Annotated in this window: 821 protein-coding genes, 3 tRNA genes, 3 rRNA genes, 1 other RNA gene, 12 pseudogenes and 3 riboswitches (2 of these 843 running past the window's edge); of the genes and pseudogenes, 367 read left to right on the forward strand and 473 right to left on the reverse strand. The window is 71.7% G+C overall.

Features of this window, described 5'->3' with window-relative positions; genetic code table 11:
* The 10 genes from IGS69_RS05685 to infC form a co-directional block, all read right to left on the reverse strand.
* Positions 1-455 carry the 5' portion of an NUDIX hydrolase gene (locus IGS69_RS05685; RefSeq protein ID WP_190897469.1) on the reverse strand. 91 nt of this gene lie to the left of the window's left edge, so only the first 455 of its 546 coding nucleotides appear in the window; the start codon lies at positions 453-455; its stop codon lies off the left edge, out of view.
* Between the two features lie 106 nt (positions 456-561).
* The gene (locus IGS69_RS05690) at positions 562-1,902 is read right to left on the reverse strand and encodes a transcriptional regulator (protein WP_190897470.1); all 1,341 of its coding nucleotides are present in this window, start codon (positions 1,900-1,902) and stop codon (positions 562-564) included.
* Between the two features lie 268 nt (positions 1,903-2,170).
* Positions 2,171-3,187, reverse strand: a complete 1,017-nt coding sequence (locus IGS69_RS05695; protein WP_190897471.1) for a PP2C family protein-serine/threonine phosphatase — start codon at positions 3,185-3,187, stop codon at positions 2,171-2,173.
* Between the two features lie 148 nt (positions 3,188-3,335).
* On the reverse strand, positions 3,336-5,849 hold the full coding sequence (pheT, locus tag IGS69_RS05700) for a phenylalanine--tRNA ligase subunit beta (protein ID WP_190897472.1): 2,514 nt from the start codon (positions 5,847-5,849) through the stop codon (positions 3,336-3,338).
* The gene (gene pheS / locus IGS69_RS05705; RefSeq protein WP_190897473.1) at positions 5,849-6,976 is read right to left on the reverse strand and encodes a phenylalanine--tRNA ligase subunit alpha; all 1,128 of its coding nucleotides are present in this window, start codon (positions 6,974-6,976) and stop codon (positions 5,849-5,851) included. The genes pheT and pheS overlap by 1 nt, the downstream gene beginning before the upstream one ends.
* A 128-nt stretch (positions 6,977-7,104) precedes the next feature.
* On the reverse strand, positions 7,105-8,256 hold the full coding sequence (locus tag IGS69_RS05710) for a sensor histidine kinase (protein ID WP_190897474.1): 1,152 nt from the start codon (positions 8,254-8,256) through the stop codon (positions 7,105-7,107).
* Positions 8,257-8,310: 54 nt separating this feature from the next.
* Positions 8,311-9,171 carry a TrmH family RNA methyltransferase gene (locus IGS69_RS05715; RefSeq protein ID WP_190897475.1) on the reverse strand — a complete coding sequence of 287 codons (861 nt, stop codon included), beginning with the start codon at positions 9,169-9,171 and terminating at the stop codon, positions 8,311-8,313.
* A gap of 86 nt (positions 9,172-9,257) precedes the next feature.
* Positions 9,258-9,641 (reverse strand): 50S ribosomal protein L20, encoded by a 384-nt coding sequence (gene rplT, locus IGS69_RS05720; RefSeq protein WP_003989074.1) that lies wholly within the window; start codon positions 9,639-9,641, stop codon positions 9,258-9,260.
* A gap of 98 nt (positions 9,642-9,739) precedes the next feature.
* Entirely contained in the window at positions 9,740-9,934 is a 195-nt protein-coding gene (gene rpmI / locus IGS69_RS05725) for a 50S ribosomal protein L35 (protein WP_019065473.1), read from the reverse strand.
* Positions 9,935-10,041: 107 nt separating this feature from the next.
* Positions 10,042-10,692, reverse strand: coding sequence for a translation initiation factor IF-3 (infC, locus tag IGS69_RS05730; RefSeq protein ID WP_190904389.1), 651 nt, complete (start codon positions 10,690-10,692; stop codon positions 10,042-10,044).
* A 395-nt stretch (positions 10,693-11,087) separates the two neighbouring features.
* On the opposite strand from infC, the gene IGS69_RS05735 reads away from it, so the two are divergent.
* Entirely contained in the window at positions 11,088-11,444 is a 357-nt protein-coding gene (locus tag IGS69_RS05735) for a DUF1844 domain-containing protein (RefSeq protein ID WP_030848736.1), read from the forward strand.
* A gap of 110 nt (positions 11,445-11,554) precedes the next feature.
* Here IGS69_RS05735 and IGS69_RS05740 read toward each other — a convergent pair whose 3' ends face one another.
* From IGS69_RS05740 to IGS69_RS05750, 3 genes are read right to left on the reverse strand one after another with little or no spacing between them, the layout of a single operon-like run.
* On the reverse strand, positions 11,555-12,283 hold the full coding sequence (locus IGS69_RS05740) for an SseB family protein (RefSeq protein ID WP_190897476.1): 729 nt from the start codon (positions 12,281-12,283) through the stop codon (positions 11,555-11,557).
* 42 nt (positions 12,284-12,325) lie between these two features.
* Positions 12,326-13,483 carry a type VII secretion-associated serine protease mycosin gene (gene mycP, locus IGS69_RS05745; protein ID WP_190897477.1) on the reverse strand — a complete coding sequence of 386 codons (1,158 nt, stop codon included), beginning with the start codon at positions 13,481-13,483 and terminating at the stop codon, positions 12,326-12,328.
* A gap of 47 nt (positions 13,484-13,530) precedes the next feature.
* Positions 13,531-14,649: a hypothetical protein gene (locus tag IGS69_RS05750; protein WP_232543443.1), complete on the reverse strand. Its 1,119-nt coding sequence runs from the start codon at positions 14,647-14,649 to the stop codon at positions 13,531-13,533.
* A gap of 1,084 nt (positions 14,650-15,733) precedes the next feature.
* Between IGS69_RS05750 and IGS69_RS05755 the strand changes: the two genes are divergently transcribed.
* Positions 15,734-16,936, forward strand: a complete 1,203-nt coding sequence (locus tag IGS69_RS05755) for an amino acid deaminase/aldolase (RefSeq protein WP_190897479.1) — start codon at positions 15,734-15,736, stop codon at positions 16,934-16,936.
* Positions 16,937-16,971: 35 nt separating this feature from the next.
* Here the strand turns inward: IGS69_RS05755 and IGS69_RS05760 are convergent, their stop codons facing one another.
* Genes IGS69_RS05760 through IGS69_RS05775 form a run of 4 tightly spaced genes read right to left on the reverse strand, consistent with a single transcriptional unit; the run spans position 16,972 to position 21,447 of the window.
* Positions 16,972-17,871 carry a DUF2510 domain-containing protein gene (locus IGS69_RS05760; protein ID WP_190904391.1) on the reverse strand — a complete coding sequence of 300 codons (900 nt, stop codon included), beginning with the start codon at positions 17,869-17,871 and terminating at the stop codon, positions 16,972-16,974.
* A 47-nt stretch (positions 17,872-17,918) separates the two neighbouring features.
* On the reverse strand, positions 17,919-18,704 hold the full coding sequence (locus IGS69_RS05765; protein WP_190897481.1) for a 3-oxoacyl-ACP reductase: 786 nt from the start codon (positions 18,702-18,704) through the stop codon (positions 17,919-17,921).
* Positions 18,701-20,074: an aldehyde dehydrogenase family protein gene (locus IGS69_RS05770; protein ID WP_190897483.1), complete on the reverse strand. Its 1,374-nt coding sequence runs from the start codon at positions 20,072-20,074 to the stop codon at positions 18,701-18,703. Before IGS69_RS05770 ends, IGS69_RS05765 begins: the two co-directional genes overlap by 4 nt.
* A gap of 8 nt (positions 20,075-20,082) precedes the next feature.
* The gene (locus tag IGS69_RS05775) at positions 20,083-21,447 is read right to left on the reverse strand and encodes a glutamine synthetase family protein (RefSeq protein ID WP_190897485.1); all 1,365 of its coding nucleotides are present in this window, start codon (positions 21,445-21,447) and stop codon (positions 20,083-20,085) included.
* 118 nt (positions 21,448-21,565) lie between these two features.
* Here IGS69_RS05775 and IGS69_RS05780 point away from each other — a divergent pair, with 118 nt between their 5' ends.
* The 3 genes from IGS69_RS05780 (at position 21,566) to IGS69_RS05790 (ending at position 24,635) form a co-directional block, all read left to right on the forward strand.
* Positions 21,566-22,303, forward strand: a complete 738-nt coding sequence (locus IGS69_RS05780; protein WP_190897487.1) for a FadR/GntR family transcriptional regulator — start codon at positions 21,566-21,568, stop codon at positions 22,301-22,303.
* Between the two features lie 153 nt (positions 22,304-22,456).
* Positions 22,457-23,902 (forward strand): ethanolamine permease, encoded by a 1,446-nt coding sequence (eat, locus tag IGS69_RS05785; RefSeq protein ID WP_190897489.1) that lies wholly within the window; start codon positions 22,457-22,459, stop codon positions 23,900-23,902.
* Between the two features lie 37 nt (positions 23,903-23,939).
* Positions 23,940-24,635, forward strand: coding sequence for a gamma-glutamyl-gamma-aminobutyrate hydrolase family protein (locus IGS69_RS05790; protein ID WP_190904392.1), 696 nt, complete (start codon positions 23,940-23,942; stop codon positions 24,633-24,635).
* A 109-nt stretch (positions 24,636-24,744) separates the two neighbouring features.
* Here the strand turns inward: IGS69_RS05790 and IGS69_RS05795 are convergent, their stop codons facing one another.
* The gene (locus IGS69_RS05795; RefSeq protein ID WP_190897491.1) at positions 24,745-25,674 is read right to left on the reverse strand and encodes a LysR family transcriptional regulator; all 930 of its coding nucleotides are present in this window, start codon (positions 25,672-25,674) and stop codon (positions 24,745-24,747) included.
* A gap of 70 nt (positions 25,675-25,744) precedes the next feature.
* Here IGS69_RS05795 and IGS69_RS05800 point away from each other — a divergent pair, with 70 nt between their 5' ends.
* Positions 25,745-26,896, forward strand: coding sequence for a TDT family transporter (locus tag IGS69_RS05800; RefSeq protein WP_190897493.1), 1,152 nt, complete (start codon positions 25,745-25,747; stop codon positions 26,894-26,896).
* On the opposite strand, the gene IGS69_RS05805 is transcribed toward IGS69_RS05800, so the two are convergent.
* From IGS69_RS05805 to IGS69_RS05820, 4 genes are all read right to left on the reverse strand, one after another.
* The gene (locus IGS69_RS05805; protein WP_190897495.1) at positions 26,808-27,527 is read right to left on the reverse strand and encodes a helical backbone metal receptor; all 720 of its coding nucleotides are present in this window, start codon (positions 27,525-27,527) and stop codon (positions 26,808-26,810) included. The genes IGS69_RS05800 and IGS69_RS05805 overlap by 89 nt on opposite strands.
* On the reverse strand, positions 27,524-28,093 hold the full coding sequence (locus IGS69_RS05810) for a helix-turn-helix domain-containing protein (RefSeq protein WP_190897497.1): 570 nt from the start codon (positions 28,091-28,093) through the stop codon (positions 27,524-27,526). The genes IGS69_RS05805 and IGS69_RS05810 overlap by 4 nt, the downstream gene beginning before the upstream one ends.
* A gap of 334 nt (positions 28,094-28,427) precedes the next feature.
* The gene (locus IGS69_RS05815) at positions 28,428-31,043 is read right to left on the reverse strand and encodes an ABC transporter permease/substrate binding protein (protein ID WP_190897499.1); all 2,616 of its coding nucleotides are present in this window, start codon (positions 31,041-31,043) and stop codon (positions 28,428-28,430) included.
* Positions 31,036-32,127 (reverse strand): quaternary amine ABC transporter ATP-binding protein, encoded by a 1,092-nt coding sequence (locus tag IGS69_RS05820; protein WP_190897501.1) that lies wholly within the window; start codon positions 32,125-32,127, stop codon positions 31,036-31,038. The genes IGS69_RS05815 and IGS69_RS05820 overlap by 8 nt, the downstream gene beginning before the upstream one ends.
* 197 nt (positions 32,128-32,324) lie before the next feature.
* Between IGS69_RS05820 and IGS69_RS05825 the strand changes: the two genes are divergently transcribed.
* From IGS69_RS05825 to IGS69_RS05835, 3 genes are all read left to right on the forward strand, one after another.
* A complete protein-coding gene (locus IGS69_RS05825) occupies positions 32,325-33,254 on the forward strand; it encodes a 5'-3' exonuclease (RefSeq protein ID WP_232543745.1) in 930 nt (309 codons plus the stop codon).
* A 79-nt stretch (positions 33,255-33,333) separates the two neighbouring features.
* Entirely contained in the window at positions 33,334-34,176 is an 843-nt protein-coding gene (locus IGS69_RS05830) for a siderophore-interacting protein (RefSeq protein WP_190897504.1), read from the forward strand.
* Positions 34,177-34,374: 198 nt separating this feature from the next.
* A complete protein-coding gene (locus IGS69_RS05835) occupies positions 34,375-35,358 on the forward strand; it encodes an RluA family pseudouridine synthase (protein WP_190897505.1) in 984 nt (327 codons plus the stop codon).
* Here IGS69_RS05835 and IGS69_RS05840 read toward each other — a convergent pair.
* The 17 genes from IGS69_RS05840 to IGS69_RS05920 form a co-directional block, all read right to left on the reverse strand.
* Complete coding sequence (locus IGS69_RS05840) at positions 35,352-36,884, reverse strand: cytochrome P450 (protein ID WP_190897506.1); 1,533 nt, start codon at positions 36,882-36,884, stop codon at positions 35,352-35,354. The genes IGS69_RS05835 and IGS69_RS05840 overlap by 7 nt on opposite strands.
* A 59-nt stretch (positions 36,885-36,943) precedes the next feature.
* Positions 36,944-37,564, reverse strand: coding sequence for a GTP-binding protein (locus IGS69_RS05845; protein ID WP_190897507.1), 621 nt, complete (start codon positions 37,562-37,564; stop codon positions 36,944-36,946).
* Positions 37,545-37,943 (reverse strand): DUF742 domain-containing protein, encoded by a 399-nt coding sequence (locus IGS69_RS05850; protein ID WP_190897508.1) that lies wholly within the window; start codon positions 37,941-37,943, stop codon positions 37,545-37,547. The genes IGS69_RS05845 and IGS69_RS05850 overlap by 20 nt, the downstream gene beginning before the upstream one ends.
* Positions 37,940-38,347, reverse strand: coding sequence for a roadblock/LC7 domain-containing protein (locus IGS69_RS05855; RefSeq protein WP_053673866.1), 408 nt, complete (start codon positions 38,345-38,347; stop codon positions 37,940-37,942). Before IGS69_RS05855 ends, IGS69_RS05850 begins: the two co-directional genes overlap by 4 nt.
* The gene (locus IGS69_RS05860; protein WP_190897509.1) at positions 38,344-39,984 is read right to left on the reverse strand and encodes a sensor histidine kinase; all 1,641 of its coding nucleotides are present in this window, start codon (positions 39,982-39,984) and stop codon (positions 38,344-38,346) included. The genes IGS69_RS05855 and IGS69_RS05860 overlap by 4 nt, the downstream gene beginning before the upstream one ends.
* A gap of 348 nt (positions 39,985-40,332) precedes the next feature.
* On the reverse strand, positions 40,333-43,182 hold the full coding sequence (locus IGS69_RS05865) for a DEAD/DEAH box helicase (protein ID WP_190897510.1): 2,850 nt from the start codon (positions 43,180-43,182) through the stop codon (positions 40,333-40,335).
* A gap of 56 nt (positions 43,183-43,238) precedes the next feature.
* On the reverse strand, positions 43,239-44,126 hold the full coding sequence (locus IGS69_RS05870; protein ID WP_190897511.1) for a diacylglycerol kinase: 888 nt from the start codon (positions 44,124-44,126) through the stop codon (positions 43,239-43,241).
* A 31-nt stretch (positions 44,127-44,157) separates the two neighbouring features.
* Positions 44,158-45,120, reverse strand: a complete 963-nt coding sequence (gene tatC, locus IGS69_RS05875) for a twin-arginine translocase subunit TatC (RefSeq protein ID WP_190897513.1) — start codon at positions 45,118-45,120, stop codon at positions 44,158-44,160.
* A gap of 47 nt (positions 45,121-45,167) precedes the next feature.
* Positions 45,168-45,452 carry a Sec-independent protein translocase subunit TatA gene (gene tatA / locus IGS69_RS05880; protein WP_190897514.1) on the reverse strand — a complete coding sequence of 95 codons (285 nt, stop codon included), beginning with the start codon at positions 45,450-45,452 and terminating at the stop codon, positions 45,168-45,170.
* Positions 45,453-45,710: 258 nt separating this feature from the next.
* Positions 45,711-45,905: a G protein-coupled receptor family protein gene (locus tag IGS69_RS05885; RefSeq protein ID WP_097215657.1), complete on the reverse strand. Its 195-nt coding sequence runs from the start codon at positions 45,903-45,905 to the stop codon at positions 45,711-45,713.
* 45 nt (positions 45,906-45,950) lie between these two features.
* Positions 45,951-46,247, reverse strand: coding sequence for a hypothetical protein (locus IGS69_RS05890; RefSeq protein WP_190897515.1), 297 nt, complete (start codon positions 46,245-46,247; stop codon positions 45,951-45,953).
* A gap of 104 nt (positions 46,248-46,351) precedes the next feature.
* Positions 46,352-47,419, reverse strand: coding sequence for a helix-turn-helix transcriptional regulator (locus IGS69_RS05895; protein ID WP_190897516.1), 1,068 nt, complete (start codon positions 47,417-47,419; stop codon positions 46,352-46,354).
* A 17-nt stretch (positions 47,420-47,436) separates the two neighbouring features.
* On the reverse strand, positions 47,437-48,414 hold the full coding sequence (locus tag IGS69_RS05900) for a helix-turn-helix transcriptional regulator (protein ID WP_190897517.1): 978 nt from the start codon (positions 48,412-48,414) through the stop codon (positions 47,437-47,439).
* Between the two features lie 128 nt (positions 48,415-48,542).
* Positions 48,543-48,914: an FKBP-type peptidyl-prolyl cis-trans isomerase gene (locus IGS69_RS05905; RefSeq protein ID WP_030848632.1), complete on the reverse strand. Its 372-nt coding sequence runs from the start codon at positions 48,912-48,914 to the stop codon at positions 48,543-48,545.
* A 56-nt stretch (positions 48,915-48,970) separates the two neighbouring features.
* Positions 48,971-49,951, reverse strand: a complete 981-nt coding sequence (locus IGS69_RS05910; RefSeq protein ID WP_190897518.1) for an FKBP-type peptidyl-prolyl cis-trans isomerase — start codon at positions 49,949-49,951, stop codon at positions 48,971-48,973.
* Between the two features lie 189 nt (positions 49,952-50,140).
* Positions 50,141-51,502, reverse strand: a complete 1,362-nt coding sequence (pafA, locus tag IGS69_RS05915) for a Pup--protein ligase (RefSeq protein ID WP_031106199.1) — start codon at positions 51,500-51,502, stop codon at positions 50,141-50,143.
* Between the two features lie 9 nt (positions 51,503-51,511).
* Positions 51,512-52,771 (reverse strand): MFS transporter, encoded by a 1,260-nt coding sequence (locus IGS69_RS05920; protein WP_190897519.1) that lies wholly within the window; start codon positions 52,769-52,771, stop codon positions 51,512-51,514.
* A 54-nt stretch (positions 52,772-52,825) separates the two neighbouring features.
* Between IGS69_RS05920 and IGS69_RS05925 the strand changes: the two genes are divergently transcribed.
* Positions 52,826-53,878 carry a LacI family DNA-binding transcriptional regulator gene (locus IGS69_RS05925; RefSeq protein ID WP_190897520.1) on the forward strand — a complete coding sequence of 351 codons (1,053 nt, stop codon included), beginning with the start codon at positions 52,826-52,828 and terminating at the stop codon, positions 53,876-53,878.
* 384 nt (positions 53,879-54,262) lie between these two features.
* Here IGS69_RS05925 and prcA read toward each other — a convergent pair whose 3' ends face one another.
* From prcA to arc, 6 genes are all read right to left on the reverse strand, one after another.
* Positions 54,263-55,012, reverse strand: coding sequence for a proteasome subunit alpha (gene prcA / locus IGS69_RS05930; RefSeq protein ID WP_190897521.1), 750 nt, complete (start codon positions 55,010-55,012; stop codon positions 54,263-54,265).
* A gap of 70 nt (positions 55,013-55,082) precedes the next feature.
* Positions 55,083-55,928, reverse strand: coding sequence for a proteasome subunit beta (gene prcB, locus IGS69_RS05935; RefSeq protein WP_190897522.1), 846 nt, complete (start codon positions 55,926-55,928; stop codon positions 55,083-55,085).
* Complete coding sequence (locus tag IGS69_RS05940; RefSeq protein ID WP_232543444.1) at positions 55,880-56,473, reverse strand: endonuclease VII domain-containing protein; 594 nt, start codon at positions 56,471-56,473, stop codon at positions 55,880-55,882. Before IGS69_RS05940 ends, prcB begins: the two co-directional genes overlap by 49 nt.
* Positions 56,474-56,510: 37 nt before the next feature.
* The gene (locus tag IGS69_RS05945) at positions 56,511-56,729 is read right to left on the reverse strand and encodes a ubiquitin-like protein Pup (RefSeq protein WP_030955201.1); all 219 of its coding nucleotides are present in this window, start codon (positions 56,727-56,729) and stop codon (positions 56,511-56,513) included.
* Between the two features lie 178 nt (positions 56,730-56,907).
* Entirely contained in the window at positions 56,908-58,419 is a 1,512-nt protein-coding gene (dop, locus tag IGS69_RS05950) for a depupylase/deamidase Dop (protein ID WP_353784508.1), read from the reverse strand.
* A gap of 234 nt (positions 58,420-58,653) precedes the next feature.
* On the reverse strand, positions 58,654-60,420 hold the full coding sequence (gene arc / locus IGS69_RS05955) for a proteasome ATPase (RefSeq protein WP_030848606.1): 1,767 nt from the start codon (positions 60,418-60,420) through the stop codon (positions 58,654-58,656).
* Between the two features lie 245 nt (positions 60,421-60,665).
* Between arc and IGS69_RS05960 the strand changes: the two genes are divergently transcribed.
* Positions 60,666-60,971 (forward strand): ferredoxin, encoded by a 306-nt coding sequence (locus IGS69_RS05960; RefSeq protein WP_190897524.1) that lies wholly within the window; start codon positions 60,666-60,668, stop codon positions 60,969-60,971.
* A gap of 59 nt (positions 60,972-61,030) precedes the next feature.
* On the opposite strand, the gene IGS69_RS05965 is transcribed toward IGS69_RS05960, so the two are convergent.
* The 3 genes from IGS69_RS05965 to IGS69_RS05975 all read right to left on the reverse strand — a co-directional run bounded on the left by IGS69_RS05965 (position 61,031) and on the right by IGS69_RS05975 (position 64,321).
* The gene (locus IGS69_RS05965) at positions 61,031-61,609 is read right to left on the reverse strand and encodes a hypothetical protein (RefSeq protein ID WP_190897525.1); all 579 of its coding nucleotides are present in this window, start codon (positions 61,607-61,609) and stop codon (positions 61,031-61,033) included.
* A gap of 317 nt (positions 61,610-61,926) precedes the next feature.
* A complete protein-coding gene (locus IGS69_RS05970) occupies positions 61,927-62,829 on the reverse strand; it encodes a tRNA (adenine-N1)-methyltransferase (protein WP_031108685.1) in 903 nt (300 codons plus the stop codon).
* Positions 62,830-62,884: 55 nt separating this feature from the next.
* The gene (locus tag IGS69_RS05975) at positions 62,885-64,321 is read right to left on the reverse strand and encodes a site-2 protease family protein (protein WP_408647951.1); all 1,437 of its coding nucleotides are present in this window, start codon (positions 64,319-64,321) and stop codon (positions 62,885-62,887) included.
* An 892-nt stretch (positions 64,322-65,213) separates the two neighbouring features.
* Here IGS69_RS05975 and IGS69_RS05980 point away from each other — a divergent pair.
* Positions 65,214-66,279 (forward strand): annotated as a pseudogene (locus IGS69_RS05980) (RecB family exonuclease).
* 14 nt (positions 66,280-66,293) lie between these two features.
* A complete protein-coding gene (locus IGS69_RS05985) occupies positions 66,294-66,968 on the forward strand; it encodes a response regulator (protein WP_190897527.1) in 675 nt (224 codons plus the stop codon).
* Positions 66,969-67,037: 69 nt separating this feature from the next.
* Here the strand turns inward: IGS69_RS05985 and IGS69_RS05990 are convergent, their stop codons facing one another.
* The 4 genes from IGS69_RS05990 to metH form a co-directional block, all read right to left on the reverse strand.
* Positions 67,038-68,621 carry an ABC transporter substrate-binding protein gene (locus tag IGS69_RS05990; RefSeq protein ID WP_190897528.1) on the reverse strand — a complete coding sequence of 528 codons (1,584 nt, stop codon included), beginning with the start codon at positions 68,619-68,621 and terminating at the stop codon, positions 67,038-67,040.
* Positions 68,622-68,729: 108 nt separating this feature from the next.
* Entirely contained in the window at positions 68,730-70,334 is a 1,605-nt protein-coding gene (locus tag IGS69_RS05995; protein WP_190897529.1) for an ABC transporter substrate-binding protein, read from the reverse strand.
* Between the two features lie 409 nt (positions 70,335-70,743).
* On the reverse strand, positions 70,744-71,445 hold the full coding sequence (locus IGS69_RS06000) for an HAD family hydrolase (protein ID WP_190897530.1): 702 nt from the start codon (positions 71,443-71,445) through the stop codon (positions 70,744-70,746).
* A gap of 142 nt (positions 71,446-71,587) precedes the next feature.
* Positions 71,588-75,103 carry a methionine synthase gene (metH, locus tag IGS69_RS06005; RefSeq protein ID WP_190897531.1) on the reverse strand — a complete coding sequence of 1,172 codons (3,516 nt, stop codon included), beginning with the start codon at positions 75,101-75,103 and terminating at the stop codon, positions 71,588-71,590.
* A 294-nt stretch (positions 75,104-75,397) separates the two neighbouring features.
* On the opposite strand from metH, the gene IGS69_RS06010 reads away from it, so the two are divergent.
* The 6 genes from IGS69_RS06010 (at position 75,398) to IGS69_RS06035 (ending at position 82,404) form a co-directional block, all read left to right on the forward strand.
* On the forward strand, positions 75,398-76,162 hold the full coding sequence (locus IGS69_RS06010; protein WP_190897532.1) for an IclR family transcriptional regulator: 765 nt from the start codon (positions 75,398-75,400) through the stop codon (positions 76,160-76,162).
* A gap of 260 nt (positions 76,163-76,422) precedes the next feature.
* A complete protein-coding gene (locus IGS69_RS06015) occupies positions 76,423-77,217 on the forward strand; it encodes an MIP/aquaporin family protein (protein ID WP_190897533.1) in 795 nt (264 codons plus the stop codon).
* Between the two features lie 81 nt (positions 77,218-77,298).
* Complete coding sequence (glpK, locus tag IGS69_RS06020; protein ID WP_190897534.1) at positions 77,299-78,837, forward strand: glycerol kinase GlpK; 1,539 nt, start codon at positions 77,299-77,301, stop codon at positions 78,835-78,837.
* 8 nt (positions 78,838-78,845) lie between these two features.
* On the forward strand, positions 78,846-80,462 hold the full coding sequence (locus IGS69_RS06025; RefSeq protein ID WP_190897535.1) for a glycerol-3-phosphate dehydrogenase/oxidase: 1,617 nt from the start codon (positions 78,846-78,848) through the stop codon (positions 80,460-80,462).
* A gap of 128 nt (positions 80,463-80,590) precedes the next feature.
* Positions 80,591-81,262: a FadR/GntR family transcriptional regulator gene (locus tag IGS69_RS06030; protein ID WP_190897536.1), complete on the forward strand. Its 672-nt coding sequence runs from the start codon at positions 80,591-80,593 to the stop codon at positions 81,260-81,262.
* 158 nt (positions 81,263-81,420) lie between these two features.
* Entirely contained in the window at positions 81,421-82,404 is a 984-nt protein-coding gene (locus tag IGS69_RS06035) for a PAC2 family protein (RefSeq protein WP_190897538.1), read from the forward strand.
* A gap of 83 nt (positions 82,405-82,487) precedes the next feature.
* On the opposite strand, the gene mshC is transcribed toward IGS69_RS06035, so the two are convergent.
* From mshC to IGS69_RS06055, 4 genes are all read right to left on the reverse strand, one after another.
* Complete coding sequence (gene mshC / locus IGS69_RS06040; protein ID WP_190897539.1) at positions 82,488-83,717, reverse strand: cysteine--1-D-myo-inosityl 2-amino-2-deoxy-alpha-D-glucopyranoside ligase; 1,230 nt, start codon at positions 83,715-83,717, stop codon at positions 82,488-82,490.
* 95 nt (positions 83,718-83,812) lie between these two features.
* Positions 83,813-84,643 (reverse strand): SCO1664 family protein, encoded by an 831-nt coding sequence (locus tag IGS69_RS06045; protein WP_190897543.1) that lies wholly within the window; start codon positions 84,641-84,643, stop codon positions 83,813-83,815.
* Entirely contained in the window at positions 84,607-85,194 is a 588-nt protein-coding gene (locus IGS69_RS06050) for a DUF3090 domain-containing protein (RefSeq protein WP_031103749.1), read from the reverse strand. Before IGS69_RS06050 ends, IGS69_RS06045 begins: the two co-directional genes overlap by 37 nt.
* A gap of 78 nt (positions 85,195-85,272) precedes the next feature.
* Positions 85,273-85,959 (reverse strand): histidine phosphatase family protein, encoded by a 687-nt coding sequence (locus IGS69_RS06055; RefSeq protein WP_190897544.1) that lies wholly within the window; start codon positions 85,957-85,959, stop codon positions 85,273-85,275.
* Positions 85,960-86,020: 61 nt separating this feature from the next.
* On the opposite strand from IGS69_RS06055, the gene corA reads away from it, so the two are divergent.
* The gene (gene corA / locus IGS69_RS06060; RefSeq protein WP_190897545.1) at positions 86,021-87,016 is read left to right on the forward strand and encodes a magnesium/cobalt transporter CorA; all 996 of its coding nucleotides are present in this window, start codon (positions 86,021-86,023) and stop codon (positions 87,014-87,016) included.
* A gap of 10 nt (positions 87,017-87,026) precedes the next feature.
* Here corA and IGS69_RS06065 read toward each other — a convergent pair whose 3' ends face one another.
* Positions 87,027-87,815: a ferritin-like domain-containing protein gene (locus IGS69_RS06065; RefSeq protein WP_190897546.1), complete on the reverse strand. Its 789-nt coding sequence runs from the start codon at positions 87,813-87,815 to the stop codon at positions 87,027-87,029.
* Positions 87,816-88,077: 262 nt separating this feature from the next.
* Entirely contained in the window at positions 88,078-89,133 is a 1,056-nt protein-coding gene (locus IGS69_RS06070) for an LLM class F420-dependent oxidoreductase (protein ID WP_190897547.1), read from the reverse strand.
* 177 nt (positions 89,134-89,310) lie between these two features.
* Between IGS69_RS06070 and IGS69_RS06075 the strand changes: the two genes are divergently transcribed.
* A complete protein-coding gene (locus IGS69_RS06075) occupies positions 89,311-90,297 on the forward strand; it encodes an aldo/keto reductase (protein WP_190897549.1) in 987 nt (328 codons plus the stop codon).
* Positions 90,294-92,594, forward strand: coding sequence for a helix-hairpin-helix domain-containing protein (locus IGS69_RS06080; protein WP_190897550.1), 2,301 nt, complete (start codon positions 90,294-90,296; stop codon positions 92,592-92,594). Before IGS69_RS06075 ends, IGS69_RS06080 begins: the two co-directional genes overlap by 4 nt.
* A 63-nt stretch (positions 92,595-92,657) precedes the next feature.
* Here the strand turns inward: IGS69_RS06080 and IGS69_RS06085 are convergent, their stop codons facing one another.
* Complete coding sequence (locus IGS69_RS06085; protein WP_190897551.1) at positions 92,658-93,371, reverse strand: hypothetical protein; 714 nt, start codon at positions 93,369-93,371, stop codon at positions 92,658-92,660.
* 47 nt (positions 93,372-93,418) lie between these two features.
* Here IGS69_RS06085 and IGS69_RS06090 point away from each other — a divergent pair, with 47 nt between their 5' ends.
* Entirely contained in the window at positions 93,419-93,607 is a 189-nt protein-coding gene (locus IGS69_RS06090; protein WP_185009412.1) for a DUF5703 family protein, read from the forward strand.
* Between the two features lie 81 nt (positions 93,608-93,688).
* On the opposite strand, the gene IGS69_RS06095 is transcribed toward IGS69_RS06090, so the two are convergent.
* The 3 genes from IGS69_RS06095 to IGS69_RS06105 form a co-directional block, all read right to left on the reverse strand.
* Positions 93,689-94,546 carry a chaplin gene (locus tag IGS69_RS06095; protein WP_190897552.1) on the reverse strand — a complete coding sequence of 286 codons (858 nt, stop codon included), beginning with the start codon at positions 94,544-94,546 and terminating at the stop codon, positions 93,689-93,691.
* 131 nt (positions 94,547-94,677) lie between these two features.
* A complete protein-coding gene (gene chpH / locus IGS69_RS06100) occupies positions 94,678-94,911 on the reverse strand; it encodes a chaplin ChpH (RefSeq protein WP_030608446.1) in 234 nt (77 codons plus the stop codon).
* Positions 94,912-95,058: 147 nt separating this feature from the next.
* Positions 95,059-96,384: a M20/M25/M40 family metallo-hydrolase gene (locus IGS69_RS06105; protein WP_190897553.1), complete on the reverse strand. Its 1,326-nt coding sequence runs from the start codon at positions 96,382-96,384 to the stop codon at positions 95,059-95,061.
* A 196-nt stretch (positions 96,385-96,580) separates the two neighbouring features.
* Here IGS69_RS06105 and IGS69_RS06110 point away from each other — a divergent pair.
* Positions 96,581-96,665: transfer RNA gene (locus IGS69_RS06110), tRNA-Leu, on the forward strand.
* A gap of 63 nt (positions 96,666-96,728) precedes the next feature.
* Positions 96,729-97,103: a YchJ family protein gene (locus IGS69_RS06115; protein ID WP_190897555.1), complete on the forward strand. Its 375-nt coding sequence runs from the start codon at positions 96,729-96,731 to the stop codon at positions 97,101-97,103.
* Between the two features lie 82 nt (positions 97,104-97,185).
* On the opposite strand, the gene IGS69_RS06120 is transcribed toward IGS69_RS06115, so the two are convergent.
* On the reverse strand, positions 97,186-97,887 hold the full coding sequence (locus IGS69_RS06120; RefSeq protein ID WP_190897556.1) for a FadR/GntR family transcriptional regulator: 702 nt from the start codon (positions 97,885-97,887) through the stop codon (positions 97,186-97,188).
* 138 nt (positions 97,888-98,025) lie between these two features.
* Between IGS69_RS06120 and IGS69_RS06125 the strand changes: the two genes are divergently transcribed.
* The 3 genes from IGS69_RS06125 (at position 98,026) to IGS69_RS06135 (ending at position 100,780) form a co-directional block, all read left to right on the forward strand.
* Positions 98,026-98,544, forward strand: coding sequence for a gluconokinase (locus IGS69_RS06125; RefSeq protein WP_190897557.1), 519 nt, complete (start codon positions 98,026-98,028; stop codon positions 98,542-98,544).
* A 53-nt stretch (positions 98,545-98,597) separates the two neighbouring features.
* Positions 98,598-99,995, forward strand: coding sequence for a GntP family permease (locus IGS69_RS06130; RefSeq protein WP_190897558.1), 1,398 nt, complete (start codon positions 98,598-98,600; stop codon positions 99,993-99,995).
* Positions 99,996-100,153: 158 nt separating this feature from the next.
* Entirely contained in the window at positions 100,154-100,780 is a 627-nt protein-coding gene (locus tag IGS69_RS06135) for a hypothetical protein (RefSeq protein ID WP_190897559.1), read from the forward strand.
* 1 nt (position 100,781) lies between these two features.
* On the opposite strand, the gene IGS69_RS06140 is transcribed toward IGS69_RS06135, so the two are convergent.
* From IGS69_RS06140 to IGS69_RS06155, 4 genes are all read right to left on the reverse strand, one after another.
* Positions 100,782-101,405, reverse strand: a complete 624-nt coding sequence (locus IGS69_RS06140; protein ID WP_190897561.1) for a cytochrome b/b6 domain-containing protein — start codon at positions 101,403-101,405, stop codon at positions 100,782-100,784.
* A complete protein-coding gene (locus tag IGS69_RS06145) occupies positions 101,389-102,114 on the reverse strand; it encodes a molybdopterin-dependent oxidoreductase (protein ID WP_190904395.1) in 726 nt (241 codons plus the stop codon). Before IGS69_RS06145 ends, IGS69_RS06140 begins: the two co-directional genes overlap by 17 nt.
* 111 nt (positions 102,115-102,225) lie before the next feature.
* Positions 102,226-103,761, reverse strand: a complete 1,536-nt coding sequence (locus tag IGS69_RS06150; protein WP_190897563.1) for an APC family permease — start codon at positions 103,759-103,761, stop codon at positions 102,226-102,228.
* Between the two features lie 32 nt (positions 103,762-103,793).
* A complete protein-coding gene (locus IGS69_RS06155; protein ID WP_190904396.1) occupies positions 103,794-104,744 on the reverse strand; it encodes a hypothetical protein in 951 nt (316 codons plus the stop codon).
* Between the two features lie 363 nt (positions 104,745-105,107).
* Between IGS69_RS06155 and IGS69_RS06160 the strand changes: the two genes are divergently transcribed.
* From IGS69_RS06160 to IGS69_RS06175, 4 genes are all read left to right on the forward strand, one after another.
* Positions 105,108-106,013, forward strand: coding sequence for a DMT family transporter (locus IGS69_RS06160; protein ID WP_190897565.1), 906 nt, complete (start codon positions 105,108-105,110; stop codon positions 106,011-106,013).
* 58 nt (positions 106,014-106,071) lie between these two features.
* Positions 106,072-106,587: an NUDIX hydrolase gene (locus tag IGS69_RS06165; RefSeq protein WP_190897567.1), complete on the forward strand. Its 516-nt coding sequence runs from the start codon at positions 106,072-106,074 to the stop codon at positions 106,585-106,587.
* 38 nt (positions 106,588-106,625) lie between these two features.
* Positions 106,626-107,018 carry a YidH family protein gene (locus tag IGS69_RS06170; protein WP_190897568.1) on the forward strand — a complete coding sequence of 131 codons (393 nt, stop codon included), beginning with the start codon at positions 106,626-106,628 and terminating at the stop codon, positions 107,016-107,018.
* A 106-nt stretch (positions 107,019-107,124) separates the two neighbouring features.
* Positions 107,125-107,460 carry a DUF202 domain-containing protein gene (locus IGS69_RS06175; protein ID WP_190897569.1) on the forward strand — a complete coding sequence of 112 codons (336 nt, stop codon included), beginning with the start codon at positions 107,125-107,127 and terminating at the stop codon, positions 107,458-107,460.
* 6 nt (positions 107,461-107,466) lie between these two features.
* Here the strand turns inward: IGS69_RS06175 and IGS69_RS06180 are convergent, their stop codons facing one another.
* On the reverse strand, positions 107,467-108,417 hold the full coding sequence (locus IGS69_RS06180) for an NADP-dependent oxidoreductase (protein WP_190897571.1): 951 nt from the start codon (positions 108,415-108,417) through the stop codon (positions 107,467-107,469).
* A gap of 200 nt (positions 108,418-108,617) precedes the next feature.
* Between IGS69_RS06180 and IGS69_RS06185 the strand changes: the two genes are divergently transcribed.
* The 5 genes from IGS69_RS06185 (at position 108,618) to IGS69_RS06205 (ending at position 114,559) form a co-directional block, all read left to right on the forward strand.
* Entirely contained in the window at positions 108,618-109,652 is a 1,035-nt protein-coding gene (locus IGS69_RS06185; RefSeq protein WP_190897572.1) for a phosphotransferase family protein, read from the forward strand.
* Positions 109,653-109,657: 5 nt separating this feature from the next.
* The gene (locus IGS69_RS06190) at positions 109,658-110,872 is read left to right on the forward strand and encodes an acyl-CoA dehydrogenase (protein ID WP_190897574.1); all 1,215 of its coding nucleotides are present in this window, start codon (positions 109,658-109,660) and stop codon (positions 110,870-110,872) included.
* A gap of 593 nt (positions 110,873-111,465) precedes the next feature.
* A complete protein-coding gene (locus IGS69_RS06195; protein WP_190897576.1) occupies positions 111,466-113,082 on the forward strand; it encodes a PP2C family protein-serine/threonine phosphatase in 1,617 nt (538 codons plus the stop codon).
* Entirely contained in the window at positions 113,079-114,185 is a 1,107-nt protein-coding gene (locus IGS69_RS06200) for a cobalamin B12-binding domain-containing protein (protein WP_190897578.1), read from the forward strand. The genes IGS69_RS06195 and IGS69_RS06200 overlap by 4 nt, the downstream gene beginning before the upstream one ends.
* 23 nt (positions 114,186-114,208) lie before the next feature.
* Positions 114,209-114,559 (forward strand): STAS domain-containing protein, encoded by a 351-nt coding sequence (locus IGS69_RS06205; RefSeq protein WP_232543445.1) that lies wholly within the window; start codon positions 114,209-114,211, stop codon positions 114,557-114,559.
* Between the two features lie 17 nt (positions 114,560-114,576).
* Here IGS69_RS06205 and IGS69_RS06210 read toward each other — a convergent pair whose 3' ends face one another.
* The 3 genes from IGS69_RS06210 to IGS69_RS06220 are packed head-to-tail and all read right to left on the reverse strand — an operon-like array spanning position 114,577 to position 117,633.
* A complete protein-coding gene (locus tag IGS69_RS06210) occupies positions 114,577-115,170 on the reverse strand; it encodes a TetR/AcrR family transcriptional regulator (protein WP_190897579.1) in 594 nt (197 codons plus the stop codon).
* A gap of 28 nt (positions 115,171-115,198) precedes the next feature.
* Entirely contained in the window at positions 115,199-116,863 is a 1,665-nt protein-coding gene (locus IGS69_RS06215) for a class I adenylate-forming enzyme family protein (protein WP_190897581.1), read from the reverse strand.
* Positions 116,860-117,633 (reverse strand): SDR family oxidoreductase, encoded by a 774-nt coding sequence (locus IGS69_RS06220; protein WP_190897582.1) that lies wholly within the window; start codon positions 117,631-117,633, stop codon positions 116,860-116,862. Before IGS69_RS06220 ends, IGS69_RS06215 begins: the two co-directional genes overlap by 4 nt.
* A 233-nt stretch (positions 117,634-117,866) precedes the next feature.
* On the opposite strand from IGS69_RS06220, the gene IGS69_RS06225 reads away from it, so the two are divergent.
* Together IGS69_RS06225 and IGS69_RS06230 are read left to right on the forward strand one after the other, a co-directional pair.
* Positions 117,867-119,102: an exo-beta-N-acetylmuramidase NamZ family protein gene (locus tag IGS69_RS06225; protein ID WP_190897583.1), complete on the forward strand. Its 1,236-nt coding sequence runs from the start codon at positions 117,867-117,869 to the stop codon at positions 119,100-119,102.
* Between the two features lie 90 nt (positions 119,103-119,192).
* Positions 119,193-120,506 carry a serine-threonine protein kinase gene (locus IGS69_RS06230; RefSeq protein ID WP_190897584.1) on the forward strand — a complete coding sequence of 438 codons (1,314 nt, stop codon included), beginning with the start codon at positions 119,193-119,195 and terminating at the stop codon, positions 120,504-120,506.
* Between the two features lie 68 nt (positions 120,507-120,574).
* Here the strand turns inward: IGS69_RS06230 and IGS69_RS06235 are convergent, their stop codons facing one another.
* Complete coding sequence (locus tag IGS69_RS06235; RefSeq protein WP_190897585.1) at positions 120,575-123,373, reverse strand: penicillin acylase family protein; 2,799 nt, start codon at positions 123,371-123,373, stop codon at positions 120,575-120,577.
* Positions 123,374-123,637: 264 nt separating this feature from the next.
* On the opposite strand from IGS69_RS06235, the gene IGS69_RS06240 reads away from it, so the two are divergent.
* Positions 123,638-124,240 (forward strand): hypothetical protein, encoded by a 603-nt coding sequence (locus IGS69_RS06240; protein ID WP_190897586.1) that lies wholly within the window; start codon positions 123,638-123,640, stop codon positions 124,238-124,240.
* A gap of 75 nt (positions 124,241-124,315) precedes the next feature.
* Entirely contained in the window at positions 124,316-125,092 is a 777-nt protein-coding gene (locus tag IGS69_RS06245; protein WP_190904398.1) for a 3-keto-5-aminohexanoate cleavage protein, read from the forward strand.
* On the opposite strand, the gene soxR is transcribed toward IGS69_RS06245, so the two are convergent.
* A complete protein-coding gene (gene soxR / locus IGS69_RS06250; RefSeq protein ID WP_190897587.1) occupies positions 125,049-125,516 on the reverse strand; it encodes a redox-sensitive transcriptional activator SoxR in 468 nt (155 codons plus the stop codon). The genes IGS69_RS06245 and soxR overlap by 44 nt on opposite strands.
* Before the next feature lie 109 nt (positions 125,517-125,625).
* On the opposite strand from soxR, the gene IGS69_RS06255 reads away from it, so the two are divergent.
* Positions 125,626-126,087, forward strand: coding sequence for a MaoC family dehydratase (locus tag IGS69_RS06255; RefSeq protein ID WP_190897588.1), 462 nt, complete (start codon positions 125,626-125,628; stop codon positions 126,085-126,087).
* 41 nt (positions 126,088-126,128) lie between these two features.
* Here IGS69_RS06255 and IGS69_RS06260 read toward each other — a convergent pair whose 3' ends face one another.
* The 3 genes from IGS69_RS06260 to IGS69_RS06270 all read right to left on the reverse strand — a co-directional run bounded on the left by IGS69_RS06260 (position 126,129) and on the right by IGS69_RS06270 (position 128,298).
* Positions 126,129-126,764, reverse strand: a complete 636-nt coding sequence (locus IGS69_RS06260) for a TetR/AcrR family transcriptional regulator (RefSeq protein ID WP_190897589.1) — start codon at positions 126,762-126,764, stop codon at positions 126,129-126,131.
* Positions 126,765-126,834: 70 nt separating this feature from the next.
* Complete coding sequence (locus IGS69_RS06265) at positions 126,835-127,086, reverse strand: YiaA/YiaB family inner membrane protein (protein ID WP_190897590.1); 252 nt, start codon at positions 127,084-127,086, stop codon at positions 126,835-126,837.
* 60 nt (positions 127,087-127,146) lie between these two features.
* Positions 127,147-128,298 (reverse strand): acyl-CoA dehydrogenase family protein, encoded by a 1,152-nt coding sequence (locus IGS69_RS06270; protein WP_190897591.1) that lies wholly within the window; start codon positions 128,296-128,298, stop codon positions 127,147-127,149.
* A 67-nt stretch (positions 128,299-128,365) separates the two neighbouring features.
* Between IGS69_RS06270 and IGS69_RS06275 the strand changes: the two genes are divergently transcribed.
* Genes IGS69_RS06275 through IGS69_RS06285 form a run of 3 tightly spaced genes read left to right on the forward strand, consistent with a single transcriptional unit; the run spans position 128,366 to position 130,821 of the window.
* Positions 128,366-129,016, forward strand: coding sequence for a TetR/AcrR family transcriptional regulator (locus IGS69_RS06275; RefSeq protein WP_190897593.1), 651 nt, complete (start codon positions 128,366-128,368; stop codon positions 129,014-129,016).
* Positions 129,017-129,075: 59 nt separating this feature from the next.
* The gene (locus IGS69_RS06280; protein ID WP_190897594.1) at positions 129,076-129,786 is read left to right on the forward strand and encodes an ArsR/SmtB family transcription factor; all 711 of its coding nucleotides are present in this window, start codon (positions 129,076-129,078) and stop codon (positions 129,784-129,786) included.
* Between the two features lie 54 nt (positions 129,787-129,840).
* A complete protein-coding gene (locus tag IGS69_RS06285) occupies positions 129,841-130,821 on the forward strand; it encodes a DMT family transporter (RefSeq protein WP_385863722.1) in 981 nt (326 codons plus the stop codon).
* On the opposite strand, the gene IGS69_RS06290 is transcribed toward IGS69_RS06285, so the two are convergent.
* The 11 genes from IGS69_RS06290 to IGS69_RS06340 all read right to left on the reverse strand — a co-directional run bounded on the left by IGS69_RS06290 (position 130,810) and on the right by IGS69_RS06340 (position 145,515).
* Complete coding sequence (locus IGS69_RS06290; protein ID WP_190897595.1) at positions 130,810-132,225, reverse strand: MFS transporter; 1,416 nt, start codon at positions 132,223-132,225, stop codon at positions 130,810-130,812. The genes IGS69_RS06285 and IGS69_RS06290 overlap by 12 nt on opposite strands.
* 194 nt (positions 132,226-132,419) lie before the next feature.
* Complete coding sequence (locus IGS69_RS06295; RefSeq protein ID WP_190897596.1) at positions 132,420-133,502, reverse strand: Zn-dependent alcohol dehydrogenase; 1,083 nt, start codon at positions 133,500-133,502, stop codon at positions 132,420-132,422.
* Between the two features lie 19 nt (positions 133,503-133,521).
* Positions 133,522-134,910 carry an aldehyde dehydrogenase family protein gene (locus tag IGS69_RS06300; RefSeq protein ID WP_190897597.1) on the reverse strand — a complete coding sequence of 463 codons (1,389 nt, stop codon included), beginning with the start codon at positions 134,908-134,910 and terminating at the stop codon, positions 133,522-133,524.
* Positions 134,911-135,032: 122 nt separating this feature from the next.
* Complete coding sequence (locus tag IGS69_RS06305; protein WP_190897598.1) at positions 135,033-136,367, reverse strand: ABC transporter ATP-binding protein; 1,335 nt, start codon at positions 136,365-136,367, stop codon at positions 135,033-135,035.
* A 165-nt stretch (positions 136,368-136,532) separates the two neighbouring features.
* Complete coding sequence (locus tag IGS69_RS35175) at positions 136,533-137,516, reverse strand: class F sortase (RefSeq protein WP_385863725.1); 984 nt, start codon at positions 137,514-137,516, stop codon at positions 136,533-136,535.
* Between the two features lie 847 nt (positions 137,517-138,363).
* Entirely contained in the window at positions 138,364-138,951 is a 588-nt protein-coding gene (locus IGS69_RS06315; protein ID WP_385863728.1) for a hypothetical protein, read from the reverse strand.
* Positions 138,952-139,051: 100 nt separating this feature from the next.
* The gene (locus IGS69_RS06320) at positions 139,052-140,356 is read right to left on the reverse strand and encodes an MFS transporter (protein ID WP_190897600.1); all 1,305 of its coding nucleotides are present in this window, start codon (positions 140,354-140,356) and stop codon (positions 139,052-139,054) included.
* 22 nt (positions 140,357-140,378) lie between these two features.
* Positions 140,379-141,815, reverse strand: coding sequence for a CitMHS family transporter (locus IGS69_RS06325; protein ID WP_190897601.1), 1,437 nt, complete (start codon positions 141,813-141,815; stop codon positions 140,379-140,381).
* A gap of 135 nt (positions 141,816-141,950) precedes the next feature.
* Positions 141,951-144,218 (reverse strand): molybdopterin oxidoreductase family protein, encoded by a 2,268-nt coding sequence (locus tag IGS69_RS06330; protein WP_190897602.1) that lies wholly within the window; start codon positions 144,216-144,218, stop codon positions 141,951-141,953.
* 83 nt (positions 144,219-144,301) lie between these two features.
* Positions 144,302-144,922: a TetR/AcrR family transcriptional regulator gene (locus IGS69_RS06335; RefSeq protein ID WP_190897603.1), complete on the reverse strand. Its 621-nt coding sequence runs from the start codon at positions 144,920-144,922 to the stop codon at positions 144,302-144,304.
* Positions 144,919-145,515: a hypothetical protein gene (locus IGS69_RS06340; protein ID WP_190897604.1), complete on the reverse strand. Its 597-nt coding sequence runs from the start codon at positions 145,513-145,515 to the stop codon at positions 144,919-144,921. The genes IGS69_RS06335 and IGS69_RS06340 overlap by 4 nt, the downstream gene beginning before the upstream one ends.
* A 154-nt stretch (positions 145,516-145,669) precedes the next feature.
* Here IGS69_RS06340 and hmgA point away from each other — a divergent pair, with 154 nt between their 5' ends.
* The 3 genes from hmgA to IGS69_RS06355 all read left to right on the forward strand — a co-directional run bounded on the left by hmgA (position 145,670) and on the right by IGS69_RS06355 (position 149,028).
* Positions 145,670-147,025: a homogentisate 1,2-dioxygenase gene (hmgA, locus tag IGS69_RS06345; protein ID WP_190897605.1), complete on the forward strand. Its 1,356-nt coding sequence runs from the start codon at positions 145,670-145,672 to the stop codon at positions 147,023-147,025.
* Between the two features lie 69 nt (positions 147,026-147,094).
* Positions 147,095-147,844 carry a GntR family transcriptional regulator gene (locus IGS69_RS06350; RefSeq protein ID WP_190897606.1) on the forward strand — a complete coding sequence of 250 codons (750 nt, stop codon included), beginning with the start codon at positions 147,095-147,097 and terminating at the stop codon, positions 147,842-147,844.
* Between the two features lie 26 nt (positions 147,845-147,870).
* Positions 147,871-149,028, forward strand: a complete 1,158-nt coding sequence (locus IGS69_RS06355; RefSeq protein ID WP_190897608.1) for a type ISP restriction/modification enzyme — start codon at positions 147,871-147,873, stop codon at positions 149,026-149,028.
* Here IGS69_RS06355 and IGS69_RS06360 read toward each other — a convergent pair.
* Positions 149,025-149,771 (reverse strand): TetR/AcrR family transcriptional regulator, encoded by a 747-nt coding sequence (locus IGS69_RS06360; RefSeq protein WP_190897609.1) that lies wholly within the window; start codon positions 149,769-149,771, stop codon positions 149,025-149,027. The genes IGS69_RS06355 and IGS69_RS06360 overlap by 4 nt on opposite strands.
* A 63-nt stretch (positions 149,772-149,834) precedes the next feature.
* Between IGS69_RS06360 and IGS69_RS06365 the strand changes: the two genes are divergently transcribed.
* Both IGS69_RS06365 and IGS69_RS06370 read left to right on the forward strand, forming a co-directional pair.
* Positions 149,835-150,800 (forward strand): ATP-binding cassette domain-containing protein, encoded by a 966-nt coding sequence (locus IGS69_RS06365; protein ID WP_190897611.1) that lies wholly within the window; start codon positions 149,835-149,837, stop codon positions 150,798-150,800.
* The gene (locus IGS69_RS06370; protein WP_190897612.1) at positions 150,797-151,579 is read left to right on the forward strand and encodes an ABC transporter permease; all 783 of its coding nucleotides are present in this window, start codon (positions 150,797-150,799) and stop codon (positions 151,577-151,579) included. The genes IGS69_RS06365 and IGS69_RS06370 overlap by 4 nt, the downstream gene beginning before the upstream one ends.
* 177 nt (positions 151,580-151,756) lie before the next feature.
* Here IGS69_RS06370 and IGS69_RS06375 read toward each other — a convergent pair whose 3' ends face one another.
* The 3 genes from IGS69_RS06375 to IGS69_RS06385 form a co-directional block, all read right to left on the reverse strand.
* The gene (locus IGS69_RS06375) at positions 151,757-152,023 is read right to left on the reverse strand and encodes a hypothetical protein (RefSeq protein WP_030850794.1); all 267 of its coding nucleotides are present in this window, start codon (positions 152,021-152,023) and stop codon (positions 151,757-151,759) included.
* Between the two features lie 126 nt (positions 152,024-152,149).
* Complete coding sequence (locus IGS69_RS06380) at positions 152,150-152,968, reverse strand: anti-sigma factor (RefSeq protein WP_190897614.1); 819 nt, start codon at positions 152,966-152,968, stop codon at positions 152,150-152,152.
* On the reverse strand, positions 152,965-153,507 hold the full coding sequence (locus IGS69_RS06385) for a sigma-70 family RNA polymerase sigma factor (RefSeq protein ID WP_190897616.1): 543 nt from the start codon (positions 153,505-153,507) through the stop codon (positions 152,965-152,967). The genes IGS69_RS06380 and IGS69_RS06385 overlap by 4 nt, the downstream gene beginning before the upstream one ends.
* 227 nt (positions 153,508-153,734) lie before the next feature.
* Here IGS69_RS06385 and IGS69_RS06390 point away from each other — a divergent pair, with 227 nt between their 5' ends.
* The 4 genes from IGS69_RS06390 (at position 153,735) to IGS69_RS06405 (ending at position 160,265) form a co-directional block, all read left to right on the forward strand.
* Positions 153,735-155,267 carry a DUF4331 domain-containing protein gene (locus tag IGS69_RS06390; RefSeq protein ID WP_190897618.1) on the forward strand — a complete coding sequence of 511 codons (1,533 nt, stop codon included), beginning with the start codon at positions 153,735-153,737 and terminating at the stop codon, positions 155,265-155,267.
* A gap of 106 nt (positions 155,268-155,373) precedes the next feature.
* The gene (locus tag IGS69_RS06395; protein WP_190897620.1) at positions 155,374-156,945 is read left to right on the forward strand and encodes a tetratricopeptide repeat protein; all 1,572 of its coding nucleotides are present in this window, start codon (positions 155,374-155,376) and stop codon (positions 156,943-156,945) included.
* A complete protein-coding gene (locus IGS69_RS06400; RefSeq protein ID WP_190897621.1) occupies positions 156,942-158,513 on the forward strand; it encodes a HoxN/HupN/NixA family nickel/cobalt transporter in 1,572 nt (523 codons plus the stop codon). The genes IGS69_RS06395 and IGS69_RS06400 overlap by 4 nt, the downstream gene beginning before the upstream one ends.
* A 114-nt stretch (positions 158,514-158,627) precedes the next feature.
* A complete protein-coding gene (locus tag IGS69_RS06405) occupies positions 158,628-160,265 on the forward strand; it encodes a serine/threonine-protein kinase (RefSeq protein WP_232543446.1) in 1,638 nt (545 codons plus the stop codon).
* 4 nt (positions 160,266-160,269) lie between these two features.
* On the opposite strand, the gene IGS69_RS06410 is transcribed toward IGS69_RS06405, so the two are convergent.
* Complete coding sequence (locus tag IGS69_RS06410) at positions 160,270-161,076, reverse strand: SGNH/GDSL hydrolase family protein (RefSeq protein ID WP_190897623.1); 807 nt, start codon at positions 161,074-161,076, stop codon at positions 160,270-160,272.
* 338 nt (positions 161,077-161,414) lie between these two features.
* Here IGS69_RS06410 and IGS69_RS06415 point away from each other — a divergent pair, with 338 nt between their 5' ends.
* The 6 genes from IGS69_RS06415 to IGS69_RS06440 all read left to right on the forward strand — a co-directional run bounded on the left by IGS69_RS06415 (position 161,415) and on the right by IGS69_RS06440 (position 167,695).
* On the forward strand, positions 161,415-162,620 hold the full coding sequence (locus tag IGS69_RS06415; protein WP_190897625.1) for a S8 family peptidase: 1,206 nt from the start codon (positions 161,415-161,417) through the stop codon (positions 162,618-162,620).
* A 479-nt stretch (positions 162,621-163,099) separates the two neighbouring features.
* Positions 163,100-163,921: a glycosyltransferase family 2 protein gene (locus IGS69_RS06420; RefSeq protein WP_190897626.1), complete on the forward strand. Its 822-nt coding sequence runs from the start codon at positions 163,100-163,102 to the stop codon at positions 163,919-163,921.
* A complete protein-coding gene (locus IGS69_RS06425; RefSeq protein ID WP_190897628.1) occupies positions 163,918-164,925 on the forward strand; it encodes a glycosyltransferase family 2 protein in 1,008 nt (335 codons plus the stop codon). The genes IGS69_RS06420 and IGS69_RS06425 overlap by 4 nt, the downstream gene beginning before the upstream one ends.
* Positions 164,918-165,718 (forward strand): polysaccharide deacetylase family protein, encoded by an 801-nt coding sequence (locus tag IGS69_RS06430; RefSeq protein ID WP_190897630.1) that lies wholly within the window; start codon positions 164,918-164,920, stop codon positions 165,716-165,718. Before IGS69_RS06425 ends, IGS69_RS06430 begins: the two co-directional genes overlap by 8 nt.
* 75 nt (positions 165,719-165,793) lie before the next feature.
* On the forward strand, positions 165,794-166,888 hold the full coding sequence (locus tag IGS69_RS06435) for a DUF5925 domain-containing protein (RefSeq protein ID WP_190897631.1): 1,095 nt from the start codon (positions 165,794-165,796) through the stop codon (positions 166,886-166,888).
* Positions 166,889-166,921: 33 nt separating this feature from the next.
* The gene (locus tag IGS69_RS06440) at positions 166,922-167,695 is read left to right on the forward strand and encodes a DUF72 domain-containing protein (RefSeq protein WP_190897632.1); all 774 of its coding nucleotides are present in this window, start codon (positions 166,922-166,924) and stop codon (positions 167,693-167,695) included.
* 220 nt (positions 167,696-167,915) lie between these two features.
* Here IGS69_RS06440 and IGS69_RS06445 read toward each other — a convergent pair whose 3' ends face one another.
* Complete coding sequence (locus IGS69_RS06445; RefSeq protein WP_185009519.1) at positions 167,916-168,284, reverse strand: GntR family transcriptional regulator; 369 nt, start codon at positions 168,282-168,284, stop codon at positions 167,916-167,918.
* A gap of 71 nt (positions 168,285-168,355) precedes the next feature.
* Here IGS69_RS06445 and IGS69_RS06450 point away from each other — a divergent pair, with 71 nt between their 5' ends.
* Both IGS69_RS06450 and IGS69_RS06455 read left to right on the forward strand, forming a co-directional pair.
* Positions 168,356-169,285, forward strand: coding sequence for a GNAT family N-acetyltransferase (locus IGS69_RS06450; RefSeq protein ID WP_190897633.1), 930 nt, complete (start codon positions 168,356-168,358; stop codon positions 169,283-169,285).
* Positions 169,266-169,766 (forward strand): DUF402 domain-containing protein, encoded by a 501-nt coding sequence (locus IGS69_RS06455; RefSeq protein WP_190897635.1) that lies wholly within the window; start codon positions 169,266-169,268, stop codon positions 169,764-169,766. Before IGS69_RS06450 ends, IGS69_RS06455 begins: the two co-directional genes overlap by 20 nt.
* On the opposite strand, the gene IGS69_RS06460 is transcribed toward IGS69_RS06455, so the two are convergent.
* A complete protein-coding gene (locus IGS69_RS06460; protein WP_190897636.1) occupies positions 169,725-170,357 on the reverse strand; it encodes a class I SAM-dependent methyltransferase in 633 nt (210 codons plus the stop codon). The two genes, IGS69_RS06455 and IGS69_RS06460, sit on opposite strands and share 42 nt — an antisense overlap.
* Before the next feature lie 139 nt (positions 170,358-170,496).
* Between IGS69_RS06460 and IGS69_RS34950 the strand changes: the two genes are divergently transcribed.
* On the forward strand, positions 170,497-170,631 hold the full coding sequence (locus IGS69_RS34950; RefSeq protein ID WP_269783150.1) for a hypothetical protein: 135 nt from the start codon (positions 170,497-170,499) through the stop codon (positions 170,629-170,631).
* 30 nt (positions 170,632-170,661) lie between these two features.
* On the opposite strand, the gene IGS69_RS06465 is transcribed toward IGS69_RS34950, so the two are convergent.
* Complete coding sequence (locus tag IGS69_RS06465) at positions 170,662-171,111, reverse strand: GNAT family N-acetyltransferase (RefSeq protein WP_190897638.1); 450 nt, start codon at positions 171,109-171,111, stop codon at positions 170,662-170,664.
* 180 nt (positions 171,112-171,291) lie between these two features.
* On the opposite strand from IGS69_RS06465, the gene IGS69_RS06470 reads away from it, so the two are divergent.
* Positions 171,292-172,314 (forward strand): lytic polysaccharide monooxygenase auxiliary activity family 9 protein, encoded by a 1,023-nt coding sequence (locus IGS69_RS06470; RefSeq protein WP_190897639.1) that lies wholly within the window; start codon positions 171,292-171,294, stop codon positions 172,312-172,314.
* Between the two features lie 106 nt (positions 172,315-172,420).
* Here IGS69_RS06470 and IGS69_RS06475 read toward each other — a convergent pair whose 3' ends face one another.
* The 8 genes and pseudogenes from IGS69_RS06475 to IGS69_RS06505 all read right to left on the reverse strand — a co-directional run bounded on the left by IGS69_RS06475 (position 172,421) and on the right by IGS69_RS06505 (position 182,719).
* Entirely contained in the window at positions 172,421-173,281 is an 861-nt protein-coding gene (locus IGS69_RS06475) for an esterase/lipase family protein (protein ID WP_190897641.1), read from the reverse strand.
* Positions 173,282-173,454: 173 nt separating this feature from the next.
* Positions 173,455-173,634 (reverse strand): annotated as a pseudogene (locus IGS69_RS34545) (MarR family transcriptional regulator); the annotation flags it as partial.
* 33 nt (positions 173,635-173,667) lie between these two features.
* Entirely contained in the window at positions 173,668-174,651 is a 984-nt protein-coding gene (locus IGS69_RS06480; protein WP_190897642.1) for a DNA polymerase Y family protein, read from the reverse strand.
* Positions 174,648-178,169: a DNA polymerase III subunit alpha gene (locus IGS69_RS06485; RefSeq protein WP_190897644.1), complete on the reverse strand. Its 3,522-nt coding sequence runs from the start codon at positions 178,167-178,169 to the stop codon at positions 174,648-174,650. Before IGS69_RS06485 ends, IGS69_RS06480 begins: the two co-directional genes overlap by 4 nt.
* Before the next feature lie 185 nt (positions 178,170-178,354).
* The gene (locus IGS69_RS06490; protein ID WP_190897645.1) at positions 178,355-179,437 is read right to left on the reverse strand and encodes a S1 family peptidase; all 1,083 of its coding nucleotides are present in this window, start codon (positions 179,435-179,437) and stop codon (positions 178,355-178,357) included.
* A 421-nt stretch (positions 179,438-179,858) separates the two neighbouring features.
* The gene (locus IGS69_RS06495; protein WP_190897646.1) at positions 179,859-180,764 is read right to left on the reverse strand and encodes a S1 family peptidase; all 906 of its coding nucleotides are present in this window, start codon (positions 180,762-180,764) and stop codon (positions 179,859-179,861) included.
* Between the two features lie 227 nt (positions 180,765-180,991).
* On the reverse strand, positions 180,992-181,330 hold the full coding sequence (locus IGS69_RS06500) for a hypothetical protein (protein ID WP_190897648.1): 339 nt from the start codon (positions 181,328-181,330) through the stop codon (positions 180,992-180,994).
* 189 nt (positions 181,331-181,519) lie between these two features.
* Positions 181,520-182,719 (reverse strand): DUF5685 family protein, encoded by a 1,200-nt coding sequence (locus IGS69_RS06505; protein ID WP_232543447.1) that lies wholly within the window; start codon positions 182,717-182,719, stop codon positions 181,520-181,522.
* A gap of 349 nt (positions 182,720-183,068) precedes the next feature.
* Here IGS69_RS06505 and IGS69_RS06510 point away from each other — a divergent pair, with 349 nt between their 5' ends.
* Positions 183,069-183,509 (forward strand): cell division protein SepF, encoded by a 441-nt coding sequence (locus IGS69_RS06510; RefSeq protein ID WP_190897651.1) that lies wholly within the window; start codon positions 183,069-183,071, stop codon positions 183,507-183,509.
* 49 nt (positions 183,510-183,558) lie between these two features.
* Here the strand turns inward: IGS69_RS06510 and IGS69_RS06515 are convergent, their stop codons facing one another.
* The gene (locus IGS69_RS06515; protein WP_190897652.1) at positions 183,559-184,749 is read right to left on the reverse strand and encodes an acyl-CoA dehydrogenase family protein; all 1,191 of its coding nucleotides are present in this window, start codon (positions 184,747-184,749) and stop codon (positions 183,559-183,561) included.
* A 161-nt stretch (positions 184,750-184,910) separates the two neighbouring features.
* Entirely contained in the window at positions 184,911-186,512 is a 1,602-nt protein-coding gene (locus IGS69_RS06520) for an MFS transporter (protein WP_190897654.1), read from the reverse strand.
* A 263-nt stretch (positions 186,513-186,775) separates the two neighbouring features.
* Between IGS69_RS06520 and IGS69_RS06525 the strand changes: the two genes are divergently transcribed.
* Both IGS69_RS06525 and IGS69_RS06530 read left to right on the forward strand, forming a co-directional pair.
* Complete coding sequence (locus tag IGS69_RS06525) at positions 186,776-188,182, forward strand: mannosyltransferase family protein (protein ID WP_190897656.1); 1,407 nt, start codon at positions 186,776-186,778, stop codon at positions 188,180-188,182.
* Positions 188,183-188,409: 227 nt separating this feature from the next.
* Positions 188,410-189,405 carry a phosphatase PAP2 family protein gene (locus IGS69_RS06530; protein ID WP_190897657.1) on the forward strand — a complete coding sequence of 332 codons (996 nt, stop codon included), beginning with the start codon at positions 188,410-188,412 and terminating at the stop codon, positions 189,403-189,405.
* 76 nt (positions 189,406-189,481) lie between these two features.
* Here IGS69_RS06530 and IGS69_RS06535 read toward each other — a convergent pair whose 3' ends face one another.
* Positions 189,482-189,697 (reverse strand): hypothetical protein, encoded by a 216-nt coding sequence (locus IGS69_RS06535; protein WP_031108765.1) that lies wholly within the window; start codon positions 189,695-189,697, stop codon positions 189,482-189,484.
* A gap of 428 nt (positions 189,698-190,125) precedes the next feature.
* Here IGS69_RS06535 and ctaD (IGS69_RS06540) point away from each other — a divergent pair.
* Positions 190,126-191,697: pseudogene (gene ctaD / locus IGS69_RS06540) on the forward strand (aa3-type cytochrome oxidase subunit I); the annotation flags it as partial.
* Here the strand turns inward: ctaD (IGS69_RS06540) and IGS69_RS06545 are convergent.
* Genes IGS69_RS06545 through IGS69_RS06555 form a run of 3 tightly spaced genes read right to left on the reverse strand, consistent with a single transcriptional unit; the run spans position 191,696 to position 194,599 of the window.
* Positions 191,696-192,736 carry a helix-turn-helix transcriptional regulator gene (locus IGS69_RS06545; RefSeq protein ID WP_232543448.1) on the reverse strand — a complete coding sequence of 347 codons (1,041 nt, stop codon included), beginning with the start codon at positions 192,734-192,736 and terminating at the stop codon, positions 191,696-191,698. The pseudogene ctaD (IGS69_RS06540) and the gene IGS69_RS06545 sit on opposite strands and share 2 nt — an antisense overlap.
* Before the next feature lie 38 nt (positions 192,737-192,774).
* Positions 192,775-194,061: an ABC transporter substrate-binding protein gene (locus tag IGS69_RS06550; protein WP_190897661.1), complete on the reverse strand. Its 1,287-nt coding sequence runs from the start codon at positions 194,059-194,061 to the stop codon at positions 192,775-192,777.
* Entirely contained in the window at positions 194,036-194,599 is a 564-nt protein-coding gene (locus IGS69_RS06555; protein WP_190897662.1) for a hypothetical protein, read from the reverse strand. The genes IGS69_RS06550 and IGS69_RS06555 overlap by 26 nt, the downstream gene beginning before the upstream one ends.
* Before the next feature lie 145 nt (positions 194,600-194,744).
* On the opposite strand from IGS69_RS06555, the gene IGS69_RS06560 reads away from it, so the two are divergent.
* Genes IGS69_RS06560 through IGS69_RS06570 form a run of 3 tightly spaced genes read left to right on the forward strand, consistent with a single transcriptional unit; the run spans position 194,745 to position 198,711 of the window.
* A complete protein-coding gene (locus IGS69_RS06560; RefSeq protein ID WP_190897664.1) occupies positions 194,745-195,224 on the forward strand; it encodes a hypothetical protein in 480 nt (159 codons plus the stop codon).
* Positions 195,224-198,073, forward strand: a complete 2,850-nt coding sequence (locus IGS69_RS06565; protein ID WP_190897665.1) for an ABC transporter permease subunit — start codon at positions 195,224-195,226, stop codon at positions 198,071-198,073. The genes IGS69_RS06560 and IGS69_RS06565 overlap by 1 nt, the downstream gene beginning before the upstream one ends.
* Positions 198,070-198,711 carry an ATP-binding cassette domain-containing protein gene (locus IGS69_RS06570; RefSeq protein WP_190897667.1) on the forward strand — a complete coding sequence of 214 codons (642 nt, stop codon included), beginning with the start codon at positions 198,070-198,072 and terminating at the stop codon, positions 198,709-198,711. Before IGS69_RS06565 ends, IGS69_RS06570 begins: the two co-directional genes overlap by 4 nt.
* An 81-nt stretch (positions 198,712-198,792) precedes the next feature.
* Here the strand turns inward: IGS69_RS06570 and IGS69_RS06575 are convergent, their stop codons facing one another.
* The gene (locus IGS69_RS06575) at positions 198,793-199,425 is read right to left on the reverse strand and encodes a LysM peptidoglycan-binding domain-containing protein (protein WP_190897669.1); all 633 of its coding nucleotides are present in this window, start codon (positions 199,423-199,425) and stop codon (positions 198,793-198,795) included.
* Positions 199,426-199,969: 544 nt separating this feature from the next.
* Between IGS69_RS06575 and IGS69_RS06580 the strand changes: the two genes are divergently transcribed.
* Together IGS69_RS06580 and IGS69_RS06585 are read left to right on the forward strand one after the other, a co-directional pair.
* The gene (locus IGS69_RS06580) at positions 199,970-200,752 is read left to right on the forward strand and encodes a hypothetical protein (RefSeq protein WP_190897670.1); all 783 of its coding nucleotides are present in this window, start codon (positions 199,970-199,972) and stop codon (positions 200,750-200,752) included.
* Between the two features lie 85 nt (positions 200,753-200,837).
* A complete protein-coding gene (locus IGS69_RS06585) occupies positions 200,838-201,227 on the forward strand; it encodes a hypothetical protein (protein ID WP_190897671.1) in 390 nt (129 codons plus the stop codon).
* Positions 201,228-201,288: 61 nt separating this feature from the next.
* On the opposite strand, the gene der is transcribed toward IGS69_RS06585, so the two are convergent.
* From der to aroH, 5 genes are all read right to left on the reverse strand, one after another.
* Positions 201,289-202,782 carry a ribosome biogenesis GTPase Der gene (der, locus tag IGS69_RS06590; RefSeq protein WP_190897672.1) on the reverse strand — a complete coding sequence of 498 codons (1,494 nt, stop codon included), beginning with the start codon at positions 202,780-202,782 and terminating at the stop codon, positions 201,289-201,291.
* A 77-nt stretch (positions 202,783-202,859) separates the two neighbouring features.
* Positions 202,860-203,507 carry a lysophospholipid acyltransferase family protein gene (locus IGS69_RS06595; RefSeq protein ID WP_190897673.1) on the reverse strand — a complete coding sequence of 216 codons (648 nt, stop codon included), beginning with the start codon at positions 203,505-203,507 and terminating at the stop codon, positions 202,860-202,862.
* Positions 203,504-204,184, reverse strand: coding sequence for a (d)CMP kinase (gene cmk / locus IGS69_RS06600; RefSeq protein ID WP_190897675.1), 681 nt, complete (start codon positions 204,182-204,184; stop codon positions 203,504-203,506). Before cmk ends, IGS69_RS06595 begins: the two co-directional genes overlap by 4 nt.
* 117 nt (positions 204,185-204,301) lie before the next feature.
* Positions 204,302-205,387, reverse strand: a complete 1,086-nt coding sequence (locus IGS69_RS06605) for a prephenate dehydrogenase (protein WP_190897676.1) — start codon at positions 205,385-205,387, stop codon at positions 204,302-204,304.
* Positions 205,384-205,746 (reverse strand): chorismate mutase, encoded by a 363-nt coding sequence (aroH, locus tag IGS69_RS06610; RefSeq protein ID WP_190897677.1) that lies wholly within the window; start codon positions 205,744-205,746, stop codon positions 205,384-205,386. Before aroH ends, IGS69_RS06605 begins: the two co-directional genes overlap by 4 nt.
* A 179-nt stretch (positions 205,747-205,925) precedes the next feature.
* On the opposite strand from aroH, the gene IGS69_RS06615 reads away from it, so the two are divergent.
* The gene (locus tag IGS69_RS06615) at positions 205,926-206,366 is read left to right on the forward strand and encodes a Rieske (2Fe-2S) protein (RefSeq protein WP_190897678.1); all 441 of its coding nucleotides are present in this window, start codon (positions 205,926-205,928) and stop codon (positions 206,364-206,366) included.
* Between the two features lie 24 nt (positions 206,367-206,390).
* Here the strand turns inward: IGS69_RS06615 and IGS69_RS06620 are convergent, their stop codons facing one another.
* The 11 genes from IGS69_RS06620 to IGS69_RS06670 all read right to left on the reverse strand — a co-directional run bounded on the left by IGS69_RS06620 (position 206,391) and on the right by IGS69_RS06670 (position 219,520).
* Entirely contained in the window at positions 206,391-207,410 is a 1,020-nt protein-coding gene (locus IGS69_RS06620; RefSeq protein ID WP_190897679.1) for an ADP-ribosylglycohydrolase family protein, read from the reverse strand.
* Positions 207,407-208,135 carry an NUDIX hydrolase gene (locus IGS69_RS06625; RefSeq protein WP_190897681.1) on the reverse strand — a complete coding sequence of 243 codons (729 nt, stop codon included), beginning with the start codon at positions 208,133-208,135 and terminating at the stop codon, positions 207,407-207,409. Before IGS69_RS06625 ends, IGS69_RS06620 begins: the two co-directional genes overlap by 4 nt.
* A gap of 53 nt (positions 208,136-208,188) precedes the next feature.
* Complete coding sequence (locus IGS69_RS06630; protein WP_190897682.1) at positions 208,189-209,307, reverse strand: pseudouridine synthase; 1,119 nt, start codon at positions 209,305-209,307, stop codon at positions 208,189-208,191.
* On the reverse strand, positions 209,307-209,993 hold the full coding sequence (scpB, locus tag IGS69_RS06635) for an SMC-Scp complex subunit ScpB (protein WP_190897683.1): 687 nt from the start codon (positions 209,991-209,993) through the stop codon (positions 209,307-209,309). Before scpB ends, IGS69_RS06630 begins: the two co-directional genes overlap by 1 nt.
* A complete protein-coding gene (locus IGS69_RS06640) occupies positions 209,990-211,015 on the reverse strand; it encodes a segregation and condensation protein A (RefSeq protein WP_332836549.1) in 1,026 nt (341 codons plus the stop codon). The genes scpB and IGS69_RS06640 overlap by 4 nt, the downstream gene beginning before the upstream one ends.
* Positions 211,016-211,450: 435 nt before the next feature.
* Complete coding sequence (locus tag IGS69_RS06645; protein WP_190897686.1) at positions 211,451-212,044, reverse strand: hypothetical protein; 594 nt, start codon at positions 212,042-212,044, stop codon at positions 211,451-211,453.
* On the reverse strand, positions 212,029-213,156 hold the full coding sequence (locus tag IGS69_RS06650; RefSeq protein WP_078625596.1) for a ParA family protein: 1,128 nt from the start codon (positions 213,154-213,156) through the stop codon (positions 212,029-212,031). The genes IGS69_RS06645 and IGS69_RS06650 overlap by 16 nt, the downstream gene beginning before the upstream one ends.
* Before the next feature lie 413 nt (positions 213,157-213,569).
* Positions 213,570-214,694, reverse strand: coding sequence for an alanine dehydrogenase (gene ald / locus IGS69_RS06655; protein WP_190897687.1), 1,125 nt, complete (start codon positions 214,692-214,694; stop codon positions 213,570-213,572).
* Between the two features lie 137 nt (positions 214,695-214,831).
* Positions 214,832-216,871, reverse strand: a complete 2,040-nt coding sequence (locus tag IGS69_RS06660) for a tetratricopeptide repeat protein (protein ID WP_190897688.1) — start codon at positions 216,869-216,871, stop codon at positions 214,832-214,834.
* A 269-nt stretch (positions 216,872-217,140) separates the two neighbouring features.
* Positions 217,141-217,767 carry an NUDIX domain-containing protein gene (locus IGS69_RS06665; protein WP_190897690.1) on the reverse strand — a complete coding sequence of 209 codons (627 nt, stop codon included), beginning with the start codon at positions 217,765-217,767 and terminating at the stop codon, positions 217,141-217,143.
* A gap of 94 nt (positions 217,768-217,861) precedes the next feature.
* Complete coding sequence (locus IGS69_RS06670; RefSeq protein WP_190904402.1) at positions 217,862-219,520, reverse strand: CTP synthase; 1,659 nt, start codon at positions 219,518-219,520, stop codon at positions 217,862-217,864.
* A 528-nt stretch (positions 219,521-220,048) separates the two neighbouring features.
* Between IGS69_RS06670 and IGS69_RS06675 the strand changes: the two genes are divergently transcribed.
* Positions 220,049-221,851, forward strand: coding sequence for a glycoside hydrolase family 15 protein (locus IGS69_RS06675; RefSeq protein WP_190904403.1), 1,803 nt, complete (start codon positions 220,049-220,051; stop codon positions 221,849-221,851).
* A 283-nt stretch (positions 221,852-222,134) separates the two neighbouring features.
* On the opposite strand, the pseudogene IGS69_RS06680 reads toward IGS69_RS06675, so the two are convergent.
* A pseudogene (locus tag IGS69_RS06680) lies at positions 222,135-222,959 on the reverse strand (LLM class F420-dependent oxidoreductase); the annotation flags it as partial.
* A gap of 258 nt (positions 222,960-223,217) precedes the next feature.
* On the opposite strand from IGS69_RS06680, the gene IGS69_RS06685 reads away from it, so the two are divergent.
* A complete protein-coding gene (locus IGS69_RS06685) occupies positions 223,218-224,861 on the forward strand; it encodes a PucR family transcriptional regulator (protein ID WP_190897691.1) in 1,644 nt (547 codons plus the stop codon).
* A 5-nt stretch (positions 224,862-224,866) separates the two neighbouring features.
* Here IGS69_RS06685 and IGS69_RS06690 read toward each other — a convergent pair whose 3' ends face one another.
* From IGS69_RS06690 to IGS69_RS06710, 5 genes are all read right to left on the reverse strand, one after another.
* Positions 224,867-226,009 carry a glycosyltransferase family 4 protein gene (locus IGS69_RS06690; RefSeq protein WP_190897692.1) on the reverse strand — a complete coding sequence of 381 codons (1,143 nt, stop codon included), beginning with the start codon at positions 226,007-226,009 and terminating at the stop codon, positions 224,867-224,869.
* Positions 226,010-226,219: 210 nt separating this feature from the next.
* Positions 226,220-227,938 carry a DNA repair protein RecN gene (gene recN / locus IGS69_RS06695; RefSeq protein WP_190904404.1) on the reverse strand — a complete coding sequence of 573 codons (1,719 nt, stop codon included), beginning with the start codon at positions 227,936-227,938 and terminating at the stop codon, positions 226,220-226,222.
* 182 nt (positions 227,939-228,120) lie between these two features.
* Positions 228,121-229,026, reverse strand: a complete 906-nt coding sequence (locus IGS69_RS06700; RefSeq protein WP_190897693.1) for an NAD kinase — start codon at positions 229,024-229,026, stop codon at positions 228,121-228,123.
* Positions 229,023-229,838: a TlyA family RNA methyltransferase gene (locus tag IGS69_RS06705; protein ID WP_190897695.1), complete on the reverse strand. Its 816-nt coding sequence runs from the start codon at positions 229,836-229,838 to the stop codon at positions 229,023-229,025. Before IGS69_RS06705 ends, IGS69_RS06700 begins: the two co-directional genes overlap by 4 nt.
* A gap of 7 nt (positions 229,839-229,845) precedes the next feature.
* On the reverse strand, positions 229,846-230,121 hold the full coding sequence (locus IGS69_RS06710; protein ID WP_190897696.1) for a hypothetical protein: 276 nt from the start codon (positions 230,119-230,121) through the stop codon (positions 229,846-229,848).
* A 42-nt stretch (positions 230,122-230,163) separates the two neighbouring features.
* Here IGS69_RS06710 and IGS69_RS06715 point away from each other — a divergent pair, with 42 nt between their 5' ends.
* Positions 230,164-230,511 (forward strand): sterol-binding protein, encoded by a 348-nt coding sequence (locus tag IGS69_RS06715; protein WP_190897697.1) that lies wholly within the window; start codon positions 230,164-230,166, stop codon positions 230,509-230,511.
* Here IGS69_RS06715 and IGS69_RS06720 read toward each other — a convergent pair.
* From IGS69_RS06720 to IGS69_RS06735, 4 genes are all read right to left on the reverse strand, one after another.
* Positions 230,495-231,388, reverse strand: coding sequence for an ABC transporter ATP-binding protein (locus IGS69_RS06720; protein WP_190897698.1), 894 nt, complete (start codon positions 231,386-231,388; stop codon positions 230,495-230,497). The genes IGS69_RS06715 and IGS69_RS06720 overlap by 17 nt on opposite strands.
* A complete protein-coding gene (locus IGS69_RS06725) occupies positions 231,385-232,425 on the reverse strand; it encodes a FecCD family ABC transporter permease (RefSeq protein ID WP_190897699.1) in 1,041 nt (346 codons plus the stop codon). The genes IGS69_RS06720 and IGS69_RS06725 overlap by 4 nt, the downstream gene beginning before the upstream one ends.
* Entirely contained in the window at positions 232,422-233,465 is a 1,044-nt protein-coding gene (locus IGS69_RS06730) for a FecCD family ABC transporter permease (protein WP_190897700.1), read from the reverse strand. Before IGS69_RS06730 ends, IGS69_RS06725 begins: the two co-directional genes overlap by 4 nt.
* 253 nt (positions 233,466-233,718) lie before the next feature.
* The gene (locus IGS69_RS06735) at positions 233,719-234,750 is read right to left on the reverse strand and encodes an HAD hydrolase-like protein (protein ID WP_190897701.1); all 1,032 of its coding nucleotides are present in this window, start codon (positions 234,748-234,750) and stop codon (positions 233,719-233,721) included.
* Positions 234,751-234,822: 72 nt separating this feature from the next.
* Here IGS69_RS06735 and IGS69_RS06740 point away from each other — a divergent pair, with 72 nt between their 5' ends.
* Complete coding sequence (locus IGS69_RS06740) at positions 234,823-236,115, forward strand: DUF1015 domain-containing protein (RefSeq protein ID WP_190897702.1); 1,293 nt, start codon at positions 234,823-234,825, stop codon at positions 236,113-236,115.
* A gap of 83 nt (positions 236,116-236,198) precedes the next feature.
* Here the strand turns inward: IGS69_RS06740 and IGS69_RS34360 are convergent, their stop codons facing one another.
* From IGS69_RS34360 to IGS69_RS06765, 6 genes are all read right to left on the reverse strand, one after another.
* A complete protein-coding gene (locus IGS69_RS34360) occupies positions 236,199-236,984 on the reverse strand; it encodes a tetratricopeptide repeat protein (RefSeq protein WP_194736248.1) in 786 nt (261 codons plus the stop codon).
* A complete protein-coding gene (locus tag IGS69_RS34365; RefSeq protein WP_194736249.1) occupies positions 236,876-238,042 on the reverse strand; it encodes a hypothetical protein in 1,167 nt (388 codons plus the stop codon). Before IGS69_RS34365 ends, IGS69_RS34360 begins: the two co-directional genes overlap by 109 nt.
* A gap of 248 nt (positions 238,043-238,290) precedes the next feature.
* Positions 238,291-238,407 (reverse strand): 5S ribosomal RNA (gene rrf, locus IGS69_RS06750).
* 106 nt (positions 238,408-238,513) lie between these two features.
* Positions 238,514-241,633: ribosomal RNA gene (locus IGS69_RS06755) — 23S ribosomal RNA — on the reverse strand.
* Between the two features lie 313 nt (positions 241,634-241,946).
* Positions 241,947-243,472: ribosomal RNA gene (locus tag IGS69_RS06760) — 16S ribosomal RNA — on the reverse strand.
* Together the 16S, 23S and 5S rRNA genes form the textbook arrangement of a ribosomal RNA operon.
* A 524-nt stretch (positions 243,473-243,996) precedes the next feature.
* Complete coding sequence (locus tag IGS69_RS06765; RefSeq protein WP_190897704.1) at positions 243,997-244,638, reverse strand: DNA-3-methyladenine glycosylase; 642 nt, start codon at positions 244,636-244,638, stop codon at positions 243,997-243,999.
* Positions 244,639-244,782: 144 nt separating this feature from the next.
* Here IGS69_RS06765 and IGS69_RS06770 point away from each other — a divergent pair, with 144 nt between their 5' ends.
* The 3 genes from IGS69_RS06770 to IGS69_RS06780 all read left to right on the forward strand — a co-directional run bounded on the left by IGS69_RS06770 (position 244,783) and on the right by IGS69_RS06780 (position 246,861).
* Positions 244,783-245,565, forward strand: coding sequence for a sporulation protein (locus IGS69_RS06770; RefSeq protein WP_190897705.1), 783 nt, complete (start codon positions 244,783-244,785; stop codon positions 245,563-245,565).
* 40 nt (positions 245,566-245,605) lie between these two features.
* A complete protein-coding gene (locus tag IGS69_RS06775; RefSeq protein WP_190897707.1) occupies positions 245,606-246,145 on the forward strand; it encodes a YbhB/YbcL family Raf kinase inhibitor-like protein in 540 nt (179 codons plus the stop codon).
* 209 nt (positions 246,146-246,354) lie between these two features.
* Positions 246,355-246,861 carry an HNH endonuclease gene (locus IGS69_RS06780; protein WP_031110170.1) on the forward strand — a complete coding sequence of 169 codons (507 nt, stop codon included), beginning with the start codon at positions 246,355-246,357 and terminating at the stop codon, positions 246,859-246,861.
* Positions 246,862-246,973: 112 nt separating this feature from the next.
* Here the strand turns inward: IGS69_RS06780 and IGS69_RS06785 are convergent, their stop codons facing one another.
* The 3 genes from IGS69_RS06785 to IGS69_RS06795 form a co-directional block, all read right to left on the reverse strand.
* A complete protein-coding gene (locus tag IGS69_RS06785) occupies positions 246,974-247,933 on the reverse strand; it encodes an SPFH domain-containing protein (protein WP_190897708.1) in 960 nt (319 codons plus the stop codon).
* A 132-nt stretch (positions 247,934-248,065) separates the two neighbouring features.
* Complete coding sequence (locus IGS69_RS06790; RefSeq protein ID WP_190897709.1) at positions 248,066-248,497, reverse strand: NfeD family protein; 432 nt, start codon at positions 248,495-248,497, stop codon at positions 248,066-248,068.
* A 94-nt stretch (positions 248,498-248,591) separates the two neighbouring features.
* Positions 248,592-249,389: an ABC transporter ATP-binding protein gene (locus tag IGS69_RS06795; protein ID WP_190897710.1), complete on the reverse strand. Its 798-nt coding sequence runs from the start codon at positions 249,387-249,389 to the stop codon at positions 248,592-248,594.
* 161 nt (positions 249,390-249,550) lie between these two features.
* On the opposite strand from IGS69_RS06795, the gene IGS69_RS06800 reads away from it, so the two are divergent.
* Positions 249,551-250,345 carry a hypothetical protein gene (locus IGS69_RS06800; RefSeq protein ID WP_190897711.1) on the forward strand — a complete coding sequence of 265 codons (795 nt, stop codon included), beginning with the start codon at positions 249,551-249,553 and terminating at the stop codon, positions 250,343-250,345.
* Positions 250,346-250,749: 404 nt separating this feature from the next.
* On the opposite strand, the gene IGS69_RS06805 is transcribed toward IGS69_RS06800, so the two are convergent.
* From IGS69_RS06805 to IGS69_RS06815, 3 genes are all read right to left on the reverse strand, one after another.
* Complete coding sequence (locus IGS69_RS06805; protein ID WP_190897712.1) at positions 250,750-250,992, reverse strand: chaplin; 243 nt, start codon at positions 250,990-250,992, stop codon at positions 250,750-250,752.
* Positions 250,993-251,148: 156 nt separating this feature from the next.
* Positions 251,149-251,790 (reverse strand): response regulator, encoded by a 642-nt coding sequence (locus IGS69_RS06810; RefSeq protein ID WP_190897714.1) that lies wholly within the window; start codon positions 251,788-251,790, stop codon positions 251,149-251,151.
* A complete protein-coding gene (locus IGS69_RS06815; protein WP_190897715.1) occupies positions 251,783-252,952 on the reverse strand; it encodes a GAF domain-containing sensor histidine kinase in 1,170 nt (389 codons plus the stop codon). The genes IGS69_RS06810 and IGS69_RS06815 overlap by 8 nt, the downstream gene beginning before the upstream one ends.
* Before the next feature lie 306 nt (positions 252,953-253,258).
* Here IGS69_RS06815 and IGS69_RS06820 point away from each other — a divergent pair, with 306 nt between their 5' ends.
* The 3 genes from IGS69_RS06820 to IGS69_RS06830 all read left to right on the forward strand — a co-directional run bounded on the left by IGS69_RS06820 (position 253,259) and on the right by IGS69_RS06830 (position 256,073).
* Entirely contained in the window at positions 253,259-253,957 is a 699-nt protein-coding gene (locus tag IGS69_RS06820) for an SDR family NAD(P)-dependent oxidoreductase (RefSeq protein ID WP_190897716.1), read from the forward strand.
* Positions 253,954-254,997, forward strand: coding sequence for an S-adenosylmethionine:tRNA ribosyltransferase-isomerase (locus IGS69_RS06825; protein WP_190897717.1), 1,044 nt, complete (start codon positions 253,954-253,956; stop codon positions 254,995-254,997). The genes IGS69_RS06820 and IGS69_RS06825 overlap by 4 nt, the downstream gene beginning before the upstream one ends.
* 353 nt (positions 254,998-255,350) lie before the next feature.
* The gene (locus IGS69_RS06830; RefSeq protein WP_190897718.1) at positions 255,351-256,073 is read left to right on the forward strand and encodes a transglycosylase SLT domain-containing protein; all 723 of its coding nucleotides are present in this window, start codon (positions 255,351-255,353) and stop codon (positions 256,071-256,073) included.
* A gap of 97 nt (positions 256,074-256,170) precedes the next feature.
* Here the strand turns inward: IGS69_RS06830 and IGS69_RS06835 are convergent, their stop codons facing one another.
* Positions 256,171-258,696 carry an ABC transporter ATP-binding protein/permease gene (locus IGS69_RS06835; protein ID WP_190897720.1) on the reverse strand — a complete coding sequence of 842 codons (2,526 nt, stop codon included), beginning with the start codon at positions 258,694-258,696 and terminating at the stop codon, positions 256,171-256,173.
* Between the two features lie 307 nt (positions 258,697-259,003).
* On the opposite strand from IGS69_RS06835, the gene IGS69_RS06840 reads away from it, so the two are divergent.
* Positions 259,004-261,172 carry a streptophobe family protein gene (locus IGS69_RS06840; RefSeq protein WP_232543449.1) on the forward strand — a complete coding sequence of 723 codons (2,169 nt, stop codon included), beginning with the start codon at positions 259,004-259,006 and terminating at the stop codon, positions 261,170-261,172.
* A 147-nt stretch (positions 261,173-261,319) separates the two neighbouring features.
* Positions 261,320-262,546: a phosphoserine phosphatase SerB gene (gene serB / locus IGS69_RS06845; protein WP_190897722.1), complete on the forward strand. Its 1,227-nt coding sequence runs from the start codon at positions 261,320-261,322 to the stop codon at positions 262,544-262,546.
* A 62-nt stretch (positions 262,547-262,608) separates the two neighbouring features.
* On the opposite strand, the gene IGS69_RS06850 is transcribed toward serB, so the two are convergent.
* The 4 genes from IGS69_RS06850 to IGS69_RS06860 all read right to left on the reverse strand — a co-directional run bounded on the left by IGS69_RS06850 (position 262,609) and on the right by IGS69_RS06860 (position 265,148).
* Positions 262,609-263,127: a SixA phosphatase family protein gene (locus IGS69_RS06850; RefSeq protein WP_190897723.1), complete on the reverse strand. Its 519-nt coding sequence runs from the start codon at positions 263,125-263,127 to the stop codon at positions 262,609-262,611.
* 65 nt (positions 263,128-263,192) lie between these two features.
* Entirely contained in the window at positions 263,193-263,399 is a 207-nt protein-coding gene (locus IGS69_RS06855; RefSeq protein ID WP_190897724.1) for a hypothetical protein, read from the reverse strand.
* 165 nt (positions 263,400-263,564) lie between these two features.
* Complete coding sequence (locus IGS69_RS34955) at positions 263,565-263,681, reverse strand: SGM_5486 family transporter-associated protein (protein ID WP_097215821.1); 117 nt, start codon at positions 263,679-263,681, stop codon at positions 263,565-263,567.
* 69 nt (positions 263,682-263,750) lie between these two features.
* Positions 263,751-265,148: a CynX/NimT family MFS transporter gene (locus IGS69_RS06860; protein ID WP_190897725.1), complete on the reverse strand. Its 1,398-nt coding sequence runs from the start codon at positions 265,146-265,148 to the stop codon at positions 263,751-263,753.
* Positions 265,149-265,218: 70 nt separating this feature from the next.
* On the opposite strand from IGS69_RS06860, the gene IGS69_RS06865 reads away from it, so the two are divergent.
* Positions 265,219-265,911: a FadR/GntR family transcriptional regulator gene (locus IGS69_RS06865; RefSeq protein ID WP_190897727.1), complete on the forward strand. Its 693-nt coding sequence runs from the start codon at positions 265,219-265,221 to the stop codon at positions 265,909-265,911.
* A gap of 62 nt (positions 265,912-265,973) precedes the next feature.
* Here the strand turns inward: IGS69_RS06865 and IGS69_RS06870 are convergent, their stop codons facing one another.
* From IGS69_RS06870 to fabG, 3 genes are all read right to left on the reverse strand, one after another.
* The gene (locus tag IGS69_RS06870) at positions 265,974-266,330 is read right to left on the reverse strand and encodes a hypothetical protein (protein ID WP_190897728.1); all 357 of its coding nucleotides are present in this window, start codon (positions 266,328-266,330) and stop codon (positions 265,974-265,976) included.
* A 161-nt stretch (positions 266,331-266,491) separates the two neighbouring features.
* The gene (fabI, locus tag IGS69_RS06875) at positions 266,492-267,259 is read right to left on the reverse strand and encodes an enoyl-ACP reductase FabI (RefSeq protein ID WP_031104170.1); all 768 of its coding nucleotides are present in this window, start codon (positions 267,257-267,259) and stop codon (positions 266,492-266,494) included.
* 5 nt (positions 267,260-267,264) lie between these two features.
* Positions 267,265-267,969, reverse strand: coding sequence for a 3-oxoacyl-[acyl-carrier-protein] reductase (gene fabG, locus IGS69_RS06880; RefSeq protein WP_190897729.1), 705 nt, complete (start codon positions 267,967-267,969; stop codon positions 267,265-267,267).
* A 270-nt stretch (positions 267,970-268,239) separates the two neighbouring features.
* Here fabG and IGS69_RS06885 point away from each other — a divergent pair, with 270 nt between their 5' ends.
* From IGS69_RS06885 to tyrS, 3 genes are read left to right on the forward strand one after another with little or no spacing between them, the layout of a single operon-like run.
* A complete protein-coding gene (locus tag IGS69_RS06885) occupies positions 268,240-269,796 on the forward strand; it encodes a TldD/PmbA family protein (RefSeq protein ID WP_190897730.1) in 1,557 nt (518 codons plus the stop codon).
* Complete coding sequence (locus IGS69_RS06890; protein WP_190897731.1) at positions 269,793-271,187, forward strand: metallopeptidase TldD-related protein; 1,395 nt, start codon at positions 269,793-269,795, stop codon at positions 271,185-271,187. The genes IGS69_RS06885 and IGS69_RS06890 overlap by 4 nt, the downstream gene beginning before the upstream one ends.
* A gap of 43 nt (positions 271,188-271,230) precedes the next feature.
* Positions 271,231-272,499, forward strand: a complete 1,269-nt coding sequence (tyrS, locus tag IGS69_RS06895; RefSeq protein ID WP_190897732.1) for a tyrosine--tRNA ligase — start codon at positions 271,231-271,233, stop codon at positions 272,497-272,499.
* 59 nt (positions 272,500-272,558) lie between these two features.
* Here the strand turns inward: tyrS and IGS69_RS06900 are convergent, their stop codons facing one another.
* The gene (locus tag IGS69_RS06900; RefSeq protein WP_190897733.1) at positions 272,559-272,834 is read right to left on the reverse strand and encodes a GlsB/YeaQ/YmgE family stress response membrane protein; all 276 of its coding nucleotides are present in this window, start codon (positions 272,832-272,834) and stop codon (positions 272,559-272,561) included.
* Between the two features lie 245 nt (positions 272,835-273,079).
* On the opposite strand from IGS69_RS06900, the gene IGS69_RS06905 reads away from it, so the two are divergent.
* The gene (locus IGS69_RS06905) at positions 273,080-273,475 is read left to right on the forward strand and encodes a DUF3099 domain-containing protein (protein ID WP_190897734.1); all 396 of its coding nucleotides are present in this window, start codon (positions 273,080-273,082) and stop codon (positions 273,473-273,475) included.
* A gap of 236 nt (positions 273,476-273,711) precedes the next feature.
* Positions 273,712-273,927 carry a hypothetical protein gene (locus IGS69_RS06910; RefSeq protein WP_190897735.1) on the forward strand — a complete coding sequence of 72 codons (216 nt, stop codon included), beginning with the start codon at positions 273,712-273,714 and terminating at the stop codon, positions 273,925-273,927.
* Positions 273,928-274,017: 90 nt separating this feature from the next.
* On the opposite strand, the gene moaA is transcribed toward IGS69_RS06910, so the two are convergent.
* The 3 genes from moaA to IGS69_RS06925 all read right to left on the reverse strand — a co-directional run bounded on the left by moaA (position 274,018) and on the right by IGS69_RS06925 (position 277,157).
* Positions 274,018-275,007 carry a GTP 3',8-cyclase MoaA gene (gene moaA, locus IGS69_RS06915; RefSeq protein WP_190897736.1) on the reverse strand — a complete coding sequence of 330 codons (990 nt, stop codon included), beginning with the start codon at positions 275,005-275,007 and terminating at the stop codon, positions 274,018-274,020.
* A gap of 171 nt (positions 275,008-275,178) precedes the next feature.
* Positions 275,179-276,804 (reverse strand): solute symporter family protein, encoded by a 1,626-nt coding sequence (locus tag IGS69_RS06920; RefSeq protein ID WP_190897737.1) that lies wholly within the window; start codon positions 276,802-276,804, stop codon positions 275,179-275,181.
* Complete coding sequence (locus IGS69_RS06925; protein ID WP_190897738.1) at positions 276,801-277,157, reverse strand: DUF485 domain-containing protein; 357 nt, start codon at positions 277,155-277,157, stop codon at positions 276,801-276,803. The genes IGS69_RS06920 and IGS69_RS06925 overlap by 4 nt, the downstream gene beginning before the upstream one ends.
* Positions 277,158-277,411: 254 nt before the next feature.
* Between IGS69_RS06925 and IGS69_RS06930 the strand changes: the two genes are divergently transcribed.
* From IGS69_RS06930 to IGS69_RS06945, 4 genes are all read left to right on the forward strand, one after another.
* Positions 277,412-278,941, forward strand: coding sequence for a S8 family peptidase (locus IGS69_RS06930; protein ID WP_190897739.1), 1,530 nt, complete (start codon positions 277,412-277,414; stop codon positions 278,939-278,941).
* 62 nt (positions 278,942-279,003) lie between these two features.
* Positions 279,004-280,530 carry a S8 family peptidase gene (locus IGS69_RS06935; protein WP_190897741.1) on the forward strand — a complete coding sequence of 509 codons (1,527 nt, stop codon included), beginning with the start codon at positions 279,004-279,006 and terminating at the stop codon, positions 280,528-280,530.
* Between the two features lie 77 nt (positions 280,531-280,607).
* Positions 280,608-281,147, forward strand: a complete 540-nt coding sequence (locus IGS69_RS06940) for a hypothetical protein (protein ID WP_232543450.1) — start codon at positions 280,608-280,610, stop codon at positions 281,145-281,147.
* A 74-nt stretch (positions 281,148-281,221) separates the two neighbouring features.
* A complete protein-coding gene (locus tag IGS69_RS06945) occupies positions 281,222-282,220 on the forward strand; it encodes a CopD family protein (RefSeq protein ID WP_232543451.1) in 999 nt (332 codons plus the stop codon).
* A 21-nt stretch (positions 282,221-282,241) separates the two neighbouring features.
* Here the strand turns inward: IGS69_RS06945 and IGS69_RS06950 are convergent.
* Together IGS69_RS06950 and IGS69_RS06955 are read right to left on the reverse strand one after the other, a co-directional pair.
* Positions 282,242-282,508, reverse strand: a pseudogene (locus IGS69_RS06950) (lysoplasmalogenase family protein); the annotation flags it as partial.
* Positions 282,509-283,474, reverse strand: coding sequence for a sterol desaturase family protein (locus IGS69_RS06955; protein WP_190897743.1), 966 nt, complete (start codon positions 283,472-283,474; stop codon positions 282,509-282,511).
* Positions 283,475-283,751: 277 nt separating this feature from the next.
* Between IGS69_RS06955 and IGS69_RS06960 the strand changes: the two genes are divergently transcribed.
* The 5 genes from IGS69_RS06960 (at position 283,752) to IGS69_RS06980 (ending at position 288,571) form a co-directional block, all read left to right on the forward strand.
* Entirely contained in the window at positions 283,752-284,753 is a 1,002-nt protein-coding gene (locus IGS69_RS06960) for a DEDDh family exonuclease (protein ID WP_190897745.1), read from the forward strand.
* Between the two features lie 79 nt (positions 284,754-284,832).
* Positions 284,833-285,066, forward strand: a complete 234-nt coding sequence (locus IGS69_RS06965; protein WP_190897746.1) for a hypothetical protein — start codon at positions 284,833-284,835, stop codon at positions 285,064-285,066.
* A gap of 49 nt (positions 285,067-285,115) precedes the next feature.
* A complete protein-coding gene (locus IGS69_RS06970; protein ID WP_232543452.1) occupies positions 285,116-285,913 on the forward strand; it encodes an SURF1 family cytochrome oxidase biogenesis protein in 798 nt (265 codons plus the stop codon).
* Positions 285,914-286,022: 109 nt separating this feature from the next.
* Positions 286,023-287,810 carry a glycoside hydrolase family 15 protein gene (locus tag IGS69_RS06975; protein ID WP_190897748.1) on the forward strand — a complete coding sequence of 596 codons (1,788 nt, stop codon included), beginning with the start codon at positions 286,023-286,025 and terminating at the stop codon, positions 287,808-287,810.
* Between the two features lie 5 nt (positions 287,811-287,815).
* Positions 287,816-288,571: an SDR family oxidoreductase gene (locus IGS69_RS06980; protein ID WP_190897750.1), complete on the forward strand. Its 756-nt coding sequence runs from the start codon at positions 287,816-287,818 to the stop codon at positions 288,569-288,571.
* Positions 288,572-288,599: 28 nt separating this feature from the next.
* Here the strand turns inward: IGS69_RS06980 and amaP are convergent, their stop codons facing one another.
* The 5 genes from amaP to IGS69_RS07005 are packed head-to-tail and all read right to left on the reverse strand — an operon-like array spanning position 288,600 to position 290,958.
* Entirely contained in the window at positions 288,600-289,187 is a 588-nt protein-coding gene (gene amaP / locus IGS69_RS06985; RefSeq protein WP_190897751.1) for an alkaline shock response membrane anchor protein AmaP, read from the reverse strand.
* Complete coding sequence (locus IGS69_RS06990) at positions 289,184-289,879, reverse strand: DUF6286 domain-containing protein (RefSeq protein ID WP_190897752.1); 696 nt, start codon at positions 289,877-289,879, stop codon at positions 289,184-289,186. The genes amaP and IGS69_RS06990 overlap by 4 nt, the downstream gene beginning before the upstream one ends.
* On the reverse strand, positions 289,876-290,259 hold the full coding sequence (locus tag IGS69_RS06995) for an Asp23/Gls24 family envelope stress response protein (protein ID WP_190897754.1): 384 nt from the start codon (positions 290,257-290,259) through the stop codon (positions 289,876-289,878). The genes IGS69_RS06990 and IGS69_RS06995 overlap by 4 nt, the downstream gene beginning before the upstream one ends.
* Positions 290,256-290,438 carry a hypothetical protein gene (locus IGS69_RS07000; protein ID WP_190897755.1) on the reverse strand — a complete coding sequence of 61 codons (183 nt, stop codon included), beginning with the start codon at positions 290,436-290,438 and terminating at the stop codon, positions 290,256-290,258. The genes IGS69_RS06995 and IGS69_RS07000 overlap by 4 nt, the downstream gene beginning before the upstream one ends.
* Positions 290,439-290,484: 46 nt before the next feature.
* The gene (locus IGS69_RS07005; RefSeq protein ID WP_190897756.1) at positions 290,485-290,958 is read right to left on the reverse strand and encodes an Asp23/Gls24 family envelope stress response protein; all 474 of its coding nucleotides are present in this window, start codon (positions 290,956-290,958) and stop codon (positions 290,485-290,487) included.
* Positions 290,959-291,045: 87 nt separating this feature from the next.
* Between IGS69_RS07005 and IGS69_RS07010 the strand changes: the two genes are divergently transcribed.
* A complete protein-coding gene (locus IGS69_RS07010; protein ID WP_190897757.1) occupies positions 291,046-291,768 on the forward strand; it encodes a nucleopolyhedrovirus P10 family protein in 723 nt (240 codons plus the stop codon).
* A 26-nt stretch (positions 291,769-291,794) separates the two neighbouring features.
* On the opposite strand, the gene IGS69_RS07015 is transcribed toward IGS69_RS07010, so the two are convergent.
* The 3 genes from IGS69_RS07015 to IGS69_RS07025 form a co-directional block, all read right to left on the reverse strand.
* Positions 291,795-292,598 carry an enoyl-CoA hydratase/isomerase family protein gene (locus tag IGS69_RS07015; RefSeq protein ID WP_190897759.1) on the reverse strand — a complete coding sequence of 268 codons (804 nt, stop codon included), beginning with the start codon at positions 292,596-292,598 and terminating at the stop codon, positions 291,795-291,797.
* 150 nt (positions 292,599-292,748) lie between these two features.
* Positions 292,749-292,967, reverse strand: a complete 219-nt coding sequence (locus tag IGS69_RS07020) for a helix-turn-helix domain-containing protein (RefSeq protein ID WP_010037790.1) — start codon at positions 292,965-292,967, stop codon at positions 292,749-292,751.
* A 399-nt stretch (positions 292,968-293,366) separates the two neighbouring features.
* Positions 293,367-294,965 (reverse strand): ABC-F family ATP-binding cassette domain-containing protein, encoded by a 1,599-nt coding sequence (locus IGS69_RS07025; protein WP_190897760.1) that lies wholly within the window; start codon positions 294,963-294,965, stop codon positions 293,367-293,369.
* Between the two features lie 274 nt (positions 294,966-295,239).
* Between IGS69_RS07025 and IGS69_RS07030 the strand changes: the two genes are divergently transcribed.
* Positions 295,240-295,656 carry a VOC family protein gene (locus IGS69_RS07030; RefSeq protein WP_190897761.1) on the forward strand — a complete coding sequence of 139 codons (417 nt, stop codon included), beginning with the start codon at positions 295,240-295,242 and terminating at the stop codon, positions 295,654-295,656.
* A 24-nt stretch (positions 295,657-295,680) separates the two neighbouring features.
* Here the strand turns inward: IGS69_RS07030 and IGS69_RS07035 are convergent, their stop codons facing one another.
* The 3 genes from IGS69_RS07035 to IGS69_RS07045 form a co-directional block, all read right to left on the reverse strand.
* Positions 295,681-297,081, reverse strand: a complete 1,401-nt coding sequence (locus IGS69_RS07035; protein ID WP_190897762.1) for a hypothetical protein — start codon at positions 297,079-297,081, stop codon at positions 295,681-295,683.
* 266 nt (positions 297,082-297,347) lie between these two features.
* Positions 297,348-298,475 (reverse strand): alpha/beta hydrolase family protein, encoded by a 1,128-nt coding sequence (locus IGS69_RS07040; RefSeq protein ID WP_190897764.1) that lies wholly within the window; start codon positions 298,473-298,475, stop codon positions 297,348-297,350.
* An 82-nt stretch (positions 298,476-298,557) separates the two neighbouring features.
* Positions 298,558-299,289, reverse strand: a complete 732-nt coding sequence (locus IGS69_RS07045) for a class II aldolase/adducin family protein (RefSeq protein ID WP_190897766.1) — start codon at positions 299,287-299,289, stop codon at positions 298,558-298,560.
* Between the two features lie 342 nt (positions 299,290-299,631).
* Here IGS69_RS07045 and IGS69_RS07050 point away from each other — a divergent pair, with 342 nt between their 5' ends.
* The 15 genes from IGS69_RS07050 (at position 299,632) to cobC (ending at position 318,679) form a co-directional block, all read left to right on the forward strand.
* A complete protein-coding gene (locus IGS69_RS07050) occupies positions 299,632-300,885 on the forward strand; it encodes an inorganic phosphate transporter (protein WP_190897768.1) in 1,254 nt (417 codons plus the stop codon).
* 33 nt (positions 300,886-300,918) lie between these two features.
* Positions 300,919-301,140 (forward strand): hypothetical protein, encoded by a 222-nt coding sequence (locus tag IGS69_RS07055; protein ID WP_031108151.1) that lies wholly within the window; start codon positions 300,919-300,921, stop codon positions 301,138-301,140.
* A 117-nt stretch (positions 301,141-301,257) separates the two neighbouring features.
* A riboswitch (cobalamin riboswitch) is annotated at positions 301,258-301,415 on the forward strand.
* 100 nt (positions 301,416-301,515) lie between these two features.
* Positions 301,516-302,469 (forward strand): cobalamin biosynthesis protein, encoded by a 954-nt coding sequence (locus IGS69_RS07060; RefSeq protein ID WP_190897769.1) that lies wholly within the window; start codon positions 301,516-301,518, stop codon positions 302,467-302,469.
* A 1-nt stretch (position 302,470) separates the two neighbouring features.
* Positions 302,471-303,979: a cobyric acid synthase gene (locus IGS69_RS07065; protein ID WP_190897770.1), complete on the forward strand. Its 1,509-nt coding sequence runs from the start codon at positions 302,471-302,473 to the stop codon at positions 303,977-303,979.
* Positions 303,976-307,632, forward strand: a complete 3,657-nt coding sequence (gene cobN, locus IGS69_RS07070; protein WP_190897772.1) for a cobaltochelatase subunit CobN — start codon at positions 303,976-303,978, stop codon at positions 307,630-307,632. The genes IGS69_RS07065 and cobN overlap by 4 nt, the downstream gene beginning before the upstream one ends.
* Positions 307,629-309,626: a putative cobaltochelatase gene (locus IGS69_RS07075; protein ID WP_190897773.1), complete on the forward strand. Its 1,998-nt coding sequence runs from the start codon at positions 307,629-307,631 to the stop codon at positions 309,624-309,626. The genes cobN and IGS69_RS07075 overlap by 4 nt, the downstream gene beginning before the upstream one ends.
* Positions 309,626-310,225 (forward strand): cob(I)yrinic acid a,c-diamide adenosyltransferase, encoded by a 600-nt coding sequence (cobO, locus tag IGS69_RS07080; RefSeq protein WP_190897774.1) that lies wholly within the window; start codon positions 309,626-309,628, stop codon positions 310,223-310,225. Before IGS69_RS07075 ends, cobO begins: the two co-directional genes overlap by 1 nt.
* Positions 310,222-311,607 carry a cobyrinate a,c-diamide synthase gene (locus tag IGS69_RS07085; protein ID WP_190897776.1) on the forward strand — a complete coding sequence of 462 codons (1,386 nt, stop codon included), beginning with the start codon at positions 310,222-310,224 and terminating at the stop codon, positions 311,605-311,607. Before cobO ends, IGS69_RS07085 begins: the two co-directional genes overlap by 4 nt.
* Entirely contained in the window at positions 311,604-312,335 is a 732-nt protein-coding gene (cobI, locus tag IGS69_RS07090) for a precorrin-2 C(20)-methyltransferase (RefSeq protein ID WP_190897777.1), read from the forward strand. Before IGS69_RS07085 ends, cobI begins: the two co-directional genes overlap by 4 nt.
* 59 nt (positions 312,336-312,394) lie before the next feature.
* Positions 312,395-313,213: a precorrin-4 C(11)-methyltransferase gene (cobM, locus tag IGS69_RS07095; RefSeq protein ID WP_190897778.1), complete on the forward strand. Its 819-nt coding sequence runs from the start codon at positions 312,395-312,397 to the stop codon at positions 313,211-313,213.
* Positions 313,210-314,448 carry a precorrin-6y C5,15-methyltransferase (decarboxylating) subunit CbiE gene (gene cbiE / locus IGS69_RS07100; RefSeq protein WP_190897780.1) on the forward strand — a complete coding sequence of 413 codons (1,239 nt, stop codon included), beginning with the start codon at positions 313,210-313,212 and terminating at the stop codon, positions 314,446-314,448. The genes cobM and cbiE overlap by 4 nt, the downstream gene beginning before the upstream one ends.
* Positions 314,445-316,136: a precorrin-3B C(17)-methyltransferase gene (gene cobJ, locus IGS69_RS07105; protein ID WP_190897781.1), complete on the forward strand. Its 1,692-nt coding sequence runs from the start codon at positions 314,445-314,447 to the stop codon at positions 316,134-316,136. The genes cbiE and cobJ overlap by 4 nt, the downstream gene beginning before the upstream one ends.
* Complete coding sequence (locus tag IGS69_RS07110; RefSeq protein ID WP_190897782.1) at positions 316,133-316,720, forward strand: precorrin-8X methylmutase; 588 nt, start codon at positions 316,133-316,135, stop codon at positions 316,718-316,720. The genes cobJ and IGS69_RS07110 overlap by 4 nt, the downstream gene beginning before the upstream one ends.
* A complete protein-coding gene (locus tag IGS69_RS07115; RefSeq protein WP_190897784.1) occupies positions 316,717-317,634 on the forward strand; it encodes a sirohydrochlorin chelatase in 918 nt (305 codons plus the stop codon). Before IGS69_RS07110 ends, IGS69_RS07115 begins: the two co-directional genes overlap by 4 nt.
* A complete protein-coding gene (gene cobC / locus IGS69_RS07120; RefSeq protein ID WP_190897785.1) occupies positions 317,624-318,679 on the forward strand; it encodes an Rv2231c family pyridoxal phosphate-dependent protein CobC in 1,056 nt (351 codons plus the stop codon). Before IGS69_RS07115 ends, cobC begins: the two co-directional genes overlap by 11 nt.
* 227 nt (positions 318,680-318,906) lie before the next feature.
* On the opposite strand, the gene IGS69_RS07125 is transcribed toward cobC, so the two are convergent.
* Positions 318,907-319,818: an SCO1860 family LAETG-anchored protein gene (locus tag IGS69_RS07125; protein WP_190897786.1), complete on the reverse strand. Its 912-nt coding sequence runs from the start codon at positions 319,816-319,818 to the stop codon at positions 318,907-318,909.
* A 180-nt stretch (positions 319,819-319,998) separates the two neighbouring features.
* Positions 319,999-321,090 carry an amidohydrolase family protein gene (locus tag IGS69_RS07130; protein WP_190897787.1) on the reverse strand — a complete coding sequence of 364 codons (1,092 nt, stop codon included), beginning with the start codon at positions 321,088-321,090 and terminating at the stop codon, positions 319,999-320,001.
* A gap of 149 nt (positions 321,091-321,239) precedes the next feature.
* On the opposite strand from IGS69_RS07130, the gene IGS69_RS07135 reads away from it, so the two are divergent.
* From IGS69_RS07135 to thpD, 6 genes are all read left to right on the forward strand, one after another.
* Entirely contained in the window at positions 321,240-322,340 is a 1,101-nt protein-coding gene (locus IGS69_RS07135) for a pyridoxal-phosphate-dependent aminotransferase family protein (protein ID WP_190897788.1), read from the forward strand.
* Between the two features lie 57 nt (positions 322,341-322,397).
* Positions 322,398-322,937: a DinB family protein gene (locus IGS69_RS07140; RefSeq protein WP_190897790.1), complete on the forward strand. Its 540-nt coding sequence runs from the start codon at positions 322,398-322,400 to the stop codon at positions 322,935-322,937.
* Between the two features lie 339 nt (positions 322,938-323,276).
* Entirely contained in the window at positions 323,277-323,783 is a 507-nt protein-coding gene (gene ectA / locus IGS69_RS07145) for a diaminobutyrate acetyltransferase (protein WP_190897791.1), read from the forward strand.
* 60 nt (positions 323,784-323,843) lie between these two features.
* Positions 323,844-325,115: a diaminobutyrate--2-oxoglutarate transaminase gene (gene ectB, locus IGS69_RS07150; protein WP_190897792.1), complete on the forward strand. Its 1,272-nt coding sequence runs from the start codon at positions 323,844-323,846 to the stop codon at positions 325,113-325,115.
* Between the two features lie 39 nt (positions 325,116-325,154).
* Positions 325,155-325,553 carry an ectoine synthase gene (locus tag IGS69_RS07155; RefSeq protein ID WP_190897793.1) on the forward strand — a complete coding sequence of 133 codons (399 nt, stop codon included), beginning with the start codon at positions 325,155-325,157 and terminating at the stop codon, positions 325,551-325,553.
* Positions 325,554-325,560: 7 nt separating this feature from the next.
* On the forward strand, positions 325,561-326,469 hold the full coding sequence (gene thpD, locus IGS69_RS07160; protein WP_190897794.1) for an ectoine hydroxylase: 909 nt from the start codon (positions 325,561-325,563) through the stop codon (positions 326,467-326,469).
* A 98-nt stretch (positions 326,470-326,567) separates the two neighbouring features.
* On the opposite strand, the gene IGS69_RS07165 is transcribed toward thpD, so the two are convergent.
* The 5 genes from IGS69_RS07165 to IGS69_RS07185 form a co-directional block, all read right to left on the reverse strand.
* Positions 326,568-327,620 carry an aminotransferase class V-fold PLP-dependent enzyme gene (locus IGS69_RS07165; protein WP_190897796.1) on the reverse strand — a complete coding sequence of 351 codons (1,053 nt, stop codon included), beginning with the start codon at positions 327,618-327,620 and terminating at the stop codon, positions 326,568-326,570.
* Between the two features lie 96 nt (positions 327,621-327,716).
* On the reverse strand, positions 327,717-328,433 hold the full coding sequence (locus IGS69_RS07170) for a DsbA family oxidoreductase (protein WP_190897797.1): 717 nt from the start codon (positions 328,431-328,433) through the stop codon (positions 327,717-327,719).
* Positions 328,434-328,507: 74 nt separating this feature from the next.
* The gene (locus IGS69_RS07175; protein WP_190897798.1) at positions 328,508-329,002 is read right to left on the reverse strand and encodes a GNAT family N-acetyltransferase; all 495 of its coding nucleotides are present in this window, start codon (positions 329,000-329,002) and stop codon (positions 328,508-328,510) included.
* Positions 329,003-329,048: 46 nt separating this feature from the next.
* Positions 329,049-329,657, reverse strand: a complete 609-nt coding sequence (locus IGS69_RS07180) for a DUF1349 domain-containing protein (RefSeq protein ID WP_190897799.1) — start codon at positions 329,655-329,657, stop codon at positions 329,049-329,051.
* A gap of 123 nt (positions 329,658-329,780) precedes the next feature.
* Complete coding sequence (locus IGS69_RS07185) at positions 329,781-331,310, reverse strand: aldehyde dehydrogenase (NADP(+)) (RefSeq protein WP_190897801.1); 1,530 nt, start codon at positions 331,308-331,310, stop codon at positions 329,781-329,783.
* A 132-nt stretch (positions 331,311-331,442) separates the two neighbouring features.
* Here IGS69_RS07185 and IGS69_RS07190 point away from each other — a divergent pair, with 132 nt between their 5' ends.
* From IGS69_RS07190 to IGS69_RS07215, 6 genes are all read left to right on the forward strand, one after another.
* A complete protein-coding gene (locus IGS69_RS07190; protein WP_190897802.1) occupies positions 331,443-332,216 on the forward strand; it encodes an IclR family transcriptional regulator in 774 nt (257 codons plus the stop codon).
* A gap of 3 nt (positions 332,217-332,219) precedes the next feature.
* Positions 332,220-332,693 (forward strand): GNAT family N-acetyltransferase, encoded by a 474-nt coding sequence (locus IGS69_RS07195; RefSeq protein ID WP_190897803.1) that lies wholly within the window; start codon positions 332,220-332,222, stop codon positions 332,691-332,693.
* Positions 332,694-332,781: 88 nt separating this feature from the next.
* Positions 332,782-332,961: a hypothetical protein gene (locus IGS69_RS07200; RefSeq protein ID WP_190897804.1), complete on the forward strand. Its 180-nt coding sequence runs from the start codon at positions 332,782-332,784 to the stop codon at positions 332,959-332,961.
* A 97-nt stretch (positions 332,962-333,058) separates the two neighbouring features.
* Complete coding sequence (locus IGS69_RS07205) at positions 333,059-334,375, forward strand: sensor histidine kinase (RefSeq protein ID WP_190897805.1); 1,317 nt, start codon at positions 333,059-333,061, stop codon at positions 334,373-334,375.
* Between the two features lie 35 nt (positions 334,376-334,410).
* Entirely contained in the window at positions 334,411-335,073 is a 663-nt protein-coding gene (locus tag IGS69_RS07210) for a response regulator transcription factor (protein WP_190897807.1), read from the forward strand.
* Positions 335,074-335,148: 75 nt separating this feature from the next.
* Entirely contained in the window at positions 335,149-336,603 is a 1,455-nt protein-coding gene (locus tag IGS69_RS07215; RefSeq protein ID WP_190897808.1) for a peptidoglycan D,D-transpeptidase FtsI family protein, read from the forward strand.
* Positions 336,604-336,732: 129 nt separating this feature from the next.
* On the opposite strand, the gene IGS69_RS07220 is transcribed toward IGS69_RS07215, so the two are convergent.
* Positions 336,733-338,190: an NCS2 family permease gene (locus IGS69_RS07220; protein ID WP_190897809.1), complete on the reverse strand. Its 1,458-nt coding sequence runs from the start codon at positions 338,188-338,190 to the stop codon at positions 336,733-336,735.
* 401 nt (positions 338,191-338,591) lie between these two features.
* Between IGS69_RS07220 and IGS69_RS07225 the strand changes: the two genes are divergently transcribed.
* Positions 338,592-340,808: a family 43 glycosylhydrolase gene (locus IGS69_RS07225; protein WP_190897810.1), complete on the forward strand. Its 2,217-nt coding sequence runs from the start codon at positions 338,592-338,594 to the stop codon at positions 340,806-340,808.
* Positions 340,809-340,893: 85 nt separating this feature from the next.
* Here the strand turns inward: IGS69_RS07225 and IGS69_RS07230 are convergent, their stop codons facing one another.
* The 11 genes from IGS69_RS07230 to IGS69_RS07280 all read right to left on the reverse strand — a co-directional run bounded on the left by IGS69_RS07230 (position 340,894) and on the right by IGS69_RS07280 (position 356,141).
* A complete protein-coding gene (locus IGS69_RS07230) occupies positions 340,894-342,003 on the reverse strand; it encodes a pectinesterase family protein (RefSeq protein ID WP_190897811.1) in 1,110 nt (369 codons plus the stop codon).
* Positions 342,004-342,101: 98 nt separating this feature from the next.
* On the reverse strand, positions 342,102-343,412 hold the full coding sequence (locus IGS69_RS07235; protein WP_190897812.1) for a pectate lyase family protein: 1,311 nt from the start codon (positions 343,410-343,412) through the stop codon (positions 342,102-342,104).
* A 119-nt stretch (positions 343,413-343,531) separates the two neighbouring features.
* Positions 343,532-344,896 (reverse strand): ABC transporter substrate-binding protein, encoded by a 1,365-nt coding sequence (locus IGS69_RS07240; protein ID WP_190897814.1) that lies wholly within the window; start codon positions 344,894-344,896, stop codon positions 343,532-343,534.
* A 254-nt stretch (positions 344,897-345,150) separates the two neighbouring features.
* Complete coding sequence (locus IGS69_RS07245; protein WP_190904406.1) at positions 345,151-346,338, reverse strand: Gfo/Idh/MocA family protein; 1,188 nt, start codon at positions 346,336-346,338, stop codon at positions 345,151-345,153.
* Positions 346,339-346,390: 52 nt separating this feature from the next.
* Positions 346,391-347,287 carry a carbohydrate ABC transporter permease gene (locus tag IGS69_RS07250; RefSeq protein WP_190897815.1) on the reverse strand — a complete coding sequence of 299 codons (897 nt, stop codon included), beginning with the start codon at positions 347,285-347,287 and terminating at the stop codon, positions 346,391-346,393.
* Positions 347,284-348,219: a carbohydrate ABC transporter permease gene (locus IGS69_RS07255; protein ID WP_190897816.1), complete on the reverse strand. Its 936-nt coding sequence runs from the start codon at positions 348,217-348,219 to the stop codon at positions 347,284-347,286. Before IGS69_RS07255 ends, IGS69_RS07250 begins: the two co-directional genes overlap by 4 nt.
* A gap of 161 nt (positions 348,220-348,380) precedes the next feature.
* Entirely contained in the window at positions 348,381-350,111 is a 1,731-nt protein-coding gene (gene araD, locus IGS69_RS07260; RefSeq protein WP_190897817.1) for an L-arabinonate dehydratase, read from the reverse strand.
* Positions 350,108-351,019, reverse strand: coding sequence for a dihydrodipicolinate synthase family protein (locus IGS69_RS07265; protein ID WP_190897818.1), 912 nt, complete (start codon positions 351,017-351,019; stop codon positions 350,108-350,110). Before IGS69_RS07265 ends, araD begins: the two co-directional genes overlap by 4 nt.
* Positions 351,016-351,675 (reverse strand): GntR family transcriptional regulator, encoded by a 660-nt coding sequence (locus tag IGS69_RS07270; RefSeq protein ID WP_190897820.1) that lies wholly within the window; start codon positions 351,673-351,675, stop codon positions 351,016-351,018. Before IGS69_RS07270 ends, IGS69_RS07265 begins: the two co-directional genes overlap by 4 nt.
* Positions 351,676-351,886: 211 nt before the next feature.
* The gene (locus IGS69_RS07275; protein ID WP_190897821.1) at positions 351,887-355,468 is read right to left on the reverse strand and encodes an ATP-binding protein; all 3,582 of its coding nucleotides are present in this window, start codon (positions 355,466-355,468) and stop codon (positions 351,887-351,889) included.
* A gap of 76 nt (positions 355,469-355,544) precedes the next feature.
* Complete coding sequence (locus IGS69_RS07280; protein ID WP_190897822.1) at positions 355,545-356,141, reverse strand: TIGR03086 family metal-binding protein; 597 nt, start codon at positions 356,139-356,141, stop codon at positions 355,545-355,547.
* 195 nt (positions 356,142-356,336) lie between these two features.
* On the opposite strand from IGS69_RS07280, the gene IGS69_RS07285 reads away from it, so the two are divergent.
* On the forward strand, positions 356,337-357,551 hold the full coding sequence (locus IGS69_RS07285) for an MFS transporter (protein WP_190897823.1): 1,215 nt from the start codon (positions 356,337-356,339) through the stop codon (positions 357,549-357,551).
* Between the two features lie 64 nt (positions 357,552-357,615).
* On the opposite strand, the gene IGS69_RS07290 is transcribed toward IGS69_RS07285, so the two are convergent.
* On the reverse strand, positions 357,616-358,809 hold the full coding sequence (locus tag IGS69_RS07290) for a hypothetical protein (RefSeq protein ID WP_190897824.1): 1,194 nt from the start codon (positions 358,807-358,809) through the stop codon (positions 357,616-357,618).
* Positions 358,806-359,765: a 5-dehydro-4-deoxyglucarate dehydratase gene (locus IGS69_RS07295; RefSeq protein WP_190904407.1), complete on the reverse strand. Its 960-nt coding sequence runs from the start codon at positions 359,763-359,765 to the stop codon at positions 358,806-358,808. Before IGS69_RS07295 ends, IGS69_RS07290 begins: the two co-directional genes overlap by 4 nt.
* Before the next feature lie 221 nt (positions 359,766-359,986).
* Between IGS69_RS07295 and IGS69_RS07300 the strand changes: the two genes are divergently transcribed.
* The 8 genes from IGS69_RS07300 (at position 359,987) to IGS69_RS07335 (ending at position 367,673) form a co-directional block, all read left to right on the forward strand.
* The gene (locus IGS69_RS07300) at positions 359,987-360,796 is read left to right on the forward strand and encodes an NAD-dependent epimerase/dehydratase family protein (RefSeq protein WP_190897826.1); all 810 of its coding nucleotides are present in this window, start codon (positions 359,987-359,989) and stop codon (positions 360,794-360,796) included.
* Positions 360,797-361,118: 322 nt separating this feature from the next.
* Entirely contained in the window at positions 361,119-361,886 is a 768-nt protein-coding gene (locus IGS69_RS07305) for a DeoR/GlpR family DNA-binding transcription regulator (protein WP_190897827.1), read from the forward strand.
* Between the two features lie 78 nt (positions 361,887-361,964).
* The gene (locus IGS69_RS07310; protein ID WP_190897828.1) at positions 361,965-363,338 is read left to right on the forward strand and encodes an ABC transporter substrate-binding protein; all 1,374 of its coding nucleotides are present in this window, start codon (positions 361,965-361,967) and stop codon (positions 363,336-363,338) included.
* Positions 363,335-364,276: a carbohydrate ABC transporter permease gene (locus IGS69_RS07315; protein WP_190897830.1), complete on the forward strand. Its 942-nt coding sequence runs from the start codon at positions 363,335-363,337 to the stop codon at positions 364,274-364,276. Before IGS69_RS07310 ends, IGS69_RS07315 begins: the two co-directional genes overlap by 4 nt.
* Complete coding sequence (locus IGS69_RS07320) at positions 364,273-365,124, forward strand: carbohydrate ABC transporter permease (protein WP_190897831.1); 852 nt, start codon at positions 364,273-364,275, stop codon at positions 365,122-365,124. Before IGS69_RS07315 ends, IGS69_RS07320 begins: the two co-directional genes overlap by 4 nt.
* Positions 365,121-366,110: a zinc-dependent alcohol dehydrogenase family protein gene (locus IGS69_RS07325; protein WP_190897832.1), complete on the forward strand. Its 990-nt coding sequence runs from the start codon at positions 365,121-365,123 to the stop codon at positions 366,108-366,110. Before IGS69_RS07320 ends, IGS69_RS07325 begins: the two co-directional genes overlap by 4 nt.
* 74 nt (positions 366,111-366,184) lie before the next feature.
* Entirely contained in the window at positions 366,185-366,406 is a 222-nt protein-coding gene (locus IGS69_RS07330) for a hypothetical protein (RefSeq protein WP_190897833.1), read from the forward strand.
* 64 nt (positions 366,407-366,470) lie between these two features.
* Positions 366,471-367,673: a TerD family protein gene (locus tag IGS69_RS07335; protein ID WP_190904408.1), complete on the forward strand. Its 1,203-nt coding sequence runs from the start codon at positions 366,471-366,473 to the stop codon at positions 367,671-367,673.
* A 57-nt stretch (positions 367,674-367,730) separates the two neighbouring features.
* Here IGS69_RS07335 and IGS69_RS07340 read toward each other — a convergent pair whose 3' ends face one another.
* The 8 genes from IGS69_RS07340 to IGS69_RS07375 all read right to left on the reverse strand — a co-directional run bounded on the left by IGS69_RS07340 (position 367,731) and on the right by IGS69_RS07375 (position 377,010).
* On the reverse strand, positions 367,731-368,306 hold the full coding sequence (locus IGS69_RS07340) for a TetR/AcrR family transcriptional regulator (protein ID WP_190897835.1): 576 nt from the start codon (positions 368,304-368,306) through the stop codon (positions 367,731-367,733).
* 101 nt (positions 368,307-368,407) lie between these two features.
* Complete coding sequence (locus IGS69_RS07345; protein ID WP_190897836.1) at positions 368,408-369,445, reverse strand: LacI family DNA-binding transcriptional regulator; 1,038 nt, start codon at positions 369,443-369,445, stop codon at positions 368,408-368,410.
* Positions 369,446-369,735: 290 nt separating this feature from the next.
* Positions 369,736-370,140, reverse strand: coding sequence for a VOC family protein (locus IGS69_RS07350; protein WP_190897837.1), 405 nt, complete (start codon positions 370,138-370,140; stop codon positions 369,736-369,738).
* 99 nt (positions 370,141-370,239) lie between these two features.
* Positions 370,240-371,256, reverse strand: a complete 1,017-nt coding sequence (locus IGS69_RS07355; RefSeq protein WP_190897838.1) for a 1-aminocyclopropane-1-carboxylate deaminase — start codon at positions 371,254-371,256, stop codon at positions 370,240-370,242.
* 49 nt (positions 371,257-371,305) lie between these two features.
* Entirely contained in the window at positions 371,306-371,947 is a 642-nt protein-coding gene (locus tag IGS69_RS07360; RefSeq protein ID WP_190897839.1) for a GntR family transcriptional regulator, read from the reverse strand.
* Between the two features lie 112 nt (positions 371,948-372,059).
* Positions 372,060-373,643 (reverse strand): TROVE domain-containing protein, encoded by a 1,584-nt coding sequence (locus tag IGS69_RS07365; protein ID WP_190897840.1) that lies wholly within the window; start codon positions 373,641-373,643, stop codon positions 372,060-372,062.
* Positions 373,644-373,986: 343 nt separating this feature from the next.
* Positions 373,987-375,435: an alkaline phosphatase PhoX gene (locus tag IGS69_RS07370; protein ID WP_190897841.1), complete on the reverse strand. Its 1,449-nt coding sequence runs from the start codon at positions 375,433-375,435 to the stop codon at positions 373,987-373,989.
* Positions 375,436-375,588: 153 nt separating this feature from the next.
* On the reverse strand, positions 375,589-377,010 hold the full coding sequence (locus tag IGS69_RS07375) for a hypothetical protein (protein WP_190897842.1): 1,422 nt from the start codon (positions 377,008-377,010) through the stop codon (positions 375,589-375,591).
* Between the two features lie 312 nt (positions 377,011-377,322).
* On the opposite strand from IGS69_RS07375, the gene IGS69_RS07380 reads away from it, so the two are divergent.
* Entirely contained in the window at positions 377,323-379,152 is a 1,830-nt protein-coding gene (locus IGS69_RS07380) for an endonuclease/exonuclease/phosphatase family protein (protein ID WP_190897843.1), read from the forward strand.
* Between the two features lie 47 nt (positions 379,153-379,199).
* Here IGS69_RS07380 and IGS69_RS07385 read toward each other — a convergent pair whose 3' ends face one another.
* The 9 genes from IGS69_RS07385 to IGS69_RS07425 all read right to left on the reverse strand — a co-directional run bounded on the left by IGS69_RS07385 (position 379,200) and on the right by IGS69_RS07425 (position 385,776).
* Positions 379,200-379,880, reverse strand: coding sequence for an antibiotic biosynthesis monooxygenase (locus IGS69_RS07385; protein ID WP_190897844.1), 681 nt, complete (start codon positions 379,878-379,880; stop codon positions 379,200-379,202).
* Between the two features lie 482 nt (positions 379,881-380,362).
* Positions 380,363-380,728, reverse strand: coding sequence for a DUF3618 domain-containing protein (locus IGS69_RS07390; RefSeq protein WP_190897846.1), 366 nt, complete (start codon positions 380,726-380,728; stop codon positions 380,363-380,365).
* Entirely contained in the window at positions 380,725-381,144 is a 420-nt protein-coding gene (locus tag IGS69_RS07395) for a phage holin family protein (RefSeq protein WP_189589871.1), read from the reverse strand. The genes IGS69_RS07390 and IGS69_RS07395 overlap by 4 nt, the downstream gene beginning before the upstream one ends.
* A 146-nt stretch (positions 381,145-381,290) precedes the next feature.
* Positions 381,291-382,502 (reverse strand): WD40 repeat domain-containing protein, encoded by a 1,212-nt coding sequence (locus IGS69_RS07400; protein ID WP_190897847.1) that lies wholly within the window; start codon positions 382,500-382,502, stop codon positions 381,291-381,293.
* A complete protein-coding gene (locus tag IGS69_RS07405; RefSeq protein ID WP_190897848.1) occupies positions 382,499-383,056 on the reverse strand; it encodes a SigE family RNA polymerase sigma factor in 558 nt (185 codons plus the stop codon). Before IGS69_RS07405 ends, IGS69_RS07400 begins: the two co-directional genes overlap by 4 nt.
* 176 nt (positions 383,057-383,232) lie before the next feature.
* Positions 383,233-383,466 (reverse strand): hypothetical protein, encoded by a 234-nt coding sequence (locus IGS69_RS07410; RefSeq protein ID WP_190897849.1) that lies wholly within the window; start codon positions 383,464-383,466, stop codon positions 383,233-383,235.
* 105 nt (positions 383,467-383,571) lie between these two features.
* Entirely contained in the window at positions 383,572-384,561 is a 990-nt protein-coding gene (gene dapD / locus IGS69_RS07415; protein WP_190897850.1) for a 2,3,4,5-tetrahydropyridine-2,6-dicarboxylate N-succinyltransferase, read from the reverse strand.
* Positions 384,562-384,907: 346 nt separating this feature from the next.
* Positions 384,908-385,456, reverse strand: a complete 549-nt coding sequence (locus IGS69_RS07420; RefSeq protein WP_190897851.1) for a TetR/AcrR family transcriptional regulator — start codon at positions 385,454-385,456, stop codon at positions 384,908-384,910.
* Positions 385,456-385,776 (reverse strand): DMT family transporter, encoded by a 321-nt coding sequence (locus tag IGS69_RS07425; protein ID WP_190897853.1) that lies wholly within the window; start codon positions 385,774-385,776, stop codon positions 385,456-385,458. The genes IGS69_RS07420 and IGS69_RS07425 overlap by 1 nt, the downstream gene beginning before the upstream one ends.
* A gap of 180 nt (positions 385,777-385,956) precedes the next feature.
* On the opposite strand from IGS69_RS07425, the gene IGS69_RS07430 reads away from it, so the two are divergent.
* The gene (locus tag IGS69_RS07430) at positions 385,957-386,799 is read left to right on the forward strand and encodes an AbfB domain-containing protein (protein WP_190897854.1); all 843 of its coding nucleotides are present in this window, start codon (positions 385,957-385,959) and stop codon (positions 386,797-386,799) included.
* Positions 386,800-386,857: 58 nt separating this feature from the next.
* On the opposite strand, the gene IGS69_RS07435 is transcribed toward IGS69_RS07430, so the two are convergent.
* The 8 genes from IGS69_RS07435 to IGS69_RS07470 are packed head-to-tail and all read right to left on the reverse strand — an operon-like array spanning position 386,858 to position 393,407.
* Entirely contained in the window at positions 386,858-387,190 is a 333-nt protein-coding gene (locus IGS69_RS07435; protein ID WP_028809645.1) for a metal-sulfur cluster assembly factor, read from the reverse strand.
* Positions 387,187-387,657, reverse strand: a complete 471-nt coding sequence (sufU, locus tag IGS69_RS07440; RefSeq protein WP_190897855.1) for a Fe-S cluster assembly sulfur transfer protein SufU — start codon at positions 387,655-387,657, stop codon at positions 387,187-387,189. Before sufU ends, IGS69_RS07435 begins: the two co-directional genes overlap by 4 nt.
* Positions 387,658-387,672: 15 nt before the next feature.
* The gene (locus IGS69_RS07445; protein WP_190897856.1) at positions 387,673-388,944 is read right to left on the reverse strand and encodes a cysteine desulfurase; all 1,272 of its coding nucleotides are present in this window, start codon (positions 388,942-388,944) and stop codon (positions 387,673-387,675) included.
* Positions 388,941-389,705 carry a Fe-S cluster assembly ATPase SufC gene (gene sufC / locus IGS69_RS07450; protein ID WP_190897857.1) on the reverse strand — a complete coding sequence of 255 codons (765 nt, stop codon included), beginning with the start codon at positions 389,703-389,705 and terminating at the stop codon, positions 388,941-388,943. The genes IGS69_RS07445 and sufC overlap by 4 nt, the downstream gene beginning before the upstream one ends.
* A gap of 7 nt (positions 389,706-389,712) precedes the next feature.
* A complete protein-coding gene (locus IGS69_RS07455; RefSeq protein WP_190897858.1) occupies positions 389,713-390,030 on the reverse strand; it encodes a non-heme iron oxygenase ferredoxin subunit in 318 nt (105 codons plus the stop codon).
* Positions 390,027-391,211 carry a Fe-S cluster assembly protein SufD gene (gene sufD, locus IGS69_RS07460; RefSeq protein ID WP_190897859.1) on the reverse strand — a complete coding sequence of 395 codons (1,185 nt, stop codon included), beginning with the start codon at positions 391,209-391,211 and terminating at the stop codon, positions 390,027-390,029. Before sufD ends, IGS69_RS07455 begins: the two co-directional genes overlap by 4 nt.
* A gap of 55 nt (positions 391,212-391,266) precedes the next feature.
* Positions 391,267-392,688 (reverse strand): Fe-S cluster assembly protein SufB, encoded by a 1,422-nt coding sequence (sufB, locus tag IGS69_RS07465; RefSeq protein ID WP_190897860.1) that lies wholly within the window; start codon positions 392,686-392,688, stop codon positions 391,267-391,269.
* Complete coding sequence (locus IGS69_RS07470) at positions 392,685-393,407, reverse strand: helix-turn-helix transcriptional regulator (protein WP_190897861.1); 723 nt, start codon at positions 393,405-393,407, stop codon at positions 392,685-392,687. Before IGS69_RS07470 ends, sufB begins: the two co-directional genes overlap by 4 nt.
* A gap of 161 nt (positions 393,408-393,568) precedes the next feature.
* Between IGS69_RS07470 and IGS69_RS07475 the strand changes: the two genes are divergently transcribed.
* From IGS69_RS07475 to IGS69_RS07490, 4 genes are all read left to right on the forward strand, one after another.
* Positions 393,569-394,363: an aminoglycoside N(3)-acetyltransferase gene (locus tag IGS69_RS07475; protein WP_190897862.1), complete on the forward strand. Its 795-nt coding sequence runs from the start codon at positions 393,569-393,571 to the stop codon at positions 394,361-394,363.
* A 49-nt stretch (positions 394,364-394,412) separates the two neighbouring features.
* Positions 394,413-395,336, forward strand: a complete 924-nt coding sequence (locus IGS69_RS07480) for an ABC transporter ATP-binding protein (RefSeq protein WP_190897863.1) — start codon at positions 394,413-394,415, stop codon at positions 395,334-395,336.
* 88 nt (positions 395,337-395,424) lie between these two features.
* Positions 395,425-396,195: an ABC transporter permease gene (locus IGS69_RS07485; protein WP_190897864.1), complete on the forward strand. Its 771-nt coding sequence runs from the start codon at positions 395,425-395,427 to the stop codon at positions 396,193-396,195.
* A 54-nt stretch (positions 396,196-396,249) separates the two neighbouring features.
* A complete protein-coding gene (locus IGS69_RS07490) occupies positions 396,250-397,257 on the forward strand; it encodes a COX15/CtaA family protein (RefSeq protein WP_190897866.1) in 1,008 nt (335 codons plus the stop codon).
* Here the strand turns inward: IGS69_RS07490 and IGS69_RS07495 are convergent.
* The 3 genes from IGS69_RS07495 to IGS69_RS07505 all read right to left on the reverse strand — a co-directional run bounded on the left by IGS69_RS07495 (position 397,254) and on the right by IGS69_RS07505 (position 399,908).
* Positions 397,254-398,360, reverse strand: a complete 1,107-nt coding sequence (locus IGS69_RS07495; protein WP_190897867.1) for an amidohydrolase family protein — start codon at positions 398,358-398,360, stop codon at positions 397,254-397,256. The two genes, IGS69_RS07490 and IGS69_RS07495, sit on opposite strands and share 4 nt — an antisense overlap.
* 162 nt (positions 398,361-398,522) lie before the next feature.
* Positions 398,523-398,855: a hypothetical protein gene (locus IGS69_RS07500; RefSeq protein ID WP_190897868.1), complete on the reverse strand. Its 333-nt coding sequence runs from the start codon at positions 398,853-398,855 to the stop codon at positions 398,523-398,525.
* A gap of 66 nt (positions 398,856-398,921) precedes the next feature.
* Positions 398,922-399,908, reverse strand: coding sequence for a heme o synthase (locus IGS69_RS07505; RefSeq protein ID WP_385865170.1), 987 nt, complete (start codon positions 399,906-399,908; stop codon positions 398,922-398,924).
* Positions 399,909-400,255: 347 nt separating this feature from the next.
* Here IGS69_RS07505 and tkt point away from each other — a divergent pair, with 347 nt between their 5' ends.
* From tkt to pgl, 5 genes are read left to right on the forward strand one after another with little or no spacing between them, the layout of a single operon-like run.
* Positions 400,256-402,343, forward strand: a complete 2,088-nt coding sequence (tkt, locus tag IGS69_RS07510; RefSeq protein WP_190897871.1) for a transketolase — start codon at positions 400,256-400,258, stop codon at positions 402,341-402,343.
* Between the two features lie 34 nt (positions 402,344-402,377).
* On the forward strand, positions 402,378-403,496 hold the full coding sequence (gene tal, locus IGS69_RS07515; RefSeq protein WP_190897872.1) for a transaldolase: 1,119 nt from the start codon (positions 402,378-402,380) through the stop codon (positions 403,494-403,496).
* A 4-nt stretch (positions 403,497-403,500) separates the two neighbouring features.
* Entirely contained in the window at positions 403,501-405,024 is a 1,524-nt protein-coding gene (gene zwf, locus IGS69_RS07520) for a glucose-6-phosphate dehydrogenase (RefSeq protein ID WP_190897873.1), read from the forward strand.
* Positions 405,021-406,112: a glucose-6-phosphate dehydrogenase assembly protein OpcA gene (gene opcA / locus IGS69_RS07525; protein ID WP_190897875.1), complete on the forward strand. Its 1,092-nt coding sequence runs from the start codon at positions 405,021-405,023 to the stop codon at positions 406,110-406,112. The genes zwf and opcA overlap by 4 nt, the downstream gene beginning before the upstream one ends.
* The gene (gene pgl, locus IGS69_RS07530) at positions 406,109-406,894 is read left to right on the forward strand and encodes a 6-phosphogluconolactonase (RefSeq protein WP_190897876.1); all 786 of its coding nucleotides are present in this window, start codon (positions 406,109-406,111) and stop codon (positions 406,892-406,894) included. The genes opcA and pgl overlap by 4 nt, the downstream gene beginning before the upstream one ends.
* A gap of 58 nt (positions 406,895-406,952) precedes the next feature.
* Here the strand turns inward: pgl and IGS69_RS07535 are convergent, their stop codons facing one another.
* The 5 genes from IGS69_RS07535 to IGS69_RS07555 form a co-directional block, all read right to left on the reverse strand.
* A complete protein-coding gene (locus IGS69_RS07535; RefSeq protein ID WP_190897877.1) occupies positions 406,953-407,792 on the reverse strand; it encodes a carbohydrate ABC transporter permease in 840 nt (279 codons plus the stop codon).
* Positions 407,789-409,150 carry a carbohydrate ABC transporter permease gene (locus tag IGS69_RS07540; protein ID WP_190897878.1) on the reverse strand — a complete coding sequence of 454 codons (1,362 nt, stop codon included), beginning with the start codon at positions 409,148-409,150 and terminating at the stop codon, positions 407,789-407,791. The genes IGS69_RS07535 and IGS69_RS07540 overlap by 4 nt, the downstream gene beginning before the upstream one ends.
* Before the next feature lie 5 nt (positions 409,151-409,155).
* Positions 409,156-410,481 carry an ABC transporter substrate-binding protein gene (locus IGS69_RS07545; protein ID WP_190897880.1) on the reverse strand — a complete coding sequence of 442 codons (1,326 nt, stop codon included), beginning with the start codon at positions 410,479-410,481 and terminating at the stop codon, positions 409,156-409,158.
* Positions 410,482-410,562: 81 nt separating this feature from the next.
* Positions 410,563-412,218 carry a glycoside hydrolase family 13 protein gene (locus IGS69_RS07550; protein ID WP_190897882.1) on the reverse strand — a complete coding sequence of 552 codons (1,656 nt, stop codon included), beginning with the start codon at positions 412,216-412,218 and terminating at the stop codon, positions 410,563-410,565.
* A 164-nt stretch (positions 412,219-412,382) separates the two neighbouring features.
* Entirely contained in the window at positions 412,383-413,654 is a 1,272-nt protein-coding gene (locus tag IGS69_RS07555) for an ABC transporter substrate-binding protein (RefSeq protein WP_190897884.1), read from the reverse strand.
* 122 nt (positions 413,655-413,776) lie between these two features.
* Here IGS69_RS07555 and IGS69_RS07560 point away from each other — a divergent pair, with 122 nt between their 5' ends.
* From IGS69_RS07560 to IGS69_RS07570, 3 genes are all read left to right on the forward strand, one after another.
* Complete coding sequence (locus tag IGS69_RS07560) at positions 413,777-414,292, forward strand: PadR family transcriptional regulator (protein WP_104779514.1); 516 nt, start codon at positions 413,777-413,779, stop codon at positions 414,290-414,292.
* On the forward strand, positions 414,289-415,047 hold the full coding sequence (locus IGS69_RS07565; RefSeq protein ID WP_190897886.1) for an ABC transporter ATP-binding protein: 759 nt from the start codon (positions 414,289-414,291) through the stop codon (positions 415,045-415,047). The genes IGS69_RS07560 and IGS69_RS07565 overlap by 4 nt, the downstream gene beginning before the upstream one ends.
* A gap of 255 nt (positions 415,048-415,302) precedes the next feature.
* The gene (locus IGS69_RS07570) at positions 415,303-417,588 is read left to right on the forward strand and encodes an FtsX-like permease family protein (RefSeq protein ID WP_190897888.1); all 2,286 of its coding nucleotides are present in this window, start codon (positions 415,303-415,305) and stop codon (positions 417,586-417,588) included.
* Between the two features lie 19 nt (positions 417,589-417,607).
* Here IGS69_RS07570 and IGS69_RS07575 read toward each other — a convergent pair whose 3' ends face one another.
* From IGS69_RS07575 to uvrC, 13 genes are all read right to left on the reverse strand, one after another.
* On the reverse strand, positions 417,608-418,528 hold the full coding sequence (locus IGS69_RS07575) for a DUF3824 domain-containing protein (RefSeq protein WP_190897890.1): 921 nt from the start codon (positions 418,526-418,528) through the stop codon (positions 417,608-417,610).
* Between the two features lie 135 nt (positions 418,529-418,663).
* Positions 418,664-420,349 carry a glucose-6-phosphate isomerase gene (gene pgi / locus IGS69_RS07580; protein ID WP_190897891.1) on the reverse strand — a complete coding sequence of 562 codons (1,686 nt, stop codon included), beginning with the start codon at positions 420,347-420,349 and terminating at the stop codon, positions 418,664-418,666.
* A 74-nt stretch (positions 420,350-420,423) separates the two neighbouring features.
* Positions 420,424-421,707, reverse strand: a complete 1,284-nt coding sequence (locus IGS69_RS07585; protein ID WP_232543453.1) for an MFS transporter — start codon at positions 421,705-421,707, stop codon at positions 420,424-420,426.
* Between the two features lie 138 nt (positions 421,708-421,845).
* On the reverse strand, positions 421,846-422,181 hold the full coding sequence (locus tag IGS69_RS07590; RefSeq protein WP_003957010.1) for an RNA polymerase-binding protein RbpA: 336 nt from the start codon (positions 422,179-422,181) through the stop codon (positions 421,846-421,848).
* Positions 422,182-422,389: 208 nt separating this feature from the next.
* Positions 422,390-422,626: a preprotein translocase subunit SecG gene (gene secG / locus IGS69_RS07595; RefSeq protein ID WP_190897893.1), complete on the reverse strand. Its 237-nt coding sequence runs from the start codon at positions 422,624-422,626 to the stop codon at positions 422,390-422,392.
* A 251-nt stretch (positions 422,627-422,877) separates the two neighbouring features.
* On the reverse strand, positions 422,878-423,654 hold the full coding sequence (gene tpiA / locus IGS69_RS07600; protein WP_190897895.1) for a triose-phosphate isomerase: 777 nt from the start codon (positions 423,652-423,654) through the stop codon (positions 422,878-422,880).
* 6 nt (positions 423,655-423,660) lie between these two features.
* Entirely contained in the window at positions 423,661-424,872 is a 1,212-nt protein-coding gene (locus IGS69_RS07605; protein ID WP_190897896.1) for a phosphoglycerate kinase, read from the reverse strand.
* Positions 424,873-425,014: 142 nt separating this feature from the next.
* A complete protein-coding gene (gap, locus tag IGS69_RS07610; protein ID WP_190897898.1) occupies positions 425,015-426,022 on the reverse strand; it encodes a type I glyceraldehyde-3-phosphate dehydrogenase in 1,008 nt (335 codons plus the stop codon).
* A gap of 227 nt (positions 426,023-426,249) precedes the next feature.
* Positions 426,250-429,204 carry a M14 family metallopeptidase gene (locus IGS69_RS07615; RefSeq protein ID WP_190897899.1) on the reverse strand — a complete coding sequence of 985 codons (2,955 nt, stop codon included), beginning with the start codon at positions 429,202-429,204 and terminating at the stop codon, positions 426,250-426,252.
* Between the two features lie 151 nt (positions 429,205-429,355).
* On the reverse strand, positions 429,356-430,345 hold the full coding sequence (gene whiA, locus IGS69_RS07620) for a DNA-binding protein WhiA (RefSeq protein ID WP_031143855.1): 990 nt from the start codon (positions 430,343-430,345) through the stop codon (positions 429,356-429,358).
* Positions 430,336-431,430, reverse strand: a complete 1,095-nt coding sequence (locus IGS69_RS07625) for a gluconeogenesis factor YvcK family protein (protein WP_190897900.1) — start codon at positions 431,428-431,430, stop codon at positions 430,336-430,338. The genes whiA and IGS69_RS07625 overlap by 10 nt, the downstream gene beginning before the upstream one ends.
* Positions 431,427-432,386: an RNase adapter RapZ gene (gene rapZ, locus IGS69_RS07630; RefSeq protein ID WP_078885287.1), complete on the reverse strand. Its 960-nt coding sequence runs from the start codon at positions 432,384-432,386 to the stop codon at positions 431,427-431,429. The genes IGS69_RS07625 and rapZ overlap by 4 nt, the downstream gene beginning before the upstream one ends.
* Positions 432,383-434,458 carry an excinuclease ABC subunit UvrC gene (gene uvrC / locus IGS69_RS07635; protein ID WP_190897901.1) on the reverse strand — a complete coding sequence of 692 codons (2,076 nt, stop codon included), beginning with the start codon at positions 434,456-434,458 and terminating at the stop codon, positions 432,383-432,385. Before uvrC ends, rapZ begins: the two co-directional genes overlap by 4 nt.
* Before the next feature lie 262 nt (positions 434,459-434,720).
* Here uvrC and IGS69_RS07640 point away from each other — a divergent pair, with 262 nt between their 5' ends.
* The 4 genes from IGS69_RS07640 (at position 434,721) to IGS69_RS07655 (ending at position 438,160) form a co-directional block, all read left to right on the forward strand.
* Positions 434,721-434,873, forward strand: coding sequence for a hypothetical protein (locus tag IGS69_RS07640; RefSeq protein ID WP_190904772.1), 153 nt, complete (start codon positions 434,721-434,723; stop codon positions 434,871-434,873).
* Between the two features lie 252 nt (positions 434,874-435,125).
* Positions 435,126-436,073, forward strand: a complete 948-nt coding sequence (locus tag IGS69_RS07645) for a hypothetical protein (protein ID WP_190897903.1) — start codon at positions 435,126-435,128, stop codon at positions 436,071-436,073.
* A 138-nt stretch (positions 436,074-436,211) separates the two neighbouring features.
* Positions 436,212-437,255: a LacI family DNA-binding transcriptional regulator gene (locus IGS69_RS07650; RefSeq protein WP_190897904.1), complete on the forward strand. Its 1,044-nt coding sequence runs from the start codon at positions 436,212-436,214 to the stop codon at positions 437,253-437,255.
* Positions 437,252-438,160, forward strand: a complete 909-nt coding sequence (locus IGS69_RS07655; RefSeq protein ID WP_190897905.1) for a carbohydrate kinase family protein — start codon at positions 437,252-437,254, stop codon at positions 438,158-438,160. Before IGS69_RS07650 ends, IGS69_RS07655 begins: the two co-directional genes overlap by 4 nt.
* A 34-nt stretch (positions 438,161-438,194) precedes the next feature.
* Here the strand turns inward: IGS69_RS07655 and IGS69_RS07660 are convergent, their stop codons facing one another.
* A complete protein-coding gene (locus IGS69_RS07660) occupies positions 438,195-439,064 on the reverse strand; it encodes a helix-turn-helix domain-containing protein (RefSeq protein WP_190897906.1) in 870 nt (289 codons plus the stop codon).
* Between the two features lie 101 nt (positions 439,065-439,165).
* Here IGS69_RS07660 and IGS69_RS07665 point away from each other — a divergent pair, with 101 nt between their 5' ends.
* Complete coding sequence (locus tag IGS69_RS07665) at positions 439,166-439,717, forward strand: YceI family protein (protein ID WP_190897907.1); 552 nt, start codon at positions 439,166-439,168, stop codon at positions 439,715-439,717.
* 70 nt (positions 439,718-439,787) lie between these two features.
* Here the strand turns inward: IGS69_RS07665 and uvrA are convergent, their stop codons facing one another.
* Positions 439,788-442,829 (reverse strand): excinuclease ABC subunit UvrA, encoded by a 3,042-nt coding sequence (uvrA, locus tag IGS69_RS07670; RefSeq protein WP_190897909.1) that lies wholly within the window; start codon positions 442,827-442,829, stop codon positions 439,788-439,790.
* A 220-nt stretch (positions 442,830-443,049) separates the two neighbouring features.
* Here uvrA and IGS69_RS07675 point away from each other — a divergent pair, with 220 nt between their 5' ends.
* From IGS69_RS07675 to IGS69_RS07695, 5 genes are all read left to right on the forward strand, one after another.
* Positions 443,050-443,739, forward strand: a complete 690-nt coding sequence (locus tag IGS69_RS07675; RefSeq protein ID WP_190897910.1) for a maleylpyruvate isomerase family mycothiol-dependent enzyme — start codon at positions 443,050-443,052, stop codon at positions 443,737-443,739.
* A gap of 55 nt (positions 443,740-443,794) precedes the next feature.
* Positions 443,795-444,451, forward strand: a complete 657-nt coding sequence (locus IGS69_RS07680) for an MBL fold metallo-hydrolase (protein WP_190897911.1) — start codon at positions 443,795-443,797, stop codon at positions 444,449-444,451.
* A 370-nt stretch (positions 444,452-444,821) separates the two neighbouring features.
* Positions 444,822-445,694 (forward strand): ABC transporter substrate-binding protein, encoded by an 873-nt coding sequence (locus IGS69_RS07685; RefSeq protein WP_190897912.1) that lies wholly within the window; start codon positions 444,822-444,824, stop codon positions 445,692-445,694.
* A complete protein-coding gene (locus IGS69_RS07690; RefSeq protein WP_190897913.1) occupies positions 445,691-446,587 on the forward strand; it encodes an amino acid ABC transporter permease in 897 nt (298 codons plus the stop codon). The genes IGS69_RS07685 and IGS69_RS07690 overlap by 4 nt, the downstream gene beginning before the upstream one ends.
* Positions 446,584-447,336 (forward strand): amino acid ABC transporter ATP-binding protein, encoded by a 753-nt coding sequence (locus IGS69_RS07695; RefSeq protein ID WP_190897915.1) that lies wholly within the window; start codon positions 446,584-446,586, stop codon positions 447,334-447,336. The genes IGS69_RS07690 and IGS69_RS07695 overlap by 4 nt, the downstream gene beginning before the upstream one ends.
* 86 nt (positions 447,337-447,422) lie before the next feature.
* Here IGS69_RS07695 and aroQ read toward each other — a convergent pair whose 3' ends face one another.
* Complete coding sequence (aroQ, locus tag IGS69_RS07700; RefSeq protein WP_190897917.1) at positions 447,423-447,896, reverse strand: type II 3-dehydroquinate dehydratase; 474 nt, start codon at positions 447,894-447,896, stop codon at positions 447,423-447,425.
* Between the two features lie 103 nt (positions 447,897-447,999).
* Here aroQ and IGS69_RS07705 point away from each other — a divergent pair, with 103 nt between their 5' ends.
* Both IGS69_RS07705 and IGS69_RS07710 read left to right on the forward strand, forming a co-directional pair.
* A complete protein-coding gene (locus IGS69_RS07705) occupies positions 448,000-449,064 on the forward strand; it encodes a S66 family peptidase (RefSeq protein ID WP_190897919.1) in 1,065 nt (354 codons plus the stop codon).
* Between the two features lie 94 nt (positions 449,065-449,158).
* Complete coding sequence (locus IGS69_RS07710; RefSeq protein WP_190897920.1) at positions 449,159-450,433, forward strand: MFS transporter; 1,275 nt, start codon at positions 449,159-449,161, stop codon at positions 450,431-450,433.
* Between the two features lie 154 nt (positions 450,434-450,587).
* Here the strand turns inward: IGS69_RS07710 and IGS69_RS07715 are convergent, their stop codons facing one another.
* The 7 genes from IGS69_RS07715 to IGS69_RS07745 all read right to left on the reverse strand — a co-directional run bounded on the left by IGS69_RS07715 (position 450,588) and on the right by IGS69_RS07745 (position 459,290).
* Positions 450,588-451,688 carry a calcium:proton antiporter gene (locus tag IGS69_RS07715; RefSeq protein ID WP_190897921.1) on the reverse strand — a complete coding sequence of 367 codons (1,101 nt, stop codon included), beginning with the start codon at positions 451,686-451,688 and terminating at the stop codon, positions 450,588-450,590.
* Between the two features lie 72 nt (positions 451,689-451,760).
* A complete protein-coding gene (locus IGS69_RS07720) occupies positions 451,761-452,063 on the reverse strand; it encodes a hypothetical protein (RefSeq protein ID WP_190897923.1) in 303 nt (100 codons plus the stop codon).
* 130 nt (positions 452,064-452,193) lie between these two features.
* A complete protein-coding gene (locus IGS69_RS07725) occupies positions 452,194-453,195 on the reverse strand; it encodes a TerC/Alx family metal homeostasis membrane protein (RefSeq protein ID WP_190897924.1) in 1,002 nt (333 codons plus the stop codon).
* Positions 453,196-453,416: 221 nt separating this feature from the next.
* Entirely contained in the window at positions 453,417-455,432 is a 2,016-nt protein-coding gene (locus IGS69_RS07730) for a TerD family protein (RefSeq protein ID WP_190897926.1), read from the reverse strand.
* 82 nt (positions 455,433-455,514) lie between these two features.
* Complete coding sequence (locus IGS69_RS07735; RefSeq protein ID WP_190897927.1) at positions 455,515-456,093, reverse strand: TerD family protein; 579 nt, start codon at positions 456,091-456,093, stop codon at positions 455,515-455,517.
* Between the two features lie 139 nt (positions 456,094-456,232).
* Positions 456,233-458,383 (reverse strand): excinuclease ABC subunit UvrB, encoded by a 2,151-nt coding sequence (gene uvrB / locus IGS69_RS07740; RefSeq protein WP_190897929.1) that lies wholly within the window; start codon positions 458,381-458,383, stop codon positions 456,233-456,235.
* 40 nt (positions 458,384-458,423) lie between these two features.
* Positions 458,424-459,290 carry an MHYT domain-containing protein gene (locus IGS69_RS07745; protein ID WP_190897930.1) on the reverse strand — a complete coding sequence of 289 codons (867 nt, stop codon included), beginning with the start codon at positions 459,288-459,290 and terminating at the stop codon, positions 458,424-458,426.
* Between the two features lie 290 nt (positions 459,291-459,580).
* Here IGS69_RS07745 and IGS69_RS07750 point away from each other — a divergent pair, with 290 nt between their 5' ends.
* Both IGS69_RS07750 and IGS69_RS07755 read left to right on the forward strand, forming a co-directional pair.
* Positions 459,581-460,453, forward strand: a complete 873-nt coding sequence (locus tag IGS69_RS07750) for a glycerophosphodiester phosphodiesterase (RefSeq protein ID WP_190897932.1) — start codon at positions 459,581-459,583, stop codon at positions 460,451-460,453.
* 52 nt (positions 460,454-460,505) lie between these two features.
* Positions 460,506-461,060 carry a methylated-DNA--[protein]-cysteine S-methyltransferase gene (locus IGS69_RS07755; RefSeq protein ID WP_190897934.1) on the forward strand — a complete coding sequence of 185 codons (555 nt, stop codon included), beginning with the start codon at positions 460,506-460,508 and terminating at the stop codon, positions 461,058-461,060.
* Between the two features lie 13 nt (positions 461,061-461,073).
* On the opposite strand, the gene IGS69_RS07760 is transcribed toward IGS69_RS07755, so the two are convergent.
* The gene (locus IGS69_RS07760) at positions 461,074-461,502 is read right to left on the reverse strand and encodes a VOC family protein (RefSeq protein ID WP_190897936.1); all 429 of its coding nucleotides are present in this window, start codon (positions 461,500-461,502) and stop codon (positions 461,074-461,076) included.
* A 106-nt stretch (positions 461,503-461,608) separates the two neighbouring features.
* Between IGS69_RS07760 and IGS69_RS07765 the strand changes: the two genes are divergently transcribed.
* Positions 461,609-462,517 (forward strand): pseudouridine-5'-phosphate glycosidase, encoded by a 909-nt coding sequence (locus IGS69_RS07765; RefSeq protein ID WP_190897938.1) that lies wholly within the window; start codon positions 461,609-461,611, stop codon positions 462,515-462,517.
* Positions 462,514-463,479: a carbohydrate kinase family protein gene (locus tag IGS69_RS07770; RefSeq protein WP_190897939.1), complete on the forward strand. Its 966-nt coding sequence runs from the start codon at positions 462,514-462,516 to the stop codon at positions 463,477-463,479. Before IGS69_RS07765 ends, IGS69_RS07770 begins: the two co-directional genes overlap by 4 nt.
* A 72-nt stretch (positions 463,480-463,551) precedes the next feature.
* Here IGS69_RS07770 and IGS69_RS07775 read toward each other — a convergent pair whose 3' ends face one another.
* Positions 463,552-464,343, reverse strand: coding sequence for a methyltransferase (locus tag IGS69_RS07775; RefSeq protein WP_190897941.1), 792 nt, complete (start codon positions 464,341-464,343; stop codon positions 463,552-463,554).
* Positions 464,344-464,670: 327 nt separating this feature from the next.
* Between IGS69_RS07775 and IGS69_RS07780 the strand changes: the two genes are divergently transcribed.
* The gene (locus tag IGS69_RS07780) at positions 464,671-465,798 is read left to right on the forward strand and encodes a magnesium and cobalt transport protein CorA (RefSeq protein ID WP_190897942.1); all 1,128 of its coding nucleotides are present in this window, start codon (positions 464,671-464,673) and stop codon (positions 465,796-465,798) included.
* A gap of 54 nt (positions 465,799-465,852) precedes the next feature.
* Here IGS69_RS07780 and IGS69_RS07785 read toward each other — a convergent pair whose 3' ends face one another.
* Together IGS69_RS07785 and IGS69_RS07790 are read right to left on the reverse strand one after the other, a co-directional pair.
* On the reverse strand, positions 465,853-466,281 hold the full coding sequence (locus tag IGS69_RS07785; protein WP_190897944.1) for a CBS domain-containing protein: 429 nt from the start codon (positions 466,279-466,281) through the stop codon (positions 465,853-465,855).
* Positions 466,282-466,420: 139 nt separating this feature from the next.
* Positions 466,421-467,053, reverse strand: a complete 633-nt coding sequence (locus IGS69_RS07790) for a nucleoside/nucleotide kinase family protein (RefSeq protein WP_190897945.1) — start codon at positions 467,051-467,053, stop codon at positions 466,421-466,423.
* A gap of 132 nt (positions 467,054-467,185) precedes the next feature.
* Between IGS69_RS07790 and IGS69_RS07795 the strand changes: the two genes are divergently transcribed.
* From IGS69_RS07795 to IGS69_RS07805, 3 genes are all read left to right on the forward strand, one after another.
* Positions 467,186-467,884, forward strand: coding sequence for a DUF2293 domain-containing protein (locus IGS69_RS07795; protein ID WP_190897946.1), 699 nt, complete (start codon positions 467,186-467,188; stop codon positions 467,882-467,884).
* Between the two features lie 384 nt (positions 467,885-468,268).
* Positions 468,269-468,748 (forward strand): anthrone oxygenase family protein, encoded by a 480-nt coding sequence (locus tag IGS69_RS07800; protein WP_190897948.1) that lies wholly within the window; start codon positions 468,269-468,271, stop codon positions 468,746-468,748.
* A gap of 587 nt (positions 468,749-469,335) precedes the next feature.
* Positions 469,336-470,826, forward strand: coding sequence for a glutamate synthase subunit beta (locus tag IGS69_RS07805; protein ID WP_190897950.1), 1,491 nt, complete (start codon positions 469,336-469,338; stop codon positions 470,824-470,826).
* Positions 470,827-470,853: 27 nt separating this feature from the next.
* Here the strand turns inward: IGS69_RS07805 and IGS69_RS07810 are convergent, their stop codons facing one another.
* Positions 470,854-471,339 carry a carboxymuconolactone decarboxylase family protein gene (locus IGS69_RS07810; RefSeq protein WP_190897951.1) on the reverse strand — a complete coding sequence of 162 codons (486 nt, stop codon included), beginning with the start codon at positions 471,337-471,339 and terminating at the stop codon, positions 470,854-470,856.
* A gap of 47 nt (positions 471,340-471,386) precedes the next feature.
* Between IGS69_RS07810 and pdxR the strand changes: the two genes are divergently transcribed.
* Complete coding sequence (gene pdxR / locus IGS69_RS07815) at positions 471,387-472,799, forward strand: MocR-like pyridoxine biosynthesis transcription factor PdxR (RefSeq protein WP_190897953.1); 1,413 nt, start codon at positions 471,387-471,389, stop codon at positions 472,797-472,799.
* 35 nt (positions 472,800-472,834) lie between these two features.
* Here pdxR and IGS69_RS07820 read toward each other — a convergent pair whose 3' ends face one another.
* The 3 genes from IGS69_RS07820 to IGS69_RS07830 form a co-directional block, all read right to left on the reverse strand.
* Positions 472,835-473,647 (reverse strand): SAM-dependent methyltransferase, encoded by an 813-nt coding sequence (locus tag IGS69_RS07820; protein WP_190897955.1) that lies wholly within the window; start codon positions 473,645-473,647, stop codon positions 472,835-472,837.
* A 77-nt stretch (positions 473,648-473,724) separates the two neighbouring features.
* Positions 473,725-473,979, reverse strand: a complete 255-nt coding sequence (locus IGS69_RS07825) for a DUF397 domain-containing protein (RefSeq protein WP_190897957.1) — start codon at positions 473,977-473,979, stop codon at positions 473,725-473,727.
* On the reverse strand, positions 473,980-474,840 hold the full coding sequence (locus IGS69_RS07830; RefSeq protein ID WP_190897958.1) for a helix-turn-helix domain-containing protein: 861 nt from the start codon (positions 474,838-474,840) through the stop codon (positions 473,980-473,982). It lies immediately after the preceding gene.
* A 214-nt stretch (positions 474,841-475,054) separates the two neighbouring features.
* Here IGS69_RS07830 and IGS69_RS07835 point away from each other — a divergent pair, with 214 nt between their 5' ends.
* The 3 genes from IGS69_RS07835 to IGS69_RS07845 all read left to right on the forward strand — a co-directional run bounded on the left by IGS69_RS07835 (position 475,055) and on the right by IGS69_RS07845 (position 478,494).
* Positions 475,055-475,852 carry an ATP-binding protein gene (locus IGS69_RS07835; RefSeq protein WP_385861858.1) on the forward strand — a complete coding sequence of 266 codons (798 nt, stop codon included), beginning with the start codon at positions 475,055-475,057 and terminating at the stop codon, positions 475,850-475,852.
* A complete protein-coding gene (locus tag IGS69_RS07840) occupies positions 475,849-476,283 on the forward strand; it encodes a hypothetical protein (RefSeq protein WP_190897960.1) in 435 nt (144 codons plus the stop codon). Before IGS69_RS07835 ends, IGS69_RS07840 begins: the two co-directional genes overlap by 4 nt.
* Positions 476,284-476,505: 222 nt before the next feature.
* Positions 476,506-478,494 (forward strand): ABC transporter ATP-binding protein, encoded by a 1,989-nt coding sequence (locus IGS69_RS07845; RefSeq protein WP_190897961.1) that lies wholly within the window; start codon positions 476,506-476,508, stop codon positions 478,492-478,494.
* Between the two features lie 9 nt (positions 478,495-478,503).
* On the opposite strand, the gene IGS69_RS07850 is transcribed toward IGS69_RS07845, so the two are convergent.
* From IGS69_RS07850 to IGS69_RS34550, 3 genes and pseudogenes are all read right to left on the reverse strand, one after another.
* Positions 478,504-478,686 (reverse strand): hypothetical protein, encoded by a 183-nt coding sequence (locus IGS69_RS07850; RefSeq protein ID WP_010039591.1) that lies wholly within the window; start codon positions 478,684-478,686, stop codon positions 478,504-478,506.
* A gap of 143 nt (positions 478,687-478,829) precedes the next feature.
* Positions 478,830-479,531 carry a DUF899 domain-containing protein gene (locus IGS69_RS07855; RefSeq protein WP_190897962.1) on the reverse strand — a complete coding sequence of 234 codons (702 nt, stop codon included), beginning with the start codon at positions 479,529-479,531 and terminating at the stop codon, positions 478,830-478,832.
* A 178-nt stretch (positions 479,532-479,709) separates the two neighbouring features.
* Positions 479,710-480,018: pseudogene (locus IGS69_RS34550) on the reverse strand (amidohydrolase); the annotation flags it as partial.
* Positions 480,019-480,152: 134 nt separating this feature from the next.
* On the opposite strand from IGS69_RS34550, the gene IGS69_RS07860 reads away from it, so the two are divergent.
* Positions 480,153-481,106: an endonuclease/exonuclease/phosphatase family protein gene (locus tag IGS69_RS07860; protein ID WP_190897963.1), complete on the forward strand. Its 954-nt coding sequence runs from the start codon at positions 480,153-480,155 to the stop codon at positions 481,104-481,106.
* A gap of 99 nt (positions 481,107-481,205) precedes the next feature.
* On the opposite strand, the gene IGS69_RS07865 is transcribed toward IGS69_RS07860, so the two are convergent.
* Both IGS69_RS07865 and IGS69_RS07870 read right to left on the reverse strand, forming a co-directional pair.
* Positions 481,206-483,098 carry an FUSC family protein gene (locus IGS69_RS07865; RefSeq protein WP_190897965.1) on the reverse strand — a complete coding sequence of 631 codons (1,893 nt, stop codon included), beginning with the start codon at positions 483,096-483,098 and terminating at the stop codon, positions 481,206-481,208.
* A gap of 294 nt (positions 483,099-483,392) precedes the next feature.
* The gene (locus IGS69_RS07870) at positions 483,393-484,157 is read right to left on the reverse strand and encodes a nucleotidyltransferase domain-containing protein (RefSeq protein ID WP_190897966.1); all 765 of its coding nucleotides are present in this window, start codon (positions 484,155-484,157) and stop codon (positions 483,393-483,395) included.
* Positions 484,158-484,309: 152 nt separating this feature from the next.
* Here IGS69_RS07870 and IGS69_RS07875 point away from each other — a divergent pair, with 152 nt between their 5' ends.
* A complete protein-coding gene (locus IGS69_RS07875) occupies positions 484,310-484,753 on the forward strand; it encodes a RidA family protein (protein WP_190897967.1) in 444 nt (147 codons plus the stop codon).
* 9 nt (positions 484,754-484,762) lie between these two features.
* The gene (locus IGS69_RS07880) at positions 484,763-485,368 is read left to right on the forward strand and encodes a gamma carbonic anhydrase family protein (protein WP_190897968.1); all 606 of its coding nucleotides are present in this window, start codon (positions 484,763-484,765) and stop codon (positions 485,366-485,368) included.
* Position 485,369: 1 nt separating this feature from the next.
* On the opposite strand, the gene IGS69_RS07885 is transcribed toward IGS69_RS07880, so the two are convergent.
* Positions 485,370-486,092: an aspartate/glutamate racemase family protein gene (locus IGS69_RS07885; RefSeq protein WP_190897969.1), complete on the reverse strand. Its 723-nt coding sequence runs from the start codon at positions 486,090-486,092 to the stop codon at positions 485,370-485,372.
* Positions 486,093-486,097: 5 nt separating this feature from the next.
* Positions 486,098-487,549, reverse strand: a complete 1,452-nt coding sequence (locus IGS69_RS07890) for an NCS1 family nucleobase:cation symporter-1 (protein ID WP_190897971.1) — start codon at positions 487,547-487,549, stop codon at positions 486,098-486,100.
* A gap of 175 nt (positions 487,550-487,724) precedes the next feature.
* On the opposite strand from IGS69_RS07890, the gene IGS69_RS07895 reads away from it, so the two are divergent.
* Positions 487,725-488,381, forward strand: coding sequence for a GntR family transcriptional regulator (locus IGS69_RS07895; RefSeq protein WP_190897972.1), 657 nt, complete (start codon positions 487,725-487,727; stop codon positions 488,379-488,381).
* Positions 488,382-488,418: 37 nt separating this feature from the next.
* Here the strand turns inward: IGS69_RS07895 and IGS69_RS07900 are convergent, their stop codons facing one another.
* The 3 genes from IGS69_RS07900 to IGS69_RS07910 all read right to left on the reverse strand — a co-directional run bounded on the left by IGS69_RS07900 (position 488,419) and on the right by IGS69_RS07910 (position 491,319).
* On the reverse strand, positions 488,419-489,123 hold the full coding sequence (locus IGS69_RS07900) for a uracil-DNA glycosylase (RefSeq protein ID WP_190897973.1): 705 nt from the start codon (positions 489,121-489,123) through the stop codon (positions 488,419-488,421).
* Between the two features lie 85 nt (positions 489,124-489,208).
* Positions 489,209-490,516 carry an MFS transporter gene (locus tag IGS69_RS07905; protein WP_190904410.1) on the reverse strand — a complete coding sequence of 436 codons (1,308 nt, stop codon included), beginning with the start codon at positions 490,514-490,516 and terminating at the stop codon, positions 489,209-489,211.
* Positions 490,517-490,524: 8 nt separating this feature from the next.
* Positions 490,525-491,319 carry a helix-turn-helix domain-containing protein gene (locus IGS69_RS07910; protein ID WP_190897974.1) on the reverse strand — a complete coding sequence of 265 codons (795 nt, stop codon included), beginning with the start codon at positions 491,317-491,319 and terminating at the stop codon, positions 490,525-490,527.
* A gap of 265 nt (positions 491,320-491,584) precedes the next feature.
* Here IGS69_RS07910 and IGS69_RS07915 point away from each other — a divergent pair, with 265 nt between their 5' ends.
* Positions 491,585-492,133: an RNA-binding S4 domain-containing protein gene (locus IGS69_RS07915; protein WP_190904411.1), complete on the forward strand. Its 549-nt coding sequence runs from the start codon at positions 491,585-491,587 to the stop codon at positions 492,131-492,133.
* Positions 492,134-492,335: 202 nt separating this feature from the next.
* Here the strand turns inward: IGS69_RS07915 and IGS69_RS07920 are convergent, their stop codons facing one another.
* Positions 492,336-492,803 (reverse strand): DoxX family protein, encoded by a 468-nt coding sequence (locus IGS69_RS07920; RefSeq protein ID WP_190897975.1) that lies wholly within the window; start codon positions 492,801-492,803, stop codon positions 492,336-492,338.
* A gap of 113 nt (positions 492,804-492,916) precedes the next feature.
* Complete coding sequence (locus IGS69_RS07925) at positions 492,917-493,606, reverse strand: class I SAM-dependent methyltransferase (protein WP_190897976.1); 690 nt, start codon at positions 493,604-493,606, stop codon at positions 492,917-492,919.
* 238 nt (positions 493,607-493,844) lie between these two features.
* Between IGS69_RS07925 and IGS69_RS07930 the strand changes: the two genes are divergently transcribed.
* Positions 493,845-494,108: a DUF6343 family protein gene (locus tag IGS69_RS07930; protein WP_190897977.1), complete on the forward strand. Its 264-nt coding sequence runs from the start codon at positions 493,845-493,847 to the stop codon at positions 494,106-494,108.
* Between the two features lie 19 nt (positions 494,109-494,127).
* Here IGS69_RS07930 and IGS69_RS07935 read toward each other — a convergent pair whose 3' ends face one another.
* The 4 genes from IGS69_RS07935 to rpsA form a co-directional block, all read right to left on the reverse strand.
* Complete coding sequence (locus IGS69_RS07935; RefSeq protein WP_031105981.1) at positions 494,128-494,508, reverse strand: tetratricopeptide repeat protein; 381 nt, start codon at positions 494,506-494,508, stop codon at positions 494,128-494,130.
* Positions 494,509-494,558: 50 nt separating this feature from the next.
* The gene (coaE, locus tag IGS69_RS07940; protein ID WP_190897978.1) at positions 494,559-495,179 is read right to left on the reverse strand and encodes a dephospho-CoA kinase; all 621 of its coding nucleotides are present in this window, start codon (positions 495,177-495,179) and stop codon (positions 494,559-494,561) included.
* 57 nt (positions 495,180-495,236) lie between these two features.
* Positions 495,237-496,175: a PAC2 family protein gene (locus IGS69_RS07945; protein WP_190897979.1), complete on the reverse strand. Its 939-nt coding sequence runs from the start codon at positions 496,173-496,175 to the stop codon at positions 495,237-495,239.
* 230 nt (positions 496,176-496,405) lie between these two features.
* A complete protein-coding gene (gene rpsA / locus IGS69_RS07950; RefSeq protein ID WP_033310631.1) occupies positions 496,406-497,899 on the reverse strand; it encodes a 30S ribosomal protein S1 in 1,494 nt (497 codons plus the stop codon).
* Between the two features lie 315 nt (positions 497,900-498,214).
* Between rpsA and IGS69_RS07955 the strand changes: the two genes are divergently transcribed.
* Both IGS69_RS07955 and hrpB read left to right on the forward strand, forming a co-directional pair.
* On the forward strand, positions 498,215-499,075 hold the full coding sequence (locus tag IGS69_RS07955; RefSeq protein ID WP_190897980.1) for a class I SAM-dependent methyltransferase: 861 nt from the start codon (positions 498,215-498,217) through the stop codon (positions 499,073-499,075).
* A gap of 46 nt (positions 499,076-499,121) precedes the next feature.
* Positions 499,122-501,644, forward strand: a complete 2,523-nt coding sequence (gene hrpB / locus IGS69_RS07960; protein WP_190897981.1) for an ATP-dependent helicase HrpB — start codon at positions 499,122-499,124, stop codon at positions 501,642-501,644.
* Here hrpB and IGS69_RS07965 read toward each other — a convergent pair.
* From IGS69_RS07965 to IGS69_RS07975, 3 genes are all read right to left on the reverse strand, one after another.
* Complete coding sequence (locus tag IGS69_RS07965; RefSeq protein WP_190897982.1) at positions 501,634-502,626, reverse strand: DUF3068 domain-containing protein; 993 nt, start codon at positions 502,624-502,626, stop codon at positions 501,634-501,636. The genes hrpB and IGS69_RS07965 overlap by 11 nt on opposite strands.
* Before the next feature lie 26 nt (positions 502,627-502,652).
* Positions 502,653-502,787 (reverse strand): SPW_0924 family protein, encoded by a 135-nt coding sequence (locus IGS69_RS07970; protein WP_190897984.1) that lies wholly within the window; start codon positions 502,785-502,787, stop codon positions 502,653-502,655.
* Positions 502,788-502,936: 149 nt separating this feature from the next.
* The gene (locus IGS69_RS07975; protein ID WP_190897985.1) at positions 502,937-504,685 is read right to left on the reverse strand and encodes a lytic transglycosylase domain-containing protein; all 1,749 of its coding nucleotides are present in this window, start codon (positions 504,683-504,685) and stop codon (positions 502,937-502,939) included.
* Positions 504,686-505,043: 358 nt separating this feature from the next.
* Between IGS69_RS07975 and IGS69_RS07980 the strand changes: the two genes are divergently transcribed.
* Positions 505,044-505,901: a DUF4184 family protein gene (locus tag IGS69_RS07980; protein ID WP_190897986.1), complete on the forward strand. Its 858-nt coding sequence runs from the start codon at positions 505,044-505,046 to the stop codon at positions 505,899-505,901.
* Here IGS69_RS07980 and IGS69_RS07985 read toward each other — a convergent pair.
* Together IGS69_RS07985 and polA are read right to left on the reverse strand one after the other, a co-directional pair.
* Positions 505,819-506,565 carry a hypothetical protein gene (locus IGS69_RS07985; RefSeq protein WP_190897987.1) on the reverse strand — a complete coding sequence of 249 codons (747 nt, stop codon included), beginning with the start codon at positions 506,563-506,565 and terminating at the stop codon, positions 505,819-505,821. The two genes, IGS69_RS07980 and IGS69_RS07985, sit on opposite strands and share 83 nt — an antisense overlap.
* Before the next feature lie 626 nt (positions 506,566-507,191).
* Positions 507,192-509,918, reverse strand: a complete 2,727-nt coding sequence (gene polA, locus IGS69_RS07990; RefSeq protein WP_190897989.1) for a DNA polymerase I — start codon at positions 509,916-509,918, stop codon at positions 507,192-507,194.
* A 186-nt stretch (positions 509,919-510,104) separates the two neighbouring features.
* On the opposite strand from polA, the gene IGS69_RS07995 reads away from it, so the two are divergent.
* From IGS69_RS07995 to IGS69_RS08025, 7 genes are all read left to right on the forward strand, one after another.
* The gene (locus IGS69_RS07995; protein ID WP_190897990.1) at positions 510,105-512,384 is read left to right on the forward strand and encodes an FdhF/YdeP family oxidoreductase; all 2,280 of its coding nucleotides are present in this window, start codon (positions 510,105-510,107) and stop codon (positions 512,382-512,384) included.
* A 55-nt stretch (positions 512,385-512,439) separates the two neighbouring features.
* Positions 512,440-512,928: a PaaI family thioesterase gene (locus tag IGS69_RS08000; RefSeq protein WP_190897991.1), complete on the forward strand. Its 489-nt coding sequence runs from the start codon at positions 512,440-512,442 to the stop codon at positions 512,926-512,928.
* 960 nt (positions 512,929-513,888) lie between these two features.
* The gene (locus IGS69_RS08005) at positions 513,889-515,118 is read left to right on the forward strand and encodes a branched-chain amino acid ABC transporter substrate-binding protein (protein WP_190904412.1); all 1,230 of its coding nucleotides are present in this window, start codon (positions 513,889-513,891) and stop codon (positions 515,116-515,118) included.
* A 138-nt stretch (positions 515,119-515,256) separates the two neighbouring features.
* Positions 515,257-516,186, forward strand: a complete 930-nt coding sequence (locus tag IGS69_RS08010) for a branched-chain amino acid ABC transporter permease (RefSeq protein WP_190897992.1) — start codon at positions 515,257-515,259, stop codon at positions 516,184-516,186.
* Between the two features lie 4 nt (positions 516,187-516,190).
* On the forward strand, positions 516,191-518,005 hold the full coding sequence (locus IGS69_RS08015) for a branched-chain amino acid ABC transporter permease (RefSeq protein ID WP_190897994.1): 1,815 nt from the start codon (positions 516,191-516,193) through the stop codon (positions 518,003-518,005).
* A gap of 4 nt (positions 518,006-518,009) precedes the next feature.
* The gene (locus IGS69_RS08020; RefSeq protein ID WP_190897995.1) at positions 518,010-518,873 is read left to right on the forward strand and encodes an ABC transporter ATP-binding protein; all 864 of its coding nucleotides are present in this window, start codon (positions 518,010-518,012) and stop codon (positions 518,871-518,873) included.
* Positions 518,870-519,586 carry an ABC transporter ATP-binding protein gene (locus IGS69_RS08025; protein ID WP_104779423.1) on the forward strand — a complete coding sequence of 239 codons (717 nt, stop codon included), beginning with the start codon at positions 518,870-518,872 and terminating at the stop codon, positions 519,584-519,586. Before IGS69_RS08020 ends, IGS69_RS08025 begins: the two co-directional genes overlap by 4 nt.
* 73 nt (positions 519,587-519,659) lie before the next feature.
* Here the strand turns inward: IGS69_RS08025 and IGS69_RS08030 are convergent, their stop codons facing one another.
* A complete protein-coding gene (locus IGS69_RS08030; protein ID WP_190897996.1) occupies positions 519,660-520,316 on the reverse strand; it encodes an ANTAR domain-containing response regulator in 657 nt (218 codons plus the stop codon).
* 97 nt (positions 520,317-520,413) lie between these two features.
* Between IGS69_RS08030 and IGS69_RS08035 the strand changes: the two genes are divergently transcribed.
* Together IGS69_RS08035 and IGS69_RS08040 are read left to right on the forward strand one after the other, a co-directional pair.
* Positions 520,414-520,497: transfer RNA gene (locus IGS69_RS08035), tRNA-Leu, on the forward strand.
* A gap of 82 nt (positions 520,498-520,579) precedes the next feature.
* On the forward strand, positions 520,580-521,368 hold the full coding sequence (locus IGS69_RS08040; protein WP_190897997.1) for a helix-turn-helix domain-containing protein: 789 nt from the start codon (positions 520,580-520,582) through the stop codon (positions 521,366-521,368).
* 11 nt (positions 521,369-521,379) lie between these two features.
* Here IGS69_RS08040 and pyk read toward each other — a convergent pair whose 3' ends face one another.
* The gene (pyk, locus tag IGS69_RS08045; protein WP_190897999.1) at positions 521,380-522,801 is read right to left on the reverse strand and encodes a pyruvate kinase; all 1,422 of its coding nucleotides are present in this window, start codon (positions 522,799-522,801) and stop codon (positions 521,380-521,382) included.
* A 165-nt stretch (positions 522,802-522,966) separates the two neighbouring features.
* Positions 522,967-523,683 carry an SIMPL domain-containing protein gene (locus IGS69_RS08050; protein ID WP_190898000.1) on the reverse strand — a complete coding sequence of 239 codons (717 nt, stop codon included), beginning with the start codon at positions 523,681-523,683 and terminating at the stop codon, positions 522,967-522,969.
* Between the two features lie 164 nt (positions 523,684-523,847).
* Here IGS69_RS08050 and IGS69_RS08055 point away from each other — a divergent pair, with 164 nt between their 5' ends.
* Complete coding sequence (locus tag IGS69_RS08055; protein ID WP_190898001.1) at positions 523,848-525,644, forward strand: bifunctional metallophosphatase/5'-nucleotidase; 1,797 nt, start codon at positions 523,848-523,850, stop codon at positions 525,642-525,644.
* Positions 525,645-525,657: 13 nt separating this feature from the next.
* Here IGS69_RS08055 and IGS69_RS08060 read toward each other — a convergent pair whose 3' ends face one another.
* From IGS69_RS08060 to IGS69_RS35050, 7 genes and pseudogenes are all read right to left on the reverse strand, one after another.
* On the reverse strand, positions 525,658-527,070 hold the full coding sequence (locus IGS69_RS08060; protein WP_190898003.1) for a lysine N(6)-hydroxylase/L-ornithine N(5)-oxygenase family protein: 1,413 nt from the start codon (positions 527,068-527,070) through the stop codon (positions 525,658-525,660).
* Complete coding sequence (locus IGS69_RS08065) at positions 527,067-528,458, reverse strand: pyridoxal phosphate-dependent decarboxylase family protein (RefSeq protein ID WP_190898004.1); 1,392 nt, start codon at positions 528,456-528,458, stop codon at positions 527,067-527,069. Before IGS69_RS08065 ends, IGS69_RS08060 begins: the two co-directional genes overlap by 4 nt.
* Before the next feature lie 130 nt (positions 528,459-528,588).
* A complete protein-coding gene (pepN, locus tag IGS69_RS08070) occupies positions 528,589-531,072 on the reverse strand; it encodes an aminopeptidase N (RefSeq protein ID WP_190898005.1) in 2,484 nt (827 codons plus the stop codon).
* Between the two features lie 68 nt (positions 531,073-531,140).
* Positions 531,141-531,689 carry a response regulator gene (locus tag IGS69_RS08075; protein WP_190898006.1) on the reverse strand — a complete coding sequence of 183 codons (549 nt, stop codon included), beginning with the start codon at positions 531,687-531,689 and terminating at the stop codon, positions 531,141-531,143.
* A gap of 141 nt (positions 531,690-531,830) precedes the next feature.
* A complete protein-coding gene (locus IGS69_RS08080; protein WP_190898007.1) occupies positions 531,831-532,181 on the reverse strand; it encodes a chorismate mutase in 351 nt (116 codons plus the stop codon).
* Positions 532,182-532,201: 20 nt separating this feature from the next.
* A pseudogene (locus tag IGS69_RS08085) lies at positions 532,202-532,516 on the reverse strand (GNAT family N-acetyltransferase); the annotation flags it as partial.
* A 24-nt stretch (positions 532,517-532,540) separates the two neighbouring features.
* Positions 532,541-532,678 carry a hypothetical protein gene (locus tag IGS69_RS35050; RefSeq protein ID WP_332836550.1) on the reverse strand — a complete coding sequence of 46 codons (138 nt, stop codon included), beginning with the start codon at positions 532,676-532,678 and terminating at the stop codon, positions 532,541-532,543.
* 126 nt (positions 532,679-532,804) lie between these two features.
* Between IGS69_RS35050 and IGS69_RS08090 the strand changes: the two genes are divergently transcribed.
* On the forward strand, positions 532,805-533,692 hold the full coding sequence (locus tag IGS69_RS08090) for a hypothetical protein (RefSeq protein WP_190898008.1): 888 nt from the start codon (positions 532,805-532,807) through the stop codon (positions 533,690-533,692).
* 24 nt (positions 533,693-533,716) lie between these two features.
* On the opposite strand, the gene IGS69_RS08095 is transcribed toward IGS69_RS08090, so the two are convergent.
* Together IGS69_RS08095 and IGS69_RS08100 are read right to left on the reverse strand one after the other, a co-directional pair.
* Positions 533,717-534,622, reverse strand: coding sequence for an SDR family oxidoreductase (locus tag IGS69_RS08095; protein WP_190898009.1), 906 nt, complete (start codon positions 534,620-534,622; stop codon positions 533,717-533,719).
* 30 nt (positions 534,623-534,652) lie between these two features.
* Positions 534,653-535,450: an SDR family oxidoreductase gene (locus IGS69_RS08100; protein WP_190898010.1), complete on the reverse strand. Its 798-nt coding sequence runs from the start codon at positions 535,448-535,450 to the stop codon at positions 534,653-534,655.
* 55 nt (positions 535,451-535,505) lie between these two features.
* Between IGS69_RS08100 and IGS69_RS08105 the strand changes: the two genes are divergently transcribed.
* The 4 genes from IGS69_RS08105 to IGS69_RS08120 are packed head-to-tail and all read left to right on the forward strand — an operon-like array spanning position 535,506 to position 538,910.
* Complete coding sequence (locus IGS69_RS08105; RefSeq protein WP_190898011.1) at positions 535,506-536,285, forward strand: enoyl-CoA hydratase family protein; 780 nt, start codon at positions 535,506-535,508, stop codon at positions 536,283-536,285.
* On the forward strand, positions 536,282-537,145 hold the full coding sequence (locus IGS69_RS08110) for a CoA transferase subunit A (RefSeq protein ID WP_190898012.1): 864 nt from the start codon (positions 536,282-536,284) through the stop codon (positions 537,143-537,145). The genes IGS69_RS08105 and IGS69_RS08110 overlap by 4 nt, the downstream gene beginning before the upstream one ends.
* Positions 537,142-537,861, forward strand: coding sequence for a CoA-transferase subunit beta (locus tag IGS69_RS08115; protein WP_190898013.1), 720 nt, complete (start codon positions 537,142-537,144; stop codon positions 537,859-537,861). The genes IGS69_RS08110 and IGS69_RS08115 overlap by 4 nt, the downstream gene beginning before the upstream one ends.
* Entirely contained in the window at positions 537,858-538,910 is a 1,053-nt protein-coding gene (locus IGS69_RS08120) for an NAD(P)H-dependent flavin oxidoreductase (protein WP_190898015.1), read from the forward strand. The genes IGS69_RS08115 and IGS69_RS08120 overlap by 4 nt, the downstream gene beginning before the upstream one ends.
* Here the strand turns inward: IGS69_RS08120 and IGS69_RS08125 are convergent.
* The 3 genes and pseudogenes from IGS69_RS08125 to IGS69_RS08135 form a co-directional block, all read right to left on the reverse strand.
* Positions 538,894-540,051: an acetyl-CoA C-acetyltransferase gene (locus tag IGS69_RS08125; RefSeq protein WP_190898016.1), complete on the reverse strand. Its 1,158-nt coding sequence runs from the start codon at positions 540,049-540,051 to the stop codon at positions 538,894-538,896. The genes IGS69_RS08120 and IGS69_RS08125 overlap by 17 nt on opposite strands.
* A gap of 26 nt (positions 540,052-540,077) precedes the next feature.
* Positions 540,078-540,689: pseudogene (locus IGS69_RS08130) on the reverse strand (TetR/AcrR family transcriptional regulator); the annotation flags it as partial.
* A 13-nt stretch (positions 540,690-540,702) separates the two neighbouring features.
* Positions 540,703-541,491 (reverse strand): SDR family oxidoreductase, encoded by a 789-nt coding sequence (locus tag IGS69_RS08135; RefSeq protein ID WP_190898017.1) that lies wholly within the window; start codon positions 541,489-541,491, stop codon positions 540,703-540,705.
* A 48-nt stretch (positions 541,492-541,539) separates the two neighbouring features.
* Between IGS69_RS08135 and IGS69_RS08140 the strand changes: the two genes are divergently transcribed.
* Together IGS69_RS08140 and IGS69_RS08145 are read left to right on the forward strand one after the other, a co-directional pair.
* A complete protein-coding gene (locus IGS69_RS08140) occupies positions 541,540-542,679 on the forward strand; it encodes an acyl-CoA dehydrogenase family protein (protein ID WP_190898018.1) in 1,140 nt (379 codons plus the stop codon).
* A 31-nt stretch (positions 542,680-542,710) separates the two neighbouring features.
* Positions 542,711-543,673 carry an acyl-CoA dehydrogenase family protein gene (locus tag IGS69_RS08145; protein ID WP_190904413.1) on the forward strand — a complete coding sequence of 321 codons (963 nt, stop codon included), beginning with the start codon at positions 542,711-542,713 and terminating at the stop codon, positions 543,671-543,673.
* Here IGS69_RS08145 and qcrB (IGS69_RS08150) read toward each other — a convergent pair.
* The 3 genes from qcrB (IGS69_RS08150) to IGS69_RS08160 all read right to left on the reverse strand — a co-directional run bounded on the left by qcrB (IGS69_RS08150) (position 543,645) and on the right by IGS69_RS08160 (position 546,942).
* The gene (qcrB, locus tag IGS69_RS08150) at positions 543,645-545,303 is read right to left on the reverse strand and encodes a cytochrome bc1 complex cytochrome b subunit (protein WP_190898019.1); all 1,659 of its coding nucleotides are present in this window, start codon (positions 545,301-545,303) and stop codon (positions 543,645-543,647) included. The two genes, IGS69_RS08145 and qcrB (IGS69_RS08150), sit on opposite strands and share 29 nt — an antisense overlap.
* Positions 545,304-545,413: 110 nt before the next feature.
* Positions 545,414-546,148, reverse strand: coding sequence for a vWA domain-containing protein (locus IGS69_RS08155; RefSeq protein ID WP_190898021.1), 735 nt, complete (start codon positions 546,146-546,148; stop codon positions 545,414-545,416).
* A 59-nt stretch (positions 546,149-546,207) separates the two neighbouring features.
* The gene (locus IGS69_RS08160; protein WP_190898022.1) at positions 546,208-546,942 is read right to left on the reverse strand and encodes an ABC transporter ATP-binding protein; all 735 of its coding nucleotides are present in this window, start codon (positions 546,940-546,942) and stop codon (positions 546,208-546,210) included.
* A gap of 137 nt (positions 546,943-547,079) precedes the next feature.
* On the opposite strand from IGS69_RS08160, the gene IGS69_RS08165 reads away from it, so the two are divergent.
* Genes IGS69_RS08165 through IGS69_RS08175 form a run of 3 tightly spaced genes read left to right on the forward strand, consistent with a single transcriptional unit; the run spans position 547,080 to position 554,112 of the window.
* On the forward strand, positions 547,080-550,415 hold the full coding sequence (locus IGS69_RS08165) for an FtsX-like permease family protein (protein WP_190898023.1): 3,336 nt from the start codon (positions 547,080-547,082) through the stop codon (positions 550,413-550,415).
* A complete protein-coding gene (locus IGS69_RS08170) occupies positions 550,415-553,147 on the forward strand; it encodes a thioesterase domain-containing protein (RefSeq protein ID WP_190898024.1) in 2,733 nt (910 codons plus the stop codon). The genes IGS69_RS08165 and IGS69_RS08170 overlap by 1 nt, the downstream gene beginning before the upstream one ends.
* Positions 553,144-554,112 carry an ABC transporter ATP-binding protein gene (locus tag IGS69_RS08175; RefSeq protein WP_190898025.1) on the forward strand — a complete coding sequence of 323 codons (969 nt, stop codon included), beginning with the start codon at positions 553,144-553,146 and terminating at the stop codon, positions 554,110-554,112. Before IGS69_RS08170 ends, IGS69_RS08175 begins: the two co-directional genes overlap by 4 nt.
* A 102-nt stretch (positions 554,113-554,214) precedes the next feature.
* On the opposite strand, the gene IGS69_RS08180 is transcribed toward IGS69_RS08175, so the two are convergent.
* The 3 genes from IGS69_RS08180 to IGS69_RS08190 all read right to left on the reverse strand — a co-directional run bounded on the left by IGS69_RS08180 (position 554,215) and on the right by IGS69_RS08190 (position 561,383).
* Complete coding sequence (locus IGS69_RS08180) at positions 554,215-555,678, reverse strand: glutamate synthase subunit beta (RefSeq protein ID WP_190898027.1); 1,464 nt, start codon at positions 555,676-555,678, stop codon at positions 554,215-554,217.
* The gene (gene gltB, locus IGS69_RS08185) at positions 555,671-560,269 is read right to left on the reverse strand and encodes a glutamate synthase large subunit (RefSeq protein WP_190904414.1); all 4,599 of its coding nucleotides are present in this window, start codon (positions 560,267-560,269) and stop codon (positions 555,671-555,673) included. Before gltB ends, IGS69_RS08180 begins: the two co-directional genes overlap by 8 nt.
* Before the next feature lie 382 nt (positions 560,270-560,651).
* Positions 560,652-561,383 carry a VIT1/CCC1 transporter family protein gene (locus IGS69_RS08190; protein ID WP_190898028.1) on the reverse strand — a complete coding sequence of 244 codons (732 nt, stop codon included), beginning with the start codon at positions 561,381-561,383 and terminating at the stop codon, positions 560,652-560,654.
* Positions 561,384-561,623: 240 nt separating this feature from the next.
* Between IGS69_RS08190 and IGS69_RS08195 the strand changes: the two genes are divergently transcribed.
* The 6 genes from IGS69_RS08195 (at position 561,624) to IGS69_RS08220 (ending at position 568,451) form a co-directional block, all read left to right on the forward strand.
* A complete protein-coding gene (locus IGS69_RS08195) occupies positions 561,624-562,685 on the forward strand; it encodes an ADP-ribosylglycohydrolase family protein (RefSeq protein ID WP_190898029.1) in 1,062 nt (353 codons plus the stop codon).
* Positions 562,686-562,747: 62 nt separating this feature from the next.
* Positions 562,748-563,920 carry an ADP-ribosylglycohydrolase family protein gene (locus IGS69_RS08200; RefSeq protein ID WP_232543457.1) on the forward strand — a complete coding sequence of 391 codons (1,173 nt, stop codon included), beginning with the start codon at positions 562,748-562,750 and terminating at the stop codon, positions 563,918-563,920.
* 7 nt (positions 563,921-563,927) lie between these two features.
* A complete protein-coding gene (locus IGS69_RS08205; protein ID WP_190898030.1) occupies positions 563,928-565,097 on the forward strand; it encodes an ADP-ribosylglycohydrolase family protein in 1,170 nt (389 codons plus the stop codon).
* Entirely contained in the window at positions 565,085-566,446 is a 1,362-nt protein-coding gene (locus IGS69_RS08210) for an ADP-ribosylglycohydrolase family protein (RefSeq protein ID WP_190898031.1), read from the forward strand. The genes IGS69_RS08205 and IGS69_RS08210 overlap by 13 nt, the downstream gene beginning before the upstream one ends.
* On the forward strand, positions 566,443-567,642 hold the full coding sequence (locus IGS69_RS08215; protein ID WP_190898033.1) for a CaiB/BaiF CoA transferase family protein: 1,200 nt from the start codon (positions 566,443-566,445) through the stop codon (positions 567,640-567,642). The genes IGS69_RS08210 and IGS69_RS08215 overlap by 4 nt, the downstream gene beginning before the upstream one ends.
* Positions 567,639-568,451 (forward strand): HpcH/HpaI aldolase/citrate lyase family protein, encoded by an 813-nt coding sequence (locus tag IGS69_RS08220; protein ID WP_190898034.1) that lies wholly within the window; start codon positions 567,639-567,641, stop codon positions 568,449-568,451. Before IGS69_RS08215 ends, IGS69_RS08220 begins: the two co-directional genes overlap by 4 nt.
* A 69-nt stretch (positions 568,452-568,520) precedes the next feature.
* On the opposite strand, the gene lgt is transcribed toward IGS69_RS08220, so the two are convergent.
* The 11 genes from lgt to hisI all read right to left on the reverse strand — a co-directional run bounded on the left by lgt (position 568,521) and on the right by hisI (position 577,304).
* A complete protein-coding gene (lgt, locus tag IGS69_RS08225; protein WP_190898035.1) occupies positions 568,521-569,483 on the reverse strand; it encodes a prolipoprotein diacylglyceryl transferase in 963 nt (320 codons plus the stop codon).
* A gap of 83 nt (positions 569,484-569,566) precedes the next feature.
* On the reverse strand, positions 569,567-570,343 hold the full coding sequence (locus tag IGS69_RS08230) for a DsbA family protein (RefSeq protein WP_190898036.1): 777 nt from the start codon (positions 570,341-570,343) through the stop codon (positions 569,567-569,569).
* An 86-nt stretch (positions 570,344-570,429) separates the two neighbouring features.
* Positions 570,430-571,248, reverse strand: coding sequence for a tryptophan synthase subunit alpha (gene trpA, locus IGS69_RS08235; protein WP_190898038.1), 819 nt, complete (start codon positions 571,246-571,248; stop codon positions 570,430-570,432).
* Positions 571,245-572,528 carry a tryptophan synthase subunit beta gene (gene trpB, locus IGS69_RS08240; protein WP_190898039.1) on the reverse strand — a complete coding sequence of 428 codons (1,284 nt, stop codon included), beginning with the start codon at positions 572,526-572,528 and terminating at the stop codon, positions 571,245-571,247. Before trpB ends, trpA begins: the two co-directional genes overlap by 4 nt.
* A 75-nt stretch (positions 572,529-572,603) precedes the next feature.
* Positions 572,604-572,801 (reverse strand): tryptophan biosynthesis modulator TrpM, encoded by a 198-nt coding sequence (gene trpM / locus IGS69_RS08245; protein ID WP_190898040.1) that lies wholly within the window; start codon positions 572,799-572,801, stop codon positions 572,604-572,606.
* 21 nt (positions 572,802-572,822) lie between these two features.
* A complete protein-coding gene (gene trpC / locus IGS69_RS08250; protein WP_190898041.1) occupies positions 572,823-573,632 on the reverse strand; it encodes an indole-3-glycerol phosphate synthase TrpC in 810 nt (269 codons plus the stop codon).
* A 138-nt stretch (positions 573,633-573,770) separates the two neighbouring features.
* Positions 573,771-574,205: a DUF2752 domain-containing protein gene (locus IGS69_RS08255; protein WP_190898042.1), complete on the reverse strand. Its 435-nt coding sequence runs from the start codon at positions 574,203-574,205 to the stop codon at positions 573,771-573,773.
* Positions 574,206-574,297: 92 nt separating this feature from the next.
* Positions 574,298-574,549 carry an HGxxPAAW family protein gene (locus IGS69_RS08260; RefSeq protein WP_190898043.1) on the reverse strand — a complete coding sequence of 84 codons (252 nt, stop codon included), beginning with the start codon at positions 574,547-574,549 and terminating at the stop codon, positions 574,298-574,300.
* A gap of 135 nt (positions 574,550-574,684) precedes the next feature.
* Positions 574,685-575,326, reverse strand: coding sequence for a TIGR02234 family membrane protein (locus IGS69_RS08265; RefSeq protein ID WP_190898044.1), 642 nt, complete (start codon positions 575,324-575,326; stop codon positions 574,685-574,687).
* Positions 575,327-575,367: 41 nt separating this feature from the next.
* Positions 575,368-576,849, reverse strand: coding sequence for an anthranilate synthase component I (locus tag IGS69_RS08270; RefSeq protein ID WP_190898045.1), 1,482 nt, complete (start codon positions 576,847-576,849; stop codon positions 575,368-575,370).
* 11 nt (positions 576,850-576,860) lie between these two features.
* Positions 576,861-577,304, reverse strand: coding sequence for a phosphoribosyl-AMP cyclohydrolase (gene hisI / locus IGS69_RS08275; protein ID WP_190898046.1), 444 nt, complete (start codon positions 577,302-577,304; stop codon positions 576,861-576,863).
* A gap of 84 nt (positions 577,305-577,388) precedes the next feature.
* Between hisI and IGS69_RS08280 the strand changes: the two genes are divergently transcribed.
* Complete coding sequence (locus tag IGS69_RS08280) at positions 577,389-578,024, forward strand: TIGR03085 family metal-binding protein (RefSeq protein ID WP_190898047.1); 636 nt, start codon at positions 577,389-577,391, stop codon at positions 578,022-578,024.
* 62 nt (positions 578,025-578,086) lie between these two features.
* On the opposite strand, the gene hisF is transcribed toward IGS69_RS08280, so the two are convergent.
* The 8 genes from hisF to hisD are packed head-to-tail and all read right to left on the reverse strand — an operon-like array spanning position 578,087 to position 583,802.
* Positions 578,087-578,842 carry an imidazole glycerol phosphate synthase subunit HisF gene (gene hisF / locus IGS69_RS08285; protein WP_190898048.1) on the reverse strand — a complete coding sequence of 252 codons (756 nt, stop codon included), beginning with the start codon at positions 578,840-578,842 and terminating at the stop codon, positions 578,087-578,089.
* Positions 578,843-578,855: 13 nt separating this feature from the next.
* Positions 578,856-579,257 carry a RidA family protein gene (locus IGS69_RS08290; protein WP_190898050.1) on the reverse strand — a complete coding sequence of 134 codons (402 nt, stop codon included), beginning with the start codon at positions 579,255-579,257 and terminating at the stop codon, positions 578,856-578,858.
* Positions 579,254-579,979 carry a bifunctional 1-(5-phosphoribosyl)-5-((5-phosphoribosylamino)methylideneamino)imidazole-4-carboxamide isomerase/phosphoribosylanthranilate isomerase PriA gene (gene priA / locus IGS69_RS08295; RefSeq protein ID WP_190898051.1) on the reverse strand — a complete coding sequence of 242 codons (726 nt, stop codon included), beginning with the start codon at positions 579,977-579,979 and terminating at the stop codon, positions 579,254-579,256. Before priA ends, IGS69_RS08290 begins: the two co-directional genes overlap by 4 nt.
* Positions 579,976-580,620 carry an imidazole glycerol phosphate synthase subunit HisH gene (gene hisH, locus IGS69_RS08300; RefSeq protein WP_385861907.1) on the reverse strand — a complete coding sequence of 215 codons (645 nt, stop codon included), beginning with the start codon at positions 580,618-580,620 and terminating at the stop codon, positions 579,976-579,978. The genes priA and hisH overlap by 4 nt, the downstream gene beginning before the upstream one ends.
* Positions 580,617-580,781 carry a hypothetical protein gene (locus tag IGS69_RS08305; RefSeq protein ID WP_190898053.1) on the reverse strand — a complete coding sequence of 55 codons (165 nt, stop codon included), beginning with the start codon at positions 580,779-580,781 and terminating at the stop codon, positions 580,617-580,619. Before IGS69_RS08305 ends, hisH begins: the two co-directional genes overlap by 4 nt.
* Positions 580,778-581,371 (reverse strand): imidazoleglycerol-phosphate dehydratase HisB, encoded by a 594-nt coding sequence (hisB, locus tag IGS69_RS08310; RefSeq protein ID WP_031107372.1) that lies wholly within the window; start codon positions 581,369-581,371, stop codon positions 580,778-580,780. The genes IGS69_RS08305 and hisB overlap by 4 nt, the downstream gene beginning before the upstream one ends.
* On the reverse strand, positions 581,368-582,480 hold the full coding sequence (locus IGS69_RS08315) for a histidinol-phosphate transaminase (RefSeq protein ID WP_190898054.1): 1,113 nt from the start codon (positions 582,478-582,480) through the stop codon (positions 581,368-581,370). The genes hisB and IGS69_RS08315 overlap by 4 nt, the downstream gene beginning before the upstream one ends.
* Positions 582,477-583,802: a histidinol dehydrogenase gene (hisD, locus tag IGS69_RS08320; RefSeq protein WP_190898055.1), complete on the reverse strand. Its 1,326-nt coding sequence runs from the start codon at positions 583,800-583,802 to the stop codon at positions 582,477-582,479. The genes IGS69_RS08315 and hisD overlap by 4 nt, the downstream gene beginning before the upstream one ends.
* A gap of 179 nt (positions 583,803-583,981) precedes the next feature.
* Here hisD and IGS69_RS08325 point away from each other — a divergent pair, with 179 nt between their 5' ends.
* The 4 genes from IGS69_RS08325 (at position 583,982) to ybaK (ending at position 588,020) form a co-directional block, all read left to right on the forward strand.
* Complete coding sequence (locus tag IGS69_RS08325) at positions 583,982-585,559, forward strand: oxidoreductase (RefSeq protein WP_190898056.1); 1,578 nt, start codon at positions 583,982-583,984, stop codon at positions 585,557-585,559.
* A gap of 121 nt (positions 585,560-585,680) precedes the next feature.
* Entirely contained in the window at positions 585,681-586,712 is a 1,032-nt protein-coding gene (locus tag IGS69_RS08330) for a hypothetical protein (protein ID WP_190904416.1), read from the forward strand.
* An 11-nt stretch (positions 586,713-586,723) separates the two neighbouring features.
* Complete coding sequence (locus tag IGS69_RS08335; protein ID WP_190898057.1) at positions 586,724-587,464, forward strand: LON peptidase substrate-binding domain-containing protein; 741 nt, start codon at positions 586,724-586,726, stop codon at positions 587,462-587,464.
* A 10-nt stretch (positions 587,465-587,474) separates the two neighbouring features.
* Positions 587,475-588,020 carry a Cys-tRNA(Pro) deacylase gene (gene ybaK / locus IGS69_RS08340; protein WP_190898058.1) on the forward strand — a complete coding sequence of 182 codons (546 nt, stop codon included), beginning with the start codon at positions 587,475-587,477 and terminating at the stop codon, positions 588,018-588,020.
* Here the strand turns inward: ybaK and IGS69_RS08345 are convergent.
* The 4 genes from IGS69_RS08345 to IGS69_RS08360 all read right to left on the reverse strand — a co-directional run bounded on the left by IGS69_RS08345 (position 587,996) and on the right by IGS69_RS08360 (position 591,976).
* Positions 587,996-588,685 (reverse strand): AAA family ATPase, encoded by a 690-nt coding sequence (locus tag IGS69_RS08345; protein ID WP_190898060.1) that lies wholly within the window; start codon positions 588,683-588,685, stop codon positions 587,996-587,998. The two genes, ybaK and IGS69_RS08345, sit on opposite strands and share 25 nt — an antisense overlap.
* 56 nt (positions 588,686-588,741) lie before the next feature.
* Positions 588,742-589,563: an ABC transporter permease gene (locus tag IGS69_RS08350; protein ID WP_190898061.1), complete on the reverse strand. Its 822-nt coding sequence runs from the start codon at positions 589,561-589,563 to the stop codon at positions 588,742-588,744.
* 103 nt (positions 589,564-589,666) lie between these two features.
* Positions 589,667-590,641 carry an ABC transporter ATP-binding protein gene (locus IGS69_RS08355; protein ID WP_031112320.1) on the reverse strand — a complete coding sequence of 325 codons (975 nt, stop codon included), beginning with the start codon at positions 590,639-590,641 and terminating at the stop codon, positions 589,667-589,669.
* Positions 590,642-590,764: 123 nt separating this feature from the next.
* Positions 590,765-591,976, reverse strand: coding sequence for an NYN domain-containing protein (locus IGS69_RS08360; protein WP_190898062.1), 1,212 nt, complete (start codon positions 591,974-591,976; stop codon positions 590,765-590,767).
* Positions 591,977-592,197: 221 nt separating this feature from the next.
* Here IGS69_RS08360 and IGS69_RS08365 point away from each other — a divergent pair, with 221 nt between their 5' ends.
* Positions 592,198-592,365, forward strand: a complete 168-nt coding sequence (locus IGS69_RS08365) for a hypothetical protein (RefSeq protein ID WP_190898064.1) — start codon at positions 592,198-592,200, stop codon at positions 592,363-592,365.
* A 98-nt stretch (positions 592,366-592,463) separates the two neighbouring features.
* On the opposite strand, the gene dnaE is transcribed toward IGS69_RS08365, so the two are convergent.
* Positions 592,464-596,003, reverse strand: coding sequence for a DNA polymerase III subunit alpha (gene dnaE / locus IGS69_RS08370; protein ID WP_190898065.1), 3,540 nt, complete (start codon positions 596,001-596,003; stop codon positions 592,464-592,466).
* 217 nt (positions 596,004-596,220) lie between these two features.
* On the opposite strand from dnaE, the gene IGS69_RS08375 reads away from it, so the two are divergent.
* The 4 genes from IGS69_RS08375 to IGS69_RS08390 all read left to right on the forward strand — a co-directional run bounded on the left by IGS69_RS08375 (position 596,221) and on the right by IGS69_RS08390 (position 601,017).
* Positions 596,221-597,561 carry a DUF2252 domain-containing protein gene (locus tag IGS69_RS08375; RefSeq protein WP_190898066.1) on the forward strand — a complete coding sequence of 447 codons (1,341 nt, stop codon included), beginning with the start codon at positions 596,221-596,223 and terminating at the stop codon, positions 597,559-597,561.
* Positions 597,562-597,630: 69 nt separating this feature from the next.
* The gene (locus IGS69_RS08380; RefSeq protein WP_190898068.1) at positions 597,631-598,326 is read left to right on the forward strand and encodes a hypothetical protein; all 696 of its coding nucleotides are present in this window, start codon (positions 597,631-597,633) and stop codon (positions 598,324-598,326) included.
* A gap of 114 nt (positions 598,327-598,440) precedes the next feature.
* Positions 598,441-599,253: a thioredoxin domain-containing protein gene (locus IGS69_RS08385; protein ID WP_190898069.1), complete on the forward strand. Its 813-nt coding sequence runs from the start codon at positions 598,441-598,443 to the stop codon at positions 599,251-599,253.
* A gap of 93 nt (positions 599,254-599,346) precedes the next feature.
* A complete protein-coding gene (locus IGS69_RS08390) occupies positions 599,347-601,017 on the forward strand; it encodes an alkaline phosphatase D family protein (RefSeq protein WP_190898070.1) in 1,671 nt (556 codons plus the stop codon).
* Between the two features lie 4 nt (positions 601,018-601,021).
* On the opposite strand, the pseudogene IGS69_RS08395 reads toward IGS69_RS08390, so the two are convergent.
* Positions 601,022-601,606, reverse strand: a pseudogene (locus IGS69_RS08395) (dienelactone hydrolase family protein); the annotation flags it as partial.
* Between the two features lie 92 nt (positions 601,607-601,698).
* Between IGS69_RS08395 and IGS69_RS08400 the strand changes: the two are divergent.
* Positions 601,699-602,838 (forward strand): mechanosensitive ion channel family protein, encoded by a 1,140-nt coding sequence (locus tag IGS69_RS08400; protein WP_190898072.1) that lies wholly within the window; start codon positions 601,699-601,701, stop codon positions 602,836-602,838.
* A 64-nt stretch (positions 602,839-602,902) separates the two neighbouring features.
* On the opposite strand, the gene IGS69_RS08405 is transcribed toward IGS69_RS08400, so the two are convergent.
* From IGS69_RS08405 to IGS69_RS08430, 6 genes are all read right to left on the reverse strand, one after another.
* Positions 602,903-603,643: an SDR family NAD(P)-dependent oxidoreductase gene (locus IGS69_RS08405; RefSeq protein ID WP_190898074.1), complete on the reverse strand. Its 741-nt coding sequence runs from the start codon at positions 603,641-603,643 to the stop codon at positions 602,903-602,905.
* Between the two features lie 62 nt (positions 603,644-603,705).
* Positions 603,706-605,292, reverse strand: a complete 1,587-nt coding sequence (locus tag IGS69_RS08410) for a Na+/H+ antiporter (protein WP_190898075.1) — start codon at positions 605,290-605,292, stop codon at positions 603,706-603,708.
* Between the two features lie 282 nt (positions 605,293-605,574).
* The gene (locus IGS69_RS08415; RefSeq protein WP_190898077.1) at positions 605,575-606,042 is read right to left on the reverse strand and encodes a GNAT family N-acetyltransferase; all 468 of its coding nucleotides are present in this window, start codon (positions 606,040-606,042) and stop codon (positions 605,575-605,577) included.
* Entirely contained in the window at positions 606,039-606,983 is a 945-nt protein-coding gene (locus IGS69_RS08420) for an RluA family pseudouridine synthase (protein ID WP_190898078.1), read from the reverse strand. The genes IGS69_RS08415 and IGS69_RS08420 overlap by 4 nt, the downstream gene beginning before the upstream one ends.
* 43 nt (positions 606,984-607,026) lie before the next feature.
* On the reverse strand, positions 607,027-607,686 hold the full coding sequence (gene lspA, locus IGS69_RS08425; RefSeq protein ID WP_190898079.1) for a signal peptidase II: 660 nt from the start codon (positions 607,684-607,686) through the stop codon (positions 607,027-607,029).
* Positions 607,687-607,787: 101 nt separating this feature from the next.
* Complete coding sequence (locus tag IGS69_RS08430) at positions 607,788-609,311, reverse strand: TraR/DksA family transcriptional regulator (RefSeq protein WP_232543458.1); 1,524 nt, start codon at positions 609,309-609,311, stop codon at positions 607,788-607,790.
* A gap of 614 nt (positions 609,312-609,925) precedes the next feature.
* Between IGS69_RS08430 and ileS the strand changes: the two genes are divergently transcribed.
* A complete protein-coding gene (gene ileS, locus IGS69_RS08435) occupies positions 609,926-613,069 on the forward strand; it encodes an isoleucine--tRNA ligase (RefSeq protein WP_190898081.1) in 3,144 nt (1,047 codons plus the stop codon).
* A 206-nt stretch (positions 613,070-613,275) separates the two neighbouring features.
* Here ileS and IGS69_RS08440 read toward each other — a convergent pair whose 3' ends face one another.
* From IGS69_RS08440 to rsmH, 16 genes are all read right to left on the reverse strand, one after another.
* Complete coding sequence (locus tag IGS69_RS08440) at positions 613,276-614,397, reverse strand: DivIVA domain-containing protein (RefSeq protein ID WP_190898082.1); 1,122 nt, start codon at positions 614,395-614,397, stop codon at positions 613,276-613,278.
* A gap of 56 nt (positions 614,398-614,453) precedes the next feature.
* Positions 614,454-614,738 carry a YggT family protein gene (locus IGS69_RS08445; protein WP_030248691.1) on the reverse strand — a complete coding sequence of 95 codons (285 nt, stop codon included), beginning with the start codon at positions 614,736-614,738 and terminating at the stop codon, positions 614,454-614,456.
* A 59-nt stretch (positions 614,739-614,797) separates the two neighbouring features.
* A complete protein-coding gene (locus IGS69_RS08450) occupies positions 614,798-615,439 on the reverse strand; it encodes a cell division protein SepF (protein ID WP_102907744.1) in 642 nt (213 codons plus the stop codon).
* Positions 615,440-615,568: 129 nt separating this feature from the next.
* Entirely contained in the window at positions 615,569-616,288 is a 720-nt protein-coding gene (locus IGS69_RS08455; protein WP_190898084.1) for a YggS family pyridoxal phosphate-dependent enzyme, read from the reverse strand.
* A gap of 6 nt (positions 616,289-616,294) precedes the next feature.
* Positions 616,295-617,026: a peptidoglycan editing factor PgeF gene (gene pgeF / locus IGS69_RS08460; protein ID WP_190898085.1), complete on the reverse strand. Its 732-nt coding sequence runs from the start codon at positions 617,024-617,026 to the stop codon at positions 616,295-616,297.
* Between the two features lie 10 nt (positions 617,027-617,036).
* Positions 617,037-618,230, reverse strand: a complete 1,194-nt coding sequence (gene ftsZ, locus IGS69_RS08465; RefSeq protein ID WP_190898087.1) for a cell division protein FtsZ — start codon at positions 618,228-618,230, stop codon at positions 617,037-617,039.
* Positions 618,231-618,518: 288 nt separating this feature from the next.
* On the reverse strand, positions 618,519-619,313 hold the full coding sequence (locus tag IGS69_RS08470) for a cell division protein FtsQ/DivIB (RefSeq protein ID WP_190898088.1): 795 nt from the start codon (positions 619,311-619,313) through the stop codon (positions 618,519-618,521).
* Between the two features lie 25 nt (positions 619,314-619,338).
* Positions 619,339-620,436 carry an undecaprenyldiphospho-muramoylpentapeptide beta-N-acetylglucosaminyltransferase gene (murG, locus tag IGS69_RS08475; protein ID WP_190898090.1) on the reverse strand — a complete coding sequence of 366 codons (1,098 nt, stop codon included), beginning with the start codon at positions 620,434-620,436 and terminating at the stop codon, positions 619,339-619,341.
* Positions 620,437-620,442: 6 nt separating this feature from the next.
* Positions 620,443-621,807, reverse strand: coding sequence for a putative lipid II flippase FtsW (gene ftsW / locus IGS69_RS08480; protein WP_190898091.1), 1,365 nt, complete (start codon positions 621,805-621,807; stop codon positions 620,443-620,445).
* Between the two features lie 135 nt (positions 621,808-621,942).
* Positions 621,943-623,385, reverse strand: coding sequence for a UDP-N-acetylmuramoyl-L-alanine--D-glutamate ligase (gene murD / locus IGS69_RS08485; protein ID WP_190898093.1), 1,443 nt, complete (start codon positions 623,383-623,385; stop codon positions 621,943-621,945).
* Positions 623,367-624,458: a phospho-N-acetylmuramoyl-pentapeptide-transferase gene (mraY, locus tag IGS69_RS08490; protein ID WP_190904418.1), complete on the reverse strand. Its 1,092-nt coding sequence runs from the start codon at positions 624,456-624,458 to the stop codon at positions 623,367-623,369. Before mraY ends, murD begins: the two co-directional genes overlap by 19 nt.
* The gene (locus tag IGS69_RS08495; RefSeq protein ID WP_190898094.1) at positions 624,458-625,864 is read right to left on the reverse strand and encodes a UDP-N-acetylmuramoyl-tripeptide--D-alanyl-D-alanine ligase; all 1,407 of its coding nucleotides are present in this window, start codon (positions 625,862-625,864) and stop codon (positions 624,458-624,460) included. The genes mraY and IGS69_RS08495 overlap by 1 nt, the downstream gene beginning before the upstream one ends.
* A gap of 28 nt (positions 625,865-625,892) precedes the next feature.
* Entirely contained in the window at positions 625,893-627,413 is a 1,521-nt protein-coding gene (locus IGS69_RS08500; protein WP_190898096.1) for a UDP-N-acetylmuramoyl-L-alanyl-D-glutamate--2,6-diaminopimelate ligase, read from the reverse strand.
* 207 nt (positions 627,414-627,620) lie between these two features.
* Positions 627,621-629,579, reverse strand: coding sequence for a peptidoglycan D,D-transpeptidase FtsI family protein (locus IGS69_RS08505; RefSeq protein WP_269783153.1), 1,959 nt, complete (start codon positions 629,577-629,579; stop codon positions 627,621-627,623).
* Positions 629,580-629,584: 5 nt separating this feature from the next.
* Entirely contained in the window at positions 629,585-630,031 is a 447-nt protein-coding gene (locus IGS69_RS08510) for a hypothetical protein (RefSeq protein ID WP_190898099.1), read from the reverse strand.
* Positions 630,032-630,062: 31 nt separating this feature from the next.
* Positions 630,063-631,064, reverse strand: coding sequence for a 16S rRNA (cytosine(1402)-N(4))-methyltransferase RsmH (rsmH, locus tag IGS69_RS08515; protein ID WP_190898101.1), 1,002 nt, complete (start codon positions 631,062-631,064; stop codon positions 630,063-630,065).
* A 392-nt stretch (positions 631,065-631,456) separates the two neighbouring features.
* On the opposite strand from rsmH, the gene IGS69_RS08520 reads away from it, so the two are divergent.
* The 4 genes from IGS69_RS08520 to IGS69_RS08535 all read left to right on the forward strand — a co-directional run bounded on the left by IGS69_RS08520 (position 631,457) and on the right by IGS69_RS08535 (position 637,103).
* Positions 631,457-632,008, forward strand: a complete 552-nt coding sequence (locus IGS69_RS08520; RefSeq protein WP_190898102.1) for a beta-class carbonic anhydrase — start codon at positions 631,457-631,459, stop codon at positions 632,006-632,008.
* Positions 632,009-632,311: 303 nt separating this feature from the next.
* Positions 632,312-633,349 (forward strand): AAA family ATPase, encoded by a 1,038-nt coding sequence (locus IGS69_RS08525; RefSeq protein ID WP_190898103.1) that lies wholly within the window; start codon positions 632,312-632,314, stop codon positions 633,347-633,349.
* Positions 633,349-634,710, forward strand: coding sequence for a DUF58 domain-containing protein (locus IGS69_RS08530; protein WP_190898105.1), 1,362 nt, complete (start codon positions 633,349-633,351; stop codon positions 634,708-634,710). The genes IGS69_RS08525 and IGS69_RS08530 overlap by 1 nt, the downstream gene beginning before the upstream one ends.
* Positions 634,710-637,103 (forward strand): transglutaminase TgpA family protein, encoded by a 2,394-nt coding sequence (locus tag IGS69_RS08535; protein WP_190898106.1) that lies wholly within the window; start codon positions 634,710-634,712, stop codon positions 637,101-637,103. The genes IGS69_RS08530 and IGS69_RS08535 overlap by 1 nt, the downstream gene beginning before the upstream one ends.
* Before the next feature lie 184 nt (positions 637,104-637,287).
* Here IGS69_RS08535 and IGS69_RS08540 read toward each other — a convergent pair whose 3' ends face one another.
* The 3 genes from IGS69_RS08540 to IGS69_RS08550 form a co-directional block, all read right to left on the reverse strand.
* Positions 637,288-637,686, reverse strand: coding sequence for a DUF3040 domain-containing protein (locus tag IGS69_RS08540; RefSeq protein ID WP_190898107.1), 399 nt, complete (start codon positions 637,684-637,686; stop codon positions 637,288-637,290).
* A 280-nt stretch (positions 637,687-637,966) separates the two neighbouring features.
* On the reverse strand, positions 637,967-638,773 hold the full coding sequence (locus IGS69_RS08545; protein ID WP_190898108.1) for a methyltransferase: 807 nt from the start codon (positions 638,771-638,773) through the stop codon (positions 637,967-637,969).
* 301 nt (positions 638,774-639,074) lie between these two features.
* Entirely contained in the window at positions 639,075-639,638 is a 564-nt protein-coding gene (locus tag IGS69_RS08550; protein ID WP_190898110.1) for an SAV_6107 family HEPN domain-containing protein, read from the reverse strand.
* 168 nt (positions 639,639-639,806) lie between these two features.
* On the opposite strand from IGS69_RS08550, the gene IGS69_RS08555 reads away from it, so the two are divergent.
* From IGS69_RS08555 to IGS69_RS08570, 4 genes are all read left to right on the forward strand, one after another.
* Positions 639,807-640,676, forward strand: a complete 870-nt coding sequence (locus tag IGS69_RS08555; protein ID WP_332836551.1) for an ATP-binding cassette domain-containing protein — start codon at positions 639,807-639,809, stop codon at positions 640,674-640,676.
* Positions 640,648-642,732 (forward strand): YhgE/Pip domain-containing protein, encoded by a 2,085-nt coding sequence (locus IGS69_RS08560; protein WP_190898111.1) that lies wholly within the window; start codon positions 640,648-640,650, stop codon positions 642,730-642,732. The genes IGS69_RS08555 and IGS69_RS08560 overlap by 29 nt, the downstream gene beginning before the upstream one ends.
* A 47-nt stretch (positions 642,733-642,779) precedes the next feature.
* Positions 642,780-643,409 (forward strand): TetR/AcrR family transcriptional regulator, encoded by a 630-nt coding sequence (locus tag IGS69_RS08565; RefSeq protein ID WP_189589681.1) that lies wholly within the window; start codon positions 642,780-642,782, stop codon positions 643,407-643,409.
* A 464-nt stretch (positions 643,410-643,873) separates the two neighbouring features.
* Complete coding sequence (locus IGS69_RS08570; protein WP_190898112.1) at positions 643,874-645,364, forward strand: phytoene desaturase family protein; 1,491 nt, start codon at positions 643,874-643,876, stop codon at positions 645,362-645,364.
* A gap of 27 nt (positions 645,365-645,391) precedes the next feature.
* Here IGS69_RS08570 and IGS69_RS08575 read toward each other — a convergent pair whose 3' ends face one another.
* The 6 genes from IGS69_RS08575 to IGS69_RS08600 form a co-directional block, all read right to left on the reverse strand.
* The gene (locus IGS69_RS08575) at positions 645,392-646,327 is read right to left on the reverse strand and encodes an SCO2102 family sporulation regulator (RefSeq protein WP_190898113.1); all 936 of its coding nucleotides are present in this window, start codon (positions 646,325-646,327) and stop codon (positions 645,392-645,394) included.
* A 56-nt stretch (positions 646,328-646,383) separates the two neighbouring features.
* Entirely contained in the window at positions 646,384-647,307 is a 924-nt protein-coding gene (metF, locus tag IGS69_RS08580; RefSeq protein WP_190898114.1) for a methylenetetrahydrofolate reductase [NAD(P)H], read from the reverse strand.
* 98 nt (positions 647,308-647,405) lie between these two features.
* Complete coding sequence (gene thiE, locus IGS69_RS08585; RefSeq protein ID WP_190898115.1) at positions 647,406-648,065, reverse strand: thiamine phosphate synthase; 660 nt, start codon at positions 648,063-648,065, stop codon at positions 647,406-647,408.
* A gap of 220 nt (positions 648,066-648,285) precedes the next feature.
* Positions 648,286-648,651: an Rv2175c family DNA-binding protein gene (locus IGS69_RS08590; RefSeq protein WP_030848153.1), complete on the reverse strand. Its 366-nt coding sequence runs from the start codon at positions 648,649-648,651 to the stop codon at positions 648,286-648,288.
* A 110-nt stretch (positions 648,652-648,761) separates the two neighbouring features.
* Positions 648,762-650,003 carry an NAD(P)/FAD-dependent oxidoreductase gene (locus IGS69_RS08595; RefSeq protein ID WP_190898117.1) on the reverse strand — a complete coding sequence of 414 codons (1,242 nt, stop codon included), beginning with the start codon at positions 650,001-650,003 and terminating at the stop codon, positions 648,762-648,764.
* A gap of 32 nt (positions 650,004-650,035) precedes the next feature.
* Complete coding sequence (locus IGS69_RS08600) at positions 650,036-650,386, reverse strand: hypothetical protein (RefSeq protein ID WP_190898118.1); 351 nt, start codon at positions 650,384-650,386, stop codon at positions 650,036-650,038.
* A gap of 52 nt (positions 650,387-650,438) precedes the next feature.
* A riboswitch (TPP riboswitch) is annotated at positions 650,439-650,550 on the forward strand.
* Here IGS69_RS08600 and thiO point away from each other — a divergent pair.
* The 5 genes from thiO to IGS69_RS08625 all read left to right on the forward strand — a co-directional run bounded on the left by thiO (position 650,548) and on the right by IGS69_RS08625 (position 655,694).
* Entirely contained in the window at positions 650,548-651,732 is a 1,185-nt protein-coding gene (thiO, locus tag IGS69_RS08605) for a glycine oxidase ThiO (RefSeq protein ID WP_190898119.1), read from the forward strand. (Overlaps the previous riboswitch by 3 nt.)
* Entirely contained in the window at positions 651,729-651,929 is a 201-nt protein-coding gene (thiS, locus tag IGS69_RS08610; protein WP_189589673.1) for a sulfur carrier protein ThiS, read from the forward strand. The genes thiO and thiS overlap by 4 nt, the downstream gene beginning before the upstream one ends.
* A 2-nt stretch (positions 651,930-651,931) precedes the next feature.
* Entirely contained in the window at positions 651,932-652,729 is a 798-nt protein-coding gene (locus IGS69_RS08615; RefSeq protein WP_190898120.1) for a thiazole synthase, read from the forward strand.
* A gap of 93 nt (positions 652,730-652,822) precedes the next feature.
* Entirely contained in the window at positions 652,823-654,757 is a 1,935-nt protein-coding gene (pknB, locus tag IGS69_RS08620; protein WP_190898122.1) for a Stk1 family PASTA domain-containing Ser/Thr kinase, read from the forward strand.
* 58 nt (positions 654,758-654,815) lie between these two features.
* Positions 654,816-655,694: a deoxyribonuclease IV gene (locus IGS69_RS08625; RefSeq protein ID WP_190898123.1), complete on the forward strand. Its 879-nt coding sequence runs from the start codon at positions 654,816-654,818 to the stop codon at positions 655,692-655,694.
* A gap of 4 nt (positions 655,695-655,698) precedes the next feature.
* On the opposite strand, the gene IGS69_RS08630 is transcribed toward IGS69_RS08625, so the two are convergent.
* A complete protein-coding gene (locus tag IGS69_RS08630) occupies positions 655,699-656,349 on the reverse strand; it encodes a sulfite oxidase-like oxidoreductase (protein ID WP_030848127.1) in 651 nt (216 codons plus the stop codon).
* A 175-nt stretch (positions 656,350-656,524) separates the two neighbouring features.
* Here IGS69_RS08630 and bfr point away from each other — a divergent pair, with 175 nt between their 5' ends.
* Positions 656,525-657,001 carry a bacterioferritin gene (gene bfr / locus IGS69_RS08635; protein ID WP_062702861.1) on the forward strand — a complete coding sequence of 159 codons (477 nt, stop codon included), beginning with the start codon at positions 656,525-656,527 and terminating at the stop codon, positions 656,999-657,001.
* A 6-nt stretch (positions 657,002-657,007) separates the two neighbouring features.
* Here the strand turns inward: bfr and IGS69_RS08640 are convergent, their stop codons facing one another.
* Together IGS69_RS08640 and IGS69_RS08645 are read right to left on the reverse strand one after the other, a co-directional pair.
* Positions 657,008-657,232 (reverse strand): (2Fe-2S)-binding protein, encoded by a 225-nt coding sequence (locus tag IGS69_RS08640; protein WP_185010252.1) that lies wholly within the window; start codon positions 657,230-657,232, stop codon positions 657,008-657,010.
* Positions 657,233-657,387: 155 nt separating this feature from the next.
* The gene (locus IGS69_RS08645; RefSeq protein ID WP_190898124.1) at positions 657,388-658,740 is read right to left on the reverse strand and encodes a class II 3-deoxy-7-phosphoheptulonate synthase; all 1,353 of its coding nucleotides are present in this window, start codon (positions 658,738-658,740) and stop codon (positions 657,388-657,390) included.
* 96 nt (positions 658,741-658,836) lie between these two features.
* Between IGS69_RS08645 and IGS69_RS35180 the strand changes: the two genes are divergently transcribed.
* Both IGS69_RS35180 and IGS69_RS08655 read left to right on the forward strand, forming a co-directional pair.
* Complete coding sequence (locus tag IGS69_RS35180) at positions 658,837-658,893, forward strand: trp operon leader peptide (RefSeq protein ID WP_078625594.1); 57 nt, start codon at positions 658,837-658,839, stop codon at positions 658,891-658,893.
* A gap of 96 nt (positions 658,894-658,989) precedes the next feature.
* On the forward strand, positions 658,990-660,846 hold the full coding sequence (locus tag IGS69_RS08655; protein WP_269783154.1) for an anthranilate synthase family protein: 1,857 nt from the start codon (positions 658,990-658,992) through the stop codon (positions 660,844-660,846).
* 40 nt (positions 660,847-660,886) lie between these two features.
* Here the strand turns inward: IGS69_RS08655 and IGS69_RS08660 are convergent, their stop codons facing one another.
* The 4 genes from IGS69_RS08660 to IGS69_RS08675 are packed head-to-tail and all read right to left on the reverse strand — an operon-like array spanning position 660,887 to position 664,719.
* The gene (locus IGS69_RS08660; RefSeq protein ID WP_190898126.1) at positions 660,887-661,915 is read right to left on the reverse strand and encodes a 6-phosphofructokinase; all 1,029 of its coding nucleotides are present in this window, start codon (positions 661,913-661,915) and stop codon (positions 660,887-660,889) included.
* A gap of 53 nt (positions 661,916-661,968) precedes the next feature.
* A complete protein-coding gene (locus tag IGS69_RS08665) occupies positions 661,969-662,658 on the reverse strand; it encodes a response regulator (protein ID WP_190898128.1) in 690 nt (229 codons plus the stop codon).
* Complete coding sequence (gene macS / locus IGS69_RS08670; protein ID WP_190898129.1) at positions 662,655-663,881, reverse strand: MacS family sensor histidine kinase; 1,227 nt, start codon at positions 663,879-663,881, stop codon at positions 662,655-662,657. The genes IGS69_RS08665 and macS overlap by 4 nt, the downstream gene beginning before the upstream one ends.
* 28 nt (positions 663,882-663,909) lie before the next feature.
* The gene (locus tag IGS69_RS08675) at positions 663,910-664,719 is read right to left on the reverse strand and encodes a lysophospholipid acyltransferase family protein (RefSeq protein WP_190904420.1); all 810 of its coding nucleotides are present in this window, start codon (positions 664,717-664,719) and stop codon (positions 663,910-663,912) included.
* 202 nt (positions 664,720-664,921) lie between these two features.
* Here IGS69_RS08675 and IGS69_RS08680 point away from each other — a divergent pair, with 202 nt between their 5' ends.
* Positions 664,922-665,719 carry an alpha/beta hydrolase gene (locus tag IGS69_RS08680; RefSeq protein WP_190898130.1) on the forward strand — a complete coding sequence of 266 codons (798 nt, stop codon included), beginning with the start codon at positions 664,922-664,924 and terminating at the stop codon, positions 665,717-665,719.
* Positions 665,712-666,341 carry a hypothetical protein gene (locus IGS69_RS08685; protein ID WP_190898131.1) on the forward strand — a complete coding sequence of 210 codons (630 nt, stop codon included), beginning with the start codon at positions 665,712-665,714 and terminating at the stop codon, positions 666,339-666,341. Before IGS69_RS08680 ends, IGS69_RS08685 begins: the two co-directional genes overlap by 8 nt.
* Positions 666,342-666,347: 6 nt before the next feature.
* Here the strand turns inward: IGS69_RS08685 and IGS69_RS08690 are convergent, their stop codons facing one another.
* The 6 genes from IGS69_RS08690 to IGS69_RS08715 form a co-directional block, all read right to left on the reverse strand.
* Positions 666,348-667,106 (reverse strand): endonuclease/exonuclease/phosphatase family protein, encoded by a 759-nt coding sequence (locus IGS69_RS08690; protein WP_190898132.1) that lies wholly within the window; start codon positions 667,104-667,106, stop codon positions 666,348-666,350.
* A gap of 324 nt (positions 667,107-667,430) precedes the next feature.
* The gene (locus IGS69_RS08695) at positions 667,431-668,384 is read right to left on the reverse strand and encodes an ROK family glucokinase (protein ID WP_190898133.1); all 954 of its coding nucleotides are present in this window, start codon (positions 668,382-668,384) and stop codon (positions 667,431-667,433) included.
* 130 nt (positions 668,385-668,514) lie between these two features.
* A complete protein-coding gene (locus tag IGS69_RS08700; protein WP_190898134.1) occupies positions 668,515-669,015 on the reverse strand; it encodes a DUF5304 domain-containing protein in 501 nt (166 codons plus the stop codon).
* Positions 669,016-669,117: 102 nt separating this feature from the next.
* Positions 669,118-670,287 (reverse strand): ArsA family ATPase, encoded by a 1,170-nt coding sequence (locus tag IGS69_RS08705; RefSeq protein WP_190898135.1) that lies wholly within the window; start codon positions 670,285-670,287, stop codon positions 669,118-669,120.
* A 67-nt stretch (positions 670,288-670,354) separates the two neighbouring features.
* On the reverse strand, positions 670,355-670,795 hold the full coding sequence (locus IGS69_RS08710) for an SRPBCC family protein (RefSeq protein ID WP_190898136.1): 441 nt from the start codon (positions 670,793-670,795) through the stop codon (positions 670,355-670,357).
* A 108-nt stretch (positions 670,796-670,903) separates the two neighbouring features.
* Positions 670,904-671,701 (reverse strand): metallophosphoesterase family protein, encoded by a 798-nt coding sequence (locus IGS69_RS08715; protein WP_190898137.1) that lies wholly within the window; start codon positions 671,699-671,701, stop codon positions 670,904-670,906.
* Between the two features lie 295 nt (positions 671,702-671,996).
* On the opposite strand from IGS69_RS08715, the gene IGS69_RS08720 reads away from it, so the two are divergent.
* Positions 671,997-673,793, forward strand: coding sequence for an AMP-dependent synthetase/ligase (locus tag IGS69_RS08720; protein ID WP_190898138.1), 1,797 nt, complete (start codon positions 671,997-671,999; stop codon positions 673,791-673,793).
* Positions 673,794-673,806: 13 nt separating this feature from the next.
* Here the strand turns inward: IGS69_RS08720 and IGS69_RS08725 are convergent, their stop codons facing one another.
* Both IGS69_RS08725 and IGS69_RS08730 read right to left on the reverse strand, forming a co-directional pair.
* Positions 673,807-675,444, reverse strand: a complete 1,638-nt coding sequence (locus tag IGS69_RS08725) for a GMC oxidoreductase (RefSeq protein WP_232543460.1) — start codon at positions 675,442-675,444, stop codon at positions 673,807-673,809.
* A gap of 121 nt (positions 675,445-675,565) precedes the next feature.
* Positions 675,566-676,708 (reverse strand): glycosyltransferase family 4 protein, encoded by a 1,143-nt coding sequence (locus tag IGS69_RS08730; RefSeq protein ID WP_190898140.1) that lies wholly within the window; start codon positions 676,706-676,708, stop codon positions 675,566-675,568.
* A 119-nt stretch (positions 676,709-676,827) separates the two neighbouring features.
* Here IGS69_RS08730 and IGS69_RS08735 point away from each other — a divergent pair, with 119 nt between their 5' ends.
* Positions 676,828-678,066, forward strand: coding sequence for a glycosyltransferase family 87 protein (locus IGS69_RS08735; RefSeq protein ID WP_190898141.1), 1,239 nt, complete (start codon positions 676,828-676,830; stop codon positions 678,064-678,066).
* On the opposite strand, the gene IGS69_RS08740 is transcribed toward IGS69_RS08735, so the two are convergent.
* Entirely contained in the window at positions 678,024-679,349 is a 1,326-nt protein-coding gene (locus IGS69_RS08740; protein WP_190898142.1) for an MATE family efflux transporter, read from the reverse strand. The genes IGS69_RS08735 and IGS69_RS08740 overlap by 43 nt on opposite strands.
* Before the next feature lie 95 nt (positions 679,350-679,444).
* Here IGS69_RS08740 and IGS69_RS08745 point away from each other — a divergent pair, with 95 nt between their 5' ends.
* A complete protein-coding gene (locus IGS69_RS08745) occupies positions 679,445-679,975 on the forward strand; it encodes a PadR family transcriptional regulator (RefSeq protein WP_190898143.1) in 531 nt (176 codons plus the stop codon).
* A gap of 45 nt (positions 679,976-680,020) precedes the next feature.
* Here the strand turns inward: IGS69_RS08745 and IGS69_RS08750 are convergent, their stop codons facing one another.
* The 5 genes from IGS69_RS08750 to IGS69_RS08770 form a co-directional block, all read right to left on the reverse strand.
* Positions 680,021-681,205, reverse strand: coding sequence for a hypothetical protein (locus IGS69_RS08750; RefSeq protein ID WP_190898144.1), 1,185 nt, complete (start codon positions 681,203-681,205; stop codon positions 680,021-680,023).
* A 33-nt stretch (positions 681,206-681,238) separates the two neighbouring features.
* Positions 681,239-682,252, reverse strand: a complete 1,014-nt coding sequence (locus tag IGS69_RS08755; protein ID WP_190898146.1) for a C40 family peptidase — start codon at positions 682,250-682,252, stop codon at positions 681,239-681,241.
* Between the two features lie 211 nt (positions 682,253-682,463).
* Positions 682,464-683,504 (reverse strand): C40 family peptidase, encoded by a 1,041-nt coding sequence (locus IGS69_RS08760; RefSeq protein ID WP_190898147.1) that lies wholly within the window; start codon positions 683,502-683,504, stop codon positions 682,464-682,466.
* Positions 683,505-683,749: 245 nt separating this feature from the next.
* A complete protein-coding gene (locus IGS69_RS08765; protein WP_190898148.1) occupies positions 683,750-685,099 on the reverse strand; it encodes an NYN domain-containing protein in 1,350 nt (449 codons plus the stop codon).
* Positions 685,100-685,135: 36 nt separating this feature from the next.
* On the reverse strand, positions 685,136-685,375 hold the full coding sequence (locus IGS69_RS08770; RefSeq protein ID WP_003989675.1) for a hypothetical protein: 240 nt from the start codon (positions 685,373-685,375) through the stop codon (positions 685,136-685,138).
* A 159-nt stretch (positions 685,376-685,534) separates the two neighbouring features.
* On the opposite strand from IGS69_RS08770, the gene IGS69_RS08775 reads away from it, so the two are divergent.
* From IGS69_RS08775 to IGS69_RS08805, 7 genes are all read left to right on the forward strand, one after another.
* Positions 685,535-686,287 (forward strand): rhomboid family intramembrane serine protease, encoded by a 753-nt coding sequence (locus IGS69_RS08775; protein ID WP_190898149.1) that lies wholly within the window; start codon positions 685,535-685,537, stop codon positions 686,285-686,287.
* Positions 686,284-686,565 (forward strand): Lrp/AsnC family transcriptional regulator, encoded by a 282-nt coding sequence (locus tag IGS69_RS08780; protein ID WP_030848030.1) that lies wholly within the window; start codon positions 686,284-686,286, stop codon positions 686,563-686,565. Before IGS69_RS08775 ends, IGS69_RS08780 begins: the two co-directional genes overlap by 4 nt.
* A gap of 149 nt (positions 686,566-686,714) precedes the next feature.
* Positions 686,715-687,050 (forward strand): small secreted hydrophilic protein, encoded by a 336-nt coding sequence (locus IGS69_RS08785; protein ID WP_190898151.1) that lies wholly within the window; start codon positions 686,715-686,717, stop codon positions 687,048-687,050.
* Positions 686,974-688,494: a sensor histidine kinase gene (locus IGS69_RS08790; protein ID WP_190898152.1), complete on the forward strand. Its 1,521-nt coding sequence runs from the start codon at positions 686,974-686,976 to the stop codon at positions 688,492-688,494. The genes IGS69_RS08785 and IGS69_RS08790 overlap by 77 nt, the downstream gene beginning before the upstream one ends.
* Entirely contained in the window at positions 688,491-689,150 is a 660-nt protein-coding gene (locus IGS69_RS08795; RefSeq protein ID WP_190898153.1) for a response regulator transcription factor, read from the forward strand. Before IGS69_RS08790 ends, IGS69_RS08795 begins: the two co-directional genes overlap by 4 nt.
* Before the next feature lie 92 nt (positions 689,151-689,242).
* Positions 689,243-690,658, forward strand: a complete 1,416-nt coding sequence (locus IGS69_RS08800; RefSeq protein ID WP_190898154.1) for an SLC13 family permease — start codon at positions 689,243-689,245, stop codon at positions 690,656-690,658.
* Positions 690,659-690,667: 9 nt separating this feature from the next.
* Entirely contained in the window at positions 690,668-691,861 is a 1,194-nt protein-coding gene (locus tag IGS69_RS08805; RefSeq protein ID WP_190898155.1) for a glycerate kinase, read from the forward strand.
* Here the strand turns inward: IGS69_RS08805 and IGS69_RS08810 are convergent.
* The 6 genes from IGS69_RS08810 to ctaE form a co-directional block, all read right to left on the reverse strand.
* Positions 691,816-693,198, reverse strand: a complete 1,383-nt coding sequence (locus tag IGS69_RS08810) for an aminotransferase class V-fold PLP-dependent enzyme (RefSeq protein WP_190898157.1) — start codon at positions 693,196-693,198, stop codon at positions 691,816-691,818. The two genes, IGS69_RS08805 and IGS69_RS08810, sit on opposite strands and share 46 nt — an antisense overlap.
* Positions 693,199-693,377: 179 nt before the next feature.
* A riboswitch (SAM riboswitch) is annotated at positions 693,378-693,494 on the reverse strand.
* A 76-nt stretch (positions 693,495-693,570) separates the two neighbouring features.
* Positions 693,571-694,635 carry an anthranilate phosphoribosyltransferase gene (trpD, locus tag IGS69_RS08815; RefSeq protein ID WP_190898158.1) on the reverse strand — a complete coding sequence of 355 codons (1,065 nt, stop codon included), beginning with the start codon at positions 694,633-694,635 and terminating at the stop codon, positions 693,571-693,573.
* 162 nt (positions 694,636-694,797) lie between these two features.
* A complete protein-coding gene (gene qcrB / locus IGS69_RS08820) occupies positions 694,798-696,420 on the reverse strand; it encodes a cytochrome bc1 complex cytochrome b subunit (protein ID WP_190898159.1) in 1,623 nt (540 codons plus the stop codon).
* Positions 696,417-697,490: a cytochrome bc1 complex Rieske iron-sulfur subunit gene (qcrA, locus tag IGS69_RS08825; protein ID WP_190898160.1), complete on the reverse strand. Its 1,074-nt coding sequence runs from the start codon at positions 697,488-697,490 to the stop codon at positions 696,417-696,419. The genes qcrB (IGS69_RS08820) and qcrA overlap by 4 nt, the downstream gene beginning before the upstream one ends.
* A complete protein-coding gene (gene qcrC, locus IGS69_RS08830) occupies positions 697,487-698,299 on the reverse strand; it encodes a cytochrome bc1 complex diheme cytochrome c subunit (RefSeq protein ID WP_190898161.1) in 813 nt (270 codons plus the stop codon). The genes qcrA and qcrC overlap by 4 nt, the downstream gene beginning before the upstream one ends.
* An 81-nt stretch (positions 698,300-698,380) precedes the next feature.
* Complete coding sequence (gene ctaE / locus IGS69_RS08835; RefSeq protein ID WP_033312739.1) at positions 698,381-699,001, reverse strand: aa3-type cytochrome oxidase subunit III; 621 nt, start codon at positions 698,999-699,001, stop codon at positions 698,381-698,383.
* Between the two features lie 145 nt (positions 699,002-699,146).
* Between ctaE and IGS69_RS08840 the strand changes: the two genes are divergently transcribed.
* A complete protein-coding gene (locus IGS69_RS08840; RefSeq protein WP_190898163.1) occupies positions 699,147-699,548 on the forward strand; it encodes a response regulator transcription factor in 402 nt (133 codons plus the stop codon).
* Here the strand turns inward: IGS69_RS08840 and IGS69_RS08845 are convergent.
* The 4 genes from IGS69_RS08845 to ctaC form a co-directional block, all read right to left on the reverse strand.
* A complete protein-coding gene (locus IGS69_RS08845; RefSeq protein WP_190898164.1) occupies positions 699,545-700,798 on the reverse strand; it encodes a L,D-transpeptidase in 1,254 nt (417 codons plus the stop codon). The genes IGS69_RS08840 and IGS69_RS08845 overlap by 4 nt on opposite strands.
* Positions 700,799-700,929: 131 nt before the next feature.
* Complete coding sequence (locus IGS69_RS08850; protein WP_190898165.1) at positions 700,930-701,328, reverse strand: cytochrome c oxidase subunit 4; 399 nt, start codon at positions 701,326-701,328, stop codon at positions 700,930-700,932.
* The gene (ctaD, locus tag IGS69_RS08855) at positions 701,325-703,061 is read right to left on the reverse strand and encodes an aa3-type cytochrome oxidase subunit I (RefSeq protein ID WP_190898166.1); all 1,737 of its coding nucleotides are present in this window, start codon (positions 703,059-703,061) and stop codon (positions 701,325-701,327) included. The genes IGS69_RS08850 and ctaD (IGS69_RS08855) overlap by 4 nt, the downstream gene beginning before the upstream one ends.
* Positions 703,058-704,023 carry an aa3-type cytochrome oxidase subunit II gene (gene ctaC, locus IGS69_RS08860; protein WP_190898168.1) on the reverse strand — a complete coding sequence of 322 codons (966 nt, stop codon included), beginning with the start codon at positions 704,021-704,023 and terminating at the stop codon, positions 703,058-703,060. The genes ctaD (IGS69_RS08855) and ctaC overlap by 4 nt, the downstream gene beginning before the upstream one ends.
* 287 nt (positions 704,024-704,310) lie before the next feature.
* Between ctaC and IGS69_RS08865 the strand changes: the two genes are divergently transcribed.
* Positions 704,311-705,690: a cysteine desulfurase/sulfurtransferase TusA family protein gene (locus IGS69_RS08865; protein WP_190898169.1), complete on the forward strand. Its 1,380-nt coding sequence runs from the start codon at positions 704,311-704,313 to the stop codon at positions 705,688-705,690.
* Positions 705,691-705,746: 56 nt separating this feature from the next.
* Here IGS69_RS08865 and IGS69_RS08870 read toward each other — a convergent pair whose 3' ends face one another.
* Positions 705,747-706,721: a carbohydrate kinase family protein gene (locus IGS69_RS08870; RefSeq protein ID WP_190898170.1), complete on the reverse strand. Its 975-nt coding sequence runs from the start codon at positions 706,719-706,721 to the stop codon at positions 705,747-705,749.
* Between the two features lie 131 nt (positions 706,722-706,852).
* Here IGS69_RS08870 and IGS69_RS08875 point away from each other — a divergent pair, with 131 nt between their 5' ends.
* Together IGS69_RS08875 and IGS69_RS08880 are read left to right on the forward strand one after the other, a co-directional pair.
* Positions 706,853-707,059, forward strand: coding sequence for a hypothetical protein (locus tag IGS69_RS08875; protein ID WP_030837540.1), 207 nt, complete (start codon positions 706,853-706,855; stop codon positions 707,057-707,059).
* A gap of 146 nt (positions 707,060-707,205) precedes the next feature.
* On the forward strand, positions 707,206-709,065 hold the full coding sequence (locus IGS69_RS08880; protein WP_190898171.1) for a hypothetical protein: 1,860 nt from the start codon (positions 707,206-707,208) through the stop codon (positions 709,063-709,065).
* An 89-nt stretch (positions 709,066-709,154) separates the two neighbouring features.
* Here IGS69_RS08880 and IGS69_RS08885 read toward each other — a convergent pair whose 3' ends face one another.
* Positions 709,155-709,511, reverse strand: coding sequence for a HesB/IscA family protein (locus IGS69_RS08885; protein WP_031109243.1), 357 nt, complete (start codon positions 709,509-709,511; stop codon positions 709,155-709,157).
* Positions 709,512-709,793: 282 nt separating this feature from the next.
* Here IGS69_RS08885 and nadA point away from each other — a divergent pair, with 282 nt between their 5' ends.
* The gene (gene nadA, locus IGS69_RS08890; protein ID WP_190898173.1) at positions 709,794-710,978 is read left to right on the forward strand and encodes a quinolinate synthase NadA; all 1,185 of its coding nucleotides are present in this window, start codon (positions 709,794-709,796) and stop codon (positions 710,976-710,978) included.
* A gap of 18 nt (positions 710,979-710,996) precedes the next feature.
* Here the strand turns inward: nadA and IGS69_RS08895 are convergent, their stop codons facing one another.
* The 6 genes from IGS69_RS08895 to IGS69_RS08920 all read right to left on the reverse strand — a co-directional run bounded on the left by IGS69_RS08895 (position 710,997) and on the right by IGS69_RS08920 (position 719,781).
* Positions 710,997-713,228 (reverse strand): protein kinase domain-containing protein, encoded by a 2,232-nt coding sequence (locus tag IGS69_RS08895; RefSeq protein ID WP_190898174.1) that lies wholly within the window; start codon positions 713,226-713,228, stop codon positions 710,997-710,999.
* A 145-nt stretch (positions 713,229-713,373) separates the two neighbouring features.
* On the reverse strand, positions 713,374-716,508 hold the full coding sequence (locus IGS69_RS08900) for an efflux RND transporter permease subunit (RefSeq protein ID WP_190898175.1): 3,135 nt from the start codon (positions 716,506-716,508) through the stop codon (positions 713,374-713,376).
* 160 nt (positions 716,509-716,668) lie between these two features.
* Positions 716,669-717,352, reverse strand: coding sequence for a response regulator (locus IGS69_RS08905; protein WP_190898176.1), 684 nt, complete (start codon positions 717,350-717,352; stop codon positions 716,669-716,671).
* On the reverse strand, positions 717,349-718,569 hold the full coding sequence (locus IGS69_RS08910; RefSeq protein ID WP_190898178.1) for a sensor histidine kinase: 1,221 nt from the start codon (positions 718,567-718,569) through the stop codon (positions 717,349-717,351). Before IGS69_RS08910 ends, IGS69_RS08905 begins: the two co-directional genes overlap by 4 nt.
* Before the next feature lie 124 nt (positions 718,570-718,693).
* Entirely contained in the window at positions 718,694-718,972 is a 279-nt protein-coding gene (gene pspAA, locus IGS69_RS08915) for a PspA-associated protein PspAA (RefSeq protein ID WP_190898179.1), read from the reverse strand.
* 23 nt (positions 718,973-718,995) lie between these two features.
* Positions 718,996-719,781 (reverse strand): PspA/IM30 family protein, encoded by a 786-nt coding sequence (locus tag IGS69_RS08920; protein ID WP_269783155.1) that lies wholly within the window; start codon positions 719,779-719,781, stop codon positions 718,996-718,998.
* Between the two features lie 316 nt (positions 719,782-720,097).
* Here IGS69_RS08920 and IGS69_RS08925 point away from each other — a divergent pair, with 316 nt between their 5' ends.
* Together IGS69_RS08925 and IGS69_RS08930 are read left to right on the forward strand one after the other, a co-directional pair.
* Positions 720,098-720,697, forward strand: coding sequence for a DUF3043 domain-containing protein (locus IGS69_RS08925; protein WP_190898180.1), 600 nt, complete (start codon positions 720,098-720,100; stop codon positions 720,695-720,697).
* Positions 720,698-720,780: 83 nt separating this feature from the next.
* Positions 720,781-721,482 (forward strand): class I SAM-dependent methyltransferase, encoded by a 702-nt coding sequence (locus IGS69_RS08930; RefSeq protein WP_190898182.1) that lies wholly within the window; start codon positions 720,781-720,783, stop codon positions 721,480-721,482.
* A 50-nt stretch (positions 721,483-721,532) separates the two neighbouring features.
* Here the strand turns inward: IGS69_RS08930 and IGS69_RS08935 are convergent, their stop codons facing one another.
* Entirely contained in the window at positions 721,533-721,745 is a 213-nt protein-coding gene (locus IGS69_RS08935) for a hypothetical protein (RefSeq protein WP_030837510.1), read from the reverse strand.
* Positions 721,746-721,992: 247 nt separating this feature from the next.
* Here IGS69_RS08935 and IGS69_RS08940 point away from each other — a divergent pair, with 247 nt between their 5' ends.
* Entirely contained in the window at positions 721,993-723,192 is a 1,200-nt protein-coding gene (locus tag IGS69_RS08940; RefSeq protein WP_190898183.1) for a bifunctional adenosylcobinamide kinase/adenosylcobinamide-phosphate guanylyltransferase, read from the forward strand.
* Between the two features lie 35 nt (positions 723,193-723,227).
* Here IGS69_RS08940 and IGS69_RS08945 read toward each other — a convergent pair whose 3' ends face one another.
* The gene (locus IGS69_RS08945) at positions 723,228-724,274 is read right to left on the reverse strand and encodes a class I SAM-dependent methyltransferase (RefSeq protein WP_190898184.1); all 1,047 of its coding nucleotides are present in this window, start codon (positions 724,272-724,274) and stop codon (positions 723,228-723,230) included.
* Between the two features lie 197 nt (positions 724,275-724,471).
* On the opposite strand from IGS69_RS08945, the gene cobT reads away from it, so the two are divergent.
* Together cobT and IGS69_RS08955 are read left to right on the forward strand one after the other, a co-directional pair.
* Positions 724,472-725,590 carry a nicotinate-nucleotide--dimethylbenzimidazole phosphoribosyltransferase gene (gene cobT, locus IGS69_RS08950; protein WP_190898186.1) on the forward strand — a complete coding sequence of 373 codons (1,119 nt, stop codon included), beginning with the start codon at positions 724,472-724,474 and terminating at the stop codon, positions 725,588-725,590.
* Positions 725,591-725,724: 134 nt separating this feature from the next.
* Complete coding sequence (locus tag IGS69_RS08955) at positions 725,725-726,423, forward strand: hypothetical protein (protein ID WP_190898187.1); 699 nt, start codon at positions 725,725-725,727, stop codon at positions 726,421-726,423.
* Here the strand turns inward: IGS69_RS08955 and IGS69_RS08960 are convergent.
* On the reverse strand, positions 726,363-727,124 hold the full coding sequence (locus tag IGS69_RS08960; RefSeq protein WP_190898188.1) for a hypothetical protein: 762 nt from the start codon (positions 727,122-727,124) through the stop codon (positions 726,363-726,365). The genes IGS69_RS08955 and IGS69_RS08960 overlap by 61 nt on opposite strands.
* A gap of 60 nt (positions 727,125-727,184) precedes the next feature.
* Between IGS69_RS08960 and IGS69_RS08965 the strand changes: the two genes are divergently transcribed.
* Positions 727,185-727,967 carry an adenosylcobinamide-GDP ribazoletransferase gene (locus tag IGS69_RS08965; protein ID WP_190898189.1) on the forward strand — a complete coding sequence of 261 codons (783 nt, stop codon included), beginning with the start codon at positions 727,185-727,187 and terminating at the stop codon, positions 727,965-727,967.
* A 416-nt stretch (positions 727,968-728,383) separates the two neighbouring features.
* Complete coding sequence (locus IGS69_RS34555; RefSeq protein WP_232543461.1) at positions 728,384-728,593, forward strand: hypothetical protein; 210 nt, start codon at positions 728,384-728,386, stop codon at positions 728,591-728,593.
* Here the strand turns inward: IGS69_RS34555 and IGS69_RS08975 are convergent.
* A complete protein-coding gene (locus IGS69_RS08975) occupies positions 728,553-729,332 on the reverse strand; it encodes an endo alpha-1,4 polygalactosaminidase (RefSeq protein ID WP_190898190.1) in 780 nt (259 codons plus the stop codon). The two genes, IGS69_RS34555 and IGS69_RS08975, sit on opposite strands and share 41 nt — an antisense overlap.
* 325 nt (positions 729,333-729,657) lie before the next feature.
* Here IGS69_RS08975 and IGS69_RS08980 point away from each other — a divergent pair, with 325 nt between their 5' ends.
* The 7 genes from IGS69_RS08980 (at position 729,658) to IGS69_RS09010 (ending at position 740,388) form a co-directional block, all read left to right on the forward strand.
* Positions 729,658-731,184 carry a leucyl aminopeptidase gene (locus IGS69_RS08980; RefSeq protein ID WP_190898191.1) on the forward strand — a complete coding sequence of 509 codons (1,527 nt, stop codon included), beginning with the start codon at positions 729,658-729,660 and terminating at the stop codon, positions 731,182-731,184.
* A 413-nt stretch (positions 731,185-731,597) separates the two neighbouring features.
* On the forward strand, positions 731,598-732,986 hold the full coding sequence (gene lpdA / locus IGS69_RS08985; protein ID WP_030837486.1) for a dihydrolipoyl dehydrogenase: 1,389 nt from the start codon (positions 731,598-731,600) through the stop codon (positions 732,984-732,986).
* A 63-nt stretch (positions 732,987-733,049) separates the two neighbouring features.
* Positions 733,050-734,840 carry a 2-oxoglutarate dehydrogenase, E2 component, dihydrolipoamide succinyltransferase gene (gene sucB / locus IGS69_RS08990; protein WP_190898192.1) on the forward strand — a complete coding sequence of 597 codons (1,791 nt, stop codon included), beginning with the start codon at positions 733,050-733,052 and terminating at the stop codon, positions 734,838-734,840.
* 234 nt (positions 734,841-735,074) lie between these two features.
* Positions 735,075-735,698: a GntR family transcriptional regulator gene (locus IGS69_RS08995; RefSeq protein ID WP_184556718.1), complete on the forward strand. Its 624-nt coding sequence runs from the start codon at positions 735,075-735,077 to the stop codon at positions 735,696-735,698.
* Between the two features lie 292 nt (positions 735,699-735,990).
* Entirely contained in the window at positions 735,991-738,693 is a 2,703-nt protein-coding gene (aceE, locus tag IGS69_RS09000; protein WP_190898193.1) for a pyruvate dehydrogenase (acetyl-transferring), homodimeric type, read from the forward strand.
* Between the two features lie 133 nt (positions 738,694-738,826).
* The gene (locus IGS69_RS09005) at positions 738,827-739,813 is read left to right on the forward strand and encodes a helix-turn-helix transcriptional regulator (protein WP_190898194.1); all 987 of its coding nucleotides are present in this window, start codon (positions 738,827-738,829) and stop codon (positions 739,811-739,813) included.
* Between the two features lie 56 nt (positions 739,814-739,869).
* Positions 739,870-740,388, forward strand: coding sequence for a DUF4240 domain-containing protein (locus tag IGS69_RS09010; protein WP_190904423.1), 519 nt, complete (start codon positions 739,870-739,872; stop codon positions 740,386-740,388).
* 10 nt (positions 740,389-740,398) lie between these two features.
* On the opposite strand, the gene IGS69_RS09015 is transcribed toward IGS69_RS09010, so the two are convergent.
* Positions 740,399-740,644, reverse strand: a complete 246-nt coding sequence (locus IGS69_RS09015; RefSeq protein ID WP_232543462.1) for a hypothetical protein — start codon at positions 740,642-740,644, stop codon at positions 740,399-740,401.
* 53 nt (positions 740,645-740,697) lie between these two features.
* On the reverse strand, positions 740,698-741,558 hold the full coding sequence (locus IGS69_RS09020) for a peptidoglycan recognition protein family protein (RefSeq protein WP_385861987.1): 861 nt from the start codon (positions 741,556-741,558) through the stop codon (positions 740,698-740,700).
* Between the two features lie 191 nt (positions 741,559-741,749).
* Here IGS69_RS09020 and IGS69_RS09025 point away from each other — a divergent pair, with 191 nt between their 5' ends.
* Complete coding sequence (locus IGS69_RS09025; RefSeq protein ID WP_190898196.1) at positions 741,750-742,934, forward strand: MarP family serine protease; 1,185 nt, start codon at positions 741,750-741,752, stop codon at positions 742,932-742,934.
* Positions 742,935-742,941: 7 nt separating this feature from the next.
* Here the strand turns inward: IGS69_RS09025 and IGS69_RS09030 are convergent, their stop codons facing one another.
* On the reverse strand, positions 742,942-743,439 hold the full coding sequence (locus IGS69_RS09030; protein ID WP_190898197.1) for a GNAT family N-acetyltransferase: 498 nt from the start codon (positions 743,437-743,439) through the stop codon (positions 742,942-742,944).
* A 71-nt stretch (positions 743,440-743,510) separates the two neighbouring features.
* Between IGS69_RS09030 and IGS69_RS09035 the strand changes: the two genes are divergently transcribed.
* Both IGS69_RS09035 and IGS69_RS09040 read left to right on the forward strand, forming a co-directional pair.
* The gene (locus IGS69_RS09035) at positions 743,511-744,413 is read left to right on the forward strand and encodes a TIGR01777 family oxidoreductase (protein ID WP_190898198.1); all 903 of its coding nucleotides are present in this window, start codon (positions 743,511-743,513) and stop codon (positions 744,411-744,413) included.
* A 282-nt stretch (positions 744,414-744,695) separates the two neighbouring features.
* The gene (locus tag IGS69_RS09040; RefSeq protein ID WP_190898199.1) at positions 744,696-746,102 is read left to right on the forward strand and encodes an NAD(P)/FAD-dependent oxidoreductase; all 1,407 of its coding nucleotides are present in this window, start codon (positions 744,696-744,698) and stop codon (positions 746,100-746,102) included.
* Positions 746,103-746,180: 78 nt separating this feature from the next.
* Here IGS69_RS09040 and IGS69_RS09045 read toward each other — a convergent pair whose 3' ends face one another.
* Positions 746,181-747,659 carry a regulator gene (locus IGS69_RS09045; RefSeq protein WP_190898200.1) on the reverse strand — a complete coding sequence of 493 codons (1,479 nt, stop codon included), beginning with the start codon at positions 747,657-747,659 and terminating at the stop codon, positions 746,181-746,183.
* A 238-nt stretch (positions 747,660-747,897) separates the two neighbouring features.
* Here IGS69_RS09045 and lipB point away from each other — a divergent pair, with 238 nt between their 5' ends.
* The 4 genes from lipB to IGS69_RS09065 all read left to right on the forward strand — a co-directional run bounded on the left by lipB (position 747,898) and on the right by IGS69_RS09065 (position 751,033).
* On the forward strand, positions 747,898-748,698 hold the full coding sequence (gene lipB, locus IGS69_RS09050) for a lipoyl(octanoyl) transferase LipB (protein WP_190898201.1): 801 nt from the start codon (positions 747,898-747,900) through the stop codon (positions 748,696-748,698).
* Between the two features lie 103 nt (positions 748,699-748,801).
* On the forward strand, positions 748,802-749,791 hold the full coding sequence (gene lipA / locus IGS69_RS09055) for a lipoyl synthase (RefSeq protein WP_190898203.1): 990 nt from the start codon (positions 748,802-748,804) through the stop codon (positions 749,789-749,791).
* 262 nt (positions 749,792-750,053) lie between these two features.
* Positions 750,054-750,257, forward strand: a complete 204-nt coding sequence (locus tag IGS69_RS09060; protein WP_030837456.1) for an SCO2195 family GlnR-regulated protein — start codon at positions 750,054-750,056, stop codon at positions 750,255-750,257.
* A gap of 74 nt (positions 750,258-750,331) precedes the next feature.
* Complete coding sequence (locus tag IGS69_RS09065) at positions 750,332-751,033, forward strand: DUF4191 domain-containing protein (protein ID WP_190898204.1); 702 nt, start codon at positions 750,332-750,334, stop codon at positions 751,031-751,033.
* A 79-nt stretch (positions 751,034-751,112) separates the two neighbouring features.
* On the opposite strand, the gene IGS69_RS09070 is transcribed toward IGS69_RS09065, so the two are convergent.
* Positions 751,113-751,580 (reverse strand): RDD family protein, encoded by a 468-nt coding sequence (locus tag IGS69_RS09070; RefSeq protein WP_189594573.1) that lies wholly within the window; start codon positions 751,578-751,580, stop codon positions 751,113-751,115.
* 210 nt (positions 751,581-751,790) lie between these two features.
* Here IGS69_RS09070 and glnA (IGS69_RS09075) point away from each other — a divergent pair, with 210 nt between their 5' ends.
* The 7 genes from glnA (IGS69_RS09075) (at position 751,791) to IGS69_RS09105 (ending at position 758,638) form a co-directional block, all read left to right on the forward strand.
* Positions 751,791-753,200 carry a type I glutamate--ammonia ligase gene (gene glnA, locus IGS69_RS09075; RefSeq protein ID WP_030837448.1) on the forward strand — a complete coding sequence of 470 codons (1,410 nt, stop codon included), beginning with the start codon at positions 751,791-751,793 and terminating at the stop codon, positions 753,198-753,200.
* 112 nt (positions 753,201-753,312) lie between these two features.
* Positions 753,313-753,579 (forward strand): SCO2583/SCO2584 N-terminal domain-containing protein, encoded by a 267-nt coding sequence (locus tag IGS69_RS09080; protein WP_190898205.1) that lies wholly within the window; start codon positions 753,313-753,315, stop codon positions 753,577-753,579.
* Positions 753,580-753,661: 82 nt separating this feature from the next.
* The gene (locus IGS69_RS09085) at positions 753,662-754,984 is read left to right on the forward strand and encodes a hypothetical protein (RefSeq protein WP_190898206.1); all 1,323 of its coding nucleotides are present in this window, start codon (positions 753,662-753,664) and stop codon (positions 754,982-754,984) included.
* Positions 754,985-754,995: 11 nt separating this feature from the next.
* Positions 754,996-755,367, forward strand: a complete 372-nt coding sequence (locus tag IGS69_RS09090) for a cupin domain-containing protein (protein WP_190898207.1) — start codon at positions 754,996-754,998, stop codon at positions 755,365-755,367.
* 97 nt (positions 755,368-755,464) lie between these two features.
* Positions 755,465-756,382, forward strand: a complete 918-nt coding sequence (gene htpX, locus IGS69_RS09095) for a zinc metalloprotease HtpX (RefSeq protein WP_190904426.1) — start codon at positions 755,465-755,467, stop codon at positions 756,380-756,382.
* 7 nt (positions 756,383-756,389) lie between these two features.
* Positions 756,390-756,974 carry a PspA-associated protein PspAB gene (gene pspAB, locus IGS69_RS09100; RefSeq protein ID WP_190898208.1) on the forward strand — a complete coding sequence of 195 codons (585 nt, stop codon included), beginning with the start codon at positions 756,390-756,392 and terminating at the stop codon, positions 756,972-756,974.
* 41 nt (positions 756,975-757,015) lie between these two features.
* Positions 757,016-758,638, forward strand: a complete 1,623-nt coding sequence (locus IGS69_RS09105) for an alpha/beta fold hydrolase (protein WP_190898209.1) — start codon at positions 757,016-757,018, stop codon at positions 758,636-758,638.
* 146 nt (positions 758,639-758,784) lie between these two features.
* Here the strand turns inward: IGS69_RS09105 and IGS69_RS09110 are convergent, their stop codons facing one another.
* Positions 758,785-759,099 (reverse strand): hypothetical protein, encoded by a 315-nt coding sequence (locus IGS69_RS09110; RefSeq protein ID WP_190898210.1) that lies wholly within the window; start codon positions 759,097-759,099, stop codon positions 758,785-758,787.
* Between the two features lie 228 nt (positions 759,100-759,327).
* On the opposite strand from IGS69_RS09110, the gene IGS69_RS09115 reads away from it, so the two are divergent.
* The 7 genes from IGS69_RS09115 (at position 759,328) to IGS69_RS09140 (ending at position 765,836) form a co-directional block, all read left to right on the forward strand.
* Complete coding sequence (locus tag IGS69_RS09115) at positions 759,328-759,687, forward strand: arsenate reductase family protein (protein WP_190898211.1); 360 nt, start codon at positions 759,328-759,330, stop codon at positions 759,685-759,687.
* Positions 759,688-759,806: 119 nt separating this feature from the next.
* Positions 759,807-760,493: an RlpA-like double-psi beta-barrel domain-containing protein gene (locus IGS69_RS09120; RefSeq protein ID WP_190898212.1), complete on the forward strand. Its 687-nt coding sequence runs from the start codon at positions 759,807-759,809 to the stop codon at positions 760,491-760,493.
* Positions 760,494-760,848: 355 nt separating this feature from the next.
* On the forward strand, positions 760,849-761,880 hold the full coding sequence (gene glnII, locus IGS69_RS09125) for a glutamine synthetase (RefSeq protein WP_190898213.1): 1,032 nt from the start codon (positions 760,849-760,851) through the stop codon (positions 761,878-761,880).
* Between the two features lie 168 nt (positions 761,881-762,048).
* Complete coding sequence (locus IGS69_RS34960; RefSeq protein WP_269783209.1) at positions 762,049-762,171, forward strand: hypothetical protein; 123 nt, start codon at positions 762,049-762,051, stop codon at positions 762,169-762,171.
* A 118-nt stretch (positions 762,172-762,289) separates the two neighbouring features.
* Complete coding sequence (locus IGS69_RS09130; protein ID WP_190898214.1) at positions 762,290-762,880, forward strand: winged helix-turn-helix domain-containing protein; 591 nt, start codon at positions 762,290-762,292, stop codon at positions 762,878-762,880.
* Positions 762,881-763,012: 132 nt separating this feature from the next.
* The gene (locus IGS69_RS09135) at positions 763,013-764,023 is read left to right on the forward strand and encodes an SDR family oxidoreductase (protein WP_190898215.1); all 1,011 of its coding nucleotides are present in this window, start codon (positions 763,013-763,015) and stop codon (positions 764,021-764,023) included.
* A 241-nt stretch (positions 764,024-764,264) separates the two neighbouring features.
* Positions 764,265-765,836, forward strand: a complete 1,572-nt coding sequence (locus tag IGS69_RS09140) for a DUF1996 domain-containing protein (protein ID WP_190898216.1) — start codon at positions 764,265-764,267, stop codon at positions 765,834-765,836.
* Between the two features lie 76 nt (positions 765,837-765,912).
* On the opposite strand, the gene IGS69_RS09145 is transcribed toward IGS69_RS09140, so the two are convergent.
* Positions 765,913-766,365 (reverse strand): hypothetical protein, encoded by a 453-nt coding sequence (locus IGS69_RS09145; protein WP_190898217.1) that lies wholly within the window; start codon positions 766,363-766,365, stop codon positions 765,913-765,915.
* 162 nt (positions 766,366-766,527) lie between these two features.
* Between IGS69_RS09145 and IGS69_RS09150 the strand changes: the two genes are divergently transcribed.
* The 3 genes from IGS69_RS09150 to IGS69_RS09160 all read left to right on the forward strand — a co-directional run bounded on the left by IGS69_RS09150 (position 766,528) and on the right by IGS69_RS09160 (position 769,809).
* Complete coding sequence (locus IGS69_RS09150) at positions 766,528-767,055, forward strand: tetratricopeptide repeat protein (protein WP_190898219.1); 528 nt, start codon at positions 766,528-766,530, stop codon at positions 767,053-767,055.
* A gap of 47 nt (positions 767,056-767,102) precedes the next feature.
* Positions 767,103-769,025, forward strand: coding sequence for a hypothetical protein (locus IGS69_RS09155; RefSeq protein ID WP_190898220.1), 1,923 nt, complete (start codon positions 767,103-767,105; stop codon positions 769,023-769,025).
* Positions 769,026-769,119: 94 nt separating this feature from the next.
* The gene (locus IGS69_RS09160) at positions 769,120-769,809 is read left to right on the forward strand and encodes a TetR/AcrR family transcriptional regulator (RefSeq protein ID WP_190898221.1); all 690 of its coding nucleotides are present in this window, start codon (positions 769,120-769,122) and stop codon (positions 769,807-769,809) included.
* Positions 769,810-769,815: 6 nt separating this feature from the next.
* Here the strand turns inward: IGS69_RS09160 and IGS69_RS09165 are convergent, their stop codons facing one another.
* From IGS69_RS09165 to IGS69_RS09195, 7 genes are all read right to left on the reverse strand, one after another.
* On the reverse strand, positions 769,816-770,172 hold the full coding sequence (locus tag IGS69_RS09165; protein WP_190898223.1) for a 5-carboxymethyl-2-hydroxymuconate Delta-isomerase: 357 nt from the start codon (positions 770,170-770,172) through the stop codon (positions 769,816-769,818).
* 230 nt (positions 770,173-770,402) lie between these two features.
* A complete protein-coding gene (gene pulA, locus IGS69_RS09170; RefSeq protein ID WP_190898224.1) occupies positions 770,403-775,799 on the reverse strand; it encodes a pullulanase-type alpha-1,6-glucosidase in 5,397 nt (1,798 codons plus the stop codon).
* Between the two features lie 160 nt (positions 775,800-775,959).
* The gene (locus IGS69_RS09175) at positions 775,960-777,333 is read right to left on the reverse strand and encodes an alpha-amylase (protein WP_190898225.1); all 1,374 of its coding nucleotides are present in this window, start codon (positions 777,331-777,333) and stop codon (positions 775,960-775,962) included.
* A 119-nt stretch (positions 777,334-777,452) separates the two neighbouring features.
* Positions 777,453-779,147 carry a glycoside hydrolase family 13 protein gene (locus IGS69_RS09180; RefSeq protein WP_190904427.1) on the reverse strand — a complete coding sequence of 565 codons (1,695 nt, stop codon included), beginning with the start codon at positions 779,145-779,147 and terminating at the stop codon, positions 777,453-777,455.
* 174 nt (positions 779,148-779,321) lie between these two features.
* Positions 779,322-780,230, reverse strand: coding sequence for a sugar ABC transporter permease (locus IGS69_RS09185; RefSeq protein WP_190898226.1), 909 nt, complete (start codon positions 780,228-780,230; stop codon positions 779,322-779,324).
* A gap of 14 nt (positions 780,231-780,244) precedes the next feature.
* Entirely contained in the window at positions 780,245-781,249 is a 1,005-nt protein-coding gene (locus IGS69_RS09190) for a carbohydrate ABC transporter permease (RefSeq protein ID WP_190898227.1), read from the reverse strand.
* 119 nt (positions 781,250-781,368) lie between these two features.
* Positions 781,369-782,637 carry an extracellular solute-binding protein gene (locus IGS69_RS09195; RefSeq protein ID WP_190898228.1) on the reverse strand — a complete coding sequence of 423 codons (1,269 nt, stop codon included), beginning with the start codon at positions 782,635-782,637 and terminating at the stop codon, positions 781,369-781,371.
* 402 nt (positions 782,638-783,039) lie between these two features.
* Here IGS69_RS09195 and IGS69_RS09200 point away from each other — a divergent pair, with 402 nt between their 5' ends.
* Positions 783,040-784,074 (forward strand): LacI family DNA-binding transcriptional regulator, encoded by a 1,035-nt coding sequence (locus IGS69_RS09200; RefSeq protein WP_031102836.1) that lies wholly within the window; start codon positions 783,040-783,042, stop codon positions 784,072-784,074.
* 93 nt (positions 784,075-784,167) lie between these two features.
* Complete coding sequence (locus tag IGS69_RS09205; RefSeq protein ID WP_190898229.1) at positions 784,168-785,133, forward strand: phosphatase PAP2 family protein; 966 nt, start codon at positions 784,168-784,170, stop codon at positions 785,131-785,133.
* Here IGS69_RS09205 and IGS69_RS09210 read toward each other — a convergent pair.
* Positions 785,130-788,138, reverse strand: a complete 3,009-nt coding sequence (locus IGS69_RS09210; protein WP_190898230.1) for a bifunctional [glutamine synthetase] adenylyltransferase/[glutamine synthetase]-adenylyl-L-tyrosine phosphorylase — start codon at positions 788,136-788,138, stop codon at positions 785,130-785,132. The genes IGS69_RS09205 and IGS69_RS09210 overlap by 4 nt on opposite strands.
* Before the next feature lie 353 nt (positions 788,139-788,491).
* Here IGS69_RS09210 and IGS69_RS09215 point away from each other — a divergent pair, with 353 nt between their 5' ends.
* The 3 genes from IGS69_RS09215 to IGS69_RS09225 all read left to right on the forward strand — a co-directional run bounded on the left by IGS69_RS09215 (position 788,492) and on the right by IGS69_RS09225 (position 791,209).
* Positions 788,492-788,938 (forward strand): VOC family protein, encoded by a 447-nt coding sequence (locus IGS69_RS09215; RefSeq protein ID WP_190898231.1) that lies wholly within the window; start codon positions 788,492-788,494, stop codon positions 788,936-788,938.
* 221 nt (positions 788,939-789,159) lie between these two features.
* Positions 789,160-789,786, forward strand: coding sequence for a VOC family protein (locus tag IGS69_RS09220; protein ID WP_190898232.1), 627 nt, complete (start codon positions 789,160-789,162; stop codon positions 789,784-789,786).
* A 175-nt stretch (positions 789,787-789,961) separates the two neighbouring features.
* Complete coding sequence (locus IGS69_RS09225) at positions 789,962-791,209, forward strand: hypothetical protein (RefSeq protein ID WP_190898233.1); 1,248 nt, start codon at positions 789,962-789,964, stop codon at positions 791,207-791,209.
* 37 nt (positions 791,210-791,246) lie between these two features.
* Here IGS69_RS09225 and IGS69_RS09230 read toward each other — a convergent pair whose 3' ends face one another.
* The 3 genes from IGS69_RS09230 to glnA (IGS69_RS09240) all read right to left on the reverse strand — a co-directional run bounded on the left by IGS69_RS09230 (position 791,247) and on the right by glnA (IGS69_RS09240) (position 794,975).
* Positions 791,247-792,197: an HD domain-containing protein gene (locus tag IGS69_RS09230; RefSeq protein WP_190898234.1), complete on the reverse strand. Its 951-nt coding sequence runs from the start codon at positions 792,195-792,197 to the stop codon at positions 791,247-791,249.
* Between the two features lie 13 nt (positions 792,198-792,210).
* Positions 792,211-793,119 (reverse strand): hypothetical protein, encoded by a 909-nt coding sequence (locus IGS69_RS09235; protein WP_190898235.1) that lies wholly within the window; start codon positions 793,117-793,119, stop codon positions 792,211-792,213.
* 494 nt (positions 793,120-793,613) lie between these two features.
* Positions 793,614-794,975 carry a type I glutamate--ammonia ligase gene (gene glnA, locus IGS69_RS09240; protein WP_185014797.1) on the reverse strand — a complete coding sequence of 454 codons (1,362 nt, stop codon included), beginning with the start codon at positions 794,973-794,975 and terminating at the stop codon, positions 793,614-793,616.
* A 295-nt stretch (positions 794,976-795,270) separates the two neighbouring features.
* Here glnA (IGS69_RS09240) and IGS69_RS09245 point away from each other — a divergent pair, with 295 nt between their 5' ends.
* Positions 795,271-796,458, forward strand: coding sequence for a globin domain-containing protein (locus tag IGS69_RS09245; RefSeq protein WP_190898237.1), 1,188 nt, complete (start codon positions 795,271-795,273; stop codon positions 796,456-796,458).
* Between the two features lie 23 nt (positions 796,459-796,481).
* On the opposite strand, the gene IGS69_RS09250 is transcribed toward IGS69_RS09245, so the two are convergent.
* Complete coding sequence (locus IGS69_RS09250) at positions 796,482-796,931, reverse strand: RrF2 family transcriptional regulator (RefSeq protein ID WP_190898238.1); 450 nt, start codon at positions 796,929-796,931, stop codon at positions 796,482-796,484.
* A 195-nt stretch (positions 796,932-797,126) separates the two neighbouring features.
* Here IGS69_RS09250 and IGS69_RS09255 point away from each other — a divergent pair, with 195 nt between their 5' ends.
* From IGS69_RS09255 to IGS69_RS09270, 4 genes are all read left to right on the forward strand, one after another.
* Complete coding sequence (locus IGS69_RS09255) at positions 797,127-797,795, forward strand: DUF3105 domain-containing protein (protein ID WP_190898239.1); 669 nt, start codon at positions 797,127-797,129, stop codon at positions 797,793-797,795.
* Positions 797,792-798,412, forward strand: coding sequence for a DUF305 domain-containing protein (locus IGS69_RS09260; RefSeq protein WP_190898240.1), 621 nt, complete (start codon positions 797,792-797,794; stop codon positions 798,410-798,412). The genes IGS69_RS09255 and IGS69_RS09260 overlap by 4 nt, the downstream gene beginning before the upstream one ends.
* 148 nt (positions 798,413-798,560) lie before the next feature.
* The gene (locus tag IGS69_RS09265) at positions 798,561-800,315 is read left to right on the forward strand and encodes an NAD+ synthase (RefSeq protein WP_190898241.1); all 1,755 of its coding nucleotides are present in this window, start codon (positions 798,561-798,563) and stop codon (positions 800,313-800,315) included.
* Positions 800,316-800,418: 103 nt separating this feature from the next.
* Positions 800,419-800,814, forward strand: coding sequence for a VOC family protein (locus tag IGS69_RS09270; protein WP_190898242.1), 396 nt, complete (start codon positions 800,419-800,421; stop codon positions 800,812-800,814).
* A gap of 61 nt (positions 800,815-800,875) precedes the next feature.
* Here IGS69_RS09270 and IGS69_RS09275 read toward each other — a convergent pair whose 3' ends face one another.
* The 4 genes from IGS69_RS09275 to IGS69_RS09290 form a co-directional block, all read right to left on the reverse strand.
* On the reverse strand, positions 800,876-802,093 hold the full coding sequence (locus IGS69_RS09275) for an MFS transporter (RefSeq protein WP_190898244.1): 1,218 nt from the start codon (positions 802,091-802,093) through the stop codon (positions 800,876-800,878).
* A 136-nt stretch (positions 802,094-802,229) separates the two neighbouring features.
* Positions 802,230-803,282 carry an endonuclease/exonuclease/phosphatase family protein gene (locus tag IGS69_RS09280; protein ID WP_190898245.1) on the reverse strand — a complete coding sequence of 351 codons (1,053 nt, stop codon included), beginning with the start codon at positions 803,280-803,282 and terminating at the stop codon, positions 802,230-802,232.
* 217 nt (positions 803,283-803,499) lie between these two features.
* On the reverse strand, positions 803,500-804,150 hold the full coding sequence (locus IGS69_RS09285; RefSeq protein WP_031102819.1) for a TetR/AcrR family transcriptional regulator: 651 nt from the start codon (positions 804,148-804,150) through the stop codon (positions 803,500-803,502).
* A gap of 70 nt (positions 804,151-804,220) precedes the next feature.
* Positions 804,221-805,822, reverse strand: coding sequence for an MFS transporter (locus IGS69_RS09290; RefSeq protein WP_190898246.1), 1,602 nt, complete (start codon positions 805,820-805,822; stop codon positions 804,221-804,223).
* Between the two features lie 201 nt (positions 805,823-806,023).
* Here IGS69_RS09290 and panB point away from each other — a divergent pair, with 201 nt between their 5' ends.
* From panB to IGS69_RS09305, 3 genes are all read left to right on the forward strand, one after another.
* The gene (gene panB / locus IGS69_RS09295) at positions 806,024-806,899 is read left to right on the forward strand and encodes a 3-methyl-2-oxobutanoate hydroxymethyltransferase (protein WP_190898247.1); all 876 of its coding nucleotides are present in this window, start codon (positions 806,024-806,026) and stop codon (positions 806,897-806,899) included.
* 202 nt (positions 806,900-807,101) lie between these two features.
* Positions 807,102-808,121 carry an ATP-binding cassette domain-containing protein gene (locus IGS69_RS09300; RefSeq protein WP_190898248.1) on the forward strand — a complete coding sequence of 340 codons (1,020 nt, stop codon included), beginning with the start codon at positions 807,102-807,104 and terminating at the stop codon, positions 808,119-808,121.
* Positions 808,118-808,939: an ABC transporter permease gene (locus IGS69_RS09305; RefSeq protein ID WP_190898249.1), complete on the forward strand. Its 822-nt coding sequence runs from the start codon at positions 808,118-808,120 to the stop codon at positions 808,937-808,939. The genes IGS69_RS09300 and IGS69_RS09305 overlap by 4 nt, the downstream gene beginning before the upstream one ends.
* 18 nt (positions 808,940-808,957) lie before the next feature.
* Here the strand turns inward: IGS69_RS09305 and IGS69_RS09310 are convergent, their stop codons facing one another.
* A complete protein-coding gene (locus IGS69_RS09310; protein WP_232543463.1) occupies positions 808,958-812,224 on the reverse strand; it encodes a BTAD domain-containing putative transcriptional regulator in 3,267 nt (1,088 codons plus the stop codon).
* 195 nt (positions 812,225-812,419) lie between these two features.
* Between IGS69_RS09310 and IGS69_RS09315 the strand changes: the two genes are divergently transcribed.
* Positions 812,420-813,220, forward strand: a complete 801-nt coding sequence (locus IGS69_RS09315) for a site-2 protease family protein (protein ID WP_190898252.1) — start codon at positions 812,420-812,422, stop codon at positions 813,218-813,220.
* Between the two features lie 9 nt (positions 813,221-813,229).
* On the opposite strand, the gene IGS69_RS09320 is transcribed toward IGS69_RS09315, so the two are convergent.
* Both IGS69_RS09320 and npdG read right to left on the reverse strand, forming a co-directional pair.
* Positions 813,230-813,409: a hypothetical protein gene (locus tag IGS69_RS09320; protein ID WP_190898253.1), complete on the reverse strand. Its 180-nt coding sequence runs from the start codon at positions 813,407-813,409 to the stop codon at positions 813,230-813,232.
* 72 nt (positions 813,410-813,481) lie between these two features.
* A complete protein-coding gene (npdG, locus tag IGS69_RS09325; RefSeq protein WP_190898254.1) occupies positions 813,482-814,201 on the reverse strand; it encodes an NADPH-dependent F420 reductase in 720 nt (239 codons plus the stop codon).
* A 228-nt stretch (positions 814,202-814,429) separates the two neighbouring features.
* On the opposite strand from npdG, the gene IGS69_RS09330 reads away from it, so the two are divergent.
* Positions 814,430-815,032, forward strand: a complete 603-nt coding sequence (locus IGS69_RS09330) for a hypothetical protein (protein ID WP_190898255.1) — start codon at positions 814,430-814,432, stop codon at positions 815,030-815,032.
* Positions 815,033-815,173: 141 nt separating this feature from the next.
* Here IGS69_RS09330 and IGS69_RS09335 read toward each other — a convergent pair whose 3' ends face one another.
* Positions 815,174-815,407: a hypothetical protein gene (locus tag IGS69_RS09335; protein WP_190898256.1), complete on the reverse strand. Its 234-nt coding sequence runs from the start codon at positions 815,405-815,407 to the stop codon at positions 815,174-815,176.
* A 58-nt stretch (positions 815,408-815,465) separates the two neighbouring features.
* Here IGS69_RS09335 and map point away from each other — a divergent pair, with 58 nt between their 5' ends.
* Together map and IGS69_RS09345 are read left to right on the forward strand one after the other, a co-directional pair.
* Positions 815,466-816,323, forward strand: coding sequence for a type I methionyl aminopeptidase (gene map, locus IGS69_RS09340; protein WP_184912094.1), 858 nt, complete (start codon positions 815,466-815,468; stop codon positions 816,321-816,323).
* Positions 816,324-816,428: 105 nt separating this feature from the next.
* Complete coding sequence (locus IGS69_RS09345) at positions 816,429-817,076, forward strand: biliverdin-producing heme oxygenase (RefSeq protein ID WP_190898258.1); 648 nt, start codon at positions 816,429-816,431, stop codon at positions 817,074-817,076.
* 71 nt (positions 817,077-817,147) lie between these two features.
* Here the strand turns inward: IGS69_RS09345 and IGS69_RS09350 are convergent, their stop codons facing one another.
* Both IGS69_RS09350 and IGS69_RS09355 read right to left on the reverse strand, forming a co-directional pair.
* On the reverse strand, positions 817,148-817,354 hold the full coding sequence (locus tag IGS69_RS09350; protein WP_190898259.1) for a hypothetical protein: 207 nt from the start codon (positions 817,352-817,354) through the stop codon (positions 817,148-817,150).
* A 98-nt stretch (positions 817,355-817,452) separates the two neighbouring features.
* On the reverse strand, positions 817,453-818,097 hold the full coding sequence (locus IGS69_RS09355) for a PhzF family phenazine biosynthesis protein (RefSeq protein ID WP_190898260.1): 645 nt from the start codon (positions 818,095-818,097) through the stop codon (positions 817,453-817,455).
* A 166-nt stretch (positions 818,098-818,263) separates the two neighbouring features.
* Between IGS69_RS09355 and efeO the strand changes: the two genes are divergently transcribed.
* The 4 genes from efeO to IGS69_RS09375 all read left to right on the forward strand — a co-directional run bounded on the left by efeO (position 818,264) and on the right by IGS69_RS09375 (position 822,865).
* Entirely contained in the window at positions 818,264-819,412 is a 1,149-nt protein-coding gene (gene efeO / locus IGS69_RS09360; protein ID WP_190898261.1) for an iron uptake system protein EfeO, read from the forward strand.
* Between the two features lie 2 nt (positions 819,413-819,414).
* A complete protein-coding gene (gene efeB / locus IGS69_RS09365) occupies positions 819,415-820,656 on the forward strand; it encodes an iron uptake transporter deferrochelatase/peroxidase subunit (RefSeq protein WP_190898262.1) in 1,242 nt (413 codons plus the stop codon).
* A gap of 4 nt (positions 820,657-820,660) precedes the next feature.
* Positions 820,661-821,494 (forward strand): iron uptake transporter permease EfeU, encoded by an 834-nt coding sequence (efeU, locus tag IGS69_RS09370; protein WP_190898264.1) that lies wholly within the window; start codon positions 820,661-820,663, stop codon positions 821,492-821,494.
* A 378-nt stretch (positions 821,495-821,872) separates the two neighbouring features.
* Positions 821,873-822,865, forward strand: a complete 993-nt coding sequence (locus IGS69_RS09375; RefSeq protein WP_190898265.1) for a hypothetical protein — start codon at positions 821,873-821,875, stop codon at positions 822,863-822,865.
* 52 nt (positions 822,866-822,917) lie between these two features.
* On the opposite strand, the gene IGS69_RS09380 is transcribed toward IGS69_RS09375, so the two are convergent.
* Complete coding sequence (locus IGS69_RS09380) at positions 822,918-823,661, reverse strand: bifunctional DNA primase/polymerase (protein WP_190898266.1); 744 nt, start codon at positions 823,659-823,661, stop codon at positions 822,918-822,920.
* Positions 823,662-823,868: 207 nt separating this feature from the next.
* Here IGS69_RS09380 and IGS69_RS09385 point away from each other — a divergent pair, with 207 nt between their 5' ends.
* Positions 823,869-824,726, forward strand: a complete 858-nt coding sequence (locus IGS69_RS09385) for a glycerophosphodiester phosphodiesterase (protein WP_190898267.1) — start codon at positions 823,869-823,871, stop codon at positions 824,724-824,726.
* Here the strand turns inward: IGS69_RS09385 and IGS69_RS09390 are convergent.
* On the reverse strand, positions 824,705-825,346 hold the full coding sequence (locus tag IGS69_RS09390) for a TetR/AcrR family transcriptional regulator (protein ID WP_190898268.1): 642 nt from the start codon (positions 825,344-825,346) through the stop codon (positions 824,705-824,707). The genes IGS69_RS09385 and IGS69_RS09390 overlap by 22 nt on opposite strands.
* 118 nt (positions 825,347-825,464) lie before the next feature.
* On the opposite strand from IGS69_RS09390, the gene IGS69_RS09395 reads away from it, so the two are divergent.
* Positions 825,465-825,674 (forward strand): DUF6243 family protein, encoded by a 210-nt coding sequence (locus IGS69_RS09395; RefSeq protein WP_190898270.1) that lies wholly within the window; start codon positions 825,465-825,467, stop codon positions 825,672-825,674.
* A 217-nt stretch (positions 825,675-825,891) separates the two neighbouring features.
* On the opposite strand, the gene IGS69_RS09400 is transcribed toward IGS69_RS09395, so the two are convergent.
* From IGS69_RS09400 to IGS69_RS09420, 5 genes and pseudogenes are all read right to left on the reverse strand, one after another.
* Positions 825,892-826,875 (reverse strand): small ribosomal subunit Rsm22 family protein, encoded by a 984-nt coding sequence (locus tag IGS69_RS09400; protein WP_190898271.1) that lies wholly within the window; start codon positions 826,873-826,875, stop codon positions 825,892-825,894.
* Complete coding sequence (locus tag IGS69_RS09405; RefSeq protein WP_190898272.1) at positions 826,872-827,330, reverse strand: DUF6010 family protein; 459 nt, start codon at positions 827,328-827,330, stop codon at positions 826,872-826,874. Before IGS69_RS09405 ends, IGS69_RS09400 begins: the two co-directional genes overlap by 4 nt.
* Complete coding sequence (locus tag IGS69_RS09410) at positions 827,327-827,623, reverse strand: DUF3817 domain-containing protein (RefSeq protein WP_190898274.1); 297 nt, start codon at positions 827,621-827,623, stop codon at positions 827,327-827,329. The genes IGS69_RS09405 and IGS69_RS09410 overlap by 4 nt, the downstream gene beginning before the upstream one ends.
* 2 nt (positions 827,624-827,625) lie before the next feature.
* Positions 827,626-828,099, reverse strand: coding sequence for a DUF2269 family protein (locus IGS69_RS09415; RefSeq protein WP_190898275.1), 474 nt, complete (start codon positions 828,097-828,099; stop codon positions 827,626-827,628).
* A 20-nt stretch (positions 828,100-828,119) separates the two neighbouring features.
* Positions 828,120-828,314: pseudogene (locus tag IGS69_RS09420) on the reverse strand (hypothetical protein); the annotation flags it as partial.
* Positions 828,315-828,610: 296 nt separating this feature from the next.
* Between IGS69_RS09420 and IGS69_RS09425 the strand changes: the two are divergent.
* Positions 828,611-829,549, forward strand: coding sequence for a GlxA family transcriptional regulator (locus IGS69_RS09425; protein WP_190898276.1), 939 nt, complete (start codon positions 828,611-828,613; stop codon positions 829,547-829,549).
* Positions 829,550-829,661: 112 nt separating this feature from the next.
* Here the strand turns inward: IGS69_RS09425 and IGS69_RS09430 are convergent, their stop codons facing one another.
* Entirely contained in the window at positions 829,662-830,840 is a 1,179-nt protein-coding gene (locus tag IGS69_RS09430; RefSeq protein ID WP_190898277.1) for a serine hydrolase domain-containing protein, read from the reverse strand.
* Positions 830,783-832,114 (reverse strand): multidrug effflux MFS transporter, encoded by a 1,332-nt coding sequence (locus IGS69_RS09435; protein WP_190898278.1) that lies wholly within the window; start codon positions 832,112-832,114, stop codon positions 830,783-830,785. Before IGS69_RS09435 ends, IGS69_RS09430 begins: the two co-directional genes overlap by 58 nt.
* A gap of 85 nt (positions 832,115-832,199) precedes the next feature.
* Between IGS69_RS09435 and IGS69_RS09440 the strand changes: the two genes are divergently transcribed.
* Both IGS69_RS09440 and IGS69_RS09445 read left to right on the forward strand, forming a co-directional pair.
* On the forward strand, positions 832,200-833,222 hold the full coding sequence (locus IGS69_RS09440; RefSeq protein WP_190898279.1) for a Gfo/Idh/MocA family protein: 1,023 nt from the start codon (positions 832,200-832,202) through the stop codon (positions 833,220-833,222).
* A 49-nt stretch (positions 833,223-833,271) separates the two neighbouring features.
* Positions 833,272-834,054, forward strand: a complete 783-nt coding sequence (locus IGS69_RS09445) for an SDR family oxidoreductase (protein ID WP_190898280.1) — start codon at positions 833,272-833,274, stop codon at positions 834,052-834,054.
* Between the two features lie 408 nt (positions 834,055-834,462).
* Here the strand turns inward: IGS69_RS09445 and IGS69_RS09450 are convergent, their stop codons facing one another.
* Entirely contained in the window at positions 834,463-834,789 is a 327-nt protein-coding gene (locus tag IGS69_RS09450; RefSeq protein ID WP_190898281.1) for a nuclear transport factor 2 family protein, read from the reverse strand.
* A gap of 160 nt (positions 834,790-834,949) precedes the next feature.
* Between IGS69_RS09450 and IGS69_RS09455 the strand changes: the two genes are divergently transcribed.
* Positions 834,950-835,498 (forward strand): DoxX family protein, encoded by a 549-nt coding sequence (locus tag IGS69_RS09455; protein WP_190898282.1) that lies wholly within the window; start codon positions 834,950-834,952, stop codon positions 835,496-835,498.
* 60 nt (positions 835,499-835,558) lie between these two features.
* Entirely contained in the window at positions 835,559-835,894 is a 336-nt protein-coding gene (locus tag IGS69_RS09460; protein ID WP_190898283.1) for a MazG-like family protein, read from the forward strand.
* A 217-nt stretch (positions 835,895-836,111) separates the two neighbouring features.
* On the opposite strand, the gene rnpB is transcribed toward IGS69_RS09460, so the two are convergent.
* From rnpB to IGS69_RS09480, 4 genes and pseudogenes are all read right to left on the reverse strand, one after another.
* Positions 836,112-836,524: RNase P RNA component class A (gene rnpB, locus IGS69_RS09465), an RNA gene on the reverse strand.
* A 115-nt stretch (positions 836,525-836,639) separates the two neighbouring features.
* Positions 836,640-837,419 (reverse strand): annotated as a pseudogene (locus tag IGS69_RS35185) (DMT family transporter); the annotation flags it as partial.
* A gap of 26 nt (positions 837,420-837,445) precedes the next feature.
* A complete protein-coding gene (locus tag IGS69_RS09475) occupies positions 837,446-838,267 on the reverse strand; it encodes an AraC family transcriptional regulator (RefSeq protein ID WP_190898284.1) in 822 nt (273 codons plus the stop codon).
* A gap of 23 nt (positions 838,268-838,290) precedes the next feature.
* Positions 838,291-838,869 carry a Uma2 family endonuclease gene (locus IGS69_RS09480; RefSeq protein ID WP_190898285.1) on the reverse strand — a complete coding sequence of 193 codons (579 nt, stop codon included), beginning with the start codon at positions 838,867-838,869 and terminating at the stop codon, positions 838,291-838,293.
* A gap of 163 nt (positions 838,870-839,032) precedes the next feature.
* Between IGS69_RS09480 and IGS69_RS09485 the strand changes: the two genes are divergently transcribed.
* From IGS69_RS09485 to IGS69_RS09500, 4 genes are all read left to right on the forward strand, one after another.
* A complete protein-coding gene (locus IGS69_RS09485) occupies positions 839,033-839,788 on the forward strand; it encodes a MerR family transcriptional regulator (protein ID WP_190898286.1) in 756 nt (251 codons plus the stop codon).
* Positions 839,785-840,375: a hypothetical protein gene (locus tag IGS69_RS09490; RefSeq protein ID WP_190898287.1), complete on the forward strand. Its 591-nt coding sequence runs from the start codon at positions 839,785-839,787 to the stop codon at positions 840,373-840,375. Before IGS69_RS09485 ends, IGS69_RS09490 begins: the two co-directional genes overlap by 4 nt.
* Before the next feature lie 53 nt (positions 840,376-840,428).
* Positions 840,429-841,211 carry a peroxide stress protein YaaA gene (yaaA, locus tag IGS69_RS09495; RefSeq protein WP_190898288.1) on the forward strand — a complete coding sequence of 261 codons (783 nt, stop codon included), beginning with the start codon at positions 840,429-840,431 and terminating at the stop codon, positions 841,209-841,211.
* 88 nt (positions 841,212-841,299) lie between these two features.
* On the forward strand, positions 841,300-841,950 hold the full coding sequence (locus IGS69_RS09500; protein ID WP_190898289.1) for a bifunctional 4-hydroxy-2-oxoglutarate aldolase/2-dehydro-3-deoxy-phosphogluconate aldolase: 651 nt from the start codon (positions 841,300-841,302) through the stop codon (positions 841,948-841,950).
* On the opposite strand, the gene IGS69_RS09505 is transcribed toward IGS69_RS09500, so the two are convergent.
* Genes IGS69_RS09505 through IGS69_RS09515 form a run of 3 tightly spaced genes read right to left on the reverse strand, consistent with a single transcriptional unit; the run spans position 841,925 to position 845,279 of the window.
* Positions 841,925-843,664, reverse strand: coding sequence for a bifunctional RNase H/acid phosphatase (locus IGS69_RS09505; RefSeq protein ID WP_232543465.1), 1,740 nt, complete (start codon positions 843,662-843,664; stop codon positions 841,925-841,927). The two genes, IGS69_RS09500 and IGS69_RS09505, sit on opposite strands and share 26 nt — an antisense overlap.
* Positions 843,665-843,684: 20 nt before the next feature.
* Positions 843,685-844,428 carry a zinc ribbon domain-containing protein gene (locus tag IGS69_RS09510; RefSeq protein WP_190904429.1) on the reverse strand — a complete coding sequence of 248 codons (744 nt, stop codon included), beginning with the start codon at positions 844,426-844,428 and terminating at the stop codon, positions 843,685-843,687.
* Positions 844,425-845,279, reverse strand: coding sequence for a Nif3-like dinuclear metal center hexameric protein (locus IGS69_RS09515; protein WP_190898291.1), 855 nt, complete (start codon positions 845,277-845,279; stop codon positions 844,425-844,427). The genes IGS69_RS09510 and IGS69_RS09515 overlap by 4 nt, the downstream gene beginning before the upstream one ends.
* 200 nt (positions 845,280-845,479) lie before the next feature.
* Between IGS69_RS09515 and IGS69_RS09520 the strand changes: the two genes are divergently transcribed.
* Complete coding sequence (locus IGS69_RS09520) at positions 845,480-846,691, forward strand: hypothetical protein (protein ID WP_190898293.1); 1,212 nt, start codon at positions 845,480-845,482, stop codon at positions 846,689-846,691.
* A 97-nt stretch (positions 846,692-846,788) separates the two neighbouring features.
* Entirely contained in the window at positions 846,789-846,956 is a 168-nt protein-coding gene (locus tag IGS69_RS09525) for a hypothetical protein (protein WP_190898294.1), read from the forward strand.
* 153 nt (positions 846,957-847,109) lie between these two features.
* Here the strand turns inward: IGS69_RS09525 and IGS69_RS09530 are convergent, their stop codons facing one another.
* From IGS69_RS09530 to IGS69_RS09540, 3 genes are read right to left on the reverse strand one after another with little or no spacing between them, the layout of a single operon-like run.
* Positions 847,110-848,051 (reverse strand): 3-oxoacyl-ACP reductase, encoded by a 942-nt coding sequence (locus IGS69_RS09530; RefSeq protein ID WP_190898295.1) that lies wholly within the window; start codon positions 848,049-848,051, stop codon positions 847,110-847,112.
* A gap of 11 nt (positions 848,052-848,062) precedes the next feature.
* Complete coding sequence (locus IGS69_RS09535) at positions 848,063-849,139, reverse strand: Zn-dependent alcohol dehydrogenase (RefSeq protein ID WP_190898296.1); 1,077 nt, start codon at positions 849,137-849,139, stop codon at positions 848,063-848,065.
* A gap of 32 nt (positions 849,140-849,171) precedes the next feature.
* On the reverse strand, positions 849,172-850,029 hold the full coding sequence (locus IGS69_RS09540) for a MaoC/PaaZ C-terminal domain-containing protein (RefSeq protein WP_190898298.1): 858 nt from the start codon (positions 850,027-850,029) through the stop codon (positions 849,172-849,174).
* A 187-nt stretch (positions 850,030-850,216) separates the two neighbouring features.
* Here IGS69_RS09540 and IGS69_RS34565 point away from each other — a divergent pair.
* Positions 850,217-850,486 (forward strand): annotated as a pseudogene (locus IGS69_RS34565) (hypothetical protein); the annotation flags it as partial.
* Entirely contained in the window at positions 850,426-851,640 is a 1,215-nt protein-coding gene (locus tag IGS69_RS09545; RefSeq protein ID WP_190898299.1) for a hypothetical protein, read from the forward strand. The pseudogene IGS69_RS34565 and the gene IGS69_RS09545, both read left to right, overlap by 61 nt.
* Positions 851,641-851,701: 61 nt before the next feature.
* Here IGS69_RS09545 and IGS69_RS09550 read toward each other — a convergent pair whose 3' ends face one another.
* A complete protein-coding gene (locus IGS69_RS09550) occupies positions 851,702-851,902 on the reverse strand; it encodes a hypothetical protein (protein ID WP_385862038.1) in 201 nt (66 codons plus the stop codon).
* On the reverse strand, positions 851,863-853,299 hold the full coding sequence (locus IGS69_RS09555) for an MFS transporter (protein WP_190904430.1): 1,437 nt from the start codon (positions 853,297-853,299) through the stop codon (positions 851,863-851,865). Before IGS69_RS09555 ends, IGS69_RS09550 begins: the two co-directional genes overlap by 40 nt.
* A gap of 196 nt (positions 853,300-853,495) precedes the next feature.
* Here IGS69_RS09555 and IGS69_RS09560 point away from each other — a divergent pair, with 196 nt between their 5' ends.
* The 7 genes from IGS69_RS09560 to IGS69_RS09590 all read left to right on the forward strand — a co-directional run bounded on the left by IGS69_RS09560 (position 853,496) and on the right by IGS69_RS09590 (position 859,844).
* Positions 853,496-855,235, forward strand: a complete 1,740-nt coding sequence (locus tag IGS69_RS09560; protein WP_190898300.1) for an MFS transporter — start codon at positions 853,496-853,498, stop codon at positions 855,233-855,235.
* A gap of 101 nt (positions 855,236-855,336) precedes the next feature.
* Positions 855,337-855,987, forward strand: coding sequence for a class I SAM-dependent methyltransferase (locus IGS69_RS09565; RefSeq protein ID WP_190898301.1), 651 nt, complete (start codon positions 855,337-855,339; stop codon positions 855,985-855,987).
* A 122-nt stretch (positions 855,988-856,109) separates the two neighbouring features.
* The gene (locus IGS69_RS09570) at positions 856,110-856,397 is read left to right on the forward strand and encodes a hypothetical protein (protein ID WP_190898302.1); all 288 of its coding nucleotides are present in this window, start codon (positions 856,110-856,112) and stop codon (positions 856,395-856,397) included.
* A gap of 61 nt (positions 856,398-856,458) precedes the next feature.
* A complete protein-coding gene (locus IGS69_RS09575) occupies positions 856,459-857,412 on the forward strand; it encodes an N-acetylmuramoyl-L-alanine amidase (RefSeq protein ID WP_190898303.1) in 954 nt (317 codons plus the stop codon).
* A 158-nt stretch (positions 857,413-857,570) separates the two neighbouring features.
* Positions 857,571-858,395, forward strand: a complete 825-nt coding sequence (locus tag IGS69_RS09580; protein ID WP_190898305.1) for a DUF5336 domain-containing protein — start codon at positions 857,571-857,573, stop codon at positions 858,393-858,395.
* A gap of 98 nt (positions 858,396-858,493) precedes the next feature.
* Positions 858,494-859,504, forward strand: coding sequence for an LLM class F420-dependent oxidoreductase (locus IGS69_RS09585; protein ID WP_190898306.1), 1,011 nt, complete (start codon positions 858,494-858,496; stop codon positions 859,502-859,504).
* Between the two features lie 46 nt (positions 859,505-859,550).
* Positions 859,551-859,844 (forward strand): hypothetical protein, encoded by a 294-nt coding sequence (locus tag IGS69_RS09590; RefSeq protein WP_030837127.1) that lies wholly within the window; start codon positions 859,551-859,553, stop codon positions 859,842-859,844.
* Positions 859,845-859,901: 57 nt separating this feature from the next.
* Here IGS69_RS09590 and IGS69_RS09595 read toward each other — a convergent pair whose 3' ends face one another.
* Genes IGS69_RS09595 through IGS69_RS09605 form a run of 3 tightly spaced genes read right to left on the reverse strand, consistent with a single transcriptional unit; the run spans position 859,902 to position 863,181 of the window.
* On the reverse strand, positions 859,902-860,972 hold the full coding sequence (locus tag IGS69_RS09595) for a prenyltransferase/squalene oxidase repeat-containing protein (RefSeq protein ID WP_190898307.1): 1,071 nt from the start codon (positions 860,970-860,972) through the stop codon (positions 859,902-859,904).
* A complete protein-coding gene (locus tag IGS69_RS09600; RefSeq protein WP_190898308.1) occupies positions 860,969-861,718 on the reverse strand; it encodes a class I SAM-dependent methyltransferase in 750 nt (249 codons plus the stop codon). Before IGS69_RS09600 ends, IGS69_RS09595 begins: the two co-directional genes overlap by 4 nt.
* Positions 861,712-863,181 carry a glycosyltransferase family 4 protein gene (locus IGS69_RS09605; protein WP_190898309.1) on the reverse strand — a complete coding sequence of 490 codons (1,470 nt, stop codon included), beginning with the start codon at positions 863,179-863,181 and terminating at the stop codon, positions 861,712-861,714. The genes IGS69_RS09600 and IGS69_RS09605 overlap by 7 nt, the downstream gene beginning before the upstream one ends.
* A gap of 211 nt (positions 863,182-863,392) precedes the next feature.
* Between IGS69_RS09605 and IGS69_RS09610 the strand changes: the two genes are divergently transcribed.
* Positions 863,393-864,052, forward strand: a complete 660-nt coding sequence (locus tag IGS69_RS09610) for a TetR family transcriptional regulator (protein WP_190898311.1) — start codon at positions 863,393-863,395, stop codon at positions 864,050-864,052.
* A 277-nt stretch (positions 864,053-864,329) separates the two neighbouring features.
* Here the strand turns inward: IGS69_RS09610 and IGS69_RS09615 are convergent, their stop codons facing one another.
* Together IGS69_RS09615 and IGS69_RS09620 are read right to left on the reverse strand one after the other, a co-directional pair.
* Positions 864,330-864,563, reverse strand: coding sequence for a ferredoxin (locus IGS69_RS09615; protein ID WP_190904431.1), 234 nt, complete (start codon positions 864,561-864,563; stop codon positions 864,330-864,332).
* 2 nt (positions 864,564-864,565) lie between these two features.
* The gene (locus IGS69_RS09620) at positions 864,566-866,017 is read right to left on the reverse strand and encodes an aldehyde dehydrogenase (RefSeq protein ID WP_190898312.1); all 1,452 of its coding nucleotides are present in this window, start codon (positions 866,015-866,017) and stop codon (positions 864,566-864,568) included.
* 158 nt (positions 866,018-866,175) lie between these two features.
* Between IGS69_RS09620 and IGS69_RS09625 the strand changes: the two genes are divergently transcribed.
* Together IGS69_RS09625 and IGS69_RS09630 are read left to right on the forward strand one after the other, a co-directional pair.
* On the forward strand, positions 866,176-867,201 hold the full coding sequence (locus IGS69_RS09625) for an MBL fold metallo-hydrolase (RefSeq protein ID WP_190898314.1): 1,026 nt from the start codon (positions 866,176-866,178) through the stop codon (positions 867,199-867,201).
* 126 nt (positions 867,202-867,327) lie between these two features.
* Positions 867,328-868,233, forward strand: coding sequence for a helix-turn-helix domain-containing protein (locus tag IGS69_RS09630; protein ID WP_190898315.1), 906 nt, complete (start codon positions 867,328-867,330; stop codon positions 868,231-868,233).
* A gap of 3 nt (positions 868,234-868,236) precedes the next feature.
* Here the strand turns inward: IGS69_RS09630 and IGS69_RS09635 are convergent, their stop codons facing one another.
* The gene (locus IGS69_RS09635; protein ID WP_190898317.1) at positions 868,237-869,034 is read right to left on the reverse strand and encodes an SAM-dependent methyltransferase; all 798 of its coding nucleotides are present in this window, start codon (positions 869,032-869,034) and stop codon (positions 868,237-868,239) included.
* A 411-nt stretch (positions 869,035-869,445) separates the two neighbouring features.
* Between IGS69_RS09635 and IGS69_RS09640 the strand changes: the two genes are divergently transcribed.
* The 5 genes from IGS69_RS09640 to IGS69_RS09660 are packed head-to-tail and all read left to right on the forward strand — an operon-like array spanning position 869,446 to position 874,879.
* Positions 869,446-870,657, forward strand: a complete 1,212-nt coding sequence (locus IGS69_RS09640) for a prenyltransferase/squalene oxidase repeat-containing protein (RefSeq protein ID WP_190898318.1) — start codon at positions 869,446-869,448, stop codon at positions 870,655-870,657.
* Entirely contained in the window at positions 870,654-871,295 is a 642-nt protein-coding gene (locus tag IGS69_RS09645) for an SCO2322 family protein (RefSeq protein ID WP_190898319.1), read from the forward strand. Before IGS69_RS09640 ends, IGS69_RS09645 begins: the two co-directional genes overlap by 4 nt.
* Complete coding sequence (locus tag IGS69_RS09650) at positions 871,288-872,379, forward strand: energy-coupling factor transporter transmembrane component T (protein ID WP_232543467.1); 1,092 nt, start codon at positions 871,288-871,290, stop codon at positions 872,377-872,379. The genes IGS69_RS09645 and IGS69_RS09650 overlap by 8 nt, the downstream gene beginning before the upstream one ends.
* Positions 872,376-874,034 carry an ABC transporter ATP-binding protein gene (locus tag IGS69_RS09655; protein WP_190898321.1) on the forward strand — a complete coding sequence of 553 codons (1,659 nt, stop codon included), beginning with the start codon at positions 872,376-872,378 and terminating at the stop codon, positions 874,032-874,034. The genes IGS69_RS09650 and IGS69_RS09655 overlap by 4 nt, the downstream gene beginning before the upstream one ends.
* On the forward strand, positions 874,031-874,879 hold the full coding sequence (locus IGS69_RS09660) for an ECF transporter S component (protein ID WP_190898322.1): 849 nt from the start codon (positions 874,031-874,033) through the stop codon (positions 874,877-874,879). Before IGS69_RS09655 ends, IGS69_RS09660 begins: the two co-directional genes overlap by 4 nt.
* A gap of 256 nt (positions 874,880-875,135) precedes the next feature.
* Here IGS69_RS09660 and IGS69_RS09665 read toward each other — a convergent pair whose 3' ends face one another.
* Positions 875,136-876,371: a cytochrome P450 gene (locus IGS69_RS09665; protein WP_190898323.1), complete on the reverse strand. Its 1,236-nt coding sequence runs from the start codon at positions 876,369-876,371 to the stop codon at positions 875,136-875,138.
* A gap of 218 nt (positions 876,372-876,589) precedes the next feature.
* Here IGS69_RS09665 and IGS69_RS09670 point away from each other — a divergent pair, with 218 nt between their 5' ends.
* Entirely contained in the window at positions 876,590-877,759 is a 1,170-nt protein-coding gene (locus IGS69_RS09670; protein ID WP_190898324.1) for a steroid 3-ketoacyl-CoA thiolase, read from the forward strand.
* Here the strand turns inward: IGS69_RS09670 and IGS69_RS09675 are convergent.
* Positions 877,743-878,018, reverse strand: a complete 276-nt coding sequence (locus IGS69_RS09675) for a DUF397 domain-containing protein (protein ID WP_190898326.1) — start codon at positions 878,016-878,018, stop codon at positions 877,743-877,745. The two genes, IGS69_RS09670 and IGS69_RS09675, sit on opposite strands and share 17 nt — an antisense overlap.
* Positions 877,978-878,826 (reverse strand): helix-turn-helix domain-containing protein, encoded by an 849-nt coding sequence (locus tag IGS69_RS09680; protein WP_190898327.1) that lies wholly within the window; start codon positions 878,824-878,826, stop codon positions 877,978-877,980. The genes IGS69_RS09675 and IGS69_RS09680 overlap by 41 nt, the downstream gene beginning before the upstream one ends.
* A 93-nt stretch (positions 878,827-878,919) precedes the next feature.
* Between IGS69_RS09680 and IGS69_RS09685 the strand changes: the two genes are divergently transcribed.
* Complete coding sequence (locus tag IGS69_RS09685; protein ID WP_232543468.1) at positions 878,920-879,336, forward strand: ATP-binding protein; 417 nt, start codon at positions 878,920-878,922, stop codon at positions 879,334-879,336.
* On the opposite strand, the gene IGS69_RS09690 is transcribed toward IGS69_RS09685, so the two are convergent.
* Positions 879,333-879,773, reverse strand: a complete 441-nt coding sequence (locus IGS69_RS09690) for a peptidoglycan-binding domain-containing protein (RefSeq protein WP_232543469.1) — start codon at positions 879,771-879,773, stop codon at positions 879,333-879,335. The genes IGS69_RS09685 and IGS69_RS09690 overlap by 4 nt on opposite strands.
* A gap of 101 nt (positions 879,774-879,874) precedes the next feature.
* Positions 879,875-881,917, reverse strand: a complete 2,043-nt coding sequence (locus tag IGS69_RS09695) for a bifunctional glycosyltransferase 87/phosphatase PAP2 family protein (protein WP_190898329.1) — start codon at positions 881,915-881,917, stop codon at positions 879,875-879,877.
* A gap of 443 nt (positions 881,918-882,360) precedes the next feature.
* Here IGS69_RS09695 and proP point away from each other — a divergent pair, with 443 nt between their 5' ends.
* Positions 882,361-883,746 carry a glycine betaine/L-proline transporter ProP gene (gene proP, locus IGS69_RS09700; protein WP_190898330.1) on the forward strand — a complete coding sequence of 462 codons (1,386 nt, stop codon included), beginning with the start codon at positions 882,361-882,363 and terminating at the stop codon, positions 883,744-883,746.
* A gap of 89 nt (positions 883,747-883,835) precedes the next feature.
* The gene (locus IGS69_RS09705; RefSeq protein ID WP_190898338.1) at positions 883,836-884,507 is read left to right on the forward strand and encodes an O-methyltransferase; all 672 of its coding nucleotides are present in this window, start codon (positions 883,836-883,838) and stop codon (positions 884,505-884,507) included.
* A 105-nt stretch (positions 884,508-884,612) separates the two neighbouring features.
* On the opposite strand, the gene IGS69_RS09710 is transcribed toward IGS69_RS09705, so the two are convergent.
* Complete coding sequence (locus tag IGS69_RS09710) at positions 884,613-885,005, reverse strand: FHA domain-containing protein (protein ID WP_190898339.1); 393 nt, start codon at positions 885,003-885,005, stop codon at positions 884,613-884,615.
* 91 nt (positions 885,006-885,096) lie between these two features.
* Between IGS69_RS09710 and IGS69_RS09715 the strand changes: the two genes are divergently transcribed.
* Entirely contained in the window at positions 885,097-885,504 is a 408-nt protein-coding gene (locus IGS69_RS09715) for a DnaJ family domain-containing protein (RefSeq protein WP_190898340.1), read from the forward strand.
* Positions 885,505-885,526: 22 nt separating this feature from the next.
* On the opposite strand, the gene IGS69_RS34570 is transcribed toward IGS69_RS09715, so the two are convergent.
* On the reverse strand, positions 885,527-886,276 hold the full coding sequence (locus tag IGS69_RS34570) for a hypothetical protein (RefSeq protein WP_232543470.1): 750 nt from the start codon (positions 886,274-886,276) through the stop codon (positions 885,527-885,529).
* A 4-nt stretch (positions 886,277-886,280) separates the two neighbouring features.
* Positions 886,281-886,976: a hypothetical protein gene (locus IGS69_RS09725; RefSeq protein ID WP_190898342.1), complete on the reverse strand. Its 696-nt coding sequence runs from the start codon at positions 886,974-886,976 to the stop codon at positions 886,281-886,283.
* Between the two features lie 168 nt (positions 886,977-887,144).
* Between IGS69_RS09725 and IGS69_RS09730 the strand changes: the two genes are divergently transcribed.
* Complete coding sequence (locus IGS69_RS09730) at positions 887,145-887,636, forward strand: GNAT family N-acetyltransferase (RefSeq protein ID WP_190898343.1); 492 nt, start codon at positions 887,145-887,147, stop codon at positions 887,634-887,636.
* Between the two features lie 2 nt (positions 887,637-887,638).
* Here IGS69_RS09730 and IGS69_RS09735 read toward each other — a convergent pair whose 3' ends face one another.
* On the reverse strand, positions 887,639-889,690 hold the full coding sequence (locus IGS69_RS09735; protein ID WP_190898345.1) for an MDR family MFS transporter: 2,052 nt from the start codon (positions 889,688-889,690) through the stop codon (positions 887,639-887,641).
* Between the two features lie 1,140 nt (positions 889,691-890,830).
* On the opposite strand from IGS69_RS09735, the gene IGS69_RS09740 reads away from it, so the two are divergent.
* Entirely contained in the window at positions 890,831-891,661 is an 831-nt protein-coding gene (locus IGS69_RS09740; RefSeq protein ID WP_190898347.1) for a peptidoglycan-binding domain-containing protein, read from the forward strand.
* Between the two features lie 61 nt (positions 891,662-891,722).
* Here IGS69_RS09740 and IGS69_RS09745 read toward each other — a convergent pair whose 3' ends face one another.
* Complete coding sequence (locus IGS69_RS09745) at positions 891,723-892,382, reverse strand: HAD-IA family hydrolase (protein WP_190898349.1); 660 nt, start codon at positions 892,380-892,382, stop codon at positions 891,723-891,725.
* A gap of 203 nt (positions 892,383-892,585) precedes the next feature.
* Positions 892,586-893,167, reverse strand: coding sequence for a TMEM165/GDT1 family protein (locus IGS69_RS09750; RefSeq protein WP_190898350.1), 582 nt, complete (start codon positions 893,165-893,167; stop codon positions 892,586-892,588).
* Between the two features lie 389 nt (positions 893,168-893,556).
* On the opposite strand from IGS69_RS09750, the gene IGS69_RS09755 reads away from it, so the two are divergent.
* The 6 genes from IGS69_RS09755 to IGS69_RS09780 all read left to right on the forward strand — a co-directional run bounded on the left by IGS69_RS09755 (position 893,557) and on the right by IGS69_RS09780 (position 901,044).
* Positions 893,557-894,201 (forward strand): HNH endonuclease family protein, encoded by a 645-nt coding sequence (locus tag IGS69_RS09755; protein ID WP_190898352.1) that lies wholly within the window; start codon positions 893,557-893,559, stop codon positions 894,199-894,201.
* A gap of 78 nt (positions 894,202-894,279) precedes the next feature.
* Positions 894,280-895,917 (forward strand): alkaline phosphatase D family protein, encoded by a 1,638-nt coding sequence (locus IGS69_RS09760; RefSeq protein WP_190898353.1) that lies wholly within the window; start codon positions 894,280-894,282, stop codon positions 895,915-895,917.
* Between the two features lie 389 nt (positions 895,918-896,306).
* A complete protein-coding gene (locus tag IGS69_RS09765) occupies positions 896,307-898,214 on the forward strand; it encodes an FAD/NAD(P)-binding protein (protein WP_190904434.1) in 1,908 nt (635 codons plus the stop codon).
* Positions 898,215-898,297: 83 nt separating this feature from the next.
* The gene (locus IGS69_RS09770; protein ID WP_190898355.1) at positions 898,298-898,750 is read left to right on the forward strand and encodes a DoxX family protein; all 453 of its coding nucleotides are present in this window, start codon (positions 898,298-898,300) and stop codon (positions 898,748-898,750) included.
* Between the two features lie 282 nt (positions 898,751-899,032).
* Positions 899,033-899,629 (forward strand): DedA family protein, encoded by a 597-nt coding sequence (locus IGS69_RS09775; protein WP_190898356.1) that lies wholly within the window; start codon positions 899,033-899,035, stop codon positions 899,627-899,629.
* 128 nt (positions 899,630-899,757) lie between these two features.
* Positions 899,758-901,044: a phosphatase PAP2 family protein gene (locus IGS69_RS09780; protein WP_269783201.1), complete on the forward strand. Its 1,287-nt coding sequence runs from the start codon at positions 899,758-899,760 to the stop codon at positions 901,042-901,044.
* 37 nt (positions 901,045-901,081) lie between these two features.
* Here IGS69_RS09780 and IGS69_RS09785 read toward each other — a convergent pair whose 3' ends face one another.
* A complete protein-coding gene (locus tag IGS69_RS09785; RefSeq protein ID WP_190898357.1) occupies positions 901,082-901,315 on the reverse strand; it encodes a DUF2277 domain-containing protein in 234 nt (77 codons plus the stop codon).
* Between the two features lie 103 nt (positions 901,316-901,418).
* On the opposite strand from IGS69_RS09785, the gene IGS69_RS09790 reads away from it, so the two are divergent.
* Complete coding sequence (locus tag IGS69_RS09790) at positions 901,419-902,315, forward strand: ketopantoate reductase family protein (protein WP_232543471.1); 897 nt, start codon at positions 901,419-901,421, stop codon at positions 902,313-902,315.
* 51 nt (positions 902,316-902,366) lie between these two features.
* A complete protein-coding gene (locus IGS69_RS09795; protein ID WP_190898360.1) occupies positions 902,367-902,729 on the forward strand; it encodes a hypothetical protein in 363 nt (120 codons plus the stop codon).
* A 74-nt stretch (positions 902,730-902,803) separates the two neighbouring features.
* Here the strand turns inward: IGS69_RS09795 and IGS69_RS09800 are convergent.
* A tRNA-Val gene (locus IGS69_RS09800) sits at positions 902,804-902,878 on the reverse strand.
* Between the two features lie 212 nt (positions 902,879-903,090).
* Between IGS69_RS09800 and IGS69_RS09805 the strand changes: the two genes are divergently transcribed.
* Both IGS69_RS09805 and IGS69_RS09810 read left to right on the forward strand, forming a co-directional pair.
* Positions 903,091-903,864 (forward strand): DUF4097 family beta strand repeat-containing protein, encoded by a 774-nt coding sequence (locus tag IGS69_RS09805; RefSeq protein ID WP_190898361.1) that lies wholly within the window; start codon positions 903,091-903,093, stop codon positions 903,862-903,864.
* 74 nt (positions 903,865-903,938) lie between these two features.
* Positions 903,939-905,357 (forward strand): hypothetical protein, encoded by a 1,419-nt coding sequence (locus tag IGS69_RS09810; protein WP_190898363.1) that lies wholly within the window; start codon positions 903,939-903,941, stop codon positions 905,355-905,357.
* Positions 905,358-905,376: 19 nt separating this feature from the next.
* Here IGS69_RS09810 and IGS69_RS09815 read toward each other — a convergent pair whose 3' ends face one another.
* The 3 genes from IGS69_RS09815 to IGS69_RS09825 all read right to left on the reverse strand — a co-directional run bounded on the left by IGS69_RS09815 (position 905,377) and on the right by IGS69_RS09825 (position 910,147).
* Positions 905,377-906,528 (reverse strand): amidase domain-containing protein, encoded by a 1,152-nt coding sequence (locus IGS69_RS09815; RefSeq protein ID WP_232543472.1) that lies wholly within the window; start codon positions 906,526-906,528, stop codon positions 905,377-905,379.
* Between the two features lie 128 nt (positions 906,529-906,656).
* The gene (locus tag IGS69_RS09820; protein WP_190898366.1) at positions 906,657-907,934 is read right to left on the reverse strand and encodes a polysaccharide deacetylase family protein; all 1,278 of its coding nucleotides are present in this window, start codon (positions 907,932-907,934) and stop codon (positions 906,657-906,659) included.
* Positions 907,935-907,990: 56 nt separating this feature from the next.
* The gene (locus IGS69_RS09825; protein ID WP_190904436.1) at positions 907,991-910,147 is read right to left on the reverse strand and encodes a transglycosylase domain-containing protein; all 2,157 of its coding nucleotides are present in this window, start codon (positions 910,145-910,147) and stop codon (positions 907,991-907,993) included.
* A gap of 251 nt (positions 910,148-910,398) precedes the next feature.
* Between IGS69_RS09825 and IGS69_RS09830 the strand changes: the two genes are divergently transcribed.
* Both IGS69_RS09830 and IGS69_RS09835 read left to right on the forward strand, forming a co-directional pair.
* Positions 910,399-910,623: an FmdB family zinc ribbon protein gene (locus IGS69_RS09830; RefSeq protein ID WP_190898367.1), complete on the forward strand. Its 225-nt coding sequence runs from the start codon at positions 910,399-910,401 to the stop codon at positions 910,621-910,623.
* 57 nt (positions 910,624-910,680) lie between these two features.
* A complete protein-coding gene (locus IGS69_RS09835) occupies positions 910,681-911,487 on the forward strand; it encodes a DedA family protein (RefSeq protein ID WP_190898369.1) in 807 nt (268 codons plus the stop codon).
* Here the strand turns inward: IGS69_RS09835 and IGS69_RS09840 are convergent.
* Positions 911,384-912,157 carry the 3' portion of an HAD family hydrolase gene (locus tag IGS69_RS09840; RefSeq protein ID WP_190898370.1) on the reverse strand. Its footprint extends 60 nt past the window's final position, so the window shows 774 of its 834 coding nt (coding positions 61-834); the start codon falls outside the window, past its right edge; the stop codon is at positions 911,384-911,386. The two genes, IGS69_RS09835 and IGS69_RS09840, sit on opposite strands and share 104 nt — an antisense overlap.

The following is a 912,157-nucleotide window of genomic DNA, read 5'->3' on the forward strand; positions in this document are numbered from 1 at the left end:
ATGTCGGGGACGAGTTTGAGAGGCACCCATTCCCTGCGGTCCGACTCGAAGTCGTCCACGGGGTGCCCGACGTAGTCGCCCTCGTCGGCCCAGTACACGTGGTGCCGGGCGTCGGTGAGCCCGTTGGACGGCTCCATGCTCATGAGATGGCGCAGGGGTCCCGGCCGCCAGCCGGTTTCCTCCTCCAGTTCCCTGGCGGCCGCGCGGGCGATGTCCTCGCCGTCCTCGACCACTCCCGCCGCGAGTTCCCACCCCCAGCTGTCGGTGATGAAGCGGTGCCGCCAGAGCAGCAGCACCTCGTTGGCCTCGTTGACGACCGTGGCCACCGCAACGGGCCGCAGCCGTATGAGGAAGTGGTCCAGATGCCGGCCGTCGGGCAGTTCGACATCCGCGAGATTGACGCTGAACCAGCGGTTTGAGTACACAGTTTGTTCGTTGTGTTTCGTCCACTGCACGGTTCTGCCACCTTCCGTCGAGTAAGTGGCAATATCGCAGCAGGGACGGAGGGAGAGCAGGCGCACGGGAAGCGCCTCGGAGCGACACGGGCACCACCGCCCGGTTCTACAACGGTACGCGCAAGGCCCCGTCGATGAGTTCGGCCGCCTCGGCCGTGCCCGCGCAACCGCTGCGCACCAGGTGCTCCCGCACCGCGCGCAGCCGGTCCCGCAGCCGCTGGGATTCCATGCCGCGGGCCTGCTCGGCCATCTGCACCGCGATGGCCACCGCCTTGTCGGCGTTGCCCTGCCGCAGCTCGATGGTGCTGAGCATCGCCAGCCGGTGCACCCGGCCGCGGTCGTGCGCCGGGTTGTCGACGGCTGCCGCGGCATGCTCCCCCGCAGCCGCGATCTCCCCGAGGCTCAACAGCGCCTCCGCCACCTGCACGTTGACGAGCCCGGGCTGGACATATCCGGTCTCGTCGGGCTCGTAGCCACGCCGGATGCGCTCGGCGGACTGCTCGGCCCGCCGGATGCAGGACAGGGCGCTGGTGCCGTCGCCGAGATGCGCGTACGCCTTGGCCTGCATCGCGTACAGGTCGGAGGCGAGCGCCGGGGTGATGTGCTTGCCGGCGGCCCGCAGCGCCGCCTCCGCGAAGGCCACCGACTGCCGGTACTCCCGCATGAACAGCGACTGGTTGACGAGCAGGGCGATCACATACGCCCCGAGCCCCCGGTCCCCGCTGGCCTTGGCGAGCCGCAGCGCCTGGTGGAAGTAGCGCTGGGCGAGTCCGTGGGCGTCGGAGTCGTACGCGCAGATGCCGGCCACCGCCACCAGCCCGCCGGTGGCCCGGTGCAGTTGCCGGCCGGTCTCGTCGGTGTAGCTGCCACGCAGCAGCGGCGCGGCCTCGGCGTTGAGGAAGCCGACGATCCGGGCCCGCGTCGCGATGCCCCCGGCCTTGCGGTACAGCTGCTCGTAGTGCGCGCGGGCGGCCCGCAGCATCTCCAAGTCGCCCCTGGTGACCCGGTGTCTGCCGCCGCGGGAGACGTCCACGTCCTCGGGCGGGTTCTCCCACTCCCACACCGGCATCACGGCGGGCGTGCCGGTGAGCGCGGGCGCGCCCAGGATGTGCGGACGCTGCTGCTGGTCGGAGCGCCACAGGGCGGTGGCCCGTTCGACGAACCCGGACAGCGAGCCGGTGTGCGGGGCGGACGGCTCGCCGGGCACGCCGAGGCCGATGTCGTCGAGGGTGACCTGCCGTTGCAGCCGGCCCGCGAGCACCTCGCAGATCAGGTCGGGCACCTGGCCCCGGGGCCGCTGCCCCTTCAACCACCGGGCGACGGCGGTGTGTTCGTACCTCAGGGACAGACCACGTGCCCGTCCCGCCTGGTTGACGTGTGCGGCCAGCCCCGCGTTCGAGATCCCCGCCTCGTCCAGGATCGCGTCGAGCAGAGTGTTGGGCTGCATGTGGGCCCCCGGATGGCTCGGTGCGGACAGGTTAGTGGTTCCGCCTTCACACGGGGTGTGAACGGAGTGCCCGAATCCGCACGGTGTGCGCACTGTCGCTCACAGTCGCCGGCCGGTTGACTGAATTGCCTCGAAAGAGGCCGGCCGGGCCGCCGGCTCCCCCTCGTACAGTGCGGCGGCCCGCACCCGCCGTCCGCCCAGCTGCCTGCCCGACACTTCGTGGCGGGGCGGACGGCTCCGCCGGCGGAGCCGTTGTATCGCCGCGGTGTCAGAGGGGTGTGGTCGGCTGCGGCGACGTCGTGGCCGTTCGCCCGGTTCCCCGCACCCCCAGGTGTGCGGGCCGCCCGTTCCTCAGCACCAGCAGGGCGATGTCGTCCGGCGGTGTGCCCCGGGTGTGGTGCCGCAGAGCGGTCGAGATCCTGGCGACGACCGCCTGCGGGAAGAGCGGGCCTTCCGCCACCGCACTCGACAGCGCCGTCGCCAGGGGGAAGAACCGGCCACGGGCGTCCCGGGCGTCCTGCGCGCCGTCCGTGAACAGGAACAACGCCTCATCGGGCTCGAGACGGCCGAGCCCCACCGTCGGCAGCACCGGTGGCAGCGGGAACAGGCCCAGCGGCGGATGCGGGTCGCCGGGGGCGAGTTGTTCCGCCCGGACGCCGCTCAGCAGGTACGGCCAGGGATGGCCGCAGTTCAGCGCGAGCATCTCGCCGTCGGGCCGGATCTCCACGAGGAGCAGGGTCACGAACTCCTCGGCGGCGCCCGCGGGGTGCTCCTGGCGCAGATGACGGGCCAGGGCGCGATCGAGCCGGCGCAGCACCCCGTCGAGGTCCTGCTCGTCGTGGGCGGCCTCGCGGAAGCAGCCCAGCACGGCGGCGACGGTCCCGAACGCGCCGATCCCGTGCCCGCGGACGTCGCCCATCACGGCCCGCACGCCCTGCTCGGTGGCGACGACCTCGTACAGGTCACCCCCGACCGCGGCGCCACGCTCGGCCGACACCTGGGCGGCGGCCACGTCCAGCCCGTCGATCCGCGAGGGCAGCGGCCGCAGCAGTGCGCGCTGCGCGGCGCCGGCGACCCGGCGCACCTGCCGCAGCTCGCGCACCAGCGAGTGCCGCACGTGCAGGACCAATGCCGTCCCGACGGCGAAGAACACGGCGCTGGTGACGATCCGCGCCTGGAGACCGGACTCCTGGGCGAGCGGACAGAGCAGCTTGTACGCGACCCCCGCCGCGCCCCACGCGATGGGAAGACCGAGGCTGCGCACCCGACCCCTGACGCGGATCATGCCGATGGCCCCCCAATAGGCCCTGACACACAGAATCGGACCGGCCCGAGAAGGCCGGTCCGATTCTGTCGACAGCACACCGAAAAAAGGGGAGATCATCCACCTTTACCACTCAAAAGAGTGAGGTGACCCGACCCTCTCCCAAGGCTCAGCTCCGCAGCTCCGCACCCACACGCTCACCCGCGAGGGCGACCGCCGCGTCCCGGGCCGCGGAAGCCTCGTCCACGGTCAGCGTCCGGTCGGGGGCGCGGAACCGCAGCGCGTACGCCAGCGACTTCCGCCCCTCGCCCAGCTGCTCGGCGTTCTCGTACACGTCGAACAGCCGGATGGACTCCAGCAGTTCGCCGGCCCCGTCCCGCAGTGCCGCCTCGACGTCCGCGGCCGGCACGAACGCGTCGACGACCAGGGCGACGTCCTGCGTGGCGACCGGGAACGTGGAGATCCGCGGTGCCACCACCGTGGTGTCACCGGCGGCCTCCACCGCGTCCAGGTCGAGCTCCATCGCGCAGGTGCGCGCGGGCAGCCCGAGGGCCTTCACGACCCGCGGGTGCAACTCGCCGGCGTGCCCGACGATCCGCTCGGCGCCGTCCACCGTGACCGCCAGCTCGGCGCAGCGCCCGGGGTGCCACGGGCCGTACTGGCCCTTGCGGACGACGAGCTCGGCGCCGGCCTCACGGGCGACGGACCGTGCGGCCTCGACCGCGTCGGCCCATTCGGCCGGACGGCCCTTGCCCCACCAGCCGGCCTGCTCACGTGCCCCGGCGAGGACGACGGCGATGTGCCGCGGCTGCTCGGGGAGCGCCGCGTTCAGCTCGGCGAGCTCCTCGTCGGTCGGGCGACGGTCGACGGGCAGTACGGCCGCGATGCGCTGCTCCTCGCGCGGCCGGAAGACCAGACCGGACTCGAACAGCGCGAGGTCGTGCGAGCCCCGGCCGTCGTTGCGCCGCAGGGTGGCGAGCAGACCCGGCAGCAGCGACGTGCGCAGCGCGGGCTCCTCGTCGCTCAGCGGGTTGCTGAGCCTGACGACGCGGCGGGCGGGGTCGTCCGCCTCGAGGCCGAGCTGGTCGAAGACCTGCTCGCTGATGAACGGGTAGTTCAGCGCCTCGACGTATCCGGCACCGGCCAGGGCGCGGCCGACGCGGCGGTGCAGCCGCTGCCGTTCCGTCAGGCCGAGACCCGCGGGCGGCTTGGGCAGCGTGGAGGGCAGGTTCTCGTAGCCCTCCAGCCGGATGACCTCTTCGGCGAGGTCGTTGGGGTCGGTGAGGTCGGGCCGCCAGGAGGGGACGGTGACGATCAGCTCGTCCTGCCCGTACACGTCGCAGCCGACCTCCTGGAGGCGGCGCACGACGGTCTCGCGGCCGTAGGCGACGCCCGCGACCTTGTCCGGGTGGTCGGCCGGGATGGTGATGGTGCGCGGCGCGGACGGGGCGACGACCTCGGTGACGCCGGCCTCGGCGGTACCGCCCGCGAGCAGGACCAGCAGGTCGACGGTGCGCTGCGCGGCAGCCGCCGCGGCCTGCGGGTCGACGCCGCGCTCGAAGCGCCGGGACGCCTCGGAGGACAGCTTGTGCCGACGGGCCGTACGCGCGATCGACACCGGGTCGAAGTGCGCGGCCTCGATGACGACGTCCGCCGTGGCGTTCTCGACGCTGTCGTGGTCGGCGATCTCCGTGTTGGCGCCGCCCATGACGCCGGCGAGCCCGATCGGGCCGCGGTCGTCGGTGATGACCAGGTCCTCGGCGTCCAGCGTGCGCTCGACGCCGTCGAGGGTGGTGAGCTTCTCGCCCTCCTCGGCCCGGCGCACTCCGATGGTGCCCTGGACCAGGCCGCGGTCGTAGGCGTGCAGGGGCTGGCCGATCTCCATCATCACGTAGTTCGTGACGTCGACGGCGAGCGAGATCGGGCGCATGCCGACCTTCTGCAGGCGGCGCTGGAGCCAGATCGGGGAGCGCGCCTCGGCGCTGAGGCCGGTCACCGTGCGGGCGGTGAAGCGGTCGCAGCCGGTGGGGTCCGAGACCTGCACCGGGTAGCCGTAGGCGTTGGGTCCGGGCACGTCGATCAGCGCCGGGTCGCGCAGCGGCAGGCCGTAGGCGGTGGCCGTCTCACGGGCCACGCCGCGCAGCGACAGGCAGTAGCCGCGGTCGGGCGTGACCGCGATGTCGAGGACCTCGTCGACCAGTTCCAGCAGCTCGACGGCGTCCTTGCCGATCTCGGTCTCCGGCGGCAGGACGATGATGCCCTTGGTGCCGTCGTCGCCCATGTTCAGCTCGTCGCTCGAGCAGATCATGCCGCGCGACATCCGGCCGTAGGTCTTGCGCTCGGCGATCTGGAAGTCACCGGGCAGGACGGCGCCGGGCAGGGCCACGACGACCTTGTCGCCCACGGCGAAGTTGCGGGCGCCGCAGATGATCTCCTGCGGTTCGCCGGTGCCGTTGGCCTGGCCGACGTCGACGGTGCAGAAGCGGATCGGCTTCTTGAAGTCCGTCAGCTCCTCGATCGTCGCCACCTGACCGACGACCAGCGGACCCTTGAGGTCGGCGCCGAGCTGCTCGACGCTCTCGACCTCCAGACCGGCCGAAATGAGCTTGGCCTGCACGTCACGACCGGTCTCCGTCTCCGGCAGGTCGACGTACTCCCGCAGCCAAGAAAGCGGGACCCGCATCAGATCTCCATCCCGAACGGCCGGGTGAACCGGACGTCACCCTCGACCATGTCTCGCATGTCTTCGACGTTGTGGCGGAACATCAGCATCCGCTCGATGCCGAACCCGAAGGCGAACCCGCTGTACTTCTCGGGGTCGACGCCGCAGGCGGTGAGCACCCGCGGGTTGACCATGCCGCAGCCGCCGAGCTCGATCCAGCCCTCGGAGGAACAGGTGCGGCAGGGGCGGTCGGGGTTGCCGATGGACTCGCCCTTGCAGACGTAGCAGAGCATGTCCATCTCGGCGCTGGGCTCGGTGAACGGGAAGAAGTTCGGCCGCAGCCGGGTCTTCATGTCCGCGCCGAACAGGGCCTGGACCATGTGGTCCAAAGTGCCCTTGAGGTCGGCCATCGTCAGGCCCTCGTCGACCGCCAGCAGCTCGATCTGGTGGAAGACGGGCGTGTGCGTGGCGTCCAGCTCGTCGGTGCGGAACACACGGCCGGGGCAGACGATGTAGACCGGCAGCTCACGGTCGAGCAGCGCGCGGGCCTGCACCGGGGAGGTGTGGGTGCGCAGGACGACGCCGGACCCGGACTCGTCGGTGCCCTCGGGGCCCTGGACGAAGAAGGTGTCCTGCATCTGCCGGGCCGGGTGGTCGGGCAGGAAGTTCAGGGCGTCGAAGTTGAACCACTCCGCCTCGGCCTCCGGCCCTTCGGCGACCTCGTAGCCCATGGCCACGAAGACGTCCGCGACCCGCTCCATCATGGTGGTGAGCGGGTGCCGGGCGCCGGGCGGTACGCGGTCGTACGGCAGCGTGACGTCCACCGCCTCCTCGACGAGCACGCGCGCGTCCCGCTCGGCCTCGAGCTCCGCCTGGCGGGCGGCGAGGGCCTTGTTCACGGCGCCCCGGGCCTGGCCGACGCGCTTGCCGGCCTCGGCCTTGGCGTGCGGGGGCAGGGCGCCGATCTCGCGGTTGGCGAGGGCCAGCGGGGAGGTGGGGCCGGTCTGGGCGACCTTGGCCTCGTGGAGCGCGTCGAGGGAGTCCGCGGCAGCGAAGGCGGCGAGCGCCTCGTCCCGCATGCGCTCGATCTCTTCCGGTTTCAACGTCTCGACCTCGACAGGGTCGTACGACTTATTCGGTGCCGACATCTCTTCCCGTGCTTCCGATTGGCTGGCTGGAGGTCCCCGTCTCCGACTCGGACGGCCGCCTGAAGGGACACAAAGGTGCCAATGGCCGAGTCTAACGGGGTGGAGGTACGCGAATGCGCCCGCGGTGCTCAGGCGAGATAGGCCGGAGCGCTCACGGGCAACGTAAATCGGAACTCGGCGCCGGCGCCGGGGGCGCGGCCGACCGTGATGGTGCCGCCGTGGGCCTCGACGATGCCCTTGACGATGTACAGCCCGAGGCCGGTCCCACCGCGCTTGCTGCCCCGCCAGAAGCGGGTGAAGACGCGGTTCATGGACTCCTCCGGGATGCCGGGCCCCTCGTCGCTCACCGTGACCGACGTGGCTGCGTTCTCGGCGGGCTCGCCCTCGCGGAGGGACGCCGTGGCCGTGACGTCGATCGTGACAGTTCCCTCGCCGTGCCGCACGGCATTTTCCAGCAGGTTGCTGAGCACCTGGTCGATCTTGTCGGGGTCGGCCCACAGGTCGGGCAGCGGCTGCTGGACGCGCAGCAGGAACCGGTCGGCGGGCTGGCCCGCGGCGACGTAGGCCTGGATGTGCCGTCCGACGGCGGCGCCGATGTCGACGGGCTGGCGGCGCACCTCAAGGCGCCCGGAGTCGATCCGGGAGATGTCGAGCAGCTCGGCGATGAGCCGGGTGACCCGGTCGGCGTCGGCGTCGACGGTCTCCAGCATCAGGCGCTTCTGGTCGTCGGTGAAGCGTTCCCACTTGGCGAGCAGGGTGGCGGTGAAGCCCTTGACGGAGGTCAGCGGGGAGCGCAGTTCGTGGGCGACGGTGGCGATCAGCTCGGCGTGGCTGCGCTCGGTGCGGCGGCGGGCCTCGGTGTCGCGCAGGGTGACGACCAGGCGCGTCAGGGGGCCGGTGGGCCGGGTGCGGACGTAGCGCGCGCAGACCAGCACCTCACGGCCGCCGGGCAGGAGCAGGTTGCGCTCGGGCTGTCCGACGCGGATGGCGAGGCCGCCGTACGGGTCGGTCAGCTGCCACCAGCGCCGGCCCTCCAGGTCCTCTAACGGCAGCGCCTTCTCCAGGCGCTGCCCGAGGGCGTCCTGGGCGCGGACGGCGGTGATGCGCTCGGCGGCCGCGTTGAAGCAGATGACGTGGCCCTGCTCGTCGGCGACGACGAGTCCGTCGGGCAGCTGGTCGGGGTCGATGCCGAGTCCGGCGGGATCACCGGGTGGCCGGGACGCGGCGGGCGGGTTCCCGGCGTCCTGGGCTCCCGGTGCGCTGCTCGTGCCGACACTCATCCCCGTACCCCACCTCCAAGGCTCCGCAGAGGGGTCCCTGAGCTGGTCACCCTACTAGTTCCCGGTGACGGAGCGGCACCCTCCGGCGGCGCGCTGTGCACGCGCCGACGCATAGAGACATACGGCCGCGGCGGTGGCGAGGTTCAGGCTCTCAGCCTTCCCGTGGATCGGCACGCGCACGACGGCGTCCGTGAGGGCGCGGGTCTCCTCCGGCAGGCCCCACGCCTCGTTGCCGAAGACCCAGGCGGTCGGCACGCCCATGGTGCCCTTGTCGAGCTCGTCGTCGAGGTCGCGGTCGCCCGCGCCGTCGGCGGCGACGACCCGGACGCCGGCGTCCCGCAGCCGCTCGACGGCGTGCTCCACGGGGACGCCGACGGCGACGGGCAGGTGGAACAGGGAGCCGACGGAGGCGCGGACGGCCTTGGGGTTGTACACGTCGACGGAGGCGTCGGTCAGGACGACGGCCTCGGCCCCGGCGGCGTCGGCGCAGCGCAGCACGGTCCCCGCGTTGCCGGGGTCACGGACGTTGGCGAGGAGGGCGACGAGCCGCGGGCGGGCCGCGAGGACCTCCTCGAACGGCGTGTCCAGGAACCGGCAGACGCCGACGAGGCCCTGCGGGGTGACGGTGGTGGAGATGTCGGCGATGACCTGCTCGGCGGCGAGGTGCACACGGGCTCCGGCGTCCCGGGCCGCTCCGACGATGTCGGCGTAGCGCTCGGCGGCCTCGGGAGTGGTGAACAGCTCCACGAGGGTGGCGGCGTCCCCGGCCCGGTGCCCGGCGGCTTCCCGCACGGCCTGCGGTCCCTCCGCGAGGAACAGCCGGTCCTTCCCCCGGAAGTTCCGCTTGGCCAGCCGCCGCGCGGCCAGGACGCGGGGGGAGCGGGGGGAGATGAGCTCGGGGGTGGCGGGAGGCATCCGGTTCGCTTTCTGGGTAGCTGCACAGCAGGACCCGCAGACCATCCGGCCTGCGGGTCCTCAGTCACATCGGCTTCGAGCCGGCGTCACGCAGCCTTCGGCGCGTTCACGTCGCTCGGCAGCGCCTTCTGGGCGACCTCGACGAGGGCGGCGAACGCACCGGCGTCGTTGACGGCCAGCTCGGCCAGGATCTTGCGGTCGACCTCGACGTTCGCGGCCTTCAGACCCTGGATGAAGCGGTTGTAGGTCATGCCGTTGGCGCGGGCAGCGGCGTTGATGCGCTGGATCCACAGCTGACGGAAGTCGCCCTTGCGCTTCTTGCGGTCGTTGTAGTTGTAGACCAGCGAGTGGGTGACCTGCTCCTTGGCCTTGCGGTACAGGCGCGAACGCTGACCGCGGTAGCCGGAGGCCTGCTCGAGGATCGCCCGACGCTTCTTGTGGGCGTTGACTGCCCGCTTGACGCGTGCCACTTGTTAACTCCTTGTAGCGGGGCCGTGGGGGTGCTCACACGACCCGAAATCGATTGGGTCCCGGTCTGATGTGCGTCCGGCGCTCACGCGCCCGGACGTCACTTGCCGAGAAGCTTCTTGATCTTCTTGGCGTCGCCCGGGGCCATCTCGGCGTTGCCGGTGAGGCGACGCGTCACACGGGACGACTTGTGCTCGAGCAGGTGGCGCTTGCCGGCGCGCTCGCGCAGCACCTTGCCGGAGCCGGTGATCTTGAAGCGCTTGCTGGCACCGCTGTGCGACTTGTTCTTCGGCATAGCGCCGTTCTCTCCTCGTCGGTGGCGCTCCGGTGCCCGGTCGCGAAACCGGGCACGGTGGAGCGTCGTCTTGTATCGGTTGCTTCCTGGGACTGGCGTCCCGGGAGTCACGCCTCGGCGGGCTCCTCGGCAGGCTCTTCGGCCGGCGCCTCGTGCTCCGCGGCGTTCTGCGACTTGCCGGGGTTGGCCTTCGCATCCGCCTTGCGGGCTTCCTGCGCCTGGCGAGCCTCGGCCATCGCCTCGGTCTTCTTCTTGTGCGGACCGAGAACCATGATCATGTTCCGGCCGTCCTGCTTCGGGTTCGACTCGACGAAACCGAGGTCCTGGACGTCCTCCGCGAGACGCTGCAGCAGTCGGTAGCCCAGTTCGGGACGGGACTGCTCGCGACCACGGAACATGATCGTGATCTTGACCTTGTCGCCCTGCTTGAGGAACCGAACGACGTGACCCTTCTTGGTGTCATAGTCGTGCGGGTCGATCTTCGGCCGGAGCTTCATCTCCTTGATGACCGTGTGCGCCTGGTTCTTGCGCGCCTCACGGGCCTTCATGGCCGACTCGTACTTGAACTTCCCGTAGTCCATGAGCTTGCACACGGGCGGACGGGCGTTCGCCGCGACCTCGACCAGGTCCAGGTCGTACTCCTGCGCAAGCTCCAGTGCCTTGGCCAGGGGAACGATGCCCACCTGCTCGCCACTGGGACCGACAAGTCGCACCTCGGGAACGCGAATCCGGTCGTTGATGCGGGGCTCGGCGCTGATGGATCCTCCTCGGTAGCACCACGCGACGGTCTGGCGGACGGCCGCGTAACGTCTGTGTTCGATAGACCTAACCGCGTCGAAGCAACAAAAATGCCCCGGACGATCCCAGGCGGGGCTCCTCGAACTACCGGAGCACCGCCGCGGGAAGCCGCGGGGCGCGCTTTCGGACGGATCACCGCCGCTGGGACGGGACCGCCTGACCGGTGACCCGCCGCCCTGAGGGTGATCGGGTGGGAGTTCGAAAGCCTCCACTTGTGGGCCGGGCCCGCGAGCTGTGAGGCACACGTGTCCGACCGGTCGTTACACGAGGTTACCAGCATGGGCCAGCAACGGCCAATTGGGGCGGGCCGGGGTCACGTGGGGTTCCCCCGCCCCCTGCGCCTATCGTGTGGGGCATGAGTGACACCCCTCCTGAGTCCCCCGACTTCGACGCCATGGCCCGCGACATCGCCGAGGTCCCCGCGGTCGAGGTGATCGTGACGGTCGCCGTCAACCTGATGAGCGCCGCCGCGGTGAAGCTCGGTCTGACCGAGGAGGGCGAGCAGCACAAGGACCTGGACGAGGCCCGCAAGCTGGTCCACGCCCTGGCCGGTCTGCTGGACGCGACGGCGACCGAGATCAGCTCCTTCCACGCGGCTCCCCTGCGCGACGGCCTGAAGTCGCTGCAGCTGGCGTTCCGCGAGGCCTCCCTCGTCCCGGACGAGCCGGGCCAGGGGCCGGGCGAGAAGTACACGGGTCCGGTCTACGGCTAGGTCGTGTCCGCAAAGTCCCGTCGTCCGCCCGGAGGGCGGGCCCCGCGGCGTCTGGTGCGTGCTCTCGGCGCGCCGGGCGGAGTCGCCTAGCCCGTCGGACGGCCTTCTCCTCAGCGTACGAACAGGGGCTCGCCCGGTGGCGTGACCTCGGCCGGCAGCAGTGCCAGGTCGAGGCCGCGCACCAGGCGGGCCCTCAGCGTTTCGTCGGCGGCGAGCCGCCGGGCCACCGCCTGGGCGGTTTCGGCGGGGGCCGCGGACGGGTCCAGCACCAGGGCGAGGGTGCCGTCGGCCTGCCCCGGCCCGAGGTGGGCGCGCACCACGGCGGGCTCGGCGGCCACGGCATCCCGTACGGCCCCCACCACGGCGGGATCGGCGAGCGGGTCGGTGCTCGCACGGCCCTCGGCGAGGGCGAGCAGCGCGGGCCCCGTCAGCTCGAAGGGCACCGGCCCCGCGACGTCGAGCACGACCGTGTCCGCCTTCTCGTGCGCGGCGGCCTGCAGGGCCTGGTGCAGGGGTACGGCGACGGGGCGGGCCGCCGGGTCCCAGCGGGCGAGGGAGTCCGTGGAGGTGAAGGCGGGCAGCGCGGTGCGGTTGCCGGCCTTCAGGGTCGGTACGGCCATGTCGCTGGTCTTCTCGCGGCGCAGCCCGTTCTCGTCCTCCTCGACCTCGCCGAGCACCGCCACGACGGGCACGAGCAGCCGGGCGCCCTTGAGGGCGGCGAGGACCGGACCCACCGCGCTCCGGTCCTCGGCCCAGGCGGCGAGGGCCGCGCCCAGCCGGGGGTCGGCGGAGCCGTCGTCGTCGGAGAAGCCGGGGTCCGGGATGTTCTTGTTCGCCACGCCTCGACCCTATCGGCCGGACGGTGCGCGTCCGGCAGCGGCTCAGAAGTCCTCGTGGCCGGTACGGCGGCCCCGCCACAGGACGACCGCAGCGACCAGCAGCACGCCGCCGGCGCCGCCCGCGAGGGGGGCGGCCCAGTCGGCGGTGTCGTCGTCGGAGGAGTCGGCGTCCGGTCCGCTGCCGAAGTACTTCGCACCGTGGGACGCCGGCTCGAGGCCCTCGGGCTCGATCCGGCCGGCGGCCTCGATGGCGGCGGCCGGGTCGACGAAGCCGAAGCCGCGGGAGTCGTCGCGGCCGCCGGACGGGGCGTTGCGGGCGGTGTCCTCCAGCAGCGACTTGATCTGGGCCGGGGCGAGGCCGGGATGGGCGGCCTTGACCAGGGCGGCGGCGCCGGAGACGAAGGCGGCGGCGGCGCTGGTACCCCAGCCCTCGTAGTACTTGTCGTCGGGGTCGGCGATGACGACGTCGACGCCGGGGGCGCTGACGGTGGCGTACCAGCGGCGGGTGGAGAAGGAGGCGCGGGTGCCGGCCCGGTCGACGGCGGTGGCGGCTATGACGCCGGGGTAGGCGGCCGGGTAGGAGATGTGGTCGCCCTTCTCGCCGCCGTTGCCGGCGGAGGCGACGACGACCACGCCCTTCTTCAGCGCGTACTGGACGGCCTGGTCCTCGCTGGGTTCGGGGTGCGCCGAGGCCGAGTCGTCGCCGAGGGAGAGGTTGATGACGTCGGCGCCGTGGTCGGCGGCCCAGCGGATGCCCTCGGCGAGGGCGTTGCCGCGGGTGGAGCGGGCCTTGGCGCGGGAGGGGTCGCCGTCCTCGAGGATCACGCGGACCGGGAGGATCTTCGCCTCGGGGGCGATGCCGAGGACGCCGTCGGCGTCGCCGGGGCCGTGCCCGTGGCCGGCGATGATGCCGGCCATGGCGGTGCCGTGCCGGGCCCAGGCGCGGTCGCCGGGTTCGGCTCCGAAGCGGATCAGGTCCTTGCCGGGCAGGACGTTGCCGGCCAGGTCGGGGTGGTCGGCGTCGACGCCGGTGTCCAGGACGGCGACGGTGACGCCCTCGCCCTTCGTGGTCCGCCAGGCCTCCTGGGTGTGCATGGCCTCCAGGGCCCACTGCTGGGCGCGGATGCCGTCGGCGTGCGCGGTGGCGGCGGGGAGGAGGACGAGGCCGGCGGTCAGCAGGACGCCGAGGGCGGTGGCCATGCGGGACGCCCTGCGCGGGCGTTTTCCGGCGGGGGTGTGTGCGGCGTTCACGACGGCTGCTCCGAGGCCGAACGGACGTTTCTGCGGAAGTCGCGTTCGACGCGGTCGGCCAGGCCCTGTGCCTCGTGGCCGAGGCCGGCCTGGGCGGCGGCGGTGGTGGCGTCGGCCTCCACGGCGTCCCCGGCGGGCTGGGGGTCGTCGACGGTGCGGCCGTCGGCCCAGCCGGAGACGGCGTAGACGACGACCGGGGCCTCGGTGAGCACGGAGACGGTCCAGGAGGCGCGCTGCGGGGCGCCGAAGCCGGCGGCGGGCGTGCCCTTCGCGGCGTACGGCAGGGGCATCAGGTCGCTGCGGCGGTCCAGGCGTTCCTTGCGGAAACGGTTCGCGAGGGCGGTCATGCCGGGTGCGTCGGCCGTGGTGAAGAGCAGGCCGACGGTGGTCACGTAGCTCTCGGTGGCGTCGGTGTAGGTGGCGCGCAGGAGGCGTTCGCAGCCGACCGGGGCGAGGGCCTTGCGCAGCAGCGGGTCGAAGGCGTCCTTGCAGCCGCTGTCGGGGGCGACGGCGATGCGGGTCCAGGTGCGGTCGGCTCCGCCGGGGCCGGCGCCGCGGCCCTGCACGGTGGGCGGGAACAGCTGGTCGACCGGGACGCTGTGCCAGAGGCTTCCGGTGGCGGCGAAGCTCCCGGGCGAGCCCTCTGCCCCGGAGTCGCCGACGAGCCAGCTGCCGGTGACCGCTCCCGAGATGAGGCCCAGCCCGAGCACGAGGCAGACGGCTGCCGCGGCGGCCTGCGACGCGCCGCGGCGGCCGAGCGGCCGGGGCCGGGCGTCGCCGTCGTAGCCCTCGGGTTCACCGAACGACACCAGGGGGCGGGTGGCGCTCCAGGAGAGGGCGGGGTCGGGAGTGACAGGGGCGGAGGGGGCCGTTGGTCGGTGCGTGGGACGCGGCGGGGTGGCGGGGCGGGTGGTCGTCGTCCCCTGCGCGGCGGTGCGGCCGAAGGGTGCGGCGGGGTCGTCCGGCTTCGGGTCGGCGGGGACCGGGCGCAGGCGCGCGGTCGTCTCGGACGAGTGCTCGCCGGGCGCGCCGGTACGGCGGGGCGGGGGCAGGCGGAACGGCCGCCCGGCCGTCTCCGACGCCGCCCCGGCCGAAGCGTCCGAACGTCCGGGCACGGAGAGCCGGAACGGCCTGCCGGAGGTCTCCGACGAGGCCCCGTCCTCCGTGTCCGTGCGCCCCGCACGGCCGGAGGATCCCGACGCGGGGAGGTGACGCGGCCGCGGGGGGACGTCAGCTGCGACGGAGGGCGTGTCCGGGCCTGTCCGGCCCGCACGGCCTGTGCCGGGCGCCGTGACCGACTCGGGGCGGACTGCACGGCCTGCGCCGGGCACCGTGTCCGACTCGGGGCGGAGCCCGCGGTTGACGCCGGACGCGGTGGACGACTCAGGGCGGGGCGTCGCACGGCCGACACCGGGAGCGGTGTCCGCACCAGGGCGGGCGTCGCGGCCGAGGCCGGACGCCGTGTACGACTCGGGGCGCGTGCCGCGCCTGACACCGGACGTCCTGTCCGTCGCCGCGCGGGCATCGCGGGCTGCGCCGGACGCCGTGGACGGCTCAGGGCCGGGCGCACGAGCGACACCAGGCGTCGCGGACGACCCAGGATGGGTCTCGCGGCCGGCCGTGGGGGGCGTGTCCGGGAGGCGGGTGGAGGCGCGGGGCGGGGGTGGTGCGGGGGGCTCGGTGCGCCGGACGGCGGCGGGCTCGGAGAGACGGGAGGACGCTGCGGCGTCGAGGTTCGTGGCGTCGAGGGTCGGGAAGCGGGGGTGGCCGTTCTGCCGGGCGGAGGGGGGCGTGTCCGTTCCGGCCCTGGTCGTCGCGGGGGCGGAAGCTGTGTCCGGGGTGTCCCGCTCATCCGTCGCAGGGGAAACCGGCGTGGCCGGGGGGTGTGACGGGCGGGGAGGGAAGGAGGCAGGTTGCGCTTCCGTGCTCATGCACCCCCCGTTTCCTCATGCCCGGGCCGTTCGTCCGGCGCGGGCCGGTGTCGTCGTGCCCGAGGCCCGGCACGGAATCGTCCCGGGCACACCTACCCGTACGGACGGAGCGTCATCCCGGCGCGGGTCCCCGGCCGGCGCCATCCGCCGTACGTGCGCGTCACTCTACGGCTTGTTCCTGGGCGAGCGGGAACCAGTCCACGAGGCCGGGGCATCTGCCCGGAACGTCCCCCTACCCTGCGGTAATCCAGTCTGGCAGGCTGCGTTCATGACTGCGCGTGCCGCCGACCGGGCCCGTTACGACCGGGCTACCGCCCATCTCGACGCCCCTCTCGCGATCGTGGACCTGGAGGCTTTCGACGCCAACGCCGCCGATCTGGTCCGCCGCGCCGGGGGCAAGCCGATCCGCGTCGCCAGCAAGTCCGTGCGCTGCCGGGCGCTGCTGGAGCGCGTCCTGGCCCGGGACGGCTTCGCGGGGATCATGTCCTTCACGCTCGCCGAGTCGCTGTGGCTGGCCCGGTCGGGGTTCGACGACGTGCTGCTCGCCTACCCGTCCGCCGACCGTGCGGCCTACGCCGAACTCGCCGGTGATCCCAAGCTGGCCGCCGCCGTGACCGTCATGGTCGACGACGTCGCCCAGCTGGATCTGATCGACGCCTCCCGTGGCGGCGGGCGTGAAGTGGTGCGGGTGTGCCTGGAGTTGGACACCGCCCTGAAGCTGCTCGGCGGGCGGGTGCGGGTCGGGGCCCGGCGTTCGCCGCTGCACTCCCCCGCCCAGGTCGCCGACGTGGCACGGGCGGTGGCCCGAAGGCCCGGCTTCGAGCTCGTGGGGATCATGGCGTACGAGGGGCATGTCGCCGGGGTCGGGGACTCGCTGGCCGGGCGTCCGCTGCGGTCCCGTGCGATCCGGCTGATGCAGGCCGCGGCCAGGCGTGAACTCGCCGAGCGGCGTGCGGAGGTGGTGCGCGCGGTGCGGGCCGTCGTGCCGGGCCTCGAGTTCGTCAACGGCGGCGGCACCGGCTCGGTGCAGCACACGGCAGCCGAGGACGCGGTGACCGAGATCGCCGCCGGATCGGGGCTGTACGTGCCGCGTCTGTTCGACAACTACACATCGTTCAGCGGCCGTCCGGCGGCCCTGTTCGCCATGCCCGTGGTGCGGCGGCCGGGGGTGGGTGTGGTGACCGTGCTCGGCGGGGGGTATCCCGCCTCGGGTGCCGCCGGGGCCGACCGGTCGCCCGTGCCGTACCTGCCGGAGGGGCTGCGCTACGACCCTCAGGAGGGTGCCGGTGAGGTGCAGACGCCGCTGCTCGGCTCGCCCGCCGACGATCTGCTGATCGGGGACAAGGTGTGGTTCCGGCACGCCAAGGCCGGTGAGCTGTGCGAGCGGTTCGACGCGCTGCACCTGGTCGAGGGCGACGCGGTGACGGCGACCGTGCCCACCTACCGCGGCGAGGGCCACACGTTCCTCTGAGGCCAGGCCCACGTTCCTCTGAGGCCCGTGGGGCGTCAGTCCGTCGGGCCGATGCTGCTGCCGACGCCGCCGCCGGTGTCCGCGTCGCCGAACGGGCGGATGCCCTTGGTGATGCGGTCCATGTCGGCGAGCGGCGGTCCGTCCTCGCCGGCGTCGAATACGTACCGGACGAGGACCGGGGACTCGGTGCCGACACTGGACGGGAAGACGAGCGACTGGACGTAACCGCCGGGCCCCTTGGCGGTCTTCACGCGCCAGCGCACCAGGTACCCGGCGCGGCCGGCCACCGCGACGGGCCCGGACTTGACGACCTGGTGCGACGTCATGCCGCCGTGGAGTTCGCGGCCGAGGCTGTCGCGGTCGTAGGCCTCGTCGGCCGCCTCGGAGATGTCGGCCTTGGCGAGGGCCTCGGGGGACTTCTCGTCGTTCTCGGTCACCGTGCGGGAGAACACCATGCCGTGGCGGCACAGGCCCACGCCGCCGGGGCAGTCGTAGGTGCCGTCGGTCGTCATGACGACGTCGTCCTGGGCGACGTACTGCGGGCGGACCCAGCCGTCGAGCAGCGGGAACGTGACGCCGTTGAGCTGGTCCTCGACGACCGCGGGGTCGTCGGCGGACGGCTCGGAGTCGGACGCCTCGGGGGCCGGCTCCGGCGGGCCGGGCGTGTGGGCGGGGGTGGTGGTCGGGGCCGTCCTGGTCGTGGTGCCGTCGCCGTCGCCCCCGCCGAGGACGACGGCTCCGGTGACGATCGCCGCGACCAGGACGACGCCCGTGACGGTCAGGACGACCGCCTTGGTGCGGCCGGTACCGCCGCCCGGCGGCGGGGCGGCGGGGGCCTCGGGCGCGCGGCGGTGCTCGGTCCAGGCCGTGCCGTCCCACCAGCGCTGCCGGTGCGGGGCGTGCGGGTCGGGATACCAGCCGGGCGGAGGCGTCATGCTCATCCCGGCACTCTAGGGCGCGGCCCGGGCCGTCCGGAGCCCGGCTACAGGGGTGTGACGTACGCCCCCGCGATCCCGCCGTCGACCAGGAAGTCGGTGGCGTTCACGAACGAGGAGTCGTCGCTGGCGAGGAAGGCCACGGCGGCGGCGATCTCCTCGGCCTCGGCGAACCGGCCCAGCGGGATGTGCACCAGGCGGCGCGCGGCCCGCTCCGGGTCCTTGGCGAACAGCTCCTGGAGCAGCGGGGTGTTGACCGGGCCGGGGCACAGGGCGTTCACACGGATGCCTTCGCGGGCGAACTGGACGCCCAGTTCGCGTGACATGGCGAGGACGCCGCCCTTGGACGCGGTGTAGGAGATCTGGGAGGTGGCCGCGCCCATCCTGGCCACGAAGGAGGCCGTGTTGATGATCGAGCCCTTGCCCTGGCGCCGCATGTAGGGGATGGCGGCCTTGCAGCACAGGTAGACGGAGGTGAGGTTGACCTCCTGGACGCGCTTCCAGGCCTCCAGGCCGGTCTCCAGAATGGAGTCGTCGTCGGGCGGGGAGATGCCGGCGTTGTTGAAGGCGATGTCGACGCTGCCGTAGGTGTCGTAGGCGGTCTTGAAGAGGGCCTCGACCTGCTCGGGGTCGGTCACGTCGACCTTCACGAAGGTGCCGCCGACCTCCTCGGCGGCGGCCTTGCCGCGGGTGTCGTCGACGTCGCCGCAGACGACGTGGGCGCCCTCGGAGGCGAGACGGCGGGCGGCGGCGAGGCCGATGCCGCTGCCGGCTCCGGTGACGACGGCGGTACGGCCGACCAGGCGGCGGCAGATGTTTTCCTGGGCAGTCACTGTGCGGGGCCCTCCGTGCTGATGAAGACGTTCTTGGTTTCGGTGAAGGCGGCCAGGGCGTCGGGGCCGAGCTCGCGGCCGACCCCGGACTGCTTGTAGCCGCCGAACGGGGTCCAGTAGCGGACGCTGGCATGGGAGTTGACGGACAGGTTGCCGGCGCGGACGGCCTGGGAGACGCGCAGGGCACGGCCGACGTCGCGGGTCCAGATGGAGCCGGAGAGGCCGTAGGGGGTGCCGTTGGCGAGGCGGATCGCGTCCTGCTCGTCGGTGAAGGGCAGGAGGACGGCGACGGGGCCGAAGATCTCCTCGCAGGCGGCGGCCGAGTCGGGGCTCTCCCCGGTGAGGACGGTCGGCGGGAACCAGAAGCCCGGGCCCTCGGGTGCGCTGCCGCGCAGGGCCGGGGCGCCGTCCGGTACGAAGCCGCGGACCCGGTCGAGCTGCTGCCGGGAGATCAGCGGGCCCATCTGGGTCTTCTCGTCGGCCGGGTCGCCCACCATCACGGCGGACAGTGCCTCGGCGAGATGCTCACGGACCTCGTCGTAGACGGACTCCTGGACCAGGACGCGGGTGCGGGCGCAGCAGTCCTGGCCGGAGTTGTCGAGGAAGGAGAAGGGGTCGACGGCGGCCTTGAGGTCGGCATCGGCGAAGACGATGTTGGGGCTCTTGCCGCCGAGTTCGAGGGTGACGGGCTTGACCTGCTCGGCGCCGAGGGCCGCGACGCGCGTCCCGGTCCGGGTGGAGCCGGTGAAGACGATCTTGGCGACTCCGGGGTGCCGGACCAGGGCGTCGCCGGTGATGTCGCCGCGTCCGGGCAGGACCTGGAAGAGGTGCTCCGGGAGCCCGGCCTCCAGGGCGAGTCCGGCCAGGCGCAGCGCGGTGAGCGGGGTGGTCTCGGCGGGCTTGAGGAGGACGGCGTTGCCGGCCGCGAGGGCGGGGGCGGTGCCCCAGGCGGCGATCGGCATGGGGAAGTTCCAGGGCGCGATCACGCCGACGACGCCGAGCGGTTCGAGGATCGTGACGTTCAGGCCGCCGGGCACCGGGATCTGCCGGCCGGTGAGCCGCTCCACTCCCCCGGCCGCGTAGTCCAGCAGGTCACGGACGTTGCCGGCCTCCCAGCGGGCGTTGCCGATGAGGTGGCCGGCCTCCCGGACCTCCAGGCGGGCCAGCTCCTCCAGGTGCTCGTCGACGGTGGCCGCGAAGCGGCGCAGCAGCCGGGCGCGGTCGCCGGGGGCGAGGGCGGCCCAGGTCCGCTGCGCCCTGGCGGCCCGGGTGACGGCCGTGTCGACGTCGGCCGGGCTCGCTCCGGCGACGGCGGCGACGACCTCCTCGGTCGCGGGGTTCAGTACTTCCAGAAGGTGCTCGGAAGACAAGAAGGACCTCACATGCGTTCGAAGGAGCGGCGCAGCTCCCAGTCGGTCACCGCGGCGTCGAAGGCGTCCAGTTCGACGCGCGCCATGTTGCGGTAGTGCGCGACGACCTCGTCGCCGAAGGCGGCCCGGGCGATGGGGCTGTTCTCCCAGAGCTCGGCGGCCTCGCGCAGGGTGGTGGGGACGTGGTCGAGGCCGGCGGTGTAGGCGTTGCCGGGGCAGGGCTCGGGCAGCTCCAGCTTCTGCTCGATGCCGTGCAGGCCGGCCGCGACCAGTCCGGCGACGGCGAGGTAGGGGTTGACGTCGCCGCCGGGCAGGCGGTTCTCGAAGCGCAGGGAGCGGCCGTGGCCGACCACGCGCAGCGCGCAGGTGCGGTTGTCCTGGCCCCAGGCGACGGCGGTCGGGGCGAAGGAGCCGGGCTGGAACCGCTTGTAGGAGTTGATGTTGGGGGCGTAGAGGAGGGAGAAGTCGCGCAGCGCTGCCAGCTGACCGGCGAGGAAGTGCCGCATGACCTCGGACATGCCGCCTTCGAGGTCGCCGGCCATGGCGTTGGCGCCGTCGGCGTCGGCGAGCGAGAGGTGGATGTGGCAGGAGTTGCCCTCGCGCTCGTTGTACTTGGCCATGAAGGTGATCGACATGCCCTCCTGGGCGGCGATCTCCTTGGCGCCGGTCTTGTAGACGGCGTGCTGGTCGCAGGTGACCAGGGCCTCGTCGTAGCGGAAGGCGATCTCGTGCTGGCCGGGGTTGCACTCGCCCTTGGCGGACTCGACGGTCAGGCCGGCGCCGGCCATCTCGTTGCGGATGCGGCGCAGCAGCGGCTCGATGCGGCCGGTGCCGAGGACGGAGTAGTCGATGTTGTACTGGTTGGCCGGGGTCAGGCCCTGGTAGCCGGCGTCCCAGGCCTGTTCGTAGGTGTCTTTGAAGACGATGAACTCCAGCTCGGTGCCGACCTGGGCGGTGTAGCCGAGCTCGGCCAGGCGCTCCAGCTGGCGGCGCAGGATCTGGCGGGGGGCGGCGACGACCGGGGAGCCGTCGCTCCAGGCGAGGTCGGCGTGGAGCATGGCCGTGCCCGCGTTCCAGGGGACGCGGCGCAGGGTGGTGAGGTCGGGGTGCATGGCGAAGTCGCCGTAGCCGCGGTCCCAGGAGGACATGGCGTAGCCGTCGACGGTGTTCATCTCGGTGTCGACGGCGAGCAGGTAGTTGCAGCCCTCGGTGCCGTGGTGGAGCACTTCGTCGAGGAAGAAGCGTGCGGCGAACCGCTTGCCCTGGAGCCGCCCTTGCATGTCGGGGAAGGCCAGGACGACAGTGTCGATCTCACCGCCGGCGACGAGGGTGTGCAGTTCCTCGACGCTCAGCGGGGGTGTGCGGTCTGCCACGGGAAGGCCTCCTAGGCTCCTTGGATCCGCTGCCGGCTCCTTGGACCCGCTGCCTTGGATCCGCCGGGAGCCATAAGGTATTGCCGAGAACCATTGCTTGGGAAGGGGGTGCGGCCACATGCCGGAGGAAGCTGGGGGCGGGACGATGCGGGACGGGCTGACGCCGGTGCTGCGGCCGGTGCGCGCCGGCAACGGCTTCGAGGAGGCGCTGGAGCAGATCCTCCAGGTCGTACGGCTGGGTCTGGTGCCGGGCGGAGAGCGGCTGCCGGCCGAGCGGGAACTGGCGGAGCGGCTGGGGATCAGCCGGGTGACCCTGCGCGAGGTGCTGAAGGTGCTCCAGGACCAGGGGCTCGTGGAGTCGCGGCGCGGCCGGTACGGCGGGACGTTCGTGCTGCCGCGTGCCGAAGCCGTCGGCGAGGACGAGCTGCGGCGCCGGGTCGCCGAGGTCGACATAGAGGACGTGCTGCGGTTCCGGGAGGTGCTGGAGGTGGGCGCGGCCGGGCTGTGCGCGGCGCACGGGCTGGAGGAGAAGCAGGCGGACCGGCTGCGCGAGGCCCTGGCGCGCACACACGACGCGCCGCTCGCCGAGTACCGCCGTCTGGACACGCTGCTGCACCTCACGATCGCCGAGCTGTCCGGCTCCCCCACGCTCACCGCCCAGTACGCGGCCGTCCGCGCGACGGTCAACGACCTGCTCGACTGCATCCCGCTGCTGGTGCGCAACCTGGAGCACTCCCAGCGGCAGCACACCGCCCTGGTGGAGGCCGTGATCGAGGGCGACGCCGATCAGGCGCGGGAGATCATGCGCGAGCACTGCGGGGGGACGGCGGCACTGCTGCGGGGCTTCCTCGGCTGAACCGGGCGCTGTCGTCGCGCGGTGAGGATTTACGGGCGATTAACGCAGGGGTATTGCCTTCCCGGGTCGGCACCGCAAAGGTATGGCTCCATTCCATTGAGTCTCAGCCTGCTCGACCCCGTGAACCGCCGCCGCCCCGTCGGGAGTCCGCCCATGTCCCAGGAACCCACTCTCACACCCGCCGCCCCGGAGGGCGACGACTATCTCGAACGCAGAGCGCTGCGCCGCGGCAGCGCCGGCTGGGTGCTGCTGACCGGCCTCGGCGTCGCCTACGTCGTCTCCGGCGACTACTCGGGCTGGAACTTCGGCCTGGCCGAGGGCGGCTTCGGGGGCCTGGCGATCGCCATGGTGCTCATGGGCGCGATGTACGCGTGCATGGTCTTCGCCCTCGCCGAGCTGTCCTCGATCCTGCCCACCGCGGGCGGCGGCTACGGCTTCGCCCGGCGGGCACTCGGCCCCTGGGGCGGCTTCCTGACCGGCACGGCGATCCTCATCGAGTACGTCCTCGCGCCGGCCGCCATCGTCATCTTCATCGGTGACTACGTCGAGTCGCTGGGCCTGTTCGGCCTGGAGTCCGGCTGGCCGATGTACCTGGTCTGCTTCGCGATCTTCCTCGGCATCCATCTGTGGGGGGTCGGCGAGGCGCTGCGCTTCAGCTTCGTCGTCACCGGCATCGCCGTGGCCGCCCTGATCGTGTTCGCGCTGGCGGCGCTGCCCGACTTCTCCTTCGCGTCGCTGGACGACATCCCGGTCGACGCCTCGGCCGCGGGCTCGAACTCCTGGCTGCCGTTCGGTCTGCTCGGCATCTGGGCGGCGTTCCCGTTCGGCATGTGGTTCTTCCTCGGCGTCGAGGGCGTGCCGCTGGCGGCGGAGGAGACCAAGGAGCCCGCCCGCACGCTGCCGAAGGCCATCCGCTGGTCGATGGGCATCCTGGTGCTGCTGGCGGTGGTCACGTTCTTCGCGGCGGCCGGGGCACGCGGTTCCGCCGCGATCCAGGAGGCGGGCAACCCGCTGGTCGAGGCGCTCCAGCCGGACGGCGAGGCGACGACCCTGAGCCGGATCGTGAACTACGCGGGCCTCGCCGGCCTGGTGGCGTCGTTCTTCTCCCTGATCTACGCGGGCTCGCGCCAGCTGTTCGCCCTGTCCCGCGCGGGCTATCTGCCCCGCTTCCTGTCGCTCACCAGCGGCCGCAAGGCGCCGTACCTGGGCCTGCTGGTCCCCGGCACGATCGGCTTCCTGCTGGCGGCGGTCTCGGGCAACGGCGCGCGGATGCTGAACATCGCCGTCTTCGGCGCGACCATCTCCTACGCCCTGATGTCCCTGTCGCACATCGTGCTGCGCCGCAGGGAGCCCGGGCTGGAGCGGCCGTACCGGACACCGGGCGGGGTGCTGACGTCCTCGGTGGCCCTGGTGCTGGCCTGTGCGGCGCTGGTCGCCACGTTCCTGGTGGACGTCACGGCGGCGTTGATCGCACTCCTGGTGTACGCCGTGGCCGTCGCCTACTTCGGCCTGTACAGCCGCAAGCACCTGGTGGCGAAGGCGCCGGAGGAGGAGTTCGCGGCGCTGGCGGCGGCCGAGGCAGAGTTGGCAAGGGACTGAGTGGTTCGACCGTGAGGGAGTCGTCGTGGGCAGGCCGTTGATCGGGGTCAGCACCTATCTGGAGTCCGGTGCGCGCTGGGGCGTGTGGGAGCTGGAGGCCGCCCTGCTGCCGGTCGGCTACCCCCGGTTGGTCCAGCGGGCCGGCGGCCTGGCCGCGATGCTGCCGCCGGACGACACGCGGTACGCCGCGGAGGCCATGGCCCGGCTGGACGGCCTGGTCATCGCGGGCGGGCCGGATGTCGAGCCGGTGCGCTACGGCGCGGAGCGCGAGCCGCGGACGGGGCCGCCCGCGCCGGAGCGGGACGCGTGGGAGCTGGCCCTGATCGAGGCGGCGCTGGCGGCCCGGGTGCCGCTGCTGGGGATCTGCCGGGGCATGCAGCTGCTCAACGTGGCTCTCGGGGGGACGCTCGTGCAGCACATCGACGGGCACGCCGAGGTAGTGGGCGTCTTCGGCGGGCACGCCGTCAAGCCGGTGCCGGGGAGTCTGTACGCCGGTGTCGTCCCGGAGGAGACGTTCGTGCCGACGTACCACCACCAGGCCGTGGACCGCCTGGGAGAGGGCCTCGTCCCCTCGGCGTACGCGGCGGACGGCACGGTGGAGGCGGTGGAACTGCCCTCTGCCGACTGGGTGCTGGGGGTGCAGTGGCATCCGGAGATGGGCGAGGACGTACGGGTGATGAGGGCGCTGGTGGAGGCGGCGAGCACCGGCGAAGTCAGCCCGTCCGGCGTTTGAGGACGAGGCCGTTCAGGCCGAAGCGGGGGTCTGGGGGCGCAGCCCCCGGGCGGGGTCGAAGGGGCAGCGCCCCTGGGGATGGGACGGGTAGGGGCGGCGGGGGCGAGATCTACCCCCGCGTCAGCGACAGCAGGTCCCGCGCCGGCCCCGTGGGGCGATGCCCCGTCGGCCACACCGCCCTCAGGTCCCGCGCCAGGGCCACGCCCTCCACCGGCACCGACACCAGCCGCCGCATCGCCAGCTCCTCCCCCACCGCCAGCTCACTGAGCACCGCCGGCCCCGCCCCGCTCACCACCGCCGCCTTCACCGCCGTCGTCGAGGACAGCTCGATCAGCGGCCGGGCCAGCCCGCCGAGCGCCGCGTCCAGCACCTGCCGCGTCCCCGACCCCTCTTCGCGCAGGATCAGCGGCGTCGACGCCAGTTCCTCCGCCGCCAGCGACCGCCGCCGCCGGGCCCACGCGTGCCCCGGCGCGGTCACCACGATCAGCCGGTCATGCGCGATGACCGCCGAGTCGAGACCGGCCGGCACCGAAAGACCCTCCACGAAACCCAGATCCGCCTCGTCCGACAGCAGCCGCTCCGCCACCGCCGCGGAGTTCCCCGCGTGCAGCGACACCGCCGTGTCGGGCCGCTGCGCGCGCAGCGCGAGGAGCCAGCCCGGCAGCAGATACTCGGCGATGGTCATGCTGGCGGCGACCCGCAAGCGGGAGTCGCGCCGGTCGCGCAGCGCCTGCGCCCCCACGTCGAACGCCTCGGCCGCCTCCACGATCCGCCGCGCCCAGTCCGTCACCAGCGCCCCGGCGTCCGTCAGCCGGGACCCGCGGGGCGACCGGTCGACCAGCGCCACGCCGAGCTGACGCTCCATCGACCGGATCCGGCTGCTGGCCGCGGGCTGGGTGATGCCGAGCTCCCGCGCCGCGCCACCGAGGCTGCCGAGCCGCGCCACCGCCAGCAGCAGCTCCAGAGCGCCCAGATCCGGCACCCGGTGCGCCACGGAGCCGGTGACGGCCGGCCCGGTCCGCTCATCCGCGTTGCTCATAAACCCAGCTTATGCCGCCATAGAGGCATGATCCCTGGTGGTGCGCCTCCCCCGGCCCCACCGTGGAGTCATGGTCACCGCAGCCCGGCCCCGCGCGTACCCGCTGTCCGTCCGTCATCTCGGACCCAACTGGTACGCCACCGTCATGGGCACCGCCGTCGTCGCCACGGCCGGGGCCGCCCTCGCACCGCACGTCCCGGGGCTGCGCGGCATGCTCGCGGCCGTCTGGGCGCTCTCGCTTACGCTGCTCGTGACCCTGCTCGGCGCGCGGACCGTGCACTGGGCCCGGCACCGGGACCAGGCCCGCTCCCACCTCCTCGACCCGGCGGTGGCGCCCTTCTACGGCTGCCTCGCCATGGCCCTGCTGGCCGTGGGCGGCGGTGCCCTCACCGTCGGCCGGGACTGGATCGGGCTGCGGGCGGCGTTGGCGCTCGACATGGTGCTGTTCACCGCCGGCACGGTTCTCGGGCTCGCCGCGGCGGTCACGGTGCCGTATCTGATGGCCGTACGGCATCGGGTCGAGCCGGGGCAGGCCACGCCGGTCTGGCTGCTGCCGCTCGTCGCGCCCATGGTGTCGGCCGCCGTCGGGCCGCTGCTGGTGCCGTATCTGCCGCCCGGTCAGGCCCGGGAGACTCTGCTGCTCGGCTGCCTCGCGCTGTTCGGGCTCAGCCTGCTCGCGACGCTGGTCATGCTGCCGCTGGTCTTCGGCCGGTCGCTCACCGGCGGGCCGCTGCCCCTCGCCCTCACCCCGACGCTGTTCCTGGTGCTCGGCCCGCTCGGGCAGTCCACCACCGCCGTCGGCGCCTTCGCGGACGTCGCGCCCGGAGTCGTACCGGCGCCGTACAGCGAGGGTTTCGGTGCCCTCGCGGTGCTGTACGGCGTGCCCGTGATGGGGTTCGCGCTGCTCTGGTTCTGCCTGGCCACCGCCCATGTCGTCCGCGCCCGGCGGCACGGGATGCGGTTCTCGATGACCTGGTGGTCGTTCACCTTCCCGGTCGGCACCTGTGTCACGGGCGCCGAGGCGCTGGCCCGGCACACCGGGCTCGTCGCCTGTGCGGCCCCGGCGGTCCTGCTCTACGCGGTGCTGGTCGCGGCGTGGGGCACGGCCGTGGTGGGCACCGTGCGCGGGCTGCTCAGGGGCGAGCTGCTCGCAGCGCCCCGCCCAGCACCCGCGGCGCCTCGGCCAGTGACGGCCCGTACCACGTCAGGTGCCGTCCGCTGACGAGCGCGCAGGGCAGGCCGGGAAAGGCCTCGGGGCCGTCGTCGGCGGTGAAGCGGTACGGCTCGTCCGGCAGCACCACCACGTCGGGGGCACAGGCGCGCAGGTCCTCCAGCGGGACGCGCGGATAGCGGTCGGGGTGCTTCGCGTGCACGTGGTCGACGCCGAGGCGGGCGAGGACGTCGCCGGCGAAGGTGTCACGGCCGAGGACCATCCACGGCCGGCGCCAGACCGGCACGACCGCCGTGCGGCGCGGCCCGGGCTCCGGCAGGGACGACCAGGTCTGCTCCGCCTCGTCCAGCCAGCGCGGCCGGGACGCCACCCCGCAGGCGTCCAGCACCCGGGCCAGTTCCCGGAAGGCCTGCGGCAGGTCGCGGATCTCCGTCACCAGGACCTCGGCGCCCGCCGCCCGCAGGGCCGCGAGGTCGGGGGCGCGGTTCTCCTCCTCGTTGGCGATCACCAGGTCGGGCGCGAGGGAGAGGATGCGGTCGGTCGCGGGGTTCTTGGTGCCGCCGACGCGTACGACGTCGAGGCCGGGGGGATGCGTGCACCAGTCGGTGGCGCCGACGAGGGATCCGGGCGCCGAGCGGGCCACGGCCTCGGTCAGCGAGGGGACCAGCGAGACCACTCTCACCGGCGAGGCCGGTCCCGGACCGCCTCGATGTGCTCCGCCACGGCGACGACGACCACACGGCTGTCCGACTCGGCCGCCCGCCAGCGGTGCCGTACGCCACCGGTCAGGTACAGCGTGTCGCCGCGGCCCAGGCGGTAGGCGCGGCCCTCCGCCTCGATCTCCACCGCGCCGTCGGCGATGTACATCAACTGGTCGTTTCTGTACTGGAATTCACGGCCCGCGTCATGGTCGCCGGTGAACTCGGAGGCATGCATCTGGTGGTGGCCGCGGACCAGGGAGCGGGTCCGGGGCTGAGGCTCGGGGTCGGTGCCGTCGGCACGGACGACGTCCACGCTGCACGCCGGGTCGGCCGCGGCGAGGAGCTCCACGGCGGTGGTGCGCAGGGCGTCGGCGATCTTCTCCAGGGAGCTGGTGCTGGGCCGGGCCCTGTCGTTCTCGATCTGGCTCAGGAACGGGACGGACAAGCCACAGCGCGCGGCCACGACGGCAAGGGTGAGCTCCAGCGCGCGGCGCCGCCGGCGCACGGCCGCGCCCACCCGAAGGGGTTGCTCTTTGTGGTCGCCCATCGCTCCGGCTCCCTCCTTCGCCCGTCGATCCGCTCCCCGTGCGGCGGTGTCCCGGCGCACTGCTCCTGCTTGAGTTGTCTGCACCCTACGCACGTCCGGCAAACCGTTTCATGCGCCCGTCACATCGACGTCATACGGGACGGTGCACGACCTCACACTTCGCGCCAGGGGATCCGCCGCCGAAGGGGGCGGGGCGGGTGTTCCTCCCGCGGGAGGACCTGGCAGGGAGAGGGGGTTCAGGGGGTCGCGTAGCGCTCTGTGGTTGTCCGGATCCCGTTCGTCGGGACCGGGAGCGGGGTGGGGCGCGGCGTGTCGCGCGTCCCACCCCGGAACCCTACTGCGGTGTCATCCGCCGCACCATGTCCGGGTGCTGCTCGAGCCACTCGGCCACGGCCTCTTCCTCGTGGCCCTGGCCGCGGTCCTTGATCTCGCTCTCCAGTGTGCCGAGCTCGTCCTCGCTCATCTTGAAGTTCTTGATCCACTTCGTGAGCTGCGGGTACTCCTCGGGGAACTTCTCGTTGGAGATGGTGCGGATCGTGTTGCCCTCGCCGAAGGCCTTCCTGGGATCCTTCAGCTTGGTCAGCTCGTAGTCGCTGTACGCCCAGTGCGGCGACCAGAGGGTGACGGCGATCGGTTCCTTCTTGGCGTACGCGCGCTTGAGCTCGGCCAGCATCGCGGGCGTGGAGCCGTCGACGACCTCGTACTCCTTGTCCAGGCCGTAGCCGGGCAGGACCTTGTTCTTCAGCAGGTCCATCTCGCCGGTGCCCGGCTCGATGCCGATGATCTTCCCCTTGAAGGTGGAGGACTTGCCCTTGAGGTCCTCCAGGGAGTCGACGCCCTTCACGTAGGACGGTACGGCGAGCTCCAGGGAGGTCGGTTCGTACCAGGTGCCGAGGTCCTTGAGCCGGTCCTTGTTCTTGTCCCAGTAGTTCTTCTGGGCGTGGGGCAGCCAGGCGTCGAAGTTGAGGTCGAGATCGCCGGAGGCCAGACCGGTGTAGACCGGGCCGACGTCCATCTGCTTCAGGTTCAGCTGGTAGCCGCGCCGCTCGAGGACGTTCTTCCACAGGTAGGTGACGGCGATGTCCTCGTCCCAGGGGAACCAGGCGACGTCCAGGGGCTGCTTCGCCTCGGCGGGCGTGCCGCCCCCGGCGTTCTGCACCGGGGCCATCGTGTCGACGACACCGGGGTTCTGCTTCAGCCAGGTGCGGACGGCGTCCTGCTGGGCGCCCTTGCCGGCCTTGTTGATCTCGGCTTCGAGGCTGGTGAGCTGCTTCTCGCTCATCTTGAAGTTCTTCAGCCACTTGGCGACCGTGGGGTCGTCGTCGGCGAAGCCCTTGCGGGACAGGGTGTGCACGCCGTCGCCCTCGCCCCAGGCGCCCTTGGGGTCCTTGAGCTTTTTGAGGTCGTAGTCGTTGTACGCCCAGTGCGGCGACCACAACGTGGTGACGATCGGCTTCTTCTGGGCGTAGGCGCGCTTCAGCTCGGCCAGCATCGCGGGCGTGGAGCTGTCGACGACCTCGTACTCCTTGTCGAGGCCGTACTCCTTGAGGACCTTGCTCTTCAGCAGGGCCATCTCGCCGGCGCTGGACTCGATGCCGGTGATCTTGCCGCCGAACTCGGAGGCCCTGCCCTTGAGGTCGGCCAGGGAGTCGATGCCCTTCATGTAGGCGGGCACGGCGAGCTCCAGGGACGTCTTGTCGTACCAGGCGCCGAGATCGTCGAGCTGCTTGCCGTACTTCTTCCAGTACTGGGCGTGGGTGGTGGGCAGCCAGGCGTCCGTCTGGAAGTCGACGTCGCCCTGGGCGAGCGAGGTGTAGAGCGGGCCGGCGTCGAACTGCTTGGCCTCGACCTCGTAGCCGCGCTGCTCCAGGACCTCCTTCCAGAGGAACGTGGAGGCGACGCCCTCGTCCCAGGGGATGTAGCCGATGGTGATCTTCTTGCCCTGGCCGACGTTCTTGCCGTCCGCCACGGCCTCGGTGCCGGTGCCGCCGCCGAAGGCGCCCATGCCGCCCGCGGTGAGGGCGAGGACGACGACGCCGATCACGGCGACGACCGGGCGGGGCCGGTACGACCAGATCTTCAGCCCCTGGGCGGCGCGCAGCTTGGCGGCGGCGCGGCGGCCGAGCGGGGAGACCTGGGTGCCCAGGGCGCTGGTCATACGGTCCAGGTAGATCGCGAGGATCACGATCGCCACGCCGGCCTCGGAGCCGAGGCCCACGTTGAGCTGGCCGATGGCCTCGTTGACGTCGCCGCCGAGGCCGCCGGTGCCGACCATGCCGGCGATCGCGGCCATGGACAGCCCGAGCATGATGACCTGGTTGACACCGGCCATGACGGTGGGCAGGGCCAGCGGCAGCTGGACGCGCAGCAGCGTCTTGCGGGGCGAGGTGCCGAACGCCTCGGCCGCCTCGACCAGTTCCTTGTCGACCTGCCGGATGCCCAGCTCGGTCATGCGCACGCCCGGGGCGAGCGCGAAGATCAGGGTGGCGACGATGCCGGCGGGGGCGCCGGTGCCGAAGAACAGGATCGCCGGGATGAGGTAGATCATCGCGGGCAGCGTCTGCATGAAGTCCAGGACGGGCCGGACCAGACCGCTGACGCGGTCCGAGCGGGCCGCCCAGATGCCCACGGGTATGGAGATCACCAGCGCGATGACGGTCGCCACGAGGACGAGCGCCAGGGTGATCATCGCGTTCTCCCACAGTTCGAGGGAGTCGATGAACGCGAATCCCACGAACGTGAGGACACCGGCGAGGGTGCCGCGCAGCCAGAAGGCGATCACGGCGAAGATGCCGGCGAGGAGCAGCGGTTCGGGGGCCTGGAGGACGGCGTTGATGGCGTCGTACAGGCCGAGGAAGACGGTCTTGCAGAAGTCGAACAGCCACGCCATGTGGGTGGTGAGCCAGTCGACCGCGTCGTTGACCCAGTTGCCGAGCTGAATCCTAGGCACGGGCGGTCACCTTCTCTCCGCCCTTGTCCCGCGGGGAGTCGCAGGGCTCCGGGGTGGCGTCCCGCTCGTCGCCGAGGAAGCCGACCAGGCGCTGCCGGGGGACGACGCCGATCTGCTTGTTGTCCTCGTCCACGACCGAGACGGGGTGGGCGAGCCGGGCGCTGATGGCGCACAGCTCCGTGAAGGGGGTGTCGGGCGTGGCGGTCTCGCAGCGGCAGCCGGGGTCGTCGGCGGTGACCGAGGTGTCCATGAGCTCGCCGGCGGTCAGCACACGGGAGCGGTCGACGTCCTGGGTGAAGGAGGCGACGTAGTCGTTCTCCGGCCGCAGCAGGATGTCCTGGGCGCTGCCGATCTGGACGATGCGGCCGTCGCGCATGACGGCGATGCGGTCGCCCAGGCGCATGGCCTCGTTCAGGTCGTGTGTGATGAACACGATCGTCTTCTTGAGCTTCTGCTGGAGTTCCAGCAGCTGGTCCTGCATGTCACGGCGGATCAGCGGGTCCAGCGCGCTGAAGGACTCGTCCATCAGCAGCAGGTCGGCGTCGGTGGCGAGCGCGCGGGCGAGGCCGACGCGCTGCTGCATGCCGCCGGACAGCTCGTCGGGCCAGGACTTCTCCCAGCCGGCCAGGCCGCACAGGGCGAGCGCCTCGTCGGCGCGGCGTGCGCGCTCGGCGCGGGGCACGCCCTGCACTTCCAGACCGTAGGCCGCGTTCTCGCGCACGCTGCGGTGCGGGAAGAGCGCGAAGTGCTGGAACACCATGCTGATCTTCTCGGCACGGACTTGGCGCAGCTCACGGTCGGACAGCGTGGTCAGGTCCTGGCCGTCGAAGCGCACATGCCCGGCGGTGGGCTCGAGCAGGCCGTTGAGCATGCGGAGCAGGGTGGACTTGCCGGATCCGGACAGGCCCATCACGACGAAGATCTGCCCGGGCTCCACGGTGAACGACGCGTCGATCACCGCGGCGGTGGCGCCTTCGGCGCGCAGCTCGTCACGGTCGGCCCCGCCTCGGAGCCGCTCGACCGCCCGGTCCGGTCTTCTGCCGAACACTTTGTACAGGCTCTCTGCTTCAAGCCTCGCTGACACGTGCACCTCTATTCGCTTGGCAACAGAACAGAGCGAGGACAGGGCGCAAACAGTTGAAATGCGCAACCAGCCTCGCTGCGTGGCGGCGCCTCCCCTCGATCTCCGGCGGCAAACCCGAAAGTGGGGTGCTTCACACCGGACGCGCAGGGCGCATCGCGTCGCGCTGCGGAGAGTGGCTGTCGGCGGCGTACGGCATGATGCGTGGCGTGACCGGACGACTGATGCTCCTCGACACCGCTTCCCTGTACTTCCGCGCCTACTTCGGCGTCCCGGACTCGGTCAGGGCCCCGGACGGTACGCCGGTGAACGCCGTGCGCGGACTGCTCGACTTCATCGACCGCCTGGTCAAGGACCACCGACCGGACCTCCTGGTGGCCTGCATGGACGCCGACTGGCGGCCGCAGTGGCGGGTGGACCTGATCCCCTCCTACAAGGCGCACCGCGTCGCCGAGGAGCACGCGGCCGGCCCGGACGAGGAGGAGGTGCCCGACACGCTGTCGCCGCAGGTGCCGGTCATCGAGGCGGTGCTGGACGCGGTGGGCATCGCCCGCGTGGGCGTCGCCGGCTACGAGGCGGACGACGTCATCGGCACGTTCACCGCGGCGGCGAAGGGCCCGGTCGACATCGTCACGGGCGACCGCGATCTGTACCAGCTGGTGGACGACGCGCGCGGGGTGCGCGTGCTGTACCCGCTGAAGGGCGTGGGCACGCTGCAGCACACCGATGAGGCGGTGCTGCGTGAGAAGTATGGGGTGGACGGCAGCGGGTACGCGGATCTGGCCCTGCTGCGCGGCGACCCGAGCGACGGCCTGCCGGGCGTGCCGGGCATCGGTGAGAAGACAGCCGCCAAGCTGCTGGCCGAGTTCGGGGACCTGGCCGGGATCATGGCGGCGATCGAGGACCGGGGGTCGAAGCTGACGCCGACCCAGCGCAGGCGGCTGGACGAGGCGCGTCCCTATCTCGCGGTCGCGCCGAAGGTGGTCCGGGTCGCGGACGACGTACCCCTGCCCGACGTTTCCACTGCGCTGCCGCGCACGCCGCGCGACCCGGCCGCACTGGAGGCACTGGCGGCCCGCTGGGGACTGGGCGGGTCCCTGGAGCGGCTGATGGCGACGCTCTCGGCGTGATCTCCCGCCACAAGAGGTGTGAACTGGGGGCGAGGTGCTAACTTAGGTTACCCTAACTATGTGAGACAGGGAGGTCCTCATGGCAGAGCGACCGGGCCGCCAGCCGCGCAGACTCCACTCCGCGCAGGTGGTGCGCACCGAGCGGCTGACCCCGCACATGCAGCGCGTGGTGCTCGGCGGCGAGGGCCTCGCCGATTTCGCGGCGGACACGTGCACCGACCACTATGTGAAGCTGCTGTTCCCGCCCGCGGGCGTCACCTACCCGGAACCTTTCGACCTGCAGCGCGTCAAGGACGAGCTGCCGCGCGAACAGTGGCCGGTGACCCGGACCTACACGGTCCGCCAGTGGGACGCCGAGCACCGCGAGCTGACGCTGGACTTCGTCATCCACGGTGACGAGGGCCTGGCCGGTCCATGGGCCGTGCGTGTCCAACCGGGCGAGACCGTGCGCTTCATGGGCCCCGGCGGTGCGTACGCCCCCGACCCGGGCGCCGACTGGCACCTGCTCGCCGGCGACGAGAGCGCGCTGCCCGCGATCGCCTGCGCCCTGGAGGCGTTGCCGCGCGAGGCCAGGGCGTACGCCTTCGTGGAGGTCTCCGGCCCCGAGGAGGAGCAGAAGATCGACTCGGACGTGGACGTCGTCTGGCTGCACCGCGGCGCCCGGCCGCTGGGTGAGGCCCTGGTCGAGGCCGTCCGTAACCTGGAGTTCCCCGAGGGCCGGGTGCACGCCTTCGTCCACGGCGAGGCGCACTTCGTCAAGCAGCTGCGCCATCTGCTCCGCGTGGAGCGCCGGGTCGCGCGCGAGGACCTCTCGATCTCCGGTTACTGGCGCCGCGGCCACAACGAGGACGGCTGGCAGGCCTCCAAGCGCGAGTGGAACGCCCGGATCGAGGCGGAGCAGGAGAGCGCGTCCGCGGCCTGACGGCTCACCGGCGCGCCGCGGTGCCCGGCTCAGGTCCCGGCCCGCCGTCGGCGGGAGGGCCGGTTGCGTCGGTCCGCGAGGGCCCCGCGGTCAGGACCGGGGTGATGAGGAACGGCATGCCCGCATCCCGGCGAGGCCCGGCCGGGCGGTCCCGGTCGTTTTCCGCGCCGGCACACCCGCCTCGTACGCTGGGCCCCGATGAGACGCACGACCCGCACCCCGCCCTCTCCCCTGCCGCAGCGCCACGGGGTGGACCCGGTGCGCGTGCGGCTGCCCGCCACGGGGTCGTGGGGCACGGTGCGCGCGCACCTGGTGGAGCGGCTCTCGGGGGCGGGCGCGGGAGTCGTCGACGGCATGTTCGACGCGGGCCGGATCGTCGGGGCGGACGGACGGCCGGTGGCCGCGGACGCGCCCTTCGTGCCGGGGATGTTCGTGTGGTTCCACCGGGACCTGCCCGACGAGGTGCCGGTGCCCTTCCCGGTGCGGGTCGTGCACCGCGACGAGCACATCGTCGTCGCCGACAAGCCGCACTTCCTCGCCACCACCCCGCGTGGCGGCCATGTCGCCGAGACCGCGCTGGCCCGGCTCCGCCGCGAGCTGGACCTCCCCGAGCTCACCGCGGCCCACCGGCTGGACCGGCTCACCGCGGGACTCGTGCTGTTCACGGTGCGCCCCGAGGAGCGCGGGACGTACCAGTCGCTGTTCCGCGACCGCCGGATCCGCAAGGAGTACGAGGCCGTCGCCCCGTACGACCCCGGCCTCGCCCTGCCCCGGACCGTCCGCAGCCGGATCGTGAAGGAGCGCGGGGTGCTCACCGCCCGGGAGGTTCCGGGCGAACCCAACGCCGTCAGCCGTGTCGAGCTGGTCGAGCACCGTGAAGGCCCCGGCGGACTCGCCCGGTACCGGCTCACGCCCGCCACCGGGCAGACGCACCAGCTGCGCGTGCACCTGAGCGCGCTGGGCGTGCCGATCCTCGGCGACCCGCTCTACCCGGAGGTGACCGCGCCCGTGCCGGCCGGTGACTTCCGCCGCCCCCTCCAACTGCTGGCGCGGTCCTTGGAGTTCACCGACCCGGTCACGGGCGCGGAGCACCGGTTCCGCAGCGGCCGGGTGCTCGCGGCCTGGGCGTCGTACGACCGGTGGGCCGCCGGCGGCAACGACGGCCCGTCAGACGGTCAGTAGCCGCGCCACCAGCTCAGGAACCGCTGCCAGAGACCCTTGCGGCGGGCCGGTTCCGCCACGGCGGGCTGCACCGGCACCGGCTGGGGCAGGACCGGGTCCGGCTGCGGCTGCGCGGCGACCGGCTGCGGCTGCGCGGCGGCCGGCTGGGGCTGCGCGGCGGCCGGTGCGGCCTGCGGCTGCGCGGTGCCGATCTGCCAGTCCGAGCGCTGGGCTGCGACCGGCTTGTGGTTGGGCACCTCCTGTACGTCCTGCGGCGGCTTGGGCGCGAACTGCACCGGCAGCTCCACCAGGTGCCGGGAGGCGATGGACGCGGTCCAGCGCAACTCCTCCTGGTCGCAGTCGAGTTCCACGTCCGGCAGCCGCATCAGCAGCGCGTCGACGCCCACGTCGGCGATGGAGCGGCCGATGTCCTGCCCGGGGCACTCGTGGGGGCCGCCCCCGAAGGCGAGGTGGGAGCGGTTGCCCTGCATGCTGGCCTTCAGGTCCGGCCGTACCCGCGGGTCGACGTTGGCCGGGAGCGGCGCGAAGAGCAGCCCGTCACCCCGGCGGATGCGCTGCCCGCCCAGCTCGGTCTCCTGCTTGGCGAAGTAGGCGAAGACCGTGCTGAACGGCGGTTCGTTCCACAGGGACTGCTCCACCGCCTCCGGCACCGTCATCTGGCCGCCGTTGAGCTGGGCCCGGAAGCGCGGGTCGATCAGCACCGTGAGCAGCACGTTGGACAGCAGATTGGTGGTGGCCTCGTAGGCGGCGAAGAGCACCAGGCGCAGGTGCTCCCTGACCTCGTCGTCGGTCAGCCGGGCCGGGTGGGTGATCAGGTAGCTGGCGAGGTCCTCCTCCGGCTGCGCACGCCGGAGGGCGGTGAGCCGGCTCAGGGCTTCCATGACGTAGGAGTGGCTGGCGATCGCGGTCTCGGTCCCCTTGAGCGCGTCACGGGCGGCCTCGACGAGCCGGTCGTTGTACTCCTCGGGCATGCCGAGGATCTCGCACATCACCGCCATCGGCAGGTGCTCGGTGAACTGGCTGACGAGTTCCGCCTCGCCCGCCTCGCAGAACCGGTTGACGATCACCTGCGTACTGCGGTTGATGTAGCGGCGCAGGCTGCGGAAGTCGATCGTGGAGACGGCCCCCATGACCGCGCCGCGCAGCCGCTTGTGCTCGTCACCCTCGGCGTGCGAGGCGATGGGCTGCCAGGCGATGTGCGGCATCAGCGGATGGTCGGGCTTGACCAGGCCCTCCCTGAGCGGGGTCCAGATCCGGCTGTCCCGGCAGTACTGCGAGGGCGAGCGCACCATGTGCAGGTTCTCGGCGTGGCCGAGGACGACCCACATCGGCACGTCGTCATGGAGCAGCACCGGCGCCACGGGGCCGTGCTGCTCCCGCAGTTGCTCGTACAGCGCTCCGAGGTCCTCCGCCTCGTGCAGCCGGTGCAGCCCCCCGGGCCCGAGGCCGTGCGCGGGGCAGCCGGGGGGCGGGCCGGGCCGGAGGTCGTCGTCCGTACTGGTCGGGGCGTGGGATTCAGGCGTCACAGTGATCGCTCCGAAGCTTTCCAGGTGTCATGGGGAGGGACGGGGTGGCCGGACACGGATCAGGTGCGCGCGCCCGTCATGGCGAGCGAGTGCAGGAAGCGCATGAGCGTCATCAGGACGTCACGGCTGGAGGCCCGCCGCCGCACGTCGCACTCGATGATCGGGATGTCCGGCGTGAGGTCGAGGGCCGTGCGCAGCTCCTCGATGGCGTAACGCGGGGCGTCGGGGAAGGAGTTGATGGCGACCACGAACGGCACGCCGCGCTCCTCCAGGCGCCCCATGACGTCGAAGCTGACCTCCAGCCGCCGGGTGTCGACCAGCACCACCGCGCCGAGCGCGCCCTCGAACAGGCCGTTCCACAGGAACCAGAAGCGCTGCTGGCCGGGCGTGCCGAAGAGATACAGCACCAGCTGTTCCGTGATGCTGATCCGGCCGAAGTCCATGGCCACGGTGGTGGCCGTCTTGGACGCGGAGCCGAAGTTGTCGTCGACACCGATGCCGGCCTGCGTCATGGTCTCCTCGGTGGTCAGCGGAGTGATCTCGCTGACCGAGCCGACCATGGTCGTCTTGCCGACGCCGAAGCCACCCACGATCACGATCTTGGCCGCGGCCTGTGCCGTCTGGGGCAGCTGGTCCTCGGCCCGGGGGCCCGGGATGGAGTCAGAGCCGTTGAAGTCCATTCATCACCGCTTCGAGGAGGGAACGGTCGGAGCGCGCCTTGCGGACGATCGGGGCGCGCGCCTGCACCAGTTCCGCCGTCAGCAACTCGGTGAGCAGCACGCCCATCGCGCTGAACGGCAAGTGGAGGTAGGCCGACAGCTCGGCCACGGACAGGGGGGCGGCGCAGAGTCGGAGCAGCGCCGCCTGCTCGGGAGAGGCGGACGGCGGCGGGTCCGTGGCACGCGCCACGATTAACGTCACCAGGTCGAGCTCGGCCCGTTCGCCGTCCGGGCCGGCCACCACGTACATCCGCTCCGGGTTGCCGGGTTTGCCGTCGCCCTCCTGGGGCGTGGCCGGTTCCGGGACGTGGTCGCGCCTCTGGCGTTGCGGAGGCGTCATACGATCTGCCCGTTCCGCCGGGGCGGGCTGGTGAGGTGGCCGCCGATCCGGACGACGAGGTCGCGCATCATCGCGCTCATCCGGCCGGGTTCGCACCGCACGTCGGAGAGCACCGCGAGGAAGGCGTTGGCGCCCGCGCCCATCAGATAGAAGTAGCCCTGGTCGATCTCGATCATGACGAGCTTCATCTCGCCGTCGCCCACGGTGAGTTCCTGGCAGATGCTGCCCGCGAGGGACTGCAGGCCGGCGCAGGCCGCGGCGACCCGGTCGGCCGCGTCCGGTTCGCCGCCGTAGCGTGCGATGCGCAGGCCGTCGGCCGAGAGCACCACGATCATCTCGATGCCCGGTACACCGTCGGCGAGCTGCTTGAGCATCCAGTCGAAGTTGCCTCGCTGCTGGATCACTTGAGATCCCCCTCGTCGTCGGCCTCGGTGGGGGCCGGGTCGTTGATCAGGTGCAGGTACTTGGTCGGGTTCCGGATGAAGTCGGTCGGGTGGGTGCCGGGCTCGATGCCCTGCTTGAGTCCCTCCCAGAAGGCTTCGAGGCCCTTGCCGGGGGCGTCGGGCGACGACATGTCGTGCCATGACTTGGGCTCGGGCTCCGGTGTCGCCCAGGGGTTGAACTCGCCCCGTTCGGCGGCCTCCCGGTCGGCCTGCTCGTTGGCCGCCTGCTGGGCGAGCCGCTCGGCGAGGGGCATCTTCACCTTGCTGCGGCGCTGCGGCAGGCCGTTCGCCGTCCACTCGGTGACCTCGGGGACGTCGTCGTCCTCCATGGAGACCGTGGCGGGGATCTTCGGGCTGGTGGGGCGTCGCCGCTTGGGTGCGCGCTTCGGGCCCTCGGGGATGCCGACCTTCATGGGGATGCCGGTGGCGCCGATGCCGTGGGCGAGTCCGACGCCGGGCTCGTGGGTGATCATCTGGCTGGGCACGATGAGGATGGCCCGGACGCCGCCGTACGCGGAGGCGCGCAGCGAGACCTGCATGTTGTACGCCGTGCAGAGGCGGCCCACGACGGCCAGTCCGAGGCGCGGGTGCTCGCCGATGTCCTGGAGGTCGATGCCCGCCTTGGCGTCCTCCAGCATTCCCTCGATCCGGGCACGGGCCTCCTCGTTGAGGTTGACGCCGCCGTCCTCGATCTCGATGCAGACGCCGGTCTGCACCTCGGTCGCGGTGACGTGCACCTTGGTCTGCGGCGGCGAGTAGCGCGTGGCGTTGTCGAGGAGTTCGGCGGCGGCGTGGATGACCGGCTCGACGTAGATGCCCTTGACGCTGATCTTGGCGATGGAGGACAGCTGGATGCGCCGGTACTCCAGGATGCGGGACATGGCGCCGCGCAGGGTGCTGTACAGGGACACCGGCTGGGGCCACTGCCGGCCGGGGCGGCCGCCGCCGAGGACGGAGACGGAGTCGGCCAGGCGGCCGATCAGGGCGTTGCCGTGGTCGATGCGCAGCAGGTCGTCGAAGACCTCGGGGTTGCGGCCGTGGTCCTCCTCCATCTCCCGGAGTTCCTCGGCCTGCTGATGGATGATCGCCTGGACGCGGCGGGCGACACTGACGAAGGAGCGCGCGGCCGCGTCCCGCATGGTCACTTCGCGGTCGACGATCTTGAGCACCGTCAGCAGCGTCTCGGCCTGCGGGGCGGACAGGTCGCGGAACGCGGGGTTGGAGAGGCGGAGCTTGCGAATCACCTCCCTGGGGGATTCTCCGGTGCCCAGCAGGCTGAGCGCGGCGGGGACGATCTCCCTCGAGAAGTGGACCGAATCGTTCTCGTGGGCGGCGATCCGCTGTTCCAGATGCGCGCTGTGCCGGGCGTGCTCCGCACGCTGGTTGCGCAGCGCACGGCCACGGCGCACCGCCTCGGCCGCCGTCGCGAGCACCAGCGCGGTGGCGATGCCACCACACCAGCCGACGGCGCCCCGAGCCGGCTCCGCCACCAGGGCGACGGCGGCTCCGGTCGCCGCGGCCATGACTATGGCCGGCAGCAACAGCACGCGCGCGTAGGGGAGTTCACGGCGACCGGGAGGGGATTGAACACTCACCATGTGGGCCTTCTGACAGGAGTCGACTGAGGTTCGGGGTGACGTGCAGGGGGGTATGTCATGAAGCTGTCGGGATCTTCCACACATTGGGGAACAAGCGCACGAATTCATCTCAAGCCGGTGCGCTGCGGGCGAGCTTAGTCCGACCGGATCATCGCCGTGTCATATTCAGCAACCGCCGGAAACGGGACGCGAAGGGATAGTACGCTCGGTCATTTACACGCTGCGACATCGTTCGAATGCGCTACGTGAGGGCGTACAGGCATACGAAAGCCCACTCACCGTGACGGGTGAATGGGCCTGGGGAACTGCGCGAGCGACGGCCTACGGCCGGCACCCGCGCAGCAGAGGTCACCCCACCGAGGAGTACGCGACAACCCCCCGCAGCATCAGATCAACGGCCTTGCGCGCGTTCTTCACCACGGAAGACCCCTGCGGAGCAGCCGCCGCGATCTGCCCGAGCACATCGATGACCTGCTTGCTCCACCGCACGAAGTCCCCCGCGGGCATCTCCGCCTCGCGCAGCACCTCGTCGAGCCCCTTCCCGGAGGCCCACTCGTACGCGGCCCAGGCGAAGCCGAGATCGGGCTCGCGCTGCCCGACCCCCTCGGTCTGGGTGATCCGGAAGTCCTCCTCCAGCGCGTCCAGCCGCCCCCAGATCCGCACCATCTCGCCCAGCGCGGCCTTGGCCTTCCCCGACGGCACCTTGGGCGCCATCGCGTCGTCCGCGGCCCGCGCCTCGAACACCAGCGCCGAGACACACGAGGCCAGTTCGGCCGGGGCCAGGCCCTCCCAGACACCCTCGCGCAGACACTCGCTGGCGAGCAGGTCCAGCTCGCCGTACAGCCGCGCGAGCCGCTTGCCGTGCTCGGTGACCTCGTCGCCGCGCAGGTAGTCCAGGTCGGTCAGCAGCGCCACGATGCGGTCGAACGTCCGGGCGATCGTGTTCGTACGGCCCTCGATGCGCCGCTCCAGCTGCGAGGTGTCGCGCAGCAGCCGGTGGTACCGTTCGGCCCAACGCGCGTGGTCCTCACGGTCGTTGCACCCATGGCAGGGGTGGGCGCGGAGCGCGGTCCGCAGCCGGGCGATCTCGCGGTCGTCGGCCGCCTGGGAGCGCCGCTTGCGGTGCCGCTCGGCCGGGATGTGCCCGGCCTTGGTGCGCAGCGCCGAGGCGAGGTCCCGGCGGGACTGCGGGGAGCGGGCGTTGAAGGACTTCGGGATCCGCATCCGCTCCAGCGGTTCGACGGGCACCGGGAAGTCCATGGACGCCAGCCGCTTCACCTGCCGCTCGGCGGTCAGCACCAGCGGACGCGGCCCGTCGTGCTGCTCGAAGCCGCGGTGGCCGTTCGAACGGCCCGCCGGCAGGCCCGGGTCCAGCACCAGCGCCAGGCCGGCGTACTTGCCGGTGGGCACGTGGATGACGTCACCGGGCTTGAGCTTCTCCAGCGCGACGGCGGCCTCGGCGCGCCGCTGTGCCGCGCCCTGCCGGGCGATCTCGTTCTCCCGGTCCTTCAGTTCGCGGCGCAGCCGCGCGTACTCCTCGAAGTCGCCGAGGTGGCAGGTCATGGAGGCCTTGTAGCCCTCCAGGCCTTCTTCGTTGCGCTGCACCTGCCGGGAGATGCCGACGACCGACTTGTCCGCCTGGAACTGCGCGAAGGACGTCTCCAGCAGCTCACGCGAGCGGTGCCGCCCGAACTGCTCGACCAGGTTGACCGCCATGTTGTACGACGGCTTGAAGCTGGACCGCAGCGGGTAGGTGCGCGTGCCGGCCAGGCCCGCGAGGTGCTCGGGGCTGGAGCCGCGCTGCCACAGCACCACGGCGTGGCCCTCGACGTCGATGCCGCGGCGCCCCGCACGCCCCGTCAGCTGCGTGTACTCGCCCGGCGTGATGTCCGCGTGCTGCTCGCCGTTCCACTTGACGAGCTTCTCCAGCACCACCGAGCGGGCGGGCATGTTGATCCCGAGGGCGAGGGTCTCGGTCGCGAACACGGCCTTGACCAGGCCGCGCACGAACAGTTCCTCGACGACCTCCTTGAAGGTCGGCAGCATGCCCGCGTGGTGCGCGGCGATGCCCCGCTCCAGGCCCTCGAGCCACTCGTAGTAGCCGAGGACGTGCAGATCCTCGGTCGGGATGGAGGCGGTGCGCTCCTCGACCAGGGCGCGCACCCGCTCGCGCGCCTCCTCGTCGTTGAGCCGCAGTCCCGCGTGCAGGCACTGCTGGACGGCGGCGTCGCAGGCGGCGCGGCTGAAGATGAAGGTGATGGCGGGCAGCAGCCCCTCGGCGTCGAGCCGCTCGATGACCTCGGGCCGGCTCGGCGTCCAGATCCGGGTCCGCTGCCGGCGCTCGCGCTCACGGTCGGCCTCGCGCATGGACCGGCCACGCCGCCGGTCCTGGTACGACGGCCGGCTCGCCTCCATGCGCGCCATGCGCATGAGGTCGGGGTTGACGGCCTTCTTGTGGCCCTCGCCCTCCTCGAACAGGTCGTACATCCGCCGCCCGGCCAGCACGTGCTGGAACAGCGGCACGGGCCGGTGCTCGGAGACGATCACCTCCGTGTCGCCACGGACCGTGTCGAGCCAGTCACCGAACTCCTCGGCGTTCGAGACGGTCGCCGAGAGCGAGACGAGCGTGACCGACTCGGGAAGGTGGATGATCACTTCTTCCCACACGGCGCCCCGGAACCGGTCGGAGAGGTAGTGCACCTCGTCCATGACCACGTAGCCGAGGCCCAGGAGGGTCTGGGAACCGGCGTACAGCATGTTCCGCAGCACCTCGGTGGTCATCACGACGATCGGCGCCTCGGAGTTGACGCTGTTGTCGCCGGTGAGCAGGCCCACCTTGTCCGTGCCGTAGCGGCGGCACAGGTCGGCGTACTTCTGGTTCGACAGGGCCTTGATGGGTGTCGTGTAGAAGCACTTCTTGCCCTGCTGGAGGGCGAGGTGGACGGCGAACTCGCCGACGATCGTCTTGCCCGAGCCGGTGGGCGCCGCGACGAGCACGCCCTTCCCTTCCTCGAGCGCCTGGCAGGCCTCGATCTGGAAGGGGTCGAGACCGAAGTCGTACATCTCGCGGAAGCCCGCGAGCGCGGTGGCCTGCTCGGCTGCCCGCAGGCGGGCTGCCGCGTACCGCTCGGCCGGTGAGAGGTCTTCTGTCATCGTGCTTTCGAGCGTACCGGGCCGCACTGACAACAGGACGATCATTATCCGGATCGGTTCCTGTGAAACCAGGAATCGGCGCAGCTCAGGAGCGTCGGGCCTCAGGGGCCGACGACCCGCACGCCCCCGCGCACGCAGCGCGCGTTCAGCGGCAGCGGGCCGAGCGGCTCTCCGTCGGCATAGCCGGTGACGCCCTCGGCGGCGATCTCGACCCTGGCCGCCCGCAGCACGGTCACCTTCGGATGGTCGACGTGCGTCCCCCGGTACACCCTCGGGAACACCCGCAGCAGTGTGGTGCGGCTGCAGTCCCCGACCACCGTGACGTCGAACAGCCCGTCGGTCAGATCGGCGCCGGGACAGATCCGCATGCCGCCGCCGTACGAGGAGCCGTTGCCGACGGCCACGAGCGTCGCCTCGGCCTCCAGGACCTCGTCGTCGAGCCGGATCCGGTACGGGACGGGCCGGAACCCGGCGAGTTCGCCGATCATCGCCAGGTCGTACTTGAGGCGGCCGGTGGGCCATCGCATACGGTTGCCGCGGTCGTTGACGCGGGAGTCGAAGCCGGAGGCGAGGACCGTGCCGAACCAGCGGTCGCCCACCTGCCCGAGGTCGATGTCGCGGATCCGGCCGCACTTGAGGGCGTCGGCGATCATGCGGCCCGCGGCGGCCGGCTCCCGCACGGGCAGGCCCAGGGCGCGGGCGAAGTCGTTGCCGGTTCCGACGGCGATCAGGCCGAGCGGGGTGCGGGTGCCCGCGACCGCACGCAGCGCGAGGGCCGCCATCCCGTCGCCACCGACGGCGATCAGCGCGCCCGTGCCGGCCTCGACGGCGGCCCGCGCGCGTACCAGGGCGTCCGCGGCGTCCTCCCCGAGGACCGTCCGGACCGAGAAGCCGGCCGCCCGCAACGCGGAAGCGGCCGGCTGCGCCGCGCGGGCGCCCCGGCCGCGGCCCGCGGTGGGGTTGACGAAGAGGGTGATCTCGCTGGTCACGGGAGCGACCCTATGATCTGCCAGCCGATCTTCAGGTCACGTCGTCATAACCGTTGACCCGGTCCGAGCGGTCCGAGCTCGCCTGCTCGGGCAGGGCGGCCCGGCTGGTGGTCACGGGCTCGATCTCGCCGATGTCGTCGGGGGTGAGGTCCAGCTCGGAGGCCTCGTCGTCGGCGGGGCCGAGGGCCTCGCGCCGGGCCTTGCGGCGGTCGTTGAGCAGGGAGAAGGCGACGGCCGCGAAGTACAGGATCCAGATCGGCGCCGCCAGCGCCAGCATGGTCAGCGGGTCGGTGCTGGGGGTGGCGATGGCCGCGAAGACCGTGATGCCCATGATCATGCCGCGCCACCAGCCGAGCATGCGCTTGCCGGTCAGTACCCCGGTGAGGTTGAGCATGACCAGCAGCAGCGGCAGCTCGAAGGAGAGGCCGAAGACGAGCACCATCCGCATGACCAGGTCGAGCAGGTCGTCCAGCGGAAGGAGGTTGGACGTGCCGCCCGGGGTGAACTCCAGGAGCACCTTGGCCGTGGTGGGGAGCACCGTGTACGCGAAGTAGGCGCCGATGATGAACAGCGGGGCGCCGGTGGCGACGAAGGCGTAGGCGTACTTCTTCTCGTGCCGGTGCAGGCCCGGCGCGACGAAGGCCCAGAGCTGGTAGAGCCAGACCGGGGAGGCCAGGACGACGCCGGCCATCAGGGAGACCTTCAGCGCCAGCGTGAAGGGGGTGAGCAGGCCGTTGATGGTGATCTGCGCACAGGGCTTCGCGCCGGGCTGCGACTGGGCCAGCTCCGCGAAGGTCTTCTCACAGCCGACCGAGTCGAGGATCGGCTTGGTGATCAAGTTGATGATGTCGTTGTAGAAGAAGGCGGCGAAGACCGTGACGACGACGATCGCCAGCATCGCCTTGGCGAGCCGGTTGCGGAGCTCGCGAAGGTGCTCCGCGAGGGGCATGCGCCCCTCCGGATCCCTCTCCTGCTTGCGGGCAGACTTCAGCAACCCACGTTCCCATCTCGTGCGGCGGGCCGGAGGTCACCGGCCCTGCGTCAGCGCTTGGTCGTGTCCGTGGGCTCGCTGACCGGGCGCGAGCTGGTCACGTCACCGGGCGCCGCCTGGATGGTGCGCTGCGAGGACTCGTCGGTGTTGTTGGGCGGGCCCGCCGGAGTCGTGGAGGACTTGTTCTCGTCCTTCATCGCCTTGGCCTCGCTCTTGAGGATGCGGGCGGACTTGCCGAGCGACCGAGCCATGTCCGGAAGCTTCTTCGCGCCGAACAGCAGGATGATGACGACGAGGATGAGAATGATCTCGGGGGCTCCGAGCCTTCCGAACATAAGTCTTTACCTTCTCACCGAGGCGGCTGTGGTGGGATGCTGTCCGACCGGTCGGACACATGTCCGAACGATCGTGCTGGCAGCGATCGTAACGCTCGGGGGTGAACGTGAGGCAATCCCTCTGCATCCCCCGTGCGTACTCCCGTCCGCGACCAGTGCCTCGTTAACCGGGCCGCGACCAGCAGCGTACCTGGACGAACCGCCGGGGTGACAGGGCGAAGTGTCCCAAAATCAACTCATGGCGGACGCCCGGCCGGCTCACAGAGCGTCCACGGATCGGGCCGCGGTCTCCGCCGCCCGCTCCAGGTCCTCGGCGGCCCGGTTGATACGGCGCGCCGAGTCCGTGACCTGCCTGCCCAGCCGCTGTGCCTCCACGAAGACCCGCACGGCGAGCACCCCGAGCACGACGAGACCCACGAAACCCACAGCAACCGCGAACATCGGCCAGAACATGACGCCGAGCCTAGACCTTCCTGAACGGGCGCCCGCCCCGACCCTCTAGACGGTGGAGTGCAGTCGCAGGGTCCGTACGCCGCCGCCGGTGAGCAGCTCCACGATCCGCTCCCCCGCCGGCTTGCGGACGGACGCGCCGCACTGGGGGCAGGTGAAGGAGTAGAAGGTCGTGCGGTGCGTAGCGCCGATGGCCAGGCGCAGGGCGCCCGCGGCGAGCTCGAAGGACCCTCGGCAGTCGGGGCAGCCCGCTCTGAACACGACCGGGGTCACGCTTCTCATTCCGGCGAACGCGGACTCCACCGTCATGCCCCCGACACCACCGGACGTCGCCGACTCGTTCAAGCCCTCGCTCCTCTTTCTGGGGTCGTTCGCCTCCGGGGCACCACGCCCGGTTCCGCGGTCCGGCGGCCCTGCCCGGGCCGGGGACCCCGAGGGGCGCCCGCGGCTCACTCGGGTCCGTCGCCCGGCCCGTCCGCGACCGCGTGCGGCCCGCGCGCGTCGGGCTCCTCACGGCGCGCCGTCCGCGCCGTCTCGATCCCGTCGTAGGCCGCCAGCGCCTCGCGGGCCGCCTGGCGGGCGCTGTCGGCGAGCTCCGGCGGTGAGACGATCCGGCCGTCCCGCCCGAGCCGCAGTGCCAGGCGCCGCAGCGACGCCGGTTCGGGGGTCCGCAGGGTGATACGCAGTCCGCCGTCCGGCAGCTCATCCGCACTGTCGTGCGGGTAGTACTCCGCGACCCAGCGGCCGCCGGGCCCGACCTCGACCACGACCTCCGGGTCCTCGGCCGCCGGCTGCACCAGCGCTTCCGACAGGTCCCTCAGCTCGATCTCGGGCGGCGCCGACGGCTCGTCCAGGATCTTGATCTCGGCTACCCGGTCGAGCCGGAAGGTGCGGCGCGCCTCGGAGCGGCGGCACCATGCCTCGACATACGTGTGCCCGACGCTGACCAGGCGGATGGGGTCGATCTCCCGCTCGGTGACCTCGTCGCGCGCGGGCGAGTAGTAGCGGATCCACAGCCGGCGGCGCTCGGCGATGGCACGGTCGACGTCCGCGAAGACACCGCCCTCGGACTCGAAGGTCACCGACAGGCGCGAGCTGGCGCCCGCCGCCTCGCCGGCCGCGGTCTCCACCTTGGCCGTCGCCCGCAGCAGCGCCTGGCGGTCGCTCTCGCGCAGTCCGGGCAGCGTGGACACCGCCCGGGCGGCGACGAGCAGGGCGGTGGCCTCGTCCGCGGCGAGTCTGAGCGGCTCGGCCGCTTCCGCCGCGAGGGCGGCGGGGTTGTGCCACCAGATGCGCTCGCCGTCGGTGTCGATGTCGAGCAGGTCGCCGCCGCGGAAGCTGGTGCCGCACATGGGCAGCACGTCGAGGTCGGAGACCAGCTCGTCCTCGCTGATGCCGAAGGCGCGCGCGACGTCCTCGACCCGGGCTCCGGGGCGCTCCTTCAGATACGTCACCAGCGAGAGCATCCGCCGGGTCTGGTCGATGGCGTTCACGGGCCTGACCGGTTTGCCTGCCACTGTCTTTCCGCTCCCCCTCAGCCCTTGGCCACGGCCCGCAGCCGGTCCACCACGTCGGCCCGCAGCTCGGCGGGCTCCAGGACGACCACGTCCGGCCCGAACTCCACCAGCCAGGCGTCCAGCCCGTGGCCGTACGGAATCTCCAACTCGTCCCAGCCGTCGCCGAGTTCCCGGACGGAGGTGGCCTTCGCCCGAAGGGGGTACCCCGAGCCCGCACGCAGCCGGATCCGCGCCGTGCGGTCGGCGACCTCACCGGCCCAGCTCGCCACGGTCTCCCGGACGGTGACGACGTCCGGTACGGGAGCGGTGTACCGGCCACCGCGCGAGCGGACCTTGCCGGTGATCCGCGACAGCCGGAAGACCCGCTCGGCGCCCCGGTCGCGGTCCCAGCCCGCCAGGTACCAGTGGCCCCGCCAGCACTCCAGCGCCCACGGCTCCACGTGCCGCTGCTCGGGGTGGGCCGCGGTGGCCTTGCGGTAGTCGAAGGCGACGGGTCTGCGGTCCCGGCAGGCGAGCATCAGCGGCTCGAAGGCGGCCTCGTGCACGGGGATGCGCGGCTCCAGCGCGCCGTGCGACCCGTACGGGTCGACGTCCTCGGGGAGCCCGGCCGCGCGCAGCTTCTGCAGGGCGCCGCTGGCCGCTCCGGCGAGCCGGGCCTGCTGCCACACCTTGGCGGCGAGCCCGAGGGCGGCGGCCTCCTCGGCGTCCAGGGTGATGGCCGGGAGGCGGTTGCTGTCGCGGCGGGCCAGATAGCCGACCTCGCCGTCGAGGTTCTCGACGGTCTCGATGACCAGCCCGAGCTCGCGCAGGTCGTCCTTGTCGCGCTCGAACATGCGGTTGAAGGAATCATCGGAGCCGGTCGCGCCGTTGCCCGGCCCGAAGGCCTCGACGTAGGCCTCGATGGAGTCGCGCAGCTCACGCTTGCTGAGCGGCCGGCGTGTCCCGAGCAGACACAGCGCCAGGTTCATCAGCCGCTCGGCCTTGGCAATGGCCATCGACGCGCTTCGCCTCCCTATGGTGCTTACGAGCGATGACCGTACCGCCACACGGTGGCACGGCAAAAGCGGAGGGCCCATGCCCGAACAGGCATGGGCCCCGCATGATCGAGTCTGTCGGAGCTTGCTCAGACTCCGAGCAGGTCGACCACGAAGATCAGCGTCTCGCCGGCCTTGATCAGAGGCGACGGGCTCTGGTTGCCGTAGGCGAGGTGGGCGGGGATGGTCAGCTGGCGGCGGCCGCCGACCTTCATGCCCTGCACGCCCTGGTCCCAGCCCTTGATGACGCGGCCGCCGCCCAGCGGGAAGCGGAACGGGGTCCCGCGGTTCCAGCTGGCGTCGAACTCCTCGCCCGTGCTGAAGGAGACACCCACGTAGTGCACGGTGACGGTCTGGCCGGCCTGCGCGACCGGGCCGTCGCCTTCCCAGATGTCCTTGATCTCGAGGTCCGCCGGGGGCTCGCCGCCCGGGAAGTCGATCTCGGGCTTGTCGATGCTCACTTCATCTCTCCTTGTTACGTGACCTGCGTCGGGGACAGTCTCACAGACCGCCCGGGTCAGACGGTGCCGAGGATGTCCACCGTGAAGACCAGCGTGTTCTTGGCCAGCTCGCTCTGCGGGCTCGCGCCGTAGCCCAGCGAGGGCGGGATCACGAGCAGCACCCGGTCGCCCACGTGCTTGCCGACGAGGCCCTTGTCCCAGCCTGCCACCACGGAGCCGTTGCCGATCTGGAAGGCGGTGGCGCCGCCGTGGTCCCAGGAGGAGTCGAACTTCTTGCCGTCCTCCCACTTGACGCCGGTGTACTGGGCGATGAGTCCCTGGCCGGCCTCGACCTTCTTGCCGTCGCCCTTGATCAGCACCTGCTCCTTGAGGTCCTTCGGAGGCTTCTCGCCCTTGGGGACGGTGATCACCGCGGCCTTCTGCGAGGGGGACTTCACCTCGGGCATGCCCGGTTCGGAGGGTGCCTGCTCGCCCTTGACCTCGGCCTTGGCGTCGACACTGGCGGCACCGACCGGGTCGACCACCCAGATCAGCACGTCCTTGGCGGAGATCCCGGAGGAGGTGTTCAGGCTCTGGCCGATCAGGTCGCCCGCGGTGCCCTGCACCAGGACGCGGCTGCCGGGCTTCTTGCCCTTCACCGCGTCGAGGACCTTCTCGGGAAGCTGCTGGCTGGGCTTGCCGATCTGCTCGATGGACTGCCGGCGGGGCGCCTTGTCACCCGTCGCCCCCGCGGCCCAGGTACCGCCGAGTTCCTGGTCGCCGCCCCACTTCTCGACGGTCCAGTCCAACCGGACGAAGTCCGAGCCCTTGATCGGGGTCCCGCTGCCCGCCGAGACCGTCTTGACCACAGTCTCGTCGGACGGCTTGCCGTCCTTGGGCACGGAGATCTCGGGCTTCGCCCCGACCTTCCCCTTGATCTCGGCGACGCCTCCGGCCGCGTCGCCGTTGTTCCCGTCGTCCGATCCGCACGCGGCGGTGAACAACAGGGCGGGAACGGCCAGCAGCGCGGCCACGAGGCGTTTCGTGTTGTAGTTCATCAGTCCAACTGGGATCGGGAGTGGGGGGCAATGTCCGCCACTCTACGGCGTACACCCTCCGCACTCGCCTCACCCCGCGACACGACGCCGTCCGGGCCCCTCCGGGAGGCCGGAGCCGGTCCGGAAAAGGCCGGTGCCCGGAGGGGTGAAAACCTCCGGGCACCGGCATTCGGAAGGACCGGCGCAGGCTCACATTCCGGCGATCAGCTTCTCCACCCGGTCGTCCACGGAACGGAACGGGTCCTTGCACAGCACGGTCCGCTGGGCCTGGTCGTTGAGCTTGAGGTGAACCCAGTCGACCGTGAAGTCGCGGCGCTGTTCCTGGGCCCGCCGGATGAAGTCGCCGCGCAGCCGGGCCCGAGTGGTCTGCGGCGGAACGGACTTGCCCTCGAAGATCTTCAAGTCGTTGCAGATACGGGCCGCCTGGCCCTTCTTCTCGAGCAGGTAGTACAGGCCACGACGGCGGTGGATGTCGTGGTAGGCGAGGTCTATCTGCGCGACCCGCGGGTGCGACATGGTCATGTTGTGCTTGGCGCGGTACCGCTCGATGAGCTTGTACTTCATGACCCAGTCGATCTCGGTGCCGATGCGGTCGAGGTCCTCGGCCTCGATCGCGTCCAGCGTGCGGCCCCACAGCTCCAGGACCTGCTCGACGGTGCCGGTGCGGATGCCCCGGCGCTCGCAGAAGTCCAGGGCCTTCTCGTAGTACTCGCGCTGCACCTCCAGGGCGGAGGCCTCGCGTCCGCTGGCCAGGCGCACCTTGCGGCGGCCCGTGATGTCGTGGCTGACCTCGCGGATCGCCCGGATCGGGTTCTCCAGGGTGAGGTCCCGCATCACCGTGCCCGCCTCGATCATGCGCAGCACCAGGTCGGTGGCACCGACCTTGAGCAGCATGGTCGTCTCGGACATGTTGGAGTCGCCCACGATGACGTGCAGGCGGCGGTAGCGCTCGGCGTCCGCGTGCGGCTCGTCACGCGTGTTGATGATGGGCCGGGAGCGCGTCGTCGCCGAGGAGACGCCCTCCCAGATGTGTTCGGCCCGCTGGCTGACGCAGTACACGGCGCCGCGCGGCGTCTGCAGCACCTTGCCGGCACCGCACAGCAGTTGCCGGGTGACCAGGAACGGAATCAGAATGTCCGCGAGCCGGGAGAACTCCCCGTGCCGGGCGACCAGATAGTTCTCGTGGCAGCCGTAGGAGTTGCCCGCCGAGTCGGTGTTGTTCTTGAAGAGGTAGACGTCGCCCGCGATTCCCTCCTCGTGCAGGCGTCGTTCGGCGTCCACCAGGAGTCCCTCGAGAATGCGCTCGCCTGCTTTGTCGTGGGTGACCAGTTCGGTCACGTTGTCGCATTCCGGTGTCGCGTATTCCGGATGCGATCCCACGTCGAGATAGAGGCGGGCGCCGTTTCGCAGAAAGACATTGCTGCTGCGGCCCCATGACACGACACGGCGGAAGAGGTACCGCGCCACCTCGTCAGGAGACAGGCGGCGCTGTCCCCTGAACGTGCACGTGACGCCGTACTCGTTCTCCAGCCCGAAAATGCGGCGGTCCATGAGGGAACATTACGCCCGATCCCCTGAACTGAAACGGGGTTCGGGGGCACGGTTTGGATCATTTTCCGAACCGGACACAACAACCGCTCCCTGGCCGGGAGCTGCGACTACCCGTCCTGTGGCCGCCAAAACCAGCAGAGACACGCCACCGGCGACACCCGGCACGGCGAAGCCCCACAGGGCCCCGCCCGCCTCGACGACGGGCCCGGCGACGCCCGCTCCGACCGAGTGGCCCACGGTGAACGTCGTCACCAGCCAGGAGAACGCCTCGGTGACCGTGCCGCGCGGGGCATGACGGTCGACCAGGACGAACGCGCAGGCGATGGCGGGCGCGAGGAAGACCCCGGCGAGCGCGGTGAGGGCCACCATGGGCACCGCGTCCGGCATGAGCATCAGCGGGAGGTAACACACCACCAGAAGGGCCACCAGCACCTGGAGTCGCCGCGCGGGCTCACCGGCCCACTGCCGGGCCCCGTAGACCGCGCCGCCGACCAGCGCGCCGAATCCCAGGGCCGCCATCAGCCAGCCGTACACGGCGTCGCCCCCGTGGGCGTCCGCGTAGGGCACCGAGGCGACCGTGATGGATCCGAGCGCCATCCCGATGAACAGGAACGCCGCCAGCAGCGCGAGCAGTCCCGCCGAGCGCAGCGCGCCGAGCCAGTGCGCCTCCCGCGGGGCCGACCGCCAGGCACGCGAGGGCGGCGAGACGACGACGGACAGCGCCCCCAGCACTCCGATCACGTTCAGCACGAGCAGCGCCGCCTGGGCCGACCACAGGGACACGCACAGCGTCACGAGCAGCGGCCCGACGGTGAACATCACCTCCTGGGCCACGGCGTCCATGGCGTACGCCGTGTGCACCTGGTCCTCGCGGCGCAGCACGGAGGGCCACAGCGCCCGCAGCCCGCCCTCCAGTGGCGGTGTGAAGAGCCCGGCCCCGGCGACGGCCGCGTAGGCGAGCGGCAGCGACCCGATGCCGGAGAAGGCGAAGAGGGCCATCGCGAGCGCGGAGAGGACGGCCGCCGGCAGCTGCACACGCGGCTGTCCGCGCAGGTCCACGATCCTGCCCAGCACGGGCTGCCCTACGGCGTTGGCGACGCCGTAGACGGCCGCCAGCGCCCCCGCCAGGCTGTACGTGCCGCCCTCGGCCCGGACGAACAATACGATCGCGATGGCGGCCGTGGCGTTGGGCAGCCGGCCGACCAGCGTGCCGACGAGCAGCCGGGCGGCGTGCCGCGCCCGAAGGATCTCCAGGTATCCCGTGGCCATGTCCCGCCGTCCTCGCCTAGGGTTGTACGTATAACTTCGGTTTCCATACGTACCATGTCCGCTGTTCACGAGTCCAGACGAAGGAGCAGGCCGACGGTGGCACGAGGCAGCACCCGCCCCACGAGCCGCGACGTCGCCCAGGCCGCCGGCGTCTCCCAGGCGGCGGTCTCCCTGGTCCTGGGCGACAAGTGGCGCGGTCGCGTCGCGGAGGCGACGGCGGAGCGGGTCCGCGAGGCCGCCCGCGAGCTGGGCTACCGGCCGAACCTGGCCGCCCGCAATCTGCGCCTGGGCCGCACCCGCACGGTCCTCCTGGTCGTCCCCGCCCTCACCACCGAGTTCTTCGCCGGCGTCTACACCGGCGCCGCCCGCGTCGCGGCCGAGCACGGCTTCGGTGTGGTCCTCTACCCCTCCCCCGAGGGCATCGGGCCCGCCCGCGACCCCTTCGCCTCCGCACAGGCCGCGCTGGACGGCGTCATCGCCTCATCCATGGCCGCGGACGCGCTGACCGCGATCCGCGGCGAGGCGCTCCCCCTGGTGATGCTGGACAGCGACCCGGCCGGGAGCCTGGGCGCGGCGACGGTGAACCTGGACATCGCCGACGGTGTCCGCCAGGTCGTGGAGCACCTGCTGTCCCTGGGCCACCGCCGCTTCCTCCATCTGGCGGCGGACGTGCCCTCCTGGACCTTCGAGGTACGCGCCCGGGAGCTGGCGGCGAGACTGGCGGAGGTACCGGGCACGTCGGTCCGCACGGCCCGGGCCCCGATCTCCATCGAGGGGGCCGTGGCGTCCGCCGAGGCGGCCCTCTCGGCACCCGGCGCTCGCCCCACCGCCGTGATCTGTGACGACGACCAGCTGGCGGCCGGCACGTACAAGGCGGCTCGCCGTCTGGGTCTGCGCATCCCGGACGACCTGTCGGTCACGGGCGTGGACGACCTGGCCCTCGCGACGGCCATGGACCCGGAGCTGACGACGGTCCGCCTGAACGCCGAGCTGTTCGGCGAGCACGGGATGCGGGCTCTGCTGGCCGTGCTGGAGGACCGCGCCCCCGAGAGCGGCGACATCCCGGTAGAGCTGCTGGTACGCAGCTCTACGGCCCCACCTCGTTGACTGTGCGGGCCGTTGCCGCGGGGGCCTGTGGGTACACAACCCGGCGTCTCAGGGTGCTCGGCGTCTGTGCTGGGGCCGGGTGGGTCCGCAGCCCGGCGGAACGGGGTGCCGCTCTCTTTGGGACGGGTGCCGCCCTAAGCGGCACGCATGCCCGCAGCTAGCCGCCGGACGGCGCAAGGGGCCGTGTCGGGGGGTGTCCGCCCGCAGCGGTTGGCGCGTCAACGGGGAGTCAGTCGGTACCCAACCCCATCGCGCCGTTCCGAGGACGGACACCCCCCGGCGCGGCCCCGACCCACCACCCGGCGGTCAGGCGAAACGCACACAGCAACGCGCCCCGGCCACGAACCACCGGCCGGAGCGCGTCACACCACGTCAGAGTCAGAACTACTCGGCGTCGTCCGACGCCCCCTCCTCGTCACCGCCGGCGGCCCCCGCCCCCGCATCGAGCAGCCGCGACAACTGCCCCCCGCTGATCCGCTTGAACTTGCGCTTCTGCGGCCGGGTCCGGTCCAGCACCGCCACCTCGAGCCGCTCCGCGGGAATCTCCCGCTCGCTGCCGTTGGTGTCGCGGGACAGCGCCTGCACCGCCAGCTTCAGCGCCTCCGCCAGCGTCATGCCCTCCCGGTGGCGCTGGTCCAGATAGCTGCTGATCTGCTCGGCATTGCCGCCCACCGCGACCGAGCCGTGCTCGTCCACGATGGAACCGTCGTGCGGCAGCCGGTAGATCTGGTCGCCCTCGGGGGTCTCCCCGACCTCCGCGACGACCAGCTCCACCTCGTACGGCTTCTCGGCGGCGCTGGAGAAGATCGTGCCCAGCGTCTGCGCGTACACGTTCGCCAGGCCCCGGGCCGTGACATCGTCCCGGTCGTAGGTGTAACCCCGCAGGTCGGCGTAGCGCACGCCGCCGATCCGCAGGTTCTCGTACTCGTTGTACTTGCCGGCGGCCGCGAAGCCGATCCGGTCGTAGATCTCGCTGAACTTGTGCAGCGCACGGGACGGGTTCTCGCCGACGAACACGATGCCGTCGGCGAACTGCAGCACGACCAGGCTGCGACCGCGGGCGATGCCCTTGCGGGCGTACTCCGCCCGGTCGGCCATGGCCTGCTGGGGTGAGACATAGAACGGCGTCGACACCGGTTATCCGTCCCTCTCTGGAAGATTCCGTCGGTTCACTGGACCACCCTCACGAAGACGATCGTCGCCGCTACAGCAGCGCGGCCCGCGGCCCGTCGGGCTGCTCCAGCCGCCGCTCGAGAACCGCGCGCGCGATCTCGGACGCCTCGCTCTCGGTGAGCCGGCGGAAGCCGTCGTCGGTGATCACGGTGACGATGGGATAGATCCGGCGGGCGACATCGGGACCACCGGTCGCCGAGTCGTCGTCTGCCGCGTCGTAGAGCGCCTGGACCACCAGCGTGGTGGCCTCGGTCTCGCTGAGGTCGTCCCGGAAGAGCTTCTTCATCGCGCCGCGCGCGAAGATGGACCCGGATCCGGTGGCCGCGTAGTTGTGCTCCTCGGAGCGGCCGCCGGTGACGTCGTAGGAGAAGATGCGGCCCTTGCCGCGGTCCACGTCGAACCCGGCGAACAGCGGCACCACGGCCAGGCCCTGCATGGCCATGGCGAGGTTGGAGCGGATCATCGTCGACAGCCGGTTCGCCTTGCCCTCGAGGGACAGCTGGGCGCCCTCGACCTTCTCGAAGTGCTCCAGCTCCAGCTGGAACAGCTTCACCATCTCCACGGCCAGGCCCGCCGTGCCGGCGATGCCCACCGCCGAGTACTCGTCGGCCGGGAAGACCTTCTCGATGTCCCGCTGCGCGATGACGTTGCCCATGGTGGCCCGCCGGTCACCGGCGAGGACCACACCGCCGGGGAACGTCACGGCCACGATCGTGGTCCCGTGCGGTGCCTCGACCACGCCCTGGGTGGGCGGCAGTTGCCGGTTGCCGGGCAGGATCTCCGGCTGGTGCTCGGACAGGAAGTCCATGAAGGAGGAAGACCCTGGCGTCAGGAAGGCAGCTGGTAGACGCCCGGTGCTACGAGTGTTGGCTTCCACGCGATTCCTTCCAAGTAAGCGGCGGCCCGGCGGACGGCGTCGGGATCGTCTCCCAACTTGCCGATGGCCGAATTGCAGTTGAAGCACAGTACGCCACGGACCCTACCCGTCTTGTGGCAGTGATCCACATGGGCGGCCGGGGCTTTTAGGCAGATGACGCAGAGCCCCATCTGGGAGGCGACCATCTCGTCCAGCTCGGCTTCGGTGAGGCCGTAATGGCGCTTCAGGTGACGCGCCCGCCCCTCGACTGCTCGGCATGCCTTGCAGGCCGTCGAAAGGCCATCGGAAGCCGTTCTATTGCGATCCCACTCGGCGTGCGGCTTGATCTCCCGGCAGCGTTGGCAGTACTTGTGCCCGTCGGGCGCGGCCACCCTCGGGCGGGGCTTCCTGCCTCGGGCATCCTGGCGCTGCCGGTAGTACGCCGCGGAGCACTCGCGGCAGTACGCCTGAAGACCGTCCCTCACCGCCTTGTTGCTCGCGAAGGCTGCTCGCGGCTTGTCCTGCTTGCACCGCGAGCAGCGCTTCACGCTTTCACTGTCGAACACCCCAACTCCCCCGCCAACCTTCGAATCGAAGGTGAAATCACTCTCCACCCTTTTGAACGAAGGAGCGCACGAAGTCCTCGGCATTTTCTTCGAGCACATCATCGATTTCGTCGAGGACGGAGTCCACGTCGTCGCTCAGCTTCTCCTGACGCTCCTTGAGGTCCTCGGAAGCCTGCGTCTCCGCCGCCTGCTCCTCGACCTCCTCGGTGGACCGGGTGGCCTTCTGCTGTCCGCCGCCGGTGTCCTTGGTCGCCATATCCCTCACCCCGCTCGGTTCGCCCGACACAGTTGCTCGGTCAAGATCAGACCCTACTCGCCGGGTCTGACAATGGCCCCGCAGTTGCTCCAACGTACGGGGGCCACCTCGATGATTCCCGGACCAGGGCTTTTCCACCCTGTCCGGCCGGTTCCCGACGAGTACCCGCTTCAAGCGGTCACCCGCCCGACAGGATCCTGACCAGGTCTTCCGCGGTACGGCAGCGGTCCAGGAGCTCCTTGACGTGATTACGCGTTCCGCGAAGCGGTTCCAGGGTTGGGACCCGCTGCAGCGAATCCCGGCCCGGCAGATCGAAGATCACCGAGTCCCAGGAGGCCGCCGCGACGTCGTCCGCGTACTGCTCCAGGCAGCGGCCGCGGAAGTACGCCCTGGTGTCCTCCGGCGGCACCGTACGGGCCCGCTCCACGTCCGCGTCGGTCAGCAGCCGCTTCATGCGCCCCCGGGCCACCAGACGGTTGTACAGGCCCTTGTCGGGCCGTACGTCCGCGTACTGGAGGTCGACCAGGTGCAGTCGCGCCGCGTCCCAGTCGAGGCTGTCCCGGCGCCGGTAGCCCTCCATGAGCTCCCGCTTGGCGACCCAGTCCAGCTCCCCGGCCAGGCTCATCGGGTCGTGCTCCAGACGGGTGAGGGTGTCCTCCCAGCGGGACAGGACGTCCTTGGTCTGGTCGTCGGCGTCGGCCCCGAACCGCTCCTCCACGTACTTGCGCGCCAGCTCGTAGTACTCCATCTGCAACTGGACCGCCGTGAGTGTGCGGCCGCTGCGGAGCGTTACCAGGCGCTTCAGCGACGGGTCGTGCGAGACCTGGTGGAGCGTGCGGACGGGCTGGTCGACGGCCAGGTCGACGGCGATGAAACCGTCCTCGATCATCGACAGCACCAGCGAGGTCGTGCCCAGCTTGAGGTAGGTCGAGATCTCCGAAAGGTTCGCGTCACCGATGATCACGTGCAGGCGCCGGTACTTCTCGGCGTCCGCGTGCGGCTCGTCCCGGGTGTTGATGATCGGGCGCTTGAGCGTCGTCTCGAGGCCGACCTCGACCTCGAAGTAGTCGGCCCGCTGGCTGAGCTGGAAGCCGTGCTCGTGCCCGTCCTGGCCGATGCCGACGCGGCCGGCCCCGGCGAAGACCTGGCGGGAGACGAAGAACGGCGTCAGGTGGCGCACGATGTCCGAGAAGGGGGTCTCCCGCTTCATCAGGTAGTTCTCGTGCGTGCCGTAGGACGCGCCCTTGTTGTCGGTGTTGTTCTTGTACAGGTGGATCGGCTGGGCACCGGGCAGCTGGGCGGCCCGGTCCGCGGCTTCTGCCATGATCCGCTCGCCGGCCTTGTCCCAGAGGACGGCGTCCCGGGGATTGGTCACCTCGGGTGAGCTGTACTCGGGGTGTGCGTGGTCGACGTAGAGCCGTGCACCGTTGGTGAGGATCACATTGGCCAGGCCGATGTCCTCATCGGTGAGCTGGCTGGAGTCCGCGGCCTCGCGGGCGAGGTCGAAGCCTCGCGCGTCCCGCAGCGGGTTCTCCTCCTCGAAGTCCCAGCGGGCCCGGCGGGCCCGGTGCATCGCCGCCGCGTAGGCGTTCACGATCTGGGACGAGGTGAGCATGGCATTGGCGTTGGGGTGGCCGGGGACGGAGATTCCGTACTCCGTCTCGATGCCCATTACTCGCCGTACGGTCATGCGGCCCTCCTTGCCCGGCGGCACCCTCGGTCGTGGGCGCCACTCAGATACCGCTGGCGCTCGGTTGCGTGTGCGGTGCCCGTCCCCGCACTGCGCGACTCGGCGGTACGGAAGAGCCTAGAACGCCTTTGCGCTGGTGGGGAGATCATTTGCGTCATTGCGTTGCTCCAGCCGTGGCCCGAAAAACAGTCGGCTGCGGGTACCCGCCGAGGGCACCCGCAGCCGCCCTGCCTTTTACAGGTACTGACCGGTGTTCGCCACCGTGTCGATGGAGCGTCCGGTGTCCGCACCCTGCTTTCCAGTGATGAGCGTACGGATGTACACGATCCGTTCGCCCTTCTTTCCGGAGATCCGGGCCCAGTCATCCGGGTTGGTGGTGTTCGGCAGGTCCTCGTTCTCCTTGAACTCGTCCACGCAGGCCTGGAGGAGGTGGGAGACGCGGAGGCCCTTCTGGTTCTTCTCGAGGAAGTCCTTGATCGCCATCTTCTTGGCGCGGCCGACGATGTTCTCGATCATGGCGCCGGAGTTGAAGTCCTTGAAGTAGAGGACTTCCTTGTCACCGTTGGCGTAGGTGACCTCCAGGAAGCGGTTCTCCTCGGACTCGGCGTACATGTGTTCCACCGCGGTCTGGATCATGCTCTGGACCGTGGTGGCCTTGGAGCCGCTGTGCTCGGCGAGGTCGTCGCCGTGCAGCGGGAGGCGCTCCGTGAGGTACTTGCCGAAGATGTCCTTGGCCGCCTCGGCGTCCGGACGCTCGATCTTGATCTTCACATCGAGCCGGCCGGGCCGCAGGATGGCGGGGTCGATCATGTCCTCACGGTTGGAGGCGCCGATCACGACCACGTTCTGCAGGCCCTCCACACCGTCGATCTCGGCGAGCAGCTGCGGGACGATGGTGTTCTCCACGTCCGAGCTGACACCAGAGCCACGGGTGCGGAAGAGGGACTCCATCTCGTCGAAGAAGACGATGACGGGGGTGCCCTCGCTGGCCTTCTCACGGGCCCGCTGGAAGACGAGGCGGATCTGCCGCTCCGTCTCACCGACGTACTTGTTCAGGAGCTCGGGGCCCTTGATGTTGAGGAAGAAGCTCTTGCCGGCCGCCTGGCCGGTCACCTCGGCGACCTTCTTGGCCAGCGAGTTGGCCACGGCCTTGGCGATGAGCGTCTTGCCGCATCCGGGGGGCCCGTACAGCAGGACGCCCTTCGGCGGCCGCAGTTCGTGCTCCTTGAACAGGTCAGGGTAGAGGTAGGGGAGCTCGACGGCGTCCCGGATGGCCTCGATCTGGCCGCCGAGACCACCGATCTGCTCGTAGCCGATGTCGGGGACCTCTTCGAGGACGAGTTCCTCGACCTCGCTCTTCGGAACGATCTCGTAGACGTAGCCCGAGCGGGGTTCGAGCAGCAGGGCGTCACCGGGCCGGATGTTCACGTCCAGCAGTGGCTCGGCGAGCCGTACCACCCGCTCCTCGTCGGTGTGACCGAGCACGAGGGCCCGCTCGCCGTCCTCGAGGATCTCCTTGAGGGTGACGATGTCACCGACGCGCTCGTACTCCATGGCCTCGACCACGTTGAGCGCCTCGTTGAGCATTACTTCCTGGCCGCGCCGGAGCTCCTCGAGCTCGACGCTGGGGCTGACGTTCACCCTGAGCTTGCGGCCGCCGGTGAAGATGTCGGCGGTGCCGTCCTCGTTCGCCGTCAGGAAGACCCCGAAGCCGGCCGGCGGCTGCGCGAGCCGGTCGACTTCCTCCTTGAGGGCCACGATCTGGTCACGGGCCTCACGGAGCGTGTTGGCGAGTCGCTCGTTCTGCGCGGACACGCCGGCCAGATTGGTCTGCAGCTCGACGATCCGCTCTTCGAGAATCCTCGTGTGTCGCGGAGAGTCGGCGAGCTTACGTCGCAGGACGGCGATCTCCTGCTCAAGGTAGGCGATCTGCCCGGCCGGGTCGTCGGACCCGCGTCCCGGGCGGATGCCGCGGTTCATGTCGTCGTCGTGGGCTGCCACGGTCCTCACCTCCTCCAAGGGGAGCTGGACGCTTCCAGACCCTACCTGGGCGGGTGTCGATTGAAACCCCTAGATCACAAAGACGGTCGGGGTGTGTCCGATCTTCACCCTTGCGCTCTCCCTCACGCCAGGGGAATACCCAGCGAACATGAATGGAACCCAGCCGGAGGTAGGGTCGAACTGTTCAACACCCGCCGGAGCTGGCCGGATTCCCGATACGGCTCGGCGGAGAAACGGCAGGAGAGATGAGCGTGCAGCAGGTGGCCGGGACCGACGGCGAGGCGCTGGAGGTCTGGATCGACCAGGACCTGTGTACCGGCGACGGCATCTGCGCCCAGTACGCGCCCGAGGTGTTCGAGCTGGACATCGACGGTCTGGCCTATGTGAAGAGCGCCGACGACGAGTTGCTCCAGGACAAGGGGGCGACAACGCCCGTTCCGCTGCCGCTCCTCACGGACGTGATCGACTCCGCGAAGGAGTGTCCGGGCGACTGCATCCACGTGCGACGGGTTTCGGACAGGACCGAGGTCTACGGACCGGACGCGGAGTGACCACTTCTCTACGTTCCGTTACTACAGTCCGATATCTCACACGCCCCGTCGCGTGCGCCTCACACGCTGCGAGCTCCGGCCGGGGCCGAGCGGACGAACGAGCCGCCGTGCCAACGCCATTTCACGTCGCTCTTCTCGTCGGGGCAGCAACGCGGCACGTCGGCCGACGAGTAGCCGAGGAGCGTGGCCGTGACGGCGCCGTCGCGCACGGCGAAGTCGCTGACGGTGGTGCCGTCCTTGGGGTCGAGCAGGGTGGCCACGACGCGGGGCTTGCCGCCGTCGGTGTCGCGCGTCAGCACGTACACGCCGTCCGGCGGGGTGCCCATCGGCGAGTCGCAGTGGACGACGGCCACCGTCTCGGGTCTGCCGTCGCCGTCGAGGTCGCCGGAAGCCCGCTTCTGCACCACGGCCTTCACCGGACCGCACTCGATCGGGAACGTCACCGCGGCCGGGTCGGGCGGGGTCATGTGCACTGGAGCGCTCTTGGTCTCGGGAGCGTCCGGCTGGGCCGCCGTGGCCGCGCCGGGCTGCAGGAGCGAGGAGAAGGCGACGACGCCCGCGACGGCGGTCGCGGTGGCGAGCCAGTGGATGGGACGGGTGTGGGTGTGGGCGAGCTCCGGGACGGCGGAAGACTGCACTAGGAGGGTCTCCTGAGGCGGTGCCGGTGGGGTGGCCAGCATGGTGCCACACGTCACACCGCGAGGGAACGGCGGGGTGTGCATGTTCTGCGCCGGGGAAGTCTGACGGGTTGCGGTTTCTGCCGCTGTGTCAGCGGGCCTGCGGGCCCGGCTCCCGCTGACGGCCCCCGTGGGCCGTCGCGGCCCGCGGGGCAGGTCAACGGCGTCGGGTGAGGGTTCACCCGGGGCGGCAACGGAAAGGCGCCGTGGCGGAGTTCCGGTACGGATCCGGGAACTCCGGCACGGCGCCGGTGCGTTGGACGCGGTGACGGGCCGCCTCAGCGGCCGGCGCCGCCGTCGGCGTTGGGGCCCGCGTAGTCCTCGCCGTAGGCGCCCTTGGCGGGGCGGCGGCGGCGCATGGGCGGCTCGACGCCGTCCGCGAGGCGGCGCGCGGTGAGCAGGAAGCCGGTGTGGCCGATCATCCGGTGGTCCGGGCGGACGGCCAGGCCCTCGATGTGCCAGTTGCGGATCATCGACTCCCAGGCGCTCGGCTCGTTGAAGCAGCCGATCTCCCGGATGGACTCGACGGTCCGGGCGAGCTGGGTGGTGGTCGCCACGTAGCAACAGAGGATGCCGCCGGGCACCAGCGCCTTGGAGACGGCCTCCAGGCACTCCCAGGGAGCCAGCATGTCGAGGATGACGCGATCGACGTCGGCGTCGGACAGGTTGTCCTGGAGGTCGCCGACGGTGAGCTGCCAGGCGGGGTGCGGGCCGCCGAAGTAGCGCTCGACGTTCGCCTGGGCGATCTCGGCGAAGTCGGCACGGCGCTCGTAGCTGTGCAGCATGCCCTGGTCGCCGATGGCCCGCAGCAGGAAGCTGCTGAGCGAGCCGGAGCCGACGCCCGCTTCCACGACGCGCGCGCCGGGGAAGATGTCGGCGAAGGCCAGGATCTGCCCCGCGTCCTTGGGGTAGACCACGGCGGCGCCGCGGGGCATGGACAGGACGTAGTCGGGGAGCAGGGGGCGCAGCGCGAGGTAGGCGACGTTCCCCGTGGTGCGGACAACGCTGCCCTCGGGAGCGCCGATCAGCTCGTCGTGGGGGAAGGAACCCTTGTGGGTGTGGAAGTTCTTCCCGGCCTCGAGCGTGAACGTGTAGTGGCGGCCCTTGGGGTCGGTCAGCTGAACCTGGTCCCCGACCTTGAAGGGCCCGCGCCTGCGGGCGGCACCGGTCGGTTCGGACATGTGACCAGCCTACCGGCCCCGGAGAGGGCCACCGACCACCAGGACGGCCTCGCCGTCAGGACGGTCGCGCCATCGCCTTCACGAAGGCGCGCTCCACGTCGGCCGCCGACAGGACGCCGTAGATCTCGCCGGTCTCCTCCACCACCAGGTACTCGGTGGCCGGGGTGGCGCGCAGGGCGTCCAGGAGTTCCTCACCGGACAGCTCCGCCGAGACCCGCATGCCGTCGGTGAGGTCCTGGGCGAGGCCGCTGACGGCGACCCAGGGGCGGCGGTGCTCGGGCACGCCGACGATGGCGGCCTCGCGGACGAGGGAGAGGGGCTTGCCGTCGGCGTCGACGACGACCAGGGCGCGGGCGCCGGCGGCGTTGGCGCGGCGCAGCGCCTCGGAGAGCGGGGTGTCCGACTCGACGGGGACGGCGCGGCGGGTGAGTGCGCGGGCGCGCAGTTCGGGGAGGTGCTCGCGCAGTCGGGCCATGCGCAGGCTGTTGCCGGCGCCGGTCCAGATGATCGCGGCGAGGATGGCGGCGAGCAGGGCGTCGAGGACGGTGTCCATGCCCACGTTGTCGACGGCGTCGGTGCCGAGGGCGCCGGACTGGGTCAGCAGGGGCAGTCCGATGAGCACGGACACGGCGAGGGCGCGGCCGACCCAGGCGGCGGCGACGGTGCCCTTCATGGGCTTGCCGGTGATCTTCCAGACGACGGCGCGGAGCATGCGGCCGCCGTCGAGGGGCAGGCCGGGCAGCAGGTTGAACGCGGCCACGATGAGGTTGGAGATCATCAGGCCGGCGAGCAGGACGCCCGGGACGGTGCCGGGTTCCACGGTCTGCACGGCGGCGTAGAAGACGCCGGCGAGGACGAGGGAGAGCAGGGGCCCGACGAAGGCCAGCACGAACTCCCGGCCGGGGGTCTCGGCCTCCTTCTCGATCTCGGAGACGCCGCCGAAGAACTGGAGCTGGATGCGGCGGACCGGGAGCTTGAAGCGGAGGGCGGCGACGGTGTGCGCCAGTTCGTGGACGAGCACGGAGGCGTAGAAGGCGACCGCGAAGAAGAGGGAGACCAGGTAGCGGGCGGCGCCGAGCTCGGGCAGCACGCGCTCCAGCTGGCCGCCGAACACCCAGGTGATCAGCGCGGCGACGAGGAACCAGCTCGGCGCGACGTACACCGGCACGCCGAAGGGCCGGCCCATGAGCAGCCCGCCCCGGGGCTCCGGCCGCTGAGGGGCTGGGCCCTTGCCGTCGCCGGAGTGGGCGAGGTGACGGTCGCCGCGGGCGGGGGCGGACGGGGCGGGGTGGTGGTCGGGGTGGCCGGTGCCCGGGGCGGGGGCGGAGGGCTGCGGACCGTTCCGGTCACCGGAGCGGCCGGTGCCCGGGGCGGGGGCGGAGGGCTGCTGCGGACCGGTCCGGTCTCCGGAGCCGGGGGTCGGGGTGTGCGCCTTGTGCAGGCGGTCCCCCTCGGGCCGACCGGGGGCGGGAGGGGTGTGCGCCTTGTGCAGGCGGTCCCCCTCGGGCCGACCGGGGGCGGGCGCCGAGTGCGGGCCGCTGGCGTAGGCCCGGTCGGGGTGCTTGTCGCCCACCGGCGTATCACCCTCGCGGGGCGCGCCGGGGGCGGGCGCCGCCTGCGGTGCGTCGGTGGCGGCGCCGGTCGGTGGCGGGTGGGGGGCGTCGGCGTCAGGGCGGGCCGGTGCCGGGTGCCGGTCGTCGGCATGGGCGCGGTCGGGGTGCGTGGCCGTCTCCGGTGCGTCGCCGCCGTTGTGTGCGCCGGGGGCGGGTGCCGCCTGCGGTGCGTCGGCGTCGCCGTCGCGCGCGCCTGGGGCGGGGGCCGCCTGCGGTACGTCGGTCGGTGGCGGGTGGGGTGCGTCGGCGTCGGGGTGGGTCGGTGCCGGGTTCTCGGTGGCGGTGCGGTGGGGGTCGCCCTCCGGCGGGCCGCTCGCGTCAGGCTCGGTGGGGGCGGATGCGTCACCCCGGGTCGGGCGGGCCGCGCTCGCAGCGTCCGGAGAGGTCGTCGGCGGGTCGGCTGGCGTGGCCGGGCCGTTCGGCTCCGGTGCCGGGGAGGGTTGTTCAGGGGTGAAAGGGCGCTCGTCCGTGGGCTGTTCGTCGGCGGGGGTCGGCTCGGCGGCCCGGGCCGCAGGCCCCGCGTGGCGCTCGGCCGACTCGTCGTTGCCGGACCGCGGCCGCCCGCGCCCGCCGCTCTCGTCCACCGGTGTCCCCTCGATCGAAGCGTCTCCCGCGCCTGCCGGACGGGAGGTCTCGAGTCGATGGTATGCGTCCGTCGCGGTGCGTTCCGCCCCGGCACCCCTGTGTTTCCCGTACGTCGACCTCCTCTCCCGGCTTCCCCCACGGAACACGGCTGGGTCACTGTCAGTGGCGGGCCGTAGGGTCTGGGACATGGAGACGAGCACCGAGGGCGCCCCGCGGCCCGACAGCAGCCGGTCAGCGGCGGAGGAACCGCCGGTCCCGGCCGGGTCCGCGGAGACGGCAGTGGAGACGGCGGCGGACGCGCAGACCGTGGCGGAGGCGGCGGCCGAGACCGCCGCGGTGAGCGACCTCGTGACCGGGTCCACCGCCATAGCGCCCGCCTCGCTGTCCCCCTCGCGTGCGAGTGACTTCATGCAGTGCCCGCTGCTCTACCGCTTCCGGGTCATCGACCGGCTGCCGGAGAAGCCGAGCGAGGCGGCGACCAGGGGAACGCTGGTGCACGCGGTCCTGGAGCGCCTCTTCGACGCCCCGGCCGCCGAGCGCACGCCGCCCCGGGCGAAGTCGCTGATCCCCGGCCAGTGGGACCGGCTGCGCGAGACGCGGCCGGAGGTCGTGGAGCTGTTCGCCGACGATCCGCAGGGCGAGCGGCTGGCGCGCTGGCTGGGCGAGGCCGAGCAGCTCGTCGAGCGCTGGTTCACCCTGGAGGACCCCAGCCGTCTGGAGCCGGCCGAGCGCGAGCTGTTCGTCGAGACGGAGCTGGAGTCCGGGCTGCGGCTGCGCGGCATCATCGACCGGGTCGACGTGGCTCCCACGGGCGAGGTCCGGATCGTCGACTACAAGACGGGCAAGGCGCCCCGGCCCGAGTACTCCGAGGGCGCCCTGTTCCAGATGAAGTTCTACGCCCTGGTGGTGTGGCGGCTGAAGAACGTGATCCCCCGGCGCCTTCAGCTGGTCTACCTCGGCAGCGGCCAGGTGCTGACCTACGACCCGGTCCTCGCCGACCTGGAGCGGGTCGAGCGCAAGCTGCTGGCGCTGTGGGAGGCGATCCGGCTGGCCACCGAGACGGGCGACTGGCGGCCGCGCCCCACGAAGCTGTGCGGCTGGTGCGACCACCAGGCCCACTGCCCGGAGTTCGGCGGCACTCCCCCGCCCTATCCGCTGCCGGTGCGCGCGGCGGAGCTGCCGGTGCGGCCGGCGCCGGGTCAGGGCGGCTGAGTCGGGCGGGCCCGCGCAGGGCAGAATGGGGCCGGACTAGCGAAGGAGACTTACGTGGCCATCCGCGTCCTACTGGTCGACGACCAGCCGCTGCTCCGAACCGGCTTCCGGATGATCCTGGAGGCCGAGCAGGACATCGCGGTCGTCGGGGAGGCCGGTGACGGACTGCAGGCACTCGACCAGGTGCGTGCGCTTCAGCCCGATGTGGTTCTGATGGACATCCGCATGCCGCGGATGGACGGTGTGGAGGCGACCCGGCAGATCACCGGTCCCGGGCGGGACGGCCCGGCGAAGGTGCTGGTGCTGACCACCTTCGACCTCGACGAGTACGTGGTGGAGGCGCTGCGCGCCGGTGCCAGCGGCTTCCTGCTGAAGGACGCCCCGGCCAACGAACTGGTGCAGGCGATCCGGGTCGTGGCCTCGGGCGAGGCGATGCTCGCGCCGAGCATCACGCGCCGGCTGCTCGACAAGTACGCCACGCATCTGCCCTCCGGTGAGGAACCGGTGCCGGACACGCTGCACACCCTCACCGACCGCGAGGTGGAGGTGCTGAAGCTGGTGGCGCGCGGGCTGTCCAACGCGGAGATCGCCGCCGACCTGTTCGTCAGCGAGACCACCGTCAAGACGCACGTCGGGCATGTGCTGACCAAGCTGGGCCTGCGCGACCGCGTCCAGGCGGCGGTGTACGCGTACGAGAGCGGGCTGGTGCGCCCCGGCGCAGCCCAGTAGCGAGCCGCGAGCCGACATGAGAGAGGGCGCCCCCGCCGAGCGGGAGGCGCCCTTCTTCACATCGGTGCGTCAGGCGTCCTTGCTGAGCTCCCAGAAGCGGAAGACCGTCGACGCGTCGAGGCAGTACTCCAGGCCGTAGACCCCCTCGCGGACGACCGCGTACTGCTTGGCCTGCCACACCGGCAGGACGGGGAGTTCGTCGGCGACGATGTCCTGCAGCTCCCCGAACTCCTTGTCCGTGGCGGCCCGGTTGGTCAGGGCGGCGGTGCGCGGGATGAGCGAACCGGTGATCGTGTCGTTGTCGTAGTTGTTGTTCAGCACGTTGCCCTTGCCGAAGAAGGGGGCCGTGAAGTTGTCGGCGTCCGGGTAGTCCGGCACCCAGCCCTTCACGTAGACGCCGTACTTGCCGGCGGCGATGTCCTTCTCGTACTGGTCGAAGGCGACGGACTTGACGTCGGCGGCGAACAGGCCGCTGGCGTTGAGCTGGTCCGCGATGGCGTTCAGCTCCTGGTCGGTGGCGGGGCCGTAGCGGGACGGGGTCGACCAGAGGGTCAGCTTGACCTTGCCGGTGATGCCGTCCTTGCGCAGCGCGGCCCGGGCCTTCGCCTTGGACGGGCGGGCGCCGTAGGTGTCGAAGAAGGCCGTGTTGTGGCCGGCGATACCGGCCGGGATGATCGAGTACAGCGGGGTGGCGGTGCCCTGGTAGACGTCCTTAATGAGGGCTTCGCGGTCGAGCAGGTGGGCGATGGCCTTGCGGACGCCGAGCTTGCCGGCGACCGGGTCGTCCATGTTGAACACCAGGTGCTGGACCTCGGCGCTGCTGCCCTCGACGACCTCGACGCCGGTGCCGTCGTCGGCCTTCTCGGTGTCGGCGATGTCGCCCGCGGTGAGACCGCGGTAGGCGATGTCGACGTCCCCGTTCTGGATGGCCTGCTTCAGGGCCGTCTGGTCGCCGTCGAAGAACTTGAGCGTCACGCCGGTGTTGTTCACCTTGGCGGTGCCCTTGTAGTTCTCGTTGACGGAGAAGACCGCCTGGTCGTCGTCGAACGACTCGAGCTGGTAGGGGCCGGAGCCGACCGCCTCGCCGTCCTTGCGGAGCCCGTCCGCGTCGTACTGGCCGTGGTCGACGATGGAGCCGGCGCCGGAGGCTATCTTGCTCGGGAAGGTGGCGTCGGCCGTGTTGAGGCGGAAGACGACCGTCTTGTCGTCCGGCGTCTCGACCTCGTCCAGCATGGGGAACATGATCGCGGGCCCGTCGGGGTCGTTGATCTTCAGCATGCGGTCGAAGGAGAACTTGACGTCCTCGGAGGTGAGTTCGTCACCGTTGCTGAACTTGAGGCCGTCCTTGAGCGTGCACTTGTAGACCGTGGTCTGCGTGTCGGTGAACGCGCAGCTCTCGGCGGCCTCCGGCTGCGGTTCCGTGGCGCCCTTGGGGAAGCTCAGCAGGGACTGGAAGACGTTGTTGAACAACAGCCAGGAGCCGGGGTCGTAGCCGGAGGCCGGGTCCGTGGCCAGGACGTCGTCGGACATCCCCACCACCACGTTGGAGCCGTCCCCCGCGGAGTCTCCGCTCTCCGTGCCACAGCCGGTCAGCAGTCCGGAGGCGAGGCCCGCCACGATGGGCAGGACCGGCCACTGGTTGCGAATCTTCACGTGTGTGCCTTGTCGTCGGTTCTCGAGAACTCCCGGAGCATGTCCCTGGCTCCGGGGCACGGCTCCCCGGGGGACGCGGTCACAGGCCCCGGGGATCCAGCGGGTACGTCAGCCGCTCACGCCCCGCCCGAGCTCCCACAGCTGGAGCGTCGAGGCGGAGTTGAGCGCGTAGGCGGTACCCGTGACGTCGTCGCGAGCGGCGACGTACTGCTTGCCCTGCCACAGCGGCAGCACCGGCACGTCGCCGGCGACGATGTCCTGAATGTCCGTCAGGCTGGAGGAGGCGGACAGCCGGTCCGCCTCACGACGGGATTCCGGGATCAGGGTGTTGCGGATCCGGCTGTTGTCGTACGGCGAGCCGAGGGTGTTGTCCGCGTCGAGGAACGGCGCGAGGAAGTTGTCGGCGTCCGGGAAGTCCGGGAACCAGCCCATGCCGTAGACGTCGTACTCGCCCTTCTTCTCGGCCGGGCGGAACGTGTCCCAGGGGGTGCCCTTGATGCCGACGTCGAACAGGCCGCTGGAGTTCAGCTGCTCGCGCAGGACCTCGAACTCCTTCTTGGTGGCCGGACCGTAGTGGTCGGTGGTGTAGTGCAGCGTCAGCTTCACCGGCGTGGTGATGTTCGCCTGGCTCAGCAGGGAACGGGCCTTGGTGACGCTCGGCTCGCCGTACTTGTTGAAGAACGAGTTGGAGTGGCCGGTGACGCTGGCCGGGACCAGCGAGTACAGCGGCTCGGCCTGGGAGCCGTAGACCTTGGAGATCAGTTCGCTGCGGTTGACGATCTGGGCCATGGCCTGGCGCACGGCCTTGGACTTCACCGTCGGGGCGTCGGTGTTGAAGCCCAGGTAGCGGATCTCGAGGCCGGGCATCTCGACGAGGTCGACGTCGGTGTCCGCGTCGCCCGAGAGCTTGCGGATCTGATCCGGCGACATGGCCCGGGTCATCAGGTCGATGTCGCCCTTCTCCAGCGCCTCGCCCATGGCGTCGGCGTCCTTGAAGGAGACCATGTCGACCTTGTCGTTGTTCACCTTGAGGGTCCCCTTGTAGTCGGGGTTCTTGGTGAACTCGGCCTTGACCAGCTCGCCGTTCTCGACGTCGGCCTTGAGGGAGTACGGGCCGGAGCCCTCCAGGTCGAAGCCGTCGCGCAGCCTGTTCTTCGGGTACTCGTCGGGGTCCACGATGCCGGCGACCGGGGTCGACAGCTTGTACGGGAACGTCGCGTCGGCGGTCTTCAGATGGAAGATGACCTCGCGGTCGCCCTGGGTCTCGACGGTGTCGATGGTGGACAGCAGCGCGAACACGCCGCTGTCGGCCTTGAGGGACCGGGCGCGGTCGATGGAGTACTTCACGTCGGCCGCCGTGACAGCGTTGCCACCCGCGAACGTCAGGCCGTCGCGCAGGGTGCAGGCGTAGCGCTCGTTGCCGGTGTCGGTGAAGCCGCACCGCTCGGCGGCCTCCGGTACGGGCTCACCCTCGCCGCGCGGCTGGATCATCAGGGTCTGCACGGTCTGGCGCAGGATGTTCCAGGTGCCGACGTCGTAGGCGTAGGCGGGGTCGAGGGGCGCGGGGGCGTCCTTCGAGGCGCTGAACCGGTCCGTGGTGCCGACGACGATCGCACCGCTGTCGCCGCTCCCGCCGTCGGACCCGCCGCAGGCGGCGAGCACCGGCGCGAGCAGGCCGATCACGGCCGGCAGCACCAAAGTCTTGCGGTTCATGCTCGAGTTTCTCCAGAGCTGTCGACTCCGTGTACCCGGCATGCAGGGGTGGCGCAGCGGATCACGGGGGTGGGGCGATGTTCTCGCGACGAGATTAGTCGGGGCCGGCAGGAGGGTTCACAGCCACCGGAGTTGAGCACCCATCACGCAGCGGAACCGGGCGTGGACAGACCGAAGGCCCGACAGCGGAAGCTTTGGTACAGCATTCCATCAATCGGGACACAAGGGCACGCCCACGGCCCTCTGGAGGGGGTGTGCAGCACACGCCGGATCCGCTGTCGACCCCGGACCGCGTGGGGAACGTCACACGCGTAAACGGGTTCGAAGGTACGGGAATTCGATCGTCCGTCGGGGTTCGAATTCGCTTTGGAAATTGCCGCCCTAACACCGCTGCACGCTGGGTGAACGCCTAGCGCATTTCCGTCATCAACCCGTGCAGAAATGTCAGGTCGACCTCTTCGAGGGAGGTCACGACCGTGCGGCGCAGGGCCGGGGCGATGGGGGCCACGGAGGGCACGGCTACGACCTGGCAGCCGGCGGCCTCGGCGGCGGCGACCCCCGTCGCGGTGTCCTCGATGACGGCGCACCGGGCCGGGTCCACGCCGAGCCCGGAGGCGGCGGCCAGATACGGGTCGGGGTGCGGCTTGGTGCGCGGCACCTCGTCGCCGGCCACCGTGAGGCTGAAGTGGTGGGCGCCGAGCGAGGTCAGCACCCGGTCGATGATGCGCCGGTGGGAGGCGGAGACGAGGGCGGTGGGGATCTCGTACTCGTACAGCTCGGCGAGCAGCCGTCCGGCGCCCGGCATCAGCGGCAGGGCGAGGCCGATGCGGGCCTCGAAGCCGTTGTTCAGGAGCACGGTGAGCTCTTCGAGGGGGATGTCGGCGCCGGTGGCCTCGATGAGGAAGCCCGCGCTGCGGGTCATGGGGCCGCCGACCACGACGTGCCGCCAGGACTCGTCGAGCGTGTGGCCGAGGGAGGCGAAGACCTCAACCTCGACGTCCCACCAGAAGCCCTCGGTGTCCACCAGCGTGCCGTCCATGTCGAGGAGCACGGCTTGCAGGGCCGACCCTTCGGCGGTGCGGGTTCCTGGCGCGGGGACCGTACTGGTCATCCACGTACCTCCTTGAGGGACGTTCAGGCCGGCTCCCACGAGGGGAACCGGCCTGCGGTGGACCGACCAGTCTACGTCGTGCGCGGCCGAAGCGCCTCTTTTGGCCCGTGTGCCCCGTGGAAGGGTCAACGAGCGGTGAGGCTCAGCGGGCGTTGAAGTACTTCGCCTCCGGGTGGTGGATCACGATGGCGTCCGTGGACTGCTCGGGGTGCAGCTGGAACTCCTCGGACAGCTCGACGCCGATGCGCCCCGGCTCGAGCAGGTCGGCGATCTTGGCCCGGTCCTCCAGGTTGGGGCAGGCGCCGTAGCCGAGGGAGAAGCGGGCGCCCCGGTACTTCAGCTCGAACATGCCCTGCATCTCGTCGGGGTCCTCGCCGGCGAAGCCGAGTTCGGAGCGCACGCGTGCGTGCCAGTACTCGGCGAGCGCCTCGGCCAGCTGCACGGACAGGCCGTGCAGTTCGAGGTAGTCGCGGTAGGCGTTGGCCTCGAAGAGCCGCGCGGTCTCCTCGCCGATGCGCGAGCCGACGGTGACGACCTGGAGGCCGACCACATCGGTCTCGCCGGACTCCTCCGGGCGGAAGAAGTCGGCCAGGCACAGGCGGCGGCCGCGGCGCTGGCGGGGGAAGGTGAAGCGGGTGCGCTCGTTGCCCTGCTCGTCCAGGATGATCAGGTCGTCGTCCTTGGAGACGCACGGGAAGTAGCCGTAGACCACGGCCGCCTCCAGCATGTTCTCCGTCTGGAGCCGGTCCAGCAGGCCGCGCAGCCGGGGCCGGCCCTCGCTCTCGACGAGTTCCTCGTAGGACGGGCCCTCGCCGGTGCGGGCCTGCTTCAGACCCCACTGGCCCTTGAACAGGGCGCCCTCGTCGAGCCAGCTGGCGTACTCCTTGAGCTGGATGCCCTTGATGACGCGGGTGCCGCGGAAGGGCGGCTCGGGGACGGGGTTGTCGGTGGCGACGTCGGAGCGCACGTGCCCCTCCTCGGGGCGCTCCTCCGTTGCGGCCGGGGCCGCGGCCCTGACCCGGCGCTGCTTGAGCTCGGGCAGCTTCGCGCCGGGCACACCGCGCTTGACGCCGATGAGGGCGTCCATCAGGCGCAGGCCCTCGAAGGCGTCGCGGGCGTAGCGGACCTCGCCCTCGTAGATCTCGTGCAGGTCCTGCTCGACGTAGGCGCGGGTGAGGGCGGCGCCGCCGAGGATGACCGGGTAGCCGGAGGCCAGGCCGCGCTGGTTGAGCTCCTCCAGGTTCTCCTTCATGATCACCGTGGACTTCACCAGCAGTCCGGACATGCCGATGACGTCGGCCTTGTGCTCCTCGGCGGCTTCCAGGATCGCGGAGACCGGCTGCTTGATGCCGAGGTTGACGACGTTGTAGCCGTTGTTGGACAGGATGATGTCGACGAGGTTCTTGCCGATGTCGTGCACGTCGCCGCGCACGGTGGCGAGGACGATGGTGCCCTTGCCGGCCTCGTCGGTCTTCTCCATGTGGGGTTCGAGGTGGGCCACGGCCGTCTTCATGACCTCGGCGGACTGCAGGACGAACGGCAGCTGCATCTGGCCGGAGCCGAACAGCTCGCCGACGACCTTCATGCCGTCCAGCAGGGTCTCGTTGACGATGTCGAGCGCGGACCGCTCCTGGAGTGCCACGTCGAGGTCCGCCTCGAGCCCGTTCTTCTCGCCGTCGATGATGCGCCGCTTGAGGCGCTCGTCCAGCGGCAGAGCGGCCAGTTCCTCGGCCTTGCCGGCCTTGAGGGACTTGGCGGTGGCGCCCTCGAACAGCTCCATGAGCTTCTGCAGCGGGTCGTAGCCCTCGGCGCGGCGGTCGTGGATGAGGTCCAGGGCGGTCTGGACCTCCTCCTCGCTGAAGCGGGCGATGGGCAGGATCTTCGAGGCGTGCACGATCGCCGAGTCCAGGCCCGCCTTGACGCACTCGTCGAGGAAGACGGAGTTCAGCAGAATGCGGGCGGCGGGGTTCAGGCCGAAGGAGATGTTGGACAGGCCGAGCGTGGTCTGCACCTTCGGGTGGCGCCGCTTGAGCTCGCGGATGCCCTCGATGGTGGCGATGCCGTCCTTGCGGGACTCCTCCTGGCCGGTGCAGATGGTGAAGGTCAGACAGTCGACGAGGATGTCCTCCTCGTGGATGCCCCAGTTGCCGGTCAGGTCCTCGATGAGCCGTTCGGCGATCTCGACCTTCTTCTCGGCGGTGCGGGCCTGGCCCTCCTCGTCGATGGTGAGCGCGATGAGGGCGGCGCCGTGCTCCGCGGCGAGGGCCGTGACCTTGGCGAAGCGGGACTCGGGGCCGTCGCCGTCCTCGTAGTTCACCGAGTTGATCACCGCGCGGCCGCCGAGCTTCTCCAGGCCGGCGCGGATGACGTCGACCTCGGTGGAGTCCAGCACGATGGGCAGGGTGGAGGCGGTGGCGAAGCGGCCGGCCAGCTCCTCCATGTCGGCGACGCCGTCGCGGCCGACGTAGTCCACGCACAGGTCGAGCATGTGCGCGCCCTCGCGGATCTGGTCCCGGGCCATCTCCACGCAGTCGTCCCAGCGGCCGTCCAGCATGGCCTCGCGGAACTTCTTCGAGCCGTTGGCGTTGGTGCGCTCGCCGATGGCCAGGTAGGAGGTGTCCTGCCGGAAGGGCACCGACTGGTACAGGGAGGCGGCGCCGGGCTCGGGCTGCGGGGCGCGCTCGGTCGGGGCGGTCTCCCGGACGCGCTCGACCAGCTGCCGCAGGTGCTCCGGGGTGGTGCCGCAGCAGCCGCCGACGAGGGAGAGGCCGTAGTCGCGGACGAAGGTGCCCTGCGCCTCGGCCAGCTCGGGCGCGGTCAGCGGGTAGTGGGCGCCGTCCTTGGTCAGCACCGGCAGGCCCGCGTTGGGCATGCAGGACAGCGGGATGCGTGAGTGCCGGGACAGAAAGCGCAGGTGCTCGCTCATCTCGGCCGGGCCGGTGGCGCAGTTCAGGCCGATCATGTCGATGCCGAGCGGTTCCAGCGCGGTCAGGGCCGCGCCGATCTCGGAGCCGAGCAGCATGGTCCCGGTCGTCTCGACGGTGACGGAGACGATCAGCGGTACGGACTGGCCGGTGGCCTCCATGGCACGGCGGGCGGCGATGACGGAGGCCTTGGTCTGGAGCAGGTCCTGGGTGGTCTCCACCAGCAGCGCGTCGGCGCCGCCGGCGAGCAGGCCCTCGGCGTTCTGCTGGTAGGCGTCCCGGATGGCGCCGAAGGTGGTGTGGCCGAGGGTGGGCAGCTTGGTGCCGGGTCCCATCGAGCCGAGCACCCAGCGCTGCTGTCCGGTGCTGCGGGTGAACTCGTCGGCCACCTCGCGCGCGATCCGGGCACCGGCCTCGGACAGTTCGGTGACGCGGTCGGGGATGTCGTACTCACCGAGGGCGGTGAGGTTGGCGCCGAAGGTGTTGGTCTCCACGCAGTCCACACCGACGTCGAAGTACGCGGAGTGGACCGAACGGACGATGTCCGGGCGCGTCAGGTTGAGGATCTCGTTGCAGCCCTCGAGATTCTCGAAGTCGTCGAGCGTGGGGTCCTGCGCCTGGAGCATGGTGCCCATCGCTCCGTCGGCCACGACCACACGGGTGGCCAGGGCTTCTCGGAGTGCGGACACACGGGCCCGGCTGTCGGTGGAAGGGGTCGGCGGCAACGCGGCCATGAAGGGGCTCCCTCTGATGCGACGGCTGTCGGCTTTGCGGCTTCCCGGAGGGCATCCGGGATGGGCGCACCGCGCCAGCGTAACCGGCTGTGGGCTTGGATGGGCAGCCGGTCCACGGGGCGGGACGCGCGTGGTGCCGGAGCGGCCGCGGGACGACGGATCGGCCACCGGTGGCGCAAAAATGGCGGCGTGCCATTAGCGAGAGGTCGGCATCGACCGGTAGTGTTCGACATTGCCGAACGAGGGCTGTGGTGCCGCTTGTCGGCGGTCGAAGGGGACGGAGGCAGTACGGCGATGGCACGGAACATCCAGTCGCTCGAGCGGGCGGCCGCGATGCTGCGGCTGCTGGCGGGCGGCGAGCGGCGGCTCGGCCTGTCGGACATCGCCTCGTCGCTGGGCCTGGCCAAGGGCACCGCCCACGGCATCCTGCGCACCCTCCAGCAGGAGGGCTTCGTGGAGCAGGACGACACCTCCGGGCGCTACCAGCTGGGCGCCGAGCTGCTGCGCCTGGGCACCACCTACCTCGATGTGCACGAGTTGCGGGCGCGCGCCCTGGTGTGGACCGACGACCTGGCCCGCTCCAGCGGCGAGAGCGTCTACCTGGGCGTCCTGCACCAGCAGGGCGTGCTGATCGTGCATCACGTCTTCCGGCCCGACGACAGCCGGCAGGTGCTGGAGATCGGCGCCATGCAGCCGCTGCACTCCACGGCCCTGGGCAAGGTGCTGTCCGCCTACGACCCGGTGGCGCACAGCGAGGCGCTGGAGGCCGACCGCAAGGCGTTCACCGACCGGACCGTGTGCGAGCCGGAGGACTTCGAGCACATCCTCGACGTCACCCGCGCGCGCGGGTACGCGGCGGACGTGGAGGAGACCTGGGAGGGCGTGGCCTCCCTCGCCGCCCCCATCCACGACCGGCGGCGCATGCCGGTCGGCGCGGTCGGCATCACCGGCGCCGTGGAACGGCTGTGCCGGGACGGCGAGCTGCGGCCGGAGCTGGTCGCGGCGGTGCGGGACTGCGCCCGCGCGGTCTCGCGGGACCTGGGCGCCGGGCGGTTCTGACAGCACACCAGCGGACCGGGGCGCCGTACGGCGTTCCGGTCCTCGGCATGCCCGCGCTCACCTGCGGCAAAGATCCCTGGGACCGCAGCGATCAGTAACGATCGTATTTTCGACAACACAGCTCTTGACGTGCTCGTAACGCCGAAGCAAGACTCCCGTCCATCGGTCGACATTGTCGAACAGCTACCGGCAATACGCGCTAGAGTGACAACGCCAGGCCGGTATCGAACTTCCCTGGACGTAAGACAAAGGAGTCGCGGGTGTCCAGCTCCGACATCTTCATCGGCGAGACCATCGGTACCGCCATACTCATCCTCCTCGGCGGCGGCGTCTGTGCCGCCGTCACGTTGAAGGCCTCCAAGGCTCGTAACGCCGGCTGGCTCGCCATCACCTTCGGGTGGGGCTTCGCGGTGCTCACGGCCGTCTACACCTCGGCACCGCTCTCCGGCGCCCATCTGAACCCGGCCGTGACGCTGGCCATCGCCATCAAGGACGGCGACTGGAAGAACGTCCCGGTCTACTTCGCCGGACAGCTCCTCGGCGCCATGATCGGTGCCGCTCTGGTCTGGGTCGCTTACTACGGTCAGTTCCACGCCCACCTCACCGACCGCGAGATCGTCGGCGGTCCGGGTGCGCAGGACACCGCGGTCAAGGCCGTCGAGGCCCAGGAGAAGGGCGCCGGCCCCGTGCTGGGCGTCTTCTCCACCGGCCCCGAGGTCCGTGTCGCCTGGCAGAACATCGCCACGGAGGTCATCGGCACCATCGTGCTGGTGCTCGCCGTGCTCACCCAGGGTCTGAACGACAAGGGCAACGGCCTGGGCAACCTGGGCGCCCTGATCACCGCGTTCGTCGTGGTCTCGATCGGTCTGTCCCTCGGCGGCCCGACGGGGTACGCGATCAACCCGGCCCGAGACCTCGGTCCGCGCATCGTGCACGCCCTGCTGCCACTGCCCAACAAGGGCGGCTCCGACTGGGGCTACGCCTGGATCCCCGTGGTGGCTCCGCTGATCGGCGGCGCCATCGCGGCAGGCATCTACAACGTCGCGTTCGCCTAGGAGCAAATCCCCCCTCTGGGGGAAACTTCCAGCACGCGCCGTACGTAAAGCCCCATAAACACGGAATTACCAGGAGACACAGTGACCGACGCGCACACCGCCGGCCCCTTCATCGCCGCCATCGACCAGGGCACCACCTCCAGCCGCTGCATCGTCTTCGACCGGGACGGACGGATCGTCTCCGTCGACCAGAAGGAGCACGAGCAGATCTTCCCGAAGCCGGGCTGGGTCGAGCACAACGCCACCGAGATCTGGACGAACGTCCAGGAGGTCGTCGCCGGGGCCATCGAGAAGGCCGGCATCACCCGCGACGACATCAAGGCCATCGGCATCACCAACCAGCGCGAGACGACCGTGCTGTGGGACAGGACCACCGGTGAGCCCGTCCACAACGCCATCGTCTGGCAGGACACCCGCACCGACGCCCTCTGCCGCGAGCTCGGCCGCAACGTCGGCCAGGACCGCTTCCGCCGCGAGACGGGCCTGCCCCTGGCCTCCTACTTCGCCGGCCCCAAGGCCCGCTGGCTGCTCGACAACGTCGACGGCCTGAAGGAGCGCGCCGAGGCGGGCGACATCCTCTTCGGCACCATGGACACCTGGGTCATCTGGAACCTGACCGGTGGTGTCGACGGCGGCAAGCACGTCACGGACGTCACCAACGCCTCGCGCACGATGCTCATGAACCTGCACACCATGCAGTGGGACGAGAAGATCTGCGAGTCCATCGGCGTCCCGCAGCAGATCCTGCCCGAGATCCGCTCCTCCGCCGAGGTCTACGGCGAGATCACCGGCGGAAAGCTCGGCGACCTGCTCGGCGGCATCCCGGTCGCCTCTGCGCTCGGCGACCAGCAGGCGGCCCTGTTCGGCCAGACCTGTTTCGCCGAGGGCGAGACCAAGTCGACCTACGGCACCGGCACCTTCATGGTGATGAACACCGGTGACAAGATCATCAACTCGTACAGCGGCCTGCTGACGACGGTCGGCTACAAGATCGGCGACCAGAAGACGGTCTACGCCCTGGAGGGCTCGATCGCGGTCACCGGTTCGCTGGTGCAGTGGATGCGCGACCAGATGGGCCTCATCTCCACCGCCGCCGAGATCGAGACCCTCGCCCTGTCGGTCGAGGACAACGGCGGCGCCTACTTCGTGCCGGCCTTCTCCGGCCTGTTCGCCCCGTACTGGCGCTCCGACGCCCGCGGTGTGATCGCCGGCCTGACCCGGTACGTCACCAAGGCGCACCTCGCGCGCGCCGTCCTGGAGGCCACCGCCTGGCAGACGCGGGAGATCGCCGACGCCATGACGAAGGACTCCGGTGTGGAGCTGACCGCCCTCAAGGTCGACGGCGGCATGACCTCCAACAACCTGCTGATGCAGACCCTCGCCGACTTCGTGGACGCCCCCGTGGTGCGCCCGATGGTCGCCGAGACCACCTGCCTCGGCGCCGCCTACGCCGCCGGTCTCGCCGTCGGCTTCTGGAACAGCACCGACGACCTGCGCGCCAACTGGCGCCGGGCCGCCGAGTGGACCCCCCGCATGGACGCGGAAAAGCGCGCCCATGAGTACAAGAACTGGCTCAAGGCCGTCGAGCGGACCATGGGCTGGCTCGAGGACGAGGAGTAAGAAACAGCATGACCACCAAGTCCACCCTGCAGTCCGTGCCTGCCCTGGGGACGCACCCGGCCTCCGGCTCGAACCCGAGCCGAGCCGAGACCAGGGAGCAGCTCTCCAAGGCGTCGTACGACCTTCTCGTGATCGGCGGCGGCATCCTGGGCATCTCCACCGCCTGGCACGCCGCGCAGTCCGGCCTCAGGGTGGCTCTGGTGGACGCCGGCGACTTCGCCGGCGCCACGTCCTCCGCCTCCTCCAAGCTCCTCCACGGCGGCCTGCGCTACCTGCAGACCGGTGCGGTGAAGCTGGTGGCGGAGAACCACTTCGAGCGCCGTGCGGTCTCCCGCCAGGTGGCTCCCCACCTGGCGAACCCGCTCACGTTCTACCTCCCGGTGTACAAGGGCGGGCCGCACGGCGCGGCGAAGCTCGGCGCGGGCGTCTTCGCCTACTCCGCGCTCTCCGCGTTCGGTGACGGCGTCGGGCACCTGCTGTCCCCGGCCAAGGCCGCGCAGGACGTGCCCGAGCTGCGCACCGAGAACCTCAAGGCCGTGGCCGTGTACGGCGACGACCAGATGAACGACGCCCGCATGGCGCTGATGACGGTCCGCGGGGCCGTCGAGGCGGGTGCGGTCGTCCTGAACCACGCCGAGGTGACGGGTCTGCGCTTCACGCAGGGCCGTGTCACCGGCGCCGAGCTGAAGGACCGCCTGTCCGGAGACGAGTTCGGCGTCAGCGCCCGGCTGGTGCTGAACGCGACCGGCCCGTGGGTCGACCACCTGCGCAAGATGGAGGACCCGAACGCGGCGCCGTCCATCCGCCTGTCCAAGGGCGCGCACCTGGTCCTCAAGCGCACCTCCCCCTGGAAGGCCGCGCTGGCCACCCCGATCGACAAGTACCGCATCACCTTCGCCCTCCCCTGGGAGGACATGCTGCTGCTCGGCACCACCGACGAGGTGTTCGAGGGCGACCCGGCGGACGTCTCGGTCACCGAGCAGGACATCACCCAGATCCTCGACGAGGCCGCCTTCTCGGTCCGCGACCAGCAGCTCAGCCGCGACCTCATCACCTACTCCTTCGCCGGTCTGCGGGTGCTGCCGGGCGGTCCCGGCGACACCGCCAAGGCCAAGCGCGAGACGGTGGTGACCGAGGGGCGGGGCGGCATGCTGTCCATCGCGGGCGGCAAGTGGACCACCTTCCGGCACATCGGCCGCACGATCATGAAGAAGCTGGAGGCGCTGCCGGGCCACCCGCTGGGCGACGACTTCGAGCCGGTCAGCGCGCTGCCGAAGAAGCTGCCGCTGCCCGGCATCGCCAACCCGCGCGCGGTCGCCCACCGGCTGCTCACCGACCGCCCGGCGCCCGGCCCGCGCATGGCGGCCGACACGGCCAAGCACCTGGCCACGCACTACGGCTCGCTGGCCTTCGACATCGCCCGTATGGCCAACGAGAGCCCCGAGCTCGCCGAGCGCGTCCACCCCGACGCCCCGGAGATCTGGGCACAGGTCGTCTGGGCCCGGGACCACGAGTGGGCCGAGACGCCGGACGACGTGCTGCGCCGCCGTACGACGCTGACGATCCGCGGCCTCGCCACGGACGACGTCCGCGCCAAGGTGCAGGACCTGCTCGACAAGAAGTAGGCACGGGTACGGGGGATCAGTTGTCCGGAAGGGGCGGCTCCACGCCGACGGAGCCGCCCCTTCCGCGTTCCCGCGCCCGCATAATGACCTGATACGTCGGAGGTCTTGAACGCATTGGGAGGCCGGCCATGGCAGTCACCGACGAGGCGATCGAGAAGATCAAGGGAATGATCGTCTCCGGCGCGCTGCGCCCGGGCGACCGGCTGCCCAAGGAGAGCGAACTCGCCGCCGGCCTCGGCCTGTCCCGCAACTCCCTGCGGGAGGCGGTGCGTGCCCTGTCGCTGATCCGGATCCTGGACGTGCGGCAGGGCGACGGCACGTACGTCACCAGCCTCGACCCGCAACTCCTGCTGGAGGCACTGAGCTTCGTCGTCGACTTCCACCGCGACGACACGGTGCTGGAGTTCCTCGCCGTGCGCCGCATCCTGGAGCCGGCCGCGACCGCGATGGCGGCCGTGCGGATCAGCGAGCAGCAGGTGGACGCGCTGACGGCCCAGCTGGACAAGCTCGGTGAGGCCCCCTCCGTGGAGGATCTGGTCGCCTGCGACCCGGAGTTCCACCGGGGCATCGTGCACAGCTCGGGCAACTCGGTGCTGTGCTCACTGCTCGACGGGCTGTCGGGCCCCACGACCCGGGCCCGGATCTGGCGCGGCCTCAGTCAGGAGGACGCGGTCGCCCGCACCCTGCGCGAGCACCGGGCGATCCTCGCCGCCCTGCGCGACCGGGACGCCGAGGCGGCCCGCTCGTGGGCGACCGTGCACATCGCGAGTGTGGAGCAGTGGCTGCGCTCCACGCTGTGACCAGGGCCTCACCGACCGCTCGGATGAATCCGGGGTGTTCAGGGGCGGATCGCGGGGCAGTGATGGGGGCACTCCCCCTGCAAGGGGGCTGCGGGCGCCCCCGCGGCACGCCGTAAGGTTGGGTGGTCAAGCGAGGGCACGTCGGAAGGAGGCGCTGGGTGATCGAGCTCGAGGGGGTTCCCGAGCTGGTCGACCCGGTCATGGTGGCCGCGTTCGAGGGCTGGAACGACGCCGGCGACGCCGCCTCCACCGCGGTCGCGCATCTGGACAGGGAGTGGAAGGGCGAGGTCTTCGCGGCGCTGGACGCCGAGGACTACTACGACTTCCAGGTGAACCGCCCCACGGTGTTCATGGAAGCGGGCGTCCGCAAGATCACCTGGCCCACGACCAGGCTGTCGGTGGTCCGGGTGGGCGGCGAGAAGCCGCGCGACCTCGTCCTCGTCAGGGGCATCGAACCGTCCATGAGGTGGCGGTCGTTCTGCAATGAACTGCTGGGCTTCGCGCACGAACTGGGCGTGGAACTGGTGGTCGTCCTGGGCGCCCTGCTCGGTGACACCCCGCACACCCGTCCGGTCCCGATCAGCGGCACCACGTCCGACCCGGACCTGGCCCGCCGCATGGATCTGGAGGAGACCAAGTACGAGGGCCCCACGGGCATCGTCGGAGTCCTCCAGGAGGCGTGCACGCACGCGGGCGTCCCGGCCGTGTCGCTCTGGGCGGCGGTGCCGCACTACGTGTCCCAGCCGCCGAACCCGAAGGCCACGCTGGCCCTGCTGAACCGCCTTGAGGACCTGATCGACGTGCGCATCCCGCTGGGCGAGCTGCCCGAGGACGCGCGCGCCTGGCAGGTCGGCGTGGACCAGCTGGCCGCCGAGGACAGCGAGGTCGCCGAGTACGTCCAGTCGCTGGAGGAGGCCCGGGACACCGCGGAGTTGCCGGAGGCGTCCGGCGAGGCCATCGCCCGGGAGTTCGAGCGCTACCTGCGGCGCCATGACGGCGGCGGACCGCCCGGGCCCGGCGGTCACGCCACGGCGGACGGCAGCGACAGCACCTCGTACCTGCGGGACAACCCCGGCGGCCGCACCCGCCCGCCCAAGCCGCCGAAGCCGGGCACGGACGACGACGAGTCGTCGGACGACTGAGGGCACGGCAAGGGCACGGCACCGACACGCCAAGGGGCGTCTCCCGTTCGGGAGACGCCCCTTGGCGTGCTTCGAGGCCCCGGCTACAGCGCCACACCCAGCAGCGCGTCCACCGCCCGGGAGACCACCCCGGGCGCGCCGATGTCCGTACCGCCGCTCTGCTCCTGGAGCTCGACCCAGCGGTCGACCGCGGTGAGCGCGGCCGGTGCGTCCAGATCGTTCGCGAGGGCCTCGCGGATCTCGTCGACGAGCGCCTCCGCCGACGGCCCGTCGGGCCGGGACACGGCCGCCCGCCAGCGGCCGAGCCGCTCGACGGCGTCCTCAAGCACCTGCTCGGTGTACTCCCAGTCGGAGCGGTAGTGGTGGGCGAGCAGCGCGAGCCGGATGGCGGCCGGGTCGACGCCGTCGTGCCGGAGCTTGGAGACGAAGACCAGGTTGCCCTTGGACTTGGACATCTTCTCGCCGTCCAGGGCGACCATGCCGGCGTGCACGTACGCCTTGGCCATGGGGAACTCGCCGGTGAGGGCCTGGGCGTGCGAGGCGCCCATCTCGTGGTGCGGGAAGGCGAGGTCGGAGCCGCCGCCCTGGATGTCGAAGCCCATGCCGAGGTGGTCGAGGGCGATGGCCACACACTCGATGTGCCAGCCGGGCCGTCCCCGCCCGAGCGATCCGCCGTCCCAGCTGGGCTCGCCCTCGCGGGCGGCCATCCAGAGCATCGGGTCGAGCGGGTTCTTCTTGCCCGGCCGGTCCGGGTCGCCGCCGCGCTCGGCGGACAGCAGCCGCATCGCCGCGGCGTCGAGATTGGAGACCTTGCCGAAGTGCGGGTCGGACTCGACGGAGAAGTAGACGTCCCCCTCCAGTTCGTAGGCCGCGCCGGCGTCCCGGAGCCGCTCGACCAGCGGGACGATCCCGGGTATGGCCTCGACGGCGCCTATGTACTGCCGCGGCGGCAGCATCCGCAGGGCCGTCATGTCCTCACGGAAGAGGGCCGTCTCCTTCTCGGCGAGCGCGACCCAGTCGACGCCGTCACGCTGCGCCCGCTCCAGGAGCGGATCGTCGACGTCGGTGACGTTCTGGACGTAGTGAACCTGCCGCTTGGTGTCGAGCCACACGCGCTGCACGAGGTCGAACGCGTTGTAGGTCGCCGCGTGTCCCAGGTGTGTGGCGTCGTACGGGGTGATGCCACAGACGTAGATACGGGCGACGGGACCGGGGTCGAGGGTGACGAGGCCGCCGGTCGCGGTGTCGTGGATCCTCAGGTCGCGGCCCTGACCAGGCAGGGCGGGGACCTCGGAAGCGGGCCAGGCATGCATGCCATGAGCCTAACCGGACTGAAGTTCCATATACGAATGGGAGCGGGCCACACGGCCGAGAAGGCGCTCTTGCGGTGTTCCCACTGGCTGTGCTGCTACACGGGTGGCCAGGGAATCGCAGGCCATTCCCCGCTCGGCTCCGGGTGGGTCCCCGAGGCGAGCAGGGTGCCGACCCGCGCGCGGGTTGCGTCGATCTCGGCTCCGGTGATCAGCGGTTCGAGCCGCACGGCGAGCGGGCCGCCCTCGGCCAGGCCCTTCCTGAGGCCTTCGAGGACCTCGACGGCCTCCTCGGTGAGGGCCGCCCCCGCCCAGCCCCACAGCAGGGTCCGCAGCTTGTTCTCGGCGTTGAAGGTGACCCCGTGGTCGATGCCGTAGAGCCGTCCGTCACCGGTGGGCAGCAGGTGGCCGCCCTTGCGGTCGGCGTTGTTGATGACCGCGTCGAGGACCGCGAGCCGCCGCAGCCTTTCGTCGTCGGCGTGCACGAGCAGCGCGGTGCGTCCCTCGCCGACCTCGGCGAAGCCGATCGCCTTCCAGCCCGGCTCGGGCTCCTCGCCGTCGACCAGGGCGAGCAGCTCCGCCCCGGGCGTCACCTCGACCCACAGCTGGCACATGCCCTCGCCGTAGGGACCCTCGCGCAGCACGGTGGGCGGCACCAGGCCCCAGCCGGTGGCCTCGGAGACCTCGTACGCCGCGACCTCGCGCTGGGCCAGCGTCCCGTCGGGGAAGTCCCACAGGGGCCGCTCCCCCGCGACCGGCTTGTAGATGCAGGCCGCGTCCTCGCCGTCGTACGACACCGTGCAGTACAGGGCCGCGTTGGAGGCTTCACGGATGCGTCCGCGGACGGTCAAGTCGCCGCGGGCGAGCAGCCCGGCGGCGTCCGGTGGAGGCGTCACGCTCCGCGGCGGTATCCGTTCTGGCGCGGACATACGTGTCCTTCCGGGTCGAGCGGGAGGCTGCACAGCGGGCACGGCGGCCGCCCGGCGTTGACGACGTCGAGGGCGCGCTTGGCGAAGGCCCTGGCCTGCGTGCCGGTGAGCCGGACCCGCAGCATCGGCGGCCCGTTCTCCTCGTCCTGGAGCAGCCGCTCCTCGGCCTCGGCGAGGTCCTCCTCGGATTCCGCGTCGAGCTCCACGAGCGCCTGCGCCTCGACGATCATGAGCTGCTCGTCGCCGTCCCAGGCGAGCGCCATGGTGCCGACCCGGAACTCCTCCTCGATGGGGGTGTCCAGCGGGGCGGTGTCGGTGTCCGAGGGTGCGACGGCGGGGACGTGGGCGCTGCCGCCGCTACGGCGTACGACCTCGTCGAGCAGCTCGTCCATGCGTTCGGCGAGCGCTGCGACCTGCGTCTTCTCCAGCGCCACGCTGGTCACCCGGGAACCTGCGGTGGCCTGGAGGAAGAACGAACGGCGCCCGGGCAGTCCGACCGTACCGGCCACGAAACGCTCCGGATGGTCGTAGAGGAACACCTGACGGGACACGTCCTGTCTCCATTGAAATCGTGGGAACCGTGTGACCACGGCACTGCTGCGACCGCTTCACCCTACTGCGGCGAACGATCACGGTGCGCCCGCACCGCCCCCGACTTCGGCCTCGCCGCCCGGCGGTTCCTCGCGCGGCGCCAGGGACCTGAAGTCACCCGTGTCACCGAGGCGGACAAGAAACGGCCGCAGGCGTGTGTAGCGGATCGCGGTGATGGAACACGGTTCCACGGAAAGCCGCTGGAAGAGGTCCAAGTGAAGTCCGAGTGCGTCGGCGACGAGCGACTTGATGATGTCGCCGTGCGAGCACATGAGGTAGACGGCGTCGGCGCCGTGGTCGCGCTCCACGCGTGCGTTCCACTCGCGTACGGCCTCGGCGGCGCGCGACTGCATGGCCCGCATGGACTCCCCGCCGGGGAAGGCCGCCGCGGACGGATGGGCCTGCACCACCTCCATGAGGGGCTCGTCCTTGAGCTCGGCGAGCTTGCGTCCGGACCAGTCGCCGTAGTGGCACTCTCCGATGCGCTCGTCGGTGTGCGGGCTCAGGTCCGGCCGGGCCTCCAGCAGCGGCCGGAGCGTTTCCTGGCAGCGCTGGAGCGGGCTGGTGACGATTTCGGCGAGGGGCAGTTCGGCGAGCCGCCCGGGGAGCGCGGCGGCCTGGGCGGCGCCGCGCTCGTCGAGGGCGACGCCGGGTGTCCAGCCGGCGAGCAGTCCCTCGGTGTTGGCGGTGGAGCGTCCGTGCCTGACCAGGATGAGCGTGGGCATGCGCTCCAGCGTAGGCGCACGCACGTGTGTGGTGTCGTTCGAGTGACGGGAGACTCGCTTCGTGATCGTCGACTGTGCCATCTACCGCGACGGACAGCGGGCGGAAGGGCCCGAGGATCTCTCCGACGCCCTGGGTGAGGCCCGCGCGGAGGGCGGGTTCGTGTGGATCGGGCTGCACGAGCCGACGGAGGCCGAGTTCGACCATGTGTCCCGGGAGTTCGGGCTGCACCCGCTGGCCGTCGAGGACGCCCTCAAGGCCCACCAGCGGCCCAAGCTGGAGGTGTACGACGACTCGCTCTTCGTGGTGCTCAAGCCGGTGGAGTACGAGCAGCGGAGCGACACCGTCTCCTCCGGCGAGATCATGATCTTCCTGGGTGAAGGGTTCGTGGTGACCGTCCGGCACGGCGAGGGCGCCCCGCTCAAGGCCGTACGGGACCGGCTGGAGCAGGAGCCGGAGCTGCTCGGCAAGGGCCCGACGGCCGTGCTGTACGCGGTCGCCGACGCCACCGTCGACCACTACCTGGACGTGGCGACCGAGTTGCAGACCGACCTGGAGGGTCTGGAGGCGGAGGTCTTCTCGCCGGACGGCGGGGGCTCACGGAACACGGCGTCCCGGATCTACGACTTCAAGCGGCAGGTCCTGGAGTTCCGCCGGGCGACCGGGCCGCTGGCCCCGCCGATGAGCCGGCTGGCGGGCACGGCGTCGACCGGCGTGACCGTGCCGTTCGTGGACGACCGGGCCCGGCCGTTCTTCCGCGACGTCAGCGACCACCTGACGCGCGTGAACGAGTCCGTGGAGAACCTGGACCGGCTGGTGTCGGACATCCTCTCGGCGCATCTGGCGCAGATGAGCGTCCGGCAGAACGACGACATGCGGAAGATCTCCGCGTGGGCGGCCATGGCCGCGATCCCCACGATGCTCGCGGGGATCTACGGCATGAACTTCGAGCACATGCCCGAGCTGCGCTGGGTCTGGTCCTATCCGGCCCTGATCGCCCTGATGGCCGTCCTGGAGATCATGGTCTTCCGGATGTTCAAGCGCCGGGGCTGGTTGTAGCCGGGCCGGCTCAGGCGAACTCGGGCTCCGGGCTCGCGGGTCCGCCGAGGGCGTTGCGGCGCTCGGGCGTCGTCAGCGACACCATCCGGCGCCAGCCGCCCAGGCGTTCGTAGGCGTACACCGCGTGGATGCCCGCCGCGAGCACCGCCGACTTGGCCCTGGACCAGCCGAGGACGCGGCCCATGTGCGCCATGACGGCGAGGCTCACGTCGCGGTAGATGCGGATCTCGGCCAGCGCGCACTCGCGCAGGGTGCGCTGGATGACCCGGCCGTGGCCCGCGTAGGCGAAGCGCAGCAGTTCCTCGTGGCAGTAGGCGAGGTGGTTGTCCTCGTCGTTCGAGATCTGCTTGACCGCGCGGCCGATGTCGGGGTGGTCGGCGAAGTGCCTGCGGAGCAGGTCCATCTGCTCGGACGCGCGCTGCTCGGTGACCCTGCTGTGGGAGAGGTAGGTGACGATGTTCTGGACCGTGAGCCGCTCGTCGCGGTTCAGCTGCTCGTGCGCGAGGCCGATGCCGTTCTTCTCCAGGAGCATGGTGTAGTCGGTCTCCGGCGGGACCGGGACGGGGTCGAGGCCGCGCTTCTTCATCAGGGCGTTGAAGATCCGGCCGTGCTTGTCCTCGTCGGCGCCGTGCCGGCTGATCTTGGGGGCGAGGTCGCGCTCGGCCTCGGGCACGAGCGCGGCGATCCGGGCGTTCTCCCAGCCGCCCTGGGACTCGCCGCTCGCGGCGATCGAGCAGAACAGGGCGAAGGACTCGTCGTTGTCGAGGATCTCCTGGAACAGACTCTTGGCCGAAAGCATCGTGGGCACCTCTCCCGCGCGCGTGGGTGTACCGCGGCTTTCCCGCAGGTTCCGCGAACAACGAGTCAAGTGCGGGGCGGGGGGTGCTGCAACAGGTGTGAGGGACAACTCCGCCGAATGGAGGACGCGGGGGGAGGCGTGCCGGGCCGGGTGAGTGCCGCCGTCCCGTAACCGCAAGGGGCCTTGACCGTTGTTGTGTGTAACGGCCGTGGCGGGGAAGACCCCCGAGCCCCCACCACGGCCGCTGAAACTCCCGGCCGGTTCAGGCGAGCCCGGCGCGCTCCAGGGCCTCCGTCCCGGCCCGCAGGGACGCGAGCCGCTCGTCGAGCGTGAAGCCCGCCGGCGCGAGGGACAGGGTGGTGACCCCGGCGGCGGCGTAGGCCTTCATCCGGTCGGCGATCCGGTCCACGGAACCGAGCAGGGTCGTCTTGTCGATCAGGTCGTGCGGGACGGCGGCCGCGGCGCCCTGCTTGTCACCGGAGAGGTACTTGCTCTGGATCTCGGCGGCTTCCTGCTCGTAGCCCATGCGCCGGGCGAGCTGGTTGTAGAAGTTCTGCTTGGGGCTGCCCATGCCGCCGACGTACAGCGCGGTGTACGGGCGGAAGGTGTCGGCGAGCGTGGCGACGTCCTTGTCCTCGCCGACGGCGAGCGGCAGGGTCGGGCAGACGTCGAACCCGTCGAGGGTCTTGCCGGCCTTCTCGCGCCCGGCCCGCAGGTACGAGATCGTCGTGTCCTCGAGGTGCTCGGCGGAGGGGAAGATCAGCAGGGCGCCGTCGGCGATCTCACCGGTCTGCTCGAGGTTCTTCGGGCCGATCGCGGCGATGTACAGGGGGATGTGCTCGCGCTGCGGGTGCACGGTCAGCTTGATCGGCTTGCCGGGGCCGCCGGGCAGCGGCAGGGTCCAGTGCTGCCCCTCGTAGGACAGCCGCTCGCGGGTCATGGCCTTGCGGACGATCTCGACGTACTCGCGGGTGCGGGCGAGCGGCTTGTCGAACTTGACGCCGTACCAGCCCTCGGAGACCTGCGGGCCGGAGACGCCGAGGCCGAGGCGGAAGCGGCCGCCGGAGAGGGAGTCGAGGGTGGCGGCGGTCATGGCCGTCATCGCGGGCTGGCGGGCCGGGATCTGGAAGATGGCGGAGCCGACGTCGATGCGCTCGGTCTGGGCGGCGACCCAGCTCAGCACGGTGGCGGCGTCGGAGCCATAGGCCTCGGCGGCCCAGCAGACGGAGTATCCGAGCCGGTCGGCCTCCTGGGCGACGGCCAGGTTGTCCGCGTCCATTCCGGCACCCCAGTAGCCGAGGTTGATACCGAGCTGCATGCCGCATCCCCTTACTGATCAGTAACGTGCCTTGTGCGGGCACCTTAGCGCGGGGGCCGGGGCGAGGTACACGGCCACAGCCTCCCGGTCGTGCCGTCCCGCCCCCGTCCCCGTCCCCGGAAATCCGTGGTCCGCAGCCACCCACACCGTAGGTTCTGGCCAGTAATCTCGGCGTTCATGGAGCAGAGGCATCTCGGCCGCACCGGCCTTCGTGTGTCCCGGATCGGACTCGGCACCCTGACCTGGGGGCGGGACACCGACGAGCATGACGCCGCGGACCTCATGAAGACGTTCTGGGAAGCGGGCGGGACCCTCGTCGACACCGCGGACGTGTACGGCGACGGTGGGGCCGAGTACCTGCTCGGCAGGCTCATGGACGGCCTGGTGCCGCGCCGTGACCTGGTCATCTCGACCAAGGCCGGCAGTGTGCCGGACCCGGACCGCCGCTTCGACTGCTCCCGCGGCCATCTGCTCGCGGCGCTGGACGGCTCGCTGGCGCGGCTCGGCACCGACTACGTCGACCTGTGGCATGTGCACGCGTACGACCCGGACACCCCGCTGGAGGAGACCCTCCAGGCCCTCGACCTGGCGGTCTCCAGCGGGCGTGCCCGCTACGCCGCCGTCTCCAACTTCTGCGGCTGGCAGCTGGCCAGGGCCGCGACCTGGCAGCTCGCGGCTCCCGGCACCCGGACCCGGGTGGCCGGTACGCAGCTGGAGTACTCCCTGCTCCAGCGCGGTGTCGAGCGTGAGGTGCTGCCGGCCGCGCTGGAGCTGGGCATAGGCCTGCTGCCGTCCTCGCCGCTCGGGCGCGGGGTGCTGACGGGCAAGTACCGGGGCGACACGATGCCGCCGGACTCACGTGGTGCGTCGGAGCATCTCGCGCCCTTCGTCGCGCCGTACCTCGACGACACGGCGAGCCGCATCGTGGACGCCGTGGCGACCGCGGCCGACGGGCTCGCGGTGACGCCGCTCCACGTCGCCCTGGCGTGGGTGCGCGACCGGCCGGGCGTGACCGCCCCGATCGTCGGCGCGCGCAACGCGCTGCAGCTCACGGCGGCATTGTCAGTGGAGACCCTTAGTCTTCCTGACGAGATCTGCCGGGCGCTCGACGATGTGTCGGCGCCCGTGCACCGCTATCCCGATCACGACTGGAGCACGCTGTGAGCACGGAGCCCGAGACCACGGAGGACACCGAGCCGGGGACGCCGGGCACCGGGCAGGTACCCGACACCGCGGGCGAAGGCACGGGAGCCGGTCGGACCTCCGGGACGGAGGGCGCCGGGGAGGAGCCCGAGGCGGAGGGCACCGGACAGGGGGCCGAGGCGGAGACCGCCGACGCGGACGCGGGGCAGGTGTCCGAAGCCGAGGGTGCTGAAGCGCGTGACGGGCAGGTGTCCGAAGCCGAGGCCGAGTTGCGGGCCCAGCAGGCCGAGCGGGAGCGCATCGAGCAGCGCAAGGCCCAGAAGAAGGCGCCGATCGAGAGCGGCACCAAGCTGAGCGGCACGGCCGCCGACCTGCTCGCGGCCGTTCGGGCCGTCGAGAGCGGTGAGAAGCCGGTGGCCGCGGTGTTCGAGGAGTCCCGGCCGGCCCCCAGGCGCCCCGCCCCCGAGCCGGAGCGGCGGTCGCAGCCGGTGGCGCCCCAGCCCGTCGCGGCGTCGGCGGCTCCCGCGCCGGAGGCAGTTCAGGCCGTGCGGCAGGTGCTCGCCGAGGGCGGCGCCCCGGAGGTGCTCGCACCGCAGGTCGCCGCGGTCCTCGGCGAGGGTGCGGACGAGCGGTTGCGCGCCGACCCCTGGCAGTTGCTGCGGACCCCGGGTGTGCGGCCCGAGCAGGCGGACGGATTCGCGCGTGCCCTGCTCGGCGCCGCGTGCGGACCGGACGACGAGCGGCGCGGCCGGGCCGTCACCGGCTGGCTCCTGGAGCAGGCGGCGCTCGCCGGGCACACCGCCCTGGAGATGCCGGCGCTCCTCGCGGCCCTGGCCCAGCGCGGCGTTCCGGAGCCCGAGAGCGCCGTTCAGGACGCGATCGCGGAGGGAGAGGCCCTGGTCTTCCAGGACGCCCTGGAGGACGAGGCCGGAGCACCGGCCCGGACGGCCGCGGAAGGAGACGAGGAGGACGTGGAGCGTCCGGTCCGTGTCCTGGTCGGCCTCGAGCGGTACGCGCTGGCGGAGGAGAGTCTGGCCGACGGCCTGGGCCGGCTGGTCAACTCGGTGCCCAAGCAGGACGGTTCGGCCGAGGACTGGGAGCGGGCGGCCGCCGCGGCCCGGGGATCGGCGGCGGAGCTGATCCGCGCGGTGGCCGGCCAGGGCCTGGTGCTGCACACCGGCGGGGAGGCCTCCCTGGCCGAGCCCGCGGCACTGCTGAACGCCGCGAGGGCCCTCGGACTGCGAGCCTGGGCGGCCGCTCACGGCCCGATCGGCCGCAGCCGTTTCGCGGCCCTGCTCCGGCGGTCCGGCCAGGCGGCGGACGCCCCCGAGCGGGACGCCGGGACCCCGGCCGCACCGGGCGACTCCCCCGTCACCACCGTCTCCGGTCTGCTCTCCGGCGCCGAAGGCCCCGGCCGGGACGCGGACGGGGCCCTCGATCTCGATCTGCTCGTCGTGCTCGACGCACCGCAGCTGGATGTCGAGACGGCGGCTCTGCTGACGGAGTCGCTGCCGGACGGGGCGCGGCTGGTGCTGGCCGGGGATCCGGCGGTGCTGTGGTCCGTGGGGCCGGGGCGGGTGTTCGCGGATCTGCTCGCGGCGCGGATCTGCCCCCAGGTGGCCTCGCGGCGCCCGGATCCGGGGCCGCTGGGCGAACTGGTCTCGGGTATCGGCATCGGTGAGCTGAACCAGGTCGAGGCCCCCGGCAAGGAGGTCGTGATCGTGCCGGTGCGGGACGCGGGCGAGGCCGTGCACCGGACGGTGCAGCTCGTCGCGGACTCGGTGCCCCGGGCGATCGGTGTACCGGCCGAGGAGACCCAGGTGATCACGCCGGGGCACGGCGGCGCCGTCGGGACGCGTGCGCTCAACGCGGCCCTGAAGGAGCGGCTCAATCCGGGCCCGGGCCGCTTCGGCGGCTTCGACCCCGGTGACCGCATCGTCCACTCCCCCGCCCCGGGGCGTGCGCTGCCGGGCCGGGTGGTGACGGCGGACGCGGAGGGACTGCATCTGTCGTGCGAGGGCGAGACCGTCGTCGTGCCGAAGGAGCGGGTGGAGCAGTCGGTGCGGCACGGGTGGGCGCTGACCGCGCACCAGGCCGTGGGAAGCCGGTGGCCGGCGGTGGTCGTGGTGCTGCCCGGCGATGCGGCGCAAACGCTCAGCAGGCCGTGGGTGTACACGGCGTTCGGGCGGGCCGACCGGCATCTGTCCGTGGTCCACGGGGTGGAGCAGGCTCTGCCCCGGGCGGTGGCCGAGGTCCCGGCGAAGCCGCGGACGACCCGGCTTCCGGTGCTGCTCGCGCCGCAGATCAGCGGCACGTGACGGGGGTGGTGGTCAGGGGCCCGGGCCCCTGACCACCACCCCCGTGGTCGCCGTCGTGCACGCTCAGCGGCGGTCCGCGTCCAGCGGTTCCAGGTCCTCGTCCTCGTCCAGGTCGCCGTCGAGTTCGTCCTCGAGATCGTCGCCGTCCTCGTCGTCTACGTCGTCGACTTCGTCGATCTCGTCGTCGAAGACCGCGCTGACGTCGAAGCGGCAGACCACCTGCTGCGGATCGACCTGCTCGAACGGCGCCTCCAGCCACTCGCCGGGCTCGGCCGGTTCGTCCGCGGCCGTCACCCACAGCGTGGAGTCGCCCTCCACCAGCCCGAACTCCTTGTGCCGGGAGGCGATCTCGTCGGGCTCGAACTCGCCGAACAGCAGTCCCAGCGCGCCGTGCACGGTCCCGGAGGCCGAAGCGCCGTCATCGCCCTCCGCCGCCTCGATCCGCTCGGCCTGCGCCAGCAGACGCTGCGGTTCGGCGACGGCGTAGTCACGACGGATCAGCACACTCAGCGCGTTCGGTTCCTCGGGGCCCGTGTACGGGGGCAGCGCGTCCTCCGCACCGGGGATCTCGAAAGGGGTGACCTCGTCGTAGCGGTCGTAGAGCAGTTCGTCGTACACCTCTGCGGCCGCGGCCAGCTGGTTGAACGCCTCGAACACGGCCGGGTCGTCCTCCCCCGACCTGCGTTCGACCGCGGCCAGGTGGCGGTCGAGCGCGGTCTTGACCGCCTCGGCGGCGGCGCGTACCTCGGCAGCGGTGGGCTGCGCAGCATCAGACATAGTGCAGACGCTATCCGTACCGGGCCCCAGCCCGCACAATAGATGCGATGCCGGAATACGAATTTGTCGACGTGTACGTCCCCCGCGGGGTCTCCCGCAACGAGACGGCACGTCTGCTGACGGACCACGCGGAGTACGGACACTGGGAGTTGCACCGTCTGACCCTGCTGCGCGACGGCAGCCGCAAGGTGCGGTTGCGCCGGCGGATCATCCGCCAGGTGCGTGCCACGTGGTGAGCGGGGACGGGGCACCGGGAGAACACACATGACGGAGCGGGCCCCGCGGCAGCGGGGCCCGCTCCGTGTGCGGGGGGGGTGTCAGGCCGAGGCGCGTGCCTTGCGGTAGAGGATCGCGCCCGCGAGCAGCGCGCCCGCGCCGGCCGGCAGGGCCAGGCCGAGCGGCAGATCGCTGCCGGTGCTGGCGAGCTGGGCGTCGCCGTCGGGCTGCGTGACGAACTGGCCGCCCGGCTTGTTGCCGTGCGAGGCGCCGCCCGGGGTCTCGCCGCCGGTGGAGGGCGGGGTGCCCGGGGTGCCGGGACCGCCCGGCTCACCGGGGTTGCCGGGGTCGCCCGGGTTTCCGGGGGTGCCGGGATCGCCCGGGTTACCGGGGTTGCCGGGGTTCCCTGGCTGGCCCGGGTTACCGGGGTTGCCCGGGTCGCCCGGCTGGCCCGGGGTCTCGTGGCCGCCGCCCGGCGGGGTGCCGTGCCGGCCGCCGTCGTTGGAGCAGTCGTTGCCCGTGCTGGGGTTGCCGATGCCGATGACGTCGACACTGTTGCCGCAGACGTTCACCGGCACGTGGACCGGAGCCTGGACGTGGTTGCCCGAGCCGACGCCGGGCGAGTCGGTGGCGTGCCCACCCGCGTGGGAGCCGCCGTTACCGCCGTTACCACCATGACCGCCGTGTTCGCCGTATCCCCCCGACGACGATCCACCGCTCTTGTTGGCGCACGAGTTGCCCACCGACGGATTGAGCACACCGACGACGTTGACCGTGTTCCCGCACACGTTGACCGGCGCGTACACCGGCGCCTGCACCGAGTTTCCGGACAGTACGCCGGGCGAGCCCGACGCCGAACCCTGGGCGCCCGAGTCGGCGTGAGCGGAGCCGCCCGCGGCGGCGATCACGCCGGTCGCGGCCGCCACGGTCATCAGACCCTTGCGGGTAGCCTGTCGCATTTGCTGAATACCTGCCTTCGACCCTGTCTCGAATTCTTCTCGAATTCCTCGAAAGAAGCGTTCGGTCCCGGAGCGCATGGCACGCGCTCCGGGACCGATGGCTTTGGACTCCCCTCAGCGAGGGGAAAGCATCACTTGTTGATGCAGGTGTTGCCGAAGGCGGGGTTCAGCAGCCCGATCACGGAGACCGTGTTGCCGCAGACGTTCACCGGGACGTGAACGGGCACCTGGACGACGTTGCCGGACAGGACGCCCGGGGAGTGCACGGCGGCACCCTGAGCACCCGAGTCGGCGACGGCCAGGCCCGCGCCCGCGAGAACCAGCCCACCGGTGGCAGCCGCAGCAGCGACGACCTTCTTGATCATTATTCCTCCTAGTTGGCAAAGCGACCCATCTTGCGATCGCATTACCTGTAACGAGGAGGGAGTAATGAGGCTACGAGCTTATGGTCGCATTCACTCTTCCCAGTCGATTCCGTACGCGCGACCGAATACCAACGCGCGGGGCCGGCTTCAGGACGCGTCGATGAACCGGTCGAGCACGCGCACGCCGAACCGCAGGCCCTCCACCGGCACCCGCTCGTCCACGCCGTGGAACATGCCGGCGAAGTCCAGCTCCGGGGGCAGCTTCAGCGGCACGAAGCCGAAACCGCGGATGCCCAGGTCGTCGAAGGACTTCGCGTCCGTGCCGCCGGAGAGCATGTAGGGGATCGCCTTGGCGGTCGGGTCCTCGGCCAGCAGCGCGGACTGCATCGCCGCCACGAGCGCCCCGTCGAAGGTGGTCTCGACGGCCTTGTCGGCGTGGACGTCCTCGCGACGGACGTTCGGGCCGAGGATCCGGTCGAGGTCGGCGAGGAACTCCTCCTCGTGGCCGGGCAGGAACCGTCCGTCGACGTGGGCGGTCGCCTCGCCGGGGATGACGTTGACCTTGTAACCGGCGCCGAGCTGTGTCGGGTTGGCCGTATTGCTCAGCGTCGCGCCGATGAACTTGGCGATGCCGCCGAGCCGGGCGAGGGTCGACTCCATGTCCTCCGGGTCGAGTTCGGTACCGAGGGCGTCACCGAGCTCGTCGAGGAAGGCGCGGGTGGTCTTGGTGACGCGCACCGGGAACTTGTGCCGCCCGAGCCGAGCGACGGCCTCCGACAGCTCGGTGATCGCGTTGTCCCGGTGGATCATCGACCCGTGCCCGGCGGTGCCGGCCACACTGAGCTTCATCCAGTGCATGCCCTTCTCGGCCGTCTGGATCATGTAGAGCCGCCGCTGCTCGCTGACGGTGAACGAGAATCCGCCCACCTCGCTGATCGCCTCGGTGACGCCCTCGAACAGGTCGGGGTGGTTGCGCACGAGGTGCTTGGCTCCGTACGTGCCACCGGCCTCCTCGTCGGCGAGGAACGCGAGGACGATGTCGCGCGGGGGCTTGCGCCCGCTGCGCAGCCGGTCGCGGACGACCGCCAGGGTCATCGCGTCCATGTCCTTCATGTCGACCGCCCCGCGGCCCCACACACAGCCGTCGGCGACCTCGCCGGAGAAGGGGTGGTGCGTCCAGTCGTCCGCGTTGGCCGGTACGACGTCGGTGTGGCCGTGGATGAGGAGCGCGGGCCGGGAGGGGTCCTCGCCCTCGATCCGGGCCACCGTGGAGGCGCGGCCCGGGTGGGACTCGAAGATCTGCGGCTCGAGCCCGACCTCGGCGAGCTTCTCGGCGACGTACTCGGCCGCCTTGCGTTCGCCCGGACCCGAGTGGTCGCCGTAGTTGCTGGTGTCGATCTGGATCAGCTCGCGGCAGAGGTCCACGACCTCGTCCTCGCCGGTGACGCTCCTGGCCGTGTCCGTCTCGCTCACGTGCTTCCTCCCGGTGTCACTGCTGGTGGGTCCCCCTCATCCTCTCTCTCCCCGGCCCGCGCCCCAAGAGCGCTCCCGGCCCGTCACACGCCGTTCACGCCCCGCCGGGGTACGGCCGGGGGGTGATCGGCCACCCCGGAAAGCCTGGTAATGTTTACGTCGTCGCCGCGGGGAGAACCCACGCGACACACACCTTGTCCGGGTGGCGGAATGGCAGACGCGCTAGCTTGAGGTGCTAGTGCCCTTTATCGGGCGTGGGGGTTCAAGTCCCCCCTCGGACACATGAAGCCTGAGGGCCGTGACCGCGAGGTCACGGCCCTCAGGCGTTTCTCGGAGAGGTGACCATGACCAGCCGTTCCTGCCCGTGCGGACTTCCCCAGGCCTACGAGGCGTGCTGCGGCCGTTTCCACTCCGGGGGCGCCGCCGCGCCGACCGCCGAGGCGTTGATGCGGTCGCGGTACTGCGCGTTCGTGAAGGGGGACGTCGCGTATCTGCTGCGGACGTGGCACCCGCGGACGCGGCCGGGACGGCTGGAGCTGGATCCGGGGATGCGGTGGACCGGGCTGGAGGTCCTGGGGACGAGCGACGGGTCCGCGTTCCACACCACCGGCACCGTGGAGTTCCGGGCGTCCTACCGGGGCGGGTCCCTGCACGAGCTGAGCCGGTTCGAGCGGGTCGACGGGGCCTGGGTGTACGTCGACGGGGAGTTCCCGGCGTAGCGGATGCCACGGCGGGAGACGCGGAGCCCTCGGCGCGGCGGGTGCTGCGGCGGGAGACGCGAGGTCCTCGGCAGAGCGGGTGCTACGGCGCCAGGATGTCGAGTTCCTGGAGGGCGCCGACCGTGATCTCGCGGGTCAGCTCCTCCGCCCGGGCGGCGTCGCCCTCGCGGACCGCCTCGGCGACCTGGACGTGCAGGGTGACGGCGGCCGGGTCGGGGTCCTCGAACATGACGTCGTGCTGGGTGCGGCCGGTCAGTACCTCCGCGACGACGTCGCCGAGGCGGGCGAACATCTCGTTGCCGGAAGCGATCAGGACGACGCGGTGGAAGGCGACGTCGTGGTGGAGGTACCCCTCGAGTTTGTGACCGCGCGAGTGAGCGACCATGCCGAGGGCGCACTCGGTGAGCTCGGCGCACTGCTCGGCCGTGGCGTGCCGGGCGGCGAGGCCGGCCGCGACCGGCTCGATGGCCGAGCGCAGCACCGTGAGGGAACGCAGCTGCCCGGGACGGTCGGCTCCGGCCAGGCGCCAGCGGATGACCTGCGGGTCGTAGACGTTCCACTCGGACTTCGGGCGGACCGTGACGCCGACGCGGCGGCGGGACTCGACCAGGTACATGGACTCCAGGACGCGGACCGCCTCGCGCATCACGGACCGCGACACGTCGAAACGCTGGGCGAGCTCGTCGGTGCGCAGAACGCTGCCCGGCGGGTACTCACCCGCGGTGATCTCGGGGCCGAGGGTGTCCAGAACCCGGCCGTGCAGCCCCCGGCCCGTTGTGCTCATGCACTCAGCGTACGGGGTAGATCACGGAGACAAAAAGTCAGACTTATTTGTCACGGTCTCTTGAATTCGTCGTACCTAATGGGTTTCAGTTGCGTCGACATCACGTGTCGACCTCGGACAGCAGACAGTGAGGCAGCGATGAACACCCCCCACGTCGTCGTGGTCATGGGCGTAGCGGGCACCGGCAAGACCACCATCGGTCCCCTGCTCGCGGCCCGGCTCGGCGTTCCGTACGCCGAGGGCGACGACTTCCATCCGCCGGCCAACATCGCCAAGATGTCGGCCGGCACCCCGCTCACCGACGAGGACCGCCTGCCCTGGCTCGACGCCATCGGCGCGTGGGCGCACGGGCGGGCCGGGCTCGGCGGGGTCGTCAGCTGCTCGGCACTGAAGCGGTCGTACCGCGACCGGCTGCGGGCCGCCGCGCCGGGCGTGGTCTTCGTGCATCTCACGGGTGACCGCGCGCTGATCGAGGACCGGATGTCGCACCGGCAGGGGCACTTCATGCCCACGGCGCTGCTCGACTCCCAGTTCGCCACGCTCCAGCCCCTCGCGGCGGACGAGGCGGGGGTCGGGGTGGACGTCGCGGGCGGCCCGGAGGAGATCACCGAACGGGCGGTGCACGCCCTGCAGGACCTCCCCGAGCCCGTCCAGTAGCCCCTGGCGGTTTTCCCCTTCCTCCTCTTCTCCCCAACACAAGGAAACCCACCGTGACCAGACTCAGCGTCGAGATGCTGGCAGCGGACGCACCCGAGCCGATCACCTCGGCCGGCCACGCTCAGCTGGGCATCGCCGTCCTGGCGGGCATCGCCGTCATCGTCCTGCTCATCACGAAGTTCAAGCTGCACGCCTTCCTGTCGCTGACCATCGGGTCACTGGCGCTCGGCGCGATCGCCGGGGCGCCCCTGGACAAGGTGCTGCTCAGCTTCAGCGCCGGCCTCGGCTCCACGGTCGCCGGTGTCGGTGTGCTGATCGCCCTCGGGGCGATCCTGGGCAAGATGCTCGCCGACTCCGGCGGCGCCGACCAGATCGTCGACACGATCCTCGCCCGGGCCGGCGGGCGGTCGATGCCGTGGGCGATGGTGCTGATCGCCTCCGTGATCGGGCTGCCGCTGTTCTTCGAGGTCGGCATCGTGCTGCTGATCCCCGTCGTACTGATGGTCGCCAAGCGAGGCAACTACTCGCTGATGCGCATCGGTATCCCGGCGCTCGCGGGCCTGTCCGTGATGCACGGCCTGGTGCCGCCGCACCCCGGTCCGCTGGTCGCGATCGACGCCGTCGGGGCCGACCTGGGCGTGACGCTGGCGCTGGGCGTCCTCGTCGCCATACCCACGGTGATCATCGCCGGTCCGGTGTTCTCGAAGTACGCGGCCCGCTGGGTGGACGTCCCGGCCCCCGAGAAGATGATCCCGCAGCGCGCCTCCGAGGAGCTCGACAAGCGCCCCGGCTTCGGCGCCACGCTCTTCACCGTGCTGCTCCCGGTGATCCTCATGCTCGCCAAGGCACTCGTCGACATCGTCGTGGACGACCCCGAGAACCCGGTGCAGCGCGTCTTCGACGTCGTGGGCGCCCCGATGATCGCCCTGCTCGCCTCGGTGCTGGTCGGCATCTTCACGCTGCTGCGGCCCGCGGGGTTCTCCAAGGAGCGGATCTCGCCGCTCGTCGAGAAGAGCCTCATGCCGATCGCGGGCATCCTGCTGATCGTCGGCGCGGGCGGCGGCTTCAAGCAGACGCTCATCGACACGGGCGTGGGGCAGATGGTCCTGGACATCTCCGAGGACTGGGCCATCCCCGCGCTGCTGCTGGCCTGGCTGATCGCGGTGGTGATCCGGCTCGCGACCGGTTCGGCGACCGTGGCCACGGTCTCGGCGGCCGGTCTGGTCGCCCCGCTCGCGGCGGACATGTCCACCACGCACGCGGCGCTGCTCGTCCTGGCCATCGGCGCCGGCTCGCTGTTCTTCAGCCACGTCAACGACGCCGGATTCTGGATGGTGAAGGAGTACTTCGGGCTGAGCGTCGGCCAGAACATCAAGACCTGGTCCGTCATGGAGACGATCATCTCGGTGGTCGCCGGCGGTCTGGTCCTGCTGTTGTCCCTCGTGATCTAGAGGTGGTGCCGCCCGGGAGCGCGCCTCGGCCCTGGTGCCGAGGCGCGCTCCCCTGCGCGGCGGAGCCGGTTCCTTCCCCGGGGCGATGCCCGCGCTCCGCGTGGCTGCGATCTTGAAGGCATCGCCGGCCTTTGCCGGCCGCCACAGGGAGGAACACCATGACCGTCCACGTCTCGCCCGTCGCCCCTTCCGGGACCCCGGGACCTCCCGGCCGGCTGCGCAGGGCGTGGGCCGCCGCGCACGCGCCGGTGCCCGGGGTGCGGCGGTGGGCGCGGATCGCCGCTTGCGCCGTACCGCTCGTCGTGGTGCCGTCGAGCGTGTGGCGGGTCGTGGTGGTCGTCTTCGACGACGGCACAGCGGAGAAGAGCGGGAATCTCCCGGCCTGGCTGCCGCTCCAGGTGTACGTCGTCCTGCTGTCGGTGTTCTCCGAGCTGGTGGCGTTCATCGCGGTCGGGTTGATCGCCGCGTGGGGTGAGGCGGTTCCGCGCTGGGTGCCGCTGCTGGGCGGGCGCCGGGTGCCGACGGCCGCCGCGGCCGTGCCCGCCGCTCTCGGTGCCCTGCTGCTGACGGTGCTGTGGACCGCCGCGTTCGTCGCGGACGCCGCGGGGGTCACGCTCCGCGGGGACCCGGCTCCGAGCGACTTCCCGACGGCGGCGGGCGGCTGGAAAGCCGCCGTGTTCTACGTCTGCTACCTCCCGCTGCTGCTGTGGGGGCCCCTGCTCGCGGCCGTCACGGTGGCCTATGTGCGGCGCCGGAACCGTCCCGGGCCGGCCGGGCCCCGGTGACTCACGGCCGCCACAGGGTGTGCTGCCGCTCCGCCCACTCCCGGCTCACCGAGCCGGTGCGCATGCCCCTCCTGGACTCCGGGTCCGCCAGGGCCATGCCGATGTGGCCTGCCAGGACGATGCCGATGGTGAGGGCCAGCCAGTCGTGGACGAAGGTGGCGCTGGTGCGCCAGAGCAGGGGGGTGAGGTGGGTGAACCACATCATCAGGCCCGTGGCGAGCATGACCAGCGTGGCGCCGGCGATCCAGGCGGCGTAGAGCTTCTGGCCGGCGTTGAACTTGGCCGCGGGGCGGGACGAGCGGCGTTTGTCGCGGTGCAGGGCGGCGCGCAGCCAGGTGCGGTCGTGCGGGCCGAAGCGGTTGAGGCGGCCGAGGTCGGCGCGGAAGGCCCGGGAGGCGAGGGCGGCCAGGACGGGGACGGGCAGAACAAGTCCGGCCCACTGGTGCAGGGTGACGACCAGAGCGCGGCGGCCGACGAGTTCGGCGAGCTGGGGGACGTAGAGGCAGGCCGCGGTGACGACGCAGATGGCCATCAGGGCGGCCGTGGTGCGGTGGGTCCAGCGCTGCAGTGTGGTGAAGCGGCGCACGTGGGCCGTGTCCGGCGGGGTGTCAGCTCGTAGGGTCATCGTCGCGTCCGTTCGAGCGGCCCACCCAGGCGTCGACGTCGTAGCCGCGCTCCTCCCAGTAGCCCGGCCGGACCTCGTCGGTGACGGTGATGCCGGAGAGCCACTTGGCGGACTTGTAGAAGTACATGGGCGCCACGTAGAGGCGGACCGGGCCGCCGTGGGAGTGGCCGAGGTCCTTGTCCTGCATGCGCAGGGCGACCAGGACGTCCGCGCGGCGGGCCTGGTCGAGGGTGAGGCTCTCGGTGTACGTGCCGTCGAAGCAGGTGAAGCGGATGGCCCTGGCCGTGGGGCGGACCCGGGCCGCGTCCAGGATCCGGGACAGGCGTACGCCCTCGAAGGGGGTGTCGGGGACGCGCCAGCCCGTGACGCACTGGACGTCGCGGACGATGCGGGTCTGGGGCAGGGCCTTGAGGTCGTCCAGGGTGTAGGTCGTGGGGCGCTCGACCAGGCCGTCCACGGTGAGCCGGTAGTTGGCCGCGTTCTTGCGGGGGACGGACGAGGCGACCGAGTAGTAGCGGAAGCCGCCGCCGTTGGGGAGCAGGCCCGTCAGGCCGGTGGGGTCCTTGTCGGCCGCGCCGCCGAGGAAGCGCTCCAGGCCGCGTTGCAGCGGAGGCGCGGCGACCACGCCCGCGGCGCCCAGGGCGAGGGTGCCGAGGAAGACGCGGCGGCCGATCGGGGTGCCCCGTTCTTCGGGGTGCTCGTCGTTCACACCCCTGGGTACGTCCTGGTTCACGTACTCATTCGAACACCCGCGGCCCCCGTAGGACAGGGATCGCGGGTGCTCGTCAGACTTCCGTCACCACTTCTTGCGCCGGCCGCGTCAGGAGGAGGCCGCCTTGTCGAGCTGGAACGCCTCGTTGCCGAGGCCGATCCGGGCGTGCTTCTCGGGGGCGCGGGCCCGCAGCACCAGGCCGAGCACCACACCGGCGAGCGCGGCGAGGCCGATGATGCCGGGCAGCACCCAGCTCAGTGAGGAGCCGGGCCCGGCGCCGACCAGCACCTCGAAGTCCTTCACCGTGTAGCCGGCGATCACCAGCAGGGCGATGCCCGCCAGGGCGGACGTGACCAGCCGCCAGGCCTGGGCGCCGGCGGCGCCGCGGCGGACGAAGAACACGACGACGGACAGGGAGGCCGCCGCCATCAGCACGATCACGCCGAGGGCGCCGATGTTGCCGAACCAGGTGAACAGGTGCAGGACGGGCGCGGTGGGGTCGCCGGCCGGTTTGTCGTCGGCGAGGGCGAAGGCGGCCACGACCACCACGGCCACGACGGTCTGGAGCAGCGAGCCGGTGCCCGGGGCGCCGCTGCTGCCGCTGGTGCGGCCGAAGGCGGCCGGCAGCAGACCCTCGCGGCCCATGGCGAAGGCGTAGCGGGCGACGACGTTGTGGAAGCTGAGCAGCGCGGCGAACATGCCGGTGACGAACAGGACGTGCAGGACGTCCGTGAAGGTGCCGCCCAGGCGGGACTCGGTGAGGAAGAACAGCAGCCCGGCGCTCTGCTTCTGTGACGTGCCGACGATGCCGGAGGGGCCGGTGGCGACGGTGAGGGCCCAGGAGCTCAGCGCGAAGAAGACGGCGACCCCGCCGACCGCGAGGAACATCACCCGCGGCACCAGCACGTGCGGCCGGCTGGTCTCCTCGGCGTAGACGGGCGCCTGTTCGAAGCCGAGGAAGGCGGCGATGCAGAAGCACAGCGCGGTGCCGACGCCCGCGCCGGTGAGCGTGTCGGGGTTGAAGGCGTGCAGCGACAGGCCTTCCTTGCCGGGGTCGGCGAGGGCGGCGACGTCGAAGATCACGACGAGGAGCACCTCGATGACCAGCAGTACGCCGAGCACGCGGGCGTTGACGTCGATCTTCAGCCAGCCGAGCAGCCCGACGGCGAGCGCGGCCACGAGGGCCGGTATCCACCAGGCGATCTCCACGTCGGCGTAGGTGGCGAAGAGTCCGGAGACCTCGAAGCCGAAGATGCCGTAGATGCCGACCTGGAGCGCGTTGTAGGCGACGAGGGCGACCAGGGCGGCGCCGGCTCCGGCGGTGCCCCCGAGGCCGCGGGAGATGTACGCGTAGAAGGCGCCCGCGTTGTGGACGTGGCGGCTCATCTCGGCGTAGCCCACGCTGAACAGGATCAGGACGACGCCGAGGAGGACGAAGAGCAGCGGCTGGCCGACGATGCCCATCACCGCGAATGTGGTGGGCATGACACCCGCGACGACCATGAGCGGCGCGGTCGCGGCGAGGACGGAGAGCAGCAGACCCCCGGTGCCGAGCCGGTCGGCGCGCAGGGCGCGCTCCTGCCCCTTGAACGTACTGATGCCGCCGGAGGCGGGTGGGCTCGTTCTCGAACTGTCCGTGGTCATCGGGGGTGCGTCCTCACTCTTCGGGTCGGGGGTCAGGCCGTGCCGAGCGCGCCGGCGCGAGCGGCGGCGAAAGCGGTGTGCGGGTCGCGGTCCGGGTACGACCAGGGCGCCGGGGTGGCGTGGTGGCCGATCCGGTGGAACAGGGCGGCGGCCTCGGCGCCCCGCCCCTCGCAGAACTTGGCGTGGGCGAGGAAGTTCAGATCGATCAGCCGCCGCGGGTGCCCCTCCAGCTCCCATTCCAGCCACCAGTCGAAGGCGGCCTTCATGACCTGCCGGGCGCGGCGGCCCGTCCAGTGGCCGGAGGCGGCCGGGTCGGCGGGTTCGTGCCCGGCGGCGGCCAGCGCGCGGTACCGCTCGGCGTGCGCGATGACCGGCAGGATCGCGAGCGGCGAGTCGGCGGGGGCCTGCTCGGCGGCCCAGTTGGCGAAGTCGTAGACCTCGTGCAGCGGGTCCGGACCGGCCTCGGTGCGGCGGGCCGCGAGCCGGGCGACCATCAGGTGGTGGGCGTGGTGGTGGTCGGCGTAGCGGGCGCGGACCGCCTCGAATCCGCGGACCACGTCCTGGTCGGCGCCGACCGCGCAGTCCAGCATGAGCAGGCCGAGCCAGGGGGTGGGATCGGCGGGGGTCCGGGTCACGGCGGCCTGGCAGGCCTCGCGGGCCCGGACCGGCTTGGCCTTGCCGCGCAGGGCGCGCCGGACCTCGGCGAGGGCCAGCAGCACGGAGGCGTCGGCGGACTCGGGTTCGGCGAGCAGCCACTCCCGGGCCCACGCGGCGCAGTAGGTCTCGCGGGCGAGGACGGTGACGCGGTGGCCGCGCCGGTCCCAGTCGTCCCCGGTGTGGACCAGGAGGGACCGGGCGTTCTGCCAGCGGCCCTGCGCCAGTGCGGTGCGGGCGGCCACGAGTTCGGCGTCGTCGAGGGCCTCGTCGAAGGCCTGCGCCGCACGTCTGCGGCCACGGCCGAGGGGAGGCGGGGGTGGGGACACCGCGAACTTCCTCACGCGCTCTTCTTGTGTTCCGGCTCACGGCGACAGGGGGAGCGCGGATGTGCGCACTGCCATGAACTGATCACACACAGCCAACCCCCAGCCAACGGTCGTCGTCAAGGGCGGCCAGGGCGTTACACGCGTCAATCGTCGCTACTTGTGAGGGAATTGTGATTCAGGAGACACGAGAGACAGGTGCGGCGGGCATACGATTTTTCCGTTTCGTCCTTTGTGATGCACCTCATAGCGCGGGCTGCCACCGCCCCCGACGATGGCATGACGTACGGGCCTGCCGGCGAAACCGGCCGGTACAGTCGGCCCCTACGCAACCGTGAACCCGACCTGACGATCGAGGTACACCGCGTGTCGGTTCTAGTTCTGGCGCTCGCCCTGGGTGCCGCCTGCTGTCTGGGCTTCGGCTTCGTGCTCCAGCAGAACGCGGCCCAGCGGGCCCCGCTGAGCGACTTCCTCTCCTTCCGGCTGCTGCTCGACCTCGTGAAGGTGCCGCGCTGGCTCGGCGGCATCGCGCTGATGGTGGCCGGCATGGGGCTGGGCGCAGCCGCGCTGGGGCAGGGCGAGCTGTCGCTGGTGGAGCCCCTGCTGGCGACGAACCTGCTCTTCGCGCTCGCACTCTCCCGCAAGCAGACCCGGCAGCCGCTCGGCCGCCAGGGCTGGGCGGGCCTGCTCCTGCTGGCCGGCGGTGTGACCGCGTTCATCGTGGCCGGTCAGCCGGAGGGCGGCGCCGCGACGGCCGATCCGGTGCGGCAGTGGCTCATCATCGGCGCCATGATCGGGCTCGCCCTGATCCTCACGACCCACGGCAAGCGGTCCCGGCTGAGCTCCGGCCCGGTCCTGCTGGCCCTGGCCGCCGGGCTGCTCTACGGCGTGCAGGACGCCCTGACCAGGGTCAGCGGGCAGAAGGCCGCCGACGGCGGCTTCGCCGAGCTGCTCACCGGCTGGGAGCCGTACGCGGTGCTGGCGCTCGGCGTCACGGGGCTGGTCCTGGTGCAGAGCGCGTTCGAGACCGCGTCGCTGCGCAAGTCGCTGCCCGCGCTGACCGCGGCCCAGCCGCTCGCCGGGATCGTCTGCGGCGTCGGTTTCCTGGGCGACCGGCTGCGCACCGACGCGGTGGCCCTGAGCTGGGAGGCCGGTGGTCTGCTGGCCGTGGTCGCCGGGATCGTCCTGCTGGGTCTGCATCCGGCGATGCCGCAGGGGGCACCGGAGCGGGCCCGGGTGGCCGCGCCCGCCGTCAGCCCGGCCTCGCCCTGACGGGCTCCACGCCGCCCGGGCGCGTCGCCCGGGGCGGGTGTCCTGCTTGGATGAGGACATGAGCGCTGCTGACGAGATCCTCGACGTCGTCGACGAGAACGACCGGGTCGTCGGGCAGTGCCCGCGCGGCGAGGTCTACGCCCGGGGGCTGCGCCATCGCTGTGTCTTCATCCAGGCCCGGGACGCCGAGGACCGGATCTTCGTGCACCGGCGCACCCCCACCAAGCTGGTCTTCCCCTCCCTCCACGACATGTTCGTCGGCGGAGTCGTCGGCGCCGGGGAGTCCTACGACACGGCGGCCCTGCGCGAGGCCGAGGAGGAGCTGGGCGTCAGCGGCCTCCCGCAGCCGCGGCACCTCTTCACCTTCCTCTACGACGACGGCTCCGGCCGGTCCTGGTGGTCTGCCGTCTACGACGTCCGCTGCGAGCTCCCGGTGCGGCCGCAGGCCGAGGAGGTGGCCTGGCACGATTTCCTGTCCGAGGCTGAGGTCGAGCGGCGCCTGACCGACTGGGAGTGGGTGCCGGACGGGCTGGCGGCGTACGAGCGGCTCAAGGCGTTCCGGTCGGCCGGCTGACGCGGAAGCGGACCGGGTGCCCGGGTAGGGTCGCGCAGGTGATCGAGTTCGTACGGAACGTCCGGTTGTGGTTCGCGCCCGAGGAGGTCCGGGAGGACGGCGAGACGCCCGACTACCGGTTCTCGCTGGCCAACGAGCGCACCTTCCTGGCCTGGCTGCGCACCGCGCTCGCGCTGATCGGGGGCGGCTTCGCGGTGGACCAGTTCCTGCCGGACCTGCGCTGGGCCTGGCGGGTGGGGCTGGCGCTCGCGCTGCTGGCCGCGGGCGTGCTGTGCTCCCTGCGGGCGGTCAACCACTGGGTGCGCTGCGAACGGGCCATGCGGCGGGGCGAGGACCTGCCGGTGTCCCGTTTCCCCGCGCTGCTGAGCCTGGTGGTCGCGGTCGTGGCGGTCGCCATGGTCGTGGTGGTGCTCGTGGGGTGGGAGGGGTGAGCGCCCGGCCGCGGGACCCCGCTCGCGATCCCGGACCGTGGCTCCTGCGGACCCCGCGCACGACGCCTGCGGACACAGGCGTCGCCGTACTCGCGGGGAGCGAGCGGTGAGCGGCCCGGCGCACCGGGCGCCGGACCCCGACCGCGATCCCGGACTGCAGCCCGAGCGCACCCGGCTCGCGTGGCGGCGTACGACGCTGTCGGGCACGGTCGTCGCCGTGCTCGCGGTGAAGACGGTGCTGCACGGTGGGGCGTCGGCGGCCGGGGTCGTGGCGTGCGCGCTGTGCTGCGGGCTCTGGCTGGGCTTCCTGCGCGTCGCCCACCGGCGCATCCACACCCTCTCGACCTCCCCGAGCCCCGCCGCGTTCGCGCCCCGGCACGCGGCGGCCGCGGTGCTGTGCACGGTGGCGATGGCGGTGTGCGGGGCCGCCCTCGTGCTCTAGGCCCGCTCAGGCGTCCTCGCCCTCGCTGTCCCGGTCCACCGTCACCACGATCTTGCCGCGGGTGCGGCCCCGCTGGTTCAGCCGGTGCGCGTCCGCCGCCCGCTCCAGGGGGAACGTCTGGTCGACATGCACGCTCACCACGCCCTGCTCCGCCAGGTCGGCCAGGTGCTGGAGGTCCTGCGCGTCCGGGCGGACGAAGTAGTAGCGGCCGCCGTATTTCACGACGTCGAGGTCGGTGATCGACGCCAGGCGGCCCTCGGGGGCCAGCAGGTTCGCCGACACCTTCAGCGCCTCCCCGCCCACCGTGTCGAACACCGCGTCCACCCCCTCCGGGGCCAGCCCGCGCACCCGCTCGCCGAGGCCCTCGCCGTACGCCACCGGCTCCCCGCCGAGGCCCCGCACGAAGTCGTGGTTGGGCTCGCTCGCCGTACCGATCACCCGGGCACCGAGGTGGACGCCGAGCTGCACGGCGATCGAGCCGACACCCCCGGCCGCGGCGTGCACCAGGACGGTCTCGCCCCGCTTCACCTGGAGCACCTTGTTCAGCATCTGGTAGGCGGTGAGCCCGACCAGCGGCAGCCCGGCCGCCTCCTCGAAGGAGAGGTTGCGCGGCTTGCGGGCGAGGGTGCGCAGCGGCGCGGCCACGTACTCGGCGAAGGTGCCGCGGGAGAGGAAGTCCTCGCGCACGTACCCGATGACCTCGTCCCCGGCAGAGAATTCCGAGACGGCCGCGCCGGGCCGTACGACGACGCCCGAGACGTCCCAGCCGGGCACCACGGGGAAGACGGCGGCGAGGATCGGGTCGAGGTATCCCTCGCGGGCCTTCCAGTCGACGGGGTTCACGGCCGCCGCCCGCACCTTCACCAGCACCGAGTCCGGGCCGACCTTCGGATCGCGCACCTCCCCATACACCAGCACCTCGGGTCCGCCGTACCGTGAGTAGCTGATCGCCTTCATGGATCTGACCTTCCGGGCTCGTCGGGCGCCACGCAAGCCGGATGGCCTGAACGAACCGGCCGAAACCTCCCCGGTCGCCCCCCGTGACGAGGCGTCGGCCTATCGTGGCTCCGATCACGTTTCGCCCCCGCTCTGGACGACATACCGACCGGTCGGCATCATGAGTCGGGAACTGTCCGTCCCGCCCGTAGGAGCGACGCATGAGCCCCGACCACCCGCCCGGACTCGATCTCGACCGGTTGCGCGGCCTGCTCGACCGCGAGCGGCCCGGCCTGGTGACCGGCCCGCTGTCCGGCCGGCTGATCGAGGGCGGACGGTCGAACCTCACCTACGCGGTCTCCGACGGCACCTCCCGGTGGGTCGTCAGACGACCCCCGCTCGGCCATGTCCTGGCCACCGCGCACGACATGAAGCGCGAGCACCGGGTGATCAGCGCGCTGCACCCGACCGCCGTGCCGGTGCCGGAGCCGGTGCTGCTGTGCGAGGACGAGGAGGTGCTGGGATCGCCGTTCTACGTCATGGAGTTCGTCGAGGGCACCCCCTACCGCACCGCCGACCAGCTCCTCCCGCTCGGTGCGGAGCGGACCCGGGGCGCGGTGCTGAACCTGGTCGACACGCTGGTGGAGCTGCACGCGGTCGACCCGGGCGAGGTGGGCCTCGCCGACTTCGGACGGCCCGAGGGCTTCCTGGACCGGCAGCTGCGACGCTGGGGCAAGCAGCTGGACGCCTCGCGCAACCGCGACCTGGACGGCATCGACGAGCTGCACGCCGCCCTCGGGCGCGAGCTGCCCGACTCCCCCGCCCCGGCCGTCGTGCACGGCGACTACCGGCTCGACAACGTGCTGATCGGCCAGGACGACCAGATCAGGGCGATCCTCGACTGGGAGATGTCCACGCTCGGCGACCCGCTCACCGACCTCGGCCTGCTGGTCATGTACAGCATGCCGCTCGGCATGCCCGAGTCCCCCGTCTCCACGACCGCCGAGGCCCCCGGGCATCCGGCGCCGTCGGAACTCATCGAGCGGTACGCCGCGCGCTCCGGGCGCGACGTCTCCGCGGTCTCCTGGTACACGGCGTTCGCCTGGTTCAAGCTCGCCGTGATCCTCGAGGGCATCCACTACCGCTACACGCTGGGCCAGACGGTCGGACGCGGCTTCGACCGCATCGGCGACCTCGTCCCCGTCTTCGTCCGGCACGGACTGACCACGCTCCACGAAGGCCTCCAGGAGGGCTGATCCACATGGACTTCGCTTTCGACGCGCGCACCGAAGAGCTGCGCGCCAAGCTCCTCGCCTTCATGGACGAGTACGTCTATCCCGCCGAGGCGGTCGCTCACGAGCAGCGCGAGCGGCTGGCCTCGCCGTGGGAGAACCCGCCGGTGGTGGAGGAGCTCAAGGCCGAGGCCCGCAGGCAGGGCCTGTGGAACCTCTTCCTGCCGGACTCCGAGTACGGGGCCGGGCTGACGAACCTCCAGTACGCGCCGCTCGCCGAGATCATGGGCCGCTCCCCGCAGCTGGCGCCGACCGTGACGAACTGCGCGGCGCCCGACACCGGGAACATGGAGGTGCTCACCCAGTTCGGCGACGAGCAGCAGCGCAAGCAGTGGCTGGAGCCCCTGCTGGCCGGCGAGATCCGCTCGGCGTTCGCGATGACCGAGCCGGACGTGGCCTCCTCCGACGCCACCAACATCACCACCCACATCGAGCGGGACGGCGACGAGTACGTCATCACCGGCCGCAAGTGGTACATCTCCGGGGCGATGCACCCCGACTGCAAGATCTTCATCGTGATGGGCAAGACCGACCCGGACGGAGAGGACATCCGCCGCCAGCAGTCGATGGTGCTGGTGCCGCGCGACACCCCGGGCGTCACCATCAAGCGGGCCATGCAGGTGTTCGGCTACGAGGACCACTACCACGGTGGTCACGCCGAGGTGATCTTCGACCACGCGCGCGTGCCGGTGTCGAACCTGATCGGCGAGGAGGGCGGCGGTTTCGCCATCGCGCAGGCGCGGCTCGGGCCGGGGCGGATCCACCACTGCATGCGGCTGATCGGCATGGCGGAGCGGGCCATCGAGCTGATGTGCCGGCGCGCGGTCTCCCGGACCGCGTTCGGGAAGGCGCTGGCTCAGCAGGGCGTGGTCCACAACTGGATCGCGGACGCGCGGGTGACGGTGGAGCAGCTGCGGCTGCTGGTGCTGAAGACCGCGTGGCTGATGGACACGGTGGGCAATCGCGGTGCGCACACCGAGATCCAGTCCATCAAGATCGCCACGCCTCGGGCGGTGGTGGACATCCTCGACCGGGCGATCCAGCTGCACGGTGCCGGCGGGGTGAGCCAGGACCTTCCGCTGGCGGAGCTGTACGCGGGAGCGCGGACGCTGATGATCGCGGACGGACCGGACGAGGTGCACCAGCGGTCGCTGGCACGGCGGGAGCTGAAGCGGTACGTGTGACGCTCCGCGGGTGGCCGGGGCGGTGGGGGGCCCTCCCCGGCGTCCCGGCGTCGGGCATCCCGGCGTCCGGCGTCGGGCCTCCGGGCGTCACGCCGTCCTGGCGTCCCGCCGTCCCCGCGTCCCGGCGTCGGGCCTCCCGGCGCCCCGCCGTCCCGGCATCCCGCCGTCCCGGCACCCCGGCGCCCCCGGTCCCCGCGTCCCGGCGTCGGGCGTCCCGGCGTCGGGCCTCCGGGCTCCCCGCCGCCCTGGCGTCCCGCCGTCCCCGCGTCCCCGCGTCGGGCCCCCCGGCGCCCCGCAGTCCCGGCATCCCGCCGCCCCGGCACCCCGCCGCCCCGCCGCCCCACCGCCCCGGCCGCAGCCCCTCGCGTCGGCCGGCGGATGCGGTCGCCCGGGTGGGGACGGGATGTGGGACTTCGCATGGTCTCGTGGCCGGCCGGGCGGGTAGGGACCCTGTTTCGGGGGGCGAATGCGGCGCGGATGCGGCCCTGTGCGGATCCGGTGGTTGCACCACGGACCCGGACTGCGGGACTGTGCATCGAGCACAGTCCGGTCTTCGCAGAGTGAGGTGTGGGTCACGCGTAGGGGCCCCGTACATGACTTCTTCCCCGGCCAGGCCCCGCACAGGCGCGGTGAGCACGGTGAGCGTCGCCTCCGCCCCCTGCCCCGTGGTGGTCCTGGACACGGACGGGCGCATCGCGGAGCTCAACGACGTGGCCGGCACTCTGCTGCCCACGGCGCGCGTGGGGCGGCCGCTGTCCTCCCCCCGCTGGCTGGCCGCCGCTGACCGGACCCGGCCCGCGCCCGTCAGCGGGACGGTGGGCGACCGGTCGTTCTCGGCGCATCCCTCCGTCGCGGCGGGCGGCCGCACGGTCTGGTGGCTGATGGAGGAGACCGCCTACCGCTCCGCCATGGGAGAGCTCGAGGCCGAGCGCGGGCGCACCCGGTTCCTGACCGAGGCCTCCAGTGCTCTGCTGGCCTCGCTGAACCTGGACCGGTGCATGGAGGTCACCGCGCGCCTGGCCACCGAGCATCTGGCCGATGCCGCGCTGGTCATCGCCCCCACCGCCGCCAGAACACTGCCGGTGGTCGCCTGCGACCACCGCGGCGAACTCACCCGCAGCACCGTGTCCGAGGCGCCGGACTCAGTGCCGGGTCTCGCCGAAGCGCTGCGGGGCTTCCCGCCGGTGCCCTCACGGTGGGTAGACCCCGCGTCGGCTCCGGACTGGCTGATCCCGGCAGACTTCGGCGAGGTCGGCTCGCTGGTGATCACACCGCTGCCGGGCCACGGCGTACCGGCCGGGGCGCTGATCCTGCTGCGCCGGGCCCAGCAGGACGCGTTCAGCGAGGCCGAGGAGTCGCTGGCTGGGCTGTTCGCCGCCCGGGCCGGCGCGGCGATGTCGGCCGCCCGCCTCTACGCGGAACAGAACTCGATCTCCGACACCCTCATGCGGGAGCTCCTGCCGCCCACCCTGCGGCAGACGGAGGGCGTGGAGTTCGCCGGCGGCTACCGGGCCAGCAAGGACACGGAGCGTGTCGGCGGCGACTTCTACGACGTCCACCCGCCCGGCGAGGACTCCCCCGAGACCCTCGTCGTGCTCGGGGACGTGGCCGGCAAGGGACTGGAGGCCGCGGTCCTCACGGGCAGGATCCGCAACACGCTGCACGCGCTGCTGCCCATGGCCGGCGACCACGCCAGGATGCTGCGTCTGGTGAACAACGCGATGCGCACCAGCCACCACACCCGCTTCGCCACCCTCGTGCTGGCCTCGGTCCGCCGGGAGGAGCACGAGGTGGTGCTGAGGCTCACGTCGGCGGGGCACCCGGCGCCGCTGATCATCCGACGGGACGGCACCGTGGAGGAGGCCGACACCGGCGGCACCCTGATCGGCGTCCTGCCGGCCATCACCTCCCGCACCGCTCAGGTCCGGCTGGCGCCGGGGGAAACCTGCCTGCTGTTCACCGACGGCGTCACCGAGGCCAGGGGCGGCCCGCTGGGCGACACCATGTTCGGCGACCAGCGCCTCAAGCGCGCGGCGGCCGAGTGCGCCGGCATGCCGGCCGAGGCGGTCGTGGAGCGCGTGCAGATGGTCACCTCGCAATGGATCGGCGACGGACGCCACGACGACATCGCCGTCCTGGCCATCACCGCACCGCGCGGTGCTCACCTCGGTGCGGTGGACGGGGCGAACCGGGGCAGGTACACGGCATGACCGCACCCATCACCGGCATCGACGACGGACCGGGCCGCCACGGCGTCGGCGCCCGCCTCTCCGCGCCCCACGACGAGGCCGCCTCCGGCCCGTGGGCGGACAAGCTGTGGGCCGCCGTCCGCACGGGAGACGAGTACACGGCCGTCTACGTCGCCACCGACGCCCTGGCCGCGGGTCTCGATCCCGAGTCGGTGCTGCTGGACGTCATCGGCGCCGTGCAGCACAGGGTCGGCCTCGAATGGGCGGCCAACCGCATGAGCGTGGCCGACGAGCACGCCGCCACCGCCATCAACGACCGGGTCATCGCCGTACTGCCGGCCCGCCGCCCGGCGAACGGCCGGGGCCGGATCACGGTCGCCTGCGTGGACCAGGAGTGGCACGCCCTGCCCGCGCGCCTGGTGGCCGAGACGCTGCGGCTGCGCGGCTGGCGGGTGGACTACCTGGGCGCGCAGGTTCCCACCGCCCATCTGATCAGCCACATCCACCGCACCGGGCCGGACGCGGTGTGCCTGTCCAGTTCGCTGCCCGTCCGGCTGCCTCTCGCGCACAGCGCGATCACCGCCGTCCAGGCCGCCGGCACCCCGGTCATGGCCGGTGGTCTCGCCTTCGGCCCCGACGGCCGCTACGCCCGCCTGCTGGGCGCCGACGCCTGGGCACCGGACGCCCGTGCGGCGGCGGACCGGCTCGCGGCCGGTCCCCTGACCCGGCCGGTGCCCGCGCACCAGGCGGTCGACGACCTGCCGCACCTGGCCGACCAGGAGTACACACTGGTCGCCAGGTCCTCCACGCGGCTGGTGCGTGACACCTTCCAGCGTCTGGAGCAGCACATCCCCGCGCTGCGGGACTACAGCGACGAGCAGCGTGAGCGCACCGCCGAGGACATCGCGCACATCGTCAGCTTCCTGACGGCCGCCCTGTACGTCGACTCCGACGAGGTCTTCACCGGCTTCCTCGCCTGGACCGCCGAGGTGCTCACCGCCCGACGCGTCCCGGCGCGCTCGCTGCCCCCGTGCCTGGACCTGCTGGAGGAGCAGCTGCACGACTTCCCCCGCGCCCGCCGGCTCCTCGACGCCGGACGCACCGCGCTCGCCTCCCGCCCCTGACCCCGAGACGCTGGACGAACTCCGTGACCACCTCCTTCGGCACCGGCCCGCACCCCGTGCGCCTGGCCCTCACCGGCGACCTGGACTACGACACCTGCGGGGAACTGCTGCTGAGGGTGCGGGCCGCCCTCGACGGGCGCCGGGAGGTCACGGACCTGCATCTGGACTGCCGGGAGCTGGGACTGGTCGACTCCATGGGGCTGTCGACCCTGCTCGAGATCCACCGCCGCGCCGGCCGGGACGGCATCGCCTTCCACCTGGAGGGCGTCGGCCCGGCGCTGCGGCGCCTGCTCGAACTCACCGGCACCTACGAGTACCTGACGAGCCCCCAGCGGTCGGGGCCGCGCCCCGAGAGCGGCCGGGGCCGCACCTGAAGCGGGCCGGACGACCGCTACGGGCGCAGGGCTCTCAGCAGCAGGTCGGCCAGGTGGTCGGCGACCTGCTGGGGCGTGAGGGGCCCGTCGGGGCGGTACCAGGTCGACAGGTGGTGGACCGAGCCGAAGTGGTAGTCGACCACGAGGTCCGCCGGGGTCGCCTTGGAGAAGACGCCCGACTCCTGGCCCTCCTCCACGAGCGCGCGGAAGCGTTCGTGGTACCGGCGGCGCTCGGCGCGGACCTGCTTGTCCTTCTCGGGGCTGAGGTGGTGCATGGAGCGCCAGAAGATCATCGCGTCGTCGAGGTTGTCGATGGTCGTCACCACGACGTCCGCGGCGGCGGCCCGCAGCCGCTTCTCCACCGGCTCGTCGGCCCCGGCCACGGCGTCCAGCCGCTCCTGCTGGATGCGTAGCACGCGCGCGTACACCTCGTGCAGCAGGTCGTCCTTGGAGCCGAAGTAGTGGTAGAGCGCCCCCTTGGTGACGCCGGCCGCTTCGACGATCTCCTGCACCGAGGTGCGGTCGTAGCCCTGCTCGGCGAAGAGCCGGGTGGCGGCGGCCAGGAGCCGCTGGGGCACGGGCGTGCCGTCCGAGTCCGTGGTCCTGGGCACTGCCGCCACCTGCCTTTCCGTTCTGCTGTCAGTTGCCTTGCGTACGGGAACGCAGTTCCCGACGGAGGATCTTCCCACTGGCCGTCTTCGGCAAGTCCGGAAGGATCTCCACCTGCCGCGGATATTTGTAGGCGGCCAGTCTCTCCTTGCAGTAGGCGGCGAGCGCATCCGGGTCCGTGTCGGCGTCCGGCCGCAGGCTGATGTACGCCTTGACGGTCTCCCCGCGGTACCCGTCGGGCACCCCGACGACGGCGGCCTCGCGCACCGCCGGGTGTGTGTAGAGGACGTCCTCGACCTCGCGCGGCCACACCTTGAAGCCGGAGGCGTTGATCATGTCCTTCTTGCGGTCGACGACGTAGAGCCAGCCCTGTTCGTCCATGAAGCCGATGTCGCCGGTGCGCAGTTCGGCGCCGGGGAAGGTCTCGGCGGTGGCGTCGGGGCGGCGCCAGTAGCCGGGCACGACCTGCGGGCCCCGGACGACGATCTCGCCCTGCTCCCCGAAGGGCACCTCCTCGCCGGCGTCGTCGACGATCCGTACGACCGTGTCTGGGCCGGGCAGTCCCACGGCCAGGGTCCCGGACACCGGGTCGACCGGCGCCTCCAGACCGGGCGGCACGGAGGCGCAGGGCGCGGTGCACTCGGTCAGGCCGTAGCCGTTGCGAATGTACGGCCCGAAGCCGGCCCGGAACTTCTCCACCAGGGCGGGCGGCAGCGGGGCGCCGCCGGAGGAGATCACCCGGAAGGAGGAGAAGTGGTCGCGGGTGACGGAGGGGTGAGCCGCCAGCGCCATGAAGGCCGTGGACGGTCCGACGGTGTAGTGCGGGCGGTGCTCGGCGAACGCGTCCAGCACCAGGCCCGGCTCGAAGCGGTAGGCCAGCACCAGCGTGCCCCCGCTGTTCAGGCAGGCGCCGAACTGGCAGACCATGCCGGTGATGTGGAACAGCGGCGCCAGCGCGAAGTACACGGGCCGCTCGGGCAGACCGAGGCCGGTCCGCTGCCGCTCGGCGTTGTACATGATGTTGCCGTGCGTGTTGGTGGCGCCCTTGGGCGTGCCGCTCGTGCCGGAGGTGTAGCTGATCAGCGCGATGTCGGAGGGGCCGGGATCACGGTCCTCGGGCGCCTTGTGCCCGGCCCGTGCCACGGTCACCAGGTCGTCGGCGTCGGGGGCCTGCGGCAGGCGCTCGAAGGTCAGTACACGCGCGTCGCCGCGGCTCTGGAAGTCCAGCTCGCACCCGGTGAGCACGATCCGCACCGGCGAGTCGGCGGCCGTCTCGCGCAGATACGACTCCCAGGCCCGGTCCGAACAGATCAGCGCGGCCACCTCGCCGTCCCGCAGGACGTGGGCCACCTCGCCCGACTTGTACATCGGGTTGACGGGCACGACGACCGCGCCCGCCTTCCACGCGCCCAGCAGGGCGAGCACGAAGTGCGGGGAGTTCTGCAGCAGCACCGCGACCCGGTCGCCGCGCCGCAGGCCGCGGGCCGCGAGGTGCCCGGCGACGGAGTCGCTGAGCTCGTCGACCTCGCGGTAGGTCAGCCGGCCGTCGAAGTAGGCCAGGAAGTCGGTGCCGGGCGTCTCGGCCACGGCGGCGCGCAGGGCGTGCACCAGGGAGCCGGCCGGGCTGATCGGGCCCTTCTGGGCGTCACTGAGCAGGCCGAGCCAGGGCTTGGCCGCGTAACGGGACTCGGTCACCGGGCCTCCTCCCACTGCTGCTGGATGCGGTTCATGCCGGACAGCCACCGGTCGGGGTCACCGGCCCGGGCCTGGTGGTAGGCGGCGACCTCGGGGTGCGGCAGGATCAGGAAGCGGTCCGCCTCGATGCCCTGAAGCAGCGCGTCCGCCACGGCCTCCGGCTCGATCGCGGTCGGCCGGAGCACGAGGTCCCCGGCGCTGCCGGTGGCGGCCAGCATGTCGGTGCGGACGCCCTGCGGGCAGATCGCGTGGACCTTCACGCCCCGGTGCCGGTACGTCAGCGAGAGCCACTCGGCGAAGGCGAGCGCGCCGTGCTTGGTGACCGCGTAGGGCGCGGCGCCGATCATGGTGAGCAGCCCGGCGGCGGACACGGTGGAGACGAACCGGCCGCTGCCGCGCTCCAGCCAGGCGGGCAGCAGTTCCTGCGCGGCCCGCACATGGGCCATCACGTTCACGTCCCAGGACAGGGCCCACGCCTTCTCGTCCAGCGGCTGCCCGGGCTCGATGCCGTCGGCGGCGACACCGGCGTTGGCGCAGTAGACGTCGACGGTCCCGCCGAGTGCGTCGCGGGCGTCGCCGATGATCGCCGAGGCGTCGCCGGGCACGGCGATGCCTCCGATGTCGTCCGCGATCTGCTTGGCCCGCTCGGCGTCGAGGTCGTTGACCACGACCCGGGCCCCTTCGGCGGCGAACCGCCGGGCGAGCGCGGCCCCGATCCCGCCGCCGGCCCCCGTGACAACGACTCCGGCCTCCTGAAAGGCTCCCACCATCGGTCTCCTCGTTCGCGGCTCAGCAATGGCGTCAGACTAACCGGTCGGTATGTACCAGGGAAGAGGCACGGAAGGGGCATCGACCACGCCCCTGAAAGGGGCGCGGGGCTGTACCCATATGCGGCTCCGCCCCGTGGACGCGACAAGCCACAGCCGGCCCCGCAGCCTCCCCACAGCCCGCGGAAGCGCATACCGTGCCCATGCCGACCGTTCCCGCTCAAGGAGGTCACCGTATGCGCCCTTCCAGACGAGCCGTCATCACCACTGCCACGGCGGCAGCCTTATCAGCCACCTCCACCGCAGCCGCCGCCCAGCGCCAAAGGCACCTGCGCACCGGCTTCGAACGCCTCGCCCAGGACGGCTACTCCCTGCTCGACGGCGAAAGGGTCGGCATCGTCACCAACCCCACCGGCATCACCCGCGACGCCCGCCACATCGTCGACGTCATGCACGCCGACAGCCGTGTCGGCCTCACCGCCGTCTTCGGCCCTGAGCACGGCTTCCGCGGCACCGCCCAGGCCGGCGGCTCCGAGGGCCGCTACGACGACCCGGCGACCGGCCTGCCCGTCTACGACACGTATCTCAAGAGCGGCCGGGCGCTCGCGGACATCTTCACCGCGTCCGGCGTGGACACGGTCGTCTTCGACATCCAGGACGTCGGCGCCCGCTTCTACACGTACATCTGGACGCTGTACGACTGCATGGAGGCCGCGCAGCTCGCCGGCAAGCGGTTCGTCGTGCTGGACCGGCCGAACCCGGTGACCGGCCGCGCGGCCCTCGGCCCGGTCCTGCACAAGGAGTTCGCGACGTTCGTCGGGCGGCAGCCCGTCTCCCAGGCGCACGGGATGACCGTCGCCGAGCTGGCGCGCCTGTTCAACGAGGAGTTCCTGACCGAGGCCGTACCGCTGGAGACCGTGACGATGTCGGGCTGGAAGCGCTCGGACTTCTACGACGCCTCCGGACTGCCCTGGGTGCCGCCGAGCCCGAACATGCCGACGCCGGAGACGGCCCTGGTGTACTCGGGGACGTGTCTGTTCGAGGGCACGAACCTGTCGGAGGGGCGCGGCACGACCCGGCCGTTCGAGCTGCTGGGCGCGGAGGGCGTCGACCGGCGATGGGCGGCCGCGGTGAACGAACTCGCCCTGCCCGGGGTCCGGTTCAGGGAGGCCTATTTCGCGCCCACGTTCTCGAAGTTCCAGGGGAAGACGATCGGCGGGGTGCAGGTCCATGTGCACGACCGGGCCGCCTTCGATCCGGTGCGCACGGGGATCGCCCTGCTCGTGACCGCGAAGCAGGTCTGGAGCGGTTTCGCCTGGCGCCCGGACCACTGGATCGACAAGCTCACCGGCTCCACCCGCGTGCGGACGATGATCGACGCGGGCGCGGACACCGACGAGGTGGTGGCGGGGTGGCAGGAGGAGCTGGCGGCGTTCCGCAGGACGCGGCGGAGGTACCTGCTCTACCGCTGAGGTGAATACGCCGTGACGTATGGCCAAGCTCCCCTGTTCGCAGGACGATGCGCCACATCGTGGCGTCACCCGGCGACCAGGGGGCCTGTCATGGCGGATCCGGCGATGAGTGTGACTCCCTACTGGGAGCTGGCCTTCGACGCGGACGGGGACCCGGGGGGCCGCGGGCGCGACCGGCTGCTCGCCGGGGTGCGGGAGCGGGGCGTGCGCGATCTGATCGTCTTCGCGCACGGCTGGAACACCGACCGCTCGGGCGCGAACCGCCTCTACGACCGCTTCTTCGCGCCCGTGCCGCGGCTGGCCCCGGCGGCCCGGGTCGGGTACGCCGGGGTGCTGTGGCCGGCGATGCGGTTCTCCGACGAGCCGATCCCGGACTTGCCGCGAGCCGTGGCGGCCGAGCCGGCGAGGCGCCCGGTGCTGGACAAGGACACCCGGCACGCCCTGCTGGAGACGTTCCCGGGCCGGGCGATCCTGGTCGACCAGATCGCCCGGCTGCTGGAGCAGCAACCGCCGGAGGAGGCCGAGCTGGAGGAGTTCGGGCGGCTGGTGCGGACCCTGGTGGAGGTGGTGGCGCCCGGGCCGCAGGCGCTGTTCGCGGCGGATACGGTGGCGGAGGGCGTGCCGCAGAGCGAGCCGGAGATGTTCGCCGGATCGGCGGCGGCCTGCGAGGAGTTCGCGCGGGCCCTGGGGGAGCTCGAGGCGTCCGGGCCGCAGCAGGGCTTCAGGATCCCCAGCCCCTGGGACGGCGCCCACGAACTGCTGCGGCAGGCGACGTACTACGCGATGAAGCGGCGCGCGGGAACCGTCGGGGAGCGGGGGCTCGGCCGGGTCGTCGGGCAGCTCGCGAAGGCGGCTCCGAAGGTGCGGGTGCACCTGGTCGGGCACAGTTTCGGCGCGCGGCTGGTGTCCTTCGCGCTGCGCGGCCTTCCCGAGGGTGTGCGCACGGTGAAGTCGGTGACGCTGCTCCAAGGGGCGTTCTCGCACTACGCGTTCGCGGCCCGGCTGCCGCACGACGCCCGGGCCGGCGGGGTGCTCCAGGGGCAGCAGAACCGTGTCGACGGGCCCCTGGTGTGCTGCCACTCCCGGCACGACGCGGCCCTGGGCACGATGTACCCGCTGGCCTCGCGGATGGCGGGCGACAGCCGGTCGGCCACCGAACTGGACATGGGGCGGGCCCTGGGCGCCAAGTGGGGCGCGATGGGCCACGACGGGGTGCAGGCGGTGCCGGGCACGCGTGCGTACACCCTCGCCGGGGCCCTGGAGGCGAGACTGCCCGCCTCGGGATGCGTGAACGTCGACGCGTCCGCCGTGGTCCGGCGCGGCGGGCCGCCGGCCGGTGCGCACAGCGACATCCTGCACGCGGAGCTGGCCCGGCTGGTGCTGGCGGCGGGCCGTGTGCGCTGACCCGCCGCCGCTTCACGCGTGACCGGTGTGGGCTGGTCACCGGTGTGTGGTGGTCACCGGTGTGGTGGTCACCGGTGTGAGGTGAATTCCACGACCTGCTGGTAGGTCGGCCGGTTCTGCCAGCTGATCTTGCCGTGCTTGATGCCGCCCAGGGTGCGGTGGTTGATGGAGTCGGCGCACCACTGGTCGCCCGCCGCGCACACGTCGTCGCCGGGGTAGACCTGGGCCGCGGTCTTTCCGGCCGCATGCTTCAGGGTGCCGATGAGGGTGTCCCGGCAGGCACCGAGGCTGCCGTCGCCGCAGTACGTGCGGGCCAGCGGCCCCTTCACCGGCTCACCGAGCACCGTGCGGATGTCCTTGTCGACGTAGCTCCACCAGCCGTACTGGAAGGAGCTTCCCGCGTGCGAGCCGGTCGGGCCGTGCGCGGCCGACGGGGACTCGTCGACGGGGAGGCCGGCGGTGACGGCCGTGTAGAGGTCGCTGCCGAGGCCCGGTTCGAACTCGGCCTCGACCAGGAGGGGCCACCAGGCGTCCAGGATGCGGATCGCGTCGGCGTCGGCGTACCTCTTCGAGCCGGCAGCGGTCTCCGTGCGCTTGCCGCCGGCGGCGACCCAGGCCTGGAGTTTGCTCACGGCGGCCGACGCGGCCGGGTCGGTGACGGGCGAGCTCGTGACGACCTTCAGGAGCTCGGGCAGGACGTCCTCGGCCCGCAGGTCCGCCAGCGCGGCGTCGGCCATGGCCTTCACCAGGGCGGCCCGGGTCACCCCGCCCTGCTGGACGAGCTTCTTCACCCGGTCCTCCAGGAGGTTGCCGCGGTGCACCGAGCCGTTGCCCCAGGGTGCGGTCGTGTAGTCCTTGGCCTGCTTGTTGTTCCAGGAGACGTAGTAGTCCTGGTCGATGGAGTGGGGGTGGGCGGAGGGCGGGGTGTAGTCGGCCGTGTTGGACGCCGGGTACCAGCCGCGCCACTCGTAGGCCGGCCGGGCCCATGCCGGGAACTCGGAGTCGACGCCGGCCGCGCGCACCGGGTTGTCGCCGCTGTTGTAGTACGCGGTGTGTTCGGAGTCGGCGTAGAACCAGTTGAAGGTGTAGTTGATGTGCTGCACGGCCTTCTGGAAGGACTCGGGGCCCTTGACGTGGTCGGGGTCGTTCAGCATCTGGAAGCCGATGATGGAGTCGGCCTCGTGCAGGAAGGACGAGCGCAGGGTGGTGTAGGCGACCTTCTTGCCGCCGACCGTCGCGCGGTATTCGACGGGTCCGTACTTGGTGCGCCAGACGCGCATGGTGTACGAACCGGCCGCGGTGCCGTCGGCGGTCGTGGGCTTCCAGGCATTCTTCTGCTCGATCTTCTCCATCGGCGTGCAGGTGCCGCGGTACAGGTAGTGGTAGTCGTCCTGGCACAGTTCGACGGCGTAGGAGTCGATGATGTCCTGGCCGGAGGTCGTGGCGCTCCACGCGTAGTCCTGACCGCGGCCGAGTTCGACGTACATGCTCAGGCCTGCGAAGGAGGCGCCGCGGGCGCTGATGCCCGGGCCCTGAATCTCCTGGAGCAGCAGCAACTGGGGGGCGAAGTAGCCGGTCTGCGGGCCGAACACGGCGACGGGGTGGCCACTGGCGGTGTGCTCGCCGCTGACCACGAGGGCGTTGGACATGCCGCGCCTGGCGGACGAGGTGGCGGTTTTCGCGGCGTGGCCGGAGGCGCCGGTCGCGGCGGCCGTCGCGGCGCTGCCGGTGCGGTCGTACACGAGAGGCTCCGGCTCCACCGAGCCGGCGTCGGGCAGGGCCGTGCCCTGCGGGTCGGCCGGCTTGGTGCCGTAGGGGAACCTGCCGCCCTGCTGGGTGAGGACGGCCTCCGGGTCGTTGCGCATCCGGAAGGACTCCCAGACCTCGGTGCCCTCGGTGACGCCGTACTTCTCCTGGGCGGCCAGCAGCGAGAGGGCGTTGTTCACGTCGCCGCCTCCGCCGGAGCCGAACAGCGCGCCGATGACGGAGGCCAGCGCGACCAGGTCGGTGATCTTGAAGTGTTCGATGGTTCCGGCGTTGGTCACTGAGTCCTTGTGCCCGGTGAGTACGTACTCACCGGGGAAGGTGCGCCCGCTGTCGGAGGCGTCGATGTAGGAGTTGATGCCGTCGAGGTAGGCCCTTGCGTCGGCGAGGGCCTGTTGTCCGCGTTCGCCGTTGGTGGCCACGGCGTTGTCGATCTGCGCCCGCAGATCGGCCTCGCTGTACGGGGCGTGCCGCCAGAACTGCTGCTCGAGGCCCTGGTTGGAGGGCGCACCGCCCGCGAAGGAGGTCAGCTGTCCGCGCCCGACGTGCCGGAAGACGTCCATCAGCCACAGCCGGTCCTGGGCCGCCGCATAGCCGGCGCCGAACTCCGTGCCGTATCTGGTGGTACCGGTGATGTGCGGCACACCGGTCTTCTTGTCCCGGACGATCGTCACGTCACCGCGTCCGGCGGGTTTGACGGTGGAGGCGACCTGGTCGGCGGGGACCCCGAAGGACGCGTCGTTGAAGAAGGTGTTGATCTTGTCGTTGGTGAGGCCCGAGTAGCCCTTGGCCAGGTCGGCGTAGGGCCCGAGCTGGTCCTCGGCATGCTGGGGCTGGGTGCCGAAGGCCTGGTTGAGGAGGATCTGCGCGAGGGTGGCGTTGCCGTTCTGACCGGGCGGGAGGATGTCCGAACACTGATTGCCGCAATGGTCGTTCGCCGCGGCCGTGACCTGCGCCGCCGCCGTTTCCGAGGCGCCTGCCGGGGCAAGCGGCGACAAGAGACCCGCGATCAGCGTGCATACCGATGCTGTCTTCAGGAACCCGGGGATTCCGCTGGGAGTTCTCATTCTGTCGAGAACGGTGCGTGGGGCACGCCGTGGCATGGGGGGCTCCTCCCGACGGGGGTGGGCGGGATGTTACCGCCGGTATCCCCCGGCTTGAAGATGAACAAGCGTCACTTTGTGAAGTCAGCACAACAGGCACAGGAATCACGGCAGTCGACTCGCGAGCCTCTTCGGGCCGCTTATGGAGGCCATTTGAAATCGGATGGAGCCGATTCGCTTGTCGATACGTCTATTCGGCGACGTCCGTACGACGACGCCGAAGTGACCGGATTACAGGTGCAGGTGTGACGGAGGTGCAGGACGATGGCGGGTTTCCGGAGTCTGGCGAGACAGGTGCGCGATCCGCGGTGCGATCTGGCCTTGCGGCGTTATTCGCTGCGCAAGTGCCTTGAGAGGTTCGCGCCTTACGGACACAGGGCGACCTGGGACCATCTGTGCTCCCGGGCGGGGTTCGGCCCCGAGGACCGCTCTCCCGATCCGGTGCGGCTCGTGGCCGCACTGGACGAGCTGGAGGAGGCGCGGGCGGTCTGGCTGGCCTACGAGGTCGAGTTCGCCGAGCGCCGCAAGAAGGAGAAGCACGACGGGCTGCGCAGCCCGGGCAGTGTGGACGACTGGCACCGGCTGACCTGGGGCGGTTTCGGTGTGGCCTGGTGCGACGATCCGGCGGTCCATCCCCGTGAACCGCTGGCCGAGGTGCTGCGCCGGCTGATCGCCGCGCTGGAGCGCGAGCCGGGCTCGCAGTGCCCGGTGTGCGACGGGGAGCGGCTCGTGTGGAGGTACGACCTGGACCACGAACCCTCGTCCGGTCCGGTCTGCACGGACTGCGGAATCCTGGTGCCGCGCCCGGTGCTCACGCCCGAGTCCCTGGCGTACGCCCGGCGGACGAGGCTGTTGGTGTCGGCTTGACGGATGCGGGTGCGCGGGGGGTGCGCCGGGGATGCCGCACCCCCACTGCCGGTGGTGACTGGCACCATCGACGCCATGATGCAGGTGTGCCTGAACGGTTCGCGGACGGCCGCTGACGGCGTGGCCGTGCCGCTGACACCCGAGTCGATGGCCGACTCGGCCGCCGAGGCCGTCGCCGCCGGGGCGACGGACATCCATGTCCACCCCAAGACGCCCTGCGGACACGACACGTTGTCGCCGCGGGTGCTCGCTCGGACGCTGTCGGCGATCCGGGAGCGGGTGCCGGTGCCGGTCGGTGTGACCACGGGCGCGTGGGCGGAACCCGACCCCGCCGCCCGGCTGCGGCGGATCCGCGACTGGACCGTGCTGCCCGACCACGCCTCGGTCAACTGGCACGAGCCGGGGGCGGAGGAGACGGCCGCGCTGCTCATGGAGCTCGGGGTGGGCGTGGAGGCCGGCATCTGGTCGGGCACGGACGGGGCCGAGCGGTTCGCGGCCTCACCGCTCGGGCCGAAGGTCCTGAGGGTCCTGGCGGAGGTGACCGACACGGACCCGTCAGCCGCCGTTTCCTCCGCGCGGGCCCTTCTGTCCGGCATCGGGACGGCACACGGACGCCCGGTGCTGCTGCACGGCGAGGACGGCGGCGCCTGGCCGGTGCTGCGACTCGCGGGCCGGCTGGGCCTGGCCACGCGGATCGGGCTGGAGGACGTCCTGGTGCTGCCGGACGGCGCGCCGGCGGGGTCCAACGCCGAGCTCGTCGCGGCCGGTCTGACGGAGCACGCGGCGGGCCGGGCGGATGCCTCCCCCGCTACCCCCGACCGCCCCGGTCGACCATCAGACGGGAACCGGTGAGGCGTTCACCGAAGACGTCGTCGGGGTTGGACAGGACGCAGGTGTCCAGGGAGAGGCAGCCGCAGCCGATGCAGTCGGCGAGGTGGTCCCGCAGCCGGTTCAGCTGTTTGATGCGCTCTTCCAGTTCGGTGCGCCAGACTTCGGAGAGGTGCGCCCAGTCCTCCCGGGTGGGCGTGCGCTCCTCGGGGAGTTCCGCGAGCGCTTCGCGGATCGTCGCCAGGGGGATGCCGACCCGTTGCGCGGCCCGGATGAAGGCGACCCGGCGGAGTGTGTCGCGCGAGTAGCGGCGCTGGTTGCCCGAGGTCCGGCGGCTGCCGATCAGGCCCTTGGACTCGTAGAAGTGCAGGGCCGAGACGGCGGCGCCGCTGCGCGCCGCGAGCTGGCCGACCGTGAGCTCATGGATCTTCTCTGGAATCCGGTGCACCCCTCGAACCCTACCGAGTGCGTTGACACAGCCCCCTCGGCCGACCATGCTAAGCAGTCGCTTAGAGATTGAGCGCGCAGACCCCCTGCACACGAGAGGCCTGGAAGACATGGCAGAGCCGAGGATCTTCACGTCCGTCGACGAGCTGAAGTCGGCAGTGGGCGAACAACTGGGGTACACCGACTGGCTCGACGTCGACCAGAAGCGGATCGACCTCTTCGCGGAGGCCACCGGCGACCACCAGTGGATCCACGTCGACCCGGAGAAGGCCGCCGCCGGCCCCTTCGGCACCACCATCGCGCACGGCTATCTGACCCTGTCGCTGCTGCCCCTCTTCGGGCCGCAGCTGATCGCCGTCGAGGGCGTGAAGATGGGCGTCAACTACGGCACGAACAAGGTGCGTTTCCCCGCTCCGGTCCCCGTCAACTCCCGGCTGCGGGCCACGGCGACGATCAGCGCCGTCGACGAGGTGCCGGGCGGGGTCCAGGTGGCCGTCGCCTTCAGCGTCGAGCGCGAGGGCGGCGACAAGCCGGTCTGTGTCGCCGAGTCCGTGGCGCGCTACTACCTCTGAGGCCGGTCCCGGACCACCTCCGAGGCCGCGGCACCCCGGCCTCAGTCCGTCGCACCCCGGGCCCCGACCATCCGCAGCACGAGGTCGGCGTACAACTCGCCGACCTGCTCCGGCGTCCGGGGCCCGTCGACGTTGAACCACCGCGCCACGTCGATGCAGAGGGACAGCACGGCCAGCGTCGTGCCGTGCACGTCGACGACCTCGAACTCGCCCGAGCGCGCGCCCTCCTCGATGATCCCGCGCACCTCGCCGTCGACCTGGCGCCGGAGCGCGAGGATCTCGGCGCGGGCGTCCGGCCCGAGCGATTCGAGTTCGTACTGCACGACCCGCGCGGTGGTGCGCCCGCCCGCGTGCCAGCGCACGAAGGAGCTCACCGCGTCGGCGAGCCGCTCGGTGGGGCTGCCCTCGCGCCGCGACGCCGTCCGCAGGATCTCCAGGGCCTTCTCGTGCCCGATCCTGCTGATGCGGTGCAGCAGCTCTTCCTTGGTCTTGTAGTGGATGTAGAGCGCCGCCGGGCTCATCCCGGCGCGGCCCGCGATGTCACGGGTCGTCGTCGCGTGGTAGCCACGCTCGGCGAAGGCCTCCACCGCGGCGACCAGCAGCCGCCGCGCCGCGTCGGGCGTGACCTCGCCCCACGCCTGCGCCTCGCCGCCGGCCGTCTCCTCCGCCGTACTCATCACTCGCCCCTCTCCACTGGCAGGAGCAACACCATACCGCCGAAGGTGAGCGAGCGCTTAGAGCGACCGCTCAGCGCTTCTCGTAGGGGGCGTACGAGGGGGCCGCGCCCGGCCCCTCCTGCCGGTCCCGGATCACCTTGGACAGGGTGAAGGCCGAGGTGACCAGGTACAGGACGGCGATGGCGAGGAAGGCCCGCACCCAGGCGTCGGCGCTCAGCTGGTAGATGCCGATGGCGGTGGCCGCCATGGCGACGGCGAAGGAGGCGACGGCCTGGCCGTAGAAGGCGGCCGTGTTCTGCTGCTTGCCCGGTGTGTCACTCATGGGGGACAGCATCGGCGGACGTGGCCCGCGCCACATCCGCCGAAGTACTCAGGCGCGTACTCAGAACGCCGAGACCCCCGTCAGCGCCCGCCCGATGACCAGCTTCTGGATCTGGCTCGTGCCCTCGTAGAGGGTCATCACCCGGGCGTCCCGCAGCAGCTTGCCCGCCGGATACTCGTCGATGTAGCCGTAGCCGCCGAAAACCTGGAGCGCGTTGTTCGCGGCGCGGACGGCGGCCTCCGAGGCGAACAGCTTGGCCTTGGACGACTCCACGGCGAACGACTGCCCCCGGTCGATCAGGTCGGCCACCCGCCAGGTCAGCAGCCGGGCCGCGTCGACGTCCAGCGCGATGTCGCTGATCAGCTCCTGGACAAGCTGGTGGTGGGCGATGGTCCTGCCGAACTGCTCGCGCTCCCCCGCGTACCGCACGGCCGCGTCCAGGGCCGCCTTGGCTATGCCCACGCAGCCCGCCGCGACCGACATCCGGCCCTTGGCGAGGGCCGACATGGCGATCGAGAAGCCCTTGCCCTCCTGCCCCAGCAGGGCGGAGGCCGGCACGCGCACGTCCTCGAGGACCAGTTCGGCGGTGGCCTGACCGCGCAGCCCGAGCTTGCCGTGGATGGTGCGGCGGGTCAGGCCGGGCGTGTCAGTGGGGACGAGGAAGGCGGAGACGCCCTTGTGGCCGGGGGCGTCCGTGGAGCGGGCGAAGAGCAGGACGACGTCGGCCCAGGTGCCGTTGGTGATGAACATCTTGGTGCCGTTGAGGACGAAGTCGTCGCCGTCGCGTACCGCCCGGGTCGCGAGGCTGCCCGCGTCCGAGCCCGTGCCCGGCTCGGTCAGGCCGAAGCAGCCGATCGACGCGCCCGAGGTCAGCCCCGGCAGCCAGCGGCGCTTCTGCTCCTCGCTGCCGTGGGCGGCGACGGTCTTGGCGACCAGCCCGAGGGACACCGAGACGATCCCGCGCACCGACGAGTCACCCCGGCCCAGCTCCTCGGTGACCAGGCAGTACGCGAGGTGGTCACCGCCGGAGCCGCCGTACTCCTCGTCGATCGTCAGGCCCAGGAAGCCGACCTCGCCGAGCTTCTTCACGATCGCCCGGTCGACCTCCTCGGCGCGGTCCCAGGCGACGACATGCGGGGTGATCTCACGCTCCACGAAGTCCCGCGCGAGCTGCCGGACCGCGCTCTGCTCCTCGCTGAGCTCCAGATTCACCACAGGTCACCCCATTGAAAGCCGTACATTTAAATTAGCACTGCTAGTTTCTGTGTGCAGCCCTACTATGTGCGCCATGGCCCGACCGCGCAAGCCCTTGCTCAGCACCGACCGGATCGTCGAGACGGCCCGGGCGCTCGTGGACGCGGAGGGTCTGGCCGCTGTCTCCACGCGGCGGCTCGCCGCCGAGCTGGGGGTCAGCGGGCCCTCGCTGTACAACCACTTCCGCACCAAGGACGAGATCCTGGAGGCGGTCGCCGACTCGGTGAGCGGCCAGGTGGACCTGTCGATGTTCCAGGACGGCCGGGACTGGCGGACCGCGCTGCACGACTGGGCCGTCTCCTACCGGGCCGCCCTGCGCGACCACCCGAACATCGTCCCGGTGCTGGCCCGCGGCCCCGGCCGCCGCCCGGCTGGACTGCGCCTCGCGGACGCCGTCTACGGCGCGATGGTCGCCGCGGGCTGGCCGCCGGCACAGGCCACGTCGATCGGCGCGCTGATGCGGTACTTCGTGATGGGTTCCGCGCTCGGCTCCTTCGCCGGGGGATTCGTGGACGACGCGAGCGCCTACGACCCCGCCGACTACCCCCATCTCCAGCAGGCCCATCTCCTCGCCGAGAAGCAGGAGAAGATCGACGAGCGCGCCTTCGAGACCGGTCTGACGGCCCTGCTGGACGGGCTGGCGCAACAGTACGAGCGGGTGCGGCGCACGGCGTAGGGCAACGCGCCACGGACGCTTCGGCGGTGGCCGAACCGTCCGTGTTCCATGCTGGAGGCATGACGACGAGGGACCCGCAGGCCACGGCACTGGCGCGGCTGGCCGCGCTGTTCGCCGACGAGACCCGGGCCGCGTGTCTGCTGGCGCTGCTGGACGGACGGGCCTGGACCGCGAGCGAGCTGGCACGGCACGCGGGCGTGGCCGCGTCGACGCTGAGCGAGCATCTGGGCCGGCTCGTGGCGGGCGGGCTGCTCGCCGAGGAGCGCCAGGGCCGTCACCGGTACGTCCGGCTGGCCGACGCCCGCGTCGCCCAGCTGGTGGAGGACCTGGCCGCCCAGGTCTCGCCGGGCACGGCGGTACGGCCGCGGAACCTGCGGGAGTCGAGCGCCGGCTCGGCCATGGCCCGGGGCCGTACCTGCTACGACCATCTCGCCGGGCGGCTCGGCATCGCGGTCACCGACGCGCTGACGGCACGCGGGCTGCTGGAGCAGGAGACGGGCTTCGCGCTCACCGACGCCGGGCTGGCGTGGTTCGCGTCGGCCGGGATCGGCCTGGAGCGGCGGGGCCGGCGCCCTCTGGCCCGGGCCTGTCTCGACTGGACCGAACGCCGCCCTCACCTGGCGGGCGTCGCGGGGGCGGCCCTGTGCCGGCACGCCCTGGACACGGGCTGGTGCGTGCGCATCGGCTCGGAGCGGGCGGTGAAGGTGACGCCGGCCGGTGAGAGCGCCCTGTGGGAGCTGCTGGGCGTGGAGGCGGGGGCGTTGCGATAGCCCCGTCCGAAATCCGCGAGCTTGCGACCCCCTCCCCCTCCTAGCCTCTGGAGCATGATGTCGAACGCCTCCCCGTCCCGTCCCGCACGCCGGGCGGAACTGCTGGCCGCCGGTGCGGCCGCCGTCACCGTGGTGCTGTGGGCCTCCGCCTTCGTCTCGATCCGCAGCGCGGGCGACGCCTACTCGCCGGGCGCGCTGGCGCTCGGGCGGCTGCTGGCCGGTGCGCTGACGCTGGGGGTGATCTGCCTGCTGCGGCGGGAGGGACTGCCGCCCCGCCCGGCCTGGCGCGGCATCGCGATATCGGGGCTGCTGTGGTTCGGCTTCTACATGGTCGCCCTCAACTGGGGCGAGCAGCAGGTCGACGCGGGTACGGCCGCCCTGGTCGTGAACACCGGGCCGATCCTCATCGCCCTGCTCGGAGCCCGGCTGCTCGGCGACCCGATGCCGCCGCGGCTGCTGGCGGGGATGGCCGTGTCGTTCGCCGGTGCCGTGACGGTGGGTCTGTCGATGTCGGGCGAGGGCGGTTCCTCGGTGCTCGGGGTGGTGCTGTGTCTGCTGGCGGCGATCGCGTACGCCGGTGGTGTCGTGGCGCAGAAGCCGGCGCTGGGCACGGCGAGCCCGCTGCAGGTGACGACGTTCGGGTGCCTGGTCGGCGCGGTGCTGTGCCTGCCGTTCGCGGGGCAGCTCGTCCAGGAGGCCGCGTCGGCGCCCGCCTCGGCGACGCTCAACATGGTCTACCTGGGCGTCTTCCCGACCGCGCTCGCCTTCACCACGTGGGCGTACGCGCTGTCCCGGACGACCGCGAGCAGGATGGGCGCGACGACGTACGCGGCGCCCGCGCTGGTCGTGCTGATGTCGTGGCTGTTCCTCGGCGAGGTGCCGGGGGCGCTCACGCTGGTGGGCGGAGTGCTGTGCCTGGCCGGTGTCGCGGTGTCCCGGTCGAGGTCGCGGGCGGCGGCACGGGCCGCGGCTCCGGGAGCGGTTCCGGAGCCACGGCCCGAGGAGGCCAAGGAGGCCGGGGACTCAGCCCGTTGACTCGGCCTTCGTCTCCGGCTCCGACTTCGTCTCCGGCTCCGACGTCGTCTCCGTCTCGGAGCTCGTCCGCGGCTCCGCCGGCGCCTCCGCCGCGCGTGCCCGGTCCGCGAGGATCTTGATCGACACCAGGGCGATCACCGAGAGCACGACGATGTACCCGGACACCGCCATCGACGTACCCGTCGCCTCCAGCAGCAGCACCATCATGAAGGGCGCGAGCCCGCCGCCCGCGACGGCCGCGATCTGGTAACCGAGGGAGGCGCCGGTGTAGCGCATCTCGGGCGTGAACAGCTCGGCGAACAGGGCCGCCTGGGGGCCGTACATGATGCTCAGGAAGCAGCTGGCGACGAATGTGCCGACCGCGAGCCACAGCAGCGAGCCGGTGTCGATCAGCAGGAAGAGCGGTACGGCCCACAGCGCGATGCCGGCCGCGCCGATGGCGTAGATCCGGATGCGGCCGAACTTGTCGGAGAGCGCGGCGGCAGCCGGGATCAGCACCAGCTGGGTGAGGCTGATGCACAGCGAGACCATGAGGACGGCGCTCTTCTTCATGCCGAGTTCGCGGGTCGTGTAGTCGAGCACGCCGGTGATGATGATGTAGAAGGTCGCCGTGTTCACGGCGAAGGAGCCGCCGGCGAGGAGCACCGTGCCGAGGTGGCCGCGCAGGATCGTGCGCAGCGGAGAGGACTGCTCGCCCTTCTCCTTCTCGGCCAGCTTCTTCTCCGCCTCCCGGAATTCGGGGGTCTCCTCGACGCGGGTGTGGATGTACCAGGCGAGCAGCAGGACGAACAGGCCGACGAGGAACGGCACGCGCCAGGCCCAGGCCGCGAACTGGGAATCGGTGGTGAACGCCCCGGCCAGCAGGAAGACCGTGTTGGCGGTCACCACGCCGATGGGGACGCCGAGCTGGACGAAGCTGCCGTAGACACCGCGCTTGCCCTCGGGGGCGTACTCGGTGGCCATCAGCATCGCGCCGCCCCATTGGGCGCCTACGGCGATGCCCTGCAGCACGCGGAAGAGGACCAGCAGGATCGGGGCGGCGACGCCGATCGTCTCGTACGTCGGGAGCAGGCCGATGCCGGTGGTGGCGAGGCCCATGAGGGTGAGCGCGAGGACGAGCATCGGCTTGCGGCCGCGCTTGTCGCCGAGGTGGCCGGCGACGATGCCGCCGATGGGGCGGGCGAGGAAGCCGACGGCGAAGGTCGCGAACGAGGCGAGGACGCCTGCCGTGGCGCTGCCGGCGGGGAAGTAGAGGTCGCCGAGCACGAGGGCGGCGGCTATGCCGAAGACGAAGTAGTCGTACCACTCGACGGCCGAGGCGAGCGCTGCCGCGGTGGCCACCCGGCGGCGGTTCCCGGCGGCGGGCGTGGTCGTGACGGGTTGAGCGGAAGGTGCCGTGTCCATGCGGTGCACGCTCCGGGGATGCGGGGACGGAACGGGGGGTGGCTCGAGTTCCGGGGAACGTACTGACCGGACGGTATGCGCGTCAACGGGTCGCGCACCAGGAGTTTTTTGCCTGTACTTGGCATCGACCGCGAGGCCCGGACATGCCGGAGGCCCCGGCCTCGCGAGGAGGCCGGGGTGCGCCGGAGCCGGGGCTAGAAGACGACCAGGGCCCGGCCGCCCTTGCCCGCCAGCATGTTCTCGAAGGCCGCCGGAATGCCGTCCAGGGAGATGCGCTCGGTCACCAGCGCGCTCAGGTCGAGGCGGCCCGCCCGGATGTGTTCGGCCAGGACCGGGAGGTCGACCGCCGGGTCGGAGTTGCCGTAGACGCAGCCGGAGAGGGTGCGGCCCCAGTGGAAGATCTCCAGGGCGTTGAAGGTGACCTGCTGGTCCTTGCCGCCGATGCCGACGACCGTGGTGCGGCCGCCGCGGCGGGTCGAGTCCCAGGCCGTGCGGATGCTGACCGCGCGTCCCGCGCACTCGACGGCGACGTCGACGCCCTGCTTGCCGGTGAGGCCGCGGATCTCGCGGGCGGTGGTGTCGGAGGCGACGACGTAGTCGGTGGCGCCGGCCGCCCGGGCCAGCTCCTCCTTCTCGGCGGACACGTCCACCGCGACGATCTTCGAGGCGCCCGCGATCCGGGCGGCCTGGAGGGCGGCCAGGCCCACTCCCCCGACCCCGAACACCGCGACCGTCTCACCGGCCCGGACCCGGGCCGAGTGGTGGACGGCGCCGTAGCCGGTGAGGACGGCGCAGCCGAGGAGGGCCGCGTCGGTGAGCGGGACGCCGTCCGGGACCGGCAGGACGCAGGACGCGGAGACGACCGTCTCCTCGGCGAACGCGGCGACGTTCAGGCCGGGGTGGAGGTCGGTGCCCTCGGTGGTGCGGGCGTAGACGTCGGCGGCGCCGCTGAGGGCGTTGGCGCACAGCCACACCTCGCCGAGCGAGCAGGCGTGGCAGGCGCCGCAGGACGGGGCCCAGTTGAGGACGACCCCGTCGCCGGGTGCGACGTGGCCGACGCCCTCGCCGACGGCGACGACCGTGCCGGCTCCCTCGTGGCCGAGGACGGCGGGGACGGGCACGCGCATGGTGCCGTCGGACAGGGACAGGTCGGAGTGGCAGACCCCGGCCGCGGCGAGCCGGACGCGGACCTGGCCGGGTCCGGGGTCGGGCAGGTCGATGCCGGTGATCTCCAGCGGGGAGCCGATGGCGGGCAGGACGGCGGCGCGGACAGCCATGACGGAAGGGACTCCCTGACTAGAACTGGAGGGACTTGGTCTGGAGGTACTCGGCCAGGCCGTGCACGCCGAGTTCGCGGCCCACGCCCGACTGCTTGTAGCCGCCGAAGGGCGCGAGCGGGTTGAAGCGGCCGCCGTTGATGTCGACCTGGCCGGTCTCCATCCGGCGGGCGAAGGCCACCGCCTCGGCCTCGTCACCGGCCCAGACGGCGCCGGCCAGGCCGTACACCGTGCCGTTGGCGATGCGCAGGGCGTCCTCCTCGTCCTCGTACTTCAGGATCGACAGGACCGGGCCGAAGATCTCCTCCTGCGCGATGGTCATGTCCGGGGTGACGTCGGCGAAGACGGTCGGGCTGACGAAGTACCCCGTCTCGCGCGGGGATTCGGGGCCGCCGGCGACCAGGCGGGCGCCCTCCGCGACGCCCTTCTCGATGTAGCCGCGCACCCGGTCCCGCTGCTTGGCGTTGACGACCGGGCCGATCCTCTCGCCGTACTTGGCGGCGGCGGCAGCGGCGAGCTCCACGGCCTCGGCGTACATCTCGCGGTGGACCAGCATCCGGGTCCAGGCGCTGCACGTCTGCCCGGAGTTGGACATGACGTTGGCGACGCCGACGTTGACCGCCTTGGCCAGGTCGGCGCTCGGGAGGATGACGTTGGCGGACTTGCCGCCCAGTTCGAGGGCGACCTTCTTGATCTGCCCGGCGGCGATCGCGGCGATCCGCCGGCCGACGGCGGTGGAGCCGGTGAAGGAGACCAGGTCGACGCCGGGGTGCTCGGCGAGGGCCTGTCCCGCGACCGGGCCGAGGCCGGTGACCAGGTTGAAGACGCCCGCCGGGAGCCCGGCCTCGTGCACGGCGTCGGCGAACAGCCGGGCGACCAGGGGGGTGTCCTCCGCGGGCTTCACCACGACCGTGCAGCCGGCCGCGAGGGCGGGGGCGACCTTGGCGACGATCTGGTGCAGCGGGTAGTTCCAGGGCGTGATCGCGGCCACGACACCGACCGGCTCGTGGTGCACGACCGAGTTGCCGGTCTTCTCCTCGAAGGCGTACGTGGCCGCCAGCTCGGCGTACGAGCCCGCGACCGCGATCGGCACGCCCGCGTGGACGGCCTGCGAGAACTTCAGGGGGGAGCCGAGCTCGGCCGTGACGGTCTCGGCGATCTCGTCCGCGCGGGTCACGAGCACGTCCCGCAGGGCGGTCAGGCGCGCCGCACGCTCGGCGGGCGGGGTCGCGGCCCAGTCCGGCAGGGCGGCACGGGCGGCGCGCACGGCGGCGTCGACGTCCTCGGCGGTGCCCGCCGGGACCGTGCCGATGATCTGCTCGTCGACCGGGTTCACGACCTCGATCACGTCCGGGCCGGCGGCGGGGCGCCAGGCGCCGTCGATGTACATGCCGTCGTATGCCTTCATCGCGCTTCCTCCGGGGGCGGGGCGTCGTCGTCCGGCACATAAACTAGCGACGATAGTTTTCTGGCGCCAGACACCACCGGTCATCAGAGCACGCGGACGGTCGCCCCCGGATGTGCCGCTCCTCACTCCCCCAGGTCGGGCAGGCGATCCGGGTGCGGACAGATCCGGTCGCCGTGCTGGTCGAAGACGAAGAGGTGGGCGAGGTCCACGAGGAGCGGCACCTGCATGCCGTGCCGGAGGGCCAGGTCCGGGGTGGTGCGGACGATGAGATCGCCGGGCAGGCGCACGTCGGCGGTCGCGGGGGCGGCGGCCTCGGGCTGGTCCAGGGCGATCACGGGTCCGGCCCGCCCGGCCGCGGACCGCTCCCGGAGCCTCGTGAGGACCGAGCCGTCGCGGCGGCGCCGCCGGACGGGGCGTCCGGGGCGGGGGCGCGGGGCCTCCAGTTCCGGGACGACGGCGGGGCGGGAGCCGGTGTTGAAGTGGACGAGGATCTCGTGCCCCTGGAACTCCACGTGCTCGACCACGCCGGTGATCGGCACCTCCCCGGGGCGGGCGGCACTGTGCTTGGCGATCCGGACGGCCTCGGAGCGCAGCCCGACGATGACCTCGCGGCCCTGCTGGACGCGCAGCAACTGGTGGTCCAGGGAGAGCGGTTCGGGCAGGCGCAGGAACTGCTTGCCCAGGCTGATGGTCATCGCGCCGTCCAGCGGGGCGCGCACCAGGCCGCGCAGCAGGTTGATGCGCGGGGTGCCGATGAACGCGGCGACGAACACGTTGGCGGGCAGCGCGTAGACCATGCGCGGGCTGTCGACCTGCTGGAGCACACCGCCGCGCAGCACGGCGACCCGGTCGCCGAGCGACATGGCCTCGGCCTGGTCGTGGGTGACGTAGATCGTGGTGACGCCCAGCTCCTGGGTGAGCCGGGAGATCTCGGCCCGCAGATGGGTGCGGAGCTTGGCGTCGAGGTTGGACAGCGGCTCGTCCATCAGGAACGCGGAGGGGTGGCGGGCGATGGCCCGGCCCATGGCGACCCGCTGGCGTTCGCCGCCGGAGAGCTGGCCGGGCAGCCGGTCGAGGACGTCCTCGATGCCGAGCATGCGGGCGGTGGCGTCGACCCGCGGCCGGGGGTCCGCGCCCGGATCCTCGATGCGCAGCGGGAACCCGATGTTCGCGCGGCTGGTCATGTTCGGGTACAGGGCGAAGTTCTGGAAGACCATCGCCATGTCCCGGCCGGACGGCGGCAGGTCGTTGGCGTACTCGCCGTCGAGCAGCAGCCGGCCCTCGTCGATCTCCTCGAGCCCGGCGATCATTCTGAGCACGGTGGACTTGCCGCAGCCGGACGGGCCGAGCAGCACGAGGAACTCGCCGGGGGTGATGTCCAGCGACAGCCGGTCCACCACGCGGGCGCCCCGCGTGTAGGACTTGCTCACGTCGTGCAGTGAGATGGCGCGTGTCATGAGGTGCCCCCCGAGGGGTCATCAGGGCGCTGGTGCTCCGCGGTCGGAAGCCCCGTGCGGGTCGTACGGGGCTGTGGGTCACGGAAGTTAACGGAATGTGTGCGGCCGGGGGAAGAGACCGGACAGGATCGGGGGCTTCGGTCCATCTGGTGAGAAGGCCGACGGTCAGCGGATGCCGGTGAGATGGGCGAAGACGACCACGTTCCCGGAGTAGCCCTTCCTACGGTCGTAGCTGCCGCCGCAGGTGATCAGGCGCAGCTCGGGACGGCCCCGGGCGCCGTACACCTCCTGGCTGGGGAAGTGCGCCTTCTCGTACGACTTGACCTTGTCGACCGTGTAGACGGCGATCCGTCCGTCGGCCCGGCGGGCCTTGACGATCCGGCCCCGCTTCAGCTCGGGCAGCCCGGCGAACACGGCCGGTCCGCTGTCCGTGTCGAGGTGCCCGACGGCCACGGCGGTGCCCTGCTCCCCGGGCGAGGCGCCGTGCCGGTACCAGCCGACGAGGTTGGGGTCGTCGTCCGGCGGTGCGGTGAGGCGGCGGTCGCGGTCGAGGCCGAGGCCCATGACCGGGGCGTCGAGGCGGAGGTAGGGGATGAGGAGCCGGGTGGCCCGGGAGCGGGGCAGGGTGCGGGGGCCGGCCGGGGGGCGGGGCTTGCGGACGGCGGGGGCGGCGGGCTTGGGAGCGGGGCGGGGGGCGGCGGCCGCGGGCCGGGGGCGGGGTGGGGGGGTGGCGGGGTCAGGGGTGCGGGGTGCTGGACTCCGGGGGGTGTGGGTGCCGCCGCCGCCCGGGCTCGGAGTCCCTTGGGTGCGGGGGGCGTTGCCGGCGGACCCGGGGGCGCGGGCCGGGGGTGCGGGGGGCCGGGGCGGGCCGGGGCGGGGGTCGGCGGAGGGGTGGGGGCCGGCGGGCCGGGAGGCGGTGCCGGTACCAGTGCGGGTGGGGCGCGGCGGGGCGGCTTCACCTGCGCGGGAGGGGCGCGGCGGGGCAGCCTCGTCTGCTCCGGAGGCCCCGGGCAGGGCGGCCGTCCCCGTGCCGGAGCCCGCCGGGTGGGCGGCCGTGGTGAAGTCCGGCGGGAGGGCCGTGACCGTACCGGGGGGTTCGTCGCCCCGGTCCCAGGAGACGCCGACCACGACCAGCAGCGAAACGGCCACCACGATCGTCCGCGTCAGCCGATAGGCACGCGTCCGGCGCCAGGGCCTACGAGGCCGCCGGGGCCACGGGGTGGAGGCGCCGGGGGCGCTGGGGGCGCCGGGGGGAGCCGCGTACCGCCCCGCCGGAATGGAACCGGAGGCGGAGGCGGAGCCGGAACCATGCCGGGCCCGAGGGTCCCGAACAGAGGCGGCGGCGGAACCGCGCTGACCCCGGGGGTCCCGAGCAGAGCCGGTCCCCCGGCGAAACCCCGGACCGTCGGCAGCACCAGGCCCGCGCCGATGCACCGGAGCGGCGGCGGATCCGGAACCCGAATCGGCGCTTCTGGCCGCGAGGCCGGCGGCAGTGCTCCGCCGGCCCGGCGTAGCCGGCGCAGCCCCGGCCCCTCCCCCGCGGCGCCCCGACGGCGCGGCGGCGGAACCGAAGCCGGAACCCGAAGCCGAACCCGAACCGACAGCGAAACCAGAACCGGAACCCGAACCCGAACCCGAACCCGAACCGACAGCGAAACCAGAACCGGAACCCGAACCCACACCGGACCCTGAACCGGACCTGAACCCGGACCTGAACCGGAACCCGAAGCGGGACCCGGAACCCGACCCGGACCCGGACCCGAACGGGGACCCGGACCCGGACCCGAAGCGGGCCCCGGACTCGGACCCGGACCCGCCGCCGCGCCGCCCCGCCGACGCGCCACCGCGCCGACCCGCCGACGCGCCACCGCGCCCACCCGCCGAGGCGGCGCCCTGTCCCGCGCCGCCTCCACGCCGTCTCTCCGGCCCGGCGTCGGGGCCGGGCGCGTCTCCGCCCCGCCCCGGCCGGGGGGCGGAGCGTTCCGCGGATCCTGCCTTACGCGGCGCCATCGGGGCGGCGACGGAGCCGGAACCAGACCGTCCCGGCGACGGCCGCCAGGCCGACCGCGGCCGCGCCGGTGACCGGCGTGAAGGCCTCACCGCGGGCGATGCCGCCACCGCCCGCGGGCGGGCCGCCGACCGGCGTCGTCGGCTTCGAGGTCGGGCAGTCGACCTTGAACACCTTGAACTTGCCCGCGCCGTGGGCCTTGTCGGTGAGCCACGTCAGCTTGTACTGCCCGTTGGGCAGGTCGATGGCCGTGGTCCGGCCCGTGCCGTTCGCGTCCGCGGTGAAGGTGCCGGTGCGCGTCGCCCCGCCCGGGACCTCGGGCTGGGTCTGGATGGTCCAGTTGACCTTCTCGTCCTCGTCGAAGTTGAACGCGGCGAGGTGGAAGTCGCAGACCTTCGGGTCGTTGCGCTGGTTGGTCGCGGCCGTCCCTGCGGCGTGGATCTTGACGTCTCCGTTGTCCCCCGGGATCGGAGCGGCGACGGCGGACACCCCGCTCAGGGTGGTCCCTGCGAGGGTGAGGGCGGCGAGGACGGCGGTGCGAGTGCCGGCACGACGCGCGAGGGGTACGACGGGCATGAACATGCCTCCAAGTCAGATGATTTACATACAAACACCTCGTCACCTGACTCTCTGTCACCTCACGGCCGAAAAGGACGCAGCATCGCCCTACGACACGTCAGATGTCGCCCTTCCGGCGCAGCGACACCCCACGCCTGAGGCCTCTTCGTGCCTCCGGAACCTCGCCGCCCGCCTCCTGTGCGGTGCCGGGCCCGTCCGGCTCATCAGGGTCGTCCGGCTCCTCCGTGTCCTCCGGCCTCCGTGGCGACCGCACCGCGACCCCGGACGACAGCAGCAACAGCACGCCCAGCATCACGAACGGCGCCGCCACACCCGCGACTCCGGCGATCAGCCCCGCCGCGGCGGGCGCGGCGACCTGGCCGAGCCGGTTGCCGGTCAGGCGCAGGGCCAGAGCCGTGGAGCGGGCGTCGTCGGGGGCGGCCTGGACGACCGTCGTCATGGACAGGGGCTGGCCGACCCCCAGGCAGAAGCCCAGCGCGACCAGCAGCAGGCCGAGCGCCCACACCGGCACCGGCAGGGCGATGCCCGCGCAGAGCAGGGCCGCCAGCAGACAGGTGAGCGTCAGCAGCGGGGTCCGGCCGAGCAGCCGCAGCAGGGGCGTGAGCACCATGCGGCAGGCGATGGTCGCCGCGGCGCGCAGACTGAGCAGGACGCCGATCACGGACGGCGCGATGCCCCGGTGTTCGCCGACCACCGGCAGGTAGGCGGTCAGGATGTCCGTCGCGGACAGCACGGCGAGGCTGATGAAGATGCCCGCCGGCACCCCGCGGGTGCGCAGGATGGCGCCGACCGGGATCCGGTCGCCCTTGTCCGGACGGGACGCGGACACCGTACGGCGGTGCTCGATGCGCCACAGCGAGGTGAACGCGACCGCCGCCGTCGCACCCGCCACGATCAGGGCGAGCGCGCTGCTGCCGGCCATGTCGTCGCCGCCGATCAGCGCGCCCGCGGCGACCGGGCCGACCAGCTGGCCGAGGGCGGCGCCGATGGTGAAGTGGCCGAAGTTGCGGTCCTGTTCGTGCGGCGCGGACTGGCGGGCGACCAGGGACTGGGAGCCGATGACGAAGCACAGGTGCCCGAGGCCCATCACCCCGCTCCACAGGGCCATCGTCCACAGGGAGCCGGCGACGCCGCTGAGGGCGCAGCCGCCGGATATGAGCACCACGCCGAGCGGCAGCAGGGGCGCGCAGCGGCCGTGGTCGGTGCGGCGGCCCAGGGGCACGGCGGCGAACAGGGGCAGCAGCGCGTAGACACCGGCGATCACACCGATGGCGCGTTCGTCCGCGCCCAGCGCGAGGGCCCGGTAGGAGACGGCGGGCCGGGCCATCGACACCGCACCCTGCGCGAAGCCGAAGGCGATGACGAGACGAAGCAGCCAACCGCGGTTCCCACCGGGCCTCACGATGACGTCCTCCATGGGGTGGCTAGATGATCCCGAACAGCATGCCCGCGCCGAGGATGACCAGGCAGGTGAGGGCGGCCCACTTCACGACGAACCTGGTGTGGTCGCCGAACTCCACCTTCGCCATGCCGACCAGGACGTAGACCGCCGGGACGAGCGGGCTGGACATGTGCAGCGGCTGGCCGACCAGCGAGGCGCGGGCCATCTCCAGCGGGGTGACCCCGTGCGCGGCACCGGCCTCGGCGAGGACGGGCAGGACACCGAAGTAGAAGCCGTCGTTCGACATGAAGTAGGTGAGCGGCAGGCTCAGGAGGCCGGTGACGAGGGCCATGTGCGGGCCCATGCTGCCGGGGATGACGTCCACCATCCACTTGGCCATGTGGTCGACCATGCCGGTGCCCTGGAGGACGCCGGTGAAGACGGCGGCGGCGAAGACCATGCCGGAGACGTTCAGGACGTTGTCGGCGTGGGCGGCCAGGCGGGCCCGCTGGGCGGGGATGTGCGGGAAGTTCACGGAGAGGGCGAGCGCGGCGCCGATCAGGAACAGCACCGGGATCGGCAGCCACTCCATGATCATGGCGGTGAGCAGGGAGACCGTGAGGAGCGCGTTGAACCAGTAGAGCCTGGGCCGCAGGGTTTCCCGGTTCGGGTCGAGGCCCTGGAAGCCGTCCCCGGAGGCCGCGGAGTCCTTTGCGCTCTCGGGAGCGTCCGTGCCGAAGCCCGCGCCGGCCGTACCGGCCGCGGCGCCCGTGCGCATCGAGACCGTGCCATCGCCGGAGCCGCCGGAACCGACGAGGACCGTCTCGGTCTCCTTCTCCGCCTCCAGCACGTCGTCCAGCGTCAGCACGCCCAGCCGCCGGCGCTCGCGCACTCCGAGCACGTAGGAGAGGACGAAGACGAAGAGCAGGCCCACCAGGAGCGCCGGGATCATCGGGACGAAGATGTCGCTGGCGTCGAGCTTCAGCGCGGTCGCGGCGCGAGCGGTCGGGCCGCCCCACGGGAGGGTGTTCATCACGCCGTTGGCCATGGCGGCCACACCGGTCATCACGACCAGGCTCATCTTCAGGCGCTTGTACAGCGGGTACATCGCCGAGACGGTGATCATGAAGGTGGTCGAGCCGTCGCCGTCCAGCGACACGATCGCGGCGAGCACCGCGGTGCCGACGACGATCCGCATCGGGTCGGCTTTGCAGAACTTGAGGATGCCGCGGACGATCGGGTCGAAGAGACCGACATCGATCATCACGCCGAAGTAGACGATCGCGAACATGAGCATCGCCGCGGTGGGGGCGAGGTCGGTCACGCCGTCGAGGACGTAGTCGCCGAGGTTGGCGCCCTTGCCGACGAACACGCAGAACAGCGCGGGAATCAGCACGAGCGCCGCGATCGGCGACATCTTCTTCATCATGATCAGGACCAGGAAGGTCGCGATCATGGCGAAGCCGAGGATGGTCAGCATGAGTGGATACCTAACGTTCGCCCTTGAACATCCCACCAGGGCCGGCGGTGTCCGAGACGTTAGGTGCCGTCAAGCAGCGTTAACAAGACGTTGACGTGCGAGCAATAAGCGCAAAACTGCTGGTCACAGCATTGCTCAGGTCAGAGTGGTGAGCTTTTCGGTCACTGCGGGGGATTCCGGCGCGGCCTCGGGGGCGACCTCGACGGGTACGCCGTTGAGGACCGCGTTGCCCGACAGCGGGTCGAGCTGCCGGCCGTCGAGGAGCTGGTTGACGTTGACGCCGGGGTCGGTGGAGGCGTGGCTGAGGCGGGTGCCGGGCCGGTGGTGGCCCCAGCCGTGCGGCAGGCTCACCACACCGCGGCGGACCGCGTCGGTGACCTCGGCGGGTGCGGTCACCTCTCCCCCGGCGCCCTTCACGCGCACGGCGGCCCCGTCCCCGATGCCCAGCCGCTCGGCGTCGTCCGGGTGGATGTGCAGGGTGCAGCGGTTCGAGCCGCCGGTGAGGGCGGGCACGTTGTGCATCCAGCTGTTGTTGGAGCGCAGATGGCGGCGGCCGACGAGGACGAGTCCCTCGGGGCGTTCGGCGAGGGCCGCGCGCAGGCGGGGCAGGTCGGCCACGATCGGGCCGGGCAGCAGCTCCACCCGGCCACTGCGGGTCTTCAGGGGCTGCGGCAGGCGGGGCTGAAGCGGGCCGAGGTCGATGCCGTGCGGGTGCGCGAGCAGCTTCTCCAGGCTGAGCCCGTCCGGTCGTACGCCGAAGCCGTCGCCGTAGGGGCCGAGGCGCAGCATCATGTCGAGCCGTCGTTCGGGGCCGGTGTCGCCGGTGAGCCGGCCGGCGAGTTCGCGCGGGTCGCCGCCGTGGACCGGCGAGTGCGGCTCCTTCACCGCCTTGCCGAGAGTCTGGTCGATGACCATCCGGTCGACGGCCGCCGGGTCGGCTCCGTGCATGCCGGTGACGGCGAGGATCAGCCGGGCCAGGATCTCCGTCTCCGCCATGCGACCGGGCTCCAGCGGGATCGCGGGGCGGGTGTAGCGGACCTGGTTGCGTACCGCGAGGGTGTTGAAGGCGAAGTCGTGGTGCGGGCTCTGGGAGGGCGGGGGCGGGGGCAGGACCACGTCGGCGTGGCGCGAGGTCTCGTTGAGGTACGGGTCGACGCTGACCATGAAGCCGAGCGAGTCAAGGGCCTTGTCGAGGCGGTCGCCGTCGGGTGCGGACAGCACGGGGTTGGCGGCGACGGCGATGAGCGCGCGGACCGGCTCGCCCTCCTCGGTGGCGGTGTCGATCTCCTCCGCGAGGGCGGACAGGGGCAGTTCGCCCTTCGCCTCGGGGTGCCGGCTCACCCGGGAGTGCCAGCGCCCGAGGGCGAAGCCGTGGCCGGGTCCGGCGGGGCGCGGGGTCTTGTCGGTCGCGGCCTGCGGGAAGAGCGCGCCGCCGGGCCGGTCGAGGTTGCCGGTGAGGATGTTCAGGACGTCGACGAGCCAGCTGGCCAGGGTGCCGTGCGGGACGGTGCAACTGCCGATCCGGCCGTAGACGGCGGCGGTGGGGGCGGCGGCCAGCTCGCGGGCAAGGGTGCGGATGACGCCGGCCTCGACGTCACAGGCCTCCGCGACCGCCTCGGGCGTGAACTGCCGTAGTTCTTCGGCCAGTTCCTCGACGCCCTGGACGTGCGGGGTCGGCTCGACGAGGTCCTCGTCGTAGAGCACCCACGCCATCGCGGCGAGCAGCAGCGCGTCGGTGCCGGGCCGGACGGCGATGTGCCGGTCGGCGAGCTTCGCGGTGCGGGTGCGCCGGGGGTCGATCACGACGAGGGTGCCGCCGCGGGCCTTGAGGGCCTTCAGCTTGCCGGGGAAGTCGGGGGCGGTGCACAGACTGCCGTTGGACTCCAGCGGGTTGGCGCCGATCAGGAGCAGATGGTCGGTGCGCTCGAGGTCGGGCACGGGGATGGCGTTGGCGTCGCCGAAGAGGAGTCCGCTGGAGACGTGCTTGGGCATCTGGTCGACCGTGGAGGCGGTGAAGATGCTGCGGGTGCCGAGCCCGGCGAGCAGGAGGGGCGGGTAGAGGGCACCGGCCATGGTGTGCACGTTGGGGTTGCCGAGGACGACGCCGACGGAGTTCGGGCCGTGCCGCTCCACGACGGGCCGGATGCCTGCGGCGACCGCGTCGAAGGCCTCCTCCCAGGTGGCCTCGCGCAGCTCGCCGTCCCGTCGTACGAGCGGGGTGCGCAGCCGGTCGGGGTCGGAGTCGACGGCCCCGAAGGAGGCACCCTTGGGGCAGATGAACCCCTGGCTGAAGACATCGTCGCGGTCACCGCGGGCGTGGGTGACGCGCGTTCCCTCGATGGTGAGGGTCAGGCCGCAGGTGGCCTCGCACAAGGGGCAGATACGCAGGGCGGTGCGGGACACGGGTCCTCCCGGGGCGGCGGGTACGGCGACGCGCCGAGCATACCGACCGGTATGAACGGTGGGGAGGCCCTGGCGGAAACCGGTCAGTCGAGCACCCGGGCCAGATAGGCCCGCAGCATCTCCCGGGCCTCGTCGATGATCCGCTGGTCCCCCTCCGGCGCGACCCGGAACGCCAGGTGAACGAGGGTGTCGGCGGTCTCGACGGCGATGAGGAAGACACGGCGCAGATCCTCGTCGGGCTCGCGGTCGAGGTAGCCGGAGAGGAGGTCGGTGAGGCGGTCGGCGACGCGGTGGTTGGGTTCGGACTGCCGGGCGCCGACCGGGATCTGGTTGCCGAAGTCGACGAGGGAGAAGCCGGGCGCGGTGCGCTTCATCTCCAGGTACTCGTCGAGCACCACGTCCATGGCCGTGCGCCAGCCCCCGTCCTCGCCGGTCTGCCGCAGGCGCTCGGTGACGCGCACGGTGTACCGCTCCAGGTTGCGCTGCGCCAGCGCGTCGGCCATCTGGCGCTTGTTGCCGAAGAAGCGGTAGACCGAGCCGATCGGGACCGAGGCCCGCTGGGCGACGGCACGGGTGCTCAGGGCGTCGTAGCCGACCTCGTCGAGGAGATCGGCGCAGGCGTCGAGGATCCGGGTCAGGCGTTCGGCACTGCGCCGCTGCACGGGCGCACGACGGAGTGGTGTCGCGGGGGGCACGGGCTTCATGATGCTCCTCCGGAGCGGCCGGGTGAACCTCGCCCCCCGGTGTCGGTGCCCTGCGTCCGGGCCTTGCGCCGGGACGCCGCGTCCGGCGAGATGCCGGGGCCGGGCTCCGAGGACGTGATGTCGGCCGTGCTCTCCACGGGCTTGCCGTCCACCGCCCACACGGTGCCGTCGTCGGCGTAGAGGCGGGCCGTGACGTGGTGGGTGCCGCGCGGCACCAGGCGGGTGTCCAGGCGGTAGTCGGCGGCGCGCAGCCGGGCGACGGGGCGGCCGTCGACGAAGAGGTGCGCGAGACCCCGTCCGGCCACCGCACGGGCCGCCGCGCCGGTCGGGGAGAAGCGGAAGTTCCGTACGCTCAGGCGGACGTCCCAGCCGCCGGCGGCGTCGGGCTGCACCTCGATACCGACGTCGGGGGCGCCCTCCTGCCCGACCTCGCGATAGGGCCGCCCGTCCTGGTCCCGGTCCTCCAGGATCTTGCCCACCGGTGTCGCCGACCCGGCACCCTCGCGGGCCTCGCCGGAGCCGCAGCCCGCGGATCCGGCCATCAGGAGGACACAGACCGCGAGCGCGGCAAGGGGTCTCCGTGTCCACGTCATGTCCGGGAGCGTAGAACACACGTCCGGCCCGGCGGATCGTTCTCAAGTCGGGTTCAGGTCATCCGTCGAGAGGATGCCGCGCGCCCCTCTTGCGTCGGGGAAATCGCAATCCTACGGTACTGCATAGGAATCGAGCGGCAAGGGAGCAGCGATCATGGGCGATGGGGGTACCTCCCGCGCGAGCGGGTTCGAGCGCGAAGGAGCGCGGAAGACCGCCGAAGGACTGACCTACCTCTCCGGCTTCGGCAACGAGCACAGCTCGGAGGCCGTCCCGGGCGCACTGCCCGAGGGCCGCAACTCGCCCCAGCGGGCCCCGCTCGGGCTGTACGCGGAGCAGCTGAGCGGTTCGGCGTTCACCGAGCCCCGGGCGCACAACCGCCGCTCGTGGCTGTACCGGATCCGCCCGTCCGCCGCGCACCCGGCGTTCACCCGGACCCACAGCGGCTCGATCCGCACCGCCCCCTTCACCCAGACCGTGCCCGACCCCAACCGCCTGCGCTGGGACCCGCTGCCCGACCCGGCGCCCGAGACCGACTTCCTGGCGGGCCTGTGGACCCTGGGCGGCAACGGTGACGCCACCCAGCGGACCGGCATCGCCGTGCACCTCTACGCGGCCAACGCCTCGATGGACCGGGTGTTCAGCGACGCCGACGGCGAGTTGCTGATCGTCCCGGAGCGTGGCGGGCTGCTGCTGCACACCGAGTTCGGTCTGCTGCATGTGGAGCCGGGACATGTGGCGCTGATCCCGCGTGGTGTCCGCTTCCGTGTGGAGCTGCTCGACGATTCTGCCCGCGGCTATGTGTGCGAGAACTACGGCGCGCCCTTCCGCCTCCCCGACCTGGGCCCGATCGGCGCCAACGGGCTCGCCAACCCCCGGGACTTCCGCGCACCGGTGGCGGCGTACGAGGACGTCGAGGGCCCGGTGGAGGTGGTGAACAAGTTCTGCGGCAACCTGTGGACCGCCACCTACGACCACTCCCCGCTCGACGTCGTCGCCTGGCACGGCAACCATGTGCCCTACATCTACGACCTGCGCCGTTTCAATGTGCTCGGCACCATCACCTACGACCACCCCGACCCGTCGATCTTCACGGTGCTGACGTCCCCGTCGGACACCCCGGGGCTGGCCGGTGTCGACTTCGTGGTGTTCGCGCCGCGCTGGCTGGTGGGCGAGGACACGTTCCGGCCGCCGTACTTCCACCGGAACGTGATGACCGAGTACATGGGCCTGATCGAGGGCGCGTACGACGCGAAGACGGCCGGAAAGGGGGGCTTCGTGCCGGGCGGCGGTTCGCTGCACAACATGATGTCGGCGCACGGCCCGGACCGGGAGACGTTCGACCGGGCGAGCGCCGCGGAGCTGAAGCCGCAGAAGATCGACGACGGTCTGGCGTTCATGTTCGAGACGCGCTGGCCGCTCACCCTCACGCCGCACGCGGCAGCCGCGGAGCACCTCCAGCAGCGCTACGACGACGTCTGGCAGGGCCTGGAGCGGCACTTCCGCCCCTAGGGCCTGTCGTTTGGATCAGGCCCTAGGGGACCCCTTGCACTGATCATTTCCTACCGGTACGGATGGCCCGTGACCTCCTTCGCCCCGGACTCCATCGTCCTGAACCGCAAGCTGCCGCTGTGGTACCAGGTGTCGCAGTCGCTGCGCGCCTCGATCCTCGGCCGCTCGCCCCAGGACCCGCTGCGGCTGCCCACCGAGGAGCAGCTGGCCGGGCACTACGGCGTGAGCGTGCTGACGATGCGGCAGGCGCTGAAGGAGCTGGAGGACGAGGGGCTGATCTCGCGCCACCGCCGGCGGGGCACCTTCATCGAGCCGCACGCGCGCCGGGGTTCCCCGGTGCGTCTGCTCGGCTCGGTGGACGCGATCGTGGCCCAGCAGTCGGGCATGACGACCGAACTGCTGGACCACGGCAGCACACCCGTGCCGGGCGAACTCGCCGAGTTCTTCCCGGACGTCGGGGAGGTGTCGACGTACCACCGGCTGCGCAGCGACGAGAAGACCGGTGAGCCGACGAACCACGCCCGCAACTATGTGCGCCCCGAACTGGCCGCGCGGATCGATCTGGACGACCTCGTCCGGTGGCCCATGACCAAGGTGCTGCGGGACGTGGCGGGTGCGGACATCAGCCGCATCACGGACACGGTGGAGGCGCGGCTGGCCGACCCGGAGACCTCGAAGCTGCTCCAAGTCCCCCTGCTGAGCCCGATCCTGCACTACACCGGGGTGACGTACGACGCCGCCGGGCGGCCTCTGGACGTGGCCGTCATCCACTACCGGGGGGACCGGTTCTCCTTCACGGTGACCCTGGACGCCACCTGACCCGCGTGTCGTCGTCAGGTCGTACGATGCCCAGCGTGACGCACGACGACGCTCCGCTGCTGGCGGACCTCATGCCGTGGTCCGTCGCACCGCCGCGGCTCGGCCGGGGCTGGCCGGCGGCCCCCGACGCGGGGTCCCTGAAGGCCCGCTGGGACGCCCTGGCCAAGGCCGAGGGCCCGGACCGCGAGTCACTGTTCCAGCCGACGCGGTCGCGCACGCTGCACACGGCGGTCGGCCGGCTGCCCGGCCGGAGCGGCAGCGGCGGCACGGAGAAGCTGGTGCGCGCCGCCGGACCCTGCCCGGAGCCGGTGCGCGTGCTGCTCGCGCCCTATGACGAGCAGTGGCTGATCCCCGACCAGCGGCTGATCGACGCGGCCCGCCCGGAGCTGTGGCGCGTGGCGGACGAGCGGCAGGTCTTCGTGGCGGAGGCGCCCGGGGCCGGCCCTCCCCTGCTCGTCTCCTCGCTGCTCCCGCTGCTCCGCCCCGGCCGGGTCCGCCCGCTGTTCCGCCGCCCGGGCGGGCGTGAGCCGAATCTGGCCCCGGGTCTGCTGGAGCACCTCGGCACCCGGCTGGGCGGCACCCCGGCACCACTGGACGTGCTCGCCTGGATCACGGCCACGGCCCGCCCGGACCTCACCGTCCCGCTCACCGGGGACGCCGACGCGTGGGAGCGGGGCCTGGAGCTGGGGCACCGGATGCTGTGGCTGATGCGCCGCGACGGCGAACGCCCGAAGCTGCCCGGCGGCCGCCGCCCCTACGTCCGCGCCCCGCTGCCCTCCCGGCCCGTGGCGCTGCGCTACGACCGGGACGAGGAGGCGCTGTTCCTGGACGAGGGCCGCATCTCCCCGGTGCCGCCGCAGGCCTGGGACTTCGAGGTGGGTGGAGTCCGTGTCCTGGAGCAGTGGTTCGCGACCCGCGTCGCCGTCCCCGAGCCGGGCACGCTGGCGGCGATCCGTCCCGCCACCTGGCCCCAGGCCTGGACGTCGGAGCTGCTGGAGCTGATCACCGTCCTCGCGCTCCTGGCCGAACTGCGCCCTCGGGAGGAGCCGGAGCTCCCCGACCCGGTCACGGCGACCGACCTGGGCAAGGCCGGCGTCCTCCCGGTGCCGAGCGCGGCCCGCCGCCCGGCCTCGGTGCTGGAGGGGCCCGAGGAGGGCCCCGAAGGGCAACTGGCCCTGCTCTAGCGCGACTCGGGGTCGAAGGCGCCGGTCTGGCACGACTCGGGGTCGAAGGCGTCCAGGACGCGTTCGAGCGCCCGCCGGAAGACCGCCTCCAGATCGACCGGTCCGCCCTGCTCCGTGAAGGCCGCGGCCATCCGCGGATAGGCGCCGGTGGCGATCTGGCTGCCCAGATAAGCCATGCGGACCGCGTTCTCCTCCTCCGCCGTCCACGGCATGGAGCGGGTGCGCTCGGCGGTCGCGATCTCGTTTCCGGTGTACGTCGTCACGACGCCGTTGAGCAGCGCGATCAGCTCCGTCTTCGCGCCGGCCGGCACGTCGAGCGGTTCGAGGCAGGCCAGGCAGTGCTCCAGGTAGCGCAGGGTGTTGGGGCTGAAGCCGAAGACCCCTGGCATCAGACGCGGCACCCAGGTGTGGCGGTACATGATCGCGCGCGTCTCCTCCGCGTTGCGGAGCATGTCGGCGCGCCAGTCGCCGGTGGGTTCGAACATCTCGTGCTCGGCGCCGATGGCGTCGATCATCAGCTCGTACAGATCCTCCTTGCGGGGGACGTAGTTGTACAGCGACATCGTGCCGCAGCCGAGCTCGGCGGCGACATGGCGCATCGTCACCCCGTCCAGCCCGTCCGCGTCGGCGATCCGCACCGCCGCCGCCGCGATGTCGGCGCGGGTGAACGCCGGTTTCGGCCCACGGCCGGTGCGCTCGGGGCGCGCCCAGATCACTTCGGGTACGGCCGCTCGGCCCGCCATCGCTCATCACCTCTGCCTCCATCCTAGTTACGTACAGCGTACGTAGTGCGCTATGGTCACACCATGGCTTCTACGTACGCTGTACTTAGTGAAGGTCTGGAGAAGCGGTTCGGGCAGGTCCATGCTCTGCGCGGGCTGGACCTGGCGATCGCCGCGGGGACGGTCTGCGGGGTCCTCGGGCCGAACGGCGCGGGCAAGACGACGGCCGTACGGCTGTTGACGACACTGCTGCGGCCGGACGCGGGTTCCGCCCGGGTAGCGGGGCACGACCTCGTCCGCGAGCCCGCCGCCGTACGCGCCCGGATCGGCGTCACCGGACAGGACACCTCGATCGACGGGGACCTCACCGGCCGCCAGAACCTCCAGCTGTTCGGCCGGCTGCACCGGGTGCCCGGCCCGGCCGCCCGGACCGCGGAACTCCTCGACCGCTTCGGCCTGACCGAGGCCGCCGACCGCCCCGCGTCCACCTGGTCCGGCGGCATGCGCCGCCGTCTGGACCTGGCGGCGAGCCTGGTCCGCCGTCCCGACGTGCTGTTCCTGGACGAGCCGACGACCGGCCTCGACCCGGCCAGCCGCACGCTCATCTGGGACGTGGTGCGCGGCCTGACCGCCGAGGGCACGACGGTGCTGCTCACCACCCAGTACCTGGAGGAGGCCGACCAACTGGCCGACGACATCGCCCTGGTGGACCGGGGCCGGGTCGCGCACACCGGGTCCCCGGCGCAGCTCAAGTCGCTCGTCGGGGCGCACGCCGAGGTCGTCGTGCCGGACGCGGACCTGCTCGCGAAGGCCGCGGCCGTGCTCGACCGGCTGACGGGCGCGCAGCCCTCGTTCGACCACGAGCGCAACGCCGCCGGCGCGGTCAGCAAGGACCCGACGCTCACGATCCCTTTGCTGGTGCGCGCCCTGGACACGGCCGGGGTGCCGCTGCTCGACGTCAGCCTGCGCCCGCCGACCCTCGACGACGTGTTCCTGCGCCTGACGGAGACCCAGACCGAGACGACCGGCGAGAAGGAGCGTGCCGCATGAGCATGCTGGCGTACGACGGAACCGCGATGCTGGGCCGCCAGCTGCTGCGGATGCGGAACAACCCGGGGCTGCTGATCCTCACCCAGGTCATGCCGATCAGCATGCTGCTGTTCTTCGGCTACGTCTTCGGCAGCGCGCTGGCGGTGCCGGGCGAGGCGTACCGGTCGTTCCTGGTGCCGGGCCTGCTGGTGGCGACCGCCTCGGGCGGGATCATGACCGGCATGTTCCAGGCGGCCGGGGACACGCACCGGGGCGTGACGAACCGCTTCCGGACGCTGCCGATGAGCCGGGCGGCGGTGCCGCTGGGGCAGGCCGCGGCGGACCTCGTGGCCACGGCCGCCGGGACCGTGCCGTTCCTGCTGGTGGGCCTCGCCGTGGGCTGGCGGGTCGAGGGCAGCCCGCTCGCGGCCCTCGGGGCGTTCGCGCTGCTGATGCTGTTCCGCTTCGCGTGCACCTGGGCCGGGATCTACCTGGGCCTGCTCACCCGCAACGAGGAGGCGGCCGGCCAGCTGGGCGGTGCGACGTTCCTGCTGCCGCTGCTGTCCAGCGCCTACATCCCGACGAGCGGGCTGCCGGGCTGGCTGCGGTCGGTCGCGGAGTGGAATCCGATCAGCGCGTTGGCGACGGCCCTGAGGGACCTGTTCGGCAACGCGCCGGTGCCCGACGGGGCGGCCTGGCCGGTGGCCCACCCGGTCGCGGGGTCGCTGCTGTGGTGCGCCGTACTGCTCGGGGTGTTCGTGCCGCTGGCCGTGCGCCAGTACGCGCACGGGGAGCGGTGAAGGGGCGGCCGGAACCGCGGACATGGCCCCCGGTCAGTGCCGGGCGGGGATGAGGCACCGACAGGGGGCGTGCCGCGCTCGGGAACACACCTGGCGTCGCTGCGAGCCGCGGGGATGACGGACGACGAGTGTCGCAGCGCGGCGCCAGGGGCGGTGTGACCGCCCGAGCGCGGACCCCTACCTGCTGCCGAACAGGGAGCGGCGCAGTCGGCGCAGCGGCGCGAAGAGCGAGACGCGACGTACGCGTGCGCCCCTGCCACTGCGGTCGTGCGGCTGACGCGCGGTCAGTTCCCGCATGAGCGAGGTCGCCTCGACCGTCTCCCGCTGGGGGACGGCGGGGCCGCCCAGCACCGAGAGGTGGCGGTCGAGGCGCGAACTGGTCGCGCTGCTCCCGCAGGTGATCGCAGGGACCCTGGCCCTGCTGCGCACTGTTATCTGATCCATGTCACTCCCCACCCGTACGAGTCCACCCGGCCCGGGCAGGTTAACCCTATCGTCCCGTTCGGGCACTCGTGTATCGCGGTCACAGGATTCACCTTCCCCATAAGGGGGTTGACGATGTGTTTGCGATTACTCTCCGAATCCAACAGATTTCAGGGCGAGTTGGACGATCGGCTGGGTAGTGGGCTGCGGCGATCCCCCGCCGGGCTCGACGGTCACGGCCAGTGACGTCGCGGAGGCGCCCAGACCCGTGGCGACCAGGGGCGTGTCGCCCTCGAAAAGCCCGAGGGAGCGTGGTTGCGCGCCCGGGCGCATGAGCCACAACTGGTGCACGCGGCCGCCCCCGGGCGTCCCGTATCCGCCGAGGGTGACCACCGCGCTCCCCTCCGTGGCGGAAGCGACCACTCCGATGGTGCGGCCCCGGCCGTCCCGGCCACTGCTCGCACGGGCGTCCGGAGCCGCCAGAACGTGGGCGATCTCACGTGACCGATCTTGCTCGGCGGTCAGCCGGTCCTGGGTCCGGTTCGCCTGCACGGCGAACAGCGAGGCGACGACGAGGGCCGCGGCGGCGGTGGCCGTGGCGAAGGGCACGAACAGCGGGATCCGGCGTCGCTGCCGCTGCCGCGGCGGCGGCTGGTTGCCCCAGACGTGCGGCGGCAGCTGCGCCGCCCGCGCCCGTGCCGGCTCGCGCACCGCACCCTGCGGCGCCGGGTCCTGCGGAGTCGTCCGTACGGCGAGCATGACCCGGTCGCGCAGCGCGGCCGGGGGCGGGGCGGTGGTGGACCAGGCGAGCCGGACGGCGTCCTCGGTCAGGGCGCGCACCTCGGCGGCGCAGCGGTCGCAGTCCCGGAGGTGCTTTTGGAAGCGGACCCGCTCCGCGGGTTCGAGGGCGTCCAGCGCGTAGGGCGCGGCGAGCGAGTGCAGGTCCTCGCGGCGGAAGAGGCTCATGCCACTCCTCCCAGGCACTCGCGCATCCGGGTCAGCCCGTCCCGCATGCGGGTCTTGACGGTGCCCAGCGGCAGGGACAGCTGCTCGGCCACTTCACGGTACGTGTACCCCTCGTAGTAGGCGAGGGTGACCGACTGGCGCTGCAGGACGGTGAGCCGGTCCAGGCAGCGGCGCACCCACTCGCGTTCGAGGCCGGCCTCGACCTCCTCGGTGACCTGGTCGAAGGCGGGCTGGTTCGCACGCAGTGCCTCACGCTGCTCGCGCTCCCCGGCCGCCCGGGCGCTGCGGACCCGGTCGACGGCACGGCGGTGGGCGAGGGTGAGGATCCAGGACATCGCACTGCCCCGTCCGGGGTCGAACCTCGCCGCGGAGCGCCACAGTTCGAGCAGCACCTCCTGAGCCACCTCCTCCGACTGGGCGGGGTCGCGCACCACGCGCCGTACGAGTCCGAACACCGGGCCGGACACCACTGCGTACAGCTCCTCGAACGCCTTCTGGTCCCCACCTGCCACGAGCAGCAGCAGCTCGTCCGCCTCCACTCGGTCCCCCTCTCCGAGGCCGCACCGGGCCTGTCCCCTCACGCGAGGCAATCGCAACGCACACACCTCCGGACGGTGTTACGGATCAGCGCGCCGAAAACGCGGGTCGCCCGGTGATGAAACAACTTTCCCCACTCGCCGTAAGAACGCTTGAGATTCGACCAATCCGCTCTGCCGGCCACTCCGAATGGCGTGTGTCAGGCAAGTTGGCACCGAGGACGGACGGCATGACACCTACCTTCAGGACCGGCGCGGGGCGCCGGAGCATCGCGACCGTGATCTGTGGTGCGCTGGCCACCGGCGGGCTCGCCGCCGCCGGTGTGACCGCGCTGGCACCTGAGGAGGCCTCCGCCTCCAGCCACCGCGAGGCCCCGCTGATCTCGGGGACCCCGCAGTACGACAACACCGATGTGTACGCGTTCGTCAGCCCGGACAAGCCGGACACGACGACCATCGTCGCGAACTGGATCCCCTTCGAGGAACCGGCCGGCGGGCCCAACTTCTTCCCGTTCGCCGAGGACGCCCAGTACGACCTGCGCCTCGACAGCAACGGGGACGCGCAGGAAGACCTGTTGTTCCGGTACACGTTCAAGACGCACACGAAGAACGACAAGACGTTCCTCTACAACACGGGCCCGGTCGAGAGCCTCGACGACCCCGACCTCAACATCACGCAGACGTACGACCTCGAGATGATCAAGCTGAAGCACCTGAAGGCCGTGTCGAAGACCAAGGTCGCCGACGATGTGCCGGTCGCGCCGTCGAACGTCGGCAAGGCGTCGATGCCGGACTACAACACCCTGCGCAAGCAGGCGGTGCACAAACTCGCCGGTGGCGCCCAGACGTTCGCCGGGCAGGCCGACGACCCGTTCTTCCTGGACCTGCGCGTCTTCGACCTGCTGTACGGCGGGAATCTCTCCGAGGTCGGCAACGACACCCTCAAGGGTTACAACGTCAACTCGATCGCCCTTCAGGTGCCCAGCAGCCTCATCACCGAGTCGCACGAGCAGCCGGTCGTCGGCGTCTGGTCGACGACCCAGCGCAAGAACGCCAAGAACTACTTCTCCCAGGTGTCGCGCCTGGGCAACCCGCTGGTGAACGAGGTCGTCAACCCGCTGAAGGACAAGGACAAGTTCAACGCGTCCACGCCTCGGGACGACGCCGAGTTCCTCAAGAACGTCACCAACCCGGAGCTGCCCAAGCTCATCGAGGCGATCTACAAGATCCCGGCGCCCGAGGAGCCGCGCAACGACCTGGTCGACGTGTTCCTCAAGGGCGTCAAGGACCTCAACCAGCCGCCGCACGTGACGCCGTCGGAGCAGCTGCGGCTCAACACGTCCATCAAGCCGGCCGCCAAGCCCAAGCGGCTGGGGGTCCTGGACGGTGACAACGCGGGCTTCCCGAACGGCCGTCGCCTCACCGACGACGTGATCGACGCCTCGCTCCAGGTCGTCGAGGGCGAACTGCTGGGCGCGAAGAACGACCTCGGTGACGCGGTCGACAAGAACGACAAGAAGTTCGAGAAGTCCTTCCCGTACGTGGCCCTGCCGACCGAGGGTTCGCGCGGCCCGCTCGCCAAGGGCGTGGACGGCGGCAACGACGTCCGCAGCCAGCTGGGCGACGCGCTCCAGCCGGCCGGCGCCGAGGGCTCGGACGACACACGCCTGATGGCCGCCTCCGCGGGCGCCGGTGCGGGCGGCATCGTTCTGATCGGCGCGGCCCTGATGTGGTGGCGCCGCATGCGGAACCGGGCGTACTGACCCGCTCCGCTCTCCCGGACCGGCGCGGCCCGTTCTCCGTCCCCCACGGCGCGGGCCGCGCCGCCGAGTCCACCCCGTCACCAGCACATCCGATCGAGGAGAGGTCATGCCTGCGCGTACGACCGACAGCACACCGGAGAGGCCCGACGACGACCGCGCGCCGTCGAACGCCCCGGAGCCCTGCGCCGGTGAGGACGCGCACACCCCTTCTCCGCCCGGCGAACACGCCGGTGACGACGCGCACACCTCTCCTCCGCCCGGCGAACACGCCGGTGACGACGGGACCGGGGCCGGCTCCGGGCAGCGGGTCGTCGCGGTGCGGCGGGCCGCCGACGGGGGGCGGCGGTGGCGGGCCCTGCATCTGGCCGGGTGTGCCGTGCTGCTGGCGCTCGCGGTGACCGGCGGAGCCATCGCGGTCGGGGGCGGGCAGGACCGCGGGGCCGGTGCCGACGCCGTCTCGGCGGCCGGGGCGCTGTCGCCCGGCGATCTCGCCCGGGGGGATCTCGACGCGGGGATCGCCTCGCTGCAGAAGCATCTGCGGGCCCAGCCGAGGGACTTCGGCAGCTGGGCCACCCTCGGGGTCGCCTACGTCGAGCAGGCCCGCACGAAGGGCGACCCCTCCCGGTATCCGCAGGCCCAGCGCGCCTTGAAGCGGTCCCTCCAGCTGGAGCCCGGCAACGACCAGGCCCTGGCGGGGCAGGCCGCCCTCGCCGCCGCCCGGCACGACTTCCCCGGCGCCCTGACCCACGCCGACCGGGCCCTGAAGCAGAACCCCTACAACGAACGCGCCCTGTGCACCCGGATCGACGCCCTCGTCGAACTCGGCCGGTACGACGACGCGGCGAAGGCCGCCGACACCGCCGACGACCGGCGCCCCGGAATCCCCGTCTTCACGCGGTACGCATATGTGCGCGAGCTGCGCGGCGACGTCCGCACGGCGCGTGGGGTGCTGGAGCGCGCTCTCGGCTCGGCCCACGCGCCCGCCGATGTCGCGTACGTCGCCACCGCCCTCGGTCAACTCGCCTGGAGCCAGGGCGAGTACAGGACGGCCCTCGACCACTACGCCCGTGCCCTCGCCGCCGACGACGGGTACCTGCCCGCCCTGGAGGGCCGCGCCCGCGCCCAGGCCGCGAGCGGGGAGCGGACGGCCGCCGTGCGGGGGCTGGAGCAGGTCGTCGCCCGGTTCCCGCTGCCCGGCCCGCTCGTCGCCCTCGGCGAGCTGTACGAGGACCGCGGCGCCGGCGGCGACCGGGCGAAGGCCGGCGACCAGTACGCCCTCGTCGACGCCTGGACGGCCCTCGCCCGCGCCGGCGGCGCCAACACCGACCTCGAGACGGCCCTGGCCGCCGCCGACCACGGCGACGAGAAGGAGGCCCTGCGCGCCGCCCGCGCCGAGTGGGACCGCCGCCACAGCGTGCACACCGCCGACGCCCTCGCCTGGGCCCTGCATGTCAACGGCCGGGACGAGGAAGCCCTGCCGTACGCCCGACGGGCGACCGCCACCGGCTACCGCAACGCCGTCTTCCTCTACCACCGCGGCGTCATCGAGCGCGCCACCGGCGACGAGCGCGGGGCCCGCGCGCATCTGAAGGCCGCGCTGGACCTGAACCCCGGCTTCTCGCCCCTCGGCGCGCGTGAGGCCCGTACCGCACTCAAGGACCTGAAGGGGAACCGGTGATCCTGCGCCGGCTGTTCGCGTCCGGCGCCGCCGTCCTCACGGCCGCCTGCGCGCTCACCCTGCTGCCCGCCGCCACGGCGAGCGCCCACCCGCTGGGCAACTTCACCGTCAACCGCTACGACGGCCTGGTCGCCGCCCCCGGCGAACTGCGGGTGCACCATGTCGAGGACCTCGCCGAGATCCCGGCGACCCAGGCGGGCCCGGACATCGAGCGGCTGGGCATCGCCATGTGGGCCCGCGAGCGGTGCGCCACTGCCGCCGAGGACAGCCGCGCGACCATCGGCGGACACGCGGTCGCCCTCACCGCCGAGCGCAGCCACGCGCGCGTGCGGCCCGGGCAGGCGGGGCTCGACACCCTGCGGGTGGAGTGCGAGCTGACCGCGCCGCTCCCGTCGGAGGAGAAGACCCTGTCCGTCGGCTTCCGCGGCGCGGGCGCCGCCGGCGGCCCGGGCTGGCGGGAGATCACGGCGCGGGGCGACCGTATGACGCTGGCCGCCTCGGACGTTCCGGAGAATTCGATATCGGACGAACTGACCAGCTACCCCGAGGAGTTGCTGTCCTCCCCGGCCGACACCGCGTCGGCCGCCCTGCGGGTGCGCCCCGGCGGCGCCGCCCTGGCCGAGGAGGAGTCGGACGCCCCCGCGGCCTCCGTGCTCCCGCGCGGCGCGGACCGCTGGACGCGTGCCCTGGACGACCTGGTGGCCCGGCAGGACCTCACCGCCGGCTTCGCCGCGCTGGCCCTGCTCATCGCCGTCGTCCTGGGCGCGATGCACGCACTCGCCCCGGGCCACGGCAAGACCATCATGGCCGCGACGGCGGCGGCCCGGGGCGGTCAGGCCCGGGTGAAGGACGTCCTGCCCATGGCCGCCTCGGTGACCATCACCCACACCCTGGGCGTGGTCGCCCTGGGCCTGCTGGTCACGGCCGGCTCGGCGGCGGCGCCCTCGGTGATCGCCTGGCTCGGCGTCGCCAGCGGCCTGCTGGTGACACTGGCGGGCGCGAGCCTGGTCCGCCGCGCCCTGCGCAACCGCGCGCACACCCACCCCCCGCACGGCCATCAGCACGACCACGGAAGCCACACCCACGACCACGACCATCACGGCGAGCACGACCACGGCCATCAGCACGACCACGACCACCCGCACGATCACAGCCACCCCCACTCCCACCCCCACACGATCGAGCACACCCACGGCGGTTCCACCCACAGCCACGCCATCGCCCCCACCCTGCGCGGCACGATCCTCATGGGCTTCGCGGGTGGCCTCGTGCCCAGCCCGTCCGCCGTGGTGGTGCTGGTCGGCGCCGCCGCCCTCGGCCAGGCCTGGTTCGGTCTGCTGCTCGTCGTCGCGTACGGCGTCGGGCTGGCGCTCACCCTCACGGCCGCCGGGTACGCCGTGGTCAAGGCGGGCAGCGGCATGACCCGGCTCCTGGACCGGCGCCCCCGCTGGACGGGAGGCCCGGCGGCGGCCCTGGTGCGCCGCACCGCACCGCTCGGTTCGGCCTTCGCCGTGGTGGTTCTCGGGGCCGGACTGGTGTTCAAGGGGGCGGCATCCGCACTCGGCTGAGTTACGTTCATGAGACATCGGGCGTCAGGAGAGAAGCAGACGTCGTGAGGAAAACCGACCTCATGGGGAAGACACACCCCATGGAGATTCCGCCCGGCTGCGAATGGGGGCGCCGTGTTCGAAGAACCGGGCCATGAGCGTGTGATCGCGGGCCGTTACCGGCTGCTGGCACCGCTGGGCGAGGGCGGCATGGGAACGGTGTGGCGCGCCCGCGACGAGGTGCTGCACCGCGAGGTCGCCGTCAAGGAGGTGCGCGCCCCGTCCGGCCTGGCGGGCGACGACGTGCAGCGGATGTACGCGCGGCTGGAGCGGGAGGCGTGGGCGGCGGCCCGGGTCGCCAACCGCAATGTGGTGACGGTGTACGACGTGGCCACGGACGACGGCCGGCCGTGGATCGTCATGGAACTGGTCCGCGGCCTCTCCTTGGCCGAAGTGCTCGACGCCGAGGGCCCGATGACACCGCAGCGCGCCGCGCACATCGGCGCCGAGGTGCTGTCCGCGCTGCGGTCCGCGCACGAGGCCGGGGTGCTGCACCGCGATGTGAAGCCGGCCAACGTGCTGATCTCGAACGACGGCCGGATCGTGCTCACCGACTTCGGTATCGCCATGGTCGAGGGCAGCTCGGCGCTGACCATGACCGGGGAGGTCATCGGCTCGCCCGAGTTCCTCGCCCCGGAGCGGGCGCTGGGGCGTACGCCGGGCCCGGAGTCGGACCTGTGGTCGCTCGGGGTGCTGCTGTACGCGACGGTCGAGGGCCACTCGCCCTTCCGTCACGACACCCCGCTGAGCACCCTGCGAGCGATCGTCGACGAGGAGTTGCCGCCGCCCTACCGGGCCGGGCCGCTCGCCCCGGTGATCGAGGGGCTGCTGCGCAAGGATCCGGAGCAGCGGCTGCCGCCCGAGCGGGCCGAGGAGGAGCTGCGGGTCGTCGCCGCGGGGGGTTCGCCGCGCGCGGACACCACGCGGGCGGTTCCGTTCCCGCCGACGGTCGTGGGTCACCCCGAGCCCGCTCCCACGCCCCCGATGCCGTTCCCCGGGAGTACGGCGGCGTCCGGGCCGACGGCGAACACGACGGCCACCGGCCGGGACGGGGAGCGCAGGACCGGGCGGGTGCTGGTCGCAGGGGTGATCGCGCTGGCGCTCGCGGTGGGCGGCCTGACGTACGCGTTGCTCAACAGCGGGGACGGTCCCGGCGGCAACGACCAGGGAGCCGGGAACAGTACGCCGACGGCGACCAAGGGCCCGCCGCGGAACACCGGGACGGAGAAGTCCAGCCCGTCGCCGACTCCGAGCGAGTCGGAGGAGAGCAGTCCGCCTCCGCAGTCGGTGCGGGTCGCCCTGCAGGGCCGGCGCACGGACTACTCGGGGCCGTGTCCGCCGCCGAACGCCCAGGCGCCCGAGTTCACGGCGACGCTCACGGTGGGCCGGCTGCCGGCCGAGGTGAGCTACCGCTGGGTGACCCAGGACGGGCAGGTCCTCGACGGGGGCTGGAAGACGCTGTCGTTCACAGAGGGCGGCGGCCGTTCGAAGCGGGACAGGGTGCGGGTGACGACCCAGGAGGAGAGCGGGACGTTCGAGAACGAGATCAGTGTCGAGGTGCGCGAGCCGGTGCGGACGACGTCCGAGGCGGTGCCGTTCTCCGTGGCGTGCGAGTCGGAGACCCCGACGGGCGGGGCCTCCCCTTCTCCCTCCGGCACGGACCCGGACGCGGGCTCGGATCCGGAGTCGAATGCGGGCTCGGACTCCGGCTGAGCGGTCAGTCGTTGCTGTTGAGCACGGGCAGATAACCGCCCGACTGACCGGGTGCCTTCGGGTGGTACGACTCGCCGATGTTCAGCCAGCTGACGCTGTGCAGCCAGGAGTCGCCGGAGCAGATCTCGTGGCCGGTGAAGGTGGTGCGTACGTCGCCGAAGGCGAAGCCGTGGTTCGCGGCGCGCTTGGCGATGGCGGTGTTGAGGTGGTCGGAGGCGTCGTTGATGGCCTTGCGCTTGGTCTCGGACAGACCGAGACAGGTGGCGCCGAGCTTGTAGAAGCGGGGGTAGCCGAGGACGACGACCCGGGCGGCGGGGGCTTTGGAGCGGATGGCCGAGTACACGTCGTCGAGCTTGCCGGGAAGCGTGGAGTCGACGTAGGCGCGGGCGGTGTTGATGCGGGAGACGCAGGTGCTGTCGGACTGGGTCACACAGGTCGTCATGACGTCGGCGAAGCCGGCGTCGTTGCCGCCGATGCTGAGGGAGACGAGGGCGGTGGAGGCGCTGAGCGGGGTGAGCTGACTCGCCAGAACATCACCCGTTCGGGCGCCCGAGCAGGCGGTGAAGTCGAAGGTCGAGGGTGAGTGGGCTGCGGCCCAGAGGTAGGGGTAGGCCTTGGTGCTGCGCTTGCAGTCGCCGCTGGAACTGATGTAGCTGCCGGCTCCGACTCCCGAGGAATAGGAGTCACCGAGCGCCACGTAGCCGCCAGTTGCGGCGAGTGAGGACGCCTGCGCCGTCGCTGCCCCGGTGAGGGCGGTGCCGACGGCGAGGAGGAGCGAGCTCACGAGGACGACAAGTCGGGAACGTCTCATGGAACCTCCCTTTAGCAGGATCTCTGCCATAACCGTGGTAGCAGCTACGCGTGTTGACAGGAAGTGTCCATGCCAAGTCTTTTCGGCCCTTCCTGACGTTCGGTGGCTTGTTCACGGCGGGTCGCGCCACACGCCCACCTCCCCTCATTGCGCGAACATGACAATTTTGTTGACTGACGCTCAACTCCCTTGCTCTACGCCAGTAGTTGGCCGACGCTTTACTCCGGCCGGGAGCGGAACGCGACGCTCCCAGGCCTGTGTGCGCGAGCACGCGCACATCCCCCACATGACGCGCGCCCCACCCAGGCGCGCGACGCCCGGAGGAGGACTCCCTCGTCATGGCACAACTGCGCAGCAAGAGACTCGGGTTCGCCGCACTCACCTCGCTGGCGACCGCCGCCCTCGTGGGCGGGCTCACCACGCTTCCCGCCCAGGCCGCACCCGCCGAGGGCCGGGTGCTCGCCGCGGACTCCCCGACCGCGATCAAGGACAGTTACCTCGTCACGCTCAAGAAGAGCGCGGGCCTGAAGGCGTCCTCGGCCGCGGGCAAGGGCCTGGTGAAGGAGTACGGCGGCTCGGTCGACAAGACGTTCAGCAAGGCGCTGAACGGCTACGCCGCCACCCTCTCCGCCACCGAGGCCAGGCAGCTCGCCGCCGACCCGGCGGTGGCCTCCGTCGAGCAGAACCAGCGCGTCACGCTCGCCGCCACCCAGACGAACGCCCCCTGGGGCCTGGACCGCGTCGACCAGGCCTCGCTCCCGCTGTCCGGCACCTACACCTACCCGGACAGCGCGGGCAGCGGTGTGACGGTCTATGTGATCGACACCGGTGTGCGCATCACCCACCAGCAGATCAGCGGCCGTGCCGCACACGGCTACGACGCGGTCGACGGCGACAACAACGCTTCCGACGGCAACGGCCACGGCACCCACGTGGCCACCACGATCGCGGGCACGACCTACGGCGTCGCGAAGAAGGCGAAGATCGTGGGGGTGCGGGTGCTGAACAACAGCGGCTCCGGCACCACGGCCGGTGTGATCGCGGGCATCGACTGGGTCACGCGGAACCACTCCGGCCCCTCCGTCGCCAACATGTCGCTCGGCGGCGGCGCCTCCGCCACCCTGGACACGGCCGTCCGCAACTCCATAGCCAGCGGCGTCACGTACGCCGTCGCCGCGGGCAACAGCAGCACCACGGCCTCCTCGTCCTCCCCCGCCCGGGTCGCCGAGGCCATCACGGTCGGCGCCACCACCAGCACCGACGCCAAGGCGAGCTACTCCAACTACGGCTCCGCCCTGGACATCTTCGCGCCCGGCTCCTCGATCACGGCCGGCTGGCACACCAGTGACACCGCGACCAACACCATCTCCGGCACCTCGATGGCGACCCCGCACGTCGCGGGTGCCGCCGCGGTCTACCTGGCCGGTCACACCTCCTCCACCCCGGCCCAGGTCGCCACGGCCCTGGTGAACGGCGCCGTCACCGGCAAGGTCACCAGCGCGGGTTCCGGCTCGCCGAACCGGCTGCTGCAGATCGTGCAGTGACCGACATCCACACCAGCACCTGAACATGTGTTCCCCGGAGGCCCTGATCACCTCCGGGGAACACATGTTTATGGGACGGGAACGTGCAACATGCGTCGCACATGGTGTCTGACGCAACGGCCAAACCAACAAAAACGTGAGCGGCCGTTCCAGGTCTTGCCATACGGGTTCAATCGTCAATACCGTCATACATCTCACCCGCATCGGTCCGTCAGTACGCGGCTCTAGGGGAGGGCTCAAGGACCGCGACGAACCGGCGCGGGGCGCGGTAGGGGGGTGCCGTGCTCGGTGATCACATCTGTCTCCGGGCCGTGCCGCGCGGTCGGCTGCCGTTTTTCGCGGCCGGCCAGCTTTGCCAGCTCACCCGGCGTGCCCGAAGTTCCATGTCGGCGTGCCTCGAGTGAGAACCCCCCTTTCGAACCGGACTGGATCCGGACTGCCCTGGGGGGGCGGTCCACCGGACGAGAGGGACCAGACTCATGAGCTCAGTTCTGCAGCCGGCCGCGACGGACCCGCATCCGCCGACCGCCGGAAAGTACCGGCCCGTCTCCTCGCACCTGGCGATAGCCCCGCCGGTGAGCGTGGTCATCCCGGCGATGAACGAGGCGGAGAACCTTCCGTACGTCTTCAAGACCCTGCCCGACTGGATACACGAAGTGGTCCTGGTCGACGGCAACTCCACCGACGACACCGTCGAGGTGGCCCGTGAGCTGTGGCCCGAGGTGAAGGTCGTCGAGCAGCGCGGCAAGGGCAAGGGCGACGCCCTGATCACCGGGTTCCAGGCCTGCACCGGCGACATCATCGTGATGATCGACGCGGACGGCTCGGCGGACGGCGGCGAGATCCTCAGTTACGTCTCCGCCCTGGTCTCCGGCGCGGACTTCGCCAAGGGCTCCCGCTTCGCCAACGGCGGCGGCACCGACGACATGACCTTCATCCGCAAGATGGGCAACTGGGCGCTGTGCACGGCCGTCAACCGCAAGTTCGGCGCCCGCTACACCGACCTCTGCTACGGCTACAACGCGTTCTGGCGGCACTGCCTCGACAAGATCGACCTCGACTGCACCGGCTTCGAGGTCGAGACCCTGATGAACATCCGCGTCGTCAAAGCCGGGCTGAAGGTGCAGGAGATCCCGAGCTACGAGTATCTGCGCATCCACGGCGTCAGCAATCTGCGGGCCGTGCGGGACGGCCTGCGCGTGCTCCGGGTGATCCTTCAGGAGCGCTCCAACCGCCGTGCGCTGCGCCGCCGTTCGCCCCAGTCGCCGATGCCGGCCGCGATGCGGGGAGAGGTGTCTTGAGCGGTCCCGGCATCTCCGTCGTGATCTGCGCGTACACCGAGGACCGCTGGGAGGACATCCTCGCCGCGGTCTCCTCGGTCCACGCGCAGTCGCGGCCGGCCCTGGAGACGCTGCTGGTCGTCGATCACAACGACACGCTCCGGGAGCGGCTGGCCAAGGAGTACAAGGAGCACAAGGAGTCCTCCGGCGGCGCCGTGGTGCGGGTGCTCGCCAACGCGGGTCCCCGCGGCCTGTCCGCGGGCCGCAACACCGGCATCGCCGCGGCCCGCGGCGAGATCGTGGCCTTCCTCGACGACGACGCCGTGGCCGAGCGCGACTGGCTGCGGCACTTCGCCGAGGCGTACACCGACGAGCGGGTGATGGCGGTGGGCGGGCGCACGGTGCCGGTCTGGGCGTCGGGGCGGCGGCCGGACTGGTTCCCGGAGGAGTTCGACTGGGTGGTGGGCTGCACGTACCGGGGCCTGCCGCGCGGCCGGGTGCGGGTGCGCAACGTGCTCGGCGGCAACGCCTCGTTCCGCCGCAGCGCCTTCGACGCGGCGGGGGGCTTCGCCACCGGCATCGGCCGGGACGGCGACAAACGCCCACTGGGCTGCGAGGAGACGGAACTGTGCATCCGCCTCAGCCGCGCCCGGCCCGACGCGGTGCTGCTGATCGACGACCGGGCGGTGATCCATCACCGGGTGCCCGGGATCCGCGAGCACTTCCGCTACTTCCGCACCCGCACCTACGCCGAGGGCCTGTCCAAGGCCCTGGTGGCGCGGAGCGTCGGCGCCGGGAAGGGGCTGGAGTCGGAGCGGCGGTACGCCACCAGGGTCCTGCCGGCCGGGGTGGCCCGGGGGCTGCGGGACGCCCTGCTGGCCCGGCCGGGCGGCGCGGGCCGGGCGGGGGCGATCGTGGCCGGGGTGCTGACGGCGGCGGGCGGCTACGTCGTCGGCAGCGTCCGGGCGCGCCGCGGCGGGACCACGTTCCGGGTGCCCGAGGTGGAGGTGGCGGCCCGTGAGTGACACCCGCGTCCCGATCCTCATGTACCACGCGGTGGCGACCGACCCGAACGAGGCGACCCGCGCCCTGTCGGTGACCCCGGAGGCGTTCGCCGAGCAGATGGCGGTGCTCGCCGACCGGGGCCGCACGCCGCTCACCACGGCCGGACTCGCGGCGTGCTGGCGCTCCGGCCGCGCGCTGCCCGAGCGGCCCGTCCTCATCACCTTCGACGACGGCTACGAGGGCGTGCACCGGCACGCCCTCCCCGCGCTCGCCAAGCACGGCTTCCCGGCCACCCTGTTCGTCTCGACCGGGTGGCTCCGGGGGCCGTACGACACCGGGGGCGGCCTGGACACCATGCTGGACTGGGACCAGGTCCGCGAACTCGCGGCGGCGGGCGTCGAGATCGGCGGGCACAGCCACAGCCACCCGCAGCTCGACCAGGTCTCCGACGCCACCCTGCGGTTCGAGCTGATCCACTGCAAGGAGATCGTCTCGGACCAACTGGGCAGCGTCCCCGCCTCGTTCGCCTACCCCTACGGCTACTCCAGCCGCCGGGTCCGGCAGGCGGTGCGCGAGACGGGCTACGCCCAGGCCCTCGCCGTGGGCAACGGCCTCGCGCGGCGTACGCAGGGGCCGTACGCGCTGCGGCGGGTGACGGTGCGCCGCAGCACGGACATCGGGGAGTTCGAACGGGTCGTGGAGGGCCGTGCCATCGCCCGTACGTTCGCCGGGGACCGTGCCCTGACCAAGGGGTACGCCGTCGTCCGCGGGGTTCGGCGGGCTCGCCGGCTGATCTCGCGCTCCGCGGGCTGACCTGCACGGGGGCGACATGCCGCGTGCACCTGGAAACCGGGTGCACGCGGCGTCCCCGTGCCGGATCATGGCGGCATGTCTGGAAACCCGCACGAGGCGCTGCCGATCCGGCTCAACGTCGACGACTCCGACTCCCCGTCCGACGTCGTCGACGCGCTTTTCCTCGGCCGCTTCGCGACGGGCGAGCAGCCGTACTCCCACGCGGTGAACATCGACCGCGTGCGCTCCGGTGCGACGCTGATGCCGCCCGGCGCCCGGGTGCTGCGCGTCGCCCGGGACGACGACCGCAGCGCGACACTCGCCGAGGGCGACGGCTGGACGCTGCTGGTCTCCCGCTGGAACCGGGGCGCCGACGTCACGGTGACGGCGACCGCCGAGGAACTCGCGAAGAAGATCCTCGACCAGGCCACGGACGGCGCGGCGGACGAGCCCGAACCGCAGCCGGAGAACGTCACGATGGGCTTCTGGTACGTCTCCCCGCGCCGCGGCCCGCACCGCACCACCCGCCAGATCGCGGCGGGCACCTGGGACGAGGTCCGGCCCAACTACACCGCGCCGGTGGCGGACGCCATGGACCGTCTGATGAAGACGACCCCCGAGGACATCGCGGGCCGGCTCCTGCTGCTGCACGGCCCGCCGGGCACCGGCAAGACCTCGGCGCTGCGGACTCTGGCCCGGTCCTGGCGCGACTGGTGCCAGGTGGACTGCGTCCTGGACCCCGAGCGGCTCTTCTCCGACGTCGGCTACCTGATGGACATCGCCATCGGCGAGGAGGACGCGACGGGCAAGGGCCGCTGGCGGCTGCTGCTCCTGGAGGACTGCGACGAACTGATCCGCGGCGAGGCCAAGCACACGGCGGGCCAGGCGCTGTCGAGGCTGCTGAACCTGACGGACGGCCTGCTCGGCCAGGGCCGCAACGTCCTGGTGGGGGTCACGACCAACGAGGACCTGGAGCGCCTGCACCCGGCCGTGGTCCGCCCGGGCCGCTGCCTCGCCCGGATCGAGGTCGGTCCGCTGACCCGCTCCGAGGCGGTGAACTGGCTGGGCCAGGAGGACGGCGTCGGCCGCGAGGGTGCGACGCTGGCGGAGCTGTACGCGCTGCGCCGGGGCACGTCCCCGACGTCCCTGCCGGAGCCGCGCGGGGGCGTCGACGCGGGCCTGTATCTGTAGGAGCTCGACGCCCTCCGGTGTTTTGATGGGTGTATGACCCTGTTCGTCGGCACGTCCGGGTGGCAGTACAAGGACTGGCGGGACGTCCTCTATCCGCCCGGGCTGCCGATGCGGCTGTGGCTGGAGGAGTACACGCGGCACTTCGCCACGGTCGAGATCAACAACGCCTTCTACCGGCTGCCGGCGCGCGAGACGTTCGAGGACTGGCGGGCGCGGGTGCCCGGGGACTTCGTCGTCGCGGTCAAGGCCAGCCGCTATCTGACCCACATCAAGCGGCTCAAGGACCCCCAGGAGCCGGTGCACCGCCTGATGAGCCACGCGGCGGGCCTCGGCGACCGGCTCGGCCCGGTCCTGCTCCAGCTGCCGCCCACCCTGCGCGCCGACCCGGGCCTGCTGGACGCGTGCCTGGCCTGCTTCCCGGCCTCGACGCGGGTCGCGGTCGAGCCGCGCCACGACTCCTGGTGGACACCGGAGGTCCGCCGCGTCCTGGAGTCCCGGCGCGCCGCCCTGTGCTGGGCCGACATCCTGGCCCGCCCCGCGACCCCCCTGTGGCGCACCAGTGACTGGGGCTACGTCCGCTTCCACCAGGGCCGCGCCCAGCCCTGGCCCCGCTACGGCCGCCGCTCCCTGGCCACCTGGCTCGACCGCATCGCCACGACGTGGTCCGCCGGCGAGGACGTCTACGCGTACTTCAACAACGACCCGGGCGGCGCGGCGGTGGAGGACGCGATGGCATTCGCACGGCTGGGGAGATCCGCGGGGCTGGACATCACACGGACACCCGAGCGCCTGGCGCGGACCGGCTGACCCGGCCCATCCTCTCCGCGGCGCCGCCGTCGCCCCGGGGGCGCGGGGCTGTACCAATGTGCGGCTCCGCCGCGTGAGCGCGACCAACCCTCACCGGCCCGGTGGCCGAACACTCCCGCACGACGTCACCCCGGGGGCGCGGGGCTGTACCGATGTGCGGCTCCGCCGCGTGAGCGCGAACAACCCCCACCGGCCCGCAGACAACGCCCCCACACAAGGCCTACTCCCCGTAAGCCGCCCGCAGGGCATCCCGTACCGCCGCCAGCGCATCGGCCTCCGTGAGCCCGAGCCGCCGGGCCCGCTCCACATAGGCCTGCGCCGCACTCGCCAGCTCGCGATCCGCCGCCGAGCCGGCGGCAGCCACGAACGTGCCGTTGCGGCCCCGCGTCTCGATCACCCCGTCCGCCTCCAGCGCCCGGTACGCCTTGGCGACCGTGTTCGCGGCGAGGCCCAGCGACTCGGCCAGCCCCCGCACGGTCGGCAGGCGGTAGCCCACCGGCAGCGCGCCCGACCGTGCCTGCTCGGAGATCCGCGCCCGCACCTGCTCGTAGGGCGGGGCGCTGTCGTCGATGTCGATCTTCAAGGTCACAGGCCGATTGTCGCGCACCCGGCGGAAAATGAGAGGCACCCCGGTCGCCTCTCCGCGTAGCGTGCGCCTCCATGACCGTGATCGTGCGCGACCTGCGCCCCGATGTCCGGGCCGATGCCGAGGGGTTCTCCACCACCCGCCGCCTCGCCCTGCCGTACATGCTCTCCACGCCCGAGGCCGTGGTGCACACCCTGACGCACGCTCACCCGGACGCCCACTTCGGGCAGCTCGTCGCCGAGGAGGACGGCGAGATCATCGGCACGGCCCAGGTGCATGTCGCCCACGACAGCCCGGAACCGGGTCAGGGCTCCGCCAACATCTATGTGCGGCCCGGCCACCGCAACCGCGGCGCCGGTTCGCTCCTGCTGCGCACCGCCGAGGAGCGTCTGGGGCGCCTGGACGTCAGCAAGCTGTTCACCTGGGTGCTGGACGAGCCGGACAACCGCGCCTTCGCCGAGCGGCACGGCTTCCGGGCCAGCCGTTCCGCCTGGTTCCTGCGCCTGGACCTGGCGACGGGCACGCTGCCGCCCCTAGCCGATGTCCCCTCCGGCGTCGAGCTGCGCACGGCCGCCGACTTCGCGGACGACCCGCGCCCGATGTTCGAACTGGACGCGGCGACGTCGTCGGACGAACCGAGCGACATCGACGTCGAGTTCACCGACTACGAGGCCTGGCTAGAGGAGCACTGGAAGCACCCGCTGCTGAACCGCGACCTGACCACGGTCGCCGTGGTCGACGGCCGCCCCGCCGCGTTCAGCGTGGCGTACACCGACGGCGGCTCCCGCTACGCCACCGCCATGACCGGCACCGCCCGGGAGTTCCGCGGCCGGGGCCTGGCGAAGCTCGCCAAGAACGACTCCCTGCACCGCGCCCGCGCGGCGGGATGCACGGAGGCGTTCACCGGCAACGACACCGGCAACGAGCCGATGATCGCCATCAACAAGTGGTTCGGCTACGAGATCTGCGCGAAGGAGGTGCGCTATGTCCGCGAACTCGGCTGACCTGCCCGCGCGGCTGGAGGTCGTGCTCGTCAAGGCGGGGCGTACGAAGATCCGTTACAGCGGTGAGCTGCTGGCGGACGACGGGACGCGGGTGGCGGTCCGCGCGCCCTGGGCGGGCTCCGGCGTCCGCGACTTCGGGTTCGTGCGCTTCGAGCCCGGGGACGTCTTCACGGAGTACTACTGGCGCGACCGCTGGTACGCGGTGAAGGAGGTCCGCTCCGCCGCCGGCCAGCTGAAGGGCTGGTACTGCGACGTCACCCGTCCCGCGCGGCGCTCCGGTCCGGAGCTGGTCGTCGAGGATCTCGACCTGGACCTGTGGCGCTCCGCGGACGGCACGGACGTACGGCGCCTGGACGAGGACGAGTTCGCCGAGAGCGGCCTCGGCGCGTCGGATCCGGAGGCCGCGCGGGCCGCCCTGGCCGCGCTCGACGAGCTGCAGTCACTGGCCCGCGGCGGCGGGTTCACCGCGCTCCTCGCCTGACGGGCTGATCTCGGCGACCACCGCGTACCGCTCGTCCGTCACCGGTCCGCCCCACAGCCGCGGGTCGTCCGAGAGCCGCTCCACACGCAGCTGCCCGGCGATCGGGGCGAGCTGTGCGGTGAGCCGCTCGGCGGGTATGCCGACCGGCTCGACGCCGCCCCACACGCCCTCGACCAGCACGAGCCGCCCGCCCGGCCGCAGCAGCCCGCGCCAGTGCCGCAGGGCGCGGCCGGGATCGGGCAGGGCCCACAGGACGTGCCGGACGAGCACGGTGTCGAAGCGCTGCTCCCCGACCGGCGGTGACGCGGCGTCCCCCACGAGGAACACCGCGTCGCGCCCGGCGAGCTTCTGGCGGGCGAGCGCCACCATGGCCGGGGAGAGGTCCACGCCCGTCACCCGGTGGCCCTGCTCGGAGGCGAGGAGTGACAGGCTGCCGGTGCCGCAGCCGAGGTCGAGGACGTCCCCCGCCCGCCCGGGCAGCCAGCCGCTCAGCCGTCCGGCCCAGGCGCGGCGCACCTCGGGGTCACGCAGGCCGTGGTCCGGCTCCTCGTCGAAGGAGGCGGCCTCGGCGTCCCAGTCCACGTTCGTCATGGGCCCCAGAGTGACACCCGCCACTGACACCCGAATGGTGACAGCCGCCACAGACAGACCAGGACCGATGAGGAACTCTCCCCCGAAAGGTCTACCTCCGTGAGAACGCGGAACCCGACAGACCTTTAAGGAGGCAGCCATGCGCCGTGTGACCGTGCAGAAGCCCCTGAAGAAGACGGATGTCCGCCGGGCCCGCGATGAGGCCGACGAGCGCCCCGCGGCGCGCCCGGAGGTCCGCAAGGACATCGCCCGCACCTGGTGGCCGGACGCCTGAACGGCCGGTACCGATCATGAGACGCACGCCTCAGAGCAGCCGCTTGCGGTAGTGGACGCGGTCGTAGGGCCCGTCCACGCGGCGTTCCACCCGTTCGTAGCCGTATCTCGGATAGATCTTCTGGTTCTCCCACATCAGCGCGTTCGTGTAGAGCCTGACCTCGGGCAGCCCCAGTGCACGCGCGTGTGCGTCCACGAACCGCAGCAGCCGCCGTCCCACTCCTCCGCCGTGCGCGCGGGGGTGGACGGCGATGGTGTCGAGGAAGAGATGGTCCGCGAACGCCTCGACCACGACGAGTCCGGTCACGGGATCGCCCGTCACGAACACCTTGCCCGCGGCCACGTTCGCCGCGTGGTCCTCCTCCATGGGCTGTGGCACCCGCCCGATGCGCGCGATGTAGGGGCGGAAGGCCGCGTCGATCACATCCGCGACGACCGGTACGTCGGCGGCCCCGGCCGGCCGGATCTCCTCGTCTGCCATGCCGCGACGGTACCTACCTGATGCCAGTCCAAACACTCCCTTAAGCGGGCCATAAGGATCTCCTCCACCCGCCCTCAGCAGGCGATTTCACGGTTCTCACGGGCTAGCTTCGGATCACCCCACGGGATCCGGCCCACCCGGGCCCGGACCTGTCCCATGAACCGTTCGAGGAGTTCCCGCATGCCCGCACGACGTCAGGTGGCCACCGTCGCAGCCCTCGGCAGCCTCCCGCTCGCCCTGACCGCGCTGACGGCGGCCCCGGCCGCCGCGCACGGTTCGATGGGCGACCCGGTCAGCCGGGTCTCGCAGTGCTACGCCGAGGGTCCCGAGAGCCCGAAGTCGGCCGCGTGCAAGGCGGCGGTCGCGGCGGGCGGCACCCAGGCCCTCTACGACTGGAACGGCATCCGCATCGGCGACGCGGGCGGCCGGCACCAGCAGCTCATACCGGACGGCAAGCTCTGCAGCGCCGACAACGCGGAGTTCAAGGGGCTCGACCTCCCCCGCGCCGACTGGCCCGCGACCGGCGTCCGCAGTGGCTCGCACACCTTCAAGTACCGCGTGACGGCCCCTCACAAGGGCACCTTCAAGGTCTACATCACCAAGCCCGGCTACGACCCGGCCAAGCCACTCGCCTGGAAGGACCTCGATCTCGCGAAGCCGGTCGCGACCTCCACCGACCCGGCCGCCACCGGCGGTTTCTACACCTTCTCCGGCACCCTGCCCCAGCGCTCCGGCAAGCACCTGCTGTACGCGGTCTGGCAGCGGTCGGACAGCCCGGAGGCGTTCTACTCCTGCTCGGACGTCAGCTTCGGCGGCGGTGGCGGCACGGCAGGCGGCGGTGGCACGGCAGGCGGCGCCGCCGCTCCGGCCCCGTCCGCCTCCGCTCCCAGCGAGAAGCAGATCAAGGACGGCAACGCCAAGTCGACCGTCGAGCACCACGGGCACGGCGACAACGACCCCAGCACCTCGGCGGAGCCGGCCGCGGCCCCGAAGGAGAGCACGCCGAACCGGCCGAAGGCCGCCGCACCCGCGCCCAACCGGCCCGAGGCGGCCGGCGCCACGGAGAACCTCGCCGAGACCGGCGGTGACAGCACCACCCCGTACGTCGCGGTCGGCGGCGCGGCGGCGCTGGCCCTGGGCGCCTCGGCCCTGTTCCTCTCGGCCAGGCGCCGGACGGCGAGCGGCGGCCGGCAGGGCCGCTGACCCTCACCGCCCCACGGCTCGGGGCCTGTCCGGCGGCTCAGGCCGGACAGGCCCCGAAACGTTTCCCTGACACGTGTCAACGGGCCAGGTCAACGGGTGACACGTGTCATTCGAAGGCCGACAGACAGGTGGTGGGCGTGGCCCGACCCGGATCGAGGGCGTTGGCCACCTCGTGGAAGACGACCCGGTCCAGCAGCGCGACGGCCAGGTGCTCGGACAGGTCGACGGCGCACAGGTCCTGGAGCAGGACGTTGCGCACGTCCGGCCCGTTCAGGTACTGGCTGCGCCACGGGGTGACGACCTCGTCGTACTTGGTGGCGATGACGGTGTACCGCACGCCGGGCACGGTGTCGCCGCCCGCGTTGAGCTTGGTGAGGAAGGCGGAGCCGGTGACCTGGTCGGCGAGGGCGGGGGTGTTCTTCGACAGCAGGTCGGCCGCGCCCGGGAAGTAGGGCAGCAGCTTGGTGAATCCGTTGAGGTCGGTGCCGTGGTTGCTGGGCGCGATGCCGACCAGGGCGTTCACCTTGGCGGCTCCGCCGAGGAACTTCAGGTAGTAGCGGGGCATCATGCCGCCCTGCGAGTGCCCGACGACGTCGGTCTCGGCGGCTCCGGTCGCGGCGAGCACCTTGTCGACGAAGTCCTTGAGCTGTCCGGCGGACTTCTCGGCGGGTCCGAGGCCGTGGAAGAAGGGGACGCCCTCCAACTGGCCGTAGTCGAGGGAGAAGACGCAGTAGCCGCGGACCTTCAGGTAGGGGGCGAGGCCCAGCCAGTTGTCGACGGAGTTCCCGAGGGTGCCGTGGACGAGGACGACGGGGCGGGGGTGGGCGGCGGACGGCTTGCAGGAGTAGTCGTTCCAGCCGGAGCTCGGGGCGCCGGCGGCCTGGGCGGTGGTGGCGGGGACGGTGAGGGCGGCGGCGGTCAGCACCAGCGCGGACAGGGGTCTGAGCACTCGCTTCCAGGGCAGCATCGGGTGATCTCCTTGCGGCTCAAGGGGGATGCGACGGGACGGGGCCCTGTGATCCGGATCACGAGGATGCTGTTCACTCGTCAAGTTACGGGCGAGTAGTCAAACTGGGAAGTTACGCGTCAGTAAAAACTTGCAGCGATAACCGGCACGCGAGGCCCCGGGCCGACGCGCCCTCACCAGGCGGGCCGAAGGGGCCCTTGCGACGCGATCCGCTGCAACCGCCGCCCCAGCGAGCGCATGTCCCGCTCCCCCAGCAGCTCCCCCCACTCGCGCACGGCTTCCGCGGCCGCCTCCTCCGTGGCCCGGGTGCAGGCCCACCCCCGCCCGGTCAGCACGACCAGCCGCGGGCGAGCACGCCCTCGTGGACCGGCGTCACGGGGAGGGAGCTACGCCGCCCGCCCCCCTAGTCCCCCGGGCATCACCGCCCGCGGCCCGAACTTCGCCCGCGCCTGGTCCGCGACCTCCTCGATACGGCGGACCTTCTCGTCCACCGGGTCGAAGGTCAGCTGGTGGGAGGCCCGGTCGGCGGGGTCGAGCCCCTCGGCGCGCAGGGCGATGGCCCGCACCCGGGCCCGCTGCAGCCCGAGCGCCTCGTACATGCCGTACGCGGCCCTGGTCAGCGCCGGGGAGTGCGCGGTCGGTTCGGTCAGGGTGCGGCTGCGGGTGGTGGCGGACCGGTCGGCGTAGCGCACGGTGAGGGTGAGCGTGCGGCAGACCTTCTCCAGGGCGCGCAGCCGGGCGCCGATCTCCTCGGCGGCCGACAGCAGCGCCCGGCGGTGCCGCTCCGGGTCCAGCTCGTCGCGTCCGAAGGGGCGTTCCGTGGCGAGGGACCGGGAGACGGCGTTCGGCACGACCCGGCCGCGGTCGACGCCGTTCGCCTTCTCGCGCAGCTCACGGCCGGGCTTCGCGCCGATCAGCCGTTGCAGCGTGGACAGCGGCGCGGCGGCGACCCGGCCGAGGGTGTCGAGGCCGTAGTCGCCCAGCGTGCGGGCGGTCGCGGCGCCCACTCCGGGCAGCGCTGCGACGGGCTGGTCCGCGAGGAACTCCGCGATGGCGTCCGGCTCGTCGGGCACCGTACGCGTCACCCCGGGGGCCGCGTCGCGCAGCGCCATCCGGGCCAGCATCGGCCCGGGCCCGGCCCCGATCACGCAGTCGACGCCATGCAGCGCGAGCGACCGCACCCGGATCACCGAGGCCAGTTCGACGGCGTCCCGCCGGAAGTACCGCTCGGCGCCGCGCAGGTCGGCCAGCGCACCGTCCGGCGGCAGGGCCTGGACGACGGGGGTGAACTCCTCCAGCATCCCGAGCAGCTGGGGCAGATCCGCCTCGCTCGTCGGAGGCAGCTGGAAACGTACGCAGAGGATGGTCATCCCGCACTCCCCGGACTCTGGTGCCACAACTTCCTTGTGTTCGCGGGCCCTTCGCCCGCCGGACGCAGATCGGCCCAGGGGTGCATCTCGTACCCCGTGGACATGCGGATCTTCCGCTGCTCCATCGGATCCTTGGCCGCGGAGCCCGTCGGCGCGGGCGCGCCGTCCGACCCGGCGAGCCGCCGCCGCACGGCCCCCTCACCGTCGTCACCGGAACCCTCTTCACCGGAACCACCGGAACCACCGGAACCACCGGAGCCGGGACCGGGACCGGCCAGCCGGGCCGCGACCCCCTCCAGCCCCTCCTCCCGGCGCACTTCCAGCAGATCCGCGAGGTTCCAGGCGGCGGCGCCGACCACGCTGAGGCTGCGCGGGCCGCGCCGCTGCACCACCCCGCGCACCAGCAGCAGCCAGGAGTGGAAGACGGTGTGGGCGCAGGCGTCGTGGGAGTCGTCGAAGAAGGCGAGGTCGACCAGGCCCGTGCCGTCGTCCAGGGTCGAGAAGATGACGCGCTTGCCGGACCGGATCGGCGGCGTCTGGGTGGCCGCCTTGGCGCCCGCGACCAGCACGGTCTCCCCGTGCCGGGCCTCGCGCAGCCGCCGCGCCGAGACGACGCCCAACTCGTCGAGGAAGACACGGTGGTCGTCCATCAGATTGCGCGAGGCGTCCATGGACAGCACGCCCAGTTCGGCGCTGAGCCGCTCCGCGGAGGTGAGGTCGGGCAGCCCGGCCGGCGCGGTCCTCCGCCCCCCGGCCAACGGCAGCTGGCCACCGCCCCCGCCCCGGGCACCCCGGTGCAGCTCGGTCAGATGCAGTTGCAGATCACGGCGGTTGGCGCCGAACGCGTCCAGCGCTCCCACCTGCGCGAGCCGCTGGGCCAGCGGACGACTGGGCCGGCCCCGCTCCCAGAAGTCGACCAGCGAGTCGTAGGGCTGCCCCTCGGCGATCCGCGCCGCCTCGGCCTCACTGATGCCGTGGACATCGGAGAGGGCCAGCCTCAGCCCCCATTTACCGGACACCAGTTCGATACGGTGTGCGACTCCCGACGCGTTCACGTCCAACGGCAGCACCGGCACCCCCCGCCGCCGCGCGTCCGCCAGCAGCAGCCGCTTCGGATACATCCCGGGATCGTGCGTGAGCAGCCCGGCGTAAAAGGCAGCCGGATGATGCGTTTTCAGCCACGCCGACTGGTAGGTCGGCACGGCGAAGGCAACCGCGTGCGCCTTGCAGAATCCGTACGAACCGAAGGCCTCGACGATCTCCCAGGTCCGCTGAATCGTTTCCGCGTCATATCCCCGGGCCGCCGCGTGCTGCGCGAACCACACCTTGATCCGCGCCTGCGACTCCGCGTCCGACAGCCCGCGCCGCACCCGGTCCGCCTCGCCGCGTCCGCAGCCGGTCATGATGTCGACGATGTCGATGATCTGCTCGTGGAAGACGACGACCCCGTACGTGTCGCGCAGCGGCTCCTCCAGATCGGGGTGCGGATAACGGATCGGCGCCCGCCCGTGCCGCGCCTCGATGAACGGCCGCACCATGTCGGCGGCGACCGGCCCGGGCCGGAACAGCGAGATGTCGACGACGAGGTCGTGGAACGTGGCCGGCTGGAGCCGCCCGACCAGATCCCGCTGACCGGGCGACTCGATCTGGAAGCACCCGAGCGTCTCGGTGGACCGGACCAACCGGTACGTCTGCGGATCCTCCGGCGGCAGGGCGTCCAGATCGACCCGCACCCCCGACACCCGCTCCACTTCCCCCACCGCGTGCGCCATGGCCGACTGCATCCGCACGCCCAGCACATCGAGCTTCAGCAGCCCGAGGTCCTCGACGTCGTCCTTGTCGAACTGCGACATCGGAAAGCCCTCGCCACTGGTCGGCATGACCGGCGTACGCGCGAGCAGCGAGGCGTCCGACAGCAGCACCCCGCACGGGTGCATGGCCACCCCGCGCGGCAGGGCGTCCAGCGCCTCGACCAGCTCCCACAGCCTCCCGTACTTCTCCTTCTCCCCGGCCAGCGCGCGCAGCTCGGGCAGCTCTTCCAGCGCCGCGCGGGCGTCCCGCGCCCGGATATGGGGAAAGGACTTGGCGACCCGGTCGATCTCGGCCGGATCCATCGACAGAGCAGCCCCCACATCACGGATCGCGTGCCGCACGCGATACGTCTCCGGCATCGCGACGGTCGCGACCCGCTCGGTGCCGAACCGGTCGATGATCGCGCGGTAGACCTCCAGCCGGCGCGCGGACTCCACGTCGATGTCGATGTCGGGCAGCACGACCCGCTCCTTCGACAGGAAGCGTTCCATCAGCAGCCGGTGTTCGATCGGATCGGCGTGCGCGATACCGAGCAGATGGTTGACCAGCGACCCGGCCCCGGACCCGCGGGCGGCGACCCGGACGCCCATGGTCCGTACGTCCTCCACCACCTGGGAGACGGTCAGGAAGTAGGAGGCGAATCCGTGGTGGGCGATGATGTCCAGCTCGTGGTGCATCCGCTCCCAGTACTCCCGCCGCCGGTCGTACCCGCGCAGCACCATCCCGGCCGCCACCCGCGAGGCCAGCGTCCGCTGGGCGGTGCGGCGCCCCGCGCCGACCAGATGCGGCTCGGGAAAGTGGACGGTGCCGATCCCGAGATCGTCCTCGGGGTCGACCAGGCACTCGGCGGCCGTGGCCTCCGTCTGCTCCAGCAGCCGGTGAGCGGTCTCCCGCCGGAACCCCGCGGCCTCCACGACCCGCTCCGCCACACCGGCCATGTCCCCGGCGCCCTTGAGCCAGGCCGCACCGGAGTCCAGCCCCTGGGCCGGGTCAATGGGCACCAGCCGCCGGGCGGCGTCCAGCACGTCGGCGACCGGCCCGAGCCCCGGGTCGGCGTACCGCACCGCGTTGGTGAGCACGGGCCGGATGCGCTGCTCCGCGGCGAACCCGACGGTACGGGCGGCCAGCCGCAGCGACCCCGGCCCCGTACCCTCCCGGCCGTGCCAGACGGCCTCCAGCCGCAGGTCGTCGCCGTAGAGGTCCCGCCAGGGCACGAGCAGCCGCGCCGCCCGGTCGGGCCGACCCGCGGCCAGGGCGCGTCCGACATCCGACCCGGGCCCGAGCAGCACGGTCAGCCCCTCGGCGTGATGGCGCCCCCAGGGCAGCAGGGGTGTCCCCTCTCCTTCATGGGCAGCCGAGACGAGCCGGCACAGCTCCCCCCACCCCCGGGCACCGTCCCGGGCGAGAAAGGTCACGCGGGGGGCCGACTCGTCGACAAAGGCACCACCCCGCACCGGGGTCCGCCGCCGCCGCTCAACCCTGGGCTCCGCACTCCCCACCGCCAGATCGGCCCCGAACAGCGGCCGCACCCCCACCTTGCCGCAGGCCTTCGAGAACCGGACCGCACCGGCGAGCGTGTCGCGATCGGTCAGCGCCAGGGCGTCCATGCCCCGCTCGGAGGCACGTTCGGCCAGCCGCTCCGGGTGCGAGGCTCCGTAGCGCAACGAGAATCCGGAGGCGGTGTGCAGATGCGTGAACCCCGGCACACGCACCTCCCGTACTCGTGAGCCACACCAGCTCTCGAACATCTGTTCCCAACTACCTCACCCCCACCATACCCCCATCTTCGAATGTATGTGCGACCCCCGTTCGAACCCGCCCCACCTGCGGAAACACAGCGAAAAGCTCCGCCCCCACAAGAGGGGGGCGGAGCTCAGCGAACTCCGAGGCGTCAGCCGATCTCGGTCCCGGTGGCCGACAGCGCCTCGGTCACCGGCTGGAAGAACGTCTCCCCGCCCGAGGTGCAGTCACCACTGCCACCCGACGTGAGCCCGACGGCCTTGTCGCCCGAGAACAGCGACCCGCCACTGTCACCCGGCTCCGCGCACACGTCGGTCTGGATCAGCCCGTTCACGATGTCGCCGTTGCCGTAGTTCACGGTGGCGTCCAGCCCCGTGACCTTGCCCTCGTGCACCTGCGTGGTCGACCCGCTCCGGGTCACCGCCATGCCGACGGTCGCGTCCGCCGCACCCGAGATCTTCTGGGTGGACCCGTTGTACAGGTTCACCTCACTCGGGTGGGCAACCTCCGCGGTGTACTTGACGAGCCCGTAGTCGTTGTCCGGGAACCGGGAGTCCGCGTTGGTGCCGATCTCCTTGCCGCTGGAGTCCGACCACGTGGAGATGCCCTCGGTGCAGTGCCCGGCGGTCAGGAAGAACGGCTCGCCGCCCTTGACCACGTTGAAGCCCAGCGAGCAGCGCCCGCCGCCACCGGTGATCGCGTCGCCACCGGCGATGAAGGGCTTGTACTCCCCCTTCGACCGCTTGAGTTCGGCCTTCGCCCCGAGCCCGTCCACGACCTTCGTCAGCGTCGTCCACTCGGCCTCGGAGACCGTACGGTCGGCGGTCACGACGACCTTGTTCGTCGTCGGGTCGGTCACCCAGGCGGTGCCGGGGATGGTCGCGTCCGCCTTCAGCGTGCTGCGGGCGCTCTTCAGCTCGGCGAGGGAGTTGGCCACGACTCTCGCCTTGGCGCCGGCCTTCTCGACGGCCCGCGCGGCGGCCTCGTCGAGCACGTTCACCACGAGGCTCTTGCTCTTGGTGTCGTAGTACGTCCCGGCCGCGTCGCCGCCCAGGTCCTCGGCCAGCGTCGAGGCGAGCTTTCCGGCCGCCGTGACCGACAGGGTCCGGGGTGCGGACGCCTCAGGGGTCTCACTCGCGTTCGCGGTCTGGAACGTCACTCCCGCGGCAACCAGCGCGGCTATGCCCGCGCCTGCCACGACTGCACGCCGCTTGGGTATGCGTCGGTGCTTCAACTTCTGTCCTCCTGTGGGGGGTCGGCACCAGAGGTTGTGGGGACCTCAGGAGCCGGAAGGCTTGGTTGACGAGCGCCCACTATTCCGAGGACAACGGGGAGCACACAAGGGTGAGTTCGAGACGCGCGTAGACAGCGCTTCGCACGCCCCCTCATTTTGATCGTCCGCGATCAAATCGGACCCAACCCCCGTGCGTTCACACTGCAAATATTACGCGCGAGTAATATGCGCCCACTCTACGAGGTCCGCACATGGCTGAATTTCGCCCCTCTGACGGCCGGTTCGAAGAGCCACCCACACCTAGCCAAAACCCCGCACACAGCCCAAAACTCCCCGAACAACACGAAGCCCCCGCACGCAACGCGTGCGGGGGCCATGACCCGTGAAGTACTGCGAACTGCCGCGAACTACCGCCGGGGACCTAGTAGACGCTGACGCCGTAGGCGCTCAGGGCCTCCGTGACGGGCTGGAAGAACGTCGTGCCGCCGGAGGAGCAGTTGCCGCTGCCGCCGGAGGTCAGACCGTACGCCGTGCCGTTGCTGCCGTAGAGCGAGCCGCCGGAGTCACCGGGCTCGGCGCAGACGGTGGTCTGGATCAGGCCGGACACGACATCCCCGCCGCCGTAGTTGACGGTGGCGTTCAGGGCCGTCACACGACCGCTGTGCGTACCGGTCGTGGAGCCGTCGCGGATGACGGTGGTGCCCACGCTCGGGGTGGCCGCGCGCGTGATGTCCACACCGTTCGCGGTACCAGGACGGCTGACGGACCCGCTGTAGCGCACGAGACCGTAGTCGTTGCCCGGGAAGCTGGAGCCGGCGGTGGAGCCGATCACCGTGGTCCGGCCGGAGTTGGAGTACCAGGTGCCCGCGCCGTCGGTGCAGTGACCGGCGGTCAGGAAGTACTCGGTGCCGTTGCTGGCACGGACGTTGAAGCCGAGGGAGCAGCGCCAGCTACTCGCATAGATGGCGTCGCCGCCCTGGATGAGCTTGCTGAACTTGCCCGGGGTGCGCTTGATCGTGAGCGCGTCGGCGTTGCCGCCGGCCTGCTGCTTGATCTTCGCTATCTCGGCCTGCGTGACCGTGCTGTCCACGGTCAGGAGCACCCGGTTGGTCTTGCTGTCGACGGCCCAGGCGGTACCCGGGATGTCCGCCTTCAGCAACGAGCCGCTGGCGCTCTTGAGCTCGGCGGCGCTGAAGGTGGTGGGGGCGTCGGACGCGTTCGCGCTGGGGATCGCGATCGCTGCGGCGGCAACGAGGCCGGTGGAAACGGCGATCAGCCGGGTCCGTCTCGAAATGCCACTGCGAGGGGTGGTGCGCTTGATCCTCACTTTTCGTTCCTCCACAAAGGAAGTCGGGGGCCCTCGTGGGGTTTCGGGCCCGTGAGGCGCAGTCAGGGATCGACTGTCCGGATTCCGAACACGTCGTGCCCCTGACAAGCGCTGAGGGGGAGTATTCGGCCGAACGGCCGGTCGGCGCAAGAGTGCCTTTCAGACTTCGGCCTTTGACGGTTCTTTACGAAGCGACCCCCTGACCGCTCCCGCACCCCGCCCTCCCGTCACGACGCACCCCGCCCCAAGCCCGAGCCCGCGCTCCCGCACGTCGGGTTCGGCACCCGGACCGTGCGGCCGGTGTCGTACGGGGTGCGCCCCGGCACCGCCCAGCGCGGGTGTGGGGGGTGACGCGCAGACCGTCGAACGCCCCGGCGTGCGGGGGATTCCGGGTCGAAGTCCCGCACACCCCACGCCCCCTCACGCACCAGTACGACCAGCCGCCGCTCCCTGTACGCCACCCGCCCCGCGCTCGCGGGCCCCAGGTCGGCCGCGAGCCGCACCTCGCCGCCGAAGGGCTGTCCGTCCACGGTGAGCCCGTCCGCCTCGGCGGCGGTCAGCACCACCGCGTCACCGTCGGCCCGCCAGGACCCGGGGATGTCCGGAAGTCGACCATCCGGATAGCCCTCGAGCCTGGGGTCCCCCCCCCAGGCCGTTCAGGCACTGGGGGAAGGTGCCGATGAGCGCGAGCGGTCCGTAAGGCGCCGACACCATTGCGACGCACCACTCGTGCCACCGCGGTCGCACGAGACCGGTCAGCCGTCGCAGGGGCAGCAGCAGTCGCACCCGTCGCAGTCACAGTCCCGGCAGACGCCCTCGCGCTTCTTACGGGACCACGGCCCCTCGTACTCCTTGGCGCAGCACAGCTTGCAGGTGCAGCACAGCAGCCAGAACATCCCGCAGCCGGCCCAGAACCCACGCCGTCGGGGCGGCTGGGGCGCCGGAACGCCCCCACCGAAACCACCGCCACCGAAGCCACCGGAACCACCGGAACCGCCGCCGAATCCGTCGCCGCCGTACGCCCCTCCCCCACCGGCGTACGGATTCCCGCCACCACCCGCGTACGGGTGCTGCGGCGAGCCGTAGGGCCCCTGCGGCTGCTGCCCGTGAGGCCCCTGCTGTCCGTGGGGCCCGCCGCCCTGGTGGGAGGCGCACACCGGCACTGTGCCGAACGCGCGGTCGACCGAGCGCCGCAGTTCGTGCACGAGCAGCAGATGTACGAGCTGCGCGTCGGTGAACTCGGCGTCGCGCAGCGCGAGCCGCACGCCGTGCACCGCGTCGTCGGCCAGCCGCCGGACCTCCATCAGGGAGGTGCCGGTCGCGGCGATCGGGTTCCAGGCGCCTGACGCGGCATCAGCGTGCAGGTCCTCCACGGCGTCCAGCAGATGCGCTAGCCGCCCGAAGAGCCGCCCGGCCTCAGCGAGCGGCCCCGCGTTGCCCGGCCGGCCGGCGAGGACCGCGGTGTGCGCGAAGGCCGCGGCGGTCGCGGTCTCGGTCGGCTCGGTGATGGTCAGGAGCGGCGTCCCGGGCCCGGCCAGCGCCTCGATCCCGGCCTGCCGGTCCACGGCGTCGACCAGGAGCGCGGTGTCGAATCCCACAGCGGAGCCGGTCCGCGCGCCGGCAGTGTCCCAACTCACTGCGACCCGGCGCGCGGCACGCGCCACCGGTCTGCGGGCCAACAGCCCGTCACCGTCGGTGACGTGGTCGCGCACTTTCGCCGAGGCCAGCACGAGGGACACGGCCGCCGCGAGCCGGGCTCCCTCGCCGTGCGCGACGGAGGCGGTGCGCATGCCGCGCAGCGGGCACGGCCCGGCCGTACGCCGGCCACTGCCGTCCGGCTCCGCCTGAGCCTCCGTCAGAACGGAGACGAGCAGCCCGTCATAGTTCGTGACAATCCGGGCGAACTGCCCGTGATCGCCGCGCAGCGCGAGGCAAAGCCCGCACAAATGCGCCATCCACTGACTGGTGAGCTTCTCCCCGAGCCGGTGTCTGCAAGGCCTGACGATTCCGAACACGACGCTCCCCCGAACTCCATGACGACGTTGAGCGGCGGCATCGTACCGGCCCCGCATTCACCCGTACGCCCCGGCCGTCACCCGTACGCCGAGAAGAATCATATTTCACTCACAGTCAGCAGCCGTTTGGGAAACGGCCCTTGGGACACACGGACTCTCGACGGATTCGCTGTGCACCAGTACCGTCACAAACCCCCCGTGCGGCGTCTATCCACTTGGCGCGCCATCCGCATCATGGACGACCATAGGGATGCGGAAAGCAGAAAGACCGCTGTGAGAGGAGGCGTCCATGGGATCGGTACGCAAGGCAAGTGCCTGGCTTGGCCTCGTCGACGACAACGAAGACGAGCGTTACTACGACGACGACGACTACTCCGACGGAAACGAGCCCGGGGAAGCCTGGGTCACCGATCCGCGCGTCAAGGTGGCCTCGGACGTCGCCGAGGAAAGGGGCCGCCGCATCGGCACGGTGACCCCGGACAGCTTCCGGGACGCACGCGCCATCGGCGAGCTGTTCCGCGAGGGCGTGCCCGTCATCATGAACCTCACGGCCATGGAGGCCTCCGACGCCAAGCGCGTGGTCGACTTCGCGGCCGGGCTGATCTTCGGCCTGCGCGGTTCGATCGAGAGAGTGTCGACGCGCGTGTTCCTGCTGACCCCGGCCAACACGGAGATCGTCAACGGCGATCCGGCCGGGCACCGCACGGACGGCTTCTTCAACCAGAGCTGAGGCAGGGCCGCTCATCGGCCCTGCCCCGGCGCAGGGTCACCGGGCCGGTCTACCGGAAGGCATCGAGTCCGGTGAGCGCCTTGCCCAGCACGAGCTGGTGCATCTCGACGGTGCCCTCATAGGTGAGCACCGACTCGAGGTTGGTCGCGTGCCGCATCACCGGGTATTCGAGAGAGATCCCGTTGGCGCCGAGAATGGTCCGGGCCGTGCGGCAGATCTCGATCGCTTCCCGGACGTTGTTGAGCTTGCCGAAGCTGACCTGCTCGGGACGCAGGCGGCCGGCGTCCATCCGCCGCCCCAGATGATGGGCGAGCAGAATCCCCTTGTGCAGTTCGACCGCCATGTCGGCGAGTTTGGCCTGGGTGAGCTGGAAACCGCCGATGGGCCGCCCGAACTGCTCCCGCGACTTCGCGTACTCGACCGCGGTCTCGAAACTGCTGCGGGCCGCGCCCATGGCGCCCCAGACGATTCCGTAGCGGGCGTGGGACAGACAGCTCAGGGGTCCGCGCAGGCCGGTGACCTCCGGAAGGACGGCGTCGGCGGGCAGCCGCACGTCGTCGAGCACGAGCTCGCTCGTAACGGAGGCCCTGAGCGACCACTTGTGCTTGATCTCGGGAGCGGAGAACCCGCGGCTGTCGGTGGGCACCGCGAACCCGCGGATTCCGTCCTCGGTCCGCGCCCACACGACGGCGACGCCGGCGACCGACCCGTTGGTGATCCACATCTTGCGGCCGTTGAGGATCCAGTCGGAGCCGTCGCGCTTGGCGTGCGTCCGCATGGCGGCGGGGTCGGAGCCGTGGTCGGGCTCGGTGAGCCCGAAGCAGCCGATGACCTCGCCTGCGGCCATCCGCGGCAGCCACTGCTGCTTCTGCTCCTCGCTGCCGAAGCGGTGGATCGCGTACATGGCGAGGGAGCCCTGCACGGAGACGAGGGAACGGATGCCGGAGTCGGCGGCCTCCAGCTCCAGGCAGGCGAGACCGTACTGCACGGCGGACGCGCCGGCGCAGCCGTACCCGTCCAGGGACATCCCGAGGGCACCGATGCCGCCGAGCTCCTTGGCCAGCTCCCGGATCCCCGGCAGCTCTCCCTTCTCGTACCACTCGGCGACGTAGGGCAGCACCCGGTCCGCGGCCCAGGCCCGCACGGTGTCCCTGATCCCGAGGTCCTCCGGCTCCAGCAGGTCGTCCAGACCGAGGGGGTCGACGGGATCGAAGGCAGGCAGCTTGGACGAACCGGACATGATCGACACCCTCCGAAGCTCTTTAACTAGCACCGCTAACCAAGACGCTACGACGTCCGCCCACCGACGCACCACCCGTAGCCGCCAACTGACGGTGGAACCCGCCCGTGACCGCCACCACGACAGTCATGGGTGGCGCGTGGGTGAGCGAAAAGGGGGCGTCAGACCGAGACGCGGGACTCCGCCGGGTCCCTGGGGGCCGGAACCTCCACCGGTCCCGGCTCGCACTGCATGGCCCGCGGCAACCGCAACGCCATCACCGCCCCGAGCAGCAGCAACCCCGCACTCACCAGCAGCGTCACATGCAGCCCGTGCACGAACGCGTCCCGGGCCGCATGCCGCAGCGCGGCACCGGCGGACCCGCCCAGCTGCGCGGCAACCTCGTACGCCTCCCCCAGCGAATGTCCCGCCGAGGAGGACGCCGACGCCGGAACCCCGGGCACCCCGGACAGCCCCGGCGCGTACGCCGCGTTCATCACCGTGCCGAGCAGGGCGATCCCGATCCCCGCCCCGAGCTGGTACGACGTCTCCCCGATCGCCGCCGCCCCACCGGCCTGCTCCTGCGGCGCCTCGCTCAGCATCGACTCGTACGCCCCGAAGAGCGTCGTCTCCAGCCCGAAGCCGAGCAGGACGAACCCGGCCACCATCAGCGCACACTCGTCGGTCCGGCCCAGCGCCGTCAGCAGCACCACCGCGAACGCCGTGAGGCAGAACCCGGCACACACCATCCGCCGCGGCCCGAACCGCCGCAGCATCCGCGCCCCGGCCAGCCCGGCCGCCATCGCCGCGAACGTCAGCGGCAGCAGCCGCAGCCCGGTCTCCAGCGGCGAAAGACCGAGCACCAGCTGCAGGTACTGGGCGGCGATCAGCTCCAGCCCCACCAGCGCGAGCATCGCCAGCACGATGCACCCGACGGATGTGCTGAACGCCGGACGCGCGAACATCTTGAGGTCCACCAGCGGATACGTCCGCCGCCGCTGCCGCCGTACGAAGGCGACCAGCAGCACGGCGCCCACCACCAGTGACGGCACGGTGAGCAGGCTGCCCAGCGACTCCCCGCTGCCGAGCCGCTTCACGCCCAGCACGACACCGAACAGCCCGGCCGCGGCCATCAGCGCACCGACCACGTCCCAGGGACCCTTGCCGTCACCCTTCGACTCGGGCAGCAGCAGCCGTCCCACCGGAAGGCTGACCAGCATCAACGGAATGTTGACGAGGAACACCGAGCCCCACCAGAAGTGCTCCAGCAGGAAGCCGCCGAGCAGCGGACCGACCGCCGCACCCACCGCGGCCACGGCGCTCCAGATGCCGATCGCGAGCGCACGCTCGCGCCGGTCCGGGAAGACCTGCCGCAGGATCGACAGCGTCGCGGGCATGATCATCGCGCCGCCGACGCCGAGCAGCGCCCGCGCCACGATCAGCACCTGGGCGCTGTCGGCCAGGGCCGCGAGGCCGGAGGCGACTCCGAACAGCGCGTACCCGAGGAGCAGCACTCTTCGGCGGCCGATGCGGTCGCCCAGTGTGCCGAAAAGGATCAGCAGCGAGGCGCAGACCAGTGGGTAGACGTCGACGATCCAGAGCAGCTCGATCCCGCCGGGCCTCAGGTCCTCCGTGACGGCGGGGACCGCCACGTGCAGCACGGTGGCGTCGACGGCGACCAGCAGCAGGCTGACGCAGAGGACGACGAGAACCACCCAGCGGTTGGCACCGGCCCCGGCCGCCCGACGGCGCAGCGCAGCGGCGGCCGTGGTCGTCCCGGACATGTACGTACCTCCCAGATGTTCCCTCGCGATCGGCGGGCTCACGGGGTGGGGGACGCCCCCGCGACTCGGCCGGAGAGGAAGCGGTGTCCCCGGCCCGCGCAAACGAAAAGCGAGTGACACGTCAGAGTACGCGAGTCCTGGACGCAGACCAGTGGCGGACCTCTCACACCTCCGGCGGAAAGATGTGGCGTGGGCCACTTCCTCCCACCTTGTCCACGCCCCGGCCGGACGGGTGGTTCCGGCCGGGGTCGATAATCGGGCGCGTGACGGATCTTGAGACGCGCGCGGCTCCGACCCGCGCCGGGGCGCTGCGCCGGGCGGCCCCGGCGCTCGCCGGATACGTGGCCGTCCGGGCCCTGGGCCTGCTGGCGCTGTTCCTGTGGAGCACGGCGCGGGACAAGAGCGCGTACACGCTGCTGACCGCCCGCTGGGACGCGCTCTGGTACGTCAGGGTCGCCGAGCTCGGCTACGGCTACGAGGTGCGGCTGGCGAACGGGGACGTGCACTCGAACCTGGCGTTCTTCCCACTCCTGCCCTGGCTGGAGCGGCTGGTGGCGGCGGTGTCGCCGCTGTCGTACGCGGACGGCGGCTTCCTCGTCGCTCTGGTCTCCTCGCTCGCCGCGGCCTGGGGGATCTTCGCGGTGGCGGACCGTGTGTACGGCCGCCGGGCGGGGGTGTGCGCGGTGCTGCTGTGGGCCGTGCTCCCCGTCGGGATCGTGCAGTCGATGGCGTACAGCGAGTCCCTGTTCACGGCGCTCGCGGCGTGGTCGCTGTACGCGGTGCTGACCGGCCGCTGGGTGACGGCGGGCACGCTGGCCCTGTTCGCGGGACTGACCCGCCCGGTGGGACTGGCCGTGGTGGCCGCGGTGTGGGTGACGGCGCTGACCGCCTTCGCACGGGAGAGGCGTGCGACCGGCGCAAGCGCCCAGGACACGCAGAACGCCCGCGACGCCCCCGTGGTCCCGGACACCCCGGTCGCCCCGGTCGCCCCGGCGGTCCCCGTCACCCCGGCAGTCCCACAAGCCACGGCGATCCCCCACACCCCGGCAGGCCCGGACACCCCGGTCGTCCCGGGAGTCGCGGCGGTGACCCCGGTAGGCACGCAAGCCCCGCCCGTCCCGGACACCCCGCCCGGCCCAGGCACCCCGGAAGCCCCGGCCGGCCCCGGGACCCCGTTCCGGCGGATCCTCGGCATGGTCCTGGCCCCGCTCGGGACCGCCGGCTACGTGCTCTGGGTCGGGCACCGCACCGGCAAGGGCCCGCTGGGGTATCTGGACGTCCAGGCCGGATGGCGCAACGGCTTCGACGGCGGCTGGGCCTTCGCACGGTTCGTGGCCGACAAGTTCACGTCGTTCCCGGCGGCTCTGGCCGGTGTGGGGCTGATCATCGGGGTCGCGTCAGTCGTCTGGCTGTATGTGACCGGAGTACGTCAGCGTCAGCCGCTGCCGCTGCTCGTCTACACGGGCGTCGTGACCGCGCTGGCGCTGTGCGCATCGAGCTACTTCGGCTCGAAACCGCGCCTTCTGCTACCCGCCTTCCCCTTGCTGCTGCCCCTCGCGCTGGCCTTGGCCCGGGCGCGAATCCGCAGCTCAGCGGCGGTGCTCGGGGCGGCCGCGGTGGCCTCCGCGCTGTACGGGGCGTTCTGGCTGAACGGCTCCGGTCCGCCCTGACCCGCTGTGAGCGCGAGGGGAATTCCGCGCCATGTCCCGGTGAACGAATTCAAAAGCGCAATAAAACCCGCATCCGGAATGATCAAAGGAATTGAAGGCCGCAGCGGCCGACGATTGCAGATTCGCTGGAAATAAACCTCCTCCTGAGAGGAATCCCACATCACATCGTCATCACAAAGCCGTTGATTCGCCCGGGATCTGAGCTCACTCGCTGTAACGTCGATTGGGTGCGTACCGAACCGAAGCTCACCCGTCTGGACCGGGTGTTCGCCCGGCTGGACCGTGAGCCGGAACGACCGGCCCACATCGATGTGCCGAAGATGAGCAGGCACCGCATCGTGCTCTTCGCGGCGACCCTGGCCTTCTACGGCGCGATCGTGTGGGCCGTGGTGATCACGTCCTGGCTGGTCCGGCTCGACTGGCAGGTCATGTTCTTCCGCCCGTACCAGCAGTGGTCGGAGATCCACTGGTTCGTCGACTACTACGTGGTCCTCGGCCAGCGCGGCCCGACCGCCGTGATGGTCGCGGCCTGGCTGGGCTGGCGCTCCTGGCGGCAGCACACCCTGCGGCCGCTGCTCGCGCTCGGCGTCTCACTGCTGCTGCTGAACATCACGGTCGGCGCCGCCAAGTACGGCATGGGGCGCCTGGGACCGCACTACGCGACCACGATCGGCTCGAGCGAGATGTGGCTCGGCGGCGATATATTTCCGAGCGGTCACACCGCGAATGCCGTCGTGACCTGGGGAATCCTGGCCTATCTGGCGTCCAGCGCGAGAGCGCAGCGCTGGCTGTCCGCCGTGTCCGCGGTGACCTCGCTCGGCGTCGGGATGGCCACCGTCTATCTCGGTACGCACTGGCTGAGCGATGTGCTCCTCGGCTGGACAGCGGGTCTGCTGATCCTGCTCGGCCTGCCGTGGTTCGAGCCGCTGATCGCCCGGGCCGAGCACGCGATCTTCGACCTGCGCGACCGTCTGCGGGCCCGCGGGCGCCGCACCCCGGCCGAACCGGTCGGCGCTCCGCCCGTGCTGGTCACGCCGGTGCCGGCCGACCGCGACGATGTCGCGGCCCACGCGGCCCGGGCCCCCGTCTACCTGGCGCCCGGCCCTCACACCACCCGCTCGGAGCGCACGCCGATCACCCCGGCCGGCAGCCGTCGCCCGCCGCACCCGGAGCGCCACCCGCGCGGCTCGACCCCGTCCGCCCGCCCCGTGACGGGCGGCTGACCACGGGACGGCGCGCACCCCGTCCGGCATGCCGAAGGCCCCGGTTCCCGAGCGGAACCGGGGCCTTCGCCGGGTCTCAGCCCTTCCAGGCCCGCGCCACCCGGCCGCCCTTGACCTCGAAGTTCAGCCGGCCCACGCGGTACTCCATCGTGATGATCGCCCCCGACGGCAGCGCACGCACCGTCGGCCAGCCGCGCTCACGCGCGAGGCGTTCGGCCCGGCCGGCCTCCAGGCCGACGTAGGTGTCCGGGCTGTCGTCCGGTTCCGTGGGAGGTGTCGGAGTCGGTGCCATGCCGCCACGCTATGTCCTGCCCGGCGAGCGCGGAAGTCCGGGGCCCCGGGCGGTCACTGTCCGCCTCCGGTCACGCTTCTGTCACAAGATCACGACAGGAGTTTCGGGCGTCCGCCGTCACCCGGAAGAGCGGTTCCGTACGCCTTCCGCAGGCATTCGATCGGAATTCTCGCGTGTCACATGAGCTCATGGAAAAGCCCGGCGGAAAGTGCCCGGAGAAGTGCCGGTAGGGCTCCATTCCTTTCCGGCGCCGCACCGGTCCGGCGGCGTCGGCGCGGTACGGGAAATGCTTGGCTGCGGCACAGAGAGGCCGGTACGCCCCCTGTCGGAGCGCGCGGTGACGCGAGCATCATGGCGTGAGCTCGCGGGCAGGTGGGGCGCGGGCTGCGGCGGGCCCGGCACGCGAGGAGCGAAGGGGCGAGCGAGCGATGGGGACGCAGACCGTGGAGGCCGTGGCGCCGTCCGAACCGCGCACGCGGCACGGACGAGCGGTGGTCGACTGGCTGACGACGACGGACCACAAGAAGATCGGCCATCTCTACCTGATCACGTCGTTCCTGTTCTTCCTGGTCGCCGGGGTGATGGCGCTGCTGATGCGCGCCGAGCTCGCCCGCCCCGGCCTGCAGATCATCGACAACGAGCAGTTCAACCAGGCGTTCACGATGCACGGCACGATCATGCTGCTGCTGTTCGCGACACCGAGCTTCGCGGGTTTCGCGAACGAGCTGATGCCGTTGCAGATCGGCGCGCCCGACGTCGCCTTCCCGCGGCTGAACATGCTCTCGTACTGGCTGTTCCTGTTCGGCGGGCTGATCGTGCTCGGCTCGCTGCTGGTGCCCTCCGGTCCGCCGGACTTCGGCTGGACCGCCTACGCCCCGCTCAACAGCGCGGAGCGCACGCCGGGTCTCGGGGCCGATCTGTGGATCATGGGGCTGGCGCTGGCGGGCTTCGGCACGATCCTCGGCGCGGTCAACTTCATCACCACCATCATCGGGATGCGCGCCCCCGGCATGACGATGTTCCGGATGCCGATCTTCGTCTGGAACACGCTGTTCACGTCGATCATGATCCTGATGGCGTTCCCCGTGCTCGCGGCGGCACTGCTGGTGCTGGAGGCGGACCGGCGGTTCGGCGCGCAGGTCTTCGACGCGGCCAACGGCGGGGCGATCCTGTGGCAGCACCTGTTCTGGTTCTTCGGCCATCCCGAGGTGTACATCATCGCGCTGCCGTTCTTCGGCATCATCACGGAGATCATCCCGGTCTTCAGCCGCAAGCCGCTGTTCGGCTATCTGACGCTGGTCGGCGCGACGATGGCGATCACCGGCCTGTCGATGATCGTGTGGGCGCACCACATGTTCGCCACGGGCGCGGTGCTGCTGCCGTTCTTCTCCTTCATGAGCTTCCTGATCGCGGTGCCGACGGGGGTGAAGTTCTTCAACTGGGCCGGCACCATGCTGAAGGGCTCGCTGTCCTTCGAGACGCCGATGCTGTGGGCGACGGGCTTCCTGGTGACGTTCCTGTTCGGCGGGCTGACCGGGGTGATCCTGGCGTCGCCGCCGATGGACTTCCACGTGACGGACTCGTACTTCGTGGTCGCGCACTTCCACTACGTCGTCTTCGGCACGGTCGTCTTCGCGATCTTCGGCGGCTTCGCCTTCTGGTGGCCGAAGTTCACCGGGAAGATGCTCGACGAACGGCTCGGCAAGATCCAGTTCTGGGCGCTGTTCGTGGGCTTCCACACCACGTTCCTGGTGCAGCACTGGCTGGGCGCGGAGGGCATGCCGCGCCGGTACGCGGACTACCTCGCCGCGGACGGGTTCACCGTGCTCAACACCGTGTCGACGATCGGCGCGTTCCTGCTCGGCATCTCGACGCTGCCGTTCCTCTACAACGTGTGGAAGACCGCCAAGTACGGCGCGAAGGTCGAGGTCGACGATCCCTGGGGCTACGGACGCTCCCTGGAGTGGGCGACCTCGTGCCCGCCGCCGCGGCACAACTTCACGACGCTCCCCCGGATCCGCTCCGAGTCCCCGGCGTTCGACCTGCACCATCCGCAGTACGCGGCGGTGACTGCGCAGCCCGAGCCAGAGCGCCATCAAGCCGGTCCCGAGTCCTCCTGATCGCCTCGATCAGCTCGACCGGCTCCAGCACCTCGAACTCGAAGCCCAGCATCATCACGTGGATGACCATCACATCGAGGCTGCCGGCTCCGCAGCGCAGCAGGCAGGTGTCCGCGCTCTCCTCCTCCAGCACCCCGGCGGAGGGCGAGATGTGCTGGGCGGCTTCCTCCAGGGGCGCCAGGAGCCGCACGAGGGCATGGGTGGCGTAGGCGCGCGTGGAGACGCCACGGGAGACGTAGGCGGCCAGGTCCTCGGCCGGCGGGTCGCGCGGCACGAAGCGCGGGCCGTGCGGGGGCTTGGGCCTGATGCGGTCCACGCGGAACGTGCGCCAGTCGTCGCGGTCGAGGTCCCAGGCCACCAGGTACCAGCGGCGTTCGGTGCACACCAGGCGGTGCGGTTCGACACTGCGGCGGGTGGGGGCGCCGTCGTGGCCGGTGTACTCGAAGCGCAGCCGTTCGGCGTCCCGGCACAGGTGGGCGATCTCGGTGAGCACGGCCGGGTCGACCGAGGAGGGCAGCGTGCTGCGCAGCATCGGCACGGTGACGGCGTTCAGGGCGCCCACGCGGCGGCGCAGCCGGTGCGGCAGCACCTGCTCCAGCTTGGCGAGGGCGCGTACCGAGGTCTCGCCGATGCCGTCGATGCCCTGTCCGGCGGCGGTGCGCAGTCCGACCGCCACGGCGACGGCCTCGTCGTCGTCCAGGAGCAGCGGCGGCAGTTCGGCTCCGGCGCCGAGCTGGTAGCCGCCGCCGGTGCCGGGGCTGGCGTTGACCGGGTAGCCGAGTTCGCGCAGCCGGTCGACGTCCCGGCGCAGGGTGCGGGCGCTGACGCCGAGCCGGCCGGCCAGGTCGGCGCCGGACCACTCGCGGTGGGCCTGGAGCAGGGACAGCAGACGCAGCAGGCGGGCCGAGGTCTCCAACATGGGGCGAGTCTGCCAGGCCTTGCGGACAGCCACTGTCCTCAAGGCGTGTAGGGCAGTTGCGGGACGGTGAAGCAGGTGCGGTTCATGTCGCCCTGCCCCACCCAGCCCTCGCCGTCCTGCCAGCGGGCCACCGACAGACAGGTCCGGCTCGTCTTCGGCGGCTCCGGCAGGCGTTCGAAGCGGACGGGGAGCAGCAGCCCCCCGGCGGTGTAGCCCTGGCTGCGGTTCATCTGGGCGTCGACGCAACGGCGCGTGATGCCCGTGCCCGCGCAGGAGGTCGCCGCGTCCGTGAACCACCGCGCGGCCGCCCACCCCTCCAGCTGCCACTGGGAGTGCGTCTTCAGGTCTTTCGTCGCCTCGCGGAACTCCCGTACGGCCAGGTTGCCGGTGTCCTCGAAGTTGCGGCTGGCGCCGGTCGCCCACAGGGCGTTGCGGCAGCGCGGGGCGTCCTTGTAGTCGTCGGCGACGGTGGACGTCCAGTTCTGCACATTGGTCACTTTGGCGGTGACGTGGGCGCCGGCCTCGTCCATGGCCTGGCAGAGCCGGGCGTTGCCGTGCCCGTCAATGGCGTCGAACACCAGGTCGGCGCCCTGCTCCTTGAGGTCGGCGGCGACGGCGCGGAAGTTGGGCAGGGCGAAGTCGACCTGCTCGGTGACGACCTTGTAGCCCTCGGCCCGAAGGCCGCGTTCGACGAGCCGGGCGTAGGCGGCCGAGGCGGACTGGTTGTAGGAGACGACGGCGGCGGTGCGGGCGCCGTGCTCGCGTTTGAAGTAGCGGTAGACCTCGGTGCCGCCGTACAGCGTGCCGTTCCAGCCGGGGGTGCCGTCGCGGGGCGCGAGGCTGCCGTAGATGCCGTAGAGGTGCGGGTAGGTGTCGTAGGCGGTGCCGATGGGCTGGCCGCCGATGTCGGGGACGCCCGCGCGGGAGACGCGGGAGGCGCCCGCGTAGTCGAGCGCGGTGGTGGCGACCAGGGCGACGACCTCGTCCTCCTCGACGAGCTTGTGCACGCATTCGTTGTTGCCGACGCCGCTGCCGCCGTCGTCGCAGGTGCGCACCTCGACCCGGCGCCCGTCGATGCCCCCGCGCGCGTTGAGCCGGTCGAAGAAGGCCCGGGCGCCGTCGCGCGGGCCCGTGAAGGCGCTGCCGCCGACCGGGCTGGTGGCGCTCGTGATGATGCCGACCCGCAGGGGCGCCGTGTCGCGGGGCGCGGACGTGCGGTCGTCGTGCTCGAAGTCGCTCTCCGGGAGCCGGCTGCCGCAGGCCGCACTCAGGGAGAGCAGCAGCACCGCGGCGAGGATCTCAGCAACCGGGGACCGGCGACGCATTGCCGCTCATCTGCACCAGCGAGCACAGCGCCTTGACGGACACCTTCCAGGTGCCCTCCTCTTCGACGGCTGTGCCGGAGGCGTTCGGCAGCACGGTGGCGCCCTTCAGGGTGAGCGTGTACGTCACGTCCGCCTCGGTCGCCGAGGTGAACTCGACCTTGGTGACCTTCGCCTGGACCTGTCCGCCGCGCTCGTCACCGCTGAAGGCCTGCAGGACCGGACCCATCCGGTCGCCGTTCTGCAGGAGGGCCTGCTTCTCCTCGGTCGAGGTCTTCGGATCGAAGAACTTCTCCCAGTTCTGCTTGATCTCCGCCTCCGCCGCGGCCCGGTCCGCCGGTGCGCTGGCCGGCGCGCTCGTGGTCTGCTCCGCGGTCGGTGTGGCGGGCGTCGACTCGCTGCCGCCGCCGCTGTCGTCACTGCACGCCGCGAGGGCCGGGGCGAGGGCCAGGACCAGGGCGGCCGCGATCGCCGTGCCCCGTCCCGCGGTGCGTGGACCCCCCGTCGCGTTCCCCCGCCTGAGGTCGCTGCCGAGAACCATCTGGCTCACCACCGGGTGTCGGTCCGGGCCATGTGCGCCCGGTGCTTTCAGGGTCAGCTTCCACAGGGCATAGTGCAAGCGATCGGCGGACTTGAACAGGCAGCCCGACGCACGCACAGCCGATTCCGACGTGTGGGAGCCAGCGATGCGGACCAGCCGACTGCGGACCGTGCATCCCGTCCTGTGGGCCGGCTGGGCGGCCCTGGCCGCCGGCGCGGTGCTGTGCGTCGTCGGCTGGTACGGAATCTCGGGTGAGCGTTACGCCGAACGGCAGCTGCCCTACCTGGCCTCCTGCACGATCCCCGGCGCCGCGCTGATCATCGCCGGGGCGGTGCTGCTGGCCCGCGGCCGGGAGTCGATCGCCGCCCGGCGCGTGGAGGAGCTGTACGGCCTGCTGGTGGAGGACGACGGGCCGGACGGGCCGGAGGAGACCGGGCGGGCCGCGCTCGCGCCGCTCGCGGTCAGCGGCGATCTGCTGATGGTGCCGGGCGGCACGCTGTGGCACCGCGCGGACTGCCCGCTGGTCGCGGGCAAGGCGGAGGCGGTCCCGGTGGACTCCAAGCTGGTGGCGAGCGGCGAGCTCAACCCCTGCCCGATCTGCGAGCCGGCCGAAGAAACCGACTGATGTCCTCGCTGACGTACGACCTCACGCTCGCCGGGCTCTCGGTCGGCAGTGCGGCGGCGCTGACCGGGATCGGCCTGATCGTGACGTACCGCGCGACGGGCGTGCTGAACTTCGCGCACGGCGCGATCGCGATGGTGTGCGCGTACGGCTTGCGGCAGTGCGTGGTCGAGTGGGGCTGGCCGCTGTGGCTCGGGGCGGCGGTGACGCTGCTGGTGCTGGCGCCGGGGCTGGGGGTGATCCTGGAACGGTTCGTGTTCCGGCCCCTGGCGGTCCTGGGCGGTGACCCGGCGCAGACGCTGGTGGCCTCCATCGGGGTGTTCGTGCTGCTGGTGGGCGGGGCGGCGCTGGTGTGGGGACAGGGGGCGCGGGACGACGCGCCGGTGCTGGTGCCCGACGAGCCGTGGGGGCAGCTGGCGGTGGTGCTGGTGCTGGCGGCCGGGGTCACGGCGGTGATCCGCTGGACGCGGTTCGGGCGGGAGCTGCGGGCCGTGGTCGACGACCGGCGGCTCGCGGAGCTGGGCGGCATCGACGCGGACCGGGTCGCGGCCACGGGGTGGGCGTTCGGCTCGTTCACGGCCGGTCTGACGGGTGTGCTGCTGGCGCCGTACGTGCGGCTGGACCCGTACGGTCTCTCGCTGCTCGTGATGGAGGTCGTCGCGGTCGCGGTGGCCGCGCGGATGCGGAGCCTGGCCGTCGCGGTGGTGGTGGCGCTGGGCGTCGGGGTGGCGCAGAGCCAGCTGACGCGGCTGCACCCCTCGGGCTGGGCCGAGCCGCTGCTCCAGGCGGCCGGCACGAATCTGTTCGTCGTCGCGCTGCTGGTGGCGGCCCTGGTGCTGCCGGGCGTCGGGGAGCGGGACGCGCTGCCCCGCACGGCCATGGCCCGCGCGGCGACCCCGCCGGGCGCCTGGGTCGTGGTGCTCGTGCTGTTCCTGTTGCCGCTCGGGCTCGCCGGCCGGGACCTGCACACCTCGGTCCAGGTCCCGGCGCTGGCCGTGATCCTGCTGTCCCTGGTGGTGGTCACCGGCCGCGGCGGCCAGATCTCGCTGGGGCAGGCGGCGTACGCGGGCCTGGGCGCCCTGTTCACGGCCCTGCTGGCGGCGGGCCGCTTCCCGGGGCTGCCCGCGTTGCCGGAACTGGCCGCCCTCGCGGTGGCGGTGGTCCTGGTGGCGCCGCTCGGCCTGCTGACGGGCTGGCCGGCGATCGGCCGCCGGGGCCTGGCGCTGGCGCTGGCGACCTTCGCGGTCGGCGTGGGGGTGAGCCGGTTCGTCTTCGCCCAGCCGTACGCCACCGCGGGCCTGTCGCTGGGCCGCCCCGCGGGCTTCGACGGAGACCGGGCGTACTACCTCCTGGAGCTGCTGCTGCTCGCGGTCGCGCTGCTGGCGGCGCACACGCTGCGCCGGGGGCGCACGGGCCGGGCCCTGGCCGCCATGCGGGATCACGAGCGGGGCGCGCAGGCGGCGGGCGTCGGCGTGCCCTCCCTGAAGCTGCTGGCCTTCGTCGCGGGGGCCGCGCTGGCCGCGCTGGGCGGCGGCATGCTCGGCATGGGCCTGCGCGCGTTCGACGCCACGGCCTACGACCCCGTGCGGGGCCTGCTGTGGTTCGCGGCGGTGGTGGTGCTGGGCGCCGACAGCACGCTCGGCGCGCTGGCCGCGGCGGCTCTTCTGGTCGGGCTGGACGCGGGCACCCGCGGCGGCTTCGCGGCGGCCCTCATCGGCATCCTGGCGATCCTGGTGGGCCGCTTCCCCGGCGGCCCGTACGAGGCCCTGCGCACGCTGGGGGAACGGCTGCGGCCGCGCCACGCCCCGGCCCTGACGGCGGTGGGCGCCCGGACCCGCGGGAGACTGCGCCCGGCGGAGCCGGAGACGGCCCGGAGGGCCCCGGTGCCGAGCGGGGCGACGGGCGTGACACGCGGGGCGAAGGGCGCGGGAGCGGGGAGCCGTGGCGAGCTCAGGGGCGACGTGAGCGGTCCGGGCCTGCGGAGCGACGGGGACCCTACGGAACGCGGGCCGACAGGTCGCGACTCCACCCACCGGCCAAGCGACAACGGCCACCCGTCGACCGGAGGGCTCCGGAGCACACCCGAGCCCACTTCCAGGACCCGGTCGGCCCCGGCCGGACCCGGTGATGGCGCCCCGTCGCCCACCGCCCCCTCCGCCCCCCTCCTCACCGCCCGCCACCTCCACGCGCACTACGGCCGCTTCACCGCCCTCGACGGGGTGGATCTGGACCTCGCCCCCGGCCGGATCACCGCGGTCGTCGGGCCCAACGGGGCCGGGAAGAGCACCCTGTTCGACTGTCTGGCCGGGACGCTGCGCCCCGCGCGGGGAACGGTGCGGCTCGGCGGGCGGGACATCACCGCACTGCCCGCCCACGCCCGCACCCGGCTCGGCGTCGCCCGCACCTTCCAGCAACTGGCCGTCTTCCCCTCGCTCACCGTGGCCGAGAACGTGCGGGTGGGTGCCGAGCAGGGGCGGGTGACCGACCCGGGCGCCGTGGAGCGCGCCCTGAGGCTGCTCGGCCTCGACGGCCCCGTGCGCGCCCTGCCCGCCGCCGGGCTGCCCACCGGGACGCTGCGCCGCGTCGAACTGGCCCGGGTCCTCGCGGGCAGCCCCCGCGTCCTCCTCCTCGACGAACCCGCCGCGGGTCTCGACACCGCCGAGGTGTCCGCCCTGGCCCGGGTCCTGAAGGCCCTGGCCGCCGACGGCACGGCCCTCCTCGTCGTGGAGCACGACCTGGACCTGGTGGCCGGACTCGCCGACGTCGTGCACGTGATGACGGCGGGCCGGATCATCGCCTCGGGCCCGCCCGGGCGCGTCCTGGACGCCCTGGAACGGGAGGCCGGCCGATGACGACCGTCGCCCTGCGCCACGCGCGCGTGCGCTACGGCCCCCTGGAGGCCCTGCACGGCATCGGACTCACCGCCCCCGGCCCGGGCCTCACCGTGCTGCTCGGCCGCAACGGCTCCGGCCGCACCACCGCCCTGCGCGCCCTGGCGGGCACGGTGCCCCTGTCGGGCGGCGCGGTGCTCTGGGACGGCGCCGACGTGACCCGCGTACCCGCCTACGAACGCGCCCGGCGGGGCATGTGCCTGGTACCGGAGCGGCAGGCCGTGTTCGGCTCGCTCACCGTGCGCGAGAACCTCGAACTCGCCGCGCGCGACCCCGCCATGGCCCTCGACGCCTACCCGCAGCTGCGGCCCCTGCTGCAGCGGCGCGCCGGCACCCTCTCCGGCGGGGAGCAGCGGATGCTCGCCCTGACCCGGGCGCTGCTCGCCCGCGCGCGCGTGGTGCTCGTGGACGAGCCCGCCCAGGGCATGTCGCCCGCGGTGGCGGCCCGGACGTACGAACTGCTGGGCGCGCTCGACGCGTGCGTGGTGGTCGCCGAGCAACGGCTGCCGCCCGCCCTGCGGGGGCGGCCCGCGATCGTCTACGAACTGCGCCGCGGGGCCGTCGTGTTCGCCGGGGAGGCCGGTGAGCTCACCCGTTGAGCCGGGATGAGCCGGGACGCCGGAACCCGCCCGGTCGGTCGACCGGACGGGGCCCGTGTCCCGGCGAGGGGGAACAGCGGCTCAGAACTCGAGGCGCAGGCCGGGCACGATCATGTCGGGATCCGCGCCGATGGCGGCCTTGTTGGCGGCGTAGAGGCGCTGCCAGGTGGTCCCGTGCCGGGCGGCGACGCCGCTGAGCGTGTCACCCCGGCGGACGGTGTAGTCGCCGCGGGAGGAGCCGCGGTCCGGGTGTTCCGCGGAACGCGCGGGCGCCTTCGGCGGTTTCGCCGGGGCCCGCTGGGTGGAGGTGACCGGGTCGGCGGCGGGTGCGGTGCCGCTCGCCCCGGCGCGTGCCGAGCAGGTCGGCCAGGCGCCCCATCCCTGGGCGCGCTGGACCTTGGTGGCGACGGCGATCTGCTGGGACCTGCTCGCCCGGTCGGCGGTGGGCGCATACGCCGTGCCGCCGTAGGCGTTCCAGGTGGAGGGGGTGAACTGGAGTCCGCCGTAGTAGCCGTTGCCGGTGTTGATGTGCCAGTCGCCGCCGCTCTCGCACTGGGCGATGCGGTCCCACACTCCGCTGTCGGCCGCCGCGGCGTTTCCGGTCGCGGCCAGCAGCCCGAGGGGCGCGAGCAGTGCCGCCCCGGCGAGGACCGCCGTCTTACGAACCGGATTCTTCCGGGCGGTGGAGCGAGTGGTATCGGCACATTCGGACATGGAGGTCCCTTTCGGAACACCCGGGCTTCCCCCAAGGCGGAACGCCGCTCCCGCGCCATGGGGCACGGGGGCCGCGCTCGCCCCGTCCACCGGAGTGGTGCTGCGCCCGGTTCCTGGGAACCGGACGGCCGGCGGACGTACCCGAGCGGTGCTCGTTGCACACGGCGGAGGAATCTAAGGAGGCCGGCGGCTTCCATCAACCAGTCGCCCGTCCTGGCAGGCCAGTTCGGCAATACCTTGGGTAACGGCAATTTCCGGACACCCACTTCATTCGCGGATTTCCTGATTTATCGACCCACCCCCCTGACGATCTGTGACCCACTTCACCCCCTCAAGGCCCTTGCCACAGCGGCGAGTTGACGATGAGTGCGGGATTCCGCGCCGAGCGTGACCCTGTGCGCTGGATGGTTCGATTCCGTTCGCCCTGGGGCGTGACTCCCGCCACAGATCGCCCGTTGTCATCTTCATGAGCCGGGACCTACCCGGACCACGGGCCGGGAGCCACCCGGCTTTGCCACGCACCGCATCCCCGAGGGAGCCACCCGTGCCGCGCATGCTCGACGTCAGCGACGAGGTACGCGCCGAGATCGGCGACGAAGAAGCCGACCGCCTGCTCGCCGGAGAGACCGCCCCGGGCAGCTACGACTGCACGTCGTGCCGCACTCCGGGCGACTCCGAGCAGGAGCGCACCAGCACCGTCCTGTTCATCGGCGACGAGACCGCCGTCCTCGCCTTCGCCCACGCCGGCTGCCTGCCCTCGCAGGTCGTTCAGGTCACCGAGGAGCAGCTGCGGGGCGCCGTGAAGTCCATCACCGGCGAGACCGTCGACCTGGAGCCCGACAAGATGGTGCCCGAGCAGGCGGTGCTCGGCGTGACCAGCGGGCTCGTCCTGATCGGCGGGGAGCTGCACCCGGCCCTGGTGGTGGAGCCGACGGGACCCATCGCCCGGCCCGGCACCACCGGGTCCGGCGACGACTTCCTGCCGCTGCTCATCGAGCAGGGCTTCATGCCCCTGACCGACCTGTCCGCCGTACCGCCGGTGCTGCACGGCTGGTCGGTGCTGCTCGCCGTGGGCCAGCTGCACGCGGTGCTCCAGCCGGGCAGCAACGGCGGCCAGCCGGTGGCCTGGTGGCAGGCGCACCAGCCGCTCCAGGTGACCGACCCCTGGCGCGCGGCGGCCAACAAGCACCAGCAGGTGCTGATGTTCGCCGCGCCCGTCGGCTCGATCGGCCGCCAGCCGCGCGAGGACCTGCTGCGGGACGCGCTGGACAAGGCGGCGGCCAACGGCAAGCTGGTCGCCTCGGCGCTGCCGCTGGCCGGCACCTGAGCCCCGCGTCACCCGCGCAGCCCGTACACCCGCGAAAGCCGTACCCGGGCCGCATCCCTTGACCCGCGGGGTCGTTTGGACATACGTGCACGCATACGACGTTCCCCGCCGCCACTCCTTCTCGCCGATCCCGTCCGCGCGATCGGCTCAGGACACCCAGGGCGGCCCATCGGCCACGCCGATCTACGACGCGCTCTACGCCGAGTACGTCAAGTCCTTCCGCGCACTGCCCGGCGACCGCAGCGGCGAGGAGAAGCTGGGCTTCACCGCCTTCGGGAACGCCCCGCACGGTTCGGGCTCGTACGGGGGCACGTACGGCGGCTCGTACAGTGCCTACAGCGCGGGCGCCCAGAGCGCCCGCCATGCCGCCGGGCAGCAGCCGCAGTGGCAGCGCGTCGGCACCATCGGCTCGCCCGGCACGGGGATGCACTACGTACCCGCCGGGCTGCCGCCGGGGCGGCGCGGCGGCGTCTGAGCGAGCACCGGACACCGGAAAGGGCGGCCCCGCCGGGGCCGCCCTTTCCGGTGTTCTCGCGCTACTTCTTCTTGCCGCGCTTCTCGCGCACCCGCACGGAGATGTGGATCGGCGTCCCCTCGAAGCCGAACTCCTCGCGCAGGCGGCGCTCGATGAAGCGCCGGTAGCCCGCCTCGATGAAGCCGGAGGCGAACAGCACGAACCGCGGCGGCTTGGTGCCCGCCTGCGTGCCGAACAGGATGCGCGGCTGCTTGCCACCCCGGACCGGGTGCGGGTGGGCGGCGACGAGCTCACCGAGGAAGGCGTTCAGCCGGCCCGTCGGGACCCGGGTCTCCCAGCCCGCCAGGGCCGTCTCGATCGCCGGGACCAGCTTCTCCATGTGCCGCCCGGTGCGCGCCGAGACGTTGACCCGCGGCGCCCAGGTCACCTGGCCGAGCTCGGTCTCGATCTCCCGCTCCAGGTAGTAGCGGCGCTCCTCGTCGAGGGTGTCCCACTTGTTGTAGGCGAGGACGATCGCGCGGCCCGCCTCGACGGCCATGGTGACGATCCGCTGGTCCTGCACCGAGATGGACTCGGAGCCGTCGATCAGGATGACCGCGACCTCCGCCTTCTCGACGGCGGCCGCCGTGCGCAGCGAGGCGTAGTAGTCGGCGCCCTGCTGGAGGTGGACGCGCTTGCGGATGCCCGCCGTGTCGACGAACTTCCAGGTGACGCCGCCGAGTTCGATCAGCTCGTCGACCGGGTCACGGGTGGTGCCCGCCAGCTCGTTGACGACGACGCGCTCCTCGCCCGCCACCTTGTTCAGCAGCGAGGACTTGCCGACGTTCGGGCGTCCGATGAGGGCGATGCGGCGCGGGCCGCCGATGCCGCCCCCGCCGAACGTCTCGCGCGGCGCCTCGGGGAGCACCTCGAGAACCTGGTCGAGCATGTCGCCGGTGCCGCGGCCGTGCAGCGCGGAGACCGGATGCGGCTCCCCCAGGCCCAGCGACCACAGGTAGGAGGCGTCGGCCTCGCCGCTCGGGCCGTCCACCTTGTTGGCGCACAGCACGACCGGCTTGCCGGCCTTGCGCAGCAGCCGGACGACGGCCTCGTCGGTGTCGGTGGCGCCGACCTTGGAGTCGACGACGAAGACGACCGCGTCGGCGGCCTCGATGGCGTACTCGGCCTGGGCGGCGACGGAGGCGTCGATACCGAGGACGTCCTGCTCCCAGCCGCCGGTGTCGACGACCTTGAAGCGGCGGCCGGCCCACTCGGCCTCGTAGGTGACGCGGTCGCGGGTGACGCCGGGCTTGTCCTCGACGACGGCCTCGCGGCGCCCGATGATGCGGTTCACCAGAGTCGACTTGCCGACATTGGGGCGGCCGACGACGGCGAGCACGGGCAGCGGGCCGTGGCCCGCGGCCTCGATGGCGCCCTCGACGTCCTCGAGGTCGAAGCCCTCCTCCGCGGCGAGCTCCATGAACTCCGCGAACTCGGCGTCGCCGAGCGCCCCGTGGTCATGCTCGTGCGCGCCCTCGGACGCGTCCGAGCCGTCGGGCTGGATGTGGTCGTTCATGAAGTCCGTACCTCGTCGTTCATCGTGGTGGTCGGTGGAGTACCCGCTGTTCCGGGTGGTCCACTACTCAGTGTCGTCTAGCGCCCGGTGAGGCGCCTGGCGTTTTCCAGGTGGGCCGCGAGCTGCTTCTGGATGCGCCCGGTCGCCTCGTCCAGCGCCTTGCGCGTCCGGCGGCCGCTGCCGTCGCCTGCCTCGAAGGGCTCTCCGAAGACGACGTCGACGCGGGAGCGCAGCGGAGGCAGCGCCTTTATCAACCGTCCGGGCCTGCCGGAACTTCCCAGTACGGCCACCGGGACGATCGGAGCGCCGCTGCGCACCGCGAAGTACGCGAGCCCGGCGCGCAGCGAAGCGAAGTCGCCCTCGCCCCGGGTGCCCTCGGGGAAGATGCCGAGCACGCCGCCGTCGGCCAGGACGCCGAGTGCCTGGGTGATCGCCGTGCGGTCGGTGGTGTCGCGGTCGACCTTGACCTGCCCGATGCCGAGCAGGAAGGGGTCCAGCGGTCCGATGAACGCTTCCTTCTTGATCAGGAAGTGGGTCGGCCGGGGCGCCACCCCCATGACCATCGGACCGTCGATGTTGTGGGAGTGGTTGACCGCGAAGATCACCGGGCCGCTCGCGGGCACCCGCCAGGCGCCGAGCACGCGCGGCTTCCACAGCCCGTACATCAGGCCGACGCCGATACGCCGCCCGACCTCGGCACCCCGCGCCGAAGGCAGCTCGGTCACTTTCCGGCCCGCTTCTCCTCGACGAGGGTGACGACGCACTCGATGACCTGGGCCAGCGTGAGCTCGGTGGTGTCCACCTCGACGGCGTCGTCCGCCTTGGCGAGCGGGGATGCCTTGCGGCTGGAGTCGGCGGCGTCCCGCTTGATCAGGGCCTCGCGGGTGGAGTGGACGTCGGAGCCCTTCAGCTCGCCGCTGCGGCGGGCGGCACGGGCCTCCGGGGAGGCGGTGAGGAAGATCTTGAGGTCGGCGTCGGGCAGCACGGTCGTGCCGATGTCCCGGCCCTCGACGACGATGCCCAGTGCGGCGGAGGCGGCGATCGAGCGCTGCAGCTCGGTGATCCGGGTGCGCACCTCGGGCACCGCGCTGACCGCGCTGACCTTGGAGGAGACCTCCTGGGTGCGGATCGGACCGGCGACGTCCACGCCGTCGACCGTGATGGTCGGGTCCCGCGGGTCGGTACCCGAGACGATCTCGGGCTTGCCCGCGGCGGCGGCGACGGCGGACGGGTCGTCTATGTCGATGCCGTTGCTCACCATCCACCAGGTGATCGCCCGGTACTGGGCGCCCGTGTCCAGGTAGCTCAGCCCGAGCTGGGCCGCCACGGCCTTCGAGGTGCTCGACTTGCCGGTGCCGGCGGGGCCGTCGATGGCGACAATCACTGGCGTGGCGCTTTCCACAGTGGGGACCTTCCTGGACCGGGCTCGGCGGGGGTGAGGGCGCGAGTGCCCCGCACAAGGTTACTGGGTTCGCGTCACTCGTCCGGCCGCGCGTCGGCCGGCCCCCTGTGGCCCGCCCTACTGCCGGAGCGCCCAGCCCCTCTCCCGCAGCGCGGCGCTCAGCACCGGGGCCGCCTTCGGCTCCACCATCAGCTGCACCAGACCGGCCTGCTGCCCCGTGGCGTGTTCGATCCGTACGTCCTCGATGTTGACGCCGGCCAGGCCCGCGTCGGCGAAGATCCGGGCCAGCTGTCCGGGCTGGTCGTCGATGAGCACGGCCACGACCTCGTAGGCCCGGGGCGCGGACCCGTGCTTGCCGGGGACGCGGACCTGCCCGGCGTTGCCGCGCCGCAGCACGTCCTCGATCCCGCCGGCGCCCTCGCGGCGCTTGTGGTCGTCGGAGGACTGCAGGGCGCGCAGGGCCCGCACGGTCTCCTCCAGGTCGGCGGCGACGTCCGTGAGCAGGTCGGCGACCGGCGCGGGGTTCGCGGAGAGGATGTCGATCCACATCCGGGGGTCGGAGGCGGCGATCCGCGTCACGTCCCGGATGCCCTGGCCGCACAGCCGTACGGCGGACTCCTCGGCGTGCTCCAGCCGCGCGGCGACCAGGCTGGAGACCAGGTGGGGCATGTGGGAGACGAGGGCGACGGCACGGTCGTGGGCGTCGGCGTCCATGACGACCGGCACGGCCCGGCAGTGCGAGACCAGCTCGAGGGCGAGGTTCAGCACCTCGGTGTCGGTGTCCCGGGTCGGGGTCAGCACCCAGGGCCGGCCCTCGAAGAGGTCGCCGGTCGCGGCCAGCGGGCCGGACTTCTCCCGGCCCGACATGGGGTGGGAGCCGATGTAGGCGGACAGGTCGAGGCCGCGTGCCTCCAGCTCGCGGCGCGGCCCGCCCTTGACGCTGGCGACGTCGAGGTAGCCGCGTCCCGCGCCGCGGCTGATGGCGTCGGTGAGCACGTCCGCCACGTGGGCGGGCGGGGCGGCGACGATGACGAGGTCGACGGGTCCGTCGGGGGTCTCGTCCGTGCCGGCGCCGAGGGCGGCCGCCGTCCGGGCCTGCTCGGGGTCCGGGTCGGCGAGGTGCACGGTGACGCCGCGCTGGGACAGGGCCAGGGCGGCGGACGTCCCGATCAGGCCGGTGCCGATGACGAGTGCGGTCCTCACTGGGCGATGTCCTTGCGCAGGGCGGCCGCGGCGCCGAGGTAGACGTGGGCGATGTCGGCGCGGGGCCGGTCGGACTCGACGTGCGCGAGGACCCGGACGACCCGCGGCATGGCGCCTTCGATGTCCAGCTCCTGGGCGCAGATCAGCGGCACGTCGACGATGCCCAGCTTGCGGGCGGCGGCGGCCGGGAAGTCGCTGTGCAGGTCGGGCGTGGCCGTGAACCAGATGCTGATCAGATCGTCGGCGGCGAGATCGTTGCGCTCCAGGATCTCCGTGAGCAGGGCTCCGACCTGCTCGTCCATGTGCCCGGCCTCGTCCCGTTCGAGTTGGACGGCGCCCCGGACCGCTCGTACCGCCACGGCGATGCTCCTTGCTGACGTGCGTGTCGCTCTACGTCCGACCAGCCTAGTCAGCCCGGACCACCCGGGTGCGCGTCGCCCGCCCGGTGAGACGCCAGGATCGGCACCTTTGGGTAAGTTCGGTGCCAAGATGCTTCAAATCCCGGTTTACCCCTCTTCGGCACTTTCGGAGTGACGACATGACCTACGAGACCACGCGCCGCACGGTTCTCCTCGCGACGGGCGTGACCGGCGCGACGGCGCTCGTCGCGGCCTGCGGCGGGGGCGGCGACGACAGCGGTTCCACGTCGACGCAGTCCCCCACCGGCGAGAAGACGACGAGCGGCCCCGCCGGCCAGGCCCTGGCCGACATCGACGAGATCCCGGTGGGCGGCGGCAAGATCTTCAAGGACGAGAAGGTCGTGGTGACCCAGCCGGAGGAGGGTCAGCTCAAGGCCTTCTCGGCGATCTGCACCCACCAGCACTGCCTGCTGTCCACCGTCTCCGACGGCACGATCAACTGCCCCTGCCACGGCAGCAAGTTCAAGATCGCCGACGGTGCGGTGGCCCGCGGTCCGGCGACCCAGCCGCTGCCGGCCGAGCAGATCACCGTGGAGGGGAACTCGATCCGCCTGACCTGAGAGCCCGCGCCCGCCCGTGGGCCCTCACGCGTCCCACAGCGCCCCGAGGGTGAGCAGGTCGGTCCGGTACTCGACGCGGTCGGCCCACTCGGCGGGCCAGGCCTCCGCGCCCAGGTAGGCGCCCGCGAAGGCGCCCGTCAGGCAGGCGATGGAGTCCGAGTCGCCGGCGGTGCAGGCGGCGCGGCGCAGGGCCGTCACGGGTTCGTCGACGAAGAGCAGGAAACACAGCAGCCCGGTCGCCAGGGCCTCCTCGGCGATCCAGCCCTCTCCGGTGGCCAGACAGGGGTCGGTCTCCGGCGAGACGGTGCGCACGGCGCGCTGGAGCCGTTCGAGGACCTCCAGGCACTCGTCCCAGCCGCGCGCGATGAACTGCCCCGGGCTCGGGTCCCCGGCCCGCCGCCACAGGTCGCCGAGCCAGCGCTCGTGGTAGCGGCCGCGGTTCTCCAGGGCGTACGAGCGGAGCAGGCCGATCAGCCCGGTCGGCTCCGCGCCCTGCGCGAGCAGGCGTACGGCGTGCGCGGTGAGGTCGGACGCGGCGAGCGCGGTGGGGTGCCCGTGGGTGAGGGCGGACTGCAACTGGGCGGCGCCCGCGCGCTGTTCGTCGCTCAGACCGGAGACCAGGCCCAGCGGCGCGACGCGCATGTTGGCACCGCAGCCCTTGGATTCGGTCTGGCTGGCGTCCTGCCAGGGGCGGGACTCGTCCTTCAGCAGGTAGCAGGCCTTCATGCAGGTGCGCCCCGGAGCCCGGTTGTTGTCCGGGGACTGGTACCAGTTCACGAACTCCTCGCGCAGGGGCCGCACCAGTCGCAGCGGGGCGAGCACCCCTCGGTCCATGGCGGTCCGCACCGCGTGGCCCAGCGCCAGCGTCATCTGGGTGTCGTCCGAGACGACGGCGCGCTTCGGCAGCTCCATCTCCCGCCAGGGCCCGTACCTGGCGAGGATCGAAGGGACGTCGTCGAACTCGGTCGGGAAGCCCAGCGCATCCCCGAGGGCCAGGCCCGTGAGCGCTCCGGTGGCGGCTTGCTTGTGGACGAGCGTGGTCATGCGGGACGTCCTTCCCGGGCGGGCCGGAGGAGAGGCGGGTGGAGGGCGGTGGCGGTGCCGGCGCGGTACAGCGCGGCGGGTTTGCCGCGGCCGCCGGTCAGTCGCGCGGCGCCCGGGACGGGTGCGACGAAGCCCGGCGTGGCGAGCACCTTGCGCCGGAAGTTGGGCCGGTCGAGCTCGGTGCCCCACACGGTCTCGTAGACCTGCTGGAGCTCGCCGAGGGTGAACTCGGGCGGGCAGAAGGCGGTGGCGAGGCAGGTGTACTCGAGCTTGGCGCCGACGCGGTCGTGGGCGTCGGCCAGGATGCGGTCGTGATCGAAGGCGAGCGGCCCCGCCGTGCCGTACGGCACCCAGCGGGCCTGCGCCGCGTCGCTGCCGCCGTGCGCCTCCGGGGCGTCGGGCAGCAGTGCCGCGAAGGCGACGGAGACGACCCGCATCCGGGGGTCGCGGCCGGGCTCGCTGTAGGTCCGCAGCTGCTCCAGATGCAGCCCCGAGACATCGGACAGGCCGGTCTCCTCGGCGAGTTCACGCCGGGCGGCCGTCTCCGCCGACTCGTCCGGCTGCAGGAATCCGCCCGGCAGCGCCCAGTGCCCGGCGTACGGCTCCTGCCCGCGCTCGACGAGCAGCACGTGCAGCGCGCCCTCCCGGAGCGTGAACACCGCCAGGTCGACGGTGACGGCGAAGGGCTCGTGGGCGTACTTGTCGTAGCCGTCCACGGCGAACACCCCCTTTAATAGTCAGCACGACTATAAAAGGGGGTGCCGGTCGCTCACAAGGTCTAGAGGTCGACTTCCTGCATCAGCATGCCGACCTCGGTGTTGGACAGCCGCCGCAGCCAGCCCGACTTCTGGTCGCCCAGCGTGATCGGCCCGAAGGAGACCCGGACCAGCTTGTCGACCGGGAAGCCGGCCTCCGCGAGCATCCGGCGCACGATGTGCTTGCGGCCCTCGTGGAGGGTGACCTCGACGAGGTAGTTCTTGCCGGTCTGCTGGACGACGCGGAAGTGGTCGGCGCGGGCGTAGCCGTCCTCCAGCTGGATGCCGTCCTTGAGCTGCTTGCCCAGGTCACGCGGGATGGGCCCGACGATGTGCGCGAGGTAGGTCTTCTTCACGCCGTACTTCGGGTGGGTCAGCCGGTGGGCCAGCTCGCCGTGGTTGGTGAGCAGGATGACGCCCTCGGTCTCGGTGTCGAGCCGGCCGACGTGGAAGAGCCGGGTCTCGCGGTTGGTGACGTAGTCACCGAGGCACTGCCGGCCCTCCGGGTCCTCCATCGTGGACACGACACCGGCGGGCTTGTTGAGCGAGAAGAACTGGTAGCTCTGCGTGGCGACGGTCAGGCCGTCGACCTTGATCTCGTCCTTCTCCGGGTCGACGCGCCGCCCCTGCTCCAGGACGATCTCGCCGTTGATCTCGACCCGGGCCTGCTCGATCAGCTCCTCGCAGGAACGCCGGGAGCCGAAGCCCGCGCGGGCGAGGACCTTCTGCAGCCGCTCGCCCTCCTGCTCGGCGCCGGGGAAGGTCTTGGGGAGCTTGACCTCCTTCTTCCCGGCGTACCGGTCGCGGTTGCGCTCCTCGACCTGCGCCTCGTACTCACGCGGGCGCGCCGGGGTCGTACGCCCCGGCCTCTGGGACTGCTTGGGGCCGCCCTTGGCGCCGCCGCGCGCGGCACCGCCACGCCCGGCCTTGGGGCCGTCCTTCGTCGCCCCGGGGCCCACGTCGTAGCGCCGCTCCTCCGGGCGCGGCTTCTTCGGACGGCCGCTGCCCTGCTTGTCGTCGCGGTTGTTGCCGGCGCCGCGGAAGTTGCCGCGACCACCACCACTCCCGCCGCGGCCGCCGCTGTTGCCACCACGGCTCCCGCCGTTGTTTCCGCTGCTGTTCCTGCCGCTGCTGCTTCGCATCAAAGTTCCGTCTGGTCGTCTTCGTCGTCGGTCCCCGGGTTCACCGGGCGGCCCGGCGCGTCGTCGTCAGGCGCGTCCGGGTCGAACGACGGTACGCCTTCCTGGGTCTCGGCCTCGATCGCCTCCGCCTCCGGGAGGAAGGGCGCGAGCTCCGGGAGCTCGTCCAGACCGCGCAGGCCCATCCGCTCCAGGAAGTAGTTCGTCGTCCTGTACAGGATCGCACCTGTTTCGGGTTCCGTGCCCGCCTCCTCTATCAGACCGCGCTGGAGGAGGGTGCGCATGACACCGTCGCAGTTGACTCCGCGCACGGCCGAGACCCGGCTGCGGCTGACCGGCTGCCGGTAGGCGACGACCGCCAGGGTCTCCAGGGCGGCCTGGGTGAGGCGGGCCTGCTGGCCGTCCAGGACGAAGCGCTCGACGGCCGGTGCGTAGGCGGCCCGCGTGTAGAAGCGCCAGCCGTTCGCGACGTACCGCAGCTCGAAACCGCGGCCCTGGACGGTGTACTCGTCGGCCAGCTCGCGCAGGGCCTCGGCGATCTGCCGCTTCGGCCGCTCCAGTACCTTCGCGAGGTGCTCCTCGGTCGCGGGCTCGTCCACGACCATGAGGACGGCCTCCAGAGCCGGTTTCAGATCGAGACCGGCGACGCCGGGTGCCCCGGCCGGCAGGTCGGTCACTCGCTCACTCACGCCTTCTTCTCCTCCTTCGGCGGCTCGGGCGGCCGGTCGAACTCGTCGGTGACGGTCGGGGTCTCGTCCCCGTCCCCGCCGGTCCATCGCACGAGCAGGTCCCCGAGCGCGGTCTCCTGCTCCAGCGCGACGGCCTTCTCGCGGTACAGCTCCAGCAGCGCGAGGAACCTCGCCACGACGGTCAGGGTGTCGTCGGTGTCCGCCACGAGGACCTGGAAACTGGCCTCGCCCAGCTCCCTGAGCCGGGCCACGACGAGCCGCGCCTGCTCCTGCACGCTGACCAGCGGGGCGTGGATGTGGTCCACGTAGACCTGCGGCTTGGGCCGCGGCTGCATCGCCTTCACGGCGAGCTTGGCGAACCCTTCCGCCCCGATGCTGATGACGACGTCGGGCAGCAGCTCGGCGTGGTGCGCTTCGAGGCCGACGGTACGGGGGTAGCGGCGGGCCTCGTCGTCGAGCCGCCCGCTGAAGATGTCGGCGATCTGCTTGTACGCGCGGTACTGCAGCAGCCGCGCGAACAGCAGGTCCCGCGCTTCGAGCAGCGCGAGATCGCCCTCGTCCTCCACCTCGGCGGCGGGCAGCAGCCGCGCGGCCTTCAGATCGAGCAGGGTGGCGGCGACGACCAGGAACTCGGTGGTCTCGTCCAGGTCCCAGTCCGGCCCCATCGCCCGGATGTGGGCCATGAACTCATCGGTCACCTTCGACAGCGCAACCTCGGTGACGTCCATCTTGTGCCGCGAGATCAACTGCAGCAGCAGATCGAAGGGCCCCTCGAAGTTGGCGAGCCGAACCTTGAAGACCCCGTCATCGGCCGCCGCGCCGGCGTCCCCGGCAGGGGCCGGGGAGCCCGGGGCGGACGCGGAAACCTCCTCGGGCACGGCCTGGCCCGCAGGCAGCACCACAGGTCCGGCCGCGTCCACCGGCCCCGTGACCGCGGCTTCCAGGGATCCGGCCCGCCCGGTCACGGGCTCGGCCACTGGGTCGGCGAGCCCCGCCCGCGCCACACCCTCGCTCTCGGGCAACGGTCCGTTCCCGACCGTCCCCACCCGCAGCTCAGCCGACGGAACTGTCCCGTCACCCTCCACGGAGGTCCCGGACGACTCGGCCGGGGAACGCGTCGGCGAAGCCGCCTGCCCGGCGCTGTGGGGCGAAGAGCTCGGCTCGGTCACCGGGGCAGCGAGCCCCGCAGGCCCGACATCCCCGCCCGAGGGCAACGACCCGTCCGCGACCGTCCCCGCCCGCAGCTCAGCCGGCGCAGTCGTGGGGTCGGCCTGCTCCTGTGAAGGGGGCGGTCCGGCCTCCTGAGGCGTGGTCTCCGGCGTTTCGGCCTCTGGCCGCTCAGCCGGCGGAGCCGTCCGCGGAGCCCCCGGCCCCCTCCCCAGCGCACGCCGGCGGCCGGCCGGGCCGCCGGGGGGAGGTGGGGAAGCGTTCGAGGTCATGGCCCCCGCAGGCTACCGCTACCGCCCGCGCAGTCGTCGTACGAGGATGCTGGCGTCCCCGCGGGTCTCCAGGTCGGCGAGGACCACCGCGACCGCCTCGCGGACGATGCGTCCGCGGTCCACGGCCAGGCCGTGCTCGCCACGGAGCACCAGACGGGCGTGCTCGAGGTCCATGAGCTCCTCGGCCGACACGTACACCGTGATCTTCTCGTCGTGCCGCTCACGGCCGCTGGGGCGGCGCGAGGGACTCCGTCCGCGCTTGCGGGGCGCGGCGCCCGCGGCCCCCGCCGCACCGGCGGCAGAACCTTCCTGCACCGTCTGCTGACGGGCGGAGCCGGAGCGCTCGGCGGCCGCGGAACGGCTGTGCGCCTCCCCGGCCTCGCCGGGCTCCGCGTCCGCCGCGACATGCTCCGGACCGTCACCGTCGCCGCCCTGCGCGGGCACCGACTGCGGCGCGTCCTCCGCCGCGGCCGCCGCGTCGCCCTCCCCCGCCGGAGCGGGCACCCGGGCGTCGCCGTTGGCCTGACGCCTGGGCTGGGACGACTGAAGCGCCATCCCCCCTGTCGTACGGAAGAGTTCGTCGGCCCCCGGCAGACTCACTCGGCGTGACACCGGGCGAGCACCTCCCTGGCGAGCTGGCGATAGGCGGCGGCACCGACGGAGTTGGAGGCGTACGTGGTGATCGGCTCGCCGGCGACCGTGGTCTCCGGGAAGCGGACCGTGCGCCCGATGACCGTGTGGTAGACGTGGTCGTCGAACGCCTCGACCACACGCGCGAGCACCTCACGGCTGTGCACCGTACGCGAGTCGTACATCGTGGCGAGGATGCCGTCGAGCTCCAGCTCCGGGTTGAGCCGCTCCTGGACCTTCTCGATGGTCTCCGTCAGCAGGGCCACACCACGCAGCGCGAAGAACTCGCACTCCAGAGGCACTATCACCTTGTGCGCGGCCGTCAGGGCGTTCACCGTGAGCAGGCCGAGCGAGGGCTGGCAGTCGATGACGATGAAGTCGTAGTCGGGCAGCAGCGGCTTCAGGGCGCGCTGCAGCGTCGACTCGCGGGCGACCTCGGAGACCAGCTGGACCTCGGCCGCCGACAGGTCGATGTTGCTGGGCAGCAGGTCCATGTTGGGGACCGCCGTCTTCAGCAGCACCTCGTCGGCCGCCATGCCCCGTTCCATGAGCAGGTTGTAGACGGTGAGGTCGAGCTCCATCGGATTGACGCCGAGTCCGACCGACAGCGCGCCCTGCGGGTCGAAGTCCACGAGCAGGACCCGGCGTCCGTACTCCGCGAGCGCGGCACCCAGGTTGATGGTCGACGTGGTCTTGCCGACGCCGCCCTTCTGGTTGCACATCGCGATGATCTTCGCGGGCCCGTGCTCGGGCAGCGGGCCCGGGATCGGGAAGTACGGCAGCGGACGCCCGGTCGGGCCGACGCGCTCACGGCGCTGTCTGGCCGCGTCGGGCGCGAGAGTGGCCGCGTACTCGGGATCGGGCTCGTACTCCGCGTCGGGGTCGTAGAAGTGCCCCTCGGGCAGTTCGTCGTAGTCGGCGAAGTGGTTGTGGGGCGCGCCACTTCCGTCGCCGGCCATGGCGTTCACGTGATGGCCATCCATCTTCTGGTGTGCTGTGTGAGTCGCCTGCTGACTCTGGTGGGCTGCGAAGGTGCGCACAGCGACGGAGCCGACAGCCGCGAACCCCGCGGGCTCCTGGTCCCGTGCAGGCATTCCTGGCTGGCCACCCCCGGGAGTAAATGTCGACTCATTCACAAGTCGTCTTACCTCCTTGGTGACCAGGAAACTTCTAGACAGGTCAGCGTGGCACCATGCCGACAGCTGGCGACTCTATGGCGTGTCGGGCGTCCGCAGCAACACAATCCGCCGGACCCGGCCCGATGTGTCGGCAATGAAACATCCCGCTGTCAAGGGCGTACGGCCGTCGCACGGCAGGTTTCACCGGTGTGCGAATCGGTTGAAGGGTTACGTTCGAGGCGAGTTGCTCGAGAATCGCGAAGTGACCATACACACATCCGGCCGGACCTTGTCGGGCAAGGTCCGGCCGGGTGCGCGGGGTTGACGACGTGTGTTGACGTATCGCCTTTGCCGGTTGGTGGGTTAGCCGACTTTCCGGCTGCGCGGGCTCAGCCGAGCAGCGAGGTCAGCTCCACGTGCTCCACGCCGTGCGCCTCCGCGACCTCGCGGTAAACGACCTTGCCGTCATGCGTGTTGAGGCCCTTGGCCAGCGCCGGGTCGCGGCGCAGCGCGTCCACCCAGCCGTGGTTGGCCAGTTCGACGATGTACGGCAGCGTCGCGTTGGTCAGCGCGTAGGTGGAGGTGTTCGGCACCGCGCCGGGCATGTTGGCGACGCAGTAGAAGACCGAGTTGTGCACCGGGAAGGTCGGCTCGGCGTGGGTGGTCGGACGGGAGTCCTCGAAGCAGCCGCCCTGGTCGATCGCGATGTCGACAAGGACACTTCCGGGCTTCATCCGCGAGACGAGCTCGTTGCTGACGAGCTTCGGGGCCTTGGCGCCCGGGATCAGCACGGCGCCGATGACGAGGTCGGCCTCCAGGCAGGCCTTCTCCAGCTCGAAGGCGTTGGAGACGACGGTCTGGATCTTCGTGCCGAAGATCTTGTCCGCCTCGCGGAGCTTGTTGATGTCCTTGTCGAGCAGGGTCACGTGGAAGCCCATGCCGATGGCGATCTGCGCGGCGTTCCAGCCGGAGACACCGCCGCCGATCACGACGGCGCGGCCGGCCAGCACGCCGGGGACACCGCCGGGCAGCACACCGCGGCCACCGTTGGCGCGCATCAGGTGGTAGGCGCCGACCTGCGGGGCCAGCCGGCCCGCGACCTCGGACATCGGGGCGAGCAGCGGCAGCGCGCGGCTGGGCAGCTCGACGGTCTCGTAGGCGATGGCGGTGGTGCCGGACTCCAGGAGGGCGTCCGTGCACTCCTTGGAGGCGGCCAGGTGCAGGTAGGTGAAGAGCGTCTGGTCCTTGCGGAGGCGGTGGTACTCCTCGGCGACCGGCTCCTTGACCTTCAGCAGCAGGTCGGCGGCGGCCCACACCTCGTCGGCGGTGTCCAGGATCTGCGCACCGGCGGCGACGTACTCGGTGTCGGGGATCGAGGAGCCGACGCCGGCGCCACGCTCGATGACGACCTGGTGGCCGTGGCGCACCAGCTCGTGCACGCCGGCGGGGGTGATGGCCACCCGGAACTCGTTGTTCTTGACCTCGCGGGGGATGCCGACCTTCACGTCGATCACGGTCCTTGGCTCAGAGGGTATGGGGGCTCTTACTAAGACATACCCGGGCACACGCGGGCACACCGGGAGAGACCGCAGAGAACGTGCGGCAGAGCCAGTCTAATGAAGGTGTTCTCGCTGTCTAGCCTTCCATTGCATCAATCTTCGACTGATGCGGTACGGATTTCGCAGGCGTCAGGGTCGTTTTGAAGGTTTGAGTCGCCGAGAATCCGCTCGGCGGCGCCCCGGTGCAGCGCGGCCGAGGCAGGGTCACCGAGGTGTTCGAGGGTGTCGGCGAGCCGCAGATGCAGGGCCGCCTGCAACCGCGGATCCTCGGCGCGCCGCGCCCACTCCACGGCCTCCCGGCAGGTGCGCAGCGACTCCTCCGGGCGGCCCGCGTACTCCTGGACCCGCCCCAGCTCGCTCAGGGCCCGCGCCTGGGCGGCCACGTCGCCGTTCTTGCGGTGGCCGGCGATCGCCGCGCGCCAGTTCCGCAGGGCCTCGCCGTAGCGGCCGGCGAAGGTGTGGGCTGCGGCGATCCGCCCGTAGAGCCGGGCGGCCTCCGCGCGCTCGCCCCGTGCGAGCCGCTCGACCAGGGCGCGGCCGAACCAGTCGGCGGCCCGGTCGAAGTCGTCGAGGTCCTGGTACGCGCCTCCTACGGATTCCATCGCGCGGCCGGTCGCGTACGGGTCGTTCACCTCGCGCCCGGCGTCCAGCGCGGCCCGGTAGCGCGTCAGCGCGTCGGCCGTGCGGCCGGTGCGGGCGTCGAGGTCGCCGAGGTTGAGCAGGGCGGCGGCGCGCTCGCGGGGCAGGTTCCGCCGCTCGGCGACGCCGAGGACCATGTGGTGGATGTCGTAGAGGTCGGGCGCGGCGGCCTGGGTGCCGATGTGGGCCGCCATGGCCCGGACCAGCTGGGACATGAGCCGTCGGGCCAGGGTGTCGAGCTCACCGTCGGCGACCGCGAGCCGGGCCGAGGCCAGCAGCGCGGGCCGGGTCAGGCGCAGCCAGTCGGCGGCGGCCCGCGGGGTGGGGAAGCGCAGGGCGCGCGGCATGTCGAGGAGCTTCTGACGGGCCTGGGGGCTGTCGGTCTCGGTGATGGCCCGGCAGGCCTGGAGCAGCCGTACGGTGCGCTCCAGCATGCGGGCGCGGGCCAGCTGGAGCTCGGCGGGGCGTTCGTGGTGCTCGGCGAGGATCCGCAACTGCGGGTGCAGGCAGCCGGGCACCTCGTACTGCGGCAGCGGGGAGTCCACCGCGTGCAGGAAGCCCAGGGCGACGAAGTCGTCGAGGAGGGTGCGGGCGCTGCCGACCGAGGAGCCGACGAGCGCGGAGGCGGTCTGCGGGTCGACCAGCCCGGCCGGGGCGAGGGCGAGCAGGCGCAGCATCCGGGCCGCGGTCGCGGGCAGGGCGGCGTGCGCGAGCCGGAAGACCCGGGTCAGGGCGGTGCCCTCGGAGTCATCGGCGCGCAGTTGCTTGGCGAGGTCGGAGACGGCGGCCTTGGGGCGGGCCGCGAGCCAGCCGCCCGCCAGCATCAGCGCGGCGGGCTGCCCCTGGCACTCCTCGGCGAGGCCTTCGGCGGCCCGGGGGTCGACGGTGATGCGGACCGAGCCGGTGTGGCGGGTCAGCAGCTCCACCCCGGACTTGGCGTCCAGGCCGCCCAGGGTGCAGGGACGGACGTCGGAGATGCCGGTCAGCGGGCCTTGGGAGACCGCGACGACGAGGCAGTCCGGTGTGTCGGGCAGCAGGGCGTCGACCTGCTCGGCGTCCGCCGCGTCGTCGAGCAGGAGCAGGACCCGGCGGTCGGCCAGGGCGGTGCGCAGGGCGTCGGTGAGGTCGTCCTCGCAGGCCCCGGCCGGCGCCTGCTCGCCCAGGGCGGTGAGGAGGTCCCGGGCGGCGCGTCCGACGGGGACGCGGGTGCCGCCGGGTTCGGTGAGGCGTGTGCGCAGGACCCCGTCGGGGTAACGGTCCGCGACCTGCCGTACGAGTTCCTCGGCGAGTGCGGTGCGGCCCGAGCCGGGCCGGCCGGCGATGAGCAGCACGCGCGCGCGGGGTGCCTTGCGGCCGGCCAGGGTGTCCAGTCCGGCGCGCTCGATGTCGGCGCGCAGCTCCTTCAACTCCCGTGTGCGGCCCAGGAACTCGATCTCTCCGGCAGCGCGCCCGGCCGGCCGCACGTCGCCTGTCTCCACGACCTGATCCGTCACGGGCCACACTCCCGTCCCACCGCACACACCGGCCCGCCGGGACTCCGGTTCGGGCGTGCAACAGAGCCTAGTTCACGCTCTGCAACGTCCCGGGTTGAGCACGGCGGCCGGAACGACCACTTCCCCCGATCGGATCAGCAGATCGTAGGACCGACGGGAGCGGTCGCGCCCCGACAGGGGCGCGGGGAACGGCGCGACCAGCCACGACGGTGCCCCACCCGGCCGACGACCTCCGCGGCACCCACCGTCGCGGCACCCCCCGCGGAGCGCTACGCCTGGAAGGGACGCGCCGGCCACGGCGCCTGGGCCGGGCGCAGCGCGTCCAGACCGTCGCCGTCGCGCGCGGCGACCAGGGACAGCACGCCCACGACGAGACAGTTGTTGTGCAGCTCACCGGCCAGCACGCCCCGCACGAGGTCCGCGACCGGCACCCGGTCGAGTTCCATGTCGGCCTCTTCCTCCTCGACCGCGAAGCGCTCGCCCTCGGCCTCGGACAGATCGCGCGCGAGGAAGATCCGCACGGCCTCGTCGCAGCCGCCGGGCGTGGTGTAGACGTCGGTCAGCACCCGCCAGTCCTCGGCCTTGACGTGCGCCTCCTCGTACAGCTCTCGCTGCGCGGCGTGCAGCGGGTTCTCGCCGGGGACGTCGAGCAGCCCGGCCGGGATCTCCCAGAGCTTGTGGCGGACGGGGTGGCGGTACTGGCGCAGGACCAGCACGCGGTCGGCCTCGTCGAGGGCGAGGACGGCCACGGAGCCGGGGTGGACCTGGTAGTCACGGCGGACCACGGTGCCGTCGGGCATGACCACGTCGTCGGTGCGCACGGAGGTCTTGTTGCCCGTGAAGGGGGTCGCCGTCGCCCGGATCTCCCACTCCTCCGGGGTGTCCTTGATCGTCATGCCTGTCCTTCCACGTGCCGTGCGACCTGCTGAAACGAAACCGGGGTGCACACCCTTTGAAGGGATGCACCCCGGCCACCGTACAACTGGTGTGTTACTTCGAAGTCTTCCGCTCGACCGAGGCCTTGACGAGCCCGGCGAACAGCGGGTGCGGACGCGTCGGCCGGGAGCGCAGCTCCGGGTGGGCCTGCGTGGCGACCAGGTACGGGTGGACGTCGCGCGGGTACTCGACGTACTCGACGAGCTTGCCGTCCGGGGAGGTGCCGGAGAACTGGATGCCCGCCTTCTTCTCCAGCTCGGCGCGGTAGGCGTTGTTCACCTCGTAGCGGTGCCGGTGGCGCTCCTCGACGTACTCCTTGCCGTCGTAGACCTCGCGCACGATCGAGCCCTCGGCCAGCTTCGCCGGGTACATGCCGAGCCGCATGGTGCCGCCCATGTCGCCCTCGCCGGCGACGATGTCGAGCTGCTCGGCCATGGTGGAGATGACGGGGTGGCCGGTGGCCGGGTCGAACTCGGTGGAGTTGGCGTCGCTGATGTCGGCCAGGTTGCGCGCGGCCTCGATCACGATGCACTGCAGGCCGAGGCAGAGGCCGAGCAGCGGGATCTTGTTCTCGCGGGCGTACTTGATCGCGCCGACCTTGCCGAGCACACCGCGGTCGCCGAAGCCGCCGGGGATGCAGATGCCGTCGACGTCGCCGAGCTGCTGGGCCGCGCCCGCCGGGGTCTTGCAGTCGTCGGAGGTGACCCACTTGATCTTGACGCGGGCTCGGTTGGCGAAGCCGCCGGCGCGCAGCGCCTCGGTGACCGACAGGTAGGCGTCGGGCAGGTCGATGTACTTGCCGACCAGCGCGAGGGTGATCTCGTGGTCGGGGTTGTGGACGCGGTCGAGCAGGTCGTCCCAGGTCGTCCAGTCCACGTCACGGAAGGGCAGGTCCAGCTTGCGGACGACGTAGGCGTCCAGACCCTCGCCGTGCACGGTCTTCGGGATGTCGTAGATCGAGCGGGCGTCGGGGCAGGCCACCACGGCGGCCTCGTCGACGTCGCACATCAGCGAGATCTTCCGCTTGATCGCGGTGGGCACCTCGCGGTCGCAGCGCAGCACGATCGCGTCAGGCTGGATACCGATGTTGCGCAGGGCCGCAACCGAGTGCTGGGTGGGCTTCGTCTTCAGCTCACCCGAGGGGCCGATGTACGGCAGGAGCGAGATATGGACGACGAAGACGTTGTCACGGCCGACCTCGTGACGGACCTGACGGACGGTCTCCAGGAACGGCAGCGACTCGATGTCGCCGACCGTGCCGCCGACCTCGGTGATCACGACGTCGACCTCGTCCGTCGCCATGCGGCGGATGCGGTGCTTGATCTCGTTGGTGATGTGCGGGATGACCTGCACGGTGTCACCCAGGTACTCGCCGCGCCGCTCCTTGGCGATCACGGTGTTGTACACCTGACCCGTGGTGACGTTGGCGGAGCCGTCGAGGTCGCGGTCGAGGAAACGCTCGTAGTGGCCGATGTCCAGGTCGGTCTCGGCGCCGTCGTTCGTGACGAACACCTCACCGTGCTGGAAGGGGTTCATCGTGCCGGGGTCGACGTTCAGATACGGGTCGAGCTTCTGCATCACGACGCGCAGACCGCGGGCCTTGAGCAGCATGCCGAGGCTGGAGGCCGTCAGGCCCTTGCCGAGCGAGGAGGCGACACCCCCGGTGACGAAGATGTGCTTGGTCGTCGAATTACGAAAAGCGGCGGGCGGCATGGCCAAGACGGGGCTCCCGTGGTCGCGGTCTGGGGGTGCGGTGCGGCTGCCTGCCGGAGAACTCCGGGGCGCCGTCGCTGCGGTTCGGGGGTTCCCTGTCGGGAAGGGGCCCACCGGTCCACGGGCTACCAGCGTATCAGCGCCGCGGGGCGATGGCTTCCGGCCACGCTCCGCACACATTCCGACACGGAGGCGATCACCCCCACCGGCCCCTCACCCGCTGCTCACTCGTTCGGCGTACCCGGCTTGCCCGGACGGGCACCCGGATCATCTGCATGCGTCGTATCCTGCTCGGACACTCGCTGCCGAGCCCGTCCGGCCCAACGGCACCACCCCCCGCCCGTAAGCACCGGAACAACGTGAGCTCGTCAGTTCGTTGAGCAACAATTGGCGCTTTGCATCACGGCGAAGTGACCTGTTTTGCTTCATCGCTCAATGACGCAACGCAAGACCTGCTGAAATCCCCCCTTGACCGCACTAGCGACAGCCCCCTTGTGGGGTGACGTGGCCGTTCGACTGGAGTTGCACGTGGCCGGGCGCATCGAAGACTACGCACTCATCGGAGACATGCAGACCGCCGCTCTGGTCTGCCGGGACGGCACAGTCGACTGGCTGTGCCTGCCCCGCTTCGACTCGCACGCCATCTTCGCCGGCCTGCTGGGCACCGAGGAGCACGGCTTCTGGCGGCTGGGTCCCGCGTACGCCTCCGACCAGGAGCCGCCGACCGCCGCGCGGCGCAGCTACCGGGGCGACTCGCTGATCCTGGAGTCCGAGTGGGACACCCAGCGCGGCACGGTCCGGGTCACGGACTTCATGCCGCCGCGTGACGGCGCCCCGCAGCTGATCCGGATCGTGGAGGGCGTCTCGGGCCGGGTGCCGATGCGCTCGGCGCTCAGGATGCGGTTCTCCTACGGGCGGGTGGTGCCGTGGGTGCACAAGCACGAGGGGCGCACGGTGGCCGTGGCGGGCCCCGACTCGGTGTGGTTCGACACATCCGCGGAGACCTACGGCAAGTCGCTGACGACCTACGCGGACTTCACCGTCGCTCCGGGTGACCGGATCGCGTTCACGATCTCCTGGCAGCCCTCGCACAAGGAGCCGCCGCCGCTGCCCGAGCCGGAGCAGTCGCTGGAGGCGACGGAGGACTTCTGGCGCGAGTGGGTCGACCACTGTACGTACCACGGCCCCTACCGGGAGGCCGTGGTCCGCTCGCTGATCACGCTCAAGGCCCTGACGTACGCCCCGACCGGCGGCATCGTCGCAGCGCCTACCACCTCCCTGCCGGAGGACATCGGCGGCGTCCGCAACTGGGACTACCGCTACACCTGGCTGCGCGACGCGGCGATCACCCTGTCCTCGCTGCTGCGCACCGGCTACCGCGAGGAGGCCCGCGCCTGGCGCGAGTGGCTGCTGCGGGCGGTGGCGGGCGATCCGGAGAACCTCCAGATCATGTACGGCATCGCCGGCGAGCGCGAGCTCGGCGAGGCGGAGCTGGACTGGCTGCCGGGCTATGAGAACTCCGGCCCGGTCCGGGTCGGCAACGGCGCGGCCCACCAGCTCCAGCTGGACGTGTACGGCGAGGTCACCGAGGCCCTGCACCTGGCCCACATGACGGGCCTCGCGCGCAACGACTACGCCTCGCTGCTCCAGCTGAAGCTGATCCGCTACCTGGAGGACCACTGGCAGGAGCCGGACGAGGGCATCTGGGAGGTGCGCGGCCCGCGCCGCCACTTCGTGCACTCCAAGGTGATGGCCTGGGTCGCGGTCGACCGCACGATCAAGCTGATCGAATCCGGTGACGCGGACGGCCCGCTGGAGCGCTGGCGCGAGCTGCGCGACGACATCCACCGGGACGTGTGCGAGCGGGGCTACGACAAGGAGCGCAACACCTTCACGCAGTCGTACGGCTCGAAGGAGCTGGACGCCTCCTTGCTGCTGATCCCGCAGATGGGCTTCCTGCCGCCGGACGACAAGCGGGTCATCGGCACGATCGAGGCGATCCAGCGTGAGCTGTCCACGTCGGACGGGTTCATCCTGCGCTACCCGACCACCAGCGGCGACGAGAACGTCGACGGTCTGCCCGGCGACGAGGGCGCGTTCCTGGCCTGCTCGTTCTGGATGGCCGACGACCTGGCGATGATCGGCCGCGTGGACGAGGCCCGCAAGCTGTTCGAGAAGCTGCTGTCCCTGCGCAACGACCTCGGTCTCCTGGCCGAGGAGTGGGACCCGCGCCTGCAGCGTCAGGTGGGCAACTTCCCGCAGGCCTTCAGCCACGTGCCGCTCATCGACACGGCACTGCGTCTGACGGCCTCCGGCGCGTACGGCGGCTGACCGAGAGCGTCCCGAGGGGGCTTCGCCCCAGCCCTCCCGGGTGTGCCACGCCCACGTTCGCGGGGGCCGCGAGCTTGAGCGAGCCTCATCCCGGCCCTCGCGGGGACCCACCGTACGGCCTTCGCGGGGGCCCACCGCGGCCTGCACGAGGCCTCGCCCCGGCGCTCCTGGGGGGTCACACCGCTGCCCCGGCGGGGGCCTCACAGCTGCCTTCGCGGGGGCCTCGCCCTGGCTCTCGCGGTGTGCCACTCCCGCCCTCGCCGACCGCTGCCTTCGCCCGGCCTCACTCCGGCCTGAGGGCCGTCAGTGTGCGTTCTCCCGCCGGGTCGCCTGCCGTGGCCGGGACGAGGGCTATCTCGTCGAGTCCGGCCTCGGCGTAGGCGGCGACGCGGGCGCGGACGGTGTCCGGGTCGCCGACGAGGGCGACCGTGCCGGCGGCCTCGGGCGGCAGGGCCCGCAGCAGCGTGTCCGGGTCGGCGCCCTTGGCGGCCAGCTCGACGACGTCGGCGAACCCGGCGTCGACGAACATGTCGCTGTAGCCCGGCACGGCGAGATAGCCGACGACGCTGCGCAGGACCTGGGTGAGCGACTCCGGCTCCGGGTCCACGGCGGCGGGCAGCCAGGCGGCCAGCCGCGGTGGCGTACGGCCCGCCCTCTCGGCGGCGGCGAGCATCCGGGCCCGCAGCATCCGGACCTGCCCGGGCGAGACGAGGTCGAGCAGCATCCGGTCGGCGTGCGCGACGGCCGCGGCGACCGCCCGCTCCCCGAAGGCCGCGACGGTGACGGTGCCACCGGGCGGCGGCAGCCGGCGCGGGAAGCCGCTGCCGGGCACGATCGGCTCACCGGGCAGGCTGTGCATCAGCGCCCGGACGGCCGCCGCCGACTCCGCGAGGGCGGCGGCGGGCCGGGTGCGCGGCCGGCCGTGCACACCCTCGACGACGCGCTTGCTGGAGGTGCCCAGGGCCACGCCGACGGGCCGGCCGGTGACGGCCGCGGTGGAGGCGGCACCCCGGACGATGGTGAGCGGGTCGCGCACCGACACCGGCACGGGTCCGGCGGTCAGCGCGACCTGCTCGGTGGCGGCGCCGATGGCCGTCGCCAGGACGAACGAGTCCCACGTGGGTCACTCGCCCGCCCACACCTCCCGGTAGCCGAGCCGGTCGGCGAGCCGCGCGACCCGCAACGGCTCCTCGACCGGACCGTCGTCCTCCCGCCCCACCGCGACCACGCTCATGTCCATGGGGGCGCCCGTACCCGGTCGCACACCCCGTAATCCGGGGAGATCCACGGCGGGATCCGGGAGGTGATCGTCCCGGTGCCGGTCCGGAGATGTCCGGGGGGCACCCGCGCGGGTAGCGTCCGGCACATGGACAGCGGGACGGACAGCGGTTACGACACTCAGGGCGCCGGGATCACCGTGCAGCGGGCGCTGGAGCTGCCGGGGCTGCGCAGCGGGCTGCCCGAGGTCCTGGCGGGCACCGAGCGGCTGGGACGGACCGTGCGCTGGGTGCACGCCGGCGAGGTGCCGCACATCGCCTCCCTGCTCAAGGGCGGCGAACTCCTGCTGACCACGGGCTACGGCCTGGGCACCCGCCCCGCCGAGCAGCGGGCGTTCGTGCGCACCCTGGCCGAGCGCGGCATCGCGGCCCTGGTCGTGGAGCTCGGTCCGCGCTTCACCCGGCTGCCCGCGGCCCTCGTCGACACGGCACGGGCGGCCGGGCTGCCGCTGGTCCAACTGCACCGCGAGGTCGCCTTCGTCACGGTCACGGAAGAGGTCCACACCGAGATCGTCAACGGCCACTACGCCCTGCTCCAGCGGGCCGAGGAGGTGCACCGGCGCTGCACGCAGGCCGTGCTGGGCGGCGGCGGTGTGCCCCAAGTGCTCGGCATCCTGGCCGACTTCGCCGGAAACCCGGTGTTCCTGGAGACGGCGGACGGGCAGTTGCTGTACGCGGCCGGGGCCGGTCCCGAGGGCGCGGACCCGCTCCAGGTGTGGGAGGGGCTGCGCGGCCAGCACAAGGACGAGCCGCCGCTCGCGGGTTCGGTGCTGGTGGACGTGCCGGGCGGCGGGCCCGGCAGCGGGGGCGTCCGGGCACGTCTGGTCCTGCTGCCCGTGCGCACTTCGCCGGCTCCAGTGCACCGGATGGCGGCCGAGCGGGCCGCGGGCATCCTGGCCGTGGTGCTGATGCAGGCCCGCCAGGAGGAGGAGCTGGCGGCGCGCGGGCGGGGCGACTTCCTCACCGACCTCGCCGAGGGCCGGGTGACGGCCGAGGACGCCCCGGCGCAGGCACGCGTACTGGGCTTCCGGCCGGGTGAAGGGCCGCTGCTGCCGGTCGTGATGCGGCTCGGGGACACCCTGTCCTCGGGCGGCGGCTGGGCGGTGCTGGCCCGGGCGATCTCGGAGGAGCTGGCGGCGGTGGGGGTGCCGGTGCTGCTCGGCGTACGGCCGGTGGAGGGCCGGGTGCTGGTGCTGCTCGGGCTGCGGGCGGAGTCGGAGCGGGCGGCGGTCGCGGACCGGGTCGCGGCGGCGCTGCGGGCCGGTGTGGGCCGGGCCGGGATGCCGCGGCCGGGCGGGCAGCCGCCCGTGGTGGTCGTGGGGACGGCCGGGGGCTGGCCGGCCGCGGCCTCGGGTCTGCGGCACGCGGCCGAGACGGCCACGGCGGCACAGGGCCTGCCGGACCGGCCCTGGTACGACGCCCGCCGCCTCGACATCGACCTGCTGCTGTGGCGGTTGCGCGACCATCCGGACCTGGCGGCCTTCGTCGACCGGGCCCTCGGTCCGCTCCTGGAGCACGACCGCCGCTCCCGGCCGCCGCTGCTGCCCACGCTGACGACTTACCTCGCCCACGCGGGGCGCAAGGCGGAGACGGCCCGGGAGCTGCATCTGAACCGGCAGACGCTGTACAACCGGCTGGCGCGCATCGGGGAGTTGCTGGGCACGGACCTCGACGACCCGCAGACGGTCCTGGCCCTGAGCCTGGCTCTGCGGGCCCGCAGACACGTCCCGTAGGACTGCTAGGGCAGGGGCAGGGGCTGGGTCAACTCGTCGTACACGCTGAGCACTTGGGCGACCGTCTCGTCCTCGGTCGGCCAGCCGGCCGCCTGCCGGGCGCCTTTGGCGGTCAGCGTGTCCCGGCGGGTCCGGTCGCCGAGCAGCCGTACGACGGATTCGGCGAGGGCCTTCGCGTCCCCGTACGGGACGAGTTCGGCCGCGTCGCCGACGAGTTCGGGGATGCCGCCGACGTTCGTCGCGACGAGCGGCACGCGCGCGTGGAGGGCTTCCTGGGCGAGGACGGAGCGCGCCTCCCAGCGGCTCGGCAGCAGGGCGAGGTCGGCGGCGGCGAGCAGGTCGGTGACGTCGTCGCGCCGCCCGATGAGCCGGACCGGCAGCCCCTCCTCCTCGATGCGCCCCTGGAGTTCACCGCGCAGCGACCCCTCCCCCGCGATCACCACCAGGGGCACGGGATCGAGCCGGCGCCAGGCGCGCGCGGCGTCCAGCAGCACGTCGTAGCCGCGGTGCCGTTCCAGGGAGCCGACGGCGACCAGCAAGGGCCGTCCGATGGCGCCGAGTTCGGCGCGCACCTTGGGCCGCAGCCGGTCCGGGTCGTCGGGCTCCAGGGGCCTTCGGGGGCCGGGCAGCGCGACGGCCGCGAGCCGGGCGTCCCGTGCGCCGGTGAGCCGGGCCCGGTCCACGAGCGGCGAGGTCGTGCCCAGCACGACGGTGGCCGCCTTCACCACCCTGCGCTCCAGGACCCGCAGCATGTGGGCACGCGCCCCGTCGGCATGCGCCCGGTCGTGCCACGTCACGACCAGCGGGGTGCGCACCCGCCGTCCGCTGAGGGCCATCACGGTGCGGAAGGAGGCGTGCAGTCCGTGCGCGTGCACCAGGTCGGCGTTGGCGCAGGCCGCCCGCAGGGCCGCCACGGACACCGGGTCGCTGCTGCGCGGCACATGCACATGGTCGGCCCCGACACCGCTGAAGTCATAGGCGCGGTCGGCCTCATAGGGGGCGCACACCGTGACTTTCACGCCCCGTGCGACGAGCCCCGCGGCCAGCGAGCGCACATGCGCACTGCTGGCGGCATTGCCTCCGCCCAGCACCTGCACGGTGCGCAGCGGCAACTGGCCGTGCGGTGAGGGGCTGCTCACGGGGGTCACGTGGCCGGGCTCCTGGTTCGGGTCGGGCGGTCACGACGCGTACTCCGCCAAGGATGCCAGGACACACGGGCGTTCCGGGAACGCCCGGACCCCCGCAGCGCGACAGCGAGGCGCGGCAGCGGGGGAATGCGCCGGGCCGGGTCACCCACACGAGTGAAATCGGGCGACCCGCCCGGCCTTGGCGCACCGCCGCCGGTGCGCGGCTTCCTGCTAGCCGTCCGCCCGGGCCGCCGCGAGCAGCTCCTCCGCGTGCGCGCGGGCCGTCTCGGAGTCCTCCTGGCCGGCGAGCATGCGGGACAGCTCCCGCACCCGGTCCTCGCCCTCGAGGACCTTGACGCCCGAGCGGGTCACGGACCCGTCGTTGGTCTTCTCGACCAGCAGCTGCCGGTCGGCGAAGGCGGCCACCTGGGGCAGGTGCGTCACGACCACGACCTGTGCGCTCTTCGCCAGCCGTGCGAGCCGCCGGCCGATCTCGACCGCCGCCTTGCCGCCGACCCCTGCGTCGACCTCGTCGAAGAGGTACGTCGGCACGGGATCCGTCCCCGCGAACACGACCTCCACGGCCAGCATCACGCGCGACAGTTCACCGCCGGACGCGCCCTTGGCGATCGGCCGGGGCGGCGCGCCCGGGTGCGGGGCGAGCAGCAGCTCGACCTCGTCGGCGCCGGCGGGGCCGTAGGCGACCGGACGGCCGCCGACCTCGACGCCCTCGGGGTCCTCGGTCTGCCGGATGTCGAAGGACACGCGCGCGTGCGGCATGGCGAGCGAGGCCAGCTCGGCGGTCACCGCGGCGGCGAACCGCTCGGCGGCCTCCGTCCGGGCGTCCGTCAACGCCTGCGCCAGCCCGCCCAGCTCCGACCGCAGGGCGTCCCGTTCGGCGGTCAGCTCCCCGATCCGCTCGTCGTCGCCGTCGAGTTCGGTCAGCCGGGCGGCACTCCGCTCGGCCCACGCCAGCACGGTGGCGATGTCCTCGCCGTACTTGCGCATCAGCCCGGTGAGCGCGGCCCGCCGCTCCTCGACGGCCGCCAGCCGCAGCGGATCGGCGTCCAGGTCGTCGGCGTACCCGGCCAGGTCCCCCGCCGCGTCGCGCAGCAGGATCCCGATCTCTCCGATGCGGTCCGCGAGCGCGGCCAGTGCCGGATCGTGCGACCGTACGGCGTCCAGGGCCCGCTGGGCGCCCGCGACGAGCGTCCCGGCGTCGACGCCCTCGGGGTCCTCGGGGTTGCCCGCGAGGGCGGCGTGCGCGGCCGCGGCGGCGGACGCCAGCGCCTCGGCGTGCCCGAGCCGCTCGGCCTCCTCGGCGAGCTCCACGTCCTCACCGGCGCGGGGTTCGACGGCGGCGATCTCGTCGAGCCCGAAGCGCAGCAGGTCGGCCTCCTGGGCCCGTTCACGCGCCCGGGTGGTGATCTCGTCGAGTTCGGCGGAGACGGCCCGCAGCCGCTTGTACGCCTCGCCGTACTTGGCCAGCGGCCCGCCGACCGCGTCGCCCGCGTACCGGTCGAGCGCCTGCCGCTGCCGGGACAGCTTGAGCAGCCCCTGCTGGTCGGTCTGCCCGTGCACGGCCACCAGCTCGTCGGCGAGCTCGGCCAGTACGCCCACGGGCACGCTCCGCCCGCCCAGGTGCGCCCGCGAGCGCCCCTCGGCGGAAACGGTACGGCTGATCAGCAGGGCCCCGTCGTCGAGCTCGGCCCCGGCCTCCTCGGCGCGTACCGCGGCCGTGGCGTCGCGGGGGACGGTGATCCGCCCCTCCACGACGGCCTTGCCGGCCCCGATCCGCACGAGCGCGGGGTCGGCCCGCCCACCCAGCAGCAACCCCAGGCTGGTGACCACCATGGTCTTGCCCGCACCCGTCTCACCGGTGACCGCGGTGAACCCGGGCGACAGCTCGACCACGGCGTCGTCAATCACGCCCAGCGACCGTATCCGCATCTCCTCCAACACGGACACGACCTTACGAGGTCCGGGCGGGCGAGTGCGACCGGCCCGCCCCTGTCACCCACGAGAGTGGTGATCGGCCCCTGGGGGCGCGGGGCTGTACCGATGTGCGGCTCCGCCACGTAGGCGCGACAAGCCACAGAGCACCCGCACCCGCGGACGACGAGCATCCACCCCTAATGAGGTGCGCCCCTCCACCCGGAAACAGGCAGCGCGAACTTGGCCACCAGCCGGTCCGTGAAGGACGCGTGATGCAGCCGCGCCAACCGCACCGGCACGGCACCCCGCCGCACCTCGACCCTCGCCCCGGGCGGCAACTCCACCGTCCGCCGCCCGTCACACCACAGCACACCCGGCGGAACGTGGGGCAGAACCTCCACAGCCAACACGGAATCCGGCGATGTCACGAGCGGCTTGGCGAACAGCGCGTGCGCGGAGATCGGCACCATCAGCAGGGCCTCGACCTCCGGCCACACCACCGGCCCGCCCGCCGAGAAGGCGTACGCCGTCGACCCCGTGGGCGTCGCGCAGACGATCCCGTCGCAGCCGAACCCCGTCACCGGCCGCCCGTCGATCTCCAGGACGACCTCCAGCATCCGCTCGGCGGACACCTTCTGCACGGCCGCCTCGTTCAGCGCCCAGTCCGTGTGCACGATGTCCCCGTTGCGGTGCACGACGACGTCGACGGTCATCCGTTCCTCGACCTCGTACGCCTTGGTCACCACCCGGTCGACGACCTTGTCGAGGTCGTCGCGCTCGGCCTCCGCGAGGAACCCGACGCGCCCGAGGTTGACGCCGAGCATCGGCACGCCCGACGCCCGCGCGAACTCGGCGCCGCGCAGCAGCGTGCCGTCGCCGCCCAGCACGATGAGCAGCTCGCACCCGTCGAGGCACTGCGGAGTGGCCTCCTTGACCAGCTCCACCTCCGCCGGCAGGGGCAGGTCGCGCGCCTCGGCCTCCAGGACGCGCACGCCGAGGCCGGAGCGCAGCAGCCCCTTCACCACCAGCTCGGCACTGCGCACGGCCGCGGGCCGGCCCGTGTGGGCGAGCAGGAAAACAGTACGAGCTCGGTTCTCGGTCAACGCGGCCCCTCCGCCACTGCACGGTCTGCGTCGGCCGGGTCCAGCGCCGGTGCCCCGGACCTCAGCCACAAGAAGTATTCGACATTCCCCGACGGCCCGGGCAGCGGACTGGCCGTCACACCCTTCACCCCGAGCCCCAGTCCCCAGGCCTTCTCGGCCACCCCCCGTACCGCTTCGGCCCGCAGCTGGGTGCTGCGTACCACTCCCCCGCTGCCGAGACGCTCCTTCCCCACCTCGAACTGCGGCTTGACCATCATCACCAGGTCGGCGTCCGGCTTCACGCACCGCACCAGGGCGGGCAGGACCAGCCCGAGCGGGATGAAGGACAGATCCCCCACGACAAGATCCACTGGCTCCCCATCGATCGCTTCAAGCGTCAACTCGCGTACGTTCGTACGGTCCTTGACGGTGACGCGTTCATCCTTCTGGAGGGACCACGCGAGTTGTCCGTATCCGACGTCCACGGCGACGACGTGGGCGGCGCCCGCCCGCAGCAGGACGTCGGTGAAACCGCCGGTGGAGGCGCCCGCGTCGAGCGCCCTGCGCCCCTCGACGGGCAGCCCCTGCGGGCCGAACACCTCGAGCGCGCCGGCCAGCTTGTGACCGCCGCGCGAGACGTAGTCCGGGTCGCTGTCGTCCTGGGCCACCACGATGGCGGCAGCGGTCTCCACCTGGGTGGCGGGTTTGGTCGCGACGGTCTTGCCGACGGAGACCCGCCCCGCGGCGATCAGCTGCGCGGCGTGCTCACGCGAGCGCGCGAGCTTCCGGCGGACCAGCTCCGCGTCCAGACGGCGACGTGCGACTCCTGCCACGTTCGGTTCAGCTCCTGTGCTCGTACGGCCGCGGGGGCACCGGAGGTCCCGGGCGGGCGTCGAGCGCGGTGAGCGCGTCGCGCAGCCCCCGGTGTACATCCTCGTACACGTCCATGTGCCCGTCCGTGGCGAGGTGGTCCGCGTCGCCGAGCCGGCCCAGGGCGGCGTCCACATCGGCGTCGCCGGTGGGCGTGCGGGGCACGTTCAGGGGAGCGGGGGCGGCGGGGTCGTGCGCCGGCTCCTCCTCCGCCGCCGGAGGGGCCTCGGGAACTGCGTCGTCCATGCCCCGACGCTACCGCGAACCGCTGCGGTACCGTCGACCGCGATGGCCACGATCGAGGAGTGCCGCAGCGCACTCGACAAGCTTTCGGACAACATGCAGCGCGCCGAAGGAGACGTCCGCGACGCCGCGGCCCTGGACCGCTCGGTGAGCTGCCACATCACGGACCTCGACGTCACCTTCGTCGGCCGGATGCGCGGCGGTCGGATCGAGGTGCACGACACGGTGCAGGGGCCGCCGCCCGGCAGGGCCGAGATCAGACTCGCCATGACGGGTGACGACCTGGTGGCCCTGGTCGGCGGCGAGCTGCACTTCGCCAAGGCCTGGGGCTCGGGCCGGGTGAAGCTGCACGCGGGCGTGCGCGACCTGCTCCAGCTCAGGAAGCTTCTGTAGCCGCTGCCTTCCCGACCGCGGACCCGGCCCGGGCCTTGCGGGCCGCGGGAACGACCAGCGGTGTCCCCGTCTCCGGGTCGTCGATGACCTGGCAGCGCAGCCCGAAGACCTCCTCGACGAGTCCGGCCGTGACGATGTCCTTCGGTGCGCCCTCGGCGATCACCCGGCCCTCGCGCAGGGCGATGAGGTGGGTGGCGTAGCGGGCGGCGTGGTTCAGGTCGTGCAATACGGCGACGAGCGTGCGCCCCTGCTCCTCGTGCAGCTCGGCGCACAGGTCCAGGACGTCGATCTGGTGCTGGATGTCCAGGTACGTCGTCGGCTCGTCGAGCAGCAGCAGCGGCGTCTGCTGGGCGAGGGCCATGGCGATCCACACGCGCTGGCGCTGACCGCCCGAGAGCTCGTCGACGTAGCGGTCGCCGAGTTCGGCGACGCCCGTCTGCCGCATGGACTCCTGGACCACCCGCTCGTCCTCCGTCGACCACTGGCGCAGGATGCCCTGGTGCGGGTAGCGGCCCCGGCCGACGAGGTCGGCGACCGTGATGCCGTCGGGTGCGACGGACGACTGGGGCAGCAGCCCGAGGGTCCGCGCGACCTTCTTGGCGGGCATGGACTGGATGACGTTGCCGTCCAGCAGCACCCGGCCCTCGCTCGGCTTGAGCATCCGCGACAGCGCCCGCAGCAGCGTCGACTTGCCGCAGGCGTTGGGACCGACGATCACCGTGAACGACTGGTCGGGTATCTCCACCGACAGTTGCTCGGCGATGACCCGCTGGTCGTAGGCGAGGGTGACGTTCTCGGCGGACAGGCGGTTCACGGGGCTCCTTCGGTTGTTCAGTCCGCGGCTGGTGCTGCTCTCGGCGCTCTTGCCGGCCCTCATATCCGGCCCGCCCTGCGCTCGCTGACCAGCAGCCACAGCAGGTAGACCCCGCCGAGTACGCCGGTGACCACGCCCACGGGCAGCTGCTCGGCGCCGAACGCCCGCTGCGAGACCCAGTCGGCGACGACCAGCAGGGTGGCGCCCATGCACAGCGAGGGCAGCAGGTTCGGCCCGGGCGAGCGGGTCAGGCGCCGGGCCAGCTGCGGCGCGGTGAGCGCGACGAAGCTGACGGGACCGGCCGCGGCGGTGGCCGACGCGGTGAGCAGCACGGCCGCCACCATCAGCAGCAGCCGCACCCGCTCGACCCGCACCCCGAGGGCGTACGACACGTCGTCGCCCATCTCCATCATCCGCAGCCCGCGCGCGTTGACGAGGACGAGCGGCACCAGCACGGCGGTCAGGGCGAGCAGCGGCCACACCTGCTCCCAGTCCCGGCCGTCGAGAGAGCCGGTCATCCACACGACCGCGCGGGCCGCCTCCACGATGTCGGACATGGTCAGCAGGTAGCCGTTGACGGCCGTGACGATCGCGGAGACACCGATTCCGACCAGGACCAGCCGGTAGCCGTGCACCCCCCGCTTCCAGGCCAGCACGTAGATGGCGAGGCCGGTCACCAGGCCGCCCACCAGCGCCCCGGCGGCGACCTGGTTGGCGCTGCCGGAGGTCAGCACGATCACCGCGAGGGCACCGGCCGTCGCCCCCTGCCCGAGGCCGAGCACGTCCGGACTGCCCAGCGGGTTACGGGAGATGGCCTGGAACAGCGCGCCGCCGAGGCCCAGCGAGGCGCCGACCAGCAGCCCGACCAGAACCCTTGGCAGCCGCAGCTCGTTGACGATGAACTCCTGGCCCGGGTTGCCCTCGCCGACCAGCGTGCGCAGCACGTCGGCGGCCGGGATCGGGAAGTCGCCGGTGCCGATGAGCACGACACTCGCCGCGAGCGCCGCGACGAGCAGCAGGAGCACGACGGTGACGGCCCGCACGTCCACGCGTATCGAGAGCCCGCCCGGGGTCCGTACGGCACGGTTGGTGGTCTTCACAGCTGCGCCGTCCTCCGCCGTCGTACGAGAAAGATGAACACCGGCCCGCCGAGGATCGCGGTGACGATGCCCACCTGGAGCTCCGAGGGCCGGGCCACGATCCGCCCGAGGACGTCGGCGCCGAGCAGCAGCACGGGCGACAGGATCGCCGCGTACGGCAGGATCCAGCGCAGGTCGGGCCCGGTGAAGGAGCGCACGACGTGCGGCACCATCAGCCCGACGAACACGATCGGCCCGCAGGCCGCGGTCGCGGCCCCGCACAGCACGGTCGCGGCCAGCATGGACAGCGCCCGCGTGCGGTTGAGATTGGCTCCGAGGGCCTTGGCGGTGTCGTCGCCCATGGCCATGGCGTTGAGCGGCCGGGCCAAGGCCAGGGCCAGGACCGTGCCGGCCAGCAGGAACGGCAGGACCTGTGTGATGGTCGAGTTCGTGGCCGAGGCCAGCGAACCGACCGTCCAGAAGCGCATCTTGCCGAGCGCCGCCTCGTCCATGATCATCACGGCCTGGAGGTAGCCGTACAGCGCGGCGCTGATGGCCGTACCGGCGAGCGCGAGCCGCACCGGCGTCGCACCCCGGCTGCCACCGAGGAACCAGACCAGCGCGCCGACCGCGGCCGCGCCGAAGAACGCGAACCAGACGTAGCCGCTGAGCGAGGTGACCCCGAAGTACGTGATGGCCGTGACGACCGCGGCGGACGCTCCCGCGTTGATGCCGAGCAGCCCGGGGTCAGCCAGCGGGTTGCGCGTGAGCGCTTGCAGGACCGCCCCGGCCAGGCCGAGAGCGGCGCCGGCGAGCAGCCCGAGCAGCGTCCGCGACAGCCGCTCCGCCACGACGACGTCGCCGTAGGTCCCCGAGTCCTCGAACAGGCCGTGCCAGACCTGGCCGAGCGACAGCTCTTTCGCTCCGATCGCGATACTCGTCAGCGCGACGAGCACCAGGATCGCCACGGACAGCAGGAGCCCGAAGGCTCGGACCACCCGTCGGGTCGGGGGCGCGGGGGCGGTCTCCGCGCGCGGTTCGGGGGGACTCTCGACCAACACGCAGTTAGGTTAGCCTACCCTCGCATCCGAGCAAGATCCGGAGGCCTGCCCGCGCCTCCGACCCGCCCGCCGCGAAGGCCCTTCCCTGCCTCCGAACTTCCCACCGCGGAGGTCTACCCCTGCCCCGACCGCCCGCCTGGGAGGCCTACCCCGGCCTCCGACCCGGCCGCCGCGGGACCTTCGCCTGCCTCCGAACTTCCCGCCTAGGAGGCCTGCCCCCGCCTCCGACCCGCCACCCGGCACTGACAGGCCCTCAGAGACCGAGCCGCGCCAGCGCCTTCCCCCCGTCCAGCTCGCACACACCCTCACCGGCCGCCGTCCACGCCACGGCACACAGCGCGCGCAGCCCGTCCAGAGCCTCACCCTCTCCGTCGAGCTCCAGCCGGTCCGCCCCGGCCGTCGCCGTCCAGCCGCCGCACCGGAACCCGCCCTCGCCGGTCTCGACGACGTCCGGCTGACCGCCGAGCAACCCGCGCAGATCGGCGTCCACATACGTCGGCCGGTGCTGCGGCGGAGCGGCCAGCAGCTGCGCGCCGTCGGTCACGCCGGTCAGGACCAGCAGCGAGTCGACCTCCCCGTTGAACGCGCCCTCGATGTCCGTGTCCAGCCGGTCCCCGACCACCAGCGGCCGCTGCGCACCGGTGCGCAGAATGGTCTCGCGGTGCATCGGCGGCAGCGGCTTGCCCGCGACCTGCGGCTCCGCGCCCGTGGCGATCCGCACGACCTCCACCGCGGCTCCGTTGCCCGGCGCGATCCCGCGCCCGCTCGGGATCGTCAGGTCGGTGTTGGAGGCGAACCACGGCACACCGCGCGCCACCGCGTAGGACGCCTCGGCGAACCGGCCCCACGGCAGATCGGGCCCGCCGAATCCCTGCACCACCGCCGCCGGATCGTCGTCCGCCGACTCCACGGGCACCAGCCCGCGCTCGCGCAACGCGACCCGCAGCCCCTCACCGCCGATGACCAGCACGCGGGCACCCTGCGGCACCTGCTCGCTGATCAGCCGCGCGACCGCCTGCGCCGAGGTGATGACGTCCTCCGCACCCGTCGGTATCCCCAGCTCCGTCAGATGCCCGGCCACGGTGTCCGGGGTCCGCAGCGCGTTGTTCGTCACGTACGCCAGGCGCATACCGCCCTCCCGGGCCGTGGCCAGCGACTCGACCGCGTGCGCGATCGCGTTCCCGCCCGCGTACACCACTCCGTCCAGATCGAGCAGGGCCGTGTCGTACGCCTCGCTCAGGGCCTGGCCACTGCCCTCGGGCCTCGTCCTGACGCTCCGGCTCATCCCGCATCGCTCCTCGTTCGACGGCTTTCCCCCGATCATCCCCCATGCCGCTGACAGCCGTACGATGCCCTGATGAAGACAGCAGGTCACCCGGAGGCAACGGCGCACCGAGGCCTGGAACTCACCCCGTTCCGAGGCCTTCGTTACGACCCCGACCGGGTCGGCAGCCTTGCCGCCGTCACATCCCCGCCCTACGACGTCGTGGTGCGCCCCGACGGCCTGCACCACCTCGAGTCCGCCGACCCGCACAACATCGTCCGCCTGATCCTCCCCCAGGCCGCGACGCCCAGCGCCCGCAACGAACGGGCCGCCGACACCCTGCGCCGCTGGCTGTCCGAGGGCGTCCTGACCACCGACCCGGAACCCGGCCTCTACGTCTACGAGCAGCAGGACGGCAACGGCATGCTGCAACGCGGCATCATCGGCGCCCTGCGCGTCTCGGACCCCGCCGAGCAGGTGGTGCTGCCGCACGAGGACGTCATGCCGCACATCGTCGCCGACCGCGCCGCCCTGATGCGCGCCACGTCGGCCAACCTCGAACCCCTGCTGCTCACGTACCGGGGCGACAGCTCGACGACGACCACGGCGGACCTGATCGAGCGCACCGCCGGCCGGCCCCCGCTCCTCGCGACCACCACGGAGGACGGTTTCAGCCATCGTCTGTGGTCGGTCACCGCCCCCGACGACCTGGCCGCGATCCAGTCGGACCTGGCGCGGCACCAGGCCCTCATCGCCGACGGCCACCACCGCTGGGCGACCTACCGCCGCCTCCGCAGCGAGCACCCCTCGCCCAGCCCGTGGGACCACGGCCTGGTCCTCCTCGTCGACACGGCCCGCTACCCCCTGCGGGTCCGCGCCATCCACCGCCTCCTGCACGGCCTGCCGGTCGCCGACGCCGTGGCCGCCCTGGAAGGACACTTCCGCGTGCGCCGCCTCGACGTCCCGCTGGCCGAGGCCCGCGACACGCTCGCCGACGCGGCCTGCTCCGGCAACGCCTTCCTGCTGGCCGGCGACGGTGCCTTCCACCTGGTCGACCGGCCGGACCCGGGCCTGCTGGCCCGTACGATCCCCGCCGACCGTCCCGCCGCCTGGCGCACCCTGGACGCGACGGTCCTGCACGCCACGCTCCTCGAGCACGTCTGGCACATCTCCGAGGACTCCCCTGCCCACATCGCCTACATCCACGACACGGCGGCCACGGTGGAGAAGGCGGAACGCGACGGTGGCACGGCCGTCCTGATGCACCCGGTCCGCGAGGAGGTCGTCCGCGACCTGGCCCGTCAGGGGGTCACGATGCCCCGCAAGTCGACGTCGTTCGGCCCGAAACCGGCGACGGGTCTGGTCCTGCGGGCGCTGGACCTCTGACAGGACGAGATTCGGCGCCGACACGACGAAGGGGCGGGATCCCCAGGCCTCACAGCCGGGATCCCGCCCCTTCGTCCTGGACGTCAGTCCTTGTGGTTCTCGCCCTCGACGTCGTTCTCGCCCTCGACGTCGGCCTCGTCCGCCTTCGGCGCGGCCGGTGCCTGGACCTGGTCGTCCGCGTCCGCGTCGCCGGCCATGGCGTCCACGAACTCCACGCCGTCGAGCTCGGCGAGCCGGTCCGAGGCGTCGGTGCTGCCGTCGCGGTCGGCCTCGACGGCCTTGGCGAACCACTCACGCGCCTCGCTCTCCCGCCCGGCGGCGAGCAGCGCGTCGGCGTAGGCGTACCGCAGGCGCGCGGTCCACGGCTGCACGGAGTTGGCGGCCAGCTCAGGGCTCTGCAGCGTCACGATGGCCGCGTCCAGCTGCCCCAGGTCCCGCCGCGCACCGGCCGCGACGAGCCGCATCTCGACCTGCCCCGCCTTGTCGAGCTTGTGCACCTCGGGCGCCCCGGCCATGTCGAGCGCCTTCTCCGGCCGATCGAGCCCACGCTCGCAGTCGGCCATGACGGGCCACAGGTCGATGTTCCCGGTCATCCGCTTCGCGGCCCGGAACTCGGCCAGCGCCTCGCCGTACTTCTGGTTGGCGTACGCGGCGAACCCGGCGGCCTCCCGTACGGCGGCGACACGCGACGCCAGTCGCAGCGCCACCCTCGAGTAGCCGTACGCGCCCTCGGGGTCCTCGTCGAGGAGCCGCGCGACCATCACCAGGTTCCTGGCGACGTCCTCGGCGAGCGTCTTGGGCAGGCTCTGCAGCTCCTGCCGTACGTCCTTGTCGATCTCGTCGCCCGTGACGTCCTCGGGGATCGGCAGCCGCTTGATGGGCTCCCTGTCCCGCTCCCGCTCCTCACGGAACCGGCCGGGACCACGCCGGTCGTCCCGGCCCCGGAAGCCACCTCGGTCGCCTTCACGCCGGTCGCCTTCACGCCGGAAGCCGCGGTCGCCCCGGTCGTCCCGTCGGGGACCGCGTCCGCCGCGGTCGTCACGGCGGTCGTCACGCCCGCGGAAACCACCACGGTCACCGCGGTCGCCGCGGTTGTCGTCCCGCCGGAAGTCTCCACGGTCGCTGCGAGGCCCGTCGTCACGGCGGAAGCCGGGGCGCCCGCCGCGCCCCGCGTCGTCGCGCCGGAAACCGCCGCGCTCCCCGCGGTCATCGCCACGGCGCTCGTCGCGTCGGTCATCACGGCGGTCGTCACGGCCGCGGAAACCACCGCGGTCGTCACGCCGGAAGCCGCGGTCACCGTCCCTGGAGCGATCCCGGTCGTCGCTACGGAAGCCACGGTCGCGGTTGTCGTCGCGACGGAAGCCACCACGGTCGTCACGGCGGTCGTCGCGGCGGTCGTCGCGGCGGGGGAACCCACCGCGATCGCCGTCACGCCTCTCGCCACGCCGGTCATCACGCCGGTCGTCCCGCCTGTCATCCCGACGGTCGTCGCGTCGGAAGGCGGGGCGATCGCCTCGGTCGTCACGCCGGAAGGCGGGGCGGTCACCGCGGTCGTCACGGCCGCGGAAGCCGCCGCGGTCGCGGTCGTCCCTGCGCGGTCCACGGTCCCGGTCATCACGCCGGCCGTACCCACCACCACGGCTGTCACCACCACGGCTGTCGTCACGGCGGTAACCACCACGGTCCCGGTCGTCGCGACGCTCACCACGGCCGTCGCGGTCGTCACGCCGGAAGGGCGGACGCTCGCCTCGGTCGTCACGGCCGCGGAAGCCGCCGCGGTCGCGGTCGTCCCTGCGCGGTCCACGGTCCCGGTCATCACGCCGACCGTACCCACCACCACGGCTGTCACCGCCACGGCTGTCACCACTACGGCTGTCACCACTACGGCTGTCATCACGACGGAAGCCGCCACGATCGCCACGGTCATCGCGACGGAAGCCGCCACGGTCCCCGCGGCCCCCGCGCTGACCGCCGCGGTCGTTGCGGTCGCCCCGGTCCCCCTCCCGTCGCTGGTCGCGCTCCGGTCGGTCGTCGGGAGAGTTGGTGGACATGGTGACTCCTGTCTTCGGTACCGCAAGTCATTCTCGCGCAGCCGGGTGCCCAGCGCGCACTGCAAAAACAAAAAGGACCCTTGGTCCCAGCTGAACGCTGGGACCAAGGGTCCTTCCAAAGATTGTTCGGCGGCGTCCTACTCTCCCACAGGGTCCCCCCTGCAGTACCATCGGCGCTGTAAGGCTTAGCTTCCGGGTTCGGAATGTAACCGGGCGTTTCCCCTACGCTATAACCACCGAAACCCTAATGGTTTCGAGCGAACAAGCACACTCTTCAATTGTTTGTTCTGCTCAAAAGCCGACAACTGTTCGTTGTCTCAGAACTAACACAGTGGACGCGAGCAACTGAGGACAAGCCCTCGGCTTATTAGTACCGGTCAACTCCACACGTTACCGTGCTTCCATATCCGGCCTATCAACCCAGTCGTCTACTGGGAGCCTTACCCTCTCAAGGAGGTGGGAATACTCATCTCGAAGCAGGCTTCCCGCTTAGATGCTTTCAGCGGTTATCCCTCCCGAACGTAGCCAACCAGCCATGCCCTTGGCAGAACAACTGGCACACCAGAGGTTCGTCCGTCCCGGTCCTCTCGTACTAGGGACAGCCCTTCTCAATATTCCTACGCGCACAGCGGATAGGGACCGAACTGTCTCACGACGTTCTAAACCCAGCTCGCGTACCGCTTTAATGGGCGAACAGCCCAACCCTTGGGACCGACTCCAGCCCCAGGATGCGACGAGCCGACATCGAGGTGCCAAACCATCCCGTCGATATGGACTCTTGGGGAAGATCAGCCTGTTATCCCCGGGGTACCTTTTATCCGTTGAGCGACGGCGCTTCCACAAGCCACCGCCGGATCACTAGTCCCGACTTTCGTCCCTGCTCGACCCGTCGGTCTCACAGTCAAGCTCCCTTGTGCACTTACACTCAACACCTGATTGCCAACCAGGCTGAGGGAACCTTTGGGCGCCTCCGTTACTCTTTAGGAGGCAACCGCCCCAGTTAAACTACCCATCAGACACTGTCCCTGATCCGGATCACGGACCCAGGTTAGACATCCAGCACGACCAGACTGGTATTTCAACGACGACTCCCCCTGAACTGGCGTCCAGAGTTCACAGTCTCCCAGCTATCCTACACAAGCCGAACCGAACACCAATATCAAACTGTAGTAAAGGTCCCGGGGTCTTTCCGTCCTGCTGCGCGAAACGAGCATCTTTACTCGTAGTGCAATTTCACCGGGCCTATGGTTGAGACAGTCGAGAAGTCGTTACGCCATTCGTGCAGGTCGGAACTTACCCGACAAGGAATTTCGCTACCTTAGGATGGTTATAGTTACCACCGCCGTTTACTGGCGCTTAAGTTCTCAGCTTCGCCCCACCGAAATGGAGCTAACCGGTCCCCTTAACGTTCCAGCACCGGGCAGGCGTCAGTCCGTATACATCGCCTTACGGCTTCGCACGGACCTGTGTTTTTAGTAAACAGTCGCTTCTCGCTGGTCTCTGCGGCCACCCCCAGCTCACCGTGCAAAACGGATCACCAGGTGTGGCCCCCCTTCTCCCGAAGTTACGGGGGCATTTTGCCGAGTTCCTTAACCATAGTTCACCCGAACGCCTCGGTATTCTCTACCTGACCACCTGAGTCGGTTTAGGGTACGGGCCGCCATGAAACTCGCTAGAGGCTTTTCTCGACAGCATAGGATCATCCACTTCACCACAATCGGCTCGGCATCAGGTCTCAGCCTTATGTGCGACGGATTTGCCTATCGCACGGCCTACACCCTTACCCCGGGACAACCACCGCCCGGGATGGACTACCTTCCTGCGTCACCCCATCACTCACCTACTAACCGCTTGGTTCGGCGGCTCCACCACTCCCCTTTGCCCGAAGGCTCCGGGGCGGCTTCACGGCCTTAGCATCACGATGCTCGATGTTTGACGCTTCACAGCGGGTACCGGAATATCAACCGGTTATCCATCGACTACGCCTGTCGGCCTCGCCTTAGGTCCCGACTTACCCTGGGCAGATCAGCTTGACCCAGGAACCCTTAGTCAATCGGCGCACACGTTTCTCACGTGTGAATCGCTACTCATGCCTGCATTCTCACTCGTGAACCGTCCACAACTCGCTTCCGCGGCTGCTTCACCCGGCACACGACGCTCCCCTACCCATCCACACAGGCGTTGGCCCTCATGTGTGAATGACACGACTTCGGCGGTACGCTTGAGCCCCGCTACATTGTCGGCGCGGAATCACTAGACCAGTGAGCTATTACGCACTCTTTCAAGGGTGGCTGCTTCTAAGCCAACCTCCTGGTTGTCTCTGCGACTCCACATCCTTTCCCACTTAGCGTACGCTTAGGGGCCTTAGTCGATGCTCTGGGCTGTTTCCCTCTCGACCATGGAGCTTATCCCCCACAGTCTCACTGCCGCGCTCTCACTTACCGGCATTCGGAGTTTGGCTAAGGTCAGTAACCCGGTAGGGCCCATCGCCTATCCAGTGCTCTACCTCCGGCAAGAAACACACGACGCTGCACCTAAATGCATTTCGGGGAGAACCAGCTATCACGGAGTTTGATTGGCCTTTCACCCCTAACCACAGGTCATCCCCCAGGTTTTCAACCCTGGTGGGTTCGGTCCTCCACGAAGTCTTACCTCCGCTTCAACCTGCCCATGGCTAGATCACTCCGCTTCGGGTCTTGAGCGTGCTACTCAGTCGCCCTATTCGGACTCGCTTTCGCTACGGCTTCCCCACACGGGTTAACCTCGCAACACACCGCAAACTCGCAGGCTCATTCTTCAAAAGGCACGCAGTCACGAGATGGAAGCAAGCTTCCATCCGACGCTCCCACGGCTTGTAGGCACACGGTTTCAGGTACTATTTCACTCCCCTCCCGGGGTACTTTTCACCATTCCCTCACGGTACTATCCGCTATCGGTCACCAGGGAATATTTAGGCTTAGCGGGTGGTCCCGCCAGATTCACACGGGATTTCTCGGGCCCCGTGCTACTTGGGTGTCTCTCAAACGAGCCGCTGACGTTTCGACTACGGGGGTCTTACCCTCTACGCCGGACCTTTCGCATGTCCTTCGCCTACATCAACGGTTTCTGACTCGTCCCACGGCCGGCAGACCGTGAAAGAGAGATCCCACAACCCCGCATACGCAACCCCTGCCGGGTCTCACACGTATACGGTTTAGCCTCATCCGGTTTCGCTCGCCACTACTCCCGGAATCACGGTTGTTTTCTCTTCCTGCGGGTACTGAGATGTTTCACTTCCCCGCGTTCCCTCCACATGCCCTATGTGTTCAGGCATGGGTGACAGCCCATGACGACTGCCGGGTTTCCCCATTCGGAAACCCCCGGATCAAAGCCTGGTTGACGACTCCCCGGGGACTATCGTGGCCTCCCACGTCCTTCATCGGTTCCTGGTGCCAAGGCATCCACCGTGCGCCCTTAAAAACTTGGCCACAGATGCTCGCGTCCACTGTGCAGTTCTCAAACAACGACCAGCCACCCGTCACACACCACTCACGCGATGCTTCACCGGGGCCGGCGCTGAAGGCAGCCGAATCGGCCGTACCTTCAGACACCCAACAGCGTGCCCGACACACTCCCCGCTTCCCTCAACGTTCCACGCTCCGAAGAGCAGTACTAGAAGGAGAAGACGATCAAGTGTGCCGAGTAGTCAACGTTCCACCCATGAGCAACCAGTGCGAGACGTTCGCTCGCATGCTGGCCTCTGACCTCATCCCGAAGGACTCGGTAAGAAGTGCTCCTTAGAAAGGAGGTGATCCAGCCGCACCTTCCGGTACGGCTACCTTGTTACGACTTCGTCCCAATCGCCAGTCCCACCTTCGACGGCTCCCTCCCACAAGGGGTTGGGCCACCGGCTTCGGGTGTTACCGACTTTCGTGACGTGACGGGCGGTGTGTACAAGGCCCGGGAACGTATTCACCGCAGCAATGCTGATCTGCGATTACTAGCGACTCCGACTTCATGGGGTCGAGTTGCAGACCCCAATCCGAACTGAGACCGGCTTTTTGAGATTCGCTCCACCTCGCGGTATCGCAGCTCATTGTACCGGCCATTGTAGCACGTGTGCAGCCCAAGACATAAGGGGCATGATGACTTGACGTCGTCCCCACCTTCCTCCGAGTTGACCCCGGCGGTCTCCCGTGAGTCCCCAGCACCACAAGGGCCTGCTGGCAACACGGGACAAGGGTTGCGCTCGTTGCGGGACTTAACCCAACATCTCACGACACGAGCTGACGACAGCCATGCACCACCTGTACACCGACCACAAGGGGGACCCTGTCTCCAGGGTTTTCCGGTGTATGTCAAGCCTTGGTAAGGTTCTTCGCGTTGCGTCGAATTAAGCCACATGCTCCGCCGCTTGTGCGGGCCCCCGTCAATTCCTTTGAGTTTTAGCCTTGCGGCCGTACTCCCCAGGCGGGGCACTTAATGCGTTAGCTGCGGCACGGACAACGTGGAATGTTGCCCACACCTAGTGCCCACCGTTTACGGCGTGGACTACCAGGGTATCTAATCCTGTTCGCTCCCCACGCTTTCGCTCCTCAGCGTCAGTATCGGCCCAGAGATCCGCCTTCGCCACCGGTGTTCCTCCTGATATCTGCGCATTTCACCGCTACACCAGGAATTCCGATCTCCCCTACCGAACTCTAGCCTGCCCGTATCGACTGCAGACCCGGGGTTAAGCCCCGGGCTTTCACAACCGACGTGACAAGCCGCCTACGAGCTCTTTACGCCCAATAATTCCGGACAACGCTCGCGCCCTACGTATTACCGCGGCTGCTGGCACGTAGTTAGCCGGCGCTTCTTCTGCAGGTACCGTCACTTTCGCTTCTTCCCTGCTGAAAGAGGTTTACAACCCGAAGGCCGTCATCCCTCACGCGGCGTCGCTGCATCAGGCTTTCGCCCATTGTGCAATATTCCCCACTGCTGCCTCCCGTAGGAGTCTGGGCCGTGTCTCAGTCCCAGTGTGGCCGGTCGCCCTCTCAGGCCGGCTACCCGTCGTCGCCTTGGTGAGCCATTACCTCACCAACAAGCTGATAGGCCGCGGGCTCATCCTGCACCGCCGGAGCTTTCGACCCTCACAGATGCCTGCGATGGTCAGTATCCGGTATTAGACCCCGTTTCCAGGGCTTGTCCCAGAGTGCAGGGCAGATTGCCCACGTGTTACTCACCCGTTCGCCACTAATCCCCACCGAAGTGGTTCATCGTTCGACTTGCATGTGTTAAGCACGCCGCCAGCGTTCGTCCTGAGCCAGGATCAAACTCTCCGTGAATGTTTTCCCGTGATCGGGATGACACGCACGAGAGCGGAACAGTCAGGCGGAATAGGCCCGACCGTTCACAGCGTCCTCGCTGTGTTTTCTTCAAAGGAACCTCGACCATCGGTTGTCCGATGGACGGGGTATCAACATATCTGGCGTTGACTTTTGGCACGCTGTTGAGTTCTCAAGGAACGGTCGCTTCCTTTGTACTCACCCTCTCGGGCTTTCCTCCGGGCTTCCCTTCGGTCTTGCGTTTCCGACTCTATCAGATCCTTTTCGATCCGATTCCCTGTCGGCGGGATTTGCCTTCCGGCCCGGGCTTTCGCTCGTCGGCCTTTCGACATTCACTACGTTAGCGGATTCCCCGTCCAACTCATAATCGAGTCTGTCGGCGTCGAATTCAGGCATGCGAGCACGTCGAATTCGCCCCTGCTGGGGGGAGTCGCTGGGTAGTGGTTTGGCCGCTTCCGACTGCGGGGCGAGTGCCCTACCTGGAACAGCGGCTCGGGCTACATTACGCACTCCGGCAGGGCACGTCAACTTCGGCGGCGCCTCGGGACATGGGCTCGGTAGGGGCTCACCGTCGGATCATTGGCGACCCAGAAGCGCCAGGGGTGCACGGCCCCGTCGCCCCCCACACCGGTGCGGGGGCCGTTGAGTACCTGGTCGGACGGCACGGGAGTGCCCGTCAGCATGCGGAGCGGGGTGTCCTCGGAGGTGCACGCGTCCGTGCCGTCCAGGGAGCGGTCCACGTTCAGGGCCGTGGCCAGCCGGGCCGGGCCTTTGGCCAGTTCCTTGTCATTGCGGGCCGAGAGTCGACGGGTCCGGGCCAGCTCGGCGCCCTCGATGATCTCTCCGGCCCGGAGCAGGACCGCGCTCGCCTTTCCCTCCGGGCCGCAGACCAGGTTCATGCAGAACCACATGCCATAGGTGAAGTAGACGTACACATGACCGGGCGGACCGAACATCACGTCGTTGCGGGCCGTACGGCCGCGATAGGCGTGGGAGCCGGGGTCGTCGGCGCCGTCGTAGGCCTCGACCTCGGTGAGGCGGAGGGCGATCGGACCGTCCGGGGTGCTGCGTACCAGGATGCGGCCGAGCAGGTCGGGGGCGACATCGAGGACGGGCCGGTCGAAGAACTCCCTGGACAGGGGCGTACGGTCGGGGGTCGCGATCATGCCGTCCGAGGGTACTGGAGACGAGTGGTGCCGGGGGGTGGCCGTCCGGCACCCGCCTTGCCAGGCTGGGGCGGGGAACCGGCCACGGCCGGATCGCGTTTGTATGGATCAAGGATCCACCCGTAGTGGGCGAGAGGGAGAGACATGGCGTTCAAGAAGCTGCTCGCGAGCCTGGGGGCCGGCGGGGCTTCGGTCGAGACGGTGCTGCACGAGGTCAACGTCGTCCCGGGCGGTGTCGTCCAGGGTGAGGTGCGTATCCAGGGCGGGTCCGTCAACCAGCAGATCGAGGGGCTCTCGGTCGGGCTGCAGGCCAAGGTCGAGGTGGAGAGCGGCGACCAGGAGTACAAGCAGGACATCGAGTTCACGAAGTCGCGGCTGGGCGGGGCGTTCGAGCTGCAGGCGAACGCGGTGCACGCGGTGCAGTTCGGGCTGGAGATCCCGTGGGAGACGCCGATCACGATGATCGACGGTCAGCCCCTGCGCGGCATGAACATCGGGGTGTCGACCGAGCTCGAGATCGCGCGTGCGGTGGACTCCGGTGACCTGGACCCGGTCAACGTGCACCCGCTGCCGGCGCAGAAGGCGATCCTCGACGCCTTCATCCAGCTGGGCTTCCGGTTCAAGAACGCGGACATGGAGCGCGGTGTGATCCGGGGCACGCGCCAGCGGCTGCCGTTCTACCAGGAGATCGAGTTCCACCCGCCGCAGCAGTACCGCGGGCTGAACCAGGTCGAGCTGAGCTTCGTCGCCGACCAGAACGCCATGGACGTAGTACTCGAGATGGACAAGAAGCCGGGGCTGTTCAGCGAGGGCAGCGACACCTTCCGCTCCTTCCAGGTCGGTCTGAACGACTACCAGGGGACGGACTGGACCGCGTACCTCAACCAGTGGCTGTCGGAGGTCGGCAGCAAGCGCAACTGGTTCTAGGCTCGGGGGTCACTGCACGAAACGATCAGGAGGTACCGAGGTGACCGAGCTCAAGCGCCGGCCGCTCCCCCACGACTTCCATCCGCCCGTTCCGTCGTTCAAGGTGACGAGCGAGGACGTCGAGGAAGGCGCGACGCTCAAGGACGCTCAAGTCCACGCGGCCGGCAACACCTCGCCGCAGCTGCGGTGGGAGGGCTTCCCGCCCGAGACCAAGAGTTTCGCCGTGACCTGCTACGACCCCGATGCCCCGACGGGCAGCGGCTTCTGGCACTGGGTGCTGTTCGACATTCCGGCGTCGGTGACCGAACTGCCCGTGGGTGCGGGCAGCGGCACGTTCGAGGGCCTGCCGGAAGGCGCGGTCCACGCTCGCAACGACTACGGCGGCAAGGAGTTCGGTGGGGCCGCGCCGCCTCCCGGGGACGGGCCGCACCGGTATGTGTTCACGGTGTACGCCGTGGACCAGGAGAAGCTCGGTCCGGACTCGGACGCGTCTCCTGCGGCCGTGGGCTTCAACCTGCGGTTCCACACGATCGGGCGGGCCCAGCTGATCGGCGAGTACGAGGTGCCCGCCGAAGGCTGAGCGGGTCGCCCGCAATCCCGGCGTTCACGGAACGTTTGCCCGCTCCTGGTCTTGGAATTGATCAGGAGCGGGCATTTTTGTTGCCGGGGGTCGCGGGGGTCGCCCCCTGTGGGAGCAGCAGATATTGCGTTGTCCATCTCGGCGTGCCCGGCCAGAGTTGATCCCAGCCCGCCAGGGGGTGGGCCGGTGCACACGGGAGGTGGGCTGGTATGCGGGACACGCTGGTACTGAACGCGAGCTTCGAGCCGCTGTCGACGGTGACGTTGAATCGAGCCGTCGTTCTGGTGCTTCAGGACAAGGCCGTCGTCGAGCAGGCCCACCCCGAGCTGCGGATGCGGGGAGCCGCGGTCGACATACCGGCGCCCCGGGTGATCAGGCTCTGCCAGTACGTACGGGTGCCGTTCCGAAGACAAGCGCCGTGGTCGAGGCGGGGCGTGCTGGTCAGGGACCGGCACCGGTGCGCGTACTGCGGGAGGCGGGCGACGACCGTGGACCACGTGGTGCCGCGGTCGCAGGGTGGGCAGGACACCTGGCTGAACACGGTGGCCTCGTGCGCGCAGGACAATCACCGCAAGGCGAACCGGACTCCTGAGGAGGCGGGGATGCCGCTGCTGCGGCGGCCGTTCGAGCCGACTCCGGCGGATGCGATGTTGCTGACGCTGGCGCAGGAGGACTTCGCGGCGCTGCCGGATTGGCTGGTGCTGGACGCGGCGTGAAGCGGGTGCCGTGGGGCCTTGGGTGGCTCTTCGGCTGCGGGTTCGTCTTGGTTGATCGCGCAGTTCCCCGCGCCCCTTGAAGGGGTGCGGGGAACTTGCGTTGTGGGTGCTGTCAGTCGATGGACGGCTTCTCGCGGCGCTCCTGGGCGGGGACGCCGGCTCCGGTCGAGCCGCCGTTGCCTCCGGAACCGCCGCCGATGCCGCCGAAGTTGCCCATGGCGCCGGAGAGGCCCTTGAGGGCGTCGCCGATCTCGCTGGGGACGATCCAGAGCTTGTTGGCGTCGCCCTCGGCGATCTTCGGGAGCATCTGGAGGTACTGGTAGGAGAGCAGCTTCTGGTCCGGGTCGCCGGCGTGAATGGCCTCGAAGACCGTACGGACGGCCTGGGCCTCGCCCTCGGCGCGCAGGGCGGCGGCCTTGGCCTCACCTTCGGCGCGCAGGATCTGGGACTGCTTCTCACCCTCGGCGCGCAGGATCTCGGACTGCCGGACACCCTCGGCCTGGAGGATCGCGGCGCGCTTGTCGCGGTCGGCGCGCATCTGCTTCTCCATCGAGTCCTGGATGGAGGTGGGCGGCTCGATCGCCTTGAGCTCGACGCGGTTGACGCGGATGCCCCACTTGCCGGTGGCCTCGTCGAGGACGCCGCGCAGGGCCGCGTTGATCTCCTCACGGGAGGTGAGGGTCCGCTCCAGGTCCATGCCACCGATGATGTTGCGGAGCGTGGTGACGGTGAGCTGCTCGATCGCCTGGATGTAGCTGGCGACCTCGTACGTCGCGGCCCGCGCGTCGGTCACCTGGTAGTAGATGACGGTGTCGATGTTGACGACCAGGTTGTCCTGGGTGATCACCGGCTGCGGCGGGAAGGGCACGACCTGTTCACGCAGGTCGATGCGGTTGCGGATGGTGTCGATGAACGGGACGACGATGTTGAGGCCCGCGTTGAGTGTCCGTGTGTAGCGCCCGAAGCGCTCGACGATGGCCGCGCTGGCCTGTGGGATGACTTGGATCGTCTTGATCAGGGCGATGAAGACCAACACCACCAGAATGATCAGGACGATGATGACCGGTTCCATCGTCGTTCCCCGTGTCCCTTCTCCGCTTCGGCGCCTTCGGCAGATCTTATGGTTGTCGAAGATCTTGCTGGTCGAGTCTGACAGACCGTCGTGCGGCTGGCGAGGAGTTCACTCCAGTTACGTCTCGCGAGGTCACATGACGATCGCGGTGGCTCCCTCGATGTCCACGACATCCACTTCCTGGCCCACTTCGTAGGCGTGGCCGGTGTCGAGGGCGCGGGCGGACCAGATCTCGCCGGCCAGCTTGATCCGGCCGCCGGAGGCGTCGACCCGTTCCAGGACGACGGCTTGTCTGCCCTTCAACGCGTCAACGCCGGAGGCGAATTGGGGTCGCTGGGCGCGATGGCGTTTCGCGATGGGCCGTACGACGGCGATGCCCGCGGTCGAGATGACGGCGAAGACGGCGACCTGGGCGACGGCTCCGCCGCCGAAGACGCCGGTGACCACCGCCGCGGCGATGGCTCCCACCGCCAGCATGCCGAGTTCGGGCATCGCGGTGACCACGAGCGCGATGCCGAGCGCTGCCGCGCCGATCAGCCACCACAGCCATGCGTCGATTTCCACATGGTCATGGTAGGTCCGCGAGCCCTGTCGCCGACAGGGCACCCGTGGTGTGAAATCCCGTTCCCGCTCTGGGATTTGTGGGGTGGGGTTCGGTTCAGGAGAGCGGGAGGCCCTGTGCGGTCCAGCGCTCGCCCGACTGTTCGACGACGAGCGGGAGGCCGAAGCAGAGGGAGAGGTTGCGGGAGGTGAGCTCGAGCTCCAGCGGGCCGGCGGCGAGGACCTTGCCCTGGCGGATCATGAGGACGTGGGTGAAGCCCGGGGGGATCTCCTCGACGTGGTGGGTGACCATGAGCATCGAGGGGGCGATCGGGTCCTGGGCGAGACGGCCGAGGCGGCGGACGAGGTCCTCGCGGCCGCCGAGGTCGAGGCCGGCGGCGGGCTCGTCGAGGAGGAGCAGCTCGGGGTCGGTCATCAGGGCGCGGGCGATCAGGGTGCGCTTGCGCTCGCCCTCGGAGAGCGTGCCGAACCGGCGCCCCAGGTAGTCGCTCATGCCGAGGCGGTCGAGGAAGGCGCGGGCGCGCTGCTCGTCGATCTCCTCGTAGTCCTCGTGCCAGGTGGCGGTCATGCCGTACGCGGCGGTCAGGACCGTCTCCAGAACCGTCTGGCGCTTGGGGAGCTTCTCGGTCATGGCGATGCCGGCCACGCCGATGCGGGGGCGCAGCTCGAAGACGTCCGTGCCGGGGCGGCCGAGGGTCTCGCCGAGGATGGTGGTGGTGCCCGAGCTGGGGTAGAGGTAGGTGGAAGCGAGGTTGAGGAGGGTGGTCTTGCCGGCGCCGTTCGGGCCGAGGATGACCCAGCGCTCGCCCTCCTTGACCGACCAGGAGACCTGGTCCACCAGAGCCCGGCCCTCACGGACCACGGATACGTCCTGAAGCTCCAGAACATCGCTCATGAGCGCGTTGTCTCCCCTTGCAGTGTGGCCGGTCTCGGCTGTCGCGTAAGCCTGTGGCTCGGTCCGCCGCGCCGGTGGGCGCAGCCCTCCATGAAATCTACGCCACCGGGTCGCCCTGGGATTCCCTCGGTCCGGTCCTTGGAGGGTCCTAGGGTGGAGGCATGCTCTCGGAACCACGCGCTGGACGTCTCGCAGCATGGGGAAATGCCCTTTTGGCCGGACATGTCTCACCGGACGACGCTGTCCTCGCCGTCGTCGGCGAGGACGCGGTGCACCGGGTGGAGGGGCTGCCCGGGGAGTCGGCGCCCGTGGGGCTCACTCTCGCGCTCGGGCGGCTGCGTGCGCTCGGGGTGACGGGGCTGCGGGTCGCGCTGCCCGCGCCGGGGCATCCGCTGGGACTGAGCGGGCCGCCGGAGTTCAACGCGCGGGCGCTGGACGCCGAGCAGGCGGTGCTGTGTTACGGCGCCGCGCTGGGGATGGTGCCGGAGGTTCACGAGGCCGGACCCCGGGGTGATGTGCACGTGGAGGTCGTGTGGCAGGTGCTGCCCGTGCGGGAGGCGCCGCCGGCGGATGTGCCGTCGCTGGGTGAGGCGGAGCGGGAGCTGGCGGAGGCCCTGCGGGAGGCGACCGAGCTGCTGACGCGGCTGGACGTGGCCGGGTCGGGGCCGGTGGCGGAGGCGGCGATCGATGCGTACCGGGCGCGGGCCGAGCGGGGGCGGGAGGTGCTGGCGCCGGGGTATCCGCCGCGGGCGGTGCGGGTGCTGGAGCTGGCGCAGCGGGTGGGGACGCTGATCGCGGTGGCGACGGAGAGTGGGAGTGGGCACGGGGGTGCCGTGAGCTCGTCGGAGATCTCTGCGCGGCGGGAGGCGTTGCGGCCGGTGGAGCGGACGGCTCGGCGGGCGCAGGTCGCGGCGTACAACTCCGTTGTGGAGGAGCGGGAGCGGGGGGTGCGGTGACGGTTCTTGGTGTGGTGCTCGGTGTGGGGGCTGGGGTGGGGGTTTCGCAGCCCTTCCGTAGCGGGGTGCGTGGCGTTGGTGCTGGGGGCGGGTGGGTCCGCAGCCCGGCGTAGCGGGGGTGCGCGGCGTTCGCGCTGGGGGCCGGTGGGTCCGCAGCCCGGCATGGCGGGGTGCGCGGCGTTCGTGCTGGGGGCCGGTGGGTTCGCAGCCCGGCATGGCGGGGTGCGCGGCGTTCGTGCTGGGGGCCGGTGGGTCCGCAGCCCGGCGTCGCGGGGTGCCGCTGCGCCCACCCGTGCCGCCCCCCGCGGCACGCATGCCCGCAGCTGGGGTGCATGTATGCCGGACGGCCTCCCGGGTAGGGCCGGGAGGCCGGTTACCTCCGGCTCGGAGACGGAGGTGGGGCGTCAGTGGTTGACGGCGAGGTTGCCGAAGGCCGGGTTCAGGACGCCCACGACGTTCACGCTGTTGCCGGACACGTTGACCGGGACGTGCACCGGGGCCTGGACGACGTTGCCCGAGCCGACGCCCGGGGAGCCCACGGCCTGGCCGTCGGCGTGGGCGCTGGTGGCGGAGGCCATGCCCGCGCCGGCGGCCAGCAGGCCACCCGTCACCATCGTCACGGCCGCTGCCTTCTTCAGGTTCTTCACTTCTGAGCCCTCCTTGCGATTGCCGCGGCAGGCGCCGCAGCACGCACTGGAGAACGTCGGAGATCCACCGAGGTTGCGCCATCCGAGGGACGTTCCCACGACAGTATGAATCTCGGTCCGGAACGCAACCTTCCGTGTTGCCGAGGGGCGGGCGGGTCAGCCGGTCACGCCATGGCGAACGGCCCACAGGGCGGCCTGCGTCCGGTCGGCCAGGTCGAGTTTCATCAGGATGTTCGAGACGTGGGTCTTGACGGTCTTCTCGGAGAGGACGAGCGCGCGGGCGATCTCCCGGTTGGAGCGGCCGTCCGCTATGAGGCCGAGCACCTCGCGCTCCCGCTCGGTGAGGGAACCGGGCCTGCCCGTGCCCGAGTTGGACTCCTCCTGTGCCAGCAGGGCACCGGCGACCTCCGGCTGGAGGAGGATGTGCCCGGCGTGGACGGAGCGGATGGCTCCGGCGAGGGCGTCGGGGTCCACGTCCTTGTAGACGTACCCGGCGGCGCCGGCGCGCAGGGCGGGGACCACCGTCCGCTGCTCGGTGAAGCTGGTGACGACCAGCACGCGCGCGGGGTTGTCCAGCTCGCGGAGCCGGCGCAGGGCGTCGACGCCGTCCATGCCCGGCATCTTGACGTCCATGAGGATGACGTCGGGCCTCAACTCCTCGGCACGGTCGACTCCTTCGGCGCCGTCCGCGGCCTCGCCGACGACCTCGATGTCGTCCTGTACTTCGAGGAAGGTGCGCAGGCCCCGGCGGACGACCTGGTGGTCGTCGACGAGCAGCACCTTGATCGCGTCAGCCACCGGGGACCTCCATCTCGATCACGGTGCCCTTGCCGGGCACCGATTCCACGGTCAGCGTGCCGCCGGCCCCGCTCGCCCGGTCCCGCATCGAGACCAGGCCGAGGTGGCGTCCCGCGTGCCGGACCGCCGTCGTGTCGAAGCCGCTGCCGTCGTCCGTGACCCTGAGGACGGCTCCGGCGCCGCGGCGGTCCAGGGTCACGTCGACGTGGTCGGCGCCGGAGTGGCGCAGGGCGTTGTGCAGGGCTTCCTGGGCGACCCGCAGGAGGGCTTCCTCCTGGGAGGCGGGCAGGGCCTTCACTCCGTGGCCGGCGAAGGTGACGCGGGCGTTGTGGGCCCGGTCGAGGACCTGGATCTGCGTCCGGAGGGTCGCGACGAGGCCGTCCTCGTCGAGGGCTGCGGGGCGCAACTCGACGACCGCCGCGCGCAGTTCGTCGGCGGCTTCGGCGGCCAGGACGGCGACCTGATGGAGTTCGCCCTTGGCGCGGGAGGGGTCGCGGTCCACCAGGCGGGCCGCGGCCTGGGCGGTCAGGCGCAGGGAGAACAGCTTCTGGCTGACCGCGTCGTGCAGTTCGTGGGCGAGGCGGGAGCGCTCCTCGGCGATGGTCAGTTCGCGGCTGCGCTCGTAGAGGCGGGCGTTGGTGAGGGCGATCGCGGCGTGCTGGGCGAGGATGCCGAGCAGTTCCTCGTCGTCCTGGGTGAAGCCGCAGCCGCCTTCCGGCTCGGGGCTCGAAGCGTGTCCCGCCTCGGGACGCAGTTTGTTGGCGAGGAACAGGGCGCCGATGACCTCGTCGCCGTCACGGATCGGCAGGCCCAGGAAGTCGACCAGGTCGGGGTGGGCCTTCGGCCAGCCTTCGAAGCGGGGGTCCTTGCGGACGTCGGCGAGCCGCTCGGCCCTGGCCTCGTGCAGCATCGCGGCGAGGATGCCGTGCTGGCGCGGGAGGGGACCGATGGCCTTCCACTGCTCCTCGCTGACGCCGTCGACCACGAACTGGGCGAAGCCGCCGTGGTCGTCCGGGACGCCGAGCGCGGCGTACTCGGCGTCGAGCAGCTCGCGGGCCGAGGCGACGATCGTCTTGAGGACGTCGCGCACCTCGAGATGCCTGCTCATGGCCAGCAACGCGGAGCTCACCGCGGCGAGGCCGGACCGGGGACCGTGACTCATGACCTCACGGTACCGGCGGGCTGTGACAGGGCGGATCGGACCGGTGGCGGCCGGGTGGCCGGTCGGTGGGCCTAGGTCCCGGGGCCGAGGCGGCAGGGCGGTGGGTCCTACGGCCGGAGCCGAGGCGGCAGGGCGGTGGGTCCTACGGCCGGAGCCGAGGCGGCAGGGCGGTGGGGCCTACGGCCGGGGGCGCCGGGCCCATGGCGTAGGGCTAAGGGACCCGGCGGATTGCGGCCCGCGTCCGAGGCGGCCCGCACCGCCCCGTTCCTACGTTGAGGGCACGCGATCACGACGAGGGAGCGGATCATGCCGGTTGCGATCATCACCGGGGCCTCTAAGGGGCTGGGGCGGGCGCTTGCCCGGGCCCTGGCCGGGCGGGGCTGGGACCTGGTGCTCGACGCCAGGGGCGCGAAGGCGCTGGCGGAGACGGCGGAGGCCGTGTCCGCGCAGGGGACGCGGGTGTCCGCCCTGCCCGGGGACGTCACGGACGCCGCGCACCGGGCGGAGCTGGTGGCGGCGGCCTGGCGGCTGGGCGGCGTCGACCTGCTGGTGCACAACGCGAGCGCGCTGGGTGCCGAGCCGCTGGTCAGGCTGGAGGAGCTGCCCCTGGACGGGCTGCGCCGGGCGCTGGAGGTGAACCTGGTGGCGGCGCTGGGCCTGGTCCAGGAGGCGCTGCCGTTGCTGCGCGCCTCGCGGGCGGGCGCCGTCGTCGCGGTCAGCTCGGACGCGGCGGCCGAGGCGTACGAGACCTGGGGCGGCTACGGGGCGTCCAAGGCGGCTCTGGACCAGCTGGTGGCCGTGCTCGCCGTGGAGGAGCCGGGGCTGCGGGTCTGGGCGGTCGATCCCGGGGACATGGCCACGGACCTGTACGCGGCGGCCGTACCGGAGGACCGGGAGCCGCGGCCGGAGCCGGCGGCCGTCGTGCCGGGGTTCCTGCGGCTGCTGGACGAGCGGCCGGCGAGCGGGCGGTACGGGGCGCCGGCGCTGCTGGACGGAGCCCGATGACCCTGGCCGTGCGCGTGCCGGAGGAGCTGTCGGCCCGGGTGCCCGTCGAGCAGCGGGGGCCGGGGCTGGAGCGGGACGCCGTACGGATGCTGGTGTCGCGGGGTGCGGAGGTGGCGCATCACACGTTCCGGGAGCTGCCGCTGCTGCTGCGGGCCGGGGATCTGCTCGTGGTCAACACCTCGGCCACGCTGGCGGCGGCCGTGGACGGCTGGACCGGGCACGCGCGCGTGGTGGTGCACTTCTCGACGCGCGGGGACGACGGCCGCTGGGCGGTGGAGCTGCGGGAGCCCGACGGGCGGGGCACCACGCGCGCGCGTGCGGGTGGGCCCGCGGGGAGGGAGGTGTGCCTGCCGGGGGGTGTGGGGCTGGTTCTGGAGGAGCCGCTGAGCGGGCGGGGTGAGCGGCTGTGGTGGGCGCGGGTGTCGGGGGCGGGGGTGCCGGGGCTGCTGCGGGAGTACGGGCGGCCGATTCGCTACGCCTATACGGAGCGGGACCAGCCGCTGTCCGTCTACCAGACGGTGTTCGCGCTGCCGTCGCCCGACGGGACGGGCAGTGCGGAGATGCCGAGCGCGGCGCGGCCCTTCACGGCGCGGCTGGTGGTGGAGCTGGTGAGCCGGGGGGTGCTGTTCGCGCCGGTCACGCTGCACACGGGGGTGGCCTCGGCGGAGGCGCACGAGCCGCCGTATCCGGAGCGTTTCGCGGTGCCGGGGGCGTCGGCGCGGCTGATCGAGGCCGCGAGGGCCGGTGGGGGCCGGGTGGTGGCGGTGGGGACGACGGCGGTGCGGGCCGTGGAGTCGGCGGTGGGCGCCGGCGGGGCCGTACGCGCGCGTGCGGGGTGGACGGACCTCGTCGTCACGCCGGAGCGCGGGGTGCGGGTGGTGGACGGGCTGCTGACCGGGCTGCACGAACCGGAGGCCTCGCATCTGCTGATGCTGGAGGCGGTCGCGGGGCGGCCGGCGCTCGAGCGCGGGTACGAGGCCGCGCTGCAAGGGCGCTACCTGTGGCACGAGTTCGGGGACATGCACCTCCTCCTGCCTTGAGGACGCCCTGAAGGGGGCCTCACGCAGAGCATCGCGTGTGCAACTGCCCGTGAAATTGATCTAGGGGCGGTGTGAGCCCTCGCATAGGACCCACGTCACGTACGAAGGGACGTAGGAGACAAAGTCGGCCCTTTTGAGCGGCACAGTTAGTCCAACCTGTACCGATATGCCCGTCATGATCCACTATCTTCCTTCGTACGTCACACCTTTGCCACGCCATTTTGCGGCCGCTAAGAATTGGCGACGTCGCTCAGCGCCGTGGGTTCACCTCCGCGGCGTTTGTGTCGGAAACACACCGAGTCCAACGCCGGACGCCGAGCGACTCCCGCGCTATTCGAAGAGGTCCACTCAGCATGCCCAAGAACATCTTCAGTCGTGTTCAGAGTCGTAGCCTGACCCGTCACCACAAGATCGCCATGGCGGGTGTCGCCACCCTCGGTGCCGCCGCCATCGGGTTCTCCGCGGTGCCGAGCGGTGCCTCGACCAAGACCACGACCGAGGCCGCTCAGCCGGTTGCGGTGGCGTACAGCACGCAGCAGATCAAGGACGTCAAGGCGAGCGTCACGGACCAGATGGCCGGCGCCAGCCTGAAGGCCGAGCAGATCGCGGCGAAGAAGAAGGCCGACGCCGCAGCCGCCGCCAAGAAGAAGGCCGCCGCCGAGGCGGCGAAGAAGAAGGCCGAGGCCGCGCGCCAGGCCAAGGAGGCCGCGAGCCGCGCCGCCAAGCGCGCCGAGGCCAAGAAGGCCGTCAGCTACCCGAACAACCTCGACGGCTGGATCCGCGAGTCGCTCGCCATCCTGAAGAAGCACGACATCCCGGCGTCCTACGACGGCATCCACCGCAACATCATGCGGGAGTCCTCGGGTAACCCGAAGGCGATCAACAACTGGGACATCAACGCCATCAACGGCATCCCGTCGAAGGGCCTGCTCCAGGTCATCCCGCCGACCTTCAAGACCTGGCACGTCCCCGGTACCTCCTGGGACATCTACGACCCGGTAGCCAACATCACCGCCGCCTGCAACTACGCGGCCGACAAGTACGGCTCCATGGACAACGTCGACAGCGCGTACTGAGGTCGGCGCGGACCTCTGAGACAGCTGTAGGCACGCCGAAGGGCGGCACCCTCCTGACGGGGTGCCGCCCTTCGGACGTCGTGTCGTGGCGCGGTGACTACTTGCGCATGACCTCGGGCTCGTGGCGGCGCAGGAAGCGGGCCACGAAGAAGCCGCAGATCACGCCGAGGACGAGGAGCGCGCCCATGTCCATCATCCAGGCCCCGACCGTGTGCTCCCACAGCGGGTCGGTGTCGCCGGCGGTCTCCGGCGGGGCGATCTTGTTGAAGTCCAGTGTGGCACCGGAGGCGGCGACCGCCCAGCGCGACGGCATCAGGAACGAGAACTGGTTGACGCCGATCGAGCCGTGCAGCGTGAACAGGCAGCCCGTGAACACGACCTGGATGATGGCGAACATCACCAGCAGCGGCATGGTCTTCTCGGCGGTCTTCACCAGCGAGGAGATGATCAGGCCGAACATCATCGACGTGAAGCCCAGCGCCATGATCGGCACGGACAGCTCGACGAGGGTGGCGCTGCCGAAGACCAGGCCCTCCTCGGGGATCTCCCGGCTGGAGAAGCCGATGACGCCGACCAGCAGGCCCTGGAGCACGGTGATCATGCCGAGCACGAACACCTTGGACATCAGGTACGCCGAGCGCGACAGGCCGGTGGCGCGCTCCCGCTCGTAGATGACGCGTTCCTTGATCAGCTCCCGGACCGAGTTCGCCGCGCCGGCGAAGCAGGCGCCGACCGCCAGGATCAGCAGGACCGTGGTGGCCGTGCCGTTCGGGATGATGCGGCCGGTCTGCGGGTTGGCCGGGTTGGGCAGCAGGCCCTTGTCGGCGTCGATGAGCAGGCTGACCGCGCCGAGCACGGCCGGCAGGATCACCATCAGGGCGAGGAAGCCCTTGTCCGAGGCGATCACCGAGACATACCGCCGGACAAGCGTGACGAACTGGGACATCCAGCCCTGCGGCTTCGGCGGCTTCATGGCCTGCATCTGCGGAACCTGTACGGACTGCGGCGCAACGGCGTCGATGTCCGCGGCGTACATCTGGTAGTGCTGCGAGCCCTTCCAGCGGCCCGCCCAGTCGTAGTCGCGGTAGTTCTCGAAGGCGGAGAAGACATCGGCCCAGGTGTCGTAGCCGAAGAAGTTCAGCGCCTCCTCGGGCGGGCCGAAGTAGGCGACCGAGCCGCCCGGCGCCATCACCAGCAGCTTGTCGCAGATCGCCAGCTCGGCCACCGAGTGGGTGACGACGAGGACGGTGCGGCCGTCGTCGGCGAGGCCGCGCAGGAGCTGCATGACGTCGCGGTCCATGCCCGGGTCGAGGCCGGAGGTGGGCTCGTCCAGGAAGATCAGCGACGGCTTGGTGAGCAGCTCCAGGGCGACCGAGACGCGCTTGCGCTGGCCGCCGGAGAGGGACGTGACCTTCTTGTCCTTGTGGATGTCGAGCTTGAGCTCGCGCAGCACCTCGTCGATGCGGGACTCGCGCTCGGCGCCGGTGGTGTCGGCGGGGAAGCGCAGCTTGGCCGCGTACTTGAGGGCCTTCTTGACGGTCAGCTCCTTGTGCAGGATGTCGTCCTGCGGGACCAGACCGATGCGCTGGCGCAGCTCGGCGAACTGCTTGTACAGGTTGCGGTTGTCGTAGAGCACCTCGCCCTGGTTGGCGGGGCGGTAGCCCGTGAGCGCCTTGAGCAGGGTCGACTTGCCGGAGCCGGACGGGCCGATGACCGCGATCAGCGACTTCTCCGGGACGCCGAAGGAGACGTCCTTGAGGATCTGCTTGCCGCCGTCGACCGTGACGGTCAGATGGCGGGCGGAGAAGGACACCTCACCGGTGTCGACGAACTCCTCGAGCCGGTCGCCGACGATGCGGAACGTCGAGTGGCCGACGCCGACGACGTCGGTCGGGCCGAGTACTTGTGTGCCGCCCTTGGTGATGGGCTGGCCGTTGACGTACGTGCCGTTGTGCGAGCCGAGGTCGCGGATCTCCATGCGGCCGTCGGGCGTGGCGTGGAACTCGGCATGGTGCCGGGAGACCTGGAGGTCCGAGACGACCAGTTCGTTCTCCAGGGCACGGCCGATGCGCATCACGCGGCCGAGGGAGAACTGGTGGAACGTGGTCGGGCTGCGGTCGCCGTAGACCGGCGGCGCCCCCGCGACACCGCCGGGGCCCTGCTGCTGCGGGATGTGCGCCGCGGCCTGCTGCGGCTGCTGCCAGCCGGCCTGGGGGGCCTGCTGCTGCGGCTGCTGCTGGGCCGGAGCCTGCTGGCCCCAGCCGGGGTTCGCGCCCTGCGCCGCGTACGGCTGCTGCTGGGGCTGGGCCTGCGGCGTGGCGACGGAGGCCGCGGCGCCGGACAGGTTCAGGCGCGGACCGTCGGTCGCGTTGCCCAGGTTGACGGCCGAACCGGGGCCGAGCTCCATCTGATGGATGCGTTGCCCCTGCACGAACGTGCCGTTGGTGCTGCCGTGGTCCTCGATGACCCAACTGCGGCCGTTGAAGCTGACCGTGGCGTGACGCCAGGAGACCCTGGCGTCGTCGAAGACGACGTCCCCCTGCGGATCACGTCCGAGGGTGTATGCCCTGGACGGATCGAGCGTCCAGGTACGTCCGTTTGATTCCAGTACGAGTTCCGGCACTCCATGCCCCACTGAGTTGTCCCCCGAGTTACCCCCGACATGGGGAGTCTAGGGATGTCGAACATCGGGGGGAACTATTTCAGGAGCGGCCCCCTGACCGAAAGCCGGGCCTTGCGAAGACCGCGTTCGGGCGCATCGGCCGATTCCGTTGACGGGGTTGAAACCGGGCCGGAGAGTGGTATTTCGACGCGAGGGGGACATGCCTGGTGTTCCCGTCGCGCATTGGATCGGGGGGTCTGCCATGCGTGCTGGCGCAGGGGTCGGGACGGCGAGGGACGACGGGCGCGTGCCGTGGGGGGACGTACTGATGTCCGCCGTGGCCGCGGTGAGCTGGGCGTTGATCGGGATGGCGGGGACGGCCGCGCTGGGCCTGCGGCTGCTGGAGGCGGACACGGCGGGCTCGTTGGGGCCGATGACCGCGGCGGTGGTGGCACTCGGGGCGGGTGGTTCGGTCACGCCGTCCGGCGATGTGTCGGCGTTCGGCCTCACGGGTGCGGAGGCGGACACGGCCATCGAGATCACGCCACTGGGAGTGAGCCTGGTCGGAGCGGTGCTGCTGGCGTGGTTCTTCCTGCGGTCCTTGCGGGCGGCGGGAGTTGTGATCTCACCGGCCGAACTGCTCGCGCGGGCGGGGTCGGTGGTGGTGTTGTTCGTGGCGATGCTGGGCGGGCTGGCCTGGGCGGGGCACGACGTCATCACGATCGACGGGGGCTCGCTGGGGCTCGACGACGTGACCGGCGGGAGCGGGGGCGTGGACATCCCGGGGCTCGGGGACATCGGGGGGCTGCTGCCGGACCGGCTCGGCGACCTGGTCGACGCGCAGGCCGCGGTCGGCTTCACCGTCGACACGGCGCCGACACTGCTCGGCGGGTTCGGCTGGTCGACCGGCATCCTCGTCATCGCGCTCCTGGCCTCGCGCCGTACGCCGCTGCCGCGGGGCTGGGAGGCCGCCCACCGGGTCGTGCGGCCGGCCGTGTCGGCGGTGGTGACCGTGCTGCTGGTGGCGGTGGCGGCGGGGTGCGCGGCGGCGGTGTACGCGGCGATCGGTGACGACCATCCCCGGCGCATCGCCGGCGCGGCGCTGCTCGGGGCGCCGAACGGGGTGTGGCTGGGTGTGCCGCTCGGCCTGTTCGTGCCCTGGGACGGGCGGGCTACGGGCGAACTGACCCGTTTCCTGCCGGACCCGCTGGACGACCTGATCGGCTCCGGGACCGACCGGCCGGTGACGCTGGGCCGGCTGGCCGAGCTGGACGGGCGGGTGTGGCTGCTGGGGGTGGCGGCGGTGTCGATGATGCTGCTGGCGGGGGTGCTGGCGGGCGTCCGGACACCGGTCGGGGCGGTGGGAGAGGGCCCCGGCGCGCTGCGCTTCGCGGGCCGGTGCGCGCTGCGGCTGGGGGTCGCCACCGCGCTCACCCTGCCCCTGCTGGCCTGGCTCACGGACGTCTCCGTCACCGCGTCCCTGTCCGTCCTCGGCTTCGACGCCTTCGACGCGGGCATCGACCTGCACGGCCACCTCGGCATGGCCCTGCTGCTGGGCGCGGCGTGGGGCGCGACGGCCGGCGCCCTGGGAGCACTGCTCGCGTGGGGGTGCGGGGCGGCGGGACGCCGGGCTACGGCGTTGGCGCGGGGGGATGGGGTGTCGGCGGGGGTGGGCGAGCTGTCCGCGGGGGCGGGTGGGGCGGGGGGCCTGGTGGGTGCCGGGGGGTCCGGGTACGGCGGGCACGGCGGGGCCGGGGGGCTGCCGGGGGCTGGGGCGGCGGGGTACGGCGGCGAAGGCCGCGGGCCGGGGGCTTGGCCGGAGGCCGGTGCCGGGCTGCCCCGAGGCGGTGCCGACACCAGGCACGCCGGGACCTCGGGCGAACCGGGACCGACGGGGCACAGCCAGAACAGCGGGCCCGGGCAGGCCGGGTACCGCGAAGGCCGCGGGCCCGGGCAGGCCGGGGGCGGTGTCGAACGGTCAGGGGTCGGTACGGACGCCCGGGGTGGCGTCGGGGCCGGGCGTGAGGGACGAGACGGGTGGGCGTCGAGCGGGGAGGAGGCCGGGCCCTACACGCCGGGTACGCCGTACCGCCCGCCCAACCCGGGGACCAACCCGTACCTCCGGGTGCCGGACGAGCTGCGGGAGCCGGAGGACGCACGGCCTCCCGGGGTGGAACGGCCCTCCGATGCCGTGCCAGAACGGCCCTCGGGACCCCTGCATGACGAGGACGCACGGCCTCCCGGGGCGGAACGGCCCTGCGATGCCGTGCCAGAACGGCCCTCGGGGCCCCCGCCCGGGCCCGGCACCGACGCGCCGGCGGACGACGACGAACCCCCGGCCCCCGGCGACGTCTACGGCGCCCCCACCGTCGTACGGCCGGTCGGGCCGCCGCCGCGTGGTCCCCGGCAGGCGCCCGGGCCGAGGAACGGGAACGGGCCGCCGCCCCCACCGCCTCCTCCCCCGCCGCCACCACGGAAGCCGCGCGGGGGTGAATGATCAGCGAGGGCGCAGGACGGGGCGGAGGTGCGTGACGGCGTACCCGTGCGTAAGGTTCGCGCCATTCGCGCGACATGCAGTGTTCGCTGTCCGCCAGACGGACCTCGGGGGCGGTATGCCCCGCCCGCCGGATACGGTGGAACCACCATGAGCGCTTCGCAGACCTCGTCTTCCGACGTCCCTGCCGACGTCCCCACCCTCCTTGTGAAGATCTTCGGCAAGGACAGGCCGGGCATCACCGCCGGGCTCTTCGACACCCTCGCCGCCTACTCCGTCGACGTCGTCGACATCGAGCAGGTCGTCACCCGTGGCCGGATGGTGCTGTGCGCGCTCGTGACCGAGCCGCCTCCCGGGCTGGAGGGAGATCTGCGGTCGACGGTCCACAGCTGGGCCGAGTCGATGAAGATGCAGGCGGAGATCATCTCCGGCCTCGGCGACAACCGCCCGCGCGGGCTGGGCCGCTCCCTGGTCACCGTGCTCGGGCACCCGCTCACCGCCGAGGCGACGGCCGCGATCGCCGCCCGGATCACGAAGACCGGCGGCAACATCGACCGTATCTTCCGGCTCGCCAAGTACCCCGTGACCGCCGTGGAGTTCGCCGTCTCCGGCGTGGAGACCGAACCGCTGCGCACCGCCCTGGTGACGGACGCCGCGCGGCTCGGCATCGACGTGGCGGTGGTCGCCGCCGGCCTGTACCGGCGTGCGCAGCGCCTGGTCGTCATGGACGTCGACTCGACGCTGATCCAGGACGAGGTCATCGAGCTGTTCGCCGCGCACGCCGGCTGCGAGGACAAGGTCGCCGAGGTGACGGCGGCCGCGATGCGCGGGGAGCTGGACTTCGAGCAGTCCCTGCACGCCCGCGTGGCCCTGCTGGAGGGGCTGGACGCCTCGGTCGTGGACAAGGTGCGCAGCGAGGTGCGGCTGACGCCCGGCGCCCGCACCCTGATCCGTACGCTGAAGCGGCTCGGCTACCAAGTCGGTGTCGTCTCGGGCGGGTTCACCCAGGTCACGGACGATCTGAAGGAGCGCCTGGGGCTGGACTTCGCCCACGCCAACACCTTGGAGATCGTCGACGGCAGGCTGACGGGCAAGGTCACCGGCGAGATCGTCGACCGCGCGGGCAAGGCCCGGCTGCTGCGCCGGTTCGCCGCGGAGGCGGGGGTGCCGCTGTCGCAGACCGTGGCGATCGGTGACGGTGCCAACGACCTGGACATGCTGAACGCGGCCGGTCTGGGTGTCGCCTTCAACGCCAAGCCGGTGGTGCGCGAGGCCGCGCACGCCGCGGTGAACTTCCCCTTCCTCGACACGGTCCTGTACCTGCTGGGCGTCACGCGCGAAGAGGTCGAGGCGGCGGACACCCTCGACATCGACTGAACCGGTCGGTCGGGAACGGGCCGGCGCCGCACCGGCGCCGGGCCCTGTTCACGCGGAGATCGTCACTCGGCCGGGGCCCAGTAGTCCCGCAGCTCGGCCACGCGCGGCTCCAGGCTCTTCCACGGGCCGCCGAACGACAGCACGGCGAAGGCGGCGGCCGGGAAGCCGCGGCGGGTCATCCGCTCGCGGGCCTCCTCCTCGCCCGAGCCCGCCAGGACCTCGGCGAGGCCCTGGATGCCCGGGTTGTGCCCGATCATGAGGATGTTCCGCACCTCGTCGGGGGTCTCGTTGAGCAGGGCGATCAGCTCGCCCGGCGAGGCCTCGTAGATCCGCTCCTCATAGACGGTTTTCGGCCGCTGCGGGAACTCCTGGACTGCGAGCTTCCAGGTCTCCCGGGTCCGGACCGCGGTGGAGCACAGGGCCAGGTCGAAGGCGATACCGGTGTCGGCCAGCCTACGCCCGGCCTCCGCCGCGTCCATTCGGCCCCGGTCGGCGAGCGGACGCTCGTGATCCGTGACCTGTGGCCAGTCGGCTTTCGCATGGCGGAAGAGGACAATCGTGCGGGATTCTGCGACGCTCATGAGATCCAGCTTCGCATGAAACACGCCACAGGGCGCAGGGAGTTGACCACGGTGTTCGTCCGTGATCAGCGGGTCATCAGCTGCTGCACGTACTCGAAGAGCCGGGTGATCGCGGGGTCGCCCGTGGCGGCGTGGGCGTCGGACGGGTTCAGGATCAGGGCGAGCAGTGCGATGAAGGCCGGCACGGGCAGGGCGAGAGCCCACCAGGGCAGCCGGCCGGCGGCACCGGCCCGGGTCGCCGGGTGGGGCCGCGTGTGCGTAGGGGCCGACATGGGTGCCTCCGCTCTTCGAGTGGTCGGTGACCGGCTCGCGGTCACACACTCGAAGCTACGGAATCCACGGCTGCCAACCCATCCGGTGATCCACCCACTTGACCCTGACCCTCACCCCCTAGGGGACAGGGGGGCCAGCCCCACCACGGGCCGCGCGAGCGCGGGTCATGGGGAGGCGATGGTCGCGATGACGGCGATGACGATGAAGATCGCGAAGAAGGCGCCGAAGACGAGCAGCATCTTCTTCTGACCGTGCTGGGGGTTCGGGTCGAGCACTGGCATGGCGCCAGTCTCCCACCCCCCGTACCGGCGGGGCGCCCCGGGGTGGGAACCGCTGCCCGGGGCAAGGGCTCAGCGGGCGGCCTCGTCCTCCACGGTGCGGTCGCGTCCGGCCAGGAAGCCGACGACCATCTGCGGGATCATCAGGGCGCTCATCAGCGCGATCGGCAGGCCCCAGCCGCCGCTGTGCTGGTAGAGGACGCCCACCAGGAGCGGGCCGGGGATGGAGATGAGGTAGCCGGTGCTCTGCGCGAACGCCGACAGCTGGGCGACCCCGGGGCCGGTCCTGGCCCGCATGCCGACCATGGTCAGGGCGAGCGGGAAGGCGCAGTTGGCGACGCCGAGCAGCACGGCCCAGGCCCAGGCGCCGGCGGCGGGTGCGAGGTACAGCCCGGCGTAGCCGACGAGGCCGCAGACGCCCAGGGCGAGCACGATCGGGCCCTGGTGGGGCAGCCGGGTGGCCAGGCGGGGTATGACGAAGGCCAGGGGCACGCCCATCACCATGGTGACCGCCAGCAGCAGGCCCGCGGTGCCGGCGGGGACACCGGCGTCCCGGAAGATCTGTGCCATCCAGCCCATCGTGATGTAGGCGGCGGTGGCCTGGAGGCCGAAGAAGACGGCCAGGGCCCAGGCGGTGCGGCTGCGGGCCATGCGCAGCCGGGGCACCTCCACGCGCGCGTGCTCCGCGGGGGTGGAGCCCTGCGTCCGTGCCGCCACCTCGTCCCGGTCCCGTGCGGACGGGTCACCGGCAGAGGCGTCACCGCCGGTGGCGGCGTCCGCGGCCTGCTCCCCCGCCCCGGGGGGCGTGACGCGTCCCCGGACGAAGGGCAGCCACGGCAGCACGGCCGCCACGGCGATCCCCGCCCACAGGGCCAGGCCCGTCTGCCAGCTGCCGCCGAGGGCGTCGGTCAGGGGGACCGTCACCGCGGCCGCGAGGGACGTGCCGAGGGCGAGGGCCATGGAGTACAGGCCGGTCATGGACCCCACGCGGTCGGGGAACCAGTGCTTGACGATGACCGGCATCAGCACGTTGCTGACCGCGATGCCCATGAGGGCCAGGGCGCTGCCCGCCAGGAAGCCGGCCGTGCCGCCCGCGTACGGCCGTATCAAGAGGCCGGTGGCGATGGCGACCATGCCGGCGCACACCACCGCGCCGGCCCCGAACCGGCGGGCGAGCCGCGGGGCCATGACGCCGAAGACGGCGAAGCACAGCGGCGGCACGGAGGTGAGCAGCCCGGCCACGCTGCCGCTCATGCCGAGCCCGTCGCGGACCTCCTCCAGGAGGGCGCCGAGGCTGGTGATGGCGGGGCGGAGGTTCAGCGCGGACAGCACGATCCCGAGGACGAGCATTCGCATCGTCCACGCGCGCGTGGACGCGCCGCCGGCTTTCCCGGCGTCGTGCGCGGCCGAGCTGCGTACGGTCGGGGGCGTCATCGTCCGGATTTCCTCACTCGGCATGAGGCCCATCATAGAATCATAGGATGATTGACGGTCCACTCCTCGGCTGCCCCCGGGCGGCCCGTTCGTGCGAAGGTGTGCCATGCCCTTGAGCCATCCCCGCCGCTCGGCCCTGTCCGAGCAGGTCATCGCCGCGCTGCGGGCCCAGATCACCTCGGGCGAGTGGCCGGTCGGCTCCCGGATCCCGACCGAGCCGGAACTGGTCGAGCAGCTGGGCGTCGCCCGCAACACGGTCCGTGAGGCCGTCCGTGCCCTGTCACACAACGGCCTGCTGGACATCCGCCAGGGTTCCGGCACGTACGTCGTGGCGACGAGCGAGCTGGCCGGCGTGATGCAGCGGCGGTTCGCCGAGGCCGACCCCCGGCACATCGCCGAGCTGCGCTCCACGCTGGAGTCGGCCGCCGCACGGCTGGCCGCCGAGCGGCGTACGGAGAAGGACCTCAAGCAGCTCGACGCGCTGCTGCTGCGGCGCGAGGAGGCCTGGGAGTCGGGCGACAAGGAGGCGTTCGTGACCGCGGACGCGACGTTCCACCTGGCCGTGGTCTCCGCGTCCCACAACGACGTGATGACGGCCATGTACGCGGACCTGGGCGAGGTGCTGCGGGACTGGCTGCGCGAGGACGTCGGCGAGGAGCTGACGCCGGAGACGCACATGGACCACGGGCGGCTGCTGGAGGCGGTCCGCGCGGGCGAGGCGGACATGGCCGCGGCGGAGGCGGCCCGCTACCCGTTCCTGTGCCGGCTGGGCGGCGTCACCTCCCCCACCGACGACTGACACCAGCCGCCGGGCTCACCTCCCCCACCCGTGACCGACACTGACTGACACCGCCCCCCGGCTCAGCTCTCCCGCCGGTGGCTGACCCACACGTCGCCGACCTCTTTCCAGCACCGTCCCGTCAGCCGCACGGTCTGCGCGGGCCCGGCCTCGATCGGTGAGCTGTCGGTGTCGATGTCCCACCAGCGGGCGCACTCGACGTGCAGGCTCACATGGTCGGGCTCCGGGTAGGGGTTGTGGCAGTACGCGGTCACCTTGGAGCCGGTCACGCGGATCCGGCACGCGGCCCCGAAGGGATCGGCGGACTCCCGTTCGCCGGAACCGGCGGGCACGCGCGCGTGCGGCACCGCCTCGTACGCCAGGGTCAGCACGAGCGCGACGGCGAGGGACACTGAGGCCGTTCGGCGGGACAAGCGCACAAGGGGACCTCCTCGGCCGTGCTGGGGAGGGACTCGGATGGTGAACGCCTACTCCAGAGTGCCCAGTTGTGGGCCTCCCCCGCCCGGTCGGCTGAGCCGAACGGGTGACGCCCCGCTCCCCGCGCGCGGCGGGAAACGGGGCGTCGAGGACGTACGGGAGATCAGGCTCCGATGGCGTGCAGACCGCCGTCCACATGGACGATCTCGCCCGTGGTCTTGGGGAACCAGTCGCTCAGCAGGGCGACGACACCGCGCCCGGCCGGCTCGGGGTCCTTCAGGTCCCACTCCAGCGGGGAGCGGTCGTCCCACACGGAGGCCAGCTCGCTGAAGCCCGGGATGGACTTGGCGGCCATGGAGCCGAGCGGACCGGCCGAGACCAGGTTGCAGCGGATGTTCTGCTTGCCCAGGTCGCGGGCCATGTAGCGGCTGGTGGCCTCCAGGGCGGCCTTGGCCGGGCCCATCCAGTCGTACTGCGGCCAGGCGAACTGCGCGTCGAACGTCAGACCGACGACGGAGCCGCCGTTCTGCATCAGCGGCAGGCAGGCCATGGTGAGCGACTTCAGGGAGTACGCCGAGACGTGCATGGCCGTGGCGACCGACTCGAACGGCGTGTTGAGGAAGTTGCCGCCCAGCGCGTCCTGCGGGGCGAAGCCGATGGAGTGCACGACGCCGTCGAGGCCGCCGAGCTCCTCGCCGACGATGTCGGCGAGCCGCCCGAGGTGCTCGTCGTTGGTGACGTCCAGCTCGATGACCTTGGTGGGCTTCGGGAGCTTCTTGGCGATGCGCTCGGTCAGTGTGGGCCGCGGGAACGCCGTGAGGATGATCTCGGCGCCCTGCTCCTGGGCCAGCTTGGCGGTGTGGAAGGCGATGGAGGACTCCGTCAGCACACCCGTGATCAGGATGCGCTTGCCCTCGAGAATTCCGCTCATGGTGATCAGTGACCCATTCCCAGTCCGCCGTCAACGGGGATGACGGCTCCAGTGATGTACGAGGCGTCGTCCGAGGCGAGGAACCGCACCGTCGCGGCGATCTCCTCCGGCTGCGCGTACCGGCCGAGCGGGACCTGCTTCACGATGTTCTCGCGCTGCTCGTCGGTGAGCGCCTTGGTCATGTCGGTGTCGACGAAGCCGGGCGCGACGACGTTGAAGGTGAGGTTGCGCGAGCCCAGCTCACGGGCGAGGGAGCGCGCGAAGCCGACCAGGGCGGCCTTGGAGGCGGCGTAGTTCGACTGGCCGGGGCCGCCGTACAGACCGACGACCGACGAGATGAGCACCACGCGGCCCTTCTTGGCGCGCAGCATGCCGCGGTTGGCGCGCTTGACGACGCGGAAGGTGCCGGTGAGGTTGGTGTCGATGACCGAGGTGAAGTCCTCCTCGGACATGCGCATCAGGAGCTGGTCCTTGGTGATGCCGGCGTTGGCGACGAGGACCTCGACGGGGCCGTGGGCCTCCTCGATCTCCTTGTAGGCCTGCTCCACCTGCTCGGTGTCGGTGATGTCGCACTTGACGGCCAAGAAGCCGGCCGGCGGCTCACCCGAGCGGTACGTGATGGCGACCTTGTCGCCGGCATCGGCGAAAGCGCGGGCGATGGCGAGGCCGATGCCCCGGTTGCCTCCGGTGACGAGAACCGAGCGGCTCAACGGATCACCCTTTCGATAGCGGTCAGATACCCGCCCGGCGGCCTGGACGACAGGCGGTGATGACAGGCGGCTTCCTCGAAAACCTATCGGTCCGGGCACGCCCGCGGACAATCGGGCACCGACAGTGGCGTACGGGACTCACTGTCGGGTCCCTACAGAAACCCGCCGGCCCCGCTCCGGAAACTCGTGGCCCGCGCGCGGGATGGACGACATGATCGGAGCAGTCACGACGTACGGCAACCACGGTCACCTCGACAGAAAGAGACGGCGGTGCCTCATACCATCGACGAGGCCTTCACGGCCCTCCCCCTACGCGCCCTCGCCGACGCGGCCCTCGCACGCGCGCGTGCGCTGGGCGCCGAGCACGCGGACTTCCGGTTCGAGCGGGTGCGGGGCGCCTCCTGGCGGTTCCGGGACGCCAAGCCCGCCGGGTCGTCGGACACCACCGACCTCGGGTACGCGGTGCGGGTGGTGCACGGCGGTACGTGGGGTTTCGCGTCCGGCGTCGACCTCACCATGGACGCCGCCGCCCGGGTCGCCGGGCAGGCCGTGGCGATGGCCAAGCTGTCCGCCCAGGTGATCAGGGCGGCCGGGTCGGACGTGGGGGCACCTCCCACGCCTTTCGGGCAGTGGGGGAGGGTGGAGCTGGCCGACGAGCCGGTGCACGCCGAGAAGACCTGGATCTCGTCGTACGAGACCGACCCCTTCTCCGTGCCCGACGAGGAGAAGGCCGGGCTGATCGCGGAGTGGAGCGCCCGGCTGCTGGCGGCCGACGGCGTCGACCACGTCGACTCCTCCCTGCTCACGGTCCACGAGAACAAGTTCTACGCCGACACCGCGGGGACGGTGACCACCCAGCAGCGGGTGCGGCTGCACCCGGTGTTCAACGCCGTGTCGGTGGACGAGTCGAGCGGCGAGTTCGACTCCATGCGCACCCTCGCGCCGCCGGTGGGACGCGGCTGGGAGTACCTGACGGGCACCGGCTGGGACTGGGCGGGCGAGCTGGAGCGGATCCCGGAGCTGCTCGCCGAGAAGATGCGGGCGCCGAGCGTGGAGCCGGGCCTGTACGACCTGGTCGTCGACCCGTCCAACCTGTGGCTGACCATCCACGAGTCCATCGGGCACGCCACCGAGCTCGACCGGGCGCTCGGCTACGAGGCCGCGTACGCCGGCACCTCCTTCGCCACCTTCGACCAGCTCGGCAAGCTGCGCTACGGCTCGGAGCTGATGAACGTCACCGGCGACCGCACCGCCGAGCACGGCCTGGCCACCATCGGCTACGACGACGAGGGCGTCCAGGGCCAGTCCTGGGACCTGGTCAAGGACGGCACGCTCGTCGGCTACCAGCTGGACCGGCGGATCGCGAAGCTGACCGGCTTCGAGCGGTCCAACGGCTGCGCCTACGCCGACTCCCCCGGGCACGTGCCGGTGCAGCGCATGGCGAACGTGTCGTTGCGGCCGGACCCGGCCGGGATGTCGACCGAGGACCTGATCGGGGGCGTGGAGCGCGGCATCTATGTCGTCGGCGACCGGTCCTGGTCGATCGACATGCAGCGCTACAACTTCCAGTTCACCGGTCAGCGCTTCTACCGCATCGAGAACGGGCGGCTCGCCGGTCAGCTGCGCGATGTCGCCTACCAGGCGACGACCACCGACTTCTGGGGCTCGATGTCCGCGGTGGGCGGGCCGCAGACCTATGTGCTCGGCGGCGCCTTCAACTGCGGCAAGGCCCAGCCGGGGCAGGTCGCGGCCGTCTCGCACGGCTGCCCGTCGGCCCTGTTCAAGGGCGTCAACATTCTGAACACGACCCAGGAGGCCGGTCGATGAGCGCGCGTTCCAGCAAGCCGCACGAGGTCGTCGAGCGGGCCCTCGAACTGTCCCGGGCCGACGGCTGTGTCGTCATCGCCGACGAGCAGTCCACCGCGAACCTGCGCTGGGCGGGCAACGCGCTGACCACGAACGGCGTCACCCGTGGGCGCACGCTCACCGTCGTCGCCACGGTCGACGGCAAGGAGGGCACGGCCTCGGGGGTCGTGTCGCGGTCCGCCGTGACCGCCGACGAGCTGGAGCCGCTGGTGCGGGCCGCCGAGGCCGCCGCGCGCGGCGCCGGGCCCGCCGAGGACGCGCAGCCGCTGGTCACGGGCGTGCCGCAGGCGCCGGAGTTCACGGAGGCGCCCGTCGAGACCTCCTCCGCCGTGTTCGCGGACTTCGCTCCCGCCCTCGGCGAGGCCTTCGCACGCGCGCGTGCGGGCGGCCGCGAGCTGTACGGCTTCGCCAACCACGAGCTGGTGTCCACGTACGTCGGCACGTCCACCGGGCTGCGGCTGCGGCACGACCAGCCGAACGGGACGCTGGAGCTGAACGCCAAGTCACCGGACCGGACCCGGTCCGCGTGGGCCGGGCGCTCCACCCGGGACTTCAAGGACGTCGACCCGGCGGCCCTGGACGCGGAGCTGGCCGTGCGCCTGGGGTGGGCCGAGCGGCGGGTGGAGCTGCCCGCGGGGCGGTACGAGACGCTGCTGCCGCCGACGGCCGTGGCGGACCTGCTGATCTACCTGATGTGGTCGGCGTCGGGCCGGGACGCGGTCGAGGGCCGCACGGTGTTCTCCAAGCCGGGCGGGGGCACGCGGGTCGGCGAGAAGCTGACCGACCTGCCGCTGACCCTGCGCAGCGACCCGAACGAGCCGGGCCTGGAGTCGGCGCCCTTCGTGATCGCGCACTCCTCCGGGGGCGACCAGTCGGTGTTCGACAACGGACTGCCGCTGGCGGCCACCGAGTGGATGCGCGAGGGCGAGCTGCGGCATCTGACGACCAGCAGGCACAGCGCGGCCCTGACCGGCCTGCCGGTGGCCCCGGGGATCGACAACATCATCCTGGACGGGGGTGAGGACCGCTCCCTGGAGGAGATGGTCGCGCGTACCGAGCGGGGGCTGCTGCTGACCTGCCTGTGGTACATCCGCGAGGTCGACCCGGCGTCGCTGCTGCTCACCGGTCTGACCCGGGACGGCGTCTACCTGGTCGAGAACGGCGAGGTGACGGGTGAGGTGAACAACTTCCGGTTCAACGAGTCGCCGGTCGGGGTGCTGGGCCGGGCCACGGAGGCGGGGCGGACCGAGAAGACGCTGCCGCGGGAATGGAGCGACTGGTTCACCAGGGCCGCGATGCCGGCCCTGCGGGTGCCCGACTTCAATATGAGCTCTGTCAGCCAGGGCGTATAACCTCGTACCTGATTACGAGCCCACTCAAGGAGATACGAGAACCGTGACGGACATCGTCGACGAGCTGAAGTGGCGCGGGCTGTTCGCCCTGTCCACTGACGAGGACGCTTTGCGCAAGGCGCTCGCGGACGGTCCCGTCACGTTCTATTGCGGTTTCGACCCGACGGCGCCGTCGCTGCACGTGGGGCACCTGGTGCAGGTGCTCACCGTGCGCCGGCTCCAGCAGGCCGGTCACCGGCCGCTGGCGCTGGTCGGCGGTGCCACGGGCCTGATCGGCGACCCCCGCCCGACCGCGGAGCGCACGCTGAACGACCCGGAGACGGTCACCGGCTGGGTCGCCAAGCTGCGCGCCCAGATCGAGCCGTTCCTGGACTTCGAGGGCGAGAACGCGGCCGTCATGGTCAACAACCTCGACTGGACGGAGAACCTCTCCGCGATCGAGTTCCTCCGTGACATCGGCAAGCACTTCCGCGTCAACAAGATGCTGACGAAGGACTCCGTGGCCCGGCGCCTGGAGTCCTCCGAGGGCATCAGCTACACGGAGTTCAGCTACCAGCTGCTGCAGGGCATGGACTTCCTCCAGCTGTACCGGCGCTACGGCTGCACGCTGCAGCAGGGCGGCAGCGACCAGTGGGGCAACCTCACGGCGGGCCTGGACCTGATCCACCGCCTGGAGCCGGACGCCACCGTGCACGCGCTGGCGACGCCGCTGATGACGAAGGCGGACGGCACCAAGTTCGGCAAGACCGAGGGCGGCGCCGTCTGGCTGGATCCGGAGATGACGACGCCGTACGCGTTCTACCAGTTCTGGCTGAACGTGGACGACCGGGACGTCTCCCGCTACATGCGCATCCTGTCCTTCCGCTCCCGGGAGGAGCTGGAGGAGCTGGAGCGGCAGACCGAGGAGCGTCCGCAGGCCAGGGCCGCGCAGCGCGCGCTGGCCGAGGAGCTGACGACGCTGGTGCACGGCGCCGACCAGACGGCCGCCGTGATCGCCGCGTCCAAGGCCCTCTTCGGCCAGGGCGAGCTGGCGGAGCTGGACGAGCGGACGCTGGCCGCGGCCCTGTCGGAGGTGCCGCACATCCAGGTCGCCGAGCTCGGCCCGGCCGTGGACCTCTTCGCCGAGGTCGGCCTGGTGGCCAGCAAGTCGGCCGCGCGGCGCACGGTCAAGGAGGGCGGCGCCTACGTGAACAACGTCAAGGTCGCCGGCGAGGACGCCGTCCCCGCCAAGGAGGACCTGCTGCACGGCCGCTGGCTGGTGCTGCGCCGGGGCAAGAAGAACCTGGCCGCGGTCGAGGTCACGGGCGGCTGAGAGCACGAGGAAGGGGGCGGTCTCCGTTGTGGAGGCCGCCCCCTTCGCCGTGCACCCCGTTACGCACTGCGTCTGCCTGTCCTGGCCGCCGCCCAGGCCCGGTCGCCCAGACCGACCAGGATGATCGCCATCACCAGCTGGAAGACGTGCCGCCACCAGTCGATCCCCGATGTGGCGTCGACGCCGGCCGCCCGGGCGATGGCGTTGCCGGCGATGCCGCCGATCATGCCCAGGATCACGGTCAGCCACAGGGGAAGGTGTTGCTTGCCCGGAATGATCGCCTTGGCGATCAGGCCGAGTACCAGTCCTACGATGATCGCCCACAACCAGCCCATCACTGCCTCCTCGTGCGGCTCGACGTGAGCACTACGGCCAGTCTCGGCCCGGGAACCGTACGCCGCATGCCGACGCGGGCCGTCGGGGGGACGACGCGGACCGTTCGGCCTGGTGGTGCGCCACCCGGTCTCGTAGCGGGCGCAGGCGCGGCGTACCGTGGGAACTGTCCTGGTCGGGTTCCCCGGGCCGGCCGAGGACGGCTACGGGGCGGGGACAGTCCGATACGGGCGGATGGTGGAATGCGATGCGGAAGCGGCATGGCGGCGGCAACGTCCAGGTATTCCGGATCACCGGCGCCCGGACGGGACTCCAGGAGGACGTACGCGGGCGGCAGCGCCGGTACGTGATCTCGATGACGGTCCGCACGATCTCCGTGATCCTCGCGGCCACGTTGTGGAACGTCGAACGGCACGTCGCCATCGTGGCGTTGGTGCTCGGGCTGGTGCTGCCGTACATCGCGGTGGTGATCGCGAACGCGGGGCGCGAGAACGCGCCGTCTCTGCCGTCGACGTACGTCGTGTCGCAGCCGCGTCCGATGATCCCGCCGTCGGGTTCCGGTGACGGGCCGGCGGATTCCGTCCCGGAAGAGGCCGCGTCCGGGCCGGTGCCGGGTGCGGGGAGCGAATCGCACGAGCGGTAGGGGCGCCCGCGGGGAGATCACGAGGTCTCGCGAAGGGAAGCCGTCTTCCCGCCAAGCTCATGAAAAGCTCAGATCAATCATGTTGTTCCAGTGCCGGGCTCGGGGTTACCCGTGACATACTTCGTACGCGCTCCGCATCCCCCGTCGGAGCGACGGACCGACGCCGGGCAGCTCCCCCCGTGGCTGCTCGGCGTCGCCTTTTGTGCCGTGATGATGTGCAGTGGTGAGACGAAGCCGTGAGTGACGAGACGCCCATCTGTTCCGCGAAGGGCTGCCGCGCCGATGCCGTGTGGGTGCTGGCGTGGAACAACCCGAAGATCCATACGCCGGAGCGGCGCAAGACGTGGCTGGCCTGTGAGGAGCATCGCGAGCATCTGTCGCAGTTCCTCGGGGTGCGGGGGTTCCTGAAGGACGTGGTCCTTCTGAAGGAATGGGAAGCGCGGGACGTGTGACACTTCCGGGTGCGTCGTGGCTTGTCGCGCTCACGCGGCGGAGCCGCACATGGTTGCAGCCCCGCGCCCCTGACGCGCCCCTGAGTGTCTCTACCCACCGATCGCCGACATGGGCCTGGTCGGCTGCACGAATGTCGGGTCGTCCAGGCCCGCTCCCGCCTTCTTACCCCACATCGCCAGACGCCAGATGCGGGCGATCTCCTCGTCCGCGGCGCCCGAGCGCAGCGCGGCGCGCAGGTCGGTCTCCTCCTGGGCGAACAGGCAGGTGCGGACCTGGCCGTCGGCCGTGAGGCGGGTGCGGTCGCAGGCCGCGCAGAAGGGGCGGGTGACGGAGGCGATGACGCCGACGACATGCGGGCCGCCGTCGACGAGCCAGCGCTCCGCCGGTGCCGAGCCGCGCTTCTCCTCGCCCTCGGCGGTCAGTTCGAAGCGGGTGCGCAGGGAGGCGAGGATGTCCCCGGCCGTGATCATGCCGTCGCGCTTCCAGCCGTGCTGGGCGTCCAGGGGCATCTGCTCGATGAAGCGCAGCTCGTAGTCGTGCTCCACGGCCCAGGCGAGGAGGTCGGGGGCCTCGTCGTCGTTGAGCCCCGGCATCAGGACGGAGTTGACCTTGACCGGGGTCAGGCCCACGTCGCGGGCGGCGTGCAGGCCCTCGAGGACGTCCTTGTGGCGGTCGCGGCGGGTGAGGGTCTTGAAGACGTCAGGGCGGAGCGTGTCCAGGGAGACGTTGACCCGGTCCAGGCCCGCCTCCTTGAGGGCCGCGGCCGTGCGCTTGAGGCCGATGCCGTTGGTCGTCAGCGACATCTGGGGGCGGGGGGCCAGCGCCGCCACGCGCTCGACGATGCCGACCAGGCCCGGGCGCAGCAGCGGCTCGCCGCCGGTGAAGCGGACCTCCTCGATGCCGAGGGACGTGACCGCGATGTCGATCAGGCGGACGATCTCGTCGTCGTTGAGCAGATCCGGCTTGGCCAGCCACTGCAGGCCCTCCTCGGGCATGCAGTACGTACAGCGCAGGTTGCACCGGTCGGTCAGTGAGACCCTCAGGTCGGTGGCCACCCGGCCGTAGGTGTCGATGAGCACGTGGGCCCCCTCCCTCGTCGCGGATCACGCGTGCGGCACTGCTTCTCCGCCATGTGCGAGCCTACGTGACCCCACCGACAACACCACAGACCCGATCCCACGACGTGGAACGCGGCCGGGCCGCAGGGACCTGGAGGTTCCTACGACACGGCCGCGCGGGAGGGATCGTGCTCAGTGGGCTCCGGTGCCGGTCAGGGACCGGACCTCCAGCTCCGCGTACTTCTTGGCGTCCGGCTCCTCCTTGGACAGGATCGTGCCGAGCCAGCCCATCAGGAAGCCGAAGGGGATGGAGATGATGCCCGGGTTCTTCAGCGGGAACCAGGCGAAGTCGACCTCGGGGAACATCGCCTTGGGGTCGCCGGAGACGACGGGCGAGAACAGCACCAGGCCGACGGCGACGATCAGACCGCCGTAGATCGACCACAGCGCGCCCTGGGTGGTGAAGCGCTTCCAGAACAGGCTGTAGAGGATCGTCGGGAGGTTGGCGGAGGCGGCGACCGCGAAGGCGAGGGCGACCAGGCCGGCCACGTTCAGGTCGCGGGCGAGGGCGCCGAGGCCGATGGAGACGACGCCGATGAACAGCGTCGCCCAGCGGGCCGCGCGGACCTCCTCGGCGCCGGAGGCCTTCCCCTTGCGGATGACGTTGGCGTAGATGTCGTGCGCGAAGGACGACGACGAGGCGAGGGTGAGGCCGGCGACGACGGCGAGGATCGTCGCGAAGGCCACCGCCGAGATCGTGGCGAGCAGGATCGCGCCCCAGGTCGAGTCGACACCGCCCAGATGCAGGGCGAGCAGGGGCGCGGCCGTGTTCCCGGACGGGTTGGACGCGATGATCTCGTCCTGGGAGATCAGTGCGGCGGCGCCGAAGCCGAGGGCGATGGTCATCAGGTAGAAGCCGCCGATGATGCCGATGGCCCAGTTCACGGACTTACGGGCGGCCTTGGCGTCGGGCACCGTGTAGAAGCGGATGAGGATGTGCGGCAGGCCGGCGGTGCCGAGGACCAGGGCGATGCCGAGGGAGATGAAGTCCAGCTTGGAGGTGCCGGTCGCGCCGTACTGCAGGCCGGGCTCGAGGAAGGCGGCGCCCTTGCCGCTGTTCTCGGCGGCCTGGCCGAGCAGGTCGGAGATGTTGAAGTTGAACTTCAGCAGCACCAGGAAGGTGATCAGGATGGTGCCGCCGATGAGCAGCACGGCCTTGACCATCTGCACCCAGGTGGTGCCCTTCATGCCGCCGATGGAGACGTAGACGATCATCAGGACGCCGACGAGGGCGACGATGAGGATCTTGCCGGCGTCGGAGGTGATGCCGAGCAGCAGCGAGACGAGGACGCCCGCGCCGGCCATCTGGGCCAGCAGGTAGAAGATCGACACCACGATGGTGGAGGTGCCGGCGGCGGTGCGGACCGGGCGCTGGCGCATGCGGTACGCGAGGACGTCGCCCATGGTGTAGCGGCCGGAGTTCCTCAGCGGCTCGGCCACCAGGAGCAGGGCGACCAGCCAGGCGACCAGGAAGCCGATGGAGTAGAGGAAGCCGTCGTAGCCGAAGATGGCGATGGCGCCCGCGATGCCGAGGAACGAGGCGGCGGACATGTAGTCGCCGGAGACGGCGAGACCGTTCTGGAAGGCGCTGAACTGGCGGCCGCCGGCGTAGAAGTCGGCGGCGTCCTTGGTCTGGCGGCCCGCCCAGATGGTGATGCCCAGGGTCGCGAGGACGAACAGCGCGAACAGGGTGATGATCAGCGGGCGGTGCTCGCTGGCCTCGTTCGCGGCGAGGAAGGTGTGCTGTACGGGGCTCATGCGCCGCTCTCCATCCGGGTCTTGATGGCCTCGGCCTTGGGGTCGAGCTTCGCGGCGGCGTGCCGTGAGTACCACCAGGCGATGAGGAACGTGGTGATGAACTGGGCGACGCCGAGGACGAAGGCGACGTTGATGTTGCCGAAGAGCTTCGTGCCCATGAAGCCGCCCGCGTAGTTCGAGAGCAGGACGTACAGCAGGTACCAGGCGATGAAGCCGACGGTCAGCGGGAAGGCGAAGGAGCGGTAGGAGCGGCGCAGTTCACCGAACTCCGCGCTCTCCTGCACCTCGGTGAACTCCTCGGGTGAGGGGAGTGTGCGTTGTTCTTTCGAGGGGGGCGGTGCGTCGGCGGCCACGGAGTCTCCTCGCAGGGACGGAAGCGGTTGTGAACGGGGGCGGAGGCGAGTGTCCTCGCGCTCCTTGTTCAACGTCACGGCGGCACGCGAGAACCGGTTCAAACGCCCGGCGTTCTTTCCGAAGTCGTTTCGACAAAGCGTTGCTGGCCAGCGAGAGGCCGGGATAGCTTCGCCCTGCACCACCACGTCATGTACCTGCCCGAGCACCACCTGTGCCTCGGGCCGGTTTCGTTTCCGGAGGATGTGGAGACCCCATGTCTCACTTGCGTTCCAGACCCCGGCTCGCTCTCGCCGTGCCCGTCGTACTGTCCCTGACGGCCTCGCTGGGCTTTCTGCCGGCCGCCGCGTCCGCGGCACCGCAGGCGGAGCCGGCCACCCGGACGGCGGACGCGCCGAACCTGGCCTACGTCGTCAACACCAAGGCGGACCGCCACACGATCGCGTCGGTGAAGAAGGCGATTGCGAAGGCCGACGGCTCGGTCGTGACCACGTACGAGCGGATCGGCGTCATCGTCGTCCACTCCTCGAAGGCCGGCTTCGCCGAGACCATCCGCACGGCGCGCGGCGTGCAGTCGGCGGGGGCCACGCGGACGACGCCGCTGACGGCCGCGGGGACCAAGGAGGAGGGCGCGGTCGAGTATCTGACGGGCGCCCAGGCGAAGCGCACCGAGGCCGCCTCGGCGAAGACGCCCGAGAGCGAGCCCCTCGAGGCGGACCAGTGGGACCTGCGCGCGATCGGCGCCGCCAAGGCCGCGCAGATCAACCCGGGCAGCCGCAAGGTGACCGTCGCCGTGATCGACACCGGCGTGGACGACACCCACCCCGACATCGCCCCGAACTTCTCCGCGTCCCAGTCCGCCAACTGCGCCGGCGGCAAGCCCGACACCAGCGAGGGCGCCTGGCGTCCGTACACCCCCGGGGACTACCACGGCACGCACGTCGCGGGTGAGATAGCCGCCGCCCGCAACGGCGTGGGCGTCGCGGGCGTCGCTCCCGGTGTGAAGGTGTCCAGCATCAATGTGACCGACCGGGCGAACGGGCTCTTCTACCCGGAGAGCGTCGTGTGCGCGTTCGTGTTCGCCGCCGACCACGGCGTCGAGATCACGAACAACAGCTACTACGTCGACCCGTGGCTGTACAACTGCATGGACGACCCGGACCAGCGGGCCATCGTCGACGCGGTCAACCGGGCGCAGCTGTACGCCCAGAAGAAGGGCACGCTCAACGTCGCCGCCGCGGGCAACTCCAACCACGACCTGGACTCGGACGCGATCGTCGACGACTCCAGCCCCGACGACTCCACCGCGGTGGAGCGCACCATCGACCCGCACGAGTGCTTCGACGTGCCGACCCAGCTGCCGGGTGTCGTCACGGTGAGCTCGACGGGTGTCGACAGCGTCAAGTCGTACTTCTCGACGTACGGCAAGGGCGTCGTGGACGTCGCCGCGCCGGGTGGCGACCGCCGTTACCAGATCCCGGACACGCCCTCGAAGGACGGCCGCATCCTGTCCACCCTGCCGGGCGGCACATGGGGCTTCCTGCAGGGCACCTCGATGGCCTCGCCGCACGCCTCCGGGGTCGCCGCGCTGCTGAAGTCCAAGCACCCCTGGGCGTCTCCGGCCCAGCTCCAGGCGCTGCTGAAGGCACAGGCCGACGAGACCGCCTGCCCCACCTCCTACGACCAGGACGGCGACGGCACCCAGGACGCGGTCTGCCAGGGCGGCAAGCACCTCAACGGCTTCTACGGGCACGGCATCGTCAACGCGCTGCGCGCGGTGAAGTGACCCGACCGCTCACCGGGACCCCTCGCAAGATCAGCTCGTACCGTGAACGAACTGGAGACACCATGACTGCGCCGTACGCGCGCTACCGTCGCGCCGCCGCGATCCCGGCCGGGATGGCCATGGCCACGGCCCTCGCGTTCCTGCCGAACACCGCGGCCACGGCCGCCGAGGACGCCCCGGCCCCCGCGGCCGCCCAGGCCGACGCGACCCCGCTCAGCTACGTCGTCAACGTCAAGCCGGGGCACGGCACTTCGGCGTACGTGAAGAAGGCCGTCGTGAAGGCCGGCGGCACGATCGTGACGTCGTACGACCAGATCGGCGTGATCGTCGTCCACTCCTCGAACCCCGACTTCGCCAAGACCGTCCGCACGGTGCGCGGCGTGCAGTCGGCGGGCGCCACCCGCACGGCGCCGCTCCCGTCGGCGTCGACCGGTGACCTGGGCGCGCCGAAGGTGCTGAGCGCGGCCGAGGTCGCCGCGGCGGACGCCCCCGCCGGGCAGGACCCGCTCCAGCCCCAGCAGTGGGACCTGCCGGCCATCAAGGCGGACAAGGCGCACGAGAAGACGCTGGGCAGCAAGAAGGTCACGGTCGCCGTGATCGACACCGGGGTCGACGACACCCATCCCGACATCGCGCCCAACTTCGACCGCGAGGCGTCGGTCAACTGTGTGTCGGGCAAGCCGGACACGGCCGACGGGGCCTGGCGGCCGAGCGCCGCGGAGAGCCCGCACGGCACCCATGTCGCCGGTGAGATCGCCGCCGCCAAGAACGGCGTCGGCATGACGGGTGTCGCGCCCGGGGTGAAGGTCTCGGGCATCAAGGTGTCCACCACGGCCGGCTTCTTCTACACCGAGGCCGTGGTCTGCGGCTTCGTGTGGGCGGCCGAGCACGGGGTCGACGTGACGAACAACAGCTATTACACGGACCCCTGGTACTTCAACTGCAAGAACGACCCGGACCAGAAGGCGCTGGTGGAGGCCGTCGGCCGGGCCTCGCGGTACGCGGAGAAGAAGGGCGCGGTCAACGTCGCCGCGGCGGGCAACGAGAACTACGACCTCGCCTCCGACGAGATCACCGACCCGTCGTCCCCGAACGACACGACGCCGGGCGACCGGGTCGTCGACCCGTCGGAGTGCCTGGACATCCCGACGCAGCTGCCGGGTGTCGTCACGGTGGCCTCGACGGGTGCGAAGGGCATCAAGTCGTCCTTCTCCAACCACGGGCTGGGCGTCGTCGACATAGCCGCTCCGGGCGGCGACTCGACCGCCTACCAGAAGCCGGACGCGCCGGCCACGAGCGGCCTCATCCTGGGCACGCTGCCGGGCGGCAAGTGGGGCTACATGGCCGGTACGTCGATGGCTTCCCCGCACGTCGCGGGCGTCGCCGCGCTCATCAAGTCGACGCACCCGTACGCCTCTCCGGCGCTGGTGAAGGCCCTGCTGTACGCGGAGGCCGACGCCACGCCGTGCACGGACCCGTACGACATCAACGGCGACGGCAAGATCGACGCGGTGTGCGAGGGCTCCAAGAACCGCAACGGCTTCTACGGCTGGGGCATCGCGGACGCGCTGGACGCGGTGACCAAGTAGAGCTCGTGTGAAGGTGATCCGGGCCGGGCGGGGGTATCCGTCCGGCCCGTGTCATGCCTGCGGCAGGATTCCCCGTCATGGACGTCATGGACGTGTACGAGGATCCGGTGACCTGGACGGCCCGGCCCGCGCGGCCGCGGTGGCAGTTGGCCCTGCGGTTCGCCGGCAGTGTGGTGTGGTTCCCGGTCGTGTGTGTGCTGTGGGCGGCGGTGCTGGCCGTGTTCTTCGTCGTCGGCATGTTCGCGGAGGTGGTCACGACCTTCAGCAAGACCCTCGAACGCGGCTACCTCGACGCGATGGGCGGGGCGCTGGACCGCGTCGGGCGCCTGGCCTCCTGGTGCGTGTCCTGGCCGGAGCTGCGTCATGAGGGCGACGTCGCGTACTACAGGGCGCGCGTGGAGAAGGTGGTGGGCGAGTGGACCGCCCGGGCCTCCCAGCCGATCGAGCCGAAGAAGCCGCGGCCGCCCGTGGAGTGCGCGATACCCCTGCGGCATTACCGGGGGGTCGGCGGGTGGTACGTCGCCGAAGTCGCGCTCGCGCAGGGATGGGAGCTGCGGCCGACGGACGAGAACAAGGAGGTGCGGCTGTGGTGGGCGGCCGCGTCCCGGGTTGATTGAGTACGGCCGACTTGCCCGGCCGTGTGGAGGTTGGTGAAGATCCTGGGGTGACTTCGCCAAGACCGATACCCGCTGTGACCGATGCGCGCGGCCCGCTGCGGCCCACCGGCGCGGGCCGGGCCGTGGCCGTCCTGGTGCTGGTGGCCCTGGCCGCGGCGATTCCGCTGCTCGGCCCGTCCGCCGCGCTGCACGGCACCGGCGAGGCCGAGGTGCCCGGCGCCGGCGGCATGGCCCTGCTGCGCACGGTGCTGTTCGCGGCGCTGTGCATACCCGTCGGTGAACTGTTCGTGAACCGGCTGGCGCGTTCGCTGCCCGGTTCGCAGGCCGGATCCCTTGCCCTGCCCCGCAGTTGGTCCCCCATCGCGGCCGCCGCCGGTTTCGGCGCCGCCCTCGGGCTCGCGGCGCTCGTGGCCACCGGCAATCTCGTGCCGGACGAGATGGCGGACATCGACGTCGGCGGACTCCACGCCTCCCGGGACGGCAAGCTGGCCCTGCTGGAGGTCAACGCGTTCCTCGTGGCGGGGCTGTGCGCCGTGTCGCGCCGGCCGGGCACCCAGGTGTGGCCGCTGGCCGCCGTGGTCGTCGCCGAGGCCCTGCGCGCCCACCCCACGACCGAGCACAGCCCGCTGACGGGCTCCGGGCTGACGCTCGTCCATCTGACCTGCGCGGCACTGTGGGCGGGGGGCCTCCTCCACGCGTTGCGTGTCCTGCGGCTCTGGTCCGGCCGGGACGACACGTCGGCCGGTGCGGCCCTGCTGGGTCTCTACGCGCGCGTGGCGGTCGTGCTGCTCGCCGCCATCACCGCGACGGGCGTGTGCAGTTCGCTGCGCCGGATGCCGCCGGAGACGGTCCTGGAGCAGCTGACGGGGACGGCGTACGGGCGGGCGCTGCTCGCCAAGGTGCTCCTCGTGGTGGTCGTCGCCGCCCTCGCCGTGTGGGCCCGGCGGCGGCTGCGCCGGGCGGCCGACCCGCTGACCGCCTGCGCGCCGGCCCGGGCCGAGGTCGCCGCCCTGGGTCTGGCGGTCGCGGCGTCCGGACTGCTGACGGTGCTTCCGGTGCCCATCCGCTGGTGACTCCGGCGCGCCTCGGGCGACCCGCATCGCTCCGTACGTCACGGCCGGTGCCCTGCGCGCGTCGAGCGCCCCGACGGTGCCGCCGGCCAGCAGGGCCTGCCCGGCGATGCAGGTGAGCATGAACCAGAAGTCCGGCCCCGGCAGCTGGGGCCAGTCGGCGACTCCGGTCGCGATGAGGGTGTCGGACAGCAGGAACCACGCCCCGCCGCACCCGGCGAAGAGACCGAGCCGGGTGGCGGACCGGTACGCCATGGCGGTGAGCAGGACGCTGTACCCGGCGACGGGCATTCACGCCGACGCGCTCTCCGAGGCCGGGGCGGTCCCGGCGGCGGGTCCGGGCGCGGCGGCGGGCGACGGCGGCGGTACGGCGGCAGGTGACGGAGCAGGTACGGCGGCCGGCGACGGAGCCGCTGCGGCAGGGGCCGTCCCCGGGCCCCACCCCGGCCCCCGGAACACGCGTCCCGCCCGCTCGCGCCAACCACGCGCCGCCCTCAGGTCCTTGGCGATGGAGACGTACTCATGGGTGGCGACCTTGAGCAGGTTGTACGTGTCGATGTTCTTGGTCAGTCCGTAGCGGGGCCGCTCGGTCTCCGCGACGAACGTCCCGAACAGCCGGTCCCAGACGATGAGGATGCCGCCGAAGTTGCGGTCCAGATAGCCGCCCTGGGAGGCGTGGTGGACGCGGTGGTGGGAGGGGGTGTTGAGGACGAACTCGAACCAGCGGGGCATCCTGTCGATGCGTTCGGTGTGGATCCAGAACTGGTAGACGAGGCTCGCGGAGGAGCAGAACGCCAGCGCGGCGGGGTGGACGCCGGCGACGACGAGGGGCACGTAGAACGGCCACACGGTCAGGGACGTCCAGGGCTGGCGCAGCGCGGTGGTGAGGTTGAACCTCCGGCTGGAGTGGTGGACGACGTGACTGGCCCACAGGATGCGGACGACGTGGTGGCCGCGGTGGGACCAGTAGTAGAAGAAGTCCTGCCCGAGCAGCATCAGCGGGACGGTCCACCACAGCACGGGCACGCGCAGCGGGGTGAGTTCGTACAGGGCCGTGTAGATCGCCAGGGTCGGGATCTTCCAGAGGAAGTCGAAGAAGAGGCTGCCCAGGCCCATGCCGACGCTGGTCGCGGCGTCCTTCGCCTCGTAGCCCTGCTCGTCCTCGTCCGGATGGAAGCGGTAGCTCACCATCTCGACCACGGCGAGCAGCACGAAGGCGGGGATGGACCACAGCACGACATCGGGCAGGTTCGGCATGCAAGCACCGTAGGACCGGCGCCCCGCCTCGGCCAGACGTTGCTACCCACAAGTATGACCGACGGAACGCGCTTGCTTCTTGGCCGCCTCCGCCAATCCGATACGGGACGAAGAGGACGTCGGCGGGCGAGACGTACGTCTGATCGACTGAGTATCGATCAGACGTACGCCCCGTGAAGGGACAGACCGGACAACACACCTGAGGGGACGTCGGAAAACCCGCGCGGACGCACCTGGCGGACGGGGCTGTCAGTCGCGGCCCGTATCCTCAGGAACCATGCTGGAAGACCTCACGACCGCAGTGTTCTCCGCCACGCCGTGGCCGGCCGCGTACCCCAAGGGGTACGCGGTCGTTGACGTGGAGACCACGGGCCTGGCCCGGGACGACCGCATCATCTCGGCGGCGGTCTACCGGCTGGACGAGCGCGGCGAGGTCGAGGACCACTGGTACACGACCGTCAACCCCGAGCGCGACCCGGGACCGGTGTGGATCCACGGACTGACGAGCGAGGCGCTCGAGGGTGCGCCGCTCTTCCCGGACATCGCCGAGGAGTTCACCGCCCGGCTGGCGGACCGGGTCCTCGTCGCGCACAACGCCGTCTTCGACTGGCAGATGATCGCCCGGGAGTACGCACGCGCCGAGCGCGAGGCCCCGGTGCGGCAGCGGCTGTGCACCATCGCGCTCTCCAAGGAGCTCGGGCTGCCGCTGCCCAACCACAAGCTGGAGTCCCTCGCCGCGCACTTCGGCGTCGTCCAGCAGCGGGCGCACCACGCGCTGGACGACGCGCGCGTGCTGGCCGAGGCGTTCCGCCCGAGCCTGCGGGCCGCGGCGGCGAAGAACGTACGGCTGCCGCTGCACGAGTGCCGGCCGCTGACCGAGTGGACGGACCGCCCCGCCGCGCCCCGCATCGGGCAGCAGGCGGGCCCCGGGGGCTACGGCGGCTACCGGCCGAGCAGCTGGCGCCCGTCCCGCAAGCGCCCCGCCTGCCCCTACCCCAACCCCGGGCGGTACGAGCCGGGCGGGCGGCTCAAGCAGGGCATGCGCGTCGCCTTCTCCGGCGACACCTCCACCGAGCGGGATCTGCTGGAGGACCGCGCGACCGACGCCGGGCTGCATGTGGCCACGAGCCTGTCCCGGCTGACCAGCCTCCTCGTCACCAACGACCCGGACTCGGGCACGTCCAAGGTCGTCAAGGCCCGGCAGTTCGGCACACCGGTCGTCGACGAGGCGGCGTTCGGGCAGCTCCTCGCGGATGTGGAGCCGGCGTCGGAGGGGTGACCGTACGGACGGGTGATTGCCGGGCGACTCGCCCGGCGCCCGCTCGCCCGCGCGGGGACGACGGCCCACCCTGTGGCGCATGGCGACCTGTGAGGTATGTGGCAATCAGTACGGTATGACCTTCGAGGTGCACGCGCAGGGCGCGGTGCATGTCTTCGACTGCTTCTCCTGCGCGATCCACCGCATGGCCCCCATCTGCGAGCACTGCCGGGTGCAGATCATCGGCCAGGGTGTCGAGGCCGATGGCCACTGGTACTGCGGCGCCCACTGCGCCCGCGCGGAGGGAAAGGCAGGAATTGTCGACAAGGTCTGAACCCGTACCCGACTGAATGCACCCCACGACCGAGTTGTACGGTCGTGGGGTGTACCGCTTCCTGATGTCCCGGCAGTGGGTGATCCTCACGTTGATCGCCCTGCTCCTCATCCCCACGATGATCAGGCTGGGTATCTGGCAGATGCATCGCTACGAGGAGCGCACCGCCCGGAACCAGCTGGTCACCGACGCGCTGGCGGCCGAGCCGGTGCCCGTGGAGCGGCTGACGGCGCCCGGGCACACCGTGACCAGCGCCGAGCGGTACCGCACGGTGACGGCGAAGGGCCGCTTCGACACCGAGAACGAGGTCGTCGTCCGGCGCCGCACCAACTCCGGCGACGAGGTCGGCTACCACGTGCTGACCCCGTTCGTCCTCGACGACGGCAAGGTGCTGCTGGTCAACCGCGGCTGGATCCCCTCCGACGGCCCGAGCCAGACCACGTTCCCGAAGGTTCCCGCCCCGCCCGGCGGCGAGGTCACCGTCGAGGGGCGCCTGATGCCCGACGAGACGACCGCGGCGAGCGGCATCAAGAACCTCCAGGGCCTGCCGGACCGGCAGATCATGCTGATCAACAGCGAGCAGCAGGCCCGGCGCCTGGACGCGCGGGTGCTCGGCGGCTACATCGCCCAGACCTCCCCCGAGCCCAAGGGGGACACCCCCGAGCTGATGGGCAACCCGGGCAAGGAGGACGCGGCGCTGAACTACGCGTACGCCGTCCAGTGGTGGCTGTTCGCCGCGGCCGTCCCGGTCGGATGGACGGCCCTGGCCCGCCGCGAGGCCAGGGACCGGGCCCGCAAGGCGGGCGAGGCGGCCGACACCACGGAGGCCGAGCCGGCGGCGGTGTAGCCCCCGGGGCCGGAGCGCACGGGGAGCACGAGCCGACACCCGCCCCTGCCGGTCACTCCCCCGGCCCCCGCCCTGATTGCCACGCCGAGTTGCCGGGAACCCGCACTCCGTGCACCCCAGCATCGAGGACTACGCGCTCATCGGCGACGAACAGACCGCGGCCCTGGTCGGTACGGACGGATCCGTCGACTGGTTGTGCCTGCCCCGCTTCGACTCGGCCGCCTGCTTCGCCAGAATGCTCGGCGACGAGGACAACGGCTACTGGCGCATCGCCCCCGTGGGCGCCGACCGCTGCACCCGGCGCGCATACCGCCGCGACACCCTCGTCCTGGACACCGAGTGGGAGACGGAGCAAGGGTCCGTCCGGGTCACCGACCTGATGCCCCAACGCGACCGCGCCCCCGATCTCGTACGCGTCGTCGAGGGCCTCGACGGCGAGGTGACGCTCCACAGCGCCCTCAAGCTCCGCTTCGACTACGGCTCGATCATCCCCTGGGTGCGCCGGGCCGACGGCCACCGCGTCGCCGTCGCCGGCCCGGACTCGGCCTGGCTGCGCAGCGAGCCGGAGGTGACCAGCTGGGGCGAGGACTACGGCACGCACGCGGAGTTCACCGTCAAGAAGGGCGAAAAAGTCGCCTTCGTCCTCACCTGGCACCCCTCCCACGAGCCACGCCCGCCGCTCGTCGACCCGTACGACGCGCTGCGCCACAGCGTGGAGGACTGGCGGGCCTGGGCCTCCCGCTGCCGCTACGACGGCCCGCACCGGGACGCCGTCGTCCGCTCCCTGATCACCCTCAAGGCACTCACCTACGCCCCGACCGGCGGCATCGTCGCCGCCCCCACCACCTCGCTGCCCGAGGAACCGGGCGGGGTGCGCAACTGGGACTACCGCTACTGCTGGCTGCGCGACTCCACCCTCACCCTGAACGCGCTGCTCGCCGCGGGCTACCAGGAGGAGGCGGAGGCCTGGCGCAACTGGCTGCTGCGCGCGGTCGCCGGCGACCCGGCGGACCTGCAGATCATGTACGGCGTGGCGGGCGAGCGACGACTGCCCGAGTCCGAGCTGCCGTGGCTCTCCGGATTCGTCGGTTCAGCCCCCGTCCGCATCGGCAACGACGCCGTGAACCAGCTCCAGCTGGACGTCTACGGCGAGGTCATGGACTCCCTGTCCCTCGCCCGGGAGTCGGGCCTGTCCCCGCAGCCGGACGTCTGGGCGCTGCAGGCCGCCCTGATGGACTTCCTGCGGACCAGCTGGCAGCAGCCGGACGAGGGGCTGTGGGAGGTGCGCGGCGGCCGGCGCCAGTTCGTGCACTCCAAGGTGATGGTGTGGGTGGCCGCCGACCGGGCCGTGCGCACCCTGGAGCGCCACCCGGAGCTGGACGGCGACCTGGACGGCTGGCGCGCGCTGCGCGACGAGGTGCACGAGGAGGTGTGCGAGAAGGGCTATGACGCCGAACGCAACACCTTCACGCAGTCCTACGGCTCGCGCGAACTGGACGCCGCGCTGCTGCTCATCCCGCGCGTGGGATTCCTGCCCCCGGACGATCCACGGGTGATCGGCACGATCGACGCGGTCCGCGAGGAGCTGGCCCACGGCGGTGATTTCCTGCGCCGCTACAGCACCGACGACGGGCACGTCGACGGACTGCCCGGCGGCGAGGGCGCCTTCCTGGTGTGCTCGTTCTGGCTCGCCGACGCCCTGCACATGACAGGTCGCACGAAGGAGGCCCGCGAGCTGTTCGAGCGGCTGGCGGGGCTCGCCAACGACGTCGGGCTGCTGTCCGAGGAGTTCGACCCGGTGACGGGCCGGCACCTCGGCAACTTCCCGCAGGCGTTCAGCCACATCGGGCTGGTGAACACCGCCCTCGCCCTGTTCGGTGAGGACGGGGCAGGATAGGGACCATGGATCTTGGACTGAAGGACCGGGTGTACGTCGTCACCGGAGCCACGCGGGGCCTCGGCAACGCCACCGCGCGTGAGCTCGTCGCGGACGGGGCGAAGGTGGTCGTCTCGGGGCGGGACGAGAAGACCGTCGCCGAAGCGGCGGCCGAGCTGGGACCGAACGCGGTCGGGGTCGCCGTCGACAACGCCGACCCGGAGGCAGCGGCCCGGCTGATCGCGGCCGCGCGGGAGAACTTCGGCCGCTTCAACGGCGTGCTCGTCAGCGTGGGCGGCCCGCCGGCCGGATTCGTCGCGGACAACACGGACGAGCAGTGGCAGGCGGCGTTCGAGTCGGTGTTCCTCGGTGCGGTACGGCTGGCCCGCGCCGCCGCCGCCGAGATGGAGGCCGGGGGCGTCATCGGCTTCGTGCTCTCCGGGTCGGTCTACGAGCCGATCCCGGGGCTGACCATCTCCAACGGGCTGCGGCCGGGGCTGGCCGGGTTCGCCAAGTCGCTCTCCGTCGAGCTGGGGCCGCGCGGCATCCGGGTGGTCGGTGTCCTGCCCGGGCGGATCGACACCGACCGGGTGCGGCAGCTGGACGCGCTGTCGGCGGACCCCGAGGCGACCCGGGCGGCGTCCGAGTCGCGGATTCCGCTGCGACGCTACGGGACTCCGCAGGAGTTCGGGCGAGTGGCGGCGTTCCTGATGTCTCCGGCGGCTTCCTACGTGACCGGGGTCATGGTGCCGGTCGACGGTGGAGCGCGGCACGGGTTCTGACGGGCCGCGCGAGGGGTCGCACGGGTCCTCAACTCACCCGTTCCGCGCCGTGCTTGACGCCCTTGAGCCTCACCTCCGCCGGAAGTGAGGCGAGGCCCGCCGACGTCTTGGCATGGGTGAGGGGGCCGGTCGTGAAGTCGGTCAGTGCCGTCACCGGGTCCACGTGCGGCTCCAGTGCGAGGCGTACGTGGGCCTCGGGGGCGCCGCGGCGGCCCTTGAGGTGCGCCCGTGCTCCGCCCACGCCGTCGATGAGGGCCGCGTCCTGGGTGAGGACGTTCTCCAGGGCCCGGCCGCGCAGGAGCGCGCCCTCGCCGTCGCCGGTGTCGACGAGGACCTCGGCCAGGCGGCGCCGGCGCAGCACCGCGACGAGCCACCACAGGGCGAGCAGCAGCAGGACCGCGAGCACGGCGATGACGACCGGCCACCACCAGCCGTCGTCGCGCCAGCGGGTGCGCTCGGCCTCGCTCAACAGCACGTCGTGCTTGCTGTCGTGGATCCACCACGAGGGCACCGGGGCGCCGAGGCCGACCGCCAGGACGGAGCCGCCCAGCACCAGCAGGACCAGGCCCACCAGGCCGAGGAACACGCGGTTGACGATGCCGAGCACCGTGGTCACCCCTTTCGGCCGGGCCGCCGGACACGCACCGACAGCGAGGGCGGCCGGGACAGCCCCAGTCCGCGGACCGCGTCGGCGAGCACCTCCTCCAGCTCGGCGTGTACGTCGTCCAGTTCACGGAAGTGCGACACGGCACGGACGTCGGCCCGCCTGCGGCGCACCCGTACCCGCGCCGCCTGCACGCCGGCCACCTCCATGGCCCGGTCCCGTACCGCGGTGGCGGCGGCGTCCCGGTGCAGCCCGGCGCGTACGCCGGGGTGGATGCGGCGCATCGGGAGCACGTCCCGCAGGCCGGGTGTGACGGCCAGGATCAGCAGCCAGAGGCCGAGGAGCGCCGCGACCCCGGCGCCGACGAGCACCCAGGTGTCGTCCAGGGGCCGTTCGGCGAGCTGCTCGGCCAGTTCCCGGCGCCAGTACATGCCGGGCCGGCCGGCCCGCACGGAGACGATGTCGTAGAGGAACAGCCCGGTGAGGCCCAGGAGCAGCAGGGCGACGATGCCGGCGGGGACGCGCCGCGCCGACCAGAAGCGGCCCTCGGGTTCGCCCTCGCCCTCGGGTCCGGGTGGTTCGTGGGCGGCCGGGGACTCGGACCGGTCGGCTCCGCCGGTGTGGTCCGTCTCCTGCTCGTCGAGGACGGGCAGCCGCTGCGTGGCGCCCTCGGCGGGCTGTTCCTCGTCGCGGGGTTCGCTCATCGCGTCCTCCCCTGTCCCGCGCCGTGCGCCGCGGTCAGGTGCAGCCGCTCCACGTGGACGACGACCTCCGGCACCTGCATGCCCACCAGGTCGCCCACCCGCTCGACGACTTGCTGCCGTACCGTGCGGCAGCGGGCGCCGACGTCGCAGGGGTAGTCGAGGTCGATCTGGACCCGGACGTGGGCCACCTCGTGGTGGACGGTGACGGACGCGGACGGCCGGTCGGCGTCGGGCGGCAGCGTGCCGACGGCCTCGCGGGCCGCCTGTGAGGCGATCTTCGCGACGACCCGGTCGGCGATCCGGGTCGCGCCGCGCTCGCCGGGCGGGACGACCGCCCCGGGTCTGTCGAGCTCACCGGCCCCCGTGCTCACGGGCGTCACCGCCGCCGTTCACGGACATGGAAGAACTCGCCGAAGTCCATGTCCCCGTCCAGGAACCGGCCGACGACGAAGCCGACGGCGCCCAATGCCGCCACCAGCACGAAGGCGCCGAATCCGCCGAAATATCCGGCGAAGGCCAGCGCCATGCCGGCGATCATGCCGACCACGGCCATGCTCATGCGCGTCTCAGCTCCTCAGCCGCTGTGGTGTCCGATGGCCCGTACCTCACTGGATCCGGCGCTCCGGTTCCTCTTCCTCCTCGTCCGGCAGCTTCACGTCGCTCACCGCGATGTTGACCTCGACGACCTCGAGACCGGTCATCCGCTCGACGGCGTTGATGACGTTCTCCCGCACGCCCCGGGCCACATCGGCGATCGACACGCCGTACTCCACGACGATCTCCAGATCGAGGGCGGCCTGCACCTCGCCGACCTCGGCCTTCACCCCGCGCGTCACCGACTTCGCGCCGCCGGGCACCCGGTCGCGCACGGCGCCGAAGGTGCGGGACAGACCGCTGCCCATGGCGTGCACGCCGTCGACGTCGCGTGCGGCGAGCCCGGCGATCTTCTCCACGACGCCGTCCGCGATGGTCGTCCGGCCCCGGGAGCCCGGGTCTCCTCCCCCGCGCTTGGTCAGCGGACTCCTGCGCGCCGCCGCCGTCTCGGACTCCCCGCCCCGGTTCTCGGTCATGTCAGTCATCGCCGTACGTCCTTTTCGGTCGTCGTCCTTGGACCACCGTAAGCACGGTTGCGTGGGAGCGCGCCTCTGATGCGGCAGGCTGGAGGAATGACGGCCGACCGATGGACGCAGGCAGTGAGACATCAGCTGGGAATCGGCAGGCTTCTGCCTCTGGGTGACGCGCGGGACGGCGCGTGGATCGCGGAGCGGGCAGCCGAGGCGGTGCTGCGGAGTGCGGCGTGCGACGCGCCGGGCGTGCGCCTCGACGCGCTCCGTGTCGCGGTCGCGGACGCGGCGGACATCGAGGAGCCGGCCGTACCGGCGCCGCCGAGCGCTCTGCCGCCCGGGCCGCTGCGGGTGACGGCGGAGATCGCCGCGACGGCCGCGCGGCCCCTGCCGGCGACGGCGTCGGTGCTGCGGGAGGCACTGGCGACCGCGGCGGACCGGCGGCTCGGGCTGACGGTGACGGAGGTGGACCTGCGGGTGACGGGGCTGCTGGACGAGGAGGGGCCCGCGGAGGACGGACCCGCCGTCGCCCTTCCCGGGCCCCCGGCTGCCGCGCGGGCCGAGGGCGACGACGAGGCCCGGGTGGCCGCCGCCGCGCTCGGCGTCCCGGGTGTCGTCCATCTGACCGGCACGCTGGGTCACCCCGTGCACATCGAGCTGCTGTTCCCCGAGGGCGCGGCGCTGCCCCACCGCCATGTCCGGCTGGAGCTGGCGGTGGGCGCGGACCGGCGGGCCAGGGACGTGGCCCGCGAGGTCCGGACGGCGGTCAGGCGGACGCTGCCGGACCATCCGACGGTGGCGGTCGTGGTGAGCGCGGTCGGCTGACCGCGCCCGGGCGGGACCGGCGGTCCTCAGTCCCCGACGCCGGCGAGGTCGCGCAGGCGGCGGGCCTGGGACTGGCGCTCGGCCGTGCGCTGGTCCTCGTACGTGCGGTCCTGGGCGCCGCGCAGCAGCGCCTTGGTCTCGATGACCGCGTCGCGGGGCGCGGCGAGCACGGCCGACGCGAGGTCGCGTACGGCGTCGTCGAGCTGCCCGGCGGGCACGGCGAGGTTCGCGAGACCGGTGTTCACGGCCTCCTCGGCCGCGACGAAGCGCCCGGTCACGCAGATCTCCAGCGCGCGGGCGTAACCGACGAGTCCGACCAGCGGATGCGTGCCCGTCAGGTCGGGCACGAGTCCGAGGCTGGTCTCGCGCATGGCGAACTGCACGTCGTCGGCGACGACGCGCAGGTCGCAGGCGAGGGCGAGCTGGAAGCCCGCCCCGATGGCATGCCCCTGGACAGCGGCGACGGAGACGATGTCGCTGCGCCGCCACCAGGTGAACGCCTCCTGGTATTCGGCGATGGTCGCGTCCAACTCGGCGTCGGCGCCGCGCGCGAGGTCGACGAACGACGGTTCGCCGTCGAAGCCCTCGGGCGTGAACGCCTGCCGGTCGAGCCCGGCCGAGAAGGACTTGCCCTCGGCCCGCAGCACCACGACACGGACAGTGCCCGGCAGCTGCCGCCCGGCCTCGGTCAGCGCCCGCCACAGAGCGGGGCTCTGCGCGTTGCGCTTGGTCGGGTTGGTCAGCGTCACCGTGGCGATCGCGTCGTCGACGGTGAGCCGTACGCCGTCCTTGTCGAGTACGGGAACGAGGTCCTGGTCGGACGAAGCCATGGGACGCCTCCGATGAGTGCGGTCGTCTTGCGTGCCCCGCGACGGCTTCACCGCCGCGGCAGGCCACACTTAAGTGACTGCACAGTAACCACCCGGCCGATCAGTCGACCTACCGGGTGGCCACCATCGAAGCCGAGGGGCCACCCGGGGTCAGGCCGTGGCCTTTTTGCCCCGGGTCGCCCCGCCACGCCCTCGCAGCGTGACGCCCGACTCACTGAGCATGCGGTGCACAAAGCCATACGAGCGGCCGGTCTCCTCGGCCAACGCCCGGATGCTCGCACCGGCGTCGTACTTCTTCTTCAGGTCTGCCGCGAGCTTGTCGCGCGCGGCGCCGGTCACCCGGCTGCCCTTCTTCAGAGTCTCGGCCACCCGTGCCTCCTCATGGGAAGTGCGCTCTGGTCTCCTCATGATCACCCCTCCGGGCCTTCATGGCCACCCATTCGGCAAGGTCCGTGAGACAAGGTTGTGACGACGGGAGCGCGTCCCCACATCCGGAATATCGAATTCCGAAGAGCGGCGTCCGTACGACCGAACGGATCTTTCCCGAAAAGGCCAGGTCAGAAAGGCGACGCGGCCGAGCCCGGAAGAATCGGGGGCTCGGCCGCGAAATTGATGTAGGACACACCTCGATACGAGGAGATCTCACACAGATGATGGATCACCGCTAGGCCGAATGATCCATACGCCGTTGATCACGCATTCGATCAAGCGAACGGCGACACGCGATCGGGCGAACGCGACGGGTAACAGAGCGAACGCGACGGGCGGTCAGGCGAGGGCGACGAGATCCGCGTAGTCGGCGCCCCACAGGTCCTCGACACCGTCGGGCAGCAGGATGATCCGCTCCGGCTGGAGCGCCTCGACCGCCCCCTCGTCGTGCGTGACGAGGACGACCGCGCCCTTGTAGGTGCGCAGCGCGCCGAGGATCTCCTCGCGGCTGGCGGGGTCGAGGTTGTTGGTCGGCTCGTCGAGGAGCAGCACGTTCGCCGAGGACACCACGAGGGTGGCCAGGGCGAGACGGGTCTTCTCGCCGCCGGAGAGGACACCGGCCGGCTTGTCGACGTCGTCGCCGGAGAACAGGAACGAGCCGAGTGTCTTGCGGACGTCCACCAGGTCCAGGTCGGGGGCGGCCGAGCGCATGTTCTCCAGGACCGTGCGGTCCGGGTCGAGGGTCTCGTGCTCCTGCGCGTAGTAGCCGAGCTTGAGGCCGTGTCCCTCGATGACCTGGCCGGTGTCGGGCTTCTCGGCCCCGCCGAGCAGGCGCAGCAGGGTCGTCTTGCCCGCGCCGTTGAGGCCGAGGATGACGACGCGGGAGCCCTTGTCGATGGCCAGGTCGACGTCGGTGAAGATCTCCAGCGAGCCGTAGGACTTCGACAGCCCCTCGGCCATGAGCGGGGTCTTGCCGCACGGGGAGGGCTCGGGGAAGCGCAGCTTGGCGACCTTGTCGGACTTCCGCTCGGCCTCCAGGCCGGCCAGCAGCTTGTCCGCCCGGCGGGCCATGTTCTGCGCGGCGACGGTCTTGGTGGCCTTGGCCCGCATCTTGTCGGCCTGCGAGTGCAGGGCGGAGGCCTTCTTCTCGGCGTTCTGGCGCTCGCGCTTGCGGCGCTTCTCGTCGGCCTCGCGCTGCTGCTGGTAGAGCTTCCAGCCCATGTTGTAGATGTCGATCTGGGCGCGGTTGGCGTCCAGGTAGAACACCTTGTTGACGACCGTCTCGACCAGGTCGACGTCGTGGGAGATCACGATGAAGCCGCCGCGGTAGGTCTTGAGGTAGTCGCGCAGCCAGACGATCGAGTCGGCGTCGAGGTGGTTGGTGGGCTCGTCGAGCAGCAGGGTGTCCGCGTCGGAGAAGAGGATCCGGGCCAGCTCGATACGGCGGCGCTGACCGCCGGAGAGGGTGTGCAGCGGCTGGCCGAGCACCCGGTCGGGCAGGTTGAGCGCGGCGGCGATGGTGGCGGCCTCGGCCTCGGCGGCGTACCCGCCCTTGGTGAGGAACTCCGTCTCCTGGCGCTCGTACTGCTTGAGCGCCTTGTCGCGGGTGGCGCCCTGGCCGTTGGCGATGCGCTGTTCGTTGTCGCGCATCTTGCGGATCAGTACGTCCAGGCCGCGCGCGGACAGGATGCGGTCGCGGGCGAGGATGTCCAGGTCGCCGGTGCGGGGGTCCTGCGGGAGGTAGCCGACCTCGCCGGAGCGGGTGATGGCGCCGCCGGCGGGCATGCCCTCGCCCGCCAGGCATTTGGTGAGGGTGGTCTTTCCCGCGCCGTTGCGGCCGACGAGGCCGATGCGGTCGCCCTTGGCGATGCGGAACGAGGCGTTTTCGATGAGGACGCGGGCACCGGCGCGCAGCTCGATACCGGAGGCGGAGATCACGGACAGACTCCAGGGCGGATACGGGGGCGGGATGGGCGAATCAGGGGGTGCCGCGCGTAGCGCGCCGTTGGAAGGGCGATGGCGGGCGACGGGCGGGCGTTCCCGCCGTCTAATGCGCGAGGAGAATGGCCATGGGGGACAGTCTAACGGGGACGTGCAACCACTTTTTCTGTGTGCGGGTGTTCGATCACCGGCGGCCGGGACGAGGGCCGTTGCCGGTGGCCGGTGGAACACTGAGTGGGACATCCCCGCGAGACACGAGGAAGTGATCGCCATGGCAGGCATGTCCGGCGGGCGTCCGAGCATCTGTCCGACACTGCTGTACGCGGACGCGAAAGCCGCGATCCGGCAGCTCACGGAGGCCTTCGGCTTCACCGAGCTGTCGGTGTACGAGGGCGAGGACGGCTCGGTGATGCACGCGGAGCTGGCGCAGGGCAACGGCGCGGTGATGGTCGGCACCAAGGGCCGGGGCGGCCTGTTCGACGCCGCCATGAAGGACGCGGGCACCACGGGGGTGTACGTGGTGGTGGACGACGTGGACGGGCACCACCGCCACGCCGCCGCCCACGGCGTGGAGGTGCTGATGCCCCCGACGGACCAGGACTACGGCTCGCGGGAGTACCTGGCCCGGGACCTCGAGGGCAATGTGTGGAGCTTCGGGACGTACGCGCCGGAGATTTCGGCGGGCTGACGTCCCGCGGGGCGGGCCGCGGCTCTAGCTGCCGCCGGTGTGTACCTGGAAGGCGGCCCGGCGTACCGCCTTGGCCAGGGCCGGGTCGGGGTGGGCGGCGGCGAGGGCGACCAGGACCTGCACGGTGCGCGGGTGCCCCACGGCGCGTACCTCCTCCAGGAGCATCGGGACGGTCGGCTGCACCGCGGACTCCAGGTGGCGCACCAGCAGCGGCGCCTCACCGTGGTCGGCGACGGCGGCCGCGGTGTCCACCCACAGCCACGTCGCCTCCTCACGGGTGAGGACCTCGTGGGCGTCCTCGGGGTCGGCGCCGTCGTGCTCGGCCAGCCACAGCAGCCCGTAGGGCCTGAGCGTGGGCTCCTCCAGCACGCCGCGGACATCGGGCTCGGCGGGCGCGCCGACCACGCGCAGCGCCTCGAAGGCGAGGCCGCGCAGCAGGGCGTCCTCACCGCGCGCGGCGCCGAGGAGCTCGGTGACGGCGCTGCCGACGGGGCGGGCGGCGAGCCAGGCGCGGTACTCGGCGCGGGCCGCGTTCGGGCGCAGCTGGGCGCATCCGCGGAGCATGTCCTCGGCGGCCTGCTCGATGTTCCCGGCGGGGCTCTGCGCGGCGACGCAGATCTGCTCCAGCTTGACCCAGACGGCCCAGCTGCCGAGGGGGGTGAGGGTGGCCTGGCCGTCGCCGTAGGTGAGGGCGCCGACGGAGGCGAGGGCGCGCAGGGCCCAGTCGAGCAGCGGGGCGAGCGGGGCGTCGCAGTGCTCCGGTTCGGCCGGCGGCTCGGGCTGGGGGCCGTAGGGGATCTCGCAGCGGGCGGTACGCAGCTCGGTGACGCGCTGCTCCAGCAGGTCGAGGAGCTGCTCCACGGGGACGGGCCCGGCGGACAGCTGGAGGAAGGAGAGCACCTGCGGCATGGCGGAGACGACCTCGGCGACGGCGGCCGGCTCGTGGTCCGCGGGCTCCGGGTGGGCGAGCGACCAGGCGTCGAAGAGGGCCACCCAGCCGCGCAGGACGGCGCTGTCGTCGCGGTTCCAGGCGCGCAGCCGCCAGCCGGGGCGGGCGCTGTCGCCGTGCACCTCGATGAGACCGGCGAGGCGGGCGGTGTCCCAGTCGGCTCTGACCTGAGCCGGGGTCAGCCCCAGGTCGCGGGCCGCCCGTTCGGCGGTCGCGTCGGAGAGGGTGGCCTTGCCGTCGTCGGTTCCGCTGTCCCGGCCGGGGCCGAGCGCGGCGTCGGCCCAGCGGGCGACGCGGGCCGCGTCGGCCAGACCTGAGCGTGCCATTCTGGCCAGCTCCGCCGGTGCCGGGGTGCCCTCCGGAGGGCGCGGTGCGGGGCGGCGCGAGCGCCGCTGGTTCATCGCTTGGGGGGCGGCGGCCAGGGGTCGCGGGCGGACGAGTCGAAGCCTGGAGTCGCGCGGGATACGGGACGTCACGGGGGCAGTCTTCCGGTTGACGGTCCGAAAACCCAAACGGAATGTCACCGCGGGCGACGGGGATGGCCAACGCACCTGTGCGCAGGAGTGGTCGAGGGCCGGGAACAGGCCAGTGGTGCGGCGCTAAACGGAATCGTTGCGACCGGTCGGTGCCGAGCGGGACGGGACGTGGTTGCGCCGGGGCGAAGGGGGCGTGAACGGGGGGTGCGTGAGAGACCACCGGGACACCGGCAGCAGGCCGCGTCAGCGCGTGGGTGTGAGCGGAGTCACATGAGGGGGGTCATGAAGCGGCGGAGCGCCTCCTCGTAGGCCTCCGGGTCGGCGTTCCACATGGCCCCGTGGGGCGCGTGGGCGACGGTGCGGAGGGCGACCATGTCCGGGCGGGCGTCGGCGAGCCGGCGCGAGAGCTGCCAGGGGGCGACGGTGTCGTCCGGTCCGTGGAAGACGAGCGTCGGGACGCGCAGGCCGTCGGCCGGGGCCGGGCCCGTGTCGCGGTCGCCGGTCAGGCCGGTGCGGCCCTGGGCGGCACGGACCGCCAGGGGCAGCAGCGCGCTCGGGATGCCGCGGGCCGAGGCGAGGGCGCGCAGGGTGGCCTCCCAGCTGAGCACCGGGGAGTCCAGGACAAGCCCGGAGACGCGGTCGCGCAGTCCCGAGTGGGCGGCGGCGCGCAGGGCCATGGTGGCGCCGGTGGACCAGCCGTGCAGCACGACCTGGCGGGCTCCGTAGCGCACGGCGTAGCGGATGGCGGCGTCGAGGTCGCGCCACTCGGTCTCGCCGAGGTGGTTCAGGCCGTCGGGCGGGCGGGGTGCGCCAAGGTCGCCGCGGTAGGCGAGGGCGAGCACCGGGAAGCGGCTGCGGTGCAGGAACCCCATGACGTTCATGGCGAGTTCCCGGGTGGTGCCCAGGCCGTGCACGGCGATCACCCAGGTGTCCCGTTTGCCCGGCACGAACCACGCGGGCAGGGCGCCGAGTTCGCCGGGGACGTCGACATCGGCGTGTTCGAGGCCGAGCGCGGCGCTCGGGTTGCCGACGTACACGTTCGGGGTGAGCCAGACCTTGTCGCCCGGCGTCAGCGTGCCGTGCGTCACGCTCTCCAGGCGGCGCACGACGGTGTCGGCGGAGTGCGGGGCGCCGGTCAGGACGGGGCCGACGACCGCGTGGGAGCCGTCGCCGGAGAGGCCGTAGCGGCCGGGGCGCAGGGCGGCGAGGTCCCGGGTGAGGGTGATCTGCCCGGCGGCGGTGCCGTGCACGGTGAGCCGGGGTTCGGTGGGCAGGGGCCTGCCCGGGGGCGCCTTGAGGGCGGCGTCGCTGGCGAGCCGGCCGGCGGCCACCGCGGCGGCACCGGTCCCGATCACGGCGGTGACGGCAGCGGCCGTCGCTCTGGCAGTGCGCACGGCTCCAGTGTCCTGGCGGATGCCGGGGGCGACCAGTGGGAGGCAGCGGCGGGGTGACGTCCGTGGCGGCAGCGGGGGCGGCTCAGCCCCGCTGGCCGTAGCCGCGCAGGCGTTCCTCCACCTCCGTCAGCTGTTCCCGGGACAGCAGGCTCGGGGTCAGGCCGGGCACCGAGGAGGCGGTGAGCCACAGGCGGCACATCCACTCCAGCTGGGCGGTGCGGTCGTAGGCCTGGGCGAGGGTGGCGCCGTGGGCGACGGTGCCGTGGTTCTGGAGGAGGCAGCCGGAGCGGTCGGCGAGGGCGCGGAGCATGTTCTCGGCCAACTCGTCGGTGCCGTAGGTGGCATAGGGGGCGACCCGGACGGGGCCGCCGAGCGCCGCGGCCATGTAGTGGATCAGCGGGAGCTCGCTCACGAGTGTCGAGACGGCCGTCGCGTGGACGGCGTGGGTGTGGACGACGGCCAGGGCGCCGGTGGTGCGGTAGACGGCGAGGTGCATGGGCAGCTCGCTGGTCGGGACGAGCGTGCCGAGGACCTGGGTGCCGTCGAGGTCCACGCCGGTCACGTCGTCCGGCGCCAGCCGGTCGTAGGGGACGCCCGACGGCGTGACGAGGACGGTGTCCCCGACGCGTACCGAGACGTTGCCGGACGTGCCGACGACGAGTCCGTCCGAGACCGACCGGCGGGCCGTCGTGACGAGGTCCTCCCAGGCGCGTGCCTCCTCGGGGCGCACCCTCCTGCGCCTCGGCTCCCCGGCGCCCTGTCCGCTCTCCCGTACGTATCCCGCGTGCCGTTCGTCACCCCGCTGCTCAGCCATGCCGCGATCCTGCCAGGGAAGGGCTCGAAGCGCCGCCGGGCGGGGGCACTTCAGGCCCTGAGAGCGAACGGTCTCGCCGTACCCTTTGTGGTGATTTTTCACACATGCCGCCATGTCGACTCGCGCGCGGCGGGCCCGGTGCGCGGCGCCCGATCGCATACAACCCGTACGGCGGGAGGGGTTCGCCCGGGGGCCCGGTCGCTCGGGCGCGGAAGGCGCTGCTCCGGGGCGGAACGAGGACCCCCCGTTGCGGTCACCCCTGCGCCCCTCCCAGTTCATCTTCCGTTCACTCAGCTTGCCTACGTTCGGCTGGCCAATGACCTCGAACGATTGCCTGGGTAAATGGAAAGCTTCTCGCTGATCCTCGCGATTGTGGTGGTAACCGCTCTCGCGTTCGATTTCACGAACGGTTTCCACGACACCGCGAACGCGATGGCCACGACCATTTCCACGGGCGCCATGAAGCCCAAGGTTGCGGTGGCCATGTCCGCGGTCCTCAACCTGGTCGGCGCCTTCCTGTCCGTGGAAGTCGCCAACACGATCTCAAAGGGCCTCGTCGACGAGGCCGGCATCCGTCCCGAGGTCATCTTCGCCGCCTTGGTCGGCGCGATCCTCTGGAACCTGCTGACCTGGCTGGTCGGTCTGCCGTCCAGCTCCTCCCACGCCCTCATGGGCGGTCTGATCGGCGCCACGATCGCCTCGGCGGGCGTCGGCGCGGTGCACGGCGACGTGCTGGTCACCAAGGTGCTCATCCCGGCGATCGCCGCCCCGCTGGTCGCGGGCATCGCGGCGATGCTCGCCACGCGGCTGACGTACTCCCTCGGCCGCAAGGCCGACGGCAACGCGTCCAAGAAGGGCTACCGGGCCGGCCAGATCGCCTCCGCGGGCCTGGTCTCCCTGGCCCACGGCACCAACGACGCGCAGAAGACGATGGGTGTCATCACCCTCGCCCTGGTGGCCGGCGGCGCCGTCGCGCCCGACTCCGACCCGCCCATGTGGGTCATCCTCTCGGCGGGTCTCGCCATCGCGCTCGGCACGTACCTGGGCGGCTGGCGCATCATCCGCACCATGGGCAAGGGCCTGACCGACCTCCAGCCGCAGCAGGGCTTCGCCGCCCAGACCTCCGCGGCCACCGTCATCCTGGCCTCCTCGCACCTCGGCTTCTCCCTCTCCACGACGCACTCGGTGTCCGGTTCGGTGATGGGCGCGGGCCTCGGCCGCAAGGGCGGTGTGGTCCGCTGGTCCACCGCGACGCGGATGTTCGTCGCGTGGGGCCTGACGCTGCCGGCGGCGGCCCTGGTGGGCGCGCTCGCCGAGTACGTCACCGGCTTCGGCAACTGGGGCACCGCCGCGGTGGCGGTCTTCCTCATCGCCTCCAGCGCGTGGATCTGGAAGCTCTCGCGGCGTGAGGTCGTCGACCACACCAACGTCAACGACACCGACGACACCGAGCCCGCGGGCGTGGTCACCACGGCGATGGCCGCCGTGACACCGCCCCCGGCGGGAGGCACGGCCACGGCGTCGGACGACTCGGTCCCCGCGTTCCCGTCGCAGGCCACCGCCGAGCGCACGCCGACCACGACCACCACGGTCTGACCCCGCCACCGGTTACAAGGAAGAGTCTCGGATATGAAGATCGACTGGGCGGCCCTCGGCTCCGTCTTCGGTGTCAGCCTCGTGGTCACCGTGGCCCTCGTCGGCCTGTTCACCCTCGGCATCACCGGCCTGTCGCGCCGTGAGCGGGCGGTGGCGGAGGGCGGGTCCGCGGGACTCGCGGTCACCGGCGCGTACGCGTGCTTCGCGGCGTGTGCGGCGGCCGTGGGGTACGGGATCTATCTGATCGTGGCCTGAGGGCCTGACGTCACGTCGTGTCCACCGGGCGGCACGGAACTCCGGTTCCGTGCCGCCCGGTCGTCGTGTGTACGGGAGGGGGCAATGTGGGGTTCTCCACACTCTCCCCTCGCAGGTCAACGGCAAGTTGACGGCGGTTCCCGGCCGTGGTGGACTGCCGGGGCCAATACGGCGGCAGGAGAGGAAGCCGGTGAAAGTCCGGCGCGGTCCCGCCACTGTCACCGGGGTAGCAATCCCCGGGAGCCAGGAACTCTCACCGCCGGTCTCGTCGAACCAGGGCGTGGACACCCTGAGTGAGGACACATATCGCCATGCGCGGCTGCCGATCGAGGTTCAACACCCCACCCCTGCCCGCCCTCCTGGCCGGCTGAGCCCATGGGTGCCGGTCGCGTCTTCGCGTACGGCGCCGCCGCCGGCCTGATCGGTGACCTGCTGCTCGGTGATCCTCGCCGGGGGCATCCGGTCGCCGCGTTCGGGCGGGCCGCGAGTGCCGTGGAACGGGTGCTGTGGCGGGACCACCGCGGGTGGGGCGCGCTGCACACCGCCGTCTGTGCCGGAGGGGCCGTCGCCCTCGGGTCCGCCGCCGCGCGTGCCGTGCGGCCGTCCGCCGTCGCCTCCGTCGCGCTGACCGGCGTCGCCACCTGGGCCGTCGTCGGGGGGACTTCACTCGCCCGGGAGGCGCGGACCATAGGGCGTGCCCTGGAGGCCGGGGACGTCGAGGCGGCCCGGGCCCGGCTGCCGCATCTGTGCGGGCGTGACCCGCAGGCCCTCGACGCCGACGGCATGGCCCGGGCCGTGGTCGAGTCGGTCGCCGAGAACACCTCCGACGCCGTGGTGGGGGCGCTGGTGTGGGGGGCCGTCGGCGGGGTGCCGGGGCTGCTCGGGTTCCGGGCCGTCAACACCCTGGACGCCATGGTCGGGCACAAGTCGGCCCGGTACCGCCGGTACGGGTGGGCCTCCGCGCGGCTGGACGACCTCGCGGGGTGGCCGGGAGCGCGGCTGACCGCCGTACTCGCCGTGCTGGCGGGGCCGGATCCGCGGGGGGCCGTGCGGGCGTGGCGGGCCGACGCGGTGCGGCATCCGAGCCCCAACGCCGGGCCCGTGGAGGCCTCGTTCGCGGGGGCGCTCGGGGTGCGGCTGGGCGGGACGCTGTCGTACGGCGGGCGGGTGGAGCACCGGCCCGTGCTGAACACGCGGGGGCGGGCCGTCGGCCGCCATGACGTCGAGCGGGCCGTGCGGCTGTCGAAGCGCGTCACCTGGCTCGCGCTCGGGGTGTGCGCCGGTGCGCGGCTGCTGATGAGCGCGCGGTCATCGAACAGGGGGAAATGACATGAGCGGTGGGCTTCTCGTCGCCGGGACGACCTCCGACGCCGGCAAGAGCGTCGTGACCGCCGGGATCTGCCGGTGGCTGGTGCGCCAAGGCGTCAAGGTCGCGCCCTTCAAGGCGCAGAACATGTCCCTGAACTCCTTCGTGACGACGGAGGGGGCCGAGATCGGGCGGGCGCAGGCCATGCAGGCACAGGCCTGCCGCATCGTGCCGACCGCGCTGATGAACCCGGTGCTGCTCAAGCCCGGTGGAGAGCAGAGCAGTCAGGTCGTGCTGCTGGGCAAGCCGGTCGGGGAGCTGAGCGCGCGCGGCTATCACGGCGGACGGCAGCAGCAGTTGCTCGGGACGGTGCTGGACTGCCTGGAGCAGTTGCGGGGCACGTATGACGCGGTGATCTGTGAGGGGGCCGGTTCTCCCGCCGAGATCAATCTGCGGCGGACGGACATCGTGAACATGGGGATCGCCCGGAACGCCGGGCTGCCCGTGCTCGTCGTCGGCGACATCGACCGGGGCGGGGTGTTCGCCTCGTTCTTCGGGACGGTGGCGCTGCTGTCGCCCGAGGACCAGCGTTGCGTCGCCGGGTTCCTCGTCAACAAGTTCCGCGGGGACGTCTCCCTGCTGGAGCCGGGGCTGGACATGCTGCTCGGGCTCACGGGGCGGAAGACGTACGGGGTGTTGCCGTTCCGGCACGGGCTCGGGATCGACGAGGAGGACGGCCTCAGGGTCTCCCTGCGGGGGGCCGTCCGGGAGTCCGTCGTCGCCCCGCCCGTCGGCGAGGACGTGCTGCGCGTCGCGGTCTGCGCCGTGCCGCTGATGTCCAACTTCACGGATGTGGACGCGCTGGCCGCCGAACCGGGCGTCGTGGTGCGGTTCGTGGATCGGCCGGAGGAGCTGTCCGACGCCGACCTCGTCATCGTGCCCGGCACCCGGGGGACGGTCCGGGCGCTGGAGTGGCTGCGGGAGCGGGGGCTCGCCGAGGCCCTGGTCCGCAGGGCCGCCGAGCAGCGGCCCGTGCTCGGCATCTGCGGCGGCTTCCAGATCCTCGGCGAGCACATCGAGGACGATGTCGAGAGCCGCCGGGGCCATGTCGACGGGCTCGGGATCCTGCCCGTGCGGGTGCGGTTCGCCCGCGAGAAGACCCTCACCCGGCCGTCCGGGGAGGCCCTCGGGGAGCACGTCGAGGGTTACGAGATCCACCACGGCGTCGCCGACGTCACGGGAGGGGCTCCCTTCCTGGACGGCTGCCGGGTCGGCCAGACGTGGGGGACGCACTGGCACGGCTCGCTGGAGTCGGACGGCTTCCGGCGGGCCTTTCTGCGCGAGGTGGCGGCCGCCGCGGGCCGCCGCTTCGTGCCCGCGCCGGACACCTCGTTCGCCGCGCTGCGCGAGGAGCAGCTCAACCGGCTCGGCGACCTGATCGAACAGCACGCGGACACCGACGCGCTGTGGCGGCTCATCGAGTCCGGCGCGCCGCAAGGACTGCCCTTCATTCCACCGGGAGCGCCCGCATGAGCACTGTGTTGTTGTTGTCGACCGCCGACACGGACCTGCTGGCGGCCCGGGCCGCCTCCGGTGCCGACTACCGGATCGGCAACCCGACCCGCGTGGACGTCCGGGAGGAGCTCCCGGCCCTGCTGGACGGGGCGTCCGTCGCCGTCGTCCGGCTGCTCGGCGGCAAGCGGGCCTGGGAGGACGGACTGGCCGCGCTGAAGGCCTCCGGTGTCCCGACCGTGCTGCTGGGCGGCGAGGCCGTGCCGGACGCGGAGCTGATGGCCGAGTCGTCCGTCCCGGCCGGTGTCGTCGCGGAGGCGCTGCGGTACCTCGTGGAGGGCGGGCCGGACAACCTCACCGAACTGGCCCGGTTCCTCTCCGACACCGTGCTGCTGACGGGCGAGGGGTTCGACGAACCGCGGAAGATGCCCGAGTACGGCGTCCACGGCCAGCGCGAGCTCGTGCCGGGCCGTCCGACCGTCGGCGTGCTCTTCTACCGGGCGCACGAACTGAGCGGCAACACCGGCTTCGTGGACACCCTGTGCGACGCGATCGAGGCGCGCGGCGCCAACGCGCTGCCGGTGTACTGCGGTTCGCTGCGCGGGGCGGACGCGGGCCTGTACGAGATCCTCGGGCAGGCCGACACCCTGGTCGCCACCGTCCTGGCCGCGGGCGGCACCCACGCCTCGCAGGCGTCGGCGGGCGGCGACGAGGAGGCCTGGGACATCGGCGCCCTCGCCGAGCTGGACATCCCCGTGCTCCAGGGCCTGTGCCTGACGTCCTCGCGGCAGGCCTGGGCCGACTCGGACGCCGCCCTCTCCCCCATGGACGCCGCGATGCAGGTGGCGATCCCGGAGTTCGACGGACGGCTGATCACCGTGCCGTTCTCCTTCAAGGAGCAGGGCCCCGACGACGTGCCCGTCTACGTCGCCGACCCGGAGCGTGCGGGGCGCGTCGCCGGCATCGCCGTACGGCACGCGCGGCTGCGGCACAAGGAGAACGCCGAGAAGAAGCTGGCGCTGGTCTTCACCGCCTACCCGACCAAGCACTCGCGGGTCGGCAACGCGGTAGGGCTGGACACCCCGGCCTCGGCGGTGCGGGTGCTGGACGCGCTGCGGGACGCCGGATACGTCGTCGAGGGGCATCCGGACGAGGGTGACGAGCTGATCCACCGGCTCATCAACGCCGGTGGGCACGACGTGGAGTGGCTGACGGAGGAGCAGCTGGCCGCCGCGCCCGCGCGGGTGCCGCTGGCCGACTACCGGGCGTGGTTCGACAAGCTCGACCCGGAGCTGAAGGACGCCATGACCGAGGCGTGGGGCGAGCCGCCGGGCAGTCTCTACGTCGACGGCGACGACATCGTCCTGGCGTCCCTGCAGTTCGGGAACGTCGTCGTGATGATCCAGCCGCCGCGCGGCTTCGGCGAGAACCCGATCGCGATCTACCACGACCCGGACATGCCGCCGTCCCACCACTACATGGCGGCCTACCGGTGGCTGGAGAACAGTTTCGGCGCCGACGCCATCGTGCACATGGGCAAGCACGGCACCATGGAGTGGCTGCCCGGCAAGGGCCTCGGGCTCAGCGGGGGCTGCGCCCCGGACGCGGTCCTCGGGGACCTGCCGCTGATCTACCCGTTCATCGTCAACGACCCGGGGGAGGGCACCCAGGCCAAGCGGCGCGGGCATGCCACCGTCGTCGACCACCTCGTGCCGCCGATGGCCCGCGCCGACACCTACGGCGACCTGGCCAAGCTGGAGCAGCTCCTCGACGAGTACGCCCTCGTCTCCGACCTGGACCCGGCGAAGGCCCCGACCGTGCGCGCCCAGATCTGGACGCTGGTCAAGGCCGCCGAGCTCCACCACGACCTGCATGTCGACGAGCAGCCGGACGACGCGGAGTTCGACGAGTTCGTCATGCACATCGACGGCTATCTGTGCGAGATCAAGGACGTGCAGATCCGCGACGGACTGCACATCCTGGGCGGCGGTCCGGTCGGTGAACCGCGCGTCAACCTCGTGCTGGCCGTGCTGCGCGCCTCGCAGGTGTGGGGCGGCCAGGCCAACGCGCTGCCGGGGCTGAGGGCGTCGCTGGCGCGGCACTTCGGGCTGGTGGAGAAGGAGCTGCTGGCCGAACCGGGCGCTCCGGTGAAGGTGCCGGTGGAGCTGACGAACCTGGTGGACGGCCCGGCCCGCAGTGCCGCCGACGCGATCGACCTGCTGGAGCAGCTGTGCCGGCGGATCGCCGAGGGCATGGAGGAGCGCGGCTGGGCTGTCGCCGAGAGTGCGCCGCTGGTCCGCGAGGTCCTCGGCACCGAACTCCCCGACGCCGTCGCCGTGCTGGAGTTCGCCTGCACCGAGGTCGTGCCCCGGCTGGAGAAGACCACCGACGAGATCGGGCACATCCTGCGGGCGCTGAACGGCGGTTACGTCCCGGCGGGTCCCTCCGGTTCGCCGACCCGCGGGCTGGTCAACGTCCTGCCGACGGGCCGCAACTTCTACTCCGTCGACCCCAAGGCCATCCCGTCCCGGCTGAGCTGGGAGGTCGGGCAGTCGCTCGCGGACTCCCTGGTGCAGCGGTACCTGCAGGACACCGGTGAGTACCCGACGTCCGTCGGCCTGACGGTGTGGGGCACCTCGGCGATGCGCACCCAGGGCGACGACATCGCCGAGATCCTGGCGCTGCTGGGCTGCCGGCCGGTGTGGGACGACGCCTCGCGGCGCGTGACCGGGTTCGAGGTGGTGCCGCTCGCTGAGCTCGGCCGGCCGCGCATCGATGTGACGGTCCGCATCTCGGGCTTCTTCCGGGACGCGTTCCCGCACGTCGTCGGCCTGATCGACGACGCCGTGCGCACGGTGGCCGAGCTGGACGAACCGGCGGAGTCCAACCACGTGCGGGCCCACGCCGACCAGGACACCGCCGAGCACGGCGACCGCCGCCGGGCCACGGCCCGCATCTTCGGCTCCAAGCCGGGGGCCTACGGGGCCGGTCTGCTGCCGCTGATCGACGCCCGCAACTGGCGCTCCGACGCGGACCTCGCCGAGGTGTACGCGGTGTGGGGCGGCTACGCCTACGGGCGGGGGCTCGACGGGCGGGCCGCGCGCGGGGACATGGAGACGGCGTTCAAGCGGATCGCCGTCGCCGCGAAGAACGTCGACACCCGTGAGCACGACCTGGTCGACGCCGACGACTACTTCCAGTACCACGGCGGCATGGTCGCCATGGTGCGGCACCTGACGGGCGCGAGCCCCGAGGCGTACGTCGGCGACTCGGCCACCCCGGACCAGGTGAAGACCCGCACGCTCGGCGAGGAGACGCACCGCGTCTTCCGCGCCCGGGTGGTCAACCCGCGCTGGATGGCGGCCATGCGGCGGCACGGCTACAAGGGCGCCTTCGAGATGGCGGCGACCGTGGACTACCTGTTCGGGTACGACGCCACGGCCGGGGTCGTGGACGACTGGATGTACGAGAAGCTCAGCGCCGAGTACGTCTTCGACCCGGAGAACCGGGACTTCATGAAGAAGTCCAACCCCTGGGCGCTGCGCGGCATCACCGAGCGGCTGCTGGAGGCCGCCGACCGCGGACTGTGGGCCGAGCCGGACGCGGAGACGCTGGAGCGGCTGCGTGCCACCTATCTGGAACTCGAAGGCGACTTGGAGGGCGACGAGAAGTGAGCACCCCCTTTCCGTTCACGGCCGTCGTCGGCCAGGACGACCTGCGGCTCGCACTGCTGCTGAACGCCGTGTCCCCGGCGGTCGGCGGTGTGCTGGTGCGCGGCGAGAAGGGCACAGCGAAGTCCACGGCGGTGCGTGCGCTGTCGGCGCTCATGCCGACGCTGGACGTCGTCTCCGGCTGCCGCTTCTCCTGCGACCCCGGCTCCCCCGACCCCGGCTGCCCGGACGGGCCGCACGAGCCGGGGGCGTTCGAGACCCGGGCCGCGCGCATGGTCGAACTGCCCGTCGGCGCCTCCGAGGACCGGCTGGTCGGCGCGCTGGACATCGAGCGGGCGCTCTCGGAGGGCGTGAAGGCCTTCGAGCCGGGCCTGCTGGCCGACGCGCACCGCGGGATCCTCTACGTCGACGAGGTCAATCTCCTCCACGACCACCTGGTGGACCTGCTGCTGGACGCGGCCGCGATGGGCGCCTCGTACGTCGAGCGCGAGGGCGTCTCCGTGCGGCACGCGGCCCGTTTCCTGCTCGTCGGCACCATGAACCCCGAAGAGGGCGAGCTGCGGCCGCAGTTGCTCGACCGGTTCGGGCTGACCGTGGAGGTCGCGGCCTCCCGGGAGCCGGACCAGCGGGTGGAGGTCGTCAGGCGGCGGCTGGCCTACGACGACGACCCGGGCGCCTTCGCCGCGCGCTGGGCCGAGGAGGAGGCCGCCGTGCGGGCGCGGATCGTCGCCGCGCGGGAGCTGCTGCCGTCCGTGCGGCTGGGCGACGGGGCGCTGCGGCAGATCGCGGCGACCTGTGCGGCCTTCGAGGTGGACGGCATGCGCGCCGACATCGTGATGGCGCGCACCGCCACCGCGCTGGCGGCCTGGGCCGGGCGCACGGACGTGCTCGCCGAGGACGTCCGGCAGGCGGCGCTGCTCGCGCTGCCGCACCGGCGGCGGCGCAACCCCTTCGACGCGCCGGGCCTCGACGAGGACAAGCTCGACGAGACCCTGGAGGAGTTCGGCGGCTCGGACGACGAGGACCCGGATCCGGACCCCGGCCCGGACGGGCCCGGCGGGGGCGGCGGACAGCCGGAACCCGACGACGCGCCCCAGGGCGGCGACGACACCGCGGCCCGGCCCGAGGCCGGCGAGGGCGGGCAGCCGCAGCCTTCGGGCGCCGGCGAGCAGTCGGCCGTCCGGGCGTCGGAGCCGTTCCGCACGAAGGTGCTGAGCGTGCCCGGCATCGGCGAGGGTGCCGCCGGGCGGCGCTCGCGGGCGCGCACCGAGCACGGGCGGACGACCGGGGCCCGGCGGCCCCGGGGCGCGCTCACCAAGCTGCACCTGGCGGCGACGGTGCAGGCGGCGGCCCCGCACCAGCGGGCGCGCGGACGGTCCGGGCCGGGCCTGGTGGTGCGCCGGGACGATCTGCGGCAGGCCACCCGCGAGGGGCGCGAGGGCAATCTCGTGCTGTTCGTCGTGGACGCCTCCGGGTCGATGGCGGCACGGCAGCGGATGAGCGCCGTCAAGGGCGCCGTGCTGTCGCTGCTGCTGGACGCCTACCAGCGGCGCGACAAGGTGGGTCTGGTGACCTTCCGCGGTACGGACGCCGAGGTGGCACTGCCGCCGACCTCGTCGGTGGACGCGGCGGCGGCCCGGCTGGAGACGCTGCCGACGGGCGGGCGGACACCGCTCGCCGCGGGGCTGCTGCGCGCCCACGACGTGCTGCGCGTGGAGCGGCTGCGCGATCCGGCGCGGCGGCCGCTGGTCGTGCTGGTGACGGACGGGCGCGCCACCGGAGGCCCCGAGCCGGTCGCCCTGGCCGGGCGTGCGGCGCGGCTGTTCGCGGCCGACGGTGTCGCCTCGGTCGTCGTGGACTGCGAGTCGGGGCCGGTGCGGCTCGGGCTCGCCGGGCAGCTCGCGGGCGAGCTGGGCGGTACCGCCGTGACATTGGACGAGCTGCGCGCGGACAGCATCGCCGGGCTCGTGAAGGACGTGCAGAGGAGGGCCGCGTAATGCCGCAGGGACAGCCGAGTGTGGTGCCGGACGACGGACTGACGACCCGCCAGCGGCGGAACCGGCCGCTGGTCGTCGTCCACACGGGCATCGGCAAGGGCAAGTCCACCGCCGCCTTCGGGCTCGCGCTGCGGGCCTGGAACCAGGGGTGGCCGATCGGGGTGTTCCAGTTCGTCAAGTCGGCGAAGTGGAAGGTCGGCGAGGAGAACGCGCTGCGGGTGCTGGGCGCCTCCGGCGAGGGCGGGTCCGTCGACTGGCACAAGATGGGCGAGGGCTGGTCCTGGGTGCAGCGCGACGCCCAGATGGACAACGAGGAGAAGGCCCGGGAGGGCTGGGAGCAGGTCAAGCGGGACCTGGCGGCCGAGACGTACAAGCTGTACGTGCTCGACGAGTTCGCGTACCCGATGCACTGGGGGTGGGTGGACACGGACGAGGTGATCTCCGTGCTGCGGGACCGGCCTGGGACGCAGCATGTCGTGATCACCGGGCGGAACGCGCCCTCGAAGCTCGTGGACTTCGCCGACCTCGTGACCGACATGTCCAAGGTCAAGCATCCGATGGACGCGGGCCAGAAGGGCCAGAGGGGCATCGAGTGGTGAGTGCTTCCGTCCCTCGGCTGGTCATCGCCGCGCCCTCCTCGGGCAGCGGCAAGACCACCGTCGCCACGGGGTTGATGGCCGCGTTCGCCGCGCGGGGGCTCGCCGTGTCCCCGCACAAGGTCGGGCCGGACTACATCGACCCCGGGTACCACGCGCTCGCGACCGGGCGGGTGGGGCGGAACCTCGACGCGTACCTGTGCGGGCCCGAGCTGGTCGGGCCGCTGTTCCTGCACGGGGCACAAGGGTGTGACATCGCCGTCGTCGAGGGTGTGATGGGGCTGTACGACGGGGCCGCGGGCGAGGGGGAACTCGCGTCCACGGCTCATGTCGCGAAGCTGCTCGGGGCTCCGGTGGTGCTGGTCGTGGACGCGTCGTCGCAGTCGCGGTCGGTGGCGGCGCTGGTGCACGGGTTCGCGTCGTGGGACCCGGAGGTGCGGGTCGGGGGCGTCATCCTCAACAAGGTCGCCTCGGACCGGCACGAGGAGTTGTTGCGGGAGGCGCTGGAGCAGGCGGGGGTGCCGGTGCTGGGCGCCTTGCGGCGGGCTGCGCAGGTGTCCACGCCTTCTCGGCATCTCGGTCTGGTTCCTGTAGCCGAACGGCAGGGTGCGGCGGTCGAAGCCGTCGCTGCGATGGCCGCGCAGGTCGTGGACGGTTGTGATCTGGGGGCGTTGGAAGCCCTGGCACGTGCAGCCGGTCCCGTACCAGGGGGCTCCGCCCCCTGGACCCCCGCCTCGCCCACCCACCACCCGACGCGGTCGGATGAAGCGGATCAGCAGCGCGCGCCCGTCGTCGCCGTTGCCGGTGGGCCTGCCTTCACCTTCTCCTACGCCGAACACACCGAACTGCTCACCGCCGCCGGTGCCGACGTCGTCACCTTCGACCCCCTGCGGGACGAGGAACTGCCCGAAGAGACCGCCGGGTTGGTGATCGGGGGTGGGTTTCCCGAGGTGTACGCCTCGGAGCTGTCGGCCAACGAGCCCCTGCGCAAGGCCGTTTCCACCCTTGCGGAGCGTGGCGCTCCCGTCGCCGCCGAGTGTGCCGGGCTGCTGTATCTGTGCCGGGAGCTGGGCGGGCTGCCGATGTGCGGGGTGCTGGACGCCTCGGCGCGGATGACCGAGCGGCTCACGCTGGGCTACCGGGACGCCGTGGCTGTGGGCGACAGTGTGCTCGCGGCGGCCGGGACACGGATGCGGGGGCACGAGTTCCACCGGACCGTCGTGGAGCCCGGCTCGGGGGCGGAGCCCGCCTGGGGGGTCCGCGGCCCCCGGCCGCGGGTCGAAGGTTTCGTGGAGCGCGGTGTGCACGCGAGCTATCTGCACACGCACTGGGCGTCCGAGCCCGGTGTCGCCCGTCGGTTCGTGGAGAGGTGCCGGACGTCATGAGCAGCAAGCTGGTCGGAGTCGGGGTGGGCCCCGGGGATCCGGAGCTGGTCACCGTCAAGGGCGTCAACGCCCTGCGGGAGGCCGAGGTCGTGGTGGTTCCCGTGATGGACAGCGGGGAGCGCGGCCGGGCCGAGGCGACCGTGTTGCACTACGTGCCCGAGGAGAAGGTCGTGCGGGTCGTGTTCGCGCTGAACGAGCGCAGCGACCGGGCCCGCCGCGAGGCCGCCTGGGACGCGGCCGGGGAGCGGGTCGCCGAACTGCTGCGGCGGCACGCGTCGGTGGCCTTCGCGACCATCGGGGACCCCAATGTGTACTCGACGTTCACCTACCTCGCGCAGACCGTCGCCGAGCTCGTGCCGGGGACCGTCGTGGAGACCGTGCCCGGGATCACCGCCATGCAGGACCTCGCCGCCCGGTCGGGGGCCGTGCTGACCGAGGGCACCGAACCGCTCACGCTCGTGCCCGTCACCGCCGGAGCGGCCGTACTCAAGGACGCCCTGGCCGGGCCCGGGACCGTGGTCGCCTACAAGTTCGGGCGGCAGGCGCACGAGGTCGCCGAGGCGCTGCGGGAGACCGGGCGGCTCGCCGACGCCGTGTGGGGCTCGGCGCTGGGGCTCCCGGAGGAGTCCGTGCGCCCGGCCGCCGACCTCGACGAGACGCCCCTGCCCTATCTGTCGACGCTCATCGCGCCCGCCCGGCGCGAGGGCGGACGGGGCGGAAAGCTCTGACGCGGCCCGTCCGCCCTCGCCCCGCCCCCCTTCACCCCTTGTACGAGAGGACCCATCCCATGGCCGACGCCCCCGCCGGCAAAGTGACCTTCGTCGGCGCCGGCCCCGGCGCCGCCGACTTGCTGACCTTCCGCGCCGCGCGCGCCATCGCCGAGGCCGACGTCGTGATCTGGGCGGCCAGCCTGGTCCAGGAGGAGGTCCTCGAACACGCCCGCGAGGACGCGGAGATCCTCGACTCGGCGACCATGTCCCTGGAGGACGTCGTGGCCGTGTACGAGCGGGCCCGTGCCGAGGGGCTGAAGGTCGCCCGTATCCACTCCGGCGACCCGGCTCTGTGGGGAGGCACGCAGGAGCAGGTCGACCGCTGTGCCGGGATCGGCATCGCGACCGAGATCGTGCCCGGGGTGTCCTCCTTCTCGGCCGTCGCGGCGCTCGCCCAGCGCGAGCTGACCATCCCGGAGGTGGCGCAGTCGGTCGTGCTGACCCGGCTCGGCGGCGGCAAGACGCCCATGCCGCCCGGCGAGGAGGTCCGGGAGTTCGCCAAGCACGGCACCACCATGGCGGTGTTCCTCTCCGCCGCCCGCAGCGGGCAGCTCGTGCGGGAGCTGCTGGAGGGCGGCTACCCGACGACGACCCCGGTCGTGGTGGCGTACCAGGCGACCTGGCCGGAGGAGCTGGTCGTGAAGTGCACGATCGGCACGCTGGAGGAGACGGTCAAGGAGCACAAGCTCTGGAAGCACACCCTGTTCCTGGTCGGCCCGGCGCTCGACGCGCACGGCACGCGCTCGCACCTGTACCACCCGGGTCACTTCCACGGGTACCGCAAGGCCGACCCGGAGGCCCGGCGGGCGCTGCGCGAGCGGGGGGCGAGTACGTGATCACGGTGGTCGGCACGGGGACGGGGGCGGCGCCTTCCGACGCCGTCCTCGCCGGTGCCGGGCTGGTGGTGGGCGGGCGGCGGCATCTCGACGCCGTGCGGCTGCCGGAGACGGCGGAGCGGGTCGTGCTCGGGCCTCTCGGGCCGGCTCTCGACACCATCGGCGCGTACGTCGAGAAGGACCGTCCCGTCGTGGTGCTGGCCTCCGGCGACCCCGGGTTCTTCGGGATCGTGCGGGTGCTGGCGGAGCGGTTCGGGCCGGAGCGGCTGGATGTGCGGCCCGGGGTGTCGTCGGTCGCCGCCGCGTTCGCGCGGATCGGGCTGCCGTGGGACGACGCCGTGGTGGTGAGCGCCCACGGGCGGGAACTGCGCACGGCCGTCAACGTGTGCCGGGCGCAGCCGAAGACGGCCGTGCTGACCGGTCCGGGCGCGGGCCCGGCGGAGCTGGGTGCCGCGCTGCGGGACGCGGCACGGGTGCTGGTCGTCGCGTCCGGGCTCGGCTCGGACGCGGAGCGGGTGGAGCGGGTGACGCCCGCCGAGGCTGCCGCCCGGGACTGGGGCACGGCGGTGAACGTGGTGCTGTGCCTGGACCAGGCGCGGGCGCTCGGCCCGGTGCGGACGGTCGCGGGGCCCGGGGAGCGGCCCTCCGGCTGGGCCCTGGAGGAGACGGAGTTCGCCCACCGGGACTCGATGATCACCAAGTTCGAGGTGCGGGCACTGGCCCTCGCGCGGCTGGGGCCGCGGCCGGGCGACCTGGTGTGGGACGTGGGCGCCGGCTCGGGGTCCGTGGCCGTGGAGTGCGCGCGGCTCGGTGCGGCCGTGACCGCCGTGGAGAAGAGCACGGACGGGGTCGAGCGGGTCCGCGCCAACGCCGCCGCGCACGGCGTGGACGTACGCGTGGTGCACGGTGCGGCACCGGACGCGCTGACGGAACTCGCCGAGATCCCGGACGCCGTGTTCGTGGGGGGCGGCGGGCGCGAACTGCCCGCGATCGTCGCCGCGTGCGCGCGGCGTGCCCGGCGCACGGTGGTCGTCGCCATGGCGGCGCTCGACCGGGTGCCTGCCGCGCGCGAGGCCCTGACGAGCGCCGGTCTGATCTGCGACGGCGTGCTCCTGCAGTCGTCGCGGCTCGCGCCGCTGCCCGGGGACGTGACCCGGCTCGCGGCGACCAACCCCGTTTTCCTGCTGTGGGGCGTCCGGCCCCCGGCAGCTGTCGAAGAAGGAGACGCCCAGTGATCGGCCTCATTTCCGCCACCGCGGCGGGAGCGGCTGCCCGGGACCGGCTGGCCGCCGCGTGGCCGGACCGCACCCGGGTGTACGAGGGTCCCGTCGGGGACGCCGTACGGACCGCGTTCGCGCAGTGCGAGCAGCTCGTGTGCTTCCTGGCGACGGGCGCGGTGGTGCGGCTGGTGGCACCGCTGCTGTCCGGGAAGACCGAGGACCCGGGCGTGGTGTGCGTCGACGAGGGCGGGCGGTTCGCCGTGTCCCTGCTGGGCGGGCACGCGGGCGGCGGCAACGAACTGGCCCGCGAGGTGGGGGACCTGCTGGGTGTCGAGCCGGTGGTGACGACGGCCACGGACGCCGTGGACCTGGCCGGTCTGGACACCCTCGGCCTGCCCGTGGAGGGCGATGTCGCCGGGGTGTCGCGGGCGCTGCTGGACGGCGAGGCGGTGGCGCTGCGGGCCGAGGTGGCCTGGCCGCTGCCGCCGCTGCCGGTGACGGACGAGGGGGCGTACACGATCCGGCTCACCGACCGGCTCGTGGCGGCGGCCGAGCGCGAGGCCGTGCTGCGTCCGCCGACCCTGGTCATCGGGGTCGGGGCGTCCAGGGGCGCGCCCGTGGAGGAGGTCCTCGGGCTGGTCGAGGAGGCCCTGCGGGAGGCCGGGCTGTCGGTGGCGTCCGTCGCCGAACTCGCCACCGTCGACGCCAAGGCCGAGGAGGCCGGCATCGTCGAGGCCGCGCGGCGGCTCGGGGTGCCGCTGGTGACGTACTCCGCGGAGGAGCTGGCCGCGGTCGACGTGCCCAATCCTTCCGACGCGCCGCTCGCGGCCGTCGGGACCCCGTCCGTTGCGGAGGCCGCCGCGCTCGTCGGCGGGGGCGAACTCCTCGTCCCCAAGCGGAAGTCGGCCGCGAGCCCGGCGATGGCGACCTGTGCGGTCGTCCGGCGGCCGGGGCGCGGGCGGCTCGCGGTCGTCGGGCTCGGGCCCGGCGCGCGGGACCTGCTGACGCCGCGCGCGAAGGCCGAACTGCGGCGCGCCTCCGTGCTCGTGGGGCTCGACCAGTACGTCGACCAGATCCGTGATCTGCTGCGGCCCGGCACCCGGATCCTGGAGTCGGGGCTCGGCGCCGAGGAGGAGCGGGCGCGCACGGCGGTCGAGGAGGCCCGCAAGGGGCAGGCCGTCGCCTTGATCGGCAGCGGCGACGCGGGTGTCTACGCCATGGCCTCCCCCGCGCTGGCGGAGGCCTCCAACGACATCGACGTGGTCGGGGTGCCCGGGGTGACGGCGGCGCTCGCGGCCGGTGCGATCCTGGGCGCCCCGCTGGGCCACGACCACGTGTCGATCAGCCTGTCCGACCTGCACACGCCGTGGGAGGTCATCGAGCGGCGGGTCCGGGCCGCGGCCGAGGCGGACATCGTGGTCACCTTCTACAACCCCCGTTCGCGCGGCCGTGACTGGCAGCTGCCCAAGGCGCTGGGCATCCTCGCCGAGCACCGCACACCGCGGACGCCGGTCGGTGTCGTGCGCAACGCCTCGCGGCCGGACGAGTCCAGCCGGCTCACCACCCTGGGCTCCCTCGACCCGGCGACGGTCGACATGATGACGGTCGTGACCGTGGGCAACACGGCGACCCGGGACATCGCGGGGCGCATGGTGACGCCGCGCGGCTACCGCTGGCAGGCAGCGCAGGAGGGGGCCGAGTGAACCGCGTCGTCCATCCGATCGAGGTGGAGTCCTACCGGCGTCTGCGGGCCCGGCTGGACACCTCGCACTTCCCGCCGCTGACCCGGGCGGTCGTGGAGCGGGTCATCCACTCCGCCGCCGACCTCGACTACGCCACCGACCTCGTCCTGGACGAGGCCGCCCTGGAGAAGGCGCACGCGGCGCTGCACGCGGGGGCGCCCGTGGTCGTGGACGTGGAGATGGTCGGCGCCGGGATCACCCGCCGCGAGACCGTCTGCCGTCTGAAGGACGCCGAGTCCGGTCCTGGTCTGACCCGGTCGGCGCACGCCATACGGCTCGCTCACGAGCAGGTCGGGCCCGGCGCCCTCTGGGTGATCGGCAACGCGCCGACCGCGCTGGAGGAGCTGCTGACACTCGACGCCGACCCCGCGCTCGTCATCGGACTGCCCGTCGGCTTCGTCGGAGCCGTCGAATCGAAGGCCGCGCTGCGCGAGAGCGGGCTGCCCGCCGTGAGCAACGTGTCCGAGAAGGGCGGGTCGGCGGTCGCCGCCGCCGCGCTCAACGCCCTGCTGTACCACCCCACTTCCGCCGAGGAGAAACTGTGACCACCCCGCCCGCCCTGCTCATCGCCGGCCACGGCACCCGGGACGACGCCGGAGCCGAGGCGTTCCGCGACTTCATCCGGCAGCTGGGGGCCCGGCACCCCGAACTGCCCGTCGCGGGCGGCTTCATCGAGCTGTCCCCGCCGCCGCTGGGCGAGGCCGTCACCGAGCTGGTCGAGCAGGGTGTGCGGCGTTTCGCCGCCGTCCCGCTGATGCTGGTGTCCGCCGGGCACGCCAAGGGCGACATCCCGGCGGCCCTGGCACGCGAGAAGGAGCGGCACCCGGGCATCGCGTACACGTACGGGCGTCCGCTCGGCCCGCACCCGGCGCTGCTGAACGTGCTGGAGCGGCGCCTGGACGAGGCCCTGGGGTCGGCGGGCCGCACGCCCGGCGACCGGGCCGACGTGACGGTGCTGCTGGTCGGGCGCGGCTCCACGGACCCGGACGCCAACGCCGAGGTGCACAAGGCGGCCCGGCTGCTGTGGGAGGGGCGTGGGTACGCGGGCGTCGAGACGGCGTTCGTGTCGCTGGCGGCGCCGGACGTGCCGAGCGGGCTGGACCGCTGTGTGCGGCTGGGCGCGCGCCGGATCGTGGTCCTGCCCTACTTCCTGTTCACGGGCATCCTGCCGGACCGGGTGCGGCACCAGACGGAGGGCTGGGCCGCCGCGCACCCGGAGGTCGAGGTGCTGTCGGCCGACGTCATCGGGCCGGAGCCGGAGCTGCTCGACCTGGTGTGGGAGCGCTACGAGGAGGCCGTCAAGGGCGATCTGCGGATGAACTGCGACTCGTGCGTGTACCGCATCGCGCTGCCGGGCTTCGAGGACAAGGTGGGCATGCCGCAGCAGCCGCATTTCCATCCGGACGACGACGACCACCACCACGGGCACCACCACGGCGCTCACTCTCATGCGCACTGAGAGCGGGCACGATCTGCGTCACCACGGGGACGCGGAGGTCCGGGACGACGGCGGTTCGCTCGTCGACCTGGCCGTGAACGTCCGCGCGGACACGCCGCCGGTGTGGCTGCGGGAGCACATCGCCGCGTCGCTCGGCGGACTCGCGGCCTACCCCGACGGCCGGGCGGCGCGGGCGGCGGTGGCCGCGCGGCACGGGCTGCCGGTGGAGCGGGTACTGCTGACGGCGGGCGCGGCGGAGGCGTTCGTGCTGCTGGCGCGGGCGCTGAAGGTACGCCGGCCGGTCGTCGTGCATCCCCAGTTCACGGAGCCGGAGGCGGCGCTGCGGGACGCGGGGCACGACGTCGGCCGGGTGCTGCTGCGGGAGGAGGACGGTTTCCGGCTGGACCCGGCGGCCGTTCCCGAGGACGCGGACTTTGTGGTGATCGGCAACCCGACGAACCCGACGTCGGTGCTGCACTCGGCGGACGCGATCGCCTCACTCGCCCGGCCCGGGCGGGTGCTGGTGGTGGACGAGGCGTTCATGGACGCGGTGCCGGGCGAGAGCGAGGCCCTGGCCGGCCGCGTCGACGTGCCGGGCCTCGTGGTGCTGCGCAGTCTGACCAAGACGTGGGGGCTTGCCGGGCTGCGGATCGGCTATGTGCTCGCGGCGCCGGAGACGATCGAGGATCTCCAGCGGGCGCAGCCGCTGTGGCCGGTGTCGACTCCGGCGCTGGCCGCGGCCGAGGCGTGCGTGGGGCCGCGGGCGGTGGCGGAAGCGGCCCACGCGGCGGACCGCATCGCCGCGGACCGCGCTCATCTGCTGGCCGGGCTCGCCCGTTTCGCCCCGGCCGGGCTGCGGGTGGCCGGACCCGCGCAGGGCCCGTTCGTCCTGCTCCGCCTGCCGGGGGCGTCCGCCGTCCGCCGGCGCCTGCGCGACCTCGGCTACGCCGTGCGCCGCGGGGACACCTTCCCCGGGCTGGACGAGCAGTGGCTCCGGCTGGCGGTCCGGGACCGCAGGACGACCGACGGGTTTCTGCACGCCCTGGAGCAGGCGCTGCGGCAATGAGTCGTGCGTGTGCACCGGCACACGGGGCCTTGCAGCACCGAGCCCCGGGCTGACCAGCCCCGCATGCGACGGGCCCATGGGGCCGTCTGCTCAGGCCCGGCCGCGCGACGGCCGGCCTGAGGGCGCGTCGGCGTGCAGCCCGCCGACGAAGCACAGGGACCCGGGTTTTCGCGGGTCCTGGAGCACCTGGGAGCGCGTCCCCCGCCCCCGCCGACGCCCCGCCGAGGTCAGCCCCGGCGGCGTGCCAGGGCCACCGCTCCTCCGCCTGCCGCGAGCAGGACGACGGCGGCGCCCACGAGGTACGGCGTGGCCGGGCTGCCGCCCGTCTCTGCCAGGTCCGCCCCGGCGGGTCCGCCCTGCGGCTTCACGTCGGCGGGCGGGGCGGACGGCTCGGCCGGGGGCTGTGCGGCGGACTCGGGCCGCGGGGTCCTGCAGGTCGCCTCGGCCAGGGTGACCGAGCCGTCGACCTTCGCGACGTTCAGTTTCAACGGGTTGACGGACACCTTGAGTTCGAGGGCGGTGGCGGCGGCCGTACGGGCCGTGGTGCGGGTACTGGACAGGTCCAGGCGCACCTCGCCGACGCCCGGCACCTTGACGTCCGTCGGGCCGCCGGCGCTCAGCGTCACGCGCTTGCCGAGCACGGTCACCGAGCCGGGCAGTCCGGTCGTGGCGAACGGCTTCTTCCCGACCTCGCAGGTGGCCCTGGCCGTGACCTTCTCGACCTCGATCAGCGACAGCAGCGGCAGGCCGGGGACATGGAGGCGGGCGTGGGCCAGGGTCGTGCTCCCCTCGGCCTTGCCGGCGGTCGTGGTGGCTCTCGCCTCGGCGACGTCCGCGCGCAGCACGCTGAACGGCTTACCGCCGTCCACCGCGTCGAGGGTGGCCGTCAGCGTGGTCTTGTCGGCGCTGCGCGGGGCCTGGACGTCGTTGAGGGAGACGGCGAGGGGGACGTTCACCGACTTGTTCAGCAGGGAGACGTCCAGGCCGGTGCGCAGGACGACGGCGCTCGCGCGGCCGTGGTCGCCGGTGGCGTGCGCCGGGCTCACGCCGGTCAGTGCCAGGGGCCCGGCGGCGAGGGCCGTGACGGTCGCGACGGTCGCCAGCCGGCGTACGGGCATGCGGAAGGAAGGGCTGTTCACGGTGGGGACTCCAGGAGAGACAGGCTCGGGACCCGGAAAGAATCGCCGCACCGCGCACACCGCGTCAGCGATCCGACGCCGCTTCACTCCAACGTGGCGACACCGAGGATCCATTCGAATCCCCCGGCACAGGCGTTCCCCGCCGTCACCCTCGCGGCCGCGGGGCCATGACCCCGGTTACTAGCCGACCACTCGTCCGTTCAGCACCACCCGGCGCGGTGAGGCCAGGACCCGTACGTCGGCCCGCGGGTCCTCGTCGTAGACGACGAGGTCGGCCGGGGCGCCCTCGTCCAGGCCGGGGCGGCCGAGCCAGGCGCGGGCGGTCCAGGTGCCCGCGGCGAGGGCCTCGACGGGCGGGATGCCGGCGGTGACGAGTTCGCCGACCTCGGCCGCGGCCAGACCGTGGGCGAGGCCGCCGCCGGCGTCGGTGCCGACGAAGACCGGGATCCCGGCGTCGTAGGCGCCGCGGACGGTGTCGTAGCGGCGTTCGTGGAGCCGGCGCATATGGGCCGACCAGCGTGGGAACCGGGCCTCGCCGCCGTCGGCGAGCTGCGGGAAGGTGGCGATGTTGACCAAGGTGGGGACGATGGCGACGCCGCGTTCGGCGAACAGCGGGACGAGGTCCTCGGTCAGGCCCGTCGCGTGTTCGATGCAGTCGATGCCCGCCTCGACGAGGTCGCGCAGGGAGTCCTCGGAGAAGCAGTGCGCGGTCACGCGGGCGCCCAGGCGGTGGGCCTCGGCGATCGCCGCCTCGACGGCCTCGCGGGGCCAGCAGGCCGACAGGTCGCCGAGGTCGCGGTCGACCCAGTCGCCGACCAGCTTGACCCAGCCGTCGCCGCGCCGGGCCTCCTGGGCGACGTAGGCGACCAGGTCCTCCGGCTCGATCTCCCAGGCGTAGTTGCGGATGTAGCGGCGGGTGCGGGCGATGTGCCGCCCGGCGCGGATGATCTTCGGCAGGTCCTCGCGGTCGTCGATCCAGCGGGTGTCGGAGGGCGAGCCGGCGTCGCGGATGAGCAGCGTGCCCGCGTCCCGGTCGGTCAGGGCCTGCTTCTCGGCGACGTCCTCCGGGACCGGGCCGTGCCGGTCGAGTCCGACGTGGCAGTGCGCGTCGACGAGGCCGGGCAGGGCCCAGCCGACGACCGTGCGGATGTCGCGGGCGCCGGCGGGACGGTCGTAGGAGATGCGGCCGTCGACCACCCACAGTTCGTCCCTGACGTCCTCGGGTCCGACGAGCACCCGTCCCTTCACGTGCAGCACCGTGCGATCGCTCATGCACCGCACCTTAGTGAGCGGGCCGCCGGGACTCGAAGGGGGCCGGTGTGCGCGGGACTCGGCGCGCAGGGGGGTGAGGGCCGGCGGTTACCCTCGACGGGATCGGACCCGCTGTGATCGAACCTGCCGTGAGTGAAGAGAGCTTTGCCGTGACGCATCCGTTTCTGGACCTGGCCCCGCTCGGCGCGGACCGCTTCGCCGCGATCGAGGACCGCGTGGCGCGGCTGCTGAGCACCGGGCAGGACGTCGTGATCATGCAGGGCGAGGCGCTGCTGCCGCTGGAGGGCGCGATCCGTGCCGCGGCCGGTCCGGGCACGACGGCGCTGAACGTCGTCACGGGGCCGTACGGGCAGACCTTCGGCGACTGGCTGCGGGACTGCGGTGCCACGGTGATCGACCTGGCGGTGCCCTTCCACACGGCGGTGACGGCCGAGGAGATCCGGCAGGCCTTCGCCGAGCACCCGGAGATCGACTTCGTGTCGCTGGTGCACGCGGAGGCGGCGACCGGCAACACCAACCCGGTCGCGGAGATCGGTGAGGTCGTGCGGGCGCACGGGGCGCTGTTCTACCTGGACGCGGTGGCCTCGGTCGGGGCCGAGCCGGTGCTGCCGGACGCGTGGGGCGTGGACCTGTGCGTGATCGGCGCGCAGAAGGCGATGGGCGGTCCGGCCGGAGTGTCGGCGGTGTCGGTGAGCGAGCGGGCCTGGGCGCGGATGGCGGCCAATCCGAAGGCGCCGCGGCGGTCGTACCTGTCGCTCCTCGACTGGAAGGAGCGGTGGATCGACGGCGGCCGCAAGGCGCTGCTGCACGCGCCCGCGCAGTTGGAGATGCTGGCCCTCGAGGCCTGTGTGGAGCGGATCGAGGCGGTCGGCCTGGACGCCGTGATGCTCCGGCACGCGTCCGCCGCGGCGGCGACCCGGGCCGGGGCGGTCGCGCTCGGTGGCGGGCTGGAGCCGTACGTGTACGAGGCGCGGGACGCGGCGCCGGTCGCCACGACGCTGCGGGCGCCGTCCGGGGTGGTGGCGTCGGAGCTGGTCCGGCTGGCGCTGGAGGCGGATCCGGCGGTACCGCTGGCGGCGGGCGGCGGCGCGCTGGCCAAGGAGATGATCCGCGTCAACCACTACGGCGCGGACGCGACGCCGGGCGCGGTGCGGGCGAGTCTGGCGGCCCTGGGCGCGGCGCTCTCCGAGCAGGGGCTGGCGGCGGATGTGGAGGCGGCGCTGCGGGCCGTCGAGGAGGCGTGGCGGTAGTCGTCGGCTGTCTCGTACCGGGACACCGTTGTCAGTGCCCCGTGCCATGCTGCGCGTATGACCTCTGACACAACTGCCGGGTCCCCTCTCACCCTCCCCGACGGCCGTCCCGTGCCGCACCTCAGCGGTGACGAGCGGGCCATGCTCGAGAGCTGGCTGGACTTCCACCGGGCCACGCTGGAGCTGAAGTGCGCCGGGCTGGACGACGCGCAGGTGCGGATCGCGGCGGCCGAGCCGTCGTCGCTGACCCTGCTCGGGCTGGTGCAGCACCTCGCCGTGGTCGAGCGGAACTGGTTCCAGCGGGTGGCCGGCGGGCTCGCCGTACCGCCCCTGTTCGAGGACGCGACGGGCTACGCGCTGGATCCGGCGCGGGGGCTCGACGAGGCGCTCGGGATCTGGCGGCGGGAGATCGCGCGGGGGCGGGAGCTGTGCGCCGGGCTGCCGCTGGACCGTCTCGGGCGGGTCGCCGAGGGGCCGGTGCCGGGCATGGAGGTCAGCCTGCGCTGGGTCTTCCTCCACATGATCGAGGAGTACGCGCGGCACAACGGTCACGCCGATCTCCTGCGCGAACGCATCGACGGAGTGACCGGGGCTTGAATTCAACTCGCTTTCCGGGATCTCCCGCATGTAAGCTGGCACACAATTAAGAATTCTTTCAAGAACAGCTTCCCGTATTCTTCTGCCCGCTTTTCCCGGTCCTAAACGCGCAGATTTTGAGGACACTCCGAGGGGAAATTCTGGCAGATCCCGTGGGGCTTACACGGCTGTGACGCGTTACACATCGCGACCGCTTTGCCCGGTAATTCCCGGACAATATGGGGCGTTCCGCCGCCTCGCTGCGTGAGTCCCCGCGCTCGCGCGATAACACAGACGCGGCGCATATGTAACCCCGATCGGCGATGCAATTTTGAATTTCGCTGGGTAAGTTCAATTCGCATGACTGCCGTACAAGCAGATCCGCAAATCGACCGCCCCTCGGTGGCTGACGGAGCCGCACTCTGGCGGATGGCGAAGGACTCGAAGGTTCTCGACCTGAACTCGTCCTACAGCTATCTGCTGTGGTGCCGCGACTTCGCCGCCACCTCGGCCGTCGCCCGCGACGAGCAGGGCGAGCCGATGGGGTTCATCACCGGGTACGTGCGGCCGGACAGCCCGCGCACCCTGCTGGTCTGGCAGGTGGCGGTGGACGAGGCCCACCGCGGGCGCGGACTGGCCGCCGCGCTGCTCGACGGCCTGGTCGCACGGACCACGGCCGAGCTGGGGGTGACGACGATGGAGACCACCATCACCCCGGGCAACACCGCCTCGGAGCGCCTGTTCACGTCGTTCGCCGAGCGTCACGGCGCCCGGCTGGAGCGCGAGGTGCTGTTCGACACGGGCCTGTTCCCCGACGGGCCGCACGACGCAGAGGTGCTGTACCGCATCGGCCCCCTGCCCCACTGACTTTCCCGACGTCCCGCCCGACTCCCGCAGACTTCCCCACGCACCGAGGAGCGATTCTTCGTGACCATCACCCAGCCCGACCTGAGTGTCTTCGAGACCGTCGAGTCCGAGGTACGCAGCTACTGCCGCGGCTGGCCCACCGTCTTCGACCGTGCGGTGGGAAGCCGCATGTACGACGAGGACGGCCATGAGTACCTCGACTTCTTCGCCGGAGCGGGGTCACTGAACTACGGGCACAACAACCCGGTCCTGAAACGCGCGCTGATCGACTACCTGGAGCGGGACGGCGTCACGCACGGGCTCGACATGTCGACCACCGCGAAGCGCACGTTCCTGGAGGCCTTCCAGAACCTGCTGCTGCGCCCGCGCGACCTGCCGTACAAGGTCATGTTCCCGGGCCCGACCGGCACCAATGCCGTGGAGGCCGCGCTGAAGCTGGCGCGCAAGGTGAAGGGGCGCGAGTCGATCGTGTCGTTCACCAACGCCTTCCACGGCATGTCGCTGGGCTCGCTGGCCGTCACCGGCAACGCCTTCAAGCGGGCCGGCGCCGGTATCCCGCTGGTGCACGGCACCCCGATGCCGTTCGACAACTACTTCGACGGCACGGTCGAGGACTTCCTGTGGTTCGAGCGGCTGCTGGAGGACCAGGGCTCCGGCCTCAACAAGCCGGCCGCCGTGATCGTCGAGACCGTGCAGGGCGAGGGCGGCATCAACGTGGCCCGGCCCGAGTGGCTGCGCGCCCTGTCCGAGCTGTGCGAGCGGCAGGACATGCTGCTGATCGTCGACGACATCCAGATGGGCTGCGGCCGTACCGGCGCCTTCTTCTCCTTCGAGGAGGCGGGCATCACGCCGGACATCGTCACCGTCTCGAAGTCGATCAGCGGTTATGGCATGCCCATGTCGCTGTGCCTGTTCAAGCCCGAGCTGGACGTCTGGGAGCCCGGCGAGCACAACGGCACCTTCCGCGGCAACAACCCCGCGTTCGTCACGGCCACCGCGACCCTGGAGACGTACTGGGCCGACGGCAGCGCGATGGAGAAGCAGACCCGCAAGCGCGGCGAGCAGGTCGAGCAGGCGCTGATCTCCATCACCGAGGAGAACCTGGCCGACGTGAAGGAGTACCGGGGCCGCGGCCTGGTGTGGGGCCTGGAGTTCCACGACAAGGCCCGCGCGGGCAAGGTCGCCAAGCGCGCCTTCGAGCTCGGACTGCTCATCGAGACGTCCGGCCCGGAGAGCGAGGTCGTGAAGATGCTCCCGGCCCTGACCATCACACCCGAGGAGCTGGACGAGGGCCTGAGCGTGCTGGCCCGCGCCGTCCGAGAGACCGCCTGACCAACCGAGCACCACTCAACTAGGAGGCATCGCAGCACCGTGATTGTCCGTTCGTTCAAGGAGATCGAAGGTACCGACCGGCACGTGAAGGCGGCGTCCGGTACGTGGGAGAGCAAACGCATCGTCCTCGCCAAGGAGAAGGTCGGCTTCTCCCTGCACGAGACGATCCTGTATGCGGGTACGGAGACGTCGATGTGGTACGCGAACCACATCGAGGCCGTCGTCTGCACGGAGGGCGAGGCCGAGCTGACCGACCACGAGACCGGGCTGACGCACACCATCACGCCCGGCACCATGTACCTCCTGGACGGGCACGAGAGGCACACGCTGCGGGTCAAGAAGGACTTCCGCTGCCTCTGCGTGTTCAACCCGCCCGTGACCGGACGGGAGGACCACGACGAGAACGGCGTCTACCCGCTGCTCACCGAGGAGGTGTGACGTTTCCATGACCGCCACCACCGACACCACCACCGGTATCCCCGACCTCTACCCCAGTCGCGGTGCCGCCGAGGCGCTGACCCCGCGCCAGGACCCGGTCGTCTGGGGCGCACCCGACGCCCCGGGGCCGGTCTCCCCGGCCGACCTGCTGTCCTTCGAGCGCGACGGCTTCCTGGCCATCGACGAGCTCATCAGCGACGACGAGGTCGCGGTCTACCGCAACGAGCTCAACCGGCTGGTGCACGACCCGGACATGCGGGCCGACGAGCGGTCGATCGTCGAGCCGAAGTCCAAGGAGATCCGCACGGTCTTCGAGGTGCACAAGATCAGCGAGGTGTTCGCCCGGCTGGTCCGCGACGAGCGGGTGGTCGGACGGGCGCGGCAGATCCTCGGTTCGGACGTGTACGTCCACCAGTCGCGGATCAACGTCAAGCCGGGGTTCGGCGCCAGTGGCTTCTACTGGCACTCGGACTTCGAGACGTGGCACGCCGAGGACGGTCTGCCGCGGATGCGCACGGTGTCGGTCTCGATCGCGCTGACCGAGAACTTCGACACCAACGGCGGACTCATGATCATGCCGGGGTCGCACAAGACGTTCCTCGGGTGTGCGGGTGAGACGCCGAAGGACAACTACAAGAAGTCGCTGCAGATGCAGGACGCGGGCACGCCCTCGGACGAGGCGCTGACCCAGATGGCCACGCAGCACGGCATCAAGTTGTTCACGGGCAAGGCCGGATCGGCGACCTGGTTCGACTGCAACGCCATGCACGGCTCCGGCGACAACATCACCCCGTTCCCGCGCAGCAACGTGTTCATCGTGTTCAACAGTGTGGAGAACACGGCGGTGGAACCCTTCGCGGCGCCGGTGCGGCGACCGGAGTTCATTGGCGCGCGGGACTTCACGCCCGTGCGGTGACCGCCGGTCGGCCGTGAGACGGCCGTGACAGAGCTGCCGGGTGGGGCCTCCTCGTGTGGGACGGGAGGCCCCACCCGGTTTTTCATGCCGTCATGCCGTCATGCCGTCAGGGCGTCCAGGAGCCGGTCGACGTCCGCCGCGGTGTTGTAGAGGTGGAACGCCGCCCGCAGATTGCCGGCCCGGTCGGAGACCTCGATGCCCGCCCGGCTCAGCTCGCCCTGCCGGTGGCCGAGCCCGGGCACCGACACGATCGCCGAGCCCGGCGCGGGCACCGGCTCGTGGCCCAGCCCGGCGAGCCCGGCCCGGAACCGGTCCGCGAGGCCGACGTCGTGGGCGTGTACGACGTCGACGCCGATCTCCTCCAGCAGCTCCAGCGACGCACGCAGCCCGGCGTAGGTGAAGAGGGCCGGGCTGACATCGAACCGCCGTGCGGAGTGGGCGAGTTCCTCGACGGGGCCGTAGCAGCTGTCCCAGGGGCGTTCCCCGGCGACCCAGCCCGCGAGCAGCGGCGTGAGCCCGCCGAAGTCCCGCGGGGCGACGAAGAACGAGGCCCCGTGCGGGCCCAGCAGCCACTTGAATCCGACAGCGGCGAGGAAGTCGTCCGCGTCGGCGTCCATCGGCAGCCAGCCGGCCGACTGCGAGGCGTCGACGTAGGTACGGGCGCCATGGGCCCGGGCGGCGGCACGCACGGACGGCAGGTCGGCGAGGCGGCCGTCGGCGGACTGGGCGGCGCTGACCGCGACCAGCGCGGTGTCCGGGCGGACGGACTCGGCGAGCCGTTCCAGCGGCACGGCGCGCACCTTGAGGTCGCCGCGCGTGTGGAACGGGTTGACCAGCGAGGAGAAGTCGCCCTCCACCGTGAGGACTTCGGCCCCCGCGGGCAGCGAGGCGGCGATCAGCCCGCCGTACTCGGCGACCGAGGCACCGGTCGCGACGCGCTCGGCCGGAACGCCGGCCAGCCGGGCGAAGGACGCGCGGGCGGCCTCCACGTCCTCGTACAGGGGACCCAGCGGCGTGCCCTCGGCACGCATCCGCACCGCCGACTGCACGGCGCCGACGGTCCGGGCGGGCAGGAGCCCGTTGCTCGCGGTGTTGAGGTAGGTGTGCTTCGGGGTGAACTCGGCACGGACGAGGTTCTCGAAGGTCTCCATGGGTCCACTCTGCGTCCCCGGGATCTCCCCGTCCATTGCCGATTTCTGCGTGACGCCGCTAAGGAGCGCTTATGAGTGGGCTCCGACCTGGGCGTTTCAGCGCTGGGGCACGGCGCAGCCGTCCGGGCCGCAGGCGTCCGCGTCGTCGCCGCCGTCGACGATCTTCAGCGGCGAGGCCTCGCCGTACGCCTGGGCGAGGGCCCGGGCGAAGACCTCGGCGGGCTGGGCACCGGAGACGCCGTACTTGCGGTCGAGGACGAAGAAGGGCACCCCGTTCGCCCCGAGCTGCGCGGCCTCGCGCTCGTCGGCGCGGACCTCGTCGGCGTACGCGCCCGGGTCGGCGAGCACCGCGCGCACGGCGTCCGGGTCGAGACCGGCGGCCGAGGCGAGCTCCACCAGCCGCTCGTCGTCGTTGAAGACGGACCGCTCCTCGGCGAAGTTGGCCCGGTAGAGCAGGTCGAGCAGCTGCTCCTGGCGGCCCTGGTCCTTGGCGAAGTGCAGCAGGCGGTGCATGTCGAAGGTGCTGCCGTGGTCGCGGCCCCGGGTGCGGTAGTCGAGGCCCTCCGCCGACGCCTGGGCGCCCAGGTTGTCCTCCCCGGCCTCGGCCTGCGCGGCGCTCATCCCGTACTTCTTGGTGAGCATCGTGATCACGGGCTGGATGTCGTCCTTGGCGCGGCCGGGGTCCAGCTCGAAGGAGCGGTGCACGACCTCGACCTCGTCGCGGTGCGGGAAGTCCCGCAGCGCCTTGTCGAAGCGGGCCTTGCCCACATAGCACCAGGGGCAGGCGATGTCGCTCCAGATCTCGACGCGCATGTCTCGGCTCTCTCCAGGTCGTACGGGTACGGAGACTCCCTCCGCCGAGTGGATGAACGTTCAAGCAGCTGGGTTCATTCCCCGGCCAGGGCGAGACGCATCCGCAGATGGTGAGCCCCCGGGTCGACCGGTTCCGGGACCCAACCCTGCCGCCGGTAGAACCCCTGCGCCCGCAGATTGTCGACGTGCACGTCGAGCACGGCCGTCCGCCTGCCGTCGGCCCGCCATTCCTCCACACAGGCCGCGTGCAGGGCGGTGCCGACGCCGGCGCGCCAGTGGCCGGGATCGACGTGGAACTGGAAGAGCTTCACGGTGTCCGCCGCGGCGTCCTCGGGGGTGCGGAAGGAGGCCAGGCCGACGATGCGGCCCGCTTCCACGACGCACAGCACACGGCCGTCCGGCCGGGTGAGGGCAGTGCGCCAGGATGCGGACCAGTCGGTGCCGTCCTGCGGCACCCCGTCGGGGTAGTACGTGGCCCGGGCCCGGGCGTGCAGCGCGACGACGTCCGCCACCTCGGCGGGCAGGACGGTGCGGATCACACGGTCGGGGATCACTCGGTCGTTGATCATGCAACGGAGGACGAGAGAGCCCGGGGCCGCGGTTCCCGGCCCGGCCTCAGCTTCCGTCGCGCAGGTCGTTCGGCCAGGACGGCCTGAACTCGATGTGGTCGTACGTCACCACGCAGCCCTCCCCCATCGGGGACTGGGTCATGAAGCCGACCAGGGCCGCGCCGGTCTCCTTCTCGTCGCCGAGGGTGAAGAGGCGGACGAAGGTCCAGCGTTCGCCGTCCCGGGAGGCGTGGAAGGCGAAGGCCCGGCCGGTGCGGCTGATCCGAAGCCAGACGGAACTGCCGTCCACAGTGAAGGAGTTGGCGTCGTCGGAGTGCCCCCGGGTGACCACCGTACAGACGGTGGGGACGTCCGGGGAGTACTCCAGACAGAGCTTGGCCCAGGCCCGCTCCCCCACGTGGACGTAGAGCACCCCGGCGTCGAAGGCCGCGCCGAACCCGACGGTGACCTTGGCGATCAGCTGGAAGTCCCCTTCGGGCGCCCCGAGCAGCCGGGGCGCGTCGGAAGCGGGGTCCAGCCCCTCCCCGGTGGGCGGCACGAACCGATCCTGCCGCGCCCCGGCCCACCCGGTGAGCACGCCGTCCTCGTAGGACCAGTGGCCGTCGGGCCCGTACGTACGCAGACCGAAAGGAAGTTCGGGAAGTTCGAGATCCATTCGACCGAGTCTTTCAGGTCCCACCGTCAGGGGCGCGGGACTGTGTCAATTTGCGGCTCCGCCGCGTGGGCGCGATCAACCACAACGAACCGGCAGACCGCGGATCACCGCACCCCCACGGCGCTAACGCTCCAAACGCCCGTTGAACCGACGAGGCAGACCCAGCGGGTTCTCGTCCCGCAGCTCCACCGGCAGCAACGCCTCCGGGGCGTTCTGATAGGCAACCGGCCGCATCCACCGCTCGATCGCCGTCCCGCCCACCGACGTGGACGTCGACGTCGTGGCCGGGTACGGCCCACCGTGGTGCTGAGCCGCCGCGACGGCGACACCCGTCGGCCAGCCGTTCACCAACACCCGCCCCGCCAGCGGCGTCAGCTCCGCGAGGATCTCCGCACCGCGGCCCTCGCCCGCGGCCTCCTCCTCGGACAGCTGCACCGTCGCCGTGAGGTTCCCCGGCAGGCGCGACAACACCGCCTTCACCTCGGTCTCGTCCTCGTAGCGGGCCACCACGGTGACCGGCCCGAAGCACTCCTCCAGGAGCAGGTCGTGCTCGCCCTCCGCGGCCAGCCTGCTCGCCGGCACCGTAAGGAACCCCGCGCTGACGGTGTGCTCGCCGCCCGCGCCGGGGGTGACCGGGGAGTCGACGTCGGGCAGTTCGGCCCGCTCGGCGACGCCGGCCACGAAGTTGTCGCGCATGCGGTGGTCGAGCAGGACCCCGGCGTCGGTGTCGCTGACGGCGTCCGTCAGCGACTTCAGCAGGGCGTCGCCCGCGGCACCGGCCGGCGCGAGGACGAGACCCGGCTTCACGCAGAACTGGCCGACGCCCAGCGTCATCGAACCGGCGAGCCCGGCGCCGATCGCCTCGGCCCGCTCGGCCGCCGCGGCCTCCGTGACGACGACCGGGTTCAGCGAGCCCAGCTCGCCGTGGAAGGGGATCGGGACCGGGCGGGCCGCCGCCGCGTCGAAGAGGGCGCGGCCACCGCGCACGGAGCCGGTGAAGCCGGCCGCCGCGACCAGCGGGTGCTTGATCAGCTCGACGCCCGCCTCGAAGCCGTGGACCAAGCCCACGACGCCCTCGGGGACGTCGTGCCGGGCGGCGGCGCGGCGCAGCACCTTGGCGACGTACTCGGACAGGGCCGGGTGGTCCGGGTGGGACTTGACGACGACCGGGCAGCCGGCCGCGAGGGCGCTCGCGGTGTCGCCGCCCGCGACCGAGAAGGCGAAGGGGAAGTTCGACGCCGCGTAGACGGCGACGACGCCCAGCGGCACCTTGTAACGGCGCAGGTCGGGGATGGGCGGGGTCGCGGTGTCGTCGGGGTGGTTGATGACGACGTCGAGGAAGGCGCCCTCGTCGACGATGTCCGCGAAGGCGCGCAGCTGGTAGCAGGTGCGGGCGAGCTCGCCGGTCAGCCGGACCGGGCCGAGCGCGGTCTCGGCGTCGGCGGTCTCGACGAGACCGCCCCTGGCCGTCTCCAGCTCGTCGGCGGCGGTGCGCAGGAAGGCCGCGCGGACCGTGCGGTCGGCGAGGGCGCCGCGTGCCTCGTGCGCGGCGCGGACGGCGGCGTCGACCTCCTGGGCTGTGGCCTCCACCGCAACCTGCTCACGCTGCTTCCCGGTTCGGGGGTCGACACTCCAGACTGGTGCTGCTGCCACCGCGGGTCCCTCCACACATGTATTGCCGCAGTACTGGGTCACCCACCAGGGGCGTTCGATATACTGAACGCTGTCTCTGATGATGAATACGCTGTGGAGACTATTTCCCGTCCAACGAAGGGGTCAAGGGCGATGTCGGCTGGCGAGACGGGCGGCGGGGCGCAGGTCAAGTCCGCGGTGAGAACGGTTGAACTGCTCGAATACTTCGCCGGAAGCCCCGGCATGCACTCCCTCGCGGCGGTCCAGGAGGCCGTGGGGTATCCCAAGTCCAGCCTCTACATGCTGCTGCGCACTCTGGTCGAACTGGGCTGGGTGGAGACGGACGCGACGGGCACGCGGTACGGCATCGGCGTGCGGGCCCTGCTGGTCGGCACGTCGTACATCGACGGTGACGAGGTCGTCGCGGCGGCCCGCCCGACCCTGGACCGGCTCTCGGACGACACGACCGAGACGATCCACCTCGCCCGCCTCGACGGCACGAACGTCGTCTATCTGGCCACCCGCCAGTCCCAGCACTATCTGCGTCCCTTCACCCGGGTCGGCCGCCGGCTGCCGGCGCACTCCACGTCCCTCGGCAAGGCGCTGCTGAGCACGTACTCGGACGAGCAGGTGCGCAAGATGCTCCCTGAGACGCTGCCCGCGCTGACCGAGCACACGATCACCGACCGGGAGAAGCTCATCGAGGAGCTGCACCAGGTGCGGGACCAGGGCTTCGCGGTGGACCGCGAGGAGAACACGCTGGGGCTGCGCTGCTTCGGTGTGGCGATCCCGTACCGCACCCCGGCGCGCGACGCGATCAGCTGCTCCGTGCCGGTGGCGCGGCTGACCCCGGCGCACGAACAACTGGTCAAGGACGCCCTCTTCGACGCACGGGACCGGCTGACACTGGCCACCCGTAGGCTCTGAGACATGAATGTCGAGCTGCGCCCCGTCCACGACAGCGATCTGCCGGTCTTCTTCCGGCAGATGAACGACCCCGAGTCCCTGAGCATGGCGGCCTTCACCCCGGAGGATCCGGCCGACCGGGCCGGCTTCGACACCCGCTGGTCCCGGATGCGCTCCTCGCCCGATGTCGTCGTCCGTACGGTCCTGGCCGACGGGGACGTGGTCGGCAGCGCGGGGGTGTACGGGGTGCCGGGTGAGCGCGAGGTGACGTACTGGGTCGACCGCGCGTACTGGGGCAAGGGCATCGCCACGCAAACGCTGCGGGCGCTGCTCGCCGAGGTGCCCGAGCGCCCGCTGTACGCGCGCGCGGCGTCGGACAACACGGGGTCGCTGCGCGTGCTGGAGAAGTGCGGGTTCCTGGTGACGGCGGCGGCCCGCGGGTTCGCCCCGGCCCGCGGTGCCGAGATCGACGAGACGGTGCTCATCCTGGAGGGCTGAGGCGCCGAGCCCCTCTCCCCCGCCCGGCGGAGGCGGATCGTCGCCGGGCAGGAGGTGCCGGCGGCCCGGCGTGCGGGAGCCTGATCGCATGACGCAGTCGCTCGCTCCCGCCGCCCGCCCCACCACCGGCCCCGGCCGCGCCCGGCGGATCCTCCGTGCCGTCGCCGTCGTCTCCTGTGTCCCGTACCTCGGCCTCAAGACCGCCTGGATCGCCGGAGGTCACGTGGGGATACCCGAGGGCACCTCGCCGACCGGGCCACGCCGCTGATGAACCTCGCCTACGCTGGCCAGATGCTCGTCGGGCTCCTCGTCGCCGCCATCGGCGTCTACCACTTCGCCGAGCGCGCGGCCGCGCGGCGGGCGGTGTGAGCGCGGTCGTCCGGTCGCTGTTCGGCCGGCGGGCGCGGCTGCGCTGGATCCATCTGATCCTCGGCGGTGCGCTGGCCATGCCGTACGTCCTGGTCGGCTCGGCGGTCGTCGGCCCGGTCACCGGCTCGGCGGACGTCTTCGGCTCCTTCCCCCTCCAACTCGCCTCGTTCGCCGTGGGCCTGCCGCTGGCGGCCGTCAGCTCGCTGTTCCCGCTGACCCGGCCGCTGGAGTCGGCCGCGGTGCGCTGGCTGTGCGGGGTGGACACGGACCGGCTCGCCCCCGGGCCCGCACGCACGCGCGGCGAGAAGGGCCGCACGGCCGCCTGGTTCACGCTGCATCTCGGGGTCGGCGGGATCATCGCGGGCATGTCGCTGGCGCTGCCGCCGTTCGCCGTCACGCTGATCGTGCTGCCGCTCCTCGCCGGGCTGCGCGGCGACCGGCTGGGGCTGCCCGAAGTGCTGGACCACGCCTGGGCGTTGGCGCTCGCCCCGGTCGCGGGGGCGCTCTCCCTCGTGGCCCTCGCCGGCTGCGCGGCCGGCTGCGGTGCGCTGCTGGCCCGCTGGGCGCCCCTGCTGCTCGGTCCCACGCCCCGGGAGCGGCTCGCCGCCGCGGAGGCCCGCGCGGCCGACCTGGCCGTGCGCAACCGGCTGGCGCGGGAGCTGCACGACTCCGTCGGCCACGCCCTGAGCGCGGTCACCCTCCAGGCGAGCGCGGCCCGCCGGGTCCTCGGCTCCGACCCGGAGTTCGTCCGCGAGGCCCTCGCCTCGATCGAGGACACGACCCGGCGCACGGTCGGTGAACTCGACGCCGTACTGGGTGTGTTGCGCGAGGGCGACGCCCCCGGCACGGCTCCGGCGCCCACCCTCGCCGCCGACCTCGACGGGCTGCTGCGGCGTACCCGGGCGGGCGGGCAGCGGGTGGCGGCCACCGTGGACGCCGACCCGGAGGCCCTGCCCCCGCTGCTGTCGCGGGAGGCCTACCGCATCGTCCAGGAGGGGCTGAGCAACGCCCTCAAGCACGCCGGTGAGGGGGCGGCCGTGGACGTGCGGATCGCGGTGGCGGACGGGGAGCTGGAGATCACCGTGGAGAACCCGGTCACCGGCCCCGCGCCTTCCCGCACCGGCGGCGGTCACGGGCTGCGGGGCATCGCGGACCGGGCCAGACTGCTGGGCGGCACGGCGACGGCGGGACCGACCGCGACGGCGGCGGGAGAGACGGCGGCACCCCGGCCGGGCAGCACCTCGCCGGCGGGACCGACCGCTCCTCAGACCTGGCGGCTGCACGCGCGCCTGCCGATGAAGGGCCCCGCATGACCCCGCCCGGCCCCGATCCCGTTGAAGGAACCCGTATGAACCGCCCGGCCCCGATCCGTGTCGTCCTCGCCGACGACGAGCGCATGGTGCGCACCGCGCTGCGCGCCATCCTCTCCGCCGAGCCCGACCTGGACGTGGTGGGCGAGGCGGCCACCGGCGCCGAGGCGGTGTCGGTCGTCCGGGAGCTGCGGCCGGACGTGTTCCTCATGGACGTGCGGATGCCGGAGACCGACGGGATCCGCGCCACCGAGCAGATCCTCGCCACGCTCGACGACCCGCCGCGGATCGTCGTGGTGACGACGTTCGAGAACGACTCCTACGTCTACGACGCGCTGCGGGCCGGAGCCGCCGGGTTCCTGCTGAAGCGGGCGGACGCCGACGCGCTGGTGCAGGCGGTCCGGCTGGTGGCGCGCAGCGACAGCCTGCTCTTCCCGGCGGCCGTGCGCACCCTGGCGACCGAGCACGCCCGCGCGCACCCGGCGCCGCCCGCGTGGGTGGCGAAGCTCACGGGGCGCGAGGCGGAGGTGCTGCGGCACATGGCGCGGGGGCTGACCAACGCGGAGATCGCCCGTCTGATGGAGGTCGGCCCGGCCACGGTGAAGTCCCACGTCGCGGCGGTCCTGGCCAAGACCGGCACCCGGGACCGCACACAGGCGGTGATCGCCGCGTACGAGGCCGGGTTTCTGAACGGCGGATGAGAATCCGCCCCGCCGGATGAGAAACCAGGACGGACGGGAACGATCCGCCCGGCGTGGCTCGTCCTTCAGTTCGGAATGAACAAGACGATCAGGCGCGCTTCGGTCTTCTCGCTGCTCCTGGTGCTCGCTCTGCTGGTCAGGGCGACCTGGGTGCAGTTCTACGACGGCCGGGCGCTGGCAGACGACAAGGACAACCGGCGGAACGCGATCGAGACGTACTCGGCGCCGCTCGGCAACATCATCGTGGGCGGCCGGTCGGTGACCGGTTCGGCGCCGACGAAGAAGAGCGACCTCAAGTACAAGCGGACGTACACCGACGGCGCGCTGTACGCGGCCGTGACCGGTTTCGCGTCGCAGGCGTACGCCCCGACCCAGCTGGAGGGCATCTACACCGACCTGCTCAACGGCACGGACAGCCGGCTGAAGTCCGTGATGGACACGGTCACCAACCAGCGGGCCGAGCCGGGCAACGTGGTCACGACCATCGACCCGGACGTGCAGAAGGCCGCCTACGAGGCGCTCGGCGACAAGAAGGGCGGTGCCGTCGCCGTCGACCCGAAGACCGGGAAGATCCTCGCGGCCGTGTCGACGCCGTCGTACAGCCCCTCCTCGCTGACCGACGCCAACACCGCGGGGACGGCCTGGCAGAAGCTCACCTCGGACCCGGAGAAGCCGCTGGTGAACCGTGCGCTGCGGCAGCCGCTGCCGCCCGGTTCGACGTTCAAGCTGGTCGTGGCGGCGGCCGCGCTGGAGGACGGGCTGTACTCGTCGGTGGACGAGAGGACGGACAGCCCGGATCCGTACACGCTGCCGGGCACCAGCCGGGACCTGACGAACGAGAACCCGAACGCGCCCTGCACGAACGCGACCATCCGCACGGCGCTGGAGTACTCGTGCAACAACGTCTTCGCCAAGATGGCCGTGAAGCTGGGCCAGGACAAGGTGAAGGCGATGGCTGAGAAGTTCGGCTTCAACGACGACGAGCTGGACGTGCCGGTCCGGGCCTACACGAGCGTGTACCCGTCGGACATGGACCCCGCGCAGACGGCCCTGACGGGCATCGGCCAGTTCGACGTCACCGCCACCCCGCTGCAGATGGCCATGGTGTCGGCGGCCATAGCCAACGGCGGCAAGCTGGTGTCGCCGCACATGGTCTCGCGGATCACCGACAGCGGTGGTGATGTGCTGGAGGACTACGACGACGCGGACACGAAGGAGATCGTCAGCCCCTCGACCGCCGAGCAGTTGCAGTCGGCGATGGAGACGGTCGTCGACAAGGGCACGGGCACGAACGCCCAGGTCCCGGGCGCGACCGTGGGCGGCAAGACGGGCACGGCCCAGCACGGCGAGAACAACAGCCAGGTGCCGTACGCCTGGTTCACCTCGTACGGCACGTCCGACTCGTCGGGCAAGGAGGTCGCCGTCGCGGTCATGGTCGAGCAGTCGGACGCGGCCCGCTCGGAGGTCAGCGGCAACGGCCTGGCGGCGCCGGTCGCCAAGGCCATGATGCAGGCGGCGCTGAAGGACTGAGGCTTCCCCGCTGAAGGCTTGAGGCTCCGCCACTGAACCCCCGCGGCCGATACGCCGTCTGTACAGACGAGACGGGCCGCCCCCTTCCCCCCGGGGGCGGCCCGTCCTCGTGTCACCGGCCGCCCGGCGTCACTTCACTCCCAGCAGCTGCTCGATCGGGTCGATGGCGAAGTACACGAGGAACAGCGCCGAGGTCCCCCACAGCAGCCAGTGGATCTCCTTGGCCTTGCCGAGGACGGTCTTGATGACGACGTAGGCGAGGAAGCCGGCGCCGATGCCGTTGGTGATGGAGTAGGTGAACGGCATCACGGCGATGGTGAGGAACGCGGGGATGGCGATGTCGTAGCGGTCCCAGTCGATGTGCTTGACCTGGGTCATCATCAGGAAGCCGACGGCGACCAGGGCCGGGGCGGCCGCCTGCAGCGGGACGATGGTGAGCAGCGGGGTCAGGAACAGCGCGAGGCCGAACAGGCCGCCGGTGACGAGGTTGGAGAAGCCGGTGCGCGAGCCCTCGCCGACACCGGCCGCGGACTCGATGTAGGAGGTCGCCGAGGAGGCGGAGGCCGCGCCGCCCGCGACGGCGGCGGCGCCGTCGATCAGCAGCACCCGGCCGAGGTTCGGGACCTTGCCGTCCTCGTCGAGCAGGCCGGCCTCGGCGCTGATGCCGACCACCGTGCCCATGGTGTCGAAGAAGTCGGACAGGATCAGCGTGAAGATCAGCAGGACGACGGTGATGACGCCGACGCCGGGAGCGGTGAAGGCGCCGAACAGGTCGAAGTCGCCGATGAGGCCGAAGTCGGGGGCGTCGACGAGGTTGTCCGGCCAGGACGGCGTGGTCAGGCCCCAGGACTTGATGTCGGCGAGGGAGTTGATCACGATCGCCAGCGCGGTCATGGTGACGATGCTGATGAGGATGGCGCCCTTGACCTTGCGGGCGAGCAGTCCGACCGTCAGCAGCACGCCGAGGCAGAAGACCAGCATCGGCCAGCCGGCGAGGGTGCCGGTGCCGCCCAGCTGAACGGGGACGGTGGTGTTGGCGGCGTCCGGGATGCGGCTGACGAACCCGGCGTCGACGAAGCCGATGAAGGCGATGAACAGGCCGATGCCCACGCTGATCGCCTGCTTGAGCGGCTGGGGTATGGCGTGCATGACGGCCTCGCGCAGACCGGTCACCACCAGCACGCAGATCAGCAGGCCTTCGAGGACGATCAGGCCCATCGCGTCGTCCCAGCTCATCAGCGGGGCGATCTGGAAGGCGACGACGGCGTTCAGGCCGAGTCCGGCGGCGAGCGCCAGGGGCAGGTTGCCGCCGACGCCCATGATGATCGTCATGACCGCGGCCACCAGGGCGGTGGCGGTGGTGAGTTGGACGGCGTCCAGCTGGTGCCCGAACTTGTCCTTCGCGCTGCCCAGAATGATGGGATTCAGGACAAGGATGTAGGCCATCGTGAAGAACGTGGCGAAGCCGCCGCGTATCTCGCGGCCGAAGGTGGACCCCCGCTCGGAGATCTTGAAGAACCGGTCGACGCTGTTCGCCGCCGGCGGGGCGGCGTCGGACCGGTCGGCCACCTTCTGCGATTCGGACATGGCGCGTGCTCCTCGATGCCTGGGTGATCGGTGTGCGGGTGCTGGCTGGATTTTCGTCGCGTTGGACCACGTTGAGGTGTGCTTCGTGTTACGAAATCGACGTCCGGCCGGCACCTCGGCCCTCCGGAGCCCCCTCCGGACGGCCGGACGGCACCGGCCGAGCCCCCTCGGCCGACAGGGCGGCGCCCCCGCCGCGGCGTCGTCGACTCGAAGGGCGGCGTGGCGACGCCGCCGTCCCAGGTGTTGCCCGCTCCGGCCCGTTTCGGGCGCCCACGACCTGACGTCCCGAAAGTTTCGGAGACACGGGCCGCACCCGCACCCGTTGACGCCCCGCGTCCCTCCGGTGAGACTCCGAAGGCCGCTCATTCAACAGAATCCCCCAGACTCCGACAGGAAGTGTCATGCGCCCCCGCATCGCCCGCACGCTCCTGCTCCCCTTCCTCGCCCTGACCGGCCTCCTGCTGACCCTCCTCAGCGCGCCGCCCAGCACCGCAGACCCCGGAGCCCCACCCGTGAAGCACAGCACGTACGCCGGCTATCTCTTCGCCTACTTCACCGGTGAGGGCACCGCCGACGGCGAGCAGATCCGCTACGCCCTCAGCCGCGGCAACGACCCGCTGCACTGGCGTGAGCTGAACGCGGGCAAGCCGGTGCTGACGTCCACGACCGGCGAGAAGGGCCTGCGCGACCCGTTCGTCATCCGCTCCCCCGAGGGCGACAAGTTCTACCTGATCGCCACCGACCTGCGGATGTACAAGAATTCCAGCGGCAGCTGGGACCAGGTCCAGCGGCACGGCAGCAAGTCGATCATGGTCTGGGAGTCCACCGACCTGGTCCACTGGACCGACCAGCGCCTGGTGAGGGTCTCCCCGGACAGCGCGGGCAACACCTGGGCCCCGGAGGCCTACTGGGACGACGAGCTCGACGCGTACGTCGTCTTCTGGGCGTCGAAGCTGTACGCCGACGACGACCCGGACCACAAGGGCGACACGTACAACAAGATGCTGTACGCGACCACGAAGGACTTCCGCACCTTCAGCGAGCCGAAGGTCTGGAACGACCCGGGCTACTCGGTGATCGACTCCACGGTCGTGAAGTACAGGGACGAGTACTACCGCTACACCAAGGACGAGCGGGACCCCGGCTCCTCCAGCCCGTGCTCGAAGTTCATCACCGGCGAGAAGTCGGCCTCCCTTACGTCCACCACGTACGACTTCGTGGCCGACTGCATCGGCAAGGGCGCGATGGACCGCGGCGAGGGGCCGACGGTGTTCAAGTCGAACACCGAGAAGAAGTGGTACCTGTTCATCGACGAGTACGGTGGCCGCGGCTACGTCCCCTTCGAGACCACCGACCTCGCCTCGGGCAAGTGGACCCCGTCGACGAACTACCAGCTCCCGGCGAGCCCCCGGCACGGCACTGTGCTCCCGGTGACGCAGCGGGAGTACGACCGCCTGCTGGCCGCCTACCCGAGCACCTCCACCTCGGTGGTGGACGCGACGGCCAAACACCAGAAGGGCTACGCGATCGTCACGGACAGCGCCTCGAAGGTCGTGCTGCCGATGGAGCCCAAGGCCGGTCTGCGCGACCTCGCGCCGGAGCTCTGGGTCGGTGAGGGCGCGAAGCTCAGCCCGAAGTCCGGCACCCGCCGCGACTTCCGCACGCCGCAGAAGTACACCGTGACGGCCGCCGACGGCACCGAACGCACCTGGACGGTCGAAGCGGTCCGCACCCGCAGTCCGATCCTGCCGGGCCTGAACGCCGACCCCGACGTGCACTACCTGAACGGCCGGTACTGGATCTACCCGACCACGGACGGCTTCCAGGGCTGGAGCGGCACCACGTTCAAGGCGTACTCGTCGAAGGACCTGGTGAACTGGAGGGACCACGGCGTCATCCTCGACCTGGGGCCGGACGTGAGCTGGGCCGACAAGAACGCCTGGGCACCCGCGATCGCCGAGCGGAACGGCACGTACTACTTCTACTTCTGCGCCGAGCAGCAGATCGGCGTGGCGGTCGCCGACTCCCCCGCCGGCCCGTTCAAGGACGCGCTCGGCAAGCCGCTGGTGGCCAAGGGCGGTTCGCTCAAGGGACAGATGATCGACCCTGCGGTCTTCACGGACGACGACGGCCAGGCGTACCTGTACTGGGGGAACGGCCACGGGTATGTGGTGCCGCTGAACGACGACATGGTGTCCTTCGACGCGTCGGAGGTGAAGGACATCACCCCGGACAACTTCCGCGAGGGTTCCTTCGTCATCAAGCGGAAGGGCACGTACTACTTCATGTGGTCGGAGGACGACACCCGCAGCGAGAACTACCACGTGGCGTACGCGACGGGACCGTCCCCGCTCGGCCCGTGGACCAAGCGCGGGACGGTCCTTCAGAAGCGGCCCGAGTACGGCATCCTCGCCACCGGCCACCACTCGGTGGTGAACGCCCCCGGCACCGACGACTGGTACATGGTCTACCACCGCTTCGCCCTCAACGGCCCCGGCCTGCCGGGCGGTGACGGCATGCACCGCGAGACCACCGTCGACCGCATGGAGTTCGCGGCCGACGGCACCATCGAGCCCGTGGTGCCGACGCTGGAGGGGATCAGCCCGGTCCGGCGGTGACGCCGCCCGGCCTCGGCCGACGAAGTGGGCATTGCCGTGGACGATCACTGTGTCGCGTGGGTCCCCGGCCGCTCCCCGGAGCGTGTCAGCCCGCCTCCTTCCACGGCTCCCAGTCGCCGAGCCAGGCCCCACGGGTCGCGGACCGGGCCTGCCGCGCGGTGAGCTGGGGCCGGTTGGCGGGGACGGTGACGACCGCGCCCGGCCCGGTGTTGCGGTACTCGGCGAAGCGCTGGGCCTGCCACGGGTACGCGTCCGACATGGTGGCGTAGGGCGCGACCGCGTCGATGCCCGGGCCGAGCCGGGTGTCCCGCACGGTGAGCATGGGGCGGGCGGTGGTGTCGGAGCTGGGCACCCAGGGCCGGGCCAGCTTGTAGGAGCCGTCGGGCGCCTCGCTGCTGACGCGGCTGCGGGTCACCAGGTAGCCGCGCGGATTGGCACCGGCGGTCGACGGCGCGAAGACGAAGCCGTAGGGGGCGCCGGCCAGGTCGGTCCGGGACAGGGTCCGGAAGTGGCACTGCTCGAAGACGGCGCTCGCCCGTCCGAAGACGAAGTCGACGTCGCCCTCGGCGTAGCAGTGGGTGAAGTACTGGCGGGCGAAGGTGCCGAGCGCCATGGAGTCGGCGTACAGGGTGTCCTGGTGGCCGAGGAACCGGCAGTGGTGGAAGGCGGAGCGGTCGCCCTGGACCTTGAGGGCGACGGCCTGGGTGCCGGTGATGTCGGGGTGGCCGGCGCGCAGCCAGTCGTTGGCGAAGGTGATGAAGCGGGCCGTGAAGCCGTCGGCCTGGACGGTGGTGGTGGCGGAGCCGGTCGTGCCGTGGGTGCCGCCACCCGGCTTGGGCGTGCCGGCCGCGTTGTCGTACACGACCACGACGTCACGGGGGTCCTCGCTCGCCCCGATCCAGGTCATCGCGGTGTGGGTGCGGTCCACGGCCACCGTCTCCCGGTAGGTGCCGGGGGCGATGACGAGGGTGTGCCCGGTTCCGTCCGCCGCGGCCACCGCGTCCCGGACGGTGGTGACGTCACCGGCGCCGCCGGGATGGACGTACAGCGTCCCGGGCGTCAGGCGTGCGGCCGGTGAGCCGTACCGGCCGAACGGGCGGGGGCGGCCGGCGGCCCGGGCGTGGGCCGGGGACGCGCCGAGCGCGGCGCCCGCTCCGGCGGTCAGCGTCAGGAATCGTCTTCTGGACAGGGGCATGCGGGTGCTCCTTCGATGTCACTGCGGGAGGAGCCGGGGCGGGCGCGCCCCCGGGGTGGGGGTGGGGTGCGGTCCGCCCCGGCCGGTGTCCGGGAGCGTCAGCGGATGCGGCCCGCGCCGGCCTGCCGGTCGACGATCTGCGGCACGGCCCTCGGCGAGTCGACCTTTGTGCGCAGGGCCGGCTTCCAGCCCGCGCCGGACTGCAGAATCTCGCCGGGGATCTCGGCGTTGTGCACGGCGATGAGATCGGTCCGCTTGCCGTTGACGTAGTTGTTCCCGGCGGTGAGAGGCGCCTCGTTCCACTTCTTCAGGGTCTTGCCGGCGCCGACTCCGGCGGACAGCGAGAAGGCGTTGTCCGTGGCGTACAGCTGCGAGGAGGCGCCGATGCCGAACGTGTAGGCGTACGGCTGGTCCTCGGTGACCACGAAGTGGTTGTTGTAGGCGTCGACCTGGCCGAACCGCACGCGCGGGGCCCGCTCGACGATGCCCTGGAAACGGTTGTGGTGCAGGGTGACCTTGAGCTTGCCCGTGTCGTCGGCGCCGGCGCTGTCGCTGTTGCCGATCAGCATGGTCTTGTCGTGGTCCTCGAAGGAGTTCCAGGACACCGTCACGTGGTTGGCGCCGCGCACGATGTCGAGCAGCCCGTCGTGCTGCTGGTAGACCTTGCCGAAGTAGGTGGGCAGGCTGCTGTCGGGGTAGCGGCCGTCGGTGAGCGTGTTGTGGTCGATCCACACATGGGTGGAGCCGTGGACCACCACGCCGTCGTACTCGGAGTTCCAGGCGCCGGTCTTGTTGTCGTCGGTCGGGTCCCACTGCGGGAAGCAGTCGATCGGGGCCTCGAAGGCGAGGTTGCGGACGATGACGTTGTCGACGCCCTTGATCTGCAGGCTGCCGCCGCGGATGCCGGCGCCCTTGCCCACACCGACGATGGTGGTGTTGGCGGGCACGTTCGCCTTGATGGTCTTGTCCTGCGCCGCGGCCGACGCGGCCCTCAGGTCCTCCTGCTCGCCGCTGACCGGCTTGTCGTGGCCCCAGACGGCGGGGTCGTAGGCGGCGAGGTACTTCTGCAGGTCGTACCCGGCGGCCGCGAACGCGTCGCAGCCCTCGGAGACGGCGTCGATCACGCCCTTGACCTTGATGATCTTCGGCGCGGACCCGCCGTCCTCCAGGGCGGCGCGGAACTGCTCCCAGGTGGTGACGGTGTGGACGTGCGCGGCGTCCGCCCGGGAGCCGCCCGTGGTCCCGGAGCCGTAGGAGGCCCATCCGTCGTTCGCCGCGAGCGTCTGGCGGGTGACGTCCCGGGGCTGGGCCTGCGCGCCGGTGCCGCTCAGGGACAGCACGAGCGCGGTGCAGCCGACGAGCACGGCCGCTCTCGCAATGGCATGATCATGACACTTCTGAACGTTCATGGTGCGGCTCTCTTCCTTCTCGGTCAGGGCGCGACAAGCCAGGGCGGCCGGCAGCCTGAACACCACAGGCCGCCCCACGGCGAAACTCAGCGGGAACTCAGCGGGAACCCAGCAGAAACTCAGCCCTTCTGCTGGTTCCATTCCTCCTGCGCGGCATTCAACTGCCCGGCAACCGTGTCCAGGAATTCCTTCGCACTCATCTTCCCGAGCAGCACCTTCTGGAAGTTCGGCTCATTGTCGGCCTTGGAGATCGTGTTCCAGTCCGGCAGGTAGTACGGCAGCTGCACGATCGTCGTCGACCCGTCCGACAACGCGTCAGCGGCCAGCTTCGTCGGCTCGGCCTTCGAGATCCACGAGTCCTTCGCCGCGTCCGTGTTCGACGGCACCTGCCCCGCCGTCTCGTTGAACTTCGAGTTCTCCGCCTTTGACGTGGCGAACTCGATGAACTTCCAGGCCGCGTCCTTGTTCTTGCCGCTCTTGAACAGCCCCAGCCCGTCGACGGGGTTGGACACCTGAACCCGCTTGCCGCCGGCACCGATCGGCTGCGGAATGCCCCGGAACTTCTCGACCCCCAGCGCCTTCACATGGTCCTGGTAGGACCCCAGGTTGTGATTCAGCATCCCGATCGTGCCGGAGTCCCACTGCGCGACCATCTTCGTGAAGTCGTTGTTGAGGTCGGCGGCCGGGGTGACCTTCTTGTACAGCGCCGCGTACTTCTCCAGCGCCGCCACGTTCCTGGGGTCGTTGACCGTGGTCTTCTCACCACTGGAATCCCAGAACGACGTGATGCCGGACTGCCCGTACATGGCGTCCAGCGCCTGCGCGATGGAACCCGCACCACCGCGAATGGTGTAACCGAACTCGTTCTCGCCCGAGTTCGTCAGCTTCTCGGCGGCCTCGAAGAACCGCTCCCAGGTCGTCGGCTCCTCGAGCCCCGCCTTCTTGAACAGATCGGTGCGGTAGTACAGCACACCGTTGTTCGCGGAGGTCGGGATCGAGTACAGCTTGTCGTCCCCGCCGCCGGCGGCCTTCAGCGACTCGACCATGTCCTTGTTGAGCTTGCCACTCAGCGACGACGAGCCGAGCCGCTCGTCGAGCGGCTCCAGCGCGCCCTGCGCGGCGAACCCGGCGAGCATCGCCGCGCCCACGCCGCCGACGTCCGGCAGGCCGCCGCCCTGGAGGGCGGTGTCGACCTTGGACTGGTACTCGGTCGAGGCGATCCCGACGTACTCGACCTCGATGTCGGGGTTCGCCTTCTCGAAGTCGGCGATGATCTCCTTCCAGATCTCGGTGCGGACACCGCCGTTGTTGTCCCAGAAGACGATCTTGCCCTTGCCGCTTCCGTCGGCGCCCTTGTCGCCGCCCGCCCCGCTGCCGTCGTCGCCACAGGCGGTCGCGGTCAGCGCGAGGACGGCCCCCAGGGCGACGGCGGCCGAGGTGCGGCGGCGCCCGCCTCTGCTGCCGGTGTGATTGCTGATCTTCATGGGTCGGCTCTCTTCTTTTGGATCCAGCGGAACTCGAGGGTGTGGAGGTGGGGCAGCGGTGAGCGTGCGCCCCTCCGTCGGTGCCCGGCGCGAGGGCGATGGTCAGCCGGGTGTCGTTGCCGTCGGGGACGGCGTCCACGGCGGCCCGCACGGTCGGGTGGCCGGCCCTGCCCGGTCTTGACACAGCTCGGGCCGGGTGACGTACCGGCCGACCGGCCGGACCGCGACGCGCAGGACGGCGGTGTCGTTGCCGGTCATCGCGTGCTCACCTCGTTCGGCAGGTGCTCCGCGGCCAGGGCCCAGGGGGCGCCGAGCTCGGAGTAGAGGGAGAGGGTGTCGGCGGCGGCCGCGACGAGCCCGTCGATGCCGGGCACCACCCGGCGGTTCTCGCCGGGGACGCGGTGCCAGGCGCTCTCCGGCAGCGGCGCCGGGTCGGGAGCGGTACGGATGGCCTCCACGACCTTCATGAAGGCGCCGGTCGCGTCCGGCGGGACCAGCAGGGCCGCGCCGGTGGTGAGGTGCTCGACGAGGTTCTCCAGCAGGTCGGTACGGCCGTACTCGGACTCCTGCGGGCCGTGCCCCGCGCGCTGGAGCAGCACGCGGTCCTGCTTGTACCAGAAGGTGATGCGGCCGCTGCTGCCGTGCACCAGCACATACGGCTCGTCGGCCCGCTCGGCGCACAGCGTCGCGGCGACGGTGACCGGATGGCCCTGGGCGGTGGTGATCCGCACGCAGGAGGTGTCGTCGGACTGGATGGCGTTGGCGCGCAGCAGTTCGGTCTCGATGGTGAGCACGTCCTCGGCGCGGGCGCTGCCGCCGAGGGCGAGGGCGGTGGCGACGGCGTGCGCGAGGGGGTTGGTCAATGCGCCGTCGACGACGTCGACGCCGTTCATCCGCCGCTTGCCCGCCCAGGGGGCCCGGCGGAAGTAGTCCTCGTCGCGCACCCAGGCGCCGGCCCCGCCGAGCCCGGCCGGCGTGCCGATCGCGCCCTCGGCGATCAGCGCGCGGACGGCGGGCAGGGCGTGCGAGCCCAGCGACTGGAAGCCGATCTGGCAGACGACCCCGGCCGCGGCGACCCCGTCGGCCATCCGGCGGAACTCCGCGAAGGACGGGGCGGGCGGCTTCTCCAGGAGGAGATGCACGCCCCGCCCGGCCGCCGTGAGGGCGAGGTCGGTGTGGGTGGGGATCGGGGTGCAGATGACGGCGATCCGGGCGCCGGTGGAGTCCAGCAGGGCCCCGAAGTCGGCGGACTGCTCGGGGGCACCAAGGTCGCCGAGCTCCTCCTCGGTGAGCGGGCTCAGCTCGCAGACGCCCACCAGCCGTACGACGCCCCGCTGTTGCAGGCGGCGGATGTTCTCGACGTGCCAGCGGCCGTGTCCGCGGGCACCGGCGAGGACGACGGGCACGGGGATGCTCAGGGGTGCGCTCATGGAGTCGATCATGCGGCTGGTCACGGGGTCCTCCCTCCTGTGGCGGCGGCGGGTCGTTCGACGCTCATCCCTTCACCGCCCCCGCACTGAAGCCCGTGATCAGCCACTTCTGGATGAAGGCGAACACGAGCACGACGGGCACGGCCGCGATGATGCCGCCCGCGGCGAGCGCGCCCAGGTCGACGCTGTCGGCGCTCATCAGGGAGTTGAGGCCGACGGGGATCGTCTGCTTGTCCTGGTTGTTGAGGAACATCAGGGCGAACAGGAAGTGGTTCCAGGAGTGGACGAAGGCGAACGAGCCGACGGCGATCAGACCGGGGCGCAGCAGCGGCAGCACCACGATCCGAAAGGCCGTCATGCGGTTGCAGCCGTCGACCCAGGCCGCCTCCTCCAGCGAGTACGGCACGTTCTTGATGAAGTTGCTGATCAGGATCATCGACAGCGGCAGCTGGAATACCGTCTCGGCGAGGATGACACTGCCCAGCGAGTTGATCATCTGGAGCCCGGCGAAGATCTCGAACAGGGGCACCAGCAGCAGCGCGCCCGGCACGAACTGGGAGCACAGCAGAGCCAGCATGAACCCGCGCTTGATCCTGAAGTCGAACCGGGCGAGGGCGTAGCCGCCGGCCAGCGCGACGAGCGTCGTCATGAGCAGGGTGGCGACGCCGACGAGGACGCTGTTGGCGAAGTAGGTGCCGAAGCTGCGGTCCGTCCACACCTTCTCGAAGTGGTCGAAGGTGACCGGCCAGGGCACGAGCGAGGTCGAGCCGGCCGGGCGGAGCGAGAAGAGCAGGATCCAGTAGAAGGGGATGAGGGTGAACAGCAGGTAGATGCCCAGGGGCAGGTAGATCTGCCAGCGGGGGGCCTCGTCCCAGGCGCGCTCACCCTTGGCGGGGCGCGGCGGTTCGGGGGTGGCGCGCACGGGGGCGGGCGCCGTCTTGGTCGCTTCCTTGACGCTCACTTGCTCTCCCCTCCGAACTTGCTCAGCCGCAGGTAGACCATCGAGCAGAAGAGCAGGATCACGAACGCCACCGTGGTCAGGGCCGACGCGTAGCCGAAGTTGTGGGCGTCGACGGATGTGTTGGCGATGTACAGCGGCAGCGTGGTCGTCTCGCCCGCGGGACCGCCGCCGGTCAGCGTGTAGAGCAGGTCGACGTTGTTGAACTCCCACACCGCCCGCAGCAGCGTGGACAGGATGATGGCGTCCTTCAGATGCGGCAGCGTGATGTGCCAGAACTGCTTGATGCGGCTCGCGCCGTCGACCTCGGCGGCCTCGTAGAGGTCCTTCGAGACGGACTGGAGGTCGGCGAGGATGAGGATCGCGAAGAACGGCACCCCGCGCCACAGGTCCGCCACGACCGCCGCCGGGAAGACGGTGGAGGTGTCCGACAGCCAGCTCGTGCCGTAGGAGCCGATGCCGATGTCCGCGAGGTAACGGGTGATGCCCGTCTGGGAGTTGTAGAGCAGCACCCAGATCGCGGAGGTGAGCACGCCGGAGACGGCCCACGGGGAGAAGACCAGGGCGCGTCCCAGGCCCCGGCCTACGAAGGTCTGGTTGACGATGAGGGCCAGCGCGAGACCGAACAGCAGCTGGAGGCCGACCTCGACGACGACCCACTTGGCGCTGAAGACCAGGGTGTCCCAGAAGACGGGGTCCTCGGTGAAGGCGTGGACGAAGTTGTCGAAGCCCGCGTAGCCGTTCCGCCAGGGCTTGGTGGGGTTGTAGTTCTGCAGGCTGTAGTAGAAGACGCTGACGACCGGGTAGGCGATGAACCCCAGCATCAGCAGGGCGGCCGGCGCGATCAGCAGGTACGGAAGCCTGCGCGGGGTGGCGGAGGCCCGGCGCCGCCGGGGTGGCGCGGGCGGTTTCGCCACGGCTGCGGCTTGGGCCATGACAGGGTCTCCGATCTCGGTACGGGCGTGCGGAAGCGCTTTCTCGATGTGCGGAGGTCCCCCTGGAATGCGCGGTACGGGGTGCCTCTTGCTGTGTGCGTGGCGGGTGCGGGTGCGTCGTGGCGTGTCGCGCAGTTCCCCGCGCCCCTGGGTGGGACCGGTCAACCGGTGTAGGGATCCGGGGTCTTGCCCGGCCTCGCCAGGAACGCGAAGTCGCAGCCGGTGTCGGCCTGCGTGATCTGCTCGTTGTAGAGCGCGCCGTAGCCGCGCTCGTAGCGGGTGGGCGGCGGCGTCCAGGCGGCCCTGCGCCGCTGGAGTTCCTCGTCGTCCACGTGGAGGTGGAGGGTGCGCGCCTCGACGTCGAGGGTGATCGAGTCGCCGGTGCGCACGAGTGCCAGCGGGCCGCCCACGTACGACTCGGGCGCGACGTGCAGCACGCACGTGCCGTAACTGGTGCCGCTCATCCGGGCGTCGGAGATGCGGACCATGTCGCGGACGCCCTGCTTGAGCAGGTGGTCGGGGATCGGCAGCATGCCGTACTCGGGCATGCCGGGGCCACCCTTGGGCCCGGCGTTGCGCAGCACCAGCACGCTGTCGGCGGTGATGTCGAGCCCGGGGTCGTTGATCGTGCGCTGCATGGTCCGGTAGTCGTCGAAGACGACGGCGGGACCGGTGTGCTTGAGCAGGTGCGGCTCGGCCGCGATGTGCTTGATGACCGCGCCGTCCGGGCAGAGGTTGCCGCGCAGCACGGCGACTCCCCCCTCGGCGGCGACCGGGTTCTCGCGGGTGCGGATCACGTCGTCGTCGTGGACGACGGCCCCCGCGATCTGCTCGCCCAGGGTGCCGTTGACGGTGGGCCGGTCCAGGTGCAGCAGGTCGGTGATCCGCGAGAGGAAGGCGGGCAGGCCGCCGGCGAAGTGGAAGTCCTCCATGAGGTACGTCCGTCCGCCGGGCCGGACGTTGGCGAGCACCGGCACGGTGCGGGCGACGCGGTCGAAGTCGTCGAGGGTGAGCCGGACGCCGGCGCGGCCCGCCATCGCGATCAGGTGGATGACGGCGTTGGTGGAGCCGCCGAGGCCGAGCACCGTGGTGACCGCGTCCTCGAAGGCCTCGCGGGTGAGGATCCGGGACGGCTTGAGCGCGGTCCAGGCGAGCTCCACGGCCCGGCGCCCGGAGGCGGCGGCCATCCGCTCGTGCCCGGAGTCCACGGCCGGGATGGAGGAGGCGCCCGGCAGCGTCATGCCGAGGGCCTCCGCCGCCGCGGTCATCGTCGACGCGGTCCCCATGGTCATGCAGTGACCGGGTGAGCGCGCCAGACCGCCCTGCAGTTCCCGCAGTTCGCAGTCGGACAGGTTGCCCGCGCGGTGCTCGTCCCAGTACTTCCACATGTCGGTGCCGGACCCGAGGGTCTCGCCGCGCCAGTGGCCCGGCAGCATCGGCCCCGCGGGCACGAAGAGGGCCGGTACGTCGGCCGAGGCCGCGCCCATGAGCAGCGCGGGCGTCGACTTGTCGCAGCCGCCGAGCAGCACGGCCGCGTCGACGGGGTACGACCGCAGCAGTTCCTCCGTCTCCATCGCGAGGAGGTTGCGGTAGAGCATCGGGGTCGGCTTCTGGTAGGTCTCGGAGAGCGTGGCGACCGGGAACTCCAGCGGGAAGCCGCCGGCCTGCCACACCCCCCGCTTGACCGCCTCGGCCCGCTCGCGCAGATGGACATGGCAGGGGTTGATGTCGGACCAGGTGTTCAGCACGGCGATCACCGGCCGGCCCCGGTACTCCTCCGCCTCGTAACCGAGCTGCCGCATCCGGGCGTTGTGCGACCAGGTGCGCAACTGGCCCTCGACGCCGTACCACTGGTGGCTTCTGAGCTCCTCGGGACGCAGCCGGCCGGTCATATCGACCACCCCCCGGCGATCGCGGCGACCTCGGCGCGCTCGTCGTCCCGGAGCGTCCGGCTCGGCGGGCGGACCTCGCGGCGGCACAGGCCGAGGGAGGCGAGGGCCTCCTTGACGACGGTGACGTTGTTCGCGGAGCCGTTGGCCGCGCGCAGTTCCTCGAAGCGGCGGATCTGCTCCCACACCTTCATGGCGGCCGGGTAGTCGCCCGAGCGCAGCGCCTCGATCATGTTCAGGGAGACGGCCGGGGCGACGTTGACCAGCCCGGAGGTGAAGCCGGTGGCACCGGCGGAGAAGTAGGAGGGGGCGTAGGGCTCGGCGAGTCCCGCGACCCACACGAAGCGTTCCAGACCCGCGTCCCGGGCGAACGCGGCGAACCTGGCCGCGTCGGGCACGGCGTACTTCACGCCGATGACGTTCGGGCAGGCGTCGGCGAGTTCGGCGAGGCGGGCGCCGGTGAGCTGCGCGTTGCGGATGTACGGCACGACGCCCAGCTCGGGCACGGCCTCGGCGATGGCGCGGTGGTAGTCGACCCAGCCGGCCTGGGAGACGTACGGGTGGACGGGCTGGTGGACCATCACCATCCCGGCGCCGAGCTCCCGGGCGTGCCGGGCGGAGGCGACGGCGGTCGGGATGTCGTGTCCGACCCCGGCCAGGACGACGGCCCGGTCCCCGGCCTCCTCGATCGTCAGCTCCGTGACGAGCCGGCGCTCTTCGGGGGTGAGGGCGTAGAACTCGCCGGTGTTGCCGTTCGGGGTGAGGGTGGTGATGCCGCCGTCGAGCAGGCGGCGCAGCAGGGCCCGGTAGGTGTCCGGCGCGACGGAACCGTCCTCGGCGAACGGGGTCACCGGGATCGCCACCACGTCGGCCAGGGCCGCCCGTTGGGTCTCGAACGCCACGCTGCTCATTCCTGGCCTTCCTGTTCCAGTGCCGCCTCGGGGAAGGCGCGCTGCACGAAGGACGCGATGTGGGAGTGGAGGGCACGCGCCGCGCCGTCGGCGTCGCCGTCGAGGGCGAGCCGCAGGATCTCGCGGTGTTCGCCGGCCTCGCGCTCCCAGGAGGGCGAGGCGGCCCAGGCGACGGCGGAGACCAGGGCGGCCTGGTCGCGGACCTCGTCGAGCATCCGGCCGAGCAGCGGGTTGCCGCAGGGCAGGTACAGGGCGCGGTGGAACTCCCGGTTGGCCAGGGAGCGTTCGGCCGTGTCGGTGGCGTCGTCGGCCCGGGTCAGGGCGTCACGGGCGGCGTCCAGGGAGGCGCCGCGCTGCACGGCCCGCTTCAGCGCCTCGGGCTCCAGCAGCAGCCGGACGTCGTAGACCTCGCGCGCCATGTCCGCGTCCACCATGCGCACCGTGACGCCCTTGTACTGGCTCATCACGACCAGGCCGGTCCCGGCGAGGGTCTTGAGCGCTTCCCGCACCGGGGTCTTGGACACCCCGAACTGCGCGGCGAGCTCGGTCTCGACCAGGGCCTGCCCGGGCGTCAACTGCCCGGTGAGGATGCGGTGTTTGATTCCCTCCAGCACGAACTGCGTGCGGGAGGGAATCGGCGTGGGCACAGAGGTCATGCGCGCCTCTCGGATCTCGCGGTCTCGATGGATCGCGTATCGGGATCTCGCGTATCGGATCTCGCGTATCGGATCTCGCGTATCGCGTCTCATATATGACGTACGAAGTACGACGCGATGACGGTAGGAGGGCGCGTTTGTTTCGTCAATGCTTCTCACACAGAAACAGCAATCGCTTTCTACGACCTGGGCTTCCACCCCGTCCGGCCGCTCAGCCCCGGGTACGCTCCAGGACCAGTCGGCGGCTTCGCCGGGCCCGTTCGGCGGGTGTGCCGTCCACGGCGGAGAGCTCGGCCAGGTAGCCCAGCAGGTCCGTGACGGCGTCGCAGTCCGGGCCCGTGCGCAGGAACGTCTCGGTGGCGTCCTCGACCCTGTCCTCCACGTCGAGGAGGAGCGCCCGGAAGAGCCCGAAGAACCGGGTGGCGTCCCCCTCGTCGGACACGGCCGGACCGTTGAGGAGCTCCGTCCACTGGTCCCGGCAGACTTCGAACCCCGAGGTCAGCGTGGACAGCATGACCTTCTCGAACAGGATTCCGGGGTGGTCGGGTTCGGCCGCCAGGGCCTGTTCCAGATCCGTGCGCGCCCTGGCGTGGTGGCCCGCCTCCCGCAGGGCGATCGCGCGACGGGCAAGGGCCCAGGGCAGGGCCGGGTCGCGGTCCAGGACGGTGGTGAAGTCGGCGACGGCCTCCTCGGGGCGGCCGCTCTGGCGATGGGCCTCCCCGCGTTCGAGCAGGGCCGCGACGTGGGTGGGGGACTGCTCCAGAGCGGCGGTGAGGTCGGCGATCGCCTCGTCCAGCCGGCCGGTCTCGCGGTGTGCCTGCCCACGGTTGACCAGTGCCCATGTGTACGCCGGGTCGAGAGCGAGCGCCGCCGTCAGGTCCGCCACCGCCTCGTCGTACCGCCCGGCCTCACGGTATGCCGCGCCGCGCTCCGCCAGCACCCAGTCACGGTCCGGCTCGCGCTCCAGAACGGCGGTGAGATCGGCGATCGCCTCGTCGTACCGGCCGGCCAGGCGGTGCGCCTCACCGCGCCGCACCTGGGCCCACGTGTAAGCGGGATCGACCGCCAGTGCCGCCGTGAAGTCCGCCACCGCCTCGTCGTACCGCCCGGCCTGACGATGCGCCTGGCCGCGCTCGGCCAAGGCCCACGACATGGTGGCATCGACCGCCAGGGCGGCCGTCAGGTCGGTGACCGCCTCGTCGAGCCGGCCGGCTTCGCGGTGCGCCTGGCCGCGGGACGCGAGCGTCCACATCGACGACGGCTCGATGTCCAGTGCGGCGGTGAAGTCGGCGACGGCCTCGTCGAAGCGGCCCGCCTCCCGGTGGGCCTCACCGCGCCGGCTGAGCGCCCAGGCGTAGGAGGGGTTGATCTCGAGAGCCGACGTGAAGTCCGCGACGGCCAGGTCGTGGTGGCCGGAGCGGCGATGGGTCTCGCCTCGCTGGGCGAGAGCCCAGGCGTACGGGGGGTCGAGATCCGCCGCGGCCGTGAGGTCCGCGATGGCCTCGGCCGGGCGGCCCGCCGCCCGGTGGGCCACGCCCCGCTCGGCGAGGGCCCAGGCGAGCGACCCGTCGTGTTCGAGGACAGCGGTGAAATCGGCCACGGCGTCGTCATGACGGCCCACGTCCCCGTACGCCAGCCCGCGCTGACCACGGGCCCACGCGTTCGTCGGGTCGATCGCCAGGGCCGCCGTGAGATCGGCGATGGCAGCGTCGTGACGGCCCGTCTCCCGGTGCACGAGCCCACGCGCGGGCAGCACGTGGTCGGCGCTGCCGGGATCGAGGTCGAGAGCCGCCGTGAAGTCCCGCAGCGCCTCCTCATGACGGTCCGCCGCACGGTGGACCTCGCCCCGGGCCGCGACGGCCCGCGCCAGGGTGGGATCGAGCGCGAGGGCGGCCGTCAGATCGGCGAGGGCCTCCTCGTGCCGGCCCGCCAGCACATGGACCTCACCTCGTCGGGCCAGGGTCCAGGCGTGCGCGGGATCCAGGGTGAGCGCGGTGGTGAGATCGCTGAGGGCTTCCTCTGTGTGGTCGAGCCAGCGGTGCAGGTCACCGCGGTAGGCCCAGGCCCGGGCGTTGCGCGGATCGGTGGCGACGGCCAGGTCCAGCGCCTCTCCGGCCGCGTCGTCACGATCGGTCAGATAGAAGTGCCGGCCGCGGTAGGTGTGGGCCCAGGCCCGGGTGGCGGTGTCCAGCCCGCCATGGGCCAGCAACGCCTCCAGGACGGCGAGCAGCGGATCGGCACCGGCGACGGCCTGCTGGAGTCGGCACGCCCAGGTGAGCAGCGCCGGATCGGCGCTGTCGCGGGCGGCCTGCGCGAAGCTGTCGGTCCATCGCTGGAGGATCTCCGCGTCCTGGCCCGCGGCGTGAACGGCCTCCCGCAGCGCGACGGGCAGGTGGGCGGCGGGCTGCGCGCACAGCCGGTGGTAGGTCTCGTCCAGCCGGTGTCTGCGCCACCCGGCGTCACCCCACCGCTTGGACTCGGGAAGGCTCCGCTCGGCGTCGGCGCGCCAGGCGGCGTGCGCCTCGGCCAGCCGTCCGTGCGTGGCGGCCCAGCGCCGAGGGGAGTGGGAACGCTGCTGACGCAGCATGCTGGCGCGCACCACGGCGTGGTACTGCTTGAAGTCGCCGCGGCCGCTGACGAACGGCTGCCCGCACAGCCACGGCCAGAGCCCACGCGCCTCGGGCGGCACCGCGGCGGCGAAGACGTCCTCGTTCAACTGGGGGGCGAAGGCGCACGCCAGGACCGTCTCCCGCTGCTGCGCGTCGGTGATCCACTGCACGAACCTGGCCACCGCCGCGTCGGCCACGTCCCCGTCGGCGCTCACGTCACCGGCCGCGGCGGGCCTGGTGAACGCCAGGAGTTCGACCAGCAGGGGCAGTCCCATCGACAGGTGGAGCACCGCTTCCACCGCGTCGGGTTCCGTCACGCCCCGCGCGGCGAGCAGCGCCCTGGTCTCCGCGGCGGTGAACACCTCCAGCGGGACGTCGGCCACGAGGGCCCGCAGCGGCGCCCATTCCCGTTCCGCGAGTTCGTCGCGCCCGGCCAGAACCACCATGACGTTGGCGGGTAACGGCCCGAAGGCGTCCTGCACCAGGTGGCGCAGCCACCCGTCGAGGTAGCGGCCGGTCACCTCCCAGGTGTCGAGGAACAGCACCACCCACGGATGGCGGCCGCAGAGCCGGCCGAGTTCGGAGACGAACGCCCGGCTCACCTCGGCCGCGTCACTCGCGCGGGGACGACGGCCGCGGGCCCGGGCACCGGAGCGGAGCCGGTCCAGACCCTGGGCCGCGGCGTCGGGGCTGGCCATCGCGGTGACGGGTCCGGCCCCCGGTATGAGCGACACGGCTCCGAGAGCGGCTTGCGCGACGACCCTGCTCGACACCGAGGCGTCGCTCTCCGGCACCGGCTCGGCGGCGGCCTCGTGCTCCCTGCGGTACTGCTCGGCCGCCCGGTCGTACTCCTTGAGCGGCCCCGCCTGTGCGGCCAGTTGCCGTGCGAGCTCGGCCAGGGCCTGCTGCACGCCGTGGACATCGCCCTCGTCCACCGTCGCGGTCACGGCGCCCGCGCGCCGCGCCGCCTCCTGCCACTGGCGCAGCAGCGTGGACTTGCCCACTCCGCCCACTCCCCGCACGTGGAAGAGGAACTCGGCCGGGTCCTCCTCGGTGTGCGGGTCCTTCGCCAGGTTCTCCGCGAACAGCGACAACTGCGCTCTGCGGCCCACGAAGCGTGCGCGTGTGCGCTGCCGGATCAGCTCCCCCCGCGACCGGTTCTTGTGACGCCCCGCCCCCGTCATGTCCCACTCCGTTCCGGCCCTGTCTGGTGCGTCGGACCGGATCATTGTGCCGCGCGGACGGGACGGGGGCACGGCCCTACGGCTTCAGCCTCCAGCCCGGATCCCGCCCGCTCAGCCCCACCGCCCGCTCCAGCAGGGGCGCTTCGGGACCAACCGGGACGACGGGCCCGAAGATCTCGCCCCGGCCCGGGTCGTCGACGCTCGCGGCGAGGAAGTCGTGGCAGACCCGGAGCGCCGCCGGGTCGGGGTGGTACGCCTGGCCGGTGGCACGGGCCAGGTCCCAGCCGTGGATCACCAGTTCGTCGACGGCGACGAGCCCCGCGACCTCGCCGGGCAGGTCCACGCCGCCGGCCCGGGTCATGCCGGTCCAGGCGGCCGGGTCGCGCCAGGCGTCGGCCAGTTCGGCGAGGACCTTGGGCAGTTCCTCGCGCCCGCCGGGGCCGAGGTCCGGGAGCGCGGCGTCCGGGCTGGTGTCGGTCGTGACGCCCAGGTCCTTGCGGCCGGCGTCGCGGAAGGCGACGGCCAGCCCGGCCAGGTGCCCCAGCAGGTTGCGCACCGCGTACTCCGGGCAGGGTGTCGGGCCCTGCAACTGCTCGTCGGTGACGCCTTCGGCCAGCCGCGCCAGGACCGCCGTCTGCGGTCCGAGGTCGAGGGTCGGGGTGGTGTCGGTCATTCCGTTGGTCCTCCTGGCTCGGTCTGCGTATGCCTGGCTCGGTCTGCCGGGCTCTGCCTGTTTGGCTCCGTCTGCCTGGCTCCGCCTTCTGGGAGGTAGACCGACGGCGCCCGCGGAACTCATCGCCCCGCCGCCCGTCTTCTAGGGCACTTTCCCGATCCCCGGCCACAGGCCTTAGCACCACGATGACCGGGCATGACGAACGAAACGACCTGGCCCCTCGTGCGCGTCCTGCGCGACCGCGAGGCCGGGCTCTGCCTCTCCGCCGTGGTGATCTCCGGCTTCGGCACCTCGGCGCTGTGGCTGGCGTCCGGCGTGTGGGTGAAGGACCTCACCGGCTCGGACGGTCTGGCTGCGCTGTGCCTGCTCGCGATGTGGCTGCCGACCCTGGCCGGACCGCTGCTGGGCACACTGGCCGACCGGGTCCGCCGCAAGCCGTTGCTGATCGGCGTGAACGTGCTCCTGGGCGGTCTGCTGCTCACCCTCGTGGGCGTGGACTCCCCGGGCGGGTTGTGGCTGCTGTACACGGTGCTGTTCGTGTACGGCGCGGCGGGCGTGGTCCACGACGCGGCCGAGTCCGCGCTCGTCGCCACCGCCGTGGGCCCCTCCCTGCTGGGCGAGTTCAACGGCCTGCGCATGACGGCCACCGAGGGCATGAAACTGCTGGCCCCGCTGGCCGGCGCGGGCCTGTACACCGCGTACGGCGGCCCGGGCGTCGCCCTCCTGGACGCGGCGACGTTCGTGCTGGCCACGGGGGTGTACGCCCTGCTGCGCGTCCGGGAGGAGAAGCCCGCACCGCCCCGCGGCAGCACCCGGCGGCGCACCGCCGAGGGGGCCCGCCACCTGTGGGCGCACCCCGTGCTGCGTCCTCTCGTCCTGGCGGGCGGCGCCACCATGCTGCTCGCCGGCCTGAACGGGGCGATGGTCTACGCCGTGGTCGACGCTCTCGGACGCTCCCCCGCGTACGCCGGTGTGCTGTACGCCGTGCAGGGCGCCGGGTCGGTCGTGGCCGGCCTGCTGTCCGGCACCGCTCTGCGGCGGGTGGGGGCGCGGCGCTTCGCGGCGTACGGGATCGCGCTGCTGGCGCTCGGGATGGCCCTGCGGGCGGTGCCGTCCGACCCGGTGGCGCTCGGGGGCAGCGCGGCGATCGGGGCCGGGCTGCCCGCCGTGCTGATCGCCGCGCTGACGTCCGTGCAGCGTGAGACGCCCGGCCCGCTGCTGGGCCGGGTCACCGCCACGGCCCACACGCTGGTGTACGCACCGAACGTGGCCGGGCTGGCCGCCGGGGCCGCCCTGGTGGAGCTGGTGAACCACCGACCGGTGCTGGTGGCGCTGGGCCTGGCCCTGCTGGCGACGGCGGCACCACTGTTCGCCGCCCCGGCCGCGACCGAAGCCGGGGCTGACCGGTGAGGGTTGCCGCCCCAGCCCGCGAGGACAGTGACGGTGTCTGTCTCAGACAGCGACGGCGCCCGCCTCAAAGACCGCGAGCACAGCCACCGCGCCCCTCGAGACCCGCGAGAGCCCAACGCACCGCCTCCAAGTCGCTGTCGGAGGCCAGCCCCGCGTGGTACAGCCGCAGTTCGGTGGCGCCGAGCCGCCGTGCCTCGGCCGCGTCGGCGGCGAGGGTGCCGGGGCTGCCGCCCATCCCCGAGACGACGGTGAAGTTGGCCGCGATGACCGCGCCCTCACGCTCCTGCCGCGCGAACGGCGTGAGCGTGCCGGTGCCGCCGGCGCAGGGCACGACCACACCGTCCGCGACGGACAGGATGTGCGCCGGGTCGACCCCGGGGTTGGCGCCGACGTGGTACGAGACGGGGTCGGCGTGCAGCAGCACCTGAAAGCTTTCGGGAGCCGTCGCCCGGACCGCCGCGACGGCCTGCTCCTGGAGCGTGCGGGCGGTGTCGTCGCGGTACGCGCGCGTGGTGTGCGCGAGCGTCTCGCCGAGGAGCTTCTCGATGCCCGCCCAGCCCCCGTCGGACGGCGCCCCCTGCCACACCGGCTCCAGCGCGGTCCGTACGGCGGCCGCCAGCTCGTCGGCGTCCAGGCCGTGCCGGCCGTAGCCCTCCCGGCAGGACGGGCAGAAGCACAGGGCCATCAGGTACTGCCCGGCGTCCCCGAGGCCGACGCCGCCGGTCTTGTCATGGGCGTGCAGATGCTGCAGGCCGTACCAGCCGAGGGACTCCAGCTCGGTGCCGCGCGCCCCGGGCCGGACGGCCGCCTCGGCCGCCAGGTCGGTCAGGTACGCGCGTGTGGCGGGCTGGGCGATGCACGGCGCCCAGGGGTAGCGGTCGCCGTAGGCGTTGACGACCGAGGTGTCCGGGTGTTCGGCGCCCAGGCGGGAGTTGTGCGCGAGGACGACCCAGGTGTGCACCTCCAGACCGGCCTCGGTGAGCGCGCCGGCGGCCTCGCCGAAGGCGTCCCCGGGGGCCCAGTCGCCGGCCGCGTAGGGCCGCAGCTCGCGTCCGGCCCAGCGGTCGCCGGCCGGGTACAGCACCGCGGCGTGCTCGGCGGTGACGATGCGGTGGCGCGGATGGCGGGGCGTGAGGGCGCGCGTGGAGTGGTAGGCGGCGGCGAGTGTCACCTGGGCCACGCCCAGCGCGGCGATGCGGGCGGGTGCCTCCGGGTCGCCGTTGACGTCCCAGGGGTAGACGAATGCCGACGCCTTCACGTGGCCTCCTCCAGCAGCGCGTAGCCCCGCTCGATCACGTCGGCGAGCCGCTTCACATGATCCCCGGCGGGCTCGTGCAGCGGGGGCCGCACCTCCCCGACGTCCAGGCCGCGCAGCCGTACACCGGCCTTGACCAGGGCGACCGCATAGCCGCTGCCCTGGGCGCGCAGGTCGACGAACGGGCGGTAGAAGCCGTCCAGGAGCTTCTCCACGGTGGCGTCGTCGCCGGTGCGCAGGGCCCGGTGGAAGGCGAGGGCGATCTCCGGCGCGAAGCAGAACACGGCGGACGAGTAGAGCGTCACGCCGAGAGCGCGGTAGGCGAGCTGGGTCTGCTCGGCGGTCGGCAGGCCGTTGAAGTAGAGGAAGTCGCCCGGGGCCTCGGTGCGGACGGCGCTGATGACACGCTGCATGAGGTCGAGGTCGCCGAGACCGTCCTTCAGGCCGATGATCCCGTCCGTGCGGGCGAGTGCGACGACCGTCTCCGGGGTGAACACGGCGTTGTCGCGCTGGTAGACGATGACCGGCAGGGCGGTGGCGGCGGCCACCTCGCGGTAGTGCCGCAGCAGCCCCTCCTGCCCGGCGACCACGAGGTAGGGCGGCATGGCGAGCAGTCCGTCCGCCCCGGCGGCCTCGGCGAGGCGGGCGTAGCGCACGGCGAGCGCGGTGCCGTACCCGGCGCCGGCGACGACCGGGACGCGCCCGTCGACGGCCTCCACGGCGGCCCGTACGCAGGCCTCGAACTCCTCGGGCGTCAGCGCGTGGAACTCGCCGGTGCCGCAGCAGGCGAACACCGCGGCGGCTCCGGCCTCCACCCCGCGCCGGACGTGCGTGCGGTAGGTGCCGAGGTCCACGGAGCCGTCGGGTCCGTAGGCGGTGACCGGGAAGAACAGCGGCCCGCTGGGGATGTCGAGTCGAGCGGCGAGAGGGGCTGACGTCACAAGCTCTCCCGGTTCCATATTCATGATTGGCGTCTATATTTCTGAACGACTCCACGCTAAGACGCCGCCTTGGTGCCGGTCAAGCGCGCACACCCGCGACGCACCTGCGGATTCACCGCCTCCGCCGCACACTTGACGGGCTCCGCCCCGGATCCTTAGCGTGTCCACGCATATGAATGCCGTGCGCTCATGTGCACGGCATGGTGATCAGCACGGTCGGCGATCAAGGAGACCCGAGGATGCCCGCTCCCCGCACCGTCCTGCTCACCGGCGCCGCCGGCGGCCTCGGCACCCTGATGCGGGACCTGCTCCCTGCCTACGGCTACGACCTGCGCCTGCTGGATCTGCGTCCGATCGAGGGCGAGCCGGACGCGATCGTCGCCGACCTGGCCGACCGGGACGCCGTGCGCGAGGCGGTCCGGGGCGTCGACGCGATCATCCACCTCGCCGGCATCTCCCTGGAAGCCCCCTTCGAGAAGATCCTCAAGGCGAACATCGAGGGCACCTACCACCTGTACGAGGCCGCCCGCGAGGAGGGCGTCGGCAGGATCGTCTTCGCCTCCTCCAACCACGCCGTCGGCTACACCCCGCGCCCCCGGGGCGACGACCCGCTGATCCCGGTCGACACCCCGCGCCGCCCGGACACCTTCTACGGCCTGTCCAAGTGCTTCGGCGAGGACCTCGCACAGCTCTACTGGGACCGGCACGGCCTGGAGACGGTCTCGGTACGGATCGGCTCCTGCTTCCCCGAGCCGACCAGCGTGCGCATGCTCTCGGTGTGGATGAGCCCCGCCGACGGCGCCCGCCTCTTCCACGCGGCCCTGACCGCCGAGCGCGTCGGCCACACCGTCGTCCACGGCTCCTCCGCCAACACCCGGCTGTGGTGGGACCTCACCAGCGCCCGGGCGCTCGGCTACGAACCGCAGGACGACTCCGAGCCGTACGCCGAGAAACTCATCGCCGAGCAGGGCGAACTGCGGGACGGCAACGAGGCCCACGCCTGCCTCGGCGGCCACTTCGTGACCGACCCTCCGATCTGGCCGTACTGACTGGAAACAGTCGTCACCAGGGCGGGCGGGCAGAGAACGGGCCCGCCCACGGCATGTTCGGGCACTGATCGTGCCCTGGTCGCAGGCGCGACAGCGCCACGCCCAGGGGCGCGGGGAACTGCGCGACCAGCCACGACAAACCCGCTGACGCCACACCACCGCACCCCCGGAGCTATTGGGCCTGCCCCGCCCGAACGGGCACACGCGGGCAGCATCGGGCCCGGGTCAGGCCTGGTCACCACACCCCACCCCCTGTAGAACTTCCCCCAAGGCCCGACCGAGGGCCCGAACGGGCAGCACAGCAGGAAGGCGGGTGACGGCCATGAACAGGACCGCGGAAGAACGCCAGCGCGAGATCGTGCTGGCCGCACGGCGCGACGGCTCGGTCGACGTCACCGCCCTCGCCACCGAGCTCGGCGTCGCCAAGGAAACCGTACGAAGGGACCTGCGCGTCCTGGAGGACCACGGCCTGCTCCGCCGCACCCACGGCGGCGCCTACCCCGTGGAGAGCGCCGGCTTCGAGACGACGCTCGCCTTCCGGGCCACAAGCCACGTCCCCGAGAAGCGCCGGGTCGCGGCCGCCGCGGCCGAGCTGCTCGGCGACGCCGAGACCGTCTTCGTCGACGAGGGCTACACCCCGCAGCTCATCGCCGAGGCACTCCCCCGGGACCGGCCGCTGACCGTGGTCACCGCGTCCCTGCCGGTCGCGGGCGCCCTCGCCGAGGCCGAGCACGTCTCCGTGCTGCTGCTCGGCGGCCGGGTGCGGCGCGGCACCCTCGCCACCGTCGATCACTGGACGACGAAGATGCTGGCCGGCTTCGTCGTCGACCTGGCGTTCATCGGCGCCAACGGCATCTCCCGCGAACACGGCCTCACCACCCCCGATCCGGCCGTCAGCGAGGTCAAGACGCAGGCGATCCGAGCCGCCCGGCGCGTGGTCTTCGCGGGCGTCCACACCAAGTTCGGAGCGGTCAGCTTCTGCCGGTTCGCCGAGGTCGGCGCGCTGGAGACGATCGTGACGAGCACGCTGCTGCCGGCCGCCGAAGCACACCGCTACTCACTGCTCGGACCCCAGGTCATCCGGGTCTGACACCGCACTCACGTCCCCCACCGGGCGCAGCCACGCCCCGTGCTGCCCCTTATCTCCCCATACATCCAGGAGCGATCCATGCGAACCCAGAGCCGACGACGGCCACCGCGAGCCCCGCTCGCCCTGGCCGCCGCAGGGACGCTGCTCGCCCCGCTGCTCTCCGGCTGCTGGGTCGGCGCGGGCGGGGCCGGATCCGGCGGCGACGCCATCAACGTCCTGATGGTCAACAACCCGCAGATGGTCGAGTTGCAGAAGCTGACCCGCGCCCACTTCACCAAGGAGACGGGCATCAAGGTCAACTTCACGGTCCTGCCAGAGAACGACGTCCGCGACAAGATCAGCCAGGACTTCGCCAACCAGGCCGGCCAGTACGACGTCGCCACCCTGTCCAACTACGAGATACCGATCTACGCCCGCAACGGCTGGCTGCACGAGATGAACGGCTATGTCGCGAAGGACCCGGCCTACGACGAGCAGGACGTCCTGAAGCCGATGCGCCAGTCCCTCACCGCCGACGACGGCAAGCTCTACGGCCAGCCCTTCTACGGCGAGTCGTCGTTCCTGATGTACCGCAAGGACGTGTTCGACAAGAAGGGCCTGACGATGCCCGAGCGGCCCACCTGGCAGCAGGTGGCGGACCTCGCGGCGAAGGCCGACGGCGCCGAGCCCGGCATGAAGGGCATCTGCCTGCGCGGCCTGCCCGGCTGGGGCGAGGTGATGGCCCCGCTCACCACGGTCGTCAACACCTTCGGCGGCACCTGGTTCGACAAGGACTGGAAGGCACGGCTCGACTCCCCCGCCTTCGAGAAGGCGACGAAGTTCTATGTCGACCTGGTGCGCGAGCACGGCGAGTCCGGCGCCGCCCAGGCCGGGTTCGCCGAGTGCCTGAACAACATGACCCAGGGCAAGGTCGCCATGTGGTACGACGCCACCTCCGCGGCCGGATCCCTGGAGGCGGCGAACTCCCCGGTGAAGGGCAAGGTGGGCTACGCCCCCGCACCCGTCGAGAAGACCGCGTCCTCCGGCTGGCTCTACACCTGGGCCTGGGGCATCCAGAAGGCCTCCCGCAACCCGGACAACGCCTGGAAGTTCGTCTCCTGGGCCTCCGGCAAGGGCTACGAGGAGCTGGTCGGCGACCAGGTGGGCTGGTCGAACGTCCCGGCCGGCAAGCGGGCGTCGACCTACGCCAACGCCGACTACCGCAAGGAGGCCGGGGCCTTCCAGGAGATGACCAAGGAGGCCATCGAGCAGGCCCGCCCGACCGACCCCGGGGTGCAGCCGCGGCCCGCGCCCGGCATCCAGTTCGTCGGCATCCCCGAGTTCACCGACCTGGGCACCAAGGTCTCCCAGGAGATCAGCGCGGCCATCGCCGGACGCCAGTCCGTCGATTCGGCCCTGAAGAAGTCTCAGGCGCTCGCAGAGAAGATCTCCGAGGAGTACGAGGGACGATGACCGCCACGACAACGGCCCCCGTGGCCTCCCCCGAGATACGCAACCCCGTCCGCCGGCCCTCCGCCCGGCTGCGTGCCTGGGCCACCCGGGCCCCGCTGCTGCCCGCCCTGATCTTCATGATCGTCGTCACCCAGCTGCCCTTCGTGGCCACGCTGGTGATCTCCTTCTTCGACTGGAACTCCCTCTATCCCGACGCCCGTCACTTCACCGGCGTCGACAATTACCGGGAGGTCGTCACCGACCCGGACCTGCGCCAGTCGGTGTGGACGACCGTGCTGCTGACGGTGGCGGTGGTCCTGGCCAGTCTGGTGCTGGGACTTGTGCTCGCCCTGCTGCTGGACCGGAGGTTCCGCGGCCGGGGCATTGTCCGGACCCTGCTGATCGCTCCGTTCCTGGTGGTCCCCGTCGCGGCCGCCCTGCTCTGGAAGCATGTGCTCTACAACCCTGAATACGGCCTGTTCAATGGGTTGTTGCACTATGTGGGCGGCCCACAGCCCGACTGGATCTCGAACACCCCGCTGCTCGCGGTCGAGGCGTCCCTCGTCTGGCAGTGGACACCGTTCATGATGCTGATCCTGCTCGCCGGACTGCAGAGCCGCGACCACGAGCAGATCGAGGCGGCCCGGGTCGACGGCGCGAGCGACTGGCAGATCTTCGTCCATCTGACGCTGCCGCACCTGCGCCGCTACCTCGAACTGGGCGCCCTGCTCGGCTCGATCTACATCGTCCAGAACTTCGACGCGGTCTTCACGATCACGTCCGGGGGCCTCGGCACCGCCAACCTCCCCTACACCGTCTACCAGAGCTTCTACCAGGCCCACGAGAACGGCCTCGCCTCGGCCGCGGGCGTCCTGGTGGTCATCGGCTCGATCGTCATCGCGACCTTCGCCCTGCGCGTGGTGTCGTCCCTGTTCCGCGAGGAGGTGTCCCGCGCATGAGCACGATCGCAACTCGTGCCCGCCGTGTCCGTGGCAAGGGTGCGGGCCTCGGCCTGCTGGCCTGGCTGCTCGGCATCGCGTTCTTCCTGCCCATCGCGTGGATGGCACTGACGTCCTTCCACTCGGAGACGGACGCGGCGACCAATCCGCCGTCCTTCGCGGCCGCGCTCACCCTGGACGGCTACCGCGAGTTCTTCGGCGCGGGCGGCGGCGCGAGCCCCTGGCCGGCCCTGATCAACTCCACCGTCGCGTCCGTGGCCTCGACCCTGCTGGTGTTGCTGCTGGCCTTCCCGGCGGCGTACGCGCTGTCCATCAACCGCGTCCGCAAGTGGACGGACGTGCTGTTCTTCTTCCTCTCCACGAAGATGCTCCCGGCCGTGGCGGGCCTGCTGCCGATCTACCTGTTCGCCAAGAACGCCGGAATGCTCGACAACATCTGGCTGCTGGTCATTCTCTACACCTCCATGAACCTGCCGATCGCGGTGTGGATGATGCAGTCCTTCCTCGCCGAGATCCCGGTCGCGGTGATCGAGGCGGCGAAGGTGGACGGGGCCCGGCTGCCCACGATCCTCGCGCGCGTGGTCGCCCCGATCTCCCTCCCCGGTATCGCCGCCACCGCCCTGATCTGCTTCATCTTCAGCTGGAACGAGCTGCTGTTCGCCCGGGTGCTCACGGGTGTGGTCGCCGAGACCGCCCCCGTCTTCCTGACCGGCTTCATCACAAGCCAGGGCCTGTTCCTGGCGAAGGTGTGCGCCGCGTCGCTCGTCATCTCCCTGCCGGTGCTCGCCGCGGGGTTCGCCGCCCAGGACAAGCTGGTCCAGGGCCTGTCGTTGGGAGCCGTGAAATGAAGGCCGCCGTCATCGAGTCCGTGGGCAAGGCCGTCGTCGCCGAGGTCCCCGACCCGACGCCCGGCCCGCGCGAGGTCGTGGTCGAGGTCGCGGCCTGCGGCCTGTGCGGAACCGATCTCCACATCCTCCAGGGCGAGTTCGCCCCCAAGCTGCCGATCGTGCCCGGGCACGAGTTCGCGGGCGAGGTGGTCGGAGTCGGCACCCGGGTCACGGAGGTGGCGGTGGGCGACCGGGTCGCCGTCGACCCGTCCCTGTACTGCTACGAGTGCCGCTACTGCCGTACCGGCCACAACAACCTCTGCGAACGCTGGGCGGCGATCGGGGTGACGACGGCCGGAGGCGCGGCGCAGTACGCCGTCGCCCCGGTGGCGAACTGCGTGAAGCTCCCGGACCACGTCCGCACCGAGGACGCCGCCCTCGTGGAACCGCTGTCCTGCGCGGTACGCGGCTACGACGTGCTCCGGTCCCGTCTCGGCGCGCACGTCCTGATCTACGGCTCCGGCACCATGGGCCTGATGATGCTGGAACTGGCCAAGCGCACCGGCGCGGCGAGCGTGGACGTCGTCGACGTGAACCCGGCCCGCCTGGAGACCGCCCGCGGCCTCGGCGTCACGGGCTCGGCGGCGACCCCCGACGAACTGGACCGTCCGCAGGGCTGGGACCTGGTCGTCGACGCCACGGGCAACGCGGCGGCGATCCAGGACGGCCTGGACCGGGTGGCGAAGGCGGGCACGTTCCTGCAGTTCGGCGTGGCCGACTACGCGACCCGCGTGACGATCGACCCGTACCGCATCTACAACCAGGAGATCACCATCACCGGCTCGATGGCGGTGCTGCACAGCTTCGAGCGGGCGGCGGAGCTCTTCGCGAACGGCGTGCTCGACCCGGACGTCTTCATCAGCGACCGCATCCCGCTGGAGCGCTACCCCCAGGCGCTGGACCAGTTCGCGGCGGGCGTCGGCCGCAAGATCGTGGTCGTGCCGTAGGGAAGGGACCACCGCGGGCGGGGAGCAGGCGAAATTCGCTGGGTCGCCTGCTCCCCGCCTCGTACCCTCACGGCATGCCGGGACCTCATGGATTCACCTACGAGCAGCACACGGGCGGCACCGTCCGCATCAGCCACCACGGCCGCCCCGCCACCACCCTGAACGGTCCACGCGCCGCGCGGTTCCTCACCGAGGTCGAGACCTCCGACCCCCAGCTGGTCATGGCCCGCTGGACCGGCAACTACAAGCGCGGCAACGAGCGCACCGCCCGCGATCACCCCCGCAATCGCCGCTGACCCGATTGGCCGCAGGGTAAGGGAACGGCAAAGTCGCCTCGCTCGTTCACCCGGCATGACAGCTATGACCCCCGGCTCGAACATCCCCCTGTCCGCCGCCCGCGTGACGGTGGACGTCGCCGCTCCGGTGCGGCTCGACGTATCGGGCCTGCTGCTCACCGCCGACGGCAAGGTGCGCTCCGACGACGACTTCATCTTCTACAACCAGCCGTCGGGCCCGGGTGTGACGTACCGCTCGGGCGGCGGCAGCGCGCCCGACGCGATCGTGGTCGACACGACGGCCCTCCCTCCCGGCATCGAGAAGATCGTCATCACGGCGAGCCCGGACGCCGCGGGCCAGACCTTCCGCGGCATCGAGCCGACGGCCACGATCCGCAACGCTGACGACAACTCCGTCCTGGCCACGTTCACGCCCCCGCAGCTCGGCGACGAGACGGCGCTGGTCGTTGTGGAGATCTACCAGCGAGGCGGGCAGTGGAAGGCCCGCGCCGTAGGCCAGGGATACGCCAACGGCCTGGCGGGCATCGCCACGGACTTCGGGGTCACGGTGGAGGAACCGGCCGCCGCCGCCCCGCCGCAGCCGGTGACCCCGCCGCCGGCCCCGGTGCAGCCGCCCGCCCCGCCCGTCTCCACCCCCGCCGCGCCCCCGGCCGCCCCGGCCACGCCTCCCCCTCCCGCGCCCGGCGCCGGGAAGATCAACCTCGACAAGGGCCGCGTCAGCCTCCAGAAGAACCAGACGGTCTCCCTGATGAAGGGCGGCCGGCCCCTGCTCTCCCAGGTCCGGATGGGCCTCGGCTGGGAGCCGGCCTACCGCGGCAAGGACATCGACCTGGACGCCTCGGTCATCGCCTACGGGCCGCAGCGCAACCACATCGACAGCTGCTACTTCGGCAAGCTCCAGATCGTGGGCGGCGCCATCCGGCACTCCGGCGACAACCTCACGGGTGAGGGCGGCGGGGACGACGAGACCATCATGGTCGACCTCGGCCGCCTCCCTCAGGAGGTCACGGGCCTGGTCTTCACGGTGAACTCCTTCTCCGGCCAGAAGTTCACCGAGGTCGCCAAGGCCTACTGCCGCCTCCTGGACGGCACGACGGGCGAGGAACTGGTCCGCTTCGACCTCACCTCCGCCGAGCCCCAGACCGGCGTCCTGATGGCCAAGCTCATCCGCCAGTATTCGGGCGAGTGGGAGATGACGGCCATGGGCGACTTCGTGAAGTCCCGCACGGTGAGGGGCATGGTGAAGCCGGCGGCGCAGGCCCTCTGACCCGCCACCGGACTCCGGGGACGCCCCCCTCACCCAGGGGGCGTCCGGCTCACCGCCTCAGCGGCGCCCCGCGCCCAGCCCCTCCATCAGCAGCGTCAGGTACCGCCTCAGGTGCCGGTCCTCCCCGTCCGCCGGTTCCGACGCCGTCGCCATCCCATGAGCCAGCCGCAGCACATCGGCCGGCTCGACGTCCGCCCGCAGCGTGCCCTCTTCCTGTGCCGCCCGGACCAGCCGCCCGGCCGCGCCCTTCACCGAGTCGCCGCAGGCGGTGGCCACGACCGTGCCGCTCCCGGTGACGACCGGGCCGAGCAGGGCCTTCAGACCGCGCATCCGGATCAGCCCGGCGCCGAGTTCGTACAGCCACTCCCAGAGCGCCTCGCCCGGCGGCAGTTCCTCCGCCAGCACATCGGCCCGGGCCGCGATCGCCTCGACACGCTCCAGATACGCGGCCTCCAGCAGTGCCTGCCGGGTCGGGAAGTGCCGGTACAGGGTGCCGGAGCCGACCCCGGCACGCTTGGCGATGTCGTCCAGCGAGGCGCCCTCCCCGTGCTCGGCGAAGGCCTCCGCGGCGACCGTCAGCAACCGCTCGTGGTTGCGCCGGGCATCCGCCCGCATGGGCCTGACCTGCACCACGCGACCTCTCCTCACGAACCGGGGACTTTCTCCGCACTCTACCGAGCCGGCACGTGGCACCCGGCGGGTCAGAAAGCCGCTGTCAAGGGAATCCGCCTCGATCAGGCGGAGTCCCGCACCACTAGTTCGGGCGTCACCCACGCGTCCGCGCCCCGCAGCGGCTCCTCACCATCGCGCAGCCGGGCCACCTGCTCCACGGCCAGCCGTCCCAGCTGCCGCTTGTCGATGTGCAGGGTGGTCAGGGCGGGTTCGACGAGCTCACCCAGCGAGAGGCCGTCGAAGCCCAGCACGGCCAGATCCTCTGGAACCCTCCGGCCACGCCGTCGGCCGGCACGCATCGCCCCGACCGCGATCAGGTCGTTGAAGCCGAAGACCGCGGTGGCCTCCGGCCGCTGCGCCAGCAGCCGCTCCGTGCCCGCCTCGCCACCGGCCACGCTGTGCTCCGGGCACACCACGACCCAGTCCTCGTCGACCGGCAGACCGAGCCGCCGCGCCTGCTCCAGGAAGGCCTGCCGACGCGGTCCGGGGCCGTGCACCCCGTCCAGCATGCCGATCCTGCGGTGCCCGGCGCGGAACAGATGCTCCATGCCCCGCTCGACACCGGACGCGGCGTCGATGCCCACGGCCGCGAACCGTGTTTGCTGCGGCCCACGCTCCAGCAGCACCAGCGGCACGCCCCCGAGATGCCGGATCAGCACGTCGTCCGGATCCCTGAAGTAGCCCACGACCGCGTCCGCCTGGTGGGAGAGCACGTCGAGCGCCTCCCGCTCCCTGGCCTCGTCGATCCGGGAGTCCCACACGACGACCTGCCAGCCACGCTGCTCGGCCGCCTCCAGCACTCCGGCGGCCACCTCGGGGAAGAACGGATTGCGCAGGTCCGGGATGACCAGACCGGCCGTCACCGCGCCCTTCTGGACGAGCCCGCGCGCGAACCGGCTGGGCCGGTAGTCCAGGAGCCGTGCCGCCTCAAGAACCCGCTCCTTGGTGCCGGGGTCGATCTCACCCTTGTCGTTGACCGCCCGCGAGACCGTCTGCCGCGACACCCCGGCGAGCCGTGCGACGTCGTGGATCGTGGCCCGCCGCCGCGCACCGTCGGACCGCTCGGCTCCCGACTCCGCAGGCTGATTGTCCGTCCGCACGCCCAGCACTGTATCCGCCCCCGAAGCCCGCCCGGCAAAGGAAGCCGGACGCCCTCCGCCACGGACGCCACCGCGTTCCCGCACCCGCGGACGGCGAGAAGGGGCCGTGTCGGGGGGTGTCCGCCCGCAGCGGTTGGCGCGTCAACGGACAGTCAGTCGGTATGAAGGTCCATCGCGCCGTTCCGAGGACGGACACCCCCCGGCGCGGCCCCGACCCACCCCCACGCGAAGGCGAAACGAACGCGGCCGCACCCGGGGCCACCACCCCGGCCCGGCCTCCACCACCCCCGTCACTCACCGAGCTCGGTGAACAGCGTCAACTGAAGCGCACCCGGCGCCTCCAGCCGGGAGTTCAGCGAGTTCCAGGGAGTGCGTGTCGGCTCGGCCACGACCTCCGCTCCCGCGGCGGCCAGTTTCGCCGTCATGGCGACGGAGTCGTCCACCTGGAAGGCGACCCGGACGTGCCCGGCCACCCGCCGCCCCACCTCGACCTCGTCGATGAACACGGCGTGGTTCGGGTCGGTCAGCTCCAGGGTCGCCCGCCCGGCGTCGAGGATCGTGACCCGCCCGTCCTCCGAGGCGAACGCGCCCTGCTCGGTCAGGCCGAGCACATCCCGGTAGAAGTGCAGCGCGGCGTCGTAGTCCTCGGCGGTCACGACCAGGCGGAGTTCGCGGACGGCGGGCTGATCGGACATGGCGGCTCCTCAGGACGTCGATTGACCGCCACAACCCGACGCCCCGCCGGATGATTCCCCAACACCCCGACACCCCAACACCCCGCCCCCCCCCGCCGGTCAGAACAGCGCGCTGTACGCGTTCAGCGCCGGCTGCCCACCCAGATGCGCATAGAGCACCGTGGCATCGGAGCCGATCTCCCCCCTCGACACCAGGTCGATCATCCCGGCCATGGACTTGCCCTCGTAGACGGGGTCGGTGACCATCCCCTCCGTCCGGGCGGCGAGCCGCATCGCCGCCAGGGTCGTCTCGTCGGGGACGCCGTAGACACCCGCGTGGTACCGCTCGTCGAGTTCGACATCGGCCTCGGTCAGCTCACGCTTCACGCCGATGAGCCGCCCGGTGCGGTCGGCGATACGGGCGATCTGACCGCGCGTCGCGGCCGGCTTCGCCGAGGCGTCGATGCCGAGCACGCGCCGGCCCCGCCCGCCCGCCTCCTCCAGCGCGGCGAACCCGGCGACCATGCCGGCCTGGGTCGACCCGGTCACCGAGCACACCACGACGGTGTCGAAGAAGACGCCCAGCTCCCGCTCCTGCTCGGCCACCTCGTACGCCCACCCGGCGAAGCCGAGTCCGCCGAGCGGATGGTCGGAGGCCCCGGCCGGGATGGCGTACGGCTTCCCGCCGCCCTCCTCGACCTCCCTCAGCGCCCGCTCCCAGCTCTCCTTGAAGCCGATGCCGAACCCGGCCTCGACCAGTCGCACATCCGCCCCGGCCAGCCGGCTGATCAGGATGTTGCCGACCTTGTCGTACACGGCGTCGGGCCAGTCCACCCAGCTCTCCTGCACGAGCACGCACTTGAGCCCGGCCCGGGCGGCGACGGCCGCCACCTGGCGGGTGTGGTTGGACTGCACGCCCCCGATGGACACAAGGGTGTCGCACCCCTGGGCGAGCGCGTCGGCGACCAGGTACTCCAGTTTGCGGGTCTTGTTGCCACCGTACGCCACACCGGAGTTGCAGTCCTCGCGCTTGGCCCAGAGGGAGGCACCGCCGAGATGCGCGGTGAGCCGCTCCAGGGGGTGCACGGGCGAGGGCCCGAAGAGCAGGGGGTAACGCTCGTACGAGGAAAGGGACATGGTTCCTCCGGGGTCGGTCTCGATCGACGCCGGCCGGTGGGGGCCGGCCTCAGTCCGCGAGCTCCTCCAGGCCTCGCCAGATCTCCGCCGTGACATGGACCGCCCCGTCCACGTCACCGGCCGCACAGGCCTCGATCAGCCGCTCGTGCAACCCGGCCGAACGGCAGCTGCCGCCCTCGCCGAAGCGCTGTCGCTCCAGGCGGCGGATGAGCGGGGTGTAGCGCGCGACGGTCGCGGCGGCGGCGCGGTTGCCGCTCACCCGGACGAGCACGTCGTGCAGTTCGTCGTCGGCCCGCAGCGCCGCGTCCACGTCTCCGGCGGACACGGCGGCGGAGAACCGCTCGTTGGCGGCGCGCATCACCGTGAGGTCGGCGGCTCCCAGCCGGGGCACGGCAACCCTCGTCACGAGCTCGTGCAGGGCGCCGACCACGGCGGCGGCGTCCCGGACGTCGGAAGCCACCAGCGGGGTCACCCGGGTGTAGCTCTGCGGCTTGCTCTCCAGCAGCCCCTCGTCCACCAGCCGGGAGAACGCGTCGCGCACCGGCGCCCGGGACAGCCCGAGCCGCTCCGCGAGCTCGGCGTCCCGCACCACCGCGCCGGGATCGATCTCCCCGGCCACGATGGCGTCCCTGATCGCCTCGTACGCACGGTCCCTGAGCAGGGTCCGGGGCACGGGCCGGATGCTCTCCACAAACTGAAATGTTAGATGTCAGCGCGGCCCTTCAACAAGGGCCGCGCACAGGACGGCACACAGAACCGTGGCCCGCACTCCCCACGCGGTGCGGGCCACGGCCTGTCGCTCCTCAGGCCACCCAGGGCCAGTCGGCGTCCCGGGAGGCCTCGATCAGCGGAACCATCCGGAACGCGGCGTCCGAGAGCCCCCCGAACGTGTGCCGGTTGCCCGTACCCGACGGGCCGTGGCCCGCCCGGTACCCGGCGAGGTTCCAGGTGTAGACCGGCACGTCGGCGGGGATCTGCTCGGTCGGGTCGCCCCGGTGGTGGTGCGTGTACTGCTCGTCGGTGACGATCAGCACCCGGTCGTGCTTCTTGTAGTGCCGGCGCACCGCCTCCGTGGTGTCGGTGCCGCCCAGGTCGCCGAAGCGGTCGAGGATCTTCAGCACCGACTCGCCCCGGCGGAACGTCACGCGGTCGCTCGTCGAGCCGAACTCGACCAGGTCCGCGCGCTCCGCCCGCAGCGCGAGCGCCGTGCCGAAGATCGCCGCCGCGTCGGCTCGGTTGAGCTCCGAGCGGTCGGACAGCCGCGACCAGAACATCGAGCCCGAGCGGTCCACGAGCACCAGCGTCCGGCCGGGCAGCGCCGGCACGTTGGCCAGCGAGTGCCCGAGGGCTCGCTCCAGCGCGTACGACCAGCGCAGTGACGGCGCGTGCTGGTACGCGGCGAGGTAGCGGAAGGGGAACTGCCGCGAGCGCGCGACCTCCGCCGGGTCGCTGATCAGCGCGGCGACCCGCTCGGCCACCTCGTCCGAGACCCCGGCCTCGTCGAAGTTCCGCAGGTTGCGCACGAGCGCCATGGTCCCCATGGAGGGGATCACGGCCTCCCAGGCAGCCTTGTCCATCGGCCCCTGGAGCCAGCCCGCCAGCGCCTCCCAGGTCATCCCGGCCTCGGCCAGCCGCTCGGCACCGCCCTCGGCGGTCACGACCGCGCGCCTGTCGTCCACGGGCAGCGCCATCAGCTCGCGGTGCGCGGTGAGCACGTGGTCGGACGCGGGCGGCACGGCGGTGTCCGGGTGATGGCGGCGGTCGAGGGCGTACCGGAACAGCTCGCCCTGCCACGGCTTGGCCGGGTCGGGGGCCGCGTGCACGAGGTTGAGGATGTCGCCGAAGCGGTAGCCCTTGGAGGCGGTGTCGTACTTCAGGAGCGCCTTGCCGTGGTACAGGCGGCGCACGGCGTCGGCGACACCGCGCTTGACCGGCTTGGGCACATTGCGGCCGTACATCGCGGTCCAGTACGCGAGCAGTTCGCCGGGCTCGTCGGGCCGCTGGAGGACTGAGGCGACGACCTGCCGGTTGGACGGACCGTCGGTCGCGCCGACGTCCAGACGGGCCTTGACGTACTCCGCGGCTCCGACGACCGAGGCCGTGCGGAGATTGCCGGCCCCACGCAGCCAGCCGAGCAGTCCGGCCGTCCACTCCGGGTCGGTGACGGCGAGTGAGCGCACGAGGCGCTGGAACCGGTCGTCGCGGTCGGTGCCGGTCTCGTAGAAGGTCTGCTGGGAGACGAAGTGGGAGAGGGCGAGCAGGAAGAGCTCGGAGCGGGCGTCCCGCTCCCGGCCGCGGCCGCCCTCGTAGGTGCGCAGCACACGGCCGGTGGACGTCACGCGCGAGACGGGACGCGCGCGGGCTGCCTTGGAATTGAATCGCGCCATGGTGAATTCCCCCGAATTCATTCGCATTTCGGGGGAGACGCTGCATGCGGAAAAGAGGTGGGTGCCCGAGGTCAGAAGTCGGCGACGGACTCATTCAGATGCTCTACCCAATTGAGCTACAGCGACCCGAAGTCGCTGACGGGATTCGAACCCGCAACTCTCCGATCCCAGGAAGTAACCGTTGCCTTCGCACCGGGCACCCACCACATGCTGCGCCTCCCGAGATCAAGTCGGCAGCGGCGTCGGATTCTTTGGAAGAGAAGTAGCCGCTGCCATCGCACCGGGAGGTGCGTGACGTTGTGATCTCACTGTAGGAGGCCCAGCTCGGGAATCGCGACCGAATTTATGACCGCTTCTGGCGCTTCCAGGGGCCGGTGATGGCGAGCATGATGCCGGGCGTCTGGATGTTGGCGTAGAGGGTCCGGCCGTCGGGCGAGAAGGTGACGCCGGTGAACTCGCTGTATTCCGGCTCCTCTTCGGTGCCGATGTTCAGCTCGTTGCGGGCGATCGGGTACGTGCGTCCGCTGTCGGTGGCGCCGAACAGATGCTGCACGCCTTCGCCGTCCTCGGCGATGACGAGACCGCCGTACGGGGAGACGGTGATGTTGTCCGGACCGTCGAACGCACCGTCCTTCGACGGGTCGGGGTTCACTCCGAGCAGGACCTTGAGCGTCAGCGTGCGGCGCTTGGGGTCGTAGAACCAGACCTGGCCGTCGTGCTGGACGGGGCTTTCCTCACGGGCGTAGGAGGAGACGATGTAGGCGCCGCCGTCGCCCCACCACATGCCCTCCAGCTTGCGGGCGCGGGTGACCTCGTCGTCCTTGAACTGCTTGCGCACGGGCGTGGTGCGGGCGTCGCGGTCGGGGACGTCCACCCAGTCGACGCCGTAGACGGTGCCGGTCCTCGTGGCACGGGACAGGTCGTCGACGAACTGGCCGCCGGAGTCGAAGCACTTGGGGGCCTGGAGCACGCCGGCGTCGTCGGCGAGCTGCCGGAACTTCCCGGGGCCGTACTCGAAGCCGCGGGGCGGGGTCCAGCGGAAGAAGAGGCCGTTGGGGCCGGCGGCGTCCTCGGTGAGGTAGGCGTGGCCGCGCTTGGGGTCGATGACGACGGCCTCGTGGTCGTAGCGGCCGAAGAACTTCAGCGGCTTGGGACCGCGGTTGGCGCGCCGGTCGCACGGATCGACCTCGAACACATAGCCGTGGTCCTTGGTCATGCCGTTGACGCCGGCCTTGTCGGAGTTCTCCTCGCAGGTGAGCCAGGTGCCCCAGGGGGTGGCGCCGCCCGCGCAGTTGGTGGAGGTGCCGGCGATGCCCACCCACTCGGCGACGCGTCCGTCGGGCCGCACCTCGACGACGGTGCAGCCGCCGGCGGCCGCGGGGTCGTAGACGAGGCCCTCGGTGAGCGGCACCGGGTGCTCCCACTTGGCGCGCGGGCCCTTCAGCTCGTGGTTGTTGACGAGCAGGGTGGTGCCGCGGGGGCCGTCGAAGGCGGCGGTGCCGTCGTGGTTGGACGGCGTGGACTCGCCGGACTCCAGTGTGGTCCGGCCGCTGTACGTGATGACCCGGTACGCGAAACCGGCGGGCAGGGCGAGGATCCCCTGGGGGTCCGGGACGAGCGGCCCGTAGCCGACTCCGTGCCGGGCGTCCGCCGCCCGGTCCCCCGCGCTGCCGGTGTCGTCGGAGGCGAGGGCGTTCGGCGCGGTGGCGAGGGCTCCGACACTGCCCGCCAGCGCGACACCGGCACCGGTGATCGCGGAGTTTCTGGCGAAGTCCCTACGGGTGAGCGACATGGTGTCTCCTGTGACGGTGAGAATGCCGTGGGAGGTGGCGGACCTCGTTCGGCGAAACCGTCCCGCTCATCCGTGAACGCCGGTTGAACAACACCCTGGAGGCGCGGGGAACTGCGCGATAAGCCACGACGGCGCCGCACCCGTCCCCCGAGCTCAGCCGCCCTGCTGCGACCGGGCCTTGAACGCCGCCTTCCGCGCTTCCTTGGCCACCTTCTTGTCGGGGTGCAACCGCCCCATGGCCTCCAGCACATCGGCGGTCGCCGGGTGATCGACCCGCCACACGGCCTCGAAAAACCCACCGTGCTGCTGCGCGAGCCCCTGCACCAAGGCCCGCAGCTCCTCGGAATTCCCTTCCGCGGCGAGCTGCGCGGCCACCGTGTCGATGGTCAGCCAGTACACCATCGCCTCGGACGGCGCGGGCACGTCCGCGGCGCCGTTCTCGGTCAGCCACACCCGTGCGAGCCCGCCCAGTTCGGCGTCGTCGAGCACCTCGCGCAGCGCGGGCTCGGCCGACGCTCCGACGAGGGACAGGGCCTGCTGGCAGCGCAGCCGCCGCAGCGGCGCCCCGGCATCCGAACCCCGGGCGGCGCCCAGCAACTCCCGCGCCGCGGCCAGCGGTTCGCGCCGCTGGAGCCATTTCTCGGTCTCGGCCTGTGCGGCTCCGGGCGGGTACTCCGCCGTGCCGTCGAGCAGCGCGTCGGCGCCCTTGTCGGCGAGGTCTCCGACGGCCGGCGCCTCGTACCCGGCCTCCATCAGCCGGGCGCGCATGCCGTAGAGCCCGAGCGGGGTGAGCCGGACCATGCCGTAGCGGGAGACGTCGGTGTCGTCGACGGGCGCCGCGGGCTCCTCGTCGGCGTCGGTCATGAGCGCCTCGTCGACCGGCTGGTACGCGACGAACCCCACCGGCTCCAGCATCCGGAACTGGTCGTCCAGCCGCATCATGGCGTCGGACACCTGCTCCAGGACGTCGTTGGTGGGCTCGCCCATGTCGCTGGGCACGATCACCGAGGCGGCCAGCGCCGGCAGCGGCACGGGGGCGCCGCCCAGCGTGTCCTCGCCGGCGGTCAGCAGATAGAGGTTGCCGAGGACGCCGTCGAGGAACTCGGCCTCGGCCTCGGGGTCCCAGTCGAGGGAGGAGAGGTCGACCTCGCCGTCCTCGTCCACGAGCCCGTCCAGGTCGGGCACGGTCGCGTCGGCGAGCACGGTCTCCAGGGCGGCGAGCCACACGGCGAGCACGTCCTGCGGGGAGCCACCGGTGAGCAGGGCCAGGTCCTCACCGGCCGTCACGGTGCCTTCCTCCTCGTCGAGGACCTCGACGAGACCGGCGTCCACCGCGACCCGCCACGCCTCGCTCGCGTCGGCGGCGGCGTCGTCCCCGCTCAGTCCGAGTGCCTCGACGGCCGCGGGCAGTTGCTCGTCGACGAGCCCGCCCCCGGCGTCGACACGGGTGTCGGGCCGCCCGGCCCAGCGGGCGAGCCGGGCGGCCCGGGACAGCAACGGCGTGGACAGGGCGTCGCGCGCCAGCTCCGCTTCGGGGTGCAGCCGCACCGGCGGCAGGGGGGAGCTGTCTGACATCGGCTGTTTCTCCTAGGGCGCCTCATACGACTCAGCCGCTCAGCCTAGACGGATTTCGACGCATGCCGCCCACTTCATCTCCCCGTCGGCTGCCGTACATGGCCGAAACCTTGACAAGTGACATGAACAGGCTGGAGATTGACGCGCGTAGAAGTCGGCGGACACTTGTTCACCGGCCCGGCCCCACCAGGTCCACCCGTCCCCTCCTTCTACGCGCGTCACCGCATCCGCCCCACAGGTAGCGACAGCCAGTCATTCCACACGTGTCCGCCCTCGTCCCGGCGCTCTGTCACGTCCCCGGAGGGAATCCCGTTGCCGAGCAAGTCGTCCGCGCGTCTCGCCGCGCTCACCGTCGCCGCCGCGTGTTCCGCGGCATCCACGATCGTCCTCACCAGCCCCGCGCACGCGGAGTCGGTCCGCATCCACGACATCCAGGGCAGCACCCGGATGTCCCCGTACGCCGGTCAGCAGGTGACGGACGTGGCCGGAATCGTCACCGGCATCCGGACCTACGGCTCGTCCCGCGGCTTCTGGATCCAGGACCCGAACGCGGACGCCGACCCGGCGACCAGCGAGGGCGTCTTCGTCTTCACCAGCTCGGCCCCGAAGGGCGTCGCCGTCGGTGACTCCGTCACGGTCGCCGGCACGGTCTCGGAGTACGTCCCCGGCGGCGCCGCCTCCGGCAACCAGTCGCTGACGGAGATCACCAAGCCGACGACCACGGTCGTCTCCAGCGGCAACGCGCTCCCCGCCGCCACGGCGATCACCTCGCGCTCGGTCCCCGCCGCCTACGCGCCCGCCGGCGACACCGCCGCGAACGGCTCGGTCAACGCGCTCCCCCTGAAGCCCTCGCAGTACGCCCTGGACTACTACGAGGCGCTGGAGGGCATGTCGGTGCAGGTCACCGACACCCGCGTCGTCGGCGCCACCGACCCGTACACCGAGCTCTGGGTGACGGTGAAGCCGCACGAGAACCGCACCCGCCACGGCGGCACGGTCTACGGCTCCTACGACGACCAGAACTCGGGCCGCCTCCAGATCCAGTCCCTCGGCGCGTCGGCGGAGTTCCCCAAGGCGAACGTGGGCGACACCCTCGCCGGCACCACAGCGGGCCCCCTGGACTACAACCAGTTCGGCGGCTACACCCTGGTCGCGAGCGAACTCGGCACCCTGAAGAGCGCGGGCCTGGAGCGCGAGACGACCCGCAAGCAGCGCTCCTCCGAACTCGCGGTCGCCACCTACAACGTCGAGAACCTCGACCCGGCCGACGACACGTTCGCCGCCCACGCCTCCGCGATCGTGCACAACCTGAAGTCGCCCGACATCGTGTCCCTGGAGGAGATCCAGGACAACAACGGCGCGAAGAACGACGGCACGGTCGCCGCCGACCAGACGCTGACCAAGCTGATCGACGCTATCGTCGCGGCCGGCGGCCCGAAGTACGACTGGCGCTCGATAGACCCGGCGAACAACACCGACGGCGGCGAGCCCGGCGGCAACATCCGCCAGGCCTTCCTGTTCAACCCGGAGCGGGTCTCCTTCACGGATCGCCCCGGCGGCGACGCCACCACGGCCACCGGCGTGACGAAGATCCGCGGCAAGGCCCACCTCACCCTCAGCCCCGGCCGCATCGCCCCCGCCGACGAGGCCTGGAAGAGCAGCCGCAAGCCGCTGGCCGGCGAGTTCGTCTTCCGCGGCCGCACGGTCTTCGTGATCGCCAACCACTTCAACTCCAAGGGCGGCGACCAGGGCCTGACCTCCCAGTACCAGCCGCCGTCCCGCAGCTCCGAGACGCAGCGCCACCAGCAGGCCACCCTGGTGAACGCCTTCGTCAAGGACATCCTCGACACCCAGAAGAACGCGGACGTCATCACCCTGGGCGACATCAACGACTTCGAGTTCTCGAAGACCGCGCAGCTCCTGGAGGGCCGCGGCGAACTCTGGTCGGCGATCAAGTCGCTCCCCCGCAGCGAGCGCTACTCGTACGTCTACCAGGGCAACAGCCAGGTCCTCGACCAGATCCTGATCAGCCCGTCGATCCGCCGCGACTGCGACTTCGAGTACGACAGCGTGCACGTCAACGCGGAGTTCAACGACCAGATCAGCGACCACGACCCGCAGGTCCTGCGCTTCCGCCCGTAACACCCGTCACAGGCCGGCCGGGCGCAACCCGGCCGGCCCACCCATGCTCACCCCGGCACCAGCCCCAGAGCATGCTCGTACCGACTGCCCACGCTCCCCTTCAGGCCCGGATACGCCCGCACCCGCTCCCACATCTCACTCGCCGGCGCGGCCAGAGCCCGGTCGTAGTCGTCGGCGCTCGCCCACTCCGCGTAGTTCAGCACGTGTCCGCCGTCCGTACTCAGATGGAAATGCGCGGACACCAGCCCCACGTGCCCCTCCGGGTCCTCGTCCAGAGCCTTCACGACGAGATCGACCCACTCTTCCCGGCGCTCTTCACCATCGAAGTCGACCCGCACGGTCACGATCAACCCGGGCACCCTCGCATCTCCCACGGCGCGCTCCCGGCTCCGGTACCGCCGGTACCGCCCCAGCCCCACCCGCTCGATACCCGGTACGGCGGTGTCGATCTCGTCGACGCGTTCCTGCCGGTGGGCCTTCACGAACGACTCGTAGGCGTGCTCGCCGGTCCACTGCGAGTAGTGCATCAGGGTGGACCCGTCGTGCCCCGCGTACACGTGATACCCCAGCAGATCCCTGGCGGGCCAGGGCCGCCGCTCCCAGGTACTCCCGATGGCCTCCACCGTCCGCCGCTGCCGCTCGGGGGTGCCCACCCGCCATGTACTGAAGAAGGGAGCACCGACACGGGGGTCGGTGAGGTCGGGGTGCTGATCGGTTCGACGGCTCATGAACACTCCAGTCGTAGCGCCGGTCGCGAACACACCCCACCTTCCAACCTCGACCAAGCTTGAGGTCAAGGGGGCAGTGCGCGACTCGGCGCCGAAGCCGGAGCCGGGTGGGTCCGCGACCGGGCGTCTCGGGGTGCTCGGCGTCGGTGCTGAGGCCGGGTGGGTCCGCGACCGCGCGTCTCGGGGTGCTCGGCGTCGGTGCTGAGGCCGGGTGGGTCCGCAACCCGGCGTAGCGGGGTGCCGCTGCGCCCACCCGTGCCGCCCTTAGCGGCACGCATGCCCGCAGCTAGGCCGGACGCTCCCGCACCCGCGTACGGCGAGAAGGGGCCGTGTCGGGGGGTGTCCGCCCGCAGCGGTTGGCGCGTCAACGGGGAGTTAGTCGGTACGCAACCCCATCGCGCCGTTCCGAGGACGGACACCCCCCGGCGCGGCCCCGACCCACCCCCCACGCGAAGGCGAAACGAACGCGCACACCCACCACCTCAGCGATGCCCGTGCGCATGCCTCCACCGCATCACCCCGACGGCCACCACGGCCCCCGCCGCCCCAGCCACCAGCACCGGCCTGGGATGCCGCATCCCGGCCTGGACCACGGTCCGCACCGGCCGGGGCCCCGCATGCGTCGCCCTGTCGTGCACGGAGTGCCCCGCCTGAGCAGCACTGCTCCGCAACTGCACCGTCATCGCCCCGGCCTTGTCCCGCAGATCAGCCGCCCGCGCCCGTGCACGCCCCTTCACATCCGCCTTCCCCGCCAACTCCTCCACCGTGTCGCCCAGTTCACGACGGGTCCGCTCGATCTGCCGCCGCAGCTCGTCCGGACCCTTCGCCCCACCCATCGCGTCCGTCATCGATGCGCCCTTTCCTTGATCTCCTCCACGTCCGCCCTGACACTCCCGAGAGCCTGCTCAGGCGTAGGCGGCGTGGCCCGCCGCAACTGCGCCCGCCCGGTCGCCGCCAGTACGGCCGCGATCACGAACAGCACCCCCGTCACGATCAGCGCCGCGGCCCACACCGGCAGCACCAGCGACAGCGCCGCGACACCCGCACCGGACAGAACGAGCAACCCGGCGTACGCGACGGCGCCCGCCGCCCCGAGCAGCCCTCCGCCGCGCCCCGCACGCCGCCCCTTCTCGGCCAGCTCCTCCTTGGCGAGTGCCACTTCCTGCCGCATGAGCGTGGAGAGCTGCTCCGTGGCCTGCCCGACGAGCTCACCCACGGAGCGGCGCTCGTCGTGCACGGCCCGATGATCGATGGTCCCGGTCACGGTTCCGCCTCCTCCCGAAGTCAGGACCACCCGAGTACCCGGACGGCCCCGCGGCTACTCCAGCGGAGACGACTGCCCGCACCTCGCGCCAATCATGAAGCAACACTTACCAGGAAGCGGCACAAAAGTTAAGTACAGCTACACGATCACCTCTCCACGAACACCGGCTCCCACCGCCCCTTGGTGTTGTCCTTGGGCGACCGGAAGTCGCTGAGCGGGATCGTCTTCTCCCCGCCGATGGTCACCAGGACCAGCCGCTGGTGGTACTCGTTCCCGTCCCGCCCGATGTCCCAGGCGACGAGCGAGTGCCCGTCCGCCCAGGCGAGCAGCTGCTGCCCGCGCACCTCCCGCTGCTTCCCGGTGCGGGCGTCGAGGACGAAGGACGACGTCTTCCACTTCCGCCCCGCGAACTGACCGGCGACCAGCTGCCCGTCGGGCGACACCCCCGCGTCCACGGACCAGTCCCGGTACCGTTCCAGCGCGGGCGCGGAAACCTCCCTGCCGGTGAAGTCGTAGAACTTCTCGCCGGGTTCGGTGGGCATCCCGGACCAGGCGAGACGGCCGTCGCGGGTGAACGAGAAGTCCTGGCGGGAGTTGAGGAACGCGTCGGGGTCGTCCGCGCCCCCGCCGACCTCCACCCCGGCCCAGGAACTGCTTCCCGAGGCCACGTCGATGACGTGGAACCCGGTCCGGTCCGACGCCATGAACGGGGCGTCCCAGTCCTGCGACCCCTCGATCTTGACCCGGCGGTCGGGGTTCTCGCTGTACGTCGTCGCGACGAGCTTCCTGCCGTCGGTGGAGAACTCCACCCCCGCCACCGGCCGGTCGACCGGGATCCACCGCTTGACCTGACCGCTCGCCAGGTCGAGCAGCCCGATGCGCGGGACGGGCAGGTTCCGCTCCAGCACGGCGGCCGTCCTCATGCCGGGGGCGACCGCGACATAGGACCACCGGTCGTCCTCGGCGTACTTCTTCGTGCCGGGGTTCAGCAGCCAGTACGTACGCTCCGAGACGGCACGGTCGGCGGACTGCTCGACGGTCCTGGTGGTGTAGTACGCGGCGAGCGCCACCCGCCCGGCCGCGATGAGGTCCCGCGGCGGCGACTGGTCCGGGTGGGGCGTCACGCTGGTCTGCCGCACACCGCCCGAGGGGCGTACGTCCTGCTTGCCGGAGTCCAGCACCGGCACGGCCACGGCGACGGCGATCACGGCGGCGGCCGTGGCCGCGACGGAAGCGATCCGCCGGCTGCGGCGGCGCCGGCGAACGGCCAGCACCCGGTCGGCGAAGCCGGGGGCCGCGGGCGGCTGCCCGTCGGCCTGGTCGCGCAGTGCGTCACGCACGAGTTCGTCGACGTTCACGGACGCACCTCCATGGGCGAGTAGTCACGGGAGGGCCGCTGTTCGTCGGCGGCCGGGCCGAGGGCGGCCAGCTCGGGTGCGAGGGCACGCAGCCGGGCGAGGGAACGGTGGGTGGCGGACCGTACGGTGCCGACGGAGCAGCCCAGGATGCGGGCCACCTCGCCCTCGGGCAGATCCTCGAAGTAGCGCAGCACGAGCACGGTGCGCTGCCGCGCGGTCAGCCTGGCCAGCGCGCCACGCATCACCAGCCGCAGCTCGGCGGCGCCGGAGGTGTCCGGGGCGGTGCCGGTCTCCGGTGGTTCGGCGACGCTCAGTTCACGCCTGCGCCACTTCAGCCGCCAGCGGCTGACCTGCTGGCGGTAGAGGACCTGCCGGACGTAGGCCTCGGGTTCGTCGATGCGGTGCCAGCGGCCCGCCGCCTTGATCAGGGCGTTCTGGAGCAGGTCCTCACCCGCGTGCCGGTCGCCGCCGCTCAGCAGGACGGCGGTCTTCAGCAGCGCGGACGACCTGTTCGCCACGAACTCCCGGAAACTCTCCTGTGCTTCGGCATCCATCGTCACCTTCGCTCTCCCCCGGGGGCGAACCCTTCGCTCACCCCCCGTACTTCCTGTGACGCGTGCGGGTGCGCTCCGCTATGCCACCTACGCGAAGAAAACGGGGACGGCCCGTGTCGCAGACATCTGCGAGACACGGGCCGTCCCCGTCCGTACAAGGCCGAAGCCCTCTGTCTTCAGTTCCAGGCGTATCCGTCCCCGAAGAGCAGCGTGTGCTCCAGGACGTCCTCCGCCGGGTCGTCGATCTGACCGACGTTGACGTTGATCAGACCGACCCGGTGGCCGTTGTGCGAGTCCTTGTTGGTCTCGTCGGCCTGCGCGGCGCCCGCGGGCAGCCAGCACACCACGATCCCCGCGACGGCCCCCGCCACCCAGCGACGCACCACGCCCCGCCCCCGCTCGTTCCCCATGCCCCGGTCCTCGTTTCATCGGTTCGGCTTCTGATCGGACCCTGCGTCCACCCGTTCATCTGCCAAAACCACCACGAGGTCACGCGGGGTACCTCGTACGGGGCGTCAGTTGTGGCTGTGCAGGATCTCGTTCAGCCCGCCCCACACCGCGTTGTTCGGCCGGGCCTCGACCGTGCCGGTGACCGAGTTGCGGCGGAAGAGGATGTTGGAGGCTCCGGACAGCTCGCGGGCCTTGACGATCTGGCCGTCGGGCATGGTGACGCGGGTGCCGGCGGTGACGTAGAGGCCGGCCTCGACGACGCACTCGTCGCCGAGGGCGATGCCGACGCCCGCCTCGGCGCCGATCAGGCAGCGCTCGCCGATGGAGATGATGACGTTGCCGCCGCCGGAGAGGGTGCCCATCGTGGAGGCGCCGCCGCCGATGTCCGAGCCGTCGCCGATCACGACACCGGCGGAGATGCGGCCCTCGACCATCGAGGTGCCGAGGGTGCCGGCATTGAAGTTGACGAAGCCCTCGTGCATGACGGTGGTGCCCTCGGCGAGGTGGGCGCCGAGGCGGACCCGGTCGGCGTCGGCGATCCGGACGCCCTTGGGGGCCACATAGTCGGTCATGCGCGGGAACTTGTCCACGGAGGTCACCTGGAGGTGCAGGCCCTCGGCGCGGGCGTTGAGCCGCACCTTCTCCAGGTCGTCGACGGCGACGGGGCCGAGCGAGGTCCAGGCGACGTTGGCGAGGAAGCCGAAGATGCCGTCCAGGTTCTGCCCGTGCGGCTTGACCAGGCGGTGGGAGAGCAGGTGCAGGCGCAGGTAGGCGTCGTGCGCGTCGATCGGCTTCTCGTCCAGCGAGGCGATGACCGTGCGGACCGCGACCACCTCAACGCCCCGGCGGGCGTCCGGGCCGATCGCCGCGGTCGCGCCGCCGCCGAGCAGCTCCGCGGCACGCTCGGCGGACAGCCGCTCGGTGCCGGACGGGCCGGGCTGTTCGGCCAGCTCGGGCGCGGGGAACCAGGTGTCGAGAACGGTGCCGTCGGCGGCGATCGTGGCGAGGCCGGCGGCCACCGCGCCGGTGGTGCGAGGAGCAGTCGTGTCGGTCATGAGGGCAACCTAACCGGCGGACGCCGGTGGATGCGAACCGGTGCGGGGGCGTCTCACGGGACGGGCGGTATCCGCGCCCGCGAAGACCCCCTCAACAGCACGGACGCGCAGCTCGGACACACGGCTCGGCCGCACGCCGAGAACACCACCCCCACGCGCGCCCTCACCGGACCCACGGACGCCCCGCTGGGCCGAAGCCCCCGGAACACCGCCTGCGGCGCACCCCACCGCAGTGCCTCACCCCACCGCAGCCGCACCCGCAAGCACCCGCCCCAGCCACACCCCACCGCACCCGCAGCAGACACCCCAGGCACACCCCACCGCCCCCGCAACGAACACCCCAGCCTCACCCCACCGCCCCCGCAAGCACCCGCCCCAGCACCTCCCGCGCGTACTCCTCGTCATACGGCACCCCTGTCAGCAGCACCTGCAGACAGATGCCGTCGATGACCGCCACCAGCGCCCGCGCGGTCAGCGGATCCGTGTGCCGGGACAGCAACTGGGCGACGCCGTCGGCCCACTCGGCGGCGACGGGCCGCAGGGCGGGCCGGCGCAGGGCGGCGAGGTACAGCTCGTGCTCCAGCTCCACCCCCGTCCGGTCGCCCGCGAGCCACTCCCCCATCCACGCGGCTAGTTCGGCGGCCAGATCGGTGCGCGGGTCCTCCAGACCGCCGCGCGAGGCGATCACCTTGGCGAAGCCCTCGTTGGCCTGCCGCAACGCGGCGACCAGCAGCTCGTCGAGGGTCTTGAAGTGGTACGTCGTCGAGCCGAGCGGCACATCGGCCTCGGCGGCGGCGCTGCGGTGGCTCAGACCGGCGATCCCCTTCGCCCCGACGACCCGGATCGCCGCGTCGATGATCCGCTGACGCCGCTCGGGGTCGTAACGCCGGGCCATCAGTGGGCTCCGCCCAGGTTCAGCACCACGACCCCGACGATGATCAGCGCGATGCCGGCGGCCTTGGTGACGGTCATGCCCTCGCCCAGGAAGGCGATCCCGATCGTGGCGATGGCGGCGGTGCCGACTCCGGCCCAGATGGCGTAGGCCGTGCCGACGGAGACGGTCTTCAGGGTCTGCGCCAGCAGCGCGAAGGAGACGATGTAGCCGAGGATCGTGAGCAGCGACGGTCCGAGCCTGCTGAAGCCGTCGCTGTACTTCATGGCGGTGGTCGCACCCACTTCGGCGGCTATGGCCCCGGCCAGCAGCAGATATCCCATGCGTACGAGCGTACACAACGCGTGTACACCCGTACACAACGCGACTCCGGGCACCGGAGAGAAACCGCTCTCACAAAACCGGCCACAGCCGCCCCACGTGTCCACTACGGTGTCACCGATCACACACCGGGCCACCACAACTGCGCCGCCGTCAAGGGTGCCCCGCCGGAGGAACCGCGCATGTCAGAAAGCAAGTCCCGGCCGCCACAGGACCGGCCCTGGGAGAGCGGCTGGGCCCCGGACACCACCCGGGCACCGGGGACGCGACGGCTCTGGCTGGCGGGCACACTGGCCCTGGCCACGATCACCGCGTGCGTCACGGCCATCACGGTGATGGAGAGCGAGTCCGGCGAGCCGGAATCCCGGGCGGCGGAGCCGACCACCCTGAGCGGTTCGGCCCCGGGCGGCCTGATCTCCTTCGCGACCCCCTCCCAGGACGGCACGGAGAAGCCGGGCGCGGACCGCGCCGAGACCTCCCCCGCCCCCAGCACTTCGAGCACCTCCCCGAGCCCGGCCACGCCAACGCCGACGCCGGGGAAGAAGGCCCCGAAGCCGCCGAAGGCGTCCCCGGCCCCCTCGAAGCAGCCGAAGCCCCCGTCCTCGCACGGCATTTCCATACGCTCGGTCAACTTCCCCGACCGCTACTGGCGGGTGCGCGACGGCTCCGTGCGCCTGGACCGGCTCGGCTCGAGCTCCGAGCAGCGCGAGGACGCCACCTTCCAGCGCGTCGCCGGACTCGCCGACTCCTCCTGCTACTCCTTCACCACCGCGGACGGCCGCTATCTGCGCCACCCCAGCTTCGTCCTGGTCGCCAACCCGAACGACGGCTCGTCCCTCTTCCGCAAGGACGCCACGTTCTGCCCCCGCTACCGGCCCGCGTCCGGCACGCTCACGCTGGAGTCGGTCAACTACCCGGGCCGCTTCCTGCGCCACCGCGACTTCCAGCTCCGCCTGGACCCCTATGAGAACAGCCGGCTGTACCGCTCGGACTCGGCGTTCCAGCTGGTGGCCGAGCTGGACTGAGCACATGCGTGAGGGCGGCACCCGGACCGGGTGCCGCCCTCATGCGCGTCAGTGGATCTCAGACGTTGAACCCGAGAGCCCGCAGCTGCTCGCGTCCGTCGTCCGTGATCTTGTCGGGGCCCCACGGCGGCATCCAGACCCAGTTGATCCGCAGCTCGCTCACGAGGCCGTCGGTGGCGGACTTCGCCTGGTCCTCGATGACGTCCGTCAGCGGGCAGGCCGCCGACGTCAGGGTCATGTCGAGCGTCGCGATGTTCGCGTCGTCGATGTGGATGCCGTAGATCAGGCCGAGGTTGACGACGTCGATGCCCAGCTCGGGGTCGACGACGTCGTACAGCGCCTCACGGACCTCCTCCTCGGAGGCCGGCTTCATCTCAACGGTCTCGCTCATGCCGTCGTCTCCTTCTCGGCGTCGGCTCCGCCCAGGACCTGGGCCGTCGCGTCCTTCCAGGCCATCCAGCTCAGCAGGGCGCACTTCACCCGGGCCGGGTACTTGGACACCCCGGCGAACGCGACCGCGTCCTCCAGGATGTCCTCCATCGCGTCGTCGGGTTCGAGCTTCCCCTTGGACTGCATCAGCTCCAGGAAGGTCTCCTGGATCTTCTGCGCGTCGGAGAGGTCCTTGCCGACGAGGAGTTCGTTCAGTACGGACGCGCTCGCCTGGCTGATGGAACAGCCCTGGCCCTCGTACGAGACGTCCTCGATCGTGGTGCCGTCGTACTTCACGCGCAGTGTGATCTCGTCACCGCACGTCGGGTTGACGTGGTGCACCTCGGCGTCGCCATCCCGCAAGCCCCGCCCGTGCGGGTTCTTGTAGTGGTCCAGGATGACTTCCTGGTACATGGAGTCCAGTTTCACCGTTTAGCACGCCCCTCAGCCGAAGAAGTTCCGTACGTGCTCCAGGCCGTCGACCAGTGCGTCGATCTCGGCCGGCGTGGAGTACAGATAGAACGACGCTCGCGTGGTCGCAGGAATTCCGTAGCGGAGGCAGACCGGCCGTGCGCAGTGGTGGCCGACCCGGACCGCGATGCCCTGCTCGTCGAGCACCTGGCCCACGTCGTGGGGGTGGATGTCGCCGAGGGTGAAGGAGATCGCCGCGCCGCGTTCCTCGGCCGTGGTCGGGCCGATGATGCGCAGGTCGGGGACCTCCAGCAGCCGCTTCACCGCGTACTCGGTGAGTGCGTGCTCGTGGGCGAGGATCTTGTCCATGCCGATCGAGCTGAGGTAGTCGATCGCCGCGCCGAGTCCGACCGCCTGGGCGATCGGGGGCGTGCCCGCCTCGAACTTGTGGGGCGCCGGGGCGTAGGTCGAGGAGTGCATCGACACCGTCTCGATCATCTCGCCGCCGCCGAGGAACGGAGGCAGGTCCTCCAGCAGCTCCTGGCGGCCCCAGAGGACGCCGATGCCGGTCGGGGCGCACATCTTGTGGCCGGTGAAGGCCACGAAGTCGGCCTGCAGGGCCTGCACGTCCAGCGGCATGTGCGGCGCGGCCTGGGAGGCGTCGATGCACACCAGCGCACCGACCTCCTGGGCGCGGCGCACGATCGCCTCGACCGGGTTCTGGGTGCCGAGGATGTTGGAGACCAGCACGAAGGAGACGATCTTCGTCTTCTCGGTGATGACCTCCTCGATGTTCGACAGGTCCAGGCGGCCGTCGTCGGTGAGGCCGAACCACTTCAGCTTCGCGCCCGTGCGCTGCGCGAGCAGCTGCCACGGGACGATGTTGGAGTGGTGCTCCATCTCCGTGATGACGATCTCGGTCTCGGAGTCCACGCGGTAGGGCTCATCGGCCCAGCCCAGCATGTTCGCCACGAGGTTGAGCGACTCCGAGGCGTTCTTGGTGAAGATCACCTCGTCGCGGCTCGGCGCGTTGATGAACTCCGCGACCTTGTCGCGCGCGCCCTCGTACAGCGCCGTGGCCTCCTCGGCGAGCACATGCACACCGCGGTGGACGTTGGCGTTGTAGCGCTCGTAGTACTCGCTCAGGGCGTCCAGCACCTGGCGCGGCTTCTGGCTGGTCGCCGCGTTGTCCAGGTACACGAGCTTCCGGCCTTCGTGGACCTGGCGGTCCAGGATGGGGAAGTCCTTGCGGATCGCCTCGCCAAGAAGATTGGACTCAGTGAGGAGGCCCGGCAGCTGTGTCACGCGGATGCGCCGCCCTTCGCGTATGCCTCGTAGCCCTCGTTCTCCAGCTTGTCGGCGAGCTCGGCGCCGCCGGACTCGACGATCCGGCCGCCGGAGAAGACGTGCACGTGGTCGGGCTTGATGTAGCGCAGGATGCGCGTGTAGTGCGTGATCAGCAGCGTGCCGACCTCGCCCGTCTCGCGGACGCGGTTCACGCCCTCGGACACGACGCGCAGGGCGTCGACGTCGAGGCCGGAGTCGGTCTCGTCGAGGATCGCGATCTTCGGCTTGAGGAGCTCCAGCTGGAGGATCTCGTGGCGCTTCTTCTCACCGCCGGAGAAGCCCTCGTTGACGTTGCGCTCGGCGAAGGACGGGTCCATGTTGAGGCGCTCCATGGCCTCCTTGACCTCCTTGACCCAGGTGCGCAGCTTGGGGGCCTCGCCGCGGATGGCGGTGGCGGAGGTGCGCAGGAAGTTCGACACGGAGACACCCGGCACCTCGACCGGGTACTGCATCGCGAGGAACAGGCCGGCGCGGGCGCGCTCGTCGACGGACATCTCCAGGACGTCCTCGCCGTCGAGGGTGACGGTGCCGCCGGTGATCGTGTACTTGGGGTGACCCGCGAGGGAGTAGGCGAGGGTCGACTTGCCGGAGCCGTTGGGGCCCATGATGGCGTGCGTCTCACCCTGCTTCACGGTGAGGTCGACGCCCTTGAGGATCTCCTTCGTGGCGTTGTCGGCCTCGACGGTGACGTGCAGGTCTCGGATTTCAAGCGTTGCCATGGGTGCCTCAGGACTCCTGGGTGAGGGAGACGAGCACGTCGTCCCCTTCGATCTTTACGGGGTATACGGGGACGGGGCGCGTCGCCGGGAGGGCGTCGGGCTTGCCGGAGCGGAGGTCGAAGCGCGAGCCGTGCAGCCAGCACTCGATGTGGCAGTCGTCGACCTCGCCCTCCGAGAGGGAGACGTTCGCGTGCGAGCAGATGTCGTTGATCGCGAACACCTCGCCCCCGGTGAGCACGACGGAGACCGGCGTGCCGTCGAGTTCCACCCGTTTCGGGGTGTCCTCCTCCAGCTCACTCAGTCCGCAGGCGCGTCGGAACGTCATGCGACCGCCGCCTCCAGCTCCTCCTCGATCTTGGCGATCAGGCGCTCCTCGATGTCCGGGACGCCGATCTGCTGGACGAGTTCGGCGAAGAAGCCGCGGACCACCAGACGGCGGGCGTCCTGCTCGGGGATGCCGCGGGCCATCAGGTAGAAGAGCTGCTCGTCGTCGAAGCGGCCGGTCGCGGAGGCGTGGCCGGCGCCGACGATCTCACCGGTCTCGATCTCCAGGTTGGGCACGGAGTCGACGCGGGCGCCGTCGGTGAGGACCAGGTTGCGGTTCATCTCGTAGGTGTCGGTGCCCTCGGCCTTGGCCTCGATGAGGACGTCACCGATCCACACGGCGTGCGCGTCGTCGCCCTGGAGCGCGCCCTTGTAGGCGACGTTCGACTTGCAGTGCGGGACGTTGTGGTCGACGAGGAGACGGTGCTCCTGGTGCTGGCCGGCGTCGGTGAAGTACAGGCCGAAGAGTTCGGCCTCGCCGCCGGGGCCGGCGTAGACGACGCGCGGGTGGAGCCGGACGACGTCGCCGCCGAAGGTGACGACGACCGACTTGAAGGAGGCGTCGCGGCCGACGAGGGCGTTGTGCTGGCCCACGTGGACGGCCTTGTCGTCCCAGTCCTGGACGGAGACGACGGTCAGCTTGGCACCGTCGCCGAGCAGGTACTCGACGTTGGCGGCGAGCACCGCGTCACCGGTGTGGTCGATGACCACCACGGCCTCGGCGAAGGCGCCCAGCTCGATCACCTGGTGGCCGAAGGCGGTGCCGCCCTCGCCGTGCACCGCGATGCGGATGGGCTCGGTGAGGACGGTCTCCTTGGGGACGGTCACGACCGAGGCCTTCTCGAACGCCGAATAGGCCTGGGCGGCGACGCGGTCCACCGGGGTGCCGGCCTTGCCGAGTCGCGCGTCGTCGCGGCCGACGGCCTCGACGGTGACGCCCTCGGGGGCCTGGACGTCGACCTTCACGCCGTTGCCGTTCGCGACGGCGGTGCCGTCGTGCAGGCCGCGCAGGCGCTCCAGCGGGGTGAACCGCCACTCCTCCTCACGGCCGTGCGGGACGGGGAAGTCCGCCACGTCGAAGGAGGGGGGCGCGCTCATGCGCGTGGCGACGGTCGACTCCGCGGCGACCGCGATCGAGCCCGCGGTGGTGGATCCCACGGGGATATTCTGGGCCTCAGCCATGGCTGTCGTAGTGCTCTCTTTCCTGAGGGGGACGTCTTGCTGTCGAGGGGGCGGGTCAGCCGACCGCGCCCTCCATCTGCAGCTCGATCAGCCGGTTGAGCTCCAGCGCGTACTCCATGGGGAGCTCCTTGGCGATGGGCTCGACGAAGCCGCGCACGATCATCGCCATGGCCTCGAACTCGCTCATGCCGCGGCTCATCAGGTAGAAGAGCTGGTCCTCGGAGACCTTGGAGACGGTCGCCTCGTGGCCCATGGACACGTCGTCCTCGCGGACGTCCACGTAGGGGTAGGTGTCCGAGCGGGAGATGGTGTCGACGAGCAGCGCGTCGCAGAGCACGTTCGACTTGGAGCCCGGGGCGCCCTCGCCGATCTCGATGAGACCGCGGTAGGAGGTGCGGCCACCGCCGCGCGCGACGGACTTCGAGACGATGTTGGACGACGTGTTCGGCGCCATGTGGACCATCTTGGCGCCCGCGTCCTGGTGCTGGCCCTCGCCGGCGAAGGCGATGGACAGGGTCTCGCCCTTGGCGTGCTCGCCCATCAGGTAGACGGCCGGGTACTTCATCGTCACCTTGGAGCCGATGTTGCCGTCGACCCACTCCATGGTCGCGCCCTCGTAGGCGACCGCGCGCTTGGTGACCAGGTTGTAGACGTTGTTCGACCAGTTCTGGATGGTCGTGTAGCGGCAGCGGGCGTTCTTCTTGACGATGATCTCGACGACCGCGGAGTGCAGCGAGTCCGACTTGTAGATCGGGGCGGTGCAGCCCTCGACGTAGTGCACGTAGGCACCCTCGTCGACGATGATCAGGGTCCGCTCGAACTGGCCCATGTTCTCCGTGTTGATACGGAAGTAGGCCTGGAGCGGGATCTCCACGTGGACGCCCGGCGGGACGTAGATGAAGGAGCCGCCCGACCACACGGCGGAGTTCAGCGACGCGAACTTGTTGTCGCCGACGGGGATGACCGTCCCGAAGTACTCCTTGAAGAGCTCCGGGTGCTCCTTCAGCGCGGTGTCGGTGTCGAGGAAGATGACGCCCTGCTCCTCCAGGTCCTCACGGATCTGGTGGTAGACGACCTCGGACTCGTACTGGGCGGCGACACCGGCGACGAGGCGCTGCTTCTCCGCCTCGGGGATGCCGAGCTTGTCGTAGGTGTTCTTGATGTCCTCGGGCAGGTCCTCCCAGGACTCCGCCTGCTTCTCCGTGGACCGCACGAAGTACTTGATGTTGTCGAAGTCGATGCCGGAGAGGTCGGAGCCCCAGTTCGGCATGGGCTTCTTCTCGAAAAGACGCAGGCCCTTGAGACGGAGCTTGGTCATCCACTCCGGCTCGCTCTTCTTGGCGGAGATGTCCCGGACGACGTCCTCGTCGATGCCGCGCTTGGCAGAGGCGCCGGCCGTGTCGGAGTCGGCCCAGCCGTACTCGTACTTGCCCAGGCCCTCCAGCTCGGGGTGGGCAGTCTCCGTGGGGAGAGTCATGCGGGGTTCCTCCCGGCCGTGCTTGCAGATGCGTTGTGGGAAATCTTGGGGATGAACGTCGTGCAGACGCCGTCGCCGTGCGCGATGGTGGCGAGCCGCTGTACGTGTGTACCGAGCAGCTCGGCGAAAAATTCCGTCTCCGCCTCGCACAGTTGCGGAAACTGCTCGGCGACGTGGGCGACCGGGCAGTGGTGCTGGCAGAGCTGCTCACCCTTCTGCGGGTGAGGCGCGCTGCGCGCCGTAGCAGCGTACCCGTCGACGCTCAGGGCCTTGGCCAGCGCTTCGGCCCGCTTCTCGGGCGGGACGCCCTCGACCGCGCGGCGGTAGGCGCCGGCCTGTGCGGCGATCCTGGCGCGAGCGAAAGCGGCGATCGCCTCGTCGCCGCCCTCGCGGTCGGCGATCCAGCGCAGGGCGTCCGCCGCGAGCGTGTCGTACGACTGGTCGAAGGCGTCCCTGCCGTAGTCCGTCAGGGCGAACACCTTGGCCGGCCGGCCGCGGGTCCGCGCGCCGTACACCCGCTGCTCGCGCGCCTCCACGACACCGTCGCCCGTGAGGGCGTCCAGGTGCCGGCGCACGGCCGCCTGGGTGAGGCCCAGCCGCTCGGCGAGCTCGGCGACGGTCGAGGGGCCGTGGTCCAGGATGGACCGCGCGACTCGGTTGCGGGTGGACCGCTCCCCGGTCGCCAGCTCCTCGTGAGGTGCCTCGCCGACGTTTTTCACAACGCCATTGTTGCGTAATTCCTCCGGACCGGGCAAGCCGCGTGTGCGCCGCACCACGGTGCCCTACGTCACTTAGGTGAACCTAATCTGACCTGCGGAAACGATCTCTGATCGATCAAACCGCTGGCATGCGGCAGCCGCATCGGGGACACTCCGGAACCATGCCCACACCCCCTCCGACCGGCCCTCTTGTCACCCGCGAGACGCTCCGGACGCAGCTCGGCGATCTCGGGGTACAGCCCGGCGAGACCCTCCTCGTGCACTCCTCGCTCAGCGCCCTCGGCTGGGTCAACGGCGGCGCCGTGGCGGTGGTGCGGGGACTGCTCGACGCGCTCGGTCCCGAGGGCACGCTGGTGGTCCCCACCCAGACCGGCGACCTGTCCGACCCGGCTCTGTGGAGCAATCCGCCCGTCCCCCCGCAATGGTGGGCGGCCATTCGCGCCACCATGCCCGCCTACGACCCGCGGACCACGCCCTCGCGCGGGGTCGGCGTCGTCCCGGAGACGGTGCGGACCTGGCCCGGCGCCCTGCGCAGCGCGCACCCGCAGACCTCGTTCGCGGCGCTCGGCCCGCGCGCGGCGGAGGTGCTCGACGGGCACGCGCCGGACTGCCGGCTCGGGGAGCGCAGCCCGCTGGCGAAACTGGAGGCGATGGGCGCCCGGGTGCTGCTGCTCGGCGCCGGCTACGCCTCCTGCACGAGCTTCCACCTGGCCGAGTACCGGATCCCGTCCCCGATCGTCGCCGTGGGCCGCCCGGGCCCGCAGGGCTGGGAGACCGTGACCGAGGTGTCGATCAGCTCGGACCGATTCGACGAGCTGGGCTACGACTTCGAACGGGACCGTCCCGTCGTGCGCGGCAAGGTCGGGGCCGCCGAGGCGCGGCTGTTCCCGGTGAAGGACGCGGTGGACTACGCCGGACGGTGGCTCGCGGTGCACCGGCCGCGCGAGGAGGAGTAGCCGTACCCCCCGGTCCGGGCCCCCGTGCGCCTACCTAGACTCTGGACCCATGCGAAGTGAGCCCGTGGTCCAGGTCCAGGCCCTGGTGAAGCGGTACGGCACGAAGACCGCGGTGGACGGGCTCGACCTGGTGGCCCGGGCGGGTGTGACCGCCGTGCTCGGCCCCAACGGGGCGGGCAAGACGACCACGGTCGAGACCTGCGAGGGGTACCGGAAGCCGGATTCCGGCACGGTGCGCGTCCTGGGCCTCGACCCGGTGCGACAGTCCGCCGACCTGCGGCCCCGCATCGGTGTGATGCTCCAGTCCGGCGGTGTCTACTCGGGCTCCCGGGCCGACGAGATGCTCCGCCACGTCGCCAGGCTGCACGCGCATCCGCTGGACGTGGACGCGCTGATCGAGCGGCTGGGGCTCGGCTCCTGCGGCCGTACGACGTACCGGCGGCTGTCCGGCGGGCAGCAGCAGCGGCTCGCCCTGGCCATGGCCGTGGTCGGGCGACCGGAACTGGTCTTCCTCGACGAGCCGACCGCCGGGCTCGACCCCCAGGCGCGCCACGCCACCTGGGACCTCGTCCGGGACCTGCGGGCGGACGGCGTCTCGGTGATCCTCACCACCCACTACATGGACGAGGCCGAGCAGCTCGCCGACGACGTGGCGATCATCGACGCCGGCCGGGTCATCGCCCACGGCTCCCCGGAGGAGCTGTGCCGGGGCGGCGCCGAGAACACGCTCCGCTTCACGGGCCGGCCCGGCCTCGACGTGGCCTCGCTGCTGAAGGCCCTGCCCGCCGACTGCTCGGCCGCCGAGCTGACGCCGGGTTCCTACCGGGTCGTCGGCAAGGTCGACCCGCAACTGCTCGCCACGGTCACCTCCTGGTGCGCCCAGCACGGCGTGATGCCGGAGCGGATCTCGGTGGAGCGCCACACCCTCGAGGACGTCTTCCTGGAGCTCACCGGCAAGGAGCTGCGTTCATGATGTCGGCTTGCACAGAGGTCGGCCGGGGGTCCGGGGGTCGCCCCCCGGGAAGGCACAGCCTGGAGCTCACCGGCAAGGAGCTGCGTTCATGACCGCCACCGGGATGTACACGCCGAGGCCCGGCGCGGCCCCGCTCCCCCGCATGATCGCGGCCCAGGCCGCGCTCGAGACGAAGATGCTGCTGCGCAACGGCGAGCAGCTGCTGCTGACCGTCGTCATCCCGGCCCTGCTCCTGGTGCTCTTCAGCACCGTGGACATCGTCGACACCGGCGCCGGTGAGGCGGTCGACTTCCTCGCGCCCGGCATCCTCGCGCTCGCGGTGATGTCGACGGCGTTCACCGGCCAGGCCATCGCCACCGGCTTCGAGCGCCGCTACGGCGTGCTGAAGCGGCTCGCGTCCTCGCCGCTGCCCCGCTGGGGCCTGATGACGGCGAAGACGCTGTCCGTGCTGGTCACCGAGATCCTCCAGGTGATCCTGCTGACGGTGATCGCCTTCGCCCTCGGCTGGTCGCCGCACGGCAACCCGGTCGCCGTCCTGCTGCTCCTGGTCCTCGGCACGGCGGCCTTCTCGGGCCTCGGCCTGCTGATGGCCGGGACGCTGAAGGCCGAGGCGACGCTGGCCGCGGCCAACCTGGTGTTCCTGCTGCTGCTCGTCGGCGGCGGGGTCGTCGTACCGCTGGACAAGTTCCCTGCCGGCGCGCAGGACGTGCTGGGCCTGCTGCCGATCGCGGCCCTGTCCGACGGGCTGCGGGACGTGCTCCAGCACGGCGCGTCGATGCCCTGGGGCGACCTCGGGATCCTGGCCGTCTGGGCGGTCGCGGGACTCGCGGCGGCCGGGAAGTTCTTCCGCTGGGAGTAGGGAAGGTGTCCTGTGACGGACCCTCGTGAAAGTGTGCACAAGCGGCGGCCTACGATGGTTCGCGTGCCAAACGTGACCCGCGCCGACGCCCAGGCCGCCCTGCGCAACCCGCTCGCCTTCATCGCCGAGCGCTGGACCCCGGAACCCCGGACGGTCCGGCGCGCGGCGCTCACCGCGCTCCTGATGTCGGTGATCATCGTCGTCACCGGTGGCGCGGTGCGGCTGACCGGCTCGGGCCTGGGCTGCCCGACCTGGCCCAAGTGCACCGACGACTCGCTCACCGCCACCAGCGAGATGGGCTTCCACGGCGCCATCGAGTTCGGCAACCGCATGCTGACGTACGTGCTGTGCGCCGCCGTCGGCTGGGCGATCATCGCCGCGCGCTCGCGGAAGCCGTACCGGCGGGGTCTGGTCCGGCTGGGCTGGGCGCAGTTCTGGATCGTGATGAGCAACGCGGTGCTCGGCGGCATCGTGGTGCTGGTCGGTCTCAACCCGTACACGGTCGCGGCGCACTTCGTGGCGACGTCCGCGCTCATCGCGGTGGCCACGGTGATGTGGCAGCGCACCCGGGAGGGTGACGCGGCACCGCGCCCGCTGGTCGGCAAGGCCGTGCGGCAGCTGGTCTGGTTCCTGACAGCGGCGGCCGTCCTGCTCATCCTGGTCGGCACGGTCGTCACCGGGGCGGGCCCGCACGCGGGCGACTCCAGCGAGGTCGAGCGGATGCCGGTCGACTGGGAGACGGTGAGCAAGCTGCACGCCGTGCTGGCGTGGATCGTGGTGACGCTGACGTTCGCCCTGTGGTTCGTCCTCAAGGCGGTCGACGCGCCCAGGAACCCGCTGAACCGCACCCGCGAGCTGTTCCTGATCCTGCTCGCGCAGGGCGTCATCGGCTACGTCCAGTACTTCACGGACCTGCCCGAGGTGCTGGTCGGCCTGCACATGCTCGGCTCGGCCGTGATGTGGATCTGGGTGCTGCGCGTGGTGCTGTCGCTGCGCGAGCGGCCTGAGGCCGCTGTGGACCTGCCCGGTCCCCCCGCCGAGGCCACCCTCACCAAGGCCTAGTCGAGCCCGTACACCCGGCGCGCGTTCCCCGACGCCAGCATGCCCGCCACCCGCTGCGCGTCGGCGAGTGACCAGGCGCCCTCGGCGACCCAGGTGCCGAGCACCCGGGCGAGGGCCTCGCGGAACAGGCGGGCGCCCACCACGTGCAGTTCGGGCAGGCCCTGGGCGCCGGTGGAGAAGAGGATCTTGCCGAAGGGGGCCAGCTCCAGGATCTCCGCGAGGACGGTCGCGGCCCGGGCACCCGTGCGGACGAGGGCAGCGCCGCAGTCGACGTGGACGTGCGGGAAGACCCCGGCGAGATGGGCGGCGTGCCGGTGGTACGGGTAGCCGTGCAGCAGGACCAGGTCCGTGCCGAGGCCGGCCGTGGCCCGCACGAAGTCCGTCAGCAGCACCGGGTCCGTGCGGTCGATCCGCAGCCCCGGCGCGCCCAGCCCCGCGTGCAGCTGGAGCGGCAGACCGGAGGCGACCGCGCTCCACAGCAGATGCCGCAGCAGCACCGGGTCGCTCAGCTCCCCGCCGACCCCGCGCCCGGCGAGCCAGCGGCCGGCCGCCCCGCGCACCTCCCCCGGCCCGGGCGGCTCCGGCGCGAGCGCGAGGCCGTGCCGTACGCCCGCGACCGAGGTGAAGGCGACGGCGTCGGCGGCGGCCGCGTGCACCGACTCGGCGAGGTTGGCGAGGAAGGACTCGACGGTTCCGGAGGTGTCGGCGACCTGCTCGGCGAGGAGTTCCAGGCGCACGATCTCGCGGGCCCGGGCGGCTCCGGCGGAGGCCAGCTCGCCGGGTTCCGTCAGATCACCGGGAAGGCCGGTGTCGACCAGGTACGTGGTGATGCCGCTGCCGCGCAGGAGCCGGCGGCCGGATTCCAGGACGCCCAGTTCCCGGCGTCGGGCCAGATAGCGGGCGGGCGTGCAGTGCGGTTCGAGCCCGAGCAGGGGTGGGCACCAGCGCCGCACGGCGAAGCCGGTCTGGGTGTCGAAGAGCGTGGTGCCGGGGGCGGGTGGGCCCTCGGTGCGGCTGAGGTGGGCCTCGAAGGTGCCGAGGCCCAGCTCCGTGCGGAGCACTCCGTGGCAGTACTGGTCCACCAGTGACGGCGTTTCGATCATCCGGGCCTCCCGGTGTGGACCCTGTTGTTCTCAAGGGTCCTAACGGGTGAACCGGGTGTGAGGTCGCGGTCCCGGGAGGGGCGCCTCTTCAGTTCGGCGGCCGCGGGCTGCGTGTGGTTGCTCGCGCAGTCCCCGCGCCCCCGAACGACAAAGGCCGGCCACTCAGCCGTTCTTCGGGCCGCCCACCTGGATGCCCGCCATCCGCGACCACTCATAGCGGCCCGTCTTCACCTTCGCGGCGAATTCGCCGTCGAAGGACTCGTGGATCGTGATGCCCGACTTCTCCACGGCCTGTACGGCGATCTCGTGGGAGGGGGCGACCAGGTCACCCCAGTTGCCGTCCTCGCCGACCAGGACGATGCGTGCGCCGCGCTCGCCGAGGTAGGCGACCTGGCCCTCGGCGCCGCCGTGGGCCTTGGAGAAGGAGGAGATCTGCTTGGCCAGCCGGGCCGCCTTGCGCTCGGCCTTGGGGTCAACCTGCTGCGTGTCTGCCATGGCCAGGATGCTACTCACGGGTAGATCAGGATGCGAGGGCAGGGGTCTGTGACGTACGTCGGTGCGTCAGCGCAGGAACGGGTCGACGGCGACCGCCACGAACAGCAGCGAGACATAGGTGATCGACCAGTGGAACAGGCGCATCTCCTTCAGCTTCGCGCCCGTCACCTCCGCCTTCGCGCGGTTCTGCAGGCCGTGCGCCTCCCAGAGCCAGAAGCCGCCCGCGAGCAGCGCGACCGAGGTGTAGAACCAGCCGGTGTAGCCGAGCGGGGTCAGCAGGAGGGAGACGGCGACCATGACCCAGCTGTAGATCACGATCTGCTTGGCGACCACCTTGTTGGAGGCGACCACCGGCAGCATGGGCACACCCACGCGCGCGTAGTCCTCCTTGACCTTCATGGACAGCGGCCAGTAGTGCGGCGGCGTCCAGAAGAACATGACCATGAAGAGGATGACCGGCGCCCACGACATCGAGTTCGTGACCGAGGACCAGCCGATCAGCACCGGCAGACAGCCGGCGATGCCGCCCCACACGATGTTCTGCGAGGTGCGGCGCTTGAGGATCATCGTGTAGACGACCACGTAGAAGAGGAGCGCGCCGAGGGCGAGCCAGGCGCTCAGCCAGTTCACCGTGAGGCCGAAGAGCAGGGTGGACGTGATGGCCAGGGTGATGCCGAAGGCCAGGCACTCGCGCGGGCTGACCATGCCGGTGACCAGCGGGCGCTGCGAGGTGCGGTCCATCAGCGCGTCGATGTCGCGGTCGATGTACATGTTGAGCGCGTTGGCGCCGCCCGCGGACAGGTAGCCGCCGACGCACGTCAGCAGCACCAGCGTCAGGTCGGGCACACCCTGCTGCGCCAGGAACATCACCGGCACCGTCGTGATCAGCAGCAGCTCGATGATCCGCGGCTTGGTGAGAGCCACGAATGCCATGACACGGGCCCCGAGCGGCCGGTGGGCCGGGCTCTGGTCCGTCCCGGTCTCCCCCATAGCCTTAAGGGCATGGGTGGTGCCCCCACCCGCTGGACGGGATTCAACGGCCGTCACGCACACCCCTACAGAGACATCCCAGCAAGCCTCACCCCTGTGAAGTCCCGGTAAAGGCTCGCGCGTACCACGCCACTTTAGACGTTGCCCAGACTCGGACATTCGCGGGGGTCGGGTCGTGTTGGCGGGCACCTTCCGAAGGGCGCGTCGAAGCTCGATTGAGCACCCGGATGAGCGGCTCCGTATTCACCTGTCGAATGCGGTACGGCCCAGTCAGGAGGCGGATCGGGATCAGTCCCGGCACTCTGGAGTGACTCGAAAAAACGCACGTCCCACGGGGGTAGGCTCGACTGCGGCCGGTGGGCGCCCCGATACACCGGCATCCGACATGTGGAGAGGAGCCCTGACCCAGGGTGAGCACCAAGCCGACCACCACAGACCTCGAGTGGACCGAGTTGGACCAGCGGTCCGTCGACACCGCGCGTGTCCTGGCCGCCGATGCCGTACAGAAGGTCGGTAACGGCCATCCGGGTACGGCGATGAGCCTGGCGCCTGCCGCCTACACCCTCTTCCAGAAGGTGATGCGGCACGACCCGGCGGACGCCGACTGGGTCGGGCGGGACCGCTTCGTGCTGTCCGCCGGCCACTCGTCCCTGACCCTCTACACCCAGCTGTACCTGGCCGGCTTCGGCCTGGAGCTGGACGATCTGAAGTCCTTCCGGACCTGGGGCTCGAAGACCCCCGGCCACCCCGAGTACGGGCACACGACCGGTGTGGAGACGACCACCGGCCCGCTCGGCCAGGGTGTCGCCAACGCGGTGGGCATGGCGATGGCCTCCCGCTACGAGCGCGGCCTGTTCGACCCGGAGGCCGCCGAGGGCGAGTCGCCGTTCGACCACTTCATCTACTGCATCGCCGGTGACGGCTGCCTCCAGGAGGGCATCTCCGCCGAGGCGTCCTCCCTCGCGGGCCACCAGAAGCTCGGCAACCTGATCCTGCTGTGGGACGACAACCACATCTCGATCGAGGGCGACACCGAGACGGCCGTGTCCGAGGACACGGCGAAGCGGTACGAGGCGTACGGCTGGCACGTGCAGCGGGTGGCGCCGAAGCCGGACGGCGACCTGGACCCGCACGCGCTGTACGACGCGATCGAGGCGGCCAAGGCGGTCACCGACCGGCCGTCGTTCATCGCGATGCGCACCATCATCGCCTGGCCCGCCCCGAACGCGCAGAACACCGAGGCGGCACACGGCTCGGCGCTGGGTGACGACGAGGTGGCCGCGACCAAGCGCGTGCTCGGCTTCGACCCGGAGAAGTCCTTCGAGGTCTCCGACGAGGTCATCTCGCACACCCGCAAGGCGCTGGAGCGGGGCAAGGCGGCCCGCGCGGTGTGGGAGAAGGCGTACCAGCAGTGGCGGGACAACAACCCCGAGCGCGCCGCGGAGTACGACCGGATCGCCAAGGGTGAGCTGCCCACCGGCTGGGCGGAGAAGATCCCGGTCTTCGAGGTCGGCAAGGGCGTGGCCACGCGTGCCGCCTCCGGCAAGGTGCTGCAGGCCCTCGGCGGGGTCATCCCGGAGCTGTGGGGCGGCTCGGCCGACCTGGCCGGCTCCAACAACACCACGATCGACAAGACCAGCTCCTTCCTCCCGGCGGACAACCCGCTGCCGGAGGCGAACCCGTACGGCCGCACGATCCACTTCGGTATCCGCGAGCACGCGATGGCCGCCGCGATGAACGGCATCGCGCTGCACGGCAACACCCGCATCTACGGCGGCACCTTCCTGGTGTTCTCCGACTACATGCGCAACGCGGTGCGGCTGTCGGCGCTGATGCACCTGCCGGTGACGTACGTGTGGACGCACGACTCCATCGGTCTCGGCGAGGACGGCCCGACGCACCAGCCGGTCGAGCACCTCGCCGCGCTGCGCGCGATCCCGGGTCTGAACATCGTGCGCCCGGCGGACGCCAACGAGACCGCGATCGCCTGGCGCGAGATCCTGGCGCGCTGGACGAAGGAGTTCGGCAAGGGCCAGCCGCACGGTCTGGCACTGACCCGTCAGGGTGTGCCGACGTACGAGCCCAACGAGGACGCCGCGCGCGGCGGTTACGTGATGTTCGAGGCCGAGGGCGGCGAGCCCGAGGTCATCCTGATCGCCACCGGCTCGGAGGTGCACGTCGCCGTCGAGGCGCGCGAGCAGCTCCAGGGCGCCGGCGTGCCCACGCGTGTGGTGTCCATGCCGTCGGTGGAGTGGTTCGAGCAGCAGGACCAGGGGTACCGGGACAGCGTCCTGCCGCCGTCCGTCCGGGCCCGTGTCGCGGTCGAGGCCGGTATCGGTCTGACCTGGCACAAGTACGTGGGGGACGCCGGCCGCATCGTTTCCCTGGAGCACTTCGGTGCTTCGGCCGACGGCAAGGTCCTTTTCCGCGAGTTCGGTTTCACTCCCGAGAACGTGGCCGCCGCCGCGCGGGAATCGATCGCCGCAGCTCAGCGCTGACGCTCATATACGACACGTAGGAGATGGAATTTCCATGACAGACGCACTCAAGCGCCTCTCCGAGGAGGGCGTCGCGATCTGGCTGGACGACCTGTCGCGCAAGCGGATCACGTCCGGCAACCTCGCCGAGCTGATCGACCAGCAGCACGTCGTGGGCGTCACCACCAACCCGTCGATCTTCCAGAAGGCGATCTCCCAGGGCGACGGCTACGACACGCAGCTGGCCGACCTCGCCGCCCGCAAGGTCACCGTCGAAGAGGCCATCCGCATGATCACGACGGCGGACGTCCGTGACGCCGCCGACATCCTGCGCCCGGTCTTCGACGCCACCGGCGGCAAGGACGGCCGGGTCTCGATCGAGGTCGACCCGCGCCTGGCGCACAACACGCGGGCGACGGTCGCCGAGGCCAAGCAGCTCGCCTGGCTGGTGGACCGGCCCAACACGCTCATCAAGATCCCGGCGACCGAGGCGGGCCTCCCGGCCATCGCCGAGACCATCGGCCTGGGCATCAGCGTCAACGTCACGCTGATCTTCTCCCTGGAGCGTTACCGCCTGGTCATGGACGCGTTCCTGACCGGCCTGGAGAAGGCCAAGGAGCGCGGCCTGGACCTGTCGCTGATCCACTCCGTGGCGTCGTTCTTCGTGTCCCGCGTGGACACCGAGATCGACAAGCGGCTCGACGCGCTGGGCACCGACGAGGCCAAGGCCGCGCGCGGCAAGGCCGGCATCGCCAACGCCCGGCTGGCCTACCAGGCGTACGAGGAGGTCTTCTCCTCGGACCGCTGGAGCGCCCTGGAGAAGGCGGGCGCCAACAAGCAGCGTCCCCTGTGGGCGTCCACCGGCGTGAAGGACAAGGCGTACAAGCCCACCATGTACGTCGAAGAACTGGTGGCTCCGAACACGGTGAACACCATGCCGGAGGCGACCCTGTTCGCCACGGAGGAGCAGGGCGAGATCCGCGGCAACACCATCGCCGGCACCTACGAGCAGGCCCGCGCCGACCTCGACGCGGTCGAGCGCCTCGGGATCAAGTACGACGACGTGGTGCAGCTGCTCGAGGAGGAGGGCGTCCAGAAGTTCGAGGACTCCTGGATCGAGCTGCTGAAGTCGACCGAGGCCGAGCTCAAGCGCCTCGCCCCCTCGGAGGGCTGAACAGGTGTCGAGCAGCAACCCGCTGCGTGACCCCGCGGACCGGCGGCTCCCGCGTATCGCGGGGCCGTCGGGCCTGGTCATCTTCGGCGTCACGGGCGACCTGTCCCGCAAGAAGCTCATGCCCGCCGTGTACGACCTCGCCAACCGTGGTCTGCTGCCGCCGGGCTTCTCGCTGGTGGGCTTCGCCCGCCGTGAGTGGGCGCACGAGGACTTCGCGCAGGAGGTCCACGACGCGGTCAAGGAGCACGCCCGCACGCCCTTTCGCGAGGAGGTCTGGCAGCAGCTCATCCAGGGCATGCGCTTCGTGCAGGGCACGTTCGACGACGACGACGCGTTCGAGCGGCTGCGCTCCACGATCGAGGAGCTCGACAAGGCGCAGGGCACGGGCGGCAACTTCGCCTTCTACCTGTCCGTGCCGCCGTCGGCCTTCCCGGTGGTCATCCAGCAGCTGAAGAAGCACCAGCTGGCCGACCAGACGGGCGGTTCCTGGCGGCGCGCGGTCATCGAGAAGCCGTTCGGCCACGACCTCGCCTCGGCCGAGGAGCTGAACGCGATCGTCCACGAGGTGTTCGCCCCGGAGCAGGTGTTCCGGATCGACCACTACCTGGGCAAGGAGACCGTCCAGAACATCCTGGCGCTGCGCTTCGCCAACACGATGTTCGAGCCGATCTGGAACCGGTCCTTCGTGGACCATGTGCAGATCACCATGGCCGAGGACATCGGCATCGGCGGCCGGGCCGGCTACTACGACGGCATCGGCGCCGCCCGTGACGTCATCCAGAACCACCTCCTCCAGCTCATGGCGCTGACGGCCATGGAGGAGCCGGCCTCCTTCGACGCGGACGCGCTGGCCGCCGAGAAGACCAAGGTGCTCGGTGCCGTGCGGCTGCCGAAGGACCTGGGCCGGGACACCGTGCGCGGCCAGTACTCCGCGGGCTGGCAGGGCGGCACCAAGGTGCGCGGCTACCTCGAGGAGGACGGCATCAACGACTCCTCGAAGACGGACACCTACGCCGCGATCAAGCTGGAGATCGACAACCGCCGCTGGGCGGGCGTCCCCTTCTATCTGCGCACCGGCAAGCGGCTGGGCCGCCGCGTGACGGAGATCGCCGTCGTCTTCCAGCGGGCCCCGCACTCCCCGTTCGACTCCACGGCCACCGAGGAGCTCGGCTCCAACGCGATCGTCATCCGCGTCCAGCCGGACGAGGGCGTCACGGTCCGCTTCGGCTCGAAGGTGCCGGGCACGTCGATGGAGATCCGGGACGTGTCGATGGACTTCGCGTACGGCGAGTCCTTCACGGAGTCCAGCCCGGAGGCCTACGAGCGTCTGATCCTGGACGTTCTGCTCGGTGACTCCAACCTCTTCCCGCGTACCGAGGAGGTCGAGCTGTCCTGGAAGATCCTCGACCCGATCGAGCAGTACTGGGAGAAGACCGGCAAGCCCGCCCAGTATCCGGCCGGTACCTGGGGGCCCGTCGAGGCGGACGAGATGCTCGCACGAGACGGACGGAGCTGGCGCAGGCCATGAAGATCGACCTGACCGACACCACGGCAAGCAAGATCAACAAGGCGCTGGTCCAGGGCCGCCGGGCGATCGGCACCCCGGCGGTCGGCATGGTGCTCACGCTCGTCATCGTGACGGACGAGGAGAACGCCTACGACGCGCTGAAGGCCGCGAGCGACGCCGCGCACGAGCATCCCTCGCGCACGCTGGTGGTCATCAAGCGTGTCTCCCGCTCGCCCCGCGACCGCACGCAGTCCCGTCTGGACGCCGAGGTACGGGTCGGCGCTGACGCGGGCACCGGCGAGACGGTCGTGCTCCGGCTGTACGGCGAGGTCGCGGACCATGCCCAGTCGGTCGTGCTGCCGCTGCTGCTGCCGGACGCCCCGGTCGTGGTGTGGTGGCCGGTGAACGCGCCGCTCGACCCGGCGAAGGACCCCCTGGGTGCCCTCGCGCAGCGCCGCGTCACCGACACGTACTCCTCCGAGCAGCCGGTACGGGACCTGTCCACCCGGTCGAGGGCCTACACCCCTGGCGACACGGACCTGTCCTGGACCCGCATCACGCCCTGGCGCTCCATGCTGGCGGCGGCCCTCGACCAGGTCCCGTGCGAGGTCCGGGCCGTCGAGGTGGAGGGCGAGGAGTTCAACCCGAGCTGTGAGCTGCTGGCGATGTGGCTCGCGGACCGGCTGGACGTCCCCGTGCAGCGGTCGCTGTCCAGCGGGCCCGGTCTGACGGCGGTCCGGATGGACACCAACTGCGGCCCGATCAAGCTGGACCGGGCCGACGGCTCGCTGGCGACGCTCTCCATCGAGGGCCAGCCGGACCGGGCGGTGGCGCTGAAGCGCCGGGAGACGGCCGAGCTGATGGCGGAGGAGCTGCGGCGTCTGGACCCGGACGACACGTACGCGTCGGCGCTGCGGTACGGGGTGGAGCGGCTGAAGTCCTCGTCGGCGGTGCCGGCGGTGCCCAAAAGTGAGGGGCGAGCAGGACTCGCCCTCCCCGCTCCCGTTGAAAGGGCTGCGAAAGCACCCGCCGCGGCAGCGACGGCGCAGGCACCGGTGAGGCGGGAGCCGCCCGAGCTGGAACCGGTACGGAAGGCGACGACGAAGTGAGTACGGCACCGCAGCTGGTCGTGCACCGCGACAAGGAGCTGATGGCGCAGGCCGCGGCGGCCCGGCTGATCACCAGGATCGTGGACGCGCAGGCCTCCCGGGGTTCGGCGTCCGTGGTCCTGACGGGCGGCCGCAACGGCAACGGCCTGCTGGCCGCGCTGGCCTCGGCGCCCGCCCGGGACGCGATCGACTGGAGCCGGCTCGACCTCTGGTGGGGCGACGAGCGGTTCCTGCCCGAGGGTGACCCCGAGCGCAACGTCACCCAGGCCAGGCAGGCTCTGCTCGACTCGGTGCCGCTCGATCCGAAGCGGGTGCACCCGATGCCCGCGTCGGACGGGCCGTACGGCAGCGACGTGGACGCGGCGGCGGCCGCGTACGCGGAGGAGCTGGCAGCGGCGGCGGGCCCGGAGAACCACGGGCCCGTGCCCACGTTCGACGTACTGATGCTGGGCGTCGGACCGGACACGCATGTCGCGTCGCTGTTCCCGGAGCTGCCGGCGGTCAGGGAGACCGACCGCACGGTGGTCGGCGTCCACGGCGCGCCCAAGCCGCCGCCGACCCGGGTGACGCTGACGCTGCCGGCGATCCGGGCGGCGCGGGAGGTATGGCTCCTGGCCGCGGGTGAGGACAAGGCCCAGGCGGTGGCGATCGCCCTGTCGGGAGCGGGAGAGATCCAGGCCCCGGCGGCGGGGGCGTACGGCAGGAGCCGGACCCTGTGGCTCCTGGACGCGGCGGCGGCTTCCCAACTGCCGCGTTCGCTGTATCCACCGGCATCACCGTGAACGCCTCGGGCCCCCACTTCGTGGCGAAGTGGGGGCCCGAAACGCGTGTGGCCATGGGCTATTTGACCGAACCGGCCATCACGCCCTGTACGAAGTGCCGCTGGAAGGCGAAGAACACGACCACCGGAACCACCAGGGATACGAACGCCCCCGGTGCCAGCACATCGATGTTGCTTCCGAACTGGCGTATCTGGGACTGGAGTTCCACGGTCAGCGGTTGGGACGCGCTGTCCGCGAACAGCAGCGCCACCAGCATGTCGTTCCACACCCACAGGAACTGGAAGATGGCCAGGGAGGCGATCGCGGGTCGTCCCACGGGCAGGACGAGCCGTGTGAAGATGCGCCACTCGGTGCCGCCGTCCATGCGCGCTGCCTCCAGCATCTCCTTCGGCATCTCGGCGAAGTAGTTGCGGAGCAGGAACACCGCGAAGGGCAGGCCGTAGGCCACGTGGAAGAGGATCACACCGGGGATCGTGCCGAACAGGCCGAGCTGGCCGAAGAGTTTAGCGACCGGCAGCAGACCGATCTGCACGGGCACCACCAGCAGCGCGACCACGACCAGGAAGATCGTCTCCCGCCCGGGGAAGTCCAGCCAGGCGAAGGCGTACCCCGCGAGCGCCGCGACGACCACGACCAGCACGGTCGTCGGCACCGATATCAGCACCGTGTTCCAGAACGCCTGTGTGATCCCGGCGTTCCCCAGCAGCGACGAGTAGTTGTCGAAGGACAGCTGCCCGGGGCTGGAGAACACCGTCCACCAGCCGCCCTTCGCCGTGTCCTCGGCGGACCGCAGCGAGGACAGGAAGAGTCCGGCCAGCGGTGTCATCCACACCAGGCCGATCAGCACCAGAAAGGCCTGGACTGCCCCGTTGCCCAACCCGCGCCGGACCGCGTTCATCGCTGACTCCTTCGGAAGCGGCGGACGTTGAACACCATGGCCGGGACGACCAGCAGCAGCAGGAGCACGCCGAGCGCGCTGCCGAGCCCCTGGTTGTTGCCGCCGCCGAACGACACCAGCCACATCTGCGTCGCGAGGACGGTCGCGTCCTCCTGCACGGGACCGGGCGCGATGATGTAGACGAGGTCGAAGACCTTCATCACGTTGATGACGAGGGTGATGAAGACGACCGACAGCACCGGTGCCAGTAGCGGCACGGTGATCCGCCGGAAGATCTGCCACTCGTTCGCGCCGTCCATCCGCGCCGCCTCCAGGGCGTCGCGCGGCAGCGTCGACAGACCCGCCCCGATCAGCACCATGGCGAAGCCGGTCCAGATCCACAGGTACGCGCCGATGATCGCCGGGGTGACCAGCGCCGGCCCGAGCCAGGAGACGCCCTCGTAGGGCTGGGCGAAGTTCGACGACGGCAGCTTCACCTCGTAGGAGCCCGATGCGAGGCCCTCGAAGCGGAAGGAGCCGTCGGCTGCCGTGGTGGTCGCGGCGATCGTCTCGCCGTCGCGGACCGCCTCGACCTTCATCTCCGGCAGTCCGCTCTCCCGCCGGTCGACCTTCCCCTGCTCCCCTCCCCCGCCGGGCGTGAAGTCCAGGTAGACCACACCGCGCAGTTCGTCGGCGGCGGCCTTGCGCCCCGCCGCCGCGTAGGCCGGCTCGGCCCCGCCCGGCAGGTCACCGGGCCGCACGCCGACCAGGCCCAGCGCCACCGCGTCCCCGGGCGCCACGCTCGTGCTCGTGCGGTACGAGCCGTCCTTGTCCTTCGTCAGGCCATGGGCGTCTCGCGCCCGGGCCGTCGGATAGGAGGACTCCCCCTTGAAGGCGTCGTGGACGGAGACCACGGCGGCGTTGAGCACGCCCTTGTCGGGGTCCTCGTCGTAGGCGAGCCGGAAGATGATGCCCGCGGCGAGGAAGGAGACCGCCATCGGCATGAAGAGGAGCAGTTTGAAGGCCGTGGCCCAGCGGACCTTCTCCACCAGTACGGCGAGGATCAGCCCGAGGCCGGTGAGCAGGGCCGGGGCGATGACGACCCAGATGGCCGTGTTGCGGACGGCCTTGAGGGTCGCCGGGTCGCGGAACATCTCGGCGTAGTTGCCGCCGCCGACGAAGCTCGTCCCGGAGGCGTCGAAGAAGCTGCGGCCGATGCTGAACAGCACGGGGTAGACGACGAGCGCGCCGAGCAGCAGCAGTGCGGGGAGCACGAACAGCAGGGCGATGATCTTCCCGCGCCGGCGCAGTCGCCGGGTGCGGTCGGCGACCGGGCCGGGCGGTGGGGAGCTCGTGTCTTTCACGAGGGTCGCTGTCATGCGTATCAGTCCTGGTACGCCTTGGCCGCCGCGGCCTCCAGCTTCGCCGCGGTGCCCTTCGGGTCGGACGGGTCGCGCAGGAAGTCCTGGAGGAGCTTCCACTCGCCGGTGCCCTTCGTGCCGCCGAAGGCCGCCGGGGCCTGGTCGGACATGTCGAAGCGGACCGAGTCCCCGGCCTCGACGAGGGACTTGGCGGTGGCGCGGGTGACGTCGTCGCCGTAGGAGGCGAGGTCGAGCTTCTTGTTCGGGGAGAGGAAGCCGCCGGCCTCGGCCCACACCGCGGAGGCCTCGGGCGTCGACAGGTACTCCAGGAGGGCCTGGGCGGCCTTCTGGTTCTTGCCGTCCTTGAGGACGACGGCGGCGTCACCGCCGCTGACGACGGGTGCCTCGCCGCCGCCGACCGCCGGGAACGGGAAGAAGTTCGCGTCCTGGCCGACCTTCTTGCCGAACTGGTCCTTGGCGACACCGGCGACGAAGTCGCCCTCGTAGACCATGCCGGCCTCGGGCTCGGGGCCGAACACCTTCTCCACCGAGCCGGGGAAGTCGGTGTTCAGGGCGCCCTTCTGGCCGCCGGCGATGAGCTGCTTGTCCTTGAAGAGCTTGCCGAGGGTGGTGAGGGCGTCGACGACGGAGGCGTCGGTCCACTTCAGCTGGTGGGCGGCGAGGGCGTCGTACTTCTCGGGGCCGGACTGGGAAAGGTAGACGTTCTCGAACCAGTCGGTGAGGGTCCAGCCGTCCTGTCCGGCGACGGAGAACGCGGCGAGGCCGGAGTCGGACACGGTCTTCCCGGCCTTGAGCATGTCGTCGTAGGACTTCGGCGGCTTCACACCGGCCTGCTCGAGGGCGTCGGGGCTGTACCAGACGGTCGACTTGTGGGCGGCCTTGAAGTACAGGCCGTAGAGCTTGCCGTCGACGCTGCCGTACTTCTTCCACACGGGGGCGTAGCCCGCGTCGACGGCCTGCTCGGTCTTCGTCGACAGCGGCTTGAGCCAGCCCTTCTGCGCGAACTGCTTGAGCACGCCGACCTGCGGGACCATCACGACGTCGGGGGCGTTGCCGCCCTCGATCTTGCTGCCGACGACGGTGGAGACGTTGTCGCCGGTGGACGTGAACTGCGTCTTGGCGCCGGTCTTCTCGGTGAAGGCGTCGAGCACCTTCTGGAAGTTCTTCTGCTCGGTGCCGGACCAGACACCGGCCACGGTGATCGTCTGGCCGTCGAGCGCCTTGTCGCCGCCGCCGGCCGAGACGGGCCCGCCGCCGCAGGCGGTCGCGCCGAGCGCCAGGACGAGTGCGGTGCAGCCGGTGAGCAGGGTGGTACGTCGTCGCATCATCGTTGATGTCCCTTCGGAGGGTTCGCTTGCGGAGGTTCGCTTGCGCGGATGTTGCTTACGCGGGGGTCGCTTTCGGGGTGTTCAGGAACGGATCCACCAGGCGGCCGTCGAGCCGGAGAGCACTCCGGCCGGGCAGGGGCCGCTGGCGAGCAGGGGGGTGCCGGGGACCGGCGCGGGGGTGGGGGCCGTGCCGAAGTTGACGGCGCACACCAGGTCGCCGCGTTCGAAGGCCAGGACGCCGGGCGAGACGTCCAGCCATCGCAGGGTTCCCTCGCCCAACTGGGGCAGGGTGCCTCGCAGTTGGAGGCCGTCGCGGTACAGGTGCCAGAAGGAGCGGGTGTCGGCGAGGGCGCGGTCGGTGGCGTACTCGGCGAAGTACTCCGGCTGCGGCAGCCACGGCTTGGCGCTCTCCACGCCCGGGGTGAAGCCGAACGGCGAGGCCTGGCCCGACCAGGGCAGCGGGACCCGGCAGCCGTCGCGGATCCGGGCCCGGCTGCCGGTGCGGCGGAAGATCGGGTCGGTGAGCACGTCGTCGGGCAGGTCCACGACCTCCGGCAGCCCCAGCTCCTCGCCCTGGTAGATGTACGCGGCACCGGGCAGGGCCAGCATGAGCAGCGCGGCGGCTCGGGCACGGGCGGCGCCGAGGCCGCTGCCCTCGGTGGCGGGTTCGCCGTAGCGGGTGACGGTGCGGACCTGGTCGTGGTTGTTGAGGACCCAGGTGACGGTCGAGCCGGTTCCGGCGATGTCCTGCATGGCCTCCGAGATGACCTTCCGGAAGGCGTCGGCGTCCCAGGAGGCGCTGAGCAGGTCGAAGAAGAAGGCCTGGTGCAGTTCGTCGGAGCGGACGTACTGCGCGTGCTCGCGGGCGGTCGGCACGGACACCTCGCCGACGAGGAGGCGTTCGCCGCCGTCGCGCTCGGTGTACTCCTCGCATATGGAGCGCCAGCGGCGCCACACGCCGTGCACCTCCGGCTGGTTCCAGGCCAGCGGGTTGACCGAGTCGCGGGTGCGGGCGTCGGCCTCCGGGTCGTCGGAGTCGGGAAGCTCGGGGTGCTTGTAGAGGCCGGCGGCGACATCGATGCGGAAGCCGTCGACGCCCCGGTCGAGCCAGAACCGCAGCACCCGGTCGAACTCGGCGGCGACCTCCGGCTCGCGCCAGTTCCAGTCGGGCTGCTCGGGCGTGAACATGTGCAGGTACCACTGGCCGGGGCGTCCGTCCGCCTCGGTCACCCGGCTCCACGCCGGACCGCCGAACATGGCGTGCCAGTTGTTGGGCGGCTCGGAGCCGTCGGGGCCGCGGCCGTCGGCGAAGTGGAAGCGGGCCCGGGCCGGGCTGCCGGGAGCCGCTGCGAGCGCCTCACGGAACCAGGGGTGCTCGCTGGAGCAGTGGTTCGGGACGATGTCGAGCAGCACCTTGATGCCCAGCCGCCGCGCCGCCCCGACCAGCTGGTCGAACTCGTCGAGGTCGCCGAAGAGCGGGTCGACGTCGCAGTAGTCGGCCACGTCGTAGCCGTGGTCGTGCTGCGGCGAGGGATAGAAGGGGCTCAGCCAGATCCCGTCGACGCCGAGCTTCTTGAGGTACGGCAGTCCGGCCCGGACGCCGGCGAGGTCGCCGATGCCGTCGCCGGTGCTGTCGAGGAAGCTGCGGACGTACACCTGATAGATCACTGCGTCACGCCACCAGTGGTGCCTGTTCAACCCATCGACCTGTCTCTGAGGAGGGCAGCGGTTATGCATGCATGTTAAGTAAGCGTGTCGAGAGGGTGTCAATGAAATGGCAGAAGCTACCGAGCGGTTGAGGTGGCTGAATCCGGACAGACCGGGCGATGTTCAGCGTTTCGAGATGTCCGCGTTACCTAACAAGTAACTAGGAGCTCGGTGAGCGAGCGGCGCGGGGGCGGCTAGCGGCGCGAGATGGCGGCGAGCTCGCGCGCCAGTCGGCGCATCGCGGCGGCGGGCGTCTGGTGCCCGGCCATCGCGTCGTGCACGACCGCCTGCACGACGAGGCTGACCTGGTCGTAGCGGGGGCTCTTGGGGCGCGGCTCGGCCGCGAGGACGCTCGTGCGCAGCGTCGGCAGGTACGGGAACCTGCGGATGAGCGCGGGGTCCTGGTAGAGATCGGCCCGCACGGGCGGCAGTGCGCCGCGGGTGAGGACCTGGCGCTGGACGCGCTCACTGGTGAGGTACGCGATCAGCCGGGCCGCCGAGTCGGGGTGCCGCGCGTGCGCGCTGACTGCCAGGTTGGAGCCGCCGAGGACGCTGGTCCCCGGACCGTCGGGCCCGGGCAGGGGGACCGCGCCGACCTTCCCGGCGATCTTCGAACCGGGAGCGGAAGCGCCGACGTAGGCGTACGGCCAGTTCCGCAGGAAGAGCAGCCGGCCGTCCTGGAAGGCCTGTTTGGACTCTTCTTCCTTGTAGGTCAGCGCTTCCCTGGGGATCCAGCCGTCGCGCACTCCGCGGGCCAGGAATCCGATGCCCTCGCGGGCCGCCGCCGAGTCGACGGTGACGCGCTCACCCTCGTCGCCGAGGATCGAGCCGCCCGCCGAGTAGACGGCCTCGGCGGCGTTCACCGTGAGGCCCTCGTAGGGCAGAAACTGTCCCGCGTAGCCGTCGAGGCCGTGCTTCGGGGCGATGGTCTTCGCGTACCGCTCCAGCTCCGCCCAGGTGCGCGGCGGCGCGACGCCCTCCTCGGCCAGGACGTCCTTGCGGTACAGGAGCAGTCCGGCGTTGGTGACGTACGGGACGGCGTAGAGCTGTCCGTCGTAGGTCGCCGTGTCCACGACCGGCTGGAGGAAGGTCTTCAGGGGGAAGCGGTCCCGGGGCAGCGGTCTGATCCAGCCCGCCGCCGCGAACTCCGAGGTCCAGTTGACGTCGATGTTGAGCACGTCGAACCGGCTGCGGTCGCCGTCGCGCAGGTCGGTGACCATCTGCGCCTGGGTCTCGTCGGCCGAGTCGGGCAGCTCGACGAGGGTGACCTTCTCGCCGGGGTGGGTACGATTCCAGCCTTCGAGCAGAGGGCCGAGGTAGCCGGTGAGGTCTCCGGCGGTGGCCAGGGTGAGGGGGCCGCGGTCGGTCCCGGAGGGCTCGCCCGCCTGGGCTCCGGCGGCGACGTAGCCGGTCAGGACCACGACGAGAACGAGGAGGCCCCTACCCGCGGCTTGGATCCACCGCATAGGTTCCTCCCTGTACACCGGCGCTGGGCACCCTTGCCCGGAATCAGAGGCCATGTATACCTGTTAGGTATGGGCGATACTAGGGCCTGGAGCACATTGGACCAGACAGGAGGACTGCACGCGTGCGCCTGCCCCTCCTGGCCCTCCTCGCCCGCGGACCCGCCCACGGCTACGAGCTCAAGCAGGACCTTGAGCAACTGCTGGGCTCCGCGTACCCTCAGCCGAACGTCGGCCAGATCTATGTGACCCTCGGCCGCCTCGAGAAGTCGGGACTGATCGAGGGCGAGGACGTGGCGCAGTCCAGCCGGCCCAACAAAAAGGTCTATCACCTCACCGACGCCGGGCGGGAGGCGCTGCGCGCCTGGTTCGAGGAGCCCGAGGACGAGCCGCGGGTACGGGACGAGTTCTTCATGAAACTCGCGCTCGCTCCGCAGACCGGCCTCGCCGAGCAGATCACGCTGATCAACCAGCAGCGGCGCCAGTACCTGAACACCATGCGGCAGATGTCGAAGCTGGCCGCCGCCGAAGACCGCGACAACCGCATCGCCCATCTGCTGATCGAAGGCGCGATGCTGCACCTGCAGGCCGACCTCGACTGGCTGGAACGGTGCCAGGAAGAGCTGGAGGAGCTGGAGTGAGCGACAACCGTCCCGCTCCTGTGCTGCGCGCCGAGGGGCTGGTGAAGACCCACCACGGCGAGGGTGCCCCGGCTCATGCCGTGCGCGGGGTCGACCTGTGCGTACGGCAGGGCGAGTTCGTGGCGATCACCGGCCCGTCCGGCGCCGGCAAGTCCACGCTGCTGCACCTGCTCGGTGGGCTCCAGCGCCCGGACGCGGGCCACGTTCTGCTCGACGGCGAGTCCACCGACACCTACAGCGAGGCCCGCTGGGCGGTGGAGCGCAGGAAGCGGATCGGGATCGTCTTCCAGTTCTTCAACCTCGTCTCCAACCTGTCCGTCGCCGACAACGTGGAGCTGCCCGCCCTGCTCGCCGGGACCTCGCCGAAGCAGGCGCGCACCGAGCGCGAGGCGCTGCTGGCCGAGCTGGGCCTGACCGGCAAGGAACGCAGCATGCCGGGCGAGCTGTCCGGTGGCGAGCAGCAGCGCGTCGCGCTGGCCAGGGCCCTGGTCAACCACCCGCCGCTGCTGCTGGCCGACGAGCCGGCCGGCAGTCTCGACAGCAAGGGCACCCGCGAGGTGATGCGGCTGCTGTCCCGCTTCCACCAGCGCGGCCAGACGATCGTGCTGGTCACGCACGACGCCCGGCTGGCGAGCGCCGCGGACCGGGTGATCAGCTTCTTCGACGGCCGGATCGCCGACGACGCGGAACTCGACGGCGGCACCACCCAGCCGCGCCGCGCCGGCATATCCGGCGTGCTGGAACTCAGGGACTGACATGCGGGTCCACGACCACCGCCCGGTGTCCGGGCCGAGGAGGCTTCTGATGGATCTCCGCGGAGCGAGGAGCGGCGTCCGGTGCGTGCGATCGGCGTGCGGCGGGAACGGTCATGTGGCGGAGCCACCTGTCCGTTCACGGCGTGCGGCATGGGGGTCCCCCCTGCTCGAGCGAAGCCGAGAGCTTGGGGGAGTGCGTGCCGGACGCCGTGACGCCGCGGGGATCCATCAGAAGCCCCCTAGGGGCTGAGGCCCGTGCGAGCCACCCTGCGCTGGGCGCACTCCGATCTGCGCACGCACCGCGGCGAGGCCCTGTTCCTCGTCCTCGCCACCGCCGGCATCGTGGCCTCCCTGCTGCTGGCCACGGCCCTGTTCGGCTACGCGACCAACCCCTGGCAGCGGGTGTTCACACAGTCGCACGGCGCCCATGTGTGGCTGCACACCGACAAGACGGCCGACACCGGGAAGCTGGCCGATCTGGCCGGCGTGGACTCCGTCACCGGCCCCTACCCGACCGCCGCCACCACCGTCTCCTCGCGCGGCAGCCGCGCCGCCGTCGAGCTGCGCGGCACCCCGGAGCGGCCCTCCGCCGACCGTCCGCCGGTCGTCTCCGGTCACTGGCTTGACCCCGCGACCCCGAACGGCGTGGTCCTGGAGAGCCGTCTCGCCCGCGCCCTGCTGACCGAGCCCGGCGACACCCTCACCGTGCCCGGCACCGCCCGCGAGCTGACGGTCGTGGGCCTCGCCGACAGCGCCGAGCCGCGCTACCGGCCCGGTGAGCAGCCGGGCCTGGTGTGGGCACTGCCGTCGGCGGTGCCGGACCCGGGCGGCCAGGTGATCGGGCTGCGGCTGACGGATCCGGGCGACACCTCCTACGTCGTCCAGCGCGCCGTGACCGTACTGGGCTCCGGGGCGATCGGCGAGGTCTCCACCTGGCAGCAGGCACGCGCCGAGGCGCAGGGGGACAACCGGCTGCTCGGCCAGGTGCTGGGCCTGTTCGGGCTGGGGGCGCTGGTCGCGGCCGGGTTCGCCGTGCACGGGGCGATCGGCACCCGTATCCGCGGCCATCTGCGGGACCTCTCCGTCCTCAAGGCCATCGGCTTCACGCCCGGCCAGGTGGTCCGGATCTTCCTGCTCCAGCACCTCGCCTACGCCCTGCTGGGTGCCCTGGCCGCCGCCGGTCTCGCCGAGGCCCTGGGCAGCCGGATCCCGGGGCGGCTCGGGGACGCGGTGGGGGTGTGGCAGGGGCTGCCCGGGCACACCGTGGCGCTGCTCGTGGTCCCGGCCGCCGCGGTGCTGTTCATCGGCGCGACCACCGGTCTGGCCGCCTGGCGGGCCGGACGCGTGCCGCCGGTGCCGGTGCCGCGCCCCGCCGCGCCGTCGGGCGGACGGCTGTCCGGCGTCGCGCGCCGGGCCCTCGGCCGGCGGATCCCGCCCGCGCTGGTGCTGGGCTGGCACAAGGCGTTCACCCGCCGCCACCGGTCCCTGGCCACCGTCGCCCGCCTCACCCTGCCGCTGCTGCTGATCGTCGTGGCGATGAGCGCCTGGACCACCCTCGACCGCTTCCACAGCGAGCCCGAGCGGATCGGCCTGCCCACCACGCTCAGTGTCCGCGCCGACGACTCCGGCCTGAGTGAACAGCAGACCCGTTCCCTTCTGGAACGCGACCCGGAGGTCGCCGCGGCCTACCCGGGCGTCGAGACGGCGGCCCTGGGCGCGAGTCAGACGGCGACGATCGCGCTGCGCGGCCTCGGCACTCACCAGGACCCCTACCCGTACACCCTCGCCGAGGGCCGCCCCGCCCGCGGCGCCGATGAGGCCGTGGCCGGGCAGGGGTTCCTCGACCTGCTGAACGTGCGTGTCGGCGACTGGGTCCGGATGACCGTCGGGGACCAGCCGCAGATCCTGCACATCGTGGGCCGCAGCATCGAGCCGGAGAACGCCGGCCGGGTCATCTCCACGTCCCTCGACACCCTCCGCGAGAACGACCCGGATCTCCGCCCGACCCTCTACGAACTCCGTCTGGCCCCCGGCGCCGACCCGCGCGAGGTCGCCGACCGGCTCGCCGAGGCCGGGGGCGGCCATCTGGACGTGCACACCGTGACCAACCCGGCCGACGGGCTCTCGCCACTGCGCGCCGTCGTCGCCTGGCTGATCGCCGTGCTCGCCCTCATCGGGCTCATCGAGCTGCTGACCGCGATCGGCGGCACCGTCCGTGAGAGCGAACGGGACCTGCTGGCCCTGAAGGCCATCGGCCTGTCTCCCCGGCAGATCACGGCGATCACCGTCACGGCCACCGGGCTCACGGCCCTGGCGGCCGTCCTCGCCGCCACCGCCCTCGGCCTGCCGCTCGCCCGGTGGCTGATCGACACCCAGGGCCGCTCCAGCGGTATCGGCGCGGGCATCGCCCAGGGCCCCTCCGCGATCCTGATGGTGCTGCTCGGGGCGGCAGCGGTGCTCTGCGCCGCCGCGCTGGCCGCCGTCCCCGCGGCCCGGGCGGCCCGACGGCGCCTCGCGGACACACTGAGCGCGGTGGCCTGACGCCGTCACCTCCCGGGGGTCAGCCTCCGTACGGGTACCGCGGGTTGTACGGCGGCTGCGGGTGCGGGGCGTAGGGGTGCGGGGCGTAGGGGTGCTGCCCACTCGGCGCGTGGGGAGGACCATACGGGTTCCTCCCCTGCGGCGGGAGGTACGGCGATCCCGCCGGGGGCATCGGCGAGACCGGCCCGGGCACGGGAGGATGCGTCGCGGGATGGGCGTTCAGCCGGATTCCGTACCGCCTCTTCAACCGCCGCATCTCCAGCAGCGCGATGGCGGTGACCGTCACCGGCGCGCCCAGGATGAAGACGATGCCGAGGGTGAGACTGAGCCCGTGCAGATCACCGGTCACCAGGTCCGGGACGGCCACCAGCCAGCTGGTCACCATGGCCAGCAGCGGCGGCAGGCAGCGGTGGACGGCGGCCGTGCCGAAGAAGTTGCCCGACACCCGCACGGCTCCGGAGGCCGTGAAGGCGAGCAGCCACAGCATCGTCATACCGAACCCGATGATCACGGCGACGTTCGCGGACGCGTTCACCGTCCGCACCAGCAGCAGCACGGCGGCCACGCAGCCGACGAAGAGCACCAGCAGCGCGAGGGACTTGAGCAGCGGCGTCCGCAACTGCCGCACCGTGCCGCCACGCCGCCACACCCAGAGCATAGCCCCGACGGTGAGCGGGGTGAGGAAGAGCAGGACGACCGAGGCCGTCATCGCGTTCTCCAGCAGCTCCGTGAGGTCGAAACCGCCCTCGACGAAGGTGTAGACACCGAGCGAGGTGATCGCCCCGGCGATGACACGGGCCCGTTTCAGGCGCTCCACCGACGGGTCGAGCGGCTGCGGGATCCAGGCGGGGTGGAACACCGCCCGCGCCACGTCCTGAGGCTTGAGCAGGGACCGGGCCGTCAGCGTGCCACCGGTCCAACTTCCGCGTGAGCGTGCCATCTTGCGCTCCCCCGAGCACTCGCCGTGATGATCGCCCGGGAGTCTACGGGAAGCGGACGGCGCGCTGCCGCCCGCCTCCCGCGGCGCCCGTCCGCCTCCCCCGGAACCCGTCCGGAACCCGTCCGGCGCCCTTGGCTACCGGCCGCGCAGCTCCCGGTACGTGGCGACCAGCGCCTTGGTGGAGGCGTCCAGGCCCTCCACCTCGGCGCCCTCGGTCAGCGCCGGCTCGACGCGCTTGGCGAGGACCTTGCCCAGCTCGACGCCCCACTGGTCGAAGGAGTCGATGTTCCACACCGCGCCCTGCACGAACACCTTGTGCTCGTAGACGGCGACCAGCTGACCCAGGACGGAAGGCGTCAGCTCGGGCGCGAGGATCGTGGTCGTCGGGCGGTTTCCCCGGAAGGTCTTGTGCGGCACCAGCTCCTCGGGCACGCCCTCGGCCCGCACCTCCTCGGGCGTTTTGCCGAACGCGAGTGCCTGCGTCTGCGCGAAGAAGTTGGCCATCAGCAGGTCGTGCTGCGCCTTCAGTTCGTCGCTCAGCTCGCCGACCGGCCGCGCGAAGCCGATGAAGTCCGCCGGGATGAGCTTGGTGCCCTGGTGGATCAACTGGTAGTAGGCGTGCTGCCCGTTGGTGCCCGGCGTGCCCCACACCACCGGCCCGGTCTGCCACTCCACCGGCCTGCCGTCACGGTCCACCGACTTGCCGTTGGACTCCATGTCGAGCTGCTGGAGGTAGGCGGTGAACTTGGACAGGTAGTGGCTGTAGGGCAGCACCGCGTGGGACTGGGCGTCGTGGAAGTTGCCGTACCAGATGCCCAGCAGGCCCAGCAGCAGCGGCACGTTGGACTCGGCGGGCGCGGTCCTGAAGTGCTCGTCGACGATGCGGAACCCGTCGAGCATCTCCCGGAAGCGGTCCGGGCCGATCGCGATCATCAGGGACAGGCCGATCGCGGAGTCGTAGGAGTACCGGCCGCCGACCCAGTCCCAGAACTCGAACATGTTGGCCGTGTCGATGCCGAACTCGGCGACCTTCTCGGCGTTCGTCGACAGCGCGACGAAGTGCTTGGCGACCGCGGTCTCTCCCCCACTCTCGACTTCGCTCGAGCGGGAGGTGCCCCCAGCGAGGGCGTCCAGCAGCCAGGAGCGCGCGGACGTGGCGTTGGTGACGGTCTCGATGGTGGTGAAGGTCTTGGAGGCGATGACGAACAGCGTCTCCGCCGGGTCCAGGTCCCGGACCGCCTCGTGCAGGTCGGCGCCGTCCACGTTCGACACGAAACGCACCGTCAGCGAGCGGTCGGTGAAGGCCCGCAGCGCCTCGTAGGCCATCGCGGGACCGAGGTCGGAGCCGCCGATGCCGATGTTGACGACGTTCCGGATCCGCTTGCCGGTGTGGCCGGTCCACTCCCCCGAACGCACCCGGTCCGCGAAGGCGGCCATCTTGTCGAGCACGGCGTGCACATCCGGCACCACGTTCTCGCCGTCGACCTCGATCACCGCGTCCCGCGGGGCACGCAGCGCCGTGTGCAGCACGGCCCGGTCCTCGGTGGTGTTGATCTTCTCGCCGCGGAACATGGCGTCCCGGAGCCCGAAGACATCGGTGGCGGCGGCCAGTTCGCGCAGCAGCCGCAGGGTGTCGTCGGTGACGAGGTGCTTGGAGTAGTCGACGTACAGGTCGCCGACCCGGAGGGTGTACGCGGCGCCGCGGCCGGAGTCGGCGGCGAACAGCTCGCGCAGCCGGACTTCGCCCAGCTCCTCACGGTGCTTGGCCAGTGCCGTCCACTCGGGCGTCTGGTTGAGCCTGGTACGGCCGTCTGCGTTCATCTGGGACTTCAGCCTTCTTCCTTGCCTGCCTGTACTGCCGCGTACCTGCCCCGCTGCCGGTCCAACCTAATTGATCAGCGGTTGCCGTGGTCTGTCGTGGCGCCGTCGTCCGGCGCAACAACAGATACGTCCGACCGGCGCGCGGGTATCAGCGCGGTGACGGACAGGACGAAGAAGGCGGCCGCGAGCAGCGCGGGGGTGTTCTCCCCCCAGGCGCCGGCGACGGCTCCGCCCAGCAGCGCGCCCACGGGTGCGCCCGCGACCGCGAGCGTCCGGAAGGCGGAGCTCACGCGGCCGAGCAGCTCGGCGGGGGTGCGCTGCTGCATCAGCGTCGTGGTGTTGACGTTCCACAGCATTCCCATGAACCCGAAGACGGCCAGGGCGGCCACCAGCGCGACCATGCTGCGCACCGAGCCCATGACGAGGAGGGCGGCGGTCTGCGCCGTCCCGGCGACGAGCACCAGGCGCATCCGTCCGAAGCGGGTGACGAGCCGGCCGCCGGCTGCTCCCCCGGCCAGGCTGCCGACCGTGTACGCGGTCATCGCCACGGCGTATCCGGTGTTGCCCGCGTCGAGCCAGCCGGTCACCAGGATCACGAGGGTGGCGACGAGGGCGCCCATGCCGATGTTGCACAGGGCGGTGGCGGTGCACAGTCCGCGCAGGGCCCTGTCGCGGGTCAGGACGCGCAGCCCCTCGGCGATCTCCCGTCGCAGTGTGCTGCCCGCCGGCCGTGGCTCACGGTCCGGCTCGGCGGCCGGGAGCGTGGCGATGAGCGCGGCGGCCACCAGGAAGGTCACCGCGTCCGCCGCGAACGGCACCGCCACCCCGGCGGCCAGCAGGAGCGGCACGACCGGTCCGCCCAGCAGTCCGCCCGCGATGCGCTGGCCGGTCAGCAGCCGGGCGTTGGCACTGCCCAGCGCGTCCCGGTCGACCAGGGCGGGCAGCAGCGCGGTGGCGGCGTTGTCGAAGAGCGTCTGGAGGGTGGTCAGCGTGAAGGCCAGCACGATCAGCAGGGCGATCGAGGCGTGGCCGAGGGCGACGGCCACCGCGAAGGCGGCGACCAGCAGCCCGCGCAAGGCGTCCACCATCCACATGGCCCGCCGCTGGTCGACCCGGTCGGCGACGGCCCCGCCGAGCAGGCCGAAGACGATCCAGGGGAGATGACCGCAGGCCGTGACGGAGGCGATGAGCAGCGGATCGTCGGTCAGTGTGACCGCGAGGAGGGGCAGTGCCGCCGTCCGCAGGGCGTCACCGAAGCTGGACAGGACGGCGGCGCTCCACAGCCGCCCGAACCCCCCGCGCCACGCGGGCGCACGGACTCCGTCACGCTTTTCGAGCAGGGGGGTACCCCCACCCACCTCGCCCCTCGCCACAGCTCCCCCTCATGGTTCGTCCGATGCACAAACCGTAGAGGGCACCACTGACAATCGGTCCGCGAGCGGTCCGCGAGAGCAGCTCCGGCCGGGCACCTGCTGGTGCCCGGCCGGTCTGGACTTCTAGATCTCGCCCCGCAGTTTGGCGAGCGCCTCGGCGAGGATCGCCTCGCCGTCCGCGTCGCTGCGCCGCTCCCGCACATACGCCAGGTGCGTCTTGTAGGGCTCGGTGCGCGGCGGGTCCGGGGGGTTGTCCCGGTCCTGGCCTGCCGGAAAGCCGCAGCGGGGACAGTCCCAGGTATCGGGCACCTGCGCGTCGCTGGCGAAGCTCGGCTGGGTCTCGTGTCCGTTGGAGCACCAGAAGGAGATGCGCAGCCGCGGCGCGGACTCGCCGCGCTCGGCCTCGCCCATCGGCCCCGCCCCGACCCGGCTTCCCCGGATCGCGTTGCCACTTGCCACGGTCGTAACTCCCTGCGTGATGGTGCCGCGAAGCGAGTCGGCGTTCCGCTTCGCTGCGAGCGCCTCAGTCTACGTAAGGCCCAACGCGCGTCCAGTGATTGGAGTTACAACCCTCCCACCTAGACGCAAGCCCCATGATAGGCCGCGCTCAGCTGCGCGTACCGAACATGGGGCCTTACGTACGAGGTCCGTGCGGATCGCGGCTCGGTCAGTTGTTCACCTTCATGAGGATGCCGAGCACGACAATGCACGCGAACCATGCCAGACCGATCACGACGGTGATCCGGTCGAGGTTGCGCTCGGCGACCGAGGAGCCGCCGACGGAGGACTGCATGCCGCCGCCGAACATGTCGGAGAGGCCGCCGCCCTTCCCCTTGTGCATCAGCACCAGCAGCATCAGCAGCAGGCTGAAGACGATCAGGGCGATCGAGAACCCCAAAACCACGGCTGGACCAACTTCCTCGGATTCGGATGGACGACGCGGGGCCCAGCACAGAGCTGGACCCCGCAAGGGTACGACGGATCGCCGCTAGCGCATACTCGCGATGGGCCGGGTCGCCTCCGGAGCGCTCCGTGCCGGTGTCGGGAGGTCGACCGTGCTCAACCCTTCGGGCCTCCGCTCTCCCCGAAGCTCTCGGCTTCGCTCGAGCAGGGGGGACCCCCATGACCTCTCGACACCGGCCGCGCCCCTACGGCTCACTGGTCGCGGAAGCGCACGATCTTGACGAACTCGTCGGCGTCCAGCGAGGCGCCGCCGACCAGGGCACCGTCGATGTCGGCCTGGGCCATGATCTCCGCGACGTTGCCCGACTTCACGGAGCCGCCGTACTGGATGCGGACCTTGTCGGCCAGGTCCTGCGAGTACAGCTCGGCGAGCTTGCCGCGGATCGCCGCGCAGACCTCCTGGGCGTCCTCGGCGCCACATACCTTGCCGGTGCCGATGGCCCAGACGGGCTCGTAGGCGATCACGACGGTCTCGGCCTGCTCTGCGGGGAGGTCCTTCAGACCGCCCTCGACCTGGGCGAGGGTGTGGGAGACGTGGTTGCCCGCCTCGCGGACCTCCAGTTCCTCGCCGACGCACAGGATCGGGGTCAGGCCGTGCTTGTAGGCGGCCTTGACCTTGGCGTTGACCAGCTCGTCGGTCTCGGCGTGGTACTGCCGGCGCTCGCTGTGGCCGACGGCGACGTAGGTGCACTTCAGCTTGGCCAGCATGGGGCCGGAGATCTCGCCGGTGAAGGCACCGCTGTCGTGCGCCGAGATGTCCTGGGCGCCGTACTTGATCTTGAGCTTGTCGCCGTCGACCAGGGTCTGCACGGAGCGCAGGTCGGTGAAGGGCGGCAGGACGGCGACCTCGACGGCCTCGTAGTCCTTGTCGGCCAGGGCGAAGGCGAGCTTCTGGACGTGCGCGATGGCCTCGAGGTGGTTGAGGTTCATCTTCCAGTTGCCCGCCATCAGCGGCGTGCGCGTGCTCATAAAGGGTCAGTCCTCCAGTGCGGCGAGGCCGGGGAGCGTCTTGCCCTCGAGGTATTCGAGGGAGGCGCCGCCACCGGTCGAGATGTGGCCGAATGCGTTCTCGTCGAAGCCCAGGATGCGGACGGCCGCGGCGGAGTCGCCACCACCGACCACCGTGAAGGCCTGGGAGTTGATGAGAGCCTGGGCGACCGCCTTGGTGCCCTCGGCGAAATCGGGGTGCTCGAAGACGCCCATGGGGCCGTTCCAGAAGACGGTGGCGGCGTCGACGATCTTCGAGGCGTACAGCTTGCGGGACTCGGGGCCGATGTCCAGGCCCATCTGGTCGGCCGGCATGGCGTCCGCGGCGACGGTGCTGGGCCGGGCCGGGGCCTTGGTCTTGAGGTCCGGGAACTCCGGCGCGACCACGACGTCCACCGGCAGGACCAGCTCGACGGCGTTCTTCTCGGCGCGCTCGATGTACTCCCGGACGACCGGGAGCTGGTCCTCCTGGACCAGGGACGTGCCGATCTCGTGGCCCTTGGCCTTGAGGAAGGTGAAGACCATGCCGCCGCCGATGAGCAGCCGGTCGGCCTTGCCGAGCAGCTGGTCGATGACGGCGAGCTTGTCGGACACCTTGGCGCCGCCCAGGACGACGGCGTAGGGCCGCTTGACGTCGTCGGTGAGCTTCCTCAGGACGCCGACCTCGGTGGCGATGAGGTAGCCGGCGTAGTGCGGCAGGCGGGCCGGGAGGTCGAAGACCGAGGCGTGCTTGCGATGCACGGCGCCGAAACCGTCGCCGACGTAGACGTCCGCGAGGGCGGCGAGCTGGTCGGCGAAGGCGCCGCGCTCGGCGTCGTCCTTGCTCGTCTCACCGGCGTTGAAGCGCAGGTTCTCGATGACGGCGACCTGGCCGTCGGCGAGGCCGGCGACGGTGGTCCGGGCGGACTCGCCGACCGTGTCGGTCGCGAAGGCCACGTCCGACCCGAGGAGTTCACCGAGCCGCGCGGCGGCCGGGGCGAGGGAGAAGGCCGGGTCCGGGGCACCCTTGGGGCGGCCCAGGTGGGAGGCGACGACGACCCGGGCGCCCGCGTCGGCGAGGGCCTTGACCGTGGGCAGCACGGCGCGGATACGGCCGTCGTCGGTGATGCGCGTGCCGTCCAGCGGCACGTTCAGATCGGCGCGGACGAAGACCCGCTTGCCCGCGACCCCTTCGGTGAGGAGTTCGTCGATCGTCTTCATGAAGGGACTCCTGAAAGAGCTCGTGATCGCTCGTAAGCGCTCGTGATCGAACAGCTCTGATCTGTACGTGAGTCAGGGCTCGGACGGCGCGTCCTCGCGCCGCCCGAGCCCTGCTCTCACATGGACGTGCCTACTGGGTTGATCAGAGCTGGTTGCCGACGAAGACCGTAAGGTCCACGAGGCGGTTGGAGTAGCCCCACTCGTTGTCGTACCAGCCGATGACCTTCACCGTCTTGCCCTCCTGGACCATGGTCAGGGAGGAGTCGAAGGTGCAGGACGCCGGGGCGTTCACGATGTCGGAGGAGACGATCGGGTCCTCGGTGTACTCGAGGATGCCCTTGAGTTCGCCCTCCGCGGCCTTCTGGAAGGCGGCGTTGACCTCTTCCTTGGTGACCTCGCGGGACAGCTCGAGAACCAGGTCGGTGACCGAGCCGGTCGGGACCGGGACGCGCATGGCGATGCCGTCCAGCTTGCCCTTGAGCTGCGGGAGGACCAGCGCGGTGGCCTTGGCGGCGCCCGTGGTGGTCGGAATGATGTTCTCGGCGGCGGCACGCGCGCGACGCAGGTCCTTGTGCGGGAAGTCCAGGATGCGCTGGTCGTTGGTGTACGCGTGCACCGTCGTCATCAGGCCCTTGACGATGCCGAAGTTCTCGTCGAGGACCTTCGCCATCGGCGCCACACAGTTGGTGGTGCAGGAGGCGTTGGAGATGACGTGGTGGTTCGCCGGGTCGTACCTGTCCTGGTTGACGCCCATCACGATGGTGACGTCCTCGTCCTTGGCCGGAGCCGAGATGAGGACCTTCTTCGCGCCACCGGCGATGTGCTTCTCGGCGTCGGCCTTCTTGGTGAAGATGCCGGTCGACTCGATGACGATGTCGACGCCCAGCTCGCCCCACGGGATGTCGGCGGGGTTGCGCTCGGCCAGCACCTTGATCGTCTTGCCGTCGACGGTGATCGTGTCGGCGGTGTGGGTGACCTCCTGCTTGAGGCGGCCCAGGATCGTGTCGTACTTCAGCAGGTGAGCGGTGGTCGCGGTGTCACCCAGGTCGTTGACAGCCACGATCTCGATGTCTGCACCCTGCTCCAGGAGCGCGCGGAAGTAGTTACGACCGATGCGGCCGAAGCCGTTGATGCCTACGCGGATCGTCACGAACCGATCTCCTCGTTGGTACGCCGGCCATGAAGTGCCGGCGAGCTCTGTTTGGGATGTCCCCGACCGTCTACGACCCTACCTCCCTGGAGCTCTGGTGGTGACATCCAGATGCCCCATACACGGCAGGGCGGTCCGTACCCGCCAGTAGGGGTACGGACCGCCCACCGCCGAGAGCAGGATCACTCGAACTTGCTACCCCTGGTGTGTCCCGTTGACCTGGGACGTCACCCGTCGAGAGAGGCGAGCGCCTTCCTCATCAGCGCCGTCCGGGCGGCCGGTGCGGTGATGTGCTCCAGGCCGAAGCCCAGCAGCACGGTGTCGTCCGTGGTGACGGCGCCGTACGTCTGGAACAGGGCACCGGTGCGGGCCCAGTCCTTGAGGACGGCCGGGCTGCCCTCGGGCGGTCCGGCGACCTTCCAGGCGCCGAGCGAGGTCTCGAAGCCCTCGGTCTCCTTGGCCGTGCCGCCGACGACGAGCGAGGCATCGTCGACGAGCACGCCGTGCCCGCCGCTGCCCGGGTCGGTGACGTAGCTGATCGAGATCTCGACCGTCTTGCCGGCGTAGGCGCTCAGGTCGAAGTTCACCTGCTGCCAGCCGCCCGAGGCGCCGGTGAGGCTGTTCCACGTGCCGGTGGTGCCGGTCGCGGTGCAGCCGTCGTCCGCCACGGTCAGATAGTGCTTCAGCCAGGGGTGCTCCTTGACGTAGAAGCCGCCCTCGCACTCCGTCGGCACCGCGCTCCTGGTGGCGCCGCCCGCCTCGGGGAGCGTCGTCCAGTCGTCGCCGCCCGTGGTGCGGGCCTCGACGATGGCGTGGTCGTAACCGGCCTCGGTGTCCCAGAGGAGCTGGGTACGCAGGGTCGGCCTCTCGGCCGCGGGCGTGCCGGTGAGGTCCACGGTGCGGGTGAGGCGCTTATAGGCGTCGTCGGTGTGGACGGCGGCCGCCATCGCGGAGCCCGCGAACGGGCCGTACGGGTTGACCGTGCCGGCGAACTGCCCGGCGCCCTTGCTCGCGAACTGGGGGAACTCACCGGCCCCCAGCTCGTCGGAGGTGACGCTGTAGGTGCCGGCCTTGTCCAGCGGGTTGCCGGGGGCCGCGCCGAGCGGGCCGGTGACGCCGCCCAGTTCGCCGGAGCCGGTGAAGCCGGTGGCCCCGGGGGTGGCGGTGCGGGTGTAGGCGCCCAGGTAGTACTGGCTGAAGTCGTTCGACAGCGCGCCGCCGCCGAGGTCGACGTTGCCGCCGGCCTGCTCGCCGGCCTCGATCAGCCGGCCGCCCTCGTTGAGGAAGGCCCGCAGCTGGAGCTGGGTGGCGACACCCGGGACGCTCGCGCCCGTGTAGTGGACGACGGTGTCGAAGTGGCTCAGCACCCCGAGTGCGTCCGGTGCGCCCCGCTGGGCGACGTCCCAGACGATCGCCTTGCGGCCGCTCGCCTTCAGCGCGTCCACGTACGTCTGCGCCTGCGTGGCGGCCGCGCCCTCCTCGGCGACGACGAGGGTGTTCGCCCGGGGCCGCTCGGCGACGGTGTACGTGAAGCGCTCGCTGGAGAGCTTCTTGCCGTTCTTGGCCTCGCCGGTGAACCACACCTCGACCTTGTCGCCCGGCTCGCCGTCCCTGACCTTGGCGCGGTACTCGTCGAAGTAGAGGTTGTCCTCACCGCCGTAGGTCTCGCCGCCCTTCCAGGGCTTGAGCGCCATGTCCAGGGTGCGGCCGCCGTTGACGCGGTACTTGAGCTCCTTGTCGCGCACGGACTTCCGTGCGACGACGGAGACCTCCTGGTCGGCGCCGCGGGAGTACGACGTGCCGAACGCGGCCGGGGTGAAGTCGGCGGCGCTCAGGCCGACCGACGAGGACGGCCGGTCGGGGTGGGCGGCGGACTCGGCGACGGAGAGCGCGAACGGGACGTTCTTGGCGAACTCCTGCTGGATCAGCTTCTCGTCGTCCGGGAAGGTGAAGACCGACTGGCAGTCGGAGGCCTTCCACTCGTCGTTCGGGTCGAGGTCCGAGGCGGTCTGGCAGGTCGACATCTCGGGGGTGAACAGCGCCAGGCCGTTGACGTTCGCCGCGTGGCCGTCGGCCTCACCGTTGGTGGTGTACAGCTCGGAGGAGAGCTGCGGGTGATAGCCCGGGATCGCGGAGTTGTCGGGCGTTCCGGCGAGCGCCTCGTACAGGACGTCGTCCGGGGTCCGGGTGGCCACCTGCCAGCCGACCCCGTAGAGGAGGAGTTCGGCGGCGGAGTGGTAGTTGATGCCGTACGTGAAGCCGATCCGCTTCTGGAAGGCGTCCAGGGCCTGGGTCTCCGGCTCGGAGTTCGGGCCCGCGCCGCGGTAGGTCTGGCCGGTGGGGTTGGGGGACGAGCCCTCGTTGTCGTAGCCCCACTTGTAGGCGAAGTTGCGGTTGAGGTCGACGCCGTCGCCGGTGGTGATGGTGCCGTCGCCGTTGACGTCCCGCAGGTTCTTGCGCCACTGGCGGTTGGCAGGGTCCGCGAAGGTGTAGTCGTAGCCGTCGGGGTTGGCCGACAGCAGGAACCACAGTTCCGTGGAGTCGACGAGCTTCTTGACGCGCCGGTCCTTCTTGTAGTTGTCCAGGTAGTGGTGCATCAGACGCCGGGTCATCTCCGGCGTGATCCACTCGCGCGCGTGCTGGTTGGACATGTAGAGGACGGAGGGCCTGGAGCCGTCCTTCGTCCGCTTCGCGCCCTTGGTGAGCTTCAGCGCGAGGATGTCCTGGCCCTTGACGGTCTTGCCGATGGAGACGACCTTGGTGAGGTCCGGGTTCTCCTGGGCGGTGCGCAGGAGTTCCTCCCGCAGGCCCCCCTTGCCGCTGTACGGGCGGAACACGCCCTCGGCGGCGTCCTCGACGCGGGCCTCGGCCCGGGTGGAGAGTTCGTGCTCGGTGAGGCCGACGCCCTGCTTCTCCAGCTTCTTCGCCTGCTGGTCCGTCAGGTAGACCTCGACGGTCGCGGTGCCCTTCTCGGGTACCCGCTCGCTCAGTTCGTGGCCGTCCTGGCCGGCCGCCAGCAGCAGGGGTACCTGCTTCTGGGTGACCTCGGCGCGGAAGACCTTGACTTCGTCCGGGTCGGACGGGTTCGAACTCCCCGGTTGTGCTTGGGCGATGGGTGCGAAGCTCGCTCCGCCGATCAGGAGCGCGCCGACAGCGAGGATCGATCTCGCTCTTCGTCTCATGAACCCCCCTTGCGTGGGTCCGCCACAGCAGCGAACAGATGCCAGGCTCATGACAGACCATGATCGAGTCAAGGGCGCCTCAGCGACACGCAAAAGCCGGTGCCCGTCACCCAAGTGGGCGCCGGCACCGGCTTTTTGACGTCGTGTGGGATCAGCCCACCAGGTTGTCGGCCAGCTCGTCGCTGAGGTTGGCCTCCGTGCCCGGGATGCCGAGGTCGGAGGCGCGCTTGTCGGCCATGGCCAGCAGGCGGCGGATCCGGCCGGCGACCGCGTCCTTGGTCAGCGGCGGGTCGGCGAGCGCGCCCAGCTCCTCCAGGGAGGCCTGCTTGTGCTCCATGCGCAGCCGGCCGGCGGCGGCGAGGTGCTCGGGCACGTCGTCGGCGAGGATCTCCAGGGCGCGCTGCACCCGGGCACCGGCGGCGACGGCCGCGCGGGCGGAGCGGCGCAGGTTGGCGTCGTCGAAGTTGGCCAGCCGGTTGGCCGTGGCGCGCACCTCGCGGCGCATCCGGCGCTCCTCCCAGGCCAGCACCGACTCGTGCGCGCCGAGGCGGGTCAGCAGGGCACCGATCGCGTCACCGTCCCGGACGACGACCCGGTCCACGCCGCGCACCTCGCGGGCCTTCGCGGCGATCGACAGCCGGCGGGCGGCGCCGACCAGGGCGAGCGCCGCCTCGGGGCCCGGGCAGGTCACCTCCAGGGAGGAGGAGCGGCCGGGCTCGGTGAGCGAGCCGTGGGCCAGGAACGCGCCACGCCAGGCGGCCTCGGCGTCGCAGGTGGCCCCCGAGACCACCTGCGGGGGCAGGCCGCGGATCGGGCGGCCCCGCCCGTCGACCAGGCCGGTCTGGCGGGCGAGCTGGTCGCCGCCCGCCACCACGCGCACCACGTAGCGCGAGCCCCGCCGCAGCCCGCCCGGAGCCATCACGATCAGCTCGGAGCTGTGGCCGAAGATCTCGAGAATGTCCCGCTTGAGGCGGCGGGCCGCCATCGCGGTGTCCAGCTCCGCCTCGATCACGATCCGACCGCTCACCAGGTGAAGGCCGCCGGCGAACCGCAGAATGGCGGAGACCTCCGCCTTTCTGCAGCAGGTCCGGGTGACGGGGAGCCGGGAGATCTCGTCCTTCACCGCTGCCGTCATCGCCATGGGCCGATCCTTCCATGCATCCGAAAAATACGGTCGTACGCGGCGGCCAACAGCTCCGGGTCGTGCCTCGGGGTTCCGTCGGGTCTGGCCACCGGCGCCAGCTCGACCGCGGCCCCGAACCGCTTGGCGGCATCGGTCAGGGAGTCACGGTCGGGCACGGCGGCCTCGTCGGCCAGCACCACGTCCAGGGCGAGTTTAGGGGCGTGTCGTCCCAAAACCTCCAAATGACGCTGCGGGGAGAAGCCCTCGGTTTCTCCGGGCTGCGGCGCGAGGTTCAGGGAGAGTACCCGCCGGGCCTTCGTCTGCGTGAGCGCGTCCAGCAGCTCGGGCACCAGCAGATGCGGGATGACCGATGAGAACCAGGAGCCGGGGCCGAGCACCACCCAGTCCGCGTCCAGGACGGCCTCGACCGCCTCGGGCACGGCCGGCGGGTCGTTCGGCACGAGGTGCACGGACTGCACCTCGCCCGGGGTGAGGGCGACGGTCGCCTGGCCGCGGACCGTTTCGACCTCCTCCGGGCGCTGCGGGTCGTGCCCCTTGACCAGGGCCTGCAGCTCAAGTGGCACGGCGGACATGGGCAGCACGCGACCCTGGGCGCCGAGCAGGCGTCCGACCAGGTCGAGGGCCTGCACATGGTCGCCGAGCTGCTCCCAGAGGGCGACGATCAGCAGATTGCCGACCGCGTGTTCGTGCAGGTCGCCCTGGGACTGGAAGCGGTGCTGGATGACCCGGGCCCAGGTCTGGCCCCAGTCGTCGTCGCCGCACAGGGCGGCCAGCGCCTTGCGCAGGTCGCCGGGCGGCAGCACGCCCAGTTCGTCGCGCAGCCGACCGCTGGAGCCGCCGTCGTCGGCCACGGTGACGACGGCGGTGAGGTCGCCGGTGATCCGGCGCAGCGCGGCGAGCGAGGCCGAAAGGCCCATGCCGCCGCCGAGGGCGACGACCTTGGGCTGGGTGCCCCGGCGGCGCGGCTTGCCACCCCGGGCCTCGGCGGGCCGGCCGCCCTTGCCGCCGGTGGTGCCCTTGCCGCCGTTGCCTTCGGGCACCACCCGGCGCAGCCGGCTCAGCCGCGGTGTACGTCGTGTCATTCGCGTCCCATGTCCCGGTGGACGACCACCGTCTCCACGCCCTCGGCGGCGAGCCGGGCGGCGAGCTTCTCCGACATGGCGACCGAGCGGTGCTTGCCGCCTGTGCAGCCCACGGCGATGGTCACGTAGCGCTTGCCCTCGCGGCGGTAGCCGGTGGCGACGAGCTGGAGGAGCTCGGTGTAGCGGTCCAGGAACTCCTTGGCGCCGGGCTGGTTGAAGACGTACCCGGAGACCTCGTCGTTGAGGCCGGTGTACGGGCGCAGCTCCGGGACCCAGTGCGGGTTCGGCAGGAAGCGGCAGTCGACGACGAGGTCGGCGTCGACCGGCAGGCCGTACTTGTAGCCGAACGACATGACCGTGGCGCGCAGCTCCGGCTCCTCCTCGCCGGCGAACTGGGCGTCCATCTTGGCGCGCAGTTCGTGCACGTTGAGGCTGGAGGTGTCGATCACCAGGTCGGCGTCGCCGCGCAGCTCGCGCAGCAGCTCGCGCTCGGCGGCGATGCCGTCGACGATGCGGCCGTCGCCCTGGAGGGGGTGCGGGCGGCGCACGGACTCGAAGCGGCGGACCAGGGCCTCGTCGGAGGACTCCAGGAAGACGATCCGCCGGGTGACGTTCTTCGCCTCCAGGTCGGCGAGGGACTCGCGGAGGTTGTCGAAGAAGCGGCGGCCGCGGACGTCGACGACGACGGCGATCCGCGCCACGTTGCCCTGGGAGCGGGCGCCGAGCTCCACCATGGTGGGGATCAGCGCGGGCGGCAGATTGTCGACGACGAACCAGCCGAGGTCCTCCAGGCACTTCGCGGCCGTGGAGCGCCCGGCTCCGGACATACCGGAGATGATCACCAGCTCGGGGATGGCCGCGTCGGGGACCTGGGCCTTGTCGTTGGGCGTGCCCGTACTCACCTGTGCTCCGTCTCCGGCTTGCTCTTGTTGCCCGTGGTGCTCGTTCACATTCATGTCTCCTGCCCCCGTCGTTCGTCCGGGGCGCCCGCTGCCACGGACTCCCCACTGGAACCCATGGTGCCCGGTTCCTCTTCGATGATCTCTCCAGTCGCCGTGTTGACGGCGGGTGCGGCCGGGGCCGAGCGGGCGAGGGCCACGGCGATCGTCTCGGCCGTCTTGCGGCCCAGGCCGGGGACCTCGCAGATCTGGTCGATCGTGGCGGATCGCAGTTTCTTCAACGAACCGAAGTGCTTCAGAAGTGCCTGCTTGCGCGTCTCCCCGAGGCCGGGGACGTCGTCCAGGGGGCTGGAGCGGAAGCGCTTGGACCGCTTCGCGCGCTGGTACGTGATGGCGAACCTGTGGGCCTCGTCACGGACGCGCTGGAGCAGGTACAGGCCCTCGCTGGTGCGGGGCAGGATCACCGGGTCGTCGTCGCCGGGCAGCCAGACCTCCTCGAGGCGCTTGGCGAGGCCGCACACGGCGATGTCGTCGATCCCCAGCTCGTCCAGGGCGCGCCGGGCCGCCGCGACCTGCGGGGCGCCGCCGTCCACGACCACGAGCTGGGGCGGGTAGGCGAACTTCTTGGGACGGCCGTCGTCCTCGGTGGGGCCGGTCCCGACGATCTCGCCGTTCCTGTCGATCTCGGGGGTCTCGCCGTTCTCCCCGTCGGTCCACTCCCCCGTCTTCTCCTTCTCGGCGAGATAGCGGCGGAAGCGGCGGGTGATCACCTCGTGCATGGAGCGGACATCGTCCTGCCCGGCGAAACCCTTGATCTGGAAGCGGCGGTACTCGCTCTTGCGGGCGAGCCCGTCCTCGAAGACGACCATGGAGGCCACGACATCGTCCCCCTGGAGGTGGGAGATGTCGTAGCACTCGACCCTGAGCGGGGCGCTGTCCAGGTCGAGGGCGTCGGCGATCTCCTCCAGGGCGCGCGAGCGGGTGGTCAGGTCGGAGGCGCGCTTGGTCTTGTGCAGCACGAGCGCCTGCTGGGCGTTGCGCTCCACGGTCTCCATGAGGGCCTTCTTGTCGCCGCGCTGCGGGATGCGCAGGGAGACACCGGAGCCGCGCCGCCCGGCGAGCCACTCCTGGACCGGCTCGACGGGATCGGGCAGGGCCGGGACCAGGACCTCCTTGGGGACGGCGTCGCCCGTCTCCTCCCCGTACAGCTGCTGCAGGGCGTGCTCGACGAGGGCTCCGGTGGTGATCTCCTCCACCTTGTCGGTGACCCAGCCGCGCTGGCCGCGCACGCGTCCGCCGCGCACGTGGAAGATCTGGACGGCCGCCTCCAGCTCGTCCTCGGCGACCGCGATCAGGTCGGCGTCGGTCGCGTCGGCGAGCACGACCGCGTTCTTCTCCATGGCCTTCTTCAGGGCCCCGATGTCGTCGCGCAGCCGGGCCGCCCGCTCGTACTCCATCTCGTCGGCCGCTTCCGCCATCTGCCTCTCCAGCCGGCGGATGTAGGTGTTCGTCCGGCCGGTCATGAAGTCGCAGAACTCGTCGGCCAGTTCGCGGTGCTCCTCGGCGGAGACGCGGTCCACACAAGGGGCCGAGCACTTGCCGATGTAGCCGAGGAGGCAGGGGCGGCCCGTGCGGGCCGCGTTCTTGAACACGCCGGCCGAGCAGGTGCGTACGGGGAAGACGCGCAGCAGCAGGTCGACGGTGTCGCGGATCGCCCACGCGTGCGCGTACGGCCCGAAGTAGCGGACGCCCTTTTTCTTCTGACCGCGCATCACCTGCACGCGCGGGTACTCCTCGTTCATCGTCACCGCGAGGTAGGGGTAGCTCTTGTCGTCGCGGTACTTGACGTTGAACCGGGGGTCGTACTCCTTGATCCACGAGTACTCCAGCTGGAGCGCCTCGACCTCCGTGGACACCACCGTCCACTCCACGGACGCCGCCGTGGTGACCATGGAGCGGGTGCGCGGGTGCAGGCCCGCCAGGTCCTGGAAGTAGTTCGCCAGGCGCTGGCGCAGGCTTTTCGCCTTTCCGACGTAGATCACCCGGCGGTGCTCGTCGCGGAACCTGTAGACCCCCGGCGAGTCGGGGATCTCACCCGGTTTGGGGCGGTAGCTGGAGGGGTCGGCCATGTCTCACACCCTACTGGCGGGCACCGACACTCCGGCGCGGCCGCGGGCCACGATCACGGCCCGGCCGGGAGGCAGTTTCCAACGGCATGTCCCGCCCCGGGGTTACGGCCCCCCGGGAGCGGGAATGTGGCTCACTCACGGGACACGGCGACGTCCGGCGGGCGGGGCCCGTCCCTGGTGCAGGCACAGGTTGTCGGTGCGGACCGTCGTTCCCGCTGGGGGCGGGCGGGCCACGGGTCGGAGGGCTGCGCACATGAGGCAGATGCGGATCGAGAAAAGCCGGCGGGCGGTCCGTGCCCGCAGGTACACGGACGAGCCGTTGGCGCTGCGTGACGCCCTGGACCCGCGCGATCCCGACATCGCGCGGGCCAAGCGCCTCGCCCTGAGGGAACAGCGCGGGAGCGACCGCTCCTAGAAGCACACATCGACTGCGAACGCCCGGGGCGCACGCCCCGGGCGTTCGCATGTCCGGACGGGGAACCGGCCGGGAGCGCGTACGTCACTGTCCGGCATCAGGTGTTGTCGGGACCAGGTCAACACGCTTCAATGCGGGGGAGCTCGGGCCCTGAACGGCGGCGTACGGATGTGAAGAGCTGCCCTGCGCCGCTGGGACGGCCCCGCGCGAACGGTCTGACCAGCCGTTGCCGACTCAGAGAGAGGCCCCTGCATGCCGCACGCCACACAGCACGCGGACGTCGCCACCGCGGAACTGGACTCGGCCCTGCGAGGCGGCCCCTTCCACGTCGCCCTGCGGGCCGCGATCGCCGCCCGCGGCCTGCCCCTGCAGCGTGTGCAGCACCATCTGTCCCGCCACGGTGTGAAGGTCGGCGTCACGAGCCTGAGTTACTGGCAGCAGGGGGCCCGGCGCCCGCAGCGGCCGGAGTCGCTGCGGGCCGTGCGCGCGCTGGAGGAGATCCTGGAACTGCCGGAGGAGTCGCTGATCCGGCTGCTCGCCGACTCCGGGGAGAGCCCGTCCGGGCCGCGGTCCGCCGCCCGCTCCTACCGCTCCCTCGTCGAGGCGTCCGGGGTCCTGGACCAGCTGCTCGCCGAGCTGGACTGCCCGCCGGACGGGGGCCTGCACACCCTCGGCCATCACGAGCGACTGCGGATCGGCGCGCGGCGCGAGCTGGCCGAGCGAGAGTCGCACCACATCGTGCGCGCCCACCGGGACGGTGTCGACCGTTTCGTGGCCGTCCACCACGGCGACCGGGGAGCCACGCCTGAGCTGATGCGGGTGCAAGCGTTGGAGAACTGCCGTATGGGACGCATCCGTTGGCACCGCGACACGGGGGTGCTCGCGGCCGAGCTGCTCTTCGACACCCGCCTGCGGGCCGGGGACACCTTCCTGTTCCGCTACGGCGTCGAGGACGGCACGGCGGGTGTGTCACGCGAGTACGTGCGCGGCTTCGACTCCCCCGGCGGCCAGTACGCCCTCCAGGTGTGCTTCGACGCGGCGGCCGTGCCGGTGCGCTGCCACCGCTTCGCCCAGCACTCGGCGGCGGCGCCGCGCAGCGGATGCCATGACCTGGTGCTGAGCGGACGGCACCGGTCGGTGCATCTGGTCGAGCCGCGGCTCCGGGCGGGGTTCCTGGGGATCGGCTGGGACTGGGAGTAGGGGCTCGCCGGGCGGCGGCGCGCCGGGCCGCCGCCCGGCGCGTGGCCGCAGGAGACGTAAACGTTTGCGCAAGCGTTTACGTGCGCCGTGGGATGCGATACGTTCCCCGCCTACCCTGATGGAGGAGGCGGGAGCGGCATGGCGACCATGGCCGACGTCGCGCGGAGCGCCGGTGTCTCCGTGGCGACGGTCTCGCATGTGCTGAACGGCACCCGGCCGGTGCTGCCGCACACCCGCCAGGCCGTCCTGGACGCCGTGGAGGAGCTCGGCTACACCACGAACACACTGGCCCGTTCGCTGGTGACGGCCCGCACCCGTTCCATCGGGCTGGCGGTGTCGGCGATCAGCAACCCGTACTTCACGGAGATCCTCCAGGGCGTGGAGGCCGCGGCGCTGGAGGCCGGCTACAGCCTGCTGATCGCCGATCCGCACGACGACCCGGGGCACGAGCGCAAGGTCGTCCAGCTGCTGCACGAGCGCCGGGTGGACGGCATGATCGTCGCCCCCTCCGCCGATCCGCGCGACCTGCTCGCCTACCTCGAGCGGCACGACGTGCCGGCCGTGTTCCTGGACCGCCTGGTGGACGCGCCGGGGGCGGACGGCGGCCCGCGTTTCGACCAGGTGTGCGCCGACAACGCCGAACCGATGTCCCGGCTGGTCACCCATCTCGCCGGGCTCGGTCACCGGCGGATCGGGCTGGTCGCGGGGCGGCCGGGGCTCAGCACCACGAGCGAGCGGATCACCGGCTACCGCAGCGGTCTGGCCTTCGCGGGGCTGGCGTACGACGAGCGGCTGCTGGTGCACGGCGACTCGGAGTCGGCAGGCGCCGAGCAGGCCACCGAGGCCCTGCTGTCCCTGGGCGTGCCGCCCACCGCGCTCGTCACCGGCAACAACGCCATGACCATCGGGGTGCTGCGCGCCCTGAGCGCGCACGGCTTGTCCGTGCCGGGCGACATCGCGCTGTGCTGCTTCGACGACTTCGCGTGGGCGGATCTGTTCTCGCCCCGGCTCACCGCGATCGCGCAGCCCGGCAGGGACATCGGCGCGCGGGCCGTCCGCGTGCTCCTGGAGCGTCTCGCCGAGCCGGACCGGGCCGCCCGGACCGTGCGTCTGCCCTGCACCTTCGTCCACCGCACGTCGTGCGGCTGCCCCAGCCCGTCCGAGGAAGGAACCCCGTCGTGATCGTCGTCGCCGGTGAGGCACTGATCGACCTGGTACCGCAGGGCACGGGCGCCCTGGCGGCGCTGCAGCCGGCGCTCGGCGGCGGCCCGTTCAACACGGCCGTGGCGCTGGGCCGCCTCGGCTCCCCCGCCGCCTTCTGCTCCCGGGTGTCGGTGGACGCCTTCGGGGAGGCTCTGCTGGACCGGCTGCGGGAGAGCCGGGTCGACGTGGCCTCGGTGCAGCGCGGCACCGAGCCCACGACCCTCGCCGTCGCCACGGTCGGCGCGGACGGCTCGGCGGCGTACTCCTTCTACGTCGACGGGACGGCGGACCGGCTGTTCGCGGCGCCCCCCACACTGCCGCCCGGTACCCGGGCGATCTCCTTCGGTACGTGCTCGCTGGTGCTGGAGCCGGGGGCGAGCGCGTACGAGGAGCTGATGCGCCGGGCGGCCGCGCAGGGCGTGTTCACCGCGCTGGACCCGAACATCAGGGCCGGCCTGATCCCGGACGCGGACGCCTACCGGGCACGGTTCAAGAGCTGGCTGCCGTCGGTGTCGCTGCTGAAACTGTCCGAGGAGGACGCCGCGTGGCTGGGCGGCACGCCCCGGAAGTGGCTGTCGGCCGGTCCGTCGGCGGTCGTGATCACCCGGGGCGGCGACGGGCTGACCGCCTTCACCGCCGACGGCGGCGAGTACGCGGTGCCGGGCGAACGCGTGGAGGTCGTGGACACGATCGGCGCGGGCGACACGGTCAACGCGGCGCTGCTGCACGGGCTCGCGGTGCGCGACGCCCTCAGCGTCCGCACGCTCTCCGAACTGGGATCCGCGGGCTGGACGGAACTGCTGGGCTTCGCGGCCCGTGCCGCGGCGGTGACCTGCTCACGGGCCGGGGCGGAGCCACCGTACGCGCACGAGCTGGAAGGCTGACTCGGGCGGGGTCCCACAGTGTGCCGGGGGTGCTTCAGCCGGTCTCCCCCAGCGCGACCGCCCGCAGCGCGCCCGGGCGGCGGCCGTTGAGGCGGTCCAGGGCGGCGGCCGTGGCGTCGTCCGCGGGCAGGTGGATGATGAGCCGCTGTCCTTCGTCGGGGAACGCGAGCGTCTCGTGCAGCAGTCGCAGGGGACCGGCCTCCGGGTGTTCGATGTGCTGGGATCCCGTCCGTCGCGGTGTCATGGCCAGGTCGGAGAACCGGTCGGCGAAGTCCGCGCCCGCCGTGACCGTCAGCTCTTCGGCCAGCTCGGCGAGGTAGGGGTCCCTCAGGGGGACCCCGTGCCGGAGCCGGGCGACGAGGTCGTCGGCCACCCGGTCCCAGTCGCGGTAGGCGCTGCGTGCCCGCTCGTCGGTGAACAGGTACCGGAGCAGGTTGGGGCGCTCGTCGTCGAGCAGGCCGAGGGGGCGGACCAGCCGCTCGTACCCGGCCGTGTGGGCGAGGACGTCGCCGATCCAGTTGACCACCAGTGCGGGAGCCGGCTCCAGGTGGTCCAGCACGGCCCGTACGGTGGGGCGCGCCGAGCGGCTGAGCGACGGGGCTGCCGCGCAGACCAGCGGATCACCGCCGTCGGCCTCCTTGGTCAGGCGGCGCAGCAGGATCCGGTCGTCGAGGGAGAGGTTGAGGGCGTCGGCGAGGGCGCCGAGCACCTGGGCGGACGGGTTGCGGTCGCGGCCCTGTTCCAGCCGGGTGAGGTACTCGACGCTGACGCCGGCGAGCGTGGCCAGCTCGGCGCGCCTCAGGCCCGGGGTGCGGCGCCGGGGGCCCGCGGGCAGGCCCGCCTCGGCCGGGGTGACGGCTTCACGCCAGGTGCGCAGGTACGTGCCCAACTCGTTGTCGCTCACCCGCCGAACGTACAGCGCCCCCGGGCGCGGAGGGTGGCCCCGTCACTACCAGGCTCCGGGCGGTCTCCCTGCCGGGCGCCGCGGACGTGAAGGTGGTGGGCATGACGAATGACACCGCTCTCGACGCCCTGCCGCTGGCGCCCGGTCAGTGGGCCCTCGACCCGTTCCACTCCTCCGTGAACTTCACCATCCGGCACCTGGGCATCGCCAAGGTGCGGGGACGCTTCGAGCGGCTGGAGGCCGGACTGTTCGTCGGGGAGCGGCTCGAGGACGTTCGGGTCTCCGCGACCGTCGACCTGGCCTCGGTCGACACCGGCAACGCCGACCGGGACGCGCACGTCCGCGCCTCAGACCTGCTCGATGTGGAGAAGCGTCCGACGATGACGTACCGCTCGACGCGGGTGTCGGGCGAGGGTGAGGACTGGGCGATGGAGGGCGAGCTGACGATCGGCGACGTGACCCGCCCGGTGACGTTCGCCGTGGAGTTCGGCGGGCTGGTCGACGTGCCCATGGACGGCAGCCGGCACGCCGGGTTCGAGGCGACGGGCGAGATCCGGCGCAGCGACTTCGGGCTGGACTTCGCCCCCGGTCTGCTCGGTGACGTGGTCAAGATCCAGCTCGACATGCAGTTCGTGGAGCCGAAGGCCGCCTGACCGCACACGAAACGCGCCGTGCCCCACAGATCCTGGCCTGTGGGGCACGGCGCGTTCGGGAGCAGGGGCCTCAGCTCTTGCCGGCCCGGGTCGTCTTCTTCGCGGCGGCCTTGGTGGTCTTGGTCGCCGTCTTCTTGGCGGCCGTGCTGTCGACCGTCTTGGTGGCGGTCTTGCGGGCCGATGCCGTCTTGGCGGCGACCGTCTTGCGCGCCGCCGTCTTGCGGGCGGCCGTCTTGCCGGGCGCCTTCACCGAGGACGCGTCGCTGACGCGGTCGGCGCCGAGGATCTCCCGCAGGAACTTGCCGGTGTGGCTGGCCGGGACGCCGGCCACCTGCTCGGGCGTGCCCTCGGCGACGACCAGACCACCGCCGGCGCCTCCTTCGGGGCCCATGTCGACGATCCAGTCGGCCGTCTTGATCACGTCGAGGTTGTGCTCGATGACGATGACCGTGTTGCCCTTGTCGACCAGCCCGGACAGGACTGTCAGCAGCTTGCTGATGTCCTCGAAGTGCAGACCGGTGGTCGGCTCGTCCAGGACGTAGACCGTGCGGCCGGTGGAGCGCTTCTGCAGCTCGCTGGCGAGCTTCACGCGCTGCGCCTCACCGCCGGACAGGGTGGTCGCGGCCTGGCCGAGGCGGACGTAGCCGAGGCCGACGTCCTTCAGCGTGTTGAGGTGCCGGGCGATCGCGGGGACCGCCTCGAAGAACGCCGTGGCCTCTTCGATCGGCATGTTCAGGACTTCGGCGATGGACTTGCCCTTGTAGTGGACCTCCAGGGTCTCCCGGTTGTACCGGGCGCCGTGGCAGACCTCGCACGGGACGTAGACGTCCGGGAGGAAGTTCATCTCGATCTTGATGGTGCCGTCGCCCGCGCAGTTCTCGCAGCGGCCGCCCTTGACGTTGAAGGAGAAGCGGCCGGGCAGGTAGCCGCGGACCTTCGCCTCGGTGGTCTCGGCGAACAGCTTGCGGATGTGGTCGAAGACGCCCGTGTACGTGGCCGGGTTGGAGCGCGGGGTGCGGCCGATGGGCGACTGGTCCACGTGCACGACCTTGTCGACGAGGTCGTCGCCGTCCACGCGGGTGTGCCGCCCGGGCACGCTCCGGGCGCCGTTCAGCTCGCGGGCCAGGTGCGTGTAGAGGATGTCGTTGACCAGTGTCGACTTGCCGGAGCCGGACACGCCGGTGACGGCGGTGAACACGCCCAGGGGGAACGAGACGTCGATGTCCTGGAGGTTGTTCTCCCGGGCGCCGTGCACCGTGAGCTGCCGGGAGGGGTCCAGCGGGCGGCGGATGTCGGGCAGCGGGATGGCCTTCTTGCCGGACAGGTACTGACCGGTCTGCGACTCGGCGTTGGCGAGGAGCTCCTTCAGGGAGCCGCTGTGCACGACCTTGCCGCCGTGCTCACCGGCGCCGGGGCCGATGTCGACGATCCAGTCGGCGGTCTTGATGGTGTCCTCGTCGTGCTCGACGACGATGAGCGTGTTGCCCATGTCGCGCAGCCGGACCAGGGTCTCGATGAGCCGGTGGTTGTCGCGCTGGTGCAGACCGATGGAGGGCTCGTCGAGGACGTACAGGACGCCGACGAGGCCGGAGCCGATCTGGGTGGCCAGGCGGATGCGCTGGGCCTCGCCGCCGGACAGGGTGCCGGCCGCGCGGTTCAGCGAGAGGTAGTCCAGGCCGACGTCGACCAGGAACCGCAACCGCTCGTTGACCTCCTTCAGCACGCGCTCGGCGATCTTCTTGTCGCGGGCGGTGAGCTTCAGCTCGCCCAGGAAGTCCGCGCAGTCGCTGATCGACATCGCGGCGACCTCGGCAATGGACTTGCCCATGATCGTGACCGCGAGGACGATCGGCTTCAGGCGCGTGCCCGAACAGGTCGGGCAGGGCACCTCGCGCATGTAGCCCTCGAAGCGCTCGCGGCTGGAGTCGCTCTCGGCCTCGCTGTGCCGGCGCTTGACGAACGGGACGGCGCCCTCGAAGGCCGTGGTGTACCGGCGCTCACGGCCGTAGCGGTTGCGGTAGCGGACCTCGACCTGGGTCTTGTGGCCGTAGAGCAGGGCCTTCTTGGCGCGCTGCGGCAGGCCCCCGAAGGGGATGTCCGTGCGGAAGCCCAGCGCGTCGGCGAGGGCCCCGATCAGGCGGCCGAAGTAGTCCTTGGTGTGGCCGTGCGACCAGGGGTGGATGGCACCCTCGTCGAGGCTCTTGTCCGGGTCCGGGACGATCAGCTCCGGGTCGACCTCCATGCGCGTGCCGATGCCGGTGCAGTCCGGGCAGGCGCCGAAGGGCGAGTTGAAGGAGAACGAGCGGGGCTCGAGCTCCTCGAAGGACAGGTCGTCGTACGGGCAGTACAGGTGCTCCGAGAACATGCGCTCGCGCTCGGGGTCGTCCTCGGGGAGGTCGACGAAGTCGAGCACGACCATGCCGCCGGACAGACCGAGGGCGGTCTCGACGGAGTCGGTGAGGCGGCGCTTGGCACCGTCCTTGACCGTGAGGCGGTCGACGACCACCTCGATGGTGTGCTTCTCCTGCTTCTTCAGCGTGGGCGGGTTCGACAGCTGGATGGTCTCGCCGTCCACCCGCGCGCGGGAGTAGCCCTTGGTCTGGAGGTCGGAGAAGAGGTCGACGAACTCGCCCTTGCGCTCGCGCACCAGCGGCGACAGCACCTGGAAGCGGCTGCCCTCCGGCAGCTCCAGGACCTTGTCGACGATGGCCTGCGGCGACTGGCGGGAGATCGGGCGGCCGCACTCGGGGCAGTGCGGCTTGCCGATGCGCGCGAAGAGCAGGCGCAGGTAGTCGTAGACCTCGGTGATGGTGCCGACCGTGGAGCGGGGGTTGCGCGAGGTCGACTTCTGGTCGATGGAGACGGCCGGGGAGAGGCCCTCGATGAAGTCGACGTCCGGCTTGTCCATCTGGCCGAGGAACTGCCGGGCGTACGAGGAGAGGGACTCCACGTAGCGCCGCTGCCCCTCCGCGAAGATGGTGTCGAAGGCCAGCGAGGACTTGCCCGACCCCGACAGGCCCGTGAAGACGATGAGCGAGTCGCGCGGGAGGTCGAGCGAGACGTTCTTGAGGTTGTGCTCGCGCGCTCCACGAACGATGAGACGGTCGGCCACGCCGGTCCGCACCTTTCTTGAGAGAAGTGACAGGGGCGGGGCCCCCGTCTCTCTCAGACTAGGGGGAGCCACTGACAACGCCGGTCGGTTCACGGGTGCCAACAAACCCCGGCTCTCCAGCATGCCCGACGCCACGTCCGACCATATAGCACGTGCTTTCGAATTCCGGCACTGCTTCACCACCTTCACCCGAAGGAGTGGCGGAGTTAAGGTCAGCACCATGATTGATCACGCTCATGACCTGGCGTCTGTACGTGACGCGACGGAACGGCTGCTGACCGCAGTCGGCGCACTGGACAACGCCTCTGTGACCCACCCGTCACGGCTGCCCGGCTGGAGCCGCGGCCACGTCCTGGCCCACCTCGCCCGCAACGCGGACGCCCTCGTGAACGTGCTCGAGGGGCGCCCCATGTACGTGTCCGGCGAGGCCCGGGACGCCGACATCGAGCGGGACGCCCCGCGCGGCCTCGACGCCCAGCTCGCCGACCTGCGCGAGAGCGCGGCCCGCTTCCAGAAAGCAGGGGACACCCCGGCCGACTGGACGCGCACGGTGGAGCTGCGCAACGGGGTCACGGACTCCGCGTCCCGGGTGCCGTTCCGGCGGTGGATCGAGGTGGAGCTGCACCACGTGGACCTGGGGATCGGATACGAGCTGGAGGATCTTCCGGCGGACTTCACCGAACGGGAGACCGACTTCCTCGCCGACCGGTTCTCGGGGCACCCGGACGTACCGCCCACACGCCTCACCGACGGCACGCGCGCGTGGCGCACGGGACGGGAGGCGGAGGGCGCACCGGAGGTGACCGTCACGGGCTCCCCGGCGGACCTGCTGGGCTGGCTCGCCGGCCGCCGCACCGGCGCCGCCTTGACGGTGGACGGGGGTCCGCTGCCCGCGCTGCCCCCGCTGTAGGTCCGCCGCCCCGGCCGCGGGACCGGGGGCCGCTCCCCCCTATAGGCTGGCGAGCATGACGTACAGCGGAGAGGTGACGGTCGGCGGACCGGCCGATGTGCACGAGCTCAAGGACCTGATGATCAGCAAGATCGCGGTGGGTCCGATGAACAACAACACCTATCTGCTGCGCTGCCGGGCCACGGACGAGCAGTTGCTGATCGACGCGGCGAACGAGGCGGAGACGCTGCTCGGCATGATCGGTCGCGACGGCATCGCGTCCGTCGTCACCACCCACCGGCACGGCGACCACTGGCAGGCGCTCGCCGAGGTCGTGGCGGCCACCGGCGCCCGCACCTACGCGGGCCGGCAGGACGCCGAGGGCATCCCCGTGCGGACCGATGTGCCGGTCGACGACGGCGACACCATCCGGGTGGGGCGCGTGGAACTGACCGCGCGCCACCTGGTCGGGCACACGCCCGGTTCGATCGCCCTCGTCTACGACGACCCGCACGGACATCCCCATGTGTTCACCGGGGACTGCCTGTTCCCCGGCGGTGTGGGCAACACCCACAAGGACCCGAAGGCGTTCGCCAGCCTCATCCACGACGTCGAGACCAAGATCTTCGACCCTCTGCCGGACGAGACCTGGGTCTACCCCGGGCACGGCAACGACACGACGCTGGGCGCGGAGCGCCCGAACCTGCCGGAGTGGCACGCGCGGGGGTGGTGAGGCACGCGGGCGGCTGGTGATCCACGCCCGCGGGTGGTGAGGCACGCCCGAGGGTGGTGAGGCACGCTCACCACCCGGCGTGCGCCGCGCCCGCGCCCCGTGTGAATCGTTCGCACACGCCGGTGTCGCACGCGCGCTCCCCGTCGAACGAAGTTGCGCAGTCAACTGGTACCAGCCCCGCGCGGGATGACGGCTCCCGCGCGGTCGGGCCGCCGGCCTGTCGATCCCCGCCCTCGGCCGGCGGCCCCGGCACACCCCAACACCCCTGGGATCGGGACCCGTTCACACCACCGCAACACCCGTTCCCATGATCCGGACATGTGGGGCCATGACCTCGACAAACGGGGCCGTCGGCTGCCAATCTCCCGCCATGCATCCTGCCCCGCGTGCCCTGCGCCGCGCCGCCGTCGCCGCCGTCGTCCTCGCCGCCGCCGTGAGCTGCGCTCCGCAGCCCGAGGAGGCGGACAAGCCGTCGTCGTCCGCCGGGAACACGTGCGAGAAGGGCGAGTTGGCGACCCGGACCTCGGGCAAGCTGACGATCGCCACCGACGAGCCCGCCTACGAGCCGTGGTTCAAGGACGACGACCCCGCCAACGGCAAGGGCTTCGAGTCCGCGGTCGCCTACGCCGTCGCGGAACGGCTCGGCTACGGCAAGGACAAGGTCGCCTGGCAGACCGTCCCCTTCAACAAGGCCTTCGCTCCCGGCGAGAAGACCTTCGACTTCGACATCAACCAGGTGTCCGTCAGCGAAGAGCGCAAGAAGGCAGTCGACTTCTCCTCCGGCTACTACGACGTGCGCCAGGCCGTCGTCGCGCTGAAGAACTCCAAGGCCGCGAAGGCCAAGAGCGTGGCCGACCTGAGGGGCGTGAAGCTGGGCGCGCAGGTCGGCACCACCAGCCTGAGCTACATCGACGACGTGGTGAAGCCGAAGCAGGCCGCGGCCGTGTACGCCAAGAACGACCAGGCCAAGTCCGCGCTGAAGAACGGCCAGGTCGACGCCATCGTCGTCGACCTGCCGACCGCCTTCTACATCACCGGGACCGAGATCACCGACGCGGCCGTCGTCGGTCAGTTCGAGCACCAGGGCGGTACGCCGGAGCAGTTCGGCCTCGTGCTGGACAAGGGCAGCGCCCTCACCTCCTGCGTCTCGCGGGCCGTGGACGCCCTGCGCGAGGACGGCACCCTCGCCAAGATCGAGCAGCGGTGGCTGTCGGACGCCGTCGACGCGCCGGTGCTCAAGTGACCCTCCACAAGGAGGAGCTGGGCTCCGGCGGGCACGAAGGGGCGGACGACTACGTCCCGTCGCCGCGACGGCTGGACCGGGAGCGCCACAAGCGCGCAAGCGCCCGGCGCGCGACGGCGATCGGCGCGCTCTCGACCCTCGTCACCGCGGTCGTCCTCTACCTGGTCGTCGTCAACGCCCCGGGCTGGCCGCGCACCAAGGAGACCTTCTTCGACCGGGGGTACGCGCGCGAGGCGCTCCCGAAGGTCCTCGAAGGCCTGTGGCTGAACGTCCGGCTGCTGCTGATCTGCGGGGCCGCGGTGCTCGTCCTCGGCATGCTGATCGCCGTCGCCCGTACGCTGCGCGGACCGGTGTTCTTCCCGCTGCGCTTCCTGGCCGCCGCGTACACGGACTTCTTCCGCGGACTGCCGCTCATCATCAACCTGATGATCGTGGTCCTCGGCGTCCCGGCGCTGCGGCTCCAGGGGGTGACCGTCGACCCCGTGCTGCTCGGCGGCACCGCGCTCACCCTCACGTACTCGGCGTACGTCGCCGAGGTGTTCCGCGCCGGCATCGAGTCCGTGCACCCCTCGCAGCGCGCCGCGGCCCGCTCGCTGGGGCTGAACAACCGGCAGGCGCTGCGGTACGTGGTGCTGCCCCAGGCGGTGCGCCGCCAGGTGCCGCCGCTGCTGAACGACCTGGTGTCGCTGCAGAAGGACACCGGGCTGGTCTCGATCGGCGGTGCGGTGGACGCCGTACGGGCCGCCGACATCATCGTGGGCCGCAGCCTCAACTACACGCCGTACATCGTCGCCGGGCTGGTCTTCGTCGCGCTGACCATCCCCATGACCCGCTTCACGGACTGGGTGACGGCCCGGATGGACCGCCGGCAGGCCCATGGAGGAGCCGTATGAGCCAGACGCCCGTGCTGCGCATGGAGTCCGTCCGCAAGACCTTCGGCGGCTCCGTCGTCCTGCGGGACGTCGACCTGGAGGTGGCCCCGCACACGGTCACCGCGTTGATCGGCGCCTCCGGCTCCGGCAAGTCCACGCTGCTGCGGTGTGCCAACCTGCTGGAGGAGATCGACGACGGGGCGATCTGGCTGGACGACGAGGAGATCACCGACCCGCGCGCCGACCAGGACGCCGTGCGCCGCCGGATCGGCGTGGTCTTCCAGGCCTACAACCTGTTCCCGCACATGACCGTTCTGCAGAACATCACGCTCGCCCCGCGGCGCGTGCACGGCGTCGCCCGCTCCGAGGCCGAGGCACGCGCGCGTGAGCTGCTGGAGCGGCTGGGGCTCGGCGGGAAGGCGGACGCGTACCCGGACCGGCTGAGCGGCGGACAGCAGCAGCGGGTCGCGATCGTCCGCGCCCTGGCCGTACGGCCCCGGCTGCTGCTGCTCGACGAGGTCACCGCCGCCCTCGATCCCGAGCTGGTGGGCGAGGTGCTCACCGTGGTCCGCGACCTCAAGGACGAGGGCATGACCATGGTGCTGGCCACCCACGAGATGGGCTTCGCCCGCGAGGTCGCCGACCAGGTGTGCTTCCTGGAGGGCGGCGTGGTGCTGGAACGCGGCAGCGCCGAGCAGGTCTTCGGGGATCCGCAACAGGAGCGCACGCGGCGCTTCCTGCGGCGGATCGTGGAGGCGGGGCGGCTGTAGGAAGGCGGGTGCGCCGGGCGGCGGAGGGGGGATGGGCTGTGCGAAGCCGGCTGTGTTGGGCGACGCCGGGGACTACCGGCAGCGGCTCACGCGTCCGCCTGGCCCGACCCCGCCAGCGCCGCGACGCGCTCCACGCCGAACACGTACCCCTGCACCCCGCAGCCCGCGATGACCCCGTCGGCGCGCAGCGAGACGTAGGAGTGGTGCCGGAACGACTCGCGCTGGTGGATGTTGGAGATGTGGACCTCCAGCACCGGCAGGCCGTCACACGTGTTGAGTGCGTCCAGGATGGCGACGGAAGTGTGCGAGTACGCGCCGGGGTTGATCACGATGCCGCAGTGGTTCAGCCGCGCCTCGTGGATCCAGTCGACGAGCTCGCCCTCGTGGTTGGACTGGCGGAAGTCGACGGTGCCCCCGTGCGCGGCCGCCGCCTTGGCGCACAGGGCCTCGACGTCGGCGAGGGTGTCGGAGCCGTAGATCTCCGGCTGACGCTGGCCGAGCAGGTTCAGGTTGGGGCCGTTGAGGATCATGATCGGGGCGTGGGCCAGGGTGCGGGGCACGGTTCCTCCGGTCCGTTCGGGGTCGGGCGGCCCGGGACGGACCGCTGCTCACTGCCGGTTTATCACGGTGCGTCGGCAGCCCGCCGGGCCGTAGCCTCCCGCCATGACGAGCCTGACCAGCCCGACCGGCCCGACCTGTCCGCCGAAGCCCTCCCCCGGTGACCGCGTCGCCGTGATCTCGCCCTCCTCCGGTCTGCCGGGGCTCTTCCCGCTCCCCTACGAGCTCGGCCTGGAACGGCTGCGCAAGGAGTACGGGCTGGAGCCGGTCGAGTATCCGGCGACCCGCACGATGGGCTCCACGCCCCGGGAGCGGGCCGCCGACATCCACGCCGCCTTCGCCGACCCGCGGATCAAGGCCGTCATCGCGTCGATCGGCGGGGACGACCAGATCACCGTGCTGCCCTACTTGGACCGGGAGTTGATCCGGGCCAACCCGAAGCCCTTCTTCGGGATGAGCGACAACACGAACCTGCTCGCCTTCCTGCACAGCTGCGGCATCGTCGGCTTCCACGGCGGGAGCGTGATGAGCGAACTGGGCCGCCCCGGCGCCATGCACCCGCAGACGGCCGAGTCCCTGCGCGCGGCGCTGTTCACCCCGGGTCCCTACGAGTTGAGGCCCGCCGAGCGGTGGCGTGACATCGACCGGGACTGGGCGGACCCGGCGACCTTCGACGCCGAGCCGGAGACCCGGCCCGGGTCCGGCTGGACCTGGGTGAACCCCGACCGGGTGGTCGAGGGCCGCAGTTGGGGCGGCTGCCTGGAGATCCTCGGCTGGCTGCTGATGGCCGACCGGGCGATCGCGCACGACCTGTCCGAGTACGAGGGCGGCGTCCTGCTTCTGGAGACCTCCGAGGACATGCCGAGCGCCACGGAGGTCTTCCACACCCTGCGGAACATGGGCGAGCGGGGACTGCTGGGGCGCTTCCCCGCCCTGCTGATGGGGCGGCCGAAGACATGGTCCTTCGAGCGGCCCAACACCCCCGAGCAGGCTGCCCGTTACGCCGCCGACCAGCGCGAGGCCGTACTGCGCGCCATGCGGACCTACGCGCCCGGCAGCACGATCGTCTTCGACGTGGACTTCGGGCACACCGATCCGCAACTGGTGATCCCGTACGGCGGCACCGTAAGCGTGGACGGGCCAGCCCGGCGCATCACGGTCACGTACTGAGGACCCCCAGCCCCTCCGCGCGCCCCCGTAACCGCCGATCACGGTGGGTAGTTGACGCGGCATGCACGACGTACGCACCGTAAGGGCACCCTCCATGCCGCGCCTCGCGGCCGCCTCACTGGCCGGCACGGCCATCGAGTTCTACGACTTCTTCGTCTACGGCACCGCGGCGGCCCTGATCCTGGGACCGTTGTTCTTCCCGACCTTCTCTCCGGTGGCCGGGACACTGGCCGCCTTCGCCACCTTCGGCGTGGGCTTCGTGGCCCGGCCGCTCGGTTCGGTGCTGTTCGGGCACATCGGGGACCGGCGCGGGCGGCGGCCGGTCCTCGTCGCCTCCCTGCTGCTGACCGGGGCGTCCACGGTCGCCGTCGGCTGTGTCCCGACGTACGAGTCGATCGGCGTGGCCGCTCCCCTGCTGCTCCTGGTACTGCGCTTCCTCCAGGGGCTGGGGCTCGGCGGGGAGTGGGGCGGGGCGGTGCTGCTGGCCGTGGAGCACGCGCCGGCCGAACGGCGCGTGCTGTGGTCGAGCTTCCCGCAGGTCGGGCCCGCGCTGGGGTTCCTGCTCGCCAACGGTGTGGTGCTGGGGCTGTCCTCGACGCTTACGGAGGCGCAGTTCGCCGCGTGGGGGTGGCGGGTGCCGTTCTGGGCTGCGGGGGTGCTCGCCGTCGCGGGGCTGTGGCTGCGGTCGTCGCTCACCGAGAGCCCCAGCTTCCTCCAGATCGACGACCACGCGCGCGTGCCGCTCGCCGAGGTCGTCCGCGACCACTGGCGGCTCATCCTGCTGACCGGCGGCGGCCTCGCGATCGGCTACGCGATCTTCTACGCCGTGACGACCTGGTCGCTCGCCTACGGGACGGAGCGGCTCGGGGTGAGCCGCTCCGTCATGCTGACCTGCATCATGGGCGCGGTGCTGGTGAAGGGGGCTCTCACCCCGCTGGTGGCGCTGCTCGGGGACCGTTACGGCCGGCGGCCCCTGTGCCTGATCGGGTGCGCGGCCGCGGCTCTGTGGATGTTCCCGATGGTCGCGCTCCTCTCCACCGGGGCGCCGCTGCCGATGTTCCTCGGCTTCCTCGGGGCGATGCTCGCGTTCATCACGATGTTCGCCGTGATCGCCGCGTACCTGCCGGAACTGTACGAGCCGCGTGTGCGCTGCACGGGCGCCGCCGTCGGTTACAACCTCGGCGGGGTCGTGGGGGGCGCGCTCACCCCCATCGTGGCCACCGCCCTGGCGGAGCAGGGCGGCCGGGTGCCATGGGGTGTGGCCGCGTATCTCACGGCGGTCGCGTTGTTCAGCCTGGGGTGCTTCGCGTTGCTGCCGGAGACGCGTCCGGTGCGGGTGGGTGCGGCTGCGGAGGGCGCTGTGGGGTGAGCGTCGGGGCCGGTGTCCGTGTCAGTGCCGGTGCCCGTGCCGGTGCCGCGCAGTTTCCGGTCGGCGTAAACGCTTGCGTAAACGCTGACGTGAGCGCTTGCGTAAGCGTTTACGCAAGCGCTTGCGCGCACGCTTACGTAAGCGTTTGCGCCCCCTACGGGTTGATCGCCAGCTCCAGATAAGCCGCGAACAGCACCAGGTGGACCCCGCCCTGGAGCGGCGTGGCCCGGCCCGGCACGACGGTCAGCGAGGCGACCACCACCGTCAGCGCGAGCAGCACCATGTGGGTGGCGCCGAGACCGAGGACGAGCGGGCCGGAGAGCCACAGGGAGGCGAGCGCGACGGCCGGGATGGTCAGGCCGATGCTGGCCATGGCGGAGCCGAGGGCCAGGTTCAGACTGGTCTGCACACGGTCGCGGCGGGCGGAGCGCAACGCGGCGATGGTCTCCGGCAGCAGCACCAGCAGCGCGATGATCACACCGACGACTGCCTGGTGGAGCCCGGCGGCCTCCACCCCTGACTCGATGGTGGGTGAGACCCCCTTGGCCAGGCCGACCACGCCGACCAGGGCCAGACCCAGCAGGGCCAGGCTGATCCGGGCGGTCGCGGCGCTCGGAGCCTCGGCGTGCTCCTCGGCGGTGATCACCTCGCCGTGCCGGGTGATCGGCAGGAAGTAGTCCCGGTGCCGCACGGTCTGCGTGGCGACGAACAGGCCGTAAAGGATCAGCGAGGACAGCGCCGCGAAGGTCAGCTGGACGGTGGAGAACTCCGCTCCCGGCTTGCTGGTGGTGAACGTCGGCAGGACCAGGCTGAGTGTGGCAAGGGTCGCGACGGTGGCGAGTGCGGCGCCCGTGCCCTCCGGGTTGAAGACGGCCGTGCCGTGCCGCAGTGAGGCGACGAGGAGGCACAGCCCGACGATGCCGTTGCAGGTGATCATCACCGCCGCGAAGACCGTGTCCCGCGCCAGGCTCGCGCTCTTGTCCCCGCCGTCGGCCATCAGGGTGACGATGAGGGCGACCTCGATGATCGTGACGGCGATGGCGAGCACGAGGGAGCCGAACGGTTCACCGACTCGATGGGCCACCACTTCGGCGTGGTGCACAGCGGCCAGGACGGCTCCCGCGAGGACCAGCGTCACCAGGGCGACGACCGCGACCGGAAGATCCCGCCCCCAGGTGAAGACCAACAGCACGGCGGCGAGCAGGGGCACCAGGGTCGTCCACTGCGCCGAGAGCCGGCTGCGCCGAGCGATCATGCAGCGATCGTCGCAGACGACCAGGTGCCGTGCACTCCGGTGTGCCATGCCTCGGGCGGCTGTCCCGAGGGGCTACTTGAGGTCACGCATGTCCAGGGCATCGCAGTTGGTGTACACCCGCTCGCCGATGCTGAGCGCGTTGAGCCGCTCGGCCAGCCTGGTCGTCTCGGGGTCGTCGCTGTTGCGCATGGCCTCGTCGAACGAGTCGAACTCGATCATCGCCAGATAGCGGTGGGGCTTGTCCCGGTCCTTCAGCAGCGTGCTGTGGGTGGGGCCGCCCGCGCGGCCGGCGTTGCGCTGCCCTGCCTCGTCGAGCACCTGCTGCATCTCTTCCAGACGCTCGGTCTCGAACTCGATGATCTGCACGAACCTCATGGCACCTCCAGCCGGCCGCGGCGCCCCCGGGCCGGGGAACGCGCTCAGGAAACAAGCAAGCACCGGGACCGGTGGTCGGCAATTCGCCGAGCACCGATCCCGGTGATGGTTGTTCCTACGCCCGACGCCGTCAGACGTCGATGCTGTCCTTCGGAGCGCCTCCGCTCTCGTTCTGCGCCGCCTCGGCCGCCGCCTGCTTCTTGGAAGCGCGCAGGCTGGTGATCGTGGTGACGATCAGCACGGAACAGATCACGCCGAGCGAGACCGGAATGCTGATCTCGGGGACGTGGACGCCCGACTCGTGCAGGGCGTGCAGCACCAGCTTCACGCCGATGAAGCCCAGGATGATCGACAGGCCGTAGGAGAGGTGGACCAGCTTCTTCAGCAGGCCGCCGATGAGGAAGTACAGCTGGCGCAGGCCCATCAGGGCGAACGCGTTGGCTGTGAAGACGATGTACGGGTCCTGCGTCAGGCCGAAGATGGCCGGGATGGAGTCGAGGGCGAACAGCACGTCGGTGGTGCCGATCGCGAGCATCACGACCAGCATCGGGGTCATGACCCGCTTGCCGTTCTCCTCGATCCACAGCTTGGTGCCGTGGTACCGGTCCGCCACGCCGAAGCGGCGCTCGGCGGCCTTGAGGAGCTTGTTCTCCTCGAACTCCTCGTCTTCCTCGTCGGCCCGGGCCTCCTGGATGAGCTTCCAGGCGGTGTAGATGAGGAAGGCGCCGAAGATGTAGAAGACCCAGGCGAAGCTGGCGAGGATCGCCGCGCCGGCGGCGATGAAGATCGCTCGCAGGACCAGGGCGATGAGGACACCGATCAGCAGGACACGCTGCTGGTACTGCGACGGCACCGCGAACTTCGCCATGATCAGGACGAAGACGAAGAGGTTGTCGACGCTGAGCGACTTCTCGGTGATGAAGCCCGCGAAGAACTCACCGGCGGGCTGGCCACCGGCGAACAGGAGCAGACCGAGCCCGAAGAGCGCGGCCAGCACGATCCAGACGACCGTCCAGATCCCGGCTTCCTTGATCGACACGTCGTGCGGCTTGCGGCCGATGAAGAAGTCGACCGCGATGAGGGCGGCAAGGCCCACGATCGTCAGGACCCATAGGGTCACGGAAACATCCACTGCGCCTCCGGCAGTCGTAACGGCAAATGTCAGCGTCGTCGCTGCCGGAGGTCTCTTCCACCCAACGATGGGCCGACGCCCCGGGATCTGGCCTGATCCGTATTGACGGGTACGTCGCAGCAGACAGGGAGTACTCCCCTCCGTGCCGTCAACAGTACCCAATCACCAAGAACTGGTAAAGCGCTTGGCAAAAGAATGGCCAAAATCCCTGGTCCGGGGCTTTACATGAACTTGGTGCGGGCTGCAGCGACCTGGGCGAGCACCTGCTGGAGGACCTGGCTGCCGGGCGGCACGAGCGACGGCTCGTACGTCCAGGCATGACCGACCCACGGGTCGGCGAGGTGATCGTCGGCCACCGGCGTCAGTCGCAGCAGCGAACGCCACAGCGGGTCGAGCAGGGGCCCGTAGCCGGAGGACTCCTCACGGTCGGCCACCATCATCAGGTGGACGCCGAAGGCGGGACCTTCGTCGGCCAGGTAGCGCAGTTGGTTCACCGCCCGGTCGTCGAAGCCGTGCGGGAAGTCGTTGACGATCAGGAGCTGCTGCGAGGTGTCGAACCCGGGCGGGAGGGAGTCGGCGGCGCCGCCCCGGACCGCCATCTGCACCAGGTCGACCCGCTGGGTGAGCCGGCCCAGCACGTCCGCCACCCCGGCGGCGCCGAGCGCGGGCGGCGTCGCGAGCACCCCGCTCTGCACCAGGGGCGCCAGCGGCTGGCCCCCGGAGCCGGCCGGGTCAATGACGTGGACGGTGAACTCGCCCGCCGGGTAGACGGCCAGCAGCCGGGCCGCGTGCGCGACCGCCGTCTCCATGGCGAGACGGCTCATGGTGTGCGAGTCGGTGAAGGAGCCGTCGGACGCCCCGGCGGCTCCGCTGTCGATCCACAGACCCCGCTCCAGCGGCAGCCGGACGAGCATCGGGATGCGGATCCGGTCGGCCTCGGGGAGGTGGAGATCGCCCAGGCGCAGGGCCATGGGGATCTCCATGGGCACGCGGTAGGCGTGCCACGCCGGGTTGTCCCAGCGGGCGAACGCCGGAGGCAGGGCCGGTTCGACGACGTCGGCCTCGGCCGCGAGCTGGGTGAGGTCCCGGTCGAGGGCCTCCCGGGCCTGGGCGACGAGCTGGGTGTGCCGGGCCCGGGCCGCCTCGCGGGCGGCGTCTCCCTGTCCGCCGATCCGGCTGCGCGGGTCGGAGAGGACCTGCTCCAGCTCCTTGTCCATGCGCGACTCGGCGAAGTCGACGGCACTGCGGTAGGCGGCGGTGGTGCGGGCCAGGTCCTCGAACATGCCCCACACCTGGTTGTAGAGCCGTTCCTCCATGGACCAGCCGGTCGCGTCGCCCGCGACGGGCTGTGCGGGCTGCCCGGGTGCGGCCGGGGGCGCGGTGGGCGGAGGCGGGGGCGGGGCGGCGTTCTGACGGCGCGGGTGGCTGTAGTCGATCGGGCCGCCTGCCGTGGGCGCGGACGGCGTGGTGACGGCATGGGGGTCCGGTGCGGTGCCGGGATACGGCTGCTGCGGGGCGGGCTGTCCGGGAGCGCCGGGCGTCTGGCCGCCGTAGGGGGACACCGGTGGCACCGGACCGGGCTGGGGCGCGGTGCCGCCCTGGTCCGGGCCGAGGGCGGGGGCCGCCGTCTGCCGGGAGCGGTCGCCGTCCGCCGTGCGCGGCGGGGGTGCCTGCACCGAGCGGGCGAGTCCCTGGGCCACCGCGTCGTTGACCGTGCCGGCGAGCTGCTGGGCCTGCGGCAGGCCCTGGTCGGTGAGGAGTTCGGCGAGGCCGCCCGCGTAGCCCTGGCCGACGGCGCGCACCTTCCAGGCGTCCTGGCGGCGGTAGAGCTCCAGGGCGACGACGGCCGACTCGGCCTCCAGACCGGTGATGGTGTAGCTGGCGACCTCGTCGCCGCCGAGGCCGGTGACGGCGACGAACGGGGCCGCCACGGCACCGAAACGGACCGGGCCCGTCCCGCCGGTGGGCAGGGCGAGCAGCACGCTGACACGGTGGACGGCCTCCGGCACGGCGTCCAGATCCACCGCGAGGCGGTGGTCGGCGGCGGCCTGCCGGGAGACCTCGAGACCCGGCTGGGTGGGTGCGCCCGGGTGGGCCACCCACTCCACGCCGTGGATCCGGCCGTTCTCGTCGCCGAGCGCGGCCAGGGCCACGATCGGTGTACCGGCCGAGATCCGGATCTCGAGACGGGCCTGGGAGAGCGGGTGGTTCTGCCCCCGCACCAGCTCGGCCGTCATCGCCTTCGTCCCCCTGTGTCGTTGTGTGAAGTCGTGTGCTGCTCGCCGGGCCCGCCCCCGCCGGTCCGGGGCCCGGGGTGCGTCAGAGCACCGGCAGGATCGCCGGCATCAGGTCCTGGAAGGTGCGCCCGTTGGCCGGGTTGCCCAGGGCCGTCATCGACCAGCCCTGGCCCGCGCGGTGGACCTTGGCCATGATCTGGGCCGTGTACTGGCCGCCGCCGGCGAGCGTGTAGCGGGCGAGCTCCTGGCCGTTGGTCTCGTCGACCAGGCGGCAGAACGCGTTCTGCACCTCCTGGAAGGTCTGGCCCGTGAAGGAGTTCACGGTGAAGACGATCTGGTCGATGTGGACCGGGATGCGCGCGAGGTCGACGAGGATCGCCTCGTCGTCGCCGCCCTGGCCGACACCGCCGACGAGGTTGTCACCGGTGTGGCGCACCGAGCCGTCGTCGCTCACCAGGTGGCGGAAGAAGACGACGTCGACCGGCTGCTTGTCCGCGAACAGGACGGCGGAGGCGTCGAGGTCGATCTCTCGCGTGCGCGAGCCGAACAGGCCGCGCCGGGGAGCCGCCTGCCAGCCGAGACCCATACGAACCGCAGTCAGGCTGCCGCCGTCGTTCTTCTGCAGACTGATGGCCTGACCCTTGGTCATGTTGACGGTCACGCGCTGATTCCCCTCTCGAACGTCCCCTGTTGCCGCGAAGTCGCGGTTGACCAGCACCCTACGCAGGGGCACTGACAGCGACGTACCCCGGTCCGCACTTTGTGTCGGTCTTGCAACACTGCGCGTACGCGGCACGCTGTCAGGCCAGACCCGCCTCCTTCATCTGGCGCAGTTCCTTCTTCATCTCGGAGACCTCGTCGCGCAGCCGGGCCGCGATCTCGAACTGGAGCTCCGCGGCGGCGGCCCGCATCCGCGCGGTGAGCTCCTCGATCTGCCCGGCCAGTTCGGCCGCGGGGCGGTCGGTCGGCACCGTCTCCTCGGCGGCCTTGCCCTTGCTCTTGCCCTTGCTGGACTTGGCCGCCGCGGCCTTGCCGAGGGCGGGCACGGGCGCCTTGGTGCCCCCGCCGTCCTTCTTGGCGTTGCGGTAGCCCGAGCCGAGCAGCTGCTCGGTGTCGATGTCCTCGCGGGCGATCTGGGCGACGATGTCGTTGATCTTCTTGCGCAGCGGCTGGGGGTCGATGCCCCGCTCCGTGTTGTACGCGATCTGCTTCTCACGGCGCCGGTTGGTCTCCTCGATGGCCTTCTCCATCGCCGGAGTGATCTTGTCGGCGTACATGTGGACCTGACCGGACACGTTGCGCGCGGCGCGGCCGATGGTCTGGATCAGGGACGTGCCGGAGCGCAGGAAGCCCTCCTTGTCGGCGTCCAGGATCGCCACCAGGGACACCTCGGGCAGGTCGAGGCCCTCGCGCAGGAGGTTGATGCCGACGAGCACGTCGTACTCGCCGGCGCGCAGTTCACGCAGCAGTTCGACGCGGCGCAGGGTGTCGACGTCGCTGTGCAGGTAGCGCACCTGGATGCCCAGCTCCAGGAAGTAGTCCGTGAGGTCCTCGGCCATCTTCTTGGTGAGCGTGGTGACCAGGACGCGCTCGTCCTTCTCCGTGCGCAGCCGGATCTCGTGCACCAGGTCGTCGATCTGACCCTCGGTGGGCTTGACGACGACCTCCGGGTCGACGAGGCCGGTGGGGCGGATGATCTGCTCGACGAAGCCGTCCGAGCGGGACATCTCGTAGTTGCCCGGGGTGGCCGACAGATAGACCGTCTGGCCGGTGCGCTCCTGGAACTCCTCCCACTTCAGGGGGCGGTTGTCCAGGGCGGAGGGCAGCCGGAAGCCGTGGTCGACGAGGGTGCGCTTGCGGGAGGCGTCGCCCTCGTACATGGCGCCGATCTGCGGGACGGTGACGTGCGATTCGTCGATGACGAGGAGGAAGTCGTCCGGGAAGTAGTCCAGCAGGGTGTTCGGCGGGGAGCCGGGCGAGCGGCCGTCGAAGTGCATCGAGTAGTTCTCCACGCCGGAGCAGCTGCCGATCTGGCGCAGCATCTCGATGTCGTACGTGGTCCGCATGCGCAGGCGCTGGGCCTCCAGCAGCTTGCCCTGCTTCTCCAGCTCCGTCAGGCGCTCTACCAGCTCTTTCTCGATGTCGTTGACGGCCCGCTCCAGGCGCTCGGGTCCGGCGACGTAGTGGGAGGCGGGGAAAACGTAGAGCTGCTCGTCGTCGCTGATGATCTCGCCGGTGAGCGGGTGGAGGGTGGACAGTGCCTCGATCTCGTCGCCGAACATCTCGATGCGGACGGCCAGCTCCTCGTAGACCGGGAAGATCTCGATGGTGTCGCCGCGGACGCGGAAGGTGCCGCGGGTGAAGGCCATGTCGTTGCGCGTGTACTGGATGTCGACGAAGCGGCGGAGCAGCTCGTCGCGGTCGATCTCCTCGCCGACCTTGAGGGGGACCATGCGGTCCACGTACTCCTGCGGGGTGCCGAGGCCGTAGATGCAGGAGACCGAGGCGACCACCACGACGTCGCGGCGGGTGAGCAGCGAGTTGGTCGCGGAGTGGCGCAGGCGCTCGACCTCCTCGTTGATCGAGGAGTCCTTCTCGATGTAGGTGTCCGACTGCGGGACGTACGCCTCGGGCTGGTAGTAGTCGTAGTACGAGACGAAGTACTCGACGGCGTTGTTCGGGAGGAGCTCGCGGAACTCGTTGGCCAGCTGGGCGGCCAGCGTCTTGTTGGGCGCCATCACGAGGGTGGGGCGCTGGAGCTTCTCGATCATCCACGCGGTGGTGGCGGACTTGCCGGTGCCGGTCGCGCCGAGCAGCACGACATCCTTCTCACCCGCCTGGATGCGCCGGGCCAGGTCGGCGATGGCCGTCGGCTGGTCGCCGTTCGGCTGGTAGGGGCTGACGACCTCGAAGGGCGCCACCGTGCGTTCGATCTTTGAAACGGGCCGCATGGGATCCACCGTACGACCCCGCACTGACAATGGGCTCTGATCAGCGGTTCTGCGGGGTGAGGGACCCCCGGTGCTCCACGGTGCGACGGGGGCGGAAGCGCAGGCGGCGGGCGGAGTGCCGGACGTGGGTGTGGGCGGGGATGCCGGGCTTGGGCTCGACGGGGACGACGGTGGGCTTCCCCATGACCATCAGCGGGTCGAACATCACGACGACGCCCGCGAGGAGCAGGAAGGCGAGCGGCCCGATCAGCATGGGTGCGAGCAGGCTCGCGGGCGAGTCCCCCGTGGCGGGTTCGGACGTGCCGTGCAGGTGGACGCTGAGGGCGGCCATGCCGGTGTAGTGCATGCCGCTGACGGCCAGTCCCATGACAAGGCTCGCGCCCACGCTCCACAGGAAGCCCCTGACCTGGCCGGCGGCCCACAGGGCGGCGGTCGCGGCGGCCATGGCGATGGCGACGGAGATGCCGACGGTGAGGGTGTTGTACTCCAGTTTTCCGTCCAGGCTCATGCTGGCCATGCCGAGGTAGTGCATCGACGCGACGCCCAGGCCGGTGATGGTGCCGCCGGTGAACAGGGCCGTCCCGCGGGCTCCCCGGTAGCCGACGATGAAGATCCCGACGCCCACCATGACGATGGCGACGGCCAGGCTCGCGAAGGTCATCGTCCTGTCGTAGTGGATCGGGGTCCCGCGGACCGTGAACCCCATCATCGCGACGAAGTGCATGGTCCATATGCCGGAGCCGATGGCGGCGGAGCCGAGGGCGAGCCAGCCGGGGCGCCAGGACTGGGCGACGACCATGGATCTGGTCGTGCAGCGCAGGCCCAGCGCGCCGCCGAGGCAGGCCATGAAGTAGGCCACCAGGGGTGTGACCAGGCCATAGCTGAATCCGTCGACCGTGCCCTGCATGCGCGGCTGCCCTTCCCGCCCTTGTACGTCCCGGAATGCCCGATGTACGCCCCCTCCCAGGACCGCCACGAGCGGTCAGGGTTGACGCAGAGAGTATGACCCCCACCGGAATGGTCGAACGACTTTCCGGCAAAGAAACACGGCCTTGCCGCAGTTGTGCGGTACCAGTGAGCGGAGTTGGGACATCTCCGTTCAACCTGTGGTCATCCTGTACCCCTCTCGCGTTGACCCTCTGCTGTCACAGTTGTGCTGTCTGTGATGTCGCCGATCGCTCGTCGCGAGGAGTACGCATGCACGCGCGCGCTGTTGCCGCCTCGACCACCGCACTCCTGGGGACCGCCGCCCTGCTGTTCCCCGTCTCCCCCGCCCGTGCCGTGCAAGGCAGCACGTCGCCGCTGGTCATCGCCCACCGGGGTGCCTCCGCGTACGCGCCCGAGAACACCCTGGCCTCCGTGGACAGAGCGGCGGAGCTGGGCATCCGCTGGGTGGAGAACGACGTGCAGCGCACGCGGGACGGCGAGCTGGTCGTCATCCACGACGACAACCTGCGCCGCACCACCGACGCCGAGGAGGTCTTCCCCGGCCGGGCTCCCTGGAAGGTGAAGGACTTCACCGCCGCGGAGATCGCCCGGCTCGACGCGGGCAGCTGGTACGGACCCGCGTACGCGGGCGCGCGCGTGCCGACGCTGGAGCAGTTCGTGCACCGCCTGGAGCACCACCGCCAGAAGCTGCTCCTGGAGATCAAGAACCCCGAGCTGTACCCGGGCATCGAACGGCAGACGCTGAAGGTCCTCAGCAACGGGGGCTGGCTCGACCGGTCTCATCTGGCGGGCCGCTTGATCGTGCAGAGCTTCAGCGCGGACAGCGTGCGGACGGTGCACGAGCTGAAGCCCGGTGTGAAGACGGGCCTCCTGGGGACGCCGCCGGTGTCCGACCTGCTCGACTGCGCCGAGTTCGCCGATCAGATCAACCCCTCGTCCAGCTCGCTGTCCCCGGCGTACGTGTCCTCCGTGCAGGCCTTCGACGGACCGCACGGCAGGCCGATGGAGGTCTTCGCCTGGACGGTCGACGACGCGACGACGGCCCGGCGGGTCACCGGGTACGGGGTCGACGGGATCATCACGAACAGGCCGGATGTGGTGGCGAAGGCCGTGAGCGGCTGATCCGGCGCTCAGCCCGGGCCGCGTTGTCAGTGGTGGGTCCTACTGTGGGCGCATGGACAGCCGAGAGCAGGTCGGGCCGCGGGTCGTGTGGGCGGTCGTCGAGAGCGGGATCGGGCCGTTGCTCCTGGCCGCGAGCCGGGACGGCCTGGTCAACGTCGTGTTCCACGCCACGGACGTGGTGCGGGACAAGGCCGTCGAGCGGCTGGCGTCACGGCTGGGCACCGAGCCCGTCGAAGCGCCCGGCTCCCCGCTGCTGGCCGAGGCGATACGCCAGGTCGAGGCGTACTTCGCGGGTGAGCGACGCGACTTCGATCTGCCGCTGGACTGGTCGCTGATCTCCGGCTTCAACCGGGAGGTCCTGCGCGAGCTGGCCTCGGGCGTGCCGTACGGCCAGGTGGTCGGATACGGCGACCTGGCCGGGCGGGTCGGTCAGCCGGGCGCGGCCCAGGCCGTGGGTATGGCGATGGGTGCCAACCCACTGCCCGTGGTGGTGCCCTGTCACCGGGTCGTCGAGAGCGGCGGCGGCATCGGCGGCTTCGGGGGCGGCCTGGAGACCAAGCGGAGGCTGCTCGCCCTGGAGGGCGTGCTGCCGGAGCCGCTCTTCTAGGAGGCGCGTCCGGTCAGTCGTAGTGCCGGGCCTCGAAGATGTTGCCGTCCGGGTCGCGGAAGTAGAAGCTGCGGGTGGCCTTGCCCCGGGCTCCGAAGGAGTCGTGCGCGAGGTCGGACATCGGTACGGAGCGCTCCTCGAGGCGGCTGAGGAGGGCGTCGAAGTCGCCGCGTGACAGCGACAGGCAGACATGGTTGACCGGATGCCCCGCGCTCTCGGCGGAGCCGGGCAGCATCGTCATGCGCTCCACGAAGCTCAGTGGCATGAGGTCGAGGATGGTCTCGTCGTTGACGCGCACGGAGGGGAACGGCGCCTCACCCGCCGCGAACTCCGCGAGCCGTACCGCCTCCAAGCCGACGGCCTTCTCGTAGAAGCCGGCGGCGGCGAGCGGGTCGCGCACCCAGAGGACGACATGGTCGAGGCGTGGTGTGTGGTCCGTCATGCACCCCAGGCTCGTGACGACTCGGGCAGCCCGCAAGGGTTTGGCCCGCCCCGCCGGCCGCCAGAGATGAGGGAAGACGACTGACCGACTGACAGGAGGCAGGCGCGTGGTGCTGGTGGTGTCCGAGGAAGTACGGGAGGCGATCGACGCGGGCCGGCCCGTCGTCGCCCTGGAGTCCACGATCATCGCGCACGGGCTGCCCCGGCCGCGCAACCTCCAGGTGGCGCTGGAGCTGGAGACGGCCGTACGGCAGGAGGGCGCGGTCCCCGCCACGATCGCCGTGCTGGACGGCCGTCCTCACGTCGGCCTGGACAAGGAGCAGCTGGAACGGGTCGCGAACGAGGACGGGATCCGCAAGCTCGGCCACCGTGATCTGCCGCTCGCGGTGGCGTCCGGGGCGAGCGGGGCGACCACGGTGTCGGGGACCGCGCTGCTGGCGGCGCGGGCGGGCGTGCGGGTCTTCGCCACGGGCGGGCTCGGCGGGGTGCACCGGGAGTGGACGGTGACGCAGGACGAGTCGGCCGACCTGGGGCTGCTGGCGCGCACGCGCATCACGGTGGTGTGTGCCGGGGTGAAGTCGATCCTGGACGTGCCGGCGACCCTGCAGCGGCTGGAGACGCTGGGTGTCGCCGTGGCGGGTTACGGCACCGGCCGGTTCCCGGGCTTCTACCTCTCCGACTCGGGGCATCCGGTGGACTGGACGCTGGAGACGCCGGAGCAGGTGGCGGGCGTCATGCGGGCCCAGGACGCCGTCGGGGGGCCGGAGTCGGCGCTGATCGTCGCCAACCCCGTCCCCGAGGAGAAGCAGCTCGATCCGGACCTGCACGCGCGCGTGCTCGCGGCCGCGCTGCGCGCGTGCGAGGAGGAAGGTGTCACCGGGCAGGCGGTCACGCCGTTCCTGCTCGACTATCTGGTGCGGCACACGGACGGCGCCTCCCTGAGCGCCAATCTGGCCGCGGTCCGCGGCAACGTGCGCCTTGCGGCACGGATCGCGGCGGCCCGGGCCCGGGGATGACGGCGGACGGCGGGGCGGAGCCGGGCGGGGGAACCGGCTCCCGGGGCACGGGTTCGGCGGCGGGCGGAGGGCTGCTGGTCGTCGGGGATGTCATCACGGACGTCGTCGCGCGGCACCGAGGACCACTTGCGGCCGGCACGGACACGGCTGCCTCGATCCGGACGGTGGCGGGCGGGGCGGGCGCCAATGTGGCGTGCTGGGCGGCGCACCTGGGCGCGGCGGACGTACGGCTGCTCGGGTGCGTCGGGGCGGACGCGGCGGCCTGGCACGAGCGGGAACTGGTCGCCCAGGGAGTGCGTCCACAGCTCGTCGTCGATCCGCGCGCGCCGACCGGCACGGTGATCTGCGTGGTCGACGGGGGCGCTTCAGCGGAGCGGACGTTCCTCACCGACAGCGGCGCGGCCCTGCGGCTCGGGCCCGCCGACTGGTCGGACGCGCTGCTCGACGGTGTGGCCCGGCTGCATCTGTCGGGCTACCTCCTGTTCTCCGAGTCGAGCCGGGACCTGGTGGCAGTGGCGCTGAAGGCCGCACGCGCGCGTGGAGTGCCGGTGAGTCTGGACCCGGCGTCGGCCGGGTTCCTCGCGGAGCTGGGAGCGGAGCGGTTCCTGTCCCTCGTCGAGGGCGTGGACGTCCTGCTGCCCAGCCGGGACGAGGCGTGCCTGCTGACGGGGCTGGCGGACGCGGCCGAGGCGGCGGTCGAGCTGAGCCGGCGTGTGCCGTTGGTCGTCGCCAAGCAGGGCCACGAGGGGGCGCTCGTGGCCCGGTCGGGGAAGGTGCGCGCCCATGTCCCGGCCGTACCGGCGACTCCGCGGGACACCACCGGCGCCGGTGATGCCTTCACGGGGGCGTTCCTCGCCGCCCTGCTGGCGGGTGCCGGGCCGCAGGACGCCGCGGCGGAGGGGTGCCGGGCGGGTGCACGCGCGGTGGAACGGGTGGGTGGCCGGCCACCCGCGCCGGACTGACCACCCCGGGCCCGCTCGCCTGGAGACCCGCCACCGGGCACCAGTCACCGATCAGCAGTCACCAGTCACCAGCTATTGCTTGCGCCCCCACGCCGAGATCATCGGTGCCGTCGTCAGATCGAGCGCGCCGGACGTGACGTTTTCCAGGTGCCGGTCGATGTCCTGGTTCGTGGCCAGGCCCGCGGTGACGAGCTGGTCGCGGATCTGACGGATCGTGACCGACTCCAGGGCCGCGCAGGCCGGCGAGGCGAGGGGGAAGTAGGCGTCGGCGTGGACTCGGGTCAGCCCGGCGTCCCGGAGCAGCCGCGGCAGGGTGCGGCCGCAGGGCAGGTCGGTCCCGCGATCGGCGAGCAGTCTGCGGAAGCCGTGCCGCAGCCGGTTCGCGAGTTGCTGCTCCGGGCCGTGCTCGTCGGGGCAGAGGAGCGGCTGGAGCGCGGGGTCGGCGTCCTCGACGAGAAGCCGGCCTCCGGCACGCAGAGCCTTGACCATGGACCTCAACGCCCGTTCGCGGTCGGTGACGTGGACGAGGGCGAGGCGGGCGTGCACCAGGTCGAAGCCCTCCCCGGGCGGCTCCTGCCCGCCGAGGTCGTGGACCCGTACCTCGACGGGTGGCCGGGCGGCGGAGGCGAGCCGTGCGGTGTCGGTGTCGGTCGCGACGACGCGACCGGTCGGGCCGACCTTCTTGGCCAGCCAGGACACCACGGTGGTGCCGGCGCCGACCTCCCAGCACCGCCAGCCGGATCCGACGCCGAGCGCTTCGAGGTGCCGGAACGTCGTGGGGTCGAAGAGAGCGGCGAAGGCGCTGAAGTGCTCTGCCGCCTCGGTCTGCCGGTTGTCCAGGAGGTACCCGTCGGTTCGCGTCATGCCGCGATCATCCCAGTTGTCCGACTTATCCGTACCGGTCGACGCTCCGGCACGGAGAAGCGCGTCGGATGCCTCACTCCTGAGATCGGATGCACCCGTACCGAGATCGGCCCGCACCGAGACCGGATGCGCCCGTACTGAGAACCGTCCCGCGCGGGCATGCGTCGATGCGGCAGGGCCACGGTGTCTGCGCCGCCGGTTGTCCACAGCCGGGAACCAAGCGGAATGGGCCCTATCCACAGGCTCACCCGCAGCTCACGCAGGCCTGGCAGACTGGCGCGCCAAGGCACAGGAACGGCGCGACGAGTTCCACGCAAGGAGATCCGGATGTCCATGGCAGGGAATCTGCGGAAGGTCACGAGCCTCGGCGGGGTCGGCGGTCTCCGCAAGGTGGCCCGGCTGGCCCGGCGGCGCCCGCGCGTCGACCTGAGTCACCCGGCCCGCTCCCCGCTGGGCTCCTCGGTGGTGAACTGCGTGACGTACCGGGAGGGCGTGCGCACCCCCGAGCGCGGCGATCTGGTGGACACCGTGGAGCGGGTGCGCAAGAGCCGGGAGGGCTTCGTCTGGCTCGGTCTGCACGAGCCCACCGACCAGGAGTTCGGCGGCATCGCCGAGCTCTTCGACCTGCACCCGCTGGCCGTCGAGGACGCGATCGAGGCCCATCAGCGTCCCAAACTGGAGCGCTACGGCGAGACGCTGTTCGCGGTCTTCAAGACGGTCTGCTACGTCGAGCACGAGGAGCTGACGGCCACCAGCGAGGTGGTGAACACCGGGGAGATCATGGTGTTCGTCGGCGCGGACTTCGTGATCACGGTGCGGCACGGCCGGCACGGCTCGCTGGGCCCGCTGCGCGAGGAGCTGGAGTCCGATCCCGCCCAGCTCGCCAAGGGCCCGTCGGCGGTGCTGCACGCGCTGGCGGACCACGTGGTCGACGACTACCTCACGGTCACGGACGCGGTGCAGGCGGACATCGACCAGGTCGAGACCGACGTGTTCTCGGAGACCGGCGCGCGGACCGACCCGGGGCGCATCTACCAGCTCAAGCGTGAACTGCTCGAGCTGAAGCGGGCGGTGGTGCCGCTCAGCCGGCCGCTCGAGGATCTCGCCACCCGGCCGATCCGGGCGGTCGACCCCGAGATACAGGCGTACTTCCGTGATGTCTCAGACCATCTCCTGCGAGTGAAGGAGCAGATCGCCGCCTTCGACGAACTGCTCAACTCCATCCTCCAGGCGCACCTCGCACAGGTCACGGTCGCGCAGAACGAGGACATGCGGAAGATCACGGCGTGGGCCGCGATCGTCGCCGTGCCGACGATGGTCTGCGGGGTCTACGGCATGAACTTCGACCACATGCCGGAGCTGCACTGGCGGTACGGCTACGGCGTGGTCATCGGCGTCATATCCGTCGCGTGTCTCGCGCTGCACCGGGGGTTCCGGCGCAGCGGCTGGCTCTGACGCGGGCTCTGCCCGCCCAGAACCGGTGGGCCGTGGACGGAGTGCCCCGGGGCGTCAGGGCATCGCGGTCGTGGCGTAGACGCTCTCCGCCCAGGAGGCGATCTGGTCCTTGGCGAGATGCCGGGCCAGGTCGGCTTCGCTGATCATGCCGACGAGGCGCTTGTCCCTGATCACGGGCAGCCGGCGGATCTGGTGCTCCCGCATCTCGTGGAGTACCTCGGCGACATCGGCGTCCGCGTCGATCCAGCGGGGCGTGCCCTTGGCCATCTCGCCCGCGGTGATCCTGGCGGGATCGTGGCCCATGGCGACGCAGCCGACGACGATGTCACGGTCGGTGAGGATGCCGCAGAGCCGCTCGTTCTCGTCGCTGATGGGCAGGGCGCCGACGTTCAGCTCGCGCATGAGCTGGGCGGCGCGGTCGAGGGTTTCGTGGGCGGGGATCCACTGGGCGCCGCGGTGCATGATGTCTCCGGCGGTGGTCATGGAGTACCTCCCGGTGCCGGACGGCCGGCGCGGAGCGGGACACACCGCGAGTCCCGGCGCCCTTCATTGTCGCCGCGCCCCTGGATGCCCGCACACGGAAGCCGGGCTCCTGACGGCCGGGCAGTGAACTCCGGCCGCTTCAGCCGCCCCACGCCGGATGACGCGGATCGTCGGCCCGCACCAGGACGTCCGCCGTCGCCACCGGGTCCGACTCCTGCGCATAGCGCTCGAAGGCCGGGAGGGTCCAGTGCTCGCCCTCGGGTGTGCGGCGGCGCAGGGCGCCCTGGGAGAGGAGGACGTGAACGCTCAGATCGAAGGGGAACCAGTGCTTGAGGAGGAAGGGCCCGTGCAGCAACAGCATGCCACCGGGCGGGAGTTCGGCGTAGGGGCTGCGGGTGGCACGGTCGGCGGCCGGGTCCCACAGGTCGGGCAGGACGCGACCGGTGCCGTCGGCTTCGAGCGGGCCGAACACCTCGCGCCACAGGGCGCCGGTGTCGTACCAGCCGCTGTAGTAGGCCTCGACGTCCTGGTGGCCGTACTCCAGCCGTACGGAGGCGGGGCGCAAGAAACCCTCCGTGCCGACGACGAGCGAGGAGCGGCCGCGTACGCGCAGCGCCTCCGAGACCCGGTGGGCGAGGTCTCCGGGGCGGGCAGCCGGGGCCCCGTCGAAGGCGACGCGCGGCCAGGGGCTGCCGTCGGCGGGATTCAGATCGAGCAGGCGTTCGGCGAGCAGGTCGCCGAGCCGTTCCCAGGTGATCGCTTCGAGTCGCACACGGCCCATGATGCGTCAGGCCGGGGCGGGAGAGGGTCCGCCCTCGGACGCCTCCCCGGGGCGGCGAAAGGATCGCCGGGGTCTGTCGTGAAGTGCGTCATTCGCGCCGCTGTCAGGGGGAATGAACCAGGTATGGCCCCCCGTGTGACGCTCCCGCCCCTCACCGGACTTCTCGTCTTCCAGCCCCTCAAGCGGCGGTACTGCGCCGAGTGCCGGCAAGGGCCGCTGCCGCTGCTGATCCTCGAGGACGGCGCGCCGCGCTGCCTCGACTGCGCCGACCTCGGACATCTGGTGTTCCTGCCGAGGGGCGACACCGCGCTGACCCGCAGGTCGAGGGAGGAGAGCACGCTGTCGGCGGTGGTCGTGCGGTTCAACCGGCGCAAGAGCCGGTACGAGCGGCAGGGCGTCCTGGTCGAGGAGGAGGCGCTCGCGCGGGCCGAGCTGCGGTGCCTGGCGGACGCCGAGGCGAGACGGCGGCGCCGGGTGCGGGACGCGCGGCGGCGGGCGGCTCAGGACGCCCTGTTCGCCCAGGCGTTCGCGGCGGAGATACGCCGGCTGTTCCCCGGGTGTCCGGACGACCGGGCGCGGGCCGTCGCCCTGCACGCCTCGGAGCGGGGCAGCGGGCGGGTGGGCCGCAGCGCGGCGGGGCGTGCGCTGTCCGAGGGCTCGGTGACCGCGGCGGTCGCGGCGTCCGTACGGCATCTGGACACGCCGTACGACCGGCTGCTGATGAGCGGCGTGCCCCGGCACGAGGCGCGGCGGCGGATCGCGGCGGCGGTGGCGACGGTGCTGCGGGGCTGGACCGAGGCGGGGCTCGGTTCGGCGGGGTGACGCGGGACGGCCCGGGGCGGGGAGCCGCCGGCGCCGCCGGGTTGTCGAAGCGCCGCCGGGTTGTCGAAGCCCCGCCGGGTTGTCGAAGCCCCGCCGGGTTGTCGAAGCCCCGCCGGGTTGTCGAAGCCCCGCCGGGTTGTCGAAGCCCCGCCGGGTTGTCGAAGCCCCGCCGGGTTGTCGAAGCCCCGGCCAGGTTTTCGAAGGCCCCGGCGAGTACCGCCGGGCCTTCGACGGGCCGCGGAGAGAAGCCGTTCGGTGGTGGACCGTGGACGTCTGCTTATGGCCCCGCGCCCCTCGGCCATGGTCACTGTGCTCGTACGGGAATTCACTTGTGGTGAGGAAGGGCGCCGGGCAGGATCCCGGCTCGACGGGCGGGAGAGGGACATGATCGACGGACCGTACTTCGTGCTGACGGTGCTGGGTGTGCTCGGGACCGGGTTGGTGGCCGGGGTGTTCTGCGGGTTCTCGACCTTCGTGATGCGGGGTCTCGGCATGCTGCCGCCCGCGCAGGGGGTGGCCGCGATGAAGGCGATCAACGTGGCCGCGGTGAGGCCGCCGTTCATGATCGTGTTCCTGGGGTCGGCCGTGCTGTGCGCGGTGATCGCCGTGGTGACGTTCGTGCTGTGGCCCGACGAGGGAACCGTGGCGCTGCTGGTGGGCAGCGCGCTGCATCTGTTCGGGTCCTTCGGGGTGACCATGGTCGCGAACGTGCCGCGCAACGACGCGCTGGCCGAGCTGGAGCCGGGCACCCCGGAGGCGGCGGCGTACTGGCCGGCGTATGTGCGCGAGTGGACGCTGTGGAACCACGTCCGCACGGTGGCCTCGGCCGGGGCGGCACTGTCGTACGTGCTGGCACTCACCTGAAGGCCGCGTCGTACGCGCCGGCGCTCACCTGCAGGCCGCCCAGTCGACCGTGCCGGTGCTCGCCTGAAGGCCGCCCAGTCGACCGTGCCGGTGCTCGCCTGAAGGCCGCTCAGTCGACCGTGCCGGTGCTCGCCTGAAGGCCGCGCAGTCGTACGCGCCGGTGCTCCCCTGAAGGCCGCCCAGCCCTACGCGTCGGCACTCACCTGAAGGCCGCCCAGCCCTACGCGCCGGCGCTCACCTGCAGACCGCCCAGTCGACCGTGCCGGTGCTCCCTTGAAGGCCGCCCAGCCCTACGCGTCGGCGCTCATCTGAAGGCCGCCCAGCCCTACGCGTCGGCACTCACCTGAAGGCCGCCCAGTCCTACGCGCCGGTGCTCGCCTGAAGGCCGCCCAGTCGACCGTGCCGGTGCTCGCCCGGCGGCCGTGCCACGCGGCGACAGGCACCGGCCCGGAGGCGGACGTATCGTGGCGAAAAGACCGCCGCACCACGCACAAGAGGACGCGGCCGCACGAGTGCCGCACCCCGACCGACAAGAGCGCCGCCCGACGACGCACGGCCTGTCACACGCGCACGCAAGGAAGACGGCCATGGCCGATCCCAAGGGTTTCATGACCACGCCCCGCCAGGACTGGCCACGCAGGCCGGTGGAGGAACGGGCGCGGGACTGGGACGAGGTCTATGTCCCCGGGGCGCTGCTGCCGATCATCAGCAAGCAGGCCGACCGCTGCATGGACTGCGGCATCCCCTTCTGCCACGACGCCTGCCCGCTGGGCAATCTGATCCCCGAGTGGAACGACCTGGTGTCCAGGGAGGACTGGCGGGCGGCGGCAGACCGGCTGCACGCCACGAACAACTTCCCGGAGTTCACCGGCCGGTTGTGCCCGGCACCGTGCGAGGCGGGGTGTGTGCTGGCGATCAACCAGCCGGCCGTCACCATCAAGAACGTCGAGTGCGCGATCGCCGACCGGGCCTGGGAAGAGGGCTTCGCACCGCCGAGGCCTCCGGAGCGGCTGTCCGGCAAGGCGGTGGCGGTGATCGGTTCGGGTCCCACCGGACTGGCCGCGGCCCAGCAGCTGACGCGGGCCGGGCACACGGTCGCCGTGTACGAGCGGGACGACCGGCCCGGCGGACTGATGCGGTACGGCATCCCCACGTTCAAGATGGAGAAGCACCACCTGGAGCGGCGGCTGGAGCAGATGCGGGCCGAGGGGACGAAGTTCCGTACGTCGACGGCGGTCGGGCGGGACATCGGCGCCGACGAGCTGCGCAGCCGCTACGACGCCGTGGTGCTCGCCACCGGGGCGACGGCCTGGCGTGAACTTCCGGTGCCGGGGCGGGAACTGACGGGCATTCATCAGGCGATGGAGTACCTCCCGCTGGCCAACCGGGTGCGTGAGGGTGATCTGGAGACCTCCCCGCTGTCGGCCGCCGGGAAGCACGTCGTCATCGTCGGCGGCGGCGACACCGGGGCGGACTGTCTGGGCACGGCCGTCCGGGACGGCGCCGCGTCCGTGACCCAGCTGGACATCTACGCGCTGCCGGAGGCGGTGCGCGACGAGGACACCGAGCCCTGGCCGACGTACCCGATGCGGGTCTACCGGCTGTCCGCCGCCCATGAGGAGGCCCGTGACCTGCGGACCGCCCCGGTCGCCGACGCGGACGCGCGGCTGTTCGCGGCGTCCACGCTGCGTTTCGACGGGGATGCGCAGGGGCATGTGTGCTCGCTGCACCTGACCGAGGTGGACGCGCGGCGCAGCCCGGTGGAGGGCACCGGGCGGACGCTCCCCGCCGACCTCGTGCTGCTCGCCCTCGGCTTCTCCGGGCCCGACCGGGAGGACGGGCTCGTCGATCAGCTCGGCCTGGAGATGGAGCCCCGCGGGACGATCGCGCGGGACTCCGCTTTCGCCACGAACGTGCCCGGGGTGTTCGCCGCGGGCGACGCGGCCCGGGGGCAGTCGCTCATCGTGTGGGCGATCGCCGAGGGGCGGGCGGTGGCGGCGGCCGTCGACCGTCATCTGACGGGCAGTTCGAGGCTGCCGGCCCCGATCGGGCCGCACGACCGGCCCATGGCGGTGTAGCGCCCCGGGGCCGGGCTCCCCCGGACGTCACCGCTCGTCCGTCCCCGCCACCTTCCCCGTCGACAGCGCCACCCGGTTCCATGTGTTGATCGTGCAGATCAGGGCGATGACCTGGGCCAGTTCCCGCTCGTCGAACTGCGCGGCGGCCCACGCGTAGACGTCGTCGGAGACGCCGGCGTCGGCGGCGAGGGTCATGGCGTCGGTGAGGGCGAGGGCCGCCTGCTCCCGCTCGGTGAAGAAGTGGCGGGCCTCGCGCCACACCGCGACCATGTGCAGCCGGTCCTCGCTCTCGCCGGCCTTGCGGGCGTCGCCGGTGTGCATGTGGAGGCAGTAGGCGCAGTGGTTGAGGTGCGAGGAGCGGATCTGGATCAGCTCGACCAGGGCCGGGTCGAGGCCCTCGCGGGCGGCGGCGTCGAAGGCGATGAGGGCCCGGAAGGCTTTCGGGGCGGACCTGCCGAAGTCCAGCCGGTTCGCCGCCACTTGGGTGCTGTCCGGGCTCGTGTTCGTCGTCATGCCCATCAATCTAGGAGCCGGAAAGACCCACTGTAAGGTGCACTTCCATGGCTGATTCCTGGGTCAATTCGGCGGAGCGGGTCGGGTTCGACCTGCATCTGGAGCCGGCCGGGCCGGGCGGCGGGCGGGCGGCGCTGACCCGGGCCCTGCGCGAGGCCGTGCGCAGCGGCCGGCTCGCCCCGGGCACACGGCTGCCGCCGTACCGCTCGCTCGCGGCGGACCTCGGCGTCGCCCGCAACACGGTGGCGGACGCGTACGCGGAGCTGGTCGCCGAGGGCTGGCTCACGGCCCGGCAGGGCTCGGGGACCAGGGTCGCGGAGCGGGCCGAGCCGCTGCGGCCCGCCGCCCGCGTACCCAAGAAGGCGCCTCCACGCGCGCGTGGCCCCCGGCACGACCTGAAGCAGGGCACGCCGGACGTCTCGGCGTTCCCGCGCACCGCCTGGCTGGCCTCCTACCGGCGGGCCCTGCAACAGGCGCCCAACGAGGTGTTCGGGCCGGGCGACCCGGCCGGCCGGCGGGAACTGCGGGAGGCACTCACGGAGTACCTGGCACGCGCGCGTGGCGTGCGGACCGCGCCGGACCGGATCGTGATCTGCTCCGGTTTCGCGCACGCGCTGCGGCTGCTGTTCGGAGGCGGCGTCCTGCGCGGTCCGCTGGCGGTGGAGGCGTACGGGCTCGGGTTCCACCGGGCGGTCCTGGCCGCCGCCGGTGTGCGGACCGTGCCGCTCCCCCTCGACGAACACGGGGCGCGGGTCGACCGGTTGGGGCGCGAGCGGGCGGTGCTGCTCACGCCGGCGCACCAGTTCCCGACCGGTGGGCCGCTGCACCCCGGGCGCCGGGCCGCCCTGATCGACTGGGCGGGCACGCGGGACGGGCTGGTCCTGGAGGACGACTACGACGGGGAGTTCCGCTACGACCGCAAGCCGGTCGGCGCCGTCCAGGGGCTCGACCCCGAGCGCGTGATCCACATCGGCTCGGTCAGCAAGAGCCTGTCACCGGCGGTGCGGCTGGGCTGGATGGTGCTCCCCGAGCGGTACGTCGACGCCGTGCTGGCCGCCAAGGGCGAGCGCGAGGCGTGGGCGAGCGTCCTCGACCAGCTGAGCCTGGCGGACTTCATCGTCTCGGGATCGTACGACCGGCACGTACGCCGGATGCGGCAGCGGTACCGCGGCCGCCGGGACCGGCTCGTCGCGGCACTGGCCGAGCGCGCGCCGCACATCGAGGTGACCGGCGTGGCGGCCGGGCTGCACGCGGTGCTGCGGCTGCCGCCCGGCACCGAGGCGTCCGCGGTCAAGGCCGCCGCCTGGCAGGGCGTCGCCCTCGACGGCCTCGCCGCGTTCCGGCACCCGGAGACGGACATGCCGGCGGACGACGGGCTCGTGGTCGGGTACGCGACCCCCTCCGAGCACGCCTACGGGCCGGCCCTGGAGGCGCTGTGCGGTGCACTGCCGCCGCCGTGACCGGCCCGAGACGGGACGTGGAAGACCTCGAACCCCTAGCCCTTGCGCCCGACCGCCCCGTAGCCCGGGATCACCCCGTCGTCCTGGCCGGGCACGGGCTCGCCCAGCTCGGGATGCCAGTGGTGCGGCACCTCGACGCCGGGCTCGACGAGGTCGAGGCCGTCGAAGAAGCGGCTGAACTCCTCACGGGAGCGCAGGGCCAGGGTGACACCCGCGGCACGCATCTTCTCGGTGGCCGCCTTCGACTCCTCCGGGGTGAAGTCGGCGGTGGCGTGGGTCATCACCAGGTAGCTGCCGGAGGGCAGTTCGGCGAGCAGCCGGCGGACCAGGTCGTGGGCGCCGTCCTCGTCGGAGACGAAGTGCAGCAGCGCGATGAGCGACAGCGCGACGGGCCGGTTGAAGTCCAGGACCTTCCTCGCGCCCTCCAGGATGGCGTCCGGGTCGCGCACGTCGGCCTGGAGGTATTCGGTCGCGCCCTCGTCCGTGCCGCGCAGCAGCGCCGCCGCGTGCGCCAGGACGATGGGGTCGTTGTCGCAGTAGACGACCCGGGCGCCGGGCGCGGCCTCCTGGGCGATCTGGTGGAGGTTGGGCTCGGTCGGGATGCCCGTGCCGATGTCCAGGAACTGCCGTACGCCGCTGCGGGCCAGCCAGCGCGTGGCCCGGTGCATGAACGCGCGGTTGACCCGCGCCATCACCGGCACCCGGGGGTCGAGGGTGAGCATCTGCCGGCCCATCTCCTCGTCGACCGGGTAGTTGTCCTTTCCGCCGAGGTACCAGTCGTACATCCGCGCGGGATGGGGTCGGGTCGTGTCGATCTGCACGGCCGACATGGGGTCCTGCCCGGTCATGAGGCTCTCCGTAAGGCACAGAGGGTGGTCAATTCAGCACCGAATCAATGGAGTCGAACAACAAGACGGCAACCGCGTCAGGAGAGCAGGAAGTCCGCCTGCCCCGCCTTTGCTCCTTCTATGAAGGCGGTCATCTCGTCGGTGGTGTAGATCAGCGCCGGCCCGTCCGGGTCGGTGGACTGCCGCAGGGCGATCCGGCCGTCGGCGAGTTTCATCGCCTCCAGGCAGTTGCCTCCGTTTCCACCGCTCCACGGCTTGTGCCAGCCTTCGCTGCCCAAGTCACGCGCGGGCATGCCGTTGTAGACGTGTTTGCGCGGCTTGATGCGATCCATTCACAGCTCCTTGCGGAAATCCCGGAGGATCTCCTTCGTGCGATGTGCCGTAGCGGCCTGCGCCGCCATGCGGTCCATGACCTCGAGGTGGGTCGCCACCTCGGTGCGCGCGTCGAGATAGACCGCGCCGGTCAGGTACTCGCTGTAGACCATGTCCGGCAGTTCGGGCATGGCGAATCGGAACAGCACGAACGGCCCGTACGTGCCCGGGTGCGGCCCGCGGGCGAACGGGGCGATCTGCAGCGTCACGTTGGGCAGCTTCGTGGCGTCGAGCAGTTTGTCGATCTGGGCGCGCATCACCTCCGGGCCACCGGCCGGGCGCCGCAGCGCGGTCTCGTCCATCACGACCCAGAGCCGGGGCGCGTCCTCACGGGTGAGCAGGTCCTGGCGCCGCATGCGCAGGGCGACATGGCGCTCGATGTCCTCGGGCCGGGTCTGGCCGATGGCGCCCGACCGGAGCACTCCGCGCGCGTAGTCCTCGGTCTGCAGCAACCCGGGGACGAAATGGGGCTCGTAGCTGCGGATGACACTGGCCGCGCCCTCGAGGCTCACGTACATCGAGAACCAGCCGGGCAGGATGTCGTGGAAACGCTGCCACCAGCCGGGCCTGTTGGCGTCCTCGGCCAGCCGGACGAAGGCTTCGGCTTCCTCGTCGGAGATGCCGTAGGCCTTGAGGAGCAGTTGCAGATAGGGGATTTTGAGCGCGACCTCGGCCATCTCCATACGGCGGACCGTGGCGGGGGCGACGCGCAGGATGCGGGCGGCCTCCTCGCGCCTCATCCCCGCGTGTTCCCTCAGGTCCAGCAGGCGTCGGCCGAGCACGACCTGACCGACCGTCGGCGCGGACCGCGGTTCACTCACGCTCCACCTCCACGAAGAGTTCTGACGAGCCGGCCGGAAAAGAACGCTGACAGCCCGGCGGCGCCATTCGAAGACCTTTCGAAGAACCGATCCGAACAACGTTTCGAACTACTCTTCGACGATCTCAACTGGCGCCGCGGGGGGTGCTGTTGCGAGCAGTGTGCCATGGCCTTCCAGACCGTCATACAGCACTCTGCATTTTTCAGAGTGACACTTGCCAAGTGTTCACGGCGGGGCGATAGTGGCAAGCGTGATTCCGTCCGCGCCCTTAGGAACAGACGCCGCCGCAAGCCCTCCCGGGCTTGGCGCCGCTCCGGGAGAGGCCCCCCTGGGGGCCGCTGCCGAGCGCCGGTTCCGTTTCGAGCTGGCCGCACATCCGGGTTCTCCCGCCCAGGCCAGACGCCTGACGCGGGCTCGGCTGACCGGCTGGTCGGTGTGCGAGGACACGTGCGACAGCGCGGCCCTGGTGGTTTCCGAGCTGGTCACCAACGCCATCGTGCACACGGCGAGCACCCACATAGTGTGCGAGCTGCTCGACGGCGACGACCTGGTGCGGATAGCCGTGCGCGACGAGGGCTGCGCCCCCGGCCAGCCCCACGCCGCCAGCCGGACACGGCCCGAGGAGGAGCACGGGAGGGGACTGCTCCTCGTCGACGCCCTCTGTCATTCCTGGGGTGCCCATGAGAACGGCCCCGGGCTGCTGGTCTGGGCCGAGCTGCCACGCACGACGGACACGGCGGACGCCACCGACTCTTTCGACACCGCGGACGCCTCCGACTCCCCCGGCACCGCGGACGCCGCGGACTTGCCCGGCACCGCGCACGCCTCCGACTCCCCCGGCACCGCGCACGGTTCGGCCGGGCCCCGGGGCGATCTGGGCTGGGGCGCCCGCCCCAAGCGGGGTCCGTCCGACGACCCGGACGACGAGAACGAAACCCATCAGGCGCGCCACCTGCACGGCGCCCCGGCGGTTCCCCCGCAGGGGCACCGCCGAGAGCGGAGGCACGCATGAGCCCGGTGCGGGGTGCGCGTGTACTGCACCTGGACACGCTGGTGCGCGTCCGGCGCGGACTGCGTACGCCCGGCCCCGCCCTGCGGCTGCCCGTGCCCGACGGCATGACCGCCCCGCTCGGCTGCGACGCGGTCGCCGTCCCCGCCCGCGTCGGCCCGCTGGTCATGCCGCGGCTGCCCCGCGTGGGCTGCGTCTACGCCGACGACACGCACTGGTGGTGGCTGGTGCCGGCCGATTCCGACCACGCCCTGGAATGGCCCGCCCCGGCGCGGTACGTCACCGGCGCGGTCGTCCCGGACCTGCCGGAGTTCCCCGAGCTGATCCACCGCCCTGACGGCACGCTTCCGTACACCCCGCCGATCCCCCTCTACCTGGCACTGTGCCGCGTGACGGGAACAGCCCCGTCCTGGTCACGCCCGGTCAGCGCGTAGGCGGCACACGCCCCCCGCTCACGCCATCGCCTTCCCACGGAACCGGCCTGTGCACGAGTCCCTCACGGAGGACCCCGGCGCGGCCCTCCACTCCCGCACCACCCCACACCCCCGCGCCGCCCCGCACCTCCCCCGGTCAGGTCGTGCGCCCGCGCGCATCCGGCACCCCGGCCCGCGCCCTGCCCCGGCGGACGTCCGCCCCGCGATAGTGGCCGTTCGTTCATGTGCGGATCCGGACGAGGAGGTCGGTCGACGGTGGGGAAAAAGCGGACCGCGCCGGAGGTGTCCGAGTCGGAGCGGCTGCTCTTCGGCGGGCCGCTGCGCTACGACATGGGCTGGAACCAGCACGCCGACGCGTTCCTGGAGCTGAACTTCCGCGCCATGATCACCCGGCTGCCGTCCCTGCTCGCGTCCAGCCTGGAGCTCGCCCGGCAGGCCGACCGGGCCGCCGCGCGGATCGTGCTGGCAGCCGAGGCGGGCCGGGGCGTGGCGCAGGCGGTGGCCCTGCTCGCCGTCAACAGCGTGCTGGCCGGGCTGATGGGCGGCGGCCCGATCGACGACCGGCTGCGCGGAACCGTGCCCGCCCTGGTCACGGTGGCCGCCGTGATGTTCCTCGCCGCCCTCCTGCGGGCCGCGAGCACCTACGCCACCGGCCGGCTGGAGCCCAAGGTGGAGCGGGTGGCGACCGAGCGGTACCTGGAGCGGGCCGCGGCCGTGGAGCTGGCCGCGATCGAGGACCACGCCTTCCACAAGCTGCTCGACACCGCGCAGTACGGTGCCGCGTCCGCGCGCCGGATGATCTCCTACGGCACGCGCGTGATCAACGCGATGATCTCCCTGGTCGCGGCGGCGGGCGTACTGACCGTGCTGCACCCCGCCCTGCTGCCGCTGCTGGTCACGATGACCCTGCCGAGCGCCTGGAGCGCGCTGACCGTCGCCCGGCGGCGCTACGAGTCCTTCCACGCCTGGGTCCAGCACGCCCGCGCGGGCCGGCTGCTCGGCACCCTGCTGATCGAGCCCGAGGCGGCCCCCGAGATCCGGGTGCACGGGGTGGGCTCCTTCCTGCTGCGGCACTTCCGCGCGATGTCCGAGACGGCCGAGGCCGAGCAGGCCCGCCTGGCCGGGCTCGCCGCCCGCACGGGCCTGATCGCGGCGGCGTGGACGGGCCTGGCGACGGTGGCGACGTACGCGACGCTGGGCGGGCTGCTGCTGGCGGGCGCGATGGCCCTGTCGGTGGCGGGTACGGCCGTGATCGCGATCCGGACCGGGTCACAGAGCCTCGACACGCTCGTGGTGGAGGTCAACGCGCTGCACGAGGAGGCACTCTTCGTCGGCGATCTGCAACGGCTGTACACCGAGGCCGACCAGTGGGCGATCCCGGTTGGAGGCGCGCCGCTGCCGGAGGACCCGCGCGAGATCCGCTTCGAGAACGTCACGTTCCGCTACCCGGGCGACTCGGCCCGGCCCGCCCTCGACGACGTGACGCTGAACCTGCCGCTCGGCCGCATCATCGCGCTGGTCGGCGAGAACGGCTCCGGCAAGACCACCCTGGTCAAGCTCCTCGCCGGGCTCTACAAGCCGGAGCGGGGACGGATCCTGTGGGACGACGTCGACGCGGCGACCGCCGACCGGCACCGGCTGGCCGAGCGGATCGCGATGGTGGCGCAGGACTTCAAGCGGTGGCCGTTCACAGCCCGGGTGAACGTCGCCCTGGGCCGTCCCTCGGTGCCCCTGTGCGAGGACCGGCTGGCCGCGTCGGTCGCCGAGGCGGGGGCGGAGGCGGTCATCGCGGACCTGCCGCGCGGGCTGGACACGCTGCTCGCCCGCAACTTCAGCGGCGGGCACGAGCTGTCGGGCGGCCAGTGGCAGCGGCTCGGCATCGCCAGGGCGGCCTACCGCAGGGGCCGCATCCTGATCGTGGACGAGCCGACGGCGGCCCTGGACGCCCGGGCCGAGCTGGAGGTCTTCGAGCGGATCCGCGCCCTGGCCGACAGCGGCCAGACGGTCGTGCTGATCACCCACCGGCTGGCGTCCGTGCGGCACGCGGATCTGGTGCACGTCCTGGACCAGGGCCGGCTCGTGGAGTCCGGCACGCCGGACGAGCTGCTGGCCACCGGTGGGCTCTACGCCGAGCTGTACGCGCTCCAGGCGGAGCAGTTCGCCCCGTCACCCGCGCCGGTCCGGAAGGTGCCGGCGCCGAAGGCGGGCTGACGGCACACCTCAGGCGGTGGCGTCGGCGACGTCCCCGCTGCGCACGATCACCAGGAACATGTCCGTGGCGAGGTCCATGACGACCTCGGCGGGCAGGCCTTCGCTTCGCCGCGCCTGCGCGAACTCCTCCGCAGGCCAGGAGCCACGCGGCCCACCGGCGGGAAAGCGCTCGAGCACCGTTCGCCCGTTCACCCTGCACCTCCATGTAGCGCTGTACTCGTAGAGTTAAACGCCAACCATGGGGTGAACGGCCCGCGAAGTGACGGTTCTGAGACGTAGTTGACACGCGTTCACCGCCAAGTGTGACCAGCCTCTCAGCCTATTGGCGGATGTGTTCACTTTCCGTACCAGTCGTCGTACTCGTCGTGATACCGGATGCGCTCACTTCCCGCAGGCGCCCCATAGGCCGACGCGCGCCCCTTGGGCTCCTCCCACTCCTCCTGCCGGCCGAGTGCGGTGAGGTCCAGCAGGCTGGTCGTCGAGCCCAGGCCGTCGAGGCCGCGCTCGTACGTCGTGTACGTGTGGAAGACCCGGTCACGCTCCCGCAGGAAGCAGCTGAGGCCGGGCCGCTCGACCAGCTCGCCCTCCCGCGCCAGGGTCACGTCGAAGTCGCGGTTGAAGCCGCTGCCGCACGACGAGTACCAGGGAAGCGTCCAGCCCATCCGCGCCTTGAACGGCAGGATCTTCGGGTAGGGCGCGCGGGACACGGCGGCGAACGACGTACCGCGAGCGTGGAGATGGGCGAGATGCCCCACTTGGTCCAGGAATGCGGAGCAGCTGCGGCAGCCCGCGTCCCACTCGGGCGCGAACATGAAGTGGTAGACGACGAGCTGGCGCCGGCCGTCGAACAACTCGAGCAGGGTGGCCTTGCCGTCCCCGCCCTCGAAGACGTACTCCTCCTCGACCTCCACCATGGGCAGCCCGCGCCGCTCGGCGTTGAGCGCGTCCCGCGCGCGGGTGGCGGCCTTCTCCTTGAGCAGCAGTTCCGCGCGCGCCGCGCGCCACTCGCCGCGCGAGACGATCTCCGGAAGCGACATGGGCCCTCCTGTGACAACGGTCCGTCGGGGGTGGTGACCGCCGGGAGAAGCGGAACTCATCGCTGCCCGGAAGAATTTCCGGAATCTCGTCGATGCGGACGCGGCGGCCGTCAGGTGTCGTACCGCGAATGCGCCGGCCTAGCGCGATGCTGCCGGCGCGCTCCCTGTGCCGGTGCCGTGGCCGGACGACGTCGTTGCACCACTCCGCGGTGGGCAGGTCCTCGGCGAGGCCGCGCAGGGCGACCATCGGCGCGTGGGTGTGACAGTTGATCAGGCCGGGGAGGGCGACCCGGCCGCGGGCGTCGATCCGCTCGGCGGCGGTCAGGTCGGCGGCTTGCGCGGTAGTCGTGACGGCCTCGACGGTCCCGCCCCGTACGACGATCGCCGCGTCCTCCGCGAACCCGATCCGCTCTTGATCGTCGTGCACGAGGACGGTACATGCGCTGATGATGAGGTCGACGGGACTGTCCGCGGCAGAAGGCGTCATCGCGCCGACGTACGACGGCGTCGTAGGGCGGCATGAGCCGAACCGCACGTCCCGTCACGGCTCTGTCGCGGGGCGGGCCGGGCGCGCACCCTGGCCTCACCACCCCGACTGTCGGCTTCTGAAAGGAGCCCGGCATGCTCCTCGGCACCTGGAACCTGGAGAACCTCTACCGGCCCGGAGGCCCGTACGGCCCGCCCGACGAGGCCGGGTACGAGGCGAAACTCGCCGCGCTCGCCGCCGCGGTCACCGAACTCGATCCGACCCTGCTCGGCGTGCAGGAGGTGGGCGACCCGGAGGCCCTGAAGGACCTGGCCGGGATGCTCGACGACGACTGGCACGTCGCCCTGTCGGAGCATGCGGACAGCCGGGGCATACGGGTCGGGTTCCTGAGCCGTACGGCCATGACGGTGGTGGCCGACACGCGGGCGTTCCCGGCGGAGCTGCGTCCGGTCCAGGCGGACGATTCGGGGCTGACGGCGGGACAGGCGGGGCGGGGCGTCCTGGCCGTGGAGGTGGAGGGCGGGGGCGGGCCGCTGCTGGTGGCGGTCTGTCATCTGAAGTCGAAGCTGCTGTCGTACCCGGAGGGCCGGTTCCAGCCGCGCGACGAGGGCGAACGGGCCCGCTACGGCGCCTACGCCCTGTACCGCCGGGCGGCCGAGGCGACGGCGCTGCGCGCACTCGCGGAGGGGCTGCTGGCCGGTGACGGGCGGGCGCGGGACGTCGCGGTCCTGGGCGACCTGAACGACGAGGTGCAGGCGGCGACCACGCAGATCCTGCTCGGCCCGCCCGGCTCGGAGATCGGCACCCCGGGCTACGACCGCCCCGACGGGGGCGATGCGACGCGGCTGTGGGACGTGGCCCCGCTCATCCCGCCCGGACAGCGCTGGTCCCGGGTGAACTCCGGGCGGCGGGAGCTGATCGACCATGTGCTGCTGAGCCACCGCCTGGTGCACCGGGCGACGCAGGCGGGCACGGGCCTGCCCGGCGAGGGCCCGCCCAGCCTGCCGTCGGTCGGCCCGGACCCCTCGGAGCGCCGGGGCGAACCCGGCTCGGACCACGCTCCGGTGTGGGTGCGGGTCGACGGCTGAGGAGCGCAGGGCCGGGCGCGGCGTCCTCGCCGACCCCCGGTGGCCTCGCCGGATCGGTCGCGACCGCGCGGGCGACGGTCCGGCTGCGCCGCCGGAGGGCTAGCCGGCGAGGGGTGTCCGGGGCGGTCGCAGCCCCACCCGTTCCCCTCGTCCGGCGAGTTCGGCGAGGACGAGCGTGAGGCGTTCCTCGTGGCGGGGCCCGATCCGGCCGGTGTCGTCGAGGTGTACGGCGCAGGCGGTCGTCGTGTCGACGAGGCGTTCGAGGAGGCCGGCCACCTCGTCCGCGCCCTCGGCGTGCCGGGCGAGGGCGGGCAGTTCGTGCGCGGCGAGGGAGATGGCCGAGCGGGCCTCGGCCAGGGCGCGGTAGGCCTCGCGGCGCAGGGTCCAGCGGGTGGCGCGGTGGCCGGAAGGGGTGCCGGAGTTCCCGATGCGCGGGGCGTCGGCCTCGTCGAGCACGTGCGTGAGATAGGCGTACGCCGCGTCGCTCGCCGCCGCGAGCCGGGCGCGCACTGTGCCGCCCCGCCCTCCGGGCATCGGCAGGTGCCCGGTGATCAGCACGATCGCGCAGGCCAGCAGCGTCTCGCCGATCCGCCCGAAGGAGGCCTGGGGCTCGCCGCCGACCATGAGGAGCGCGAGGACCAGGACGGTGACGACGGCGGTCTGGGCGGCGAAGTGCCGGGTCGCGACGGGTATGAGCGCCCCGCTGAGGGCGACGAGCGCGACGAGGCCTTCCGGGTGGGGCAGGACGGCGGCGAGCCCGGCGAAGAGCAGCGCTCCGAGGACGGTCCCGGCGGCCCGGTTGAGCACGCGCGAGACGAGCGGCCCGAGGTCGGGCTTGACCAGGAACACGGCGGTGGCGGGCAGCCAGTACCAGTGCCGGTGCTGCCCGTACCACTGGCTCTGGTGCAGGGCCTGGGCGACCGCCGAGCTGGCGCCGAAGCAGAGGGCGACGCGGAGCCCGTACTCGCGTCCGGCGGTGCCGAAGGCGGCGCGCAACCGGTCCCCGGCGCCCCGCCGCCGGGTGTGCAGATCCCGGCTCCGGCCCTGGTCGAACACCTCGGCGGCGTGCAGCAGGGCGTCGTCGAGGGCGCGCAGGGCCGGTGCCGAACGGGACGGCGCGGGCAGCGGCCCGGTGTGGGTGTTGCCCCGTACGGCCGCGGCGAGCCGCCGGGGCCCCTCGGAGGCCCGCCCGGGGACGGCCTCCTCGGCCCAGGCGAGGGCGGTGGCCGCCTCGGCGAGGGGCAGGACCGCGGCGTACTGCGCGTGCAGCCGCCGCTCGGTGGAGGAGGAGGCGTACCTGCGCAGCCGGGGTCCGGCGAGGGCGTCCTGGGCGTGGTCGAGGGCGGCGGTCAGCGCGGCCCGGCGGCGGATGGCCTGCGGCCCGCCGACGGCGTCGAGCAGCTCGGCGACGGCCTCGTACACGCCGGCCACGGCATCCCGCTCCCCATCGAACCGGAAGTCACCGGCGAGGGAACCGGGCGTGGGCAGCGCGAGCCGCAGGACGAGCAGCCAGCCCGCCCCGGCGAGAAAGGCGAGCGCCCGCTGCCACCCCGGTTCCGGCAGGGGCATCCCGGCGCCGATCGCCGCGCCGACGAGCAACTGCGTGCCGACGGCGGAGGCGACGGGCCCGACGGCGCTCATCCCACCGGCGACGAGCCCGACGGCTGTGAGCACCAAGGTGAGCACGACCGCTCCGGTGCTCTGCCCGGTGTACGTCCCGGCCACGAGCCCCGCCGCACCGCCCAGGGCGGGCACTCCGATCCGCTTGACGGAGACGCGCCGGCTGCCGGGCCGGTCGTTGATCCCGGCGAGCATGGCGGCGACTGCGGCGACGACGCCGAGGGTGGTGAGTCCGGTCTGTACGGCCACGAGCAGCAGGGGCCCGGCGGACAGGGCTCCCCGCGTCACCGCGCTCCAGGGCACCGGCCCCCGCTGGGCGTGCAGGGCGTGCGCGAGCCAGGGCGGAAGGCGGGGGGCGATACGGCGGGACACGTGGCTCCTGTCGTCTCGACGAGGGCAGAGGTGAGCCTTCGGGCGACGGTGGCCGGGGCGGGGTGTGGCTGTCCACGGTAGGCGGGGTTCCTGGAGCACAGGTTTCCGGAACGTGTCGAACGGCCCCGGACCGGCGTTCTTTATGTACGCAATCAGGAACCGGGCTGCGCGCAGTCAGAAACCGGGATGCGCGCTATCAGGAACCGGGGCGATCGAGAACTCGGCCGCGCGGACAGCTCACCGTCGACGGCGTCGCCATCCGTCCGGACACCGTCCGGCCGGCCCACGTCCGGTTCACCCGGCGGTGACGGCTGCCACGGCCCGCGTGAGGAGCGTCTCCACGTCGGTGACGGCCCGGGCGAGCGCGGCCGGACCGTCCGTCAGGTCGCGTACCACCGTGTCCACGTCCGCCAATCCCGCCCGCGCCACCAGCCCCTTGTCGTTGGTGACCCACTCCCCGCGCGCCGCCAGCACCGCGTGCGCGGTCTGAGTCGCGGCCAGGGCGATCGCCCCGGCGACCTGGGTGACGGCGTTCTTCGGGGCGTGGCCCGCCTTGGCGTAGGCGAGGGTGGCCGCGGCGATGCCGTGCCAGTGCGCCGGGGCGCTCTCGCGCAGGGCCGGCGGATAGCCGTCCGGGCGCGGCAGTTCGCCCCGCAGCACCTTGTTGATCGTGAGTTCGGCGACCAGCAGGTAGGTCGGGATGCCCGCCAGGTGGAACATGAGGAGCTCGACGCGGAAGCGGCCCGCCTCCGCTTCGGCCAGCTCGTGCTCGACCACGTCCAGATCGCGGTAGTGGACGTCCACGCGGCGGCCCTCGATCGTCAGCCAGGCCCCTCCGTTGAAGACGCCGCCGCCCCACGCGCCGATCTCGCAGACCTCGCCCTCCCAGCCGACCGCGCGCAGATCGGCCGGGTCGAAACCACCCCGGTAGTAGACCGCCAGGTCCCAGTCGCTGTCGGGCCGTTCGGTGCCCTGGGCCCGGGAGCCGCCGAGGGTGACGGCCTCGACGGCGGGGAGCAGGGCGAGGCGGTCTGCGACGGCGTCGAGGAAGGCGGGCACGGTGCGGCTCCCGGGCGGAACGGACGGTGAGGGCCCGGGCAGCGTAAGGGGACGGCTCGACCGCCGTGAAACGAAATACGGATGCGTCCGCGCGCCGGGCCTCGCATGATCGGTGGGTTGCCCTGTCGCCGCCCGCAGATCGGAGACCTCACGTGATCCGCCGCGTCACCGTCCCGAGCCTCTTCCCGCCGCCTACCTACGCGCACGCGTCCGTCGTCGAAGCCGGTACCAGGCTGGCCTTCCTCGCCGGGTCGGTGCCGCTGGACGCCGGTGGCGAGCTGGTCGGCCCCGGGGATCCGGTCCGGCAGGCCGAGCAGGTGATCGCCAACCTGGAGGAACAGCTCAGGGCCGTGGGAAGCGGTCTGGCCCACGTCGTGGCGACCGAGGTGTACGTCGTGAGCGACGAGCCCGCCGCGCTGTCCGCCGTCTGGAGTGTGGTGGAGGCGTCCGGTCTGAGTACGGGTCCGCACTCGTCGACGCTGATCGGCGTGGCGTGTCTCGGGTACACGGGACAGCTGGTGGAGATTACGGCGACAGCCGTCGTACCCGAGGGGTCCTCCGCCGAGGAGTCTTCCGCCGAGGGGTCGCCCGTCTGAGGAGAGTCCATGCTGATCGAGCACCGCGGGCGGCGTCCCGTCGTCCCCGAGTCCGCGTACGTCGCCCCTACGGCCGTCCTGTGCGGGGCCGTCGTCCTCGGTGAACGCAGCCGCGTGCTGCACGGCGCCGTGCTCACGGCGGAGGACGGGGAGGTCCGGGTCGGGTCGGACGTCGTCGTCATGGAGAACGCGCTGGTGCGGGGGCGGTCCGCGCACCCGGCGGTGATCGGGGACGCGGTGCTCGTCGGCCCGCACGCCCATGTCAACGGGGCGACCCTGGAGGACGAGGTCTTCGTGGCCACCGGCGCCTGCGTCTTCCCGGGCGCCGTGGCGGGCGCCGGCTCGGAGCTGCGCATCCACAGCGTGCTGCACGTCAACTCCGTGCTGACGCCCGGCACCGTCCTGCCCATCGGCTGGATCGCGGCGGGCGCTCCCCGGGCCCGGCTCTTCGCCCCCGGGGAGCATGACGAACTCTGGCAGATCCAGGAGGCACTGGACTTCCCGGGGACGGTGTACGGCATCCCGCGCGGCACGCCGATGCGGGAGGTGATGGCCCGGCAGACACAGCTCTACGGGGCCCATCACGACGACGTCACCCTCGACGGCCCGGCCTGAGCTACCGCCGTTCGGGCCTGGCCCACACCCGTCGTTTGGGGAGCGGCTCGGCATAGCTCCCCACCCGGCTCGTTCTCAGCCCCAACGCCACCAGCGACTCGGCCAGTTTGACCGCCGCGGCCACCCCGTCGACGACCGGCAGGCCCAGCTTCTCCCCGACGACCCGTTGCAGGCCGGTCATGCCTGCGCAGCCCAGCACTAGGACCTCAGCACCGGCGGCGCGGGCGCGTTCGGCGGCGGCCAGGAACGCCGTCTCGGTCCGTTCCTCGTCGCCGAGGTCGAGCACGTTCAGGCCCGTGCCGACGATCGCGGCGCAGTTCCGGGCCACGCCCGCCGTCTCCAGGCTGTCCTCGATCTGGCCGCGCGAGCGCTCCAGCGTGGTCACCACTCCGTAGCGGCGGCCCAGCAGGCAGGCCAGATGCGCGGCGGCCTCGGTGATGTCGACGACCGGCGCGTCGACCAGTTCCCGTACGCCCTCCCTCCCGTGCTCCCCGAATCCGGCCATGACCACGGCGTCGTACGGCGGCCCGTCGTAGGTCCGCAGCGTGTCCAGGACGGCCGCGGCGGACAGGTAGCTGTCGAGCCAGCCCTCCGCGGACGCCGGCCCCCAGGCCGGAGTCAGTCCGGTGACGGTGGTGCCCGGGCCTGCGGCGGCCCGGGCGCCTCGTACGATCTCCTCGGTCATCTCCTGCGTGGTGTTGCAGTTGGTGACGACGATCCGCACGTCTCTCAGACCTCCGCGGTGGCGCGCTCGGGACGGCACAGGGCCGCGTACAGGCCGGCGGCGAGCGCCGTGCCGATGAACCAGGAGTACGGGGCGACGTCGCTGAAGGTCTTCACCAGCGCGAGCACCGCCGCGACACCGGCCGCCGGCAGGAACGCCCACAGCGCCTTGGGGTTGAAGCCCTTGCGGTAGTGGTAGCGGGCGCCGGGAGAGGCGTCGAACAGTTCGTCCACGTTCACGCGGCCGCGCTTGACCCAGTAGTAGTCGACCATGATCACGCCGAACAGGGGGCCGAGGAAGGCACCGAGGCCGCCGAGGAAGTAGTTGACGACGGTCGGGTTGGAGAAGAGGTTCCAGGGGGTGACGAGCAGCGCCGCGACGGTGCTGATCATGCCGCCGATCTTGAAGGTGATCTTCTGCGGCCAGACGTTGGCGAGGTCGTACGCCGGCGAGACGAAGTTGGCGACGATGTTGACGCCCATGGTGGCGATGGCGAAGGTCAGCGCGCCCACCACCAGCACCCAGGTGTTGCCGATCTCGGCGACCAGGTAGGCGGGGTCGGTGATCTCCTTGCCGAAGACCTCGAACGCGCCCGCGGTGACGATGACGGAGACGATCGCGAAGGCCGTGGAGTTGATGGGAAGGCCCCAGAAGTTTCCGCGCCTGACCGACTTGTAGTCGGGGGCGAAGCGGGAGAAGTCGCAGAAGTTGAGCATCAGGGTGCCGTACGTGGCGAGGACCAGGCCGATCGCGCCGAACCACTGGCGCCACTGCTCGCCGATGGAGACCGGGTGCGGGGTGGAGGTCAGCGAGATCGTCCAGTCGGCCTTGTAGAGGATCCACCCGGCCAGCGCGATCATCACGAGCCAGATCGCCGGGCCGCAGAAGTCCTGGAACTTGCGGACCGATTCCATGCCCCGGCTGATGATCGCCGCCTGGACCAGCCACAGGGCGATGAAGGAGACCCAGCCGAGCGCGTCCAGGCCCAGGAACGAGGTGTGCGTCCACGACTCCAGGCCGGGCCAGGCGGCCAGCAGCATCACGTTGACGGCGACGGAGGCGAGGTAGGTCTGGATGCCGTACCACATGATGGCGATCACGGCCCTGATCAGCGCCGGGATGTTGGCCCCCCAGATGCCGAAGGCGATCCGGCTGACCACCGGGAAGGGCACGCCGTGGCGCTGGCCGATCTTCCCCATCCAGTTCATGCCGATGTAGATGATCACGAATCCGACGAGCAGGGACGTGAAGATCTGCCAGACGTTCATGCCGAGGAAGAGCAGTCCGGCGGCGAACGTGTAGTTGCCGAGGTTGTGGACGTCGGACATCCACATGGCGAACAGGTCGAAGACCTTCCAGTTGCGCTTCTTGGCGGGCGCGAGGTCTTCGTTGGTGAGCCTGGGATCGGGGACGAACGCTGGGGTGCCGGTGGACGCGGCACGGTCGGCGAGGGACACGGGGCCTCCAGAGCAAGGGGACGACGGAGGACTGCTCTACAGGACTGCGGCGGCAGCCCTGCGAGGTGTTTGGTATACCAAACTGCGGTCATGGTCCCCTCGTCAACCGTTCTGACCGATGTCGCTCTCGTTAACGCTCCGTAAAAGACACCTCGCGTCGACGAAGATGGGCTGCATGACGAAGATCGAACCCCTCGGAGCGGTACGCGAACGCGTCACGGCCGATCTGCGCCAGGAGATCATCGCGGGCAGCCTCCGCCCTGGGGACCGCCTGGTCGAACGCGAACTGGCGGAGCGTTTCGGTGTGTCACGCGTGCCGGTCCGGGAGGCGATCCGGGCCCTCGTGGCAGAGGGTTTCGTCCATTTCGAGACACCCCGCCGCACGGTAGTACGCCGCCTCACCCCGACCGACGTCAAGGAACTGTTCGAACTGCGAGAAGCCCTGGAGGTCTACGCCGCCGGACTCGCCGCGTCCCGCGCGACGCCGGAGGATCTCGCCGAGGTCGAGGAGCTCGTCGACCGGGCCGCCGCCGCCACCGAGGCCGGGGACGCCGAGGCGATCACCGACGTCAACAGCCGGCTGCACGACCGCATCATGGCGATGGCCGGCAACAGCTTGCTGACCGAGGCCCTGGAACCGGTCGCCGGGCGGCTGCGCTGGATGACCCGGCGCAACGAGGAGTGGCCCCAGCTCCTCGTGGAGCACCGCGAGCTGTACGAGGCGATCGCCTCGGGCGACCCGGACCGGGCCCGCGCGCACGCGCTGACCCACGTGCGGACCAACTACCGCTCCACGGTCCGCCACCTGTTCGGCGAGGATGCGGCGCCCTAGGCGTGTCGCCTGTCTCCGACCTCCCCGGACAGCACACCTAGCCGCTTCCGGTGGCCAGGCCCGCCGCCTGCCCGGCCGTCCGCAGGACGTCACGCAGCATGGTGGGCGTGAGCCGGCCGGTGAAGGTGTTGCGCTGGCTGACGTGGTAGCAGCCGTAGAGCTCCAGGCCGTCGAGGCGGACGTGGGCGCCGTGCGCGAAGGCGGGGCGCGGCCGGGGCACGGGCCAGCCGGCCTCGGCGAACGCGGGCAGCGCGGCCTTCCACCCGAAGGCGCCGAGCACGATCACCGCCCGCAGGGTCGGGCGCAGCAGCCGCAGTTCCTGCACGAGCCAGGGACGGCAGGTGTCCCGCTCCTCGGGGGTGGGTTTGTTGGCGGGCGGAGCGCAGTGCACGGGCGCGGTGACGCGCACGCCGTACAGCTCCAGGCCGTCATGGGCGTGCTCGGCGGTCGGCTGGGATGCGAGGCCCACGTCGTACAGCGCCTCGTAGAGGACGTCCCCCGAGCGGTCACCGGTGAACATCCGGCCGGTGCGATTGCCCCCGTGGGCGGCGGGGGCGAGCCCGACGATCAGGAGGCGGGCATCCGCGGGCCCGAAACCGGGGACCGGCCGTGCCCAGTACGTCCAGTCCGCGAAGGCCGCTCGCTTGGCACGGGCCGTCTCCTCGCGCCAGGAGACCAGCCGCGGGCAGGCCCGGCAGTCCGTGATGCGCCGGTCGAGGAGGGGAAGACCGCTGGCGTCCATCATTCCACCGTAGGCGCAGGTGACGTCACCGTCGCCACGGGGGCGAGATCCACGGGAGTGGTCCGGTCCCGCCCCTCCCTTGGGCTCAGACGCCGGTGACCCGCACCGCCCGCTCATCGCTGCGGGACCGCCAGAGCAGGGCCCCGGACAGCAGTACGGCACTCGTCAGCAGCCAGGGCAGGGGGCCCGGGTTCAGCGCCCCGACGGCCAGGCCCGTGAGTGCGCCGACCAGTTGCTGGGCGAGGGACTGGACGGACAGGGCGGTGGCGCGGCCCGCGCCGGCGACCCTGCGGTGCAGCAGGTCGTTCTCGTTCGGGGCCGCCGCGCCAAGACCGAGGTAGAGCAGGCCGAAGCCGACGACCGCGAGGGCCGTGGCCGCCGGGTGCACGGAGGACGCGGTGACCCCGAGCAGCAGCAGGCCGCCCGCACCGGCCGCGAGACTGACCAGCACGGCCCGTTCACCGCTGCCCGCCACCCGGGCGGTGAGCGGCGCGAGGTGGCTGCCGACGCCTGAGCAGACGAAGCCCGCACAGGACAGGGCGGCGTAGACCATCGCTCCGGAGCCGGTCGCGCCGGTCAGTGCGGCGGTGCGGCCCGGCACGAGCAGTTCGATCGCGGCCAGGGCGCTGCCGGCCGCCGCGGCGCCGAGGAGGACCCGGCGCACCACCGTGTCCCGGCCGCCCAGCCGGAGTCCGTCGAGCACCGTGACGGGGACGCCGCGCAGCACGGAACGCAGGGTCGCCGGCGGTCGCGGGGGCTCCCGCAGAGCGGCCAGCACATAGGCGACGAAGACGATCCGCAGCGCGGCTCCCAGCAGCAGCGGGACGGACAAGGGCAGCACCGCCCCGGAGGTCGCCTCGCTCAGCCGGGCACCGAGGCCGGGTCCCAGACCGAGCAGCCACGGCAGGGCGCCGCCGAGCAGAATGCCGGCCGCGAGCGCGGCGGACGACGCGGTGCCGCCCCGGGCCAGGCCCGTGCGCAGCTCGGCGTTCGGGCCGGAGCACGCCTGGACGGTGTCGACGTACCAGGCCTCGGCGGTACCACTGGCCAGGGCACGGGCCGCGCCCATGAGGATCACGCCCGCCGTGAGCAGCCAGGCGGTGGTGCCGACGCCGATCAACAGGAAGGCGACCACGTTGAGCCCACCGGCCGCGGCCAGGACCGGCCGGCGGCCGAGGACGTCCGAGAGCCCTCCTGTGGGCAACTCCAGCGCGGCCACGGTCAGCGAGTGCGCGGCGAACAGCCCGGCGATCGCGGCGAGGGACATGCCGCGCTCGCTGAACAGCAGGACCATCGTGGCCATGCCCAGGCCCGGCGGCAGCCAGAGGAGCGCGCAGAGGGTGACGTACCGACGCCGAGCGACCCGCTCTTGCTCCCCGGGCGACCCGGCCATGAGCCGCGTCACGGCTTGAGATCCCCGGGATCGACGGCAGGGGCTTCCGGGGCTTCCGGGGCTTCCGGGGCTTCCGGGGCTTCCGGGGCTTCCGGGGCTTCCGGGGCTTCCGGGGCTTCCGGGGCTTCCGGGGCTTCCGGGGCTTCCGGGGCTTCCGGGGCAGGATCGTGGGGTGCGGGGTCGTCGGGTGCGGGGGCGTCGGGGGCGAGGCCGGCAGGTTCGTGCGGCGCGACCGGCAACCCCGCGGTGAGGAGCACGACGTTTTCGGCGCGTGGGTCATCCGCGTCCCGGGCGGTCAGCTCCTCCAGCTTCGCGGCGACCGTGTCGAAGAGCTCGGTGAGCGACTCGGCCGTCAGCCGGGGCATGAGGTCGGTGATGCCCGACGGCTCCACCCACTCCTCGCCGAGCCGCCCGGCGGCCATGTCCGCCTCGTACCGGGCCAGGGACCTCTCCAGGTGCTCGATCTGCCGTCGCCGCGACAGGCCGACGAAGGCCCGGCCCGCCGCGGTGGACTCCATCGTCTCGTTGCTCCAGGACGTGACGGTGTGCAGCGCCCGCCAACGCCGCTCCCTCCCGTCGCGGTGCTCGGCCTCGGCGATGAACGCGTATTTCGCCAGCACCCGCAGGTGGTAGCTCGCCGACGCCGACGACTCCCCCATCCGTGCGGCCAGCTCACTCGCCGTGGCGGGCCCGTCCTGCCGCAGCAGCCCGAGCAACTGGATGCGCAGGGGGTGGGTGAGGGCCTTCAGGGCGGCGGTGTCGTGCTCGGGATCGAGTACGCGCTTGTGCTCGTCGCTGTCCATGCCGGGAGAGTAGGCCGCCCGGCCTATTAGCAAAAGAGTTTTTGCAAAACTATTTTGGCAGAGTTGGCCGAGAGGCCGATACTCCGCCCGGCAGGGCGACTCGGAGGACTAAGGTCGGGACATGGCTTCTCAAGGTGCGCAGTACGAGGGGACGGACGGGACCACGGACGGGACCACAGGCGGGACCGACAAGTCGGCACTCGAGTCCCCGGACGCGGCACCCCAGTCCCCCGAGGCCACGGGCGGCTCCGGGAACGGCGACGCGATGTCCTCGGATCCGACATCCGTGGATCCGAAATCCCCGGATCCGAAGCCCGTGGATCCGAAGGTCGCCGCCGCGATCGCCGCCGCCGAGGCCGCGGGCCCGCAGGGCGCCTCGAGCGTGCGCGTCGACAGCTGGATCTGGTCCGTGCGCCTCGTCAAGACCCGCTCCATGGGCGCCACCGCCTGCCGGGGCGGCCACGTGCGCGTCAACGGCGAGCGCGTGAAGCCCGCACACGGCGTCCGCGTCGGTGACGAGGTGCGTCTGCGGCACGAGGGCCGGGAGCGGGTCGTCGTCGTCACACGGCTGATCCGCAAGCGGGTCGGGCCTCCCGTGGCCACCCAGTGCTACATCGACAACTCCCCGCCGCCCCCGCCCCGCGAGGCCGTCGCCCCCGCCGGCGTCCGCGACCGCGGCGCCGGCCGTCCGACGAAGCGCGACCGCCGCGAGATGGAGCGCCTGCGCGGAGTGACCGGGCCGGGCAGCGTGTCCGGCCCCGGCCCCGTTCCCGGCAAGGGCTTCGGCAACGCCCCGGGCAAACCGAGGCCCTGAGCAGGCCGAGGAACCCACATCACCCGCGGACCGGCGTCCGGGGACCGGGGTCCCGCCCTCGATCCGCGCACCGGCGTCCGGGGACCGAGGTCCCGCCCTCGATCCGCGCACCGGCGTCCGGGGACCGGGGCCCCGCCCTCGCCCCCGCTCCGGACACTGCCGGAGTCTCGGAGGGCCCCCGGTCGCACCCGGTCGTACCCCGTCACGCCCGTCGCCGCAGCAGCCGCAGCAGATCCGCGTTGTACCCCCGCCGCGCCCAGGCTATGAGGACAAGCGGCACCATCAGGATCAGGGGCGTCGCCGCGTACTGCCCGTCGAAGACCGCTACCTGCACGACGAACGCTCCCACCATCAGCGCGCTCAGCGCCATCGCCGCCAGCGACTGGAGCACCGGGATCAACAGGGCGATCGCGCCGGCCAGTTCGAGCGCGCCGATGGTGTACATCCCCGCGCTGCCCCAGCCGAGCCGCTCGAACGACTCGGCAGCCGACGGGTGCCCGATCAGCTTGGGGAGCGCGCTCGCAATGGCGTAGAAGAGCGCGAGCAGCACCTGAAGCGCGCGCAACGCGATGCGAGCACGCCGTCCGCGAGCGGTAGCGGACTCGGCGATGACGACGCCGGCCGGGGTGCGGTCGCCGGTGGCGGTGGAGGTGGCGGTTGTCTCGGACATGGAGATCTCCTGGGGGAAGCGGTCCGTGCTGGTGTCGGAGAGGTAGACCGGTCCGAGCCCTTGAACTCATCGCCGCCGGGGGGGACTTCGAGCAGACTGTCGCGCCGGGCCGCCTAGACCGCCACCGCCCGCACCCATATCCGGTCCTCCGTCAGGTAGCGGTCCACCCGCAGGCCCGCCTCCGCCAGGGCCCCCTCGAACTGCTCCTTGGTCAGCGGCCGCGCCCGGAACGTCTGGGTCCAGACCGCGTCCGGGAACTCGTACTCCGCGCGGACCGAGTTGACCCCGTCGCCGAGCGGCTCCGTGGACGCGATCCGTACGGTGAAGCCGCTGGGGTCCTTGCGCTCGCGCGGCACGTTGTCGTGGTAGTCCTCGCCCTCCCGCTGGATCAACACGCAGCCGCCTTCCGCGACATGGCGCACGCAGGTGCGCAGCAGACCCCGCCGCACCTCGACGTCCCCCGCGTGCACGAGGAAGGACGCGAGCAGCACCACGTCGAACGTCTCCCCCAGGTCCAGGTCCTCGATCGGGCTGCAGATCGTCCGCGCGCCGCGCACGCGCTCCAGCATCGGTGCGGATTCGTCCACCGCCGTGACCGTGAAACCGCGCTCCAGCAGTGCGTGGGTCATGCGGCCCACCCCGCTGCCGAGCTCCAGGATGCGCGCGCCCCGGCGAACCGCGGCGGCGATGATCTCCGGCTCGTCCCCGACGGGCAGGCGTGAGTAGAGCTCCACCGCGCAGCCGTCCGGGGTGATGGCCCCGGGCCCCGTCCCCTCGTACCCCTCACGCATTTTCATCTCCATGCCCGTCCAACGGACCGCATCCGCACACCCGTTCCAGCAACGGCCTTCTTCACCCGTCCGAGTGAACGAGACGGTGGGGGCGAGGAGTTGAGGCACATCGCTCGTGTCGGGTTCAGCCCGGCCGCCGTCCCCGCCCTCGGGCAGTGCGTCGGCGTCCGGCAGCATGCGCGGCTCCCCGGTCGGCCTTGGTGATCCCTCGCCACGAGGAGTACGTTGCAAGCAGGAGTGGTGATCGACGATGCGTACCGGCAGTGAACCGCGGACCGCGCGCAGTGCCCTGCGGGCGCGCTTCTGGCTGAGCCTGTGGGGGCTGATCTGGGCGCTCTTCGGGACGGTGGCGTTCGCGATCGCCGGGCGGAACGGCTGGGCCATCGCCTGCGGTGTGCTGCTGCTGGTCGTCACGATCGATCTGGCCGTCGTCCTGCGGCACATCCGCCAGGGCCCGCACTACCAGCCGGGCCGCGACATCCCGCCCTACCGGCCGCCGGACGAACGCCCCTGAGGCGGGCGGGGGCGGCCAGTCACGAGTCGAAGCGGGCGGCCTTCAGGAACTCCGGGTTCGGATCCAGCGCGGCCGCCAGGCGGAAATGGCGCCTCGCCTGGTCGGGACGGCCCTGGCGCTCGTAGGTGCGGGCGAGCGCGAAGTGCGCGAACGCGTTGTCCGGCTCCCGCTCCAGGACGATCTGGAACTCGAGCTCCGCGGGCCTGAGCTGCGCCGCCGCGAAGAAGGCCCGCGCCCGCAGCAGCCGGGCCGCGGTGTTCTCGGGGTGCGTGGCGATGACGCCGTCGAGCAGCTTCACCGCGCCCCTCGGGTCCCGGGCCGCGAGCAGTTGCTCGGCGGCACGGAAGTCGATGACGTGCGTCTCCGGGGTACGTCCGGTGGAACCGCTGGTCTCGGGCACGGCAGAGTCCTTCCCTCACTGCAGGGGTTCAACGCCCCCACGCGGTACCGCTATTCCGAGGGAGACGGCCGGGACGCCTGTGACCTGCGCACCAGCTCGGCCCACACGTCCTTCACGCGCTGCTCCAGCTCCTCCAGCGGGACGTCGTTGTCGATGACGATGTCCGCGATCTCCCGGCGCTGCTCGCGCGTCGCCTGGGCGGCCATCCGTGCCCGGGCGTCCTCCTCGGTCATGCCGCGCAGCCGTACGAGCCGGTCGAGCTGGGTCTCGGGGGCGGCGTCGACGACGATCACCAGGTCGTACAGCGGCGCCAGGCCGTTCTCCGTGAGGAGCGGGACGTCGTGGAGCACGACCGCGTCCTCGGCGGCGGCCTCCTCCAGTTCGCGGGAGCGGGCGCCCACCAGGGGGTGCACGATCGCGTTGAGGGTGGCGCGCTTCTCCGCGTCGGAGAAGACGATGGCGCCGAGACGGGGCCGGTCCAGGCTGCCGTCGGCGGCGAGGATCTCCTCCCCGAAGGCCTCGACGACCGAGGCGAGCCCCGGCGTCCCCGGTGCGACGACCTCCCGCGCGATGCGGTCCGCGTCGATCAGCACGGCCCCGCACGCGACGAGCAGCCGTGACACCTCACTCTTGCCGGCACCGATGCCCCCGGTCAGGCCCACCTTCAGCATGTCCCGCAGCTTAGGCCCTGCCACTGACAGGGCCCTCGCCCGGGCCGGGTGACGGGATCAGTTGTCGCCTTCGCGTTCCGCCAGGAACTTCTCGAACTCCTGGCCGATCTCGTCCGCCGACGGGATGTCCACCGGCTCGGCGAGCATGTTGCCCCGGGTCTCGGCGCCCGCGACGGCGTCGTACTGGTGCTCCAGGCCCTCGATGAGCGCGCTGAGGTCCTCGTCGCCCTCGCGGATCTGCCGGTCGATCTCCGTCTGGGTGCGGTGGGCGTCCGAGCGCAGGGCGTGGGCGATGCCGGGCAGGACCAGTCCGGTCGCCGCCGTGATGGCCTCCAGGACCGTGAGGGCCGCGTCCGGGTACGGGGAGCGGGCGATGTAGTGCGGGACGTGGGCGGCGACGCCCAGGACGTCGTGCCCCGCCTGGAGCAGGCGGTACTCGACGAGGGACTCGGCGCTGCCGGGCACCTGCGCCTCCTCGAACGGGCTGGGGTGGCCCGGGACGAGGTCGGTGCGGTTGCCGTGCGGGGTGAGGCCCACGGGCCGGGTGTGCGGGACGCCCATGGGGATGCCGTGGAAGTTCACGGAGAGCCGTACGCCGAGCCGCTCGACGATCTGCTTCACGGCGGCGGCGAAGCGCTCCCACTCCACGTCCGGCTCGGGGCCCGACAGCAGCAGGAAGGGCGCGCCGGTGGCGTCCTGCACGAGCCGCACCTCGAGGGCGGGGTCCTCGTAGTCGGTCCAGCGGTCGCGCTTGAAGGTCAGCAGCGGGCGGCGGGCGCGGTAGTCCACGAGCCGGTCGTGGTCGAAGCGGGCGACGACCTGGTGGGGCAGGGAGTCGAGCACCCGGTCGACGATCTGGTCGCCCGTCTCGCCGGCGTCGATGTATCCGTCGAAGTGGTAGAGCATGACAAGTCCGGCCGACTCCTGGGCGAGCGCCATGTCGACGACGGCCAGCCCCTTCGGCTCCCAGGCGTACAAACCCTGCGGATCAAGCACAGTGACCGCTCCTCCTCGTGTTCACACTCCACAACGCCGTTGCGGGCGCGGCCATTCCCGCAGGAGGAGATTCATGATCTTGGCAGCGGGGGCAAGGCCCCTTGGGGGCGGGGAACTGCGCGACAAGCCCCCACCGGCCGGCAGCCGACCGATCACCCGGCAAGCGCTGAGGGCCCGCACCTCGAAAGGTGCGGGCCCTCAGTCAGGAACAGCTACTGCTCAGTGGGCGTTCAGCTCTGCCCACCGGCCAGCTTCTCGCGCAGCGCGGCAAGCGCCTCGTCCGAGGCCAGCGCGCCGGAGTTGTCCGGGCCCTCGGAGGAGTACGAACCGCCACCGGACGCGGCCGGAGCGGCAGCCTCGCCACCCTCGGCAGCGGCCTTCTCGTCCGCCTCGCGGGACTTGATGACCTGCGCCTGGTGCTGCTCGAAGCGCTGCTGCGCCTCGGCGTACTGGGTCTCCCACGCCTCGCGCTGGGTCTCGTAGCCCTCGAGCCAGTCGTTGGTCTCGGGGTCGAAGCCCTCGGGGTAGATGTAGTTGCCCTGGTCGTCGTAGGACGCGGCCATGCCGTACAGGGTCGGGTCGAACTCGACCGAGGCCGGGTCGGCACCGAAGGACTCGTTGGCCTGCTTCAGCGAGAGGCTGATGCGACGGCGCTCGAGGTCGATGTCGATGACCTTGACGAAGATCTCGTCGTTGACCTGGACGACCTGCTCCGGGATCTCCACGTGGCGCTCGGCCAGCTCGGAGATGTGGACCAGACCCTCGATGCCCTCGTCCACGCGGACGAACGCACCGAACGGAACCAGCTTCGTGACCTTGCCGGGCACGACCTGGCCGATCTGGTGGGTGCGGGCGAACTGCTGCCACGGGTCTTCCTGGGTCGCCTTCAGCGACAGGGAGACACGCTCGCGGTCCATGTCGACGTCGAGGACCTCGACGGTGACTTCCTGGCCGACCTCGACAACCTCGGACGGGTGGTCGATGTGCTTCCAGGAGAGCTCGGAGACGTGGACCAGACCGTCGACGCCACCCAGGTCCACGAAGGCACCGAAGTTGACGATCGAGGAGACGACGCCGGAACGGACCTGACCCTTCTGGAGGGTCGTGAGGAACGTCTGGCGGACCTCGGACTGGGTCTGCTCCAGCCAGGCACGGCGGGACAGGACCACGTTGTTGCGGTTCTTGTCCAGCTCGATGATCTTGGCCTCGAGCTCCTTGCCCACGTAGGGCTGGAGGTCGCGGACGCGGCGCATCTCGACCAGGGAGGCCGGGAGGAAGCCACGGAGGCCGATGTCGAGGATGAGACCACCCTTGACGACCTCGATGACGGTACCGGTGACGATCCCGTCCTCTTCCTTGATCTTCTCGATGGTGCCCCAGGCACGCTCGTACTGGGCGCGCTTCTTCGAGAGGATCAGGCGGCCTTCCTTGTCCTCCTTCTGGAGAACAAGGGCCTCGATCTCGTCACCGACGGCGACGACCTCGTTCGGGTCGACGTCGTGCTTGATCGAGAGCTCGCGGCTCGGGATCACACCTTCGGTCTTGTAACCGATGTCGAGCAGGACCTCGTCCCGGTCGACCTTCACGATGACGCCGTCGACGATGTCGCCGTCGTTGAAGTACTTGATCGTCTCGTCGATCGCGGCGAGGAAGGCTTCCTCGTTACCGATGTCGTTGACCGCTACCTGCGGGGTGGTGGCGGTGGTCTCGGTGCTGCTCGTCATGTGGGAAAGGGCTCCGGTACGGACATTGAAGTCGTAGGTACTGCTACGCCGGGAGCCCGTTTCGCTCTGCAGAAGCCGGACAGCCAAGGAAGCGCCACTCAAGAACGGTGACGCCTCGACAACCGAGGGGACATACATACAGATGCGAGCGCAGCCTGCTACGTCTGAGGTGCGCAGGCCCGCAGCGCAACTTGTAGCATACGGGGGCAGCCGGGCAGGGTCAATGCGCGAAGCCGCCCACGCGGGGCGGATCGCCGCATAACCGGCACAAGTCCTGTCGTTCGAGGCCACACAGGCCGAACGACGCCCCCTTTTGTGCCACCGCCGGGGCCGGCTGGACGGAAGAGTACGACGAGGGAGCCGATCATCCAAGAGTCCGAAGCGTCCGAACCCGAGGCCACCCGGCGCGATGCCGATGTCACGGAAAGCTCCCGGGCCAATCGTGGCTGGTGGGACCGCAACGCGGACGAGTACCAGGTCGAGCACGGCACGTTCCTCGGCGACGACCGCTTCGTGTGGGGCCCCGAGGGACTGGACGAGGTGGAGTCCGAGCTGCTCGGCCCGCCGGAAGAGCTGAAGGGCCGTGACGTCCTGGAGATCGGGGCCGGCGCCGCCCAGTGCTCGCGCTGGCTGACCGCCCAGGGTGCGCGCCCGGTCGCCCTGGACATCTCGCACCGGCAGCTGCAGCACGCGCTGCGCATCGGCGGTTCCTTCCCCCTGGTGTGCGCCGACGCCGGCGCGCTCCCCTTCGCGGACGGCTCCTTCGACCTGGCCTGCTCGGCGTACGGGGCGCTGCCCTTCGTCGCCGATCCGCGCCTGGTCCTGCGCGAGGTGCGCCGGGTGCTGCGGCCCGGGGGCCGTCTCGTCTTCTCGGTGACGCATCCGATCCGCTGGGCCTTCCCGGACGAGCCGGGGCCGGAGGGGCTGTCGGTGTCGGGCTCGTACTTCGACCGCACTCCCTATGTCGAGCAGGACGACGAGGGCCGGGCGGTCTACGTCGAGCACCACCGCACGCTGGGCGACCGCGTCCGCGACGTCGTCGCGTCGGGCTTCCGCCTCGTCGACCTGGTGGAGCCGGAGTGGCCGGCGTGGAACACCTCCGAGTGGGGCGGCTGGTCCCCGCTGCGCGGGAACCTGATCCCGGGTACGGCGATCTTCGTGTGCGAGCGGGACTGACGCACGCGCGCGTGGGACCGCGTCCCGGGCGTACGACACTGAATGCGTGATCCATTACGACGCCCTGGAGTCCCTGCCCGTACGCGGTGCCCTGCCCGCCCTGGACGACGCCCTGGAGGGGCACGGCACCGCCGTCCTCGTGGCGCCGCCCGGCACCGGCAAGACGACCCTGGTGCCGCTCGCGCTGGCGGGGCTGCTCGGGGAGGGGACCGGGCGGCGCGTGATCGTGGCCGAGCCGCGGCGGATCGCGGCCCGGGCCGCGGCGCGGCGGATGGCGTGGCTGCTGGGCGAGAAGCCCGGCGAGAGCGTCGGCTACACCGTGCGCGGGGAACGGGTCGTCGGGCGGCACACGCGCGTGGAGGTCGTCACGACCGGTGTGCTGGTGCAGCGGCTGCAACGCGACCAGGAGCTGTCCGGTGCCGACGTGGTGGTGCTCGACGAGTGCCACGAGCGGCACCTGGACGCGGACACGGCGGCGGCGTTCCTGTGGGACGTGCGCCAGACCCTGCGTCCGGAGCTGCGGCTGGTGGCCGCCTCGGCGACGACCGACGCGCAGGGGTGGGCGCGGCTGCTGGGCGGGGCGCCGGTGGTCGAGGCGCGCGGCACGGCCCATCCGGTGGAGGTCGTGTGGGCGCCGCCGGTGCGGCCCGTACGCCCGCCGCACGGGATGCGGGTCGATCCGGCCCTGCTGACCCATGCGGCGTCCGTGGTGCGGCGGGCGCTGGCCGAGCGGGACGGGGACGTGCTGTGTTTCCTGCCGGGCGTGGGCGAGATCGCCCGGGTCGCGGGGCAGCTCGGCGGACTCGGTGACGTCGAGGTGCTCCAGGTGCACGGGCGGGCACCGGCGGCGGTGCAGGACGCGGTGCTGGCCCCCGGGGAGCGGCGGCGGGTCGTGCTGGCCACGTCCGTCGCGGAGTCGTCACTGACCGTGCCCGGGGTGCGGGTGGTCGTGGACGCCGGGCTGGCGCGTGAGCCGCGGGTGGACCACGCGCGCGGGCTGAGCGCGCTGACGACGGTACGGGCCTCCCGGGCGGCCGGGCGGCAGCGGGCGGGGCGGGCCGGGCGTGAGGCGCCGGGGGCGGTGTACCGCTGCTGGGCGGAGGCCGAGGACACGCGGCTGCCGCGGTATCCGTCGCCGGAGATCAAGGTGGCCGACCTGACGGCGTTCGCGTTGCAGGTGGCGTGCTGGGGGGATCCGGACGCGTCCGGACTGGCGCTGCTGGACGGGCCGCCGAGCGGGGCCATGGCGGCGGCGCGGGAGGTCCTGACGGCGGTGGGGGCGGTGGACTCCGCGGGGCGCGCCACCGAGCGGGGTGTCGCCCTGTCCCGGCTGGGACTGCATCCCCGGCTGGGGCGGGCGCTGCTGGACGGGTCCGGCATGGTCGGGGCGGAGCGGGCCGCCGAGGTCATCGCGCTGCTCAGCGAGGAGGCTCCGCGGGAGTACGGGGACGATCTGTCGGGCGCGTTGCGTCGTGCTCAGCGTGGGGGTGACGCCTACGCGTCGCGGTGGCGCAGTGAGGTGCGGCGGCTGCGGGCCGTCGTGTCCGGTGTGCCGTACAAGGCCGCGGTTGAGGCCGAGACGCCGGCGGGCCTCTCCGAGGAGCAGCAGGTGGGGCTCATCGCCGCTCTCGCCTTTCCCGAGCGGGTGGCGAAGGTGGACGGCGGGTCGTATCTCATGGCCTCGGGAACCCGTGCCGAGGTCGGCGCCGGCAGCGCGCTGCACGGTTCCCCCTGGATCGCCGTCGCCATGGCCGACCGGCCCGTCGGCAGGGGGCACGCGCGCGTGCAGCTCGGGGCGGTCGTCGACGAGGAGACGGCCCGGGTCGCGGCGGGGGCGCTGCGTGAGGAGCGGGACGAGGTCCGCTGGGACGGCGGGGACGTCGTGGCGCGGCGGGTGGAGCGGCTGGGTGCTGTCGAGGTGGCGGTGCGGGGGCTCAAGGACGCCGGTCCCGGGCTCGTGCGCGAGGCGTTGCTCGACGGGCTGCGGCGGGAGGGGTTCGGGCTGTTGCGGTGGTCGGCGGAGGCCGATGCGCTGCGGCAGCGGCTCGCCTTCCTGCGGCTGCACCTCGGTGCGCCCTGGCCGGACGTGTCCGACGAGGCGCTGCACGCGCGCGTGGAGGAGTGGCTGGAGCCCGAGCTCGGCCGGGCGCGGCGGCGGGCCGATCTGGCGCGGATCGATGCCGGGCAGGCGCTCGCCCGGCTGCTGCCCTGGGCCTCCGGGGAGGCGGGGCGGCTCGACGAGCTGGCCCCGGAGCGGCTGACCGTGCCGAGCGGGTCGGGGATCCGGATCGACTACTCCCGTCCCGAGCAGCCCGTGCTGGCGGTGAAGCTGCAGGAGATGTTCGGGCTGCACGAGTCGCCCCGGGTCGCCGGGGTGCCGCTGCTCGCGCACCTGCTGTCCCCGGCCGGGCGGCCGGCCGCCGTCACCGCCGACCTCGCGTCGTTCTGGCGGGACGGCTACAAGGGCGTGCGGGCGGAGCTGCGGGGGCGGTATCCGAAGCATCCCTGGCCCGAGGACCCGGCGGCGGCCGAGCCGACCCGGCACACCAACGCGCGGCTCAGGCGCTGACCGACGGCACTTCCTCGGCCGCCGAGGGGGCCTCTCGCGAGGGGCGGCGGCCGCGGGCCTCCAGGTACAGCGCGAGGGCGAGCAGGAGGACGCCGAGGGTCAGGAAGCCCCACGGCAGGTAGGACGTCAGCAGCGCGATGAGCAGGCGCTGGGACGTCACCAGGTCGACGGTGTGCGTGATGTAGTCCTCGCGCATCTTCACGTGGCCGGCGAACGCCGTCACCTTGTCGCGGTCGCCGAGGAGGGTGCCGCCGCGCAGTTCCTCCTTGTGGATCTCCTCGCCGTACACGGGGGCCCCTGTGAGGGGTTCGACCCAGAATTTGCGGACGGTGGTGTACCAGCGGGTCGTGCCGGTCCGTTCCACCGCCTCGGGGGTGAGGCCCTCGACGGGCAGGGTCTTCGGGATCTTCACCTCGGTCCAGGGGATGGTCTGCTCGAAGTAGTAGACCTCCAGGCCGCGGAGGTCCTGGGTGCCCTTGTAGGTGATGGGCGCGGTGATGCGGGCCTGGGCGTCGAAGTACTCGTAGTCCCGTTTGCCGGTCAGGAAGGGCCATTTGAACTCGATGCCCTGGCGGCGCACCGGGTCGCCGTCGACCATCTCGCCGGTGGCGTGGACGGGTTCCTGGGTGTGGGCGTCGAAGATGTAGCGCTCGGGGATCCGGGAGACCATCCTGCCGTCGGGCCCGACGACGTAGGACAGGCCGTCCCAGACGACGACGTCCCGGCCGGCCGACTCCTCGATCCGCTCGGAGGCCTCCACGTCGCCCTTGAGGGTCTGGACGATGGTGACCTTGGAGACCTTCTTGGCCTTCATCGTGCCGTAGTCGAGGAGGGTGGCGTCCTTCGCCTCCAGCACCATGTGCTGGTACTGGTTCGCGGGGACCTTGGCGAGGCGGGGGAAGGCGTACCAGCGCAGCAGCGGGGACAGGGCCGCGAAGAACACGGCGAGGGCGAGCAGGACCAGGCCGGCCTTGCGGCGCATCTCGGCCTCCCTCCCGGGCGGGGCGGTCAGGGGTGTGCGGGCACGGTCGTCAGCAGCGGCTCCGGAGATGTCCCGCCCGAGGGGGAGCCGAGGGCGGTCACCGTCAGGACCAGGGCGAACGCGGCGGCGAGACCGGTGGCGGCGGCGATGAGAGCGCGCATACGGAGCCTCCCCACGGATCATGACGGCCAGAACTGATACACCGTCAGGTTGTTCGGCACCGTAGCAACGCGCGGCGGAGATGAGAACACGTTGCACACACAACGACGCCCCTCCTTACAAGAGGGGCGTCGTCTGTCGTACCTGAGAGCTACGCGCTCGGTTCGGCCGACGGGCTGGGCGAGGTCGTCTCGGCCGCCGCGACGGTCAGTTCGACGGTGAGCGTCGCGCCGCCCACCGTGGTGACGCGGAGCAGGAAGGTGCCGGTCGTGTCGTCCGCGTACAGGTCGGGCAGCTTCAGCAGGCCCTTCGCGTCCGTCTTGAGACCCGTGAGGGTGCGGACGGTCTTGCCGTCGGCGTCCTTGAAGTAGGGGCCCTTGTCGGTGACGGTCGGGTCGTCCGCCGACTTGATCAGCGTGGCGGTGGCGGCGACACCGTCGGCGACGGCGCCGTTGTATGTGGCCTTCAGCTCGACCCGGTTGGCGAACGTGCCGCCCGGGGCGCAGGTCAGCGCGGCGTTACCGGTGCGGGCGAGGGCGTCGGCGGCGCGTTCGGTGACCGTGGCCTTGTAGTCGAGGCCTGGGACGGCGCGGCCCACCACGGTGGCGCGGACGGTGACGGTCCCGGTCTTCTCCCCCGCCTGCAGGGCGGGCGCCACGGCCACACCGGAGCTGTTGGTGGCGACCGTGGCCACGTCCTCGCCGCCGGTGAAGGTGGTGTCCGTGTCGCCGACGATCGTGAAGCGGACCCTGACCTTGGCGACGGACTTGCCGGCCTTCGTCTCGGCGCGGGTGCTGATCCGCCGGTCGAACGCGTCGCCGGCCATGGCGGTGAGCTTGCCGGTTGCCGCGTCCTCCAGGTGATCGACCGTGTCGGTGGGGGTGGGGGGCGTGGTGGGCGGGGTGGACGGTGTGCCGGGCGGTGTGGTGGGCGGCTTCGGGGTCGTGGTGCCGCCACCGCCGGGCTTCTGGGGTGTCTCGGGCTTCCCGGGCCTGGGGCCGGGCTTGGGCGTCGAGCCGGCCGGGGTCGTCGCACCCGGGGCGGTGGGCGTGGGGCTCGCGCCCGCGCCGTCGTCGCTGCGGTTGTCGGGGAGCGTGCCGGTGCCGTCCGGGACCTCGTGCGTGCCCTTGCGGTAGTACTCCAGCCACCTCATGACGAGGTTCAGGTAGTCCCGGGAGTTGTTGTAGCTGAGGATCGCCCGGTCGAGGTCGCCCTGCTGGGACAGGTCCCAGTTGTTGCGGCACAGGTAGTGGCCGGCGGCGAGCGCGGCGTCGTAGATGTTGTTGGGGTCCTTCTTGCCGTCGTCGTTGCCGTCGCGGCCGGCCCAGGCCCACGTGGAGGGGATGAACTGCATGGGGCCGACGGCCTGGTCGTACGAGCTGTTGCCGTCGTACGCGCCGTCGTCGGTGTCCTTGATGAGGGCGAAGCCGTTGCCGTCGAGCTGGGGGCCCAGGATCTTCTTGATGGTGGTGCCGTGGGCGTCGACGCGGCCGCCACGCGCCTGCCCCGACTCCACCCGGCCGATGGCCGCGAGGAGCTGCCAGGGCAGGTTGCAGCCGGGCTTGGCCTCGCGCAGCGCGGTCTCGGCCTTCTTGTAGGCGTCGAGGACGGTCGCGGGGATGCCGGCTTCCGTCGTGCCCGTGCCGCCGGGGGCGGGGCCCGTGGACGGGGACGGGTTGGGGCTCTTGAGCGGAGGCAGGTCCGTGTAGTACGGCGAGTTGCCGGTGGCGCTGCCGTCGGAGGCACTCGCTTCGGGGGACGGGGTGGCGTCGGCAGCGGTCTGTCTGCCGTGGTCGTTCACGCCCGGAGCCTGGGAGGCGGACAGGGCCGCGACCGCTACCGCGGCCACGGCGGTGGTCGCCGCCCCCTTGCGCAGCCTCCTGCCGAATTGCGCCGCCATAGAGTGAACCCCTCCCGTGGACGCCCGCGCGTCCGGTCTACGTCTGCAATCGGTCTACGTCTGCAGTGTTCGCCCTGTTGTGACGATCCAACCGCCCGAGGGGTTGCCCTCCGACGGCCACAACTCTGTTCTCTTGCGTGCTCTGTTCTTTACCGCGGTCGCGTGTTCGACGCGCTCCCCGCGCGGCGACTCTGGCGACCCTACGACAACTTCCTTTGCTCGGGCACCCGTTCGTGACCGTTTTTCACCGGTTGGTCATGTCCGCTCGTGACGCGGTCGCCCGGGTGGCATCCCGCATACTGGGCCACTGACCACCGGGCTCCCGTGCTTGGTGCAACGACCGTCGCGAGGAGCCGAGTTGCCGTTCACGCTGAGCCATGCGGCAGCCGTACTGCCCGCCGTCCGCACCGACGGCACCGCCCGGGGCCCGCTGGTGCCCGCCGTGCTCGTGGCGGGGTCCTTCGCGCCCGACATGACCTACTACGCGGCGAGTGTGCTGTCCGGGGCGATGGAGTTCGGCGACGTCACGCACTCGGTGCCGGGCGTCTTCACGGTCGATGTGCTCATCGCCTGGGCGCTGGTGGGGCTGTGGCTGCTGATGCGTGAGCCGCTCGTCGCGTTGCTGCCGCGGGCCCGGCAGGGGCGGGTGGCGGCCCTGCTGCGGTGCGGGGCGCCCCGCGCGCGGGTGCGGCCGTCGCTGGTGGCGCGGTGGTACGCGTCCGCGGTGCTCGGTGCGCTGACCCATGTGGTGTGGGACGCGTTCACGCATCTCGACCGGTGGGGCATGCGGCTGTTCCCGGTGCTGGGCCGGGAGGTGGCGGGCTCACCTCTGTACTGGTACCTGCAGTACGGGGGTTCGGCGGTGGCCGCTGTCGTCATCGCCGTGTTCGTGGCGCGGGCGCTGCGGCGGGCGCCCGTGGGCGAGCCGGTGGATGTTCCCGTGCTGGCGGTACGGGACCGTTGGGCGGCCGCTGCCGTCATCGGCGGCTTCGCGCTGGCGGGCGCGGTGCAGCGGGCGTCGCGGTGGTGGGCGTACTGGGGCTCGGCGGCGAAGCCCTGGGAGATCATTCCGACGGTGTGCTTCGGCGCGGGCGCGGGACTCGTCCCGGCGCTGCTGCTCTACGCCGTGGGGGTCAGGGTGCTGCGTCCGGTTCCGGTCCCCGCCGCTCCTGCCCCTGCCGCCGAGACGGAGCCGAGCCGCCCGTCCGCTCGCTGAGGACGCTGAGGACGCTGTCGGACGTCGTGATGTACACCGTGATGGTGGTGTGCGCGGGGCGGGGGCGTGGCAGCAGGGTGAGGACGAGGGCCAGGTAGTCGCGGGCCAGTCGGGTCCAGGGGCGGGAGGGTTTGCCCTCGGGTTCGGGCGTGCAGGGGGGCCGGGCCCCGGCGGGGACGTCGCCGGCGACGGCGGTCAGATCGGCGACGGTCAGCGTACGGCCGGCGCCGATGACACCGGCGAGGACGGCCAGGGCGTCGGTGCCGGTGAGCCCGGTGAGGGCAGCGAGAGCTTCCGTGTCGGCGAGACCGGTCAGGGCGGCCAGGGCATCGGTGTCCGCAAGCCCGGTCAGGGCGGCGGACAGGACATCGGTGTCGGCGAGCCCGGTGAGGGCAGCCAGTGCTTCGGTGCCGGCGAGGGCAGGAGCTGCGGTCAGGCCGTCCGCACTCGGAAGGACCGCGGCGGCGATCAGGGCGCCGGTGGCGACGGAGCCGGTGGGCCGCCGTCCGCGCGCCAGGCGCTGCCGGAGATCCGCCGTCGCGTGGCGCAGGGCCGAGGTGAAGGTGACGGGGACGCGAACCGTACTCGCGGCGGCCTCGAACGCCGGGCCCGGCGGCAGTGCCACGCCTGATGCCGTGCGGCTGAGGAGCGTGCGTATACCCATGCCCCGCATCTTTGCGAGCACCGTGGTCGGAGGCGCCTTCTCGGGGTCCACGCGAGTGACGGATCAGTGGGCGCCGGGGCGGGGCGGGCGCCCGGGGCGAGCCGACGCCCCGGCCGAGGCGTGAATCCTGGGCTTGGCTCAGGCAGGGCACCGGCACCCCGGCCGAGGGGTGAACCCCGGGCCCGGCTCAGGCAGCGCTCCGGCGCCCCGGGCTCGGGCGGGCCGACGCCCGCACGCCCGGCCGAGGCGTGAACCCTGAGCCCGGCTCGGACGGGACCCCGGCACCCCGGCCCGGGCGGGCGCGACACCCGCAGGCCCGGGCGAGACCTCGGCACCCGGATCAAGGCGGGGAGCCCACACCTCCGGCTCAGGCGAGCCGCCCGGTCAGGCCGAGGCGGAACCCCGGCGGGCCGGCAGAACCGGAACCCGGGCTGCCACGGTATCCCCCGGGTCGGCCACACGAACCCGGGCAGCCCCCTGCCGACGCGAGACCCGGGCCCCCAGCTGACGCAGGACCCGGGCCACCCCTGCCGACGCGAGCCCCAGGCCACCCCCTCCCGACTCGAGCCCCCGGGCCACGGAAACCCCGCGCGCACCCGCGCCACCGCCCCGATCCGCCCTGCGGGCTAGTGCGCCGCCGACTCCCAGTCGGGGCCCGCGCCCACCGAGACGCCCAGTGGGACGCGGAGGTGGACGGCGTTCGCCATCTCGCGGCGGACCAGTTCCTCCGCGGCGGGCCGTTCACCGGGGGCGATCTCCAGCACGATTTCGTCGTGGACCTGGAGGAGCATGCGGGAGGCGAGGCCCGCCTCCTTCAGGGCGTCGTCGACCTTCAGCATGGCGATCTTGACGATGTCGGCCGCGGTGCCCTGGATGGGCGCGTTCAGGGCCATCCGCTCGGCGGCCTCGCGGCGCTGGCGGTTGTCGCTGTTGAGGTCGGGGAGGTAGCGGCGGCGTCCGAAGAGCGTCGCCGTGTAGCCCGTGGCCCGGGCCTCGTCGACCGCCCGGCGCAGATAGTCCCGTACGCCGCCGAACCGCTCGAAGTACGCGTCCATCAGGGCGCGGGCCTCCGCCGCCTCGATGTTCAGCTGCTGGGAGAGGCCGAAGGCGGACAGTCCGTAGGCCAGGCCGTACGACATGGCCTTGATCTTGCGGCGCATCTCGGCGTCCACCGCGTCCGGCTCGACGCCGAAGACCTGGGAGGCGGCCGTGGTGTGCAGGTCCTCGCCGGAGGTGAACGCCTCGATGAGGCCCTCGTCCTCGGAGAGGTGCGCCATCACGCGCAGCTCGATCTGGCTGTAGTCGGCCGTCATCAGCGACTCGAAGCCCTCGCCGACGACGAAGCCGCGGCGGATGGCGCGGCCCTCGTCGGTGCGGACCGGGATGTTCTGCAGGTTCGGGTCGGTCGAGGACAGGCGGCCGGTGGCGGCGACCGTCTGGTTGAAGGTGGTGTGGATCCGCCCGTCCGCGGCGATCGTCTTGATCAGGCCCTCGACGGTCACCCGGAGCTTGGCCTGCTCACGGTGGCGGAGCATGATCACCGGAAGCTCGTTGTCCGTCTGGCCGGCGAGCCAGGCCAGGGCGTCGGCGTCCGTGGTGTAGCCGGTCTTGGTCCGCTTGGTCTTGGGCAGGGCCAGCTCGCCGAAGAGGACCTCCTGGAGCTGCTTGGGCGAGCCCAGGTTGAACTCGTGCCCAGCAGCCGCATGGGCCTCCTTCACGGCCTGCTGGACGGCGCCGGCGAACATCTGCTCCATGGCCTCCAGGTGGGACCGGTCCGCCGCGATGCCGTGCCGCTCCATGCGGGCGAGCAGCGCGGACGTGGGCAGCTCCATGTCACGCAGCAGGTCGGCGGCGCCGACCTCCTCCAGGCGGCCCTCGAAGGCCTGGCCCAGGTCGAGGACGGCACGGGCCTGGATCATCAGGGCCTCGGCCTCGGCGCCGTCGTCCGCCCCGAAGGCGAGCTGGCCGTCGGCGGCGGCGGCCGGGGTCAGCTCGCGGTGCAGGTACTCCAGGGACAGCGCGTCCAGGTCGAAGGAGCGGCGGCCCGGCTTGACGAGGTAGGCGGCGAGCGCGGTGTCCATGCGCACGCCCTCGACGCTCCAGCCGTGCTCGGCGAAGACGCGCATGGCGCCCTTGGCGTTGTGGAGGATCTTGGGCCGCTCGGCGTCGGCGAGCCAGGCCGCGAAGGCCCGCTCGTCGGCCTCGTCGAGCTCGGCGGGGTCGAACCAGGCGGCGGGGCCCTCGGGCGCGGCGAGGGCGACCTCGGCGACCGAGCCGGTGCCGAGCGCCCAGGTGTCGACCGTGGCGATACCGAGGGGCTGTGTGCCGTGCTCGGTGAGCCAGGCGGACAGCTCGCCGGTGCCGAGCACCGTGCCGTCCAGCTCCACGCCCTCGGAGCTGACCGGGGTGGTCTCGGCCTCCTCGGCGCCCGGGTCGACGGCGAAGAGCCGCTCGCGCAGCGACGGGTTACGGATCTCCAGGGTGTCCAGGATCATCGCGACGGCCTTGCGGTCGTAGGCCACCCGCTCCAGGTCGGTGACACCCTTGGGCAGCTCCACCTGCCGCTCCAGCTCGGTGAGCCGGCGGTTGAGCTTGACGGACTCCAGGTGGTCGCGGAGGTTCTGGCCGGCCTTGCCCTTGACCTCCTCGACGCGCTCGACCAGCTCGGCGAAGGAGCCGAACTGGTTGATCCACTTCGCGGCGGTCTTCTCGCCGACGCCGGGGATGCCGGGGAGGTTGTCGGAGGGGTCGCCGCGCAGGGCCGCGAAGTCGGGGTACTGCGCGGGCGTCAACCCGTACTTCTCGAACACCTTCTCCGGGGTGAAGCGGGTGAGCTCGGAGACGCCCTTGGTCGGGTACAGCACCGTGGTGTGCTCGCTGACCAGCTGGAAGGAGTCGCGGTCGCCGGTGACGATCAGCACCTCGAAGCCCTCGGCCTCGGCCTGGGTGGCGAGCGTGGCGATGACGTCGTCGGCCTCGAAGCCGTCCACGGCGAAGCGCTGGGCACCCATCGCGTCCAGGAGCTCGCCGATCAGCTCGACCTGGCCCTTGAACTCGTCCGGGGTCTTGGAGCGGTTCGCCTTGTACTCCGTGAACTCCTGGGACCGCCAGGTCTTGCGGGAGACGTCGAAGGCGACCGCGAAGTGCGTGGGCGCCTCGTCGCGCAGCGTGTTGGCGAGCATCGACGCGAAGCCGTAGATCGCGTTGGTCGGCTGGCCCGTCGCGGTGGTGAAGTTCTCCGCGGGCAGCGCGAAGAACGCGCGGTAGGCCAGCGAGTGCCCGTCCATGAGCATCAGTCGCGGCCGGCTGCCGCCGGAGGTCTGGTCGGTCGTCTTCGATGCTGTCTCTGCCACGCCCCCGATCCTGCCACGCCCCACTGACACTCGGCCCCGCCCCCGCGGGTGCCGGGCCCGGGCGCACCCCGCGGAGGACCCCGCTCACCCCGCCCTCGGTACCGGGTGGCCCGACCGCAACCGCTGTCACCGCCGCGTGCGAAGATCAGAGGCCTACCTCACAGCGCAGTCGAAGGGGAGTGTGCGATGGCGTCGAAGCCGCCCATAAGCGATCCGGTCCAGGACGCGCCGCAGGTCACCGGACCGAAGCACGCGGCCGCGGGACTCCCGGCCATCGGGCACACACTGCGGATCGCCCAGCAGCAGATGGGCGTCAAGCGCACCGCGCTGACGCTGCTGAGCGTGAACCAGAAGGACGGCTTCGACTGCCCGGGCTGCGCCTGGCCCGAGCCGGAACACCGGCACAAGGCGGAGTTCTGCGAGAACGGCGCGAAGGCCGTGGCCGAGGAGGCCACCCTGCGCCGGGTCACGCCCGAGTTCTTCGCCGCGCACCCGGTCGCCGACCTGGCCGGCCGCAGCGGCTACTGGCTGGGGCAGCAGGGCCGGCTCACCCACCCCATGTACCTGCCCGAGGGCGGCTCGCACTACGAGCCGGTCACCTGGGAGCGCGCCTTCGACATCATCGCCGAGGAGATCGCCGCGCTCGGGTCCCCGGACGAGGCCCTGTTCTACACCTCCGGCCGCACGAGCAACGAGGCCGCGTTCCTCTACCAGCTGTTCGCCCGCGAGCTCGGCACGAACAACCTGCCGGACTGCTCGAACATGTGCCACGAGTCGTCCGGGTCGGCCCTGTCGGAGACGATCGGCATCGGCAAGGGCAGTGTCCTGCTGGAGGACCTGTACAAGGCCGACCTGATCATCGTCGCCGGGCAGAACCCGGGGACGAACCACCCGCGCATGCTGTCGGCGCTGGAGAAGGCCAAGGACAACGGCGCGAAGATCATCAGCGTCAACCCGCTGCCCGAGGCGGGCCTGGAGCGCTTCAAGAACCCGCAGACCCCGCAGGGCATGATCAAGGGCGCCGCGCTCACGGACCTGTTCCTGCAGATCCGCATCGGCGGCGACCAGGCCCTGTTCCGGCTGCTGAACAAGCTGATCCTGGAGACGGACGGCGCGGTCGACGAGGCGTTCGTCCGGGAGCACACGCACGGCTACGAGGAGTTCACCGAAGCCGCCCGTGCCGCCGACTGGGACGAGACGCTCACGGCGACCGGCCTGACCCGGGAGGAGGTCGAGGAGGCCCTGCGGATGGTCCTGGCCTCCGAACGCACCATCGTGTGCTGGGCGATGGGCCTCACCCAGCACAAGCACTCCGTCCCCACGATCAGGGAAGTCGTCAACTTCCTCCTGCTGCGCGGCAACATCGGCCGTCCGGGCGCGGGCGTGTGCCCGGTGCGCGGGCACTCGAACGTGCAGGGCGACCGCACGATGGGCATCTTCGAGCGGCCCGCCCCGGCGTTCCTGGACGCCCTGGAGAGGGAGTTCGGCTTCGCACCCCCGCGCGAGCACGGCCTTGACGTCGTACGCGCCATCCGCGCCCTGCGCGACGGCGAGGCGAAGGTCTTCTTCGCCATGGGCGGCAACTTCGTGGCGGCGTCCCCCGACACGGACGTCACCGAGGCGGCCATGCGCCGGGCCCGGCTGACCGTGCACGTGTCGACGAAGCTGAACCGTTCGCACGCGGTCACAGGCGCGCGTGCCCTGATCCTGCCGACGCTGGGCCGCACCGAGCGCGATCTCCAGGGCAGCGGCGAGCAGTTCGTGACGGTCGAGGACTCGATGGGCATGGTGCACGCCTCCCGGGGCCGCCTGGAGCCCGCGAGCCCGCACCTGCTGTCGGAGCCGGCCATCGTCAGCCGGCTCGCCCGCCGCGTGCTCGGCGAGAACAGCCGCACGCCGTGGGAGGAGTTCGAGAAGGACTACGCGACGATCCGGGACCGCATCGCGCGCGTGATCCCCGGCTTCGAGGACTTCAACGCGCGCGTGGCCCGCCCCGGCGGCTTCGCCCTCCCCCACGCCCCGCGCGACGAGCGCCGCTTCCCCACGGCCACCGGCAAGGCCAACTTCACCGCCGCGCCCGTGGAGTACCCGGAGCTGCCCGAGGGCCGCCTGCTGCTGCAGACGCTGCGCTCGCACGACCAGTACAACACCACCATCTACGGCCTCGACGACCGCTACCGGGGCATCCGGAACGGCCGCCGGGTGGTGCTGGTCCACCCCGAGGACGCGCGGGCCCTGAAGCTGGCGGACGGTTCGTACGTCGACCTGGTCGGCGAGTGGAAGGACGGTGTGGAGCGCCGGGCACCCGGTTTCCGCGTCGTGCACTACCCGACGGCCCGGGGCTGCGCCGCCGCGTACTACCCGGAGACCAATGTGCTGGTGCCGCTGGACGCCACGGCGGACACCAGCAATACCCCGGCCAGTAAGTCCGTCGTGGTGCGTCTGGAACAATCGGCGACCGACTGAGCGTTCGCTCAGTGGCAGAGCAGCCGAGTGACGAGGACGAACGGAGCCGGGCCCGATGGGTGAGCAGCAGCATGTGAAGTTCCCGCAAGAGGTCATCGACGAGTACGCCGCTCTCGGCGTGGACCTCCTGGCCCTGTTCTCCGCGGGGCACCTCGGGAACCGGATGGGCGTCCAGATCTCCGAGGCGTCGGCGGACCGGGTCGTCGGCACGATGCCGGTGGAGGGCAACACCCAGCCCTACGGCCTGCTGCACGGCGGGGCCTCCGCGGTGCTGGCCGAGACCCTCGGCTCGATCGGGTCGATGCTGCACGGCGGCAGCTCCAAGATCGCCGTGGGCGTCGACCTGAACTGCACCCACCACCGAGGGGTGCGCTCCGGGCTGGTCACGGGCGTGGCCACGCCCGTGCACCGGGGGCGGTCGACCGCCACGTACGAAATCGTCATCACGGACGAAAGCGACAAAAGGGTCTGCACGGCCCGACTGACGTGCCTCCTGCGCGATGTGAAGCCGGGCGACGAGGAACTCATCCGCGGCGCGAACTGAGCCAGGCGGTCCGGACTGAGCCAGGGAAACCCTGAAGGGGGCGGGCGCGCCGTTGTCGCGCCCGCCCTCTGGGCCTTTCCCTGGCGCTCCACCTCGCAAGCCGACATCCCCCCACCCCTTCCCCTCCCTACCGTGGCTCCATGAGGCAACTCGGCCGACGCCGAACACGGTTGGGACGTCATCGGTACCAACGCGCGGCGCCCTGCCGACCGGTTCGCCGACCGTTGGAGCGGGCATCCGCCCTTGGCGGAGAAGGGCGGTCGTCGCGGCGGCCGTGACCGCCGTCGCCGCGGCCGCGACCCTCGCGCTCCCCAAGCCCTCACGCCCTCGGTCGCGCCGAAAGCCTCAACTCACCAGGAAAGACAAGCCCGTTCCGGTTCGTCGTCACCGTCGAACGCGGCCCCGCCGTCACCCTCCAGGTCACCGGCACCTCCTCCCCCAGGCTCAGCGCCCGCGCCGCCCCGGCCCGGCCGTCACCGTGCCCGCCGGCACACCCCGCCGCATCACCGTGGAAATCACCGTTTCCGATCGCCCGGCGCTCGCCCCGGAAGTCGATCACCCTTTCCCCGACGTAACGCTCCGTAACACGCGCGCAATACAACGCCCGGATTCATCTTCGGCCGCGCCTGCGCCCGGAAGCTTTCCGATCTCTTCCGGACCGCCCGCGGCCCGGGAACCGCACGATCTCAGCCATGGCCAACCGGAAGTGCGAGTTCTCAGAATGCGGACCTCGGCGAAAATCCACCAAACCCGCCGAGAGGGTCTCCGGCCGAGACCGGGCATCCACCCCGTCATAACAAGAAAGTCACAAGCGAGCCCGCGCCGCTGACCCTGCCCTGACCCCGGGCTTAGAGTCACGGCCAGTCACCGCTCCATCGGGAGTTCGGTACCAGCGCGGCACTCACCCCCCGACCAGGGCGGGGCCTGCCTGTGAAAGGACTGATTGTGCGACAGCGTTCCTTGGTGATTCTTACCTCCGTTCTGACGACCGGAGCTCTGACTCTCACCGCCTGCGGTTCCCGAGACGACAGCGGTGACAAGGGCGGAGACAACGGGAGCGGCACCACGCTGACCATCGGCGTCGACGCCCCGCTCTCCGGTGAGAACTCGACCACCGGCCTCGGCATCCAGTACGGCGCCCAGATAGCCGTCGACGACGCCAACAAAAACAACTGGGTCCCGGGCGTGAAGTTCAAGCTCAAGGCCCTGGACGACAAGGCGCAGCCCGCCACCGGCCAGTCCAACGCCACCAGCATCGTCGGCGACAAGACCGCCGTCGGCGCCGTCGGCCCGCTGAACTCCGGCGTCGCCCAGACGATGCAGCAGGTCTTCGCCTCGGCGAACATGGTGCAGATCTCCCCCGCGAACACGGCGCCCGAGCTGACCCAGGGCAAGAACTGGCAGACGGACAAGAAGCGCCCGTTCAAGACCTACTTCCGCACCGCCACCACCGACGAGCTGCAGGGCAGCTTCGCCGCCGGCTACGCGTACAACGGCCTCAAGAAGAAGAAGGCCTTCGTCGTCGACGACAAGCAGACCTACGGCGCCGGCCTCGCGAAGATCTTCAACGAGCAGTACAAGAAGCTCGGCGGCAAGGTCGTCGGCAGCGACCACGTCAACACCGGTGACAAGGACTTCGGCTCCCTCGTCACGAAGATCAAGAACTCCGGCGCCGACCTGCTCTACTACGGCGGCCAGTACGACGAGTCCGCCCTGATCACCAAGCAGCTCAAGGACGCCGGCGTCAAGATCCCGCTGTTCGGCGGCGACGGCATGTTCGCCTCGACCTACATCGAGGCCGCCGGCAAGTCCTCCGAGGGCGACCTCGCCACCGCCATCGGTGTCCCCGCCGACACCCTGCCCGCGGCCAAGACGTTCATCGAGACGTACAAGGACAAGGGTTACAAGGGCGACTACGGCGCGTACGGCGCGTACGCCTACGACGCCACCACCGCCATCATCAAGGCCGTCAAGGCCGCCGCCGACGCCAACGGCGGCAAGGTGCCCACCGACATCAACGACCTGCGCTCCAAGGTCGTCGACGGTGTCCAGAAGTCCGACTTCGAAGGCCTCACCGGCAAGATGTCCTTCGACCAGTACGGCGACACCACCAACAAGCAGCTGACGGTCTACCAGGTCGAGAAGGGTGCCTGGAAGGACGTGGAGACCGGCACCGCCGACCTGAAGTAGTCCGGCCCGCCACAACGCCACACCACGGGCCGCGCGGAAGGGGACCCCGACCGCGCGGCCCGTTTCCACACCCCCACACAGCACGCGACCACGCACACATCCAGTGCACACGACCACCAGCGACATGGAGGCCATGCGGTGAACACCCTGCCGCAGCAGCTGGCCAACGGGCTGCTTCTAGGCTCGATGTACGGGCTGATCGCCATCGGCTACACGATGGTGTACGGCATCGTCCAGCTCATCAACTTCGCGCACGGCGAGATCTTCATGACCGGGGCCTTCGGCGCCCTCACGGTCTACTTCTACATCCTGCCCGACGGCACCTCGATGGCCCTCGCCGTACCCCTCATGCTCCTCGGCGGCGCCATCGTGGCCATCCTCATCGCCGTCGGAGCGGAACGATTCGCCTACCGACCACTGCGCGGAGCACCACGCCTGGCACCGCTCATCACGGCCATCGGCCTCTCCCTGGCCCTCCAGGAGGTCGTGCGCAACTTCTACCCCGGCGCCGACCGCGCCCGCGCCTTCCCCGGCCTCGACGCCACCCACGACATCGGCTCCGTCACCATCAAGGACGCCGACATCTTCCTCATCCTCGCCGCCATCCTCTGCATGGCCGCCCTCGCGATCTTCGTCCGCCGCAGCCGCACCGGCCGCGCCATGCAGGCCACCGCGCAGGACCCGGACACCGCGCAGCTGATGGGCATCGACACCAACCGCATCATCGTCATCGCCTTCGCCATCGGCGGTTTCTTCGCCGCCGTCGCCGCCGTCGCCTACGGACTCAAGTACGGCAACGTCGACTACCGCATGGGCTTCCTCATGGGCCTCAAGGCCTTCACCGCGGCCGTCCTCGGCGGCATCGGCAACATCTACGGCGCCATGCTCGGTGGCGTCGTCCTCGGCATCGCCGAAACCCTCGCCTCCGCCTACATCGACGAGATCCCCGGCATGGAGCAGCTCGGCGGCCAGAGCTGGGCCAACGTGTGGGCCTTCTGCCTCCTCATCCTCGTGCTCCTCTTCAGGCCACAGGGCCTGCTCGGCGAGCGCGTCGCGGACAGGGCGTGATCACATGACCGAGACGACCAAGACGCCCGTGCCGGACGCCGTCCCCACCCCGACGCCCGCACCGCGTGGACTCATCCCCCTGCCCGCGGCGGCCGCCCGCGCCCTGCTGCTCGCCGGCGGCATCGCCACCGCCGCCTCCGCGTTCCTCGCCTGGACCTGGACCGCCGAGTTCCCCGGCGACCTCACCTACAACGGCTACCCCGGTGGCCTGCAGTGGCTGACCTTCACCGCCGGCGTCCTCACCGCCCTGTTCGCGCTCGCCTCCTACGGCATCCGCGGCCTCGGCTGGCTGCTGCCCGCCCGCAACAACGCGCCGCTCGCCCTCACCGCACTCGGCGGCTTCACCGTCACCTGGTTCACCGTCATCGCCATCAGCGCCAGCCTCGGCGGCGTCGTCAACCTCGAACCCGGTGGCTGGATCGCGGCCATCGCCTCCCTGCTGCCCGTCCTCGGCGCCTTCGCCCTCCCCCAGGAGCGCACCGGCACCGACGGCACCAAGGAAGCCATCAAGGCCTACATCGCCAAGCCCGACCACATCCCCGCCGCCCAGGCCATCGCGCCCTGGATCCAGCGGGCCGTCATCACCGTGGTCACCATCATCGGCCTCGGCGTCTTCACCTACGGCATCGACACCGAGTACGGCGAACTCTTCATCGGCTACCTCTTCGTGGTCACCTTCGCCATGTGGGCCCTGCACACCGCCGGCCTCATGGACCGCTTCTCGGCCCTCGTCGCCGCCAACCGCAGCTTCACCCTCGCCATGGGCTTCGCCGCGGCCATCGCCTTCCCGTTCACCCAGACCGACGACCACTACGCCAACATCGGCGTCAACATCCTGATCTTCGGGACCGTCGCCCTCGGCCTCAACATCGTCGTCGGCCTCGCCGGACTCCTCGACCTCGGGTACGTCGCCTTCCTCGGCGTCGGCGCCTACACCGCCGCGCTCGTCTCCGGCTCCGAGTTCTCCACCATCTCCGGCGTCCACCTGCCCTTCTGGGCCTCCGCCCTGGCCGGCGCCGCCGCATCGCTCGTCTTCGGCGTCCTCATCGGCGCCCCGACCCTGCGACTGCGCGGCGACTACCTCGCCATCGTCACCCTCGGCTTCGGAGAGATCTTCCGCATCGCCGTCAACAACATGGACGGCGACTCCGGACCCGACGTCACCAACGGCCCGAACGGCATCGCCAACATCCCCGACCTGAACTTCTTCGGCTTCAACTTCGGCCAGGCCCACGACATCGGCGGATTCACCCTCGGCCGCTTCGCCAACTACTACCTGCTGATGGTCCTCATCATGGCCATCGTCGTCCTGGTCTACACGCGCGCCGCGGACTCCCGCATCGGCCGCTCCTGGATCGCCATCCGCGAGGACGAGACCGCCGCCACCGCCATGGGCATCAACGGCTTCCGCGTCAAGCTCGTCGCCTTCGCCCTCGGCGCCGCCCTCGCCGGCCTCGCCGGCACCGTCAGCGCCCACGTCACCTACAGCGTCGTCCCCACGCCCTACCAGTTCGCCGGCTCCACCCCGCCCAACTCCGCCTTCCTCCTGGCCGCCGTCGTCCTCGGCGGCATGGGCACCGTGGCCGGACCACTCCTCGGCGCGGCCCTGCTCTACCTGCTCCCCGAGAAGCTGGTCTTCCTCCAGGACAAGTCGCTCCTCGCCTTCGGCATCGCGCTCATCCTCCTGATGCGCTTCCGCCCCGAAGGCATCATCGCCAACCGCCGGCGCCAGCTCGAATTCCACGAGACCGGCCAACTCGACGTACCCAAACAGACCACGCTGACCGACGAACCGGCCGTCACCAAGGCGGGGGCGTAAGAACATGACCACACCTGTACTCGAAGCACGCGACGTCACCATGCGCTTCGGCGGCCTCACCGCCGTACGCTCCGTCGACTTCACGGTCAACGCCGGCGAGATCGTCGGCCTCATCGGCCCCAACGGCGCCGGCAAGACCACCTTCTTCAACTGCCTGACCGGCCTCTACGTCCCCACCGAGGGCACCGTCTCCTACAAGGGCACCGTCCTCCCCCCGAAGCCCCACCTGGTCACCCAGGCCGGCATCGCCCGCACCTTCCAGAACATCCGTCTGTTCGCCAACATGACCGTCCTGGAAAACGTCCTCGTCGGACGCCACACCCGCACCAAGGAAGGCCTCTGGTCCGCCCTCCTGCGCGGCCCCGGCTTCAAGAAGGCCGAACGCGCCAGCGAGGAACGCGCCATGGAACTCCTCGAGTTCATCGGCCTCGCCCACAAGCGCGACCACCTCGCCCGCAACCTCCCCTACGGCGAACAGCGCAAGCTCGAGATCGCCCGCGCCATGGCCTCCGAACCCGGCCTGCTGCTCCTCGACGAGCCCACCGCCGGCATGAACCCCCAGGAGACCCGCGCCACCGAGGAACTCGTCTTCGCCATCCGCGACAAGGGCATCGCCGTCCTCCTCATCGAGCACGACATGCGCTTCGTCTTCAACCTCTCCGACCGCGTCGCCGTCCTCGTCCAGGGCGAGAAGCTCGTCGAGGGAACCGCCGAAGTCGTCCAGGCCGACGAGCGCGTCGTCGCCGCCTACCTGGGCGAACCCTTCGAAGGCGACCCCGGCGAAGCCGAAGCCGCCGAGGTCGAGGCCGCCGAAGCCGCCGCCGACGCGACCAGCACCACCAGCAGCACCAAGGGAGAAGCCAAGTGACCGCACTCCTCGAGGTCGAGGACCTCCGGGTCTCCTACGGCAAGATCGAAGCCGTCAAGGGCATCTCCTTCAGCGTCGACGCCGGGCAGGTCGTCACCCTCATCGGCACCAACGGCGCCGGCAAGACCACCACCCTGCGCACCCTGTCGGGCCTGCTCAAGCCCACCTCCGGGAAGATCCTCTTCGACGGCAAGCCCCTCAGCGGGGTCCCCGCCCACAAGATCGTCGCCCTCGGCCTCGCCCACTCCCCCGAAGGCCGGCACATCTTCCCCCGCCTCACCATCGCCGAGAACCTCCAGCTCGGAGCCTTCCTCCGCAAGGACAAGGACGGCATCGAGAAGGACATCCAGCGCGCCTACGACCTCTTCCCCATCCTCGGGGAACGCCGCAAGCAGGCCGCCGGCACCCTCTCGGGCGGCGAACAGCAGATGCTCGCCATGGGACGCGCCCTCATGTCCCAGCCCAAGCTGCTCATGCTCGACGAGCCCTCCATGGGCCTCTCCCCGATCATGATGCAGAAGATCATGGCGACCATCTCGGAGCTCAAGTCCCAGGGCACGACGATCCTCCTCGTCGAACAGAACGCCCAGGCCGCGCTCTCCCTCGCCGACCAGGGCCACGTCATGGAGGTCGGCAACATCGTCCTCTCCGGAACCGGGCAGGACCTGCTGCACGACGAGTCCGTGCGCAAGGCCTACCTGGGCGAGGACTGACGTCCCGGCCCACACACGAAGAGGCCCGCTCCCCTCGCGAACCGAAGGGGAGCGGGCCTCTTGCGTCTGTGACTCAGGCCTTGTCGGCCTTCTTCTCCTCGGCGTCCTGGATGACCGCCTCCGCGACCTGCTGCATCGACATCCGACGGTCCATCGACGTCTTCTGGATCCACCGGAAAGCGGCCGGCTCCGACAGCCCGTACTCCGTCTGCAGAATCGACTTCGCCCGGTCCACCAGCTTGCGCGTCTCCAGCCGGAGCGTGAGGTCGGCGACCTCCTTCTCCAGCTCCTTCAGCTCCGTGAACCGCGAGACGGCCATCTCGATCGCCGGCACGACGTCCGTCTTGCTGAACGGCTTCACGAGATACGCCATCGCACCCGCGTCCCGAGCGCGCTCCACGAGATCCCGCTGGGAGAACGCGGTCAGCATCAGCACCGGCGCGATGCTCTCCTCCGCGATCTTCTCGGCAGCGGAGATACCGTCGAGCTTCGGCATCTTCACGTCGAGAATGACAAGGTCGGGCCGGTGCTCACGAGCCAGCTCCACCGCCTGCTCACCGTCCCCGGCCTCGCCGACGACGCGGTACCCCTCCTCCTCCAGCATCTCTTTGAGATCGAGCCGGATCAGCGCCTCGTCCTCGGCGATGACGACCCGCGTCGTCATCGGGGGCACGTGCGACTTGTCCTCATCAGGCACGTCAACAGGCTGGGGCGACTCGGGGGCACTCACGTGGGCTCCTCGTTACGGGGCAGGGCCGGTCTGCTCCCAAGAGCGTACCTAGCTGAAGCCGGTACCGGTCACCGGGTACACTCCGATCAGTGCTGTCGCCGGGTTGGCGGAACAGGCAGACGCTGATGTCTCAAACACATCTGTCCGAGAGGACGTGCGGGTTCGAGTCCCGCACCCGGCACTGAGTAAGCGGAGGATCACGTTCGCGTGGTTCTCCGCTTTTTGCTGCCCAAGGTCACCCATAGTGACCCCACAGTGATCGCATGAACTTCCATGGCACTGACGTGCGACAGAAAGCCATCACCCTGCTGCGCGGCGGCGTGAGGAACGCGGAAGTGGCCCGTAGCCTCAACGTGCCGCTGGGGACGGTCGGCTACTGGAAACACCTCGACCGCGCCAAGCGCGGCGAGTGTCCCGGCCGCCACGATCCGAAGTGCCCCCGGTGCGACGGGCGAGATCTGGACGAGCCTGCCTATTCCTACCTGCTGGGCTTGTATCTCGGGGACGGTCACATCAGCCATTACTCCGAGCACCGCGTGCCCAACCTCATGATCGCCTGCACGGAGTCATGGCCTGGACTCATGGACGACTGCGAACAGGCCATGCGTGCGGTCTTCCCCGACAATTCCGTCTGCCGTGTCCGCAAGACCGGCTGCCGCAACGTGAAGGTCTACTCGAAGCACCTGCACTGTCTTTTCCCGCAGCACGGCCCCGGCAAGAAGCACGAGCGGCGTATCGTCCTCGAACCCTGGCAGCAGGACATCGTGGACGCCCATCCCTGGGAATTCATCCGCGGGCTCATTCACTCCGACGGGTGCCGGATCACGAACTGGACGACCCGCATGGTGGCCGGTGAGCAGAAGCGCTACGAATATCCCCGGTACTTCTTCACCAATGTCTCCGATGACATCCGGCGGCTCTACACGGACACCCTGGACACGCTCCGCGTCGAGTGGACGCTCTGCGCCCGCAACGGCGACCCGTTCAACATCTCCGTCGCCCGCAAAGCCTCCGTAGCCCTCATGGACGCCCACGTGGGCCCCAAGTACTGACACCGGCGTCGCTACTCCGCGATGTGGTGGACCCGGACCATGTTCGTCGAGCCGGAGACGCCGGGTGGGGAGCCCGCCGTGATGACGACCGTGTCGCCCGGGCGGCAGCGGCCGTGGCGCAGCAGCAGTTCGTCGACCTGGTCGACCATCGCGTCCGTGGAGTCGAGGCACGGGCCGAGGAACGTCTCGACGCCCCAGGTGAGGCTGAGTTGTGAGCGGGTCGCCTGGTCGGGGGTGAAGGCGAGGAGGGGGATCGGGGAGCGGTAGCGGGAGAGGCGGCGGGCGGTGTCGCCCGACTGGGTGAAGGCGACGAGGAACTTGGCGCCGAGGAAGTCGCCGATCTCGGCCGCCGCGCGGGCGACCGCGCCGCCCTGGGTGCGGGGTTTGTTGCGTTCGGTCAGCGGTGGGAGGCCTTTCGCCAGGATGTCCTCCTCCGCTGCTTCGACGATGCGGGCCATGGTGCGGACCGTCTCGATGGGGTGCTTGCCGACGCTGGTCTCGCCGGACAGCATCACGGCGTCCGTGCCGTCGATGACGGCGTTGGCGACATCCGAGGCTTCCGCCCGGGTCGGGCGGGCGTTGTCGATCATCGAGTCCAGCATTTGGGTGGCGACGATGACCGGTTTGGCGTTGCGCTTGGCGAGTTTGACGGCGCGCTTCTGGACGATCGGGACGTGTTCCAGTGGCATTTCGACGCCGAGGTCTCCGCGGGCGACCATGATGCCGTCGAATGCGGCGACGATGTCGTCGATGGTGTCGACGGCCTGGGGTTTTTCGATCTTGGCGATGACGGGGAGGCGGCGGCCTTCCTCGTCCATGATGCGGTGGACGTCCTGGATGTCGCGGCCGGAGCGGACGAAGGAGAGGGCGATGACGTCGAATCCGGTGCGCAGGGCCCAGCGGAGGTCGTCCTCGTCCTTTTTGGAGAGGGCGGGGACGGAGACGGCGGCGCCGGGGAGGTTGAGGCCTTTGTGGTCGGAGATCACTCCGCCCTCGCGGACGGTGGTGTGGACGCGGGGGCCGTCGACCGCGGTGACGTGGAGGCAGACTTTGCCGTCGTCGATGAGGATGCGGTCGCCGGGGGTGACGTCGGTGGCGAGGCCGGCGTAGGTGGTGCCGCAGATGCGGCCGTCGCCTTCGATGCCTTCTTCGACGGTGATGGTGAAGGTGTCGCCGCGTTCGAGGAGTACGGGTCCTTCGGTGAAGTGGCCGAGCCTGATTTTCGGGCCTTGGAGGTCGGCGAGGAGGCCGACGCTGCGGCCGGTCTCGTCGGCGGCTTTGCGGACCCGGTGGTAGCGCTCCTCGTGTTCGGCGTGGCTGCCGTGGCTGAGGTTGAAGCGGGCTACGTCCATTCCGGCGTCGACCAGGTGTTTGATCTGGTCGTAGGAGTCGGTGGCGGGTCCCAGGGTGCAGACGATTTTGGCTCGGCGCATGAATCGAGCCTATGAGTTACCGACTGGTAGTGAATTGGTCGGGGGTGACCACTCAACAGACTTTCGGTGAAGCGCTATTGACAAGTGTTGAATTGTGCGGCGGGGTGCTCCGATGAGCATCTCGAGGAATTCGGTCCGATTTTCGAAAGGATGCCGTGGGTGTGTCTACAGCCGCGGCGGCACCATCGTGAAGCGGGCGTTGATCTGGGCGTGGACGCGTTGGCGCTGGGGTTCGAGGTCGAGGGGGGCGGGGGTGTCCTCGGTGGCTCCGGCGAAGGCCGCGGAGCGCATGCGGCCGGGGGCCTGGGGGTGGGCCGGCGGGGCGGTCTCGGCGCCGATGTCGGCGAGTTCGACGAGGGCGGAGAGGCTGGTGCCGAGGGCTTCGGCGTACTCGCGGGCGCGTTGGACGGCTTCGTGCACGGCCTGCTTCCTGGCCTCGCGGTGGGCGGGTGAGTCGGGGCGCAGGGCCCACCAGGGGCCGTCGAGGCGGGTGAGTTCGAGGTCGGCGAGGCGGGTGGTGAGTTCGCCGAGGGCGGTGAAGTCGGTGAGTTCGGCGGTGACGCGGACGCTGCCGTGGTAGGTGCGGACGCGTTCGCCGCGGCCGTGTTTGGTGAGTTCGGGGGTGATGGAGAAGGCGCCGGTCTCCAGGCGTTCGACGGCGTCGCCGTAGGACTTGACGAGGTCGAGGATGCCGGCGTTGCGGCGGGTGAGGTCGTCGAGGGCGGAGCGGCGGTCGCGGCCGCGGGCGGCGACGGTGATGCCGATGCGGGCGATCTCGGGGTCGACTTCGAGGCGGGCTTCGCCGCGGACGGCGATGCGGGGGGCCTCAGGTGTTCCGTAGGGGACGGCGGGCTGGGGGGCGTCTGGGGTGGCCGCGGTCATACGTCCCACTCTGTCATGTCTGGGCTGGTCGGCGGCCGGGAGTTCCGGGGGCCGAGTCATCAGATCGCAACCTGCCGGGTCTGTTGCGGCCGGTCATGGACGGGTCAGAATCTACGCGCGTTATCTACGCGCGTCGTTCACAGATTCCGCAAGGGGAGCCAGACATGCCGTTGAACCGCCGGAAGTTCCTGGAGAAGTCCGCCGTGACCGGGGCGGGGGTGGCACTGGCCGGTGCGGTCTCGGCGCCGGGTGCGCAGGCGGCCGAGGCGAAGCCGGGTGCCAAGCGGTACGCGTTCACCGTGCTGGGGACGACGGACCTGCACGGCAACGTCTTCAACTGGGACTACTTCACGGACAAGGAGTTCGACGACAAGGACCACAACGACGTCGGTCTGGCGAAGGTCTCGACGCTGGTGAACCGGGTCCGTGCGGAGAAGGGCCGCCGCAACACGCTGCTGATCGACGCGGGCGACACGATCCAGGGAACGCAGCTGTCGTACTACTACGCCAAGGTCGACCCGATCACCGCCAAGGGCGGCCCGGTGCACCCGATGGCGCAGGCGATGAACGCCATGGAGTACGACGCGGCGGCGCTCGGCAATCACGAGTTCAACTACGGCATTCCGGTGCTGCGGAAGTTCGAGCAGCAGTGCCGTTTCCCGCTGCTGGGGGCGAACGCGCTGGACGCGAAGACGCTGCGGCCGGCGTTCGCGCCGTACAGCATGCACCGGCTGCGTACGCCGCACGGGCGGGACGTGAAGGTGGCGGTGCTGGGGCTGACCAACCCGGGCATCGCGATCTGGGACAAGGCGAACGTGCAGGGCAGGATGACGTTCCCGGGTCTGGAGGAGCAGGCGGCGAAGTGGGTGCCGAAGCTGCGGTCGATGGGCGCGGACGTGGTGATCGTGTCGGCGCACAGCGGTTCGTCGGGGACGTCGTCCTACGGTGACCAGTTGCCGTACATCGAGAACGCGGCGGGTCTGGTGGCGGAGCAGGTGCCGGGGATCGACGCGATCCTGGTCGGGCACGCGCACACGGAGATTCCCGAGTACTTCGTCACGAACAAGAAGACGGGCAAGCGGGTCGTGCTGTCGGAGCCGCTGAAGTGGGGGCAGCGGCTGACGCTGTTCGACTTCGAGCTGGTCTGGGAGAAGGGCTGCTGGGCGGTCGAGAAGGTGGGCGCGAAGGTCCTGAACTCCAACACGGTGGAGGAGGACCCGAAGATCACGAAGCTGCTCGCGGACGAGCACGAGAAGGTCGTGGCGTACGTCAACCAGGTCATCGGCACCAACGCGGCGGAGATGACGTCGGCCGAGGCGCCGTACAAGGACGTGCCGATCATCGATCTGATCAACCACATCCAGGCCGACACGGTGAAGCAGGCGCTGGCGGGGACGGAGCACGCCGCGCTGCCGGTGCTGTCGCAGGCGGCGTGCTTCTCGCGCAGTGCCCGGATCCCGGCGGGCGAGGTGACGATCCGGGACGTGGCGGGTCTGTACGTCTTCGAGAACACGCTGGAGGCGCGTCTGATGACGGGTGCGCAGATGAAGGCGTACCTGGAGTTCTCGGCGAACTACTTCGTGCAGACGGCGCCGGACGCGGCGGTGGATCCGGCGAAGCTGACGAACGCGAACGGCACGCCGGACTACAACTACGACGTGGTGAGCGGTCTGTCGTACGAGATCGACATCGCCAGGCCGGCCGGTTCCCGGGTGACGAATGTGCGGTTCGAGGGGCAGCCGCTCGCGGACGACGCGACGTTCGTGTTCGCGGTGAACAACTACCGGGCCAACGGCGGCGGTAACTTCCCGCATGTCGCCGCGGCCCAGCTGGTGTGGTCGAACTCGGACGAGATCCGCAACACCATGATCGCCTGGGTGAAGGCGAAGGGGTCGATCGACCCGGCCGTGTTCGCGGGGGTCGACTGGAAGCTCACCCGTAACGGCACGCCCGTCTTCTGAGCCGGGCGGTTCATCACCTTCGGTCGTCGACCAGCGGGGTCAGGGCCGGTGCCTCGCGGGGCGGCGGGACGTGCCGGCGCTGGGTGAGGCCGAAGGTGGTGAAGGCGGTGCGGCCGGGGAGGGCGTAGGCCTCGCCGCCCGTCAGGGAGTTGAGGATGATGGCGCTGCGCCAGGCGGCGAGGCCGAGGTCGGGGGCGCCGACGCCGTGGGTGTGGGTCTCGGCGTTCTGGACGTACACCGTGCCGGTGACGGACGGGTCGAGGACGAGCCGGTGGTCCTCGTCGATGCGGGGGCGCTCCTGGTTGTCGCGGCGCATGTAGGGGTCGAGGCCGGCGAGGATCCGGTCGAGGGGGCGCTCGCGGTAGCCGGTGGCGAGGACGACGGCGTCGGTGGTGAGGCGGGAGCGGCTGTCCTGGAGGGGGTGTTCCAGGTGCAGTTCGATTTTGGTCGTCGCGACGCGGCCGGCGGTGCGGACGCGGACGCCGGGGGTGAGGACGGCGTCGGGCCAGCCGCCGTGCAGGGTGCGGCGGTACAGCTCGTCGTGGACGGCGGCGATGGTGGTGGCGTCGATGCCCTTGTGCAGCTGCCACTGGCCCTCGACGAGCCGGTCGCGGGTGGATTCGGGCAGGGCGTGGAAGTAGCGGGTGTGGTCGGGGGTGAAGTGCTCCAGGCCGAGCTTGGAGTACTCCATGGGGGCGAAGGCCTCCGTGCGGCCCAGCCAGTGCAGTTTCTCGTGTCCGGCGGGCCTGTTGCGGAGCAGGTCGAGGAAGATCTCGGCGCCGGACTGTCCGGTGCCGACGACGGTGACGTGGCCGGCGGCGAGCAGGGCGGCGCGGTGGTCGAGGTAGTCGGCTGCGTGGACGACGGGTACGCCGGGGGCGTCGACGAGGGGCTTGAGCGGGTCGGGGACGTAGGGCTCGGTGCCGATGCCGAGGACGACGTTGCGGGTGTAGGTGCGGCCGAGGGCCTCGGCTTCTCCGTCGGTGTCGAGCTGGGTGTAGTCGACCTCGAAGACGTCGCGTTCGGGGTTCCAGCGGACGGCGTCGATCTGGTGGCCGAAGTGCAGGCCGGGGAGGTTTTCGCAGACCCAGCGGCAGTAGGCGTCGTACTCGGCGCGCTGGATGTGGAAGCGCTCGGCGAAGTAGAAGGGGAACAGCCGCTCGCGGGACCGGAGGTAGTTGAGGAAGGTCCAGGGGCTGGTGGGGTCGGTGAGGGACACCAGGTCGGCGAGGAACGGGACCTGGATGGTGGCGCCTTCGATGAGCAGGCCGGGGTGCCAGCCGAAGGCGGGGCGCTGGTCGTAGAAGACGGTGTCGAGGCCGTCGAGGGGGTGGGCGAGCGCGGCGAGGGAGAGGTTGGCGGGGCCGATGCCGATGCCGACGAGGTCGCGGGGGGCGTCGGGTCCGGGGGCCGGGGCGGGGTTCATCGGGGGGTGTGTCCTTCCACGAGGGTGGCTCGGCTCGCTGCCGCGAGGTGCAGCAGGGCGGCCAGGTCGTCGGGCCCGGTGACGGGGTTGAGGAGGGTGGCCTTGAGCCAGAGCCGCCCGTCGAGGCGGGCCCGGCCGAGGACGGCGGAGCCGTCGGTGAGCAGCGTGCGGCGTACGGCGGCGACGGTGGCGCTGGTGGCGCCGGTGGGGCGGAACAGCACGGTGCTGATGACGGGCGGGGCGTGCAGTTCGAAGTCGGGGTGGGCGTCGACGAGGGCGGCGAACTGGCGGGCGTGGGCGCAGACCTGGTCGACGAGCGCGCCGAGGCCGCTGCGTCCGAGGGTTTTGAGGGTGACGGCGAGTTTGAGGATGTCGGGGCGGCGGGTGGTGCGCAGGGACCGGCCGAGGAGGTCGGGCAGTCCGGCTTCGGTGTCGTCGTCGGCGTTGAGGTAGTCGGCGCGTTGCCGCAGGGCGGTGAGGTCGTGGGTGTCGCGGACGGTGAGGAGTCCTGCGGCGACGGGCTGCCAGCCGAGTTTGTGCAGGTCGAGGGTGACGGTGGCGGCGGCGTCGAGCCCGGTGAGGCGGGTGCGGTGCCGGTCGCTGAAGAGGAGGCCTCCGCCGTAGGCGGCGTCCACGTGCAGCCGGGCGCCGTGTGCCGCGCAGTGGGCGGCGATCTCGGGCAGCGGGTCGATGAGTCCGGCGTCGGTGGTGCCGGCGGTGGCGGCGACGATCAGCGGGCCGCTCAGGCGGGTGAGGGTCGCGTCGAGCGCTTCGGGGTCGAGCGTTCCGCCCGGGGCGGGTACGACGACGGGTTCGGGCAGGCCGAGCAGCCAGGCGGCGCGGGGCAGCGAGTGGTGGGCGTTGGCCCCGCACACGAGCCGGACGGATCCGCCGTGGGCCTCCCGGGCGAGGAGCAGGGCGAGTTGGTTGGATTCGGTGCCGCCGGTGGTGACGAGGGAGTCGGGGGTGCCGGCCGGGTGGACCTCGCGGGCCAGTGCGGTGGCGATCAGCCGTTCCAGTTCGGACGCGCCCGGTGCCTGGTCCCACGAGTCCATCGACGGGTTGAGGGCGGAGGCGGCGAGGTCGGCGGCCGCGGCGACGGCGAGCGGCGGGCAGTGGAGGTGGGCGGCGCACAGGGGGTGGGCGGGGTCGGCGGCGGTCGCGGCGAAGGCGTGGACCAGGGTGCGGAGGGCGTGCGGGTCGCCGCGGTCGGGGAGGATGTCTCCGGCCGCTTCCCGGATCCGGCCCGCGACGGCTTCCGGACCGCCCGCCGGCAGGGGCCCGCCCCGTGCCCGGGCGCCGGTGTCCAGCGCTTCGAGGACGGTGTCGAGCAACGGCCGCAGGGCGTGGGGGTGTTCGTGGCCTGAGGCGAGGGGCGGCGTGCTCATGGGGCTGACCTCCGGGGCGCGGGGCGACGCGCCCGGAGAGTTCAACGACGCAACCCGTGTGGAGGTACCTCCGTACGGGAAAACCGACCCGGGGTCACGTGACCCCGGGTCGGTTCCCGACGCCGGCGGGCTACGCCTGGCGTACCCGCAACGCCCTGGCCAGGTCGTCCAGTTGGTCGGCGAGTTTGCGGCGGAGCGCGGGGCTGGGGTCGGCGTCGCGCAGGCAGGCCTCGCCGAGGCGGAGGGTTTCGGTGTCGACGGCGTGCGCGGGGAAGGCCCAGCGGCCCGCGGCCTCTGCCATGGCGGGGCCGCGGCGGTCGGCGACGGCGACCGCGTCGGCGTAGTAGCGCCCGACGTACTCGCGTACCAGGTCGGCCTGTTCGGGCTGCCAGAAGCCGCGGGCGGTGGCGGTGAAGAGGTAGTTGGACAGGTCGTCGGAGCCGAACATCGCCTGCCAGGCGCGGGCCTTGGCCTCCGGGTCGGGCAGGGCGGCCCGGCAGCGGGCGGCGCCCTCCTGGCCGGTGGCGCTCGGGTCGCGTTCCAGTTCGGCGGCGATGGCGGCCTCGTCGGTGGCGCCGAGGACGGCGAGCCGGGCGAGGACGCGCCAGCGCAGCTCCGGGTCGAGTTCCGGGCCGCCGGGGACGGTGCCGTCGGCGAGCCAGGCGGCGATGGTGTCGGGGTGGGCGGCGACGTCGATGCGGTGGCGTACGGCGATCAGGCGCAGGCCGGGGTTGTCGCCGTCCTCGGTGCGGCGGATGAGGTCGCGGCAGAGGTCGGAGAGGGTGGCGAGGGCGGCGGGCCGCTCCTCGGGGGTGAGGTAGCGGTCGGTGATGTGGGTGGAGGCGAAGGCGAGGACGCCTTGGACGATGGCGAGGTCCGTCTCCAGCGGGAGGTGGGCGCGGGCGGTCTCCAGGTAGGAGCCGGGGGCGAGTTCGCCGTCGCGGACGGCGTCCCGCAGGGCGTTCCAGACGACCGCGCGGGTGAGCGGTTCGGGCAGGCCGGACAGCTCCTTGCGGACGGTCTCGAAGGACTCGGGGTCGAAGCGGACCTTGGCGTAGCTGAGGTCGCCGTCGTTGAGGAGGAGCAGGGCGGGCCGCTTGCCGATGGAGTGGGCGTCGGTGTGCGGGAGGTCCAGGTGGAGGCGTTCGCGCAGGACGAGCTGTCCGCCGTCGTCGCCGAGGTCCCGGTCGTAGAGGCCGGCGGCGACGCGGTGCGGGCGGCTGCCGGCGCGGTCGACGGTGAGGGCGCAGGTGCCGTGCTCGCCGGGGGCGATGCGCGGGGTGAGGGTGTCGACGCCGGTGGTGCGCAGCCAGGCGTCGGCCCAGGCGTGGACGTCGCGGTCGGTGGCCGCGGCGAGGTTGTCGATGAAGTCGGCGAGGGTGGCGTTGGCGAACTTGTGCCGGGCGATGTGGGTGTTGATGCCGGCGAGGAAGTCCTTCTCGCCGAGCCAGGCGACCAGTTGCCGCAGCGCGCTGGCGCCCTTGGCGTAGGAGATGCCGTCGAAGTTGAGCAGCGCGGAGGCGGTGTCGTCGACGGCTTCGGGGGCGACGGGGTGGGTGGAGGGGCGCTGGTCGGCGTCGTAGCCCCAGGACTTGCGGGTGACGCCGAAGTCGGTCCAGGTGTCGGTGAAGCGGGTGGCCTCGGTGAGGGTCTGGTAGCCCATGTACTCGGCGAAGGACTCGTTCAGCCAGATGTCGTCCCACCACTTGAGGGTGACGAGGTCGCCGAACCACATGTGGGCCATCTCGTGGGCGATGACCATGGCGCGGGTCTGGCGTTCGGTGTCGGTGACGGCGGAGCGGTAGACGAATTCGTCGCGGAAGGTGACCAGGCCCGGGTTCTCCATGGCGCCGGCGTTGAACTCGGGGACGAAGGCCTGGTCGTAGGAGTCGAACGGGTAGGGCTCGTCGAACTTCTCGTGGTAGCGGTCGAAGCAGGCGCGCGTGATGTCGAGGAGTTCGTCGGCGTCGGCGTCCAGGTGGGGGGCGAGGGAGCGGCGGCAGTGGATGCCGAAGGGCAGGCCGCGGTGCTCGGTGCGCACGGAGTGCCAGGGGCCGGCGGCGACGGCGACGAGGTAGGTGGAGATGAGCGGTGTGGGGGCCGCCTTCCATACGCCGTCGGCCTGTTCGGTGATGCCGTTGGTGAGGACGGTCCAGTCCTGCGGGGCCTTCACCGACAGGTCGAAGACGGCCTTCAGGTCGGGCTGGTCGAAGGCGGCGAAGACCCGCTGGACGTCGTCCAGGAAGAGCTGGGTGTAGACGTAGGTCTCGCCGTCGGTGGGGTCGGTGAAGCGGTGCATGCCCTCGCCGGTGCGGGAGTAGCGCATGCGGGCGTCGACGCGCAGTTCGTGTTCGCCGGCGGTGAGGTTCTTCAGCGGGAGCCGGTTGCCGTCGAGGGTCTCCGGGTCGAGGGGGTGTCCGTCGAGGGTGACGGAGCGCAGCTCGGCGGGCTTGAGCTCGACGAAGGTGTCCCCGTCCACGCGGGCAGCGAACCTGATCAGGGTGCGGGAGTCGAAGGTGTCGTCTCCGCGGGTCAGGTCGAGTTCGATCGTGTAGTGGTGGACGTCGAGGAGCTCTGCTCGGGTCTGCGCTTCGTCGCGCGTCAGTACGGACATGCGAGACATGCTGCCTGATGGCGTCGGCAACGCACAGAGGCGGATCGGTACGTGCCCAATGTCCGCCTCTACGTGCGGTCCTTTTCCAGCTCCCCGGCGTGCGCCCCCATGGGCCGCTGTGTGGGTACGCGCGCGTCGGGGTGCGGCAGTCCGGGGCGGGGGTGGGCGGCGGTTTCGGTGTGCTCCCCGGTGAGGGCGCGCAGGCGGCGCACTTCCCGTTCGAGGGCGAGGTGGCGCCGGTGGGCGTCGTAGAGGTAGCGGACCTTGGTGCGCAGGGCCCAGGGGTCCACGGGCTTCAGGACGAGGTCGGCGACGCCCAGTCCGAAGGCGGCGGTGGTCAGTTCGTGGTCGGCGCCGAAGCCGGTGAGGAGGATCACGGGGATGTGCTGGGTCTGCTCCACGCGCCGCATGTAGCGCACGACCTCCAGGCCGCTGACGCCGGGCATGCGCACGTCGAGCAGGAGCAGGCCGACCTGGCCGCGCAGCACCTGTTTGAGCGCTTCGTCGCCGCTGGTGGCCCGGGCGAGCCGGTAGCCCAGCGGGGCCAGGGCGCTCTCCAGCGCGTAGAGCGTGTCCTCGTGGTCGTCGACGATGAGGATGCTGGTATCCGACGGCATGGCCCGACGCCCCTCCCTCGCGGAGGTCCAGAGTAGTCCGGGACACTGACGCGCAGTGCTCGTCAGCTGACATGCTGTGCACAGCGCAGCATGCCCCGGGCGGGCCGCCGTGTCACTCCCCCCGGGAGGGTGCGCGCGAGGTCAGTTGCCGCTCGTGGCGGAGCCGTTGAGCGCCTCGTCGGCGATGCGCTCGTGGTGGCGGATGACCTCGGCGACGATGAAGTTCAGGAACTTCTCGGCGAAGGCCGGGTCCAGCTTGGCGTCCTCGGCGAGTGCGCGCAGCCGGGCGATCTGGCGGGCCTCGCGGGCCGGGTCGGCGGGCGGCAGCTGGTGCTGGGCCTTGAGGTGGCCGACCTGCTGGGTGGCCTTGAAGCGCTCGGCGAGCATGTGGACGACGGCCGCGTCGATGTTGTCGATGCTGTCGCGCAGCCGGGCGAGCTCTTCGCGCACGGCGGGGTCGACGTCGGGGGAACCGGTGTTGCTGGTGGTCATGGGGCGTCAGCCTACGGGGATCACGCCGGGCGGCCACCGGGCGTCTCATCCTTCGGCGGTGGGAGTCGCTTGTGGAAGCAGACGTCCTCGTGGCCGCCGGGAACACCCCCGATGCGGGCCCGTTCAGTGAAGCCGAGCCCGGGGTAGAAGGCGGGTGCCTGGAAGCTGTACGTGGAGACGATCATGTCGGTGCAGCCGCGCCGGGCGGCCTCCGCCTCGGCCGCGCGCATCAGCCGGCCGCCCCAGCCGCGGTGCCGCCGGTCCTCGCGCACCCAGAGCATGTCCACCGAGCACAGGGTGCCCCAGGTCCAGGCGGTGAGCCCGCCGACCAGGTCGCCGGTCTCGTCGGTGACGCGGACCTAGAGCGGCTCGGTGACGGCCCCGTCGGCGGCGGCGGTGTTGAAGGCGGTGAGCTCCTCGTCGAGGCGCTGTTCGAGGTCGTCGTCCTGGCCGCCCACCCGGAGCGAAGCGGCGACGGTGTGCTGTTCGCTGGTCACGGCCCGGATTCTGCCCCGGACCCCCGGGCGGTGACGACGGGATTTTCCGCCGTGTCGGGGCCCGTCCGCGGCGGGGTGAGTCCTCGTACAGTGGAACCGGGTTCTGGGGCGTCTTGGGGGTGAGGCGTGGCGAACGACGGGCCGGTCGAGCACGGCTACCCGCATCTGGAGACGGTGCGGGCCGCCATCACGGCGCTGTACAAAAGGCTGTCGTACGACACCGTGCGGGCGTTCGAGACCAGCGTGCTCCCGGTCGATGTGGCGTTCTGCGACACCGACGACCTGTATCTGGGGGCGCAGCGGGTGGCGCACGAGATGGTGCGGCACTACCGGCTGCCGGACGCCCGGCTGGTCGTGAGTTTCCGGGAGATGCGGCACGCGGCGAGCGTGGAGCTCGCGGCCGGGCCGGAGTACTTCGTGGAGCTGAACGACCGGTTCCGTGACCATCGGCGGGACATCGGGGCGGCCCTGGCGCACGAGGTGATGCACGTGTACCTGCACCGGCTCGACCTGTCCTTCCCGGGCGTGCGGGACAACGAGATCCTCACGGACACGGCGGCGACGTATCTGGGTGCGGGGTGGCTGCTGCTGGACGCGTACCGGGAGGACGGGGCGTCCTCGCAGAAGATGGGGTATCTCACGCCGGAGGAGTTCGGGTACGTGCTGGCCAAGCGGGCGCTGGTCTTCGGGGAGGACCCGTCGGTGTGGTTCACCAGTGCGCAGGCGTACACGGCGTATGGGAAGGGGATGGAGCTGGCCCGCCGGGACGGGCAGGAGCCGCCGCTGACGGCGGCGGGCTGGGCGGGGCGGCGGCGGTACGCCCGGGACCGGCGGCACGCGCCGGCGGGTCCGCCGCAGCCGGGGGTGCGGTACGCGTTCTCCCCCGACGGGGGCGGGCGGCTGCGGGTGTCGTTCCCCTGCCCCACGTGCCACCAGCGGATCAGGGTGCCGGTGCGGGGGCGGGTGCGGGCGCGGTGCGCGTTGTGCCGGAGCGTGCTGGAGTGCGACACGTGAACGTCCAGGGCGACCGGTGAACGTCTAGGTTCCGTACACCGGTCCGGGCTCGGCCGCCTCGGACAGGAGTTTCCGGGCCTGTTCGCCCGCCTCGGCCGGGGTCCGGCGGCTGTCCCGGTCCGTGGTCGGGCCCGGGCGCCAGCCCTCCATCACCGTGATCCGGCCGCCCTCCGCCTCGAAGACCCGGCCGGTCACCCCCGCGCTCGCCGGGGAGCCCAGCCAGACCACCAGGGGTGAGACGTTCTCCGGGGCCATGGCGTCGAAGCCGGAGTCGGGGGCCGTCATCGTGCCGGCGAAGGTGCGTTCCGTCATCCGGGTCCGGGCGGCGGGGGCGATCGCGTTGACCTGGACGCCGTAGCGCCGCAGTTCGGCCGCGGCGACCAGGGTCAGGGCGACGATGGCGGCCTTGGCGGCGCTGTAGTTCCCCTGTCCGACCGAGCCGAGCAGGCCCGCGCCGCTGCTGGTGTTGATGATCCGGGCCTCGGGCCGGCGGCCGGCCTTCGCCTCGGACCGCCAGTGCGCGGCCGCGTGCCGCAGGGGCAGGAAGTGGCCCTTGAGGTGGACGCGTACGACGGCGTCGAAGTCGTCCTCGTCGAGGCTGACGAGCATGCGGTCGCGCAGGAAGCCCGCGTTGTTGACGAGGGTGTCGAGCCGGCCGTACGTCTCCAGGGCGGTGCGGACGAGGGAGGCGGCGCCCTCGGCCGTGGCGATGTCGCCGCCGTGCGCCACCGCCTCGCCGCCGCTCGCGCGGATCTCCTCGACGACCCGGGTGGCGGGGCCGTCGGGTTCGGGCGTGCCGTCGAGGCCCACGCCGAGGTCGTTGACGACGAGCCGGGCGCCCTCGGCCGCGAACGCGAGCGCGTGGGCCCGGCCGAGCCCCCGGCCCGCGCCCGTCACGACCACGACCCGGCCCGCGCAGAGACCGCTCATGTCAGATCTCCCCCCACGTCGGCTCTCCCCTCACGTCGGCTCTCCCCTCACGTCGGCTCCCCGTTCGTCCGAGCTCTCCTTGTCCGCGGCGGATGTGCGGCCGGCGGTGGCCGCGTCGAGGAACGCCGGACGTTCCCCGCCCCCGTGCACCAGCAGGCTCGCGCCGCTGATGTAGGCGGCGGCGCCGGACGCCAGGAACACCGCGGCGGCACCCACGTCGGACGGCTCGGCGAGGCGCCCCAGCGGGACCGTGCGGCTCACGGCCGCGACGCCGTCCCCGTCGCCGTAGTGAAGGTGGGACCGTTCCGTGCGGACCATGCCGAGGACGAGGGTGTTGACCCGGACGTCGGGCGCCCACTCCACGGCCATCGACCGGGCGAGGCTCTCCAGGCCGGCCTTGGCGGCACCGTAGGCGGCGGTGCCGGGCGAGGGGCGGCCGCCGCTGACGCTGCCGATCATGACGATCGAGCCCGTTGAGCTCCGCAGCCGGTCGTACGCGGCGAGGGAGACGGTCAGCGGCGCGAGCAGGTTGAGTTCCACCACGCGCGCGTGCCGGTCCGCCCCGGCCTCGTTGAGCAGCCGGTGGGGTGCGCCGCCCGCGTTGTTGACGAGGACGTCCACCCGGGGCAGGCCGGCGAACAGGCGTCCGGCGGCGGCGGCGTCCCGGACGTCCAGCGGTATGAACTCGGTGCCGGGCAGCGGGACTTGGGGGGGCCGGCGGGCGCAGACCACGACCTCGGCGCCCGCCCGCACGAAGGCCCGTGCGATGCCGGCGCCGACGCCACGGGTCCCGCCGGTGACGACGGCGACCTTCCCGTCCAGCTCCATGCGCTGCTACCTTTCCACCTAACAAACGTTTGGTGGAAAGGTAGCTGATGCGGCCATGGGTGTCTCCACCTCGTGCGGGGAAAAGGGCATCGCCGTCGTCACGGTCGACTTCCCGCCGGTGAACGCCCTGCCGGTGGCGGGCTGGTTCGCCCTTGCCGACGCGGTGCGCGCCGCCGGACGCGACCCGGAGGTCCGGTGCGTGGTGCTGGCCGCGGAGGGGCGCGGGTTCAACGCGGGTGTGGACATCAAGGAGTTGCAGGCGGACGACCGGGAGCACAGCGCGCTGCGCGGGGCGAACGGCGGCTGCGCGGAGGCCTTCGCGGCGGTCTACGAGTGCGAGGTGCCGGTCGTGGCGGCGGTGCAGGGCTTCTGTCTGGGCGGCGGCGTCGGCCTGGTGGGCAACGCGGACGCGATCGTGGCGAGCGAGGACGCGGTGTTCGGGCTGCCCGAGCTGGACCGCGGCGCCCTGGGCGCGGCCACGCACCTGGCCCGGCTGGTCCCCCAGCACCTGATGCGGGCGCTGTACTACACGGCCCGTACGGCGAGCGCGGCCGAACTGCACGCGCACGGGTCGGTGTGGCGGGTGGCGCCGCGCGCCGAACTGCCCGCCGCCGCCCTCGAGCTGGCCCGGGAGATCGCCGCCAAGGACGGCCGGCTGCTCCGTCTGGCCAAGGCGGCGCTCAACGGCATCGACCCGGTGGACGTGCGCCGCAGCTACCGCTTCGAGCAGGGCTTCACCTTCGAGGCGGGCCTCAGCGGGGTGGGCCCGCGGGTGCGCGGCGCCTTCGGCACACGCAGTGAGTCGGGCGACGGCGGGCAGGAGGGAGCGCGATGAAGGACAAGACGATGCCGGCGGACGAGGCCGTGGCCCGGCTGTCCAGCGGCATGACCCTCGGCATCGGCGGCTGGGGCTCGCGCCGCAAGCCGATGGCCCTGGTGAGAGCGCTGCTCAGGTCGGGGATCACCGACCTCACGGTGGTCTCCTACGGCGGCCCGGACGTGGGCATGCTGGCCGCTGCCGGACGGATCCGGAAGCTGGTCACGGCCTTCGTCACCCTCGACTCGATCCCGCTGGAGCCGCACTACCGGGCGGCGCGCGAGCGGGGCGCCTTCGAACTGACGGAGATCGACGAGGCGATGTTCCTGTGGGGACTGCGGGCGGCGGCGAACCGGCTGCCGTTCCTGCCGGTGCGGGCGGGGTTCGGCTCGGACGTGATGCGGGTCAACCCCGGCCTCAGGACGGTGACCTCGCCGTACGAGGACGGGGAGACCTTCGTCGCCGTGCCCGCCCTGCGGATGGACGCTGCCCTGGTGCACGTCAACCGCGCCGACCGCGCGGGCAACGGGCAGTACCTGGGCCCGGACCCGTACTTCGACGACCTGTTCTGCGCGGCGGCCGACACGGCGTACGTGAGCTGCGAGCGGATCGTCGAGACGGCCGAGCTGACGAAGCAGGGCCCGCCCCAGACGCTGCTGATCAGGCGGCACACGGTCACCGGCGTCGTCGAGGCGCCGAACGGGGCGCATTTCACGTCCTGCGCGCCCGACTACGGCCGGGACGAGGCCTTCCAGAAGAGGTACGCGACCACGCCCTGGCCCGCCTTCGAGGCCGGCTTCCTCGCCGGGGACGAGCAGACGTACCAGGCGGCCGTGCGGGAGCAGACCTGCCGGGCGGCCGTGCGGGAGGGGACATGACCGGGCCCACCCGCGCCGAGTACTGCGTGATCGCCTGCGCCGAGGCCTGGCGGGACGACGGCGAGGTGCTGGCGAGCCCCATGGGTCCGATCCCCTCGATCGGCGCCCGGCTGGCCCGGCTCACCTTCGCGCCGGACCTGCTGCTGACCGACGGCGAGGCCCTGCTCGTCCGCCCGGACGGGACGCCCGAGGGCTGGCTGCCGTACCGCGAGCATCTGGCCTGGGTCACGGGCGGGCGGCGGCACGTGATGATGGGCGCGAGCCAGATCGACCGGTTCGGCAACCAGAACATCTCGTGCATAGGCGACTGGGAGCGGCCGGGGCGGCAGCTGCTCGGGGTGCGCGGCGCCCCGGTCAACACCCTGAACAACCCGACCAGTTACTGGATCCCGAGGCACTCAAGGCGGGTCTTCGTCGAGCGCGTCGACATGGTCTGCGGGGTCGGCTACGACCGTGCGGCCGGGGCCCGCTACCACCGCATCCCGCGGGTCGTCTCCGACCTGGGCGTCTTCGACTTCGCCACGCCCGACCGCTCGATGCGGCTGGCCTCGCTGCACCCCGGCGTCACCGTCGAGCAGGTCAGGCAGGCCACGGGCTTCGAGCTGACCGTGCCGGAGGAGGTGCCGGCGACCAGGGAGCCGACCGGCGAGGAGCTCCGGCTGATCCGCGAGGTCGTCGACCCGGCCGGGACCCGGGCCCGGGAGGTCGCCGCGTGAGGGAGACGGCACTGACCCGGCTGACCGGCGTCCGCCATCCGGTCGTGCAGACCGGGATGGGCTGGGTGGCCGGTCCCCGTCTGGTGTCCGCCTCGGCGAACGCGGGCGCCCTCGGCATCCTGGCCTCGGCGACGATGACGCCGGGCCGGCTGCGTGACGCCGTACGGGAGGTGAAGGCGCGCACCGACGCGCCGTTCGGGGTGAACCTGCGCGCGGACGCCGCCGACGCGGGCGACCGGGTGCGGATCCTGATCGAGGAGGGCGTTCGCGTCGCCTCCTTCGCCCTCGCCCCGTCCCGGGAGCTGATCGGCGAGCTCAAGGAGGCCGGTGTGGTCGTCATGCCGACCGTGGGGGCGCGGCGGCACGCCGAGAAGGTCGAGGGGTGGGGTGCGGACGCGGTGCTGGTGCAGGGCGCGGAGGGCGGCGGGCACACCGGGGAGGTGGCCACGACCGTGCTGTTGCCGCAGGTGGTGGACGCGGTGCGGATCCCCGTCGTCGCGGCGGGCGGCTTCTTCGACGGGCGCGGGCTGGCGGCGGCTCTCGCCTACGGGGCCGCGGGCGTGGCGATGGGCACGCGGTTCCTGCTGACCTCGGACTCGACCGTGCCGGACGGGGTGAAGGCGCGGTATCTCGCGGCGAGCGTGCGGGACGTGACGGTGACCCGGGCGGTGGACGGGCTGCCGCACCGCTTGCTGCGGACGGAACTGGTGGCCGCCCTGGAGGACACCGGCCGGGCCCGGGCGCTGGTGCGGGCGGTGCGTGCGGCGGCCGGATTCCGGCGGCTGTCCGGGCTGACCTGGCCGCAGGTGGTCCGCGACGGGCTGGCCCTCCGGCACGGCAAGGACCTGTCCTGGAGTCAGGTGCTGCTCGCCGCGAACACGCCGATGCTGCTGAAGTCGGCGATGGTGGACGGCCGTACGGACCTGGGGGTGATGGCGTCCGGGCAGGTCGCCGGGGTGATCGACGACCTGCCGTCGTGCGCGGAGCTGGTGGAGCGGATCGTGAAGGAGGCCGACGAGACGCTGGCGCGGCTCACAGCCGTTCGATGACCGTCACGTTGGCCTGGCCGCCGCCCTCGCACATGGTCTGCAGGCCGAACCGGCCGCCGGTGCGCTCCAGTTCGTGCAGCAGGGTCGTCATGAGGCGGACGCCGGTCGCGCCGAGGGGATGGCCCAGGGCGATCGCACCGCCGTTGACGTTGACCCGGTCCGGGTCGGCGCCGGTCTCCTTCAGCCAGGCCAGGACGACCGGCGCGAAGGCCTCGTTGATCTCGACGAGGCCGATGTCGTCGATGGTCAGGCCGGTCTTCTTCAGGGCGTGGGCGGTGGCCGGGATCGGGGCGGTGAGCATCCGGATCGGGTCCTCGCCGCGCACCGAGAGGTGGTGGACACGGGCGCGGGGGGTGAGCCCGTGGTCGCGCACGGCCCGCTCGGAGGCCAGCAGCATCGCCGCCGCCCCGTCGGAGACCTGTGAGGAGCAGGCGGCGGTGACGGTGCCGCCGTCGAGGACCGGTTTGAGCCCGGCCATCTTCTCCAGTGAGGTGTCCCGGCGCGGCCCCTCGTCGGCGGTGACCTCCCCGTAGGGCACGGTCTCGCGGCCGAAGCGCCCCTCGTCGACGGCCCGCACCGCCCGCCGATGGGAGCGCAGGGCGAACTCCTCCTGGTCCTGCCGGCTGATCCCCCACTTCGCGGCGATCATCTCGGCGCCCACGAACTGGTTCACGGGCTTGTCGCCGTACCGGGCGCGCCAGCCGGCGCTGCCGGCGAAGGGGCCCCGCGTCAGCCCGAGCGGTTCGGCGGCCTGCCGGGTGGCGAAGGCGATGGGGATCATCGACATGTTCTGCACGCCGCCCGCGACCACCAGGTCCTGGGTGCCGGACAGCACGGCCTGCGCGGCGAAGTGCACCGCCTGCTGCGAGGAGCCGCACTGCCGGTCGACGGTCACGCCCGGCACCTCCTCGGGCAGCCCGGCCGCCAGCCAGCAGGTCCGAGCGATGTCCCCGGCCTGCGGCCCGACCGCGTCAAGGCAGCCGAGGACGACGTCGTCCACGGCGGCGGGGTCGGCGCCCGAGCGGTCCATCAGTTCCGCCAGGACGTGCGCGCCGAGGTCGGCCGGGTGGACCGCGCTCAGCCCTCCCCCGCGCCGCCCGACGGGCGTGCGGACCGCTTCGACGATATAGGCCTCGGCCATGACGACTCCCTCGCACCTCGGGGCTGTTCGCGTACGGCGATCCCGTCCAGCACCATCGACAGGTACTGCCGGGCGATCTCCTCCGGGCTGTGCTGTCCGCCCGGCCGGTACCAGGACGCGGCGACCCAGACCGTGTCGCGCACGAACCGGTAGGTGAGCCGGACGTCGAGGTCGGCCCGGAAGGCCCGCTCGGCGACGCCGCGCTCCAGCGTGGTCAGCCAGGCCTTCTCGAACCGGCGCTGCGATGCGGCGAGGAACGCGAACCGCTCCTGCGCCACGAGCTGTCTGCTCTCCTTCTGATAGATCGCGACGGCCGCGCGATGCCGGTCGATCTCCCGGAACGACTCGGTGACCAGGGCCTGCAGCGTCTCGCGCGGCCCGAGTCCGGCACTGAGGACGGTGTCGTAGCCGTCCCACAGTTCGTCGAGGAAGGTGCGCAGGATCTCCTCCAGCATCGATTCCTTGGAGTCGAAGTGGTAGTAGAGGCTGCCGGCGAGCATCCCCGCGTGGTCCGCGATCTTGCGGACGGTGGTGGCGTTGTAGCCCTGTTCGGCGAAGACCTCGGCGGCGGTGTCGAGGAGTTCACGGCGGCGCGCGGGCGCTGCGGCGCTCACCTGGGGCTTCTTCTTGGTCGGCACGTCGTCCATTGTCCTAGGCGTGCTGACTGCTGACGGCGACGACCTCGCCCGTCATGTACGAGGAGTAGCCGGACGCCAGGAACACGATGACGTTGGCCACCTCCCAGGGCTCGGCGTACCGCCCGAAGGCCTCGCGCCCGGTCAGTTCCGCCAGCAGCTCCGCCGAGGTCACCTTCACCAGGTGCGGGTGCATGGCGAGGCTCGGCGAGACGGCGTTGACCCGGACGCCGTACGCGGCCGCCTCCAGGGCCGCGCACCGGGTCAGGGCCATCACCCCGGCCTTCGCGGCGGCGTAGTGCGCCTGTCCCGCCTGGGCGCGCCAGCCGACGACGGAGGCGTTGTTGACGATCACGCCTCCCTGCGACTCCCGCATCAGGCGCAGGGCGGCGCGGGTGCACCGGAAGGTGCCGTTCAGCGTCACGTCCAGGACGCGGGACCACTGCTCGTCGGTCATGTCGGCGAGCTCCGCGGTGCCGCCCAGACCGGCGTTGTTGACCACGACGTCGAGGCGCCCGTGCTCCGCCGCCGCCGTCTCGAAGAGGACGCGCACCTGTTCCTCGTCGGTGACGTCGCAGGGCACCGCGGTGACCGACTCCCTGCCGAACTGCCCGGCCAGCAGCGCCTCGTACTCCTCGAGCCGTCGGGCATGCGCGTCGCTGATCAGCACGCGGGCCCCCTCCTCCAGGAAGCGCCGCGCCGTGGCCCCGCCGATCCCCGCACCGGCTGCCGCGGTGACGACGGCGGTCCGCCCTTTCAGCAGGCCGTGCCCGGGCACGTACGCCGGGCTCTCGACGTCTGTCATGGGCTCACGCTAACCTACCAAACACTTGTTAGGGAAGGAGGGGCGGTCATGGACCTGGCGTTCTCCCCGGCGGACGAGGCGTTCCGCGCCGAGGTCCGGGAGTGGCTGCACGCGCACGTGCCGCGTGCGCCCCTGCCCTCCCTGGAGACCGAGGAGGGCTTCGCCGCGCACCGCGCTTGGGAGGCGGAGCTCGCCGCGGACCGCTGGTCGGTCGTCAACTGGCCCTCGCGCTACGGCGGGAGGGATTCGGGGCTGCTGCGATGGCTGCTCTTCGAGGAGGAGTACTGGGCGGCGGACGCACCGGGCCGCGTCGGCCAGAACGGCATCCAGCTGCTCGCCCCGACCCTCCTCGACCACGGCACCGAGGAGCAGCGGGCCCGGATCCTGCCCCCGATGGCCTGCGGCGAGGTGATCTGGGCGCAGGCCTGGTCGGAGCCCGAGGCCGGTTCGGACCTGGCGTCCCTGCGGGCGAGGGCCGTGCGCACGGACGGCGGCTGGCTGCTGACCGGCCAGAAGACCTGGTCCTCGCGGGCCGCGTTCGCCGACCGCGCCTTCGGCCTGTTCCGCAGCGACCCGGACGCGGCGAGGCCCCACCAGGGCCTGACGTATCTGATGTTCTCCTTGCGCGCCCCGGGTGTCACGGTCCGCCCGATCGCCCGCCTCGACGGCAAGCCGGCCTTCGCGGAGCTGTTCCTGGACGAGGTGTTCGTGCCCGACGAGGACGTGATCGGCGAGCCGGGCCGGGGCTGGCGGATCGCGATGGCGACGGCGGGCAACGAACGGGGTCTGATGCTCCGCTCCCCCGGCCGTTTCCTCGCGTCGGCCCGCCGGCTGGAGGAGCTGTGGCGGCGGCTGGGCCGGCCGGCGTCCGCGCGGGACCGGGTGGCCGACGCCCTGATCGGCGCCCGCGCCTACCAGCTCTTCACCTACGCGGCCGCCTCCCGCCTGCTGGACGGCGAGGAGGCCGGCCCGGAGTCGAGCCTCAACAAGGTCTTCTGGTCCGAGCTGGACCTCGCCCTGCACGAGACGGCCCTCGACCTCCTCGGCCCGGAGGGTGAGATGGCGGACACCGACTGGGCGGAGCGGTACGTCTTCGCACTCGCCGGTCCCCTCTACGCGGGCACGAACGAGATCCAGCGCGACATCATCGCCGAGCGCCTGCTCGGCCTGCCCAAGGGGCGCCGCTGATGCCGGGCGCCGCGTGGAAGGGGCACCCGTGATGCGCTTCCTCCTCGATGCCGAGCAGCGGGCCTTCGCCGCGTCACTGGACGCCCTGCTGACGGCGGCGGACACCCCGGCGGTGATCCGGGACTGGAGCCGGGGCGACCACGCGAGCGGGCGGGCGCTGTGGTCCCGCGTGGCGGATACGGGCGTGTTCGCTCTGGCGGTGCCGGAGGCGTACGAGGGGCTGGGCCCGCGCCCTGTCGAACTGGCCGTCGCGTTCGTCGAGTTGGGCCGCCATGCGGTACCGGGCCCGCTGGTCGAGACGGTCACGGCCGCGGTGCTCCTCACGGGGGCGGACCCGGGGACCGCCGAGCGGCTGCTGCCGGGACTGGCGTCCGGGGAGCCGATGGCGACGGTGGCGACGAAGGGTGCGCACGCCCTGGACGGCGACGCGGCCGCCCTCCGGATCTCCTGGGAGCCCGGCCGCATCCGCCTCTCCCCCGGCCACGGCCCCGTCCGCCCCTCCCTCGACCCCGCCCGTCGTCTCACCCCGCTCCTCCCCGGCGGTGACCTCCTCGCGATCCCCGCGGACCAGGCCCTCACCTGGGCCCGCCTCGCCACCGCCGCACAGGCCCTCGGCGTGGGTCTGGCACTCCTCGGCAGAACCGTCGGATACGTCGGGCAGCGCACCCAGTTCGGTGTCCCCGTCGGGTCGTTCCAGGCGGTCAAGCACCGGCTGGCCGACGCGAGGATCGCCCTGGAGTTCGCGCGCCCGCTGCTGTTCGGCGCCGCGCTGACCATGGAGCCGGCCGATGTCGCCGCCGCCAAGGTCGCCGCGTGCGAGGCGGCGTACGGCACCGCGCGCACCGCGCTGCAGTTGCACGGCGCGATCGGCTACACGGCGGAGTACGACCTGTCGCTGTGGCTGACCAAGGCCCGGGCCCTGCGGACCACCTGGGGCGACCCCGGGGAGTGCCGGGCCCTGGTCGTCAGTGCGGCTGGTGATCGCCGCTGGTGATCTCCCGGTACTCCTCCACGGTCGGCTTCTCGATCCGCGCGTCGGGCCCGTACATGGCCTTCGCGAGCCGGGCGCGCAGCCGCTCGGACCGCTTGACCTTGCGGCGGACACCCCGCGCGTCGACCTCACGCCCGACCTCGTAGGGCGGGTGCTGCTCGTGCTGGGTGAGGGTGTGCAGCTCGGCCGGCGCGAGGGGCTCGTGGACCTCGATGTACTCGCCGGTCGGCAGCCGTTTGATGGTGCCGGTCTCCCTGCCGTGCAGCACCTTGGCGCGGTCGCGGCGCTGCAGGCCCATGCAGATCTTCTTCGTGACGATGAAGGCGACGACCGGCAGCACGAAGACGCCGATCCGCACGAACCAGGTGATCACGTTGATGGACAGATGCAGATGGGTGGCGACGATGTCGTTGCCGCCGCCGATCAGCAGCACCGCGTACAGGGTCAGCCAGGCCACGCCGAGGCCGGTGCGCACGGGCGCGTTGCGCGGCCGGTCCAGAATGTGGTGCTCGCGTCTGTCGCCGGTGATCCACGCCTCGAGGAAGGGGTAGAGGCCGAGGGCGAGCAGGATCAGCGGGAACAGCGAGAAGGGGATGAACACGCCGAGGACGAGCGTGTGCCCCCAGAAGTTGATCTCCCATCCCGGCATCACCCGGATCAGGCCCTCGGAGAACCCGAGGTACCAGTCGGGCTGGGCGCCGGTGGTGACCAGGTCGGGGCGGTAGGGGCCGAAGGCCCACACGGGGTTGATCTGGGCGATGGCGCCCATCACCGTCAGGACGCCGAAGACGAGGAAGAAGAAGCCGCCGGCCTTGGCCATGTAGACGGGCAGGAAGGGCATCCCGACGACCGACCGCTCCTTGCGCCCGGGGCCGGGGAACTGGGTGTGCTTGTGGTAGAAGACCAGGATCAGATGGGCGGTGACCAGGCCCAGCATGATCCCGGGCAGCAACAGGATGTGGACGGGGTACAGCCGCGAGATGATGTCCTCGCCCGGGAACTCCCCGCCGAACAGGAAGAACGACAGATACGTCCCGACGATCGGGATGGACAGGATCGCGCCCTGCGCGAAGCGGATGCCGGTGCCGGACAGCAGGTCGTCGGGGAGGGAGTAGCCGGTCAGGCCGGTGATGATGCCGAGCATCAGCAGGGTCCAGCCGAAGAGCCAGTTCAGCTCGCGCGGCTTGCGGAAGGCGCCCGTGAAGAACACCCGCATCATGTGCACCAGCATGCCGGTGATGAAGACCAGGGCCGCCCAGTGGTGGATCTGGCGGATCAGCAGCCCGCCTCGCACATCGAAGCTGATGTCCAGCGTGGACTCGAACGCCTTGCTCATGAGCACGCCGTTGAGCTCCGTGTAGGAGCCGTTGTAGACGACCTCCTGCATGCTGGGCTCGAAGAACAGGGTGAGGTAGACGCCGGTGAGGATCAGCACGACGAAGCTGTAGAGGGTGACCTCGCCCAGCATGAAGGACCAGTGGTCGGGGAAGACCTTGCGCATGTTGGCCTTGGCCAGGCCGTAGAGCCCGAGCCGTCCGTCCGCCCAGTCGGCGAGCTTCTCGCCCTTGCCTGCGGGAGGCCTCCGGTCCACGGAGTCCGTCCCGTACACCCGTCGTGCGCCGTCGTCGCCCATACGTCGTCGCCTCCCCGTCGGATCCTTCCCAGCGTGGCACGGCCTCGCGGGCGTGCAAACGGGGCGTGGGCCAAGGGGCGGGGCGGTTGGGCCAGGGGAGCGAGCCCCGGTCAGCGGCTGCCGGGGTGCCTGACGATGCCCTGGGCCCGCGCGGCCACCAGCCACTTCGGGAACTCGCCGACCAGCCGGTCGTACAGCTCGGTGTCCGAGACCTTCCGGGGGTCCTCCCCCGCGTGGAAGAACCCCGCGTTGTCGACGACCCGCTTGCCCGGCACGGCCAGCTCGTCCAGCTTGCGCAGGAAGTCGAACTGCTTGCTGCCCGGGTCGCCGAACCCGATGAACTGCCAGAACAGCGGCAGCCTGGCGGCCTTGCACAGGTACCGTTCGGCGGCGAGCTTGTTGATGGGCCCGCCGTCGGTCTGGAAGACGACCAGGGCGGGCTCGGCCGCCCCGCTGTCGAGGTAGTGGTCGATCACGGCGTCCATCGCCAGGTGGTAGCTGGTCTTCCCCATGTGCCCGAGCCCGGCCACGATCCGCTCGACCTTCCCCCGGTGGTCGGCGAGCGCGATGTCGGTGACGGCGTCGACGTCGGTGGAGAAGAACACCACGGGCACGCTGCCGTCGTCGTCCAGGTGCGCCGAAAGACCGAGCACCCGGTCGGCGAGCGCCTGCACACTGCCGTCCTTGTAGTACGGCTTCATCGAGCCGGAGTGGTCGACCACCAGGTAGACCGCGGCCCGCAGCCCGTCGAGGCCGTGCTTGGTGAGGGACACCCCGGCGCTCTTGTAGAGGTCCACCAGGGCGGGAGCGGTCTCCTGGACCTTGGTGAGGCTGATCGCGACCATGGGCCGCATCCTCTCACTCCTCGGCGACCACTCCGATCACTCCTGAACCACCGCCCGGTTCACTCCTCCTCGACGACCGCTCCGTCGCTCAGCTCCAGCACCCGGTCGGCCAGGCCGAGGAGTTGGGGATCGTGGGTGGCGACGAGGGCCGTGACGCCCTCGCTGCGGACCACGGCCCTCAGCAGCTCCATCACCGCCAGGCCGGTGGCGGCGTCGAGCTGGCCGGTCGGCTCGTCGGCAAGCAGCAGGGCCGGGCGGTTGGCGAGGGCCCGGGCGATGGCGACCCGCTGCTGCTGTCCGCCGGAGAGCTCGGCGGGCCGCTGTGTCTCGTGGCCGGCCAGTCCCACCAGGGCCAGCAGCAGGGCCACCCGCTCCTCGCGCTCGCGCGGCTCGGCCCGGCGCAGCCGCAGCGGCACGCCCACGTTCTCGGCGGCGGTGAGGATGGGGATGAGCCCGAAGGACTGGAAGACGAAACCGATCCGGTCCCGGCGCAGTTCCAGCAGCTCGCTCTCGCCGAGCGCGGACAGGTCGGTGCCGTCCACCACGACACGGCCGCGCTGCGGGGAGTCGAGGCCGCCGATCAGATGGAGCAGCGTCGACTTGCCGGAGCCCGACCGGCCCTTGAGGGCGACGAGTTCACCGCGCCGGACGGCGAAGGAGGCCCCGCGCAGCGCGTGCACGGCCGCGGCCCCCGTGCCGTAGGAGTGGTGCAGGTCCTCCACCCGCAGCATCGGCTCCCCGGGCGGGTCGCCGGCGAGGGCGGCGCCGGGCCCCGGGCTGGTGTTCTCGGTCATCACCGCATCCCATAGGAACCGGTCCGCATGGTCAAGAGCGGGACGGCCTGCGTTCGAACTCATGTACCGGGCAGGGAACTCCGTGATATGCATGCCGGGTTGGGGGAACTGCGGCTCGCGCAACGGGTGGGGGAAGAGTGACGGGCTTACTGCTGCTGCGCCTGCGCGCGCATCGGCTGCTGCTCACCGCCGCCCTGCTCGCCGTCCTGCTGACCACCTCGGTCCTCGCCGCCCTCACGGCCTACTCCGGCTCCGTCGGGGACGCGGCGCTGCGCGGCGCGCTGAGCGGCCGGGCCTCGGCCTCCGCCTCCCTCGTCGTCGAGGCGGACGTGCCCCGGGAACGGCGGGACGCGGCGCAGCAGGCCGTGGTGCGCGGGGCGCGGGACGCGTTCGGCGGGCTGCCGGTGACCGTGCGGAGGCTGGAGCGGTCCGGGCCGTACGCGCTGCCCCGGTCCCTGCGGAGTGCCGAGGCCCGCGCCGGGGATCCCGACCTCACGCACCTCGCCGCCCTCGACCGGTCCCGGATCGAGCTGCTCTCGGGCACCCTGCCGGGCCCTGCCCCCGCGTCCCGTACGGCCGCCGTGCCGGTGGCTCTGCCCGAGGCGGCCGCCGACCGGCTGGAGCTGCGGCCCGGGGCGCGGATCACGCTGACCGACCGGCTGGGCGGCGATCCGCTGCGGGTCCGGGTGACCGGTGTGTACCGGGCGGCCGACAGCTCCGATCCCTACTGGCAGGCCGACCCGCTCGGCGGGCGGGGTGTCCGCACCGTCGCCTTCACCACGTACGGGCCGCTGCTGACCCACGGGTCGGTGCCCGGCTCGGGCCGGGTCTCCGAGGACGTCACCGGCTGGGTGGCGACGGCCGGCTTCAGCACCCTGACGACCGACGGCATCGGCGCGCTGCGTTCGGCGGCGGTCCGCGCGGCCGGGGCGTTGCGCGAGGACCCGGCGCTCGGGGGCGACGCGGACGTGCGCACGGGGCTGCCCGAGGTGCTCGAGCGGACCGAGCGGGGCCTGCTGGTGTCCCGGTCCACGCTGATGATCGTCTCGGTGCAGTTGGTGCTGCTCGCCGGGTACGCGCTGCTGCTGGTGGCCCGGCTGCTGGGCGGCGAACGGGCGGGTGAGACCGAGCTGCTGCGGGCCCGGGGCGGATCGCGCGGGCGGATCGCCGGGCTCGCCGCGCTGGAGGCGCTGCTGCTGGCGGCACCGGCCGCCGTCTGTGCCGCGCTGCTGTCCGGCCCGGTGGCCCGGCTGCTCGCCCGCTGGTCCTCGCTCGACCGGATCGGGCTGCGGCTCGACACCGCCCCGGTGGGCCTGGTGTGGCTGGTCGCGGGCGGGGTGGCGGCGGCCTGCGCGGTGGCGGTGGTGGCGCCCGCGCTCGCGGCGACGACCGGAACTCCCGTACGGCTGCGGCGGGTCCGGTCCGCGACGTCGGCCGCGCCCGTGCGGGCCGGGGCCGACGTGGGGCTGCTGCTGATCGCGGGTGTGGCGTACTGGCAGCTCGACCGGCAGACCGAGGCGACCGGCGGCGGGGTGCTCAGCCGGGACCGGGCCGGGGAGCTGGGCATCGATCCGCTGCTGGTCGCGGCGCCCGCGCTGGCGCTGCTGGCGGGCACGGTCCTGACGCTGCGTCTGCTGCCGCTCGCGGCCCGGCTCGCGGAGCGGCGCTCCGCCAGCGGGCGTGGACTGCCGGCGGCGCTGGCGGGCTGGCAGTTCAGCCGTCGCCCGCTGCGCGGGGCGGGTCCGGTGCTGCTGCTGGTCATCGCGGTGGCGACGGGCATGCTGGCGATCGGGCACGGCGCGTCCTGGGACCGGTCGCAGGACGACCAGGCCGACTTCAGGACGGGTGCCTCCGTACGGGTGCTCGACCACCGGCCGGGCAGCCCCGGGCAGACCGGTCTCTACGCGGCGCTGCCCGGCGCCGTGGACGCCGCTCCCGCGCACCGCGCCACGGTGAGCCTGTCCGGGGACCGCCGGGCGACGGTCCTCGCCCTGGACACGGCACACGCCCGGGACGGAATGCTCCTGCGCGACGACCTCTCCGACGAGCCCCCGGCACGGCTGCTGCGGGCCCTGGCGCCGCCCGCGCCGGACCGGGACCGGGCCGTGCGGCTTCCCGACGACACCCGGCGGATCGCCCTCGACGTGCGGATCACCGACCAGCGGGCCCGGACCGAGCGCTCCCCCTCCGGTCGCGCACCGCTGCTCACGGCGGTCGTCGAGGACCGGTACGGCATCGCGTACCGGCTGGGTGGCGGCACCGTCCCGGTGGACGGCCGGGTCCACCGGATCGCGCTCGACCTGGACAAGACCGCCGCGGGCCACCGGGCGGCCCCGGCCGGACCGTTGCGGCTGACCGGGTTGCAGCTCGACGACACCTCTCCCGCCGACCGCCCCGAACACCACCGGTTCACCGTCGAACGGCTGCTCGCCACCGGCGGCGACGGCTCGGCGCGGACCGTCCCGGTGCCTGCCGGGACGCGCTGGCGGGGCAGCCGGGTCGTGACGCAGAACGGCGAGGTCGTCTCCCGTGCGGCCACCAGGCCCGCCGCGTCGGGGAGCACGCCGCTGGCCGTGTCGTACGGCACCGGCGCCGACCGCGGCGACGGCTACGGCGCCCAGCCGGTCTACACCGTCCGGATCGACACCACCGGGGCCGAGGTGCCGCGCAGCCTCTCTGCCGTCGCCAGCCGGGACTTCCTGCGAGCGGCGGGAGCCCGGCCCGGCGACAGCATCGACGTACCGCTGTCCGGGGAACAACTGCGGGTGCGGATCGTGCGGTCGGTCCAGGAGCTGCCGACGACCGCCACCGACGTGGCCGGGGAGTCCTTGTCCGGCGGGGCGCTGCTGCTCGATCTGCGGGCCGTCGACGCCGTGCTGGCGCAGCGGGCCGGCACGGCGCTCACCCCCACCGAGTGGTGGGTGAGCACCGCGCCCGGCAAGGAGGCCGAGGTCGCCGCGGCGCTCAGGGCGCGCCCCGACGTCGAGCCCGGGCAGGTGCTGGTGCGGGACGAGACCGCGGCCGAGCTGTTGCGCGACCCGCTCGGCGCCGGTCCGCGCTCGGCACTGGCGGCGGTGGCGGTGGCCGCCGTGGCCCTCGCCGCCGGGGGGTTCGCGGTGAGCGCCGCCGGTGCGCGGCGGGAGCGGTCCGCGGAGTTCGCGGTGCTGCGCGCCCTGGGTGCGCCCCGCCGGGATCTCGCCCGGCTGGTCGCCACGGAGCAGAGCCTGCTCATCGGTGCCGGACTGCTCGCCGGGCTCGGCCTCGGCACGGTCCTGACCCGGGCCGTGGTCCCGCTGATCGTGCTGACCTCCGGTGCCGCACGGCCTCTCCCGCCGGTCCTGGTCGAGCTGCCGGTGCCTCAGGTGGCGCTGCTCGTCGCGGGGGTGGCGGCCCCGCTGCTGCTGATCACCGTCGTGGCGGCGCTGCGCCGTACGGAGCCGGCGGTCGCGCTCCGCCACCAGGGGGAGGGCTGATGCCGCCGAACGCGCAGGGAGCCTCCTGGGTGCGGACCCGGTTGCGGGCCGCGCCCTGGCCGGCCGCCGTCTTCGGTGTGCTGGTGCTGGTCACGGCGTTCCTCGCGGCCGTCCTGCCCCGGGCCGTCGAGGCGTACGAGACGGACGGGCTGCGCGAGGCCGTCGCGAGCGCCGCTCCCGAGTCGACCGTGCTGGAGCTGAAGACGGAGCAGCCCGGTCTCAACCGTGCGGAGGAGGACCGGGCCGACGAGTTCCGGCCTGAGGCCCTCGCGGCGGTCGACGGCCGGGCGCGGGCGCTGCTGCCCGAGCCGCTGCGGGTGGACCCGGCCGAGTCGGCGTACGGGGTGCGGACCGGCAAGAGCCTTCAGGCGCTGGACGCGTGGCTGCCCCGGCCCGACGGGCTGCTGCCCCGGTTCACCCTGCTCGCGCAGTCGGACGCGGCCGGCCACGCCACCGTGCGCGAGGGCCGGCTCCCCACCGCCGACGGTTCGGTGAGCGCGGACACCCGGACGGTGGAAGGGGCGGTGACCGCCGAGACGGCCCGCGCGCTGGGGCTGCGGGCCGGCTCGACCCTCACGCTGGACGGCTTCATGAACGGACCGCTGACCGTCCGCGTCACCGGCGTGCTCCAGCCCCGGCATCCGGAGCGGAGCTACTGGTCCGCGGAACCGGTCCTGCGGACACCGGCCATGGCGAGCGACGGCGGCCGTCCGCCGCAGTTCTACTGGGAGGCGGGCGTCCTGCTGGCGCCGGGCGCCGCCCCGGCCCTGCTCGGCGGTCAGGGAGAGCCGGAGCGGTACTGGCGTTTCGCGCCCGCGACCGGGCGGCTCACCGGCGCGGACACCTCGGCACTGCTCGACCGGATCGCGTCCCTGGAGGACGGGCCCGCCCTGGTGCGGATGCGTGCCGTCGCCGGTCCGACGGCGCAGATGGCCACCGGCTTGGAGCAGGTCGTGGGCGCCAGCACCGAGACGCGTGACGCCGTCGCGCCGGTGGTCGCGGTGGCGGCCTTCGGGATCACCGCGGTCGCCTTCGTCGTCCTGGCCATGAGCGGGGGTCTGGCCGCCGCCCGCCGCGACGACGAACTCGCCCTGCTGCGGGCCCGGGGCGGTTCCCTGTACGGCATCGCCGGGCGGCTGCTGGCCGAGAACGCCGTGCCGGCACTGCCCGCCGCCGCCTGCGGTCTGCTGCTCGCCGTGCTCGTCGTGGACGAGGCCCGGCTGCTGCCCGCCGTCCTCGGGGCGGGCGCCGTGGCGCTGCTCGCCTGTGCCGCACTGCCGGTGCGGGCGGCGCTGGCGCACCGCAGGCCGCGGGCGCACCAGGGGCGCGACGACCTGGCCGGGGCCAGGCCCGGCGGACGCCGTACCGTCGCCGAACTGACGCTGCTGGTGCTGGCGGCCGGGTCGGTGCTGACGCTGCGCCGCCGGGGCCCGGCCGGGGACGGTGATCTGCTGGTGAGCGCCGCCCCGGTGCTCGTCGCCCTGGTCGCGGCGCTGGTCCTCGTCCGGCTGTATCCGCTGCCCCTGCGGTGGGCCGCCGGACCGGCCGGGCGACTGCGCGGCGTGGTGGGTTTCCTGTCCCTGGCCCGCGCCGGCCGCTCACCGGCGACGGTCGCCACGCTGCCGCTGCTCGCCCTGCTGACGGCCCTGACGACGGCCGCGTTCGGGGGGTCCGTGCTGGCGGGCGTGGCGGATGCCCGGGACCGGGCCGCGCTGCTGGCGACGGGCGCGGACGCGCTGATCGCCACCGCCGACGGTTCCCCGCTCCCGGCGGGCCTGGCGCGGTCGGTGGGGGAGGTGACGGGCGTGCGGCAGGTCACGGCCGTGGGTGTCGCGTTCGCCTCGGAGGGCGCGTCCGACGAGGCGCGGTCGCTGACCGTGGCCGGGGTCGAGCCGGACTCGTACGGGGAGCTGGCCGGGCGGATGGGGCTCGGGGGCTTCGCGGCCGACCGGCTGCGGATGCGGGGCGGGGTGCTGGGCGCGGTCGCCTCCCCGGAGGTCGCCGAGCGGCTCGGGCGGGCGCCGCGCCGGATCGTGACCGACGCCGGGCCCCTCACGGTGCGGATCACCGCGGTGCGTCCGCGTACCCCGGCCGTGCCCGAGGGCGAGTTCCTCCTGGTCGACGCGGCGGGCCTGAAGGGCTCCCCCGGCCCGTCGGTCCTGCTGGCGGCCGGTGCCGGGCTCGACGCGAAGGCGCTGCGGGCGGCCGTGCGGGGCACCGGTTCCGGCCTCTCCGTGACCCTGCGGAGCGAGGAACGGGCGGCGCTGTCCGACTCACCGTTGCAGGCCGGCGCCGAGCGGATCTACGTCTGGGCCGTCGCCGCCGGCGCGGGCTACGCCGTGCTCGCCCTGGTGCTCGGGCTGCTGCGGTCCGCGCCGGAGCGGGCCGCCCTGCTGGCCCGGCTGCGCACCCTCGGCATGACGACCCGCCAGGGGCGGCACCTGCTGGGCCTGGAGGCGCTGCCCCAGACGCTGCTCGCGGCGGCCGGGGGCGTGGCCGCCGGCTGGACCACGGTGGTGCTGCTGGCCCCCGGTATCGACCTGGACCGGCTCGCGCTGGCGGACACCTCCGGCGTGACGCCGCCGGACGCCGTGCTGCGGACCGACCTGTGGTCACTGGGCCTGCCGGCCGCGGGCACGGTGCTGCTCGCGGGGGCGGTGGCCGTCGCGCAGGCCTGGTGGGCCGGACGCCGGACACCGATCACTCACCTCAGGGCGGGAGACATGCGATGAGCTCGACGACGGATCCGCTCGCGGAGCTTCAGCGGCGCGCGACGCAGCACCGCGACCGGCCCGCGTACGGGCACGACGCCCTGATCGCCTGCGACCGGCTGGTGCGGATCTTCGCCCGGCGCGGCGGCGCGGACGCCGTGGAGGTGCAGGCGCTGCAGGGGCTCGATCTGCTGGTGCGGGAGGGCGAGTTGATGGCCCTGGTGGGGGCGTCGGGCAGCGGCAAGTCGACGCTGATGAACATCCTGGCGGGCCTGGACGTGCCGACCGCGGGCGCCGCGAGGGTCGCCGGCCGTGATCTGCTGACGATGGACGCCAGGGCCCGGCTGCGGTACCGGCGTGAGGTGGTGGGCTTCGTCTGGCAGCAGACGGCGCGCAATCTGCTGCCGTACCTGACGGCCGCTCAGAACGTCGCCCTGCCCATGCAGCTGGCCGGTGTCTCCCGGCGCAAGCGGGCCGGGCGGGCGGACGAGCTGCTGTCGCTGCTCGGTGTCGCCGACTGCCGGGACCGGCGTCCGCGGGCGATGTCCGGTGGCCAGCAGCAGCGCGTGGCGATCGCCGTCGCCCTCGCCAACGCCCCCGCCGTGCTCCTCGCCGACGAGCCGACGGGCGAGCTGGACTCGGCGACCGGGCAGCAGGTCTTCGCGGCGTTCCGCCGGGCCAACGAGGAGCTGGGCACGACGATCGTCATCGTGACGCACGACCAGGCGGTCGCGGGCGAGGTCCGCCGCACGGTCGCGATCCGCGACGGCCGCACCTCGACGGAGGTCCTGCGCCGCACGGAGGTCGACGAGACGGGCCGGGAGTCCCTGGTGGCCCGTGAGTACGCGATGCTCGACCGCGCGGGCCGCCTCCAGCTCCCGGCCGACTACACCGCGGCCCTGGGCATGGCGGACCGGGTGCTGCTGGAGCTGGAGGAGGACCACATCCAGGTGTGGCCGGACGGGCACGGGAACCGGACCGGCTGAGGACGTGCGACGGCGCCTGCCCGGGCGTCCGGTCGGGGACTGTGGGGCAGGCGCCGTCAGTGTTCCGCACGCCTTTGTGCGGGACGTTCTGGTGGGGTGCGGTCAGACCATCAGCGCGCGGTCCGTCGGGCGGATCGGCGCCGGCAGCTCGCTCGCGCCCGTCAGCGCACGGTCCACACCGCGCGCCGCCGAGCGGCCCTCCGCGATCGCCCAGACGATGAGCGACTGGCCGCGGCCGGCGTCACCGGCGACGTACACGCCGGGCACGTTGGTCCGGAAGTCGGCGTCGCGGGCGATGTTGCCGCGCTCGTCGAGCTCCAGGCCGAACTGCTCGACCAGGCCGTTGTCGCGGTCGGTGCCGGTGAAGCCCATGGCGAGGGTGACCAGCTGGGCGGGGATCTTGCGCTCGGAGCCCGGCTTCGGGGTCAGCTTGCCGTCGATGAACTCCACCTCGGTGAGGTGCAGCCACTGGACGTTGCCGTCCGCGTCGCCCTCGAAGTGGGTCGTCGAGACGGAGTAGACCCGCTCGCCGCCCTCCTCGTGGGCCGAGGTGACCTTGTACAGCATGGGGAAGGTCGGCCACGGCTGGGAGGCCGCGTTCCGCTCCTCGCCCGGGCGGGGCATGATCTCCAGCTGCGTGACGGAGGCCGCGCCCTGGCGGTGGGCGGTGCCGACGCAGTCCGCGCCGGTGTCGCCGCCGCCGATGACCACGACGTGCTTGCCCTCGGCCGAGATCGGGGGCGCCACGAAGTCGCCCTCCTGCACCTTGTTGGCCAGCGGCAGGTACTCCATGGCCTGGTAGATGCCCTTGAGCTCGCGGCCGGGCACCGGCAGGTCGCGGGCCGTGGTGGCGCCGACGGCCAGGACGACCGCGTCGTAGCGCTTCTTCAGGTCCGTGGCCTTCAGGTCGCGGCCGATCTCGATGCCGGTGCGGAAGCGGGTGCCCTCCGCGCGCATCTGCTCGATACGGCGGTTGATGTGCCGCTTCTCCATCTTGAACTCGGGGATGCCGTAGCGCAGGAGGCCTCCGATGCGGTCCGCGCGCTCGTAGACGGCGACCGTGTGACCGGCCCGGGTCAGCTGCTGGGCGGCGGCCAGACCCGCCGGGCCCGAGCCGACGACCGCGACGGTCTTGCCCGAAAGGCGCTCCGGGATCTGCGGGGCGACGTCCCCGGTCTCCCACGCCTTGTCGATGATCGAGACCTCGACGTTCTTGATGGTGACCGGCGGCTGGTTGATGCCCAGCACACACGCCGACTCGCAGGGAGCGGGGCACAGGCGGCCCGTGAACTCCGGGAAGTTGTTCGTCGCGTGCAGCCGCTCCGAGGCGGCCGCCCAGTCCTCGCGGTAGGCGTAGTCGTTCCACTCGGGGATCAGGTTCCCGAGCGGACAGCCGTTGTGGCAGAACGGGATGCCGCAGTCCATGCAGCGGCTGGCCTGCTTGCTGATGATGGGCAGCAGCGAGCCGGGGACGTACACCTCGTTCCAGTCCTTGACGCGCTCCTCGACGGGGCGGGACTTGGCGAGCTCGCGCCCGTGGTTCAGGAAGCCCTTCGGGTCAGCCATTGATCGCCGCCTCCATCATCTTCTCGTGGGTCTCGGTCTCGGAGAGACCGGCTCGCTCGGCGGCTTCCTTGGCGGCGAGCACTGCCTTGTAGGTGCTGGGGATGATCCTGCTGAACCGCTCGACGGCGGTGTCCCACTCGGCCAGGAGCTTCTCGGCGACGGTGGAGCCCGTCTCCTCCTGGTGGCGGCGGACCACGTCGTGCAGCCACTGCTTGTCGGCGTCGTCCAGCGCCTCGACGGCGTCCAGGTTGCCGACGTTGACGTTGTCGCGGTCCAGGTCGATCACGTACGCGATACCGCCGGACATGCCGGCCGCGAAGTTGCGGCCCGTCTCGCCGAGCACCACCGCGTGGCCGCCGGTCATGTACTCGCAGCCGTGGTCGCCCACGCCCTCGGAGACGACCGTGGCACCGGAGTTGCGGACGCAGAACCGCTCGCCGACCTTGCCGCGCAGGAACATCTCGCCGCCGGTGGCGCCGTAGCCGATGGTGTTGCCGGCGATGACGCTGTACTCGGCGAGGTGGTCGGCCGCGCGGTCCGGGCGGACCACGATCCGGCCGCCGGACAGGCCCTTGCCGACGTAGTCGTTGGCGTCGCCCTCCAGGCGCAGCGTGACACCGCGCGGCACGAAGGCGCCGAAGGACTGGCCCGCGGAGCCGGTGAAGGTGATGTCGATGGTGTCGTCGGGCAGGCCCGCGCCGCCGAACTTCTTCGTCACCTCGTGGCCGAGCATGGTGCCGACCGTGCGGTTGATGTTGCGGATCTGCACCTGGGCGCGCACCGGCTGGGCGTCGGCGGCACCGGCCGCGGAGAGCGCGTCCGAGGCCAGCTTGATCAGCTGGTTGTCGAGCGCCTTCTCCAGACCGTGGTCCTGGGCGACCAGCTGGTGGCGCACCGCGCCCTCGGGCAGCTCGGGCACGTGGAACAGCGGCTCCAGGTCCAGGCCCTGTGCCTTCCAGTGGTCGACGGCCCGCGTGACGTCGAGGGTCTCGGCGTGGCCGACGGCCTCCTCGATGGAGCGGAAGCCCAGCTCGGCGAGGATCTCGCGGACCTCTTCGGCGATGAACTGGAAGAAGTTCACGACGTACTCGGCCTTGCCGGAGTAGCGCTCGCGCAGGACCGGGTTCTGCGTGGCGATGCCGACCGGGCAGGTGTCCAGGTGGCAGACGCGCATCATGACGCAGCCGGAGACGACGAGCGGCGCGGTCGCGAAACCGAACTCCTCGGCGCCGAGCAGCGCGGCGATGACCACGTCACGGCCGGTCTTCAGCTGGCCGTCGGTCTGGACGACGATGCGGTCGCGCAGGCCGTTGAGCAGCAGGGTCTGCTGGGTCTCGGCGAGGCCGAGCTCCCAGGGACCGCCGGCGTGCTTCAGCGACGTGAGCGGCGAGGCGCCCGTGCCGCCGTCGTGGCCGGAGATCAGGACGACGTCCGCGTGCGCCTTGGAGACACCCGCGGCGACCGTGCCGACGCCGACCTCGGAGACCAGCTTCACGTGAATCCGCGCCTGCGGGTTCGCGTTCTTGAGGTCGTGGATCAGCTGGGCGAGGTCCTCGATCGAGTAGATGTCGTGGTGCGGGGGCGGCGAGATGAGGCCGACGCCCGGCGTCGAGTGCCGCGTCTTGGCGACCCACGGGTAGACCTTGTGGCCGGGCAGCTGGCCGCCCTCGCCGGGCTTGGCGCCCTGGGCCATCTTGATCTGGATGTCGTCGGAGTTGACCAGGTACTCGGAGGTCACACCGAACCGGCCGGAGGCGACCTGCTTGATGGACGACCGGCGGGCCGGGTCGTACAGGCGCTCCGGGTCCTCGCCGCCCTCACCGGTGTTGGACTTGCCGCCCAGCTGGTTCATGGCGATGGCGAGGGTCTCGTGCGCCTCCTGGGAGATGGAGCCGTACGACATGGCGCCGGTGGAGAAGCGCTTGACGATCTCGGAGACCGGCTCGACCTCGTCGATGGAGATCGGCTGCCGGTCCGACTTGAAACCGAACAGGCCGCGCAGCGTCATCAGCCGCTCGGACTGCTCGTTCACGCGCTCGGTGTACTTCTTGAAGATGTCGTACTTGCCGGAGCGCGTGGAGTGCTGGAGGCGGAAGACCGTCTCCGGGTCGAACAGGTGCGGCTCGCCCTCGCGGCGCCACTGGTACTCACCGCCTATCTCCAGCGCGCGGTGCGCCGGGGCGATGCCGGAGGCCGGGTAGGCCTTGGCGTGCCGGGCGGCGACCTCCTTGGCGACGACGTCGATGCCGACACCGCCGATCTTGGTGGCCGTGCCGTTGAAGTACTTCTCCACGAAGGCGTCGTCGAGACCGACGGCCTCGAAGACCTGGGCGCCGCGGTAGGAGGCGACGGTCGAGATGCCCATCTTCGACATGACCTTCAGCACGCCCTTGCCGAGGGCGTAGATGAGGTTGCGGATGGCCTTCTCGGGCTCGATGCCGGGCAGGAAGGTGCCGGCGCGGACCAGGTCCTCGACGGACTCCATCGCCAGGTACGGGTTGACCGCGGCGGCGCCGTAGCCGATGAGCAGGGCGACGTGGTGGACCTCGCGGACGTCACCGGCCTCGACCAGCAGGCCCACCTGGGTGCGCTGCTTGGTGCGGATGAGGTGGTGGTGGACGGCCGCGGTGAGCAGCAGCGACGGGATCGGCGCGTGCTCGGCGTCCGAGTGGCGGTCCGACAGGACGATCAGGCGGGCGCCGTTCTCGATGGCGGCGTCGGCCTCGGCGCAGATCTCCTCGATCCGCGCGGCCAGCGCGTCACCGCCGCCGTGCACCCGGTACAGGCCGGACAGCGTCGCGGCCTTGAAGCCGGGCATGTCGCCGTCGGCGTTGATGTGGATGAGCTTGGCCAGCTCGTCGTTGTCGATGACCGGGAAGGGCAGCAGGACGCTGCGGCAGGAGGCCGCGTTGGGGTCGAGCAGGTTGCCCTGGGGGCCCAGCGACGAGCGCAGGGAGGTGACCAGTTCCTCGCGGATGGCGTCCAGCGGCGGGTTGGTGACCTGCGCGAACAGCTGGGTGAAGTAGTCGAAGAGCAGGCGGGGGCGGTCCGACAGCGCGGCGATCGGCGAGTCGGTGCCCATGGAGCCGATCGGCTCGGCGCCGGCCTTGGCCATCGGCGCGAGGAGGACGCGCAGCTCCTCCTCGGTGTAGCCGAAGGTCTGCTGGCGGCGGGTGACCGAGGCGTGCGTGTGCACGATGTGCTCGCGCTCGGGCAGGTCCTCGAGCTCGATCTCTCCGGCCTCGAGCCACTCCGCGTAGGGGTTCTCGGCGGCGAGTTCGGCCTTGATCTCGTCGTCCTCGATGATGCGGTGCTCGACGGTGTCGACGAGGAACATGCGGCCGGGCTGGAGGCGGCCCTTGCGGACGACCTTGGAGGGGTCGATGTCCAGGACGCCGACCTCGGAGCCGAGGACGACGAGGCCGTCGTCGGTGACCCAGTAGCGGCCGGGGCGAAGGCCGTTGCGGTCGAGGACCGCGCCGACCTGCTTGCCGTCGGTGAAGGTGACGCAGGCCGGGCCGTCCCAGGGCTCCATCATCGTGGAGTGGAACTGGTAGAAGGCGCGGCGGGCCGGGTCCATGGAGTCGTGGTTCTCCCACGCCTCCGGGATCATCATCAGCACGGAGTGCGGCAGGGAACGGCCGCCCAGGTGCAGGAGTTCGAGGACCTCGTCGAAGGACGCGGAGTCGGAGGCGTCCGGCGTACAGACCGGGAAGATCCGGTCGATGGCCTTGTCGTCGGACCCGAAGAGGTCGGAGACGAGCTGCGACTCGCGGGCCACCATCCAGTTGCGGTTGCCCTTGACGGTGTTGATCTCACCGTTGTGGGCGACGAAGCGGTAGGGGTGGGCCAGCGGCCACGACGGGAACGTGTTCGTCGAGAACCGGGAGTGCACGAGCGCGATCGCGGAGGCGAAGCGGCGGTCGGACAGATCCGGGAAGAAGGGCTCCAGCTGACCAGTGGTCAGCATGCCCTTGTAGACGATGGTCCGCGCGGACAGCGACGGGAAGTACACGCCGGCCTCGCGTTCGGCGCGCTTGCGCAGCACGAAGGCCTTGCGGTCGAGGGCGATGCCCTCCGAGGTGCCGTCGCCGACGAAGATCTGGCGGAAGACCGGCATGGTCGACCGGGCGGTGGCGCCCAGCAGCTGGGGCGCGACCGGCACCTCGCGCCAGCCGAGGACGGTGAGGCCCTCGTCGGCGGCGATCGTCTCGATCTGCGAGACGGCGTCGGCGGTGGAGTCCTCCGGCAGGAAGGCGATGCCGACGGCGTAGGAACCGGCGCCGGGCAGTTCGAATCCGGCCACGTCACGGAAGAAGGCGTCCGGGACCTGCGAGAGGATGCCGGCGCCGTCGCCGGAGTCGGGCTCGGAGCCGGTGGCGCCGCGGTGCTCCAGGTTGCGCAGGACGGTCAGGGCCTGCTCGACCAGGGTGTGGGACGCCTCGCCGGTGAGGGTGGCGACGAAGCCGACGCCGCAGGCGTCGTGCTCGTTGCGGGGGTCGTACATACCCTGCGCAGCAGGGCGAGCATCCATGAAGGACCAGTTCTGGCCATTCGCGGAATGCTGGGACGGCTGGCGCGGCGTACGCATCGGCTCTCCCGTCGTCGTCATCTGGCATATGCATGTGCCGAGGGACGACGTTGGCCCTCGCGTGATCGCAAAATTTCGTGCAGGTTACATGATGGAGCGGTTCTCGGGAACCGGGATAATCCGTTCCAGCATGCGGACACCGCGGGTGGGCGGCGGGGGTACCGCGCCTGCGGTGGAAGCTATGGAGGGACCGCACGGAACGATCGGGTCAGATCGCCTTCCATCGGCCCGGGGAGCGGGACGGACGTCTTCGCCCACCCCGCCGGGGGTGCGCGGCGAGCGTCGTTGCCCGCAGCGCTTACGGCTCATGCCCAGTGGTTCCGCATTCGAAACCAGTGAGTAACGGCTACCTATGCAGTCCCTTGCATAAGTCTGGGTCGCGCTATCCTACGGCCGTTCCGAACAAGGTGCCCAGGGCGTACGTCACACCGGCCGCCGCGCCTCCCAGCAACAGCTGCCGGAGCCCGCTGTACCACCAGCTGCGCGCCGTCACCTTGGCCACCACCGCACCGCACAGGAAGAGCCCCAGCAGGGCCGACAGCACCGCGGGCCACATGCTGCTCGCGCCCAGCAGATAGGGCAGGACGGGTATCAGCGCGCCCAGCGCGAAGGAGCTGAAACTCGACACCGCGGCCACGGTCGGCGAGGGCAGATCGCCCGGGTCGATGCCCAGTTCCTCCCGGGCGTGGATCTCCAGCGCCTGCTCGGGGTCCTTGGACAGCTGCCGCGCGACCTCGCGGGCCAGCGCCTGCTCGACGCCCCTCGACTCGTAGAGCGCGGCGAGCTCGGCCTCCTCGTCCTTGGGGTGCTTGCGCAGCTGGCGCCGCTCCACGTCCAGTTCGGCCTCGACGAGCTCACGCTGCGAGGCGACGGAGGTGTACTCGCCGGCGGCCATGGAGAAGGCACCGGCGGCCAGGCCCGCCAGGCCGCTGAGGACCACGGTGTGCTGGCCGACCGCTCCGCCCGCGACGCCGGTCATCAGGGCGAGGTTGGAGACGAGGCCGTCCATCGCACCGAACACCGCGGGACGCAGCCAGCCGCCGTTCACGTCCCGGTGGGTGTGGTTGTCCCGGTGCGCCTCGTGCAGCGTCGCCTCGGTCTCGATGATGGCCATGTAGAGAACCCACTCCCCGTCTTCGAACACGTTCTCCGGACACGCTCTTTGGACACGTTCCAGACTTTTACAACGCCAAAACTACGCCTCGAAATCCGTCCCCGCCAGCAAGGAAAGGCTGCGCTAACCTGCGGTTTTGCCGTTTCGCGCTCACTTGATCATCAGTGCGCCCAGATGTCGACCGGGTGATGCTGGGGCTCGTGAGGCTCGGCGGAGGCACTGGAGTGGGACACATGCCGTATGGCATCGATCGCCTGCATCCCCTCCGTCCCGGCGCCCGGGGACGCCGCCGGGCTCCGCGCCCGCGCACGCGGCGCACTGCTGGGCCTGGCCGTCGGTGACGCCCTCGGGGCCCCGGCCGAGAACATGAAGCCCTCCGAGATCCGCGCCCGGTGGGGCCGGATCACCGGGTACGTCGCCGAGAAGCCGGCGGGCACGGACGACACCGAGTACGCGATCTTCTCCGGCCTCCTGCTGGCCCGGCACGGCTCCGCGCTCACCCCGGCCCATGTGGAGGCGGCCTGGCACGAGTGGATCGCCGACCGCGACGAGGGCCCCTTCCGCGGCGCCGGTTTCAGCGAACGCGGCACGCTGGAGAACCTCCGCCGGGGGCTGGCCGCCCCGATCTCCGCCCAGCACCGGCACGCCTGGAGCGACGGCCTGGCCATGCGCGCCGCGCCCTTCGGGGTGTTCGCGGCGGGCCGTCCGGCGGAGGCGGCCCGACTGGTCGCGATCGACGGTTCGGTGAGCCACGACGGCGAGGGCATCCACGGCGGCCAGGCGGTGGCGGCGGGCGTCGCGGCGGCGATGGCCGGCGCGCCGCCGACCGCGGTCGTGGCCGCGGCCCTCGCGGTCGTCCCCGACGACTCCTGGACGGCCCGCAGCCTGCGCCGCGCGGTGGCCGTCGCCCACCGCGGCGAACGCGCGGTCCGCTCCGCGGTCGTCATCGGCGGCTACCCCTGGACCGACCTGGCCCCCGAGGCGGTCGCCCTCGCCTTCGGCGCGTACGCGGCGGCCGACGGCGACTTCGAGCAGTCCGTCCTGACCGCGGTGAACATGGGCCGCGACGCGGACACGACGGCGGCGGTGGCCGGAGCCCTGGCGGGCGCGACCCGGGGAGTGTCCGCGATCCCCCAGTCCTGGGCGGCTCCGATCGGCCCGGTCCTCGGCCGATGCCTCCCGGCGATGGCGGGCTACCACGTCCTGGACGTGGCGGACCTGCTGACGCCGGCACCCGGCGACACCGAGCCGGAACCGACGGACTTCGTGCTGGCAGGCGACGGAACGGAGGCCCCCTCGTGACCACGCACGCACCCACAGCCGCCGACGGCAAATCAGCCCCACAGGAGACCAGGACCTCTCGGATGACAGTCACGGGCGTTGCGCGGGCGGGAGACAAAAGGGCCGAAGGTGAAGCCGAGGCCCCGAGACGCGCCGAAGGCCTCCTGCTCGGACTGGCCGCCGGCGACGCCGCCGGCTGGCCCGCCGCCCGCCACAGAGCCGCCCGCATGCCCGACTGGACCCGCCGCCTCACCCGCGAACTGGACACCTTCGCCGAGCACAACGCCACGACCACCCTCCCCGTCCCCATCGCCCTGAACCAGCCCCCCGAGCCCCTCCGCCTCGGCCCCTCCGACGACGCCGAGTGGGCGGCCTTCGCGGCAGAAGCCCTCCTGCGCGCGGGCGACGACACCGTCCGAGACGACCTCGGCCGCGAACGCCGCACCCGAGCCGCCATCGACCTCACCTGGAACGCCCTCGCCGCCGAAGTCGCCGCCGCGGCCGACCGCGCCCCCGAGATCGAGTCCGCCGTACTGCCGCTGCGCGCCCGCATCTCCGTCCGCGCCGGCCTCGGCAACCTCGCCACCGGCCTGCGCCCGCCCGCCACCGGCCACGACAACCCGCACTACTTCGACGACGCCGCCTGCGTACGCGCCTGCGTCCTGGCCGTGGCCCACCCCGGCGACCCCCGCAGCGCCGCCGGCCTCGCCGAGTTCGACGCCCGCTACACCCAGGACGGCGACGGCGTCCACGGCGCCCGGGCGATGGCGGCGGCCCTCGCCCTGGCCCTGGCCGGCGCGGACGTCGACGCCTGTGTCACCGCGGCCCTGACCGAACTCCCCGAGGAGACGGAGATCGGCCGCAACGCCCGGCAGGCCCTGGAGCTCGCCGCCGCCGCGGACAGCGCCTTCGCCCTCGTCCCGCCCCTGGAGCACCAGATCGTCGACCATGTCTACAGCTACGGCATCGCCGCCGCCGAGACGGTCCCGGTCGCCCTCGCCCTGGCCACCGCCGCCCGCGGCCGCATCGCGCAGGCGATCCCGGCCGCGGCCTGCCTGTCCCGCGTCGCGGACTCCGCCCCGGCCCTGGCGGGCGCCCTCACCGGCGCCCTCGGCGGCGGTGCGTCGATCCCCGCCTCCTGGCGGGAGACCTGCCGCACCCTGTCAGGCTGCGTCCTGCCCCGCCTCACCGGCACGGACCTCGTGGAACTCGCCGAACTCCTGGAAGCGGTGCAACCGGCCCGCCCGGGTGGATGATGCGGCCATGCAGCCCAAAACCCACCAAAACGCCCCTCTGGACGAGCGGATCACCGCAGCCCTGGTCGGCGCCGCCGTCGGCGACGCGCTCGGCGGCCCCGTCGAGGGCTACTCGCCCGAGCAGATCCTGGAGCGCCACGGCGGCCGCGTCCACGGCATCGTCGGCCCCTGGCACGGCGACGACTGGCGCACGGCCCGCCCGCTCGCCCCGTACCACAAGGGCGACGGCCACGTCACCGACGACACCCTGATGACCCACGCCCTGGTCCGCGTCTACGCCCGGGTCCGCGACCACCTCGACGCCTACGCCATCGCCGACCACCTGGTCCCGGACCTGATGACCGAGCCGCGCTGGATCCCGGAACTGGAGAGCGAGGCCCTCCCCCTCCAGCGGATCTTCCTGGCGGAGAAGTGGCTGGTGACGAGGATCCACTACGGCCACGCCGACCCGCGCGAGGCCGGCACCGGCAACATCGTCAACTGCGGCGCGGCGATGTACATGGCCCCGGTCGGCCTGGTCAACGCGGCCGACCCGCGGGCGGCGTACGCCGAGGCCCTCGACATCGCCGGCGCGCACCAGTCGTCGTACGGCCGTGAGGCGGCCGGTGTCCTTGCCGCGGCGGTGGCGGCGGCGTGCACCCCCGGCGCGAGCCCGGACTCGGTCGTCTCGGCCTGTCTCGCCCTCGCGAAGGACGGCACCCGGGCCGCGATCGAGCGGGTCTGCGAGGAGGCGGCCCGCCACCCGGACGTCGAGTCGGCGCTGCGCCCGCTGCGCGAGGCGGTGGCCCCCTACGACACGGTCGGTCCCGACTACCGGGCCCCTTCGCTCGGCGCCCGCCGCCCGTCCCGCCTGCACGCGATCGAGGAACTGCCCGTCGCGCTGGGCATGGTGCTCGTGGCGCGGGGCGACTACCGCCACGCGGTCCTCGGCGCGGTGAACTACGGCCGCGACTGCGACTCCATCGCCACGATGGCCGGAGCCGTGACCGGGGCCCTCGGCTCACCGGTCCCGGAGGACTGGGCCAAGACGGTCGCCGAGGCCAGCCGCCTGGACCTCTGGGAACCGGCGGCCACCCTCACCGCCGTGACCCGCGAGATCTTCGACCGGGACGTGGCCCGCCGCCGCGCCCACGAGCAGGCCTTCGCGTCCCTCGGAGGCCAGGAATGCTCCGACTGACCTGGGTCCAGCCGGAGGACCTGATCGGCCACGAACTCCGCCAGGCGGCCCAGGACGGCCGCGAACCGCAGGCCGTCGCGGCCCGCTGGCGAGCGGCGGGCGGCCCCGAGGCCCCGGCCACCGCGGGTGCCTCCCCCACCCCGGCGTCCCGCTACCTCCGTCAGCTGGCGGAAGACCTCCTGGACGAACTGGCCGATCTCCCGAGCGCGTGGGCGGACGACGAACCCACGGACCTGGGCAGGATCCGGTCCGCCTGCCCCGACTGGCCGGAGCCGGTGGGCACCCCGGCCACCACCCCACAGGCCCTTCAAGCCGCCTGGCTCGGCCGCGCCACCGGCTGCCTCCTCGGCAAACCGGTCGAGAAGCTCCCCCTGGACGCCATCCGCCGGCTCGCCCGGTCCGCCGGCAACTGGCCCCTCACCACCTACTTCACCGCCCGGGGCGTCCCGGAGGACCTCCTCGAACGGCACCCCTGGAACCGCCGCTCGGCGCCCACCTCCCTTGCCGAGAACATCGACGGCATGCCGGAGGACGACGACCTCAATTACCCGCTGATCAACCTCGTCCTCCTCCAGCGCCACGGCAGGACGTTCACCACCACGGACGTGGCCCGCACCTGGCTCGACGAACTGCCCGCCGGCCGCACCTTCACCGCCGAGCGCATCGCCTACCGCAACCTCCTCTCCGGCCTGGAACCCCCGCACACCGCCCGCCACCGCAACCCGTTCCGCGAATGGATCGGCGCCCTGATCCGCGCCGACGTCCACGGCTGGAGCAACCCGGGCCGGCCGGCCGCGGCAGCCGAACAGGCTCACCGGGACGCGACCCTCACGCACACCGCCAACGGCGTCTACGCGGCGATGTTCACGGCGGCCGTCATCGCCACGGCGGCGACCGGCGACCACGACGTCCACACCTGTCTGCGCACCGGTCTCAGCGTCGTCCCGCCGCGCTCCCGCCTGGCCCGAGCCGTCCGGCAGGCCGTGCGACTCGCGCACGAGCACGCGGACTTCGACACGGTCGTCGACGCACTCCACGCCACCCACGCCGGCACCCACCACTGGGTGCACGCCGTACCCAACACCGCCCTGATCGCCGCCGCCCTCACCCACGCGCACGGCGACTTCACCGGCTCCATCTGCCGGGCCGTCAGCGGCGGCTGGGACACCGACTCCAACGGTGCGACGGCCGGCTCGGTGGCCGGACTGCTGGCCGGGCACCCCGCGGCGCTCCCCGACCGCTGGACGGCGCCCCTGAAGAACCGGCTGGCCACCTCCATCGGCGACTTCGACGGCATCGGCTTCGACACCCTCGCCCACCTCACGCACCGGGAGACCCACCGCCCATGACCGCGCCCACGACCGCGCCCCTCAACGGCCTGCGCGTCCTCGACCTCGCCACCCTCTTCGCCGGCCCGATGGCCGCCACCCTGCTCGGCGACTTCGGCGCCGAGGTCGTCAAGATCGAGCACCCGGGCAAGCCGGACCCCTCCCGCGGCCACGGCCCGTCGAAGGACGGCGTGGGCCTGTGGTGGAAGATGCTCGGCCGCAACAAGCGCACCATGACCCTGGACCTGTCCAAGCCCGGCGGCCGCGCCACCCTCCTGCGCCTGGCCGCCACCGCCGACGTGATCATCGAGAACTTCCGCCCCGGCACCCTGGAGAAGTGGGACCTGGGCTGGCCGGAGCTCTCGGCCGTCAACCCCCGTCTGGTCCTCGCCCGTGTCACCGGCTTCGGCCAGTTCGGGCCCTACGCGCACCGCCCCGGCTTCGGCACCCTCGCCGAGGCGATGAGCGGCTTCGCCGCGATCACCGGCGAACCGGACTCGCCCCCGACCCTCCCGCCGTTCGGCCTGGCCGACTCCATCGCGGGCCTGACGACGGCGTACGCGGTGATGACGGCACTCGCCGCCCGCGAGCACACCGGTGAGGGCCAGGTCGTCGACATGGCCCTGATCGAGCCGATCCTGGCCGCCCTCGGCCCCCAGCCCCTCTGGTACGACCAGCTCGGCCATGTGCAGCCCCGCACCGGCAACCGCTCCCCCAACAACGCCCCGCGCGGCGTCTACCGCACCGCGGACGGCACCTGGGTCGCCGTCTCCACCTCGGCCCAGTCGGTCGCGGAACGCGTGATGCACCTGGTCGGCCGGCCGGAACTGATCGACGAGCCCTGGTTCGCCTCCGGTGCCGACCGCGCCCGGCACGCCGACGTCCTGGACGAGGCGGTCGGCGGCTGGATCGCCGCGCGCACCCGCACCGACGTCATGGCCGCCTTCGAGAAGGCCGAGGCGGCCATCGCCCCGGTCCAGGACGTCCGGGACGTGATGGCGGACCCGCAGTACCAGGCCCTGGGCACCATCACCACCGTCGACGACCCCGAACTCGGCCCGCTGCGCATGCAGAACGTCCTCTTCCGGCTCTCCGCCACGCCCGGCGCGATCCGCTGGGCCGGCCGCCCGCACGGCGCCGACACCGAGGAGATCCTGACCGAGCTGGGCCTGACCCCGGACGACGTCTCGGCGCTGCGCGCGGAGGGCGCCCTGTGACGGCGCACCCGCTCACCTGGCTCTACGCCCCGGGCGACCGTCCGCAGGTGGTCGCGAAGGCCCTCGCCTCCGGCGCCGACGTCGTCGTCGTCGACCTGGAGGACGCGGTCGCCTCCGACCGCAAGGACTACGCCCGCGCCGCCACCGCCGACCTGCTCGCACACCCGCCGGCCGTCCCGGTCCACGTACGGGTCAACGCCCTGGACAGCCCCTGGGGCGAGCGGGACATCGCGGCCCTGGCCCCGGCTCCCGGGCTCTCGGGCCTCCGCCTCGCCAAGATCACCTCACCCGCCGAGGTCGCCCGTGTGGCACGCCGGGCCCGGGCCGACCTGTACGCCCTGCTGGAGACGGCCCTCGCCGTGGAACAGGCCTACGCCATCGCCTGCTCCCATCCGAACCTGCGCGGCATCGCACTGGGCGAGGCCGACCTGCGGGCCGACCTCGGGGTGCGCGACGACACCGGCCTCGACTGGCCCCGCTCCCGGGTGGTCGTGGCGGCCCGGGCCGCGGGCCTGCCCCCGCCGCCGCAGTCCGTCCACCCGGACACCCGCGACCTGGACGGGCTGGAGGCCTCCTGCGCCCACGGCCGCGCCCTGGGGTTCCTCGGCCGGGCCGCGATCCATCCCCGCCAGCTGCCGGTGATCGAACGCGCCTATCTGCCCAGCGAGGCGGAGATCGAGCGGGCGGAGACGGTGCTCAAGGCGGCCGCCACGGATCAGGGCGCCCAGGCCCTGCCCGACGGGCGCTTCGTCGACGCCGCGGTGGTGACGGCGGCCCAGCGGACCCTGTCCCTGGCGCGCCGCCGCTGACATGCCGAGAGCGCCCGGGGGGGGGGATCTCCCCGGGCGCTCTCGGTTCGTCACACGTAAGGCGGGTCGTCAGCTCTTCTTGCCCGACCCGGCCTCGTTCTTGGCGTCCGCCTCGGCTTCGGCCTCGTCCTCGGTCCGGTCGTCCTTGCCGGCGCCCGCGGACGTGCCGGTCTCCTCGGACTTCTCGCCGCCTTCGGCGTCGTCACCGGAGGTCACGGCGCCGGGCTCCACGACGTCCTCCCGCCCGGGCCGCTTCCTGGACGACACCACCAGGTAGGTCACCGCGAGCAGGAACACCAGGATCGCGGTCCAGACGTTCAGCCGGAGCCCCAGGATGTGGTGGGCGTCGTCGACGCGCATGTACTCGATCCACGCGCGGCCCGCGCAGTACGCGGCGACGTACAGCGCGAACGCCCGGCCGTGTCCGAGGCGGAAGCGGCGGTCCGCCCAGATGACGAGGAACGCCACTCCGATGCACCACAGCGACTCGTAGAGGAACGTCGGGTGGTACGTGCCCGGCACCCGCCCGTCCGACGAGGAGGTGATCTCCAGAGCCCACGGCAGATCGGTGGGCTTGCCGTACAGCTCCTGGTTGAACCAGTTGCCCCAGCGGCCGATCGCCTGCGCGAAGGCGATGCCCGGGGCGACGGCGTCGGCGTAGGCGGGCAGCGGGATGCCGCGGCGACGGCAGCCGATCCACGCGCCCAGCGCGCCGAACGCGATCGCGCCCCAGATGCCGAGGCCGCCCTCCCAGATCTTGAAGGCGTCCACCCAGTCACGGCCCTCGCTGAAGTACAGCTGGTAGTCCGTGATCACGTGGTAGAGCCGGCCGCCGACGAGACCGAAGGGCACCGCCCAGACAGCGATGTCGGCCACCGTGCCGGCCCGCCCGCCCCGGGCGATCCAGCGCTTGTTGCCGAGCCAGACCGCGACGAAGACGCCGATGATGATGCAGAACGCGTAGCCGCGCAGCGGAATGGGGCCGAGGTACAGCACCCCGCGTGACGGGCTGGGAATGAAGGCAAGTTCCATGGCAAGGTCGACGCTACCGTGCCGCACCGGGCCCGCGGCAGGCGGCCCGGCTACGGGTCCATAACGGGGGCGTGAGAAGACCTTTACTCCTTGTTCGCCTCCTGCACCATCTGCTTCAGCTTTGCCGGGGTCATCGTCCGGTCCTGGTAGATGTTCTCGCCGTCGAACAGCACGGTCGGCGTGCCCGAGAAGCCGCCCTTGTTGAAGGCCTGGTGGGACTTGGCGACCCAGCCGTTGTGCGTGCCCTTCTCGACACAGGTGCGGAAGGCGGGGGTGTCCAGGCCGTCGACCTTGCCGGCCAGCTCGATCAGCTTGGCGTTGTCCGCGTAGGCGTCGTCGACTTCCGGGGGCTGGTTGTCGAAGAGCACGTCGTGGTAGGCGGGGAACTTCCCGGCGTCCTGGGCGCAGGCCGCGGCATTGGCCGCGTTGCGGGAGCCGGTGCCGCGCATGTTGCCGTCGATGAGGGTGACCAGGTGGTACTCGACCTTCAGCTCGCCGGCGTCCGTCAGCTCGTGGATCACCGGCCGGTACGCCGTCTCGAAGGACTTGCACGCGGGGCAGCGGAAGTCCTCCCACACCGTGAGCGTGGACTTGGCGCTGTCCTTGCCGACCGGGATGGCCAGGCCGTCCTTGCCCTGGGCCCCCGAGGGCGCCACGACCGGGCCCGAGGCCTCGCTGTCGTCGTCCTTGCCGGCGTTGGCCGCGACGACGCCGATCACGGCCGCGAGTCCCAGGACGGCGACGACGGCCCCGCCCACGATCAGCGCGCGCCGGCGCTTGTCCGCGGACTTCTGCTTCTCGCGCTCGACCGCCAGCTTCTCCCGGGCGGTGCGCTTTCCCTCACGGTTCTTCTCGCTCACACCCCGGAAACGAACCGGGGAGGCGCAACGCGCCTCCCCGGCCCCAGGTCCACCCGTACGAGGGACCGGTATGACTTCCGGCGTTCTTACGCCTGTCCGCGCACGCCCTTGGCGAGGTCACCGGCGAGCGCGCGCACGGCCTCGACACCGGCGGCGTCGTCCGGGGCGTCCAGCATGGCCTTGACGAAGGCCGAGCCGACGATCACGCCGTCGGCGAAGCCGGCGACCTCGGCGGCCTGGGCGGGGTTGGAGACGCCGAGCCCGACGCAGACCGGCAGGTCCGTCCCCGTGGCACGGGTGCGTTCCACCAGGTCCTGGGCCTGATTGCTGACACTGGCGCGGGTGCCGGTGACGCCCATGAGGGAGGCGGCGTAGACGAAGCCGCTGCCCGCCGCGGTGATCTGCGCGAGCCGCTCGTCCTTGCTGCTGGGGGCGACGACGAAGACGGTGGCGAGACCGTGCTTCTCCGCGTGCTCCCGCCACAGCGCCGACTCCTGCACGGGCAGGTCGGGCAGGATGCACCCGGCGCCGCCCGCCTCGGCGAGCTCGGCGGTGAACCGCTCGACGCCGTAGCGGTCGATGGGGTTCCAGTACGTCATGACGAGGATCGGCTTGCCGGTGGCGGCGTGGGCCTCGCGGACCGTGCGCATCACGTCGGCGATCCGCACGCCGCCGCGCAGGGCGATGTCGTCGGCGGTCTGGATGACGGGGCCGTCGAGGACGGGGTCGCTGTGCGGCAGGCCCACCTCGACGACGTCGGCGCCGCCGTCGATGACGGCCTTGACGGCCTCGATGCCGCCGTCCACGGTCGGGAACCCGGCCGGGAGGTAGGCGATGAGGGCGGAGCGCCCTTCGGACCTGGCCGCGGCGAGGGTGTCGCCCAACAGCTCGATGTTGCCGCTCACTTGGCGTCACCCTCGATCTCGGCGGTGCCGGAGGCGTCCTCGGCGACCTCGGCGTCGGTGTCGTACAGGCCGAAGTAGCGCGCGGCGGTGTCCATGTCCTTGTCGCCGCGGCCGGACAGGTTGACCACGATCAGCCCGTCCTTGCCGAGCTCCCTGCCGACCTCCAGGGCGCCGGCCAGCGCGTGGGCGCTCTCGATGGCCGGGATGATGCCCTCGGTGCGCGACAGCAGGCGCAGGGCCTGCATGGCCGCGTCGTCGGTGACCGCGCGGTACTCGCCGCGGCCGGAGTCCTTCAGGTAGGAGTGCTCCGGGCCGATGCCCGGGTAGTCCAGACCGGCCGAGATCGAGTACGGCTCGGTGATCTGGCCCTCGTCGTCCTGGAGGACGTAAGAGCGGGAGCCGTGCAGGATGCCGGGCTCGCCGGCGGTCAGGGTCGCCGCGTGCTCGCCGGTCTCGACGCCGTGCCCGGCCGGTTCACAGCCGATGAGGCGGACGTCCGTGTCGGGGATGAAGGCGTGGAAGAGGCCGATGGCGTTGGAGCCGCCGCCGACGCAGGCGACGGCCGCGTCGGGCAGGCGTCCGGCGCGCTCCAGGAGCTGGCGGCGTGCCTCGACGCCGATGACCCGGTGGAAGTCGCGGACCATCGCCGGGAAGGGGTGCGGTCCGGCGACGGTGCCGAAGAGGTAGTGGGTGTGGTCGACGTTGGCGACCCAGTCGCGGAAGGCCTCGTTGATGGCGTCCTTCAGCGTGCGGCTGCCGGACTTCACGGCGATGACCTCGGCGCCGAGCATGCGCATGCGGGCGACATTGAGGGCCTGGCGCTGGGTGTCGATCTCACCCATGTAGATCGTGCACTCGAGGCCGAAGAGCGCGCACGCGGTGGCCGTGGCGACGCCGTGCTGGCCGGCGCCCGTCTCGGCGATGACCCGGGTCTTGCCCATGCGCTTGGTGAGCAGGGCCTGGCCGAGGACGTTGTTGATCTTGTGGGAGCCGGTGTGGTTGAGGTCTTCCCGCTTCAGGAAGATCCGCGCGCCGCCGGCGTGTTCGGCGAACCTCGGCACCTCGGTGAGGGAGCTGGGACGGCCGGTGTAGTTGACCAGGAGGTCGTCGAGTTCCTTGGCGAACTCGGGGTCGTGCTTGGCCTTGTCGTACTCGACGGCGACCTCGTCCACTGCGGCGACGAGGGCCTCGGGGATGAACTTGCCGCCGAAGGCCCCGAAGTAGCCTTCGGGGTTGGGCGATTGGCCCTCGGGGTCGGGGATGAAGAACTGGCTGGGCATGCGAATACCTCACGGTGAGTGTGTGTTGATCACTGATCGCCGTGGGAGCGGGGACCTGCTGTCGGCCGCGGGCCGTCAGTGGCTTGTCGCGCAGTTCCCCGCGCCCCTGGAGGGGCGCTGCCATCGCATGCCGTTCACCTGGCCCGGCTCGTCACCGATGACGTACCGGACGCGGCGGCCGTGGATCCGGCGGGCCGGTGCACGGCAGCCGCGGGGGCGGCAGCCGCGCGCGAGGCGGGCGTACCGGTCCACGGTCGTCATGGTGGGAGTCATCGGGGCAAGCCTAGCGGGTGATCAGCTACGGCCGTGCCGGAGCGCCGGGTGCTCGCCGGCCGCCACCAGGTCCGAGACCGCCGTCCTCGGGTCCTTGCCCGTGACGAGGGACTCGCCGACCAGGACGGCGTCGGCGCCGGCGTTGGCGTACGCGATGAGGTCGTGCGGGCCGCGGACGCCGGACTCGGCGATCTTGATGATGTGGTCGGGGATCTCCGGCGCCACCCGCTCGAAGGTGCCGCGGTCGACCTCGAGGGTCTTGAGGTTGCGCGCGTTGACGCCGATCACGCGGGCGCCGGCGTCCACCGCGCGCTCGACCTCGTCCTCGTCGTGCACCTCGACGAGCGGCGTGAGCCCGATGGACTCGGCGCGCTCGATGAGGGACTCCAGGGCGGGCTGGTCGAGGGCGGCGACGATCAGCAGCACGACGTCGGCGCCGTAGGCGCGGGCCTCCCACAGCTGGTACGACGTGACCATGAAGTCCTTGCGCAGCACGGGGATGTCCACCCGGGCGCGGACGGCCTCGAGGTCGGCGAGCGAGCCGCCGAAGCGGCGCTCCTCGGTGAGGACGGAGATGACGGCGGCGCCGCCCGCCTCGTAGTCCGCGGCGAGTGCGGCCGGGTCGGCGATCGCGGCCAGCGCGCCCTTGGAGGGGCTGGAGCGCTTGACCTCGCAGATGACCTTGACGCCGTCGCCGCGCAGTGCGGCCGCGCCGTCCTTGGCCGCGGGAGCCTTCGCCGCGCGCTCCTTGAGCTCGTCGAGGCTGACGCGCGCCTGCCGCTCCGCGAGGTCGGCACGGACTCCGTCGATGATCTCGTCGAGCACACTCACGCGAGCGGCCCCCTTCCAGACGCTTGACAGTTCCAGCGACCGTCGAAAACCGATGGTCACTGCGATGGTATCCGCAGCGGGGCGCAGGCCTCACATCCGGTTGACATGGGTCCCACTACCTGGACATCCGCCTGTTGATCAAGGATGGAGCCAGCCACCGAAGGGCAGGTTCCGGACAACGGTGAAGACGAGCAGCAACCCGCCGAGGCTCCAGACCAGCCCCGGACGCGGGTCGATCCGCAGGGGACGCCCCCGGACCGCCTGGACCACCCATACGGTCCACAGCACCGCGAAGCCCAGATAGCCGAGGGTCGCGGGCGCGTTGGCGTGCAGCGCCGCGAGGAGGTCCCCGTGGACGAAGGCGTGCGCGCTGCGCAGTCCGCCGCAGCCTGGGCAGTAGAGACCGGTGTAGTGCAGCAGCGGGCAGACGGGGTAGTGGCCGGGCTCGTTGGGGTCCACCGTGCCCACGTAGGCGAAGGCGGCGGCGACGGCCGCGAGCGCCCCGGCGGGGACGGCCAGTCGGCTCGGGACGCTCTGCGTCACCCTTCGGCTCTCGGCGTTCACGGTATGCATTGTGCCCCGCATGCGCGTGAGGGGCGGCTCCGGCACCCGTGTGCCAGGCCGCCCCTCACGTGAGGACGTGCTCCGCGGATGGTGCCGCGGGGTCAGCTCCCGGCGCCGGCCGGCTCGCGGTCGCCCGTGGTCCGGTGCGGCTGGTGGGCATCCCTGGGCTGGCCCAGGCCCATCATCCGCATGATGCCGCCGACGACACCGCCGAGCAGCACGACGACCATGCCCGCCCAGAAGCCCACCGGCTGGTCCAGCACCATGAACGCGCCCGAGACGCAGAAACCGATGAAGGCGATCGTGACACCGGTCCAGGCGGCCGGGGTGTGACCGTGGCTGCTGCCCGCCATTGCTTGCTCCTCGTTGCTGTGTGCGTGTCTGAGCAGGACGCTCGGAGTCATTGTCCCGCACGCGCGCCCGCGAGGTGAGCGGGGGTGCTCCCCCACTCCCCCGGGTGGGCTCAGGCCCCGGCCCCCCGGGTGGGCTCAGGCCCCGGTCGGGTCCTCGCCGCGGTCGAGCGCCTTCCACAGGTCCTCGGGCCGGTCGGGGTCGACGGCGGGGGCCTTGCGGCGCGGCTGGGGCGTGGCGCCGCGCTCGTAGCGGCCGGACATGGCGGGCCACAGGCGGCCGTAGCGCAGGGCGAGCAGTCCGGCCATGAGGATCAGGACGCCGCCGACGACCGCGACGTACGGCCAGGCGGTGTGGCTGAGGGCGTCGACGGAGGCCGAGGTGTCGCCGGAGGCCTGGGCGGCCTGCTCGTCGAGCGCGGAGCTGTCGGAGGCGCCGAGCAGGGCCGCGGCGACGATGCCGACGCCGGAGAGCGCGAGCAGCCCGGCGACGACGAAGCGGCCGGCGCGGCGGACGGCGAACACGGCGACGAGCGCGGCGAGGCCCACGACGGCGAGCGCCGCGGGAACACCCGTGACGTCGCTGCCCTTGGCGGTCAGGGGGAAGGCGCCACCGGCCACCGTCGCGGTGCCCTGCGACCATTGCTGCCGGGTGGCGAGCAGCGCCACGGCGGCGCCGAGCGCGCCGCTCAGCAGCGCGACGGCGAGGCTCAGGCGGCCGGCCCGGGCGGATCCGGGGGCGTGGGAACGGGGGTGCGGTACAGCAGTCACGTACCCCACTATCGCCTGAACCCCGGGCGAACCGTCACCCGGGGTTCATCTCAGGCCTTTCCCAGCCGGTTCGCCGTGTGGACGGCCCGCAGCACCGCGGCCGCCTTGTTGCGGCACTCGGTGTCCTCGGCGACCGGGTCGGAGTCGGCGACGATGCCCGCCCCGGCCTGCACATAGGCGGTGCCGTCGCGCAGGAGGGCGGTGCGGATGGCGATGGCGGTGTCGGAGTCGCCGGCGAAGTCGAGGTAGCCGACGCACCCGCCGTAGAGGCCGCGCCGGGAAGGTTCGAGTTCGTCGATGATCTGCATGGCGCGGGGCTTGGGGGCGCCGGAGAGGGTGCCGGCCGGGAAGCAGGCGGTGAGGACGTCGAACGCCGTGCGTCCGGCGGCCACGCGGCCCGTCACCGTCGAGACGATGTGCATGACGTGCGAGTAGCGCTCGACGGACATGAAGTCCACCACCTCGACCGAGCCGGGCTCGCAGACCCGCCCCAGGTCGTTGCGGCCCAGGTCGACGAGCATGAGGTGCTCGGCGCGCTCCTTGGGGTCGGCGAGCAGTTCCTCGGCGAGGGCCTGGTCCTCCTGCGGGGTGGCGCCGCGCCAGCGGGTGCCGGCGATGGGGTGGACCATGGCCCGGCCGTCCTCGACCTTGACCAGGGCCTCGGGGGACGAGCCGACGACGTCGAACCCGTCGAAGCGGAACAGGTACATGTACGGGGACGGGTTGGTGGCCCGCAGGACCCGGTAGACGTCCAGCGCGCTCGCCGTGCACGGCGTCTCGAAACGCTGGGAGGGCACCACCTGGAAGGCCTCACCGGCCCGGATCCGCTCCTTGATGTCCTCGACGGCCATTTGGAAGTCGGGGCCGCCCCACAGCGCGGTGTACTCGGGGAGCTCGGAGGGCGGGAGGACGGCCGGGGGCTGGGCGACCGGGCGGGAGAGGTCGGCCTCCATGGCGTCCAGACGGGCGACCGCGTCCGCGTACGCCTCGTCGACGCCGGTGTCGAGGTCGTTGTGGTTGATCGCGTTGGCGATCAGCAGGACCGAGCCCTCCCAGTGGTCCATGACGGCCAGGTCGCTGGTGAGGAGCATGGTCAGCTCGGGCAGCTTCAGGTCGTCGCGCTCGCCGGGGCCGATCTTCTCCAGGCGGCGGACGATGTCGTAGCCGAGGTAGCCGACCATGCCGCCGGTGAAGGGCGGCAGGCCCTCCTGGTGGGGCGTGTGCAGGGCCTCGATGGTGGCGCGCAGGGCGGCGAGGGGGTCGCCGTCCACGGGGACGCCGACGGGCGGGGCGCCGAGCCAGTGCGCCTGCCCGTCACGGGCGGTCAGTGTGGCGGCGGACCGCACGCCGACGAAGGAGTACCGGGACCAGGAGCGGCCGTTCTCCGCGGATTCCAGCAGGAACGTGCCGGGGCGCTCGGCGGCGAGCTTGCGGTAGAGCGCGACCGGGGTGTCGCCGTCGGCGAGGAGCTTGCGGGTGACGGGGATGACCCGCCGGTCGGTGGCGAGCTTGCGGAAGGTCTCGAGGTCCATGGCCGCTGACCTTACTGATCCGTGGCGGAACCGGCCGGACCGCCGTCCTTGAGGAGTACGTCCTCGTCGAAGCAGGTGCGCGCGCCGGTGTGGCAGGCGGCGCCGACCTGGTCGACCTTGACGAGCACGGTGTCCGCGTCGCAGTCCAGGGCGACGGACTTCACCCACTGGAAGTGGCCGGAGGTGTCGCCCTTGACCCAGTACTCCCGGCGGCTGCGCGACCAGTAGGTGCACCGGCCGGTGGTCAGGGTGCGGTGCAGCGCCTCGTCGTCCATCCAGCCGAGCATGAGCACCTCGCCGGTGTCGTACTGCTGGGCGATGGCGGGCAGGAGACCGTCGGGGCTGCGCTTGAGGCGCGCGGCGATCTCCGGGTCGAGAGAGCTGGATGGATCACTGTGGCGCGAAGCGCCTCCTCGAGGGGCGGTGGCCGGGCGACGGGCGGGCGTGCTGGTCATGGTGACCATTGTGCCGCGCGGCACCGACAGGCCCGGTGGAGTGTCCACTGGGCGGACCCGGTGGCCGGCCGTAGGCTGGCCCCCATGTCGACCCATGCCAAGCGTGAACGACTTCTCCTCGCCGACCTGTTGGAGACCGCGGGCCCGGACGCGCCCACTCTGTGCGAGGGCTGGACGACCAGGGACCTCGCCGCGCACGTCGTGGTGCGCGAGCGCCGCCCGGACGCCGCCGGCGGGATACTGATCAAGCAGCTCGCGCCGCGTCTGGACAAGGTGATGGCGGAGTACACCGACAAGCCGTACGAGGAGCTGATCCAGCTGATCCGTACGGGCCCGCCGCGTTTCTCGCCCTTCTCCCTGAAGCCGGTCGACGAGGCGTCGAACATCATCGAGTTCTACGTCCACACCGAGGACGTCCGGCGCGCCCAGCCCGACTGGTCCCCGCGCGACCTCGACCCGGTCTTCCAGGACGCCCTGTGGTCCCGCCTTGAGCGCACCGCCCGTCTGATGGGCCGCGGCGTCCCGACGGGCCTGGTCCTGCGCCGGCCCGACGGCCAGACGGCGGTGGCCCACCGCGGCACCCCGGTGGTCACCGTGACCGGCGAGCCGTCCGAACTGGTCCTGTTCTCCTACGGCCGTCAGAGCGCGGCCAAGGTCGATCTGGACGGCGACGAGAACGCGATCGCGAAGCTGCAGGAGACCAAGCAGCTCGGCATCTGAGCCCGGCATCCGGGAGAGCCCCGGCCGCGTCGCGCGGCCGGGGCTCTCTGCGGACGGGGACGTCACCGCACCGGGTGCCCCGCCCCCCGCAGCGTCTCCTTGACCTGGCCGATGCGCAGGTCGCCGAAGTGGAACACCGAGGCCGCCAGGACCGCGTCCGCGCCCGCCTCTACGGCCGGGGGGAAGTCGGTCAGCCGGCCGGCGCCGCCCGAGGCGATGACCGGGATCGTGACGTGCTTGCGTACGGCCCGGATCATCTCCAGGTCGTAGCCGTCCTTGGTGCCGTCGGCGTCCATCGAGTTGAGCAGGATCTCGCCGGCGCCCAGTTCGGCTGCCCGGTGGGCCCACTCGACGGCGTCGATGCCGGTGCCCTTGCGGCCGCCGTGGGTGGTGACCTCGAAGGAGCCCGACTCGGTGCGGCGGGCGTCGACCGACAGGACCAGGACCTGGCGGCCGAAACGCTCGGCGATCTCGCGGATCAGGTCGGGCCGGGCGATCGCGGCCGTGTTGACGCCGACCTTGTCCGCACCGGCGCGCAGCAGCTTGTCCACGTCCTCGGCGGTGCGGACGCCGCCGCCGACCGTGAGCGGGATGAACACCTGCTCGGCCGTGCGGCGCACCACGTCGTACGTGGTCTCGCGGTTGCCCGACGAGGCGGTGATGTCCAGGAACGTCAGCTCGTCCGCGCCCTCGGCGTCGTACACCTTGGCCATCTCGACGGGGTCGCCCGCGTCGCGCAGGTTCTGGAAGTTGACGCCCTTGACGACCCGGCCGTTGTCCACGTCCAGGCAGGGGATGACTCGGACCGCCAGGGTCATGAATCGTGCTCCTCTAGTGTTCCTCTGAAGGTGTCCCTCTGAATGCTTCCACTTCCACCGACACCAGGACCCGGGAGTCGATGAAGCCCTGCACGACCAGCAGGGTCGTGACCGGGCGCACGCTGTCGAACATCTCCTTGTGGGCCCGGCCCACCGCGTCGACGTCCCGGGCGTGTGCCAGGTACACACGGGTGCGGATCACGGACTCGGGCGCGAGCCCGAACTCGGCGATCGCCTCGAGGGCGGTGGTGATGGCCACCTTGGCCTGCTCGTAGGGGTCGCCCTCGCCGTAGAGCACATCGCCCTTGAACGCGGTCGTGCCCGCCACCAGCACCCGGTCGCCCGCCTCGACGGCGCGTGCAAAACCGAAGGACTCTTCCCAGGGACTTCCGCTCTGCACACGCCGCACGGTCATGACGACACAGCCTCCAAGGCCTCTTCCAGGGTGAACGCCTTCGCGTACAGCGCCTTCCCGACGATGGCGCCCTCGACACCGAGCGGGACGAGGTCGGCGATGGCGCGCAGGTCGTCGAGCGAGGAGACCCCGCCGGATGCCACGACCGGGCGGTCGGTGGCGGCGCACACATTGCGCAGCAGCTCCAGGTTCGGGCCCTGCAGCGTGCCGTCCTTGGCGATGTCGGTGACGACGTACCGCGCGCAGCCCTCCTTGTCGAGGCGCGCCAGGGTCTCGTAGAGGTCGCCGCCGTCGCGGGTCCAGCCGCGTCCGCGCAGGGTCGTGCCGCGGACGTCGAGACCGACCGCGATCTGGTCGCCGTGCTCGGCGATGACCTTGGCGACCCACTCCGGCGTCTCCAGGGCGGCCGTGCCCAGGTTGACGCGCCTGCAGCCGGTGGCGAGGGCGGCGGCGAGGGTCTCGTCGTCGCGGATGCCGCCGGACAGCTCCACCTTGATGTCCATGGCGCGGGCGACCTCGGCGATCAGCTCGCGGTTGTTCCCGGTGCCGAAGGCGGCGTCCAGGTCGACCAGGTGCAGCCACTCGGCGCCGGAGCGCTGCCAGGCGAGGGCGGCCTCCAGCGGGGAGCCGTAGGAGGTCTCCGAGCCGGACTCGCCGTGCACCAGGCGGACGGCCTGGCCGTCCCGGACGTCGACGGCGGGGAGGAGTTCGAGCTTGCTCACAGTGTTCCGATCCAGTTGGTGAGGAGCTGGGCTCCGGCGTCGCCGGACTTCTCGGGGTGGAACTGCGTGGCCCACAGGGCGCCGTTCTCGACGGCGGCGACGAACGGCTTGCCGTGGGTGGACCAGGTGACCTTGGGGGCCGTCATCGCCGTGTTGTGCGTCTGAAGGGACCAGTCGTGGACGGCGTAGGAGTGCACGAAGTAGAAGCGGGCGTCCGGGTCGAGGCCGGCGAACAGCTGCGAGCCGGGCGCCGCTTCGACGGTGTTCCAGCCCATGTGGGGCACGATCTCGGCCTGGAGCGGCTCGACGGAGCCGGGCCACTCGTCGAGGCCCTCGCTCTCCACGCCGTGCTCGATGCCGCGCGCGAAGAGGATCTGCATGCCGACGCAGATGCCCATGACGGGGCGGCCGCCGGAGAGCCGGCGGTCGACAATCCAGTCGCCGCGGGCCTCGCGCAGGCCGGTCATGCAGGAGGCGAAGGCGCCGACGCCGGGGACCAGCAGGCCGTCGGCGTTCAGGGCCTTGTCGTAGTCACGCGTGATCTCGACGTCGGCTCCCGTGCGGGCGAGGGCGCGCTCGGCGGAACGGACGTTGCCGAAGCCGTAGTCGAAGACCACCACGTTCTTGCGGGGGGCGCTCAATTCCACACCTCCAGCCTCACCACACCGGCCGTCAGGCACATCGCGGCGCCGATCGACAGCAGCACGATCAGGCCCTTGGGCATCTTCTGCTTGGTGAAGGAGTAGATGCCGCCGACGAGGAAGAGACCGACGACGATCAGCAGCGTCGAGGTGCCGTTCACAGGGCGCCCTTCGTGGACGGGAGGATGCCGGCCGCGCGCGGGTCGCGCTCGGAGGCGTAGCGCAGGGCGCGGGCGAGCGCCTTGAACTGGCACTCCACGATGTGGTGCGCGTTGCGCCCGTAGGGCACGTGCACGTGCAGCGCGATCTGCGCCTGGGCCACGAAGGACTCCAGGATGTGCCGGGTCATGGTGGTGTCGTACTCGCCGATCATCGGCGCCATCTTCTCGGGCTCGGTGTGCACGAGGTAGGGGCGGCCGGACAGGTCGACGGTGACCTGGGCGAGGGACTCGTCCAGCGGGACCGTGCAGTTGCCGAAGCGGTAGATGCCGACCTTGTCGCCGAGGGCCTGCTTGAAGGCGGCGCCGAGGGCGAGGGCGGTGTCCTCGATGGTGTGGTGCGAGTCGATGTGCAGATCGCCCTCGGTCTTCACGGTCAGGTCGAACAGACCGTGCCGGCCGAGCTGGTCGAGCATGTGGTCGTAGAAGCCGACGCCGGTCTTGATGTCGGTCTTCCCGGTGCCGTCGAGGTCGATCTCGACGAGGACCGAGGTCTCCTTGGTCACCCGCTCTGTGCGGCCTACGCGGCTCATGCGCTCTGCTCCTTCTTCACTTCACGTACCGCGTCGAGGAACGCGTCGTTCTCTTCTGGGGTGCCGGCGGTGACCCGGAGCCAGCCGGGCACGCCGTTGTCCCGGACCAGGACGCCCCGGTCGAGGATCTTCTGCCAGGTCTCGTGGGAGTTGCGGAACCGGCCGAACTGCACGAAGTTCGCGTCCGACGCGGTCACCTCGTAGCCGATCGCGAGCAGTTCGGTGACCAGGCGGTCCCGTTCGGTCTTGAGCTGCTCGACGTAGCCGAGCAGGGTGCCGGTGTGCTCCAGGGCGGCCAGGGCGGTCGCCTGGGTGACGGCCGACAGGTGGTAGGGCAGCCGGACCAGCTGGACGGCGTCGACGACGGCCGGGTGCGCGGCGAGGTAGCCCAGGCGCAGGCCCGCCGCGCCGAACGCCTTCGACATCGTGCGGGAGACGACGAGGTTCGGGCGGCCCGCCAGCAGCGGCAGCAGCGAGTCGCCGTGGCTGAACTCGATGTAGGCCTCGTCGACCACCACCATCGACGGCTTCGCCGCCTGCGCGGCCTCGTACAGCGCGAGGACCGTCTCGGGCGGGACGGCGGTGCCGGTGGGGTTGTTGGGGGTGGTGATGAAGACGACGTCCGGCTGGTTCTCGGCGATGGCCTTCTCGGCGGCGGCGACGTCGATGGTGAAGTCCTCGCCCCGCGGGCCGGAGATCCAGCCGGTCCCGGTGCCGCGCGAGATGAGGCCGTGCATCGAGTACGACGGCTCGAAGCCGATGGCGGTGCGGCCCGGCCCGCCGAAGGTCTGCAGCAGCTGCTGGATGACCTCGTTGGAGCCGTTGGCCGCCCAGACGTTGGCCACGCCGACCTCGTGGCCGGAGGTGTCGGTGAGGTACTGCGCCAGCCGCGTGCGCAGCTCGACCGCGTCCCGGTCCGGGTAGCGGTTGAGGTTCCGGGCGGCTTCCCGGACCCTCTCGGCGATGCGTTCGACCAGCGGCTCGGGCAGCGGGTAGGGGTTCTCGTTGGTGTTCAGCCGTACGGGGACGTCCAGCTGGGGCGCGCCGTAGGGGGACTTGCCGCGCAGCTCGTCCCGTACGGGGAGATCGTCGATGCGTACGTCGTTCACTTGCCCTGGGGAACCTTCCAGTCGAACCTCGCCTTGATCGCCGCGCCGTGGGCCGGCAGGTCCTCCGCCTCGGCCAGCGTGACCACGTGGTGCGCGACGTCGGCCAGGGCCTCGCGCGTGTAGTCGACGATGTGGATGCCGCGCAGGAAGGACTGCACGGACAGGCCCGAGGAGTGGCAGGCGCAACCGCCGGTGGGCAGGACGTGGTTGGACCCGGCCGCGTAGTCGCCCAGCGACACGGGTGCCCAGGGGCCGATGAAGATCGCGCCGGCGTTGCGGACGCGGTCGGCCACGGCCGCGGCGTCGGCGGTCTGGATCTCCAGGTGCTCGGCGCCGTACGCGTCGACCACCCTGAGGCCCTCGTCGATGCCGTCGACCAGCACGATCGCGGACTGCCTGCCGGTCAGGGCCGGGACGATCCGGTCCTCGACGTGCCGGGTGGCCGCGACCTGCGGCTCCAGTTCCTTCTCGACCGCGTCGGCGAGCTCGACGGAGTCGGTGACCAGGACGGCGGCGGCCAGCGGGTCGTGCTCGGCCTGGCTGATCAGGTCGGAGGCGACGTGGACCGGGTCGGCCGTGTCGTCGGCGAGGACCGCGATCTCGGTCGGGCCGGCCTCGGCGTCGATGCCGATCCGGCCGGTGAAGTAGCGCTTGGCGGCGGCGACCCAGATGTTGCCGGGGCCGGTGACCATGTTCGCGGGGGCGCAGGACTCGGTGCCGTAGGCGAACATCGCGACGGCCGTGGCCCCGCCGGCCGCGTAGACCTCGTCGACGCCGAGCAGCGCGCAGGCGGCGAGGATGGTCGGGTGCGGCAGGCCGCCGAACTCGGCCTGGGCGGGAGAGGCGAGCGCGATGGACTCGACGCCGGCCTCCTGGGCGGGCACCGCGTTCATGATCACGGAGGACGGGTACACCGACCGGCCGCCGGGCGCGTACAGCCCGACGCGGTCGACCGGCACCCACTTCTCGGTCACGGAGCCGCCGGGCACGACCTGGGTGGTGTGCGTGGCGCGGCGCTGGGCGCGGTGGACGGCCCGGGCGCGGCGGATGGACTCCTCCAGGGCGGCGCGCACGGCCGGGTCGAGTTCCTCCAGCGCGCGGGTGAGCGCGGCGGCCGGGACCCGGACCTGATCCAGCCTGACCCCGTCGAACCGCTCGGCGAAGTCGATCAGCGCCGCGTCGCCCCGATGATGGACGTCCTCGCAGATCGGACGCACCTTCTCGAGGGCGGCCGCAACGTCGAAGTCGGCTCGGGGCAGCAGGTCACGCAGGGCGGGGCCCTCGACGAGGGCGTCGCCGCGCAGATCGATTCGGGAGATCACGTGCTCAATTCTCTCAGACCCGGGTGAGGCGCCGTGCGCGCGTATCAATGGCTGATACAGAACGTCGCGGGAACCCGCAGGATCGCCTTCACGTCCGGTGTTCGGGTCGTCACACAGCGGGCATGAACTGGTGTACGAGGCAAGTGACCCGTGAGTACCTGGGGAGGAAGGAAAGAGCTGTGACCGAGGGGGCCGGCGTCCGTGCCGGGGATCTGCCCGACGACCTGACCGCGGCCGAGGCCGGCATGTGGCAGGCCTTCCGCAACGGCACCGTGTACGACCTGAGCTGCGGCGACGCCGTGGCCGACGACCCGCACGGCGGGCACCCGTGGGGCGAGGAGCGGACCGTCCGGGCCCGGATCATGTGCTGGCTGCTCCTCGACGGGCCACCCGCCCTGGCCGGCCGCGTGTCGTCGCTGAAGCTGATCGGAGTGCAGGTCAGCGGCTCCCTGGACCTCGCCGGCGGCACGGTGGTGCCCTACGTCGAGATGCGCCGGTGCCGGTTCGAGCAGGACGTGCTGCTGCCGGAGGCCCGCTTCACCACCCTGCGCATGGTGGACTGCTCGGTGCCCCGGCTGGAGGCGGCCCGGGTGCACACCGAGGGCGATCTGCATCTGCCGCGCTGCCGCTTCCACCACGGCATCCGGCTCACGGACGCGCAGATCGGCACGGACCTGATGCTCAACCAGGCGATCGTGCACCGGGACCACAGCGGCCGGTCGATCGCCGCGGACGGCATGACCGTCGGCCAGGACTTGCAGGCGGAGCTGCTGGAGTCGCACGGCGAGCTGAGCCTGCGCGCCGCGACCATCGGCGTGTCGCTGAGCCTGCGCGGCGCGCGGCTGAGCAACCCCTACGAGCGGCTCGCGCTGAACGCCCCGCAGCTGACGGTCGAGCGCAGCCTGTATCTGACGCCGGCGGGGGTCGGCGCCCAGGCGATGAGCGGGATGACCCCGGCCCAGGGGACGCGCATCCAGCGCTTCGCGTGCGAGGGCGGGATCCGGCTGGACGACGGCCGGTTCGGCGACGCCGTCGACTTCGAGCGGGCCCGGTTCACCCTCACGGACGACCAGGAGCTGTCACTGCGCCGGGTGCAGACGCCGGAGCTGCGCTTCCTCGGGGAGCAGCCGGTGCGCGGGCGGGTGGTGCTGTCCGGGGCGAAGGTCATCAACCTGATGGACCGGGCGGACGCCTGGCCGGGCCCGGGGCGGCTGCACATGGGCGGCTTCGCCTACGAGTTCCTCGTGCCGCGCGGACCGTTCCCGCCGGCCGAGCGGCTTCGGTGGGTGGCGGCGGCCACCGCCGAGTACAACCCGGAGCCGTACGAGCGGCTCGCGGCCGTGCTGCGGGCCGGCGGGGAGGACGAGGACGCCCGTGAGGTGCTGCTGGCCAAGCAGCGCCGGCACCGCGAGAGCCTGCCGGTGGCGGCCAAGCTGTGGGGCTACGCGCAGGACTTGACGGTCGCCTACGGGTACCGGCCGGGCCGGGCCGCGGTGTGGATGGCGGTGCTGTGGGCGGCGGGCTCCCTCGCCTTCGCGCAGGCCGGGCATCCGCCGATGAAGCGGGGCGAGCACCCGGAGTGGAATCCGACGCTGTTCACCCTCGACCTGCTGCTGCCCGTCATCGACCTGGGCCAGGTGGGGTTCTGGCAGCTGCGGGGGCCCTGGCAGTGGCTGGCGACGGCGATGATCCTGCTGGGCTGGATCCTGGCGACGACGGTGGCGGCGGGGGCGACGCGGCTGCTGCGCCGCAACTGATGGTGCTGCTGTAACCAAAGTTATTGAAGTGTCAAGGCTTTACGTTCTCTTGACCATCGGATGTACAACTTTCCGTAGGTTCCATGAACAGTCTGGCGCCGCCATGACCAGCCGACTTTCAATGGTCGACACCATGGCAATGCAGCTGCCGTTCATCCGCGCGAGCCGGATGGCAAGGACCTCCCCCCGCCTCGTCGGCGAGCCGTGCGCCGACGACGAGGTGCTGCTCGACGCGCCCGACGCCCGGCTGAGCCCGGCGCTGGTCGCCGCCGCCCGGGGCGACCACCTCCCGGCCGCCTCGCTGCTCCTGGCCACCCGCGTGGCCTCGGAGTGGGAGCGGCGCGACCGGTACGTGACCCGGCTGGCCGCCTTCGCCCGCTCCCGGCCCGAGTGGCTGGACGCCTGGCTCGCCATCGCCCCGCAGGACCCCGACGCGCTGCTGGTCGGGGCCCAGCTGGCGGTGGACCGCGCCTGGCAGTCCCCGGCCCGGGCCGAGCTGCTGCGCGAGGTCAGCCCGCTGATCACGGCGGCGGCCCGGGGCGACCAGCGGGACCCGGTGCCGTGGCGGGTCGCGCTCGACCACGCCCGGGGCGCGCAGGCCGGGCACACGTACTTCGAGGAGCTGTGGGAGGCGGCCGTCCGCCGTGCCCCGCACCACTACGGCTGCCATGTGGCGGCTCTGCGCTACCTGGCCTCCTCCTGGCACGGGTCGCACCACGAGTGCTTCGACTTCGCCGACCGCGCCGCCCAGGACGCTCCCCCCGGCGCGCTCGTCCAGGCCCTGCCGCTGCGGGCCGCCTTCGGCTACCTCATCGACGGCTGCGGGCCCGAGGTGCCGCGCGGACGGCTGGACGCGGCCGCCGACCGGGCGATCGCGCTGTCCCCGCGGCTGCCGGCCCACGACCCCTGGCCGGCCCGGATGCGGAACCTGCTGATCTTCGTCCTGGTGCGCCTGGAGCGCTGGCCGGACGCCGCCGAGCAGCTGCGCCTCAACGGCCCGTACGCCACCTCCTTCCCCTGGGACCAGGTGTCGGACGACCCGCTCGGGCACTTCCTGAGGGTGTGCGGGGACGTGCGGTCCGCGATGGCCGGGGACCCGCCCTGGCATCCACGGAGTGAGCGGGGCGGACGAGTCCGTCCCGGCGACCATTAGGCTTTTGCGTCGTGACCACCGTCCGGCTCCCCCTCTTCCCCCTGAACTCGGTGCTGTTCCCGGGGCTCGTGCTCCCGCTCAACGTCTTCGAGGAGCGGTACCGCGCCATGATGCGCGAGCTGCTGAAGACGCCCGAGGACGAGCCGCGCAGGTTCGCCGTCGTGGCGATCCGCGACGGCCACGAGGTGGCCTCGACCGCGCCCGGCATGCCCGACCCGACCGCCGTGCCCGAGCGGGGGCCCTTGGCCGGTTTCGGCACGGACCCGGCCAAGGCGTTCCACAAGGTGGGCTGCATCGCCGACGCGGCGACGATCCGGGAGCGCACCGACGGCTCCTTCGAGGTCCTGGCGACCGGCACGACCCGGGTGAAGCTGCTGTCGGTCGAGGCCTCCGGGCCCTTCCTGACGGCCGAGCTGGAGCCGCTGGAGGAGGAGCCGGGCGACGAGGCGGCGCCCCTGGCCGAGGGCGTGCTGCGCTCCTTCCGCCAGTACCAGAAGCGGCTGGCCGGGGCGCGGGAGCGGTCCCTTGCGACGGGGGCCGAACTGCCGGACGAGCCGGGCGTGGTGTCGTACCTCGTGGCGGCCGCGATGATGCTGGACACCCCGACCAAGCAGCGCCTGCTCCAGGCTCCCGACACGGCGTCCCGCCTGCGCGACGAGCTGAAACTCCTTCGCTCCGAGACGGCGATCATCCGTAGTCTGCCGTCGTTGCCCGCGTCGGAGCTGACGCGCGGCCCGATGAGCCTCAACTGAGCGGATCCGCATGGCGAAGAAGTCGAAGAAGCAGCACCAGCCGGGCGGCACCCCCGCGACGGTGGCCCTCACGGCGGCGGGCGCGGAGTACACGGTCCACTCCTACGACCACGACCCCGCGCACCCCTCCTACGGCGAGGAGGCGGCCGAGGCCATGGGCGTCTCCCCCGACCGCGTCTTCAAGACCCTGGTCGCGGACGTCGACGGCGCGCTGACGGTCGCGGTGGTCCCGGTGGCGGGCCGGCTGGACCTGAAGGCCCTGGCGGCGGCCGTGGGCGGCAAGCGCGCGACGATGGCCGACCCGGCGCTCGCGGAACGCACGACGGGCTACGTCCGGGGCGGCATCTCGCCGCTGGGCCAGCGCAAGAGGCTGCCGACGGTCCTGGACGCCTCGGCCTCGGCGCACGTGACGATCTGCGTCTCGGCGGGCCGCAGGGGCCTGGAGGTGGAACTGGCGCCGGAGGACCTGGCCAAGCTGACGGAAGCGGTACTGGCACCCGTCAGCCGGTCCTGGGCCCCGACGCCGCAGACCTACGCGGCAGGCGGTCCCTGGTAAGGCCCCTGGTGGAACTCCGGCTCCGGGTCACGGGGTCCGAACAGGGCCATGAGCCCGAGGTGCAGCACCAGCGCGGCGAGCGGCCAGGCCAGCAACGCGCCCTTCGCGCCCAGTTTCAGCGGCGCGTCGAAGGTGACGCCCCGCCCGGCTTCCCGCGCGTGCGCGATCACGTCCTCGGCGGGTCCGAGCCACACTCCGACCCGCCAGGCGAGCAACGACCCGAGCAGGCCTCCGAGGGCCAGCCCCACCACCAGCGGCACGCCCCCGCGCCGCCGCAGCAGGAAGACGACCAGGGCGCTGACGGCACCGAAGGCCAGCCCGAGCAGCGTGAACGTGCCGTCGACACCGATGGCCTGCTCGCCCTCGGTGTCCTTGAGGTAGACGACCCAGTTCTTCTCCACCACGTCGCCGACCAGCGGCACGTGCGGCGCGAGCCACCACCACAGCACCCCGAGCAGCACCCCGCCGAGCGCCACGGCCACCGCGATCACGGCGGCCTCCCGCAGTTCCGTCCTCATTCCGGGGCCGTCCTGTCCGTACCAGCCGTGCCCTGCGTACTCGGCGTGCTGGGAACCGGGAGCCTGAGGCCCGGCGGCCGGCGGCTGCCACGCGCCCTGCGCGGAGTGTTCATGCGGGGGCGGTGGCGGAGTCAGGGGTGCGGTCACCCTGCCATCGTGCCAGCCCGGCTCGTGCGCCGCGTCACCGGAGGACCGCTCCGCGCTCAACGGACGGCCGCCCGGCGGTACGCCCAGGTCGCCACGGCCAGCGAGACGACGCCCACGACCGCGCACACCGCGAGGTCACCGAGCACGAAGGCCCAGTCGGGGTGCGGCCCGAACGTCCGCGCGAAGGCCTCCACGCCGTACGTGGACGGCAGCAGGTCCCGCGTGAAGCGCACGACCTCCGGCATCCGGTCCGCCGGCAGCACGCCCAGCAGCAGCGCCGCGGACATGCCCAGCTGCCCGAGCAGCGTGGCCAGTTCCGGCCGGGGCGCGAGCAGCCCCAGCGCCGCCCCGAGCCCGGCGAGCGCCGCGCCCGCGAGCGGGATCACCGCCATGAGGACCCACAGATGGGCCATCGGCAGCCCGAACAGCACACAGCCGAACAGCGCGGTCACGACGGTCCCGGGCACGGTGAACGAGGCGTACGCACCCGCCGCGCCCAGCACCACGGCCGCCGGCGGCACCGGCAGCGTCGCGTAGTGGTCGAGCCCCCCGCTGGCCCGCAGCTGCCCGAAGTACTGCGCGAGCAGGTTCAGCGCGACGAAGGCGACCACCAGGACCGACGACCCGGCGACGACGGCCTGCGCCTCCGCCCCGTCGTCCACGACCCCCCGCATCAGGATCATGATCCCGACCGACTGGAAGGTCGCCACGAACAGCAGCGGGATCCGCGCCACCCGCGCCCGCGACAGCTGGGCCCGGTACACGGCCGCCAGCGACGGCCACAGCCGCGCCCGAGGTGCGAGCTCGGCCGCACACGCGACGGGCTCCTCCACGGCCAGGGCACTGCCCGGCAGGACATCGGCGGGTACGACACTCACGTCGCGCTGCTCCCCTTCGCTCGGGTCCACTGCGGCAGTCGCCTGTTCGGTACGTATGCGGCGGCCGGTCCGCTCACGGCCCGGGCGCCCGGTGTCCTTACGCTCACGCCTTCACCAGCCCCTGCTGCACGGCCCCGCCGAGGGCGAGGTACACGTCCTCCAGGCTGGGGGTGGCCAGGGTGAAGTCGTCCAGCGCGGCGAAGGCGGCCCCGCCGGTGACGGTCGCGACGACCGTCCGGGCCTCCTCGGGCCCCAGCCGCAGCGTCCAGCGGCGGCCCGACTCCACGACGCGGTCCTTCAGCGCGGCCACCTCGGGCACGTGCAGCGGGGCCGCGTCCCGCCACACCAGGTCGACGCGTACCTCACCGGCGACCTGCTCCTTGAGCCCGGCGGGGGTGTCGCAGGCGATCACCCGCCCCCGGTCGAGGACGGCCACCCGGTCCAGCACCGTCTCGGCCTCGATGACGTTGTGGGTCACGAGCAGCACGGTCGTCCCGTGTTCGGCCCTGCGCCGGTCGACGGCGGACCACACGGCCCGCCGCGCCACCGGGTCCATGCCGGTGGTCGGCTCGTCCAGCACGAGCAGCGGCCGCTCCCCCACCAGGGCCGCCGCGAAGCACGCCAGGCGCCGCTGGCCCCCGGAGAGCTTCTTCAGCGGCCGCCCGGCGAGCGGCGCGAGCCCCAGCTCGTCCAGGACGGCGTCCCGCTCGGCCCGCGCGTGCCGTACGTCCAGGCCGCGCAGCCGCCCGGTGGTCTCGGCGGCGAGCGACACCGTCAGCTCGTCGAGGGCGGTCGACTCCTGCCCGAGGTAGGCGAGGATCCGCGCGGCCCGCTCGGGGTGGCGGACGATGTCGTGCCCGAGGATCTCCACGCTGCCGCGGTCGGGCCGCATCAGCCCGGTCAGCTGGCGCACGAGGGTGGACTTGCCGGCCCCGTTGGGACCGAGCAGGCCGAAGATCTCGCCGCGGCGGATGTCCAGCGTCACGTCGTCCGTGGCCCGGACCTCGGGTGTTCCGGGGGTGCCGCGCCGGCCCCGGACCGCCGGATAGGTCTTGGTCAGCCCGCGCACCGCGCACACGACGTCACCATCGTGCCGAAATGCCTGTGCCGCGCGCTTACTCACAAGGGACGAGACTACGGGGTCGGCGACCCCGGTCCGCTCTCGGGTCGGTCCGTACCGGGAAATCCGCCGGCAAAGAACTCAGGCGTCGAGGGGCGGGTGCTCCACGCCCGTGCGCACGCTGATCTCCCGCCAGAAGCCGGCCCGGATGGCGTAACGGTCCCGCTCGTCGATCTGGTCGTCCTTGTGGGCGAGCAGGCCGAAGCGGGCTGCGTAGCGCAGCAGCTCCCCGTCGACGCGGTGCGGGATGCGCGGGTACATCCCGGACAGTTTCTGCAGGTGGATCTGGTCGCCGAGGCGCTCGACCCAGCGCCGGGCGAAGACCTGCCCCACCTCGTAGGGGTCACCGCCGACGGTGGTGATGTCCTCCTCGCGGTCGGCCCACCGCTGCTCGGCCGTGGTCAGCTGGGCGAGCGTCGGCATCGAGGCGGCCTCGGGGGGCTCGGCCGTGGGCCGGTCGACCCAGCCTTTGTCGGAGGACCACCGGAGGGTGGCGGAGGCGGGGTGCTGGGCGGGCTGGGTGCCGGGGGCGCGCAGGGCGGCCAGGTCCTTGGGCGTGGGGACGCCTTTGGCGGCGGCCACCCGCTCCTCGGTGCCGTTCGGCCCGGGGCCGTCCACCGGGTGCCGGGGCTGCGGGGCGGGCCGTTCGGCCGGCGCGCCGAGCGCGGACTCGGGCAGCGGCGCGGAGAGGATCGCGGCGATCTCGGGCCGGGGCGCGGGCTGCGGCGCGCACACCCCGGTGTAGTCCTTGGCGCGCACGGCCTTGGTGATCCACGTGCGGTCCAGGACACGCCGCTCGTCGGCCTCGGCGACCAGGTCCTCGGACTGGTTGTAGTCGCCGTCGGCGGCCTGGACGGCCCACAGGTGGACGGCGACGCCGTGCTCCTTGGCGGCCATCATGCCGGGCAGCAGATCGCCGTCGCCGGTGACGAGGACGACGTCGGAGCAGGCGCGGTTGCGGGCCAGTTCGGTGAGCTCGGCGTGCATCGCGGCGTCCACGCCCTTCTGCGCCCAGCGGCCGTCACTGCGGGTCAGGGCGCCGAGCCGGACGGTGACCCGGGGCATCACACGCAGCCTGCGGTGCTCGGGCTGCGGGACGCGGTCGGGGGCGCCGTCGAACCAGTAGATGCGCAGCAGTGGCTGCTGGGTATCGGATTCGGCGCGTTCGCGCAGCCCCTGGATGAGGGCGGTGTGGTCGACGGTGATGCGGGACCGCGAGGGCTCCCCGGCGAGGAGACTCGCCGCGGCTCCCAGCAGATACCCAGCGTCCACCAGGACGATGCAGCGGTCCACGCGACTCACCCTCTTCCCAGGAGGTTTGCTTCGGGCTTCCTTCGAGTCTGCCCGACGGCGCGGAGGTTAACGGCCGGAACTCGATCTTCGGCGTGGCGTTTCGGGACTTCCCGCTCCGACCACCCCTGTCACGGACGGTAATTGTCCGACATGCGATCGTTGTCGGCCTGTGTGAATCTGGTCCCGGCCCTGGCCCCTAGTCCCCCACAGGAGGCATCACCATGGCCAAGAACAAGAACCGTGACCGTAAGCAGCAGCGTCCGACCGAGCGTGGCCAGCGGGCCGACCGCAGCCCCGCTTCGCAGACGGAGCCCCAGGCCGAGGTCGAGGTGACCCCCGGCGAGATGGCGCCGGCCGGCAAGCGAAAGCGCAGCTTCGGCCACAACTGACGTCTGCGTGACGGGCTGTTGAGCCCACGCACCACGCACACGCACGAGGGGCGTGCCCGATTACGGGTACGCCCCTCGAACGCGTCACGAACCCTGCGTCACCCGGCCAGGCAGGACGGTCCGAGCAGCACCTTCAGGTCACCGAAGAGCGCCGGGTCCGGCTTCACCCGGTGCCGGTCCAGCCGCAGCACGGTCGTCTTGGTCGGCCCCTGGAGCTTGATCCGGACCTCGCTGTCGCCCTTGTGGTGGCTGAGCACCTCGCCGAGGCGGCTGACCAGCGGCGGGGTGACGCGGGTGGCCGGGATGGTGAGAATCACCGGCGCGTTGGTGCCCGCGTTCGACAGGTCCGGCACCATCAGCTCCATGGCCACGAGCCGCGGGATGTCCTCCCGCTTGTCGAGGCGGCCCTTGACGAACACCACGGCGTCCTCGACAAGTTGGGTCGAGACCAGCTGGTAGGTCGCGGGGAAGAACATGCACTCGATCGAGCCCGCGAGGTCCTCGACGGTGGCGATGGCCCAGGCGTTGCCCTGCTTGGTCATCTTGCGCTGCAGGCCCGAGATGATGCCGCCGATGGTGACGACCGCCCCGTCGGCGTGCTCTCCTCCGGTCAGCTGGGAGATGCCCGCGTCGGCCTTGTCGGACAGGATGTGCTCCAGGCCGAACAGCGGGTGGTCGGAGACGTACAGACCGAGCATCTCCCGCTCCTGGGCGAGCAGATAGGTCTTGTCCCACTCGTCGGGGGAGAACTCCACGTCGAGTCCGAAGCCCGGCTCGCTGGTCTCGGCCTCCCCCATGCCGCCGAAGAGGTCGAACTGCCCCTCGGCCTCCTTGCGCTTGACCGCGACCACGTTGTCGATCATCGGCTCGTAGTGCGCGGTGAGGCCCTTGCGGGTGTGGCCCATGGCGTCGAAGGCGCCGGCCTTGATCAGCGACTCGGTGGTGCGCTTGTTGCAGACCACCGCCTCCACCTTGTCGAGGTAGTCGGGGAAGGAGACGTACTTCCCCTTGGCCTTGCGGCACCTGATGATCGACTCGACCACGTTCGTACCGACGTTGCGGACGGCGGAGAGGCCGAAGAGGATCACGTCGTCGCCCTGGGCCGCGAAGTTGGACATCGACTCGTTGACGTCCGGCGGGAGCACCTTGATGCCCATGCGGCGGCACTCGTTGAGGTAGACGGCCGACTTGTCCTTGTCGTCCTTCACGGACGTGAGCAGCGCGGCCATGTACTCGGCGGGGTGGTTCGCCTTGAGGTACGCCGTCCAGTACGAGACGAGTCCGTAGGCGGCGGAGTGCGCCTTGTTGAAGGCGTAGCCGGCGAAGGGGACCAGCACGTCCCACAGGCCCTGGATGGCCTCGTCGCTGAAGCCCTTCTTCCGGGCGCCCTCCTGGAAGAGGACGAAGTTCTTCGCCAGTTCCTCGGGCTTCTTCTTGCCCATCACGCGGCGGAGGATGTCGGCCTCGCCGAGCGAGTAGCCGGCGATGATCTGGGCGGCCTTCTGCACCTGCTCCTGGTAGACGATCAGGCCGTAGGTGACGTCCAGGACCTCCTTGAGCGGCTCCTCCAGCTCGGGGTGGATGGGCGTGATCTCCTGCTGCCCGTTCTTGCGCAGCGCGTAGTTCGTGTGGGAGTTCATGCCCATCGGGCCCGGGCGGTACAGGGCCGACACGGCGGAGATGTCTTCGAAGTTGTCCGGCTTCATCAGCCGGAGCAGGGAGCGCATCGGGCCGCCGTCGAACTGGAAGACGCCGAGGGTGTCGCCGCGCTGGAGCAGTTCGAAGGTCGTGGGGTCGTCGAGCGGGAGGCTCAGGAGATCGATGTCGATCCCCTTGTTGGACTTCACCATCTTGACGGCGTCGTCCATGATCGTCAGGTTGCGCAGGCCGAGGAAGTCCATCTTCAGCAGGCCGAGCGACTCACAGCTCGGGTAGTCCCACTGCGTGATGGTCACGCCGTCGGTGTGCCGGACCCAGACGGGCACGTGGTCGGTGATGGTCTCGCTGGACATGATCACGCCGGCGGCGTGCACGCCCATCTGCCGGACCAGGCCCTCGACGCCCTTGGCGGTGTCGATGACCTTCTTCACGTCGGGCTCGTTCTCGTACATCGCCCGGATCTCGCCCGCCTCCGAGTAGCGGGGGTGCTCGGGGTTGGTGATGCCGTCGAGGTTGATGCCCTTGCCGAGGACGTCGGCGGGCATGGCCTTGGTGAGGCGGTCGCCCATCGCGTACGGGTAGCCCAGCACGCGCGCGGAGTCCTTGATCGCGTTCTTGGCCTTGATGGTGCCGTACGTGCCGATCATGGCGACCTTGTCGGCGCCGTACTTCTCCGTCACGTACCGGATCACCTCGACGCGCCGGCGCTCGTCGAAGTCGATGTCGACATCGGGCATGGAGATGCGCTCGGGGTTGAGGAACCGCTCGAAGATCAGGCCGTGCGGGATGGGGTCGAGGTCGGTGATGCCGAGGGCGTAGGCGACGATCGAGCCGGCCGCGGAGCCTCGGCCGGGGCCGACCGCGATGCCCTGCTTCTTGGCCCACATGATGAAGTCGGCGACCACGAGGAAGTAGCCCGGGAAGCCCATCGAGATGATGGTGTCCATCTCGTACTCGACCTGCTTCATGCGGTCGTCCGGGATGCCGTCCGGGAAGCGGCGGTGCATGCCGCGCAGGGTCTCCTCGCGGAACCAGCTGACCTCCGTGTACCCCTCGGGGATGTCGAACTTGGGCATGAGGTCGCGCTTTTCGAACATGCCGGTCGTGTCGACCATCTCGGCGATCAGGCGGGTGTTGGCGCAGCCCTCCTGCCAGGCGTCCGAGGAGTCGATGGCGTACATCTCGTCCGTGGACTTCAGGTAGTAGCCGGTGCCGTCGAACCTGAAGCGGTCGGGGTCGGAGAGGTTCTTGCCGGTCTGGATGCACAGCAGGGCGTCGTGGGCGCTGGCCTCGTGCGCGTACGTGTAGTGCGAGTCGTTCGTGACCAGCGGGGGGATGCCGAGCTTCTTGGCGATCTCCAGGAGGCCGTCGCGGACCCGGTGCTCGATCTCGATGCCGTGGTCCATCAGCTCCAGGAAGTAGCGGTCCTTGCCGAAGATGTCCTGGTAGTCGGCGGCGGCCTTGAGCGCCTCGTCGAAGTGGCCGAGGCGCAGCCGGGTCTGGACCTCGCCGGAGGGGCAGCCGGTGGAGGCGACGATCCCCTCGGACCACTGGGAGATGGTCTCCTTGTCCATCCGGGGCCACTTCTGCAGCCAGCCCTCGGCGTAGGCGTCGGAGGACAGCCGGAAGATGTTGTGCAGGCCGGTGCTGTTCACCGCCCACATCGTCTTGTGGGTGTAACCACCGGAACCGGAGACGTCGTCCCGCTTCTGGTGCGGCTGGCCCCACTGGATCTTGCGCTTGTTGCGCCGGGACTCGGGGGCGACATAGGCCTCGATCCCGATGATCGGGGTCACACCGGACTTCTGGGCCGTGTGGAAGAAGTCGTAGGCGCCGTGGAGGTTTCCGTGGTCGGACATGGCGATGTGCGTCATGCCCATCTCGTTGCACGCGTTGAACATGTCCTTCAGCCGCGCGGCACCGTCCAGCAGCGAGTACTGGGTGTGGACGTGCAGGTGCGTGAACGGCGGCTTCGACACGGCTGCGGCCTCCAGAGAAAACAGACGACACATGGGGTCCGGCAGGCTGCGGACAGTCTGGGGGACAGCGTCGAAGTCTATGCCTCGGCACTGACACCCGGAGGGCCGACCCGCGTACCTTCGTGCGAGGCTTCGCGGGCACTCCCGCGGACCGCCGCACGTTAGGCAGAGGGCGGACCTGCCGCCCCGAAACGCATGCACCAGGAGGCACCCAGCGATGTCGTTCCCGCAGCTCAAGGACGAGCACCGCGGCGAGGAGATCCTCGCCGTCTTCGACACCGCCTTCGGCGAGCTCCTGGCCGCCGACCCGGCCGCGTTCCGCGTGAAGTTCCGCAAGATGGCGGCCTCCGCCTTCGCCTTCTACCGGGGGACGGCGGGCCTCTTCTACCACGACCTGACCGTGTCCGATCAGTTCGGGCCGAAGCGGGGCGGACCGTACCTGGACGAGCGCACCTCGCGCGTGTGGATCCACGGCGATCTCCACGCGGAGAACTTCGGCACGTACATGGACGCCAACGGCCGCCTGATCTTCAACGTCAACGACTTCGACGAGGCCTACGTCGGCCCCTTCACCTGGGACCTCAAGCGCCTGGCCGCCTCCATCGCGCTGATCGGCTACGCGAAGGCGCTCGGCGACGAGCAGATCTCCGAGCTGGTGACGATCTACGCGGTCGCCTACCGCGAGCGGATCCACGCCCTGGCGACGGGCGCGAAGAGCGACGAGGTGCCGCCGTTCACCCTGGACACGGCGCACGGTCCGCTGCTGGACGCGCTGCGTGACGCCCGCTCGCTGACCCGCTTCGGCCTGCTGGAGTCGATGACGGAGATCCGCGACTTCGAGCGCCGCTTCGCCCCGGGCGGCGGCTCCGTCGAGCTGGACGCGGCCACGCGCTACAAGGTCCTGGCCGCCTTCGACGGCTACCTGGAGACGCTCCCGGACAGCTCGCTGACGCGTCCGGACTCCTACCGCGTGAAGGACGTCGTCGGCCGGCGCGGCATCGGCATCGGCTCGGCGGGGCTGCCGTCGTACAACATCCTGCTGGAGGGGCACAGCGACGCCCTGGAGAACGACGTCGTGATCTACATCAAGCAGGCCCAGACCCCGGCGGTCTCCCGGCACATCACGGACCCGGCGATCCGCGGGTACTTCCAGCACGAGGGGCACCGCACGGTCATCTCCCAGCGCGCCCTCCAGGCGCACGCCGACCCGTGGCTGGGCTGGACCGAGCTGGACGGCGCGGGCCAGCTGGTCGCCGAGGTCTCGCCGTACGCGGTGGACCTCGACTGGGGCGACATCGACGACCCGGAGGAGATCGCCCAGGTGGTGGCCGACCTCGGCCGGGCGACGGCCACGATGCACTCGGCGGCGGACGACCAGTCCGGGGAGTCCCTGGTGCCGTTCTCCACGGAGCGGGCCATCGACGCGGCGCTCGCGGCCGACGAGGAGGGCTTCGCTCCCCTGCTGGTCGACTTCGCCCACACCTACGGCGCACGCGCGCGTGCCGACCACCAGACCTTCGTGGACCTGTTCCGCAACGGACGGATTCCGGGGCTGTGACGGTAAGGCGTCTCACAGGCATCCTTTAGGGCTCCCTTACCTGCTCCCGTGACAGACTCTCCTATCGCTATGGACATATCCGGGATCCAGCTCAGAGCCGTGCGCGCGGCGCTGTTCACGGCCGTGGTCGTGACGCTCAGCACCGCGTCGCACGTGCTGCTGTCCCGGGCCCCGCTGCCGGTGGGCACGGTGGCCGCGGTCGCCACCGCCGTGTTCGTGATCGCGTTCGCCCTGGCGGGCCGGGAGCGCTCCTTCGGACGGATCGCGGCCCTGCTGATCCCGCTGGAACTGGCCGCGGACACGGTGTTCACCACGGGCCAGCACGCCTGTTACGGCCCGGCGGGCGGCCCGGTCACCGGTCCCCTGCGGTCGGTCGGCCTGGACGTGCTCTGCGGCGGGGGCGAGGTCGGCACGCCGCTGGCCCGGATGGCCGGGGTCACCGGCACCGACCGGCTCGCGGCCGCGGTCGTCCACACCGAGCCCGTCACCGCCTGGCTGCTGCTCGGCGCGCACATCGGCGTCGGGCTCCTCGCGGCCGTCTGGCTGCGCCGCGGCGAGCGGGCCCTGGGCCAGCTGCTGCGGGCGGTGACGGCGACCACGTTCCGTCCGCTGCTGCTGGCGGTCGCCGCGGTGACCGTGGAACGGGCCCCGTCCGGACACCGGCTGTCCTCGCGCGCCGCGGACCGTACGCCCACCGCCCGCGACCGGGTCCTCACGTACTCCCTGGGACGGCGTGGACCGCCGTGCTCACCCGCCTTCGCGTAAGGCACCCGCCCTCGCGGCAGGCTCTGTGCCCCCTGCGGGCCTTTCGAGCACCGGCAGTCCCCCTAAGTCATCCCGCACACACAGGTGTGCGCGTCCCCCACGGAGAACATCACCATGAGCAAGCGGAACACCCAGGCTGCGAAGACGGCGGCCCGCGAGCGGCTGCGCATCGAGCGCGAGCGCGAGGCCAAGCGGGCGAAGACCAAGCGGCAGGTCGTCGTCGCCTGCTCGATCGTCGGCGTGCTGGCGATAGCCGGCGGCATCGGCTACGCCGTCGTCCAGGCGAACAAGCCCAGCTACTGGGAGGGCCAGAAGGACGCCAAGGTCACGGCCCCGGCCAACACCACGGGCACCGACGGCACCACGGTCGTCATCGGCAAGGACTCCGCCAAGACCCTGAAGGTCTACGAGGACCCGCGCTGCCCCATCTGCGCCCAGTTCGAGCAGGCCGTCGGTCCGACCATGAAGAAGGACATCGACGACGGCAAGTACAAGATGCAGTTCATCGGCGCCACGTTCATCGACAACAAGGACAACGGCGAGGGCTCCAAGAACGCCATGAGCGCCCTGGGAGCCGCGCTGAACGTGAGCGACAAGGCGTTCCTCGACTACAAGGCCGCGCTGTACTCGGCCAAGTACCACCCGGAGGAGACGGCCGACAAGTTCAAGGACGACAGCTACCTCATCAAGGTCGCGGACTCCGTCCCCGAGCTGAAGAACAACAAGAAGTTCCAGGACGCGGTCGAGAAGGGCACCTACGACGCCTGGGCGATGGCCATGTCGAAGACCTTCGACGACAACAAGGACGGTGTCCAGGGCACCCCGGGCTTCGTGATGGACGGCAAGCAGCTCGAGACGTCCAACCCCAACCTGCCGTGGTCGGTGGAGGAGTTCAACAAGGCGGTGGACGCGGCCCTCAAGGGCTGACCCCTCCGGGGAATTTCACCCTCCGCATGAAGAGCGGGCGAACTTCGGGAGTTCGCCCGCTCTGGCGCATACCGACCAGTAACCTGATCGGTCGTGACCAGTCGATACAGATCATCGAATACGTCAGAGGGCCTCAACTCCCTCACTCCGCGCCGCCGTACGGTCGTCAAGGCCGCGGCGGCGACTGCTGTCCTGGCCGGCCCGCTGGCGGCGACCCTGCCGGCGCGCGCCGTCGACCAGGCCCCCGCCTTCCTGCACGGCGTCGCCTCCGGTGACCCGCTGCCCGACGGCATCCTGCTGTGGACCCGCGTCACCCCGGTCCCGGAGGCGATACCCGGCTCCGGAGCCGGCCCCGACACCGAGGTGAGCTGGATCGTCGCCAGGGACAAGGCGTTCAGCAGCATCGTCGCCAGGGGCTCCACCACCGCGACGGCGGCCTCGGACCACACCGTGAAGGCCGACATCCGCGGCCTGCAGCCGGCCACGGACTACTGGTTCCGCTTCTCGGCCGGCGGCACCGACTCCCCGGCGGCGCGCACCCGCACCGCGCCGGCGGCGGACGCGGCCGTCCCCGGCCTCCGTTTCGGCGTGGTCTCCTGCGCCAACTGGGAGGCCGGCTACTTCTCCCCGTACCGCCACCTCGCGGCCCGCGGCGACCTGGACGCCTGGCTGCACCTCGGCGACTACATCTACGAGTACGGCACCGGCGAGTACGGCACCCGCGACAAGGTCGTCCGCCCGCACGCCCCGGCCCACGAGATCGTCACGCTCGCCGACTACCGCATCCGGCACGCCCGCTACAAGACCGACCCGGACCTCCAGGCACTGCACGCCACGGCCCCGGTCGTCGCGATCTGGGACGACCACGAGTTCGCCAACGACGCCTGGTCGGGCGGTGCCGAGAACCACACCGAGGGCGCGGAGGGCGTCTGGTCCGCCCGCCAGGCCGCCGCCAAGCAGGCCTACTTCGAGTGGATGCCGGTGCGTCCGGCGATCGCGGGCACCACCTACCGCCGGCTGCGCTTCGGCAAGCTGGCCGACCTCTCGCTGCTGGACCTGCGCTCCTTCCGCTCGCAGCAGGTCAAGGTGGGCAACGGCGAGGTCGACGACCCGGACCGCACGCTCACCGGCCGCGCCCAACTGGACTGGCTCAAGGCGGGGCTGACGTCGTCCGACACCACCTGGCGGCTGGTCGGCAACTCGGTGATGATCTCGCCGTTCGCCATCGGCTCGCTCTCCGCCGATCTGCTCAAGCCGCTGGCCAAGCTGCTGGGCCTGCCGCAGGAGGGCCTCGCCCTCAACACCGACCAGTGGGACGGCTACACCGACGACCGCCGCGAGATCCTGGCACACCTGCGGACGAACGCGATCCGCAACACTGTCTTCCTCACCGGCGACATCCACATGGCCTGGGCCAACGACGTGCCGGTGGACGCCGGTACGTATCCGCTGTCCCCGTCGGCCGCCACGGAGTTCGTCGTCACGTCGGTCACCTCCGACAACCTCGACGACATCGTCAAGGTCCCCGAGGGCACGGTCTCCGCGGTCGCCTCGCCGGTCATCCGCGCCGCCAACCGCCACGTCCACTGGGTCGACACCGACCGCCACGGCTACGGCGTCCTGGACATCACGGCCGAGCGCGCGCAGATGGACTTCTACGTCATCTCCGACCGCGCGACGCGCGACGCGACGGCCAAGTGGTCCCGCTCGTACCGCACCCGCAGCGGCACGCAGAAGGTCGAGCGCACCTACGACCCGGTGTAACCGCCTACAGGGTCTCGAGGAAGCCGAGCGCCACCCGCCAGGTGGTCTCGGCGGCCTCCTCGTCGTAGTCGGGCAGGTCGGGGTCGGTGTAGAGGTGGCCGGCCCCGGCGTAGCGGTAGATCTCGACGTCGGCTCCGGTGCGGCCCATCTGGAGGTACCAGGCGCTGAGCCAGTCGTCCGTCTCGAAGGGGTCCGGCTCCGCCACGTGCAGCTGGACCGGCAGGTCGTCGGCCGTGACGTCCGGCGCGATGTCCGACGTGCCGTGCAGGAGCAGCAGGCCGCGGGCCTTGTCGTCCCCGAGGGCGAGGGTCTGGGCGATGGAGGCGCCGAGCGAGAACCCGGCGTAGACCAGCCCGCGCTCGGAGTAGGGAGCGGCGGCCAGCACGGCCCGCTTCAGCAGCTCCTCCTTGCCGATCTTCTCCTTGTGCTCCATGCCCTCCTCGACCGACTCGAACGTGCGCCCCTCGAAGAGGTCGGGCGTCCACACCTCGTGTCCGGCCGAGCGCAGCCGGTCAGCGGCCCGGAGCACCGCGGGCCGCAGCCCGAAGGTCGAGTGAAAGAGCATGATGTTCATGAGGCCATGGTGCCAGCCGGGTGTGACAAGCCGGGATCACGGCACTACCCACGACGCAGCGGAAGTCACATGTTCATGTGCCCCGGGAGCCGGTTAGGTTCGGGGGCATGGAGAACCTGCTACGACCGCTGATCGTGGTCGGTGGCTCGGTCGTGCTCACGCTGGTGATCGGCTGGGCCACCGACTTCCTGCTGCGCAAGGCCGATGAACGACACCACGAGACCCCGCTGTGGGGCCTGCTCCGCCGTGGCCGCATCCCCTACATGCTGGTCCTTTTCGCGGCCCTGCTGAGAGGCTCGTACGACGAGGCGGAACTCCTCCCGAGCCGGGATGAGGCCATCGGCCGGACTCTGACCCTGGTGCTGATCGGGTCGACCGCCTGGCTGGTGATCCGTATCGCGGCGGCGATCGTCGAGACGTCGTACAGCCGGTACGCCAGCGCCCGGGCCCACCGCGACCCGGCCAGGGTCCGCCGGGTGCGCACCCAGGTGACACTGATCATGCGGGTGGTGTCCGCGATCGTCGGCGTGGTGGCCGCGGCGTCGATGCTGCTGACGTTCCCGGCGTTCCGGGCGGCGGGCGCCTCGCTGCTGGCCTCGGCCGGCATCCTCGGCATCGTCGCCGGTGTCGCCGCCCAGTCCACCCTCAGCAATATGTTCGCGGGGTTCCAGATCGCCTTCGGCGACATGGTGCGCATCGGCGACACCGTGGTGGTGGACGGCGAGTGGGGCACGGTCGAGGAGATCACCCTGACCTTCCTGACCGTGCACACCTGGGACGAGCGCCGCATCACCATGCCGGTGTCGTACTTCACGTCCAAGCCGTTCGAGAACTGGTCGCGCGGCACCCCGCAGATGACGGGCATCGTCTTCTGGCACGTCGATCACTCCGCCCCCGTGGAGGCGATGCGCGAAAAGCTCCGCGACATCCTGCGCGAGTGCCCGGCCTGGGACGGACGCGCCTACAACCTGTCCGTCACGGACTCCACCCCGAGCACCATGCAGGTGCGGGCCCTGGTGACGGCCAAGGACGCGGACGACATCTGGACGGTGCGGGTCGCGGTCCGCGAGCAGATGATGGGCTGGCTGGCCGACGAGCATCCGTACGCCCTGCCCCGGGTCAACACGGCGGACGCGATCCTGCCGCCCTCCCGCAACGGCAACGGTCACCGTCCGTCCCAGGACGGCGTGCCGGCGCAGCAGCGTCGCTACCACGGCAACCACAACTCGGGACGACCGGAGCGGTGACCACCCGCTCGGACGGCAGGAGGGCCCCCCCGCGGCGCGGGGGGCCCTCCCGCCGTCCCGCGGTTCAGTGGCCGCGCTCGGCGCCGCCGTTGACCTGGATGATCTGCGAGGTGATGTGCCCGGCGCCCGGGGAGGCCAGCCAGTGCAGCGTCTCGGCGACGTCCCCCGGGGTCCCGGCCCGCCCGTTCGAGGTCTCGGCGATGAGCCGCGCCCGCCGCTCCTCGGCCATCGCGTCCCCGAAGAACTCGGTGTCCTCGACGTACCCGGGCGCGACGACGTTCACGGTGATGCCGCGCGGCCCCAGCTCCCGGGCCAGATCGTGGGCGTACGGGTGCAGCCCGGCCTTGGCCGCCGCGTACGCCCCGCTCCCGGACCCCCGGTAGGCGGCGATGGAGCCGAGGAACAGCACCCGGCCGCCGGGCTCGGCGAGCCGCGGCTTCAGCGCCTCGGTGAGCAGGACCGCGGTCAGGGTGTTGAGCCGGAAGTTCACGCTCCAGGTGTGCGCGACGGCCGCGAGCGGGTCGTCACCCGGGGCGTCCGGTTCGAGCAGCCCGTTGCCCCCGGCGCTGTGCACGAGGACGTCCACGGCCCCCAACTCCCGCTTCACGAAGGCGGCGACCCCGCGCACGTCCTCCGGCTCGGCGAGATCGGCCGCGTACGTCAGCGCGCCGGGCACCTCGGCCTTCTCCAGCACGTCGGCGCGCCGCCCGAGCAGCAGCACCCGGTCCCCGCCGTTCGCGAACGCCCGGGCCGCCGCGAGCCCGATTCCCGTTCCTCCGCCACTGATCACTACATTCCGTGCCATACGGGCGACCCTACGGCGTCCCGGCCGCCCGGGGGTCACACCCGCGGCCGCTGCCGCCGGACTCATCGCAGGCTGCGGACGTCGAGGTGCCGCAGCACCCGGTCGACCACCTCGGGATCCGCCCCGGGCTCGCTGCGCGCCGCCAGCACCTCGTGCCGCGCCGCGCTGAGCATCTCCTGCTGGATCCGCCGGACCCGCTTCACCCGCCGGGCGCCCTCCCGGTACGCCTCGCGCCGCTCGTCCTCCGCGAGTTCGGGACTGATCCGCACCCCGATCTCGTAGGCCCGTCGCAGCATCTGCTCGGACAGCTCCTCCGGCAGCTCCTCGCTGTCCTCGATCTCCCGCAGCCTGCGCTTGGCCGCCTTGGACGCCCGGAGCGCCAGCGCCTTCGCGAACTCCTTCTCCTTGTCCTCGTCGGCCTTCACCCCGAGCAGCCGCACCAGCCACGGCAGCGTCAGACCCTGCAGCACCAGCGTCGCCATGATCACCCCGAAAGCGATGAAGATGATCTCGTCCCGGCTGGGGAACGGCGCACCGGCATCGGTCTCCAGCGGGATCGCCAGCACCAGCGCGACCGAGGCCACCCCGCGCATCCCCGACCACCACATCACCACGGTCTCGCGCCAGCTCACCGGGATGTCCTCGTCGTAGTCCCGCCGGGCGTGCAGCCGTTTCGTCAGCCAGGTCGCCGGCAGCAGCCACAGCAGCCGCGCGAGGACGACCACGACCACCACGACCGCCGCCCACCCGAGCAGTTCGCCCCAGCGCCCGGAAGCCGTGTTGATGGCGTTGTGCAGTTCGAGACCGACCAGCCCGAAGGCGACCCCGGTGACGAGCGTGTCGACGATGTTCCAGAAGGTGTGCCCGGCCAGCCGCGTCATGACGTCGTCGGCGTCCGAGCCGAACTCCGCGAGGAACAGCGCGGTGGTGAGCACGGCGAGCACACCGGATCCGTGCAGTTCCTCGGCCATGACGTAGGAGGCGTACGGCACCAGCAGGGTCAGCCCGATCTGCAGCGTCGGGTCGCCGAGCACCTCCATCAGCCTGTTCGCGCCCCAGCCCAGCGCGAGGCCCACGGCCACCGCCACCACAGCCGACAGCACCAGGTCGAGCCCGGCCTTCCAGGGCGAGAACGTCCCGCTGACGGCGGCGGCGATCGCCACGTGGTAGAGGACGATGGCCGTGACGTCGTTGAACAGCCCCTCGCCCTCCAGGATCGACACCAGCCGGCGCGGCAGTCCCAGCTGCCCGGCCACGGCCGTCGCCGCGACCGGGTCCGGCGGCGCCACCAGCGCGCCCAGCGCGAAGGCCGCGGCGAGCGGCAGCCCCGGCACGATCGCGTCGGCCACGGCGGCCACACAGGCCATGGTGACGAACACCAGGGCCACGGCCAGCAGGAAGATCGGCCTCCTGTTCGCCGCGAACTGCCGCCAGGACGTGCGCCGCACGGCGGCGTACAGCAGCGGCGGCAGCAGCAGCGGCAGGATCAGGTCCGGCGCGATCTCGACGTTCGGTACGAACGGCAGCAGCGCGAGGACTATCCCCAGAAGCGTCATCAGCACCGGCGCCGGCACCTTGAACCGGTCACCCACCGGGACACTGATCACGGCCCCGAGCAGCAGCACGAACAGCAGGGCCAACTGATCCACGGTCAGCGCTCCGGGAGGTCAAGTGGTCACACGACTGACCTCAAGCGTGCCACGCAACTCCCGGGACAAACCGTTTCGGCACCCCCCACCAGGGGGCTAGGGCCTGTCGTTTGGATCAGGTCGCAGACGCGGGGCCTGGCACGCGCATCTGCCGCGTTGTCGTCAGTCCCCGACGCTCCGCGTCGACTCCCTCCTCCGCCTTGCAGCTACACGCACCAGGCCCCGCTCACCGGCATCGAGACGCACCGCCGATTCCCTGCGACCTGATCCAAACGACAGGCCCTAGAGCGGACGCCGCATCCCCTGGTGCGGAATGCCGGCCTCCACGTACTCGGGTCCATAGGGCTCGTAGCCGAGCCGCTCGTAGAAGCCCAGCGCGTGCGTCTGCGCGTGCAGGTCCACGGCCGTGAGCCCGCGCGCGCGTGCCGCGTCCTCGATGGCCCGCACCAGGGCGGCACCGACGCCGAGCCCGCGCGCGGCGCCCGCCACGGCGAGCCGGCCGAGGGAGCCCACGGAGGGGTCGGCGCCGGTCTGCGCCACGGCCGCCTCCCCGTGCAGCAGCCGCCCGGTCCCGAGCGGCACACCGTCCGGGCCGACCGCCAGCACATGGACCGCGCCGGCGTCGTACGCGTCGTACTCCAGGTCCTCCGGCACGCCCTGCTCGGCGACGAAGACCTCCTTGCGCACCGCGAAGCACGCCTCACGGTCGGCCGGGTCCTCGGCGACCCGCACCTGGTACGGGGCGCTCACGCGTATGTCTCCTCGCGGACCTGTGCCAGGGCCTTCTGCAGGTCCTCCGGGTAGTCGCAGGAGAACTCCGCCCACTGCCCGTCCCCGGGGTGCTCGAAGCCGAGCCGCACGGCGTGCAGCCACTGCCGGGTCAGGCCGAGGCGCTTGGCGAGCGTCGGGTCGGCGCCGTAGGTCAGGTCGCCCACGCAGGGGTGCCGGTGGGCGGCCATGTGGACGCGGATCTGGTGCGTGCGGCCGGTCTCCAGCTTCACGTCGAGCAGGGAGGCCGCGCGGAACGCCTCGATGAGGTCGTAGTGGGTGACGGACGGCTTGCCCTCGGCGGTGACGGCCCACTTGTAGTCGTGCTGGGGGTGCCGGCCGATGGGCGCGTCGATGGTGCCGCTGGTCGGGTCGGGGTGGCCCTGGACGAGCGTGTGGTACCGCTTGTCGACCGTGCGCTCCTTGAACTGGCGCTTGAGCGAGGTGTAGGCGCGCTCCGACTTGGCGACCACCATGAGGCCCGAGGTGCCCACGTCGAGCCGGTGCACGATGCCCTGGCGCTCGGCGGCGCCGGAGGTGGAGATCCGGTACCCGGCGGCGGCCAGGCCTCCGATGACGGTCGGCCCGGTCCAGCCCGGCGACGGGTGCGCGGCGACGCCGACGGGCTTGACGATCACGACCACGTCGTCGTCGTCGTGCACGATCTCCATGCCCTCGACCGGCTCGGCCACGATCTGCACCGGCGCGGGCGCCTGCGGCATCTCGACCTCCAGCCAGGCGCCGCCGTGCACGCGCTCCGACTTGCCGACCACCGACCCGTCGACCGTGACCTTCCCCGCGGCGGCGAGCTCGGCCGCCTTGGTACGGGAGAAGCCGAACATGCGGGAGATGGCGGCGTCGACGCGCTCGCCCTCCAGGCCGTCGGGCACGGGCAGGGTACGGATCTCGGGAAGCGTGCTCACCCGTCGAGTATGCCGGACGGCCGCGACGGGGCTGTACGCGCGCTCAGTCCTTGTGGACGGTCCCGTCCGGGTCCAGGCCCCGGAAGGACAGCAGCACGATCAGGATGCCGCCGCAGACGATCGCCGAGTCGGCCAGGTTGAAGACGGCGAAGTGCTTGGGCGCGATGAAGTCCACGACCGCGCCCTCGAAGACGCCCGGAGCCCGGAAGATCCGGTCGGTGAGGTTGCCCAGGGCACCGCCGAGCAGCAGGCCGAGCGCGATCGCCCAGGGCAGGCTGTACAGCTTGCGGGCGAGACGGGCGATCACCACGATCACCGCCGCCGCGATCATGGTGAAGATCACGGTGAAGGCCTCGCCGAAGCCGAAGGCCGCGCCCGCGTTGCGGATCGCCTCGAACTTCAGCCAGTCCCCGACGATCTCGATGGGCGGGTGGTGTTCCAGCTTGGCCACCACGATCAGCTTGCTGATCAGGTCGAGGGCGTAGGCGAACGCGGCGACGGCGAACAGCACCGCGATCCGGCGCCTGCCGCGGGGCGGCCCGGCGGTGGCATCGGGCTCGCCGGCACCGGGCGCTCCCGCCGGGGCCGCCGGGCCGGTGCCGGACTCCCCGGCCGGGGTGCCCTCGGCGTCGGGCCGCTCCTTGCCGCTCCCGGCCGCGTCCGGTGTGTCCGGCGTACCGATGATGCGCTCCGCCTCTGCCACGTGAGTCCCTCAACCTAGGTGCCTGACTGAGGACGAGGGTACGACACACCCCGTACGTCGCACGTGCTCAGGAGGCATTCGGCGGCGGCCGGTGCGGCCGGTCAGTACCGGCGCTCCTGCTTCTGCTTGCACTCCACGCAGAGTGTGGCCCGGGGGAAGGCCTGCATGCGGGCCTTGCCGATGGCGTTGCCGCAGTTCTCGCACAGGCCGTAGGTGCCCGCGTGCAGGCGGTCCAGGGCGCGCTCGGTCTGGATGAGCATCTCCCGCGCGTTGGCGGCCAGGGCCAGCTCGTGCTCGCGGGTGATGTTCTTGGTGCCGGTGTCCGCCTGATCGTCGCCGGCGCCGTCCCCGGAGTCCCGCATCAGACCGGCCAGCGACCGCTCCGACGACTCGATCTCCTCCCGCAGCCGGCTCTCCTCGGACGTCAGCTCGGACCGGGCCTCCTCGACCTCCTCCACCGTCCAGGGGTCCTCGCCCGGGCGTACCGCCAGCTCACCGGGCTCCGCCGCGGCGATCCGCGCCTTCGGAAGGGCGGTCTTCGCCGCCGTGGCCGTGCCAGGAGTCTTCTTCGCAACCACCGTCGTCGCTCCCGTCTGCCGGGCGGCCTCGGCCGCACCCGCCTTTTTGGCCGTGCTGCTCGCGGCCGTGTCCTGTGTGACCGCGCCGGTCCGGGCAGCGCCCTTGCCGGCCGCGCTCCTGGTGGTGCTCCTGCCTCCGGCGGTCTTCTCAGCCGGGGTCTTCTTGCCGGCGGTCCGCTTGCCGACGGTCCGGTCGGCGGCGGTCCGCTTGCCGACGGTCCGGTCGGCGGCGGTCCGCTTGCCGACGGTCCGGTCGGCGGCGGTCCGCTCGGCGGCGGTCTGCTTGCCGGGGGTCCGGTCGGCAGCGGTCCGCTTGTCGGCTGCCTTCTTGGCCGCGGCCTTCTCGCCGGTGGCCTTACCGGCCGGGGTCCTGGCCGTGGTCTTCCTGGCCGTGGCCTTCTTCCCGGCGGCGTTACCGGCCGGAGCTGCCTCCGCCGGCGCTTCGGCCGCTGCCTTGTGCGCCGAGGACTTGGCCGACGTCGATGCCGTGGCTGTGGTGGTGGCCTTGGTCGCCGGGGCCTTTTCCGGCGTGGCCTTCTGCGCCGTGGCCTTCTGCGTCGTGGCCTTGGCCTTGGTCGCCGGCGCCGCCTTCTCCGCCGAAGCCTTGGCCGGTGCCCTCTCCCTCGAAGCCCTGGCCGATGACCTGGCCGGTGCCTTCCCCGCCGCAGTCTCGGCCGTGGCCTTCCCGGCCGATGTCGGCAGGGCGGCTGCCGCCTTGGCCGTCGCCTTCCCGGCCACGGCCTCCTCGGCCGCGACGTCCCCGGTACCGGCCCCCTTGGCCGCGGCCTTCCTGGTCACGGCCTTCCTGGCCGTCGTCTTCTTCTCGGTCGCCTTGGTCCCGCCGGCCGCCTTCGTCCCACCGGCCGCCTTCGTCCCGCCAGCCTCCTTCGTCCCGCCGGCCGCCTTCCTCCCGCCCTCCCTGGCCGATCGCCCCGCCGAGCCCCCCTGCGTGGACTTCTTGCCGCCCACGTCCTTGGCCGCGCCGCCGGAGGCCTCCGCGGACCTGCCGGACGCCGGCTGCTGTACGGCGGTCTTCTTCGCCACCATGGCCGCGGCCCCTTCACACTTTGTGACCTTGCTCGCGAATCGTGCTGGGACGATAAATCGACTCGAGTCCCGCGGCAACGGGGCACACCGCCCGATTCGCCCGCCTCGCGCACGCCGCGCGGCGACCTGCATCCGTTGTGCCCAGCTGCCCGCCCGGTAATCCGCCGAGGCAGACGTCCCAGGATCCGAACACGTATACCGTGCCATTCGGGGCATGAAACCCATTTCGCACCCCACTCCCTCCGGCCCCGATAACCGGTCGGCCGCCGTTCGCCCGGCGCCGTACACTGGGCGGAGCGAAAAGCGTGGATGGGGACGAGTAGCGGCGTACGCAGCCCAGAGCGACCCGGGGACGGTGGAAGCCCGGGGGCGAGCGCGACGTGAAGATCACCCCGGAGCCGCCGGAAGAACGCCGTGGACAGGGGGCTGAGCCCCGGACCGCGGCCGGTAGACCCGGCATCGCGACCCCAATGAGGGGGCTCGCCGGCGCACACCCCGTGCCGGAGGGCCAAGGAGGGTGGTACCGCGGGAGCGCGCCGAAGAAGCGGCGCAGGCAGACGTAGCTCTCGTCCCTCCGGACGGAAGGCAGCAAGTCCGCCGGAGGAAGCCCGCTGATGACATCGCCGACGTATCGCCAGGTACCCGCCCAGGTCGACCTGCCCGCCCTCGAGCACGCCGTGCTCGACTTCTGGCGCGAGCAGAAGATCTTCGCCAAGAGCCTGGAGCAGTCCGAGGGCCGCCCCGAGTGGGTGTTCTACGAGGGCCCGCCCACCGCCAACGGCATGCCCGGTGCCCACCACATCGAGGCGCGCGTCTTCAAGGACGTCTTCCCCCGCTTCCGGACCATGCGCGGCTACCACGTGGCCCGCAAGGCCGGCTGGGACTGCCACGGCCTCCCGGTCGAGCTCGCCGTCGAGAAGGAGCTCGGCTTCTCCGGCAAGCAGGACATCGAGGCGTACGGCATCGCGGAGTTCAACGCGAAGTGCCGCGAGTCGGTGACCCGGCACACGGACGCCTTCGAGGCGCTCACGACCCGCATGGGCTACTGGACCGACCTCCAGGACCCGTACCGCACGATGGACCCCGAGTACATCGAGTCCGTCTGGTGGTCGCTGAAGGAGATCTTCAACAAGGGCCTGCTGGTCCAGGACCACCGCGTCGCCCCCTGGTGCCCCCGCTGCGGCACGGGCCTGTCGGACCACGAGCTGGCGCAGGGCTACGAGACGGTCGTCGACCCGTCGGTCTTCGTCCGCTTCCCGCTCACCTCCGGCCCGCTCGCCGGCGAGGCCGCGCTCCTGGTCTGGACGACGACCCCGTGGACCCTGGTGTCCAACACCGCCGTCGCCGCGCACCCCGAGGTCACCTACATCGTCGCCACCAACGGCGAGGAGAAGCTGGTCGTCGCCGAGCCGCTCCTCGCCAAGGCCCTCGGCGAGGGCTGGGAGACCACCGGCCAGTCCTTCACGGGCGCCGAGATGGAGCGCTGGACCTACCAGCGCCCGTTCGAGCTGGTGGAGTTCCCGGCCGAGGCCCACTACGTGGTCAACGCCGACTACGTCACGACCGAGGACGGCACCGGCCTCGTCCACCAGTCCCCCGCCTTCGGTGAGGACGACCTCAAGGTCTGCCGCTCCTACGGCCTGCCGGTCGTGAACCCGGTCCGCCCCGACGGCACCTTCGAGGAGGACGTCCCCCTCCTCGGCGGCGTCTTCTTCAAGAAGGCCGACGAGCGGCTCACCGAGGACCTCGACAACCGCGGCCTGCTCTTCAAGCACATCCCGTACGAGCACAGCTACCCGCACTGCTGGCGCTGCCACACCGCACTCCTCTACTACGCGCAGCCCTCCTGGTACATCCGCACCACGGCGATCAAGGACCGCCTCCTCGAGGAGAACGAGCGCACCAACTGGTTCCCGGACACGGTCAAGCACGGCCGCTACGGCGACTGGCTGAACAACAACATCGACTGGGCCCTGTCCCGCAACCGCTACTGGGGCACCCCGCTGCCGATCTGGCGCTGCGAGGACGACCACCTCACCTGCGCCGGATCCCTCGCGGAACTGTCCGAGCTGACCGGCACGGACCAGTCGTGCCTGGACCCGCACCGCCCGTTCATCGACGAGGTCACCTTCGCCTGCCCGCAGGACGGCTGCGGCAAGACGGCCACGCGTGTGCCCGAGGTGATCGACGCCTGGTACGACTCGGGTTCGATGCCGTTCGCGCAGTGGGGCTACCCGTACAAGAACAAGGAGCTGTTCGAGGCCCGCTATCCGGCGCAGTTCATCTGCGAGGCCATCGACCAGACCCGCGGCTGGTTCTACACGCTGATGGCCGTCGGCACGCTCGTCTTCGACAAGTCCTCGTACGAGAACGTGGTCTGTCTCGGGCACATCCTGGCCGAGGACGGCCGCAAGATGTCCAAGCACCTGGGCAACACCCTGGAGCCGATCCCGCTCATGGACCGGCACGGCGCCGACGCGGTCCGCTGGTTCATGGCGGCCGGCGGCTCCCCGTGGGCGGCCCGCCGCGTGGGCCACGGCACGATCCAGGAGGTCGTCCGCAAGACCCTCCTGACGTACTGGAACACGGTCGCCTTCCAGGCCCTCTACGCCCGTACGTCGAACTGGGCCCCGTCCGAGGCCGACCCGGCCCCGGCCGACCGCCCGGTCCTGGACCGCTGGCTGCTGTCCGAACTGCACGCGCTCACCGACCAGGTCACCCAGGCACTGGACGCCTACGACACCCAGCGCGCCGGCAAGCTGCTCTCCGCGTTCGTCGACGACCTGTCCAACTGGTACGTGCGCCGCTCCCGTCGCCGCTTCTGGCAGGGCGACAAGGCGGCCCTGCGCACGCTGCACGAGGTCGTCGAGACGGTCACCCAGCTGATGGCCCCGCTGACCCCGTTCATCACCGAGCGGGTGTGGCAGGACCTGATCGTCCCGGTCACCCCGGGCGCCCCCGAGTCCGTCCACCTGTCCTCCTGGCCGAAGGCGGACCTCACCGCCATCGACCCCGAGCTGTCGAAGCAGATGGTGCTGGTGCGCCGCCTGGTGGAGCTGGGGCGTGCCACGCGCGCGGAGTCGGGCGTCAAGACGCGTCAGCCGCTGTCCCGCGCGCTGATCGCGGCGACGGGCTTCGACGCGCTGGGCACCGAACTGCGCACGCAGATCACGGAGGAGCTGAACGTCGAGTCCCTGGCGACGCTCAGCGAGGTCGGCGGCAGCCTGGTCGACACCACGGCGAAGGCCAACTTCCGTGCGCTCGGCAAGCGGTTCGGCAAGCGCGTCCAGGACGTGGCCAAGGCCGTGGCGAACGCGGACGCGGCCGCCCTGTCCCTGGCCCTGCGCGAGGGCACGGCGTCGGTCGAGGTCGACGGCGAGACCATCACGCTGGCCCCCGACGAGGTCATCATCACGGAGACGCCCCGCGAGGGCTGGTCGGTGGCCTCCGACTCTGGCGCGACGGTCGCGCTGGACCTGGAGATCACCGAGGAGCTCCGCCGGGCGGGCCTGGCCCGTGACGCGATCCGTCTGATCCAGGAGGCCCGCAAGAACAGCGGCCTCGACGTGGCCGACCGCATCGCACTGCGCTGGACGGCCTCGGACCCGGCGACGGTGGAGGCCCTCACCGGCCACGCCGGCCTGATCGCCGACGAGGTCCTGGCCACGGACTTCGCCCAGGGCGAGGCGGACGACGCCTACGGCGAGCCCTTCACCGACGAAGGCCTGTCCCTGACGTTCCGCCTGCGCAAGGCGTAACGCGCAGACCGAAGGCCCGGTCCCGCCAAAGATCTTGGCGGGACCGGGCCTTCGGCGTTGCGTGCGCACGACCGCGACTGTGTACGCACGAACGCGCCTGCGCGGGCACGAACGCACGTGGCAAAAGGGCGAGGCCCCGGGTGGTCACCCGGGGCCTCGCCCTGAACGCTGCCGACGTCTATGCCGTACTACTGGCCATCAGGCCGTCAGTTGTCGTCCTCGTCGATCAGGAAGCCCCGCATGGGCGAGGGCGCCTGGCCCATCGGCGACGGGCCCTGCGGACGCACCGGCGCCATCGGCTGGGTCATCGCCGGCGACATCTGCTGCTGGCCGCCGTAGGACGGAGCGGACGGCGAGGGACCGCCGCCCATCGTCGGGTTGCCACCGCCGTAGGACGGAGCGCTCGCGCCGGCCGGAGCCATGGAAGGCGCCGGGGACGGCGGGAGGGACGCGGCCGCCGGAGTGCGCGGCGGAGCCAGCGAGTCGTCGGCCTGGGTCTCCAGCTGGCGCAGCTGCGACTCGAGGTACGACTTCAGGCGCGTGCGGTACTCGCGCTCGAAGCCGCGCAGGTCCTCGACCTTGCGCTCCAGCGTGGCGCGGGCGGACTCCAGGGAGCCCATCGCGACGCGGTGCTTCTCCTGCGCGTCCCGCTCCAGGGCGTCGGCCTTGGCACGGGCGTCACGCTCCAGACCCTCGGCACGCGAACGCGCCTCGCCGACGATCTTGTTGGCCTCGGAACGAGCCTCGGCGATCGCCTGGTCGGCGGTCTGCTGGGCCAGCGAGAGGACACGGGCGGCGCTGTCGCCACCGGGGCCTCCCTGACCGGGGCCGCCCATCGGACCGCCCATCGGGCCGGGGCCGCCCATGGGGCCGCCCATCTGCTGCTGCATCGGGGGCTGGCCCATCGGACCCGGACCCTGGCCCATCGGACCGGGACCCTGGGGTCCACCCTGACCGCCGGGACCGGCGGGCAGCTGCGGGGCACCGCTCGGCAGCTGGGGCGGACCACCCATGGGGCCACCCATCTGCTGCTGCGGCGGGCCCGATATGCCGGCGGGGACGGGACCACCCGGACCGCGCATGCCCTGCTGCTGTTGCTGCTGATCCTGCTGCGGCTCCGGAGGCTTGCGCATGTTCTGCTGGTTCTGCGCAGCAGCGCGCGTGGCCGCGGCCAGTTTGGCGCGCAGGTCCTCGTTCTCACGGAGCAGGCGGGTCAGTTCGGCTTCGACCTCGTCGAGGAAGGCATCGACCTCGTCCTCGTCATAGCCTTCTCGGAGGCGGACGGTCGTGAACTGCTTGTTCCGCACGTCCTCGGGGGTCAACGGCATCTCTTCACCTCAACGTAGTCGTCGGCATTCGGCAAGACGGTAGGTCACATCGCTCATCACAGCCGGCTCACGATCGAGATCAGGATGTAGACGATGATCATCAGTACGAAGAAGGACAGGTCTAGCGCCACGCCCCCGAGACGCAGCGGCGGAATGACCCGCCGCAGAAGCTTGAGCGGTGGATCAGTGACAGTGTAGGTGGCCTCCAGAACGACCACCATCGCCTTGCCGGGTTGCCATGAGCGGGCGAACTGGAAGACATAGTCCATGACCAACCGGAAGATGAGCACGATGAGGAAGCACATCAGCGCGATGTAGACGACATCCAAAACCACGCTCATGACCTCTTGCTTCCCTCTCCCCTGTGCCCTGCTCGGTACTGCTGTTCCGGTGGTGCGTCTCAGCTCTGGTTGAAGAACCCGCCCTCTGCGATGCGGGCCTTGTCCTCCGCCGTGACATCGACGTTAGCAGGCGACAACAGGAACACCTTCTGCGTCACCCGCTCGATACTGCCGTGAAGACCAAACACCAGACCAGCCGCAAAGTCGACAAGTCGCTTCGCATCTGTGTCATCCATCTCAGTCAGATTCATGATCACCGGAGTGCCTTCACGGAAGTGTTCCCCGATGGTACGGGCCTCGTTGTAGGTCCGCGGGTGAAGCGTGGTGATCCGGTAAGGCTCTCGTTCCGACACGACCTTGGGCATGATCACCGGTGCGTTCTTCTCCAGGCTTGCGCGTTCTTGTGTGATGGATGCCACGGGCGCGATGCGCGCCGGGCGGCTGGATTCCGCGGGGAGCGAAGCGGAACGGGCGGCCGGTTCGCGAGGCGCGGGCGGCTGTACGACTCGTACCTCTTCGTCCCTTTGGGGCTGATGTGAGACGTGCGGCTGGTGGGACGGCTCGTGCCGTCGGTGGTCCCGCTCGGGCTCCGGGTCCAGTTCGGGTTCGAAGTCGTCGTCGGGGTCGAATCCGCGGCCGTCGTACCCATCGTCCTCCACGAGGCCGAGGTAGACCGCCATCTTGCGCATCGCGCCGGCCATGCTCTGAGTCCTCCGCTCTGTGGTGGATCGGCTGACGACTGCCAAGTGCCCGCGATCCACGAGGTCCTTGAATCCGCCTATCGGCGGCAATGACCATATTTTCTGCTGTGGTCCGACTTCTTGGCGACGTTACCCGAGCCTGGGGCGGACTCCGAGTACCGCGCTGCCGACGCGCACATGTGTCGCTCCGGCCGTCACGGCCTGTTCGAGGTCCGTACTCATCCCTGCGGAGACCATGGTGGCAGCCGGATGACTGCGGCGCAGGTCGGTCGACAAATCCATCAACCGCTCGAAGGCCGCCCGTTCGCGTCCCGCGTACTCTCCGGTGAGCGGTGCGACGGTCATCAGTCCGTCGAGCCGTAGACCTGGGGCGCCGGCCACGAGACCGGCCAACTCCTCGATTCCGCCGGGCCCGACACCTCCCCGTTCCCCCCGGCCGCTCTCCCCGGCGTCGAGTGCGACCTGGAGCAGACACCCCAGCTCACGCCCGGCCCGGACGGCCTCCTTCGACAGTGCCGTGACGAGCTTGGGACGATCGACGGACTGCACGAAATCGGCGTAACCGACCACCGACCGCACCTTGTTGGTCTGGAGTTGACCCACGAAGTGCCAGGTGAGGGGCAGATCCGAGCAGGCCTCGGCCTTGGGGGCCGCGTCCTGGTCGCGGTTCTCGGCGACGTGCCGCACGCCGAGTTCCGCGAGGATCCGCACGTCGCTCGCGGGGTAGGTCTTGGTGACCACGATGAGGGTCACCTCGTCGCGTGCCCGCCCCGCGGCCGCGCACGCGTCGGCGATACGCCGTTCCACCTTCGCCAGATTTGCGGCGAGTTCGTCCTTACGGTCCGTCATGCCCTATCAGTCCAGCCACACATAACCCGCGAGCCGACCGGTGGTGCGGTCGCGGCGGTACGAGAAGTGATCGTGCGACTCCAGCGTGCACACCGGCGACTGCTCCCGGTCGCGCACCCCGAGCCGTTCCAGCTGGGCGTGCACTCCGGCGCCGACGTCGACCGCCGGTGTGCCCCAACTCGTCTCGGAGTACGCCGCCGGCTCGACGGCGGACACCTCGGCGCGCATCGCCTCGGGCACTTCGTAACACCGGCCGCAGACGGTGGGCCCGGTGCGGGCGACGATCCGGGAGGGCTCGGCGCCCAGTTCCGTCATCGCGCGGAGCGCGGCCGGGACGACTCCGGCGATCATGCCGGGCCGGCCCGCGTGGGCCGCGGCGGCGACCCCGGCGACGGGATCGGCGAGCAGCACCGGCACACAGTCGGCGGTGAGCACGGCGAGGGCGAGCCCCCGGCGCGTGGTGACGACCGCGTCGACCGGCGGGATCGCGGTCGAAGATCCCCACGGCCCGTCCACCACGGCCACGTCGGCCCCGTGCACCTGGTTCATCCAGACGACCCGGTCCGGCTCGACGCCGAGGGACTTGGCAGCCAGGTCCCGGTTGGTGCGTACGGCGTCGGGATCGTCGCCGACCGCTCCGCCGAGGTTGAGCTCCTCATACGGAGCGGCGCTCACCCCGCCCCACCGGTCGGTGAAGCCGAAGTGCGCGCCGCTCGCGCTTTCGCGCTGTCCTATCACGACTGAAGGATCACTTGAGGAAGTCCGGTACGTCCAGTTCCTCGGCCGCGCTGTCCGAGTAGGACCGCGGCGCCGGCGTGACCGGCGGGGCGACCGGGATGTCCTTGACCGGCTCCGGCGCGGGCTCCGGGTCCTCCTTCGGGGTCACGCTGCCGAGCGATCCGAAGGAGGGGCGGCTCTCGGTCTGCCGCACCGGGGCCGGCTCCTCGCGCTTGGCCGAGGACGAGCCGAGGACGTTGTCCCGCTTGGCGGGGGGCTGGCCGCCGTCGAAGCCGGCCGCGATCACGGTGACCCGGACCTCGTCGCCGAGGGCGTCGTCGATCACCGCACCGAAGATGATGTTGGCCTCGGGGTGGGCGGCCTCGCTCACCAGCTGGGCGGCCTCGTTGATCTCGAACAGGCCGAGGTCGGAGCCGCCGGAGATGGAGAGCAGCACGCCGCGGGCACCGTCGATGGACGCCTCCAGCAGCGGCGAGGAGATCGCCATCTCGGCGGCGGCCACCGCGCGGTCGTCGCCGCGGGCCGAGCCGATGCCCATCAGGGCCGAGCCGGCCTCGGACATGACCGACTTGACGTCGGCGAAGTCGAGGTTGATGAGGCCCGGGGTGGTGATGAGGTCGGTGATGCCCTGGACACCGGAGAGCAGGACCTGGTCGGCCGACTTGAAGGCGTCCAGCACCGAGACCTGGCGGTCCGAGATGGACAGCAGCCGGTCGTTCGGGATGACGATGAGGGTGTCGACCTCTTCGCGGAGTTCGGCGATGCCGTCCTCGGCCTGGTTCGCGCGGCGCCGCCCCTCGAAGGTGAACGGGCGGGTGACCACACCGATGGTGAGGGCACCGAGCGAGCGGGCGATGTTGGCCACGACGGGTGCGCCGCCGGTGCCGGTGCCGCCGCCTTCACCGGCCGTCACGAAGACCATGTCGGCCCCCTTGAGGACCTCCTCGATCTCCTCGCGGTGGTCCTCGGCGGCCTTGCGGCCGACGGCCGGGTTGGCTCCGGCGCCGAGTCCGCGGGTGAGTTCACGGCCGACGTCCAGCTTGACGTCGGCGTCGCTCATCAACAGAGCTTGCGCGTCGGTGTTGATGGCGATGAACTCGACGCCCTTGAGACCGACCTCGATCATCCGGTTGATGGCATTGACACCACCGCCGCCGACACCGATGACTTTGATGACTGCGAGGTAGTTCTGCGGTGCTGCCACGTCGAAGGCCTCTCGCCTCGAGTTACGTGTCGCCGAATCAGCGTGACGCCCTGCGCCCCGCGACCCGACGACTGATGCCGAATGGGACGGTCCGTATCGCCGACCCGAACCCTAACCCTGAAGTTTAGGGTTACCAGTGTGTCTGTTCCTTGGAGTCTTCTGAACAGGACACTAAGTCGACAAGTGGCGCACGTTCAACGAACACGCCGAACCTCCCGTTTTTCTTTTCACCCTATGTGATCAGCCGTAGCACTGCCCAACCAGGGTGCTGGCCTGCGCGGATGTGCGTCAACTCCCTGATGACGCGGGCGCGGTGGGGACACTCACGTCGAAGTACCGCGCCCCGGGCGAGGCTTTCATCAGAGCGGTGAGTGTGCGGGCCTTCGCGGCGCCCTTCTCACTGCTCCCCCAGAGGACCGTGCGGCCGCCGCGCAACTCCAGCGAGATGTCGTCGTAGGAACGGACCTTGACGGTCCGTGTCTCGTGCGCGACGGCGGCCGGAACCGCTCGGATGACGCCGACCGCGGCGCGCACCAGCCGGGGCTCGCCGAAGCGGCGCAGGCTCGCGGCGGCGGAGCTTGAGCGGGAGAGCGTCAATTCCAGCGCGGGGACCCCTTTCGGGGCTTCGGAAACCGTGGCGAAGCGGACACCGTCATCGTCCACTTCGACGAACTTTCCGCCCTTTTGGACAATCAGAACCGGAGTCCGCTCAACCACTTTCAGGTCGATTCCGCGGGGCCAGGAACGGACCACGTCAACCGAGTCAATTCGGGGCAATTTCCGGCGCAGTCGCGTCTCGATCGCAGCGGTGTCGACGGAAATCAGCGGCTTCCCCAGCGGAACCTGGGCGGCCGCCTCGACCTGAGCCGGTGTCAGCACCCGGGTGCCGGACACCGAGACGTGCTCGGCGCGCAGCCAGTCGGAGCCGTAGAACAGCCAGACGGCCGGGATGCCGAGGAACACCAGGGCGAGGCCCAGGAGGACGATCGCGCGGAGCCTGGCACGCCTGGACCTCAGGCGGGGCGGCGGGCCGGACGACTCCTGCTGGCGTTCACCGCGCTCGGCGGTGGTCGATCCGGCCACGCTCCCTGCCTTCCGTCATACAGTCCTATCGGTGTGCACGACTGGCGGCGATCGCCTCGTACACCATGCCGACGAGCAGATCGTCGGCGTCCCGGCGGCCGAACTCGGCGGCGGCGCGGGACATCTGGTACAGCCGGTGCGGGTCGGCGAGCACGGGCAGGACGTTGTGCTGGACCCACTCGGGGGTCAGTTCCGCGTCGTCGACCAGCAGTCCGCCGCCGGCCTTGACCACCGGCTGGGCGTTGAGCCGCTGTTCGCCGTTGCCGATGGGCAGCGGGACGTAGGCGGCCGGGAGCCCGACGGCGGAGAGTTCGGCGACGGTCATCGCGCCCGCGCGGCAGAGCATCATGTCGGCCGCGGCGTACGCGAGGTCCATCCGGTCCAGGTAACTTACCGGGATGTAGGGGGGCATCCCCGGCATCTGGTGGACCTGCGGCAGTTCGTTCTTCGGGCCGACGGCGTGCAGGATCTGGATCCCGGCCTGCTGGAGCCAGGGGGCGACCTGCTGCACGACCTCGTTGAGGCGGCGGGCGCCCTGGGAGCCGCCGGTGACGAGCAGCGTGGGCAGGTTCGGGTCGAGCCCGAACGCGGCCCGGGCCTCGGGGCGTACGGCGGCCCGGTCCAGGGTGGCGATGGAGCGGCGCAGCGGGATGCCGATGTAGCGGGCGCCCCGCAGCTTGCTGTCGGGCGTGGAGACGGCGACCTGGCTGGCGTAGCGCGAGCCGATCTTGTTGGCCAGGCCCGGGCGGGCGTTGGCCTCGTGGATGACGATCGGGACGCCCAGGCGCTTGGCCGCGAGGTAGCCGGGCAGGGCGACGTAGCCGCCGAAGCCGACCACGGCGTCCGCCTTGGTGCGCTCCAGGATCTGCTCGGTCGCCTTGATCGTGCCGCGCAGCCGGCCCGGGACGGTGATCAGCTCGGGGGTGGGCTTGCGCGGCAGCGGAACGGCGGGGATCAGCGCGAGTTCATACCCGCGCTCGGGTACGAGACGGGTCTCGAGGCCGCGCTCCGTGCCCAGGGCCGTGATGCCCACGCCCGGGTCCTGCCTGCGCAGGGCGTCCGCGAGGGCGAGCGCGGGCTCGATGTGGCCCGCGGTTCCTCCGCCGGCGAGTACGACATGCACCGAAATTCACCGCTCTCCGGACGAACGCGCCGCCGAGGCACGCCGTCGCATCGTGTTCCATCTCCGGGGACTCCGACCGGAACCGGTTCCCCCGGCCCCCCGCTTTCTACCAAAGCGGGGTTGCCGCATCGCAAGCGCCATCCGCGCAGCGGGGTCCTCACGCGCGAAGGCGATCAGCAACCCGATGGCGAACATGGTCGGGAGCAGGGCGGATCCCCCGTAGGAGAACAGCGGGAGGGGGACGCCGGCGATCGGCAGCAGACCGAGCACCGCACCGATGTTGATCACGGCCTGGGCCGTGATCCAGGTGGTCACACCTCCCGCGGCATACCTCACGAAGGGGTCCTCCGTGCGTCCGGCCACGCGGATACCCGCATAGCCTAGAGCCGCGAAGAGGGCGAGTACCGACAGCGTCCCCGCCAGGCCCAGTTCCTCACCGGTGACGGCGAAGATGAAGTCGGTGTGCGCTTCGGGGAGTTGGCCCCATTTCTCCACACTCGCACCCAGCCCGGAACCGAAGATTCCGCCCGAGGCGAGGGCGTAGATCCCGTGCACGGCCTGCCAGCAGTCGACGGGCCCCGACTGGGGTTCGGTGGCGCCCAGGCACTGCAGCCGGGCCATGCGGTTGGGGCTGGTCTTGATGAGGATCAGGCCGAGGACGGCTGCGATCGACAGCACCCCGGCGAACAGCCGCGTGGGGGCGCCGGCCAGCCAGAGCAGGCCGAACAGGATGGCCGTGAGGATGATCGCGGTGCCCATGTCGCCGCCGATCATGATCAGACCGAGCAGCATGAAGGCCGCCGGGACCAGCGGCACGAGCATGTGCTTCCACTGGTTCAGCAGCTTCCTGTCCTGCTTGCGGGCGAGCAGGTCGGCGCCCCACAGCACGAGGGCGAGCTTGCCGAACTCGCTGGGCTGGATCTGGAAGGAGCCGCCGAGCGAGATCCAGTTCTGGTTGCCGTTGACCGACACCCCTATCCCCGGGACCTGCACCAGGATCATGAGGAAGACGGCGCCCGCGAGGATGGGGTAGGCGAGCGCCCGGTGCAGCTTCACCGGCATCCGCGAGGCCGCGAGCAGCAGGCCGGTGCCGATCCCCGCCGCGAGCAACTGCTTGCGGAAGAAGTACGAACCCGGCAGTGACATCTGCAGCGCGGTGATCTGGGAGGCCGAGTAGACCATCACCAGTCCCAGCACGGTGATCAGCAGACTGCCGCCGAGGATCAGGTAGTAGGCGGTCAGCGGCCGGTCCCAGCCCCTGCGTGCGCGGGTGTAGAGGCTCAGGACGCGGTTCTCACGCGCGAGCCGTGGCGCGACGGGGCGTTTGGGGGCGCGCGGGGTCGGGGGCCGTCCGGTGCGGCTGGTGGGCATCGCCGCTCACCCTGCCGTGCCGGAGGGAAGCGTTGCGCGGTGAACGCCCCCAGGCCGCTCGGGCACCAGCCACATCCGTGTCACGCGTCCCTCCCAGGTACGCCCGGCACCGCCGCCGGGCGAGGCGGACCCGGGTCAGCCGTCGGCGGAGCCGAGCTCACGAACGGCGTCCGCGAAAGCGTCCCCGCGCTTGTTGTAGTTGGCGAACATGTCCATGGAGGCACAGGCCGGGGCCAGCAGCACCGTGTCGCCCGCCTGAGCGAGTTTCCGCGCCTCCTGGACCGCCGCGCGCATCGCCCCAGTGTCGGTCCGGTCGAGGTCGACGACGGGTACCTGCGGGGCGTGTCGCGCGAGGGCTTCCCGGATGAGCGCGCGGTCCGCGCCGATCAGCACGGCCCCCCGCAGCCGCTTCGCCGACTTGGCGACCAGTTCGTCGAAGGTCGCGCCCTTCGCGAGGCCGCCCGCGATCCACACGATCGGCTCGTACGCCGCCAACGAGGCCTCCGCCGCATGCGTGTTGGTGGCCTTGGAGTCGTCGACGTAGGCGACCCCGTCCACGTCCGCCACGTGCGCGATGCGGTGGGCGTCCGGGGTGAACGCCCGCAGACCGTCCCGTACGGCCCTGGCGGGCACCCCGTAGGCGCGGGCGAGGGCCGCCGCGGCGAGGGCGTTGGCGATGTTGTGCGGGGCCGGCGGGTTGACGTCGCCGACCTCGGCGAGTTCCTGGGCGTTCTTGTGCCGGTCCTCGACGAAGGCGCGGTCGACCAGGAGGCCTTCCACGACGCCGAGTTGGGACGGGCCCGGGGTGCCGAGGGTGAAGCCGACGGCGCGGCAGCCCTCCTCGACGTCGGCCTCGCGGACCAGGTCCTCGGTGGCCTTGTCGGCGACGTTGTAGACGCAGGCGACCCGATTGCCCTCGTAGATACGGCCCTTGTCGGCCGCGTACGCCTCCATGGAGCCGTGCCAGTCGAGGTGGTCGGGGGCGAGGTTCAGCACCGCGGCCGAGTGGGCGCGCAGGGAGGGCGCCCAGTGCAGCTGGTAGCTGGAGAGCTCCACGGCGAGGACGTCGTAGCGCTCCTCGCCGAGGACCGCGTCCAGCAGGGAGACGCCGATGTTGCCGACGGCGGCGGTGCGCAGGCCCGCCGCCTTGAGGATCGAGGCGAGCATCTGGACGGTCGTCGTCTTGCCGTTGGTGCCCGTGACGGCGAGCCAGTCGGCGGCGTCGGGGCCGCGCAGGCGCCAGGCCAGTTCGACGTCGCCCCAGACCGGGACGCCCGCCCGCTCCGCCGCCGCGAACAGCGGCTTGTCCGGCTTCCAGCCGGGCGCGGTGACGATCAGCTCGGAGCCCTCGGGCAGGGTGTCGCCGTCGCCGAGGCGCACGGTGATGCCGAGCGCCTCCAGCTCGGCGGCCTGCGCCCGGGCGCGCTCGTCGGCGCCGTCGTTGACGACCGTGACGCTCGCGCCGAGGCCGTGCAGCACCTTGGCCGCCGGGACGCCGGAGACGCCGAGCCCGGCGACGGTGACGTGCTTGCCCTGGAAGTCGAAGGGCTCCGAGGAGGTCACTTGTCCGCTGCCCATCCCGCGTAGAAGAGGCCGAGTCCGACGATGACACAAATGCCCTGGATGATCCAGAAGCGGACCACGACGAGCACTTCGGACCAGCCCTTGAGTTCGAAGTGGTGCTGGAGTGGCGCCATCCGGAAGACGCGCTTTCCGGTGAGGCGGAAGGAGCCGACCTGGATCACCACGGACATGGTGATGAGGACGAAGAGGCCGCCGAGGATGGCCATCAGCAGCTCGGTGCGCGAGCAGATCGCGAGGCCGGCGAGCACACCGCCGAGCGCGAGCGAACCGGTGTCACCCATGAAGATCTTGGCCGGCGAGGTGTTCCACCACAGGAAGCCGAGACAGGCGCCCATCAGCGCGGAGGCCACCACCGCGAGGTCGAGGGGGTCGCGCACCTCGTAGCACGCGCCCGGGTTGGTCAGCGTCTGCGCGTTGGCGCAGGACTCCTGGAACTGCCAGACGCCGATGAAGGTGTAGGCGCCGAAGACGAGTACCGAGGCACCGGTCGCCAGTCCGTCCAGACCGTCGGTCAGGTTCACGCCGTTCGACATCGCGAGGATCATGAACAGCGCCCAGACCACGAACAGCACGGGGCCGATCGTCCAGCCGAAGTCCGTGATGAACGACAGCTTCGTGGAGGCCGGGGTGTTGCCGCGGTTGTCCGCGAACTGCAGGGACAGCACCGCGAAGGCGATGCCGACGATCAGCTGGCCGGCCATCTTCGCCTTGGCGCGCAGGCCGAGCGAACGCCGCTTGACGATCTTGATGTAGTCGTCGAGGAAGCCGACCAGGCCCATGCCGACCATCAGGCCGAGCACCAGCAGGCCCGAGAAGGTCGGCGCCGCGTCGACGTCCGGGTCCAGATAGCCCGTGATCACCTTGGCCAGGAAGTAGGCGGCGACCGTCGCCAGGATGAAGGCGATACCGCCCATGGTGGGCGTACCGCGCTTGCTGGCGTGCTCGCGCGGGCCGTCGTCGCGGATGTACTGGCCGTAGCCCTTGCGCGCGAGGAGCTTGATCAGCAGCGGGGTGCCGACCAGCGTGAGAAAGAGACCAATGACTCCTGCGAACAGGATCTGCTTCATCATCGGGCGGAAACCTCACCCTCGGCACCGGACTCGACGAGCGCCTGCGCCACGCTCTCGAGACCGACCGAACGGGACGCCTTCACGAGCACGACGTCCCCCGGGCGCAACTCGCTGCGCAACAGGTCGACCGCCGCCTGTGCGTCGGACACGTGCACCGACTCCTCACCCCACGAACCCTCGTTATATGCGCCCAGTTGCAGCCAGGCGGCTTCCCTGCCGCCGACCGCGACGAGCTTGCTGACGTTGAGCCGGACGGCGAGCCGTCCGACCGCGTCGTGCTCGGCGAGAGCCTCGTCCCCGAGCTCGGCCATCTTGCCGAGCACCGCCCACGTACGACGTCCCTTGCCCATGGCCGCCAGCGCGCGCAGCGCGGCCTTCATGGACTCGGGATTCGCGTTGTAGGCGTCGTTGACGACCGTCACGCCGTCCGGGCGCTCGGTGACCTCCATCCGCCAGCGGGAGAGGGAGCCCGCCTCGGAGAGCGCCACGGCGATCTCGTCAGCGGACATGCCCAACTCGTGGGCGACGGCGGCCGCGGCGAGCGCGTTCGACACGTGGTGCTCACCGTACAGGCGCATGGTCACATCGCTTGCACCGGAGGGTGTGTGAAGCCTGAACGAAGGCTGTCCGGTGTCCGTGAGTCGCACGTTCTCGGCAGAGACGTCCGCTTCGCCGGACTCACCGAAAAAGATCACCTTCGCCTTCGTACGGGAGGCCATGGCCCGGACATAGGGGTCGTCCGCGTTGAGCACGGCCGTCCCCTCCTCGGGAAGGGACTCGACGAGTTCCCCCTTGGCCTGGGCGATCTGCTCACGGCCGCCGAACTCGCCGATGTGGGCGGACCCGACGTTGAGCACCAGGCCGATCTTCGGAGGGGTCAGTTCCGTGAGGTAGCTGATGTGCCCGATCCCCCGGGCGCCCATCTCCAGGACGAGGAACCTGGTCTCCTCGGTCGCGCTGAGCGCGGTCAGCGGCAGCCCGATCTCGTTGTTGAGGGAGCCGGGCGTGAACACCGTCGGCGCCTTGCGCTGGAGCACCTGCGCGATGAGGTCCTTGGTGCTGGTCTTGCCCGCCGAGCCGGTGAGGGCGACGAGGGTGGCGCCGAGGCGGGCCACGACGTGCCGGGCGAGGGCGCCGAGGGCGGTCTGGACGTCGTCCACGACGATGGCGGGCACGCCGACCGGACGGGTGCCGAGCACGGCCACCGCCCCGGCCTCGACGACCGCCGCCGCGAAGTCGTGGCCGTCCACGCGCTCCCCGGCGAAAGCGACGAACAGGCTGCCCGGCCCCGCCTCGCGGGAGTCCCGGACGACCGGGCCGGTGACCTGGACGGACGGATCCGGTATGTCGTGCGTCTGCCCGCCGACGACTTCTGCGATCTCGGCGAGGGAGAGGGCGATCACAAGTTCATCCCCTGGGTCTTCTGGATTTTCATCCCTGGGTCTTCTGGATGGCTTCGCGCAGCACCTGGCGGTCGTCGAAGGGACGGACCACCCCGGCGATGTCCTGGCCCTGCTCGTGGCCCTTGCCCGCGACCAGCACGGTGTCGCCCGGCTGGGCACGGGCGACGGCTGCGGCGATCGCGGCGGCCCGGTCCTCGAAGACCTGGACCTCGCCGCGCTCGTGCGCGGGCACGGACGCCGCGCCCTGGAGCATCGTGGCGAGGATCGCGAGGGGGTCTTCGCCCCGGGGGTTGTCGGAGGTCAGCACGGCGGTGTCGGCGAGCCGGGCCGCCGCGGCGCCCATGGGCTCGCGCTTGGTCCGGTCCCGGTCGCCGCCGCAGCCGAGGACGATGTGCAGGCTGCCCTCGGTGACCTTGCGCAGCGCGCGCAGCACGGACTCGACGGCGTCGGTCTTGTGGGCGTAGTCCACGACCGCGAGGTAGGGCTGCCCGGCGTCCACGCGCTCCAGGCGCCCCGGGACACCGGGGACGGCGGCGACGCCGTCGGCGGCGGCCTGCGGGTCGAGGCCGGCGACGGCGAGGGCGACGATCGCGGCCAGGGTGTTGGCCACGTTGAAGGGTCCGGGCAGCGGCGACTTGGCGCTGATCCGCTCCCCCTTGGGACCGACGACGGTGAACGTCGAGTCCAGCCGGCCGACCTCGACGTCCTCGGCGCGCCAGTCGGCGTCGGGGTGGCCCTCGGCGGAGTAGGTGACGACCGGGACGGTGGCCTCCTTCGCCAGCCTGCGGCCGTACTCGTCGTCGACGTTGACCACGCCGAGTTTGCCCCGTTTCGGGGTGAACAGCTGCGCCTTTGCCCGGAAGTAGTCCTCCATGTCGGAGTGGAACTCCATGTGTTCCGGGCTGAGGTTGGTGAAGACGCCGATGTCGAAGACACAGCCGTCGACCCGGCCGAGGACCAGGGCGTGGCTGGAGACCTCCATGGCGACCGCGTCGACGCCGCGCTCGCGCATGACGGCGAACAGGGCCTGGAGGTCGGTGGCCTCGGGGGTGGTGCGCTCGGACTTGATGCGCTCGTCGCCGATGCGCATCTCGACCGTGCCGATCAGGCCGGTGGACCGAACCGTCTTCAGGCCGCCCTCGACCAGGTAGGCCGTGGTGGTCTTGCCGGAGGTGCCGGTGATGCCGATCTGGAGCAGGTCCCGGCCGGGGTGGCCGTAGATCGTGGCGGCCAGCTCGCCCATCCGCCCGCGCGGGTCGTCGACGACCAGGACGGGCAGCCCGGACGCCGCGGCGCGCTCGGCCCCGGTCGGGTCGGTCAGCACGGCGGCGGCACCGAGGCCCGCGGCCTGGTTGACGAAGTCGGCGCCGTGCAGCCGGGCCCCCGGCAGGGCGGCGTACAGGTCGCCGGGGCGCACCGCCCGCGAGTCGTGGGTGATGCCGGTGACCTCGGCGGCGTGCTGCGGTGTGGAAGCACCCAGCTGATCGGCGAGTTCCGCGAGGGGTGTGGCGGAGACCTGCACCGGCCTGGGCGGCCCGGGGTATGTCACGGGATGCCCCTTCTGGGTGGTTTGGGACTGATCAGCGTGTGGCACGGCGGTGAGCGTACCGGGCGTACCCGCCTCCGGGCGAAGTGAGGGGCCGGGGCTGCTCTGGTTGCCGGGCTCGGGGGTGATCGTAGTCACGGAGGCGGTCCTGGTGGCTCGGTGGGGCTGGGTGCTGATCAGGGCGGTCGGCGCCGGTCACTGCCGGGCCGGTCACTGCTGGAAGGAGACGGGCAGCTTCGCGGGCTTGGCGCCGGTCGGGGGGACCTGGAGGGACTTCAGTGCGAACTCCATGACCTTCTTGTAGACGGGTCCGCAGATCTGGCCGCCGAAGTAGCTGCCCCGGGTGGCGTTCTGGATGGCGCAGTAGACGGTGACGCGGGGCTTGTCGGCGGGTGCGAACCCGGCGAACGACGAGGTGTAGCCGTGATACTTCCCGGTGGCCGGATCCACACGGTTGGCGGTACCCGTCTTGCCCGCGACGCGGTAGCCGGGGATGCGCGCCTTGGTGCCGGTGCCCTCCTCGTCGTCCACGACGGACTCCAGCATCTGGGCGAGGGTCTTCGCCGTCTTCGCGTCCACGACCCGGTTCTTCTCGGGCTCCGGGGCGGGTGTGAAGCGCCCGTCGGGGCCCTTGGTGCCGCGCACGAGGGTGGGCTCGATGCGCACCCCGCCGTTGGCGATGGTCGAGTACACCGAGGCCGCCTGCATGGCGTTGATGGAGACGCCCTGGCCGAAAGGGATCGTGTACTGCTGCGAGGTCGACCACTTGTCGGGCGGGGCGAGGATGCCCTTGGTCTCGCCGGGGAAGCCGAGCCCGGTGTGGCTGCCGAGGCCGAACGCGCGCAGGTAGCCGTAGAGGACCTTGTTGGCCTGGGCCTGGGTCTTCCCGAGCTGCCCGGTGGCGAGGATGGTGCCGATGTTGCTGGACTTGGCCAGGACGCCGTTGAGCGTCAGGTACCAGGTCGGGTGGTCGATGTCGTCCTTGAAGAGCCGGTCCCCGCGGTGCAGCCGGTTGGGCACGACCACGTGGGTCCCGGGGGTGGCGGCGTTCTCCTGGAGGACGGCCGCCATCGACATGACCTTGGCGGTGGAGCCGGGCTCGAAGGCGTCCTGGAGGGCGGCGTTGCCGAGGGCGGCCGGGTCGGCGTCGGACAGGTCGTTCGGGTCGAAGCCGGGCGAGTTGGCCATGGCCAGGATCTGCCCGGTTCGGGTGTCCTGGACGATGACGTAGCCGCGGTCGGCCGCCGACTCCTTCACCTGGTCGCTGATGGCGTTCTGGGCGGCCCACTGGATGTCGCGGTCGATGGTGAGCTCGACGTCGCTGCCGGGGACGGCGGGGGTCTCGGTGGATCCCGCGGTGGGCACGAGGCGGCCGCCGGACTGGGCGTAGCGGATCTTGCCGTCCTTGCCGGCGAGCTGCTTGTCCAGCTGCAGTTCGATGCCGCCGCCGGGCTTGCCCTCGCCGTTGACCCAGCCCAGTATCCCGGCGGCCAGGTCGCCGCCCGGGTACACGCGCTTGCTGGTGGCCACGGAGAAGACGCCCGAGAGGACGTTGGGCGTGGTCTTGTCCGCCTCCGCCTTCTTGGCGAGCGCCGACTTGAGGTCCTTGATCTGCTTCCAGACCTGCGGGGTCTGGCGGGAGGCCAGTTTCACGTAGCGCAGGGCCTTGTTCTCCGGCCGCAGCTTCTTGACCAGGTCCTCCTGCTCCTGGCCGAGGATCGGCGCGAGGAGTGCGGCCGCCTGCTCGGGCCCGTCCCCGATCTTCAGCATGCCGGGGGCGAACATCGTGGGGTCGGCGGTGATGTCGTAGGCGTCCTCGCTGGTCGCGAGGGCCACGCCGGACCGGTCGGTGATCTCGCCCCGGTCCGCGGCCAGCACCTGCCCCACGTACCGGTTCTGCTCGGCCTTGGCGGCGTACGTGCTCGCGTCGACGGCCTGCACCTGGAAGAGCCGCACGACGAAGGCGGTCAGGACCAGGGTCAGCGCGAGTGCGACCAGGCGCAGGCGGGGGCGGGGGCTGCCGAGCCGCAGCGGCTTGGGCGCCGCCGGACGGGCCTGCCCCGGCCGCCGGGCCGGGCGGGCAGCGGGGCCGGGACGGCGCCGTGCGTCGGGGCGGGCGGGCCTGGCGGGGCCGGGCACACGGCGACGTGGCGGTTCCCTGTCGGACACTTCCGTCACCTGCCGGTCGGAGTAGGGCCGTCGGTCATGGCCTCGGGGGCGAGGACCAGGGGGGTGTGGTCGGCGGGCCGCCGGACGCCGGGGGCGGGGCTGGGGACGCCCTTGACGGTGCCGTCGGGGTCGAGGAACGCGGGGTCGCCGCCGGGCACCATGCCGAGCTCGCGGGCGCGGCGCTGCAGGGCGTCGGGGGCGGAGTAGGCGTCGATGTCCCGCTGGAGGGCCTGCTCCTCGTCGGTGAGGTTCTTGGTCCCGCGCTGGAGGTCGTCGAGTTTGAACGCGCCCTCGCTGAGGGCCGAGTTCAGCACCAGGAGGCAGATGAGACCGCTGCCGAGGAGGAGGACCACGAGCAGGACGAAGGGTGTGCGGGCCGCCTGCCCGGGGCCGGTCGGAAGGAGCCGCGCGAGTCGGGCTGCCCTCCCCTTCAGTTCGGGTTTGCCGCTCACGCACGCTCCCTCGGTCCGGCCTGCTCACGCCTCACTCGACGTCCTCCCTGATGCGCTGGGCGCCGCGCAGCCGCGCCGGTGCCGCCCGCCGGTTCTCGGCGATCTCCTCTTCGGTGGGGAGTTCGGCACCGCGCGTGAGGAGCTTGAGCCGCGGCTGGTAGCGCTCGGGGACGACGGGCAGCCCGGCCGGCGCGGTGGTGGCGGCGCCCGCAGCGAAGACCTGCTTGACCAGCCGGTCCTCCAGCGAGTGGTACGACAGCACGGCGATCCGTCCGCCCACGTCGAGTGCCTTCACGGCGGCGGGGATCGCCCGCTCCAGGACGGAGAGCTCGCCGTTGACCTCGATGCGCAGGGCCTGGAAGGTGCGCTTGGCCGGGTTGCCGCCGGTGCGCTTGGCGGCCTGCGGAAGCGCGTCCCGGATCAGTTCGACGAGCCGCGCGCTGTTGCTGAACGGCTCCTTCTCCCGCTCCCGCACGATGGCGCTCACGATCCGCTTGGCCTGCTTCTCCTCGCCGTAGGCCCGCAGGATGCGCACGAGTTCGCCCGGCGGGTAGGTGTTGAGGACCTCGGCGGCGCTGACACCGGTCGTCTGGTCCATGCGCATGTCGAGCGGGGCGTCCTGGGCGTAGGCGAAGCCGCGGTCGGCCTCGTCGAGCTGCATGGAGGAGACGCCCAGGTCGAACAGGACGCCCTGCACGCGCGCGATGCCGAGCCGGTGCAGCACCTCGGGGAGCTCGTCGTAGACGGCGTGGACGAGGGTGGCGCGCTCGCCGTAGGGGGCGAGGCGCTCGCCGGACAGGCGCAGGGCCTCCTTGTCGCGGTCGAGGGCGACGAGGCGGACGTCGGGGAACCGCTCCAGGAGCGCCTCGCTGTGGCCGCCGAGGCCGAGGGTGCAGTCGACGACCACGGCGTCCGGGCCCTCCAGGGCGGGTGCCAGCAGATCCAGGCACCGCTGGAGCATCACCGGGACGTGTCGACTCTCTCCCTCCCGTCGCCCGCCACCACCCTCATTCGAATGCGCTTCGCGCCCCATCGATCCCGGGCCCTCTCAGATCCGGCGCGGCCATGCGCACCGCCGGGTCACCGCCCGCTCGTGGACATGGGGCCTGCCGGCGCCGGAAGCGTCAGCCGACCGGGAGCGGGAGGAGGCCGAGCCGTACGTACGCGCCGCGCACGCGGGGAGATCACCGGTCGTCGCCGGGGTCTCCGAAGAACATCTGTCCAGCGGGGAGAGTCTCGCCTCCCGCTTCGCGTCACTTTAGTCCACCCTGTCGCCCGGTCAATCAACCGGCCTGCGCGTCGCCGCCGCTCGCCCAGAGCCCGGGTCATCGCCCTTGTGGGTTACCTCACACGCCTCGTCCGGCGGCATTCTTTGTTCACTTCCACAGGAGGCCTGGACGGGGTGTGACCAGTAACGTCATACCTATGACGACTTCTGCATCGGTTCCCACAGGTTCGGAGAGCGCCATAACGGCCGGCGACACGGTCACCGAGCGTCTCGTGGCGGCGAACGCCCGGTACGCCGAGGCCTTCACCGACCCGGGGATGGACGCCCGGCCCGTGCTGCACGTCGCCGTCGTGGCCTGCATGGACGCCCGTCTCGACCTGCACGCGGCGCTCGGGCTCGAGCTCGGCGACTGCCACACGATCCGCAACGCGGGCGGCGTCGTCACCGACGACGTGATCCGCTCCCTCACCATCAGCCAGCGCAAGCTGGGCACCCGCAGCGTGGTGCTCATCCACCACACCGGCTGCGGCCTGGAGAGCCTCACCGAGGACTTCCGCAACGAGCTGGAGGCCGAGGTCGGCCAGCGCCCCGCGTGGGCCGTGGAGTCCTTCAAGGACGTCGACCAGGACGTGCGGCAGTCGATGCAGCGGGTGCGCACCTCGCCGTTCGTGCCGCACACCGACGACGTGCGCGGATTCGTGTTCGACGTGCACACCGGCCTGCTGCGGGAAGTCGACCCGGCCTCCTGATCCCGGCCCGCCGACCTGGGCGCCACGGGCGGCGCACCCCGGAAGGCCACCTGCTGCAGCTGTCGAAACCCTGTCAGCCACGTGTTCGAATGGCTGCAAGACCGACATATCGCGGCCAGTTGTCCACAGTCGAGTGACACGAAACGGTAACGGCAGCAAGAATGCGGGAGTGACGTCGCGCGGAACTTTCCACGCGTGGTGTCCGTGGTTCGGGGTGGGCCGGCCCGCGTCATGCGGCTTCGGCCCTGGAAAATGGGGTATCCCGTGCTCCCTGGGGGCACGGGAAAGGCCGAGGAGGGCCGGGTGACGACCTATGACGATCGAGCGAGCCTCACTGATCTGACCGCCGTGGTGGAGCGCGTGCGGGAGTCGGTGGAAGGCGTGATCGAGGGCAAGCCCGAGGTCGTACGGCTCTCGCTGACCGTGCTGCTCGCCGAGGGACATCTGCTGATCGAGGACGTCCCCGGAGTCGGCAAGACGATGCTGGCCAAGGCGCTGGCGCGGTCCATCGACTGCTCGGTGCGGCGCATCCAGTTCACGCCGGACCTGCTGCCGTCGGACATCACCGGTGTGTCCATCTGGGACCAGCAGCGCCGCGACTTCGAGTTCAAGCCGGGCGCGATCTTCGCGCAGGTGGTGATCGGCGACGAGATCAACCGCGCCTCACCCAAGACGCAGTCCGCGCTCCTGGAGTCCATGGAGGAGCGCCAGGTCACCATCGACGGCAAGACTTACGAACTGCCCAGCCCCTTCATGGTGGTGGCGACGCAGAACCCGGTCGAGATGGAGGGCACCTACCCGCTGCCGGAGGCCCAGCGCGACCGCTTCATGGCCCGGGTGTCGGTCGGCTACCCGAGCGCGGACGCCGAGCTGCAGATGCTGGATGTGCACGGCGGCGTCTCGCCCCTGGAGGACCTCCAGCCGGTGGCCCACGCCCACGAGATCCTCAAGCTCGTCGAGGCGGTGCGCGGGGTGCACGTCGCGGAGCCGGTCAGGCGCTACGTGGTCGACCTGGTCGGCGCGACGCGTACGCACCCCGATCTGAGACTCGGAGCCTCTCCGCGCGCCACGCTGCACCTGCTGCGCGCGGCGAAGGCGTCCGCGGCCCTGAGCGGCCGGGAGTACGCGCTGCCGGACGACGTGCAGGCCCTCGCCGTCGCGGTCCTGGCCCACCGGCTGCTGCCCACCGCCCAGGCCCAGCTCAACCGGCGCACCGCCGAGCAGGTCGTCGAGGAGATCCTGCAGCGCACCCCGGTTCCGGCGGCGCAGCAGCAGAGCGGCTTCGGCGGCCTCGGCCGTACGGCGCCGGCGTATCCGCAGCAGCCGCCGCGGAGGCTGTGATGACCACCGCGGGGGCGGGGCAGGCGGAGGCCGACCGGGGCGGCAAGGGCGGCATCCGCACCGCCCTGGCCGGTCTGACCACCCGCGGACGCTCCTTCCTGGCCGCCGGCGTCGCGGCCGCGATCTGCAGTTACGTGCTCGGCCAGAGCGACCTGCTCCGCGTGGGACTGCTGCTGGCGGTGCTGCCGCTGGTGTGCGCCGGGGTGCTGTACCGCACGCGCTACCGGGTCGCGGGCAGCCGCCGGCTCTCCCCCGCGCGCGTGCCCGCCGGCAGCGAGGCCCGGGTCCATCTGCGGATGGACAACGTCTCGCGGCTGCCCACGGGCCTGCTGATGCTCCAGGACCGGGTGCCCTACGTGCTCGGCCCCCGGCCGCGTTTCGTGCTCGACCGGGTGGAGGCGGGCGGCCGGCGCGAGGTGTCCTACCGGGTGCGTTCCGACCTGCGCGGCCGCTACCCGCTGGGGCCGCTCCAGCTGCGCCTGACCGACCCGTTCGGCATGTGCGAGCTGACCCGCTCCTTCTCGACGTACGACACCCTCACGGTCATCCCGCGCGTGGAGCCGCTGGCGCCGGTGCGCCTGAGCGGCGAGGCGAAGGGATACGGCGACGGACGGCAGCGTTCACTCGCCCTGGCCGGCGAGGACGACGTCATCCCGCGCGGCTACCGCCACGGCGACGACCTGCGCCGTGTGCACTGGCGCTCCACGGCCCGCTACGGCGAGCTGATGGTGCGCCGCGAGGAGCAGCCGCAGCGCGCCCGCTGCACGGTGCTGCTGGACACCCGCGGCATCGCCTACGAGGGCGCGGGACCCGATTCGGCCTTCGAGTGGGCCGTGTCCGGCGCCGCGTCCGTGCTGGTCCACATGCTCGAACGGGGCTACTCGGTGCGGCTGTTGACGGACACCGGCAACGCGGTGCCCGGCGAGGGCGGTGACGGCTTCGCCGGCGCGAGCCAGGAGTCGGCGGACGCCGCCGGACTGATGATGGACACCCTCGCGGTGATCGACCACTCCGACGGCGCGGGCCTGTCCCGGGCCTACGACGTCCTGCGCGGCGGGAACGAGGGGCTGCTGGTGGCCTTCCTCGGCGACCTGGACGAGGACCAGGCGGCCGTGCTGGGCCGGATGCGGCAACGCAGCCCGGGCGCGGTCGCCTTCGTGCTGGACAGCGAGACCTGGGTGCGGGAACCGAGCGACGTGCCCCGCCCGTTGGACGGGAGCGGGGAGCGGTTGCGCATGCTGCGCGAGGCGGGGTGGACGGCCCTGCGCGTGCCGCGGGGCGCCGCCATGGACGAGCTGTGGCGGCAGGCCGACCGGGAGCGCAGGGGCGTGCCCGCGGCGAGCGGCGGGGAGGGACCGTGATGAGCGGGCGGGTTCGACTGACGCTGGGCGCCTGGGCGGCCACGCTGATGGCCGCGTGCGCCCTGCTGCCCCTGGTCAGGCCGGCCACCTGGATCGTGCAGGCGGCCTTCCTGCTGGCCCTGCAGTCGGGCGTCGGGGTCGCCGCCCGCAGGGTGCCGCTGGCCCGGCCGCTGACGGTGGCGGCGCAGGCCGTGGTCACGGTCGCGCTGCTGACCTTCGTCTTCGCCCGCGAGCAGGCCCTGGCCGGGCTGATCCCGGGGCCGCGGGCCATCGACCGCTTCGGGCTGCTGCTCCAGCAGGGCGGGGACGACATCGCGCGGTACGCGATCCCGGCGCCCCTGGAGTCCGACGGCATCCGGCTGATGCTCATCGGCGGGGTCCTGATCATCGGGCTGCTGGTGGACACCCTCGCGGTGACCTTCCGCAGCGCCGCTCCGGCCGGGCTGCCCCTGCTCGCGCTGTACTCGGTGGCCGCGGGGCTGTCCGACGGCGGCGCGGACTGGCTGTGGTTCCTGGTGGCGGCGGCCGGTTATCTGATGCTGCTCCTGGCCGAGGGGCGGGACCGGCTCTCGCAGTGGGGCCGGGTCTTCGGCGGTGCCCCGCGCACGGGCGGCGGGGAGCAGAGCGGGGCGGTCGCCCCGATCCGCACCGGCCGGCGCATCGGTGTGCTCGCGCTGGGCATCGCCCTGGTGGTGCCGCTCGGCCTGCCCGCGATGAACGGCGGTCTGCTGGACTCCGTGGGGCCGGGCGCGGGCGGTGGCCCGGGCGGCGGGGGCACGATCTCCGCCGTGAACCCCCTGGTGTCGCTGCGCGACAGTCTGAACGCGGACGAGGACCAGCAGGTCCTGTCCGTGCGGACCAAGATGGAAGACGTCTCGGACCTGTATCTGCGGATCGTGTCCCTGGACGACTTCGACGGCACCACGTGGAAGCCGTCCCGGCGGTCCATCACCGCCGTCCCCGACGGCACCTTCCCGGACCCGGTCGGCCTCAGCCCGGACGTCAAGCGCACGGAAGTCGACACCACGATCTCGGCGGCCGACTGGTACGCCCAGGACTGGCTCCCCATGCCGTACCCGCCGAGCGGCGTGCGCATCAGCGGCAACTGGCGGTACGAGCCGCAGGGCATGACGCTGGTCGGCGACCACGGGCAGAACACGCGCGGCCTGACGTACCAGGTCAAGAGCCTGGACGTGCGGCCGACGGCGGATCAGCTCGCCTCGGCGGGGCCGCCGCCCGCGGACGTCGAGCGCGACTTCACCGAGCTGCCCGACTCGCTGCCGTCGGTGGTGGGCCGGACCGCCCGCAAGGTCACCGCGGGCGCCGCCGACCCGTACGACCAGGCGGTCAAGCTGCAGGACTTCTTCGCCGTGAGCGGCGGCTTCGAGTACGACACGCAGGTGCAGGTCGGCAGCGGCTCGCAGGCCATCGCCCGCTTCCTGGAGGACAAGCAGGGCTTCTGTGTGCACTTCTCCTTCGCGATGGCGGCGATGGCCCGCTCCCTGGGCATACCGGCCCGGGTCGCGGTGGGCTTCGCGCCCGGTTCCCCGCAGGCGGACGGCTCGGTGTCGGTGGGGCTGCGGGACGCGCACGCCTGGCCCGAGCTGTACTTCGAGGGCGTGGGCTGGACCCGTTTCGAGCCCACGCCGAACCGCGGCTCGATCCCGTCGTACACCCTGCCCGACAATCCCGACAGCTCGGCGCCCGACCAGGCGCGTCCGTCCCAGTCGGCGTCCACCGCGCCCTCCGCGGCGCCCTCGGCGAGCGAGAGCTGCACGCCGGAGCAGAAGAAGCTGGACGGCGGCTGCGCGAGCGAGTCGCCCCAGGCGGCGCTGCCCACGGACGACGACGGTCCGAAGTGGTACGCGTTCCTGGTGTGGGCCCTGGCCGGTCTGGCCGTCCTGGTCCTCCCCCTGGCACCGATGCTGTGGCGGCTGCGGACGCGCACGGCCCGGCTCGGGGCGCACGGCCGCGGCGAGGCGGACGCGGCACCGCACACGCTGGCCGTCTGGCAGGAGCTGACCGACACCGCCTGGGACTACGGCATCACGCCGGACGAGTCGCAGACTCCGCGCAAGGCGGCCGCCCGAATCGTCCGCCTCGGCGACCTGGACGCGACGGCGGCGGCCGCGGTGCACCGGGTGGCGAACGCGGTCGAGCAGGTCCTGTACGCACCGCACCCCCGCCCCGTGGCGGGCCTCACGGAGGACGTCCGCCGTGCGACGGCGGGCCTCGGCGCCGCGGCCGGCCGCGCGGCAAGGCTCCGCGCGCTGCTGGCCCCCCGCTCCACCGTGCGGGTGGTGTGGTCGGCGTCGGCCTGGTGGACGAGGGTCCGGGAACGGGCGGCGGCGCTGCGGCCGACGTGGCGGAAGGCGTCGGGTCAGCAGGGCTGAGGGGCGGGGGTGGACGCGGCGGAGGCCGGCCGGTGGTGCGGGTGCACCGGCCGGCCTTGCCGTGTCGGTGCCCGGCGGGGCTGTCCGCGACCTAGTGAACGCATACGTCAGGGGGTGACCACCGATCCGGTGGTCACCCCCTGACGTATGCGTTCACTTGGTCCTGGAGAGGCTGCGCGGAGGGCTAATGGCCGCCCTGCTCGTCGCGGCGCTTCTGCCAGCGCTGCTCGATACGGTCCATCACCGAGCGGCGCTGCCGACCCTGCCGGCGAGCCTGGTGGCCCGCGGCACCGCCGGCCTGTTCGCCAGGCTTGGGGGCCTTGCGCCAGCCGGTCACGGCGAGCACCGCACAGCCCAGCATGACGAGGAAGCCCACGACGCTGAGCCAGACCTGCTTGGCGACCATTCCAGCCATGAGGAGCGCGATACCTACGAGGAAGCCCGCGACCGCCTGGTAGACCCGTCGCCGGGTGTACGTGCGCAGCCCGCTTCCCTCAAGCGCTGTCGCGAACTTGGGATCTTCGGCGTACAGCGCTCGCTCCATTTGCTCGAGCATGCGCTGCTCGTGCTCCGAGAGCGGCACGGAGTCCTCCTCATCGTGCAGTCGCCGGGGCGACCCGGGGGGTCCCTTCAGGATAGGCAGGGAATCGCCCCCGTGAAACCCGCCCCTCTACGCCAATTGACCAACCGGAACCCGCCATGGCCGGTCGCGGCTCGCTGAGGCTTCCATTCCCCGGCGGCCGACCCGTCATGCCGGAACGGTCTCCCTCGATCATACGGCGCGCCGCCCCCGTTCGGGGGGCCTGTGGCGTACTCCATGCCCAGCCAAGGCGCTGATCAGCGGCGGTACCTCACGAAGCGGCTCAGGCCTCGACGGCCCCATCGGCCTCGGCGGCCCCGCCAGTCCCAACCGCCCCACCGGTCTCAGCCAGCACATGCAGCTGCGTGGCCACCGAGTGGAACGCGGGAAGCTCGGCCGCGGCCTCCTCCAGCTTCAGCAGCGCTTCCAGGGCTCCGGGCTCGGTGTCCACGAGGACGCCGGGCACGAGGTCGGCGAAGACCCGCACGCCGTGCACGGCACCGACGCTCAGGCCCGCACCCTCGACCAGGCCGGTGAGCTGCTCGGCGGTGAAGCGGCGCGGCACGGGATCACCCGTGCCCCATCGACCGTTCGGGTCGTCGAGCGCATGCCGGGCCTCCTTGAAGTGCCCGGCGAGGGCGCGGGCCAGCACGGCACCGCCGAGGCCGGCGGCGAGCAGGCTGAGGACGCCCTCCGGGCGCAGGGCCGCCACCGCGTTGCGGACGCCCTCGGCCGGGTCGTCCACGTACTCCAGGACGCCGTGGCACAGCACCGCGTCGTAGCCACCGCGCTCGGCCACGTCGAAGAGGCCGTGGGCGTCACCCTGAACGCCCTTGACCCGGTCGGCGACGCCGGCTTCGGCGGCGCGGCGCTCCAGGGCGAACAGCGCGTTGGGGCTCGGGTCGACGACGGTGACCCGGTGGCCGAGGCGGGCGACGGGCACCGCGAAGTTGCCACTGCCGCCTCCGGTGTCGAGGACGTCCAGCGACTCCCGACCCGTGGCCTTGACCCGGCGGTCGAGGGCGTCCTGGAGGACCTCCCAGACCACGGCGGTACGGAGTGCGGCGCGGGGGCGCATCGGGTCCGACACGGCAGTTGACTCCTCGGCGCGGCACCGCCTCTTGCACGGCGGCGCGAATGGTGCGTCTCCCCCGGGCCCGGCCTCGGGGAGGGAAGACTTCAGGCGTCCCCCACCCTATTGCCTCGGCCGCGGCGTGCGGATGACCCGGTCCCGGGATACCGCGCGGGTCAGGCGGGCCCCCGGTCCCGGGAACCCCGGCACCGGCAAGCCCCGCGGCTCAGGCCGCCCGGGCCACACCTCAGCCCTCGCCACAGCCCGCGCCACAGCCCGCGCCACAGCCTGCGCCACAGCCTGCGCCTCAGCCCATGCCTCAGCCCGCGTCCGGCATGTCCCTCCCCGTGCCGTGACCCTCGGGCCGGTCCTGGTCCGGGCGGGGCTGCGGGAGGACCGGCTGGAGGACCAGCATCCGCTCGACGAGGCGCAGGAACATCGCCACGTCCCGTATCAGGTCGTCCGCGTCCCGGCCGGTGGCCGCGTCCTGGATGCCGGCCTCGGCCCGGGCGCGGCGGCGGGCGCCGGAGGCGAACAGCGCGCTCCACTCGGTCAGTTCGGGCGCGATCTCCGGGAGCACTTCCCAGGCGCTGCGGATCTTGGCCCGGGCCCGGGGCGAGGTCTCCGGACGCCCCCGGGCGGCGAGCACCGCGGCGGCGGTGCGCAGGGCGGCGAGGTGGGCCGTGGCATAGCGCTCGTTGGGGGTTTCCAGGGCGGTGGCCTCCTCGAGGCCGGCGCGGGCCTGGGCGAGCAGGTCGAGGGCGGCGGGAGGGGCCGAGGCCCGGCGCAGTACGGGGTGCACGTCGCTCGCCGGGCCGGTCAGTGAGGGGGCAGGGCCGGTGGCGCGGCGCCGGCGGGCGGCTGCTGCGTGGGAGCTGGCCATGACGAACCTCCTGTCGTCTGGGTGACGGCACGTCCCGTCACGGAGTGCCGTATGTGACCCATCGTGAGGTATGGCACTGACAATCCGTTCTGACCTGCCGTTTTGCTTCGCTCGTAGGTTCGGAGTAGTTTTTGCACTGACCAGTCAGTTCAAATTCAGGGGTGGCTTGTGGGGGAACAGGCGGGAGGGGTGCGGATCGTCGCCGACGGCCTCGGGATCAGGGGGCCACGGGGGTGGGCGGTCCGCGGGATCTCCGTCGACGCCGAGCCGGGTGCGCTCGTCGCGGTCGAGGGCCCGTCCGGGTCCGGCCGCACGTGCCTGCTGCTCGCGCTGACGGGGCGGATGAAGGTCTCGGAGGGCACGGCCGTCGTGGGTGACGCGCGGCTGCCGAAGCAGATGGCGGCGGTGCGCGGCTTCAGCGCGCTGGCGCACGTCCCGGGGGTCACCGACCTCGACCCGGCGCTGACCGTCGCCGAGCACCTGCGGGAACGGGCGCTGCTCCAGCGGCGGTTCGGCGCGTCGCTGCGCGGGCTGCTGCGGCCCCGCGGCGAGCGGGCGGCCGAGGCCAAGCGGCGCGTCGAGGCCGCGCTCGAAGCCGCCGGGCTCGACCTCGATGCACTGCCCAAGGGGCCGCGCACGGCCGTCCGGGACCTGGAGCGCCTGGAGGCGCTGCGGCTGTCGGTGGCGCTCGCCCTCGTCGGCGGACCGCGGCTGCTCGGCATCGACGACACCGACCTCAAGCTCTCGGACGGTGAGCGGGAGGACGTTTGGGCGCTCCTCAGGTCCCTGGCCGACGCCGGGACGACGGTCGTGGCGGTGTGCAGCGAGGCCCCCGAGGGCGCCGTCAAGGTCTCCACCACGGAGAGCCACGAGGAGCCGCCCGCCGAGTCCGGGGCCGCCCGGGCCGAAGAGGCCGACCAGGCCGAGGAAGCCGGCCAGACCGAGGAAGCCGGCCAGACCGACAAGGCCGACCAGGTCGGCCAGGCCGAACGGGGAGAGGAGAAGGCCGATGCGCTCACCGAAACTGGCCGCGCTTGAGCTGCGCCGCTTCGGGCGGGGGAAGCTGCCGCGCGCCGCGCTGGTCGCGCTGCTGGTGCTGCCGCTGCTGTACGGCGCGCTGTACCTGTGGTCGTTCTGGGACCCGTACGGCCGCCTGGACAAGATCCCGGTGGCGCTGGTGAACGCCGACAAGGGGGCGACCGCCGACGGGAAGAAGATCACGGCGGGCGACGACATCACCGAGGGCCTGCGCGACAGCAAGACCTTCGACTGGCGGGAGGTGAGTGCCGCCGAGGCCCGCAGAGGCGTCGAGGACGGCAGCTACTACCTGTCGCTCACCCTGCCCGCCGACTTCAGCGAACGGATCGCCTCCAGTTCGGGCAGCACCCCGGAGACCGGCGCCCTCCAGGTGCGCACGAACGACGCGAACAACTACATCGTCGGGCAGATCTCCCGGACGGTCTTCGGCGAGGTGCGGCAGGCGGCGTCCACGAAGACGTCCCGGTCCTTCCTGGACAAGATCTTCGTGTCGTTCTCCGACATCCACGGCAAGACCGTGAAGGCGGCGAACGGCGCCGACCGGCTCAACGGCGGGATCGGCAAGGCCGAGAAGGGCTCCAAGGACCTCGCCGACGGCCTCAAGGACGCCAAGGACGGCAGCGGCAAGCTCTCCACGGGCCTGAAGAAGCTCCACACCGGCGCCGGCGATCTGGAGGACGGCTCCAAGCAGGTCGCCGAGGGCACGCAGAAGCTCGCCGACCGGGTCAACGGCACCGCCGACAAGGTCGGCCCCTTCCTGAAGGGCAACGAGAAGGCCATCGGTGACACCGCCCAGCTGGTCGCCGACTCCTCCGGGGTGATCCGCAAGCACCTGGACACCCTGGTGAAGACGGCCCCGACCGCCGCCAAGGGCGCCCGCGCGGCGTCCGGCACGCTGACCGACGTCTACGCCCGGCGCTGCGACGACCCGGTCCTGCCCGACGCGGCCTGCTCCGACCTGAAGAAGGCCAAGGACGCCGCCGCCGATGTGACCACCATCGCGGACGACCTCACCACGCTGATCGCGGACCAGGACGGCGACCTGGACAAGCTCGACAAGAACCTCGCCACCCTCCAGAAGCAGTCGCAGGCCCTCGCGAACCGCGCACCGCACCTCTCGGAGGACCTCGCCGACGCCGTCAAGAAGATCAACAAGCTGAACGACGGGGCGGCCGAGGTCGCCGCGGGCGCGAAGAAGCTGCACAAGGGGATCGGCACGGCCAAGACCGGCGCCGTGGACCTCGACAAGGGCGTCGGCAAGCTGAAGACGGGCGCGGACGACCTCAACGGCGGCATCTACAAGCTCGTCGACGGCTCCGGGAAGCTCGCCGGCGGCCTGCACGACGGGGCGGAGAAGATCCCCGACTACGACGAGCAGGACCGCGACCGGCGCACCGAGGTCATGGCCGATCCCGTGCGGCTCGCCTCGCACGACATGCACAAGGCGCCCAACTACGGCACCGGCTTCGCCCCGTACTTCATCCCGCTGTCCCTGTGGGTGGGCGCGATGGTGGCCTACATGCTGATCGTGCCGATGAACCGGCGCGCGCTCGCCGCGGGCGCCTCGGCGTGGCGGATCGCGCTGGCGGGCTGGCTGCCGGTGGTGGCGATCGGGGTGCTGCAGACCGTGGCGCTGATGTCGGTGCTGCACTGGGCGGTCGGCCTTCAGATGGCGCGAGCGGCCGGGACGGTGGGATTCCTGTTCCTGGTGACGGCCTGCTTCGCGGCGATCGTGCAGTGGCTGAACGCGCGCTTCGGGGCCGCGGGCCGGATCCTCGTCCTCGCGCTGCTGATGCTCCAGCTGACCTCGGCGGGTGGCACGTACCCCGTTCAGACGAGCCCCGGGTTCTTCAACGCGCTCCACCCGTTCCTGCCGATGAGCTACGTCGTCGAGGCCCTCAGGCGGCTGATCACCGGCGGTGGACTCGAACCGGTGTGGCACGCGTGCGTGGTGCTGACGGCGTTCACCGCGGGCGCGCTCGCGCTGACCGCCGTGGCGGCTCGCCGGCGCCAGGTGTGGACGCTGGACCGGCTGCACCCGGAGCTGAGCCTGTGAGCCCCACCGTCACCTCCCCCGGAGAGGTTCCTGTGACAATCAGGGCCATGGAAAGCAGCAGTGCCGCGTCGGGCGGCAGCACGCGCCGCGAGGCCACCCGGCAAAAGCTCTACGAGGCGGCCGTCACGCTCATCGCCGAGCAGGGGTTCTCCGCCACCACCGTGGACGAGATCGCCGAACGTGCCGGGGTCGCGAAGGGCACGGTCTATTACAACTTCGCGAGCAAGTCCGTCCTCTTCGAGGAATTGCTGCGGCACGGAGTGGGGCTGCTGACCGCCTCCCTGCGGGAAGCGGCCGACCGGACCGCGCGGGAGGGCGGCAGCAAGGTCGACGCCCTGGACGCGATGATCCGGGCGGGGCTGGTCTTCATCGACCGCTACCCGGCCTTCACCCAGCTGTACGTGGCCGAACTGTGGCGCACCAACCGGACCTGGCAGTCCACGCTGATGGTGGTCCGGCAGCAGGCCGTCGCGGTCGTGGAGGACGTGCTGCGCGACGGCGTCGCGGGGGGTGAGTTCAGCGAGGAGATCGACATCCCGCTGACGGCGTCCGCGCTGGTCGGCATGGTCCTGGTGGCCGCACTCGACTGGAAGTCCTTCCAGGCGGAGCGCTCCCTGGACGACGTCCACGCGGCGCTGTCCCGGCTCCTGCAGGGGCGGGTCAGCGGCTGCCGCTGAGCCGACCCACGCCCCCACATGTGAAAGCAGCACATGTGAGAGCCGCACATGTGAAAGCGCCGGTCCGATGTGGCCGCGTCCCCCGCGGGCCACCTCGAACCGGCGCCTTCCGTGCTCCCCCGTGCGTCCCCCCGCACGACCCCCGTTCGGTCGTCCCCCGGTTTCCCCGTGCCTCGCTCCCGCCGGCACGCGCCGGCGGAAGGAGCGGATCGTGGGCCGGCTCCGTTCCGGCGCCCCGTGTCGCCGGTGCCGGAGCCGTGCCCCTCTCCGTGCCTCCACTCTCTCGTCCGCGCAGGTCGTCCCCCATCCGCGCGCGTACTCAACTCCACGGCTAGGTACCCGTACTCATCCCTGGGCACGGGGCCTCACCACGCCGCGTCGCCGCCTGGTCACCTTCGCCTCCGCGCCCGTACTCGCCAGGCCGCCCGCCGGGGTTGTCGGTGGCGGCCGATAAAGTCGCCGGCATGGCACGGATTGCGGTGATCGGCGCCGGCATGGGCGCGCTGACGGCTGCCGCCCGGCTGGCCGTGGCGGGCCACCGGGTGGCGGTGTACGAGCGGACGGACACCTACGGCGGAGCGCTGCGCCGCTTCGAGCGCGAGGGGTTCTCCTTCGACACGGGCCCCGGCCTGCTGCCGCTGCCGGCCGTCTACCGCGACCTGTTCGTCAAGACGGGCAAGGAGCCGCTGGAGTCCTGCGTCGAGCTGGTCCAGGTCGACCCGTCGTCCCGGCACGTGTTCGCGGACGGCACGGACGTGTCGCTGCCGAACGCCTCACGCGCGGGCGTCGTGGCCGCCCTGGACGAGGCGCTCGGCGCGGGCGCCGGGAAACGCTGGGGCGACTTCCTGGTCCGGGCCCGCGAGGCCTGGGACCGGACCCGCCGGCCGCTGCTGGAGGAGCCGCTGTGGCCGGACTGGCAGGTGCTGGCCGAGCGTGAGCCCTACCCGTCGGTGCCGCACAAGCGCCTGCTGCGCACCCGCCGGGCCGCCACCCTCGCCGAGATCGGCGCCTGGGAGCTGCGCGACCCCCGCCTCACGGCACTTCTGGAGAGTCACGCCCTCGGCCACGGCCTGGACCCCCGGGTCACCCCGGCGAGCGCGGCTGTCCTGCCGTACATGGAGCACGCCTTCGGCACCTGGTACGTGCGCGGCGGCCTGCGCGAGCTGGCGCGGGCGGTGTACGAGCGGTGTCTGGCCCGCAGGGTCGAGTTTCACTTCGGCGCCGACGTCACCGGTGTGCGGGAGAAGGACGGCCGGGCGTCGGGGGTGGAACTCGCCGACGGGTCGGTCGCGGAGTCGGACTTCGTGGTGGCCGGTGTCGCGCCGGGCGTCCTGGACCGGCTGACGGAGGGGACACCGGTGCGGGGAGACGGCGAGGTGCGGCCACAGCCCGCGGCGGCCAGCCGGCTGACCGTGCTGCTCGCCCTGCGCGGCGCCCGCCCCGAGGGCACGGCTCACCGCACGGTGGTCCATGCGCGCGACCGTGACGCGGAGCTGGACGCCCTCTTCGGCACGGCGGCCCGGAACCCGCACCCCACGGTCACGGTGCTGCGGCCCGACGACCCACGACTCGCCCCGGAGGACCACGAGTCGGTCACCCTGACGACGGTGGTGCCCGCCCGGCTCGACCGGTCCGGCGACGACCTCACCGACCAGGTGATCACCGTCGCCGAGCGGGCCGTCCCCGGCCTGCGAGACAGACTCCTGTGGCACGAGGTGCGCACCCCGGCCGACATCGCGGAGGCGACGGGCGCGGAGGGCGGGGCGGTACCCGTGCCGGCCCTGGCGGCCGCCGGGGGACGGCTGCTGCACCCGTCCAACAGCACGCGGGTGCCCGGTCTGTTCACCGTGGGCGGCTGGAGCCACCCCGGCGGCGGACTGCCGCACGCGGGCATGTCGGGCGCGCTGGTCGCGGGACTGATCGTGGAGGGGCCGGAGTTCCGCGGCTCTCAGTGAGCGCGCCGCCCCGGCGGGGCCGGGGCTTCAGAAACGGTACTGCTCGTCGTAGCCGTTCCCCTGCGGCTGCTGCCCGCCGCCCTGGTACGGGTACGGCTGCTCCGGCGGCAGTTCCTGCCCGTACTCGTCGGTGTTGCGCTGCTGCGGGACCCACACGCCGCCGGGCGGGGTCTCGCCGCCGTAGGTGCCGGCGTACTGGTCCTGCGTGTAGCCCTGCTGGCCGTAGTACTGCTGGTCACCGTAGGTGGTGTCGTAGGAGCCCTGGCCGTAGTTCGAGGAACCGATGTACGGGTCGGAGTAGGCGGCGTACTGCTGCTGGCCCGTGGCGTCGTAGCCCTGCTGCTGGCCGTAGCCGGAGTAGTCGTAGGAGTACGACTGGTCGGCGGTCTGCGTCGCGTACTGGTCGTGGGTCTGCTGGCCCGGGGCGTGGTACCCGTTGTCGTAGACGCCGTAGGAGCCGGTGTCGTCGGGCATGGGCTGCGGCTCGTAGACGGCCGTGGTCTCGGCGGCCGTCGGGGCGTGGGCGGCGCGGGCGGGGGTGAAGACGTCGTCGCGGTCGTAGTCGTCGTCCTGGCCGTAGGCGGCGGGGTCGCGGCGGTAGGCGCCGGCCTCGTCGTCGTAGCCGCCCTCGGCCTCCAGGCCGGAGACCTCGAGGGTCGGCTCCTGGCGGCCCCGCTCACCGCGGCGGCGCTTGCTGCCGCCAAGCGCGGGAGCGTTCATCGCCCAGCCGGCCGCGAAGCCGCTGCGGAACGACAGGGTGACGTACGTCTGCCCGACCGCGAAGGCGGCCGCGCCCAGTCCGATCACGACGACCGACGGAATCAGGACACCGACGACGACACCGAGGAACCCGGCGAAGGCCAGCAGACGCCAGCGCAGCCGCGCCTTGTACTGCAGCAGCACCTCGCCCAGCAGCCACAGCGCGACGATGCCGAACGCGATGTAGAGGACCGTCCAGCCCATGTACGCCCCTCTCCCAGTGGCCGTTACGCAGTGTGTCGTATACCGGTGCGAACGGTCTAGGCCTGCGATGAGTGGTGCAGGCCCAGGTTCTCGTAGATCTCGAGTGTCGCGGTGGAGTTGTTGAGCGTGATGAAGTGCAAGCCGGGCACGCCCTCGGCGAGCAGCCGCGCACAGAACTCCGTGGCGAATTCGATCCCAATGGAGCGTACAGCGGCCGGATCGTGTTGCGCTGTGAGGATCCGCTCTTTCAGGGCGGGCGGGAACGCGGCGTTGGTGAGCGACCCGATCCGCTCCAGCGTCTTCACGCTCGCGATCGGCATGACCTCGGGGATGATCGGGGTGTCACAGCCGGCGGCCGAGACCCGGTCGCGCAGCCGGAGGTAGTCCTCCGGCTGGAAGAACATCTGCGTGATGGCGTAGTCCGCGCCCGCCCGGCACTTGTCGACGAAGTGGCGGACGTCGGTGTCCCAGTCGGCGGAGCGCGGGTGCATCGCCGGGAAGGCGGCGACGCCCACGCAGAAGTCGCCGGAGGCCTTGATCAGCTCGACGAGTTCGGCGGCGTAGGCCAGGCCCCGGGGGTGCGGCACCCAGTCGCCCATCGGGTCGCCGGGCGGGTCGCCGCGCAGGGCGAGCATGTTGCGGATCCCGGCGTCGGCGTACTGGCCGATGATGTTGCGCAGGTCGGCCACCGAGTGGTCGACCGCGGTGAGGTGGGCGATCGGGGTGAGGGTGGTGTCGGAGGCGATCGCCTCGGTCGCCTTGACCGTGCCCGCGCGGGTGGAACCGCCCGCGCCGTAGGTGACGGAGACGAAGTCGGGCGCCACGGCCTCGACCCGGCGCAGCGCGTTCCACAGGTTCCGCTCGCCCTTCGGGGTCTTGGGAGCGTAGAACTCGAACGAGTACGTCGTCTTGCCGGCCGCGAGCATGTCGCGGACGGTGCGAGCGTGGTCCGACCTGATGGATGCGGTGCCGAGGGCCATACCGGCAGGTTAGCCAGGGGTGGTCGGTCCCCCAACCGGGGGCCGACATTTGCCCGGATTGTCCGCTTGTTGTCCATCCCTTGGACACACCGTCGTCACTACGCCCCCCGGAGCCGCTTGGCGAACTCGGCCGCCGCGGCCCCCGGGTCGTCGGCCTCGGTGATCGCCCGTACGACGACCACGCGCCGGGCGCCCGCTTCCAGGACCTGGTCGAGGTTGGACAGGTCGATGCCGCCGATGGCGAACCAGGGGCGGTCGGTGCCGAGGCCGGCGGTGAAGCGGACCAGGTCCAGGCCGGGGGCGTGCCGGCCGGGCTTGGTGGGGGTCGGCCAGCACGGGCCGGTGCAGAAGTAGTCCACGCCCGGCTGGACGGCGGCCGCGGCGGCCTCGGACTCGGCGTGGGTGGAACGGCCGATCAGGACGTCGTCGCCGAGGATCGCGCGGGCCGCGGGGACCGGGAGGTCGCCCTGGCCGAGGTGCAGGACGTCGGCGCCGGCGGCGTGGGCGACGTCCGCCCGGTCGTTGACCGCGAGCAGCTTGCCGTGCCGGGCACAGGCGTCGGCGAAGACGGCCAGGTGCTCCAGCTCCTCACCGGCCTCCATGCCCTTGTCCCGCAGCTGCACGATGTCGACGCCGCCGGACAGCGCGGCGTCGAGGAAGTCCCCGAGGTCGCCCTGCCGCTTGCGCGCGTCGGTGCAGAGGTAGACCCGGGCGTCGGCGAGCTGGGCCCGTGCGGTGGCGGCTGCGGTGCCGGTCATGCGTGTCCCCCCAGGGTGTTCGGTGGCGTGCGGATGCGGACGCGGGAGCATCCCTGCGCTGCCGCGAACGCCTCGGGCACCTTACGCCTGCCCCGGGCGGGAACCGGGCGCGAGTCAACCCCGGGCCGCGGCCCGCTGGGCCACGGCCCCCACATCGGGCGGTCGTTCGGGTCCGGCCCCGCTCACACGGCTCCGGACGATTGTCCCGTCGCGGCCGGGGTCAGACGGCGAGCGCCTGGGCGCGGCGCTTCACCTCCGTGCCGCGATTCTCGCTGAGCGCCTGCGCGGGGGTGCCGGGCAGGCTGTCGTCCGGGGTGAAGAGCCACTCCAGCATCTCCTCGTCCGTGAAGCCGTCGTCCCGCAGGAGCGTCAGGGTCCCGGACAGGCCCTTGACGACCTTGTCCCCGTCGATGAAGGCGGCGGGGACGTGCAGCGCGCGGTTCTCACCACGGCGTACGGCGATGAGCTGGCCGTCCTTGACCAGCTGCCGCACACGCGTCACCTCGACGCCGAACTGTTCGGCGATGTCGGGGAGGGTGAGCCAGGCGGGGACGAGAGCATCGATCTTTGCGTCAATCTCGGTCACGGGATCCAGCCTGCCATGTACCACTGACAGTCGGAAGTCGGCTCGGTCCGGCCGGGCGGCCGTGCCCCTCCCCGTCGGCACCGCCCGGCGGCCCGCGACGGCCCGGGCGCCTACGCCGTGGCCGCCTTCAGGGGTCTGGCCGGATCCCTCAGCAGCACCGGGTTCATCGGGATGCCCGACTCGATCAGGCGGCGGCCCTGCGCCAGATCCCGGGGCCGGCCGACCGCGAGCAGCGCGACCAGCCGCTCCCCGCGCAGCCAGCACACCGTCCAGGCCGGTCCGGCGGGGTCGCCCCGCCACAGGGTCGTGTCCGCGTCCGCGTGGTGCCCGGCGTACTGGACGAACCGCCCGAACTGCTCGGACCAGAAGTACGGCACCGGGTCGTACACCGCCGGCACCTCCCCGGCGGCCCGGCCGACGATGTTCCGGGCCACCGTGCGCGGCCCCTGGAGGGCGTTGTCCCAGTGGTGGACCAGCAGCCGCTCGCCGTAGCGCCCGGAGGGGAAGGAGGCGCAGTCGCCGACCGCGTACACGTCCGCGGCGGTGGTGCGCAGGTGCTCGTCGGCCACGATCTCGTGGTGGGCGCCCAGCCGGACCCCGGAGCCGGCCAGCCAGGCCGTGGCGGGGCGGGCGCCGATGCCGACGACGACCGCGTCCGCGGGCAGCCGCGAGCCGTCGTCGAGGAGAACGGCGCCGGGCTCGACGTGCACCACGCGCGCGTGTGTGCGCAGGACCGCGCCCGCGTCGGCGTACCAGCCGGCCATCGGGGCGGCGACCTCGGCGGGCAGTGCTCCGGCGAGGGGCCGTGCGGCGGCCTCGACGACGGTCACCGCGCAGCCCGCCTCGCGTGCGGCCGTGGCGAACTCCGCGCCGATCCAGCCCGCGCCGACGACCACGATGTCGTGCCGGCGGGCCAGCACCGGCCGCAGCCGCTCGGCGTCGTCCAGGGTGCGCAGCAGATGCACGCCGGGCACGCCCTCCGCGCCCGGCAGCCGGACCGGTTCGGCTCCGGTCGCCACGACCAGGACGTCGTAGGGCACGGGCCCGTCCTCGGTGTCGAGCTCGTGGGCGGCGGGGCGCAGGCCCAGTACCTCGCAGCCGAGCCGCAGTTCGATGCCGAGGGCCTCGAAGTCGACGTCGAAGGCCGAGCCCTCGGACTTGCCGAGCAGGACGGCCTTGGACAACGGGGGCCGGTCGTAGGGCTGGTGGGGCTCGGCGCCGATCAGGACCACGTCCCCGGCGAAGCCCTGCTCGCGCAGAGCGACGGCGGTCTGCACCCCGGCCATGCCCGCGCCCGCCACGACGACGCGCCGCGGCGCGGACGAACCTGGTTGCTGCGTCTGCTCGCTCACCTGATCACCATAGACACCTGACGAATTGTCAGTCAGTGCTCATGCGCCGTGACCTGCTCCACAACGCTCGTGCCCGCGCCCCGCTGGGACTCCCACTCCCAGGTCTCCTCCAGCCGCACCCGCCCGTCGGGCAGCTCCACGACCGTCGAGACGCAGTGCCCCGAGGACGTGGTCCCGTCCCGCTTGAGCTGGACGTACCGGAAGTCCAGCCGGTCACCCTCCCGGGTACCCACGAGATGCCCGCGTACGACGTCACCGCCCGTGTACTCGGCCCAGATCTCGCCCTGCCGCTCGTGGTACGTGAACCGGGTGCGGGTGCCCACCTGACCGGGTGCCTGGTCGGCGACCGGGGCGAGGACGAGACCGTCGAGGGATCGGGCCATGGACGGAGGCTCCCTTACTGCGGGATACGGCATCGGGCTAGGGTGGCCAACGTAAAGCACTCGCGGGAGCCCGGACGCACCGGGCTGAGAGGGAGGCTGGCGGCCTCCGACCGTACGAACCTGATCCGGGTCATGCCGGCGAAGGGAGGGGCTGGACGCCCATGTCGCCTACATCCACATCCACGGCCGCGTCGTCAGACGTCCTGGTCATCGGGGGCGGGATCATCGGCCTGGTCACGGCCTGGCGGTCCGCGCAACGCGGGCTCACCACCGCCGTCGTGGACCCCGAGCCCGGCGGCGGAGCCGCACAGGTGGCGGCCGGCATGCTGGCCGCCGTCACGGAACTGCACTACGGCGAGCAGACCCTGCTCGGCCTGAACCTCGCCTCGGCCCGCCGCTACCCGGACTTCGCCGCCGAGCTCACCGAGCTGACCGGCCAGGACCTCGGCTACCGCCGCTGCGGCACGCTCGCCGTGGCGCTGGACGCCGACGACCGGGCCCACCTGCGCGAACTGCACGCCCTGCAGCAGCAGTCGGGCCTGGAGTCGCAGTGGCTGTCGGGGCGCGAGTGCCGGCGCCTGGAGCCGATGCTCGCGCCGGGCGTGCGCGGCGGGCTGCGGGTCGACGGCGATCACCAGATCGACCCGCGGCGGCTGGCCGGGGCGCTGGTCGCCGCGTGCGAGCGGGCGGGCGTGCTCTTCCACCGGACGTGGGCGGAGCGGCTGACCGTCGTCCGGGACCGGGCCGCGGGTGTCGTCCTGGCCGACGGGACCGAGGCCGCCGCCGGGCGGGTGGTGCTCGCCGGGGGCAGCCTCAGCGGGCGGCTCGCGGGCGTCCCGCGGGACGTGCTCCCTCCCGTGCGGCCGGTGAAGGGGCAGGTCCTGCGGCTGACCATGCCAAGGGGGCACGGGCCGTTCCTGAGCCGGACCGTGCGCGCGGTGGTGCGCGGCAGCCACGTCTACCTGGTGCCGCGCGCGAGCGGCGAGCTCGTAGTCGGGGCGACCAGCGAGGAGCTGGGCTGGGACACCACCGTGACCGCGGGCGGCGTGTACGAGCTGCTGCGGGACGCGCACGAGCTGGTCCCGGGCATCACCGAGCTGCCGCTCACCGAGACCCGGGCCGGGCTGCGGCCCGGCTCCCCCGACAACGCGCCGCTGCTGGGCCCGACCGGTCTGGAGGGGCTGCTGCTGGCCACCGGCCACTACCGCAACGGCGTCCTGCTGACGCCCGTGACCGGCGACACCATGGCGCACGTCCTGGCGACCGGCGAACTCCCCGAGGAGGCGCGCCCCTTCACGCCGAAGCGCTTCTCTCCCGCCACCGCACTCTCGGAGCGGCCCGCATGAACATCTCCGTCAACGGGGAGCCCCGGGACGTCCGGCCCGGCACGGCTCTCGACACCGTCGTGAGGTCGCTCACCGCCTCGCCCTCGGGCGTGGCCGCCGCCCTCAACGAAACCGTCGTCCCGCGCACGCAGTGGCCCGCCACGCCCCTGGCCGAGGGAGACCGCGTGGAAGTCCTCACCGCCGTCCAAGGAGGCTGACCATGGCCGACGATCCGTTCGTCCTCGGTGGTACGACGCTCAGCTCCCGTCTGATCATGGGCACGGGCGGGGCGCCCAGCCTGGACGTGCTGGAGCGCTCGCTCGTCGCCTCGGGGACGGATCTGACGACCGTCGCGATGCGCCGGGTGAACGCCTCGGTGCACGGCTCGGTGCTGTCCGTCCTGGACAAGCTGGGCATCCGGGTGCTGCCCAACACGGCGGGCTGTTTCACCGCCGGCGAGGCCGTCCTCACGGCCCGTCTGGCGCGCGAGGCCCTCGGCACCGACCTGGTCAAGCTGGAGGTCATCGCCGACGAGCGCACGCTGCTGCCGGATCCGATCGAGACACTGGAGGCGGCCGAGACCCTGGTCGACGACGGGTTCACGGTGCTGCCGTACACCAACGACGACCCGGTGCTGGCCCGGAAGCTGGAGGATGTGGGCTGCGCGGCGATCATGCCGCTGGGTTCGCCGATCGGCTCCGGTCTGGGGATCCGCAACCCGCACAACTTCCAGCTGATCGTGGAGCACGCGCGCGTGCCGGTGATCCTGGACGCCGGTGCCGGTACGGCCTCGGACGCGGCGCTGGCGATGGAGCTGGGGTGCGCGGGTGTGATGCTCGCCTCGGCGGTGACGCGGGCGCAGGAGCCGGTCCTGATGGCCGACGCGATGCGCCATGCCGTGGAGGCGGGGCGGCTGGCCTATCGGGCCGGGCGTATTCCCCGGCGGCACTTCGCGGAGGCGTCGTCGCCGCCGGAGGGAATGGCCGCCCTGGACCCGGAGCGGCCCGCTTTCCGGTAGGGGCCTGTTCCACACGTCACAGGTCGGCTGCAGTCCCGCCCCGAATTCGGGCAGGGCCGCGGGCTGTCGGTCGTGGCTCGTACACTCGCCTGCGTGGACACGACCCTTCAGGACCCCTTGGTCGGGCAGGTGCTCGACGGCCGGTATCGCATCGATTCGCGGATCGCGGTCGGCGGGATGGCCACGGTCTACCGGGCCGTGGACACCCGGCTCGACCGGGTCCTCGCGCTCAAGGTGATGCACCCCGCGCTCGCGGTCGACGCCTCGTTCGTCGAGCGGTTCATCCGCGAGGCGAAGTCCGTGGCCCGGCTGGCCCACCCGAACGTGGTGCAGGTCTTCGACCAGGGCACCGACGGCTCGTACGTGTACCTGGCGATGGAGTACGTCGCGGGCTGCACCCTGCGGGACGTGCTGCGCGAGCGCGGGGCCCTGCAGCCGCGCGCCGCCCTGGACATCCTGGAGCCGGTGCTGGCCGCGCTGGGCGCAGCGCACCGCGCCGGGTTCGTGCACCGCGACATGAAGCCCGAGAACGTCCTCATAGGGGACGACGGCCGGGTGAAGGTCGCCGACTTCGGGCTCGTCCGGGCCGTGGACACGGTGACTAACACCACCGGCACCGTCCTCGGCACGGTCTCCTACCTCGCCCCGGAGCAGATAGAGAACGGCACCGCCGATCCCCGCGTCGACGTGTACGCCTGCGGCGTGATGCTGTACGAGATGCTGACCGGCGACAAGCCGCACGACGGGGACTCCCCCGCCGTGATCCTCTACAAGCACCTGCACGAGGACGTGCCCCCGCCCTCCGCCGCCGTGCCCGGCATGGCGTACGAGCTGGACGAGATGGTGGCCTCGGCGACGGCCCGCACCCCGGCCGTCCGCCCCCACGACGCGGTGGCGCTGCTCGCACAGGTCCGTGACGGACGCGGCCGGCTGAGCGACGACCAGCTGGACGCGGTGCCGCCGCAGGCGCTCGCCGAGGACCACGACAACGGCGACGACCGGACGACCGTGATCCCGCGCGCCCTGACCACACCGCGCCCGCTGCCGGTCGACGAGGACGAGACCTCCGGGGCCGCCCTCAACCGCACCAGCCGCTTCGCGTCCCCGCCACCGCCCCCGCCGGCCCGGCGCCGCCCGGGCTCCCGGCGCGGCCCGGCGGCGATCGTCGTCGCCGTCCTGCTCGTGCTCGGCCTCGGCACCGGCATCTGGTACATCAACTCCGGCCAGTTCACCGAGGTCCCCCCGCTGCTGGCGAAGACCCAGGAGCAGGCCGAGGACCGGCTGCGGGACTCCGGTCTCGAGCTCGGCAAGGTGAAGCACGCCTACAGCGACACCGTCGAGCGCGGCCAGATCATCAGCAGCGACCCCAAGGCCGGGGCGCGCATCCGCGGCAACGACGCGGTGGGTATCACCGTCTCCGACGGCCCCGAGACCGTGCGGGTGCCCGCCCTGGCCGGCCAGAAGCTGGACACAGCGCGCGGCCTGCTGAAGGAGGACGGGCTGGAGCCGGGGATGGTCACCCGGGAGTTCAGCGAGGACGTGCCGCGCGGCTCGGTGATCACCGCGCGCCCGGCGGACGGCACGAAGGTGCGCGCGGGCACGGGTGTCGCCCTGGTCGTCAGCAAGGGCGCCCCCGTCGACATCCCCGACGTCACCGGCTCGGACGAGGCGGACGCGAGGTCCGAGCTGACGGAGGCCGGCCTCAAGGTGAGGATCGCCACCGAGCGGGTGACCTCCTCCGAGTACGACAAGGGCCAGGTCGTCCGCCAGTCGCCGGCGTCCGGCGGCCCCGCGGCCGAGGGCGACACCGTGACCCTGACGCTGTCCAAGGGCCCCGAGATGATCGAGGTCCCGGACGTGGTCGGCGACAGCGTCGACGACGCCAGGCAGGCGCTGGAGGGCGCCGGGTTCGAGGTCGACGAGGACCGCGGGCTGTTCGGCATCTTCGGCGACGAGGTGAAGAGCCAGTCCGTCGAGGGCGGCCGGACCGCGCCCAAGGGTTCGACGATCACCATCAAGATCAGGTGACGACGGCGGGCGGGAGCCCGTGGACGGAGCAGGGCCGGACGCATGGCACCCTGAACGGGTGAACAATCAGCTGTCCGGCGCCTCCCGCAACCCGGTGGGCGGCCATGTCCCCGTGGCCGGTGGGCTCCATTCCGTAGGCCTGTCGTACGCCCGTGACCTGCAGGCGGAGGCCGTCCAGGTCTTCGTCGCCAACCCGCGCGGCTGGGCCACGCCGACCGGGAACCCCCAGCAGGACGAGGCGTTCCGAGCGGCCTGCGCGGCCGAGTCGGTCCCGGCCTATGTGCACGCCCCGTACCTGATCAACTTCGGCTCGCACACCGAGGCGACCGTTCAGCGGTCGGTGGAGTCGCTGCGGCACTCGCTGCGGCGCGGGCGGGAGATCGGCGCGCTGGGCGTGGTCGTGCACACCGGCAGCGCGACCGGCGGCCGGGAGCGGTCGGTGGCGCTGAAGCAGGTGCGGGAACACCTGCTGCCGCTGCTGGACGAGCTGACCCACGACGACGACCCGTTCCTGCTGCTGGAGTCGACCGCGGGCCAGGGCGCCTCACTGTGCTCGCGGACGTGGGACTTCGGCCCGTACTTCGAGGCGCTGGACGCCCACCCGATGCTCGGCGTGTGCCTGGACACCTGCCACATCTTCGCGGCCGGGCACGACCTGACCGGCCCCGCCGGCATGCACCGGACGCTGGACCTGCTGGTGGACACGGTCGGCGAGGGCCGGCTGAAGCTGATCCACGCCAACGACTCCAAGGACGTGGTGGGCGCCCACAAGGACCGGCACGAGAACATCGGCGTCGGCCACATCGGCGAGGACCCGTTCCGGGCCCTGATGACGCACCCCGCGACCGAGGGCGTGCCGCTGATCATCGAGACGCCGGGCGGCAAGCAAGGGCACGCGGCCGACGTGGAGCGGCTCAAGAAGCTGCGCGACGGCTGAGCCGTCAGAGGTCGGGCCCGTCCCCGGGCAGCTCCTGGTACGAGTAGCGCTGCTCCTGCCAGGGGTCGCCGATGTTGTGGTAGCCCCGTTCCTCCCAGAACCCGCGCCGGTCGGCGGTCATGTACTCCACACCGCGCACCCACTTGGGGCCCTTCCAGGCGTAGAGGTGGGGAACGATCAGGCGCAGCGGGAAGCCGTGCTCGGCGGTGAGCAGCTCGCCGTCCTTGTGCGTGGCGAAGAGGACCTGCTCGCCGGCGAAGTCGGACAGCCGGAGGTTGGAGCTGAATCCGTACTCGGCCCACACCATCACATGGGTGACGTCGTCCGCGGGCGGGGCGAGGTCGAGGAGCGTGCGCGCGGGGATGCCGCCCCACTCGGCGCCCAGCATGCTGAACTTCGTGACGCAGTGCAGATCGGCCACGACGGTGGTGTGCGGCAGGGCCGTGAACTCCTCGTGGGTCCAGCAGTGCTTGCCGCCGTCGGCGGTGGCGCCGAAGACCCGGAACTCCCAGCGCTCGGGCCGGAACTTGGGGACGGGGCCGTAGTGCGTGACCGGCCAGCCGCGTTGCAGCCGCTGTCCCGGGGGCAGGTCCGGCTGCGTCGCTCCTGCTGGATCGCGCCCTTCTCCCGATTCGTGTTCCAGCGGCTGACCCATGACTCCATCCTGACAGACCCCGGGTGATGCCCCTGACCCGGGCCACTCCAAAACGGGGCAAACTCGACTAAGCATGCCCTTACTTACTAAGTGCAGACTTACTGGACGATCTTCGTCACCAGTGGAATCATGCGGCGCAACCTGCCAGTTCCCCCGCGCGGAAGGAGCCTCTGCGATGCAGGGCGACCCCGAGGTCCTCGAATTCCTCAACGAGCAGTTGACCGGCGAGCTGACGGCGATCAACCAGTACTGGCTGCACTACCGGATCCAGGACAACAAAGGCTGGACCAAGCTCGCCAAGTACACGCGTGAAGAGTCCATCGATGAGATGAAGCACGCGGACAAGATCACCGAGCGCATCCTCATGCTGGACGGCCTGCCGAACTACCAGCGGCTTTTCCACGTACGGGTCGGCCAGACGGTCACCGAGATGTTCCAGGCCGACCGGCAGGTCGAGGTCGAGGCGATCGACCGGCTCAAGCGCGGCATCGAGGTGATGCGCACCAAGGGCGACATCACGTCCGCGAACCTCTTCGAGTCGATCCTGGAGGACGAGGAGCACCACATCGACTATCTGGACACGCAGCTGGAGCTGATCGACAAGCTCGGCGAGGCGCTGTACATCGCGCAGCAGATCGAGCAGCCGAGCTAGCCGGGGTCAGGCGGCGTCTTCGAGGTCCGAGAGCACCGGCCGGCCCTGATCGGCCAGGTCACGGCGAGGGCAGGCTCCGCGGCCCAGGATCGCCTGGATGCGGCGCACACAGGACCCGCAGTCCGTGCCCGCCTTGCAGGCGGAGGCTATCTGGCGGGGGGTGCAGGCGCCGCCGTCCGCGTGCTGCTTGACCTGCTGCTCGGTGATCCCGAAGCAACTGCAGACGTACACGCGGTTCACCTCCCGACGGGTCGTTCCGGATGCCGTCCCCGTTGATCGGTGAGGCAAACCTAACCTTACCCGTCGGGTCCGGAGCGCAAAAGTGGTCAGGGGCGCGGATCGTGTGATCCGCGCCCCAGTCCATGCTCCGGTAACAGGCGGACCCGTTACTGGTCCCTGTACATCTCGGCCACGAGGAACGCCAGGTCGAGCGACTGGCTGCGGTTGAGCCGCGGGTCGCAGGCCGTCTCGTAGCGCTGGTGCAGGTCGTCGACGAAGATCTCGTCGCCGCCGCCCACGCACTCGGTTACGTCGTCGCCGGTGAGCTCCACGTGGATGCCGCCCGGGTGGGTGCCGAGGGCCTTGTGGACCTCGAAGAAGCCCTTGACCTCGTCGAGCACGTCGTCGAAGCGGCGGGTCTTGTGCCCGGAGGCCGCCTCGTAGGTGTTGCCGTGCATCGGGTCGGTGATCCAGGCGACGGTGGCACCGGAGGCGGTGACCTTCTCGACCAGCTCCGGGAGCTTGTCGCGGACCTTGTCGGCGCCCATGCGGACGATGAAGGTCAGCCGGCCCGGCTCACGGTCCGGGTCGAGACGGTCGATGTACTGGAGCGCGTCCTCGGCCGTCGTCGTCGGACCCAGCTTGATCCCGACCGGGTTGCGGATCTTCGAGGCGAACTCGATGTGCGCGTGGTCCAGCTGCCGGGTGCGCTCACCGATCCACACCATGTGCCCGGAGACGTCGTACAGCTGCCCGGTGCGCGAGTCGACCCTGGTCAGCGCGGACTCGTAGTCGAGCAGCAGCGCCTCGTGCGAGGCGTAGAACTCGACGGTCTTGAACTCCTCCGGGTCGGCCCCGCAGGCGTGCATGAAGTTCAGCGCCTGGTCGATCTCGCGGGCGAGCTGCTCGTAGCGCTGGCCGGACGGGGACGACTTCACGAAGTCCTGGTTCCAGGCGTGCACCTGGCGCAGGTCCGCGTAACCGCCGGTGGTGAAGGCGCGCACCAGGTTCAGCGTGGAGGCGGACGCGTGGTACATCCGCTTCAGCCGCTCGGGGTCCGGGACGCGCGCGGCCTCGGTGAAGTCGAAGCCGTTGACGGAGTCGCCGCGGTACGTCGGCAGCGTCACGCCGTCGCGCGTCTCGGTCGGCTTGGAGCGCGGCTTGGAGTACTGGCCGGCGATCCGGCCGACCTTCACGACCGGCACGGACGCGGCGTACGTGAGCACGGCGCCCATCTGGAGCAGCGTCTTCAGCTTGTTGCGGATGTGGTCGGCGGACACCGCGTCGAAGGCCTCGGCGCAGTCGCCGCCCTGGAGCAGGAACGCCTCTCCCTTGGCGACGGACGCCAACCGGGCGCGCAGCTGGTCGCACTCGCCCGCGAAGACGAGCGGCGGATACGACTCCAGCTCCGCAACGACTGCGCGCAGAGCCTCGGTGTCGGGGTACTCGGGCTGCTGCGCCGCGGGCAGGTTTCGCCAGGTGTTGCCAGCACTCGCGCTGGTCTTAGCGTTCACGGTCACGGCCTCAACATTACGGGGTCGTGTCGGGCGTCCTGACCCATGCCCAGCAATTGAGACACGCCGTACGCCCTACGGACATGAGGTAGGGTGCGTCGCATGTTCGCGCATTCGACCCAGACCTGGTGGTGGACCGCTCATCCGGCGGCCCGCTGACTGCGCGTACTCAAGACTTCGCGAAGGCCGCCCGAGGGGCGGCCTTCGGCGTTCTCCGGGGTCCGTTCCTCTCTCACCGAGATGGAGTACGGACCCATGAACCTGCTCGGCTTGCTGGACGACCCCCGTCCGTTCGCCCTGCTGCGCCGCCGCACCCCGGGCCACGACCAGGAGCTGGTCGAAGTCCTGGTCGGCCCGGTCGCCGCGCACGACCGGCTCGCCGACCTGCCCGACCGGAGCCTCGCCCTGGTGCCCTTCCGGCAGATCCGTGAGCGCGGCTTCGACGTCCGCGACGACGGCACGCCCCTGCTGGCCCTCACGCCCGAGGAGTCGTACGGCGTCGCGCTGGCCGAGGCCCTGGAGCAGCTCCCGGCGCACGACGTACGCGTCGAGGACGGCGGTTTCGACGTCGACGACGAGGAGTACGGCGAGATCGTCGGACGCGTGCTGCGCGACGAGATCGGGCGGGGCGAGGGCGCGAACTTCGTCATCCGGCGGACCTACGAGGGCGAGATCCCCGGGTTCGGGCGGGCCGACGCGCTGGCGCTGTTCCGGCGGCTGCTGGAGGGCGAGCGGGGTGCGTACTGGACGTTCGTCGTGCACACCGGGGACCGCACGCTGGTCGGGGCCAGCCCCGAGGTGCATGTGCGGATGTCCGGCGGCACGGTCGTCATGAACCCGATCAGCGGCACCTACCGCTACCCCGCCGAGGGGCCCACGCCCGAGCACCTGCTCGGCTTCCTCGCCGACGGCAAGGAGATCGAGGAGCTGTCGATGGTCGTCGACGAGGAGCTCAAGATGATGTGCACCGTCGGCGACATGGGCGGGGTCGTGATCGGCCCCCGGCTGAAGGAGATGGCGCACCTCGCGCACACCGAGTACGAGCTGCGCGGGAAGTCCTCGCTGGACGCGCGGGAGGTGCTGAGGGAGACCATGTTCGCGGCGACCGTCACCGGCTCGCCGGTGCAGAACGCCTGCCGGGTGATCGAGCGGCACGAGAGCGGCGGGCGCGGGTACTACGCCGGGGCGCTGGCACTGATCGGCCGGGATCCTGGCGGGTCCCAGACCCTCGACTCCCCGATCCTGATCCGCACCGCCGACATCGACGCGGGCGGGCACCTGCGGGTGCCGGTCGGCGCGACCCTCGTGCGTGGCTCGGACCCGGCGGGCGAGGTGGCCGAGACGCACGCCAAGGCGGCGGGGGTGCTGGCGGCGCTGGGCGTACGGCCGGGAAGGCCGCGCGAGGAGTCGGTGCGGCCCCGGCTGGCCGACGACCCCCGGGTGCGTGCCGCGCTCGACGGACGCCGGGCGTCGCTCGCGCCCTTCTGGCTGCGGATGCAGGAGCGGTCCGAGAGGCTCACCGGACACGCCCTGGTCGTCGACGCCGAGGACACCTTCACGGCGATGCTCGCGCATGTGCTGCGGTCGGGCGGCCTCGAGGTGTCCGTCCGGGGTTATGACGAGGACGGGCTCCGGGAGGCGGTGCTCGCGCACGAGGGGCCCGTCGTGCTGGGCCCGGGGCCCGGGGACCCGGCCGATCTCACCGATCCGAAGATGCGGTTGCTGCGCTCGCTGACCGCCGAGGTGATCCGCGGCGAGCATCACGGCGTGCTCGGCGTCTGCCTCGGGCACGAGCTGATCGCGGCCGAGCTGGGGCTGGACATCGTACGCAAGGACGTGCCGTACCAGGGGGCGCAGACGGAGATCGATCTGTTCGGGCGGCGGGAGACCGTCGGCTTCTACAACAGCTTCGTGGCGCGTTGCGACGACGAGGAGGCGCAGGAGCTGGCCGCGCACGGGATCGAGGTCAGCAGGGCCGCGAGCGGGGAGGTGCATGCCGTGCGAGGGCCGGGGTTCGCCGGTGTGCAGTTCCACCCGGAGTCGGTCCTGACGCTGAACGGCGCGGCTGTGGTGCGGGAGTTGATGGGCCGGTTGCGCAACACGACCGTGTAGTGGTCCGGGGGCCGCCGCCCCCGGACATCCGCTCTCCCGGTCAGCCGAAGAACACCCCGACCTCCTCGTACAGCGCCGGGTCCACCGTCTTCAGGCGGGCCGTGGCGTCCGCGATGGGGACGCGGACGATGTCCGTGCCGCGCAGCGCGACCATCCGGCCGAAGTCGCGGTCGCGGACACAGTCGATGGCGTGCAGCCCGAAGCGGGTGGCGAGCCAGCGGTCGAAGGCGCTGGGGGTGCCGCCGCGCTGGACGTGCCCGAGGACCGTCGTGCGGGCCTCCTTGCCCGTGCGCTTCTCGATCTCCTTGGCGAGCCACTCCCCCACCCCGGACAGCCGGACATGCCCGAAGGAGTCCAGCGACTGGTCCTTGAGCACCATGTCGCCGTCCCTGGGCACGGCCCCCTCGGCGACGACGACGATCGGCGCGTACGACGCCCGGAAGCGGGAGGTCACCCAGGTGCACACCTGCTCGACGCCGAAGGGCTGCTCGGGGATGAGGATGACGTTGGCGCCCCCGGCCAGGCCCGAGTGGAGGGCGATCCAGCCGGCGTGCCGGCCCATCACCTCGACGACCAGCACCCGCATGTGGGACTCGGCGGTGGTGTGCAGCCGGTCGATGGCCTCGGTCGCGATGCCGACGGCGGTGTCGAAGCCGAAGGTGTAGTCGGTGGCGGACAAGTCGTTGTCGATCGTCTTGGGTACGCCCACGCAGGGCACGCCGTGCTCGTCGGACAGCCGGGCGGCCACGCCCAGGGTGTCCTCGCCGCCGATGGCGATGAGCGCCTCGACCTCGAGACCGGCGAGGGTCTCCTTGATCCTGCGGATGCCGTTCTCCACTTTCAGCGGGTTGGTCCGCGAGGAGCCGAGAATGGTGCCGCCGCGGGGCAGGATGCCGCGCACGGCGGGGATGTCGAGCCGGACGGTGTCGCCTTCCAGGGGTCCTCGCCAGCCGTCCCGGAAGCCGGTGAAGTCATAGCCGTACTCCTGCACGCCCTTGCGGACGATGGCCCGGATGACGGCGTTGAGGCCGGGGCAGTCGCCGCCTCCGGTCAGTACTCCGACGCGCATGGAACAGTCCCTTCGCCGCAGGTGCCTGACGAAGGGTCAGTGTGACGTGCGCCTCACTCGTCGTCGAGGCCGCGCTCTATCGCGTACCTGACGAGTTCGACGCGGTTGTGCAGCTGGAGCTTGCCGAGGGTGTTCTGGACGTGGTTCTGCACCGTGCGGTGGGAGATGACCAGCCGCTCGGCGATCTGCTTGTAGCTCAGGCCCTTGGCGACCAGGCGCAGCACCTCGGTCTCGCGGTCGGTGAGCCGGGGCGCCTTGGGTTCGTCGGCGTCGGGCGCGGGGCCCGGCTCGGAGGCCAGCCGGCGGTACTCCCCGAGGACCAGTCCGGCGAGGCCCGGCGTGAAGACCGGGTCGCCGACGGCCGTGCGGCGGACCGCGTCCTGGAGTTCCCCGGTGGAGGCAGACTTCAGCAGATAGCCGGTCGCGCCGGACTTCACGGCCTCCAGGACGTCGGCGTGCTCGCCGCTCGCGGACAGCACCAGGACGCGCAGGGCGGGGTTCGCGGCGACGACCTCCTTGCAGACCTGGACGCCGGGCTTGGCGGGCAGGTTCAGATCGAGCACGAGGACGTCGGGTGCGGCGGCCTTGGCGCGGCGTACGGCCTGGTCGCCGTCGCCGGCGGTGGCGACGACCTCGAAGCCCGACTCGGCGAGGTCGCGGGCGACGGCGTCGCGCCACATGGGGTGGTCGTCGACGACCATGACCTTGATCGGGTCCTGCCGGTCTCCGCCGGTCTCCGTCATCGCTGCTCCGCCTTCCCCCGTGGGTCCGTCACGTCCTTCGGTACCTTCAGCTCGACCTCCGTGCCCTGGCCGGGCACCGAGATCAGTTCCGCGCTGCCGCCCAGGTCGCGCAGCCGGCCGCGGATCGACAGGGCGACGCCGAGCCGTCCCTCGCCCTCGGCCTGCACGAGCCGCCCCTCGGGGATGCCGGGTCCGTCGTCCCGGACGGTGACGATCACCTCGTCCGGCTCGTCCTCGACCAGGATCCATGCGCGCGCGTCCGCACCGGCGTGCCGGCGGACGTTGTCCAGGGCCGCTCCGACGGCGGCGGCCACCTCCCGGGCGGCGGCCGGTGCCAGCGGCACGGGCGCGCCGGGCTCGGCGAGGCTGACCAGGGCACCCGCGTACGGCGCGAGCAGGGCGCGCAGGTCGACGGGGCCGCCCGGCTCCGGCTCCTCCTCGACGGCCCGGACGAGGGCGCCCTCGGCGGCGTCCTCCGAGACCCGTGAGACGGGGACGAGCCCGCCGGAGACGAGGGTGCGCAGCGCGACTTCCTGCTCACCGGCCATCCGGCCCAGCTCGGCCGCCTCTCCCCCGATCACGGCCCCGCGGCGCTGCACCATCGCCAGCACCTGGAGCACGCTGTCGTGGATGTCCCGGGCCAGGCGCTCCCGCTCGCGTGTGGCGGCCTCGATCTCCAGGGCGCGGGCGAGGGTGCGCTCGGAGGCGCGGGCGACCTCGACGACGTAGCCGATGGCGACGGAGGCGATGCAGACCAGGATGACGTTGTGGACGGTGTCCCGGGCGGGGCTGCCGCGCTCGACCAGGTTGGCGACGGCCACCAGGGAGGAGGCCAGGGCCGCCCAGCGCCAGCCGCCCTTGATGGCGAAGGCCAGGACGGAACCGGCGGTCCATATCGACGGCAGGGTCGGGCCGCCCGCCTGCACCCGCTCGTGCGCGTCGGCGACGGTCGTGAGCAGGATGCCGGTGACGGCGATGGTGAGGTCGGCGGCGAGGAACGGCTTGGTGCAGCGGGCGGCGTTCGCGACCCGGGGCAGGGTGGCCAGGGTCCATCCGCACAGCACGGCGAAGTAGCCGACGGCGACCCAGGGGCGGGCGAACTCGTCGTAGGCGGTGGCGAACAGGCCGACCGCGTACAGCATCGTGAGCACCCGGTAGGCGGTGAGCGCACGCCACAGCGGCTGCTCGACCGACATCCTCATGACACGCTCGCGCTTGGCCATCTCCCCCTGCCCCCCGGCGAAGCCCCCGCTAGGGCTCGGACCGCCGCTGCTCCGTCCGCTGTTCCTTCTCGCCCTGCGCCTTCTGGGCCTTTTCCTTCTCGGCCTGTTCCTTCTCCGCCCGCGCGAGAGCGGCCCTGGCCGCCTTCTCGGCTTCCTTCTCCGCCTTCGCCGCTTCCGAGAGCTGCCGCTTCATGGCCGTCGCGTACATGTCGACGTACTCCTGGCCGGAGAGCTTCATGATCTCGTACATGACCTCGTCGGTCACCGCGCGCAGCACGAACCGGTCGTGCTCCATGCCCTGGTAGCGGCTGAAGTCCAGGGGCTTGCCGATGCGGATGCCGGGGCGCATGAGCTTCGGCATGACCTTCCCGGGCGGCTGGATCTTCTCCGTGTCGATCATGGCGACGGGGAGGACGGGCGCGCCGGTCGCGAGCGCCACGCGCGCGAGGCCTCCCGGCTTGCCCCGGTAGAGCCGCCCGTCGGGCGAACGCGTGCCCTCCGGGTAGATCCCGAACAGCTCACCGCGCTCCAGCACCTCTATGCCGCTCTTGATGGCGGCCTCACCCGCGCCGCGCGCACCGGAGCGGTCCACGGGGAGCTGCCCGACCCCCTTGAAGAAGGCGGCCGTCATCCGGCCCTTCACGCCGGGCGTGGTGAAGTACTCGGCCTTCGCGATGAAGGTGACCTTGCGGTCCAGGACCGCGGGCAGGAAGAAGGAGTCGGAGAACGACAGGTGATTGCTCGCCAGGATCGCAGCGCCCTCGGCGGGTACGTTCTCCAGGCCCTCCACCCAGGGTCTGAAGGCGAGCTTCAGCGGACCCCCGATGGTGACCTTCATCGCGCCGTACAACAACCGAGTGCCTCCTGTATGTCTCGATGAGACCTTAACCCGGAGCGCTTGCAAAGGCGCCGACGGCCCTGGTCGGTGTCAGTGCGGTCGCGTACGGTGAAGGTCCCGCGAACGACGTGCGACCCCTTCCATGACGTTCCGTGACATTCCGTGATCGTGTCAGTCCCTTCTCACGACCAGGAGGCCGAAGGTGCCGGTCCTTGCCGGAGCCGAGCCGTTTCACCACGAGGGCGGAGAGGTCGCCGTCCTCCTCTGCCACGGCTTCACCGGTTCACCGCAGTCGCTGCGCCCCTGGGCGGAGCACCTCGCCGAGCACGGCATGACCGTCTCCCTGCCGCTGCTGCCCGGGCACGGCACGCGCTGGGAGGACCTGCGGATCACGGGCTGGCAGGACTGGTACGCGGAGGTCGACCGTGAGCTGCGCCTGCTGTGCGAGCGCCGCGAGACGGTCTTCGTCGCCGGCCTGTCCATGGGCGGCGCGCTGGCCCTGCGGCTGGCCGCGAAGCACGGCGACGCCGTCCGCGGTGTCATGGTCGTCAACCCCGCGAACAAGGTGCACGGCCTGGCCGCCCACGCCCTCCCGGTGGTGCGCCACCTCGTCCCCGCGACGAAGGGCATCGCCAGCGACATCGCCAAACCGGACAGCAGGGAGCTCGGCTACGACCGGGTGCCCCTGCACGCGGCGCATTCGCTGCGCCGGTTCTTCCAGGCCACCGACCGCGAGCTGCCGCAGGTCACCCAGCCGGTGCTGCTGATGCGCAGCCCGCAGGACCATGTGGTGCCGCCCGTCGACTCCGCCCGGATCCTCGGCCGCATCTCGTCGACGGACGTGAAGGAGGTCATCCTGGAACAGAGCTACCACGTCGCCACGTTGGACCATGACGCGGACCGGATCCACGAGGAGAGCCTCGCGTTCATCGGCCGCATCGTGTCCGGCCTCGGCGAGGAGCCCGGGCTCGGCAAGGAAGGGACGACCGCAGGTGGCTGAGCACGACTCCGACCGCGAGGGCCGGGAGCCGGACGAGAAGGGCGTCCCCTTCGACGAGGAGGCCGCCTGGGCGGCGATCGTCGCCGGGTACGGCGAGGAGCCGCCGGACCCGCCGGGTGCCAAGCCGTTCAAGTCGGTCGAGGACCTGGCCCTGCCCGCGACCGGGCCCAACGACGCCGGGATCGACGGCGACCGGGGCGACACGGCCGTGAAGTCCGGGGACGCCGTCAAGCCCGCCGAGCCGCAGGAGGCCGAGGGCCCCGGGGACGGGCCCGTGAAGCCCCTGGGCGGGTCGGTGTCCTTCGCGCCCGGCGTCGGCCCGCGTGACTACACCACGCCCGAGCCCTCCGAGGACGACTTCGACGAGGACGACGAGGGCCACTTCGTGCCCCCGGAGCCGCCCCCGCTGCCCACCGCCGACCCCACCTCGAAGTTCGCCTGGCTCGGCGTGCTCGGCGGTCCGGTGCTGCTCCTGCTGGCCGTGCTGCTCGGCTGGGACATGACCTGGTGGCTGACCACGCTGGGGATCGGCGGGTTCCTCGGCGGGTTCGCGACGCTGGTGATGCGGATGCGGACGGATGACGAGGAGGACGACGACCCCGGGCGGGGTGCGGTCGTCTGAGGGCCGTCAGGACGCTCCCTGGGAAGCCGGCACCCTGAGGGCGGCCAGGACCGGGAGGTGGTCCGTGGCCGCCCTCAGGTCCGCGTCGGACACCCCCGGGTGCCCGGTCGGCACACCGCAGCCCAGCACCTCGATGCCGGCGGTCGCGAAGATCGCGTCGATGCGCTGGTACGGGTCGGCGGAGGTCCAGGTGTGCTCGCCGCCCCAGGGGGCCGCGGCCCAGCCGTCGGTCAGCCGGCCGGCCAGCCGGCGGAAGGCCGGGCCCTCGGGGCGTTCGTTGAGGTCGCCGCCGGCGATCGCGTGCTCCACGCCCAGGCCGGCGAGCCGGTCCAGGAGCATGCCGGACTGCTCGTAGCGCTCGTCCTTCTGAAGGGACAGGTGGCAGCTGAGCACGCCGAGGCGGGCGCCGGCGAACCGGACGACCGCGGTGGCGAAGCCGCGGCGGTGCAGGCCGGGGGTGGCGGGCAGGAGGATGTCCTCCGTGTGTTCGACGCTCGCGCGGAGCGAACTGAGGATGGCCGGGCCCGTGGTGGTGGCGCCGCCGGTGACGATCACGAGGTCGGAGGCGAGGGCCAGGCGGGCGAGCTTCTTGCGCCAGCGGAAGAAGCGGGGGGCCTCCTGGACGAGGACGAGATCGGGCTCGCATGCCTTGATGACGCGGGCCAGGGCGTCGGTGTCGTCGCGCATGGAGCGGATGTTGTAGCCGAGGACCCTGATGACTGCGGAACCGTCGGGTTCTGTACGCGAGTTGGGGAGCAGCGACATGTGGTCAATTTACGCCCAAAGGGGCGGGGCGCGGGGATGGTGCGCGGGTGCCGGGTCGCATGTGGCTGATCGCGCAGTTCCCCGCGCCCCTTGTGCCCGACAGCTCGGGGCGCGAGGTACGTGCGCGAGTGCCGGTTGTTCGTGGCTTGTCGCGCCCACGCGGCGGAGCCGCACATGGATACAGCCCCGCGCCCCTTGTGCCCGACAGTTCGGGGCGCGAGGTACGTGCGCGAGTGCCGGTTGTTCGTGGCTTGTCGCGCCCACGCGGCGGAGCCGCACATGGATACAGCCCCGCGCCCCTTCGGGCGCTCGCCCTGACGGCGTCTACATGATCGGGTCGGGTTCCCTCGCCAGGTCCGCCGCGCCCACCAGGCCCGCCTTGTTGCCCAGTTCCGCCGCGCGGACCTCGGCCACCGGGCGCCAGTTGCCGCCGACCAGCCAGCGCTTGTAGGACTTGCGGATCGGGCCGAGGACCAGTTCGCCCTCGTCGGAGAGGCCGCCGCCGACGATGAAGGCGGAGGGGTCGAAGAGGGAGGCCAGGTCGGCGAGGCCCGCGCCGACCCAGCGGGCCAGTTCGCGGTAGGAGTCGACGGCCACCCGGTCGCCCTGGCGGGCGGCCATGGAGATGTGCTTGCCCTCGATGCCGTCGGGCGCGCCGTTGCCGAGGCTGAGCAGGATCTCGGCGTTCTCGGGGGTGGCGTTGGCGCGCTGCTTGGCGTACCTCACCAGCGCCCGGCCCGACGCGTACTGCTCCCAGCAGCCCTGTGAACCGCAGCCGCACAGCAGGCCGTCCGGCACCATGCGGATGTGGCCGAACTCGGCGGCCACGCCGAAGTGCCCGCGGCGCAGCTTGTTGCCGATGATGATGCCGCCGCCGAGGCCGGTGCCCAGCGTGATGCAGATGACGTTGCGGTGGCCCTTGCCCGCGCCGAACTTGTACTCGCCCCACGCCGCGGCGTTCGCGTCGTTCTCCACGACCACTGGGAGACCCACGCGAGCCTCGACCTTTTCCTTGAGCGGCTCGTTGCGCCAGTGGATGTTGGGCGCGAAGTAGACCTCGGAGCGCTGCCGGTTCACGTAGCCGGCGGCACCGATGCCCACGCCGACGATCTCGTGACCGACGCGTGCGCCGTCCACCGCCGAGGCGATGGCGTCCACGATGCCCTCAGCCGTGCCCGGGGTCGGCACCTTGTGGGTCGAGAGGATGTTGCCTTCCTCATCGACCACGCCGGCCGCGATCTTCGTGCCGCCGATGTCGACGCCGATGGTGAGTCCCATGAATCCCTCAGTTTCGGTCGAGCCCCGCTACGGCCACGGTACCCGAGCCCTGCCCTCGGATTCGCTGTCGTCCGCACGCTGGGCACCCCGGCGGCCCCGCCGGGACCGCCGCTCGGCCGGGGCCGGGGACTCAGTCCAGGTCGATGCGCTCCCCGGGGCCGGCGTCGTCGCCGCCGTCCCGGCGCCCGCCCTGGTCACGGGGATCTCCCTGGTCGTCGCGGCCGGTCCAGCGCCGCTCCTGGGCCTGCACGGCGGAGCGGTAGGCCGCGAGCAGCTCGTTGCCGGCCGCCGCCAGGTGGTCGAAGACGTCCGGATTGCGTTCGATGACCGGTTCGACGGCGTCCTTGGCCTGCTGGACGACCTGCCGTACGACCTGCTGGGCGGCGGGCCCCGCGACCGCGCCGAGCAGCGGGGACTGCACGCCGGACAGCTTCTCCGCGACCGCGTCGACGAGCTTTCTCAGTTCCTCGGCGGCGGAGCCCGGGGGCGGGCCGTGCTGGGCGCGGCGGCGGGCCTTCTCCGCCTGGAGGTCCTCGGCGCACGCGGTCGCCCAGGCGTCGGCGTCGCTCGCCCGTACCTCGTCCGCGGCCTCTTCGCGGGCGGCGTCGGACGGGGGGAGCTCTTCGCTCATGACGGACTCCTGACTACGGTTCGTCCCTACGACGTTACCCGAACGGGCGTACCGGGTTCACGGGCCGGACCGGCCGTGTTCGCCCGGTTCCGCCCCGCTGCCTCACCGGCCCTGCGGCCACAGTGTCGGGTCGGGCGCGAAGCGGATCCGCAGCTCCCCGTCGCGCAGGGCGGCTCCGTCGACGGTGCAGCGGCGCAGCGCGGAGGGCAGCGGGACGACCCGGCGGAACCGCCCCGCCGTGACGACGAGTTCGTCGCCGCGCCGGACGAGGTCCAGTTCCTCGCGTATGGCGCCGGGCAGCGGGATCTCCCAGACGAGCACGCCGTCCTCGCCGAGCCGGTCGGTCACCGGCCAGTCGGCGGCGGGGGCCGGCCGGCCGACGCCGGGCACGGCGAGGGCGGTGAGGTCGTCGGCGCCGCGCGGGTCGTGTCCGAGGTGGGCGACGCTGCGCACGTCGTACGACTCCCGCCACTCCTCCAGCGTCTTGCGCTGCTGGGCGACCGCGCCGGCCAGCCAGGTGTCCGGGGACGCCTCGGGCAGGACGCGGTTGGCGACCACGACGTCGGTGGCGAGACCGCGCAGGGCGAGGCCCAGGCCTGTGGTGCGCAGCGCGTCGGCACCGGCCGGGCCGGGCTCGGCGACCAGCCGTACGACGGTGCCGCGGTCGGCGACGACCGCCTCGACGGCGGCCAGTTCCAGATCCCAGCGGGCCGCCGTCTCGTAGAGCCACTCGGCGGGCATGGGGACGCCGGCGAGGCGGCCGAGGACGGGGCGCAGGGCGCGGGCGGCCTGGCGTTCGGGCGGGAGGAGGCGGCGCAGGTAGCGGCGGAGTTCCTCGGGCAGGGCGAGGAGGGCGAGGGCCTGCGGGGCCGGGGGGAGGTCGACGACGAGGGTGTCGTACTGCTCGGACAGCGCGGCGTCCCTCAGGGCGCGCAGCAGGGCGAGTTCCTCGGCGCCGGGCAGGGGGGTGAGTTCCTCGGGGTCGAGACGGGAGGCGCCGAGCAGGTCCAGGGCGGAGGAGGCGCGGTCCTGGAGGGCGGCGAGGTCCCGGCGGAAGTCCTGCGCGGCGTCGGGGCGCCAGGCGGTGAGGTGCGGGGTGGCCTGGACCGGGGCCGGGCCGGTCGTGACTCCCAGGGCGGCACCGAGGCTGTCCGTGCGGTCGGTGCCGAGGACGAGGGTGCGGTCGCCCTCGGCCGCCGCTGCCAGGGCGGTCGCGGCCGCGAGGGTGGTACGACCGCTGCCGCCGGGGCCGGTGATCAGGATGGTGCGCATGGGGCTGAACGGTACCGGGAGTCGCCGGAGCACCCGGCGCTGCTGCCGGGTGGCCGCGCGGCCGGGGCTACGTGCCCGCTTCGACCCGCTTCTTCAGCCCGGCCAGCGCCCGGTCGATGATGACCTTCTCGGCCTTGCGCTTGATCATGCCGAGCATGGGGATCTTCACGTCGACGGTCAGGACGTAGGTGACCTCCGTGCCGCCCGCACCGGACGGCTTGAGGAGGTAGGAGCCGTCGAGGGACCGGAGCATCTGGGACTTCACCAGCGTCCAGGAGACCTCGTTCTCGCCGGTCCAGGTGTAGCCGAGGATCTGGTCGTCCTTGATGGCGCCCGCGTCCATGACGAGGCGGACCTGCTCGGCGCGGCCCTCGGCGTCGGTCTTGAGGACCTCGGCCTCCTTCACCTCGCCGGTCCAGTCCGGGTAGCGGGCGAAATCGGAGATGACCGCCATGACGTCGGCCGGGGCCGCCTCGATGGTGATGCTCGAGCTGGTGTGTTCCGCCATCGCCGTGGCTCCTCCAGATGCGGGCCGGTATGAGGTCGTGCGCACGTGGGTGCAGCGTGAAGGCTACCGCGCACGGCAGTCGCGGATCTCACCCGACCTGGGGCGTCCTCACCACTCCAGCGCCCAGGGCGTTCCGGTCGACGCGAAGTGCCCCACGTTCACGCACTCGGTCGCCCCGATCCGCATCCGTTTCACCAGCGGCTGGTGGACGTGGCCGAAGAGGGAGTAGCGGGGCCGGGTGCGGCGGATGGCGTCCAGCAGGGCGCGGCTGCCGCGCTCGAAGCGGCGGGCGACGGTGTCGTAGACGAGCTCGGGGACCTCGGGCGGGATGTGGGTGCAGAGCACGTCGACCTCGCCCACGGCCTCGATCTTCGCCGCGTACTCCTCGTCGCTGATCTCGTACGGCGTCCGCATCGGTGTGCGCAGGCCGCCGCCGACGAAGCCGAAGACCCGGCCGCCGATCTCGACGCGCTCGCCGTCGAGGACGGTCGTGCCGGGGCCGGCGTACTCCCGCCACAGGGGCGGCATGTCGACGTTGCCGTAGGTGGCGTACGTAGGAGTGGGGAACGCGGTGAACAGCTCTGCGTACTGCTTGCGCACCGCTTCCTCGATCACCATGGCGCGGTTCTCTTGGAGGCCGGCCCACAGCGAGGCCCCGAGCAGCCGGGCCTCCTCGAAGCGGCGGGCGGTGCGCAGCGCGACGATGCGGTCGGCGTTCTCGACGCCGAACAGGTCGGGGAAGATGCCGCGGGAGTGGTCGGCGTAGTCGAGGAACAGGACGAGGTCGCCCAGGCACACCAGGGCGTCCGCGCCCTCACCGGCCCTGGCCAGGTCGCGGGCGTTGCCGTGCACATCGCTGACCACGTGTACGCGCGTCCGGTGGTTCCGGGCTGGTGTGGGTGCCATGACGATCAAGCGTAAGCGGGTGCGGCACAGGTGAACAGTGGCGGCCGGACCTGCGGTTACTGGCCAGTCAGTTAGTCCGTGGACTACTGTGCGCGAAGGAATACCCAACTGTGTGACGCAGCGAACATCTCGACGGGACCCCCTGTCGGAGAGCCATACCGGCGGGTAACGTCCGGGCAGTCCAGTCGTGCTCTGCATTTCAACAAGTGAATGCCTGAGTACCTCCCCGAGCCTTGGACCGCACCGTCGCAGCACACACCGTCGTGGCGCCGGCGCCCTATGAGGAGCAGCAGTCTTGCGCGAGTTCAGCCTTCCGGCTTTGTACGAGGTCCCTGCGGACGGCAATCTGACCGACATCGTCCGCAGAAACGCCGCGCAGCACCCGGACGTCGCCGTCATCGCCCGCAAGATCGGCGGCAACTGGCAGGACGTCACGGCCACCGAGTTCCTCGCCGAGGTGCACACGGCCGCGAAGGGGCTGATCGCCGCCGGGGTCCAGCCGGGCGACCGGGTGGGCCTGATGTCCCGCACCCGCTACGAGTGGACGCTGCTGGACTTCGCGATCTGGAGTGCGGGCGCGGTGACCGTGCCGGTGTACGAGACCAGTTCGCCGGAGCAGGTGCAGTGGATCCTCGGCGACTCGGGCGCGACCGCCTGTGTCGTGGAGTCGGACGCCCACGCGGCCGCGATCGAGTCGGTGCGCGACTCGCTGCCGGCGCTCAAGCACGTGTGGCAGATCGACGGCGGCGGCGTCGACGAGCTGGGCCGGCTCGGCCAGGACGTCACGGACGAGACCGTCGAGGAGCGCGGCTCGTTCGCCAAGGCCGACGACCCGGCGACCATCGTCTACACCTCGGGCACCACCGGCCGCCCCAAGGGCTGTGTGCTCACCCACCGCAGCTTCTTCGCCGAGTGCGGCAACATCGTGGAGCGGCTGCGTCCGCTGTTCCGCACGGGCGAGTGCTCGGTGCTGCTCTTCCTGCCGCTCGCGCACGTCTTCGGCCGGCTGGTGCAGATCGCGCCCATGATGGCGCCGATCAAGCTGGGCACGGTCCCGGACATCAAGGACCTCACCGACGAGCTGGCCGCGTTCCGCCCGACGCTGATCCTCGGTGTGCCGCGCGTCTTCGAGAAGGTCTACAACTCGGCACGCGCCAAGGCGCAGGCCGACGGCAAGGGCAAGATCTTCGACAAGGCCGCCGACACCGCCATCGCGTACAGCAAGGCGCTGGACACCCCCTCGGGCCCGTCGCTCGGCCTGAAGATCAAGTACAAGACGTTCGACAAACTCGTCTACAGCAAACTCCGCGCGGTCCTCGGCGGCCGGGGCGAGTACGCCATCTCCGGCGGCGCCCCGCTCGGCGAGCGCCTCGGTCACTTCTTCCGCGGCATCGGCTTCACGGTCCTGGAGGGCTACGGCCTGACCGAGTCCTGCGCGGCCACCGCGTTCAACCCCTGGGACCGGCAGAAGATCGGCACGGTCGGCCAGCCGCTGCCCGGCTCGGTGGTGCGGATCGCCGACGACGGCGAGGTGCTGCTGCACGGCGAGCACCTGTTCAAGGAGTACTGGAACAACCCCGGCGCGACCGCGGAGGCGCTGGCCGACGGCTGGTTCCACACCGGTGACATCGGCACCCTCGACGAGGACGGCTACCTGAGGATCACCGGCCGCAAGAAGGAGATCATCGTCACCGCGGGCGGCAAGAACGTCGCCCCGGCCGTGATCGAGGACCGCATCCGGGCACATGCCCTGGTCGCGGAGTGCATGGTGGTGGGCGACGGGCGGCCGTTCGTGGGCGCGCTGGTCACCATCGACGAGGAGTTCCTGGGCCGCTGGTGCTCCGACCACGGCAAGCCGGTGGGTTCCACCGCGGCGTCGCTGAGCGAGGACCCGGACCTGCTGGCCGCGGTCCAGGCGGCGATCGACGACGGCAACGCCGCGGTGTCGAAGGCGGAATCGGTGCGGAAGTTCCGCATTCTGTCCTCCCAGTTCACGGAGGAGTCGGGCCACCTGACCCCCTCGCTGAAGCTGAAGCGGAACGTGGTGGCGAAGGACTACGCGCACGAGGTCGAGGCGATCTACGCGAAGTGACCTCCCGGTCGCCCTAGGGCGCGGTGTCCTCGGCGAGGACCCGCGCCATCGTGCGTTCGGCGAGCGCGGTGATGGTCACGAAGGGGTTCACCCCGAGCGACCCGGGCACCAGCGAGCCGTCGGTGACGTACAGCCGGGGATATCCCCTGACCCTGCCGTAGTCGTCCGTCGCCCTGCCCAGCACGCAGCCGCCCAGCGGGTGGTAGGTGAAGTCGTCGGCGAAGACCTTGCTCTTCGAACCGAACAGGTCGTAGCGGTAGATCGTCGCGTTGGCCGCGTTGATCCGGTCGAAGAGCTTCCTGGCCATGGCGACGGAGACCGCGGAGTGCGCGGCCGTCCAGCCCAGCCGCAACCGGCCCGAGCCGGTGTCGTAGGAGAAGGACGCCCGCTCCGGGTTCCTGGTGATCGCCAGGTAGAGGCTCACCCAGTGCTCCAGGCCCGTCGGCAGCGGGGCGATCTCGGCGAACACCGGGTTGGCGGTGTTGGCCCAGTCGTCGATGCCCATGACCGGCATGGTCGACTGGTTCGCCCCGACCGTGTCCCACAGGTGGTTGGCCCGGCCCAGCATCACGTTGCCGTTGGTGCCCCAGCCGGCGCCGACACTGGTGTCGAGGCCGGGCAGGGTGCCCGTCTCCCGGGCGCGCAGCAGCAGTTCGGTGGTGCCGAGGCTGCCGCCGCCGAGGAAGAGGTACCTGCAGCCGTACTCCTTGGTCTGGACGACCCGGCCGGTCTCGTCGACGCGGTCGGCCGTCAGGACCCAGCTCCCGTCCGGCGCGCGGCTGAGGGCGCGCACCTTCTCCAGGGTGTGGATGGTGACGTTGCCGGTGCCGAGCGCGGCGGCGAGGTAGGTCTTGTCGAGGCTGCGCTTGCCGTGGTTGTTGCCGTAGATGACCTCGCCGCCGAGCGCCGACTTCGGGGCGGTGCCGGCCGCCTCGCGCTGCATGTGGCCGAAGTCGTAGACGCTCGGCACGAAGGTGGTCCGCAGTCCCGTCCTCTCGGCGTGCTTGCGGGAGACACGGGTGAAGCGGTACCACTCCGTCGACTCGAACCAGGCCGGGTCGACGGTGTTCACGCCGAGGGCGGCGCGGGCGCGCGGGAAGTACGTGCCGTACATCTCGCCGGCGTCGACGGTGGGGAACTGCTCGGCGAAGTACGACCGGGGCGGGGTGACCGCCATGCTCCCGTTGACCAGCGAGCCGCCGCCGACGCCCCGGCCGACGTACACGGACATCTGGTCGAAGTGCACGCGATCCAGGACCCCCGGGTAGGGATCGATGTCCCGGTTGACCACGTCCAGCCACAGGAAGCTGGACAGGGGTGCCTCGGTGCGGGTGCGGAACCACATGGACCGCCGGTCGGGGGCGCTGGTGGTGCAGAAGACCTTGCCGTCGGGGCCGGTGGTGTTCCAGAGGCGGCCCATCTCCAGGACGATCGTGCGGATGCCGGCCTGGCCGAGCCGGAGGGCGGCTACGGCGCCGCCGTAGCCGGAGCCGACGACGATCGCCGGGGCGGTGTCGACCGCGTCGGGCTGGGCGGCACGGGCGCTGTCGAGGCCGATGCGGGTGAAGCCGAGGGTGGCAGCCGTCCGGAGGGCTGCCGTGCCGAGGATTTGACGTCTTGTCAGCTGACGCTGCATCAGTTTTACTGCCATGCGCGCAGCATCGGCGGAATTTGCGGTTCCGCCTAGTGGGGTGCGCCTGGATCCTGGACGGCGGGTGCGGGTGGTCCGTGGTTGTCCGCGCCGTTCCCCGCGTCCCTGAGGGGCGGCTGCACTACAGCAAGTCCTTGAGGCGCTCCGCGAGCAGGTCCCAGCGCCATTTCTCCTCGACCCACTCCCGGCCCCGCTCCCCCATCCTGCGGCGGAGCTCGGCGTCGCCGAGGAGGACGGTGATGCGGTCGGCGGCCTCCTCCGGGGAACCGCCCTTCACCACCCAGCCCGTCTCGCCGTCGAGGACCGCGTCCGGGGCGCCGCCCGAGTCGCCGGCCACGACCGGCAGGCCCGTCGCGGAGGCCTCCAGGTAGACGATCCCGAGGCCCTCGACGTCGAGGCCGCCGCGGCGGGTGCGGCAGGGCATCGCGAAGACGTCGCCGGCGCCGTAGTGGGCGGGCAGCTCCGACCAGGGCACGGCGCCGGTGAAGCGGACGGCGGAGGCGACGCCCGTCTCGTGCGCGAGCCGCCGCAGGTCCTTCTCGTAGGGGCCGCCGCCGACGATCAGCAGGACGGTGTCCGGCTCGGCGGCGAGGATGCGGGGCAGGGCCCGGATCAGGGTGTCCTGCCCCTTGCGCCGCACCAGCCGGGAGACGCAGACCACCACGGGCCGGTCCGTCAGACCCAGCCGGGCCCGCACCTCGTCGCCGCCCGAGCCGGGGTGGAAGGTCTTCTCGTCTACGCCGGGCGGCAGCTGCGCCATCCGGGCGGCGGCCCCGGGCGTCAGGGCGGGGGCGATGCGCGAGCGGGTGTACTCGCCGAGGTAGGTGATCGTGTCGGTGGCGTCGCCGATCCGGCGCAGCAGCTGCCGGGCGGCGGGCAGCTGGGCCCAGCCGGCCTCGTGGCCGTGCGTGGTGGCGACCAGCCGCTCGGCGCCCGCACCGCGCAGCGCGGGGGCCATCAGGCCGAGCGGGGCCGCCGCCCCGAACCACACCGAGGCGCAGCCGTGCTCCCGCAGCAGACCTACGGCCCGCCGGGTTGCGCCCGGCGTCGGCAGCAGCATGGTCGTGCGGTCCCGTACGACCGTGAAGGGCTGCTCGGCGTCGAAGGCGCGGGTCGCCTCGATGCCCTCCCGGGTCCGCTTCCAGGTCGACGCGTAGACGACCAGCTGCCGCGGGTCCAGCCGCAGCGCCATGTTGTGCAGGAAGGCCTGGATGCCGCCGGGCCGGGGCGGGAAGTCGTTCGTCACGATCAGGGTCTTGCGCACGCCGCCGACCCTACCGAACCGCCCTCGTCGCCCTGTGCGGCAGCGCATATGGCACGCTCACAGCTGACGGGCCCATCATGGTCCCTCGACACGGCAGGCGAACGGGCAGGGATCACGACGTGAAGACGACGGGCACGAGGCGGCCCCTGGTATGGCTGCCGGTCCTCTGGTGTCTCACGAGGCTGGTGCTGCTGCTGTTCGTCCTGAAGGTGTACGTCTTCCCGGGCCCGGACGTGACGAGCGACGTGCAGGTGATCTACCAGGGCTGGTCCGACGTGCTGCGCACCGGAACGTTCCCGCTGAACGACGTCACCTGGCAGTACCCGCCCGCCGCCGCGCTGGCGATCCTCTCCCCCGGCCTGCTGCCCTTCCTGGACTACGCGACCGCCTTCTACGTCCTGGTCTGCGTCACCGACCTGGCCGTGCTGGCCCTGATGACGTACGCGGGCCGCCGCCCCGGCCGGTCGCTGCACGGCGCCTGGGTGTGGGTGATCGGCGTCCCGCTGCTCGGCCCGACGGTGTACGCCCGCTACGACGTGATGGTGACGGCCGTGGCGATGGCCGCGCTGCTCGCGGGTGCCCGGCACCCCAGGGCGTTGGGGGCCCTGGCCGCCTTCGGGGCGCTGCTGAAGGTGTGGCCCGCGATGCTGCTCCTCGCCGCCCGCCGGCGCAGCGCCTGGGTGTCGGCCCTGGTGACCGGCGGTGTGGTGACGGGGGCGTTCGCGCTGGCCATGCCGGGCGCGTTCGCGTTCCTGACCTTCCAGCGCGACCGGGGCACCGAGGTGGAGTCGCTGGGCGCGCTGGTCTTCCACGTCGCCCGGCACTTCGGCTGGCAGGGCGAGGTGAAGCTGAACTACGGATCGATCGAGTTCCTCGGGCCGTACGTGAGCGAGGTGAGCACCGGCGCGCTGTTCCTGACCGGGGCGGCCTTCGGCTGGCTGGTGCTGTGGCGGCTGCTGGCCCGGCGGTTCGAGGAGCACACGCTCGCCGACGCGGCCTTCGTCGCCGTGCTGATGTTCACCACCACCAGCCGGGTGATCAGCCCCCAGTACATGGTGTGGCTGGTCGGGCTGGCGGCGGTGTGCCTGTACTTCCCGGGCAGCCGGATGCGGCTGCCGGTCGCGCTGGTGCTGGTGGCGTGCTTGGTGACGGTGCTGGAGTTCCCGTACTACTTCGCCAGTGTGGTGGCCAGTGACGGCCTCGGTCTCACCCTGCTGTTCCTGCGCAACGGCCTGCTGGTGGTCGCCACCCTCGTCGCGGCCCGGGCCCTGTGGAAGGCGACGGTGCCGCGCCCGCTCCCCGCTCCCCTGCCGTCTCAGCCGGCCGCCCGCGCCGGGGAGACCCCCGTCTCCTCCTGAGCCGGGGCTCGCCGGAACAGCACCCCCGCGAGGACGCACTGCACCGCCGTCGCGAGCGCCAGAGCGAGGCACACCCCCGGCAGCCCGAGCCCCGTCAGGCCGTACGCGAGGGCCAGCTGCACTGCGGTCCCGAGCACGGTCACCCGCAGCAGCGCCGAAGCGCCCCCGCTGCCCTCGAAGACCCCGCCGAGCGCGATGAGACAGGCCATCAGCACCAGGTAGGGCCCGACGCAACGCAGGAACAGCACACCCTGGTGCCCAACCCCGGGCCCGGCTCCGAAGGCGGCCATGAGCCACGGGGCACCGACGGCCAGCAGTACGGCCGCGCCGAGGCCGAGGGCGCCGGAGAGGAGCACGGTCTGCCTCCCGATCGCCCGCCGTCCGTCCTCTCCCGCGCCCCGCGTGTGCGCGGTGTGGATGGCGGCGGCCTGACGGACCGCGTAGAAGGCCATGGTCGCCACGTACATGACCTTGTAGGCGATCGCGTACCCGGCCACCGCCGTCACCCCGAGCCGCGCCACGATCGCGACCAGGACCAGGGCTCCCGTCTGCCGCACGGTGAAGTCGGCGGACATGGGAAGACCGGTCGACAGGGTCCGGCGCAGGGAGGCGGCCGGGGACTCGCCCGGCGCGGCCCGGCGGGCCTCGCGCAGCAGGGCGTTGCGCCGGACCGCGAGGAGTCCCGCCCCGAGCGCCACGCACCGGGACAGCACGGTGGCGGCCGCGGCGCCCCGGACGCCGTGGAGGTGGATGAGGAGCGGGTCCAGGGCCAGGATCAGGCCGTTGGCCAGCAGCGCGAGCCGCATCGGGGTCCGGGTGTCGCCGGTGCCCTTGAGGATGCCGTCGACGAGCTGCTGGGCGAAGAAGACGGCCATGCCCGGCATGGACAGGGTGAAGTAGGAGACGGCGAGCGGGAGGGCGGCGCCGTCCGCCCCGCCGAGCACCAGCCGGGCCAGCGGTTCGCCGGCGATCAGGCCGCCCGCCACCACCAGGGGGGTCACCAGCGCCCACAGCGCCCATCCACCCCGTACGGCGGCGCGAACGGCCCCGGGGTCGCGGGCGCCCCTGGCGTGCGCCACCAGCACGGTCGTACCGGAGCCGAAGACCAGGGCGATGCCGAGCAGCACGTTCTCCGTGTTGGTCGCCACGGCCACCGCGGCCACGGCCGGGCCGCCCAGCCGCGCGACCCAGACGGTGTTGATGATCCCCGCGGCGACGGAGGCGAGCAGCGAGAGGTAGACGGGTCCTGCGAGCAGGAGGAGGTGCTTGCGATGGGCGTTCACGGGGTCCCCCAGTTTGACCATCGAAACGAGCTATCTCGATTCGAGGTAGCTCGTTAAGAGGTAGCATGCGGTGTCGACCACCCGCAAGGAGGACCATGCTGGAGCTGTCGATCCTGGGCTTCCTGGCCGAGGAGCCCCTGCACGGCTATGAGCTGAAGGAGCGCATCAAGGCACTGACCGGCCATGTCCGGTCGGTGAGCGACGGCGCGCTCTACCCGGCGATCACGCGCCTGGTCGGGGCGGGCCTGCTGGACCAGCGCACCGAGCCGGGCGCGAGCGCGGCCCCGCGCCGGATCCTCGCCCTCACCGGAAAGGGGCGCGAGGAACTGCTGGAGCGGCTGCGCCACCCCAAGCAGACCGAGATCACCGACCAGGTCCGCTTCAACACGGTCCTCGCCTTCCTGCGCCACCTGCCCGACCGGCACGAGCAGGCCGCGGTGCTGCGCCGGCGGCTGGAGTTCCTGGAGACCCCGACGAGCTTCTTCTACGCGTCCGGCAAGCCGGTCCGCGCCGAGGAGGCCGAGGACCTGTTCCGTCAGGGCATGCTCCGGGTGGCCCGGGCCACGGGCGAGGCGGAGCGGGCGTGGCTGCGGGAGGCCGTCGAGGTGCTCGACCGGCCGGAGTGAGGCGGAGACCCGCCGGAGTGAGGCCGTCGGCGGCTCGGGCCCGGGTCAGCCCAGTTGCTGCCGCAGGTATGCCCGCCACTCCCGCGTGAAGGCGTCCGGCGTCGTCCCCAGCACCTTGCGCATCGCCTCCTCCACCGCCCCGGCCCGCTCCCGGTGCTCCCCGACGGCCCGGTAGAACGCGCCGAGCCGGTCCTCCCCCCAGCGGTCGGAGATCATCCGGCAGGCCGTCCAGCCGCTCTCGTAGGAGCGGGCCAGGCGGCTCGCGTCGCCGGTGAAGCCGAAGTCCTCGTCGTCCGGGAGGGCGGCGGGGACCCGGTTCTCGGCGACCGCCCGGGACAGTTCGGGGGCGGCCTCGGCGGGGGTGCGGCCGGCGGCGCGGTAGCCGGCCCAGTCGGCGTACCCCTCGGAGAGCCACAGGGGCGTGGCGGCCGTGGTGCGGGCACGGGTGGCGACATGGGTGGTCTCGTGGGTGACGACGACCTGCTCGCCGAGGCCCCCGAGGAGCGCGAAGGCGTCCGGGTTGACGATGATCCGGTCCGCCGGTGCCCGGGTCCGGGGCCCCGTCTCGCCGGTGGTGACCGCCGCGATCCCGCGGTAGGAGGAGGCGGGCGAGCCGAGCAGACCGGCCATCCCCTCCAGCGACTTCGGCACGAGCAGGACGACCCGCCGGTTCCAGTCCGTCCCCCACGCGTCCGACACGGCCGGCACGGCCCGGTCGGCCAGGTCCGCGAAGTCCCGCAGCGACTGCCCGGACTGACCGACGCCGAGCACGAGACTGCTCCGGCCCCGCACGAGGTGCACCGCCCCCTGGTCCCACAGCTGCTGCGCGGACTTCTTCGCAGGCCGGTCGGTGACGACGGACCACCGTCCGTCCGCGTCACGGCTCAGCCGCAGGGTGCGCCGGGTGGTCACCGGCGCCTCGTCGTACCCGGCGACGCGGTAGGACAGTTCGGCGTCGGCGGTGGCGGTGTCGCCGGTGCGGCGCACCGCGGTCACCCGGTACGACCAGGCGGCCACCGGCACCGCGCGCAGATTGGCGAAAACCGTCCCCGCGCCCGTCCGTTCGTAGGCCCGCGCGTCGCGGTCGACGACCGCCGCGGCCCGCCGGTCCAGGAGCCGCTGCACGTCGGCCGTGGCACTGCCGGCCGCGGACCGCCCGCCGCACCCGGCCAGGGCGACGAGCAGCACGACGAGCGCCACCAGCGCGGACCCCGACCTTCGACCAGCCACGTTCCCGATCGTACGGGCGCCGGGCCCCGCCGGTCAGACCCTGGTGACCGACGAGACGGGCATCATCCCGACCGGGTCGTAGCGCACGGGCGCGCCGGGGTAGGGCGCGTGGATGACCTGGCCGTTGCCCATGTACATCCCGACGTGGCTGGCGTCGCCCCGGTAGACGACCAGGTCACCGGGGCGCGCCTCGGACAGCGGGACCTGCCGGCCGGCGTACCGCTGGGCCTGCGAGGTGCGCGGCAGGGAGACCCCGGCCTGCGCGTACGACCACTGCATCAGGCCCGAACAGTCGAAGCCGGAGGGCCCGTTGGCGCCCCAGACGTAGGGCTTGCCGAGGGCACTGCGGGCGGCGGCGACGGCGGCCGAGCCACGTGCCGAGGCGGCGGTGGCGCCGCCGAGGTCGGGCATGCCGGGGCGGCCGGAGCGGGAGGCGCGGCCGTAGGCGTCGCGCTCGGCCTCCGGCAGGGAGTTGAGCATCCGCCGGGCCGTGGCGAGCTTGTGCTCCACGGTCTTCTTGTGGGCTGCCAGGGCCTTGCGGCTGGTCTCCAGTTCGCGGAGCTTCCCGGCGGCCTCCTCGCGGTCCTGGGCGAGTTCGCGCATGGCGCCCTGGAGTGCCTTCAGCTCACGGGCCTGGTGGGCGGTGAGACGGTCCAGCCGGGCCGCGTGGTCGAGGTAGTCGTCCGGGTCGTCGGACAGCAGCAGGGCGAGGGACGGGTCGATGCCGCCCGAGCGGTACTGGGCGCCGGCGAACGAACCGAGGGACTCCCGCATGGAGTTGACGCGCTCCTGCTGCCGGGCGACGCGGTCCCGGGCGATGCCGACCTCGGCACGCAGCTCGTCGGCACGCTCGTCGGCCTCGTTGTACGCCTCGGTGGCCTTCTCGGCCTGCTCGTAGAGGCGGTCCACCGTGGCCCGGGTGTCGTCGTGCGGTGCGGCGGCGGCCGGTACCGCGCCGAGGGCGGCGGCCGTGACGGACAGGATGCTGACCGCGGCACCGGCGCCCCGGTCGAACCCGGACGGTGCAAGGCGGCGATGGGACCCCACGGGAAGCCGCTCTCCTTCCGCTGGCGGACTTGGAACGCGGCAGACAGTAGCCCCGCGGCAGGGGGCCGCCAACGACCATCCGTGGGTATCCAGCAGTGCGCCCCGCCGCTGACGCAGGTCAATGGCGGGGCGTGGGCTCACTCGGGGCTGCCGTGATTCGCCCGAACGGCGGACACGGTGTGCTGATCTTGCGGGCTCCGGGGGCCGGTCGTCAGACGCGGACGCCGAACATGAACGGGCCGCCGATGGTGCCCATCGACTCGTAGCGGACGACGGTGCCGGTGCGCGGCGCGTGGATGATCTGCCCGTTGCCGGCGTAGAGGCCCACGTGGTGCAGGTCGTTGAAGAAGAAGACCAGGTCGCCGACCTTGAGCTGGCTGGTGGAGTAGATCTTGGTGCCGATCTGGGACTGGGCCTCGGAGGTGCGCGGGATCTGCATGCCGGCGGCGGCGTAGGCCCGGGAGGTGAGGCCGGAGCAGTCGAAGGAGCTCATGCCGGTGGCGCCGTAGACGTAGGGCTTGCCGAGCTGGCTCTGGGCGAAGGCGAAGGCGGACGCGGCGCGGCCCGAGCCGGGCGGGACGTTGACATCGAGGGCGTCGCGCTCGCTGGCCCGGCTGGCGCGGCTCTGCTCGGCGGCGAGTTCGGCCTTCTCGGCGGCGGTGAGGCTGTTGAGCAGCTTCTGCGCGGAGGAGAGCTTGCCCTGGACTTCCTTCTTCTTCTTGCCGAGTTCGGTCCGGGTGGAGGCGAGGTCCTTGAGCTTCTCGGAGGCCTCGGCGCGCTCCTGGGCCAGTTCGCGCTGCTTCTCCTGGACCTTCTTGAGCGCCTCGACCTGCTGGCTGCTCAACTGGTCGAGTGTGGAGGCCTTGTCGAGGTAGTCCTCGGGGTCGGCGGAGAGGAACAGCTGGACGGAGGGGTCGATGGAGCCGGTGCGGTACTGCGACGCGGCGGCGAGGCCCAGGCTGTCGCGGAGCTCGTTGAGCTCCTCCTGGCCGCGGGCCACGTTGTCCTGGATGGTGGAAATCTCCTTCTGGAGCTTCTCCTGCTTCTCCTTGGCCCCGTTGTACTTCTCGGTGGCCTGCTCCGCCTCTTCGTAGAGCTTGTCGACCTTGGTCTTGACCTCGTCCTTGCTCGGCTTCTCGCTGGGGGCCGCGTTGGCGGCCTGCGAGCTGAAGGCGACGGCAGCGGCGGCGGCGGTGGTCAGCACGGTCACACGTGCGCGGCTCGGCTGCTTAGGACGACGGTGGGACGCCACGGGTGAAAAGCTCCTTCTGGCCCCTCCGCCGTCTCTCCCGATGAGTGATCACCCGAGCGGAGGTTCGGCCCGACCCTAGTGACCTTCCTGTGATCAGTTCAAATCCTCAGATGAAAAATTGCGTCACGGTAGGCCATCTTTTCCTCTGGACTCACGGGCGGTGAGCCCCACTTGACGCACCGTGGCTCACAGGTCACACCAATTCGGGCATCACGCCCGGAGGTTACGCATGGTGCGTAAGGCCCCTAGGCCCGTGAAAGCCGCCGGAGCAGCATCGCGGAGGCGACCGGGCGGGCGCCGGCGCGGGCCACGCCGTCGGCGACCTCGCGGTCGGTGGACGCCACGATGACCGGGCGGCCCGGCGGTTCGGCCCGCACGAGCTGACGGATGAGCTCGTCGGCGGTGACGCCCGGCTTCGAGAAGAGCACGCGCACACCGCGCGGCGGGGCCAGCAGCACCGGCGCGACCAGCTCGGCCCCGTCGAAGACGCAGGTCACCTCGGCGCCGCTCTGCGCGGCCAGTTGGGAGAGCTGCCCGAGCAGCCGCAGGCGCTGCTTCTCCAGCGGCATCTGCGGATAGCCGGTCTTGGTGACGTTGTAGCCGTCGACGACCAGATGGGCCTGCGGCAGCGCCAGCAGCTGGTCGAGGACCTGCGGGTCGTCCTCCGACAGGGCGCGGGCGGCGATGTCCTTCGGCGTCATCCGGCCCGGCTCGACGGCGTCGACGGTCTCGGCGGGCCGCACCGACACCGGGGGCAGGGCCAGTTCACGGCGGAGCCCCTGGGTGGCGTCCAGCAGGGTGTCCAGCAGCAGCCGGACCCGCATGTCCTCGACGCTGCGGCCCTCCCGGGCGGCCCGGCGCGCGGCCTCCAGGGCGGCCTCGCTCTCGCCCAGCCTGGACTTGAGGCGCCGGGTCTCGCTCTCGGCGGCGGAGACCTGTGCGTGCCCCTCGGCGCGGACGGCCTCGATCTCGCCCTGTGCCTTGCGCAGGGCGGCCTCGCCGCGCTTGACGTCGCTGAGGGCGGCACGCAGCTTGCGGTGCAGCGACTCGGCTTCCTTCTTGGCCGATTCCAGCTCGGTGCGCAGCCGCTCGGTCTCCTCCCGGGTGTGCTCACGGGCCCGGTCGAGCTCGGCGCGCAGCCGCTCCAGCTCGGCCCGGCTCTCCTCGTCGGCGCGCTCGGCGTCGGCCCGCTGGGCCTCCTCGCCGGCGGCGGTCACGAGCTTCACCCAGCCGAGGGGCCGCAGTACATAGGCCGCGGCCGCCACGTCGAGCGGGTCCGCGGCCGGGGGCGGGGAGCCTGAGTCGAGTGCGCCGGTCAGCTCCGGCTGGGCTTCTCTGAGCTTCTCCCCGATGCGCTGCCGGAACAGCGGGTCGGTCTCCAGCGCGGCCGCCATGGCGTTCCCTGCGAACTTCGCCCGCCGGTTCGGGGCGAACCGGGCGTACTGCCTGAGCTGCGCGGGCAGCTCGGCGACCGTCAGCGAACCGAAGCCGTCGGAGACGATCTGCACCACTCTGCGGCGCACGCCGTCGGGCAGCGGACGGTCGAGCACCTCGGCGGCGCCGTCGCCCGGCCCCCCGCCTGTGGTCTCCACCATCCGTCACACCCCAATGCTGTGCGGGGCCCGCTCCCGTCAGGAGCCGGCGCCCGGCCTGTCCACGAGTTCCACCTGGTCCACCGCGTTACACCAGCGGCAGCGCACCGACTCGATGGTCTCACTGAGGACCTCGCGCTCCTCGACCTTCGGCTCTCCGGCCAGGTCGAGGTGGACGTACTCGACGACCTTCGACGAGCGGGTCACGTCGAACCTCGTGAGGTTGCCGCAGAGGGTGCAGCGCCAACGCGTCTCGGCGGTCGGCAGGGGAACCGTCATCGTGACCTGTTCTCTTTCCTTCTAGTGTCCGTGACGCGACCGGCGTCCCCGGTGCGTGTGGTCCGTAACCCTACGGCCTGGCGGGTACCCGCCGCCCGCGTGTCCACGGCGGCGAGGCGGTCTGGGCGGTTGCGTCCGGTTACGTCATGCTCTGTATTCATGATCCACAAGTGGAGTGCGTCGATCGTCCGGGCCGGCAGATCGGTCAGGGGGTCCTCGGCGCCGGTGACGTACACCCTGATCGCCCTGTGCTGCCTGGCCTTCCTGGCCGGACCCGCCTCGGGCCTGAATCCGGCCTACGGCACGGGCGACGAGCTGCTCGCCGTGCAGCGGGCCTACTTCCGGCGCTGGGGCGTGATCCCCGCAGAACTGTTCGAAGGGTCCGGAAGAGCGGCCCTCACCCCCGCGACCGCGCTCTTCGTCCACGGCAGCTGGGTGCACCTGCTCGGCAACATGCTCTTCCTCTACGTCTTCGGGGCGATGACCGAGGAGCGGATGGGCCGGGTGCAGTTCACCCTGTTCTACGTCGGCTGCGGCTACCTGGCCCTGCTGGGCTACGCCGTCGCCAACGCGGACTCCGACCAGTCCCTGGTCGGCGCCTCGGGGGCGATCTCGGCGGTCCTCGGCGCGTTCCTGTACCTGTTCCCCCGTGCCCGGGTGACCAGTCTCCTGCCGTTCCTCTTCTTCCTGCCGGTGCGCTTCCCGGCATGGGTCGTGCTGCCGTTCTGGGCGGCGCTGCAGTGGCTGGCGGCGGGGCGGGCCCCGGACGGGCCGGGGGTGGCCTACCTCGCCCATCTGATCGGATTCGGTCTGGGCTTCGGCTACGCCTCGGTCCGCTACGGCCGCCCCACCGGCCCCACTAGAGTGAAGGCCGCCCCTGCTCCGGCCCCCGAGGGAGAGAACCAGCCGTGATCACCGCGATCGTCCTCATCAAGACCAGCGTGGACCGGATCCCCGAGATCGCCGAGTCGATCGCGGCGCTGGACAGCGTCAGCGAGGTCTTCTCCGTCACCGGCACCTATGACCTGATCGCGATGGTCCGGGTGAAGGAGCACGAGGACCTGGCCGAGGTCATCCCGGGCCGGATCAGCAAGATCCCCGGAGTGGAGGGCACGGACACGCACGTGGCGTTCCGTACGTACTCGCAGCACGACCTGGAGGCGGCGTTCTCGATCGGGCTGGACAACTAGCAGCCCGTTCGATCGGGCTGGACAACTAGCAGCCCCGTTCGACCGGGCTGGACAACCGGCAGGCCCGTCCTGCGCGCCGGGTCCCGGATGAGGAGTTCTTCATCCGGGCTTCATCCCGCTCGCCGGGTTCCGTCCGCAGTATCGGGCCCATGGTCTTCTCTCGCCGGATGGCGGCCCTGTCCGCCGTCGTGCTGATCCCGCTGGGCATCGCCGCGACCAGCTACGCGCTCGCGGACAGCCCCGCGTCGCCCAGGGTGCCCTCCCAGAAGGTCGAGCTGGACCACGGCTCGCCCACGCCCACGCCCACCTCCACGCTCCGGCCCGGCCGGCAGGCCACACCGCCCGGCGCCACACCGGGTGACGAGGTCGTCTCGCGGCCCCCGGTGACCGACAGCTCAGCGAGTGACGATGACGACGACGACCGCGGCCAGGGCACCGGAGACGACGGACCGGGCGACGACGACGGCCCCGGTTCCGACGGCTGACACCGGCCGCCGGCGGGTCTCCGCCCGGGTCCGGATCCTGCTGTGGCTGCTGCTCGTGATGGCGCTCGCGCTCGCCTCGGTGGCCATGACCACCCGCTCGTACCTGCTGCGGGACGTCGACCACCGCATCAACCGCCTGCTCACCCAGGAGACCGGCGAGTTCGCGAACTTCGTGGAGCGCGGCGGGGATCCGCGGACGGGCCGTCCGTTCACCGAGGCGGACCGGCTGCTGACGGTGTTCCTGGAGCGGCAGTACCCCGACGCGGACGAGGAGCTGATCGGCCTGGTCGCCCGGGCGGGCACCGGTCCCCGGCAGATCCGCCAGCCGCACGACCTGCCCGTCGCCCTGCCCCTGCACAAGGACCCCGCGGCCCGGGCCCGTATCTTCGGCTCGCCCGCGTCCTCCGGCGTACTCGACCGGCCGCAGGGGGAGATCCGCTGGGCGAAGGTCACCATGGCCCGGCCGGGCCGGGCGCCGAACGCCGCGTTCGTCGTGGCGATCCACCCCGAGCGGGAGCAGGCCCGGGTGAACAGCGTGTTCCGCACGCTGCTCGTCATCTCCGGAGTGGCTCTGCTGCTGACCGTCGGCATCGCCTGGGCGGTCGCGGGGCGGATCCTCAAGCCGGTGCGGGTGGTGCGCGCCGCGGCGGCCCAGCTGACCGAGCAGGACCTCACCCGCCGGATCCCGGTGCACGGCCACGACGACATAGCGGCCCTCGCCGAGACGTTCAACGGCATGCTCGACCGGCTGGAGCGGGCCTTCGCCGCGCAGCGCGAGTTCGTCGACGACGCCGGCCACGAGCTGCGCACCCCCATCACCATCGTGCGCGGGCACCTGGAGGTCATGGGCGACGACCCTGCCGAACGCGAGGAGACCGTCCGGCTGGTCACCGACGAGCTGGACCGGATGAGCCGCATCGTCGAGGACCTGCTGCTGCTCGCCAAGGCCGAACGCCCCGACTTCGTCTCCCCCGAGCCGGTCCAGGTCGCCGAACTGACCGCCGACGTCTACGTCAAGGCCCGCACCCTGGGCGAACGCGACTGGCAGCTCGACGCGGTCGCCGACCTGGAGGCCGAACTGGATCCGCAGCGGATCACCCAGGCCATGGTGCAGCTCGCGCAGAACGCCGTGCAGCACACCACGCCCGGCCAGACCATCCGCATCGGCTCCCGCACCGACGGCCCGGACGTGGAGCTGTACGTGGCCGACTCGGGGCCCGGTGTGCAGCCGCAGGACACCGAGCTGATCTTCGAACGCTTCCGGCGCGGCACGGCCCGCCGGGGCGCCCGGGGTTCCGGCGCCGGACTCGGGCTGTCCATCGTCAAGGCGATCGCCGAGGGGCACCGGGGCCGGGTACGGCTGCACGGCACGCCCGGGGGCGGCGCCACCTTCGTCCTCGTCCTGCACGCACCCCGGGCAGCACCGGAAGGGAACCCCACGTGAACCGCATCCTCATCGTCGAGGACGAGGAGCGCATCGCCTCCTTCGTGCAGAAGGGCCTGCGCTCCAACGGCTTCACCACGACCGTGGTCACCGACGGCGACGCGGGCTACGAGTACGCCCTGACCGGCGGTTTCGACCTCGTCGTCCTGGACATCGGGCTGCCCGGCCGGGACGGCTTCACGATCCTGCGGGAGCTGCGCGAGGCGCGGGTGTCGGCGCCGGTGATCGTGCTGACCGCGCGGGACTCCGTACGGGACACGGTGGCCGGTCTGGAGGGCGGCGCCGACGACTGGATGACCAAGCCGTTCCGGTTCGAGGAGCTGCTCGCCCGGGTGCGGCTGCGGCTGCGGACGGCGGCTCGGGCGCCGGAGGTGACGGTGCTCAGGTCGGGCTCCCTGAGCCTCGATCTGCGGACGCGGCGTGCCCGGTCCGGGGAGCGGACGGTCGATCTGACGGCTCGTGAGTTCGTACTGCTGGAACTGTTCCTGCGGCATCCGGGACAGGTGCTGTCGCGGGAGCAGATCCTGTCCCATGTGTGGGGCTACGACTTCGACCCGGGGTCCAACATCGTGGACGTGTACGTACGGACGCTGCGGAAGAAGCTGGGGGCGGAGCGGGTGGAGACGGTGCGGGGCATGGGGTACCGGCTGCCGTAGCGGGGTCTGCTCTCTTCCCCTGGGCGCCGCGGTGAAAGTTCCTTCATGTCGGGCTCATCGATGACTCACGGCCTTCGCGAATCCTCGATGGCGTGACCCTGAATCCGCGCTTCACCACGGCCCTGTGCGTCGCGCTGTCGCTGTGCGCGCTCCTGGCCGTCCCCGCGAACTTCCCGGGACTCGGCGGCGACGCGCGGCTCACGCTCGTCGTGTTCGTCCTCGCGGCCTGCGCCTGGATCGGCACGCCGATCGACGACACGTACATCGCGCTCGGCGCCGGGCTCGCGCTCACGGTGACCGGGGTGATCAGCAGCGACACCCTGTTCGGCACGCTCGGTGACGCCACGGTGTGGCTGCTGATCTGCGCGTTCGTGCTCGCGGCCGCGGTGAGCCGGACCGGGCTCGCGGGACGGTCGGCGGTGTTCCTGGTGAGCGGGGCGCGCACCGTCCGGCAGCTGGTGCACCTGACGACCGCCGCCCTGGTCGTCACGGCGTTCGCGGTGCCCGCCACCTCCGGCCGGGCCGCGCTGGCGCTGCCGGTGTTCCTCGCCCTCGCCAAGGTCCTCGCCGACCGGAAGCGACTGGTGGTGATGCTGGCCCTGCTGTTCCCGACGGTGATCCTGCTGTCGGCGGTGGCGACGCTGATCGGCGCGGGAGCCCATCTGATCACGGTGTCGGTGCTGTGGGAGACGACCGGACAGCACATCGGCTTCACGCAATGGCTGCTGCTGGGCCTGCCCCTGGCCGTGGCCTCCTCCCACCTGGCCGCGGAGCTGGTCCTGCTGACGACGACCCGGCGCTCGGACCGCACCGGCCCCGTCCACATCACCCCCGAGCAGATCCAGCGGCACAGCGAACAGCCGGTCACCGGCGCCTGGAGCCTGGCCGAGAAGCGGTGCGTCCTGCTGCTGGCCACCGTGATCGCCCTGTGGTGCAGCGAGCCGCTGCACGGCGTGCCGCCGGCCCTGGTCGCGCTGATCGGCGCCGTCATCGCCGCCTCGCCCGCCCTCGGCACCGTGCGCCTGAAGGACGCGCTGAAGACCGTCCCCTGGTCGCTGCTGCTGTTCATGGCCGCGACGATGGCGATGGGGGTCGCGCTCGCCGACTCGGGAGCGGCGCGGTGGCTGGTCTCCGGGCTGCCGGCCAGCGTGTCCCCGATGGTGTTCCTGGCGATCGTGATCACCGTCAGCACGGCGGCCCACCTGGTCCTGCAGTCCCGCTCGGCCCGCTCGTCGGTGCTGGTTCCGCTGGTCGTGGCCGCCTCCGCCGGCGTGGGGGTCAACCCGGTCGCCGCCGCCCTCGCCTCAACCGCCGCCGCGGGCTTCTGCCACACCCTGCCCGCCTCGGCCAAGCCGGTCGCGCTCTTCGCGCAGCTCCCCGGCACCCCCACCTACACCCCGCGCGACCTGCTGAGGCTGTCCGGCTTCCTGGCGCCGCTGACCGCCGTACTCGTCCTGTTCTTCGCCGTAGCGGTGTGGCCGCTACTCGGCGTCTCCGTCACCCGCTGAGGAGCTCTCATGCTGAACCGTGTCGTCGTGGCCCCCTGCGGCTTCAAGGAGTCCCTGTCCGCCGAGGCCGCCGCCGACGCCATCGCGGCCGGCGTGCGCCGGGTCCTGCCCGCCGCCGAGATCGACCTCGTCCCGCTGGTGGACGGCGGTGAGGGCACGGCGGTCGCCCTGGCCGCCGCGACCGGGGGGCGGATCGTCACGACCGCGGCGACCGGCCCGGTCGGGGCGACCATCGCCACGCACTTCGCCCTCCTCGGCGACGGGGACACCGCGGTGGTGGAGATGGCGGCGGTCGCGGGCCTCTCCCTCGTCCCGCGCGGCCTGCGCGACCCGGGCACCACGACCACGTACGGCGTCGGCGAGCTGATCCGCGCCGCCCTCGACACGGGGGTCCGGCGGATCCTCGTCGGCTGCGGCGACTCGGGCACCTCTGACGGGGGCGCCGGAGCCCTCCAGGCGCTCGGGGCGCGGCTGCTGGACGCGCGGGGGCGTGAACTCCCCCGCGGCGGCCGGGAGCTGACGCGCCTGCACCGCGTCGACCCCACCGGTCTGGATCCCCGGCTCACACAGGTGGAGCTGCTCGTCGCGTGCAACCCGTACAACGTGCTGTGCGGCGAGCGGGGCGTGGCACGGGTCTTCGGCCCGCAGAAGGGCGCGACGCCCGCGCAGGTGGAAGAGCTGTCGGCGGCTCTGGAGAACTGGGCCTTCGTCCTCACCCGCGATGCCGCGGTACCGGACGGCGACCTGCGCTCCGGGCCCGGTACGGGAGCCTCCGGCGGCATGGGGGCCGGTCTGGCCGCCCTGGGCGCCCGGCTGCTCCCCCGCTTCGACGTGCTGCTGGGCCACCTCGAACTGGACGCCCGGCTGGCCGGCGCCGACCTGGTCGTCACCGCCGAGGGCGCGCTGGACCACCAGACGCCCCGCGGCAAGGTTCCCGCCGAGGTGGCCCGCCGCGCCAAGCTCCACGGCCGTCCCGTCCTGGCCCTGGCCGGCACGCTCGGCGAGGGCGCGGGCGAGGTGCCGGGCGTGGACGCCTGCCATGGCATCCTGCCCGCCCCGATGGAGTTGGCCGAGGCCCTGCTGCGCGCGAGCGAACTCCTCACGGACGCCACCGAACGCGCCCTGCGGATGATCGTCCTGGGCACCCGGCTGCCGGTTCAGGCGGAGGTGTCCGGCACGCAGCGCCCGTCCTCCGTGCGGTAGTTCCACTTCGCCCCGTCCGCCACGAGTTCCTTCACGGCCCGCACGAACCGCTTCACGTGCTCGTCCGGCGTGCCCGCGCCGAAGCTGACCCGGATCGCGTTGAGCGACTTCTCCCCGGGCGCGGCTTCCGGCGCCCCGCACTCCCCTTGCGCCTGCGGGTCGCTGCCGAGCAGGGTGCGCAGCAGCGGGTGGGCGCAGAACAGCCCGTCCCGCACGCCGATGCCGTACTCGGCGGACAGGGCCGCGGCGAAGTGGGAGCTGTTCCAGCCCTCGACGACGAAGGAGAGCACCCCGACCCGCGGCGCCTCGTCACCGAAGAGGGAAAGGAACCGCACCTCGGGGACGTCGGCCAGTCCGTCGCGCACCGCGCGGACCAGGTGCTGCTCACGGGCGACGAGGGTGTCGAATCCGGCCTCGGTCAGCGCCTTGCAGGCCGACGCGAGGGCGTAGGCGCCGATGACGTTGGGCGACCCGGCCTCGTGGCGGGCGGCGCTGTCGTGCCACTCGACGTCCACGCCCCCGTCCTCCCGCCGGCCGACCTTGCGGCTGGCGCCGCCGCCCGCGAGGTACGGCTCGGCCGCGCGCAGCCAGTCGGCCCGCCCGGCCAGGACACCCGAGCCGAAGGGCGCGTACAGCTTGTGCCCGGAGAAGGCGACCCAGTCGACGTCGAGGTCTGCGACGGACACCTGGTGGTGCGGGGCCAGCTGCGCGGCGTCCAGCACGATGCGCGCGCCGTGGGCGTGCGCGGCCTCCGTGAGCTCCTGTACGGGCCACAGCTCACCGGTGACGTTCGAGGCGCCGGTGACGCACACGAGGGCCGGTCCGTGGCCCGCCTCGTTCGGCACAGTGCGGTCGGCGAGGGCGCGCTCCAGGGTCTCGACGGCCTCGCGGGGACTGCGCGGGGCGTCGAGGTAGGTGACCCGGGCGCCGCGCCACGGCAGCAGCGAGGCGTGGTGCTCGGTCTCGAAGACGTAGACCCGGCAGTCGGCGGGGAGCGCGGCGGCGAGGAGGTTGAGGGAGTCGGTGGTCGACCGGGTGAACACGACCTGGTCGCCCTCGCGGCAGTCGAGGAACTCCGCGACGGTCCGGCGGGCGTTCTCGAACAGGTCGGTGGAGAGCTGGGAGAGGTACCCGGCGCCGCGGTGGACGCTGCCGTAGTACGGCGCGTAGGCGGCGACGTCGTCCCAGACCCGCTGGAGCGCCGGGGCGCTGGCGGCGTAGTCGAGGGCGGCGTAGGTGACCTCGCCGCCGGTCACGAGCGGCACGGTGACATCCCGGCCCAGAACGGGCAGCGGGGCACAAACGGACGGGGCGGCGGCAAGGGTGGAGACAGACATGGCGGAACTCCCGTGAAGGCAGATGGAATCCACCCGCGAGCCGGTACGGCTGCAAGCGGGGGTGAAGGAAAGAGGGATGCGGAGGCGGGGCTCTGCGGCCCTATCGCATTCGCTGATTCACGGGAGAGCTCCTCGACGACCAGGACCCCTGGCCCCACACTTTTCAAAAGCGTGCGAGGGGTCCGCGCTTGCCGCAGACCTCGCTGCCTGCGGCCCGGTCTTCACCCGGGGCACCCCGCCACGGACGGAGGGTTGCCGGACAGTCGGCCGGGGCCTCATGACTGTCACTCATGACCTGCTCAGAAACGTACGCGAAAAGATCGGCGCCCCGCAACCCGAGTCCGGATCGCGGGACGCCGTACGGGCGGGTTCCTACTTGTTGCTGGCGGCCACCCAGCGCTCCAGCGTGCGCTTCGCCGCGCCCGAGTCGATCGACTCGGCCGCCTTCGCCATCCCGGCGCGGATCTGCTCGGCCAGCGGCGCTTCCGTCGGCTCCAGGGCCACCAGGGCCGCAGCCGAGTTCAGCACCACCGCGTCCCGCACCGGCCCCGTCTCCCCGTCCAGGAGCCGCCGCGCGACCTCGGCGTTGTAGGAGGCGTCCGCGCCGCGCAGCGCCTCCACGGGGACCAGTTCCAGGCCCACGTCGCGAGGGTCGAAGGCCTCCTCGGTCACCTCGCCGCCCCGGACGATCCAGACCCGGGAGGTGGCCGTGGTGGTCAGCTCGTCCAGGCCGTCGTCGCCCCGGAAGACCAGGGAGGAGTTGCCGCGCTCGGCGAAGACGCCCGCGACGATCGGTGCCATGCGCGGATCCGCCACACCGACGGCCTGGGCGCGGACCCGGGCCGGGTTGGTGAGCGGGCCGAGGGCGTTGAACACCGTGCGGATGCCCAACTGGCCGCGGGCGGCGCCCGCGTGCCGCAGCGCCGGGTGGAACTTCACCGCGAAGCAGAAGGTGATCCCGGCCTCCTCGGCGACCTCCGGGACCCGGCGCAGGGGCAGCTCCAGGTTGACGCCGAGCTTCTCCAGCACGTCGGAGGCCCCGGACGCGGAGGACGCGGCGCGGTTGCCGTGCTTGACGACCTTCGCGCCGGTGCCGGCGACGACGATCGAGGACATCGTGGAGATGTTGACCGTCTTCGCGCCGTCACCGCCCGTGCCGACGATGTCGACCGTCGCCCCGGGCACCTCGATGACGTTGGCGTGCTCGTACATCGTGCGGACGAGGCCGTTGATCTCCTCGACGGTCTCGCCCTTGGCGCGCAGGGCGACGACGAACCCGGCGATCTGCGCGTCGGTCGCCTCGCCGCGCATGATCCGGTCCATCGCCCAGGCAGTGTCGTCCGCGCTCAGGTGCCTGCCGTCCAGCAGGCCGTTCAGCAGCAGGGGCCAGGAGCGGCCCGCCGCGGTGTCGCCTCCAGCGGGGGTCACAGCGCTCATAAGCCGCTCCAGGGTCAGGCGTCCCGCACTGCGGGACGAGAGTCTCAACGGGTCCACCCTATCCAGCCGCGAACACGGCGAAGGGCCCCGTCCGGCTGGGCCCCCTGCTCTTTCGAGCTCGGGGGGCGGACGGGGCCCTTCTGTGGCGTGGCGAAGCAGTGATCAGTGGTGGCCGTGGCCGCTCGTGATCTCCCGGTACTCCTCGGCGGTGGGCTTCGGGATCTGGGCACCCTCGCCGAAGTAAGCGTCGCTGAGCTTGGCGCGCAGCTTCTCGGTGCCCTTCACCTTGCGCTCGACACCGTTCTCGTCGACCGTCGGGCCGATCTCGGCCGGCTTGTACTGCTCGTGCGCCGTGAGCGTGTACATCTGCTCCTGGCTGAGCGGCTCGTGCACCTCGATGAACTCACCGTGCGGCAGGCGCTTGATGATGCCCGACTCGCGGCCGTGCAGCACCTTCTCCTTGTCCCGGCGCTGCAGGCCGAGGCAGATGCGCTTGGTGACGACGAAGGCGATGACCGGTCCGAGGAAGAACCCGATCCGGACGAACCAGGTGACCGAGTTGATCGACAGATGGAAGTGCGTGGCGACGATGTCGTTGCCACCGCCGATCAGCATGATGATGTAGCCGGTCACCCACGCGACACCGACACCGGTACGGGTCGGGTTGTTGCGCGGACGGTCCAGGATGTGGTGCTCGCGCTTGTCCCCGGTGACCCACGACTCGATGAACGGGTACAGGGCGATGATCGCGAGGAACACACCGAAGAGCACCAGCGGGATGAACACGCCCAGGACGAGCGTGTGACCCCAGAAGTTGATCTCCCAGCCGGGCATCGCGCGGATGAGGCCCTCGGCGAAGCCCATGTACCAGTCGGGCTGGGCACCGGTCGACACCTGGTCGGGCCGGTAGGGGCCCAGGACCCAGATCGGGTTGATCGTCGCGATGCCGGCAAGGGCCGCGATGACACCGAAGACCAGGAAGAAGAAGCCTCCGGCCTTGGCCATGTAGACCGGCAGCAGCGGCATGCCGACGACGTTCTTGTTGGTCCGGCCCGGACCCGCGAACTGGGTGTGCTTGTGGTAGAAGACCAGGATCAGGTGGCCGACCACGAGCCCGAGCATGATGCCCGGCAGCAGCAGGATGTGGATCGAGTAGAACCGGGCGACGAAGTCGGTACCCGGGAACTCCCCGCCGAACAGGAACATCGAGATGTACGTGCCCACGATCGGCACGGACAGGATCGCGCCCTGCGTGAAGCGGACACCGGTGCCGGAGAGCAGGTCGTCCGGGAGCGAGTAGCCGGTGAAGCCGGTGAACATGCCCAGGACGAACAGCAGGAAGCCGAACAGCCAGTTGATCTCGCGCGGCTTGCGGAACGCGCCGGTGAAGAAGACGCGCATCATGTGCACGAACATGCCGGCGAGGAAGATGATCGCCGCCCAGTGGTGGATCTGCCGGATGAGCAGACCGCCGCGGACGTCGAAGCTGATGTCCAGCGTGGAGGCGAACGCCTCCGACATCAGCTGCCCCTGGAGCGGGACGTAACTGCCGTGGTACTCCACCTCGTTCATCGACGGGTGGAAGAACAGCGTCAGGTACACACCCGTGAGGATGATGATGATGAAGCTGTAGAGGCAGATCTCACCGAGCATGAAGGACCAGTGGTCCGGGAAGATCTTGCGCATGTTGGCCTTGGCCAGGGAGTAGATCCCGAGGCGGCCGTCGGCCCAGTCGGCGACCCGCTCACCCGCGGGCGCCTTGCGGCGTGTCTGTGCAGTGCTCATCCGCGCTCCCAGAAAGCAGGGCCGACGGGCTCTTCGAAGTCGCCGAGCGCCTCGAGGTAGCCCTCGTCGTTCACGCCGATGCGGAGCTGCGGCAGGGCGTGACCGGCGGGACCGAAAATCACTCGGGCACCGTCGGCGAGGTCGAAGGTGGACTGGTGGCACGGGCAGAGCACGTGGTGCGTCTGCTGCTCGTACAGGGAGATCGGGCAACCGACGTGGGTGCAGATCTTCGAGTACGCGACGATGCCCTGGTGCGACCACTCGAGCTCGCGCTTGTCCTTGATGTTCTCCGGCTGGATCCGGACGATCATCAGGGCGGCCTTGGCGATCTCGTTCTGGAAGTCGTGGTCGTGCTCCTCCAGGCCCTCGGGCTTGGCGAAGGTCAGCGAACCGACCACGACGTCGGACGGACGCAGCGGCTCGTTCGTGTTCATGTTGACGAGCAGCTTGCCCTTGGACCACAGCGTGTGGCGGAGCTTGGTGCCCGGCAGCGGGCCGAGGTCGCGCAGCAGCACGACGCCGGAGAGCGGCACCAGCGTGAGCGCGCCGAGCATCGTGTTGCGGATCAGCCTGCGGCGGCCGAGCGCCGACTCCTTGGCGCCCTGCTTGAAGTCCGCGAAGACCTTCTCGCGGACCTCGGGCGGCGCCTCGATCGGGTGGCGCTCGTCGGCGACCTCCACGTCGGACATCAGGGTGCGCGCCCAGTGGACGGCGCCCGCGCCGATGCAGAACAGCGCGATGCCGAGCGTCATGCCCAGTGCGAAGTTCAGCGCGCTGATGTGACCGAGCGGGAAGATGAAGACCGACTTGTCGACCGGGATCGCCACGAAGGAGGCGATGAAGCCGACCGTCGCCAGCATCGACAGGGTGAACAGGAAGGCGACCGAGCGCTCGGACCGCTTGGCGGCCCGCTCGTCGACGTCCTGGACCCGGTGCTCGTGGGGAGGCAGACCCGGGTCGGCGAACGGGTTCTTGTCGTCCGCGACGCTCACCGCGCCGTGCCCGTGCTCGTCATGGCCTGCGGACTGCGCGGCAGGCAGGTTCTCTTCTGGAATGTCTTGGCTACTCATGACTTCTTGGCCTTTGCGGTCCGGGCGGCGACCCACACGGCGACGGCGATCAGACCGCCGAGACCGAAGATCCAGCCGAACAGGCCCTCGCTGACCGGCCCGAGGCCACCCAGTTCGAGGCCGCCGGGGCTCTCGGTCTTTTCGCTGTTGACCGCGTCGAGGTACGCGATGATGTCCTTCTTGTTCTTCTCCGACAGCGTGGTGTCGGGGAAGGACGGCATGTTCTGCGGGCCGGTCTGCATGGCCTCGTAGATGTGCTTCGGGGAGACGCCCTCGAGGCTCGGCGCGTACTTGCCGTGCGTCAGCGCGCCGCCCTTGCCGGTGAAGTTGTGGCACTGCGCGCAGTTGTTGCGGAACAGCTCACCGCCCTTGGCGATGTCGGCACCCTCGGGGCTGTACTGCTCCTCCGTCGGGATCGACGGACCGGCGCCCAGCGAGGCGATGTACGCCGCGAGCTGGTCGATCTCGGCCTGCGAGTAGATGTTCTTCTTCTTCGGGACCTGGGGGCCCTGGGAGGTGGCGGCCGGCATCCGGCCGGTGCCCACCTGGAAGTCGACGGCCGCGGCGCCCACACCCACCAGGCTCGGCCCGTCGGAGGTGCCCTGACCGCCGGTGCCGTGGCAACTGGCGCAGCCGACGGCGTAGAGCTTCTTGCCCTCCTCGATGGTGAGGGACTGGGCGGTTTCGTCGGCCTGCGCCTGGTCCGCGGGTGCGAACACGGCGTACAGCCCCCCGGTGCATGCCAGCGCGAGGAGTAGGACGACGAGCGCCGCCAGCGGGTGGCGTCGTCGTGCGGAGAGCTTTTTCACGGATTACCCCGGTGTCAGGATCTTCTGCGTCGATGCTTCTGGGATGCGCGCTTCGTCGAGCACGCGCGGATGCGGGCCCTGCTACTTGATCATGTAGATCGTGGCGAAGAGACCGATCCAGACGACATCGACGAAGTGCCAGTAATAGGACACGACGATCGCGGCCGTCGCCTGCTCGTGGGTGAACCTCCGCGCCGCGTAGGTCCGTCCCAGGACCAGCAGGAAGGCGATGAGACCGCCCGTCACGTGCAGGCCGTGGAAGCCGGTGGTCAGGTAGAACACCGAGCCGTACGGGTCGGAGGACAGGGACAGGCCCGCCTCCTTGACCAGCTCCGTGTACTCGAAGACCTGACCGCCGATGAAGATCGCACCCATCACGAACGTGACGATGAACCACATCCGCAGCTTCTTCACGTCACCGCGCTCGGCGGCGAAGACGCCGAGCTGGCAGGTGAGCGAGGAGAGCACCAGGATGGTGGTGTTCGTCGCCGAGAACGGGAAGTTGAGATGGGCGGCCATCTCCTTCCAGTGATCGGGACCCGTCACCGATCGCAGGGTGAAGTACATCGCGAAGAGGGCCGCGAAGAACATCAGCTCGGAACTCAGCCAGATGATGGTTCCGACGCTGGTGAGGTTCGGCCGATTGACCGACGGGTGCGCGTGCCCGGTTTCTACTGTCGTTGCTGTCGCCACGACCGACATTATGTCGGTCGCTTATCCCGCCCTCACTCCGGGGGGTGCCGTTCGGAGTGTCTTCCCCGGTCGTACCGGTGTTGACGTGGTGTTCAAGGGAGTAGCATCCGGCCCAACGGGCCTGTCCTTACGACGCTGACGTCACGGAGGAACAATGCAGCCGACCGCCACGGTGCTGGTCTACAGCGACGACTCCAACACCCGCGAGCAGGTGCGGCTCGCCACGGGACGGAGGCCGGCTCCGGACGTCCCCGTGGTGGAGTTCCTGGAGTGTGCGACTCCGGACGCGGTGCTGCGGGAGCTGGACCGGGGCGGGATCGACGTCTGTGTGCTGGACGGCGAGGCCGTGCCGATGGGGGGCATGGGCGTCTGCCGGCAGATCAAGGACGAGGTGTTCGACTGCCCGCCGGTGCTGCTGCTGATCGGGCGGCCCCAGGACGCGTGGCTGGCGACCTGGAGCCGGGCGGAGGCGGCCGTGACCCTGCCGGTGGAGCCGGTGGAGTTCGCCTCCGCGCTGGCCTCTCTGCTGCGGGACAAGGCGGCTTTGAACGCCTAGACGCTCTGCGGCCTCAGGCGGGCCCTGTCGGCCTGTGTCGGGCCATCCGGGGTGCCGCCGACGAGGGCGCTTCCGGTGCGCCACTTCGCCCAGTCGAGGTTCCAGTCGCCGTAGCCGTTGCCGAAGGGGGCCATCATGTCGCCGCCGGAGTTCACGACCTTGACGATGTCGCCCTCGCGGACGGTGTCGTAGAACCAGGCGGCGTTCTCGGTGCTCATGCCGGTGCAGCCGTGGCTGACGTTGGCGTAGCCCTGGGAGCCGACGGACCAGGGGGCGGCGTGGACGTACTCGCCGCTGTTGGTGACCCGGACCGAGTGGTGCACGATCAGGTCGTAGAAGTCCGAGGCGCCGATGCTGGCGCTGGTCATGCGGACGGTGCCCTCCTTGGCCAGGACGACCTTGACGCCGTTGCGGGTGTCGTAGCCGGGCATGCCCGTGGTGACGGGTATCTGCCGGACGACCTCGTCGTTCTTGTAGACGGTCATCTGGTGGGCGGAGGCGTCCGTGACGGCGACGAGCTTGTCCGCGGTGGTGATGGTCAGCGGCTTGGCCTTGCCGCCCCACATGCGGTCGCCGATCTTGATGCCGTCCAGGTTGCTGCGGACCTGGACGGTCGCCTGGGCGGGCCAGTAGTCCTTCGGGCGGTAGTGAAGCTTCTTGTCGTCCACCCAGTGCCAGGCGCCGTCCGTGGCGGGCGTGGAGGAGACCTTGAGGGCGCGTTCCACGACGGCCCGCTGGGCCGTGTCCTTGACGGGCTGGCTCAGTTCGGCCGTGACGGGCTGGCCGACGCCGTAGGTGCCCGTCTTGGGGCCGAAGGTGACGTCCAGGCGCTTCTTGGTGGTGGGCTTGCCGGTGTCGAAGGTGACGACCTTGCGGCCGGGCGCCCCGTCCTCGTCCTCGGTGCTCACCCGAACCGTGTAGCTGGCGTTGGCGGCGAGCGGGGTGGTGCTGTGCCAGCGGCTGCCGTCGGCGGCGAGTTCGCCCGCCACGTAGCGTCCTGAGGCGTCGTGGGCCGTGACGTCCGTGATGCGCCCGTCGGAGTCCTCGACGACTTCCAGCGGCTTGTCCGGGTCGGCCTTCTTGCGGTCGCCGTCGGGGGCGTTGAAGGAGATCTGGTCCGCCGCGTCGTAGGGGCGGGCCGCGAGCGGGTTGCCGTCCGAGCCGCAGGCGGTGACGCCCGCGCAGAGGGCGGTCACCAGCAGCGTGCAGCTGACGGCGGTGCGGGGGCGGGATATCGCTGTCTGGCTCATGAGCTCACGCTAGGAAGCCGGGTCAACGGCGGCACGCCGAGCGACCCGTACGAGTGACATGCGTTGGGGCAGAAAGCGGAGGCCCGGACACTCCTCTCGGAGTGTCCGGGCCCCTGGGCGCTCGGCGTGTGTTACTGGGTGCGGTTCTCACCGCGGTAGTACTCGAAGACCCAGCCCCAGATGCCGATCAGGATGATCGGCAGCGAGAAGTACATCAGCCACCAGCCGATGGCCACGGACAGGAAGGCGAGGGCGCCTCCGATGCCCAGGGAGAGCGGCTGCCAGCTGTGCGGGCTGAAGAACCCGACCTCGCCGGCGTCGTCCGCGACGTCCGCCTCCTTGTCGTCCTGCGCACCGGCGTCCACCCGCTTGGCCGTGAAGCCCAGGTAGAAGCCGATCATGATGCACAGGCCGAAGGCCAGGAAGAGGGCCGTGGTACCGGCCGGCTCCTTCGACCACACGCCATAGACCACAGCCATGGCGAGGACGAAGACGCTCAGCCACATGAACATCTTGCCCTGGATCTTCACTTGCCGGCCTCCTTGCCACCAGCGATGGCCTTCTCGCCGTGACCGGCGTTCTCGAGCTGGTCGATAGCCGCGATCTCCGGGTGGTGCAGATCGAACGCCGGCGATTCACTGCGGATCCGCGGCATGGTGATGAAGTTGTGGCGCGGCGGCGGGCAGGAGGTCGCCCACTCCAGGGAGCGGCCGTAGCCCCACGGGTCGTCGACGCCGACCGGCTTGCCGTACTTGGCCGTCTTCCACACGTTGTAGAAGAACGGCAGGATCGACATGCCGAGCAGGAACGAGCTGATCGTCGAGATCGTGTTCAGCGCGGTGAAGCCGTCGGCCGCCAGGTAGTCGGCGTAACGACGCGGCATGCCCTCGGCGCCCAGCCAGTGCTGGACGAGGAACGTGCCGTGGAAGCCGATGAACAGCGTCCAGAAGGTGATCTTGCCGAGGCGCTCGTCCAGCATCTTGCCGGTCCACTTCGGCCACCAGAAGTGGAAGCCGGAGAACATCGCGAACACCACGGTGCCGAAGACGACGTAGTGGAAGTGCGCCACCACGAAGTAGGAGTCGGAGACGTGGAAGTCCATCGGCGGCGAGGCCAGGATGACGCCGGTCAGACCACCGAAGGTGAAGGTGATCAGGAAGCCGGTCGCCCAGAGCATCGGTGTCTCGAAGGACAACGAGCCCTTCCACATCGTTCCGATCCAGTTGAAGAACTTCACACCGGTCGGTACGGCGATGAGGAACGTCATGAAGGAGAAGAACGGCAGCAGCACACCGCCGGTGACGTACATGTGGTGCGCCCACACCGTCACGGACAGACCCGCGATCGCGATGGTCGCGCCGATCAGACCCGTGTAACCGAACATCGGCTTACGGGAGAAGACCGGGATGACCTCGGAGATGATGCCGAAGAACGGCAGGGCGATGATGTACACCTCTGGGTGGCCGAAGAACCAGAAGAGGTGCTGCCACAGCAGCGCGCCGCCGTTGGCGGAGTCGAAGATGTGGGCGCCGAACTTGCGGTCCGCCTCCAGGGCGAACAGGGCCGCGGCCAGGACCGGGAAGGCGAGCAGGACCAGGACACCGGTCAGCAGCACGTTCCACACGAAGATCGGCATGCGGAACATCGTCATGCCGGGGGCGCGCATGCAGATGATCGTGGTGATGAAGTTGACCGAGCCGAGGATCGTGCCGAAGCCGGAGAAGGCCAGACCCATGATCCACATGTCGGCGCCGATGCCCGGGGAGCGGACCGCGTCCGAGAGCGGGCTGTAGGCGAACCAGCCGAAGTCGGCCGCGCCCTGCGGGGTGAGGAAGCCAGCCACCGCGATGAGCGAGCCGAACAGGTACAGCCAGTAGGCGAACATGTTCAGCCGCGGGAACGCCACGTCGGGCGCGCCGATCTGCAGCGGCATGATCCAGTTCGCGAAACCGGCGAACAGCGGCGTCGCGAACATCAGCAGCATGATCGTGCCGTGCATCGTGAACGCCTGGTTGAACTGCTCGTTCGACATGATCTGCAGACCCGGACGGGCCAGCTCGGCGCGCATGATCAGCGCCATCACGCCGCCGATGACGAAGAACGCGAAAGACGTGGCGAGGTACAGCGTGCCGATCGTCTTGTGGTCCGTCGTCGTCAGCCACTTGACCACGACACTGCCGCGGTTCTGGCGCCTGACCGGCAGCTCGTCCTGGTAGTGGGACCCTGCTGCCGCGGCACCCTGAGGTTCGTTGAGGATGCTCACAGGATGTTCGACCTTCGGTTCTTCTCGGGGCCCGCCTGCTCGATACCGGCAGGAACGTAACCGTTCTGCTGCTTGTCCACGAGGTCCTTGAGGTGCTGCTCGTAGCGCTCGGGGGAGACGACCTTCACGTTGAACAGCATCCGGGAGTGGTCGACGCCGCAGAGCTCGGCGCACTTGCCCAGGAAGGTGCCCTCCTTGTTGGGGGTCACCTCGAAGGCGTTGGTGTGGCCCGGGATGACGTCCTGCTTCATCAGGAACGGCACCACCCAGAAGGAGTGGATGACGTCACGCGAGGTGAGGATGAAGCGGACGGTCTTGCCCTTGGGCAGCCACAGGGTCGGGCCCGGGTTGTTGGTCTGAGGGTTCCGCGTGCCGGGGGTGCCGCAGTCGTAGACGCCGCCGGCGTTGGCCGGGAAGTCATCCTTGAAGCGGTCCGGGATCGCGTCCAGGTCCTTGGCGGTCTTGGCGTCCCCGGTGGAACCGCCGACCGGCTCGATGTAGTTGAAGCACCAGCTCCACTGGAAGCCGACCACGTTGACCGTGACGTCGGGCTTCTTCTTGAAGCTGAGCAGCTCGGACTCGTCACGGGCGGTGAAGTAGAACAGCACCGAGACGATGATGAGCGGAACCACGGTGTACAGCGCCTCGATGGGCATGTTGTACCGGGTCTGCGGAGGAACTTCGACCTTGGTGCGGCTGCGCCGGTGGAAGAAAGCACTCCACAGGATCAGACCCCACACCAGCACGCCGACGGCGAGCGCAGCCGCCCAGGAACCCTGCCACAGGGAGAGGATCCGCGGAGCCTCTTCCGTGGTCGGGGTGGGCATACCAAGGCGGGGGAAGTCTTCCCAGTTGTACGAGCAACCGGTGGCTGTCGCCAAGACCAGGCCCGCGGTCAGTGCCTGCAGCAGCTTCCGCCGCATCGGGCGCCGCGGCGAGCGGTCGGAGCCGTTGGGACTCACGTAGCGCCTTCCCGAGAGTCTCGCCCGCGCGGATCGGCTGCGGCCTGGCCTTCTCGCTGGTCGGTCGCGGCCCTGCGTCGGGCAGGGGTTTGGATGTTTATGCGGACCAAACCCTAGCCGACGCCCTCCGGGGGTTCTCGGGGAGGGGTGCCTACTCACTCGGGTGGTTCGCTGATTTGGCGGCTGCGGGTCGTTTGTGGTTGTTCGCGCCCCGCGGCGGAGCCGCGGATGTCACCGCCCGCGCCCCTTTGGGGACGTCTTCGTGCTGGGCGTTCTAGCGTTGGCGTGTGGGTTACTTCGATGCTGCTTCCGCCGTTCCGCTTCATCCGATCGCCCGGCAGGCGCTGCTGGCCTCGTTGGACGAGGGGTGGGCGGATCCCGCGCGTCTGTACAGGGAGGGTCGGAGGGCCCGGGTGCTGCTGGACGCGGCGCGGGAGGCCGCCGCCGAGGCGGTGGGGTGCCGGCCGGACGAACTTGCCTTCACCTCGTCCGGAACCCGTGCCGTCCACACGGGGATTGCCGGGGCGCTGGCCGGGCGGAGGCGGACCGGGCGTCACCTGATCGTGTCCGCGGTCGAACACTCCTCTGTACTGCATTCGGCGGAGCTGCTGGAGGCGGCCGGGGGGAGCGTCACCCAGGTCGCGGTGGACCGCACCGGGTTGGTGGACCCGGCGGCCTACGGCGACGCCCTGCGCGAGGACACCGCGCTGGCGTGTCTGCAGTCCGCCAATCACGAGGTCGGGACCGAGCAGCCGGTCGCGGCGGTGGCCGAGGTGTGCCGGGCGGCCGGCGTGCCGTTGCTGGTGGACGCGGCGCAGTCGCTGGGGTGGGGGCCGGTGGACGGGGGCTGGTCGCTGCTGACGGCCAGTGCCCACAAGTGGGGCGGGCCGTCCGGGGTCGGGCTGCTCGTGGTCCGCAAGGGCGCGCGGTTCGCGGCGCAAGGGCCGGTGGACGAGCGGGAGTCGGGCCGGGCGCCCGGTTTCGAGAACATCCCGGCGATCGTGGCGGCGGCCGCGTCGCTGCGGGCGGTGCGAGCCGAGGCGGCCGAGGAGGCCGCGCGCCTGCGGGAGCTGACGGACCGGATCCGGGCGCGGGTGCCGCGGCTGGTGCCCGACGTCGAGGTGGTGGGCCATCCGGTGCGCCGGCTGCCCGGGGTCGTCACCTTCTCCTGTCTCTATGTCGACGGTGAGGCGCTGCTGCACGAGCTGGACCGGGAGGGTTTCTCGGTTTCGTCCGGATCGTCCTGCACGAGCAGCACGCTGACGCCCAGCCATGTGCTGCGGGCGATGGGCGTGCTGAGTGAGGGAAATGTGCGGGTTTCGCTGCCTCCCGGAACGGCCGAGGAGGAGGTGGAGAGGTTCCTGGAGGTGCTCCCCCGGGCGGTGACGGCGGTGCGGGAGAAGCTGGGGGCGCCGGTCTCGGAGACGGTGGTGCGGGAGGCCGACGTGCTTGTCGTGGACTCCCTGGGCAAGAGGTGCCCGATCCCGGTCATCGAACTCGCGAAGGTCATCGGTGACGTGCCCGTGGGCGGCCTGGTCCGGGTCCTGTCGGACGACGAGGCGGCCCGCCTGGACATCCCGGCGTGGTGCGAGATGCGGGGCCAGGAGTACGTGGGCGAGGAGCCGGCGGACCAAGGAACCTCCTACTTGATCCGCCGGGCGAGCTGAGTCACTCAGGCGCGCGGGGAACTGCGCGCATCACCCCCACGCACGCGCAGCCGAACTCAGGCCAGATGCCCCCGGACTTCTCGGGCCGCCTCGTCCCCGTACGCCTTGGTGAACCGCTCCATGAAGTGCCCGCGCCGCAGCTGGTACTCCTGCGTGCCCACCGTCTCGATGACGAGGGTCGCCAGCATGCAACCGACCTGGGCGGCGCGCTCCAGGGAGACGCCCCAGGCCAGGCCGGACATGAAGCCCGCGCGGAAGGCGTCGCCGACGCCCGTCGGGTCGGCCTTGCGCTCCTCGTCCGGCGTGCCGACCTCGATCGGGTCCTCGCCGGCCCGCTCGATGCGTACGCCGCGCGCGCCGAGCGTGGTCACCCGGTGGCCCACGCGGGACAGGATCTCCGCGTCGCTCCAGCCGGTCTTGGTCTCGATGAGGCCCTTCTCGTACTCGTTGGAGAAGAGGTACGTCGCCCCGTCCAGCAGGATGCGGATCTCCTCGCCGTCCATCCGGGCGATCTGCTGGGAGAAGTCGGCGGCGAACGGGATGGACCGGGAGCGGCACTCCTCGGTGTGGCGGAGCATGGCCTCCGGGTCGTCGGCGCCGATGGAGACCAGGTCGAGACCGCCGACGCGGTCGGCGACGGTCTTCAGCTCGATGAGGCGGGCCTCGCTCATGGCGCCGGTGTAGAAGGAGCCGATCTGGTTGTGGTCGGCGTCGGTCGTGCACACGAAGCGGGCGGTGTGCAGCGTGTCGGAGATGCGGACGGAGTCGGTGTCGACGCCGTGCCGCTCCAGCCAGGCCCGGTACTCGTCGAAGTCCGCGCCCGCGGCACCGACCAGGATCGGCCGGGTGCCGAGCTGTCCCATGCCGAACGCGATGTTCGCGGCGACGCCGCCGCGGCGGACGTCGAGCTGGTCGACCAGGAACGACAGCGAGACCGTGTGCAGCTGGTCCGCTACGAACTGGTCGGCGAAGCGACCGGGGAAGGTCATGAGGTGGTCGGTGGCGATGGAGCCGGAGACTGCGATGCGCACGGCGTGGACTCTCCTGAGGGAGGCGAACCTTGACGGTTCACGCTATCGGGTGGGCGGGCGGCTCTGAAGGCATCGAAACTACCCGATAGTAGATCTTTCTCGGTGACCTCGACCGTGCATACGGTGCCGGTATGACGAACCTCAAGGTCCACGCCCCTGTTCCCGTCGATCTGGAGGGTGACCTGGCCTCGCTGCCGGGCGACGGGGCGCGGATGGCTCCGCACTGGGCGGTCCCCCGGATCGCTTCGCGGCCGGTCTCCCCGGCTCTGATCCACGGCGTGTCGGTACCCCCGGCGTCGGCGCGGCTGCTCGACGCCATGGAGGACTACGGGGACTGAACGGCGCACTCGCGGGAACCGTGTGCTCCCTCGCTGCGTCCCATCGCTGTCCCCCGTAAAGGGGAGGCGGGATACGACCCACCAGCGGGCCCGTAGGTGACGGGCCGGGTCCCATGGGACAGCTGTGCAGCCGAAGGAGCGATGCGGTGAACACCGAGCGACCCGACAACGACGACGACGTCAGGGAAGCGGGCGCCGGCGCCGGCGCCCCGGAGGTCGAGGAGCCGGGTACGGCGGACGCCGGAACCCCGGCGCAGACGGGGGAGTCGCCGGAGGCCGCTGAGCCCCACGAGGCCGAAGAGAACGAAGAGACCGAAGAGGCGGAAGAGGCTGAAGCCACCGCCGAGGCTCCGGACGCTTCCGAGGTACCGGAGGCACCGGGTGAGGACGCGCAGACCGCCGACGTGAAGGCGGCCGAGGGCGAGGAAACCGCCGAGACGGCCGACGACGAGTCGGCGGCTGCGACGACCCCGGAACCGGCCGGCGACCTCCCCCGCGATGAACACGACCTGCGCAACGAACACGACGAACGCGACGTACCCGACTCACGCGACGACGAGGACCTGGTCGGCCACGGCGGTGGCCGCCCCCGTACGCCCGCGATCATCGCCTCCGTCGCCGCCGCCGTGCTGCTGATCGGCGGCGGCGGGGCCTGGCTCGCCTCCAACGCCTCGAGCGGGTCGGGCGGCGGTACGACCTCCGGCGCGCCCGGCGGGGACGACACTCCCCCGCCGCTCGCGCTCGACGGCTACTCGGAGTCCACGGCGGGCGGCGGCAACGGCATCGCGCCCGGCGAGCCCAACCCCTACGGCGCCACCTACCGGGTCGGCGGCCCCCTGCCGGACGGCCCCGGCAAGGCGCCGGTGTACCGGGCGCAGGGCGAGGTCACCAAGGAGGACGTGGCCCGGCTGGCGAAGGCCCTCGGGGTCGAGGGGGCGCCGGTGGCGCAGGGCGAGGCCTGGAAGATCGGGGGCCAGGACGGGTCGGGGCCGAGCCTCCAGGTGAACCGGCAGGCGCCGGGCTCCTGGACGTTCAGCCGGTACGCCCCGGGCACCGACAACTGCAAGGGCACCGACACCTGCACCGCCCCCCGGTCCGGTGGCACACCGGTGAGCGAGGAGGAGGCCGAGAAGGCCGCGGCGCCCGTGCTGAAGGCGGTGGGTCAGGACGACGCGAAGCGCGACGCGAGCCAGGTCATGGGGGCTCAGCGGGTGGTGAACGCCGCTCCCGAGGTGGGCGGACTGCCCACGCACGGCTGGACGACCGGGATCAACGTCGGCCCCGACGGCGAGGTCGTCGGCGGCAGCGGACAGCTGAAGACGCCGGTGAAGGGCGACACGTACCCGGTGGTCAGCGCCGAGAAGGCGCTGGAGCTGATGAACGGGCAGCCGAAGAACGACCACCGGATGGGCATCGGCGGCTGCGCCAGTCCGGTGCCGCTGACGGACCGGCAGGAGCAGCCCTGTGAGCAGCCGTCGGGCGGTACCTCCGGGCAGGACACGGTGACGGTCGAGAGCGCGGTGTTCGGGCTGGCCGCGCACGTCGTGGACGGGCGGCAGGCGCTGGTGCCGTCCTGGCTGTTCGAGGTGACGGCGCCGGGCGCGCAGGACCCGTTCACGGTGACGTACCCGGCGGTGGAGCCGAAGTACCTGGCCTCCCCCGAGCCGAGCGAGCCGAGTGACCAGCCGACCTCGGCTCCCGGGCCGCGCGAGGTGAAGGTGGACGGCTACCGGGCGGAGGGCGCGGAGCTGACGGTGACCTTCACGGGCGGGGTGTGCGCCGACTACGACGTGAAGGCGAGCGAGAAGGGCGACGAGGTGACGGTCTCCGTGACGTCGACCCCGTGGCCGGACAAGGTCTGCATCATGATCGCCAAGCAGTTCCAGAAGACCGTGCAGCTGGACGAGCCGCTCGGTGACCGGGCCGTGGTGAACACGGACGGCATGGCGGTGCCGCTGGCCAAGGAGGGCGCGCGGCTGCCGGCTCCCCCGACGCGGGAGCGGTAGGAGCGTCCACGCAGCGCGAAGGCGGCGGCCCCGTCGGAGGGGGCCGCCGCCTTCGTCGTGTCCGCGGCCGCCGGAGCGGCTCGGCAGGCTCAGCTGAAGGAGTCGCCGCAGGCGCAGGAGCCCGTCGCGTTCGGGTTGTCGATCGTGAAGCCCTGCTTCTCGATGGTGTCCACGAAGTCGATCGTGGCACCGCCCAGGTACGGGGCGCTCATGCGGTCGGTGACCACCTTCACACCGCCGAAGTCCTTCTCGACGTCGCCGTCGAGGGCGCGCTCGTCGAAGAAGAGCTGGTAGCGCAGGCCGGAGCAGCCGCCGGGCTGGACGGCGACACGCAGCGCGAGGTCTTCGCGGCCTTCCTGGTCGAGCAGCGCCTTGACCTTGGACGCGGCGGCGTCGGTCAGGATGATGCCGTCGGTGACGGTGCTGGTCTCGTCCGATACGGACATCTACATCTCTCCCGGGTTGTACGGAGACTGCTTGCCGACGGTTGCAACCGGCGGGGCCGCGGATTCATTCCGGGCCGGGCGCTCGATCTCGGCTCCTTTTCATGCTCGCACACGCACCCGGAACCGGAAAACGGCTCTTTCCGGGTCTTCCCGGGAATGAACGGGGGCCCACCGGGATTCACGTCACACAGACGCTATGGCCATCGTCAAAGTGACGTGAAGCGGTTATGATAGATAGCGTCAAATCGACGAAAAGTCGCAGAAACAGAAAGGGTGCGTGTCGTGACCACCGCCCAGACCCAGGAGCTCGACGTACAGCCGACGCCCCTCGCCCTGCTGCTCCTCGGCCGTGAGGCCGACCCGAAGAGCGAGCGCGGTGTGGAGTGTCCCGGCGACCTGCCCTCGCCGTCCGACCCGGACCTGGTGGAGCGTGCCCGCAAGGCGAAGGAGAAGCTCGGGGACAAGGTCTTCGTCCTCGGCCACCACTACCAGCGCGACGAGGTCATCCAGTTCGCCGACGTGACCGGCGACTCGTTCAAGCTGGCCCGTGACGCGGCCGCCCGCCCGGAGGCCGAGTACATCGTGTTCTGCGGCGTGCACTTCATGGCGGAGTCGGCGGACATCCTGACGTCCGGCGACCAGAAGGTCGTCCTGCCCGACCTCGCCGCCGGCTGCTCGATGGCCGACATGGCGACGGCCGAGCAGGTCGCCGAGTGCTGGGACGTGCTGACCGAGGCCGGGATAGCCGAGCAGGTCGTGCCCGTCTCGTACATGAACTCCTCCGCCGACATCAAGGCGTTCACCGGCAAGCACGGCGGCACGATCTGCACCTCGTCCAACGCCAAGCGTGCCCTGGACTGGGCCTTCGAGCAGGGCGAGAAGGTGCTGTTCCTGCCCGACCAGCACCTCGGGCGCAACACCGCGGTCCGCGACATGGGCATGTCCCTGGAGGACTGCGTCGTCTACAACCCGCACAAGCCGAACGGCGGCCTGACCGCCGACGAACTGCGCGCGGCGAAGATGATCCTGTGGCGCGGCCACTGCTCGGTGCACGGCCGCTTCAGCCTGGACTCGGTGAACGACGTGCGCGAGCGCATCCCCGGCGTGAACGTCCTGGTCCACCCCGAGTGCAAGCACGAGGTCGTGGCCGCGGCGGACTACGTCGGCTCGACGGAGTACATCATCAAGGCCCTGGAGGCCGCGCCGGCCGGATCCAAGTGGGCCATCGGCACGGAGCTGAACCTGGTCCGCCGCCTGGCGAACCGTTTCGCGCCCGAGGGCAAGGAGATCGTCTTCCTCGACAAGACGGTCTGCTTCTGCTCGACCATGAACCGCATCGACCTCCCCCACCTGGTCTGGACCCTGGAGTCCCTGGCCGAGGGCAACCTCGTCAACCGCATCGAGGTGGACAAGGAGACGGAGGCCTTCGCGAAGCTGGCCCTGGAGCGGATGCTGGCGCTGCCGTAGGTCTCGCAGCCCCTGGGCTCACCCCGACACGGGTTTCCGGTCGGGGTGGGCCGGGTCCAGGGTGAAGACGTCGCCCTCCGCGGTGGCGACCACGAGGACGCCCTCGTGGAGCCGCACCTCGGAGCGCCACCACCCCTGGTTGGTCACCCGCTGGGCACGCGGCAGGGTCTCCCACAGCAGCGTGCCCTTTCGTGTGTCGACGGCGGCGACCCTTCCGCTGGCGCTGGACAGATAGACCACATGGGCGCGCGGGTCGTGGGTGACGTCGCTGGGCTGCTCCAGGCTCGTCCGGGTCTGCCACAGCCGCTCACCCGTGCGGACCGACACCGCGGTGACCTGTCCGGACGACGTGGCGAACCACAGAGTGCCGCCCGACAGCGCCGCGTTGCCCTCCAGCGGCTGCGCGAGCTTCGCCGTGCGTTCCTCGCCGGTGTCCGGATCCAGCAGCCGGATCCGGGCGAAGGCCTCGTCCTCCTCGTCCTCGGTCGGTTCGAGGAAGACCAGCCGCCCGTCGTAGGTGCCGACGGGGGTATGGCCGCTCGGCACCGTCAGGCGTCGTACCGAGCCGTCGGCCGGGTCCAGCCTCAGCAGCAGCGTCTCCTTCACGGGCATCAAGTCCGGTCCGCACACCAGGTAGCGGTTCCCGCCGGTGTCCGCCGGGCTGCAGTGCCGGCCCCCGGGCAGCGGTGCCGTCCAGCGCCCGGCGCCGGTGCGCGGCGAGCGGGCCGTCACCGAGCGGCCGCCGTCGTCCGGCACGATCACGAGGTCGCCGAAGAGATACGGGCGGACCGTGTCGACGTCCACCGTGCGGTGCCACAGCGGCTTGCCGGCCCGGGTGTCGAGGGCGGCGACCGTGACCTTGACGGCCTCCCCGTGGTCGGGACTGTACGTCTGCTCCACCAGCACGGCGTCGTCCGTGACACCGAGGACGGAGAAGCTGTACGACCCCTTGCCCGTAGCGGGGGGCAGCACGTCGGCGCGCCAGCGGGCCTGTCCGGTCAGGGCGTCGAGGCGCACGGGCAGCACCCCGTCGCCCGCGCAGTAGAGGGCTCCCTCGTACAGGTCGCACTCCGGGCCGTCCAGCGACCCGGTCCCGGCCATGCCGAGTGGCCGCTTCACTCCCTGCGCGGCGGGGGCGTCGACCGTCGTCTGCCAGGGCTTCCAGCCGGCGGGGACGGCCGTCCACCGGGAGGGCGCGGATCCGGTGCGGTCCGTCCCGCCGCGTGAGTCGTCCCCGCCCACGGATCCGGACAGCAGATAGCCGGTGAGACCGAGGACGAGGGCGGCGGCCGTGCCGGCCGTGGCCCACAGCCGCGGGGCACGGCTCCGGCGCCGGACGGCGGCCGGAGGGCCGGAGTCGGCGGCCGCTGCGGGCCGGGTGCTGACCAGGGCCACCTCGTCCGTGCGCAACGGCACCGTGTTCTGGTCCTCCGCACCCGTCTCCGGCAGGGCCGCCACCAACTCCCGCGCCAGTTCGTCCAGTCCGGGCCGGTCCGCGGGACTCTTGGCGAGGCAACGTTCCAGCAGTGCGCGCAGGGGTTCCGCAACGCCGTCCAGGACGGGGGCGTCATGGACCACCCGGTAGGCCGTCAGATAGGGGCTGTCGGCGTCGAACGGCCCCCGGCCGGTGCTCGTGTACACGAGCAGGGCGCCCACGGAGAACACGTCGGAGGCCGGGCCCACCGACCGGGCGTCGGTGAGCTGCTCCGGTGACATGAACGGCGGGGTGCCGATCATTTGGCCGGTCTCGGTCAGGGTGTTGTGGTTCTCGGCCGCGCGGGAGATGCCGAAGTCGATGACGCGCGGGCCGTCCTCGGCCATCAGGACGTTCGCGGGCTTGAGGTCCCGGTGCACCACCCCCGCCCGGTGGATCTCCCGCAAGGCCTCCACCAGCCCGAGCGCCAGTCGGCGCAGCGCGGTGCCTTTCAGCGGGCCCTGGTCGCGGATCAGGGCGGCGAGGGAGGGGCCAGGCACGTACTGGGTCGCCATCCAGGGCCGTACCGCCTCCGGGTCAGCGTCCAGGACCGGCGCGGTGAAGGCGCCGCTCACCTTGCGGACGGACTCGATCTCCTGCCGGAAACGAGCGCGGAAGACGGCGTCCTCCGCGTACTGGGCGTGCACCACCTTGACGGCGACCTCGCGCCCCGAACGGGCCCGGCCGCGGTAGACGATCCCCATGCCTCCGGAGCCGAGCCGGCCGACCAGTTTGTACCCGCCGACCGACTTCGGGTCGTCCTTCTGCAGCGGCACGCCCGGATCCTCTCCCCCGCCATGCAGTCCGGGGTCAGGATACGTAACGGTGACACGGCGGCGGCCGGGTCCCGAACCGTGCTTTCCGGTTCGGGACCCGGCCGCCGAAAGGGCTCGCCGTACGGGCTCGGCGAGGAGCCCGCGATCAGACGGAGGCGGGCTCCGGCTCGTCCGATGCCGGCGTCGCGTCGGGCCGGCCCCCGGTCTTCTCCGCCCGCTTCGCCGCGCGCTTCTTCGCCCGGCGCTCCTTGCGGAGCTCGACCATCGCGTACAGCGTCGGGACGAGCAGCAGGGTGAGGAGCGTCGACGTCACCAGGCCGCCGATCACGACCACGGCCAGCGGCTGGGCGATGAAGCCGCCCTCGCCGGTGATGCCGAGGGCCATCGGCAGCAGGGCGAAGATCGTCGCCAGGGCGGTCATGAGGATCGGGCGCAACCGGTGCCGGCCGCCCTCGATCACGGCCTCGACGACGCTGTGGCCCTGCTTGCGGTACTGGTTGATCAGGTCGATCAGCACGATCGCGTTCGTCACCACGATGCCGATCAGCATCAGCATGCCGATCATGGCCGGGACGCCCATCGGGGTGCCGGTGGCGATCAGCAGGCCGATCGCGCCGGTGGCGGCGAACGGGATGGAGACCAGCAGGATCAGCGGCTGGACCAGCGACCGGAAGGTGCCGACCAGCAGCATGAAGACGATCGCGATGGCCGCAAGCATCGCCAGGCCCAGGTTGGCGAACGCCTCGTCCTGGTCCTCGGAGACACCGCCGATCGACGCCGTGGCGCCGTCCGGGAGCTTCAGCGCGCTGATCTTCGACTGGAGCTGGGTGCTGACCGCGCCGGTGTTGTCGCCGGCCGGCTTCGCGGTGATGGTGGCCGCGCGCTGGCCGTCGATGCGGGTCATGGAGACCGGACCGTCGACGAGCTCGACGGTGGCGATGTCGCCGAGCTTCACCGCTCCGCCCAGACGCAGGTCCTTCAGCTGCTTCAGGGTCGTGGCGGGCTCGGCCGAGCGGATGACGACATCGCGCTCGGTGTCGTCCAGGACCGCCTTGGCCGCGGGGGTGCCGCGGACGGCCTGGGCGACGGCGCCGCCGAGGGTCTGGTCGTCGAAGCCGGCCGCGGCCGCCTTGCCGTTGGCCTTCACCGAGATGCGCGGCACGCTCTGCGACAGGTCGCTGGTGACGTCCGTGACGTCGTCGAGCGAGGCGACCGTCTTGCGGACCTCCTCGGACGCCGTACGCAGCACCTCGGCGTCGGCGGCCTTCACCACGACACTGAGGTCCTGGGCGCCGAACCCGTCACCGGCGGTGATGGTCGTCGTGCCGATGCCCTTCAGCCCGGCCAGGCCCTTCTCGATGCCGTCCTGGACGTCCTCGGCCGACGCCGAGTCCTCCAGCATCACCTGGTACGAGGCCTGGTTGGTGTCCGTGCCGCCGCCGAAGGCCGCCATGAAGCCGGACGAGCCGATGGTGACCTGGTAGTCCTTCACGCCCTCGGTGCCGGCGAGCAGCCGCTCGACCTTCTTCGCCTGGGCGTCCGTCGCCGCCAGGCTGGCGCCGGGCTTCAGCTCCTGCTTGACGGTGAGGACCTCGACCTCGCCCTGGTCGAAGAAGTTCGTCTTCAGCAGCGGCGCCATGCCGAACGTGCCGACCAGCACGACGGTCGCGAGGGCCACGCTGGTGAGGCGGCGGCGGGTCGCGAACCGCAGGACCGGGACGTACATGCGCTGGAGGCGGCTCTTCGCCTCCTTCTCCTCGGCGATCCGGCGGGCCTCGGCCGCGTCCTCGGGGGTGCCCTTCGGCGGGCGCAGGAACCAGTACGACAGGACCGGCACGACCGTCAGGGAGACCAGGAGCGACGCCAGCAGCGCGGCCGTCACGGTCAGGCTGAACGAGCCGAACAGCTCGCCCACCATGCCGCCGACCAGGCCGATCGGCAGGAACACCGCGACCGTGGTGAGCGTCGAGGACGTCACCGCGCCCGCGACCTCACGGACGGCCTGGAGGATCGCCGAGTGGCGCTCCTCGCCGTAGCCGAGGTGGCGCTTGATGTTCTCCAGGACCACGATCGAGTCGTCGACGACCCGGCCGATGGCGATGGTCAGGGCGCCCAGGGTGAGGACGTTCAGCGACAGGTCGCGGGTCCACAGCACGATCAGGGCGAGGACCACGGACAGCGGGATCGACACCGCGGTCACGAGGGTCGAGCGGATCGAGGCCAGGAAGACCAGGATCACCAGGACGGCGAAGAGCAGACCGAGCGCGCCCTCGGTGGTCAGGCCCTTGATGGACTTGGAGACCGCCGGGCCCTGGTCGCTGACGACCGTGAGGGTGGCGCCCGAGCCGAGGTCCTCGCGCAGGTCCGGGAGCTTGTCCTGGACGGCGTCGGAGATGGCGACCGCGCTGCCGTCGCGGTCCATGGTGACGGCGACGGCGAGGCTGGGCCTGCCGTCGGTACGGGTGATGGAGTCGGCCGGTGCCTCCTGCTGCTTCACCGTGGCGACGTCGCCGAGGCGCACCGGCTTGCCCTTGCCGGGCTCGCCCGTGACCCTCAGGTCCTGGATCTGCTTCAGCGAGGTGAGACCGCCGCCGACCTGGACGGTGCGGTTGGCGCCCCCCTCGTCGAAGGAGCCGGCCGGCACGGTCGCGCCGCCCGCCTTGAGCGCCTGGGAGACGGACAGCGAGGTCAGACCGGCCTTGGCGAGCTTCGCGTCGTCGGGCGTGACGGTGACCTGGAGGTCGCGCACACCGTCGACGGTGACCTGGCCGACGCCGTCGATGCTCTTCAGGTCCGGCACGACGGTCTTGTCGAGCTGGTCGGCCAGGGCCTGCTGGTCCCGGCCGGAGGTGACGGCGAGGACGACGGTGGGAATGTCGTCGGTGGAACCGGCGACGACCTGCGGGTCGACGTCGTCCGGGAGCTGGACGCGGGCCCGGTTGACGGCCTGCTGGACGTCGGCGACCAGCTGCTCGGTGTTGTTGCCGTAGTCGAAGGACGCCATGATGACGGCGTTGCCCTCGCTGGCGGTGGAGGTGACGCCGCTGATGCCGTCGACGGCTTCGAGGGTGTCCTCGATGGGTTCGACGACCTGCTTCTCGACCACGTCCGGGGACGCGCCCTGGTAGGGCGCCAGCACGGACACCATGGGCAGTTCGATGGTGGGCAGCAGCTGCTGCTTGAGCTGGGGTATCGCGATCGCCCCGAAGACGAGCGCGATGATCGACATCAGCCCGATCAAGGCCCGTTGCGCGAGGCTGAACCTGGACAGCCAGGACATGGGTGAGGATCTCTCTTCTGTTTAGCGGCAGAAGCGGCAGCGGACGCGCAGATGAGCGCCCGCCCCTACACCCTGAGCCATGCGGGAACCCGGTTTCGTAGCCCCCAGGTCCAAATCCTTATGCGGCGCATACTCCGCCCGCAGTACACCCGGGTCGGGCTCACTCCACCCTTGGACGGACCAGACCGGATTCGTACGCGGTGACGACGAGCTGGGCGCGGTCCCGGGCGCCGAGCTTGGCCATGGCCCGGTTGACGTGCGTCTTCACCGTCAGCGGGCTGACTTCGAGGCGCTCGGCGATCTCGTCGTTGGAGTGTCCGCCGGCGACCAGGACCAGCACCTCGCGCTCCCGGACGGTGAGCGAGTCGAGCCGTTCGCCGCGGGCCGGGTCGCGGTCGCCGTCGGCCGGGTCGTCCGTGGCGAGGAACCGGGCGATCAGGCCCGTGGTGGCCGCCGGGGAGAGCAGGGCCTGCCCGCCGGCCGCGATCCGGATGGCGTTCAGCAGTTCCTCGGGCTCGGAGCCCTTGCCGAGGAAGCCGGAGGCGCCCGCCCGCAGCGACTGCACGACGTAGTCGTCGACCTCGAACGTCGTCAGGATGACCACCCGGACGTCCGCGAGGCCGGGGTCGGCGCTGATCATGCGGGTCGCGGCGAGGCCGTCGGTGCCGGGCATACGGATGTCCATGAGCACGACGTCGGCGTGCTGCTCCTTCGTCAGCCGGACCGCTTCCGCGCCGTCGGAGGCCTCGCCGACCACCTCCATGTCGGGCTCGGAGTCGACGAGCACGCGAAAGGCGCTGCGCAGCAGCGCCTGGTCGTCGGCGAGCAGGACACGGATGGTCATGCGGGGTCCTCCCCGGTCGGTGTGCGGTTCTTGAGCGGCAGGATCGCATGGACGCGGAAACCGCCGCCGTAGCGGGGACCGGTGGTGAGGGTGCCGCGCAGGGCGCTGACGCGCTCGCGCATGCCGAGCAGCCCGTGGCCGCCGCCGTCGTCCTGGGTCTCGTTCTCGCCGCTGCCGTCGTCGAGCACGGTGATCTCGATGTTCGGCCCGACGCGTACGACGCTGACCTCGGCCTTGGCCTGGTACCCGGCGTGCTTCTGCACGTTCGTGAGGGCCTCCTGGATGATCCGGTAGGCGGCCAGGTCGACGGCGGCGGGGAGGGTGGTGCCCTGATCGGCTCGGGCGACCTCGACGTGCAGTCCTGCGCTGCGGAACGTGCCGGCGAGTTCGTCGAGGCGGTCCAGGCCCGGGGCGGGTTCGGTGGGGGCCTCGGGGTCGCCGGACTGCCGGAGCAGGCCGACGGTGGCGCGGAGTTCGTTGAGCGCGGAGCGGCTGGCCTCGCGGACGTGCGCGAGGGCTTCCTTGGCCTGGTCGGGCCGCTTGTCCATGACATGGGCGGCGACCCCGGCCTGCACGTTGACCAGGGCGATGTGGTGGGCGACCACGTCGTGCAGGTCCCGGGCGATGCGCAGGCGTTCCTCGGCGACCCGGCGGCGGGCCTCCTCCTCGCGGGTGCGCTCGGCCCGTTCCGCGCGTTCGCGGATGGCCTGGACGAAGGCGCGGCGGCTGCGGACGGCGTCACCGGCGGTGGCGCCGATACCGGTCCAGGCGAAGATGCCGAGGTTCTCCTGGGCGTACCAGGGCAGCGGTCCGGCGGCCATGGCGGCGCCGGTCAGCACGGTCATCGTGAGCAGGCCGACCCGCCAGGTGGTGGGGCGGTCGGTGGTGGAGGCGACGGTGTAGAGGGCGATCACCGCGGACATCGCGACGGGGGCGCGGGGGTCGCCGGTGACGGACTCGATGACGGACAGCGTGCCCGTGACGGCGAGAACCGCCATGGGGGCACGGCGGCGGAAGACCAGGGCCGCGGCGCCGAGGGTCATGAGGAGGAGGCTGAGCGGGTCGGGGGTGCGCAGGACCCAGTTGACGCTGTCCCGGTGCCGGGGTTCCACGAAGGAGCCGGCGACCATGCAGACCAGGACGGCGAGGGCGAGGACGGCGTCCAGAGCCAGGGGGTGCGCCTTGGCCTGGTGCTTGGCCCGCGCGAGGGTGCTCACGGGGGTTTACGGTAGCCGGGCCGGTGCCCGGCGTCCGGGTTGAGCTCGGGTGGGCCCGCAACCCGGCGGCGCGGGGTGCCGCCCGCGCCCACCCGCCCCCGGCGGCACGACTGCCCGCGGACCACTAACCCGGGATCAAGCCGTCGTCGCTGAGGAGCTCCCGGACTTCCTCCAGCGTCGCGTCCGGGGACGGCAGGATCAGTTCCGACGGTTCCAGGGAGTCGTCCGGGAGGGGGTCGCCCAGGTCGCGGACCCTGGTCAGGAGGGCCTGGAGGGTGCGGCGGAAGGCGGGGCCGTCGCCGTTCTCCATTTCCGCCAGGAGTTCGTCGTCCAGCTTGTTCAGCTCGGCGAGGTGGCCGTCGGCCAGACTCACCTGGCCCTCCCCCATGATCCGTACGATCATGTCGCCCTCCTAGGCGTGGACCCCTACTGCTTGTCGAAGCGCGGAGTGTCCTGCGGCTGCTGCTGGCTCTGCTGCCCGTTCGAGCCGCCTTCGATGGCCTGCTGCCCACTGCTCGGACCACCGGCCAGTTCGGCCTTCATGCGCTGCAGTTCCAGCTCTACATCCGTACCACCGGAGAGCCGGTCCAGCTCGGCCTGGATGTCGTCCTTGTGCATGCCGGACTGGTCGTCGAGGGCGCCGGAGGCGAGCAGCTCGTCGATCGCGCCGGCCCTGGCCTGGAGCTGGGCCGTCTTGTCCTCGGCGCGCTGGATCGCCAGGCCGACGTCCCCCATCTCCTCGGAGATGCCGGAGAAGGCCTCGCCGATGCGGGTCTGCGCCTGGGCCGCCGTGTACGTGGCCTTGATCGTCTCCTTCTTCGTGCGGAAGGCGTCGACCTTGGCCTGGAGCCGCTGGGCCGCGAGGGTGAGCTTCTCCTCCTCGCCCTGGAGCGTCGCGTGCTGGGTCTCCAGGTCGGTCACCTGCTGCTGGAGGGCGGCGCGGCGGGAGAGCGCTTCCCGGGCCAGGTCCTCGCGGCCCAGCGCGAGCGCCTTGCGGCCCTGGTCCTCGAGCTTGCCGGACTGCGACTGGAGCTGGTTCAGCTGGAGTTCCAGGCGCTTGCGGCTGGTCGCCACGTCGGCGACGCCGCGGCGGACCTTCTGGAGCAGCTCGAGCTGCTTCTGGTACGAGTAATCAAGGGTCTCGCGCGGGTCCTCGGCCCGGTCAAGGGCCTTGTTCGCCTTCGCGCGGAAGATCATCCCCATACGCTTCATGACACCGCTCATGGGCTTCGCGCGCCCCCTTCTGACCGACTCCGGCAGCTGCTCCTGCGACAGAACCCACAGTACGGGCCCTGCATCCATTACCGCACTGTTCGGGGACGGATGCGCTCATCCCCAAGGACGACTGCGTGCGCTCCCGCTCCGGCGTAGGGAGTAGGTGGTCCCCGGGGTCACCGGAGCCGTCCCCCCGGGAAACATCCGGAGGCGTACGCAACGTCCCCTCTGTCCCCTTACTGACGACTGGTGTTGCCGGATCGTTCCCCACGGGGCTGGGGTCCATGCCCGGAAGCCCTTACCCTTGGGTTTTGTGTTCCGTAGCCGTGCGAAGGATGAGAAGGCCCAGGACGCCGACAAGGCGCCGGTGAACTTCTCCAAGCAGCCCCGCGACCCCCAGGCCCCCAAGGGCCGCCCCACGCCGAAGCGCAGTCAGGCCCAGAGCCAGCGCCGCAGCGTGGCCAACACGTCGATGACGCGCAAGGAGGCCGCCAAGCGACAGCGCGAGGAGCGCCGTACCGCGATGGAACGGCAGCGCCAGGCGCTGGCGAGCGGCGACGAGCGCTACCTGCCCGCGCGCGACAAGGGACCGGTCCGCCGGTTCGCGCGCGACTTCGTCGACTCCCGCTTCAACATCGCGGAGTTCTTCCTGCCGATGGCCGTGGTCATCCTCGTGCTGAGCATGGTGCGGGTGGGCGCTCTGCAGAACATCGCGCTGCTGCTGTGGCTCGTGGTGATCGTGCTGATCGTGCTCGACTCGTTCGTCACGTCCTTCCGTCTGAAGAAGCAGCTGAACGAGCGCTTCCCGGGTGAGAACAAGCGCGGCGCCGTCGCCTACGCCCTGATGCGCTCCCTCCAGATGCGCCGGCTCCGGCTGCCGAAGCCGCAGGTCAAGCGCGGAGAGCGGCCCTGACCACGACGCCGTTCTCCGGGGGTGCGGCGGATGCCTGGCTGGACAGGCTGGGCGGGCTGCGCGATGTCGTCCGGCAGGAGCTGGTGGCCCGCCAGCTGGACGAGCAGATAGTGGGCCGGTTCCCGGTCGGCAAGCGCCTGCGGGTGCTGGACGTGGGGATGGGCCAGGGCACCCGGGCGCTGCGGCTGGCCCGGGCCGGCCACCAGGTGACCGGCCTGGAGCAGGACACGACGATGGTCGCCGTGGCCCGGGAGTCCCTCGCCGGGGAACCGGAGGGCATCCGGGAGCGGATGCGGATCATCGAGGGCGACGGCCGCGACACCGGCGTGCACTTCCTGCCGGGCAGTTTCGACGTGGTGCTGTGCCACGGCGTCCTCATGTACGTCGAGGAGCCCGACCCGCTGCTGGCGGGCCTCGCCCGGATGCTCGCGCCGGGCGGGCTGCTGTCCCTGCTCGTGCGCAACGGGGACGCGCTCGCGATCCGGCCGGGCCTGTCCGGTGACTGGTCCGGGGCGCTGGCCGCCTTCGACACGGTGTCCTACCGGAACCGGCTGGGGCTCGACGTGCGGGCCGACCGGCTGAAGGACCTGACGTCGACGCTCGCGGGGATCGGGGCGCCGCTGCACGCCTGGTACGGGGTGCGGGTGTTCACCGACACGGCGGCGGACGACGCCGGGGCCCCGGCCGACGTGGAGACGCTGCTCGCGGTGGAGGAGAGGGCCGGGCGGACCGATCCGTACCGCGGGGTGGCCGCGCTGCTGCACCTGTGCGGCGTGCGGGGCTGACTCCCGGAAGAGGGGTGTGGGCGGGGGCCGCCGGCCCCCGCCCGTCCGGCTTACGCCTCGGCCGCGTGCAGGCTCATCGGCCCGTAGATCTCCGTGACGTCCTCGAACAGCCGCACCTGGTCGGCGCCGCCCTCCTGGAGGGCCTTCCAGTGCTCGCCGATCCAGGACTCGGCGTCCCCCTGGGTGGGGAACTCCTCCGGCGGCACCGCGGGCTGGACCTCCGTCCCGTCGGTCTTCTCGAACCGCCACGTCCATGCCGCCATGTACGCCTCCCATGTGTGTGAGCACACTGCACAGCGAAAAGCCGGATCTTGGTCCGGCCCCTCTGAGAGCGTAAGCGCTCCGCCGGGTTGGGCGTTACGGGGCTTGCGGGGGTGTGGGGCATCGGCTGGGTGCGGGTCGTGGGGGTTGCTCGCGCCCGCGCGGCGGAGCCGCATATCGACACGGCCCGCGCCCCCAAGGGGGCGTCCCCATCACGCGTTACTCGTTGCGGCGGGTGAGAATCGGGGCGTGGAACTCACTCTGCTCGGTACTGGCGCGCCCACCGGACTCCCCCGCCCCGACTGTCCCTGTGCCGCCTGTGCGGCCGCTCTCGGGCCGGACGCGCGGGCGGCCACCGCGTTGCTGCTGGACGGGGCGCTGCTGCTCGACCTGACGCCGGGCGCGGCGTTCGCGGCGGCGCGGGCGGGCCGTTCCCTGACCGGTGTACAGCAGGTGCTGTTGTCGCATCCGCACAACGGGCCGGCGGTCGAGGTGCCCGCCGGACTGCCGCAGCCCGGACGGGTGCCGGACGGGCGGGAGTTGACGCTGCTGACGGGGCACCGGGTACGGGCGGTGGCGCTGGACGCGCCGGGCACGGGGTACGCGGTGACCGGGCCGGAGGGGCAGCGGCTGCTGTATCTGCCGCCGGGCGGGGCGCCCGCGGGTCTCGCGGAGCCGGCCGAGGCGTACGACATGGTGCTCGCCGATGTCGTGGGGCGGCCTGACGCGCTGGCGAAGCTGCGGGCGGTGGGGGCGATCGGGCCGACGACCGACGTGCTCGCCGTCCATCTGGACCACGACGTGCCGCCCGGCCCCGAGCTGCGGCGGCGGCTCGCGGCGGCCGGGGCGCGGGCCGTGCCGGACGGGGTGACGCTGGCGGTGGGGGCGTACGAGGACGTGCCGGACGTGCCGCGGCGGACGCTGGTGCTGGGCGGGGCCCGGTCGGGCAAGTCGGTGGAGGCCGAGCGGAGGCTGGAGGCCTTTCCGGACGTGCTGTACGTGGCGACGGGCGGGTCGCGCAACGGGGACACGGAGTGGTCCTCGCGGGTGGCGGCGCACCGGGAGCGGCGGCCGGGCTCGTGGCAGACGGTCGAGACCTGCGACCTGGTGCCGCTGCTGCTGGAGGAGGGGCCGCCGCTGCTGGTCGACTGTCTGTCGCTGTGGCTGACGGACGCGATGGACTCCGTCGGGGCGTGGGACGACGCGGTGTGGGCGGAGCGGGGCGAGAAGGCCCTGCGGGAGCGGGTGCGGGAGCTCACCGAGGCGGTGCGGGTCACCCGGCGGACGGTGGTCGCCGTGTCGAACGAGGTGGGGTCGGGGATCGTGCCGTCGACGGCGTCGGGGCGGCGGTATCGCGATGAACTCGGGCGGCTGAACGCGGGGTTCGCGGCCGAGTGTGAGCATGTGCTGCTGGTGGTGGCGGGGCAGGCGGTGGTGCTGCGGGGCTGACCGGGGCCCCGCGGCCTCCCTCCTCCCCGCCCGGCCTACGCGGCTGTGCGGGCGATCACCCGGTAGGTGTTCGCGAAGCGTGTGCGGCGGGCCACCGGGGCGATGAGGTGGTCGGCCAGCGCCGCCACGGCGACCAGGGGGACGCCCGCGCGGAGCAGGGCCGCGCGGGTGTGCCGCCGGACGGGGGGCGGGGGGATGGCCCGCCAGGGGGTGTCCGGGGCCGGCAGGGCGTGGGACAGGGCCAGGGACGTGGCGCCCGCGAGGTCGTGGGGGATGTGGACCGGGCGGTGGTCGAGCGTCAGGATCGTGCAGCCGGCCGACTCCAGTTCCGCGCGGACGTTCTGCGGGGGCAACAGGTGGAGGTGGCGCGGCTGGTCGTAGGGGAGCCACCAGCGGCCCAGCAGGGCGGCGAAGACGCTGCGGGGGCTCAGGGTCTCGATGAGCAGGTGGCCGCCCGGGCGAAGGACGGAGAGGGCGGCCCGGAGTTCCGCCCGGGGGTCGGGCGTGCCCTCCAGGTGGTGGAGCATGCTGACCACGTCGTAGCGGGCGCGTAGCGGGGCGGCGATCCGCGGGTCCGTCAGACGGCCGACGTGGGCCTCCTCGACGCGGTCGGCGGTGCGGGCGCGGACCACGCGCGGGGTGGGGTCCAGGCCGTCGAAGGCGGTGTAGGGGAAGAACTGCCGGGCCGTGGCCGGGAAGCGGGCGTGGCCCGTGCCGACGTCGAGCCAGCTCTCCGGCTCTCCGCAGCGCAGCATCGCGCGGGCGGCCGAGCGGTGCCGGCGCGGGCTGCCGCGCAGGGCGAGGAGGCCGTCGCTCGCCGGATCCCTGGGCGCCCCGCGCGCGGTCCGGTGGTACAGGGCCAGGCCCTCCACGGTGAGGCGGGGGTTCTGGAAGGTGTGGCCGCACTCCTGGCACGCGTCGACGGTGAAGCTGCCCGGCTTGTACTGCCGCAGGTCACCGGTGCGCAGCCGGTTCCGCAGCCGGTCGGAGCCGCACCAGGGACAGTCCTCCCGGCGCGGTTCGTGGACCCGTGTGGTCGCTTGGGGGACGGGGGGTGCTGAGGGGGCGGGATGTGCGGGCATGGGCGGCTCCCGGGCGCGACGGCGTTCGGCGGCGGCGTAGGGCGAGGGCGTACGGCGGGGACGTCGCACCGACCACGTACGACAATCCGCTGCAAAACGGAACGTATGGGATGCCGATCTAGGGTGCAACGATGTCGCCGTGACGGAGTGGTGATGTGGCGCCGTTCTGTTCGACCGGGGCCGGTACTGTTCGGCGAATGAGCTCGCTTAATCTCGACGACTTCACCGATCTGATCGAGCGTCCGGACGGCGGGATCCGCCGTGACGCCGAGGCACGCCGGGAGCGACAGATCGTGCCGCCCGGATCGCTGGGCCGCCTCGACGAACTGGGTGAGTGGCTCGCGGCGGCGCAGTCCGCCGTACCGGTCCGGCCGGTCGAACAGCCGCGGGTGGTGCTCTTCGCCGGTGACCACGGCATCGCCGAGCTGGGCGTCTCGGCCCGGCCGGCGGGCAGTGCCGGGGAGTTGGTGCGCGAGGTGCTGGAGGGCGGCCGGCCCGTGTCGGTGCTGGCACGGCGGCTGGGCGTGCCGGTGCGGATCGTCGACATGGCCCTGGACTGCGACCCCGAGGGCCTGCCGGAGGACGTCGTACGGCACCGGGTGCGGCGCGGCAGCGGGCGGATCGACGTCGAGGACGCGCTGACCCTGGAGGAGGCGGAGGCGGCGTTCCGGGCCGGGGTCGCGGTGGCCGACGAGGAGGCCGACTCCGGTACGGATCTGGTGGTGCTCGGCGATGTGAGCGTCGGCGGGACCACGGTCGCGGGCGTGCTGGTCGCGGCGTTGTGCGGGGTCGACGCGTCGGTCGTCACCGGGCGCGGCGGGCTGGCGATCGACGACCTGGCGTGGATGCGCAAGTGCGCGGCGATCCGGGACGCGCTGCGCCGGGCCCGGCCGGTGCTCGGTGACCAGTTGCGGCTGCTGGCGACGGTGGGCGGGGCCGATGTCGCCGCGATGACGGGCTTCCTGCTGCAGAGCGCGGTGCGCAAGCTGCCGGTGGTGCTCGACGGGGTCGTGACGGCCGCGTGCGCGCTGGTCGGGCAGCGGATCGCGTTCCGGGCGCCGGACTGGTGGCTGGCCGCGCACGACAGCGGCGAGCCCGGGCAGGCCAAGGCGCTGGACCGGATGGCCCTGGAGCCGCTGCTCACCCACGGGGTGACCGTCGGGGAGGGCGCGGGCGGTCTGCTGGCGCTGCCGCTCGTGCAGGCCGCCGCTGCGCTGGCCGCCGAGCTGCCCGAGAAGCCGAAGGAGTCCGAGGGGCCCGATATGACCGAGGAGCCGGCCGGGCCGCAGGGGTCCGGGGAGCCCGCCGGACAGTAGAGGCGCCGAGATCCAGGTCACGCACGCCTGGCTCAACTTCGTCCCGTTCCGGTCGGTCTTGGAACGTGGTGTCGGTTTGACTGAGTCGCGGACACCCGCAGACGTACCCACGCACCGACGAGGACGACCGCCGGATGACCACGCTCGCCCGCTGGGCCCGCGCAGAATGGGGTGCGCTGTACGCCGCGGTGCGCGGGCCGCTGGCCGCGCGGCGGTGGCGGGCGGTGCCGATGGCGGTCACGGCCGTGTGTCTCACGGCCGTGCTGCACGTCGTGCACCACCAGTCGTGGGGTTACCGGTTCGTGCAGGACATCGGCGCCGTGCGGGCCGAGGACCCGTTGTGGCCGGCCCTGCTGCGGACGCCGCTGTCGCTGTTCGTGCCCGCGCTGGATCTGCCGGTGTGGGGCGCGCTGGTGCAGATCCTGCTGGTGTTCGGCATCGCCGAGCTGTGCCTGGGCCGGTGGCGGACGCTGGCCGTCGCCTACGTCGCGACGCTCGCGGGGACGCTGTACGCGCGCCTGGGCATCCGGCTCGGCCCGGACTCCCCCCTCGGTCTGCCCGCCTCGGACGCCTGGGTCGTGGACACCGGGCCGTCGGCGGCCGTGGTGGGCCTGGCCGTCTTCCTCGGCTGGCGGTACCGGGCGTACGTGACGGCCTCGCTGGTGATCGTGGCGATGGTGGCCGAGGTCGCGCTGAAGGAGAACCTCGCGGGCAAGGAGCACCTCGCGGCGATCGTGGCGGTGCTGGTGCTGTGCGCGGTGGGCGAACTGCGTCAGCGGCGTTCGAGGGACCGGGCGGGCTCGGGGTCGGGCGCGCCGCCGATCCAGTCCTGAACGGCTCGCATGGGGGTCACCCAGCGGCGGTCGTGGTGATAGGAGCGCAGGGCGGATTTGGCCCGGGCACGGGGCCGGTTGCGGTAGAAGCGTTTGGCCCACGGGGAGGTGGGCCGGGCCAGCCGTACGGCCCCGACCAGGGCGAGGAAGGGGATGATCACGCCGATGACCGCGAGACGGACCTTGCCCTTGAACAGGGCGATGAGGGCGAACGCGAAGTTCACGAGGATGTTCACGAGGACGACGGCGCGGTTCTGCTGCTGGTCGTCGTTGAGGTCGTTGACGCCCAGCGGCGAGAAGCCGATCAGGAGCAGGCCCACGAGGGAGGCGGTGAGGACGACCATCTCCACGCTCTTGCGGCCGTTCGGCGTCCAGTAGACGTCGGCGAGATGGAGGACCAGGGCGAACTCGTCCAGGACGAGACCCGCGCCGATGCCGAAGACCACCGCGGCCAGGCACGAGCCGAAGCCGTGCTGGCCGCCGGCGACCGCGCCGAAGCCGCCGACGATCGTCAGGATGACCCCGGGAACCACGTGGTGGACGTGGACGCCGCCGCTGCTGACGTTGCCGAAGGGGCCCTTGCCCGCCCGGATGAGGCGGGTGATGAGCCGGGTGATGAGGAAGGTCAGGACGAAGGCGACGAGGGCGAGGAGCAGTGGCAGCTTGCCGGGTTCGATGATGTTCCGCTCCAACCATCCCATATGTGAACTTTATCCTCGGCTGCCGTTCCCGCTCTCCTGACCGGCCGGTAGCCTGCGCCGGTGCCCACGACTTCGCCCCTCGACGGCCTCCGCTTCGCCTTCGGCACCCTCACGGTGATCCCCGTCCGGGTGACCCGGTGGGACCGGGAGGCCGCACGCGGCGGCATGCTGTGCGCCCCGCTGGCCGGTCTCGCGGTCGGCGCCGCCGCCGCCGGGCTCGGGCTGGTGCTGCTGTTCCTCGGCGCGGGCGCCCCGCTCGCCGCGGTGGCGAGCGTCGCCGTGCCGGCCGCCCTCACCCGGGGCCTGCATCTCGACGGGCTCGCGGACACCGCCGACGGGCTGGGCAGCGGCAAGCCCGCCGAGGACGCGCTGCGGATCATGAAGCAGTCGGACATCGGGCCCTTCGGGGTCATCACCCTCGTCCTCGCCCTGCTCGCGCAGGTCGCCGCGCTCGCCGAGGCCTACGACGCCTCCTGGGCCCGGGGCGCGTGCGCCGCCGTCGTCTCCGCGACCCTCGCCCGCCTCGCGCTGACCCTGGCGGCCCGGGCCGGGGTGCCGGCGGCACGGCCGGAGGGGCTGGGGGCGGCGGTCGCGGGTGCGGTGCCTCCGCGGAGGGCCGCGGTCGCCGCCGTGGCCGTCGCCGGGGCCGCCGCGGCGGCCGGTGCCCTCCTCGGGCCCTACGACATGATCCGGGCCGTGGTCGCGGTCGTCCTCTCCCTGGCCGCCGCCGAGGCCCTGCTGCGGCACTGCGTCCGGCGCTTCGGCGGCGTCACGGGGGACGTCTTCGGCGGACTGGCGGAGACGGCGGCGACCACGGCGCTGGTCGTTCTGTCACTGGGCTGAAACGATCTCCCCGTCCCCCTCCTGCCCAGGCCGCCCAGCCGCTGGCTTCCTGCCCCGACACACCATCGATCGGGGGACGTTGATGCCGAAGCTGCGCCGGGTCCTGGCCTGGTTCGTCGATTTCGCGCTGGTCGTGGCGCTGGCCTCGGCGCTCGCCGTGCTCACCTTCCACCGGGTCTCCGCGCTCGTCACGGACGTGCCCGAACTGGCCACCCGCGGCGGCTTCGACCTGCTGACCTCGCGCGGTGACGTGCTCGACGCCTCCCAGGACCTGGGGCTCTCGCTGTGGAACAAGTCGGTGGCCGGGCGCACCCTCGGCAAGGCCCTGACCGGCCTGAAGGTCACCTCGAACCTCCCGCGCAGGTTCAGGGCCGCCCGGCGGGCCGCGGTCACCACCGCGGCGGACGTCGCGCGCCGTGTACGCGGTGGCCTGTGTGCTGCTGGTGGAGGGTCAGGTCGTGCTGTCGGTGCTGGTGTGGGCCGTGGCGGTGGTGCTGTTCCTGCTGAACGCGCTGCCCGTCCTCTCCCCCGGCCGCCGGTCCCTCGCCGACCGGGTCGCGGGCACCGCGGTCACCGGGATCGGGCTCAGCACGCCCGTCGCCACACCCCTAGTTCGTACTTCTTGAGCAGTGAACTGAGCTTCAGGCGGCGCGAGTCGGCGCAGAAGCGGGCGGTGGGGAGCTCGTACTCCACGTGGAAGACGGCCTTGCCCGCGGCGATGAAGGGCTTCAGGGCCGTGCACTCGCCGTACTGGGCGCACTGCTCGTTGACCGCGAAGTCGAAGTCGCCGACCAGTTCCGGGATCTGGTCCAGGTCGTTCTTCAGGCCGACGGCCAGGCCCCGGTCGTGGGCCAGCCGGGCGACGAGGCGGTTGTAGCGCAGCTGGTCGGTGGCCGTGAGCGGGAAGCCCGTGTCGTTGCGGTAGCCGTCCATGTTGTCGGGCTCCACCGCGTCGAAGCCCTTGTCGCGGCACATGTCGATCCGCGCCGCCATGAGCGGCTCCAGGACGTCGGTGCGGCGGATGTCGAGCCAGCGCTCGCCCTTCCAGCCGTTGCCGCGGCCGAGGACGGACTTCGGAAAGTCGCCGGCGTCCGGGCGGAACTCCTCCCAGGCGCCCGTGGAGAGATAGCAGATGACCTTGCGGCCGTCGCGGTGCAGCCGGGCGACCGTGTCCTCGGAGTGGTCGAAGCCGTCGATGTCGTAGACCGGCACGTCGACGGAGGTGTCCAGACGCCCGCTGAGCTGCCACTGCCAGGCGGTGCCGGGGCGGGGCTGCCAGCGGGGGCCGGGCTTGTCGTCGGGGGTCCGGGCGCAGCCCGCGAGGAGCAGGACGAGCAGAGCGACGAGCAGGGACGGGCGTCTCACGGCGGTCTCCAGGGTGTGGGGCAGCGTGCCCCAAGGATGATCTCCGGTTCCGGGGACGGGTGGGACGTTGCCGGATCGCGACGAGTGTGACCCGGTTCACCGGTGTGAGGGATCAGAAAATGGCCATTACGCCACCGACAGGTGAACGCCCGCAGGAATGAGCGAACGGGGCCGCGCGCGTAGTCTCGTCGTCGAGTGTTCGCCGCACCGGGGAAGGCCCCGTGGATACCGGACCCTGAGGTCGGATTAGGGTCGGCTGTCGGGCCCGGTCGACCCACACCGTTCGACCACCGCAACTTCACATCGGAAGCGAGATTTCACCACCGTGACTGCTCTCACTCTCAGCACCTCCGCGGCGCCCGGCCTGCGGGCCGACGCGATCGTGATCGGTGTCGCCAAGGGTGCCAAGGGACCGGTCGTCGCACCGGGCGCCGAGGCCGTGGACAAGGCGTACGACGGCAGGCTCGCCGGCGTTCTGGAGACTCTCGGCGCCTCCGGCGGCGAGGGCGAGGTGACGAAGCTGCCGGCGCCGTCCGGCTTCAAGACACCGCTCGTCCTGGCGGTCGGACTGGGCACGGTCCCCGAGAAGGACGCCGAGTACGGCACCGAGGCCCTGCGCAAGGCCGCCGGCGTCGCCGCCCGCGCCCTGGCCGGGTCGAAGAAGGCCGCCTTCGCGCTGCCGCTGGACGACGCCGCCGACGCCGGTGCGATCGGGGAGGGCGCGCTGCTCGGCACGTACTCCTTCGACGCCTACAAGGACAACGGCAAGGACCCCAAGGCGAAGAACGGCAAGGCACCCCTCGCCGAGATCGTCCTGCTCGGCGGCAAGCCGCGCGACAAGGCGTACAAGGCCGCGGTCGAGCGTGCCGTCGCCGTGTCCGAGGAGCTCAACCGCTCCCGGGACCTGGTCAACACCCCGCCGAACGACCTGAACCCCGAGTCGTTCGCCGCGATCGCCCAGGCCGCGGCCAAGGAACACGGCATCAAGGTCCAGGTGCTCGACGAGAAGGCCCTGGCCAAGGGCGGCTACGGCGGCATCCTCGGCGTCGGCTCCGGCTCCGCGGCCGCCCCGCGCCTGGTCAAGCTGTCGTACACCTCCTCCAAGGCGAAGAAGCACCTCGCCTTCGTCGGCAAGGGCATCACCTACGACTCGGGCGGCATCTCGCTGAAGCCGGCGGGTCACAACGAGACGATGAAGTGCGACATGGCCGGTGCGGCCGCGGTGTTCGCCGCGGTCGTCGCCGCCGCGCGTCTCGGCCTGGAGGTCAATGTCACCGGCTGGCTCGCCCTGGCCGAGAACATGCCCTCCGGGTCCGCGACCCGTCCGGGTGACGTGCTGCGGATGTACAGCGGCAAGACGGTCGAGGTGCTCAACACCGACGCCGAGGGCCGGCTGGTGCTGGCCGACGCGCTGTGGGCGGCGTCGCAGGAGAAGCCGGACGCGGTCGTGGACGTGGCGACGCTGACCGGGGCGATGGTGCTGGCGCTGGGCAACCGGACGTTCGGGATCATGGGCAACGACGACGCGTTCCGTGCGGCGCTGGTCGAGGCCGCCGAGGAGGTCGGGGAGCCGGCGTGGCCGATGCCGCTGCCGGAGCACCTGCGCAAGGGGATGGACTCGGCCACGGCCGACATCGCGAACATGGGTGAGCGGATGGGCGGCGGGCTGGTCGCCGGTCTGTTCCTGCGCGAGTTCGTGGGCGAGGGGATCACCTGGGCGCACCTGGACATCGCCGGGCCGGCCTTCAACGAGGGCGGGCCGTTCGGGTACACGCCGAAGGGCGGTACGGGGACGGCTGTGCGGACGCTGGTGCGGCTGGCGGAGCTGACGGCTGCGGGTGATCTGGGCTGACCGTCGCCTGAGAGCTCGGTCTCGTCCGTTGTGTGGCGAGTGCGGGGGCGTGGGGGCTGGTCGCGCAGTTCCCCGCGCCCCTTGGGCGTTGCCCTCGCGCCCCGCGGCGGAGCCGCAGATCGGACACAGCCCCGCGCCCCTTGGGCGTTGCCCTCGCGCCCCGCGGCGGAGCCGCAGATCGGACACAGCCCCGCGCCCCTTGGGCGTTGCCCTTCAGGCGTCGAAGGCGTGGCTCATCTGAACGTGGGGCGTCTCACACCGCAGCCCGGCGTCTCCTTGTGTGCCGACAAGTGCGAAGATGGGGCTCGGCAGGACAGGGCCCCACCGAAGGGCCGAAGAACGAGCGGCCGGACACCAGCCGCCTGCCGGTCACCGAAGACCGGCTCACGGCGCACATGCATGGAGGACGTGACGTGGCGAACGACGCCAGCACCGTTTTCGACCTAGTGATCCTCGGCGGTGGCAGCGGTGGTTACGCCGCGGCGCTGCGCGGGGCGCAGCTGGGCCTGGACGTCGCCCTGATCGAGAAGGACAAGGTCGGCGGCACCTGCCTGCACCGGGGATGCATCCCCACCAAGGCCCTGCTGCACGCGGGCGAGATCGCCGACCAGGCCCGTGAGAGCGAGCAGTTCGGTGTGAAGGCCTCCTTCGAGGGCATCGACATCGCCGGGGTCCACAAGTACAAGGACGGCGTGATCGCCGGTCTGTACAAGGGCCTGCAGGGGCTCGTCGCCTCCCGGAAGGTGACGTACATCGAGGGTGAGGGCCGGCTGTCCTCCCCCACGTCCGTCGACGTGAACGGCCGCCGCGTCGAGGGCCGTCACATCCTCCTCGCGACCGGCTCCGTGCCGAAGTCGCTGCCCGGCCTGGACATCGACGGCAACCGGATCATCTCCTCCGACCACGCCCTCGTCCTGGACCGCGTGCCCAAGTCCGCGATCATCCTGGGCGGCGGTGTCATCGGCGTCGAGTTCGCCTCCGCGTGGAAGTCCTTCGGCACCGAGGTCACGATCGTCGAGGGTCTGAAGCACCTCGTCCCGGTCGAGGACGAGAACTCCTCCAAGCTGCTGGAGCGCTCCTTCCGCAAGCGCGGCATCAAGTTCAACCTGGGCACCTTCTTCCAGAAGGCCGAATACACCCAGGACGGCGTCAAGGTCACCCTCGCCGACGGCAAGGAGTTCGAGGCCGAGATCCTGCTGGTCGCCATCGGCCGCGGCCCGGTCTCCCAGGGCCTGGGCTACGAGGAGCAGGGCGTCGCCATGGACCGCGGCTACGTCCTGGTCGACGAGTACATGCGCACGAACGTGCCGACCATCTCCGCCGTCGGTGACCTCGTCCCGACCCTCCAGCTCGCGCACGTCGGCTTCGCCGAGGGCATCCTGGTGGCGGAGCGCCTGGCCGGTCTGAAGACCGTTCCGATCGACTACGACGGTGTCCCGCGGGTGACGTACTGCCACCCGGAGGTCGCCTCCGTCGGTATCACCGAGGCCAAGGCCAAGGAGATCTACGGTGCGGACAAGGTCGTCGCTCTGAAGTACAACCTCGCGGGCAACGGCAGGAGCAAGATCCTGGGCACCGCGGGCGAGATCAAGCTCGTCCAGGTCAAGGACGGTGCCGTCGTCGGCGTCCACATGGTCGGCGACCGCATGGGCGAGCAGGTCGGCGAAGCCCAGCTGATCTACAACTGGGAGGCGCTGCCCGCCGAGGTCGCGCAGCTCATCCACGCCCACCCGACCCAGAGCGAGGCGCTCGGCGAGGCCCACCTGGCCCTGGCCGGCAAGCCCCTCCACGCGCACGACTGACCCCTCGGTCGACACACGCGACGACACAGACTTCCGCACTTTCCGTAAGGAGCAACCGAAACCATGGCGGTTTCCGTAACCCTTCCGGCGCTCGGCGAGAGCGTCACCGAGGGCACTGTCACCCGCTGGCTGAAGGCCGAGGGCGAGCGCGTCGAGGCCGACGAGCCGCTGCTCGAGGTGTCGACCGACAAGGTCGACACCGAGATCCCTTCGCCCGCCGCCGGTGTCCTGGCCTCCATCAAGGTCGCCGAGGACGAGACGGTCGAGGTCGGCGCCGAGCTGGCCCTGATCGACGACGGCAGCGGCGCGCCCGCCGCTGCCCCGGCCCCCGCCGCGGAGCAGGTCGCCGAGCCGGCCCCCGAGCCGGCCGCGGCCGCCCCGTCCACCGAGCAGGCCGCCCCGGCGGCCGCTCCCACCGCCGACGCCGCTGCCGGCGGCGGCTCCGCCGAGGGCACGGACGTCGTCCTGCCCGCGCTCGGCGAGTCCGTCACCGAGGGCACCGTCACCCGCTGGCTGAAGTCGGTCGGTGACAGCGTCGAGGCCGACGAGCCGCTGCTCGAGGTCTCCACCGACAAGGTCGACACCGAGATCCCGGCGCCCACCTCGGGCACCCTGCTGGAGATCGTGGTCGGCGAGGACGAGACCGCCGAGGTCGGTGCCAAGCTCGCCGTCATCGGTGTCGCGGGTGCGGCTCCGGCCGCCGCCCCGGCGCAGGAGGCCCCCGCCGCCCCGGCCCAGCCCGAGCCCACCCCGGCTCCGGCTCCGGCTCCGGCGCAGCCCGCCCCGGCCCCGCAGGCCCCGTCGGCTCCCGCCCCGCAGCAGCAGACCACCCCGGCTCCCGAGCCGGCTCCGTCCGCTCCCGCGCCGGCCCCGGCTCCGGCCCAGGCCCCGGCCGCTCCGGCCGCCGCCAAGCCCGCCGACGACGGCGCCTACGTCACCCCGCTGGTGCGCAAGCTCGCCGCCGAGCAGGGCGTCGACCTGTCGACCGTCAAGGGCACCGGCGTCGGCGGCCGTATCCGCAAGCAGGACGTCGTCGCCGCCGCCGAGGCCGCGAAGAGCGCCGCCGCCACCCCGGCCCCCGCCGCTGCCGCCCCGGCCCCCGCCGGGAAGGCCCCGGTGCTGGAGGCGTCCCCGCTGCGCGGCCAGACCGTGAAGATGCCGCGGATCCGCAAGGTCATCGGCGACAACATGGTCAAGGCCCTGCACGAGCAGGCCCAGCTGTCCTCGGTCGTCGAGGTCGACGTGACCCGTCTGATGAAGCTGCGCGCCCGTGCCAAGGACGCGTTCGCGGCCCGTGAGGGCGTCAAGCTCTCGCCGATGCCGTTCTTCGTCAGGGCCGCGGCCCAGGCGCTGAAGGCGCACGCGCCGATCAACGCCAGGATCAACGAGGCCGAGGGGACCATCACCTACTTCGACACCGAGAACATCGGTATCGCGGTGGACTCCGAGAAGGGCCTGATGACCCCGGTCATCAAGAACGCCGGTGATCTCAACCTCGCCGGTATCGCCAAGGCCACGGCCGACCTGGCGGGCAAGGTCCGCGCCAACAAGATCACCCCGGACGAGCTGTCCGGCGCGACCTTCACCATCTCCAACACCGGTTCGCGCGGCGCGCTCTTCGACACGATCATCGTGCCGCCGGGCCAGGTCGCGATCCTCGGCATCGGCGCGACGGTCAAGCGCCCCGCCGTCATCGAGACGGAGGAGGGCACGGTCATCGGCGTCCGCGACATGACGTACCTGACCCTGTCCTACGACCACCGCCTGGTGGACGGCGCCGACGCCGCCCGCTACCTGACGGCGGTCAAGGCCATCCTGGAGGCGGGCGAGTTCGAGGTCGAACTCGGCCTCTGATCTCCAACGCCGGACGGCTGTACGGTGCCCCCCTCGGATCATCTCCGGGCGGGGGCACTTTGCTTGGGGGCGCGGGGAACTGCGCGACAAGCCACACACAGGGCGTCAGCCGAACGACAACCCCACGCCCCCGTGTAAGTCTCGTCTCACCTGCACCAAAGCACCCCCACCCACCCCACCCGCGGAGCGAACCGGCCGTATTGTCTAAACGTCAATCCCGCGTAAGGAGCCCTCATGACCGCGCCCGTCATCCACTCGCTCCGCGAGCAGATCCGCGAGCACATCCTGGAGGGGATCATCAGCGGACGCTGGCAGCCGGGTGAGCGGATCGTCGAGCGCCGGATCGCCACCGAGCTGGAGGTCAGCCAGACCCCGGTCCGCGAGGCCTTGCGCGAGCTGGAGTCCCTGCGCCTGATCGAGTCGGCTCCGAACAAGGGCGTGCGCGTCCGCAACCTCACGGCCGCCGACCTGGAGGAGAGCTACCCGGTCCGGGCCGGCCTGGAGGCCATCGCCGCGGAGCTGGCCGCCCAGGGCCTCGCCGAGGACTGCTCGGCACTGGAGCCCCACGTCAGCGCCCTGTACGAGGCGGACCGCAGCTCCGACGGCACCGCGCAGGTCCGCCACACCGTCGCCTTCCACCGCGAACTGGTCCGCGCCGCGGGCAACTCCGTGCTGCTGCACACCTGGGAAGGCCTCGGCATCGAGGTGTTCACGGCCCTGTCGATCCGCTGGCTGGGCACGCAGCAGCAGAGTTACGCGGAGGAGCACGAGGAGCTCGTCGCCGCGTTCAAGCGCCGTGACCCCCGGATCGCCGAACTCGTGAAGGCGCACGTCCTGGGCTGCGCGCCTCGGGCGTGACACCCGAGCGCCCTCTCGCTCAAACGCCTCCGACCTGCGAAAACCGTTCGAAAATCGGTCACCGCGTGCCACCTCCGGAGGCACCGCGTGCCTACTTTCTCGTGATCAAGAGGTTTTGCCCCTCAACCCTTTGATCGATCATCGATCAGCGAGTTAGAGTCGCCGACGGGCCCACGCGGCGGAGCCGCACGGTGTTACAGCACCCAAGCCCCAGCCCTGTCCTGCCAAAGACAAAGGGCACCCCCGATCCCCTTATGTGAGGGAACCCCCTTCGACTGAGGAAGGCGGCGACATGACCGACCCCAACGCCATCCAGCCGAGCGAGCTCGACCAGCTCCCGGACCGGGACCCGGAGGAGACCGCCGAATGGCAGGCCTCCCTGGACGCGGTCACCAAGGCAGCCGGGCCGCACCGTGCCGCATACCTGATGCGCCGCACGCTGGAGCGCGCCGAGGGCGCCGGCATCGCGCTGCCGAAGCTCCTCGAGACCGACTACGTCAACACCATCCCCACCTCCGCCGAGCCGTCCGTGCCCGGTGACGAGGCGATGGAGCAGCGGATCACCGCGTGGAACCGCTGGAACGCGGCCGCGATGGTCACCCGGGGCAGCAAGTACGGCGTCGGCGGCCACATCGCCACCTTCGCCTCGGCCGCCTGGCTGTACGAGACCGGCTTCAACCACTTCTTCAAGGGCAAGGAGGCCGACGGCTCCGGCGACCAGCTCTACATCCAGGGCCACGCCTCCCCCGGCATCTACGCCCGCGCGTTCCTCGACGGCCGGCTCAGCGAGGAGCAGCTCGACAACTTCCGCCGGGAGGCGGGCGGCAACGGCCTGCCCTCCTACCCGCACCCTCGCCGCCTGCCCTGGCTGTGGGAGTTCCCGACGGTCTCCATGGGCCTCGGCCCGCTGTCGGCGATCTACCAGGCGCGCTTCAACCGCTACCTGGCCAACCGCGGCATCAAGGACACCGCCGGTTCGCACGTGTGGGCGTTCCTCGGCGACGGCGAGATGGACGAGCCCGAGTCGACGGCGGCTCTCGCGCTCGCGGCCCGTGAGGAGCTGGACAACCTCACGTTCGTCATCAACTGCAACCTGCAGCGCCTGGACGGCCCGGTCCGCGCCAACTTCAAGATCGTGCAGGAGCTGGAGGCCCAGTTCCGCGGCGCCGGCTGGAACGTCGTCAAGACGCTGTGGGGCACGGCCTGGGACGAGCTGTTCCGGCTCGACACCACGGGTGCGCTCGTACGCCGTCTGCGCCAGGTACCGGACGCGCAGATCCAGACGTACCAGACCCGCGACGCGGCCTACATCCGGCAGGACTTCTTCGGCGGCGACCCGGCGCTCGTGGAGATGGCGAAGCTGCTGACCGACGACAAGATCCTCGAGTGTTTCCACCTCTCGCGCGGTGGTCACGAGGCGCGCAAGGTGTTCGCCGCGTACAAGGCCGCCGTCGAGCACACGGGCGCGCCGACCGTGATCCTGGCCCAGACGGTCAAGGGCCACACCCTCGGCGAGGGCTTCGCGTCGAAGAACGCCAACCACCAGATGAAGAAGCTCTCGGTGGACGAGTTCAAGAACATGCGCGATCTGCTCGAACTGCCGATCAAGGACAGCGACTTCGTCGACGGCGTGGTGCCCTACGGCCACCCGGGCGCCGACTCCCCCGAGGTCCGCTACCTCCAGGAGCGGCGTGCCGCCCTCGGCGGCCCGGCCCCGGCCCGGCGCGTGCACCCGGTCGCCCCGCTGCCCGCCCCCGCGGAGAAGGCGTTCGCCTCCTTCGACAAGGGCTCCGGCTCGCAGAACGTGGCCACCACCATGGCGTTCGTCCGTCTGGTCAAGGACCTGGTCCGCGACAAGGAGACGGGCAAGCGCTGGGTGCCGATCGTCCCGGACGAGGCGCGCACCTTCGGCATGGAGTCGCTGTTCCCCTCGCTCGGCATCTACTCGCCGAAGGGCCAGACGTACGAGCCGGTCGACCGTGACCAGCTGATGTACTACAAGGAGGCCAAGAACGGCCAGATCCTCAACGAGGGGATCACCGAGGCCGGTTCGATGGCCGACTTCATCGCCGCTTCGACGTCGTACGCGACGCACGGCGAGGCAATGATCCCGTTCTACATCTTCTACTCGATGTTCGGCTGGCAGCGCACGGCCGACCAGATGTGGCAGCTCGGCGACCAGCTCGGCCGCGGCTTCCTCGTCGGCGCCACGGCCGGCCGTACGACGCTGACGGGCGAGGGCCTGCAGCACGCCGACGGCCACTCCCCCGTGATCGCGGCGACCAACCCGGCGGCGCTGTCGTACGACCCGGCGTTCGCCTACGAGGTCGCGGCCATCGTCAAGGACGGTCTGCGCCGGATGTACGGCGAGGCGGCCCCGGGCGAGGACCAGGACGTCTTCTACTACCTGACCGTCTACAACGAGCCGATGCCGCAGCCGGCGAAGCCGTCCGTGGACGGGGTCGACGAGGGCATCGTCAAGGGCCTGTACCGCTTCAACACGGCGGAGTCGGCGGGCATCACGCCCCCGGCGAACGCCCCGCGGATCCAGCTGCTCGGCTCCGGCACGGCGATCCACTGGGCGCTCAAGGCGCAAGCGATGCTCGCCGAGGAGTGGGGCGTGGCGGCCGACGTGTGGTCGGCGACGTCCTGGAGCGAGTTGCGCCGGGACGCCCTGGAGGCGGACGAGGCGCTGCTGCGCGGCGAGGAGCGGGTGCCGTTCGTGCGCCGGGCGCTCCAGGGTGCCGAGGGCCCGGTGCTGGCGGTCTCCGACTACATGCGCCAGGTCCCGGACCAGATCGCGCAGTGGGTCGAGCAGGACTGGTCCTCGCTGGGCGCCGACGGCTTCGGCCTCTCGGACACCCGTGAGGCGGCCCGCCGCCACTTCGGTGTGGACGCCGAGTCGATCGTCGTCGCGGCCCTGGCCGCGCTCGCCAAGCGCGGCGAGGTCAAGGCGACGGCGGTGAAGGAAGCGCGCGAGCAGTACGGTCTGTAGGGTCTGCGGCCCCCATCGGTCCCGGTCGTTCGTCGACTGCGGGCCGGTGGGGGCTTTGTCGCGCAGTTCCCCGCGCCCCTGAAACAGGTCCGCCCCCACGCACCCGCACCCGGACACGCACCATGATGGCCTCATGCGTGCTGCCCGGCTGATCAAGATGGTGCTGTTGCTGCAGTCCCGGCCCTCCATGACGGCCGCCGAGCTCGCCCGTGAGCTGGAGGTGTCGGAGCGGACGGTCACCCGGGACGCGCAGGCCCTGTCGGAGGCCGGCGTGCCGGTGTACGCGGACCGGGGCCGGGTCGGTGGCTACCGGCTGGTCGGCGGCTACCGGACACGGCTGACCGGGCTGCACCGCGGCGAGGCCGAGGCGCTGTTCCTGTCCGGTGTGCCGGGGGCGCTGCGCGAGATGGGCCTGGAGGACGCCGCCTCCGCGGCCCGGCTGAAGGTGTCGGCGGCGCTGCTGCCCTCCCTGCGGGACGCCTCCCGGACGGCATCCCAGCGGTTCCACCTGGACGCGCCGAACTGGTTCAAGGAGCCGAGGACGCCCGCGCTGCTGCCGGCGGTCGCCGACGCGGTGTGGGACGACCGGCGGATCGGCGCCCGCTACCGGCGCGGCGAGGACGAGGTCGTCCGGGAGCTGGAGCCGTACGGGCTCGTGCTGAAGGCGGGTGTCTGGTACCTGTGCGCCCGGGTGGCCGGGGGCACGTCCTTCCGGGTGTACCGGATCGACCGGTTCACGGCGGTGGACGCGGACGGCGAGCGCTTCGAGCGGGAGCCCGATTTCGACCTGCCCGCCTTCTGGGAGGAGCGGGCCGAGCAGTTCGCGCGGTCCATCCTGCGGGCGCGGGTCGTGGTGCGGCTGTCCCCCGACGGCGTGCGCGCCCTGCCGTACGCCCTCGACGCGCCGTCCGCCCGTGAGGCCCTGGCGGACGCGGACGCCCCGGACGAGGACGGCTGGGTGACGGTGGCCCTTCCGGTGGAGTCCGAGGAGGTCGCCCGCACCCAGCTGGCGGCGCTGGGACCGGAGGTGGAGGTGCTGGCTCCGCGGAGCCTGCGCGAGCGGTTCGCCGCCGACGCGGCCCGGCTGGCCCGGCTCTACCGGCCCGGGAGCGGCGCATAACGATCCCGCGCACTCCGGGTGCGCCCCCGTGCCCCAGGCCCGATGCTGGACCCGTGATGGACGAGACGGAGTTCTGGGAGCTGGTGGACGACGCCCGGGAGGCCTCCGAGGGCGACCCCGAGGAGCAGGCCGACCTGCTCGTGGACCGGCTCGCCCAGCTGGACCCGGACTCGGTCCTGGACTTCGCCCGTCACTTCGAGTCCCGGTACAACCGCGCCTACCGCTGGGACCTGTGGGGCGCGGCGTGGGTGCTGCTCGACGGGGCGAGCGACGACGCCTTCGACTTCTTCCGGTGCTGGCTGATCGGCCAGGGCCGCGAGGTGTTCGAGGGGGCCGTGCACGACCCGGACGCCCTCGCCGATCTGCTGGACGACTTCGACGAGGAGATCGACGGCGACGGCGAGGAGCTCGGCTACGCGGCGGACGAGGCCTACGAGCAGCTCACGGGCGTGGTCGCGCCCGACCTGGAGATCGCGCCGGCGCCCCCGGAACCGGAGGGCACACCGCTCGACTTCGAGAACGAGAGGCTGCTCGCGGAACGCTACCCCCGGCTGTGGGAGCGCTTCAGGGGCTGATCAGCGCTGATCAGGCGGCCCGGCGGCGGCTCGCGTCGGCCGGGATGTACACGTGCGTCCCATCGGCCCGCACCGCGTGGTGCACGGGAGCGGCATTGGCCTGGTCGAGCGCGGAGGCGGTGACCGCGGCCGGGCCCAGGACGACGGTCACGGCCGCGCACAGCACCGCCCAGGGGCCGCGCGGGGCCACCGTGCGCGTACCCGGCTCCCCCGCGCTCCCCGCCTGCCTCGGGGCCTTCCTGCGACCGTCGTTCATGGTCCCCACCTCCAGTCGGCTGCCTGTGGTGCCGACCGTAGGAGACGGGGATCTCAGGACGCTGCGCGTTCGCTGTGGCCTCGCTGTGGGCCGTCGGGCCGGCCCTGGAGCCGGGCCGCGAGCTGCCGGATCTCGGGCAGGCGGGCGTGCAGGGCGGCGCCCGGGCAGCTGGTCATGTAGCCGTCGTTGTGGCCGGCGAGGGCGGGCAGCCGGGCGGTCGAGCCGGCCGCGTACCGGCTGAGGCCGTTGCTGGAGACCAGGCGGACGTCCGAGCGCGGGTCGGTGCCGGTCAGGCCGAGTTTCCAGGCGGACAGCGCGGCGATCGAGCGGATCATGGGCTGCGGGACCGGCATGCCCTCGGTGAAGGTGCCGAGGGCGGCGATGCCCGCGGTGCGGTGGTTGAAGCCCTGGGTGTGGGCTCCGGTGACGGCGCGTTCCACGCCCCCGGCGCGGCCCTCGTAGATGGTTCCGCAGCGGTCGACGACGAAGTTGTAGCCGATGTCGTCCCAGTCGCGGGTGCCGGTCTGGCCGGTGTAGACGTCCCGGATGATGCGGGGCGCGTCGGCGCAGTCGTAGCCGTTGGGCGAGTCGGTGTGGTGGATGAAGACGGCGGCGACCCGGTCGTCGTAGCGCGGGCGCGGCTGGGCGCGGGCGGCGTCGCCCAGCCAGTGCGCTCTCGGCTCGATGGGCGGGCGGGGGGCGGTGTAGGGGGTGGCCGGGGAGCGGGGCGCGGCGCGCGGGCCGGTGTCCGCGGCGTTCTCGACGCCGTGGGCGCACAGGAACAGCGCCACGACGGCGGCGACGCCCGGCAGGCAGCCGAGCAGCACCCGGGCCGCGCGCGGCAGGCCGGCTATGCCGGGTGTCCCGTCGGCGGAGTGCCTGCGTGCGCCCCGCCGTCTTCGCAAGACACGCATGGTCCCACTGTCGGCCTGATCCGGTCCGTCCGCGATGTGGGATGTGCCACCCGGTGGAACCATCGTCACGGTCCGCGACGTTTCTCCCTGTGCGCGCCCGCCTGGCCGATTGCGATCGACGCGTGCGCGTGTGACTGATCATCGGGCCCTCCCCCCGCGTATTAAGGGGTTCCGAGAGAAAGGCGGCGTGCGTGGACCTGCTCGACATCCTGCTGTTGCTGGTCGTCCTGGCCTACGCGGCGTCCGGGTACCGGCGCGGGTTGGTGGCCGGCTGTGTGTCGCTGGCGGGCTTCGTGGGCGGTGCGGTCGTCGGCGTGTGGGTCCTGCCGTGGGTCATGGACCTGGTGGAGCCGGGCACGACGCGCGCGACGGTGACAGCGGTGTTCACGGTGCTGCTCCCGGCGGTGGTGGGGCACGAGCTGGCGGGGCGCCTGGCGCTGCGGCTGCGGCGGGAGCTGGACCGGGGGCCGCTGCGGGTGGCGGACGGCGTCGGCGGGGCCGTGGCGAACTCGGTGGCGGTGCTGATCGTGGCGTGGGTGGCGGCGAGCGTCCTCGGCGTGTCCTCGTCGCCGCTGGTCACCTCGGCGATCCGGGACTCGCGGCTGCTCGGCGCGGTGCAGCGGACGATGCCGGACACGACGCCGGCCTGGTTCTCGGGGGCCACGTCCGCGCTGACGCAGGCGGGCTTCCCGCAGGTCTTCAACCCCTTCGAGAACGAGTCGACGGCCGAGGTCGCCAAGCCCACCGGCGACAGTGTCACGGCCGCGGCGACCGACGCCGCCAAGCGGAGCACGGTGAAGGTCGAGGGCGTCGCGGGCACCCAGGGCCGCGAGGGCAGCGGGTTCGTGTACGCGCGCGAGCACGTGATGACCAACGCCCATGTGGTGGCCGGCATCGACGAGCCGACGGTGCAGATCGGCGGGGTCGGGCGGACGTACGAGGCGCGGGTGGTGCTGTTCGACCCGCAGAAGGACGTGGCCGTGCTGTACGTGCCGGGTCTGAAGGCCCCGGTGCTGCGGTTCGACGACGACGCCGAGCGCGGCGATTCGGCGGTCGTCGCGGGCTATCCGCAGGACGGCGACCTGAACCTCCAGGCGGCGACGGTCGCGGGCCGGGTGCGGGCGACGGGCCAGAACATCTACAACGACGGGACGGCCACCCGCGAGATCTACTCGATCCGCTCCACGGTCCGCCCCGGCAACTCCGGCGGCCCCCTGCTCACCACGGACGGCCGGGTGTTCGGCGTGGTGTTCGCGCGCTCCACCTCGGACGCCGAGACGGGCTATGTCCTGACGGCGGACGAGGTCGCCTCCGACGCGCGCAGCGCAGCGCGTGCGACGACCCCGGTGGACACCGGCGAGCCGACCACGTCGTAGCCCCGGCTCACAGGAAGCGCCCCATGAACACGTCGTCCACATAGGTCCCGTCGAGCAGGAACTCCTCGGGCAGGATCCCCTCGATCACGAACCCCTCGGCCTCGTAGAGCGCCCGGGCCGCGGTGTTGTGCCCGAGGACCCGCAGGGTGATGCGGCGGGCCCCGCGCCGGCGGGCCTCGTCGACGGCGGCCCGGACCAGCGCCCGCCCGGCCCCACGGCCGCGCGCCTCCTCGGCGACGGCGAGGCCCTGGATCTGCCGCACGTGCCGGTTGGAGTCCAACGGGGTGGGGAATCCGAGGTGGACATAGCCCGCGAGCCGCCCGTCGAGCTCGGCGACCAGGCAGTCCTCGGGGGCGTGCCGCTCGCTGAAGAAGGGAGGGTACGGCGGCTGCGGCTCGGGCATCACCGCGTGCTGGTGCGACCAGGCGAGCCGGTCGAGCAGGGCCAGCTCCTCGGCGTCCTCGGGCCGGGCGACACGGATGCGCGGTGCGGGGAGCTCGGGCATGGGCGTCACCCTACGGCGGACGGATCAGTGCCTTGCAAGGGATTTACGGAGCGACCCGGCAGGATGGCTTCATGGAGCGTTCGAGAATCGCGGTGGCGGGGGCGTCCGGCCTGATCGGCGGTGCCCTGGTGCGGTCCCTGACCGCCGACGGGCACGAGGTGCACCGCCTGGTGCGCGGCACGCCCCGGGCGGCCGGGGAGATCCGCTGGGACCCCGAGGGCGGGCGCGTGGACGCGGCGGGGCTCGCCGGCTGTCACGCCGTGGTCAATGTGGCGGGGGCCGGCGTCGGCGACCGGCGCTGGACGGAGGCCTACAAGCAGCGGATCCGCGACAGCCGCGTGAACGGCACGGCCGCCCTCGCCGAGGCGATCGCCTCGCTGGACGCGAAGGACCGCCCGCGGGTCTTCGTCAACGGCAGCGCCATCGGCTACTACGGCGAGACCGGCGAGCGGACGGTCGACGAGAGCGCGCCCGCGGGCGAGGGCTTCCTGCCCGAGCTGTGCGTGGAGTGGGAGGGAGCCACCACACCCGCCCAGGAGGCCGGTGTCCGCACGGTGTTCACCCGGACCGGGCTGGTCGTCTCCCGCGAGGGCGGCGCCTGGGGGCGGCTGTTCCCGCTGTTCCGGGCGGGGGCCGGCGGGCGGATGGGCGACGGCCGGCAGTACTGGTCGTTCGTCGCGCTGCACGACGAGGTCGCCGCGATCCGGCATCTGATCGAGACCGACGGCCTGTCCGGGCCGTTCAACATCACCGCCCCGCACCCCGTGACGAACCGTGAGATCACGGCGGCGATGGGCCGCGTGCTGCACCGGCCGACCCTGTTCCCGGTGCCCGCGACCGTCCTGCGCACGGTGCTCGGCGAGATGGCCGGGGACGTCCTCGGCAGCGCCCGGGTGCTGCCGGCGCGGCTGCTGGAGTCGGGCTTCCGCTTCGCCTTCCCGGAGATCGACGGGGCGATCCGCGCGGCCCTGTGACGGCCCTCCCGCCCGCCGGGACCTGCCCGGGCGGCGCACACCGGCCGCCTGTCCGGGATCCGACCGGTGGTTCCGAGACAGCTCCCCCGGTCGCACACCAGCCCCCCGCGACCACTTCATGCCCACCAGGCGTCCGTATGCGACCGTCGTGCGACCGTGCCCTGCCGATGCGCGACTCCCCCTGACCGATCACGGTCCTACCCTCGACCAGAACTCGCGTATCCCTGCGGCCTGTTGAGGGCATGACGTCTCCAGCGCCCGCGCAACCTCGAGGAGGGGCACGTGCTTGAGCCCGCGTACCAGGCGGACGTGGTCGTCGTGGGGGCCGGGGTCGCCGGACTCTCGGCCGCGCACCGGCTGACCAGCGCAGGAGTGACGACCATGGTCCTGGAGGCCGCCCACGGGGTCGGCGGCCGGATGGCGACGGAGAAGGTCGACGGCTTCCGGCTCGACAGGATCGGCCAGTTGCTGTCCACGGCGTATCCCGAACTACGGCAGACACCCGGTCTCGACGGCCTGGTGCTGCGGCCCTTCGCACCCGGTGTCCTGCTGCACGGCGACGGGCGCCACCACCGCGCGGGCGTCCAGCCGGGCGCAGGGGGCGCACGGGGCGCACTGCACGCGGTACGCGCGCTGGCGAGTGCTCCGCGCCCGCCGTCCGCACCGAGGCCGCCGAGGAGGCCGGTGGCCGTGCCCGGCCGGCAGGTCTCCGTCCCCCGGAGCCGGTCGGGCGCCCCGCTCGGCACGGCCGTCGACCAGGCCCGGCTGGGCGCCGCCCTGACCCGGCTGGCGGGCACACCGGCCGAACGGCTGCTGGCCCGGCCGGAGTTGCCCGCCGGCCAGGCCCTGGCGGCCCGCGGGCTGCCCGCCCGTACGATCGACGGCTTCCTGCGCCCGCTCCTCGCCGCGCTGCTGTGCGACCCGGACCTGACGACGTCCAGCCGGTGCGCGGACCTCGCGCTGCGCGCCTTCGCACGGGGCCGGCTGTGTCTGCCGGAGGGCGGCGCGGAGGCCCTGCCAGAGCTGCTCGCACGCACCCTGCCGCCGGGCACCGTGCACACCGGCGTGCGCGTCACCTCCGTCTCGACGACGTCGGTGACGACCGCCGAGCACGGTGAGATCCGCTGCCGGGCGGTCCTGGTGGCGACGGGTGCGCGCGCCGCCGCCGAGCTGCTGCCCGGGTTGCGGGTGCCGGAGTTCCATCCGGTGACGGTGGTGCACCACACGACGGACGAACCTCCGGCGACGGGGGCGTCGTTGCTGCTCGACGCGGATCTCGGCGGGCCGGTCGCGCACACGGCGGTTGTCAGTGATGTCGATCCGTCCCGGGCGCCGGCCGGGCGGGCGTTGGTCTCCTCCACGGTGCTGGGGCGGGCGCCGGGTGATGTCGACACCGCGGTGCGGATGCATCTGGCGCGGTTGTACGGGGTGCCGACGGCCCGGTGGGAGACGCTGGCCGTGCACCGGACGGCGGAGGCGGTGCCGGCGATGCGGCCGCCGCATGATCTGCGGCGGCCGGTGCGGTTGATCGCCGGGCTGTATGTGTGCGGGGATCACCGCGACACCAGCACGGTGCAGGGGGCTCTGCACTCAGGGCATCGGGCTTCGGCGGCGATCCTGGCGGACCTGGGGGCGGGGCGGTCGATGCATGTCGCCGATCCGGTGCCGACGGTGCCTCGGGCTGCGTAGGCGCATTGCCGGGTGCGGGTGTGTGGGGGCTGGTCGCGCGCACGCGGCGGAGCCGCACATCGACACAGCCCCTCGCCGCTAAAGAAGGGCCGCCACCTTGTCGCGGTACGTCCGCACCGGCGCCGCGTCCTTGTACGGCTCCAGTCGTCGCTCGAAGTCCCGCACGTACTCCACCGCCCTTACCGACCGCATCTCCGCCGCCTGGCCCGCCGCCTCCGCTCCCAGTTGGCAGGCCTGGTCGAGTTCGCCCAGGCCCAGGCGGGCGGTGGCGAGGACGACGCGGCAGAAGAGGCGGCTGCGGGCGAAGGAGGGGGCGCGCAGCTGAAGTGAGCGTTCCGCGTGCTGGGCGGCGGCGCGGAACTGCTGCAGGTCGCGGTGGCAGTGGCCGAACTCGTCGGCGAGCTGGGCCTCGTCGAAGAACTTCGCCCAGTGCGGCACGTCGTCGCCGGGCCGGGCCGTCTCCAGGGCGCGTTCGGCGCGGACCAGAGCGGCGGTGCAGGCCCGGACCTCGCCGAGCACCCCGTGCCCGCGGGCCTCGGAGGCGTGCAGCAGGGCCTGGACGACGGGCGGCCCGGAGGTGCCGACGCCCTGCTGAGCCACGCGGGCGAGCTGGACGGCCTCCCGTCCGTGCCCGAGGTAGACGGCCTGGCGGCTCATGGTGACCAGCACATAGGCCCCGTACGTGCGGTCCCCGGCCGCCTGGGCGAGCCGCAGCGCCTGCACGAAGTAGCGCTGGGCGAGTCCGTGCGCGGCGATGTCGTACGACGTCCAGCCCGCGAGCCGGGTCAGGTCGGCGGCGGCCGCGAACAGCCGGCGGCCGGTCTGCTCGCCGTAGGTGCCGCGCAGCATGGGCTCGCACTCGTGCTCCAGGTAGCGCACGAGGGCCTGCCGGGCGTGGCCGCCGCCGTAGGCGTCGTCGAGGGTGCGGAACAGCTCGCCGACGGAGCGCAGGGCGGCGATGTCGCCGGCGGTGACCTTCTGGCCGGGTCCGCGTTCGGCCTGGCCGCGCTGGCGGGGCAGGGACGGCACGCCCGGCTCGGCCGTGGCCGTGGGACGCAGGGCGGGGCGGCCCTGGGCCGGGATGCGGGCGGGGGCCGGCTCGCCCCGGGCGACCTTCTCGTCGGCCCGGCCGATCAGCCAGTCCCGGCTGGGCACGACGAGCCCGGCCGGGGTGAAGGCGATCTTGCGGAGTTCGGCATGGCTGCCTGAGTCCTTGCGCCAGAGCCCGCTGACGATGTCGACGGCCTCCTCGGGGGTGGCGGCGAACTCCAGCCCCGCGTAGACGGGTGCGCAGGCATCCAGGCCGAGGTCCTGGGCGGTGAGACGGCGGCCCAGGCGCCGGGTGAAGACCTCGGCGATCAGGGCGGGCGTGGTGCCCCTGGGCTGCTGACCGCGCAGCCACCGGGTGACGGATGTCTTGTCGTATCTCAGGTCGAGCCCGTGTTCGAGACCGAGCTGGTCCACGCGACGGGCGAGTCCCGCGTTGGAGAACCCCGCTTCTGCGATGAGCGCGGCGAGCTGTCGGTTGGGGGTGCGCTGCGCGGGTCGTTCCGTCATGGTGCGGTGCGGTCTCCTGCCTTCCGGTGTTGGTGATGTGCCGGATTGCGTGTGAGCAGGCCTTTTGGCTTGCTGGACGGCGCGAATGTAGCGGAGAGTAAGCAGCCCCTCACACATTTTCGCGGACATTCATCCGATCGTGTGAGGATTGGCCCCGGGAGTGACGGATCCGGGCCGGACGTACAGTGGCTTGGGCGCGTTACGTGCCTGACACACCCGTTCTAGGGAGGCGCTTGCCGTGAGTGAGTTGCGGTTCGTCCGCATGGGGTTCGGTGACGAGGCCGTCGAGTACCAGGAGGCGTGGGACGAGCAGCGCCGGGTGCACGCGGCGCGCTTCGCCGACGAGATCCCCGACACCGTGCTGCTCCTGGAGCACCCCCCGGTCTACACGGCCGGCCGGCGCACGGCGGACAACGAGCGCCCGCTCGACGGCACACCGGTCATCGACGTGGACCGCGGCGGCAAGATCACCTGGCACGGCCCCGGCCAGCTGGTGGGCTACCCCATCCAGAAGCTCCCGCGCCCGGTGGACGTCGTGGCGCACGTGCGCCGCCTCGAGGAGGCCCTGATCCGTGCCTGCGCGGAGTTCGGCCTGGAGACGAGCCGGGTCGAGGGCCGCAGCGGCGTGTGGATCCTGGGCGACCCGGTCGAGCAGCGCCCCGCACTCGGAGGACTGTCGCTGGACTTCGACCCCCGGCTGCACGACGAGGAGTTCGACCCGCGCATGAACGGCCCGGAGTACGCGCCGTCCAACGCGGGGCAGCGCCGGGAGGACCGCAAGATCGCCGCGATCGGCATCCGCGTGGCCAAGGGCGTCACGATGCACGGCTTCGCGCTCAACGTGAACCCCGACAACAAGTGGTTCGACCGGATCATCCCGTGCGGCATCCGGGACGCGGGCGTCGCCTCGCTGGCCGGCGAGCTCGGCCGGGACGTCACGATCGGGGAGGTCCTGCCGGTCGTGGAGCGCCACCTGCGGGAGGTCCTGGAGAACGCGGACCTGAAGCCCCGGGAGATCGAGAAGACGCCGGCGGCATAAAACGGCCCGTGGCGGAGCTGGAGGGGTAGCCACCCGCACAGGCATTCAAATCAGCGGGCGTACCCTTGAGGACGCCGAAGAATCAATCGCTAGGGAGCCGGTCGTGTCCGCAGTCGCACCCGACGGACGCAAGATGCTGCGCCTGGAGGTCCGCAACAGCCAGACCCCCATCGAGCGCAAGCCCGAGTGGATCAAGACCCGGGCGAAAATGGGTCCCGAATACACCGCGATGCAGAAGCTCGTGAAGAGCGAGGGCCTGCACACGGTCTGCCAGGAAGCCGGCTGCCCCAACATCTACGAGTGCTGGGAGGACCGGGAGGCGACCTTCCTCATCGGTGGCGACCAGTGCACCCGGCGCTGCGACTTCTGCCAGATCGACACCGGCAAGCCCGAGGCGCTCGACCGCGACGAGCCCCGCCGCGTCGGCGAGTCCGTGGTCACGATGGACCTGAACTACGCCACGATCACCGGCGTCGCCCGCGACGACCTGGAGGACGGCGGCGCCTGGCTGTACGCCGAGACCGTGCGCCAGATCCACCAGCAGACGGCGGGCCGCGAGGCCGGCCGCACCAAGGTCGAGCTGCTGGCCCCCGACTTCAACGCGGTCCCCGAGCAGCTGGAGGAGGTCTTCTCCTCCCGGCCCGAGGTCTTCGCGCACAACGTCGAGACGGTCCCGCGGATCTTCAAGCGCATCCGCCCCGGCTTCCGCTACGAGCGCTCCCTGAAGGTGATCACCGAGGCCCGCGACTACGGCCTGGTCACCAAGTCGAACCTGATCCTCGGGATGGGCGAGACCCGCGAGGAGGTCAGCGAGGCGCTGAAGCAGCTGCACGACGCGGGCTGCGAGCTGGTCACCATCACGCAGTACCTGCGGCCCTCCGTGCGCCACCACCCGGTGGAGCGCTGGGTGAAGCCCCACGAGTTCGTGGAACTGAAGGACGAGGCCGAGCAGATCGGCTTCTCCGGCGTGATGTCCGGACCGCTGGTGCGCTCCTCGTACCGCGCCGGGCGGCTCTACCAGATGGCCATGGAGCAGCGCCACTCGGCCGCTCCGCGCCAGGGCGACGGCCACATCGCGGCGCAGGCCGTCTGACGGACCGTCACCACCCTTGCCCCTGAAGGGCGAGGCCATCGCGTGAATTCGCACACAAGAAGCTACTCGTCGGTAGTGACCGATTTGACGCGGTCCTGACCGTCCTCGCAGATGAGGGCACATGTCAGGACCGCGTCGGCGTTCCACCACTCCCCGCCAGGGCTTCATGGGTGTTTGACCGGCCGGTCACGCCCTGGTAACACCAATCAGTGACGCTGAACTCACAGCACGTCAACCCATCACCCGAGGGGGGACCTCACCCATGCAGGCCGCGCCGCCCGTCCGCGCCACCGCGATTCCGTCCTTCACGACCGCACTGCGCGCCGTCGAGTCGCTGCTGATGAGCAGCGGTCAGCGCACCGCCCGCCGCAACGCCTGGACCTCCGTGCTGGAGGACCGCCGTCGCGCCAAGGACCGGGTCGAGACCCAGCGCGTCATCGAGCAGTCCCTGTCCGTCCGTCCCTGACCCACGGCCCTCCCCCAGGGGCCCCGCGGACACTGCCGTCGTGTGCGCTCGTGGGGCCACGTAGACTTCGTGGCATGGCGAGGAAGGAACCTGCAGCGGACGCTGCGAACCCCGGGCGACTGAAGCAGATCGCTCTGACCTACAAGATGACCCGCAAGGCCGACAAGAAGATCGGTCTTGTACTCGCGGCAGTCGGAATCGTCACCCTCGGTGTCTTCCTCGCGATCGGTTTCTTGATCGGTCACCCCATCTATCTCGGCATCCTGGGCCTCCTGCTCGCCTTCCTCGCGTCGGCGATCGTGTTCGGGCGCCGGGCCGAGCGGGCCGCCTTCGGGCAGATGGAGGGACAGCCCGGCGCCGCGGCGGCGGTGCTCGACAACATCGGCCGGGGCTGGACGACGACCCCCGCGGTGGCGATGAACCGCAACCAGGACGTGGTGCACCGCGCGGTCGGCAAGGCCGGCATCGTGCTGGTCGCCGAGGGCAACCCGAACCGGGTGAAGACCCTGCTGGCCGCCGAGAAGCGCAAGATGAACCGCATCGTCGCGGACGTCCCGGTGCACGACCTGGTGGTGGGCACCGGCGAGGGCCAGGTCGAGCTGAAGAAGCTGCGGACGACCATGGTCAAGCTCCCGCGCGTGCTGACCGGCCCGCAGGTCACGGCCACCAACGACCGGCTGCGCGCCCTCGGCGACCTGATGAGCAACATGCCGCTGCCGAAGGGGCCGATGCCGAAGGGCATGCGGCTGCCGAAGGGCGGGCCGAAGGCTCGCTGACACCCGCACACGACATGAACGAGGGGCGCCCGGTGTGATCCGGGCGCCCCTCGTTCATGTCGGTCGTGCACGTGTCGCGTCAGATGCGGACCTCGACCGTGCCCGCGAGCCGGTCGTGCAGGCCGCGGCCGTCGCGGTCCCAGATCAGCGCGGGGATCGCGAGGAAGAGCAGGACCGTGCGCAGCGCGGCGCGCCACGGGCTGACCCGGCCGGTGTCCAGCGCGAGCACCCGCAGGCCGAACAGGCGCTTGCCCGGCGTGAAGCCGACGGTGCCGACCGTGAGGACCATCAGCGCGAACATGATGAGCGGCGCCCAGATCTGCGCCGCCTCGTTGTAGCTCTGGGTGATGAGACCGTATGCGATCAGGAGACACAGGCCCCAGTCGACGGCGAGGGCGCCGATCCGGCGGCCCGGGCGGGCGATCGAGCCGGGTCCCTCCTCGGGCAGACCGAGCTGTTCGCCCCGGTATCCGAAGTCGACACCGGCCTCTTCCGCCGCCGCGCGGGGCCCGGAGAGCCACGATCCGAGTGCTTGCCTGTTGTCCACCCGTCCACGGTACTGCGCCCGTGAACGACCAGGGCATGGCGGGGTGTGTCCGGGCTACGGTGGTGGGTGAGCCGGTTAACTTGTGCGAAACAAATGAGTCACGCCAGAGAAATCACCCGTCCCTAGGGTCTACGTCAGCGTGTGCCACCCGCACTGGCCGCACGAACGAACTACCACCCCGGCGGGACGGTCGGGAGTAGGAGGAGCTGGATGTTCCAGAACGCCGACGAGGCCAAGAAGTTCATCGCGGACGAGGACGTCAAGTTCATCGACGTCCGCTTCTGCGACCTGCCGGGCGTGATGCAGCACTTCACGATCCCCGCATCGGCCTTCGACCCGGCCGAGGAGCTCGCCTTCGACGGCTCCTCGATCCGCGGCTTCCAGGCCATCCACGAGTCCGACATGGCCCTGCGCGCGGACCTGTCGACCGCCCGGGTCGACCCGTTCCGCCGTGACAAGACGGTCAACATCAACTTCTTCATCCACGACCCGATCACGGGTGAGCAGTACTCCCGCGACCCGCGCAACGTGGCGAAGAAGGCCGAGGCCTACCTCGCGTCGACCGGCATCGCCGACACGGCGTACTTCGGTCCCGAGGCCGAGTTCTACGTCTTCGACTCCGTCCGCTTCGCAACCAGCGCGAACGAGTCCTTCTACCACATCGACTCCGAGGCCGGCGCCTGGAACACCGGCGCCCTCGAGAACAACCGTGGTTACAAGGTCCGCTACAAGGGCGGCTACTTCCCGGTCCCGCCGGTCGACCACTTCGCCGACCTGCGTGCCCAGATCTCCCTGGAGCTGGACCGCGCCGGCCTGCAGGTCGAGCGCCAGCACCACGAGGTGGGCACCGCCGGCCAGGCCGAGATCAACTACAAGTTCAACACGCTGCTCGCCGCCGCCGACGACCTCCAGCTCTTCAAGTACATCGTGAAGAACGTGGCCTGGCAGAACGGCAAGACCGCGACCTTCATGCCGAAGCCGATCTTCGGTGACAACGGCTCGGGCATGCACGTCCACCAGTCGCTGTGGACCGGCGGCCAGCCGCTCTTCTACGACGAGGCCGGTTACGCGGGCCTGTCGGACACCGCCCGCTACTACATCGGCGGCATCCTCAAGCACGCTCCGTCGCTGCTGGCGTTCACCAACCCGACGGTGAACTCGTACCACCGCCTGGTGCCGGGCTTCGAGGCCCCGGTGAACCTGGTGTACTCGCAGCGCAACCGCTCCGCCGCGATGCGTATCCCGATCACGGGCTCCAACCCGAAGGCCAAGCGCGTCGAGTTCCGCGCGCCCGACGCCTCCGGCAACCCGTACCTGGCCTTCTCGGCGCTGCTGCTGGCAGGCCTGGACGGCATCAAGAACAAGATCGAGCCGGCCGAGCCGATCGACAAGGACCTGTACGAGCTCGCTCCCGAGGAGCACGCGAACGTCGCGCAGGTCCCGACCTCCCTCGGCGCGGTCCTGGACCGCCTGGAGGCCGACCACGAGTTCCTGCTCCAGGGTGACGTCTTCACCCCGGACCTGATCGAGACGTGGATCGACTTCAAGCGCGCCAACGAGATCGCGCCGCTGCAGCTGCGTCCGCACCCGCACGAGTTCGAGCTGTACTTCGACGTGTGATCGGCGCCTGACCGAGGCATCACGCCCGCGCCCCCGCTGTCGCTTCCGACAGCGGGGGCGCGGGCGTTTGTTCTATTCTTGGGGGCAAGGACCACACGGGGGTGGAGCGGCAATGGCCGGGCACGAACAGGACGACCAGGAGCGCGAGTTCGACCTCAGATGGGCGGACGGAGCCGAGCACAAGGAGCCCTCGGCCCGGGCCCGTATGCTCGCCGCGCGCTGGAAGCACGACCCGCCCGGGCCCGTGCCGTTCCGCGCCGACCCGGACCACGTGGGTTCCCGCCGCCGCTCCTCATGGATCTCGACGGCCCTGGTGCTGGGCTGCGTGGCGGCGGTGATCGTGCTGCTGGGGTACGTGGACTTCAGGGCGCCGTACTAGGCAGCGGGCGACAAATCCGCGCGCGGTCGCCGTCCCTGCGTCGTACGATCCCCCGAAACAGCAGGTCGAACGGGGGACGGGTGTGAACGAGGACATAGGGGGCGGGGAGGCGGCCGCGGCGCGGCTGGCCCGGGGGACGCGACTCGACGACGTGCTCGACGTCGACGATCCAGCTGCCTGGACCGGACTGGACGCGGGCGTACGGGCCTGGGGCGGATACGGGATCGAGGATCTGCCGGACAAGGCATGGGTGGAGGCGCTGGACGCGGCGACCGGGCCGCCGGGCCGGTCCGGGACCGGGCGCTGGATGTTCCGGTCGTCCCGACGGCGTCCGGAGCCCGCTCACGGACCCTCGATCGAGCCCCGGCTCGCTGTGGCGCTGTGCCACCCGGACGGCCACACCCGTGAAGCGGCCCTGGCCCGGATCGCGGCCCGCCCCGCCCTGCTGCCCCTGGTCGTCATCCGTGCCGCGGACTGGGCGGCACCTGTACGTGACAAGGCCCGGGAACTCCTGCGGGCGGGCCTCGACGTGCGCACCGGCGTCGCGCTCGCTCCCCTGATCCTGCGCATCGGCCGGCGCGAGCGGGGAGCGTACGGCGTGGAACTGCTCGGCGCGATGCTCCGCCGGGCACCGCACGGAGCGCCGGCCACTCTGTTCGTCCACCCGGACCGCACGGTACGGCGGTTCGCGTACCGGCTGGCCGCCGAGGAGTCACTGCTCTCCCCCGGCCGGTTCGCCCGTACCGCCGCCTGGGACGACGATGTCGTCGTGCAGGCCCTGTGCGCCGAGGCGGCCCTGGCCGCCGTGCGCGAGGACGGCGACTTCGACGACGTGCTCGAACCGCTGCTCGCCGCCCGCAACCCGCGTGCCCGGTCCGCCGGCGTGACGGCCCTGCGGCGGGCCGGGCGTCCCGGGCGGGCCCTGGACTTCCTGGCCGACCGTTCGGCCCTGGTACGGGCCTGCGCGCGGTACGTCCTACGGCAGCACGGGACGGATCCCCTGCCCTGGTACCGGCAGCGATGCGCGCAGGCGGCCGACCCCGCGCTGCCGCCCGGCGCAGCCATCGGCCTGGCGGAGTGCGGGGTGCGAGCGGACGCCGATGCGCTGCGGCTGCTGCTCACCCACCCTGCGCCCGCGGTACGGGCCCGCGCGGTGGCGGGCCTGCGCACGCTGGATGTGACGGTCGTGGAAGAACTGCGACCGCTGATCGACGACCCCGCGCCCGGTGTCGTGCGCGAGGCCACGCTCGCCCTGCTGCCGTCCGCGGCGCTGCTGCCCGAGGCATGGCTGACGGAACGACTCGTGGCTCAGCGGCCCCGCCATGTCCGGGTCGCCGCCCAGCGTTTGGCGACGGCGGCGGGCCTGGCCGGGCGGCTCCCCGTCGACGCGGAGCGTGGCTGCTAGCGTCCGCCCCCGTGGACGACAGTGTGTACGTGGGCAACGCCGGTGCGGACGCCGCGCTGGACCGGGGGTGGATCCTCGGGCATTTCAAGGACGCCGGGGATCCGCGGCACAGCGAGGCCGTGGAGATCAAGTGGGGGGTGCATCCCCCGGGGGACGAGCGGGCCGCGTGGGTGCGGGGTGAGGAGCGGACCGCGCTGCTGGTGCTCGTCAGCGGGCGTTTCCGGGTCGAACTGCCCGGGCGCAGCGTGCTGCTGGAGCGGCAGGGCGACTATGTCGTGTGGGGGCGCGGGGTCGATCACTCGTGGGTCGCGGAGGAGGAGTCGGTCGTGCTGACGGTGCGGTGGCCGTCCGTGCCCGGCTATGCGGTGAGCCCGTCGGGCTGACGCCTTTGCCTGGCCTGGGTCCGTTCGCGACCCGTTCATGGGGAGTGCCGGGTGCACACTGGCGGTGGGACGAGTGCGTGACTGCGGGGTGATGCGGATGCACAGCCGCTTCCGGAGCGACCGGCGGTTGACCACCCGTATGGGGATCACGCTGTTCCTGCTCGGATTGCTGTACGTGGCGTTCGTCGCCGCGCTGATCGTGCTGCTGAAGTCGTGGGTGCTGGTCGTGGTGGTCGCGGCGGCCCTGCTCGGCGCGCAGTACTGGTTCTCCGACCGGGTCGCGCTGTACGCCATGCGCGGGCGGGTCGTGGAACGGGAGGAGTATCCCGAGCTGCACGCGGTGGTCGACCGGTTGTGCGCCCTGGCCGACATGCCCAAGCCGGTGGTGGCGGTGTCCGGTATGGACATGCCGAACGCGTTCGCGACCGGGCGGAACCCCGACCACGCCGTGGTCTGTGTGACGACCGGGCTGCTGCGGCGGCTGGATCCGGCCGAGCTGGAGGGTGTGCTCGCGCACGAGCTGTCGCATGTGGCGCACAAGGACGTCGCCGTGATCACCGTCGCGTCGTTCCTCGGGGTGATCGCGGGGCTGATCGTGCGGTTCGCCTTCTACTCGCAGCTGTTCGGCGGGGGCCGCAGGGACCAGAACACGGCGGCCGTCTTCGCCGCGGTGATGGGTGTGGCGGCGGCCGTGTACGCGATCAGTTTCCTGCTGATCCGGGCCCTGTCCCGGTACCGGGAACTGGCCGCCGACCGAGCGGCCGCGCAGCTCACCGGGCGGCCCTCGGCGCTGGCCGCCGCGCTCACCAAGGTCTCCGGCGACATCGCCCGCATCCCGGCCGAGGACCTGCGCACGGCCCAGGCCTTCAACGCCTTCTACTTCACGCCCGCGCTGGGCCGCGAGCCCGGCATCGCCCGCCTCTTCTCGACCCACCCGAGCCTGGAGCAGCGGCTCGACCAGCTGGGCCGGATCTCCGTCGAGCTGGGCGAGGCGGCGGCACCCGGAGGAGCGTGATCGGCGCATGGGGCTGCTGGACATCCTGCTCGGCCGGACGAAACCGGTCGTGGCGGACCTCGACCGGCTCTTCGCGCTGCCCTCGGCGGCCGTGACCCTGGAGGCCGCCGCGGGCTTCAGACCGACCGGGCAGGGCGCGGTGTGCTTCGCCACGGTGGAGGGCGCGGCCTTCGAGCAGTCCCACCGCGAGGTGCGGGCCCTGCTGGACGCCGACACCGACCGCGACGGCCCGCCGGTGGAGCTGCGCCAGGACGACTACGGCTACTCCTGGCTGGTCTCCCGCCGCGCGCCCGACCAGCTCTCCGCGCTCGTGAACGACCTGCACGCCGTGAACAGCCAGATGGAGGTCAACGGGTTCGGCCCCCAACTGCTCTGCTCCCTGGCCGGGTTCGAGGATCCGTCGGGCCGGCGGCTCGCGCTGGTCTACCTCTACAAGCGCGGCACGTTCTACCCGTTCGCGCCCCTGCCGGACGGGACGCGGCGGCGTGACAACGCACTCGAACTCCGGGTGCGGGCCGCGCTCTCGGGCGATCTGCGCATCGAGCAGGATCTGAGCCGCTGGTTCCCGGTGTGGGGAGCGCCGGGGCTGTGAACGCCCCTCCGGGTACCGGTGCCGCGTGAGTGAATGGCCGTATGAGTGAGCTGATCCCCTTCACCCACGTCATCGACGGCGAGCAACTCAGCGGGCTGTCCGCCGGCGGGGCCGGGCCGGCCCGGGCGACGGTCGTGCTGCTGCACGGCGCGGGCAACGGCAGCAAGGAGCGGCTGGTGCCGCTGCTGGCGGAGTTCGCGGCCCACGGCTGTCACGCCCTCGCCTTCGACTTCTCGGGGCACGGGGAGAGCACCGGCCTGCTGCGGGAGCTGAGCCTGCGCCGCCGCTTCGAGCAGGCCGTCTCCGTCATCGACGCACGCGCGCGCGTGGACGGGCCGCTGGTGCTGGTCGGGTTCAGCATGAGCGGCCAGACGGTGGCGGATCTCGTACGGCACTACGGGGACCGGGTGGCGGCCCTGGGGCTGTGTGCGCCGGCGGTGTACGCGGGCGAGGCGTGGGACGTGCCGTTCGGCTCGGGCGACGGGCGGTTCAGCGAGATCATCCGCAGGCCCGGGAGCTGGCGTGCGGCGCCCGCGCTCGACGTCCTGCGGGCGTTCGAGGGCCGGGCGGTGCTCGCGGTGCCGGACACGGACGAGGTCATCCCGCCCGCCGTGACGGAGGCCCTCTCCGAGGCGCTGGCCCGGCGGGCGCAGTTCACCCACTGGGAACTCCCGGGCGCAGGGCACCGTTTGGGCCTGTGGTTCCGTGATCACCTCGGCGACCGGCGGGAGTTCGTCACCGCTGTACTGACCGGGCTCGGCGAGCAGGGCTGGTCGGGGACCCGCGCGTGGGTGGCCAAGCGGCTCCCGGAGGGCCGCACGGTCGCCGCGTCGTCCTTTCTGACCGGGGGCTGGAGCGCCCAGATGCGGCGGCTCACCCTCGACGACGGCACCGAGCTGGCGCTGCGGACGTTCGTGAAGCCCTTCTTCCGGCGGCACGCGCCCGGGCTGCTGGCCCGCGAGGCGGAGATGCTGACACTGCTGGCGGAGCAGGAGGGCGTGCCGGCCGCCGAGCTGATCGGCGTGGACGCGACCGGGGAGCACTGCGACCATCCGTCCCTGCTGATGTCCGTGCTGCCGGGGAGCGTCCGGGTCGACGAGGAGGAACTCGACGCGCGGGTGGACCTGCTGGCGGCCCAGCTGGCCCGGATCCACCGGGTCGTGCCCCGGGAGCGTCCGCGGACGTACCAGGCGTGGACGTCGCCGGCGGCGGTTCCGCCGGGGTGGGAGCGGGCGGTGGACGTCATCCGCCGCGATCCCCCGCCCTTCGACGGCTGCTTCCTGCACCGGGACTTCCACCCCGGGAACGTCCTGTTCACGGGTGCGGGGGCCGAGCTGCGGATCAGCGGCGTCGTCGACTGGGTGGAGACCTCGTGGGGGCCCGCCGACCTGGATGTCGCCCACTGCTCGACGGCACTCGCGCTGCTGCACGGCCCGGAGTTCGGCCTCGGTTTCCGGGAGCGCTACGAGGCCCTCGGCGGGCGGCGCCTGGCCGACGGCCCGGAGCATCTGTACTGGCGGCTGCTCGACGCCCTTGCCTACGTCCCCGACGCGGCGAAGCTGGCGGGGCCGTGGCGGGAACTGGGCCGGACCGATCTCACGCCGGAGGTGCTGGGCGGGCGGCTGGAGGCGTATGTGACGGGGCTGCTGGAGCGGTACGGCTGAGGCGTCCTGCGGGCTGATGGGCAGTGGCGTCTGGCTGCTTCAGCGGCCGACCGGGTCCTGCGTCCTCATCGGCGCACGGCCGGGCGGCAGGAGCGAGCGCCGGGCACCCCGCGGCTCGGGGGCCCGGCGCTCGGGGCGGAGAAGGGTCAGCGCGCGTACCGCATGAACGCCCGCACCATGTGGCACGTCGTGTCCGACGGCGGGTGCACGCCGATCATTTCGGCCGTGTCGCGGATGGTCTCGTCGCGGGCCTGGTTCGGCATGTAGACGCCCGAGTCGAGCAGGGCGATGGCGAGGCGCATCGCCTTGAGGCGGCGGTTGTGCGTCACGTACCACTGGCGCGGCCGGCCCGGCGGCAGCGGCCGCTTGTGAACGGGTACACAGGGCAGGTCGAGCAGGACGGGACGCTTCGCGGTGGACTGGGTGGGCAACGGCTTCGACTTCAGGGCGGCAGCGGGCACAGGCATCCTCCTGTCGCGGTCGGGCGGCTCACCGAAGACGTCGTCATCCCCGGCACCACCCTCGAACACTGCTTACAGTTTACCGCCCGGCACTGACAACGGGGAGTCCGCAGGGACCGGCAAATGCCCAGGTGAGCAAGGGATTTGGGGTGGTGTCACGGCAGGTCGGCGAGGTGCCCGTGGGGCGTCAGGAAATCGAACAGGAGGGTCGGCGCGTACCGTGTGCACATGGAGATCTGGATCAACCCGGCGTGTTCGAAGTGCCGCAGCGCCCTGACGCTGCTCGACGCCGAGGGCGCCGACTACACCGTCCGCCGCTACCTGGAGGACGTGCCGAGCGAGGACGAGATCCGCGGCGTGCTCGAGCGCCTCGGTCTCGAGCCCTGGGACATCACCCGCACCCAGGAGGCCGAGGCCAAGGAGCTCGGGCTCCAGGAGTGGCCGCGGGACGCCGGTTCGCGCGAGCGCTGGATCACCGCGCTCGCCGGGCACCCGAAGCTGATCCAGCGCCCGATCATCACCGCCGACGACGGCACGGCGGTGGTCGGCCGCACCGACGAGGCCGTGCGGGACGCCCTGTCGCGCTGACCAGCCACGTATTCCCATGTGGCGCAGGTCACTTGAATGACTCCTGTAACCGCTGAGTAACCTCGTTCGGTATCTCGTACATAGCGGCGTACGCTCCCCTACCTCTTCAGGAGGCGCGGATGTCGCGCAGGAGAACTCTCGGCACGAAGAAGAAGATCGCGCTGCTGGTCAGCGCGGCGACGGTGGCGGGAGGCGGGGCCTTCGTCATGGCGAGCACGTCGAACGCAGCGCCGCCGGCCCCCAAGTCGGCGTCGGAATCGACGGTCTGCCTGGGCCTCGCCACCGCCCTGGGCAACAACCAGAAGTTCATCGCGGACCAGAAGGCCAACCCGGACGCGCAGTCCGAGGCGCGGATCGCCAACCGCGAAGCGGTCGTCGCGGAGATCAAGCGGAAGCAGGAGGCGTCGGGGTGCGCCGTCGGGGAGTCGGCTCAGGACTCCCAGACCGCGCAGCCCTCGCAGCCCGCCCAGCCGGCGCAGCCGCCCGCGGCGTCGGCCCAGCCGTCGCAGCCCGCCGCGTCCGCCCCCGCGGGAGACGGCGGCGGTGCCGCTGCCTCCGGGCAGCAGGTGTGCAACGGCTCCACGGTCACCCTCTCCGGCGAGGGCGGTGCGCCTGCCGCGTCCAGCAACCAGTTCCCGGCCGGCACGAAGCTGAAGGTCACCAACCTGGACAACAACAAGTCCACGACGGTGGAGGTCACTTCGGTCTCCGGCAGCTGTGCGCTGCTCAACAACGCGGCCTTCGAACAGGTCCGTGAGCCCGGCAAGTTCCTGATCCGCCGGGCCCTGATCGAGAAGGTGGGGTGAGGCGTCACGACCGACTGATCGAATGAGGCGGCGGCCACCCCCTCGGCCGCCCCTCGTACGTGTCACCGGTCCTGCCGCCCCCGGCCAGGGGCGGCAGGACCGGCGCGTCCGGGCCGTGCGGCGCCGGTCACCGGCTTTGACGGAGGGGAGCCGGTGACCGGCGCCGCCCCGCGGCCACAACGCCTCACCGGGCGTGAACTACGGCACAGTGCTGCCAGGTAACACGGGGTTCACATGCGGGCAATGGCCGGGAAATCGCCTGTTGCCAGGCTGCCGGGCAGCAGAGGCGGCGCACCGCCGCAGCGCCGCAGCACCCGCGATACGCGCCCAGACACACCCCCGAAGGATGTGGCCCGTGACCTTCAAGGCTGAGTACATCTGGATCGACGGCACCGAGCCGACGGCCAAACTGCGCTCCAAGACCAAGATCATCTCGGGCTCGCCCGCCGGTCTCGACGCGCTGCCGATCTGGGGCTTCGACGGGTCTTCCACCAACCAGGCCGAGGGGCACTCCTCGGACTGTGTCCTCAAGCCGGTCTTCACCTGCCCGGACCCGATCCGCGGCGGCGACGACATCCTGGTGCTGTGCGAGGTCCTGGACATCGACCTCACCCCGCACGCCAGCAACACCCGCGCGGCGCTGGCCGAGGTGGAGGAGAAGTTCGCGGCGCAGGAGCCGATCTTCGGCATCGAGCAGGAGTACACGTTCTTCCAGGACGGCTACCCGCTCGGCTTCCCCAAGGGCGGCTTCCCGGCCCCGCAGGGCGGCTACTACTGCGGTGTCGGCGCGGACGAGATCTTCGGCCGTGACGTCGTCGAGGCGCACCTGGACAACTGTCTGAAGGCGGGCCTCGCCATCTCCGGCATCAACGCCGAGGTCATGCCCGGCCAGTGGGAGTTCCAGGTCGGCCCGGTCTCCCCGCTGGAGGTCTCCGACCACCTGTGGGTGGCCCGCTGGCTGCTCTACCGCACCGCCGAGGACTTCGGCGTCGCCGCCACCCTCGACCCCAAGCCGGTCAAGGGCGACTGGAACGGCGCCGGTGCGCACACCAACTTCTCCACCAAGGCGATGCGCGAGGGCTACGACGCGATCATCACCGCCTGCGAGTCGCTCGGCGAGGGCTCCAAGCCGCTCGACCACGTCAAGAACTACGGCGCCGGCATCGACGACCGCCTGACCGGTCTGCACGAGACCGCCCCGTGGAACGAGTACTCCTACGGCGTCTCCAACCGCGGCGCCTCGGTCCGCATCCCCTGGCAGGTCGAGAAGGACGGCAAGGGCTACATCGAGGACCGCCGCCCGAACGCCAACGTCGACCCGTACGTGGTGACCCGCCTGCTCGTCGACACCTGCTGCTCGGCGCTGGAGAAGGCCGGCCAGGTCTGACCTGTCCCGCACGTTCCGAAGGAGGCGCTCACCGCTCGCGGTGGGCGCCTCAGTTCGTCTGCCGCGACGTCGTGGCCTGTCGCGCAGTTCCCCGCACCCCTTCAGGGCACGTGTCCAAGCAGTGAGAGGAGACTCCCGGTGGAGGACCGGCTCTGCTTCAATATGCACATGGCCAGCCACCAGGAGCACACCGCGACGGGTCGTCATGACCTCGAGCCCTTCTGGCCGTCCCGCCAGGACCACGACTTCGACCGGGTGTGTTGCCGCGCGATGAACGCGCAGGCCCTCTAAAGCCGTACACCCCGGCCTTCGGCCAGCGCGAACCGCGTACGTCCCTCGGCGAGCCCGACCACGAATCGCGGCCGTCGACCTCCCGACGAACTCCTCGCGCGAAAAGAGCTGACCTCTCATGGCGACCACTCGTTCCCTGTCCACCGCCACCCCCCTCACCGCCCCCGCGCCCCACGGCCCCCGGCACCGGTTGCGTGCCGTCGACCGGGACGAGGTGGTGACCGTCGCGGACCTGCTGCCGCCGGGCGCCACCTGGCTGCGGGCTCCGCAGCACACCCTGCCCACGCTGCCGGGGCAGCCGCCGATGGTCGGCTACCTGGTGCTCGTCCCGGCCGACCAGCAGCCGCCGTTCCCGGTCGCGGTGCCCGACCTGCCGCAGTCCGCCGGCCCGGACCTCGGCGCCGAGCCGGGCGGCGAGCCGCTCATCCGCGTCGACACCGTGCAGCGCACCGCCCGGGTGGCCGGGCAGCCGCTCGACCTCACCTACCTGGAGTTCGAACTGCTGGCGCACCTGGTGGCGCACCCGGGCCGGGTGCACACCCGCGACCAGCTCGTGGGCACGGTGTGGGGCTACGGACACGTGGGCGACGGCCGTACGGTCGACGTCCACATCGCCCGGCTGCGCCGCAAGCTCGGCGCGGAGCACCGCGGCACGATCCGCACCGTGCGCCGCGTGGGCTACCAGTACGTGCCGGCGACGGCACACTGACACCGCCCCACCCTGCCCCGTCTGCGTCCCGCCTGCGTCCTGTCCGCATCCCGTCCGCATCCCGCCTGCATTCCGTCTGCTCACAGCAGATCCCCGTTCCCTCCTCTGCCCCGACCGGGCAGAGTCACCGGCATGAGGCTTCTGATGCTGGGTGGTACGGAGTTCGTGGGACGGGCCGTCGTGGAGGCGGCGCTGGGGCGGGGCTGGGACGTGACCGTCTTCCACCGGGGGCGGCACGACGCGCCGCCGGGGGTGCGGTCGTTGCTCGGCGACCGCACCGCGCCCGGCGGCCTGGCCGCCCTCGCCGACGACCCGGGCGAGTGGGACGTCGTCGTCGACACCTGGTCGGCTGCGCCTCACGCGGTGCGGGACACGGCGCGGCTGCTGCGGGGCCGCGCCGGCCGGTACGTGTACGTGTCGAGCTGCTCGGTGTACGCGTGGGCCCCGCCCGCCGGGTACGACGAGGACGCGCCCCTGGTGGAGGGGGCGTCGGCCGACGCCGGGCAGAGCGCGTACCCGCAGGACAAGCGGGGTGGCGAACTGGCCGTGCTGGACGCCTTCGGCGCGGACCGGTCGGTGCTCGTACGGTCCGGGCTGATCCTCGGGCCGTACGAGAACATCGGCAGGCTGCCCTGGTGGCTGGGCCGCACGGCACGCGGTGGCCCGGTGCTGGCGCCGGGCCCGCGTGAACTGCCCCTGCAGTACGTGGACGTGCGCGACCTGGCGGAGTGGACCGTGCTCGCGGCCGAGCGGGAGCTGAACGGGCCGTACAACCTGGTCAGTCCGCAGGGGCACGCCACGATCGGCGCGTTGCTGGACGCCTGCGCGCACGTCACCGGCGGCACCGCCGAGCTCCGCTGGACCGAGCCCGGGCTGATCCTGGAGGCGGGCATCGAGCCGTGGACCGAACTGCCGGTGTGGGTGCCGCCGGGCAGCGACCTGCACGACGCCCTGCACAGCGCTGACGTCTCAAGGGCGGTCGGGGCCGGTCTGGTGTGCCGGCCCGTCGAGGAGACCGTGGCGGACACCTGGCGGTGGCTGAAGGGCCTCGGGGGTGTGGTGCCCCAGCGCCCGGACCGGCCGCGCTCCGGCCTCGATCCGGAGGTGGAGGCGAAGCTGCTCGCGTCCGGCGCCGGTGCCTGAACGACCCCACTGATGGCGCAGGGCCGCTCCACCGCGGCGATCGGACGAGCCCCTTCACCCACCGTGGAGGATCAACAACTCCCGGTGCCAAAGGGGCTGTTGAGGACACAGGGTCCTCAATAATCTCGCATCGATTTCCGAGACATCTGAACACCTGTGGGACCACCTCCGTATGGAAGGGAGCCGCTTCACTCCTGTCGGGCGCCTCGATGCCCCCGAAAAAGGAAGTCAGAGGAGTTCCATGGGACGCAACACAAGAAAACGCCGTACGCCGCTGGCCACCAAGGCCATTGCCGCATCGGCGGCCCTAGCGCTCGGTGGGGGCGGGCTGATCTGGGCAAACTTCTACGCCTCGGCGCACGAGGAGAACTCGGCGAACCAGACGAAGTCCGCGGGCGGGCAGATCGCCACGATCCAGTGCCCGGACGTCGGACAGAAGCTGACCGATGTGCCTCGACGCGCTCGCCAGAGGGTGGACAAGGAGCTGGCCAACCTCGACAAGCAGATCAGCGAGGCCTACGCCCGGCTCGCCTCCACCCGTCAGGCCCAGGCCGGTGACGCGGGCTTCGTCGACAACGCCATCCTCGGCCCGCTGAAGTCGAAGCGGACCGCGGTCATCGACCGGATCGGCATCAACATCCGGCGGGTCGGCGGCAAGGCCCCGGGCAACCTCGGGCAGATGGCCTCGTGCCAGGGAATGGCCGCCGACGCCAACACCAACGACGGCCAGGCCGGCGGTGGTCAGAACAACGACGGCCAGAACAATGACGGCCAGAACAACGACGGTCAGAACAACGACGGCGGTCAGAACAACGACGGCGGTCAGGACCAGGGCCAGGACAACGGCGGCCAGGACAACGGGCAGGGCGGCAACGGCGGGCAGGGCGGCAACGGCCCGGCGGCGGACGACTTCATCAACATCGAGGACGTTCAGCCGAACTCCCGCAACCTGCCGAACGGCCTCGCCGCGAACGGCGACGGCGGTTCGACGGGCACGTTCACCACGCAGTGCGGCACCAACGAGAACGAGAACCGTAACTCGGACAACGTGATCGTGGCGCCCGGCGTCTCCAATGGTGCGCAGCACCAGCACGACTACGTCGGCAACCAGAGCAACAACGCCTTCGCGAGCGACGAGGACCTGGCGAACGCCGACACGTCCTGCCAGAACCAGGGCGACAAGTCCTCGTACTTCTGGCCGGTCCTCCGGATCCAGGACGGCTCGGACGACATCGACGCCGGTCAGCCCGGCGGTGGCCAGGACGGCAACGTCGGCAAGATCGTCGAGCCGGCCGAGGCCCAGCTGAAGTTCGTCGGCAACCGCACCAGCGACGTCGTCGCGATGCCGAAGGCCCTGCGCATCATCACCGGTGACGCCAAGTCCCTCACCAACGGCCTGAACAACGCCAACACGTCCTGGACCTGCACGGGCTTCGAGGACCGCCAGGTGACGGACAAGTACCCGATCTGCCCCGACGGCAGCAGCGTGGTCCGGCTGTCCAACTTCCAGAGCTGCTGGGACGGCCAGAACATCGACAGCGCCAACCACCGCACCCACGTGGACTTCGTGGAGGCGGACGGCAGCTGCTCGAACGGCTTCCAGGCCATCCCCCAGCTCCAGGTCCGACTGGTCTACGACGTCCAGGCGCCGCAGATCAACAACGGGCAGGTGCAGAACGCCTTCGCGGTGGACTCCTTCCCGGAGCAGCTGCACAAGCCGATCACCGACCACAACGACTTCATCAACTTCTTCGACGACAACGTGATGAACGAGATGGTCGAGTGCATCAACAACGGCCAGGACTGCCAGTAGTCCTGATCCGGTAACGGCAAAAGGCCGGCGGTGGGAATTCCCACCGCCGGCCTTCCGCTGCCGCGGCCCGTGCGTTTCAGCCGTGGTGGCCGGCTCCGCCGTCGTGACCGTTCTTGTTGTGACTGCCGCCGGGGTTCATGTGCTCGGAGCCCTCCTCCATGGTCCCGCCGAGGGTGCTCTGCAGCGCCGTGACCGTCTTCTGCTGGCCGACGGCGACCCACTTGCGGCCGACGAGGTAGTAGCCGCCGTAGTCCTTGGCGCTGTTCAGCCACTCGCGCTGGCCGCGGTCGGTGGCGAAGGTGGCGAGGACGTACTTCTCCTTGCCCTTCTTGCACAGGGCCTGGCGGATGGTGTCCGCGTCGGTCTGCATGTTCGGCTTGCAGTCGGCCTCGGCCGCGATGTGCTCCAGGCTGCCGCTCACCTCCTTCGGAACGGCCGCCTCGTCCTTGTCGCCGGATCCGCCGCAGCCGGTCAGCGCCAGTATCGCCACCGCGCCGCTCAGCGCGAGCATCGGTCGGGTCACCCTCATCTGTTCCTCCGGTCCTTGTCGGCACGGTCCTGGTCACGGCACGGTCCGGACGCATGCCGCACGGAGCCCCGGCAAGAGGCTCTCGCCTTCGATACGGCTGCGGAGCCCACCGTGCTCAAAATCCCGCTGCCCCGGTGTGCACTGCTGTGCGAGGGTGGTCCGGTGGATCAGGACTGGGAAGATCGTGTGGCCGCCCTGTGGGACCGTTTCGACGACTACGCCGAGACGGAGGAGGACGAGGCCCGCTTCCGCGCCGACGTCGACGCCCTGGTCGCCGAGCTGCCCGAGGGCAGTCCGCACGGCCCGTTCGAGCGGGCCTGCGCGTGGGACTCCACGGGCCACTCCGACAAGGCGGTCCCCCTGTACCGGGAGGCGCTGGACAGGGGCCTCGCCGACGCCAGCCCCTACAAGGCCCGCCGGACGAAGATCCAGCTGGCCAGCTCCCTGCGGAACACCGGCCGGGCCGAGGAGGGCGTCGCGCTGCTGACGCCCGAACTTCTCGCGCCGTCCGACGAGCTGGACGACGCCGTACGCGCCTGTCTCGCCCTGTGTCTGTCGAGCCTCGGCCGCGACCGGGAGGCCCTGGCGCTGGCCCTGGGCGCCCTGGCTCCGCATCTGCCGCGCTACCAGCGGTCCATGGCGAACTACGCCCGTTTGCTGGTGGAACCCCGGGTGCACCCGGGGGCGTGACGCTCCGGGCCAGGTGACCATCCAACGATTCGCTCGTTCTGCTGAACGTGCAGTCACAGGATGTCGCCCAGCGCCCCGCACCCGCCTCCCCGGCCGGCCCGGTCGTCGACGTCGAGCAGGCCGAGGCCGCGCTCGTCGAGCACTACCCGCGGCTCGTCCGGCTGGCCTATCTGGTGCTGCCACCGGGGCTGGGCCGCAGCCGCCGCGTCCTGACCGCGCACGCTCTCACCCAGCGGGCCCTCCCCCGCACCCGCACCCCGGCCCCGGTGATCCCGGCCCAGTCCACCGGCCGGGACGGCGACCCGGGGTACGCGCTGATCCGTCTGCAGGTGCTGCGCACGGCGCTGGAGGCGGGGCTGCCGCTGAAGGCGAGGGCGTGGCCCAAGAGGGCCCAGCTGCCGCCGTTGCTGCCGCACGTGTGGGGCCTGAAACTGTTCCCGCGCTCCGGCGGCGCCGACGAACTCTCCCTGGACCAGCGGCTGTCCACCCTGTCGGGTCCGGCCCGGGCCGTCTACGCGCTGCGCGGCCTGGAGCGGCTCACGGACGACGGGGCGCGCGAGGTCCTCGCGGCGGCGGGCGTCGCCGACCCGGAGGGCGCCGTCCTGGAGGCCGACGGGATCCCCGCCCAGTACGGGCTGCTCGACTCTCCCGAGTTCGACCCCTGCTCGCTCCAGGCCCGCCCCACCGACCTGATGCGCCGCCGCCAGCACCTGAAGGCCGCCCTGGCCGCCGGTGCCGCGCTGCTGGCGTGCGGGGCGCTGCTCGGCCTGCCCGGTGAGGGCTGGGGACCCGAGGGCGCCGCGGCACCCCCGTACGCGCGCAACCCGGCCGCGCAGGCCGCCCTGGACCCCTCGAAGCTGACCCGGATGCCCTCGTCCGCCTGGCGCAGCTCGGCGCGCACCGACTTCTCCGTGTGGCCGGCCCGTGGCGACCTGACCGGCGACAAGGCCCTGCTGCGCCGCGCCCTGGCCGTGTGGGCCCGCCCCGGCGAGACGGTCCAGGTGTCGGTGACCCCCGGCACCCTGTCCGGTGGCCCGGCCGGACCGCCCCAGCTGCTGTACGCGGGGACGGTCGACGCGGCGCGCGTGGTGATCCTCTACGACGGTCTGCGCATCGCCCGGTACGCCGAGCCGAAGGACGGCACCCAGGGCGCCGCCCTCGACTTCGCCCGGGTCGACGGGGCCGGCCGGGCCGAGGCGGGCGCGGTCGTCCTGGGCCGGTCCGACGGCAACGTCCGCTATCTGACGGCCCCTTGGGTGCGGAAGGCCGGCGAGCGGGACCTGATGAAGCCGGGCTCCGGCGCGATGGACCTCGCGCTCACCGACGGCGTGACCGCACCGCTGGCCAGCCCGGCGCTGCGCTCCGGCCCCTGCTCCTCGTGGAACGTGCTGCAGGTGACCGACGGCACCAGGACCCGGCTGCTGACCGACCTCGGCGAACTGGTCCCGGCCCGGCTCACCACCGGACGGCCGGGATCCCCGCGCGAGGTGTCGGGGGCCGCGGCGCTGCGCACCTGGCAGCCGTTCGCCTGCTCGCTGGGCACGGTGCGCTCGGCGGGGGTGCGCAGCGTCAACGCCTGGGCGTTCAACGAGCAGCCGCTGCCCGACGCGAGCGGTTCGGCGGCGTGGGTGTGCACCCGGGCCGAGACCTGGCGGGGCGGTGGGGCGCGGGTGCTGGCGCAGTTCCACACGCCGGGCGGGGCGTACGGAGCGGCGGCGGCGCAGGCCGAGAACGTCCCGGCGTGCGGGCCGCGGGACCCGCATGTGCTGGCCGGGGTGCTGTGGAAGGCGAAGGCCGGTGACTGGTACCTGCTGGCCGCGGGGAGCCGGGAGACCGCGTCGATCCGGGCGACGGGCGGAGTGAACGGGGCGGCGCGCGGCAGTCTGCTGACCGTGCCGGCCGAGCAGGGGGCGCAGGCTCAGCTCAAGGGGACCCTGAAGGACGGTCGTTCGCTCGGCGGGCTGCGCTGACGGCGGCGGTTTTCGGGCCCGCCCGGTGGGGCCGGCGGAAGCCGGCGATCGATCCGGGCCGTTCGAGGCCGGAATCGATCGGTAAGGTGTTCGTATGACTACCGGGGTTCGCCGCAGAATGGGAGTCGAGGAGCGGCGGCAGCAGTTGATCGGCGTCGCCCTCGAACTGTTCAGCCGCCGCTCGCCCGACGAGGTCTCCATCGACGAGATAGCGTCGGCCGCGGGCATTTCACGCCCGTTGGTCTACCACTACTTTCCCGGCAAACTCAGCCTGTACGAGGCCGCGTTGCAGCGTGCCTCGGACGACCTCGCGGCGCGTTTCGTGGAGCCGCACGAGGGTCCGCTGGGGGCGCGGCTGCTGCGCGTGATGCGCCGCTACTTCGACTTCGTGGACGAGCACGGGCCCGGCTTCTCCGCCCTCATGCGCGGCGGTCCGGCCGTCGGCTCCTCCACGACCAACGCGCTCGTCGACTCCGTACGGCAGGCAGCGTATGTCCAGATCCTTTCGCACCTGGGCGTGACCGATCCGCCCGCGCGTCTCGAGCTGGTCGTCCGTTCCTGGATCTCCCTCGCCGAGTCGACGGCGCTGATCTGGCTGGACGGCCGGCGCATCCCGCGCGAGGAGCTGGAGCCCCAGCTCGTCAACGACTTCGCCGCCCTCGCCGCGGTCAGTGCGGCCTACGACGAGGAGATGGCCACGCTGCTGCGCGGCATCGTCAAGGACGAGCCGGCCGACGGCCCGTTCGCGCACCTGGCCGGCCGGCTCATCGCCCTGGCGAGCTGATCCGGCTCAGCTCTCCGACTTCGCGTACGACGGGTCCAGGTCGCGGACCTCGGCGGAGGCGTGCAGCGCGAGCCCCCCGGCCGGCTTCAGATGGGCCCGCAGCAGCTCCAGCGCGGTCTGGGTGAGCCGGGCCTTGACCTCGTCGGTGCGCCCGGCGAGCAGGGCGATGTGGATATGGACATGGGCGTGCCCCTCGGTCTCGGGGCCGATCACGATGTCCTCGGTCGGGCGGAACCGGGTCTTGCACGCGGGCGGCTTGGCGGCCGCGATCTCGACCGTCGCCTCGTGCAGCGCCTTCGCGAAACCGGGCCGGTCGAAGGCGCCGGCGAGGTCGGCCGAGTAGTCGACGGTGATCTGCGGCATCAGTACTCCTGTTCCAGGCGGCTCGGGCTCACCCTAACCGCAGCAGGCGCTCGGTGCGGTGCGGCCGGCACTCGGTCACCGGGGGCTGCGCCAGGCCCAGCCCGAGCAGCGGACCGCGGGCGTCGGCGTACCCGGCGCCGCCCCCGTCGCGCAGGATCGGCAGCGGGATGTGAACAGAGTCGGCGATGGGGCGGACCGTGGGTCACGGCCCGCCCCACCCACCGTAGGTGCTATCCGGCGGACCGGGTGAAGACGGCGACCGTACGCCCCGGAACGGCGAACGTGCCCGATTCGGCCGCGTAGGAGGAGGACTTGACGGTGGAGTCCGCCCCCGCCGCCTGCACCGGGTGCAGCCGGTAGCCGGCCCCGGCGAGTGCCGGGACGCGCTGTTCCTGCTTCTCGGGGGTGGCGTTGAAGACGACGACGAGGTCGCCGAGGCGCATGGTGATCACGCCGGGCGTCTCGTCCTCCCCGGACAGCGGGAAGGAGAGCCGGGACTGCACCCGCTCGGCCGTGCCGAGGGAGAAGTCCGTCTCGGTGCCGCGGATCCGCAACAGGTCGCGGTAGGCGGCCGAGGTGCCCTCGATCTGCTCGCAGCCCACCTCGACCGTGCTCAGCAGGGGCTTGGCGTACGGCCACTTGTCGGTGTTGTCGGCCGCCATGGGCAGTCCGCGGCCGAAGCCGTTGCCGTCCTCGCACCTCCAGTGGACGGCGTTGAACCAGTCGCCGCTGTCGTAGGAGTTGCGGTCCAGGGACTTGGAGCGCAGCAGGTCGGTGCCCGCCTGGGAGAGGGCCGGGCCCTGCGAGAGGGTGGCCGTCGCCATGGCCAGGACCTGCATCCGGGCCCGGTCGGCCGGGCTCGTCGAAGCGGGCAGCTTGAAGGCGAGCGCGTCGAACAGGGACTCGTTGTCGTGGGCGTCGGCGTAGGCGAGGGCGTCACCGGGGGCGTCGGCGTAGCCGGCGGGGGCGCCGTTGTAGTCGACCTCGGAGCCCTTGACCTCCTTGCCCGCGGTGTCGGTGAACCGGTAGCCGGCGAGGTTGCCGGAGAGCCCGACCTTGATGAGGTCCTGGTAGTGCAGCAGGCGGGCCTTCTGCTCGGCCTCGGTGCCGTTGTTCTTCGAGGAGTTGGGGTCGGTGTACAGGCCGGAGGCGAAGCCCTGGACGCCGGGGTCCTCGTCGAAGGGGCCGCCGCCGCGGACCGCGTCACGGGCCCGGTCGGAGAAGGTGGCGATGCCGGTGCCGGCCATGTTCTTCTGCGTGGCCTGGACGAACCGGGCGTCGTCGGCGATCTCGCCGAAGTTCCAGCCCTCGCCGTAGAGGATGATCTTCTTGCCGTCGACGCCGTCCTCCTCGAGGGTCAGCGCGTCGAGGGCCTTGCGGACCGCGAGGATGTTGGCCTTCGGGTGGTGGCCCATGAGGTCGAAGCGGAAGCCGTCGACCTTGTACTCCTTCGCCCAGGTGACGATCGAGTCGACGACGAGCTTGCCCATCATGGCGTTCTCGGTGGCGGTGTTGGCGCAGCAGGTGCTGTTGGCGACCGAGCCGTCGGCGAGGAGCCGCTGGTAGTAGCCGGGGACGATCCGGTCGAGGACGCTCGTCCTCTCCTGGCCGCTCGCGGCGGTGTGGTTGTAGACGACGTCCATGACGACCCGCAGTCCGTCGTCGTTGAGGGCCTTGACCATCTTCCGGAACTCGACCGTGCGGGCGGTGCCGTCCGGGTCGGTGGCGTAGGAGCCCTCGGGGACCGTGTAGTGGTACGGGTCGTAGCCCCAGTTGTAGGCGTCCTTCGCGGCGGTCTTGCCGACGCACTCCTGCTGCTTGTCGGAGTCGGCCGGGAAGGAGGCCAGGTCACAGCCGGGCTTCGCCTGGTCGGCCTTCTTCTCCGGGATGGTGGCGATGTCGAAGGCGGGCAGCAGATGGACGTAGGAGGTGCCCGCCGTCGCCAGCTCACGCAGGTGCTTGCTGCCGTCGGCGGCCTTGTCGGTGAAGGCCAGGTAGGTGCCGGGGTGCTTCGCCGTCCGGTCCTCCACGGAGAAGTCCCGGATGTGCAGCTCCTGGATCTGCGCGTCCTTCAGCGGTACGGCCCGGGGCTTGGTGTACGCCGACCAGCCGGAGGGCTTGAGGGCCTTGTCGTCCAGGTCGACGACGAGGCTGCGCTCGGAGTCGGCGGTGAGGGCGAGGGAGTAGGGGTCGGTGACCTTGTTGGTGACGACCTTGCGGACGCTGGGCGCCCAGACCTTCACGACGTACCGGTAGGGCTTGCCTTTCCAGGATTTCGGGCCGGTGGCGGACCAGATGCCGGTGGCGGCGTCGCGCTTCATCGGCACGGTGGAGTCGCCGAGCTCCAGGGACACCTGCTGTGCGGTCGGCGCCCACACCGACAGGGTGGGGCGGCCCGTGGAGAACGTCGGGCCCAGGTCGGCCTTGGTGGCGCCGGGGTACAGGTCGTCGAGGACTCCGGCGATCTGCACGCCGGTGGCGGCGAGCACCGCTCGGTTCGCCGCGTGCTGGGTGGCGACGACCTGGCCGCGCAGGGCCTCGCGGACCCGGTCGCGGTCGCGTGGGTCGACGGTCCAGGCGTCGTACTCCTTCAGATGGGGGAACTTCGCCTTCTGGGCGTCGGACAGCTCGCCCTTCGACAGGCGCAGCCACTTCGCGTCACCGGTCAGGGCGCCGTCCTTCGCGGCGATCGCACCGTCGCGGGAGTACAGCAGCTGGGTGGAGGCGGCGGCGTCGGAGCCGTTCCAGGCGAGGGTGTCGCGGTCGATCCAGACGGCCTTGGAGGTGGTCAGGTCGACGGCGGCGGCACTGCCCGCGGGCTGCGGGAGCAGGTACTTCTCCTGGCCGTTCACCAGCCACACCTCGTGGCCGTTCGCCTTGAGGTCGAGGGACTGGTCGGTGGGCAGGTCCTTCTCGTCGCCCTTGTGGATGATGTAGCTGAGGCTGGTGGCACCCTCGGTGAGCGGCACCTCGTAGACAGCGCCATAGGAGTCAGTCTTCACCGGCTTGAGGGGGCTCGACCAGTCGGTGGGGTTCGCGGCGCCGGTCCAGACGTGCAGGCCCCAGCCGTCGTAGGTGCCGTCGGCCCGGTGGTAGTGCAGGACGGCCTTGGTCCTGTCGGGCGCCGGATAGGCGGGGCGCTCGGTGGTGACGGTGTCCTTGCCCTGCTCGATCCAGACCTCGCCGGTCTTGGTGACGTCGATCGTGCGGTCGGTGGAGACGTCCTTGTTCCCGTCCTTGTCGATGACGAGGAAGCCCACGTTGGAGGCGCCGGGCTTGAGCTTGACCCAGGCGAAGGCACCGTAGGCGTCGCGGCCGGTGAAGGGGTGGCTCTTCGGCCATTCGGTGGCCTCGCCCTCGGCGAGGTCGCCCCAGGCGTACAGGCCCCAGTCGGTGTAGTCGCCGTCGGCGCGCTTGTAGTGGACGATCGCGTGGTCGCGGGAGGAGGCGGTGGGCGGCTCCTCGGCGGGCGGGGTGCCGGTGGTGGAGGCGGCGAGAGCGCTCGCGGTGCGGCCGGCCGAGTCGATCACGACGGCCTTGTAGCGCAGGGCGGTGCCGGGCGCAACGTTCTTGTCGATGGGGTGGGTGACCTTGTACGGGGCGTGGTCGGCGGAGCCGAGGGTCTGCCACCTGCCGTTGCCGGTCTGCGCGGCGAAGACGACCCGGTTGAGCTGCCCGCCGTCCGTGTCGGCGGTGAGCTCGACGGTTCCCGTCGCACCCGCGGCCGGGGCCTTCAGGGTGATCGTGGGCGCGGTGGCGGGCTTGGCGAGCCTGCCGGACGCCTTGAGGACGACCGCCGAGCCGGCCGGGACGGTGACGGTGAGCTTCTTGTCGCGGTCGCTCTTCGGGGCGGCGGCGGTGCCGTGGATGCCCTTGAAGGTCATGCCGGCCGAGCCGGTCGGGAAGGTCGCGGTCCTGGCCTCGCCCGCGTTGTTGAAGGCGACGACGTACTCGGTGCCGGTCTTGCCGTCGGTGCGGGAGAAGGCGTAGACACCCGGGCCGTCGGCCGCGTACCGCTGCTGCTGGACGCCGTCGGTGAGGGCCGGGTTGGCCTTGCGCAGTGCGGCGAGGGCGCTGATCTGCCGGTAGAGCGGGGCCTTGGTGTCGTAGGCGTCCTCGGCGTGGGTGCGGTCGGTGCCGATGCGGTCGTCGTCGAGGTAGTCGGCGGTGCGCGAGGCGAACATGCTGTGGCGGGCGTCCTTGTCGCCGCCCGGGCCGGTGAAGCCCTGCTCGTCGCCGTAGTAGACGACCGGGTTGCCGCGGCTGAGGAACATCAGCTCGTTGGCGAGCTTGTCCTTGGCGAGGAGCTCGGCGTCGGTGGCCTTGGGGTCGTCCTGCTTCAGGAACGACCCGATGCGGCCCATGTCGTGGTTGCCGAGGAAGGTGACCTGCTCGTACGCGTTGGCCTTGCCGGTCGTGTACTTGTAGTCGTCGCCGAAGACACCCGCGAGCTTGGCGGCGCTCGCGCCCTGCGAGGCGTACTGCCGGGCGGCCTCCTGGAAGGGGAAGTCGAGCGTGGCGTCGAGGCGGCCCTGGGTCACGTACGGGGAGGTGACGTTCGTGTCGGCCGAGTACACCTCACCGAACATGAAGAAGTCGTCCCGGCCGCGCTGGGCGGCGTAGGCGTCCAGCGCGGTGGCCCACTGCGTCCAGAACTCCATGTTGACGTGCTTCACGGTGTCGATCCGGAAGCCGTCCACGTCGAAGTCCAGTACCCAGCGCTGGTAGATCTTCTCCATGCCCCGCACGACCTCGGGCCGTTCGGTCCACAGGTCGTCCAGGCCGGAGAAGTCGCCGTGTTCGGAGCTCTCACCGGCGAAGGTGGAGTCGCCCCGGTTGTGGTACATCGTCGGGTCGTTGAGCCACGACGGGACCTTGTCGTTCCTGGTGACCTTCGGCGTCCGCGGGAAGGAGTCGCCGTCGACCTCCGGGAAGTCCCGCCTCCCGTCCGCGTAGTCCGCGTCGTCGAAGGGCTTGCCGTCCTTCGTCAGGTACGGGAAGGCGCCCTTGGAGAGGTAGTCGTAGGACTTCTCCTCGTAGTCGACGACGTCCGCGGTGTGGTTGGTGATGACGTCGAAGAAGACCTTCATGCCCTTGGCATGGGCCTTGTCGATGAGGGTTTCCAGGTCCTTGTTGGTGCCGAAGTGCGGGTCGACCTGGGTGAAGTCGGTGATCCAGTACCCGTGGTAGCCGGCCGAGGCGTTCGCCCCGGTGCCCTGCACGGGCCGGTTCTTGAAGATCGGGGCCATCCAGAGGGCGGTGGTGCCGAGGCCCTTGATGTAGTCGAGTCTCTTGGTCAGGCCCTTGAGGTCGCCGCCCTGGTAGAAGCCCTTGTCGGTGGGGTCGTAACCGGTGGCGAGGCGGGAACCGGTCAGGCCGCCCTTGTCGTTTCGCGGGTCGCCGTTGGCGAAGCGGTCCGGCAGGACGAAGTAGAACTGCTCACGGGTGGCGTCGTGCCGGGCGGGCTCGGCGGCCAGCTCGGCATCGGACGGGGGTGCCGGCGGGGTGGCGGCCCCGGCGGCGAGCGGCTGGACGAGCGTTGCGGCCAGCGCGGTGGCCGTGACCGCGGCGACCCGTCCGGCACGGGCGGTTCGGCGCCTTGCGGGCGCACGCCATCTCGGTATCACTGACGTGGACTCCTTGCATTGCGGCTCTCTCGGGTCCGACCCCGCGCGACCGTATCGCCGCCGAAACACTTACAGCAAGAGGCTTGAAACTGTTGGTAAGAAGTTTCAGTCTGGCCGTCGCCCCTCGGGGTTCCCCGAAGGGCGAGGTCCAAGGACCTGGCTAACAGGTGGACTTGCCCGCGTATATGGCCAGGGCCGTGTTGGAGCCCAGGGAGGCGGTGAACTGCCCGCTGGAGTTCACCGTCACGGTCGTGTTGTTCTGCACGTTGCAGTACGACCCGGCCGGCAGCGACGTCTGGTACGTCCGGCTCAGCGATCCCGACTCGTGGTTGATGGCCACGAAGCCCTTGCTGCCCCGGCCGAAGGCGATCGCGTCACCGCCGTTGTCCCACCAGTTGGTGACGGCCTGGCCGCGGGTGGCATTGCGGAAACCGACCATGGACTTGATCTCGGGCCAGTTGTGCTGGCACTTCCAGCCGTTCTGCCAGCAGGCGTTCACCTGGCCGCCGTTCGGCGGGCCGGCGTCGTGGTCGGAGAACTCGTAGCCGGAGTTGATGTCCGGGGCGCCGTAGGGCCAGGCCAGCATGAAGACGTTGGCCAGGGTGTAGTTGGCGTTGTCCTTGTAGCTGAGGGTCGAGCCGTTGCGCTCGGTGTCGTGGTTGTCGACGAAGACACCGGAGACGCCGCTGCTCATATAGCCCCAGCCCTCGCCGTAGTTCTTCAGATAGGCGAGGTTCTCGTTGTTGAAGACGCGCTTGAGGTCGTAGGCGTAGCGGAACTCCTGGACGTCGCCGTTACTCGTGTATTCGGTGGGCTGGACCGCCTCGCCGGAGCCGTAGATGACCTCCTGCTTCCAGTACACCGACGGGTTGTTCAGCCGGGACTTGATGGTGGCGAGGTCGGCGGTGTCGATGTGCTTGGCCGCGTCGATGCGGAAGCCGTCGACACCGAGGGAGAGCAGGTCGTTCATGTAGCCGGCGATCGCGCTGCGGACGTAGTTCTCGCTCGTGTCGAGGTCGAAGAGACCGACCAGTTCGCAGTGCTGGACGTTCCAGCGGTCCTGGTAGTTGTTGATCTGGCCCGTGCAGTCGTCGAAGTCGGGCGCGGAGTACAGGCCGGGGTAGGTGTACTTCGTGTACGACGAGCCGCCGGTGCCGGTGCCGCTGCCGGCCGCCATGTGGTTGATGACGGTGTCCGCGACGACCTTCACACCGGCCGCGTGACACGTGTTCACCATGTTGCGGAAGGCCGTGCGGTCGCCGAGCCGGCCGGCGATCTTGTAGCTGACCGGCTGGTACGAGGTCCACCACTGCGAGCCCTGTATGTGCTCGGCGGGCGGGGAGACCTGGACGTAGCCGTAGCCGGCGGGTCCGAGGGTGGTGGTGCACTCGCGGGCGACCGAGGCGAAGTTCCACTCGAAGAGGACGGCGGTGACGTCCTTGGTGCCAGGTGGGGAGGCCTGTGCACTGGTCGGGTTCATGACAACCGTAGCCGCGGCGAGCGCGACGGCGGAGGTGAGGTATCTGCGTGCCATGTGGGGTTTCCTTCTTCGTTGAAGGTTCTTGCTGCAAGGTTCAGAAACCTTGCGGTAACGCAGATGGTAAGGGCCCGCCACCCGAAAGGGCAGCGGGCCGTACGAAATTCAAAGGAAAATCAGGCGCGGGCCCCCGCGGTCGCGGAGGTCCACCACACCGTGGTGTCGGCCGGCACCTTCGCCTCGTCGTCCACCTCGACGATCTCCCCGCTCGCCACCAGCACCCGGCCGTACGCCGGCATCGCCACCGACTCGCCGGTGGTGTTCGCGACGCACACGAACTCCCCGCGCCGGAAGGCCAGCACGCCCTCGGGCGCGCGCAGCCACTCCACGGAGGTGCCGGCGCCGAGGTCGCGCTGCTCGCGCCGCACGCGCAGCGCGGCCCGGTACAGCTCCAGGGTCGAACCGGCCTCGCCGGTCTGCGCCTCGACGCTCAGCTCGCCCCAGCCCTCCGGCTGCGGCAGCCAGCTGCCCCCGTCGCCGAAGCCGTACGACGAACCCGTCCGGGTCCACGGGATCGGCACCCGGCAGCCGTCGCGGAAGCCGTCCTGGCCCGCGCCCCGGAAGTACGCCGGGTCCTGGCGCACCTCGTCCGGCAGGTCGACGACGTCGGGCAGGCCGAGCTCCTCGCCCTGGTAGACGTAGGCCGAGCCGGGCAGTGCCAGCATCAGCAGGCTCGCGGCCCGGGCCCTGCGCAGGCCCAGCTCGCGGTCGCCGGCCAGGCGGATCTGGGTGCCGAGGCCGGGCGGGTTGGCGAAGCGGGTGGCGTGCCGGGTCACATCGTGGTTGGACAGCACCCAGGTGGCGGGGGCGCCGACCGGGCGCATGGCCTCCAGGGTGCGGTCGATGACCTCGCGCATCTCCTCGGCGTCCCAGTGGGTGCTGAGGTACTGGAAGTTGAAGGCCTGGTGCAGCTCGTCCGGGCGGACGTAGTGGGCCGTGCGCTCGATGGTCGGCGTCCAGGCCTCGGCGACGAAGATCCGCTCGCCCGCGTACTCGTCGAGGATGAGCCGCCACTGCCGGTAGATCTCGTGCACGCCCTCCTGGTCGAAGAACGGCATGACATCGTTGCCCAGCAGCTTCACCTGGTCGTGGGATCCAAGGTCGGGCAGGCCCTGCGCCTTCACCAGACCGTGGGCGACATCGATACGGAAGCCGTCGACGCCCATGTCCAGCCAGAAGCGCAGGATGGAGCGGAACTCGTCGCCGACCGCCGGGTGCTCCCAGTTGAAGTCGGGCTGCTCGGGGGCGAAGAGGTGCAGGTACCACTCGCCGGGCGTGCCGTCGGGCTCGGTGACCCGGGTCCAGGCCGGGCCGCCGAAGATCGACTCCCAGTCGTTGGGCGGCAGTTCGCCGTTCTCACCCTTGCCGGGGCGGAAGTGGTAGCGGTCCCGCAGCGAGGAGCCCGGGCCCTCGGCGACGGCCCGCTTGAACCACTCGTGCTGGTCGGAGGAGTGGTTGGGGACCAGGTCGACGATGATCCGCAGGTCCAGCCGGTGGGCGTCGCGGATGAGCGCGTCGGCGTCCAGGAGGCTGCCGAACATGGGGTCGACCGCGCGGTAGTCGGCGACGTCGTAGCCGGCGTCGGCCTGCGGCGAGGCGTAGAAGGGGCTGAGCCACACGGCGTCCACGCCGAGGTCGCGCAGGTACGGCAGGCGGCTGCGGACACCCTCCAGGTCGCCCATGCCGTCGCCGTTGCTGTCGGCGAAGCTGCGTGGGTACACCTGGTAGATCACCGCGTCCCGCCACCAGTCGCGGCGCTTGGCGACGGCCACTGTGGGGGTGGGGGCAGGTGCAGCTGAGTGCTGGCTCATGTCGTCCTTGATGCGTAACAGGATGTCGGTCATGGAAGCGTGGGTGGGGAGAGGGGGCGGCCGCGGTACAGCGGGGTCGGATGGGCACCGCGGCCGCCCGCCCCGCGCCCCGTCAGGGGCGCGGGGAGCTGCGCGGCCGGCCACGACGAACCCGCGGCCGATCACTCACGAAGGTCACCCCTTCGTGCCGCCGGCGGTGAGGCCGGTCACCAGGTTCTTCTGCACCAGGTAGAAGAACAGGGCGGCCGGTATCGCGATCAGCACAGCCGTCGCGGCCATCAGGTTGCGCTGGGCGTCGTGTTCGCTGACGAACGTCTGCAGACCGACGGCGAACGTGTACTTGTCGTCGCTCAGCATGAACGTCGAGGCGAACGCGACCTCACCGAAGGCCGTGAGGAAGCTGTAGAACGCCGCGACCGCGAGGCCCGGCTTGGCGAGCGGCAGGATGAGCCGCGCGAACGTGCCGAAGGGGGTCAGCCCGTCGACGCGCCCGGCCTCGTCGATCTCGAACGGGATGGTGTCGAAATAGCCCTTCATCAGCCAGGCGCAGTACGGCACGATCGTGGTGCAGTTGACCAGGATGAGACCAAGGTAGCTGTCGATCAGCTGCAGATCCGAGAGGATCTGGTACATCGGCACGATCAGTACCGCGATGGGGAACATCTGGGTGACCAGCAGCACCCACATCAGCTTCCGGTAGCCGGGGAACCGCATGCGGGAGACGGCGTAGCCGGTGGACGCGGCGACGACGACGCCGATGAGCGTCGTGCCCAGCACCACGATCAGCGTGCTCGTCAGCCAGTCGAAGAAGCCGGTGTCCTGGAGGACGTAGGCGTAGTTCTCGAGCGACAGCTTGCCCCAGATGCGCCCGGGGTGGAGGTAGTCGTCCTTGTCCGGGCCGAGGGACAGGAAGAGCAGCCAGGCGACCGGGAAGAGCGCGGTCAGGCTGGCGGCGATCAGCACGGCGTGCGAGGCGAGGGAGGCGCCGCGGCTGCGTTCGCCTCGGCCGCGGACCTTGCCGGGGGCGGTCGCGGGGCGCCGCTCGCCGGCCGGTGCGGAGCTCTCGACGGTGGTCGTACTCATGGGGAACTCCTGCCTCAGATCGCGAGCTGCTGCTCGTTGCGGTTCAGCCAGCGGCGGTAGAAGGAGGTGAAGACGATCAGGATGGACAGGAGCAGGATCCCGTAGGCGGCGGACTGGGCGTAGTCGCGCGGCTGCTGCCCGAAGCCCAGTTGGTAGGCCCACGTGACGAGGATCTGGGCGTCCGGTGCGGTGTTGCCGAACAACAGGAAGATGATGGCGAACTGATTGAAGGTCCAGATGACACCCAGGAGGACAACCGTCGTACTGACGGACCTCAGACCGGGCAGGGTGACGTAGCGGAATCGCTGCCAGGCGTTGGCGCCGTCCATCTCGGAGGCCTCGTACAGGCTCGCGTCGATCGACTGCAGGCCGCCGAGGAGCGAGACCATCATGAACGGCACACCGCACCAGGTGTTGACCATGATGGCGGCGAACCGCTGCCAGAAGGTGTCCTCCAGCCACAGCGGTGCCGGCAGGCCCAGGCCCTCCAGTGCGGTGTTGATGACGCCGCCGTCCGCCAGCATGAACCGCCAGCCGAAGACGGTGACGAAGGTCGGCACCGCCCAGGGCAGGACGAGGATCATCCGGTAGAGGGTGCGGCCGCGCAGCTTCTGGTTGAGCAGCAGGGCGAGGCCGAGACCGATGCCGTAGTGCAGGGCGACACAGGCCGCCGTCCAGAAGACCGTCCACAGGAAGTGCGACCAGAAGCGGTCGTATGCCGTCGGGCCCCAGAGGATGTCGGCGTAGTTGTCCAGGCCGATGAACTTGTACGTGGCGTCGATGTGGTTGACGCCGATCGTGCGGGCGGTGTTGAGGCTGGTGGCGTCGGTGAGGGTGAGGTACAGGCCGTACACCAGCGGATACACCACGAGGACGCCGAGCACGACGGCCACCGGGGCGATCATCGCGTAGGCGTACCAGTGCTTGTGGAAGCCGTTCTTCAGCCGCTGGGCCGGCCCGGGTCGCGGTTCCCGCTCACCGCGCCGCTTGCCGGTCGCTCGGTCGATGGCGACTGTCATGGTTCGACACCTTCTGGAGGTTCAAGGAGGTCAAGGAGGGCTGCCCGGGCGCGGGCGCGGGCCGGTGGCCGCCGGATCCCCTCCCCCCATGACGGGGGGATCCGGCGGCCACCAGGCGGTCACTTGGAGAAGTCGGGCACCAGCTTGGCGATGGCGGTCTCGGCGTTGCCGAGGCCCTTGTCCAGGGACTCCTTGCCACCGGCGATCTTGATCAGCTCGTCGTCGAGGGGACCCCACAGGGAGCTGTACTCGGGCAGCGCCGGGCGCGGCTGGGCGCTGGAGAGGACGCCCTGGTAGCCGGCGATGCCGGGGTCGGCCTTGACCTTGTCGGTGTAGGCGTCGTCGCGCGTGGGGAGCGTGGAGTTCTTCAGCGCGATGGTCTCCTGGGCCTTGGCCGAGGTCATGAAGTTCACGAACTTCATCGAGGCCTTCTGGTGGGCCTCGTCGGAGCCGGCGTAGACGGAGAGGTTGTGGCCGCCGGTCGGGGCGCCCGCCTTGCCGGAGGAGCCGGCCGGGACGGTGGCGATGCCGAGGTTGTTCTTGTCCTTGAAGGCCGAGCCCTTGTAGAAGTTCGTGATCTCCCACGGACCCTGGACGATCGAGGCGACCTTGCCGCTGACGAACGCCTCCTGGATGTGGGCGTAGGCGTCGGCGGTGGTGTCGGCCTTGTGCAGGCCCTTGCCGGAGAAGAGACCCTGCCAGGTGCCGTAGGCCTTCTTGGCCTCGGGCGAGGTGACGGTGATCTTCTTGGCGTCCGCGTCGACGGTGTCGGTGCCCTCGCCGTAGAGGAAGGACTGGGCGTAGTAGGCCTGGGTGGAGCCCCAGTAGCCGTCGACGCCGGTCTTGCCCTTGATCGTGGCGGCGGCCTTCTTCAGGTCGTCCCAGGTCTTGGGGGCCTCGACGCCGGCCTTCTCGAACAGGGCCTTGTTGTAGACGAGGGCGAGGGTGTCCGTGGTGAACGGAACGCCGTAGGTCTTGCCCTCGTACTTGGCCTGCTCGATCAGGCTGGGCTGGAACTTGTCCTGGTCCTTGAGGGCCTCGGTGCCGTCCAGCGGCGCGAAGAAGCCCTTCTTGGCGAAGGCCGGCGTCCAGCCGACCTCGGAACGCAGCACGTCCGGGGCACCCTTGGAACCGGCGGCGGTGTCGAACTTGTTCTGCGCCTGGTCGAAGGGGACGTTGACGTACTTGACCTTGATGTCCTTGTTGGCAGCCTCGAACTGCTTCACCAGGGCCTGGTACGTCGGCGCCTCGTTGGTGGCGTTGGAGGTGTCCCACCAGGTGATGGTGACCGGGCCGTCGGCCTCGTCGCCACTGTCGCTACCGCCGCAGGCCGTCGCCGCCAGGGCGAGGGACGCCACCAGCGCGGTGGCCGCTATGCCACGCCGCATGAGTTCTCCTTGAGGGTGAAAGCCCGTTGTGCTGCCGACTGCGCCGTTGGCGGCCGGGCGTCGGTGAGATTAGCCGCGCTGGAACGACTTGCGAAAGACCTTGCAGCAAAAAGTTGCAAGGGGTGCCGATGGTTATCCCGCCGTGACCTCTCACCGGCCTCGCCTGCGCCGCCCCACAGCCCCTGTTTCCAGCTGTTCGGCGGGGAGTCGGACAGCTGTGCAAGACTCTGCAAGCACTTGCCATCCGCGTCCGCCGGGGGAATCATCCGTTGCGGATCGGACGCCGACCACGACTTTCGAGGGACCGCGATGACCAAGCCACCCGCAGCGGGCCGTGCGACGGCGCGCATCAGGCGTCCCGTCGGTGCGCAAGGAGAACCCCGGCCGCTACAGTCCGGTGCTGTGACCACACGGCTTGCCGACATCGCTTTGCAGGCGGGGGTGAGCGAAGCGACCGTCAGCCGGGTCCTCAACGGCAAGCCGGGCGTCGCCGCCACCACCCGCCAGTCCGTGCTGGCCGCTCTCGACGTACTGGGCTACGAACGTCCGGTACGCCTGCGCCAGCGCAGCGAGGGGCTGGTGGGGCTGATCACCCCGGAACTGGAGAACCCGATCTTCCCGGCCCTGGCGCAGGTCATCGGCCAGGCGCTGACGCGGCAGGGCTACACGCCGGTGCTGGCCACCCAGACCCCGGGCGGCTCGACCGAGGACGAGCTCACCGAGATGCTCGTGGACCGCGGGGTCGCCGGCATCATCTACGTCTCCGGACTGCACGCCGACACCACCGCCGACATGCAGCGCTACGACCGGCTGCGCGCCCAGGGCGTGCCCTACGTGCTGGTCGACGGTTTCTCACCGAAGGTGCAGGCGCCGTTCATCTCCCCCGACGACCGTGCCGCGATGAGCCTGGCGGTCACGCACCTGGCGTCCCTGGGGCACACCCGGATCGGTCTGGCCCTCGGGCCCAAGCGGTTTGTGCCGGTGCAGCGCAAGATCGAGGGGTTCGTGCGCGCGGTGCAGGACCAGTTGGGCCTCGACGCCGCGACCGTGGAGTCGGAGCTGGTGCAGCACTCCCTGTACACCCTCGAGGGTGGTCAGGCGGCGGCCGTGGCGTTGATCGAGCGGAACTGCACGGCCGTGGTGTGCGCCAGCGACATGATGGCGCTGGGCGCGATCCGGGCGGCCCGGCAGCTCGGTCTGGACGTGCCGAAGGACATCTCCGTAGTGGGCTTCGACGACTCCCCGCTGATCGCCTTCACCGACCCGCCGCTGACGACGATCCGCAAGCCGGTCCCGGCGATGGGGCAGGCGGCCGTGCGCACGCTGCTGGAGGAGATCGGCGGGACGCCCGCGCCCCACAGCGAGTTCGTGTTCATGCCGGAGCTGGTGGTGCGTGGTTCGACCGCCTCGGCTCCGGGGGAACGCGGTCGCTCCTGAGACCTACGGCCTGATTTCGCCGTAGAACATGCGGCTCGTGCGGGGCCGCGGGATGATCGGTGGGGAAGTCCTTTTCTGGCAGACTTTGCGCCTATGGGTGAAACGACCGTGACGAAGCCGGAGGGCCTGGAAGCGGCCCTCCCGGAGACAGTTGCGGCCGATTCGGGGCACGGTCCGCTGCGTCGGCTGCGCACCCCGCGCCGGCCCCGCTTCTGGTTCGAGATCCTGCTGATCGCGGTGAGTTACTGGACGTACTCGCTCGTCCGCAACGCCGTGCCCGAGCAGAAGACCGAGGCGCTGCACAACGCCGACTGGATCTGGCAGGTCGAGCACCATCTGGGCATCGCCGTCGAGCAGTCGGTCAACCACGCCGTGAACTCGGTGCATTGGCTGATCGTCGGGATGAACTACTACTACGCGACGCTGCACTTCATCGTCACCCTGGGTGTGCTGGTGTGGCTGTACCGTCGCCATCCCGGCCGGTACGCGGCCACCCGCCTGGTGCTGTTCGCTACCACGGCCGTCGCCCTGGTCGGTTACTACCTGTATCCGCTGGCGCCCCCGCGGCTGATGAACGGCGGTGGCTTCGTCGACACGGTCATGGTCCACCAGACCTGGGGTTCGATGGCGTCCGGCGACCTGAAACACATGTCGAACCAGTACGCGGCGATGCCGTCGATGCACATCGGCTGGTCGCTGTGGTGCGGGCTGACGATCGCCGCCCTGGCGACGGTCCCCTGGGTGCGGGTGCTGGGGCTGCTGTACCCGGCGCTGACGCTGGTGGTCATCGTCGCGACGGCCAACCACTTCTGGCTGGACGCGGTGGGCGGCCTGCTCTGCCTGGCCTTCGGGTTCACGGTCGCACGGCTCTGGTACGGCAGACAGCCGTACGCGCTGCCGCGGACGGTGCCGGAGCGCGGGCCGCGTGCGGTGCGGCCCGCGGTGAGGGGGCCCGAGACCGGGACGTCCTGGCGTGACGGGCCGGACGAGTCCCGACGGTTGCCGGACAGTTCCCAGGGGCTGCCGGACAAGTCCCGGGGGTTGTCCCGCAGGTCCTAGCGTTCGGCGGTGCCGTAGAACAGTTCCTCCACCACACCGCGTGCCCGGCGGGCCGTGCGCCGGTAGGCGTCCAGCATGTCGCCCGCGTGGCCGGGGCCGTAGCCCAGGTACCTGCCCACGGCGGCCAGTTCCCGGGGCTCCGTCGGAAACGTGTCGCCGGCCCTGCCGCGGACCAGCATCACCGCGTTGCGGACGCGGGTCGCGAGGACCCAGGCCTCGTCGAGGGTCGCCGCGTCCTCCTCCGTGATGAGCCCGGCGGCCCGGGCCGCGGCCAGGGCCTCGCGGGTGCGGGTGGTACGCAGACCCGGCTCCGCCGAGCCGTGCCGCAGCTGCATGAGCTGCACGGTCCACTCCACGTCGGACAGGCCGCCCGGCCCGAGCTTGGCGTGCAGCTTGGGGTCGGCGCCGCGCGGCAGCCGCTCCGACTCCATGCGGGCCTTCAGCCGCCGGATCTCGCGCACGGCCTCGTCGGCGAGTCCGTCCGCCGGGTAGCGCAGCGGGTCGATCAGCTCGACGAAGCGGCGGCCCAGGCCCTCGTCACCGGCGACGGGCTCGGCCCGCAGCAGCGCGTGCGACTCCCACGTCAGGGCCCACCGGCGGTAGTACGCCGCGTACGAGGTGAGGGTGCGGACCAGCGGCCCGGACTTGCCCTCCGGACGCAGGTCGGCGTCGATGAGCAGGGGCGGGTCGGCGCTGGGGATCTGCAGCAGGCGGCGCATCTCGGAGACGACCTTGTTGGCCGCCTGGGACGCCTCGCGCTCGTCGACGCCGTCGCGCGGTTCGTGCACGAACAGCACGTCCGCGTCGGAGCCGTAGCCCAGCTCGTGGCCGCCGAACCGGCCCATGCCGATGATGGCGAACCGGGTGGGCAGGTCCTCGCCCCAGCCCTCCCGCACCACGGCCCGGAGCGTGCCGGCGAGCGTCGCTGCCGTCAGGTCCGACACCGCGCCGCCGACCATGTCCACCAGGGCGCCCTGGTCGGCCTCGGCGGGCTGCTCCTCGGTGCCGTAGGAGCCGACGATGTCGGCGGCGGCCGTGCGGAACAGCTCCCGGCGGCGCACCCCGCGGGCTGCCGTGACCGCCTGGGCGGCGCCGTCGGCGCGTTTCACCGCGGCGTATATCTCCTGCTCCAGATGGGCGCGCGACCGTGGCTCGAGGCCGCCGCCGTCCCCGTCGCCGAGCAGCGCCACCGCCTCCGGGGCGCGCATGAGCAGGTCGGGCGCGAGCCGGCCGGCGGACAGCACCCGGGCGAGGTTCTGCGCGGCGGCGCCCTCGTCCCGCAGCAGCCGCAGATACCAGGGGGTCTTGCCGAGCGCGTCGGAGACCTTGCGGAAGTTGAGCAGGCCCGCGTCCGGGTCGGCCGAGTCGGCGAACCAGCCGAGCAGCACGGGCAGCAGGGTGCGCTGGATGGCGGCCTTGCGGGTGACACCGGAGGCCAGCGCCTCCAGATGGCGCAGGGCGGCGGCCGGGTCGGCGTAGCCGAGGGCGACCATGCGCTCCCGGGCCGCCTCGGTGCTGAGCCGGGCCTCGCCGGTGGCGAGCTGGGCGACGGCGTCGAGCAGCGGCCGGTAGAAGAGCTTCTCGTGCAGACGGCGTACGACACCCGCGTGCCGGCGCCACTCGCGGTGCAGGTCGGCGACCGGGTCCTTGCGCAGGCCGAGGGAGCGGCCGATGCGGCGCAGCTCGGCCTCGTCCTCGGGGACGAGGTGGGTGCGCCGCAGCCGGAAGAGCTGGATGCGGTGCTCCATGGAGCGCAGGAAGCGGTAGGCCTCGTCGAGCTGCGCCGCGTCGGCCCGGCCGACGTAGCCGCCGGCGGCCAGGGCCCTCAGCGCGTCCAGGGTGGTGCCGCTGCGCAGGGAGGTGTCGGCCCGGCCGTGCACCAGCTGGAGCAGCTGCACGGCGAACTCGACGTCCCTGAGGCCGCCCGGGCCGAGCTTCAGCTGGCGGTCGACCTCGGCGACGGGGATGTTCTCCACGACCCGGCGGCGCATCTTCTGCACGTCGGGGACGAAGTTCTCGCGTTCGGCGGCCTTCCACACCAGGGGCTGGACGGCGGCGACGTACTCCGCGCCGAGGTCGAGGTCGCCGGCCACCGGGCGGGCCTTGAGCAGCGCCTGGAACTCCCAGGTCTTGGCCCAGCGCTGGTAGTAGGCGAGGTGGCTGGAGAGGGTCCGCACGAGGGGGCCGTTCCTGCCCTCGGGCCGGAGGTTGGCGTCGACGGGCCAGATCGAGCCCTCGACCGTCGTCTCGGAGCAGATCCGCATCATGTGCGAGGCGAGCCGGGTGGCGGCGCGCACGGCCTTGGTCTCGTCGGTCCCCTCGGTGGCCTCGCCCACGAAGATGACGTCCACGTCGGAGACGTAGTTGAGCTCGTGGCCGCCGCACTTGCCCATCGCGATGACCGCGAGCCGGCACTGGGCGGCGTCCTCGGGCGCGGCCGCCTCGGCGATCTTGAGGGCGGCGCGCAGGGTGGCGGTGGCGAGGTCGGCGAGCTCGGCGGCGGACTCGGCGACGCCGGTGGTGCCGCAGACGTCCCGGGCGGCGATGGACAGCAGGCAGCGCCGGTAGGCGACGCGCAGGGAGACCGGGTCGGTGGCCTCCGCGAGGCCGGCCTCGAACTCCTCCACCCCGGGGTGCAGGTCGTAGGCCTCGTACATGACGAGGGCCTGCCAGTCGTCCGGGTGCCGGGCGAGGTGGTCGGCGAGTGCGGTGGAGGCGCCGAGGACGCCGAGGAGGCGGTCGCGCAGGGGCTTGGCCGCGATCAGGGTGTCGAGCAGTTCGCGGCGGGCGCCGGGGCCGCGCTGGGCCTCCAGCAGCCGGACGAGCCCGAGCAGCGCGAGATCGGGGTCGGCGGTGCCGCCCAGCGCCTCCAGCAGCACGGGGTCGTCGCGCAGCGGCGCGAGCTCAGGACTGTCCAGGAGCCGCTCGGCGGCGGAGGCGTCGGTGAAACCGTGCCGCAGCAGCCGTGTGAAGGTGCTGCTCCTGCGCCCCGGCGCCGCCGTCATCCGGGCCTCCCTCGCACTGTTCCTCGGACATGCTTCGGATCAAGGTCCTACGGCTTTGAGCCTAACCGCAGAGGGCGGGGGAAGCGGCGGTGAGTTCGACAGGCGGACGAGGCAGGCGCGTGGCTACGGCGACTGGCCGCGGAGGGGAGGCGGGCTACGGCGGTTTCCGGCCACAGGGGGTACGGGAGGGCCATTTCCGCTGCGGCACGGGCCATGCGGTCGTCCACTCGGTGGCGCGGCACGCCGTTATCGGCTTCGGTGAGGGGGAACCGTTCAGCCGGCTGCGGCCGGACAAGGTGACCGGTTCTCATCAAGTGATCGGTTCTCATGAGGCCGGACGAAGGAGTCACGCCATGGACATGACCCTCGAAGTCATCCCGCTGCCCGTGTCCGACGTGGACCGTGCCCGGGACTTCTACCGGGACAGGGTCGGCTTCCACGTGGACATCGACCAGGAGGTCATGCCCGGGATGCGGATCGTCCAGCTGACCCCGCCGGGTTCCGGCTGTTCGATCGCGCTGGGCGAGTCGATCTGGGAGATGACCCCCGGCCCGACCCCGGCCCCGGGTTCCTACCAGGGCCTGCAGCTGTGCGTCGCCGACATCAAGGCGGCCCACGCGGAGCTGGTCGGCCGCGGCCTCGACGTCTCGGAACCCGTCCAGTACTCCCCGGACGACGGCGCGACGTTCATGCACTTCCAGGACCCGGACGGCAACGGGTGGGCGGTGCAGGAGTACCGGCGCAGGGCCACCGAGCCGCTGCACCAGCTGCTGGCCGACCTGAAGCGCAAGCAGGGCTGAAGCGGCGACGAACCTGAGCCCGAGCAGGACTGAAGCGGCCGCAAACCCGAGCCCGAGCAGGCCGAAGCGGCGACGAACCTGAGCCCGAGCAGGCCGAAGCGGCGGCAGGCCTGGAGCGCAAGCAGGCCGAAGCGGGTTCAGGCCTGGAGCGGAAGCAGGCCTGAACAACCCGGTCAGGAATCGAGAAGCAGTCTCCGGGGAGCGCGATTAGCGTCGTTGTCATGACTTCCATCGCATCCGTCACCCTCGAGGTGGCCGACCCCGCAGCCGCCGACCGCTTCTACTCCGCCGCCTTCGGGCTGGGCGACCGGCTGCGCCTGCGGGCGTCGGAGGAGCCGACCTCCGGCTTCCGCGGGTTCACGCTCTCGCTCGTGGTCGCCCAGCCGGCCGATGTGGACGCCCTCCTCGACGCGGCCGTGCAGGCCGGCGCGACGACGCTGAAGCCCGCCGCCAAGTCGCTCTGGGGCTACGGGGCCGTCGTCCAGGCCCCCGACGGGACGATCGGGCAGCTCGCGTCGTCCTCGAAGAAGAACACCGGCCCGGCGACCCGGCAGGTCGGCGAGTTCGTCCTGCTGCTCGGGGTCGAGGACGTCAAGGCCAGCAAGCAGTTCTACGTCGAGCACGGCCTGAGCGTGGGCAAGAGCTTCGGGAGCAAGTACGTCGAGTTCGAAACCGGCACGGGCCCGGTCAAGCTGGCCCTGTACAAGCGCCGGGGCCTGGCCAAGGTCGCCGGCGTCTCCCCCGACGGCACCGGCTCCCACCGCCTGGCCATCGGCAGCGACGCCGGGCCGTTCACCGACCCGGACGGCTTCGCGTGGACGACGGCGTCGGAGAGCGCCTCGGTGTGACGGGGGCGGGTGAGCGGGAGGGCGCATGTCCCTCCTCCCCCGCTGACTCTCCAGCCTCAGCTCTTTACGTCTTGCCCGAGCGCCCCTATTTCCCCATGGCTCACGAATAGAAGCACGCACTGCTTTTCATCCAACTTGCTGGCGCGTCATTTTGTTCATCTGTAGGATGCGCCACATGGGCATGCCCGCGCTTGCGCTGGACAATTCGACATTCATCAGTGCACAGGAGTTCATCACTGCACAGAATCGCGGTGAGCACAGTCGAGATCCATTCGCGCGCCAGTCCTATGTCGAGTTGGTGCAGTCCCTCATATTCCAGCCGGCGGTGCGGGTGATCCACCCGGTGCATCTCAGCCCTACCTCCGAGCAATTCGGTGACGAACCATACCTTTTGCGGCGCCTGCTGGAACTAGGGCTGGTCACACCGGTACAGGTTTTCGCCGACTCGATACAGCACCTTGCCGCCGCGGAATCAGATGTGCTCAACACCTTGCAGACCCGTGGGGTGGACGCCATGCTCTCGTTTCTGCGGTCGATGGAGGCGTGCGATCAGGAGGCTGAAGCTGCGGGCAGTCCCGGTCTACGGCGGAGAATTCTGCAATGGAACGACTTCCATCAGACGCAGATTCCTCACCACTTGGTCCGCGTGCCGACTGCCGATGGAATCGAACCCGATCGGCTGGGTGAATGGGCGCGGGCGGCATCCGTCGCAATCGGTGAGCTGTTTCGACCTCTGATGCCGAGTGCGGTGGAACCTTCGAACTTCATCGCGGCACTGGCGAGGTCCCTCCGCTACCAGGCGCGAGCGACGGTCACGGGCCATGCTTACCAGCCGCACGGGCTCCGCCGGGACTTCGCCGTCACCAGCCAGATCCTGTCCGATGACATGGATGAGGAGACGGCAGTGGACGTCATCAAGCTGATCAGGGGCATCCATGACCGGCTGAGCGAAAATGCCGGGCCCTCACGCGCCCGGCACCTGGAATTACTGCGCCTCGAACTGCCTCTGGTGGGTGGGCGGTTATGGAATGCCGAAGAGGCGGGGCTGCGGACCGACCGGGATTGGATCGACCTGGTATGTGACCGCATCATGAATTACCGAATGAAGGCCGGCCCCATTCGGGAGCTGGTCCGCGGAATAAGGACCGAGGAAGACACTCTTCGTTTTGAACGTGGCATCGAGGAAGTCACCCAACGGCTCAACGAGCGTCTCGGACTGAGCACGGTCGACATCACTCCCCTTGAGGCCCAGCTGGCCGAAGGTGTTTCTTCCGTCGCATCGACCGTACCCGGGATACCGACCGTCGGAGGTCTCTGGATCGGCGCCCGAACAACCTTGAAGCGGTATGCATTCCGCGGAAACACCGCCCAGAAGTTCGTGTATCAAGAATATCTGAGCGCTTGGCGCCGTGCCAATAATTGAGCTGCGCGGCAAGTCGGCCGCCCGCTCGGGCGCCTGCCTATATGAAGCAACGGCCGGGATCGACGTCCGAAATATAGTCCAATCTCGGTTCGAGTGCGCTGACTGTTTCCTCAGCCACCAGCCCTTCCCGTAGCACATAGGCGACCATGTCGACTTCGGTCCACCGGGTCAGACAAGCTTCAGCGTTCCCTCCCAGCCGACTGACCACAGGGTCCACGAGGATTCTCCGGATCATCTCTCCGTGGCACACCTTTTCGTTGTTCAGTGGAAAGATGTACTGCTCCAGATAGTCGTAGCGCAGTGCGGAGCGGATACGCCAGAACCTCTCGCTCTCGAGGGGGTCCATGTTCAGAAAGTCATGCTCCGCCAAGAATTTTCGTGCCGACCTGAAGACAAGAGAATTGAAATCACGGTTGTATCTGGCCACGTCCGCCTCTCGGTTCAACAGCAGGTAGAGGTGCTGAAGTTCCTCCAGGAAGGCGTAATCCCCGACCGGCAGGCGGAGCACGTCGAAGGCACCGTCCGGAAGTTCCGAGGGTGATAGGTTCAGGCCAGTGATCGTGAACAGGGTGTCCTCGAAAAAGCCCGTGACGATATCAGCCAGAAGTACCGCACGTGCCGCCTGGCTCAGATCTGAGACACGCTTTCGCGCAATGTCCGCCGCTTGGCTCACGGTCGCTTCCGGCAGTCTGCCCTCGATAAAACGTTCCATGTCATCGGCGCCGTCGAAGTGACCCTTTTCGGCGTTGTGCGCGAACGGCCACCGATTGATGTCGTGCAGCCACGAGAACAGCAACACCTCCGCCCTGGGCAACCTACGCTCCTCCCCTACCAGCAAGGCCAGAGAGGCGACCCTCGCCACATGCTCGTAGCGCGAGAAAGCAAGGGTTCGTGGATCACCCCCATTGGGGTGCACGGTCACAAAACCGGTAATGGCCTGCAGTCGTTTCGCGGCACAAGTCAGCCAGGTCGGCAGAACTTCCGACACCATGGTTCCAGACCTATTCATTGCCGCTCTCCCTACCGAACCTGCCGAGCCATGCCCGCTCGGCTGAAATCGATTCAGGTAGCAGTTCGATCTGATACTTGTGCAGCGTCAGGCTGATCATCGACTGCCGAACCCTCCCGCCTGTCCGGACGCGGCGGCCTGGTAACACCTCAAGGCCCGACATGCTGCTTCCGAGTGTGTCCGCGATCCAGGCCAAGTGCTCCTGCGCGACCTCCGGCTGAAGAGTCCGAGACTGACAGAGGTCTCGCTGGGTCCTCGGACAATGGCACGGCAGGCACTGTTCAGCAGCACCCCGCCGGCAGTCCCATACGCCGAGAGCTTCCGCTCGGCCCGTGGCCAGTGCAATGGCACACGAGGTGCTCCGGTAGACCGGGTAGCCGACGGCAGCCGCGGCGGAATTGATGTCCTGCCAGGCTTCCGCGTCCCACAACTCGTCGCGTGCTTCGGCAGTCCCTTCCAGCAAGCCTGTCTGAACGAGTTCCTCTTGAGCGATTCCCGCTCCTACGGATAGGCCGATCGCCACCGAACAGCGATAGCCTGAATCCTTCAGCCGGCGTACGGCTCGGACGGCCCAATCCGCGGAGGGCACGGACTTCCTCACGACGGGTCGCCAGAAGTGCACCATTGCGATGTTCTTGATATCGCGACACTCCGCTCCGGCATCGAACGTCTGATCCGGGGCGAGGACGGGCCCCTTCTCTGTGCGTAGCTCCAGCGTCGTCCGGTGAAAGGACTGCGAGCAGAAAATCACCACGGCAATGTTCAGGTCATCCAGAGCCAGGGCCAGGGGACGCGGCATACGTCCCTTCGTCACCACCACCAACGGCCGCGAGAGATCGGCACCGGCCAGTTCGGTGGCGAAGGCGCGGAGATAGTCCTGGTTGGCTGCGGTCAGCAGCATGTCCGTATAGTTTCCGAGACATACCGGTGTGGAATCAATGTCACCGCCCATGTGGCTGCGAGTTTCATCGAGGTACTCACACAGCATCTCCACCGCCCGCCCAGGTGAAACTCGCGGCTGCGGCAGACGCGCTTTCAGTCCGATCGGCCCCAGATAGCAGTAGGAACAATTCGCAGGACAGCCAACGATGGGATCGACACTTATCCACGTGTCGTGCTCCGCGATAATTGGTACATGCTTGGGGAGCGCTTCCCGGGCCGTCAATTCATGCACCCCTGTCCCATGGCGTTCGTGCACCGATAAGAAGCGCTGACATTCTAGCGTCGAGGACACGTTCCTGAGTGGCCTGTGATCGCGTCAGGAAAAGTCCAGGGAATCGATGGCGATCATGCGGCTCGGGTGGTACGTCCCCGGGAAGCTGAAAGGGCTGCCGGTCCACGACCGACAGCCCCTCTCGTCACATCCGCAGCGGACGGACGCTTCGTCGCCTCGCCCTACAGCGCCGGAAGGTTCTTCCGCAGCTCGAACGCCGTCACCTCGGACCGATACTCCTCCCACTCCTGCCGCTTGTTGCGCAGGAAGAAGTCGAAGACGTGTTCGCCGAGGGTCTCGGCGACGAGGTCGCTGCGTTCCATGAGGGTCAGGGCCTCGCCCAGGTTCTGGGGGAGCGGCTCGATGCCCATCGCGCGGCGCTCCGCGTCGGAGAGGGCCCAGACGTCGTCCTCGGCGCCCGGCGGGAGCTCGTAGCCCTCCTCGATGCCCTTGAGGCCGGCGGCCAGCAGGACCGCGTAGGCCAGGTAGGGGTTGGCGCCGGAGTCGAGGGAGCGGACCTCGACCCGCGCCGAGCCCGTCTTGCCGGGCTTGTACATCGGGACGCGGACCAGCGCTGAGCGGTTGTTGTGGCCCCAGCAGATGTAGGAGGGGGCCTCGCCGCCCGCGCCCGCGGTGCGCTCCGCGCCGCCCCAGATGCGCTTGTAGGAGTTCACCCACTGGTTGGTGACGGCGGAGATGTCCGCCGCGTGCCGCAGCAGGCCCGCGATGAAGGAGCGGCCCACCTTGGAGAGCTGGTACTCCGAGCCCGACTCGTAGAAGGCGTTGCGGTCGCCCTCGAAGAGCGACAGGTGGGTGTGCATGCCGCTGCCGGGGTGCTCGGAGAACGGCTTCGGCATGAACGTGGCGTGCACGCCCTGCTCCAGGGCCACCTGCTTCATGACGAGGCGGAACGTCATGATGTTGTCGGCCGTCGAGAGCGCGTCGGCGTAGCGGAGGTCGATCTCCTGCTGGCCGGGGGCGCCCTCGTGGTGGGAGAACTCGACCGAGATGCCCATCGACTCCAGCATGGTGATCGCCTGGCGGCGGAAGTCCATGCCGACGTTGGTCGGGGTGTGGTCGAAGTAGCCGGAGTTGTCGGCGGGCACCGGACGGCTGCCGTCCAGCGGCCGGTCCTTCAGCAGGAAGAACTCGATCTCCGGGTGGGTGTAGAAGGTGAAGCCCAGGTCGGAGGTGCGGGCCAGGGCACGCTTGAGCACGTAGCGCGGGTCGGCGAAGGACGGGGAGCCGTCCGGCATGAGGATGTCGCAGAACATGCGGGCCGTGCCCGGGGCCTCCGCCCGCCAGGGCAGGATCTGGAAGGTCGACGGGTCCGGCTTGGCGATCATGTCGGACTCGTAGACCCGGGCGAAGCCCTCGATCGCCGATCCGTCGAAGCCGATGCCCTCGTCGAAGGCCTGCTCCAGCTCGGCCGGGGCCACGGCGACCGACTTGAGGAAGCCCAGCACGTCCGTGAACCACAGGCGTACGAACCGGATGTCGCGCTCCTCCAACGTCCGGAGCACGAACTCCTGCTGCTTGTCCATCTTCCGCTTCCCCATCCTTGCTGGTCAGGCCGCCTTCTCTTCCGTACCACGGGAGGCGGTCGGGCACCTGAGCATCCCACCACACGACGATTTCGTACGCGTTGCGGACCATGATCGCCCGGCCGACCCGGGGTCGAACGCCTCGCATACGGCAGGTGGACTGCTCTTCCGCCCATAGTGCCTGCTCGCACCCGTATCCGTAACGGCCGGTTCCTTTCGCCGCCCGGCCCGCTTAATTTGCATCTCAGATGCAACTTTAAATAGCGTGCCCCCAGTCGAGCCCTGAGGAGCCCAGATGCTGACCGAGCAGTCCGCCGCCACCGTCCGCGCCACACTCCCCGCCGTCGGCGCGGCCCTCGGCACCATCACCGAGCGCTTCTACGCCGGGCTGTTCGAGGCCCACCCGGAGCTGCTGCGGGACCTGTTCAACCGGGGCAACCAGGCCGCCGGCACCCAGCGTCAGGCCCTGGCCGGTTCCATCGCCGCGTTCGCCACGCACCTGCTGGACCGTCCGGGGCAGCGGCCGGACGCGATGCTGCGGCGCATCGCCCACAAGCACGCCTCGCTCGGCGTCACGCCGGAGCAGTACGGCGTCGTCCACGAGCACCTGTTCGCCGCCATCGCCGAGGTGCTCGGCGACGCGGTCACTCCGGAGGTCGCCGCCGCCTGGGAGGAGGTCTACTGGCTGATGGCGAACGCGCTCATCGCCGTCGAGCGGCGGCTGCGCGAGGAGCACGACGGGCCCGCCTGGCGGACCTGGGAGGTCGTCGAGCGGGTCGCCGAGACCGCGGACGTCGTGACCTTCCGGCTGCGGCCGGCCGACGGCGGCCCGGTGCGGGACTTCCTCGCGGGCCAGTACGTCTCCGTCCGCGTCACCCTCACAGACGGTGCCCGCCAGATACGGCAGTACAGCCTGTCCGGGGCGCCCGGTCCGGACCTGCGGCAGATCAGCGTGAAGCGCGTGCGGACGGCCGGCGCCCCCGACGGCGAGGTCTCGAACCACCTCCACGCGCGCGTGGAGGTGGGTGACGTCCTGGAACTGTCCGAGCCGTACGGCGACCTGGTCCTGGACGCCGGCTCCGGCACGCCGCTGCTGCTGGCCTCGGCCGGCATCGGCGTGACCCCGATCGCCGCGATGCTGGCGCACCTCGCCGACTCGGGGCACCGCGCCCCGGTCACCGTCGTGCACGCCGACCGCTCCCCCGCGACCCACGCCCTGCGCACCGACCACGAGGCCTACGCGGCCAAACTCCCGGACGCGTCCGTCCACTTCTGGTACGAGCAGGACGCCCCGGCGGGCACCCACCCGGGCCTGGTCGACCTCACCGGCGTTCCGCTCGCCCCGGGCACGCGCGCGTACCTCTGCGGACCGCTCCCCTTCATGCGGGCGGTGCGGACCCAGCTGATCGCGAAGGGCGTGGCCCCCGCGGACATCCACTACGAGGTGTTCGGCCCGGACCTGTGGCTGGCGGGGCAGGCCTGAGGGAGCCCTCGGTTCAGGGCGGCCTAGACCTCGCGGGGATCGACGCCCCGCGAGATGCCCAGCAGCAGCACCCCGGTCGGCTCCGCCACGAGGTCCTCCATCGTGACCGGGTCCAGTGAGGCGAAGAACGCCTCCTGGGCCCGGCGCAGGGCGCCGCGCAGACGGCAGGCGGAGTTGAGGGGGCAAGGGGTGGGGCCCTCGCAGTCGACGACGTCGCCGCTGCCCTCGAAGGCACGGACCACGGCGCCCACCGAGGCCGTGCGGCCCCGCTCGGTGAGGGTGAGCCCGCCGCCCCGGCCGCGCCGGGCCTCGAGCAGGCCCATGTGCTGGAGCTCGGCGACCACCTTCGCCAGGTGGGTGTACGGCACGTCCATGCCGTCGGCGACGTCCCGGGTCGTCGGACTCGACCCGCCCGCGACGGCGAGCCGCATCAGGACCCGCAGGGCGAGGTCGGTGGAGCGCAGCAGCCGCATGCAGGCAGCGTAGGTAATAGGAATCCTGCGTTCAAATTATCCGGCGGGAGACCGGCCCGGGAGCCGGTGAACCTGTCGCGCTGCTGTCGGTGCCGTATCGATTCGGCCCATTCCGGTGGCCGCTCTACGAGGCGCCCCGTCTCCCCCATTACGATCAGGCCACCCGACTGTCACTTTTCCCACGAAGGACACCTCATGGGCTCCGCCAAGAAGACCAACACGGACCGCAGGGCGCGAATAGAGGAGATGCGGCGCGCCGAGCAGTCCCGTGAGCGTCGCAACCGGGTCCTCACGATCGCGGCCAGTGTGGTGGTCGTCGCCGGACTCGTGGTCGGCGGCGTCGTGCTCGTGCGGTCCCAGGACGACAAGGGCAGTGACACCGCGGCGTCGAGCGACTCCTCGGGCAAGGGCAGGTTCGTGACGGGCAAGGACGGCGTGAAGACCTGGGAGGGGAAGCTCTCCCGCAACCACGTCGCCAAGGCCGTGAAGTACGCCTCCGAGCCGCCGGTCGGCGGTGACCACAACCAGGTCTGGATGAACTGCAACGGCGACGTCTACACCGAGCGGGTGAACAACACCAACGCCGTGCACTCGCTGGAGCACGGGGCGGTGTGGGTGACGTACAACGCCGACGCGAAGAAGGCCGACGTCGACGCGCTCGCGGCGAAGGTGAAGAAAACGCCGTACACGCTGATGAGCCCGATGGACGACCAGAAGGACCCGATCATGCTCTCGGCGTGGGGCCACCAGCGCACGGTGACGGGCGCGAGCGACCCGGACGTGGACGCGTTCTTCCAGAAGTTCGTCCAGGGCGAGCAGACCCCCGAGCCGGGCGCCGCCTGCACGAACGGCCTGTCGAAGTGAGGCATGCCGGGCTGATCGCCGGTGCCGCCGCGGCGACGCTCGTCGCCGCCGGCGCGATCACCTACGCGGTCGCCGGGGACGACGGCGGCGGCAGGACGCCGTCCGCCGAGTCCGCGGACGCCGGGTTCGCCCGGGACATGGCGGTGCACCACCAGCAGGCCGTGGAGATGTCGTACATCGTGCGCGACCGCACGAAGGACGAGGAGGTCCGGCGCCTGGCGTACGACATCGCCCAGACGCAGGCCAACCAGCGCGGCATGATGCTCGGCTGGCTCGACCTGTGGGCCCTGCCCAAGGTGTCCTCCGAGCCTCCGATGACCTGGATGGACATGGGCGGCATGGCGTCCGGCAAGGACGGCGCGCTGATGCCGGGCATGGCGGCCGACTCCGAGATGAGGAAGCTCGGCGAGCTCGACGGGAAGCAGGCGGAGGTCTTCTACCTCCAGCTGATGACGGACCATCACAAGGGCGGCATCCACATGGCCGAGGGCTGCGTGGCCAAGTGCCAGGTCGGCGTGGAGAAGCGGCTCGCGCAGGGCATGGTGGACGCTCAGCAGTCGGAGATCTCCCTGATGGCCGACATGCTCGAGCAGCGGGGCGCGACGCCTCGGACGTAGCGCGGTGGGGCAGCGGTCACCGGCGTGGGCACGCCCGCGAACGGCCACGTCGAGTCGTACCGGCGCCGCTGACCTCCGTACGGGACCCGGGCGGTGTGGGATGCCCCACCCCACCCATTGCGTCGCACTGACGATTACACTGGGCGGCGTGCCTCAACTACGTCTCGCCCTGAACCAGATCGACGCCCGCGTCGGCGACCTCGCCGGGAACACCGAGTCGATCGTCCGCTGGACCCGGCACTCCGCCGAACAGGGAGCGCACCTCGTGGCGTTCCCGGAGATGGTGCTGACCGGGTACCCCGTCGAGGACCTGGCGCTCAGGTCGTCCTTCGTGGAGGCCTCCCGCGCGGCGCTGCGCACGCTCGCGGCGCGCCTGGCCGACGAGGGCTTCGGAGAGCTGCCGGTGATCGTCGGCTACCTCGACCGCTCCGCGACCGCCCAGCCGAAGTACGGCCAGCCGGCCGGCGCGCCGCAGAACGCGGGGGCGGTGCTGCACCGCGGCGAGGTGGTCCTGAACTACGCCAAGCACCACCTGCCGAACTACGGGGTGTTCGACGAGTTCCGCTACTTCGTGCCCGGCGACAGCATGCCGGTGCTGCGGGTGCACGGCGTGGACGTCGCCCTGGCCATCTGCGAGGACCTGTGGCAGGACGGCGGGCGCGTCCCCGCCGCCCGTTCGGCGCAGGCGGGCCTGCTGGTCTCGATCAACGCCTCCCCCTATGAGCGCAACAAGGACGACACGCGTCTGGAGCTGGTCCGCAAGCGGGCCCAGGAGGCCGGCTGCACCACGGCGTACCTGGCCATGATCGGCGGCCAGGACGAGCTGGTGTTCGACGGCGACTCGATCGTGGTCGACAGATACGGCGAGGTCGTGGCGCGGGCGCCGCAGTTCTCCGAGGGCTGCGTGGTCCTGGACCTGGACCTGCCGGCCGCGTCGGCGCACGCGCCGACGGGCGTGGTCGACGACGGTCTGCGCATCGACCGGGTCGTCCTCTCGGAGGAGCCGCTCGCCCCGTACGAGCCCGAGCTCACGGGCGGCTACGCGGACCGTCTGGAGGACGACGAGGAGGTCTACTCGGCGCTCGTCGTGGGCCTGCGGGCGTACGTCGCGAAGAACGGCTTCTCCTCGGTCCTGATCGGCCTGTCGGGCGGTATCGACTCGGCGCTGGTCGCGGCGATCGCGTGCGACGCCGTGGGCGCGCAGAACGTCTACGGCGTGTCGATGCCGTCGAAGTACTCCTCGGACCACTCCAAGGACGACGCGGCCGAACTGGCCCGCCGCACGGGTCTGAACTACCGCACGGTCGCGATCGAGCCGATGTTCGACGCCTACATGAGCGCGCTGGAGCTCACGGGGCTTGCGGAGGAGAACCTCCAGTCCCGCCTGCGCGGCACGCTGCTCATGGCGATCTCCAACCAGGAGGGCCACATCGTCCTGGCGCCCGGCAACAAGTCGGAGCTGGCGGTGGGCTACTCGACGCTCTACGGCGACTCGGTCGGGGCGTACGGCCCCATCAAGGACGTCTACAAGACGTCGGTCTTCCGGCTCGCCGAGTGGCGCAACCGGGCCGCCGGGGAGCGCGGCCAGACCCCGCCGATCCCGGAGAGCTCCATCAGCAAGCCCCCGAGCGCGGAACTGCGCCCGGGTCAGGTGGACACGGACTCGCTGCCCGACTACCCGGTGCTGGACGCGATCCTGGAGCTGTACGTCGACCACGACCGGGGCGCGGACGAGATCGTGGCGGCCGGATTCGACGCGGAGCTGGTCGCGAAGACGCTGCGCATGGTGGACACGGCCGAGTACAAGCGCCGCCAGTACCCGCCGGGCACGAAGATCTCCCCGAAGGGCTTCGGCAAGGACCGCCGCCTGCCGATCACCAATGCGTGGCGGGAGTCGCTCTGAGGGGCGCACCCCACCTTCCACGACCTGAACACGGCCCCCCGCCGCGCCACATCGCCGAGAGACGGCTCGAACGCGGAGCGCCCGGACCCGAAGAGAGCACCCCATGAAGATCCAGCTCACCAGCGTCTTCGTCGACGACCAGGCCAAGGCCCTCCGCTTCTACACCGAGGTCCTCGGCTTCGTGAAGAAGCACGACGTCCCCGTGGGCGAGACGGACCGGTGGCTGACCGTCGTCTCCCCCGAGAACCCCGACGGCACGGAACTGCTCCTGGAGCCCGCCGGTCATCCGGCCGTCAAGCCCTACCGTGACGCGCTCGCCGCCGACGGCATCCCGCTCGCCCAGTTCACCGTCGACGACGTCCGGGCCGAGTACGAGCGCCTGAGCGGCCTCGGGGTCCGCTTCACCCAGGAGCCCGTGGACATGGGCCCGGTGACCACGGCCGTCTTCGACGACACCTGCGGCAACCTGGTCCAGATCGCGACCCAGCCGCGGGAGTAGCTCGGCGGTACCGCTGCGGCGGTCGAGGTGCTCCCCCCGGGCCGCCGCCCACCGGAAACCGTCAGTGGTGCGCCGCTTCCGCCTCCTGCGGGACGTGGCTCGCCACGATCCGCTCGCGTCCGGTGACCGGAGCCCGGCGCCGGTCCACCGCGTAGGCCAGCGACGCCACGGCCAGGCCGAGGACGGCCAGGGCCACACCGGCCAGGGCCGGGGAGGTGACGCCGAAGCCCGCGGCCAGCGCGAGGCCGCCGATCCAGGCGCCGCCGGCGTTGGCCAGGTTGAAGGCGGCCTGGTTGGCGGAGGAGGCCAGGGACGGGGCCGAGGAGGCCTTCTCCATGACCATCAGCTGGAGCGGGGAGCCGGTGGCGAAGGCCGCCATGCCGAGCAGGACGACGGCCACGGCGGCCGTGAGCTCCGTGCGCATCAGCAGCGGGAACAGCGCCAGCACCGCCACCAGGGAGGTGAGGCCGCCGAACAGCGTGCCGCGCAGCGAGTGGTCGGCCAGGCGGCCGCCCAGCAGGTTGCCGGCGGTCGCGCCGACACCGAACAGCGCCAGCAGCAGGGTGACGCTGGCGTCGGCGTAGCCGGCGGCGTCCGTGAGCATCGGCGTGATGTAGCTGTAGGCCGCGAAGAGGGCACCGAAGCCCGCGACGGTGGTGCCGAGCGACAGCCAGACCGGCAGGGAGCGCAGGGCGGCGAGTTCGCCGCGCAGGCCCTGGGCGGTGGTGTGCTCGTGGTCGTGCGGGATGAGGAGCGCGAGCGCGGCGATGGCCGCCAGGCCGATGGCGCTGACGCCGAGGAAGGTCGCCCTCCAGCCCAGGTTCTGCCCCATGAGGGTGGCGGCCGGCACGCCCAGGACGTTCGCGACGGTCAGGCCGAGGAACATCAGCGAGACCGAGCGTGCCTTGCGTTCGGGGGCGACCATGTTCATCGCGACGACGGCGCCCACGCCGAAGAAGGCGCCGTGCGGCAGACCGCTCAGGAAGCGGGCGGCCAGCAGCCAGCCGTTGTCCGGCGCGAGGGCCGACAGGGCGTTGCCCACGACGAACAGTCCCATCAGGCCGATCAGGACCGTGCGCCGGGACATCCTGGCAGTGACCGCGGCCAGCAGCGGGGCGCCGATGACGACGCCCAGCGCGTACGCCGACACCAGGTGGCCGGCGCCGGGTATCGAGATGTTCAGGTCGTCCGCGACATCGGGCAGCAGCCCCATCATCACGAACTCGGTCGTACCGATGCCGAAGGCGCCCACGGCGAGGGCGAGCAGGGCCAGGGGCATGAGTGAGCCTTTCGAGACTTGCTTGGAGATCCGTACACGTATGTTCAAGTACGGAACAAAGTCTCGCAGGCGCGCCATTCCACGACGTCACGCCTCAGGTGCGGACTTCTGTCGGCAGAGCCCTGACCAGCGGCTTTCAGGAGCCGCTTGTGGTGACCCTCACACGAGCCGCCACCGGCAGATGGTCGCTGCCCGTCTGCGGGAGGGTCCACGAGCTCTCCGGCTTCAGGCCCCGGACCATGATCTGGTCGATGCGCGCCATCGGGAACGACGCGGGCCAGCTGAAGCCGAAACCGCTGCCGGCCGCGCCCTGCGTGGAGCGCATCTGGGAGGTGACGGCGTTGAGCGCACGGTCGTTCATGGTGCCGTTGAGGTCGCCGAGCAGGACGACGTTCTTCAGCGGCTCGTGGGCGATGGCCTCACCCAGGTAGTCGGCGCTGCGGTCGCGCTGGCGGGCCGTGAAGCCGGCCTCCATCTTCACGCGCACGGACGGCAGATGGGCGACGTAGACCGCCAACTGCCCGGACGGGGCGGTCACGGTGGCGCGCATCGCGCGCGTCCAGCCCATGTCGAGGTCGACGTCGCGCACGCCGCCCAGCGGGTACTTGCTCCACACGCCGACCGTGCCCTGCACCGCGTGGTAGCGGTACGTCGACGCCAGCGCCTTCTCGTACGCCGGGACGGCGGCGGGTGTCAGCTCCTCCAGGGCCAGCACGTCCGCGCCGGAGGCGGCCACGTCACGGGCGGTGCCGGACGGGTCCGGATTGTCGGCGTTGACGTTGTGCGTGACCACCGTGAGGTCGCCGCCGGTCGCCGCCTTGTCGCTGAGCAGGCCGCCGAAGAGGTTCAGCCAGACCGCGGACGGCAGCACCAGGGCGATCAGTGCGGTCGCCGACCTGCGCACCAGGGCGAGGACGAGCAGCACCGGGACGAGCAGCCCCAGCCAGGGCAGGAACGTCTCGATGAGGCTGCCCAGGTTGCCGATCTTGTTCGGGATGCGGGAGTGCAGCACCATGACCAGGGCCAGCAGTACCGCGCACGCGGCGACCAGCAGTCCGCGCCGCCAGATCCGGGGGTCGCCCCGCCAGGGGCCGGCCAGCCGGTCGAACAGGCGCCGAAGCCGGGTTCCCCGGTGCTCGGGCCCCGAGCCGCCGTTGTCCGTCTCCGTCATGTACGCCTGCTGCGCCATACCGTCGCCTCACTGCCTGCCGTGCACACCATCGCCCCCGTGTCCTTACGACCCTAGGGGATGATCCGTTCCGTTCCCGCCGCCCTCCGGCGGCCGTACGGGGGCGATGACGTCCGAGTCCCCGCGGGGGGTTCCGATCAGACCCCGCGAAAGCGCCGTCTGTGACGAAACGCGCACACTAGTGCCGCGGCAGGGGCGAACGTTGCCTGTCGCGGCACTAGGAGCCGCCGGACGCGGATCTGACGGACGGTGAGCCGCCGGGGCGCAGGCCTTCGAGCAGGGTGTCGACGACCTGCTCGGCGAGGTCGTCGGGGAGGTCGGCGTCGGGGCGCAGCACGGCGCGCACGAGGACCGGGCCGACGAACAGGTCGTTCAGCAGTTCGAGGTCGAGGTCCGTGCGCAGTTCGCCGTTCTCCCGGCCGCGGCGCAGGACCTCCAGGCCGAGCCGGCGGCGCGGGGCGACGACGGTGGCGTGGTACGCCGCCCAGAGCTTCGGGCTGCTCTTCATCTGGGCCTGCACGCTGTGCAGGATCGCCGAGGAGCGGTTGGCCAGGCCGCGCCGGCGCACCTGCTCCAGCAGGACCACGAGGTCGTCGCGCATGGAGGTGCCGGGCAGCGGCGGGTCCGGGGGCTCCGCGGCGCGCACGACGTCGACGAAGAGTTCCTCCTTGCCGCTCCAGCGGCGGTAGATGGTGGCCTTGCCGACGCCGGCGGTGCGGGCGATGCGCTCGATGGACAGCTCCGCGAGGGGAACGCCCTCCTCCAGGAGCTTCATCACGCCCTCGATGATGGCGCGCTCGACGGCCTCGCTTCTGGGGCGGCCCCTCGCGGGTCCGCCGTGCGGAGAGTGCCGTTCGGCGAGGCTCACGTCGCTGCGTCCTTTCCTGACCGGGTGGAGACCGTTCCTGGCGGTACGGAAGGTGAATTCTTCCGCAGGCCTACGCCCGTGTGTGCGACAACTCCTTCTCCCCCTCGCCCTGCTGGGGCGCGGGCGGCTTGCCGGGCAGGAACAGCGCCACCACGACCGCGCCGGCCAGGGCGACGCCCGCACCCCACAGGGCGGTGGTGTGCATCGCGTGCAGGAACGCGTCGTAGGCCGGGGCGACGAGGGACTCGCCCCGCGGGCCCAGCTTGTCCGCGACGCCGAGTGTGGCCTCGATGGACTCCCCGGCGGTGTGCCGCAGGGCCGGGGGCAGGACCCCGAGCTTGTCCTCGATGCCCGTCCGGTACGCCGTGGACAGCACCGAGCCGAGGACGGCGACGCCGAGGGCGCCGCCGACCTGCCGGAAGGTGTTGCTGAGCGCGGAGGCGGAGCCGGCCTTCTCGCGGGGCAGGGCCTGCATGATGACGACGCTGACCGGCGTCATGATGTGCGCCATCCCGGCCCCCATGAGGAAGAAGATCACTTCCAGGATCCAGATGGGCGTGTCCGCGTCCAGGGTGGCGAAGGCGGCCAGCATGGCGGCGATGACGACCATGCCGGCCGTGGTGGTGACCCGGTTGCCGAAGCGGTCGACCACCAGCCGGGCGCGCGGCGCGAAGATCAGCTGGGCGGCGGCCAGCGGCAGCATCAGCAGACCGGTCTGCAGCGGTGAGTAGCCGCGCACGCTCTGCGTGTAGAAGACGGCGAAGAAGGTCACGCCCATCAGTGCGAAGAAGACCAAGGCGATGGCGGCGATGGCGGCCGAGAAGACCTTGTCCTTGAAGAAGGTGACGTCTATCGACGGGTGGTCGCTGCGCTTCTCGAAGACGACGAAGGCGACGAGCACGGCGAGACCGGCGCCCATGGTCGCCAGCACGGCCGCGTCGGTGAAGTCGGCGTGCTGACCGCCCTTGATGATGCCGTAGACGAGCAGCACCAGGCCGACGACGGACAGCACGACGCCGACGGGGTCGATCCGGCCCGGGCTCGGATCGCGCGAGTCGGGCACCAGCCAGAGCATCAGCGCGAGCCCGATCACCACGATCGGCACGTTGACGAGGAAGACCGAGCCCCACCAGAAGTGGTCGAGCAGGACGCCGCCGGTGATCGGGCCGATGGCGACCGCGAGGCCGACACCGCCCGCCCAGATGCCGATGGCCCTGGGCTGCTCCTCGCGCTCGAAGACGTTCATGAGGACGGCGAGGGTGGCGGGCATGACGAACGCGGCGCCCAGCCCCATCACGGCCCGGAAGGTGATCAGCTCGCCCGGTGAGCCGGAGAACGCGGCGAGCGCGGATCCGAGGCCGAACACGGCGAGACCGCCGATCAGCACCTTCTTGCGGCCCAGCCGGTCGCCGAGCAGCCCGGCGGTGAACAGCAGGCCCGCGAAGACGAGGGTGTAGGCGTTGATCGCCCACTCCAGCTGGCTCTGGGTGGCGCCCAGGCCGGTGGGGGCCGGGGTGGAGATCGTCTTGATGGCGACGTTCAGGATCGAGTTGTCGAGCACCACGATCAGCAGGCTGAGCATCAGGACGCCGAGGATCGCCCAGCGGCGCCGGTGCACCGCTTCCGGTACGCGCGGGCCGGCGGGGGCGGCCGGGTCGGCAGGAGGAGTCATGGGTCCGAGCCTAGAACCATTTCGATACGAGACCGTCTCGTATTGGAATTGTCTTACCGGGATCTTACGCTGCTTTGACCTTCGCGGCCCGGACGGAACTCACAGGGCCTCCTCTAGCCCTCGGTGGCACGAGGTGCCACCATGGACGTGGTCCGGGGACGCCGTCAGGGCGCCTCGAGATGACGTGTTAGGAGCCGTGCCATGACGCAGCTTCCGGCTGCCCAGACTGCTCAGACCAAGCCCTCCGACAGCGGCAGGGCGCTGTACGGGGGCAAGGGCACCCGCCGTATCACCGTGCGGGACATCGCCGCCGCCAAGGAGCGCGGCGAGAAGTGGCCGATGCTCACCGCGTACGACGCGATGACCGCGTCCGTCTTCGACGAGGCCGGCATCCCGGTGATGCTCGTCGGCGACTCGGCGGGCAACTGCCACCTCGGCTACGAGACGACCGTGCCCGTCACCCTCGACGAGATGACGATGCTGTCGGCGGCGGTCGTACGGGGCACCTCCCGTGCCCTGATCGTCGGCGACCTGCCCTTCGGCTCCTACCAGGAGGGTCCGGTGCAGGCGCTGCGCTCGGCGACCCGGCTGGTGAAGGAGGCCGGCGTGCAGGCGGTGAAGCTGGAGGGGGGCGAGCGGTCGCACGAGCAGATCCGGCTGCTCGTCGAGTCCGGCATCCCGGTCATGGCGCACATCGGCCTGACCCCCCAGTCGGTCAACGCGATGGGCTACCGCGTGCAGGGCCGGGGCGAGGAGGCGGCCCAGCAGCTGCTGCGGGACGCGAAGGCCGTGCAGGACGCGGGGGCGTTCGCGGTGGTGCTGGAGCTGGTCCCGGCGGAGCTGGCCGCCGAGGTGACGCGGGTGCTGCACATCCCGACCGTGGGGATCGGGGCGGGCCCCGAGACCGACGCGCAGGTGCTGGTGTGGACGGACATGCTGGGCCTGACCGGTGGGCGGGTGCCGAAGTTCGTGAAGCAGTACGCGAATCTGCGTGAGGTGATGGGCGACGCGGTGAAGGCGTTCGCCGACGAGGTCGTCGGCGGAACGTTCCCGCAGGAGGAGAACTCCGTCCACTAGAAGCCACAGCGGTACCACGAACAGCCCGTCGGCCCTCCCCCAGCCGACGGGCTGTTCCCCTCTTTGCGCCTTAAACCGGCGCCGCTCTCGCGGACGTGGTTGCTCGCCGTCGTGGCTCCTCAATTGATGGTTGCGGTGTCCGTCGTCGAGGTGTCGGCGGCTTGTCGGTGATGTGTCGGTGGGCGCTGAGACCGTCTGTCCCATGACGCGAATCGACACACCAACCGGCGGCGCCGCTGTGACCGTGCGGGGGCTGGTGAAGCACTACGGGGAGACCAGGGCCCTGGACGGGGTCGACCTGGAGGTGCGGGAGGGCACCGTGATGGGGGTGCTCGGGCCGAACGGCGCCGGGAAGACCACCCTCGTGCGGATCCTGTCCACGCTGCTGGCACCCGACTCGGGCCAGGCCACGTTGGCCGGCTACGACGTCGTACGGCAGCCGCGGCACCTGCGGCGGGTGATAGGCCTCACCGGGCAGTACGCCTCCGTCGACGAGAAGCTCCCCGGCTGGGAGAACCTGTACATGATCGGCCGGCTGCTCGACCTGCCCCGCAAGGAGGCACGCAGGCGGGCCGACGAGCTGCTGGAGCGGTTCTCGCTGACCGAGGCCGCCAAGCGGCCCGCCAGCACCTACTCCGGCGGTATGCGCCGACGGCTCGACCTGGCCGCCTCGATGATCGGCCGGCCCGCCGTCCTCTTCCTCGACGAACCGACCACCGGGCTCGACCCGCGCACCCGCAACGAGGTGTGGGACGAGGTCAAGGCCATGGTCGGCGACGGTGTGACCGTGCTGCTGACCACGCAGTACATGGAGGAGGCCGAGCAGCTCGCCTCCGAGCTGACGGTCGTGGACAAGGGCCGGGTCGTCGCGGGCGGGGGCATCGAGGAGCTCAAGGCCAAGGTCGGCGGGCGGACCCTGCGGATCCGGCCGGCCGACGCCGTGCACCTGCGGCCGCTCGCCGGGTACCTGGACGGGCTCGGCATCACCGGCCTCGCGACCACCACCGTGGACGGCGCCTCCGGCACCCTGCTGGTCCCAATCCTCAGCGACGAGCAGCTCACCGCCGTCGTGGGCGCCGTCACCTCCCGCGGCATCACACTCGCCGCCGTCACCACCGAACTGCCCAGCCTGGACGAGGTGTTCCTGTCCCTCACCGGCCACCGTGCCAGTGCCCCGCAGGACACCACGCCCGCCGAGGACCGCGAAGAGGTCGCCGTATGAGCGCCGCCACCGTTACCGCCCCCGCGACGAAGGACGACGCCCGCATCTCGCTGCGCGGGCACGTGCGGCACACCGGTGCCCTCGTCCGCCGGAACCTGCTGTGGATCCGCCAGGACCCGGAGTCGATGGCCGACGCGCTGCTGATGCCGGTCATCTTCACCCTGCTGTTCGTGTTCGTGTTCGGCGGCTCGATCGGGCAGGCGCTGGGCGGCGGGCAGGACCAGTACGTGCAGTACGTGATCCCCGGCATGATCGCGATGATGAGCATGACGCTGTCCCAGGGGGTCGGCACCGGCTTCAGCCAGGACTTCAACTCCGGTGTCATGGACCGCTTCCGGTCCCTGCCCATCGGGCGCGGCTCGGTCCTGTTCGCGAAGATCTCCGTGGAACTGCTGCGGATGCTGTTCGCGACCGCGGTCCTCATGATCGTCTCCGTGGCGGTCGGGTTCGAGATCACCAACTGGCCCGGGCTGTTCGCGGCCGTCGCGCTGTCCACCGCGTTCGCCTCGTCGATCATGTGGGTGTTCCTCACCCTGGGCGTGATCATGAAGAGTGCGCAGTCCGTGCAGGCGATGGGCTTCCTGGTGCTGTTCCCGCTCCAGTTCGGCTCGTCGATCTTCGCGCCGACCACGTCCATGCCCGGCTGGCTCCAGGCCTTCACCGACTACAACCCGCTGTCCACGCTCGCGGACGCCGCGCGCGGTCTGATGGTGGGCGGGCCGGTCGCGGACGACCTGTGGGTGACGCTCGGCTGGTCGGTGGCGATCACGGCGGTGATGGCGCCCGTCGCGATCCACAAGTTCCGCACCAAGAGCTGACCGGGCGCGCCCGGTGCCTCACAGCAAGGCGGCGGCCTCCTCCGGGGAGAGGCCGCCGCCCTGCGCGTAAGCGGTCTCGTACGCCTCGTCTCCGAGCAGCGCCCGGGCCCGCCGCTCCGTCCGCTCGCGGGTCTCGCGCTCCTGCCGCTGGGCGACGTGACGGGGCGGCAGCAGGGCGTCGAAGGCGCCCAGACAACGGGCCGCGTCCGCGGCGCGTCCTCCGCCGTCCATGGCTGCCAGGGCCCGCGCGCCGATGATCAGGAATCCCGAGCGCACATGAGGCGTGAGGGCCTCGGACAGCGGGTCGGCCGCCCGCTCCATCCCCGTACGGATCCGGCGCAGGCACTCGTCGTACCGCCCCTCCGTGGCATCCAGCCACGCCTCCGCACCGAGGATGTACGCGTCGAAGACGATGAAGTGGGCGATGCGGAAGTCCTGGCGCAGCCGCCGCAGGTGCTCGCGCGCCTCGGGGACGCGGTCCGTCATGCCCAGCCAGCCGGCCAGGAAGAGGCGGGCGGCGGGCATGGCCTCGCTGTGCGTGTCTTGGTGCTGGGCGATCACCTCGCGCAGCAGCCGCTCGCCGCGTTCGCCCTCGCCCGCCTCCAGCAGGACGTTGCCCAGCCGGGCGCGCAGAACGGCCGCCTGGGCACGGGCGCCGAGGCGTTCGGCGTGCACGATGGCCGCTTCGTAGTCGGCGGCGGCCGCGGCGCAGTCGCCCTTGCGCTCATGAGCCTCGGCGCGTGCGGAGAGAGCCTCGGCGGTGCCCCAGTCGTCGCTGAGGCGGCGGAAGATCTCCAGTGCCTCGTCGGCGTCCCGGGCGGCGTCGCCCGCCCAGTCGGTGCGGTTGGCGAGGAAGTTGGCCCGCATCTGGAGGCCGGAGGCGAGCTCCCAGTCGAAACCAGGGGTCTGCCGGCAGGTGCGGATGGACGCGTCGATGATGACGCGCAGCCGGTCCATGTCGCCGGTCAGCATCACGGCGAAGAACCAGAGCAGGCCGGGGAGCCGGCAGTTCTGCGGCAGACCGGGCTCGTAGGTCCGGGCGATGGCGCGCAGCTTCTCCTGGGAGCGGGGGTTCTGCCAGGCGTCCAGCTCGGTGTCCATGCAGGCGAGATGGGCGAGGTGGATGCCGCGCCGAGCCTCCGCGAGGACCTCGCCGGTCATCGGGGGCGGGGCGTCGGTGCAGCGCTCCCACACCGCGACGGCCGGGCGGACGGGCTCGGTGAAGGGGTCGGGGCCGAGCGCCATGACCTCGCGGCACCAGTTGCGCGCCTCGATGCGCAGGTCGCGCATCTGCCAGTACCAGACGAGGGACAACGCCAGGCACAGCGCCTCCTGCTCATCGCGCAGGGCCACGGCGTGGCGCAGCGCGGTGCGCAGGTTCTCGTACTCCCGCTCCAGCCGGTGGATCGCGGCGAGCTGGCCGGGGCCGCGCAGCAACGGGTCGGTCAGACGGGCGAGTTCACGGAAGTACGTCAGATGGGCGCGCTCGGCGTCGGCGCGCTGCCCGGACTCGTCCAGTCGTTCGCCGGCGTACTCGGCGACGGTCTCCAGGAGCCGGTAGCGCATCTCCCCGTCGGCCGGGCTGCCGGGCGGGGCGGCCACGACCAGGGAGCGGTCGACGAGGGAGCCGAGCGCCTCCAGGGCGGCCGGTCCGCACACCGCCTCCGCGGCGGGCAGGTCGCAGCCGCCGGCGAACACCGACAGCCGCCGCAGGACGTCGCGTTCCTCCTCGTCGAGCAGGTCCCAGGACCAGTCGACTACCGCTCTGAGGGTCTGCTGGCGGGGCAGGACGGTGCGGCTGCCGGAGGTGAGGAGACGGAAGCGGTCGTCGAGCCGGTCGGCGATCTGGCGCGGGGTGAGCATCCGCAGCCGGGCGGCGGCCAGTTCGATGGCCAGGGGCAGGCCGTCGAGGCGCCGGCAGATCTCGGCGCACGCCCCGGGGTCGTCCTCGATCCGGAAGCCGGGCCGGGCCGCCGCGCCCCGGTCGGCCAGCAGCCGCAGCGCTACCGGCTCGGGCAGCGGCTCCACCGGCCGCAGCAACTCGCCCGGCACGCCGAGGGGTTCGCGGCTGGTGGCCAGGACGGTGAGGTCCGGGCACCGGGCCAGCAGTTCCTCGGTGAGCCGGGCGGCGGCGTCGGCGACGTGCTCGCAGTTGTCGAGGATCAGCAGCATGCGGGGGCGGGAGCAGTGCTCGGCGAGCCGCTCGACGGGGTCGTCGAGCCGGTCGGCGACGGCGGCGCGGATGCCCTCGGCGCCGGCGCCGTACAGCACGGTCTCGCGGGCCCCGACGGCGGTGAGCACGGCCTCCGGTACGGCGTCCGGGTCGTCGACGGGGGCGAGTTCGGCGAGCCACACACCGCCGGGCATGGCCTCGCGCACGGTCTCCGCGGTCTCCTGCGACAGCCGGGTCTTCCCGGCGCCGCCCGGCCCGAGCAGGGTGACCAGACGGGCCGCCGCGAGATCTCCGCGGATGGTCTCGATGTCCGTCTCCCTGCCGATGAAGGAGGTGAGCCGGGCGCGGAGGTTGCCGACGGACGCGCCCGGCCCCTGGGGAACGGGCGGGTCCTCGAAGCTCAGCAACTCCGCATGCAGGGACCGCAGTTCCGGTCCCGGGTCGGCGCCGAGGCGGTCGGCGAGGAGGCGCCGGACGTCCTCGTAGGCATCCAGCGCCTCCGCCGCGCGGCCGGCGTCCCGCAGGGCGCGCAGACGCAGCGCCTGGAGGGGCTCGTCCAGGGGATGGCCGTCGCACAGGGCGGTCAGTTCCGGCAGGGACTGCTCGGCCTGGCCGAGGGCGAGGGCGGCGGTGTGGCGGGCGCGCAGCACGTCCAGGCGGCGGGTGTCCCGGCGGGCCGCCTCGGCGGTGCGGTCGGGCAGGTCGGCGAGGGCGGGGCCGCGCCACAGGGCGAGGGCGTCGTCGAGGACCACGACGGCCTTGGCGGGGTCGCCGTCGGCCAGGGCCCGCTGTCCTTCGCCGGCCAGCCGCTCGAACCGGTGCAGGTCGACGTCGTCGGGGGCGGCCGTGAGCCGGTACCCGCCCTCGGCGGAGGCGATCGCGGCAGCGCCGAGGGCCCGCCGCAACCGCCCGACCAGCGCCTGCAGCGCGCCGTGCGCGTCGGCGGGCGGCTGCCCGCCCCACACCTCGTCGACGAGCAGCCCCGCGGGCACGGTCCGTCCGGCCCGCAGCGCGAGCACGGTCAGCAGCGCACGCAACCGCGCCCCACCGACCGAAACGACCGTCCCGTCACTGCGGAGCGCCTGCGTGGTGCCGAGGATGCGGTAGTGCACGGGCTCATTGTCTCCGGAGTACAAGGACGGGTCACGACGATTACCGGTGCGGCGGGCGGGTCAGGGGCGGGTGGGGGGAGGCGTCGAGTGGGGACCCACCCTCCCCGGAACGACCGCCCCGCGCGAGACGTTTTTCTCCTGGGCCCGGTACCGTCGGGCCGTCCCACCCCCGTGTCGACGAGTGCAGGGAGCCCCATGACCACCGCCACCACCCGCCACAGCGAGCGGCGGATCAGTCCCGTGTTCGTCGGGATCCTCGCCGTGACGGCGGTCACGGGATGGGCGACCTGGACCGGGTTCGCCGAGCAGCCCGGCGTCGCCGTGTTCCTGTTCGTGACGGCGGCGTGGATCGTCTCCCTGTGCCTGCACGAGTACGCGCACGCACGCACCGCCCTGCACAGCGGCGACATCTCGATCGGAGCGAAGGGCTATCTGACCCTCAACCCGCTGAAGTACACGCACGCCCTGCTCAGCATCGTGCTCCCGGTGATCTTCGTGATCATGGGCGGCATCGGCCTGCCCGGCGGTGCCGTGTTCATCGAGCGCAACCGGATCCGGGGCCGCTGGAAGCACAGTCTGATCTCGGCGGCGGGCCCGCTGACGAACGTGCTGTTCGCCGTGGTCTGCACCGCCCCGTTCTGGCTGGACGCGCTGGACGGCGTGCCGAACGACTTCCGGTTCGCGCTGGCCTTCCTCGCGCTGCTCCAGGTGACGGCCGCGCTGCTGAACTTCCTGCCGGTGCCGGGCCTGGACGGCTACGGCGTGATCGAGCCGTGGCTGTCGTACAGCATCCGGCGTCAGGTGGAGCCGTTCGCGCCGTTCGGCCTGCTGTTCGTGTTCGCGCTGCTGTGGCTGCCGGCGGTGAACGGCGTCTTCTTCGACGTGATCGACACGATCCTGAAGTCCCTCGGGATCAGCGACTTCGAGACGTACTGCGGTCAGGAGCTGTACCGCTTCTGGCAGGGCTCGAACGAGTTCTGCTCGGCGGCGCCGTGACGGGCGCGATCAGCCGGTGACGGACTTCTGGTGCCTGGCGCGCTTGACGTAGTACCAGCACATGTTGGACGACAGGCCCGCCAGCAGCACCCACACGATCCCCAGGAAGCTGCCTCGCGTGAAGGAGACGACGGCGGCGGCCACGGAGAGGACGCAGACGATCAGGGCGTAGAGGCCGAGGCGGGGCATGAGGGGGACTCCTGTCGGGGGACACTGCGGTACTGCTCGTGCCGTCCAGTGTCCCCCATCGAGCTCACCGGCTCACACGTCGGTGATGCGGAGCCCGGCGTGCGCCTTGTAGCGGCGGTTCACGGAGATCAGGTTCGCGACCAGCGACTCCACCTGGTGGGCGTTGCGCAGCCGCCCGGCGAAGATGCCGCGCATGCCCGGGATGCGCCCGGCCAGGGCCTGGACGATCTCCACGTCCGCGCGGACCTCTCCGAGCACCATCACGTCGGTGTCGATCTCGTCGATCTCCGGGTCCTGGAGCAGCACGGCCGACAGGTGGTGGAAGGCGGCGGTGACCCGGGAGTCCGGCAGCAGGGCGGCGGCCTGCTCGGCGGCGCTGCCCTCTTCCGGCTTCAGCGCGTAGGCGCCCTTCTTGTCGAAGCCGAGCGGGTTGACGCAGTCGACGACGAGCTTGCCGGCCAGTTCCTCGCGCAGGGATTCGAGGGTCTTGCCGTGGCCGTCCCACGGCACGGCGACGATCACGATGTCGCTGCGGCGCGCGGTCTCGGCGTTGTCGGCGCCCTCGACCCCGTGGCCGAGTTCCCCGGCGGCCGCCCGGGCACGGTCGGCGGCCCGCGAGCCGATGATCACCTTCTGGCCGGCCTTGGCGAGCCGGTAGGCCAGGCCCTTGCCCTGCGGCCCGGTTCCGCCGAGCACCCCGACCACGAGTCCGGAGACGTCGGGCAGATCCCAGGGGTCCTTGGCGGGCGCCTTCTGTGCGTTGTCGGTGGCAGCACTGTCGGTAGAGGTCATGGCCAGACTCTACGACCGCGCCGCCGCCCGGGACGGCTCAGGTCAGCTCCGTCCCGGGCACCCGCAGGAACCTCCCGCCCGGAGCGGAAGGGGACGCCGGCCTCGGTCATCGGCGGGCTCCTGCGGTCGTTCGACGGCGGTACGGATGACCGGTCGGTCTACCCAGCCCGGGCGAATGCGGGGTGAACTCCGCGTCACGGGTGACCGCTTGGGGCAGGATGCGGTCCTATGGATGCGGTACGGGTCGCGCTGCTGCGGGAAGTGCTCGCCGGGACGGAGTGGCTGGGAGCCACCCGGAGGTTCGCGGGGGCGCTGCGCGGCTCGGTGGTGTCGCACGGGGGCGGGCTGCTGCTCGTCGGCACGCCGGAGTACGAGCCGTGGCACCTCGCCGCGCACCTGGTGGACGAGGCGGCCTGGTCGGGCACACCGGAGCTGGCCCCGACGCTGGTACGGCACGACGCGCGCCCCTCGGACCCGGCGCACCTGGCGGTCGGTCCGGGGCGGCTGGCGGCGGCCCGGCGGGGCGAGACGCTGCTGGTGGTGGCGCCCGAGGGGCCCGCCGCGCCACTCCTGGAACGGGTGTCCGACGCCCGCCGCGCCGGAGCGACGGTCCTGGCCCTCGGCCCCGGGCAGGGCGAGCTCCCGTCCCTGGCGCACGAGACCCTGGCCGTCCCGGACGGTTCGGAACTGGACCTCGACACGGTGCAGCACCTGGTCAGCGCGGCGGCCGGGGAGAACGCCCTGCCGGCCCCGCGGGGCCGGCGCCGCCTGCGGGACCGGGTGGCGCGACTGGCGGAGCACCTGACGGCACCGCCGCCGGCCCGCTGGTGACGTCCGGGCGTCCGCTGGTGACGTCCGGGCGTCCGCTGGTGACGTCCGGGCGTCCGCTGGTGACGTCCGAGTGTCCCGCTGCCGGTGCCGTGGCCCCGGACAGGTGAACGCCCGGGACCGCGGCCCCGGGCGTCGGTGGGATCAGCTCTCGTCGTCCCGGCTGCCCGCCGGGGCGTCGTGCCACCTGGGGTCGTTCTCCCACTGGAGGTTGCGCTCGCGGGCGATCTCCATCGCGTGTTCGGCCTCCGTGCGGGAGGCGTACGGCCCGAACCGGTCCTTGTTGGGGCACTCCGGCCCCTCCTCGACCTTCTTGTGCTCCAGGCAGTAGTACCACTCACCCGGCTTGCCGACCGTGCGCTTCTTGAACAGGGCCATGACCAGCTCCTCTCGCCATCGTCATGTTCCCCCATCGCCGCTGGTTAGACTCGCTGGCATGTCTGGCCAGTCGCTGCTCGTCCCGGGGGAGCTGTCCCCCACCCGTTCCGTGCCCGGAAACATCCGTCGCCCCGAGTACGTCGGCAAGCCCGCGCCGACGCCGTACACCGGACCGGAGGTGCAGACGCCCGAGACCGTCGAGGCGATGCGCGTGGCCGGCCGGATCGCGGCCCGGGCGATGGCGGAGGCCGCGAAGCTGATCTCCCCCGGGGTGACCACGGACGAGTTGGACAGGGTCGCGCACGAGTACATGTGCGACCACGGCGCCTACCCCTCGACGCTGGGCTACCGCGGCTTCCCGAAGTCGCTGTGCACGAGCGTCAACGAGGTCATCTGCCACGGCATCCCGGATTCGACGGTCCTGCGCGACGGCGACATCGTCAACCTCGACGTGACCGCGTACATCGGCGGTGTGCACGGCGACAACAACGCCACCTACCTGGTGGGTGACGTCGACGAGGAGTCGCGGCTGCTGGTGGAGCGGACCCGGGAGTCCCTGGAGCGGGCGATCAAGGCGGTCAAGCCGGGCCGGCAGATCAACATCATCGGCCGGGTCATCGAGTCGTACGCCAAGCGCTTCGGCTACGGAGTGGTGAGGGACTTCACCGGGCACGGCATCAACTCGTCGTTCCACTCGGGCCTGATCATCCCGCACTACGACAGCCCGCACGCGACGACGGTGATCCAGCCCGGCATGACGTTCACGATCGAGCCGATGCTGACGCTCGGGACGCACGAGTACGACATGTGGGACGACGGCTGGACGGTCGTCACGAAGGACCGGAAGCGGACGGCCCAGTTCGAGCACACGCTGGTGGTCACGGACTCGGGCGCGGAGATCCTCACGCTGCCGTAGCACCACCGCCCGCATCCCACCGCACGGCCCGCTCTCCCCCGGAGGGCGGGCCGCATCGTTTCGGCACGGAGGTTTTACCGACAGCCCGTCGGGAAAAGTGTGCGCATGGAATCCTTCTCGACGCTCCTTCGGACCGCTTCTCGCGCGCAGCACGAGGAGGCCAGGGGCTCGGCCTTCATCGGCGACCTGCTGGGGCGCAAACTGGGGGTCGAGGCGTTCGCGCGGTACACGGAGCAGCTGTGGTTCCTGTACGGCGCGCTGGAGTCCGGCGCCCGGCAGCTGGCCGCGGACCCGGTGGCGGGCCCCTTCGTCCGTCCGGAGCTGTTCCGCCTGACGGCGCTGGAGCGTGACCTGGAGCATCTGCGCGGCCCCGGCTGGCGGACGGCGGCCCGCGCACTGCCGGCCACCCTGGAGTACGCGGAACGGATCACGGAGTGCGCCCGCAGCTGGCCGGCCGGCTACATCGCCCACCACTACACCCGCTACCTGGGCGACCTCTCCGGCGGGCAGATCATCCGCGACACGGCGGAGAAGACCTGGGGTTTTGCGAGGAAGGGCGACGGAGTCCGCTTCTACGTCTTCGAGGAGATCCCCAACCCGGCCGCCTTCAAGCGGACCTACTGCGAGCTGCTGGACGCGGTGCCCGGTGACGAGCTGGAGCGGCAGCGGATCGTGGCCGAGTGCAAGCGGGCGTACGGGCTGAACAACGCGGTGTTCGAGGCGCTGGGCGAGGAGTTCCCGCTGACGGCGTGAACGGGCGGGGCCCCGCTCGCGCGTGGCGAGGGGGCCCCGGTGCCGGCTCGAGAGAGCCGGGACTGTCCTGCTCAGATGTCGAACGGACCGTTGTGGCAGACGGCCCCGCCCCACTCGATCTCGGCGGTCTCGGCCTCGAGCTCACCGAAGTACGGGCTGCACGCCACGTGGTGGTCGTCGCGGTAGTCCGCGTCGTCGTTGGCGGAGGCGGCAGCCGCGCCGGTGGCGGACAGGGCGGCGGTCAGGGCGACGACGGCCAGAGCGGATCGAATGCGCATGAGAGTCCTCTCGCGGTGGTGCTTGGTCACGCCCAGTGGTCCCCGTTCACCACCGCCCACACACGCTGTTCCACCCGTACGGACGCCCTCCGTCCGGGTCAGCGTTCGAGGTGGACCCGTCCGCCGACCTCGGTCCACCCGCCCGGCTGGGGCGCGGTGAGGATCTGGGAGCCCGCGCCCTGGGTGATGTTGAGGGCCCGGCCGAGCCGGTCGGTGAGCAGCAGGGCGGCGGCCCCGGTCGCCTCGTCCTCGTCGATGCCGTCGCCCCGGCCGGGGAAGGCCCGGGCCCGGATCCGCCCGGCGGGCTCGTCCTCCCACGCCCAGGCGTACACCCACTCCCCCGGTGGCGGCACGGTCAGGTCGTCGACCTCGGCGGCGCTGCCGTACCGGCGCAGCGTCCGCGGCGGCACCCACTCCGCCCGCGCCTCGATCCAGCAGAACTCCCCGTCCTGCCGGGCCCCTACCACTCCGGCGGGCGTGACCAGCTCGGGCACGTCGAGCAGCCATGCCGCCCCGACGCAGGGGTGCCCGGCGAAGGGCAGCCGCAGCGTGGGCGTGTAGATGTCGATCACTCCGCGCTCGGGGTCGTCGACGAACACGGTCTCGCTGAACCCGACCTTCGCTGCGAACGCCTGCCGCTCCTCCGGCTCGGGCATCACGGACCCTTCGCGCACGACCCCGAGCTCGTTGCCGTACCCACCGTTCGGCCCGCAGAAGACGCGGAGCACGTCGTATTCAGTCACGGGAGGCATTCTCGCCGGTCGAGGACGTGCGCCGGCGCGGCAGGGGGAGCGATGCGACCTTTGACCGCCCCTTGACCCAATCATGACGGCGTTTTTGAGCCACTTAGGCCATCCTTATGTGCTGCCTTAGGTGAGCCTCACCTACCTCCTCTTGTCTGGAGCCTTCATGCGACCCGCTCGTCCCGCTTCCGTCGTCATCGCCGCCGCGGCGGCCCTGGCCGCCGTCACCGGCTGCACCGAGAAGAGCGACGCGAAGGACGGCGACCACGTCATCAACGTGACGGCGACCGACGACAAGTGCCAGGTGTCGAAGAAGGAGTTCCCGGCCGGGCATGTCGAGCTGGCCGTCGAGAACAAGGGCTCCAAGGTCACCGAGGTCTACGTCCTCTTCCCCGACGACCGTGTGGTCACCGAGCGGGAGAACATAGGCCCCGGTACCAGGCAGCGGGTCACCGCCGAGGTGAAGGCCGGCGAGTACCAGATCGCGTGCAAGCCCGGCATGAAGGGCGACGGCATCCGCCAGGCCGTCAAGGCCACCGGCGGCAAGGCCGTCCGGCGCGACCCGCGCCTGGACAAGGCCGTCGCGGCCTACCGCGCCTACGCGCAGGCGCAGGCCGACGAGACGCTGCCGAAGGCCGAGGCGTTCGCCGCGGCCGTCAAGGACGGCGACCTCGAGGCGGCGAAGAAGGCCTACGCCCCCTCCCGCATCGGCTGGGAGCGCACCGAGCCGGTCGCCGAGTCCTTCGGCGACATCGACCCCAAGGTCGACGTCCGCGAGGACGGCCTGGAGGACGGCCAGGACCCGGCCACCGACTGGACGGGCTGGCACCGCCTGGAGAAGGCCCTCTGGCAGGACAAGAAGATCGGCACCCGCGAGAAGGACCTCGCCGACCTGCTGATCAAGGACCTGAAGGACTGGCAGAACCGGGTCGGCAAGGCCGAGATCACCCCCACCTCCATGGCCAACGGTGCCAAGGAACTCCTCGACGAGGTCGCCACCGGCAAGGTCACCGGCGAGGAGGAGCGCTACTCGCACACCGACCTGGTCGACTTCAAGGCCAACGTCGAGGGCGCGCAGAAGTCCTACGACCTGCTGAAGCCGGTCGCGAAGGAGAACGACGCGGCCCTCGTCACCGAGCTCGAGGAGCAGTTCGCGGCCCTGGACAAGCTGCTCGACCAGTACCGTCCGAACACCACGTCGTACGACTTCACGTCCTACGACAAGGTCGGCAAGGCCGACCGCAAGGAGCTCTCGGACGCGGTCAACGCCCTGGCGGAGCCGCTGTCGAAGCTCGCCGCGGCGGTGGTGAAGTAGCGATGACGGACACCGACTCCCCCTCCCCCAGCCGCCGTTCCCTGCTCGGCTGGGGCGGCGCGGGCCTGGCGCTCGGCGCGGCCGCGGCCGGCGGAGCGGTGGCGATGGCCCGCACCGAGGACGACACCGCACCGGCGGCTGCCGGTTCGGCGATCGCCTTCCACGGCCCGCACCAGGCGGGCATCGCCACGCCGGTGCAGGACCGCCTGCACTTCGCCGCGTTCGACGTGACGACCGACGACCGTGAGGCCTTCGTCCAGTTGCTGAAGGACTGGACGGCGGCCGCCCGGCGCATGACGGCCGGACAGGCCGTCGGCGAGGGCGCGTTCGGCGGCCTGGCGGAGGCGCCCCCGGACGACACCGGCGAGGCGCTCGGCCTCAAACCCTCCCGCCTGACCCTCACGATCGGCTTCGGCCCGTCCCTGTTCGGGAAGTTCGGCCTCGCGGACCGCCGCCCGGAGGCCCTGGTCGACCTGCCGAAGTTCGCGGGCGACAACCTCGACAAGAACCGCAGCGGCGGCGACCTGTGCATCCAGGCCTGCGCCGACGACCCCCAGGTCGCGGTCCACGCCGTCCGCAACCTGGCCCGCATCGGCTTCGGCAAGGTCGTCATCAAGTGGTCGCAGCTCGGCTTCGGCAAGACCTCCTCCACCACGCCCGAGGCGCAGACGCCGCGCAACCTCATGGGGTTCAAGGACGGCACCCGCAACATCGCGGGCACCGAGACGGACCGCCTGAAGAAGTTCGTCTGGGTGGACGAGAAGGACGAGCCGGCCTGGATGGTGGGCGGCAGCTACCTGGTGGCCCGCCGCATCCGCATGCACATCGAGACCTGGGACCGCACCTCGCTGCAGGAGCAGGAGGACATCTTCGGCCGTGACAAGGGCGAGGGTGCGCCGGTCGGCAAGGCCAAGGAGCGCGATGAGCCGTTCCTGAAGGCGATGAAGCCCGACGCGCACGTCCGGCTGGCGCACCCCGACACCAACCACGGGGCGACGATCCTGCGCCGCGGCTACTCGTTCACCGACGGCACGGACGGCCTCGGGCGCCTGGACGCGGGCCTGTTCTTCCTGGCCTACCAGCGTGATGTGCGCAAGGGCTTCATCCCCATCCAGCGCAGCCTGGCCGCGGACGCGCTCAACGAATACATCCAGCACGTGGGTTCGGCGCTCTTCGCCGTCCCGCCGGGCGTCCGCGACAAGGACGACTGGTGGGGCCGGACGCTGTTCTCGAAGGAGGCCTGAGCCGGTGTTCTCCAACTACCTGATCGGTCTGCGCGAGGGCCTGGAGGCGAGCCTCGTCGTCTGCATCCTCATCGCCTACCTGGTCAAGACGGACCGCAAGGACGCCCTGAAGCCGATCTGGGCCGGCATAGGCGTCGCGATCGCCCTCGCGTTCGGCTTCGGCTGCGTTCTCGAATTCGGCTCCCAGGAGCTGACGTTCCAGGCCCAGGAGGCGCTGGGCGGATCCCTCTCCATCCTCGCGGTCGGCCTGGTGACGTGGATGGTGTTCTGGATGCGCCGCACGGCCCGCCACCTGAAGTCGGAACTGCACGGCCGTCTCGACGCAGCCCTCGCGATGGGCACCGGCGCGCTGGTCGCCACGGCGTTCCTCGCGGTGGGCCGGGAGGGCCTGGAAACGGCCCTGTTCGTCTGGGCGTCGGTCCACGCGGCGAGCGACGGCACGCCCCGCCCGCTGCTCGGCGTCGCCCTGGGCCTCCTCACGGCGGTCCTCCTGGGCTGGCTGTTCTACCGCGGCGCGCTGCGCATCAACCTGGCGAAGTTCTTCACGTGGACCAGCGGCATGCTGGTGGTCGTGGCGGCCGGTGTCCTCGCCTACGGCTTCCACGACCTCCAGGAGGCCGACTTCCTGCCCGGCCTCACGGACAAGGCGTTCGACATCTCCGGCACGATCCCTCCGGACAGCTGGTACGGCACGCTCCTCAAGGGCGTCTTCAACTTCCAGCCCGACCCCACGACACTCCAAGTCGGCGTGTGGCTCCTCTACTTGATCCCCACCCTGACCCTGTTCCTGGCCCCGACCCGACCTCCGGCGAAGGCGCCTGTACGCGACGCGGCGTAGCGGCCGAGGCCGGGTGGGTCCGCAGCCCGGCGCAGCGGGGTGCCGCTCTCTTTGGGACGGGTGCCGCCCTTAGCGGCACGCATGCCCGCAGCGGGGGCGGCCCGCACCCGCCGAACGGCGCAAGGGGCCGTGTCGGGGGGTGTCCGCCCGCAGCGGTTGGCGCGTCAACGGACAGTCAGTCGGTATCAAGGTCCATCGCGCCGTTCCGAGGACGGACACCCCCCGGCGCGGCCCCGACCCACCACCCGGCGCCAGGCGAAGGCGCGCACCCCCACCCTGCGTCAGACGAAGCGGACGACCACCCCACCCCACCCCCGCCCAACCGCCGGAGGCACCCGGTAGGGTTCGCCTCCGGAAAGGGGAAGGTGAAGGTACCCGATGAGCAGGGATCGCGACCCTCGAACGCTCCGCAGGCCCGCCCGGAGCGCCCTCATAGCAGCCTCGGCGACCGCTTTGTCGCTCACGGCCAGTGGATGCGTCGTCGTGCACGGCGAACGGGAGATCCTCCCGTCCACGACCCGCGCCGAAGCCGCCAAGGCCCTCCAGGAGTTCACGGCCGCGTACAACGAGGCCGACAAGGCCTACGACGGCACCCTGGACGCCGACCACACCACCGGCGCCCTCTCCGACATCGACTCGGCCCGCCTCAAGGCCGGTAAGGCCAACAACCCGGACGGCAACCCCAACCACACCCCGCTGACGCTGACGGACGCGAAGTTCACCATTCCCAAGAAGGCCGGCTGGCCCCGCTGGTTCGTCGTCGACGCGGCCGGCAACAAGGGCGGCGCCGCCCGCTGGCTCCTGGTCTTCACCCGCAGCAACCTGGACGACCCCTTCCAGGTGGCGTATCTGACGCTCGTCGCCCCGGGCAAGGTCCCGCAGTTCAAGAAGGACGCCGACGGCTGGGCCGAGTCCGTCCCGGTCAAGTCGACGGACCTGGCCACCGACCCCGGCGACCTGAGCGGCAGGTACGCGACGTACCTGAAGAGCGGCGGGGAGACCTTCACCGACGGCGCCCACACCAGCCAGTGGCGTGCGCTGCGCGAGAAGAACGGCAAGAAGCCGGGCATGGTCACCCAGTACATCGACGAGCCGCTGACGAACGGCGACTACGCACCACTCGCGCTGCGCACGACCGACGGCGGGGCGCTGGTGTTCTTCACCACGCGCCACTACGAGAAGCAGACCGCCTACGCGGGCACGTCCGTGCCCACCCCGAACAAGGACGTCCTCGCCCTGACGAAGGGCGAGATCAAGCAGTCCCTGACGATGGAGTTCGTCTCCAACGAGGTGGCGCTGGACCCCAAGGGCCAGGGCAAGGTCACCATCCTGGGCAGAATCCAGGGCATGACCTCGGCGGAAGGCTCGTAGCCCAGGCCCCCGCCCCAGCCCTCATGCCCCCGGGCCCAGTCGCCGACAGGCACTAGTGCCGCAGCGGCCAGCCCGCCCCCGCCGCATGCCCGGCGTCACCCTCATCCACGTAACGCCCGCACACCTCCGTGAGCACCTCCAGCAGGCTCAGCGGATCCGGCAGCGCGTGCTCGGGTCCTCGCACCCACCGCACCCCCTGGCTCTCACCCGGCAGCATCGCCGGCGGCACGAGGACGTAGGAGCCCCGGCAGTGCCAGCGCAGCCCGGGGTGCTCGTCCATCGTCTCGGGGTGGCAGTCCAGTTCGCACGGCCACCACTCGTCCTCGTCCTCGGGCGTACCGCGGGTGAGCGTGAAGAACAGCAGGCGGCCGTCGTCGCTCTCGGCGACCGGCCCGACCTCGATCCCGGCGGCGAGCAGCCGCTCCAACGCGTCGCGACCGGCGTCGAGGGGCACGTCGAGGACGTCGTGCACCATGCCGGTCGCGGTGATGAAGTTGGCCTGCGGCTGGTGGCGGGCCCAGCGCTCGATCTGGGCGTGGTCGGTGGTGGACTGCGTCTGCCAGGCGAAGGACACCGGGTGCCGGGCGGGGGTGGGACAGCCGACCCGGTCGCAGGAGCAGCGGTACCCGGCCTCCGGGTGGGCCGCGGGCGCGAGGGGCAGTCCCGCATCGGCGGCGGCGAGCAGCAGGGCCTCACGGCCGCCGTCCCCGGCGGTCTCCTTCGACCGGCGCCCGGCGCGCAGCCACTGGGTGAGTTTGCCCTGCAGGCCGGTCCGGCCGCCGAACTCCGCGCTCATCTATCCCCTCGCCTCGCCGTCGTGCGGAACAGCATGCCTCATCGTCCCATCTTCCCGCGCACCGGGGGGCCAGTGCCCACATCCGGGACACCGGGGACGCAACGTGCACCGGGCGTCCGATGGGAGAAGAAGCGGCGATCCCCGCTCTCGGCATGATCGGGTGTCATTGCCCGCTTTGACATGACATGGCGTCCTACCGTGGTCGCCATGGTCACAAGGATCGCGCTGACGGGTCTGGCCTCCGCGGCCACCGTGGTCTCATTGACCCTCACGGGGCCCGGCGGCCGTGCCCCTGCGCCGCTGGAGTGGGGCGCGGGTCCGCTGACCGTGGCGGCCCTGCCGAGGATCACGTACGTCGCGCACCGCGGCGGCGCCCGCGAGGTCCCCGAGAACAGCATGGCGGGGCTGACGACCGCCTACGAGCGCGGGACCGCGCAGGTGCTGGACTTCGACACGCGGCTGCTGCGCGACGGCACGCCGGTGGTGTTCCACGACGAGACGCTGAACCGCACCACCTACCTGGGCGGCGCGGTGGGCGGTCTGGACGCCCGGGAGTGGCAGGGCGTACGGCTGCGCCCGAAGGACCGGCTCCCGGGGAGCTGGCGCTCGGAGCGGCCGCCGACGGTCGCCGAGGTGCTGGATCGTTTCGGCGGGCGGATCGTGCTGATGCTGGAGGCGAAGGACCCGCGGAGCCTGGACCGGCTGGCCGAGCTGATCCGGGCCCGCGGCCTGACCCGCTCGGTGTTCGTGAACTCCAACGACCCGGAGGTGGCCCGGCGTGTCCACCGCCTGGGGCTGCTCTCGCAGGTGTGGCGCTCGGCGCGGCAGCTGCGCACGGACCGCCCGGAGCGCTGGAGGTCGTTCGTGGACCTGCTGGACGTGGACCACCGGGCGCGCGACGCGGACCTGGTGCGGGCGGTGAACTCGGGGATCGCGCGGGTGTGGGCGCACACCGTGCTGACGGACGCGCAGCGGGACCGGGTGCTGGCGCTGGGCTGCGACGGCGTGATCACGGACGCCCCGGGGCGTCTGGCCCGGGCCGCTCAGCGCGGGGCGAGGCCGTGAAGGGCGTAGTCGACGAGGGTGTCGGTGTACTCGTAGGAGATCGGGCCGGTGTGCTGGAGCCAGCGCTGGGCGAGCGGGGAGACGAAGAACTCCAGGGCGATGCGCGGGTCGATCTCGGGCCGTACCTGGCCGGCCTCCTGGGCGGCGCGCAGCCGGGCGATGTAGAGGTCGAGTGAGGGCTGCATCAGCTTGGCGACGAGTTGGCGCCCGAGCTGCTCGTTGACGACGCCCTCGGCGGCCAGCGCGCGGGAGGGCGCCTCGAACCTCGGGTCGCGCAGTTCGTCGACGGTGGCGCGCAGGACGGCCTTGAGGTCGGCGGCGAGATCGCCGGTGTCCGGGAAGGCGTACGGCGCCGGCCCGGCCTCCTCCATGGACTGCTCGGCCAGGTCGAGGAAGGCCTCCATCAGGACGTCGGCCTTGGACGACCACCAGCGGTAGATCGTCTGCTTGCCGACACCGGCGCGGGCCGCGATGCCCTCGATGGTGGTCTTCGGGTAGCCGGCCTCGACGACGAGCGCGAGGGCGGCGTCGTAGATGGCGCGGCGGGACTTCTCGCTGCGCCGGGTGGAGTCGGGGGCGGACTTGCCGGGGGCGGGTTGGGTGGGTTTCTGGACGGCCATGGCCCGAATTTATCAGGTTGACAAGACGGAGCGTCTCGCGGACAGTGGGGGCTATGCGTACGAGACGAACCGTCTCGTCGCGAACAGTGGTGACGCATGGTCACGGAAGGAGCCCGAGATGACCCGAGGCGGAGCCGGAAACATGCTGGGTGTCGGCGGATCGCGCAAGAACCTCGGCCGCAGGGAGCTGCGCGGCGGCGGCCGCGGCGGCCGGATCGGCGGCGGCATGGACCCCCAGGCCCAGAAGCGCGAACTGCTGCGCAAGCTCCAGGAGAGCCGGCAGCAGCAGGAGGCACGGGAGGAGGGCACGGCCGGCCGGACGTCGTGAACCTCCCCGGCGCGAGGGAGAAGCGGACTCCCGCGCGCGGGATCCTCCCGGGCGGTCCGGCGCATGCAGTTTCGTGCCCGCGGGAGTCCCCTTGCGCTTCGATTCACGGGTGCGGGGGCGCCGGGCGGGAACCACGGTGGCGACCTCGCGGACCTGCGCCCCGCCGACCGGGCGCGGACGCGGGACGCGCCGGCCCGTCGGGCCGGGCGCGGTCAGGTCACGAGGGTGGCCAGGGGTCTCCCCAGTCGGCGTCCCGGGCGGCCTTGTACAGGTCGCCGTGGCGCTTGGTGACGGTGGCGCGGCGCAGGGACGGCTCGCTCTCGCACAGGTCGAGGAGGACCTGGCCCTTGCGGATCTGGGGGCGCCGGACGACCCGGGAGGGTGCCGGTTCGACGGGGAAACGGGCGGCGGCCACGTAGGCGAACTTCTCGTCCTCGTAGGCGAGGGAGCCGCCCTTGACCTGGCGGTGCAGGGAGGAGCGGCTGACCCGGGCGGAGAAGTGGCACCAGTCCGTGCCGGGGACGATGGGGCAGGCGGCGCTGTGCGGGCAGGGCGCGGCGATCCGCAAGCCGGCGGTGATCAGCCGGTCGCGGGCCTCGATGAGCCGGGCGTAGCCGTCGGGGGTGCCGGGTTCGACGATCACGACGGCCCGGGCGGCGGCCGCGGCGGCGTCGACGAGGGCGGTGCGGTCGGCGGCGGTCAGCTCGTTGAGGACGTAGGAGACGGTGACGAGGTCCGTGCTCTCGAGGGTGAGGGCCGCTCCGATCCGGGAGCGCTGCCAGCGGACGTCCTTCAGCTCCGGGTTGGCCGCGGCGATCTCGCGCCCCAGGGCGAGCGCGGGCTCGGCCCAGTCGAGCACGGTGACGGGCCGCTGACCGCCCCAGACCGCGCTCACGGCCCAGGCCGCGGCGCCCGTGCCCCCGCCGACGTCGGTGTGCCCGCCGGGCACCCATCCGGGAGCGGCGTCCGCGAACGCCTCCAGCGCGGAGCGCACGGCCTCGAAGGTCGCGGGCATCCGGTAGGCGGCGTATGCGGCGACGTCGGCCCGGTCCCGGAGGATGGGGGCGTCGGTCGGGGTGGCGCCCCGGTAACTGGCGATCAGCCGCTCGACCGCCTGCGAGGCCTGCCGGGGCGGCAGCCCGTCGAGCAGGCCGGCGAGGGCGGCGCGGAGGTTTTCGGCCGGGGACAGGGGGGCGTTCACCCGGCGATTCTACGAGCCGGGCCGGGGCGGGCGCGGCGCTCGCCCGGGTCCGCTGTCCGGCTGGGCCTGAGCCACCGGCGGACGGGCGCGATCAGGGAAGGGCCTCCGCGCAGGCACCACAGGGCGATGACCGGATCGCAGATGGCGCATGACAGGGACGAGTCGTGGGAGAACGGCAGGATCGGATTGCCCTTGAGGTGGTGGGCCATGTCCCATGCGGTGTGGAGCAGCCAGCCGATGCCGATGAAGGTCCAGGACTCCAGACCGCGGTAGGCGACGTAGGCCGTGAGCGCGACGAACGGGAGCTCCCACGGGCCGAATCCGCCCCCGCTCAGATAGGCGGCGCCGGCTCCGCCGACCATGATCGCGTTGAAGCGGCGTCGGTGCGGTTCTTCGATCAGGGACATCAGCAGGCAGTAGACGATGCCGACGATGATCGGGGACACAAGGTTCATGAGGGGATGACTTCCTCCGCTCGGTCACGGGTCGTGTCGACGCGGCCGAGCTGTCGCAGGGCGAGCAGCCCGCCGGCACCCGGGACGAGGGCCAGGACCTTCGCGGCGGCCGGGGCCCGGTCGAAGCGGCATGTCGCGATCACGACGAACAGGTAGGCACAGCCGTGGGTGGGGCCCATCAGGGACGAGACGGGCTGGAGGTGGACGGTGAACAGGTTGGCCAGCATCACGATCAGGGACATCAGCTCGGCGTGCGCCGCGACGCGCAGATGGCGCGGAGACCGCAGGTGCATGGTCACGCTCCCGTGGTGGAGCCGGGGCGGATGATCATCAGTACGGTGACGGTGGCCCACAACAGGTTGAAGACGCCGGTGAGCATGGCCAGTCGGCCCGGTCTCAGGGGCGCCGGCGCCGACGGAGCGTGAGGCTCCGCCGCCTCGGCCAGGGCACGGTCCTGGGCGGGCAGGATGAGCAGGGCCAGAACGCCGGCGGCGGCCGCGGTCAGCAGGATCGAGGTGATCAGCCAGGCGTCTCCGAGGACGCCGAGGCTGCCGGCCGTGGCGAAGCCGAAGAGAGGGACGGCGATGCCGACGCCGGCGTAGACCCGGCAGATGCGGTGCAGTGTCCGCAGGGCCGTCCGGGCGTCGCCGGCACCGGCATCGCCGAGGGCGCGGCGCAGCGCCGCGGGGAACATGCTCGCGGCGACGGTGACGGGACCGACGGCGATGATGGCGGCCAGGACGTGCAAGGAGAGGAAGAGCTTGGTCACGCCTGGCGCTCCGGGGCGGTGCGCAGGGGCTTGGTGATGGCCTGTTTCCAGGTGAGCCGGTCGCCGTCGAGGGCGACGTCGGTGAGCGGTACTTCCTCGCCGGCTCCATGGGCGACGCCGGTCAGCACGGCGTCCCGCTCACGGAGTTCGGCCACGGCCTTCGTCGTGCCCATGGGGGTGGAGATCGACGGGTTCCAAGTGCCTTCGACGGACATGCAGATGTTCTTCCTGACTGTGCTACGCGGATCGGAGCACTTCGTAGGGGGCGATGGCATCGAGAGGGGCGAAACCGTCGAACAGGACCGCCTGGATGTGCATGGGCGTTCCTTCGGGATCGCTCTCTCCGACGCGTCGAAGTCAACTTGCTGTCGATCCGGCCGCACAGTGGCGTGAGTGACAGTTTTCGACGGGAAATTGCCAGGAGCTTCCGAGGGCTTCAGAAGTGCTGTGACATGGGGCAGTCCAGAAATCGGGCCGATGGCGAGGAGCGGTGGGGAGGTACGTTCTGGCCATGCACACAGTCGCCGTTCTCGCGCTGGACAAGGTGATCCCGTTCGACCTGTCGACCCCGATCGAGGTCTTCTCGCGGACCCGCCTGCCCGACGGGCGGCCCGGCTACCAGGTCCGGGTGTGCGCCGAGCGCGACGAGGTCGACGCCGGGGCCTTCGCCCTGCGTGCGCCCTGGGGTCTGGAGGGCCTCCAGGACGCGGACACGATCATCGTGCCGGGCGTCACCGATCCCACGGCCCCGCTCTCCCCCGCCGTACGTGACGCCCTTCGGTCGGCCGCCGGCGACGGCACCCGGATCGCCTCCGTCTGCGCGGGCACCTTCCCCCTGGCCGCCACCGGGCTCCTCGACGGGCTGCGCGTCACGACCCACTGGCGCGCGGCCGGGCTTCTGGCCTCCCTCCACCCGGACGTCGACGTCGACCCGGACGTCCTCTACGTCGACAACGGCCAGTTGCTCACGTCGGCCGGCGCCGCCGCGGGGCTGGACCTGTGTCTGCACATGATCCGCCGGGACTACGGATCGGCGGTCGCCGCGGACGCCGCCCGCCTGTCGGTGATGCCGCTCGAACGCGAGGGCGGTCAGGCGCAGTTCATCGTCCACGACCACGCCCCCGCACCGCGGGGTTCCGAACTGGAGGCGCTGCTCACCTGGCTGAGGGAGAACCTGGCCCGCGACCTGACCCTGGCCGACATCGCCGCGCAGTCCGGGACCAGCGTCCGGACGCTGATCCGGCGGTTCCGCGAACAGACCGGGACCACCCCGCTCCAGTGGCTCCACCGGGCTCGCATCCGCCAGGCACAGCACCTGCTGGAAACCACGCAGCACTCCGTGGAGCGCATCGGCTGCCAGGTCGGCTTCGGCTCGCCCACCACGTTCCGCGAACGCTTCAAACGCACCACCGGCGTCAGCCCGCAGACCTACCGCCGCACTTTCGGCTGACCCGGCGCCCCGGAGCCGCCGTCCGTCAGGACCTCCCGCCCGGCGTGCGGTTCAGGACGTCGCGCTCGCCGGACGCCCCCGGCTCACCCCGCACCGAAGTCTCCGGCGGAGCTCACCGCACCGCCCGGGCCACCCGTGACGCCGCCGCCGCCCTCGGGGCGTTGTCCGGGCGGCGGCGGCGTGGGTGGACCGCGTTGGTGAGGAGCACGAGGAACGTGTCCGTGGCCCGGTCGAGGACGAGGGACGTGCCCGTGAACCCGGTGTGGCCCGCCGCGCCGCGGCCCGCCAGGTCGCCCATGAACCACGGCTGGTCGAGCGAGAAGCCCAGGCCCGGCGGGGTGAAGAGGAGCTCGACGAAGTCCGGGCCGAGGATGCGGGCGGGGCCGTGGGAGCCGCCGGCGAGGAGGGTGCGGCAGAACACGGCGAGGTCCCGGCCGGTGGAGAACAGGCCCGCGTGGCCGGCCACTCCCCCGAGCGCCCAGGCGTTCTCGTCGTGGACCTCGCCCCGCAGCATCCCCCGGTCCGCCTTGGCCCACGGCCGGCGCTGGTCCTCCGTCGCCGCGGCGCCCGGGCACGGCCCGAAGTCCGTCGCCGTCATGCCCAGCGGCCGGGTGATGCCGTCGTGGACGAGGACGTCGAGCGTGCGCCCGGTGATGCGCTCCAGGACATGCTGAAGGAGCAGCATGTTCAGGTCGGAGTAGCAGTAGGTGCCCGGCACGCCGACCGGCCGCTCCGCCTGGAGCGCCGCCAGCCGCGCCGCGTCGTCGGCGCAGTCGTACAGCGGGAGTTCGGGACGCAGCCCGGAGGTGTGCGTGAGCAGCTGCCGCACCGTGATGCCGTGCCGGGCGGCGGCCGTGAAGTCGGGCAGATACGCCCCGGCCTTCGCGTCGATGCCGAGCGTGCCGCGCTCGATCTGCTGCACGGCGGCGACGGACGTGAACAGTTTCGTGAGGGACGCCAGGTCGAAGGGCGTGTCGACGGTCATCGGCACCCGGTCCTCGGGGGGCAGTTCCACCCCGGCGTCGGCGTCGGGATCGTAGGCCGCGTAGCGCACGGCCCAGCCCGCCGCCTCCTCGACGGCGATCACCGGGCCGCGTCCGACGACCAGGACGGCGCCGGGCGCCCAGGGACGCTGCCCGGTGGTGAGGACGTGGACCTCCCGGACGAGGTGACGCAGCTCCTCGGGGTCGAGTCCGGCCCGCTCCGGCGTGCCGTCGCGCAGTCTGGGTGCGCTCAGCTGACTGCTCCCTCCACGCTCGCCCGGCCGCTCTCCTTCTTCCAGGGTCGGCACATTCCCATGAAGCAGGCCAGTGCCACCAGTGCGGCGGCCAGTTGGACGACGGCCATCGGGAGGGCGGTGTCCTCCCCGGCGACGCCGACGAGCGGGGAGGCGATCGCGCCGATGAGGAAGGAGGTGGTGCCGAGCAGGGCCGATGCGGAGCCCGCGGCGTGCTTGGTGCGCATCAGGGCGAGGGCCTGGGTGTTGGGCAGGGTGACGCCCATGGCGGACATGAGCACGAACAGCGCGGCGGCGACGGGCACCAGACCGGCCTCGCCGAAGACGCCGAGGGACATCAGCAGCAACGCGGTCGCGGCGGTGATGACGATCGCGAGGCCGACGCCCAGGACCCGGTCGAGGCTGACCCGGCCGACGAGGAACTTGCCGTTGATCTGGCCGACGACGACCAGCCCGACGGAGTTGACGCCGAACAGCAGGCTGAAGGTCTGCGGGGAGGCGCCGTAGATCTCCTGGATGACGAAGGGGGAGGCGGAGATGTAGGCGAAGAGGGCGGCGAAGGCGAAGCCGCCGGTGAGCGTGTAGCCGGTGAAGGAGCGGTCGGCGAGCAGGCCGCGCATCGAGCGCAGGGCCTCTCCGACGCCGCCGCCGTGCCGCTCGGCGGGCGCCAGGGTCTCGGGCAGCCACGTCCAGACCAGGGCGCCGATCAGCACTCCGATGACGGTGAGGACGGCGAACACGCCCCGCCAGTCCGTGACGCGCAGGATCTGCCCGCCGATCAGCGGCGCCACGATCGGGGCGGCCCCGGAGATCAGCATGAGGGTGGAGAAGAAGCGGGCCATGGCCATGCCGTCGTAGAGGTCGCGGACGACGGCCCGGGCGATGACGATGGCGGCGGCGCCCGCGAGGCCCTGGGCCAGCCGGAAGGCCACCAGCAGCTCGACGGTGGGGGCGAGGGCGCACAGCACGGTGGCGACGACGAAGACGGCGAGCCCGGCGAGCAGCGGGCGGCGGCGCCCCCACCGGTCGCTCATCGGCCCGACCACGAGCTGCCCGAGCGCCATGCCGGCCAGGCAGGCGGTGAGTGTGAGCTGCACGGTCGCGGCCGGCGCGTGCAGGGAGCGGGTGACCTCCGGCAGGGACGGGAGGTACATGTCCATCGCCAGCGGTGGCACGGCGGTCAGGCTTCCGAGGAGGAAGGTGACCAGGAGCCCGGTGCGGCGCTGCGAGGTGCGCTCGGGCCGCTCCGCCCCGGCTGCGGCCTCCCGCGCGGTGGTGTTCGATGCCTCCTGCGCGGTCTCCGATATGGGCGCCCCACCTTCGGGCATGAGTCCCTCCCTCTCCGAGTCGATCGCCACCTATGCTCTCAGCTCGTACGCAGTGCTCGGGGTCGCGAGGTGGAGGCGGGGCGCGATGACGGCGGACACGGTGCGGTGGGGGATCCTGGCGACCGGCGGGATAGCGGGCGCGTTCACCGCGGACCTGATCGACCTGCCGGACGCGGAGGTCGTGGCGGTGGCGTCCCGGTCGGAGGAGCCGGCGAAGGCGTTCGCGGAGCGGTTCGGGATCCCCCGGGCCTACGGCGACTGGAACGCCCTCGCGCGGGACGAGGACATCGATGTCGTCTACGTCGCAACCCCGCACACGGCGCACCGGGCCGCCGCGGGGCTGTGTCTGGCGGCCGGGCGGAACGTGCTGTGCGAGAAGCCCTTCACGCTGAACGTGCGCGAGGCGGAGGAACTCGTCGCGCTGGCGCGGGAGCACGGGCGCTTCCTGATGGAGGCGATGTGGATGTACTGCAACCCGCTGGTGCGGCGGCTGAAGGCGCTGGTCGACGACGGTGCGATCGGCGAGGTGCGCAGCGTCCAGGCCGACTTCGGGCTGGCCGGCCCCTTCCCGCCCTCGCACCGGCTGCGCAACCCGGAACTGGGCGGTGGCGCGCTGCTCGACCTGGGCGTGTACCCGGTGTCGTTCGCGCAGCTGCTGCTCGGCGAGCCGTCGGACGTCGCGGCGCGGGCGGTGCTCTCCGAGGAGGGCGTCGACCTCCAGACGGCGGCGGTCCTCTCCTACGACAGCGGCGCGCTCGGTGCGGTGCACTGCTCCATAGTGGGCGGTACGGCGACCTCCGCCTCGGTGACCGGCTCCCGGGGCCGGATCGACATCCCGCACGGGTTCTTCTTCCCGGACCGCTTCGTGCTGCACCGGGACGGCCGCGACGCCGAGGAGTTCACGGCCGACCCGGCGGACGGGCCCCGCAACAGCATGCGCCACGAGGCGCTGGAGGTGATGCGGGCCGTGCGGGCGGGTGAGACCGAGTCCCCGCTGGTCCCGCTCGACGGCACGCTCGCCGTGATGCGCACGCTGGACGCGATCCGCGACCAGGTCGGCGTCCGTTACCCCGACGAGACGGGCGAGCCGGAACTCACGCCCGCCTGACACTCCGGTCCCACGTGGTCACGGGCGTGCTCCCGTACGCTGCGGGCCCATGAATGCCAAGGACAATGCGATCGCGGTGGTGACCGGGGCGGGTTCCGGCATCGGCCGGGCGGTCGCCGTGGAACTGCTGCGTACGGGCTGGTCGGTGGCGCTGGCGGGCCGGCGTGCGGAGACCCTGGAGGAGACGGCGGCCCTGGCGTCCGGGGGCGCGGACGGGGGCGTACCCGCCGGGGCGGCTCTCACCGTACGGACGGACGTCGCACGCCCCGAGGACGTGAACGCCCTGTTCGCCGCCACCGTCGAGCGCTTCGGCCGGGTCGACCTGCTGTTCAACAACGCGGGCACGTTCGGCCCCGGCGGGGTGCCGGTCGAGGAACTGCCCTACGAGGCCTGGCGGCACGTGGTGGACACCAACCTCAACGGGGCGTTCCTGTGCGCGCAGGCGGCGTACCGGCAGATGAAGGAGCAGGACCCGCAGGGCGGCCGGATCATCAACAACGGCTCGATCTCCGCGCACACGCCCCGCCCGCTGTCGGTGGCCTACACGGCGACCAAGCACGCCCTGACCGGCTTGACCAAGTCCCTGTCCCTGGACGGGCGGCCGTACGGAATCGCCGTCGGTCAGATCGACATCGGCAACGCGGCCACGGACATGACGTCCCGTATGCAGACGGGGGCCCTCCAGGCGAACGGGGACGTCGCCCCGGAACCGGTCATGGACGTCGCGGACGTGGCCCGCACGGTGCGGCACATGGCGGAGTTGCCGCTGGAGGCGAACGTGCAGTTCGCGACCGTACTGGCGACGGCGATGCCGTACGTCGGACGCGGCTGAGCGGACGGCGACATTCGTCAACTCATCAACGTGCACAACCGGAATACGAACGTCCGCGCTATTGCGGCCGATAGGGAGCCTATGCTCAAATCTCCTACACCAAAGCTTCACACTTGGAGCTGAGAGCTCCCGTCGGCCACATCCAGGGGGGAGGCGGCAGTCGTTCCACGGCACCGGGTGGGGGTGGATTCCGCGAGGGACCGCGGAGTACGCACCGGTGCACGTGGAACGACTGCCGCCCACATCAAGGGACACCGACCGGAAGCCGGGAATCGGAACCGTCCGTACCGACTCTCGTCGTCGCCCCTGCCCAGCCGAGCGGCTGCCCGTCCGCGGCCTGTCATTCACCGCCGATCGCCCGGCAGCCGATCCCCCGGCAGCCGAAGGCGAGTGCGCCGGGGCCGGTAGTCAGGCCTGCCCGGTCTCGAAACGCACGATCCGGCCGTCGTCGTCCACCTGGAAACTCCACCGGGTGCGCATCTCGCCCCAGGTGTCGTTGCTGTAGCGGGCGAGGAGGGAGCGGCCGCCGTTGGACTCGTTGTCGACCTCCATGTGGCCGTGGGAGGAGAAGATCTCCCGGTCCACCCAGTCGTCGAGGTCACGGTCGGACCCGTCGTCGGTCATGGTCGCGCCCGGCGCGAGGACCTTCATGAAGCTCTCGCGGTCGTGGTTGTTCACGGCGGTCACGAAGGCCCGGACGGCCGGATCGCTGAGGCGCGTGGTCTGAATCGTCATGCGAGCCAGCCTCGTACCGGCCACCGGCCGACGCCACCCGTGCCACCCGAACGGCGTTCCCGGGGCGGTGGGTGAGGCGTCGGCGATGCGACGGTGGAATCGCGACGACACGACGCATGGTCCTGTTCCGTTTTGATGGCCGCCTGCTCCGGGAGACGAAGTGACACCTGACAACCGACGTGATCTTGGCCTGCTGCTGCTCCGGCTGGGGACGGGCGGCGTGCTGGCCGCCCACGGCGCGCAGAAGCTGTTCGGCTGGTTCGGCGGACATGGCATCGAGGGGACCGGCCAGTTCATGGAGTCCATCGGCTACGTCCCCGGCAAGGCGAGCGCGACGGCGGCGGGCCTCGCGGAGGCCGGCGGCGGCACACTGCTGGCCCTGGGCCTGGCCACTCCGGCCGCGGGCGCGGCGGCGGCCGGCGCGATGGCCGGCGCTGCAGCGGTGCACGCCCCGAACGGCTTCTTCAACCAGAGCGGGGGCTACGAGTACGCGGCGACGCTGGGCCTGACCGCCGCGGGCCTGGCCATCACCGGCCCGGGCCGCTACTCCCTGGACCACCTGCTCGGCCACGCGGTGAACCGCGGCTGGATGATCCCGGCGGCCTTCGCGGCGACGGCGGCGGGCACGGCGCTGGTGGTGGGGGCCCGGGCGAGGCGCCTGCGGCAGGCGAAGGAGGGGGAGCAGGAGGCGTTGTTCGAGGAGGAGTAGCGGCTGTGGGGGTCTGGGGCGGGCCGGGGCATTGTCAGACCCTCGTGTCAGGCTGCGCCCATGAGCGACCACACCCCCGCCGCTGAACTCTGGTCCACCATCGACGCCCTGACGCGGTGGCTCGACACCAACCGCCCCGTCGGGGGCCGCGAGGGCCTCCTCCTGCGCGTCCTGAAACTGACCGAGGAGGTCGGCGAGGTCTCGGAGGCGGTGATCGGGGCGACGGGGCAGAACCCGCGCAAGGGCGTCACGCACACATGGGAGGACGTGCAGGCGGAGCTGTGCGATGTCGCCATCACGGCGCTGGTGGCGTTGCGGACGCTGACGCCGGAGGCGCGGGGGGTGTTCGGGGGGCATTTGGGGCGGGTGCGGGAGAGGTCGGTGGGGTCGAAATGATCGTCAGGCCTTCGCAAGTGGCCGACAGAGACTCCGTCTCCTCCACGGCGTGGATCTGGAGCTTCCCCGGGGTGTGATCATGCATGCCTGTAGGCCTCGGCGACGAACTTCTTGATTTGCTCAGGCGAGAGGTCCGCTACATCCCACTCCAGAGCGTCACTGATTCCCTCAGCCGTGCGACGCCCCAGGTCAGTCACAGCAGGATGGGTCGGAGCGGCAGACGAGTCGGGCTGTACGCCGGGTTCTGTTCCCCGGTTCCCTCGCGGGAGCCGGGGCGACGGCCATCCATCTAGGGCCGGTGTTGCCACCGGCCTCGTGCGGTCTACCCGCGGACTCGGGCGGGGCAGCCCTCGATCGTCCGCGCAGGGCCGCCTTCGAGAAGGCGGCCCCTCTTGACCTTGCTCCAGGTGGGGTTTACCTAGCTGCCCAGGTCACCCTGGGCACTGGTGGTCTCTTACACCACCGTTTCACCCTTACCGAGGACCGAGGTCCCCGGCGGTCTGCTTTCTGTGGCACTGTCCCGCGGGTCACCCCGGGTGGCCGTTAGCCACCACCTTGCCCTGTGGAGCCCGGACGTTCCTCGGAAAGCTCCCCGTCAGGGGGACTCCACGCGGCCGTCCGCCCGGCTCGTCTGCCGTATCGACCATGGTACCCGGCTGACGTCCCGCTTCGGCGCGGCGGCCGTGGCCAGCACCGAGCCCGCCAGGATCAGGGTGAAGGCGACGCCGATGCCGAGGGTCAGCTTCTCGTCCAGGAAGATCGCGCCGGCGGCGACCGCCACCGCCGGGTTGACGTAGGTGATCACGCCCGCCCGCGTCGGGCCGATCTCCTTGATCAGCTCCAGGAAGGCCACGAACGCGATCGCGGTGCAGAGGATGCCGAGGCCGGCGAGGGCGGCCAGGACCTCGCCCGAAGGCATGGTGGCCGGCCGGGTCAGGAAGGCCGCGGGGGCATAGACCACCGCAGCCAGCGTCAGGCACGGCGTGATCAGCTGGAGGGTCGGGACGTCCTTGAGGTAGCGGGCCGCTATCAGCGGGGCCGTGGCGTAGCCGACGACCGTCACCAGCACCTCGGCCATCGACAGGGCGTCGCCGCCGGTGAGGTGCGGCAGGGTGAGGACGGTGACGCCCGCGAGGCCGAGGGCCAGGCCCGCGATGCGGCGGGCGCCCACCGGCTCCCCCGCGCCGAAGAAGCGGGCCAGGAGCAGGGCGACGATCGGCACTCCCGCGATCAGGAGGCCGGCGGTGGAGCTGGACAGACGGCGTTCGGCGTCGGTCAGGGTCCACCACGGGCCGATGATCTCGATGACCGCGAAGGCCAGCATCGGCTTCCAGTGGGTCCGGACGGTACGGCCGAAGCCGCCCTGGCGGAGGGCGAAGGGAAGCAGGAGCGCGGCGCCGAGTGCGCAGCGCGCGAACACCACCATGGACGGGGACAGTTCGTCCACCGCCACCTTGATCATCAGGTAGGGGACGCCCCAGATCACTCCCATGAGGGAGAACAGGAACCAGCCGCGTGCAGTCATGCGACTGAGTCTCGGCCGTGTCACCCCTAGGTGTCTTGAACGCTGTTGCGGTACGCCGCCGGGGTCACCCCCAGCACCCGGCGGAACCAGCGGGTGAGGTGCGCCTGGTCGGCGAAGCCGACGAGGCCGGCGACCTCGGCGGGGCGCAGTCCGGCCGCCAGGAGGCCGCGGGCCCTGGCCACCCGGTGCTGGGCGAGCCAGGCGTACGGCGGTACGCCCATCGTCGTGCGGAAGGCGCGGAGCAGCTGGTAGCGGGACAGGCCCAGGTCCGTGGCGAGGGCGGCCAGGGAGGGAGGGTCCAGCAGTTCGTCCGCGAGGCGGTCGCGGACGGACCTGGCGATGTGGTCGGCGCCGGGCACGGTGTCGCTGGCCGCCCGGGCCGTGGAGTGGCGGCGGGCCAGGGCCGTGAGCAGCCAGGGCAACCGGGACTCGGCCTCCAGCGGGTCGGGGCAGGCGCTGATGTCGGTGTGGGCGGCGCGCAGGGCCGCCGCCAGTTCCGGGTCGTGGAGGACGGGGTCGCGGAAGTGCGTCAGGCCGCCGAGGGTGCCGTCGGTGAGGAGGGCCGGTTCGGCGTAGAGGGCCTGGTAGGCGTAGCCGTCGCAGGCGGCCGGGCCGCCGGTGTGCATCTCGCCGGGCTCCAGGACGACGATCGAGCCCGGGTAGGAGTGGATGTGACCGCCCCGGTACGCGATGACCTCCGAGCCGCCGACCGTGACACCGATGGTGAATTCGTCGTGGGCGTGGGGCGCGTAGACGTGGCTGTCGAAGTGGGCGGTGAGGAGGTCGAGGGGCGGGCCGGCGCGGCCCAGGCGTGCCCTGGTCCAGCTGGTCTGTTCTCGTCTCGCCATGGCGCACCCCCGCCCACAGGGGATCAGACGAGGTCGGCCGTGTCCAGGTCGAAGGCGAACGGTTCCGGAAGAGCGACGGGCTTGCCGAAGGGGCGGGCGCAGTGCTCGCGGTAGTCGTCACCCTTCGGCTCGCTGAACACCGTGACCTGCGCCGTGTCCCGGTCGACGAGCAGGTAGAGCGGGATGCCCGCGCGGGCGTAACAACGGCGTTTTGCCTCGCGGTCGGCCTGCGGCTTGGTCGAGGTCACCTCCATCACCATCGCGACGCCGTCGCAGGGCATCCAGGAGTCGGCTCCGCCGAACAAGTCTCGCTCGGTGGGGCCGAAGGTGACGTCCGGAATCAGGTGGTTCTTGGGGCATGCGCCCCCGCTCCTCAGCTTCAGCCCCTTGTTCCCCGAGAAGTCCATGTCGGTCCGGGAGCGTCTGATCACTTGCTTCACGATCCGGCTGATGTACTTCTCGTGATCCCCGTCCGGCGGCGGCGTCACAACGATCTCCCCCTCGATCAGCTCTGCCCGGAAGCCCTCCGGGGTGTCCAGGGCGAGGAAGCCCTCCAGCAGGACGTCTTCCTGCGAGAGCGGCTCGTGGGCCATGGCAGTCATGTCACGCCCCTCCTTGTGTCGCTCGCCAGACTGGGACATCGGCTGATCACCTGTCCGTGAGATCGGGATCCCTTCCCTCGATCGTGGCACACGATCAACGCCGCCGTCAGGCACCGAGCCGTCCGCTTGACCTTGCCGCAGCGTCAACGTCTTCACTGGTCGTATGCGGATCGGAGAACTCGCCGCCGTCGTCGGCGTCACCACGCGGGCCGTGCGGCACTATCACCAACTGGGGCTGTTGCCCGAGCCCGAGCGGCGGGCCAACGGGTATCGGGAGTACGGGCTGCGGCACGCCGTCGTGCTGGCGCGGATCCGGCGGCTGACCGAGCTGGGGCTGGGGCTCGCCGAGGTGCGGGACGTGCTCGCGGACGATGCGGGGAAGGACCTCGTCGAGGTGCTGACCGAGCTGGACGAGGATCTGGCGCGGCAGGAGGCGGCCCTGCGGGAGCGCCGGGCGCGGTTGCGGACCCTGCTGGACGCGGAGGGCGGGATGCCCGCCGAGGGGCCCGTGTCGCCCGAGCTGGCCGCGTTGTTCGCCGGCACCTCGCATCTGTCGGACTCGCCGATGGCCCTGAAGGACCGCGAGATCATCGCCTTCCTGGAGACCGCCATGCCGGCCGGGGACCGGGAGCGGCTGGTGGCGTCGGTGGGTGAGGCGCTGGGGAGTCCGGGGGCCGTTGCGCGGGCCGGAGAGGCGTACGCGCTGCTCGACGCGCTCGCCGGTGCCGAGCCCGGTGACCCGCGCGTCGAGGAGGCCGCCGTGGCGCTGTCCGGCTGCATTCCGCCGGGGCTGTTCCCGGGGACGGGGGAGCTCGACGCGGACGACGGTTTCCTGCGCGCCTTCTACGACGATCTCGCCCCGGCCCAGGCGGAGGCCGTCCGCCGCGCGCTGCGGATCCTCGCCGAGGAGCGGCGATGAGGGCCGTGTGGCGGCCGATGTGGCTGCTGGTCCGGCACGAGGTGCGGGTGCTCCTCAGTCTTGTTCTCTGGGTGGCGCGGCGGACGCACGGGACGGGCAGTGGGGTGGCCTTCGGGTACGCGCGCGGGCAGGGCGCGATGATGGCCGGGTTCGCCTTCGTGTGTGTCGTCGAGACGGTCGCGCTGTCCGTGCTGCTGTGGGACTGGCCGGCCGTGCACCAGGTGTTCCTGTTCCTGGACGTGTACGGCGTCGTCATCGTCGTCGGGCTGCACGCCTCGTCCGTCGTGCGTCCGCATGTGCTGGATACGGACGGCGGCTCGCTGCGGATACGGCGGTACGTCCACGTCGACCTGCTGGTGCCGCTGGAACGGATCGCCTCGGTGCGGCGCGAGCTGCGGATGACGCACGAGCGGGCCGACGGGGAGCTGAATGTGGAGGTGGGCGCGCAGACCAGCGTCACGCTCGAACTGACGGAACCCGTCACGCACGTCGGCTTCCTCGGGCGGCGCCGGGAGGTGCGGGTCGTCCGCTTCCACGCCGACGACCCCGACGGCCTCGTCCGGGCCCTCGGCCGGGCGCGCGTCTGAGCTCCTCGTCCGCCCCCGTACGCTGTCGGCGGAGTTCGATCGAAGGAGTACGCGTGCTTGTCCTGCTGCCGCCGTCCGAAGGCAAGGCCTCTTCCGGCCGCGGTGCCCCGCTGAAGCCGGAGTCGCTGTCGCTGCCGGGGCTGACCGCCGCCCGGGAGGCCGTCCTCACGGAGTTGGTCGAGCTGTGCGCCGGTGACGAGGACAAGGCGCGTGAGGTGCTGGGGCTGAGCGAGGGGCTGCGGGGCGAGGTCGCGAAGAACGCGGAGCTGCGCACGGCGGGGGCGCGGCCGGCCGGGGAGATCTACACCGGCGTGCTCTACGACTCCCTCGGTCTGGCGTCCCTGGACACGGCCGCCAAGCGGCGGGCCTCGCGGTCGCTGCTCGTGTTCTCCGGGCTGTGGGGTGCCGTGCGGGTGACGGACCGGATTCCGTCCTACCGGTGCTCGATGGGCGTGAAGCTGCCGGGGCTCGGGGCGCTGGGCGCGCACTGGCGTACGCCGATGGCGGCGGTACTGCCCGAGGTGGCCGGGAGGGGGCTGGTGCTGGATCTGCGGTCCGCCGCGTATGCCGCCGCCTGGAAGCCGAAGGGCGAGGTCGCCGGGCGTACGGCGTCCGTGCGGGTGCTGCACGCGCCCACGCGGAAGGTGGTCAGCCACTTCAACAAGGCGACCAAGGGGCGGATCGTGCGCAGCCTGCTGACCTCGGGGGCCGAGCCGAAGGGGCCGGCCGAGCTGGTGGAGGCGCTCAGGGACCTCGGGTACATCGTGGAGGCGCAGGCTCCGGCGAAGTCGGGGCAGAGCTGGTCGCTGGACGTGCTGGTGGACGAGATCCACTAGCGGGCGCTGCAAGGTGCCGCCGTAGAGTGCCGTTGCAGGGTGCGCAATGACCTTTGCGCACCCTGCATGCCGACGGCAGGATGACGCCATGGTCTCCCCTGCCCCGCCCGCGTCCGTGCTGGACCTCGCGCCCGTCGTCCCCGTCGTCGTCATCGAGGATGCCGCCGACGCCGTACCGCTGGCGCGGGCGCTGGTCGCGGGCGGGCTGCCCGCGATCGAGGTGACGTTGCGGACGCCCGCGGCCCTGGAGGCGATCCGGGAGATCGCCCGGGAGGTGCCCGGGGCGGTGGTCGGGGCCGGGACGGTGATCCGGCCCGCGCAGGTCGCGGAGGCGGTGGCCGCGGGCTCCCGCTTCCTGGTCAGCCCGGGCTGGACGGACGGGCTGCTGGAGGCGATGCGGGCCTCCGGGGTGCCGTTCCTGCCGGGGGTGTCGACGGCGTCCGAGGTCGTGGCGCTGCTGGAGCGCGGGGTGCGGGAGATGAAGTTCTTCCCGGCGCAGGCCGCGGGCGGCACCGCGTATCTGAAGTCGCTGTCGGGGCCGCTCCCCCAGGCCCGTTTCTGCCCCACGGGCGGGATCGGCCCGGCCTCCGCCCCGGACTACCTCGCCCTGCCCAACGTCGGCTGCGTGGGCGGGAGCTGGATGCTGCCGCAGGACGCCCTCGCCGCCCGCGACTGGGGGCGCGTCGAGGAGCTGGCCCGTGCGGCGGCGGGGCTCAGCGCAGGTGGGACGTGTCGTTGAGGAGGCGGACGCTGGCGTTGCCGTCCGCGTAGTACGCGACGACCGACAGGGACGCGGCCGACAGTTCCATGCGGAACAGGGACTCCGGCGGGGCGCCCAGGGCGAGCCGGACCAGCGTCTTGATCGGGGTCACGTGGGTGACGAGCAGGACCGTGCGGCCGGCGTGGGCCGCGACCAGCTTGTCGCGGGTGGCGGCGAGCCGGGCGGCCGTCGCGGCGAAGCTCTCGCCGCCTCCTGTGGGTTCGGCGTCCGGTGAGGCCAGCCAGGCGTTCAGGTCGTCGGGGTGGCGCTCGCGCACCTCGGCGAAGGTGAGTCCCTCCCAGGCGCCGAAGTCGGTCTCGCGCAGTCCGTCGTCGATGGCCACGTCGAGTCCGAGCCGGGCGGCGACGATGCCGGCGGTCTCCCGCGTACGGGCCAGTGGCGACGACACGACGGCCTGGATCGTGCCCCGCCGGGCCAGCATCGCGGCGGCCCGCTCGGCCTGGTCCCGCCCCACGTCGGACAGGGAGGGGTCGGTACCACCGCTCCCGGAGAACCGCTTCTGAGGGGTCAACGGCGTCTCGCCGTGCCGCAGCAGCACGAAGGTGGCGGGTGCGCCCATGTCGGCGGGCGCCCAGCCGGGGGCGGCGACGGCTTTGGCAGCACGGGTGTCGGCGCCGGCCTTCGCGGCACGGACATCGGCACGGGCATCGGCGTCGGCCTTCGCGGCACGGACGTCGGCACGGGCATCGGCGCCGGCCTGCGTGACATCCGGGCCCGAGTCGGCCGCCGCGGCACGGGTGGCGCCATCGGTATCGGCCTGCGCGACACGGACGGATGCACGGGCATCGGCGTCCGCCTTCACGGCACGGGCGTCACCATCCGCGACGTCGTCCTGCACGCCACCCGTACCCTCGACGGCCCTCGCGGCACGCGCGTCGGCGTCATCCGCGGCCGAGCCGGAAGCCGCCCCGGCCGGGACGCCGCGGCCGGATTCCGTCGAGGCCCGCCCGGCCTCCGGGCCCGGGTCGGCGGCCGCCGCCTCCCCGGCCCGCGCGCGGCCTTCCGCCAGGGCTCCGCGCACTCGCGCCGCACCGGCCGCCGCATCACCGGGCGGCTCCGCCGGCACAGCGGCCCCAGCACCCCCGGGGCCCCCGGCGCCCCGGGAGCCCCCAACACCGGAACCACCGGAACCCCCGGCACCCCCGGAGCCCCCGGAGCCCCCGGAGCCCCCGGAGCCCCCGGAGCCCCCGGAGCCCCCGGCACCGGAACCCCCGGCCGTCGTGTCCAGTTCCGCCGTGGAGTGCGACTCCGACCACTGCTCGCCCCTGGCCCCGGCGTCCATCGCCTCGTTGGCCAGGCGGTCGGCGTGATTGTTCTCGGCCCTCGGGATCCACTCGTACGTGACCCGGCCGGGCGGGAAGACCCGGGCCGCCTGCGCGGCCAGGGGCTTCATGTCGGGGTGCTTGATCTTCCAGCGGCCCGACATCTGCTCGACGACGAGCTTGGAGTCCATCCGGACGTGGACCGTCGCATCCGGGTCCAGCTCGTGGGCGGCGCGCAGACCGGCGAGGAGGCCGCGGTACTCGGCGACGTTGTTCGTGGCGACGCCGATGTACTCGGCGATCTCCCGCAGGGTCTCCCCCGTCGCCGCGTCGCGGACCACGGCCCCGTAGCCGGCCGGCCCGGGGTTGCCCCGCGAGCCGCCGTCGGCCTCGACGATGAACTCCCGCACCGGAAGGGCTCCCTGAAGGCCTAGAGACCGGACTCGGACGTGCGCACCAGGATGCGGCGGCAGTTCTCGCAGCGGACCACCGTGTCGGGCGCGGCGTTGCGGATCTCGGCCAGCTCGGTGATGGCGAGCTCCTGCCGGCAGCCCTGGCAGCTGCGCGCGTACAGCTTCGCCGCGCCGACGCCGCCCTGCTGCTCGCGCAGCTTGTCGTAGAGCTTCAGCAGATCGGCCGGAATGGCACCGGCGACGACCTCGCGCTCCTTGGTGACCGTGGCGACCTCGCCGTCGATCTGCTCGAAGGCGGCGTCGCGGCGCGCCGTCGCGTCGTCGATCTTCGACTGGACGGAGGTGACGCGCTCGGTCAGCTCGGCGACCCGCTCCTGCGCGGACTCGCGGCGCTCCATGACCTCCAGCACCACGTCCTCCAGATCGCCCTGCCGCTTGGCGAGGGAGGCGATCTCGCGCTGGAGGTTCTCCAGGTCCTTGGGGGAGGTGACGGCGCCCGAGTCGAGGCGCTGCTGGTCGCGGGTGGCGCGCTGGCGCACCTGGTCCACGTCCTGCTCGGCCTTGGTCTGGTCGCGGGCGGTGTCGCTCTCCTCGGTCTGCGCGGCCACGAGCAGGTCGCGCAGCTGGGTGTGTTCCTTGGTCAGCGACTCGATCTCGGCGTGCTCGGGCAGCGACTTGCGCTTGTGCGCGAGCTGCTGGAGGCGGACGTCGAGGTCCTGGACGTCGAGGAGTCGGATCTGGTCGGCGGGCGCGGCGTTCAGTTCGGGGCTCCAAGGGGATCAGAAGGGGGCGAGGCCGCGTGCGCGGTCCAGGGGTCGGTGACCGTCTTCGAGACGTGGACGCGCAGGTCCCATCCGTGCCGGTCGGAGATCTCGTCGAGCTGGCTCGCGGCCAGCTCGCACCAGGGCCACTCGGTGGCCCAGTGCGCCGCGTCGAGCAGCGCGAGGGGGCTGTGGGCGCGGGCCTCCGAGACGGGGTGGTGGCGCAGATCCGCGGTGAGGAAGGCGTCGGCCCCGGCCGCGCGGACCTGGTCGAAGAGGCTGTCGCCGGAGCCGCCGCTGACGGCGACCGTGCGCACGAGCGCCTCGGGGTCGCCGGCGACGCGGATGCCCTGCGCGGTGGCGGGCAGCCGCCGGGCGGCGCGGGCGGCGAACTCGCGCACGGTCTCCGGGTGGTCCAGCGCGCAGAGGCGGCCGAGGCCGCGGCGGCCGGCGGGGTCGGTGGGGTCCGGCACCAGCGGGCCGGTGACCCGGAGGTCCAGCGCGCCGGCGAGGGCGTCGGAGACACCCGGGTCGGCGGTGTCGGCGTTGGTGTGGGCGACGTGCAGCGCGATGTCGTTCTTGATGAGGGTGTGCACGACGCGGCCCTTGAAGTGCGTCGCCGCGACCGTCGTCGTGCCGCGCAGGTAGAGCGGGTGGTGGGTGACGAGCAGGTCGGCGCCCAGTTTCACCGCCTCGTCGACGATCTCCTGGACCGGGTCGACGGCGAACAGGACCCGCGTGACCTGCTGGTCCGGGTCGCCCGTGACGGTGCCGACCGCGTCCCAGGACTCGGCCCGCTCGGCGGGCCACAGGGCATCCAGCGCGGCGATGACTTCAGACAGACGGGGCACGGGAGCAAGGCTACCCGCCTGATCTGTGGCGTTGCACCGCCACCGCCCGCTCCCGGCACCCATGGCCCCGCTCAGCACAATCGCCCCCTTTTCCTCAGGCGAATCGTTCCTGGAACACCCTTATGTGTGAAGTCTGCGTACGAGGAATTCCCCGTCCGCGCGTGCGATACCTAGCGTTCGTCACTGGAGGTGACCGAACGATGACGGCCTGTGTGATCGAACCTTCGGCGGGACACGAGGACGAGGACGTGACCGCGCCGACAGGCTGCACGCTCACCGCGGACGGTGCCTACGGCGCCCGCCTCGCGTCGGCCGGCGACTCCTGGTTCCCGGAGCGCTGGACCCTGGACGGCCCCGAGCCGTACGCGGTGCCGCTGCCCCGCAACCAGCCGGAGGAGCCCGGCACCGAGGTGCAGCCGATGGCCGACGGGCGGGTCCTCATCCACCGGGTGGTGGCCGGGCGGCACGCCTTCTCGCTGCTCTACCCGACCGGGCCCGGCACCGGCGAACTGCCCTTGGGCGCGGTCGAGTGCCCGGACGGGACCGCCCGGCTGCGGCTGCTGCCACCGGCCCCGGGCGGGGAACGGGCCTACGCCCTGGCCGTCGGGCCTCGTGTGACGTCGGTGTGGCTGGTGGCGGGCGGCTCCTTCGGTCCCGAGCGGCTGGCGGAACTGCCCGGCCGCTGCTCGGGCGGGGTCTGGCTGGACCGGTCGGGGCGGTTGCTGGCGCTGGACCGGGAGACCGGCGGTCACATCAAGTCCGTCGTGGTGGACCTGGAGGGCGGCGGCGAGGTGTCGCCGCTGCTGCAGATCACCGCCGAGAGCGACGACCGGCTGGTGCTCGCCGACCACGACAGCGGGCTGCTGATCGTCCGCTCGGACGCGCCCTCGCCGGGGCAGGACCGGCTGGGCTGGGGCGTCCTGGGCAGTTCGTTGCCGGTGCGCTTCCCGGAGTGCCTGCGGGTGCGGGACTGCTCCGTCACGCCGTTCGCGATCCAGCCGGGGCAGGTGCTGACGCCGGAGAGCTGCGCGGTGGCGCTGCGGGTGGACGGACCGGCGGGCAGTTGGGTCGCGGTCTGGCGGCCGGCCGAGCGGCGGGTGCACCATCTCCGGGCGCCCGAGGGGTGGTTGGCGGGCGCGGGGCTGTGGACGCCGGAGGGGGTGCTGCGGCTGCCGTACGCGACGGAGGCGGTGCCGTGCGGGGTGGCGCAGGTGAGTCCGCCGCCGGCCGCCGAGCCGGAGCCGGGGGTGGTGACGGCGCCGCTTCCGGAGCCCGGGCCGACGGCCCCGGTTGCGGAACATTCCGTTCAGCGGGCGGAAGCACCGGCTCAGCCGGACGGGCCTCCGGCGCCCTCGGCTCCACGCCCTGTGCCCCTTCAGGAAGCGCCGTTGGGACGCCTTGTAACGAACTAGTGCCGGTTGGCGTGGCCGCCTGGATCCGAGGTCAGGGGGGCCGGTTAGACTCACCCGGCTGTAAAAAAGATCATGTTGACGGGGTGAATTCCATCCGATGAGTGACGCCAGCACGAACCAGCCGCGCAATGCCGACGTCCAGCAGTCCTCCACCGGCCCCGGCCGGCACCGTGGAGAGGTCTCCACGCAGGACGGCGAGACGGCTCCGCGCGGACGTCACCGCAAGCCGGTGACGGAGAACAAGCAGGCCGTGACCGCGGCCTGACGGCACGCCGGTCACCAGACGGCGAACGGCCCTCCCGCCACAAGCGGGGAGGGCCGTTCCGTGCTTTCTGTGTCCCTCATCCGCGTTTCAGGCTCAGCACCGTTCTCGGTGTCTCTCACCCGCGTTTCAGGCCCAGCACCGTTCTCGATGCTCTCACCCCCGTCTCAGGCCCAGTACCTCCGCGGCCGCGAACGTCTCCCCGGGCGGCCGGTCCGCGTAGTACGGCCCGAGGACGGCCGCCAGCTCGTCGTAGCCGAAGGCGTCCTGCTTGCTGTCGAACTTCGCGGCGACCCGCGGCCGTTCGACGACGGCGACCATCCCGCCGTGCACCACGAGGAGCTGACCGTTGACGTGGGCGGCCGCGGGTGAGGCCAGATAGCCGACGAGCGGGGCGACGTGCTCGGGGGCGAGCGGGTCGAGGCCGCTGCCGCAGGGCTGCTCGACGCCCGCGAAGACGTCCTCGGTCATCCGGGTGCGGGCGCGGGGGCAGATGGCGTTGGCCGTGACGCCGTATCTGCCGAGGGCGAGGGCGGTGGAGGTGGTGAGGCCGACGATCCCGCCCTTGGCGGCGGCGTAGTTGGGCTGGCCCGCGGAACCGGCGAGGAACGCCTCCGAGGACGTGTTCACGATCCGCCCGAACACCGGCTCCCCGGCCCGCTTGGACCGCTCCCGCCAGTGCGCGGCGGCGAACCGGGTGGTGTTGAAGTGTCCCTTCAGATGCACGCGCAGGACGGAGTCCCACTCCTCCTCGGCCATGGAGAACACCATGCGGTCGCGCAGGATGCCCGCGTTGTTGACGAGGATGTCGAGCCTGCCGAACGCCTCGACGGCCGCCTCGACGAGCGTGCGCGCCTGGCCGAAGTCGGAGACGTCGCCGGTGTGCGCGAGCGCGGTACCGCCCGAGGCCCGGATCTCGGCGCAGACCTCCTCGGCGGGCCCCGCGGACGCCTCGCCGGAACCGTCACGGCCGGGCTGCCCGTAGTCGTTGACGACCACGGCGGCGCCGAGCCGGGCGAGTTCCAGCGCCTCGGCCCGGCCGAGCCCGCGGCCCGCGCCCGTGACGACGGCGGACATCCCTTGAAGCGGCAGTGGCATCGGCGGGGTCCTCAGATCTCTATGCAGGTGCGCAGGGCGGTGCCGGTGCGCATCTGGTCCAGGGCCTCGTTGATGTCCGCGAGCGGCACCCGGTGGGTGATCAGGCCCGCCAGGTCGATACGGCCGGCCCGCCACAGGGCGATGGTCCGCTCGTAGGAGGCCAGCACGTCACCGCCGCCGTACATCGACGGCAGGATCCGCTTCTCGTCGAAGAACAGCTCGAACATGCTGAGCTGGAGGAAGTCGTCCACGGCGCCCGCGCCGACGATGACGAGGGTGCCGCCGCGCCGGGTGTTCTCGTAGGCGGTGCGGGCGGTGGCGGACCTGCCGACGACCTCGAAGACGTAGTCGAAGCCCTCGCCGCCGGTCACCTGCTGCTTGGCGTCGGGCAGTTGCTCCGGGGAGACGGCCCGGGACGCGCCGAATGTCAGGGCCGACTCGCGGCGCGAGGCCACCGGGTCGACGGCGACGATCTCCGCGGCGCCCTTCAGCCGGGCCCCCTGGATCGCGGAGATGCCGACACCCCCGCAGCCGATGACCGCCACCGACGAACCGGCTTCCACATCGGCCGTGTTGAGCGCTGCGCCGAGTCCCGTCGTCACCCCGCAGCCGATGAGGGCGGCGATGTCGTAGGGCACGTCGTCGGGTATCGGCACCGCGCAGCCGGCGTCGACGACGACCTCCTCGGTGAAGGTGCCGGTGCCGGCGAAGCCGAAGAGGTCACCGCCGGGGCGCTTGAAGTTGGGGGTGCCCGCGTTCATGAACCCGGCCAGGCACAGCTCGGTCCGGCCGCGCTTGCAGGCGGGGCAGGCGCCACAGGCGGGCAGCCAGCACACCACGACCCGGTCGCCCGCCTTCACATGGCTCACGCCCTCGCCGGCTTCGAGGATCTCGCCCGCTCCCTCGTGCCCGGGCACGAACGGTCCGGGCTGCGGCAGGACCCCGCTCATCGCGGACAGGTCCGAGTGGCACAGCCCCGTGGCGCGCACCCGGATCCGCACCTTGCCGGGTCCGAACCCCACCGCCTCGACGTCGTCGAGGACCTCCAGCTTGTCCTGGCCGATCTCGTGCAGTACGGCTGCGCGCATGGTGCGGGCTCCCCTCGTACGGCGTTGTGGACTCAGGTGTGTTCGACGACGGTGTCGGCGAGGACGGGCGCGTCCGACCGCTCGACGGCGCTGACGGCGACCCGGGTGGACCCCGGCGTGTGCCACATGCGGATCCGCAGGGTCTCCCCCGGGTACACGACCCCGGCGAACCGGGTGGCGTAGGACCGCACCCGGGTCACGTCCCCGCCGAGGAGTGTGTCGACGACCGCCTTGAGCGTGATGCCGTAGGTGCACAGGCCGTGCAGGATGGGCCGCTCGAAGCCGGCGAGCTTGGCGAACTCCGGGTCGGCGTGCAGCGGGTTCCAGTCGCCGCAGAGGCGGTAGAGCAGGGCCTGGTCGTCGCGGACCGGTCGCTCGACGGTCCGGTCGGGTTCGCCGGTGGGGGGTTCGAGGCGGGTGGAGGGGCCGCGGTCGCCGCCCCAGCCGCCCTCGCCGCGGATGAAGATCTGGGCGTCGTTGGTCCACAGTGGGCCGTCGGCGTCGGCGACGTCGGTGCGCAGCACGAGGACGGCCGCCGAGCCCTTGTCGTGGACGGCGGCGATCCGGTTGGTCGCGGTGGCGGTGCCCGCCGCGGGGAGGGGCCGGTGGATGACGAGGCTCTGGCCGCCGTGCAGGACGCGGGACAGTTCGACCTCGATGCCGGGCATGGAGAGGCTGCTGGTCACGCCGGGCTTGCCGCCCCCCGCGACGGTGGCGAAGCTCGGCAGGACGTGCAGCCGGGACTCCAGGGTGTAGCGCAGCTCGTCGGGGTCGGTGGCGGGGCTGCCCGCGCCGATGCCGAGGTGGTAGAGCTGCACGTCCCTGTGGTCCCAGGAGATCTCGCCGGTCCGGGGTCCGGCGGCGAGCGCCTTGGCTGCGTCGATGGGCATGGGGCTCCTGATCGCCGGAGGAAGGACCTCGGTACGGCCGTCCGCACCGTCGGCCGCACCGAGGCCGTCTGGGCCGGACCCGGACGCGAACTGAAACGCGTTCCAGTCCCGGGCCCTCTGTATAGCCGAGGCCCCGGCACTTGTGAAGACTCCTGACACTGTGTCAGATCGGCGGGGTCCGGATCGGACGGAGCGCCTCGCGGCGGCGGGCGGTTCGCTTGCGGCGGGGTCGCGGGCCAGGGGCGGGTTCGACGTCACGGCGGGGCTTCAGCTCGGCGCGCGGGACGTACGGCCGCCGGGGGGCGGGAGACTTTCGCCGCGGTACGGACGTGTACGTTGGCCGGTGATCGCGACCTACACGTCGAGCACCGGCAAGATCCGGAGGAACGGGAGCACATGGGACGCGTCGCCGTCATCACCGCGCCGAACATCGGATACCGCAACACGGGCATGCTGACCGTGGACCTGGCGTTCGAGTCCCTGCGGCGGCGGATGGACACCGGGTTCGACGCCACCTGGTACACCCTGCACACGCCGGAGACCGTGCCGCTGCGCGACGGTGCGCGCGGCATCGACTTCCCGTTCCGCTTCCACCCGCTGGCCGAGCACCTCGACACGCTCCGGGACCATGACGCGGTCGTCTTCTGGGGCGACTTCCTGCACACCCGGCACTACCTGGCGCAGGACGCCACGAACCGCCTGCTCGACTTCGGCTTCGCCGCGGACCGGGACGACGCCCGGGAGCAGCTCAACCGCGCCCTGCTGTTCGCGGACCAGCCGGACGAGGTCCTCGCGCGGACCGTCAGCTACGGCGGCACGATCCTGCACAACACGCAGTCCGACTACGAGGACAAGGAGTACGGCCCCTTGTTCTCGCGTCTGGTGGCCCGCAGCCACCGGATGTGGGTGCGGGACCCGCTCTCGGCGGCGAAGATCGCGCATCTGCGCCGGGACCGTACGACCGACCACTTCGGTTCGGACGCGGCGCTGCTCTCCCGCCCCGGCGACCTCGGCCACCTCCCGGTCACCGAGTGGTCCGGCTCGGTCCCCGACGGCGGTGCGATCGGAGTCTTCCTCGGGGCCCGGACGCCGATCCCCGACTGGCTGCCCGGCTTCTGCCAGGGTCTGTCCGACCGCCTGGGCGTGCCGCTGGAGTGGCTGCCCTGGTTCGACCGGGACGTGCCCGGCGCGGTGCGCCACATCGGGGCCCGCCCGGGGAATCCCACCGTCGGCGACCTGATCGGGGTCCTGCCGCGCTACCGGCTGGTCGTCACGGACACCTACCATCTGGCCGTCAACTCCTGGGGCGCCGGCACCCCGGCGGTGTGCGTGGGCGCGCCCGAGCCGACGCCCAAGACGCACGACGACTACCTGACGCTGAGCGATGTGAAGAAGCATGTCTTCCACATGGCGTACGACGCGACGGACTTCTACCTGACCACCGAGGAGGGGCACGGGCAGGATCTCGACCGGCTCGTACGGCTCCTGGAGGGCGGCGGCGCCGAGACCGTCGCGGCACGCATCCGCGACCACGCGGACCACTCGGCGTCGTCCTTCATCCGGACGCTGACCTCACTGCTGGACAAGGCCCGCCCCGCCCCGGGCCCGTGACCGCCAGAACTCGCCCCCGCCATCCGCCGGTTCTGCCCGGCGAGACGGTCGTCGACGAGCATCACGCCCGCTGGAACAGCGCTGTCCAGAGGAAGGACTCCCCGAAGCGCCCGGAGTCCTCCGGCTCGTCGCGCATCCGTCGCAGTTCCAGCTCGCTCAGGCCGGAGAAGATCGCCCGCAACGCCCCGGGCGTGTAGGCGAGTCCGCCCGGCCGTCCGCCTTTCAGTCCGTCTGCCGCTCCCCGGCCGTCCGTGGCAGCCATACCCACATCAGCACCGCTCCGGCCGCCAGCACCCCGGCGCCCACCCGGAACGCGAGGGCGTAGCCCTCGGTCAGGGACTGCGGGGTCGTGCTGTCCGCCGATGCGGACGCCGCCAGGGTCGACAGGACCGCCAGACCCAGGGAACCGCCCATCGTGCGGGAGGTGTTGACGAGGCCGGAGACCAGGCCCGCCTCCTCGGGGGCGGCGCCGGAGATGGCCAGGGAGGCGAGGGGGGTCGCCGCCAGGCCCGCGCCGAGCATCATGAGGACGCCGGGGTAGAGGATCGCCGTGGCGTAGGAGCCGTCGGCGGTCATCGTGGACTGCCAGGCGAAGCCGGCCACGGCGACCAGGGTGCCCAGCGCGGCGACGCCCCGCGCGCCGACCGGCCGCATCAGGCGGGGTGCGAGCTTGGAGCCGAGGATGACGGCGAGGGAGCTCGGGACCAGGGCCAGGCCGGCCTCGAGCGGGGTGTAGCCGAGGACGTTCTGCGCGTAGAGGGTCATGAAGAACCACATGCAGAACATCGCCGAACCGCACAGGAACATCGAGACGTTCGCCGAGGAGACCGAGCGGACGCGCAGCAGGCCGAGCGGCATCAGCGGGCTCGCCGTGCGGGCCTCGACCGCGAGGAACGCCCCGAGCAGGAGCAGCCCGGCGAGCAGGGGCAGCAGGGTGGCCGGTGCCGTCCAGCCCGCCGCCTCCGTCTGGGAGATGCCGTAGGCCAGCGTGCCGAGACCGGCCGTCACGAGCAGCGCGCCCGGCAGGTCGAGGCGGCGGCCGTCCCCGGCCCGGCCCTCGGTGAGGAACCAGGCGGCGGCGCACAGCACCACGGCGCCGACGGGCACGTTGATGAGCAGCACCCAGCGCCAGGAGAGCGTCTCCACCAGCAGTCCGCCGACCAGGCCGCCCGCCGCGCCGCCGCCGGCCCCGACCGCCGTCCAGGTACCGATGGCCCGGGCCCGGGCGGCGCCCTCCGGCACCGACGCCGTGAGGATCGTCAGCGTCGAGGGCGCGAGCACCGCCGCGCCCAGCCCCTGCACGGCCCGCGCCACGAGCAGCTGCCAGTCGTCCTGCGCCATCCCGCCGGCCGCCGAGGCCAGGGTGAACAGGCCGAGCCCGACGAGGAACATCCGCTTGCGGCCGTAGAGGTCACCCGCGCGCCCGCCGAGCAGCATGAACCCGGCGAAGGCGATGGCGTAGGCGTTGACCACCCACTGCAGCCCCAGTTCGCCGAGTCCCAGCCCGGTCCGCATCGACGGCAGCGCCACGTTGACGACGGAGACGTCCAGGACGACGAGGAACTGGCCCGCGCAGGTGAGCGCCACGACGAGCCAGGTGGGAGGTGCGGTGCGGCGGGACTCCCGGGATAGTGCGGCGGCTTCGAGCATGGGTGTCATGCTCTCAACCACTCCGAGCTCCTTGCATCGGGATTTCGGCCTAGGGCTTCGGCCGGACAGCATCAGGGCGCCGGGGCCCTTCCCCAAGAGGAGGTCAAGTTTTCGTTAGGGGGCCGAAGCAACGGAATAGTTGCCTGGACATACAAGGTTCAGATCCCATGTACCCCGACGCTCCCCGGCCTGGAGGCCCTCCTCAATGACGCAGACGACGACAGACCGCGCCGCCGGCAGAGCGAGCGGGGCCGTGGTCCCGGTGCTCGCCTTCGCGGGGATCGTTGTCGCGGTGATGCAGACCCTGCTCGTTCCGGTGATCAAGGATCTGCCGCGACTGCTGGACACCGCCCCCAGCAACGCCACGTGGGTCCTCACCTCGACCCTCCTCTCGGGCGCCGTGGCCACCCCGATCATGGGCCGCCTGGGCGACCTCTACGGCAAGCGCCGCATGCTGATCCTGAGCCTGGCCGTGATGGTCGTCGGCGCCCTGGTCAGCGCGCTCACCAGCGATCTGCTGCTCATGATCGCCGGCCGTACCCTCCAGGGCGTCGCGATGGGCGCGATCCCGCTCGGCATCGGCCTGATGCGCGACATGCTGCCCCTCGAGAAGCTCGGCTCGGCCATGGCCCTGATGAGCTCCTCCATAGGCGTCGGCGGCGGCCTGGCCCTGCCCGCCGCCGCCCTGGTCGCCCAGCACAGCGACTGGCACACCCTCTACTACGGCGCCGCCGGCCTCGGCCTGCTCGCGATCGCCCTCACCCTCCTCGTCGTGCCGGAGTCCCCGATGCGCGCCGAGGGCACCTTCGACCTGCCGGGCGCGCTCGGCCTGTCCGCCGGGCTCGTGCTGTTCCTGCTGCCGATCACCAAGGGCAGCGACTGGGGCTGGGCCTCCGGCACCACCCTCGGTCTGTTCGCCGCCTCGGCGGTCGTGCTCGCGCTGTGGGGCGTGATGGAGCTGCGCCTGAAGGCCCCGCTGGTCGACCTGCGCACCACGGCCCGTCCGGCCGTCCTCTTCACCAACCTCGCCTCGATCATGGTCGGCGTCTCCTTCTACGTCGTCTCCCTGGTCCTGCCCCAGCTGCTCCAATTGCCGGAGTCCACCGGCTACGGCCTCGGCCAGTCGATGGTCGTCGCGGGTCTGCTCGTCGCGCCGCTCGGCCTGACGATGATGTTCACGGCGCCCGTCTACGCCCGGCTGTCCGCGAAGTACGGCCCCAAGGTCACCCTGATCCTCGGCCTGATGATCATCGCGATCGGCTACGGCGCCGGCCTCGGCCTGATGAGCGCCGCCTGGCAGAGCCTGGTCATCTCGGTCCTGCTGGGCGCGGGCATCGGCCTCGCGTACTCCTCGCTGCCCGCGCTGATCGTGGGCGCGGTCCCGGCGTCGGAGACGGGCGCGGCCAACGGCCTCAACACCCTGATGCGCTCCATCGGCACATCGGTGTCGAGCGCCGTGATCGGCATGGTGCTGGCGAACACCGCGAACACCGTGGGCGGCGTCGAGATCCCGACCATGCACGGTTTCCGGGTCTCCTTCCTGATCGCGACCGGCGCGGTGGCCGTGGGCCTGCTCCTGGCGCTGTTCCTGCCGGGCCGACGGCCGTCGAACAAGCCGCAGTTGCGGGCGAGCAGCGAGGAGGACGCGGCGCTGGAGCGCGCCGAGCAGGTCCTGCGCGGCTTCCGCGGCCGGGTGCTGGGCGCCGACGGCTCCCCGGTCGCCCGTGCCAAGGTCACGCTGATCGACCGCCGGGGCCGCCAGGCCGGGGCGACGCTCTCCGCCGAGGACGGCAGCTACGTGCTCACCGTCCCCGACCGGGGCTCCTACGTCGTGGCCGCCCGGGCCACGGGTCACGGCCCGCTCGCCTCGTCCGCGACCCACGCGGGCCAGGAGCGCCCGGTCCACCTGGACCTGTCGCTGCCGGGCGAGACGGTCTCCGCCTGACCTGCCGCCCGACCCCGTTACTCACCGGTACCCCCTGTCGCCCGGCGGCAGGAGGTACGGCACGATGGCGCCCTGACCGTCGTACGACCGAGAGGAATCCCATGCCCGCGGCGCCGAAGCCCGAGATCCTGGCCGCGTTCGAGGCGGCGAAGGGGTTCATGCCCGCCGGTGAGGGCCTGGCGCTGTACGCGGCGGCCGTGGAGGCCGGGCGGCTCGGACTGCCGCTGCTGGAGGTCGGCACCTACTGCGGCCGGTCCACGATCCTGCTCGCCGACGCGGCCCGCGAGGCCGGGGTCAGCGCGCTCACCGTCGACCACCACCGCGGCAGCGAGGAGCAGCAGCCGGGCTGGGAGTACCACGACCCGGAGACGGTCGACCCCGAGGTCGGCCTGATGGACACGCTGCCCGCGTTCCGCCGCACGATGCACCGGGCCGGCCTGGAGGAGCACGTGGTGGCGCTGGTCGGGCGCTCCCCCCGGATCGCCGCGTTCTGGCGGACGCCGCTGGGCTTCGTCTTCATCGACGGCGGTCACACCGACGAGCACGCCACGGCCGACTACGAGGGCTGGGCGCCACACGTCGCCGAGGGCGGGCTGCTGCTCATCCACGACGTCTTCCCCGACCCGCAGGACGAGTTCACCGGCCAGGCGCCCTACCGGGTCTATCTGCGGGCCCTCGCCTCGGGCGCCTTCACCGAGGTCTCGGCGACGGACTCGCTGCGGGTCCTGCGGCGCACGGGCCCGGGCATCTGACGCGCGGCCCGGCCCCGCGGCGGCTGGGCGGGTGAACTGCGCCCTGCGCACCCCCTCCCGGTCGGCCCACGGGCGGCGTGGCGATTGGGCGGGCGCCCGCCGCTGCCCAAGGATCCGGGCGCGTGGCACACACCTTCGAAGAGCTCGTCGAGAAGCAGCGCGCGGCGGACGAGGCGTACGCCCGCGTACGTCACCTCCAGGACGCGTACGGTCCGCCCACCCAGACCAAGTGGGGCGACCAGCAGACCAGCACCTGGGAGACGGCCTGGCGCGCCTGGCGCGATCTCGCCCGGGACGTCCAGGCGGCGGTGACCGGATACGCGAAGCAGGAGGGCACACCGCGCCAGGAGGTGGAGGCGCGGGTGAAGGAGGCGGTACGGCACGGGGACGGCGGCCGGAACGGGGCGTAGCCGCCACCCGTCGGGCCGTCCTCGACCGCGGCCCCCGCTCACGGCCGCTAGGGTGGCTGGCGTGTCGTACGTAGGCCCGGACTTCGAACCTCCCCAGCCCCGCCGCCGTCGCGGCCCCCTGACCGTCGCGCTCGCCGCGCTGGTGCCGGGGGCGCTGCTCGGCTGGCTGGTGTACGAGACGGTGGGCGGCCCGGGGGACGGCGGGGGGCCGGGGCGGGCGACCGTGCGGTCCTCCTCGCCCGCCGCGTCGGGCGCGCCCTCCGACGACGCCAAGGAGCCGAGCGCCTCCCCGGAGCCGAAGCCGACGGCCACGCCCTCGGCCTCCGCGCCCGCCGCCTCCGGCCCGCTCAAGGGCAAGGTCGTCGTCATCGACCCGGGGCACAACCCGGGCAACTTCCGGCACGCCTCCGAGATCAACCGCAAGGTGAACATCGGGACGAACTCGAAGGAGTGCGACACCACGGGCACCTCCACCAACGACGGTTACAGCGAGGCGAAGTTCACGCTGGACGTCGCGCACCGGATGCGCACGCTCCTTCAGGAGCAGGGCGCGACGGTGAAGCTGACGCAGGACGGCGACCGGCCGTTCGGGCCGTGCGTGGACGAGCGGGCCCGGATCGGCAACCAGGCGAAGGCCGATGCCGTGGTGTCGATCCACGCGGACGGCTCGGGCGCCGGCAACCGCGGCTTCCATGTGATCCTGCCCGGCGCGGTGCACGCGGGCGCCGCGGACACCCGGGCGATCGTCGGCCCCTCCCGCGATCTCGGCGAGCGCGTCGCGGGCCGCTTCGTGGCCGTCACCGGCAGCGCGCCCTCCAACTACGTCGGCGACGGCGGCGGACTCGTCACGCGGAAGGACCTGGGCGGTCTCAATCTGTCAACGGTTCCGAAGGTGTTCATCGAGTGCGGCAACATGCGCGATAGCAAGGACGCGGCGTTGCTCACCAGCGGCGCGTGGCGACAGAAGGCGGCGCAAGGGATCTCTGAGGGAATCGTGAGTTTCCTGCGCGGGTAGGTGCGGACCGGCAGATCCCGGCGGACACCCTGACCTGGCGGACGATAGGGTCCTCCTTACGATGAGGGGCCACCCCCGCGCTTCGCACCGAGTCCGGACGGCGGCATGGTGACAGCGACGCCTCTACCGACGATGAGACGACCTACGAAGGACCTGAAGTGAATATCCGCTCCCTCACTCGGGGCGACGGCGTGGTGATCGGAGCAGCGGTATTGCTGTTGATCGCGTCGTTCCTCGACCTCTACTCGTTCGACAATGTCCCCGACAGCGTCGACCTCCCCATGCTGTGGGGCAGCGGCCCGGTCGTGTTCGGCGTCGTGCTGGCCGGGATCATCGGCGCCGCGCTCGTCGTCCTCTCCCGGGGCCTGCCGCAGGTCCCGAAGGTCGCGGGGATCGAGCTCGGCCAGTTCGGTGCCGCCTTCACGGTGTTCGCCGCGTGGTGCGCGCTCGGCAACATCTTCGACGTGACCGGTGGCTACGACAACATCGAGGGGACCGACTCCGACTTCCTCCCGAGCCCCGGCGTCGGCATGATCCTCGCCCTCATCGCCACGCTGCTGATGGCCGCCGCCGCCATCGCCACCCCCCTGGTCCCGGCCCTCAAGGCCGCGCTCCTCCCGGCTCCCCGTCCGGCCGCCCCGCAGCCCTACGGCGCCCAGCCCCCCGGTGGTTACGGCTACCCGGGCGCGCAGCAGCCCGGTGGCTACGGCCAGCCGCAGCCGGGACAGCCGTACGGCGGTCAGCCGCAGCAGACGCAGGCGCAGGCCCCGCAGCCGCCGGCCGGGGACTTCTCCCCGTTCTGGTTCGCGGTGCCGGTGCCGCGGCCACTGTTCGCGGAGGACGGCTCGCCGACGCCGATCGCCGAACTCGCCCCGGGTACCTGGTACCTGGCGGTCGAGCAGCGCGGAGCGGCCCTGGTCGCGCAGACGCAGGACGGCCGCCGCGGTGTCCTCCAGGACACGTCGGGCATCCAGCGCGGCTGAGCCCCACGGCCATCCACGGCCCCTCGCCCTTCCGGGCGGGGGGCCGTTGCCGTACAGTCGTCGCCTTCCGTGAGCTGACACATCGTCAGGAGGCAGGTATGCGGCTCGGTCTGGCGCTCGGCTACTGGGGCCGCGGCCCCTCCCCCGGCCATGTGTGCCTCGCGCAGGAGGCGGAGCGGCTCGGCTACGACTCGGTCTGGACGGCGGAGTCCTGGGGCTCGGACGCGTTCACCCCGCTCACCTGGATCGCGGCGCACACCACCCGCGTCCGGCTCGGCACGGCGGTCGCGCAGATGGCGGCCCGCTCCCCGGCCACCACCGCGATGCACGCCCTCACCCTGGACCATCTCTCCGGTGGCCGCGTGCTGCTGGGCCTCGGCCTCTCCGGCCCGCAGGTCGTCGAGGGCTGGTACGGCCGCCCGTTCCCCGCCTCACCGCTCACCGCCACCCGCGAGTACGTCGACGTCGTGCGGCAGGTGCTGCGCCGCGAGGCCCCCGTCGAACTGGCCGGCCGCTTCCACTCCCACCCCTACCGCGGCCCGGACGCCACCGGCCTCGGCAAGCCCCTCAAGCCGATCACCCACCCGCTGCGCGCCGATCTGCCGATCCTGCTGGGCGCGGAGGGCCCGAAGAACGTGGTCCAGACGACCCGGATCGCCGACGGGTGGCTGCCGCTGTACTGGTCGCCGACCCGGCCGGAGGTCCACGGCCCGGCCCTGGCGGAGCTGCCCGCGGGATTCATGGTGGCGCCGATGACGCAGGTCCGGGTCTGCGACGACGTCGCCGAAGGCCTGCTGCCGGTCAAGACGATGCTCGGCTTCTACATCGGCGGCATGGGCCACGCCGCCCGCAACTTCCACGCCGACCTGATGGCGCGCATGGGCTACGAGGAGGAGGCCCGCCGGATCCAGCGGCTGTTCCTCGACGGCCGCCGGGAGGAGGCCGTGCGCGCCGTCCCCGACGCCTTCGCCGACGAGATCTCCCTGGTCGGTCCGCGTCAACGCATCGCCGAGCGGCTGGAGTCGTGGCGGAAGGGGCCGGTGACGGACCTCCTCGCTCTCAGCCCCGACCCGCACACGCTGCGAGTCCTCGCCGAGTTGAACTCCTGAGCGATTCCCCGGGTTTCATCCGGAGTTCAAGGGCAATCCGGAGACTATGTCCCCTCGATATCGCAACGGTGCGAATCAGGCCGGCACGATCGTCGCGGTCGTGGCCGACATCATGGCACTCATCCTGGGTCTCTGGATCCTGATGTACCTGCTGGACGCCAACCCCGGCAACTCGTTCGTCCAGTTCATCCACGACGCGGCCCGCTGGCTCGCCGGCTGGTCGCACGACCTGTTCACGTTCGACGAGGCCTGGGCCCGAGTGGTCTGCGGTTACGGCCTCGCAGCGGTGGTGTACCTGTTCATAGGCCATGCGATAGCCAACAGGGCCCATCGTCACTGAAAACGCGGTGCGGGGCGCACAACCCGCGCCCGCACACCAGGCCGAACTCCCGAGCTCCTAGGCGCAACAGTCCGAATCGAGCCCCACAGGCAACTCCGCACCACCGAACACCTGGCACGTGGCCTCATGCCCACCGAGCGCGGCCACGGCCAGCAACAACGACCCCGCGGTCCACGTCGTCAACTCCCGCGGCCAGATCGCGTCGTCGTCGAACACATACCCCGTCCAGTACAGCCCGCTGTCCTCGTCCCGCAGATGCTGGATCGACTGCAGGATCTCGAGCGCCCGGTCGGACTCCCCCATCGCCCACAACGCGAGCGCGAGTTCGGCCGATTCGCCGCCCGTCACCCACGGATTGGGAACCACGCACCGCACGCCCAGTCCGGGCACCACGAACCGGTCCCAGTCCTCCTCGATCCGGGCCTTGGCCTCCGCCCCGGTCAGCGCACCGCCGAGCACCGGGTAGTACCAGTCCATCGAGTACCGGTTCTTGTCGAGGAACCGCTCGGGGTGGTGGCGTATCGCGTGCCGCAGCGCACCGGCCGCCAACTCCCAGTCCGGTTGGGCCTCTTCCCGCTGCTCGGCGATGGCCAGGGCGCAGCGCAGCGCGTGGTGGATGGAGGAACTGCCCGTCAGCAGGGCGTCCGTCGTCTCCGTGCCGTCGTCGTCGCGGCGCCAGCCGATCTGCCCGCCGGGCTGCTGGAGGCGCAGCACGAACTCCACCGCCGCGTACACCGTGGGCCACATCCGGTCCAGGAACGCGTCGTCGCCGGTGGAGAGGTGGTGGTGCCAGACGCCGACGGCTATGTAGGCGACGAAGTTGGTCTCCCGGCCCCGGTCGGTGACCGCGTCGGCCTCGCCGTCGGTGTAGGCCGCGTACCAGGAGCCGTCGTCGTTCTGGTGCCGGGCCAGCCACAGGTAGGCCCGCTCGGCGGCCTCGTGCTCACCGGCCGTGTCCAGGGCCATGGCCGCCTCGACGTGGTCCCACGGGTCGAGGTGGTGCCCCCGGAACCACGGGATCGCACCGTCCTCGCGCTGCACGGCGAGGATGCCGGCGACGGTCGCGGCGGCCTCCCCCGCGGTGAGGACCCCGGGCAGGACCAGATGTTCCGTCCGGGGAGTGGTCACTTGGCGTCCGCCCCGGTGTCGGCCAGACGCGGCAGGTGCGGCTTGGTCGCGTACGCCACGAAGCTCTTGCCGATCAGCGGGTTGAGCGCCCGCTCGGCGACCCGGGTGGCCAGCGGCTTCTTCATGATGTCCCAGACGAGCAGCTTGTGGTACGCCCGTACCGGCAGCGCCTTGTCGTTGTCGACGCCGAACGCGCACTTGAGCCACCAGTAGGGCGAGTGCAGGGCGTGGGCGTGGTGGGTGCCGTAGGGCTCCAGGCCGGCCTCGCGGATCTTCCGCAGCAGTTCGTCCGCCTTGTAGATGCGGATGTGGCCGCCCTCGACCTCGTGGTAGGCGTCGGAGAGGCTCCAGCAGACCTTCTCGGGGCCGTAGCGCGGGACGGTGACAGCGATGCGTCCGCCGGGCTTCAGCACCCGCACCATCTCCGCGAGGACGCCCTTGTCGTCCGGGATGTGCTCCATCACCTCGGAGATGATGACGACGTCGAAGGACTCGTCGGGGAAGGGCAGCGCGAGGGCGTCGCCCTCCATCGCCGTGGCGGTGGCGCCCTCGGGGGCCTCGCCGGCTTCCTTCATCGCCGCGAACCACTTCGCGACCTCGCGGATCTCCTCGGCGTTCTGGTCCAGCGCCACGACCTGCGCGCCACGCCGGTAGCACTCGAAGGCGTGCCGCCCGGCACCGCAGCCGAGATCCAGGACGCGATCACCCGGGGCGAGCGGGAACCGGGAGAAGTCGACGGTCAGCACGTGGCCCTGCTTTCGGAGTTGACGCCTTCTACATCTGCCGGGGCTGCTGAGACAGCACCCGCTGTGCCTGCGGGTACGGCGTCTGCCGGGCCCGCGGGGGCTGTGGGGACCGGGCCCGTCGCGAGGGCCGGACGGCCGGAAGCCCGCGGCGCGGCGCGCGTCCCGGCCCTGTCGATCTCCTCGCGGTAGCGGGCCACCGTGCCCTCCGCCGCCCTGGCCCAGGTGAAGTGGCGCAGCACCCGCTCGCGTCCGGCCGTGCCGAGGCGGGCGCGCAGTTCCGGGTCGGACAGCAGGCGGCCCAGACCGGCGGCGAGCGCGCCCGCGTCGCCGGGCGGTACCGCCAGGCACGTCTCGCCGTCGCGGCCGGCGACCTCGGGTATGGCGCCGCCGGTCGTGGCGAGCAGGGGCGTGCCCGTCGCCATGGCCTCGGCGGCCGGGAGCGAGAAGCCCTCGTAGAGCGACGGCACGCACGCGACCTGCGCGGAGCGCACGAGGTCGACGAGCTCCGCGTCGGAGATGCCCTTGACGAACTCGACGGCGTCGGCGAGGCCGTAGCGCTCCATCGCCTGGGCGACCGGTCCTTCGGTGGGCCGCTTGCCGACGACGACGAGATGGGCGCCGGGGTGCTCGGTCCGGGCCTTGGCCAGCGCCTCGACGAGGTGCACCAGGCCCTTCAGCGGCACGTCGGCGCTGGACGTCGTCACGATCCGGCCCGGCACGACCGGCACCGACGGATCCGGCGAGAACAGGTCGGTGTCGGCGCCGATGTGGACCACGTGGATGCGGTCCCGCCGGACGCCGAGGTGGTCGACGATCTCCTGTTGCGAGGTGCCGGACACGGTGAGCACGGACGGCAGCCGGCGCGCGACGCGCTTCTGCATGCGCGTGAAGCCGTACCAGCGCCGCACCGAGGCGCGCCGCTTCCAGCCGTCCGCCGCGTCCAGCTCCAACTGCCGGTCGACGGTGATGGGGTGGTGGATGGTCGTCACCAGGGGCGCGCCGACATCGCCCAGCAGGCCGTAGCCGAGGGTCTGGTTGTCGTGCACGACGTCGAACTCACCGCGGCGGGCGCGCAGGTGACGGCGGGCGCGCAGCGAGAACGTCAGCGGTTCCGGGAAGCCGCCCGTCCACATGGTCGCGACTTCCAGCGCGTCGATCCAGTCGCGGTACTCGCCGCGCCCCGGCGTGCGGAAGGGGTCCGGCTGGCGGTACAGGTCGAGGCTGGGGAGCTCGGTGAGGCTCAGCCCGTCGTAGCCCTCGTCGAGGACGGGATACGGCTGGGAACCGATGACCTCGACCCGGTGGCCCAGGCGGGCCAGTTCGCGCGAGAGGTGCCGGACATAGACGCCCTGTCCGCCGCAGAACGGGTTCCCTTTATAGGTCAGGAGCGCGATGTTGAGCGGTCGCAAGCCGTCGGAAGCGGGGTCCTGAGGAGCCCCGGCCTGACTGGCCTCAGCGGTCACTCTGGGCCCCCTTCTCCCTGCACGGTCCCGCGAGATTACGCCGGGACGCTAATCTAGAACAAGTTTCAGACTTGATCGTCCGGAGGCTCTGAATCTACCGGCAGGTAAGGGTGCTGTGAGCGGTGGATCAGGTGATTCACGCCACGACCGGCGCCGTGCCATGCTGTGTGATCATTCGTCCTCACGGACGGTCACGGAACGGGACCGACCCATGCCCGCAGAAGCCAAGGTGAGCGCCAAGGTGAACAAGCCGGCCAAGGTGGAAGCCAGAGCGGCAGTGCCCGCCTCCCCGCCTCTCACGGAGCGGCAGGAGGCCCGCCGCCGCCGCATCCTGCACGCGAGTGCCCAGCTGGCGAGCCGGGGTGGCTTCGACGCCGTGCAGATGCGCGAGGTCGCGGAGTCCTCCCAGGTGGCGCTCGGCACGCTGTACCGCTACTTCCCGTCCAAGATCCACCTGCTGGTCGCCACCATGCAGGATCAGTTGGAGCACATGCACGGCACGCTGCGCAAGAAGCCCCCGCAGGGCGAGACCGCGGCCGAGCGGGTCGCGGAGACGCTGATGCGGGCCTTCCGGGCGTTGCAGCGCGAGCCGCATCTGGCCGACGCGATGGTCCGCGCGCTGACGTTCGCCGACCGCAGCGTGAGCCCGGAGGTCGACCAGGTCTCCCGGCAGACGACGGCGATCATCCTGGACGCGATGGGCCAGGAGAACCCGACCCCGGAGCAGTTGTCGGCGGTCCGGGTCATCGAGCACACCTGGCACTCGGCGCTGATCACCTGGTTGTCGGGCCGCGCCTCGATCGCCCAGGTGAAGATCGACATCGAGACGGTGTGCCGCCTGATCGACCTGACGGCGCCGGCCACCGCATAACCCCCGGGCACGACAAGGACCTACGAGACGGGTTCCCTTCGCCGGCATGGTCCGGATCAGGTGGTGGGGGTCGCCTTCCGGTCGCCGGGCCTTTCGGCCCTGCGGCCTTCCGGCCTCTCAGCCCTACCGTCGCAGTCGGCACCAGCGGAAGTACTGACTTCGCTTCTCGCCGATGTCGGCTACTCCGGTCGGACTCCCTCACTCGCCTCGTAGGCCGACTTCCAGCATAGAACGCCCAAAGCGGAATGAAACCCCCACCATCATGATTCTTCGGGCGCTACTCCTCCGGTGGGAACACCGCCTCCCCGCTGTCCCCGAGCGTGATCGTGATCGCCTCGGTAGGGCAGCTCTCCGCCGCCTCCAGCACCCGCTCGTTCGCGTCCATGTCGGGAGCGACGGGATGGGACTGGCGGGCGGCGTCCAGGTGGAAGCCGCCCGGCGCGTGGTGGAGGCACTGCGCGGAGCCGATGCACAGGGAGCGGTCGACCTCGACGTGCCAGCGGTCGCCCATCGTCACGCGTCCGCCGGGAGGTGGATCATCTTGTGCTCCAGGTACTCGCCGTACCCCTCGGGCCCGAACTCCCGTCCCAGGCCCGAGTTCTTGTAGCCGCCGAAGGGGCCCAGCATGTCCAGGCTGAAGGTGTTGACCGAGTAGGTGCCCGTCCGGACCTGCCGGGCGATGTCGATGCCGTGCTCGACGTCCGCGGTCCAGACGCTGCCGCTCAGCCTGTAGTCGGAGTCGTTGGCGATCTTCACGGCGTCGGACTCGTCGTCGTAGGGGAGCAGGCAGATCACCGGGCCGAAGATCTCCTCGCGGGCGATGCGCATGGAGTTGTCGACGTCGCCGAAGAGGGTCGGTTCGACGTACCAGCCGCGCTCCAGGCCGGCGGGGCGTCCACCGCCGGTGAGGATCTTGGCGCCTTCCTCCTGCCCGATGCGGATGTAGTCGAGGTTGCGCCGCTGCTGCCGCCGGGCGACCAGCGGGCCGACCTGGGTGGCCGGGTCCAGCGGGTCGCCGACGGTCAGGGCGCCCGCCGCGGCGGCGAGGGCGTGGGCGAACTCGTCGTAGCGGGAGCGCGGCAGGAGGATGCGGGTCTGGGCGACGCAGGCCTGGCCGTTGTTCATCCAGGCCGCGGGGGCGATGCCCGCGACGGCGGTCTCGAGGTCCGCGTCGGGCAGGACGACGGCCGCGGACTTGCCGCCCAGTTCGAGCGTCACGCGGGTGAGGTTGCGGGCGGCGACCTCCATCACGCGCTTGCCGGCCGCGACCGACCCGGTGAAGGAGACCTTGTCGATGCCGGGGTGGCCGACCAGGTACTCGCTGACGTCCCGGCCGGCGGGCAGGATCGACAGCACGCCCTCCGGCAGCCCGGCCTCGCGGGCGATCTCGCCGAGGAGACAGGCGTCGAGCGGGGACTCGGGCGAGGGCTTGAGGACGGCCGTGCAGCCGGTGAGCAGCGCGGGGGCGAGCTTGGCGGCGGCGACGAACTGCGGGACGTTCCAGGGGACCACGGCGGCCACGACCCCGACGGGCTCGCGCCGCACGAGGATCCTGCCCAGGACGCCGTCGCGCCGCTCCTCGTGGGTGAAACTCCGGGCGACCGTGATCGCCGAGTCCCAGACCATCACCGCGCCGAGGGCCTGGGCGAGGACGCTCCAGGAGTACGGCGAGCCGTTCTGGGCGGAGATCACACGGGCGATCTCGTCGTGCCGTACGGCGAGGGCGTCCTTGATCCGGCCCACGGCCTCGATCCGCTCGTCGAGGCTCATCCGCGGCCAGGGCCCCTCGTCGAACGCCCGCCGCGCCGCCGCCACGGCCCGGTCCACATCCGCCGTCGAGGCGTGCGGGACGCGTCCGATGACCTCCTCGGTGTGCGGCGAGACGACCTCGATGACGTCCTGGCCCAGGGGGTCGGTCAACTCCCCGCCGATGAACAGCTGTCCGTGTTCCACGAGCTCGGTCATGGCCGACTGCCTCCCCGGGAGCATTTTCTGACGGCTCATCAGATACGCCCACTGATACCAGCCCCGCCCCGAGGAGTCCACGGACCGCGCACCACCGGAAGACCCCCATTGGAACTCGTTCTAGTTATAGTGACGGGGAGTCGGCGACAGGGGAGCCCATGACACAGGTGACCGACCACGGCGGAGGCGTCCGCTCCCTGCAGGTCCCGATCCCGGACAACCCGCTCGGCCACACGCTGGTGTACGTCGTCGACACCGACCGCGGCCCGGTGCTGATCGACACCGGCTGGGACGACCCGGACTCCTGGGACACCCTCACGGAGGGCCTCACGGCCTGCGGCACCTCGGCCGCCGAGATCCACGGCGTGGTCATCACCCACCACCACCCGGACCACCACGGGCTGTCCGGCCGGGTCCGTCAGGCGTCGGGCGCGTGGATCGCGATGCACGCGGCGGACACCGCGGTCGTACGGCGGACCCGGGAGGCCCGCCCCGAGCGCTGGTTCACGTACATGGCGGCCAAGCTCACCGCCGCCGGTGCGCCCGAGGAGCACATCGCGCCCCTGCGGCAGCCCCGCCACCGCACCCTGCCCGGCCTCTCCCCCGCCCTGCCCGACCGCGACATCGCCCCCGGCGAACTCCTGGCACTGCCCGGCCGCCGGCTGCGCGCGATCTGGACCCCGGGGCACACGCCGGGCCATGTCTGCCTCCACCTGGAGGAGGACCATCCGGCCCGGCTCCCGGGCCGGGGGCGCCTGTTCTCCGGCGACCACCTGCTGCCCGAGATCACCCCGCACATCGGCCTCTACGAGGATCCCGAGGACACCACGGTCACCGACCCCCTGGGCGACTACCTCGACTCCCTGGAACGCGTCGGCCGGCTGGCCCCCGCCGAGATCCTCCCGGCCCACCAGTACCCGTTCTCCGACGCCGGCGCCCGCGTACGGGAGTTGCTCACCCACCACGAGTCCCGCCTGACCGGCCTGCTGGCCCTGCTCGCCGAGCCCCTCACCCCCTGGCAGCTCGCCGAGCGCATGGAGTGGAACCGTCCCTGGTCCGAGATCCCGTACGGCTCCCGCACCATCGCCGTCTCGGAGGCCGAGGCGCATCTGCGGCGCCTGGTGAAGCTGGGACGGGCGGAGGCGGTGCCGGGGAGCGAGCCGGTGACATACGTGGCGGTGTGAGAGGGCCGCCCAGTCCGGCTCGGACTGCGAGGACTCCGGCCGAACGTGCCCGCGTCATACGGCCCTTGACGCTGTGCGGCGCCCCTAGGATGGTCGGAAGCAACGCTCGCACCGGGAGAGATGCCCATGGGCACCGAAGAGGCCGCACGCACGACGACCGGCGGCGGGGCCCTGGACGGCGGGTGCGCCGGGCCCATGGTGCCGCGCCTGGCCCTCGGCGCCCGGCTGCGCGCCCTGCGGGAGGAGCGGGGCATCGGCCGGGCGGACGCGGGGCACGTCATCCGCGCCTCCCCTTCCAAGATCAGCCGGATGGAAGCCGGCCGCCACGGCTTCAAGCTGCGCGACGTCGCCGATCTGCTCACCCTCTACGGCGTCACGGACGAGGCCGAGCGCGCCACGCTGATGGCGCTGGCCGAGCAGGCCAACACCCCTGCCTGGTGGCGGTCGTACAGCGATGTCGTGCCCGCCTGGACGCAGACCTATCTCGGGGCCGAGCAGGCGGCGAGCCTCATCCGCTGCTTCCGGGTGCAGCGCGTCCCCGGCCTGTTGCAGACCGCCGACTACGCCCGGGCCGCCGTGCGGCTCGTGCACCCGGACGCCGGTGCGGCCGAGATCGACCGCCGGGTCGCCCTGCGGATGGCCCGCCAGCGGATCCTGCACCGGCAGCCGGCGACCCGGCTGTGGGCGGTGATCGACGAGGCGGCGCTGCGCCGCCCGCTGGGGGGCCTCCAGGTCATGCGGGACCAGCTCAGGCATCTCATCGACATCTGCGCGCTCCCGCACGTGACCGTGCAGATCCTGCCGTTCACCGCCGGCGCCCACGCGGCGGAGGGCGGCCCGGTCACCATTCTGCGGCTGCCCGGCGGGCAGTTGCCCGACGTGGTCTACCTGGAGCAGCTCACCGGCGCCCTCTACCCCGACCGGCCGGCCGAGATCGAGTGCTACTGGGACGCCATGAACCGGCTGGTGGTCGAAGCCGAGTCGCCGGACGAGACTCCGACCATCCTGCACCGCGTCCTTCAGGAGACCTGAGGCTCAGCGCTTGAGGGCGACGCCGCCGTACTGGTGCACCTCCGCGGGCAGGCCCAGGGCCGCCGCGTCGGGACGCCAGCGGGAGCAGGAGGCCACGCCCGGGTCGAGCAGCTCCAGGCCGTCGAAGTAGCGGGCGATCTGCTCGGGGCTGCGCAGGATGTACGGGCTGGAGCCGCCGTCGTTGTACTGCTGGATGGCCCGGACGTAGTCCTCGCTGGTGTCGGTGGAGTCGTACTGCACGAGGTAGCTGCCGGGGGGCAGGGCGTCCACCAGCTGCCGCACGATCGAGCGGGCCTCGTCGTCGTCCTCGATGTGGCCCAGGATGCCCATCAGCATGAGGGCGACGGGCTGGTCGAAGTCGAGTGTCCTCCCGGCCTCCCGGACGATGGCGCCGGGGTCGCGCAGGTCGGCGTCGACGTAGTTGGTGACGCCCTCCGGGGTGCTGGTGAGCACGGCGCGGGCGTGGGCCAGCACCAGCGGGTCGTTGTCGACGTAGACGATCCGGCTCTCCGGGGCCACCCGCTGGGCGATCTGGTGGGTGTTGTCCACATTGGGCAGGCCGGTGCCGACGTCCAGGAACTGGCGGATGCCCTCTTCGGCGGCGAGATGGCGCACGGCGCGGGCGAGGAAGTAGCGGGCGGCACGGGCGCCGGTCTCGATCCCGGGGAAGACCTCACGGAACGCGTCACCGGCCGCCCGGTCGACCTCGTAGTTGTCCTTCCCGCCCAGCCAGTAGTTCCAGATCCGGGCCGAGTGCGGCACCGAGGTGTCGATCTTGGGGAACGGCTCCTGCTCGGTCATGGACGCTCCTGAGTGTGTGGTCGAGGACACCCCACGGTAGCCGGTCGGCACCCCGGCGAGGATCAACTCCTGCGCAGTACCAGGGAGTTCCACGGTTCCGCCTCGGTCGCCCTCACCACCGGTCCGGCGGCCCCGTGCCGCGAGGCCCAGGGGCCCTCGGCCCGATTCCTACGTGCGGGTACAGTGAGCGGGTCGTCATCACCCGTACGGGGGAAAGCCGGTGCAATTCCGGCGCTGACCCGCAACCGTGAACCGCCCGCGGCGGTGAGCCGGATCGCTCCGTACGGTTCGTGACCGGCTCACGTGTCCCGGCAGTCCGCCGGTGCACGGCACCGTCGAGGTATACGGAGCCGAGCCGCCGGGGTGTCCCGTGCTGCCCGGCTCCCCCACAGGGAGAGGCACCCGCCGATCATGAACGTCCGCCGCAGCGCCGCGGTCCTGGCCGCCGTCGCCGTGATCGGCGCCGCCACCCCGGCCGCCGCCGACCCGTCCCCGTCGCCCTCCCAGGCGTTCCCGTCCGCCCTGTACGGCGGCACGGACCCGAAGTACGACGGCGTCTGGCGCCAGTCGCTCGCGCTGCTCGCGCAGGACACCGTGGGGGTGAAGCCCGCCGGGAAGTCCGTGGAGTGGCTGGCGCGGCAGAGTTGCGAGGACGGCTCCTTCGCCGCGTACCGCCCCGACCCCACCGCCGCGTGCGACGCCAAGACCCTGCTGGACACCAACGCCACGGCCGCCGCCGTGCAGGCGCTCACCGCGCTCGGCGGGCACGACGACGTCACCGGCAAGGCCGTCGGCTGGCTGAAGTCCGTGCAGAACAAGGACGGCGGCTGGGGCTACTCGCCCGGCGGTGCCAGCGACACCAACTCGACGTCGGTCGTCGTGGGCGCGCTCGCCGCCGCGGGCGAGAAGCCGGACCAGGTCGTCAAGGACGGCAAGTCCCCCTACGACGCGCTGCTGAAGCTCGCCCTGCCCTGCGGCGGGGACGACGACGGCGCCTTCGCGTTCCAGCCGGACAAGAAGGGCGGGCTCGTCGCCAACGCGGACGCCACGGCGGCCGGTGTGCTCGGCTCCCTGGGCAAGGGCATGGTCGTCGAGCCCGGCAAGAAGTCCGAGGCGACGTGCGAAAAGGCCGCCACGCCTCAGCAGGCGGCGGCGAACGGCGCGGGCTACCTCACCGCCGCCCTGACCGAGGACGGCGGGCATCTGATGTCCGCACTGGCCGGTGCCGAGCCCCAGCCCGACTACGGCAACACCGCCGACGCGGTCGTCGCGCTCGCCGCGCAGGGCGCCACCGCGCAGGCGGAGAAGTCCGTACGGTGGCTGGAGAAGAACTCCGCCGAATGGGCCGCGCAGAGCGGTCCGGCCGCCTACGCCCAGCTGATCTTCGCCGCGCACGCCACGGGCACGAACCCCCGTGACTTCGGCGGCGCCGACCTCGTGAAGCAGCTGAGCGCCACGGGCCCGGCCCCGCAGACGGCGGAGAAGACCAAGGCCGCGGACGAGGAGAAGGAGGACTCCGGCTCGGACTTCTTCGGCGTCTGGTGGTACGTCGGCGTCTGCCTCGTCGCCGGCATCGGCATCGGCTTCCTGTTCACCGGCCGCAAGAAGAAGCAGCAGCCGTGATCCGCCGGGCCCTTCTCCTCCTCCTGGCCTCACTCCTGCTGTGCGCGGGGGCGGGCCAGGCCCAGGCCGCCGGCTACCGGTACTGGTCCTTCTGGGAGCGCGACGGCGAGCAGTGGGTCTACGCGACCCAGGGCCCGTCCGTGGCCCGGCCCTCGGACGGCGACGTCCAGGGCGTCCGCTTCGCGGTGAGCGAGGACTCCGCGAACGCGGCCCGGCCGCGCGGCAAGGCCGGCTTCGCGGCGATCTGCGCGAAGACGCCCGCGCAGGACGGCCGCAAGCGGGTGGCCCTGGTCATCGACTTCGGCACCCCGTCGCACGCCCCCGAGGGCGAGTCCCCGCCCGCCGCCCGCACGGCCTGCGCCCGGGTCTCCCCCGACGCGACGACGGCCGAGGCCCTGGCGGCGGTGGCCAAGCCGCTGCGCTACGACACCAACGCCCTGCTGTGCGCGATCGCGGGCTATCCGCGGAAGGGCTGCGGCGAACAGGTCTCGCAGAAGCGGACCCCGGAGCACGACAGGCCCGCCACGGAGCAGAAGACCGAGTCTGACGGCGGCCCGTCCCTGGGCCTGGTCGCGGGCGTCGCCGTGGTGGTGGTCCTGGGCGGGGCGGCGATCTGGCAGGTACGGCGGCGTGGCTAGCGCCACCCGACACGGCCGCCGGGCCCAGCTGCACCCCGGAGCCTGGTGGCTCTGGGCGCTGTCCCTCGGCACGGCGGCCACCCGCACCACCAACCCCCTGCTCCTCGCCCTCCTCATCACCGTCTCCGCCTATGTCGTGGCCACCCGCCGCCCCGACACCCCCTGGTCCCGCTCCTACGGCGCCTTCGTCAAGCTCGCCCTCGCCGTGATCCTCATCCGCTTGCTCTTCGCGATCGCCCTCGGCTCCCCGATCCCGGGCACGCACACCCTCCTCACCCTCCCCGAACTCCCCCTCCCCGCCTGGGCCCAGGGCATCCGCCTCGGCGGCGAGGTGACCGCGGAGGCCCTCACCTTCGCCCTGTACGACGGTCTGCGCCTGGCCACCCTCCTCATCTGCGTCGGCGCCGCGAACGCCCTCGCCAACCCCTCCCGCCTTCTCAAGTCCCTGCCGGGCGCCCTGTACGAGATGGGCGTCGCGGTCGTCGTCGCCCTCACCTTCGCCCCGAATCTCATCGCCGACGTCCAGCGCCTGCGCGCCGCCCGCCGTCTGCGCGGCCGCCCGGACAGGGGCATCAGGGGCCTGCTGCACGTGGGGCTCCCGGTGCTGGAGGGCGCGCTGGAGCGTTCGGTCGCCCTCGCCGCCGCGATGGACGCCCGCGGCTACGGCCGTACCGCCCAGGTCCCGCCCGCGGTACGGCGTACCACCGCGGTCCTCACCCTGGGCGGTCTGCTCGGCGTCTGCACGGGAACGTACGGCCTGCTCACCGCCGAAGGGGCGGCCTACGGCTTCCCCCTGCTGCTGGCGGGTCTCGCCGCCGCCCTCGCGGGTCTCAGGCTCGGCGGACGCCGCTCGCCGCGCACCCGCTACCGCCCGGACCGCTGGGACGTGCGCGCCTGGCTGGTCGTCGCCTCCGGCGTCGCGGTGGCGGCCCTGCTCGCCCTCGCGGCGGCCCGTGACCCCGCGGCCCTGCACCCGGGTGTGGTCCCCCTGGTCGCCCCGGCCCTCCCCCTCTGGCCGGCCGCGGCCGTCCTGCTCGGCCTGCTGCCCGCGTTCGTCGCCCCCGATCCCAAGGAGCCGTCGTGATCCGCTTCGAGGATGTCTCCGTGACGTACGACGGGGCTCTTGAACCCACCGTCCGCGGCATCGACTTCGAGGTCCCGGAAGGCGAACTCGTCCTGCTGGCCGGTCCGTCCGGCGTCGGCAAGTCCACGGTCCTGGGCGCGGTCAGCGGGCTCGTCCCGCACTTCACCGGCGGCACCCTGCGCGGCCGGGTCACGGTCGCCGGCCGCGACACCCGCACCCACAAGCCGCGCGAGCTGGCCGACGTGGTGGGCACGGTCGGCCAGGACCCGCTCTCCCATTTCGTCACCGACACCGTCGAGGACGAACTGGCCTACGGCATGGAGTCGCTGGGCCTCGCCCCGGACGTGATGCGCCGCCGCGTCGAGGAGACGCTGGACCTGCTCGGCCTGGCCGGTCTGCGCGACCGGCCGATCGCCACGCTCTCCGGTGGCCAGCAGCAGCGCGTCGCGATCGGCTCGGTCCTCACCCCGCACCCGAGCGTCCTCGTCCTGGACGAGCCGACCTCCGCGCTCGACCCGGCGGCCGCCGAGGAGGTGCTGGCGGTCCTCCAGCGGCTCGTCCACGACCTCGGCACGACGGTCCTCATGGCCGAACACCGCCTGGAACGCGTCATCCAGTACGCCGACCAGGTCGTCCTGCTGCCCGCCCCGGGCGCACCCCCGATCCTGGGCGACCCGGCCGAGGTGATGGCCGTGTCCCCGGTGTACCCCCCGGTGGTGGCCCTGGGCCGCCTGGCGGGCTGGACCCCCCTCCCCCTGACGGTCCGCGACGCCCGCCGCAGGGCAGCACCTCTGAAGCAACAGCTGGAGCACGTCCCTCAGGGGCGCGGGGAACTGCGCGACAAGCCACAACCGGCCCGCACCCGCAAACGACCCGCACAACCCACCCCGGAAGGCGCCGCCCACATCCAGGCCCTCTCGGTCACCCGCGCCCGCATCCAGGCCCTGCACAACATCACCCTCACCCTCACCCCCGGCGAAACCATCGCCCTCATGGGCAGAAACGGCGCCGGAAAGTCCACCCTGCTCAACTCCCTCGTAGGCCTGGTCAAGCCCAGCTCCGGAACCGTCCGAGTCGGCGAAGCCACCCCCCACCGCACCCCTCCGAAGGACCTCGTCCGCAAGGTCGGCCTCGTCCCCCAGGAACCCCGCGACCTGCTCTACGCCGACACCGTCGCCGCCGAGTGCGCGGCGGCCGACCAGGACGCAGGCGCGGACCCCGGCACCTGCCGGGCCCTGGTGACCGAGCTGCTGCCCGGCGTCACCGACGACATCCACCCCCGGGACCTCTCGGAGGGGCAGCGGCTCGCGCTCGCCCTGGCCGTCGTGCTGACCGCCCGGCCCCCGCTGCTCCTGCTGGACGAGCCGACCCGGGGCCTGGACTACGCGGCGAAGGCCCGGCTGGTGACGGTTCTGCGCGCGCTGGCCGCCGAGGGGCACGCCATCGTCCTGGCCACGCACGACGTGGAGCTCGCGGCCGAGCTCGCCCACCGGGTGGTGCTGCTGGCCGAGGGCGAGGTGATCGCGGACGGCCCGACGGCGGACGTCGTCGTCTCGTCACCGTCCTTCGCCCCGCAGGTCACCAAGATCCTGGCGCCCCAGCACTGGCTCACGGTCGCCCAGGTCCGCACCGCACTGGAGGAGACCGGCCGATGAGTCTCCAGGCGACCACCCGCCCGCCCGCGCAGCGGCAGGCCCGGGCCGTGCGGCTCGGCCCCCGCTCCGTCGCCGCCCTGGCCCTGGTCAGCGCGGTGGGCGTGGCCGGTTTCGGCTGGCCCTTCCTCGCCCCGCCCACCTCGCGGATCGGTGCGCACGCGCAGGACGCGCCCTGGCTCTTCGCGGGCGTGCTGGTGCTGCTCGTGGCGGTCGTGGCCGCGGCGATCTCGGAGTCCGGTCTCGGCCCGAAGGCGGTCGCGATGCTCGGCGTACTGGCCGCCACGGGAGCGGCACTGCGGCCGATCGGCGCCGGTACCGCCGGGATCGAGCCGATGTTCTTCCTGATGGTGCTGAGCGGCCGGGTGCTCGGCCCGGGCTTCGGGTTCGTCCTCGGCTCGGTGACGATGTTCGCGTCCGCGCTGCTCACGGGCGGGGTCGGGCCGTGGCTGCCGTTCCAGATGCTGGCGATGGGCTGGTTCGCGATGGGCGCGGGCCTGCTGCCCGGCCCGGACCGGCTGCGCGGCCGGGCCGAGCTCGCGATGCTCGCCGGCTACGGCTTCCTCGCCGCGTTCGCCTACGGGACGGTGATGAACATGGCGGGCTGGCCGTTCATGAGCGCCCTCGCCTCCAACGCGGCGTTCGACCCGCACGCGCCGGTCGCCGCGAACCTGGCCCGTTTCGTCGCGTACTGCCTGGCCACGTCGCTGGGCTGGGACCTGGGCCGGGCCGTCGTCACGGTCGTCCTGACGCTCACCCTCGGTCCGGCGGTGCTCAGGGCGCTGCGCCGGGCCACGCGCCGGGCGGCCTTCGAGACGCCGGTCACGTTCGACGCCGCCGAGAAGTGAGGCCGCCCACATGACCCGGGTCACCTACGAAGCAGGGCCGTAGGGACAAGCCCCCGGTCACCGCCGCCGGCCCGCCCCGCACATGCGGCCATACCTAGTAAAAGGGGTTATTGCGCATATGCGGTGTGGCTGTTTCCGTGGACGCCTGCTGCCGCTGCGCAAGGTCGCCGGCGCAAGCAGGCTCCACCCCACAGACCGAAGGCGGCGGCCCCCTGATCCCCCGGGGCCGCCGCCTTCGCCATGCCCGTGGCCCGTTTCAGCCCGTGCTCACGGGAAGCTCCTTCACCCCGTTGATCCAGGCGGACCGCAGCCGGCGCGGATCCCCGACGAGCCTCAGCCCGGGCATGGCGTCGGCGATCGCGTTGAAGATGAGGTTGATCTCCAGGACGGCGAGGGACTTGCCCAGGCAGTAGTGCGGACCGCCGCCGCCGAACCCGAGGTGCGGATTGGGGTCGCGGGTGACGTCGAAGGTGTCCGGGTCGTCGAAGACCTCCGGGTCGTGGTTGGCGGAGGCGTAGAACAGCCCCAGCCGGTCGCCCTCGCGGATGCGCTTGCCGCCGAGTTCGGTGTCCTGGGTGGCCGTGCGCTGGAAGGCGGCGACCGGGGTCGCCCAGCGCACGATCTCCTCCGCCGCCGTGTCCGGCCGGTCGCTCTTGTACAGCTCCCACTGTTCCGGGTGGGTGAGGAAGGCGTGCATGCCGTGGGTGATGGCGTTGCGGGTGGTCTCGTTGCCCGCGACGGCCAGCATCAGCACGAAGAAGCCGAACTCGTCGGAGCTGAGGTTGCCCTCGTCCTCCGCCGCGACGAGCTGCGTGACGATGTCGTGGGCCGGGCACTGCTTGCGGTCGGCGGCCATGTTCATCGCGTAGGCGATGATCTCCGTGGCCGACTCGGCGCCGACCTCCTCGGTGATGGCGTACTCGGGATCGTCGTACGCGATCATCTTGTTGGACCAGTCGAAGATCTTGTCGCGGTCCTCCTGCGGGACACCCATCAGTTCGGCGATCGCCTGGAGGGGCAGTTCGCAGGCGACCTGGGTGACGAAGTCGAACGGTCCGGTGTGCGCGCGGGCGGAGGCGACGATGGAGCGGGCCCGGGCCCGCAGCCTGCCCTCCAGCGCCCGGATCGCCCGGGGCGTGAATCCACGCTGCACGATCTGCCGGACCCGGGTGTGCTCCGGCGGGTCCATGTTCAGCAGGATCAGCCGCTGTGCGTCGATGGCGTCGCGTTCGATGTGCTCGTTGAAGCGGATGATCGCCGTGTTGAGGGACGACGAGAACAGCTCCGGGTGCGTGGAGACGTACTTGACGTCGGCGTGCCGGGTGACCGCCCAGTAGCCGTCGTCCTGGAAGCCGGCGAGACCGGTCGGCTGTGCCACCCAGCTGACCGGTTCGACCCGGCGCAGCTCCGCGAACTCCGGCAGGGGCACGCGGCGGTGCAGCAGGTCGGGGTCGGTGAAGTCGAACCCGTCGGGCAGCGCGGGACAGGGCATGGGCGGCTCCCACCACTCGTACCGACTCTGACGTCTGACGGCCCATCAGTTGTGCGGAGTTGCGGTGACGGTAGTAACGGGTTCTACAAGTGGCAAGAGGCACGGGCCCGCCAATTGCCCGCATGACTATTGCGGTCACCGAGCAGCCCTCAGCACACTACCCACAGAACTAGAACGCGTACTAGTTCCGCTGAGCCTCCCGGAGAGGACCCGCACCCATGGCTGCCGAACCCGTGATCGTCGAAGCCGTACGCACCCCCATCGGCAAGCGCGGCGGCGCGCTCGCCAATCTGCACCCCGCCTACCTCCTGGGCGAGACCTACCGCGAACTCCTCGGCCGCACCGGCATCCCCGCCGACTGCGTCGAGCAGATCGTCGGCGGTACGGTCACGCACGCCGGCGAGCAGTCCATGAACCCCGCGCGCACGGCCTGGCTGACCATGGGGCTCCCCTACGAGACGGCCGCGACGACCGTCGACGCGCAGTGCGGGTCCTCCCAGCAGGCCTCGCACATGGTGGCCAACATGGTCGCGGCCGGCGTGATCGACGTCGGCATCTCCTGTGGGGTGGAGTCGATGTCGCGGGTGCCGCTGGGGTCGGGCTCGAAGCACGGGCCGGGCAAGCCGTTCCCCGACGAGTGGAACGTGGACCTGCCCAACCAGTTCGAGGCGGCCGAGCGCATCGCCCGCCACCGGGGCCTGACCCGCGAGGACGTGGACGCCCTCGGGCTCGCCTCTCAGGAACGGGCCGCCCACGCCTGGGCGGAGGAGCGTTTCAAACGAGAGACGTTCGCGGTCCAGGTCCCCACGACCGAGGAGGAGCAGCACGCCGGGCAGGGCATGTGGCGCCTGGTCGACAAGGACGAGGGCCTGCGCGACACGACGGCGGAGGCGCTGGCCGCGCTGAAGCCGATCATGCCGACGGCGGTGCACACGGCGGGCAACTCGTCCCAGATCTCCGACGGGGCGGCGGCGGTCATGTGGGCGTCGAAACGGATGACCCGGGCGCTGAAGCTCCGCCCCCGGGCCCGGATCGTGGCCCAGGCCCTCGTGGGATCCGACCCCCACTTCCACCTCGACGGCCCGATCGACGCGACGAAGGCCGTGCTGGGCAAGGCCGGGATGTCGTTGAGGGACATCGACCTCGTGGAGATCAACGAGGCGTTCGCGTCGGTGGTGCTGAGCTGGGCGCGGGTCTTCGACCAGGACCTGTCGAAGGTGAACGTCAACGGCGGGGCGATCGCGCTCGGGCACCCGGTGGGAGCGACCGGGGCCCGGCTCATCACGACGGCCCTGCACGAACTGGAGCGCGCGGACAAGGAGTTCGCGCTGGTCACGATGTGTGCGGGGGGTGGCTTGGCCACCGGCACGATCATTCAGCGGTTGTAGACGTCCAGTTGACGAAGGTGGTGAAGGCGGCGGGATCGAGGGTGAGGATCGGTCCCGCCGGGGTCTTGGAGTCTCGTATTGCGACGGTGGCAGAGGTTTCGGCGACCTCTACACAATTACCGCCCTGGTCACCGCTGTACGTGGACTTGCGCCAGGCCAGGGCTCCGATCGGCGCGCATTCGACGCATTCGCCGCCTTGATCGCCGCTATAGCTGGACTTACGCCACTGAGTCCCCGCCGGAAGCGCGTTGCTCGCCATAGCGTTCCTCCATCAATCGCCGGATCAACTCCGCCGAATCCCTGAGGGAGAGCGCGGCGGCCTGCAGATGATCGTAACGGAGCGAGCAGTCTCTGACGGTGTCCGGATTGGCGGTCGGATGCCCGCTGCCGTAGCCCTCTGTGTAGACGATGGCCGCGTCGCTCGCGAACCGGAAGAGGGTGAACGAGCCTTGCATTCCTGCATGCGCGCCGGCAGAGAACGGCAAGATCTGGATGTTGACCGCGGGGATGCGCTCGAAGGCCAACAGATGAGCCAGTTGCCCCCGCATGGTCTCCCGACTGCCCACCTCCTGGTACAGGACGGATTCGCTGATGACCATCCAGAGGACCGCGGCCTGCCCCTTCTCCAGGATGCGCTGTCGAGCCAACCGGACGGCAGTGCGGTCTTCCAGGTCGGTGTCGTCCAGCACTCCGAGCACGGCACGTGCGTACTGGGGAGTCTGCAGGAGGCCGTGGATGGCATGGGTCTGGAACGTGCTGATCTCCGTCGCCCGCCCCTCCAGCTCCGCCACCTGCTGGAACCAAGCCGGAAGCCGACTACGCAGGACCAGCTCAACCAGCCGGGAGAACATGCCGTCCGTCCCCAGCGCCGCATCCGCCCGTTCACTGAACTCCGGCGTCGGCAGCTTCCTCGCCGTCTCGATCTGGCCCACCAAGGAGCCCGTGTAGTTGAGGATGTCCCCCAACTGCCGCTGCGTCAGGCCGGCGGCCTCCCTGTGTCGGCGCAGCTCGAAGCCGTAGTAGTCGAGCGGCGATGCTCCCGGGTCAAGGGCGTTGATGTGGGTCACGGCAGAAGCCCCTCTCACGCAACTCGGTCCACCACGGAACCGGTTGTATCCGTTCCGTAGCCGAGGGTAGTCACCGCACGTCAGCCTCGTCCCGTGAACGAATACATTCCCGCCCAGTACACGATGCGCCTCACCGTCGGTGAACACGCCCCCCGGCACATCCGCCGTATCGTCCGCTCGTTCCTCGGCGAGTGGGGCATGCCCGAGCTGTCGGACACCGTGGAGCTGGGTGTCACGGAGCTGCTCGCCAACGTCGTACGGCACGTCCCGGACCGCCGCTGCGCGCTGCTGTTGCTACGGCAGCGCACCGGCGTACGGGTGGAGGTCACGGACGGCAGCGATGAACTGCCGTGCATGCCGGACACGTTGGACGCGGAGTCCGAGAACGGCCGGGGCCTGCTCCTGCTGGACGCGATGGCCGACAAGTGGGGCGTGTCACTGTGGTCCGGGGGCGGGAAGACCGTGTGGTTCGAATGCGGAGGCGAGTCCGCCGTCCCGGCCGCTCACTAACAGAAGGGAGCGTCCGGCGCGTTGGCCCAGAAGGAGAGGAACGACCAGGTCTGGGCTCCGATACGACCGTCCACGACGATGCCGGCACACTGCTGAAAGGCCCTCGTCGCGGACTGCGTGACTCCGCCGAAGTCCCCGTCCACGTCCAGGCCGGCGTCGATCGCCTGATTCAGGTAGCACTGGGCCTGCTGGACCACCGCCCCGGACGACCCCAGACGGAGGTTCGGTCGGTTGATGGTGAAATCACATACGTCGTCCGGTCCCTGGGCCACAAGGGCTGCTGGGCGGTTCAACTTGTCTGCGGCCTGGGCGGGTTTCACCACGGCGGTCGCAGAGGTTCCAGGTGATGCCGCTACAGCCGGCGCTCCGACAAGGGAGATTGGCACAGCCAGGGCCGCCAGGGCGGTGAGCACACGCCGCATCCCGATCACCTCCACAGAGGGTGTCCCTTTCTCATCGTGCGCGGCCCTCACCCGGGTTGCATCTCGGGACGGCCGCGCCAGGGGGATGGAGGCAGGCGGCGTTGGCCTGGGACCTGTCAGCCGTGGACGGGGTTCCGGGTCGGTGTGCGTTCGCCGTCGGCAGTCACCACCGCCCGCGCCCGCGGCCCCTGCAGGAAATACGTCACCCCGAACCCCACCGCCACCACCACCGCTCCCCCCGCCGCGTCCAGCACCCAGTGGTTCGCCGTCGCGACGATCGACGCGAGCGTGAGCAGCGGATGCAGCGCGCCCAAGGCCTTCAGCCACCATCGCGTCGCCAGGAGGGCGATCACCACGCCGCACCACAGGGACCAGCCGAAGTGCAGGGACGGCATGGCCGCGTACTGGTTGGTGAGGGCCGTGAGCGTGCCGTAGTCGGGCTGGGAGAAGTCCTGGACGCCGTGCACGGTGTCGATGAAGCCGAGCGTCGGCATCAGACGGGGCGGGGCCAGGGGGTAGAGCCAGAAGCCGACCAGGGCGAGCAGCGTGGCGAAGCCCAGCGCGGAGCGGGCCCAGCGGTAGTCGCCGGGGCGGCGCCAGTAGAGGACCGCGAGGACGGCCAGCGGGACCACGAAGTGGAACGACGTGTAGTACTGGTCGAGGACGTCCCGCAGCCAGCCGATCCCGACGACGGTGTGGTTGGCCCAGCGCTCGAGGTCGAGGTGCAGGACGCGCTCGAGGTCGTAGACCTGTCTGCCGTGTTCCTCCGCCTCGGCGCGCCCGGCCGAGTTGCTGCCGCCACCGGCGGCGAGGCGGACCTGGGAGTAGGCGGCGTAGGCGACGCGCAGGAGGAGCAGTTCCAGGAGGAGGTTCGGTCTGGTGAGGGCCCGGCGCAGGAACGGCATCAGCGGCACGTGCCGGAAGCGGGTGGTGGCTGCGGGCGCGTAGGCGGCCGGTTTCGGCGACCGGTAGAAGGGCGAGCCGCGGGGCAGGAACGGCACGGCGACGGCGGCGGCGAGCGCGGCCGGCAGGACGAGGTTGTCCCGCAGCGGGTCGAGGGCGTCCATGTCCGGCAGCAGCATGCCGGCGGGCAGCGTCATGACCAGGACAACGGCGACCGGCCACACATAGCGGTCACCGGCGCGGATACCGGCCCGGCCGACCACCGCGAGCAGCACCCACAGCAGCTGGTGCTGCCAGGCCGTGGGTGAGACGACGATCGCGGCGCAGCCGGTGATCGCGACCGCGAGCAGCAGCTGTCCGTCGTCGAAGTACCGCACGGCCCGGCGCAGGGCCAGGACGGCGACGGCCGCGCCGAGCGTCAGGAAGAGCGCGATCTCCAGGGGGCCGTTCAGGCCGAACCGGAGCAGGGCGCCGTGCAGGGACTGGTTGGCGAGGTCGTCGGCCGGGCCGCCGAGGCCGACGCCCGCCATGTGGTGGACCCAGTAGCGGTGGGAGTCGTGCGGCATCGCCGCCCAGGCGAGCCCGGTGCCGACGGCGAAGGTGACGCCGGTGGCGAGCGCGGCGCGTCTGCGGCCGGTGCACCACAGCAGCGGTGTGAACAGCAGCAGCGTCGGCTGGAGGGCCGCCGCGAGGCCGATGAGCAGGCCGCTGGTGCGCTGGCCGCGGGTGGCGAAGCAGCCGAGCAGGACGAGCAGGACCGGGATGATGCTGGTCTGGCCGAGCGAGAGCGTGCTGCGCACGGGCAGGGACAGCATCAGCAGGCTGACGGCGACCGGCGCGGCCAGCAGTGCCGTGCGGCGGCTGACCGGTGGGGGCAGGGCGCGAGCCGCGATCACGCCGAGGGCGACGACGAGCAGCAGCGTGCCGAAGGTCCAGCCCCAGCCGAGGGCCTGTTCGGCCGAACGGGTGAGGGGCTTGAGGGCGAGCCCGCCGAAGGGGGTGCCCGTGAAGCGGGTCGAGTCGTACAGCGAGCCGTTCACATGCAGGACGCCGTTGGGCCCGACCCAGGTCTCCAGGTCCGTCAGCCGCTCACCGCGCGGGGTGGCGAGGACGACGGCCACCTGCCGGGCGGCGAGGACGGCGGCGATCAGCCACAGGCCCACGCGGGCGGCGCGCAGACGTGCGCGGGCCCCGCCGGCGGCCGTCGCTCCGAAGCCCTCCGCCGGCCGTCCGCCGCCGTGATCCGCATCCGCCACGCCTCGTCGGCCTCCCGCACCAGCCCATCCGATATGTCCCGAATGTCGGCATTCCTCCTGCGAACCCTATGGGCATCGTGTGGCTTCGGGGAAGGAGGCGCGGGCCGCATCGACCGTGCGCGGACGGCGTGACGGCTTCTCGCGGAAGCGGCTCGGACGCGATGCGGAAGCTGTCCGGACGCGATACGGAGGCGGTCCGAACGCGATACGGAGGCTGTCCTGACGCGATACGGAAGCGATAAGCGTCACATGAAGATCGGTCGTGAACCGCTTTCCGTGGGGCAGAAGTGCCAGCACAGCAACGGTTTACGTGCAGTATGCAGCCAATTCCGTACCGCCCGTAAGCGGATGAAAACCGCCTATCGTCGCCTTTTCGGCCCGTACGACAGCGTCGCCGCGCGGGGCCGCGTCCCTGTCCCCGTCGAAAGGTAGGCGAGCGAGTCTTGTCGACTGCCTCAGTCGTCGCCCCCGCGTCCCTCGTGAAGACCCGCAAGGCGAACTCCCCCGACCCCACCGTCACCGACCCCGCGCTCGTCAGGCGCGCCGTGAAGGCGGCCGCGCTGGGCAACGCGATGGAGTGGTTCGACTTCGGCGTCTACAGCTACATCGCGGTGACGCTGGGCAAGGTCTTCTTCCCCTCGGGCAACCCCACCGCCCAGCTGCTGTCGACGTTCGGCGCCTTCGCCGCGGCCTTCCTGGTCCGCCCTCTCGGCGGCATGGTCTTCGGCCCGCTCGGCGACCGCGTCGGCCGCCAGAAGGTCCTCGCCCTGACCATGATCATGATGGCCGTGGGCACCTTCGCGATCGGGCTGATCCCGTCGTACGCGACGATCGGTGTCGGCGCGCCGATCCTGCTCCTGGTGGCCCGGCTCGTGCAGGGCTTCTCCACCGGCGGTGAGTACGCGGGTGCCTCCACGTTCATCGCCGAGTACGCCCCCGACAAGCGGCGCGGCTTCCTCGGCAGCTGGCTGGAGTTCGGCACGCTGGCCGGCTACATCGGCGGCGCGGGCCTGGTCACGATCATGACCGCTCTGCTCTCCGCCGACGACCTGACCTCCTGGGGCTGGCGCATCCCGTTCCTGATCGCGGGCCCGATGGGCATCATCGGCCTCTACCTGCGCATGCGTCTGGAGGAGACCCCGGCGTTCGCGGCCGAGGCGGAGAAGGCCGATAACAACCGCCCGAAGACGCCGCTGCGCGAGATGATCACCGGCCAGTGGCGCGCGCTGCTGCTCTGCGTCGGCCTGGTGCTGGTCTTCAACGTCACCGACTACATGCTGCTGTCGTACATGCCGAGCTACCTGACCGGCCAGCTCCACTACGACGAGACGCACGGCCTGCTGGTCGTCCTCGGCGTGATGGCCGCGATGATGATCGCCCAGCCGTTCGTCGGCGCGCTGACCGACCGCGTCGGCCGCCGCCCGGTGATCGCCACCGGCTGCGCGGGCTTCCTGCTGCTGTCCGTCCCGGCCCTGCTGCTGATCCGCGAGGGCAGCCTGCTCGCGGTGGCGCTCGGCATGGGCGCACTCGGCATGCTGCTGGTCTGCTTCACGGCGTCGATGCCCGCCGCGCTGCCGGCGCTGTTCCCGACGAAGGTCCGCTACGGCTCGCTGTCGATCGGCTTCAACGTCTCGGTGTCCCTGTTCGGCGGCACGACCCCGCTGGTGGTCACGGCCCTGATCGGGGCGACCGGGAACATGATGATGCCCGCGTACTACATGATGGGCGCGGCCGTGATCGGCGGTTTCGCGGTGTGGCGCATGGCGGAGTCGGCGGGGCGTCCGCTGCCCGGCTCGGCGCCCTCGGTGGCGGGTCGACACGCCGAGTGACAACCCGCTGACAGCGCCCCGTGCACCAACTATCTTCGTCAGCGCCAGTAGTTAGGGATGCTAACTATGCTGACGAAAGGTAGAGGCGCATGAGCGAGTCGCACGTCTGGGGCGAGGTCGACGCCTACTTCACCGCCCACCTCGCCCCGGATGACGAAGCCCTGGCGGCTGCCCTGCGCGACAGCGACGCCGCCGGGCTTCCGCACATCAACGTCGCGGGAAACCAGGGCAAGCTCCTCCAGCTCCTCGCCCAGATCCAGGGCGCCCGCCACATCCTGGAGATCGGCACGCTGGGCGGCTACAGCACCATCTGGCTGGGCCGCGCCCTGCCCGCCGACGGGCGGCTGGTCTCCCTGGAGTACGACCCGCGGCACGCCGAGGTCGCCGTCCGCAACATCGCCCGCGCCGGCCTGGACAAGCTGGTCGAGGTGCGGGTGGGGCCGGCCCTGGAGTCGCTGCCCAAGCTGGCCGACGAGAACCCGCCCCCGTTCGACCTGGTCTTCATCGACGCCGACAAGGCCAACAACCCGCACTACGTGGAGTGGGCGATCCGGCTCACCAGCACGGGCAGTCTGATCGTCCTCGACAACGTCGTACGGGGCGGCCGGGTCGTCGACGCGGACAGCACCGCACCGGACGTCATGGGCACCCGCGCCGCGATCGAGCTGATCGCCGCCCACCCGAGGCTGAGCGGCACCGCGATCCAGACGGTGGGCATGAAGGGCTACGACGGCTTCGCCCTGGCCCGCGTGCTGGCGTGAGGGCCAGCCGTCAGACGGTGTGAGGCCCCGCCGTCACAACGGCGTGCAGTCTCGCCGTCACAACGGCGTGCAGTCTCGCCGTCACAACGGCGTGCGGTCCCGCCGTCACACTTCGTGGTAGAAGCCCACGTTGACGCTGCGCGGGGCGGTGCGGTCCTGGATGATGATCTCGCCGCTGCCGCCCCTGGGCAGCGGGACAGTGCCGCCGTACGCGAGCGGCTGGACGTACTCCCCCATGGTCAGCCGCACTTCCGAGGACGGGTCGGGCTGCGAGCCGCGCAGCCAGGTGAGCTGCCAGGTCCCGTCCGGCCCGCACAGGAACTCCAGGTGGACGCGGGAGACGAACAGCCAGTCGTCCGGCGTGCTCAGCCGGCACACGGACTTGTCCCGGCCCACCCGCAGCACCGCGCCCGGCTCGCTCGGCGCGTCGGCCATGAGCATGCCGGCCGTGGCTCCCGCCTCCGCCTCCGCGACGGTGGCCATGGTGAGTTCGAGCACGTGCGCTCCTCGTCCGAGACGTCCTGGGTGGGACTGCAAGTCCGCCGAATGATAGAACGCCTGGCTGCGCGGTGTCCGGCACAATGGCCTCATGACCGAGCGAAAGCCACCGGGCGTCGGCTTCGAGTCCTGGGTCGACAAGCAGATCCGTGACGCGGAGAGGCGCGGGGAGTTCGAACGGCTGCCAGGAGTGGGCGAACCGCTCCCCCGTGACATCGAGAGCACCTACGACGAACTGTGGTGGGTCAAGCGGAAGATGGCCCGCGAGGGCTTCTCCGTCCTCCCGCCCACGCTGGCACTGCGCAAGGAAGCGGAGGACGCGCTGGAGGCCGCGCTCGCGGCCCCCTCGGAGCGGATCGTCCGGAAGATCATCGGCGAGATCAACGACAAGGTCCGCGAGATGATGTTCAAGCCGCCGCCCGGCCCCCCGCTGGGAAAGAAGCCGTACGACGTCGAGGACGTCGTACGGCAGTGGCGGGAGCGCCGGGCGGAGCACTGACGACCGGGGGACGCACCCCTGATCACACGTGCAGCAGCCGTTCGGCGAGTTCGCGGTAGTCCTTCAGGGCCAGCCGGAGCTGCTCGGTGTCGGCCGACGACACGGACCTGCCCTCGCCGCCCTCGACGGACTGCCAGGAGTGCCGCAGGGTGCGGCGGCGCTGGGTCACGGCCTCGGTGAAGCGGGCCGCGATCTCCTCCAGCACGTGGTCGGCCTCCTCGACGGCGGCCCGGGGCCCGTCGACGAACCCGGCGACGGCGTGCTGCAACTGCGAGCCGAGCTTGTCGGAGTCGTCGTGGGCCAGGAGGTGGGCCCGGTTCTTGGCGGAGCCGACCTTGTCGGGGCCGGTGCCGTGATCGCCACGGGATGTCTCGGCGCCGAGCCGGTCCGTACCGTGCCGGTCGGTGCCGGGCGTACCGTGCCGGTCGGTGCCGGGCAGGTCGGTGCCGTGCGTATCGAGCCGGTCCCTGTCGTGCGTACCGTGCCGGTCGGTGCGGTGCCCGTCGGTGCCGTGCCGGTCTGTGCCGTCCGCACTGTGCCGGTCGGTGGCGGGTACGTCGGTGCCGTGCGCCGCGGCGCGGTCCGCGTCGGTGCCGAGGGGGGCGCCGCGGTCGGTGTCGACGCCGTGCGGGGTGCCACGGTCGGCGTCGGTGCCGCGCGTGGCGCCGCGGTCCAGGTCCGGGTCCCGGACCGTGTCGTGGCCCGTGCCCGGGGCGCTCTCGCCGCGGGCGTCCGGCGTATGGTCGCCGGGCGGTCGGGTCATGTCGGTCATTGCCTCAACTCTCCTTCGCCTGACGTCGGTTCATCGCCCACGGCAGGTGACCGCCGCGGGCCGGAGTCTTGCGGCCGCCGTTCAGGGCGGCGCGCTCGCGGCCGTCGTCGTGCCGTCCGCCGGTGTGGCCGTCGCCGTCGTGGCGGGCCGGCTTCACCAGCTCCTCGAACAGGGCGCGGGCCGCGACCATGGCCTCGCGCATGTCTTCCGTGCCCTGGCCGCCGTCCCGGGCGTCCTCCGCACGCAGATGCGCCGCGCGGTGCACGCGCCGGTAGCCGTCCACGTGGTGGGCGTGGTGCACGGACAGCGCGGCCAGCTGTTCCTCGTACTGCCCGCCGTCCGGGAAGCCCCGGACACCGGCGACCTCGGCGAGCAGCCGGTCCGCCTCGATGACGGCCTCGCGCGGGGAGTCGACGAACCGCTCCTGCGCGGCCGTCCAGCGCGCCTCGTACTGCTCGCGCTGCGCCGGCTCCAGCGACCGCTCGCGCAGATCGCCGTGGCGCTGCACGCGCTCGGTCAGTTCGCGCTCGGCCGCTTTGGCGTCACCGTCGTGCCGGGCCACGGCCCGGTCGTACTCGGGCCCGAAGCGCCGCTTGAGGCTCGGGCCGCGCCGATTCCCGCGGGCGCGCAGGGTCATGACGGCCGCGATGATGACGACCGCCGCTATCACGATCAGAGCAATGATCAGGCCAGTGGACATGAATGCCTTCCGGGTTCTCGCCCAACCGGCTCTCCTCGCGAGCCGGTTCGCCCGTCGGGTGTCCCCAAAGCCCGTCCCCAAACGGCGCCCGGGCGCAACCGGGGCGCGGAACATGGCCGGGACTATTCGCTTGCGTGTCCGGTGGGACGCCTGCGAAGAATGCGGTCCATGACCTGGACCGTGACCCCGGAGCCATACGACTCCCCTGTCGCCGCCGCGCTTTGGCGGGCGTACTACACCGAGGTCAGCGACCGCTGGTACCTGCTGCACGAGGGGCGCCGGACCGACCCGGCCGAGCTGGAGCGGGAGATCGCCGCCCGCTCCGGTGCCGATCTCGCCCCGCCGGGTGGGCGGTTGCTCGTCGCCCGGTACGACGGTGAGCCGGCCGGCAGCGCGGGCGTACGGCTGCTGGACGGCGAGACCGCCGAGCTCACCCGGGTGTTCCTGCACGAGCCGATGCGCGGCCGGGGCGGCGCCCCGCTGTTGGTCCGGGCCGCCGAGGACGCCGCACGCGCGCTCGGCGCGGCCCGGATGATCCTCGACACCCGCGGCGACCTCGTCGAGGCCCGCGGCCTCTACGCCCGCCTCGGCTACACGGAGACCGCGCCCCACAACGACGACCGGTACGCGGAACACTGGTTCAGCAAGGAGTTGGGCTGAAGTCAGGTCCTCTCCGGCGTGGCAGGCACGCTGTACGGCCGCTCGCGCCGCGATCCGCACAGTTCGCCGGTCAGCTCCCGCACGAGTCGCTCCAGGTCGGTCGGCCGGTCCGGCCCCCACCAGTCGCCGAGCAGCTCGGAGAGGGACTCCTCCCGGGCCTCGGCCAGCCGGCCGGCGACCTCGCGCCCCTCGCCGGTCAGGACCATGTCGACACCCTGCCGCACCGCGAGGCGGCGCTCCTCGGCCTGCCGGGCGGCCTCCATGACCACGGTCAGCGGCACGGGCATCGAGTCGGCGAGCGCGCCCGGCTCCACCGAGCCGTGGCGCCGCATCCGCAGCAGCAGCCAACTCGTGGCGGGCAGCAGGTCGTAGCCCGCCCGGGCGGTGATCTTCCGGTAGATCTCGCGCCGCCCCGCGCGGGTGCCGAGCACCGACAGCGCCCGGCACACCTCGTCGTACGACGACCGCTCGACGGGGTTGCTGGCGAGGGTCTCGGTGACGTCGGGCGCGGTGACCGAGCCGCGCAGCCGGTCCTCCTTGAGGAACCAGGCCAGGACGAACCCGAGGAGCGCGACGGGGGCGGCGTAGAGGAAGACGTCCGTGATGGAGACGGCGTAGGCGTGCAGGGCGGGCGGGCGCAGGCCGGACGGCAGGGCGGCGATGCCGCGCGGGTCGGCCTCCAGGGTGTCCACGGAGATGCCGGGCGGCAGCCGGACGCCCCGGAAGGCGTCCGTGAGCTGGTCGCCGAGCCGGCCCGCGAAGATCGTGCCGAAGACGGCGACGCCGAACGAGGCGCCGATGGAGCGGAAGAAGGTCGCGCCGGAGGTGGCCACGCCCAGGTCCTCGTAGGGGACGGCGTTCTGCACGATGAGCACCAGGACCTGCATCACCAGGCCGAGTCCGAGCCCGAAGACGAAGAAGAAGCCGCTCAGCTCGGCGGTGGAGCTGTGCTCGTCGAGCTGGTGGAGCAGGAGCAGCCCGAGCGTGGTGATGCCGGTGCCGGCGATCGGGAACACCTTCCAGCGGCCGGTGCGGCTGACGATCTGCCCGGAGGCCGTCGAGGCCAGCAGCAGGCCCAGCACCATCGGCAGCATGTGCACACCGGACATGGTCGGGCTGACGCCCTGCACGACCTGGAGGAAGGTCGGCAGATACGTCATGGCGCCGAACATGGCGAACCCGACGACGAAACTGATCAGGGCGGCGAGCGTGAAGGTGCGTACGCGGAACAGCTTGAGCGGCAGGACGGGTTCGGCGGCCCGCCGCTCGACCGCCACGAAGGCGAGGGCGAGGAGCACGCCCAGGACCGCGAGGCCGATGATTTGCCAGGACCCCCACGCCCAGGTCGTCCCGCCGAGCGAGGCGACCAGTACCAGGCAGGTGGCGACGGCTGCGATGAGGAACGTGCCGAGGTAGTCGATGACGTGCCGTCGCGCCGTGCGCGGGATGTGCAGGACGGCGGCGATCACGGCGAGCGCGACGACGCCGACGGGCAGGTTGACGTAGAACACCCAGCGCCAGCTCAGGTGCTGGGTCAACAGCCCGCCGAGCAGCGGCCCGAGCACGCTGGTCGCGCCGAACACGGCCCCGAACAGGCCCTGGTAGCGGCCGCGTTCACGAGGCGGCACCAGATCTCCGACGATCGCCATCGACAGCACGATCAGCCCGCCGCCGCCGAGCCCCTGAAGCGCCCTGAAGGCGATCAGCTGAGCCATGTCCTGTGCGGCGCCGCACAGCGCGGAACCGATCAGGAAGATCACGATCGCCGTCTGGAACAGCCTCTTGCGCCCGTACTGGTCGCCGAGCTTGCCCCACAGGGGGGTGGCGGCGGTCGCGGCCAGCAGATAGGCGGTGACCACCCAGGAGAGGTGGTCCAGGCCGCCGAGATCGCTGACGATCGTGGGCAGCGCGGTCGACACGATGGTCTGGTCGAGGGCGGCCAGCAGCATGCCGAGGAGCAGGGCGCCGATGGAGACCAGGACGTTCCCGGGCACCTGCTCCTGGGGGGCCGCGCCCGGGGGCGTCAGCATGGTGGCGTTCGCGTCCCCGGCCATACGACCTCCCGTGTCTCCTGTGACCTTTTCCATCGTGACCGCTGTGACCGGTTATGGCCTGCCGGGCCCTTTTGGAAGCCGTCGTTCCGGGGGCTCCTCGACCGCGCTGTGGAGAAGATCTGGATAATCTCTGGAGTTCGCGAGGGGAGGGAGGAACGCGTGGAACTGCCCAACGGCCACCCGTGCCCGGAGTGCGGCGCGCCCAGACAGCGGGACAACACCCCGACCTGCGCCTGCACGCACCGTGCCGCCGAGGCCCTCCGCGACGCCCGCACGGCGCAGGCGGCGGCAGCGGAGGATTTCGACCCGCTGCGGATCCGCCCGTACGTGGAGATCGACGCCGGGGCCTCCGGCGACCCGGGCGGGGCCACGGCACCGTCGAACAACCCGGCCGACCCCACCCCGCACGACACCGCCCTACGACCGGGAACCGGCCCGGCGGAGGCATCACCTGCCCAGGGGGCCGGGCACGAGGGCGGCGCCCAGGGCCCAGCCACAACGGGCAACGGCGTCACACCCCCGCGCGCGACCGAGGGCACACAGAGGCCAGCCACAACGGGCAACCCCGCCACATCCCCGCACGGAGCCGACCCCCAGCCCACCGGAAACGGCGCTGCGGAGGCACCCCGGCCCCAGGACCCCGGGCAGACGACCGAGGGCGGCGCCCAGGGCCCAGCCACAGCGGGCAACGGCGCCACACTCCGGCACGCGACCGATGGCACACAGAGGCCAGCCACAACGGGCAACCCCGCCACACCCCCGCACGGAGCCGACCCCCAGCCCACCGGAAACGGCGCTGCGGAGGCACCCCGGCCCCAGGACCCCGGGCCCGTGGCCGAAGGCGGCGCCCAGGGCCCAGCCACAACGGGCAACCCCGCCACACCCACGCACGGAGCCGACCCCCAGCCCACCGGAAACGGCGCTGCGGAGGCACCCCGGCCCCAGGACCCCGGGCAGACGACCGAGGGCGGCGCCCAGGGCCCAGCCACAACGGGCAACGGCGCCCCACTCCCGCGCGCGACCGAGGGCACACAGAGGCCAGCCACAACGGGCAACACCGCCACACCCCCGCACGGAGCCGACCCCCAGCCCACCGGAAACGGCGCTGCGGAGGCTCCCCGGCCCCAGGACCCCGGGCCCGTGGCCGAAGGCGCACCCGCCGAGGCCACCATGCCCCTGCGCCCCGTCGGCCCGGACGCGACCGCCGTACTGCCGGCGGCCTCCGCCGGCTCGGCGCTTCCGGCTCCCCCGGCTCCCGCCGTGACCGAGCCGAGCGTCACCGATCTGCGCCTGTTCGACGGCACGGCCGGGGCGGATCGCGGCGCCGCGGAAGCGGGTGGGCCCGGCGCGGGCAGACCCGGGCGGCGGCGCCGGAACCTCCTCGTCGTCGCGGCCGGCGCCGGTGTCGCCGTCGTCGCGGCGGCGGGGTATGCGAGCGGGCTGTTCTCCTACGAGAGTCCCTCCCGGGACACCGCCCTGCCGGACGGCATCCGCGCGAGCGTGCCGGACGCCCGGTCGAGCAGCGCGGCGTCCACGCCCGCGCGGGGCGGCGCCTCGGCCGCTCCCGCGGCCCCGGCCGCACCGCCGCCGTCGCCGTCCCGCAGCGGGAGCCCGTCCGCCTCGCCGTCCGGGCCGAGCGCCTCGGCGAGCTCGCCGCAGTCGCCCTCGGCGTCGGCTCCGCAGCCGTCGGGCTCGGCGACCGGCCCCGGGCAGGCGCCCCCGGACAACGGCCGTCAGAAGACCGGCCCCGCCGTCCTGCGCCTCGGCGACCGCGGCCCGGAGGTCACCGAACTCCAGCTCCGCCTGCGCCAGTTGGTGCTCTACACCGACGAAGCCGACGGCACCTTCGACGACCGCCTTGCGGACGCGGTCCGCACCTACCAGTGGTCGCGCGGTGTCCAGAGCGACGAACTCGGCGTCTACGACCGGCCGACCCGGGAGAAGCTGGAGTCGGAAACCCGGGAGCCGTGACCGGCCCGGGCGGAATCCTCTCCCTCCGCGTGAACCGGGCAGCGGGACGGGCGGCCGCGGTTCACCCGATGTGGAGGCGGATCGTCCCGTCGCCCACGGCCTCCACCCGTACCTGCGTCAGGTCCTCCACCACCACGTCCGGCTCGTGGATCGCGGCGCGGGGCCCGATCCCGACGACCGTCATCCCGGCGGCGCGCCCCGCCGCTATCCCGGCTCCGGAGTCCTCGAACACCACACAGTCCGCGGGCGCGATCCCCAGCTCGGCGGCGCCCTTCAGGAAGCCCTCCGGGTCGGGCTTGCTCGCCCCGACGGACTCCGCCGTCACCCGCACCTCGGGCTGCTCCAGACCCGCCGCCGCCATCCGCGCCGTCGACAGCGGCACATCGGCGGAGGTCACCAGCGCGTGCGGGAGCCCCCGCAGCGAGGCCAGGAACTCCGGCGCCCCCGGGATCGCGACGACACCGTCGGTGTCGGCCGTCTCCTCGGCGAGCATCCGGGCGTTGTCGGCGTGGTTCTGCTCCATGGGCCGCTCGGGCAGCAGCAGCGCCATGGAGGCGTAGCCCTGCCGGCCGTGGACGACCTTCATGACCTCGTCCCCGTCGAGCCCGTGACGCTCGGCCCAGCGCCGCCAGACGCGTTCGACCGAGGCGTCGGAGTTGACGAGGGTGCCGTCCATGTCCAGCAGGAGGGCGCGGGCGGTGAGCACGGCGGTGGCCGTCATCGGCAGCTCCAAGGCTCGGGGCGCGTTCCAGCGCGGGAGGGGGCGGACGACGGATCGCGACCATGCCCCGGGGGACAAGGCGGCCCCGCCCGCCGGTCAGGGAAAACGAGCGGAGGCCACTTTGTTCCTCCACGGTACAAAACAAGGCGGCCTTCGCGCCAGGGGCCCCCGCGGACGTTCATCCGCTGTTCAGCCCGTCGGACTCAGCCGGTCACGGCCTCCCACAGGCTCCACAGCCCGAGCCCCAGCATGACCAGCGCCGCGATCTGCGTGATCAGCCGCAGCGGCACCTTCTTCATCAGCGCCTTGCCGCCGACGATGCCGAGCCCGGCCACGGCCCACAGCGCCAGCACCGCGCCCAGGCCGACGGAGAGCGGGTCGTCGTAGCGGGCGGCCAGGTTCGCGGTCATGATCTGGGTCAGATCACCGAACTCGGCGACCAGGATGAGCATGAATCCGGCGCCGGAGACCTTCCAGAAGGACTGGTTCTCCGGCTTGCGGATCTCCTCCTCGTCCTCGCCCTTCCTCAGCAGCAGCACAGCGGCCCCGCCCAGGAACAGCACGCCCGTGAGGGCCTGCACGATCTGCTGCGGCAGCAGCGTCAGCACACTTCCGGCGGCGACGGCGAGCGCGACGTGCAGCGCGAAGGCGGCGGCGACACCGGCGAAGACGTAGGAGGCGCGGTAGCGGGTGCCGAGGACGAGGCCGGCGAGGGCGGTCTTGTCCGGCAGTTCTGCGAGGAAGACGACGCCGAAGACGACGGCCGTCACGGTCAGGCTGATCAAGGGTTCCTCAATCGGTCGGGGCTGCCCCACCGAGAGTGCTGGACTTTCGCACACGACACCTCGGCACGGCAGCACACGCGGGACCCGCGCCGGAGGGCACGGGCGTGCACTGCTTTGCCGAAGGTCTCGCTGGCGGGTCCTGGAAAGGACCGCCTCCGGGCGCCGGCTCAGGCGGGCTGAGCAGTATGTCGACGGTCCGGCGAAGAGCTACTCCCCTTCTGCGCCGTCCATGGTACGGGACGCGGCCGAAGTGAAAAGTTTCGCCTCGAACCTTGTCATGTCATGACCGCGTCACTAACTTCTCACCGGGCGCACACCTGTGCGCAACACGGCACCGCGAGCATTCCCCTGCTCGCAAGCCAGCACCCCCACCTCCCCAGGGAGTTCGCATGCCCAGGTTCTACGCGCGTCGACGGCTGAGCGTGGCGGCGGCGGCCACCGCGCTCATATCCTCCGTGGCCCTCTTCAACGCCCCCACGGCCTCCGCCGCCCTCCCGACCCCGGTGAGCGGCGCCACCGCCCGCAGCTACCTCGCCTCGCTCACCGTCGCGACCGAGGACCGCACCGGCTACAACCGCGACCTCTTCCCGCACTGGATCACCCAGTCCGGCACCTGCAACACCCGCGAGGTCGTCCTCAAGCGCGACGGCACCAACGTCCAGCAGGACTCCTCCTGCGCCGCCACCAGCGGCAGCTGGTACTCCCCCTATGACGGCGCCACCTGGTCCGCCGCCTCCGACCTGGACATCGACCACCTGGTCCCGCTGGCCGAGGCCTGGGATTCCGGCGCCGACTCCTGGACGACGTCCCGCCGCCAGTCCTTCGCCAACGACCTCACCCGCCCGCAGCTCATCGCGGTCACCGACAACGTCAACCAGGCCAAGGGCGACCAGGACCCCGCCACCTGGATGCCCTCCCGGACGGCGTACCGCTGCACCTACGTCCGCGCCTGGGTGCAGGTGAAGTACTACTACGGCCTCTCGGTCGACTCGGCCGAGAAGTCCGCGCTGACGAACCACCTCGCGAGCTGCTGACACGCTGATCTCGTGTCGGGACCTCCCCGCCGGCCTCCGTCGCTGCGTACCGTACGGGGCGACGGAGAGGGGAAGGACATGAGCGCACTGCGCCTCGGACCGCTGCTGAGGTACACCGACGGCTCGTCCGCGACCGTGTGGGTCGAGACGAGCCGTCCGTGCACCGCCGAGGTGCGCTGCGCCGACGGCGCGGGCGGCACGGCCCGCAGTTTCCAGATCGCGGGCCACCACTACGCGCTGGTCCCGGTGACGGGCCTGACGGCCGGCACGACCACGACGTACGAGGTGCTTCTCGACGGCACGCGCGTGTGGCCGCTGCCCGGCTCCCCCTTCCCGCCCTCGGCGATCCACGCCCCGGGCCCGGACGGGGACCTCAACGTCGCCTTCGGCTCCTGCCGCTGGGCATCCCCGCCCACGGGCGGCGACGACCCCGTGGGCCCGGACGCCCTGGACGCCCTCGCCACCCGCCTCGCCGCCGACCCCGACGGCGAGCGGCCGCACGTCCTGCTGCTGCTCGGCGACCAGGTGTACGCCGACGAGACCTCGGACTCCACGCAGCGCTGGCTGGCGGCCCGCCGCGACATCAAGGAGGGACCGGGCACCGGCGTCGCGGACTACGAGGAATACACGCACCTCTACTACGAGTCGTGGCTCGACCCGCGCATCCGCTGGCTGCTGTCCACCGTGCCCAGCTTCATGATCTTCGACGACCACGACGTGATCGACGACTGGAACACCTCCGCCGCCTGGCTCGCCGACATGCGCTCCACCGGCTGGTGGCAGGAGCGGCTGCTGAGCGGCCTGATGTCGTACTGGGTCCACCAGCACCTGGGCAACCTGTCCCTGAAGGAGCTGGCGGCCGACCCGGTGTACGAGGCGGTGTGCAAGGTCCCCGACGGCACCGACGCGCTGCGCGCCTTCGCCGCCCGGGCCGACGCCGACGCGGCCACGGCCCGCTGGAGCTACCGGCGCGACTTCGGGCGCGTACGCCTGGTGATGGTGGACAGCCGGGCCGCCCGGGTCCTCGCCGAGGACCGGCGCGCGATGCTCGACCCGGGCGAGGAGGCCTGGCTGCGCGAGCAGGTGCTGGACGCGCCCGAGTCCTATGACCACCTCCTGCTCGGCACCTCGCTGCCCTGGCTGCTGCCGCACCTGGTGCACGACGCCGAGGGGTGGAACGCGGCCCTGTGCGGCGGCGAACGGGGCGAGCGCTGGGCACGGTTCGGGGAGAAGGTGCGGCGCGCCGCCGACCTGGAGCACTGGTCGGCGTTCCCCGAGTCCTTCGCGCGGCTGGCGGAGCTGATCGCCGAGGCGGGCTCGGGGCGGGACGCGCCGGCGACGGTGTGCGTGCTGTCCGGGGACGTGCACCACGCCTACATCGCCGAGCCCTCCTGGCCGGGCCGGGGCCCGGACGCCCGGGTGCTGCAGCTCGTCTGCTCCCCCGTCCACAACTCGGTGCCGCTCTCGATGCGGCTGGCCTTCCGTATCGGCTGGAGCGCGATGGCCCGGGGCATCGGCCGCGGCCTGGCCCGGCACGGCCGCCTTCCGAGCCCGCCGGTCGGCTGGCGCAAGACGGGCGGCCCCTGGTTCGGCAACCAGCTCATGACCCTGACCCTGCGCGGGCGTTCGGCCCGGCTGCGACTGGAGCACGCCAGGACCCGTGAGGGAACGGGCCCCCGCCTGACGACACTGCTGGACTCCGAGCTCACCCCCTGACCTCCCTGTTCCGCCCGTTTGTCGCGCTGTGACCGGCGATGCCCCGTAATGCTGGTGAGGCATCCCACAGCGACCGTCAATCCTGTCCCACGGGACTCGGTTACCGCTCCCGGCGACGGCATGATGAGGCGGACCGTCCGCTTCCCATCCGGCGGACCGCCGAGACGCGCCCCACACGCCCGGGAGTCCCACCCTTGTCTGCGCCGCCCGAGGAAACCGAGGAATCCATAACCCCCGGGGAATCCCCAACCTCCGGGGAATGCCTCACCCCCGAGGAATGCCTAACCCCCGGGGAATGCCTCACCCCCGAGGAATCCGTACCACCCCAGGAATCCGTACCACCCGAGGGACCCGGACCGGCCGCGGGACCCGCGCCTGTCTCCGTCGCCCTGGTCGGCGCCGGGCCGCGCGGCACCAGCGTCCTGGAACGCCTGTGCGCCTCCGCGCCGGAACTCCTGCCGCCCGGCGCCCGGTTGACCGTCCATGTGATCGATCCGGACCCGCCCGGCCCGGGCCGGGTCTGGCGCACCTCCCAGTCGCCCGAGCTGCTGATGAACACCGTGGCCTGCCAGGTGACCCTGTTCACCGACGACAGCGTGGACTGCTCGGGCCCGATCCGCCCCGGTCCGAGCCTGCACGAGTGGGCGGGCGGCGGGCTGGGCCCGGACGAGTACCCGACCCGGGCCGACTACGGCCGCTATCTGGAGTGGGTGTTCGCCGAGGTCGTACGGCAGGCGCCGCCGGCCGTGCGGGTCGAGACGCACCGGGCACGTGCGGTCCGGCTCGACGACGCTCCCGGCGGCCACCAGACCCTCGCCCTCGACGACGGCCGCACCCTGACCGGCCTGTCGGCGGTGGTGCTGGCCCAGGGGCATCTGCCGAGGACCGCCGGCCCGGACCTGCTGCGGCCCGCGGCCCACGCCGCGCGGCACGGCCTGCGCCACGTCCCGCCCGCGAACCCGGCCGATGTCGACCTGTCCGCGATACCCCCGGCCGAACCCGTCCTGCTGCGCGGCCTCGGTCTCAACTTCTTCGACCACACGGCCCTGTTGACTACCGGGCGGGGCGGCCGATTCGTCCGGGACGGCGAGGGCCTGCGCTACCTTCCCTCCGGCCGTGAGCCGCGGCTCTTCGCCGGTTCACGGCGCGGCGTGCCGTACCAGGCGCGCGGCGACAACGCGAAGGGGCCCTACGGCCGGCACGTCCCGCTCGTCCTCACCCCGGAGGTGATCGCCGGGTTCCGCAAGCGCGCGGACTCCGGGGAGGCGCCCGATTTCCGCACGGAGATATGGCCGTTGGTGGCGAAGGAGGTGGAGACGGTCTACTACGGCACGCTGATCCGGCGGGCCGCGTCCCGTGCGGGGCGGGAGCGGGAGCCGGAGTGGCGACAAGAGCCGGATGGGCAGGACGAGTTCACCGACCGCTTCCTCGCCGTCCCGCACGGCGATCCCCTGGAGGCGTCGCTGCTCACGGAGTTCGGGGTGCCGGACGCCGAGCGCTGGTGCTGGGAGCGGGTCTCCCGCCCGTACGCGGGGCGGGAGTTCGCGCATGGCGGCGCATGGCGCGACTGGCTGCTGGCGCATCTGCGCGAGGACGCGGCCCAAGCCGCCCTGGGCAATGTGCACGGCCCGCTGAAGGCGGCCCTGGACGTGCTGCGCGACCTGCGCAACGAACTCCGGCTGATCGTCGACCACGGCGGCCTGTCCGGCGTCTCCCGCCGTGAGCACCTGGACCGCTGGTACACGCCGCTCAACGCGTTCCTGTCCATCGGCCCGCCGCGCCGCCGCATCGAGGAACTCGTGGCGTTGATGGAGGCGGGGGTGGTGCGGGTGCTCGGGCCGCGGCTGCGGGTGTCGGAGGAGGACGGCGGCTGGGCGGCGCACTCCCCCGACGTGCCGGGACCGGCGGTCCGTGTGAGGACCCTCATAGAGGCCCGCCTGCCGGAGCCCGACCTTCGGCACACCGCCGACGAGCTCCTGGCCGGTCTGCTGTGGAGCGGGCAGTGCCGCCCGCACGTCGTGGACGGTTACGAGACAGGGGGGTTGGACGTCACGGCGCGCCCCTATCGGCTGATGGATCGTCAAGGAGTTGTGCACACAAGGCGGTTCGCGTTCGGCGTGCCGACAGAAGGCGTGCACTGGGTCACCGCCGCGGGAGCCCGGCCAGGGGTGGATTCGGTCACTCTCTCGGACGCGGACGCGGTGGCGAGAGCCGCTCTGCGTGCGGCTGCGCCCGGGGCCGAGCCCCAACGCGAGGCAAAGCAGTGGCCAAATGTTGAACTTGCAAGTATCAATTAGGCACACCTAACCTGGGCTGCTCCGCGGTACCCGTACCCGACCGGTCCGCCCAGGGCCGGCCAACCGAAGGAGTGACCCCCCACATGACCGCTCGCCTCAACGGCGCTCAGCCGTACGCGCTCGGCCTGTTCCGGATCGTCGTCGGCCTGCTGTTCGCCTGCCACGGCGCCGTCGCGCTCTTCGGTGTCCTCGGCGGCGCGGACGGCAAGGGCGGCACCGCCGCGACCGGCGCCTGGCCGAACTGGTACGCGGCCGTCATCGAACTCGTCGGCGGCGTCCTGGTGCTGCTGGGCCTCGGCACCCGCGTCGCGGCGTTCATCTCCTCCGGGGCGATGGCGTACGCCTACTTCAAGGTCCACCAGCCCCAGGGCCTGTGGCCGATCGAGAACAGCGGCGAGGGGGCGGCGATGTACTGCTGGGCCATGTTCCTGCTGATCTTCACCGGCTCCGGCGCGTTCGGCCTGGACCGGCTGCTGTCGAAGCGCACCTCGACCCAGGAGCAGCGCTCCGCGGACCGGACGCCGGTGGCCGCCTGAGCCACCCGTCCCGCCGGGCACACAGCGGCGCCTTCCCCGCGGGGGAGGCGCCGTCTCGTCCGTAGCGGCCCACGATCAGCACATCGGCTGTGAAACCCGCATAGAGGACGGCACAGCCGGGCGAGCCGCTACGAGATGAACAGTCCGCACCGAACGTATGAGCCCCCCGTGAACCGCCCGTCACACCCCGGGCGTACGCTCTATGGCTGTCATGGCCACCCCTGCCGCTCCCCGCGCCACCGCGGCACGGTCTGGCCCACGGGGGAGCCACGGGGAGTTGCGGTGCTGGAGCAAGTGGGGCTGCCGATCGGCAGCCCGTGGATATACGCGGTGGTGGCCCTGTCCGTGCTGCTCGACGTGTTCCTGCCGGTGCTGCCCAGCGGCGTCCTGGTGATCACGGCGGCCACGGCGGCGGCAGCGGGCACGGCGACCGACGTGCCCGACATCCTCGCCCTGACCCTCTGCGCGGCCACCGCCTCCGTCCTGGGCGACCTGGTCGCCTACCGCCTCGCCCGGCGCGGCGGCGCCCGCCTGGACCGCGCGATCTCCCGCTCCCGGCGGCTGACCACCGCCCAGCGGCGACTCGGCGCGGCCCTCGCCCGGGGCGGCGGCGCCCTGGTCGTCCTCGCGCGTTTCGCCCCCGCCGGCCGCTCCGTGGTCTCCTTCGGCGCGGGCGCCGCCCACCGCCGCGCCCGCGACTTCCTGCCCTGGTCGGCCCTGGCCGGCTTCGCCTGGGCCGTGTACAGCGTCGCCCTCGGCTGGTTCGGCGCCCACTGGCTGGGCGCGACCTGGCTGGCGACGGCGGTGTCGGTGGGGGCGCTGTTCGCCGCCGGGGCGGGGGCGGCGTTCCTGGTGCGGCGCGAGCCGCGGACGTCGTAGACCGGGCTCCGGCTCACCACCACGACCACCCAGACCTGGAAGCGGCTGAGACATTGACCATCACGGAGTCGCGCAAAGCCTCCCGGACCAGACGGATCGCGCTCGCCGCGAGGCGGCGCCCACGGGCACTGCTGTGGGTCGCGGCAGGCCTGGTCACTCTCGGCTTCCTCGTCGCGCTCCAGATCGCCGCACACCACTTCGGCACCCAGGGGCCGATCACCGCGCAGGCCCGCGAGGTGATCCACGCCCCCAAGTCCGGGTTCCTGCTCTACGCCGGCCTGGCGCTGACGATGGTGGTGCTCACCTGGCGGCAGCGGCTCATCGCGCTCGGCGCCGCGATGGGCATCGACCTCGTCTTCCTGCTGGTGCGGTGGCTGACCGGCACCTACCCCGACGAAGGCCATCCGTTCGGCAACGGCGCGCTGTGGGTGGTCCTGGGCCTCGCGGTCATCGCCCTCACCCGGCGCACCGGCCCGGAACGGGTCCTGATGCTGAAGGGCGTGGGGCTGGGCCTGCTGCTGGTGACCGGCCGCAAGACCGGTGACACCTGGCTGCTGATCACGTCGAAGACCCGCCCCCTCGTCCTCGACCCCTACGTCGCCATGGCCGACCACGCGCTGGGCAACCCGTCATGGCTGGCGGGCCGGCTCCTGCGGGCGAGCGGCCCGGTCGGCGAGCACACCCTCGACTACGTCTACGCCCAGCTCGCCGTGGCCGCGGTCTGCGTGGCGCTGTACCAACTGCGCAACGTGGCGACCGAGCAGCGCTTCCCGCGCCACCACCTGGTCCGCACGTTCCTGCTGATCGGCCTGCTCGGACCGGCCTTCTACATGATCTACCCCGTGGTCGGGCCGATGTTCGCCTACGGCCCCGAGGGCGGGCAGTGGGCGGCGGCCGACCTGTGGCCCGACACCCTGCCGCCGGTGATCACCCCGTACGCGATGCCGTTCGACGAGATCACCCCGCGCAACTGCATGCCCAGCCTGCACACGGCCTGGGCGACCACGATCTTCATCCACTCCCGCAAGGGGCCGCGCGCCCTGCGGTACGCCGGCACGTTCTGGCTGGTCGCCACCCTCGCCGCCACACTGGGATTCGGCTGGCACTACGGCGTGGACCTCATCGCCGGCGTGGTGTTCGCGTACACGGTCGAGGCGGGACTGCGCACGTACGACCGGGGCTGGGACCGGGCGGGGCTCCGGCTGATCGGCTACGGGACGGTCGTCTTCGCCGTGCTGCTGGCGTCCTACCGCTTCGTGCCGCTGGAGATGGCCGCGTACCCGTGGATATCCGGCCCCCTCCTGCTGCTGGCGATGGCCTCCGTGGTCCACGCATACCGGCGGACCACCAGACGGTGGGATGTGGCGCCCGTACCCGCCCCGCGCGCCGAGCCGCAGCCAGAACCGGCGGTCTGAGGCCCCGCGGGGCCGGTGCTCGGGGAGCGTGCGCCCCCTAGCTCGCCTTCCGCGCGGCCCCGGCCCCCCGGACCTCCAGTCCGTCCAGCAACTCGGCCGTGGCCTGTGTGATGGCCTCCACGGCGCGGTCGAACACCTCCTGGTTGTGAGCGGCGGGGGCGCGGAAGCCCGACACCTTCCGCACGTACTGCAGGGCTGCTGCGCGCACGTCCGCCTCGGTGGCCTCTTCGGGCATCGCGGGCGGACGCAGCGTCTTGATACTCCGGCACATGCCCCCAGTCTCACCCGTCCGGCCCCCGTACGACAGAGATGCCTGCCATGATCGCTCCGAGGCGGCCACCATTTCCGGGGCCGACCGACGAGAGGAACTCCTCGTGGCGAACGAACTCAGCGTGGCCGTGCTGGGCCCCGGCGGCGTGGGCGGCCTGCTCGCCGCCCTGCTCTCCCGCACCGGCCACCGCGTGATCTGCCTGTCCGGCGAGAAGACCGCCGAGACCCTGCGCAGCGACGGCATCCGGGTCAGCAGCGCGCGCTTCGGCGACTTCACGGCCCGGGTCGAGGCCGACACCGAGCTGCGGGAGCCGGTCGACGCGTGCCTGGTCACCGTGAAGCACACCGCTCTTGACGCCGCCCTGGCGCGGGTTCCCGCCCCGGTGCTGTCCGACGGGCTCGTGGTGCCGTTCCTGAACGGCGTCGAGCATCCGGCGGCCCTGCGCGCCCGCTACCGGTCCGACCGGGTCGCCCCCGCCGTGATCCGCGTGGAGTCCACCCGGGTCGCGCCGGGCGTCGTCGAACACGCCAGCCCCTTCACGGAGATCGACCTGACCGGCACGGAGGTGCCCCGGGCCCGTCTCGACGCCCTCGCCGGCGCCTTCGCCGCGGCCGGCCCGGCCACCCACGTCCTGGAGGACGAGACGGCGGCCCTGTGGGCGAAGATGTCGTTCCTGGCGCCGTTCGCGCTGCTGACCACGCGCTACGGCCTCCCCCTCGGCGACGTCCGCACCCGCCACCGCGACGAGCTGACCGCCCTGGTGGAGGAGACGGCCGCGGTCAGCCGCGCCTGCGGCGGCCCGGCCGATCCGGCCCAGGCCCTCGCCCGCTACGACGCCTTCCCGCCGTCGGCGAAGTCCTCGATGCAGCGCGACGCCGAGGCCGGCCGGCCCCTCGAACTCGACGCCATCGGCGGCGCGTTGCTCCGCGCGGCCGAACGGCACGGGATCCCGGCTCCGGTGACGGCCCGGGTGGTGGACGAGGTACACCCGTTCGCCTGAACCACAGGAAGGAACTCGCCTGCCAAATTCGAACAGGCGTATCATTGAGGCGTGGCTACGACCTATGACTTTCCGAGTGACCTCCTGGCCGGCCAGGAGGAACTCCATCAGGTCCGGGCCGAGCTGTCGGCCCTGCTCAAGCGGCTGCCCTGGTCGGTGGAGCCACTGGACGGCTTCAGCGACGACAACGGCTGGCGCAAGGTGGAACGCCCGGCCTCCCCGGGCTGGACCGCCGACGAACAGGCCGAGGTGGAGAAGCTCCGGCAGCGGGAGCACGAGCTCGCGGTGTTCGTGAGCACGCACCGCTACTGGTCCGAACTCACCGGCTCCGACCGGGTGGCGGCCCGCTCGTCACTGAAGCACACGCGGCACACACCCGGGGTTCCCCCGGAGGAGACCGACGGAACGACGTGACGCCCGGCGGGCGGCCACTCACAGAAGAGGCCCCCTGGGAAGATCCCAGGGGGCCTCTGAACTGCTAGTCGCTGTGGTGGGCGCGGACGGTTTCGAACCGCCGACATCCTGCTTGTAAGGCAGGCGCTCTACCCCTGAGCTACGCACCCGGCTCCCGGGCCTCGCGCCCAGGTCGAGTCGACAGCCTACATGGCCCGGGGCACGGTCCCGCAAACCCGTTTCGCGGGGCCGTGGCGGGTCCCGCGCCTGGGGCTAACCCCACCTCACATCCGGGAGTGGCCCGGATCCCCCGGCGGGCCCGCGATCCATACGGTCGTAGAGCGCCCCAGAGCGCCCGTCGTCCGTCCAGGGGGAGATCGTCATGGCCACACGCACCGCCGCCGTCCGCACCGTCGCCCTCGCCGGTGCCGTCGTGGTGCTCGTCGCCGGGCTCAGTGCCTGCGGGGCGTCCGCCGGGGACGACAAGGACCCCGAGCACCGCTCCTTCGGCCTCCAGGGCCGCACCCTCACCGTCGACTCCGACGACTCCGCCCTGGAGATCGTCGCCGCCGACGAGCATCCGGCGGGCAGGATCCAGGTCACCCGCTGGTTCAAGGGGTCGGTCGTCGTCGGCGATGAGCCCGAGGTCACCTGGGACATGCGGGGCGACCGTCTGAAGCTGCGCCTGAAGTGCTCCGGGATCGTCGCCGACTGCTCGGCCAGGCACCGCATCGAGGTGCCCCGCGGCGTCACCGTGAAGGTCGAGGACGGGGACGGCAGCGTCCGTGCCCGGGGCTTCCGGGACTCCCTCAGCATCCGCACGGGCGACGGCTCCGTCCGCGTCACCGACACCACCGGCCCCCTGGAGCTGCGCACCGGCGACGGCTCCATCCGGGCGGACGTCTCCTCCCGCGACGTCCGCACCCACACCGGCGACGGCTCCGTCCGTCTCCAACTCGGCGTCGTACCGGACCGCGTCGAGTCCCGCAGCGGCGACGGCTCGGTGACCATCGCGGTACCCCGGGCCGCCTACCGCGTGACCACCGAGACCGGCGACGGCGGCGTCGACGTGTCCGTGCCCCGCGACGAGGGCAGCCCCCATGTGGTGTCCGCCCACACCGGCGACGGCAAAGTGACGGTCCGAACAGCGAACTGACCGGCCCGTGTGTTCGTCCTCAACCGGTGGGAGAATGACACCGGGCAGGGCGGACCACAGCACGGGAGAGGGATGTGACGGCGACACCAGGACAGCCGGACTCGCCGTCGGTGCCGCGCGCACACCGTGCGCGCCGCCGCATCCCCAGCGTCACCGGCCCACTCCGCGCCCCCGGCCCGCTCCGCGACACGCTCACCCTGGTCGGACTGCCGCTGCTGGCCGCGCTGGCCCTGCCCGCCGCCTTCGCCGGCGGGGGCACCCGGCGCTGGTTCGGCGGCCGGGCCGAGAACCAGCGGGCCGAGGCCCAGGCCGCCAAGGACGCCGCCGCCGCGGCCTTCTACGAGCTGGACACCGCCCAGCGCGACCTGCGCATCTCGATCGAGACGATCACCGCCGTCGACGACTCCCCCGCCGCCCGGCGCGCCGTCGCCGACTTCGACGCCCTCGGCCGGCGGATCGACGAGGCCAGTCACCGGTACATCGACGCCGTCGACGCCCACGACCTCGACCGTGACGACCTGGAGGCGTCCGCCGCTTCCCGCGCCCGCGGCGAGCTGACCGCCGCCAAGGAGGAACTCGGCCGGGTCAAGCAGGAGCTCGACCGGTTCACCGACGGCCTCGGCCCCCTCCTCGGCAAGGCCGAGACACAGCTGGCCCGCCTGGCCCCCGCCGTCGAGCGCGCCCGCCAGGCCCTGCTCGCCGCCTCGAACGCCCTCGACTCCGTCCGGGCGTCCGGCCTCACGGCGGACGACCTCGCCGCCCGGCTCGCCGCCCTCTCCCCGGAGCTCACGAAGCTGAACCAGGGCGCCGGACAGCACGGCGTCCCGCAGACCCTGGAGCGGGCCGAGCGGGTCACCCGCGAGGCGGAGGCGGTCCGCGTGGAGGCCGAGCGGCTGCCGGACCGCGCCGCCGAGATCGACCACCGTCTCGTCTCCCTGCGCACTCGCGCCCAGGCCCTCACCACCCGCTCCGAACAGGTCGAACCGACCCTGAGCGAACTGCGCCGCCGCTTCACCGCGGCCTGCTGGCAGGACCTCCAGCACGTCCCCGACGCCGCCGCCGAGAACGTCCGCCAGGCCGAGGCGAAACTGGCCGAGGCCCACACCGCCCGCGTCGCCCAGCGCTGGGCCGACGCCACGGCGCTGCTGTCGACCGTACGGGCCCTGCTGAACAGCACCGACGAGGCCGTATCGGCCGCCGGGGACCGTCTGCAGCGGCTGAACGCGGTGCAGAAGGACCCCCAGCAGGAGATCGACCGCACCCGCTTCGCCATCCGCGACGCCCAGCGTCTGGCCATGGCCGGCCGCAACACCCCCGACCCCCGCCACGCCCGCCCCCTGGACGACGCCGTGGCCCGCCTGGACCGTGCCGTCGCCACCCTGGAGGGCCGCCACCCCGACTACTGGCACTTCCTCATGGAGACGGAAGCGGTCCGCCGGGCCGTGGCCCACGTGGTCTCCGGGATCCGCGAGGAGCGAGGGGCCGGACACTGAGCCCGGCCCCGGCCCGTTCTCAGGTGCGGTAGGCGTAGTAGTACGCGTTGGGGTACGACGCGACGAGGCTCGCCACCGACCTGCGGAGAGTGTTGTTGGAGTGGTAGGTCACGTACGGCACACCGCCGCTCTTGTACGTGACGATCATCGTGTGGTCCTTGGACCCGTCCCGGTCGAAGTCGATCTGGAGGACGTCGCCGACCTCGAGCTGGAAGACGTTGGCGAGCGGCGTGGTCCGCTTGGAGTTCTGGGCGAACCAGGACCACTCGTTGACGCCGATGAAGGAGTCGGACTGGATGTCGGCGTTGCCGAACCACTTGGTGTAGTCGTACACGTAGCCGGGGGCGTGCTTCCAGCCGCCCGCCTTCAGGGACTGGCTGACGAAGTTGGTGCAGTCGCCGCCGGCGCCGTGTCCGCCGAAGTCCGGGTAGTCCTTGTTGTAGACGTTCCAGTACTTCTCGGCGTAGGCCGCCATGGCCTTGTAGTCGTACGTCGTGCCGGTCTTCGGGGCGGCCGCCGGGTTACGGGTGGTCGCCGCGCGCGGGGCGTTCGGCGTGGTGTTGTCGGCGGCGGTGGTCACCTTGACGGGGGCCGGCTTGGAGAGCGTGTTCACCGCGAGACCGCCCTGGTCGGTGTCGCGGATGCCGGTCAGCCGCCAGTCGCCCTGCCGGTCGGCCTTGAAGGTCAGCTCGTGCCGGGCCTGGAATCCGGTGGTCTTCGGCGCGTTGCCGCGGGCCCCGGCGTAGGTCAGGGTCGTGGTCTCGGTGACGTCCGCCTTGGCCGTACGGCCCGTCACCCGGGTGGCGTTCAGGGTGACGGTGGTGCTGGCCTTGCCGTACGTCTCGCCGGCCTTCGCCAGCCTCTCCTTGCGCTGCCCCAGTTCGGACAGGGTGGCGTCCTCGGTGCGGGCCGTACCGGAGGACAGGGCGACATCGCCGGAGAAGCCGTCGGTCAGCGGCTTGTCCGCGCCGGCCCGCCCGCCGTCGACCAGGGCGTTGGTGCGGTCGGTGAAGACCGCGTCCGCCAGCCGCTGGAAGGTGGCCTTGGTCCGCGCGTCCACCGTCGGGTCGTCGGTGACCGCGGCGCCCGCGCTCCAGTTGGGCAGCAGGGCGACTCCGGCGACGACCGAGGTCGCCGCGGCCCCGAGTATCGTGACGCGACGTCGCGTCACGCTCAATTTCCGTGATTTCACTGGTCTTTCCCCTCTTGCCCCGGCCAAAGGGTTGCCGGGGTAGGAGATCCTCGCATGGAATATACGACTGCTGTGAAGGGTGTTGCGTCAGTTACTTTCGGACCTGATCACTTCACGACCGTGGACCAGTCGGGCGACTGCGCCGGGTCCAGACCGCGCAGCCGCTGGAGGGTCGCGGGCTTCTGCACGTCGAGCCAGTCGGCCAGTTCCCGGAAGGACACGCACTTGACATCCTTCTTCGTGCACATGTCCTTGACGACCCGGTCGACGGCCCGCATGTAGATGCCGCCGTTCCAGTCCTCGAAGTGGTTGCCGATGAACAGCGGGGCCCGGCTGCCGTAGTACACGCGGTTGAAGCCGGACATGTAGGAGGCGACGGTCTCCTGTTCCCATTCGGGGTATTTCGCCGGGTCGCCCTCGGTCTCGCCCTCTGACTGGTTGTAGAGGAAGTTGAAGTCCATCGAGAGGCCCTGGTACTTGCCGCCCTCGTACGGGAGCATCTGCAGCGGGAAGTCCCAGATGCCGTCCTTCTTGACCGGCCATATCTGGAAGTCGCCCGCGGAGCTGGCGTCATAGCGCCACTTGTAGTCCTTCGCGGCCTTCAGCAGGTTCTTCTGGCCCTCCAGGCAGGGTGCGCGGCCGCCGGTGACCTCCTTCCTGATGTCGAACGGCAGCGGGGCGACGTCCTGGAAGCCGGTGTTGGTCTTCCACTTCTCGGTGAACGCGTAGAACTGGTCGATCTCGCTCTTCCACTCCGCGACGCTCCAGTCGCCGCCGCCCTTCTCGCCGCAGAAGTGGCCGTTGAAGTGGGTGCCGATCTCGTTGCCGCCCTGCCACGCCTTGCCGAGTTGCTCCAGTGTGGTGCGTATGTGCTCGTCGGTGGCGAAGCTGATCGCCGCCGAGCCCTTGGCGTGCCGGGGCGGCGAGTAGAGGTCCTTCTTGCTCTTGGGCAGCAGGTAGATGCCGGTGAGGAAGAAGGTCATGTGGGCGTCGTACTGCGCGGCCAGCTCCTGGTAGTGCGAGAAGAGCGCGTCGTCGCCCTGCAGCGCGCCGTCCCAGGAGAAGACCACGAACTGGGGCGGCTTCTCCCCCGGCTTGAGCGGCACCGGCTTCAACTGCCCCTTCTGCGGGCCGGTGTAGGAGGTGGAGCCGTCCCCCAGGACCTTCGTCCTGCCGTCCCACCGCGGCTCCTGGGGCCGCTTCGGGGAGGTTTCCTTGCGGGCTCCGGAGGAGGCGGTCGGGGTGGTGGTGTCCGGGCCGGTCAGGGCCATATAGCCCCCGACCAGGGACGCTACGACGAGGAGCGCCGCGAGAGTCAGGATCCCCGGGGGTGCGGTGCGGCGGGGTGCGCGGGGTCGGCGGCGGCGGCCGGAGGGTTGATTCATGCGCGGCTCATTCTGCGAGGGGAGAGTGGGGGGCTGTGCGGTATCGGGCCCGGGGGTCAGCCGATGCCGCGGGCACCGGACCAGATGCGGTACGGGACGCTGTCGCCGGGGGAGCCCGCGATCCCGTCCAGCGGCAGGGGTTCGAGGCTCTTGCCGAGGTCGATGCGGTAGGCCACCACCGCCGTGGACACGGAGTCGGCCGTGCCGACGTACCAGGCGGCGGTGTCGTTCTGCGTGGTGCCGGCCTTGCCGGCCACCGCGGAGGTCGTGACCGCCCCCGGGTGGGCGGTGCGGAAGGCGTCCGTGAGGGCGGACTGGACCGCCGCGGCCACGCTCGCCTTCACCGCACGGCGGGACCCGGGCTTGGTGAGCGGGACCCGGGTGCCGTTGCGGGTGATCCGGGCCACCGAGTACGGCTCGACGTGCTTGCCCGCGGCGGCGAACGTGGCGTACCCGCTCGCCATGCGGATGGCGCTGGGCGTGGCACTGCCCAGGGACATCGCGGGCACCTGCGGGCCGAAGCTGGAGGGGAGCAGGCCCGCACGCTGGGCGGTGTCCCGCACGGTGTCCAGGCCGGTGTCCATGCCGAGCTGCATGAACGGTGTGTTCACCGACAGGGCGAGCGCCCGGCCCAGGCCGATCCGGCCGTAGGACTTCCCGCCGTCGTTGCGGGAGGTGACCTGTTTGCCGCCGCGGTCCCAGTAGGGGCCCTCGGGTGTCCTGACGGCGATGCCGTCGTCCCCGTCGTACAGCGTCTGGGGGGTGACCGCGGTCGCGGCGCCGTCGCGGGTCGTGTGCACGCCGTGCTCCAGGGCGGCGGCGTAGACGAACGGCAGGAAGGCCGAACCGGCGGGCACGGTGGTCGCGTTGGACTCGTTGTAGCCCTGCTCACGGTGGTCGGGGCCGCCGTGGACGGCGAGGATGCGCCCGTCGGTGGCCACCGAGGAGGCGCCGAAGTGCAGGGACTTCGCCTTGGCCGGGTCGTCCTTTCGCGCCTTCTTGCGGGCCTTGTCCACGGCGTCGGTGAGCGCGGTCTCCTGCTTGCGGTCGAAGGTGGTGTAGATCTGGTAGCCGCCGAGGTCGTACTCCTTGGCCGATATGTTCGCCGTCTTCCTGGCGTACTGGGCGGCCAGTTCCACGAGGTAGTCGCTCTGCTTGCCGGTGTCGAACCCCGGCGCCCGCTTCAGCGGCTCGGGGAACTTCTTGTATTCGGCCCGCTCGGCCTTCGGCAGGGTGCCTACCTCGACCATGCGGTCGAGTATCCAGGACCAGCGCTCCACGGCCCGGGCGTGGTTGGCCTCGCTCAGCGTCGGGTCGTAAAGGCCCGCGCCCTTGAGGAGGGAGGCGAGGAAGGCGGCCTCGCTGACGTCGAGTTCGCTGACGTCCTTGCCGTAGTAGGCCTGGGCGGCGCGCTGGATGCCGTAGGTGCCGCGACCGAACCAGCTCGTGTTGAGGTAGCCCTCGAGGATGTCGTCCTTGCTCATCTCGTTGTCGAGCTTGAGGGCGAGCATGGCCTCGGTGAACTTGCGTGAGACGGATTGGTCCTGGCTGAGGTAGACGTTCTTGACGTACTGCTGGGTGATGGTCGAGCCGCCCTGGGTGTTGCCCTGACCGACGGTGCGCCACAGAGCGCGGCCGATGCCGCTGACGGATATGCCGGGGTCGCTGTAGAAGCTCGCGTTCTCCGCCGCCAGCACGGCCCCGCGGACGTCCTCGGGTATGTCCTTCAGGGGCATGGCCTGCCGTCGCACCCAGCCGGTGCGGGCCATGGGCGTCCCGTCGGACCAGAAGTAGACGTTGTCCTGCTGGGTGGCGTACGAGTTGAGGTTATCCGGTATGTCGGTGGCGGCGTAGGCGGAGCCCAGGAGGACGACGGACAGGCCGGTGAACGTCAGCGCGGCACCGAGCCATTGCCGCCAGGAGGGCGCCCAGCGCCGCCAGCCGGTGCGGTCGGCGTGCGGATAGCAGGGCCGCAGGCGGCGGGCGTTGGACGCGACGCGGGCGACGAGCCGGGCCGGCCCCGGGGCCGCGGCACCGAGACGGGACAGGGGGGAGGGTCTGGGGGCCTTGCGCCGGCGGCGCGACCGGCCGGGGCCGTTGCCGTCCGGGGTCGTACCGGAGGACGTGTCCGCCTTGTCGGTCGCGGCCACGTCGACGATGCGCAACAGCACGGTCTCGTCCGCGTTCATGGCATCGGGGACCTTCAACTGCATGGTCTCGTCCGATTCCCGCCCAGCCTTGGACACGGCTGTGTCTCCCTCCCGCTCACGGTGGTGCTCGCGCGGAAGGACTTGGCTGCCGTGGTCGACGGCAGCGAGCCCTCACGTTCCCCCGCCCTCACGGCTCCTCGCGCCATTGAAAGCTATCAGCGGAATTTACAGATCCTCCACACCGGGGACAGCAAGACTGGTCACAGGGAATCCGGAAAGGCGGTACTTCGGCCGGTGCGGATTAATCTGTCCCCATGCCTCGCTACGAATACCGCTGCCGGACCTGCGGCGACACTTTCGAACTCAGCCGTCCCATGGCCGAGTCGTCCGCCCCCACGGCCTGCCCCTCGGGCCACGACGACACGGTGAAACTCCTCTCCACGGTCGCTGTCGGCGGCTCCGCCTCCGCCCCGGCGTCCGCACCCCGCGCGAGCGGCGGCGGTGGGGGCGGCTGCTGCGGAGGCGGCTGCTGCGGCTGACGCCCTCCCCCGGGCTTCCTCAGGAACCCTTCAGGTTCGGTTTCCTAGCGTGGTGGCATGACAGCCATCGCAGCGGACGCCGGGCCGCAGTGGGTCAACGACCTGATGGACGCGCTGGGCGCGCCGGGAGCCGGTCTCGCCATCGCCCTGGAGAACCTGTTCCCGCCGCTGCCCAGCGAGGTGATCCTGCCGCTGGCCGGGTTCGCCGCGAGCAGCGGCCGGATGAGCCTGCTCGCCGTCCTGCTGTGGACGACGGCCGGCTCGGTGATCGGCGCGCTCGCGCTGTACGGGGTCGGAGCGCTGCTCGGCCGTGACCGGACGGTGGCGATCGCGGCGCGGCTGCCGCTGGTGAAGGTCTCGGACATCGAGAAGACCGAGGCCTGGTTCCTGAAGCACGGCACGAAGGCCGTGTTCTTCGGCCGGATGATCCCGATCTTCCGCAGCCTGATCTCGGTGCCCGCGGGCGTCGAGCGCATGCGCCTGCCGGTGTTCCTGGGACTGACCACCCTGGGCAGCGCCATCTGGAACACGGTGTTCGTCCTCGCGGGCTACTTCCTCGGCGCGAACTGGCACCAGGTCTCGGACATCGTCTCCACCTACTCGAAGGCGGTCCTGGCCGTGGCGGCGCTGGCGGTGGCGGCGTTCGTCGCCGTACGACTGCTGCGACGCCCCAAGGAGACACGCCCTGAAGGGGCGCGGGGAACTGCGCGAACGGCCACGACGCCGCCGCACCCGCACGACGACCAGGACACCCGAGTTCTCAGACGCCCGGCCCAGGCACAGCGCCAGCGCCCCGTACTGCCCCCAGAAACTCCCGCAGGATCCGCTCCCCGGCGAGAACACCCCGGTCGGGAAGCGCCCTGAGCGAGGGAGCCGTGAACCCGCTGTCGGCCAGCTCCCCGTGCCCCGGCCGCCAGCCCCGGTCGGCCGCGAGCAGCAGGTCGGCATCGAGCAGGGAATCACCCGCGGCGAGCGTGACAGCCGCACCGGTCCGCCGCGCGACCTCCCGCATCGCCGCGCTCTTCGTGAGCGGCTTGGGTACGGCGTAGATCTTGCGGCCCTGGAGGGACACGGTCCAGCCGCGGTTCTCCGCCCACACCGCGAGTTCCTTCACCCAGTCCTCGTCGAGCAGTTCCCGCTCGACGACGAGGTAGGCGAACAGGTCGTCGGCGACACGGTGCTTGCGCACCCAGACCGGGTCGGCGGCCCTCAGCAGGTGCTCCTGCACCTCGGCCAGCGGCGCGCACTGGTCGGCCAGCCGCGCGGTCACCTGGGCGTGCCAGTCGGGGTCGGAGACCCCGTCCACCATGAGGTGGCCGCCGTTCGCGCAGATCGCGTACGTGGGCTCCGGGCCCGGCAGGTTGATGCGCTCGTACTGCTTGCGCGTCCGGGTCGTCGTGGGCACGAACACGGCCGCGTCGCCCAGGTCGGTCAGGAGCTGCGCCGCCGTCTCCGTCATGTACGACAGCGGCTTGCTCTCGTGCACCTCCACGCACAGCAGCCGGGGCGCCCGCGCGTCCGGCATGGTGAGCGC

Source organism: Streptomyces tuirus (genome assembly GCF_014701095.1).
In the GTDB taxonomy this organism is placed as follows: Bacteria; Actinomycetota; Actinomycetes; order Streptomycetales; family Streptomycetaceae; genus Streptomyces; species Streptomyces tuirus.

Bases quoted from the DNA above. Each gene is read 5' to 3' on its own strand.
- IGS69_RS06075 (WP_190897549.1), top strand. From the start codon at position 89,311: ATGGAGCAGAGGCATCTCGGCCGCACCGGCCTTCGTGTGTCCCGGATC.
- IGS69_RS07500 (WP_190897868.1), bottom strand. From the start codon at position 398,855: ATGGCAGACACGCAGCAGGTTGACCCCAAGGCCGAGCGCAAGGCGGCC.
- cobI (WP_190897777.1), top strand. From the start codon at position 311,604: ATGAGCAGCAAGCTGGTCGGAGTCGGGGTGGGCCCCGGGGATCCGGAG.
- IGS69_RS09115 (WP_190898211.1), top strand. From the start codon at position 759,328: ATGGAGATCTGGATCAACCCGGCGTGTTCGAAGTGCCGCAGCGCCCTG.
- IGS69_RS08705 (WP_190898135.1), bottom strand. From the start codon at position 670,287: ATGCGCACCATCCTGATCACCGGCCCCGGCGGCAGCGGTCGTACCACC.
- murD (WP_190898093.1), bottom strand. From the start codon at position 623,385: ATGGGCAGCGGACAAGTGACCTCCTCGGAGCCCTTCGACTTCCAGGGC.
- IGS69_RS08885 (WP_031109243.1), bottom strand. From the start codon at position 709,511: ATGTCCGTATCGGACGAGACCAGCACCGTCACCGACGGCATCATCCTG.
- IGS69_RS07375 (WP_190897842.1), bottom strand. From the start codon at position 377,010: ATGTCAGACAGCTCCCCCCTGCCGCCGGTGCGGCTGCACCCCGAAGCG.
- IGS69_RS07030 (WP_190897761.1), top strand. From the start codon at position 295,240: ATGGCAGGCATGTCCGGCGGGCGTCCGAGCATCTGTCCGACACTGCTG.
- map (WP_184912094.1), top strand. From the start codon at position 815,466: ATGTCTGGCCAGTCGCTGCTCGTCCCGGGGGAGCTGTCCCCCACCCGT.
- IGS69_RS06550 (WP_190897661.1), bottom strand. From the start codon at position 194,061: ATGCGTCGCCGGTCCCCGGTTGCTGAGATCCTCGCCGCGGTGCTGCTG.
- IGS69_RS05910 (WP_190897518.1), bottom strand. From the start codon at position 49,951: ATGAACTACAACACGAAACGCCTCGTGGCCGCGCTGCTGGCCGTTCCC.
- IGS69_RS08955 (WP_190898187.1), top strand. From the start codon at position 725,725: ATGACCACGCTCGCCCGCTGGGCCCGCGCAGAATGGGGTGCGCTGTAC.
- IGS69_RS09140 (WP_190898216.1), top strand. From the start codon at position 764,265: ATGGGACGCAACACAAGAAAACGCCGTACGCCGCTGGCCACCAAGGCC.
- pepN (WP_190898005.1), bottom strand. From the start codon at position 531,072: ATGTCCGTACTGACGCGCGACGAAGCGCAGACCCGAGCAGAGCTCCTC.
- IGS69_RS09315 (WP_190898252.1), top strand. From the start codon at position 812,420: ATGACCACCGCCACCACCCGCCACAGCGAGCGGCGGATCAGTCCCGTG.
- sufC (WP_190897857.1), bottom strand. From the start codon at position 389,705: ATGGCAACGCTTGAAATCCGAGACCTGCACGTCACCGTCGAGGCCGAC.
- recN (WP_190904404.1), bottom strand. From the start codon at position 227,938: ATGCGGATACGGTCGCTGGGCGTGATTGACGACGCCGTGGTCGAGCTG.
- IGS69_RS07475 (WP_190897862.1), top strand. From the start codon at position 393,569: ATGCCCACACCCCCTCCGACCGGCCCTCTTGTCACCCGCGAGACGCTC.
- IGS69_RS07305 (WP_190897827.1), top strand. From the start codon at position 361,119: ATGAACAGGACCGCGGAAGAACGCCAGCGCGAGATCGTGCTGGCCGCA.
- IGS69_RS08455 (WP_190898084.1), bottom strand. From the start codon at position 616,288: ATGACGGACCGTAAGGACGAACTCGCCGCAAATCTGGCGAAGGTGGAA.
- IGS69_RS09405 (WP_190898272.1), bottom strand. From the start codon at position 827,330: ATGAACCTTGTGTCCCCGATCATCGTCGGCATCGTCTACTGCCTGCTG.
- IGS69_RS09245 (WP_190898237.1), top strand. From the start codon at position 795,271: ATGCTGACCGAGCAGTCCGCCGCCACCGTCCGCGCCACACTCCCCGCC.
- IGS69_RS05830 (WP_190897504.1), top strand. From the start codon at position 33,334: ATGGCAGAGCGACCGGGCCGCCAGCCGCGCAGACTCCACTCCGCGCAG.
- chpH (WP_030608446.1), bottom strand. From the start codon at position 94,911: ATGATCAAGAAGGTCGTCGCTGCTGCGGCTGCCACCGGTGGGCTGGTT.
- IGS69_RS08385 (WP_190898069.1), top strand. From the start codon at position 598,441: ATGAGCAAGCGGAACACCCAGGCTGCGAAGACGGCGGCCCGCGAGCGG.
- IGS69_RS07285 (WP_190897823.1), top strand. From the start codon at position 356,337: ATGACGAACGAAACGACCTGGCCCCTCGTGCGCGTCCTGCGCGACCGC.
- IGS69_RS07930 (WP_190897977.1), top strand. From the start codon at position 493,845: ATGCGTACCGGCAGTGAACCGCGGACCGCGCGCAGTGCCCTGCGGGCG.
- IGS69_RS07920 (WP_190897975.1), bottom strand. From the start codon at position 492,803: ATGTCCGAGACAACCGCCACCTCCACCGCCACCGGCGACCGCACCCCG.
- IGS69_RS06785 (WP_190897708.1), bottom strand. From the start codon at position 247,933: ATGGAACCGGTCATCATCGTCCTGATCATTCTGGTGGTGTTGGTCTTC.
- pheT (WP_190897472.1), bottom strand. From the start codon at position 5,849: ATGCGGGTCCCGCTTTCTTGGCTGCGGGAGTACGTCGACCTGCCGGAG.
- IGS69_RS07350 (WP_190897837.1), bottom strand. From the start codon at position 370,140: ATGTCCGATCAGCCCGCCGTCCGCGAACTCCGCCTGGTCGTGACCGCC.
- IGS69_RS09530 (WP_190898295.1), bottom strand. From the start codon at position 848,051: ATGCCACTGCCGCTTCAAGGGATGTCCGCCGTCGTCACGGGCGCGGGC.
- IGS69_RS06890 (WP_190897731.1), top strand. From the start codon at position 269,793: ATGAGCGCGCGTTCCAGCAAGCCGCACGAGGTCGTCGAGCGGGCCCTC.
- IGS69_RS08215 (WP_190898033.1), top strand. From the start codon at position 566,443: ATGACCGCGCCCACGACCGCGCCCCTCAACGGCCTGCGCGTCCTCGAC.
- IGS69_RS09280 (WP_190898245.1), bottom strand. From the start codon at position 803,282: ATGGCGCAGCAGGCGTACATGACGGAGACGGACAACGGCGGCTCGGGG.
- IGS69_RS06800 (WP_190897711.1), top strand. From the start codon at position 249,551: ATGCTCTCGGAACCACGCGCTGGACGTCTCGCAGCATGGGGAAATGCC.
- IGS69_RS08050 (WP_190898000.1), bottom strand. From the start codon at position 523,683: ATGACCGCGGCCACCCCAGACGCCCCCCAGCCCGCCGTCCCCTACGGA.
- IGS69_RS06770 (WP_190897705.1), top strand. From the start codon at position 244,783: ATGGCGTTCAAGAAGCTGCTCGCGAGCCTGGGGGCCGGCGGGGCTTCG.
- pspAA (WP_190898179.1), bottom strand. From the start codon at position 718,972: ATGATCGTACGGATCATGGGGGAGGGCCAGGTGAGTCTGGCCGACGGC.
- IGS69_RS05690 (WP_190897470.1), bottom strand. From the start codon at position 1,902: ATGCAGCCCAACACTCTGCTCGACGCGATCCTGGACGAGGCGGGGATC.
- IGS69_RS09195 (WP_190898228.1), bottom strand. From the start codon at position 782,637: ATGCGGCGTGGCATAGCGGCCACCGCGCTGGTGGCGTCCCTCGCCCTG.
- IGS69_RS07880 (WP_190897968.1), top strand. From the start codon at position 484,763: ATGCTGATCGAGCACCGCGGGCGGCGTCCCGTCGTCCCCGAGTCCGCG.
- IGS69_RS06000 (WP_190897530.1), bottom strand. From the start codon at position 71,445: ATGACCAGTACGGTCCCCGCGCCAGGAACCCGCACCGCCGAAGGGTCG.
- IGS69_RS06840 (WP_232543449.1), top strand. From the start codon at position 259,004: ATGTCCGCCGTGGCCGCGGTGAGCTGGGCGTTGATCGGGATGGCGGGG.
- IGS69_RS06300 (WP_190897597.1), bottom strand. From the start codon at position 134,910: ATGAAGGCATACGACGGCATGTACATCGACGGCGCCTGGCGCCCCGCC.
- IGS69_RS06380 (WP_190897614.1), bottom strand. From the start codon at position 152,968: ATGAGCCTCTTCCGCCGCGAGGACCTGCACTCGCTCGCCGCGCCCTAC.
- IGS69_RS05710 (WP_190897474.1), bottom strand. From the start codon at position 8,256: ATGAGTGTCGGCACGAGCAGCGCACCGGGAGCCCAGGACGCCGGGAAC.
- IGS69_RS05835 (WP_190897505.1), top strand. From the start codon at position 34,375: ATGAGACGCACGACCCGCACCCCGCCCTCTCCCCTGCCGCAGCGCCAC.
- IGS69_RS06560 (WP_190897664.1), top strand. From the start codon at position 194,745: ATGCGGACCAGCCGACTGCGGACCGTGCATCCCGTCCTGTGGGCCGGC.
- IGS69_RS06620 (WP_190897679.1), bottom strand. From the start codon at position 207,410: ATGACCACGCTCGTCCACAAGCAAGCCGCCACCGGAGCGCTCACGGGC.
- IGS69_RS09190 (WP_190898227.1), bottom strand. From the start codon at position 781,249: ATGACAGTCGCCATCGACCGAGCGACCGGCAAGCGGCGCGGTGAGCGG.
- IGS69_RS09500 (WP_190898289.1), top strand. From the start codon at position 841,300: ATGGTCTCCCCTGCCCCGCCCGCGTCCGTGCTGGACCTCGCGCCCGTC.
- IGS69_RS06830 (WP_190897718.1), top strand. From the start codon at position 255,351: ATGCCCAAGAACATCTTCAGTCGTGTTCAGAGTCGTAGCCTGACCCGT.
- rpsA (WP_033310631.1), bottom strand. From the start codon at position 497,899: ATGACGAGCAGCACCGAGACCACCGCCACCACCCCGCAGGTAGCGGTC.
- IGS69_RS05825 (WP_232543745.1), top strand. From the start codon at position 32,325: ATGCGTGGCGTGACCGGACGACTGATGCTCCTCGACACCGCTTCCCTG.
- IGS69_RS07925 (WP_190897976.1), bottom strand. From the start codon at position 493,606: ATGGAGATGAAAATGCGTGAGGGGTACGAGGGGACGGGGCCCGGGGCC.
- IGS69_RS07355 (WP_190897838.1), bottom strand. From the start codon at position 371,256: ATGTCCCTTTCCTCGTACGAGCGTTACCCCCTGCTCTTCGGGCCCTCG.
- IGS69_RS07720 (WP_190897923.1), bottom strand. From the start codon at position 452,063: ATGAGGTTCGTGCAGATCATCGAGTTCGAGACCGAGCGTCTGGAAGAG.
- IGS69_RS08745 (WP_190898143.1), top strand. From the start codon at position 679,445: ATGCTGGAGCTGTCGATCCTGGGCTTCCTGGCCGAGGAGCCCCTGCAC.
- IGS69_RS07425 (WP_190897853.1), bottom strand. From the start codon at position 385,776: ATGGGATATCTGCTGCTGGCCGGGGCCATAGCCGCCGAAGTGGGTGCG.
- IGS69_RS06470 (WP_190897639.1), top strand. From the start codon at position 171,292: ATGCCCGCACGACGTCAGGTGGCCACCGTCGCAGCCCTCGGCAGCCTC.
- IGS69_RS07755 (WP_190897934.1), top strand. From the start codon at position 460,506: ATGGACAGCCGAGAGCAGGTCGGGCCGCGGGTCGTGTGGGCGGTCGTC.
- IGS69_RS06085 (WP_190897551.1), bottom strand. From the start codon at position 93,371: ATGTCTGATGCTGCGCAGCCCACCGCTGCCGAGGTACGCGCCGCCGCC.
- IGS69_RS06825 (WP_190897717.1), top strand. From the start codon at position 253,954: ATGACCCTGGCCGTGCGCGTGCCGGAGGAGCTGTCGGCCCGGGTGCCC.
- IGS69_RS08180 (WP_190898027.1), bottom strand. From the start codon at position 555,678: ATGGCTGACCCGAAGGGCTTCCTGAACCACGGGCGCGAGCTCGCCAAG.
- IGS69_RS06865 (WP_190897727.1), top strand. From the start codon at position 265,219: ATGCCCTTGAGCCATCCCCGCCGCTCGGCCCTGTCCGAGCAGGTCATC.
- IGS69_RS08155 (WP_190898021.1), bottom strand. From the start codon at position 546,148: ATGGTCGCGATCAGCCTCACCAAGGTCCAGGAGACCGCTCCCGCCCTG.
- IGS69_RS09555 (WP_190904430.1), bottom strand. From the start codon at position 853,299: ATGACACCCATGCTCGAAGCCGCCGCACTATCCCGGGAGTCCCGCCGC.
- IGS69_RS09300 (WP_190898248.1), top strand. From the start codon at position 807,102: ATGACGCGAATCGACACACCAACCGGCGGCGCCGCTGTGACCGTGCGG.
- IGS69_RS08000 (WP_190897991.1), top strand. From the start codon at position 512,440: ATGGGTGAGCAGCAGCATGTGAAGTTCCCGCAAGAGGTCATCGACGAG.
- IGS69_RS07300 (WP_190897826.1), top strand. From the start codon at position 359,987: ATGCCCGCTCCCCGCACCGTCCTGCTCACCGGCGCCGCCGGCGGCCTC.
- IGS69_RS09270 (WP_190898242.1), top strand. From the start codon at position 800,419: ATGAAGATCCAGCTCACCAGCGTCTTCGTCGACGACCAGGCCAAGGCC.
- IGS69_RS06340 (WP_190897604.1), bottom strand. From the start codon at position 145,515: ATGACGTGGACACGGAGACCCCTTGCCGCGCTCGCGGTCTGTGTCCTC.
- IGS69_RS07625 (WP_190897900.1), bottom strand. From the start codon at position 431,430: ATGACACGACGTACACCGCGGCTGAGCCGGCTGCGCCGGGTGGTGCCC.
- IGS69_RS06930 (WP_190897739.1), top strand. From the start codon at position 277,412: ATGTCTCACTTGCGTTCCAGACCCCGGCTCGCTCTCGCCGTGCCCGTC.
- IGS69_RS08535 (WP_190898106.1), top strand. From the start codon at position 634,710: ATGAGCGGGCGGGTTCGACTGACGCTGGGCGCCTGGGCGGCCACGCTG.
- IGS69_RS08175 (WP_190898025.1), top strand. From the start codon at position 553,144: ATGAGCTCGACGACGGATCCGCTCGCGGAGCTTCAGCGGCGCGCGACG.
- npdG (WP_190898254.1), bottom strand. From the start codon at position 814,201: ATGACCTCTACCGACAGTGCTGCCACCGACAACGCACAGAAGGCGCCC.
- IGS69_RS08565 (WP_189589681.1), top strand. From the start codon at position 642,780: ATGGAAAGCAGCAGTGCCGCGTCGGGCGGCAGCACGCGCCGCGAGGCC.
- IGS69_RS05845 (WP_190897507.1), bottom strand. From the start codon at position 37,564: ATGGACTTCAACGGCTCTGACTCCATCCCGGGCCCCCGGGCCGAGGAC.
- IGS69_RS06685 (WP_190897691.1), top strand. From the start codon at position 223,218: ATGGACAGCGGGACGGACAGCGGTTACGACACTCAGGGCGCCGGGATC.
- IGS69_RS08810 (WP_190898157.1), bottom strand. From the start codon at position 693,198: ATGTCTGTCTCCACCCTTGCCGCCGCCCCGTCCGTTTGTGCCCCGCTG.
- IGS69_RS07840 (WP_190897960.1), top strand. From the start codon at position 475,849: ATGAGCCCGGTGCGGGGTGCGCGTGTACTGCACCTGGACACGCTGGTG.
- IGS69_RS09705 (WP_190898338.1), top strand. From the start codon at position 883,836: ATGAGCGAGTCGCACGTCTGGGGCGAGGTCGACGCCTACTTCACCGCC.
- IGS69_RS06765 (WP_190897704.1), bottom strand. From the start codon at position 244,638: ATGATCGCGACCCCCGACCGTACGCCCCTGTCCAGGGAGTTCTTCGAC.
- IGS69_RS06710 (WP_190897696.1), bottom strand. From the start codon at position 230,121: ATGGACGACGCAGTTCCCGAGGCCCCTCCGGCGGCGGAGGAGGAGCCG.
- IGS69_RS07675 (WP_190897910.1), top strand. From the start codon at position 443,050: ATGATTGATCACGCTCATGACCTGGCGTCTGTACGTGACGCGACGGAA.
- IGS69_RS07915 (WP_190904411.1), top strand. From the start codon at position 491,585: ATGTCCTCGGATCCGACATCCGTGGATCCGAAATCCCCGGATCCGAAG.
- IGS69_RS06055 (WP_190897544.1), bottom strand. From the start codon at position 85,959: ATGCCCACGCTCATCCTGGTCAGGCACGGACGCTCCACCGCCAACACC.
- IGS69_RS05970 (WP_031108685.1), bottom strand. From the start codon at position 62,829: ATGTCCGAACCGACCGGTGCCGCCCGCAGGCGCGGGCCCTTCAAGGTC.
- IGS69_RS05800 (WP_190897493.1), top strand. From the start codon at position 25,745: ATGGTCACCGCAGCCCGGCCCCGCGCGTACCCGCTGTCCGTCCGTCAT.
- IGS69_RS07805 (WP_190897950.1), top strand. From the start codon at position 469,336: ATGGCCGATCCCAAGGGTTTCATGACCACGCCCCGCCAGGACTGGCCA.
- cobM (WP_190897778.1), top strand. From the start codon at position 312,395: ATGGCCGACGCCCCCGCCGGCAAAGTGACCTTCGTCGGCGCCGGCCCC.
- IGS69_RS07615 (WP_190897899.1), bottom strand. From the start codon at position 429,204: ATGAGACGAAGAGCGAGATCGATCCTCGCTGTCGGCGCGCTCCTGATC.
- IGS69_RS08570 (WP_190898112.1), top strand. From the start codon at position 643,874: ATGGCACGGATTGCGGTGATCGGCGCCGGCATGGGCGCGCTGACGGCT.
- IGS69_RS06535 (WP_031108765.1), bottom strand. From the start codon at position 189,697: ATGGCACCGACTCCGACACCTCCCACGGAACCGGACGACAGCCCGGAC.
- IGS69_RS08260 (WP_190898043.1), bottom strand. From the start codon at position 574,549: ATGGCGGGCAGCAGCCACGGTCACACCCCGGCCGCCTGGACCGGTGTC.
- IGS69_RS06165 (WP_190897567.1), top strand. From the start codon at position 106,072: ATGAGCGCTGCTGACGAGATCCTCGACGTCGTCGACGAGAACGACCGG.
- trpM (WP_190898040.1), bottom strand. From the start codon at position 572,801: ATGACTCCCACCATGACGACCGTGGACCGGTACGCCCGCCTCGCGCGC.
- pyk (WP_190897999.1), bottom strand. From the start codon at position 522,801: ATGCGCCGAGCCAAAATCGTCTGCACCCTGGGACCCGCCACCGACTCC.
- IGS69_RS07705 (WP_190897919.1), top strand. From the start codon at position 448,000: ATGACGAGCCTGACCAGCCCGACCGGCCCGACCTGTCCGCCGAAGCCC.
- IGS69_RS09825 (WP_190904436.1), bottom strand. From the start codon at position 910,147: ATGCAGTTGAAGGTCCCCGATGCCATGAACGCGGACGAGACCGTGCTG.
- IGS69_RS08900 (WP_190898175.1), bottom strand. From the start codon at position 716,508: ATGTCCTGGCTGTCCAGGTTCAGCCTCGCGCAACGGGCCTTGATCGGG.
- IGS69_RS09610 (WP_190898311.1), top strand. From the start codon at position 863,393: ATGCCCGCAGAAGCCAAGGTGAGCGCCAAGGTGAACAAGCCGGCCAAG.
- IGS69_RS06435 (WP_190897631.1), top strand. From the start codon at position 165,794: ATGTCTGGAAACCCGCACGAGGCGCTGCCGATCCGGCTCAACGTCGAC.
- IGS69_RS07390 (WP_190897846.1), bottom strand. From the start codon at position 380,728: ATGACGGACGCGATGGGTGGGGCGAAGGGTCCGGACGAGCTGCGGCGG.
- IGS69_RS06920 (WP_190897737.1), bottom strand. From the start codon at position 276,804: ATGAGCCCCGTACAGCACACCTTCCTCGCCGCGAACGAGGCCAGCGAG.
- IGS69_RS08615 (WP_190898120.1), top strand. From the start codon at position 651,932: ATGGCCGACGATCCGTTCGTCCTCGGTGGTACGACGCTCAGCTCCCGT.
- IGS69_RS08270 (WP_190898045.1), bottom strand. From the start codon at position 576,849: ATGGACCTCGAGACCTTCCGCAAGCTCGCCACCGACCGGCGGGTCATC.
- IGS69_RS06415 (WP_190897625.1), top strand. From the start codon at position 161,415: ATGGCACAACTGCGCAGCAAGAGACTCGGGTTCGCCGCACTCACCTCG.
- IGS69_RS09460 (WP_190898283.1), top strand. From the start codon at position 835,559: ATGAGCGACCACACCCCCGCCGCTGAACTCTGGTCCACCATCGACGCC.
- IGS69_RS07330 (WP_190897833.1), top strand. From the start codon at position 366,185: ATGCCGGGACCTCATGGATTCACCTACGAGCAGCACACGGGCGGCACC.
- IGS69_RS07245 (WP_190904406.1), bottom strand. From the start codon at position 346,338: ATGATCGACTCCATGAGCGCACCCCTGAGCATCCCCGTGCCCGTCGTC.
- IGS69_RS06465 (WP_190897638.1), bottom strand. From the start codon at position 171,111: ATGGCAGACGAGGAGATCCGGCCGGCCGGGGCCGCCGACGTACCGGTC.
- IGS69_RS09035 (WP_190898198.1), top strand. From the start codon at position 743,511: ATGGAGCGTTCGAGAATCGCGGTGGCGGGGGCGTCCGGCCTGATCGGC.
- IGS69_RS06440 (WP_190897632.1), top strand. From the start codon at position 166,922: ATGACCCTGTTCGTCGGCACGTCCGGGTGGCAGTACAAGGACTGGCGG.
- IGS69_RS06115 (WP_190897555.1), top strand. From the start codon at position 96,729: ATGACCAGCCGTTCCTGCCCGTGCGGACTTCCCCAGGCCTACGAGGCG.
- IGS69_RS06450 (WP_190897633.1), top strand. From the start codon at position 168,356: ATGACCGTGATCGTGCGCGACCTGCGCCCCGATGTCCGGGCCGATGCC.
- trpD (WP_190898158.1), bottom strand. From the start codon at position 694,635: ATGAGCGCTGTGACCCCCGCTGGAGGCGACACCGCGGCGGGCCGCTCC.
- macS (WP_190898129.1), bottom strand. From the start codon at position 663,881: ATGGCCAAGCGCGAGCGTGTCATGAGGATGTCGGTCGAGCAGCCGCTG.
- IGS69_RS07430 (WP_190897854.1), top strand. From the start codon at position 385,957: ATGTCAGAAAGCAAGTCCCGGCCGCCACAGGACCGGCCCTGGGAGAGC.
- IGS69_RS08200 (WP_232543457.1), top strand. From the start codon at position 562,748: ATGACAGTCACGGGCGTTGCGCGGGCGGGAGACAAAAGGGCCGAAGGT.
- IGS69_RS07130 (WP_190897787.1), bottom strand. From the start codon at position 321,090: ATGAGCGATCGCACGGTGCTGCACGTGAAGGGACGGGTGCTCGTCGGA.
- IGS69_RS07180 (WP_190897799.1), bottom strand. From the start codon at position 329,657: ATGGATCTCGAACTTCCCGAACTTCCTTTCGGTCTGCGTACGTACGGG.
- IGS69_RS07855 (WP_190897962.1), bottom strand. From the start codon at position 479,531: ATGTCGCTTCCGGAGATCGTCTCGCGCGGCGAGTGGCGCGCGGCGCGC.
- IGS69_RS06900 (WP_190897733.1), bottom strand. From the start codon at position 272,834: ATGGGCTGGTTGTGGGCGATCATCGTAGGACTGGTACTCGGCCTGATC.
- IGS69_RS07140 (WP_190897790.1), top strand. From the start codon at position 322,398: ATGACCTCTGACACAACTGCCGGGTCCCCTCTCACCCTCCCCGACGGC.
- IGS69_RS06780 (WP_031110170.1), top strand. From the start codon at position 246,355: ATGCGGGACACGCTGGTACTGAACGCGAGCTTCGAGCCGCTGTCGACG.
- cobT (WP_190898186.1), top strand. From the start codon at position 724,472: ATGAGCTCGCTTAATCTCGACGACTTCACCGATCTGATCGAGCGTCCG.
- IGS69_RS07320 (WP_190897831.1), top strand. From the start codon at position 364,273: ATGAGCACGATCGCAACTCGTGCCCGCCGTGTCCGTGGCAAGGGTGCG.
- IGS69_RS06905 (WP_190897734.1), top strand. From the start codon at position 273,080: ATGCGGAAGCGGCATGGCGGCGGCAACGTCCAGGTATTCCGGATCACC.
- IGS69_RS06670 (WP_190904402.1), bottom strand. From the start codon at position 219,520: ATGCCGCCCGCCGCTTTTCGTAATTCGACGACCAAGCACATCTTCGTC.
- IGS69_RS09030 (WP_190898197.1), bottom strand. From the start codon at position 743,439: ATGCCCGAGCTCCCCGCACCGCGCATCCGTGTCGCCCGGCCCGAGGAC.
- IGS69_RS08195 (WP_190898029.1), top strand. From the start codon at position 561,624: ATGGCATCGATCGCCTGCATCCCCTCCGTCCCGGCGCCCGGGGACGCC.
- IGS69_RS06185 (WP_190897572.1), top strand. From the start codon at position 108,618: ATGAGCCCCGACCACCCGCCCGGACTCGATCTCGACCGGTTGCGCGGC.
- IGS69_RS09290 (WP_190898246.1), bottom strand. From the start codon at position 805,822: ATGACTCCTCCTGCCGACCCGGCCGCCCCCGCCGGCCCGCGCGTACCG.
- IGS69_RS06275 (WP_190897593.1), top strand. From the start codon at position 128,366: ATGTGCGCCATGGCCCGACCGCGCAAGCCCTTGCTCAGCACCGACCGG.
- IGS69_RS09205 (WP_190898229.1), top strand. From the start codon at position 784,168: ATGGGTGAAACGACCGTGACGAAGCCGGAGGGCCTGGAAGCGGCCCTC.
- IGS69_RS05715 (WP_190897475.1), bottom strand. From the start codon at position 9,171: ATGCCTCCCGCCACCCCCGAGCTCATCTCCCCCCGCTCCCCCCGCGTC.
- IGS69_RS06135 (WP_190897559.1), top strand. From the start codon at position 100,154: ATGACCGTCCACGTCTCGCCCGTCGCCCCTTCCGGGACCCCGGGACCT.
- IGS69_RS08330 (WP_190904416.1), top strand. From the start codon at position 585,681: ATGGTCGACACCATGGCAATGCAGCTGCCGTTCATCCGCGCGAGCCGG.
- IGS69_RS08690 (WP_190898132.1), bottom strand. From the start codon at position 667,106: ATGTCGCTGCTCCCCAACTCGCGTACAGAACCCGACGGTTCCGCAGTC.
- IGS69_RS06665 (WP_190897690.1), bottom strand. From the start codon at position 217,767: ATGACGATCAAGGACACCCCGGAGGAGTGGGAGATCCGGGCGACGGCG.
- IGS69_RS08575 (WP_190898113.1), bottom strand. From the start codon at position 646,327: ATGGGCTGGACGGTCCTCTACATCGCGTTCGGCATCGTCGCGCTGTGG.
- IGS69_RS08520 (WP_190898102.1), top strand. From the start codon at position 631,457: ATGACGACTTCTGCATCGGTTCCCACAGGTTCGGAGAGCGCCATAACG.
- IGS69_RS06820 (WP_190897716.1), top strand. From the start codon at position 253,259: ATGCCGGTTGCGATCATCACCGGGGCCTCTAAGGGGCTGGGGCGGGCG.
- IGS69_RS09215 (WP_190898231.1), top strand. From the start codon at position 788,492: ATGGACATGACCCTCGAAGTCATCCCGCTGCCCGTGTCCGACGTGGAC.
- IGS69_RS07985 (WP_190897987.1), bottom strand. From the start codon at position 506,565: ATGGGTATACGCACGCTCCTCAGCCGCACGGCATCAGGCGTGGCACTG.
- hisB (WP_031107372.1), bottom strand. From the start codon at position 581,371: ATGAGCCGCGTAGGCCGCACAGAGCGGGTGACCAAGGAGACCTCGGTC.
- IGS69_RS06150 (WP_190897563.1), bottom strand. From the start codon at position 103,761: ATGACCACGGACAGTTCGAGAACGAGCCCACCCGCCTCCGGCGGCATC.
- IGS69_RS08665 (WP_190898128.1), bottom strand. From the start codon at position 662,658: ATGACGGAGACCGGCGGAGACCGGCAGGACCCGATCAAGGTCATGGTC.
- IGS69_RS09835 (WP_190898369.1), top strand. From the start codon at position 910,681: ATGACAGCCATCGCAGCGGACGCCGGGCCGCAGTGGGTCAACGACCTG.
- IGS69_RS06850 (WP_190897723.1), bottom strand. From the start codon at position 263,127: ATGAGCGTCGCAGAATCCCGCACGATTGTCCTCTTCCGCCATGCGAAA.
- IGS69_RS06960 (WP_190897745.1), top strand. From the start codon at position 283,752: ATGCTGGAAGACCTCACGACCGCAGTGTTCTCCGCCACGCCGTGGCCG.
- IGS69_RS05885 (WP_097215657.1), bottom strand. From the start codon at position 45,905: ATGTTCTGGCCGATGTTCGCGGTTGCTGTGGGTTTCGTGGGTCTCGTC.
- IGS69_RS09045 (WP_190898200.1), bottom strand. From the start codon at position 747,659: ATGACGGAACGACCCGCGCAGCGCACCCCCAACCGACAGCTCGCCGCG.
- IGS69_RS09255 (WP_190898239.1), top strand. From the start codon at position 797,127: ATGGGCTCCGCCAAGAAGACCAACACGGACCGCAGGGCGCGAATAGAG.
- IGS69_RS06245 (WP_190904398.1), top strand. From the start codon at position 124,316: ATGATGCAGGTGTGCCTGAACGGTTCGCGGACGGCCGCTGACGGCGTG.
- IGS69_RS08440 (WP_190898082.1), bottom strand. From the start codon at position 614,397: ATGCCGTTGACCCCCGAGGACGTGCGGAACAAGCAGTTCACGACCGTC.
- IGS69_RS07845 (WP_190897961.1), top strand. From the start codon at position 476,506: ATGTGCGGATCCGGACGAGGAGGTCGGTCGACGGTGGGGAAAAAGCGG.
- IGS69_RS05945 (WP_030955201.1), bottom strand. From the start codon at position 56,729: ATGGCGACCAAGGACACCGGCGGCGGACAGCAGAAGGCCACCCGGTCC.
- IGS69_RS07550 (WP_190897882.1), bottom strand. From the start codon at position 412,218: ATGCATAACCGCTGCCCTCCTCAGAGACAGGTCGATGGGTTGAACAGG.
- IGS69_RS05735 (WP_030848736.1), top strand. From the start codon at position 11,088: ATGAGTGACACCCCTCCTGAGTCCCCCGACTTCGACGCCATGGCCCGC.
- IGS69_RS06030 (WP_190897536.1), top strand. From the start codon at position 80,591: ATGGCAGTCACCGACGAGGCGATCGAGAAGATCAAGGGAATGATCGTC.
- IGS69_RS06965 (WP_190897746.1), top strand. From the start codon at position 284,833: ATGGCGACCTGTGAGGTATGTGGCAATCAGTACGGTATGACCTTCGAG.
- IGS69_RS06855 (WP_190897724.1), bottom strand. From the start codon at position 263,399: ATGTCGGCCCCTACGCACACGCGGCCCCACCCGGCGACCCGGGCCGGT.
- IGS69_RS06570 (WP_190897667.1), top strand. From the start codon at position 198,070: ATGACGACCGTCGCCCTGCGCCACGCGCGCGTGCGCTACGGCCCCCTG.
- IGS69_RS08560 (WP_190898111.1), top strand. From the start codon at position 640,648: ATGCGCTCACCGAAACTGGCCGCGCTTGAGCTGCGCCGCTTCGGGCGG.
- opcA (WP_190897875.1), top strand. From the start codon at position 405,021: ATGAAGATCGACCTGACCGACACCACGGCAAGCAAGATCAACAAGGCG.
- IGS69_RS07970 (WP_190897984.1), bottom strand. From the start codon at position 502,787: ATGCGCGCTCTCATCGCCGCCGCCACCGGTCTCGCCGCCGCGTTCGCC.
- IGS69_RS08655 (WP_269783154.1), top strand. From the start codon at position 658,990: ATGAACCTGCTCGGCTTGCTGGACGACCCCCGTCCGTTCGCCCTGCTG.
- IGS69_RS06515 (WP_190897652.1), bottom strand. From the start codon at position 184,749: ATGTCCGGTTCGTCCAAGCTGCCTGCCTTCGATCCCGTCGACCCCCTC.
- IGS69_RS09565 (WP_190898301.1), top strand. From the start codon at position 855,337: ATGCCCGCGGCGCCGAAGCCCGAGATCCTGGCCGCGTTCGAGGCGGCG.
- IGS69_RS05925 (WP_190897520.1), top strand. From the start codon at position 52,826: ATGTCCGCTGTTCACGAGTCCAGACGAAGGAGCAGGCCGACGGTGGCA.
- IGS69_RS07780 (WP_190897942.1), top strand. From the start codon at position 464,671: ATGTCCATGGCAGGGAATCTGCGGAAGGTCACGAGCCTCGGCGGGGTC.
- IGS69_RS08805 (WP_190898155.1), top strand. From the start codon at position 690,668: ATGCTGAACCGTGTCGTCGTGGCCCCCTGCGGCTTCAAGGAGTCCCTG.
- IGS69_RS08280 (WP_190898047.1), top strand. From the start codon at position 577,389: ATGTCGACCCATGCCAAGCGTGAACGACTTCTCCTCGCCGACCTGTTG.
- efeO (WP_190898261.1), top strand. From the start codon at position 818,264: ATGCGACCCGCTCGTCCCGCTTCCGTCGTCATCGCCGCCGCGGCGGCC.
- IGS69_RS09080 (WP_190898205.1), top strand. From the start codon at position 753,313: ATGGCCGGGCACGAACAGGACGACCAGGAGCGCGAGTTCGACCTCAGA.
- IGS69_RS07810 (WP_190897951.1), bottom strand. From the start codon at position 471,339: ATGACGACGAACACGAGCCCGGACAGCACCCAAGTGGCGGCGAACCGG.
- IGS69_RS06990 (WP_190897752.1), bottom strand. From the start codon at position 289,879: ATGAGCGAACCCCGCGACGAGGAACAGCCCGCCGAGGGCGCCACGCAG.
- IGS69_RS06140 (WP_190897561.1), bottom strand. From the start codon at position 101,405: ATGACCCTACGAGCTGACACCCCGCCGGACACGGCCCACGTGCGCCGC.
- IGS69_RS07010 (WP_190897757.1), top strand. From the start codon at position 291,046: ATGACGGCCGACCGATGGACGCAGGCAGTGAGACATCAGCTGGGAATC.
- IGS69_RS06365 (WP_190897611.1), top strand. From the start codon at position 149,835: ATGGCTTCTACGTACGCTGTACTTAGTGAAGGTCTGGAGAAGCGGTTC.
- IGS69_RS06305 (WP_190897598.1), bottom strand. From the start codon at position 136,367: ATGACACGCGCCATCTCACTGCACGACGTGAGCAAGTCCTACACGCGG.
- IGS69_RS08100 (WP_190898010.1), bottom strand. From the start codon at position 535,450: ATGGAGCTGGACGGGAAGGTCGCCGTCGTCACCGGCGGGACCCGTGGC.
- IGS69_RS09010 (WP_190904423.1), top strand. From the start codon at position 739,870: ATGGACGAGACGGAGTTCTGGGAGCTGGTGGACGACGCCCGGGAGGCC.
- IGS69_RS07210 (WP_190897807.1), top strand. From the start codon at position 334,411: ATGAACCGCCCGGCCCCGATCCGTGTCGTCCTCGCCGACGACGAGCGC.
- IGS69_RS07335 (WP_190904408.1), top strand. From the start codon at position 366,471: ATGACCCCCGGCTCGAACATCCCCCTGTCCGCCGCCCGCGTGACGGTG.
- IGS69_RS08710 (WP_190898136.1), bottom strand. From the start codon at position 670,795: ATGGCGGAACACACCAGCTCGAGCATCACCATCGAGGCGGCCCCGGCC.
- IGS69_RS06315 (WP_385863728.1), bottom strand. From the start codon at position 138,951: ATGCCCGTCGTACCCCTCGCGCGTCGTGCCGGCACTCGCACCGCCGTC.
- IGS69_RS06980 (WP_190897750.1), top strand. From the start codon at position 287,816: ATGGATCTTGGACTGAAGGACCGGGTGTACGTCGTCACCGGAGCCACG.
- IGS69_RS05695 (WP_190897471.1), bottom strand. From the start codon at position 3,187: ATGATCCGCGTCAGGGGTCGGGTGCGCAGCCTCGGTCTTCCCATCGCG.
- IGS69_RS07015 (WP_190897759.1), bottom strand. From the start codon at position 292,598: ATGGCTTCGTCCGACCAGGACCTCGTTCCCGTACTCGACAAGGACGGC.
- IGS69_RS09145 (WP_190898217.1), bottom strand. From the start codon at position 766,365: ATGAGGGTGACCCGACCGATGCTCGCGCTGAGCGGCGCGGTGGCGATA.
- IGS69_RS08550 (WP_190898110.1), bottom strand. From the start codon at position 639,638: ATGGCCAGCTCCCACGCAGCAGCCGCCCGCCGGCGCCGCGCCACCGGC.
- IGS69_RS07060 (WP_190897769.1), top strand. From the start codon at position 301,516: ATGGGTGCCGGTCGCGTCTTCGCGTACGGCGCCGCCGCCGGCCTGATC.
- IGS69_RS07695 (WP_190897915.1), top strand. From the start codon at position 446,584: ATGAGCCAGACGCCCGTGCTGCGCATGGAGTCCGTCCGCAAGACCTTC.
- IGS69_RS08530 (WP_190898105.1), top strand. From the start codon at position 633,349: ATGACCACCGCGGGGGCGGGGCAGGCGGAGGCCGACCGGGGCGGCAAG.
- sucB (WP_190898192.1), top strand. From the start codon at position 733,050: ATGGCGGTTTCCGTAACCCTTCCGGCGCTCGGCGAGAGCGTCACCGAG.
- IGS69_RS09335 (WP_190898256.1), bottom strand. From the start codon at position 815,407: ATGGCCCTGTTCAAGAAGCGCACGGTCGGCAAGCCGGGTGAGTGGTAC.
- IGS69_RS09250 (WP_190898238.1), bottom strand. From the start codon at position 796,931: ATGCGGCTGCTGCGCTCCACCGACCTCGCCCTGCGGGTCCTGATGCGG.
- IGS69_RS06280 (WP_190897594.1), top strand. From the start codon at position 129,076: ATGACGACGAGGGACCCGCAGGCCACGGCACTGGCGCGGCTGGCCGCG.
- pafA (WP_031106199.1), bottom strand. From the start codon at position 51,502: ATGGACCGCCGCATTTTCGGGCTGGAGAACGAGTACGGCGTCACGTGC.
- tpiA (WP_190897895.1), bottom strand. From the start codon at position 423,654: ATGAGCACGCGCACGCCGCTGATGGCGGGCAACTGGAAGATGAACCTC.
- uvrB (WP_190897929.1), bottom strand. From the start codon at position 458,383: ATGCGGCCCGTTTCAAAGATCGAACGCACGGTGGCGCCCTTCGAGGTC.
- coaE (WP_190897978.1), bottom strand. From the start codon at position 495,179: ATGCTGAAGGTGGGCCTGACCGGGGGCATCGGTGCCGGCAAGAGTGAG.
- IGS69_RS09665 (WP_190898323.1), bottom strand. From the start codon at position 876,371: ATGCCCTGTCCCGCGCTGCCCGACGGGTTCGACTTCACCGACCCCGAC.
- efeB (WP_190898262.1), top strand. From the start codon at position 819,415: ATGACGGACACCGACTCCCCCTCCCCCAGCCGCCGTTCCCTGCTCGGC.
- IGS69_RS07230 (WP_190897811.1), bottom strand. From the start codon at position 342,003: ATGCCCCTGTCCAGAAGACGATTCCTGACGCTGACCGCCGGAGCGGGC.
- IGS69_RS06125 (WP_190897557.1), top strand. From the start codon at position 98,026: ATGAACACCCCCCACGTCGTCGTGGTCATGGGCGTAGCGGGCACCGGC.
- IGS69_RS07220 (WP_190897809.1), bottom strand. From the start codon at position 338,190: ATGTCCGAATCGCAGAAGGTGGCCGACCGGTCCGACGCCGCCCCGCCG.
- IGS69_RS09385 (WP_190898267.1), top strand. From the start codon at position 823,869: ATGGTCACAAGGATCGCGCTGACGGGTCTGGCCTCCGCGGCCACCGTG.
- IGS69_RS09820 (WP_190898366.1), bottom strand. From the start codon at position 907,934: ATGAATCAACCCTCCGGCCGCCGCCGCCGACCCCGCGCACCCCGCCGC.
- ybaK (WP_190898058.1), top strand. From the start codon at position 587,475: ATGGCGAAGAAGTCGAAGAAGCAGCACCAGCCGGGCGGCACCCCCGCG.
- IGS69_RS06360 (WP_190897609.1), bottom strand. From the start codon at position 149,771: ATGGCGGGCCGAGCGGCCGTACCCGAAGTGATCTGGGCGCGCCCCGAG.
- IGS69_RS08700 (WP_190898134.1), bottom strand. From the start codon at position 669,015: ATGAGCGAAGAGCTCCCCCCGTCCGACGCCGCCCGCGAAGAGGCCGCG.
- IGS69_RS07680 (WP_190897911.1), top strand. From the start codon at position 443,795: ATGACGTACAGCGGAGAGGTGACGGTCGGCGGACCGGCCGATGTGCAC.
- der (WP_190897672.1), bottom strand. From the start codon at position 202,782: ATGAACGACCACATCCAGCCCGACGGCTCGGACGCGTCCGAGGGCGCG.
- IGS69_RS09715 (WP_190898340.1), top strand. From the start codon at position 885,097: ATGACCGAGCGAAAGCCACCGGGCGTCGGCTTCGAGTCCTGGGTCGAC.
- IGS69_RS07045 (WP_190897766.1), bottom strand. From the start codon at position 299,289: ATGGCTGAGCAGCGGGGTGACGAACGGCACGCGGGATACGTACGGGAG.
- IGS69_RS09525 (WP_190898294.1), top strand. From the start codon at position 846,789: ATGAGTGACGCCAGCACGAACCAGCCGCGCAATGCCGACGTCCAGCAG.
- IGS69_RS06545 (WP_232543448.1), bottom strand. From the start codon at position 192,736: ATGTTGGAGACCTCGGCCCGCCTGCTGCGTCTGCTGTCCCTGCTCCAG.
- IGS69_RS09540 (WP_190898298.1), bottom strand. From the start codon at position 850,029: ATGCCCATCGACGCAGCCAAGGCGCTCGCCGCCGGACCCCGGACCGGC.
- IGS69_RS06630 (WP_190897682.1), bottom strand. From the start codon at position 209,307: ATGCGAAGCAGCAGCGGCAGGAACAGCAGCGGAAACAACGGCGGGAGC.
- cobO (WP_190897774.1), top strand. From the start codon at position 309,626: ATGCCGCAGGGACAGCCGAGTGTGGTGCCGGACGACGGACTGACGACC.
- IGS69_RS08015 (WP_190897994.1), top strand. From the start codon at position 516,191: ATGACCGAGACGACCAAGACGCCCGTGCCGGACGCCGTCCCCACCCCG.
- IGS69_RS07800 (WP_190897948.1), top strand. From the start codon at position 468,269: ATGATCGACGGACCGTACTTCGTGCTGACGGTGCTGGGTGTGCTCGGG.
- IGS69_RS06650 (WP_078625596.1), bottom strand. From the start codon at position 213,156: ATGCCTGCACGGGACCAGGAGCCCGCGGGGTTCGCGGCTGTCGGCTCC.
- IGS69_RS08405 (WP_190898074.1), bottom strand. From the start codon at position 603,643: ATGGCACGGAATGTAGTGATCAGTGGCGGAGGAACGGGAATCGGGCTC.
- IGS69_RS07170 (WP_190897797.1), bottom strand. From the start codon at position 328,433: ATGCGCGTCGAGATCTGGAGCGACATCGCCTGCCCCTGGTGCTATGTG.
- IGS69_RS08140 (WP_190898018.1), top strand. From the start codon at position 541,540: ATGGACCTGGCGTTCTCCCCGGCGGACGAGGCGTTCCGCGCCGAGGTC.
- IGS69_RS09165 (WP_190898223.1), bottom strand. From the start codon at position 770,172: ATGCCGCAGATCACCGTCGACTACTCGGCCGACCTCGCCGGCGCCTTC.
- IGS69_RS08115 (WP_190898013.1), top strand. From the start codon at position 537,142: ATGACCGGGCCCACCCGCGCCGAGTACTGCGTGATCGCCTGCGCCGAG.
- IGS69_RS09735 (WP_190898345.1), bottom strand. From the start codon at position 889,690: ATGGCCGGGGACGCGAACGCCACCATGCTGACGCCCCCGGGCGCGGCC.
- IGS69_RS06355 (WP_190897608.1), top strand. From the start codon at position 147,871: ATGCCCAGCGTGACGCACGACGACGCTCCGCTGCTGGCGGACCTCATG.
- IGS69_RS07575 (WP_190897890.1), bottom strand. From the start codon at position 418,528: ATGGCACGCTCACGCGGAAGTTGGACCGGTGGCACGCTGACGGCCCGG.
- IGS69_RS07665 (WP_190897907.1), top strand. From the start codon at position 439,166: ATGACGAATGACACCGCTCTCGACGCCCTGCCGCTGGCGCCCGGTCAG.
- uvrC (WP_190897901.1), bottom strand. From the start codon at position 434,458: ATGGCCGACCCCTCCAGCTACCGCCCCAAACCGGGTGAGATCCCCGAC.
- IGS69_RS06325 (WP_190897601.1), bottom strand. From the start codon at position 141,815: ATGCTGACCATCCTCGGCTTCGCCATGATCGCGACCTTCCTGGTCCTG.
- IGS69_RS09015 (WP_232543462.1), bottom strand. From the start codon at position 740,644: ATGAACGACGGTCGCAGGAAGGCCCCGAGGCAGGCGGGGAGCGCGGGG.
- IGS69_RS06565 (WP_190897665.1), top strand. From the start codon at position 195,224: ATGTCCTCGCTGACGTACGACCTCACGCTCGCCGGGCTCTCGGTCGGC.
- IGS69_RS07225 (WP_190897810.1), top strand. From the start codon at position 338,592: ATGCGCCCCCGCATCGCCCGCACGCTCCTGCTCCCCTTCCTCGCCCTG.
- IGS69_RS09760 (WP_190898353.1), top strand. From the start codon at position 894,280: ATGAGCGCACTGCGCCTCGGACCGCTGCTGAGGTACACCGACGGCTCG.
- IGS69_RS08065 (WP_190898004.1), bottom strand. From the start codon at position 528,458: ATGAGCACGCCGCCCCTCGCCTCAGGCCACGAACACCCCCACGCCCTG.
- IGS69_RS09550 (WP_385862038.1), bottom strand. From the start codon at position 851,902: ATGGCTGCCACGGACGGCCGGGGAGCGGCAGACGGACTGAAAGGCGGA.
- IGS69_RS06475 (WP_190897641.1), bottom strand. From the start codon at position 173,281: ATGCTGCCCTGGAAGCGAGTGCTCAGACCCCTGTCCGCGCTGGTGCTG.
- IGS69_RS09620 (WP_190898312.1), bottom strand. From the start codon at position 866,017: ATGACCGAGCTCGTGGAACACGGACAGCTGTTCATCGGCGGGGAGTTG.
- IGS69_RS05920 (WP_190897519.1), bottom strand. From the start codon at position 52,771: ATGGCCACGGGATACCTGGAGATCCTTCGGGCGCGGCACGCCGCCCGG.
- IGS69_RS06935 (WP_190897741.1), top strand. From the start codon at position 279,004: ATGACTGCGCCGTACGCGCGCTACCGTCGCGCCGCCGCGATCCCGGCC.
- IGS69_RS08020 (WP_190897995.1), top strand. From the start codon at position 518,010: ATGACCACACCTGTACTCGAAGCACGCGACGTCACCATGCGCTTCGGC.
- IGS69_RS07995 (WP_190897990.1), top strand. From the start codon at position 510,105: ATGGCGTCGAAGCCGCCCATAAGCGATCCGGTCCAGGACGCGCCGCAG.
- IGS69_RS05780 (WP_190897487.1), top strand. From the start codon at position 21,566: ATGCCGGAGGAAGCTGGGGGCGGGACGATGCGGGACGGGCTGACGCCG.
- IGS69_RS08840 (WP_190898163.1), top strand. From the start codon at position 699,147: ATGCAGCCGACCGCCACGGTGCTGGTCTACAGCGACGACTCCAACACC.
- IGS69_RS08380 (WP_190898068.1), top strand. From the start codon at position 597,631: ATGGACATATCCGGGATCCAGCTCAGAGCCGTGCGCGCGGCGCTGTTC.
- tal (WP_190897872.1), top strand. From the start codon at position 402,378: ATGACAGACGCACTCAAGCGCCTCTCCGAGGAGGGCGTCGCGATCTGG.
- IGS69_RS07410 (WP_190897849.1), bottom strand. From the start codon at position 383,466: ATGGGGAACGAGCGGGGGCGGGGCGTGGTGCGTCGCTGGGTGGCGGGG.
- IGS69_RS05900 (WP_190897517.1), bottom strand. From the start codon at position 48,414: ATGGCCATTGCCAAGGCCGAGCGGCTGATGAACCTGGCGCTGTGTCTG.
- IGS69_RS05850 (WP_190897508.1), bottom strand. From the start codon at position 37,943: ATGACGCCTCCGCAACGCCAGAGGCGCGACCACGTCCCGGAACCGGCC.
- IGS69_RS09675 (WP_190898326.1), bottom strand. From the start codon at position 878,018: ATGGCGAGCAACGCGCTTCCGGCGGGGACTCAGTGGCGTAAGTCCAGC.
- IGS69_RS08935 (WP_030837510.1), bottom strand. From the start codon at position 721,745: ATGGCGGCATGGACGTGGCGGTTCGAGAAGACCGACGGGACGGAGGTC.
- IGS69_RS07860 (WP_190897963.1), top strand. From the start codon at position 480,153: ATGCTCCTCGGCACCTGGAACCTGGAGAACCTCTACCGGCCCGGAGGC.
- IGS69_RS09475 (WP_190898284.1), bottom strand. From the start codon at position 838,267: ATGGCGAGACGAGAACAGACCAGCTGGACCAGGGCACGCCTGGGCCGC.
- IGS69_RS05960 (WP_190897524.1), top strand. From the start codon at position 60,666: ATGAGCGTGCAGCAGGTGGCCGGGACCGACGGCGAGGCGCTGGAGGTC.
- IGS69_RS08255 (WP_190898042.1), bottom strand. From the start codon at position 574,205: ATGCATACCGTGAACGCCGAGAGCCGAAGGGTGACGCAGAGCGTCCCG.
- glnA (WP_185014797.1), bottom strand. From the start codon at position 794,975: ATGGACAAGCAGCAGGAGTTCGTGCTCCGGACGTTGGAGGAGCGCGAC.
- IGS69_RS05755 (WP_190897479.1), top strand. From the start codon at position 15,734: ATGACTGCGCGTGCCGCCGACCGGGCCCGTTACGACCGGGCTACCGCC.
- qcrA (WP_190898160.1), bottom strand. From the start codon at position 697,490: ATGAGTAGCCAAGACATTCCAGAAGAGAACCTGCCTGCCGCGCAGTCC.
- IGS69_RS09450 (WP_190898281.1), bottom strand. From the start codon at position 834,789: ATGACGATTCAGACCACGCGCCTCAGCGATCCGGCCGTCCGGGCCTTC.
- IGS69_RS08365 (WP_190898064.1), top strand. From the start codon at position 592,198: ATGGCCAAGAACAAGAACCGTGACCGTAAGCAGCAGCGTCCGACCGAG.
- IGS69_RS06555 (WP_190897662.1), bottom strand. From the start codon at position 194,599: ATGGTTCTCGGCAGCGACCTCAGGCGGGGGAACGCGACGGGGGGTCCA.
- trpB (WP_190898039.1), bottom strand. From the start codon at position 572,528: ATGCCCAGCCAGTTCTTCATCCCCGACCCCGAGGGCCAATCGCCCAAC.
- IGS69_RS07455 (WP_190897858.1), bottom strand. From the start codon at position 390,030: ATGACGTTCCGACGCGCCTGCGGACTGAGTGAGCTGGAGGAGGACACC.
- IGS69_RS06940 (WP_232543450.1), top strand. From the start codon at position 280,608: ATGGACGTCATGGACGTGTACGAGGATCCGGTGACCTGGACGGCCCGG.
- IGS69_RS06195 (WP_190897576.1), top strand. From the start codon at position 111,466: ATGACTTCTTCCCCGGCCAGGCCCCGCACAGGCGCGGTGAGCACGGTG.
- IGS69_RS08995 (WP_184556718.1), top strand. From the start codon at position 735,075: ATGACCGCGCCCGTCATCCACTCGCTCCGCGAGCAGATCCGCGAGCAC.
- IGS69_RS05810 (WP_190897497.1), bottom strand. From the start codon at position 28,093: ATGGGCGACCACAAAGAGCAACCCCTTCGGGTGGGCGCGGCCGTGCGC.
- IGS69_RS07650 (WP_190897904.1), top strand. From the start codon at position 436,212: ATGGCGACCATGGCCGACGTCGCGCGGAGCGCCGGTGTCTCCGTGGCG.
- IGS69_RS06740 (WP_190897702.1), top strand. From the start codon at position 234,823: ATGAAGACAGCAGGTCACCCGGAGGCAACGGCGCACCGAGGCCTGGAA.
- IGS69_RS06295 (WP_190897596.1), bottom strand. From the start codon at position 133,502: ATGGCTGTCCGCGCCGCCGTCCTGCCCGCCATCGGCTCCCCGCTGGAG.
- IGS69_RS07900 (WP_190897973.1), bottom strand. From the start codon at position 489,123: ATGGACGCCAGCGGTCTTCCCCTCCTCGACCGGCGCATCACGGACTGC.
- IGS69_RS09135 (WP_190898215.1), top strand. From the start codon at position 763,013: ATGAGGCTTCTGATGCTGGGTGGTACGGAGTTCGTGGGACGGGCCGTC.
- thiO (WP_190898119.1), top strand. From the start codon at position 650,548: ATGTCGCCTACATCCACATCCACGGCCGCGTCGTCAGACGTCCTGGTC.
- rsmH (WP_190898101.1), bottom strand. From the start codon at position 631,064: ATGGGGCGCGAAGCGCATTCGAATGAGGGTGGTGGCGGGCGACGGGAG.
- hisI (WP_190898046.1), bottom strand. From the start codon at position 577,304: ATGACCAGCACGCCCGCCCGTCGCCCGGCCACCGCCCCTCGAGGAGGC.
- IGS69_RS09005 (WP_190898194.1), top strand. From the start codon at position 738,827: ATGCGTGCTGCCCGGCTGATCAAGATGGTGCTGTTGCTGCAGTCCCGG.
- IGS69_RS07215 (WP_190897808.1), top strand. From the start codon at position 335,149: ATGAACAAGACGATCAGGCGCGCTTCGGTCTTCTCGCTGCTCCTGGTG.
- IGS69_RS07535 (WP_190897877.1), bottom strand. From the start codon at position 407,792: ATGAACGCGGTCCGGCGCGGGTTGGGCAACGGGGCAGTCCAGGCCTTT.
- IGS69_RS08160 (WP_190898022.1), bottom strand. From the start codon at position 546,942: ATGACCGAGAACACCAGCCCGGGGCCCGGCGCCGCCCTCGCCGGCGAC.
- IGS69_RS07785 (WP_190897944.1), bottom strand. From the start codon at position 466,281: ATGACCACCGCCGGAGACATCATGCACCGCGGCGCCCAGTGGATCCCC.
- IGS69_RS07485 (WP_190897864.1), top strand. From the start codon at position 395,425: ATGACCGCCACCGGGATGTACACGCCGAGGCCCGGCGCGGCCCCGCTC.
- cobN (WP_190897772.1), top strand. From the start codon at position 303,976: ATGAGCACTGTGTTGTTGTTGTCGACCGCCGACACGGACCTGCTGGCG.
- IGS69_RS08445 (WP_030248691.1), bottom strand. From the start codon at position 614,738: ATGAGCGTGGTTTTGGATGTCGTCTACATCGCGCTGATGTGCTTCCTC.
- IGS69_RS08375 (WP_190898066.1), top strand. From the start codon at position 596,221: ATGTCGTTCCCGCAGCTCAAGGACGAGCACCGCGGCGAGGAGATCCTC.
- IGS69_RS09785 (WP_190898357.1), bottom strand. From the start codon at position 901,315: ATGTGCCGGAGTATCAAGACGCTGCGTCCGCCCGCGATGCCCGAAGAG.
- IGS69_RS06505 (WP_232543447.1), bottom strand. From the start codon at position 182,719: ATGGCGCATTTGTGCGGGCTTTGCCTCGCGCTGCGCGGCGATCACGGG.
- gltB (WP_190904414.1), bottom strand. From the start codon at position 560,269: ATGCGTACGCCGCGCCAGCCGTCCCAGCATTCCGCGAATGGCCAGAAC.
- ftsW (WP_190898091.1), bottom strand. From the start codon at position 621,807: ATGCCCACCAGCCGCACCGGACGGCCCCCGACCCCGCGCGCCCCCAAA.
- IGS69_RS09435 (WP_190898278.1), bottom strand. From the start codon at position 832,114: ATGCCCGAAGGTGGGGCGCCCATATCGGAGACCGCGCAGGAGGCATCG.
- bfr (WP_062702861.1), top strand. From the start codon at position 656,525: ATGCAGGGCGACCCCGAGGTCCTCGAATTCCTCAACGAGCAGTTGACC.
- IGS69_RS09390 (WP_190898268.1), bottom strand. From the start codon at position 825,346: ATGGCCGTCCAGAAACCCACCCAACCCGCCCCCGGCAAGTCCGCCCCC.
- IGS69_RS06955 (WP_190897743.1), bottom strand. From the start codon at position 283,474: ATGCCGAACCTGCCCGATGTCGTGCTGTGGTCCATCCCCGCCTTCGTG.
- IGS69_RS07165 (WP_190897796.1), bottom strand. From the start codon at position 327,620: ATGGAGACCTTCGAGAACCTCGTCCGTGCCGAGTTCACCCCGAAGCAC.
- IGS69_RS09670 (WP_190898324.1), top strand. From the start codon at position 876,590: ATGGCTGCCGAACCCGTGATCGTCGAAGCCGTACGCACCCCCATCGGC.
- IGS69_RS09485 (WP_190898286.1), top strand. From the start codon at position 839,033: ATGCGGATCGGAGAACTCGCCGCCGTCGTCGGCGTCACCACGCGGGCC.
- IGS69_RS07280 (WP_190897822.1), bottom strand. From the start codon at position 356,141: ATGACCGACACCACCCCGACCCTCGACCTCGGACCGCAGACGGCGGTC.
- IGS69_RS07265 (WP_190897818.1), bottom strand. From the start codon at position 351,019: ATGAGCAGCGTGGCGTTCGAGACCCAACGGGCGGCCCTGGCCGACGTG.
- IGS69_RS07685 (WP_190897912.1), top strand. From the start codon at position 444,822: ATGCATCCTGCCCCGCGTGCCCTGCGCCGCGCCGCCGTCGCCGCCGTC.
- IGS69_RS06370 (WP_190897612.1), top strand. From the start codon at position 150,797: ATGAGCATGCTGGCGTACGACGGAACCGCGATGCTGGGCCGCCAGCTG.
- pdxR (WP_190897953.1), top strand. From the start codon at position 471,387: ATGGCTGATTCCTGGGTCAATTCGGCGGAGCGGGTCGGGTTCGACCTG.
- IGS69_RS06220 (WP_190897582.1), bottom strand. From the start codon at position 117,633: ATGGTGGGAGCCTTTCAGGAGGCCGGAGTCGTTGTCACGGGGGCCGGC.
- IGS69_RS09830 (WP_190898367.1), top strand. From the start codon at position 910,399: ATGCCTCGCTACGAATACCGCTGCCGGACCTGCGGCGACACTTTCGAA.
- IGS69_RS06860 (WP_190897725.1), bottom strand. From the start codon at position 265,148: ATGATGGGCCTCATGCCGAGTGAGGAAATCCGGACGATGACGCCCCCG.
- IGS69_RS06265 (WP_190897590.1), bottom strand. From the start codon at position 127,086: ATGAGTGACACACCGGGCAAGCAGCAGAACACGGCCGCCTTCTACGGC.
- IGS69_RS09730 (WP_190898343.1), top strand. From the start codon at position 887,145: ATGACCTGGACCGTGACCCCGGAGCCATACGACTCCCCTGTCGCCGCC.
- IGS69_RS07365 (WP_190897840.1), bottom strand. From the start codon at position 373,643: ATGGCGCGATTCAATTCCAAGGCAGCCCGCGCGCGTCCCGTCTCGCGC.
- IGS69_RS08660 (WP_190898126.1), bottom strand. From the start codon at position 661,915: ATGCGCGTCGGAGTACTGACCGGAGGCGGCGACTGCCCCGGCCTCAAC.
- IGS69_RS09445 (WP_190898280.1), top strand. From the start codon at position 833,272: ATGAATGCCAAGGACAATGCGATCGCGGTGGTGACCGGGGCGGGTTCC.
- IGS69_RS06190 (WP_190897574.1), top strand. From the start codon at position 109,658: ATGGACTTCGCTTTCGACGCGCGCACCGAAGAGCTGCGCGCCAAGCTC.
- IGS69_RS07770 (WP_190897939.1), top strand. From the start codon at position 462,514: ATGACGGCGGACGGCGGGGCGGAGCCGGGCGGGGGAACCGGCTCCCGG.
- IGS69_RS07545 (WP_190897880.1), bottom strand. From the start codon at position 410,481: ATGATGCGACGACGTACCACCCTGCTCACCGGCTGCACCGCACTCGTC.
- IGS69_RS08630 (WP_030848127.1), bottom strand. From the start codon at position 656,349: ATGGGTCAGCCGCTGGAACACGAATCGGGAGAAGGGCGCGATCCAGCA.
- IGS69_RS07795 (WP_190897946.1), top strand. From the start codon at position 467,186: ATGGCCCCCCGTGTGACGCTCCCGCCCCTCACCGGACTTCTCGTCTTC.
- IGS69_RS07405 (WP_190897848.1), bottom strand. From the start codon at position 383,056: ATGGATGCCGAAGCACAGGAGAGTTTCCGGGAGTTCGTGGCGAACAGG.
- IGS69_RS07435 (WP_028809645.1), bottom strand. From the start codon at position 387,190: ATGAGCGAGACCGTTGAGATGAAGCCGGCCTCCGAGGAGGAGGTCCGT.
- IGS69_RS07270 (WP_190897820.1), bottom strand. From the start codon at position 351,675: ATGACCTCTGTGCCCACGCCGATTCCCTCCCGCACGCAGTTCGTGCTG.
- tatA (WP_190897514.1), bottom strand. From the start codon at position 45,452: ATGTTCGGAAGGCTCGGAGCCCCCGAGATCATTCTCATCCTCGTCGTC.
- IGS69_RS34950 (WP_269783150.1), top strand. From the start codon at position 170,497: ATGCGCCGTGTGACCGTGCAGAAGCCCCTGAAGAAGACGGATGTCCGC.
- IGS69_RS09175 (WP_190898225.1), bottom strand. From the start codon at position 777,333: ATGGCACGCAGATACCTCACCTCCGCCGTCGCGCTCGCCGCGGCTACG.
- IGS69_RS09305 (WP_190898249.1), top strand. From the start codon at position 808,118: ATGAGCGCCGCCACCGTTACCGCCCCCGCGACGAAGGACGACGCCCGC.
- IGS69_RS08105 (WP_190898011.1), top strand. From the start codon at position 535,506: ATGGGTGTCTCCACCTCGTGCGGGGAAAAGGGCATCGCCGTCGTCACG.
- IGS69_RS08125 (WP_190898016.1), bottom strand. From the start codon at position 540,051: ATGGCCGAGGCCTATATCGTCGAAGCGGTCCGCACGCCCGTCGGGCGG.
- IGS69_RS07975 (WP_190897985.1), bottom strand. From the start codon at position 504,685: ATGGCGGCGCAATTCGGCAGGAGGCTGCGCAAGGGGGCGGCGACCACC.
- IGS69_RS08290 (WP_190898050.1), bottom strand. From the start codon at position 579,257: ATGACCGTGCGGCGTGTGCAGAGCGGAAGTCCCTGGGAAGAGTCCTTC.
- IGS69_RS06290 (WP_190897595.1), bottom strand. From the start codon at position 132,225: ATGGACACGGCACCTTCCGCTCAACCCGTCACGACCACGCCCGCCGCC.
- IGS69_RS09545 (WP_190898299.1), top strand. From the start codon at position 850,426: ATGGGACGCGTCGCCGTCATCACCGCGCCGAACATCGGATACCGCAAC.
- IGS69_RS09180 (WP_190904427.1), bottom strand. From the start codon at position 779,147: ATGAGCCAGCACTCAGCTGCACCTGCCCCCACCCCCACAGTGGCCGTC.
- IGS69_RS07295 (WP_190904407.1), bottom strand. From the start codon at position 359,765: ATGGAACCGGGAGAGCTTGTGACGTCAGCCCCTCTCGCCGCTCGACTC.
- rpmI (WP_019065473.1), bottom strand. From the start codon at position 9,934: ATGCCGAAGAACAAGTCGCACAGCGGTGCCAGCAAGCGCTTCAAGATC.
- IGS69_RS07315 (WP_190897830.1), top strand. From the start codon at position 363,335: ATGACCGCCACGACAACGGCCCCCGTGGCCTCCCCCGAGATACGCAAC.
- IGS69_RS07385 (WP_190897844.1), bottom strand. From the start codon at position 379,880: ATGAGCCGTCGAACCGATCAGCACCCCGACCTCACCGACCCCCGTGTC.
- IGS69_RS09380 (WP_190898266.1), bottom strand. From the start codon at position 823,661: ATGAGCGCGGAGTTCGGCGGCCGGACCGGCCTGCAGGGCAAACTCACC.
- IGS69_RS09235 (WP_190898235.1), bottom strand. From the start codon at position 793,119: ATGCTGCTGACCGCAGCCAACCAGGACTATCTCCGCGCCTTCGCCACC.
- fabI (WP_031104170.1), bottom strand. From the start codon at position 267,259: ATGAGCGGAATTCTCGAGGGCAAGCGCATCCTGATCACGGGTGTGCTG.
- IGS69_RS07905 (WP_190904410.1), bottom strand. From the start codon at position 490,516: ATGGCCGGGTCGCCCGGGGAGCAAGAGCGGGTCGCTCGGCGTCGGTAC.
- IGS69_RS09275 (WP_190898244.1), bottom strand. From the start codon at position 802,093: ATGCCCCTGGCCCTGCTCGCCCTCGCCGTGGGCGCCTTCGGCATCGGT.
- IGS69_RS07325 (WP_190897832.1), top strand. From the start codon at position 365,121: ATGAAGGCCGCCGTCATCGAGTCCGTGGGCAAGGCCGTCGTCGCCGAG.
- IGS69_RS06255 (WP_190897588.1), top strand. From the start codon at position 125,626: ATGGCAGAGCCGAGGATCTTCACGTCCGTCGACGAGCTGAAGTCGGCA.
- IGS69_RS09350 (WP_190898259.1), bottom strand. From the start codon at position 817,354: ATGCGCATTCGATCCGCTCTGGCCGTCGTCGCCCTGACCGCCGCCCTG.
- IGS69_RS09345 (WP_190898258.1), top strand. From the start codon at position 816,429: ATGGAATCCTTCTCGACGCTCCTTCGGACCGCTTCTCGCGCGCAGCAC.
- IGS69_RS07235 (WP_190897812.1), bottom strand. From the start codon at position 343,412: ATGAACGTTCAGAAGTGTCATGATCATGCCATTGCGAGAGCGGCCGTG.
- IGS69_RS08075 (WP_190898006.1), bottom strand. From the start codon at position 531,689: ATGCCGTCGGATACCAGCATCCTCATCGTCGACGACCACGAGGACACG.
- IGS69_RS08055 (WP_190898001.1), top strand. From the start codon at position 523,848: ATGCCGTTGAACCGCCGGAAGTTCCTGGAGAAGTCCGCCGTGACCGGG.
- IGS69_RS09220 (WP_190898232.1), top strand. From the start codon at position 789,160: ATGACTTCCATCGCATCCGTCACCCTCGAGGTGGCCGACCCCGCAGCC.
- IGS69_RS08920 (WP_269783155.1), bottom strand. From the start codon at position 719,781: ATGAAGCGTATGGGGATGATCTTCCGCGCGAAGGCGAACAAGGCCCTT.
- IGS69_RS06510 (WP_190897651.1), top strand. From the start codon at position 183,069: ATGGGATCGGTACGCAAGGCAAGTGCCTGGCTTGGCCTCGTCGACGAC.
- IGS69_RS34570 (WP_232543470.1), bottom strand. From the start codon at position 886,276: ATGACCGACATGACCCGACCGCCCGGCGACCATACGCCGGACGCCCGC.
- IGS69_RS08210 (WP_190898031.1), top strand. From the start codon at position 565,085: ATGCTCCGACTGACCTGGGTCCAGCCGGAGGACCTGATCGGCCACGAA.
- metF (WP_190898114.1), bottom strand. From the start codon at position 647,307: ATGGCCCTCGGCACCGCATCCATCAGGTCGGACCACGCTCGCACCGTC.
- IGS69_RS09535 (WP_190898296.1), bottom strand. From the start codon at position 849,139: ATGCGCGCAGCCGTACTGCACGAGATCGGCCAGGACAAGCTGGAGGTC.
- IGS69_RS07895 (WP_190897972.1), top strand. From the start codon at position 487,725: ATGACGAAGATCGAACCCCTCGGAGCGGTACGCGAACGCGTCACGGCC.
- aceE (WP_190898193.1), top strand. From the start codon at position 735,991: ATGACCGACCCCAACGCCATCCAGCCGAGCGAGCTCGACCAGCTCCCG.
- IGS69_RS09745 (WP_190898349.1), bottom strand. From the start codon at position 892,382: ATGACGGCCACCGCCGTGCTCACCGCCCGCGCCCTCCTGCTGGACATG.
- IGS69_RS09160 (WP_190898221.1), top strand. From the start codon at position 769,120: ATGACTACCGGGGTTCGCCGCAGAATGGGAGTCGAGGAGCGGCGGCAG.
- qcrB (WP_190898159.1), bottom strand. From the start codon at position 696,420: ATGAGCACTGCACAGACACGCCGCAAGGCGCCCGCGGGTGAGCGGGTC.
- IGS69_RS06065 (WP_190897546.1), bottom strand. From the start codon at position 87,815: ATGCTTTCGGCCAAGAGTCTGTTCCAGGAGATCCTCGACAACGACGAG.
- IGS69_RS08770 (WP_003989675.1), bottom strand. From the start codon at position 685,375: ATGACGGTTCCCCTGCCGACCGCCGAGACGCGTTGGCGCTGCACCCTC.
- qcrB (WP_190898019.1), bottom strand. From the start codon at position 545,303: ATGGGCGACGACGGCGCACGACGGGTGTACGGGACGGACTCCGTGGAC.
- IGS69_RS08725 (WP_232543460.1), bottom strand. From the start codon at position 675,444: ATGGCAGTAAAACTGATGCAGCGTCAGCTGACAAGACGTCAAATCCTC.
- IGS69_RS07490 (WP_190897866.1), top strand. From the start codon at position 396,250: ATGGTTCGCGTGCCAAACGTGACCCGCGCCGACGCCCAGGCCGCCCTG.
- IGS69_RS09120 (WP_190898212.1), top strand. From the start codon at position 759,807: ATGTCGCGCAGGAGAACTCTCGGCACGAAGAAGAAGATCGCGCTGCTG.
- IGS69_RS05860 (WP_190897509.1), bottom strand. From the start codon at position 39,984: ATGGTGAGTGTTCAATCCCCTCCCGGTCGCCGTGAACTCCCCTACGCG.
- IGS69_RS06375 (WP_030850794.1), bottom strand. From the start codon at position 152,023: ATGGATCAGATAACAGTGCGCAGCAGGGCCAGGGTCCCTGCGATCACC.
- IGS69_RS09130 (WP_190898214.1), top strand. From the start codon at position 762,290: ATGGCGACCACTCGTTCCCTGTCCACCGCCACCCCCCTCACCGCCCCC.
- IGS69_RS06200 (WP_190897578.1), top strand. From the start codon at position 113,079: ATGACCGCACCCATCACCGGCATCGACGACGGACCGGGCCGCCACGGC.
- IGS69_RS08170 (WP_190898024.1), top strand. From the start codon at position 550,415: ATGCCGCCGAACGCGCAGGGAGCCTCCTGGGTGCGGACCCGGTTGCGG.
- IGS69_RS08450 (WP_102907744.1), bottom strand. From the start codon at position 615,439: ATGGCCGGCGCGATGCGCAAGATGGCGGTCTACCTCGGCCTCGTGGAG.
- IGS69_RS08080 (WP_190898007.1), bottom strand. From the start codon at position 532,181: ATGACCACCAGCAACACCGGTTCCCCCGACGTCGACCCCGCCGTGCGC.
- ctaE (WP_033312739.1), bottom strand. From the start codon at position 699,001: ATGTCGGTCGTGGCGACAGCAACGACAGTAGAAACCGGGCACGCGCAC.
- IGS69_RS09210 (WP_190898230.1), bottom strand. From the start codon at position 788,138: ATGACGGCGGCGCCGGGGCGCAGGAGCAGCACCTTCACACGGCTGCTG.
- IGS69_RS07760 (WP_190897936.1), bottom strand. From the start codon at position 461,502: ATGACGGACCACACACCACGCCTCGACCATGTCGTCCTCTGGGTGCGC.
- lgt (WP_190898035.1), bottom strand. From the start codon at position 569,483: ATGGAACTTGCCTTCATTCCCAGCCCGTCACGCGGGGTGCTGTACCTC.
- IGS69_RS08190 (WP_190898028.1), bottom strand. From the start codon at position 561,383: ATGGCCATCATCGAGACCGAGGCGACGCTGCACGAGGCGCACCGGGAC.
- IGS69_RS06390 (WP_190897618.1), top strand. From the start codon at position 153,735: ATGACACCTACCTTCAGGACCGGCGCGGGGCGCCGGAGCATCGCGACC.
- serB (WP_190897722.1), top strand. From the start codon at position 261,320: ATGAGCGCTTCGCAGACCTCGTCTTCCGACGTCCCTGCCGACGTCCCC.
- IGS69_RS06230 (WP_190897584.1), top strand. From the start codon at position 119,193: ATGGCGGATCCGGCGATGAGTGTGACTCCCTACTGGGAGCTGGCCTTC.
- IGS69_RS09330 (WP_190898255.1), top strand. From the start codon at position 814,430: ATGGATGCGGTACGGGTCGCGCTGCTGCGGGAAGTGCTCGCCGGGACG.
- IGS69_RS07175 (WP_190897798.1), bottom strand. From the start codon at position 329,002: ATGATCAACGACCGAGTGATCCCCGACCGTGTGATCCGCACCGTCCTG.
- IGS69_RS08785 (WP_190898151.1), top strand. From the start codon at position 686,715: ATGGTCTTCTCTCGCCGGATGGCGGCCCTGTCCGCCGTCGTGCTGATC.
- pspAB (WP_190898208.1), top strand. From the start codon at position 756,390: ATGGGGCTGCTGGACATCCTGCTCGGCCGGACGAAACCGGTCGTGGCG.
- IGS69_RS09425 (WP_190898276.1), top strand. From the start codon at position 828,611: ATGCACACAGTCGCCGTTCTCGCGCTGGACAAGGTGATCCCGTTCGAC.
- IGS69_RS06090 (WP_185009412.1), top strand. From the start codon at position 93,419: ATGCCGGAATACGAATTTGTCGACGTGTACGTCCCCCGCGGGGTCTCC.
- IGS69_RS06455 (WP_190897635.1), top strand. From the start codon at position 169,266: ATGTCCGCGAACTCGGCTGACCTGCCCGCGCGGCTGGAGGTCGTGCTC.
- IGS69_RS06410 (WP_190897623.1), bottom strand. From the start codon at position 161,076: ATGAGACGTTCCCGACTTGTCGTCCTCGTGAGCTCGCTCCTCCTCGCC.
- ileS (WP_190898081.1), top strand. From the start codon at position 609,926: ATGACATCGCCGACGTATCGCCAGGTACCCGCCCAGGTCGACCTGCCC.
- IGS69_RS07055 (WP_031108151.1), top strand. From the start codon at position 300,919: ATGAAGATCGACTGGGCGGCCCTCGGCTCCGTCTTCGGTGTCAGCCTC.
- IGS69_RS07715 (WP_190897921.1), bottom strand. From the start codon at position 451,688: ATGATCGCTCGGCGCAGCCGGCTCTCGGCGCAGTGGACGACCCTGGTG.
- IGS69_RS07730 (WP_190897926.1), bottom strand. From the start codon at position 455,432: ATGACGGCCGAGCTGGTGCGGGGGCAGAACCACCCGCTCTCCCAGGCC.
- IGS69_RS09755 (WP_190898352.1), top strand. From the start codon at position 893,557: ATGCCCAGGTTCTACGCGCGTCGACGGCTGAGCGTGGCGGCGGCGGCC.
- IGS69_RS07310 (WP_190897828.1), top strand. From the start codon at position 361,965: ATGCGAACCCAGAGCCGACGACGGCCACCGCGAGCCCCGCTCGCCCTG.
- IGS69_RS34365 (WP_194736249.1), bottom strand. From the start codon at position 238,042: ATGACCGTGGCGATCGTGGCGGCTTCCGTCGTGATGACAGCCGTAGTG.
- IGS69_RS06720 (WP_190897698.1), bottom strand. From the start codon at position 231,388: ATGAGGGCCGGCAAGAGCGCCGAGAGCAGCACCAGCCGCGGACTGAAC.
- IGS69_RS07370 (WP_190897841.1), bottom strand. From the start codon at position 375,435: ATGTCGCTCACCCGTAGGGACTTCGCCAGAAACTCCGCGATCACCGGT.
- IGS69_RS09410 (WP_190898274.1), bottom strand. From the start codon at position 827,623: ATGCACCTGCGGTCTCCGCGCCATCTGCGCGTCGCGGCGCACGCCGAG.
- IGS69_RS09020 (WP_385861987.1), bottom strand. From the start codon at position 741,558: ATGCGTGTCTTGCGAAGACGGCGGGGCGCACGCAGGCACTCCGCCGAC.
- mraY (WP_190904418.1), bottom strand. From the start codon at position 624,458: ATGAAGCAGATCCTGTTCGCAGGAGTCATTGGTCTCTTTCTCACGCTG.
- IGS69_RS07710 (WP_190897920.1), top strand. From the start codon at position 449,159: ATGCCGCGCCTCGCGGCCGCCTCACTGGCCGGCACGGCCATCGAGTTC.
- IGS69_RS06575 (WP_190897669.1), bottom strand. From the start codon at position 199,425: ATGTCCGAATGTGCCGATACCACTCGCTCCACCGCCCGGAAGAATCCG.
- sufB (WP_190897860.1), bottom strand. From the start codon at position 392,688: ATGACTCTCCCCACGGAGACTGCCCACCCCGAGCTGGAGGGCCTGGGC.
- IGS69_RS07065 (WP_190897770.1), top strand. From the start codon at position 302,471: ATGAGCGGTGGGCTTCTCGTCGCCGGGACGACCTCCGACGCCGGCAAG.
- IGS69_RS08205 (WP_190898030.1), top strand. From the start codon at position 563,928: ATGCAGCCCAAAACCCACCAAAACGCCCCTCTGGACGAGCGGATCACC.
- IGS69_RS07420 (WP_190897851.1), bottom strand. From the start codon at position 385,456: ATGGCCCGGCGTTACGACCCCGAGCGGCGTCAGCGGATCATCGACGCG.
- IGS69_RS09585 (WP_190898306.1), top strand. From the start codon at position 858,494: ATGCGGCTCGGTCTGGCGCTCGGCTACTGGGGCCGCGGCCCCTCCCCC.
- dapD (WP_190897850.1), bottom strand. From the start codon at position 384,561: ATGACCGACACGACTGCTCCTCGCACCACCGGCGCGGTGGCCGCCGGC.
- IGS69_RS08960 (WP_190898188.1), bottom strand. From the start codon at position 727,124: ATGGGATGGTTGGAGCGGAACATCATCGAACCCGGCAAGCTGCCACTG.
- IGS69_RS08845 (WP_190898164.1), bottom strand. From the start codon at position 700,798: ATGAGCCAGACAGCGATATCCCGCCCCCGCACCGCCGTCAGCTGCACG.
- IGS69_RS07190 (WP_190897802.1), top strand. From the start codon at position 331,443: ATGTCGGCTGGCGAGACGGGCGGCGGGGCGCAGGTCAAGTCCGCGGTG.
- IGS69_RS07005 (WP_190897756.1), bottom strand. From the start codon at position 290,958: ATGACTGACATGACCGAGAACCGGGGCGGGGAGTCCGAGACGGCGGCG.
- IGS69_RS06095 (WP_190897552.1), bottom strand. From the start codon at position 94,546: ATGCGACAGGCTACCCGCAAGGGTCTGATGACCGTGGCGGCCGCGACC.
- IGS69_RS06180 (WP_190897571.1), bottom strand. From the start codon at position 108,417: ATGAAGGCGATCAGCTACTCACGGTACGGCGGACCCGAGGTGCTGGTG.
- IGS69_RS06715 (WP_190897697.1), top strand. From the start codon at position 230,164: ATGGCCACGATCGAGGAGTGCCGCAGCGCACTCGACAAGCTTTCGGAC.
- araD (WP_190897817.1), bottom strand. From the start codon at position 350,111: ATGACCGGCCGGCTGCGTCCCGAGGAGCTCAGAAGCCACCAGTGGTAC.
- IGS69_RS09625 (WP_190898314.1), top strand. From the start codon at position 866,176: ATGACACAGGTGACCGACCACGGCGGAGGCGTCCGCTCCCTGCAGGTC.
- IGS69_RS09615 (WP_190904431.1), bottom strand. From the start codon at position 864,563: ATGGGCGACCGCTGGCACGTCGAGGTCGACCGCTCCCTGTGCATCGGC.
- IGS69_RS09770 (WP_190898355.1), top strand. From the start codon at position 898,298: ATGACCGCTCGCCTCAACGGCGCTCAGCCGTACGCGCTCGGCCTGTTC.
- IGS69_RS09640 (WP_190898318.1), top strand. From the start codon at position 869,446: ATGAACGTCCGCCGCAGCGCCGCGGTCCTGGCCGCCGTCGCCGTGATC.
- IGS69_RS06010 (WP_190897532.1), top strand. From the start codon at position 75,398: ATGGCACGGAACATCCAGTCGCTCGAGCGGGCGGCCGCGATGCTGCGG.
- IGS69_RS05760 (WP_190904391.1), bottom strand. From the start codon at position 17,871: ATGACGCCTCCGCCCGGCTGGTATCCCGACCCGCACGCCCCGCACCGG.
- IGS69_RS06260 (WP_190897589.1), bottom strand. From the start codon at position 126,764: ATGAGTACGGCGGAGGAGACGGCCGGCGGCGAGGCGCAGGCGTGGGGC.
- IGS69_RS07825 (WP_190897957.1), bottom strand. From the start codon at position 473,979: ATGGATCGCATCAAGCCGCGCAAACACGTCTACAACGGCATGCCCGCG.
- IGS69_RS06285 (WP_385863722.1), top strand. From the start codon at position 129,841: ATGATGTCGAACGCCTCCCCGTCCCGTCCCGCACGCCGGGCGGAACTG.
- IGS69_RS08675 (WP_190904420.1), bottom strand. From the start codon at position 664,719: ATGAAGGTCACCATCGGGGGTCCGCTGAAGCTCGCCTTCAGACCCTGG.
- mycP (WP_190897477.1), bottom strand. From the start codon at position 13,483: ATGGCCACCGCCCTCGGCGTCCTGCTGACCGCCGGCCTCGTCCTCCTC.
- pgi (WP_190897891.1), bottom strand. From the start codon at position 420,349: ATGAACGCAGACGGCCGTACCAGGCTCAACCAGACGCCCGAGTGGACG.
- IGS69_RS09805 (WP_190898361.1), top strand. From the start codon at position 903,091: ATGGCCACACGCACCGCCGCCGTCCGCACCGTCGCCCTCGCCGGTGCC.
- IGS69_RS08040 (WP_190897997.1), top strand. From the start codon at position 520,580: ATGAACTTCCATGGCACTGACGTGCGACAGAAAGCCATCACCCTGCTG.
- pheS (WP_190897473.1), bottom strand. From the start codon at position 6,976: ATGTCGGCACCGAATAAGTCGTACGACCCTGTCGAGGTCGAGACGTTG.
- glnA (WP_030837448.1), top strand. From the start codon at position 751,791: ATGTTCCAGAACGCCGACGAGGCCAAGAAGTTCATCGCGGACGAGGAC.
- IGS69_RS06120 (WP_190897556.1), bottom strand. From the start codon at position 97,887: ATGAGCACAACGGGCCGGGGGCTGCACGGCCGGGTTCTGGACACCCTC.
- IGS69_RS08765 (WP_190898148.1), bottom strand. From the start codon at position 685,099: ATGGTGGAGACCACAGGCGGGGGGCCGGGCGACGGCGCCGCCGAGGTG.
- IGS69_RS07195 (WP_190897803.1), top strand. From the start codon at position 332,220: ATGAATGTCGAGCTGCGCCCCGTCCACGACAGCGATCTGCCGGTCTTC.
- hisF (WP_190898048.1), bottom strand. From the start codon at position 578,842: ATGACCCTGGCGGTCCGAGTCATCCCCTGCCTGGACGTGGACAACGGC.
- IGS69_RS05995 (WP_190897529.1), bottom strand. From the start codon at position 70,334: ATGAACCGCAAGACTTTGGTGCTGCCGGCCGTGATCGGCCTGCTCGCG.
- IGS69_RS07745 (WP_190897930.1), bottom strand. From the start codon at position 459,290: ATGCAGGGCACGGTCGACGGATTCAGCTATGGCCTGGTCACACCCCTG.
- IGS69_RS07775 (WP_190897941.1), bottom strand. From the start codon at position 464,343: ATGACGCGAACCGACGGGTACCTCCTGGACAACCGGCAGACCGAGGCG.
- IGS69_RS06480 (WP_190897642.1), bottom strand. From the start codon at position 174,651: ATGACCATCCTCTGCGTACGTTTCCAGCTGCCTCCGACGAGCGAGGCG.
- thpD (WP_190897794.1), top strand. From the start codon at position 325,561: ATGACCGCCACCACCGACACCACCACCGGTATCCCCGACCTCTACCCC.
- IGS69_RS07240 (WP_190897814.1), bottom strand. From the start codon at position 344,896: ATGAAGATCAGCAATCACACCGGCAGCAGAGGCGGGCGCCGCCGCACC.
- IGS69_RS08400 (WP_190898072.1), top strand. From the start codon at position 601,699: ATGGAGAACCTGCTACGACCGCTGATCGTGGTCGGTGGCTCGGTCGTG.
- whiA (WP_031143855.1), bottom strand. From the start codon at position 430,345: ATGGCGATGACGGCAGCGGTGAAGGACGAGATCTCCCGGCTCCCCGTC.
- IGS69_RS07050 (WP_190897768.1), top strand. From the start codon at position 299,632: ATGGAAAGCTTCTCGCTGATCCTCGCGATTGTGGTGGTAACCGCTCTC.
- IGS69_RS34955 (WP_097215821.1), bottom strand. From the start codon at position 263,681: ATGCCAGTGCTCGACCCGAACCCCCAGCACGGTCAGAAGAAGATGCTG.
- IGS69_RS09060 (WP_030837456.1), top strand. From the start codon at position 750,054: ATGCAGGCCGCGCCGCCCGTCCGCGCCACCGCGATTCCGTCCTTCACG.
- IGS69_RS09480 (WP_190898285.1), bottom strand. From the start codon at position 838,869: ATGACTGCCATGGCCCACGAGCCGCTCTCGCAGGAAGACGTCCTGCTG.
- IGS69_RS08145 (WP_190904413.1), top strand. From the start codon at position 542,711: ATGCGCTTCCTCCTCGATGCCGAGCAGCGGGCCTTCGCCGCGTCACTG.
- IGS69_RS07275 (WP_190897821.1), bottom strand. From the start codon at position 355,468: ATGACGGGGGCGGGGCGTCACAAGAACCGGTCGCGGGGGGAGCTGATC.
- IGS69_RS09520 (WP_190898293.1), top strand. From the start codon at position 845,480: ATGACGGCCTGTGTGATCGAACCTTCGGCGGGACACGAGGACGAGGAC.
- IGS69_RS08060 (WP_190898003.1), bottom strand. From the start codon at position 527,070: ATGAACCCCGCCCCGGCCCCCGGACCCGACGCCCCCCGCGACCTCGTC.
- IGS69_RS06240 (WP_190897586.1), top strand. From the start codon at position 123,638: ATGGCGGGTTTCCGGAGTCTGGCGAGACAGGTGCGCGATCCGCGGTGC.
- IGS69_RS09725 (WP_190898342.1), bottom strand. From the start codon at position 886,976: ATGTCCACTGGCCTGATCATTGCTCTGATCGTGATAGCGGCGGTCGTC.
- IGS69_RS07965 (WP_190897982.1), bottom strand. From the start codon at position 502,626: ATGCGCCGCAAGGCCGGCCTGGTCCTGCTCGCCCTCGCCGTGTTCTTC.
- eat (WP_190897489.1), top strand. From the start codon at position 22,457: ATGTCCCAGGAACCCACTCTCACACCCGCCGCCCCGGAGGGCGACGAC.
- htpX (WP_190904426.1), top strand. From the start codon at position 755,465: ATGCACAGCCGCTTCCGGAGCGACCGGCGGTTGACCACCCGTATGGGG.
- IGS69_RS06025 (WP_190897535.1), top strand. From the start codon at position 78,846: ATGACCACCAAGTCCACCCTGCAGTCCGTGCCTGCCCTGGGGACGCAC.
- IGS69_RS06615 (WP_190897678.1), top strand. From the start codon at position 205,926: ATGACCTACGAGACCACGCGCCGCACGGTTCTCCTCGCGACGGGCGTG.
- IGS69_RS07605 (WP_190897896.1), bottom strand. From the start codon at position 424,872: ATGAAGACGATCGACGAACTCCTCACCGAAGGGGTCGCGGGCAAGCGG.
- IGS69_RS09660 (WP_190898322.1), top strand. From the start codon at position 874,031: ATGAGTCTCCAGGCGACCACCCGCCCGCCCGCGCAGCGGCAGGCCCGG.
- IGS69_RS08790 (WP_190898152.1), top strand. From the start codon at position 686,974: ATGACGACGACGACCGCGGCCAGGGCACCGGAGACGACGGACCGGGCG.
- IGS69_RS08695 (WP_190898133.1), bottom strand. From the start codon at position 668,384: ATGGGACTCACCATCGGCGTCGACATCGGCGGCACGAAGATCGCGGCC.
- IGS69_RS09395 (WP_190898270.1), top strand. From the start codon at position 825,465: ATGACCCGAGGCGGAGCCGGAAACATGCTGGGTGTCGGCGGATCGCGC.
- IGS69_RS09635 (WP_190898317.1), bottom strand. From the start codon at position 869,034: ATGACCGAGCAGGAGCCGTTCCCCAAGATCGACACCTCGGTGCCGCAC.
- IGS69_RS08135 (WP_190898017.1), bottom strand. From the start codon at position 541,491: ATGACAGACGTCGAGAGCCCGGCGTACGTGCCCGGGCACGGCCTGCTG.
- IGS69_RS34960 (WP_269783209.1), top strand. From the start codon at position 762,049: ATGGCCAGCCACCAGGAGCACACCGCGACGGGTCGTCATGACCTCGAG.
- IGS69_RS07200 (WP_190897804.1), top strand. From the start codon at position 332,782: ATGACGCAGTCGCTCGCTCCCGCCGCCCGCCCCACCACCGGCCCCGGC.
- IGS69_RS07910 (WP_190897974.1), bottom strand. From the start codon at position 491,319: ATGGACAGCGACGAGCACAAGCGCGTACTCGATCCCGAGCACGACACC.
- IGS69_RS07820 (WP_190897955.1), bottom strand. From the start codon at position 473,647: ATGACCGGGCAGGACCCCATGTCGGCCGTGCAGATCGACACGACCCGA.
- thiS (WP_189589673.1), top strand. From the start codon at position 651,729: ATGAACATCTCCGTCAACGGGGAGCCCCGGGACGTCCGGCCCGGCACG.
- IGS69_RS06815 (WP_190897715.1), bottom strand. From the start codon at position 252,952: ATGAGTCACGGTCCCCGGTCCGGCCTCGCCGCGGTGAGCTCCGCGTTG.
- IGS69_RS06045 (WP_190897543.1), bottom strand. From the start codon at position 84,643: ATGTCCGCGCCAGAACGGATACCGCCGCGGAGCGTGACGCCTCCACCG.
- IGS69_RS07750 (WP_190897932.1), top strand. From the start codon at position 459,581: ATGCACGCGCGCGCTGTTGCCGCCTCGACCACCGCACTCCTGGGGACC.
- thiE (WP_190898115.1), bottom strand. From the start codon at position 648,065: ATGACCGGCACCGCAGCCGCCACCGCACGGGCCCAGCTCGCCGACGCC.
- IGS69_RS07640 (WP_190904772.1), top strand. From the start codon at position 434,721: ATGCGGATCGAGAAAAGCCGGCGGGCGGTCCGTGCCCGCAGGTACACG.
- IGS69_RS08095 (WP_190898009.1), bottom strand. From the start codon at position 534,622: ATGAGCGGTCTCTGCGCGGGCCGGGTCGTGGTCGTGACGGGCGCGGGC.
- IGS69_RS05795 (WP_190897491.1), bottom strand. From the start codon at position 25,674: ATGAGCAACGCGGATGAGCGGACCGGGCCGGCCGTCACCGGCTCCGTG.
- IGS69_RS07255 (WP_190897816.1), bottom strand. From the start codon at position 348,219: ATGGCCCAAGCCGCAGCCGTGGCGAAACCGCCCGCGCCACCCCGGCGG.
- IGS69_RS09490 (WP_190898287.1), top strand. From the start codon at position 839,785: ATGAGGGCCGTGTGGCGGCCGATGTGGCTGCTGGTCCGGCACGAGGTG.
- IGS69_RS06335 (WP_190897603.1), bottom strand. From the start codon at position 144,922: ATGAAGCCCGTGCCCCCCGCGACACCACTCCGTCGTGCGCCCGTGCAG.
- IGS69_RS09105 (WP_190898209.1), top strand. From the start codon at position 757,016: ATGAGTGAGCTGATCCCCTTCACCCACGTCATCGACGGCGAGCAACTC.
- IGS69_RS06520 (WP_190897654.1), bottom strand. From the start codon at position 186,512: ATGTCCGGGACGACCACGGCCGCCGCTGCGCTGCGCCGTCGGGCGGCC.
- IGS69_RS06235 (WP_190897585.1), bottom strand. From the start codon at position 123,373: ATGCCACGGCGTGCCCCACGCACCGTTCTCGACAGAATGAGAACTCCC.
- IGS69_RS07495 (WP_190897867.1), bottom strand. From the start codon at position 398,360: ATGATCGAAACGCCGTCACTGGTGGACCAGTACTGCCACGGAGTGCTC.
- ectA (WP_190897791.1), top strand. From the start codon at position 323,277: ATGACTGCCGTACAAGCAGATCCGCAAATCGACCGCCCCTCGGTGGCT.
- IGS69_RS09630 (WP_190898315.1), top strand. From the start codon at position 867,328: ATGGGCACCGAAGAGGCCGCACGCACGACGACCGGCGGCGGGGCCCTG.
- IGS69_RS06420 (WP_190897626.1), top strand. From the start codon at position 163,100: ATGAGCTCAGTTCTGCAGCCGGCCGCGACGGACCCGCATCCGCCGACC.
- IGS69_RS09065 (WP_190898204.1), top strand. From the start codon at position 750,332: ATGGCGAGGAAGGAACCTGCAGCGGACGCTGCGAACCCCGGGCGACTG.
- IGS69_RS08600 (WP_190898118.1), bottom strand. From the start codon at position 650,386: ATGGCCCGATCCCTCGACGGTCTCGTCCTCGCCCCGGTCGCCGACCAG.
- IGS69_RS08775 (WP_190898149.1), top strand. From the start codon at position 685,535: ATGATCCACAAGTGGAGTGCGTCGATCGTCCGGGCCGGCAGATCGGTC.
- IGS69_RS06070 (WP_190897547.1), bottom strand. From the start codon at position 89,133: ATGCAGCTCGGTATCAACCTCGGCTACTGGGGTGCCGGAATGGACGCG.
- IGS69_RS07555 (WP_190897884.1), bottom strand. From the start codon at position 413,654: ATGCGGTGGATCCAAGCCGCGGGTAGGGGCCTCCTCGTTCTCGTCGTG.
- IGS69_RS09560 (WP_190898300.1), top strand. From the start codon at position 853,496: ATGACGCAGACGACGACAGACCGCGCCGCCGGCAGAGCGAGCGGGGCC.
- hmgA (WP_190897605.1), top strand. From the start codon at position 145,670: ATGGGCGATGGGGGTACCTCCCGCGCGAGCGGGTTCGAGCGCGAAGGA.
- IGS69_RS06460 (WP_190897636.1), bottom strand. From the start codon at position 170,357: ATGACGAACGTGGACTGGGACGCCGAGGCCGCCTCCTTCGACGAGGAG.
- IGS69_RS09590 (WP_030837127.1), top strand. From the start codon at position 859,551: ATGTCCCCTCGATATCGCAACGGTGCGAATCAGGCCGGCACGATCGTC.
- dop (WP_353784508.1), bottom strand. From the start codon at position 58,419: ATGACCGTACGGCGAGTAATGGGCATCGAGACGGAGTACGGAATCTCC.
- IGS69_RS09440 (WP_190898279.1), top strand. From the start codon at position 832,200: ATGACGGCGGACACGGTGCGGTGGGGGATCCTGGCGACCGGCGGGATA.
- IGS69_RS08430 (WP_232543458.1), bottom strand. From the start codon at position 609,311: ATGGTGGCGAAGAAGACCGCCGTACAGCAGCCGGCGTCCGGCAGGTCC.
- IGS69_RS06795 (WP_190897710.1), bottom strand. From the start codon at position 249,389: ATGAGCGATGTTCTGGAGCTTCAGGACGTATCCGTGGTCCGTGAGGGC.
- IGS69_RS09225 (WP_190898233.1), top strand. From the start codon at position 789,962: ATGGGCATGCCCGCGCTTGCGCTGGACAATTCGACATTCATCAGTGCA.
- mshC (WP_190897539.1), bottom strand. From the start codon at position 83,717: ATGCATGCCTGGCCCGCTTCCGAGGTCCCCGCCCTGCCTGGTCAGGGC.
- IGS69_RS08110 (WP_190898012.1), top strand. From the start codon at position 536,282: ATGAAGGACAAGACGATGCCGGCGGACGAGGCCGTGGCCCGGCTGTCC.
- IGS69_RS09375 (WP_190898265.1), top strand. From the start codon at position 821,873: ATGAGCAGGGATCGCGACCCTCGAACGCTCCGCAGGCCCGCCCGGAGC.
- panB (WP_190898247.1), top strand. From the start codon at position 806,024: ATGACGCAGCTTCCGGCTGCCCAGACTGCTCAGACCAAGCCCTCCGAC.
- IGS69_RS09320 (WP_190898253.1), bottom strand. From the start codon at position 813,409: ATGCCCCGCCTCGGCCTCTACGCCCTGATCGTCTGCGTCCTCTCCGTG.
- cobC (WP_190897785.1), top strand. From the start codon at position 317,624: ATGCGCACTGAGAGCGGGCACGATCTGCGTCACCACGGGGACGCGGAG.
- metH (WP_190897531.1), bottom strand. From the start codon at position 75,103: ATGGCCGCGTTGCCGCCGACCCCTTCCACCGACAGCCGGGCCCGTGTG.
- IGS69_RS05865 (WP_190897510.1), bottom strand. From the start codon at position 43,182: ATGATCGTCCTGTTGTCAGTGCGGCCCGGTACGCTCGAAAGCACGATG.
- IGS69_RS09185 (WP_190898226.1), bottom strand. From the start codon at position 780,230: ATGAGTACGACCACCGTCGAGAGCTCCGCACCGGCCGGCGAGCGGCGC.
- IGS69_RS07540 (WP_190897878.1), bottom strand. From the start codon at position 409,150: ATGACAGCGACCCTCGTGAAAGACACGAGCTCCCCACCGCCCGGCCCG.
- IGS69_RS07645 (WP_190897903.1), top strand. From the start codon at position 435,126: ATGCCGCACGCCACACAGCACGCGGACGTCGCCACCGCGGAACTGGAC.
- IGS69_RS06395 (WP_190897620.1), top strand. From the start codon at position 155,374: ATGCCTGCGCGTACGACCGACAGCACACCGGAGAGGCCCGACGACGAC.
- IGS69_RS06735 (WP_190897701.1), bottom strand. From the start codon at position 234,750: ATGAGCCGGAGCGTCAGGACGAGGCCCGAGGGCAGTGGCCAGGCCCTG.
- IGS69_RS07000 (WP_190897755.1), bottom strand. From the start codon at position 290,438: ATGAGCATGGCCGTGGTCGGCATGATCGCCGGCATGGCGCTGGCCTTC.
- IGS69_RS08945 (WP_190898184.1), bottom strand. From the start codon at position 724,274: ATGCCCGCACATCCCGCCCCCTCAGCACCCCCCGTCCCCCAAGCGACC.
- IGS69_RS08905 (WP_190898176.1), bottom strand. From the start codon at position 717,352: ATGACCATCCGTGTCCTGCTCGCCGACGACCAGGCGCTGCTGCGCAGC.
- IGS69_RS07480 (WP_190897863.1), top strand. From the start codon at position 394,413: ATGCGAAGTGAGCCCGTGGTCCAGGTCCAGGCCCTGGTGAAGCGGTAC.
- IGS69_RS06225 (WP_190897583.1), top strand. From the start codon at position 117,867: ATGCGCCCTTCCAGACGAGCCGTCATCACCACTGCCACGGCGGCAGCC.
- sufD (WP_190897859.1), bottom strand. From the start codon at position 391,211: ATGGCTGAGGCCCAGAATATCCCCGTGGGATCCACCACCGCGGGCTCG.
- rapZ (WP_078885287.1), bottom strand. From the start codon at position 432,386: ATGAATGTGAACGAGCACCACGGGCAACAAGAGCAAGCCGGAGACGGA.
- IGS69_RS08875 (WP_030837540.1), top strand. From the start codon at position 706,853: ATGACGAACCTCAAGGTCCACGCCCCTGTTCCCGTCGATCTGGAGGGT.
- IGS69_RS08715 (WP_190898137.1), bottom strand. From the start codon at position 671,701: ATGGCACCCACACCAGCCCGGAACCACCGGACGCGCGTACACGTGGTC.